Genomic DNA, 920,648 nt, shown 5'->3' with positions numbered 1-920,648 from the left:
GTCGTTCCCGCCATGGTCTTCAACGTCCGCCGCTTCCGAAGGAGTCAACGATGAACGCGCTCAGGCGGGGGCTCGGCAACGGCCTGGTGCAGGCGTTCCTGGTGATCGTCGGCCTGGTCTGGGTCACCCCGCTCGCAGGGCTCTTCCTCTCCTCGATGCGCTCGGCGCAGGACACCGCCGAGGGAGGCTGGTGGACGGTGCTGACCAGACCCGGTCAGCTCTCCTTCGACAACTACTCCGCGCTCCTGGGCAATGCGGGGATGACGCGGGCGTTCTGGAACACCGTGCTGATCTCCGTGCCGGCCACCGTCCTCGTCGTGGTGATCGCGGCGCTCGCCGGATACGCCTTCGCGTGGCTGGAGTTCCCCTTCCGGGACACGATCTTCCTTGTCGTGGTGGCGTTGTTGGTGGTGCCGGTCCAGATCGGGCTGCTGCCGGTCGCCAAACTCTTCGGTGCGCTGGGGCTGTTCGGCACGATTCCCGGAGTGGTGCTCTTCCACGTCTCCTACGGGCTGCCGTTCGCCATCTTCCTGCTGCGCAACTACTTCGCGGAGATGCCGAAGGAGATGCTGGAGGCCGCCCGGATGGACGGAGGCAGCGAGTGGCGCATCTTCACCCGGCTGGTGCTGCCGGTCGGACGTCCGGCCCTCGCGAGCCTGGCCATCTTCCAGTTCCTGTGGGTGTGGAACGACATGCTGGTCGCCCTGCTGTTCGCCGACAGTTCCTCGCAGCCACTGACGGTCGAACTCCAGTCCCAGATACGGCAGTTCGGCAGCAACATCGATGTCCTGGCGCCGGGGGCGTTCCTATCGCTGATCGTTCCGGTGATGGTGTTCTTCGCGTTCCAGCGGCACTTTGTGCAAGGGGTGATGGCCGGGTCGGTGAAGTGAGGGACTGCGCCCGCAGACCCCCGCCAAAAGACTGCGCAGTCCTTTGGCGGGGGCTCCGTCTCTCGGGCTCAGGCCGAAGCCGGCGGGTACAGCGAGCGCGGCAGCTGGGAGGCCGCCGCCGCGTCCAGGAGCCACAGGGTGCGGGAGCGCCCGTGGGCGCCGGCCGCCGGGGCCTGCACCTCGCCCGCGCCCGACAGGGCGATCGCCGCGGCCTGCGCCTTGTCCTCGCCGGCCGCCAGCAACCAGACCTCACGGGCGGAACGGATCGCGGGCAGGGTGAGCGTGACCCGGGTCGGCGGGGGCTTGGGAGCGCCGTGCACGCCCACCACCGTCCGCTCCGTCTCACGGACCGCGGGCAGCTCCGGGAAGAGCGAGGCCACGTGGGTGTCCGGGCCGACGCCCAGCATCAGGACGTCGAACGAGGGCACGAAACCGTGGTTCTCGGGGCCCGCTGCCTTCGCGAGCTCGGCCGCGTACGCCTCCGCCGCCGCGTCCACGTCGGTACCGTAGGGACCGTCGGACGCGGGCATCGGATGCACGCGCGCGGGGTCCACCGGCACCGAGTCCAGCAGTGCCGCACGGGCCTGGGTGTCGTTGCGGTCCGGATCGCCCTGGGGCAGGAACCGCTCGTCACCCCACCACAGGTCGATACGGCCCCAGTCGATGGCGTCCCGGGCGGGCGCGGCCGCGAGCGCCGCGAGGAGCCCATTGCCGTTGCGCCCGCCGGTGAGGACCACCGAGGCGTAGCCGCGCGAGGCCTGCGCGTCCACGACCTTGGTGATCAGCCGGGCCGCGGCGGCCTGGGCCATCAGCTCCTTGTCGCGGTGCACGACGAGCTGCGGAGTGTTCACTCGGAGGCCGCCTTCTTCGCGGGGGCCTTCGCGGCGGCTTTCGCGGGGGCCTTCTTCGCGGGCGCCTTGGCGGCGGCGGTCCTGACGGTCGCCTTCGCCGTGGCCGGCTCCTCCTCGACGGCCTCGGCCGTCGCCCCGTTCAGCCGGTCCACCCCGTACCGCAGCGCCGACGCGTAGGTGTCGTCCGGGTCGAGCCGGCGCAGCTCCTCCGCGATCAGCTCCGAGGTGTCGCGGCGCTTGAGCGCCACCGCACGGTCGGGCTGGCCGTCGATGGAGAGGGTCGCCAGGGTGCCGTCGCCGCGGTGCAGGGCGATCGGGCCGCAGCTCGTTTCCATGCGGACGGCGGTGAGGCCGGGGCCGGAGGACTTGGACCGCTTGACGGGAACGTCCAGCCGGTCCGCGAGCCACATGGCGAGCAGCTCCACGCTCGGGTTGAACTCCTCGCCCTCCACCTCGACCGCTTTCACGTCACAGACGACCTGGTCGAGGGCGGCGGCCAGCATCGAGCGCCAGGGCGTGATGCGGGTCCAGGAGAGGTCGGTGTCCCCGGGGGTGTAGGCGTCGGCACGCGCGTTGAGCTCGCGTACGGGCGCCTCGGCGGCGTAGGTGTCGGTGACACGGCGCTGGGCCAGCTTTCCGAGCGGGTCGTTGGCCGGGTCGAGCGGCGCGCTCACCGGCCACCAGACGACGACCGGCGCGTCCGGCAGCAGCAGCGGCAGGACGACCGAGTCGGCGTGGTCGGCGACCTCCCCGTACAGCCGCAGCACGACCGTCTCGCCGGTGCCCGCGTCCGCGCCGACCCGCACCTCGGCGTCGAGGCGCGACGTCGTGCGGTCGCGGGGCGAGCGGGAGACGCGCTTGATGACCACGAGGGTGCGCGAGGGGTGCTCGCGGGACGCCTCGTTGGCGGCCTTCAGGGCGTCGTAGGCGTTCTCCTCGTCGGTGACGATGACGAGGGTGAGCACCATGCCGACGGCGGGGGTGCCGATGGCGCGGCGGCCCCGCACCAGCGCCTTGTTGATCTTGCTGGCCGTGGTGTCCGTGAGGTCTATCTTCATGGGCGACGCCAGCTCCGTCCGTCTCGCTCGAGCATTTCGTCGGCCTCGACGGGGCCCCACGTGCCCGCGGGGTACTGTGCGGGCTTGCCGTGCTTGTCCCAGTACTGCTCGATCGGGTCGAGGATCTTCCAGGACAGCTCGACCTCCTCCGTGCGCGGGAAGAGGTTCGAGTCGCCCAGCAGGACGTCCAGGATCAGGCGCTCGTACGCCTCCGGGCTCGACTCCGTGAAGGACTCGCCGTAGGCGAAGTCCATGGAGACGTCCCGGATCTCCATGGAGGTGCCGGGCACCTTGGAGCCGAAGCGGACCGTGATGCCTTCGTCGGGCTGGACGCGGATGACGATCGCGTTCTGGCCCAGTTCCTCCGTCGCCGTGTGGTCGAAGGGGGAGTGCGGGGCGCGCTGGAAGACCACCGCGATCTCGGTGACACGGCGGCCCAGGCGCTTGCCGGTGCGCAGGTAGAAGGGGACGCCCGCCCAGCGGCGGTTGTCGACCTCGACCTTGATCGCGGCGTAGGTGTCGGTCTTCGACTTCGGGTCGATGCCGTCTTCCTGGAGGTAGCCGACGGCCTTCTCGCCGCCCTGCCAGCCGGCCGCGTACTGGCCGCGGACGGTGTCGCGACCCAGGTCCCGGGGGATCCGGACCGCGCCGAGGACCTTGGTCTTCTCGGCGGCGAGGGCGTCCGCGTCGAAGGAGGCGGGCTCCTCCATCGCGGTCAGGGCCATCAACTGCAGGAGGTGGTTCTGGATCACGTCCCGGGCGGCGCCGATGCCGTCGTAGTAACCGGCCCGGCCGCCGATGCCGATGTCCTCGGCCATGGTGATCTGCACGTGGTCCACGAAGGACCGGTTCCAGATCGGCTCGAACATCGTGTTGGCGAAGCGGAGCGCCAGGATGTTCTGGACGGTCTCCTTGCCGAGGTAGTGGTCGATGCGGAAGACCTGGTCCGAGGCGAAGACCTCGTGCACGATCGCGTTGAGTTCCTCGGCCGACTTCAGGTCGTGGCCGAAGGGCTTCTCGATGACCGCGCGCCGCCAGGAGCCCTTCGACTGGTCGGCCAGATGATGCTTCTTCAGCTGCTGGATGACCACCGGGAAGGCGGACGGCGGCACGGAGAGGTAGAAGGCGAAGTTCCCGCCCGTGCCCTGTGCCTTGTCCAGCTCGTCGATCGTGGCGCGCAGCCGCTCGAACGCGTCGTCGTCGTCGAAGGTGCCCTGGACGAAGCGCATCCCCTGGATGAGCTGCTGCCAGACCTCCTCGCGGAACTCCGTACGGGCGTGTTCCTTGACGGCGTCGTGGACCTCCTGGGCGAAGTCCTCGTTCTTCCACTCGCGGCGGGCGAAGCCGACGAGCGAGAAGCCCGGCGGCAGCAGCCCGCGGTTGGCGAGGTCGTACACGGCGGGCATCAGCTTTTTACGTGACAAATCGCCCGTGACGCCGAAGATGACCAGGCCCGACGGCCCCGCGATACGCGGGAGCCGTCGGTCTGCGGGGTCACGCAGCGGATTGCTGCTTGACAAGGTTTCAGCCCTCCGAAGGGGCGAGGCGCTTGAGCTCCACCTCTGTGGACTTGAGCAGGTCGTTCCAGGACGCCGCGAACTTCTCGACGCCCTCGTCCTCCAGAAGCTGGACCACGTCGTCGTACGAGATCCCGAGCTTCTCGACCGCATCGAGCTCGGCACGCGACTGCTCGTACGTACCGGCGATGGTGTTGCCGGTGATGTCGCCGTGGTCCTCGGTGGCATGCAGGGTGGCCTCCGGCATGGTGTTCACCGTGTTCGGCGCCACCAGCTCGTCGACATACAGGGTGTCCTTGTACGCCGGGTCCTTGACGCCGGTCGACGCCCACAGCGGGCGCTGCTTGTTGGCCTGCGCCTTGTCGAGGGCGGCCCAGCGGTCGGAGGAGAAGACCTCCTCGTACGCCTCGTAGGCGAGCCGGGCGTTGGCGAGAGCCGCCTTGCCGCGGGCGGCCTTGGCCTCGGGGGTGCCCAGGGCGTCGAGCCGCTTGTCGATCTCGGTGTCCACGCGGGACACGAAGAAGGACGCCACCGAGTGGATCTTGGAGAGGTCCAGGCCCGCGGCCTTCGCCTTCTCCAGACCCGCCAGATAGGCGTCCATGACCTCGCGGTAGCGCTCCAGCGAGAAGATCAGCGTGACGTTGACGCTGATGCCCCGGCCGATGACCTCGGTGATCGCGGGCAGGCCCGCCTTGGTCGCCGGGATCTTGATGAGCGTGTTCGGGCGGTCCACCAGCCAGGCCAGCTGCTTGGCCTCGGCGATGGTCGCGCCGGTGTTGTGGGCGAGGCGCGGGTCGACCTCGATGGAGACCCGGCCGTCCTGGCCCTGCGTCGCGTCGAAGACCGGGCGCAGGATGTCGGCGGCGTCACGGACGTCCGCCGTCGTGATCATGCGGATGGCCTCGTCGACGGTGACCTTGCGGGCGGCGAGATCGGCGAGCTGCTGCTCGTAGCCGTCGCCGCTGCTGATCGCCTTCTGGAAGATCGACGGGTTGGTGGTGACGCCCACGACGTGCTGCTGGTCGATCAGTTCGGCGAGATTGCCGGACGTGATCCGCTTGCGCGACAGGTCGTCCAGCCAGATCGCGACGCCTTCCTCGGAGAGGCGCTTCAGTGCGTCTGTCATGGAAATTGCATCTCCTACGTGTCGTATATCAGCGTCAGCGCTGGGCTGCGGCGATCGATTCCCGGGCGGCGTCCGCGACGTTCTCGGCAGTGAAGCCGAATTCACGGAAGAGGACCTTGCCGTCGGCCGAAGCACCGAAGTGCTCCAGCGAAACAATGCGTCCCGCGTCCCCGACGAACCGGTGCCAGGTCAGACCGATACCGGCCTCGATCGAGACGCGCGCCTTCACTGACGGCGGCAGGACGCTGTCCCGGTACCCCTGGTCCTGCTCCTCGAACCACTCCACGCACGGCATGGACACGACCCGCGTCGGGACGCCCGCGGCCTGGAGCTGCTCGCGCGCCTCCACCGCCACGTGCACCTCGGAACCGGTGGCGATGAGGATGACCTCCGGCTCGCCACCCTCGGCCTCGAAGCGGACGTAACCGCCCTTGACCGTGTTCTCGTCGGCCTCGTACGTCGGCACGCCCTGACGGGTCAGCGCGAGGCCGTGCGGGGCGCCCTTGCCGAAGACCTTCGTGTAGCGCTTGAGGATCTCGCGCCAGGCGATCGCGGTCTCGTTGGCGTCCGCGGGACGGACGACGTTGAGGCCGGGGATGGCGCGCAGCGAGGCCAGGTGCTCGACCGGCTGGTGGGTCGGGCCGTCCTCACCGAGACCGATGGAGTCGTGCGTCCACACGTACGTCACCGGCAGGTGCATCAGAGCGGACAGACGCACGGCGTTGCGCATGTAGTCGGAGAACACCAGGAAGGTGCCGCCGTAGACACGGGTGTTGCCGTGCAGCGTGATGCCGTTCATCTCCGCGGCCATGGAGTGCTCGCGGATGCCGAAGTGGATCGTGCGGCCGTACGGGTTCGCGCCCGGCAGCGGGTTGTCGGCCGGCAGGAACGAGGAGTTCGGGTCGATCGTCGTGTTGTTCGAGCCGGCGAGGTCGGCGGAGCCGCCCCACAGCTCGGGGATGACCGCACCGAGAGCCTGCAGCACCTTGCCGGACGCGGCACGGGTGGCGACACCCTTGCCCGCCTCGAACGCCGGGAGCTTCTCCTCCCAGCCGGCCGGCAGCTCGCACGCGGCGATCCGGTCGAACTCGGCGGCACGCTCGGGCTGAGCGGTGCGCCACTCCTGGAAGCCCTTCTCCCACTCGGCCTTCGCCTCACGGCCGCGGTCGAGAGCCTGGCGGGTGTGCGCGAGGACCTCGTCCGCGACCTCGAAGGACTTCTCCGGGTCGAAGCCGAGGACGCGCTTGGTGGCCGCGACCTCGTCCTCGCCGAGCGCCGAGCCGTGCGCGGCCTCGGTGTTCTGCGCGTGCGGGGCGGGCCAGGCGATGATCGAGCGCATCGCGATGAACGACGGCTTGTCCGTCACCTTCTTCGCGGCCTCGATCGCGTTGTAGATGGCGTGCGGGTCGATGTCGCCGTCCGGCTTCGGCGCGACGCGCTGCACGTGCCAGCCGTACGCCTCGTACCGCTTGACGGTGTCCTCGGAGACCGCCGTCTCGGTGTCGCCCTCGATCGAGATGTGGTTGTCGTCCCACAGCAGGACGAGGTTGCCGAGCTTCTGGTGACCGGCCAGGGACGACGCCTCGTGCGAGATGCCCTCCTGGAGGCAGCCGTCACCGGCGATCGCGTAGATGAAGTGGTCGAAGGGGGACTCGCCCTGCGCCGTGTCCGGGTCGAACAGACCGCGCTCGTAGCGGGCGGCCATCGCCATGCCCACCGCGTTGGCGACACCCTGCCCGAGCGGGCCGGTCGTGGTCTCCACACCCGGGGTGTGCCCGTACTCGGGGTGGCCCGGGGTGCGGGAGCCCCACGTCCGGAAGGACTCCAGATCGTCCAGCTCCAGGCCGAACCCGGCCAGGTAGAGCTGCGTGTAGAGGGTCAGGGACGAGTGGCCCGCGGACAGCACGAAGCGGTCACGTCCGGTCCAGTCGGGGTCCGCCGGGTCGTGCCGCATCACCTTCTGAAAGAGGGTGTACGCGGCAGGCGCCAGACTCATGGCCGTACCGGGATGGCCGTTTCCGACCTTCTGTACGGCATCGGCGGCCAGGACGCGGGCGGTGTCGACGGCCCGCTGGTCCAACTCGGTCCACTCGAGGTCTGTGGTGGTCGGCTTGGTGCTCACCCTGGGTCAGGGCTCCTCTCCACATGTCACGCATGTCGAATGCCGGTGCACTGGGCGCCCACCGGCCGTTGTCGAGCCTACCCCCGTAGGTACGTGCGTTTTTTCGAGTCATTCCAGACTGCCGGGACTCTCCGGGATCCGCCTCCCGACTGGTCCGTTCCATGTTCGGCAACTGAATACGGAGCCGCTCGTAAGAGTGCTCAATCGAGCTCCGTCGCGCCCGTCGTGCACCCCTTCTTCCCGCCCTGGTGCGGCCGCTCCCAACACGACCCCACCCCCGCGAAGGCCGAGGTATAGGCAACGTCTACAGTGGCGTGGTACGCGCGAGCCTTTACGGGGAGTTCACACCCGGAGGCTTGCTGGGATGTCTCTGTCAGGGGTGTGCGTGACGGCCGTCGAATCCCGTCCAGCGGGGGTGCTCGGGACGAGCAGCAGCCCAAGCCACCGGCCGTTCGGGGCCCGTGTGAAGGCGTTCGTGGCGCTGACCAAGCCGCGAATCATCGAACTGTTGCTGATCACCACCGTTCCGGTGATGTTCCTGGCGCAGCAGGGTGTACCCGACCTCAAGCTGGTCCTGCTCACCTGCCTCGGCGGTTTTCTGTCGGCGGGCGGCGCCAACGCGCTGAACATGTACATCGACCGCGACATCGACGCCCTGATGGAGCGCACCTCGCAGCGGCCACTGGTCACCGGCATGGTCAGCCCGCGTGAGTGCCTGGCCTTCGGGATCACGCTGGCGGTCGTCTCGACCCTGTTGTTCGGGCTGACCGTCAACTGGCTGTCCGCGTGGCTGTCACTCGGAGCGCTCCTTTTCTACGTCGTCGTTTACACGATGATCCTCAAGCGGCGCACCTCCCAGAACATCGTCTGGGGCGGCATCGCCGGCTGCCTCCCGGTGCTCATCGGCTGGTCGTCCGTCACCAACTCCATGTCCTGGGCGCCGGTCCTCCTCTTCCTCGTCATGTTCTTCTGGACGCCGCCGCACTACTGGCCGCTGTCCATGAAGGTGAAGGAGGACTACGCGCGCGTGGGCGTGCCGATGCTTCCGGTCGTCGCCTCCAACAAGGTGGTCGCCCGCCAGATCGTCATCTACAGCTGGGTGATGGTCGCGGTCTCGCTGCTGCTCACCCCGCTCGGCTACACGGGCTGGTTCTACACCCTGGTCGCGCTCGGCGCGGGCGGGTTCTGGCTGTGGGAGGCGCACGGTCTGCAGAACCGCGCCAAGGCTGAGGTGACCGGTGGGAAGCTCAAGGAGATGCGGCTGTTCCACTGGTCCATCACCTACGTGTCGCTCCTGTTCGTCGCTGTCGCGGTGGACCCCTTCCTGCGCTAGGCGCCGTCCGGCGGATCTTCACGGGCGGGGTACGTGGGCTAAGCCACGTACCCCGCCCGTCGCCGTTTGATCTACCCGTCGGTAGCATCCTGGCCATGGCAGACACGCAGCAGGTTGACGAGACCACCGGCGCCGCCCAGGACGTCAAGGCCGAGCGCAAGGCGGCCAAGCTCGCCCAGCGGATCAACGCCTTCGCCAAGGAGCACGGCGGGACCGAGGGACACGTCGAGTACATCGGACAGCGCGGCGCCCGGATCGTCCTCGTGGGCGCGGACGGTGCCTGGGGGGACGTGGTGGCGCCCACCTTCACGATCGCCGAAGAGGCCGTCAAGAAGGCCGGGATCACTGTTCACGAGACGTTCGACGGTGAGTTCGCGGCGAAGATCAAGACGGGGCCGTACGAGTGGAAGAGGATGGCGGGGATTCAGCTGGGGGCGCCGAGTAACGGCTGACAATATCTGTTATCTGTCACCTGATAGTTGTTATCTGTCATTCGATATCCGTCAGCTGATTTCTGTCAGCTGTCACTCGTCAGGTGTCATCTGTCGGCTGTCATCCGTCAGCTGTTGGTACGCCTTGCGCTTCACCAACACCTGACGCCCGCCTCACCCGTTAGGACCTGAAGAACGCAACGGTCCAGTCGCGGGGAGTCCGGATGATCGAAACGCCGTCCCTGGTGGACCAGTACTGCCACGGCGTACTGAGGACGGAGTTGGGCCTCGGCACCTTCGAGGCCCACCTCGCCAGAACCGAGGGCCCCCCGGCCCCCGGCACCACCTTCTTCGACACCCAGACCGGCTTCGCGGTACGCCGCTGGTGCCCGCCCCTGCTCGGTCTGGAGCCGCACTGTCCGCCCGCCCGCTATCTGGCCCGGCGCCGCGAACTCGGCGTCCTGGAGTCGGGGCGCAGACTCCTGCGCGGCAGCGGCATCACGACGTATCTCGTCGACACGGGGCTGCCCGGGGACCTGACGGGACCGGGCGAGATGGCTTCGACCGGCGCGGCCCACGCCCATGAGATCGTCCGCCTGGAGCTGCTGGCGGAACAGGTCGCGGACACCTCGGGCACCGTCGAGTCCTTCCTCGCCAATCTCGCCGAGTCCGTCCACGGAGCCGCCGCGAACGCCGTCGCCTTCACGTCGGTCGCGGGGGGACGCCACGGTCTGGCGCTCGCGCCCGAGCCGCCGGGACCGGGAGAGGTGCGGGGCGCGGCGGGCCGCTGGCTCGCGGACCGCCGGGTGGGCGGGGCGCTGAGCGACCCGGTTCTGCTGCGCCACTTGCTGTGGATCGCGGTCGCCTCGGGGCTGCCTCTCCAGCTCCACGCCGGCCTGGGCGAACCAGGTCTGCGCATCGACCGCACCGACCCCGTGCTGCTCACCGACTTCGCCCGTGCCACGGCCGGGCTCGGCACGGATCTCATCCTCCTGCACGGCTACCCGTACCACCGGCACGCGGCGCACCTCGCCGGGGTCTTCCCGCACGTCTACGCCGACCTGGGTGCCGCGCTGGTGCGGACGGGAGCCCGGGCGGCGGCCGTCCTCTCCGAGATCCTGGAGCTGGCCCCCTTCGGCAAGCTCCTGTTCTCCAGCGGGGCACACGGTCTGCCCGAACTGCACGTCGTCGGCGCGCGCCTGTTCCGTGAGGCGCTGGCCCGGGTGCTGGGCACCTGGGTCGCCGAGGGCGCCTGGTCGCTGGTGGACGCGCAGCGGGTGGCGGGCCTGATCGCGGCGGGGAACGCCCGGCGGGTGTACGGGGTGGAGTGAGCCTACGCGCGCGTGAGCGCCGATTCCGCGGCAGGACCCGGCAGTTCCGCCGCGGCCTCCGGGCGTTCGCGCAGCGACAGCAGGACCCGCAGGACGCCGATCCACACCAGGCAGGCGCCGAACATGTGGAGGCCGACCAGGGCTTCGGGGAGGTCCGTGAAGTACTGGACGTAGCCGATGACGCCCTGGCCGAGCAGGATCAGGAACAGCTCGCGGGTGCGGTCGAGCGGGCCCTTGGGAGCGTCGACGGCCTTGAGGACGAACCACAGGGCGAAGGTCAGCGTGACCACGATCCAGGCCAGCACGGCGTGCAGCTTGGTGACGGTCTCCCAGTTCACGGCCATGCGTTCGACCTCGCTGGAGTCGCCCGCGTGCGGACCCGCGCCGGTGACCACCGTGCCCACCGCGATCAGCAGGATGGCGGCGGCGACCAGGCACCACACGAGCTGCTGCACCGCCTTGCCGACCAGCGGGCGCGGCTCGGCGGAGCCCTCGCGCGTGCGCTGCCACATCACCGTGGCCACCGTGATGAGCGCCGTGGAGAGCAGGAAGTGCGCGGCGACCGTGTAGGGGTTGAGGCCGACCAGGACGACGACGCCGCCGAGGATCGCGTTGCTCATGACGATCCAGAACTGCGTCCAGCCGAGCCGGGTGAGGTCGCGCCGCCAGGGCTTCTCGGAGCGCGCGGCGATGATCGCCCAGCCGACCGCCGCGCACAGCACGTAGGTCAGCATGCGGTTGGTGAACTCGATGACTCCGTGGAAGCCCATCGCGCTCGTCGTGGTGAGCGAGTCGTCGGTGCACTTGGGCCAGGTCGGGCAGCCGAGGCCCGAACCGGTCAGCCGTACGGCGCCGCCGGTGACCACGATGACCACCGACATGACGAGCGCGGCGAGGGCCGCTCGTCGAACCGTCCGGGAGGTCGGGGTCCAGCGTTCGGCGATGAGGGCGAGCGGGTTGCGCGCGAAGGCTACGGCGTCGGCTCGGGTCACGTTTGGCACGGGCCCCATCGTAGGCGTCCGCTTGTGCACGCCTTCACGAGGCCCCCGCACCTACGCAAATCGCCACCTCAGCCCGTCTCGTAGGCCCGTACACCCGGAACACCGGGAGTCGCTCACCCCCGCAGTCACTCCCAGCGGAAGAACTTGCCCGCCGCTCCCAGGCCCACGACCGCCCACACGGCCAGGATCCCGAGGTCGCGCCACGGCAGGCCCGCCCCGTGCTGGAGGACGTCCCGCAGCCCGTCCGAGAGCGCCGAGACGGGCAGCAGGCCGAGCACGTCCTGGGCGCCCGCCGGGAACTTGTCCATCGGGACGATCACACCGCCGCCCACGAGCAGCAGCAGGAAGACCAGGTTCGCGGCGGCGAGCGTCGCCTCCGCCTTGAGCGTGCCGGCCATCAGCAGGCCCAGGCCCGAGAAGGCGGCCGTGCCGAGGACCAGCAGGAGCAGGACGGACAGCGGGTTGCCGTGCGGCGACCAGCCCAGCGAGAAGGCGATCGCCGTCAGCAGGACGACCTGGAGGACCTCCGTGACCAGCACGGACGCCGTCTTCGCGGTCATCAGGCCCCAGCGGGGCAGCGGGGAGGCGGCGAGCCGCTTCAGGACCCCGTAGCGCCGCTCGAAGCCGGTGGCGATGGCCTGTCCGGTGAACGCGGTCGACATCACGGCGAGTGCCAGGATGCCGGGGGCCAGGAAGTCGACCGACTTGCCCTTGCCGGTGTCGATGATGTCGACCGAGCTGAACAGGACCAGCAGGAGTGTCGGGATGATCACCGTGAGGAGGAGCTGCTCACCGTTGCGGAGCAGCATCTTCGTCTCGAGCGCGGCCTGCGCGCCGATCATCCGGGGCAGCGGGGCCGCCCCCGGCTTCGGGGTGTAGGTACCGGCGGTGGTCACGAACGCAGCTCCTTGCCGGTCAGTTCCAAGAACACGTCTTCCAGGGTGTGGCGTTCGACGGAGATCTTCTCCGGCATCACCCCGTGCTGGGCGCACCAGGACGTGACGGTGGCCAGCAGCTGTGGGTCGATCTTGCCGCCCACCCGGTACGAGCCGGGCGTCAGTTCGGCTGCCGTGCAGTCGGCCGGCAGGGCCTTCAGCAGGGAGCCGACGTCGAGCCCCGGACGGCCGGTGAAGCGCAGGGTGTTCTCGGCGCCGCCGCGGCACAGCTGCTCGGGGGAGCCCTGCGCGATGACCCTGCCCGCGTCGATGATCGCGACGTCGTCGGCGAGTTGCTCGGCCTCGTCCATGTAGTGCGTGGTGAGGATGACCGAGGCGCCGTCGGCGCGCAGATCGCGGACGAGGTCCCAGGTGGCGCGGCGGGCCTGCGGGTCGAGGCCCGCGGTCGGCTCGTCGAGGAAGACCAGTTCGGGGCGGCCGACCACGGCCATCGCGAGCGCCAGGCGCTGCTGCTGGCCGCCCGAGAGCCGCCGGTAGGTCGTGCGGCCGCAGCTGTCGAGGCCGAGCCGTTCGATGAGCGCGTCCACGTCCAGGGGGTGGGCGTGGAGCTTCGCCACATGGCGGAGCATCTCGTCGGCGCGGGCACCGGAGTAGACCCCGCCGGACTGGAGCATCACGCCGATGCGGGAGTGGAGTTGCCCGGACTGTCTCACCGGGTCGAGGCCCAGGACGCGTACCGTGCCGGAATCCGGTTTCCGGTACCCCTCGCAGGTCTCGACCGTGGTCGTCTTGCCCGCCCCGTTGGGGCCCAGTACGGCGGTGATGCCCGCCTCGGCCACCAGGTCGAGGCCGTCCACCGCGGTCTTGTCGCCGTACCGCTTCACCAGGGCCTGGACCTGGACCACGGGCTCGCTTCGCATGAGGCGCAAGTCTAGGGAGCCGGTCGGGTGATCGGTCGGGCGGGGTTCAGGAGGCGGTCCTGGGTACGCCCCATTCGTCGCGGGGGCGGTGCAGTGCCAGCCAGCGTTCCGCGTACGCCACCGCGTCGGCCACCGGGAACAGGCGTACGTCGGCCGCGCCCACCCGGCCCCGTACGACGGGGCGGTCCCGTTCGAAGTCGGAGCCCAGTTCGTCGAAGCCGTCGGAGTCGACGGAGACCTCCGTGACGACCTCCCAGCGGGTCGTTCCCTGGGGGGTGCGCACCGGGCGTCCCACCTCGACGAGCGGGGACGGTATGCGGTATTCGGCGAGGTGGAAGCTGGTGCACGTGTCGTAGCCCGCGCCGAGCAGGAGCACCCGGGCGTCGAGGGCCTCCAGGCGGGCCAGTGGGCTGCGCTCGCCGAGTCGGCAGTCGGGGGCGTGCCCCTCGACGATCTGTGCCGCGCGGGGGCCTAGGGCCGCGAAGGAGGTCTGCGGATGGGCGCTGCGCAGGGCGCCGGGCCAGGTGCGGACGGTCTCCGGGATCACGCCGACCCCGCGGCTGGGCGTCACGAGAGGGTCGTAGGCGGGCATCGTCGCCCGAATGGGCGACCACCACTCCTCGGGTACGGGCGGATTGGTCCACAGCGCCGGGTCGGAGAGGTCCCCGGACTGGGTGGGGACCACCAGCGTGCCGTCGGGACCCAGCGCGTCGAGCAGTCCCTGGACGACGGCGACCGGGCCGCCGTTGACCCAGCCGAGGGCACTCAGGGAGGAGTGGGCGAGAAGCGTTTCTCCTGGCTGGACGCCCAGCTCCAGAAGCTGCGCGGCGAGGGTCTCGCGCGTGACGAGTGGGCCGGTCGGAGGGGGTGTCGACATGGTTCCCGAGTCTTGCGGAGAGCCGGTCCCGAAGCCAGCGAATTGATCGATCAAAGACCGTTGCCGCAGGTCGCCTTAGGTATACCTAAGTGATGTAGCGCACCGCCCGCCTCCGGGGGCGCGGCTTGTCAGGCTCCAGGGAATTACGCAACAATGGCGTTGTGAAAAACGTTGGCGAGGCTCGGGAGACCCCCATGGGGGCCCCTCAGGAGGAACTCGCGACCGGTGAGCGTTCGACGCGCAACCGTGTCGCGCGGTCCATCCTGGACCACGGCCCGTCGACCGTGGCCGACCTCGCGGGGCGGCTGGGCCTCACCCAGGCCGCCGTGCGCCGCCATCTCGACGCGCTGGTCGCCGACGACGTGGTGGAAGCACGGGAACAGCGGATCTACGGAGCGCGTACGCGTGGCCGTCCCGCCAAGGTGTTCGCCCTGACCGACTGCGGCCGGGACGCCTTCGACCAGTCCTACGACAAGCTCGCCGCGGACGCGATGCGCTGGATCGCGGCGCGCGAGGGCGGGGACGAGGCGGTCGTCGCGTTCGCCCGCGCCCGGATGGCCGCCCAGGCCGAGGCGTACCGCAGGGCCGTCGAGGCCGCCGCGCCGGAGCAGCGCACCGAAGCGCTGGCCAAGGCCTTGAGTGCGGACGGGTACGCTGCTGCAGCGCGTAGCGCACCGGTCGGCGAGCAGCTCTGCCAGCACCACTGCCCGGTCGCTCATGTCGCCGAGCAGTTCCCGCAGCTGTGCGAGGCGGAGACCGAGATCTTCTCCCAGCTGCTCGGCACCCATGTTCAGCGGCTGGCCACCATCGCCCACGGCGACGGTGTGTGCACCACGTTCATCCCCAAGATTTCCAAGATTTCCGAATCCACCCATAACGCATCTGCAAGTACCGCCGGGAGGAACCCCGCATGACGCTCCCCATCGAGGAGACTGCCCACCCTGAGCTCGAGGGTCTGGGTACGTACGAATACGGCTGGGCCGACTCCGACGTGGCCGGTGCCTCTGCCAAGCGCGGTATCAACGAGGACGTCGTCCGCGACATCTCCGCGAAGAAGAGCGAGCCGGAGTGGATGACCAAGCTCCGCCTCAAGGGCCTGCGCCTCTTCGAGAAGAAGCCCATGCCCAACTGGGGCTCGGACCTGTCCGGGATCGACTTCGACAACATCAAGTACTTCGTGCGTTCCACGGAGAAGCAGGCGGAGTCCTGGGAGGACCTGCCCGAGGACATCAAGAACACGTACGACAAGCTCGGCATCCCGGAGGCGGAGAAGCAGCGCCTCGTCGCCGGTGTCGCGGCCCAGTACGAGTCCGAGGTCGTCTACCACCAGATCCGCGAGGACCTGGAGGAGCAGGGCGTCATCTTCCTCGACACCGACACCGCCCTCAAGGAGCACCCGGAGCTCTTCAAGGAGTACTTCGGCACGGTCATCCCGGTCGGCGACAACAAGTTCGCGTCGCTGAACACCGCCGTGTGGTCCGGTGGCTCCTTCATCTACGTGCCGAAGGGCGTGCACGTCGAGATCCCGCTCCAGGCCTACTTCCGTATCAACACGGAGAACATGGGCCAGTTCGAGCGGACGCTGATCATCGTCGACGAGGACGCCTACGTCCACTACGTCGAGGGTTGTACGGCGCCGATCTACAAGTCGGACTCCCTGCACTCCGCGGTGGTCGAGATCATCGTGAAGAAGGGCGCCCGCTGCCGCTACACGACCATCCAGAACTGGTCGAACAACGTCTACAACCTGGTCACCAAGCGCGCCGTGGCGTACGAGGGCGCGACCATGGAGTGGATCGACGGCAACATCGGCTCCAAGGTCACCATGAAGTACCCGGCCGTCTACCTGATGGGCGAGCACGCCAAGGGCGAGACCCTCTCCATCGCCTTCGCGGGCGAGGGTCAGCACCAGGACGCGGGCTCCAAGATGGTCCACATGGCGCCGAACACGTCGTCGAACATCGTGTCGAAGTCCGTGGCGCGCGGTGGCGGTCGTACGTCCTACCGCGGTCTGGTCGAGATCGGCGAGGGCGCCCACGGCTCGAAGTCGAACGTGCTGTGCGACGCGCTGCTCGTCGACACCATCTCCCGCTCCGACACCTACCCGTACGTCGACGTCCGCGAGGACGACGTGTCCATGGGCCACGAGGCGACGGTCTCCAAGGTCTCCGAGGACCAGCTCTTCTACCTGATGAGCCGCGGCCTGACGGAGTTCGAGGCGATGGCGATGATCGTGCGCGGCTTCGTCGAGCCGATCGCCAAGGAGCTGCCCATGGAGTACGCGCTTGAACTCAACCGGCTGATCGAGCTGCAGATGGAAGGCGCGGTCGGCTAAGACCCGCCGCCCGGGAAACAGCTGGTGGCCCGCCCCTTCCGGCGGGCCCGAGGATCTCAACCGACGCAGGAAAGAGAGCAGACCGACAGCCATGGCTGAGGCTCAGAACATCCCGGTGGGTTCCACCACCGCCGGACAGATCGCGGTGGCCGCCGAGTCGACCGTCGCCACGCGCATGAGCGCGCCCCCGTCCTTCGACGTGGCGGACTTCCCGGTCCCCCACGGCCGGGAGGAGGAGTGGCGGTTCACCCCGCTGGAGCGCCTGCGCGGGCTGCACGACGGGACCGCGGTCGCGACCGGCGACGGCCTGAAGGTCGACGTGGAGGCGCCCGCGGGCGTCGTCGTGGAGACCGTCGGCCGTGACGACGCGCGCCTCGGCCGGGCGGGCACCCCGGTGGACCGCGTCGCCGCCCAGGCGTACTCCGCGTTCGAGAAGGCCGGCGTGATCACCGTCCCCAAGGAGACGGTGCTCACCGAGCCCATCCGCGTCGCGGTGCACGGCGAGGGCGGGGTCGCCTACGGCCACCAGGTCGTGGAGCTCGGAGCCTTCGCCGAGGCCGTCGTCGTCATCGACCACACCGGTGACGCCGTGCTCGCCGCCAACGTCGACTACATCCTGGGCGACGGCGCCAAGCTCACCGTCGTCTCCGTCCAGGACTGGGACGACAAGGCCGTGCACGTGGGCCAGCACAACGCGCTGGTCGGCCGGGACGCCACGTTCAAGTCGTTCGTGGTCACCTTCGGCGGCGACCTCGTGCGCCTGCACCCGCGCGTCGCCTACGCCGGCACCGGTGGTGAGGTCGAGCTGTTCGGTCTGTACTTCACGGACGCGGGCCAGCACCAGGAGCACCGTCTGCTGGTCGACCACAACACCCCGCACTGCAAGTCGAACGTCGCCTACAAGGGCGCGCTCCAGGGCGACGGCGCGCATGCCGTGTGGATCGGTGACGTCCTCATCGAGGCCAAGGCCGAGGGCACGGACACGTACGAGATGAACCGCAACCTGGTTCTGACCGACGGCGCCCGCGTCGACTCCGTGCCGAACCTGGAGATCGAGACCGGCGAGATCGTCGGCGCCGGACACGCCTCCGCGACCGGCCGCTTCGACGACGAGCAGCTCTTCTACCTGATGGCCCGCGGTATCCCCGCCGACGAGGCCCGCCGACTGGTGGTCCGCGGCTTCTTCGCCGAGCTCGTGCAGCAGATCGGTGTCGACGACATCGAAGAGCGGCTCCTCGTGAAGATCGACGAGGAGCTGGAGGCGTCGGTCTGATGACTGCCTCGTCGACGTTCGTACGCGCCTGTGGGCTGAGCGAGCTGGAGGAGGGCACCCCGAAGCGGGTGGAACTCGACGGCACGCCGGTCTCGGTCGTGAAGACCGAGGGGGAGGTGTTCGCGATCAACGACATCTGCTCGCACGCCAACGTCTCGCTCTCCGAGGGCGAGGTGGAGGACTGCCAGATCGAGTGCTGGCTGCACGGCTCCGCGTTCGACCTGCGCACCGGCAAGCCGTCCGGCCTTCCCGCGACGCGCCCCGTCCCCGTATACCCCGTAAAGATCGAAGGGGACGACGTACTCGTCTCCCTCACCCAGGAGTCCTGAGGAACCCATGGCAACGCTTGAAATCCACGACCTGCACGTCACCGTCGAGGCCGACAACGCCACGAAGGAGATCCTCAAGGGCGTCGACCTGACCGTGAAGCAGGGCGAGACGCACGCCATCATGGGCCCCAACGGCTCCGGCAAGTCGACCCTCGCCTACTCGCTCGCGGGCCACCCGAAGTACACGATCACCAGCGGCACCGTCACCCTCGACGGCGAGAACGTCCTGGAGATGTCCGTCGACGAGCGCGCCCGCGCGGGCCTGTTCCTCGCGATGCAGTACCCGGTCGAGATCCCCGGTGTCTCGGTCTCCAACTTCCTGCGCACCTCCGCCACGGCCGTCCGCGGCGAGGCCCCCAAGCTGCGCACCTGGGTGAAGGAGGTCAAGGAGACCATGGAGCGTCTCTCCATGGACCCCTCCTTCGCCGAGCGCAACGTGAACGAGGGCTTCTCCGGCGGTGAGAAGAAGCGCCACGAGATCCTCCAGCTGGAGCTGCTCAAGCCGAAGATCGCGATCCTCGACGAGACCGACTCCGGCCTGGACGTCGACGCCCTGCGTGTCGTCTCCGAGGGCGTCAACCGCGTCCGCGAGACCGGCGAGGTCGGCACCCTGCTGATCACGCACTACACGCGCATCCTGCGCTACATCAAGCCCGACTTCGTCCACGTCTTCTCCGGCGGCCGCATCGTCGAGTCCGGCGGCGCCGAGCTCGCCGACAAGCTGGAGAACGAGGGCTACGAGGCTTATGCGAAGCATGAAGTCGACACGAAGGGTGGCGCATCCGCGTGACACAGCTGCCGGGCCTCCTCGACACCGAGGCGATCCGCAAGGACTTCCCCATCCTGGACCGTCAGGTCCACGACGGCAGGAAGCTCGTGTACCTGGACAACGCGGCGACCTCGCAGAAGCCGCGCCAGGTGCTGGACGCCCTGAGTGAGTACTACGAGCGCTACAACGCCAACGTCCACCGCGGTGTGCATGTGCTCGCCGAGGAGGCCACGGCGCTGTACGAGGGCGCGCGCGACAAGGTCGCCGCGTTCATCAACGCGCCGAGCCGCGACGAGGTGATCTTCACCAAGAACGCCTCCGAGTCGCTCAACCTCGTGGCCAACATGCTCGGCTGGGCCGACGAGCCCTACCGGGTCGACCACGAGACCGAGATCGTCATCACCGAGATGGAGCACCACTCCAACATCGTGCCGTGGCAGCTGCTGGCGCAGCGCACGGGCGCGAAGCTGAAGTGGTTCGGTCTCACCGACGACGGCCGTCTCGACCTGTCGAACATCAACGAGATCATCACCGAGAAGACGAAGATCGTCTCCTTCGTGCTGGTGTCGAACATCCTGGGCACCGTGAACCCGGTCGAGGCCATAGTCCGTCGCGCCCAGGAGGTCGGTGCGCTGGTCTGCATCGACGCCTCGCAGGCCGCGCCGCACATGCCGCTGGACGTCCAGGCCCTCCAGGCCGACTTCGTGGCCTTCACCGGCCACAAGATGTGCGGCCCGACGGGCATCGGCGTGCTGTGGGGCCGCCAGGAGCTCCTGGAGGACCTGCCTCCGTTCCTCGGCGGCGGCGAGATGATCGAGACGGTGTCGATGCACTCGTCGACGTACGCCCCGGCGCCGCACAAGTTCGAGGCGGGCACCCCGCCGATCGCGCAGGCGGTCGGCCTCGGCGCGGCGATCGACTACCTGAACGCGATCGGCATGGACAAGATCCTCGCCCATGAGCACGCGCTCACCGAATACGCGGTGAAGCGGCTCGGCGAGGTCCCCGACCTGCGGATCATCGGCCCGACCACGGCCGAGGACCGCGGTGCCGCGATCTCGTTCACCCTGGGTGACATCCACCCGCACGACGTGGGCCAGGTCCTGGACGAGCAGGGCATCGCGGTCCGGGTCGGACACCACTGCGCACGCCCGGTCTGCCTGCGGTACGGAATTCCTGCGACCACGCGAGCGTCGTTCTATCTGTACTCCACGCCGGCCGAGATCGACGCGCTGGTGGACGGCCTGGAGCACGTCCGGAACTTCTTCGGCTGAGGGGCTGGCTGAGACGTGAAGCTTGATTCGATGTACCAGGAAGTCATCCTGGACCACTACAAGCACCCCCATGGGCGAGGCTTGCGGGATGGCGATGCCGAGGTGCACCACGTCAACCCGACGTGCGGCGACGAGATCACGCTGCGCGTGAAGTACGACGGCGAGCAGATCGCGGACATCTCGTACGAGGGACAGGGCTGCTCCATCAGCCAGGCCTCGGCGTCCGTGCTGAACGAGCTCCTCGTCGGCAAGGACGTGTCCGAGGCGCAGAAGATCCAGGAGACCTTCCTGGAGCTGATGCAGTCCAAGGGCAGGATCGCGCCCGACGACGCGATGGAGGAGGTGCTGGAGGACGCGGTCGCGTTCGCCGGTGTCTCCAAGTACCCGGCCCGGGTCAAGTGCGCCCTCCTGAGTTGGATGGCGTGGAAGGACGCGACGGCCCAGGCTCTGGGCGAGAGCGCCGAGAGGAAGACGGCATGAGCGAGAACGAGACCCTGACGATGAAGCCGGCCTCCGAGGAAGAAGTCCGTGAGGCGCTGTACGACGTCGTCGACCCCGAGCTGGGCATCGACGTCGTCAATCTCGGCCTGATCTACGGCATCCACATCGACGACGCGAACATCGCGACGATCGACATGACCCTGACGTCCGCGGCCTGCCCGCTCACCGATGTCATCGAGGACCAGGCCAAGTCCGCCACGGACGGCATCGTCAACGAACTGCGCATCAACTGGGTCTGGATGCCGCCGTGGGGCCCGGACAAGATCACGGACGACGGGCGTGAGCAGCTTCGGGCGCTCGGGTTCAACGTCTGAGTCCGCGCACCCCTTCGCACACGTCTGCGGCCCCCGGCAGTTCGCCGGGGGCCACAGGTGTTCCTGCGCTCAGGACCAGCCGTTCACCACACGGAACGCCGAGTCCGCGCGGAAGAGCTGACTGTTGTCGTCCCCGTCCAGGCGGAGCTGGAAGTTGCGGTGGCGCAGATAGCGGCCCGGGTAGTTGATCGACTCCAGCATGACGGCGCCGGTGTACGGGGACGTCCGGGGGCAGAAGGTGGCGTCCTTGCGGAAGAGGTCGGAGCCGTCGTTGCGGTCGGCGCGCAGAGAGAAGTTGCGGTGGCGCAGATAGGCGCCGTCGGCGGTGGCGAAGGAGTAGCAGTTGGAGTTGCCGAGTCCCGCCACCACCTTGAAGCTGGCGTCCCGCTTGGTCGAGCCCGAACTGCCCGAATCCACCGGATCGAGCCGTACGAAGCCGTCGCTCAGATGCCAGTAGCGGTTCGGGTAGTTGACCGACTGGAGCGACTTCCGCGAGGAGACGGGCTTGGACTCGGGAGGCTTGCTGGACGAGGCGGTCTTCGACGGCTCGGTGGTGCCGGCGACCGGCTTGTCGTCGGACCCCTGTTCCGAGAGCCCCGGCGAGGCCGAGTCCGACGCGGTGGAGGTGGAGCCGGAGTGCCGCGGGGAGGACAGGGCGTTCTTGCCTGCCGGGGCCGTGGTGCTGCCCTCGGCCGAGGCGGAGAAGCCGGGTATGAGCGGGACGCCGGTGTCGGAGGCGGTGTGGTTCGCCCGGTTCTTCGACGCGGCGTCAGTGTTGCTGTCCAGTACGGCGATCGCGGTCGCGGTGGCGATGAGTACCGCCACCGCGAGTCCGCCGGCCATCCACAGCCGTCGGGTTCCGGGCAGCCGTCCCTCGTCCGGGAACTCCCCGGACTCCCAGGGCACCGGCGGCTCGACGAAGGGAGGCAGTTCCCCAGGATAGGGAGTGCCTTGGGGGGTGGGGCGCCAGGCGGGTTCCTCCGAAGTGGGCACGGGCTGGTCGGGCCCGGGCTCGGGTTCGGGCTCTGGCGTTGTTTCTGGCATGCGCGTTCCTCCAGCGTCGCCCAAGGCGCACGCGGATTCGTCTACTGGTCTCAGCACAAGAGGGGGCGCAGGCACACGGAACGGCGGTAGCCGTGGAAACCCGGTGCGCGACTGGTGAAACAGTAGTGGACTTGGTGACTTCTGAGCAGCCGTTTCCCCACTGATCCCCGTGGTCCCACGGGGATTCATGGGGGTTCATGGGATTTCATGGGCGTGGTGGCTGCACATTGCATGCTCAGTGTGATCCAAGTCCGGACTCATCGAGGCGCGACGGCGTGAGGTCGTGTCCGCTTCTGTGCAACCCGCCCGGTGTTCGTCCTCGGCTGCCCCCGCTCGGGGACCACGCTTGTCCAGCTGATGCTGCACGCGCGTCCACGGATCGCCCTGCCGCCCGTAACGCTCCCCCATGGCCTCAAGGGCTCGTCCGGTTCGCGCACCCACGCCAGGCGGTCGAGCGTCCGCCGCCCCAATACGGCCTCGCTCACCCGTATCTGATCGGACGTCAGCCCGATGGTTCAGGTGCCGCCGGTCCGCCAGATCGCCGAAGGCAGCTCGCGCTCCTTGTGTACGTGCGTACGCATCGATGCGTACACTCGTACACATGGGATACGCACTGCTCGCCGGAGCCATCGCCTCCGAGGTGGCCGCCACGACCGCCATGAAGTACAGCGAGGGCTTCAGCAGGCTCTGGCCCTCGTTGGTGACCGTCCTCGGATACGTCATCGCCTTCGTGCTGCTCGCGCAGTGCCTCAAGACCGTCCAGGTCGGCACGGCCTACGCGATCTGGGCCGGCGCCGGCACCGCCGTCATCGCCGCGATCGGCATGGTGTTCCTCGGCGAGGCGCTCAGCTTCACCAAGGTCGCCGGGATACTGCTGATCATCGGCGGGGTCGTGGTGCTGAACCTCGGCGGGGCCCACTGATGGCGGCGCGCCGCTACGACCCCGAGCGGCGGCAGCGGATCATCGACGCGGCGATCCGGGTCGTGGGCGCCAAGGGACTCGCCGGGCTGAGCCATCGCACCGTCGCCGCCGAGGCCGATGTGCCGCTCGGCTCCACCACGTACCACTTCAAGACCCTCGACGAGCTCATGGTCGCCGCGCTGCGCCAGGCGAACGAGGGCTTCGCCAAGGTGATCGCCGCGCACGGTGCGCTGAAGGACCCCCGGGCCGACCTCGCCGGCGAACTCGCCGGGCTGATGGGGGAGTGGCTCGCGGGCGACCGTACGGGGGTGGAGCTGGAGTACGAGCTCTACCTCGCGGCGCTGCGCCGCCCCGCCCTGCGCCCCGTTGCCGCCGAATGGGTCCAGGACCTCGCCGAACCCCTCGCCCGCCGCACCGACCCCGTCACCGCGAGAGCGCTGGTGGCGCTCGTGGACGGGATCTGTCTGCAGGTGCTGCTGACAGGGGCCTCGTACGACGAGGGGTATGCGCGGGAGGTGTTGGGGCGGGTGATCGGCTGAGGGGGAGGGCTCGGCGCGGGGGACGCGCGGGGTGTGAGGGCGGGGTCCCGCCGTGCGTCCCGCACAGGGGCGTACGGGGCGCCCGGCACGTGAGATGGCGGGCGTACCGGTTCGCTCGTGCGCCCCGGGCCGCGTTAGGTTTCACCCATGACCGACACGACTGCTACTCGCACCACCGGCGCCGTCGCCGCCGGCCTCGCCACCCTCACGGCCGACGGCACCGTCCTCGACACCTGGTTCCCCGCGCCCGAGCTGTCCGCCGAACCCGGCCCGGCCGGCACCGAGCGGCTGTCCGCCGAGCGTGCCGTCGAGCTGCTCGGCGAAGGCGCCGCCAAAGCCATCGGGCCCGACGCCCGCCGGGGCGTCGAAGTGGTCGCGGTCCGCACGGTCATCGCCTCACTGGACGAGAAGCCGATCGACGCGCACGACACCTATCTGCGCCTGCACCTGCTCTCGCACCGCCTCGTGAAGCCGCACGGCCAGAGCCTGGACGGCATCTTCGGGCACCTCGCCAACGTCGCCTGGACCTCGCTCGGCCCGGTCGCCGTGGACGACGTCGAGAAGGCGCGCCTCAACGCCCGCGCCGAGGGCCTGCACCTCCAGGTGACGTCCATCGACAAGTTCCCGCGCATGACGGACTACGTCGCCCCCAAGGGCGTCCGGATCGCCGACGCCGACCGTGTCCGGCTCGGCGCGCACCTCGCCGAGGGCACCACCGTCATGCACGAGGGCTTCGTGAACTTCAACGCGGGCACGCTCGGCACGTCGATGGTCGAGGGCCGCATCTCGGCCGGTGTCGTGATCGGCGACGGCTCCGACATCGGCGGCGGCGCCTCCACCATGGGCACCCTCTCCGGCGGCGGCAACGTCCGCATCACCATCGGTGAGCGCTGCCTGATCGGCGCCGAGGCGGGCGTAGGTATCGCCCTCGGCGACGAGTGCGTGGTCGAGGCGGGGCTGTACGTCACCGCGGGCACCCGCGTGACCATGCCCGACGGGCAGATCGTCAAGGCCCGCGAACTGTCCGGTGCGTCGAACATCCTCTTCCGCCGCAACTCGGTGACGGGAACCGTCGAGGCCCGGCCGAACAACGCGGTGTGGGGCGGCCTGAACGAGATTCTGCACAGCCACAACTGATCATCGGCGGCCGTGACCTGCGCCCCCCCTCGACCGACGCCCTGACCCGCTGCCGAGCTGTCGGCGGCTGTCGACGCCGGTCACCATCGAGCGCCCTTCCACGGCCCCAGGACGGCCGGGAGGGCGCTCGCTGCCCCTCCAGGCACCCGTCTGCCACGCCTACTCCCCCTGCTGCGAGAGTGTTCCGATGCTGCTCGATCCTGAGAACACTCTCTTCGTCCGTGGCGCCACGCCCGTGCTCCTGCTGGCCGACGCGCCTGTCCACGACGCCCTACCGCTCTTGGCCGCGCCCGGAGGGGCGGTGCCCCGGTGCGAGGGTTGGGGCATCGTCCCCCGACTCACTCTGTGTGTCGTGGACGGACCTGGGGACCACGGGCTCGTCGTCCCCGCTCTTGCTGCGCCGGTGGTCGGCGGCCCCAACGAAGCCGGGGCGTCCAGCGGCATGGCCGACTGGTGCGAGGACGCCGAGCAGGCCGGTGGAGCCGTCGTCCTGTCTTTGGACCGATTGCCCGACGTACTCGACTGGTCTGCCCTGCTGTCCTCGGGCACAGCCCGCGGCGGCTTCATGCCTGTGGCGGCCTGACCTCAGCAGTGCCGGAGCGGCTCAGCCGGCATGACGCCCGCCGCGAGCGTCCGCGGGTGTGGGCGGGATCCAGCTGATCTGTCAACGCCGCGTATGCGCGCTCCACCTCGCCCAGGTACTGCTCCAGGCGGAAGCGAACCTCCTCGATGACCCTCCCGTCGAGGCCCGGGTACTTCAGGTCGGACCAGATGACCGCCTCGCCCCGGAGCCGGACCCGGATGGTCAGCCTGTCCGGCCCCGGCTCGGGCTGCTCCTGGGCCGCCACATCCACGTTGCACGGCATGTCCGTCGGACAGAGCGGTCCGCCCGGGCGGAGCAGTCGCCCCGGATCGAGGCCGGCCATTCTGCTGTCGCTGCGCGCGACCACGTCGAGGCCGTCGACGAAGAGGTACGTGTGCACGGCAGCACACGCCGGCGGCCCAGGACACGCGCTGATGAGCAGCGTGCTCGCCGCACCCTCGCTTCGCCCGTCGGGCACGGTGGCCCTCAGCTCGCGCGGGGACCTACGCGGCATCCGCCTGATGTGACGTCATGGAGCGATCCTATCGGCCACGTCGCACCAGTTCGCAAGAGCGCGTGCAGTCCGTGCTGCGGGCGGGATCCGCTTACCTCTCAGGTCATCGACCGGGGTGCGCCCGCATGCCAGGCTTCCAGCGTAGGGAGCCCGGCCGACCGGAAGGACCACCATGCCCGCCTACGTCATCGCTCACCTGCAAGAGGCCGCTCCGCACCCGGAGATCGCCGAGTACATCGAGCGCATCCCCACCACCTTCGAGCCGTACGGCGGACGCTTTCTCGTGCACGCCGCGCAGCACGAGGTGAAGGAGGGCAGTTGGCCCGGGCACGTCGTCGTGATCGGGTTCCCGGGGATCGCCGAAGCGCGGGCCTGGTGGGACTCCCCCGCATACCAGGAGATCGCACCGCTGCGCTCGTGCCACATCGAGGGCGAGATCATCCTGGTCGAAGGTGTCCCCGAGGGCTACGACCCGACCGCCACCGCGAAGGCGATGCGGGAGGCCCTGCCTGCCGAGTAGCCCTCGGGCTCGGCGGGCGCGCCCTGTTGGCCGTCGGTGTCGACGCAGCGTCGTCAGCTCGTGAGGATGACGAGTTGCCGGGTCGCTCGGGTCATCGCGACATAGCGGTCGACCGCTCCCTCGACGCCCTCGCCGAACGCCTCCGGATCGATGAGGACGACCAGGTCGAACTCGAGCCCCTTCGACAGCTCCGGGGTCAGCGAACGGACACGGGACGTCGTCCGGAACGAGGGATCGCCGATGACGCAGGCGATCCCGCCGGCGTGCGTGGCGAGCCAGGTGTCGAGGATCGAGCCCAGATCCGCTGCGGATCCGTGGACGACGGGAACGCCGCCGCTGCGGATGGAGGTCGGCACATTGGCGTCCGGGAGCACGGCCCGGATGACCGGCTCGGCCTCCGCCATGATTTCTTCCGGCGTCCGGTAGTTGATGCCCAAGGAGGCCGACTCGATCCGGTCGAGCCCGATCCGCTCGAGCCGTTCCCGCCACGACTCCGTGAACCCGTGCCTGGCCTGGGCACGGTCCCCGACGATGGTGAAGCTCCGGGACGGGCACCGCAGCAGCAGCATCTGCCACTCCGCGTCCGTCAGCTCCTGGGCCTCGTCCACGACGATGTGCGCGAACGGGCCGGCCAGCAGGTCCGGTTCGCTGCCGGGCAGCGCGGACTCGTCGACCAGGGTGTCCCGCAGGTCCTGTCCGTGCAGCATGCCCAGCGCGCCCTCGCTCTCGTCGATCACGACGTTCTGCAGCAGGCTGTCGATGACGTCGGCCCGGCGCGCGCGTTCGGCGGCCACGGCGGCTTCGCTGCGACGCTTGCGCCGCGCCGCCTCCGGGTCGCCGAGCCGCTGCCGTGCCGCGTCCAGGAACGGCAGGTCGGACACCGTCCAGGCCCGGGCGTCCTCGCGCTGCAGCTTCCGGACCTCGTCGGGGCCGAGCCAGGGTGCGCACTTGCGCAGGTAGGCGGGTACCGACCACAGATCTGAGACGAGGTCGGCCGCTTCGAGCAGCGGCCACGCGCGGTTGAAGGCCAGGAGCAGCTCCCTGTTCCGCCGCAGCGACGTGCGGAGCAGGTCGGCCGAGACGTCGTCGTCAGGCGCCGAGGCGTCGTCGTGCCTGTCCACCAGGATCGTCAGCAGCTCCTCCCAGACCTGGTCGCGGGCCTCGTTGTGCGGAGTACCGGGTTCCGCCGCTTCGAACGCCATGGCCCAGTCGTCGGCGCTCAGCCAGATGTCGGACCAGTGGGTCGTGACCGTCATCCCCTTGGTGGGCGGCTCCTCGTAGAACCTGACGGCCGTCTCGATCGCCTTCACCAGGTTCACGGACGACTTCAGGGCGGCCACGTCCGGATCGGCCTCGAGCGTCGCCGCGGCTCCCTCGGCGACGAGGTCCCGCAGGACGCAGGTCTGCACGCCCTCCTCTCCGAGGCTGGGCAGGACGTCGGCGACGTACGCCAGGTAGGGCCGGTGCGGACCGACGAACAGCACGCCGCCCCGGCGGTGACCGAGGCGCGGGTCGGAGTGGAGGAGGTAGGCGGAGCGGTGCAGGGCGACGACCGTCTTGCCCGTACCCGGGCCGCCGTCGACGACGAGAGCGCCGCGTGATCCCGCGCGGATGATGGCGTCCTGGTCGGCCTGGATGGTGCCGAGCACGTCGCGCATCCGCCCCGACCGGTCGCCGCTCAGGCTGGCGATGAAGGCGGACTGGTCGTCGAGCGCGGCGTGCCCGGCGAACCCGTCGGAGGTGAACACCTCGTCCCAGTAGTCGCCGATCCGGCCGCGCGTCCAGCGGTACCTGCGGCGGCTCGCCAGACCCATCGGGTTGGCGTGGGTGGCTCCGAAGAACGGCTCGGCGGCGGGGGAGCGCCAGTCGAGCAGCAGCCGACGACCCGTGCTGTCCGTAAGGCCGAGTCGTCCGACGTACACGGGTTCGGGGCTGTCCGCGCCGACCATGTGCCCCAGGCACAGGTCCAGACCGAAGCGACGCAGTGCGCGCAGGCGAGCGGTCAGCCGGTGGATCTCGATGTCCCGGTCCATCGCTTGCCGGCCGAGGCCGCCGGGCGCCCTGCGCGCGGCGTCGAGGCGTTCGGTCAGCTCGGCGATCGACTGCTTCAGGCACTCCGCGAGGGCCGCGAAGTGCTGCTCGTCGCCGGCGATCAGCGTCGGGTCGGCCTTGGTGGCGAGACGGTCGGGAAGGTCGAACGCACTGGTGGTCAGGGGGTTCACGTCGTTGGCTCCGAATGCTGCGAAGGTGAGGTCGCTCGTGACCCTTGCGCGCGGCAAGGCGCCCGGACCGGCGTGTGCGGGTTCTCGCGAGCGGGGTTCTGACGGGGCGGTCCCGCGTGGCTCATGCGGACATGCGCGCGTTGTCCTGGCCGGTCGTGCCGGTCGTGCCGGTCGTGCCGGTCATGCCGATCGTGTCGAGGAGAAGCTTCGCGGCCACCGTCGCCCCGTCGGTGCGGATCGTGGGGACCACGGCTCTCGCTCGTGCGCGGGTCCCGGGGCCGGCGCCGCAGACCGATCACTGCCCGGTGGCTGTTCTCTGCCTCGCCGTACGGCTCGCGCACCAGGCCGGTCGCCACCGAGCGCATCGACGGGCCGAGCGGCACCGGCGGCACGTCGACCCGAGCCGGCAGCGCCCCGAACTCCTCGTCCGGCGGGGCGCGCACCCGCACCTCCGCGCCGAGTCCCCGCAACCCCACCGCCAGTCCCGCCGGCGGTTCGACGTCCCCCCGCGATCCCCACGTCGACAAACAGCACCCGCACTTCGCGACTCCCCGTTTCCACAGATTCCGGCTTCGGCCGGAGATTCTGCGGCACGACGGGGGCCTTGCCGCAAGCCCCCCGGTGCGCTATAAGTTGAGAGTGGCAAGGAGCGGGTCATCACCTCCTTGCCTTTTCTCTTGTCGTCCGCCGTGGAATCGATCGTGACAAACCCTCGGGGAAGACGTAGGTGACGATGGATGCCGAAGCGCGGGAGAACTGCCGTGAGTTCGTGGCGAATCGGTCGTCCACGCTGTTGAGGACGGCCGTGCTTCAGGCGGCCGCCAACTCCTCGTACGCCGCCAGCAGTCCGTCGGTCACCTCCCGGCCGGCGGCCCGCAGCGGCGCGCGGACCGGGCCCGCGGGCAGGCCGAGCCGACCGAGCAGGGCCTTGGCCGTGACCGTGCCGGGCAGGCCCGACGACATCATCAACTCGATGAGCGGGACGGCGCGTTGTTGCCGACGGGCCGCCTCCGCCGTGTCCCCCGCCTCGAAGGTGTCGAGGATCGCACGGAAGGGGCCCGGGACGGCGTTCGCCACCGTGCTGATGTAGCCGGCCCCGCCGACCGCCCGCAGCGCGAGCACCTGCTCGTCACAGCCCGCGTAGTACGCCAACTCCGTGCGGGCCAGCACCTTCTGGGTGCCGAGGAGGTCGTACGCGCAGTCCTTGACGGCGACGATCCGAGGGTGCTCGGCGAGCCGGATCAGGGTGTCGGGCTCGATGCGGGTGCCGGTGCGGCCGGGAATGTCGTACAGCGTGAGCGGCAGTCCGGTGGCGTCGGCGATCTCCCGGAAGTGGGCCTCGACGGCGTCCTGCGGAGGCCTGCTGTAGTACGGCGTCACGACCAACAGACCGTCCGCGCCCGCCTTTTCGGCCGCGAGGGCCAGTTCGACGGTGTGCCGTGTGTCGGCGGTGCCGACGCCCGCGACGATCGCGGCCCGGTCGCCGACCGCCTCCCGCACGGCGCGTACGAGCGCGGACTTCTCGGCGTCGGTCGTGGTCGGGGACTCGCCCGTGGTGCCGGACAGGACCAGGCCGTCGCAGCCCGCGCGGACCAGCCGGTCGGCGAGCCGCCCCGCCCCGTCGAGGTCGAGCGCGCCCGCCTCGGTGAAGGGCGTGACCATCGCGCAGAGCGCACGGCCGAAGGGAGGGGTGGGGGGAGGGGCGGAGGGGGCTGAGGTCGTCATACGAGCTAGTCTCGGCAGCTCCACTGTGAAGCTCCACTTAATTCTTCTACGAGGTAAAGGAAAGCGTTGCTACCAGGTGGCCGCTTTCGCGAGGCCCTGGTGTCAACCCGGCCCCTCATGGGTCACCATGGCGGGGACGGAAGTCGACGGCAGATCGCGGGAGGCGTCATGAGGCTGGGCAAGGCACTCGCCACCGGAGTCGCGGAAGAGCGGACTCGCGCGGACGACGACAATCTCCAACTTCCCGAGGAACTTCCCGAGGGAATGGAGGAGTTGGAGGCGTCCGTGCCCGATGAGGTCCCGGTCGCCCGATGAGGTTGCGGCTCCCCGAGGAACGTCCGACGGAGCCGCCGACCGGATACAAGATCGCCCACCCGGTGCTGTCCCAGGACGGCACCCGGGCCGGGTTCACCGGTGTGTCGCTGGGCGGCGCGGTGCCGTACGAAGTGCTGGACGAGGCGCGCTGCGTCTACGGGCTGCGGCACCGGGCGCCACACCGCCGCTGCGACTGCGGCTTCCACTGCGTGCACGACTCGGCCACGGCCGAGGCCATGCTCTGCACCGCCGAGCACCGGGCGGCCGTCCTCCTGGAGGTCTCCGTCCTCGGCGCCTACATCCGCTTCGAACAGGGGTTCCGCTACGCCCGCCAACGGGTGCGGAGCGCCACGGTCGGTCCCTGCGCCTGTGGCGCGGTGGCCGCCGCGCTCGCGGACGCGGGCTGGGGGCGTCCCGGCTGGCGCGCCCTCGCCCCGGCCTGCGCGGGCTGTGTACGCGGTCGTACGTCCCTGTCGTTGGCGGGGTTCGCGCGGCTGGCCGGTGACGGGCTGCGGGTCCGCGCCGGGAGCGGGGCCGTGGTGGTGGATCTGCCCGCGGGGCTCGGGGTGTCCGAACTCGTGGCCGAGGCGGCACTGCTGCAGGCCCGGCTGGACTGGTTCCAGACCCAACTGGCACGTCTCGACGAGGGTGGGCCGCAGGGCTGAGTCCACCTCCGACAACTTGACCCGTCTGGACAAAAAAAGTGTTCGGTGAGACGGTGGAGTCATGTTGGACGTGACCGTGATCGAGGACGCCGAGGCAGCCGCCGTCTCGCTTGACCCCATACGGGCCCGGCTGTTGGCCGAGCTGGCCGCCGGGCCCGCGTCGGCCGCCATGCTGGCCGCAAAGGTCGGACTGCCGCGGCAGAAGGTGAACTACCACCTGAAGGCGCTGGAGCGGCACGGCCTGGTCGAGCTCGCGGGCGAGCGCCGCAAGGGCAATGTCACCGAGCGGCTGATGCGCGCGACGGCGGCGTCGTACGTCATCTCGCCGCTCGCCCTCGCCGCCGTGCAGCCCGACCCGGACCGCTTCCGGGACCAGCTCTCGGCCCGCTGGCTGCTCGCCGTCGGTGCCCGGCTGGTCCGGGACGTGGGGGCGCTGATCACCGGCGCGACGAAGGCCCGCAAGCGGCTCGCCACCTACGCGCTCGACGGTGAGGTGACCTTCGCCTCCGCCGCCGACCGCGCCGCGTTCATCGAGGAGCTGACGCAAGGGGTCGGCGCGCTCATTCGCAAGTACCACGACGGGAACGCGGAGGGCGGGCGCGACCACCGGATCGTCGTCGCCGTCCACCCGACGCTCAAGCCGGAAGCCGTCGCCGAGCCGGAAGGCATGGCCAAGCCGGAAGCCATGGCCAAGCCGGAAGTCACCGCCGAGCCGGAGGCCATGGTCAAGCCGGAAGTCACCGCCGAGCCGGAAGCCGTCGCGGTGGACTCGACCCCGCCCGGCCAGGACTGAACCACAGGAGAACCACCACCATGTCCAAGGAATTCGAGATCGCCCGCGAGTTCGAGGTCGACGCCACCCCGGAGCAGATGTGGGAGGCGATCACCACCGGTACCGGCGGCTGGCTGTGGCCGATGGAGTTCGAGCCGCGCCAGGGCGGGGCCGGGCCGTTCGGCTCCACGCTCACCAACTGGGATCCGCCGCACCGCCTCACCAGCCTGGTCGAGGACGTCGAGGGCATCTCCCAGCAGACCCTCAACCAGATCGACGAGACCATCGAGCCGCGTGACGACGGCCGCCGGTCCTGGGTGCGGTACGTGCACAGCGGCATCTTCGTCGAGGACTGGGACAACCAGTACGACGGCGCGAGCAAGCACACGGACTTCTATCTGCACACCCTGCGCCAGTACGTGACGCACTTCGCCGGGCGCCCGGTCGCCTTCGCCACCTTCGACGGACCCGGCGCCTCGACGGCGTCCGACGCCTTCGCCGCCGTCGGGCGGGCGCTCGGCCTCGCGGACGACACCGCCGAGGGCGCGCGGGTGCGGGCCCGGGGACCCGAGGGGCAGCTCCTCGACGCCGTGGTCGACTACCGCAACCCGTACTTCATCGGGCTGCGCACCGACAACGCCCTCATCCGCTTCTTCGGTCGCAACCACTGGGGCGCTCCCGTCGGCATGAGCGTCCACGACTTCGCGTCCGACGCCGACGCCAAGCACAACGAGACCGCCTGGAAGGGCTGGCTGAACGAGACGTTCGCCGCCTGACATCCAGCAAGGGAGGAGCCCGGCCCCCCGGACGACGGGGCCGGGCTCCTCCCTTTTCGGGGCTGTGGCCTCATCCACAGCCCCTGCAGGCCTACGGCCGGAACCGCAGTACCTGCGGGTCGTGGTCGCTGATCTGGTCGGAGAACTCCGAGTTGATGTGCACGCTGTCGTAGTCGAGGTCGCAGCCCTTGCGAATCGACGGGCTGACCAGGATCTGGTCCAGGACCTGCTGGTTGCCCTGGTAGTCGTACGTGTAACGCTCGCTCTTCGGCAGCGACTTGATCGCCGACCAGAGCTCGCCGTCACCCTCGAGGATCTTGGTGGTGTCCGAGAACTCGAAGTCGTTCATGTCGCCGAGGGCGAGCACGTCGGCGTTCTTCTGCGCCGTGAGGATCTCGTTGACGAAGGAGTTCACCGCCGTCGCCTGCAGATGACGCTGGGTCTCCGAGCTGCGGGCCGGGGGCTGGTACTGCGCGGTCAGACCCTGGTCACCGCCCTTGGAGTTGAGGTGGTTGGCGATCACGAAGACCGTCTTGCCACGGAAGACGAACTCGCCGGCCAGCGGCTTGCGGCTGGACGTCCAGGCCGTGTTGGCCGGGTCGATGCGGCCGGGGGAGGCCGTCAGCCGGGCCTTGCCGTGCACCTTGGTGACACCGACGGCGGTCGTCGAGTCGCCGCCCGCGCGGTCCGTGAAGGAGACCCGCTCCGGGTTGAAGAGGAAGACCTGGCGGATGTTGCCGCCGGGCTCGCCGCCGTCCTTGTCGTTGACCGGGTCTATGGAACGCCAGTCGTACTTCGGGCCGCCCGCCGCGACGATCGCGTCGATCAGCTTGTTCACGGTCTGGTCGGCGGCGACCGTGCCGTCGTCCGTGGCGCCGTTGTTGTCCTGGATCTCCTCCAGGGACACGATGTCGGGCGACTGGAGGTTGTTCACGATCGCGGCCGCGTGGGCGGCGAACGTGCCGTCGCCCGGGTCCAGGTTCTCGACGTTGTACGTCGCCACGGCCAGCTCGCTGCGCGACTGCTTGCGGGTCGTCTCGCGCTTCAGGTCGCCCTTCTCCAGGGTGCCCAACTGGCTCGCGACGAGCGTGTAGCCGCCGAACTGGTTGTAGTCGAGCGGGCCCGCGGTGGTGCCGGCGAGCTTGTCGCCGACGTTCGCGACGGGGAAGTCGGCGGTCGCGCCGAGGGACTGGATCTGCAGGCGTCCGGTGTTCTGCGAGGTGTACGCGCCGTAGATCGTGCCGCCGCGGCGGGTGGCGTTCTCGTGCGGCTTCACCGTGACCCACAGCTCGCTGTACGGGTCGGTGGCGGTGACCACGCGGGTGTCGGCGACCTGGACGTTCATGCCCTCGAGGGACTCGTAGTAGTCCAGGGCGTACTTCGTCGGCTCCAGGGTGAGCGCGTTGATCGAGCCGCTCGCGGCCGTGTCACCGGCGGGGGCGTAGGCGGCCGGCACGGAACGGCTGTTGATGACCGTGGGCGCGGGGACCGCGTTGCCGGACGACAGCACCGTGATCGTCGGCTTGGTGATCTCCGTCAGCGACTGGTTGCCGGAGGAGGTGCCGCCGGGCACGTACTCCGAGACGGTGCCCGTGACGGTGACCGAGTCGCCGACGGCGACCTTCGGGGTGGAGCCGGTGAAGACGAAGACGCCCTCACTGGTGGCCGGGTCGTTGTCCGGGGTCGGGTCCTGGATCCAGAAACCCCGGGACGAGCCGTAGGTGCGCAGGGCCGTGACGATGCCCGCCACGTCCGTGACCTTCTGGCCCGCGTAGGGGGACGTCCGGGTGGTGCCCTGGATGTCGTGGATGTGGACGGTGTCCGCGTGGGCGGGTGCGGTCAGCACCACGGCGGAGACGGTGGAACAGACCGCGGCTACGGTCAGCGCGCCGATGCGCGCGGTTCTCTTGCTCGGCAAGGGAATCCCTCCGGGGACTTACATGAGCGCCGGGACGAGGCTGGAGCGTGGGGGAGCAGCGCGACCTGTGTGCGGGTCGGTGACGCGCGTAGAAGCTGGTGGGACGAGTGCCCCTCTGAACTTCTACGCGCGTCAATCTCGTGTGTGGGAAGGGGAGTTGTCAAGGATGGAGTGATGTACAACTCCTGACAGGGACATGAACCGGGCGGCATGGGTGGAAATCCGTCTAGGCTGAGCCGTCGACACGGTTTTCCGGTGCGGTGTCCGGATCCTCGGGTCCGGGGGCGGTCCACGGGCGCGCCGGATGTCCTGCGGGGCGATGCCCTTACGGGCTCGGTGGGCGTTCTGCCGGGCTCGGGTGGGCGTACCGCCGGGGCGGCCGGACGTGTGCTGCCGGGTCCTGGTGGGCGTCCTGCCTGGGTCGGGTGGACGCGTTGCCGGGCTCGGTGGACGTACTTCTGGGGCAGGCGGATGTGTTGCCGGCCCTGGTGGGTGTGCCGCCGGGGCCGGGTGATGCGTCGCCTGGTTCTGGTGGGTGTGCCGCCGGTTCCGGGGGTGTGCCGCCTGGGCCTGGTGGGTGTGCCATCGGATCCGGGGGTGTGCTGCCGGGGCGTGGTGGTGATCCGCGGGTTCCGGGGAGTGCGCAACCGGGCCGAGGTGGTGATCTGCCGGTTCCGGAGGGTGTGCCGCCGGAACCCGGGGGGTGCCGCCGGGCCCGGTGGGTGGTCTGCCGGACCCCGGTGGATGTCACGCTTGTTCCGCTCGTCATGCTTGTTCTGGTTGTACTGCGTTTCCTGCTTGTCATGCTTGGTCGGTCCCGCCGGTCGGGTCGTCCGGTTCCGCTCGTTCGGGCCGTTCGATCCCGCTGTCCGGGTCCTGATTGTTCGGAGGAGAACCCAGCCGATGTCAGAGAGCTCCCCCTTGCCGCCGGTGCGGCTGAATTCCGAAGCGGAGCTGGCGCGGGACGCGCTCGCCACCCCGCTGCTCTCCCGCGCCGCACGGCTGGCCCGCTGGGCCGGCCCGGACACGCGGGTCGGCGCCGGGGGCGAACTCGTCGAGGAACAGCTTCCCGGGGCGGCCGACGCGCTCGGGCTCACCGGCGACGAGGCGGCGGCGACGGCCAGTGAGGCCTGGCGGGTGGCCGTCGACACCGGGCTCGTCGAGATCGTGGACGAGGAGGAGGGCACGGTCGCCGCGGGCGCGGACCTCGCGCTGCTCACCTCCGGAGCGCCGCAGGACGTCCTCGGGGTGTGGCTCACCGCCCTGGAGGCCGTACTGGCCGACGCGAGCGTGCCCGACCTCGACGACCTCGTCGACGCGGTGGACGGCGGCGGGGAGATCGACTTCTCCTCGCTGGACTGGAACCCCGAGGCGGAGGCCGAGTTCCTGGACGGAGTGCTCGGCAATCTGTACCTGCTGACCGTGAGCGAGAGCGGGGCCGGCGAAAGCCCCGTACCGCTGCCGGCCCTCGCCGCGTCCATGATCGTGCCGGACGACATGGGGGAGCCGACCAACGACGTACTGGAGCAGGTGTCGGACGCGATGATGCGGCTCGACGACCAGTTCCGGCTGCTCGAACCCGTCGGCCTCGTCGACTTCCAGCCGGTCGACGAGACACTGATGGCGGACACCGACGAGGAGTCCTCGGCCGCCGACGACGCCGACGTGTCGCGGTACGGGATGGTACGGCTGACCCCGCTAGGCCTGTACGGGCTGCGGGCGCGGCTGCTGGAGTCCGGCCTCACCGCCCCCGCGGTGGGCGACCTGGCGGACAAGGGCGCGGACGCGCTGCTGGACGGCACCGCCGCCTTCCCGCCGACCGCTGCCCGGGCCGAGACCGAGCAGTGGCTCGCCCGGCGTGAACCCCTGGCCGCCGCACGGGAGTTGCTCGCCGCGGCGCGCGGTGGCGACGCCGGGGCGCCGTTGCGTCGGCTGCACTGTCAGCAGGCGCTCTCGCTCGTCGGCCTGGAGGCCGAGCCCGCGCTGCGCGAGGTCCTCGACGACGCCGAACTGGGCGGACTCGCGCGGGTCTGGCTCTCCGAACACGGCGCCGCCGATGTGCCCCCGCCGTCCGAGGCGATGATCTTCTGGCTCACCATCGACACGATCGCCGCGCAGCTCGCCGCCGAGGGCAACTCCGCCGAGCTGCAGGGGCTGGTCGAGGGCCTCGCCCAGCAACACGGCAGCTTCTTCGCCGCGGCCTGGCGCGTCGACCACCCGGCCACTCCGGACGTCCTGGAGGCGATGGGCCGCCTCCACCCCGACAAGAAGGTCGCCAAGGAGGCCCGCAAGGCCGCGTTCAAGGCACGCTCGCAACAAGGAGGTTGAGCGAGCCGGGACGGGCCGAGGGGGGCTTCCCTTGCCCCGGCCCCGAGGAGGCGCTCGTTCCTCGGCTCGGGGGGCTTCACCCGTCCTCCGGCCCCGGGGCGCTCGTTCCCCGGTCCCGGGAGTGGCGTCCGTTCCTCGGCCCCCGGAGGGGGGGTTCCCCGTCCCCCGGCCCCGGGAGGGGTGCTCCTTCCCGGTCCCGGAGGGGGCGGCCCGTTCCCCCGTCCGGAGGACTTTTGGGCCCTGTGGCCGAGTCCTTACGGATTCATGGAACCGAGTGCGGTGAAGTCGCCCGATGTTCAACCGGCGTTCAGGCGTGGGCGGGACGGTGTGGCCGCAATGCCCTCGGCCACCCTCCACGGTCATCCTCCACCGTCACGGGAGACACCCATGTCGCTCACCCGCAGGGACTTCGCCGGTCGATCCGCGCTGACCGGCGCCGGTATCGTCCTGGCCGGCAGTGTCGGCGCCCTCGCCACCACTCCGAACGCCCTCGCGTCCACCGACACCGAGAGCGTGGGGGAGGACGGCGAGCCGACGGACCGGCACGGCGGAGTCGGCTACGGACCGCTGGTCCCGGACCCGAAGGGCCTGCTCGCGCTGCCCGCCGGATTCTCCTACCGCGTCATCACCTACAGCGGCCGTACCAAGCTGGACTCGGGTGAGTTCACGCCGTCCCACCACGACGGCACCTCCACCTTCGACGGGCCGCGCGGCGCCACTCTCCTCGTCAACAACCACGAGCTCAAGGGCCCCCGCGCCGGCTGGAAGCACCCCGTGCCGCTCACCGAGGGCCTGGTCTACGACCCGGCCGCGTCCGGCGGCTGCACGGTCGTCGAGGTGCGCCACGACAAGGTCGCCGAGTGGGTCGGCGTCGCGGGCACCTCCACCAACTGCGCGGGCGGCAACACGCCTTGGGGCACCTGGCTCACCTGCGAGGAGACCGAGGACAAGGCCGGCCAGAACGGCATGACCAAGGACCACGGCTACGTCTTCGAGGTCGACCCCGTCGACCGCCGCCGCAACCGGAACCCCAAGCCGATCAAGGCACTCGGCCGGTACGCCCACGAGGCCGTCGTCGTCGACCCCAAGCGGGGCCGCCTCTACCTCACCGAGGACGCCTCGGGCCCCAACGGCCTCCTCTACCGCTGGACGCCCCCGCAGGGCTTCGAGCACGGCCACGGACAGCTCGCCACCCTCGCCGACGACGCCGGCGCCCTCCAGGCCTTCAAGTGCTTCGACTCCGGCGGCCGGTTCATCGACGACCTCTCCCGCGCCACCAGGATCGGCACGGTGTACGGCGTGGACTGGGTCGACGTCCCGGACCGTGACGCGAAGACCGTCTCCGTCCGCAACCAGTTCACCGACGGCCAGGTCACCCGCGCCCGCAAGCTCGAAGGCATGTGGTGGGGCGACGGCGGCACGTACATCGTCTCCTCGTACGCCCGCGAGGAGAGCCCCGTCCAGCACGACGGAGCCGTCTGGTTCTACGACCCCAAGCGCCGCACCCTGACCCTCAAGGTCCTGCTCGGCGTGAACCCCGACCCGTCCAAGGACGGCGCCTTCGACGGCCCCGACAACATCACCGTGTCCCCCTACGGCGGCCTCGTCATCGCCGAGGACGGCGAAGGCGTCCAGCACCTCTTCGGCGCCACCGAGAGCGGCCGTACGTACCCGATCGCCCGCAACGAGCTCAACATCGGCACCGCCGAGGCGCCGGCCTACAGCGAGTTCACCGGCGTCACCTTCTCGCCCGACGGCCGGACCCTTTTCGCCAACATCCAGGAGCCCGGCATCATGCTCGCCATCACCGGCCCCTGGAAGCGCCAGAAGCGCGGGTAGTTAATTCAATGGCTCGAACCGCGGCCGCCCTCCTAAAGTGGTGCACGTCCAGGTGCGAAGGCAGGACCTACTTCCACTGATAATGGGGCGGCCGCGGGTTCGAGTCCCGCCACCGGTACAACGCGCCGGTGTAGCTCAGGGGTTAGAGCACCTACGTCGGTTCCGCCGGCTTTGAACTCTGGACACCACAACTTCATGCACCTCCCGGTGCGCAGGCTGCGGCTACTTCTCTCTCAAAGAATCCACGCCGCCGCCGACTTGATCTCGGGAGGCGCAGCTCATGGTGGGTGCCCGGTGCGCAGGCAGCGGTTACTTCATTGGATCGGACGGTTGCGGGTTCAAGTCCCGTCATCGACTTCGGGTCGGTGTAGCTCAATCGGGTAGAGCATCTGGCTGAGTCCGTCGCCGACCCCTGAACTCGGGCCCCCTCCATTTGCTGTGCCTCCCTCCGAAACGCGACTTCACCGTCGTAGAAAGAATTCGGGGGAATTCATCATGGCGCGATTCAACACCAAGGCGGCCAAGGCGCAGCCCACTTCCCGTGTGACGTCGACCGGCCGCGTGCTGCGCACCCACCAGGGTGGCCGCGGCCAGGAGCGCGACGCGCGCTCCGAGCTCTTCCTGTTGGCGGTAGCGCACTTCGTCGCGGACACGTTCTACGAGACCCGTGACGACCGCGACGACCGGTTCGCCGCGCTCGTGCGCGAGCTCGCGGTCGCCGACCCCTCGTGGACGGCCGCCCTGCTGGGCTGGCTGCGCGGCGAGGGCAACCTGCGGACGGCCTCGCTCATGGGCGCCGCCGAGTACGTGAAGGCACGCCTCGACGCGGGTGCCACCGACGGCCCGGCCAACCGCCAGGTCATCGCCTCCGTGCTGCGCCGCCCGGACGAGCCCGGGGAGCTGCTCGCCTACTGGACCTCCCGGTACGGCCGTAACGTGCCCAAGCCCGTCAAGCGGGGCATCGCCGACGCCGTACGTCGGCTCTACGGCGAGAAGTCGCTGCTGAAGTACGACACGGCGGCCAAGGGTTACCGCTTCGGCGACATCCTCAATCTGGTGCACGCGGCGCCCGATCCGGCGAAGCCGTGGCAGGGCGACCTGTTCCAGTACGCCCTCGACCGGCGGCACCACCCGGACACGGCCGTGGTGCCCAAGTCGCTGCCCGTCGTGGTGGCCCACCGCGACCTGATGGCGCTGCGGCCCGCCAAGCGGCGCAAGGTCGTGACCGGCGCGCACGGTGCGCGGCGCCTCGCGGAGGCGGGGATGACCTGGGAGGCACTGGCCGGCTGGCTCCAGGGCCCGATGGACAAGGCGGCCTGGGAGGCCGTCATCCCGTCCATGGGCGCGATGGCTCTCGTACGCAACCTGCGGAACTTCGACGAGGCGGGAGTGAGCGACGAGGTGGCGGCTCAGGTCGCCGCCAGGATCAGCGACCCGGCGGAGGTGGCGCGCTCGCGGCAGTTCCCCTTCCGCTACCTCGCCGCGTACCAGCACGCCCCCTCGCTGCGCTGGTCGTACCCGCTGGAGCAGGCGCTCGGCCACTCGCTGGCGAACGTGCCCGCGCTGCCCGGTCGCACGCTCGTGCTCGTCGACCGGTCCGGCTCGATGTTCTACTCGCGGCTGTCGGAGCGCTCGGAGCTCAACCGGGCCGACGCGGCGGCGATCTTCGGTACGGCGCTCGCGCTGCGGGCGGCGGACGCGGATCTCGTCGAGTTCGGCACGAGCAGCAACCGGGTGAAGTTCACGAAGGGCGAGTCGGTGCTGAAGGTGCTGGAGCGCTTCGGCGACCTCGGCGGCACCAACACGAGCGAGGCGGTGCGCGCGCACTACAGGAAGCACGACCGGGTGCTCATCGTCACCGACGAGCAGGCCACCTACAGCCACTACGGCGACCCGACCGAGCAGGTTCCGGCGCACGTCCCGGTCTACACCTGGAACCTGGCCGGCTACCGGGCGGGCCACGGTCCCTCCGGGAAGGCCAACCGGCACACCTTCGGGGGCCTCTCGGACGCGGCTTTCCGGATGGTTTCCCTGCTTGAGCGCGGTAGTGACGGGCCCTGGCCATGGGTTGAGTGAACGGGCATGAGTTCGCCAACCTGTCTGAATGGAAACCAGGTTGTGTGAAATGGACGAGTGCTCAAGGCCGCACAAGGGGCGGGGATACTTCAATCTGCACTACCAACGTTGGCGCAGTTCGAATGGACCCGGCGTGGCACTCTGTGCAGTTATGCAGAGTGCGGACGGGAGCGTTACGGCGGCGGCCGCGGGTACTGTCACTTGCACTACACGCGCTTGCGACGCGGCAAGAACGGTCTTGATGGTCGTAAGGTTCGCGGCAGTCTGCAGAACGGCTATCGAATCTTCTGGGTGAACGGAAAACGTGTTCCCGAACACCGATTGGTCATGGAGCAGATCCTGGGTAGACCACTTCGACCGCGCGTCGAAAGCGTGCATCACAAGAATGGCATCCGTGACGACAACCGACCGGAGTATCTGGAGCTGTGGACCTCGATCCAGCCCAGCGGCCAACGGGTGAGTGACGTGCTGGTCTTCGCCCGGGAGATCATCGAGCGATACGGTGACTTGCCTGACACGGCGCTGTAGAGAGGCAGGCCCGACCCATGTCCCTTTCCTCGTACGAGCGTTACCCCCTGCTCTTCGGGCCCTCGCCCGTGCATCCGCTGGAGCGCCTGACGAAGCACCTCGGTGGTGCCTCCCTGTGGGCCAAGCGGGAGGACTGCAACTCCGGTGTCGCCTACGGCGGGAACAAGACCCGCAAGCTGGAGTACCTCGTCGCCGACGCGCTCGCCCAGGGCTGCGACACCCTCGTCTCGATCGGTGGCGTGCAGTCCAACCACACGCGCCAGGTCGCCGCCGTGGCCGCCCACGCGGGACTCAAGTGCGTGCTCGTGCAGGAGAGTTGGGTGGAGTGGCCCGACTCCGTGTACGACAAGGTCGGCAACATCCTCATCAGCCGCCTCGCCGGGGCCGACGTACGGCTCGTGCGGGCCGGGTTCGGGATCGGTTTCAAGGAGAGCTGGGAGCAGGCGCTGCGGGAGGTCGAGGAGGGCGGCGGCAAGCCGTACGCCATTCCGGCCGGGGCGTCGGACCATCCGCTGGGCGGTCTCGGGTTCGCCGGATGGGCCAGTGAAGTGGCCGGGCAGGAGTCGGAGTTGGGCGTCTTCTTCGACACCGTCGTGGTCTGCTCGGTGACCGGGTCGACCCAGGCGGGCATGGTCGCCGGGTTCGCCGCCCTGGAGGAGGCGGGCGGGCGACCGCGGCGCGTCCTCGGGATCGACGCGTCGGCGGCGCCCGCCCGCACCCGTGCGCAGATCGCGCGGATCGCACACGGCACCGGGCAGCTCATCGGCGTACGGAAGGAGTTGACGGAGGCGGACGTCGAGCTGGACGAGCGGTACCACGCGGGCACGTACGGGATTCCGGACGAGGCCACGCTGGAGGCGATGCGGCTCGCGGCGCGCACCGAGGGGATGGTCACCGACCCCGTCTACGAGGGCAAGTCGATGGCCGGGATGGTGGATCTGGTGACGCGGGGGGAGATCGGGCGGGAGTCCACCGTGCTCTACGCCCACCTGGGCGGACAGCCGGCGTTGAACGCGTACAGCGCGTTGTTCTAGGTGCCGGGTTTCTTCAGGCGGTCGGTTCCTTCGGGCGGTGGATTTCCTCAGGCGGTGTGTTTCGGCCTGGTGCCTGTGATCACGAACGCCGACACGAGCAGGGCGGTCAGCGCGATCAGGGAGCCGATGCCGAACGCGCGGGCCGCACCCTCGGTGAGGATGTCGGACGGGGAGCCGTGGGCGTGCCGTGCCGCCGTGCCGAAGACCGTGACCAGGATGGAGAGGCCGAGGGTGCCGCCGAGCCACTGCAGGGTCTGCAGCAACCCGGAGGCGGCGCCCGCCTCCCGTGGCTCGATGCCCGCGAGGATCGTCGCGTTGAGCGGCATGAAACTCAGGCCGACGCCCACGCCCATCAGCACCAGCGGGCCGAACAGGCCGGTGAGGTAGCCGTCGTCGGGCCGCAGCCGCCACAGCCACGCGGCCGCGACGACGAGCAGGGCCATGCCGGTGAGCAGCACCGGCTTGGCGCCGAGCCGCGCGAGCAGCCGGGGCACGAAGCGTACGACCGTGAACATCGCCAGGGTCATGGGCAGGAAGGCGAATCCCGCGCGGAGCGGGCTGTACCCCAGGACCTGCTGGCAGATCAGGGTGAGGAAGTAGAAAGCGCCGAACATGCCCGCGGGCAGCAGCAGTACGCCCGCGTAGCCGCCCGCGCGATTGCGGCTCGCGAACAGGTGCAGCGGCATGATCGGCTGGTCCGCGCGGGACTCGATCCATGTGAAGCCCACCAGCAGCGCCGCCGCCGAACTGAAGCCCAGCAGCGCCTGGGTGTCGGACCAGCTCTCCTCCGAGACCCGGATGAACGCGTACACCAGCGAGGTCATCCCTGCCGTGCCGGCGAGTGCCCCCGCCGCGTCGAAGCGGCCCGCGTGGCGCGGGGTCTCGGTGACGAAGCGGGGCAGGGCGACGGCGACCGCGATGCCGATCGGTACGTTGATCAGCAGGGCCCAGCGCCAGGACGCCCAGGAGGTGAGCATGCCGCCGAGGACCAGGCCGATGGAGGCGCCGATGCCCGCCATCGACGCGTAGATGCCCAGGGCGTGGTGGCGGCGCGGACCGTCGGGGAAGTTCGTGGTGATCAGCGCGAGGGTGCTGGGCGCGGTGAGGGCGGCGCCGACGCCCTGGAGGGCGCGCGCCGTGAGCAGCCAGGCGTTTTCGGTGGCGAGACCGCCGAGCAGGGAGGATCCGGCGAAGAGCAGGACGCCGATGGTCAGGGTGCGGCGGCGGCCCGCGATGTCGCCGACCCGGCCGCCGAGCAGGAGCAGGCCGCCGAAGGTGAGGGTGTACGCGTTGAGCACCCAGGACAGGCCGGTCGGGCTGAAGTGCAGGTCCTTCTGGATGTCGGGCAGTGCGACATTGACGACCGTGGAGTCCACGCCGACCATCAGGTAGGCGGTGACGATGACGAACAGGACGGCGCCGAGCCTGGCGGGTTGGGGTGGTGCGGAGAGAGCGTCGGTGGTGGGTGGTGCGGACGGGGTGGACGAGGTGGACAAGGCGTTCTCCCGGTCTGGCGTCCCCGGACGAAGGTGCACACGGGCAGCACGGACTGCCCGCGAGATAAGCGGGGACTGTCTCCGTTTAACCCTCGCTAAGATACGGAGGGGGTCCCCGGTTCGCAAGGAGTATCTGAATGACGCAGGTCAAGCCCATGCGCGCGGACGCTCGGCGCAACTACGAGCGGTTGCTGAAGGTGGCGGCCGAGGCGTTCGCCGAGCACGGGGAAGGCGCGTCGCTCGACGACATCGCCAAGCGGGCGGGCGTCGGGTCCGGCACGCTGTACCGGCACTTCCCGACGCGGCAGGCGTTGCTGGAGGCGGCGTACGTCGACCGGATCGAGGCGCTCGGGGCGCGGGCCGACGAGATCGCGAAGGAGCTGCCCCCGGGCGAGGCGCTGGCGGAGTGGCTCTACGAGCTGTGCGTCGGCACGATCCAGGTACGCGGAATGAAGGCCTTGCTGGGCTCGGCCGTCACGGACGGCAGCAGGGCCGCGCTCACGGCCTGCGGCACTTCCATGAAGGGGGCGGCGCAGCGGCTGGTCGAGGCGGCGCAGCGGGAGGGGACCCTCCGTCAGGACATCGAGCCGATCGAGGTGCTGCGGCTGGCCCACGGGGTTGCCACGGCCTCGGAGTTGGCGAACGGTCAGGGCAAGCAGATCCGCCGGTATCTGTCCCTGCTGACGGAGGGGCTGCGGCCGTAGCGGCGGGGTGCTGTCCGGCGGGGTGTTGTCCGGTGGTGCGCCGTCCTGCTGTGGTGGGTCGGGGCCGTGCCGGTACGTCGAGCCCGTCGCCGCTGGATCAGACGTGGGCCGGGCAAGGGAGCCGCTGCTCGATCCGAACGTAGCGACGGGCTTGCGACGTACCGCCACGGCCCCTTCGGAGGGTGGGCGGCTGCAGGTCAGAGGGACTGGGCCGCGGGCTTCACCATGCCGCGGACCGTACGCGACTTCACGAAGTCGCCCATCGCCGTCATCTCCCACTCGCCGGAGAACTGCTTGATCAATTTCGCCATCATCACGCCCGTCTGTGGCTCGGCGCCGGTGAGGTCGAAGCGGACCAGTTCCTCGCCGGTGGCGGCGTCCAGGAGACGGCAGTAGGCCTTGGCGACCTCGGTGAACTTCTGGCCGGAGAAGGAGTTGACCGTGAAGACGAGGCCGGTCGCCTCCTGGGGGAGGCGGCCGAGGTCGACCACGATCACCTCGTCGTCACCGCCGCCCTCGCCCGTGAGGTTGTCGCCGGAGTGCTTGATCGCGCCGTTCAGGATGGACAGCTTGCCGAAGTAGCAGCTGTCGATGTGATTGCGCTGCGGGCCGTAGGCGATGACCGAGGCGTCCAGGTCGATGTCCTTGCCGCGGAACGCGGGCTCCCAGCCGAGGCCCATCTTGACCTGGGAGAGGAACGGGCGGCCGCCCTTGACCAGGGAGACCGTCTGGTTCTTCTGGAGGCTGACGCGGCCCTTGTCGAGGTTGATCTTTCCGGCGCCGATCGGCGGTGCGGCGGGCGGGGCCGGGGGCGCGGCGGGTGCCGGGGGTGCCACCGGGGCCTGCATCGCCGGGGCGGGCGGGGTGACGGGGGCCGTCGCCTGCACCGGCGGGGCCACCGGCGCCGGGGCCGGTTCCTCCACCGAGACGCCGAAGTCCGTGGCGATGCCCGCGAGGCCGTTCGCGTATCCCTGGCCGACCGCGCGGGCCTTCCAGGCGCCGTTGCGGAGATAGATCTCCACGACCACCAGTGCCGTCTCGGTGCCGAGCTGCGGGGGCGTGAACGAGCCCAGGACGCTGTTGTCGTCCGCGTTGCGGATCGTGGCCGTCGGTTCGATGCCCTGGAAGGTCTGGCCCGCGGCGTCCGGGCTCGCGGTGACCACGATCTTCTCGATGCCCGGCGGGACGGCGCCGGTGTCGACGGTGATCGCGTCGGGGGCCGCACCGCCGCCGGAGCGGTACGTCACGCCCGGTCCCGTCGGCTGGTTGTAGAAGATGAAGTCGTCGTCGGAGCGCACCTTGCCGTCGGCGGTGAGCAGCAGGCCCGATACGTCGAGCCGCACGGGGGCGGCGACGTCCACCGTCACGCGCGCGGCGGAGAGAGGGATGTTCGAGCCGGGGGTCATAGCTGTCATGCCTCGTGAACGAGCGAGACCATTTTGCCGTTCCCTTACCAAGCGGCCAATTGGCCCAGCCGTGACATCCCCGGCTCGCAACCCCTCCCGCGGACTACGGAACCACCACGATCTTCCTGCCCACCCCGGCCGCGAACTGCTCCAGCGCCTGCGGATACCGCTCCAGCTCGATCCGGTCGCTGATGAAGATCTCCGGGTCGAGCACGCCGTTCGCGAACAGCTCCGCCGCCCGCTCGAAGCTGTGCAGCACCGCCATCGAACCGGTGATGGTGATCTCCTGGTTGTAGATGCGGTACGGGTCGATCGTCACGCGGGTGGCGTAGTCGGCGACCCCGAACTGGAGGAACGTGCCCGCCTTGGCCACCCGGTCCAGGCCGTCCTGGATGGCCGCCGCGTTGCCGGTCGCGTCGACGACGACGTCCCAGCCCTGCGGCCGGTCCAGCTCGTCCGCGTTCGCCGCCGACCCCGAGACACCGAGCGTGCGTGCCGTCTCCAGTCGGGCCGCGTTCAGGTCCACCACGTCCACGCTCGCCGCGCCGGTCCGCTTGGCCAGCTCCAGCATCATCAGGCCCATCGTCCCCGAGCCGTAGATCAGGACATGGGCTCCCAGGCGGGACCGCAGGACGTCGTAGCCGCGTACCGCGCACGACAGCGGCTCCACCAAGGCCGCGTCCTGGGTGCGTACGTGCTCGGGCAGCTTCACACAGTTCGCCACCGGGGCCACCGCGTACTGCGCGGCCCCGCCGGCCGTGGTGACGCCGATCGCGGCCCAGCGTTCGCAGAGGTTGTTGTGGCCCGCACGGCAGTAGCGGCACTCGTAGCAGTAGAGGGAGGGGTCCACCGCCACGCGGTCGCCGATCGAGATCTCCGTGACCTGGGCGCCGGCCCCGACCACCTCGCCGGCGAACTCGTGCCCGGGCACGATCGGCAGCTTCGGCGCGAACTCGCCCTGGAGGATGTGCAGGTCCGTGCCGCACAGGCCGCAGGCGGCGACCTCGACGACGACCTCGCGGGGGCCCGGCGTCGGGTCCGGGACCTCGGTGACGACGGCGCGGCCCACGGACTCGATGACGGCGGCCTTCATTTGACGGCTCCCAAGGACAGGCCCTGGACCAGTTTGTCCTGGGCGGCGAACCCCGCGGCGAGCACCGGCAGGGAGATGACGAGCGACGCGGCGCACACCTTGGCCAGGAACAGGCCCTGGCTGGTGATGAAGCCGGTCAGGAAGACGGGGGCCGTCTCGGCGACCACACCGGTCAGCACGCGGGCGAACAGCAGTTCGTTCCAGCTGAAGATGAAGCAGATCAGGGCCGTGGCCGCGATGCCGGGGAGGGCTATGGGGGCTACGACCCGGGCCAGGATCGTCGGCAGTTTCGCGCCGTCGATCTGGGCCGCCTCGATCACCGCCACCGGTACCTCGGCGAGGAACGACTGCATCATCCACACCGCGATCGGCAGGTTCATGGAGGTGTAGAGGATGACCAGGAGCCAGATGTTGTCCAGCATTCCGGTGTTCTTCGCGAAGAGGTAGATCGGGAGGAGGCCCGCGACCACCGGCAGCATCTTCGTCGACAGGAAGAAGAACAGGACGTCCGTCCATTTCTTCACCGGGCGGATGGAGAGTGCGTACGCCGCCGGGAAGGCCAGCAGGAGGACACAGAGGGTGGATACCACCGAGGCCACCGTCGAGTTGAGCAGCGCCGGCCAGGGGCTCGCGCCGCCGCCCGTGCCGAAGAAGTCGCGGTAGCCGTCGAGGGTGAGGGCGGCGCCGAAGGACGGCGGGTTGGTCGCCGCGTCCGACTCCGAGTGGAACGACGTCAGGGCCATCCACGCGATGGGCAGGAAGAACAGCACACCGAGCAGCCAGGCCAGCAGGCCCAGGCCCGTTCCCCGGGCACGCCGGGGTCGTACGCGGATCGTGGTGGCGCTCATGCGCGGGACACCTCCTCGCGGAACAGGGACGAGACCACGCGCAGGGCGAAGGTCGCGATGATGATCGAACCGATGACGACCAGGACGCCCGCGGCGGAGGCGAGGCCGTTCTCGTGGGCCTGGTAGAAGCTCTGGTAGACGGTGTAGGGGAGGTTCGCCGTCCCCAGGCCGCCGGACGTGAGGGTGAAGACCGCGTCGAAGTTCTGGACGATGTAGATCGAGCCCAGCAGGGCGCCGAGCTCCAGGTAGCGGCGCAGGTGGGGGAGGGTGAGATGGCGGAAGACCTGCCAGTCGCTCGCGCCGTCCACCCGGGCGGCCTCGATCTGCTGGTGGTCGCGGCTCTGCAGGCCGGCCAGGAGGATCAGCATCATGAACGGCGTCCACTGCCAGACCAGCGAGGCCTCGACGGCCAGCAGCGGGGTGCCCGAGATCCAGTCCGGCTGGGGGCCGCCGACGTAGTGCAGCAGTCCGTTGAGAAGGCCGTACTCCGGGTTGTAGAGCACGTGCTTCCAGAGCAGGGCCGCGGCCACCGGGACCACCAGGAAGGGGGCGATGAGGAGCGTTCTGACGATGCCCCGGCCGCGGAACCTGCGGTCCAGGAGCAGGGCCAGACCCAGGCCGATGACCAGGCTGGCGACGACCACGGCCGCCGTCAGGAGGATCGTCGTCCAGACGGAGTGGCGCAGGTCGGGGTCGGTCAGGACGTCCGAGTAGTTGGAGAGGCCGGTGAAGTGGCGGGCCTTGGGGTAGAGCGCGTTCCAGTCGAAGAAGGAGATCACCAGCGTGGCCACGAAGGGGAGCTGGGTCACGGCGACCATGAAGACCAGGGCGGGGAGCAGCGGGGCGCGGGTGGCCCAGGCGCGCAGCCGGTTGGACGGCTTTCCCAGGGTGTGTACGGGAGTGGCGGCCACGGGGGCCGTTGTCGTGGCGGTCATCGTCCCTCGTACTCCTTGGAGATCTTCTCGGCGAGTTTCTGGGCCTTCTTCAGGGCCGAGTCGACGGACTGGCGTCCGGCGATGGCCGCGCTGATCTCCTGCGAGACCTTGGTGCCGAGGTCGGTGAACTCGGGGATGCCGACGAACTGGATGCCGGGCGCGGGGCGCGGCTGCACGCCCGGGTCACGCGGCCGGGCGCCCTCGATGGCCTCGCGGGTCATCTCCTGGAAGGCGGCGGCCTCCTTGGTGTACGCGGCGTTCGTGTAGGTGGAGGCGCGCTTGCCGGCCGGCACGTTGGACCAGCCGATCGTGTCCCCGACCAGCTGTTCGTACTGCTTGCTGGAGGCCCAGGAGATGAACTTCCAGGCCTTGTCGGAGTTGTGGGAGGCCTTCTGCAGGCCCCAGGCCCAGGTGTAGAGCCAGCCGGAGGACTTGGTCTTCTCGACGGGTGCGGGTACGTAGCCGATCTTGCCCTTGACCGGGGAGTCGGACGCCTCCAGGGAGCCCGCCGCGGAGGTGGCGTCGTACCACATGGCGGTCTTGCCCTGGGTCATGTTGTTGAGGCACTCGGCGAAGCCGGACTGGGCGGCGCCGGACTCGCCGTGCCCCCGTACGAGGTCCACGTAGAACTTCGTCGCCTTCTCGAACTCGGGGGAGTCGAGACGGGCCTTCCAGTCCTTGTCGAACCAGGTGCCGCCGAAGGTGTTCACGACGGTGGTGAGGGGTGCCATGAGCTCGCCCCAGCCGGGCAGGCCGCGCAGACAGATGCCCTTCATGCCGGACTGGGCGCCGTCGGCCTCGGCGGCCAGCTGTCCCACCTGCTCCCAGGTCGGGTGGTCGGGCATCGTCAGGCCCTTCTGGGCGAAGACGTCCTTGCGGTACATCAGGAAGGACGACTCGCCGTAGAACGGCTGCCCGTAGAGCTTGCCGTCGGCGGCCGTCAGGGACTGCCGCATGGGGGCGAGGATGTCCTGCTCGTCGTAGCCGCTGTCCTGGCGTACGTAGGAGTCCATGTCGTGCAGCCAGCCGTTGCGGGCGTAGATCGGTATCTCGTAGTTGGAGAGCGTGGCGACGTCGTACTGGCCGGCCTGGTTGGCGAAGTCCTGGCTGATCTTGTCGCGGACGTCGTTCTCCGGCAGCACGGTGAAGTTCACCTTGATGCCGGTCTCTTTGGTGAAGTGCGCCTTGGTGAGCTTCTGCAGCTCCACCATCTGCGGGTTGTTGACCATCAGGACGTTGATGGAGTCGCCGCCCGACCCCGACCCGCCCGCTCCGACCCAACAGCCGGAGAGCAGCGGGGCGAGCAGCGTCCCTGCGGCGACCGCGGCGAGTGCGCGCGGCCTCCGTCGGCTCTGGGTTCGCATGGATCGCTCCTGGACGTATAGGGAGATAAAGGGCTTTCTTGGGTATGGCTGTGCCCTTGTAGTGGGTGAGTTGGGTTTTCAGACTCGGATGACCTGGGGGCCTTGCAAGGAGTACCGGTGTGCCTCCGACGCCGGAAGCAGCGTGCTCGTGACGATCGCTTCCAGGGCGGTGATCTCCGCGAAGCGGCAGAAGCTGACCGCCCCGAACTTGGTGTGCACGCCCGCGAAGACCGTGCGCCGGGAGGCCCTGATCGCCTGGGCCTTGACCTCGCTGACCGCCGGGTCGGGGGTGGTGAGGCCGTGTTCGCGGGAGATGCCGTTGGCGCCGATGTACGCGAGGTCGATGACGAAGCCGGCGAGCATCTTCGTCGTCCAGTGGTCCACGGTCGCGAGCGTGCCGGGGCGGACCCGGCCGCCGAGCAGCAGGACGCTGGTGTGGTCGGCCTCGGCGAGCGCGCCCGCCGTGGCCAGGGAGGCGGTGACCACGGTCAGTGGCCGGTCCTTGGGGAGTGCCTCGGCGATGAGCTGCGGGGTGAACCCCTCGTCGATGAACACGGTCTCAGCGTCCCCGAGCAGCTCGGCCGCGGCGCTCGCGATCCGGCGCTTCTCGGGCACATGGCTGGTGGCGCGGAAGGCGAGCGTCGTCTCGAACCCGGCGCTCTCCACGGGGTAGGCGCCGCCGTGGGTGCGGCGGACCAGGCCGTGGTCCTCCAGGGCGCGCAGGTCGCGTCGTACGGTCTCCTTGGCGACGCCCAGTTCGGCTGCGAGCGCGGTGACGTCGACCGCGCCGGTACGGCGGGCGGCCCTGACGATCTCCCGCTGACGTTCTTCCGCGGTCATGGCCGACACCTGCTCCCTGCGTCCTGTGCGTACTGCCCGTTCGGGCCCGGTGCGGGCCTTGGGGGAAGTTCTACAGCGGGTGCGCGGCACTGACCAGGTCTGTTGCGTGACCGATGGTGCCCGGCTGTGACCGTTTGGCGGGGCGGGTGCCCGTGCCGGACCTGGGGCGCAGCGGTGGGCGGGGTGGGATCGGGCAGGGTTGGTGCCCGAACAGGGCGGCGGGCGGGCCCGTTCGGTGCCCGCCCGCCCTCTCGCGCCCTCGCCGCACGGTCGTCTTCCGGCCGCCCGTCGTCGCCACGGCAGCCGTCCGGTCGTCAGTACGGCCGTCCGGTAGTCCGGTCGTCAGTACGGCCAGATCGGCGGATGCGTCGTGAAGTGGCCGCCCAGGTGGGCGTGGTCCGGGTTGGCCGGGTCGAGCTCGCCCTGTTCGGCGATGAGCTTCTCGGCGTACGGCTCGGAGTCGTCGCGCGGCTCGTAGCCCAGCGCCCGGGCCGTCGAGAGGTCCCACCACAGCCGGGTGTTGGCGGAGGAGCCGTAGACGACCGTGTGCCGTACGTCCTCGGCGGTCAGCGCCGCGTGGAAGAGACGGGCGCCGTCCTCGGGGCTCATCCAGACGGAGAGCATGCGCACGCTGGTCGGCTCCGCGAAGCAGGAGCCGATGCGGACCGAGACCGTCTCCAGGCCGTGCTTGTCCCAGTAGAACTGTGCCAGGTCCTCGCCGAAGGACTTGGAGAGCCCGTAGAAGGTGTCCGGGCGGTGCGGCGTGTCGATGGGGATCAGGGCGCTGTCGTCGAAGGGGGCCTCGCCCCGGGGGCGCGGGGTGAAGCCGACGGCGTGGTTGGAGGAGGCGAAGACGATGCGTCGTACGCCCTCTTCGCGCGCCGCCTCGTACAGGTTGTACGTCCCCTCGATGTTCGCCTTGAGGATCTTGTCGAAGGAGGCTTCCAGGGAGATGCCCGCGAGGTGGATGATCGCGTCGACGCCCCGCACGGCCTCGCGCAGGGCGGCCTTGTCCGCGAGGTCCGCGGTGAGCGCGTCCGGCTCGCCCTCGACGGGCCTCAGGTCGAGGAGGCGCAGCTCGTAGCCGTAGTCCGGCAGCAGCCCCCGCATCAGGGTGCCGAGTCCGCCGGCGGCGCCGGTGAGCAGAACGGTGCGGGGAGCGGGCATGCGGGCTTCTCCTCACGGCCACAGTGAGTGGCCGTATTCGTGTACGGCATTCACATCCATGGACACGCTAAGGAGCCCCGACCTGCTGCGTCAAGTGTCCCGCGGAGGTGGCGAATCCGCTGCTGTGTCGCGGGTTTGCGCGCTTGACCGGCCCCAAGGTCGCGCTTTAGCGTGGTGGCGTTCAGAAATATGGACATGGATCAGAAACATGCACTCGCTGTTGTGTGCGTGAGCACCTGCCCCAGGGAGAGTCCGTGACGTCAGCCCCCCTTGCCGCTCGGCTCAGCGTCCCCAGCGGGCCGCTGTTCTTCCCCGTCACGGCGTACGGCCCCGACGGTGCCCTCGATCTCGACACCTACCGCGCGCACGTGCGGCGCGGCGTCGAGGCGGGTGCCGCCGCCGTCTTCGCCTGCTGCGGCACCGGGGAGTTCCACGCGCTCACGCCCGAGGAGTTCCAGGACTGCGTGCGGGCGGCGGTGGAGGAGACGGCCGGGCGGGTTCCGGTCGTCGCCGGCGCCGGGTACGGGACCGCGCTCGCCGTACGGTTCGCACGCCTCGCCGAGGAGGCGGGGGCCGACGGGCTGCTCGCGATGCCGCCGTATCTGGTGGTGGCGGGCCAGGAGGGGCTCCTGCGGCACTACCGGGAACTCGCCGCCGCGACCTCGCTGGACATCGTGGTCTACCAGCGCGACAACGCCGTGTTCACGCCCGAGACCGTGGTCGAACTCGCCCGCACCGAAGGGATCATCGGCTTCAAGGACGGGGTGGGAGACCTCGACCTGATGCAGCGGATCGTGAGCGCCGTGCGCAGCGAGATCCCCGGCGACTTCCTGTACTTCAACGGGCTGCCGACCGCCGAGCTGACGGGGCTCGCGTACCGGGGCATCGGCATCACGCTGTACTCGTCGGCGGTCTTCTGCTTCGCACCCGAGATCGCCCTGGCGTTCCACGCGGCACTCAACGCGGGCGACGACGAGACGGCGAACCGGCTGCTGGACGGCTTCTACCGCCCCTTCGTCGACCTGCGGGCCCAGGGTCGCGGATACGCGGTCTCCCTGGTCAAGGCGGGGGTGCGGCTGCGGGGGCTGGACGTGGGTGAGGTACGGCCGCCGCTGCACGAGCCGACCGAGGACCATGTGAAGCAGCTCGCGCAGCTGATCGAGCGGGGGTACGCGCTGCTGGAACCGCTCGAGGGGCCTGGGGGAGCGCTTGAGGGGCCTGACGGAGCGCTTGAGGGACCTGGCGGAGAAGGACGGATGGGGGAGGGCCAGTGAAGGCGTCCGCTTTCGTCTATCCGTGGGACGTCGTCGGGGATCCGGGGGCGGCCGAGCGGATCGCCGGGCTCGGGGTGCGGCAGGCGACGCTCGCCTCCGCGTACCACTCCACGCGCGCGCTGACCCCCCGCCATCCCCGGCATCGGATCGTGACGGCCGCGCACGCCGCCGTCCTGTACCCCGTCGACGACGCACGGTGGGAGGGGCGCGCGCTGCGGCCGTACGCCGCTGGGGAGTGGGCGCCCGGGGACGCGTACGGGGAGGCGGCCGACGCGCTCGCGGAGGCCGGGCTGGACGTCCACACCTGGGTGGTCCTCGCGCACAACTCCCGGATGGGTGCCGAGCATCCGTCCACCTCCGTCGTCAACGCCTACGGGGACCGCTACGCGTGGGCGCCGTGCATCGCGCAGGCCGACACACGGGCGTACCTCGTCGACCTCGCGGTGGAGGCGGCGGTGCGGCCCGGGGCGCTGGGTACGGAGCTGGAGTCGCTCGGCTGGTACGGCCTCGCGCATCTGCACGCGCACGACAAGATCGGCGGGGTGGGACTCGGGGACGCCGGCCAGTACCTGATGTCGCTCTGCTTCTGCGCGGCGTGCCGGGCGGGGTACGGGGGATGCGGGCTCGACGCGGATGACCTGGCGTCGGCCGTCCGGGAGGCGCTGGAGCCGGTGTGGCGGGGGGCGGTGCCGTCGGAGGGCGGCTGGCCGGTGGTCGAGAAGCTGCTCGGGGGTGAGACGGCGGCCGCCACGCGCGCGTGGCGTGAGGGCGTGGCCCGTTCGCTCCAGGAGACGGTGGTCGCCGCGGTGCGGGCGGCCGCGCCGGCCGGCTTCCAGGTGGTGCTGCACGCCGATCCCGTGTCGTACCACTGCGGGGCGAACGCCGGGGTCGATCCCGGGCACATCCTGTCCGTGGCGGACGGGGTGGTGGTGCCGTGCACGGGTGGGGTGGGCCCGCTGACGCCGTTCGCGGAACAGGGGCGGGACGCGGCCGTACTGGCCGCCAACGTCACGGTCGTGTCGGGGATGGGAGGCAGTCCGGGCACCTTGTCGGACGACGCGGCCCGGGCGGCTGAGGCGGGCGCGACCGAACTGCGGCTGTATCACGCGGGGTTGGCTTCGGACGGGGATCTGGAAGCCGTGCGGGCGGTGTTGACGGGGTCGGTCTGAGTCCAGACCCCGGGGGCCCTATGAGGCACGGGGCCTCCGGCGTCGGAGGAGGGGGGGCAGGGTCAGGAGCCGGGTCAGCCCGAGGGTGAGGAGCAGGGGCCGGTAGTCGACCAGTTCGACCAGGCCCGCGCCGAGGGCCAGCCCGAGCGCGTTCGGGGTGTAGATCAGGGTGTTCGCGGTGGCGGAGGTGCGGCCGAGGAGCGGGCCGGAGTCTCGCGCTGGACGGCGGTGTACGCGGCGATCAGGACGCAGGGAAGGCCGAAGCCGATCGCCGCGCCGCAGACCAGGGCCAGCGCGTCGGACGGGACCGCGCGGAGCGCGACCGCGACCGCCGTGAGGACGATGCCGTACGCGGCGAAGCGGCGCTCGCCCAGTCGGCGCAGCAGGGGACCCGAGACCAGGCCGATCAGCACCGAGCCGACGCCCTGGGCGACGTAGAGGAGGCCGACGTACGCGGGGGAGTGGCCAAGCCCCTCGGCGACCGCGTAGACCGTGGCGCCGTTGAGGCCCGCGAAGAGCATGGTCGTGGCCGCGGCCAGGACCAGTGGCCGAAGTTGCGGATGATGCCGGATGTGGTGGATGCCCGCGGCGGTCCGGGCTCGCCAGGCCGAGGGGTCCGGGACGGGCGGGGCCTCGCGGACCCGCAGCAGCGCGTACAGCCCGGCCGCGAGGGCGAAGGTCACGGCGTCCAGGACGGCCACCCTCGTACCGCCGTACGCCGCGTACAGGCCTGCCCCGGTCAGTGGGGCCAGGAGCTTCATGCCCTCGCCCGCCGTCATGCGCAGGCCGTTGAAGTCGCCGAGGAGGTGTCTTTCGACGGCCGTGGCCACGAGCGCCGACTCCGCCGCGTCATGGACGACGCCCGCCGCCCCGTAGATCAAAAGCACCGTGAAGAGGATCCACAGGCGGTCCCGGGTGGTCACGGCGAACAGCGTCGGCAGGAGCGCGGCCAGGGCCAGGTTCACGGCGATCAGGAGCGGCCGACGGCGGGTGCGGTCCGCGAGCACGCCGAGGACGGGGCCGACGAGCGTGGGGGCCCAGAGGGCGAACACGCACAGGGCCGCCAGACCGTTCGAGCCCGTCAGGTCCTTGACCCAGATCCCCGACACCAGCCACATCGCCGACGAGCCGAAGCCCGAGACCACCGCTGCGGTCAGGTACAACCCCGCGTCGCGGTCGCCCAGCACACGCGTCACCGTCCATGTCATGGCAGGTGATCGTGGTGCTGAGGAGGGGGGTCGAGGATCGGGCATCCGACCTATCTCCTCGGCCGGGGAGCGATGAGTTCCGGGCTCGGGTCCGGTCCACGTAAGGAGCGAAGTCACAGACGAGCCCGTATGAGCCGAAGGGCTCAAGGGCTGAAGAGCTGGGGAGCACTGGATGACGGACGACCGGACTTTCGACACCTTCGACCTCGGGCCGCAGGCCCTGATCGTGGCGCGCCTCGCGGCGGAGACGACGCAGGAGCAGCTCGACCGCGACACTCCCTGTCCCGGGCTCGCGGTGCACCACATGCTCGGACATCTGGGCGGACTGGCCGTCGCCTTCCGCGACGCCGGGCGCAAGGACCTGGGCGTCACGACCGACACCAACCCCGGTTCCGTGGTGCCGGACATCGGGCCCGACTGGCGGGAGACCCTGCCGAAGGCGCTCGACGAACTCGCCGAGGCCTGGCGCGACCCGGCCGCCTGGACCGGGGAGACCCGAGCGGGCGGGGTGACGTTGCCGGGCGCGGTCGCCGGGGCCGTGGCCGCCGACGAACTGGTGGTGCACGGCTGGGACCTGGCCCGGGCCACCGGCCGGGAGTACGAGCCCGACGAGGTCGCGCTGCGGGCGGCGTACGGCTTCCTCGCCGCCGCGGCCGAGAACTCCGGTCCGGGCCAGGGCGTGTTCGGCCCCGTGGTGCCGGTGCCCGACGATGCGCCCCTCCTCGACCGCGTGATCGGCCTGAGCGGCCGCGACCCCGGCTGGAAGCCGTAGCCCGGCCTCGCCGGAGACCACGGGTACCGCTGAAGCGGGGTGCCGGACGGGGATGCCCGGCACCCTCGCCGAGTTGCAGAGGCATACGGATTCCGGAAGGGCTGTGCGCGATCGGATCGCGCACGACATGGTGGCGAACGGGACGCGATACAACGGGACGCCATACAGGGACCAAGGGCCGAGTGTGAGGGGAGGGTTCGCGCCTTTTTCTGCGAGACGGACACCGGTCGGCATCGCGAAAGCGAACGCCGCGCGCAGACCGTCCGGCGGCCCGGACCCCCTTGGTCACTCCAACTTCTTTTGTTCGAAGCGTTGACGAAACACGGCTGCGCTCCTACCTTCAACGCGTCGTACTTCGTACGTCATATATGAGACGCGATACACGAGATCAGATACAGATCCGAGAGGCGCGCATGACCTCTGTGCCCATTCCGATCCCGTCCCGCACGCAATTCGTGCTGGAGGGGATCAAACACCGCATCCTCACCGGGCAGTTGACCCCGGGGCAGGCCCTGGTCGAGACCGAGCTCGCCGCGCAGTTCGGGGTGTCGAAGACGCCCGTGCGCGAGGCGCTCAAGACCCTGGCCGGTACCGGACTCGTCGTGATGAACCAGTACAAGGGCGTCACGGTGCGCATGGTGGACGCGGACATGGCGCGCGAGGTGTACGACGTGCGGCTGCTGCTGGAGCCGGAGGCGCTGCGGCGGACCGTACGGCGCCAGGCGTCGCTCGACGTCGCACGCGACGCGCTGACCCGCGCCGACGACGCCTCCGACACCGCCGAACGCTCGCTCTCCAACCGGGAGTTCCACCGCGCCCTGTACGTCTCCTGCGGCAACCCGCTGCTCGGCCGGATGCTCGACGAAGTGCGTGACCAGGCCGCTCTGGTGTCGGCGGTGGCCTGGGCCGCCGACCCGTCCTGGGAGCGCGAGGCCAGCGAGCACCGGGAGATCCTGCGCCTCGCCCTGGACGGTGACGCCGACGGCGCGGCCCGCGCGCTGCACGCCCACATCGAGTCGTTCGTGCGACGGGCCTTCCCCGCGACCCAGGAAGAGGTTGGACAGGAATGACAGCGACGTACGAGACCCAGCGGGCGGCGCTCGCCGAGGTCGTGGCGATCCCCGTGACCCCCTTCACGGAGGACGGGACGATCGACGGCGACACCCACCGGGCCCTGCTGCGTCGGCTGCTCGACGGCGGCATCCGCACCCTCACGCCGAACGGCAACACAGGTGAGTTCTACGCCCTGACCCCCGAAGAGCGGAACCTCGTCACCGAGTTGACGATCGACGAGGCCGGCGACCGCGCCGCCGTCCTGGTCGGCGTCGGACACGACGTGCCGACCGCCGTCGCCTCCGCCCGGCACGCCCGGGAGCTCGGGGCGCAGATGGTGATGGTCCATCAGCCCGTACACCCCTATGTCTCGGAGGGCGGCTGGGTCGACTACCACCGGGCCATCGCCGAGGCCGTGCCGGAGCTGGGCGTCGTGCCCTACATCCGCAACCCGGTGCTGCCCGGCGCCCGGCTCGCCGACCTCGCCGACGTCTGCCCGAACGTGATCGGCGTGAAGTACGCCGTCCCGGACGCGGCCCGCTTCGCCGCCTTCGCCCGGGACGCGGGGCTCGACCGGTTCGTGTGGGTCGCGGGCCTCGCCGAACCGTACGCCCCGTCCTACTTCTCGGCCGGTGCCACGGGCTTCACCTCGGGCCTCGTGAACGTCGCCCCGGCCGTCTCCCTGAACATGATCGAAGCCCTCCGAGCCGGCGACTACCCGGCCGCCATGAAGGTCTGGGAGCAGATCCGCCGCTTCGAGGAGCTGCGCGCGGCGAACACCTCCGCCAACAACGTCACCGTCGTCAAGGAGGCCCTCGCCTCGCTCGGCCTGTGCCGCCGCGAGGTGCGCCCGCCCAGCAGGGAACTGCCCGAGTCCGAGCGGGCGGAAGTCGCCGCCATCGCCGCGGGGTGGTCCATATGAGCCGGGGAAGAAGGGAGCCGAAGCGCCCCGAGGAGCTCCGGAGCCATCAGTGGTACGGCACCGACGGGCTGCGTTCCTTCAGCCACCGGGCCCGCACCCGCCAGCTCGGCTACCTTCCCGAGGAGCACCTCGGCAAGCCGGTCATCGCGATCCTGAACACCTGGTCCGACATCAACCCCTGTCACGTCCATCTGCGCGACCGTGCGCAGGCCGTGAAGCGGGGGGTGTGGCAGGCCGGGGGCTTCCCGCTCGAGTTCCCGGTCTCCACCCTCAGCGAGACCTTCCAGAAGCCGACCCCGATGCTCTACCGCAACCTGCTGGCGATGGAGACCGAGGAACTGCTGCGCTCGTATCCCGTCGACGGCGCGGTACTGATGGGCGGCTGCGACAAGTCCACCCCCGCCCTGCTCATGGGCGCGGCGTCCGTCGACCTGCCGGCCGTCTTCGTGCCCGCCGGGCCCATGCTGCCCGGTCACTGGCGAGGCCAGGTCCTCGGCTCCGGCACCGACATGTGGAAGTACTGGGACGACAAGCGCGCCGGACTCATCGGCGACTGCGAGATGACCGAGCTGGAGAGCGGGCTCGCGCGGTCCCCGGGGCACTGCATGACCATGGGTACGGCGTCCACGCTGACGGCCGCCGCCGAGGCGCTCGGGGTCACCGTGCCCGGCGCGTCCAGCATCCCCGCCGTCGACTCCGGTCACGACCGGATGGCGGCCGCGGCGGGCCTCAGGATCGTCGAACTCGTCCGCCAGGACCGCAAGCTGTCCGACATCCTCACCGCGGACGCGTTCGAGGACGCGGTGACGACCGTCCTCGGGCTCGGCGGCTCCACCAACGCCGTGATCCATCTGATCGCCATGGCGGGCCGGGCGGGCGTCACCCTCACGCTCGACGACTTCGACCGGGTCGCGCGGACCGTGCCGGTGCTCGCGAACGTCCGGCCCGGCGGCCAGAAGTACCTCATGGAGGACTTCCACTTCGCCGGCGGTCTGCCCGGGTTCCTGTCGCGGATCACCGATCTGCTGCACCTGGACCGGCCGACGGTGTCGTACGACAGCATGCGCGAGCAACTGGCCGGCGCCCAGGTGCACGACGACGACGTCATCCGCACCCGGCGCAACCCGGTCGCGGCCGAGGGCGGAGTCGCCGTACTGCGCGGCAACCTCTGCCCCGACGGCGCCGTCATCAAGCACATCGCCGCCGAGCCGCAGCTGCTCAAGCACACCGGTCCCGCGGTCGTCTTCGACGACTACAAGACCATGCAGCGGACCATCAACGACCCCTCGCTCGGCATCACGGCGGACAGCGTGCTGGTGCTGCGGGGCTCCGGGCCCAAGGGCGGTCCCGGCATGCCGGAGTACGGGATGCTGCCCCTCCCCGACCATCTGCTGAAGCAGGGGGTACGGGACATGGTGCGAATCTCCGACGCCCGGATGAGCGGCACGAGTTACGGCGCCTGTGTGCTGCACGTGGCGCCCGAGTCGCACATCGGCGGACCCCTCGCCCTGGTCCGCACCGGGGACACGATCACCCTCGACGTCGAGGCACGGTCGCTCCAGCTCAACGTGGACGACGCGGAGTTGGAGCGGCGCAGGGCGGAGTGGACGGCGCCGCCCGAACGGTACGAGCGCGGGTACGGGGCGCTCTACAACGAGCAGATCACCCAGGCGGACACCGGCTGCGACTTCGCCTTCCTGGCCCGGCCGGGGAAGGTGCCGGACCCGTACGCGGGCTGAGCGCGCCCGCGAGGGCCGCCCCTCTGTGAGTCTCACCTGATCGACATCTTGAGCAGCAAGCAGCGATCACCAAACAGCAAGCGCTTCACCCATGTGTACGTAGCAAGCGCTTCCTGTCGTACAGCAAGCGTTCCACGGCACCCGCCAGAACGGAGAACAGTCATGGCCCAAGCCGCAGTCGTGGCGAAACAGCCCGCGCCACCCCGGCGGCGCCGTGGCTCGGCGACGCCCCGCAAGCTCCCCTATCTGCTGATCGCCCCGGCGGGCCTGCTGATGCTGGGCTTCATCGCCTACCCGGTCATCAGCGTCTTCTACTACAGCCTGCAGAACTACAACCCCACCAAACCGTGGCGCAACGGCTTCGCGGGCTTCGACAACTTCACCCACGCCTTCACCAGCGACCCCCAGTTCTGGGGCACGCTGACCTTCAGCGCCAAGTGGGTCTTCGTCGAGGTCGGCCTGCAACTGCTCTTCGGGCTCGCGCTCGCGCTGATCGTCAACCAGACCTTCGTGGGACGGGCCGTCGGCCGCGCGCTGGTCTTCTCGCCCTGGGCCGTCTCCGGTGTGCTGACCTCCGCGATCTGGGTGCTGCTCTACAACTCCCAGACCGGCATCACCCGTTACCTGGCCGACGCGGGCATCGGCCAGTACGGCACCAGCTGGCTGTCGGACACCTCCACCGTCTTCCCGGCGGCCGTGGTCGCCGACCTGTGGCGCGGTGTCCCCTTCTTCGCGATCCTGATCCTCGCCGACCTCCAGTCCGTCTCCAAGGACCTGTACGAGGCCGCCGAGGTCGACGGCGCCAGCCGCTTCAAACAGTTCCTGCACATCACGCTGCCGCACCTGAAGGACGCCATCATCCTGTCCACGCTGCTGCGCGCGGTGTGGGAGTTCAACAACGTCGACCTGCTCTACACGCTGACGGGCGGTGGTCCCGCGGGCGAGACGACGACCCTCCCGCTCTACATCGCCAACACCAGTGTCGACGCCCACAACTTCGGCTACGCGTCCGCCCTCACCACGGTCGCGTTCGTGATTCTGCTGTTCTGTTCGGTCGTCTATCTGCGACTGAGCAAGTTCGGAGGCGGGGACAAGTGATCACCGAGGACGCCACGATCAGCGCCCCCGCGGCGCCCGCCCCACCCGCCGAGGAGCGCCGACAGCGCCCGGGCGGAAAACGTCGCGCGTGGGACGAGGTCCCGCGCCGGCACATCTACCTCCCACTCTCCATCTACCTCCTCTTCACCCTGATCCCCTTCTACTGGATCCTGCTCTTCGCGCTGCGCCCGGCCGGCTCGACCTCGCTCGTGCCGTGGCCCATGACCTTCGACCACTTCGACAAGGTGTGGAACGACCGCAGCTTCGGGACCTACTTCCAGAACAGCGTGCTCATCGCCGTCGCCACGCTGGTGATGACGACCCTCGTCGCCCTCGCCGGCGGCTACGCCCTGGCCCGCTTCGACTTCAGGATCAAGCGCGGCTTCATGCTGGCGCTGCTCTGCTCCCAGTTCGTGCCGGGCGCGCTGCTCCTGGTCCCGCTCTTCCAGATCTTCGCCAAGCTCCAGATGATCAACTCGCTGGGCAGCGTCATCATCGCCGAGACGGTCTTCCAGCTGCCGCTGTCGATGATCCTCATCAGCGGGTTCATCAGGAACGTCCCCTACTCGCTCGAAGAGGCCGCCTGGGTCGACGGCTGCGACCGCTTCACCGCCTTCCGGATCGTCGTCCTGCCCCTGCTGCGGCCCGGGCTGATCGCCGTCGGCTCCTTCGCCTTCGTGCACGCCTGGAACCACTTCCTTTTCGCCCTGATGTTCCTCAGCGACCAGAGCAAGCAGACCATCCCCGTCGGCCTCAACACGCTGATGAGCTCCGACAGCGTCGACCTGGGCGCGCTCGCCGCGGGCGGCATCATCGCGGCCGTCCCCGTCGTCATCGTCTTCGCCTTCATCCAGAAGTGGCTGATCACCGGCTTCAGCGCGGGGGCGGTGAAGGGATGAGGCCCGCCGAGGAATTCCCGTCGAGCACGCCCACCGGAAAACTGCCGCTGCCCGTCGTTCTCGCGGGTGCGCGCGGCCACGGCCGTTGGCACCTGGAGAACATCCGCCGGCTCCAGGACGAGGGGCTCGTACGGCTGGCGGGCATCTGCGAGCTGACCCCGCTCGACGCGGAGGAACTGAACGGGCACACCGTCGAGCAGTCGGCCGACTTCGGCGCCCTCCTCGACTCCACCGGCGCCGCGATCGCCGTGATCTGCACGCCCATCCCCACCCACACCGACCTGGCGCTGATCGCCGCGGGCAAAGGCGTACACCTGCTCCTGGAGAAGCCGCCCGCGCCGTCGTACGCGGAGTTCCGCCGGATGGCCGACGGGGTCACCGCGGCCGGGGTCGTCTGCCAGATCGGCTTCCAGTCGCTCGGCTCGCACGCCGTGCCCGCGATCCGGAAGCTGATCGCGCAGGGTGCGATCGGACAGGTGGCCGGGATCGGCGGGGCGGGCGCCTGGGCACGCGACGAGGCGTACTACCGGCGGGCCCCGTGGGCGGGCAAGCGCCGTCTGAACGGCGTGGACGTGATCGACGGGGCGCTCACCAACCCCCTCGCGCACGCCGTCGCCACCGCCCTCGCGCTCAACGGGTCCACCCGCGCCGAGGACGTCACCGCGATCGAGACCGAGCTGCTGCGCGCCAACGACATCGAGTCCGACGACACGTCGTGCGTACGGATCACCACCCCGCGGGGCCGGGTCACCGTCGCCGCCACGCTCTGTGCCGAGCGGCCCGGCGAACCGTACGTCCTGGTGCACGGCAGCAGCGGCCGGATCACCTTCTGGTACAAGCAGGACCGCGTCCTGGTGCAGCGGTCGGGGCACGGCCCGGAGGAGATCGAGTACGGCCGTACGGACCTGCTGGAGAACCTGGTCGCGCATCTGACGGAGGGCGCCGAACTGCTGGTCGCGCCGGAGGCGACGGGGGCCTTCATGAAGGTGGTGGAGGCGATCCGGCAGGCGCCGGACCCGCTCGCGCTGCCCGCCGACGCCTGGGCGCCGCTCCCCGAGGAAAGCCGCCGGGTCGTGCCCGGCATCGACGGACTCGTCGCGGCAGCCGCCGACACCCTCGGCCTCTACTCCGAACTCGGCGCCTCCTGGGCCCGGCCGCACCAGACCCCGAACGGCGTTCGAAGCGACGTCCCGGACATGACCGCGGACATGACCGCGGACAAGATCACGAACAAGACCGCGAACAAGACCGCGAACAAGGCGGGAAGCGAGGTGAGCACCCCATGAACCACGCGCAGAGCACCGACTCGCTCGTCCTGCGAGTCGCGGGCCGCCCGGTCGGCCGGTACGTCACCCGCCCCGAACTCGCGCCCCGGTTCTCGCCGCGCCCCTATCTCCACCCGGTCACCACCCTGGCCGGCACGGCTGTCACCGAACTCAGCCCCGCCGACCACACCCACCACCTCGGCGTCGGTGTCGCCGTTCCCGACGTCGAGGGGCACAACTTCTGGGGCGGCCGCACCTACGTCCGCGACCAGGGACCCACCGAGCTGGCCGACCACGGCGCCCAGCGGCACGCCGGTTTCCAGCTGCGCGACCCCGACGGCTTCGTGGAGGAGCTGCGCTGGGTGGCTGCGGGCGGCGAGCTGCTGCGTGAGCGCCGCACGGTCGCCGTCACCGAACTCACCGATTCCGCCTGGGCGTTGGACTTCACCTTCTCCCTCACCAACACGACCAGGCTCCCCCTGTCGATCGGCAGCCCGGCCACCAACGGGCGGCCCGGAGCGGCCTACGGCGGCTTCTTCTGGCGGGCCCGCAAGGAAGCACAGGCACCGCGCGTCTTCACCGCCGACACCGAGGGCGAGGAGGCGGTCCACGGGGCCCCCGCCGACTGGCTCGCCCTCGTGGGCGCGGGCTGGACCCTCGTCTTCGCCGGGGCCACCGCCGCGACCCGCCGCGACCCGTGGTTCGTGCGCACCACCGAGTACCCGGGCGTCGGCTCCTCCCTCGCGCACACCGAACGGCTGCCGATCCCGCCCGGGGAGACGGTCGTACGCCGGGTCGTCACCGTCGTCGCGGACGGCGCCCTCGGCAGAAGCGACGCCGCGGCGCTGGTTCGGAAGGCGGTGAGCCCCTGATGGCGCTGCCCTCAGCCGACCTCGGCGACGGCACGTACCGCAACCCCGTCCTCGACGCCGACTGGTCCGACCCCGACCTGCTGTGTGTGGGTGACGACTTCTACCTCACCGCCTCCAGCTTCGGTCGCGTGCCCGGCCTGCCGCTCCTGCACTCCCGCGACCTGGTCAACTGGACGCTCGTCGGACACGCCCTCCAACTCCTCGAGCCCGCAGGGGACTTCAGGGAGCCCAGGCACGACTGCGGGGTGTGGGCGCCGTCCCTGCGGTACCACGAGGACCGCTTCTGGATCTTCTGGGGCGACCCCGACCACGGCATCTTCCAGGTCAACGCCCCGGAGATCCGCGGTCCCTGGACCCGGCCGCACCTCGTCAAGGAGGGCAAGGGACTCATCGACGCCTGCCCGCTGTGGGACGAGGAGACCGGCGAGGCGTATCTCGTGCACGCCTGGGCCAAGTCCCGCTCGGGTGTGAAGAACCGGCTCACCGGCCACCGTATGCGCCCTGACGGCACCGGACTGCTCGACGAGGGCGAGGTGATCATCGACGCGGACCGGATCCCGGGCTGGTTCACCCTCGAAGGGCCCAAGGCCTACCGGCACGACGGCTGGTTCTGGATCTTCGCACCCGCCGGGGGAGTGGAGACCGGCTGGCAGGGCGCCTTCCGCTCGCGCGGCTTCTTCGGCCCGTACGAGGAGCGGGTGGTGCTGGAGCAGGGGGACACCGAGGTCAACGGCCCTCACCAGGGCGGCTGGGTGCGCACGAAGGCCGGCGAGGACTGGTTCGCGCACTTCCAGCAGCGCGGGTCCTACGGGCGGGTCGTCCACCTCCAGCCGATGCGCTGGGGCGACGACAGCTGGCCGGTGCTCGGTGACAAGGGCGTCCCCGTCGCCGTACAGCGCAAGCCGCGACTGCCGCCGCAGCCGCCCTCCGCGCCCGCCACCGACGACGACTTCCCCGGCGGCCGGTTCGGACGGCAGTGGCAGTGGACCGCGAACCGGCAGGACGGCTGGGCCACCCAGCACTCGGGGGACGGACTGCGGCTGAGCTGCGTACGGACGGTGGACGCGCACGACCTGCGCAGACTGCCGAACGTCCTCACCCAGCGGTTGCCGGGGACCCCCGCCACCGTCGAGGTGGAGCTGCGCCTCGACAGCGAGGAGCCGGGGGCACGGGCGGGACTCGCGGTGCTCGGGGACGCCTTCAGCTGGATGGGGCTCCAGCGGGAGGCGGACGGGTCGGTGCGGCTTGTGCACCGGTTCGCCGAGTCGGGTGCCATGGGGGCACCTCTCACGCCTTTAGGGCAGTGGGGGAGGGAGCGCGACGCCGCGCATCCGCGAGAGGCGCCCGAGGGGCGGGCCCGGCTGTGGATCGAGAGCGGAGCGGGGGCGCGCTGCCGGTTCTCGTACGACGTCGGGGGCGGCCGACAGCCCTCCGGCCAGGTCTTCGCCGCCACCCCCTGGCGCTGGGTCGGCGCCCTGCTCGGACTTTTCGCACTCGCGCCCGTCGGCGGGGGACACGCCGGCGCGGCCTTGTTCACGCGCTTCCGCATCACCAGTTCCTTCCGCTGACAAGACCCCACAACCCTGTTGGATCCAGAAGAAGAGAGCCGATCAATGAAGATCAACATCCACAGAACCGGGCGTGCCGCGACGGTCGTCGCCCTGGGCTCCGTGCTCGCGCTCACCGCCACCGCCTGCGGCGACAACGGCAGCGGAGCGGCGGGCGACAAGGGCACCGAGGGCTCCGGCAAGGGCGAGATCACCTTCTGGGACAACAACGGCGGTGTCCGCACCGACATCTGGAAGCAGATCATCGCGGACTTCGAGAAGAAGTACCCGGACATCAAGGTCAAGTACGTCGGCATCCCGGCGGCGAGCGCCCAGTCGAAGTACGACACCGCCATCCAGGGCGGCGGCCTGCCCGATGTCGGCGGCGTGGGCACCGCGATGCTCGCCGAGGTCGCCGTCCAGGGAGCGCTGGAGCCGCTGGACAGCCGGCTCAAGGGGAGCTCGCTGAACGGCAAGCTGAGCCAGAACCTGCTCGACGTCAGCCGGTCCGCGGGCGGCGGTGACGCCCTGTACCAGGTGCCGACCTCCGCCAACAACGGCACGCTGTGGTACCGGACGGACCTGTTCAAGGCGGCGGGAGTGGACGCCCCGACCACCTGGTCGAAGTTCTACGACGCCGCCGACAAGCTCACCGACAAGGGCAAGAACAAGTTCGGCTTCACCATCCGGGGCGGCGAGGGCGCCATCGCGCCGGCTCTCGACGCGGTGTACGGCCAGACCGGCATCACCTCGTTCTGGAACGGCGACAAGACCACCGTCAACGACCCGAAGAACGTCGCCGCCCTCGAGAAGTACATCGCCCTGTACAAGAAGGACACCCCGTCCGCCGACGTCAACAACGACTTCACCAAGATGGTCGCCCAGTGGGACAGCGGCACCATCGGCATGCTCAGCCACAACCTCGGCTCCTACCAGGACCACGTGAAGGCGCTGGGCGCGGAGAAGTTCCGCGGCATCCCGAACCCGACCCAGGACGACGGTACACGGGTGCAGGTGTCCAACCCGGTCGACGGGATGAGCCTGTTCAAGTCCAGCAAGAACAAGGCGGCCGGCTGGAAGTTCATCGAGTTCGCCCTCTCGGCGGCGGAGAACTCCAAGTTCAACGAGTCGGCGGGACAGGTCCCGGCGAACACCGACGCCGCGAAGGACGCGTGGATCCAGAAGGCCGAGCCCACCAAGCTGGCCGCGGAGGCGCTGAACGGGGCCGGCACCAAGATCGTGCAGCTGCCGTACTACCTGCCGGACTGGAACACGATCTCCAAGTCCGACAACGAGCCGAACTTCCAGAAGCTGCTGCTCGGGAAGATGAGCGCGAAGCAGTTCCTGGACACGCTGGCCGACCAGTTGAACAAGGCGCAGGCGGACTGGAAGGCGAACCACTAGCTCCGCTGGTTGGGCCGGGTGCGGTCGGTTCGTGGTCTTTCAGGTTGTGTGGCGACCGCGGGCCGGGCGTGGCTGGTCGCGCCCACGCGGCGGAGCCGCACATGGATACAGCCCCGCGCCCCTGAAGACGGGTCGCGGGCCCACCCTCTGCTTGAAAGGCACACCCCTGTGTCCCTCACCCGCAGACAGGTCACCTCGGCGGCCCTTGCCGCCGTTCCGGTCGCCCTTGGGGCAACCGGCACCGCACAAGCCGCCCAGCGTCGCCGCACCCTCTACATCGCGGGTGACTCCACCGCTGCCCAGAAGTATGCCGACGCCGCGCCGGAGACCGGCTGGGGCATGGCGCTTGCGTTCTTCCTGCGGGAGCACCTGGAAGTCGCCAACCACGCCGTGAACGGGCGGAGTTCGAAGAGTTTCGTCGACGAGGGGCGCCTCGAGGTCATTTTCGAGGCGATCCGGCCCGGCGACTTCCTGCTCATCCAGTTCGGGCACAACGACGAGAAGAGCGCCGACCCGACCCGCTACACCGAGCCCTGGACGACGTACCAGGACTACCTGCGGCAGTACGTCGACGGGGCGCGGGCCCGTGGCGCGCGGCCGGTGCTCGCCACCTCCGTGGAGCGCAGAAAGTTCGACGCGGACGGCAACGCCGTGCCGACCCACGGCGACTACCCGGCGGCGATGCGTGCCCTCGCCGAGGAGGAGCGCGTGGCGCTGCTCGACGTCCAGGCCCTGTCGATCGCCCTGTGGCAGCGGCTCGGCGTCGAGGAGACCAAGAAGTACTTCAACTGGACCGCGACCGAGCAGGACAACACCCACTTCAACCCGCCGGGTGCGATCGCCGTGGCCCGTCTCGTCACGGCCGAACTGCTGCACCGCCGGGTGCTGGCACACCGGGACGTGCGCCGGCTGGACGAGGAAGTCCCCGAGTCCTGGATCACCTGGCCGGACGCGGCCGCGTAACCCCCTTCCACAGAACCTCCGCCAGAAGGAGAGCCGCACAGTGAAGACACAGAGATGGCATGCACATGTCATGACACGGCAGGCGACGACGGCCCTGCTGGTCGGTTGCACCGCCCTGGCCCTCGCCGTCACCGGCACCACCGCCCAGGCCCAGGCCCGGTCGGGCGACCTCGGCCGAGGGACCCTCGCAGCCGGTGACGGCTGGGGCTCCTACGGCACGGGGACCTCCGGTGGCGCGGCGGCCGACGCCGCGCACGTGTACACCGTCACCACCTGGGCCGAGTTCAAGGCCGCGCTGAAGAACGGCGGCACAGCCCCGAAGATCATCCAGGTGAAGGGCACGATCGACGCCAACGCCGAGGGCTGCGACTCCTTCGCCGCGCCGGGCTACGACTTCGACGCCTATCTGCAGAAGTACTCGCCAGAGAACTGGGGATACGGCACGAACCTGGACGCCGAGCCGGACGACAGCCCCGAAGGCCTGCGTCGCGCCTCCGCCGCCAACCAGGACACCGCCATCAAAGCGGAGATCCCCGCCAACACCACCCTCGTCGGCCTCGGCAGGGGCGCGGGGTTCAAGGGCGCCAGCCTCCAGATCAAGGCCGTGGACAACGTCATCGTCCGCAACCTCACCTTCGAGAGCCCGCTCGACTGCTTCCCGCAGTGGGATCCGACCGACACCTCCGTCGGCAACTGGAACTCCGAGTACGACAGCGCGGTGGTGTACGGCTCCACGCACGTCTGGCTGGACCACAACACCTTCACCGACGGGGACCACCCCGACAGCACGCTGCCCACGTACTTCGGCCGGATCTTCGAGCAGCACGACGGCGAGCTGGACATCGTCAAGGGCGCGGACTACGTGACCGCTTCCTGGAACGTCTTCGCCGACCACGACAAGACGATCCTCATCGGCAACAGCGACAGCGCGTCCACCGCGGTGGTCGACCGGGGCCACCTCAAGGTCACCTTCCACCACAACCTGTTCTCGAACCTCGTCGAGCGCGCGCCGCGTGTCCGCTTCGGCCGGGTCGACTCGTACAACAACCACTTCGTCGCGGGCGACGGCTACTCCTACAGCTACGGCATCGGCATGGAGTCCCAACTCGTCGCCGAGCACAACGCGTTCACGCTCCCCGCCGGGGTCAGCGCGGCGACCGTCCTGAAGAAGTGGAAGGAGGCGCCGCTCACCGCCGCGGACAACTACGTCAACGGGGCGGCCACCGACCTGATCGCCGTGCACAACGCGGAGATCCCGGCCGAGACGCTGCAGTCCGGGGCCGGATGGACGCCGACCCTGCGCACGAAGGTCGACTCGCCCAGGGCGGTGCCGCGGATCGTGGACCACGGGGCGGGCGCCGGAAAGATCTGCTGACCGGCTGATCCGGTCGATCAGCTGACTCGGTCGACCGGCTGATCCGCTCGACCGGCTCCGATCCTTCCCCTTCCCGGTCAGGCCGGAGCGGCTCCGCACCGCCCCTCACCCAGGGCGCGCCGCTCCGGCCCTCTTCCCTCCCGCAGAGCCCGCGAGGCCTCTGAGCCTCGCGGCACAGCGAAGGAGCATCGCCATGCTCTCCCGCACCACCCCACCCGGCCCTGCCGTCCCCAGCCGGAGAACCTTCCTCGTCGCCAGTGCCGGAGCCGCTCTCGCGCTCGGCCTCGCGACTCCCGCGCGGCCCCAGGAGAAGTCCCCCTTCGGGCGTTACGGTTCGCCGTCCGCCCGGCTCACCGAGCGCACCCTGTACGTCCACCCCGGCGGCCTCGGCGACCACACCACCGTCCAGGCCGCCGTCAGCGCTGCGAGCGGGTCCGGACACACGCTGGTCGTCGCGCCGGGCACGTACCGCGAGACGGTCGCCGTCGGTGTCGACCGTACGGAGATGACCTGGATCGGCGCCTCCGGGGACCCGCGTGACGTCGTCGTCGTGTACGACAACGCCAACGGCACCCCGAAGCCCGGCGGTGGCACCTACGGGACCACCGGGTCGGCCACCACCACTGTGCAGGCCGACGGGTTCACCGCCCGCTCGATCACCTTCGCCAACGACTTCCTGCGCGCCGACCACCCCGAGATCACCGGCACTCAGGCGGTCGCCGTCAAGGTGCAGGGCGACCGCTCGGCCTTCGTGGGGTGCCGGTTCCTGGGCCACCAGGACACGCTGTACGCCGACTCGATCGCGCTCGGCACCTTCGCCCGCCAGTACTACCGCGACTGTTACGCCGAAGGTGACGTGGACTTCGTCTTCGGCCGGGCGACCGCCGTCTTCGAGCGCTGCCACTTCCGCACCCTGAACCGCACGGACGTGGCGACCGCCCCCTACGGCTTCGTCTTCGCCCCCTCCACCGCGCTCACCAACCCGCGCGGCTACCTGGTGACCCACGGCCGTGTCAGCAGCGAGGCCCCGGACGCGTACTACAAGCTCGCCCGCCCCTGGGTGCCCGGCTCGGACACCACCGCCCGGCCCATGCTGACCGTCCGTGACACCCGCCTCGCCGCCGGGATCGACGCCGTCGCGCCCTACACCAACATGGCGGACGCCTACCCGTGGCAGAGCCAGCGCTTCGCCGAGTACCGGAACACGGGGCCGGGCGCGGTCGTCAGCGTTCCGCAGAATCGTCCCCAACTGAGCCACGGGGAGGCCGAGTCGGCGACCCGGGAGGCGTACCTCGGCGACTGGACACCGTGGAAGGGGTGTTGAGATGCGCCGACGCGCCTTTCTCGCCACGGCAGGTGCGCTCGGTGTCGTCGGCGCGACTCCCGCCTTCGCGGGCGGGCGCCGGGTGCTGCACGTCCGACCCGGTGACTCCGTCCAGACCGCCGTCGACGCGGTGAGGGGCGCCGGCTGGACGATCGTCGTGCACCCGGGCACGTACCGCGAGGTCGTGAACATCCCCGCCGACAAGGCCGGCCTGACGCTGCTCGGCGCCGGCCGCGACCCGCGCGACGCCGTCGTCGTGTACGACAACGCCAATGGCACCCAGAAGCCGGACGGCTCGGGGACGTACGGCACCGCGGGCTCCGCCACCTTCACCTCGGCGGCGCCGGGGCTCACCGTGCGCGGGTTGACGCTCGCCAACGACTGGCTGCGGGCCGACCACCCGGACATCACCGGGACCCAGGCGGTGGCGGCGTACGTCACCGGGGACCGCTCGTCCTTCACCCACGTCCGCCTGCTGGCACACCAGGACACCCTGTTCGCGGACACGACGGCCCTGACCGCCTTCGACCGCCAGTACTACCGCGACTGCTACCTCGAGGGCGACGTCGACTTCGTCTTCGGGCGGGCCACCGCCGTCTTCGAGCGCTGCCACTTCCACACCCTCGACCGTGACGTCGCCTTCAAGCCCGAGGGGATGGTCTTCGCGCCCTCCACGGCCCGCGCCAACCCGCACGGTTTCCTGGCTCTGCGCGGCCGGGTCACCTCGGGCGCGCAGGACGGCGCGTACAAGATCGCGCGGCCGTGGGTGCCGTCGTACGAGACGACCGCCCGGCCGTCCCTGGTCGTACGGGAGACGGAACTCGGCCCCGGCATCGACGCGGTGGCGCCCTACGTCAACATGCGCGAGGCCTACCCCTGGCAGTCCATGCGCTTTCGCGAGTACCGCAACACCGGCCCCGGCGCGGAGATCACCGTGCCGGAGAACCGTCCCCAGCTCACGGACACGGAAGCCGTGTCGCACACGCGTGCGGCGTATCTGGGCGACTGGCGCCCGTGATGTTCCCGCAGAAGGCAGCGCAGCAGTCCCCCACCGTATCGACGAAAGGACCGCACTCCATGTCTCGTCGAACCGCTCTCGTCCTCGGCGCCGCCCTGGCGCTCGGCGCCGGACTCGCCGTCCTGCCCACCCAGGCCCAGGCGGCGACCGTCGTCGTCAGCACCACGGCCGACCTCACCAGCGCCATCAAGAACGCCACCGCCGGCACCGTCATCCAGGTGCGCGCCAGCACGTACTACCCGACGGCCACCCTCCAGTCGACGGCCAACGGCCGGCGGAGCCGCGACCATGCGGCGCGAGCGTCGGGACTGCTGTCTTCCGTTGCCTCGGAGAGAGTCCTCGTGAAGACGTGGCGACCGGTAACGGTTCCTCTGTTCACGTCAATGACCGCCGCCATGCTCGTGCCTGGACACGAGTGGACGAAAAGCTGCCAAGGCGTCCGCGTAGTCGGATGCGGCAGGATCCCCGGGGGGAGGGTGAGGGACAGTGATTCGGCCGCACCCAGTACCGCTGATGCTAGTTCGTCCGACGCCGTGCGGGCGATGATGCCGTCCTTGAAGGCGACGGAGATTCCGTCCTTGGTGCGCCGGAAGACGAGGCTGAACGAGGTGTCGACACCGGTGAAAGTGAGCGTTTTGCCATGGCCGCTGAGAAAAGCGCGGAGGCTGTCCAGCAGCTGTGTCACCGAGAGGTAGATCATCATGCCCTGGTCGGGGGTACGGCCTGCTGAGTCTGCCGTACCGAGACCCCCGGTGACGGACATGTCACCGAGGTCGAATCCGCTGGGGTCGCCCTGGCCGGGTCGAACGGTGAACTGCACAGTGATCACGGGGTGTAGCTCTTTCCTACCGGGAAGAAGGTGATGATGCGATTCCCGTCGTCCGAGTCGACGACCAGGCGGTACCGGGCCCGCATTCCGTTCACGATCATCCTCTTCTCGTAGGTCTGCATCCGGCGCGCAGGATCCGAAACGCGTGTGCCCTTCTCGATCATCGTCTCCGCGGCCTTCTCCACCTGGGCGCGTGTGGTCGACGGAGGCAGGAGATCGCCGTGGCCGCCGTTCGCGGTACCCGCGATGTGACGTTCGTCGATGTGCTGCCAGCCCTCCTTGGGGTTGCCGTCCTCAAGCCTCGGAGTGGTGCGGCAGATCGCGAGCCCGTAGGGGTCGATCCAGGTCAGCGGATGCGGGCCGTACCAGTATGGGTTCGGGCCAGCGTCCAGACCGAGCGGGTCGGACGAGACATAGCGTGCGGTCTCCGGGTCGTAGTACCGGTGGAAGTTGTGATGCAGGCCGGTTTCGGGGTCCGCGTACTGGCCCGGAAACCGGAGCGGGCAGTCCACGGACTCGTGATCGTCCGTGGGCGCCGGATACCTCGTTCCCCAGAGGGTGGTACGGCGCTGCCAGGCCACGTTGCCGTCGGTGGAGACGAGTTCGGTCGGGGTACCGACCGAGTCCGTGACGACAGCGTGGAAGCGGACCGTGCGGTCGGCCGTCGTGTCCACGGCGAGCTGGGCGAGGAACGAGGTGCCCCGGGCCACCTCCGCAGGTCGGTGAGTGGTCTGAGCGAGAGGGCGGTGTGTGCCGGGGGCGTAGTCCCAGGTGGTGACCCCGCCATCAGGGGCCCGCTGTTCGGCGAGTTGGGTGTCGTCCCAGGTGAAGTGAGTGCGATCGGTCTCTGAACCATCCTCGCGGAGACGGCACTTGGACATGCGGCGACCGAGCGGATCGTATGCGTAGTGCCAGCGCTCGCCCTCCGGTGTCGTTGCCTCGGTGAGACGGTCCTCCGCGTTCCAGGTGAGCGTCCAGATCCGTTGCTGCCCGTTGAGCAGCTTGCGGGTCTTGCGTACCAGGCGGCCCTGCGCGTCGTACTCGTACGACGTGCGGCCGGAGCGGCGGACGAGGGTGCCCTCGGATTCCTGGTCACCGGCCGCGTCATGGGCCGGCGCCGAAGCGTGGGCGAGGTTGCCCGACGTGTCGTACGCATAGGTCTCGGTCCATCCGTGACCGCGTACGCCCGTGACTCGTCCCATGACATCGAGGTCGTAGCGGCGGGTTCCGGAGGTGAGTTCGCGGACTTCGGTGACGTAGCCGTCGGCTCGGTAGGCGTAGGCGCGGTGCTGGAGCAGGAGGTCCGCTGCCCCGGCGCCCCGTGTCGTGAGGGACTGGGCGGTGAGGCGGTCGCTCGCATCCCAGCTCTGGGAGAGGACCGTGTCCGTACCGATGAGGCGACGTGTCTCGCGTCCCGCCGCGTCGTAGGTGAACCGCAACTCCCCGTCCGAGACCCGGAGCTCGGCCGGACGGCCCGCAGCGTCGTACGTCCATTGCGAAGTGATGCCGCTCGGGGTTCGGCGACGGGTGCGCCGGCCGAGAGCGTCGTAGGTGTTCCCGGTCGTACGACCGTTGACGGTCTCGGTGAGAACACGGCCGAGCGCGTCGTGCTCGATCGTGATGTCGACATCCGCGTTGGCCGCGTGCGCGAGGTGACCGTCCGGACCGTACGCGTACCTTGTGACTGTGCCCGTGTCGTCGAACTGCTCTGTCACCCGGCCGAGTGTGTCCCGCGTGAAGTGCAGCGTCTCGCCGGCGCCGTTGGCGCGGGACAGCAGGCCGCCCGCGGCGTCGTGCGTGTATGTGATGGTCCGGCCGTTGAAGTCGGTCTCCGCGGTCAGGCGGCCCGCCGCGTCGTAGCTGTACGACCAGGTCAGCCCTTGGGGATTGGTAACGCCCGTCAGCCGCAACTCGGTGTCGTAGGCGAACGCGTATGTCGCACCGTCCGGGTCCGTTCGGGAGGCGGCGACGTCGAAGTGACCGGCGGTACGGTGTGTCGTGTTGCCCGCGAGGTCGGTATGGGTGAGGAGGTTGCCCTCGGCGTCCCAGGTCCACAACTCCCTTGAGCCGTCGGCCTGTTCGCGCCAGGCGGGCTTACCGTCGGTTGTCCAGCCCATGCGGGTGGTGTGGCCCAGCGGGTCGGTCACGTCGACGATCCGTCCGAAGGAATCCCGGCGTACCGATGTCGTGTGCCCCAGTTCGTCGGTGAGGGCGACGGGCAGTCCGGCGGCGTCGTACGCCGTGGTGCGTGTATGACCGAGCGCGTCCGTGACGGTGGTCGGACGGCCCGACTCGTCGTACGTGTACTGGGTCATGGCGCCGACCGGGTCGACGGTCGTCAGCAGGTTGCCGCGCTCGTCGTAGGTGTGTCGCCAGGTCGCTCCGCCCGGTTCGAGGATCTCCGTCGGCAGGGCCGACGCGTCGTAGGCCGCCCGAGCCACCGAGCCGTCAGGAAGCGTGAGTTCGGTCAGGTTTCCGGAGCCGTCGTAGCCGTACCGGGTCGTACGGCCCAGCGGATCGGTGACCGAGCGGGGCTTGGCACCCCACTCGTCCCACTCCGTGCGCGTGACCTGCCCGAGCGGGTCCGTCTCCTCGACGACCAGGCCCTCGGAGTTGTACCGATGGCTGGAGACGCGGCCGAGTGAATCGGTGTACGTCGTCGTGGCCGCCGCCTCGTCGTACGTCAGGGTGCCCGACAGGATGCCGTCGACGCCCTCGGTGCGGACGACGCGGCCGCGTTCGTCGTAGACGTAGGAGAACCAGGTCCCGTTGCGGTCGGTCCAGCGCGTCATCCGGCCCTGGTCGTCGTAGGTGAACCGGAGCGGCTCACCACTGGAGTTGATGACCTCGGTGAGGTTGCCGGAGGTGTCATAGCCGTACCGCATGACGAGCGTGCCGTCGCCCACCGGGCCGTCGGGGCCGTAGCGGGAGGGCGGTTCGTCGAGCAGGCGCAGGGCGGTGACGCGGGGGCCCTGGGTGTCGACGGCCAGGTAGTAGCCGCCGGAGTGGCGGATGCCGAACGGGATGCCTTCGTCGTCGCGCTCGACGTCGATGCGCGCGCCGTTCCGGTCGCTCCAGGAGTCCAGGGGCAGATGGAAGACGCCGAAGGAGCCCGAGGAGCAGGGGGTGCTGAAGGTGCGGACGACTCCGGTGGCGGGGTCGGTGATGGTCATGACGCCGTCGGGCTTGCCGTCCCAGCGCAGTGGCCAGCGCGCGCCCTTCAGAGGGAGGGTCGGCACATCCGGCTCCGGCACGGGATAGACGAGCCGCATGCCGTCCGCCGCCGCGAAGACGACCCCCTCGCCGTCGATCTGCACGCACTCGTCGAGGGTGGAGATCCAGTTCGGGCCGAAACAGACCCCGCCCCGGTAGGAGGACAGGTGGGTGCGCTGGAAGAGGAGGGGAAGGGAGGCCGGCAGTGTCAGGTCGGTCTGGGACATCAGCATGGCGCCCGTCGCCACGTCGATCGGCTCGCCGACGCACGGCGTGCGATCCGCGTTGCGCGCGGCGGGTCCGAGCTCGACCAGGTCGGGGCGGAGGGACGGCGGGCGCAGCAGGAGGGGAGTGGTGTCGCTGAACGCGCCCTCCACGCCCGCCTTCAGTACGCCGCTGCCCGCACCCAGCGCGCCGCCGAAGATCATGCCGTCCTTGGCGGCCTGGTTGACCTCGTCCAGGCTGAAGCCCTGCTGCAGACCGGTGACCATCTTCAGGGGCTGGGCCACGGCCAGGTCGACGGTGACCGACTCGATACCGCCGAAGGCCGCCGCGACCAGGGTGCCCGCCGCTATCTCCGCGACGGTGGTGGAGACCGCGATGCCCATGGTGGCGCCGAACTCGATGATGGCGTCGGCCGCGGCGACGGCGGCTCCGGAGGCGAGACCCGCCGTGAAGAAGGCCAGCGCCACCCCGCCCGCGATCACGGCGGCGTCGATGCCGATCTGCGTCCAGAGTTTGTTGATGGCGTCGTCGATGGCGTCCGCGAACTTGTCCAGGGCCTTCGCCATCGCCCGGGAAGACTCCGCCAGGTCGCTGAGCCAGCCGGCGTCCTTGCCCTTGGCGTAGCGGTTCCAGAACTTCTCGAACGCGTCGATCGACTCGCCGGTGTTGTGGTGGATGAGGGAGGACGCACTCGTGTGCACCGGTCCCCGTACGTCGTCGACCGAGTCGGCGAAGGTGCGCCAGGCGGTCGCCGCGGCCCGCAGCGAACCGGAGTTGGCGTCCGGCCACCACAGGCCCAGCTTCAGCAGGATCTTCTTGGCCTCGTCCTCAACGCTCACCGGAACCGTCGCTCCCTGCCTCGTCGGTCCCGCCGGTCTTCACCTCGGTGAACATTCCCGCGATCAGCTGGTCGTTGTCGACGGTGCCGTCCGCCAGGTCGTTCATGGCCTCGTGGATGCTCACCAGGCCGAGTACGAGGGTGCCCGCCGCGCTCTCTATCTTCTTCTGCTGCGGTGAGTAGGCGTCCCCGAACTCCTTGCCCTGTTTGTCGTCGCCCCAGGGTTTTCCCAGGCTGTCCAGGGTGGTGACGAGGGTGGTGAGTGCCTTGCTGAGGTTCTTGGCCCCTTCGTGGAAGTCGGGCGCCGCGCGCTTCAGATCGGCGGTGTGGATGTGCAGGACCATGCCGTTGCCGTTGCCATCACCCATGCGGCTCTCCCCGTCTGACACATCGTTCGCATGTGCGTTCCGACCCTAGGAGAACCGGTTCAAGAGAAGGTCAAGTGGACGCCACCCGCGGGCAATGCATCCGGGAGGCACCGCCCGCGGGTGAGGTCTCGATCGGATAAAGCCTCCCGCATGGCATGCGTGATGCGCGTAGACAGTCCCTGACCTGGCGCGGAATGACCTGGTCACCCATCACCCAGATCCGGAGAATCCATGCGGAAGTCCCTCAGAGCGGCAGCCATCGCGGCCGCTTGTGCCGTCGCCGGCGGAGCCCTCTACGGCACGGGCGTCGCCACGGCCGGCCAGTCGACGGCCAACTCGACCCACGAGCCCTACAACATCGGGCTCCTGGTCAAGGACATCGACACCTACTACGGCGCCACGCTCGACAGCAGCGGCGTGTACCAGGCGTCCAAGGACAGCCAGTACGCCAAGGACCTGTCGCGCCTGGAGTCGGACGCCAAGCGCTACATCGACAGGGCGGCGCACAAGGCGAAGCACCGGGGCGAGAAGCCCGCGGTCGTCTTCGACATCGACGACACGCTGCTGCTCTCCCTCGACTACGAGAAGAAGACCAACTACACCTACAACTCGGCCTCCTGGGCCGCGTACGTGGCCCAGGCCGACCGTCCGGCCGTCTTCGGCACCCCCGAACTCGTCGCGTACGCCGAGTCCAAGGGTGTCGAGGTCTTCTACAACTCGGGCCTGAAGGAGTCGCAGCGCGTCTCCGCGGTCGCGAACCTGAAGAAGGTCGGCGCCGACATCAACCTCGACGCCGGCCACATGTTCCTCAAGGACGCGGCCAACCCGCCGGCCTACCTGAGCGCCTGCGCCACGGCCGCCGCCTGGAACTGCACCACCGTGCAGTACAAGTCCGGCACCCGTAAGCACATCGAGTCCCTCGGGTACGACATCGTCGCCAACTTCGGCGACCAGTACTCCGACCTCGACGGAGGCTACGCCGACAAGACGTTCAAGCTCCCGAACCCGACGTACTTCGTCAGCTAGGACTCAGGACCCGGTCCGTACGGGGCGGATCGACTCCAGGGTCGGCACCACCGGTTCGATCGTTCCGTCGGCCGCGAACTCCATGCGGTCGATGGTGGTCTCCCGGTGCGTGCCGTCCCCGCCCGCCTTCCCGGGGCCGTTCAGGGCGAACCGGTGGTAGACGATGTACCAGTCGTCGGTGCCGGGGACGTTCACCACGGAGTGGTGTCCGGTGCCCTTGATGCCGTACTCCGGGCGCTTGGACAGGATCGTGCCCCGCTTGGTCCACGGACCGAGCGGGGACGGTCCGGTGGCGTAGGCGACGTGGTAGTTCTCGCTGCGGGTGTCGTCCTCGGACCACATGAAGTAGTACGTGCCCCGCCGCTTGACGACGAAGGATCCCTCACGGAAGTCGGGCTGCGTGATGTCCCGCACCTGTGAGGCGTCGAACGACACCATGTCGGCGTTCAGCGGCACGACGTATCCGTGGCCGTTGCCCCAGTACAGATACGACTGCCCGTCGTCGTCCGTGAACACCGCCGGGTCGATCATCTGGCCCGTCAACCGGCCCTTGGCCACCAGGGGCCTGCCCAGCGCGTCCTTGAAGGGACCGGCCGGGGAGTCGGCCACCGCCACGCCGATCTGCTGCTCCGCACAGAAGTAGAAGTAGTACTTGCCGTCGCGTTCGGCGATCGCCGGGGCCCAGGCGTTCTTGTCCGCCCAGGACACATCGGGTCCCAGGTCCAGGATCACACCGTGGTCCTTCCAGTGGACCAGGTCCTTCGACGAGTACGCCTTGAAGCTCGTCCCGCTCCACCCCGCGTAGCCGTCCGTCGTCGGATAGATCCAGTACCGGCCGTCCAGGTAATGGACGTCCGGGTCGGCGTTGAGTCCGGGGAGGACCGGGCTGCGGTGGGGTACCGCCTCGACCGTCCAGGTCCGGCTCGTCCCGTCCGGGGCCGTCACGGTGTAGGTGCGCGGGGTGCGGAAGTCCCGGGGTGTGCCCGAGGCCGGGCTGACCTTCGCGCCCGCGCCGACCGCGAGGGTGGGGGCGAGGCGCCTGAGGTTCGTGTCCGGCCTCATCGGCAGGACGACCTTCGAGGCCGACTCGGTGACGATCGCATACCCGCTCTGGCCCTTCGCGGTCGCGTCCACGACCGACGTGCCGGTCACCGGGTAGGCGGCCAGCAGCCGGTCGTACTCCGCCTGCGTCACCGGCATCACCGTGCCGTGCCGGGGGCTCGCGGGCAGCTGGTAGTTCGTCGACATGGTCCACTTGCCCGAGTCGAGGTCGGTGGTCTCGAAGGGGACGTAACCACGGCTGCCGTACTCGTCGATGAACAGGTACCACTTGTTCCCGGCGTTGGACTTGAAGACCGTCGGGCCCTCGCCGCGGTCGATCGAGCCGCTGCCGATGCAGTCCGACACGAAGTCGTACGTGGTGTTCGTCAGGGAGGTCGACTTCTCGCCGGTGATGAACTTCGAGCAGGGGCTGGAGGAGCTGGGATCGCGCTCGTCCTTGGTGTAGCGGTAGTAGCTGCCCTTGTCCTTGATGACCGTCGAGTCGATCACCGAGTAGCCCGGGTCGTCCCAGACCTTCGGCTCGCTGAAGGTGCGGAAGTCCTTCGTGGTGGCGTACAGCATCTTGTTGTACGTCGATCCGGCGTGTTCCGGGTCGTCGTCGGCGTACAGCTTGGACGCCCAGAAGACGACGTACTCACCGAGCGAGTCGTCCCAATAGGCCTCCGGCGCCCAGGTGTTGCCCGCGTTGTCGGGGGCCACCTTCACCAGGCGCTGGTCGGTCCAGTGCACCAGGTCGGTGGACTCCCAGATCATGATGGACCTGCTGCCGTGCCGCTGCACGTAGTCCCAGCTGCCGCTGGAGTTCTGGTACATCTTCAGGTCGGTGGCGATGAGGAAGAACTTGTCGCCCTTGGGGGAGCGGATCACGAAGGGATCGCGCAGCCCCTTCTCGCCGATGGTGGAGGTCAGGACGGGATGGCCCGCGTTCAACTCCCGCCAGTGCAAAGGGTCGTTGCCGCGGCTCAGGGCGTAGCGGATCTGCTCGCCGTCGGCCGTGCCCTCGCCGGTGAAGTAGGCGAAGAGATAACCGGCGTACTTCGGTTCGTTCACGTGCGGTGCTCCCGAAGGCGACGATGACGCGGGGCTCGGTGGCGCGGCCAGCAGGCCCAGGAGAAGAGCGAGGACGGGGATCAGGAGCGCGCGGGCGGTGCGGCGTCGCATGACACATCCTGTCGGAGTCTGGTGGATTCTGTGCGGGAAACGCTCTCGGAGTGTTGCCAGTGGGGGACAGCGCGTCAATCGATGAAAGCGGCACGACAGTCAGCGAAAGTTTCGACCTTTTTCGTGAGCCCTCGGCAACCTTTCCCGCCACCGCGGCGACCCGGGAGCAGAAGCGGGCCGAGGCGGCCCCTCCGGCCCGCTTCGTCTCCCGTCCCCCAGGAAAGGAACGCCCCGTGCTTCTGAGCACCGGACGCCACCGCAGGACCCGTACGCTCTCGATCGCCGCGGCGGTGGCCGTCGCAGCGGGGGCGGGTGGCGTCTACCTCGGCCTCGCGGACAACGGCTCGGCGCAGGCCGCCGCCGCAACGGTCACCGTCTCCACCACCGCGCAACTCCAGACGGCCGTCGCCGATGCCGCCGCGGGCACCACCATCCAGGTGCGCGGCGGCACGTACTACCCGACGGCCACGCTGAAGTCGACGGCGAACGGCACCGGTTCCTCGCGGATCTCGCTCACCGCGTACGGCAGCGAGAAGGTGAAGATCGACGGTTCCAAGCTGGCCGCCGGTTCCTGGCTGGCAGGGATCTACGGCGACTACTGGACCGTCCAGGACATCACGTGGCAGAACTCGCCCGCACAGGGTTTCGTCGCCACCTCCTCCGTGGGTGGCGTCTTCAAGAACCTCGTCACCGCGAACAACGGCGACTCGGGCTTCACGCTGCGCGGCGACGGCACGACCGACAACCTCGTGCAGAACCTGGACAGTCACGGCAACTACGACGCCGCGAACCACGGGCAGAACGCCGACGGCATCGCCATCAAGTTCGGCTCCGGCACCGGCAACAAGGTCACCGGCGCTCGCCTCTACCACAACGCGGACGACGGCCTCGACCTCTGGCAGTTCTCCTCGCCGATCACCATCGAGCACTCGTGGTCGTACGGGAACGGCAAGAACCGCTGGAACGACTCCGCCTTCGAGGGCAACGGCAACGGCTTCAAGCTCGGCGGCGGCGGGGCCTCGGTCGCCCACGTCGTGAACAACGACGCGGCCTGGGACAACGCGGGCAACGGCTTCACCGAGAACTCCAACACCGGGGCCATCGTGCTCAACCGCAACACGGCCTACGCCAACACCGACGCGGGCTTCTTCTTCGCGACGGGCAAGGCGCGGCTGGCCAGGAACCTCGCGGTGAGCAACAAGGGCGGCCTGGACAAACTCGGTTCCGCCACGGTCTCCGCGGCCAACAACTGGGACAGCGGCACCTCGACGCCGTCCTTCAGGTCGACGGACGCGACCACGGCGTACGGTGCCCGCTCGTCGAGCGGTTCGCTGCCGGCGACCACGTTCCTGACGACGGGCTCGACGACCATCGGCTCGACCATGAACTGACGTACCCGCGTACTGACGTACGGGGAAAGTGAACGCCCCCGCCGGTCGTCACCGGCGGGGGCGTTCCTCTGACTGGCTCCGAGGGGGGCTCAGGCCAGCAGATCCCTTACTTGTACGTGATGTCAGATGACGTGAACCTGCAGAAGGTTCCATCCGCGGCGGTACCGAGCTCGGCGGGCTCCTTGCCGCTGCTGTTGCTCTTGAAGCGCACGCAGGTCGTGAGCTTCTTCCTGGTGTCGCCGGTGACACGGATCCTCGACAGCGTCGCCGTGTCGCCGAAGTTGGAGTCGATGCCGACCAGCGTCTTGCCCGGGGCGGTCGCGTCGAGATCGCTGAGCACGATCGTGCGCCTGACTCGCGTCTTGCAGTTGCCGCAGGAACGCGCCAGCTTGCCGAAGTCCTCCACGTGGAATCCGGTGATGGTGAGCTTGCCGGCACCGTTGAACTGGAACACCTTGTCGGAGGCGTTCTGCGCGCCCCCGCCGATCACGTGGTACTTCGCGGACGACGCTTGCCCTTGAAGGTGGCCGCGTCCGCAGGTTTTTTTTCGAGGGGATTTTCTACGAGTCGCCGTCGGTGCCGCTCGCGGCGGCGAAGTCACCCGTCACCGACAGCCTCCTGTCCGCGCTCCTCGCGTCCGCCGAGTAGCGGTCGTCCTTGGCGTCCCGGCCGCCGCGGGTGTGGTTGTACTGGCCCGCGAAGACCCACTGGCCGGCCGCGAGGGTGTGGCCGTCCTTGAGCACCCAGGTGTAGACGAGGAAGCCGTCCTTCTCGGTGACGGTCGTCGTGAAGTCGCTCTCGGGAGCCGAGCGCCAGGAGCCCGCGTCGCCGACCCCGCCGGTCTGCCTGATCTTCAGCTCGACGGTGAGCGAGGTGAGCTCGTCGGCGTTCTTCAGGGTCACATTGCTCTGCGCCCAGAAGTCGTTGCTGTGCGGATCGACCGAGCCGTCGGACCACAGCGAGCCGTCCCGGTTGCCCGCGGCCGGCGCCTTGGGCGCGGCGGGCGAGGCGTTCGCGGCCGAGGGGGTGTCCGAGGGGGAGGCGCTCGCCTTCCCGGACGGCTTCGAGGCACCCGAGGTGTGCGAGGGGTGCGGCACGACGGGCGCGCGGCTCGTCGCGTCCGGGGAGACGACCGGGGTCGGTGAGACCGCGACCGTCTGCTGTGGCGGGTTGTTCTCCTGCACCGCCGCGGCCACCCAGTAACCGCCGACCGCGAGGACGCCCGCCACCGCGGCCGTGGCGCCGACGATCCGTCCCCAGCCGAGCACCGGCGGACGCGCCGCGCGCCGGGGACGACGCTCGGAGGCGCCGGACATCCCGCGCTCGACCCGGGCCAGGATGCGCGCGCGGTCGGGCTCATGCGCCTCGGCCGCCTCGTGCAGCCTGGCGCGCAGCTCGTCGTGCACGTCCTGCGCCTTCCTCATCGGTCCCTTCCTCCGGCTCCACCCGTGGGCAGCACACCCGCGTGCACCCGCATCGGGGCCTCTTCGGTGCCGAGGAGCCGCTTCAGTTCGGCCATGCCCTTCGACGTCTGGGATTTAACCGTACCCACGGAAACACCGAGGGCGAGCGCCGTGTCCTTCTCCGAGAGGTCGAAAGCGTGCCGAAGCACGACACACGCGCGCTTACGGAACGGCAGCCGGCGCAGCGCCTCCTGGACGTCGATCCTCCCCGCTATGTCGGGGTTCTCGGTCTTCTCCTCGCGCTGCGACCAGAACAGTGTGATCCGTCTGCGCTCGCGCACCGCGCTGCGGATCCGGGTGCGGGCCAGGTTCGCGACGACACCGCGGGCGTACGCCATCGGGTGGTCGGCCGCGCGCACCCGGTCCCAGCGGTGCCACAGCGCGAGCAGCGCGTCGGCCGCCAGATCGTCGGCTGCGTCCGCCTCGCCGGTCAACAGATGGGCGAAGCGGGCGAGTTCGGCGTGGTGCCGCTCGAAGAAGGCGTGGAATTCCACGGAGGCTGCGTCGTCGACGACAGTGCCCACGGCTACCTCTCCTTGCTGCGGCTTGTGAGCAACCGGTGCGGGTGCGTGCGTATACGGCCCCCGTGCGCCACCCGTGAAGGAATGGTGCCCCTGTGGGGCGAGATGCGTGAGCGTACCAGCGATGCGTACAGGGCTTCGAACAACGTATGGCGGGCCGAACTCGATTCCGTAACACGGCGAAAACCTGAAAGCGGTTCAACGCGGGAACAATCCAGCCAGCATCCGCACACCCAGCACGCAGGCCACAAGGAGTATCAGCGATGTCCGAAACCCAGAAGGTGGCCGACCGGCCAAGTGCCGCGCCACCAGCGGCGAACAGCGTCGACCGGTTCTTCAGAATCTCCGAACGGGGCTCCACCTACGGCCGGGAGATACGCGGCGGATTCGCCACGTTCTTCACCATGGCCTACATCCTTGTCCTGAACCCGATCATCCTCGGCAGCGCCAAGGACAAGTTCGGCCACCAGCTCGACAGCGGCCAACTCGTCACGGCCACCGCCCTGGTGGCCGCGGTGATGACCGTCATCATGGGCGTGGGCGGCAATCTGCCCCTCGCGATCGCCGCGGGCCTCGGCCTGAACGCCGTCGTCGCCTTCCAGATCGCCCCGCTGATGAGCTGGCCCGACGCGATGGGCCTGGTGGTCATCGAAGGCGTGATCATCTGTGTATTGGTCCTCACCGGACTGCGCGAAGCGGTCATGAACGCCATCCCGCAACCGCTGAAGCACGCCATCGGTGTGGGCATCGGACTCTTCATCGCCTTCATCGGCTTCGTGGACGCCGGTTTCGTCAGCCGCATCCCGGACGTCGCGAACACCACCGTGCCGGTGCAGTTGGGCGCGACCGGATCGCTGACCGGCTGGCCCGTGCTGGTCTTCTGTCTCGGCGTGCTGCTCACCATCGGACTGATGGCACGCAAGGTCAAGGGCGCCATCCTGATCAGCATCGTGACGATGACCGTGGTCGCCGTGATCATCAACTCGGCCGCCGACATCAAGAGTTGGGGCCTCACCACGCCGAAGATCCCCTCCGACGTGGTGGCCACCCCGGACTTCGGCCTCGTCGGACACTTCAGTCTGTTCGGCGGCTTCGGCGAGACCGGCGCCCTGACCGTCGTCCTGCTGATCTTCACCCTGATCCTGTCGGACTTCTTCGACGCCATGGGCACGATCGTCGGTATCAGCGCCGAGGCCGGACTGCTCGACGAGGAGGGCAAGGTGCCCGGCATCGGCCGGGTGCTGTTCATCGACGGCGCCGCGGCCGTCGCGGGCGGCGCGGCCTCCGCCTCCTCCAACACCGCCTACATCGAGTCCGCGGCCGGCGTCGGCGAGGGCTCGCGCACCGGCTTCTCGAACCTGGTCACCGGCGGCATGTTCGCCCTCGCCCTGTTCCTGACCCCGCTGCTCACCATCGTTCCGCTCCAGGCGGCGGCCCCCGCTCTGGTCGCGGTCGGCTTCCTGATGATGACGCAGGTCAAACACATCGAATGGGACAGCTACGAGATCGCGATCCCCGCGTTCCTGACCATCGCGGCGATGCCGTTCACCTACTCGATCACCAACGGCATCGGGGCCGGCTTCGTCGCCTATGTCGTGATCAAGGCGGTGCTCGGCAAGATCCGTGAGGTCCACTGGCTGCTGTGGGCCGTATCGGCGCTGTTCCTGGTGTACTTCGCGATCGATCCGGTGAGGCAGCTGTTCGGCGTGAAGTGACCGTACGGGAGTGAAGTGACCGTACGAAGGAAGGGCCGCCCCCAGGGGTGCGGGGCGGCCCTCCGTCGTGCGCGGTGCGTCAGTTCTTCAGCGCCGCCCGCATCATGGCCTTGGCCACCGGCGCCGCCAGGCCGTTGCCGCTGACCTCGGACCTCGCCGCGTCGGACTGCTCGACGATGACCGCCACGGCGACCTCCTTGCCGTTCGAGTCGGACTTCGCGTACGACGTGAACCAGGCGTACGGCGTCTTGCTGTTCTTCTCGCCGTGCTGGGCCGTGCCCGTCTTGCCGCCCACGGTCGCGCCGGAGATCTTCGCGTTCGTGCCCGTGCCCTTGGTGACGACCGTCTGCATCGCGGACTGGAGCTGCTCGGCGGTCGTCGAGCTGACGATCTCCTTGGTTTCGGTGCTGTCGTCGTAGTTCTTCACCACATTGCCGCTCGCGTCGCTGGTCTGCGACACCATGTGCGGCGAGACCAGCTTGCCGCCGTTGGCGATGGCGGCCGACACCATGGCCATCTGCAGCGGGGTCGCCGTGACGTCGTACTGGCCGATGCCGGTCAGCGCCGTGGACGACTTGTCCATGTTCGAGGGGTAGACGCTCGGGTACGCCCGCACCGGCACGTCCTGCGAGCTGTCGTTGAAGCCGAACTTCTCCGCCATCGCCTTGACCTTGTCCTGCCCGAGGTCGACGGCCATCTTCGCGAAGACGTTGTTGCACGAGTACTGCAGCGCCACCCGGATCGAGGCGTTCTTGCAGGGCGCGGAGGCGCTCTCGTTCGACAGGTCGGTCCGCGTGTTCGGCAGCGTGTAAGGGTTCGGGCTGTCCGTGCCGGTGTCCACGTTCTGGTACAGCCCGTCCTCCAGCGCCGCCGCCGCGACCACCAGCTTGAACGTCGACCCAGGGGGCAGCGGCTGGCGCAGCGCCCGGTTGGTCATCGGCTTGTCCGCGTCCTTCGTCAGCTTCGTCCAGGCGGCGGAGTCACCGGTGCTGAGCTGTGTGGGGTCGTACGACGGGGTGGAGACCACCGCGAGGATCTTGCCGTTCGTCGGGTCGATCGCGACGGCCGCGCCCTTCTTGGCGCCGAGCGCCGCGTACGCCGCCTTCTGCACGTCCGGGTCGATGGTCGTGACCACGTCACCGGGGCTGGCGCGCTTGTTGGTGACCGTGTCGAGGGGGTTCTTCAGCTGGTTGTCCGTACCGTCGAGCAGGCCCTGGTAGACGCCCTCCAGTTGGGTCGCCCCGAACACCTGGGAGCTGTAGCCCGTGACCGCCGCGTACAGACTGCCGTCCGTGTACGTCCTCTTGTACTTGAGGTCGCTGCCCTTCGTCTGCGCGGAGCCGGTGATCGCCCGGCCGGCCACGATGATGTTCCCGAGCGGGTTCGCGTACTGCTCGATCGCGTTGCGTCGGTTGTTCTTGTTGTCCGCGAGTGCCTTGCCGTCGTAGAACTGCACCCAGGTCGCCCTGACCAGCAGGGAGAGCACGAGCAGCAGAGTGAAGACGGCGGCACGCCTGATCGTCTTGTTCATCCCGCTCAGAAGGACGAGCGGAAGGGAGTGAATCGTTCCCTTCCGCCCTCGTTTCTCATGCGCTGTTCATGAAGTCCGGCTCGTATGAAGTCCGGCGCAGCCCTTGAAGTCCGGCTCAGCGCCCCAGGGTGAGCACGACCTCGTCCGTGTCCTCGCCGCGCGCGTGCGCGTACCCCCGGGCGTTCGCGGTGACCCGGAACCCGCACTTCTCCAGAACCCGCCGCGACCCCGCGTTGTCGGCCGCCGCCCGCGCGTGCAGCGGGCGTTCGGGCACCTCGGCCAGCAGGTCCCGCAGCGCGGCCGTCGCGATGCCCCGGCCCCAGTACGCCCGGTCGATCCAGTAGGTGACCTCGCGCTCGCCGGGCTCCCCGTACACCGCGGCGCTGCCCACGACATCGCCGTCCGCGAGGATCGTGCGCGGCACCACGTCGGACGAGGCGCGGACGCGCTTCCAGTGGGCGTCGAAGGCGTCCCGGTCGGTCGGGTCCTCGGCGGTGAAGGCGGCCATCCGCAGGGACTCGGGGTCGTTCATCAACCGGAAGAAGACCGGCAGATCACTGTCGTGCACCGGGCGGAGCGAGACCTCCATCGTCAGAGCCTCCGGGTGGCGAGGGTCAGCCGGTCGCGAGCGTCGAACAGGGCGTCCTTGACCATCTGTTCGTGCGCGGGGGTGAGCCGGGCCACCGGGACCGAGCAGCTGATCGCGTCCCGGGCGGGGGTGCGGTAGGGGATCGCGACGCCGAAGCAGCGCAGCCCCAGCGTGTTCTCCTCACGGTCCACGGCGAAGCCCTGCTCGCGGACCTGGTGCAGCTCCTCGATGAGCTTCTCCCGGTCGGTGATCGTGTGCTCGGTCAGCGCGGGGAGCGTCTCGGGCAGCATCTTGCGGACCTGCTCGTCGGTGTGGGTGGCGAGCAGCGCCTTGCCGAGCGAGGTCGAGTGCGCGGGGAGCCGGCGGCCCACCCGGGTGAAGGGGCGCAGGTAGTGCTGCGACTGGCGGGTGGCCAGGTACACGACGTTCGTGCCGTCCAGACGCGCCAGGTGGATGGTCTCCGTGGTGTCGTCGGAGAGCCGGTCCAGGGTCGGGCGGGCCGCGGCGACCACCTCGTCGCCGTCGATGTACGAGGTGCCGACCAGCAGTGCCCGTACGCCGATGCCGTACCGCGTGCCCGTCGCGTCCGTCTCGACCCAGCCGAGCTCCACGAGGGTGCGCAGCAACATGTAGAGGCTGGATTTCGGATAACCGACGGCCTCCTGGACCGCGGCCAGGGAGTGCATACCGGGCCGGCCCGCGAAGTACTCGAGCAATTCCACGGTCCGTACCGCGGACTTGACCTGCGCTCCGCCGCCTGTCTCGCCTGCCGACATCGCCCTTGACCCCCTCGTTCGACGGGAAATAGTCTCCGCATCATATTCACCATCAGAGACAGCGTTCAGTATATCGAACACCGCTGGTGGGTGAGACAAGAACTGCGGCATTACATCTGGAGGGACCCGCGGTGGCAGCAGCACCAGTCTGGAGTGTCGACCCCCGTACCGGGAAGCAGCGCGAGCAGGTTGCGGTGGAGGCCACGGCCCAGGAGGTCGACGAGACCGTCCGCGCCGCGCACGCCGCCCGGGGAGCCCTCGTCGACCGCACCGTGCGCGCGGCCTTCCTGAGGACCGCCGCGGACCTGCTCGAAGCGGCCAAGGAGCAGCTCGTCGAGGCCGCCGACGCGGAGACCGCGCTCGGCCCGGTCCGGCTCACCGGCGAACTCGCCCGCACCTGCTACCAGCTGCGGGCCTTCGGCGGCATCGTCGACGAGGGCGCGTTCCTCGACGTCGTCATCAACCACCCCGACGACACGGCGACCCCGCCGATCCCGGACCTGCGCCGCTACAAGGTGCCGCTGGGTGTCGTCGCCGTCTACTCCGCCTCCAACTTCCCCTTCGCCTTCTCCGTCGCCGGCGGCGACACCGCGAGCGCGCTGGCGGCCGGCTGCCCGGTCGTGGTCAAGGCCCACCCCGACCACCCGGCGCTCTCCGAGCTGGTCGCGGCCGTACTGCGCCGGGCCGCCGCCCGGCACGACATCCCGGGCGGTGTCGTCGGCCTCGTGCACGGCTTCGAGGCGGGCGTCGAACTCGTCAAGCACCCGCTGGTCGCGGCGGCCGGGTTCACCGGCTCCATCCGCGGCGGCCGTGCCCTGTTCGACGCGGCGGCCGCGCGCCCCGTGCCGATCCCCTTCCACGGCGAGCTGGGCTCCCTCAACCCCGTCGTGATCACCGAGGCCGCGGCGGCCGAGCGCGCCGAGGCGATCGGCGCCGGGCTCGCGGGCTCGATGACGCTGGGCGTCGGCCAGTTCTGCGTGAAGCCGGGCCTGGTCCTGGCGCCCGCGGGCGCGGCGGGCGACCGCCTGGTGAAGTCCCTGACCGACGCCGTCAGCGACACCGACGCGGGCGTTCTCCTGGACCACCGCATGCGCGACAACTTCATCGCGGGTGTCGCCGAGCGCGCCGGGCTCCCCGACGTCGAGTCCCCGGTGACCCCGGGCTCGGGCGGCGAGCACACGGTGAGCCCCGGCTTCCTGACCGTGCCCGCGCAGAAGCTCGTCACCGAGGGCGAGCACGACCTGCTCCTGGAGGAGTGCTTCGGCCCGCTCACGGTCGTCGCCCGCTACGAGGACGAGTCCGAGGCCAGCGCGGTCCTCTCGCGCCTTCCCGGCAACCTCACCGCCACCGTGCAGTTGTCGACAGAGGAGGCGGCGGGCGAAGGCCGCGGCGCGGAGATCCTCGCCGAGCTGACGCCGCTCGCCGGGCGCGTCCTGGTCAACGGCTGGCCCACCGGTGTCGCCGTCGCCCCCGCTCAGCACCACGGCGGTCCCTACCCGGCGACCACGTCGACCTCGACGTCGGTCGGCGGTACGGCGATCGAGCGCTGGCTGCGGCCGGTGGCGTACCAGAACGCGCCGGAGGCGCTGCTGCCGCCGGAGCTGCGGGACGACAACCCGCTGGGGTTGCCGCGACGCTACGACGGTCACTTGGAGCGGTAGCGCCGTTGGGGTTTCGGTTGTTCGCGCGCTGCGGGCCCGCTGTGGTTGATCGCGCCCACGCGGCGGAGCCGCATATGACACAGTCCCGCGCTCCTTCGGGGGCGCGGTACTCGGCCTGAGAGTATGGGTGAATGGACGTCGAACTTCCCGAACTTCCCTTCCCTCTCCGTACCTACGGGCCTGACGGGCACTGGTCGCACGAGGACGGGATACTCACCGGCTGGGCCGGCCCCCGCCAGGACCGTTTCGTACCGCCCACCGACGAGGCACTGGACCCCGCCTCCGACGCGCCCCGTCTCCTCGGGGCGCCGGAGGGGGACTTCCAGCTGATCGCCCGCGTCACGGTCGGCTTCGGCGCTGCCTTCGACGCGGGGGTCCTCTACGTCCATGTGGGGGAGCGGGCCTGGGCGAAGCTCTGCCTGGAGTACTCCCCGGACGTGCCCACCGTCTGCACGGTGGTCACCCGGGGGCACTCCGACGACGCCAACTCCTTCACCGTGGACGGCAGTTCCGTCTGGCTGCGGATCAGCCGCACGGGTCGGGCCTTCGCCTTCCACGCCTCCCGCGACGGCAAGCGCTGGACGTTCATCCGGCTCTTCACCCTGGGTGAGGAGAAGGAGACGTCCGCCGCGCTCGTCGGCTTCATGACGCAGTCGCCGATGGGGGAGGGGTGCGTGGTGACGTACGACGGCATCGAGTTCCGCCCGAACTGGCCCAAGGACCTGAGAGACGGCAGCTGACCGTGCGTGGGGGGTCGGCCGCGGGGTGGGAACCGTGGCCCCCCTCCACCACGTCCTCCGCTGCATGATCAGCACACCCCGCACCACGGGCCCCCTCGTCATCAGAACCGCCCTGCCCAGCGAGGCCGCCGCCATCACCGAGCTGCACGCCCGCGCCCGCTCCACGTACTACCCGGACGGCCTGCCCTTCGGCGACGTGGACTGGGTCGCCGCGTGGCGGGGCAGCATCGAGCGCCCCGAGGCCCATGTCCTCTGCGCGGTGCGTGACGGACACCTGGTGGGCATCGCCTCCTTCCGGAGGGCCGACGACGCGCCCGCCGACACCGTGAAGCTCTTCCAGTTCCACGTCGATCCCGACTGCTGGCGCCAGGGCATCGGCCGGGCACTGCACTCGGCCTGTCTCGAACAGTGGCGGGCCGACGGCAAGCACACCGCCACCCTCGACGTGCACGTCGACAACGCCCGCGCCCAGGCCTTCTACGCCCGCCAGGGCTGGGTCCCGGACCCGGAGAACCCGCCCGCCGAAGGCGATCACCACCTCTACCTGCGCTACGCCGTCACCGGGGAATGAAACCGGCCGTTTGAACGTTCACGTACTCCTGCCCCGAAGGGGCCCGTATTCGTACGACCTGGAGAGAGCCGAAGACATGCGCGTCGAGATCTGGTCGGATATCGCCTGTCCCTGGTGCTACGTGGGCAAGGCCCGCTTCGAGAAGGCGCTGGACGCCTTCCCGCACCGTGACGAGGTCGAGGTCGTGCACCGCTCCTTCGAGCTGGACCCCGGTCGCGCCAAGGGCGACATCCAGCCCGTGCTCAAGATGCTGACCAAGAAGTACGGCATGAGCGAGGCACAGGCGCAGGCCGGCGAGGAGAACCTGGGCGCGCAGGCCGCCGCCGAGGGCCTGGCCTACCGCACCCGGGACCGCGACCACGGCAACACCTTCGACATGCACCGCCTCCTCCACTTCGCCAAGGAGCGGGGCCGCCAGGACGAACTGATCGGCCTGCTGTACCAGGCGAACTTCGCCGAGGAGCGGACCGTCTTCAACGACGACGAGCGGCTCGTCGAGCTGGCCGTCGCCGCCGGGCTCGACGCCGACGCGTCCCGCGAGGTGCTGGCCGACCCGAAGGCGTACGCCGACGAGGTGCGCGCCGACGAGCGCGAGGCCGCCGAGCTCGGCGCGAACGGCGTGCCGTTCTTCGTCCTGGACCGCACGTACGGCGTCTCCGGCGCCCAGCCCGCCGAGGTCTTCGCACAGGCCCTGACCCAGGCGTGGGGCGAACGCCCCCCGCTGAAGCTGATCCAGGACGGTGGCGCCGACGCGGAGGCCTGCGGTCCGGACGGATGCGCCGTACCGCAGCCGTAAGCCCGTCCGGCACGGTGGTGAAAGCGCAGGTCGGGGCGGACGTATAAGCAGTCCTTACCGGAACCACGCAAAACTCCGTAATGGACGAGAGGTGCTCGGGGCCGCACAGTGGTCCCATGGAGACCTTCGAGAGCCTCGTACGAGCCGAGTTCGCCCCGAAGAACACCTATCTGAACACCGCGAGCTGCGGACTCCTTCCGGCGCGCACGGTCGAGGCCATGCGCGTCGCCGTCGCGTCCGTCGCCGACGGACGGCCGTCCGACATGTTCGACGACGTGGAGGCCGCCCGCGCCGCCTTCGCCCGGCTGGCCGGGGTCCCCGCGGGCCGGGTGGCGGCCGGGGCCTCGGTCGCCGTCTACAGCGGACTGATCGCCGCCTCGCTGCCGCCGGGCGCCGAAGTCCTCACCGCGGAGGACGACTTCAGCTCCGTCGTGAACCCCTTCCACGTCCGTGGCGACCTCAAGCTGCGCGCCGTACCGCTGGAGCGGATCGCCGAGTCCGTACGTCCGGGCACCGCGCTCGTCGCGGTCAGCGCCGCGCAGTCCGCGGACGGGCGGATCGCCGATCTGGCGGGCATCGCCCGGGCCGCGCGCGAGCACGGGGCGCGTACGTACGTCGACGTCTCCCAGGCCGCCGGCTGGTTGCCGATGGAGGCAGACGCGTACGACTTCGTCTCCTCGGTCGCCTTCAAGTGGCTCGTCTGCCCTCGGGGCGTGGCCTTCCTGGTCGTTCCGGAGGACCTCGGCGGGCTCACTCCGGTGTTCGCCGGCTGGGTCGCGGGTGAGGCGCCCTGGGACAGCTGCTACGGCCCGGTGGCGGAACTCGCCCACTCGGCGCGGCGGTTCGACGAGAGCCCCAGCCTCTTCTCGTACGCGGGCGCCCGGCACTCGTTGGAGCTCTTCGAGGAGCTGGGCGTGGCGAACGTACGCGCCCATGACCTCGCCCTCGCCGACCGTTTCCGCGCCGGGCTCCAGGGGCTCGGCCACACGCCGGTTTCCGCCCCCGGCTCGCCGATCGTGTCCGTGCCCGGCCTCGGCCGGCGGCAGCAGGAGCTGAGCGAGGCCGGGGTCGAGGTGTCCGACCGGGCGGGCAACCTGCGCGCGGCCTTCCACCTGTACAACACCCCCGCCGACGTCGACCGACTGCTGGACGTCCTGTCCGGCTGACCCCGGCGGGGGCTCCTTCACGCTCGCGGCCACGTCACGCGTGCGGTCACTGCACGGGCGTGAAATCACGGGCGCCGATGAACTCGGGCCTGCGGACCGGCGCCGCGAACGGCTCCACCGCCGCGTTCTCCACGCTGTTGAACACGATGAAGACGTTGCTGCGCGGGAACGGGGTGATGTTGTCCCCGGAGCCGTGCATGCAGTTGCAGTCGAACCAGGTCGCCGAACCGGCCCGGCCCGTGAAGAGCTTGATGCCGTGCCGGCCGGCGAAGCGGGTCAGCGCCTCGTCGGACGGGGTGCCCGCGTCCTGCATCTGGAGCGACTTCTTGTAGTTGTCCCGCGGGGTGGCCCCCGCACAGCCGAGGAACGTCTTGTGCGACCCCGGCATGATCATGAGGCCGCCGTTGGTGTCGTGGTTCTCGGTCAGCGCGATCGACACGGACACGGTCCGCATGTTCGCCAGCCCGTCCTCGGCGTGCCAGGTCTCGAAGTCCGAGTGCCAGTAGAACCCGCTGGCCCCGAAGCCCGGCTTGACGTTGATCCGCGACTGGTGGACGTAGACGTCCGAGCCGAGGATCTGGCGGGCCCGCCCGACGACTCGGTCGTCGCGTACGAGCGCGGCGAAGACCTCGCTGATCCGGTGCACCTCGAAGACGGACCTGATCTCCTGCGTGGCGGGCTCGACGATCGAGCGCTCGTCGGCGCGGATCGCCGGATCGCTGACCAGCCGCTCCAACTCGGCCCGGTAGAGGGCGACGTCGTCCTCGCCGATCAGCTCCTCGATCGCGAGGAAGCCGTCTCGCTCGTACGCCTGGAGGTCGGGCACGGAGAACGGCCCCGGCGTGCCTGGCGTGCCCCAGACGACCGGGTCCTGGCGGGGGACGGACACCTCGGTGGCGCCGCGGCTGGGGTAGAGATCGGTGACGGTGGTCGTGCTGGTCGTGGTGGTCGTGGTCATGGGGCTTCAGACCTCCTCGGGTTCGGTGAGCAGCGGGTAGACGCCGTTCTCGTCGTGGTCCTCCCGTCCCGTGACGGGCGGATTGAAGACGCAGACGCACCGGAAGTCGGTCTTGGGGCGCATGGTGTGGCGCTCGTGGCCGTCGAGCAGGTACATCGTGCCCGGCGTGATCCAGTGCGTCTCACCGGTCTCGTCGTTGGTCAGCTCGGCCTCGCCCGCCACGCAGAGCACGGCTTCGATGTGGTTCGCGTACCACATCGACGTCTCCGTACCCGCGTACAGGACCGTCTCGTGGAGGGAGAAGCCCACCTTCTCCTTGGCGAGGACGATGCGCTTGCTCTCCCAGGTACCCGTCGCGGCCTTCACATGCCGGTCGGTGCCCTCGATGTCCTTGAACGAACGGACTATCACGGTGGTGCCGTGCCTTTCTGTCAGATCTGTCAGATGTCTGCCGGACGTCTGTGGACGTCGGTCAGACGGTTTCGCGTACGGCGCGGGCGAGGGTGCGCAGGCCCTCGTCGAGCTCGTCGGGGGTGATGGTGAGCGCGGGGAGGAGTTTCACGACCTCGCTCTCCGGGCCGGAGGTCTCGATGAGCAGCCCGAGTTCGAAGGCGCGCTGCGCGACGCGCCCCGCACGCTCCTTCTCGTGGAACTCGAGGCCCCAGACGAGACCGCGCCCCCGGTACTCCTTCACGTCGGCGAGGTTCTCCTCGGTGACGGAGATCAGGGCCTGCTCGATCTGCTCGCCGCGGGCACGGGTCTGCTTCTCCATGGCGGACCCGTCGGACCAGTAGGTCTCCAGGGCCGCGGCGGCGGTGACGAACGCGGGGTTGTTTCCGCGGAACGTGCCGTTGTGCTCGCCCGGCTCCCAGACGTCCAGTTCGGGCTTGAACAGGCACAGCGACATGGGCAGCCCGTACCCGCTGATGGACTTGGACACGGTCACGATGTCGGGCACGATCCCCGCCTCCTCGAAGGAGAAGAACGCTCCCGTCCGCCCACAGCCCATCTGGATGTCGTCGACGATGAGCAGCATGTCGCGCCGCCGGCACAGGTCGGCGAGGGCGCGCAGCCACTCGGGCCGGGCGACGTTGATGCCGCCCTCGCCCTGTACGGTCTCGACGATGACCGCGGCGGGCTGGTTGAGCCCCGACCCCTGGTCCTCGAGCAGCCGCTCGAACCAGAGGAAGTCCGGCACCTGGCCGTCGAAGTAGTTGTCGAACGGCATCGGGGTCCCGTGCACGAGCGGAATCCCGGCACCGGCCCGCTTGAAGGCGTTCCCGGTCACGGCCAGCGAGCCCAGCGACATCCCGTGGAAGGCGTTGGTGAAGGACACGATCGCCTCGCGCCCCTTCACCTTCCGCGCCAGCTTCAGCGCGGACTCGACGGCGTTGGTGCCCGTCGGCCCCGGGAACATGACCTTGTACGGCAGGTCGCGCGGCCGTAGGACGAGATTCTGGAAGGCCTCCAGGAAGGCGCGCTTGGCGGTCGTCGACATGTCGAGACCGTGGGTGACGCCGTCGCGCTCCAGGTAGTCGATGAGGGCCCGTTTGAGTACGGGGTTGTTGTGCCCGTAGTTGAGGGACCCCGCACCGGCGAAGAAGTCGAGGTACTCGTGCCCGTCCTCGTCGAACATCCGGCTGCCCCGAGCCCGGTCGAAGACGGTGGGCCAGCTGCGGCAGTAGCTGCGCACCTCCGACTCCAGGGTCTCGAAGACGCTCAGGTCGGGCTGGATGATGGTCACGGCGAATCGCTCCTCGGTGCGTGGGGGAGGGGGAGAGTCAGGGGGAAAGCCAGGGGGTGTCCGGGTCGGCCGGGGCCGGCCCGGGGTCAGCCGGGGAGCGGACCGATCCGGTAGAGCACTTCGGGGTCGTGCGGTCCGTCCGGGAACTGCCCGGCCTCGAACAGCACTTCGTGCTCGACGCGCGCGCCGTGGCGTCGCGCGTACGAGGTGAAAAGGCGCTCGGAGGCGGTGTTGCCGGGCGTGATCGTGGTCTCGACGGCGGTGATCGTCAGCTGTTCCGCGACCCGCGCGGTCAGCCCGTCGAGCAGGGCCGCGGCCAGTCCGCGTCCGCGGTGGGCGGCGTCGACGGCCACCTGCCACACGAGCAGGGTGCCCGGACGCTCGGGCCGGACGTACCCGGTGACGAAGCCGACGGGCACGCCGTCCGCGTCGCGCGCCACCGCCGACGTACCGGCGAAGTCACGACACCACAGCAGATAGCTGTACGAGGAGTTCAGGTCGAGGGTTCCGGAGTCCTTGGCGATATGCCAGAGCGCGGCTCCGTCCGCCACCTTCGGACGGTCGATCCGAAGGCCCTCCGGCATTTCCAGGAATTCCGCTTGCAGGTCTGCTTGTGCGGCGGTCATGAGGGTTGAATTTACCGAGGGAAATCTCAAATTGCATCGTCGTCCGGGGTTACGTACGACGCGCCGTTGTGTTATCACGCGCCCGCGAGAACGGGGTGCTGCGAGTGGCGTAAGGGGACGGTTTGCCCGGAAAATAGGGGAGGAAGCGGACGCGCTGTGGAGTGCGTCACAGACACGTAATCACCACGAGACGTGCCCGAATTACGGCGGTTGGCGTTCGCGAAATCTTTGCGTTTAGGGTCCGGGAAAGCGGGCAGAAGAATACGGGAAGCTACTCTTCGAGTTAATGCAAGAATAAGCGTGGTGAGCGCCTCGTCAATTGGCGCATGATTAAGCCACGGTAAGCCCGTCGATTCCCTTGCGCACGATGTCCGCGTGGCCGTTGTGACGTGCGTATTCCTCGATCATGTGCACGTAGACCCAGCGCGGACCGACCTCGAGCCCGCGTTCCGGGATGAGTGCGTACCCGGTCTCCTCCGCGTACACGGGAGGGAGCCCGGAATCGCCGGACACCCGCTGGAACCCGTTCCGTTCGACCTCGGCGAGGTGCTGGACGAGGCCCAGCAGCGTGAGCTTCGACGGCGCGGCGGACGCGGCCCCCTCCGCCACGGGAGGACACGCCAGGGCTCCGCCCCGGACCCGGGTGGGTACTTCGGCTGCGGGCGGGTGGGGGCTTGGCCGCGCACGTCCCCGCTCCGCTGAGGGCGGGGCTGCGCCCCAGCCCTCAGCCAGGCGAATCGCGCGGGCCGGGGAGATGCGGGGCGCAGCCCCGCCCCAGGGGCGCGGGGTGCGCGACCGGCCCCCACCCGCCCGCAGCCAATGCACTCACCCGGGGTCCGGGGTGGAGCCCCAGTTCGGGGCTAGGCCCAGGCCTTCGTCGTTGCGCGGCGTGCCGCTTTCAGGTCGATCGTGAGGCCGGACTCGGCCAGCGCCGCCCCCAGCGCCGCGAGGCAGGAGTGCACGACTCCCGGCGTCGCATCGGGGCCGTAGTGGTTCACCCGGATCATCTCCTTCGCCAGCGCACCCCCACCCGCGACCAACGGCAACACCGGATCCGCGGCCAACGCCCTCGCGACCAGCACCCCCGCATCGACCCCGGACGGCGCCCGCAACGTCGTGGCGACCGGCGCCGCGTCCCCCGCCTCGTACACATACGGCTCCAGCCCGCCACCGAGAGCGACCGCCCCCGCCCGCGTGGCCGCCGCCGCCAGGGCATGGCGGCGCATCACCGCGTCGAGCCCCTCCGCCTCGATCCGCTCGACACACGCCTCCAGCGCCAGCATCTCCAGCTGCGCCGGCGCGTGCAGCAGTGCCTTGCGCCCGCCGTCGACCCACCGCTCCTTCCAGTCCAGCAGGGAGAGGTAGGACCGACGAGGCGCCCCGGGATTGGCGGCCATCCGCGCCCACGCCCGCTCGCTCACGGACACGGCCGACACCCCGGCCGGCCCGCCCATCGCCTTCTGTGCCCCGATCACGCACAGGTCGACTCCCCACGCGTCCGGCAGCACCGGCTCCGCGCCGATCGAGGCGACGGCGTCGAGGTAGAACAGCGCGCCGTGCGCACGCACGACCTCGCCGATCTCCGCGACGGGGTTCGTGTTGCCCGTCGCCGCCTCCGCGTGCACCAGCGAGACGAAGTCGATCTCCGGATGCTCGGCGAAGGCGTCACGCACCTGTGCGGTCGTCACCGCCGTGTGGAACGGCACCGCGAGGTCGATCACCGTCGCGCCGCAGTCCCGCAGCCAGTCCCCGAAGGTCTGCCCGTACGGCCCGGTGATCACGTTGAGCGCGGTGGTGCCGGGCCCGGCCGCGGCGCGAAGGGCACCCTCCAGGGGCAGCAGCGCCTCGCCCTGCATGATCACGACGTCCTGCTCGGTGGAGAGCAGCCGCGCCACGCGGTCCTCGATCGCCGCGAAGTGTGCGGCGCTCAGCGGGGCGAGGTCCAGGAAGGGATGGGTCACGGCGGTGCTCTCTTCGCTCACAGGTTCCGATGCGCAGCCCCGAGCGTATCCGGCGTCCTTGTCACGCCCGCGGCGATCCTCGGTCGTACGAGCGGGCACCCCCAGGTCGTACGGCCGGACGGCCCCACGAGGCATGACTTCTGAGGCCGAACGGCGCAACAGCCATCGGATTGGTTTGAGTGAGCCAAACCTTTCCTTATAATCGGAATCCTCCATTCCCCCCACAGGAGGTCTCCGTGAACTCGGTCCTCGGACGCCGGACGCGCATTCTGGCCGCCACCACCGCCACGGCCGGGCTGCTGCTCGTGGCCGGCTGTTCCTCGGGCGGCGGAGGGGGCCAGAGCAGTGCCAAGGGCGTTCCCCTGGTCAAGGCGGGCCAGGTCACGACCTGCACCCACCTCCCGTATCCGCCGTTCCAGTCGGAGATCAACGGCAAGGTGCAGGGCTTCGACGTCGCGCTGATCGACCTGGTCGCGGGGGACCTCGGCGTGAAGCAGGCCATCGTCGACACGCCCTTCGAGAACTTCAAGACGGGCGCGTTCCTCAACTCCGGCCAGTGCGACCTCGCCGCGGCCGGCATGACGATCACCCCGGAGCGCAAGAAGAACGTCGACTTCTCCGACCCGTACTTCGACGCCACCCAGGCCGTCCTGGTCGACAAGAAGAGCGGCGTCAACTCCCTCGCCGACGTGAAGGCCAAGGGCAAGAAGCTCGGTGCCCAGGCGCAGACCACGGGCGAGGAGTACGCGGCGAAGCAGGGCTTCGACTCGGTCTCCTTCGAGTCCTCCGACGCGGTCCTCAACGGTCTGCGCACCGGCCAGGTCCAGGCCGTCATCATCGACTACCCGGTCGTCCAGGGCTGGCTGAAGGACAAGGCGAACGCCGACGCCTTCAAGGTGGTCGACAACCTCAACACCGGTGAGCAGTACGGCTTCACGGTCAAGAAGGGCAACACCAAGCTCCTCGCCGAGATCAACAAGACGATCAAGCAGGCCAAGGCCGACGGTACGTACAAGAAGCTCTACGAGAAGTGGATCGGCCCCTACCCCGCGTCCGCGGCCACCGCCTCGCCGTCCGCCTCATGAGTGATGCCGACGCACGGCTCCAGCCCCGAAGGTCCGGCCTGACCCGGCGCCAGAAGCGCGCCCTCTCGCGCGGCGCGCAATACGTCGTCTTCGTCGCCGCCGTGATCGCCTTCGCGGTCACGGCGGACTGGGGGCGTCTGAAGAACCAGTTCGCGCAGTGGGACCTGGTCAAGCAGATGTTCCCGGACGTCATCACACTGGCGCTGAAGAACACCGTGCTCTACACGATGTCCGGCTTCGTCGTCGGTCTCGTGCTCGGCCTGGTCATCGCCCTGATGCGGCTGTCCCCGGTGGGCCCCTACCGCTGGCTCGCCGGCATCTACATCGAGATCTTCCGCGGCCTGCCCGCCCTGTTGATCTTCGTCTTCGTGGGTGTCGCCGTGCCCTTGGCGTTCCCGGGCACGCAGATCCCCGGCGGTACGTACGGCAAGGTGGCGCTCGCGCTCGGCCTGGTCTCGGCCGCGTACATGGCCGAGACGATCCGCGCGGGCATCCAGGCGGTGCCCAAGGGACAGATGGAGGCGGCCCGTTCGCTGGGCTTCTCGCACGCGCGGGCCATGGTCTCGATCGTCATCCCGCAGGCGTTCCGCATCGTGATCCCGCCGCTCACCAACGAGCTCGTCCTCCTCTTCAAGGACTCCTCGCTGGTGCTGTTCCTCGGGGTCACCCTGGAGGAGCGCGAACTCACCAAGTTCGGGCGCGACCTGGCGAGCCAGACCGCCAACTCCACACCGATCCTGGTCGCGGGCCTGTGCTACCTGCTCGTCACCGTGCCGCTCGGATTCGTCGTACGCCGCCTGGAGGCCAAGGCCGGGGAGGCCACCAAGTGACCAGCACCAGCAGCACCAGCACTCCAGAGATCCACGTCCGGGACCTCCACAAGTCCTTCGGCGACAACGACGTCCTGCGCGGGATCGACCTGGAGATCGGACAGGGCGAGGTCGTCTGCGTCATCGGACCCTCCGGCTCCGGCAAGTCCACCCTGCTGCGCTGCGTGAACCTCCTGGAGGAACCCACCAAGGGGCAGGTCTTCGTCGGCGGTACCGAGGTCACGCACCCCGACGTCGACATCGACGCCGTACGCCGCCGGATCGGCATGGTCTTCCAGCAGTTCAACCTCTTCCCGCACCTGTCGGTGACCGAGAACCTCACGCTCCCGCAGCGCCGCGTGCTGAAGCGGGACAAGGAGGAGGCGGCCAAGGTCGCCGCCGAGAACCTGGAGCGGGTGGGCCTGTCCGAGAAGGCGGACGCCTACCCCTCCTCCCTCTCCGGCGGCCAGCAGCAGCGCGTCGCGATCGCCCGCGCGCTCGCCATGGGGCCCGAGGTGATGCTCTTCGACGAACCGACCTCGGCGCTCGACCCGGAGCTCGTCGGCGACGTGCTCGCCGTCATGCGCAGGCTCGCCCACGAGGGCATGACGATGATGGTCGTCACCCACGAGATGAGCTTCGCGCGCGAGGTCGCCGACCGGGTCGTCTTCATGGACGGCGGCGTGATCGTCGAGGACGGCGCCCCCGCGCAGGTCATCGGCAACCCGATCCACGAGCGCACCCGCCACTTCCTGTCCCGGCTGCTGGACCCGGCGATGGCGGAGGTCGAGGAAGACGTCGAAAAGGGGCTGTAGCACCTCGCCGTCCGGCACGAATTAAGGTGCGGTGCATGAGCGATCGCGCGGTGCTGCACGTGAAGGGGCGGGTACTCGTCGGGCCCGACGACGTCCGGGACGAACTGTGGGTCGTCGGCGGGAGGATCTCCTACGAGCGTCCCGCGGGCGCCCGTGACATCCGTACCGTCGAGGGCTGGGCCCTCCCCGGTCTCGTCGACGCGCACTGCCACGTCGGCCTCGACGCCCACGGGCCCGTCCCCGACGACGTCTCCGAGAAGCAGGCGCTCACCGACCGCGAGGCCGGCACCCTGCTCATCCGGGACGCGGGCTCGCCCTCCGACACCCGCTGGATCGACGACCGCGCCGACCTCCCGAAGATCATCCGCGCGGGCCGGCACATCGCCCGCACCCGCCGCTACATCCGCAACTACGCGCACGAGATCGAGCCGGAGGACCTGGTCGCGTACGTCGCCCAGGAGGCCCGGCGCGGCGACGGCTGGGTGAAGCTGGTCGGCGACTGGATCGACCGCGAGACGGGCGACCTCGGCGCCTGCTGGCCGCGCGAGGCCGCCGCGGCGGCGATCGCCGAGGCGCACCGCCTCGGCGCACGGGTGACCGCGCACTGCTTCGCGGAGGACTCGCTCAGGGACCTGGTCGAGGCGGGCATCGACTGCGTCGAGCACGCGACCGGCCTGACCGAGGAGACGATCCCCCTGTTCGCCTCCCGAGGGGTCGCGATCGTCCCCACGCTCGTCAACATCGCCACCTTCCCGCGGCTCGCCGCCGGGGGAGAGACGAAGTTCCCGCGCTGGTCGGCGCACATGCGGGCACTGCACGAACGCCGCTACGACACCGTGCGCGCCGCCTACGACGCCGGAGTCCCGGTCTACGTCGGCACCGACGCGGGCGGTTCGCTGGCCCACGGTCTGGTGGCCGGCGAGGTCGCCGAACTCGTCACCGCGGGCATCCCGCCGGTCGAGGCGCTGTCCGCGACGGCCTGGGGCGCCCGGCGGTGGCTCGGGCGGCCGGGGCTCGACGAGGGCGCGCCCGCCGACCTCGTGGTGTACGAGGGGGATCCGCGCGCGGACGTACGGGTGCTGGCGGCTCCGCGCCGGGTCGTGCTGAACGGGCGGGTCGTCGGCTAGCGGCGGAGAGCGGCGGAGAGGTCGCCCGATCGTCCGGTTGACGGAGCGTTACGCGTCCGCCGGTCGCCTCGTTAAGCACCACCGTGCGCGCTCCGGAGCGTCGACCGGCGTGTTCGGGGCGGGGCTGTTGAGTGGGTGACGGCGGGGAACATCCGTGCCCAGCGGTGTCGGGAGATTCGAACGAACTCCCGGAAACCCCACGTTGGAGTGAAGTCACGTCAGGTTGCTGACTACTCACTCTCGGTGCGTAATTCTTGCCGGGTCCCAAGCTGTTCTCTCCTGGGGGTCCCACCCTTGAACGCCCACACCAACTTCCGCATGCCCGCACGCCGTTTCACCGCCACCGCGGCGGCCACCGTCCTCGCCGCCGGTCCGACGGTGCTGGCCGGTGCGGGTTCCGCGCACGCCACCGCCGACCACGGTCGGGCGAGCGCCGTCGTGCTGCGCACCGGGCTCGACGTGTCCCTGCTCGACAAGACCGTGAACGTCCCGCTCGCGGTCTCCCTCAACGAGGTGCGAGCGCCGCAGAGCGCCGAGCGGACCGCGCTGACGGCGAGGCTGGACGGGGTCGACGGTGGGCAGCCGTTCAGTGTGCTGCGGGCGGATGTCGCCTCCGCGAAGGCGACGGTGTCCGCGTCGGGGGCCGAGGCGTCCACGAACCTCACCCACGCGCGGATCCATGTCCCCGGGCTGCCGTTGCTGTCCCTCATCGAGGTCGGGCAGGTGACCTCGAAGGCGACCTGTGAGGCGGGTCGCAAACCCGTGGCCTCCGCCACCCTCCTGGGCGGGGTGACCGTCCTCGGCAAGAAGGTGACGTTGACGGTGGGCGGTCCGACGGAGGTGAAGGTGCCGGGGGTCGGTGAGGTCCGGCTCGACTTCTCCAAGACGCGGACCACGTCCCGTACGGCGGCCGCGTCCGCGCTCGAACTCCATGTCTCCGTCAACCCGTTGAAGCTGAACGTGGCGGATGTGGAAGGCACCCTGACCCTCGGGTCCGTCACCTGCGAGTCCCCGGCCGCGGCCCCCGCCTCTGCTCCTGCCTCAGTTTCTGCCCCCGACATCAAGCCCCAGGGGGCACCGGCGGGGTCGGGCCTCGCGGAGACCGGCGGCACGTCGACGACTCCGTTCGTGGTGGGTGCGGCGGTCGTACTCCTGGCGGCGGGCGGGGCGGCCGTCGCCCTGGGACGCCGCCACCGCTCCTGACCCCGACCTGTTCTCGCCCCCGCCGCCCCTACCCTCCCCCGAGCTCTCGGCTTCGCCCGAGCAGGGGGGACCCCCACCATCCTCAACCTGGGGGCTCCGCTCCCAGACCCTCGGACGGATTCTTCGGCTGCGGCTGGGTGGGGGCTGATCGCGCAGTTCCCCGCGCCCCTGAAAGCCTCGGCCCGTCCGGCGTTTGAGGGCGAGGCCGTTCAGGCCGAAGCGGGGGTCTGGGGGCGGCAGCCCTCAGGGATGGGACGGGTAGGGGGCGGGGGCGAGAAGGGCCATTGCCACACCCGCCCCTCACCGCCCAGCCACCACCACCGCCCGATCCAACGCCTGGAGGAATCCATTGACGGTGGCCCGGTCTCGTACGGCCAGGCGGAGCCAGTCGTCCCCCAGCCCCGGAAACGTGTCCCCACGCCGCACCGCGAACCCCAGCCCCCGCAACTGACGCCGCACCACCACCGCCCGAGGCAGCCGAATCAGCACGAACGGACCCTCGGCGGGCTCGACGACCCGCAACCCGTCGGGCTCGAACTCCCGGAGCCCCGCGACGAGATGGGCCCGGTCGGAGGCGACCTTCCGGGCCGCGTGCGCGGACTCGGCGAGCGCCCGGGGCGACACGCACGCCTCGGCCGCCGCGAGGGCGGGCGTGGAGACGGGCCAGAGCGGCTGCGCACGGGACAGTTCGCGGACCGTGTCGGGCGCGGCCAGGACGTATCCGATCCGCAACCCCGCCAGCCCCCATGTCTTCGTGAGGCTGCGCAGCACGACAAGCCCGGGGATGTCCGTCCGCCCCGCCAGCGCCTCCCGCTCACCCGGCACCGCGTCCATGAACGCCTCGTCGACCACCAACGTCCGCCCGGGCCGCGCGAGCGCGGCGATCGAGGCCGCCGGGTGCAGCACGGACGTCGGGTTGGTCGGGTTGCCGATCACGACGAGGTCCGCGTCCTCGGGTACGGCCGAGGGGTCCAGCCGAAAGCCGTCCGACTCACGCAACAGCACCCGGTCGACCGCGTGGCCGGCATCCCGCAGCGCCGCCTCCGGCTCGGTGAACTGCGGGTGGACCACGACCGGCTGACGGACTTTCAGAGCGCGCGCCAGAAGCACGAACGCCTCCGCCGCGCCCGCCGTCAGGAGCACCCGCTCCACCGGCACCCCGTGCCGCGCCGCCACCGCGGCCCGCGCGGCCCGTCCGTCCGGGTAGGCCGCGAGACCGTCCAGCGACGCGGCGACGTGCTCGCGCAACCACGCCGGAGGCGTGTCCGCACGGACGTTCACGGCGAGATCGGTGAGCGCCGAGCCGTCGTCCCGCACCTCGGCGTCCCCGTGGTGGCGCAGATCGTGCCCGTCGCCCCCGTACCCGCCCTCAGCGCGCATGCGCGTGCCCGCCGTGGTGATGCCCGCCGTGGTGATGCCCGTCGTGGTGGTGCCCGTCGTCGTCCGGGTGGAAGTGCGGCTGCTGGGGGAGGCCCACCTTGTCCTCGAAGCCGGGCAGCGCGATGCGGTAGACGCAGGAGTCGCAGTTCATCCGCAGGTCGCCCTCGACGGCCTCCCGGTACCGCTCCATGACCAGGTCGAGCAGCTCCGGCTCGGGGCCGATGACCTCGGCCGACCGCACCTCGACGTCCGGGTGCGCGGCAGCCCAGCCCTCGGTCTGCTGCCGCACCCGGTCCGGGAGGATGCCGGTGAACAGGAAGTAGGGAAGGACCACGATCCGCCGCGCGCCCAGCTTCACACAGCGGTCCAGGCCCGACGGGACGTCCGGCGCCGCCAGCGACACGAACGCGGTCTCGACGCCCGCGTACCCGCGTCCCTCCCACAGCAGCCGGGCCGCCTTGTGCACCTCGGCGTTGGCGTCCGGGTCGGTGGAGCCGCGCCCGACGAGCAGCACGGTGACGTCGGACCGGTCCCGCGGCGTACGGACCGTGCCGCCGAGCGCGTCGTCCAGCCGCCGTTCGAGCACCGCCAGCAGCGACGGGTGCGGGCCCAGCGGACGCCCGTAGGTGTACGAGATACCGGGGTGCCGCTCCTTCTCGCGGGCCAGCGCCGCCGGGATGTCACCCTTGGCGTGCCCGGCGGACACCAGCATCAGCGGGACGGCGGCGAACCGGCGTACCCCCTGCTCGACCAGTTCGGTCACGGCGTCACCCAGCGGCGGCGGCGACAGTTCGATGAACCCTCCGGCGACGGGCAGTTCGGGGTGGCGGCGCCCCAACTGTCGTACGAAGTCGCGGAAGGCCTCGGCTCCGGCCGCGTCCCGGGTGCCGTGTCCGGCGATGAGCAGGGCGGGGGGCGGGGTGGTCACGAAAACTCCTTGGTTGCGGGGTGGTACAGCAGGGCGTTGAGCGCGGCGGCGGCGACCGCCGAGCCGCCCTTCTCGGACACGTTGCTGACGGCGGGCAGCCCGCTGTCGCGCAGCGCGGCCTTGGACTCGGCGGCGCCGACGAAGCCGACGGGCAGACCGATGACGAGCGCCGGGTCGGCGTCGAGGGTCAGCAGCTCCTCCAGGGCGGTCGGCGCACAGCCGATCACCCAGAGCGCGCCGGGCCCGACGTCCTCGTACGCGAGCCGGATCGCGTGGGCCGAACGGGTCAGCCCGGGGCCGGACTTGGCGTCCTTGAGGCGGCAGACGGTGTCGCGGCGCGTGATGCCCGCGGCGACCATCTCCACGTCCACCACGACCGGCGCCCCGGCGTGCAGCGCCGTGTGCGCCTTCGCCAGGGCGCCCTCGTCGGTGACGAGGTCGTCCGCGTAGTCGAGGTCGGCCGCGGAGTGGATGACCCGCTCCACGACCGCCCGCGTCAGCGGCGGGAAGTGCGAGGTGTCCAGGCGGGCACGCAGCCGCCGGAAGGACTCCTGCTCGATGGGGTGCACGACCCGGTTCTCCGGGAACACCTGGCTCACTCGGCTCACTTGGGCTCCTCCTGCCAGCGGTAGCCGCGCGGTGTCACCATGCGCCCGGCGACCTCCCGCGTCGCCGTGTTGCCCACGGTCACGACGGTCATCATGTCGACGATCGCCGGATCCAGGGACCCCAGCGACGTCACCCGGCTCGACTCGTCCGGCCGGGAGGCGTTGCGGACGACCCCGACCGGAGTCGTCGGCTCCCGGTGCTCGGCGAGGATCGCGAGCGCCTTCGGGAGCTGCCAGTCGCGGCCCCGGCTGCGCGGGTTGTAGAACGTCACGACGATGTCCGCCTCGGCCGCCGCCCGCACCCGGCGCTCGATGACCTCCCACGGTGTGTGCAGGTCGGAGAGGCTGATCGACACGTGGTCGTGGCCCAGCGGCGCGCCCAGGATCGCCCCGGCCGCGAGCGCGGCGGTCACGCCCGGTACCCCGACCACGTCGATGTCGTCGGACGCCTCGGCCAGCGCCGGTGACGCCATCGCGTACACGCCCGCGTCCCCGCTGCCGATCAGCGCGACGGCCTGCCCGCGTCGTGCCTCGGCGACCGCCGTGCGCGCCCGCTCCTCCTCGGCGCCGAGCCCGGACTCCAGGATCCGGGTGCCGGGGCGCAGCAGATCGCGGATCTGGTCGACGTACTGGTCGAGCCCGACGAGCACGGACGCCCGCCGCAGCTCCTCCTTCGCCCGCGGGGTGAGCAGGTCACGGGCGCCGGGCCCGAGCCCGACCACCGCGAGCCGCCCGCGCGCCACACGGCGCACGACGGCACAGGTGGCCATCGCGGGCCGCCCGTCCGCACGCGTCGACTTCCGTTTGGGTACGAGGAGTTCACCACCGCGTACCAGGGCGGCGGCCTCCGCCACGGACGGGGTGCCGACGGCGGCGAGCGGCGCGCCCGAAGGGTTCGGCACGTCCACCGTCGCCAACTCCTCGGCGGTGTACGTCACCACGGGCACCCCGAGCCGTACGGCGGCCTCGACGATGCCCGGCTCCTCGGCCTTGGCGTCGACGGTGGCCAGCTCCGCGACGGACCTCGGGGACAGCCCGGCGTCACGGAGTACGTCCTCGACGAGACCGAGGACCTCCGCCACCGGAACGCCCTTGGACGCGCCGACCCCCACCACGAGGGAGGGCGGCCGCAGCAGCACCTCGCGCTCGCCGGGCGCCACGGCCCGGTCGGTGACACGCATGCCGTACGCGCCCTCCGTCGCGACCGGCAGGGGCGGCAACGGCCACGCCAAGTCGGCCCGCAGGGCGACGGGTTCGCCGTCCAGCAGGGCCCGGGTGACCGCGGCGACCTCGCCCTCCACGGGGAAGCCGAGCGTGTCGAGACCCGGCACTCCGACCGCGTCCGTCGCGGTCGTCACCACCGGCTCGGCTCCGAGCGACTCGCCCACCTCGCGGGCGAGTTCATTGGCGCCGCCGCCGTGACCGCCGACGAGCGACACGGCGAACCGGCCGCCCTCGTCCACGCACACGACCCCAGGGTCGGACGTCTTGTCGCCCAGCAGCGGCGCGATCAGCCGCACCACCGCGCCCGTGGCGAGGAAGCACACCAACTGGTCGCACTCCGCGAAGGCCCGCCGCACGGCGTCCCCGACGGACCCGTCGTACACCCGTGTACGGGTGGGCCAGGCCGCGGCCAGCCGGTCACGGGCCGCCGCGCCCGCCGCCGTGGCGGAAATCAGGCCGATCACTGGAGGACTCCTTCGGTACGCGCCGGAGGCCGGACGCCCCACAGCAGAAAAACGGGGTTGGTGGCCGCGAGCCGGGTGACGTTCCCCGGCAGCGGCGCGAGCCGGGAGGACTGCAGCAGTACGCCGTCGCAGTCGAGCCCGGCGGCGGTGAGCGCCTCCCGGGCCGCCGGCACCCGGTCGAGCGCGGCCATGGCGACGACGACGGCCCGCCGGGCCCGCCGTGCGCAGACGGTCACGATGGCGGGCAGCTCGCGGCCCCCGCCACCGATGAACACGGCGTCCGGATCGTCCAGGTCGGACAGCACGGTGGGCGCGGCCCCGTGCACCACGCGGACGTCGACGCCGTGCGCCTCGGCGTTGGCGAGGATCCGGTCGCAGCCGTCCCGTGTCTTCTCGATCGCGGTGACGGCGGCCCCGAACCGCGCGCACTCGACGGCGACGGACCCGGAGCCCGCGCCGACGTCCCAGACCAACTCGCCGAGGCGCGGCCCGAGCCGGGCCAGCGCCAGCGCCCGCACCTCGAACTTGCTGATCATCGAGTCGCGGTGGGTGAACTCGCGCTCGTCCAGGGCCCACCGGTCGGGTCCGGCCGGGGGACCGGCGACCGTCCGCACGGGGGCGAGGGCCCGCGACTCGTCGAGGCACAGGACGACACTCACCGCCGTGCCCCAGTCGCGGCCCGCGGCCTGCGCCGGGGTGACGCGCTCGACACGCTCGTGTGCGGGGTCGCCGAGGGCGCTCGCCACGACGAGGACGCGCCCGGCGCCGCGGTGGGCGAGGGCGGCGCCCAGTTCGGCGGGCCCGGAGCCGGGGCCGGTCAGCACCGCCACCTTCGGGTGGGAGTGGCAGACCTGGACGGCCGTGCGCAGCGCGCGCCCGTGGGCGCTCACCACCACCGCGTCGTCCCAGGGCAGCCCGAGCCGCGCGAAGGCGGTCGCGACGGACGAGACACCGGGGCGCACGTCCAGCCGCTCGGTCCCGAACCGTTCGGCCAGCGCCCGCACGATCCCGAAGAACCCGGGGTCACCGGAGGCGAGCACGACGACGCGCCGCTCCTTTTCCAGGCATCCCTCGATCGCGTCGAGGGCGGGCGCGAGCGGCCCGAGGACGATCCGCTCCACCGCGTCGGGCAGCCGCGCGGCCGTCAGATGGCGTCGGGCGCCCACGACGAGCCCGGCGCCGGTCAGCGCGTCCGAGGCGTCCGTGGAAAGCGGTGCCCCCGTCCCCGTACCGAAGACGGTGATCACGACGGATTGCCCTTGCGGGCCGCGCGCAGCTCCGCGCGCGCCTGCGGATCGGCCCTGCGGAAGCCGTGGAAGTGACCGGGATGGTAGAGGTGCGAGCGGGTGCCGGTCGCGTCGAGGGCGGGGCCGACCAGGAAGAGCGTGTGCTTCCAGAGCTTGTGCTCCTTGACGGTCTCCTCCAGCGTCTCGATCGTGCACTTCACGATCAGCTCCTCCGGCCAGGTCGCCTGGTAGGCGACCACGACCGGCGTGGACGTCGGATAGCCGCCCTCCAGCAGCTCCCGTACGAGCTGTCCGCTGCGGGCGGCCGACAGGAACAGCGCCATGGTCGTGCCGTGCCGCGCGAACTCCCGCACCTCCTCGCCGGGCGGCATGGGCGTCTTGCCGCCGCCGAGCCGGGTGAGGATCACGGACTGCGCGACCTCGGGGATCGTCAGCTCGCGCTGGGCGAGCGCGGCGACGGCGGAGAAGGAGGAGACGCCGGGAATGATCTCGGTCTCGACGCCGATGTCCGCACACCGGTCCAGTTGCTCCTGCGTACCGCCCCACAGGGCCGGGTCGCCGGAGTGAATGCGGGCCACCTTCAGTCCCTCGGCCGCCGCCCGCTCGTACACGGCCACGACGTCCTCCAGGGACATCGTCGCCGAGTCGAGGATCTCCGCCCCCTCGCGCGCGTGCTCGAGGACCTCGGCCTGCACCAGGCTGGCCGCCCAGATCACGATGTCGGCCTCGGCGATGGCGCGCGCGGCGCGGAAGGTCAGCAGATCGGCGGCGCCGGGCCCTGCCCCGACGATGGTCACCTTGCCGGTGGGGGCATCGGCCATGGGAATCGGTCCTCTCCTACGGATGAATCGGGTGCTGCGAGAAGTGGGTGGGCGCCTCAGTGGGCGCGAGGTCGTCGCCGGATGTGCGCGAACGGGGTGCGATCGGATACGAAGGGCTCATGGCGGTCTTCGTCGCGCTCGGCGCGTTCCTGATGACGCTGGCCGGAGGCTGGACGGCACAGCGGGTCACCGACCGCCGCCACCTGGTGCTGGGCCTGGCGGGCGGCCTGATGCTCGGCGTGGTCGGCCTGGATCTGCTCCCGGAGGCGCTGAAGGCGGCGGGCGAGGAGGTGTTCGGCGTACCGGCGGCCCTGCTGCTGTTCGTCGCCGGGTTCCTGTTGGCCCATTTGGTGGAACGGCTGCTGGCCGCCCGGCAGGTCGCGCACGGCGCCGAGGAGCACGACGGACGCGCGCCCGAGGTGGGCCTGACGGCCGCCGCGGCGATGGTCGGGCACAGCGCCATGGACGGCGTCGCGATCGGCGCCGCCTTCCAGGTCGGCGGCGGCATGGGCCTTGCGGTCGCGCTCGCGGTGATCGCCCACGACTTCGCGGACGGCTTCAACACGTACACGATCACGAGCCTGTACGGGAACGCGCGCCGCAAAGCGATCACGATGCTGTTCGCGGACGCGGTGGCCCCGGTGATCGGTGCCGCCTCGACCCTGTTCTTCACCATCCCGGAGCAGGTGCTCGGCGGCTATCTCGGCCTCTTCGGCGGCGTACTGCTGTACCTGGCCGCCGCCGAGATCCTCCCCGAGGCGCACCACGAGCACCCGGCCCGCTCGACCCTGCTGTGCACGATCGCGGGCGCGGGGTTCATCTGGCTGGTGGTGGGTCTCGCCGGAAGCGGGTGATCTTCCGGGGCTCACAGTTTCCCGCCGCGTTTGCCGTCCCGCCGGGCGGGCGCGATGAGGGTGGAGAGGTACGGCAGCGGTTCGCCGTCGAGGTCGGCGGCGGGCCGGATGGACTCGCCCTCCAGCCCGAGCGCGGACCCCCACACGGCGTCGTCGAGCCGACCCGTCACCCGCAGCGCCTCCGCGACCTCGTGCGCCTGCCGCCCGAACTTGTACGCGACGACGGTCCCGGGCCCGTTGAGGGCGTCCTTGAGCACGGCGGACCCGGCGGTCACCGGAACGAGGGTGAGTGGCTCGGTCCCTTCCGTGAGCACGGCCCCGGACCGCGCCGCCAGATCCTGCATGGCGGTGATACCGGGCACGGTCTCGACGACCGTGCCGGGCACCAGCTCCCCGATGGTCTGCGCCAGATAGGTGAAGGTCGAGTACACGTTCGGATCGCCGATGGTCGCGAAGGCGACGGACGCGTGCCGCCGGAGCAGCTCCGCGACCCGCGTGCCCGCGGCGTCCCAGGCGGCCTCGCGCCGCCCCCGGTCGGTCCGCTCGTTGAGCGCGAACACGACGCGGACGACCTTCTCCTCGGGCACGTAGTGCAGGACGGTGGCCTCCGCCCGCCCCGGCTCTCCGCCGTCCTTTCCATCGGGCGCGGCCATCACCGGTACGACCACGACCTCGGCGGCACGCAGCGCGTTGACGCCCTTGACGGTCACCAGCTCCGGGTCACCGGGACCGACCCCGATTCCGATCAGCTTGCTGCTCATGACGTCCGGCACCTCTCCACGAACCGACGGGCGACACCGGGCTGTGACGCCCAGTGCGTGTGCAGATAACTCGCGTGCACACCTTGTTGTACGAAACCTTCGACGCGCCGCTCAGCGGCGCGCACTCCCCAGGCGGGAGCCGCCCCGGCGCCCGGCTCGACGACGGTCCGGTGGAACTCGTGCCCCCGCATCCGCGTTCCGGCGACGGCGAGCGCGCTGTCACTCACGGCCACGGCGTCCCGGTAGCCCAGGGTGAGCCGCTCACTCATCCGGGCCGAGACGTCGAGCACGCCGCACATGGGCTGCCCGTCGAGCTCGCGCGACAGATACAGCAGCCCGGCGCACTCGGCGGCGACGGGCGCCCCGCCGAACGCCAGCTCGGCCACGGCCTTGCGCAACGGCTCGTTGGCGGACAGCTCGGGCGCGTACACCTCGGGAAACCCACCACCGATGACCAACCCGCAGGTACCGTCCGGCAGTTGTTCGTCCCGCAGAGGGTCGAAGGTGACGACTTCGGCACCCGCGGCGGTCAGCAACTCGGCATGCTCGGCGTAGGAGAAGGTGAAGGCGGCCCCGCCGGCGACAGCGATCCGGGGCGCCGCACGCAGCCCGGTCCCGCGAGCTTTCAGCCCGTCCGACGTTTGAGGACGAGGCCGTTCAGGCCGATGGCGGGGGTCTGGGGGCGCAGCCCCCAGGGTTGGGACGGGAAGGGGGGGCGGGGGCGAAGAAACGACAGCCGCAGCCGCATCCCAGGCCGCACCCGCCAACACGGGCGCGCTCCGCGCCAACGCGAGCAGCCCGTCGAGATCACACCCCTCCCCCACCTGCGAGGCCATGGCGGCAACCGACTCGACCGCTGCCGCGTGCCGCTCGGCGACGGGCACCAGCCCAAGATGCCGCGACGGCGTTCCCACCTGCGGCGCGCGCCGCAGCACCCCGAGCACCGGCACCCCGGATTCGTCCAGAGCCTCCCGCAGCATCTCCTCGTGCCGCGACGACCCCACCTTGTTGAGAATCACCCCGGAAACCCGCACCTCGGGATCCCAGGAAGCGAACCCGTGCACCAACGCGGCCACGGACCGGGACTGCGACGACGCGTCGACGACCAGCACCACCGGCGCCCGCAGCAACTTCGCCACCTGCGCCGTGGACGCGAGCTCACCCTCCCCGGCGGCCCCGTCGTACAGCCCCATCACACCTTCGACGACCGCGAGATCGCATCCGCGCGCCCCGTGCGCGAACAAGGGCGCGATCAACTCCGTGCCGCACAGATACGCGTCGAGATTCCGCCCCACGCGCCCGGTGGCGAGCGCGTGGTACCCGGGGTCGATGTAGTCGGGCCCCACCTTGTGCGGGGACACGGCGAGCCCCCGTGAGGCGAAGGCCGCCATCAACCCCGTGGCAACGGTGGTCTTGCCGCTCCCGGACGAGGGCGCGGCGATGACCAGCCGAGGGACGGAAATCACCACTCGATGCCCCTCTGGCCCTTCTGGCCGGCGTCCATCGGATGCTTCACCTTGGACATGTCCGTCACGAGATCCGCGAACGCGACGAGCTTCTCGGGAGCGTTGCGCCCGGTGATCACGACATGCTGCGTCCCGGGCCGGTCCCGCAGCACGGCGACGACCTCGTCGACGTCCACCCATCCCCAGTGCATCGGGTAGGCGAACTCGTCCAGCACGTAGAGCTTGTACGTCTCGGCGGCGAGGTCCCGCTTGACCTGCTCCCAGCCCTCGCGGGCCTTCTCCTCGTTGTCCATCTGGGAGTCGCGCTGCACCCACGACCACCCTTCGCCCATCTTGTGCCAGTCGACGGACCCGCCCTCGCCGGAGGCGCCGAGCACGCGCAGCGCGTTCTCCTCCCCGACCTTCCACTTCGCCGACTTGACGAACTGGAACACCCCGATGGGCCACCCCTGGTTCCAGGCGCGCAGCGCCAGCCCGAAGGCGGCGGTGGACTTGCCCTTCCCGATCCCCGTGTGCACCACGACCAGCGGCCGGTTGCGGCGCTGACGCGTCGTCAGTCCGTCCTCGGGTACGACACTCGGCTGCCCCTGTGGCATTACGCGGCCCTCCTCGAAGTCCCCTGCACATCGCGCACGAGCCCGGCGATCGCGTCGGCCCGCAACTCGTCCAACGTCACCGCCGTGCCGCCCAGTTCGCCCGCGAGCCGCCCCGCGAGTCCGAGCCGCACGGGTCCCGCCTCGCAGTCGACGACCACGGAGGCGACCTGGTCGGCCGCGAACAGCCGCGCCGCCCGTTCGGCGAGCGCGACGGGCTCAGGGCCACCGGTGGCCCGCCCGTCGGTCACCACGACGACCAACGGCCGCCGGGCGGCATCCCGCAGCCGCTCGACCCGCAGCACGTCGTGCGCGCGCAGCAGCCCGGCCGCGAGCGGCGTCCGCCCGCCCGTGGGCAGCGACTCGAGGCGGGCGGCGGCCGCGTCCACGGACGAGGTGGGCGGCAACGCCACGTCGGCCGAGGACCCCCGGAAGGTCACGAGCCCCACCTTGTCGCGCCGCTGGTACGCGTCGAGCAGCAGCGACAGCACCGCGCCCTTGACGGCACTCATCCGCTGCCGCGCCGCCATCGACCCGGAGGCGTCCACCACGAACAGCACGAGGTTGCCCTCACGCCCCTCCCGGGTGGCCTGGCGCAGATCGTCCCGCCGTACGACGAGACCGCGCCCCGACCGCCCCCGCGCCCGCTGATGGGGCGCCGCCGCCTGCACGGTCGCCGCCAGGTGCAGCTTGGTGAGCGCCCCTCGGGGCCGCCGCGACCCGGTGGTCCGTCCGTGCTCGGTCCGCGCCCGCGAACGCCGCCCGGCCGCGCCCTCGCCGAGCCCCGGCACGCTCAGCACCTTCGTGGGAAAGGGTTCGGCGGCCCGTACGGGGGACTGCTCACCGGCGCCCTGCGCGGCCGGCGCGCGCCCGTCGTCCGAGGGCTCGCCCTGCGCCGGGACGTCACCGGCGGGGGAGTCGCCGTCCGGCCCGTCCTGAGGTGGCCGCCCACCCCCACCGGGTCCGTCCGGATCCGGGTCCGCGTCCGGATCGTCGTCGGAAGAACCCTCCTCGGAAGAGCCCTCGTCCGATCCCCCGAACTCCTCCAGCGTCTCGTCGAGCTTGTCCTCGTCGAGCCCCGGCGCGTCGAAGGGGTTGCGGCGCCGCCGGTGCGGCAGCGCGAGCAGCGCGGCCTGACGTACGTCCTCCGCCAGCACTTCGGTCCGTCCCGCCCACGCGGCGAGCGCGGTCGCGGTCCGTGCCATGACGATGTCGGCCCGCATGCCGTCCACCTCGAAGGCCGCGCAGGTCGCCGCGATCTGCCGCAGCGCCGGGTCCCCGAGCCGCACGGACGGCAACAGCTGCCGCGCCGCCACGATCCGGGCCCGTACGGCGGATTCCTCGTCGGCCCAGCGCGCCGCGAAGCCCGTCGGGTCGTCGTCGTAGGCGAGTCTGCGCCGCACGACCTCGACCCGCTGATCGGGCTCCCGGGAGGCGGCCACCTCGACGGTCAGCCCGAACCGGTCGAGCAACTGCGGCCGCAGTTCGCCCTCTTCGGGGTTCATGGTCCCGACGAGCAGGAAGCGTGCCGCGTGCCGTACGGAGACACCCTCGCGCTCGACGTACGAGGCGCCCATGGCGGCGGCGTCCAGCAGCAGGTCGACGAGGTGGTCGTGGAGGAGGTTGACCTCGTCGACGTACAGGATCCCGCGGTGGGCGGCGGCCAGCAGCCCCGGCTCGAAGGCCTTCACGCCCTCCGAGAGCGCCCGCTCGATGTCGAGCGCACCCACGAGCCGGTCCTCGGAGGCACCGACGGGCAGCTCGACCATGCGGGCCGGCCGGGTCTCGAAGGCGCCCGGCTCGTGCGGACCGTCGGGGCAGGCCGGGTCGGGCCCGGCCGGATCGCACGAGAACCGGCACCCGGCGACGACGTCCACCCCCGGCATGAGCGCCGACAGGGCGCGTACGGCCGTGGACTTGGCCGTGCCCTTCTCGCCGCGGACGAGCACACCGCCCACGGCGGGCGACACGGCGTTCAGCAGCAGCGCGAGCCGCAGGTCGTCCTGGCCGACCACGGCCGTGAACGGGAACGGGGTACTCACTGGTCGTCGCCCTCCAAGTCGCCTTCGAGCTCCAGATAGGTGGCACGCAGCCGCTCCAGCGTGTCCGCGTCCGGCTCGGCCCACAGCCCCCGGTCGGCGGCCTCGAGGAGCCGTTCGGTGATGCCGCGCAGCGCCCACGGGTTGGACTTCTTCATGAAGTCCCGGTTCTCCGCGTCGAAGACGTACTCCGCGCTGAGCTTCTCGTACATCCAGTCGTCCACGACCCCGGCCGTTGCGTCGTACCCGAAGAGGTAGTCGACGGTCGCCGCCATCTCGAAGGCGCCCTTGTAGCCGTGCCGTCGCATGGCGGCCATCCAGCGCGGATTGACGACCCGGGCGCGGAAGACGCGATGGGTCTCCTCGCCCAGCGTGCGGGTCTTCACCTGGTCCGGTACGGCCGAGTCGCCGACGTACGCCTCCGGGCTCGCGCCCGTCAGGTGCCGCACCATCGCGACCATGCCGCCGTGGTACTGGAAGTAGTCGTCGGCGTCGACGAGGTCGTGCTCGCGGGTGTCGACGTTCTTCGCGGCGACGGCGATGCGCCGGAACGCGATCTCCATGTCCCCGCGCGCCGCCCGCCCGTCCAGCCCGCGCCCGTACGCGTAGCCGCCCCACACCGCGTACACCTCGGCGAGGTCGGCGTCGGAGCGCCAGTTGCGGGCGTCGATCAGGGGGAGGAGACCGGCGCCGTACGCGCCCGGCTTGGAGCCGAAGATGCGGGAGGTGGCGCGGCGCCGGTCGCCGTGCTCGGCTGTGTCCTCGTCGGCGTGCGCGCGGACGTAGTTGCGGTCGGCGGGCTCGTCCAGCTCGGCCACCGCGCGCACCGCGTCGTCGATCAGGCCCACGACGTGCGGGAACGCGTCCCGGAAGAAGCCGGAGATGCGGACCGTGACGTCGATGCGCGGCCGGCCCAGCTCCTCCAGGCCCACCACGTCGAAACCGGTCACGCGGCGCGAGGCGTCGTCCCAGACCGGGCGGCAGCCGAGCAGCGCGAGGATCTCGGCGATGTCGTCGCCCTGGGTGCGCATCGCGGACGTGCCCCAGACCGTCAGACCGACGGACTTGGGGTACTCGCCCGTGTCCTGCAGGTACCGCTGCACCAGGGAGTCGGCGAGCGACTGCCCGACCTCCCAACTCAGCCTGGACGGGATCGCCTTGGGGTCGACGGAGTAGAAGTTGCGACCGGTCGGCAGGACGTTCACCAGCCCGCGGGTCGGTGAGCCCGACGGGCCCGCGGGGACGTAACCGCCGTCCAGGGCGCGCAGGATGTGGGTGATCTCGTCCGTCGTCCGGGCCAGGCGCGGCACGACCTCACGGCAGGCGAACTCCAGCACCGCGACGGCGTCGGGGAGTTCGACGCCCAGCACCTCCCGTACGAGGGCGGTGCTCTCGGACGTCACCCAGCCGCGCTCCTCCATGCCCTCCGCCATCCGGCGGCACAACTGCTCCAGCAGGTCGATCGCGTCCGCCCCGGTCCGCGCCGGCCCCTCGACGAGGTCCGTCAGCTCGACCGGCACCTTCACCGGCGCGCCCGGCTCGGCGAGCAGCTCCTTCTCGACCAGGCCGAAGTACGCGGCGAGGCAGGCCCGCAGCCCCGGCAGCGCGTTCGCGGTGCCGCCCCACACCTGGGAGGCCCGCAGCACGGCCAGCACGAGGTTGACGCGCGGCTCGGCCTCCGGGCCGCCGCCGAGGATGTGCAGACCGTCGCGGATCTGCACGTCCTTGATCTCGCACAGATAGCCGTCGATGTGCATGACGAACTCGTCGAACGCCGCGTCGTCCGGCTGGTCCTCCACATGCAGGTCGTGGTGGAGTTCGGCCGTCTTGACCAGCGTCCAGATCTGCGCGCGGACCGCCGGGGCCTTCGTCGGGTCCAGGTCGGACACCAGCGCGTACTCGTCGAGGAGCTGCTCCAGCTTGGCCAGGTCGCCGTAGGTGTCGGCGCGGGCCATCGGCGGCACGAGGTGGTCGACGACCGTGGCGTGGCCGCGCCGCTTGGCCTGGGTGCCCTCGCCGGGGTCGTTGACGATGAAGGGGTAGATGAGAGGGAGTTCACCGAGGACGGCGTCCGGCGCGCAGCCACCGCTGAGCCCGAGGCCCTTGCCCGGCAGCCACTCCATCGTGCCGTGCTTGCCCATGTGCACGACGGCGTCCGCGCCGAAGCCTCCCTCCGACGTCGCGGCCTCCAGCCACCGGTAGGCCGCCATGTAGTGGTGCGACGGTGGCATGTCCGGGTCGTGGTAGATCGCGATCGGGTTCTCGCCGAAGCCGCGCGGCGGCTGGATCATCACGACGACGTTCCCGAACTGCAGGGACGCGAGCACGATGTCGTCGCCGTCGACGTAGAGGGAGCCGGGCGGCTCGCCCCACGCGTCCAGCATGCCTCGCTTGAGATCCGGGTCCAGTTTGTCGAACCAGGCCCGGTAGTCGGCCAGCGGCACCCGCGCGGGCGCGGCGGCCAGCTGCTCCTCCGTGAGCCACTCGACGTCGTGGCCGCCGGCGTTGATGAGCCGGTGGATCAACTCGTCGCCGTTGTCGGGGTGTCCCTCGACGACGTACCCGGCGTCCCGCAGCGCGTCGAGCACCCGTACCGCCGAGGCGGGCGTGTCCAGGCCGACCGCGTTGCCGACGCGGGAGTGCTTGGTCGGATAGGCGGTGAAGACGAGCGCGAGCTTCTTGTCCGCGTTCGGCTTGTGCTTCAGCCGGGCGTGACGTACGGCGATTCCGGCGACGCGGGCGGCCCGCTCGGGGTCGGCGACGTAGACCGGCACCTCGTCGGGCCCCTGCTCCTTGAAGGAGAAGGGGACGGTGATCAGACGGCCGTCGAACTCGGGGATCGCGACCTGCATCGCCGCGTCCATGGGGGAGAGGGCGGCGTCCGACGCGTCCCAGGCACTCCTGGACGAGGTCAGACAGAGCCCTTGCAGCACGGGGACGTTCAGGTCGGCGAGCGCGCCGATGTCCCAGGCCTCCTCGTCGCCGCCCGCGGACGCCTCCGAGGCGTGCGTGCCGCCCGCCGCGAGCACGGTGGCGACGAGCGTGTCCGCCGTGCCGAGGATCTCGTACAGGCCCGCGTCCGCGCCGCGCAGCGAACCGCAGTACACGGCCAGCGCGTTGGCGCCGCGCGCCTCGATCGCGTCGCACAGCGTGTCCACGAACGCGGTGTTGCCGGACAGCTGGTGGGCCCGGTAGAAGAGCACGCCGACGGTCGGCCGGCCCTCGACGAAGGCGCGCTCGCCGTGGACGCCGTACTCCGGCATCTTCCGCGGCTCCTCGAAGCCCTCACCCGTCAGCAGCACGGTGTCGGAGAGGAACCGGGCCAGTTCGGTGAGGTTGTCCGGGCCGCCCTCGACCAGATAGCGCAGCGCCTCGGCGACGACACCGGCGGGCACCGACGACTCCGCCATCAGTTCGGCGTCGGGTACGGACTCCCCGCCGAGCAGCACGGTGGGGATGCCCGAGGCCTTCAGCTTCCGCAGGCCCTCCTCCCAGGCACGCTTGCCGCCCAGGAGTCGTACGACGGCGAGGTCCGCGCCCTCGACGAGGGACGGCAGTTCGCCCTCGACCTCCACCCGGGTGGGGTTGCCGATCCGGTACGGGGCGCCGGAGGCACGCGCCGCCAGCAGATCGGTGTCGGCGGTCGACAACAACAACACTGTGCTCATACGGGCGCTCCCGGTGGAATGAAAGGCAGTCCTTGCGGCGCGCCCGACTCGATGAGCCGCCACAGCGCGTCCGTGTCCGCGTGTTCCTCGATCAGATCGCCGAGCCGGTCGAGCTGCTCCTCGCGCAGCGCCGCGAACGACGTGTCGGCGGACGGCACGAAACGACGGCCCGCGGCGGCCGCCACCTCGCGCAGGAAGGCGCGCCGGAAGCCGTCCGACTCCAGCGAGCCGTGCCAGTGCGTGCCCCAGACGGCACCGACCCGGCAGCCGTCCAAGAACGGTTCACCGCCCGTCACATCGGCGACGCCGTGGTGGATCTCGTAGCCCTCGACGTGCTCGCCGAGCGCCTCCCCGACGGGCCGGGTCAGGGTCTTCTCCCGTGCGAACCGCACGCGGACCGGCAGGAGTCCGAGCCCGTCGACATGACCGGCGCGCGACTCGACCTCGTCCTCGATGTGCTCGCCGAGGACCTGGAAACCGCCACAGATGCCCAGCACGGGCCGCCCCTCGGCGGCTCTGCGCAGGATGGCGTCCGCGAGTCCCCGCTCGCGCAGCCACTCCAGCGCCTTCACCGTCCCCCGGGTCCCGGGGACGACGACGAGGTCGGCGTCGGTCAGCTCCTCGGCCCGGTCCACGAACCGCACGACGACACCCGGCTCGGCGGCCAGCGCGTCCACGTCCGTGAAGTTGGACATCAGCGGGATCGCGCAGACGGCGACGCGCAGTACGTCCTCGCCGACGGGGGAGGTCACTCGGGACTCCCGGACCGCTCCCCGAAGCGACACCCGCAGCCCGTCCTCCTCGTCGATGCCGAGGCCGTGCCGGAACGGCAGGACGCCGTACGTACGCCGCCCGGTGAGGCCGTGGAGCATGTCGAGCCCCGGCTCCAGCAGGGAGACGTCCCCCCTGAACTTGTTGACGAGGAACCCGGCGACGAACTCCTGGTCCTCCCGCGACAGCAGCGCGACCGTCCCGAAGAACGAGGCGAAAACACCCCCGCGGTCGATGTCGCCGACGACGAGCACGGGCAGCCGCGCATTGCGCGCGATCCCCATGTTCACGATGTCGGTCCGCCGCAGATTGATCTCGGCAGGACTGCCGGCCCCCTCACAGATCACCGCGTCATACGTGCCCCGCAACTCGGCGAGACAGTCCAGCACGGTGGTGAGGAGGGCTTCCTGCCGCCCCCCGTGGTAGCCGCGTGCGGTCATCTCGCCCACGGGCTTTCCCATGAGGACGACCTGACTGCTCCGGTCGCTGCCCGGCTTGAGCAGCACGGGGTTCATGAGCGCGGTCGGCTCCACCCGGGCGGCCTGCGCCTGCATGGCCTGCGCACGCCCGATCTCGGCGCCCTCGCGCGTCACGAACGAGTTCAGGGACATGTTCTGCGCCTTGAAGGGCGCGACCTTGACGCCGTGGCGCACCAGCCACCGGCAGATCCCGGCGGTCACGACGCTCTTGCCCGCGTCGGAGGTGGTTCCGGCGACGAGCAGCCCGCCGCTCATGACGTACGCCCCTTCCTGAGAAGCCTCTGTACGAGCAGCCGTCCGCCGGCGCTCACGCCGAGGGCGAGCCAGCCGACACGCCGTGACAGCCGTACGGCCCGCTCGATGTCGTCGACGTGCACGGCGCGCCCGGCGCCGTTGAGTTCGGGCCGGTGCTCGACGCGCCCGCCGTAGGAGAGGGTGCCGCCCAGGCGCACCCCGAGCGCCCCCGCGAACGAGGCCTCCACGGGCCCGGCGTTGGGGCTCGGATGCTTGACGGCGTCGGCGCGCCAGGCGCGCAGGGCCCCTCGGGGACTGTCACCCGCGAGGGCGGCGAGCACGGCGGTGAGACGGGCCCCCGGCCACCCGGCGACGTCGTCGAGCCGAGCCGAGGCCCACCCGTACCGCCGGTACCTGGGCGACCTGTGACCGACCATGGCGTCAAGGGTGTTGACGGCCCGAAAGCCCACGAGCCCCGGGACTCCGGCCACGGCACCCCACACCAGGGCGCCCACCACGGCGTCGGAGGTGTTCTCGGCGACGGACTCGACGACGGCGCGCGCGATGCCGTCGGCGCCGAGGGCCTGGGGATCGCGCCCGCACAGATGCGGCAGCCGCTCCCGGGCCGTCTCGATCTCCCCGTCCGCGAGGGCGGCACCGATCGCCCGGGCCTCCCGCCCGAGTGTGGTGCCCCCGACGACGGCCCAGGTGGTGGCGGCCGTCAGCGTGAGGGACGCGACACGTGAGGGGCGTACGGCACGGGAGGCGACGGCGGCGAGTCCGGCGGCACCGCCCACACACGCGGCGGTGTGCAGCGCGCCCCACCCGCGGTGGTCCCGCCACAGCACCCGCTCCACGGCTGCCGCGCTCCGCCCGAACGCGGCGACCGGATGCCCCCGGCGGGGATCACCGAGCAGCAGGTCACCGAGGAGTCCGGCAGCGGCGCCGTACGCGAAGACGCGATCGGCACGCACGGGGTCAGCCGACCGTCAGGTCGGGTGGAACCGTCGCTCGCAGGGCACTTGGGCAGCCGCGCATGGCGTTATGTCCTCACTCAGGGTGTCCGCGCCCTGGTTCGACGAGACCGGCGGGGAGAGTTCCTGGCTCCCGGGGAGTTTCCTTCCCCGGTCACAGTGGCGGGACCGCGCCGGATTCACACCGGCTTCCTCTTCTGTCGCCGTACTTGGCTCCGGCAGTCCACCACGGGTTGGAAGACCCGTCAACTTGCTGTTGACCTGCGCGGGGAGAGTGTGCGAAGGCCCACATACAGGTGGGGTGCGGGACGGTGATCCGTCCCGCACCCCACGCGAAGTGGTGCCCGTTTTGGGTTACTTGCCGACGATCAGGAAGATGCCGTACGCCACCGCCGCGGCGCACGCCGCGAAGCAGACGTACGCGCCGGTGACCGCGAGGGTCGCGGAGCCGCCCTGGGCGGACGCGGACTCGCGCTTGGAGAGGCCGACGATGCCGAGGGTGAAGAGGCCGACGAGGCCGACGGTGGTCACGAGGCTGACTCCGAACACGGAGCCGAGGGCTGCCCAGTCGATGTGCATGCTGTTCTGTCCTTACACCGTGGCCGGGCGGGTGGGCTCCGCGTCCGGGGACGGGATGGTGGTCTTCAGGTCGCCGGTGACGGGGCCCGCGGGCGGCGGGGTGACGGCGGCGATCGCGGCGGTGACGACGCCCGCGGGTTCGGCGTCGACGTCGTTGACGTTGTCGACGGTGACCGGCTGGCGGCGGGAGAGCTTCCAGATGGTGCCGGCGCCGGCGACGAGCAGCGCGCCGGTGAGGACGATGCCCCAGGTGCCCTGCTTGGTCAGGAACTCGGCGGAGGCACCGGCCAGACCGGCGGCCGGCAGGGTCAGGCCCCAGGCGACGAACATCCGCGTCGCGGTCGACCAGCGGACCACGCCGCCCTTGCGGCCGAGGCCCGAGCCCATCACGGCGCCGGAGCAGACCTGCGTGGTGGAGAGGGAGAAGCCGATGTGCGAGGAGGCCAGGATGGCCGTCGCGGCGCTGGTCTGGGCGGCGAAGCCCTGCGGCGGCGCGAGGTCCGTGAGGCCCTTGCCCAAGGTGCGGATGATGCGCCAGCCGCCCAGGTAGGTGCCGAGCGCGATGGCCGTACCGGCCGAGACGATGACCCACAGCGGGGGGTTCGAGCCCGGGGCGATGACGCCGCCGGTGACCAGGGCGAGGGTGATGATGCCCATCGTCTTCTGGGCGTCGTTCGTGCCGTGCGCCAGGGAGACCAGGCCGGCGGAGGCGATCTGGCCGGCGCGGTAGCCCTTGGCGGTCGCCTTCTCGTCGGCGCGGTTGCCGATCCGGTACGTCAGCCGGGTGGCCAGCATCGCGGCGAGTCCGGCCACGATGGGCGCGGCGACCGCGGGGATCAGCACCTTGGTGACGACGGTCGAGCCGTTCACCGACGACCAGCCGGCCGACATGACCGCGGCGCCGATCAGGCCGCCGAACAGTGCGTGGGAGGAACTGGAGGGCAGACCCAGAAGCCAGGTCAGCAGATTCCAGAGGATGGCGCCGACGAGCGCCGCGAAGATCACTTGGACGCGTATGCCCTCTTCGTTGATGATCCCGCCGGAGATCGTCTTGGCGACCTCCACGGAGAGGAACGCGCCGACGAGGTTCAGCACGGCGGACATGGCCACCGCCGTCTTGGGCTTCAGAGCGCCGGTCGAGATGGTGGTCGCCATCGCGTTGGCAGTGTCGTGGAAACCGTTCGTGAAATCGAACACGAGAGCGGTGACGATCACGATTCCGAGGAGGAGCGTGATGTGTTCCATTTACCCAGGCTTCTGTTTGACGTCAGTGGCAGGTGGACCGTAAGCAACCTGAGTGAACGGAAGATGAACTGGGGCGGGCGCTGGGGTGTCTCAAACGGTGGACCGCCCCTCCGCTTGTGATGACCAGTGTGCGGGAGGGGCGGCCCGACGGTTTACCAGATGTTCGAACGGAGGCGGAATACCGGGTTCCGCCAGGGGTTGTTCGAGGGCTTCTAGCCCGCGGCGAACTGCTTGAGCCGGGTCATGGATCCGTTGAAGAGATTCTGGTCACCCGGGAGCGTGCCGCTGTTGTCGTACTGCCAGAACGTCCACGTCGACCAGCCGGCCGGCAACGTGCCCGTGTCCGCCGAGTCGTAGCGGGCGAGCCAGAGGGCGTGGTTCGCGGCGAAGGCGCCGCTGCCGCCGGTGCAGGTGTTCCACCAGTGGGTGGTCGTGTAGATGACGGGACGGCGGCCGGTCTCCCGTTCGAGTTCGTCGCTGAACGCCTGGATCCAGCTCACGATCCTGGCCTTGCTCAGGCCGTAGCACTTGCGCTTCTTGTCGTACGGGTTGTACTCCATGTCGAGCGCGGGCGGCAGCGTCCAGCCGTCCGCGCGCCAGGCGCCGCCGTTGCGCACGAAGTACGCGGCCTGGGTGGTGCCGGACGACTTGTCCGGCACCGCGAAGTGATAGGCGCCGCGCAGGATCCCCGCGTCGCGCGCTCCGTCGTACTGCCGGCCGAAGTACGGATTGCGGTACGTGTGGGACTCGGTCGCCTTCACGTAGACGAACCGGGCACCCTTCGCCCTCGCGCTCTGCCAGTCGACGTCCTTCTGGTGCGAGGAGACGTCGTGGCCCTTGGGCTGGGCCGCCGCGGCGACCGGGGTCACGGCGAGGACGGTCCCCGCGGCGGTGAGCGCCGCCATGGCGGCCGCCGCCGCGAGGACGCGGGCACGGCGAAGAAGTGGTTTGTGGTCACGGGCCATATTTCCCCCGGAATGGCGACGTGCGTGACAAATCCCCCAGAGGCTATGGGAAGATCGTTGAGAGCCCGTCGATCGCCAGCCAATCACCCCGAGCGGGCGATATGTGCTGCTATGTCCCCTTACGGACTCTTGTCTTCCGCCCTAAAGTGCCCTCGCCGACCGTGGGTTGACGTCCCTGCCTGGCAGGATCGCCCCATGGCTGAGCAGCGGCGGGACGCACGGGAAGTGGGGGACGTGGGGGAGACTGCGCCGGGCGCGCGCGAGCGGGAGGTGGCGGCCGCGTGGGGCGAGCTCGTCGCGACGGCCCGTCGGACGGTGGCCGACGGGCTTGTCGTCGGTACGTCGGGCAACGTCTCCGTCCGGGTCGGCGACACGGTCCTGGTCACACCGACGGGAGTGCCCTACGACCGGCTGAGGCCCGAAGACGCCGTCGGTGTGGACCTCGAGGGCCGGCAGGTCCTCGGTTCGCTCGTTCCGACGAGCGAACTGCCGATGCACCTCGCGATCCACCGCGCCACCGACGCGCGGGCCGTCGTCCACACCCACGCCGCGCACGCGACGGCCGTCTCGACCCTCGTCCCCGAACTCCCCCTGATCCACTACATGGCGGGCGCCCTCGGTGGACCGGTCCGAGTTGCCCCCTATGCGACCTACGGCACCCCGGAGTTGGCCGAGAACATGCTCGAGGCCCTCACCGGCCGCACGGCCTGCCTCCTCCAGAACCACGGCACCATCGCCTACGGAGCCTCGCTGTCCCAGGCGTTCGACCGCACCGCCCAACTGGAATGGATGTCCCGCGTCTGGCTCCTGGCATCGTCCGTGCCCGGCCTGTCCCCGACGCTGCTCTCGCCGGAACAGGTGGGCGAGGCGGGGGAGCGGCTGGGGCGCTACGGGCAGGGCGGGGCCGCGCCCCGCTGATCCGACACGGCGTACCGACTGGCGGTGCGGTGGCACCGCACGTGGGGGTGCGCTGCCACTGGACCTGGCGGTGTGGTGGCACTGGACCTGGCGGTGTGGTGGCACTGGACCCGGCGGTGCGGTGGCACTGGACCCGGCGGTGCGGGTTGTACCGACCCCGGCGGTTCCGGTGCGCGCGCAGCGCCGGAGGACGAGCCCGCGCACCCCAAGGCGGGAGGCCACCGCCCGCTCCGGCTGGCCGACCGGGGGCCGCGCCGGGAGACTGAACCCGTGCGTACTGTCAAAGTGACGGCCGCGGCCGTCTCCGTAGCCCTGGCCGCGGGCGCAGCCTCCGTGGCGGCGGGCCGGTTCGCCAGCGACGCCGCGCTGAAGGCGCCGCCCGGCAGGCCACTGCCCACCGAGCCCCGGCTCACCGTGCACTCCACGGCCGCGGGCCGGATCACGCTCACCCGCGACCTGGCCTCCCTGCGCCCGGGACGGTACGGCCTCACGGGCGACGGCTCCCACGCGGTCGTCGGTCCCGTCCTGGACGACGCCCACCACACCGCCGACACGGTCGTACGCCGCCTCGAACGCGTCACCCACGGCACCCTGGAACCCGGCGACAAGGCATGGCTCACGCCGAACCTGCACATCGGCAACCCCAGCAGCGCCCTCGGTCTCGACCACGCCGAAGTGGACGTCCCCGGCGAGCTCGGCCCGCTGCCCGCCTGGTTCGTGCCCGGCACCCGTGACACCTGGGTGATCACGGCGCACGGGCTCGGCACCACCCGCGAGCACCCCATGAACGTGATGGAGTTCCTGCACCGCAACCAGCTGCCCGTGCTCGACCTCGCCTACCGCGGCGACCTCGGCGCACCCCGCTCCCCGGACGGCCTCAGCCACCTCGGCGAGACCGAGTGGCGCGACCTGGACGCGGCCGTGCGCTACGCCGTGCGCTACGGCGCCGACCAGGTCGTCCTCTACGGCTGGTCCATCGGCGCCACCATGGCCCTGCGCACCGCCGCGCACTCCGCCCTGCGCGAGCGGATCTCCGGGCTGATCCTGGACTCGCCCGTCCTCGACTGGGGAGCCACGCTGCGCGCCCTCGCCTCGGCCCGCCACACGCCCAGCGCCCTGCTGCCCCTCGCGGTCCGTGCCGCGCAGGGCCGCACCGGTCTGCGCGGCGACCGCATCCAGGAGGCCGCCGACCCCGGCCAGCTCAAGGTCCCGACCTTGATCGTGCACGGCCCGGACGACACCATCGCCCCCTGGGGCCCCTCGCGCCGCCTCGCCGAGCGCCGCCCGGACCTGGTCACCCTGCACACGGTCCCGAACGCCTCCCACGGCGCCATGTGGAACGCCGCCCCCAACTACGAAGAGGCGCTACGCCGCTTCCTCACCCCTCTGATGTAGCCACCCCTTCCTACGACGCCCCCGCACGACGCCTGCGCGCGGCGGCCCGACGAAGACCGCTCCCGCCCGCACAACCATTCCCCGCACGCCCCGGCGGAGCCACCCCGCACAGCCCCCCGGCGGAGCCGCCCCCCAAGGCTTCCGGTTGGGCCCCGGTCAACTCGTGCGAGGCTGCGCTCACACGTGTCGAGCCCCCTCGGAACCCTGTCCATTGGCCACCCCTGTCGCCTGCTGTGACATTCCGTTTGGGTTTTCGGACCGTCAACCGGAAGACTGCACCCGTGACGTCCCGTAACCCGCGCGACTCCAGGCTCCGACTCGTCCGCTCGCGCCCCCTGGCTTCCGCCCCCCGAGCGGTGACCCAGCGCAGCTCGCGCCGACCCGCACCCCGGCCCCCCGAGGGCACCCCGCCCCCCGCGGAACTGGCCCGCATGGCCCGCACCGGCCTCGCCGCCGCGGCCCGTGTCGCCCGCTGGGCCGACGCCTCGCTCGGCCCGGGGAGCGACGGCGCGACCCCTGACGGCAAGGGCACCCTTGCCGAGGCGACCGCCGAACGGGCCGCCGAGGAGTTGGGCCTGACCCCGGCTCAGGTCCGCGCGGACTGGGACACCGCACGCCTCGCCGGCCTCGTCGAGGTGCACGGCGACATCGCCCGCCCCGGCTGGCGACTGCGCGCCTGGAACCGCGACGACAGCGCCGTCCTGCGCGGCTGGGTCGCCCTCTTCGACGCCTGGTCGCTCGCCCACCCCGAGCCGGCCGACCGCGAGGCGTCCGCCGTCGCCGAGGTCGTCTCCGCGATGCCCCAGGTGCTCTCCTTCCTCCAGCTCTCCGCCGGGCCCGTCCCCGTGGAGCAGCTCCTCGACCTCCTCGAGCAGCGCGTCACCGAACTGCGCACCGAGCGCTGCGAGATCCCCTACGGCCCCCAGCCGGAGCCCGTCCCGGAGGCCGCCGAGATCGCGGACGCCCCCCTCGAGCCCCTCCTCGACTGGGCTCTGCACGCGCTCGCCTCCGTCGGCGCGCTCACCTGCGCCGACGGGCAGGCCACGCTCACCCCGCTCGGCAGCTGGGCGGTCTGGGTCAAGCTGGAGCAGATCTGCGTCGCCGCGCAGAGCCCCGCCGGGAACATCGAGCAGCCCGCCTCGGACATGCTCCGCGGCTGCGCACAGCTGCGCCCGAACGCGGCCCGCGCCGAGTACCGCGCCTGGCTCGCCGCCCGCCCCGTGGGCAGCGCCGTCACCGAACTCCTCGAAGCCGCCCGCGGCGAGGACGCGCTCACCCGCGGCCTCGCCTTCGAGGCGCTGCGCGTGGTCGGCGCCCCCGCCGAGCCCGACGTACGCGCCGTGGCCGACGAGTCCTGGCTGCGCCCCTACGCCCTGCTGTGGCTCGCCGAGCACGACGGGCACGACCCTGAGGACGCCCATGAGGTCCTCACCCGCGAAGAGTCCACCTGGCTCTGGGTCGACACCGCCGCCGCCGTCGCCGACCACGGTGAGGCGCCGCTTCTCGTGCGCCATCTGGAGTCCGCGGTGCAGCCCACCGTGCCCGCGCTCCTCGACGAGGTGCGCGCCGTCGGCCATCCCCGCACCGTCCAGGTCCTGGTCGCGCTCGCCGCCGCCCACCCGGACCCGGCCCTCGCCAAGGCCGTACGCCGCGCCGCCTTCCAGGTCCACACCGGAGGCAGCTAGGGCCTGGCCTTGGGATCAGCCCCGCATCTCCTCGCCCCCGCGCCCCCGGGGTCAGCCCCGTATCTCCGGGGCGTACGTGCCGAAGCTCCAGATGTTGCCCTCGGCGTCCCGGGCCAGGTAGTCCCGCGAGCCGTAGTCCTGGTCGGTCGGGGGCATGAGGATCTCCGCGCCGTGGTCCACGGCGCGCTGGTGGTGTGCGTCGACGTCGTCCACGACCACGTACACCCCCGCGGGGCCCGCGTCCTTCATCGCGCCGTCGAAGACGCCACCGCGGCCCTTGGAGCCGAGCATCACCGCGCCGTTGCCCTGGACCAACTCGGCGTGCATCACCGTGCCGTCCTCACTCTCGTACACCGAGGCCTCCGAGAAACCGAAGGCCTCCGTCAACTGCCTGATCGCCGCTTTCGCGTCCGCGTACAGCAGCGTCGGGTAGATGCTCGGGCGCCCGCCGTCCGTACCTGCCATGCCGATCACTCCCACTGGAACTCGTCCTGCTGGGCCGGAATGTCACCCGCTGCCCAGTCTTGCACCGGCCACTGACAACGCCCCGGAGAGCCGAAGCCGCCCGGAACCCGCCCCATCCGCGGACTTCTCCTCGCCCCGTCCGCGCTCTCGCGTCCACCGCGTCCGCGCTCTCGCCTCCGCCGCGTCCACGCGCTCAGCGGAAGGTGTCGCACTGCGCCATGTCGCCGGTGCGGTAACCCTGGTAGAACCACTGCTGCCGCTGCGCGGACGAGCCGTGCGTCCACGTCTCCGGGGTCACCCGGCCCTGGAACTCCCGCTGGATCCGGTCGTCGCCGACGGCGGCCGCCGCGTCCAGTCCGTCCCGGATGTCGGCCGGAGTGAGGTTCTTGATCAACGACCTGCCCGTCGAGGGGTCCTTCGTCGTCGTCGCGTGGTGCGCCCACACCCCCGCGTAGCAGTCCGCCTGCAGCTCCACCTTCACCGAGTTGCTGTTCGCGCCCGTGACACCGCTCTGGGCCCTGCCCAGCGTCCCCATCAGATCCTGCACATGGTGTCCGTACTCGTGCGCCACCACGTACGCCTGCGCGAACGGCCCGCCGCTGGAGCCGAACTTGGTCCGCAGGTCGTCGAAGAAGCCCAGGTCCAGATAGACCTTGCGGTCACCGGGACAGTAGAAGGGCCCGACCGCCGAGGTCGCGGTGCCGCACGCGGTGTTCACCCGACCGCTGAAGAAGACGGTCGGCGAGCGCGTGTACCTACCGCCGCGTCGTGCGAACTCCTGCGCCCAGAAGTCCTGCACGCTGTTGACCACCGCCACCATCCGGCAGTCCTCCCTGGCGTTCGCGTCCCGCCCCGTCCGGCAGGTCTGCTTGATCTGGTCGAGCGAGGAAGTGGTCACCGCGGGCTGGTCGTTGCCGGAGGACAGCCCGAGCTGATCGGGCCCGACGCCGAAGAACAGCCCGAGGATCAGGGCGATCAGACCCGCGATCCCGCCCCCGACGGTCGCCCTGCCACCAGGGATCCGACTGCCGCGCACATCCTGCACGTCGGAGGTGTCCAGGTCGGCGTCGTCGTCGAACTGCATGGGCACACCACCCTCCGCGTACGGCTTCGCACCTCGGCGTACGTCGCCCCGTGGCGCCATCCTCGTACGCCCTCAGGGGTCCGGCGCCGGGCGGAGGGCCGAACGGGCGACACACCCCCCGCCGCCCGCCGTGTCCCGACGGGCGTTCCCACCGCCCACGCCTACGCTCTGCGCCTGATCCGTGCGCCTGGGCGGCCGGACAGGTCCTAGGAGCGGCGGGCGGTGCCGATGGGGGCGAGGTGATGGCTGTGCCGGTCGAGGCGGCGGAGGCGGAACAGTCCGCCCCGGCGACCACGCGCCCCCCGGCCCCCCGGCTCCGTTTCCCCACCGCCCGCCGCCAAGCCGCCCGCGCTCTGCTCCCTGTCGCCGTCGCCCTGCTGCTCACCGCCGCCCACGAAGCGCGCCCCGCGCCCTACGGAGACCGCCTCATCGCCCACACGCGCGTGGCGCACGGGCACGGGACACGACAGCCCCCGCTGCGCGCCACGAAGGCGGCCGTCGAGGCCTACGACGGGACGACCGGCCACCCCCGCTGGACCTACGCGCGCGAGGGCCGCCGTCCGGTGGCCGTGCTCCCCGCGCGCGGGCACGCGATCGCGCTGTGGGACGACGGACTGGTCACCGACACCGCGCGCGGCGACGGCAGCGCCGTGCGCTGGCACCGGGCCCTTCCCGGGGCCGCCGGGTGGCTCGCCGACCACGGGGCGAGTGGGGTGCTGCGACCGCTGGGCACCCGCATGCTCGCCGTGATCACCCCGCGGCGCGTCGCCGCCTACCGCATCGCCGACGGCGACCTGCGCTGGACGCTGCCCGCCCGGTACGGTTGCACCTTCGCCCCCGAACGTGCGTTGCGTCACGGCGAGGCGCTCCTGATCGCGCAGCCCTGCGCCACCGGCGACAGCTGGACCACCGACCTCGTCGCCGTCGACGACCTGGGCAGAATCACCCCGCACCGCACGCCGCTGGGCAACGTGTGGCAGGGCGAGCGTCACAGTGCCGGACACGCTCACTCAGGGAAAGTGGTTGCACGGCCCCGTTAGACTTGGTCGCATGGCCATTCTCCTCGCGCATTAGACGGCGGGAACGTCCTCAGCCGTCCACCCCGCCAACCACCCCGCCCTGGAGTCTGTCCGTGATCTCCGCCTCCGGTATCGAGCTGCGCGCCGGCGCCCGCATCCTCATCGAGTCCGCCACCTTCCGCATCACCAAGGGCGACCGTATCGGCCTGGTCGGCCGCAACGGCGCGGGCAAGACGACCCTGACGAAGGTCCTGGCCGGCGAGGGCATCCCGGCCTCCGGCACCGTCGCCCGCTCCGGCGAGGTCGGCTATCTGCCCCAGGACCCCCGCACCGGTGACCTCGACGTCCTCGCCACCGACCGCATCCTCTCCGCGCGCGGCCTGGACACCCTGATCCGCAAGATGCGGGAGAACGAACAGCGCATCGCCAACGGCTCGGGCGCCACCCGCGAGAAGGCCATGCGGCAGTACGAGCGCCAGGAGACCGAGTTCCTCACCAAGGGCGGGTACTCCGCCGAGGCCGAGGCCGCCACCATCGCCGCCGCGCTCAACCTGCCCGACCGCGTGCTCGGCCAGCCCCTGCACACGCTCTCCGGCGGTCAGCGCCGCCGTGTCGAGCTGGCCCGCATCCTGTTCTCGGACGCCGACACGCTCCTGCTCGACGAGCCGACCAACCACCTCGACGCCGACTCGATCGTCTGGCTGCGCGACTACCTGAAGACCTACCGCGGCGGCTTCATCGTGATCTCCCACGACGTCGACCTCGTCGAGACGGTCGTCAACAAGGTCTTCTATCTGGACGCCAACCGCGCCCAGATCGACGTCTACAACATGGGCTGGAAGCTCTACCAGCAGCAGCGCGAGGCCGACGAGAAGCGCCGCAAGCGCGAGCGGCAGAACGCCGAGAAGAAGGCCGCCGCGCTGAACTCGCAGGCGGACAAGATGCGCGCCAAGGCCACCAAGACGGTGGCCGCGCAGAACATGGCCAAGCGCGCCGACAAACTGCTGGCCGGCCTCGAGGCGGTCCGCGTCTCCGACAAGGTCGCCAAGCTGCGCTTCCCGGAGCCCGCGCCCTGCGGCAAGACCCCGCTGATGGCCGAGGGCCTGTCGAAGTCGTACGGCTCGCTGGAGATCTTCACCGATGTCGACCTGGCCATCGACAAGGGCTCGCGCGTGGTCATCCTGGGCCTCAACGGCGCCGGCAAGACGACCCTGCTGAAGCTGCTCGGCGGCGCCGAGCAGCCCGACACCGGCCAGGTCATAGAGGGCCACGGCCTCAAGCTCGGGTACTACGCGCAGGAGCACGAGACCCTCGACCCCGAGCGCACGGTCCTGGAGAACATGCGCTCCGCCGCCCCCGACCTGGATCTGGTCGAGGTCCGCAAGACGCTCGGCTCGTTCCTGTTCTCCGGCGACGACGTCGACAAGCCGGCCGGCGTGCTCTCCGGCGGCGAGAAGACCCGGCTCGCACTCGCGACCCTCGTGGTCTCCTCGGCGAACGTCCTCCTCCTCGACGAGCCGACGAACAACCTGGACCCGGCCAGCCGTGAGGAGATCCTCGGCGCGCTGCGCACCTACAAGGGCGCCGTCGTCCTCGTCACCCACGACGAGGGCGCCGTCGAGGCGCTCCAGCCCGAGCGGATCATTCTGCTGCCGGACGGTGTCGAGGACCTGTGGGGCTCCGACTACGCGGACCTCGTCGCCCTCGCCTGAGCCCTCGTACGGCCTCCCGGACAGCCCCGGGGCCGCCGTCAGCACGAGGTGATCGAATGACTGATCCACTGCGTATGGATCATTCGGCCGATCCGTGATCCATCATCTGTGTGAGATCTCCTCGTACCGAGGTGTGTCCTACATCCATTTCGCGGCCGAGTCCTTAGTTCTCAAGGGCTCGGCCGTCTTGTGTCGCTGACCTGGCACTTCACGGAAGAACCCGTTCGGTCCTACGGACGGAGCAGCGCGGACTCTGTGATTCCATTTGTGAGGACGGGCTCCTGTCGTCAAAACCGTGTCTCACGGACCTTGCCGAATGGGTGGCCATGAAGCCCCCGAGGGGTGATCATGAGAAGTCCAGAGCGCACTTCCCATGAGGAGGCACGGGTGGCCGAGACTCTGAAGAAGGGCAGCCGGGTAACCGGCGCCGCGCGCGACAAGCTCGCGGCAGACCTGAAGAAGAAGTACGACTCCGGTGCGAGCATTCGAGCGCTGGCCGAAGAAACCGGCCGTTCGTATGGCTTCGTGCACCGGATGCTCAGCGAGTCGGGCGTCACGCTCCGAGGGCGTGGCGGAGCGACGCGGGGCAAGAAGGCCGCCTCGGCCTGAGGCCGGGCGTCCCCATCGGCTTCGGTGGTGGCCACCCGGTCGGTCGGGTGATCGACCGGGTGGTTACTGTGCAGTCACTTAGGTGTGTTCCTCGTGCCCTTCACGAGGTACGCGCCTGATCAGACCGCACCCATCGGAGGCAGCCCATGGCTTCGCTCGACAACGATCTTGACCCCGTACTCGACAAGGACGGCGTACGGCTCACCGTCGACGACGCGATCGCCACGGTGACGCTGACCAATCCGGCCAAGCGCAACGCCCAAAGTCCTGCTCTGTGGCGGGCGTTGACGGAGGCCGGGCGGTCGCTGCCGGGCACTGTCCGTGTGGTCGTGTTGCGTGCCGAGGGCCAGTCGTTCTCGGCCGGGCTCGACCGGCAGGCGTTCACGCCCGAGGGGTTCGACGGCGAGCCGTCGTTCATCGACCTCGCGCGCGGGGCCGACGCCGAGCTCGACGCGACCATCGCCGAGTACCAGGAGGCGTTCACCTGGTGGCGGCGCAGCGACGTCGTGTCCATCGCCGCCGTGCAGGGGCACGCCATCGGTGCGGGTTTCCAGCTGGCGCTCGCCTGTGACCTGCGCGTCGTCGCGGACGACGTGCAGTTCGCCATGCGCGAGACCAGCCTCGGGCTCGTTCCCGACCTGACGGGAACGCATCCGCTGGTGAGCCTGGTCGGATACGCCCGCGCGCTGGAGATCTGCGCCACGGGTCGCTTCGTGTCGGCCGAGGAGGCCGAGCGCACGGGGCTCGCCAATCTCGCCGTGCCTGTCGACCAGCTCGAGGATGCCGTGCGGGACCTCGCCGGTGCGGTGTTGGCCGCGCCTCGGGACGCGGTCGTCGAGACCAAGGCGTTGCTGCGGGGGGCGCAGGAACGGACGTACGAGGAGCAGCGGGTCGCCGAGCGCGCGGCTCAGGCTCGGCGGCTGCGGGACCTGGCCGGTCTGGGGGAGTGAGGTCGTCCTTCCTACTCGACGGACGTCACCAGTGCCGTCACTGACGGAGTGTCCGGCAAGGCGTCCGCGACCGCCGCTCTGACGGCTCTTGCCACGTCCACCGTTCGCTCCGTTGCCGCGACCGCCAGTTCGACGCGGACGTGGCGGCGGGCGAGGGCGGGATCCTTGCCGGGGACGTTCTCGATGTGCACCGGACGGCCCAGGACGTCCGTCAGGTGGAGTACCCCCGGCACGGACAGGGCGGCGGTGGCCGCCCGGGCCTCGTCGGGCGCCGTCGGTGCGGCGGCCGGAGGCGGGGGGACGTGGCGTACGGCGGTCGGCGGCGCGCAGACGTCCCCCAACTCCGTCACCTTCAGGTCGACCTCCGTGACCGTCAGGCCGAGGGGTTCGGCCGCCTCGGCCAGGGCCACGCGCAGGCGGGCCGCGGTCGTGGGAAGCGGCTCGACGCCGGGGGCCGTCGGATCCGCCCCGGCCGTGAACTCCGCGACGATGCGCAGAGGGCCGGGCGGCAGCGCGCTGGGCGGCGGCGGTACGACGGGTTCGTGGACCAGTTCCGGGTCCGCGAGGGCGATCCGGAGCGTGCCGAGGCGGACAGCGGGCACGTCGGCCGCAGCGCGCCGCAGGAACGCGTCGGCCGCCTCCTCGGCGATCCAGGCGCCGTCGTGCGGATGCCCGAGCGGGAGCAGCCGCCCGAGCCCGAGCTGTCGCCGTACGGCCTGCGTCCATCGATCCTCGGTCATTGCTCCAGCCTGCCGCATCCCTGGCGCGCGAGCCCGCAACCGCACCTACTGTGGCAAGGAGGACGACCGAAAGGGACGTACGGCGATGACCGAGATGACGGAGCAGAACCGGACGGACAGCCCCGGGAGCGAGAAGGAGGCTCCCCAGGGCCGCAAGCCCGGGGTCACCAAGCGCGGCGGCGGTGATCCCGCGACGCGGGGGCGGACCACGATCGCCGACGGTGTGGTGGAGAAGATCGCCGGGCTCGCCGCCCGGGACGTGCTCGGTGTCCATGCGATGGGCAGTGGGCTGAGCCGGACCTTCGGGGCCGTGCGCGACCGAGTGCCAGGGGGGTCGAAATCCGTCTCGCGCGGTGTCAAGGCCGAGGTCGGGGAGCTCCAGACCGCGCTCGACCTGGAGATCGTCGTCGAGTACGGCGTGTCGATCGCGGACGTCGCCCGCGCCGTGCGCGAGAACGTCGTCGCGGCCGTGGAGCGCATGACGGGACTCGAGGTCGTCGAGGTCAACATCGCGGTGAGTGATGTGAAGCTGCCCGAGGAAGAAGACGAGGAGCCGGAGGCGCGGCTCCAGTGACCGGCCCGGCCGCGCAACGGCCCACGACACCGAGGCCGTCGAACCGCTGAGGAGCGCACCATGAGCTTGGCCGTGATCGGCATGATCGCCGGAATGGCGCTGGGCTTCGCCGGGTACTTCGGGGGCTTCGGGGCCTTTCTGCTCGTGGCCGCCCTGGGTGCCGTCGGTTTCGTCGTCGGACGGTTCCTCGAAGGGGACCTGGATCTCGGTGACTTCTTCCGTCCCCGCGACGACCGGCGGCGGTGACGCCCGTGACCGGCCCGCTCGGCGACACCCGACGGCCCCTGACGGCCGTCGAGGCGGCCGAGCGCGGCGCGACCCGGATCGCCGACCGGGTCGTGGCGAAGATCGCCGCGCAGGCCGCCCGTGAGGCCCTGGACCCGCTGCCCGCGGACGCCGTACCCCCGCACGCGACGGTCGTCGTCCTTCCCCAGGCTCTCGGCCCCGCTCGAGCAGGGGAGACTCCCGTCGCAACCGCCCGCGTCCGCCTCCACCTCGACCTCGGCTACCCCTCCGACATCGGCGCCCGCTGCAACGCGGTGCGTTGTCATGTCGCCGAGCGGGTACACGCGTTGACGGGGATGGAAGTGCCGGAGGTGACGGTCCACGTCGAACGGCTGCACCTGCTACCGGCGACCGCCGCGGCACAGGGGAGGACGCGATGAGCGAGCCCCAGGGCTCCGAGAACACCACCCGACGCATGCCCGTCCTGGAGAAGCCGGACGCGGGCCCACCGGCCGAGGAGGAACTCGGCCAGTCCGCCTCCGCCGCCGACTACGACCCGCCGCCCGCCGTCGACGACGCGAGCGGCGGGCGGGGTCGGTTCTGGTCGGCGCGCCGCGTCCCCGCGGGGATCGTCGCGCTGCTGGTCCTCGTGGGTGCGGGCGTCCTGCTGTACGACGTCGCGGCCGTACGTGCCCACCGGCCCGCCTCGCACTGGCGCAGGTTCCTCGCCCGGCAGCTCGCCGAACGACCCCTGGACGACACCTGGGTGCTCGTCGGCGCCGGCCTCGCCGCGGCCCTCGGACTCTGGCTGATCGTCCTCGCGGTGACGCCGGGGCTGCGTGACGTCCTGCCGATGCGGCGCACCCATCCCGACGTACGGGCCGGGCTGCACCGGGGCGCCGCCGCGACGGCGCTGCGCGACCGGGCCATGGAGGTCTCCGGAGTGCGGTCGGTCCGGGTACGGATGGGGCGCGGGAAGGTCGACGTGCGGGCGGTCTCGCACTTCCGCGCGCTCGATGACGTACGGGCCGACCTGGACGCCACGCTCGCCGACGGCATCCGGGGACTCGGGCTCGTCCGGACACCCGCCCTGTCGGTGCATGTCGCGCGTCCGGGCCGGAAGGGGTGAGGGCGGTGCTCAGGATCGTCAACCGTGTCCTGCTGGGCATCGTCGGGCTCCCACTGCTGGTCCTCGGCGGCTCCGTGCTCGCCGTCGGACTGGGCGTGCGGCCGCCCTCCTGGTGGATCCACGACGGGCGGCACGACGTGCTGCTGAGCGCCGCCGAACGGACCAGGTGGCGAGACCAGGGCTGGTGGTGGCCGACCGTCACCGCCGTTCTCGTCGTCGTCGTCCTGCTCAGCCTGTGGTGGCTGTCGGCCGTACTGCGGCGGCGCCGGCTCGCGGAGGTGCTCGTCGACACCGGCGACGGTGAGGGGGCGCTGCTGCGCGGGCGGGCCCTGGAGGGTGTACTGGCCGCCGAGGCGGGGCGGTTGGACGGTGTCGAACGGGCCGAGGTCCAGCTGACCGGGCGGCGCGGCGCTCCCGGGACCCGGGTCCAGCTCCTGCTGGAACCGCAGGTCGATCCCGGGCAGGCGCTGCACCTGCTGACGACGGAGGCCCTGGCGCACGCCCGGGACTCCGCGGGCCTCGCCGCGCTGCCCGCGGAGGTACGCCTCCGCGGGGTCAAACACCGGGCCGAAAGGGTGAGTTAGGCCCCGGGTGGCGTCCGGGCGGACTCAGAACCCGCTCCGCACGCCGCCGTCCACCGGCATCATGATGCCCGTCAGATACGACGCGGCGGGCGAGAGCAGGAACGCCGCCGTGCGGCCGAACTCCTCCGGGGTGCCGTAGCGGCGCAGCGGAATCCGCGACTCGTTGGCCGCGCGGGTGGCCTCCGGGTCGGCGGAGAGGCCGTCGAGCTCGCGCAGGCGGTCCGTGTCGATGCGGGCCGGGAGCAGGCCCACGACACGGATGCCGCGCGGGCCCAGTTCGTCGGCGAGGGACTTGGCGAAGCCGGCGAGACCGGGGCGCAGACCGTTGGAGATGGTCAGGCCCGGGATGGGCTCGTAGACCGAGCCGGAGAGCACGAAGCCGATGACACCGCCCTCGCCGAGCTCCGCGGCGGCGGCACGGGCCAGCCGGACCGCGCCCAGGAAGACGGACTCGAAGGAGGCCGTCCACTGCTCGTCCGTGTTGTCCGCGACGAACCCGGGCGGCGGGCCGCCGACGCTGATCAGGATGCCGTCGAAGCCGCCGAAGTGCTCACGGGCCGCCGCGATCAGCCGGTCCGGGGTCCCCGGGTCGGAGTTGTCGGCGGCCACCCCGACCGCGTTCGGTCCGAGCCCGGACGCGGCGTCGGCGGCGCTCTTCTCGTCGCGCCCCGTGACGATCACCTTCGCGCCGTCGGCGGTGAGCTCGCGCGCGGTGGCGTTGCCCAGGCCACGGGTGGCTCCCGTGACGACGTACACACGGTCCTTCAGTCCAAGATCCATGGCCCCCATCCTCCCCTATCCGGTCGTCTCGGCTCCTCCCGGATGCGCTTCACCGAACAGGTTGAAGGCGGTCCCCACCAGGCCGAGGTGGCTGAACGCCTGCGGGAAGTTGCCGAGCTGGCGGCGCGCGACGGGGTCGTACTCCTCGGACAGCAGCCCCACGTCGTTGGCCAGGCCGAGCAGCCGTTCGAACAGCTCGCGGGCGTCCTTCGTACGGCCCGTCATGTGCAGCGCGTCCGCGAGCCAGAACGAGCAGACGAGGAAGGTGCCCTCGCCGCCCGGCAGCCCGTCGACGTCGACGCCCTCGTCGCTGTAGCGGCGCAGCAGGAAGCCCTCGCGTTCGAGCTCGGCGCGCACCGCGTCGATGGTGCCGACGACCCGGGGATCGTCGGGCGGCAGGAAACCGACGCGGGGGATGAGCAGCAGTGACGCGTCCAGCTCGCGTGACCCGTAGGACTGCGTGAAGGTGTTGCGTTCGCTGTCGAAGCCGTGCTCGCACACCTCCTTGTGCACCTCTTCGCGCATCGTGCGCCAGCCCTCCAGGTCGCCGCCGAGCTCCGGTTCGCTCTCCAGGGCCCGGACGGCGCGGTCGGCCGCCACCCACGCCATCACCTTCGAGTACACGAAGTGCCGGCGTGGGCCGCGCACCTCCCAGATCCCCTCGTCCGGCTGCCGCCAGGCGGTCCGCAGGAACTCCATCAGGGCGCACTGCAGGCGCCACATGTGCGGCTTGGACGGCAGGCCCGAGCGCCGGGCCAGCGAGAGCGAGTCGATGACCTCGCCGTACACGTCCAGTTGGAGCTGCTTGACGGCCTCGTTGCCGATCCGGACCGGGTACGAGCCCCCGAAGCCGGGCAGCCACGACAGCTCGAACTCGGGCAGCCGGCGCTCACCGGAGAGGCCGTACATGATCTGCAGGTCCGCGGGGTCGCCCGCGACCGCGCGCAGCAGCCAGTCGCGCCAGGCCTCGGCCTCCTCGTGGTACCCGGCCGACAGGAGCGCGCCCAGGGTGAGGGTCGAGTCGCGCAGCCAGCAGTAGCGGTAGTCCCAGTTGCGGACGCCGCCGAGTTCCTCAGGGAGCGAGGTGGTGGGGGCGGCGACGATGCCGCCGGTCGGGGCGAAGGTGAGGGCCTTCAGGGTGATCAGGGAGCGCACGACGGCGTCGCGGTGCGGACCGTCGTAACGGCAGCGCGCCGCCCACGCCTGCCAGTCCTCGACGCTGGAGCGCAGTGCCTCGTACGGGTCGACGAGGGGCGGGCGCGACTGGTGCGAGGGATGCCACGTCAGGACGAAGGCGACCTTCTCGCCCGCCTCCACGGTGAACTCCGAGTGCGTACGGAAGTCCTTGCCCCAGGTGCGTACCGCGGGTTCGCTGCGCAGCCACACCGAGTCCGGGCCCGCGACCGCCACCCGCTGGCCGTCCGCCCTGCGCACCCACGGCACGACGGAGCCGTAGTCGAAGCGCAGTTGCAGGGTGCTGTGCATCGTCACCCGGCCGCTGAGTCCTTCGACGACGCGGACGAGATCGGGGGCGTGCTCACGCTGTGGCATGAAGTCGGTCACGCGGACCGCGCCCTCGTCCGTCTCCCATTCGGAGTCGAGCACCAGGGTGTCCTGCCGGTACGCCCGCCGGGTGCAGGGGCCCGCCCCCGTGGGTGAGATCCGCCAGCGACCGTGGTTCTCGTCGCCGAGGATCGCGGCGAAGCAGGCGGCCGAGTCGAACCGTGGCAGACAGAGCCAGTCGACGGACCCGTCCCGGCCCACCAGCGCGGCGGTCTGTTCGTCCCCGATGAGCGCGTAGTCCTCGATACGTGGGTGCACGTGGGGCGAGTTCCCGGCGAAGGCGGGGGCCAATCGGGTCGGGGGCCGACCGGGTGACACCGGCAGAGGAAGTACGGGCGCGCCGCGCGGCGGCCCAGGGGTCAGGCGGCGACCGTGGCCGCTTCCGGCGCGGTCGTGGAGGCGGCGGCCTCGGCCCGGTCGCGGCGCTCCCGGCGGACCAGGATCAGCCAGCCCACGGGCACGCCCGCGGAGAAGAGCCACCACTGGATCGCGTACGCCATGTGCGGACCGATGTCGTTGTGCTCGGGGTCGGGGATCAGTTCGGGGGAGTCACCCTTGGGCGCGGGCGCGGTCTGCTCGATGTACCCGCCGAGGACCTGCTTGCCGAGGCTCTTGGCCTGCTGCTCGCTGTTGATCAGCATGACCTGGCGGTCGGGCAGGCCCTGGATGTTCTTGATGCCGCTGTCGCCGGTCGTCTCGTCGGGCATCAGCCGCCCGGTGACGGTGATCTCGCCCTTCGCGGGTGCCGGGATCTTCGGGAACGCGGTCTGTGAGCCGTTCGAGTCGATCCAGCCCCGGTTGACGAGCAGCACCCGGCCGTCGTCCAGGTCGAAGGGGGTCAGGACGTGGTAGCCGACCTCGCCGTCGGCGTTGGTGCGGCGCCGCACGACGACCTCGTGCGCGGTGTCGAAGGTGCCCTTCGCGGTCACCCGGCGGTACAGGTCCGCGTGCTCGACGTGCTGCCCCGGCGCGGTGACCGACTCGGCGGGCACCGGCGTGGCCGTCAGCGACTGCGAGATGACCTTGTTCAGCGCGACCTTGTGCTCATGGCGGTGCAGCTGCCAGAAGCCCAGCTTGATCATCGTGGGGATGAGCAGGAGGGCCACGAGGGTGAGAATCACCCACTGCCGGGACAACAGGAAGCGGTACACCCCACGACCGTACAACTCGGTCGTGGGGCGTATTCAGGGGGGTGCGCGTCGACACGACGGGAACGTGTGCTCCCGGACCGTTCCGCTCGGCTCTCAGACCTTGTCGATGATGCCCACCTTGCCCTCCGCGCGGGCGCAGTGCGCGCCGCAGAACCAGTGGCCCTCGACCTCGACGCCCTGGCCGATGATCTGCACGCGACAGTGCTCGCAGATGGGGGCCATCCGGTGGATCGCGCAGGAGAAACAGTCGAAGACGTGCACCGCGCCCTGCGCGTGCACCTCGAAGGTCATGCCGTAGTCATTGCCGCACACTTCGCATCTCGCCATGCGCCACAGGGTGAGGTGCCGACGCGGCGCGGGCGAGCGGGCGCCGGGCGAGTCGCCCGGCAATCACCCGTACGTCCGTCAGCGACCCCGGCCCCTCCTCAGCCCTCCGTGGTCACTTCTCGGAGGCCGGCGCCACATCCCGCAGCAGCTGGCCGAACGCCGCCTCGTCGATCACCGGTGTCCCGAACTGTTTGGCCTTGACCACCTTGGACGTACTGGAGTCCGGATCGTTGGTGACGAGCAGGCTGGTCAGCCGGGACAGACTCGTCGCGACATGCAGTCCGGCCTCGACGGCACGGTCCTCCAGCAGCTCGCGGTCGACGGACGTGTCCCCGGAGAACGCGACCCGCATACCCTGCTTGAGTGGTTTGTCCGCTTCGTAGTGACCCGGGTTGGGATAGGGGCATGCGGGGCGTTTGCGTGAAGGCCGCCAACTCCCGGACGGGTAGCCACCGGACGGGTAGCCGCCGGACGCATGACCACCGGAACCGGGCTGCCGTCCGATCCGCGGTGCCGCGGGGCTCTCGGACCACTCCTTGAGCGGCCGGCACTCCAGGAGCGGCAGCCGGATGCCGTCCCGCGCGGCGGCCCGCAGACTCGGCCGGAACGCCTCGGCCAGCACGCGCGCGTCGTCCAGCGCGTGGTGCGCCCGCTGCTGTACGACACCGAAGTGCGCGGCCAGTGACTCCAGCTTGTGGTTGGGCAGCGGCAGGCCCAGCTCCTTGGAGAGCGCGATGGTGCACAGCCGCTGACGCACCGGCGCCTCACGCTCCGCGCGCGCGTACTCCCGCGCGATCATCGACCAGTCGAAGACCGCGTTGTGCGCCACGAGCACCCGGTCGGCGAGCCGGTCGGAGAACTCCTCGGCGATGTCCTGGAAGAGCGGGGCGCCTTCGAGCACCTCGGTCGTCAGACCGTGGATCCAGACCGGGCCCGGGTCCCGCTCCGGGTTGACCATCGTGTACCAGTGGTCCTCGACCTCGCCGCGCGCGTCCAGCCGGTAGACGGCGGCCGAGATTATCCGGTCGTCGCGGGCAAGGCCGGTGGTCTCCACGTCGACGACCGCGTACCCCTCCGGATACGCGGCCGGCCAGGGGGCTGGTGACGCTGCGGTCGTCAGGTCTTCGAGCATGGTCACTGAGGATACGGGCCCTGACTGACAGTCCGGCCCCCACCTTCCCGGATCCGACGGACGGTCCGGCCCCCGGAGTTGACGCGGTCAGCGGGGGACAGGGGTGCCTTTTGTGGCGCGGGTCACCGGTTGGTTCGGCCCGGCGGGCGCCCCCGGGCGCATGGCTGACGCATGGCTATGGACCTTTCGACGGTGTCCTGCAAGCGTGCTCCGCGCCCCAGCAGGTAGCGCCTACGAAGGGCGGTACGGACATGGCACGAGTGAGGTACGGCGCACGGACCGAGGCGGAGATCGCCGCCGCGCGCACCGCGAGCGCCAAGCTCCCCGACATCTGGTCCACCGGCGTGGTGGCCGTCTGGGAGAGCGATCCGGACGCGGTCGCGGCGGTCCTGCCACCCCCGCTCAAACCCACCGGGCGCCCCCTGGTCCGGGTGAACATCAGCAAGGTGGACCTGCCGGGTTATCCGCTCGGCGCGGGCTCGTTCGCCGTCGCCGCGGCGCACGACGGCGTCGAGGGCTGGTACCCGCTGGTCATGCCGATGACCCACGAGCGGGCGCTCATCGGCGGCCGCGAGGTCTTCGGGGAGCCCAAGAAGCTCGGCGAGGTCACCGTGGAACGCGACGGCCTCGTCGTACGGGCCGCACTCGCCCGGCACGGCATCGCGTTCGTCGAGGTGCGCGGCGCGGTGAGCGGTGAACTGCCGCTGCCCGAGCCCGCCCGGAAGACCGACTTCTACTTCAAGTTCCTTCCCGCGGTGGACGGTTCGGGCTTCGACGTCCACCCCGTGCTCGTGCACTGCGTACGCAACGAGAAGGTGCGCAGGCTGGAGCGCGTCACCGGGGACGTCGTGCTGCGCGAGTCGATGTACGACCCGGTCGCCGACCTCCCCGTACGCGACCTGGTCGAGATCACCCTCGGCGAGAAGACCACCGACCAGACGGGCCGGGTGGTCGAACGCGTCAGCGCCCAGGCCCTGTTGCCGTACATCCACCAGCGCTACGACGATCCGCGGCAGATCCTCGACGGGCCGCCGGAAGGGAGCGCGTGATGGATCTCCGGACGGGGCAGGTCGCCGTCGTCACCGGCGCGGCGAGCGGTATCGGGCTCGCGATGGCGCGCCGGTTCGCGGCGGACGGTCTGAAGGTGGTCCTCGCGGACGTCGAGGAGGGTGCCCTGGAGAAGGCCGCCGCCACGCTGCGGGAGGACGGGGCGCAGGTGCACGCGCGCGTGGTGGACGTCTCGGAGCGCGAACAACTCGACGCGCTCGCCGCCGAGACGTACGAGAAGTACGGCGCCGTGCATGTCCTGTGCAACAACGCGGGAGTCGGCTCCGGCGCCGAGGGCCGCATGTGGGAGCACGATCCGAACGACTGGAAGTGGGCCTTCGCCGTCAACGTCTGGGGTGTCTTCCACGGCGTCCAGGCCTTCGTGCCGCGGATGATCGCCTCGGGAGAGCCGGGCCACGTCGTCAACACCTCGTCCGGCGACGGCGGGATCGCCCCGCTGCCGACCGCGTCCGTGTACGCCGTCACCAAGGCGGCCGTCGTGACGATGACCGAGTCCCTGTACGCGCATCTCAAGGCGGAGCACGCGCGCGTGGGGGCGTCGGTGCTCTTCCCCGGGCCCCACATGCTCCGCACCGGCCTGTGGGAGTCGCACCGCAACCGGCCCGAGCGCTACGCGAAACAGCGCCCGAGGAAGACCCCGTACCGCAGCCTCGACCAGTGGGAGGCCGCGATGAAGGAGGCAGGGCAGGAGGTGCGGTTCACGCCGGTGGAGGAGGTCGCCGACCTGGTGGCGGACGGCATCCGGGAGGGTCGGTTCTGGCTGCTGCCCGCGAGCGAGCACAGCGACCGGCAGATCCGGGCGAGGTCGCAGTCCATGCTCGACCGGGCCGACCCGTCGTACCTAGAGCACTTCATCCTGGACTGAGGAGGCGGGCGATGACCGACCGGGACCCCTATCTGATCATCTCCTCCGACTGCCACGCCGGGCTCCCCACCGAGGAGTACCGGCCCTACCTGGACTCCCGGTTCCACCGGGACTTCGACGAGTTCCTCGCGGGCCAGGGCCGACGCCGCGAGGAGATGAACCGGCTCGGCATCCGCAACGAGGCGTTCGCGGACCGCTGGTTCCAGGACAACGAGGAGGGCCTGCGTGGCGGTTGGGACACCGCGCAGCGCCTCAAGGAGCTGGACGGCGACGGTGTGGCAGGGGAGGTGGTCTTCCCGGACGCCGACGCCGTGGACAGCCGCACGGCGGCCCCCTTCGGCGTGGGCCTCGGCCTCTCCGGCGACCACGACCCACAGCTCGGCATGGCGGGCGCGCGGGCCCACAACCGCTGGCTGGCGGAGTTCGTCGGGCAGAACCCCGAACGGCACTGCGGGGTCGCCCTGTTGCCGATCACGGCGGCCCCGGACGCGGTCGTCGCCGAGGTGTACCGCGCCAAGGAGTCGGGACTCGGCGCCCTGATGATCCCCGCCATGTGGGTCGACAAGGAGCCCTACCACGACCGCCGTTACGACGCCGTGTGGGCGGCCGCCGCCGAGTGCGGGATGCCGGTGGTCACGCACTCCGGCGCGGCACCGCGCCACGAGTACGGCGACCACCTGGGGATCTACGTCTCCGAAGTCACCTGGTGGCCCGCGCGCCCCCTGTGGTTCCTGCTCTGGTCGGGCGTCTTCGAACGCCACCCGGGGCTGAGGTTCGGGGTGGCCGAGTCGGGCTGCTGGTGGCTGCCGAACCTCCTCTGGTTCATGGACCGCCTCTACCTGGGCGCGCACGGCGGCAAGAAGCTGTCGCCCTTCGCCGAGCTGAAGCGGCCCCCGCACGAGTACCTCGACCGGCAGCTCTTCATCTGCGCGACGAACACCAAGCGCCGCGAACTCGCGCAGCGCTACGAGATCGGCGTCGACAACATCCTCTGGGGCAGCGACTTCCCGCACCCCGAGGGAACCTGGCCCGACACCCGCGCGTGGCTGCGGCGCACCTTCCACGACATCCCGGTCGCGGAGACCCGCCGCATGCTCGGTCTCGCGGCCACCGAGGTCTTCGGCTTCGACGTCGAGCGGCTGACCCCGCTCGCCCGGCGCATCGGCCCGACCCCGGCCGACCTCGGCCAGAGCGACGACCAGACGGCCGTGGCGGCGTCCTGGGCACGCTCGCGCGAGGTGGGCCGCCACTGGCTGACCGACCACGACTTCCCGGTCCTGGGAACGACGCCGTGAGCACCCCCACGAACGGCCCCGTGACCGACCGCTACACCGTGATCTCGGCGGACTGCCACGCCGGAGCGGACCTCCTGGACTACCGGCCCTACCTGGCGAAGGAACACCACGAGGCGTTCGACGCGTGGGCGGCCACGTACGTCAATCCGTACGAGGACCTGCTCGCCGACACCGCCGACAAGAACTGGAACTCCGCGCGTCGCCTGGCGGAGCTGGAGGAGGACGGCATCGTCGCGGAGGTGGTGTTCCCCAACACCATCCCGCCCTTCTTCCCGTCGGCCGCCCTGATGGCGCCGGCCCCCACCGCCGAGGAGTTCGAACGGCGCTGGGCGGGCCTGCGCGCCCACAACCGCTGGCTCGCCGACTTCTGTGCGGCCGCGCCGGGCCGCCGCGCGGGTGTCTTCCAGATCCTCCTGAACGACGTGGGGGAGGCGGTGAAGGAGATCAGGTGGGCCTCCCGGGCGGGCCTCAGGGGCGGCCTGCTGCTCCCCGGCACCCCACCGGGCTCGGGACTGCCCGAGCTGTACTCGTCGACGTACGACCCGATCTGGGCGGTCTGCGAGGAGCTGGGCGTCCCCGTGAACCACCACGCGGGCTCGGCGTCGCCGCCACTGGGCGAGGAACCGGCGGCCCGCGCGGTCTTCATGGTCGAGACGACCTGGTTCTCCCACCGCGCGCTCTGGCACCTCATCTTCGGCGGCGCCTTCCGCCGCCACCCCGGCCTGAGACTGGTGCTGACCGAGCAGGGCTCGGGCTGGATACCCGGGGTGCTCGACATGTTGGACTACTACCACGGGAGGCTGTCGGCGGCGGCGACGAAGAGGGCGAAGAGGTCGACGGCGGAGTCGAAGTTCGGCGCGGGACTCGCCGAGGCGATGGGCAAGGGCCCCTCGGACGTCTGGCGGGACAACTGCTTCGTCGGCGCGAGCTTCATGCGCCCGCACGAGGTGCCGCTGCGGGCGCGGATCGGCGTCGACAAGGTCATGTGGGGCAGCGACTACCCGCACGACGAGGGCACCTACCCCTATTCCCGGGAGGGCCTGCGCTGCGCGTACGCGGGGGTGCCGCGCGAGGAGGTCGCCGCGATGGTCGGCGGGAACGCCGCCCGGGTGTACGGCTTCGACCTCGACGCGCTGGACGCCCTCGCGGCGAAGGTGGGACCGACCGTGGCGGAACTGGCCGAACCGCTGACGCGGCCCCCGGCGGACGCGACGAGTCCGGTGTTCGCGCGGGGAGCGTCAGTACGGGTCTGGTGACGCGCCAGGTGGCATCCTCCCTGTGTGACGGTACCCACGCACGACGAGGCCCACGAAGGCACCCTGGGCCCCCGCCTGAACTGGCTGCGTGCCGCGGTGCTGGGCGCCAACGACGGCATCGTCTCCACCGCCGGCCTCGTCGTCGGCGTGGCCGGCGCCACGGACGACCGCTCCGCGCTGCTCACGGCGGGCCTCGCGGGGCTGCTGGCCGGGTCCATGTCGATGGCGGCGGGTGAGTACGTCTCGGTCTCCACCCAACTGGACTCCGAGAAGGCCGCCCTGGCGCTGGAGCGACGCGAACTGAGCGAACAGCCGGCCGCCGAACTCGAGGAGCTGACCGAACTCCTGGAGCAGCGCGGCCTGACCCGCGACGTGGCCCGCGAGGCGGCCGAGCAGCTCACGGAACGCGACGCCCTGAAGGCCCACGCGCGCGTGGAGCTCGGCATCGACCCCGACGCCCTCACCAACCCCTGGCACGCGGCCTGGGCGAGCTTCCTCTCCTTCACCGTGGGCGCCCTCCTCCCCCTCCTCGCCATCGTCCTGCCACCGGCGGCCTGGCGCCTGGGCGTCACCGTGCTCTCGGTCCTGGGCGCCCTGGTCCTCACCGGCTGGCTGAGCGCCCGCCTGGGCTCGGCGAACCCGGGCCGCGCGGTACTGCGGAACGTGGTCGGGGGTGCGCTGGCGATGGGGGTCACCTATGCGGCGGGGGTGCTGTTGGGGGCGGCCGGGGTGTGACGAGCGCCGAGCGGACATCTGACGAGCATCGGTCCGGACCTGTCGGCGTCCTTGGCGGAGATCACCAATAAGCAAGCGCGTACCCCCGGTAATACTTGTGGGTAACAACGTCTAGCCGTGGCCGAGCTGCGGTTCTACGGTGCACCCATGCCGAACCTGCCCGATGTCGTGCTGTTGTCGATACCCGCTTTTGTGCTGCTCACCGTGATCGAGGTGGTGAGCGTCAGGATCCATCCGGACGACGATGCCGCGGGGTACGAGACGAAGGACGCCGCGACGAGCGTCGGCATGGGGCTCGGGAGTCTCGTCTTCGACTTCCTGTGGAAGATTCCGATCGTCGCGATCTATGCGGCGATCCATGAAGTGACTCCGCTCCGGGTGCCCGTCCTGTGGTGGACCGTTCTGCTGATGCTGCTGGGGCAGGACTTCTTCTACTACTGGTCGCACCGCGGGCACCACGTGATCCGCGTCCTGTGGGCCTGCCATGTGGTGCACCACTCCAGCCGGAAGTTCAACCTCACCACCGCGCTGCGCCAGCCCTGGACGACCTGGACGGTCTGGCCCTTCTACGTGCCGCTGATCGCCCTCGGTGTGCACCCCGCCGCGCTCGCGTTCTGCTCGTCGGTGAACCTCGTCTACCAGTTCTGGATCCACACGGAGCGGATAGACAAGATGCCCCGTTGGTTCGAGTTCGTGCTCAACACGCCCTCCCACCACCGGGTCCACCACGCCTCCCAGGGGGGCTATCTTGACCGCAACTTCGGCGGGATCCTCATCGTCTGGGACCGGCTCTTCGGGTCCTTCGTCGCCGAGACCGAGCGGCCCGTCTACGGGCTCACCAAGAACATCGCCACGTACAACCCCCTGCGCGTCGCCACCCACGAGTACGCCGCCATCGCCAGGGACCTGAAGGCGGCGACCGGTTGGCGCGAGCGGGCGGGGCGGGTCTTTCGCGGGCCCGGCTGGCAGCCGACGCCGAAGTCCGCGGGGCACCAGCCGGTCACGGAGCCCGTCGCGTGAGCCCACGGCACGCGCGCGTGCTGCTCGTCTCCTTCGGCGTGGCCGCTGCCGTGGACCTCGTTTCCCTGGCCGTCGGGTTCACCCCGGGGCACCTGGTCGCCAAGCCGCTTCTGATGCCCCTGCTCGCCGCCCACGCGGTCGTACGCGGCGGACCCCGGCTCCTGGTGGCCGCCCTGCTCTGCGGCTGGGGCGGCGACGTACTGCTGCTGTCCGACGCCGACCCCGCCTTCCTCGTCGGGATGGCCTCCTTCGCGGCCGGTCACGTCTGCTATCTCCTGCTGTTCAGAGGGCCGGATTCGCCGCATCGCCCTCCCCACGTGCGTGGGCCGTCGGTCTGGCTCGGTGGCGCGTACGTCCTCGCCCTCGTCGTCACCGTCACCCTCCTGTGGCCCGATCTGCCCGCCGGCCTCCGTATCCCCGTCGCGGGCTACAGCCTGCTGCTGACCGCGATGGCGGCGGCAAGCACCCGGCTCGGGCCCGTCGCGGGCGCGGGCGGGGCGCTCTTCCTGCTGTCCGACACCCTCATCGCCACCGGCGTCGCCGACTGGCCACAGCTCCCGAGGCCGGACTTCTGGATCATGCTGACCTATGCCGCCGCCCAGTTCCTGCTGGTCAGCGGAGTGCAGGGCACCCTCGGCGCGCATACCGCGGCGGGGGCGGCGTACGGTGAGATGCGCTCAACCACCCCCTGAGCGCATCTCACCCAGCCGATCGGCCGAGAAGGATCCTCGTCATGCGCGCCACCACCATCCACGCCCCGTACGACATGCGCGTCGAGGACGTCCCCGACCCCCTGGTACAACTGCCCACCGACGCGGTCGTGCGGGTGCTGCGGTCCTGCATCTGCGGCAGCGACCTGTGGGCCTACCGGGGCGAGGCGGCACGGCAGGCGGGGCAGCGGATCGGGCACGAGTTCCTCGGCATCGTCGAGGAGACCGGCTCCGAGGTGACCGGCGTCCGCCGCGGCGACCTGGTCGTCGCGCCCTTCATGTGGTCGGACGGCGTCTGCGACTACTGCCGCGAGGGCCTCACCACCTCCTGCGAGCACGGCGGCTTCTGGGGCGCGGTCGGCTACGACGGCGGTCAGGGCGAGGCCGTGCGCGTCCCCTTCGCCGACGGCACCCTCGTACAGCTGCCCAAGGAGGCGGCCTCCGACGACCACCTGCTGTCGGCCCTGCTGACGCTCTCCGACGTCATGGGCACCGGTCACCACGCGGCCCTCGGCGCGGGAGCCCGCAAGGGCGCCACCGTCGCGGTCGTCGGGGACGGCGCCGTCGGGCTGTGCGCCGTGCTGGCCGCCAAGCGGCTCGGCGCCGAGCGGATCATCGCGCTCGGACGCCACCAGGCACGTACGGACATCGCGCGCGCCTTCGGTGCCACGGACGTCGTCGCCGAACGCGGCGAGGCGGCCGTCGAGGCCGTCCGCGAGCTGACCCGCGGCCAGGGCGCGCACGCCGTCGTGGAGGCGGTCGGTACCGAGCAGTCCATGCGGACGGCCGTGAACATCACCCGCGACGGCGGCGCCATCGGTTTCGTCGGCGTGCCGCACGGCAGCGGCACGGGCCTCGACCTGGGTGTGATGTTCGACCGGAACATCGCGCTGCGCGGCGGTGTGGCGCCGGTGCGGGCGTACATCCCGGAGCTGCTGCCCGACATCCTGGACGGCACCATCGACCCGTCGCCCGTCTTCGACATGACCGTCGGTCTGGAAGGCGTGCCCGACGGCTACAAGGCGATGGACGAGCGCACCGCCCTCAAGGTGCTCGTCACCAACGGCTCATGACCACCTGATCGGCAGCGGAAGCGCCGTCAGCAGCCCCGACACCGCCACGACCAGGCCCAGTGCCACCACCTCCGCGCGAGCGGGGACACAGGCGCTGAGCCGGTCGGCGGCCCGGCGCAGCCGCAGCCGCGCGAGCAGCGCCAGCACGGCGACGGCGGCCACCAGCACCAGCTTGGCGAGCAGGGTGCGCCCGTACGACGTCGCCGTCAGCTGGTCCAGGACCGTGCCGGGCGGCATCCGGCGCAGTGCGCTCCACACGCCCGTCGCGGTGAGCGCCGCGAACAGGACGGCGGCCACGCGCGCGTAGAGGCCCAGAAGCGCCGCGCCGGCCGCGTCCGCCGAACCCGCCGTCTCGGCCGTCTCCGTCGGCTCCGCCTCCGAAGCGGCGCGCCAGGTGCGCAGCATCCGCAGTACGTGCAGCAGGCCGCCCGTCCACAGGGCCGCGCAGGTCACGTGAACGAGCGTCAGACCGGAGCCGACGAGCGGGCCGTGTTCGGGCGCCGGGTGGGCGCGCAGCGCCTCCGCGAGGACCACCGCGGCCAGCGGCCCCACCTGCGCGGCCGGTCTCCGCGAGAGGGCGCAGAGCCCGGTGGCCAGGAACGCGTTGACCTCCAGGAGCGCGAGCTTGCCGTCCCGGCTCTGGTAGAGCCCGCCGACGTCCATGTCGGAGAGGTGGTGCGGCAGCAGATTGCCGGTGGCCACCACCGAGGCCAGCCCCAGCGCCGCGAGGAACCCGACCGCCGCGGCGGAGGTCGCCCAGCTGCGGGGCGCGTGCTCCAGCGGCGCGCCCGGCACCAGGCGGGCCAGCCGGGCCGCGAACAGCTCGCCCACGGGGACGCACAGCGCCGCGAACAAGGCCGCGCGCAGCAGGGCGATGCCGCCGACGCCGGGAGCGGCCGCCTCGCCGGTGCCGTCCAGCGCGGGGCGCGGACCGAGCAGCGGGATCAGCGCGGCCACGGCCACCAGGACGAGCAGGGCGACGGCGCGTCCGGCGGCGGGGCGCCGCGCCGGACCACTCGCGCCCGCTGTCTCGGCTGTCGGTCGTATCAAGGTCACCCCAGGATCTTCACCAGTCGGCACAGAACCGGGCAAGTACAGGGAAACAAGCGGTGGTTAGGCATTCCGCCCATAGATACGTTTCCGGTCGACCCCTCGCTCACGCCCGACGGGCGCGAGCGTCTCCCGAAGCGACCAGCCGGCTCAGGCCCACCGGGCCCGGTCCGTCCCCCAACGTCCCGGCGGCCGTGCCCAGTCGAAGGGCCCGCCGGCGAAGGAGACGGGCGACCGTGCGTACCTGAGCCGGCCCAGGTCGCTGTCGGTCTCGGCGAGCCAGGGGCCCGGTTCGTACGAGGTGTCGGCGGGCTCCTCGTCCCCGTGCGCCGACCCGTCCATCAGCCACGCGGCCGTCCGCGCGAGCGCGAGCCGGACGAGCCGCGTCCCGCCCTCCCGGGCCTGCTCGGTGAGCGACCGGAGCACCGCGGCGGCCAGCAGGTACCCCGTGCCGTGGTCGAGGGCCTGCGCGGGCAGCGCACCCGGACGCTCGGCGGACCCCTCGATCTCCGCGATCCCGGTGGCGACCTGCACCAGACTGTCGAAGCCCCGCCGCCCGGACCACGGCCCGTAGGCGCCCCACGCCGACAGCTGCGCCACCACCAGACCGGGCCGCCGCTCGGCCAGTGCCCCGGGGGAGAGCCCGAACCGGTCCAGTGCGCCGGGCCGGTACCCGGTGACGACGACATCGGCCTCGGCGAGCAGCTCCTCGAAGGCCGAGCGACCCCCGCGCGCTGACAGGTCGAGCGTGGCGGAACGCTTCCCGAAGTCCAGGTCGGCGTGCTGGTCGTCGATTTCGGGCAGGCGCGGGCTGTCGATCCGCAGGACGTCCGCGCCGAGGAGGGCGAGCGTGCGGGTGGCCACCGGGCCCGCGATGACCCGGGTGAGGTCCAGCACGCGGACGCCCGCGGCGGGCAGCAGCGGATCCCCGGCGAGCGGGACGAGCGGTCGTACGGGTGCCGTGTCCAGCCGCTCGCGGGTCACCAGCGGGTGTGCGGCGATCGCCCGCCCCTGTGGGTGCGCCGCCCACCGGCCGGGCGTGCGCAGGGCGATCGCGAGTCCGCCGGCCGCGTACACCGTCTCCTCCACCTCGATGGCCGATCGCTCTGCGAGCACCTCGGCGACCACCTCGGTGAGGGAGCCCCGGCCCTCCGGCACACCCAGCGCGCCCAGCAGCCGCTTCTGGTGGTGCGGATAGTTCGCGTGGGTGCGGACCCAGCCGTCCGCCGTCCGCCAGAACCGGGACAGCGGGGCGAAGTTGACCGGCTCACGACCGTCGACGCGCAGATGCCGCTCACTGTGGAAGGCGGTGGCGACGGCCCCGTCGTCCACGCGCACCTCGGGCACCTTCCCTCCGGTGCGCCCTGCGGTCAGTTCGGCCCCGGCGAGGGCACAGACCGCGACACAGGCCCGGGCCGTCCCGCGCACCGGCAGCCGTGCGGGCAGCACACCCTCCCGTGCGACAGCCGAGATCCGTGAGACGAGTGCGGGGTCGCCGCCCAGAGCGGCCCACGCGAAGTCCGTACGAGTCATGACGGCACTATGCCGGGTGTACTGGATCAACATGGGAAAGGGGGCCGGGGCAACCGCCCGGCCCCCTCGCTCACGCGGTCACTCAGTGACCGCGTTCAACGCGTCGACGGTGCCCCAGCCGTAGAACCCGTTGTGGTTCTTCGTGCCCTCGCACACCGCGTCGACCTTGCCGTCGCCGTCGATGTCGTAGGGGTCGGTGCACGGCGTGGCGTCGGCCTCCGCGTACAGCAGCGCCTTCACCAGGGCGGCGGAGGCGTGCGGGTGGGTCGACTTGATGAGGGCGGCGACGCCCGCGACGTGCGGGGACGCCATCGACGTGCCCGCCATGTAGCCCCACGTGCCGCCGGGCAGCGGTCCGAGGATCAGGCCGCTGGTGGCGGGCGGTGCCGGGGTCTGGTAGCGCGTCGAGTCGCCGCCGGGCGCGGCGACGTCGATGACGCCCAGGCCGTGGTTGGAGAAGGACGACTTGATGCCCTTGGCGCCCGTCGCGGCCACGGTGACCACACCCGGCAGCTGGGTGGGGATGTCGTAGCACTTGGAGGGGTCGATCACCCGGTCCGAGGGCGTGCCGTCGTTCGGGGAGACCGGGTCGGTGATCGAGTCGGCGGCCAGGTCGTAGTTCTCGTTGCCCGCCGCGGCGACGTTGACGGTGCCCTTGTGCTCCGCGTACCGCGAGGCGCGGGTGATCGCGTCGACCAGGGCCTTCTGGTCCGGATCGTCCTTGCAGTTGAAGTACCAGGGGTCGGTGTAATAGCTGTTGTTGGTCACGTCGACGTGGTGCTCGGCGGCCCACACGAAACCGCAGACGACGGCCTCGGTGTAGAAGTAGCCGGCCGTCGTGGCCACCTTGATGCCGGCGACCTTCACGCCGGGCGCGACTCCGGTGATGCCGACGCCGTTCTTGGCGGCGGCGATCTCGCCCGCGACATGCGTGCCGTGCGGGCTCTCCGCGGCGGTCGGCCGCCAGGCCCCGTCGGTGGTGTCCGGCTTGCCCGTCACACAGTTGACCGAGGCGTCGCGGTTGAAGTTCGGCGCGATGTCGGGGTGCGTGTCGTCGACACCGGTGTCGATCACGGCGACCGTCACCTTGCTGCTGCCGAGGGTCTTCTCGTGCGCCTTGTCCGCCTTGATGGCGGGCAGGTCCCACTGGAGGGACTCCAGCGGATCCTGCCCGGCGGCGGCCTCGGCGCCCGCGGCCTTCTCCTGCGCCGCGGTGAGCACCTGGGGCGCGCCCATGTCGGTGGTCGACTGCGCGGGCAGCGGCGCGTTGCGTGTGTTGCCGGCCGACTGCACGCCGCGTACGCCGCGGATCGTCCTGGCGAAGTCGGCGTTCGAGGAGTGCACGACGATCACGCCGATCTGGTCGTACGACGTCACTATCGTGCCGCCCGCCTTGGCGACGGCCTTCTTCACGGAGGCGTAAGTGTCGTGCCCGGGGCGGACGTTGACGACATAGCTGAGGGCGGTCGCGTCCGCCGTCGTCGTGGCGGTCCGCGTGGCGGAGCCGTCGGTGTCGGCCGCCGAGGCGCTGACGTTCGGCAGGAAGGCGAGGGCTGTCGCCGTGGCCATCCCGAGCGGGAGGGCTATGGCGCGACGGGAGCGCTTGCGAGGCGCGGTCATGGAGTCTCCAGTTCATTCGCGGTACGAGCGGTACGAGCCGTGCGGAAGCTCATGTGACGTTCGGCCGGACTTACTTGGCGGGACTTACTTGACCGCGCGCAGCGCGTTGACGATCCCGGCTCCGTAGAAGCCGTTCACGTGCTTGCCGCCCGCGCAGGTGGCGTCCACGACGCCGTCGCCGTTCCCGTCGTAGGGGGCGGTCGGGCAACCCGGGTTGTCCGCCTCGGCCTTGAGGAGCGCCTGGAGCTGGGCCGGCGAGGCCCAGGGGTACTTGGACTTCAGCAGCGCGGCCACGCCCGCGACATGCGGCGTCGCCATCGACGTGCCCTGCAGGAAGCCGTACTGGTTGTTCGGCATCGTCGACAGGATGCGGCCGTTCTTCGACGGCGTGTCCGGGATCTGGTACTTGTCGCCGCCCGGCGCGGCGACGTCGATGACGCCCTTGCCGTAACTGGAGAAGTACGACTTGGCACCGGTGACGCCGGTCGAGGCGACCGTGACGACGCCGGGCAGCTGGGTCGGTACGTCGAAGCACTTGTGCGGGTCGACCGTGCGGGTCACGGCGGTCGAGTCGTCGGGGCTGGAGGCGTCGACGAGGGCGTTCGAGTCGAGGTCGTCGTTGGAGTTGCCCGCCGCGGCGACGTTGAGGGTGCCCTTCTTCTGGGCGTACAGCTGGGCCCGGTTGACGGCGTCGACGATGGCCCTCTGGTCGGGGTCGTCGAGGCAGTTGTAGAGCCACGGGTCCACGTAGTAGCTGTTGTTGGTGATCTCCACGCCGTGGTCGGCGGCGAAGACGAAGGCGCAGACGACGCTCTCGGGGTAGAAGAGCTGGCTCGCGTCCGGCTCGGCCACGGTGATGCCCGAGACCTTCACACCGGGCGCGACGCCCGCGACCCCGATGCCGTTGCGGGCGGCGGCGATCTCCCCCGCGACATGGGTGCCGTGGTAGTGGTCGGCGTCCACGGGGCGCCACGCGCCGTACGTGGTGTCCGGCTTGCCCCCCACGCAGTTCGCGGACTGCGAGGGGGAGAAGTTCGGGGCGATGTCCGGGTGGGTGTCGTCGACGCCGACGTCGATCACGGCGACGGTCACGCTCTTGCTGCCCGGGTTGGTCTTGGCGGCCTTGTCGGCGCCGATCGCGCGCAGGTCCCACTGGTCGGCTTCCAGGGGCTCCTCGCCCGCGGCGGCGGTCCTGGAGACCTTGGCGGCCTCGGTGGCGGACAGCATCTGCGCCGCGCCCTCGTCCGTCGTCCCCGCGGCCGTCAGCGGCGCGGTCCGGGTCGCGCCCGCCGACTGCACCCCGCGCACGGCGCGGATCCGCTGGCCGAAGTCCGGGTTGGCGGAATGGACGACGATCACGCCGATCTTCTCGTAGGCGATGACGACGGTGCCGCCCGCCGCGGAGATGGCCTTCTCCACCGACTCGATGGTGCGGTGGTCCGTCCTGGTATTGACCACGTACGCGAGGTTGGGGCCGTCCGCGCTCGTCGTGGCGGACTCGGTCAGCGGGGCGGCCGACGCGGCGCCCGGCAGGAAACCGAGCGAGGCGGTGAGGGACAGGACGACCGGCACCGCGAGGGCGAGGCGGCGTCTGGAACGCAGATGAGCCATGGGATCTCCACATCATCCGGAAACGAAAGCCGCCCGAACACAGGTGGTGCTCGGGCAGGTGCGTGAGGGTGCTGAGGCTGGTGCGGGTAGCGCTTCGGCAGGTGCATGACGACTACTGCAGGCCGAAGCTATCTCCCGTCCGAGCTGGCCAGCAATGACTTCCGGAGATGACTTCCGAAAGAAGTCGGGGGAGTTGAACCGGTCCACGCGTGGCGCCGTGACCTTGAGCAGGGAGCCCGAGGACGATCGAGCCCCCTGTTGGGATCACGTACCGGAGCGAATCCATCGCTCCCGGTTACGTGATTCAGGTCACTGTGAGGTCGCAACCGTATGTCCGCACCCCAGCCGTCCCCGTCCGCGAGCCCCGACTCGCCCCCGTCCACCGTCGTAACCGCACCCGCAACGCGAGGAGACTTCGTGGCTACCGACGCACCGCCCCCTTCGAAGGCCGATCCCCGGCTGCCCTCGACCGAGCAGTTCGTCGAGGTGCAGGAGAGCGCCGAGTTCGCCGAACTGCGCCGCTCGCACCGCTCCTTCGCCTTCCCGCTGACCGTCGCCTTCATCGCCTGGTACCTGCTGTACGTCCTGCTCTCGAACTACGCGGGCGACTTCATGGGCACCCAGGTGGTCGGCAACATCAACGTCGCCCTGGTCCTCGGGCTCGCCCAGTTCCTCACCACGTTCCTCATCGCCTGGTGGTACTCGCGGTACGCCGCCGCGAAGCTCGACCCCAAGGGCGAGGCCATCAAGTCCCGGCTGGAGGGCGACGCATGAGCCCCGTACAGACGACCGTGCTCGCCGCCGGTGAGGCCAGTCAGCACCGGCCGCTGATCATCACCCTCTTCGCGGTGTTCGTCGCCGCGACCCTCGTCATCACCGTCTGGGCGGGCCGCCAGACCAAGGACGCCGCCGACTTCTACGCGGGCGGACGACAGTTCACCGCCTTCCAGAACGGCCTGGCCGTCTCCGGCGACTACATGTCCGCGGCCTCGTTCCTCGGCATCGCGGGCGCGATCGCCCTCTTCGGGTACGACGGCTTCCTCTACTCCATCGGCTTCCTGGTCGCCTGGCTGGTGGCCCTCCTCCTGGTCGCCGAGCCGCTGCGCAACTCCGGCCGCTACACCATGGGCGACGTCCTGGCGTACCGGATGCGCCAGCGCCCGGTCCGTACGGCCGCGGGCACCTCCACCATCGTCGTGTCGATCTTCTACCTGCTGGCCCAGATGGCCGGCGCGGGCGTCCTGGTCTCGCTGCTTCTCGGCATCACCAGCGACAGCGGCAAGATCGGCATCGTCGCCCTCGTCGGCGTCCTGATGATCGTCTACGTCACCATCGGCGGCATGAAGGGCACCACCTGGGTCCAGATGGTCAAGGCCGTCCTGCTGATCATCGGCGCCCTGCTGCTCACCTTCCTGGTGCTGCTGAAGTTCAACTTCAACCTCTCCGACCTGCTCGGCAAGGCCGCCGACAACAGCGGCAAGGGCGCGCCTTTCCTGGAGCCCGGCCTCAAGTACGGCGCCACGTCCACCACCAAGCTGGACTTCATCTCCCTGGGCATGGCGCTGGTCCTGGGCACCGCGGGCCTGCCGCACATCCTCATCCGCTTCTACACCGTGCCCACGGCGAAGACCGCGCGGAAGTCGGTGAACTGGGCGATCGGCCTCATCGGCGCCTTCTACCTGATGACCCTCGCCCTCGGCTTCGGCGCCGCCGCGCTGATCAAACCCGACGAGATCATCGCCTCCAACAAGGCGGGCAACACCGCCGCGCCGCTCCTGGCACTGCACCTGGGAGGCGTCGACTCCAACTGGGGCGCCATCCTGCTCGCCTCCATCTCCGCCGTCGCCTTCGCCACGATCCTCGCCGTCGTCGCCGGCCTGACGCTGGCCTCGTCCTCCTCGTTCGCGCACGACATCTACGCGAACGTCATCAAGAGGGGGCAGGCCACGGAGAAACAGGAGATGACCGCCGCCCGCTACGCGACGGTCGGCATCGGCGCCGTGTCCATCCTGCTGGGCGCCCTCGCCCGCGACCTGAACGTCGCCGGTCTGGTCGCGCTCGCCTTCGCGGTCGCCGCCTCCGCCAACCTGCCGACGATCCTCTACAGCCTCTTCTGGAAGCGGTTCACCACCCAGGGCGCGCTGTGGTCGATCTACGGCGGTCTGGTCACGGCGGTCGGACTGGTGCTGTTCTCGCCGGTGGTCTCGGGCAAGCCCGCCTCGATGTTCCCCGACGTCGACTTCCACTGGTTCCCGCTGGAGAACCCGGGCCTCATCTCGATCCCGGTCGGCTTCCTGCTGGGCTGGCTCGGCACGCTCCTGTCCAAGGAGGAGCCGGACGCCGGCAAGTACGCCGAGCTGGAGGTGCGGTCCCTGACGGGCACCGGAGCACACTGATCCCCCTCGCCGACGGCCGCGTCGTAGATCCCTACGACGCGGCCGCGCCGCGTCTCGTGGGATCCGGCCGGGGTTGATGTCAGTCACGTCACGTAGGCTCGACGTGTCGAGTAGAAGTGATCCGCAACGAGGGAGGGGGCCCACGTGCTCATCGACACCTACGGCCGCGTGGCCACCGACCTGCGCGTCTCACTGACGGACAGGTGCAATCTCCGGTGTACGTACTGCATGCCCGAAGAGGGCCTGCAGTGGCTGGCCAAGCCCGACCTCCTCACGGACGACGAGATCGTCCGTCTCATCGAGATAGCGGTCGCCCGCCTCGGCATCACCGAGGTCCGCTTCACCGGCGGCGAACCCCTGCTGCGCCCCGGCATCGTGGGCATCGTGGAGCGGGTCGCCGCACTCGAACCCCGCCCCCAGATGTCCCTGACGACCAACGGCATCGGTCTCAGACGCACCGCCGCCGCCCTGAAGACCGCGGGCCTGGACCGGGTGAACGTCTCGCTGGACACCCTGCGCCCCGATGTCTTCAAGGCCCTCACCCGCCGAGACCGCCACCAGGACGTCATCGCGGGCCTCGAAGCGGCGCGCGACGCCGGCCTGACCCCGGTCAAGGTCAACTGCGTCCTGATGCCGGGCCTCAATGACGACGAGGCCCCCGACCTGCTGGCCTGGGCCGTGGAGCACGACTACGAGCTGCGCTTCATCGAGCAGATGCCCCTGGACGCCCAGCACGGCTGGAAGCGCGAGGGCATGGTCACCGCGGGCGACATCCTCGCCTCGCTGCGGACGCGCTTCGCGCTCACCGAGGAGAGCGTCGACGAGCGGGGTTCGGCCCCGGCCGAGCGCTGGCTCGTGGACGGCGGCCCGCACCGCGTCGGCGTGATCGCCTCGGTCACCCGCCCGTTCTGCGCGGCCTGCGACCGTACGCGCCTGACGGCCGACGGCCAGATACGCAACTGTCTGTTCGCCACCGAGGAGACCGACCTGCGCACCGCCCTCCGCTCGGACGCCCCCGACGAGGAGATCGCCCGCATCTGGCGCCTCGCGATGTGGGGCAAGAAGGCGGGCTCGGGCCTGGACGACCCGTCGTTCCTCCAGCCGACCAGACCGATGTCCGCGATCGGCGGCTGAGAGCGCGCCCCTTCAGGGGCGCGGGGCTGTGTGACACATGCGGCTCCGCCGCGTGGGCGCGACAAGCCACGGGCGACCCGCACTTCCCGAACCGCTCAGCCCTCCGGCTCCTCCCAGTCCTCCAGCCGCACCACGTCCTTCAAGAAGCCCCGCACATCGAGGAACGTGGACAGGTGCTCGCGGTGCTCCTCGCAGGCGAGCCACGTCTTGCGCCGATCGGGCGTGTGCAGCTTCGGGTTGTTCCAGGCGAGCACCCACACGGCATCGGTGCGGCAGCCCTTGGCGGAGCACTGCGGAGTGCTGGGGGCCGGGGACATGTCGGGGAGCGGGAAAGTCACGCCTCAACCCTAAACGGCCCCGAAAAGGCGACGCCGAGCAGCCACGGGGGGAGCTGCCCGGCGTCGGTCTGTCGCTCCGACGGGGGATGCGGAGCGCGTACGAAGTATGTCACGGCTAGCCCGCCGCCCGGCACCGGAACAACATGATTGATCTGAGCTTTTCTTGAGCTTGGTGCGCGATCGGATTCCGTTTTCGGCGGATCCCCCGTGGTCAGGTGAGGGTCGAGTCGGGCTCGGCCCGCTCGTGCGGGCCGCCTCCCGGACGCACCCCGGGGTCGGTCACGACGTCCTCCGGGACGGATTCCGCGGAGGCGTCCGGGCGCGGCGGCGCGATCATCGCGGGGCCGGGCACGTTGACGAACGTCGACGGCAGCGACGGCGCGTTCTCCCGTCCTGCGTTGGCGATCACCACGGAGATGTAGGGGAGGAGTATGCCGAGCACCAGTGCGACGATGGCGACGTGCCGCTCCACGTTCCAGAGGGTCGCGGCGAGGATCACGGAGACCGTGCGGACGGACATCGAGATGACGTAGCGGCGCTGCCTGCCGCGGACGTCCTCGTCGAGCCCCTGCCTGGCCCCGGTGATCCGGAAGACCTGGCTTTTGCTCTGCTTCCGCATCACGTTCCACCACCTGCTCTGTGTCGGACTCTCCCCGGCCCGTACCCGGTCCGAACCCGGTCTGGGAAGCAGGCCCGAACACGTCCCACGTTACGCCGCGGCTGCGTCGCCTTCGAGACCGGGGCGGGTCCGTCCTGAGGGGACATGATGCGCCGTACCGCGTACGGCCGCGCCCGACATGCGCCGTATGGCGCACACGCCGAGACTGGGCGTAATGCTCACGTAGAGCCGTACTAGGAGGCAGACATGGGCTGGTTGTGGGCGATCATCGTGGGCTTCGTGCTGGGCCTGCTGGCCAAGGCGATCCTTCCGGGCAAGCAGCACAGCCCACTGTGGCTGACCACCATCTTCGGCATCCTCGGAGCCATCGTCGGCAACGCGATCGCCCGGGCGGTCGGCGTCGCCGAGACCCCAGGCATCGACTGGAGCCGCCACGCCTTCCAGCTCGTGGCCGCCATCATCATCGTCTTCCTCGGCGACATGGCGTACATGGCGCTGCGGGGCAACAGGCAGAAAGCCTGACGGGCGGGTACGAAGCCCGGTCGATCAGGTACGACGAAGGGGCGGTCTCCGCACGGGAAACCGCCCCTCATGGTGTCCGGGCCTCGGCGACCCGTGTCCAGGCCTCGAGGACTCGTGTCTAGGCCTCTGCGACCTCCACCGCCGCCAGGTTCTTCTTGCCCCGGCGCAGTACCAGCCAGCGACCGTGCAGCAGGTCCTCCTTGGCGGGGACCGCGTCCTCGGCGGTGACCTTGACGTTGTTCACGTAGGCACCGCCCTCCTTGACCGTGCGGCGCGCGGCCGACTTGCTGGCCACCAGGCCGACCTCCGCGAAGAGGTCCACCACCGGGCCGAGCTCGGCGACCTGGATGTGCGGCACCTCGGAGAGCGCCGCGGCCAGCGTCCTCCCGTCGAGCCCGGACAGCTCGCCCTGGCCGAAGAGAGCCTTGGACGCGGCGATCACCGCGGTCGTCTGGTCGGCGCCGTGCACCAGCGTGGTCAGTTCCTCGGCCAGCGCGCGCTGGGCGGCGCGGGCCTGGGGGCGCTCCTCGGTCTGCTGCTCCAGCTCTTCCAGTTCCTCGCGGGACTTGAAGGACAGGATCCGCAGGTACGTCGAGACGTCGCGGTCGTCCACGTTCAACCAGAACTGGTAGAACGCGTACGGCGTCGTCATCTCGGGGTCGAGCCAGATGGCGCCGCCCTCGGTCTTGCCGAACTTGGTGCCGTCCGCCTTGGTCATCAGCGGTGTCGCCAGCGCGTGCACGTTGGCGTGCGGCTCCAGGCGGTGGATCAGGTCCAGGCCCGCGGTGAGGTTGCCCCACTGGTCGCTGCCGCCCTGCTGCAACGTACAGCCGTGGCGCCGGTACAGCTCCAGGAAGTCCATGCCCTGCAACAGCTGGTAGCTGAACTCCGTGTAGCTGATGCCTTCCTCGGACTCCAGGCGCCGGGCCACGGAGTCCTTGGTCAGCATCTTGTTGACGCGGAAGTGCTTGCCGATGTCCCGCAGGAACTCGATGGCCGACAGGCCGGCCGTCCAGTCCAGGTTGTTCACCATGACCGCGGCGTTCTCGCCCTCGAAGGACAGGAACGGCTCGATCTGCGAGCGCAGGCGCGTCACCCAGTTCGCGACCGTCTCCGGGTCGTTCAGCGTGCGCTCGGCGGTCGGGCGCGGGTCACCGATCTGGCCCGTCGCGCCGCCGACCAGGGCCAGCGGGCGCAGGCCCGCCTGCTGGAGGCGACGCATGGTGAGGACCTGCACCAGGTGCCCCACGTGCAGACTGGCCGCGGTCGGGTCGAAGCCGCAATAGAACGTGACGGGACCGTCCGCGAGCGCCTTGCGCAAAGCATCTTCGTCGGTGGACAGGGCGAACAGCCCCCGCCACTTCAGCTCGTCGACGATGTCCGTCACGGTTCTCGTATCTCCTTGGGTGGTCTCGTGAATCAGGTACGAGGTTATACGCCCTGGCTGACAGAGCTCATATTGAAGTCGGGCACCCTCAGCGCGGGCATCGCAGCCCTAGTGAACCAGTCGCTCCACTCACGGGGCAGCGTCTTTTCCGTGCGCCCGGCCTCCGTGGCCCGCGACAGCAGGTCCACCGGCGACTCGTTGAACCGGAAGTTGTTCACCTCGCCGACGACCTGGCCGTTCTCGACGAGGTAGACGCCGTCCCGGGTCAGTCCCGTGAGCAGCAGCGTCGCCGGGTCGACCTCGCGGATGTACCAGAGGCAGGTCAGCAGCAGACCGCGCTCGGTGGCGGCGACCATCTCCTCCAGGGAGCGGTCCTCGCCGCCGTCCAGGATCAGGTTGCCGATGATCGGGGCGACGGGCAGCCCGGTGAGGCCCGCGCTGTGCCGGGTGGTGGACAGACGGGTCAGCGTGCCCTCGCGCACCCAGTCCGTCGCCGACAGCGGCAGCCCGTTGTCGAACACGGAGGCGTCGTCGCCCGAGGAGTGCGTGAGCACGAAGGGCGCAGACTCGAGCCCCGGCTCGTTGGGGTCGCTGCGCAGGGTCAGCGGCAGCTCGGTGAGCTTCTCGCCGACGCGGGTGCCGCCGCCGGGCTTGCTGAAGACGGTCCGGCCCTCGGCCGCGTCCCGGGCCGCCGCCGACCACATCTGGTAGATCAGCAGGTCCGCGACGGCGGTCGGCGGCAGCAGCGTCTCGTAGCGGCCGGCGGGCAGCTCGACGCGCCGCTCGGCCCAACCGAGCCGGGTCGCGAGCTCGGCGTCGAGGGAGGCAGGGTCGACGTCCTTGAAGTCCCGCGTGGACCGCCCGGCCCACGCCGAGCGCGTCCGGTCGGGCGACTTGGCGTTGAGTTCCAGCGTCCCGTTCGGCTGGTCGTGGCGCAGGCGCAGCCCCGTCGACGTACCGAGATAGCTGGAGACGAGTTCGTGGTTGGCGAAGCCGTACAGTTCGCGCCCGCCTGCCCGAGCGCGGGCGAAGGACTCGCCGAGCGCCGGGGCGAAGTCGGTGAAGACGGCGGAGGAGGTCTCGGTGGGCGCGTCGGTGAAGTCAGGGGACTCCGGTACGCCGGTGACCAGCGGCTGGGCGTCCTCGGCGGGCCCCGCGCCGCGTGCCGCCGCCTCCGCGGCCCGCACCAGGGGTTCCAGCTCGTCCGCGGTCACGGCCGAGCGCGAGACGACCCCGGAGGCCGTGCCCTCACGGCCGTCGACGGTCGCGATGACGGTCAGGGTGCGCCCGCGCGTGACCCCGTTCGTGGTCAGCGCGTTGCCGGCCCAGCGCAGGTTGGCGGTCGAGTGCTCGTCGGCGATCACGACGCAGCCGTCGGCGCGGGAGAGTTCGAGGGCGCGCTCGACGACCTCGTGCGGCTTGTTCGTACGGGCGCTCATCGACCGGCCTCCTGCGTCGTGTTGAGGATATTGACCCCCTGGAAGAGAGCCGACGGGCAGCCGTGCGAGACCGCCGCGACCTGGCCCGGCTGGGCCTTGCCGCAGTTGAAGGCACCGCCCAGGACGTACGTCCCCGGACCACCCACCGCGGCCATCGAACCCCAGAAGTCGGTGGTCGTGGCCTGGTACGCGACATCCCGCAGCTGCCCGGTGATCCGGCCGTTCTCGATCTTGAAGAACCGCTGGCCGGTGAATTGGAAGTTGTACCTCTGCATGTCGATGGACCAGGACCGGTCACCGACGACGTAGATGCCGCGGTCCACACCCCCGATCAGGTCCTCGGTCGAGTGCCCCGCGGGGTCCGGCTGGAGCGAGACGTTGGCCATGCGCTGTACGGGCACATGCCCGGGGGAGTCGGCGTAGGCGCACCCGTTGGAGCGGTCGAAGCCGGTGAGCTTCGCGATCCGCCGGTCGAGCTGGTAGCCGACGAGGGTGCCGTCCTTCACGAGGTCCCAGGACTGCCCCTCGACGCCCTCGTCGTCGTACCCGATGGTCGCGAGGCCGTGTTCGGCGGTGCGGTCACCGGTGACGTTCATCCGCTCGGAGCCGTACCTCAGCTTGCCGAGCTGGTCGAAGGTGGCGAAGGAGGTGCCGGCGTACGCCGCCTCGTAGCCCAGCGCGCGGTCCAGCTCGGTGGCGTGGCCGATGGACTCGTGGATCGTCAGCCACAGGTTGGAGGGGTCGACGACCAGGTCGTACAGCCCCGCCTGGACGCTGGGTGCCCGCATCTTCTCGGCGAGCAGCTCCGGGATCCGCGCGAGCTCGGACTCCCAGTCCCAGCCGGTGCCCGTCAGGTACTCCCAGCCGCGTCCGACCGGCGGCGCGATGGTGCGCATGGAGTCGAACTCGCCGCTGGACTCGTCGACGGCGACCGCGGTGAGCTGCGGGTGCAGACGTACCCGCTGCTGGGTGGTCACGGTCCCGGCGGTGTCGGCGTAGAACTTGTTCTCGTGGACGGTCAGCAACGAGGCGTCGACGTGGTTGACGCCGTCGGCCGCGAGCAGCCGCGCGCTCCAGTCCGCGAGCAGCCCGGCCTTCTCCTCGTCCGGCACGGAGAAGGGGTCGATGTCGTACGACGAGATCCACGTCTTCTCGGCGTGCACCGGCTCGTCCGCCAGCTCCACACGTTCGTCGGAACCCGCCGCCCTGATCACCTGGGCCGAGAGCTTCGCCATCGCCACGGCCTGCGACGCGACCTTCGCGGCCGCGTCCATCGTCAGATCCACACCCGACGCGAACCCCCAGGTCCCGCCGTGCACCACCCGCACCGCGTACCCCAGGTCCGTGGTGTCCGACGATCCGGCGGGCTTGGCGTCCCGCAGCCGCCAGGACGCGCTGCGCACCCGCTCGAACCGGAAGTCCGCGTGCTCGGCCCCCAGTGCCCGCGCCCGCGCGAGCGCGGCGTCGGCCAGGGCCCGCAGCGGCAGTGCCGTGAAGGCTTCGTCGATGGAATGAGGCACGGAGGTCTCCCTGCTGTCGTGGCCTGTCGGGTCCGATCATGTCGCGCGGGCGGGTCCGTGGGCCACATCTTTCCCTCCGCGCATCGAGGCTTTCTGTAGGGATCCGACAGTGAGTCCCCCGCGCCACTGTCGGTGCCCGATTCTCCGGGAGGCGTAGGGGACCGATAGGTTTCCAAGGAAGGCGCCTGTCTTGCAGGGGTTTCAGACAGCTATCGAAAGGGTGATCCGTTGAGCCGCTCGGTTCTCGTCACCGGAGGCAACCGGGGCATCGGCCTCGCCATCGCCCGCGCTTTCGCCGATGCCGGCGACAAGGTCGCGATCACATACCGCTCGGGTGAGCCGCCGGCCGCCCTCACCGCATTGGGCTGCCTCGCCGTCAAGTGCGACATCACCGACACGGAACAGGTGGAGCAGGCCTACAAGGAGATCGAGGCCGAGCACGGTCCCGTCGAGATCCTGGTCGCCAACGCGGGCGTCACCAAGGACCAGCTTCTGATGCGGATGTCCGAGGAGGACTTCACCTCCGTCCTCGACACCAACCTGACCGGCGCCTTCCGGGTCGTCAAGCGTGCCAACCGTGGGATGCTCCGTGCCAAGAAGGGGCGGGTCGTCCTCATTTCGTCGGTCGTGGGGCTGCTCGGCTCCGCGGGGCAGTCGAACTACGCCGCCTCCAAGGCCGCCCTTGTCGGCTTCGCGCGTTCACTCGCCCGCGAACTCGGCTCGCGCAACATCACCTTCAACGTCGTCGCGCCCGGTTTCGTCGACACCGACATGACCAAGGCGCTCACCGACGAGCAGCGTGCGGGCATCGTCGCCCAGGTGCCGCTCGGCCGGTACGCGCAGCCCGAGGAGATCGCCGCGACGGTGCGGTTCCTCGCCTCGGACGACGCCTCGTACATCACTGGAGCCGTCATTCCGGTTGACGGCGGACTGGGAATGGGTCACTGATCACCATGAGCGGAATCCTCGAGGGCAAGCGCGTCCTGATCACCGGTGTGCTGATGGAGTCCTCCATCGCCTTCCACACCGCCAAGCTGGCCCAGGAGCAGGGCGCGGAGATCATCCTGACCGCGTTCCCGCGGCCCACCCTGACCGAGCGCATCGCCAGGAAGCTCCCCAAGCCCACCAAGGTCATCGAGCTCGACGTGACCAACGACGAGCACCTGGCGCGTCTCGCCGACGTCGTCGGTGAGGAGCTGGGCGGCCTCGACGGCGTCGTGCACTCCATCGGCTTCGCGCCGCAGGACGCCCTCGGCGGCAACTTCCTCAACACCCCCTTCGAGTCGGTCGCCACGGCCATGCACGTCTCGGCGTTCTCCCTGAAGTCGCTGACCATGGCCTGCCTGCCGCTGATGCAGAACGGCGGCTCGGTCGTCGGCCTCACCTTCGACGCGCAGTACGCGTGGCCGCAGTACGACTGGATGGGCCCGGCCAAGGCCGCCCTGGAGTCCGTGAACCGCTACCTCGCCCGCGACCTGGGCAAGCAGAACGTGCGTTCCAACCTGATCTCGGCGGGCCCGATCGGCTCCATGGCCGCCAAGTCCATCCCGGGCTTCGGCGAGCTCGCCTCCGTCTGGGACACCCGGGCGCCCCTCGAGTGGGACCTCAAGGACCCGGAGCCGGCCGGCCGCGGTGTCGTGGCGCTGCTGAGCGACTGGTTCCCGAAGACCACCGGCGAGATCATCCACGTGGACGGCGGACTGCACGCCATCGGCGCCTGATTTCCCCCATCCGGCCGACGCCCCGATTCCCGCAACGCGGGGAGCGGGGCGTCGCCCGTTCGGCCTAGTCGGCCGGGCGTCCCAGGCATCGCACCGCGCACGCTGGAACTACGCACCGCCCCGCAGCCGTACGGCCGAGGAGGTCCCCCTTGTGCGCCTGTCCCGCCGTTTTGCCCCGGTGTTCGCCGCTGTCGCCTTCATGATGGTTCTGCCGTACGACGCGGTGCCCCACACGCGCGTAGTGCACGGAAAACTCCCCGTCCCCCAGCCTTTCGGCGCCGAGTGTCGCACCACCGTCCAGGGTTCGCACGTGACCGCGTACTGCCACAACCCCTACCCGGAGACCGACCGGGTCGCCCTGCACATCGAGTGCGACCGCTGGTGGGACATCGACACCGACACCGACCCGGTCGACGCGGGCCCCGCGATGACGGTCCGGCTGACCGGCCGCTGCTGGGAGGAGGTCCGGTCGGCGTGGGTCAGTCACCAGAGGTGACCGTGTTCGTCAGCTGTCGGAGGCCAGGGGCCTGAGCCGTCCCGGACGGCACTGGAACGGATAGCCCCCGGCTTCCGCGCCCGCCGCCTCCGCGTCCCCCGCGCGGATCGCGTCGACGAGCCGCGCGTGGTCCATGTACGTCTCCGGCGTCAGCTTCCCGCCGACGTCCTCGCGCAGCCAGTCGCGCAGCACCTCGCCCAGATCCGCGTACATCGCCGTCATGACGTCGTTGTGGGACGCGGCCACCACCGCCAGGTGGAAGGTCGCGTCGGCGGCGACGAAGGCCTCCGCGTCTCCCGACTCCCAGGCCTCCTCCCGCCGCACGAGCAGGGCGTCGAGCTGCTTCAGATCGCGCTCGGTGCGCCGCTCGGCGGCCAGCTTCGCCGCGCTCGACTCCAGCGTGGCGCGCAGCTCGGCGATGTGCCGCGGATCGGCGTCGGCGAAGCGCCGGTGCATCACGCCCGCGAGCTCGCTGGTCGCCACGACATAGGTGCCCGAGCCCTGGCGGATGTCGAGCAGACCGTTGTGGGCCAGTGCGCGGACGGCCTCGCGGACGGTGTTACGGGCGACGCCCAGCTGGTCGACGAGCTCCGGCTCGGTGGGGATGCGGGAGCCGACCGGCCACTCGCCCGAAGTGATCTGGTTCCGCAGCTCGGCGATGACCTGCTCGGACAGCGCCGAACGGCGGGGGTGGCTCAGCGGCATGACGGTCCTTCGTACGGGCCCGGTGTGATCGTTCGCGCGGGGCCGGGGAATCCGGAGATTAACGCAAGGCGATTGGACAGCCAATCATCCCATGATTCTATGATGGGCCTCATGGTGAGCGAGGAGACCGGGACGACGACGTCCACACCCATACGCGGTTCCGCCGAGAGCGCGGACCCCCGATCGCACCCCCCGCGCGCGTGGGCGACGCGGCTCGTGACGGTCGGCATCGTCCTCACGGCCCTCAACCTGCGCCCCGCCATCACCAGCTTCGGAGCACTCCTGGAGGACGTGCGCGACGGGCTCGGCATGAGCGGCAGCGTCGCCGGACTGCTCACCTCCGTACCCCCGCTCTGCTTCGCCGTCTTCGGCGTCATGGCGCCGCGCCTCGCCCGCCGTTTCGGACCCGGCGCGGTCGTCTGCGCCGGAATGGTCGCCATCACGGCAGGGCTCGCGATCCGGCCCTACACCGGGAGCGCGGTCGGCTTCCTGGCCGCCAGCGCCCTCGCACTAATGGGCATCGCCGTCAGCAACGTCCTGATGCCGGTGATCGTCAAACGATGGTTCCCGGACCGGGTCGGCTCCATGACCGGCCTCTACTCGATGGCGCTCGCCCTGGGCACCTCGGCCGCGGCGGCGGTGACCGTGCCCGTGACCGACGCCCTGGGCGGCGGCTGGCAGTCGGGCCTCGCGGTGTGGGCGGGCCTGGCGGCGGCCGCCGTACTGCCGTGGATCGGGCTGGTTCGCGCACCGGGCGCCGATGCCCGCGACGGCGAGCGGACACGGGCGGCAGACCCCGCCCCGCGGGAAACCGACGGACTGCGCATCACCCGCAGCCGGACCGCCTGGGCGCTCGCCGTCTTCTTCGGACTCCAGGCCACCGCCGCGTACATCACGATGGGCTGGATGGCGCAGATCTTCCGCGACGCGGGCGTCTCCGCGGGCACCGCGGGCCTGCTCCTCGCCGTCACGATGGTGATGGGCGTGCCCCTGGCCTTCGTCATCCCGCGCCTCGCCACCCGCATGCCCCACCAGGGGCCGATCGTGGTCGCGCTCGGTGTCTGCGGCCTCGCGGGATACGCGGGCCTCTACCTCGCCCCGGCGGGCGGAGCCTGGGCCTGGGCGCTCCTGCTCGGCGTCTCCAACTGCGCCTTCCCGCTGGCCCTCACCATGGTCGGCATGCGGGCCAGGACCGGCGCGGGCGTCGCCCAGTTGTCGGCGTTCGCGCAGAGCACCGGGTATCTGATCTCGATCCCCGGACCCCTCCTCGTGGGCGTGCTCTACCAGCACAGCGGCGGCTGGGGGCTGCCGATCGCGCTCATGGCCGCCCTGATGATCCCGCAGATCGCGGTGGGCGTCCTGGCCGGCCGGGACCGCACGGTGGAGGACGAGGCCGCGCCCGGCCGCCGCGCCTGAGACCCCCCGAGGCCGGAGCTGGGGACGAAGGGTGCGAGACTGGCCGTATGGCGCTCGACCCGAACCCCCAGAACGGCCAGAAGAAGCTGCTGCTCGTGCTCGGCGCGATGCTGGCCATCACCGTGATCATCGGCATCATCGCCTCGATCGCCTCACCCTGACCGCCGCCGCGGGCCCCCTGGGACGCCGATGGTGGGGCTAGCCCCCCTGTCCCCTAGGGGGTGAGTGTCAGGGTCAAGTGGGTGGATCACCGGATGGGTTGTCGGCCCGGGAATCCGTACCTTCGAGTTGTGGCCGCGAGGACGCGGCCCACGGAGCACTCGAGGCCCCACGGAGGCGGCATGTCGGCCCGTACGCACACCCGGCCCCACCCGGCGACCCCGGGCGGCGTGGACATCCGGCTGCCCTGGTGGGCCCTCGCCCTGCCCGCCCTCGCCTTCGTCGCCCTGCTCCTGCTGATACTGAACCCGGCGGACGCGCACGCCGCGGGCGGCGACCCCGCGATCACCCACCTCTTCGAGCGCGTCCAGCAGACGGTGCTGCACCAGACCCCCTGAGCACGCCCGGGAGAGCAGGTCAACTCTCAGCGCCGCGTGGCGTGTTTCATGCGAAGCTGGGACCCATGAGCGTCGCAGAACCCCGCAGGATTGTCCTCTTCCGGCATGCGAAAGCCGACTGGCCACAGGTGTCCGACCACGAGCGGCCGCTCGCTGACCGGGGCCGTAAGGACGCCGCCGTCGCCGGACGCAAGCTGGCCGACACCGGGATCCCTTTCGATATGGCCCTCTGCTCCACGGCGACCCGCACCCGGGAAACCTGGAAGCTCGCCGTCCACGAGCTCCCGCACCGGCCGAAAACCGTCTATGAGGAGCGGCTCTACGAGGCCTCGCCCGGCGAGCTGATCGCCGTACTCAACGAGACCCCGGACGACGCGCACAACGTGGTCCTGATCGGCCACAACCCCGGTATCCAGGGACTCACCGAGGTGCTGGCCGGACAGGCCGAGGGCGACACCCGCGCCCGGATGGCCGCCCACGGCTTCCACACGGGCGCCTTCGCCGTGCTCTCCGTCGAGGGCTCCTGGAAATCCCTGGAGCCCGGAGTGTGCACGCTGACCGACTACTGGGCGCCGACCGAGTAACCCACCGACAGGGACGGGGGCCCGGCACCGGTACGGTGCCGGGCCCCCGTCGACGTATGTCCGGGCCCTAGGGCCTGTCCGGCGGATCAGGCCCTAGTGGTCGCCGAGGTGCATGTCAGCCGCCTCGACCTCTTCGCGGGTGACACCCAGCAGATACAGCACGGTGTCCAGGAAGGGGAAGTTCACCGCGGTGTGCGCGGCCTGGCGGACGACGGGCTTGGCGTTGAAGGCGACGCCGAGACCGGCCGCGTTGAGCATGTCGAGGTCATTGGCCCCGTCGCCGATCGCCACGGTCTGGGCGAGCGGCACCCCCGCCTCGGCGGCGAACCGGCGCAGCAGCCGTGCCTTGCCCGCACGGTCCACGATCTCCCCCGTGACCCTGCCCGTCAGCTTCCCGTCGACGATCTCCAGGGTGTTGGCCTGCGCGAAGTCCAGCCCGAGCCGCTCCTTCAGATCGTCCGTGACCTGTGTGAATCCGCCGGAGACGACACCAACTTGGAAACCGAGCCGCTTCAGCGTACGGATCAGCGTGCGCGCGCCCGGTGTCAGCCGCACCTCCTCGCGCACCTTGGTCACCACGGAGGCGTCCAGCCCCTTGAGCAGCGCCACACGCGCGTGCAGCGACTGCTCGAAGTCCAGCTCCCCGCGCATCGCGGCCGCCGTCACCTCGGCGACCTGCTCCTCGCACCCGGCGTGCGCGGCGAAGAGCTCGATCACCTCGTCCTGGATCAGCGTCGAGTCCACATCCATGACGACCAGGCGCTGCGCCCGGCGGTGCAGCCCCGCCGCCACCACCGCGATGTCCACCCCGAGCGCCGCGGCCTCGGTCACCAGCGCGGTGCGCAGCGTCTCGGTCCCCGTACCGGACACGGCGAACTCGACCGCCGTCACCGGGTACTTGGCGAGCCGGAAGATTCGGTCGATGTTGCCGCCGGTCTTGGTGATCCGGGCGGCGATCGCGGCCGTCGACTCCGCCGTGAGCGGATGCCCGAGCACGGTGACGAGGGACCGCCCGAGGCCGCGCGGCCGGTTGTCGCCGAGGCCGGAGATGATCTCCGCCTGCATCTTCATCGACTCCGCCCAGCTGTGGACGGTGGCCCGCAGATCGCCCTCCAGACCGGCCGGCGGCTCGGTCACCAGCGCGCAGAGCACGATCCGGCCACGGGTGACGACCTGCTCGATGTCGACCACCTCGACCGAGTAGGCGGCGAGGGTGTCGAAGAGTCCGGCCGTGATACCCGGCCGGTCCTTGCCGAAGATCTTGACGAGGAGAGTGGGGACCTCGGGGGTCTGCGAAGCGCTCATGGTGACTCCACCGTATCCGGCACCCCGTGCCTTGCGCCCCTGAGGTCCGTCCAGCGGACGGGGAACACTGGGTGTCGGAGCGGTGTCGAGCGCGTTGCCCGGCAACGACGATCAGCTCTGCCGCCCCGGCCCCGGTGGCGCGGAAGGTCCCTGGCCGGGCGGCGGCTGCGGCGGAGGCGGCACATCGCGTCCCCGTGGCCGCCGCTTCTGCGGCCCAGGTGGCGGCATCATCGGCCGGACGACCGTCGGCGCGCCGTACACGTCGCCGGGCGGGCGCGGCCGCTCGGACGGCCGACCGTCGGCGGGTTCCCGCAGCTCGTCGGGCAGCCGCAGATAGGGATTGGTGTCGGGGTTCGCCGGCCGGTACGGCGTACCCGGGGCGTACGGTCCGGGCCCCCGGGGGAGGTCAGGGGCGGGCGCGGCCACCGGGGGACCCGCGTCACCCAGTGCCAGCGGGGCCGCCCGCCGTCCCGCGGCCCCGCTCGCGTACGCCAGCAGCGCCCCCGCCGCCCCCGCGCCCGCGCCCCAGACGGCGCCGAGCAGCAGCGCCATGCCCAGATGCCCGTGCAACCGGATTCCGGCACCGAACGCGTCGATGCCGAACACCGACAGCGAGGCGTCCACGGACACGTCCGTCAGCCACGCCAGCAGCGGCAGCGCCAGCGCCGTCACGATGCCGAGCCGAAGAGCGCAGCGCCCGGCGAAACCGAGGGCACCCCCTCCTCGTACAACGGGAGCAGTCGGTGTTCCCACCGAAGTCGCACCCCGCCCCCGTACAAAAGGCGTACGCGAGGCGGCGAGGACGCCGGCGAACAGCATCATCACCGCGGTCGCGACCCCCAACAGCCACACCCGTCCGTCGAGTTCGGCGAGCCGGCCCAGGGTGACGGGCTGATCGGAGTCGACGCTCAGCAACCGGTCCAGCGGGTGGGGGAGCAGCTTGGCGAGTTCGCCGGTGGCCTTGCCGTCCCAGGGCACGAAGAGGCCGATCGGGATGCCCAGCCACACCCCGTTGGGCGCGCCCAGCAGCGCGGCGCCCGCGATCAGCTTGGGATGGGGATCGCCGATCGCCGCGTACGCCGCCGCCGCGAGGCCCGCGAGAACCGCCACCAGGACCACCGTGACCAGCGCGGACGCGGCCGGACGCACCATCCGGTGCACGCCCTCCCAGCCGCGCGGCAGCGGGGTGCGCCGGGAGGCGAGCAGGGCGATCACCAGGATTCCGGCCGCCCAGGCCGCGCCGCCGAGCAGCGTGGGCACCGTGTCCACGGTGAAGCCCACGGCCGCCTGCGCCTGCACCAGGTCGCCGATCTTGCCGGGCAGCAGTCCGCCGAGGTCCCCGAGACCGCCGGGGAGCTTGTCGGTGATGTTCCCGAGGCCGCCACCGCCCGTCACCCGGTCGAGGCCGAGCTTGCTCCCGTCGATCGTGATGATGTCGTGCCCGGCCCAGGCGAGCCCGCCCAGCGTCGCCACGAACAGCACGACCACCGCGCCCGCACGTGCGAGGAGTTCGGACGGCGAGATCACAACTCCCGCCCCGCGCAGGGAGCGTAGGAAGAAGAAGGAGAGCAGGAGCGCGCCCACGAGTCCCACACCCAGTGGCGTGATCTGTATGGCCGTGTGCGCCTCCGCTCCCTTCAGACCGAAGGCCGACACGTCGCCGGACGGTTTGACCGCACCGTTGGCCCCAAGAGCCACCACCGCCGCGGTCATCGGCCCGAGCGAGCCCGCCGCGTCGGCGCTGACCAGATGCAGACCGAGCGCGGCCGTGCCCGCCATCGCGATCAACGCCCAGCTCACCGAGGCGATCGCGGACAACAGCACATCTCCCCACGGCAGTCGCCCGCCGTGCCTCGCGGTGTCGATGCTCATCGTCAGACCCCCCGATCCGCGCCGCGGTGTCATCACCGCGGATGTCCCCCTCGCGTGGGATTACCACTCTCCGGGCCGGTTTCAACCCCGTCAACGGAAACGGGCAACCCGCCCGTACGCGCTCTTCACATGGCCCGACTTTCGGTCAGGGGGCTGCTCCTGAAATAGTTCCCCCGATGTTCGACATCCCTAGACTCCCTGTGATGGGGGAACTTCGGGGGACAACTCAGTGGGGCATGGAGTGCCGGAACTCGTACTGGAATTGAATGGACGGACCTGGACGCTCGATGCGTCCAGGCCATACACCCTCGGACGTGATCCGCAGGGGGACGTCGTGCTCGACGACGCCAGGGTCTCCTGGCGTCACGCCACGATGAGCTGGGACGGCCGGAGTTGGGTCATCGAGGACCACGGCAGCACCAACGGCACCTTTGTGCAGGGGCAGCGGATCCATCGGATGGAGATCGGCCCCGGTTCGGCCGTGCACCTCGGCAACGCGACCGACGGCCCGCGTCTGAACCTCTCCGGCGCCGCTGCCGCCGTCGCGCAGCCTCAGCAGCAGCCCTACGCCGCGCAGGGCGCGAGCCCCGGCTGGGCCCAGCAGGCACCGCCGCAGCAGACGCCGGAGCAGAGTCACCAGCAGCCGCAGCAGCCCGCGGCGCGAGTGCCGCAGCAGCAGGGACCCGGTGGTGGCGCGGGGGCGCCGCCGGTCTACGGCGACCGCAGCCCGACCACCTTCCACCAGCTCGACCTCGGCCGGGTGATGCGCATCGGCCGTGCGCTGGAGAACGAGCTGGTCGTCTCCGACCTCCAGGTCTCGCGCCACCACGCCGAGTTCCACGCGACACCCGGCGGCCGTTTCGAGATCCGCGACCTCGGCTCGCACAACGGCACCTACGTCAACGGTCAGCCGATCGCCAAGGGCGGCTCGGCGATGCTCGGCCCGAACGACATCGTCGGCGTCGGCCACTCGACGTTCCGCCTGGTCGGGGACCGGCTCGAGGAGTTCGTCGACACCGGTGAGGTCTCCTTCTCGGCCCGCCATCTGACGGTGACGGTCGACGGCGGCAAGCAGATCCTCAAGGACGTCTCCTTCGGCGTTCCCGAGAAGTCGCTCATCGCGGTCATCGGCCCCTCGGGCTCCGGCAAGTCGACGCTCCTGAAGGCGCTCACGGGCTACCGCCCCGCCAACCAGGGTGATGTCCTCTACGACAACCGGAACCTGTACAAGCAGTTCGCCGAGCTGCGTCAGCGCATCGGTCTGGTCCCGCAGGACGACATCCTGCACAAGGAACTCACCGTCAAGAAGGCCCTCAAGTACGCGGCCAAGCTGCGCTTCCCCGCCGACACCACGACGGCCGAGCGTGAGGCCCGCATAGACGAGGTGCTGCGCGAGCTGAAGCTGGACATCCACAAGGAGAAGAAGGTCACCTCCCTCTCCGGCGGCCAGCGCAAGCGCGTCTCGGTGGCCCTGGAGCTGCTGACCAAGCCGTCGCTGATCTTCCTGGACGAGCCGACCTCCGGTCTCGACCCGGGCATGGACCGCGATGTCATGCAGCTGCTGCGCGGCCTCGCCGACGACGGCCGTACGGTCCTCGTCGTCACGCACTCCGTGGCCGAGCTGGCGATCTGCGACAAGCTGCTGGTGATGGCACCGGGCGGTTCGGTCGCGTACTTCGGTCCGCCGGAGGAGGCCCTCAACTTCTTCGGCTACGAGACCTGGGCCGACGTCTTCTCGGCCTTCGAGAACTACCGCGACTACGACTGGGCGGGCCGCTGGAAGGGCTCGCAGCACTACCAGATGTATGCCGCGGACATCGACGCCGTCGCTCCGCAGTCGGCCAATGTGACGCCGCCGCAGGCGATGAAGCCGCCGAAGCCGCAGGGCTGGTTCTCCCAGCTCAGCACGCTGGTACGGCGCTATGTGTCGGTGATCGTGTCCGACAAGGGCTTCCTGGCGCTGACGGTGATCCTGCCGGCCGTGCTCGGCGCGGTGAGCCTGCTCATCGACCCGAACAAGACCCTGCTGGTGAACGCGCAGGTGAACCCGAAGACGGGCGTGCACGTGCCGAACGGCACGGCCACCACGGTGCTGCTGATCCTCGCGGTCGGCGCCTGTTTCGCGGGCGCGGCGAACTCCGTCCGTGAGCTGATCAAGGAACGGGTGATCTACGAGCGGGAGCGCGCCACCGGCCTGTCCCGCTCGGCGTACCTGATGTCCAAGGTGGTCGTGCTCGGTGTGGTCACCGTGCTGCAGGGCGCCATGGTCGGCGCGATCGGTTTCACCAGCCGCACCAAGCCCACCGAGGGCGTGGTCTTCGGCCATTCGGTGCTGCTGGAACTCTCCATCCCGATCATGGCGCTGGGCTTCACCTCGATGATGTTCGGCCTGGTCATCTCCTCGCTGGTGAAGACGGCCGAGAAGACCATGCCGCTGCTGGTGATGTTCGCGATCATCCAGGTCGTGTTCACCGGCTGCCTGTTCATCCTGAACGGCAAGATCGGCGTCAACGAGTTCTCGTACCTGATGCCCTCACGCTGGGCGGTCGCCGCCGCCGGCGCCACGCTGGACTTCAACAACATCAATCCGAACACGGACGACCCGTCCAGCACGGACCCGCTGTGGAACCACACGGCGTCCGCCTACGGCATGGACATCGTCGCGCTGCTCGTCCTCGCCGCCGTCTGCGGCTTCTTCGTGGCCCGCTTCCTGCGCCGCCACGAGCCCGAGGTCATGCGCAAGTAGTCCCGCGCGCACGTATGCCGAAGGGCGGCACCCCAACACCGGGGTGCCGCCCTTCGGCATACGTGTCAGAGGTCCGCGCAGGCCTCAGTACGCGCTGTTGACGTTGTCCATCGAGCCGTACTTGTCGGCCGCGTAGTTGGCGGCGGCCGTGATGTTGGCGACCGGGTCGTAGATGTTCCACGAGGTGCCGGGCACGTGGTACGCGTTGAAGGTCGGCTGGATGACCTGCAGCAGGCCCTTCGAGGGGATCCCGTTGATGGCGTTGATGTCCCAGCCGTTGATGGCCTTCGGGTTGCCCGAGGACTCGCGCATGATGTTGCGGTGCAGCCCGTTGTACGAGCCCGGGATGCCCCTGCGCTTCATGATGTCGAGCGACTGACGTATCCAGCCGTCGAGGTTGTTGGCGTACGTCTTCGTGGTGGCCGTCTTCGTGGCGTACGTCTTCGTCGTGGCCGTCTTCATGGCGACCGTCTTCATGGCGATCGTCTCGATCGCGGGGCGCTGCGCGGAGCGGCTCGCGGCCTGCACCTTGCGCACGTTCTCGGCTGCCTTCTTGGCGGCGGCCGCGTCGGCGGCCTTCTTCTTCGCCTCGATGGCCTGGGTCTTCAGGCTCGCACCGGCCTGCTGGTCGGTGAGGCGGGCCTGCACGTTCTTGATCGGCTGCTGGCTGAAGACGACCGGGGCCGCGGAGATGGCGGCGTCGTTCGTGGTGGTCTGCGTGTGGTTCGGCGCCAGCGAGAACGCGAGGGTCGCGGCACCGAGGGTGGCGACACCGGCGATCGAGAGCTTGTGGAGCTTCGTCAGCTTCGGACTATGGCCAGGAGTGCGGGTGTTCTTGGTCATGGCTGATGGACCTCTTCGAATAGCGCGGAGGTCGCTCCCGGTCCGGTGGGGGACAGAGTGTTTCCGGATCTGGCGCCGTGGGCTTGAAACCCTCGGTGCTGAGCGACGGGTGCCATTCTTAGCGGCCGCAAAATACCGTGGCAAAGGTGTGACGTACGACGGAAGGTAGTAGGCCCACTAAGGGCAAATCGGGGCAGACTGTCACGTCTGCCCCGCTCACTATGCCCGGCTTTATCTCCTATGCGCCTTCGTACGTGATGTGCGCCCTATGTGCGGGCTCACATCGGCCCTATGGAATTCTCACCGACAGTTGCTGGAGCAACTCTCAGTGTGAGGGCCTTCCTCCGGGAGGATGAGGTGCACGTCCCCGAACTCGTGCCAGAGGTAGAGCCCGCTCAACGCCTCGCCGTAGCTGCGCTCGATCGCCGCCCGTCCCGCGATCGCCTCCAGCATCAGCAGATGCGAGGCCTCCGGCTCGTGCAGCCCGGTCAGCAGCCCGTCCACCACCCGCACACCCCGCTCCGGGGTCACCACGAGGTCCGTCCAGCCCTTCCGGGCCCGGACCACCCCGCCGGCGTCGACGGCCGACTCCACGGCGCGTACGGCCGTCGTACCGACCGCGAGGATCCGCCCCTCTCCCGCTCTCGCGGCGTTGATCAGCCGGGCCGACGCCTCCGGCACCTCGTACCGCTCCGGATACGGCGGCTCATGGGCCTCCGCCGACGCGACACCGGTGTGCAGCGTGATCGGCGCGAACTGCACGCCCCGGCTCACCAGCTCCGCCACCAGGCGCGCGGTGAACGGCCGCGCCGCGCTCGGCATCTCCGCACTGCCGCCGCCGTCGCCCGACGGCAGCGCGAACACCGTCTGGTAGACGGACAGCGGCTGGTCCCTCTGCGTATAGGAGTAGCGAATGGGGCGCCCGTGGCGCCGCAGCAGCCCGAGCACGTCCGGATCCGACACCCGCCCCCACCACAACCGCGAGCCGTACGGCGTCAGCGGCTCCTCCAGTACGAGGCGTACGTCCCCGGCAAGGCGTACCTCCGTACCCGCGGGTCCCCCCGCGCGCGCACGTGTGGTGCCCCTTCCGTCGGGATCCCGCAGCTCGACGGCCCACCGTCCGTCATCGCCCCGCGTGGAGAAATGCACCACCACGCGCGCGTGCCCGATCCACCCGTCCACGGCGGCCGCCAGCGTGGGGGAGGTGTTGACGATCAGCAGATCCCCCGCCCGCAGCCGCCGCGGCAGCTCCACGAACGCGTGATGCGACACCTCCGTACCGCACGACACGAGCAGCCGCACGGAGTCCCGGTCCCGCCCGGGCCCGCGCTGCTCGGCCGGCACCCGCGCCGACCGCTCCTCCGGAACCCGCACGGTCGTCGTCATCGCACCTCCAGCAGCGCCGGAGCGCCGTAGCGGCCACTGGCAGGGCGTTCGTCCAGCAGCCGCAGAAAGGCCGGAACCACGCTGTCCGGCGTCGGCCGCGCCTCGCCGTCGTCCGGTACGGCCGCCGCGTACAGGTCCGTGCCCATGTCCCCCGGGTCCACGGCCCACACGCGCAGCCCGGGCTCCTCCACGCCGAGCACGGCCGCCAGATGGTCCAGGGCGGCCTTCGACGCCCCGTACCCGCCCCACGTCTCGTACGCCTCCGAGGCCGCGTCCGAGCTGACGGCGACGACCGCGCCGGCCGGCGCGGCCCGCAGCAGCGGCAGCGCCTCCTGGACCAGGCCCAGCGCCGCGACCACGTTGACCTCCAGGGCATGGCGCAGCCCGTCCAGGGGCAGATCCTCCAGACGCACCAGCGGCTCGGCGCCCAGCGCGCTCGCGTTGTTCACCAGCAGGTCCACGCCGCCGAGCCCGCGCGCCGCCGCCACCAGCCCGGCGCGGTGCCCGGCGTCCCCGACATCCCCGGGCAGCGCCTCCACCCGGGTCCCGTACGCGGACAGCGCCGCCGCCGTCTCCTTCAGCACTCCCGCGGTCCTCGCGTCGAGGACCAGATCCCAGCCGCGCTCCGCCAGAGCCGCGGCCAGCGCCCGCCCCAGCCCCTTCGAAGCACCCGTGATGATCGCTACCGGCATGACGTCCGTCCCCTCGTCCCAGCACCGCCGCTCCGGGCGGGTGCCTTCAACGTAGGAACCCGGCCGCCCCCGCCGCCTCGTGCGCGGGCCCCAATGACCTGGGGCCCTTCGCCCTAGGCCCACCGGCCTAGACAGCCGCCACCAGAGGTCGGATACGCACTGTCACACCCCGCCGGTACGTTGGGGACATGAGCCAAGGCCCCCGGTCCGGTCTGTACGCGGTGAGTTCCGCGCTGCTTGCCATGAGCAGGCACCTCGAGGTGCGCGACGTCCTCAAGACGATCGTCGCCTCGGCCCGCGAGCTGCTCGACGCGCAGTACGCGGCGCTCGGTGTGCCCGACGACCACGGAGGATTCGCCCAGTTCGTGGTCGACGGCGTCAGCGACGCCCAGTGGAAGGCCATCGGCCCGCTTCCGCGCCAGCACGGCATCCTCGCGGCGATGCTGCACGAGGCCCGCCCCGAGCGCCTCGCCGACGTACGCAAGGACCCCCGCTTCGAGGGCTGGCCCGCCGCCCACCCCGACATGTCCGACTTCCTGGGCCTGCCGATCCGCGACGGCGACGAGGTCATAGGCGCCCTGTTCCTGGCGAACAAGAACAGGACGAAGGAGAACCAGAAGGACTGCTCCGCGCCGGACGGCGGCTGCGGCTTCACCGAGGACGACCAGGAACTCCTCACCATCCTCGCCCAGCACGCGGCGATCGCCCTGACCAACGCCCGCCTCTATGAGCGCAGCCGCGAGCTCACCATCGCCGAGGAGCGCTCCCGGCTCGCCCACGAGCTCCACGACGCCGTCAGCCAGAAACTCTTCTCCCTGCGCCTGACCGCACAGGCCGCCGCCGCCCTCGTGGACCGCGACCCGGCACGCGCCAAGGGCGAACTGCACCAGGTGGCCATGCTCGCCGCGGAGGCCACCGAAGAGCTGCGCGCCGCCGTCATCGAGCTGCGCCCCGCCGCCCTCGACGAGGACGGCCTGGTCGCCACCCTGCGCACCCAGATACAGGTCCTCGACCGCGCCCACTCCGCGCGCGTGACCTTCGCCGGCCACGGGGTGCGGGCGCTGCCCGCCGCCCAGGAGGAGGCCGTGCTGCGCGTCGCCCAGGAGGCCCTGCACAACGCGCTGCGGCATTCTGGAGCCGGCCGCGTCGATGTCACCCTGGAGAAGCGCGGCACCGGCACCGTCCTGCGCGTCAGTGACGACGGCAGCGGCTTCGAGCCCACGGCGGTCCGCGCCGCGGGACGCCACCTGGGCCTCGTCTCCATGCGCGACCGGTCGAGCGGGGTCGGCGGCACCCTCAGCGTGGAATCGGCGCCCGGAAAGGGCACCACGATCGAGATGGAGGTCCCTGGTGGCTGACGCAATCAAGGTGCTGCTCGTCGACGACCACCAAGTGGTCCGCCGGGGTCTGCGCACCTTTCTCGAAGTGCAGGACGACATCGAGGTCGTGGGCGAGGCGTCCGACGGCGCCGAAGGGGTCGCCCGCGCCGAGGAGCTGAAGCCCGACGTCGTGCTCATGGACGTCAAGATGCCGGGCATGGACGGCATCGACGCGCTGCGCAAGCTCCGTGAGCTGGCCAACCCCGCGCGCGTGCTGATCGTCACCAGCTTCACCGAACAGCGCACGGTCGTCCCGGCCCTGCGCGCGGGCGCCGCCGGTTATGTCTACAAGGACGTGGACCCCGACGCTCTCGCCGGAGCCATCCGCTCCGTGCACGCCGGGCACATCCTGCTCCAGCCCGAGGTGGCGGGCGTCCTGCTGTCCCAGGAGGAGGCCAACTCGGGTCAGGGGAGAGGCGGCTCGCTCACCGAACGGGAGCGCGAAGTGCTCGGCCTGATCGCGGACGGCCGCTCCAACCGGGAAATCGCACGCGCGCTCGTCCTCTCCGAGAAGACCGTCAAGACGCATGTCTCGAACATCCTGATGAAGCTCGACCTCGCCGACCGCACACAGGCCGCGCTCTGGGCCGTACGCCATGGGGCGGCGGGCTGATCGCCCGCGCGGCGGCAACTCGGAGGGTTCCGCTCCGGGCTGAGATTCATACCGTCGTGTGTATGTCACCCGGATGGCGCATCCTCCGGGGTTCTCGGCCGTTCTCCAGTGCGTGCCGCGGCGACTGCCGCGGTGATCGCTAGGGAGGGCTCAGAAGTGAAGAACCTGAAGAAGGCCACGGCTGTCGCGATGGTGGCCGGCGGGCTGGTCGCCGCCGGTGCCGGTATGGCGTCCGCGACGGACGGCGCGTGGGCGGGCGGCAACGCCGCGGGCTCCCCGGGCGTCGTCTCGGGCAACGTCATCCAGGCCCCGATCCACATCCCCGTGAACGCGGTCGGCAACAGCGTGAACGTCATCGGCCTCCTGAACCCGGCCTTCGGCAACCTGGGCCTCAACCACTGAGACCCACACCCCCACCACCCCACCGGCCTCCCAGGACTCTCCTGGGAGGCCGACTGCCGTGTCCTTCCGGGGGGCAGGGGGCCGGGGCGCAGCTCCGCCCCCCAGGGGCGCGGGGAACTGCGCGCCCAGCCCCACTCACCCGCAGTCAAAGAAGCCACCCGGCGGGTCTGGGGGCGGAGCCCCCAGGGACGGGAGGTGGGGTTCCCCTGCTCGAGCGAAGTCGAGAGCTTGGGGGAGGGGAGGGGCGGCGGGGGCGCAAACAGACCTCAGCGAACCCCCCGCTCCCGCTCCTCCACGAACGCGTTGTACGCCGCCACCTGCGCCCGCCGAGCCGTCCGCTCAACCGGCCGCAACGCCAACGCCCGCGCCGAAATCTCGGACGCACTCACCGCCCCGCCATGCCCGTTCTCGGACGCGACGGAGATCAGCAACCCCACCCGCTGGGCCAGCTCCAGCACCCGCACCGCACGCGGCGGATACCCGGGCGCCAACACCTCCCGCCCCCGCTCGGCCCGTGCCCGGTACGCGTCGACCGCCGCCTCGGCGACCGGCCCCGACCCCGCCACGTCGAGCCGCGACAACACCTCCGTCGCCTCACGCAACGCCTCCGCGAGCTCCCGCTCGGCCTCACCGAGCGAGGGCACATCCGCCGGCGGCGCCTCCCGCACGGCGAGGCAGTGCCACACCACCTCGACATGGACATCACCCTCGGGCCCGGCCTCGTACACCTCGGGAACGAGCCCGAGCGCCGCCCCGTGGCAGACCACCGCCTCCTCCGCGTCCAGGGCGCGCGCATTGAAGTCCGGCGGCCCGCTCAACCCGAGCGGATGCCCCGGCGCGGGCAGCGCGACCCGCAGCCCTTTCACCCCGAGCGCGCGAAGCCGGCCGAGGGCGAGCGTGAGCCCGACGGGCCCGGACTCACCCGGCAGCCCCTCGACCCGGTGCACCGCGTCCTCACCGACGATGGCGAGCGCCGCGTCATCCGGCGAAACAAGTCCGGCCAAAAGGGCATTTCCCCATGCGGCCAGGCGTCCTGAGCGTGGTTCCGAGAGCATGCCTCCACCCTAAGGACCGACCGATGGATGGGAGGGGCCAACCGGTGGCGTAGGTTTTCCCTGGGGGCTGCGTCCACAGACGTAAGCGACGGCCGAGACTGCAATGGGAGACAACGCGCTCATGAGCGATGTACTGGAGCTGGAGGACGTGTCCGTGGTCCGAGAGGGCCGGGCTCTGGTGGACCAGGTCTCCTGGTCGGTCAAGGAGGGGGAGCGCTGGGTCATCCTCGGCCCGAACGGCGCCGGAAAGACGACCCTCCTGAATCTCGCCTCCAGCTATCTCTTCCCCAGCCAGGGCACCGCCACCATCCTCGGCGAGACCCTCGGCAAGGTCGACGTCTTCGAACTGCGCCCGCGCATCGGCGTGGCCGGTATCGCCATGGCCGAGAAGCTCCCCAAGCGCCAGACCGTCCTGCAGACCGTGCTGACGGCCGCGTACGGCATGACCGCGGGCTGGCACGAGGACTACGAGGACATCGACGAGCAGCGCGCCCGCGCCTTCCTCGACCGCCTCGGCATGAGCGACTACCTGGACCGCCGGTTCGGCACGCTCTCCGAGGGCGAGCGCAAGCGCACCCTGATCGCCCGCGCCCTGATGACCGACCCCGAGCTGCTGCTGCTCGACGAGCCCGCCGCGGGCCTCGACCTCGGCGGCCGCGAGGACCTCGTCCGCCGCCTCGGCCGCCTCGCCCGCGACCCGATCGCCCCCTCCATGATCATGGTCACGCACCACGTCGAGGAGATCGCTCCCGGCTTCACCCACGTCCTGATGATCCGTCAGGGCAAGGTGCTCGCCGCGGGCCCGCTCGAACTCGAACTCACCTCGCGCAACCTCTCCCTCTGCTTCGGACTGCCGCTCATCGTCGAGCAGAACGGCGAGCGTTGGACCGCACAGGGGCTGCCGATGTCCTGAACATCGGGTACGAGCTCCTTCTCCACCGATCTGCGCCCTGTCCGCGCCCGGCCCGCGGACCTACCATGACCATGTGAACGACATCAACGCATGGGTGTGGTGGCTCGTCGGCGCGGCCGCGCTGGGCATCCCGCTCGTGGTGACCGCGATGCCGGAGTTCGGCATGCTCGCCCTCGGCGCCGCAGCGGCGGCGGTGACAGCGGGCCTCGGCGGCGATGTCGTCCTTCAGGTGCTCGTCTTCGCCGTCGTCTCGTTCGCCCTCATCGCCGTCGTACGACCCGTTGCGGCCCGGCACCGCGCCCAGCGGCCCCAACTCGCCACCGGAGTGGAGGCGTTGAAGGGGAAACAGGCCATCGTCCTGGAACGGGTGGACGGTTCGGGCGACGGCCGGATCAAACTCGGCGGAGAGATCTGGTCGGCGCGCGCCCTCGACGCCCAACAGGCCTACGAAGTGGGCCAGGAGGTGGATGTCGTGGACATCGAAGGAGCCACGGCGATTGTGATGTGACCTCGTGCGACGCAAGTGAACCGAACGCCCCACGTGGCAGACGACGGTCTGTCAGACTCGTCGAGCAAGATCTTCAACAACCATAAGATCTTTCGGACATACCGAGGCGGAGAAGGGTACGGGGAGCATCGATGGCACCAATCATCATCGTCCTGATCATTCTGGTGGTGTTGGTATTCATCGCCCTGATCAAGACCATCCAGGTCATCCCACAGGCCAGCGCGGCCATCGTGGAGCGCTTCGGCCGCTACACACGGACCCTGAACGCGGGCCTGAACATCGTGGTCCCGTTCATCGACTCGATCCGCAACCGCATCGACCTGCGTGAACAGGTCGTGCCGTTCCCGCCGCAGCCGGTGATCACTCAGGACAACCTGGTGGTCAACATCGACACGGTCATCTACTACCAGGTCACCGACGCACGCGCCGCCACCTACGAAGTCGCCAGCTACATCCAGGCGATCGAGCAGCTCACCGTCACCACCCTGCGCAACATCATCGGTGGCATGGACCTGGAGCGGACCCTCACCTCCCGCGAGGAGATCAACGCGGCCCTGCGCGGCGTCCTCGACGAGGCCACCGGCAAGTGGGGCATCCGCGTCAACCGCGTCGAGCTCAAGGCGATCGAACCGCCCACCTCCATCCAGGACTCGATGGAGAAGCAGATGCGCGCCGACCGTGACAAGCGCGCCGCGATCCTCACCGCCGAAGGCATCCGCCAGTCGCAGATCCTCACCGCCGAAGGTGAGAAGCAGTCCGCGATCCTGCGCGCCGAAGGTGAGGCCAAGGCCGCCGCCCTGCGCGCCGAGGGCGAGGCCCAGGCCATCCGTACGGTCTTCGAGTCCATCCACGCCGGCGACGCCGACCAGAAGCTCCTCGCCTACCAGTACCTCCAGATGCTCCCCAAGATCGCCGAGGGCGACGCCAACAAGCTCTGGATCGTGCCCAGCGAGATCGGCGACGCCCTCAAGGGCCTGAGCGGTGCCATGGGCAACTTCGGCCCCATGGGCGGCGGTTCGGGCAACGCGGGCACCGAGCGCCGCGAGAAGCCGTCCGTCACCGACTGACGCCCTGGTCCCTACGACGATGGGGCCCACCTCCTGCCTTTCGGCGGAGGTGGGCCCCATCGTCGTAGGAACCGCCGGGTCTAGGCTGCGGGTTGGGCCAGCCACTCCGGGAGGGCGTCGAGGTCGTCACGGCCCAGCGCCAGCAGCATCGCGTCCGCGGGCGTCGGCTCGAACGGCTGCCGCAGCAGCGGCATACCCGCCTGCTCCGGAGTCCGGTCCGCCTTGCGGTGATTGTCCTCCGCGCAGGACGCGACCGTGTTCAGCCAGGAGTCCCGGCCGCCCTGCGCGCGCGGCACCACGTGGTCGACCGTCGTCGCCCGCCTTCCGCAGTACGCGCACCTGTGCCGGTCGCGTATCAGCACACCGCGCCTCGACCACGGCGCTTGTCTTCGGAAAGGCACCCTTACATACCTGCACAGCCTTATGACTCGGGGCACGGGTATGTCCAGCGCGGCGCCGCGCATACGGAGTTCGGGGTGGGCCTGCTCGACGACAGCCTTGTCCTGCAGCACCAGAACGACGGCTCGGTTCAACGTCACCGTCGACAGCGGCTCAAAGCTCGCGTTCAGAACCAGCGTGTCCCGCATCCAGCCCACCTCCCGTGCGCACCGGCCCACCCCCTGGCGGGCTTGGATCAACTCTGGCCGGGCACGCCGAGATGGACAACGCAATAAAAATGCCCGCCCCTGATCACTTCCAAGACCAGAGGCGGGCAAACGTTCAGTGAACGTGAGTCTTCACCGCTTTACGCGGGCGACGCGTACTCTCCCATCAGATGGGCGCGCGCCAGCGTGTGGAACCGCAGATTGAATCCCACGACGGCCGGCGACACCTCCGCGTCGGGACCGAGCTTCTCCTGATCCACGGCGTACACCGTGAACACATACCGGTGCGCAGGATCCCCGGCCGGCGGCGCGGCGCCACCGAAGTCCTTGGACCCGTAGTCGTTGCGCACCTGAACGGCACCCTCCGGCAGCCCCTCGAACTTGCCGCTGCCCGCACCCGTCGGCAGCTCCGTCACCGAAGCGGGAATGTCGAACACCACCCAGTGCCAGAACCCGCTCCCCGTCGGGGCGTCCGGATCGAAGCAGGTCACGGCGAAGCTCTTGGTCTCCGGCGGGAAGCCCTCCCAGCTCAGCTGCGGCGAGGTGTTCCCGGCCGCGTAGACCTGAGCGTCCTTCAGTACCCCGCCCGGCTCGACGTCCTCACTGATGACCGTGAAGGCCGGAACGGGCGGATGGAAGTCATGGGGAAGCGGCGGCCTCTTGAGCTCGGTCACGTCAGAACCTCCTGAACGGTGGAATCTCTCGACCCGAGCCTAGAACCAGCTGCGCTTGCTGCCGACCTCGGACAGCCACTGGTTCAGGTACGCGGCCCAGTCCGTGCCCTGGTAGTCGTGCAGCCCCACCCGGAAGGAGCGGTAGGAGTCGCTGCCCTCACTGAAGAGGCCCGGCTTCTTGTCCATCTCCAGGATGACGTCCATCTCGTGGTCGTCCGCGACGAAGCTCAGCTCGACCTGGTTCAGCCCGCGGTACTGCGACGGCGGGAAGAACTCGATCTCCTGGTAGAACGGCAGCTTCTGCCGGGTGCCCCGGATGTGACCGCGCTCCATGTCCGCGTTCTTGAAGCGGAAGCCCAGCTGGATGAAGGCGTTCAGGATCGCCTGCTGCGCCGGCAGCGGATGCACGTTGATCGGGTCCAGGTCACCGGAGTCCACGGCACGCGCGATCTCCAGCTCGGTGGTCACACCGATGTGCATGCCCCGCAGCGCCTGCCCGTCGATCGTGGTGATCGGCGTCTCCCACGGGATCTCGAGCCCGAAGGGAACGGCGTGCACGGCACCGGCCTGCAGCTCGAAGGCCCCACCGAGCCGCAGCTTGGTGAACTCGATGTCCTGCTTGTACTCCTGGTCGTCGTGCCCCTCGACCTCGACCTTGGCCTGGAGCCCGACCGACAGCCCCTCGATGGCCTGGTTCACGGACCCACCCTGGATCCGCACCTCACCCTGCACGACACCACCCGGAACGACGTTGACCTCGGTCAGCACCGTCTCGACCGAAGCCCCACCGGCTCCCAGGCTCGCAAGCAGCCGCTTGAACCCCATGTTTCTTCCTCCCCAGGCAACGCCTGTGCTCCGTCGTACATCCGTCTGGATCCTTGATCCCTACAAACGCGATCCGACCGCGGCCGGTTCCGCGCCCTCACCCTTACAAGGAGGACGCTCCCTGACCACCCGTAGACACGCACAGGTCCGCACGGACACACACTCGTGCGGACCCGTACGGCACAGTCCCTCACCCGGCCGCATCCGTCCGGGCGACTGGACTACGCTCGTACGCCATGATCGCGGCCCCTGACCGTACGCCCATCACCCGGGACTTCTTCGACCGCCCCGTACTGGAGGTCGCCCCCGACCTGCTGGGGCGCATCCTCGTGCGCACGACACCGGACGGTCCGATCGAGCTCCGTCTCACGGAGGTGGAGGCGTACGACGGCCCGAACGACCCCGGCTCCCACGCCTATCGCGGCCGCACGGCCCGTAATGACGTGATGTTCGGTCCGCCTGGGCATGTATACGTCTACTTCACCTACGGCATGTGGTTCTGCATGAACCTGGTGTGTGGTCCCGAGGGCAACCCGAGCGGGGTCCTCCTCCGTGCCGGGGAGATCATCGAGGGCGCCGAGCTCGCTCGCAAACGTCGACTCTCGGCCCGAAATGACAAGGAACTGGCCAAAGGGCCCGCACGCCTGGCCACGGCCCTCGGCGTGGACAGGGCCCTCGACGGCGCCGACGCCTGTGGTCCCGAGGGCTCCCCGCTGACCCTCCTGACGGGCACCCCCGTCCGCTCCGACCAGGTACGCAACGGTCCGCGTACGGGAGTGGCCGGCGACGGGGGCGTCCACCCCTGGCGCTTCTGGGTCGCGAACGACCCCACCGTCAGCCCTTATCGGGCCCATACGCCACGCCGTCGCTCAACTTGACGCGTCCCTGGGGGGTCCGTAATGTAGCCCGAGCCGCTTGACCCGGGTACGGCGTTCAGCCTGCAGCCGGAAGTGGCCAACCCACTACCTACGACTTCCCCTCAGCGGGGGTCAATTCGGCGTGCCTGCATGCCCGAATTGCAGCCCGCGGAACTCGATTATGAGTTGCCGAGGGAATCGGCTAGCGTAGTGAATGTCGAAAGGCCGCGAAGCGAAAGCATTCAAAGCCGTAAGACAGAATCCCTCTCCGACAGGGAATCGGACACGAAAGAGTCTGATAGAGTCGGAACCGCCGGAAAGGGAAACGCGGAAGCGGAAACCTGGAAAGCGCCGAGGAAATCGGATCGGGAAACGGTCTGATAGAGTCGGAAACGCAAGAACAAAGGCAGGACAGCAGGACCGAAGGGAAGCGCCCGGAGGAAAGCCCGAGAGGGTGAGTACAAAGGAAGCGTCCGTTCCTTGAGAACTCAACAGCGTGCCAAAAATCAACGCCAGATATGTTGATACCCCGTCTCCGGCCGATCGGCTGGGGCGAGGTTCCTTTGAAAAAGTCCTGCCGGGCATGGTCTCGGTGGGCGCACAGCGAGGATGCTGTGAACCGTGGGGATTATTCCTCCCTTCGGTTCCGCTCTCGTGGTGTCGTCCCGATTACGGGAAAACATTCACGGAGAGTTTGATCCTGGCTCAGGACGAACGCTGGCGGCGTGCTTAACACATGCAAGTCGAACGATGAAGCCCTTCGGGGTGGATTAGTGGCGAACGGGTGAGTAACACGTGGGCAATCTGCCCTTCACTCTGGGACAAGCCCTGGAAACGGGGTCTAATACCGGATAACACCTGCCCGGGCATCTGGGTGGGTTAAAAGCTCCGGCGGTGAAGGATGAGCCCGCGGCCTATCAGCTTGTTGGTGAGGTAGTGGCTCACCAAGGCGACGACGGGTAGCCGGCCTGAGAGGGCGACCGGCCACACTGGGACTGAGACACGGCCCAGACTCCTACGGGAGGCAGCAGTGGGGAATATTGCACAATGGGCGAAAGCCTGATGCAGCGACGCCGCGTGAGGGATGACGGCCTTCGGGTTGTAAACCTCTTTCAGCAGGGAAGAAGCGAAAGTGACGGTACCTGCAGAAGAAGCGCCGGCTAACTACGTGCCAGCAGCCGCGGTAATACGTAGGGCGCAAGCGTTGTCCGGAATTATTGGGCGTAAAGAGCTCGTAGGCGGCTTGTCACGTCGGGTGTGAAAGCCCGGGGCTTAACCCCGGGTCTGCATTCGATACGGGCTAGCTAGAGTGTGGTAGGGGAGATCGGAATTCCTGGTGTAGCGGTGAAATGCGCAGATATCAGGAGGAACACCGGTGGCGAAGGCGGATCTCTGGGCCATTACTGACGCTGAGGAGCGAAAGCGTGGGGAGCGAACAGGATTAGATACCCTGGTAGTCCACGCCGTAAACGGTGGGAACTAGGTGTTGGCGACATTCCACGTCGTCGGTGCCGCAGCTAACGCATTAAGTTCCCCGCCTGGGGAGTACGGCCGCAAGGCTAAAACTCAAAGGAATTGACGGGGGCCCGCACAAGCAGCGGAGCATGTGGCTTAATTCGACGCAACGCGAAGAACCTTACCAAGGCTTGACATACACCGGAAAGCATTAGAGATAGTGCCCCCCTTGTGGTCGGTGTACAGGTGGTGCATGGCTGTCGTCAGCTCGTGTCGTGAGATGTTGGGTTAAGTCCCGCAACGAGCGCAACCCTTGTTCTGTGTTGCCAGCATGCCCTTCGGGGTGATGGGGACTCACAGGAGACTGCCGGGGTCAACTCGGAGGAAGGTGGGGACGACGTCAAGTCATCATGCCCCTTATGTCTTGGGCTGCACACGTGCTACAATGGCAGGTACAATGAGCTGCGAAGCCGTGAGGCGGAGCGAATCTCAAAAAGCCTGTCTCAGTTCGGATTGGGGTCTGCAACTCGACCCCATGAAGTCGGAGTTGCTAGTAATCGCAGATCAGCATTGCTGCGGTGAATACGTTCCCGGGCCTTGTACACACCGCCCGTCACGTCACGAAAGTCGGTAACACCCGAAGCCGGTGGCCCAACCCCTTGTGGGAGGGAGCTGTCGAAGGTGGGACTGGCGATTGGGACGAAGTCGTAACAAGGTAGCCGTACCGGAAGGTGCGGCTGGATCACCTCCTTTCTAAGGAGCACTTCTTACCGATCCCTCCGGGGTGAGGTCAGAGGCCAGTACATCGGCGAATGTCTGATGCTGGTTGCTCATGGGTGGAACGTTGATTATTCGGCATCTTCAGTCATCTCAGGCTGTGAGTACTGCTCTTCGGGGCGTGGAAAGCTGATCATGAGTGGCGGGGGTTGCCGGGCACGCTGTTGGGTGTCTGAGGGCACGGCCGATTGTTGGCTGCCTTCAGTGCCGGCCCCAGTGCACTCGATCCGGAAGGTTCGGGGTGATGGGTGGTTGGTCGTTGTTTGAGAACTGCACAGTGGACGCGAGCATCTGTGGCCAAGTTTTTAAGGGCGCACGGTGGATGCCTTGGCACCAGGAACCGATGAAGGACGTGGGAGGCCACGATAGTCCCCGGGGAGTCGTCAACCAGGCTTTGATCCGGGGGTTTCCGAATGGGGAAACCCGGCAGTCGTCATGGGCTGTCACCCATACCTGAACACATAGGGTATGTGGAGGGAACGCGGGGAAGTGAAACATCTCAGTACCCGCAGGAAGAGAAAACAACCGTGATTCCGGGAGTAGTGGCGAGCGAAACTGGATGAGGCCAAACCATATGCGTGTGAGACCCGGCAGGGGTTGCGTATGTGGGGTTGTGGGATTTCTCTTTCACGGTCTGCCGGCCGTGAGACGAGTCAGAAACCGTTGATGTAGGCGAAGGACATGCGAAAGGTCCGGCGTAGAGGGTAAGACCCCCGTAGTCGAAACGTCAACGGCTCGTTTGAGAAACACCCAAGTAGCACGGGGCCCGAGAAATCCCGTGTGAATCTGGCGGGACCACCCGCTAAGCCTAAATATTCCCTGGTGACCGATAGCGGATAGTACCGTGAGGGAATGGTGAAAAGTACCGCGGGAGCGGAGTGAAATAGTACCTGAAACCGTGTGCCTACAAGCCGTGGGAGCGTCGCGCATTGAGTTTACTCAGTGCGTCGTGACTGCGTGCCTTTTGAAGAATGAGCCTGCGAGTTTGCGGTGTGTTGCGAGGTTAACCCGTGTGGGGAAGCCGTAGCGAAAGCGAGTCCGAATAGGGCGATTTAGTAGCGCGCTCAAGACCCGAAGCGGAGTGATCTAGCCATGGGCAGGTTGAAGCGGCTGTAAGAGGTCGTGGAGGACCGAACCCACCAGGGTTGAAAACCTGGGGGATGACCTGTGGTTAGGGGTGAAAGGCCAATCAAACTCCGTGATAGCTGGTTCTCCCCGAAATGCATTTAGGTGCAGCGTCGTGTGTTTCTTGCCGGAGGTAGAGCACTGGATAGGCGATGGGCCCTACCGGGTTACTGACCTTAGCCAAACTCCGAATGCCGGTAAGTGAGAGCGCGGCAGTGAGACTGTGGGGGATAAGCTCCATGGTCGAGAGGGAAACAGCCCAGAGCATCGACTAAGGCCCCTAAGCGTACGCTAAGTGGGAAAGGATGTGGAGTCGCACAGACAACCAGGAGGTTGGCTTAGAAGCAGCCACCCTTGAAAGAGTGCGTAATAGCTCACTGGTCTAGTGATTCCGCGCCGACAATGTAGCGGGGCTCAAGCGTACCGCCGAAGTCGTGTCATTGCAGCAATACGCCCAACGGCGGCTGTGATGGGTAGGGGAGCGTCGTGTGCCGGGTGAAGCCGCGCCGGAAGGCAGTGGTGGACGGTTCACGAGTGAGAATGCAGGCATGAGTAGCGATACACACGTGAGAAACGTGTGCGCCGATTGACTAAGGGTTCCTGGGTCAAGCTGATCTGCCCAGGGTAAGTCGGGACCTAAGGCGAGGCCGACAGGCGTAGTCGATGGATAACCGGTTGATATTCCGGTACCCGCTGTGAAGCGTCAAACATTGAACCAGGCGATGCTAAGTCCGTGAAGCCGCCCCGGAGCCTTCGGGCAAAGGGGAGTGGTGGAGCCGACGGACCAGACCTGCAGTAGGTGAGTGATGGGGTGACGCAGGAAGGTAGTCCATCCCGGGCGGTGGTTGTCCCGGGGTAAGGGTGTAGGCCGTGCGATAGGTAAATCCGTCGCACATCAAGGCTGAGACCTGATGCCGAGCCGATTGTGGTGAAGTGGATGATCCTATGCTGTCGAGAAAAGCCTCTAGCGAGTTTCATGGCGGCCCGTACCCTAAACCGACTCAGGTGGTCAGGTAGAGAATACCGAGGCGTTCGGGTGAACTATGGTTAAGGAACTCGGCAAAATGCCCCCGTAACTTCGGGAGAAGGGGGGCCATCACCGGTGATGAGTCTTGCACTCTGAGCTGGGGGTGGCCGCAGAGACCAGCGAGAAGCGACTGTTTACTAAAAACACAGGTCCGTGCGAAGCCGTAAGGCGATGTATACGGACTGACGCCTGCCCGGTGCTGGAACGTTAAGGGGACCGGTTAGTCACTCTTCGGGGTGGCGAAGCTGAGAACTTAAGCGCCAGTAAACGGCGGTGGTAACTATAACCATCCTAAGGTAGCGAAATTCCTTGTCGGGTAAGTTCCGACCTGCACGAATGGCGTAACGACTTCTCGACTGTCTCAACCATAGGCCCGGTGAAATTGCACTACGAGTAAAGATGCTCGTTTCGCGCAGCAGGACGGAAAGACCCCGGGACCTTTACTACAGTTTGATATTGGTGTTCGGTTCGGCTTGTGTAGGATAGGTGGGAGACTTTGAAGCGGCAGCGCCAGCTGTTGTGGAGTCGTCGTTGAAATACCACTCTGGTCGTGCTGGATGTCTAACCTGGGTCCGTGATCCGGATCAGGGACAGTGTCTGATGGGTAGTTTAACTGGGGCGGTTGCCTCCTAAAGAGTAACGGAGGCGCCCAAAGGTTCCCTCAGCCTGGTTGGTAATCAGGTGTTGAGTGTAAGTGCACAAGGGAGCTTGACTGTGAGACCGACGGGTCGAGCAGGGACGAAAGTCGGGACTAGTGATCCGGCGGTGGCTTGTGGAAGCGCCGTCGCTCAACGGATAAAAGGTACCCCGGGGATAACAGGCTGATCTTCCCCAAGAGTCCATATCGACGGGATGGTTTGGCACCTCGATGTCGGCTCGTCGCATCCTGGGGCTGGAGTCGGTCCCAAGGGTTGGGCTGTTCGCCCATTAAAGCGGTACGCGAGCTGGGTTTAGAACGTCGTGAGACAGTTCGGTCCCTATCCGCTGCGCGCGTAGGAATATTGAGAAGGGCTGTCCCTAGTACGAGAGGACCGGGACGGACGAACCTCTGGTGTGCCAGTTGTCCTGCCAAGGGCATGGCTGGTTGGCTACGTTCGGGAGGGATAACCGCTGAAAGCATCTAAGCGGGAAGCCTGCTTCGAGATGAGTATTCCCACCCCCTTTGAGGGGTTAAGGCTCCCAGTAGACGACTGGGTTGATAGGCCGGATCTGGAAGGCGGGTAACCGCTGGAGGTGACCGGTACTAATAGGCCGAGGGCTTGTCCTCAGTTGCTCGCGTCCACTGTGTAGTTCCCAGACAACGAACGGTTGTGCTGGCTGAACAGTTCCACTAATCAATTGAATAGTGTGCTTGTTCGCTGCCCGTTCAAGACCCCGCTTTATCGCGGGGTGTCTGAAAGGGTTTCGGTGGTCATAGCGTGAGGGAAACGCCCGGTTACATTCCGAACCCGGAAGCTAAGCCTCACAGCGCCGATGGTACTGCAGGGGGGACCCTGTGGGAGAGTAGGACGCCGCCGAACAATCTTTGGAGGACCTCTGGTCCCAGCGACTCGCTGGGACCAGAGGTCCTTTTTTGCTTTTCCGAAGCGCGCCGGGTACCCGGCTGCGCGAGAATGACTTGCGGTACCGATGACAGGAGTCACCATGTCCACCAACTCTCCCGACGAGCGACCGGAGCGCGATCAGCGCCGCCGGGACAGTGGTGACCGCGGCGGTTACCGCGGAGGTCCGCGCCGCGACAACGACCGTCGTGAAGACCGACCCAGCAGTGGCCCGCGCCGTGACGACGGCCGCGGCGGGTTCCGTCGGGACGACAACCGGGGTGGCGGTGGTGGCGGCGGCTTCCGGCGCGATGACAACCGTCGTGACGACAGCCGGCGTGATGACAGCCGTGGCGGTGGCGGTTTCCGCGGCCGTGACGACCGGCGTGAGGGCGACCGGGGCGGTCGCCCGCCGTTCCGTCGTGACGATCGACCCACCAGCGGTCCGCGTCGCGACGACCGTGACCGTGGTGGGGTCCGTCGGGACGGTGACCGTCCTGCGTTCCGTCGTGACGACCGACCCAGCAGTGGCCCGCGCCGTGACGACCGCCCCAGCAGCGGTCCCCGCCGTGACGACGACCGCGGCGGCTTCCGCCGGGACGACAACCGCGGTGGCGGTGGTGGTGGCTTCCGGCGTGACGACCGCGGTGACTTCCGTCGTGATGACCGGCGTGACGATCGCCGGGGCGACGACCGCGGTGGGTTCCGTCGTGACGACCGACCCAGCAGTGGCCCGCGCCGTGACGACCGCCCCAGCAGCGGTCCCCGCCGTGACGACGACCGCGGCGGCTTCCGCCGGGACGACCGCGGTGACTTCCGGCGCGACGACCGTCGGGGCGACGACCGTGGCGGGTTCCGTCGCGAAGGCGAGCGTCCCGCGTTCCGCCGTGACGACCGCCCCACCAGTGGCCCGCGCCGTGACGACCGCCCCAGCAGCGGTCCCCGCCGTGACGACGACCGCGGCGGCTTCCGCCGCGACGACCGCCGTGATGACCGTCGTGACAGCGGCGATCGTGGTGGCTTGCGCCGGGACGACCGCGGTGACTTCCGTCGTGACAGCGGTGACCGCGGTGGGTTCCGTAGGGACGACACCCGCGGTGGCGGTGGTGGTGGCTTCCGGCGTGACGACCGCGGTGACTTCCGTCGTGATGACCGTCGCGACGACCGGCGTGAGGGCGACCGTCCGGCCTTCCGTCGCGACGACAGGCGGGACGATCGTCGCGATGACCGTCGTGACGACAGCCGTGGCGGCGGCGGTTTCCGCGCCCGCGACGACCGGGGTCGCGACGACCGCGGACGTGGTGGCCCCCGTCGCGACGACCGGGGTGGCCGTCCCGGTGGCACCGGTGGCACCGGTGGCTTCCGGGGCCGTGACGACCGTCGAGGCGACGACCGGCGCGGTGGCGGCTTCCGTGGCCGCGACGAGCGCGACCGGGACCGTGAGCCGATCAAGCGGCTGCCGATCCCCGATGACGTCACGGGCGAGGAGATCGACGCGGACGTACGGCAGGAGCTCCAGAGCCTGCCGAAGGGGCTTGCGGAGGACGTTTCCAGGAACCTGGTGATGGTCGCCCGCCTCATCGACGAGGACCCCGAGGGCGCGTACGCGTACTCGAAGATCGCCTTGCGGCTGGCGTCGCGCGTGGCCGCCGTACGTGAGGCGGCCGGGTTCGCCGCGTACGCCAACCAGAAGTACAGCGAGGCGCTCGCGGAGTTCCGGGCGGCACGCCGTATGACCGGGAACGTGGACCTGTGGCCCGTCATGGCGGACTGCGAGCGTGGCCTGGGTCGGCCCGAGAAGGCGCTGGACATGGCGGGTGCGCCCGAGGTGCACAAGCTGGACAAGGCCGGTCAGGTCGAGATGCGGCTCGTGGCGGCCGGCGCCCGGCGCGACCTTGGGCAGCTCGACGCCGCCATCGTGACGCTCCAGAGCCCGGAACTCGCCTCGAACTCCGTACAGCCCTGGACGGCGCGGCTGCGTTACGCCTACGCCGACGCACTGCTGGCCGCCGGTCGTGAGGACGAGGCGCGCGAGTGGTTCGCGAAGGCCGTCGAGTCCGACAAGGACGGCAGCACGGACGCCTCCGACCGGCTCGCCGAGCTGGACGGCGTCGAGTTCGTCGACGCGCTCGTCGAGGACGAGGACGAGGACGAGGACGAGGTCGCGCCCGAAGCCGAGGCTGAGGACGAAGCTGAGGACGAGAGCGAGACCGCGACGGACGCGGAGGCCGACACCGAGGTCGAGACCGAGGACGACGATGAGGACGACATCGTCGAGGCCGAGCGGATCAAGCCGGTCGTCGAGGCCGACGACGATGACGAAGCTTCGCGGGGCTGACGTAGAGCGGTTGTCGTAGGACACGGGCGGCGGGATTCCGGAAGGGATTTCGCCGCCCGTAGCGTTTCAGCCCCTGTTCTCGCCCGGGTGCCTCGCCTGGGTGCCGCAGAGGGGCAGCGCCCGCAGTACCAGCCCCGAAGCCGGCTTCGGGCCGAACGACGTCGACTTGCGGGGCATCGTGACGCCCTGGCGGGCGAGGTCGCGTACGACCTCCTCGCGGACCGGATGCATCAGGACGGCCGTGCCGCCGTCGTGCTCCGCCTTGTCCACCGTGGCGGCCGTGTCGTGGATGTACGCGATGTGGGCGGGCGAGTCCTCGGGGATCCCCCAGATGTGGGCCAGGAGGGTGGCGTGCAGGACGGTCGCGTCCAGGGTGCGCCAGGCCTCGGGGCGGTCCGCCGGGACCGTACGGGCGAGGAGGTCCGGGGAGGGGCGGTCGACCAGGTGGAAGGAGCCGTCGCCCGCGAGGAGGAAGGCGTTGCCCTCGGCGGCGGCCGCGGCGAGGGCCTCCAGGGCCTCGGGGAGCGGAACGTCGAGGTGACGTACACGGAACGAGTCCGTGAGGGCGGCCAGCGCCTCCGCGACCGGCAGATTGTGCAGCAGGCGGTGGATCGCGCGGACCCGGAGCGGGTAGCGCGCGGTGTCCACCAGGAGCACGAGGCCGTAGTCCCAGGGGCTGGGTGAGGGGTGCTCGGCGCGTAGCCGCAGGTACGTCGCCCAGCGGTGGTGGCCGTCCGCGATGAGAGCCTGGTGCCGGCCGAGATCCGTCTGGATCTCGGCCAGGTCGACCGGGTCGGTGATCGCCCACAGACGGTGGCTGAAACCGTCCTCCGTGGTCGTCGAGAGCAGCGGGTCGCCCTCCGCGGCGCGCTCGATGACGGCGGCCGTGCCGACCCGGGAGCCGTTGCCGCGGTAGGTCAGCAGCAGCGGTTCGAGGTTGGCCGAGGTGGCACGCATCAGGGCCGCGCGGTCCGCGATGATGTGCGGCATGACGTCCTCGTGCGGGAGGACGACGCCGGCGGACGGCTCCGACAGGCGCAGGGCGCCGATGATGCCGCGTTGCAGCATGCCGTCGTCGTGCTGCTCGTAGACGTACAGGCCCGGCTCGGGGTCGGCGGCCAGGACGCCTTCGGACACCCAGTCGTGCAGGGTGTCCGCCGCCTGGCGGTTGCGGGCCGTCGGGGTCGTGTCCTGGGGGAGGATCAGCCTGACGATGTTGTGCGGGTCGGCGGACTCGAGGTGGAGCAGACCGTCCGGCCGGACGATGACGTCGTACGGCGGAGATGTCACGGCGGCGAGGCTGCCGACCCGGTCGGGGTCGTAGCGCAGGCCCCGGAACGGGGTCAGTTCGAGGCCGCTGCGCGCCGGGGTTTCCTCCGCGGGACCTGCATAGTTCATTGAGGCATCGTAAGTGTGCAGACGCTGTGCGGGATGATCGGGGGAAAGAGATCGAACGAGGAGCGATGCGTAATGAGCCAGACCGCCAGGACCCGGCCCGAGGCCAGTGAACAGGCGCTGAGCGGGGCCTACGACACGGCTCTGCTGGACCTCGACGGCGTGGTGTACGCGGGCGGCGACGCGATCGCGCACGCCGTGGCATCACTGGGCACGGCCCGTTCGGGAGGGATGCACCTCGCGTATGTCACGAACAATGCGCTGCGTACGCCCGATGCGGTGGCGGAGCATCTGGGTGAGCTCGGTATACCGACCGACGCCGATGACGTCATCACCTCGGCGCAGGCCGTGGCGCGGCTGATCAGCGAGCAGGTGCCCGCCGGTGCGCGCGTGCTGGTGATCGGCGGCGAGGGACTGCGGGTCGCGCTGCGCGAGCGCGGGCTCGAGCCGGTCGAGTCGGCGGACGACGACCCGGCGGCGGTCGTCCAGGGGTTCGGCGGTCCCGACCTGCCCTGGGGGCGCTTCGCGGAGGCGTCCTACGCCGTCGCGCGCGGGGTGCCGTGGTTCGCGTCCAACACCGACCTGACGATCCCGAGCGCGCGGGGGATCGCGCCCGGGAACGGGGCCGCGGTGGAGGTCGTACGCATCGCCACGGGCGCCGAGCCACAGGTGGCGGGCAAGCCGTTGCCCCCGATGCACCGCGAGACGATCCTGCGGACCGGGGCGAAGCGGCCACTGGTGGTCGGCGACCGGCTGGACACGGACATCGAGGGCGCGTGCAACGGCGAGGTGGACTCGCTGCTCGTGCTCACCGGGGTGACGGACGGCGCGCAGCTCCTCGCCGCCCCGCCGCAGCACCGGCCGACGTATGTGGACGCCGATCTGCGCGGGCTGCTCGCCGGACAGCCGGAGGTCGTGGAGGACGGCGACGGGTTCCGCTGCGGCGGCTGGACGGCGCAGGCCGGGAGCGAGCGCCTGGAACTCGCGGGCGAGGGCGAGGCGCTCGACGGGCTGCGGGCGCTGTGCGCGGCGGCGTGGACGGCCGCGGGGGACGGGACGTGCGAGCTGGACGGGGGAAGGCGCTGGCGCGTCTGGGGCTCTGAAGGCCCTGGGGGCTCGTCGGTCGTGGGGCGTAGTCACCCGGGATCGAAGCGTGAGCGAGGGTAGGCTAACCTAACCATGTGTTGGTCGACAGTGCCCCCGAACAGCGCGCGGAGACCGCCCCCGCGCCCCCGCGGCGTCAGGCGATACGCGCCGTCGGGCTCCTCGCGTCTCTGGGCCTCCTGGTGCTCGTCGCGTTGGCGAGTATCGCGATCGGTGCGAAAGCGCTGCCGCTGGACCAGGTCTGGCACGGCCTGTTCCACGGCACGGGGACGTACTCCGACGTCGTGGTGGACGACCGGATCTCGCGTACCGTCCTCGGGCTTCTGGTCGGCGCGGCGCTCGGACTGTCGGGTGCCGTCCTGCAGGCGCTCACCCGCAATCCGCTGGCCGACCCCGGACTGCTCGGCATCAACGCGGGCGCGTCCGCCGCGGTCGTCACCGCCATCACCTACTTCGGTGTCACGAGCCTGAGCGGCTATGTGTGGTTCGCGTTCTTCGGCGCGGCCGCGGTCGGGGCGCTGGTCTGGTTCCTGGGCGGCAGCCGCGGCGCCACTCCGGTGCGGCTCGCGCTCGCCGGCACGGCGGTCAGCGCCGCGCTCTACGGCTATCTGCAGGCCGTGATGATCATGGACGACGCGGCGCTCGGCAAGATGCGCTTCTGGACGGTGGGTTCGCTGGCCTCGGCCACCGACTCGACCATCAGGCAGGTGCTGCCCTTCCTGGTGGTCGGCACGGTCGTCGCGCTGGCGCTCGCCCGCCCCCTGAACGCCATGGCCATGGGCGACGACACCGCCCGCGCACTCGGCGCCAACCTGAACCGCACCCGGGCGCTGTCCATGGCCGCCGCCACCGTGCTGTGCGGCGCCGCGACCGCCGCCTGCGGGCCGATCGTCTTCGTCGGGCTCATGGTCCCGCACGTGGTCCGCTCCTTCACCGGGCCCGACCTGCGCTGGATCCTGCCGTACGCGACCGTGCTGTCGCCCGTGCTGCTCCTCGGCGCCGACGTCGTGGGGCGGATGGTCGCGCGGCCCGCGGAGCTGCAGGTCGGCATCGTCACCGCGGTCCTCGGCGGGCCGGTCTTCATCTCTCTCGTACGACGGCGGAGGACGGCCCAGCTGTGACGTCCACACGTACCCGAGCCGTGCGGACGCGCGGCGGTCTCTCCGTCCGGCTCGACGTCCGGACGTTCACCGTCGTCGTACTGCTGCTGGTGGCCGCGCTCACCGCGAGCGTGGTGCTGATCGGCACCGGCGACTTCCCGATCCCGGCCGCCGACGTCCTCAAGACGCTCGTCGGCAACGGGAACGCGGGCCAGGAGTTCATCGTCAACGACCTGCGGCTGCCGCGGGTGCTCGTCGGCCTGCTGGTCGGAGCCTCGCTCGGGCTCGGCGGGGCGCTGTTCCAGTCCATCTCCCGCAACCCGCTGGGCAGCCCGGACGTCCTCGGCCTCGGCCAGGGATCGACGGCCGGGGCGCTCATCATGATCGTGCTGTTCTCGGGCAGCGCGAACCAGGTCGCGCTGGGAGCGCTCGGCGGTGGCCTGGTGACCGGGCTCGCCATCTATCTGCTCGCCTGGAAGCGGGGGGTGCACGGATACCGACTGGTCCTGGTCGGTATCGGGGTCTCCGCGATCGTCACGGCGGTCGACGGCTATCTGCTGACCAAAGCGGACATCGTCGACGCGGCCCGTGCGGTCGTCTGGATGACCGGCTCCCTCAACGGCCGTGACTGGGCCCAGGTCTGGCCGCTGCTCGCCCTGTGCGCCGTCCTCGTCCCGCTCGTCCTCGGCAACGCGCGCGGGCTGCGCATGATGGAGATGGGCGACGACGTGTCGTACGCCCTCGGAGTGCGCGTCGAGCGCGTACGACTCCTGCTGATGCTGGCCGCCGTGCTGCTCACCGCCGGCGCCACCGCCGCCGCGGGCCCGGTCGGCTTCGTGGCGCTCACCTCGCCGCAGCTCGCCCGGCGGCTGACCCGCTCGCCGGGCCCGAACCTGGTGCCGTCGATGTGCATGGGCGCGACCCTGCTGATCGTCGCGGACTGGGCCTCGCAGCGGGCCTTCGGCGCCGACCAGCTGCCCGTCGGCGTCGTGACGGGGGTCCTGGGCGGGATCTATCTGCTGTGGCTGCTGGTCACCGAGCGCAAGGCGGGCCGGATATGAGCGCCGCGGTGAACAGGGACACCCAGGCGAACGAGAACACTCAAAGGAGCACTGTGAACCGCCTGTCCGCCGACAACGTCACCCTCGGCTACGACCAGCGCGTCATCGCGGAGAAGCTGTCGGTGGAGATCCCCGACAACTCCTTCACCGTGATCGTCGGCCCGAACGCCTGCGGCAAGTCCACGCTGCTGCGCGCCCTGTCGCGGATGCTCAAGCCCCTCGAGGGACGGGTGCTGCTCGACGGGCAGGTCATCCAGTCGATGCCCGCGAAGAAGGTGGCCAGGACGCTCGGGCTGCTGCCGCAGTCGTCGATCGCGCCGGACGGGATCACGGTCGGTGACCTGGTCGGCCGGGGCCGCTATCCGCACCAGGGCCTGCTGCGCCAATGGTCGACGGAGGACGAGCGGGTCGTGCAGGAGTCGATGGCCTCGACCGGCGTCGCCGAACTGGCAGATCGCCATGTCGACGAACTGTCCGGCGGCCAGCGGCAGCGCGTGTGGATCGCGATGGCGCTCGCCCAGCAGACCCCGCTGCTGCTGCTCGACGAGCCGACGACCTACCTGGACATCCAGCACCAGATCGACGTGCTCGATCTGTGCGCCGAACTCCACGAGGAGCGGGGGCGCACCCTGGTCGCCGTCCTGCACGACCTCAATCACGCGGCCCGGTACGCCACCCACCTCGTCGCCCTGCGCGAGGGCCGGGTCATCGCCGAGGGCGCGCCGAACGACATCGTCACGGCGGAACTGGTCGAGGAGGTCTTCGGGCTGCGCTGCCAGGTCATCGACGACCCGGAGACCGGGACGCCGCTGGTGGTGCCCGCGGCACGCAAGGCCCGCGTGAAGGTGGCCGCCGGAGCCGCTGCCGCCGGAGCCGCTAAAGAAGCTTCCTGAGGCGGAACAGGTCGAGCAGGGCCGCCTCCAGCCGCACCCGGCCCGAGCCCCAGGCCTTCGCGAAGTTCAGCTGCCCGTCGACCATGGCGACCAGATCGTCGCCGGACATGGCGAGTCTGATCTGGGCCTTCTCGACGGGTGGCCCCTGGAGGGTGTCGAGCACCTCGATCCGGCCGTCCTTGAGACGACCGACGAAGGTGATGTCGAGGTCGGTGATACGGCAGCTGAGCGAGCGGTCCAGGGCCGCAGCCTCGCGTACGTTCCCGTCCGCGCCCGCCATGTTGTCCGAGAGCTTGTCGAGTGCGCTGCGGCACTCCTCAATCGTGGCCATCGCGGTCGACGGTACCGCAGTGCTTCGGGGTAGCGTCGGGGCATGAACGAGTCAGTGTCGGAGGCCGGGACTCCGCAGGGAGCGATGCCGGAGCCGGAGGTTCCGGTCGAGGTCGAACCCGAACTCGAGTACGACCCCGCCACCCCGGCCCCGCTGGACGTGGACCGCACCCCCACCGGGAACGCCGAGGTCGACGCCCAGCTCGACCGGCTGGGCGACGCCGACCACCTCGCCACGGACGGACATGTCGAGGTGTACGAGGATGTACACCGGGGGCTGCGCGACGCGCTCACCGCGCTCGACGCCCGCCCGGGACCTCCGGCGCCCCCTACGCCGTACGACCGCAGGAGCTGAACCCAACGTGGCAGGAGTGGCACGCCGCCGCCTCGACGCCGAGCTGGTCCGCCGGAAGCTCGCCCGCTCGCGCGAGCACGCCAGCCAGCTGATCGCCGCCGGCCGGGTGAGCGTCGGCAAGACCCTCGCGACCAAACCCGCCACCCAGGTGGAGACCGCGGCCGCGATCGTGGTCACCCAGGACGACAGCGACCCCGACTACGTCTCGCGCGGCGGGCACAAGCTCGCGGGCGCCCTGGCGGCCTTCGTACCCCAGGGACTGAAGGTCGAGGGGCGGCGGGCGCTGGACGCCGGAGCGTCCACCGGAGGCTTCACGGACGTACTGCTGCGCGCGGGCGCCTCCCATGTCGTCGCCGTGGACGTCGGCTACGGTCAACTCGCCTGGTCGCTGCAGAGCGATGAACGCGTCACCGTCAAGGACCGTACGAACGTACGCGAGTTGACGTTGGAGGCGATCGATGGGGAGCCCGTGGATCTTGTTGTCGGGGATCTGTCCTTCATCCCGCTCGGCCTGGTGCTGCCTGCCCTCGTGCGGTGCGCGGCGCCCGACGCCGATCTGGTGATGATGGTCAAGCCGCAGTTCGAGGTGGGGAAGGAACGGCTGGGGAGTGGTGGAGTCGTACGCAGTCCGGAACTGCGCGCCGAGGCGGTGCGCGGAGTGGCCCGGCGGGCCGCGGAGCTGGGGCTCGGGGTGAAGGGCGTGACCGCGAGTCCGCTGCCCGGGCCCTCGGGCAATGTCGAGTACTTTCTGTGGCTGCGTGCCGGGGCACCCGAACTCGACCCGGCCGACGTTGACCGTGCAGTGGCGGAGGGGCCGCGTTGACACAGACCCGAGCTCGTACTGTTTTCCTGCTGGCCCACACCGGGCGGCCCGCTGCGATCCGCAGCGCCGAACTCGTGGTCCAGGGGCTGCTGCGCTCCGGGATCGGGGTGCGCGTGCTGGAGGCGGAGGCGGCCGATCTGCCGCTGCCGCCCGAGGTGGAGCTGGTGAAGGAAGCCACTCCGCAGTGCCTCGACGGATGCGAACTGCTGATCGTGCTCGGCGGTGACGGCACACTGCTGCGCGGCGCCGAGTTCGCCCGCGCCTCCGGCGTGCCGATGCTCGGCGTCAACCTCGGCAGCGTCGGCTTCCTCGCGGAGGCCGAGCGTGACGACCTCGACAAGGTCGTCGACCGGGTGGTGACCAAGGCGTACGAGGTCGAGGAACGCATGACCGTCGACGTCGTCGTCCACCAGAACGGCGACATCGTGCACACCGACTGGGCGCTCAACGAGGCCGCCGTGCAGAAGGTCTCCGCCGAGAAGCTCCTGGAGGTCATCCTCGAGATCGACGGGCGGCCGGTCACCGGCTTCGGCTGCGACGGCATCGTCTGCGCGACCCCGACCGGGTCCACGGCGTACGCCTTCTCCGCCGGCGGCCCCGTCGTCTGGCCCGAGGTCGAGGCACTGCTCATGGTGCCGATCAGCGCGCACGCGTTGTTCGCCAAGCCGATGGTGACCTCACCGAACTCGGTGCTCGCGGTGGAGGTGCTGCCGCACATTCCGCCGGGGGTGCTGTGGTGCGACGGGCGGCGGACGGTGGAGCTGCCGCCGGGGGCGCGGGTGGAGGTACGGCGGGGGGCCGTGCCGGTGCGGCTGGCTCGACTGCACCACGCCTCGTTCACCGACCGGCTGGTGGCCAAGTTCGCGTTGCCGGTTTCCGGGTGGCGCGGGGCGCCGCACTGACACTCCCGTCAGGTCCACTCCCGTGGGTGACAAGGCACCGTTTGTAGGTGCTTGTCACCTGCGGGTTCGCGGCAGCGGGGCGGGGGCCGTCGCACATCCGTGGCTGGACCTCGTAAGGTCGTGTCCGTGTTGGAGGAGATGCGGATACGGTCGCTCGGAGTCATCGACGACGCGGTCGTCGAGCTGTCACCAGGCTTCACCGCCGTGACCGGTGAGACCGGTGCGGGCAAGACGATGGTGGTCACCAGCCTCGGGCTGCTGCTCGGCGGGCGCGCGGACCCCGCCCTCGTACGGATCGGCGCCAAGAACGCCGTCGTGGAGGGGCGGATCACCGTACCCGCGGGCGGTACGGCGATCGTACGGGCCGAGGAGGCGGGCGCCGAGCTCGACGACGGCGCGCTGCTGATCAGCCGTACCGTTTCGGCCGAGGGACGCTCACGGGCACACCTGGGCGGCCGTTCCGTCCCGGTGGGCGTGCTCGCCGAGCTGGCCGACGAGCTGGTGGCCGTGCACGGGCAGACCGACCAGCAGGGGCTGCTCAAACTGTCCCGGCAGCGGCAGGCGCTCGACCGGTACGCCGGGGACGCGGTCGCCGTGCCGCTCGCCAAGTACGCGGGGGCCTACCGGCGACTGCGGGCCATCTCGGCCGAGCTGGACGAGATCACCACACGCGCCCGTGAGCGGGCCCAGGAAGCCGACCTGCTGCGCTTCGGACTCGAGGAGATCGCGGCGGTCGAGCCGCGCGCGGGCGAGGACACGGAACTGTCGGCGGAGGCGGAGCGGCTCGGGCACGCGGAGGCGCTCGCGTCCGCCGCCACGGCCGCGCACGCCGCGCTCGCGGGCAATCCCGAGGACCCCGAGGGCATCGACGCGGCGACGCTCGTCGCGGGCGCGCACCGGGCCCTGGAGGCCGTACGGTCGCACGACGCCGCGCTCGCCGGGCTGTCCGGGCGGATCGGGGAGATCAACATCCTGCTGCGCGACGTGGCGGGAGAGCTGGCCGGGTACGCCGACGACCTCGACGCCGATCCCTTGCGGCTCGCGGCCGTGGAGGAGCGCCGCGCCGCGCTCACCCAGCTGACCCGGAAGTACGGCGAGGACATCGACGCCGTACTCGCGTGGGCCGAGCAGGGCGCCGCACGGCTCCTCGAACTCGACGGCGACGACGAGCGGATCGACGAGCTGACCGGGGAGCGGGACGCGCTGCGGGCCGAACTGGGCGGGCTTGCGCAGGCGCTGACGGACGCCAGGACCGAGGCCGCCGAACGGTTCGCCGCCGCCGTGACCGCCGAGCTGGCCTCGCTCGCCATGCCGCACGCACGCGTGTCGTTCGAGATCCGGCAGACCGACGACCCCGAGGGCGTGGAGCTCGGCGGGCGCACCGTCGCGTACGGGCCCGCGGGTGTGGACGAGGTCGAGCTGCTGCTCGCCCCCCATCCCGGGGCGCCGCCGCGGCCCATCGCCAAGGGGGCCTCCGGTGGTGAGCTCTCCCGCGTGATGCTCGCGGTGGAGGTCGTCTTCGCGGGGACCGACCCCGTGCCGACGTATCTCTTCGACGAGGTCGACGCCGGTGTGGGTGGCAAGGCCGCGGTCGAGATCGGGCGGCGGTTGGCCAAACTCGCCAAGAGCGCGCAGGTCGTCGTGGTGACTCATCTGCCGCAGGTCGCCGCGTTCGCCGACCGGCAGCTGCTGGTCGAGAAGACCAACGACGGATCCGTGACGCGCTCCGGGGTGAAGGTGCTCGAGGGGGAGGAGCGGGTTCGGGAGCTGTCCCGGATGCTGGCGGGGCAGGAGGACTCGGAGACGGCCCGGGCACATGCGGAGGAGTTGTTGGCCACGGCTCGGGGTGACGTGTAGTTCCGTCCGCGGGCGGGGCCGGCTTTTGCGTCGCTCCGCGACGGGCGCCTTGACCGCTCCGCGGTCTTCTCTTCGCCGCTCCGCGGCGCGTTCCGCGCCCACCCCTTTTTTGCCGCCCCGTCCCCGCCCGAAGCGGCCCGCTCCGCGGGCCCCTGGAGTTGTCGCATGATCACCAGCTTCGGTACCGCCGTCGCCGTCACCCGCGCCACCCTCGCAGGCCTGCGCTCCAAGACCCCGGGCGGCCGGGAGCGCTGGCAGCGCACGAACTACGCCGGGCGCACCGTCGAGTTGTACGCCGGCCCCGCCACCGCCCTCGGAGCGGCGCTCGCGGCCGCGCGCGTCCACCGTGGCGCCGGGGCCGCGGTCCTGGCCGCCGGGGTGTGCGGCGCGTACGACGACGTGGTCGGGGCGGGGGACCCCCGCCGGGGGTTCCGGGCGCATCTGGGGGCGCTGAAGGACGGGGAGGTGACCAGTGGGGCGGTCAAGCTGTTCGGAATCTCGGCCGCGGGGCTGGTGGCGGGGGCGCTGCTCAAGGAGCGGCCTGTGGACAAGCTGCTCGCGGGGGTCGTGATCGCGGGGAGCGCGCACTTCGTCAACCTCGTGGATGTCCGGCCGGGGCGGGCCGCCGGTGCGGTGCTCGCGCTGGGGGTCCCGGGGCTGCTGCGGGGCGGGCCCGCCGGGCGGCTGTCGGCCGCGGCGGCGGGTGCGGCGGCGGCCGTGTTCCCCGACGACCTCGGTGCGCGCGCGATGATCGGTGACACCGGGGCCCACGCGCTCGGCGCCGCGCTGGGCAGCGCGATCGTCGCGGGCAACGGGCGGGCAGGGCTCCTCGCCCATGCCGCGGCGCTGGTGGCCGCGACCGTGTACGGGGACAAGGTCAGCGAGGCGGTCGCGCGACCGCTGGGGTGAGGGGCGGACACCCCGTCGCGCATCCAGCGAAGGACAACCCGTCGCGAAGACACGCGACTTGTCACTCTTGTGGGTGACAGCTGTCGTCGAGTTGGGCGCTGCGCCGCGAGGCTTGCTCCGATGGCGGTCCCGGAACACCCGTACGGCCTGGCATCCTTGGCGTAGTACGCGGAGCACGACGTGCGGTACACCCCCCTCTGGCTTTCCCTCTGTACGTTCTCCGTGCCCGTCCGACGCCGAACCAGGAGCCCCGGCCACGTGAGCCACGTGAGCAGCCACTCACCGCACGGTCAGTCGCCGCTGCGCACCGTGCAGGTGCTCGGCGGCGGAAGCGCGGGCAGCAGCGCGCATGTGCGGTCGCTGGCTTCGGGGCTCGTCGCCCGGGGGGTGCGGGTCACCGTGTGTGCACCCGCCGAGGCCGACCTCGCGTACGGGTTCAGTGGCGTCGGCGCCCAGCACGTTCCCGTGCCGCGCAGCAGCGATCCGGCCGCCGTGGCCGCGCTGCGGGTGGCCTGCGCGGACGCCGACCTCGTGCACGCGCACGGGCTGCACGCCGCGCTGCGGGCCGCGCTCGCGCTCAGCGGGCGGCGCACCCCGCTCGTCGTCACCTGGCACACCCGTTCGCACGCGGAGGGCGCGCGGGCGCGTCTGCTGCGGCTGCTGGAGCGGCGGGTCGCCAGGGCCGCGGCGGTGGTGCTGGGCTCCTCGTCCGACCTCGTGGACCGCGCCCGCAGGCGCGGGGCGCGGGACGCCCGGCTCGCGGCCGTCGCGTTCCCGACGCCACGCAAGGTCGTCGAGTACGGGGACCCCGACCGGCTCCGCCACAAGGCGCGGGCCGAACTCGGCGCCACCGACCGCCCGTTGCTCATGGCCGTCGGTTCCCTCGACCGGCACCGCGGATACGACACCCTGCTCGACGCCTCGCGCGCGTGGCGCTCGCTCGACCCCGTGCCGCTCCTGGTGATCGCCGGGGAGGGGCCGCTGCGGGCGGCCCTCCAGCGGCGGATCGAGGACGAGGAGCTGCCGGTGCGGCTCGTCGGGCGGCGCGAGGACGTCTCCGAGCTGCTTCTGGCCTCCGATCTCGCGGTGTTGCCGAGTGGTTGGGAGTCCCGTTCCGTGCTCGCCCAGGAGGCCCTGCACGCGCGTGTGCCGCTCGTCGCGACCGCCGTCGGAGGTATCCCCGAACTGGTCGGCGACGCGGCCGAACTCGTCCCGTGCGCGGACGCCGACGCGCTCGCCGCCGCCGTCGTACGGCTGCTCGGGGACGACGATCGCCGGGAGTTGCTCAAGGAGCGGGGGGTGCGGCAGGCCGCGACCTGGCCGACCGAGGACGAGACCGTCGCCCAAGTGCTCAGCGTCTACGACGAGCTGACCCAGACCAGGCCCCTTGCCTAGGTCCTGTCTCAGGGCACGTGCCGTCGCGCTCGCAGTGCCAGGCTCAACGCCAGCACCGTCTGCGGGTCGTCCAGGTCCGTGCCCAGCAACTCCCCGATCCGGGCGAGGCGGTTGTAGAGGGTCTGCCGGTTCAGGTGCAGCTCGCGGGCCGTCTCCGCCTTGCGGCCCGCGTGCGCCAAGTACGTCTCGAGGGTGGGCAGCAGCGGCGGCTTGGAGCGGAGGTCGTGGTCGCGGAGGGGGCCGATGGCGCGCTCCACGAAGGCCGCCAGGTCCGGATGGTCGCGCAGCCGCCACAGGAGCAGGTCGGTGTCGAGGCGACGGGCGTCGTACCAGGGGCGGTCCGTCAGGCCCTGCGCGGCCGTCGCCGTCTCCGCCGCGTGCCGCAGGCCCGCCGAGGCCGCCGCCCAGCCGCCCGCGACCCCGACCACGACCACGGGCGGCTGTGCCCCCGGCCGCTGCATGCCCGCGCGCTCCACGCCCGCCCTGAGGGCCGCCGCGACCCGGTCCGCGACCGCCGCGCGCTCGGACTCCGAACGCAGGCCCAGCAACAGGGGGACACGGCCCTCCACCGGACGTACGCCCAAAAGAACCGGCACCCCCACCGAGGCCAGCTCCTCCGCGACCGCGCGCGCCAGGACGGCCCAGCCGCCGCCGGGGGAGGGGCCGTCGGCGAGCCGCATCACGACCGGCAGGAGCGGGCCGCTGCCGGGCTTGAAGCCGAGCACGCGGGCCTGTGCGGGGGCGTCCTCGGCGGCGATACGGCCCTCCGCGAGGTCGGTGAGGAAGTCCCCGCGTCCGCGTGCCGCGAGCTCCTCCTCCTGGCGGGCCTGCATGAGGACGACGGCCAGGATGCCCGCGGCCCGCTCCGCCGCGATCCGGTGCACGGGGGCGACCGGGGCGCTGACGGGCAGGAGGACCAGCCGGGCGCGTACCGAGCCGGTGCCGGGGCCGCCGCCCGGCACGTCCACGAGGGTCGTCCCGGCGGGCGGCTCCTCCTTGTGCTGGCCGCGCATCCCCTCCCACACCTGGAGCGGATCGGCGCCGGCGGAGCCGGCCCCCGCGGCGTACAGGAGCTGTCCGTCCGCGGTCTCCAGGAAGACGGGGTTGCCGCTGAAGTCCGCGAGGATGCCGAGGACCTGGGGTATGCCCCCGCCGCCGAGCAGGGCCTCGGTACAGCGCCGGTGCACTTCCTCGGCCCGCTGCAGCAGCGCGTAGTGGCCGTTGACGATCTCGGTGTGGATCTCCTCCGTGACCGCCACGAAGGGCACCTCGCGGTGCAGCTGGACCAGCGGGAGACCGGCGGAGCGGGCCGTCTCCACGAGGGCCGAGGGCAGCCGGGTGAAGCGCGGGCCGAGTTCCACGACGAGTGCCGCGATACCGCGCTCCGCGAGGGTGCGGACGAACGCGCGCTGGTCGGCGGGGCGGGTGCCGAGGCCGTAGCCCGTGGTCAGGAGCAGTTCGCCGCCCTTGAGGAGCGAGGCGATGTTCGGGACCTCGCCCGCGTGCACCCAGCGCACGGTGCGGCCCAGCCGGTCGGCGCCCGCGAGGATCTCCGGCAGCCCGCTGCGCAGCCCGGGCAGCTCCAGCGCTCGCTGCACGGTGATTCCGGCGCCCTGGGTGTCGTATCGACTGTCCAAGTGGCTGTCCAAACGGCTGTCCATGCAGCGGACGCTACCCGGGGAGGCCTCCCGGAGGCATGTCCGAGGCCGGGCCGCTCACTACCGGGGCAGGATGTTGTGGTTGAAGCGGAAGACGTTGTCCGGGTCGTACGTGGCTTTCACCGCGGCCAGCCGGCGGATGTTCCCGGCGCCGAGGCCGGCCACCACGCGGTCGACTCCCTCGTCGCCGACGAGGTTGAGGCAGACCGCGCCGGTACTCCACGGCCGGAGGGCGGCGCGCACGTCCTCCACCCACTGGACGCAGCGCCTGTCGTCGGCCGGGTCCTCCCACATCCCGAAGGGGTGCACGGTCCACCGGGCGTCCCGGAACGGCACCGGGAAGCGGTCCGGACCGGAGGCGATCGCGCCGCCCTGCGGGAACAGCGAGTACCGGGTGGCCGTGGGCACGGGCAGGGCGTTTCCCAGCTCGCAGAAGACGTCCACGGCCTTGTCGGGCAGGCCGGTCAGGGACTCCGCGGAAGAGTGGTTCCTCAGGCCCGGCGGGCTGTCCAGGATGCGCTGGAAGGCGGCGTAGGGGAGGGCCGTGAGGATCACGGCCTCGTGAGGCAGCGCCAGCAGCGGCCGGGCGAGCTTGCGGAGGTCCTGCTCGGGGCCCGGGTACGTCAGGAGTGCGTCGACCAGCTGTGTGCGGATGATCCCGCCGCCGGTCTCCGGCGGTGCGGCTTCGATGATCTCGCGGTAGCCGCGGACCACGTCCGGGCCGGACTCCGGGCGGTAGGTGAGCAGGGCGATCGAGAAATCCGGCAGCGGGTGCAGTCTCAGGGTCAGTGCGGTGGCGACGCCGAAGTTGCCGCCACCGCCGTGCAGGGCCCAGAAGAGTTCCGGGTTCTCGTGATCGGTGGCCTGGATCTGCGAGCCGTCGGCCGTGACCAGTTCGACGCCGAGCAGGTTGTCGACGGCGAGGCCGAAGGCGCGGTCGAGCCAGCCGGTGCCGCCGCCGAGGGCGAAGCCGGCGACGCCGGTGGTCGAGTTCCGGGCGCCGGTGGTGGCCAGGCCGTGGGGCAGGGTGGCGTGGTCGAGGTGGCTCATGAGGGCGCCGCCCTCGACCCGTACCGTCCGGAAGCCGGGGTGGACGGTCACCGTGTGCATCCGGCGCAGGTCGATGACCAGGCCGTTGTCGTTGAGCGACATCCCGGCCGGGCTGTGGCCGCCGGCTCGGATCGCGATGTGGAGGTCCAGGTCCCGGGCGAAGCGGACGCAATGGACCACGTCCGCCTTGGTCTCGCACCGGGCGATCACTGCCGGGTGGCGGTCGATGCGGGCGTTGAAGAGCGTGCGGGCGTCGTCGTAGCCGGGATCTTCAGGCCTGAGAGCGTCGCCGGTCAGGTGTGCGCGTAGGGCGGCGAGGCGGGTGTGGGCCTTTGAGAAGGGGGACATCGCAGCTGCCCCCTTTTTCAGGAGGGGACGGGACTACTTTTCAGCCTAGGGGCTTGTGTGGGGCTGCGGGCGGGTGGGGGCTGGTCGTGCAGTTCCCCGCGCCCCTGAAAGCAGATGCTCGCGCGCCCTTGAAGAGAGCATCGGCCCGTGTCCCTGACGACAGCGGCGGCCCGACCCCGAAAAGGGGATGAAAGCGGCGGCCCCGCTCCCGAAAAGGGGAACGCGGGCCGCCGTCCCGCTCGCGTCAGCCGCCGTATGCCCCGCTTGCCGTCAGCCTCAGGGCCGTGTCGATCAGGGGCACGTGGCTGAAGGCCTGGGGGAAGTTGCCCACCTGGCGCTGGAGGCGGGGGTCCCATTCCTCGGCCAGGAGGCCCAGGTCGTTGCGGAGGGCCAGGAGCCTTTCGAAGAGCTTGCGGGCCTCGTCGACGCGGCCGATCATCGCCAGGTCGTCCGCCATCCAGAAGGAGCAGGCCAGGAAGGCCCCCTCGTCGCCCTCGAGGCCGTCCACGCCCGCGTCCTCGCCGGTGGTCGGGTAGCGCAGGATGAAGCCGTCCGAGGTGGACAGCTCGCGCTGGATCGCCTCGATGGTGCCGATCACGCGCTTGTCGTCCGGGGAGGAAGCCCATCTGCGGGATGAGGAGCAGCGAGGCGTCCAGCTCCTTGGAGCCGTACGACTGCGTGAAGGTGTTGCGCTCCTTGTCGTAGCCCTTCTCGCACACGTCCCGGTGGATGTCGTCGCGCAGTTCGCGCCACTTCTCCAGCGGGCCGTCCGCGTCACCGGACTCGATGAGCTTGATCGTGCGGTCGACGGCGACCCAGGCCATGACCTTGGAGTGCACGAAGTGGCGGCGCGGGCCGCGGACCTCCCAGATGCCCTCGTCCGGCTGGTCCCAGTGGTCCTCCAGGTAGCGGATCAGCTTCAGCTGGAGGAGCGAGGCGTAGTCGTTGCGCGACAGCCCCGTCATGTGGGCCAGGTGCAGGGCCTCGATGACCTCGCCGTAGACGTCCAGCTGGAGCTGGTGCGCGGCGCCGTTGCCGACCCGCACGGGGCCCGAGTTCTCGTATCCGGGGAGCCAGTCGAGCTCCGCCTCGCCCAACTCCCGCTCGCCCGCGATGCCGTACATGATCTGCAGGTTCTCCGGGTCGCCGGCCACGGCGCGCAGCAGCCATTCGCGCCAGGCGCGGGCCTCGTCGCGGTAGCCGGTGCGCAGGAGGGAGGAGAGGGTGATCGCGGCGTCGCGCAGCCAGGTGTAGCGGTAGTCCCAGTTGCGTACGCCGCCGATCTCCTCCGGGAGGGAGGTGGTGGGCGCGGCGACGATGCCGCCCGTGGGGGCGTACGTCAGGGCCTTGAGGGTGATCAGGGAGCGGACGACGGCCTCGCGGTAGGGGCCGTGGTACGTGCACTGGTCGACCCAGTCGCGCCAGAAGTCCTCGGTGGCCTCCAGGGCCTGCTCCGGCTCGGGCAGCGCGGGGGGCTTCTTGTGTGAGGGTTCCCACGAGATGGTGAACGCGATCCGGTCACCGGGTGCCACCGTGAAGTCGGCGTACGTGGTCAGCGCCTTGCCGTAGGTCTCGCAGGCGGTGTCGAACCAGACCGAGTCGGGTCCGGCGACGGCGACCGTGCGCCCCTCGTGCTTGTGCACCCAGGGCACGACACGGCCGTAGGAGAAACGCATCCGCAGCGCGGAGCGCATCGGGACCCGGCCCGTGACGCCTTCCACAATTCGGATCAGCTGGGGCGCGCCGTCGCGCGGCGGCATGAAATCGGTCACTCGGACCGTGCCGCGTGGGGTGTCCCACTCGGATTCGAGGATCAGCGAGTCGCCGCGGTACGAGCGGCGCGCCGCCGTCGGTGGTTCGGCGTCGGCCGCGTGGGCGGGCCCGAGCCGCCAGAATCCGTGTTCCTCCGTGCCGAGCAGTCCCGCGAAGATGGCATGAGAGTCGAAGCGGGGCAGGCACAGCCAGTCCACTGTGCCGTCCCGGCAGACCAGTGCTGCGGTCTGCATGTCTCCGATGAGTGCGTAGTCCTCGATGCGCCCGGCCACGTGCATCTCCAGTCGAACGGCCACGTCGCCCCCGAGGGGCGGTCGCTCTGCGGTCAGGGAACAGGAACGTTAAAACGTTAGAAGATTGAACGTTAGAACGTTGGTAAAGCGTCGTTGCGGAACGTCAATTATCGGTGCGATTGCCGTTGCGAAACGAACTGACGAGCTCTCGTGGTTCCGGGATACGGGCGGGGATGGTGCCGTGTGCCGGCCGGACTCGGCAGCGAGTGTCCGAGCAGGATACGACGCACGTGGGTGATCCGCGTGCCGCTCCAGGCAACCCGACTGGTCCGATCGAGTGAGTGCTGTGTGTGGTCCGTGCCGATGTGTGTGCGGAGCGTGGCCGGAAGCGGCCTCCTCGGGTCGCTGATACCCTGGTAGCCCGTGGACCGGTGGGCAAGAAACCCCCGAACCGCAGCGACGGCACCTCCGGAAATCTTCGGACACCACGCCGGTACGCACTCCAGACCGCGACCACGGGAGCCCCCTCTTGGCCATGCCGCCCAAATCCACGACGACCAAGCACATCTTCGTCACCGGGGGTGTCGCCTCCTCCCTCGGTAAGGGCCTGACCGCCTCCAGCCTGGGTGCGCTGCTCAAGGCGCGGGGCCTGCGGGTCACCATGCAGAAGCTCGACCCCTACCTGAACGTCGACCCGGGCACCATGAACCCGTTCCAGCACGGCGAGGTGTTCGTCACCAACGACGGCGCCGAGACCGACCTGGACATCGGACACTACGAGCGCTTCCTCGACGTTGACTTGGACGGCTCCGCCAATGTCACTACAGGGCAGGTGTACTCGACGGTCATCGCCAAGGAGCGGCGTGGCGAGTACCTGGGCGACACCGTGCAGGTCATCCCGCACATCACCAACGAGATCAAGCACCGGATCCGTCGTATGGCGACCGACGACGTCGACGTCGTCATCACCGAGGTCGGCGGCACGGTCGGCGACATCGAGTCGCTGCCCTTCCTGGAGACCGTCCGCCAGGTCCGGCACGAGGTCGGCCGGGACAACGTGTTCGTGGTCCACATCTCGCTGCTGCCGTACATCGGCCCCTCCGGTGAGCTGAAGACCAAGCCGACCCAGCACTCGGTCGCGGCTCTCAGGAACATCGGTATCCAACCGGACGCGATCGTGCTGCGCGCCGACCGCGAGGTGCCCACCGCCATCAAGCGCAAGATCTCGCTGATGTGCGACGTCGACGAGGCGGCCGTGGTCGCGGCCATCGACGCCAAGTCGATCTACGACATCCCGAAGGTGCTGCACACCGAGGGCCTGGACGCCTACGTCGTACGCAAGCTGGACCTGCCCTTCCGTGACGTGGACTGGACGACCTGGGACGACCTGCTCGACCGCGTCCACAACCCGCTCCACGAGATCAACCTCGCGCTCGTCGGCAAGTACATCGACCTGCCCGACGCCTACCTCTCGGTCACCGAGGCGCTGCGCGCCGGCGGCTTCGCCAACAAGGCCCGCGTGAAGATCAAGTGGGTCACCTCGGACGACTGCAAGACCCCGGCGGGCGCCGCGAAGCAGCTCGGCGACGTCGACGCGATCTGCATCCCCGGCGGCTTCGGCGACCGTGGCGTGTCGGGCAAGGTCGGCGCGATCCAGTACGCCCGCGAGAACAAGATCCCGCTGCTCGGCCTCTGTCTCGGCCTGCAGTGCATCGTGATCGAGGCCGCACGCAACCTGGCCGGCATCCCGGACGCCAACTCCACCGAGTTCGACTCCGCCACCGCCCACCCCGTCATCTCCACGATGGCCGAGCAGCTCGACATCGTGGCGGGCGAGGGCGACATGGGCGGAACGATGCGCCTGGGCATGTATCCGGCCAAGCTCGCCGAGGGCTCCATCGCGCGCGAGGTGTACGACGACAAGGAGTACGTCGAGGAGCGTCACCGTCACCGCTACGAGGTGAACAACGCCTACCGCGGCGAGCTGGAGAAGAAGGCCGGTCTGCAGTTCTCCGGCACCTCCCCGGACGGCAAGCTCGTGGAGTACGTCGAGTACCCGCGCGAGGTGCACCCCTACCTGGTCGCGACCCAGGCGCACCCCGAGCTGCGCTCCCGCCCGACCCGCCCGCACCCGCTCTTCGCGGGCCTGGTCAAGGCCGCCGTCGAGCGCAAGACGGGCAAGTAACAGCAGGGCTGTACGGTGGCCGGGGTACGCGTCTTTTGGGACACGTGCCCCGGTTTTCGTTCGGTGCGTAGGAGGAACAGGGCGACATGACGATCAAGGACACCCCCGAGGAGTGGGAAGTCAGGGCCACCGCGACTCCCTTCGTCGGCAACAAGACGTCCGTCCGCACCGACGACGTGGTCATGCCGGACGGATCGATCGCCCGCCGCGACTACCAGGTCCACCCCGGGTCCGTGGCCGTCCTCGCCCTCGACGACCAGGACCGCGCGGTGGTGCTGCGCCAGTACCGGCACCCCGTGCGCCACAAGCTGTGGGAGATCCCGGCCGGACTCCTCGACGTGCCCGGTGAGAACCCGCTGCACGCCGCCCAGCGCGAGCTGTACGAGGAGGCGCACGTCAAGGCCGAGGACTGGCGGGTGCTGACCGACGTCTACACCACCCCGGGCGGCTGCTCCGAGGCCGTGCGGATCTTCCTCGCCCGTGACCTCTCCGAGGCCGAGGGGGAGCGCTTCGAGGTCGAGGACGAAGAGGCCGACATGGAGCTGGCCCGGGTCCCCGTCGGCGACCTCGTGCGCGGGGTGCTCGGCGGCGAACTGCACAACAACTGTCTCGTCGTGGGCGTCCTCTCCCTGGTCGCCGCCCGCGGCGGCGACGGACTCGACGCGCTGCGCCCGGCCGAGGCGCCCTGGCCGGCCCGCCCCTTCGCGTCCTGACGCACCCCGGACGCTCCGCTGCCACGGCCGGATCGAACGGCCGGATCGAACGGCCGGATCGAACGGCCGGATCGAACGGCCGGATCGAACGGCCGGATCGAACGGCCGGACACCAGCAGTCCTACGATCGGCTGATCCGATCGGGGGACGTCCCCGCCGTGCTCCGCCCGGATCGTCGCAGAGCGTGAACTAGGCTCTGGAAACGCCCGAACCGGAGTCCCGGCGGGCTTGCGCGCGCAGTGGGACGGGAGCGTGGCCCGTGGCGGATCAGGCGGTGGACACAGACGGCGCGAAGGTGTCGTCGGCGGGGCGGCGCCCGGCTGCCGGGTCCGCTCCTACGGAGGGTCAGTTCCTGGGCCGCACAAGAGAGTTGAAGGAACTCAGGGTCGACATCGAGCGCGCGGGCCTGGACACCCTCGCGGGCCGCAAGGCACCCCGCGCGCGTGTGCTGCTCATCGCCGGCAGGCCCGGATCGGGCCGGACCGCGCTCGCCGAGGAGCTCGCGCGGCAGGTTGCGGGGAGTTACCCGGACGGGGTGCTGCGCGCCCGGCTCACCGAACCCGACGGCACTCCCGTGCCCACCGAGCGCACCGCGCGGGAACTGCTGAGGACCCTGGAGCTGCCCGCTCCGGCGGGGGCCGCCGCCGACGACCTGAGCGAGGCGGTGCGCGAGGCCCTCGCCACCCGCCGCGTCCTGCTGCTGCTCGACGACGCGGCCGACGCCGAGCAGGTCGACGCGCTGCTCCCGGACACCCCCGAGTGCCTGGTCGTCGCGGTCTCCGGCGGGCCGCTGACCGGCATCGCCGACGTCCGCCCCTGCACCCTGGGCGGCCTGGACACCAAGTCCGCGCTCGAACTGCTCGACCGCTTCACCGGCTCGGTGCGCATCACCGTCGACCCGCTGGCGGCCGAGGGACTGGTCGAGGAGTGCGCCGGTCAGCCCGCCGCCCTGCGCCTCGCGGGAGGCTGGCTCGCCGCCCGCCCCACCTCGGCCGTCGCCGACCTCGCCAAGCAACTGCGCACCGAGGGCGACGAGAGCACCCCGCTCGCCCGGGTCTTCCACCTCGTCTACACCGCGCTGTCCGCCACCGCCGCGCGGATACTGCGTCTGCTCTCGCTCGCCCCGGCCGGCCTCATCGACCCGCACACCGCGTCCGCGCTGGCCGGCTGCTCGGTGGACACCGCACGGGCCGCGCTGGACGACTTCGTCGGCTTCGGCCTCGTACGGCCCGTCGAGTCGCGGCTGCCGCAGTACGAGGTGCCCGGCTGCCTGCTGCCGCTGCTGCGCTCCCTCGCCGACAGCCAGGACCGCCCGGCCGAGCTGCAGCTGGCCCGCGCCCGGATGCTGGAGCGGACCGTACGGCTGCTGGTGTCCTGCCGCGCCATCACCGAGACCGACAACGCGCCCGCCCGCGAGAAGCTCGCCGCGCTGCCCCGCGAACTGCGCTTCCCGACCCCCAGGGCGGCCGAGGACTGGCTGCGCATCCGGCAGCCCGCGTTGCTGGCCGCGGCCCGGCTCGCGGTCGCGGACGGGGAGCTGGACACCCTGGCCAGGCGGCTGATGGCCGCGCTGGTGCGGGCGATGGTCGCCCACTTCGGCACCCGGGCCGCGGCGCCCGAGCTGTACGGCATCCACCGCCTCGTCCTCGACGTCGCCGAGCGCCGGGGTCTGCCCCGCGAGAAGGCCGCGGCCCTGCTGAACCTCGCCGACCTGGACGCGCAGACCGGCCGCACGGCCGACGCCCTGGCCCGCTACCGGGCCGCCCTGGACGCCGGACGCGAGGCGAACGACCCGTATGCGACCGGCCGCGCGATGGAATCCGTAGGCGGCGCCCATCAGGAGCTCGGGGACCACGACCGGGCCGCCGACTGGTACGGCAGGGCGCTCGCCCAACGCCTGGCACGGGACGAGCGGGTGGACGCCGCCCGGCTGTACGGCCGTATCGCCACCGCGCACACCTACGCGGGCCGCTACGGCGAGGCGCTGCGCAACTGGCGCGCCGCCGTCACCGGACACCGCAGGAACGGCGATGTGCCCGCTCAGGCACGGGCGTTGAGCGAGCTGGCGCGCGTCCAGGAGTACGCCGGGCGGCCCGAGGAGTCGCTGCGCACCTGCCACGAGGCGGTCGAGTGGGCGCGCCGCGCCGAGGACCACCGGCTGCAGGCCGCGCTGCAGCTCCGGCTGGCCGACACCCTGGACCGGCTCGGCGACCCCGCCGCGGCGCGACTGCACCGCAAGGCGGCCGAGCGCATGCTGGGTGATGAGCTCCCGGAGTGCGCGACGGCCGTGGAAGACACAGAAGGCACGGAACAAGGTGCTAACGCCTGCGAAATCCGTAGTACATCCGTCGAAGATTGATGCATTGAAAGGCTAGACAGAGCGAACCCCTTCATTAGACTGGCTCCGCCGCGTTCTTTCGTGGTGTCTCCCGGTGCGCCCCCGTGTATCCGGGTATGACATGCATTGCCCCGGCTTGCATCGCCTCGGCCGTGCATAGCCCCAGAACCCTCTGAGTCAAGGACCGTGATCGACGTGAAGGTCGGCATCCCCCGCGAGGTCAAGAACAACGAGTTCCGGGTGGCCATCACCCCCGCCGGTGTGCACGAGCTGGTGCGCAACGGCCACCAGGTCGTCGTCGAGCGGAACGCCGGTGTCGGCTCCTCGATCACGGACGACGAGTACGTTTCCGCCGGTGCGCAGATCCTGCAGACCGCCGACGAGGTCTGGGCCGCCGCCGACCTGCTGCTGAAGGTCAAGGAGCCCATCGCGGAGGAGTACCACCGCCTCCGCAAGGACCAGACCCTCTTCACCTACCTGCACCTGGCCGCGTCCAAGGAGTGCACGGACGCGCTCCTGGAGTCCGGCACCACGGCGATCGCGTACGAGACGGTCGAGCTGCCGAGCCGCGCGCTGCCGCTGCTCGCCCCGATGTCCGAGGTCGCGGGCCGCCTCGCCCCCCAGGTCGGCGCCTACCACCTGATGGCCGCCAACGGCGGCCGCGGTGTGCTGCCCGGCGGTGTCCCCGGTGTGCTGCCCGCCAAGGCGGTCGTCATCGGCGGCGGCGTCTCCGGCTGGAACGCCGCGCAGATCGCCATCGGCATGGGCTTCCAGGTGACCCTGCTCGACCGTGACATCAACAAGCTCAAGGAGGCGGACAAGATCTTCGGCACGAAGATCCAGACCGTCGTCTCCAACGCCTTCGAGCTCGAGAAGGCCTGCCTCGAGGCCGACCTCGTCATCGGTGCGGTCCTGATCCCCGGTGCCAAGGCCCCGAAGCTCGTCACCAACGAGCTGGTCTCCCGGATGAAGGCGGGAAGTGTTCTTGTCGACATCGCGATCGACCAGGGCGGATGCTTCGAGGACTCCCGTCCGACCACGCACGCCGAGCCGACCTTCCCGGTCCACAAGTCGGTCTTCTACTGCGTCGCCAACATGCCCGGCGCCGTGCCCAACACCTCCACGTACGCGCTGACCAACGCCACGCTGCCGTACATCGTGGAACTGGCCAACCGCGGCTGGGTCGAGGCGCTGCGCCGCGACCCCGCGCTGGCCAAGGGCCTCAACACGCACGACGGCAAGGTCGTGTACCGGGAGGTCGCGGAGGCGCACGGCCTGGAGCACGTCGAGCTGGAGTCCCTGCTCGGCTGAGACACCGAAGGGTGACCGGCCGAGTGGCCGGCTGACCCATCGATCGGCAAAAGGCGATACGTCAACACAGGTCGTCAACGCCCCGTACCCGGCCGGACCTTGCCCAGCGAGGTCCGGCCGGGTGTGTGTCGGGTCACTTTGCGACACTCGTTCAACTCGCCACGAACGTAACCCTTTAACCGATTCGCACACCCGTGAAACCTGCTGTGCGACGGCCTTACGCCCTTGACAGAGGGGTGTTCGGTTGCCGACACATCGGGTCGGGTCCGGCGGATTGTGTTGCTGCGGACCGGTGACACGCCATAGAGTCGCCAACCGTCGGCATGGTGCCACGCTGACCTATCTAGAAGTTTCCTGGTCACCAAGGAGGTAAGACGACTTGTGAATGAGTCGACATTTACTCCCGGGGGTGGTCAACCAGGAATGCCGGCGCGGGGCCAGGGCCCCACGGGGCTCGAGGCTGTCGGCTCCGTCGCTGTCCGAACCTTCGCAGCGCAAAAGAGTCCCCGGATGACTCAGACAGCACACCAGAGCATGGATGGCCATCACGTGAACGCCATGGCCGGCAACGGAAGTGGCGGGAACCACACCCACTTCGCCGACTACGACGAACTGCCCGAGGGGCACTTCTACGACCCCGACGCCGAGTACGAGCCCGATCCGGAGTACGCGGCCACGCTCGCGCCCGACGCGGCCCGTCAGCGCCGTGAGCGCGTCGGACCGACCGGACGCCCGCTGCCCTACTTCCCGATCCCGGGTCCGCTGACCAGCCACGGCCCCGCGACGATCATCGCGATGTGCAACCAGAAGGGCGGCGTCGGCAAGACGACGTCGACCATCAACCTGGGTGCCGCGCTCGCGGAGTACGGACGCCGGGTCCTGCTCGTCGACTTCGACCCGCAGGGCGCGCTCTCCGTGGGCCTCGGCGTCAACCCCATGGAGCTCGACCTCACCGTCTACAACCTGCTCATGGAGCGGGGCATGGCGGCCGACGAGGTGCTCCTGAAGACGGCGGTCCCGAACATGGACCTGCTGCCCAGCAACATCGACCTGTCCGCCGCCGAGGTGCAGTTGGTGTCCGAGGTCGCGCGCGAGTCCACGCTCCAGCGCGCGCTGAAGCCGCTGATGGCCGACTACGACTACATCGTGATCGACTGTCAGCCCTCGCTCGGCCTGCTCACCGTCAACGCCCTCACGGCGGCCCACAAGGTGATCGTGCCGCTCGAGTGCGAGTTCTTCGCCCTGCGTGGTGTCGCGCTGCTCACCGAGACCATCGAGAAGGTCCAGGAGCGGCTCAACCCCGAGCTGGAGCTCGACGGCATCCTCGCCACGATGTACGACTCCCGCACGGTGCACAGCCGTGAGGTGCTCGCGCGCGTGGTCGAGGCGTTCGACGATCACGTCTACCACACGGTGATCGGCCGGACCGTCCGCTTCCCGGAGACCACCGTCGCCGGTGAGCCGATCACCACGTACGCCTCCAACTCCGTCGGTGCCGCCGCCTATCGCCAGCTCGCCAGGGAGGTGCTCGCCCGGTGTCACGCCGAGTGAGTCTGCCGGGGGCCGACGAACTGTTCCGTACCACCGGGGGCATGGCGCTCCAGTCATCCACCCCCAGCCGCCGGACCAACGGCGAGGCCCGGGTACCGGCTCCGGCCGGTGAGAGCGACCCGGCCGCCGTCGCGGAGGACGCGCCGCAGTCGGTGCCCGTGCAGGGCGGTGACGGCGAGGGCGACGAACACGTCGCGGCGGACGCCGAGGCGGACGCGGGAGAGTCCCGCAGCAGGGGCACGGCCCCGGAGCGCTCGGCGCGGCGCCAGGCGACGCAGGAGGGCGCCGGCGGGCAGGCCGCCCGCGGCAGCAAGCGCTCCCGCGCCGCCAACCGGCGGCCCAGCGGACGGGAGCGGCACGACGAGAAGATCACGGTGTACGTGTCCGCCGAGGAGCTCATGGACCTCGAGCACGCCCGGCTGGTGCTTCGCGGGGAGCACGGGCTCGCGGTCGACCGCGGCCGGATCGTCCGCGAGGCGGTCGCCGTCGTACTCGCCGATCTTGAATCCCGCGGGGACGCGAGCATCCTCGTACGACGGCTTCGCGGGCGGTAGCGGTAGCCTGCGACGGCTATGACCTCGAACGACACCTCGGTCCCCGCCGGCTCCGGCGGCCGTCGTCGTGTCCTGGGGCGGGGCCCCGGCGCGACGCCGGTCCCGACGGAGGAGCGGGACGGGCGGCCCGAGGAGCGCGCCGAGCCAGCAGAGGGGCCGCCGGTCGACGGGCGAGCCGAGTCGGTCGAGGAGCCCGTCGAGGAGCCCGTAGAGGCCGCCGCGGAGACGGCGCCCGAGCCTCCGGCGGAGACGGCGCCCGAGCCTCCGGCAGTGGACCCTCCTGCGGACACGGCGCTTGAGCCCTCGGCCGGGCCTCCGGCGCAGGCCGAGGCCGGTGACGGGGTCTTCAAGGTACGGCTCGCGAACTTCGAGGGGCCGTTCGACCTGCTGCTTCAGTTGATCTCGAAGCACAAGCTCGATGTCACCGAAGTGGCGCTGTCCAAGGTCACCGACGAGTTCATGGCGCACATCAGGGCGATGGGGCCCGACTGGGACCTCGACCAGACGACCGAGTTCCTGGTCGTCGCGGCGACGCTGCTCGATCTGAAGGCCGCCCGGCTGCTCCCGGCCGCCGAGGTCGAGGACGAGGCGGATCTGGCGCTGCTGGAGGCCCGGGACCTGCTGTTCGCGCGGCTGCTCCAGTACCGCGCCTACAAGCAGATCGCGGACATCCTCAACGCCCGGCTGGAGGAAGAGGGCCGCCGCTACCCGCGTACCGTCGGGCTCGAAGCCCACCACGCCGAGCTGCTGCCCGAGGTGGTCATCAGCATCGGGGCGGAAGGATTCGCCAGGCTCGCCGTGAAGGCGATGCAGCCCAAACCCAAACCGCAGGTGTACGTCGACCACATCCACGCCCCGCTGGTGAGCGTGCAGGAGCAGGCCGGGATCGTGGTGGCGCGGCTGCGGGAGCTCGGGGAGGCCAGTTTCCGCGCCCTCGTCGAGGACACCGAGGACACGCTCACCGTCGTGGCCCGGTTCCTGGCCCTGCTGGAGCTCTACCGGGAGAAGGCCGTCGCCCTCGACCAGGAGGAGGCCCTCGGGGAGCTCATGGTGCGCTGGACGGGCGGTGACGGCGACGGCCAGCCGAGGGTGACGGACGAGTTCGACCGCCCGCCGGAGGTGGCCAAGGACGACCGGGCCAAGGACGGCGACACCAAGGACGACAAGATCAAGGACGGCGCCAAGGAGGAGAAGGCGTGAGCCAGGAGAGCAGCGACGTCCCGGCGGGCCTGCGCACCGTCGCCGACCTCGATCTGAAGCCCGCCCTGGAGGCCGTCCTCATGGTCGTGGACGAGCCCGCGACCGAGGAGCACCTCGCGAAGATCCTGGAGCGGCCCAAACGGCAGATCAAGGACGCGCTGCGGGAGCTGGCCGACGAGTACACCGTCCAGGGCCGCGGTTTCGAGCTGCGGCTCATCGCGGGCGGCTGGCGGTTCTACACCCGGCCCGAGTACGCGGCGGCCGTCGAACGCTTCGTCCTCGACGGGCAGCAGGCCCGGCTCACCCAGGCGGCTCTTGAGACCCTGGCGGTCGTCGCCTACCGCCAGCCGGTCAGCCGATCGCGGGTCTCGGCGGTCCGCGGAGTGAACTGCGACGGTGTGATGCGCACCCTGTTGCAGCGCGGTCTGGTCGAGGAGGCGGGCACGGAACCCGAAACAGGTGCGATCCTGTACGTGACGACGAACTACTTCCTGGAGCGAATGGGCCTGCGCGGTCTGGACGAGCTCCCGGAGCTCGCGCCCTTCCTCCCCGAGGCGGACGCGATCGAGGCCGAGACGCTGGAAGGGGTCCCGTCGTTCGATCCGGATGCACCGGATGCAGATGCAGACGACACGACGACGACGGAACTTTGATGCGAAGCAGTGGCAGTGGCAGTGGCAGGAACAGCGGGCGCGGCAACCCGCGCGGGACCGGTGGAGGCGGCAATCCCCGCGGGACCGGCGGAGGCGGCAACCCTCGCGGGACCGGCGGGAGCGGCAACCCCCGGGGCGCCGGTGGGGGCGGCTCCCAGCCGAGGAGCGCGGGAGGGCGCGACGACAGGCCGAAGCGCGCCGGCAAGCCCCGCCCCGAGGAGCGCCGCTACGACGTAGGCCCCGCCGCGTCCCACGAAGGCCCGAAGTCCGGGCGCGGCAACGCGGCCCGCGGCGGCGCCAAGGGCGGCCCCAAGCAGGGCCAGCAGCGCGGCGGCCGTACGGAACCCTCGCGTTCCCGCGAGTACGAGACGCGGGCCGAGGAGCGCAACCGGGACCGGTACGCGGGCAAGCCGGAGATCAAGACGCCCAGGACCCACCCCGGGGCCGAGGAGGAGGGCGAGCGCCTGCAGAAGGTGCTCGCGCGCGCGGGCTACGGCTCCCGGCGTACCTGCGAGGAGCTGATCGAGCAGGCCAGGGTCGAGGTCAACGGCGAGATCGTCCTGGAGCAGGGTCTGCGCGTCGACCCGGAGCACGACGAGATCAAGGTCGACGGGCTGACCGTGGCCACGCAGTCGTACCAGTTCTTCTCGCTGAACAAGCCCGCCGGTGTGGTCTCGACCATGGAGGACACGGAGGGCCGGCAGTGCCTCGGTGACTACGTGACGAACCGCGAGACGCGGCTCTTCCACGTCGGGCGGCTCGACACCGAGACCGAGGGCGTCATCCTGCTCACCAACCACGGCGAGCTGGCGCACCGGCTGACCCACCCCAAGTACGGCGTGAAGAAGGTCTACCTCGCGCACATCGTGGGTCCCATCCCGCGCGACCTGGGCAAGCGGCTCAAGGACGGCATCCAGCTGGAGGACGGGTACGCCAAGGCGGACCACTTCCGCGTCGTCGAGCAGACCGGCAAGAACTACCTCGTCGAGGTGACCCTGCACGAGGGCCGCAAGCACATCGTGCGCCGCATGCTCGCGGAGGCCGGCTTCCCGGTCGACAAGCTCGTGCGCGTGGCTTTCGGTCCGATCACCCTGGGCGACCAGAAGTCGGGCTGGCTGCGCCGCCTGTCGAACACCGAGGTCGGGATGCTCATGCAGGAGGTCGATCTCTAGCCCCACGCCCGGCGGCCCTGGAGGGCGCTGTGCGCCCTCCGCCCGCCTTCACCGCCCTTCGGGGAGCGCGGAGGGCTCCGACGCGCTCCAGGGGCCGCTGAGGGCTTCTGTCACGGATGCGCCGAGAACACGGATGTGCCGAGAACCGCGCCCGAGGTCTTGTAGGGCGCGGTTCGGCTTTTTATAGTCGTACTGACTATTACTCGTACTGGCCCCTGCTCGTGCCGGCCGGTACCGGCCACGACACGTGCGGAACCGGAGGCGGGTGATTTGCGCGCAGAGGGAGGGCTCGCTCCCGAGGGCTACGACAAGTACGCCTTCGAGCCCTTCGCCGTCACCGTCGACCTCGCCGTCCTGACCGTCCGCGCGGGCGAACTCGAGGTGCTGCTCGTCGAACGGGGGCAGGAACCGTACGTCGGCCGCTGGGCACTGCCCGGCGGCTTCGTGCTGCCGAAGGAATCCGCGGAGACGGCCGCCCGGCGCGTACTCGCCGTGGAGACCGGCATCCGGGACCTCTCCCGCCTCCACCTGGAACAGCTGCGGACCTACAGCGAACCCGACCGCGACCCGAGAATGCGGGTCGTCTCCGTCGCGTTCGCCGCGCTGCTCCCCGACCCTCCCGAGCCGCACGGCGGCGGTGACGCGGCGCAGGCCCGCTGGCTGCCGTACGGCTCGGCCGGTCCGCTCGCCTTCGACCACGACCGCATCCTCGCCGACGCCCACGAACGTGTCGGCGCCAAGCTCGAGTACACCTGTCTCGCCACGTCCTTCTGCCGGCCCGAGTTCACCCTCGGTGAGCTGCAGCGGATCTACGAGACGGTGTGGGGCGCCGTCCTCGACCGGCCCAACTTCCGGCGCAAGGTCCTCGCCACGCCCGGGTTCGTCGCACCGGTCCCGGGGGCCGCACGCCTCACCGGAGGCCGCGGCAAACCCGCGGCGCTCTACCGCGCGGGCGGCGCCACCGCCCTGCAGCCACCCCTGCTGCGTCCCCCTTCGGAAGGACGGCCCTCATGACCACCACCCCGACGCTCGCGAAGCACGCCGCCAGCGGATCCCTGCTCGGCCTCGCCCTCGGCGACGCGCTGGGCTTCCCGACCGAGTTCAACGACATCCCCTCGATCCTGGCCAAGTTCGGCCCCTGGCGGGAGATGAAGCTGCCGCGGCCCGCGATCGTCACGGACGACACGCAGATGACGCTGGCGCTGGGGCGGGGGCTGCGTACGGCGATGGACCGCGGGTTGCTCACACCGCTGCGGATGCAACGGCCGGTGCGCGAGGAGTTCGTGGACTGGTACCAGTCGCCCGACAACAACCGCGCGCCCGGCCGCACCTGCCTCGTGGCCTGCAACCTCCTGAAGACCGAGGGCCGGCCCTGGCAGGAGGCCAGCCAGATCGACTCCAAGGGGTGCGGGGCCAACATGCGGGTGGCGCCGGTCGGGCTCGTACGGGGGCTGAGCGAGGAACAGCGTTCGGGCGCCGCGCAGTTGCAGGCCGCGCTCACCCACGGCCATCCCACCGCGCTCGCCGCCTCGGACCTCACCGCCCACGCCGTGTGGCTCCTGGCCGAAGGCGCCGAGCCGACCGAACTGATCGGCCTCCTGCGTTCGTACGCCCAGGGGAACCGCGGCCGCTACCTCTCCCGCTGGCTCGGCGACCTGTGGACCCGCAGCCAGGACCCCACACCGGAGCACTTCATCGAACGCGGCTGGGACGAGTGCCTGGAGGTCCTCGACCGCCTGCAGGACGCCGTGCGCACCGCCTCGCCCGAGAGCGACCCGTGCCTGGCCACCGGCGCGGGCTGGATCGCCGAGGAGGCGCTCGCCACCGGACTGCTGTGCTTCCTGCAGTTCGTCGACGAGCCCGTCACCGCGCTGCGCCGCGCGGCCTGCACCTCCGGCGACTCCGACTCCATCGCCTGTCTGACGGGCGCGTTCGCAGGCGCCCACCACGGCTCCGACGCCTGGCCGACGGAGTGGGCCGACCGCATCGAGTACCAGAGTGACCTCATGTCGCTGGGGGCGCTCTGGGATGCCTGAGCGGCGGCTCTGGGATGCTTGGGCGATGATCGACGACGTCCTGGACATCGACCTCGCGGGTGTGGTGGCCGAGCAGCCCGACCCGGTGCTGTTCGCCACCGTCTCCGGAGCGCATCTGTACGGCTTCCCGTCACGCGACTCGGATGTCGACCTGCGGGGTGTGCACCTGTTGCCGACGGCCGAACTGGTCGGCCTGCGCGAGCCGGACGAGACCCGGTCGCGGATGTGGGACCGGGACGGCGTCGAGATGGACCTCGTCACCCACGACCTGCGCAAGTTCGTACGGCTGATGCTGCGGCGCAACGGCTATGTGCTGGAGCAGCTGCTCTCGCCCCTGGTCGTGCACACCGGGGAGGCGCACCGCGAGCTGGTCTCGCTCGCCCCGGGAGTCCTCACCTCCCACCACGCCCACCACTACCGGGGTTTCGCGACGACCCAGTGGCGGCTTTTCGAGAAGACCGGTGAACTCAAGCCGCTGCTCTACACGTTCCGGGTGCTGCTCACCGGCATTCATCTGATGCGCAGCGGTGAGGTGCAGGCCGATCTGCGCACGCTGGTCGCGGAGGTCGGGGAGGCTCCCGGGTGTCTGCCCGACCTGATCGCGGCGAAGGCGGAGCGGGAGCACGGGGACGCGGACGTCGACCACACGCGTGTGGCGGCCGACGTGGAGCGGCTGCACGGCGTGCTGGACCTGGCGCAGGACGCCTCAGCGCTGCCGGACGCTCCGTCCGCGTACGAGGCCCTGCACGCGTTCGTCGTCCGGGTCCGGCTGGAGGGCACGGGGGGCTTCGGAGTCCGCGCGGAGGGCTGAGGCGCGGCGGGTGCGCAGGAGGAAGTCCTCGACGCGGGCGTGGTCCGGTTCCGCGGGCAGGGGGCTGTGGACGGCCGCCTCGTCCGCCTCGGTCGCCAGCCGGGACATCCAGGCCTCGGCCTCCGGCCACGGGACCTCGCCGCGCTTCACCGCGAGCAGAGCCTCGCGCCGCGGGCCGACGTCGATCGTCAGCGCGCCGGTGCGCAGCAGGTCACGAGAGCTCATGAGGAGGCGCAGGAGGTGCATGGCGTGCTTCCAGCGCGGAGCGCCGTGCTGCCGGACGTCGGCGTCCAGCTTCTTGCGCTGACCCAGCGCGTAGCGGGCGAACGTGTCGTGCACCCGGCGGGAGAGGAACGCCTCGCGCAGGGCGAGGAGTTCGCGCCCCGTGTCGTCGACGTACTCGACGAGTGGGGAGTGCAGGCACTCCAGGATGTTCGGGTTGGCGCGCAGCGCGAGGGTGCAGAAGCGCTCCAGTTCCCAGCTGAACTGTTCCTCGGCCGGCCCCTCGACGTGCGTCGGAGGCTTCTCGAAGTGCCAGAAGAGCGGGGTCGGCGCGAGGAACACACCCCTGCGGTCCGTGTCGCTGCCGTCCGTGGCCAGCCCGAAGGCGCGCGAACCCATCACGCAGGAGTAGATCGTGTGGTCGCGCACCAGGGACACCGGGGTCTCGCAATGCATGTGCTGGAGCCTACGTGCCCGCTCACGCCAGGAAGATCGATTTCCCCTTCATCGTGATCTCCTTCGCGGGCAGTGGTCGCGGGGCCGGGCCCGCGACCACCGAGGCGTCGGTGATGCGGTACTTGCTGCCGTGGCAGGGGCAGTCGATGGTTCCGTCGGCGACCTTGTTCACCGTGCAGCCCTGATGGGTGCAGATCGCCGAGAAGGCCTTGAACTCGCCCTGCTTCGGCTGGGTGACCACGACCTTCTGCTCCTTGAAGACCTTGCCGCCGCCGACCGGGATGTGGCTCTTCTCAGCGAGTTCCCGGTCGGCCGAGGGCTTGGAGGAGGCGATCGGGGAGGTGGTCGTGGTGGGGGACGCCGACGACGAACTGCTGCTGGCGCCGTACTTGCTGCACCCCGCGAGCAGGAAGGCCGCGCCCGTTCCGAGAACCGTGCGCCGCGCCGGGGGGGTCGTCATGTCGTCACTCCGAACGTACGGAAGAACCAGAGAGCCGACGTCAGCCAGATGGCCGTGAGGACGACGAAGACGAGTCCTCCGACCAGGGGCAGCAGCCAGCCGGGCAGTCGCTCCGAGCGGAGCAAGAGCATTTTGGCACTAAATGCACCGAAGAAGAAGCAACCCAGGAGCGAATGCCGCATCACCCGCGGTTCGTACGTCTGATAGCCCAACGCGTACAGGCAGTGCACCGCGACCGGCACCGCCACCAGGAACGCGACCCGCCCCGACCAGCGGTGCAGCGTCGGCGCCCAGCTCGGCCCGGGCAGCTTCCCGTAGACCATGAACGCCGAGACCAACTGGACCAGCGCGAAGGCGAAGGCCGTCGTCGCCAGCCACGACTTCACCGCGCCCGTGCTGCTGAACCCCGCGAGGTTGAAGGCGGTCCCCGCCGGGTGGTGCGTCTTGCCGTAGGCGCCGAGGCCGACCGCGACCGCCGCGGCGACGAGGGCGGGGACGAGATAGCGGGCCGCGCCCGGGCGGCGGTGGGCGGGCGGGGGAGAGGGGAAGCCCTGGGTGGCGGCGTTCGGATCCACGGTCATGTCGGCTCCCGATCAGGAAAGGGCCAGGAAAGGGTTCACGAACGGGTCGTGGTGTCACGGGTCTTGAAGTGACGGGCCTTGGAGCCACGGGTCTCGAAGTGACGTCTTGGGGCAACGGCTCATGGAGTGACGGGGGAGGCGGTGAGTGTCTGTCCGTCGACCGTCACGGTGCCGGACCCAGGGTCGATCGTCGGCGCCGCCGCGGGCTTGCCGTCCCGGTCGAGGATGCCGACCTGCTTGCCGCCGGGCAGCACGATCCAGCCGCCGTCGAGCTTGGCGCCGCGCACCGTGGCGGTCGCGCGGTAGAGCCCGGACGGCTTGACCGCCTTGTCGGCGGTGAACGCGTAGCGCTGCCGGCCGAGGTCGACGGTGCCGCGGATGCTCCTGCCGTCCTTGAGCGTGCCGTTCAGTTCGGCGCCGTTCTTGCCGGTGAGCTTCATGGTGCCGTCGTCCTTGACGTCGCCCTTCAGCCACGACTCCTTGCTCCGGCCGTCGCAGAAGTACGCGATCGCCTTGCCGCCCCGCAGGGAGACCGCGACCGCGGAGGAGTTGTCGTCGGTGCGGCCCGCGTAGTCGGCGTTCGGCGGCGCGCTCTTCGAAGGGGGCGGGGGGTTCGGCGACGGCGGCGCACTGGTGGGCGGCGGGCTCGCCTGCGGCGTGGCGTCGGGTGCGGCCTCCGGGGACGAGGAGGACACGTTCTTCGTCCCCGTCGTCGCGTTGAGCGTCAGCAGGAACACGGCGAGCAGGAGCCCCGCCAGAAGGGTGAGCAGCGGTCCTGGGCGTTTCATACGGGCCATGCGGGCCTCCCCCGAGGCGAGTCTCCTGCCATGAGAGCGGACCCGTGCCCCGGCGTCCAGAGGCGCAACGGGTGTTCTCACTACAAGTGGCGGAATAGGGCGATTCAGGTGACATTGGCGAAGGCCCGGGCGTGGTGGTGGCCCACCCCCGGCCGCACTCCCGAAAGACACTCCCCAGACACTCCCTGAAACCCACTCTCGAAGGCGTGACCATGGCGGGTAACGATCTCGGCGGCCTGCTCGACGGTCTCCTCGGCGGAGGCGGCCAGGGCGGTTCCGGCGGTTCCGGCGCGGGCAACATCCTCGGCCCGCTGCTCGGCGCCCTGGGCGGCGGCGATGGCCAGGCGGCCGACGGCAATCCCCTGGGCGGTCTGCTGGAGATGCTCACCAAGTCGGGCCTGATGGACCAGGCCCAGTCGTGGATCGGGACGGGCGAGAACAAGCCCGTCAGCGGTGAGCAGATCGCCCAGGCCCTGCCCGGCGACACCCTCCGGGAGGTCGCCGCACAGGCCGGCGTCAGCCCGCAGGAGGCCGCGGACCAGATCGCCCAGCACCTGCCCCAGGCGGTCGACAAACTGACTCCGAGCGGAGAGCTGCCGCAGCCGGGCGCCTCCCTGGAGGACCTCATCAAGCAGCAGTCGCTCTGAGGCGTGCCCCTTTCCGTGCGCGGCGGCCGTCTCGTCAGGCGGGCGCCGCGCACTCGCGCGTTGCGGCCTGACTACGCTGGTGTGACAAGACGAGACACGACGACATACGACGAGATACGGCAAGGTACGTAGCTCGGCTCAGCGAGGAGTGACACCGTGGCGGTACGAGCGGTCCGGGGCGCCGTCCAACTGGAACGGGACGAGGCCGGCCACATGGACGAGCAGGTCAGCGAGCTGCTCACCGCCGTCCTGGAGCGCAACGGTCTCACCACCGACGACCTCATCAGCATCTGGTTCACCGCGACGCCCGATCTGCACAGCGACTTCCCGGCCGCCGCCGCCCGCAAGCTCGGCATCGTCGACGTACCGCTGATCTGCGCGCAGGAGCTGGACATCGAGGGTGCGATGCCCCGGGTCGTACGGATCCTCGCGCACATCGAGTCCGACAAGCCCCGCGCCGACTTCGCGCACGTCTACCTGGGTGCCGCGGGCGCGCTGCGCAAGGACATCGCCCAGTGAGAACCGCGCTCGTCATCGGAACCGGGCTGATCGGTACGTCGGCGGCCCTCGCGCTCTCCCAGCGGGGCGTCGTCGTCCACCTCACCGACCACGACCCGGAGCAGGCCCGTACGGCGGCCGCGCTCGGCGCCGGCACCGAGGAGGCGCCCGGCGGCCCCGTGGACCTCGCGATCGTGGCGGCCCCGCCGGCGCACGTGGCGGCGACGCTCGCGGACGCCATGCGGCGCGGGGTCGCGCGCGGCTACCTCGACGTGGCGAGCGTCAAGGGCGGACCGCGCCGCGAGCTGGAGGCGCTCGGCCTCGACCTCTCCGCGTACATCGGTTCGCACCCCATGTCGGGCCGCGAGAAGTCGGGCCCGCTGGCCGCGACGGGTGACCTCTTCGAAGGCCGCCCCTGGGTCCTCACCCCGACCCGGGACACGGACACCGAGGTCCTGAACCTGGCCCTCGAGCTGGTGTCGCACTGCCGTGCCGTCCCGGTCGTCATGGACGCCGACGCCCACGACCGCGCGGTCGCGCTCGTCTCCCACATGCCGCATCTGGTGTCCAGCATGGTCGCCGCGCGCCTGGAGAACGCGGAGGAGGCGGCGGTACGGCTGTGCGGGCAGGGCATCCGTGACGTGACCCGGATCGCGGCCTCCGACCCCCGGATGTGGATCGACATCCTCTCCGCGAACCCGGGCCCGGTCGCCGACCTCCTCGCGGACGTCTCCGCCGACCTCGACGAGACCGTCCAGGCCCTGCGGGCCCTTCAGTCCTCCGACGAGGCCAAGCGGCGCGTGGGCGCGAGCGGCATCGAGAACGTCCTGCGCCGCGGCAACGCGGGCCAGGTCCGCGTCCCCGGCAAGCACGGTGCCGCGCCTCTGACGTACGAGACGGTGGCCGTCCTCATCGACGACCAGCCCGGCCAGCTGGCCCGCATCTTCGCCGACGCGGGGGCCGCCGGGGTCAACATCGAGGACGTACGCATCGAGCACGCGACCGGACAGCAGGCCGGCCTCGTCCAGCTGATGGTGGACCCGAAGGCGGCACCGGTGCTGAGCACGGCACTGCGGGAACGGGGCTGGGCACTGCGGCAGTAGGGGCACCGCCCGGCCCGGTGCGGCCTGCCCCGGGGCGGCGCCGGTGCTTGCCGTGCGGTGAGCCCGGGAAGAGCCAGTAATGCGGGGTCCGGGGAGACAGTAACCTTGTGCTGGGCGCGATCGTGCCCCGCACAGACCGCCACCCCGCACCAGGAAGGTGTTCCCACCGTGGAAAACGGCGCCGCCCGGCCCGCCCCGGCAGTGATTGTCGCCATCGACGGCCCGTCCGGCACGGGCAAGTCGAGCACCTCCAAGGCCGTGGCCGCGAAGCTGGGCCTCAGCTACCTGGACACGGGCGCGCAGTACCGGGCGATCACCTGGTGGATGGTGACCAACGGCATCGACATCACGGACCCGACCGCGATCGCCGCCGTGGCGGGGAAGCCGGAGATCATCTCCGGGACCGACCCCTCCGCGCCGGCCATCACGGTCGACGGGACCGACGTCGCGGGCCCGATCCGCACCCAGGAGGTCACCTCCAAGGTCAGCGCGGTCAGCGCGGTGCCCGAGGTGCGCGCCCGGATCACCGAGCTGCAGCGTTCGATCGCGGCCGCCGCCGAGCCGGGGATAGTCGTCGAGGGACGCGACATCGGCACCACCGTGCTGCCGGACGCCGATCTGAAGATCTTCCTCACCGCTTCCCCGGAGGCGCGTGCCTCCCGGCGCAGCGGTGAGCTGAAGGGCGCGGACGTCCACAGCACCCGCGAGGCCCTGCTCAAGCGGGACGCCGCCGACTCCAGCCGTAAGACCTCCCCCCTCGCCAAGGCGGACGACGCGGTCGAGGTGGACACCTCCGACCTCACGCTCCAGCAGGTCATCGAGTGCGTCGTCACCCTCGTCGAGGAGAAGCGGGTCGCCAAGTGACCGCACCCTCCGAGAGAGGCGCCGAGGTAGGGCGCCGTATCGGCGTCGGCCTGATGTACGGGCTGTGGAAGCCGCGCGTGCTCGGCGCCTGGAAGGTCCCCGCGACCGGCCCGGCGATCCTGGCCGTGAACCACTCGCACGCCGTCGACGGCCCGATGGTCATGGGCGTGGCGCCCCGCCCCACCCACTTCCTGATCAAGAAGGAAGCCTTCATCGGCCCGCTCGACCCCTTCCTCCTCGCCATCGGCCAGGTGAAGGTGGACCGTGCGACCACCGACCGCACCGCCATCACCGACGCCCTCGGCGTCCTGTCGTCCGGTGGCGTGCTCGGGATCTTCCCGGAGGGCACCCGCGGTGAGGGCGACTTCGCCTCGCTGCGTGCCGGACTCGCGTACTTCGCGGTCCGCTCCGGCGCGCCGATCGTCCCCGTGGCGGTGCTGGGAAGTTCCGAGAAGAGCAGCCGGTTGACAAAGGCGCTGCCCCCGCTGCGCAGCCGGGTCGACGTCGTCTTCGGCGACCCCTTCGAGGCGGGCGACGGCAGCGGACGGCGTACCCGCAAGGCGCTGGACGAGGCGACCGCCCGCATCCAGAAGCAGCTGAGCGCCCACCTGGACCACGCCAGGCGTCTGACCGGACGCCCGGAAAACGCCGGGCGCCCCACCGGGCACTAGGCGACACTTGAGTAGTGGATCACCCGATACGCGGGTGGTCCACCGATCACCACGATGAACGACGAGGTACGGACTTCATGAACGACCACATCCAGCCCGACGGCTCGGCCGGCTCGGCCGAGCACGAGCACGGGGCGCTTGGCGATGCCGAGTACGCGGAGTTCATGGAGCTCGCCGCGGAAGAGGGCTTCGACATCGAGGACGTCGAGGGCGCGATCGACGAGGCGGGCCACGGCCCGCTGCCCGTCCTCGCCGTCGTCGGCCGGCCCAACGTCGGCAAGTCGACCCTGGTGAACCGGATCATCGGCCGCCGCGAGGCGGTCGTCGAGGACAAGCCCGGCGTCACCCGCGACCGCGTCACCTACGAGGCCGAGTGGGCGGGGCGCCGCTTCAAGCTCGTCGACACCGGCGGCTGGGAGCAGGACGTCCTCGGCATCGACGCGTCCGTGGCCGCGCAGGCCGAGTACGCGATCGAGGCGGCCGACGCGGTCGTCTTCGTCGTCGACGCCAAGGTCGGCGCGACCGACACCGACGAGGCGGTCGTACGCCTTCTCCGCAAGGCCGGCAAGCCCGTCGTCCTGTGCGCCAACAAGGTCGACGGCATGAGCGGCGAGTCCGACGCCTCGTACCTCTGGGCCCTCGGTCTCGGTGAGCCGCACCCCGTGTCCGCGCTGCACGGCCGCGGCACCGGCGACATGCTGGACGCCGTCCTCGAGGCCCTGCCCGAGGCTCCGGCGCAGACCTTCGGCACCGCGGTGGGCGGCCCCCGCCGCATCGCCCTCATCGGCCGCCCGAACGTCGGCAAGTCCTCCCTGCTGAACAAGGTGGCGAACGAGGACCGCGTGGTCGTCAACGAGGTCGCGGGCACCACCCGTGACCCGGTCGACGAGCTCATCGAACTCGGCGGCATCACCTGGAAGTTCGTCGACACGGCGGGCATCCGCAAGCGCGTCCACCTCCAGCAGGGCGCGGACTACTACGCCTCGCTGCGCACGGCCGCCGCCGTCGAGAAGGCCGAGGTCGCGGTCATCCTGATCGACGCGTCCGAGACCATCTCCGTACAGGACCAGCGCATCGTGACGATGGCCGTCGAGGCGGGCCGCGCGATCGTCCTCGCCTTCAACAAGTGGGACACCCTCGACGAGGAGCGCCGCTACTACCTGGAGCGGGAGATCGAGACCGAGCTCCTCCAGGTGGCGTGGGCGCCCCGGGTGAACGTCTCGGCGCGCACCGGACGGCACATGGAGAAGCTCGTCCCCGCGATCGAGGCGGCCCTGGACGGCTGGGAGACCCGTGTCCCGACCGGCCGACTGAACGCCTTCCTCGGCGAGCTCGTCGCCGCCCACCCGCACCCGGTCCGCGGCGGCAAGCAGCCCCGCATCCTCTTCGGAACGCAGGCCGGCACCAAGCCCCCGCGGTTCGTGCTCTTCGCCTCCGGCTTCATCGAGCACGGCTACCGGCGCTTCATCGAGCGCCGGCTGCGCGAGGAGTTCGGCTTCGAGGGGACGCCGATCCACATCTCCGTACGGGTGCGCGAGAAGCGCGGCACCAAGAAGAAGTGACGTAGCGACAGGTGAGGGGCGGCTCCCGTGGGAGCCGCCCCTCACCTGTTCAACCGTTTCCGCTCACAGGCCCCTGCGGGGCGCGGGCGGCAGCGCGGCCGGGATGTGGTGCAGTCCCGTACCGCTCTGGCGCGCCACCGGCTGCCAGACGCCGGTCGTCGACGCGCCGTGACCGTGCTGGGAGCCGCCGTTGCGCGCGGAGTACGCCCCCGCGCTGTAGGAGCTGTACGACGAGGGGTACGAGGATCCGCCGTACGCGCTGGCACCCTGTGTCAGGATCCCGAAAGCCGTGAAGCCGAGCTGGTCCTCGCCGTGGCGGTCGCCGGGCAGGGCCTTGAACGATCTGACCCACTCGGCGTAGAGCGCGTCATAGATCGGCGTGGCCGATGGGCCGCGCGGAGGATCCTGAGCCGATCGCGCGGCCGGGATCTGCTGGAAGGGCTGGCGGCGGGGGGCGTCGTAGGTGTGCACGTATGTGCCAACGACCCCACGGCCCAACAGATGCGGTCACACCTTTGCTTCCCCCGCCCCGTCAGGGGCGCAAGCCCGTCAAGGGTGCGGGGAACTGCGCGCTCAGCCACATACGGCCCGCAGCCGACAACCCACGCGCAGCCCCGCTCTTCTACGGGCGCGGGGAACTGCGCGCTCAGCCACACACGACCCGCAGCCGACAACGCACCCCCGCACCCGGCTCGCCCCGGTGGAACGCTCATGTCCCGGCGAGCGGCATCGCGGCCGCCACCAACTTCCCGTTCGCCGCCGCCTTGTCCAGCGCGTCCCGCAGCAGATCCTCCCGCGGCTGCCGCCCGATCGACCCGACCGGCGCCGCGAACAGCAGCACCTGCTGGTGCTTGTTGGCGGCGGCCCGCCAGCTCTCCGCGACCTGGAGCGCCTGGTGCGCCTGCCACCAGGCGACGGGCGACCCGCCCCCGGTGCCCGGCTGGAGCACGGCGTGCAGCTGCCCCATGGCGAGCAGCACGGACCACCCGTGCAGCACCGGCGGCACCGAGCTCAGCTCGGTCACCGGCATGAACCCCTGTTCGATGAGGAGCGGCAGGAAGTCGTCACCGATGTCCGTCGAGCCGGGCCGCACGATGGGCCCCGTGGGCTCGACGACGAGCGCGGGGTGCAACTCGCCGCTGATCAGGATGAGTCCGCTGGTGACGCCGAGCACGGCCTGCTCGGGCACGGCCTGGGCGGGCACGCCGTCGGGGTTGATCGAGCGGACGGCGCCCTGGAGTTGCTCCTCGGTGACCTGGACGACCTGAGAGGGCAGGCAGGTGGCGTGGGCGAAGGCGAGGACGGCGGTCTCGTCGCCGATGAACAGGACGGTGCTGGTGCGCTCCTGTTCCGAGTCGCCCGGGGTGCGGCAGGACGTGCAGTCGTAACTGCCCGGGGCGTTCTCTCCGGCGAGCAGCCGGTCGGCTTCTTCGTCGCCGATCTCGGCGCGTACGTCGTCGCTGACGTCGAGCATGCGCGGCACGGGTGGCTCCTCGGGATGCGGTGCGTGGCGATGCCGGGTGGCTCCCGGCCCATGAATCGGGGGTCCCGGCTCATGAAGATGACAACGGGCGATCTGTGGCCGGAGTCACGCCCGGGAGCGAACGGAATCGAACCATCCGACGCGCAGGGTGATCCCTTGTGCGGAATCTGTTACTCCGAGCCAACTTCGTGTGTGTTCAAGGAAGTTGGTTCCGTGAAGTGGGTCACAGGTCACTTGAGCGGCTGGTCGACAAATCCTGAAATCAGCCTATGAAGTGGGTGGCTGAAAATCGCCGATACCCACGGTAACTGTGAACTGGCCTCGAATGATATGGAGTTGGTTGATATCGGGGCGTCCGTCTCCATAGATTTCTCGGCCGTGTGCACAGAGCACCGCTCGGGTACGTCCGCCGGCCGAACCGCACGACTGGTTCGCAGCACCACCTCCGGCGGACGGGGCGGAGCACGACGACCGCGTCCTACGCGCAGGAAGTCGCGCCCCGCCTTGGGGGATCCCGGGTGTTTCGAGAGGGAACTACATGTCCGCATGTGCCGATAACACTCGTAAGGTTCGTACGACGCGTACGACGGCGGTCCTCACCGGGGCGGCTCTGCTCGCCCCGCTCGGACTGCTCGCCGCGACCGGCAACGCCGCCGCGGCCGACAGCGCAGTGTGGGACCGCATCGCCAAGTGCGAGAGCGGCGGAAACTGGCACATCAACACCGGCAACGGCTACTACGGAGGACTGCAGTTCTCCGCCGGCACCTGGCGGGCGTACGGCGGTACGGCCTACGCGTCGACCGCCGACAAGGCCTCCAAGACCGCCCAGATAGCCGTTGCCACCAAGGTCCAGAACGCACAGGGATGGGGCGCCTGGCCCACCTGTTCGGCGCGGGCCGGAGCGTACGGCAACGCACCCGCGTCGTCCGGAGGGTCGGCCACCACGAAGTCGGCCCCCAAGTCGACGTCGCAGTCGGCCTCCAAGTCGGCTCCCAAGTCGACGACCAAGTCGGCCCCCGCACAGGCGTCCGAGGCCCCGGCGCGCGCATCCGGCCACACGAACCGCGCGGCGTCCCGCGGCGACTACACCGTCCGCGGCGGCGACACCCTGAGCGCTATCGCGGAGCGGCACGGAACGACCTGGCGGAAGGTCTACGCCGCCAACCGGGCGGTCATCGGCGGTGATCCCGACCTGATCATGCCCGGCCAGCGGCTCGACCTCTGAGCCCCGGCTCCACCCCGCCGCCCCTCCCCGGTCCTCCGACCGGGTGGGGCCCCGGGCGCGGCGGGGCGGACGCGCCCGGTGTGCTGTTTAACGTGACCCGATGCACCTCGAGCCGACGCCATCGCCCCTGTTGAGCAAGCGCATGCGGTACGTGGCCGCGACCGTCGTCGCCACCACCCTGGCCGTCCTCGTTCCCGCGAGGGCGGCCGTCGCGTCCCCGTCCTCCGGCCCGTGGGCGGGGCGGGTGTCGCACAACTGTGCGCGGGACCACTGGCCCTGGGGCTGCCTCGCCAAGTGCGAGAGCGGCGGCCGCTGGCACGCGAACACCGGAAACCACCACTACGGAGGACTGCAGTTCAGGCAGGCCACCTGGGTGGCGTTCGGCGGCCTGGCGTACGCCCCGCGCGCGGATCTGGCCCGGCGGGAGCAACAGATCAAGGTCGCCAAGCTGGTGGTGCGCGCCCAGGGGTGGGGCGCCTGGCCCGTCTGTGCCAAGAGGTACAAACTCCGGGGCCACACCCGTGTGATGAACCCCGGTCGGACGTTCTAGGTCCGCCGGCGGCGCACTTCGGCCGCCTCTCCGCTGAACGTGACCGAGCCCCGACTCAGTTCATGGACGTAGGTCGTGCGGGCCGCCCGTTCGCGCAGACCGGGCGGCAGCCGCTGCTCGGCGACCACCACGCACGCGTCGAGGCCGTCGAGGAGTTCGTACGTGCGGGCCGCGACCGCGGGTGACATGCCCTGCGCGGGCTCGTCGACGAGCACCACACGCGCGTGTGCCAGCAGGGCGCGGGAGAGGGCGAGCATGCGCTGCTCGCCCCCGGAGAGGGTGCCGGCGCGGCGCGGAAGGAGGGGCTCCAACTGCGGGTACGCGTCGAGGGCGGGAGCGACGTCGGGCGCGGTCAGCTCCAGGTGCTCGCGGACCGTGAGCGAGCCGAAGACGGCCCGACGCTCCGGGACCAGGCACACCCCGCGCCGGGCCCGTTCGAAGGCGGGCAGCCGGGTCACGTCCACCCCGTCCCAGACGACGGCGCCGTCGGACAGCGGCACGGTTCCCGCGAGGGCGCGCAGGGCGGTCGTACGGCCCGAGCCGTTGCGGCCGAGCAGCACGGTGACGCCGGGGCCGGGCGCGACCAGGGTCACGCCGTGCAGGGCCTCCAGAGGGCCGTAGCGCACGCGCGCGTGGCGCAGGGAGATGTTCATCCGCGCCCCCGCTCCAGTACGTGGCGGGCGGGGCCCGAGGTGACGACGCGTCCGGCGGCCATGACATGGACGACGTCGGCGAGGTCGGCGACCAGATCGAGGTCGTGCTCGACGACCAGCAGCGCCGTGCCGTCCGCGGCGAGTGCGCGCAGCACCCGGGCCAGCGCGGTCACTTCGGCGGTGTCCAGGCCCGCGGCGGGCTCGTCGAGCAGCAGCACGTGCGGACTTCCCGCGAGGGCCCGCGCCAGCTCGACCCGTCTGAGCGTCCCGGTCGGCAGCCCCTGGGCGGGCAGGGCGCGGACCCGCCCGTCGAGCCCGAACAGCCGCAACGCCCGTTCCACCGCGGCGGGATCGGCGATCCGGCCCTGCTCCGCCCCCACCTGGACGTTCTCGGCCACCGTCAACGAGGGGAAGACGGCCAGCTGCTGGAAGGTCCGCGCGATGCCGAGCCGGGTCCGTGCGTGCGCCGCGAGCCGGGTGATGTCCCGTTCGCCGAACAGCACCCGGCCGTGCGAGGGTCGGAGCGTTCCGGCGAGGCAGTGGAACAGGGTGCTCTTGCCGGCCCCGTTGGGCCCCACGACAGCGGTGACCCACCCCGGCCGGACCTCGAGATCGACCCCGTCGAGCGCGGTGAACCCGTCGTAGGCGACCCGTATCCGTCGGGCGAACAGAGATCCGGGCGTCGGCACCGCCGGAGTGTGCGGGGCGCGCGGCCCGCGTGACGTCGTGCCCCGCCCGGATGTCGCGGATCGCGGACCTCGGGCCGTCCTCGTGGGCCCGTCGGGACCTGGGCGGTGACCGGCGCCCGGTGGCGCGACGGCGGGTTCCGGTTCGGTGCCGTCCGGCCGTCCGGCGGCGGGCGGGCGGCCGGTGGGCCCCGTCTCCACCGGCCGCAGCCGTCGCCGCACCCGCGCTCCCAGCGCGGTCGGCGTCGCCCTGCGGCGCGGCCGGAGCCGGGACGTCGCCGTGCGCAGGGCCTCGTACGGGCCACCGGGGAACCGGCCGACGAACACGGCGAGGACTCCGATCAGCGCCGCGGCGACCCCGCCGCGCGTCCCCGCGTCGAGCCCCACCAGCAGCGCCGCAGCGGCCAGCGCGCCGAGGGCGCTGTCCGCGCCGAGGACCACGACCGCCGCGAACCAGAGCAGCCCGCGCACCGGGTCGTACGCCGTCGCGTCGAAGGCGCGCAGACCCATGCCGAGCATCCCCCCGCCCAGCGCGGCCAGGGCGGCGCCCGCCACGAAGGCCGTCAGCTTCAGCGAAGGGACCCGTACGCCCGCCGCGGAGGCTCCCGACGCGTGGTCGCGCATCGCGGCCAGAGCGCGGCCCGTACGGCCCCGGCGCAGCGCCCCCGTCGCCAGCAGCGCGGCCGCCAGCAGCCCCAGTTCGAGCACGTAGTACGCGCGGTCGCCGTCGAAGCCCGCCGGGCGGTCCAGGGACAGCCCCGAGATCGCGTAGGGCTGGGCGAAGACGAAACGGCTGACGCCCACCCCCACGGCGAACGTCGCCAGGGCCAGCGCCAGGCCGTGGCGGCCGATCGCCGGCCAGCCGGTCAGGACGCCGAGCGGGGCGACCAGCACCACCGCCACCGCCAGCGCGGCCAGTTCGGGCAGACGGGGCAGGCCGGGGAAGCGGCCGGCGGCCAGCAGCGCGGTGAAGAGGGCGCCCAGACCCGCGTACGCCGCCTGCCCGAGGGAGATCTGACCGCCGCGGCCGGTCACCACGACCAGGGACAGGAGCACCACACCCAGCGCGGGCACCTGCACCGACGTGTGCAGGTCCGAGCCCGCGAGGCCGAGCGGCAGCAGGAACAGCACGACCGCGACGATCCACGCGCCCGGGGGCGTCGCCACCCGGGCCGTCGCCGTGCGTGGCAGGGCGTCCCGGTCGCCGATCCCCGGCAGGACGAGCGCCGCGACCAACAGGGCCACCACGAACAGGTTCGCGCCCACAGCCTGGAGCAGTGGCTGCGCCCAGCCCGCCGGATGCAGCCGCGTCAGCTGACTCTGCGCGACCCCTAGACCCAGCGCCACCACGACGGCCACCGGCAGGCTGCGCATCCGGGCGGCGACGGCCACCGCCATCACCTCCATGACGAGCAACGGCATGCCGTACGGATCGAGTCGTACGTACGGCGCCAGGAGCACGCCCGTCAGGCCCGCCGTGAAGGAGCCGAACGCCCAGCCCGCGGCGGCCACCCGGTCCGCGTCGATGCCGCCGAGCACGGCGAGCGAGCGGTCGTCGACCACGGCCCGCAGCTCCGTGCCGAAGCGCGTCCAGCGCGTCACGCCCCCCACTCCGACCGCCAGTGCGACGGCGACCGCCAACTGTCCCCACGGGTCCGCCGAAACCAGCGTCGGCGCGTCCGCGCGCGCCCCGGTGCCCCACACCAACGCGGCCCCGCCGACCAGCAGCACGAAGACGCCGAGAGACGCGACCAGCGTCTGCGCCGGGTCGCCGCCGAGGACGGACAGGGGGCGGAAGACGAACCGTTCCAGCGCCACGCCGATCGCGGGGGCCACCAACAGCAGCGTCACCGCGGCACCGAGCGCGAGCGGCCAGCCCCACACCACCGTGAACTGCCGCAGCAGATAGGCGCACACCATCGCGATCGCGCCGTGCGCGAAGTTCAGCACCCCGGTCGCCCGGTGGGTGACGACCAACCCGATCCCGGTGAGCGCCGCCGCGCCGCCGACCGAGAGCCCGGCCAGCGTGAGGTCGTACGTCAGGGAACCGCTCATCACCGCTCCAGCGCGGGCGACCGCTCGGCCGCGGGCGGCTCACAGATCGGGCACGGGCCCAACTCCCCGCTCGCCAGCACCCGCGAGTCCACCGGCACGGCGGAGGGCTTCCCCGCGACCAGCGGGCAGTCCGCGCGGTGCCACAGCGTGCCCCCGGGGACCATCAGCAGCTCCCCGCTGACGGCGAGCGGCGCCACGGCGGCCTGTTCGGACCGCTCCGCGTCGGTGGGCTCGGCCGCCACCAGCAGCCCGTACAACTCCTCGACACGCGCCGCCGCCAGGGCGCTCCTGCCGTGCGTGAGCAGCACCGCGCCCGCGACGATCAACGCGGCCCCGGGAACCGTGCACGACGCCAGGAAGGGCAACTGCCGTTCCGCGTACCGCTCGCCCGAGACGCCGTACCAGCCGATGACGCACAACACCGCCCCGGCGGCGAGGGCGGCGCAGCCGGCCCACAGGACGGGGTGCACGGTCCGCAGTCGAGATGTCCGCATCCTGGCTCCCGGACGTCGTGTGTCTGTCTGTCTTCCAAGTCCGCCAATGGACTTGCACTATGCCTTCTGGAAGCTGACCCTGAAAGCTCCGGGCGCGGTCGGCCCGGACCGACACCCGGTGGTGAGCCAGCATGGTTCTCGGGAGCGACCTCAGGCGGGACAACGGCCGGGGGGTGGCGGCGCTCGTCGCGCTCGTCCTCGCCGGGGCCCTCACGGCGTGCGGCGACAGCAGCGGCGGCGGGAGTTCCACCCCTCCGCCCACCCCCACCTTGGAGCGGCCCAGCAGCGCGTCGGCCAGCCCGACCGGCCCGGACGACCCGGCGGCGGCCGAGAACCAGGTCAGGCGGAACTGGGAGAAGTTCTTCTCCCCGTCCGTGCCCGTCAAGGACAAACTGAACTACCTGGAGAACGGCGACAGGATGACCGCGGTCGTCCAGGGCTTCAGCGGCGACAAGCGTGGTCAGCAGGTCGCGGCCCAGGTCCAGAAGGTCGTGTTCACCGCGCCCGCCGTGGCCGAGGTGACGTACGCGCTGACCCTGAAGGGCGCGACCGCCCTGCCGAACGCCTCCGGGACGGCCGTCTACGAGAACGGCACCTGGAAGGTCTCCGACAACACCCTCTGCGCCCTGGTCGCGCTGAGCGGCGACGGATCCGCGACCCCGACCGGCTGCTGACCCGCCGTGCGCCCCGGGGGAGTTCGCGAAGGAGTCCTCGCCGCCGGCCTGCCGTTCCTGCTGGGCGCGGCGCTCGTCCTGGGCACGGCGGCCTGCGGCAGCCGCCTGCCCGAGAGCGACTTCGAGCACCGGACCACGCCCGCCCCGCAGAACACCGCCCCGCTGCGCGTCGGCATCGTCACCAGCGCCACCAGCCCCGTCGGTGGCTCCGCCTTCACCGGCCCCCGCGACGGGGCCAAGGCCTACTTCGACCGCCTCAACGCGCGCGGGGGCATCGGCGGCCGCCCGGTCGAGGTGCGCACCTGCGACGACGGCGGCAGCGGCGTGGGCGACAACGCGTGCGTGCACCGGCTCATCGACGAGGACAAGGTCGTCGCCCTCGTCGCCACCACCGCCCTCGACTACGCGGGCGCCTCCCGCGTGTCCGCCGCCGGAGTACCCGACATCGGCGGACAGCCCATCGGCGCGGCCTACGACACCTATCCGCACCTCTACGGGGTCTACGGCAGCCTCGCGCCCCGCGAGGGAACACCTGGCTGGGGCGGGAAGCTGTACGGCGGCACGGAGGTCTACCGCTACTTCAAGCGCGTCCAGGGCGCCCGTACGGCCGCCGTGATCTCCTACAACCAGTCCGCGTCGGCCGCGTACGCCCGGCTCGTCACCCGGGGTCTGAAGGCCGAGGGCTACCAGGTGGTCACCGAACAGGTCGACTTCGCGCTGCCCAACTTCCGCGCCGCCGCGGCCGATCTGAAGGACCAGGGCGCCGACCTCGTCTTCGACGCCCTCGACACGCACGGCAACGCCCAGCTGTGCAAGGCGATGGACGACGTCGGCGCCGAGGTCATCGCCAAGGTCACCAACGTGCAGAACTGGACCTCCACCGTCCCCGAGGACTACAAGGACGCCCCGCGCTGCCGCAACGCCCTGTGGGCGACCGGATCCAGCAGGAACTACGAGGACACCTCCGACGCCGCCGTCCGCGCGTTCCGGGACGCCACCAAGGGCCTGCCGACGCACTCCCAGTGGCAGCTGGAGGGCTGGGCGGCCGCGATGTGGTTCACGGACGCCGCGAAGTCCTGCGCGAAAACGGGCGTCACACGCGCGTGTGTCGACCGCTTCATGAACCGCGGCGCCCCGTACACCGCCGACGGCCTGCTGATCCCCGTCTCCTCCGAGCGCCTGCCCGCGCCTCCGAAGACCCGCCGGACCTGCGTCTCGGTGGCCCGCTGGGAGGACGGCAGGGGCTGGGTCTCCCAGGGCGACATGAACAGCGACTGCTTCGAGGTGCCGCAACTGTCGTACGAGCCCTGACGTGCCTCGGCTGTCCTGCGCGCCCTGATGTGCACATGAGAAGCAACCATTCACCCGGGCCCGGGGTCTATCCCGACAGGAGCCGGATCCGACGGAGGACCCGGCGGTGCCGCCCCGCACGAAAGGGCGCTCGCATGATGACGCCGGTCCCGAGGACCGCTCGGCACCGCGCCGACCCGGACGCCGCCGTGCCCCCGTGCGCCGACTGCATCGCCGACTCCGCGGGCGGACTGACCTTCGACGTCACCGAGACCGGCGAGCCGGGCGCCGCGCTCCTGGTGCTGCGCCGCCGCGAGGGCCACGAGGAGGTCAGCCTGCCGCTGACCCCCACGGGGGACGGCCAGCTGCGCGCCGCGCTGCCCAGCGGCGTCGCCCTGCCCGAGGGCCGCTGGGACGCCTACGCCCAGGTCGCGGGAGGCGAGCCGCGACGGCTGGCCCCGGGCGTCAACGACCTGCGCTCGCTCGTCGCCCGGGTCCCCAGCGGCTCCCTCGGCCATGTCGCCGTCCGCATCCCGTACGCGACCCGGCACGGCCACCTCTCCGTGCGCAGCTGGCTGCGGGCCCCGCACGCGGAGGCCGTCGAGCTGTACCGGGGGAGCGGGGACTGGGCGTACGAGGCCGGGTGTACGGCATTCCCCTCGCGCCGGACGCGTACGCCGAGGTCTGCCACCGGGACGCGGCCGGTCCGCCGATCCGCGCGGACGTGGCCGTGGAACAGGCGGAGTTCGGCTTCACGGTGGCATACGGCGCCCTGCGGCCCGGCGTCTGGGACCTGTGGCTGCGCCCGGCGGGGGAGGGCGGACCCCGGGTACGGATCGCGCGACTGCTCGACGCCATCGCCGACAAGCGCCCCTTCCTCATCCACCCCAGGGTGCCGGTGAAGACCCTGCACGGCCCGGTGGAGGCCGGGCCCTCCTACACGCGGGACAACGATCTGTCCGTGACGGTCACCGCGGCCGCCTGACCGTGCCAGGCGCCCGGGAGCACCTTGCGGACCCTGGTTGTCCGCAAGGACTGGCAGACTCGACGGCATGTTGGAGACATCGGCACGGCTGCTGCGGTTGCTCTCACTGCTGCAGGCCCACCGCGAATGGTCCGGGGCCGATCTGGCGGACCGTCTGGGCGTCACGTCCCGCACGATCCGCCGCGATGTGGACCGGCTGCGCGAGCTGGGCTATCCCGTCAACGCCAGCCCGGGCACGGGGGGCGGCTACCAGCTCGGCGCGGGAGCCGAGCTGCCGCCGCTGCTGCTGGACGACGACGAGGCGGTGGCCGTCGCGGTCGGGCTGCGCACGGCCGCCGGGCAGGGCATCGAGGGGATCGGCGAGACCTCCGTACGCGCTCTCGCCAAGCTCGAACAGGTGCTGCCGAGCCGACTGCGCCGCCGTGTGAGCGCCCTCAACGCCTTCACCGTGCCGATGCTGCGCGGCCCCCAGCCCTCCGCCGTGGACCCGGGCGTGCTCACGGAACTCGCCAACGCCTGCCGCGACGGTGAGCGGCTGCGCTTCGAGTACCGCGACCACGGCGGCTCCCCGACCCGCCGGAACGTCGAACCGCACCGCCTGGTGTGCACCGAACGCCGCTGGTACCTGGTCGCCTGGGACGTCGACCGCGACGACTGGCGCACGTTCCGGGCCGACCGCATCACCCCCACGCCTCCGCACGGACCCCGCTTCACCCCCCGTACGCCACCGGCCGAGGACCTGGCGGCGTACGTCTCCCAAGGGGTCTCCACGCGCGCGTACGCCTCGCGGGCGGTCGTCCGGCTCTTCGTGCCCCTGGCAGAGGCGGCCGAGCGGATCTCCCCCTCGGCGGGAACGCTGGAAGCCTCCGGGGAGGACAGCTGCGTCCTGCGCACCGGCGCCGCCGGCCTCGACGTGATGGTGATTCACGTGATGCTGATGGGCTTCGAGTTCGAGGTCCTGGAGCCGGTCGACCTCACCGACGCGATCAGGACGGCGCGGGACCGGCTGTCCCGGGCGCTGGAGCGCTCTCCTGGGGGACCGCCCCGTACTGGGGATGGTGCAGGTCGAACGCGGGGCTCTCGGAGCGGATCCGGGGCAGCGTGACGAAGTTGTGCCGGGGCGGCGGACACGAGGTCGCCCACTCCAGGGAGCGGCCGAAGCCCCAGGGGTCGTCCACCTCGACCTTCGTGCCGTACCGGGACGTCTTCCAGACGTTGTAGAGGAACGGCAGCGTCGACATGCCCAGCAGGAACGCGCCGATCGTCGAGACGGTGTTGAGCGCCGTGAAGCCGTCGGCGGCCAGATAGTCCGCGTACCGGCGCGGCATGCCCTCGGCACCCAGCCAGTGCTGCACCAGGAACGTCGTGTGGAAGCCGACGAAGAGCGTCCAGAAATGGATCTTGCCGAGCCGTTCGTCGAGCATCTTGCCGGTGAACTTGGGCCACCAGAAGTAGAAGCCGCCGAAAGTCGCGAAGACGACGGTGCCGAAAACGACGTAGTGGAAGTGCGCGACCACGAAGTACGAGTCGGTGACCTCGAAGTCCATCGGCGGCGAGGCCAGGATCACTCCGGTCAGACCGCCGAACAGGAACGACACCAGGAAACCGATGGCCCACAGCATGGGCGTCTCGAAGGAGAGCGAGCCCTTGATCATCGTCCCGCTCCAGTTGAAGAACTTCACCCCCGTGGGCACCGCGATCATGAACGACATGAAGGAGAAGAACGGCAGCAGCACCGCGCCCGTCGCGAACATGTGGTGCGCCCACACCACGATCGACAGACCGGTGATGGCCATCGTCGCGGCGACCAGCGTCAGATAACCGAAGACCGGTTTCCTGCTGAAGACCGGCAGGATCTCCGTGATGATCCCGAAGAACGGCAACGCGATGATGTAGACCTCGGGATGCCCGAAGAACCAGAACAGGTGCTGCCACAGCAGCGCGCCGCCGTTGGCCGCCTCGAACACCACCGAACCGAAGCGCCGGTCCGCCTCCAGGACCAGCAGCGCCGCCGCGAGCACCGGGAACGCGAAGAGGACGAGGATCGAGGTGAAGAGGATGTTCCAGGTGAAGATCGGCAGCCGGAACATCGTCATGCCGGGGGCCCGCATCCCGACGATGGTCGTGATGAAGTTCACCGCGCCGAGGATCGTGCCGAAGCCCGTCAGCGCCAGGCCCATGATCCACATGTCGGCGCCGATGTTCGGCGAGCGCTCCAGGCTGTTGAGCGGGGCATAGGCGAACCAGCCGAAGGAGGCGGGCCCGTCGGGCACCATGAGCGAGCTGAGGACGATCAGGCCGCCGAAGAGGAAGAACCAGTACGACAGCATGTTCAGGCGGGGGAAGGCGACGTCCGGGGAGCCGATCTGCAGCGGCATGATCTCGTTGGCGAACCCGGCGAAGGTCGGGGTGGCGAACAGCAGCAGCATGATCGTGCCGTGCAGGGTGAACAACTGGTTGAACTGGTTGTTGTCCACGATCTGCAGACCGGGCCGGGCGAGTTCGGCGCGCATCACCAACGCCATCAGACCGCCGATGAGGAAGAAGGCGAAAGACGTGATCAGGTAGAGGTGGCCGATCTTCTTGTGGTCCGTCGTGGTGAGCCAGTCCACGGCGAGCCGCCCCGGTCGCCGCCTCCTGTATACGGGTCGCGCCGTCGCGTGCGCGGTCTCCGTGCCCATTGCTCGCCCCTTCGCCGTCGCGCCGTGAGCCTGCCTGAAGCTCACGCCGTGGTGCTCGCATCGCTCCGCGCTCCGACAGAGGGTGTGCGGGGGTTCTGTGCTGGAACCGTGCATTTCCTATGTGGTGTCAGCTTCTGCGACATGCCCCGGAATCGGAATGGAAAGGCCTCCCCCGCGGGATCTCGCCGGGGGACTCCGCACTTTCCATCGGGTTATTCAGGACGGCGTCAAGGTAGTCCCGAATTACGTTCGAAGGCGTGCGGGACACGTACGGAACCCCTCGTACGTGTGACGGAGTTCGGCCGAAACGCGTGTCGTGACCCTGTGACAGAAGTGTGACCGGAGGAGCACAGGTGACGCATGGTGTCCGGCCTGGACTTCCCCCGCCGCGGTCGGCCGCCTAACGTGGCGGTCATGGCACCCATTCCCACCCCGCCCGCAGAGCCCCAGGACAGTCCGCAGGCCTATGTCGGCCTGGAGGCGAGGAGCGCCGAGCACCGCGCTCGGGAGCACGGCTGGTCCACGGTGCGCTCGCTGCCGCCCGGCGCGATCATCACCATGGAGTACCGCACGGGGCGGCTGAACTTCGAGGTCACCGACGGTCTGGTGACCCGCTGCTGGAAGGGCTGAGGCCACGGAGGCCGATCCACGGACGCCGATCCAGGCAGGCCGTGAGGCCGAAGACTCCACGGGATGCGCGAAGGCCCCCGGCTCACGAGCCAGGGGCCTTCGCCGTGCGGGGAGGTTGTGCGTACCGGCCCCGCTGTTCTCCATGATCGGTCCGTTGTGCCTCAGCCGCCTGTCAGCGGCCGGGCGGACGACGCCGTGGTGGTGCGCGCCACGCGGTCCGAGTGCGGTGGACGGCGGCTGCCGACCGGGGTGACCGGGGTGCGCTCCGAGCGGGTCGTGTGGGGTCCGGGCGCCAGGTACACCGGCGCCCGGGGCGGGCGGGCGGTGGGCAGCGCCCCGCGCGCCGGAGCCTCCTCGTCCACCGGGACCGACTGCTTGACCAGCACGGGCACACCGACCGGGGAGCCGACCGGAGCCTCGGCCGGGGCGGGCACCGCACGGCCGCGGCGGGCGCGCCAGGCGTCGCGCAGGGTGAACAGACCGGTCTCGGCGCGGGCGATCAGCGGCTCGCACCACGGCAGCGCCAGCAGGATCAGCAGACCGGCGGCCCAGCCCAGCAGCACATCGCTCAGCCAGTGCGTACCGAGGTAGACGGTGGTGAGGCCGACGCCGAGCGAGGTCACGGCGGACAGCGCCGACAGCCAGCGCCTCGCCCGCGGGGTGGAGGCCAGATAGGCCAGGATTCCCCAGGTCACGACGGCGTTCGCGGTGTGGCCCGAAGGGAATATATCGCCGCCCAGACCCATCTCGTTCGAGCCGATCGTGATGGCGTAGTGCGGGCCGAGGCGGCCCATGCCGAGCTTCGCGGCGCCGACCGTGATGTTGAGCAGCAGCAGCGAGGCGCCCAGCGTGAGCATCGGGCGCAGGGTGTGCTGCCGCCAGGAGCGCCAGCCCAGCCACGCGGCGACCATCACGGCGGTGGGGCCGCGCTGGCCCAGCACCACGTAGTAGTCGAGGAACGCGTGGATCTCCGGCCACTGCTGATAGGGCCGGAAGAACATGACCTGCCAGTCGAACCGGACCAGCCACGATGTGATCGCAACGGCCCACACGATGGCCACGTAGAAGGCCAGGGTGGCTCCGAAGAGCACAACCCTGTGCCTGCTCATCTTCGGCACATCGATGTTCGCCGGCCGTTCCGGCTCACGGTCCAACCGGGCGAAGACCCGGTCCAGACGGGTGAGGTTTCGTTCGGTACGCACTCAATCGACGTTACAGCGAGTGAGCTGCGTTCCAGGCCGAATCACTCGCTTTGTGATGACGATGTGATGTGGGATTCCTCTCAGGGCGATGTTTAATTCCAATGATTCTCTAATCATCGGCACCCCGATCCTTCAATTCCAATGATCGGCTCGGGCTTCTGTTTTATGTCACTTTTGAATTCGTTCACCGAATCCTGGGGTGGAATTCTCCGGCCGCTCACCGAGCGTCAACGAGTGGATCACGGCGGACCGGAGCCGTTCAGCCAGAACCCTCCGTAGAGCGCGCAGGCCAACGCCACGCCACCGAGAATCAGCGCTGACCTGGACGTACGTAGTCGGGCCAGGGCCAGCGCGAGGGGGAGCACGAGGGGGAAAGCGGGCAACAGGAGGCGCGGTTTCGAGCCGAAGTAACTCGACGCGCACAGGGCGAGCGCGATGACGATCCCCGCGTACACCAGCAGCGCCAACGGCTGGCCCTGTCGTACACACGTCACGTACAGCCAGACGACCAGTGCGACTCCGACGATCAGTCCGACGCCGGCCAGAGCCGACGGAAATGACGTGAACTTGTCGCCCACGAAGCGGGCGAACGCGTACCCGCCGTCGAATCCGTTGCGCCAGCCCGCCTGGACGTCGAGATAGCCGAGCGGCCCCTTCCCCGTGCGGTGGCCGACCCAGAGCACGTACCCGGCGGCGCCGAGCGGCGCGAGGAGCATGCCGAGGGCGCGTCGGAGCACCGGCGCGCCGTGCGCGGGGTGCGCGCTCCGATCCCGCACGAACGAGGCGATGGCGGCCACCCACAGGGCCGCGACCACCGCGGCTCCCACCGGGCGGGTCAGGCCGGCGAAGGCGGCGAGCAGGCCGGCCGTCACCCAGCGGCCGGTCAGCACCGCGTAGAGCGACCAGGCGGCGAGCGCCGTGAACAGGGACTCGCTGTACGCCATCGACTGCACGACACCGACCGGCAGCACCGCCCAGACCAGCACCGCGCAGACGCCCACACGGGGGCCGTACACGTGGTCCGCGACGGCGAAGATCCCCCAGGCCGCGGCGAGCGAGGCCAGCGTGCTGACCAGCAGCCCGGCATCCGCGTACGACAGAGGGGTGAGCGCCGAGACGAGCCGCTCCAGCCAGGGCAGCAGCGGGAAGAACGCGAGGTTCGAGTGCACGTCACCGTTGGGCAGCCGCACCTCGTAGCCGTAGCCGAGATCGGCGACGCGGGTGTACCAGAGCGAGTCCCAGCGGGCCGTCAGCAGTGTGTGGGCGCTCTTGCCGTTCGCCGCGCTCCACAGCGCGAGCGTGAGGACGCCCAGGGCCCGTACCGCGGCGTACCCGAGGAGGGCGGGCGCGGCCCGGCGTGGCGCGCTCGCGCCGGGCGGCGTCGCGAGGGGCGTCTCAAGATCGGTCACGGGCTCGATTATCGACGGCGGGCGGAACCGGGCGGTCGTCCGGGGCGTGGTGCACCAGGGGGAGCGTGGCGTACGCCACATGCTCGGCAAGGAGAACGTGAGAGGTCCGCCACGTGTATGCGACAGGAACTCGCGTACTCTGGCCGCTCACTCGCCTTTGATGCGTGCGTCCGGAACCCCGCTCCTCCTGGACCGCAGCCGCAGGGAGTCCCCACCCAGCGGATCGCCGAACGCGAGGGAACATCTGGGAGGTACGTACATGTCCGGGACGACCACGGCCGCCGCGCGTCGCCGTCGGGAGGCCGGGGCCGGTGCCAACCGCTGGGTCGTCCTCGTGGTGCTGTGCGTCAGCCTGCTCCTCGTGGCCCTCGATGCCACCGTGCTGCACGTCGCGGTGCCCGCCGTCACCGCGGACCTCAAGCCCGGCGCGATAGAACTGCTCTGGATCGTCGACGTCTATCCGCTCGTCTGCGCCGCGCTGCTGATCCTCTTCGGCACGCTGGGTGACCGGGTGGGTCGCAGACGTGTACTCCTCCTCGGATACGGACTCTTCGGCGTCGCCTCCGGGATCGCGGCGCTAGCCGACAACGCCCAGGTCCTCATCGGCGCGCGCGCCCTGCTCGGCGTCGGCGGCGCGATGATCATGCCCGCGACCCTGTCGATCCTGCGCCAGGTTTTTCCCGACCGGCGGGAGCGGGCGCTCGCGATCGGCATCTGGAGCGCGGTCGCCGCGGTGGGCGCGGCGGTCGGGCCGCTGCTCGGCGGGTTCCTCCTCGAACACTTCTGGTGGGGATCGGTCTTCCTCGTCAACATCCCGCTGATGCTGATCAGCCTGCCGATCGGACGGCTGCTGCTGCCCGAGTCCTACGGCGACCGCGACGGTCCCTGGGACGTGGTGGGGGCCCTGATGGCCGCCGCCGGACTCTTCGGGCTCGTGCTCGGAGTCAAGCGGCTCGGCGCCGGTGAAGGGCCGCTCGGTCCGTTCACGCTGGCGCCGCTGCTCGTGGGCGGCGCGCTGATGTTCGCCTTCGTACGGCGCCAGCGACGGCGTGCGCATCCGCTGGTGGACCTGCGGATGTTCTCGCGGCCCGCGTTCAGTACGTCCGTGTGCTGCATCGTCCTCGCCATGCTCGCGCTGGTCGGGCTCGAGCTGATCGCCGCGCAGTACCTGCAACTGGTCCTCGGGCTCTCGCCCCTGCAGACCGGGCTGCGACTGCTGCCGCTCACCTTCGCGGCGATGGCCGCGGGGCTCGCGGGGGCGCGGCTGCTGCGGCGGTTCGGGCCACGCGCGATGGTCTGTTTCGGGTTCTGTCTCACGGCGGTGGCCGTGGTCACGCTCACCGCGATGGGCGGGAACGACAACACCGGGCTACTGCTGTTCGGATTCGTGCTGCTCGGGTTCGGGCTGGAGACGACGCTCTTCGGGGCGTACGAGTCGATGCTGAGCGAGGCGCCGCCGGCGCAGGCGGGTGGGGCGGCGGCGATCGGTGAGACCTCGTACCAGCTGGGGGCGGGGATCGGGATCGCGCTTCTGGGGAGTGTGATGAACGCGGCGTACACGCCCGGACTGTCGTCCGTACCGGGGGTCTCGCCGGGGGACTCCGCTGCGGCGGGACACTCGCTGGGAGAGGCGTACGACGTCGCTGCGCGGCTCGGCGGGGTGCGGGGGGCGGCCCTGCGTCATGCGGCTCGGGACTCCTTCGTGCACGGGCTGCATGTGACGTTGCTCGTCAGTGCGGGATTGTTGTTGGTGGGGGCGGGGATGGCGTTGCGGTTGCCTCGGGTCATGGAGTGTGGGGTGCCCGCGGCGGGCTCGGCGGAGATTCCGGCGCCTCGAGGGGTTGCGGAGTCCCGCGTCTCGGCGTAGCCGAGGCTCTCCCACTCACGCACCACCCGTTTCCACCATGTCGACACGTGACGGTCTCCCGTGGGGGTGGCCCGTCGTCGGCGCCTGCCGGTCCGCTCGGAGAGCGGCCCACGCGGTGCCGCCGATGGCGATTCACCCCCGCGGGGGACCCGCACATGTCAGCGTGCTGGAAACCGGTGGTGCGTGGGTGGGGGAGGTACTGGACGTGCGGGACGCTGGGTCGTACCGTCGGGGCGAGACCGTAACTAGCGGTGCTAGTTTTAGCGTGCCGGAGGCTGCCCCCATGTCCGCGTCCCCGAAGCTCCCGCCCTTCGACCCCACCGACCCCCTCGGCCTCGACGACCTCCTGGACCCGGAGGACCTGGCGATCCGGGACACCGTACGGACCTGGGCCGCGGACCGCGTGCTGCCGTACGTCGCCGAGTGGTACGAGAAGGGCGAGCTGCCCGGGATCCGGGAGCTGGCGCGCGAACTGGGCGGGATCGGGGCCCTCGGGATGTCGTTGGAGGGGTACGGATGCGCGGGCGCGACCGCCGTGCAGTACGGGCTCGCCTGTCTGGAGCTGGAGGCCGCCGACTCGGGCATCCGGTCCCTCGTCTCCGTGCAGGGCTCCCTCGCCATGTACGCCATTCATCGGTTCGGGAGCGAGGAGCAGAAGCAGCGGTGGCTGCCGGGCATGGCCGCCGGTGAGGTCATCGGGTGCTTCGGGCTGACCGAGCCCGACCACGGGTCCGACCCGGGCGCCATGCGGACGTACGCCAAGCGCGACGGCGGCGACTGGGTGCTCAACGGGCGCAAGATGTGGATCACGAACGGGTCCGTGGCCGGGGTCGCGGTCGTCTGGGCGCAGAGTGAGGACGGGATTCGGGGGTTCGTCGTGCCCACCGACGCCCCCGGGTTCTCCGCTCCCGAGATCAAGCACAAGTGGTCCCTGCGGGCGAGCGTGACCAGCGAGCTCGTACTCGACGACGTACGGCTGCCCGCCGACGCCGTACTGCCGGACGTGACCGGGCTCAAGGGCCCGCTCAGCTGTCTGTCGCACGCGCGGTACGGGATCGTGTGGGGCTCGATGGGCGCCGCGCGGGCCAGTTTCGAGGCCGCCGTCGAGTACGCGAAGACGCGCGAGCAGTTCGGGCGGCCCATCGGCGGCTTCCAGCTCACCCAGGCCAAGCTGGCGGACATGGCGGTGGAACTGCACAAGGGGATTCTGCTCGCCCACCACCTGGGGCGGCGCATGGACGCGGGACGGCTCCGTCCCGAGCAGGTCAGCTTCGGCAAGCTCAACAACGTACGGGAGGCGATCGAGATCTGCCGGACCGCCCGTACCATCCTCGGTGCCAACGGGATCTCGCTCGAGTACCCCGTGATGCGGCACGCGACCAACCTCGAATCGGTGCTCACCTACGAGGGCACCGTCGAGATGCATCAACTCGTGCTGGGCAAGGCGCTCACCGGACTCGACGCCTTTCGGTGAGTCGAGCACCGGAGAGCAGGGCCGGTGAGCGGCCCTGCCTCAGCTCTGGTTGAAGAAGCCGTCCGTCTGGCGTCCCGGGGCCTCGCCGCTGACGATCTCGGTGTTGGCAGGGGTCAGCAGGAAGACCCGGGTGGCGACCCGCTCGATGGTGCCGTGCAGGCCGAAGGTCAGACCGGCCGCGAAGTCCACCACGCGCTTGGCGTCGGCGGGCTCCATGGCCGTGAGGTTGATGATGACCGGGACGCCCTCCCGGAAGAGTTCGCCGATGCCGCGTGCGTCCCGGAAACTGTCCGGGGTGACCGTGCCGATCCGGCGGCCTGTCTCTTCCGCCGTCTCGGACGCGACCTTCACGCGTGGATCCGTGACCCAGGCATCGCCGGAGTCCTGTCCTTCGGCGTAGTTGTCGTCGTCGTAGTAACGCTCGTCATCGTTGTCGTCGACGAGGCCAAGCCAGGCACTCGCCTTGCGCACCGATCCCATGGACGCCTCCTCTCACAGCGGTCTTTCTTGCTTTCCGCATCCCCATGGTCGTCCATGATGCGGATGTCGCGCCAAGTGGATAGACGCCGCGCGGGGGTTTCGTGACGGTACTGGTGCACAGCGAATTCGTCGAGAGCCCGCGTGCCCCAAGGGTCTTGCGGTGTACGGCTGCTGACTGTGAGTGAAATATGATTCTCGACGGCGTTCGGGTGACGGTCGGGGCGTACGGGTGAACGAAGGGGTCGATACGATGCCGCAGCTCAACGTCAAACGAGGCACGGGGGAGTGTCGTGTTCGGAATAGTGAGGCCCTGCAGCCACCGCCTCGGCGAGGGGCTCAAAACGCAGTGGATGGCGCATCTGTGCGGACTCTGTCTCGCGTTGCGCGGAGACCACGGACAGTTCGCTCGGGTTGTCACCAATTACGACGGGCTGCTGATATCGGTTTTGACGGAGGCTCAGGTCGAGCGCACCACCGCGTGGCGGCGTACGGCGGGGCCGTGCCCGTTGCGCGGGATGCGGACGGCATCCGTCGCACAGGGTGAGGGAGCCCGCCTCGCAGCCGCCGTCTCGCTGGTGCTGGCCTCGGCCAAGGTGCGCGACCACGTGGCGGACAAGGACGGGCTGCTGGCGCGCAGGCCGGTGGCGCTCGCCGCCCGCCGGGTCGCCGCGAGCTGGGGGCGCGCCGGGGCCCGTACCGGATCCGACGTGGGCTTCGACACCGCCGTGCTCGTCGACGCCGTCGACCGGCAGGTCGGCATCGAGGCGCTCGCCGGTCCCGGGACGCCGCTTTTGACCGTCACCGAGCCCACCGAGACCGCGACCGCCGCCGCGTTCGCGCACACGGCCGTCCTGGCCGGGCGGCCGGGCAACGCCGAGCCGCTCGCCGAGGCCGGCCGGCTCTTCGGGCGGCTCGCGCATCTGCTGGACGCCGTGGAGGACCGGGAAACTGACGCCGCGTCGGGAGCCTGGAACCCGCTCACGGCCACCGGCACCCCGCTCGTGGAGGCGCGCCGGCTCGCCGATGACGCTCTGCACGGAATACGGCTCGCGCTGCGCGAGGTGGAGTTCACGGACGGCAAGCTGGCGCATCTGCTGCTCGCGCACGAGCTGGGGCGATCGGTGGACCGCGCGTTCGGGACCTCGGGATGCGGGCACCAGGACCACGAGGACGGTCCGCGGGGGGCTTTCGGGCCGCCGCAGCACGGTGGGCCGTACAACCCGCAGAGCCCGCAGAGCCCGAACGACGGGCAGAATCCCTACGCCGGTGGCGGCAACCCCTTCGGCGGTGCTCCCTCCTTCCCGCCGTCCGGGCCCGGCAGGCGAGGCTTCTGGGCGGGGTGCGCGGCCGCGATCGGGCTGTGCTGCACCTGCAAGGTGTGCTGTGCCGACGAGTTCGAGGGGCCGTGGTCGCGAAGGAGGCGCGAGGGCTGCCTCGGCAACTGCGACTGTGACTGCAGCTGCTGCGAAGCCTGTGAGATCTGCGAGTGCTGTGAATGCTGCTCGTGCTGCGACTGCGGACTGTGACGAACCTCGTATACGGCGGCGTGGGCGATCACGCGGCCGCAGCGGTTCGGGCCTGCTCATTCGGGGGGCTGCTGTCTCCGCCCCGCGCCCTTTCGGGCGCGGGGGCAGGCGTGCCTAGTTCTTCAGTTCCGGCGGCGAGATCTGCGACTTCCCTATCGCGGAACCCGTCGTCCCCCACTTCTTGAGGATCCTGTCGTACGTGCCGTCCGCGATCAGCTTGTTCACCGCCGCCTGGAAGGCCGGTGCCAGCTTCGTGTCCTTCTTGAAGGCGAAGCCGACGTCGAGGCGGTGGTACTCGTTGAGGAACTTGACGCCCTGTTGGTGGGCGACGGCGTAGCGCAGGCCGTTGATGGTGCTCATCACGAGGTCGCTGCGGCCCTGTTGGAGTGACGACCAGATCGCGCCCTGCTCGCTGTAGGTCTGCACCTTGTACGCCTTCTTGCCGGCGTCGGTGCAGACCTTCTTGTTCTCCTCCAGCGTCGCCTCGAAAGTGGTGCCCGCTCCGGTCGCGACGTTCAGGCCGCACAGCTGATCGAGGTCGGTGATCTTGGCCAACTTGCTGTCGGAGCGCGTGGCGAAGCCCTGGCCGTCGTTGATGTAGGTGACGAAGTCGATCGTCTTGCGCCGCTCGTCGGTGACACCGAAGTTGCTGGCCCCGAAGTCGTACTTGCCGCTGTCCAGGGCCGGCAGGATCGCCTCGAAACCGGCCTGTTCCGTCTTGAGTTCGATACCGAGCACCTTGGCCACGGCGTCCGCGAAGTCGACGTCCTGGCCCGTCAGCGTCTTGCCGTCGTCCAGGTACGTCGTTCCGGGTGGCGTACCGCCGACGGCGACCGCCACGGTGAGGCTGGTGACGCCGGACGGGAGCAGCTTGGCGGCGGCCTCGTCCTTCGGGACGGCCGAGACGACGTCCGTGGTGGGGATCTTGTCGGCCTTGGCCGCCGCATTCGCCGCGGCGCCGGTCGTGTCGTCCGAGCCGGAGCCGCATGCCGTGAGGAGCAGGGCCGTCGAGGTGATGAGGGCAAAAGGCGCAAAATGCCGATAACGGGTACGCGTGGACGTACGCATGGTGTGCGGTCTCCTGAGAGCAAGAGTGAGCAGAACCCGAGGGGAGGGGTGCGCGTGTGAAGGCGAGAGGGAGGGAGAACGCGAAGGGCGCCCGGTCGACCAAGGGATCGGGCGATCGGATTGATCAGGGGATCAAGCGATCGGGGCGCGCAGTGGGTCAGCTCAACAGGAAGAGGACCACACTCGACCGAAGTCGATGTGGGAGCGCTTGACCAGCCACTGCTGTGGATGCATGGGGCAAGTGGAACAGGCATCCGGTTGTGCGTCAACCGACTTGAGACGTACGGCTCACAGTATGGACAGCCTTGACAGCGGGGGAAACGGGCCCGTACTCTCGGTGGACGGCCCTGCTGAGGGGCTCGGCCGTACTGCGCCGCGAGGCGCTTCGTGTGAAGGCATCCACCCGTGTTCGACTACGTCACGGAGTCTTCGCATGTCTTCCGACACCCTCGCCAAAACATCCGCCGCACCGGACATACCGGAGCAGGCCGACTCCCTGCGGATCGTTCCGCAGCGCCGACTGGGCCAGTGGACGGCAGCCGTCGCCGTACTCGTCCTGCTCGGGCTCGCCGTCACCTCCGTGGTCCGCAACAAGGCGTTCCAGTGGGGGGTGGTCGGTGACTACTTCACCTCGGACTCCGTGCTGCGCGGCCTGTGGCTCACCCTGTGGCTGACCGCTGTGGTGATGGTGCTCGGCTTCGCGCTGGGGACGCTGCTCGCGGCGGCCCGGTTGTCCGCCAATCCCGTGCTGCGCAGCGTCAGTTGGGGATATGTGTGGCTGTTCCGGTCGATTCCGATCCTGGTGCAGTTGCTGCTGTGGTTCAACATCGGGGCGCTGTATCCCGAGCTCCTCGGCGTGAAGACGGTCAATCTGTTCACCCCGATCGCGGTCGCGATCATCGGGCTCACCCTGCACGAGGCCGCGTACGCCGCCGAGGTGGTGCGCGGTGGCATCCTCTCCGTCGACCGCGGGCAGATCGAGGCCGCGCAGGCGCTCGGTCTGAGCCGGTGGCGCCGCTGGTGGCGGATCGTGCTGCCGCAGGCGATGCGCTCCCTCGTGCCGCCCGCCGGGAACATGCTGATCGGCACCCTCAAGGGCACCTCGATCATCAGCGTCATCGCCGTGCAGGACCTGCTCTTCTCGGTGCAGCTGGTCTACCACCGCACCTACCAGGTCATCCCGCTGCTGATGGTCGCCACCATCTGGTACACCGTCGTCACCTCCGTCCTCGGCCTCGGCCAGTACTACGTCGAGAAGCACTACGCGCGCGGCTCGGAGCGCACCCGGTGAAGCCCTCTCTCGTGATCGTCGGGGCCGGGCCGCGGGGGACCGGTCTCATCGAACGCATCGCCGCCAACGCGCCCGAGCTGTACGCCGGTTCGGGACTCGACATCCATCTCGTCGACCCCTATCCGCCGGGCGCCGGACGCATCTGGCGCGAGGCGCAGTCGCCGCTGCTGTGGATGAACTCGCACGCCGAGGACGTCACCATGTTCACCGATGAGACGGTGGTCATGGACGGGCCCGTGCGCCCCGGTCCCACGCTGCACGAATGGGCGGCCATCGACGGCCGTACCTTCGCCGACCGGCAGCTGCAAGGGGCATACCTGAGCTGGGTGCACGAGCAGGCCGTGGCCGCCCTGCCGCCGGACGTCACCGTCCACCATCACCCGTGCAGGGCCCTGCGTGTCAGCGGCCCGCGCGAGGGGCGCCAGCAGGTGTGGCTGGAGGGCCGTCCGCGTCCCCTCCTCGCCGACCTCGTCGTTCTCACGATCGGCCACCTCGACGCCGAACTCGACGAGGAGCAGGGCGAGTTGGCGACGTACGCCCATGCCCACGACCTGGTCCATCTGCCGCCCGACTTCACCGCCGACAGCGACCTGTCCTCGCTCGCGCCCGGCGAACCCGTCCTCGTGCGCGGCTTCGGGCTCGCCTTCGTCGACCTGATGGTGCTGCTCACGGAGGGGCGGGGCGGGCGGTACGACGGTGACACCTACCTTCCGTCGGGGCGGGAACCGGTGCTGTACGTCGGATCGCGGCGCGGAGTGCCGTACCACTCGAAGATCGGTTACGACTGGACCGGTGAACGGCCGCCGCTGCCACGGTTCTTCGGGCCCGCCGAGGTCGACGCGCTGCTGGCGCGGCCGGAGGGCTTCGACTTCCGGCGGGACGTGTGGCCGTCGATCCAGAAGGAGCTGGGGTTCGCGCACTACCACCGGCTGTTCACCGTCCACCCCGAACGGACGGCGATCGCCTGGACCGACTTCGAGGAGAAGTACGCGGCAGGGGAGGCGGCGGAGCGCGAGGCGCTCGTGACATCCGCCGTGCCCGACCCCGCCGACCGGCTCGACCTCGCGGCGCTCGACCGTCCGCTGGACGGGGCGCGGTACGCGTCGCACGAGGAGTTCCAGGACGGGCTCCGGGCGTACGTCGAGGGAGATCTGCGTCGCCGCCATGATCCCGGAAACAGCCCTGACCTGGCCGTCTTTCTCGGACTCCTCTCCGTCTACGGGCAGTTGATCCGGCTCGGAGACGTCGGACCCTGGTGGCACGGCTTCTTCAGCCACCTCGCCTCCGGGCCGCCCGGACCCCGGCTGCGGCAGATGCTCGCGCTCTCCCGGGCCGGCGTCGTGCGGTTCGTGGGCGCGGACGTGGCCGTGGTCGCCGAGGACGGGGTGTTCCGGGCGTCGAGCGCGACCGTGCCGGGCGAGACGATCGAGGCGCGGGCGCTCGTCGAGGCGCGGCTGCCCGAGCCCACCGTCGGGCGGGCCCTCGACCCGCTGCTGCGTGAACTGCACGACGACGGGGCCGTCGAGACCCCGGAGGGGCTGCTGCGGGTGGACCGCTCCGACGGGCGGATCCTCGACCGGGGCGGCCGGCCGCATCCGCGGCGCTTCGCACTCGGGCCCTACACCGACGTACGTACCCCCGGCGCCTTCACCCGGCCGCGCACCGGCGGGCCGGCGTTCCGGCAGAACGACGCCACCGCGCGAGCCGCGCTGGTGTTCCTGCGCGACCTTGCGTGCCGGGCCGTCGCGTAACCCATCCCGACCGTCAACTCCACTGCCAGTACAAGGGATTCACGCGATGACCTTCATGGTCGACATCAGGTCCGTCCACAAGAGCTTCGGCCCACTGGAGGTGCTCAAGGGCATCGACCTCGCGGTGCGCACCGGCGAGGTCACCGTGATCCTCGGCCCGTCCGGCTCCGGCAAGTCCACGCTGCTGCGCACCATCAACCACCTGGAGAAGGTGGACCGGGGCCGCATCAGCGTCGACGGCTCGCTGGTCGGCTACCGGCGCTCCGGCGACAAGCTGTACGAGTTGCGCGAGCGCGAGATCCTGAGGCAGCGCACCCGCATCGGGTTCGTCTTCCAGAACTTCAACCTCTTCCCGCACCTCACCGTGCTGGACAACCTCGTCGAGGCCCCGGTCTCCGCGCTGAAGCGTCCGCGCAAGGACGCCGTCGAGGCGGCGCGGGCGCTGCTCGACCGGGTGGGGCTCGCCGACAAGGCCGACTCCTACCCGAAGCAGCTCTCCGGCGGCCAGCAGCAACGCGTCGCCATCGCCCGCGCGCTCGCCCTGGGACCGAAGCTGCTGCTCTTCGACGAGCCGACCTCGGCGCTCGACCCCGAGCTGGTCGGCGAAGTCCTCGACGTCATCAAGGACCTGGCCCACCAAGGCACCACGATGATCGTCGTCACGCACGAGATCGGGTTCGCCCGGGAGGTCGCCGACACCGTCGTCTTCATGGACGACGGGCGGATCGTCGAACAGGGCGCCCCCGGTGACGTACTCGACCGGCCGCGGCACGAACGGACGCGGTCGTTCCTGTCCAAGGTTCTTTGATCCCTCACCAGGGAGCTCTGATCGGATGACCGGAGAAAGGTTTCACCCGATATGACCGCACCGCACGGCCGGGGGCTGCTGCACCTGGCCGCCGCCCTCGATCAACAGGCGGCCTTCGACGCCGCCTCGTACGTCGGGCCGGCGCAGCTCGCGGAGCGTGGCGGGCTCGACTTCGTGACGCTCGGCGACACCTTCGCGCGCCCCGGGCCCGACGCGCTCGCCGTGCTCTCCCGTGTCGCGCCCGCCACCCGCCGGATCGGTCTGGTGCCGACCGTGACCACCACCCACACCGAGCCCTTCCACGTCCAGGCGGCGGTGGCGACCCTCGACTGGGTCAGCCGCGGCCGGGCCGGCTGGCAGCTCGACGTGTCGACGACCGAGGGCGAGGCCCGACTCTTCGGCCGCCGGCACGCGGCACCCGCCGACGCGCTGTGGCGGGAGGCCGGCGAGATCGCCGAGGTGGCCGCCCGGCTCTGGGACAGCTGGGAGGACGACGCCGAGATACGCGACGAGGCCACCGGCCGGTTCGTCGACCGGGACAAGCTGCACCACGTCGACTTCCAGGGCGCCACCTTCTTCGTGAAGGGCCCCTCGATCGTGCCGCGGCCCCCGCAGGGCCACCCCGTCCGGGTCGTCGACGCCACCGAGGGGCCCGCCCGGCGGGTCGCCGCCCGGCATGCCGACGTGGCGCTCGTCCGGGTCGTGGGACCCGCGCACGCCCGGGCCGTACGGGCCGAACTCCGGGACGCGGCAGCCAAGTTCGGCCGCGACGCCGACACCCTGCGGGTCCTCGGCTCACTCGTCGTCGACCTCGGCGACGGGGAACGCGCGGCCGAGCCGGGCCACGGGGGTGGCGGTCCCCGGCAGACCGCGCAGGGGCCGCTGTACCGGGGCGGCCCGGTCGACCTGGCCGAACTGATCGCCGCCTGGCACGCGTCCGAGGCCGTCGACGGCTTCCACCTCACCCCGGTCGAGCCGCACCGTGACCTGGAGCGGCTCGTGAACGGAACGGTGGCGCTGCTCCAGCACCGCGGTCTGTTCCGCACCTTCTATCCGGGCAGCACGCTCAGGGAGCACCTGGGGCTGGCCCGGCCCGCCAACCAGTACGCCGTGACAGGGGGAGCGTCATGACCGTACGTACGCGCATGCATCTGGCGGCGCACTTCCCGGGCGTCAACAGCACCACCGTCTGGACCGACCCGCGCTCCAAGTCCCAGATCGACTTCGCCTCCTTCGAACACCTCGCGCGCACCGCCGAACGCGGCCTGTTCGACTTCTTCTTCCTCGCCGAGGGATTGCGGCCGCGCGAGTACAAGGGGCGCATCCACGACCTGGACGTCGTGGGCCGACCGGAGTCGATCACCGTGCTCAACGCACTCGCCGCCGTCACCGAGCGGCTCGGGCTCGCCGCCACGGTCGACGCGACCTTCAACGAGCCCTACGAACTCGCCCGCAGACTGGCCACGCTGGACCACCTCAGCGGGGGCCGGGCCGCCTGGAACGTGGTCACCTCCTCCGACGCCTTCACCGGGGAGAACTTCCGCCGCGGCGGCTTCCTCGACCGCGCGGACCGGTATGCGCGCGCCGCCGAGTTCGTCGCCACCGCACGAGATCTGTGGGACTCCTGGACGCCGGAAGGCGTGGCGCGCCCCTTCGCCCATCAGGGGCGGCACTTCGACATCGCGGGGGAGTTCGGGCTGCCGCGCTCACCGCAGGGGCAGCCCGTCGTCATCCAGGCCGGGGACTCGGACGAGGGCCGGGAGTTCGCCGCGGCCACGGCGGACGTGGTCTTCACCCGGCGCGGGACCCTGGACGCCGGCCGGGAGTTCTACGCCGATGTGAAGGGGCGGCTGGCGACGTACGGGCGGTCGCCCGAGGACCTGAAGATCATGCCCGGTGTCACCGTCGTGCTCGGTGACACCGCGGCGGACGCGCGGGAGCGGGCCGCCGAGATCCGCCACCGGCAGGTCTCCCCGCAGAACGCGCTCCTCGCGCTGGAGCGGATCTGGGGTGTCGACCTCTCCTCGTACGACCCCGACGGGCCCCTGCCCGACATCGACCCGGAGCCGGCGCCGGCCCTCGCGCGGGGGCGGGTGCGCGTCGCCGACCCCCTCGCGGTGGCGGAGAGGTGGCGGGCCCTGTCGCGTGCGAAGGGGCTGTCCATCCGGCAGACCGTGATCGAGGCGTCCGGGCGGCAGTCCTTCGTCGGCACGCCGGAGACGGTCGCCGCCGAACTCGACGAGTTCGTGACGGCCGGCGCCGCCGACGGCTTCATCCTCGTCCCCCATCTGACCCCGGGCGGACTGGACGAGTTCGTGGACCGGGTGGTCCCGCTGCTCCAGGAGCGGGGCGCCTTCCGCACGGAATACACAGGCACGACGCTGCGCTCACACCTCGGGTTGCCGGAACCCGTATGGAAGGGTTGATCACATGACGAAAGACGCATCCGCAGACGCATCCGCAGACGTATCTGACGGGACATCCGCAGACGTGTTCGACGACGCATCCGAGGACTGGGAACGGTGGCACGAGCGCCGCGTCGAGACGGTGTCCGGCTCCTACGGCCCGTTGGCACTCACCGGCACGCACTGGCTGGAGGACTATCCGGACGGGCGACTTCCGGACATCCCCGGGCTGTGGACCGACCAGGAGGACGGGGTCCTGCTGACGGCCGCCCCCGAGGACGGGCTGAGCCTGGACGGAAAGCCCTTCACCGGCGAGGTCCGGCTCGACGCCGACCCCGGGTCGGCGGCCGACGCCCGGGTCGGGCTCGACGAGCGCCGGTTCGTCGTCCTGGTGCGCGAAGGGATCTGGGGCGTACGCGACTTCGACCCCGCCTCCGAGGCGCGCGCGGCCTTCAAGGGCGTCGAGGCGACGCCGTACGACCCTCGCTGGTCGGTGCCGGGGCACTTCACGCCGTACGGCGAGAGCCGGACCGTACATGTGGAGAACGCGGACGGAGTCGCCCGCGGTCTGGGGCTCGGCGGCATCCTCGCCTTCACCCTGGACGGCGAGGACCTCACGCTCCAGGTGTCGGTGGAGAGTGACGGCTCGCTGTGGGCCGTGTTCGCCGACACCACCAGCGGGGACAGCAGTTACCGCTTCCGGTTCCTGCGCCCCGCCGCGCCCGACGCCGAGGGGCGTACGACGGTGGACTTCAACCGGGCCGTGCTTCCGCCGTGCGCGTTCGCCGACCACTTCATCTGCCCCTTCCCGCCGCCCGGGAACACCCTGGGCGTGGCCGTTCCGGCGGGGGAGCGCACGCTGCTCTGACGATTCACTTCGCCACGCCCTCCACGCCCTCCGCTCACTCCTCCAAGCTCTCCAGACGCCTCGAGTGCCCCGACGATCGACACGCAATCCGCACACCTGAGTCTGGGAAGATCAACTGCCGCTGGTGGAACGTCAGTTGAACGCTGCACGGCCGAAAGGCGCCCTTGCGCCCGTCGGTCGTGCGGCCGAATACTCCCCCACAGCGCTTGTCAGGGGCACGGCTTGTCCGGAATCCGGTCGGGCGGCTCCCGGCTGCGCCTCACGGGCCCCGACCCCACGCGGGCCCCCTACTTCCCTCGGGAGGAACGACAAGTGAGGATCAAGCGCACCACCCCCCGCAGCGGTATAGCGAGACGGACCCGGCTGATCGCCGTGACCACCGGACTCCTGGCCGCCGCAGCGTTCTCCGTCCCCACCGCGAACGCATCCGACGCCCAGACGTTCAGCGCCACCCAGCTGAGCACGGTGAACAAGTCGGTACTCAAGTCCGACATCGCGGGAACCGCCTGGGCGGTCGATGCCAAGACGAACCGCGTCGTCGTCACCGTCGACAGCACGGTCTCCAAGGCCGAGATCGCGAAGATCAAGAAGGACGCGGGCGGCAACGCCGCGGCCATCACGATCAAGCACACCCCGGGCAAGTTCAAGAAGCTGATCACCGGCGGCGACGCCATCTACGGCGGTTCCTACCGCTGCTCGCTCGGCTTCAACGTGCACAGCGGGAGCACCTACTACTTCCTGACCGCCGGCCACTGCGGTCAGGTCGCCTCCACCTGGTACTCCAACTCGGGTCACACCACCACGCTGGGCACGAACGTCAGCTACAGCTTCCCGACCAACGACTTCGCGCTGGTGCGCTACACCAACACCTCGATCGCCCACCCGAGCGCGGTCGGCAGCCAGACCATCAGCAGCGCCGCCACGCCCAGCGTGGGCACGACCGTCTACCGTCGCGGCTCGACCACCGGCACGCACAGCGGCCGGGTCACCGCGCTGAACGCCACGGTCAACTACGGCAGCGGCGACGTGGTCTACCAGATGATCCAGACCACGGTCTGCGCCGAGGGCGGCGACAGCGGCGGTCCGCTCTACGCGGGTTCCGTCGCCTACGGTCTGACCTCCGGCGGCAGTGGTGACTGCACGTCCGGCGGTACGACCTTCTTCCAGCCGGTCACCGAGGCGCTGAGCTACTACGGCGTGAGCGTCGGCTGACCGACGGCCCCCCGTAACACCCGCACGACCGGATCTGCAGCCAGCAGCAGGCGAGCCCCCGCACGCAACTGCCGTGCGGGGGCTCGCCCTTGCTCGGGTGACGGAGTTACCGTCGAAGTACACGCCGGGTACGCGCCTGATGCGGTACTTGCCCGATGCGCCCACTTCGGACCCTGGGGGGCCGTGATGGTCGAGGAACTGGTCGCGGCGGGAGTCTCCGTCGTATCCGTGGGGGTCGTCTACGCGATGGCCGGGGCCCGTGTCGTCAAACAGTACGAACGTGGTGTGGTGTTGCGCCTGGGCCGGTTGCGCTCGGACGTGCGCGGGCCCGGGTTCACCATGGTGGTGCCCTTCGTCGACAAGCTGCGCAAGGTCAACATGCAGATCGTGACGATGCCCGTCCCCGCGCAGGAGGGCATCACGCGGGACAACGTCACGGTCCGGGTCGACGCGGTCGTCTACTTCAAGGTGGTCGACGCGGCCGACGCGGTCATCCAGGTCGAGGACTACCAGTTCGCGGTCTCGCAGATGGCGCAGACCTCGCTGCGTTCGATCATCGGCAAGAGCGACCTGGACGATCTGCTCTCCAACCGGGAGAAGCTCAACCAGGGCCTGGAGCTGATGATCGACAGTCCGGCCATGGGCTGGGGTGTGCAGATCGACCGGGTCGAGATCAAGGACGTGTCGCTGCCGGAGACGATGAAACGGTCGATGGCCCGGCAGGCCGAGGCCGACCGTGAACGGCGCGCACGGGTCATCAACGCGGACGCCGAGCTCCAGGCGTCCAAGAAGCTGGCGGAGGCCGCCGGGGTGATGTCCGAACAGCCCGCCGCGCTCCAACTGCGGCTGCTGCAGACCGTGGTGGCGGTCGCCGCAGAGAAGAACTCCACCCTCGTGCTCCCCTTCCCGGTGGAACTGCTGCGGTTCCTGGAACGGGCGCAGCAGCCGGCCGCCCCGGCACCCGAGCAGGCGCGGCCGTCGACCACGCAGCCGGTGCGGGGATCGGTGCAGCAACCGGTGGAGCAATCGGTGCGGGAATCGGTGGAGCAATCGGTGCAGGAGCAACCGTCCTCCTTCGCGCCCCCGGTGGGATCGGATCCTGAAGGGTCGAAAACCAGACAGGACTAGACCTCATGGGCTGCACATGCGTCACTCGCACGCGGTGTTTGCACTGCGAACGCACAGGGTGCGATCACGCAGGGTCAAGGTGCCGGGGGCGTACACCCGTTGCTGTACGCGCGTCCTGAAGTCGACCTTGTGAGCCACCTGTGGGTCTCGGAATAGTGGGCGCCCGTACGCCTTTTGGTTCCGTACGCCTTCCGGCCCCGGAGGTCCCCACGACCTCCCGGGCCGCCCCCCACAGGAGGACGCGAAGTGAAGCACCGACGTATATCCGGGCGTCGCGCAGCAGTGGCAGGCGCGAGTGTCGCCGCTCTGATCGCCGCGGGAGTCACCTTCCAGACTGCGAACGCGAGCGAGACGCAGAAGAGCGCGGCTCCCCGGCCGCTCTCGATCACGGCGGCCGGAAAACTCGCCTCGACGCTCGGCAAGGACCTGGGTCCCGACGCGGCGGGAACGTATTACGACGCGAAGGCAGGGCACCTCGTCGTCAACGTGCTCGACCGGGCCGCGGCGCGTGTCGTCGAGGCGGCCGGCGCCCGGGCCAGAATCGTCGAGAACTCCCTCGCCGAGCTGACGAGCGCCCGTACCACCCTCAAGAAGGACGCGACCATCCCCGGCACGTCCTGGGCGACCGACCCGGGGACCAACAAGGTCGTCGTCACCGCCGACCGCACGGTCGGGGGCGTGACCCTCGCCCGGCTGACCAAGGTCGTCGACGGTCTCGGCGCCAAGGCCGAACTCCAGCGCACGAAGGGGGAGTTCAAGACCTTCATCGCGGGCGGCGACGCGATCACCGGCTCCGGCGGGCGCTGCTCGCTGGGCTTCAACGTGGTCAAGGGGGGCCTGCCGTACTTCATCACCGCCGGGCACTGCACCCGGGCGATCTCCACCTGGTCGGACTCCAGCGGCAAGGAGATCGGCACGAACGAGCAGTCCAGCTTCCCCGGCAACGACTTCGGTCTGGTCAAGTACACCTCGACGGTCGACCACCCGAGCGAGGTCGATCTCTACAACGGCTCCGCGCAGCCCATCACCCAGGCGGGTGCGGCGACCGTCGGGCAGTCGGTGACGCGCAGCGGTTCGACGACCCAGGTGCACAGCGGCACGGTCACCGGCCTGGACGCCACCGTGAACTACGGCAACGGCGACATCGTCGACGGACTCATCCAGACCGACGTCTGCGCCGAGCCCGGTGACAGCGGCGGCTCGCTCTTCTCGGGCTCCACGGCCATCGGCCTCACCTCGGGCGGCAGCGGCGACTGCACCTCGGGCGGCGAGACCTTCTTCCAGCCGGTCACCGAGGCGCTGTCGGCCTTCGGCGCCCAGATCGGCTGACGCGCTCCGTCCTGCCTGCTCAGGGCCGGGTGGACCGGTGTTTGCGCAGGTGGGACGGGCTCGAACGGATGTCGCACACTTGTTCGGAAATTGGTCTATGGTGGGGGTGAGGTCATTGGGAACGAATGTTCGAGAGCCTGTGGAGAGGGCCCTCGGACACGAACGGATACGGACGGGTACGGGAGGTGCGTGTGCCGGGATTCACGCATCTGCACACCGCCTCCGGGTTCTCCCTGCGGTACGGGGCCTCGCACCCGGAGCGGCTGGCCGAGCGTGCCTCGGAGCGGGGCATGGACGCCCTCGCGCTCACCGACCGGGACAGCCTCGCGGGCACGGTCCGGTTCGCCAAGGCCTGCGCGAGGGCGGGTGTCCGTCCGCTGTTCGGGACGGAGCTCGCGGTCGAGGCTCCCGCCCGAGAGGCGAGGGCGTCCGCCCGAACGGCGGGGTCCTTCGCCCGGACGGCCGGGGCCTCCGCGCCGACGGGCTCGGCTTCCGCCCGAGCGGCCGGGGAACTCGTACGAGGAGCCGGGGAGCCCGTACGAGGGGAGCGACGCCGCGCCCCGGTCCGTGGCGGTGCCTTCATCGACGAGTCGACTCCCCGGGTGACCTTCCTCGCCCGGGACGGCGCGGCCGGCTGGGCCGACCTCTGCAGAGTCGTCACGGCGGCGCACGCGGGCGGCGGTCCCGACAGCGGCCCGGGGCGGCAGCCCCTGCTGCTCCGGCCGGACAACCACGCCGAAGGACTGACCGTACTGCTCGGCCCCGCCTCCGACGTCGGCCGCGCACTCGCCGCGGGGCGCCCCGACCGCGCCGCGAAGCTGCTCGCGCCCTGGCGGGAGATCTACGGCGACGCCCTGCGCCTCGAAGCCGTCTGGCACGGCCGCGAGGGCACCGGCCCCGGGTCCCTGCGGCTCGCCGCCCGCACCGTCGGCTTCGCCGCCGAACAGCGGGTGCGCCCGGTGCTCAGCAACGCGGTCCGGTACGCCGACCCGGGCCTCGGTCCGGTCGCCGACGTCCTGGACGCCGCCCGCCGCCTCGTCCCCGTCGACCCCCGGCGCGAGCTGGACTCCGGCGAGGCCTGGCTCAAGGGCGAGGCCGCCATGCTGGGCGCCGCCGAACGGATCGTCGAGGCCGCGGGCTACCGCCGTGACACGGCGCACCGTCTGCTCGAACAGACCCAGGCCACCGCCGCCGAGTGTCTCGTCGATCCCGAGGACGACCTCGGTATCGGCACCGTCCACTTCCCCGAGCCGCATCTCGTCGGTGCGGGCCGGCGCACCGCCCAGCGCGTCCTGGCCTCCCGGGCGGCGGCGGGCATGGTGCTGCGCGGCTATGACAGCAAGCGGGCCTACTGGGAACGGATGCACCGCGAGCTGGACATCATCGCCCACCACGACTTCGCCTCGTATTTCCTGACGGTCGCCCAGGTCGTGGACGACGTACGGAAGATGGGCATCCGGGTCGCCGCGCGCGGTTCCGGCGCGGGCTCCCTCGTCAACCACCTCCTCGGCATCGCGCACGCCGACCCGGTCGAGCACGGGCTGCTGATGGAGCGCTTCCTGTCCAAGCGCCGCTCGGTGCTGCCCGACATCGACATCGACGTGGAGTCCGCGCGCCGGCTGGAGGTCTACCGCGCGATCATCGACCGGTTCGGCGCCGAGCGGGTCGCGACCGTCTCGATGCCCGAGACCTACCGGGTCCGACACGCCGTCCGCGATGTGGGTGCCGCCCTCTCCATGGACCCGGCCGACATCGACCGGATCGCCAAGTCCTTCCCGCACATCCGCGCCCGCGACGCCCGTGCGGCGATGGACGAGCTGCCCGAACTGCGGGAGCTGGCGCGGGAGGTTCAGCGGAAGGGGGAGAAGTACGGGCGGCTGTGGGAGCTGGTCGAGTCCCTCGACGCCCTCCCGCGCGGCATCGCCATGCACCCGTGCGGGGTACTCCTCTCCGACGCCTCCCTGCTCGCCCGTACGCCGGTCGTGCCGACCAGCGGCGAGGGTTTCCCCATGTCGCAGTTCGACAAGGAGGACGTCGAGGACCTCGGGCTGCTCAAGCTCGATGTGCTGGGTGTGCGGATGCAGTCCGCGATGGCGCACGCGGTGGCCGAGGTGCAGCGGGCCACGGGGGACCGGCCGGACATCGACGCGGTGGCGCCGGGCGACCCGGCGACCTATCGGCTCATCCAGTCCGCCGAGACGCTGGGCTGCTTCCAGATCGAGTCGCCCGGACAGCGCGACCTGGTCGGACGGCTGCAGCCCGCGACCTTCCACGACCTCGTCGTCGACATCTCGCTCTTCCGGCCGGGACCGGTCGCCGCCGACATGGTGCGGCCGTTCATCGAGGCGCGGCACGGGCGGGCGCTGATCCGCTATCCGCACCCGGACCTGGAGGGACCACTGAAGGAGACGTACGGCGTCGTGGTCTTCCACGAGCAGATCATCGACATCGTCGACATCATGACCGGCTGCGGACGCGACGAGGCGGACCGGGTGCGGCGCGGGCTGTCCGACCCCGAGTCGCAGGGGCGGATCCGGTTCTGGTTCGCACAGAACGCGGCGGCCAAGGGGTACGACGCCGAGACCATCGCGCGGACCTGGGAGATCGTCGAGGCCTTCGGGTCGTACGGCTTCTGCAAGGCGCACGCGGTCGCCTTCGCCGTCCCGACGTACCAGTCGGCGTGGCTGAAGGCCCATCACCCGGCCGCCTTCTACGCCGGGTTGCTCACGCACGACCCCGGGATGTATCCGAAGCGACTGTTGCTGGCGGACGCGCGGCGGCGGGGGGTGCCGATCCTGTCGTTGGACGTGAACCGGTCGGCGGTCGCCCACCGTATCGAACTGGTGTCTGAATCGGATGACTCCGTCGGCCGCTGGGGTGTCCGCCTCGCTCTCTCCGACGTGCACGGCATCAGCGAGGCCGAGGCGGCGCGGATCGCGGACGGACAGCCGTACGCCTCCCTGCTCGACTTCTGGGAGCGGGCCCGGCCGAGCAGGCCGCTCGCACAGCGGCTCGCGCAGGTCGGCGCGCTGGACGCGTTCGGCGCCAACCGGCGTGACCTGCAACTGCACCTGACCGAACTGCACCGGGGATCCAGGGGTGCGGGCGGCGGCCAACTCCCGCTTTCGGGCGGGCGGAAGACCGCCTCCGCCGGGCTGCCCGACCTCTCCTCGGCGGAGCGGCTCAGCGCCGAACTGGGCGTGTTGTCGATGGACGCCTCACGCAATCTGATGGACGACCACCGGGAGTTCCTGGGGGAGCTGGGCGTGGTGACGGCACGTCGGCTGCGGGAGGCGCGGCACGGAGAGACGGTCCTGGTCGCGGGCGCCAAGGCGGCCACCCAGACCCCGCCGATCCGCTCCGGCAAACGCGTCATCTTCACCACCCTGGACGACGGCACCGGCCTGGTCGACCTCGCCTTCTTCGACGACTCGCACGACGCCTGCGCCCACACCGTCTTCCACTCCTGGCTGCTGCTGGTGCGCGGAGTGGTGCAGCGCCGGGGCCCGCGCAGCCTCAGCGTGGTGGGTGCGGCGGCCTGGAACCTCGCCGAACTGGTCGAGCTGCGCGCCGACGGCGGCCTCGACGTGGTGGCGGCGCGGCTGGCGGAGCCCGTACCGGAGCCCCTGCCGGAGGGGGAGGGCACGAAGGAGAGCCGGAAGATCCGGATGCCCACGGGGTACGAGATGCACCCCTGGGCCGATCTGCGTCCCGCGGGCGAAGGGCCCGCGGGAGGAAAGAAGTTGTGGCACCAGAGTCCGGGGAGTGCGGGATGACCATCCTCTGTGTACGTTTCCAGCTGCCTCCGATGTACGAGGCCGCCCTGCCGGGGCTCCTCGGACTGTTGGAGGAGTTCACCCCCGTCATCGAGGCGCTGCCGCCCGACCGCGTGCTGGTCGATCTGCGGGGCGCCGAACGGTACTTCGGGCGGACCGCCGTGGAGTTCGCCTCGCTGATCCGGGTGCGGGCACTCGCCCGGTACGGGATCGACTGCGCGATCGGCGCCGGACCCGGGCCGATGCTCGCGCGGATGGCATTGCGGGAGGCCGTGCCCGGAGTGACCCGGGTGGTGCCCGGGGAGCCGGACGCCGTCGCGGAGTTCCTCGCCGAGCGGCCCGTCGGCGCGCTGCCCGGGGTCGGCGGCGCCACCGCCCGCACCCTGTGCGAGTACGGCCTCGACACCATCGGCAAGGTCGCCGCCGCGCCCCTGTCCACGCTCCAGCGTCTGACCAGTGCCCGGACCGGCCGCGAACTGCACGAGAAGGCGTCCGGCGTCGACCGCGGCCGGGTCGTCCCGAACACCACCTCGCGCTCTCTCGCCACCGACCGCCCCTTCCCCCGCGACGAGCTGGACCCGTCCCTGCACCGCCGCGCGCTGCTCTCCGGCACCGAGGAACTGGGCACCCGGCTGCGCGCCCTGGAGAAGGTCTGCCGCACCCTGACCCTCACCGTCCGCTACGCCGACCGCTCCTCGACCACCCGCAGCCGCACCCTCAAGGAGCCGACCGCCCACTCCTCGGCGCTCACCGCCACCGCGTACGCCCTGTACGAGACGCTCGGCCTCCAGCGCGCCCGGGTCCGCGCGATCGGCCTCCGCGCCGAGGGCCTCACCCCCGCCGAACAGGCCTCCCACCAGCTGACCTTCGACCCTGTGGACGAGAAGGTCCGACGCATCGAGGAGGTCGCGGACCGCGCGCGAGCGAAGTTCGGCCCGCATGCGGTGATGCCGGGCACGCTGGCGGCGTAACTCTCCTCAGGTGTGTGTCAGTTGGCCCACGGCGGGGTGATGCGGGTGCCGTCGGACAGTTCCGCCGTCAGGCCGATGGGCGTGGTGACCCAGGTGATCACGGTCCGGTCGGTCGGGTTCTCGACGCCGAAGGTCGCCCCGGGATTGATGATCAGCGTGTCGCCCGCGGTGACCCGCTCGGTGCGCCCGTCGAGCGTGATCACCAGCTCGCCCTCGAGGATGTGGAGGATCTCCTCGCGGCTGACGGTGTGCAGGGGCGCCTTGGTGCCGGCGGGGATCTCGCCCCGCCAGGCGCACAGTTCCTTGCTGCCGGCGCCCGGACGGGCGTACGAGACGAAGCGGGCGCCGTGCATCTCGTGGACGACGGCATCGGACGGGTGGATGACGGGCATGGCTGCCTCCTGGGCAAGTGGTCAAGTAGCTTGACTATATGACCTCATGGTCAAGCTGCTTGACCAATCCGTCAAGGGTGTTTCAATGCGTGCGTGGAGAACTCCGAGGCCATGGCCCTGACCGCCGCCCTGCTCACCGTCGCGGGCGACCTGACGCGACGCATCAACGACGGCGTAGAAGCCCGTGGCTTCGAGGTGCGGCCCGCGTACGGCTTCGCGTTCACCCGGCTCGCCCCGGACGGTGCGACGGTCACCGACCTCGCGACCCACCTGGGGGTGACCAAACAGGCCGCCAGTCAGCTCGTCGACGAGCTCGTGCGCAAGGGATACGCCGAGCGGCGCCCGTACCCCGGCGACGCGCGCGCCCGGCTCGTCGTGCTGACCGAACGCGGCTGGGCCTGCACCCGAGCGGCGGAGGAGGCGGCCGCCGATGCCGTGCGGGCGTGGGTCGAGGTGCTCGGTGAGGGTGAAGTGGGCGTGTTGCGTGACCGCTTGGCGCGAATCGCGCCCTATGGTCCCATCAGGCCCGCCTGGTGATGGTTCGTCAGGCGTTGGCCGGTGGCCGAGACCGCCGCTGTTTTTCGCCGGAAGTTTTTTACTGACGCGTAACTTCACACGTGGGCTACTCGCCCGTAACTTGACGAGTGAACAGCATCCTCGTGATCCGGATCACAGGGCGTACGTCGTCGCAACTCCCTTGAGCCGCAAGGAGATCACCCGATGCTGCCCTGGAAGCGCCTGCTCAGACCCCTCACCGCGCTGCTGCTGACCGCGGTGGTCGCCGTGGTCCCCGCCGCCACCGCCCACGCCGCCGCGCCGAGCAGCGGCTGGAACGACTACTCCTGCAAGCCCTCCGCCACCCATCCCCGCCCCGTCGTCCTCGTCCACGGCACCTTCGCCAACTCGACCGACAACTGGCTGGCCTTCGCGCCCTACCTGGTGGACCGCGGGTACTGCGTCTTCTCCCTCGACTACGGGCAACTGCCCGGCGTCCCCCTCTTCAACGCCCTCGGCCCCATCGACAAGTCGGCCGAACAGCTTCAGGTATTCGTCGACAAGGTGCTCGCCGCGACCGGCGCCGCCAAGGCCGACCTCGTCGGCCACTCGCAGGGTGGCCTGATGCCCCGCTACTACCTCAAGTTCCTCGGCGGAGCCGCCAAGGTGAACACCTTCGTCGGCATCGCGCCCGACAACCACGGCACCACTCTGGACGGCCTGACCAACCTGCTGCCGTACTTCCCGGGCGCCGAGGACCTGCTGTCCGCGGCCACACCCGCGCTCGCCGACCAGATCGTCGGCTCCGCCTTCCTGACCAAGCTCAACGCCGGCGGCGACACCGTCCCGGGCGTGCACTACACGGTGATCGCCACCAAGTACGACGAGGTGGTCACACCGTACCGCTCACAGTTCCTCACCGGATCCGACGTCCACAACGTGCTGCTGCAGGACCTGTGCCCGGTCGACCTCTCCGAGCACGCCGCGATCGGCCTCCTCGACCGGATCGCCTTCCACGAGGCGGCCAACGCCCTCGACCCGGCACACGCCACCCCCACGAACTGCGCCTCCGTGTTCAGCTGACCGCCCCGGCCGGGGCCTGTCCGACCTGAGCCGCCGGACAGGCCCCGGAGTGCACCGGGAACTAGCGACCGCGACCGCGTCGGCCGTCGCTCGTCGCGCGGCGGCGGACCGAGGAGAACAGCGCCGCCGCGCCCAGCGCCAGCGCGCTCGCCCCGCCGATCGCGAGATAGGGGCTGGCGGAGTCACCGCCGGTCTCGGCGAGGTGCCGCTCCGAGACACCCGCGGCCTCGGACCGGCCGGCGGAGCCGCCGGGAGCGGCGTCGGAGGCGTGCGTGTCGGCCGCCGGAGTGGCCGCGCCGTCGTGGTGGTCGTGCCGCACCGTCGACTTGTCGGCACCGTCGGCTATCTGCTGCTCGGAGGGCGCGGAGGCGGTGGGTGCCGGGGTGGTCGCCGCGGGGGTGGTACCGCTTCCGGTACCGCCCGTGCCCGTACCGCTGCTGCCCGTACCGCCGCCACCGGCACCGGCGTTGCCGGAACCCCCGCCCCCGAAGGTGACGTCCGAGCAGGAGTAGAACGCCTCCGGACTGTCCGAACGCTGCCAGACCGCGTACAGGAGCTGCCTGCCCGAGCGCTGCGGCAGGGCGCCGGAGAAGGTGTAGTAGCCGTTCGTCGCGGCCGGGTCGGTCTTCGTGGCGACCGGGTGAGCCAGGTCCAGGTCGGCCCAGGTCAACGGCTTGGACGGGTCGTAGCCCGCCTTGGTGATGTAGACGTCGAAGGTGCCCTTGTGCGGCGCCGTCACCCGGTACTTGAACGTGTACGCGCCGCTGCTCACGCTCGTCGTCGGCCAGTCGGTGCGGGCCAGGTCCAGGCCCTTGAACTCGTCGTTGCCCGCGCTGCACAGCTTCCCGTCGGGGATGAGCCGCTGGTGTCCGCCGTTCGCGTCGCCGATCCGGACGCCGTTCCAGTCGTACAGCGCCTGGGTGCCGCCGGCCGCGACGGCCGCCTTGCAGGCGCCGGACTTCGGGCTCTCGGGATTCTCCGCATAGCACTGGAAGACCCGGCTGACCGGGTCGCCCATCGTGCCGTGCGCGACGGCGGGCGCCGCGGCGAGCGCGGTCAGGGCGACCGGTGCGACACCGACGGCGACCGCGACGGCGGCGGCCTTGCGGCGAGCAGGCATGGGGGAACTCCTTGAAGCGGACCTTCAGGTCTACGGCGGACCCGTGGGGGTGATCAGCAAGCTAGCCCGAAGAAACCGCGAAATCGCCTGTGGGAGGTGGGTGAGGGAGATCCTTATGGTCGGCTTAAGGGAGTGCTGAGCCTGCGCTCAGGTAGCTACCGTTCTGGCCATGACAGATGCCCCGAACGAACCGGAGATCCGCCCGGCCGTCGCCGCCGACGTGGCTGCCGTGAAAGCGGTGACCGACGCCGCGTACCACCACTACATCGAGCGCATCGGAGTGGTGCCGAAGCCCATGGAGGCGGACCACGCGGCGAACGTGGCTGCGGGGCGGGTGTTCGTCACGGGGGAGCCCGTGCGGGGCCTCGTGGTGATCGAGGCGCGCATGGATCATCTCTTCCTCGACAGCATCGCGGTCCACCCCGACGCCCACGGCGAGGGTGTCGGGCGACGGCTGCTGGCGTTCGTGGACGCACACGCGCGTGCGCTCGGGCTGTCCGAGGTCAGGCTCTACACGAACGCGATGATGTGGGAGAACAAGAAGATCTACCCGAAGTACGGGTACGAGGTCGTGGAGCGCCGGGTGGACGGCCGGTACGACCGGATCCACTACCGCAAGCGGCTCGACTGACGGTTTCCGTGCGGGGGCGTGTCTCAGTGTCGGGGCGCGGTCTCAGTGCCGGGGCGCGCGGCCCGGGCCGCTCACCCGTCCGGCCACCACGTGCGGTGGATGTCCTTGCGGACCTCCGGGCGCTCGGCCGGGCGCTCGTCGGCCTCGTCCCGCACTCGGCGGGACTCCGACTTCCTCAGGGGCTTCTGCACGGTCACACGGCGCATGGCTGCCTCCTTGTGCCTACCGGGGTCCGCGGTTGTACGGAGGTAGACCCTTTCCGGGAGAGTTGCTCATCAGTCGGGATCTGTCTGTGGCGGCTGTCACGATTCGACTGTCAGTGGTGGGTGTCACCCTGGGGCACATGACGGGTTACAACGAAATGAATCCAGGTCAGAGCGGTGTCAAACCTTGTCCGAGCGAGGTGGGGCCGGAGCTCGGCGGCGCGGGCGGGGGTGCGGAGGCGATGGCCGACGCGGACCGGGTGGACTGGGACGCCGAGGCCGACACCTTCGACGACGAGCCGGACCACGGGCTGCGCGACGCCGTCGTGCGGGAGGCGTGGGCGGAGCGGCTGCGGGCCTGGCTGCCCGAGACCCCGTCCGACGTGCTCGACCTCGGCTGCGGTACCGGCAGCCTGGCGCTCCTCACGGCCGAGCGGGGCCACCACGTCACCGGGATCGACCGCGCGCCGCGCATGGTCGACCTGGCCCGCGCCAAGCTCGCCGGACGCGACGCGGTGTTCCTGCTCGGTGACGCGACGGCACCGCCCGTCGGCGAGCAGCGGTTCGACGTCGTGCTCGTGCGGCACGTCCTGTGGGCGCTGCCCGACCCCGGGCGCGTCCTGCGGCACTGGCGCGGGCTGCTGCGCCCCGGAGGGCGGCTCGTCCTGGTCGAGGGGGTGTGGGGGACACTGAGCCCCGCCGGCATACCCGCGGACCGGCTGGCCACCCTGCTGGAACCCCTGACCTCGGACCTCCGGGTGGAGCGGCTGTCCGACGACGCGCGGCTGTGGGGGCGCGAGGTGGCGGACGAGCGATACGCGGTGGTGGCCCACGTCTGACCACCGGGTACGCGACGGCCGCCGAGCATCCGCCGGGTACCGGCCCTAGCCGATCAGCGCCTCGAAGTCGCCCTCGCGGGCCAGGAGTTCGAGTGTGTCGAGGGCGTTCTGCGCGGCGGTCGCGGCCCGCGGATCGGTCGTCGCGAGGCCGCTCGCCGCGAACTCGTCCTCGTCCAGGCGCAGTACGTCCGTGCCGTCCGCGGAGCGCCACAGGTCCAGATCGAGGTCCTCGACGACCAGTTCGCCGCCGGAGAGGGTGGCCGGGCGGGTGATGTCGCAGTACCAGCCTTTCCGTACGCCCTCGGCGTCCCGGACCTCCTTGACCGCGTACCAGCGGTCCCGCCAGTAGTACTCGGTGAAGACATCGCCCGGCTCGAACCGTACGAAGCCGAAGTCGCGGACGCCCTCGCCCGCCCACGGCGCCCGCACGGTGACGCGGATACCGTCGTCGGCGAGCAGTTCGGCGGGGTAACGGATCTTCGTGCGACCGGACTTGACCAGGACGACCTCCACGGTGCGAGGTGTGTCAGGCGAGTTCGCGGACATACCGCACCTCCGTTCCGCAGATCTCGTAGCCGAACCACTTGTTGATCGCGATCATCGGTTCGTTGCCGGCGTCGTTGCCCGTGAACGCCTCCGTGTACCCGGCGGCGCGGGCACGGTGCAGCGAGTCGTTCTTGGCGAGCTTGGCGAGGCCGCGACCGCGGAACGCGGCGGCGGTGCCCGTCATCACGGTGCCATAGCGGGCGCCGCCGTCCGTGCGGGCCGCGCTGAACGCCGCCGGGCGGCCGTCGACGAGCGCGACCGTGGTCAGCTCGGCACTGAACAGGGGGTGGTGCCAGGTCTCCTGGAGCCAGGCCTGATAGTCCGTGAACTCATGGGGGATGTCGCCGGGTTCGTCCGCCATGGTCTCCGCGTCCAGGGCGAACAGGGAGCGCGGGTCGTCGGCGAAGTCCGAGCCCTTGCGCAGTTCGACGCCCGGCGGCGGGCTCTGGAGCGGCGGCAGGGTGCCGCCCGCCAGGTCGAGACGGAGGAAGTGGGCGGAGCGGCTCGCGTGGTAGCCGTGCTTCTCGGCGAACGCGCGGTTGCCCGGCTCGTCCAGGACCCAGGCGAAGAGCTTGGTCGCGCCCAGGGCCGCCAGGTGCTCCTCGGCGGCGCGCACCAGGAGCGAACCCGCGCCCCGGCGCGCGCGGCCGGGGTCGACGTACACGTTGAGGTAGCCCTGATTCGGCTGCGCGCTGTCGTGCGCGATGCCGACCTGGGCCGTGCCGATCGGTTCGCCGTCCTGCTCCGCGAGCAGCGGGCGGTAGTGGGCGTCGGGGTGCGCGTGCGTGACGTCGTACGCGAGGGAGTCGGGGGTGTACAGCACGAAGGGGAGGGCGCGGTTGCGGACGCGCGCGAAGCCCTCGGTGTGCCGTCGGTCGTCCGGGCGGACGTCGCTGATGATCACAGTCATGGAGTCGAACGCTACGCGCGAGGTGCGTTCGAGTGCCTCTCATTTTCCGTTCCGTACGGGACAATCACTGCGTGACGTTGAAGATCCACATCGATGAGGGGGCCGCGCCCTACGAACAGGTGCGTGCCCAGATCTCCGAGCAGGCGCGGTCCGGCGCGCTGCCGGTCGGCTACAAGCTGCCCACCGTGCGGGGGCTGGCCGAGGAGCTCGGCCTCGCCGCCAACACGGTCGCCAAGGCCTACCGGGCGCTGGAGTCGGACGGGGTGATCGAGACGCGCGGCCGCAACGGGACGTTCGTCGCCGCCGCGGGCTCGGCGGCGGAGCGCGAAGCGGCGTCGGCCGCGCAGGCGTACGCCGAGCGTGTGCACCGCCTCGGCCTCTCCGAGTCCGCCGCGCTGGACGCCGTACGGGATGCCCTGCGGGCCGCCTACGGGGACTAGTCCATGTCGTCCGGCGTGCGGGTCACCGTCAGGCCCGTTGTTCTTGCCGCGTGGGCGAAGGTCACCGAGTCGTGGACCGCCGCCGCGTTCGGGTCGTTGTTGAAGTACGCGTACACGTCGTGGTCGTCGGACCAGGCGTCCGTGAGGCGCCGTACCCAGGTCGTCAGGGACTGCCGGCCGTAGCGCGGCCACGGCTGGGCGCGGCCCTCGTGGAAGCGGACGTAGCCCCAGTCGGTGGTCCGCCACAGGGGTGTCACGGGGCGGGCCAGCACATCGGCCCAGCAGAGGGCGGCGCCCCGTGACTCGAGCACCTTGCGCACCTCCGGTGTCCACCAGGAGTCGTGGCGCGGTTCGACCGCGACCCGGACGCCGGTGGGGAAGCGGCGCAGGCACTCGTCGAGAAGGGCGGGGTCGGCGTGCAGCGTGGGCGGGAGCTGGAGCAGGACCGGGCCCAGTCGGTCGCCGAGCCCGGCGGCGTGGCCCAGTAGTCGGTCGACCGGCTCCGCCGGGTCGCGCAGCCGTTTGATGTGTGTCAGATAGCGGCTCGCCTTGAGGGCGACGACGAAGTCGGGCGGGGTGCGCTCCCGCCAGCTCTCGAAGGTCTCCCGCGACGGCAGCCGGTAGAACGCGTTGTTGATCTCGACCGTGGCGAACCGTGCCGCGTACTCCTCCAGCCACAGCCGCATCGGCACCCCGTCCGGGTACAGGACGCCGCGCCAGTCCTTGTACTGCCACCCCGACGTGCCGACGAACAGGGTCATACGACCATCAAAGCACCGCACGCGGTGCCGGGCAGCTACAGATACAGCCCCGCGTCCGCGCCCTCCCGCTGGTCCGGCACCGACGTCGGCGTCGTGCCCCGGCGCAGCGCGTACAGCTCGGCCAGGGTCGCGCCGTCGCGGCCGACGCCCTCCTCCGTGCCCAGCCAGCTCACCGCCTCCGAGCGGGTCAGCGCGCCGACCTCGATCCGGGCGAGACAGCGGCCGGGACGGACCACGGCGGGGTGGAGCCGCTCGAGGTCCTCGTTGGTCGTGACGCCCACGAGCACGTTGCGGCCCTGGCCGAGGAGGCCGTCGGTGAGGTTGAGCAGCCGCGAGAGCGCCTGGCCCGCGGTGTGCTTGGCCTCGCCGCGGATCAGCTCGTCGCAGTCCTCCAGCAGGAGCAGCCGCCAGCGGCCCTTGCCCGTGCCGTCCTCCTCGCCGATCGCGATGTCCATCAGATAGCCGACGTCGGAGAAGAGGCGCTCCGGGTCGAGGACGCAGTCCACCTGGCACCAGTCGCGCCAGGAACGGGCCAGGGTGCGCAGGGCGGAGGTCTTGCCCGTGCCGGGCGGCCCGTGCAGCAGCAACAGCCGGCCCGCGATGTCCTCGGGCGTCGTCTTCATCAGCCCGTCCATGGCGTCCGCCACCGGTCCGGTGTAGTTCGACCGCACCTCCTCCCACGTACCCGCGGAGATCTGCCGGGTGGTGCGGTGCGGGCCGCGGCGCGGGGAGACGTACCAGAACCCCATCGTCACGTTCTCCGGCTGGGGTTCGGGTTCGTCCGCCGCGCCGTCCGTCGCCTGGTCGAGGATCTTGGCGGCCAGTTCGGTGCTGGTCGCGGTGACCGTGACGTCGGCGCCGCGGTTCCAACGGGACACCAGCAGGGTCCAGCCGTCGCCCTCGGCGAGCGTGGCGCTGCGGTCGTCGTCGCGGGCCGAGCGCAGCACGCGGGCGCCCGGTGGGAGGAGCGTCGCCCCGGACCGTACGCGGTCGATGTTCGCCGCGTGCGAGTGCGGCTGCTCGCCCGTCGCGAAGCGGCCGAGGAACAGCGCGTCGACGACGTCCGACGGCGAGTCGCTGTCGTCGACGTTGAGCCGGATCGGCAGTGCGTCGTGTGGGTTGGCAGACATGCCGCCATGATCCGTCACGCGGGCGCCCCGTGCACCCGGTTTCCGCGGTGCGTCCTGTGTGTCGGCTGTGTCTTCCCGTATCCCCTCCGTCCTGTTACACGGCTGTGGTCTTACAAGACCTGTCCCACGGCCGATCCCCGCCGTTACTGTTGCCCTTGATGGGACGTCATGGGTGGAATTCGGGGGCACGGCGGTGGCGGCTCACCGCGCTGCTCGGCGTGGGAGTGGCCGCGCTGGCCCTGGTGGTGACCTTGCTCAACACCCTGCCCGGAGGCGGCGCGAGCACCGCGGGCACCACCCGCGACGGGGACAAGGTGCACGGCACCCCCGTCACCCCGCCCGAAACGCCGCAACCCGAGGTGGGCTGGGGTTTCACCCACACCCAGTACAGCGCCGACCAGGGCAGTGACACGGCCACCCGGCGCGTCGAGGGGCTGCTGCAGAAGCAGTCGCTGCCGCAGATCCAGCACATCATGGGCTGGGGGGCGGGCAACCCCGAACCCTCCAAAGGGCGCTACGACTTCTCCGAGATGGACCGCCGTGTCGACTTCATGCGGAAGTCCGGCGGGACCCCGGTCGTCACCCTGTGCTGCTCCCCGGACTGGATGAAGGGCGGCAAGGCCGGCGCGGACAACACGAACTGGAGCCAGGCCGCCCTGGAGACCGCCCCGGACCGCGCCCACTACGCGGACTTCGCCGCGCTCGCCGCGACCGTCGCCAAGCGCTATCCGGACGTCCGTCACTTCATCGTCTGGAACGAGTTCAAGGGCTTCTGGAACGACGGCAAGGCCCGCTGGGACTACGAGGGCTACACCGAGCTCTACAACCTCGTCTACAAGGCGCTGAAGAAGGTCAATAAGGACATCCAGGTCGGCGGCCCCTACCTCGTCATGGACAGCGTCGACCCGCGCCAGACGGAGAACGCGTCGACGACCCTGAAGGGCACCTGGGGCGCCATGGACCAGCGGGTCCTCGACGCCTTCGACTACTGGAACAAGAACAAGGCGGGCGCCGACTTCGTCGTCGTCGACGGCTCCAGCTACACCAAGGACGACGACCTGCTCCCGAACGAGTTCGCGGCCACCGACAAGTTCACCGCCGTCAGCCGGTGGGCGCGCGAGCAGACCCACGGACTGCCTCTGTGGTGGGCCGAGTACTACGTCGAGCCCGCCGACGGCAACGACGAGCGCACGGGCTGGTCCGAGGCCCGCCGCGTCGCCGTCCAGGCCGCCGGCCTGATCGCGATGGCCCGCGGCGGCGCCACGTCCGGCTTCTACTGGAACCCGGAGAAGGAGAAGGGAACCGACTGCGCGGGCTGCCTGTGGACGCCGACCGACCGTGCCGGCGGCGGCGCGGCTCTGCCCATGCTCGACCTCGTCTCCCGCTTCAGCCGGGCGTTCGCCCCCGGCTCCACATACGCGACGGTGTCCGTGGCCCCCGACGACGTGCCCAACGTCCGCGTCCTCGCCACCGACAAGGCCGTCCTGGTCGTGAACACCCTGAACCGGTCCATCAACGCGCAGGTGGACGGCAAGCGGTTCGACATGGTGGCCTACGAAGTGAAGTGGCTCACCCGCTGAACCCGCGATCCCGGGTCCGGGTGAGCCACTCCGCCTGGCTGGACCTCGTGCTACTTCATGGTCAGGAACCGCTGTACGAGCGAGGCCAGCAGCACCGCCAGCAGCGGCAGCGAGAACCAGAAGCTGCTCTGCAGCCACCGCAACTGCCGCACACTCGGCCGCACCGCGACCCGTACGACCTCCCGCACCGCCAGCATGATGACGAGCGCCACCGCCGCCAGCGCGCCGACGACCGACCACGATGTCCAGGTGACCAGGGGGCCGATCGGCCCCGGGGCGGGCTCGGGCACCTTGCCCGCGGGTTGTTGGCGCAGCGCGTACATCGTCACGTCGTCGTTGACGAGGACCTTCTTCAGGTCCTGCCGGTCGTCGAGGTTGCGGACGAGCCGTGACTCCCAGGTCGCCGAGTAGCCCACGTCCATCTGGAGGTAGACCACCTGGCTGCGGTTGATCATCAGGTACGAGTTCGGGCCGGCGTCCTTGAGCGACTTGACCAGCCCGGACACCAGCACCGGATCGCTCGGCGCCAGCGTCGGCACGTACTGCACCTTCTCCATGTCCCGGGTGCCCCACGGCATCGCGGGTGTCACGTTGTTGACCGTGTCGTTGCTCAGCCACAGCAGCCGCACGGTCGGCTTGTCGTGCGCGTACACGTAGTTCATGGCCGTGACCTCGCCCGGCCGGATCCGCTCGAAGGACTCGTTGCCCCAGCGGGCCACCAGGAAGCCGCCCATGAGCAGCAGACCCGCCATGAGCGCGGCCAGCGGGGCGAGGCTCACCCGGTCCTTCTCCCGTTCCTTCGCGGTGACGCCGGTGCGCGGGAAGAGGGCGAGCCCGGCCAGCAGCGCCGCCCCCGGCAGGGCGAACATGAAGACCCGCAGGGCCATCTCGCCGCCGTACGACTGCATGCCGAAGCCGAGGAACGGGACGAAGGTCAGGACGATCAGCGACCGCTCGCGGTACTTGTGGTCGCGCCGCCGCCACCAGCCCCAGCAGGCGAAGGCCATCACACCGCCGGCGAGCAGCACGCGCGCGTAGAGGACGAGTTTGTGCGTCGAACTGCCGCCCTGGATACGGCCGGAGACGGACGTCGACACGTTGCTGCCGACGCCGCCGACCCCGCCGAACAGGTCGTTGAAGTGCCCCGACCAGTACGGCTCGGCCATGAAGCCGATCCAGACGGAGACCAGCACGGCGAACAGGATCGGCAGCCCGCGCAGTTCGCAGCGGCCCACGAGGACGAGGACCGCGAGCACCCCGAGCATCACGAACGGGGTGAGCTGGTGTGCCGGGACGCTCGCCGCGAACAGGCCGATCAGCACCATGAGGAGCACGGCCCGCTGGCGCCGGTCGGTCGGCTCGACCTCCGCCTCGCCCGGGCGCACCTTCGCCCACAGCACACGCGGCGCCCGGAACCACACCAGGAGGATCGCCACGAAGACGAGGTAGAGGAGATAGGTGAAGCCCTGTGGGGAGAAGTAGTCCTGGCCCACCCAGCCGCTCAGCACGAAGATCCAGATGCCGGTCCACTGGGCGCGCCAGCCCGCCCGCATCGAACGCACGAGCAGGAACATCGGGGCCAGGTAGAGCAGCTGCATGGTCAGCGGCCACCAGCGGATCACCTCGGTGAGGTCGCTGACACCGCAGGCCTTGGCGACGAACGTGGCCCCCGCGAAGAAGCCCGGCCAGCTCCAGCGGGCGTCCAGGTCGGGTACCGCGGATCCGGTGCGGTCGATGTAGTCGATGAAGCCGAGGTGCTGCCAGGCGGTGGCGAACCGTGGCTCGGTCTCGATGACCGCGGGGAGCGCGTGCAGGGAGATCACGGTGGCGAGCAGGGTGATGAGCAGCAAACCCCTGTGCTCGCGGTTCATCCAGAGCAGCGAGGCGAAGACCGTGATCAGGAGGGCCGCGCCGATCAGGGTGGGCAGCGGCAGGACGGAGATGAGGCCGAGGCCGCCCATCTTGTCGAGGGAGGCGTCGTCGAGGCCCAGTGCCGGGACCCAGTAGAGGAGTAGTGCGGAGATCAGCAGGAAGCCGAGGAGCACGCCGGGTTTGGAAGGGTGTCGTAGGCGGTCGCGGAGGGTTGGTGGGGGTGGGGTTGTGTCGTCCGCCGGCTGCGGGTCGGTGGTGGCTGGTCGCGCCCCCGCGGCGGAGCCGCTTGATGTCCCGCCCCGCGCCCCTGTCGGGGCGCCGTCCGAACCGTCCGTCTCGAAGGGAGCGTCGACTTCCGGGGCCTCCGCCGGGCCCAGGGAAGCCTCCGAGCCCGGTGCCCGTGCCTCCACCGGCAGACCCACTGCGGGAAGTTGCGGCTTGAGCGCCCAGGTCGGGCGGTGGTCCGGGCGTGCCTTGGGTGTGCCCGTGGGTGGGGTGCCGGGGCCCGGGCGGACGTCCGGGCGGCGCTCCTGGTGGTCGAAGTCGACGTGCACGCCGAGGGCGAGGGTGTCGGAGTCGAGGGCCCAGGCGGGCCCACGCTTCGCCTCGCGCGGCGTGGCAGCGGCCACGTCGCGCGCGCCCAGGTCGGCGAGGTCCCCGTCCGGCGCCGCGCCCGCCGGGAGTTCGGTCGGCGGCGCGGTCCGTACGATCTTGAACAGCTTGGGCGCGGCGATCGACACGATCACCGCGAGGCTGGAGATCTCCGCGACACCCGCCCCGGTCAGGCCCATCCGGGGCAGCAGGATCACCGTCAGGCCGAGGACCAGGACGCACAGCAGGCCCTGCAGATAGGCGAGTCCGGAGGTGCGGCTCTGGGCGCGCAGGACCGCGAAGTACGTCTCCATGACGACCCGCAGCAGCGCGCCGACCGCGAACCAGCGCAGCAGCGGGGTCGCCGCGTGCGCGTAGCCGTCGCCGAAGACGTGCAGGATGAACGGCGCGCCGACGAACAGCAGTCCGCACACCGGCAGCATGATCAGGGCCATCCGCTTGATCGCGGCCCGGGTGTTCGCGGCGAGCCGCGCGGGGTCGTGCGAGCCCTCGACGGTCAGCGAGGCGCCCATGTTGATGGCGAGCAGGTTGACCGTGCCGCCGATCGTCGTGGTGATGTAGAAGTACGCGTTGTCGGAGGAACTGACCTGCGAGGCGACGATCACCGGGACGAGATAGACCACGGCGAGCGAGAAGAGCGAGCCGGTGTAGTCGCCGGCGAGGAAGTGTCCGACCTCCTTGAGCGTGGGCGGTTTCGCGCGCTCCTCGGTCGCCTTGATGTGCCGGGGGACCAGCCGCCGGAAGACGAGCAGACCGAGCGGTACCACCGACAGGGCGATCGCGGCGACCCAGGAGACGAAGACGCCCGTCGTCGGGATCGCGGCGGCGAGTCCGACCAGCAGTGCCAGCTTCACCGCGGAGAACACGGTGTTGCCCACCGGTACCCAGAGCGCGCTGCGCAGTCCGGTCAGCACGCCGTCCTGCAGGGTCAGCACCGACCAGGCGACGACGGCCAGGATGAAGCCGAGGCCGTTGAGCGGGCCGTGCAGGAAGCGGTACGAGGGTCCCCATGCGTTCAGCGTCAGCAGGAAGACCACGGCGGCCAGCGCCACGACCACCGAACTTCCCGCGTACGTACGGAAGATGAGGCGGCCGGTGGCGCGGCCCGCGACGGGGATGAAGCGGGCCAGGGCGCCGGTCAGAGTCACCGCGGTCAGACCCGCGAGGAGCTTCATCGCGGCGATCGCGGCGGAGCCCTGGCCGACCGCGGCGTCGGAGTAGTAGCGGGCGGCGACCAGCCAGTAGCCGAGCCCGAGCACCGCGGAGATCCCGGTGTTGAGCATCAGGGCGTAGGCGTTGCGGAAGAGCTGGTTGCCTCCGCCGCCGTCCTTGCGGCCCCGGCCGGGCAGGCGGAGGCGGCGCCCGGGCCGCTGCTCGGGCGCCTCGGCGGTGGGCGATGAAGCCTGGGCTGTGGTCGTCGTGTCAGACACGGGAACGGATGGCCTTCCGCCGGACCTGTCGTGCTCTTCGGACCATGGCGTACCCCTTGGTGAGGGCGCGGTCCCGGACGAAATTGCGGGCGATCGCGCGGCCCTCGACGAGCCGCTCGAACTCCTCGATACCGGTGCCGCGGCGCACGGTCACGCGTTGCAGGGCGTACGGCCCCTGGCGACGGCGCGCCAGGCCGTTGCCGACGGCGAGCGACTGGGCGAAGCCCGTCTCCCGCACCACCTGCCGCACCCGGCGGCTGGAGTAGCCGTAGGGGTACGCGAACGAGGCCGGGCGGCTGCCCAGCTCGTCGGCGATGATCTCCTTGCAGCGCCGCACCTCGAACCGCAGCGCGTCGTCGGAGAGCTGGTCCAGCTGCGGGTGGGTGTGGCTGTGCCCGCCGATCTCGACCTGCTCGGCGGCGAGTTCGCCCACCTGAGCCCAGCTCAGCATGGCGTCGAGGCCGCCTCCGGTGTCGTGGGCGCCCTTGATCCACCCCGTGGAGACGAACAGCGTGGCGGCGAAGCCGTGCTTGGCCAGCACGGGCAGCCCGTGCCGGTGCACGCCCTCGTAACCGTCGTCGAAGGTGATCAGCACGGGTCGCTCCGGCAGCGGTCCGCCCGACCGCCAACGCGCCGCCAGCGCCGCCGTGTCGACCGGGGTGAACCCCTGGTCCCCGAGCAGTGCCATCTGCTCGGCGAACGCCTCGGGCCCCACGGACAGCTCACGCGTCGCGTCATTGGGCGCGGCGGCGATGGAGTGGTACATGAGGATCGGTACGGGAGCGTCCTTCACCGGCCCGCACCTCCCTCGTGCACCCGGCCCGCCGCCGCGACCGCGGCGGTGTCCGGCACGCGGCGTCCGCGTGCGGTGGCGGCCGGTTCGAGGCGTGTCCGCCCGGTGGTGCCGGACGAAGGGCGTTCGCGCAGCCCCCGGCACCGCCCCGTGCCCCGCGTGGGTTTGGTGCTCATGCCGCCTCCCCCTCGGGTCCCGGACCGCTCTCGATCCCGTTCTCGATCTCGGCCACGGTGAACGTGGCGTCGCCCCTGCGGGCCCGGACGCTGCCGAGTACGTACCCGCCGGCCGCCGTCAGGACACCGGCCACGATGGCGCCCGCGCGCCCCGCGCCGCCCGGGCGGGCGAGCAGGGCGTCGCGCAGCCCGCGGGCCACCCCGGCGGGCAGCACGCGGGTCGCGTAGCGGCGCTCCGACTCGAGGCCCTTGTCGGCGCCGACGCTCCGGGCGACCAGGGCCTTGGAGAGGCCCTCGGCGTAGGCGCGGGTGCGGAAGTACGCGAAGTGCTCGCGTGGTTCCGGTACCCGGTGGTGGATGACCGCGCGGTCGTCGATCAGCAGGATCGCGTCCGGACGGGCGCGGCTGAGGCGGATGCACAGCTCCGTCTCCTCGCAGCCCAGCGGACGCTTGTCGCCGTCGCGGCCGATGCCGGTAGCGAAGCCGCCCGCCGCGTCGAACGCCGTACGACGGAAAGAAGCGTTTCCGCCCAGGACGTTGCGGACCTGGACCCGGCCCGGCGGCAGCCCCTTGTACGTACAGCCCACCACCCAGTCGAACTCCTCGGGGAACCAGGCGGGCCGGCGACCCGACGCCCAGATCGGCATCGTACGGCCGCCGACGGCCATGACCCGTGGGTCGGCGTATCCCGAGGCGAAGTGGCGCAGCCAGTCGCGCTCGGCCACGGCGTCGTCGTCGAGGAACGCGATGATCTCGCCGTGCGCGACGGCGATCCCGGTGTTGCGACCCGCGGACAGGCCGCGCGGGCCCGCGTTGGCGAGCACCCGTACCGCGTCGGTCTCCTTGTACTCCCTGCTCAGCCGGTCGAGCAGGGTGGCGTTGTGGTCCACGACGAGGAGCGTCTCCAGGGCGGGCAGCGACTGCGCCCGCACCGAGGAGACCGCCGCGAGGATGTCCCCCACCGGTCCTCGGTGTAGACGCAGATCACCACAGAGATGTCGGGACTGCTCAAGACACCTCTCCCTGGCCCGAGTCGAGCTGGGCGGCGTGCGGCCGACGGCGCAGAGCACGCCGGTTGGAACGCTCACCCATGATCACCTTGAGCACCCGGAACCCGTCCCGCACGGCTCGCAGATTGCTCGTGCCGTGGATGCGGAGGTACTCGTGGCTGGGTATCTCCTGCACCTTGAGCCCGGCCTTGACGACCCGGATGTTCATCAGGGTCTCGACCTCGAAGCCGGTGCAGTCGAGTTCGATCTGGTCCAGGCAGTGCCGCCAGAACGCGTTGTAGCCGTAGCAGAGATCGGTGTAGCGGGCGCCGAACTTGGCGTTGACGGCCGCGCACAGCACTCGGTTGCCCAGCTTGCGGATCGGTGTCATGTCGGAGGTGCCGCCGCCGTTGGCGAACCGCGACCCCTTGGCGAAGTCCGCCCCGGACACCAGCGCGGACACATACGACACGATCTCGTGGCCGTCGGCCGAGCCGTCCGCGTCGACCATCACGATGATGTCGCCGGTGCACGCCTCGAATCCGGTGATCAGGGCGTCGCCCTTGCCCTTTCCCTGCTGCTCGACGACCTTGACGTCGGGCCACAGTTCACGGGCCACCTCGACGGTGTTGTCGGTGGAATTGCCGTCGACAAGAACCACTTCGTGTATCCAGGCGGGAAGGGTCTTGAAGACGTACGGGAGATTCTCCGCCTCATTCATGGCGGGAATCACGACACTCACCGGTGGCGCTATGGCCAGGTGCGAGGAGATCGGCCGGTACTTGCCGGCCATTAACGGATCTTCGCCCGATACGGCTGGGCGCAGGACTGAGCTCATGAGTCTGGTCCCTCTCGTCCGGTGGACCGCCCGCCCCTGGGCGGTCCGGCTTTTAGTCCGGTTCGAAAGGGGGGTTCTCACTTACGGCATGACGAAATGGATCTCCGTGCATGCCGGGTGAGCTGGCAAAGCTGGCCGATTCCGAAGGCGGAAGTCCGAAGGCGGAAGCCCGAGGACGGAATTCCGGATGCGGAAACCGGTCGCGCGGCACGACTCGGCACAAGTGTGGTCACCGAGCACGGCACCCCCCTACCGCGCCCCGCGCCGGACCCTCTTCGCGATCTTGAGCCCTCCCCTAGATCGCATGTGCGTGATGGTCCGATGCGGGTGAGATGTATGACGGTATTGACGATTGCGCCCATATGGCAAGGCCTGGAACGACGCCTCACGTTTTTGTTGGTTTGGCCGTTACCTAACGACTCGAACGGATTTTCCCCATCCGCTTGCGCAGTCGTCTTGTCGCCGCCAGGAAGAGAACGAGAGAGCTGATCGCCGTCACGGCCACGATCCCGCCATGGACCGACCACCGGTGCACCGCCAGCATGCCCTGGGCGACAAGGAGGTCGACGGCGATCGCTCCCGCGACGGACACCACCGTGCGGGCGAACGGATCCAGCCCGCGCAGCGCGGCCCCGATGGCGGCTCCTGGTGCGGCGAGCAGGAAGAAGAGCGTGAACGGGCCGCGCAGGGAAGAGTCCACGTCGGCGAGCGCGAGTACCGCGCCGACCCCCGCGACGGCCACCGCCATGCCCGCGAGCAGCGGGACCAGGTCCCTCCCCGGATCCTGTCCCGGCCGCTTGTCACTGTCTGATGAAGGTGACTTGATGCCTATGGTCTGCATGGGCGACTTTGCCCCCTGAAGCGCCGGATGCCGGGCTTCAATGTCGCGCAGCGGGCTGGGGGCCGTCAAGATGCGGTAGGCGCTCATGGGGCCTTCTTGGTCGACTTCAAACATGCGGCGCGAGGGTCCACCACGTGTTCCCCGGAGGTGTCGGCCGCCTCCGGGGAACCGCGGTGTGGGGCGGGCGAGTTGAGGCGCCGCGGGGCGATCTTCGGAGCCATCCAATATCGGCGCACAGTTGCGGAGCGGCTATCCAAGCGTGGGTTCCACGGAGTTGACGGACCGTCATCGCGGTGCGTGAGGGGCCGCGGGGTCCGAAAAGTCTTGGCATGGACACTTCCTGTCAACACGCGTAGCTGCTACGACAGTTGTGGCAGAGATCCTGCTAAAGGGAGGTTCCATGAGACGTTCCCGAATTACGGCATACGTGACCTCACTCCTCCTCGCCGTCGGCGTCGCCCTCACCGGGGCCGCGACGGCGCAGGCGTCCGGAACCGTCGCGGCCACCGGCTATGTGGCCCTCGGCGACTCCTACTCGTCCGGTGTCGGCGCGGGAAGCTACATCAGCTCCAGCGGCGACTGCTTGCGCAGCACGAAGGCGTACCCCTACCTCTGGGCCGCCGCCCATTCACCCTCGTCGTTCGACTTCACGGCCTGCTCGGGCGCCCGTACGGGTGATGTCCTGGTGAACCAGCTGGGCCCGCTCAGTTCCTCGACCGGCCTCGTCTCCCTCAGCATCGGCGGCAACGACGCGGGCTTCGCGGACGTCATGACGACGTGTGTGCTCCAGTCCGACAGCGGCTGCCTGTCCCGCATCGCCACCGCCAAGGCCTACGTCGACTCCACGCTCCCCGGCCAACTCGACTCCGTCTACTCCGCGATCAGCTCGAAGGCGCCCGCCGCCCACGTGGTCGTCCTCGGCTACCCCAGGTTCTACAAACTGGGCGCGACCTGCCTCGGCCTCTCCGACACCAAGCGCGCCGCGATCAACGGCGCCGCCGACTACCTGGACAGCGCCATCGCCAAGCGCGCCGCCGACCACGGCTTCACCTTCGGCGACGTCAGGAGCACCTTCACCGGTCACGAGCTCTGCTCAGGCAGCGCCTGGCTGCACAGCCTGAACCTGCTCGACATCACCGAGTCGTACCACCCCACCGCGGCCGGCCACTCCGGCGGCTACCTGCCGGTCTTCACCTCGGCCGCCTGACCGCCCCTCACGGAGACGTGGAAGCGGAGGCCTCGTCCGACGGGGTCTCCGTCACACACGTCACCGAGAACGGCACCGAGTTGGACGTCGTCCGGACGGGACTGCGCACCTCCACGCTGATCTCGTTCTGGAAGATCCCGCTCGCGTTGTACGTCGTCAAGAAGATCGACTTCTGTTTGGTCCTGCCACCGTCCGACGAGAACGACAGGGTCTTCCAGCCCGGGTCGGACACCTCGCCCGTCTTCAGCACCCAGCGGTACTGGACGTCCACCGGTACCCGGCCCACCGTGAAGGTCGCCGTGAAGGTCGGCGCCTGGGCCTGGGGCGGCGGGCAGGAACCGGAGTAGTCGGTGTGCGCACCCGCGACCGTCACCTGCACGGACTGGGCCGGCGGCGAGCTCGCAGAAGCGCTGCTCGACGGACTGGCCGAGGCAGTGGCGCCGCCCGGTGCGGCCGTGTTGCCCCTGCTGCTGCTCGCGGACGGCGAACTCCCCCCACTGGAACCGCTCTTGGTGCCACTCCCGCTGCTGTCGTTGCTGCTCCCGCCGCCGTTGTCACGGTTCATCAAGGCGTACGTCAGCCCGCCCAGCGCGAGCGCGAGCACGATCACGCCCGCGATCACGGCGGCGGCCGCGCGCCGGTTGCGTACGGGCTCGGTGGAGGTGGGGGTGTCGGTGTACGGCGGATACGGCGTGTAACCCGGCTGCGGTCCCTGCGGAGAGGTCCGCGACGGCTGCATGGGAGGTCCGAATCCCGGCGGCTGCTGCGCGGGCTGGGAGAACGAGGAGATCGTCGGCGACTGGGCCGTCGGCGACGGCGGTCCCGCGGCCGGGAAGCCGCCCGCGGCGACGAGCCGCAGATCGCTCTCCGCCTGCGCGGCGCTCAGCCGCTCGGCCGGGTCCTTCCTCAGCAGACCCTCGATCACGGGCGCGAGCGGCCCCGCGCGGCGCGGCGGGGGCAGCGGCTCGTCGACGATGGCCCGCAGAGTGCTCAGCGGGGTGTTGTGACGGAAGGGCGAGTTGCCCTCGACCGTCGCGTACAACAGGACGCCGAGCGACCACAGGTCGGACTCGGGCCCGGGCGTGCGACCGAGCGCCCGCTCAGGGGCGAGGAACTCGGGCGAACCGATGACCTCGCCCGTCATCGTCAGCGCCGAACTGCCCTCGACCGTGGCGATACCGAAGTCCGTGAGGACGACCCGGCCCTCGTTCGACAGCAGCACGTTGGCCGGCTTCACATCGCGGTGCAGCACCCCCGCCTCGTGCGCGGCCCGCAGGGCGGAGAGCACCTCGGCGCCGATGTCGGCGGCGCGCTGCGGCGACTGCGGGCCCTCGGAGTCCAGCAGGTCGGACAGGGCGATGCCACGGACGAGTTCCATGACGATCCAGGGGCGGCCGTCCTGCGTCGCCACGTCGTACACCGTCACCACGTTGCGGTTCGCGACCCGGGCCGCGGCCCACGCCTCGCGCTCCAGCCGGGCGTACATCCGCTCCACGTCGTGCGCCGGGATCCCGGCGGGCGCGCGGACCTCCTTGACGGCGACCTCGCGGTGCAGCACCTCGTCACGGGCGCGCCACACGGTCCCCATACCGCCCTCGCCCAAGGGGGAGAGGAGACGATAGCGGCCCGCGATCACACGTTCACTGCCCGGCTCTTCGGACACGGGTGTCCCCCATTCGTATCCGCTGTGCATCCGCGTGATGTCTCTTCACGATGTCTCTTCGCGCGATTTCTCCCCAAAAGTAGCTCAGCCGAGTGCGGATGCCGCCCCCTTGAACACCAATCCAGCCCCAAGAGCGACGACGATCAACGCCGAGCCCAGGGGAGCGGTCCTGCGGATCAGGGCCGCGGTCGGTCCACCGGCCCACCGGGGACGCTTCGCCAGCGCACGGTTCATCCCGTCGCCCAGCTTGACGACGGCGAACCCGGCCGCCGTGAGCGTCAGGGCGAGACCGACGCCGTACGCCAGGACGAGAAGGAGGCCGAACCACGCCTGTCCCAGCGCCGCCGCGCCCACCAGGACGACCACGGCGGAGGGGCTGGGCACGAGGCCGCCGGCGAATCCGAGCAGGATCGTCCCGCGGAGGGTGGGGGCCACCTCATGGGTGTGGGTGAAGCCGCCGTGGGTGTGTTCGAGGGTGGGGGAGACGGCGGGTTCGTGCGCGTGGGGGTGGGGGTGCGCGTGGTCGTGGTGGTGGTCATGGGCATGGTCGTGGTCGTGGGGATGTCCGCGCTCGTGCCCGCGTGTGTGCGGCTTGCTGTCCGCCGCTGCCGCCGCTGTCGTCGCCGCGGAAGCAGGGGCGTGGGCGAGGACCAGGGGGCGTTCGCGCTCCTCCGCGTGCTCGTGGCCCCGCTCGTGCTCGTGCTCGTGCTCGTCAGCGTGGCCGTGCGCGTGGTGGTCATGGGCGTGGTCGTGCGCGTGTCCGTGGGAGTGGTCGTGCGCGTGCTCAAGTCCGGGTCGCCGCGGCCGGTTGCGCCAGGCCCGGCGTACGAGCGTGGCACCCGCGAAGGTCACCAGGACGCCGCTGGCGATGCCGAGCCACGCGATCACGGAGGGCGCCGCGGCCGAACCGGCCGTCACCAGGAGCCCGAGGGCGACCACGCCCAGGGTGTGGGTGACCGTGACGGAGGCGGCCAGCGGCATGACGTCCCGCAGCCCCGCCTTGCCGCCGCGCGCCGCGGCCGTCGCGGCCATCAGGGTCTTGCCGTGACCGGGCGCGAGCGCGTGCATCGCGCCCAGGAACACGGAGATGAGCAGGGCCAGCGCGGCGAAGCCGACGGTGAGGTGATGGCGGGCCACCAGGTTGTTCAGCGCCTCGGTCCAGCGGTCGGCGCCCCGGGGCAGTACGGAGGCGCCGGGGGCCTGCGACCGCTCCTCGACGAGCGCGGGGCCGCCGGGGCGAATCCGCAGGGACGCGGTCGCGGTGTCGGCGGGGGAGGAGAGCAGTGCCTTGGGGTAACCGGTCAGTTCGTGCGAGACCGACTTGGTCGGTACGTCCGAGGCGGTGAGCGTCATCCGGTCGCCGCGCGCGGTGATCTCGCGCCAGCCGGGTCCCCGGTCGGCACCGGCGCTGTGGAAGCCGAGTGAGACCGTGTCCTGCTTGGGCAGCGCCGCCGTCAACCTGCACTCCACACGCAGGGTGTTGAGCCCGGCCTGTCCGGGGCGCAGCTTCGCCCGGCTCGTGGCGACGGAGAGCGCGGCGGGATGTCCGTCGACGGTGACCTTGCTGCCGTTCGCGGCCGTCTCGCAGCGCTGCCGCGCCCAGTCGGTCATACCGAGCTTCTCGAGGTCGGGCTTGGCCTGGGTGGCCGGGATCTCGGCGAGGTCCTCGACGTGGTCGACGCGCAGCTGCCCGGGGGCGGCGACGAGGCCGTCGTACCGGTTGACGGTGAAGTTGCCCAGCGGATGCGCGCTCGCGGCCCCGGTGGGGACGAGGACGAGGGCGCAGGCGGCGGTGAGGACGGCCGCGCAGGAGGCGAACAGCCGACGCGACCTCCCCTGCGGGGACTTCGCCCGCGGGCCGCGGGTTCGAGGGGGCCTCACCTGCCCTCCCCCAGGGCCTTGCGAGCCGCTCGGGCACCCAGGGGTGAGAAGCCCGCGTTCAGGTCGAGGGCCGACTTCAACGAGGCGCGGGCCTCCTTCTCGTGACCGGTGGCGCGCTCGATCATGCCGCGGTGGTAGAGGAAGGACGCGTTGCGGTAGCCGGTGGCCGTGGCCTGGCGGGCGTACGGCAGAGCTTCCTTGTCGCGGCCGTTGACGTGCAGCGCCCAGGCGAGGGCGTCCGCCGTGTGCACGGTGTGGCGGCGGGCCCACTCGGCGCGGGCCGCCTTGAGCGCGTCCCCCCGGTTGCCGTGGTCGGCGGCGGCGAGGGCGGTGTCCAGGTCGGCGTTGACACCGTAGGAGTGGGCCAGCGAGACCCAGGCGGTCACCAGGGCGTACTGGTCGCGGGCCTTCTGCGCGTCGCCGGCCCGGCCGCGCGCCTCGTACAACTCGCCCAGTTCTACGAGTGGTTGGGGGAGCGGATAGCGCTCCACGACCTGTTCCATGCCCTTGATCGCCGCCGCCTGGTCGCCCTTCGCGGCCTGGGTGCGGGCGCGGCCCTCGAGGGCGGGGAGGTAGCTGTCGTCGGCGGTCAGGGCTCGGGCGTAGTACGTCAGCGCCGAGTCGTAGTCGCCCTGGTTCCACGCGAGTTGGCCGAGCGCCGCCGCCACGTAGGAGACGTCGCCCCGGCTCGTCGCCGTGTCGAGCGCCTGCTGAAGGACGCGGCGGGCGGTCTTCACATCGCCGCGCAGCTCGTGGACGTAGGCGTACCGGGTGAAGACGGGGACGCCAGGTCGGCGCGAGTCGGCCAGGTCGGCGGCCTTCGAGGCGTCGGCGTAGCGGCCGAGTTCGACGAGCGCGTCGATACGGGAGGAGAGGGCACGCTCGCTGTACGGGTTCTCCTTCAGCACCTTGTCCGCGTAGGTCAGGGCGCCGGTGAAGTCGTGCCGCGCCGCGGCGAGGGCGGCGCGGCCGGCGAGCGCCGACTCGTTGTCGGGACGCAGCTTCAGGGAGCGGTCCAGTGCCTGCTGAGCCTGGGGGTAGCGGGAGGGGTCGCCCTTGGTGCGGGCCTGTTCGACGTACGCGAGTCCGAGGGTGGCCCAGCTGTCGAAGTCCTTGGGCTGGGTGCGGAGATGGGCCTGCAGCGAGGTGATGCTGGCGTCGAGGTCCCCGCCGGCCAGCAACTCCGGTGACACGGCGCCGGTCGTGGCGGCGACCGCGGTCCCCGAGCCGTCCCGCAGGGCCCCGACGATCACGGCCCCGGCGGTGAGAGCGAGAGCCAACGAGGCCGCGCAGAGTCCGAGTTGGGCCGCCCTCCAGCGACGTGTCGAGGCGGACACCCGGCGGACGGCGGCGACGCGTTCGTCGGCCACGGGCGGCTGTTCCTCCACCACGGGCACGGGGTCTTCGAGCACGGGCGGCTCGGCTTCGGCTTCGGGCAAGTGATCCTCGGCCACCGGCAGCTCGGCTTCGGGCTCGGGCTCGGGCTCGGAAGCGTCGTGCGCAGGCTGTGGGCCGGCCGTCGTCACCTCGTCGGGCTCGCCCTCCGGCGCGCTCTCGTTCGTACGCGGGGACATGCCCTCTCCTCAAAGTCCTTGGGGTGAACGGTCGTCGTGGGGGTGGGGCGGCGCGGCCCGCGGTGTGGGGGGTGGTGGGGTGCGGGCCGCGCCAGTCGGTGGACCGGGCCCGGTCAAACGGGCCCGGTCGGGTCGCCAGGGCCGGTCAGTAGGCCCGGTTGTACATGCGGCGGCGCCACCACATGACGCCGGCGCCGATCAGCAGGACCCCGGCCACGCCCGCCGCCGCGGAGCCCGCGATCAGCATGATGTTCGTGCTGCCGGAGCCCGTCTGCAGGGCGTCACCCAGCTGGTTCTTGACGTTGCTTCCGTTGCCCTTCGCCAGCGGTCCGCGCGAACCCGAGGTGGGCTCGGCCACGTAGGGGAACGACTTCTCGAAGCTCTTGTCGTTCTTGTCGACCGAGTCCGACAGACCGGTCTTCTGGCCGAGGAGTTCACCCTCGACGACCCGCAGCGAGGCATCGATCACGTCGTCGGCGAGCCGACGCCCGTTCGGGAAGCCCGCGTTGTCGCCGTCGAGCACACCGAGCCGCTTGGGGTGCATGCTGGGCTTGATCGAGGTGTTGAGCCGCAGCTCCTCCGCCGGGCGGACCTTGGGCGGCTGGTTGAGGCCCTTCACGCCCTTCAGGAACACGTCGACCAGGTCGTTGCGCGGCTCTGCGGGCGCCTTGATCTTGTAGATCGCCTCGATGAGCTTGGGCAGCTCCGGGTTGGTCACGTTCTTCAGGAACTGCGCGTCGTCCCAGGGTGAGGACGCGTTGAACTTGTCCTTGTCCTTCTGCGGGTTGACGACCTCGTTGACCAGCGGGCTGCCCAGGCGCGAGACCTGGGTGTAGTAGCCGCGGGCGTCCTTGCGCTGGACGGTGGACCAGATGCCGACGATCGGCTGCTTCGACGACTCCTGGATCATGTAGTTGGGCACCTGCAGGGCCAGCGTGTTGACGTTGTAGCCCTTGAGCGTGTCCCGCCCGACCTCGGACAGGTTGCCGCCGTACAGCAGGTCGAAGACCCGCAGATCGGCGAAGAAGGGGTCGTCCGCCTGGCCGGCGAAGGTCGTCGAGTCGCCCGCGAGCTTGTACACGGCCTGGTTGCGGAGCTTCGTGTAGTCGGGCATCGAGGCCTTGCCGACGTTCGACGGCGCGACCGGGATGTCGTCCGCGACCTTCGTCTTGGAGACCAGCTTCTGGTTGTGCAGCCGCAGCAGGTCGATGTCGTAGGTCTGCGTGATGTTCAGGTCCGGGTCGTCGAGGCTGTTGACCGGGCCCGTGTTGTAGAGGAACGTGTCGCCGTTCTTGCGGTGCGTCTTGAAGGTGTACCGGTACACCAGCTCGCTCTGCGCGTCACCGTTGTTGTCGATGTGGATGTCGTACTGGGCGTCGTCGGCGAACGTGTAGAAGTTCGGCCCGCCGGCCGGCTCCTCGAAGGGTATGAAGTTCGCGATGACCGTCGTCGTGTCCGGCTTGTCCGGGCTGACGAAGGCGTACAGGTCGGTGTTGTCGTACTGGGGAGTGCCCGAGATGAGCGGGGCCTCCCGGTGACTGGAGGCGGAGGCCGCCCCGGGGTCCAGCGCGGCTACGCCGGCGGCTACGAGCCCCCCGGCAGCCAGCGCACCGCAGACGAGGGTCGCGAGACTCCTGCGTCCCAAGCCACTCCTGGAGATAGGTGTCATGCCGTCCGTCCTCAGATCCCAATTGCCTGACGCACGCCATTCGGAGCGGTCGCCGGGGTGGATTGGTCGAATCCCAATCGTTCTTACGGCGGGTTTCGCGGCTCGTTTCATCGACGGGCCGGTTTCTTTCACGGCGCTCTCAGAGACCCCTCATCACTCTTTGGCCACCGACCCGCGTTTTGACCGCCGTGATCCGTAACCCATCCGGAGGCGCTCGCGCTGCGAACATGTAGGTGCAGGGACAGGCCGCGCGCGGCCGGAGAGGGGGGACGAGTGGAGGCGGACGAACTTCTGGTGCTCGTGGCCGGAGGCGACCAGAAGGCATTCGAGGAGCTGTACGGGCAGGTGTCCGGGCCCGTGTTCGGGCTCGTACGCCGTGTGGTGCGGGACGTGGCCCAGTCGGAGGAGGTGGCTCAGGAGGTGTTGCTCGAACTCTGGCGTTCCGCCGCACGGTTCGACCCCGGCCGGGGCAGCGCCCTGTCCTGGATCCTCACCCTCGCGCACCGCCGGGCCGTCGACCGGGTCCGCAGCGCCCGCGCGGCCACCGAACGCGAGCAGCGCGAGGGGCAGCGCGCCCATCATCCCGCCTTCGACCAGGTCGCCGAGGAGGTGGAGGCCGGGCTCGAACGCGAGTGGGTGCGCCGCTGCCTGGAGCGGCTGACCACTCTGCAACGGCAGTCCGTCACCCTCGCCTACTACGACGGCTACACCTATCGCGAAGTCGCCGAACGCCTCTCCCTGCCGCTCGGCACGGTCAAGACACGTATGCGCGACGGACTGACGCGGTTGCGCCACTGCCTGGGAGGTGCGGCATGAGCGCGCGTCGGACACCGCGCCACGGGGTCGGGGTGCCGGTCCGTCAACCTGCCGCGCGGGCTCAAGAGTTCGACCGTCAACCTGCCGCGCCGGATCAAGAGTTCATCTGCCGGCCTGCCGCGCCGGACCCGGAGTTCGCCCGCCAGGGCCGTGCTCCCCACCCGCGGCGCCTTCCCCCCGGATCCCGACACCCCCGTATCCGCGCCCTGGAACTGCCCAGCCGCGCCCCGCACCCCCAGGGAGGCGTCGTATGAGCGTCCTCGACCGTCTGCTGCGCCGCGATCTGCACTCGCTCGCCGCCCCCTACGCCCTCGACGCGCTGGAACCCGACGAACGGCGCCGCTTCGAGCGTCATCTGCGGGGCTGCCCCCGGTGCGCGGCCGAGGTGCGGGAGCTGGGCGAGGACGCGGTGCGGCTCGCCTGGTCCACCGCGGCACCCGCACCGGCCGCCCTGCGCGAACGGGTCCTGACCGCCGTACGGACGACTCCTCAAGAGGCGCCGGACCCGTCGCATCCCGCCCACCCGTCGCAGGCGTTGCCGAGCGGCGTGCCCCGTGGGCGCGCGGCGCACGGGCCCGCGCGCGACCGGACCCCGCGCTTCAGGTCCCTGCTCGCCCCGCTCTCCACCGCCACCGCCGCCGCGGCACTCGTCGTGGCGTCCCTCTTCGCCGTGCAGGCGACACAGACTCAGGACAAGTTGGACCAGGAGCGGGCCCAGGCACGTGAGATCGCCCACGTTCTGGCGGCCCCCGACGCCCGGGCGACGAGCGACCGGGATGCACAGGGCCGTGGAATCGGAGTGGTCGCCTCCGCGTCGGAGCGGCGCGCCGTCGTGACCTTGAGCGGACTTGCCGCTCCGTCAGGGGGGCGCGTGCACCAGCTGTGGCTCATGCGCCCCAACGTGCAACCGCGCTCCCTCGGGCTCTTCGAGGGCGACACGCCCTTGATTGCCGACGGACTGAACACCAACGCCACGTCACTGGCTGTCACCGTCGAGCCGCAGGGGGGCTCGGTACAGCCCTCCACCAGGCCAGTTGCGCAACTCGCCCTGAAATCGGTCGGATTCGGAGAGTAACTGTCAACACCCTTACGAGGAAGGTGAATCCTGCCACCGCGATACACGAGTGCCACGAGGGAGCGATAGGGTTAGCCTGCCCGGGCCGGGTGGACTCGTACGGGTGGGGAGAGACATGGAACAGATAACAGTGCGCAGCAGGGCACGTGTCCCTGCGATCACCTGCGGGAGCAGCGCGACCAGTTCGCGCCTCGACCGCCACCTGGCGGTGCTGGGCGGCCCTGCCGTCCCGCAGCGCGAGACGGCCGAGGCGACCTCGCTGATGCGTGAGCTCACCGCGCGTGACACCGCGCACGACAGCAGTGGGAGGGGCGCGCGCGTACGGCGGGTCTCGCTCTTCGCCCCTCTGAAGCGGCTGCGTCGTTCGCTGTTCGGCGGCCACTAGTACGGTCGCGCGGTACTCGAACCCGCGCTCGGGCGACCACACCGCCCCGGCGTAAGCGCTGCGTTCTCGCCGCCCGTCGTCCCCACGGCACGCAGCGCCGCCCCGGTGTGTTCCCGGAGCGCGGGTGCACCCCCCTTCGTCTTTTTGTGCGCCTCCTTCCCGCCCGGCGGGGCGCGGCGGTCTCCGTCTCCCCTCCTCCCGGCCCTGGGTCGTGGTCAACCGCAGGTGTCCGAGGCTCCGTCGGGTCTCACCGCTCGCCGGTCGCGTACCGGCACACGGCGAGCGGCACGAACACCGCGAGAAGGGCGGCGCACCAGGTCAGCGCCCCGGCCACCGGATGCGTCACCGGCCAGGCCCCCTCGTCCGGCACCGGAGCGTTCCCGAAGAGGTCCCGCAGTGCTGTGGTCACCGCGCTGATCGGATTCCACTCGGCCACCGTGCGCAGCCAGCCGGGCAGGTTGTCGGTGGGGATGTACGCGTTCGACAGCAGCGGCAGGATGAACGTCGCGCCGCCCAGTTGACCGGCCGCCTCCTCGCTCTGTGAGGCGAGGCCCAGCACGATGCCGATCCATGTCGTCGCGAACCGGAAGAGCAGCAGGAGTCCGACGCCGGCCACCGCCCGGAGCGCCGACCCCTCGATCCGCCAGCCCACGGCCAGCCCGACCAGCATCAGCGGCACTGTGCCCACGGCGGTGACCACGAGGTCCGCGAGCGCCTGTCCGAGCGGCACGGCGGCCCGGCTCATCGGCAGGGTGCGGAAGCGGTCCATCACGCCCCGGTGCGAGTCCTGGGCGGCCTGGAACATGCCGGTCATGATTCCGTTGGCGGCGGTCGCCACCAGCAGTCCCGGCAGCAGGAAGGCACGGTACTCCTGTCCGGGTGTCGCGAGGGCACTGCCGAAGACGTATCCGAAGAACAGCAGCATCGTGATCGGCATGGACTGGGTGAGGATCAGCAGCCCGGGATTGTGCCGGATCCGCCGCAGGTGCCGCCCCAGCATCGCGGTCCCGTCGTACGCCAACGTGCTCATGTCACAAGCTCCTTGTGGACGGCGCGGCCTCCGGTGAGGCGCAGGAAGACGTCGTCGAGCGTCGGCGGACGCAGGCTCGCGTCGAGCAGTGGCACCCCCGCGGCGTCGAGTTCACGGACGAGCCGGGGCAGGGTCAGGGTCGGATCGGTGGTCACCGCCCCGACCGCGTGCCGCTCCGGGGCGAACGCCGGTTCGGAGCCGGTGAGCCGGTCGAGGACGGCCGCCGCGCCGGGCATCGCGTCGGCGTGGGCGACGACGACCTCCGCGTACGAGCCGATGAGCGCCTTGAGTTCGGCGGGCGATCCGGTGTGCGCGACCCGGCCGTGGTCCACGAGTGCGATGTCGTCGGCGAGCCGGTCGGCCTCCTCCAGGTACTGCGTGGTCAGCAGCACGGTCGTGCCCTCGTCCCGCAGGGCGCGCACGGCCTCCCAGATCTGGTTGCGGCTGGCCGGGTCGAGCCCGGTGGTGGGTTCGTCGAGGAAGAGCACCTCGGGGCGGCGGATCAGGCTCGCCGCGAGGTCGAGGCGGCGCCGCATACCGCCCGAGTAGGTGGAGGCGGGCCGGTCGGCGGCCTCGGCGAGCCCGAGGCGTTCGAGGAGTTCACCGGCGCGTGTGGCGGTGTCCCGCATCCGGTGCAGCCGCGCGAACAGCCGCAGGTTCTCCCGGCCGGTGAGGTCGCCGTCGACGGAGGCGTACTGCCCGGTGACCCCGATGGCGCCGCGCACCGCGGCCGCCTCCCGTACGAGGTCGTGCCCGGCGACCCGCGCGGACCCCGCGTCGGGCCGCAGCAGCGTGGTGAGCAGGCGCACCGCCGTGGTCTTGCCCGCGCCGTTCGGTCCGAGCACCCCGCAGACGGTGCCCTCGGTCACCGCGAGATCAAGCCCGCGCACCGCGTGGACGACCTCCCCCTTGGTCCTGAAGCTCTTCTCCAGACCTTCACTAAGTACGGCGTACGTAGTTGTCATGAGGTGACCATAGCGCACTACGTACGCTGTACGTAACTAGGATGGTGGAGAGGTGATCGACGACATGACAGGGCGCAGTGCCGTACCCGAAGTGATCTGGGCCCGCCCCGAGCGCGCGGGCCGTGGTCCGCGGGCGGCCCACAGCCGGGCGGACATCGCGGCCGCCGCGGTGCGGATCGCGGACGCGGACGGGCTCGAAGGGGTCTCGATGCGGCATGTGGCCACCGAGCTGGGCTGCGGCACGATGTCGCTGTACAACTACGTCCCGCGCAAGGAGGACCTGTACGAGCTGATGGTCGACGCCATCAGCGGTGAGCACGACTCCTGGGAGCCGACGGGCGACTGGCGCGCCGACATGCTCCGGGTAGCCCATCAGACGCGTGCCCTCATGCACCGCCACCCGTGGCTGCCGCGCCTGATGTCCCCGGTCTACGGCTTCAGCCCCAACGCCCTGCGCTACCTGGAGCACTGTCTCGTCTGCCTCGACCCGCTGGACGCGTCGTACGGCACGAAGATGGAGCTGATCGCGATGCTCAACGGCGTGGTGACGACCTACGTCGGCAACGAACTGGCCACCGCCGAGCGCACCCGCTCGCTGCCCTGGTCCGCGGAACAGGAGCAGGCGATGCGGATCGCCTACCTCGGCAGCCGGATCGCGACCGGCGCGTATCCGCGGATGGCGGCCGCCTTCACGCAGGACGCGGGCCCGATCGACCTGGAGGCGGTGTTCGAGCGGGCGCTGGGACGGGTGCTGGACGCGTTCGAACCGAAGGGTTAGATCTACGGGGCTGTCGGACCTACGCGGTCAGATGAGCGCGAACTGTCCTTCTGGGCCCTCTTCGTGATGATCGAGGACGGACGCGGGCCGGTGCGCCGCCTCCGGAACCGGCAGGACACCCGCCTCGCGCAGCTCGGTCCGCGTGATCGGCGCACCGATCGTCAACTCCGCCAGCTGGGGGCGGAGTTCCTCGAGCAGTGTCAGCACCGTGACGAGTTCCAGCAGCTCCGACGTCCAGGCCTGCGGCCAGCCGACCGTCCGGATCGCCTCCAAGGTGCCCGGCTCGGGTGGTTCCGCCGGCTCGGTCCTGGCCGCGAACCACTGCTCCAGGACGCGCACTCCGCCCACCTCGAAGTCCCAGGCCTCCGGCGGCACCGGCGAGATACGGCCCTCGTCGAGGAGGAGGGCCTCCTCGTCGCGGTCGTAGCGCACGTCGACGGGGCGCGACGGGAGCGGGGCGCGGACGTAGGGGCGGCGGCCCCCGGGGAGCTTGGGGCGCTCGCCGTCGCGGCGCATCAGCCACAGCATCCGGCGCCCCAACCCGACGCCGTGCGCCCACGCCCGCGGGTCCGCGGTGAGCGGGACGGCGCATCCGGCACGGCCCGACCGCGCGACCGCGACCGTCCAGGCGAGGACGTCGACGGGGTCGGGGGAGTGCCCGAGGCGGGTGCCGAGGTGCTCCAGCAGGCCGGGCGCCAGATTCGGTTCGCGGCCCCCGGGGCGCCGGTGCAGGGGGCGGACACGGCCGCCGCGACCCGCGCTCAGCGGCAGCACGGACGCGACCAGCAGCACCGGACCCGACGTGTCCGGCATCGCCGTCTGCTCCATCACGAACACCTGCCGCTCGTCGGCCACCCGCCACAACTCGGGGCGCGCCGCGTCGATCAGCCGGTGGTCCGGGATCAGCCACTGCTCGTCGAAGGGGCCGTGCAGGACGCGGACCGGCTCCGGACAGGGCCCCGACTCGCGCTCCAGCCGGGCCGTCCCGCTGGACTGCCCCGGCAGCTGTCCGACGGCCGAGCGCGTGGTGCGCGAGCGCGTCGGGCCGAACAGCGCCTCGCGGCCCGACCCCTCGGCCTTCATCAACGTGTCCCAGCGCGCCTTCAGGGCCGCCGCGTCGGGCGCCGTCGGCCACCCCCGGCCCAGCCTCGGCGGTGCGACGGACCACGGCATGAGGTCCGCGAGCAGCGGAGCGTCGTCGTGCGTCACGCCCGGCATCGTACGACGCGGGCGCCGCGTGCCGGTCTCGTACGCCATCGTCAGTGGGCGTCGAGGGTGACGGTGAAGGAGAAGCGGTCACCGCGGTAGTGGATGCGGGCCACGTCCAGGGCGCGGCCGTCCTCGCCGTGCACGATGCCCGTGTAGTGCAGGATCGGGCTGAGCAACGGCACCTGGAGCAGCCGGGCCGTCTCCGGATCCGCGAGCCGCGCCTCCACCGTGTCGGTGATCCGGCTGATGCGCACGCCCACCACGTCCCGCAGCACCTTGGTCATGGGCCAGCGCACCAGGTCCTGCGGGTCGATCCGCGCGGCCAGTTCGGGACGCACGTAGTTGCGCGCGTGGTTCGTCGGCTCACCGGTCTTCTCGTCGCCGCGCAGCCGGTGGTACGTCCCCACCTCGGCCAGATCCGGGAAGTACTCGGTGAGTTCGGCCGGCACCGGCACGCTCCCGTGGTCCAGCAGCTCGGTCGTCATGCCCGACTGCTGCGCGACGATCGTGTCCACCGAGCCCAGCAAGCGCACCGGAGCGCCCCGTTGCGCGCTCGGCTCGATGAACGTGCCCCGCCGCCGATGGCGGGTGATCAGTCCCTCGTCCTCCAGCTCCTTCAGCGCCTGCCGCATGGTGAGCACACTCACCCCGTAGTGGCCGGCCAACCGCTCCTCGGTCGGCAGGCGCAGCGGTTCCTGGGGCGAGCGCCCGAGTATCGAGGCACGCAGGGACTGCGACACCTGGTACCAGAGCGGGAGTTTGCGGTTCAGGACGATCGAGTCCGGGGCGAAGGAGGTCACGAGGGATATCCGTACCGGTCGCCGACGCTCAGTGCAACGGGCCGAAGTGCCGCTGGAGGCCCTGCCACACGTCGTCGTACCCGCGCTGCAGATGCTCCGCGTGCGCCGCCTGCGCGGTGGCGGTCACCGGCCACCGGGTCTCGAACATGAACGCCAGCCCGTCGTCGATCTTCTGCGGCCGCAGCTCGGCGGCGGACGCCCGGTCGAAGGTCTCCCGGTCCGGCCCGTGCGCCGACATCATGTTGTGCAGCGAACCGCCCCCCGGAACGAAGCCCTCCGCCTTCGCGTCGTACGCCCCCTCGATGAGCCCCATGTACTCGCTCATCACGTTCCGGTGGAAGTACGGCGGCCGGAAGGTGTCCTCGCCCACCAGCCAGCGCGGCGCGAACACCACGAAGTCGACCCCGGCGAGGCCCGGGGTGTCGCTCGGCGAGGTCAGCACCGTGAAGATCGACGGATCCGGGTGGTCGTAGCTGATCGTGCCGATCACATTGAAACGGCGCAGGTCGTAGACGTAGGGCACATGGTTGCCGTGCCAGGCGACGACATCCAGCGGCGAGTGGTCGTACGTCGCCGTCCAGAGGTTGCCGCAGAACTTGTTGACCACCTCCACCGGGCCCTCGACATCCTCGTACGCGGCGACGGGAGCGAGGAAGTCCCGCGCGTTGGCGAGTCCGTTGGCGCCGATCGGGCCGAGGTCGGGCAGCTGGAAGGGCGCCCCGTAGTTCTCGCACACATAGCCGCGGGCCGTCGGGCCCTGCCCGCCGTCGGACGTGGCGTCCAGCAGCTCCACCCGGAAGCGGACCCCGCGGGGAATCAGCGCCACTCCGCCCGGCTCCACGTGCAGCAGCCCGAACTCCGTCCGCAGCAGCAGCCCGCCCCGCTCCGGCACGATCAGCAGCTCCCCGTCGGCGTCACTGAAGACGCGGTCCATCGAGGAGTCGGCGTGATACAGGTGCACGGCCATGCCGGTGCGCTGGGTCGCGTCGCCGTTGCCGCCCAGCGTCCACAGGCCCGCGAGGAAGTCGGTGCCCCGCGCCGGCTCCGGCAGCGGGTTCCAGCGCAGCCGGTTCGGGTCGGGCTCGGTCTCCGTGAAGGGCGCCGAGCGCAGCGCCCCGTTGTCCCTGCGCGTGAACGCCGGGTGCGCGGCCGACGGACGGATCCGGTACAGCCACGAACGCCGGTTGTGCGCCCTCGGCTCCGTGAACGCCGTGCCGCTCAGCTGCTCCGCGTACAGCCCGAGAGGGGCGCGCTGGGGCGCGTTGCGGCCGTGCGGCAGCGCCCCGGGGAGCGCCTCCGAGCTGTGTTCGTTGCCGAATCCGGTGAGGTAGGTCAGCCCCTCGGCCGTCTTCCTCGCGTCCCCGCTCATGATCGCTCCCTCGCGCCTGATTCCTATGCTTCACCGTAGGATTCAGTTTTTTCGCGCGCAAGAGGTACGCCGAGGTGCGTGGCCGACGAACGGGCGACGCCGGAACCTCCGTGCGGAGTACACCCCAGGGTTGGCGGTACGCCCCAAGAACCCGACTCCAGGGGGATTCGCCTGTCAGAGCGTTGTTCTAATGTCCCCGACATGTCGTGGAAGCGTGGAGTGCTCGCCGCGCTCGCGGTCTGCGTCCTGCTCGGCGGATCGGCGGGCTGCGGCACCGGCGCCGCACACGAGCGGAGGGATGCGGTGTCGCCCTCACCCGTGGGCAAAATCCTGGACGATACGGACAAAGAAGGACGGCACTACCGTGAGGTCGACAAGAAGAGCGCACCCGAGGTCGCCATCGAGGTCCAACCGGCCTCCGACGACGGCTGGGACGTCCGCCTGACCGTCCACCGCTTCCGCTTCTCGCCCGCCGCCGCCAAGGCGGAGGCCGTGGCCGGCCGCGGCGTCGCGCTGCTGTCCCTGGACGGCCGGAACCTCGCCACCCTGCGCACCGCCGAGTACCACCTCGCCGGCGAGCTGGTCCCACGCGGCACCCACCACGTCACCGCGCGCCTGTACGCCGACGACCGCACGGCGTGGGCCGTCCACGGCAAGCCCGTCGAGAGCACGGCGGACATCACCGCCTCCGGGGCCGCCGCGTCGGCCCGGCCGTCGACACCCACCGCGCCGCCCCCGTCGACCCCCGCGTCGACACCGACATCGACGCTGAGCGGGAACGACGTCGCGGGCCGAACCGACACGGGAGGTTCACCGGATCCCGGCGGAAAGGCATCATGAAGCCTGTGCCCCAAGCGACCTCGCTGCGCCGCGCGCCCGTTCAGCGGCGCAGCGCCGAACGACTGACCAGGATCCTCGACGCCTGTGCCGACCTCCTCGACGAGGTCGGCTACGACGCCCTGAGCACCCGGGCCGTGGCCCAGCGCGCGGGCGTCCCCATCGGCTCCGTCTACCGCTTCTTCGGCAACAAGCGCGCCATGGCCGACGCGCTCGCCCAGCGCAACCTCGAGCGCTACACCGAACGCGTCACCCAACGCCTCCGGGCGACAGGCGCACAGGGCTGGCGCGCCGCCATGGACGCCGTACTCGACGAGTACCTCGCCATGAAGCTCACCGCCCCCGGCTTCTCCCTCGTCGACTTCGGCAACCAGATACCCGTCGGCACCCGCGACGCCGAGCCCAACACCCGCGTCGCCGACCGCCTCACCGACCTCCTCTCCGACTACCTCGACCGCACCCCCGACGAAGACCTCCGGCGCACCTTCCTGGTCGCTGTGGAGGCCGCCGACAGCCTGGTCCACCTGGCCTTCCGGATCGCCCCGGAGGGGGACGAGCGGATCATCGGGGAGACGCGGGAGCTGCTGCGCGCCTATCTGGCACGGGTCCTGGACTGAGCAGGGCCTGATACAGGGGCTGTTGAGCCGAGGCGCGATTCCCGTCCCCGTTGCTATGGTGATCCGAGGCAGCCGAGCGGGGGAGGCGCGGAGTGTCCCGGGTCGTGTGTGTCCATGGCATCGGACAGCAGCACAGCGGCGAACAGGAACAGCACTCCCACTGGTATCCCGCGCTCGCGGACGGATTGCACCGAGTCGGCGCGCGGCCACTCGAACCCGCGGACGTTCACTGCGTCTTCTACGGAGACCTGTTCCGGCCGCCCGGCCGGACCCTCGCGGTCCAGGACCCGCCGCTCGACGCCTCGGACGTCGGCGAGGGCTTCGAGACCGACCTCCTCCTCGCCCTGTGGGCGGAGGCGGCCCGCACCGACGAGGGCGTGATGCCACCCGACGCCCGTACCCTGGCCCGCACCCCACGAGCCGTCCAGCGCGCCCTGGACGCACTCAGCCAGTCCCGCTTCTTCTCCTCGATCGCCCTGCGCGCCCTCGTGCTCGATCTCCGGCAGGTCCGCGCCTACCTCTGCGGATCCGCCGTTCGCGACGCCGTACAACAACGGGTCGCCGCCACGGTGACCCCGCGCACGGAGATGGTCGTCGGCCACTCGCTGGGCAGCGTCGTGGCGTACGAAGCCCTGTGCGCCCACCCCGAATGGCCGGTCCGCGCTCTGCTCACCCTCGGCTCACCCCTCGGCATCCGGAATCTGGTCTTCGACCGGCTGCGGGCGGGCGCGGGCGGGAAGCCCGGCGACTGGCCCGGAGCGGTGGAGTCCTGGACCAACATCGCCGACGAAGGCGATGTCGTCGCCCTGGTGAAAGACCTGCGCCCGCTGTTCGGCGACGCGGTCCGCTGCCACCTCGTGCACAACGGCTCACGGGCGCACGACGCCACGCGCTACCTCAACACCGTCGAGGCGGGCCGGGCGGTCGCCCATGGCTGTCCAGCCGGATGAGGGCCGGGCGCCCGACGGCCCGCCGCGCCGCTACCTGATCACAGCGGCCGTCCCTCGCGTGCACGCACGCCCCGATCTGGACCGGCCCGAACTCGCCGACGACGTCAGGCGTATGGAGGACCTGTTCGTCGGCCTCCTCGGCTACGAGCGGGCGGCCGTCACCGGACCCGATCCGACGAAGGAGCAACTGCTCAAGGCGCTGAGGACGTTCGCCGTGTCCGAGGAACGGCGCCCGGACGACTACGTGGTCCTCTACTTCGCGGGGCACGGGACCATCGCGGAACAGAGCGGCCGGCACTACCTCCTGACCGCCGACAGCGACCACGACCTGCGAGGGACCGCGCTGCGCTCGGAAGACCTGGTCGGAGAGCTGTGGGACGAGACAGGGATCGAACGGCTGCTGGTGCTGCTGGACGCATGCCACTCCGAGGAGGGCATGGACGCCGCCCTGCGCGGCGCGCTCACGGCCCGCCGTTTCCGACCTGTCACCGGCAAGACCGCGGGCAACGGTCTGGTCATGATTTCCTCCTGCCGCCGAAAGCAGGAGACAGCGCCCGGGGCCCTGTCGAAGGCTCTCGACCGAGCCGTCCGCGACCGGGCGAACGCCGACCGGGCACCGGAGCACCTCGACCTCAACAACATCCTGTACGCCCTCTCGCAGGACCCGCGGCTGCCCGCCTGGCAGCAGCCGCGTACCTCGCTGCTCGATGGCACCGCCGGCCTGCCCCTGTTCCTCCCCAACCCCAGATACGTCCGGGGAGCCCGCGACCGCAGGGTCGACGAGGGCGATGAACTCTTCGCCCGTCTCGCCCGCCAACGTGACGACCGCAAGACCGAGGTGACCAGCCACTTCGACCCCAGAGCTCGCGGCACCGACCTCCCCGCCCAGGACGTCGCGCACTTCACCGGCCGCCATGCCGCGCTGCGCGCGATCAACGCCTGGCTCTCCCCGGAGCGGGCGGCCGAGCGGCTGTGCGTGGTCACGGGGGAACCCGGCTCCGGGAAGTCCGCCGTGCTGGGTCTCTTCGCGATCCTCAGCGACCGGCAACGCCGCGCCTCCCTGCCGCGGGACGGGCTTCCCGCCGACACCGTGCCCGAGCCAGGGTCCATCGACGACTCCGTGCTCGCGAGCCACAAGTCCACCCGCCAGATCATCGACCGCATCGCCACCGCGGCGGGAGTCCCCGGCGCACATTCCGTCGAGGCGCTGATTCCGGCGCTACAGCGCCGAGAACGGCTGGTGGTGCTCATCGACGCCGTCGACGAGGCGCTGGATCCGCAAGGGCTCGTCGAAGCACTGATGCTGCTCTCCGACGCCGAACTGGGACTGCCGCTGCGCCTGCTGATCGGAGCCCGACCCCATATCGCGGTACGGCTCGGCCCCCGCGCCCTGCGCATCGACCTCGACGACGAGTCCTACACGGACCCGGAAGCCGTCCGCGCGTACGCCCACAAGGTACTCACGGCTCCCGGTTCGACCCTCGTCCGTCACCGGCAGGATCACCTAGGCGCCATCGCGGACGCGGTCGCCGAAGCGGCGGGGAGATCCTTCCTCGTCGCGTTGATCACAGCGCGCACCCTCGTGCGGGAAGACCCGCCGAACGATCCGTACCACCCCGGATGGCGAGCCGCCCTGCCCAAGATGCCGGGCCAGGCCATGCAACGCGACCTGGAACGTCTCGGAGCGGACCGCACCCGGGCCAGGGACCTGCTGCTCCCTGTGGCCTTCGCGCAGGGCGTCGGGCTGCCCTGGGGCGCTGTCTGGCCACGACTTGCGACAGCCCTGGCCGGACGGCCCTACAGCGGAGAGGACATCGCCTGGCTCCTGGAAGTCGCGGGCTCCTATCTGGTGGAAGCCGAGGAGGACCACGGGTCGGTCTACCGCGTCTACCACCAAGCGCTCATCGACTACCTGCGGGAGGGCGTGGACGCCCGGGCGGTCCAGCACACCATCACCCGAGTGCTGCGTGAGATCCCGCACCCGTACACACGCCGACACCTGGCCCGGCACGCCGCGGAGGGCGCCGTCCTCGACGAACTCGTGCAGGACGCCGACTTCGTACTCGGCTGCGATCCGGGGCACCTGCTGGCCGCACTGCCCTCGCTGCGCACCCACGACGGAATCGGAGCGGGTCAGGCGCTGCGCGACATCGAGGACATGCTGCGCGAACGAGGAGGGCGAGGCCCGGACCCCGAAGCACGGGCCCGGCTGCGTCTCGCGGCCGTCTGCCGCCGGGCGGACCGGCTCGCACGTACCTGCGACGAAGGTGAGCCACTGCCCTGGCGGGCACGCTGGGCGGTGTGGGATCCGCAGGAAGGCGCGAGGTCCCTCGCCGCTCCGCCCGCGTGCCCCGGCGTCGTCGTGCCCGTCGCGCACGGCGGTGCCCGCTTCCTCGGCGTCGTCGAGGGCCCCACCCCGCTGCGGCAGTGGGATCTGCTCAAGGGCGATCTCGTCTGGACCGCCCGGCTTCCGTTCGGGCTGTGGGAGGAGACGCTGACGGCGCTGCCCGCGCTGGGCTCGTACGCGGCCGTACTGTCCACCGACTTCGGCGATGTGCGCAGCGTGACCAAGCGGGTGCTCGGGAACGCGGCCGTGCCCGAGGCGCGGCTTCTGCACCTGTGGGAGCTGAGGTCGGGCCGGGGCACGCCGGAGACCTGGCGGCTGCCCGCCCATCCGGTGCTGGACCCGGAAGGAGAGGCGCGCGGTCTTGTTCCCGCCGAGCAGGTGACGGTTGTCCAGGCGGCGGCCGACACGCCGACGGACTCCGGCGTCCGCTATGCCGCGCTCCGCTTTCGTGGCGGCCAGGTCGTCGTGCACGACTTGCTCCGGGGCAGTGGTCTGCCGGAGCCGCGCAGACAGTGGCGTCAGGTCCATCCCGCCGACGTGGCGCTGTACGAGCGGCTGCGGGAGCAGTCGGGGGCCGTCATCTCGGCCACGCTCGGACCCGCACTGCCCGAACGGGGCACACGTATGGAGCGGCCGCGCGGTACCCAGGTCACGCTGCCGCCCGTCACCTGCTGCGCGGCTCCTTCCGGGGCGGCACCGGGCGAACTGCTCCTGGGGCACGCGGACGGGAGCGTCACGGTGTACACCGTGGGGCGGCACGGGCTGCGTCGTATCGTGACCGGCCACGAGGGACCCGTCACCTCCGTGGAGGTGATCCGTTCGCACGCCGACGGCCCACAGGTGGTCACGGCGGCCCGCGACGGCTCGGTCCGGCTGAGTTCGCTGATCACTGGCGAACCCGTCAGAACGCTGCTTCACGGCTCGGCCAACGTGAACTCCCTCGCCGTGCACTGGGCGGGCAGCCAGTGGCTGGCCGCGGTGGTCACCGCGGACGCTTCGCTGCACCGGATCGACGTGGACAGCGGCCGCCCCGTAGGGCGCCCCCTGCGCGTCGGCACGGGCGAGGGGACTGTGCTGACGGCACTCGACCTGCGGCGTACCCCGAGCGTCGTGGTCCAGACACCGGGGCGCGGTGTCCAGGCGTACGACCTGGAGACCGGAGAGCGGATCGGCGGCCGCACCGTACGCCACGAGGCCACCGCCGTCCGCATGGTGGACGGCACGGTGTGGGTGGGTGGCTCGGACGGCGTCATCCACTGCTGGCCCACCGAGCACGCCGCCAACGCCACCCGTACAGAGGCCCACGACGACCGTGTTCTCGCGCTCGGGGCGATCCGCGGCCCCGGAGGGGTTCCCGCGGTCGTCAGCGTCGGCCAGGACCACATGATCCGCTGCTGGTCCGCCGACGGCACCCCCCACGAGCTCTGGCACCGCACCGTTCCACACCCCTACCCGTGGGAACTGCCCCTGTACGGAGCGGCGGCGACCGGGCGTACGTCGACCGGCCGCGATCTTGTGGTGACGGGGGAGTACGGGGGGCGCGTGCGCGTCCTCGTGCTGCGGGACGGACTCGCGGTGGCCGAGCAGGAGTTCACCGTCCCCGAGATCGTCACGGCCCTTTGCACCGGCCGGGTGCGCGGTCGCGACGTCGTCGTCGTGGGGACCGACACGGGACGCATCTCGTGCTGGGACGTCACCGCAGAGCGTTGGTACGCCCGAGGGCCACAACCGGACCGCGAGCGCTGGACGACGGCGCTGGCGCTCGCCCCCGACGGCTCCGGGCGGCTCGGAGTGGGCGCCGACGACGGCACGGTACGCGAATGGTCCCTGCCCGAGTGCCGGCCGCTCGGACCGGCGCGTACCGCACACACGTCACGTGTGACGGCCCTGTCCCATGTGCCGGGCCCCGACCACCCTCTGCTGGTCAGCGCGGGCGACGACCGGCGGTTGGTGCGCACGGGGCCGGCCGGCACGAGCGTGCTGCCCAAACCCGTGTCCGCTCTTGCCGGGGCCGACGGAGGTGTCCTGTGCGGAGACGACACCGGCGATGTCTTCCTGCTCCGGCACACCGAGGACGGCTGGCACACCGCTCGGTCCCTGGAGGCGGTGCGGCCGGTGCTGGCGGTCACCGTCGTCTCCCACGGAGACGTGAACGAGGTGGTCGCGGGCGGACCGGACGGCGAGTTGCTCATCCGCGACGGGGCCGACGGAACCGCCCGTGGCCGTCTGCGGTCGATCTGCGGGAGCGCGGTGGGGGCGCTGGCGACCGAGTACGCGCCCGGCCCGGTACTGCGGACCCACAGCGCGCGCGGCATCGTGGAGAGCTGGGACTTCGCCGACCCGGCACGAAGATGGCTCGGGGTGTCGGAGCTCGACCACCGCAGGACACCCGGGACCTGGGAGATACGACTCGGGGAGCGCCGGGTCGCGGTGTCGTGGTCGGACTTCACGAGGAGACTCGAGACCAGGACCGAGCCGTGGATGACGCGGAGCGCGCTGCTCAGTCTCTCCTGGTCCCTGCTCACCAGACGGCGCCCGGATCCGCGCTTCACCGCCCTGCGGCTCGAAGACCTCGACGACGGCGGTGTCTTCCAAGGAGACGTCCTCGGCTCGCGCGCCAGGAACGTGCTCGCGATGAACGACGCCCACGGTGCGAGCCTCCTGGTGGTGGGGCGGAGCCTGGTGCGGGTGTACGCGGTGGACCCGGGCGACCTCGGCCGTGCGGAACAGCTGACCATCCATCCGGTGCCCTTCGGCATACACCATGCGACGGTGCTCCCCGGACGACGCGCGTACGCGGTGGCGGGGGAGCAGGCCGGTGAGCTGGCCGTGTTCGGCCTGGACGCCGACGAGCCGCAGCTCATCGACATTCCCTCCGCCGTGACCGACCTCGCGGCGGGCCCCGACGGCACGCTGGTCGTCGCGACCCGCAACGGACTGGTCGTTCTCGACTGACCGTCCCGGAGACGGTCCACGGGCCCGGCCCTCGCGATTCTCCGACGTGATCCTCCAGAGCCCTCCCGCCCATCCGTACCGGTCGGTATGCTCATCCCCAGTCCGTGTGCCACCGTCGCCACCGTCCTCCGGGAGGACCCGTGTCCCGCACCTCCGGCGCCACCCCCGACTCCCGCACCGCCCTGCGCGTCTGCCCCCTCTGCGAGGCCACCTGCGGGTTGACCCTCACCATAGAGGGCACCCGCGTCACCGGCGCCCGCGGCGACCGCGACGACGTCTTCAGCAAAGGGTTCATCTGCCCCAAGGGCGCTTCCTTCGGCGCCGCCGACGGCGACCCCGACCGGCTGCGCACCCCCCTCGTCCGCACGGACGGCGAACTGCGCGAGGCCACCTGGCAAGAGGCCTTCGACGCGATCGCGGCGGGCCTCGGCCCGATCGTCGAGCAGTACGGCCCGCACGCCCTCGGCATCGTCCTCGGCAACCCGAACGTGCACACCATGGCCGGCGCCCTCTACCCGCCCGTCCTGCTCAGCGCGCTGCGCACCCACAGCGTCTTCACCGCCTCCACGCTCGACCAGATGCCCAAACACGTCTCCAGCGGCCTGCTCTACGGCGACGCCAACGCGATCCCGGTCCCGGACCTCGACCACACCGACCACCTCCTCCTCATCGGCGCCAACCCCCTGGAATCCAACGGAAGTCTGTGCACCGCCCCCGACTTCCCCGGCAAGCTCAAGGCACTGCGCGCCCGCGGCGGCACCCTGACGGTCATCGACCCGCGCACCACCCGTACCGCCAAACTCGCCGACCGCCACGTGACCATCCGCCCCGGCACCGACGCCCTGCTGCTCGCCGCGATGACGTACGTCCTCTTCGAGGAGAAACTCGTCGACCTGCGCGACCTCGCCCCGCACGTCCACGACGTCGAAGAACTCGCCACCGCCGTACGGGACTTCACCCCCGAGGCCGCGAGCGAGGCCTGCGACGTGGACGCCGACACCATCCGCGAACTCGCCCGCGAACTCGCCGCCGCCCCCACCGCCGCCGTCTACGGCCGCATCGGCAGTTGCACCGTCCCGCACGGCACCCTCGCCAGCTGGCTCGTCGACGTCCTCAACATCCTCACCGGCAACCTCGACCGTCCCGGCGGCGCCCTCTTCCCGCAAGCCGCCACCGACAAGACCCCCCGCCCCGCCGGACCCGGCCGCGGCTTCGCGCTCGGCCGCTGGCACAGCCGGGTGAGCCGCCACCCCGAGGCCAAGGGCGAACTCCCGCTCGCCGCACTCGCCGAGGAGATCGACACCGCCACACACGAGGGCAGCCCCGTCCGCGCCCTCATCGCCATCGGCGCCAACCCCGTACTGTCGGCACCCGACGGCAACCGCCTCGACAAGGCCCTCGACTCCCTCGACTTCATGGTCAGCGTCGACCCGTACCTGAACGAGACCGCACGCCACGCCGACGTCGTGCTGCCGCCGCCCCCGCCCTCCCAGAGCGCCCACCACGACTTCGCCTTCAACACCCTCGCCGTACGCAACCAGGTCCGCTACAACCGCCCCGCCGTCCCTCTCGAACCGGGCCGCATGGCCGAGACCGAGATCCTCGCCCGGCTGGTGCTCGCCGCCACCGGCATGCACGGCGCCGACCCGTCCGCCGTGGACGCCATGGTCATCGACTCCACCCTCGGCAAGGCCGTCCAGGACCCGCACGGACCCGTCCACGAACGCGACCCGAAAGAACTCGCCACGCGGCTCACCGGCGAGAGCGGACCCGAACGCCGGCTCGACATGATGCTGCGCCTCGGCCCCTACGGCGAGGGCTTCGGCGCCCGGCCCGACGGCCTGAGCCTGGAGAAACTGCTCGCCCACCCGCACGGCATCGACCTCGGACCGCTGCGCCCCCGTCTGCCGCAGCCGCTGAAGACGCGCAGCGGAAAGATCGAGCTGCTGCCGGCGCCGATCGTCGACGATCTTCCCCGGCTGCGCGCCGCCCTGCGCGAGCGTCCGGCCGCGATCGTCCTCGTCGGCCGCCGCCATCTGCGCTCCAACAACAGCTGGATGCACAACGTCCCCGCCCTCACCGGCGGCACCAACCGCTGCACCCTGCACATCCACCCCGAGGACGCGGCACGCCTCGGCCTCGCCGACGGGACGGCCGTGCGCGTCAAGGGCGCCGGGGGAGAAGTGGTCGCCCCGGCCGAGGTCACGGACACCGTACGACGTGGGGTGGTGAGCCTGCCGCACGGCTGGGGACACGACCGCCCCGGCACCCGGATGAGCCATGCGGCCCTCGATCCGGGCGTCAACGTCAACCAGCTCCTCGACGGCTCGCTCCTCGACCCGCTGTCGGGTACGGCGGTGCTCAACGGGGTGCCGGTGGAGCTCGCAGCGTGCCCGTAGCGGGCCTCCGCTCCCCGAGACAAGCCTGTGACCTGGAGTTTTGCGCTTATTGCTCGCGTGTCAACATCTTGTTAACGCAATCTTGCGCGACCTAACGTCATCGCACCGCCGTCCCTGGTGGGAGTTCAAGGGCGAACGTTAGGTAATCCAACTCATGCTGACCATCCTCGGCTTCACCATGATCGCGACCTTCCTGGTCCTGATCATGCTGAAGAAGATGTCGCCGATCGCGGCGCTCGTGCTGATCCCGGCACTCTTCTGTGTCTTCGTCGGAAAGGGCGCCAAGCTCGGTGACTACGTCATCGACGGCGTCACCAGCCTCGCCCCCACCGCGGCGATGCTGATGTTCGCGATCGTCTACTTCGGTGTGATGATCGACGTCGGTCTCTTCGACCCGATCGTCCGGGGGATCCTCAAGTTCTGCAAGGCCGACCCGCTGCGGATCGTGGTCGGCACGGCGCTCCTCGCCGCGATCGTCTCCCTCGACGGCGACGGCTCGACCACCTTCATGATCACGGTCTCGGCGATGTACCCGCTGTACAAGCGCCTCAAGATGAGCCTGGTCGTGATGACCGGCGTCGCCGCCATGGCCAACGGCGTCATGAACACGCTCCCCTGGGGCGGCCCCACGGCCCGCGCCGCGACCGCGCTGAAGCTCGACGCCAGCGACATCTTCGTCCCGATGATCCCGGCCCTCGCCGTCGGCCTGCTCGGCGTCCTCGCCCTCTCGTACGTTCTCGGGCGCCGCGAGCGCAAGCGGCTCGGCGTGCTGACGCTGGACGAGGTCCTGGAGCCGGAGACCGAGACGGTGCTCGTCGGCGCGGGTGCGGGCGCCTCCGGCGACGGCGCCGACGCCGTCGGCGGGGCGAAGAGGGCGGCGCGCACGGGTGGTTCGGGCTCCGGCTCCGGCACCGCTTCCGGCGCTGACGCCGATCTGCCCGAAGCGGACGACGACTTCCAGGGTCTCGACCCCCACCGCGCCACTCTGCGCCCCAAGCTCTACTGGTTCAACGCGCTCCTCACGGTCACGCTGCTCACCGCCATGATCATGGAGTGGCTGCCGATCCCGGTCCTCTTCCTGCTCGGCGCCGCACTCGCGCTCACCGTCAACTTCCCCCACATGCCCGACCAGAAGGCCCGCCTCGGCGCCCACGCCGAGAACGTCCTCAACGTCTCCGGCATGGTCTTCGCCGCCGCCGTCTTCACCGGCGTCCTCCAGGGCACCGGCATGGTCGACCACATGTCCAAGTGGCTGGTCTCCAACATCCCCGACGGGATGGGCCCGCACATGGCCCTCGTCACCGGTGTCCTCAGCATCCCGCTCACCTACTTCATGTCGAACGACGGCTTCTACTTCGGTGTCCTCCCGGTCCTCGCCGAAGCGGGCCAGGCACACGGAGTCTCGTCCCTGGAGATCGCCCGCGCCTCGCTCGTCGGCCAGCCGCTGCACATGTCCAGCCCGCTGGTGCCCGCCGTATACGTCCTCGTCGGCATGGCGAAGGTCGAATTCGGCGACCACACGAGGTTCGTGGTGAAGTGGGCGGCGCTGACTTCGCTGGTGGTGTTGGGGGCGGGGATTGTGTTCGGCATCATCTGACGGGTGGGTGTCGGCTGACAGTTTCTGTCATCTGTCATCTGTCATGCGAAATCCGTCACCTGTTATCTGTCAGTCGATATCAGCCAGTCGATACCCGTCATCTGCCACCTGTTCTCTGAAATCCGTCATCTGTAATCCGTCATCGGATGGAGGGGTGTCCCCGTGGGGCCCGGTCGGAACCGCGGCTGGCTGCTGCGCCTCGTCATCGCCTTCGGCTTCGCGCAGGGGGCGGTGTCGATGGCCCGGCCCGCCGTCTCCTACCGGGCCCTCGCCCTGGGCGCCGACGAACGCGCCATCGGTGTGATCGCCGGTGTGTACGCCCTGTTGCCCCTCTTCGCCGCCGTACCGCTGGGCCGCCGTACCGACCACGGACGTTGTGCCCCGCTGCTGCCCGTCGGGGTCGTCCTCATCGCCGGCGGTTGCGCGCTCAGCGGTACGGCGGACTCGCTGGTGGCGATGGCTGCCTGGAGCGGGGTGATGGGCCTGGGTCACCTCTGCTTCGTCATCGGCGCCCAGTCGATCGTGGCCCGGCAGTCCGCGCCGCGGGAACAGGACCGCAACTTCGGCCATTTCACCATCGGCGCGTCCCTGGGCCAACTGGTCGGGCCGATCGTCGCGGGCCTTCTGATCGGGGGCCCGGACAGGGCGGGCAGCAGCGCGCAGGCCCTGCTCGTGGCGGGCGCGCTCGCCGCGGTGTCGTTCACCTCGCTGTGGCGCATCGAGCACCGTACGCCCGCCGAGTCCCGTACGGCTCAGGGCGACCGTGTGCCCGTGCACCGCATTCTGCGCGCCCGGGGCGTACCCGCCGGAATCCTCATCAGCCTCTCCGTGCTGTCCGCGACGGACATCCTGACCGCGTATCTGCCCGTGGTCGGCGAGCACCGGGGCATCGCGCCGTCCGTGATCGGTCTGCTGCTCAGTCTGCGCGCGGCGGCGACCATCGCCTGTCGACTGGTCATGACGCCGATGCTGCGACTGCTGGGCCGGGCGGCGCTGCTCACCGCGACCTGTCTGGTGGCCGGTGTGCTGTGCGCGGGTCTGGCGCTGCCCGTGCCGGTGTGGGCGCTGGCCGCGATGCTGCTGGTCCTCGGCTTCTGTCTGGGCGTCGGCCAGCCGCTGTCCATGACGACGGTCGTGCAGGCCGCCCCGGACGAGGCCCGCTCCACGGCCCTGGCCCTGCGGCTGACCGGCAACCGTCTGGGGCAGGTGGCCGCCCCGGCCGCGGCAGGGCTGGTCGCCGGGGCCGCCGGTGTGGCCGCGCCGTTCGTGATGTTGGGCGCGCTGTTGGTGCTGTCCTCGGGCGTCGCGCTGCGCTCGCCGAGGAAGGCGCCCGCGGGCCGTGCCGAGCCCGTACGGCCCGGAGTGCGCCTGCGGCGCAAGAGCGACATCTGACCTCCGCGACCGGCCCGACGAGGGTGTGGCGAAGTGTCTGTCGGGCCGGTGGGCGATCGTCCGTTTCCGCCGCGCCCGAACAGGGGCGGGAAGCGACACGCCGGATCCCGCCGGGTGTCTTCCCCCGGGTGGTCGCGGTCCGTTAACTTCCGTGACTCATACGTCCCTTGCGGCCCGCTCGGGGCGTCTCGACCGCGGAGCGACAGCGCCCTTTGAGCCCCCGGGGGCACCCTTCATGACACGCGCCATCTCCCTGCACCAGGTCAGCAAGTCGTATACGCGCGGGGTCCGCGTGGTGGAGCGGCTGTCGCTGGACATCCGGCCGGGCGAGTTCCTCGTCCTGCTCGGTCCCTCCGGCTGCGGCAAGTCGACCGTGCTCAGGATGATCGCCGGCCTGGAGAACGCCACTGAGGGCGAGGTGCGTCTCGACGGTGAGGACGCGGGCGATCTGCCGCCGTCCGAGCGGGACATGGCGATGGTCTTCCAGAACTTCGCCCTCTACCCGAGCATGACGGGCCGCGACAACATCGGTTTCCCGTTGCGCATCGAGACCCCCGGCGAGGACCCGCGTCCGCGTGTCGACGCCACCGCCCGGATGCTCGGCATCGAGGACCTCCTCGACCGTTTTCCCCACCAGTTGTCGGGCGGCGAGCGCCAGCGCGTGGCGATGGGCCGAGCGATCGCGCGCCACCCTTCCGCCTTCCTGATGGACGAGCCGCTCTCCAACCTCGACGCCAAACTCCGCAACCATCTGCGTGCCGAGATCGCCTCGCTCACCAGGGGGTTGGGCGTCACCACGGTGTACGTCACCCACGACCAGGCCGAGGCGCTGTCGCTCGGCGACCGGGTCGCCATCCTGCGTGGCGGCGTCCTCCAGCAAGTGGGCACACCCCGCACGGTCTACGCACTGCCGGCGAACGTCTTCGTCGCCGCCTTCATCGGCACCCCCCGCATCAATCTGCTGCGCGGCCTGGTCCGGGCGCCGCTCGACGGGGCGATGACGATCAGCCTCGGCAAGCAGTATCTGCCGCTGCGCGAGCCCTGGTCGGTGGACCAGCGGTTGCTGCGGGTGCAGCAGGGCCGCGAGGTCATCGTCGGGCTGCGTTCCGAGGCCGTCCGCCTGGCCAAGCCGTCGGAGGCCCGGCCCGGCGAGGTGGCGATCAGCGGTCTCGTCGAGCATGTGGAGTTCCAGGGGCACGAGGTGCTCGTCCACTTCAACACCGGCTCGCGGCCCGCGTTCGTCCCGGATCTGGAGGCGCCGCGCCCGGTCCGCCCGGTCGGGCGCCGCCGTCGTGAGGGCTCGCTCCTCGACCGTCTCCGGGACCGCCGGGCCGGTCTGCGGGCCGGCCCGGTGGTCGACCTCGACGAGCCCGCCGGCATGGGTCCCGCCCGCGACGACGAGATACCTCCGGAGGGCCGGCTCCCCGGCGACCTGGTGGTCCGCACCACCCCCGACTTCGACCTCCGTCACGGCATGCAGGTGCCCCTCCTCGTCGACCTCGCCCATCTGTTCGTCTTCGACCAGCACGGCGAACGCATCAGCCCCGCTCCGGCGCGGCTGCCGGACCTGGACGAGTGAGGTGAGCAGGGTGAGTCGCGGGAAGACGTCTGGCGCCTGAAAACTAACACCGCTAGTTTGTGGTTCGGACGACGCCGCGAGGCGGACGGTACGCCCCCGCCCGGGAGGAACACGATGAAGGCACATGACGGCATGTACATCGACGGTGCTTGGCGCCCCGCCGCCGGGACGGACACGATCGAGGTCGTGAACCCGGTGGACGAACAGGTTCTCGGCCGGGTGCCGGCGGGCACGGCCGAGGACGTCGACACCGCCGTACGGGCCGCCCGCGCCGCCTTCCCCGCCTGGGCCGCGACGCCGCCCGCCGAGCGGGCCGCGCGGCTCGGCGCCCTGCGTGACGTCCTCACCGCACGCAAGGACGAGATCGCCGAGACGGTCACGGCGGAGCTCGGCTCCCCGCTGTCCTTCTCGCAGGCGGTCCACGCGACCGTACCGATCCTGGTCGCGGGCTCGTACGCCGAACTGGCGGCCACGTACGCCTTCGAGGAGAAGGTCGGCAATTCGACCGTCTACCAGGAACCGATCGGTGTCGTCGGCGCGATCACGCCCTGGAACTACCCGCTGCACCAGATCGTCGCCAAGGTGGCCCCCGCGCTCGCGGCGGGCTGCACGGTCGTCCTGAAGCCCGCCGAGGACACGCCGCTCACCGCCCAGCTCTTCGCGGAGGCGGTCGCGGAGGCGGGTGTCCCGGCGGGCGTCTTCAACCTCGTCACCGGCCTCGGCCCGGTCGCGGGCCAGGCCCTCGCCGAACACCCGGACGTGGACCTGGTCTCCTTCACGGGCTCCACGGCGGTGGGGCGGCGGATCGGAGCGACCGCCGGTGCGGCCGTCAAGCGGGTCGCCCTCGAACTCGGCGGCAAGTCGGCCAACGTCATCCTGCCGAGCGCCGACCTCGCCAAGGCCGTCAACGTCGGCGTCGCCAACGTGATGTCCAACTCCGGCCAGACGTGCAGCGCCTGGACCCGCATGCTCGTGCAGACCGCCCAGTACGAGGAGGCGGTCGAACTCGCCGCGACCGCCGCGGCGAAGTACGGGGACCGCATCGGCCCGGTCGTCAACGCCAAGCAGCAGGCGCGGGTGCGCGGTTACATCGACAAGGGCGTCGCCGAGGGCGCCCGGCTCGTCGCGGGCGGCCCCGAATCCCCGCGCGAGCAGGGGTATTTCGTCCAGCCGACGGTCTTCGCGGACGTCACCCCGGAGATGACGATCGCGCAGGAGGAGATCTTCGGCCCGGTGCTGTCGGTGATCCCTTACGAGGACGAGGAGGACGCCGTCCGGATCGCCAACGGCACGGTGTACGGGCTCGCGGGCGCGGTGTGGGCGGGTGACGAGGCCGAGGCGGTCGCCTTCGCGCGACGGCTCGACACCGGGCAGGTCGACATCAACGGTGGCCGGTTCAACCCCAGTGCCCCGTTCGGCGGTTACAAGCAGTCGGGGGTCGGACGGGAACTGGGCGCGCACGGACTGTCCGAGTATCTCCAGACGAAGTCCCTCCAGTTCTAGCCCGTTCCACTCCACTCCGTTCCACACCACTCCACTCCGTTCCACTCCATTCCCGTCAGTTCCAGAGTTCTGGGCCGAGGAGCTTTTACGTGGTTCGCGCTGCTGTACTTCCCGCCGTGGGCGCTCCCCTGGAGATCGCCGAGATCGACCTCCCGGCGCCCGGCCCCGGTCAGGTCCGCGTCCGGCTGGCCGCCGCCGGGGTCTGCCACTCCGACCTCTCGCTGTCCGACGGCACCATGCGGGTGCCCGTCCCCGCCGTCCTCGGCCACGAGGGTGCCGGGACCGTCGTCTCCGTCGGGGAGGGCGTGACGGGTGTCGAGCCCGGCGACGGAGTCGTCCTCAACTGGGCGCCCTCCTGCGGAAGGTGCCACGCCTGCTCGCTGGGGGAGGTGTGGCTGTGCGCCAACGCGCTGACCGGCGCGGGCGACGTGTACGCGCGGCGCGCCTCCGACGGGAGCGACCTCCATCCCGGCCTGAACGTCGCCGCGTTCGCCGAGGAGACCGTCGTGGCCGCAGGCTGCGTCCTCCCCGTCCCGGACGGCGTCCCCCTCACCGACGCCGCCCTCCTCGGCTGCGCCGTCCTCACGGGGTACGGCGCCGTCCACCACTCGGCGCGGGTCCGTGCCGGTGAGACCGTCGCCGTGTTCGGGGTGGGCGGGGTCGGGCTCGCGGCGCTCCAGGCGGCGCGGATCGCGGGCGCGTCGCAGGTCATCGCGGTGGACATCTCTCCGGAGAAGGAGTCACTGGCACGCGAGGCCGGTGCCACGCACTACGTCGTCGCCTCCGACACCACCGCCCGCGAGATCCGCTCCCTCACCGGCAAGCAGGGTGTCGACGTCGCCGTCGAGTGTGTGGGTCGGGCCGTGACCATTCGCGCGGCCTGGGACTCCACGCGCCGCGGTGGGCGTACGACGGTCGTCGGCATCGGTGGCAAGGACCAGCAGGTCACCTTCAACGCGTTGGAGATCTTCCACTGGGGCCGTACGCTGGCCGGCTGCGTGTACGGCAACTCCGACCCCGCGCGGGATCTGCCGGTGCTGGCGGAGCATGTGCGGGCGGGGCGGCTCGATCTGGGGATGCTGGTGACCGAGCGGATCAAACTGGACGGGATCGCGGGGGCGTTCGAGAACATGGTGGCGGGGAAGGGCGGACGAGCGCTGGTGGTGTTCTAGCCCCGGGTGGCGTGGTCGTCCGCGGGTGTGTGGGGACCGGTCGCGGGGTTCCTCGTGTCCCTGAAAGCCTTGGACCGGGGACGGGAGCGGGACACCGCGACCCCGGCCAGGCACAGTGCGCCGCCCGCGAGCGTGAGCAGCGCCGGTACCTCGTCGAGGAACAGCCAGGACATCGCGACGACGAGAGCGGGCACCGCGTAGGTCGTCGCGCCCATCCGGCTCGCGGTGGTCCGGGCCAGCGCGTACGCCCAGGTCGTGAACGCCAGCGCGGTCGGGAAGACGCCCAGGTAGAGCACGTTGAGGGTGGCGGCGGCGGGCGCGCTCGCCACGTCGTGGACGAGTTGCCCCGCGAACGGCAGGCACGCCACCGTCCCGACCAGACATCCGAACGTGGTCACCTGGAGGGCGCTCGCCCGCCCGAGCGCCGGCTTCTGCGCGACGACCCCCGCCGCGTAGCCGACGGCGGCGAGCAGACACAGGACCACTCCCAGCACCGAGGACCCACCCTCGCCGGACATCGACAACCCCACCGCGACCGCCCCCGCGAACGACACCGCCATGCCCGCGAGCAGCCGCGGTGGCATCGCGTCGCCGAGCAGTCGGGAGCCGAGCAGCGCGATGAGCAGCGGGCCGATGTTCACGACGAGCGCCGCCGTGCCGGCGTCCACCTGCTGCTCACCCCAGTTGAGCACCACCATGTAGAAGCCGAACCAGAGCAGGCCGGATATCGCGATCCCGCGCCGGGCCCCGCGCGGCGGCCACCCCTCGCCGCGTACGAGACAGAGGGCGCCCAGCGTGACGGATCCCGCCAGCAGCCGCCCCAGTGCCAGCGCGCCCGGCGAGTACGCCGCGCCCGCGCTGCGGATCGACACGAAGGCGGAGGCCCACAGCACGACCGTGACGGTCGCGGCGCCCGCGGCGAGCAGGTCCGCGCGACGGGCGGACGTGGGGGAGGTGGCGTTCATCATGGTCCCGAGGCTAGGTGGGGTACGGGGCAGGGCACTCGCGGCTTTCGGACGCCGCGGTGGGACATGGCCGGTCAGCGGAGTGCCGTCGGTTCGATGCCCAGGAGTTCCGCGAAGGCCCGCTCGCCGTCCGGCGTGACCTTGACCGCGCGCTCCGAGCCGATACGCACGCACCAGTGGGCGTCCAGGGCGTGGCGGCACAGGGCCGCGCCGGCGGTGCCCGCGAGGTGGGGGCGGCGTTCGGTCCAGTCGAGGCAGCCGCGGGTGAGGGGCCGGCGGCCGGTGCGGTTCAGGTCGATGCCTGCCTCGTCGAACCATCGCAGGCCCGCGTCCGTGAGCGCGAACCCGGTGTCCTGGCGGAGCAGGCCGCGGTGGGTGAGGGCGTCGGTGAGGGTGATGCCGAGGCGGCCCGCGAGGTGGTCGTAGCACGTGCGGGCGCGGGCCATCGCGGAGCCCGTGCCGGCTTCCCGCAGGGTGCGGGGGCGTCGGGTGGTGTCGGGGGCGACCTGGGCGGCGAGCTCCTCGACGAGTTGGGCGACGTGGGGGTCCGCCAGCCGTACGTAGCGGTGTCGGCCCTGTCGGTCCTCGGTGAGCAGGCCGCCCGCGACGAGCTTGCCCAGGTGTTCGCTGGCCGTCGAGGGGGCGACGTGGGCGTGCCTGGCCAGTTCACCCGCGGTCCAGGCGCGGCCGTCGAGCAGGGTGAGCAGGAAGGTGGCGCGGGTCTCGTCCGCGAACATCGCCGCCAGCGCGGCGAGTCCCGGTGCGACCGGATCCGTCGACCTCGTCATGCCACCCATCATCCGCCCTCGACCGTTCGGCCCCTGCCGAACGGTCTCCGGGCCGAGGGGTTCTTCGGCCGCGGGTGGGGGCTGGGCGCGCAGTTCCCCGCGCCCCTGAAGCGGGGGCTTCGCCCCGCATCCCCGCATCCGCCGCCCGACTCGTTCGGCCGACGGCCGGTGGGGGCCGACCGCGCAGTTCCCCGCGCCCCCAGGACGGGGCTTCGCCCCGCATCCCCACCCACCTGCAGCCGACAAGCCCGCCCGGCCGCCTCGGCTCCGTCAGCCGGTGCCCGTCACCCTTCCGAACTGCTCCGCCAGCCCGTCCAGCAACGCCCCGAGCCCCACCTCGAAGGCCCGCTCGTCCACCTTCTCCTGCTGCTCGGCAAGCAGGTGGGCCTGCCCGAGGTGGGGATAGTCGGCGGGATCGTACGCGCTCTCGTCGTCGACGAAGCCCCCGGCGAAGGACCCGAGGGCGGAGCCCATGATGAAGTAGCGCATCAGGGCGCCGATCGACGTGGCCTGGGCCGGTGGCCAGCCGGCGTCGACCATCGCGCCGAAGACGGCGTCCGCGAGGCGCAGCCCGGCGGGTCGGCGCCCGGGTCCGCGGGCAAGGACCGGGACGATGTTCGGGTGGTCGCGCAGCGCCGCCCGGTAGGACACGGCCCAGTCGTGCAGGGCGGTACGCCAGTCCCGCCCGTCCTCGAACATCGACAGGTCGACCTGCGCGCTCACGGAGTCCGCCACCGCTTCCAGGATCTGGTCCTTGGTACGGAAGTGGTTGTAGAGGGAGGGCCCGCTCACACCCAGTTCGGCGGCGAGCCGCCGCGTGGAGACGGCGACCAGACCCTCCGCGTCCACCAGGGCCCGCGCCGTGTCGACGATCCGGTCGGTGCTCAGGAGGGGCTTGCGCGGTCGGGCCATGGCGCACATAGTAGGGCTGCGGAGTTAAACTAGCAGTGCTAATTTAGCTATTCGAATGTACGGCTTTCACATGGGGTGACCGTCATGAACCTGGAGCTCAGCGAGGAGCAGACCGCCGTCCGGCGACTCGCCAAGGATTTCGTGGACCGCGAGATCGCCCCGCATGTCGTCGAGTGGGACCGGGCGGAGGAGGTCGACCGCTCGCTCGTGAAGAAGCTCGGCGAGGTCGGCTTCCTCGGGCTCACCGTCGACGAGGAGTACGGCGGCAGCGGCGGCGACCACCTCGCGTACTGCCTCGTGACGGAGGAACTGGGCCGCGGTGACTCCTCCGTGCGCGGCATCGTCTCCGTCTCGCTCGGTCTGGTGGCCAAGACGATCGCGTACTGGGGGAGCGAGGAGCAGAAGCGGCAGTGGCTGCCGGGGCTGACCTCCGGCGCGTACGTGGGCTGCTTCGGCCTCACCGAACCCGGCACCGGCTCGGACGCGGGCAATCTGACGACGAAGGCCGTACGCGACGGCGACGACTACGTCATCAACGGCACCAAGATGTTCATCACCAACGGGACCTGGGCCGACGTCGTCCTGCTCTTCGCCCGCTCCACCGACGCGCCCGGCCACAAGGGCGTCTCCGCCTTCCTCGTGCCGACCGACACCCCCGGCCTGACCCGCCGCACCATCCACGGCAAGCTCGGCCTGCGCGGCCAGGCCACCGCCGAACTCGTCCTGGAGGACGTACGCGTACCCGCGAGCGCGATGCTCGCGCCCGAGGGCAAGGGGTTCTCCGTGGCCATGTCCGCCCTGGCCAAGGGGCGGATGTCGGTCGCCGCCGGGTGTGTCGGCATCGCCCAGGCGGCCCTGGACGTCGCCGTGCGGTACGCGACCGAGCGGGAGCAGTTCGGGAAGACCATCGCGCACCACCAGCTCGTCCAGGAACTGATCAGCGACATCGCCGTCGACGTGGACGCGGCCCGGCTGCTGACCTGGCGGGTCGCCGATCTCGTCGACCGCGGACTGCCCTTCGCCACGGAGTCGTCGAAGGCCAAGCTCTTCGCCTCCGAGGCCGCCGTGCGCGCCGCGAACAACGCACTCCAGGTCTTCGGCGGCTACGGCTACATCGACGAGTACCCGGCGGGCAAGCTGCTGCGCGACGCCCGCGTGATGACCCTCTACGAAGGCACCAGCCAGATACAGAAGCTGGTCATCGGGCGCGCGCTGACGGGGGTTTCCGCCTTCTGAGTACGCCCGCACGCGGCACTGAGTACGAGGGCGGATGCGGCGGTGGTCGCGTCCGCCGACCCTTGTCCCCATGAGTGAGACACCCGTCAAGCATCAGAACACGGCTGCCTTCTACGGGCAGGCCGTGGCCTCCTTCTCCGTCGCCATGGTGGCGACCGCCGTCGGTATCTACAAGCTGCACGCCGACGCCTGGGTGCGAGCCTTTCTGGCCATCGCCGTCCTCTATCTCGTGACGTCGTCCTTCACGCTGGCCAAGGTGATCCGGGACCGTCAGGACGCGGGCGCCGAGCGGGCACGCTAAGCGCCCGCTCAGCTTCGGCGGTATGGTGTACCTCCTGTCAGCGAGAGGGGCGAACCAGCGATGAGTACGGCGGAGGAGACGGCCGGCGGCGAGATGCAGCCGTGGGCCGAGGTCACCCCGGACGCGGCCCGGCGGCTGCTCGTCGCCGCCGTGGAGGCCTTCGCCGAGCGCGGATACCACGCGACGACGACCCGGGACATCGCGGGCCGCGCGGGCATGAGCCCCGCAGCGCTCTACATCCACTACAAGACCAAGGAAGAGCTGCTTCACCGCATCAGCCGGATCGGGCACGACAAGGCGCTCGACATCGTGCGCGGCGCGGCGCAGGGCGGCGGCAGCGCCGCCGAGCGGCTCACCGACGCCGTGCGGTCCTTCGTGCGGTGGCACGCCGGGCAGCACACCACCGCGCGGGTCGTGCAGTACGAGCTGGAAGCCCTCGGGCCCGAGGCGCGGGCGGAGATCGTCGCGCTGCGACGGCAGACCGACGCGGCCGTGCGCGGCATCATCGCGGACGGCGTGGCGGCGGGCGACTTCGACGTGCCGGACGTGCCGGGCACCACGCTCGCCGTGCTCTCCCTCTGCATCGACGTGGCCCGCTGGTTCAACGTCGACGGGCCCCGTACGCCCGACGAGGTCGGCGCGCTCTACGCCGACCTCGTGCTGCGCATGGTCGGGGCCAAGCAGTAGCGGCCCCCCCGGCGGGTGGGGGCGCTCAGAGGTAGTAGCGCGACACCGACTCGGCCACGCACACCGGCTTGTCGCCGCCCTCGCGCTCCACGGTGAAGGCCACGGATACCTGGACACCGCCGGTCACGTCCTCGACGCCGGTGATCTGCGCGGTGGCGCGCAGCCGTGAGCCGACCGGTACGGGGGCGGGGAAACGCACCTTGTTCGTCCCGTAGTTGACGCCCATCTTCATGCCCTCGACCTTGATCAGCTGCGGGCCGAAGAGCGGGAGCAGCGACAGGGTGAGGTAGCCGTGCGCGATCGTCGTGCCGAAGGGGCCGGTCGCGGCCTTCTCGGGGTCGACGTGGATCCACTGGTGGTCGCCGGTCGCCTCCGCGAAGAGGTCGACCCGCTTCTGCTCGATCTCGACCCAGTCGCTGTACCCCAGCTGCTCGCCCACCGCGGCCCGCAGTTCGTCGACCGTCGCGAACGTCCTCGGCTCTGCCATCTTCCCGACCTCCCACATCTCCATGTCTAAGCAACTGCTTAGCATGGTCGGGTGCGGGGCGCATGTCAACGGACCGGACGTGTGACGAAGTAGGTAGGGCGGGTGACGCAGTAGGTAGGGTTGGAGGGGTGCCCCAGATCCCTGAGAAGATCCACGAGCTGACCGTCGGCCAGTTGTCGGCCCGCAGTGGCGCCGCCGTCTCCGCCCTGCACTTCTACGAGTCCAAGGGTCTGATCAGCAGCCGTCGCACCACCGGCAACCAGCGCCGCTACCACCGTGACGCGCTGCGCCGTGTCGCCTTCGTCCGGGCCGCCCAGCGTGTCGGCATCCCCCTCGCCACCATCCGCGAGGCGCTCGCCGAGCTCCCCGAGGAGCGCACCCCGACGCGCGAGGACTGGGCCCGGCTGTCGGAGGCCTGGCGTTCCGAACTCGACGAGCGGATCAAGCAGTTGAGCCGACTCCGGGATCACCTGACCGACTGCATCGGGTGCGGTTGTCTGTCTCTGGAGAACTGCGTGCTGTCCAACCCGGACGACGTTTTCGGCGAACGCCAGGCGGGCTCCCGGCTCATGGTGGAGCGCGTCATCGCACGGCCGGAGCCGCAGCGGTCCCAAGGGGGCAGGAGTCGCAGCGCGCGGCCGAAGAGTGCTGCTGAGGGCACCCCTCGACCCGCCCCGGGGCCGGGTGGAAGCGCGGCTCCCGTGCCGCGACCGCCCGGTCCCGTCACTCGTACTCCGTGCCGCCCTTGCGCGTCAGATACGCCGGGCTGACCGCCTTCGCGATGGCCCGGCCGCCGGTCACCGGGCTGTGGCGCTCGACGGCAGGGCGTATCACGACGCCTTCCCGCAGATGCAGTGCGCGTCCGGACACGGTCTCCCGGCCCGAGGCGCACTCCAGGACGCGGTCGATGTCGTACGGGCCCTCGTACAGCCGTGGCACCAGCGGCAGTTCCCCGTCGAGAAGCTCGGCCGCGTCCAGCCAGCGGACCTCGCCGGCGATCTCCGCGGACACGTCGAACACGGCGTGGCCGAGGGACTCGCGGCGCCCGTCGGCACCGTACGACAGGTCCTGTACGCCCGCCCCGTACACCTCGCCGAAGATGCCGACCCGGCGGGCGCCGAGCCGTTCGGCGAGCCGGGCCGCGGCCGCCGCGACGCCGTGGGCGTGGACGGCACGCCAGTACAGATTGCGGGAATCCTCCTTGAGGGCGAGGGACTTGGCGCCGAAGCCCTTGGAGGAGACGTACACGCGGTCCTGGTCGGCTAGGTAGGTCAGCAGGCAGGCCGAGCCGTGCAGCTTCTCCGTCAGGACGACGTTCTCGCCCGGCGTGAAGATGTCCGGGTACCGCTGGATGTTCTCGATGTCGACCCAGGGCAGCAGATCGGGCGCGGCCTCGACGTCGCCGTTCATGGTGGGCGGGATCGGCGGCACCCACTTGACGATGCCGAGCGCCTCGGCGAAGTCGGTGCCGTCCGCGGCGGCCCGCGCCAGGTCGACGTCGGCCAGCGCCTTCGGGCGGCAGACGATGCCCTGCGACAGCTCACCGCGCAGGCGTACGGCCTTGACGCGGTCCGAGCCGGGGCCCGCGAGGCGTCCGGTCAGACCCAACTCCTCGATGAGCGTGGTGGGGAGCACGGACTGCTCGGGGATGTAGACGGCACTCTCGCCGGTGCGGTAGGCGCCCTTGGCGACGACGGCTCGGTACAGGCCCACCTGGGCCAGTTCGAGCGCGTCGGCGTTCGGATGCTCGTGGACGGTCAGCACTTCGGCGGTGACGCGCAGCGTCGACATCGGGACTCCTCGGGTTCCGCGGGCACCTCGACGGGGTTTCATCGAGCCCAACTGTCCCTAGGAGAAAGCGCTGGAGCGAGCGGATTTGCGCCTGCTAGCGTCGGATTCACAGGTCTGTACGGCCCCGTCCGCACCCCGGCGAGGTCAGCGCCCCGCCAGGGGCGCGGGGAACTGCGCGCCCAGCCACGGACCATCCCGCAGCCGACGACTCACCCGCAGCCCCCGTAACCCGGCCGACCCCGAGCCTCACTCCGACCGGCGACCCCCGCCGCGCGCCCCCCGTTCAACCCGGCGGAGCGCTCACGCGGAGACGAGCAACCGCCCGCGCCTGGCCTCCGCCAGCGCCTCGGGCGTGAGGACGGGCCGCGGTACGACGATTCCGCATTCCGTGCAGACGGGACCCGACGACGGTTCGTGGGCCAGGTCGTACATCCAGGTGAGGCGCTCACCGGTGCAGACCGGGCAGACCGTGCCCGGCTCGCGCTCCAGCGCGGCGATCAGCCGGCGCAGCACCTCGGCCAGTGATTCGTGGGGGTGGATCCGCGGGTCGTCGCACCACGCGACGCCGAATCCGCCCCAGGTCAGCCGGTGCCAGTCGTCCACGCTGCCCGGCCGGCGCAGCCCGTCGTGCTTCTCCTTCTTGCGGCGCTCGGCGAACTCGACCTCGTAGGCGAGCCAGACGGAGCGGGCCTCCTCCAACTCGTCCAGTGCGGCCACGAGCCGCGCTGGATCGGGGGACCGGTCCTCGGGGCCGAACCCGGCCCGGGAGCAGAGATGGTCCCAGGTCGCCCGATGCCCGTAAGGGGCGAACCTCTCCAGGCACTTGCGCAGTGAATAGCGTCGCAGCGCCAGATCATTCCTCGGATCTCGCACCTGTCTCGCCAGACTCCGAAAACCCGCCATCGCCCTGCACCTCCGTCACACCTGCACCTGTACTTCGGTCACTTCGGCGTTGCCGTCCCAGGGACGTCGCCGAGTAGACGTATCGACACGCGATTCGGCTCCATCCAATTTCCGATGAGCGGCATAAGTCACCGACCGAACTTCCTCCGGCCTACCTCCCCTCGCTGTCAACCGCCTGTCGAAAAGCCCGCGGGCCGGGATGAGCGGGGTGCCGCCGGATCCGCATGGCCCGTCGATCTCTAAACGGCTCGTGACGTCCGAACAGCTCAGTGATCGTTGAAAAGTTGACGCATGTTCATCTTCCAACTCGGGGATACCGGCGGTAACGTCCGGCCCACCCCCGTCGGTAGGAGCAGCCATGCCACGGCGCACCCCACGCACCGCACTCGACAGACAGAGAACTCCCCGCAGATTCCCCAAGTTCCTGGGGGCGGCTTCCATCTGTGCTCTCATAGCCGCCCTGCTGTCCCCGCTGACCCAGGCGGCGGCCGCCGACAGCACGACCGCGCTCGCCGCCAACGACTACTGCGGCGGCCAGTGTTCCGACATCCTCCCGCCCGGTCAGAACGGCAACGCCACCCTCGCCCAGATCCTCCTCAACCAGGCCTTCGGCATCCAGCCCGACCACGCCGAGGACCAGCTCGGCCCCTACAGCAACCTGGCCTCGGGCGCCGCCACGCTCACCGACGCCAAGATCAACGACTTCTTCAACGACGCGTCCTTCGGGGTCGCCTCCGACCAGGTCGCCTCCACCACCGCGCCCGGCGGACGCACCGACGTGACGATCGTCCGCGACAAGAAGACCGGTGTGCCGCACATCACGGGCACCACCCGCTACGGCACCGAGTACGGCGCCGGCTACGCCGCCGCCCAGGACCGGCTGTGGCTGATGGACGTCTTCCGGCACGTCGGCCGCGGCCAGCTGACCTCCTTCGCCGGCGGGGCCTCCTCCAACCAGGGCCTGGAGCAGGAGTTCTGGCGCAACGCGCCCTACACCGAGGCCGATCTGCAGACCCAGATCGACAACGCCATCGCGAACAACGGCGCCCGCGGTCAGCAGGCCCTCGCCGACGCCAACGCCTACATCGACGGCATCAACGCCTACATCGACGCCTCCGACAGCGGCCGCTACTTCCCCGGTGAGTACGTCCTGACCGGCCACAAGGACTCCATCACCAACGCCGGCACCATCGACCACTTCAAGATCACCGACCTGGTCGCGCTGGCCTCCGTCATCGGCTCGCTCTTCGGCTCCGGAGGCGGCGGCGAGGTCAACAACGCCATCTCGCTGCTGGCCGCCCAGTCCAAGTACGGCGTGACCGAGGGCACCAAGGTCTGGGAGTCCTTCCGCGAGCGCAACGACCCCGAGGCGGTGCTCACCGTCCACAACGGCGAGAGCTTCCCGTACGCCTCGAAGCCCGACACCGCGCAGGGCGAGGCCCTGCCCGACGCCGGCTCGGTGACCCAGGAGCCACTGGTCTACGACCGCACCGGCAGCGCGGCCACCGCCACGGCCACCGGCGCCTCGGCGACCGCGGCGGCCACCACCCTCACCTCCGCGAAGCGCGGAATGTCCAACGCCCTCGTGGTGAGCGGCAAGTACACCGCCAGCGGCCATCCCATCGCCGTCTTCGGGCCGCAGACCGGCTACTTCGCGCCACAGCTCCTCATGCTCCAGGAGATCCAGGGGCCGGGCCTCAGCGCGCGCGGCGCCTCCTTCGCGGGCCTGAGCATGTACGTCGAACTCGGCCGCGGCCAGGACTACTCCTGGAGCGCGACGACCTCCGGCCAGGACATCATCGACACGTACGCCGTCGAGCTGTGCCAGGACGACTACCACTACCTGTACCACGGCACCTGCACCGCCATGGACAAGGTCGAGCGGACCAACTCCTGGAAGCCCACCACGGCCGACGGCACCGCGGCGGGCTCGTACCGCATGCAGGTCTACCGGACCAAGTACGGTCCCGTGGAGTACCGCGCGACGGTCGGCGGCAAGAAGGTCGCGTACACGACCCTGCGCTCCTCCTACCTGCACGAGGCCGACTCGATCATCGGCTTCCAGATGCTCAACGACCCGGACTACGTGAAAAGCCCGGGGACGTTCCAGAGCGCGGTGCAGCACATCAACTACACCTTCAACTGGTTCTACGCCGACTCCTCGCACACCGCGTACTACAACAGCGGTGACAACCCGGTGCGGGCGGCCGGCGTCGACGCCGAGTTCCCGGTCTGGGCGCAGGCCGCGTACGAGTGGCGGAACTGGGACCCGACGACGAACACCGCCTCGTACACCCCACCGTCCGCGCACCCCAACTCCATCGACCAGGACTACTACATCTCCTGGAACAACAAGCAGGCCAAGGACTACACCACGGCCCCCTGGGGAGACGGTTCCGTGCACCGCGGGAACCTCCTGGAGGACCGGGTGAAGAAGCTGGTCGCCGCGGGCGGGGTGACCAGGTCCTCGCTCACCAAGGCGATGGCCGACGCCGCGCTGGCCGATCTGCGGGCCGAGGACGTGCTGCCGAAGCTGCTGAAGGTCATCAACAGTTCGACGGTCACGGACACCACGGCCGCGGCGGCGGTGACCAAGCTGTCCGACTGGGTGACGGCCGGCGCCAAGCGCAAGGAGACCTCGGCCGGTTCGAAGGCCTACGCCAACGCCGACGCGATCCGCATCCTGGACGCCTGGTGGCCGCTGCTGGTGAAGGCCGAGTTCGAACCCGGTCTCGGTACCGACCTGTACACGGCCTTCTCCAGCAACCTGCCCATCGACGAGTCCCCGTCGGCCGCGCACGGCCCGACCGGGGCGCACGCCGGAAGCTCCTTCCAGTACGGCTGGTGGAGCTATGTCGACAAGGACATCCGGGCGGTCCTCGGTGAGTCGGTGCAGGGCGGACTGTCGCAGAAGTACTGTGGTGGCGGCACCCTCAGCGCCTGCCGGGACACCCTGATCAGCACGCTCAAGACGGCGGCCGGCCTGACCGCCGCCCAGGTCTACCCGGGCGACGACCAGTGCTCGGCGGGCGACCAGTGGTGTGCCGACTCGATCGTCCAGCGGACGCTCGGCGGTATCAAGCACGGCAAGATCACCTGGCAGAACCGGCCGACCTACCAGCAGGTGGTGGAGTACACGTCGCACCGGTGACCCCGGAGCGCGTCGCGGACTCCCGGCGGCGGGTCATCGAACGCGGCCCGCCGCCAGCACCACCTGGGCCAGCTCCCGGTGGCAGATGTCGCTGTGGGCCCCGCTCGGGGGCCCGCCGCGGTTCACCACCGCGCACGCGTCGACGTTCACGCACCCCGACACCGGAAGCTGCGCGCGCAGCGCGTCGGCGAGCGTGAACGTCTTCGTGCCCTCCACCGCCTGCACCCCGTCGTGTCCCATCGCGCCCCAGCGGGCACCCAGGAGGTGTCCGGGATCGAGGTCGATCCCCAGCACCGAACGGTCGTCGTCCGCCATCCGGGAGGCCAGCGGATAGATCGTGCCGAGCGCCGTGTCGAAGTGGGAGTAGCAGCACACCAGGGGGCCGTCGACGCGGCTCTGCAGGCCGCGCAGCACGCCGCTCGCCCGCGGGTTGCCGGGCAGCGACGCGGCGAACGCGTAGTGCGAGAACGCCCCTTGGAGCAGCGTCACGGACTTCACCGTGCGCATGCCCTCGGGCAGTCCGCGCAGCGCGAAGGAGACCAGCCGTCCGCCGAAGCTGTGTCCGACCAGATGCACCCGCACCCCGGGCGCGGCGGTCGCGAGCTGCCCGAGCGCGCGCCCCAGCCCACGCTCACCCACCGTGCCCGCGCGCCGCTTCATGGCGTAGTAGGTGGCCTGGCGCAGCAGTTCACGCGCCCCGTCCCAGGGCCGCGGCAGGGCGAAGGCCTCGCCGGAGGCCGTCATGCCGGCCAGCACCTCGGCGAACTCGCCGCACACCGTGGCCGTGTCCCCGAAGAGCATCGCGGGGTCGCCCTGCGGCGCGCCCTCCGCGAGCGTGTCCGCGGCGAAGGCGGCCTGCGGTCCCTGGGGCGATACCTCCACGAGCAGCCGCACCAGGCGCCCGAACTCCTCCAACGAGGCTCCCTCGTCCGGCTGTTGGTGCAGCAGGCGCGCGAGCTGCTCGACGACCGTCGCCCGGTCGGGGAACACCTCCAGGAGCGCGTGCCGGGTGTCCTTGTCGAGCGCGGTGCGGGCGTCGGCGGGGACGCCGGCGGCCACCGACCGGGGAAAGTCGGGGATCGGTTCGTCCGAGAACCGCATCGAGGGCCACACCACACCGACGTAGCCCAGACGCGCGTGCGGCGCGAGATCCGGCACGGGCGCGAAGAACTGGCTGTAGAGGCGGGTCGCGCCGGAGCGGTCGTTGTTCCAGCCGTGCGCGAAGACGATCAGATCACGCACTCCGCGCCGGGGCACCTCGGCGAGCAACCGGTCCCTTTCCCGGCCGTCCACGTCCCCGTCCGCGTCGAAGGTCAGCTCCCAGTAGGGAGAAACACTGACTGCCGGATCCGCCATGGCAAGCCCCCTCGTCCCCGAAGGCGGTGCGATGTGGGCGCATCGTCCTACCGGGGGCGAAGATTGGCCATACGTCATGACTGAACCGCGGAAAAGAAGTTCTTTCCGCTCATGCGTAGAGAAGATATTCCTTCCGGATTCTGTGGAAGGCCTTCAGTTCGTCCTGCCAGGCGGCCACGATCTCGTCGGTCGTCGCACCCGCGTCGATCATCGTGCGCACCTCGGCGGAGCCGGTCAGCTTGTCGATCCAGTTGTCCGAGCGCCAGGCGAAGCCGCTCCAGACCTTCTTGGCGGTCACCAGGAGGGCGATTCCGGTGCGGACGGGGTCGTACGCGGCCCGGTCGTCCACATGGATCTGCACGCCGCCGATCGTCTTTCCCTGGAACTTGGAGAAGGTCGGAGCGAAGTACGCCTCCCTGAAGCGCACGCCCGGGACCTTGAGCCGGTTCGCCTCCAGAGCCCATCGGCCGTCGATGCCCTCCGCGCCCAGCAGTTCGAACGGACGGGTCGTGCCGCGCCCCTCCGACAGGTTCGTCCCCTCGAAGAGACACGTTCCGGAGTACACCAGGGCGGTGTCGGCCGTCGGCATGTTCGGGCTGGGCGGAACCCAGGGCAGGCCGGAGGCGTCGTAGAAGTCCGACCTCTTCCAGCCCGACATCAGTACGGTGGTCAGCTCCACCGGTGCCGCCAGGAACTCCCCGTTGAACAGCCGCGCGAGTTCCGCCACCGTCATCCCGTGCGCCTGCGCGATGGGCTGCCGCCCGACGAACGTCGCGAACTCCTTGTGCAGCACCGGGCCCTGGGCGGCCCGTCCGGTCACCGGGTTCGGCCGGTCCAGCACCACGAAGCGCTTGCCCGCGAGCCGGGCCGCCTCCATGCAGTCGTACAGCGTCCAGATGTACGTGTAGAAACGCGCGCCCACGTCCTGGATGTCGAAGACGACGGTGTCCACGCCGGAGGCGGTGAAGACGTCGGCGAGGGGCTTGCCGCTCTTGAGATACGTGTCGTACACCGGGAGCCCGGTCGCCGGGTCGTCGTAGCGGCCCTCGGAGCCGCCGGCCTGCGCGGTGCCGCGGAATCCGTGTTCCGGCCCGAAGACGGCGGTCAGCTCGACGTGGGGGTCGGCGTGCATGACGTCGACGATGTGACGAACGTCTCTGGTGACGCCGGTGGGGTTCGTGACGACGCCGACACGCCGGCCGTGGAGGGTGGCGTAGCCGCTCGCCTGGAGCTGCTCGAAGCCGGTGCGCAGGGGGTCGGCATGGGAGGTCGTCGTGGTGGGAGTGGTGCGGGTGGTGCGGGTTGCCGCGAAGGCGGCCGTGGCGGTCGCGGTGGCTGTCAGGAGGGCTCGGCGGGAGAGGCGCATGGGGGGACCTCCGTGATCGCGGAAGGTTGGCATCGGCACGTTATGCGCTCCCGCGGACGGTTCGTAAGCGGCAGGCCGTAAGTGGCTGGTCGCGCCCACGCGGCGGAGCCGCACATGCCAGAGCCCCGCGCCCCTGAAGGGGCGCTCCTGCCGGCCGGAGCTGTCAAAAGGCCCTTCCCCTGCTACATACCGACTGGTTAGTCTGGGGTCGCAGCTGAGCCGTGTTGTGTCGCGTCGTGTCGAAGGAGACCGATGGTGGAAGCCGTACAGGATGCGGGAGTGGTCGTCACCGGGGCCGGAGGCGGCATCGGGGCCGCACTGGCCCGTCGTTTCGCCGCCGAGGGGGCCCGGGTCGTCGTCAACGACCTGGACGCCGCCAAGGCGAAGGCCGTGGCGGAGGAGATCGGGGCGATCGCGGTTCCCGGCGACGCGTCCACCATCGTGGCCGAGGCCCGGGACGCCCTCGGGGGCACCATCGACGTCTACTGCGCCAACGCGGGCCTCCCCTCGGCCGGCAGTGAGTCGGCCGGCGAGAAGGTCTGGGCGCTCGCCTGGGACGTCAACGTGATGGCGCACGTCCGGGCGGCCCAGGAGCTGCTCCCGGCCTGGCTGGAGCGCGGCAGCGGCCGGTTCGTCTCCACCGTCTCCGCCGCCGGACTGCTCACCATGATCGGCGCCGCGCCCTACAGCGTCACCAAGCACGGCGCGTACGCCTTCGCCGAGTGGCTGTCGCTGACGTACCGCCACCGCGGCGTGAAGGTGCACGCGATCTGCCCGCAGGGCGTGCGCACCGACATGCTCGACGCCACCGGCAGCGCGGGCGACCTGGTCCTCCAGCCCACCGCCATCGAGCCGGAGACCGTCGCCGACGCGCTGTTCGCGGGGATCGAGGAGGACCGCTTCCTGATCCTGCCGCACCCCGAGGTCGCCGGGTACTACCAGGTGCGGGCCGCCGAACCGGACCGCTGGCTGACGAACATGAACCACATCCAGCAGAAGTGGGAGGCGACCCGGTGACCACCTACGCCGACCGGCCCTGGGTGGCCCTCCTCAATGACGCCCAGAGCGGCCCGGTGAGCCCGGCCGACTCCCTGGTGCACGCCCTGCGCGGTGCCGTGGCGGACGCTCCGGACCGCGCCGCGCTCGCCTACTTCGACGGGCGGCTGAGCTACCGCGAGGTGGACGAGCTGAGCGACTCCGTCGCCGGGCACCTCGCCGCCGGCGGGCTGGAGCGCGGCGACCGCGTCGCGATCCTGCTCCAGAACTCCCCGCACTTCGTGCTCGCGCTGCTCGGCGCCTGGAAGGCGGGCGCGACCGTCGTGCCGGTCAACCCGATGTACAAGTCGGGCGAGGTCCGCCACGTCCTGCACGACGCGGACGTGCGCGCGCTGGTGTGCTCCGACCGCGCGTGGGAGTCGTATCTGCGCGAGACGGCCGCCGACTCGGCCGTGCGCGTCGTCCTCACCGGATGTGAGTTGGACTTCCAGACGCGGGGCGACGCACGGGTGCTGACCTTCGAGCGGCTGCCGCAGGCCGCGGACGCCGACGATCTGGTGGCGGTCGCCCGGGCGGGTCACAAGGCCCCCGCGGGGCGTGACGCGGAGCCCTCCGACATCGCGCTGATCAGCTACACCTCGGGGACGAGCGGCACCCCCAAGGGAGCCACCAACACACACGGCAACATCATGTACAACGCCGAGCGGCAGCGGACGGGCCTCGCGCTGCCGCAGGCGCCCGTCTACTTCGCGATGGCGCCCCTGTTCCACATCACCGGGATGGTCTGCCAGCTCGCCGCCTGCCTCGACAGCGGGGGCACGCTCGTCCTCGCCTACCGCTTCGAGGCGGGGGTCGTCCTCGACGCGTTCGCCGAGCACAGGCCGCTGTACACGGTCGGCCCGTCGACCGCCTTCATGGCACTCGCGGCGCATCCGGCGGTCACGCCGGACCACTTCGCCTCCTTCGTGAACATCTCCTCGGGCGGCGCGCCACTGCCGCCCGCCCTGGTGGAGAAGTTCCGGGCCGGCTTCGGGCCCTACATCCGCAACGGCTACGGACTCACCGAGTGCACCGCGCCCTGCGCCTCCGTACCGCCGGGCCGGGAGGCTCCCGTCGACCCGGTCTCGGGCACGCTGGCCGTCGGTGTGCCGGGCCCCGACACGGTCGTACGCATCGTCGACGACCGGGGCCAGGAGGTGCCCTTCGGCGAACAGGGCGAGATCCTCGTACGGGGCCCTCAGGTCGTGCCCGGCTACTGGCGCCGCCCCGAAGCCACCGCCGAGACCTTCCCGGACGGTGAGCTGCGCACCGGCGACATCGGATTCATGGACCCCGAAGGCTGGCTCTACGTGGTCGACCGCAAGAAGGACATGATCAACGCGTCGGGCTTCAAGGTGTGGCCCCGCGAGGTCGAGGACGTGCTCTACACGCACCCCTCGGTCCGGGAGGCGGCTGTCGTCGGCATCCCCGACGGCTACCGCGGCGAGACCGTGAAGGCCTACATCAGTCTGCGGCCCGGCGCGGACGAGGACCCCGACGCGCTCGCCGCGTACTGCAAGGAGAGACTGGCCGCCTACAAGTATCCGCGGCATGTGGAGATCCTGCCCGAGCTGCCGAAGACGGCGAGTGGCAAGATCCTCCGTCGGGAACTGCGTTCCCGTCCCCAGGACTCCCAGTAGACGACGCGTTTCACCGGACAACGCTTGAAAGGCAGGTGGCGGCAGTGCCCAGGACGACGGACGGAGACGGTACGCCCGTCCCGCAGCGGCTCTTGGCCGCCGCCACCAGGCTCTTCGCGGAGCAGGGCTACGACCGCACATCCGTGCAGGAGATCGTGGAGGCGGCGGGCGTCACCAAGGGCGCGCTGTATCACTACTTCGGCTCCAAGGACGACCTCCTGCACGAGGTGTACGCGCGCGTGCTGCGGCTTCAGCAGGAGCGGCTGGACGCGTTCGCCGATGCCGACGCGCCGGTCGAGGAGCGGTTGCGGGGTGCCGCCGCCGACGTCGTCGTCACCACGATCGACAACCTCGACGACGCGGCGATCTTCTTCCGCTCCATGCACCACCTCAGCCCCGAGAAGGACAAGCAGGTGCGCGCCGAGCGCCGCCGGTACCACGAACGCTTCCGCGCGCTCGTGGAGGAGGGCCAGAAGAAGGGCGTCTTCTCCACCGCGACCCCGGCCGACCTGGTCGTCGACTACCACTTCGGCTCGGTGCACCACCTGTCGACCTGGTACCGCCCCGACGGCCCCCTCACCCCCCAGGAGGTCGCCGACCACCTGGCCGACCTGCTGCTGCGGGCGCTACGTCCGTAGTTCTGCTCCAGACCCCGTCCGCGCAGTTCCCCGCGCGCCTGACCAGGGGCGCGGGGAACTGCGCGATCTTTCGCGGGGGCCCGGGGGAGCAGCCCCCAGGGGACGGGAACGGGCAGGGGCGGCGGGGGCGAAAGAGCCCGTCCCCGCCCCACCGGACCGGACGGTCACACGTACTTCTTGATCTCCCGTCGCGCCAGCGACCGCTGGTGCACCTCGTCCGGGCCGTCCGCGAGCATCAGCGTCCGTGCGCTCGCCCACAGCTCGGCGAGCGGGAAGTCCTGGCTGACACCGCCCGCGCCGTGCAGCTGGACCGCCTTGTCGAGGATGTCCACGACCGTGCGCGGGGTGGCGATCTTGATGGCCTGGATCTCGGTGTGGGCGCCCCTGTTGCCGACGGTGTCCATCATCCAGGCGGTCTTCAGGACCAGCAGACGCAGCTGTTCGACGGCGACGCGCGCGTCCGCGATCCAGTTCTGGACCACGCCCTGCTGGGCGAGCGGCTTGCCGAAGGCCGTACGGGACACGGCCCGGCGGCACATCAGCTCGATCGCCCGCTCGGCCATGCCGATCAGCCGCATGCAGTGGTGGATGCGGCCCGGGCCGAGCCGCGCCTGGGCGATGGCGAAACCGCCGCCCTCCTCGCCGACGAGGTTGCTCACCGGGACGCGGACATGGTCGAAGACGACCTCGGCGTGCCCGCCGTGGGAGTGGTCCTCGTAGCCGTACACCTGCATGGCGCGCCGGACTTCGAGCCCCGGGGTGTCGCGCGGGACCAGGACCATGGACTGCTGGCGGCGGATGTCCGGACCGTCCGGGTCCGTCTTGCCCATCACGATGAAGATCTTGCAGTCCGGGTTCATCGCCCCGGAGATGTACCACTTGCGGCCGGTGATCACGTACTCGTCACCGTCGCGTTCGATGAGTGTGGTGATGTTCGTGGCGTCGGAGGAGGCCACCTCCGGCTCGGTCATCGCGAACGCCGAGCGGATCTCACCGGCGAGCAGCGGCTCCAGCCACTGCTTCTTCTGCTGCTCGTCCCCGAACTGCGCGAGCACCTCCATGTTGCCGGTGTCCGGCGCGGCGCAGTTCAGCGCGGTGGGCGCCAAGTGCGGGCTGCGGCCGGTGATCTCGGCGAGCGGCGCGTACTGGAGGTTGGTCAGCCCGGCGCCGTACTGCGCGTCGGGCAGGAAGAGGTTCCACAGGCCCTGCCTGCGGGCCTCCGCCTTCAACTCCCCGACCACGGCGGGCGTGTCCCACGGCGAGGCCAGTCCGGCGCGCTGCTCCTCCGCCACCGCCTCCGCCGGGTAGACGTACTCGTCCATGAAGGCGAGCAGCTTCCCGCGCAGTTCCTCGGTACGCGCGTCGAATGCGAAGTCCATCTCGGATCAGCCTTCCTGAAGAGTGGTCAGACCGTGCTCGATGAAGAACGGGACCAGTTCACCGATGCGGTCGAAGCCGGCGCCGACCGTCTGGCCGAGCGTGTAGCGGTAGTGGATGCCCTCCAGGATCACGGCGAGCTTGAACCAGGCGAACGCCGTGTACCAGGCGACGTCGGACACGTCGCGCCCCGAGCGCGCGGCGTACCGTTCGACGATCTCGGCCGGGTCCGGGTGCCCGGCGGCCGAGGCGGTCGTGCTGATGGGGGAGTCGGGCAGGTCCAGCGGCGCGCTGTACATCACCAGCAGGCCCAGGTCGGTGAGCGGATCGCCGAGCGTGGACATCTCCCAGTCGAGGATCGCCTTGATCCGGTCGTCCTCGCCGATCAGCACGTTGTCGAGCCGGTAGTCGCCGTGCACGACGGAGGGCGCGGGGGAGTGCGGCAGCTCACGGCCGAGGGCGGCGTGCAGTTCGTCGATCCCGGCGAGCTCACGGTTCCTGGAGGCGTCCAGCTGCTTGCCCCAGCGGCGCAGCTGCCGGTCGAGGAAGCCCTCGGGGCGCCCGAAGTCGGCGAGGCCCACGGCTGCGGGGTCGACGGCGTGCAGTTCGACGAGCGTGTCGACGAGCCCGAGCACCGCGTCCCGGGTGCGCTCCGGGCCGAGCGGGGCGAGCTGCTCGGCGGTGCGGTACGGGGTGCCGACCACGAACTCCATGACGTAGAAGGGCGCGCCCAGCACCTCCTCGTCCTCGCACAGCAGCACCGGACGCGGCACGGGGACGGCGGTCGGGTGCAGCGCGCTGATGACGCGGTGCTCGCGCTTCATGTCGTGCGCGGTGGCCAGTACGTGCCCGAGCGGGGGCCGTCGGACGACCCAGCTCGTGGTGCCGTCCGTGACCGCGTACGTGAGGTTCGACCGTCCGCCCTCGATCAGCCGGCCGGTCAGCGGGCCGTGCACCAGACCGGGCCGCTCGCCGTCGAGCAGGCCGCGCAGTCGGTCGAGGTCGAGACCTGGCGGGTGGTCGGGACTCATCATTTCTCCTGCACGCCGGGAAACGGGACGTGACCATGATGCCGACCAGTCGGTATGTCGTCCAGCGCCGGGACGAAACGTGATCGGCGTCTCCCTCCGGGAGCCGGGGGAGACGCCGGGCGTGCTTGCGCCTAGTGGTCGTCCCAGTGGCCGTCGTGCTCGGCGTGGCGGTGGCCGTCGTGAAGGTAGTCGACGTGGTCGCCGTGCGCGACCGTCGGGTGCCCGCAGCCCTCGCCGTGCCGGTGGCCGTGCTCGCCGTGCGCCGTGTGGCCGGTCGGCTCGCACTCGTCCCAGTGTCCGGAGTGCTCCCGGTGCAGGTGTCCGTCGTGCGCGTAGTCGACGTGGTCCCCGTGCGGCACGGCGGTGTGCCCGCAGTCCGGGCCGTGAGTGTGCTCGTGGGTCGGATGCTCCAGGTGAAGGGTGGTCATGGTGCTCACCTTCGTGAGTGGCGTGGAATGACGGCTCAGGCTAGCGCCAGAAAGAGCCGCATTCATCGCCATTTGCGTGGTTCCGCCCCATTTGATCCCGATCAGAACACCAGTGCCACCGCACACACGGCGAGGGCGACCGTACACAGGGTCGCCGCCGTCGCGTGCCACGGCGCGAGGGCGGGCGGACCGTCGGTGCCGGACGTCGCGAGCACCCGGATACGCCGGTGCGCGAGCGCCAGGAAGCCCAGCCAGAGCGCGCAGCACAGGGCACAGGCCGCCACGTCGCTCGCCGACGGGCCGCCGTGCAGCGCCGCCTTCGCCGCGAGGACCGCGGCGACGGTGCTCGACAGGGTCGTACGTCGCCACGCGAGCCGCGTACGCTCCGGCTGCAGCCCCGGGTCCCGCTCGGGACGGTGCTGGGGGCCGGGCACGGTCACCCCTCCCAGCCGACGAGGACGACGACGACCATCGCGACGGCCACGATCGCGACGGCGATGCTCAGCAGTGCCGGGAAGCGCGACACGGGAAGGTCCTCCCCGCGGCGCATCGCGCGCTCGCAGCGCACCCAGTGGTTGACGGCGCGCAGCGAGCAGAGCACGCCCGCCGCCAGCAGGGCCAGCGCGAGGCCGACCCGCCAGCCCCAGCGCAGGTCCGGCAGGAACTGATCCACGGCGAAACCACCGCCGATCAGCGCCAGCGCGGTGCGCAGCCAGGCGAGGAAGGTCCGCTCGTTCGCCAGCGAGAACCGGTAGTCGGGCGTGACGCCCTCCTGCTGGACCTCCCCGGGCGCGAACCACAGCCGGACGTTCCGTACGAATTCGATCACGCCATCGACCCTACCGGGGCCTGTCGGGGGCTCAGCCGGTGCCCGTCGCCCGGTGGTCCTTCAGGCGCTCGTACGCCGCCAGGCCGTCCGGCACCCACGTCCAGTCCGTCAGGTGCCGTTCCACCTCCTCCTCGGTGAGGAAGTCGTGCCAGGCGACCTCCTCCGTCTGGGGGTTCACCGGGAGCTCGCAGCGGACCTCGTAGACGGCCGACCACCAGGTCTGGCCGGAGCCGTTGTCGTAGAGGAACTTGAAGAGGGGGACGGGCTGAGGGAGTCCGGAGACCCCGAGTTCCTCCTCGGCCTCGCGCAGGGCCGCGGAGTCGTAGGACTCGCCCGCGCCCACGACCCCGCCGACGAACATGTCGTACAGGGAGGGGAAGACGAGCTTGGTGGGCGTGCGGCGGTGGACGAAGAGGCGGCCCCGGGCGTCCCGGGCCTGGATGAACACGCAGCGGTGGCGAAGACCGCGCGCATACGCCTCGCCGCGCGGGGACTGCCCGACGACCACGTCGTTCTCGTCCACGATGTCGAGGATCTCGTCAGCGGCGCTCATGGCCCCATCCAAGCAGCCGCCGGCGCCGGGCGCGGTGCGCGCCGTCCGTGCGGCCCGACGCGGCGTCGTCGTACGCCCTCAATGCGGCTGGAGGTTCCGTACCGACTCGGTCTTGGCGGTGCCCGACGGCATCGAGGGGTGCATGCCCAGCAGGACGATTCCCGCCACGATCGCCGCGAGCCCCGCCGCTTCCCAGGTGAGTGCCCCCACGTCCGTGTGCAGCTTGTCCCCGAGGAAGCCCACGCCGCACACGATTCCGGCCAGCGGCTGGGCGGCGGTGAGCGCGGGCAGTGACATCCGCAGCTCCGCCGTCTCGAAGGCGCTCTGCACCAGTACGAGGCCCGTCACTCCGAGCGCGAGCACCCCGTACGGCTGCCAGCCGGTCAGCAGCTCACTGAAGCCGCCGGCTCCGAACCGCTGCCCGCTGACCCGGGTGAGCGCGTCCTGGACGCCGTACAGCAGCCCCGCGGCCAGCGCGAGCAGGACGGGCGCCGCGGTCATCCGGGAGCGCTTGGCGTAGGCGGTGAGCAGCAGCGCGAGCCCGATCATGATCCCGATGATCAGCCAGTGCCGCAACGGTTCGGTCACCGAGTCGCCGCCCTTGGGCTGGCCCGCCACGATGAACGCCGTGACCCCGCCCGCGAGCAGGACGAGGCCCGCCCAGCCCTGGCGGCCCAGGGGGTGCTTGGTCTGGTGGCGGGTGAGCGCGAGCGCGAACAGCAGATTGGTCGCGAGGAGGGGTTCCACCTGGGAGATCTCGCCCTTGCCCAGGGCGACCGCGCCGAGGACCATGCCGCACACCATGAGCCCGATGCCGCCCAGCCAGCGGGGCACCCGGATGAGGTCGAGCAGCAGGCGCGGGGAGAGGAAGTCGCTCAGCGGGGCGTGTGAGGCGGCGTTCTGCTGGAGCACGAAACCGAAGCCCAGACAGCAGGCCGCGCTCACCGAGAGGATCAGAACGAGAACCGACACGCTGGGTACCTCGATACGTTCGGGTCAGCACGGGTCGCGGGCGCGTATTCCCGCCGACTGTAGTGCCATCGACCGTGCCCTGCCCACGGGAGTACCCGGAACCGGGCAGTTGACTCTGTCACTCTTCTTGCCGAAGGATCTGACCGATCAGTAACAACGGCTGGTCGACCGGCGGCGCTGCCTGTTCGACCGATACCGGTGCCTGATGTCTTCCGTACCACTGTCTCATCAACCGACGACGATGCCACCGGCTCGTGACGAAGCCGGCAGAAGCCGACCGCAAACGTCGGCAGGCCGAGAGGACGGGTCCATGGCCTACGACGCAGACGTGATCGTGATCGGAGCGGGCCTCGCGGGGCTCGCCGCGACCGCGGAGCTCGTCGACGCGGGCCGCCAGGTGATTCTCCTCGACCAGGAGCCGGAACAGTCGATCGGCGGCCAGGCCCACTGGTCCTTCGGCGGACTCTTCTTCGTGAACTCGCCCGAGCAGCGCCGGATGCGGATCAAGGACAGTCACGCGCTCGCCCTCCAGGACTGGATGGGCACGGCCGGCTTCGACCGGGCCGAGGACCACTGGCCGCGCCGCTGGGCCGAGGCGTACGTGGACTTCGCGGCCGGTGAGAAGCGGTCCTGGCTGCACCAGCAGGGGGTCCGCTTCTTCCCGGTGGTCGGCTGGGCGGAGCGCGGCGGCTACGACGCCAACGGTCACGGGAACTCCGTGCCGCGCTTCCACATCACGTGGGGGACCGGGCCGGGAGTGGTCGCGCCCTTCGAGCGGCGGGTACGCGCCGGGGTCGCCCGGGGCCTCGTCCAGCTCAAGTTCCGCCACCGCGTCACCGGGCTGTCCCGCAGCGCGGGCACCGTCGACACGGTCACCGGGGAGATCCTGGAGCCGTCCGGCATCGCGCGCGGGCAGGCCAGCAGCCGTACCGTCACCGGGGCGTTCGAGCTCAAGGCGCAGGCGGTGATCGTCACCTCGGGCGGCATCGGCGGCAACCACGACCTGGTCCGCGCGAACTGGCCCGAGCGGCTCGGTACGCCGCCCGAGAAGATGGTCGCGGGCGTCCCCGCGCACGTCGACGGCAAGATGCTCGCGATAGCCGAGGAGACGGGCGCGCACCTCATCAACCGCGACCGCATGTGGCACTACACCGAGGGCATCCAGAACTGGAACCCCATCTGGGAGAACCACGGCATCCGCATCCTGCCGGGCCCGTCCTCCCTCTGGCTGGACGCCCGCGGGAACCGGCTCCCCGTGCCGCTCTTCCCGGGCTTCGACACCCTCGGCACGCTCGAACACATCATGAAGACCGGATACGAGTACACGTGGTTCGTGCTCGACCAGAAGATCATCGGCAAGGAGTTCGCGCTCTCCGGCTCGGAACAGAACCCGGACCTGACCGGCAAGTCGATCAGGGACGTGATCGGCCGGGCGCGCGCCGACGTACCGGGCCCCGTCAAGGCGTTCATGGACAACGGCGCCGACTTCGTCGTCGAGAAGGATCTGGGCGCCCTGGTGCGCGGCATGAACGCCCTGACCGAGGAACCGCTGATCGACGAGGCCGCGCTGCGCCGCGAGATCGTCGCACGCGACCGGGAGATCGCGAACCCCTTCACCAAGGACCTCCAGGTGACGTCGATCCGCGGCGCCCGCAACTACCTCGGGGACAAGCTGATCCGTACGGCCACCCCGCACCGCATCCTGGACCCCAAGGCGGGTCCGCTCATCGCCGTCCGCCTCCACATCCTCACCCGCAAGAGCCTGGGCGGGCTGGAGACCGACCTCTCCTCGCGCGTACTGACGGAGGGCGGCGACCCGCTCTCCGGCGTGTACGCGGCAGGCGAGGCGGCCGGCTTCGGCGGTGGCGGAGTCCACGGCTACCGCTCCCTGGAGGGCACCTTCCTCGGGGGCTGCCTCTTCTCCGGCCGCACAGCGGGCCGAGCGGCCGCCAAGGCGGTGAGCTGACCCTCGCAAGAGTCCGGGCCCGACGCCCCGGCCCGCATCCCGCTCCGGTGGGCCCGGCTCCACAGGGGACCGTTCCGTGGTCGGGTTTCGGCCGTGACCCGGACTCCGGGGAGCCGGGGCCCGAGCGCGGCTCGGCCCCCGCCGGGAGTCGGGCTCGCCCCCGGAGAGAGCCGTCCCACCAGCCCGTTCCCGTCCCGGAGAGCGAGCGAGAGAACATCAACTCTGCGCCATTCAAGGAACGTTGCACCGTGCAGCGGATCGATCGGGCCTTGACGTAAACCCTCAGCCAAGGGTTTGCTGTGCGTGATCTCCCCTTGACTAGCCGCGTCTGTGAGGAAGCCCCGCGGTGTCGCCACCCCCGCCACCCCCTCCTCCCCTCGGCCGTGGCCGCAAACGCGCGGTCCACGCCTTCGACGCCGCGCTCGACGACACCGAACTCGTCGCCGCGCGCACCTCGTTGGCCCAGGGACGATGGACCGCGGTCCGCGCGCTGCTCGCCGCCACCGGCGACGACTGGGACCGCCGCGGACACCGCGTCACCGTCCTGGCCCAGGAGCCCGCCGCCCTCGCCTGGGCCCGGGACTGGCAGCTCGCGGAACCCGAGTCCGCCGACGCCGCCGTACTCCTCGCCTGCGCCACCGTCGAGCGCGCGCTGCACGGCAAGGACCGCCCGGAGCGGGCCCGTGAGGCCTGCGACGCCGCCGCCGCGCTCGCGCCCGCCGACCCGACCCCCTGGCTCGGCCTGTTGATACTGGAGCGTGCGCGCGGCAGCGAGGGCGACGTGGTCCGGCTCTTCGACGAGGTGCGCCACCGCTACCCCGAGCACCACCACGCCCACCACCTGATGGTCGCCCGGCTCGCCGAGCGCCGCGCCGAGGCCGGCCAGGACCCCCTCCACGAGGTCTACGACTTCGCGAACTGGGCGGCCGAACAGGCGCCCGCCGACTCTCCGCTCGCGATGCTGCCCGTCGTCGCGCACGCCGAGCGCTATCGCGTGCTGGCCGGCGCCGGCAGCGAGTCCACCGACCCCGCCGCCTCCGGGCACTGGGTCGGACGCCGGGCCCGCCAGGTGATGAAGGCCGCCTTCGACTGGTGGCTGGAGTGGGAGTGCGAGGACCACCCCCGTCGTCACCTCGACCTCAACTTCCTCGCCCACGCCAAGTTCTGCGAGGGCCGGGGCGCCGAGGCCGCCGCCCTGTTCCACCGCATCGGCCCGCACGCCACCCCGGAGCCGTGGTCCTACCCGGACCGCGACCCGTACCAAGCCTTCCGTGCCGCCCGCGACAGCGCGCTCGGCACGGTGTGACCCCACCCACAAGAAGTCGAGAAACCCGAAAGGACGGCCCCGCGATGACGACGGGCAGTTCGAGCACCTCGAGCAGTTCGAACACGGGTAGACCCGCCACGGCCGGTGGCGCCATCAGTACCTTCAAGGGCCAGGACCGCGCCCTGCACGCGGGCCGGCTCGGCACGGGAGGTCTGCTGCTCTCCGTCCTCGCGGCGACCGCCCCCCTCATGGTGGTCGCGGGTGTCATGCCCACCACATTCGCGGTGATGGGAATCGTCGGACAGCCGCTGCTCTTCGTCATCCTCGGCGTGGTGCTGGTGCTCTTCAGCGTCGGGTACGCCGAGATGAGCCGCCACGTCCACAACGCGGGCGCCTTCTACGCCTACGTCGCCCGCGGTCTCGGCGGCACCGCCGGCGCCGGCGCCGCCGCGGTCGCGCTCGTCGCCTACAGCGCCCTGCAGTTCGGCATCTACGGCGTCTTCGGCTTCGAGGTCTCCGGGCTGTTCGCCACCTACGCCCACGTCGAAGTCGCCTGGTGGATACCCGCGCTGATCGCCGTCCTCGCCGTCGGCGCGCTTTCCTGGCTGAAGATCGACGTCAACGCGCTCGTACTCGGCGTCCTCCTGGTCGTCGAGGTGGCGCTCGTCGTCATCTTCGACATCGCCGCCGTCGCCGACCCCGCCAAGGAGGGCCTCTCCCTGCACGCCTTCAACCCGGACACGCTCACCGGGGCGGGCGTCGGCACCGCGCTGTGCTTCTGCATCGCCGCCTTCACCGGCTTCGAACAGGCACCGGTGTACGCCGAGGAGACCAGCCGCCCGCACATCCTCGTCCCGCGCGTGATGTTCCTGGCGATCGGCTTCGTCGCCGTCTTCTTCGCACTCAGCTCCTGGGCGCTGACCATCGCCGCGGGCCCCTCCGGGATCGTCGGGGCGGCGCAGAAGCAGAGCGCCGGACTGCTGTTCTCCCTCACCGAGTCGCGCCTCGGGGGCGCCTTCACCGACGTCCTGCACGTCCTCTTCGTGACCGGCATGTTCGCGGCGCTGCTCAGCTTCCACAACGTCGTCGCGCGGTACGCCTTCGCCATGGGCCGGGAAGGGCTGCTGCCCTCCGCCTTCGGCCGGACCACCGGCACGAGTGGCGCGCCCGGCACCGGCTCGCTGCTGCAGACCGGCGTCTCCGCGATCGTGTTGATCGCGTTCGCCGTGACCGACGACAAGCCCATCGGCGACCCGACCGCGCCCGTGCTGCACCTGTTCACCTGGGCCGGCAACGTCGGCGCGCTCGGCGTCATCCTGCTGATGGCGGCGGCCTCGCTCTCCGTGATCGTCTTCTTCGCCCGTCGCGGCGCCGCCCGCGCCCAGGCCTGGCGCCTGGCCACCTCGGCGATCGCGGCCGTCGCCCTCCTGGTGATCGCGGGCTACACGGTCAAGGACTTCGACGTCCTGGTCGGCGCCGGTCCCGACTCCGTGCTCAGCTGGCTGCTGCCCGCCCTGATCGCGGCCGCCCTGGTCGTCGGCCTGGCGCAGGGCCTGGTGCTGCGCTCCCGCACACCCGAGGCGCACGCCCGTATCGGCCTGGGCAACGAGGCGTTCCAACTGGACAAGGCGGCGGAGTCCACCCCCTGATGCGGCGCCTCGATCCGGGGCTCCCGTTCTGAGAAGCGTGTGAGAAGTGGTTACGGAATTCTGACGAGCACCCGCTGCCGCTGGCCTCAAGGGGGTCGCGGGTGCTCGTATGGGTGTGTGAACCCTCTACAGTCCCCACGGCGGGGACCGGACCGGCCCCGGGAACGCCCGCCGGAGGACCCGGAAGCCTCCGGCGCGCCCATCGGCCGCCGGCTCCTGCTCGGCACGCTCGGACTCGGCGCCTTCGGCGTGCTGGCCGCGCCCACCCTGCAGCGCGGCCTGGAGTCCCTCTTCGCCGACGACCCCACGGGGCTGACCGGCCTGCTCCCCAACGGCGGCGGTTTCCGCTACTACTCGGTGACCTCCTCGGTCCCGAACAAGGACGCGTCGAACTACCGCCTCACCATCGACGGCCTGGTCGACCACCCCCGCAGCTACACCCTGGCCGACCTCAAGGCCCTGCCGCAGACCCGGATCGTGCACGACGTCCAGTGCGTCACGGGCTGGAGGGTGCCCGGCACCCCCTTCGAAGGCGTACGGCTGTCCCATCTTCTGGACGCCGCCGGAGTCCAGACCAAGGGCCGCGCGATCCGCTTCACCTGCTTCGACGGGGCGTACACCGAGAGCCTCACGCTCCAGCAGGCCCGGCGCCCCGACATCCTGGTGGCCCACCGCATGCAGGACAAGCCACTCGGCCACAACCACGGCGGCCCGGTCCGCCTCTACGTCGCTCCCATGTACTTCTACAAGTCCGCCAAGTGGCTCTCCGGCATCACCGTCACCGAGGACGTCCGTCCCGGGTACTGGGAGGACCGTGGCTACGACGTGGACGCGTGGGTCGGCCGCTCGAACGGACGCGACGATGCACCCACGAGTTGACGACACCCCGACCCTCGCCGCGCCCGCGCCGCGCGTACGGCGCTTCAGCCACGCCGAGCGCTGGGTGCACCGCGTGACCGCCCTGCTGATGGGGATCTGCGTGGCGACGGCGGCGTGCCTGTACCTGCCGATGTTCGCCGAACTCGTCGGCCGCCGTGAGCTGGTGGTCAGGATCCACGAGTGGGCGGGCCTGATGCTCCCGGTACCGGTCCTGGCGGGCCTGGTCTCCCGCGCCTTCCGCGCGGACCTGGGCCGCCTCAACCGCTGGGGCCCGCACGACCGTACGTGGCTGCGCGCGGCGCTACGACGGGACCGGCGCCCTTCGTCCCGACCCGCGGCCAAGTTCAACGCGGGCCAGAAGACCTACGCCGCCTGGATCGCCGGCGCGACCCTGGTCATGCTCGCCACGGGGCTGTTGATGTGGTTCACCCACCTCACCCCCCTGATGTGGCGCACCTCGGCGACCTTCGTCCACGACTGGCTGGCGCTCACGATCGGTGTCGTCCTCGCGGGCCACATCGGCATGGCCCTCGGCGACCCGGAGGCCCGCCGCGGCCTGCGCACGGGCTCGGTGAGCCGTGAGTGGGCGGAGCGCGAGCATCCCCTCTGGCGGCCCTAGGCCGAGTCTGCCGGGGGTCCGCGGCCCCCGGCACACCCCTAGCCCTGCTCGACCTCGAAGTCCAGCAGCACCTTGCACGAGCGGCTGCGGTCCGCGGCCAGGGTGAACGCCGACTCCGCCGCAGCTAGCGGGACCACGGCGCTGACCAGAGAGTCGAAGCGCGGCTCGGCCGCGAGCAGGACCAGCGCGTCGTCGAACTCCGCGTCGAAGCGGAACGCGCCCCGCAGCTCGATCTCCCGGCTCACCACCAGGTTCCCCGCGAAGGGGCTCTGGCCCGGCGGCAGCATGCCGAGCTGGACGACGACCCCGCCGCGCCGCACCAGGCGCAGGCAGGTGTCGAGGCCCGCGGCCACCCCGGACGCCTCGACGGCCACGTCGACCTCCGTCGGCCAGCCGGGATCGGCGGGATCGTCGGCCCGTACCACCGCGTCCGCGCCCGCCGCGACGGCGTACGACAACGCCTGCGGCAGCAGGTCCGTCACGGTCACCCGGGCCGCGCCCGCGGCTTTCGCGGCGGCCACCACGAGGCAGCCGATGGGCCCGGCCCCCGTCACCAGGACATGCCGGTCCTGCACGGCACCTGCCCGGCGGACGGCGTGCAGCGCCACCGACAGCGGCTCTGCGAGCGCCGCCCGCCGCAGCGGGAGCCCTGCGGGCAGTTCCCTCAACTGCCGGGCGGGCACCACCACTTGGGCGGCGAAGGCGCCCTGCACATGTGGGGTGCGCGCCGCGCTGCCCAGGTAGCGGGTGTCCCGGCAGACGTTCGCCCGCCCGTCGGCGCACTCCGGGCACACCCCGCACGGGGTCGCCGGGTGCACCGCCACGGCCGTACCCGGCGTGGGACCGGTGGCCCCGTCGCCGTACGACAGCACCGTCCCCACGACCTCGTGGCCCAGCACCATCGGCTCGCGCAGCCGGAAGTCCCCGACGCCGCCGTGGCGCCAGTAGTGGAGGTCCGACCCGCACACCCCGCCGTACCGGACGGCGACGAGTGCCTCGCCGGGCCCGGTGAAGGGGACCGGCAGTTCGTCGACCCGCAGGTCGCCCTGCCCGTGAATCACACAGCCGAGCATCGTGTCAGGCCCCTTTCACCGCGCGGTCCGCTTCACAGCACACTCGTCATACCGCCGTCGACGTACAGCACCTGCCCGCTCACGAAGTCCGCCGCCGGCGAGGCGAGGAAGAGCACCCCGCCGACCAGGTCCTCCGTACGGCCCCACCGGCCGGCCGGGGTGCGTCGCCGCACCCAGGCGCTGAACTCCTCGTCCTCGACGAGGGGCTGAGTCAGCTCCGTCTCGATGTAACCGGGACCGAGCCCGTTCACCTGCACCCCGTGCTGCCCCCAGTCCGCGCACATGCCCTTGGTGAGCATCTTCAGCGCGCCCTTGGTGGCCGCGTACGGGGCGATGCCCGGACGGACGACCTCGCTCTGCAGCGAACAGATGTTGACGATCTTGCCGTGGCCGCGTTCCGTCATCCGTCGCGCCGCCTCGCGGCCGACCAGGAACGCGCTGGTCAGGTTGGTGTTCAGGATCCGGTGCCAGTCGGTGTCCGTGAACTCCAGGAGCGGGGCCCGCAGTTGCATGCCCGCGTTGTTGACGAGGATGTCGAGCGGGCCCACCCGGTCCTCGACGTCCGCTATTCCGGCGGCCACCGAGGGGCCGTCCGTGACGTCGAAGACCGCGGTGTGGACGTCGCCGGGCAGCTCCGACGCGGCCTTGGTGAGCCGGTCGGCGTCCCGCCCGTTGAGGACGACCGTGCAGCCCGCCTCCAGGAGCCCGCGGGCGAGCGCGAACCCGATGCCCCGGCTGGAGCCGGTGACCAGGGCCCTGCGACCACTGATGTCGAACAGAGGGTGGCTCATCCCCGTACTCCCGTCTCTCATCCTCGGCCCCCTAGATGACCAGCGACAGCAGCAGGACCAGCCCGCCCGCCACCACCGAGATGATCGTCTCCATGACGGACCAGGTCTTGACGGTCTGGCCGACGCTGAGGCCGAAGTACTCCTTGACCAGCCAGAACCCGGCGTCGTTGACATGGCTGAAGAAGAGCGAGCCGGCGCCGATCGCGAGGACCAGGAGGGAGGTGTGGGTGGTGGACATGTCGGCCGCGAGGGGCGCGACCAGGCCGGCCGCCGAGATGGTGGCGACGGTCGCGGAGCCCGTGGCGAGGCGGATGGCCACCGCGATCAGCCAGGCGAGCAGCAGCGCGGGGATCGACCAGTCCTTGGAGATGTCCAGGATCATCTGGCCCACGCCGGAGTCGATCAGGGTCTGCTTGAAGCCGCCGCCCGCGCCCACGATCAGCAGGATGCCCGCGATGGGGGCGAGGGACTTCTCGACGGTCGTCGAGATGCGGTCCTTGGTGAAGCCGGCCGCGCGGCCGAGGGTGAACATGCCCACGATGACGGCGGCGAGCAGGGCGATCAGCGGGGAGCCGACGATGTCGAAGACGCGCTGCACCATGTGGGTCGGGTCGTCCACGATGATGTCGACCAGTGCCTTGGAGAGCATGAGGACGACCGGGAGGAGCATGGTGGCGAGGGTGGCGCCGAAGCCGGGTCGCTTGTCGAGTTCTTCGGAGGCGCGGGTGGGGATCATGCGGTCGGGGGCCGGGACGTCGACCCAGCGGGCCGCGTAGCGGGAGAAGACCGGGCCCGCGATGATCACGGTCGGGATGGCGACCAGGACGCCGAGGGCGAGCGTGATGCCGAGGTTGGCCTTGACCGCGTCGATGGCGACCAGCGGGCCGGGGTGCGGCGGGATCAGGCCGTGCATCACGGACAGACCGGCCAGCGCCGGGATGCCTATGCGCATCAGGGAGTAGTTGCCGCGCTTGGCGACCATCAGCACGACCGGGATCAGCAGCACGATGCCGACCTCGAAGAACAGCGGCAGGCCGATCACCGAGGCGATCAGCACCATGGCCCAGGGCATGGCGCGCCCGCCCGCCTTGGCGAGGATGGTGTCGACGATCTGGTCGGCGCCGCCGGAGTCGGCGAGGAGTTTGCCGAGGATCGCGCCGAGCGCGATCAGGACGCCGACGCCGGCGACGGTGGCGCCGAGGCCGGTGGTGAAACTGGCGATGGTCTTGTCGAGCGGGGCCCCGGCGAAGGCGCCGAGGGCGAGCGAGCCGATGGTCAGGGCCAGGAATGCGTGCAGCTTGAACTGGGTGATGAGCAGGACGATGACGGCGATGCCCGCCAGCACGGCGATGCCCAGCTGAGCATGGCCCGCCGAGGTGATCGGCTCGACGGTGTCCGCTGCCAGCATCTCGACGCTGAGTCTGGTCACGGTGGTCCCTTGCTTGAGAAATGTACGAGGGGAAGGTGTTAGAGCGAGGGCTGGGCAAGCCCCTGGAGTGCGGCCACGGCCCGTTCGGTGATCTCCCCGGGGTCGCCGGAGACGTCCACGGAGACACCCGCCTCGTCCGCTTCCAGCGGCTGGAGGGTGGCGAACTGCGAGTCCAGCAGCGCCGTCGGCATGAAGTGCCCCTGACGGTGCGACATCCGGTCCTCGATGAGCGCGCGGTCACCGGTCAGATGGACGAAGACGACTCCGGGCGCCTCGGCCCGCAGTCGGTCGCGATAGCTGCGCTTGAGCGCCGAACTGCTGACCACTCCGCCGAGCCCGTGCCGGTCGTGCGCCCAACGGCCGATGGCGTCCAGCCACGGCCAGCGGTCGTCGTCCGTCAGCGGGTGCCCGGCCGTCATCTTGGCGATGTTGGCCGGCGGGTGGAAGTCGTCGCCCTCGGCGTACGGAACGCCGAGCCGGGCCGCAAGCAGGGGACCGATGGTGGTCTTGCCGGTACCTGCGACGCCCATGACCACGACGACATGGGGGGTGCTCATCGCTGCCTCACTGTCTACGTCACTGTCGCGTGACTGTCTTCGTCGACATCTGATGTCGACGACACTGAAACTCATTAGGTACGACGAATTCAAGAGTGTGTGACATATAAGTCTGACTTTTTGTTCCAGGGCTCCGCCTCGTACGCTGACCCCATGACCACACGGGGCCGGGGGCTGCACGGACATGTACTGGAATCCCTCGGGCCGGCGATCACGGCGGGCGAGTACCCGCCGGGCAGCGTGCTGCGCACCGACGAGCTCGCGCAGCGCTTCGAGGTGTCACGCTCCGTGATGCGCGAGGCGGTCAGGGTGCTGGAGTCCATGTACCTGGTCGAGTCCCGCCGCCGCGTCGGCGTCACGGTCCGCCCCAAGGCGGAATGGAACGTGTTCGACCCTCAGGTCATCCGCTGGCGGCTGGCCGGCGCCGACCGCCCTCACCAGCTGCGTTCGCTCACCGTGCTGCGCTCCGCCGTCGAACCGATCGCCGCGGGGCTGTCCGCCCGGCACGCCACCGCCGCGCAGTGCGCGGAACTCACCGAGTGCGCCCTCGGCATGGTGGCCAACTCACGCGGCCACAAGCTGGAGGAGTACCTCGTCCACGACATGGCCTTCCACCGGGTGATCCTCAACGCCTCCGGCAACGAGATGTTCGCCCGTCTCGGTGACGTGGTCGCCGAGGTCCTCGCGGGGCGCACCCACCACGAGGTGATGTTCGAGGACCCCGACCCGGCCGCCGTCACCCTGCACGTCCAGGTCGCGGAGGCGGTCCGCGCGGGCGACGCGTCCCGCGCCGAGGAACTCACCCGCCAGATCACGGTCGGCGCGCTCCAGGAACTGGACATCCTCGCGCCGTAGGCGTCCTACCCCAGGAAGTCGCCGTCGACGTACACCCAGGCTCCGTCGACCCGCTCGAACCGGCTCCGCTCGTGCAGCGAACCGCCCCGGTAGGAGGCCCGGAAGGTCACGGTCCCCACGGAGTGGAAGGCCGACCCCTGCCCCGTGTCGAGGATCTCCAGACCCGTCCACCGCATCCCCGGATCGAAGTCGACCCGCGCCGGCCGAGTCCGCGGATGCCAGGTCCGCAGCAGATACCCCTCGTCCTCCTTGACGAAGGCGCAGTACCGCGACCGCATCAGACGCTCCGCGGTCGGCGCGGGCGCCTCACCGCGGTGGAAGCGCCCACAGCACCGCGCGTACGGCTCAGGCAGCCCGCACGGGCAGCTACGACTGGTCATGACCGCCATTCTCTCCCGGCCCCGAGGGGCCTCTCTCCCCGCCCGGAGTCCCCTACGCCGAGTCGGCGCTGGTCGGCGGGTACGTCGGGCGGGCCGGCATCGGCGCGACCGGTACGGCCGGGGTGGGCAGCGGCGGCAGCTTCGCCGTACGCAGCCAGGCCCCGAACAGGTCGTCCAGCGGCTCGGCCGAGTACCGGGCGGCGTGCGCGGTGAACGCCGCCGTGGTGACCGCGCCGCCCCGGTGCAGGGCCGCCCAGCCGCGCAGCATACGGAAGAAGGCGTCGTCGCCCATCGCGCAGCGCAGCGCGTGCAGGGTGAGCCCGCCGCGCTCGTAGAGCCGGTCGTCGAACATCAGCTTGCGGCCCGGGTCGGACAGCACCAGGTCCTTCGGCTGCCCGGACAGCTTGCGGTGCGCGAGAGCGGCCAACTGCTGGGCCGTACGGCCTCCCGACCGCTCCGACCACAGCCACTCGGCGTACTTCGCGAAGCCCTCGTTCAGCCAGATGTGCCGCCAGTCCGCGATGGACACGCTGTTGCCGAACCACTGGTGCGCCAGCTCGTGCGCGACCAGCCGCTCCGAACCCCGCGCCCCGTCCACGTGGTTGGCGCCGAACAGCGACAACCCCTGTGCCTCGACGGGGACATCGAGCTCCTCCTCGGTCACCACGACGGCGTACTCGCCGAACGGATACGGCCCGAAGATCTGCTCGAACAGCTCCATCATCGCGGGCTGCCGCGCGAAGTCCCGGGAGAACGCGGCGAGCAGGTGCGCGGGCAGATGCCCCGTCTGCGGCACGCCGCCGAGCCCGGGGTCGCCGAGCAGCACCGTCTGGTACTTCCCGATCGACAGCCCGACCAGATAGCTGGAGGTCGGCGCCGCCTGCTCGTACACCCAGGTCGTCGTCGACGCCTTCGTCGTGCGGGTGAGCAGCCGGCCGCCCGCCACCACCGAGTACGCCGACGGCGTCGTGATCGAGATCTGGTACGAGGCCTTGTCGGCGGGGCGGTCGTTGCACGGGTACCAGGAGGGAGCGCCGATCGGCTGGCTCGCCACCAAGGCCCCGTCCTCCAGCTCCTCCCAGCCGAGCTCGCCCCAGGGGCTGGGGACCGGCTTGGGGTTGCCCGACCAGTGCACCTCCACGGTGAACGCGGCCCCGGCCCGTATCGGCTTCGGCGGCCGGATGCGCAACCGGCCGCCCCGGTGCGTGTAGTGCGGTGCCTTGCCGTCGACCCGGACCCGGCCGATCCGGAAGTCGGCCAGGTTCAGCTGGAACTCGGTGAGGGGAGCCCGGCCCGCTATGGCGTTGAGCCGCGCGGTGCCCGACAGCCGGTTGGGGCCGGGGCGGTAGTCCAGCGCGAGCTCATACCGGTGGACCCGGTAACGGGGATCACCGTTGGCCGGGAAGTACGGGTCCGAACCCACTGTCTGCTGAACGCTCACGCTTGCGTCTGCTCCCTGCGCTGTGCTCGTACGACGTGCCGGTGCACCGTCCCCGGACGCCGCACGGGCCGCGCCTAGGAACGCCATGCCTCGATCGGGTTGCCCAGCCAGCGGGTGTCGTCGGGGACGGATTCCGCCGCCATGACGAGAGACGCGGGTCCCAGCGTGCTGCGCGCCCCGACTGTGCTGCCGGGAAGGACGATTCCGCCCGGGCCCAGGGTGGCGCCCTCACGGAGGACAACAGTATCCGTCCGCAAGATCCGGTCGTGGAAGAGGTGGGTCTGCAGGACACAGCCCCGATTGACCGTGGTCGCGTCCTCCAGGGTCACCAGGTCCGTCTCGGGTAGCCAGTAACTCTCGATCCATGTGCCCTTGCCGATATGGGCGCCGAGGCCGCGCAGCCACGCCGTCATCAGCGGCGTACCGGGCACGGATCCGGCCAGCCACGGTACGGCGACGACCTCGACGAAGGTGTCGGCCAGCTCGTTGCGCCACACGAAACCGCTCCACAGCGGGTGCTCGCCCGCCCGGTGCCGGCCCACCAGCAGCCACTTCGCCGCGATGGACGTCAGGCAGGCCAGCGCACCGACGCCCAAAAACACGATTCCGGCCAGCAGCGGCGCCCAGACGCCCAGCGCGCTCAGCGCGGCGCCGGTGAGCACCGCCAGCGCCGCCGAGCAGAACACCGGCACGATCCGGCACAGCTCCACGAGGGCCCGCGCCCACAGCAGCCGCGCGGGCGGGTCGTAGGTACGGCTCTGATCGCCGTCCTGCGTCGAGCGCGGCAGCTTCACCGGCGGCAGACCCAGGTACGAGCTGCCCTTCTTCGCCTTCTTCGGGGTCGCCGACAGCACCCCGACCAGCCCGCCGTCCGGCACGCTGCGGCCCGGCGCGGTCATCCCGGAGTTGCCCAGGAAGGCCCGGCGGCCGATCTCGGCACGCCCGATCCGCATCCAGCCGCCGCCCAGCTCGTACGGCGCGGTCAGGGTGTCGTCGGCGAGGAAGGCGCCCTCGCCCACGGTGGTGAGACTCGGCAGCGCGAGGACGGTGGAGACCTCGGCACCCCGGCCGATCTTCATACCGAGCAGCCGCAGCCACACCGGCGTGATCAGCCCGGCGTACAGCGGGAACAGCGTGTCGCGCGAGCGGTCCATCAACTGCGTGACGGTCCAGGCCTGCCAGCCGATCCGGCTGTGCGTCGGGTACGTGCCCTCGCGCAGGCCCAGGCTGAGCAGCCGCACGCCGACCAGGAGCAGCAGCGCGTACGCGAGCCCGAAGGCGAGCGTGGCCGGGACCAGCGCGAGCGCCGCGCCGCGCAGGGCCGCACCGAGCCCGGCGTCCGCGCTCACGAACAGATGAGCCACCAGGAGCGCGGCTACGGCGGAGAGGACAGGCAGTGCGGTCAGGGCGAATCCGGTCGCGCCGTACATCACCCGCCAGTACGTACCCCGGCGCGGACGCTCCTTGGGCCAGGCACGCTTCGCCTTGCCGAGCTTGCCGGCGGGCGCTCCGGCCCAGCGCTGCCCGGTGGGGATCTGCCCGGCGACCGCCGAGCCCGGCGCCACCTCGGCCCGCTTGCCGACGCGCGCGCCCGGGAAGAGGATGCTGCGCGTCCCGACCACCGCACCGGCGCCGACCTTGACCTGCCCGATCTCCAGCCGGTCACCGTCCAGCCAGTACCCCGACAGGTCCACCTCGGACTCGACGGCGGCACCCCGGCCCAGCTTGAGCATGCCGGTCACCGGCGGCAGGGAGTGCAGATCGACGTCCGCGCCGACCTTGGCGCCCAGGGCACGCGCGTACCGCTCCAGCCAGGACCCGGTCAGCGAGGCCGCGCCGCTGAACTCGGCCAGCCGCTCGGCGGTCCACAGCCGCAGATGCACGTTTCCGCCGCGCGGGTAGCGCCCGGGCTTCACCCGGCGCAGCAGCAGCCGTGCCCCGCCCGCCGCGATCGCGAGCCGCCCCGGCGGGCTGTAGAGCACGAGCGCCCCGGCGCCGACGAGCCACCACGGGGCGCTCGGCGCCCAGGGGTAGGGACCGAACCAGTGCAGTACGTTCCCGAGCGCGGCCAGCGCCACGGTCCAGCGCAGCCCCATCAGCGTGAACAGGGGTATCAGCAGGAACAGTTGGGCCACCTTGGCGCGCAGCGGCACCGGGGCGATCACCCGATCGCCGCCGTCGCCTTGCGCGGACTTCTCCAGGTGCCGGGCCAGCTTGCGCAGGACGGGCTGCTGGTAGATGTCGAGCACGGCGGCGCTGGGGTAGCGGGTGCGCAGCCGGGTGGTGAGCTGGGCGGCGGCGAGGCTGCCACCGCCGATCGCGAAGAAGTCGTCGGACCCGCTGCCGACCGGGATGCCGAGGACCTCGCTCCACTGCTCGGCGAGCCAGGCCTCGGTGCCGTAGAGCTGTTCCTTCGCACCGCCGGTCTCCAGGCCCTCCAGGGGCCAGGGAAGCGCGTTGCGGTCCACCTTGCCCGAGGTACGGGTCGGCAGGTCCGCGACCTGGGCGAGCAGCGGAACGAGGGCCGCGGGCAGTTCGGCGCGCAGCTTCTGGACGGCGGCGGCGTGGTCCCAGCCGTCCTGGGTGACGACATAGCCGACGAGCAGCTGGTTGCCGCTGCGAGCGGTCCGGACGGCGGCGGCGGCGCCCGCCACCCCGGGGAGCGCCTGGAGCGCCGTGTCGACCTCGCCGAGTTCGATGCGGCGCCCGCCCAGCTTGATCTGCTCGTCGGCCCGCCCGAGGAAAATCAGCCCCTCCGGCTCGGCCTTGACGAGATCACCACTGCGGTACGCCCGCTCCCAGCCGAGCGACTTGAGCGGCGCGTACTTCTCCGCGTCCTTCTCGGCGTCGAGATACCGGGCGAGACCGACCCCGCCGATCACCAGCTGGCCGCTGCCGCCCATGGCCACGGGCTCGCCGGCCTCGTCGACCACGGCCAGCTCCCAGCCGTTCAGCGGCAGCCCGATCCGGATCGGCTCCTCGCCGGTCATGAGGGAGGCACAGGCGACGACGGTCGCCTCGGTGGGCCCGTAGGTGTTCCACACCTCGCGGCCCTCGGTCACCAGCCGCTGGACCAGCTCGGGCGGGCAGGCCTCACCGCCGAAGATGAGCAGCCGTACGTCGGCCAGGGCCTCGGGCTCCCAGAGCGCGGCGAGCGTCGGCACGGTCGAGACGACGCTGATCTCCTGATCGACGAGCCAGGGCCCCAGGTCGGCGCCGCTGCGCACCTGGGAGCGCGGCACGGGCACCAGGCAGGCGCCGTAGCGCCAGGCCAGCCACATCTCCTCGCAAGAGGCGTCGAAGGCGACGGACAGGCCCGCCATGACCCGGTCGCCGGGCCCGATCGGGTCCTCGGTGAGGAACAGCTCCGCCTCGGCGTCGACGAACGCGGCGGCGCTGCGGTGACTGACGGCCACGCCCTTGGGCTTGCCCGTGGACCCGGAGGTGAAGATGATCCAGGCGTCGTGCTCCGCACCGGGCCGCGCGGCGGGCACCTCGGAGGTGCCGTTGACGGTCAGCCGGTGCCCGGCCCCGATGACGGCCCGCACCTCCGCCTCGCCGAAGACCAGCTCGGCCCGCTCGTCGGGGTCCTCGGCGTCCACCGGCACATAGGCCGCGCCTGCGGCCAGTACGGCGAGGATGGCTAGGTACAGCTCGTTGGTGCCGGAGGGGACGCGGACGCCGACCCGGTCGCCGAGGCCCACCCCGACGTCGCTCAGCCGCCGCCGCAGGGCCTCGACCTCGACGGCCAGGGCGCGGTAGGTGAGGACCCGGTGGCCGTCGTCGAGGGCGGGCTCGTCGGGGTGGGCCCGGACCGTGGCGTCGAGGATGTCGACCAGCGTGCGCGGCGAGGCGGCGACGGAGGCGGAGAAGCGCGCCGGGTCGCCGAACTCCGCGCGCACCTCCTCGTCGAACAGCGCGAGTGCGGGGCCTTGCTCGAGGGCTGCCATCGGGTCCTCACGTGTCGTTCCCGGAGCGTCCGGGGAGCCGGTGGGCCCGCAGGTATGCCTGGGGATATTCCGGTCCAGCTCCAAACAAGCCTTGAATTTTAGTACGACGCTAGTCCCGCACCTGGTCATCAGCCATGCGAGGAGGCCGTACGAGGGCACCGGAACCGCTGATTCCGGTGTGGTGACGGTGCTCTGACATGGGGGTATGTCATCCTGACGAGATCTGTCCCACATCTGTGCGTAACGCGGCGAACACGACGAGTTGGGGGCCCCGATGCAGACAACGAGTGAGGGCCGCGACCTGATGGTCGCGGCCCTCACTCCTCTGTGTGTCCGAGGGGGGACTTGAACCCCCACGCCCGATAAAGGGCACTAGCACCTCAAGCTAGCGCGTCTGCCATTCCGCCACCCGGACAAGGTGTTTGTCGCGCGGGGTTTCCCTCGCGGCGACAGAGGAAACATTACCAGGCTTTCGAGGGCCCCCGGTCACACCCCGTCGCCGCGTGAACGGCATGTGACGGGCCGGGTCCGGCCTTGGGGCGAGGCGGGGGTGGGGGAGAGGATGAGGGGGGACCACCAGCAGTGACAGTGGGAGGAAGCAGCGTGAGCGAGTCGAACACGGCCAGGAGCGTCTCCGGCGAGGACGAGGTCGTGGACCTCTGTCGCGAGCTGATCCAGATCGACACCAGCAACTACGGGGACCACTCCGGACCGGGTGAGCGCAAGGCCGCGGAGTACGTGGCCGAGAAGCTCGCCGAGGTCGGGCTCGAGCCGCAGATCTTCGAGTCGCACAAGGGACGCGCGTCGACCGTGGCCCGTATCGAGGGCGAGGACCGCTCGCGCCCCGCGCTGCTCATCCACGGCCACACCGACGTCGTACCGGCCAACGCGGCGGACTGGACCCATCACCCCTTCTCCGGCGAGATCGCGGACGGGATGGTGTGGGGCCGCGGCGCGGTCGACATGAAGGACATGGACGCCATGACGCTGGCGGTCGTCCGGGACCGGCTGCGCAGCGGGCGCAAGCCGCCGCGTGACATCGTCCTCGCGTTCCTCGCCGACGAGGAGGCCGGCGGTACGTGGGGCGCGCGGCACCTCGTCGACAAGCACCCCGACCTCTTCGAGGGCGTGACCGAGGCGATCGGCGAGGTCGGCGGGTTCTCCTTCACGGTCAACGAGAAGCTGCGGCTGTACCTCGTCGAGACCGCCCAGAAGGGCATGCACTGGATGAAGCTCACCGTGGACGGCACCGCCGGGCACGGTTCGATGATCCACAAGGACAACGCGATCACCGAGCTGTCCGAGGCCGTCGGACGGCTCGGGCGGCACAGGTTCCCGGTCCGGGTGACGAAGACGCTGCGGCACTTCCTCGACGAGCTCGGCGACGCGCTCGGCACCGAGCTCGACCCGGAGAACATGGACGAGACGCTCGCCAAGCTCGGCGGCATCGCCAAGCTCATCGGCGCCTCCCTGCAGAACACCGCCAACCCGACCCAGCTCGGTGCCGGATACAAGGTCAACGTGATTCCGGGGCAGGCGACCGCGCACGTCGACGGGCGTTACCTGCCGGGGTACGAGGAGGAGTTCCTCGCCGACCTGGACCGGATTCTCGGACCGAGGGTCAAGCGTGAGGACGTGCACGCGGACAAGGCGCTGGAGACCACCTTCGACGGGGCGCTGGTCGACGCCATGCAGACCGCGCTGTCCGCCGAGGACCCGATCGCGCGGGCCGTGCCCTACATGCTCTCGGCCGGCACCGACGCCAAGTCCTTCGCCGACCTCGGCATCCGCTGCTTCGGCTTCGCCCCGCTCAAGCTGCCGCCGGAGCTGGACTTCGCGGGCATGTTCCACGGGGTCGACGAGCGGGTGCCGGTGGATGCGCTGAAGTTCGGCGTCCGCGTACTCGACCGCTTCATCGAGGCGTCATGACGCGTTGACGCCCGCAATCGCCCGTACGTGCGGAGATCGCCCGGGACGGGTGAATGGGACCATAAGCTCGTAGCTCAAGTACTTCTTCCTCGTTACAGGTGATGTGATCCGCTACTTGGGGATCGCATTTGCCTACAAGGAGGAATAATGATCAAGAAGGTCGTCGCTGCTGCGGCTGCCACTGGTGGTCTGGTTCTCGCGGGTGCGGGCCTGGCTGTCGCCGACTCGGGTGCCCAGGGTGCCGCTGTGCACTCCCCGGGCGTCATCTCCGGCAACGTCATCCAGGTGCCTGTTCACGTCCCGGTGAACGTCTGCGGCAACACGGTCTCCGTGATCGGGCTGCTGAACCCCGCCTTCGGCAACACCTGCATCAACAAGTGACGTTGTGCCTCACCCCATGAGGGTCTGAGCCCGTCGGCCCCGGAGCGTGCGCCATGCGCTCCGGGGCCGACCGGCTTTCGGCGCACGCACGGGACGGATGCGTGCGCTTTCCGGAGGGTCCAAGCCAAGGACTAAGGCAGGGAATTCAGCTATGCGACAGGTCACCCGCAAGGGCCTGATGACCGTGGCGGCCGCGACCGGCGTACTCGCCGCGACCGGAGGCTACGCACACGCCGACTCGGGTGCGAGCGGCGTCAGTTCCAACTCGCCCGGCGTGCTGTCGGGCAACACGGTGCAGGCACCGGTGCACGTACCGCTCAACGTCTGCGGCAACACCGTGAACGTCGTCGGGTTGCTCAACCCGGCGATGGGCAACACGTGCGTCAACAACGGCGGCGGTGGGTCGTCCGCCGGGGGGCACGGGGGCGGCGGCTCCCACGCCGGTGGGCACGCGACGGGCTCGCCGGGCGTCGGCTCCGGCAACCACGTCCAGGTGCCGATCGACGTGCCGGTCAACGTCTGCGGCAACAGCGTGAACGTCGTCGGAGTCGGCAACCCGGCGATGGGCAACGACTGCGCGAACGGACACGGCGACCACACTCACTATCCGCCCGGCGGCGGTCACCCCGGTCACCCCGGTCACCCCGGTCACCCGGGACACCCCGGTCACCCGGGACACCCTGGTCACCCCGGTTACCCGGGACAGCCCGGGAACCCGGGGCACCCTGGGCAGCCCGGACACCCCGGCAACCCCGGACACCCGGGTACGCCCGGACACCCCGGAACCCCGGGCACGCCGCCCAGCTCGCACCCCCACCACCCGGGGACGCAGAACGTCTCCCAGCCGCAGAGCGCCGCGGGGCAGCTCGCCCACACCGGCAGTGACCTGCCGATCGGCGCGGTGATCCCGGCGGGCGCGGGCGCGCTGCTGGCGGGCGCCGTGCTCTACCGCCGGGCGCGCTCGGGCGCGTAGTCGGCAGGACGGAGAGAAGTGTCCGGGCCTGGAACGGGGTCGGGGCAGACGGGATCGCTTCGCCACAGGCATCCCCTGTGGCGAAGCGACCGGAGCGGGCCCGCACGGGCGGGGCCCGCTCCGTTTCAGCCGCTTTCGCTCACCACGTGGCACGCACCTGGCGGATGATCCGCCGGCGCAGCCGCACCTTGCGGCTGCCGTCGGGGTGCAGGCTGAGGCGGTCCAACTCCCAGTGTCCGTACTCCGCATGGTCCGTCAGCAGGCGTGTCGTCTCCTTGCGGGACACCCCGCGCGGCACGTACACGTCGACAAATTCGTATTCCGGCATCGCATCTATTGTGCGGGCAGAGGCCCTGTACGGATAGCGTCTGCACTATGTCTGATGCTGTGCAGCCCACCGCTGCCGAGGTACGCGCCGCCGCCGAGGCTGTCAAGACCGCACTCGACCGCCACCTGGCCGCGGTCGAGCGCAGGTCGGGCGATGACGACCCGGCCGTATACGAGGCGTTCAACGAGCTGGCCGCCGCGGCCGAGGAGTACGACGAGCTGCTCTACGACCGTTATGACGAGGTCACTCCCTTCGAGATCCCCGGCAGCGACGACACGCTGCCGCCGTACACCGGCCCCGAGGAGCCGAACGCGCTGAGCGTGCTGATCCGCCGGGACTACGCGGTGGTGGAGCCGCAGCGACTGCTGGCGCAGGCCCAGCGGGTGGAGGCCGTGGAGGAGAACGGGGCCACCGCGGCCGTGGGCTTCGACGCGGCGTCCGGCACCGTGCACGGGGCGCTGGGCGTCCTGTTCGGCGAGTTCGAGCCGGACGAGATCGCCTCTCGGCACAAGGAGTTCGGCCTGGAGGAGGGCGACTCGACCCTCTGGGTCACGGCCGCCGACGAACCGGCCGATCCCGGCGAGTGGCTGGAGACCCCCTTCGAGGCGATCGACCCGCAGCGCGTGGTCTGCCGTTTCGACGTCAGCGCGGTCTTCGACGACGAGTCGGACGACGACGAGCTGGAGGACGACCTCGCCCCGGACTCCGAACTGGACGAGGACGGGGATCTGGAGCCGCTGGACGCCGATCGCTGAGCACCGTGTCAGCGGGATCCTGAGCATGCCGTCGCGGGAGCGCTGAGCACCGCGTCACAGGAAGTGGGAGCGCTGAGCACCGCGTCACAGGAAGTGGGAGCGCTGAGCACCGCGTCACAGGAAGTGGAAGCGCTGAGCACCGTGTCATAGGGAGGTGGCGGTCACCGGAAGCCGGTGGCCGCCACCTCCCCGCGTACGGGAGCCGTCTCCCTGGGCGGGCGGCTCAGGCCGCCGCCGGGACCTGTGCCTTGAGCAGGGCGGGCAGGCGCGTGGTGCGCGGCTTCTGCGGGACCTCGGCCACGGCTCGCTGCAGGGCCTGCTCCACCCCATGGACCACGGACAGATGGCGCTCGGCCCGGCCGAAGGCCGTGTAGACCCAAGGCCTGGTCAGGGTCCCCGCGGCGTCACCGGGGAGCACCACGACCGCGGCGGGCCAGCGCAGACCGACCGCCTGGTGCGCCGTGAGCGCCCAGCCGTGCCGCACGGACTGCTCCACCCGCTCCTTCGGTACGACGACGGGCAGACCCGAGCACTCCAGGTGCAGCCCGTCGGCATCGGCCTTCACCACGTGCCCCACCGTCGTACGACCCGGAGCGGGGGAGTGGGCGACGCGGTCCCCGGGGTCGAAGCCCCCGAAGCGGCCGGGGCCCGGGTTCAGCCGCTCCTTGAGCGCGCTGTTGAGTGCGCGGGTGCCGACGGCGCCGCCGTGTCCCGGGGTGATCACCTGCGTCTGCTCGGCCGGGATGCCGATGGCGCGCGGCACCGAGTCCGCGACCAGCTGCACGGTCCGGTGCACCGCCTCGCCGGCGTCCCGAACGGGGACGATCACGACTTCCTTGCCGGGCGCCTCGACCTGGTTCAGCTCGCCGATGCCGACCCCGGAGACCAGCTCCCCGACGGGGCCGGGGTCCGGCGTCCGCGAGGCCACCTGCGGGCACACCCGGGCGGCGAGCAGATCGGCGAAGACCCGTCCCGGACCCGCCGACCACAGCACTCCCGGGTCCCCGCTCAGCACCAGCCGTGCGCCGTCCGGCAGCGACTCGGCGAGCATCGCCGCCGTCTCGACGTCCAGCTGCGGTGCGTCCAGGACGACCAGGAGGTCCAGGTCGAAGGCGCCTTCCGCGTCCCGGCCCGGGCCCTCGGCGCCCGAGAGGAGTCCCGCGACGGTGGCGACCCCGGTGACCGGCCCCTCCCTGGCGTCGCCCGAGGGGCCGGCCGGCAGGTCGTACCGCGCCATCCGGGCCGTGCAGTCGTCGCGGCCGCTCGCCGTGTGGGTGGCCGCCCAGGCGCGCAGGCCGAGACCGCGCGCGGCGTGCAGCAGTGCCGCCGCCTCGGCCTGGGACGCGTGCCCGCCGGTGTGCAGGACCAGGCCGTGGCCGGCGACCGCCCGGATCAGCTCCGCGGCGGAGCGGGTGGCCGAGGTGGCGGCCTGCTCCCATCCGTCGGCGGAGCCGTCCGTCTTCGGTACGGAGTTCATGACCCGGGCCAATCCGTCGGCGAGGCTCTCCTCGGCCAGCGCGTACCGCTCCAGGCCGATGAGGACGCGGACCGGACGCTCCTCGGACTCCTCGGTGCCGTCCTCCTGGGCCGGGGGCGCGGTGTCGAGGGCGTCCTGGAAGACCAGCGCGTCGCCCTCCGCGAGGGCGCTCTGCACGGCCGCGTCCGGATCCGGCACCGCGTGCTGGGCGAGCGCGGCGGTGAGCGCCGGGGCGTCGAGAGCGGTGTGCCCGGCGAGGGCCGCCTGCTCGAGGAGCCATACGGTGACCGCCCGCCCGCGCCGCTCGTCGTCCGGGCGGCACTCCGCGCCGAGCAGAGCGCGGGCGTACCCGTCGGCCTGCTCGGGCCGCACCCCGGCGACCCGCAGCAGCTGCCAGGGGTCCTCGCGCAGCTGGTCGTCAGCGCCCTCGCCGAGTGCCGCGAGGGCCCCCGGTGCGAGGGCGTCGGGGGCGCCGCCCTCGCCCAGTACGGCGCGCACGGCGGCGACGGCTTCCGGTGCGAGGGCCACCGAGGCCTCGGCCGGGGCGGCCACCGGCTGCGGGCGCGACACGGGCTCCGGGGCGACCGCCCGGCGCGGCGTCGGCCCCGGCTCGCGGAACGCGGTGGCCACGGGCTTCTCGCCGCTTTCCACGGCCCGCACCGCCGCGAGCAGATCGGCGGCCGTCCCGCTGAGCTTGGTCCCGGCCGCGATGGGTCCCTGTTTCTCGGCCTTCCGCCGCTCGATCCGCTCCCGCTCCAGCCGCTGCGCCGCCAACTCGGCCGCTGCCTCGGACAGCTTCGCGGCGTCCGCCGTGCCGTCGGTTTCCGCACCGCCCTCGACCGCGTCCGTGACCGCGGCCGTGTCTGTATCCGTATCCGTGTCCGTATCCGTGTCCACGTCCTGCGGGTCGGCGGTCGCTCCCGCGCCCGGCGTCCCCGGCTCCACTTCCTCCGTGGTCTCGGGCTCCGTGCTCACAGCGTGCTCCAGTCGTGATCGGGATAGTGGTGCACCGGTGCCGACACGTCGTCGAGCGCCCGGCAGATCTCGTCAGGAAGACTAAGGGTCTCCACTGACAACGCGGCCGTGAGCTGCTGCGCGTTGCGCGCGCCGACGATCGGGGCGGCGACACCGGGCCGGTCGCGGACCCAGGCGAGGGCGACCTGCAACGGCGTGACCGCGAGGCCGTCCGCCGCCGTCGTCACCGCGTCCACGATGCCGCTCGCCGTGTCGTCCAGGTACGGCGCGACGAACGGCGCGAGGTGCTCCGAGCCGCCCCGGGAGTCCGACGGTGTGCCGCCCCGGTACTTCCCGGTGAGCACCCCCCGCCCGAGCGGGGAGGACGGCAGCAGGCCCACGCCCAGGTCGAGCGCCGCGGGCAACACCTCCCGCTCCACGCCGCGCTGGAGCAGGGAGTACTCCATCTGCGTACTCGCGATCCGCGTCCGTGTCCCGGGCGCCGCCAGCTGCCAGGTCGCCGCCTTGGCGAGCTGCCAGCCACAGAAGTTGGACACCCCCGCGTACCGCGCGCGACCGCTGCTGACCGCGAGGTCGAGCGCCTGGAGGGTCTCCTCCAGCGGGGTGCCCGGGTCGAAGGCGTGGACGTGCCACAGATCCACGTAGTCCGTGCCGAGGCGCTGAAGCGAGGCGTCGAGTGCCGACAGGAGATGCCCGCGCGAGCCGTCGAACCGCCGGTCCGGGTCGGGCACACTGCCCGCCTTCGTGGAAATGACCAGGTCGCGACGCGGCACGAGCCCTTCTATGAGTTGTCCGAGCAGGTACTCCGACTCCCCGTCCCCGTACACGTCCGCGGTGTCGACGAGGTTCCCGCCCGCTTCCCAGAACACCTTCAACAGCTCCGCGGCGTCGTGCTCGTCGGTGTCCCGCCCCCACGTGAGGGTGCCGAGTCCGATCCGGGACACACGCAGGCCGGTACGGCCGAGATGCCTCTGCTCCATGGACGCCGAGATTACTGGCCAAAACTCGCCTCGTGGGGGCCCTGTGGACAACCTGGATGATCAGACCTGAACCCGTTCCTGCCACCGCGCCCACCAGCGCGCTAGGGTCTGCGGCACAAGGGACGTTACTGATCGGTAAGGGGATCGGCCATGCAGCTCGGGATCAACCTCGGCTACTGGGGCGGCGGAATGGACGCGGACAATCTCGCCGTCGCCCAGGAGGCCGACCGACTGGGATACGCGGTGTGCTGGGCCGCCGAGGCCTACGGCTCGGACGCGGCCACCGTGCTCACCTGGGTCGCCGCCAAGACCGAGCGCATCGACGTCGGCTCGGCGATCTTCCAGATCCCGGCCCGTCAGCCCGCGATGACCGCGATGACCGCCGCGACGCTCGACTCGCTCTCCGGCGGGCGCTTCCGCCTCGGCCTCGGCGTCTCCGGGCCGCAGGTCTCCGAGGGCTGGTACGGCGTCAAGTTCGACAAGCCGCTGGCCCGCACCCGCGAGTACGTCGAGATCGTACGCAAGGCGATGACCCGCGAGCGGCTGTCGTACGAGGGTGAGCACTGGACGCTGCCGCTGCCGGACGGTCCTGGCAAGCCGATCAAGCTGACGGTGCACCCGCAGCGCGAGCACATCCCGCTGTACATCGCCGCCATCGGCCCGAAGAACCTGGAGCAGACCGGCGAGATCGCCGACGGCGCCCTGCTGATCTTCCCCTCGGCCGAGCACCTCGAGGACACCGCGCTCCGCCATCTGCGCGCGGGTCGTGAGAAGGCCGGCAAGACCATGGAGGGCTTCGACGTCTGTCCGACGCTGCCGCTCGCCGTCGGCGCCGACAAGGACGTGACGGCGCTCGCCGACATGTTTCGCCCCTACACCGCGCTGTACGTCGGCGGCATGGGCAGCCGCAAGCAGAACTTCTACAACCAGCTCGCCCAGCGCATGGGGTACGAGAAGGAGGCCGCCGAGATCCAGGACAAGTACCTGTCCGGAGACAAGGAGGGCGCGGCCGCCGCCGTTCCGCACACGCTGATCGACCAGACCACCCTGCTCGGCTCCGTGGACCGCATCGCCGAGCGGATGAAGGCCTACGCGGCGGCGGGCGTCACCACGCTCACGCTGTCGCCGGCCGGCTTCACGCTGGAGGACCGGATCGCCTCGCTGCGCGCCGGTTCGGACGCGCTGGAGCGGGCCGGTCTGGCGTAACGCGTCGTCACCCTCTCCCCGGAGGGACGGAAGAAGTTCTGCGGCCGTGGTGGGGGCTCGGGGGTCTTCCCCGCCACGGCCGTCACGGGGAACAACGCGCGGGCGTGTCCCGGGTTACGCGCCAGGGGCCGCCCCGTCATCCCTCGTTCGGCGCATTTGTCCGACACATCGGTTGCCGGGCCCCCGGCATCCCATTTGACTCATTTTCTGCGGACCCTGCAGAAAGTGGTGTCATCGATGCTTTCGGCCAAGAGCGTGTTCCAGGAAATCCTCGACAACGACGAGTCGTTCCGGCTCTTCTGCTCCATCGCCGCCAGCGGGGAGTCGCAAGGTGGCTGGGAGAACGCGCGCATCGCCGCCCTCGTTCCGCCGAGCGCACGCGAACTCGCCCCGAAGATCACCCGGCACGGCGCCGACGAGGACAAGCACGGGCGGATCTTCAACGCCCTGATGAACAGGCGCGGCCTCACGCCGGTCAAGGTCCCGGCCGACACCGACTACACGATGCTCCTGGAACGGCACGGGATCGGCCTCGCCCACGACAAGCTGAAGAGCCGGCAGCCACTCACCGTACGGGACATCGTCACCTACCTCGCCCACAGCAGGGTCACCGAGCAGCGTGCCTCCGAGCAGATGGAGTTGCTGCTCAGGCACTTCGCCGACCATCCCGACATCGGTCGCGCGGTCCGGATGATCTCCGAGGACGAGGACCGGCACCTCGCCTACTGCCACGAGGAACTGCTCCGCTTCGCGTCCGCCGGACACGGCCCGGCCATCCGGCGGACGCTGCGCGCGTGCGCGCTCGCCGAGATCCGCGTCTACCGGGACGTCAGTCTCGCCGTGATGGCCCACATGGGAGGCATTCTCGGCTGGTCGAGGGCCAGGGCGGCGACGCTCACCGCGGCCATCCACACCGTCTACGCCTACGAGCGCGCCGCGGGCTGGCGCCGCATGGTGTCCCTGAAGATGCCGGAACACCCCGACGCCCTGGGCGGCCCCGCGCCCCCCGCACCGGAGGTGGCGTGACCCGTCACAGCCAGCCTCGCCGCTTGAAGAGGTGGTACAGCAGGAACTCCAGCGCCGCCATCGCCAGGATCACCACCGGGTACGACCAGAGCCAGTGCAACTCGGGCATGTGGTCGAAGTTCATGCCGTAGATGCCGGCGATCATCGTGGGAACCGCGGCCATGGCCGCCCACGCGGAGATCTTCCGCATGTCGTCGTTCTGGCGCACGCTCATCTGCGCGAGATGCGCCGCGAGGATGTCCGAGACCAGCCGGTCCAGGCCCTCCACCGACTCGTTCACACGGGCCAGATGGTCGTTGACGTCGCGGAAGAAGGGCTGCGCCTTCTCGTTCACGAACGGCACCGGGGTGCCGGCTGCGCCCGAGCCCGAGAGCCGGGTCAGCGGAACGGTCAGGGGGACCGTGGCCCGCCGGAACTCCAGGATCTGCCGCTTGAACGTGTAGATCCTGGACGCGGTGTGCCGTGAACCGCCGCCGTTCGGCGAGAAGACCTCCGCCTCCAGCCCCTCCAGGTCCGTCTGGAGCTCGGTCGCCACCTCCAGGTAGTGGTCGACCGTGGCGTCGGCGATCGAGTAGAGCACGGCCGTCGGCCCGTGCCGCAGCATCTCGGGGTCCTCCTCCAGCCGGCGGCGCACCTGCGCGAGAGGCGAGCACTCGCCGTGCCGGACGGTCACCACGAAGGCGTCCCCGATGAACACCATCACCTCACCGGTGGTGACGACATCGCTCTCCGCCTCGTACTCGACCGGCTTCAGGACCACGAACAGCGAATCGTCGTACATCTCCAGCTTGGGCCGCTGATGTGCCTTGAGGGCGTCCTCGACCGCCAGCGGGTGCAGCCCGAACTCCTCGGTGACGAGGTCGAACTCCTGCTCCGTCGGCTCGTACAGCCCGATCCAGATGAAGGCGTCGCCCTCGGCGCGTGCCAGATCCAGGGCGTGGGAGAGGTCCTCGGGGCCCTCCGCCCGGCGCCCGTGTTGGTAAATGGCGCAGTCGACGATCACGGAGCGTATTCTCCCGTCGCCCGGCCGTCACCGCACTCCGGCCGCCGTTGTCCACAGGCCCCTCCGGGTCTCCGAGTCACCCGTTTACGCTGGGCCGCATGCCCACCCTGATTCTCGTACGGCACGGACGTTCGACCGCCAACACCGCTGGGCTGCTCGCGGGCTGGACGCCCGGCGTCGCCCTCGACGAGCGCGGCGCCCAGCAGGCCGCGGCGCTGCCCGGGCGGCTCGCCGCGCTGCCGATCTCCGAAGTCGTCACCAGCCCCCTGCAGCGCTGCCAGGAGACAGTGCAGCCGCTGCTCGACGCCCGCCCCGAGCTGCGTGTGCACACCGACGAGCGGATCGGGGAGGCGCACTACGGCGACTGGTCCGGCCGCAAGCTCGCCGAGCTGAAGGACGAGCCGCTGATGGAGGTCGTACAGGCGCATCCCTCCGCGGCCGCGTTCCCCGGCGGAGAATCGATGCGGGCGATGCAGACGCGGGCCGCCGAAGCGGTGCGCGAGTGGAACGCGCGCGTGGAGCGCGACCACGGCGGCGACGCCGTCTACGTCATGTGCTCGCACGGCGACATCATCAAATCCCTTGTCGCGGACGCACTCGGACTTCATCTCGACCTCTTTCAGCGGATCTCTGTAGAACCGTGTTCCATCACCGCGATCCGTTACACACGACTGCGTCCCTTCCTTGTGCGCCTCGGGGACACCGGCGACCTCGCCTCCCTGGCGCCGCGCGAGGAACCCCCCAGCGGGGACGCCCCGGTCGGTGGCGGTGCGGGCGCACCGTGATCGTCGGCCGCAGTAGGGTGAAGCGGTCGAAGCAGCGCAGTAGTTGTCAGCAAGTTGTCAGCAGCCGATGAGGGCCGAGGCAGTCAGCCGGTCCACATGCCGATTCCAATGGAGACAGGACGTGTCCCGTCAGGTGTTCCTCTACGACCCCCCGGACCGTTTCGTGGCCGGTACGGTCGGGTTGCCCGGGCGCCGTACCTTCTTCCTGCAGGCCTCCTCAGGCCCCAGGGTGACCAGCGTCGCCCTGGAGAAGACCCAGGTCGCCGCGCTCGCCGAACGTATGGACGAACTCCTCGACGAGGTCGTACGGCGCACCGGCGGCAGCGCCCCCGTCCCGGCCATGGTCCCCGCCGAGGTCTCCGACACCGCCCCTCTCGACACCCCGGTGGAGGAGGAGTTCCGGGTCGGCACGATGGCGCTGGCCTGGGACGGTGACGAACAGCGCATGATCGTCGAGGCGCAGGCCCTCGTGGAGCTCGACGCCGACACCGACGAGGACCTCGCCGAGGCCGAGGAAAGGTTGCTCCAGGACGAGGAGAACGGCCCGCCGATGCTCCGCGTCCGGCTCACCGGCGCGCAGGCCAGGGCCTTCGCCAAGCGCGCCCTCGACGTCGTCAACGCGGGCCGGCCGCCCTGCCCGCTGTGCAGCCTCCCGCTCGACCCGGAAGGACACGTATGTCCGCGCCAGAACGGATACCGCCGCGGAGCGTGACCACGGCCGAGCTGCTCGCCCTGGGCGAGCTGAAGGTGCGCGGACGGATCCGTGAGGCCTCGAACGCGGTGCTGTACTGCTCCGTTTCGTACGAGGGCAGGGACGCGTTCTGCGTCTACAAACCGATCGCCGGGGAGCGGCCCCTGTGGGACTTCCCGGACGGGACCCTCGCCCAGCGTGAGGTGGCCGCGTACGAGGTCTCCGAGGCCACGGGCTGGGGGCTGGTCCCCACCACCGTGCTGCGCGACGGGCCCTACGGCGAGGGCATGTGCCAGCTGTGGATCGAGGCCCTGCCGGAGGCCGACGGGGACGGGCTGCTGGCGCTGGTGGAGGCCGAGGAGCCCGCGGCGGGCTGGAAGGCGATCGGCTTCGCCGAGGTCGGCGAGGGAGAGACGGCGCTGCTCGTGCACGCCGACGACGTGCGGCTGCGGCGGCTCGCCGTGCTCGACGCCGTGATCAACAACGCCGACCGCAAGGGAGGGCATCTGCTGCCCGCCGGTGAGGGGCGGTTGTACGGCATCGACCACGGGGTCACCTTCAACGCCGAGAACAAGCTGCGCACGCTGCTGTGGGGCTGGGCGGGGGAGCCGCTGACGCCGGAGGCGGTCGAGGTCCTCACCTCCCTGCGGGACGGTCTGGCGCCGGGCGCGCCGCTCGCCACCCGGTTGGCCGAACTCATCACCACCACAGAAATCGACGCCACGCGCGCGCGTGTCGAGGCGATGCTCGCGTCGGGGAAACACCCGGAGCCGAGCGGGGAGTGGCCGGCGATCCCCTGGCCACCGGTGTAAACACCCTCGACCGTCCAGGGGCCGGACTCGCCCGCCTCACACCGAGTACGCCGACGGGGTCCCACGAAAACCGGCACCCATGGGACGCATTCCGCCGCCCCGGCAGCGGATGGGCCCCGTCCGGGGCGACCCGCTCCCGTGCGGGGCCACATCCGTGCGGGGCCACTTCTGGGCAGGCCAACGGGCGGCGGTCGTGGGTGTGATGTGGCGGACGTGCGGGACGTGGGGCGCCGGGTTTGGTGGTGGGCGCCCGTTGCCGCGCCCGTGGTCGGGGCCGGATTCGGGCGCGGTCGGCTCTGGCTGACGGGTGGCGTCCAATGGGGGCCTGCCCGGAAGTGGCCCCGCCGGGGAGCGGCCCCGTCCGGGAACGGTCCGCGGCCCGTGACTTGCGACACTCACCGGCCTCGCGCGTAGCCGGTCCCGGCGGCGCACACGCCCGTGGGGCGGGGCGCGGCCCGGCGGCTCGCGTTCTCGCTCACGGCGCATGCGAGGGGGGCGGATCGCCGTCCTCGGCGGTGTGCGCGGTGGGTGGTGCCGTCGTACGGCGCCCTCACCCCCGGAGGACCGGGTGACGCACACTGTCGGGCGTCGCGCAAGAGGGCCTTCCGCGTCATCGGGGCTGGTCCGGTTCGTATACGGAAGTTCCGTCCGGTTAGGCTCATGACATGCATGCCTGGCCCGCTTCTGAGGTCCCCGCCCTGCCTGGTGAGGGCCGCGACCTCCGGATCCACGACACCGCGACCGGCGGCCTCGTCACACTCGACCCCGGTCCCGTCGCCCGTATCTACGTCTGCGGCATCACGCCGTACGACGCGACCCACATGGGTCACGCGGCGACCTACAACGCGTTCGACCTCGTTCAGCGCGTGTGGCTCGACACCAAGCGGCAGGTTCACTACGTCCAGAACGTGACCGACGTCGACGACCCGCTCCTGGAGCGGGCGGAGCGCGACGGCGTCGACTGGGTAGGACTCGCCGAGAAGGAGACCGCCCTCTTCCGTGAGGACATGACCGCCCTGCGGATGCTGCCGCCGCGGCACTACATAGGCGCCGTCGAGGCGATACCCGGCATCGTGCCGCTCGTCGAGCGGCTGCGGGACGCGGGCGCGGCGTACGAACTCGAAGGGGACGTCTACTTCTCCGTCGAGTCCGACCCCGACTTCGGCAAGGTGTCCAACCTGGACGCCGCCGCCATGCGCCTGCTCTCCGCCGAGCGGGGCGGTGACCCGGACCGTCCGGGCAAGAAGAACCCGCTCGACCCGATGCTCTGGATGGCGGCGCGGGAGGGGGAGCCCAGCTGGGACGGCGGCTCGCTCGGCCGCGGCCGGCCCGGCTGGCACATCGAGTGCGTCGCCATCGCGCTCGACCACCTCGGGATGGGCTTCGACGTCCAGGGCGGCGGCTCCGACCTCGCCTTCCCGCACCACGAGATGGGCGCCTCGCACGCCCAGGTGCTCACCGGCGAGTTCCCGATGGCCAAGGCGTACGTGCACGCCGGCATGGTCGCCCTCGACGGCGAGAAGATGTCGAAGTCCAAGGGCAACCTCGTCTTCGTGTCGAAGCTCCGGCGCGACGGCGTCGACCCGGCCGCCATCCGCCTCGCCCTCCTCGCGCACCACTACCGCGCCGACTGGGAGTGGACGGACACCGTCCTCACGGACGCGGTCGCCCGTCTGGAGAACTGGCGGGCGGCGGTGTCGCGTCCCGACGGGCCGTCCGCCGAGGCGCTGGTCGAGGAGATCCGCGAGGCCCTCGCGAACGACCTGGACGCACCGGCCGCGCTCGCCGCGGTCGACCGCTGGGCGGCGCTCCAGCGCGAGACGGGCGGTACGGACGAGGGCGCCCCCGGCGTCGTCTCGCGTGCCGTGGACGCCCTCCTGGGCGTGGCCCTGTAGTTCTCCCGTACGTGTGGGGCGCCGGGCGGTCGTACCGCCCGGCGCCTCTTCTCTCTCAGATCTCTCTCAGAGCGTCACTTGTTCACGATGACGGCCTGTACGGCGCTGCTGTTGGCGTCGTAGAGGCCGATGACCTGCTGCCCGTAGGCGAAGGCCTGCTGGACCTCGTCGTGGGTGACCTGGTTGGGGTTCACCAGGGGGCGCCAGGCGTTGTCGATGAACAGGTAGAGGATCGACGGCTGGCCCGGGAGCGGGGTGACCACGTCCCAGAAGTGCTGGGCGATCCCGCTCGTCAGGACCTGCGCCTGCTGCTGTTGCTGCTGCCCGCCGAGCTGCTGGAGCAGCTGCTGGAACGGCTGTTGCTGCCCCATCTGCTGAAGCTGCTGCTGGAGGTGCTGCGGGATCTGCTGCTGCGGGATCTGCGGTTGCGGGTTCTGGTGCAGCGGGTTCTGGTGCAGCGGGTTCTGCTGCTGCGGGTTCTGGAGTTGCGGGTTCTGCAGCTGGCCGAACGGCTGCTGCATCTGCTGTCCGAACGCCATGGGCTGCTGCTGTCCGAACTGCTGGGGCGGCGCCGTGCTCGGTCCCTGCTGCCCCAGCTGGATGCCTTGCTGGATGCCCTGCTGGTGTCCTTGCTGCTGACTCATCTGCGGGGTGGTGCTCATACGGGTGCCACCTTCCGTGAATCATCGAATCGTTGACTTGCGGCTACGCCCTCGGACACGTCAGCCCGTGACCACCAGGCCGACGATCTCGTCGTCCGAGAACCAGACACGTACGTCGGGCCGTCCGCCCGCGAAGGCGGAGTGCACCGCCTGACGGATCTCGGGGGAGGGGTTGTCGAGGTTGCGCCAGTCACCGGCCACGAACAGCCGGAGTCTGGGCGGGAGTTCGCGCGGGTACGGCAGCAGCTCGTCCCAGTACCGTTCGGCCTGGCCCGAGCCGACCGCCTCCGGCAGCAGACGGGTGACCGCCGCCTTGATGTCCGGCCGGTTGCCGATCCGCTGGGAGGCGGGCCGGCCCGGCGCGTCCTGCTGCGGGGAGCCGGTGGCCCGCAGCACCGCGCGGGCACGCTCCGGGGACATCGGTTCCTGGGCCGCCGCCTTGAGCATGCCCTGCAGCGCGGCCAGGGCGCCGACCACCACCGGGGAGGCGGAGGAGGTCCCGGAGAACGTGTCCGTGTACCAGCCGATCTCCTCGGCACCGCCCTGCAGGTCGCCGGGCCGGTCCCAGAAGCCGCCGGTGGTCGTGACCTCGCGTCCCCAGCCCTGCGCGTCCACCCGCGCCCCGTAGTTGGAGAAGGCGAGGCGGGAGCGGTCCGGGCCGTGGTCGCGGCCGTGCGTGCCGGGCGGCGGTGCGCCCGCGCCGACCAGTACCGCGCCCGAGGACGGGTTGGCGGGGTTGAAGGGGTTGCGCCACCACGCGGGGAACTCGGCGGGGCGCCGCTCGTACACCGCGTCGTCGAGCGACTCGGCGCCGTTGCCCGCGGCCGCCACGACGAGCACCCCCTTGGCGGTCGCGTACCGGATGGCCGCGAAGTTGTCCGGCCACCACTCGATCGCGATGTAACCCTGCTGGTCGTCGCGCTCCTCGAAGTCGAACCGCGGCCCTGGGGCGTGCAGTTCGACCAGGATGATGTCACCGGGGCCCAGCCGGTCGGCCGCCGCGTGGATCGCGGCCGCCGTGCCCATGCCCTGGAAGGACGCGGCGGCGGTCACCGCGTCCGGCGCGATGCCGGTGATCCCGCGCTCGTCGCGGTCGCCGCCGATCACCCCGATGACGGCGGTGCCGTGGTTGCGCCAGGCGAGGTCCGTCAGCGGGGTGCCGACGACCACGCCCGCGAGCTTCGCGGCCAGGTCCTCGTGGCCCAGCTGCCACGCCCCCTCCACATCGATCACCGTCACGCCCTGGCCCGTACCGCCCGGCCGCTGCCAGGCCCAGTGGGCGTCGATGCCCTCGGGCGCCGGCCGCAGATAGCCCTGGCGGCTGGTGAAGTCCGGAGTGACGGGCGCCCCCTCCTTCGTCCGTCGGCCGTCGTCCGCGCTCGCCGAGCCGTTCGTGCTCCGCCCGACCGACCCCACCGAGGCGGGGACGGCGCCGGGCTTCACGTACGCCGTGTCGATCTCCGGCAGCGCGGCGATCCGTGAGCGCAGCTCCTGGGCGCGGCTCTCGACGCCGCGCACCCGGTAGAAGAGCGCGAGGTCGCTTCCGCCCCCGCCGTCCGCCACCTCGGACTGCCGCAGTCGTTCCTCGCTGCCGAACAGCGGCTCCAGGGCGAGCTGTTCGTCACTGAGGAACATGTTGAGGGCCGACACGTCCGAGCCCGCCGCCGAACGGACGCCCTCGGCCCCGGCGCGCAGCCGGGCCTCGGGGCGTGCGACGACGATCAGCTCCTGCTCGGCTCCCCGGTAGGTGAACCCCGCTCCGTCGGGTCCCGGCCCGGCCGTTCCCGGGCCCTGCGTCGGCTGTACCTGGTCGGTCATCGCGTACCGCTCCTCTCGGTTCGGTTCTGCGGGTGTTGCCAAGTCCCGTCCCCGGGCCGCGCCTTCGGGGCACAACCTGGCACGCCGACGGCGACTCGTCCACCCCGGCTTCGCCAACTCGGTTTGAAAACAAGTTGAATGGGGAAACCTGTGCAATCCGTCCTGAAACAGATGTCACGCAGCAAACCGGCCAAAGGCTGCGGAGTCAGGGGGCATGTGGTGGGGTGGCAGGGACAGTTGATCGCTGGGCCGGTCAACTCCCGGTCCCGCCCGGAAGGACGCACCGTGACATCCACGCACCGTTCGTTCCCAGGCCGTCTCAGCCGCCGAAGACTGCTCACCGCCGGTGCCGCGCTGGCCGGGTCCTCGGCCGGCCCGGCCTGGGCAGCGCAGACCTCGTTACCCGCCGTCATCCATCTGCCGAACGGCATCCGCCCGGAGGGCATCGCCATCGACGACCTCCACGTGCCGACCACCGTGGCCGCGTACGGGGACCGCCTGTACCTGCCCAACGCCCGGTTCACGACCACGCCGACGCCGGACACCCCGTACGACGTGATCGCCGTCGCACGCCGACGCGTGGAGACCGCGGGGCGCTGAACGCGGAGGGGCGGTGCGCCAGGTGCGCACCGCCCCTTCCGTCGGCCCGGCTTCCGCCCGGCCCGATCCGTCCGCTCAGTCCTCCGGGGAGTCCTCGTCCTCGGTGCCGGTCTCGGGCCGCGGGGGCTTCGGAGGCTTCGGACGACCGCCGGGGTTGTCCCGCAGATACGAGGAGCTGTCGCTGCCGTCGGCCGTGGCATGTCCGCCGGGGGCCGGGCCCGCAGGACCGCCGCCGTCCCGCCGCCGCAGATAGCGCTCGAACTCGCGCGCGATCGCCTCGCCCGACGCCTCCGGCAGCTCCGCGGTGTCCCGGGCCTCCTCCAGCGTCTGCACGTACTCGGCGACCTCGCTGTCCTCGGCGGCCAGCTGGTCCACGCCCAGCTGCCAGGCGCGCGCGTCCTCGGGCAGTTCGCCCAGCGGGATCCGCAGGTCGATCAGGTCCTCCAGGCGGTTGAGGAGCGCCAGCGTCGCCTTCGGGTTCGGCGGCTGCGACACATAGTGCGGTACGGCCGCCCACAGTGACACCGCCGGTACGCCCGCGTGTGTGCACGCCTCCTGGAGGATGCCGACGATGCCCGTGGGGCCCTCGTACTTGGTCTCCTCCAGGTCCATCGTGCGGGCCAGGTCCGGGTCGGAGGTGACCCCGCTCACCGGCACCGGACGTGTGTGCGGGGTGTCACCGAGCAGTGCGCCCAGGATCACCACCAGCTCCACACCCAGCTCGTGCGCGAAGCCGAGCAGCTCGTTGCAGAACGAGCGCCACCGCATCGACGGCTCGATCCCCCGGACCAGCACGAGGTCGCGCGGCTTCTCGCCGCCGACCCGGACCACCGACAGGCGCGTGGTCGGCCAAGTGATCTTGCGGACCCCGCCGTCCAGCCACACCGTGGGACGGTTCACCTGGAAGTCGTAGTAGTCCTCGGCGTCCAGCGCCGCGAACACCTCACCCTTCCACTCCTTGTCGAGATGCGCGACCGCGGTGGAGGCGGCGTCGCCGGCGTCGTTCCAGCCCTCGAACGCGGCCACCATGACCGGGTCGATCAGCTCGGGAACCCCCTCGAGCTCGATCACCCAGCGCCTCCTTCCGACGTGCCCCTTACGTACGCCCCAACCTTACGGCGTGCCCAGGGGGCCTCCGCAGCCCCCTTGCACGGGGGAGTGAACGGATCACTGCCCCACCGAGGGGCCGGAAACACGCGTGATCGCCACCATGAACCCCCCTCGAGTCATCCGAGCTGTTTCTACAGGGTGCTGCGCAGCCACTGCTCCACGCTCGCGATGTGCACCGTCGCCCACGAGCGGGCCGCCTCCGCGTCGCGGTCCCGCAGGGCGGACAGGATCGCCCGGTGCTCGTGCAGGGTGCGGCTGACCGCGTCCTCCTGGGTGAGGCCGCGCCAGATCCGGGCCCGGGTGGTGGGCCCCGAGAGGCCGTCCAGCAGCGAGCACAGGACCGAGTTCCCGGAGCTCTGCACGATGCCTCGGTGGAACTCCAGGTCGCAGGCGACGAGTTCCTCCACCGAGGGGGCGGCGCCCAGCGCGTCCAGCTGGGAGGTCAGGGCGTGCAGTTGCTGCTCGCTGATCCTCGATGCGGCCATCGCCGTCGCGGCGGGCTCCAGGATCCGGCGCACGGCGAGGAACTCGAGCACCGTGTCGTCCCGGTGGAAGTCGACGACGAAGCTCAGCGCCTCCAGGAGGAGCTGGGGGTCCAGGCTGGTGACGTACGTGCCGTCGCCCTGCCGTACGTCCAGGATGCGGATCAGCGAGAGCGCGCGCACCGCCTCCCGCAGGGAGTTCCGGGACAGGCCGAGGTCGGCGGCGAGCTCGCTCTCCTTGGGAAGCCGGTCGCCGGGGCGCAGCGTGCCGGAGACGATCATGCCCTTGATCTTCTCGATCGCCTCATCGGTGACTGCCATGGCCGACCTCCCTGTCACTCCGGATGTCGCTGAGTCATCCGATGTCTTGGGCCATTATGTGGGGTCACCAGGCCGAACGGACAGAAACGTCGGCGTTTCCCGGGCTCCTGTACGGTGTCGCGGACGTTCGGAACATCAGGAGTGCCCGCCATGCCCCAGGAACTGCGCGCCGTCGACTGGACCGGAAGCTGCCTCGCGCTCATCGACCAGACGGTCCTGCCGCACCGCACCGAGACCCGCGAGATCCATGACGTGGACGGGCTGGTGGACGCCATCCAGCGGCTCGTCGTGCGCGGCGCGCCGGCGATCGGGGCGGCGGGGGCGTACGGGGTGGCGCTCGCGCTGTTGCAGGGGGAGCGTGAGGGCTGGTCGGCCGAGGAGACGCGGGCGGCCGTGGCCCGCGTCCGTGCGGCGCGCCCGACCGCGGTGAACCTCATGGTGTGCGTCGACCGGGTGATGGCCCGCTTCGACGAGGGACTGGACGCGGTCCTCGCGGAGGCCGCGGCCGTCCAGCGCGAGGACGTCGAGGCGAACCGGGCGATGGGGGCGTACGGCGCGGACTGGCTGCTCAAGAAGGCCGGGGTGGACCGGCCGCTGCGGGTGCTCACGCACTGCAACACCGGTGCGCTCGCCACCGCCGGCTGGGGCACGGCGCTCGGCGTCATCCGTGAACTGCACGCGCGCGGCCTGGTGGAGGTCGTCTACGCCGACGAGACGCGCCCCCTCCTCCAGGGCTCCCGCCTCACCGCCTGGGAACTCGTCCAGGAGGGCATACCGCACTACGTCCAGGCCGACGGCGCCGCCGCGGGAACGATTCTGAGGGGCGAGGTCGACGCGGCGATCGTCGGCGCCGACCGCATCGCCGCCAACGGCGACACGGCCAACAAGGTGGGCACGGTCGGGATCGCCCTCGCCTGCGCGGACGCCGGAATCCCGTTCCTGGTGGCCGCCCCCACCACGACGGTCGACCTGGCCACGGCCAGGGGCGCCGACATCCCCATCGAACTCCGCGGCCAGGACGAGGTACTGGAGTGGTCGGGCGTACGAACGGCGCCGGCGGAGTCCCGGGGCCACAACCCGGCCTTCGACGTCACCCCGGGCCGCCTGGTGACGGGCCTGGTGACCGAACGCGGGGTGCTGGAGATATCGGCGGGCGAACTCCCGGCCCACCACCTGCGCTAGCCGGCGGGGGGCGCACTCACACGGTGCTCTCGTCCCGGGTGGGTCCACCCGCCGCAGTGACTCAGCGGCCCGTCAGTTCCAACTCCAGCAGCCACTCCACCACTTCGGTGTGATGGCGGGCCCGGCGCGGGTCCGTGCCCCAGACGTACAGCCCGTGGCCTGCCACGACGACCGCCGGCATGCGGGGTTCGCGGGCCGCTTCCAGGCGGTCGCCCAGGACCTTCATGTCCTGGCTGTTGGCGATGACGGGGAGGGTGACCTCGACGTCGTGGGCGGGCAGGCCGACGCCCTTGAGCATCTCCAGGTCCCGGAACACGATGCCCCCGGGCTCCCGGCGTCCCATCGCCACGGACGCGACCGTGTGGACGTGGACGACGGCCCCCGCACCCGTGAGCGCGGCCACGCGCGCGTGCAGTTCGGCCTCCGCCGAGGGCTTCCCGCCCGCGACCGCCGCACCCGAGCCGTCCACCAGCACCACGTCGTCGGGCGTGAGTTCGCCCTTGTCGTGCCCGCTCGCGGTGACGGCGAGCCGCAGCGGGTCCCGGCTCAGGACGACGGACAGGTTGCCGGACGTGCCGCGCATCCAGCCGAAGGAGGCGAAGCGGGCCGACTCGGCGGCCAGGACCGCGCCCGCCTCCTTGAGGTCGAGGGCCGGCGTCTCGGCGGTCATGTGGTGCTCCTCGCGATGGTGATCTCGTCGAACGTCCCCGCCTGCGGGTGATCGCCGACGCCCTGCTCGTAGTACGGCTCCCCGGGGCGGCGTACCCCCACGGTCCGCCATCCGGCCGCCCGCGCCGCGTCCAGCTCGCCCGGCCGGTCGGAGAGGAAGAGCAGCCGGTCGGGCGCGGTGCCCAGCGCCGCCGCGATCGTCTCGTACGACGCCGGCTCCTGCTTGGGCCCCGCGTTCTCCGTGTCGTACAACCCCTCGACGAGCGGCAGCAGGTCGCCCTCGGGGCTGGACCGGAACCACGCCCGCTGCGCCGCCACGGACCCCGACGAGTACACGTGCAGCCGTACGCCCGCCGCGTGCCAGGCGCGCAGCGCCGGGACGACGTCCTCGTAGAAGTGCGAGACGAGCTCGCCGCGCGCGAAGCCCTCGGACCAGATGATGCCCTGGAGGGTCTTGAGCGGGGTGGCCTTGCGGTCCTCGTCGAGCCAGCCGTTCAGGGCCTTCTCGACGCGGGCGGCGTCCGCGTCGGGCTCCGCGATCAACTCCCGCACCTGCGCGGTCGCCCGTGCCACCGCCGGATCACCGCTCCGCTCCGAGAGCAGTGCTCCCAATCGAGAGCGGGAGTACGGGTACAGCACGTCCACGACGAACCCCGTGGCGCTCGTGGTGCCCTCGATGTCGAGCACCACGGCGTCCACGTCGAACCGGAGCGTCACGCCGTGGCCCGGTCCCGCTGGTACCCCGCGTCGATCGTGTCGAAGTCCGGGAAGCGGTCCGCGATCCGGTCACCGGTGAAGTTCCCGACCCAGCCGTCCTCCTCGTGGAAGAACCGGATCGCGGTGAACGACGGCGACGTACCCATGTCGAACCAGTGCGTCGTACCGCGCGGCACGCCCAGCAGGTCGCCCTTCTCGCACAGCACGGCGTGCACCTCGCCGCCGACGTGGAGGTAGAAGATCCCCGACCCCGAGACGAAGAAGCGCACCTCGTCATCGTCGTCGTGCGTGTGCTCCTGGAGGAACTTCGCGCGCGCGGCCTTCGCCCTGACCGGGTACTCGGGGTCGTCGCTCGGGTGCAGTCCGAGGACGTCGACCGTCGTGAAGCCCTCCTCCGCGTTCAGCTTCTCGATCTCGGCACCGTAGGCGGCGAACACCGTGTCGCTGTCCGCGTCCACGGGCACCTCCTCGCGGACCGGCCACTGCTCGTAGCGCACACCGATCGGCGCGAGCGCGGCGGCGATCTCGGCCGGGTCGGAGGTACGGCGGACCAAGGTCTCGGGTCCGGACTCGGGCCACGTCGTCAGCAGGCTCATGGGAGGAACTCCAAGGGGTGGATGGGGTGTCCGGATACCGAGACTGGCATCGGTGCCCGGCCCGGAGATGAGGAGGGCGGCGTGCAGGAGGCGGGAGAGCCGGTGGTCAGCCGCGACATGCCGCGCTGGTGCAGCGGTGCGTCGCTGTCGCGCATGGTGTCGTCATCGGAAGCCTCACTGTCCAACGTCGTCCGGCGATGGTAACTCCCGCCCGGTGATCGGCCGAGTGTCACGAAGCGGTCGTTCCACATAATGAGAAACGACGTCCAATTCTTTGACTGCTGGCTGGAAACGTTCACATGATCTGCCTATGAAGACGCTGCTGCTCGTGCGGCGGCTGTACGTGGACTTGCTCCGGTCGAGCACGGCCCGCTGTCGCTGACCTCCTCCCGGAGCGCTCAACCACGCCCCGCCCTCGGTGCGTTCCCCGTGAACCCGAGGCGCCCGCCCGTGTACGAGACGTATGCCGCCCCGGCCTGTCCTCTCCCCGGCGCTCCGGACCGGCACTCCCTCTTCGCCCCGCTCACTTCTGCTTTCCCAGCCCTGGAGCACTCATGTCCCGTACCGCCCGCACCCGCGTCCCGCTCGCCGCGCTGTCGCTCGCTTCCGTCTCCGCGCTCTTCCTCGCGGGCTGCTCCCAGTCCTCCAACGCCTCGCAGAGCACCGGCGACCAGGCCGCCTCGGCCGCCGCCGCGACCGGCGAGAAGCCCGCGCCGTTCAGCAAGGGCGACGTGAAGGTGGCCCTGGTCCGGCAGAGCGGCGCCGGCGACTACTTCGAGCAGTGGGGCAACGGCGCCAAGGCGCAGGCCAAGGCCCTCGGCATCGACCTGACCGTGTACGACGCCCAGGCCGACAACGCCAAGCAGGCCACCGACCTGTCCTCGGCCATCAACTCCGGCGCGCAGGCCATCGTCGTCGACCATGGCTTCCCGGCCACGATCCAGCCCGAGATCGACCAGGCGGTGAAGAAGGGCATCAAGGTCGTCGTCTACGACGTCGAGACCACCGACAAGAGCGTCGTCAGCACCAAGCAGGACGACGCGAGCATGGCGCGGGCCGTGCTCGACGTCATGGCTAAGGACCTCGGCAAGAACGCCGAGGTCGGTTACGTCAACGTCGCCGGGTACGCCGCCCTCGACAAGCGCGACAGTGTCTGGAAGAAGACCGCCGACGCCCATGGCTGGAAGCAGGCGTTCAAGGTCGGCAAGGTCACCGACTCCACCGCCACCGACAACGTTCCCCTGGTGTCCGCCGCGCTCACCCAGAACTCCGACGTGACCGGCGTCTTCGCCCCCTACGACGAGCTCGCCAAGGGCACCGTCCTCGCCGTCCAGAACAAGAAGCTCCAGGGCAAGGTGAAGGTCTTCGGCGCGGACGTCTCCAACGCCGACATCCAGAACATGACCGCCAAGGACAGCCCGTGGGTCGCCACGGCGGGCACCGACCCGTCCGCGGTCGGCGCCGCGGTGGTCCGTACGGCCGCCCTGGAACTGGCCGGTCAGCTGAACACCACCTCGGTCGAGTTCCCGGCCGTCGCCATCACCCAGGACTTCCTGAAGCAGAACAAGATCGAGAACATGGACCAGCTGCGCACGGCGCTGCCCGCGCTGAACGTCTCCAAGGTCAGCACCGCGGACTGGATTCCCAATGTCGCCCACTGACGCACCGGCGGAGAGCGCGGCGGTCGCCCTCCGCGACGTCAGCATGGCCTTCGGGGGCAAGACGGTGCTCGCCTCCGTCTCCCTCGACATCGCGCCGGGCAGCGTCGTCGCGCTGCTCGGCGCGAACGGCGCGGGCAAGTCCACCCTCATCAAGATCCTGTCCGGCGTGCACACGGAGCACGGCGGCCAGGTGAGCGTGAACGGCGTGCCCGCCGCGCTCCACTCCCCGCTCGCCGCCCGCCAGTTGGGCATCCAGACGGTGCACCAGCGCATCGGCGAGGGCATCGTGCCCGGCCTCTCGGTCGCCGAGAACCTGGTCTTCGAGGAGCTGGCCCAGACACGCGGCAACCCGTTCCTGGGCGGACGCCGGCTGCTGGCCCGCGCCCGTGAGATCCAGTCGGCCCTCGACCTCGGCTGGAGCGACGCCGTGCTCAGGCGGGACGTCACCGAACTCGGCATCTCCGACCGTCAGTTGCTGATCCTGGCGCGGGCCCTGGCGACCCGGCCCCGCCTCCTCGTCCTCGACGAGCCGACCTCCGCACTCTCCGCCGCGGAGGCGGAGCGCCTGTTCGCGCTCGTCGAGCGGATGCGGTCGGAGGGCATCGCGGTGCTCTACGTCTCCCACCGCCTCGGCGAGATCGACACGCTCGCCGACCGCCTGGTCGTCCTGCGGGACGGCCGTCTCACCGAGGACCAGGTCAAGCCCTTCGACTGGGACAGCGCCCTGCGTGCCATGCTCGCCCAGGCCCAGGAGACGACCACCGCCCGGCCGCGGCACACAGGCGAACACGGCGAGGTCGTCCTCTCCCTGCGCGGCGTTCCGTTCCTGGCGGGTCACCCGCCCCAGGACCTCGACCTGCGCGCCGGCGAGGTCACCGGTGTCGTCGGGCTGCTGGGCGCGGGCAAGACCGAACTGGCCCGCGGCCTCTTCGGCGCCGAACCCTTCACCGGGGGAGGCGTCGAGCTGGACGGCAAGCCCTACGAGCCGCGCCGCCCGGCCGACGCCATCCGCGCCGGCATCCACCTGGTCCCGGAGGACCGGCACACGGACGCGCTGGTCCCCGGCTGGTCGGTGGCCCAGAACATCTCCCTGCCGTTCCTCAGGTCGCTCTCCACGGTGGGACTCGTGAGCCGCTCCAAGGAGGACGCGCTCGGCCGCGCCGCCATCGAGCAGCTCGGTGTCGTCGCCCGGGACGAACACAGCACCGTCGAGGAGCTGTCGGGCGGCAACCAGCAGAAGGTCGTCGTCGGCCGCTGGCTCGCCGAGAACCCCCGCGTCCTCATCCTGGACGAGCCGTTCCGAGGAGTGGACATCGGCGCCCGCCGCGACATCGGCCGCCGCGCCCGCGCCCTGGCCACCGAAGGGGCAGCCGTCCTCGTCCTGTCCGCCGACGTCGACGAGATCCTCGAGATCGCCGACCGGGTCGTCGTCCTGGCCGCGGGCGAGATCCGCCTCGACGCGTACGGGGAAGACGCGGAGCGCGACCGCGTGATCCAGACCATCTCGGCGTCCGTCTGATGCCCGGCACACCAGGAAGTACGCCATGACCACCACCCAGAGCACCACCGTGCCGACCGCGGCCCCGTCCGCACCCGCCGTCGGCCACCGGATCCAGAACGCCGTCATCAAGTACGGCTTCATCTTCGTCACCGTCACGCTCTTCGCGTACTTCGCGATCAGCGAGCCGTCCTTCCGCGACTCGGCGACGCTCCTCGACACCCTCCGGTACGTCTCCGTCGCCGCCGTCCTCGGCCTCGGCGTCACGCTCACCATGGCCGTCGGCGGAATGGACATGTCGGTCGGCGCCGTCGCCGGCCTCGGCGTCACGGTCGCCGCGAAGACGATGGTCACCTACAACCAGGTCGGCACGGTGGCGATCCTCGCGGTCGTCGCTGCGGGCGCACTGGCCGGATTGCTGAACGCCCTGCTGATCGTCGTCCTCAAGATCCCCGACATGCTCGCCACGCTCGGCACCATGTTCGTGATCCAGGGCACCAAACTCATCCTGGTCGACGGTCAGTCCATCACCCCCGGCATGACCCAGTCCGACGGCACCACCGCGCCCGGCAGGTTCACCGAGGGCTTCCTGCGCATCGACCGCGGCACCTTCCTCGGCGTACCCGGCTCGGTGCTGATCTTCGGCGCGCTGACCGTCGTCGCCTGGGTGTTCCTGGCCCGCACCCGCTGGGGGCGCGTGCTGTACGCGATCGGCGCCAACCCCGAGGCCTCGCGGCTGGCCGGCATCCGCGTCGGCGCGTACCGGGCGCTGGCCTACGTCCTCTCCGGCGTCCTCGCCTCCATCGGCGGCCTGATCCTGGCCTCCCGCATCGGCCAGGGCGATGTCTCCGCCGGTACCTCCCAGCTGCTCGAAGCCGTCGCCGTCGCCCTCGTCGGCACCTCCGTCCTCGGCCGGGGCCGCCCCAACGTCTGGGGCACGGCCCTCGGCGCCGTCCTGATCGGGATCATCACCACGGGTCTGACCATCGAGGGACTGCCCTACTACACGCAGGACGTCGTCGAGGGCGCGGTCCTCATCCTCGCCCTGGTCTTCAGCTTCACCCTGTCCAAGCGCCGCACCGCATAAGGGAGTTACGAGTCGATGGGCTACCGCATCCTGGAGACCGAGGACGTCGCCGGCTATCTGCGTGAGCGCGGCCACTGGGGCACCGACGAGCCGGAGGTCCGCGAGGTCTCCGACGGCAACATGAACCGCGTCTTCCTCGTCACCGCCACCGACGGCACCCGGGGCCTCGCCGTCAAGCAGGCCCTGCCCTGGGTGCGGGTCGCGGGCCCCTCCTGGCCGATGAGCCCCGAGCGTGCCGACGCCGAGGCCCGCGCCTACGAGCAGGTCGCCAAGGTCGCCCCGGACAAGATCCCGGCGATCCACGGCTACGACTCCGACAACCACGCCCTCGTCATGGAGGACATGTCCGACCTGGAGGTGCTGCGCACGATCCTCAACGAGGGCGGCACCTACGGCCCGGACACCTCCCGCCGCATCGGCGAGTTCGTCGCCCAGCTCTCCTTCGCGACCAGCGACTTCGGCATGGCCTCCGCCGAGCGCAAGGCCCTGATCGCGGCGTCCGTCAGCCCCGAGCTGTGCAAGATCACCGAGGACGTCGTGCTCAGCGAGCCGTACCTCGAGCACGAGCACAACCACTGGCACCCCGGCCTCGACGACCTCGCCGCCGCCTTCCGCTCCGACCCGCGACTGCGCACCGAGGTCGCCGAACTGCGCCACCTCTTCATGACCGGCGCGCAGGCCCTGCTCCACGGCGACCTGCACACCGGCAGCATCATGGTCGGCACGCGCGACGGCGCCCCGGTGGTACGGGTCTTCGACCCCGAGTTCTCCTTCGTCGGGCCGATCGGCTTCGACCTCGGCCTGTACTGGGCGAACACGCTCGTCTCCGCGGCCCGCGCGGACGCGCTCGGCGTCGAGGGCGACCACGGCGGCCAACTCCGGCTCTCCTGGGACGCGTTCCGGGCGGAGTTCCGCCGGCTGTGGCCGACCCGTGTCGACACCTTCTTCGACGACGCCTTCCTCGACCGCTTCCTGGACCGCGTCTGGACAGAGTCCCTGGGCTTCGCCGGCGCGGAGATCGTCCGTCGCATCATCGGCTTCGCCCACCTCACCGACCTCACCACGCTGCCGGACCCGGTGCCCGCCTCCCGGCGCGCCCTTCTCCTCGGCCGTGAACTGATCGTGCGACGCGCGGAGTTGACGTCACCCCAGGACGTCGAGGCGCTCCTGTGCTGACGGGTGCTCGGCCATGGCGGCGCACGCGGAAGGGCGGCTCCCCCGTGGGAGCCGCCCCTCAAGTCGATCCGATCATCCGCTCAGGATCTGATCACTTCTTGGTCACTTCTTGTCGAGCAGGTCCTGCACCTTGCCGCGGACCTCGTCCGTGGCGAGCCCGCGGATCGTCAGCGTCGTACGGCGGCGCAACACGTCGTCCGTCGTCTCGGCCCACTCGTGGTCGCGGGCCCACACGACCTGCGCCCAGATCTCCGGGGCGTCCGGGTGGACGCGCTCGGCGAGCTCCGGGTTCTCGTTCGCCAGACGCGCGATGTCGAAGGCCAGCGAACCGTAGTGCGTCGCCAGGTGCTTGGCGGTGTCGGCGCCCATACGGGGGCCGGGCGCCGGGCCGTCGACGAGCAGCCGGTGGGCGACCGCGCGCGGGTTGGCGACACCCGGCAGCGGCATCTTCTTCGGCAGCTCGGAGATCGGCTCGAAGTCCTCGCCCAGCGGACGGCCCGGCAGCGACTCCAGCTTCTTCATGACCGTACGGCCTATGTGCCGGAAGGTGGTCCACTTGCCGCCCGCGACGGACAGCATCCCGCCGCGGCCCTCCGTGACGACCGTCTCGCGCTTGGCCTTCGAGGTGTCGCCGGGGCCGCCGGGCAGCACCCGCAGACCGGCGAAGGAGTACGTGATCAGATCACGGGAGAGCTGCTGGTCGCGGATGGAGAACGCGGCCTCGTCCAGGATCTGGGCTATGTCCTTCTCGGTGACCGAGACGTCCGCCGGGTCGCCCTCGTACTCCTCGTCGGTCGTGCCGAGCAGCAGCATGTCCTCCCAGGGGAGGGCGAAGGTGATGCGGTACTTGTCGATCGGGGTGGCGAGCGCGGCCTTCCAGGGGGAGGTGCGCTTGAGAACCAGGTGCGCGCCCTTGGACAAGCGGATGGACGGCGCCGCGTTCGGGTCCTCCATCTTGCGCAGGTGGTCGACCCAGGGACCGGTGGCGTTGAGGACGAGGTGCGCGTTGACGCCGAACTCCACGCCGTTCGTACCGTCCTTGAGGTCCGCGCCCGTGACCCGGCCCTTGGTGAAGCGCAGTCCGGTCACCTCCGCGTGGTTGAGCACGACGGCGCCCGCCTCGACGGCCGCGCGGACCGTCATCAGCGCCATGCGCGCGTCGTTCATCTGGTCGTCGCCGTACACGGCCACGGCCTTGAGGTTCTCGGTGCGCAGCTCCGGCACGTCCTGCTGCGCCTTGGCCGGCGAGAGCAGGTGGCCGACGCCGTCACCGAACGCCGACAGCGCGGAGTAGGCGAAGACGCCCGCCCCGAGCTTCGCCGCGCCGTGCGGCCCGCCCTTGTACACGGGGAGGTAGAACGTGAGCGGGTTCGCCAGGTGGGGGGCCACCTGACGGGAGACCGCACGGCGCTCGAAGTGGTTCTCCGCCACCAGCTTCACCGCGCCGGTCTGCAGGTAGCGCAGACCGCCGTGGAGCAGCTTGGAGGAGGCGGAGGAGGTGGCGCCGGCGAAGTCGCCGGCGTCGACCAGAGCCACCCGCAGACCGGACTGCGCGGCGTGCCAGGCGGTGGAGATGCCCAGGATGCCGCCGCCGATCACGAGAAGGTCGTACGTCGCCTTGGAGAGCTGCTCCCGGGTCTCGGCGCGGCTCGGGTTGGAGCCGGAGGCCGGGTGCGTACCGAGGGCAGGCACGGTCTGCAGGGTGGACTGACTGGTCATTGCGGGTTCTTACTCCTCGTCAGTTCTCGTCCTCGAGCCAGCCCATGGTCCGCTCGACGGCCTTGAGCCAGCTCTTGTACTCACGGTCGCGGGTCTCCGCGTCCATGTTGGGGGTCCATTCCGCGGCCCGGCGCCAGTTGGCGCGCAGGTCCTCGGTGTTGGTCCAGAAGCCGACGGCGAGACCGGCGGCGTAGGCGGCGCCGAGGCAGGTGGTCTCGGCGACCATCGGGCGCACCACGGGGGCGTCCAGGACGTCGGCCAGGGTCTGCATCAGCAGGTTGTTGGAGGTCATGCCGCCGTCGACCTTGAGGGCCGTGAGCTCGACGCCGGAGTCCTTCGTCATGGCGTCGCTGACGTCACGGGTCTGCCAGGCCGTGGCCTCCAGGACGGCGCGCGCGATGTGCGCCTTGGTGACGTACCGGGTCAGACCGGCGATCACACCGCGGGCGTCGGGACGCCAGTACGGGGCGAACAGACCGGAGAACGCCGGCACGAAGTAGGCGCCGCCGTTGTCCTCGACCGAGGACGCGAGGGTCTCGATCTCGGCGGCGGACTTGATCAGGCCCATCTGGTCGCGCATCCACTGCACCAGCGAACCGGTGACGGCGATCGAGCCCTCGAGGGCGTAGACCGGAGCCTGGTCGCCGATGCGGTAGCCGACCGTGGTGAGCAGGCCCGAGTACGAGTTGATGATCTTGTCGCCGGTGTTCATCAGCATGAACGTGCCGGTGCCGTACGTGGACTTGGCCTCGCCCTCGGAGAAGCAGGTCTGGCCGAACAGGGCCGCCTGCTGGTCGCCGAGCGCGGAGGCGACCGGGATGCCGCCGAGCAGCTCGCCGAGCGGGCCGCCGGTGACCTCGCCGTAGACCTCGGCGGAGGAGCGGATCTCCGGGAGCATCGCCAGCGGGACGCCGATGGACTCGGCGATCTTCTCGTCCCACGCCAGGGTGTGCAGGTTCATCAGCATGGTGCGGGAGGCGTTGGTGACGTCGGTGACGTGGTGACCGCCGTTCACACCGCCCGTCAGGTTCCAGATGACCCAGGAGTCCATGGTGCCGAAGAGGATGTCCCCGGCCTCGGCGCGCTCGCGCAGGCCCTGGACGTTGTCGAGCAGCCAGCGGGCCTTGGGACCGGCGAAGTAGGACGCGAGCGGCAGGCCGGTCTCGCGGCGGAAGCGGTCCTGGCCGACATTGCGACCGAGCTCCTTGCAGAGCGCGTCGGTGCGGGTGTCCTGCCAGACGATGGCGTTGTGGACGGGCTCACCGGTGTTCTTGTCCCACAGCACGGTGGTCTCGCGCTGGTTGGTGATGCCGATGGCCTTGATGTCGTCGCGGGTGATGCCCGCCTTCTCGATGGCCCCGGCCACGACTTCCTGGACGTTGGTCCAGATCTCGGCGGCGTTGTGCTCGACCCAGCCCGGCTTGGGGAAGATCTGCTCGTGCTCCTTCTGGTCGACGGAGACGATGCGTCCGTCGCGGTCGAAGACGATGCAGCGGCTGGACGTGGTGCCCTGGTCGATCGCGGCGATGAAGGGGCCGGCGGTGTGTGCGTCGGTCACGGTGTGCTCCTGAAGGTTCCGTATGAAAGAGGCTGGCTCACGGCGTATTGCTCACGGCCTGACGGCGTATTGCTTACGGCTCGGAAAACCTTGCGGTTCAAGGAGGGCCCGAGGCCCGAAGGCCTCGGGGATTTAAGCAAAGGCGACGTTGTAGAGGCCTGCGGCGATCGCGCCGCCGATCAGCGGACCGACGACCGGAACCCAGGCGTAGCTCCAGTCGGAGCCGCCCTTGTTCGGCAGGGGGAGCAGCGCGTGCACGATGCGCGGGCCGAGGTCACGGGCCGGGTTGATCGCGTAGCCGGTGGGTCCACCGAGGGAGAGGCCGATGGAGACAACCACCAGCGCGGTGATCAGGGCGCCCAGGGGGCCGAGGCCGTTGCCCTTGTCGTTGAGACCCTGCGTGAGGACCGCGAGCACCAGCACGACAGTCGCGATGATCTCAGTGGCGAGGTTCTGCACCGCGTTGCGGATCTCGGGGCCGGTGGAGAAGATACCGAGCACGGGGCCCGCGCCCTTCTCCTCCGCCTCGACGGCCTTGGAACCAGCGGCCTGCGCGTCCGAAGCCTCCACGATGTCGGGGTCGGTCAGGTGCGCGTGGAACTGTCCGTAGTACACGACCCAGACCAGCGTGGCGCCGATCATCGCGCCGAGCAGCTGGCCGCCCCAGTACACCGGCAGGTTGTTCCAGCCGCCGTCCTTGATGGTCAGCGCCAGCGTCACGGCCGGGTTCAGGTGTGCGCCGGACAGCGGCGCGGAGGTGTAGACCGCCGTGAGGACCGCGAAGCCCCACCCGAAGGCGATGGCGAGCCAGCCGGCGTTTCTGGCCTTGGAGGCCTTCAGCGTGACGGCGGCACAGACGCCACCGCCGAGCAGGATGAGTATGGCGGTACCTATGGTCTCGCCGATGAAGATGTCGGAGCTGGACACCCGCGACTCCTTTGTCCTTCGTCCAGGGGAAGGCGAACCCCGGGTCCCACCGGTGGTTCGCGCCCTCGGGGGTGAGGGCGATGCCGGCCCATGGCACTGTCACACTCTAACGCGTATTGCCGGTAGGTGTTCGACAATGCCGACCGATGGACGGGAGTCTTGCCCTGGCGTTACCAGCTCGTCAAGAGTTCCGTTATCGAAAACACGATCGTTATTGATCGCTGTGAGTTATCGATCTTGAGCGGCTCGGGTACCTCGCGCGTACATGCCAAAAGGGGCCGGTACGTGGGACACGTACCGGCCTGTTGTCGTACGGGGTTCAGCTCGTCGTTCGGGGCGTCAGAACCGCCCGGCTCCCAGGTCCCGGGAGACCGCGCGGGCGCAGTCCCGCACCGCCGCGATCAGCTCGGGGCGCACCTCGCCGTCCCGGCAGATCCGCTCCACGGCTCCCGCGATGCCCACCGCGCCCACCGGCATGCGCCGCCGGTTGTGGATGGGTGCCGCGACCGAGGCGACGCCCGTCCATGTCTCCTCGACGTCGTCGGCGTACCCGCGCGCGCGGGTCAGGTCGAGGACCCCCTCGAACTGCTCCGGTTCGACCGTCGTGCGGGCCGTGAACGTCTTCCGCTCGGCCTCCAGGACCTCGCTGTGCGCCACCGGGTCGTAGGCGGACAGGACCTTGCCCAGGGCCGTGGAGTGCAGCGGCTGCATGGCCCCGACCTCCAGCACCTGACGGCTGTCGTCGGGCCGGAACACGTGGTGCACGATCAGTACGCCGTGTTGGTGCAGCACACCCAGGTAGACGCTCTCGCCGCTGGAGCGGGCCAGGTCGTCGGTCCACACCAGCGCCCGCGCGCGCAGCTCGTGCACGTCGAGATAGGTGGTGCCGAGCCGCAGCAGCTCGGCGCCGAGCTGGTAGCGCCCCGAGACGCTGTCCTGTTCGACGAAGCCCTCCTGCTGGAGGGTGCGCAGTATGCCGTGGGCCGTGCCCTTGGCCAGGCCCAGCGAGGAGGCGATGTCGGACAGGCCGAGCTGCCGCTCGCCGCCCGCGAGGAGCCGCAGCATCGCCGCCGCCCGTTCGAGCGACTGGATGTTCCGTGCCATCGCCGTGCTGCCTCCGTCCCCTTCGACCGACAGCGTGCGCCTCCGCTACCGCCGTTCGGCAATGTCGAACACTACCGTTCGTTGCCGAGCTCCCGCTAATGGGTCGTCGCAACAGGTTCGATCTGTCTTAACACCCCGGACGCACCCGCCACGCCCGTCCGCCCCGTGGACGGCCCTGACCCCGTGACGGTGCTCGGGCTACCCTGACGGCGTGCGCCTTCCATGGGAAGCGCAAAGCCGACAGCCGTCGCACTTCAGGGAGCACCTTCATGGCTTCGTTGCCGAACCCGTCCCTTTCGTCCGAGCTTGCCGAGAACCGGACCCGCATCGCCGCCCTCCGCGAGGCGCTCGCCGAGCGTGTCGTGGTGGCCGACGGCGCGATGGGCACGATGCTGCAGGCGCAGGATCCGACGCTGGAGGACTTCGAGAACCTCGAGGGCTGCAACGAGATTCTGAACATCACCCGCCCCGACATCGTCCGTTCCGTCCACGAGGCCTACTTCGAGGTGGGCGTGGACTGCGTGGAGACGAACAGCTTCGGCGCCAACCACTCGGCCATGGCCGAGTACGAGATCTCCGACCGCGTGCACGAGCTGTCCGAGGCGGGCGCCCGCATCGCCCGCGAGGTGGCCGACGAGTTCGCCGGCCGCGACGGCCGCCGGCGGTGGGTGCTGGGCTCCATCGGCCCCGGTACGAAGCTGCCGACCCTCGGCCACATCGGCTTCCACACGCTGCGCGACGGCTTCCAGGCGAACGCCGAGGGCCTGATCGCCGGCGGCGCGGACGCCCTGATCGTCGAGACCACCCAGGACCTCCTCCAGACGAAGTCGTCCATCCTCGGCGCCCGCCGGGCCCTGGACGCGCTCGGGGCCGACCTGCCTTTGCTGGTCTCCCTCGCCTTCGAGACGACCGGCACGATGCTGCTGGGCTCGGAGATCGGCGCCGCGCTGACCGCGCTGGAACCGCTGGGCATCGACATGATCGGCCTGAACTGCTCCACCGGCCCCGCCGAGATGAGCGAGCACCTGCGCTACCTCGCCCGCCACTCCCGCATCCCGCTGCTGTGCATGCCGAACGCCGGGCTGCCCATCCTCACCAAGGACGGGGCGTACTTCCCGCTGACCCCGCCCGAGATGGCGGACGCGCAGGAGACCTTCGTCCGGCAGTACGGCCTGTCCCTGGTCGGCGGCTGCTGCGGCAGCACCCCCGAGCACCTGCGCCAGGTCGTCGAGCGCGTGCGCGGGATGGCACCGGCGGAGCGGCGCCCCCAGCCGGAACCGGGCGCCGCCTCCCTCTACCAGACCGTCCCGTTCCGCCAGGACACCGCGTACATGGCGATCGGTGAGCGCACCAACGCCAACGGCTCGAAGAAGTTCCGCGAGGCCATGCTGGAGGCCCGCTGGGACGACTGTGTGGAGATGGCCCGCGACCAGATCCGCGAGGGCGCCCACATGCTCGACCTGTGCGTCGACTACGTGGGCCGGGACGGCGTCGCGGACATGCGGGAGCTCGCCGGACGCTTCGCCACCGCCTCCACGCTGCCCATCGTGCTGGACTCCACCGAGGTCGACGTCCTGCGCGCAGGCCTGGAGAAGCTCGGCGGCCGGGCCGTCATCAACTCCGTCAACTACGAGGACGGCGACGGCCCCGAGTCCCGCTTCGCCAAGGTCACCGGGCTGGCGCAGGAGCACGGCGCGGCGCTGATCGCGCTGACCATCGACGAGGAGGGCCAGGCCCGCACCGTCGAGACCAAGGTGGCCATCGCCGAACGGCTCATCGAGGACCTGACGACGAACTGGGGCATCCATGAGTCGGACATCCTCATCGACACCCTGACCTTCACCATCTGCACCGGCCAGGAGGAGTCCCGCAAGGACGGCATCGCCACCATCGAGGCGATCCGCGAGCTCAAGCGCCGCCGCCCCGACGTGCAGACCACGCTGGGCCTGTCGAACATCTCCTTCGGACTCAACCCGGCCGCGCGCATCCTGCTGAACTCGGTCTTCCTCGACGAGTGCGTCAAGGCGGGCCTGGACTCGGCGATCGTGCACGCGTCGAAGATCCTCCCCATCGCGCGCTTCGACGAGGAGCAGGTCACCACCGCCCTCGACCTGATCTACGACCGGCGCATCGCCCAGCAGGGCGACGAACCGGCCTACGACCCCCTCCAGAAGCTGATGGCGCTGTTCGAGGGCGCCACCACCAAGTCGCTGAAGGCGGGCAAGGCCGAGGAGCTGGCCGCGCTGCCCCTGGACGAGCGACTCAAGCGGCGCATCATCGACGGCGAGAAGAACGGCCTCGAGGCCGACCTCGCCGAGGCCCTCCAGACCCGCCCCGCCCTCGACATCGTCAACGAGACGCTGCTCGACGGCATGAAGGTGGTCGGAGAGCTGTTCGGCTCCGGCCAGATGCAGTTGCCGTTCGTGCTCCAGTCCGCCGAGGTCATGAAGTCCGCGGTCGCCTACCTCGAACCGCACATGGAGAAGTCGGACGCCGAGGGCAAGGGCACCATCGTGCTGGCGACCGTGCGCGGCGACGTGCACGACATCGGCAAGAACCTCGTCGACATCATCCTGTCCAACAACGGCTACAACGTCGTCAACCTCGGCATCAAGCAGCCGGTCTCCGCGATCCTGGACGCGGCCGAGGAGCACCGGGCCGACGTCATCGGCATGTCGGGCCTGCTCGTCAAGTCCACGGTGATCATGAAGGAGAACCTGGAGGAGCTCAACCAGCGGGGTCTGTCCGCCGATTACCCGGTCATCCTCGGCGGCGCCGCCCTCACGAGGGCGTACGTCGAGCAGGACCTGTACGAGATCTACGAGGGCGAAGTCCGCTACGCCCGGGACGCGTTCGAGGGCCTGCGCCTGATGGACGCGCTCATCGGGGTCAAGCGGGGCGTGCCGGGGGCCGTACTGCCGGAGCTCAAGCAGCGCCGAGTGAGGGCCACCGCCCCGACGGTCGTCGAGGAGCGCCCGGAGGAGGGCCACGTCCGCTCGGACGTATCCGTCGACAACCCGGTGCCCACCCCGCCCTTCTGGGGCACCCGTGTCATCAAGGGCATCCAACTCAAGGAGTACGCCTCCTGGCTGGACGAGGGCGCGCTGTTCAAGGGCCAGTGGGGCCTGAAGCAGGCCCGCGTGGGCGACGGACCGACGTACGAGGAACTCGTCGAGACCGAGGGCCGGCCCCGGCTGCGCGGACTGCTGGACAAGCTCCAGACCGACAACCTGCTCGAAGCGGCCGTCGTCTACGGCTACTTCCCCTGTGTGTCCAAGGACGACGACCTGATCATCCTGGACGAACAGGGCAACGAGCGCACCCGCTTCACCTTCCCGCGCCAGCGCCGCGGACGGCGGCTGTGCCTGGCCGACTTCTTCCGGCCCGAGGAGTCCGGTGAGCGGGACGTCGTCGGCCTCCAGGTCGTCACGGTCGGCTCCCGCATCGGTGAGGAGACGGCCGAGCTCTTCGCGGCGAACTCCTACCGTGACTACCTCGAACTGCACGGCCTGTCCGTGCAGCTGGCCGAGGCCCTCGCCGAGTACTGGCACGCCCGCGTCCGCTCCGAGCTCGGCTTCGCCGGTGAGGACCCCTCGGCCATCGAGGACATGTTCGACCTCAAGTACCGCGGTGCCCGTTTCTCCCTCGGCTACGGCGCCTGCCCCGACCTGGAGGATCGCGCCAAGATCGCCGAACTCCTGGAGCCCGAGCGCATCGGCGTCCACCTCTCGGAGGAGTTCCAGCTGCACCCCGAGCAGTCCACGGACGCGATCGTCATCCACCACCCGGAGGCGAAGTACTTCAACGCGAGGTGAGGGCCCTCACAACCGACAGGCGTTTCATCTGACGCCGTCGTACACTGGACGGTCCACAGCAGGCCGGTTCCCCCTGAGGGAACCGGCCTTCTCGTCCCTCAAGGAGGTGCGCCAGGATGACCACTACGGTTCCCGCGCTCGGTACCCGTACGGCCGAAGGCTCAGCGCTGCAGGCCGTGCTCCTGGACATGGACGGCACCCTGGTGGACACCGAGGGGTTCTGGTGGGATGTCGAGGTCGAGATCTTCCGGGTGCTCGGGCACACCCTCGACGACTCCTGGCGCCATGTGGTGGTCGGCGGACCCATGACCCGCAGCGCGGGTTTCCTGATCGAGGCCACCGGGGCCGACATCACGCTCGGCGAGCTCACGGTGCTGCTCAACGACGGTTTCGAGGACCGTATCGACCGGGCGCTGCCGCTGATGCCGGGGGCGGCCAGACTCCTCGCGGAGCTCGCCGCGCACGAGATCCCCACCGCCCTGGTCTCCGCCTCGCACCGGCGCATCATCGACCGTGTTCTGGCCTCCCTGGGCCCCCAGTACTTCGCGCTGACCGTCGCGGGCGACGAGGTGGAGCGGACCAAGCCCTTCCCCGACCCGTATCTGCTGGCGGCGTCCGGACTCGGCGCCGAACCGGGCCGGTGCGCCGTCATCGAGGACACCGCCACGGGCGTCGCCGCCGCGGAGGCCGCGGGCTGCCACGTGGTCGCCGTCCCCTCCGTCGCACCGATCGCCCCCGCCGTCCGGCGCACGGTCGTGACCTCCCTGGAAGAGGTCGACCTGCCATTCCTCCGAGGTCTGATGACGGAAATGCGCTAGGCGTTCACCCAGCGTGCATAACCGAATGTGCCGATAACCCTTGCGTATCCGCAGGTAAGGGCCCCGGACCTGCCACGGGAAATTGATTCCGGGGCCGGATGGCCGAATTCCGGTACTCTCCCACCGAGTTGGCAGTGTGAGGTTCGTCACCTGACGAGGGGTCGACATTCGGCCTGTCGTGTGCAGTAACCCCCCTTTCGGGGGTGGTGGGCGTGCCCTTGTGTCCCGATTGGTGGAACGCTGCACTAATCCTTCCGCTGTCGGGTTATCGGTGCGTCCACGCCCGGTTTCGCAGCGTGATGGGAGCTCAACTCCGGTCTCTGCGGGCCGTCCTGGTGGTGCGGACTAATGTCGTCGCGAGAACCTCGCCATAACCCCGGTGACTCGCCCGCACCACCCCTGCATGGCGAGTACACGGACACGACAGCTCTGGAGAAACTCGAGCATGAACCGCAAGACTTTGGTGCTGCCGGCCGTTGTGGGCCTGCTCGCCCCGGTGCTCGCCGCGTGTGGCGGTTCCAACAGCGGGGGGAGCGGCGGCGGTGCGATCGTCGTGGGCACCACGGACCGGTTCACCGCATCGAAGGATGCCCCGGCTCCTCTCGACCCGGCGTACGCGTACGACGTCGGCACCTGGAACATCCTGCGTCAGACCGTGCAGACGCTGATGGTCCAGCCCCGCGGTGACGGCGACCCCCAGCCCGAGGCTGCCGAGAGCTGCGGTTTCACCGACTCCGGCAACGAGCGCTACGCCTGCACGCTGCGCGACGGACTGAAGTTCGCGAGCGGTGACCCGATCACCGCCAAGGACGTGAAGTTCTCGATCGACCGCGCCATGGCGCTCAAGGCCGACAGTGGTGTGTTCGCGCTGCTGTCCACCGTCGACACCGTGGAGACGCAGGGCGACCGCCAGGTGATCTTCCACCTGAAGACCGCGGACGCCACCTTCCCGTTCAAGCTGTCGACCCCGGTCGCCGGCATCGTGAACCCGAAGGACTACGAGAAGGGCAAGCTGCGCGACGGCTTCTCCGTCGACGGCTCCGGTCCGTACACCCTCCAGGCCGACGTCAAGAACGACGAGGCCGTCAAGATCACCTTCACCAAGAACCCGAACTACAAGGGTCTGTTGAAGCCGAAGAACGACAAGGTCGAGATGCGCTCCTTCGAGAGCGCCGACGCCATGGGCACCGCGCTCAACAAGGGCGACATCGACCTCATGACCCGCGCGATGACGCCGGAGCAGATCAACAAGCTCGGCGCCGCCGGTGCGACCGGCAAGATCGACCTGGTCGAGATGCCCGGCCTCGAGATCCGCTACCTCGGCTTCAACACCAACGACCCGTCGGTGAAGAGCAAGGCCGTCCGCCAGGCCATGGCCGAGGTGATCAACCGCGGCGAGCTCGTCTCCAAGGTGTACGGCTCCCAGGCCGAGCCGCTGTTCTCGATGGTCCCGGCCACCATCACGGGTCACTCCAACTCGTTCTTCAACAAGTACGGCGACCCGAGCGTCTCCAAGGCGACCACGACGCTGAACAAGGCCGGCATCACCACCCCGGTGAAGCTCACCCTGCACTACACGACCGACCACTACGGCTCGGCCACCGCGCAGGAGTTCGAGGTGCTGAAGAAGCAGCTCAACGCCAGCGGCCTCTTCAGCGTCGAGATCAAGGGCGAGCCCTGGACGACGTTCCGTCCGGCCGAGAAGAAGAACGAGTACCAGGTCTACGGCATGGGCTGGTTCCCCGACTTCCCGGACGCCGACAACTACCTGGCGCCGTTCCTCGACAAGGACAACACCCTCGGCTCCCCGTACGTGAACTCCACGATCCGCAGCACGCTGATCCCGGAGTCCCGCCGCGAGGCCGACCGCCTCACCGCGTCGAAGAGCCTCACCGAGATCCAGGACAAGGTGGCCGACGACGTACCGCTCCTGCCGCTGTGGCAGGGCAAGCAGTACATCGCCGCGCGGGACGACATCACGGGCACCGAGTGGGCGCTCAACTCGTCCTCCACGCTCCAGCTGTGGGAGCTCGGCCGCGGTGTGGGCGGCTGACCGGTCCTCCTCAGGCGCCGGGTCCCGTGGGCCCGGCGCCCGGCCCGGCGCCCGCTCCATGCGGCGTTCCAGAGAAACAACGACAAGGCACCTCCTCGTGAACATGCGCAACCAGTGGCCAGTCCTGTCCGTCGCGACGGGGCTGGCCGTCGGTCTGCTCGCCGGCTGCGGCTCGCAGACGGGCGACACCGGCAGCACCGGCTCCTCCCTGGTGATGGGGATGTCCGACGACGTCCTGGCCACCGACCCGGCCTCCGGCTACGACCCGGGATCCTGGCTGTTGTTCAACAACGTCTTCCAGTCGTTGCTGAGCTTCCCCAACGGCGGTACGGAGCCGGTTCCCGAGGCGGCCAAGGAGTGCGCGTTCGCGGACGCCACGACCAAGGTCTACAAGTGCACGCTCCAGGACGGCCTGAAGTTCAGCAACGGTGACGCCCTCACCTCCGAGGACGTCAAGTTCTCCTTCGACCGCATTCTGAAGATCGACGACGCCTCCGGTCCGGCCGTCATGTTCCCCATGCTCGACACGGTCCGGACCCCGGACGCGAAGACCGTCGTCTTCAGGCTGAAGTACGCCGACGCCACCTTCCCCAGCAAGATCGCCTCCGGCGCCGGCTCGATCGTGGACCACCGGCAGTACGCGGACAACGGGCTGCGCAAGGACGACCAGGCGGTCGGCTCGGGCCCGTACAAGCTGGACTCCTTCGGCAAGGACCAGGCCGTCTTCGCGGTCAACGACAGCTACAAGGGCACCGCCAAGGTGAAGAACTCCGGCATCACGCTGAAGTTCTTCCACGGCGACCAGAGCGCCCTGAAGAAGGCGCTGCTGAACCACCAGGTCGACATCGCCTACCGAGGTCTCGCCGCCGACGACATCGCGGACATCAGCAACGACACCTCCACCGGCAGGGGCCTCAACGTCGTCGAGGGCACCAGCGCCGAGGTCCAGCACATGGTCTTCAACATGGACGACCCGGTCGCCGGCAAGCTCGGCGTGCGCAAGGCCATCGCCTACCTGCTCGACCGCGAGGCCCTGGTCAACAAGGTCTACGAGGACACCGCGACGCCGCTGTACTCGATCGTCCCGGCCGGTGTCACCGGCCACAACACGGCCTTCTTCGACCGCTACGGAGCCCGCCCCTCGAGGACGAAGGCAGCCGCCGCGCTCCGGGCCGAGGGCATCACCGGCAAGGTCAGGCTCACGCTCTGGTCGACCCCCTCGCGCTACGGCCCCGCCACCGACCAGGAGTTCAGGGCGATCGCCCAGCAGCTCAACGCCAGCGGGCTGTTCGACGCGACCGTGAAGTCCGTCGCGTACGGCCAGTACGAGAAGGACATCGCCAAGGGCAAGTACGGCGTGTACGTGAAGGGCTGGGTGCCCGACTACCCGGACCCCGACAACTTCACGGCCCCCTTCTTCGGCAAGGGCAACGTGCTGAGCAACCACTACACGAACAGCACGATCACCGGGCGGCTCATCCCGAAGACGGCCGCCCAGAGCAACCGCTCCTCGACCGAAACCGAGTACGGCAAGATCCAGAACATCGTGGCCGAGGACCTCCCGGTCCTTCCGATCTGGCAGGCCAAGCAGTACGCGATCGTGCGGGACAACGTCTACGGCCTCGAGAACTGCCTCGACGCCTCGACGGTGTTCCGCTTCTGGGAGATCAGCAAGGACTGACTCCACGCCGGTACCGACGCCGAGGGCGCCCTCTTCGCGGAAGGGGGCGCCCTCGGTCGTGCTCCTGGGACTCTCGGTCGATCTCCTGGGACCCTCGGCCGAACTCCTGGGGGAGTGGACGGCGTCCGGGGGTTACTGCTGTGCGCCGGGGCGCACCAACCCGCTCTCGTACGCGTACACCGCGGCCTGCACCCGGTCGCGCAGCCCCAACTTCGTGAGCACGTGGCCCACATGCGTCTTGACGGTGGTCTCGCTGACGAACAGGTCGGCGGCGATCTCCGCGTTCGACAGGCCGCGCGCCACGAGCTTCAGCACCTCGACCTCCCGCTCGGTCAGGGTGTGCAGTGTGTCGGGCACCGGCTCGTCGCCCGACGGCAGATGACCCGCGTACTTGTCGAGCAGCCGGCGGGTGATGCTCGGCGCGAGCATCGCCTCGCCCGACGCGACCACCCGGATCGCCTGCACCAGCTCATTGGCCGGCGCGTCCTTGAGGAGGAAGCCACTGGCCCCGGCGCGCAGCGCCTCCACCACGTACTCGTCGAGGTCGAAGGTCGTCAGGACGAGCACCTTGGCCGGTCCGTCCCGCCCCGGCCCGGTGATCTGCCGGGTCGCCTCCACCCCGTCCATCCTCGGCATACGGATGTCCATCAGAACCACATCGGGCTGCAGCGCACGTACCTGATCCAGTGCCTGCAGACCGTCACCGGCCTCGCCGACGACCGCGATGTCCTGCTCCGCCTCCAGAATCATCCGGAAGCCGGTACGCAGCAGCGGCTGGTCGTCGACCAGTAGGACGCGGATGGCCACGCAAGTCTCCTTGGAGTCTGTCCGGCGGACCGGGCCGGAGCTGAAAACGCGCCGGACAGGTCCTAGTCCCGCCCCATTCTGCCCTGCTCGGTGACGGCGGAATCCGGCGCCCTGACCGGCAGCGGGTAGGGCGGGGGAGTACCACCGAATTCCGGACATACCGCTTGGTGGTCGCACCAGCCGCAGAGCTTGGTGGGCCTCGGTCGCCAGTCGCCCGTCTCGGTAGCCTGCCGGATCGCCTCCCACAGCGCGAGCAGTTTGCGCTCGACCCGCTCCAGGTCCTCGATCATCGGGTCGTACGTCACCACGTCGCCGCTGCCGAGGTAGACGAGCTGGAGCCGGCGCGGGACCACCTGCTTCAGCCGCCACACCACCAGGGCGTAGAACTTCATCTGGAACAGCGCGCCCTCGGCGTACTCCGGCCGCGGCGCCTTGCCCGTCTTGTAGTCGACGATCCGGACCTCGCCCGTCGGGGCCACGTCGACGCGGTCGATGATGCCGCGCAGCTTCAGCCCGGAGTCGAGTTGGGCCTCGACGGACAACTCACGCTCGGCGGGCTCCAGCCGCGTCGGGTCCTCAAGACTGAACCAGCGCTCCACCAGCTGCTCGGCCTCGCCGAGCCAGCGCGTCAACCGCTCGCCCTCGGGATCGTCGGCGAACAGCTCCACGACCTCCGGCCGCGTCTCGCGCAGCCGGTCCCACTGCCCCGGAATGAGCGCCTTGGCGCGCGGAGCCGTCCGCTCCGCCGCCGGGGCGTCGAAAAGGCGCTCCAGCACCGCGTGGACCAGCGTGCCGCGGGTGGCCGCCTCGCTCGGCTTCTCGGGGAGTCTGTCGATCACCCGGAACCGGTAGAGCAACGGGCACTGCATGAAGTCGCCCGCCCGTGAGGGCGACAGCGAGCTCGGAGGCAGGGCCGGGCGGGCCGCGGGAACCGCCGACGCGTCCGTCGCTTCGGCCATGGCGGCCTCGGCCACGGAGGCTTCGGCCGTGACGGCTTCGGTCGGCTCGGGAGGCACGGCGCCCCCGGTGCTGGTTTCCATGTCCACAGACCTTACGGCCCGCCACTGACAGTGAGTGCACAGTCGGGGCTTGTGCGCGCTTGTGCGACGGAGCGGAAAACAGAGGGGGTGCCGGGGCGGAACGCGTCGCGACGGACGCATACCATCGACCCAGACCCTCCTGCTCCGCATGACCGGGAGCGGGAGACGCTTCGAACGAGGGGACATCGTGGACGAGAGCGGCGGGAGCGGGCAGCCGCGGTCCGGCACCGACGAAGCGACCGAGCACCACGGGGAGCAGCGGGCCTCCTCGGCCCCGGTCGCGGGTGGCACGCGCTCCGGACCGGAGCGCCCCGAGCACCCCACCGGGCCGACACCACCCACGGCCGCCCCGGGCACCTCCGAGGCCGCCCCGTCCCCCGACCGACCCCACGACCCCACCGACTCCGACCGCGGGGCCGCGACGCACAGCGACCCTTCGAGCGGGGCCGAGGACGGGGCCGAGGCGCCCGGCGCTTCCCCGGACCAGGCCGGGGCACCCGCCGGTTCCGGTTCCCCGGACGAGGCCGGGCCGTCCGCCCAGGACGCGCCCCACGGCCCCTCCGCCGAAGCCCACCCGCACCCCGAGCCCGAACACCCCCGAACCCTTGCCCACGCCGGCACCGGTACCGGTACCGGCAAGGCGCAGCCCCCGCGACGCGGCCGGGAGCCCGGTGGCGGGCTGCTGATGGGGCGGCCGTTCGGCGTCCCCGTGTACGTGGCGCCCAGCTGGTTCCTCGTGGCCGCGCTGATCACCTGGGTGTTCGGCGGCCAGCTCGACCGCGTGCTGCCCGAACTCGGCGCCCTGCGCTACCTCGTGTCCCTCTTCTTCGCGGTCGCCTTCTATGCCTCCGTCCTCGTCCACGAGCTGGCCCACACGGTCGCCGCCCTGCGCTTCAAACTGCCGGTGCGCCGGATTCAGCTGCAGTTCTTCGGCGGCGTCTCGGAGATCGAGAAGGAGGCCGAGACCCCGGGCCGTGAGTTCGTGCTGTCCTTCGTCGGACCACTGCTCTCCCTCGTCCTCTCGGGCCTCTTCTACCTCGCCATGCTGGCCGTCGAGCCCGGCACGGTCCCCGGCGTGCTGCTGGCCGGCCTGATGATCTCCAACCTCATCGTGGCCGCCTTCAACCTGCTCCCCGGCCTGCCCCTGGACGGCGGCCGCATGCTCCGCGCCGTCGTCTGGAAGATCACCGGCAGGCCGATGAGCGGCACGATCGCCGCCGCCTGGGTCGGCCGCGCCCTCGCCGTCTCCGTACTGATCGGGCTGCCCCTGCTCACCCAGTCCGGAGCGCTCGGCGCCACCCAGGACCACGTCGGCGGCATGGACACGGTCACCGACGCCCTGCTCGCCGCGATCCTCGCCGCGATCATCTGGACCGGCGCCGGCAACAGCCTCCGCATGGCCCGTCTGCGCGAACACCTGCCCGAGCTGCGCGCCCGCTCGCTCACCCGGCGCGCGGTCCCGGTCGAGACCAGCACCCCTCTCTCGGAGGCGCTGCGCCGTGCCAACGAAGCCGGCGCCCGCGCCCTGGTCGTCGTGGACGCCGACGGCGAACCGCTCTCCCTCGTCCGCGAGGCCGCCATCGTCGGCGTACCGGAGCACCGCCGCCCCTGGGTCGCCGTCAGCGGCCTCGCCCAGGACCTCACCGACGGCATGCGGGTCTCCGCGGAGCTCGCCGGCGAGGCCCTCCTGGACACCCTCCGCGCCACCCCGGCGACCGAGTACCTGGTGGTGGAGGACTCGGGCGAGATCTACGGAGTCCTCTCGGCGGCAGACGTCGAGCGAGCCTTCGTCAAGGCGATGGCCCGCCCGTCCTGAGCGCGGCCCGAACGTGGTCGGCGCCCCGCGCGGGGACCGGTAGGCTGGTCACATGTCCGAACCGACCGGTGCCGCCCGCAGGCGCGGGCCCTTCAAGGTCGGGGACCAGGTTCAGCTGACCGACCCCAAGGGCCGCCACTACACGTTCACGCTCGAGGCCGGGAAGAACTTCCACACCCACAAGGGTTCCTTCCCCCACGACGAGCTGATCGGCGCTCCCGAGGGCAGCGTTGTCCGCACCACGGGGAACGTCGCCTATCTCGCGCTGCGCCCCCTGCTCCCCGACTACGTCCTGTCCATGCCCCGCGGCGCCGCCGTGGTCTACCCCAAGGACGCGGGGCAGATCCTGGCCTTCGCCGACATCTTCCCCGGCGCGCGCGTCGTGGAAGCGGGTGTGGGCTCGGGCTCGCTCAGCAGCTTCCTGCTGCGGGCCATCGGCGACCAGGGCATGCTCCACTCCTACGAGCGCCGCGAGGACTTCGCGGAGATCGCCCAGCAGAACGTGGAGCGCTACTTCGGCGGCCCGCACCCCGCCTGGCAGCTCACCGTCGGCGACCTCCAGGACAACCTGTCCGACACCGATGTCGACCGCGTCATCCTCGACATGCTCGCTCCCTGGGAGTGCCTGGAGGCCGTCTCCAAGGCGCTGGTCCCCGGCGGCATCCTGTGCTGCTACGTCGCCACCACCACCCAGCTCGCACGGACCGTCGAGTCCATCCGCGAGATCGGTTCCTTCAACGAGCCGACCGCGTGGGAGTCGATGATCCGCAACTGGCACGTGGAGGGCCTCGCGGTCCGTCCGGACCACCGGATGATCGGCCACACCGGCTTCCTGCTCACCGCCCGCCGCCTCGCGGACGGCGTCGAGCCGCCCATGCGCCGCCGCCGCCCCGCCAAGGGCGCCTACGGCGAGGACTACTCCGGCCCGAACGCCGACGGCGGCTCAGGCCGCTGACCCGACCGACGCGCACGCCGTCGACGTACTCAACGCACCACATCTGTGGCCGAGTTCCCGGAAGCACTCCGGAGCTCGGCCGCGGTGCGTTCCCGCGCGGGGGCCGCGGAACAGGTGGGCAACTCCGCCGCAAGCCCTTTCCGTTGACGTGCCACGATGACGCGCCGCCAGAAGTCCGGACCCCGCCGTTCCCCCCACTGTGACGTGTGGCACCATGCTGGCCACTCCACCCCCGCCGTCACGGCCCTCCCAGGAGACGCTCCTAGTGCAGCAATCCGTCGTCCCGGAACTGGCACACACCCACACCCGCCCCATCCACTGGCTCGCCACGGCCACCGCGCTGGCCGGAGTCGTCGCCCTCTCCTCGGTCCTCCAGCCCGGCTCCGCGACGGCGGCCCAGCCCGGCCCCGAGGCCAAGTCCGCCCCGGCCGCGACGGCGCCCCCGGACCCCGCGGGCGTCACGTTCCCGATCGAGTGCGGGCCCGTCAAGGTCCTCGTGCAGAAGAAGGCGTCCGGAGACCTCGACGGCGACGGCAGCCCGGAGACGGTGGCCGTCGTCCGCTGCGACGCGGGCATCGGCACCCCGCCCAACGGCGTCTACGTCCTCACGCAGGGCGGGTCGGGAGCCAGGAAGCCCCGTGTCGTGGCCACCCTGGTCGACCCGAAGGACCGCCTCGACGTCACCGACTTCGCGGTGCGTGACAGCGCCGTCACGGCGACCCTGCTCGGCTACTCCTCTGCCGACGTGCCGAGTTGCTGCCCGGACGTGAAGGAGCAGGCCAAGTGGCAGTGGAAGAACGGCACGTTCATCCGCTCGACACCCTCCGGGGCGCAGAACGCATGAGAAGTATGTGAGAAAAGAGACATTTCGTGACGCGGAGTGCCCTTCAGGTCACTCCGCGTCGGGACCGTAGACCTCGACCCTGTCCGAAACTCGACGTACGTGGATGCAGTCGCCCGGGCACTCCTTCGCGGAGTCGGCGACATCCCGCAGAAGCGTCAGCGGTACGGGCGTTGTGGCGCCCGGGGCCTGCAGGAGCTCGTCCTGGGCGCTCTTCACATAGGCCAGACCGTCGATGTCCAGCTCGAAGACCTCCGGCGCGTACTGGACGCAGATACCGTCCCCGGTACAGAGATCCTGGTCGATCCAGACCTCGAGAGCCTCGCTGTCGCCTGGGGCCTCCTGCTGCACGGTCATTTCTCCTGCCGTTTCCTGCGTCGAGCGATCCGAAGACTGGGGAATCGGGCCAGCTCTGACGGGTGTTGAACACGTCGACCCTACCTCCGCCCGCTTCCCGACCGTGTTCGGTGGGTATTCCCCTGGCGTGAGGGAGAGCGCAAGGGTGAAGATCGGACACACCTCGACAGTCTTTGTGATCTAGGGGTTTCAATCGACACCCACCCAGGTAGGGTCTGGAAGCGTCCAGCTCCCCTTGGAGGAGGTGAGGACCGTGGCAGCCCACGACGACGACATGAACCGCGGCATCCGCCCGGGACGAGGGTCCGATGACCCTGCCGGGCAGGTTGCCTACCTTGAGCAGGAGATCGCCGTCCTGCGACGCAAGCTCGCCGACTCTCCGCGGCACACGAGGATTCTCGAAGAGCGGATCGTCGAGCTGCAGACCAACCTGGCAGGCGTGTCCGCACAGAACGAGCGGCTCGCCAACACGCTCCGTGAGGCCCGCGACCAGATCGTGGCCCTCAAGGAAGAGGTCGACCGGCTGGCACAGCCACCGGCCGGCTTCGGTGTCTTCCTCACGGCGAACGAGGACGGCACGGCGGACATCTTCACCGGGGGCCGCAAGCTCCGGGTGAACGTCAGCCCCAGCGTGGAGCTCGAAGAGCTCAGGCGCGGCCAGGAAGTGATGCTCAACGAAGCCCTCAACGTGGTCGAGGCCATGGAGTACGAGAGCGTCGGCGACATCGTCACCCTCAAGGAGATCCTCGAGGACGGCGAACGCGCCCTCGTGGTGGGGCACACAGACGAGGAACGGGTGGTACGGCTCGCCGAGCCGCTGCTGGACGTCACCATCCGCCCCGGAGACGCCCTCCTTCTCGAACCCCGTTCCGGCTATGTCTACGAAGTTGTCCCGAAGAGCGAGGTCGAGGAACTCGTCCTCGAAGAGGTCCCGGACATCGGCTACGAGCAGATCGGCGGCCTGGGAAACCAGATCGAACTGATCCGCGACGCGGTCGAGCTCCCCTACCTCTACCCCGACCTCTTCAAGGAACACGAACTGCGGCCGCCCAAGGGTGTGCTGCTCTACGGGCCTCCCGGATGCGGCAAGACGCTCATCGCCAAGGCGGTCGCCAACTCGCTGGCCAAGAAGGTCGCCGAGGTCACCGGCCAGGCCACCGGCAAGAGCTTCTTCCTCAACATCAAGGGCCCCGAGCTCCTGAACAAGTACGTCGGCGAGACCGAGCGGCAGATCCGCCTCGTCTTCCAGCGTGCTCGTGAGAAGGCCAGCGAGGGCACCCCCGTCATCGTCTTCTTCGACGAGATGGAGTCCCTCTTCCGCACCCGTGGATCGGGCGTCAGCTCGGACGTGGAGAACACCATCGTCCCCCAGCTGCTCGCCGAGATCGACGGCGTGGAAGGCCTGGAGAACGTGGTCGTGATCGGCGCCTCGAACCGCGAGGACATGATCGACCCCGCGATCCTGCGCCCCGGACGACTCGATGTGAAGATCAAGATCGAGCGCCCGGACGCCGAGGCCGCCAAGGACATCTTCGCCAAGTACCTCACACAACGCCTCCCGCTGCACTCCGACGACCTCGGAGAGCACGGCGGGGACCGGGCGGCCACCGTCCACGGCATGATCCAGACCGCCGTGGAACAGATGTACGCCGAGTCCGAGGAAAACCGCTTCCTCGAGGTCACCTACGCCAACGGCGACAAGGAAGTCCTGTACTTCAAGGACTTCAACTCGGGCGCCATGATCGAGAACATCGTCGGCCGCGCCAAGAAGGCAGCGATCAAGGCCTTCCTCGAGCAGAACCAGAAGGGCCTTCGGGTCTCCCACCTCCTCCAGGCGTGCGTGGACGAGTTCAAGGAGAACGAGGACCTGCCGAACACCACCAACCCGGACGACTGGGCCCGAATCTCCGGAAAGAAGGGCGAACGGATCGTTTACATCCGTACGCTCGTCACTGGAAAGCAGGGCGCGGACACCGGACGCTCCATCGACACGGTGGCGAACACCGGGCAGTACCTGTAAAAGACAGGGCGGCTGCGGGTGCCCTCCACGGGTACCCGCAGCCGACTGCTTTTCGGGGCCACGGCTGGAGCAGAGCAATGACGCAAATGATCTCCCCACCAGCGCAGAGGCGTTCTAGGCTCTTTCGTACCGCCGAGTCGCGCGTTGCGGGGACGGGCACCGCACACGCACCGGAGCACCAGCGGTACTTGAGCAGCGCCCCCGACCGAGGGCGCCGCCGGGCAAGGAGGGCCGCATGACCGTACGGCGAGTAATGGGCATCGAGACGGAGTACGGGATCTCCGTCCCCGGCCACCCCAACGCCAATGCCATGCTCACCTCGTCCCAGATCGTCAACGCGTACGCGGCGGCGATGCACCGGGCGCGCCGCGCCCGCTGGGATTTCGAGGAGGAGAACCCGCTGCGGGACGCGCGAGGCTTCGACCTCGCCCGCGAGGCCGCCGACTCCAGCCAGCTCACCGACGAGGACATCGGCCTGGCCAATGTCATCCTCACCAATGGCGCACGGCTGTACGTGGACCACGCGCACCCGGAGTACAGCGCTCCCGAGGTCACCAACCCGTGGGACGCCGTCCTGTGGGACAAGGCCGGCGAGCGCATCATGGCGGAGGCCGCGGAGCGCGCGGCCCAGCTCCCCGGCGCCCAGCCGATCCACCTCTACAAGAACAACACCGACAACAAGGGCGCCTCGTACGGCACGCACGAGAACTACCTGATGAAGCGGGAGACCCCCTTCTCGGACATCGTGCGCCACCTCACGCCGTTCTTCGTCTCACGCCAGGTCGTCACCGGAGCGGGCCGCGTCGGTATCGGTCAGGACGGGCACGAGCACGGCTTCCAGCTCAGTCAGCGCGCGGACTACTTCGAGGTCGAGGTGGGCCTCGAGACCACGCTCAAGCGCCCCATCATCAACACCCGCGACGAGCCGCACGCGGACGCCGAGAAGTACCGCAGGCTGCACGTGATCATCGGTGACGCGAACCTGTCGGAGATCTCGACCTATCTCAAGCTGGGCACGACTGCACTGGTCCTGTCCATGATCGAGGACGGCTTCATCGCCGTCGACCTGGCCGTCGACCAGCCCGTGCGCACGCTGCACCAGGTCTCGCACGACCCCACGCTGAAGCGGCTCGTCACGCTGCGCAGCGGACGCACGCTGACCGCGGTGCAGCTCCAGATGGAGTACTTCGAGCTGTCGCGCAAATACGTGGAGGAACGCTTCGGGGCGGACGCCGACGACCAGACCAAGGACGTCCTGGCCCGCTGGGAGGACACTCTCAACCGCCTGGAGAACGACCCGATGAGCCTCTCGGGGGAGCTCGACTGGGTCGCCAAGCGGGAGCTCATGGAGGGCTACCGGCGCCGTGACGGCCTCGACTGGGACGCGGCACGGCTGCATCTGGTCGACCTCCAGTACGCCGACGTACGGGCCGAGAAGGGCCTGTACAACCGTCTGGCGGCGCGCGGCAAGATGAAGCGGCTCCTGGACGAGCGGGACGTCGAGCGGGCCCGTACGAAGCCGCCCGAGGACACCCGCGCGTACTTCCGCGGGCGCTGTCTGGAGCAGTACGCGGACGATGTGGCGGCGGCCTCCTGGGACTCGGTGATCTTCGATCTGCCGGGCCGGGACTCGCTCCAGCGCGTCCCAACCCTGGAGCCGCTTCGCGGAACGCGTAATCACGTCAAGGAGCTCCTCGACCGCTGCCGTACGGCGGAAGACCTGGTCAGGGTCCTGTCGGGCGGCTGACCGGGCCGCCAGGGGCATCGGAGCCCGGGCGGCACAACGGGGTGGAAAGACGCGACGTCCGGGAATCATCGAGGTGGCTCCCGGACGTTGTAGCAACTGCGGGGCCGATGTCGGACCCTGCTTGTAGGGTCTGATCAAGAACGTCGAACCGAGCGGGGTGAGGGTTATGGCGACCAAGGACACCGGCGGCGGACAGCAGAAGGCGACGCGTTCCACCGAGGAGGTCGAGGAGCAGGCGCAGGACGCGCAGGTGACGGACGACCTCAAGGAACGCCAGGAGAAGCTGAGCGACGACGTCGACTCGGTTCTGGACGAAATCGACGACGTCTTGGAGGAGAACGCCGAGGACTTCGTGCGAAGCTTCGTTCAGAAGGGTGGGGAGTGACCCTACCTTTGAATCGAAGGTCCGGTGGCCTTTAGGTGTCGGAGGGCCGCACCGTGAAGCGCTGTTCGCGGTGTAAGGAGTGCAAACCGCGGACGGCCTTCGCGAGTAACAAGTCGATGCGCGACGGACTTCAAGCTCATCGTCGCGCGTGTGCTGCGGCGCATCACCAGGAGCGGCAGTTCGCCAAGGGGTGGAACGTCCGGCCTCCAGTGGACGTGCCCGAGGGGCACAAACTCTGTCGGGGCTGTGGCGAGATCAAGCCCCATAGCGAGTGGCATCGCAATGCCACCGCATCGGATGGCCTTGCGACGTGCTGCAAAGCGTGCGAGGCCATCCGGGGGGCGAGAAGGTCACCTCAAGCGCCACTAGGCATGACCGAAGCCGAACGGGACGAGATGATCGCCTCTCAAATGGGGCTCTGTGTGATCTGTTTGAAAGCTCCTGCAGTTCATGTGGATCACTGCCACGAGACGGGTAGGGTCCGTGGCGTACTGTGCTTCAACTGCAATTCGGCCATCGGCAAGTTGGGAGATGATCCCGACGCTGTTCGTCGGGCTGCCGCCTACTTGGAAGGATCCCCGTGGAAGCCAACACTCGTAGCACCGGGCGTCTACCGGCTGCCTTCCTGACGCCCGGGTCGTCGTCCTTCATGGACTTCCTGTCCGAGCATCAGCCGGAGATGCTGCCGGGCAAGCGGCAGCTGCCGCCCATCCAGGGCGTGATCGAGGCCCCGCACGGCACGACCATCGTCGCCGTCACGTTCCCCGGCGGAGTGGTCCTCGCCGGCGACCGCCGGGCCACCATGGGCAACATGATCGCCCAGCGCGACATCGAGAAGGTCTTCCCGGCCGACGAGTACTCGGCGGTGGGCATCGCCGGTACGGCCGGTCTGGCCGTCGAGATGGTCAAGCTGTTCCAGCTGGAGCTGGAGCACTTCGAGAAGGTGGAGGGCACCACGCTCTCCCTGGAGGGCAAGGCGAACCGGCTCTCCACCATGATCCGTTCCAACCTCGGCATGGCCATGCAGGGCCTCGCCGTGGTCCCTCTCTTCGCGGGTTTCGACGTGGACCGCGACAAGGGCCGCATCTTCTCCTACGACGTCACCGGAGGCCGCTCCGAGGAGCAGGGCTACGCCTCCACCGGCTCCGGCTCGATCTTCGCGCGCGGTGCCATGAAGAAGCTCTACCGCGAGGACCTGACCGAAGAGCAGGCCACGACCCTCGTCATCCAGGCGCTGTACGACGCGGCCGACGACGACTCGGCGACCGGTGGTCCCGACGTCGCCCGCCGGATCTACCCGATCGTCACCGTGATCACCGAGGACGGCTTCCGCAGGCTCACCGACGGCGAGTCCTCCGACATCGCCCGCGCGATTCTGGAGCGGCGTCTGGAGCAGCCGGACGGTCCGCGGGCCGCGCTGCTCTGAGCCCGGCTCCTTTTGCCAAGGTGACCCAGTGACTTCGACAGAAAGGGACGGATAACCGGTGTCGACGCCGTTCTATGTCTCACCCCAGCAGGCCATGGCCGACCGGGCGGAATACGCCCGTAAGGGCATCGCCCGCGGTCGCAGCCTCGTTGTGCTGCAGTACGCCGACGGCATTGTGTTCGTCGGCGAGAACCCGTCCCGTGCCCTGCACAAGTTCAGCGAGATCTACGACCGGATCGGCTTCGCGGCCGCCGGCAAGTACAACGAATACGAGAACCTGCGGATCGGCGGCGTGCGCTATGCCGATCTGCGGGGTTACACCTATGACCGTGATGATGTGACCGCCCGGGGTCTGGCGAATGTGTACGCACAGACGCTGGGCACGATCTTCTCCTCGGCCGCCGAGAAGCCGTACGAGGTGGAGCTCGTCGTCGCCGAGGTGGGGGAGACCCCCGAAGGCGACCAGATCTATCGGCTGCCGCACGACGGGTCCATCGTGGACGAGCACGGGTCCGTCGCGGTGGGTGGCAATGCCGAGCAGATCAGCAGTTACCTGGACCAGCGCCACCAGGACGGGATGTCGCTGGCGGAGGCGCTGAAGCTGGCCGTGCAGTCGCTGTCGCGGGAGCCGAACGGGGGCGAGCGGGAGATCCCCGCGGAGCGCCTGGAGGTCGCGGTCCTGGACCGTACGCGCCCGCAGCAGCGCAAGTTCAGGCGGATCGTCGGGCGTCAGCTGGGCCGGCTGCTGGAGGAGGGCGGCGCGGAGACCGCCACGGAGGCCGAGGACGCCGAAGACGAGGAGTGACCGTTCGTCTTCGCCCCGCCCGCCGGATGCCGGTGGGTGGGGCGGGGCCGTGCCGGTACATCAGCCCGTCGCCGCCGGATCGGACGTTGCCCCATGGGGAGTCGTTTCCAGATCCGGACGTGAGCGACGGGCCTTGATGTACCGGCACGGCCCCTTTCGTGCGTCGGCCGGGGGCCGCGGGCGCGCGGGGTGGGTGGTCTAGGGGGCGCCTGGTGGGGCTGTGGAGCCTCGTACGACCAGGTGCACCGGGATGTCGCCCACGGGGGGTGTTCGGCCGTCCAGGACGGCCAGGAGGGCTTCCATGCCGCGTTCGCCGAAGCGCTCCGCGTCCAGGCGGACGGTGGTCAGCTCCGGGTCGATGGCCTGGGCCAGGGCCAGGTCGTCCAGGCCCGTGACGGAGAGATCCTCGGGGATGCGCAGGCCCAGGCGGCGGGCGGCCTTGTAGGCGCCTGCCGCCAGTTTGTCGTCGTCGCAGACCAGGGCGGTGGGGCGGGGGCCGGGGGCGGCGAGGGCCGATCCCGCGGCGGCCACCGCGTCCTCGATGGAGATCGGGGCCCGGGTCGTGCGGAGGTCCGTGCCGGGGACCTCGGACAGGCGCTCGGCCAGTTCCCGGGCGCGTACCTCGAAGGTCCAGGACGGGATGTCCGCCGCCAGATGGAGGAAACGGCGGTGGCCCAGGGACAGGAGGTGCTCGGCCACCTGTCGTACGCCGTCCGTGATGTCGAGGTTGACGGTCGCCGCGCCCAGGCTGCCCTCAGGGTCGCTGTCGAGCATCACCAGGGGGAGCTGGTCACCCCGGATGGCGGTCAGGGCGTCCGCGGCCATGGAGGAGGCGATGACGCCGTCCAGGGCGGCAGCCGCGGAGCCGAACGGGTCACGCGCGGGGCCGATGCCTTCGGGGGAGGGGTACAGAACCACGCCGAAGCCGTGTTCCGCCGCGACGCGGGCCGCGCCGGTGTAGACCCCGGCGAAGAACTCGGTGGTCAGTGCCGGGACCACCAGGAGGACCGTACGGGTGCGGCCCAGGCGCAGGTTGCGGGCGGCCAGGTTCGGGCGGTAGCCGAGCTCCTGAGCGGCCTCGCGGACACGTTCCGCGGTCGTCTCGGAGACCCGGCCGCGCCACTTGTCGGCCAGCACGAGGGAGACCGCGGCCTGGGACACCCCGGCGGCCTGGGCGACGTCACGGCTCGTCGGGCGGGTGCTACCTCGTGCCACCGGCGACCTGCTCCTTCGTCTGGACTCGCGGACTGGGCACATGGTACGTATGACCCAGGGCGTTATACGTAAAACCTCGTGTGCATGACCATCGGGCGTCACGCGTTACCGGAAGGGCATGACATGGCCGCGGGATACCTGGAGATCCTCAGGGCGAGGCACGCCGCACGGCTGCTCGCCGGCACGCTCACCGGGCGGCTGCCGAACGCCACCGCGGCCATCGCCGTCGTGCTCTTCGTCCGGGCGGAGGGCGGGACGTACAGCCTGGCCGGTGCGCTGGCGGCCGTGTACGGGGTGGGCAATGCCGTGGGGCAGCCGCTGCTCGGGCGGCTCGTGGATCTGTACGGGCAGCCGCGTGTCCAGTTGCCGGCCGCGCTCGTCTCGGCCCTCGGGATGGGCGTCTTCGCCTTCTCGGGCACCGACCCGCTGCCGGTGGCGTACCTCTCGATGGTCGTCGCCGGGCTCTTCACGCCGCCCCTGGAGGGCGGTCTGCGGGCGTTGTGGCCCTCCGTGCTGCGCCGGGAGGAGCAGGTGCACACCGCGTACGCGATGGACGCCGTGGCGCAGGAAGTCATGTTCACCGTCGGACCGTTGCTGCTGACCCTGTGTGCCTCGCTCTGGTCCGCCCGGGCGGCGCTGCTGATCCTGAACGTCGTCGGGGTGCTGGGCGCCCTCTCCGTGGTCCTCTCGCCACCCTCGCGCGCGTGGCGTTCGGCACCGCGCGAGGCGCACTGGCTCGGCGCGTTGCGTTCCCCCGGGCTGCTGGCGCTGCTCGGCGCGTTCCTGTTCGTGGGGATCGCGCTCGGCTCGATCACGGTCGCCGCGGTGTCGTACGCCGACGACCACGGCGGCGACGCGGTGTACGGCTGGCTGATGGCGGCCGTGGGGCTCGGGGCCCTCGTCGGTGGGACGGCGTACGGGGCGCGGCGGTGGAGTGGCGCGCCCGAGCGGCGACTGCGGGTGCTGGTCGCCCTTCTGGCGGTGTGTTATCTGCCACTCGTGCTGATGCCGGGCGTGGTCGCCATGACGGCCCTCGCGGCGCTCGCCGGGGTCTTCCTGGCGCCCTGCATCGCCTGCGCCTTCATCATCGTCGACCGGCACGCGCCGAAGGGCACCGTCACCGAGGCGTTCTCCTGGCTTGTGACGACGTTCACCGTGGGCGCGTCGGTCGGAACGGGCCTCGCGGGCCCGGTCGTCGAGTGGGGCGGGGCGGTGTGGGGCTTCGCCCTGCCGGGTGTCGCGGGTGCCGCCGCACTGGTGGTTCTGCTGGCCACGGGGCGGGTCCTCGCAGCTACCGGGGACGGTGCGGTCGTTGCGGTCTCATCGGAAAATGATCCAAACCGTGCCGTCGAACCCCGTTTCAGCTCGGGGGATCGGGCGTAATGTTCAGTCATGGACCGCCGCATTTTCGGGCTGGAGAACGAGTACGGCGTCACGTGTACGTTCAGGGGACAGCGCCGCCTGTCTCCCGACGAGGTGGCGCGGTACCTCTTCCGCCGTGTCGTGTCATGGGGCCGCAGCAGCAATGTCTTTCTGCGGAACGGTGCCCGCCTCTATCTCGACGTGGGATCACATCCGGAATACGCGACACCCGAATGTGACAACGTGACGGAACTCGTCACCCACGACAAGGCCGGCGAGCGCATTCTCGAAGGACTCCTGGTCGACGCCGAACGACGCCTGCACGAGGAAGGAATCGCGGGCGACGTCTATCTGTTCAAGAACAACACCGACTCGGCGGGCAACTCCTACGGGTGCCACGAGAACTATCTGGTGGCCCGGCACGGGGAGTTCTCCCGGCTCGCGGACATTCTCATTCCCTTCCTGGTCACCCGGCAGCTGCTGTGCGGTGCCGGCAAGGTGCTGCAGACTCCGCGCGGCGCCGTGTACTGCGTGAGCCAGCGCGCCGAGCACATCTGGGAGGGCGTCAGCTCGGCGACGACCCGCTCCCGGCCGATCATCAACACCCGCGACGAACCGCACGCCGACGCCGAGCGCTACCGGCGGCTGCACGTCATCGTCGGTGACTCGAACATGTCCGAGACGACGATGCTCCTCAAGGTCGGCGCCACCGACCTGGTACTGCGCATGATCGAGGCCGGTACGGTCATGCGCGACCTCACCCTGGAGAACCCCATTCGGGCGATCCGTGAGGTCAGTCACGACATCACGGGCCGGCGCAAGGTGCGTCTGGCCAGCGGCCGGGAGGCCTCCGCGCTGGAAGTGCAGCGGGAGTACTTCGAGAAGGCCGTGGACTTCTGCGAGCGCCGCGGCATCCGCACCGGCACGGTCGAGCAGGTGCTCGAACTGTGGGGCCGCACGCTCGACGCGATCGAGGCCGAGGACCTCGACCGGATCGGTACCGAAATCGACTGGGTGATGAAGTACAAGCTCATCGAGCGGTACCGGGCCAAGCACAACATGACGATGTCGCATCCCCGGGTCGCGCAGATAGACCTCGCATATCACGACATCCACCGGCGTCGTGGTCTGTACTACCTCCTGGAGAGGAAGGGACAAGCCACCCGGATCTGCAACGATTTGAAGATCTTCGAAGGCAAGTCCGTGCCGCCGCAGACCACTCGGGCCCGGCTGCGCGGCGACTTCATCCGGCGCGCTCAGGAGCAGCGACGCGATTTCACCGTCGACTGGGTCCACCTCAAGCTCAACGACCAGGCACAACGCACGGTGTTGTGCAAGGACCCGTTCCGTTCGGTCGACGACCGGGTGGAGAAGCTGATCGCGGGAATGTGAGCGCTGAGTTCCGGGTGTGAGGGCGGAACGCAACGCGGGGCGCCGTACGTTTTCCGTACGGCGCCCTTCTCACGTCGTAGAGTTGCGCGCACGCCATCAACCAAGATCGATCGATACGAGGCCCTCACCGTGCGCCGACGCTCCCTCATGATTGCCGTACCCGCCGGACTGGTCACGCTCGCCGGATGCGGTGACGACAAGTCGGGCAAGGCCAAGTCCAGTACCAGCAGCCCGTCCCCGTCGGCCCCCGCGTCCGCCTCGGCGGCGCCGCCGCCGAAGATCGTCGACGGTCCGCTGCCGGCGATCACGGCCGGGGCGAAGTTCGGTGAGAAGCCGACCGTGGCCAAGGGCAGCGGCTCCCCGTCGAAGGACCTGGCGGTCAAGACGGTCATCGCGGGCGGCGGCAAGACGGTCGCGGAGAACGACTACATCCAGGCCAACTACCTCGGCCAGATCTGGGACACCGCCAAGGTCTTCGACAACTCCTACGACCGCAAGACGCCGCTGCTCATCCAGCTCGCGCAGGGCGGCATCATCGACGGCTGGCGCTATGCCCTGGTGGGCAAGAAGGTCGGCAGCCGCGTCGAGATGTCCGTGCCGCCCACCTGGGGCTACGGCCCGCAGGGCAACACGCAGGCGGGCATCAAGGGCACCGACACGCTGGTGTTCGTCGTCGACATCGAGAACACCTTCAACGCGAAGAGCTCCGCCCAGGGCAAGGAGGTCGCGCAGAGCGACGCCGCCCTCCCGAAGGTCGGCACCAACACCGACGGCAAGGCCCCCTCCATCGACGTGCCGAAGGCGACGGCCCCGACGAAGCTCGTGGCGAACTACGTCCTCGAGGGCGACGGGGACGAGGTCAAGGCGGACAGCAGCGTCCTGGTGCAGTACAAGGGCGTGCTCTGGGACACCGGCAAGGAGTTCGACTCGACGTACAGCAGCGGCCGGCTGGCGTCGTTCTCGCTGCAGCAGGTCGTCAAGGGCTGGGCGCAGGGACTGACCGGCAAGAAGGTGGGCAGCCGCGTCCTCATCGTCATTCCGCCGGCGCTGGGCTACGGCAACAACCCGCCGAGCGGCAGTGGCATCAAGAAGGACTCCACCCTGGTGTTCTCGGTGGACATCCTGGCCAAGATGTAACGCCTTGCGGGATGTGAGACTGTCGGTGTTGCTTTAAGGCCTTTACGCGAACAAGCAGGAGCTAGAGACGTGAGCATCGAGAAGCCCGAGATCGACTTCCCGGGCGGCGAGCCCCCGGCGGACCTCGAGATCAAGGACATCTGGGAAGGCGAAGGCCAGGTCGCCAAGGCCGGCGACTTCGTCAAGGTCCACTACGTGGGCGTGGCGTTCTCCACCGGCGAGGAGTTCGACGCCTCCTGGAACCGCGGCGCACCGCTGGAGTTCCAGCTCGGTGTCGGTCAGGTCATCAGCGGCTGGGACCAGGGTGTGCAGGGCATGAAGGTCGGCGGCCGTCGCCAGCTGGTCATCCCGGCGCACCTCGCGTACGGCGACCGTGGCGCCGGTGGCCGAATCGGCCCCGGCGAGACGCTGATCTTCGTCTGCGACCTGGTCGCGGTCTGATCCACAGCGGGATCGGGTCTTGATCCGATCATCATGAAGGCCGGGTTCCCGCCCGATCTTCGTACGCTCTGTGATCGGGATTCGTCCGAAGCCGATCACCTGGGGCCCATGCCTGTCCGGGCATGGGCCCTCGGCTTTTGCCGGGGCACTTCGGAGCGGTACGGTCAACGGTCGGAAGCACCATAGGAAGGGCGTCGATGGCCATTGCCAAGGCCGAGCGGCTGATGAACCTCGCGCTGTGTCTGCTCGGGACGCGGCGGCCGCTCAGCAAGCGCGAACTCCGCGAGTCCATCGAGGCCTATCTGGAAGCCGGGTCGGACGACTCCTTCAACCGGATGTTCGAGCGCGACAAGGACGATCTGCGCGAGCTTGGCCTGGTCATCGAGACGGTGGAGAACCTCGACGGCGAGGTCGGCTATCTCGCCCGCCGCGACAGCAACCGCCTGCCGCCCATCACCCTCGACGCCGAGGAGGCCGCCGCCCTCGGCCTCGCCGCCAAGGTCTGGCAGCAGGCCCGGCTGGCCGGCGCGGCGAGCGGTGCGTTGCAGAAGCTGCGCGCCGCCGGGCTGCCCGAGGACTTCGACCCCTACGAGGCGCATAGCGCCCTCGAACCGCACATCCCCGTGCACGAGGCGGCCTTCGAGCCGCTGATGCTGGCCTGCCGCGACCGCCGCCCGGTCGTCTTCGACTACCGCAAGGCCACCGCCGCGCACCCCGAGACCCGGCAGGTCGAGCCGTGGGCGCTGGAGTGCTGGCGCGGCCACTGGTACCTGGCGGGCTGGGACCGCGACCGCGGCGCCGAGCGCGTCTTCAGGCTCTCGCGGATCACCGGCAGGGTCCGCTCCCGCGCCGGGCGGTACACCGCCGAGGTGCCCGACGTCGTCACCGTGCGGGAGACCGTGGCGAGCTGGGCGGGCGAGATCGCCGACCGCTCCGCGCTGATCCGGCTGCGCACCGGCTCCGGCTACCCGCTGCGGGCCAAAGCGGTCTCCGTACGGGAACTCGGCGACGGCTGGGACGAGTTGGAGATCCCGTACGGACACGGCCTGGACGCCTGGCTCGTCGAGTTCGGGCCCGACGTGGTGGTCCTGGAGCCCGCCGAGCTGCGGGCCGATGTAGTGGACCGGCTGCGCGCCGTGGCCAAGGGCTGAGGGGGAACGTAGAGAACGTGGCAGGAAAAACGGCCAGGCCCACGAACGCGATCGACCAGACCCGGCGGATGCTGTCCCTGGTGACCTATCTGCGCGAGCGCCCCGGCGCGCGCGTCGGTGATGTCGCCCGGGCCTTCGGGATCACCGAGGACGAGCTGATCTCCGACCTCGACGTGCTGCCGCTGTGCGGGACCAGCTTCCGCGGCGGTGACCTCCTCGACATCGACACCGACGGCGACCGCATCTGGTGGCACAACCCCGACCTCGTCGCCGAACCCCTCCGTATCGCCGCGGACGAGGCGACCGCGCTCCTGGTGGCCGCCCGCGCGGTCTCCACGCTGCCCGGGCTGCGTGAGGGCGACCGGCAGGCGCTGCTGCGCGCCACCGCCAAGGTGGAGGCCGCCTCGGGCGAGGCGGCGGCCGCCAGCTCCCGCCTCTCGGTGACCTTCGAGTCCGAGGGCGGGGTCTTCGCGGACGTCGACCGGGCGATCTCCGAGCGGCGCCGGCTGTGGATCCGCTACTACTCGCCCTCGCGTGACGAACTCACCGAGCGCGAGATCGACCCGATCCGCCTGGTCAGCGTCGGGCACACGTACGTGGAGGCCTGGTGCCGCCGCTCCGAGGCGCGCCGCACCTTCCGGCTCGACCGGGTCGCCGAGATCCGCATCCTCGACGAGCCGTCCGCGCCGCCCGAGATCGAACTGCGGGACCTCTCCGAGGGGCTGGTGCAGCCCGCGGCCGAGGATCCGGAGGTGGTCGTCGAGGTCGGGCCGGGCGGGCGCTGGGTCGCGGAGTACTACCCGCACGACAGCGCGGATGAGCTGCCGGAGGGCGGGCTGCGTATTACTTTGCGGACCCCCGACCCCGCGTCGCTGCGACGGCTGGCGCTGCGCCTGGGCCGGGACGGACGGATCGTGTCGCCGCCGGAGCTGGCGGACAGCGCCCGTGAGGCGGCTCGGGAGGCACTCGCGGCCTACGACGGGCTCGAGGGCGATCAGGACGGACCGTACGACAGGCAGGAGCAGGGGCTTTGACCACGTCGGCGATGTCGGGCGCGTCGGGGAGGGCCGGTACCTCGCAGAGGACCGGCGGGTCGGTGAAGGCGGGCGGCGCGGAGCGGGCCGGCGCGTCCGTGGGCGCGGCGGAGATGACGGCCGTCACCGCGTTCGCCGGTATGCGGAGAGTGGCCGACGTGCTGTTCAAGGCCGGCTGCCCCGACTGCCGGGCCGCTCTGGAGCTCAGAGCGAACGCCCTGATGCTGGCCATCGGCGCCACCAGCCGCACCACGTTCTACTCCTTCACCTGCACCGAGTGCGGCTCGGCCGTCCGCAAGCCCGCGGGCGAGCGCATCGTCGAACTCCTCACCGGCGGCGGGGTGCGCACACTGCGTCTGCACTCCACGACTTAGGCTCGACCTCATGTTCTGGCCGATGTTCGCGATTGTGGTGGGTTTTCTTGGAATCGCCGTTCTCGGCGTCCTCGCTGTCCGTGTCTTCGTGGAAGCGGAGCGTCTGGGGAAGCAGGTGACGGACTCCGCGCGCCGGATCAACCAGGCGGCCGACGACCTGGAGCGGGCGGCCGTGGGGGTCGCGCGTTCTGTGGATGCCGTATGACCTTCCAGGGATCCCGGTATGAGTCCGTCGAGGTATACGCAATGAGCCGTTTGAACCTGTCAAGTTGCCGGTGAGGGCGGGTACGCTTCTGATCGCGGTCCGGAGAACGAGGCGCGGGCCGCGAACTGGGAGTACGCACAGGGATTGCCCCGCGTTCACCCCTGAGCGTTACGATCGCTGTCATCACGACGTTCGGGCACATGTCCGACCGATCGGACAGCACCCCGACCCAGCCGCCTCGGTGAGAAGGTAAAGACTTATGTTCGGAAGGCTCGGCGCTCCCGAGATCATTCTCATCCTCGTCGTCATCATCCTGCTGTTCGGCGCGAAGAAGCTTCCGGACATGGCGCGCTCCCTCGGCAAGTCCGCGCGCATCCTGAAGAGCGAGGCCAAGGCGATGAAGGACGAGGGCAGCACCTCCGCCCCGGCCGGTCCGCCCAGCACCGACGAGCAGACCCCGGCTCAGCGCACGATCCAGGCCGCGCCCGGCGATGTGACCAGCTCCCGCCCGGTCACCGAGCCGACGGACACGACCAAGCGCTGACGCAGGGCCGGACGCCTCCGGTCCGCCGCACGAGATGAGGACGTGGGTTGCTCAAGTCTGCCCGCAAGAAGGAGAAGGATCCCGAGGGACGGATGCCCCTTGCGGACCACCTTCGTGAGCTCCGCAACCGGCTCGCGAAGGCGATGCTGGCCATCGTCATCGTCACGGTCGTGGCCGCCTTCTACTACAACGACATCATCAACTTCTTCACCAAGCCGGTGCTGGACTCGGTCGGGTGTCCTTCGAGCTTCGCCGAGCTGGCGAGGATGCCCAAGGGCAAGCAGTGCGCGCAGATCACGATCAACGGTCTGCTCGCCCCGTTCACCCTGGCGTTGAAGGTCTCGTTGATGGCCGGCGTCGCTTTCGCCTCGCCGGTGTGGCTCTACCAGCTGTGGGCGTTCGTCGCGCCCGGTCTGCACCAGAACGAGAAGAAGTACGCGTATGCGTTCGTCGGGACGGGCGTTCCGCTGTTCTTCGCCGGTGGCTTCTTCGCCTACAAGGTGCTGCCCACCACCGCGAAGGTGCTGATCACCTTCACGCCGCACGGTGTGAACAACCTGCTGCCGCTGGACGATCTGCTCGACCTCGTCACCCGCATGGTGGTCGTCTTCGGTCTCTCCTTCGAGCTGCCGCTGCTGCTGGTCATGCTCAACCTCACCGGCATCCTGACCGGCAGGCGCATGCTCGGCTGGTGGCGCGCCATGATCATGGGCATCACGGTCTTCGCGGCCGTCGCCACGCCGAGCACCGACCCGCTGACGATGCTGGCGCTCGCGGTACCCATCTGGGTCCTCTACTTCGGCGCCGTCGTCTTCTCGCTGATGAACGACCGGCGCAAGCGGCTCCGCGAGGCCGAGGGTCCGGCGGACGACGAGGCCTCCGACCTGGACCTCACGCCCGAGGACATCGGCGAGGTCGAGAGCGTGTCGGCGCACCGCGCGCTGCCCGAGCAGTCGGGCACGGACCGGGTCAACGGTTATGACGACGTGACCTGACGAAGGCCGGAGATCTCGTAGGGTCAGGGCCGTGACCAGCGAGATCACCCTCTTCGTCAACCCCACCGCGGGACGCGGCCGGGGCGCCCACGCGGCGCAGCCGGCCGCTTTCGCATTGCGGGCGGCGGGATTCTCCGTCCGTACGGTCCTCGGGGAGAACGCCGAGGACGCCCTCACGCGCGCGCGTGCGGCCGTCGAGGGCGGCACCGGCGCCCTCATAGCCGTCGGGGGCGACGGCATGGCGAACCTCGCCCTCCAGGCCGTCGCCGGCACCCGCACCCCGCTCGGCCTGGTCGCCGCCGGCACCGGGAACGACTTCGCCCGCGCCCTCGGGCTTCCGGTGCGCGACCCGGCGGCCGCGGGACGGCTGATCGCCGAGTCCCTCAAGGGGGCGCGGCTGCGCGACGTCGACCTGGGCCGGGTGAACGGCACCTGGTTCGCCACCGTCCTCGCCTCCGGCTTCGACTCCCGGGTCAACGATCGCGGCAATCGCATGCGCTGGCCGGTCGGCCGTTTCAAGTACGACCTCGCCATGCTCGCCGAACTGGCCGCCCTCACGCCCCTCCCGTACCGGATCACCCTGGACGACGGCGAGGTCCGGGAGATCGCGGCGACCCTCGTGGCGGTCGGCAACGGATCGTCGTACGGCGGCGGGATGAGGATCTGCGCGGGCGCCGACCTGGAGGACGGGCTGTTCGACGTCACGGTCGTCGGGGAGTGCAGCCGTACGACCCTGCTCACGGTGTTCCCCAGGGTCTACCGCGGCACCCACCTCGACCACCCCGTCGTCACCGTGCACCGGGCCGCCAAGGTCGAGCTCGTCGCAGAGGGTGTCACCGCGTACGCGGACGGGGAGCCGCTGGGGCCGCTGCCGCTCACGGCGGAGTGCGTGCCCGCTGCGGTGCGTGTGGCCATTCCCTGAGCTGCGGGAATCCGGGGTTTGAGATAAACAGATCCGGATATTGATCGTCATGTTGTCAGTGGCTGCCGGTAGTCTCGAAAGCACGATGACAGAGGACCTCTCACCGGCCGAGCGGTATGCGGCAGCACGGAAGCGCGCTGTCGAGCAGGCCACCGCGCTCGCCTCCTTCCGCGAGATGTACGACTTCGGCCTCGACCCCTACCAGATCGAGGCCTGCCGGGCGCTCGAAGCGGGCAAGGGTGTGCTCGTGGCCGCGCCCACCGGCTCGGGGAAGACGGTCGTCGGCGAGTTCGCCGTCCACCTCGCCCTCCAGCAGGGCAAGAAGTGCTTCTACACCACGCCGATCAAGGCGCTCTCGAACCAGAAGTACGCCGATCTGTGCCGCCGTTACGGCGCGGCCAAGGTCGGCCTGCTCACCGGCGACAACAGCGTCAACTCCGATGCCCCGGTGGTCGTCATGACCACCGAGGTGCTGCGCAACATGCTGTACGCGGGCTCCCAGACCCTCCTCGGCCTCGGCTATGTGGTCATGGACGAGGTGCACTACCTCTCGGACCGCTTCCGTGGCGCCGTCTGGGAGGAAGTGATCATCCACCTCCCCGATTCGGTGACCCTGGTGTCACTCTCGGCGACCGTGTCGAACGCGGAGGAGTTCGGCGACTGGCTGGACACCGTGCGCGGCCACACCGAGGTGATCGTCTCCGAGCACCGGCCCGTCCCGCTGTTCCAGCACGTGCTGGCCGGGCGCCGGATGTACGACCTCTTCGAGGAGGGCGAGGGCAACAAGAAGGCGGTCAACCCCGACCTCACCCGCCTGGCCCGGATGGAGGCCAGCCGTCCGTCGTTCCAGGACCGCAGACGTGGCCGCGCCATGCGCGAGGCCGACCGCGAGCGCGAGCGCCGGCAGCGCTCGCGGATCTGGACACCGGGCCGCCCCGAGGTCATCGAACGGCTCGACGCCGAGGGCCTGCTGCCCGCGATCACGTTCATCTTCAGCCGCGCCGCCTGCGAGGCCGCCGTCCAGCAGTGCCTGTACGCGGGCCTCAGGCTGAACGACGAGGAGGCGCGCGCGAAGGTCCGCGAGATCGTCGAGGAGCGCACCGCGTCCATCCCCTCCGAGGACCTGCACGTCCTGGGCTACTACGAGTGGCTGGAGGGCCTGGAGCGCGGCATCGCGGCCCACCACGCGGGCATGCTGCCCACGTTCAAGGAAGTCGTCGAGGAACTCTTCGTACGCGGCCTGGTGAAGGCCGTGTTCGCGACCGAGACCCTGGCACTGGGCATCAACATGCCCGCCCGCTCGGTGGTGTTGGAGAAGCTCGTCAAGTGGAACGGCGAGCAGCACGCCGACATCACACCCGGCGAGTACACCCAGCTCACCGGGCGTGCCGGTCGGCGCGGCATCGATGTCGAGGGCCACGCCGTCGTGCTGTGGCAGCGCGGCTTCAGCCCCGACCACCTGGCGGGACTCGCGGGCACCCGCACCTACCCGCTGCGCTCCAGCTTCAAGCCGTCGTACAACATGGCCGTGAACCTGGTCGAGCAGTTCGGCCGGCACCGCTCGCGCGAGCTGCTGGAGACGTCCTTCGCGCAGTTCCAGGCCGACAAATCGGTCGTCGGGATCTCCCGGCAGGTGCAGCGCAACGAGGAGGGTCTGGAGGGCTACAAGGAGTCCATGACCTGCCACCTCGGGGACTTCGACGAGTACGCGCGACTGCGCCGCGAACTCAAGGACCGCGAGACGGAGCTCGCCAAGCAGGGCGCGGCGCAGCGGCGCGCCGAGGCGGCCGTGGCGCTGGAGAAGCTCAAGCCCGGCGACATCATCCATGTCCCGACCGGCAAGTTCGCGGGCCTGGCGCTGGTCCTCGACCCGGGGCTGCCCGCGGGCCGGTCCAACGGCCACCGCGGCTTCGAGCACCACGACGGACCGCGCCCGCTGGTCCTCACCGCCGAGCGCCAGGTGAAGCGACTGGCCTCGATGGACTTCCCGGTGCCGGTCGAGGCGCTGGAGCGGATGCGTATCCCGAAGTCCTTCAATCCGCGCTCCCCGCAGTCGCGTCGCGACCTCGCCTCCGCGCTGCGCACCAAGGCCGGGCACATCGTTCCCGACCGGCTGCGCAAGCGCCGTTCCGAGGCCGCCGACGACCGCGAGATCGCCCGGCTGCGCACCGCGATCCGCGCCCACCCCTGCCACGGGTGCAACGACCGTGAGGATCACGCCCGTTGGGCCGAGCGCTACCACCGGCTGCTGCGCGACACCAAGCAGTTGGAGAACCGCATCGAGGGGCGGACGAACACCATCGCCCGCACCTTCGACCGGATCGTCGCCCTCCTCACCGAGCTGGACTACCTGCGCGGCGACGAGGCCACGGAGCACGGCAGACGACTCGCCCGGCTGTACGGCGAACTCGACCTGCTGGCCAGCGAATGCCTGCGCGCCGGGGTATGGGAAGGTCTCGACCCGGCCGAACTCGCGGCCTGTGTCTCGGCGTTGGTGTACGAGTCGCGGGTCGGTGACGACGCGATGGCGCCGAAGCTGCCGTCCGGCAGGGCCAAGGCGGCGCTCGGTGAGATGGTCCGCATCTGGGGCCGTCTCGACGCGCTGGAGGAGGACTTCCGGATCACCCAGTCCGAGGGAGTCGGCCAGCGCGAGCCGGACCTCGGCTTCGCCTGGGCGGCCTACGAGTGGGCTTCCGGCAAGGGCCTCGACGAGGTGTTGCGCGAGGCGGAGATGCCGGCCGGTGACTTCGTCCGCTGGTGCAAGCAGGTCATCGACGTGCTGGGCCAGATCTCGGCCGCCGCGCCGGTCTCCGGCGGTGAGAGGTCGACGGTCGCGAAGAACGCGCGTAAGGCGGTCGACGGCCTGCTGCGCGGAGTGGTCGCCTACTCGTCGGTGGGCTGAGCCGAGCCGGTGGCCCGGTCGGTCGTGGCGCGCCGCCTCCCTGCCGGGGGCGGCGCGCCTTCTTGTCAGCTCCAGCTCGGTGAGGCCTCGTGCGGCCCCTCATGCGGCACAGGGCGGCCGGTGTGGGCGTCCAGGAGGATTCGGTCGCCGAGCGGGCGTGTCAGCCTCACCGTCACCCTCGCGCGGATCGTCTCACCGGTGCAGGGACCCTTCCGTGCGCCGAGGACGGACGCGGACAGCACCACCCGGGTCCGGGTCTCCCGTACGTGCACGGCGGGCCCGGAGTCGCAGGACCCGTGGTCGGCCAGGACCGTGACGGACCGGCCGTCGCCGGCCACCTCGACGAGTCGGCCGAGCGGGACCAGCGTGCCGGCGGGGACATCCCGGCTCGGCCCGATCGGTGACTCGGGGAGCTTCGGGGGGCGGACGGCAGCGCGCGTGAGCGGAGTGTCGTAGCCCTCCAGGGTGAACAGCCAGGCCGGAACGGTCGCCGGGCCCCGGCTGGTGGCCAGGGTCATCTCGCCCGGCTTCACCCCGGTCACGGTCAGGTGCGGGCCGTCGTTCCCGCCGCGCAGCACGAAGTTCTGGGTGGTGAAGGCCCGCTGGTCGGCTTTGTCGCGCGGGCCGCCCTCGGGCAGCTGGACCGCGTCCGCCATCGGGTGGTAGCCCCGGCGCCACTGCCGCGCGGCCTCGGACCCGTCCCAGGCGTCGGCGACCTGTCGGGCGCGGCTCTCCGCCCGCGGCTCCTGACCGGTGCCGGGGGCCTCCACCCCGCTGCCGGCGGCCCTTTCGCTGCCGCACCCCGTGACGGCACCGGCTCCGGCGCTCAGGAGGGCGAGGGAGACGAGCAGACGGGCGGTGCGGGTGGTCTTGTACTGCATGGGTCCCCCGGGGGCCGGCGCTGACGAACGGAAGGCGAGTGGTGCGGCGCGAAGCTCGTGCCACGCCTGTGACGCCCCGGCCCCGGGGCACGTTCGGCTCCGTTTTCGCGCTGCTCGTTGCCGCATCGTGACTCGTCGGCTTTCCGGCCCGACCACGGCCGTGAGGTCAGGCGCGGGTCCGGAGGTAGCCGCGCCAGCCGCCGTACTCCGTGATGTCCTCGGCGCCTTCGAGCGCCGCGGGCTCGCACAGGAAGCCGGGCACGTGAGTGCCGTCGGCGAGTTCGACACGGCCCAGTGCCATCGGTCGCGGCAGGTCGGCGAGCAGCCGGCCGAGGCCCGCCGCGGGCAGTCGCCACACCTCGGCCTCGATGCGGGCTCCGGCGCTCTCGCCTCCGTGGACCAGGCCCGGCTTGGGCGGGGTGGTGGACAGTGCGTGCAGACGGTAGGCGGGTGCCGTCGTGGTCGTACGTTCCCACTCCGCGCCCAGGGACAGGAGCTGGGGGTTCAGCGGCTGGCCGGACAGGTGGGCGCCGACCACCGCGATCCGCAGGCCCGGCTGGAGCAGCGCGGCGATCCGGGCGAGGCGTTCGTCGGTGAACGCCGGGCCGATCAGCATCACGCCGAAGGGCAGTGCGGCGGGCGTGAGACCGGCCGGGACGGCGACCGCCGCCAGGTCGAAGAGGTTCGTGGAGTTGGTGAAGCGGCCCAGCCGGGCGTTGGCGCCGAGCGGGTCGGCGGCGACCTCCGCGAGCGTGGGGTGGCCGGGTGCGGTCGGCAGCAACAGGGCGTCCGCGTCGCCGAGTTCGGCGAGGGCCCGGGTGCGCAGCGCCGCCAGCCGGTCCTGGTCGGCGAAGAGCTGGTGGGCGGGGATGTCCCGGGCGCGGGTGATGATCCCGGCGACGGTCGGGTCGAGACCCGCACCCCCCTCGCTGATCAACTTGTCGACAAAGCTTCCCACCGCCGTGTAGCGCTCGGCGACGAACGCGCCCTCGTAGAGCATCGCCGCCGCCTCGGTGAACGGGGTGAGGTCGAGCGTGCGCACCTCGGCCCCGGCGGCGACGAGCTGCTCCACGGCGGCCTCGTACGCCTGCGCCCAGCCCTCGTCGAGTTCGCCGAGCTGTGCCGTCGGGGGACGGCGACGCGCCAGGGGCCGGGGGCCCGCTGGGGGAGTGCGGGGAGTTCGCGTCCTGAGGGGGACGCCAGGTATGAGAGGGCCTGCTCGGCCTCCGGGAGCGTGCGGGCGAAGACGGTCACGCAGTCGAGCGAGGCGCAGGCCGGGACGACACCGGTGGCCGGGACCAGACCGCGGGTGGGCTTGAGGCCGACGATGCCGTTGAAGGCGGCGGGGACGCGTCCGGAGCCGGCCGTGTCGGTGCCGAGGGCGAGGTCGACGATGCCGAGGGCCACGGCCACGGCCGATCCCGAGCTGGAGCCGCCGCTGATCCTGGCCGGGTCCAGGGCGCCTCGTACGGCGCCGTGCGGGGAGCGGGTGCCGACCAGGCCGGTGGCGAACTGGTCGAGGTTCGTGGTGCCGAGGACGAGTGCGCCGGCTGTGCGGAGGCGGGCGACCGCGGGGGCGTCGCCCTCCGGGGTGTACGCGTAGGCCGGGCAGCCTGCGGTGGTCTTCAGGCCGGCCACGTCGATGTTGCCCTTCGCGGCGAGGAGCTTGCCGGCGAGGGGGAGGTGTTCGCCTGCGGCGAGGCGGGCGTCGATGGCCTGGGCTTCTTTCTCGACCTCTGCCCGGGGGCGTAGGTCGATCCAGATCTCGGGGCGGTCGACTGCCTCGATGCGGGCGTAGGCCAGGTGGACTCGGGTCAGGACGGACATGGGTTGCTCCTGGTTCTTCGGGTGCGGCCGGTGGGTGGTCTGTGCCCACCCGTTCCGCCCTGCGGAACGCCTGCCCACAGACCACGGCGGGTGGTCGACGTGGCCGTTGGAATCGCCTGGGTGTGGCGTCTGCCCACAGGCCGCACGCGTGCTGTCAGGTGGCGGGTGCCAGGACCACCAGTGCTGTGCCCGCTTCCACCTGGGCGCCGGGCTTGGTGAGGACTTGTTGGACCACTCCGTCCATCGGGGCGGGCACCCTGGACTCCATCTTCATCGCCTCCAGCGCCAGCAGGGGCTGGCCGGTCGTCACCCGGTCGCCCGGCCTGACGTTCAGCTGCCACACGGAGGCCGCGAACTCGGCCTCGATCAGACGGCCGCCCGCGGGGACGGTCACCTCGGCGGTGGGCGCCGCGGGTGCGGACACGGCGTCCGCGCGGTCGAACTCGCCCGCCGCCTCCCAGGCGTCCCGCTCGGCGGAGAACGCGGCGCCCTGCCTGGCCCGGAACTCCGCGATGGACGTGGAGTGGGTGGCGAGGAAGGCCTCGTACTCGGCCAGCGAGAAGACGCCCTCCTCGATCCGGGGCACGAAACGGCCCGAGATGATGTCGGCGCGCAGGTCGAGGAGTTCGTCGGGCTCGACGGCGTACCACTTGATGCGGTCGAAGAAGCGCAGCAGCCAGGGCGAGCCCGGCTCGAACGCACCGCGCTGCTGCCACCCCGACCACACCTGGGTCGTACGGCCGACGAACTGGTAGCCGCCGGGGCCCTCCATGCCGTAGACGCAGAGGTAGGCGCCGCCGATGCCGACCGAGTTCTCGGCGGTCCAGGTGCGCGCCGGGTTGTACTTGGTGGTCACCAGGCGGTGGCGCGGGTCCAGCGGGGTGGCCACCGGTGCGCCGAGGTAGACGTCGCCCAGGCCCAGGACGAGGTACTCCGCGTCGAACACCGTGCGGTACACGTCGTCCACCGAGTCCAGGCCGTTCACGCGGCGGATGAACTCGATGTTCCACGGGCACCAGGGCGCGTCGTCGCGGACGCCCGCCATGTAGCGGGCGATCGCCTCGCGGGTCGCGGGGTCGTCCCAGGAGAGGGGGAGGTGCACCGTGCGGGAGGGGACGACCAGCTGGTCGCTCGGCGGGAGTGTGCGGGCTATCTCCCGTACCGCGGTGAGGAGTTCGTGCTGCGGAAGCCTGCCGGGGTCCGTCTGGATCTGCAGGGAGCGGATGCCGGGGGTCAGGTCCGTGACGCCGTCGAGCGCGGCCTCGGCCACGGATTCCATCAGCGCGTGGACCCGCATGCGCAGCGCCAGGTCCAGTTGCATGGGCCCGAATTCGACGAGCAGGTTGTCGTCTCCGCTGCGGCGGTACGTCACGTCGCCGTCCCGCGCGAGCACCCCGCCGTCGACGATCGCGGGCCGCTGCGAGCCGTCGTCGGCCAGCGGTGCGAAGCGCACGGTGTCACCGGGGCGGAACTGGCCGAGCTTCCAGCGTTCCGTGCTGACGACCGTCGCCGGACAGACGAAGCCGCCGAGCGAGGGGCCGTCCGGGCCGAGCAGCACCGGCATGTCGCCGGTGTAGTCGACGGCGCCCACCGAGTAGGGCGTGTCGTGGATGTTGGACGGGTGCAGGCCCGCCTCGCCGCCGTCGGTGCGCGCCCAGCGGGGCTTCGGGCCGATCAGCCGTACGCCCGTGCGCGCCGAGTTGAAGTGGACCTTCCAGTCGGCGGCGTAGAAGTCGTGGATGTCGTCCTCGGTGAAGAACTCCGGTGCGGCGTGCGGGCCTTCGAGCGCGCCGACCCGCCAGGCGGAGGAGAACCCGGGGCGGTCGCCGACCGGTACCGGCACCCCGTGATCCGTCGCCGAGCCGCCGTGCAGTACGTCGCCGGTGCGCAGGGCGCGGCCTCCATGCCCGCCGAATCGGCCCAGCGTGAACGTGGACGCGCTGCCGAGGAACGCCGGTACGTCCAGGCCCCCGCCCGCGAAGAGCACGTAGGTGCGCAGGCCGTGTTCGGTGGGGGAGCCGACCTCCAGCAGGGCCCCCGCCGGTACCGTCACCGGTTCCCACTGCGCGACCGCCGCGCCGTCCACGGTGACCCGCGCCGGTGCGCCCGTGACGCACACCGTCGTCGCATGGGTGAAGCGCAGGGTCGGCCCCTGGAGGGTGCACTCCAGACCGGGTGCCCCCTCGTAGTTGCCGAGGGCGCGGTTGCCGAGCCGGAAGGAGAGGTCGTCCATCGGGCCGCACGGGGGCACACCCACCTGCCAGTAGCCGGTGCGGCCAGGCCAGTCCTGGACCGTGGTGAGGGTCCCGCCGGAGACGACCTCGACGCGCTGCGTGGGATCGCCGACCTCGGCCAGCGTCGCCGTCGAGTGCGTCGCCCGCAGGAAGGACGGTTCGGCGAGCGCGGCCCGCACCAGCCCCAGGTTCGTCTCGATACCGTCCAACCGGGTCCTGGCCAGCGCCTCGTCGAGGCGTTCCAGCGCGTGCGCCCGGTCCGGGCCGTACGCGATGACCTTCGCGAGCATCGGGTCGTACGACGTGGTCACCTCGGTGCCCGTCTCCACCCAGCCGTCCACGCGGACGCCGCCGGGGAACTCGACCCGCGTCAGCAGGCCCGCGCTCGGCCGGTGGTCGCGCGAGGGGTCCTCGGCGTACACCCGGGCCTCGACGGCGTGACCGCGCGGCGCCCCCGGATCGCGTACGACGTCCGACTCCCCGCGCGCGAGCCGCAGCATCCAGGCGACGAGGTCGACGCCGTAGATCTCCTCGGTGACCGGATGCTCCACCTGGAGGCGGGTGTTGACCTCCAGGAAGTAGGCCTCCTCGCGGGCGGCGTCGTAGACGAACTCGACGGTTCCGGCCGAGCGGTATCCGACAGCGGCGCACAAGTCCCGTGCCGCGTCGGCGAGTTGGGTGCGAACGGCGGACGGCAGGCCCGGTGCCGGAGCCTCCTCCAGCACCTTCTGGTTGCGGCGCTGGAGCGAGCAGTCCCGGTCCCCGAAGGTGACGACCCGGCCCCGGCCGTCGCCGAAGACCTGCACCTCGACATGGCGGGCGTGCTCCACCAGCCGCTCCAGGAAGACCCCGGCGGAGGCGAAGGAGGCGGCGGCGACGCGCTGTACCCGCTCCCATGCCCCGGTCAGTTCATCGGCGGAGCGACATGCCGACATACCGATGCCGCCGCCACCGCCGGTGGCCTTCAGCATGACGGGATAGCCGATGCGGGCGGCCGCCTCCAGAGCCTCGGTGAGACCGGGGAGAAGTCCCGTGCCCGGCGCCAACGGCACCCCGGCCGCCTCCGCCGCCGCCCGCGCCGTGTGCTTCGCCCCGAACAGCTCCAGCTGCTCCGGCGTCGGACCCACGAACACGATCCCGGCGTCCTCGCAACGCCGCGCGAAGGCCGCGTCCTCGGACAGAAAGCCGTACCCGGGGTGGATCGCCCCGGCCCCGGTGTCCTTGGCCGCGTTCAGGACGAGGTCGGCGTCGAGATAGGACTCCTTCGCGGGCGCGGGCCCCAGCCGTACCGCCTCGTCGGCGAGCCGGACGTGGGGTGCGGAGCGGTCGGCGTCGGAGTACACGGCGACCGTGCGCAGGCCGAGTTCACGGGCGGTGCGGATGATCCGTACCGCGATCTCGCCGCGGTTGGCGACCAGCAGGGTGTCGAAGGTCATCCCGTCGCCCCGCTCGCCTCGATGGTCATCTCCACCGCGGTCGGCTCGAAGCCGTTGCAGGGGTTGTTGATCTGGGGGCAGTTGGAGACCAGCACGAGGACGTCGCACTCGGCGCGCAGGGTCAGCGTGAGCCCCGGGGCCGAGATGCCGTCGACGATGCCGAGGGTGCCGTCCTTCTCGACCGGCACGTTCATGTACCAGTTGATGTTCGAGACGAGATCGCGCTTGCCGAGGCCGTACTTGGCGCCCTCCGCGAGGAAGTTGTCCACGCAGGCGTGCTGGGACCAGGTGTGGTGGCCGTAGCGCAGGGTGTTCGACTCCTTGGAACAGGCGCCGCCGACCGTGTCGTGCCGGCCGACCTCGTCCGCGACCACGGTCATCAGCGGGGTGTGCTCGTTGGACATCAGCACGCTGCCGGTGGTGAGGAAGAGGTTGCCCTGCGCGTGGATGGTGTCGGGCGCGCTGTAGCGGACGGTCGTGTCGTGGGCGTCGTACACCAGGAAGTCGACGGCCTGGTTGCCGTGCAGGTCGGTGACGGTGAGCGTCTCTCCGGTGCGGACGACGGCGGACCAGGCGGCCCGGGCCGGAACCACGGTCTTCATGCGATCCCCCTCGCGGCAAGGAACTCGGCGGTGTTCAGGAAGGCGCGGCGGCCCTCGGGTGTGGCCTCCCACAGCGGGTCGCCGGGCGCGGTCGCGGCCGCGCGCCAGGCGAGGACCTCCAGGGGAGTGCTGACGTACTCCGTACGGGGGTCGGCGGGGTGCGGCACGTTCGCGAGCAGCACGGTCACGTCCTGTTCGGCGCGGAGCGTCACGCTGCCGCCGGGGCCCGCCGAACCGGTGAAGTCCAGCGAGCCGTCGTCACGGACCTCCACTCCCTGGAAGAAGGAGAGCGAGGGGGGCAGGTCGCGGGGTTCGAGGCCGTTCTTGGCGGCGGCCAGCTTGAACAGTTCGCGGCCGGCGGGGGAGGCGGACTGCGGGGTTCCGTCGCCGTAGCGTTGGGTGTTGCGTACGAGGGTGGAGGTGCCGCAGAGCGTGTCGTGGCGGCCGGAGGTGTCGGCGACCAGGGAGGCGAGGACGCGGCCCTGGTCGGAGAGGAGCAGCTGCCCCTCGCCGAGGTAGGCGTTCCACTGGACCTTGACCGTGTCCGCCACGTTCAGGCGTTCCCAGGGGCGGTCGGCGGCGTACAGGAGCAGGTGTGCGCAGGCGTCGCCCCTGAGGTCGGTGAGCCTGAGTTCCGTGCCGCGGGCCAGCACCTTGTGCGTGTAGTTGCCGGCGGCCACCGTCTCCGCCCACACCAGGTGGCCCGCCTCGCAGGGCGGCGCGGGCCAGGCGCCCGCCGGGACGACGGGCATGGCCTCCGTGCGGGAACCCTCTTGCGCCCGGGCGTGGGCACGGGCTCCGTAAGTGGTCGCTGTCGCCATCGCGAGTCCTCCGGCTCCTGGGTGGTTTCTGTCGCTCGACAGAAATTAGGGGCGGGGAGGGTCGGGGTCGTGTCCCGAGTGTTGCCGGACGGTTACCGACCCCTCACCGGACGTTCCGCGGGTTTGGCGGTACGGGGCGCTCCGTGGGTTTGAGGGTGTGGGTCGGGTGCGGCTGGGTGCGTGGTTCCTCGCGCCCCTGTGAGGGTGTGCTGTGGGTTTGGAGTTGCGGGTTGTGTGTGGCTGGGCGCGCAGTTCCTCGCACCCCTGGTGGGTGGGCGGGCCGTTCCTTGTCCTGCTCGGGTCCGGTGTCGTGTGCGAGGATCGAACGCATGGGAAGTGGTGGTGGGCGACGGGTCGGGCGGCCCCGGGCTGCGCAGCGGCCGGACAGTGGGCTGTCGCCGCGGGACGAACTGCTCGACGCCGCCGCCGAGTTGTTCACGACGCGCGGGTACGCCGCGACGACCACCCGTGCCGTCGCCGAGCGGGCCGGCATGCGCCAGGCGTCGATGTACCACTACGTCTCCGGCAAGGAGGAGCTGCTCGCCGAGCTCCTGGAGTCGACCGTCACACCCTCGCTCGCCTTCGCCCGGGAGCTCCTCGCCGACGACGCGACCCCGCCCGAGAACCGGCTGTGGGAGCTGTGCCGCACCGACGTTGAGCTGCTCTGCGCAGGCCCGCACAACCTGGGCGGGCTGTATCTGCTGCCCGAGGTGCGCGCCGAGCGCTTCGCCGGCTTCCATGCCGTACGGGCCGAGTTGAAGGACACCTACCGGCAGTTGCTGGCCGCGACCACGGCAGGTGGCGCGCTCGTCAAGAGTGAACTCGACCTGCGGACGGATCTGCTGTTCGGTCTCATCGAAGGGGTGATCCTCGTGCACCGGTCCGACCCCGAGCGGCCCGTGTCCGCCTTCGCCGAAGCGACCGCCGACGCGGCGCTGCGGATCGCCGGAATCTGACGTACCGCCCTGTGGAGGTGCGGTTTTCGCATGCCCGTACGCCGCTACTCATCGTGTGCGAACGAAGCCTGAGCGTGCAAACGGCCGAGAGTACTCCTGCCGCGCGGGCGATTTCAGGCGGTTGCTGAATATGACACGGCGATGATCCGGTCGGACTAAGCTCGCCCGCAGCGCACCGAGTTGAGATGTAATCGTGCGCTTGTTCCCAAAAGTTCCGAAGATGCGGTTTGACCACGCAGTTTCCCCACGAACTCCCCCCTACCCCATCCGATTTGTCTCAGAGGGCATACATGGTGAGTGTTCAATCGCCTCCCGGTGGCCGTGAACTTCCCTACGCGCGCGTGCTGTTGCCGCCGGCCATACTGATGGCCGCGGTGACCGGGGCCGCCGTCGCCTTGGTGACGGGCCCGGCCCGGGCCGCCGTCGGCTGGTGTGGCGGCATCGCGACGCTGCTGGTGATCGCGGTCGCCGCCGAAGCCGTACGCCGTGGCCGCGTCATCCGTGCGGTGCGCGCCGAACTGGCCCGCCGTACGGCGTACCTGGAGCAGCGCATCGCCGCCCACGACCAGGACATCGTGCGCTTCCACCACGAAGTCCTGCCCGCCGCGATCCGGCGCATGAACCGCGGCATGAACCCCGACTCCGTGGCGCACCGCTTCGGCGTCGACGATCCCAGCCTGCCGCAGATCTCCGAGGTGGAACGGGACCTGCTGGGCACCGTCCTGGAGTTGCTGGACACCGAGAAGCTGCTGCTCGACTCCTCGCACCGCTCCTTCGTCAACATCGCCCGCCGCGTCCAGGCGATCGTCCACCAGCAGAACAAGGAACTCCGCGAGATGGAGGAGGACCACGGGCGTAACCCCGAGGTCTTCGACGACCTGCTCCGCATCGACCACGGCACCGCGCTGATCGGTCGCCTCGCCGACTCCATCGCGGTGCTCGGCGGCGGCCGTCCGGGCCGCAACTGGCCCAAGCCCGTGCCGTTGTTCAGCGTGATGCGCGGCGCGATGTCCCGGATCCTCGAGTACCGGCGCATCGAGCTGCACTCGATCGCCGACGTCAACGTCAACGGCATCCACGTCGAACCGGTCATCCACGCGGTCGCCGAACTCCTCGACAACGCGACGCGCTATTCGCCGCCGAACAGCAAGGTGCACCTGACCGCCCTCAAGGTGCAGACCGGTGTCGCCATCGAGATCGAGGACTCCGGCGTCAGCTTCAGCGACGAGGCCCGCGGCAAGATGGAGGAACTGCTCCGGCAGGCCGCGGCCGGCACCGACCTCCAGGTTCTCGGCGAGGCCCCGCGGCTCGGCATCTCCGTCGTCGGCCGGCTCTCCAAGATGTACGACATGGCGATCGCGCTCCGCCAGTCCGCGTACGGCGGTGTCCGCGCGGTCGTGGTGGTGCCGAGCAACATGCTCACCAAGGACCCCGCAGCCTCCCTCGCCCACGGCATCGGCGCGAACTCCACCGCGACCATGGACACCGACGGGGTCGAGGGGCCCAACCGCAAGCCGAAGAAGCGTCGCCCGACCACCGGACCCCGCCTCCCCGAGCAGGACGACGGGTCCAGGGACGACGACGCCCCCCTGGTCACCGAGTGGACGCCCAACGGCCTGCCGCAGCGGCGCAGCCGGGTCAAGATCCCGCTCAGGGAGCGGTACGCCGAGGCGGCCCGGCTCGCCGCCGAGGAAGCGGCCGCCGCCGCCGCGGCTCCCTCCTGGGGCACTGTGCCCGCCGCCCCGAAGAAGCAGGAGAAGGAGAAGGAGAAGCCACCGGGGCACTGGGTCGAGGCGTTCTGGGAGGGACTCAAGCGTGACCCGGACCCCAACGCGTTCACCAGGAAGAACCAGGCGGCCTCGGAGGCCGACGACGAGGGGGACCTCAAGTGATCCATCAGCGGGACAACTTCGACTGGATGCTCAGGGATCTCGCTGACGGAGTACCGGGCATCCAGCAGATCGTGGTGCTCTCCGCCGACGGACTGCGCATCGCACGCTACGGCGGCAACCCGGACGCCGCCGACCGCGTCGCCGCGGCCTGCGCGGGCCTGCAGAGCCTGGCCGCGGCGGTCGCGAGCGAGGTTCCCAGCAGCGACGGCACGATGAAGATGGTCCTCATCGAGATCGACGGAGGCTACTTCTACCTGATGTCCGCCGGGGCCAACGCCTATCTCGCTGTCCTCGCCAACCAGATCGCGGAGCCCGGCCTCATGAGCAACCGCATGAGCGACCTCGTCGCCCGGATCGGCGCCCATCTGACCAGTCCGCCGAGGCGCAACGGGCAGACCGTATGACTCCTCCGCAACGCCGACGGCGATACCCCAAGGAAGAGTTCACCGAGCCTCCCCGGGAGCGGCCTCCCCAAGAGGGTGAGGAAGACGGTGAGGAAGAGGACCCCAAGAATCCCGGGCGCCTGTATCTGCTCACCGGTGGGGGCGAGGCGGGCGAGCGGGCCGACCTGGACCTGGTCACCTTGATCGTGGCGCGCGCCGACGCGCCGACACCCACCACCCAGCCGGAGCAGTCGGCGCTGCTCCGGCTCTGCCAGGCCCCTCTGTCCGTGGCCGAGCTCTCGGCCTATCTCAATCTGCCGTTCAGCGTGGTGACCGTCCTGCTCACCGAGCTGCTGGCGGCCGAACTGGTACAGGCACGCGCCCCGATCGTTCGCTCGGCGCTCCCCGACCGTTCCCTCCTCGAAGCGGTGATGCATGGACTTCAAAAGCTCTGAGACGATCACCGGCCCGCGCGCCGAGGACCATCTGCCGCACACGGCGCAGGCCGCCGTGAAAATCGTGATCGTGGGCGGGTTCGGAGTCGGCAAGACGACCATGGTGGGTGCCGTCAGCGAGATCAAACCGCTGACCACCGAGGAGACCATGACGCAGGCCGGCATCGGCATCGACGACAACTACGGCTCGGAGACCAAGACCGCGACCACCGTCGCCATGGACTTCGGCCGCATCAGCATCACGGAACGGCTGGTGCTCTACCTCTTCGGCACCCCCGGCCAGGAGCGCTTCTGGTTCCTGTGGAACGGCCTGTTCGAAGGCGCGCTCGGCGCGGTCGTACTGATCGACACCCGCCGGCTGGAAGTCAGCTTCGACGTGATCGGCCGTCTGGAGGAGCGCGGTGTTCCCTTCGTCGTCGCGATGAACACCTTCCCGGACGCGCCCAGCTATCCCATCGAGGACCTGCGCGCCGCGCTCGACCTGTCCGAGGACATCCCGATCGTGCAGTGCGACGCGCGCCGCCGGGCCTCCAGCCGGGACGTCCTGATGACGCTGATGCACTTCCTGTACTCGCTCACGATGAGCCAGGCACACACCTGATGCCCGCGGCGGCCGCCACTCCCGTCCCAAGACACCGGACCGTCCCCAAGAACCCGGACACTCCCAACACACCGGATCCACTTCAGTTTCGGAGCGATCACCGTGACGTCTGAATCCCACTTCCCGGCCGGTACGGACGACCGTACGCTCGCCCCGCCGCCCGGCTGCCCCGCCCACGGCCTCGGTCCCGGCGGGCTGCACCGGCTGTACGGCCCCGAGGCGGACGACCTGGGAGACCTGTACGAGAAACTCCGTCAGGAGCACGGTGCGGTCGCCCCCGTCCTGCTCCACAACGACGTGCCGATCTGGGTGGTGCTCGGCCACGCCGAGAACCTGCACCTGGTGAGCACCCCCACACACTTCTCCCGGGACAGCCGGCTGTGGAAGGCCGTCCAGGACGGCACGGCCGGCCCCGACCACCCCCTCGCGCCGCACATCGCCTGGCAGCCCATCTGTTCGCACGCCGAGGGCGACGAACACCTGCGGCTGCGCGGCGCGGTCATCGGTGCCATGTCGACCATCAACCACCGCACCATCCGGCGGCACATCAACCGCGCGACCCAGCTGCTCGTCAACCGGTTCTGCGAGAAGGGCCGGGCCGACCTGGTCAGCCAGTTCGCGGAGCACCTGCCGATGGCCGTGCTGTGCGAGATCCTCGGCATGCCCGACGAGTACGACGACCGGCTGGTGCAGGCGACCCGCGACCTGCTCAGGGGCACCGAGACCGCGATCGCCAGCAACGAGTACGTCATGAACATCCTGATCAGGCACACCGCCCGGCGCCGGGTCGAGACCACCGGGGACTTCACCAGCGTCCTGATCAACCACCCGGCCCAGCTCACCGACGACGAGGTCTCCCAGCATCTGCGCCTGGTGCTGCTCGCCGCGTACGAGGCCACGGCCAACCTGCTCGCCAACGTGCTGCGCGTGGTGCTCACTGACCCGCGCTTCCGTGCCCAGCTGAACGGCGGGCAGATGACGGTGCCCCAGGCGGTCGAGCAGTCCCTGTGGGACGAGCCGCCGTTCAGCGCGGTCCTCGGCTATTTCGCCAAGCAGGACACGGAGTTGGGCGGCCGGGAGATCCGCCGGGGCGACGGTCTGATCCTGGGGATCGCGCCGGGCAACATCGACCCCAAGGTGCGTCCCGACCTCAAGGCCAACATGATGGGCAACCGCGCCCACCTCGCCTTCGGCGGCGGCCCCCACGAGTGCCCGGGCCAGGACATCGGTCGTGCCATCGCGGACGTCGGGGTCGAGGCACTGCTGATCCGGCTGCCCGACGTCGAACTCGAGGGCGACGAGGACGAGTTGCGCTGGCGCTCGTCGATGTCCTCGCGCCACCTGGTGGAGCTTCCGGTGTACTTCGCGCCGCAGGCGCCCCAGGACGTCGAGGACGTGCCCTCCATGAATCCCGTGCCGCGGCAGCGGCCGAGCCTGGAGGTCACGACGGACGAGCCGGCCGCGGCGCCCGCCCCGGCACCCGTGGCATCGCCCGTCCTGCCGGCGACACCGGAACCCGTGCGCGGGCTCGGCGCCTGGCAGCGCTTCCTGCGCTGGTGGCGGGGCTACTGAGCCGGGCCGCCGGCGATCACGCCCCCTGGGCCCACTCGTCGTACGAGGACCAGGCCCGCAGTGCTCGCCCACTGACGAACCGGTGCGCGCGTCCCGTGACCGGATCGGTGAACTCCAGTACCCGCGCGAGCAGTTGGAGCGGACGCCGGAAGTCACCGGCCGGCACGGGGCCGGTCACCACCGGGTAGAGCGGATCGCCGAGGATCGGCACGCCCAACGCGTTCATGTGCACCCGCAGTTGATGGGTCTGCCCGGTGTGCGGCAGCAGGCGGTAGCGCCCCAGTCCGTCGCGGTGGTCGGTGAGTTCGACCTCCGTGAGGGCGTTCGGCTCGCCCGCCACCTCGCGCGCGGCCAGCACCCCGCGCTCCTTCACGATCCGGCTGGTGAGGGTCCGGGGCAGCGCGAGCCCCGTGTCGTACGGGGCCACCGCCTCGTACTCCTTGCGGACCCGCCGGTCGCGGAACAGCGTCTGGTAGGCGCCGCGCTCCTCGGGCCGCACGGTGAACAGCACCAGCCCGGCGGTGAGGCGGTCCAGCCGGTGCGCGGCGCCGATCGCCGGCAGGCCGAGCTCCCGCCGCAGCCGGGCCAGCGCGGTCTCGGCGACATGGCCCCCGCGCGGGGTGGTGGCGAGGAAGTGCGGCTTGTCGGCGACGACGATGTGCTCGTCGCGGTACAGCACGTCGAGGGCGAACGGCACCGGTTCCTCGTCGGGCAGCTCCCGGTGGAACCACACGAACATCCCCGGCTCGTACGCCGCGTCGGGCGCCACCGGACGCCCGTCGGCGCCGACGATCAGCCCGTCCCCGAACATCCCGTCGATCACCCCGGCCTCGGCCGCGAGCCGCTCCACCAGATGCTCCCGCACGGTGGCCCACCCCCCGTCCCGCGGCAGCCTGATCCGCACGGGGTCGACTCCCTCGCGCTGCGGCAGGGGGGAGGGCGGGATCCGGGGTCTGCGTCTCACCTGGTCAAGCGTACGAGGCTCGGGGCGGGGGGACGGGTTCAGGCGTACGAGGCCGGGACCACCTCGGGAGTCTCGCCCACCGGTGTCCGCGCCCGGTAGGCCCGGTAGGCGGCGCCGGCGACCAGCGTCAGGCCCAGGAACAGCACCGTGAACCACTGGAAGTACCAGTGTCCCCCGGCCGGGTCGTACACCGCCGCGCGCGGCCAGGCGAGGTTGACGGTCATGAAGAGGCCGTAGACGAGGCCGATCACGTTGACGGGGACGCCCCAGCGGCCCAGCGAGAAGAGCGGGGCGCCCCTCTCGTCGGTGCCGTCGGCGGTGAACTGCCCGCGCAGCCGACGGACCAGCAGTGGCCCGGTCACCATCGCGTAGGCCAGGTACAGCATCACGATGCAGGTGGTGCCGATCGCCAGGAAGGCGTCGGGGGAGGCGAAGTTGAGCAGCAGCAGAGCGGCGGCGAGGACGCCGACGACCAGGGCGGGAGCGCTCGGCATGCCGGTGCGCGGGTTGACCTTGGAGAGGCGGCCGGAGAAGGGGAGCTGGTGGTCGCGGGCCATCGAGAAGAGCATGCGGCAGGCAGCGGTCTGGATCGCCAGGGTCGCCACCGCGATGGCCACCACGACGTCGGCGAGCAGCGCGCGGCCGACCCCGTCGCCGAGGCTGCTGGTCAGGACGTAGCTCAGACCGTCGACGCCGAGACGGCCGTCGGTGAGGCTGGGCGCGGCGAGCAGTCCGCCGAGCACGATCAGTCCGCCGAGCAGACCCGCGGCGCCTAGCGCGGTGAGGATCGTGCGGGGCGCGGTGCGGCGCGGGTGGTGGGTCTCCTCGCTCATCTCCCCGGCGCTGTCGAAGCCGATCATGACGTACGCGGCCATGAACGAGCCCACCATCAGCGCCCCGAACAGGCCGGTGCTGCCCTGGCCGGCGTGGAAGGTGATGCCGGGAGAGCGCTCGGAGTGGGTGAGCAGGAGCACGATGATCAGGACGGCGCCGATGATCTCGGCGGTGACACCGATCCGGTTGATCACCGACATCACGCGGTTGTCGATGACGTTCACCAGGGTGGTCAGCACGAGGAGGATCACGCCGAGGACCGCCGCGTTGGCCGCTCCGTCGGGGCTGGTGGGAGCCGGATCGCTGCCGACCAGCTGGAAGCCGGACCAGATCGCGGGCAGCACCATCTGCAGCGCGAGCGCCGCCGCCGCAACCACCACGATCTGCCCGATCACCATGATCCAGCCGGCGAACCAGCCGAAGGAGAGGTTCGACAGACGCGAGGACCACTGGTAGATGGCGCCCGAGATCGGATAGCGCGCGGCCAGCTCCGCGAAGCAGGCGGCGACCGCCAACTGGCCCACGAGCACGGCCGGCCAGGTCCAGAAGAAGACGGGGCCGCCGAACGCGTACCCGAAGGCGAAGAACTGGAAGACGGTCGTCAGGACGGAGATGAAGGAGAACCCTGCGGCGAACGAGGCGTACCGGCCGAGGCTGCGGTGCAGCTCCTGGCGGTAGCCGAACTCGGCCAGGGATCGGTCGCCGGAGGACTCCGGAGGGTCGGGGCGTACGTCGGAGGGGGCGGTGGTGGTCACGGCGGCACCTGCCTTCGGCGCGGAAGGGTGGGCGGGGTGGGTGTGCTGGACGGCGTGAGCCGGATTCCTGTCGGGTGACAGAAATTAGGGAGTACCTGTTTCGCTCGCGTGACACGGCCGTGTCGGGGTCGGGCCTAAGTCCTCACGCCCTTGCGCCCCGTGAAGAATCGCGATACATCGTGTGTATTGACGCGCGCCGCGTACACGCGATATGTTCGGCAACGGATATTCGGAGACGAGGTGAGGTCATCATGGCGACGAAACGCCGGAAGCTGAGCAATCCGCTGGCGCTCGCGGTCATGGTGCTGCTCACCGAGAAGCCGATGCATCCGTACGAGATCGCCCAGACCCTGCGCCGACGGGGCAAGGACACCAGCCTGAAGATCAACTACGGCTCGCTCTACACCGTCGTGCAGAACCTGGAGAAGCACGGCTTCGTCGAGGTCGCGGAGGTGCAGCGACAGGGCAACCGCCCCGAGCGCACGCTGTACGGCATCACGGACGCCGGACGTGCGGAGGCCACGGAGTGGCTGTCGGACCTGCTCGCCGTCCCGGCGGAGGAGTATCCGATCTTCGAGGCCGCGCTCTCGCTGATGGGCGTGCTCCATCCCGACGAGGTGGCACGCCTGTTGGGGGAGCGGCTCACCATGCTGGAGGTGCGGGCCGCGAGTCTGCGCGGCGGCCTGGAGAAGCTGTACGAGACGCTGCCCCGGCTCTTCCTGATCGAGTCCGAGTTCAAGCTGCACATGATCGAGGCGGAGGCCGCATGGGTCCGCGGCTTCCTGGCGGAGGTCACGGCGGGCACGTTTCCGGGCGTCAAGGAGTGGCGGTCCTTCAGCGAGACGGGGGAGATCCCCGAGGAGTACCAGCAGTTGGAAGCCGGTGAGGCCGAAAGGCCGTAGCCGAACAGAGAAAAGACCCCGGCAGCGCTGTTGCAGCAGCTCCGCCGGGGTCTCGAACCCCGAACCGAACCCGCCGTGAGGCAGCTTCGAGCCATCGAGGTGCGGCACACCCAGGATAGCCCGGCGCTCTTCACGCGGATCGGCTCGGCATACCCGCCCGAGATCACCGCTCACACAGGAGAGCAGTCGTCATGAGCAGTACCCGTGCGCCCGCGGTCGAGGCGCGTCAGCTGATCAAGACCTATCCGGGTGACGTCACCGCGCTCAGCGGCATGGACGTCACCGTCGAGACCGGCACCGTCTTCGGCCTGCTCGGCCCGAACGGCGCCGGCAAGTCCACCACCGTCAAGATCCTCACCACCCTGGCCCGTCCCGACTCGGGCACCGCCACCGTGGCCGGGCACGACGTGCTGCGCCACCCGGACCGGGTGCGCCGCGCGATCGGCGTCGTCGCCCAGAACTCCGGCGCCGATCCGGTGGCCACCGGCCGGGAGAACCTCCAACTCCAGGGCAGGCTCTACGGCTTGAAGGGTGCGGGCCTCAACCGCCGGGTGGACGAACTGCTCGACCGCTTCACGCTCGCCGACGCGGCGCGGCGCCCGGTCAAGGGCTACTCGGGCGGCATGCGGCGCCGGCTCGACGTGGCGCTCGGTCTCGTCCACCGCCCCGAGGTGCTCTTCCTCGACGAGCCCACCACCGGACTCGACCCCGAGGCGCGCACCGCGATGTGGGACGAGATCGCCCGCCTCGCCGGCGACGAGGGGCTGACCATCCTGCTCACCACGCACTACCTGGAGGAGGCCGACCGGCTCGCCGAGCGCATCGCGATCGTCGACCGCGGGCGTGTCGTGGTCGAGGGCACCCCGGACGCCCTGAAGGGCGAACTCCGCGGTGACGCCGTCCACGTGGAACTGCGCGAAGCCCTGGGAGACACCGGTCGTACGCTGCTGAACGGCGCCCTCACCGGGCTGCCGGGCGTGCACGAGGCGCTGTTCGACGGCCGCCGTGTCAGTGTCCGCGCCGATGACGGGGCCGCCGCGATGCCCGCCCTGCTCGGGGTGCTGGAGCGGGCCGGGGTCGGGGTCGCCGCCGCGACCGTCGCCCGCCCCTCGCTCGACGACGTCTACCTCCGCTACGCGGGCCGCCGTTACGCGGAGGCGGAAGCGGAAGGCGCCGAGAACCTCGTCCTCGCCGGAGGTGTCCGATGAGCACCGCCGTCTCCCAGACCTGGTACATGACCCAGCGTCAGCTGATGGTGTTCGCACGGCAGCCCGCCTACGCGATCATCACCCTGATCCAGCCGGTGATCTGGCTGTTCCTGTTCGGCAGCCTCTTCAAGAAGGTCGTCGAACTCGGAGGCTTCGGCACCACCTCGTATCTGGACTACCTCGTCCCGGGCGTGGTCGTGATGAGCGCGCTCAGCTCCAACATGTGGGCGGGCATGGGCACGCTCGACGAGATCCAGCGCGGCACGCTCAACCGCTTCCTGACCACGCCCGTCAGCCGGGCCGCCCTGATGAACGGCAACGTCGTCAACAACGGCCTGATCACCGCGCTGCAGTCGGTCATCATCGTGCTGCTCGGCCTGCTGGGCGGCGCGGACTACCCGGACGGCATCGGCGGCATCGCGATCCTGATCGCCGCCTCGGTCCTGCTCGGCACGATCTTCGGAGCGCTGTCCAACGCGCTGGGCATGCTGGTCCGGGAGCGGGAGTCGATCATCGGCATCAACACGTTCCTGCTGCTGCCGCTGACCTTCCTCTCCTCGGCCTTCATGGCCCCGTCCCAGATGCCCGGCTGGATGCGGCACATCGCCGACTTCAATCCGCTCAACTGGGCCATGGTGGCGGGGCGTTCGGCGATGTCCGAGCACCCCGACTGGGGTGTCGTGGTCGGCCGCTCGGGCGCGCTGCTCGCACTGGCCGTGGCGGCGGTGTGGCTGTCGATCCGTACGTTCAGGTCCTACCAGCGTTCCGTGTGACCCCGAGGGGCCGGGGTCGGCGTCCTGGGTGACGCGAGGGGGCGGGAGTCAGGAGGCGGCCGACGCGGTCGCCTCCTGCTCCGCCTCCACCTGCGCGTTCCAGTCCCGCTTGGAGGCCTGCCAGCCGTCCTCGTTGTGCCCAAGGCGCCAGTAGCCGGAGATCGACAGGTCCTCGCGCGGGATCTCACGCTCGACCCGCAGCAGCCGGCGCAGCTCCTTCACGAAGCCCGCCTCGCCGTGCACGAACGCCTGCACCCGGCCCGCCGGGAAGTCGAGGGCGCGGACGGCCTCCACCAGGGCCTCGCCGAGCGGCCGGTCCCCGCGGTGCAGCCAGACGACCTCCACGTCGGAGTCGATCTTCTGCTCCTCCTCACGCCCGGAGATCTCCACGAAGGCGCGGGCCACGGCGCCCTCCGGCAGGGCCTCCAGGGCGGCGCTGATCGCGGGCAGCGCGCTCTCGTCACCGGCGAGCAGATGCCAGTCGGCGCTCGCGTCGGGCGCGTAGGCGCCACCCGGACCCATGAACCGTACGACCTCGCCCGGCTGGACGTGCGCCGCCCACGGCCCGGCCAGGCCCTCGTCGCCGTGCACCACGAAGTCGAGCGTCAGCTGGCGCAGTTCGGGGTCCCAGGCACGCACGGTGTAGGTCCGGGTCACCGGCCACTGCTCGCGCGGGAGTTCCTCGCGGATCCGCTCCATGTCGAAGGGCTCGGGGTAGGTGACACCCTCCGGGGCGAACAGCAACTTCACATAGTGGTCGGTGCTGGTGCCCGCGGTGAACTCGGTGAGGCCCTCGCCGCCCAGCACGACACGCTGCATGTGGGGGGTCAACCGCTCGGTCCGCACGACGTGCGCGGAGTGGGGCTTCCTGGACCTGCGTGCCGGACGCTCTGCCATGACGGCCTCCTCGTTCACTCGCTTAGGCTTACCTAAGCTAGCACCTCTTCCCCAGTTGACACCCCCCGCGCGAAAAGCTCATGAGCCCCCCACGCCAGGGCTCGAGTCGCGCGGTGGCAGGGGTCGAGTCCTGCTCCGCGAGTAAGGCTACCCTGAATGGGGAATGTCACTCTTCCGGGCGAGAACATCATTTCCACTCGCTCCCGATCACTCGCCGAGCGTGGTGAGCAACCGCTGCAGCGACCCGCCCAGGCCCCAGCGCGCGGCCAGTCCCTCCAGCGCGGCCGGGTCGCGCGGCGCGTGCGGCAACGCCGTGTCGACGTCCGGCAGGGGAACGTCACCGGCGACCCGTACGACCTTGGGCGCGACCGCGACGTACGGCCGCGACTCGGCGAGCCGCTTGCGCTGAGAAGGTGTCAGCTTCGCCTTGGGATCGTCGACCGCCGCCATGATTCCGGCCAGGTCGCCGAACTGGTCGAGCAGCTTGGCCGCCGTCTTCTCACCGATCCCCGGCACCCCCGGCAGACCGTCGCTCGGGTCGCCGCGCAGCAACGCGAGATCCGCGTATCCGGAAGCGCCGACCCCGTACTTCTCGCGCAGCCAGCTCTCGTCGGTGAGCTGGAGCGTGCCCACGCCCTTGAGGGGATACAGGACGCGCACCCCCCGCTTGTCGTCGACCAGTTGGTAGAGGTCGCGGTCGCCGGTGACGATGTCGACCGGGCCGTCGGCGCGCCCGGTGAAGGTGCCGATCACATCGTCCGCCTCGTACCCCTCGACCCCCACGCGGGCGATGCCCAGCGCGTCGAGGACCTCCTCGATGACCGGCACCTGCGGGGAGAGCGTGTCCGGCACCTCCTCCTCGTCCGGCCGGCCGGCCTCGGTCTCCACAGCGACGCGATGCGCCTTGTACGAGGGGATCAGGTCGACCCGCCACTGCGGGCGCCAGTCCGCGTCCATGCAGGCCACCAGATCGTCGGGACGGTGGTCCCTGACCAGCCGGTCGACGAAGTCGAGCAGCCCGCGCACGGCGTTCACGGGCGTGCCGTCCGGGGCCTTCACCGAGTCGGGGACCCCGAAGTAGGCCCGGAAGTACAGGGAAGCGGTGTCGAGCAGCATCAGGCGTCTGGTCACGCCTCGCATCATGCCGTACGCCACTGACAGTGACCTGGACCACTCCTGTGTTTGCTCCGTGTAAGCGTGGGCAGGCGCGGCGCCGGGACAACCCCGTTGGTTTTTCAACTGTCCGATCGAGAGGCACCCGTGTCATCCAGGCTTGAGGCCGAGCATTTGTACAAGGTGTTCGGGAGACGACCCGACGCCGCGGTGGAGCGGCTCCGCCAGGGAGCCGACCGTGAGGAACTGCGCGCCGACGGCACGACCGCCGCGGTGATCGACGCGTCCTTCACGGTGGAACCCGGCCAGATCTTCGTCGTCATGGGCCTGTCCGGATCCGGCAAGTCCACCCTCCTGCGCATGCTCAACGGACTCCTGGAGCCCACCGCGGGCCAGGTGCGATTCGACGGCCAGGACCTGACCGCGCTCAGCGCCCGCGCGCTGCGCGAGGTCCGGTCGAAGAAGATCAGCATGGTCTTCCAGCACTTCGCGCTCTTCCCGCACCGCAGCGTCCTGGAGAACGCGGCCTACGGCCTTGAGGTCCAGGGCGTGCCGAGCCCCGAGCGCAGGGAACGCGCCACCAGGGCCCTGGAGCTGGCCGGGCTCGCCGGCTGGGAGAAGTCCTGGCCCGACGAGCTGTCCGGCGGTATGCAGCAGCGCGTCGGCCTCGCCCGCGCGCTCGCCACCGACGCCGATCTGCTGCTGATGGACGAGTCGTTCAGCGCGCTGGACCCGCTGATCCGGCGTGACATGCAGGACCAGCTGATCGAGCTTCAGAAGAAGCTCAAGAAGACCATCGTCTTCATCACCCACGACCTCAACGAGGCGATGCGCCTCGGCGACCGGATCGCCGTCATGCGCGACGGACGCATCGTCCAGACCGGCACCGCCGAGGACATCCTCGTGCGTCCCGCGAACGACTACGTCGCCTCCTTCACCCAGGACGTCGACCGCTCCCGGGTTCTGACCGCCGGGGCCGTCATGGACACCGACGTGCGCGGCGACGAGGCGGACTGCGACTGCGAGAGCGCCACGCCCGACACCCCCTTCGTGGACCTCTGCGCGATCAGCGCCCGCCTCACGCACCCGGTGGCGGTGCTCGACGAGCGGCGCGCCCTCGTGGGCGTCGTCCACCGGCAGCGCCTCGTCGCCTTCCTCGGCGACGAGCAGGCGACCCCCGCACGCTGTGCCAGTCCTCGGGACGAGGCGGTGACGGCCGGTGCCTAGGATCCCCTTCGGCGACTGGGTCAACAGCGCCGTCGACTGGCTGCTGAACCACATGGCGTGGCTCTTCGACTTCTTCAAGACCGTCTTCCAGGGCACCTACGACGGCATCGACGCCGTCCTCCAGGCCCCCGAACCGCTCCTCCTCGCGGGCATCTTCGCGGTGATCGCGTTCTGGCTGCGCGGCACCTCCGCCGGTGTCCTCACCTTCGTGGGATTCGCGTTCATCGACTCCCTCGAACTGTGGGAGGACGCGATGGTGACCCTCTCGCTGGTCCTCGTGGCCACGCTCATCGCGCTCGTCGTCTCGGTACCCGTGGGCATCTGGGCGGCGCGCTCCGACCGGGTCAGCGGCATCGTCCGCCCGGTGCTGGACTTCATGCAGACGCTGCCCGCGATGATCTACCTCATCCCGGCGATCCTGTTCTTCGGCACCGGCGCCCCGGCCGGCATCGTGGCCACGCTGATCTTCGCGCTGGCCCCCGGCGTCCGCATGACCGAGCTGGGCATCCGTCAGGTCGACAAGGAACTCGTCGAGGCCGCCGACGCGTTCGGCACCACGCCCCGCGACACCCTGCTGCGCATCCAGCTGCCGCTCGCGCTGCCCACGGTGATGGCGGGCGTCAACCAGGTCATCATGCTGGGCCTGTCCATGGCCGCCATCGCGGGCATGGTCGGCACCGGCGGTCTCGGTGGCGACGTCAACGAGGCCATCGGGCAGCTGAACGTCGGCCTCGGCTCCGAGGCGGGCGTCGCCATCGTCATCCTGGCGATCTACCTGGACCGCATGACCAGCGCCCTGGGCACCCAGGTCTCCCCGCTCGGCCGCCGCGCCGCCGCCAAACTGCGCGCCGCGCAGGGCCTGAAGATCTGGTCCTACCGCCCCAGCGCGGCCGTCGCCGTCATCGGTGTCGTCGTGCTCGCGCTGGTCGCGGGCGGCATGGGCATGTTCGCCGGGACCGACTCGACGTCCACCGCGGCCGACGGCGAGAACGTCGGCCAGGGCAAGAAGGTCACCATCGGCTACATCCCGTGGGACGAGGGCGTCGCCTCCACCTTCCTGTGGAAGGAGATCCTCGAGGAGCGCGGCTTCCAGGTCGACACCAAGCAGTTCGACGCGGGCCCGCTGTACACCTCCCTCTCCCAGGGCGACATCGACTTCGAGACGGACTCCTGGCTGCCGACCACCCACGAGCAGTACTGGAAGAAGTACGGCAGCAAGCTCGACGACCTGGGTTCCTGGTTCGGCCCCACCTCGCTGGAGCTGAGCGTCCCCTCGTACATGAAGGGCGTCGACTCCCTCGCGGACCTCAAGGGCAAGGCCGGCACCTTCGGTGGCAAGATCACCGGCATCGAGTCCAGCGCCGGAATGATGGGCCTGCTCAAGCGCAAGGTCCTCAAGGACTACGGCCTCGACAAGGAGTACAAGGTCCTCGACAGCTCCACGCCCGCGATGCTGGCCGAGCTGAAGCGCGCCTACGCCAAGAAGGAGCCGATCGTCGTCACCCTCTGGTCGCCGCACTGGGCCTACAGCGACTACGACCTGAAGAAGCTCAAGGACCCGAAGGGCGCCTGGGGCAAGGGCGACGGCGTGCACACCCTCTCCCGCAAGGGCTTCGCGCAGGACAACCCGGTCGTCGGGCAGTGGCTGAAGAACTTCAGGATGACGGAGAAGCAGCTCACCGGTCTCGAGGCCGAGATCAACAAGGTGGGCAAGGGAAAGCAACAGGACGCGGTGCGCGCCTGGCTGAAGCGGAACCCCGGAGTCGTCGACAAGCTGGCCCCGGTCAAGAACTCCGTGGCCGCTGCCGAGACGAAGCGCCCGCTGGACGTGGCCTGGTTCCCCTGGGACGAGGACGTCGCCGTCAGCTACCTCTGGAAGAACGTCCTGGCGCGGCGCGGCTACACGCTGAACCTCAAGCAGATGGACGTCGGCCCCGTCTACACCGGCCTCGCCTCCGGTGACCTGGACCTCAACTTCGACGCCTGGCTGCCGTACGCCCAGTCGAACTACTGGGACCAGCACAAGAACGACCTGAGGGACCTGGGCACCTGGTACCGGCCGACCTCCCTGGAGATCGCCGTGCCCTCGTACGTGAAGGACGTCAAGTCCCTCGCGGACCTCAAGGGCAAGGCGGGCACCTTCGGCGGCCGGATCATCGGCATCGAGCCGGGTACCGGCGAGATGAACCTCCTGAAGACGAAGGTGCTTCCGGGCTACGGCCTGGACAAGGAGTACACGGTCGTCGACGGCTCCACGCCCGCGATGCTGGCCGAGCTGAAGCGTGCCTACGCGAAGAAGCAGCCGGTCGCCGTCGTCCTGTGGTCCCCGCACTGGGCGTACAGCGAGTACAAGCTCACCAAGCTCGCCGACGACAAGAAGCTCTTCGGCGAGGGGAACACGATCCGGACCATCTCCAGCAAGAAGTTCCCCGAGCGGTATCCGCAGCTCACCAAGTGGATCAGGAACTTCAGGATGAGCGAGTCCGAGCTCGGCACCCTGGAGAGCGAGATCAAGCAGCGCGGCCAGGGCCATGAGGAGGCGGCCGTCGCCGCATGGCTGAAGGAGCACCCGGACGTGGTGGAGCGGATGACGCCGCAGTAACCGCACGGATGTTCGGTGAGGGGTGGCTGTCGGTCACACGGGTGTCGGAACCCGTCTGACCGACAGCCACCCCTTTCGGCGTTCCCGGAGCCCCCTGTTCCGGCCCGCACTCGCGACCGACGACACCAGTGGCTACGTACTGGCGTACGAGAAGGATCCGGACAACCACATCGCCGTACGCGGCTGCGTCGATCCGGACGCCCTCCCGTCCGAGAACGCCTCCCACGCCGTCGATGCGCCGCGCACCTCTCGCGCCGCGCCGAGGCGCTCCGGACATCACCTCCGTGTACGACGGCGCGGTCGAGCTCACCGGCCACCACCGGGCGCGCCGCGCCACCGACCGTGAACTCCGGGCCATCCTCAAGGACTTCACGGCCTGGTACGACGGCCCCGACCGGCGGCCGGACCGCGCCCTGGAGTCCTGGGGCGTGCGCGGCGACCCCGGCGACCGCTCACTCCTCCAACTCAACCTCGCCAGACGAATTTTGACGGAAAGTCAGCCTTGGCATCGGGCTTCGGGAGGTGACAGACGTACGCCGATGATCCGAGGACCGGGCGGGCTGATCGGCTGACCATCCGCACCCACGGCGGCAGTCGCGCCCTCGCCGGTCCCTCCGTGCCCGCGCTCATCGATCCGCGGGGGCATCCGGCCCTGCTGGCCAGCGTTTTCGTCCCGCGGGAGGGCATGGCGCCCAGGGAGCCGGGGCGACTCGTCTATTGGCGCGAATTGTGGCCCTCACCCTCCTCCGGTGTGTCAGCGATGTGACGGGTGCATGAAACGGTTTGCCGAACATGCGTAGGGTGCAAACAACTCATCAGAAGTTGTGCGCCGAAGCCGCAGCCTGAGGGGCAGCCGAAGCGGCAGACCGAAGCAGTGGACCGACGACGCGTGGGAGGGAGCCGGAGCGATGGGCGACCACAAAGAACAGCCCCTTCGGGTGGGTGCGGCCGTCCGGCGGCGGCGCCGGGCACTGGAGCTCACGCTCGCCGTCGTGGCCGAGCGCAGCGGCCTGTCGGTGCCCTTCCTGAGCCAGGTCGAGAACGAACGGGCCCGGCCCAGCCAGAGTTCCCTCGAGCGGGTCGCCGACGCCCTGGGCACCACCGCAGTCGAACTGCTCGCGGCGGCCGACCCGGCGTGCAGTGTCGATGTGGTGCGCGCCGAAGCGGGCGCCGAGTTCACTCCCGAAGCCCATATGCGCCCCCTGGTGCGCGGTCACCACCAGCTGCACGCCACGGAGTTCACCGGCGACCACGAGGAGGGCCGCGAACTCCAGCACCGCAACGACAAGTTGATGTACGTCGCCGACGGGGCCGTCGAGGTCGAGGCGGAGGGCCGCGCCCACCGCCTGGGGCGCGGCGACACGCTGTACCTCACCGGTGGGGTGCGCCACCGGTGGCGGGCGACCGTGCCGGACACCCGGGTGGTCGTGGTCGAGGTCGCCGACCACATCGAGGCGGTGGAGGACCGCCAGACCTTCGGCAAGCGCTGAGCCGTTCCCGCGCGGGCCGCGACGATCGCGGGCGGCCACGAATCGCGGGCCGCTGCGATACTGGATGCCATGCCGCCCGAGACCTCCCGTCATGCCTAGCGTGCCCGCCGGAGTGCGTGTGGTGTCCCTCGTGCCCTCACTCACCGAGGCCGTGGCCGTCACCGTCCCCGGTGCCCTGGTCGGCGCGACCGACTGGTGCAGCCGTCCGCCGGACCTCGACGTCGTGCGCGTCGGCGGCACCAAGAATCCCGCGGTCGAGCGGATCGTACGACTCGCCCCGGACCTGGTGATCGCCAACGAGGAGGAGAACCGCGAGCCCGATCTGACGGCGTTGCGGGAGGCGGGGCTCGAGGTACTGGTCACGGAGGTCCGCGAGGTGCCGGAAGCCTTCCGCGAGCTGGCGCGGGTGCTGGGCGCGTGCGGCGCGCGGAGCCGCCCCCGCTGGCTGGACGAGGCGGAGGCCGCATGGGCGCGGCCCCCCGCTCCCGACCGCCGTACGACCGCGATCGTGCCGATCTGGCGGCGCCCCTGGATGGTCCTCGGCCGGGACACCTTCGCCGGGGACGTCCTGGCGCGCCTGGGCGTCGACAACGTGTACGCCCACCACGCCGACCGCTACCCCCGCGTTCCGCTCCCCGAACTCCGGGCGGCGGCCCCCGATCTCGTGATCCTGCCCGACGAGCCGTACCGCTTCACCGCCGACGACGGCCCCGAGGCGTTCGAGGGCGTGCCCTGCGCGCTCGTCGACGGCCGCCTGCTGACCTGGTACGGGCCGTCGCTGGCACAGGCGCCGAGCCTGCTCGGCGCGGCGCTGCGAGCAGGGTCCGCGGAAGGTCAATGTCGACCATGAGCGGAGGCTGGACGCCAGAACCTGCGAAGTTGGCGCGCTGACGGTCGGACCCGACGGACAGCTCTGGGAGCAACGGGTTGCAGGCCCTCGGGCTGAACGGCACCCCCGAGAGGCCGGCGTGCTCCCCACCGTGCGTGAGCTCGGCATCGAGCGGGCGAACGTGGCCCGGCCGGGTTCACAGGCGCACGATGACCAGGGCGGTGTCGTCGGTGGCGCCACCGGGTGGGATGAGGTCGGTGAGTACGGCGTCGGCGAGGGTTTCGGGGTCGTCTGCCTGGTGGCGGGTCAGGGAGTCGGCGAGCCGGGCGAGGCCCGCGTCGATGTCTTCGCCGCGGCGTTCGATCAGACCGTCGGTGTAGAGCACGAGGACGGCACCCTCGCGGAAGGCCGCGACAGCCTGGATCCGGGGGCCGTGTTGAGGACGGGCGGCCAGTGGCGGGTCGGTGGCCTGGTCCAGGAACTCGACGGTCCCGTCCCCGTGCAGGAGCGCCGGCGGGGGGTGGCCGGCGCTGCTGTAAGTGATGGTGTGGTTCTCCCAGTCGACGAATGCCGTGGCCACGGTGGTGTTCTCGGCGCCGTCGACGGTGCGGGCGTACCGCCCGAGGACTTCCAGGGCGCGGGCGGGGCCTTCGGGGACGAGAGAGGCGGCGGCGAGGGCGCTGCGCAGTTGTCCCATGACGCCGGCCGCGTACAGGCCGTGGCCGACGACGTCGCCGACGGCCACGGCGATGCGATCGCCGGGCAGGTCGACCAGGTCGTACCAGTCGCCTGCCACATTCAGCGCTTCGGCGGCGGGCCGGTAGCGAACGGCCGCCGGGTGCCTGCCGACCGGGCGAGGAGCGGGCAACATGGCCTCTTGCAAGGTCAGCGCGACTTCACGGGCGCGGATGAGTTCCGTGACGTCCTCCACCCGGTGCAGCAGCAGCGTCACCCGACCATCAGGTCCGAATACGGGAATGTCGGTCATGTTGAAGTACCGCTCGTGCCATACCCCGGGCCGGTCGGGGTCCTCCAGGTCGTAGCGCTGCAGCGCTACGATGCTGCGCTGACCGGTGTCCACAGCCCGGCGCAATGACGCCAGAACTCTGAGCAGGAGAGGCTCGGCGGGGTCCTTCTCGGGGCGGTCATCGGGCAGGAAGCGACCGACCAACAGCTCGCGGGGGAGGCCCCGGAGGCGCAGGAACTCCGCGTTGGCGTCCGCGAAGATCAGCTCCGGAGTCACCAGCGCCACCGCCCCGGGAAGAGCCTGGAACACCGCCGCGTAGTCGACCGCCGGTTCTGCCATGATTTTCCCGCTTACCGTGCCGCTGTCTGCCTTTTCACGATACGGGCAGAGAGTCGCAGCTCGCACCATGAGGTTGCGGCGTTCCCGCGCCGTCGGTGCCCCTCGTGTACGGATCACGCCGGGGATACGTCCGGGCACCACGACTGGCCGGTGATCCAGCTGGACTCCGCGGACAGGAGGAGGACGACCATGGAGGCGAGGTCCTCGGGCTCACCGGGCCTCGGTCGTGCGGTCTTCTCCGACAGGACCTCGCGGACCTCGGGGGGCGTGCCCGCGCGGACGTTCTCCGTGAGAGCGACCCCGGGGGCGACGGCGTCGGCCCGGATGTTCTTTCGGACACGCTTCCCGCTGCCATGCCGCCAGCGAGGAGACGTTGACGATCGAGCCGCCGCCCGAGGCGACCAGGGAGGCGATGGCGTCCTCGTCCCGGAAGTCGAACCGGACCGTAAGCAGCCGGTCGGCCGCTTCCGATGCGGAGTTACACCTACCTAGGTGTCGCGAGCAGCTCGCCGCTGACCAGGCCGCGCGCGGTGCGGGCGGCGGCCACGGACCAGGCGGCCACGAGAAGCGCGTACAGGGCGACCGCGAGCCAGTCGAACGCGACCAGTCCGGTGTGCCGGGCGAGGCTCTCGGCGCCGGTGACACAGGTCCCCACCGGGAAGGTGAACGCCCACCAGGTCATCGCGAACCCCATGCCCCGTCGGCGGGCCCGCGCCACCAGCGCGCCGGCGAGGCCCAGCCACAGCAGTGCGAAGCCCAGCACGGGGACGCCGTAGAGGACGGCGAGCATCCCGAAACCCTGGTCGTAGGGGGCCGGCACGACGCCCGGTGCGAAGTCCGCGAACTTGCCGACCGCGGTCGTGGACTGGCCGAGCGGACCGAGCACGAGGAACAGCGTCGGAGTGAGCGCGAGCGGCAGCGGCCCCGCGGTGACGAGCCGGGCGAAGATCACCGGCAGCATCACGAAGGTGGCCAGCAGGCTCAGCCCGAACAGGGCGAAGCACCCGAGAAGCAGGGTCGCCCGGGGCTGGCCCGGGGGCAGGTGGGGCACGAGGAGCGGTCCGACGGCGGCCGACACCATGGGAGCGACGACGGGGAGCAGCCAGACGGGCGTGGCCTGGTCGGCGCGGATGCGGTGGCGTACGACCATCAGGTACGGGACGGCCAGGGCGGCGGCGAGTCCGACGGCCGTGCCGGCGGTGAACAGCACGGCGTCCACCGCGACCGCCGCCCGCGTTCCGATCCAGTCCCCGCCGACGACGAGGGTGCCGCCGCCCACGGCCAGCAGGGCCATCGCCAGGCAGCCGTAGAAGGGGGCCATGGCCGGGTCGAGGAGGTGGGCGCGGGCCTGGTCGCGGTGGTGCGTCCAGTGCAGGGCGCGGGCGCCGAGCAGGGTCACGAGCATGAGGGCGGAGAGGGCCCAGACAGCCGTGCAGGCGGTTCGCAGGCCCGGGACGTCGCCGGGGAGTCCGGCGCCCGCCGTCGCCACGATCGCGGTGCCCATGACGGAGGCGTACCAGTTCGGGCCGAGATACCGGACGGCGGTGACGTGCGGGCGTCCGACGTCGGCGGCGGGCGGCGACAGGAGGGACGGGGCTGCGGTGACCATGCGTCCACGGTCGCGCGCCCGCCGGGTCCCCACCAGGGAGTACGGGTCTATGGGGGCATAAGCTGGCTTTATGGGTACTGAGGGATCGATGGAGGGTGGCCGGTCGGGGGAACCGGGACCGGTCACGGTCGGGATCGCGCATCGGGTGCCCGACCTCGGGGCGCTGGAACTGCTGCTCGCGGTGGCGCGGCTCGGGAGTCTCGGGCGGGCGGCGCGAGAGCTGGGGATCACCCAGCCCGCGGCCAGCAGCCGGATCCGTTCCATGGAACGGCAACTGGGGGTCGCGCTCGTCGACCGCTCGCCCCGGGGCTCGCGGCTCACCGACGCCGGGGCGCTGGTCACGGACTGGGCGCGGCGGGTCGTGGAGGCGGCGGAGGCGTTCGACGCGGGGGCGCAGGCGTTGCGGGACCGGCGGGACTCGCGGCTTCGGGTGGCGGCGAGCATGACCATCGCCGAGTATCTGCTGCCGGGGTGGCTGCTCGCGCTGCGCGCGCAGCGGCCGGACACGGCGGTGTCGCTTCTCGCCGGGAACTCGACGGCCGTGGCGGAACGTCTTCTCGCGGGCGAGGCGGACCTCGGCTTCGTGGAGGGGCTGTCCGTGCCGCCCGCCCTCGACTCGACGGTCATCGCGCACGACCGGCTGATCGTGGTGACGGCGCCGGGGCATCCGTGGGCCCGGCGTCGCGCGCCGCTCGCCGGGGCTGAGCTGGCCGCGACGCCGTTGATCCTCCGGGAGGAGGGTTCGGGTACGCGGCAGGTCCTCGACGCGGCGTTGGGTGGGTTGGCACGGCCGTTGATCGAGCTTTCCTCGACTACGGCGGTGAAGGCGGCGGCGGTGAGTGGGGCGGGGCCCGCCGTCCTGAGCGAGCTGGCCCTCGGCGAGGAGCTGTCGACGCATCGGCTGGTGAGCATCCCGCTGTCCGACGTTCAGCTCCGCCGGGCCCTGAGGGCGGTATGGCCCACGGGCCATCGCCCCACGGGCCCGGCACGCGAACTGCTCTCGCTGACGCGAGGCTTGTAGGTCACCGCCACCGGGGGGCTGCGCGGTGAGTGTGTCGGCCGCGGGCCGGTGGGGGCTGGTCGCGCAGTTCCCCGCGCCCCTGGGCGGGGCTGCGCCCCGGATCCCTGCCCGGCTGTAGTCGTTCGGCCGCGGGCCGGTGGAGGCCGGTCGCCCAGTTCCCCGCGCCCCGGATCCCTACCCTGCTGTGGTCGCTCGGCCGCGGGCCGGTGGGGGCCGGCCGATGCGGGGGGCCAGGAGAAATCGGTGGCGGGCGGGGTCGGGGGCGCCGCAGGATGCCAGGCATGACTGCGACCGCCCCGCCCGCCGCCGGCTTGCGCACACCCTGGGAAGAACTCCCGCGCACGCTCCGGGACGCCGTCGCGGACGTGCTCGGCGCGCCGGTGCGGACGGCCGTCACGCAGGAGGGCGGCTTCTCGCCCGGTGCTGCCGCCCGCGTGACCACCACGGACCACCGCCGTGCGTTCGTGAAGGCGGTCAGCGGAGAGACGAACCCCGACAGCCCCTCCCTGCACCGGACGGAGGCGAGGAACGCCTCCGCACTCCCGCCGAACACCCCCGCCCCCAGGCTCCTCGGCACCTACGACGACGGCACCTGGGTCGCCCTCGTCTTCGAGGACGTGGCGGGCCGTCAGCCCCATGTCCCCTGGCGGGAGGACGAGTTCAGACGCGTGCTCGACGCCGTCGAGGAGTTGGGTCGGGCCCTGACGCCGGCACCGTTCGACGCCCCGACCGCCGCACAGTCCCTGGCCCACGCCTTCCAGGGGTGGCGGCGGCTCATCGACTCCGGGGACACCGGGGGCGCGGGCCTCGACCCGTGGATCGCGGCGCACCTGCACGAACTGGCCGAACTCTCCGCCCCGTGGGCCGAGTTCGCCACCGGCGACACCCTCGCGCACGCCGACCTGCGCGCGGACAACGTCCTGCTCACGAAGGACGGCGGGGTCGTCTTCGTCGACTGGCCGCACGCCGTGCGCGCCGCCCCGTGGTTCGACCTGCTGCTGATGCTCCCCTGCGTCCGCGCCCAGGGCGGCCCCGACCCGGAAGAGGTGTTCTCCACCCACCCGCTGGGCCGCGACGCCGACCCGGAAGGCGTCACCGCCACCCTGGCGGCCCTCGCCGGCTTCTTCGTCCAGCAGTCCCGGCAACCACCGCCCCCGGGACTGCCGACCCTGCGCGCCTTCCAGCACGCCCAGGGCGCCGCCGCCCTCGGCTGGCTCAGGAAGCGGCTCGCACCAACGCCCGCATGACCCTGAGGTCCTCGCCCATCTCGGGATGCCACTGCACACCCAACACCCAGCGGGAAGAGGGGAGTTCGATCGCCTCCACCGTCCCGTCGAGCGCGTGCGCCGAGGCCGTCAGTCCCTCTCCGAGGCGTTCGACCGCCTGGTGGTGATACGTCGGCACGGCGCAGGTCTCCGGCACGACATCCCCGTACAGGCTCCCCGTCACCGGCGTCACCTCGTGCCGCCCGAAGACCCCGACGTCCTTCACATGCCCGTCGATGTGCTGGACGAGCGTGCCGCCGAGGGCGACGTTGAGGAGCTGCATGCCCCGGCAGATGCCCAGGAGCGGGATGCCGATCGCCAACGCGGCGTCGATCAGGGCGAGTTCCCAGGCGTCGCGGGCGGCGGCCGGCGGACCGGTCCGCGGGGAGCGCTCGGCGCCGTAGTGGACCGGGTCGACATCGGGGCCGCCCGCGATCACGAGGCCGTCGAGACGGGCGACGGTCGACGCGGCGTGGGAGGGGTCGTCCGGCGGCAGCATCGCGGCGAGACCTCCCGCCGCCTGGACGAGCCGCGGATAGCCGGCCGGCAGCAGAGCGGCCTCCAGCTCCCACACCCCCCAGCGCGCCCCGGCCTCCAGATACGTACTCACGCCGATCAGCGGTCTGCCCACGCCGCTCGCACCGCCCACGCCGTCCGTACCGCCCACGCCGCGCTCCTTGGGGATTCAATGGAATGCAGTCATACCTTTGAAGTCTTTGTACGGTACCGGCAGAGGGCTCACGCCAGGAAGCCCCGCAGCAGCGCCGCCGTCCCCGCGCAGTGCTCCCGCATCATCTCCCGCGCCCCGTCCGCGTCCCCGTCGAGTACCGCCTCGACCAGCGCGGTGTGCTGGCGCTGGGAGTGCTCCAGGTTGCGGACCAGGAGGGGAATGCAGTCGAGCAGGTCGTTGACGGAGGCGCGGACGGCCGCGTACTGGGCCGTCAGCGACGGCGAACCGCTCAGCTCGGCGAGGGTGAGGTGGAGCAGGGTGTCCAGGCGCCGGTAGTCCGCCAGCGGCGCCTCGTGGGTGCGGGCCAGCGCCTCGCGCAGCCGCTCGGCCTGCTCCGGGGAGAGCCCGTGCGTCGCGCACAGCCCCGCCGCCCCCACCTCCAGCACCTCACGGAAACGCAGGACGTCTTCGATGTCGACCTCGGCGAACCGGCGCCGCAGCTCGTCCTCGCCGGGGGTCTCGGCCCTCGGCACCACGAACGTGCCGCCGTACCGTCCGCGCCGCGACGCGACAAGACCCTGGTCCTGGAGCACCTTCAGCACCTCGCGCAGCGTCACCCGGCTGATCCCCAGCCGCTCCGCCAGCTCCCGCTCCGCGGGCAGCCGTCCGCCGCCGGGCACCAGCCCCAGCCTGACCACCTGGAGGATCTGCTCCAGTGCCTCCTCGAAACCGTTGCCCGCCCGCACCGGCCGCAGCACCGGCGTCAGTCGGTCGTCCACACCACCGTCGGCTTCCGCCCGCGTCATCTGGTCGTGCCCCCTTCCCAAGCAATGGTTCTCGGCAATACCTTATGGCTCTCGGCTGACCCAAGGAGGCTTTTCCGGTGGCAGACCGCACACCCCCGCTCGCCGTCGAGGAGCTGCACGCCCTCGTCGCGGGCGGCGAGATCGACACCGTCGTCCTGGCCTTCCCCGACATGCAGGGGCGGCTCCAGGGCAAGCGGTTCGCCGCGCGCTTCTTCCTCGACGAGGTCCTCGAGCACGGCACGGAGGGCTGCAACTACCTCCTCGCCGTCGACACCGAGATGAACACGGTCGACGGATACGTCATGTCCTCCTGGGACCGGGGCTACGGCGACTTCGCCATGCGCCCCGATCTCAGCACCCTACGGCGGGTGCCGTGGAACGAGGGCACCGCCCTGCTCGTCGCCGACCTCGCCTGGAACGACGGCTCCCCGGTCGTGGCCGCGCCCCGCCAGATCCTGCGCCGCCAGCTCGACCGCCTCGCCGAACTCGGCTACACCGCCCAGGTCGGCACCGAGCTCGAGTTCATCGTCTTCAAGGACACCTACGAGCAGGCCTGGGACGCGGGCTACAAGGGGCTCACCCCGGCCAATCAGTACAACATCGACTACTCGGTCCTCGGCACCGGGCGCATCGAGCCGCTGCTGCGCCGCATCCGCAACGAGATGCAGGCCGCGGGGCTGACCGTCGAGTCCGCCAAGGGCGAGTGCAACCCCGGCCAGCACGAGATCGCCTTCAAGTACGACGAGGCCCTCGTCACCTGCGACCAGCACGCCATCTACAAGACCGGAGCCAAGGAGATCGCCTCCCAGGAGGGCGTCTCGCTCACCTTCATGGCCAAGTACAACGAGCGTGAGGGCAACTCCTGTCACATCCACCTCTCGCTCACGGACGCGAACGGCACGAACGTGATGGCCGGCTCGGCGCAGGACCCGGGCGGCATGTCCGAGGTCATGCGGCACTTCCTCGCCGGGCAGCTGGCGGCCCTGCGCGACTTCTCGCTGCTCTACGCGCCCAACATCAACTCCTACAAGCGCTTCCAGCCCGGCTCTTTCGCGCCGACCGCCGTCGCCTGGGGATACGACAACCGCACCTGTTCGCTCCGCGTCGTCGGCCACGGCCGCTCGATGCGCTTCGAGAACCGGCTGCCCGGCGGTGACGTCAATCCGCACCTGGCCGTGGCCGGGCTCGTCGCGGCCGGCCTGTACGGCATCGAACAGAAGCTGGAGCTGCCGGAGCCGTGCGCGGGCAACGCGTACACCGCCGAGTACGCGCACGTGCCCACCACCCTGCGCGAGGCCGCCGAGCTCTGGGAGAACAGCCCCATCGCCAAGGCCGCCTTCGGTGACGAGGTGGTCGCGCACTACCGCAACATGGCCCGCGTCGAACTGGAGGCCTTCGACGCCGCGGTGACCGACTGGGAGCTGCGCCGCTCCTTCGAACGCATGTGAGAGGTCCTTCCTTGTCGAACGAGCTCGATCTCCAGGTACTCGACCCGGCCACCGAGGAGGTCCTCGCCACCGTCCCGGCCGCCACCGCGGCCGACGTGGACGCCGCCGTCGTACGCGCCGCGCGGGCCCAGGTGAAGTGGGCGGCTCTCCCGCCCGCCGACCGCGCCCGCCTGCTGCGCCGCTTCGCGGCCGCCGTCGACGGACACCTGGAGGAACTCGCACTGCTGGAGGTGCGCGAGGCAGGGCACACGGTCGGCAACGCGCGCTGGGAGGCGGGCAACGTACGAGACCTGCTCGACTACGCGGCCGGGGGAGTGGAGCGGCTCACCGGCCGCCAGATCCCGGTTCCGGGCGGCCTCGACGTGACCATCCTCGAACCGCTCGGCGTCGTGGGCGTCATCGCGCCGTGGAACTTCCCGATGCCGATCGCCGCCTGGGGCACCGCCCCGGCGCTCGCGGCCGGGAACGCGGTCATCCTCAAGCCCGCCGAGACGACCCCCTTGACGGCGCTCCGACTGGCCGAGCTGGCTCTGGAGGCCGGTCTGCCCGAGGGGCTGTTCCAGGTGCTTCCCGGCCACGGCCCGGTCGCGGGCAACGCGCTCGTCGAGCACCCCGGCGTCGCGAAGATCGTGTTCACCGGGTCAACGGCCGTGGGCAAACAGGTGTTGGCGAAGGGCTCGGCCCTGCTCAAGCGCGTCACCCTCGAACTCGGCGGCAAGAGCCCCAACATCGTCTTCGCCGACGCGGACATCGAGGCCGCCGCCGCAGCGGCTCCGATGGCCTTCCTCGACAACTCGGGCCAGGACTGCTGCGCCCGCACCCGCATCCTCGTCCAGCGCTCGGCCTACGACCGCTTCGTCGACCTCCTCGCCCCGGCGATCGAGTCCGTCGTCGTCGGCGACCCCTCCGACGAGCAGACGCAGATGGGCCCGCTGATCTCCCGGGTGCAGCTGGAGCGTGTGCGCTCGTACGTCCCCGTCGACACCCCCGGTATCCGGGGCAAGGCCCCCGAAGGCCCCGGCTTCTGGTTCCCGCCCACCGTCCTCACCGGCGTCGAGCCCCACGCGCGGGTGGCCGTCGAGGAGGTCTTCGGCCCCGTCGCCGTCGTCCTGCCCTTCGAGGACGAGGCGGACGCGATCCGGCTCGCCAACGCCACCGAGTACGGCCTCTCCGGCTCCATCTGGACCCGTGACGTCGGCCGCGCCCTGCGCGTCTCGCAGGCCGTCCGCGCCGGGAACCTGTCCGTCAACTCCCACTCCAGCGTCCGCTACTGGACCCCCTTCGGCGGCTTCAAGCAGTCGGGGATCGGCCGCGAACTCGGCCCGGACGCGCTCACCGCCTTCACCGAAACCAAGAACGTCTTCATCAGCACGGAGGGCCCCGCACAGTGACCGAAGCCACCGCAGGCACCGCAGGCACCGCAGGCACCGAAGCCACCGCGGACGCCGAAGGAATCATCTGCCGCCGCCTCGTCGGCCGTACCGCCGTCATCACCGGCGCCGGCAGCGGCATCGGTCTCGCCACCGCCCGTCGGCTCGCCTCCGAGGGCGCCCACGTCGTCTGCGGCGACGTCGACGACGCCCGCGGCAAGGCCGCGGCCGACGAGGTCGGCGGGATCTTCGTCAAGGTCGACGTCACCGACCCCGAGCAGGTCGAGGCGCTGTTCAAGACGGCGTTCGACACCTACGGCTCCGTCGACATCGCCTTCAACAACGCGGGCATCTCGCCGCCCGACGACGACTCCATCCTGGAAACCGGCCTGGAGGCCTGGAAGCGCGTCCAGGAGGTCAACCTCACCTCCGTCTACCTGTGCTGCAAGGCCGCGATCCCCTACATGCGGCGCCAGGGCAAGGGCTCCATCATCAACACGGCGTCCTTCGTGGCCCGGATGGGCGCGGCCACCTCGCAGATCTCGTACACGGCCTCCAAGGGCGGTGTGCTGGCCATGTCCCGTGAACTGGGCGTCCAGTTCGCCCGCGAGGGCATCCGCGTCAACGCCCTGTGCCCGGGACCGGTCAACACCCCGCTGCTCCAGGAACTGTTCGCCAAGGACCCCGAGCGGGCCGCACGCCGACTCGTCCACATCCCCGTCGGCCGGTTCGCCGAGGCCGAGGAGATCGCCGCGGCGGTCGCCTTCCTCGCCAGCGACGACTCCTCCTTCGTGAACGCCTCCGACTTCCTGGTGGACGGGGGGATCTCGGGCGCGTACGTCACACCCCTGTAGATCGCCCCGGTGTATGCACGTTCCATGCGATACCGATCCGTTCGTGTCACTTTCGCGTGGGCCCTGGTCGCGGCCGCCACCCTGGCGGCCGCGCCACCCGCCTCCTCCGGCACCCGTCCCGACTGCCCGCGGCTTTCCGCGCGTTGGTACGGCGACAACCGCGCCCACCTGCAACAGGTGATCGACGAGCGAGGCACCTGCGCCGGGCCGATCCCCCCGGCGGGCCGCCCGGTCGCCGCCTTCGACTGGGACAACACCGTCACCAAGAACGACGTCACCGACGTCACCCTCGTCTGGGCCCTGGGACACGACAAGATCCTGCGCCCCGCGCACTGGCGGGACACCAGCCGGTGGCTCACGGACGCGGCGGACCGGGCACTGACCGCCGCCTGCGGCACCACCACACCCGCGGGCGGACCCCTCCCCACCTCGACCGAGCCCCGCTGCGCCGACGAGATCCTCGAGATCCGCGAGAACGGCCGGACCATGAGCGGCGCCGCCGCCTTCGCCGGCACCTGGAACCACCGGCGCACCGTCCCTCAGTACGCCTGGGTGCCCCAGCTCTTCGCCGGACGCACCGTCGCCGAGCTGACCTCGTACGCCCGCGGCGTCCGTGCGCAGGCACTCGCCGCGCCCCTCGGCTCGACGCGGACCCTGGGCACGCACACCGTCCCGGCGTACGTCCGCTACTACGACCAGCAGCGCGAGCTGATCCGTACCCTCCAGAGGGCCGGATTCGACGTCTACGTCGTCTCCGCGGGCGCCGAACCGGTCACCGAGGTCTGGTCGCGGGGGGTCGGCATCGACGCCCGGCACACGATCGCCATCCGGTCGGTCCTCGACCGGCGCGGCCGGATCACCACGTGGAACGAGGGCTGCGGCGGCGTACCGGCGAGCCGGGGCGAGGCCATCCCGTACGTCGACGGCAAGCGCTGCTGGATCAACCAGGAGATCTACGGCGTCCACGGCGCCGCGGCCTGGCAGCGGCAGGACCCGCGCCACCGCACCGCGCTCGCGGCCGGCGACGCCGACACCGATGTGACCTTCGTCGGGGACGCCACCGGAGCCCACCTCGTCCTCAACCGCAACAAGAGCGAACTCATGTGCCGCGCGTACGACGACGCCGACGGCCGCTGGGTGATCAACCCGATGTTCATCGAGCCGCTGCCGCGCAGGCCCGAGCCGTATCCGTGCGCGACCAGCGCCTACCACGCGACCGGCGGGGGCGCGGAACCCGTCCTCAGGGACGACGGTTCGGTCGTACCCGACCAGATGGACACCGTGTACGGAACACCCGTGTACTGACGTTCGGGGCGCGCCCTAGAGTGCCGGAATGAGCATGACGCCTCCGCCCGGCTGGTACCGCGACCCCTCGCACCCGCTCGTCGAGCGCTGGTGGGACGGCGCCGCCTGGACGGACCACCGGCGAGGACCCGAGGCACTCCAGGTGCCCCTGGCACCGCCGCGACCCGTCGGCGGCGGCTCCCGCCGTGCCAAGGCCGTGGCGCTCGTCACCGCCGGAGTCGTCCTGGTCGCCTCGATCGTCACGGGCGCCTTCGTGCTCGGCCGGGAGGGCGGCGGCGGGGGCACCGCGGCGACACGGACCACCCCGCCCGCCGCACCCGGACGGACCGCCGGCTCCCCGGCCGGCCCGTCCTCCGGCGACCCGTCCGTCGTCGTGGACGAGCTCAACGGCATCGCCCTGCCGCTGTTCGACGGCTGGGTCCGCGCCCGGGACGTCGCCGAGGAGGACGTCATGATGACCACCCCCGGCACCTACGACTGTCCGGGCGACCCCGGCCTGTGCCGGCACGGGCGGGTCGTCTCGCGCACCGTCACCGCGAACGACGAGAGGTCCCCGAAGGCCCTCGCCGAGCACGACATCGCGGACGCCGCGAGCACCGCGTACGACCGCGACCTCCTCGACAACCGGCCCTTCCACGGCATCACGTCCCACCGGCAGCTGCGGGCGAGTCCGGTCGCCGTCGCGGGCAGCGTCGGATACCTCGTGCGCTGGCGGGTGAAGACGGGGGTGGGACCCGGGGGGTACGTCGAATCGCTGGCGTTCCCCTCCGGCGTGGGCTCCCGGGCCCTCGTCATCGTCCGCTTCGTGTTCGACGCGGGTGCGGACGGGCCGCCGCTCACCGACATGGACCGGATCACCGAGGGAATCCGGCCGGTGAGCACGCGGTGAGCACCGGCCGGTGGGCACGAGGTGAGCCCGGCTACAGGAAGGTGTGGCCCTCTCCCCGGTACGTCGGGACGGTCGCCGTCACCGTGTCGCCCTCGACCAGGTGCAGCGCGTCGAAGCGCTCGCACAGCTCCCCGGCCTTCGCGTGCCGGAACCACACCTTGTCGCCGATGAGCAGGTCGTCCGCGGGGGCGCCGAGCAGCGGCGTCTGCACCTCGCCGGGGCCCTCCTGGGGGTCGTAGCGCAGACCCTCCGGCAGGTGGGGGACCGGCAGCCGGTCGGGGCCCGGGGCGCCCGAGGCCGGGTAGCCGCCGCCGAGCACCGTGACGACCCCGACACCCGGCCTGCGGACCACCGGCTGCGCGAAGAGCGCGGCCGGACGCCCGCTGAACGACGTGTAGTTGTCGAACAGCCGAGGCACGTACAGTCCGGAGCCCGCCGCGATCTCGGTGACCGCGTCCTCGGCGGCCGTGTGCTGCACACTGCCCGTCCCGCCGCCGTTGACGTACTCGAGGTCCGGCTCCACGGCCCGTACGGCACGGACCACCTCGGCGCGCCGCCGCGCGAGCTCCTTGCGGGCGGTGGCCTGCATGAGCCTGACCGCACGCGACCGCAAGGGCCGCCCCGCGACGGCGTCACCGACACCCGCCACGTGCCCCTCGTACGCCATGATCCCCACCAGCTTGAACCCGGGCCGGCGGACCACGGCGCGGGCCAGGTCGGCGACCTGGGCGGGCGAGTGCAGCGGCGAGCGCAGCGCCCCGACCCGCACCCGGCCGCCGAGCAGCTTGAGGGAGGTGTCCAACTCCAGGCAGACGCGCACCACTTCGGTGCCGTCCCGGCGGGCCTCGTCGATCAGGTGGAGCTGGGCGGGGTCGTCGATCATGACGGTGACGGCGGCGGCGAGTTTGGGGTCGGAGGTCAGCTCGGCGAAGCCCCGGGTGTCCGCCGAGGGGTAGGCGAGCAGGATGTCGTCGAAGCCGGAACGGGCCAGCCAGATCGACTCGGCCAGGGTGAAGGACATGATCCCCGCGAAACCGTCCCGCTCCAGGACGCGCTCGAGCAGCGCGCGGCAGCGCACCGACTTGCTGGCGACCCGGATCGGCTTGCCGCCTGCCCTGCGGACGAGATCGTCCGCGTTCGCGTCGAAGGCCTCCAGATCCACGATCGCGAGAGGGGCGTCGAGGTGAGCTGTGGCCCGGTCGTAGCGGGCCCGGTCTGCGGCGCGGGCAGTCATGCCCGAAGCCTGCCAGACTCGATTACCGCAGGGTAGGGGGACGTTCCGGGCAGATGCCCCGGGCGCGCGGACTGGTTCCCTCTCTGCCCACGTCAACCCGTAGAGTGACGCGCACGCAGGGAGGAACGACCTTGTCCGGGCGGGTCGTGCCCGGGATGACGGTCCGTCGGCACGGGTATGGGTGCTCGTGACGGGTGAGTCGCCGAGGTGGTTTCTTCCGTACACGTGAGCGGCCCGGCGGATTCCGGGCCGGGTCGGTAGCCCGGGTACGAGGAAACGGGGGGTGCATGAGCACGGAAGCGCGCCGCGCCTCCATCCCGCCACGCCCGGCCACCCCACCCCGCCCGGCACAGCCACCGGAAGAGTCTCCCGAGGGGACAGTCTCCCCCGAGGCGGCAGCGTCTCCCGCGCAGGACACCCCACCGCCTCCCACGGAGGGCCGCACCGGCTCCACGGCCTCCCGCCCGGCGAGCCCACCACGGCCCGAACAGGCCCCGACGAGCGGGGAGCGCCTGCCCTCCGGCCGGGCGACCCCGCCGCGGCCCGCGCAGTCTCCGGCGAGCGGAGAGAGCGTGCCCTCCTGGTCGGCGACCCCGCCTCGGCCCGAACGGTCTCCGAGGGGCGAGGGCGGTGTGGCGTCCCGTGCGGTGACCGCACCGAGGCCGGAGATGTCTCCCGGCCGTGGGAATCCGGTGCCCCCGCAGAGGTTCGAAGCGCCGCCCGCGCAGGGTGTCACGCCGCCGCGTCCGGCGACCCCGCCGCGACCCGAACAGTCCGCCGTGGGTGGGGACGCGGTGCCGCCCCGCCCGAAGTACCTTCCCTCGGGCGCCACTTGGCGGCCGCGTCCGGCCGAGCCGCCCGTGGGCGGCGAGCCCTGGTCGCTGTCGAGCCCGCAGCAACCGCCCGCGGCCCCCGCCCCGGGGCCCCGACGGACGGACCCGTCCGTGGTGGGCGAGTCCTGGACGCTCCCCGACTCCGGGGACCTGCCCGCGACAGGCGCCCCGCGCCGCCCGGCGGAGCGGCCCACCACGGCTGACGCCCCCGCCGCGCGCGCACCCCGGCAGAGCCGCCCGTCTCCGGCGGACGACGCCATGACGCCGCCCCGCGCGGGTGCCGCCTCCCCGTCACCCAGTCCGTCCACCGCCGGGACACCGCGGTCGGGCGGCGAGTTCCGTACCCCGTCGTCGCCCGACACCGCCGGCGCGCCCCGCGCGGGCGGTGGTTCCGGACGGCCGGTGTCGGCAGGTTCCTCCGCGGACGCGGCATCGCGCCCGGGCGCGGACGGGGTCCCGCGCTCCGGTGAGGCGCCCGACACCTCCGGCGATGTCATGGCGCGCCCGGCCGACGGCGGTACCCGGGCGGGGCGCCCCTTCCGGCTCTCGCACGATCCGAAACCGTCGGAGGGGTCGTCCTCGGCCGGTACGGCGTCCCCACCGGCGCCGGGTGCCACCGGCACCTCCGAGCCCCCGCGCCACGAGTCGACGCACCCCCGCTTCCCCGGCCGGCGCACCACCCCCGCGTCTCCACCCCCACCCCCGCCCCCGGCCTCCGCCCGATTTCCCGACGCCCCGCCGGCCGGCCGGCACCCCGGCGTGCCGCACCCCGGCCCGACCCGGCGGACCCCCGTACCCGAGGACGGGATCACGGAGACGACCACGCGGCTGCGCCCCGTCCCCGCGGAGCGGTCCGTCGAACCGCCCGCCCCCGCGAGTCCGGCCCGCGACACGGCACGCCCGTACGTCTCGTTCGCGGAGCCCGAGACCTACGACGACACCACGCGCCCGCGCCACGTCGGCGCGCGCTCCCGGCCCCGGGCGGCGGCGGCCGCGGCCTGCGTCGTGCTGGGCCTCGGCCTCATCGGCGGCGCGGCGGCCGGAAGCTGGCTGACCGGCGACGGCACGGGCACGGACGGTGCGCGCAGCGCCTTCGTGGCGGCCGGAAGCCTGTGGCACAGCGTGCCCGTGGACCAGCTCTTCCCGCCCACCGTGCAGGGCCGCGGCGCGGGCCCCGGCGGCGCCGACCGCACCTGGACCCGACTCGCCGTCGCCCCGGACAGCGGCTGTGCGAACGCCTTCGATCCGCTCCTGAGCAAGGCGCTCGCCCCGGCCGGCTGTCTGCGGCTGCTGCGGGCCACGTACACGGACGCGACCCGCAGTCAGGTCACCACCGTGGGCCTGCTGTTCACCAAGGCGGACCCGGCGGCCATGACCGCGCTGAAGAACCGTTTCCAGCAGGAAGGCCTCGACCGGCGCACGGATCTGATGCCCCGTCCGTACGCCGCCAAGGGCACCGTCGCCGCCGGATTCGGCGACGCCCAGCGCGCGTCCTGGACGGTGTCGGTGCTCACCGACGCGCCCGTCGTCGTCTACGCCGTCTCCGGCTTCGCCGACGCCCGTATCGTCACCGCCCCGCAGCCCGCCGCGGACGCCATCAAGCCCGGTGCGACCACGACCCCGGCCCAGGCGGGCCTGGGCCACGACGCACAGGGCCTCGCCGACCGCATCGAGCGCGGCCTGCGCAAAACCGTCGGCTCGGCCACGGAGAAGCCGTCATGACCCGCAAGGCCACCACCCGCGGGGCCACCCACCAGACCGCCTCCAAGGCATCCCGCAGGGCCGCTCGGAGGGCCGGAGCCCTGAGCGTCCTGCTGGCCGCCTCCCTCGCCCTGCTCCCGTCCACCGCCGCGCACGCCGACGGCATTCGCGCCCAGCAGTGGGCCCTCGACGCGATGCACACCCAGCAGGCCTGGCGCACCACGAAGGGCCAGGGCATCACGGTCGCGGTCCTCGACACGGGCGTCGACGACCAGCATCCGGACCTGGCCGGCAACGTCCTCACCGGAAAGGACATGGTCGGCTTCGGGGCGCAGCGCGGTGACCGCGCATGGGCCCGGCACGGCACCGCGATGGCAGGGATCATCGCCGGTCACGGGCACGGCGTCGGGAACGGCGACGGAGTCCTGGGCATCGCCCCCGAGGCGAAGATCCTCCCCGTCCGCGTCATCCTCGAAGACGGCGACTCGGCCCGTACGAGGGCCCGCAACACCCGTGGCAACGCCCTCGCCGAGGGCATCCGCTGGGCCACCGACCAGGGCGCCGACGTCATCAACCTCTCCCTCGGCGACGACTCCAAGTCCGCTCATCCCGAGCCCGCGGAGGACGCCGCCGTCCAGTACGCCCTGAAGAAGGGCGCGGTCGTCGTCGCCTCGGCGGGCAACGGCGGTGAGAAGGGCGACCACATCTCGTACCCGGCGGCCTACCCGGGCGTGATCGCGGCCACGGCCGTCGACCAGAACGGCACCCACGCCTCGTTCTCCACCCGCCGCTGGTACGCCACCGTCAGCGCCCCCGGCGTCGACGTCGTCATCGCCGACCCGGACGACAAGTACTACGAGGGCTGGGGCACCAGCGCCGCCTCCGCGTTCGTCTCCGGAGCGGTCGCGCTCATCAAGGCGGCCCACCCGGGCCTGTCCCCGGCGCAGATCAAGAAGCTCCTGGAGGACACCGCCCGCAACGCCCCCAGCGGCGGGCGCGACGACTCCCGCGGCTTCGGCTTCATCGACCCCGCGGCGGCCATCGAGGCCGCCGGCCGCCTCAAGCCGGAGCGCACCCACGCGGTGGCGTACGGCAAGAAGTACTTCGGTACGGGCCCCGACGCCACCCCGGACGACAACCAGCCGTCCGGCTGGGTGGGCCCGGCGGCGGGCGGCGTGGGCGTGCTCCTGCTGGCCGCGTCGGTACTCCTGTGGCGAGGCCGCAGGTTCTCGGCGCAGGACGCGTCGGGCGACGTGCCCCTTTAGGGGCGCCGGCCTGTGACACAGGCGGCTCCGCCCCGTGGGCGCGCCCAGCCGCAACGCACCCGCACCCGAACGGACAACCCGACGTCACGCCGCACTGAACGCGGCCACCGCCGCCTTCGCCGCCGCCTCCACGAGTGAGATCCCCTTGGCCTTGGTCGTGTTGCCGTTCGACAGCGTCGCCACCAGGTACTCGTCCCCGTCGACAGTGACCCGACCGATGCTGTTGATGTCCCACAGCCCGGTCGAACTCCGCGCCAGCCACCCGTTCTTGAGGGCCCACCGCGTGCCGTCGGCCGCCGCCGACACACCCCAGTGCTGATCGGCGGCGATCTCGCCCATCAGCCCCTGGAGGTATGTGCGCGAGGCCTCGCTGAGTTCGGAGTCGTCCCCGAACACCTGCTGGAGCAGGGAGAGTTGGTCGGCCGCCGTGGTCTGGGTCAGCCCCCACAGCGCACCGTCCCCGCCGGAGGTGCCGGTCAGCCCGAACCGCTCGTTCGCGGCGTCGAGACCGTCCGCCTGCCCGATGATGTCCCACAGCGCGGACGCGGACGCGTTGTCACTGTTCGTGATCATCGCGGTGGCGTACGTCTTCTCCGCCGCCGTCAGATGCCGGTCCGCGTCCTGCGCCTGGAGCAGCAGCGTCGCGAGGATGTCGACCTTGACGATGCTGGCCGTGTCGAAGGCCCCCTCGCCGTAGGCGGCGCCCTCGCCGGCGTCGATGTCGAACACCGCGACCGAGACCGCCGCGCCGTTCTCCAACGCCACGGCCTTCATCGCCTTGGCGAGCAGGGCGTCCCGGTCCACCGTGGGCTCCGTCACAGGTTCCACCGATGCCTCCTGGCTGGGGGACGACGACGCGGCCGACGCCGAGGACGACGTACCCGGCGATGCCGAGGGGGAGGAGAGGATAGGAGGCTCCCGCGGTCGTGCGCCTGTGCCTTCACGTACACGGCACCCGCCGCCGTCCCGCCCACGAGGACGGCGGAAGCCACCACGGTGTGGACGAGGGTCCTGCGTCCGGAGCGGCGGATGCGACGCCGACGAGCTCTGTGAGGGGCCATCCCGCGATGCTCGGGGCGGTGCCTGTGCCCGGCGTTAGACGCATGTTAGAGGTGTGTCAGCGAAAGCTGAGAATCCGGTGAAAGCTGTCAACGCCAGGTTTCAGGGCCCGCACAAGCCCAGCAGCATCCCCCCGATAGGGTCGGGGACCGTGGCGAACAAGAACATTCCCGACTCCGGCTTCCCCGACGACGACGGCTCCGCCGATCCCCGGCTGAGCGCGGCACTGGCGGCCTGGGCCGAGGACCGCACCGCCGTGGGGCCGGTCCTGGAGGCGCTCAAGGGCGCCCGGCTCCTCGTGCCCGTCGTGGCCGTCCTCGGTGAGGTCGAGGAGGACGAGAACGGGCTGCGTCACGAGAAGACCAGCGACATGGCGGTGCCCACCCTGAAGGCCGGCCACCGCACGGCCCTGCCCGCCTTCACCTCCACCGAGTCGCTGGCCCGCTGGGACCCGGCGGCCCGCCCCGTCGCCGTACCCCTGCACCAGGCTTTGCAGGCCGCCGCGCACGAGAAGGCCGACACGGTCGTCCTCGACCTGGCCGGTCCGGTGCCGTACGAACTGACCGGCTCGGCGCTGCTCGCCCTAGCCGAGGGGCGTACGACGGCGGACCCGCTCGCCGATCCCGCCGTGGTCGAGGCGGTACGCGCCGCCGTGGCCGCCGAGCCCGCCGTACTCCGCGCCCACCTGGGCCCCGGCCAGGCCGACGGCACGCTCGCGCTGGTACTGGACCCGACCGCGGCCCCGGCCGAGGCCGCCCGCGCGCTCGCCGGGCGGCTCGCCGCCGACGAAACACTGAGGGCCCGCCTGGTGCGCGGTCTCGACCTGGCACTGCTGCCGACCGGGACGACGCCACCGGGCGAGCCCTTGTTCGTACGTCGATAGAAAGCGGGAGCGGGAGCCGGAGAGGAGCCAAGGCCTCTCCGGCGGATCAGGTCCTAGCCGTAGATCGGGCCCGTGTACTTCTCGCCCGGGCCCTGGCCGGGCTCGTCCGGGACGATCGACGCCTCGCGGAACGCCAGCTGCAGCGACTTCAGTCCGTCGCGCAGCGGGGACGCGTGGAAGGAGCTGATCTCGGTCGCGCTCGCGTCCAGCAGTCCGGCCAGCGCGTGGATCAGCTTGCGCGCCTCGTCGAGGTCCTTGTACTTGTCGCCCTCCTCGGTCAGACCGAGCTTCACGGCGGCGGCGCTCATCAGGTTGACGGCGACCGTGACGAGGACCTCGACCGCGGGGACCTCGGCGATGTCGCGGGTCATGCTGTCGAAGTCGGGGTTCTGGGGAGGGGTCTCACTCATGTCCCACACGATAGGCCCCGGCACGTGGGCACCCGTCCGCGGGAGCGTGGAGGCGCTCGGTTAGCGCGGGCCCCGGGGAGCTGCTAACCTTGTGTAACGACCGGCCGGATGCGCCCAGACTTATGTCAGCGTGCTCGGCCCACAAGTGGAGGCTCCGATCTCCCACCCGACCGTCCTCAGGGATGGCGGGTCACCCGGTCAGGCGGCCACCACCGTTCCGTACGGACGGTGGAGTCGCCCGAATGTGCGCCCCGCGGTTCACCGCGGCGGTGCTCCGGTATTCGTTGGAGCCCCGCCTGTGTACCGTCCCGGGGCATTTTTCATGCCCCGCGGTGGTTGGTCCAATGTCATCAGAGACATACGCGGCTGTCCGCCAGACCGCCGTGTGGTGCTACCGAGGAGGATCCATCAGCACCGAGCCCCGCATTAACGACCGGATTCGCGTTCCCGAGGTGCGACTTGTCGGTCCCAGCGGCGAGCAGGTCGGGATTGTTCCGCTTGCCAAGGCCCTGGAGCTTGCGCAGGAGTACGACCTCGACCTGGTCGAGGTGGCGGCGAGCGCGCGTCCGCCGGTCTGCAAGCTCATGGACTACGGGAAGTTCAAGTACGAGTCGGCCATGAAGGCCCGTGAGGCGCGCAAGAACCAGGCGCACACGGTCATCAAGGAAATGAAGCTCCGGCCGAAGATCGACCCGCACGACTATGACACCAAAAAGGGTCACGTCGTCCGGTTCCTCAAGCAGGGCGACAAGGTCAAGATCACGATCATGTTCCGCGGTCGCGAGCAGTCCCGGCCGGAGCTCGGCTACCGACTGCTGCAGCGTCTGGCTTCGGACGTCGAGGACCTCGGGTTCGTCGAGTCGAACCCGAAGCAGGACGGCCGAAACATGATCATGGTTCTCGGTCCGCACAAGAAGAAGACCGAGGCGATGGCCGAGGCCCGTGAGGCCCAGGCGGCTCGCAAGGCAGAAGCGAAGGCCAACCCCGGTCGCTCGCAGAACGCCGCCGACGGTGAGATCGCCGAGGGTGAGATCGCCGAGGGCGAGACCTCCGAGGCCGAGACCTCCGAGGCCCCGGCCGAGGCTTCCGCCGAGGCCTGATCCCAGGGTGAAGGCTCCGGGGAGTCCGGGACGGCAGTCCACGGAGTCCACGGGACGTGAGTCCGGGGATGTCAATCGATACATACATGACGTTCCACCGTGCCCGGTTTAACGACCGGGCATCGGAACGCCACTGACGAGGAGAGAACGGCGCTATGCCGAAGAACAAGTCGCACAGCGGTGCCAGCAAGCGCTTCAAGGTCACCGGCTCCGGCAAGGTGCTCCGTGAGCGCGCCGGCAAGCGCCACCTGCTCGAGCACAAGTCGTCGCGCCTGACGCGCCGCCTCACCGGCAACGCCGAGATGGCCCCGGGCGACGCCAAGAAGATCAAGAAGCTTCTCGGCAAGTGACGTCGGGCGCGCACCGCGCGCCTGACCTCCGACCGGGACCCCATCGATTTCGGGCCGTGTGACGACAACCACGGCCCCGCTACAAGGAGTTAAAAAGTGGCACGCGTCAAGCGGGCAGTCAACGCCCACAAGAAGCGCCGGGCGATCCTCGAGGCGGCCTCCGGCTACCGCGGTCAGCGTTCGCGCCTGTACCGCAAGGCCAAGGAGCAGGTCACCCACTCGCTGGTCTACAACTACAACGACCGCAAGAAGCGCAAGGGCGACTTCCGGCAGCTGTGGATCCAGCGCATCAACGCCGCTGCCCGCGCCAACGGCATCACGTACAACCGCTTCATCCAGGGTCTGAAGGCCGCGAACATCGAGGTCGACCGCAAGATCCTGGCCGAGCTGGCCGTGAACGACGCCGGTGCGTTCGCCGCGCTCGTCGAGGTCGCGCAGAAGGCGCTGCCGTCGGACGTCAACGCGCCGAAGGCCGCGTGACGCTCGCGCTCGCCTGAGCCGTACGTCGCTGTGGACCCGCTTGCCTCACGGCTTGCGGGTCCCGGTGCGTTTGGGCTCCGCCGGCCTGTCCAGGCACGCTGCGCGTCGGCGATGTCGGTTCGGCACCGCCGGGTTCCGCCGTTCGCGGCTGAGTGCCGCGAGGGCGGGAGAAGTGCCTGCGGCGCGGGAATCCCTGCCCGGATCGGCACCGAACGCCACGCATGACAGGCCGTGTGCCCCCACCGGGCACACGAAGCCCACCCGCAACACCGAAGCCCTCCAGCCGGCGACACCCAGCCGATCGGCCCCGGGCCCGGCGGCGGGATCCGTGCCGGCCGGTGCCTGGCCTCCGGCCGGGGTCGCCCAGCCGGTCGTCGATTCCGGGTCCGGCGGCGGGATTCCGTCCCGGCCGGTGCCTGGCCTCCGGCGGGGGGACACCCAGCCGGTCGGGCCCGGGTCCGGCGGCGGGGTTCCGTCTCGGCCGACGCGGCCTCCAGCGGGGGACCCAGCCGATTGGTCCCGGAGCTGGCGGCGGGACTCCGTCCTGGCCGATGCCTGGCCTCCGGCGAGGTCGCCCAGCCGGTTGGCCCGGGTCTGGTGGTGGGGTTCCGTCCCAGCGGACGCCTGGCCTCCGGCGGGGACACCCAGCCGGTTGGTCGCCTGGCCTCCGGTGGGGATACCTGGCCGGTTGGTTCTGGGTCCGGTGGTGGGGTTCCGGCTCGGCCGATGCCCGGCCTCCGACGGGACACCCAACCCGTCGGCCCCGGGCCCGGCGGCGGGGTTCCGTCTCGGCGGACATGGCCTCCGGCCTCCGGCGGGGGTACCCAGCCTCGTCGTCTTCTCCGAGGGGACCCTGCCCCGCCCCCTCCCAAGCCGAACCCTCCGCAACCCCCCCGAGGTGACTTCATGCCCGCCGCCCCCGAGCTGATCTCCCCGCGCTCGCCGCGCGTAGCCGCCGCGCGGCGGCTCGCCCGGCGGAACTTCCGCGGCAAGGAGCGGTTGTTCCTCGCCGAGGGACCGCAGGCCGTGCGCGAGGCGGCGGCGCACCGCGTCGACGAGGCGGCCACGCTCGTCGAACTGTTCGCGACCGTCGAGGCCGCGGAGCGCTACGCCGACATCGTCGGGGACGCCCGGGCCGCCGGAGCCCGGGTGCACCTCGCCGAAGAGGAGGTGATCGCCGACATCTCGACCACCGTCACTCCCCAGGGGCTCGTCGGGATCTGCCGCTTCCTCGACACCCCGTTCGAGGAGATCCTCACGGCCCGCCCCAAGCTCGTCGCCGTACTCGCACACGTCCGCGACCCCGGGAACGCCGGCACGGTGCTGCGGTGCGCCGACGCCGCCGGCGCCGAGGCCGTCGTACTCACCGACGCGTCCGTCGATCTCTACAACCCCAAGGCCGTACGGGCCTCGGTCGGTTCCCTCTTTCATCTGCCGGTGGCCGTCGGTGTGCCCGTGGAGGCAGCCGTGCAGGGCCTCAAGGACGCCGGCGTACGGATCCTCGCCGCCGACGGCGCGGGCGAGGACGACCTAGACGACGAGCTCGACAAAGGGACCATGGGCGGCCCCACCGCCTGGGTGTTCGGCAACGAGGCCTGGGGGCTCCCGGAGGAGACGCGCGCGCTGGCGGACGCCGTCGTGCGCGTACCGATCCACGGAAAGGCCGAGAGTCTGAACCTCGCGACGGCCGCCGCCGTATGTCTCTACGCGTCCGCCCGTGCACAGCGCGCCTCCGGAGGGTGCCGCTCCGTCACCGACAGCTAGTAGGGTGACGGGCTCGGGGGCCCACTGCGCCAGACGAGAGGTGGGGTACGGGGATGGGTGTCGGCACGAGCGGTGCGAAGAGCGCACCGCGCGCGCGGGACGTGCGCGACACACCCGCGCCCCCGCGCGCCGGTCAGCACGACGATCGGCTCGATGCCGATCACGACACCGATCACGGTGCCGGTCCCGGGTCGCAACCGGGGGGCGAACTCGGTATCGACCCCGACGACCTGCCCGACGGACTCGTCATCGCCGACGAGAACGGCCGGGTCATCCGCTTCAACGCCGCCGCCGCCCGCATCACCGCCGTCCCCGCCGCCGCGGCCCTCGGACGCCACCTGGAGTCGGCCCTTCCCCTGGAGGACCTCGAAGGCCGTCGCTGGTGGCAGCTGACCGACCCGTACGGCGGCCTCGCGATCCGCGTCGGACAGCCCGAGCGGAATCTGCTGCTCCCGGGGGACGTGAGGTGCTCGTCGCCGCGCGCTACGTACGCACCGCGCCCACCGGGCCCGTCCGCCGCGTCGTCGTCTCGCTGCGCGACACCGAGGCCCGCCGCCGCACCGAGCGCAGTCACGCCGAGCTGATCGCCACGGTCGCCCACGAGCTGCGCTCCCCGCTCACCTCGGTCAAGGGCTTCACCGCCACCCTGCTCGCCAAGTGGGAACGCTTCACCGACGACCAGAAGAAACTCATGCTGGAGACCGTCGACGCCGACGCCGACCGCGTCACCCGGCTCATCGCCGAACTGCTCGACATCTCCCGCATCGACTCCGGCCGACTGGAAGTGCGCCGCCAGCCCGTCGACATCGGCGCCGCCGTCGGCCGCCACATCCAGGCGTACGTCACCTCGGGCCAGCCCGCCGACCGCTTCCTGCTCCGCATCGAACAGCCCCTGCCGCCGCTGTGGGCCGACCCGGACAAGATCGACCAGGTCCTGAGCAACCTGCTCGAAAACGCGGTGCGGCACGGCGAGGGAACCGTCACTATTGACGTCACGCCCTCGGCGTCCCCGCGTGAGCGCGAGGACGGCGAGAACGCGGCCACGTCGGTCACCGTGAGCGACGAGGGCACCGGCATCCCGGAGGAGTCCATGAACCGCGTCTTCACCCGCTTCTGGCGGGGCAGCAAGCGCGGCGGCACGGGCCTCGGGCTGTACATCGTCAAGGGCATCGTCGAGGCCCACGGCGGCACCATCACGGTCGGCCGAGCCCCCGGCGGCGGTGCCGAGTTCCGATTTACGTTGCCCGTGGGCACCCCGGCGTACCTGCTGTAACGCCGAAGAGGCCCCACGGGCGCAGTCGTACCGGAGCCACCCCTCGGACTGCGCGTCCGAGGTCGGCTCCCACCCCGTTAGACTCGGCCTTTGGCACCTTTGCGTCCCCGTTTCAGGGACGATGCGTCCCCCGAGTCGGGACGGGGACCATCCGCCAGCCAACCGGAAGCACGGGAAGAGATGTCGGCACCGAATAAGTCGTACGACCCTGTAGAGGTCGAGGCCTTGAAACCGGAAGAGATCGAGCGCATGCGGGACGAGGCGCTCGCCGCCTTCGCCGCCGCCGGCGACCTCGACGCGCTCCAGGAGGCCAAGGTCGCCCACACCGGCGGCACCTCGCCGCTGGCCCTCGCCAACCGCGAGATCGGCGCCCTGCCCCCGCACGCCAAGGCCGCCGCGGGCAAGCTGGTCGGCCAGGCCCGGGGCGCGGTGAACAAGGCCCTCGGCGCCCGCCAGGGTGAGCTGGAGGCCGAGCGCGACGCCCGGGTGCTGGTCGAGGAGGCGGTGGACGTCACGCTGCCGTACGACCGCGTACCGGCGGGCGCCCGCCACCCGCTGACCACCATGATGGAGCGCGTCGCCGACGTCTTCGTGTCCATGGGATACGAGATCGCCGAGGGCCCCGAGGTCGAGGCGGAGTGGTTCAACTTCGACGCCCTGAACTTCACGCCCGACCACCCGGCCCGGCAGATGCAGGACACCTTCTTCGTCGAGGGCCCGACGGGCGACCACGGCGAGTCCGGTGTCGTGCTGCGCACCCACACCTCGCCCGTGCAGGCCCGCGCCATGCTGGACCGCGAGCCGCCGGTCTACGTCGTCTGCCCCGGCCGGGTGTTCCGCACGGACGAGCTGGACGCCACGCACACCCCGGTCTTCCACCAGATCGAGCTCCTCGCCGTCGACGAGGGCCTGACCATGGCCGACCTCAAGGGCACCCTCGACCACATGGTCCAGTCGCTCTTCGGCGCCGACATGAAGACCCGGCTGCGCCCGAACTACTTCCCCTTCACCGAGCCGTCCGCCGAGATGGACATGCTCTGCTACGTCTGCAAGGGCGAGTCCGTCGGCAACCCCGACCGCCCCTGCCGGACCTGCTCCTCCGAGGGCTGGATCGAGCTGGGCGGCTGCGGCATGGTCAACCCGCGGGTGCTGGTCGCCTGTGGCGTCGACCCGGAGAAGTACAGCGGATTCGCCTTCGGGTTCGGCATCGAGCGGATGCTGATGTTCCGCCACAACGTCGAAGACATGCGAGACATGGTCGAGGGTGACGTCCGGTTCACCCGGCCGTTCGGGATGGAGATCTGATGCGGGTCCCGCTTTCTTGGCTGCGGGAGTACGTCGACCTGCCGGCGACGGAGACCGGCCGCGACGTCCAGGCCAAGCTCATTTCGGCAGGCCTCGAGGTCGAGACCGTCGAGCAGCTCGGCGCCGACCTCAAGGGTCCCCTGGTCGTCGGCCAGGTGCGGTCCATCGAGGAGCTGGAGGGCTTCAAGAAGCCCATCCGCTTCTGCCTCGTGGACGTCGGCACCGCCAACGGCACGGGTGAGCTCCAGGAGATCGTCTGCGGCGCTCGCAACTTCGCCGTCGGTGACAAGGTCGTCGTGGTCCTGCCCGGCGCCGTGCTGCCCGGCAACTTCGCGATCGCCGCGCGCAAGACGTACGGCAAGACCTCGCACGGCATGATCTGCTCCGGTGACGAGCTGGGCATGGGCGACGACGGCAGCGGCGGCATCATCGTCCTGCCGCCGGAGGTCGAGGTCGCCACCGACGCGATCGAGCTGCTCCAGCTCGTCGACGAGGTCCTCGACATCGCCGTCACGCCCGACCGCGGCTACGCCCTGTCGATGCGCGGTGTGGCCCGCGAGGCCGCCATCGCCTACGGCCTGCCGCTGCTCGACCCCGCGCTGCTCGACGTACCGGCCCCGAACGCGTTCGGCTACCCGGTGCGGGTGTCCGACCCGATGGGCTGCGACCGCTTCACCGCGCGGACGGTGACGGGCCTCGACCCCGAGACCCTCTCGCCGATCTGGCTGCGCCGCCGCCTCCAGAAGGCGGGCATGCGCCCGATCTCGCTCGCCGTCGACATCACCAACTACGTGATGCTGGAGCTCGGCCAGCCCCTGCACGCCTACGACCGCACCCGCGTCCAGGGCGCGATCGGTGTGCGCCGGGCCGAGCAGGGCGAGAAGCTCACCACCCTCGACGGCGTCACGCGCACGCTGGACGCCGAGGACCTGGTCATCACCGACGACCGCGGCCCCATCGGCCTCGCGGGCGTCATGGGTGGGGCGAACACGGAGATCGACGACACCGAGGGCACCACCACCGAGGTCGTCATCGAGGCCGCGCACTTCGACGCGCTCTCCATCGCGCGCACGGCCCGCCGTCACAAGCTGGCCTCCGAGGCGTCCAAGCGCTTCGAGCGCGGCGTCGACCCGCAGGCCGCCTCCGCCGCCGCCCAGCGCACGGTCGACCTCCTCGTCCTCCTCGCCGGCGGCACCGCCGACGCCGGGGTCACCGAGGTCATCGCGCCCTCCGCGCCGCACAGCATCACCATCCCGGCGAACCACCCGGACAAGGTGGCCGGTGTCGACTACGGCCGCGAGACCGTCGTCCGCCGCCTCCAGCAGGTCGGCTGCGACGTCTACGGGCAGGACGAGCTGATCGTCACCGTGCCGTCCTGGCGGCCCGACCTGACGGACCCGAACGACCTGGCCGAAGAGGTCATCCGGCTCGAGGGCTACGAGAACCTGCCCTCGACCCTGCCGAAGCCCCCCGCGGGCCTGGGCCTGACCGGCAGGCAGCGGCTGCACCGCCGGATCGGCCGCACCCTGGCCGGCGCCGGATACGTCGAGGCGCTGAACTACCCGTTCATCGGCGAGCACGTCTTCGACCAGCTCGGCCTGGCCGCCGACGACCCGAAGCGCAAGGTCGTCAAGCTGGTCAATCCGCTCTCCGACGAGGAGCCCGCGCTCCGTACGACGCTGCTGCCGGGCCTGCTGCACGCCCTGCGCCGCAACGACGGCCGCGGCAGCCACGACCTGGCGCTCTTCGAGACCGGTCTCGTCTTCCAGCCGCAGGACGAACTGCGCGTCGCGGGCCGCCTGCCCGTCGACCGCCGTCCCACCGACGAGGAGATCGCGTCCCTCACGGCCGCGCTCCCCGTCCAGCCCCGGCACGCCGCCGTCGTCCTCGCGGGCGCCCGCGAGCAGGCCGGCTGGTGGGGCAAGGGCCGCCCGGCCGACTGGGCCGACGCGATCGAGGCAGCGCGCTCGCTGGCCCGCGAGGCGGGGACCGAACTTCTCGTCCGTGCCGGGCAGTACGGGCCGTGGCATCCGGGTCGCTGCGCCGAACTGGCCGTCGTCGTCGACGGCCAGGAGAAGGTCATCGGGTACGCCGGTGAGCTGCACCCCGGTGTCCTGAAGACCCTCGGTCTGCCCGCGCGCACCTGCGCGATGGAGCTCGACCTGGACGCGCTGGAGCAGGCGAGCGCGGGCCTCCCCAAGGGCCCGAAGATCTCGACCTTCCCCGTCGCCACCCAGGACGTGGCTCTGGTCGTCGACAAGACCGTCCCGCACGTGGACGTCGAGGCGGCGCTGCGCGAGGGCGCGGGTGAACTCCTGGAGTCCATCCGCCTGTTCGACGTCTACGAGAACAGTGAGCAGCTCGGCGAGGGCAAGAAGTCCCTGGCCTACGCGCTGCGGTTCCGCGCCGACGACCGCACGCTGACCGTCGACGAGGCCTCCGCGGCGCGTGACGTCGCGGTGGCGCTCGCGGGTGAGCGGACCGGGGCGGTGCTACGGGGCTAGCTCCGCTGGGCGTAGCGGGGAACTGCGGGTCGTCTTCCGGCTGCGTGTGATGCGTGGCTGGGCGCGCAGTTCCCCGCGCCCCTTTCTGGGCGCTTTCCCCGGCCGACCTGCATAAATGCAGGCGTCCGAAGCTGTGTCACTCATTCGGGTGGCACGTCGGGGCGATCTGGCCCGATCGGGGCATGCGGTCGACAGAATCGGACCGGCCTGTTGAAGGTCGTCTGCGCTGTCAGGGCCTATTGGGGGGCCAATCGGCATGATCCGTATCAAGGCTGGGGCTCCCCGCAGGGCGACGTCCCGGACGAATTCGCGGGGGCGGGCCCGGGCGGGCCTCCGGGCGCGACACCGGGGGAGTGGTCTGCGGGCCGGGCTCGTCCGGGCGGTGAGCCGGGGCAGACCGCGCGTGCGACCGGCCCGGACGGTCCACGGTGGCGGTCCGCCGGACGGCCTCGACCGGACGGTGCGCCGGGCCGAGCGCCGGACCCTGCGGCGGGTATTGAGCCTGGGGCTGCCCACCGCCTGGGGCGCGATCGCCATCACGTACAGAATGACCTGTCCACTCGCCCAGCGGGACGGCCTCGAGGCGCGGATCGTCACCAGCGCCGTCTTCTTCGCCGTCGGCACCGGGCTGATCCTCCACGTCAGACGGGCGCTGCTGCGGGAGCTGAGGCAGATCCGCAAGGTCGCGGGCGCCGCCCAGAGCGTGCTGCTGAGACCGCTGCCTCCACGCATCGACGGCCTCAACGTCGCCGCGGCCCAGCTCTCCGCCGACCACGGCGCGAACATCGGCGGCGACCTGTACGAGGTGATCGCCACCGAGCACGGTGTACGGGTCGTCATGGGCGACGTGCGTGGACACGGCCTCGGCGCCATCGGAACCGCCGCCGCCGTCCTCGGCAGCTTCCGCGAGGCCGTGCACGACGAACCCGAACTCGCCTGTGTGCTCCGGCGGCTGGAACGCGCCCTGGCCCGGTACCTGCGCGAGCGGGCGCGCGCCGAACACCCCTCGGCGGGCCCGGACCCCGACAGCCCGGTCGCCGAGGAGTTCGTCACCGTACTGCTCCTGGAGATCCGCCGTGACGGCGAGGTGTACGCCCTCAACTGCGGTCACCCGGCGCCGTACCGACTCGGCACCGGTCGGGTGGAGCCACTCACGGGAGCCGAACCGCTGCCCCCGCTCGGCCCGTTCCCGCTCCCCGCCGAACTGGCGGCCACCCGGTGCGGCCGACTCCTCCCCGGCGAGTCCCTGTTCCTGCACACCGACGGAGTGGAGGACGCCCGCGACCCCCAGGGCCGCTTCTTCCCCCTGCCCGCCACGCTCGCCGAGGCCGTCCGTACCCAGCCCGTCTCCCCGCAGACCGTTCTCAGGGCGGTCTTCACCCGTCTGTTGCGCCACACCGGTGGCAGACCGGCGGACGACGTGGCCGTACTGATCCTCCGCAACGACCGCAGCCGAGTCCCGACACAGCAGAGCTGCACCGTTGCCCGGCACATGGGATGAACGCCGGCTCCCGCAGTGACCCCGCTCAACCGGCGGAGCCGAGCCGCCGCACTGTACGAGGGGGAGCCGGCGGCCCGGCCGGCCTCTTGCGAGGCATTTCAGTCAACCGGCAAGGAACTCTGCGCGACAGCGTGCACACGGTACGGATACGAGCACTCGGTTCACACCCCGTGTGAAGGGGGACCCACAAGCACAGAGGACGGATTACTCTGACCGCACTGTCGCCACCGAGCCACCCGGGGGCCCGAATGCAGCCCAACACTCTGCTCGACGCGATACTCGACGAGGCCGGCATCTCGCACTCCGGACTCGCCGCGCATGTCAACCAGGCGGGGAGGGCACGCGGCCTCGCGCTCAGATACGAACACACGGCCGTGGCACGGTGGTTGAAGGGTCAACGCCCGCGCGGTCAGGTGCCCGACCTGATCTGCGAAGTGCTCGCGGGGCGCCTGCACCGGCCCGTCACCCTGGACGACATCGGCCTCGGCGTGCCCGGCGAGCCGTCCGCCCCGCACGGCACCTCGCTCTCCGGTTTCGTGGAGCGCGCCACCGCCCTGTGGCGCTCCGACGAACAGCAGCGCCCGCACCTCCTCGGCGCCCCGGCCGTCACCGGAACGCCCGCCGTGATGCCGGTGTGGGAGTGGGAGAACCCGCCCGAGGACGTGGACGTCTCGCGCGGCGGCCGCCACCACGTGAGCATGGCCGACATCGAGATGCTGCGCGCGGCCCGCGCCCACTACGAGCAGATGTACCGCAAGGCGGGCGGGGTGGCGACCCGCAGCCGGATCGTCGGTTTCCTCAACGCGGAGACCGCGCCCCTGCTGCGCGGCAGTTATCCCGACGCCACCGGCCGCCAGCTCCACCGTGCGACGGGCGGCCTGGTCGCCATCGCGGGGATCTGTGCCTACGACTCCGACGCGCACGGGCTCGCCCAGCGCTACTTCCACCAGGCGCTGCGGCTGGCGAAGGCCAGCGGGGACCGGGGTCTTGGGGCGTACGTCATAGCGCTGCTGGTCAACCAGTCGCTGTTCATGCGCGAGCACCGGCAGGCCGTCGCCTTCGCGGAGGCCGCGCTGCGCGCCGCCGGACGGCACATCACCCCGGCGCTCGCCTCGGACCTCTACGCCATGCAGGCGAAGGCGTACGCGCACCTCGGCGACGGCAGCAGCGCGCTGTCCTGCATCCGGCGTGCCGAACAGGCCGCCGAGCGCATCCGGCGCGGTTACGAACCGGACGAGACCGGCTATGTCCAGCCCGGTCTGGTCAACGTACAGGTGGCGGAGGCACTGCTGAGCCTCGGTGACCTGGTGGCCGCCGCGGCGCACGCCGAGGCCGCCGTCGACACTCCGGCGCACGACCGGGGGCGCGTGCATCGTCTCGCGATGCTCAGTCAGATCGAGCTGCGGCAGGGGAACGCCGACAAGGCGGTGGCCACCGCCGTCCAAATGGCCGAGCAGGCCCGGGGGATGGAGTCCCAGCGGCTGCGCGACAGACTGCGCGCGGTACGCGAACACCTGGTGCGCAGCGGCTGTGCGGGCACGGCCGAGGCCGCCGAACTCATCGACGGAGCACTGCGCGTACCGCTGTAGACCACCGAGTCCCGCCGCCGCACCGTGCACTGTGCGCTGCTGTGCGCCTGCTGTCAGCACGCTCCTGCTGCGATATTGCCATCTACTCGGCGGAAGGTGGCAGAACCGTGCAGTGGACGAAACAGAACGAACAAACTGTGTACGCAAACCGCTGGTTCAGCGTCAATCTCGCAGATGTCGAGCTGCCGGACGGTCGGCACCTCGATCACTTTTTGATACGGCTGCGTCCCGTGGCCGTGGCCACGGTGGTGAACGAGGCCAATGAGGTGCTGCTCCTGTGGCGGCACCGCTTCATCACCGACAGCTGGGGCTGGGAACTCGCGGCGGGCGTCGTCGAGGACGGCGAGGACATCGCCGTCGCGGCGGCCCGCGAACTCGAGGAGGAGACCGGCTGGCGACCGGGACCCCTGCGCCATCTGATGAGCGTCGAGCCCTCCAACGGGCTCACCGACGCCCGGCACCACATCTTCTGGGCCGACGAAGGCGCGTACATCGGACACCCCGTGGACGACTTCGAGTCCGACCGTCGGGAATGGGTTCCCCTCAAGCTCGTCCCCGACATGGTCGCCCGCGGCGAGGTCCCGGCCGCCAATATGGCTGCCGCGCTACTCCTCCTGCATCACCTCAGGCTCGGGCAGGACGCGTTGCCCCGATCCATCCCCCCACGGCGTCCTGAGCGTTAGCGCCCGAGAGCCTGCCAGACCGCCACGGCGAGTGCGCCCACGGCCGTGAGGGCCGCGATCGCGGGCAGTGGCCAGCGGGTGTGTTCCAGGGCGACGACCCGTGCGCTCAGGTCGTCGAGCTCCTTGGCGGTCTGTTCGGCGCGGTGACTGAGCAGGGCATGCCCTCCCTCGACGCGTGCGTATGCCACGTCGAGGCGACGGCGTAACTCTGCGAGTTCTCCATGGACCACGGGATGCTCCGGGTCGGCGGTCACGGGTCCGCTCCTTTCCGTAGTCGTCACATCCCTTGGATGCGCACGGAAAGTCAACTCGCCTGGTGGACACGTGGGGAGCGTGTGCGAGGGGCATATGCGAGCCCGGCGCGCACACGGCGTGTGAATGGCGCGGGCCCGGCACCGAAAGGGGTGCCGGGCCCGCGTACGCCTGAGTTTCACCGTACGTAATCAGGTGACGGTACGAAAGGGGGCGATCGAACGTGTTCAGGCGTAGGTGTAGAAGCCCGAGCCGGACTTCCGACCGAGCCGGCCCGCGTCCACCATGCGCTGGAGCAGCGGGGGAGCGGCGTACAGCGGCTCCTTGTACTCCTCGTACATCGAATAGGCGACCGAGGCCACCGTGTCCAGGCCGATCAGGTCGGAGAGCTTGAGCGGGCCCATCGGGTGGGCGCAGCCCAGCTCCATGCCGTTGTCGATGTCCTCGCGGCTGGCGATGCCCGACTCGAACATCCGGATCGCGGAGAGCAGATACGGGATCAGCAGCGCGTTGACGACGAACCCGGAGCGGTCCTGGGCGCGGATCGCGTGCTTGCCGAGGGCCTTCTCGGCGAACAGCTGAGCCCGGCCGAGGGTGCCCTCGGAGGTGGTCAGCGCCGGGATCAGCTCGACGAGCTGCTGCACCGGAGCCGGGTTGAAGAAGTGGATGCCGACGACCTGGTCGGGGCGCGAGGTGGCGACCGCGAGGCGCACCAGCGGGATGGAGGAGGTGTTGGAGGCGAGGATCGCGTCCTGCCGGGTCACCACCTGGTCGAGCACCTGGAAGATCTCGGTCTTCACCTGCTCGTTCTCGACGACCGCCTCGATCACCAGATCGCGGTCGGCGAACTCGCCGAGGTCGGTGGTGAAGCTGAGCCGCTCCTGGGTGGCGGTGAGCTCGTCCGCGGAGATCTTTCCGCGCTCGGCGGCCTTGGCGAGGGAGTTGAACAGCCGGGTACGGCCGATCTCCAGGGCCTCACCGGTGGTCTCGGCGACCTTGACGTCGAGACCCGCGCGGGCGCAGACCTCGGCGATGCCCGCTCCCATCTGGCCGCAGCCCACCACTCCGACGCGTTCGATGTCGGTCACATCGTCCCCTTCGCTGATCTACGGCTGTCGCAGGGCCCCCGTTGTTCGGTGCCTGCTCCGATCGTGCACGTCCCGTGCACGTTACTCCGAAGTATCGATGATCGATCGCCCGGGTGGGGCATGCTGGCCGAGGAGACGATCCGTGACCGGACGGATCCGGAGCGTGGAGGAGCGGGGTGTGACGGGGCGGACGGCGGGAACGGGGCGGGGGTCACGGCGGACGTTCACCGTGGCGGCGATGGCGACGCTGACGGGTCTCGTCACGACGGGGGAGCCGGGTCTCGTCACCGAGGGGGAGCCGGGTCTCGGCTCGGCGGGGGACTCGGCTGCCGTACCCCGTTCCGGGGGAACCCGGGAGCCCGGTCGGCCACGGACGGCCTCCGAGCTGCGGGGCATGTGGCTGTCGACCGTCCTCAACCGCGACTGGCCCTCGCGAGCCGGCCTGTCCGTCGCCCGGCAGCGCGCCGAACTCCTCGCCCACCTCGACAGGGCGGTCGACCGCCGCCTGAACGCCGTGTTCTTCCAGGTCCGCCCCACGGCCGACGCGTTCTGGCCCTCGTCGTACGAGCCGTGGTCGCAGTACCTCACCGGCGTCCAGGGCAGGGACCCCGGCTGGGACCCGCTCGGCACGGCGGTGCGAGAGGCCCACGCGCGCGGCCTCGAACTGCACGCCTGGTTCAACCCGTACCGTGTCGCGAACCACCCCGACCCCGGCAGACTCGTGGCGACCCACCCGGCCCGCAAGCACCCGGACTGGGTCGTCCCCTATGGCGGCAGGCTCTACTACAACCCCGGGTTGCCCGAGGTCCGCTCCTTCGTCCAGGACGCGATGTTCGACGCGGTGCGGTCGTACGCGATCGACGCCGTGCACTGGGACGACTACTTCTACCCGTACCCGGCCGAGGGCCAGGTCTTCGACGACGACGCCGCGTACCGGACGCACGGCGCGGGCTTCGCGGACCGGGCCGCCTGGCGGCGCGACAACATCGACAGACTGGTGCGGGAGACGGCCACCCGCATCCCGCTGATCCGGCCCGGTACCCGCTTCGGGATCAGCCCGTTCGGGGTGTGGCGCAACAACGCGACCGACCCGCGGGGCTCGGACACCCGGGCCGCCGTGCAGACGTACGACGATCTGTACGCCGACACCAGGAAATGGGTCCGCGGGCGGTGGATCGACTACATCGTCCCGCAGGTCTACTGGAACCTCGGCTTCGCCGCCGCCGACTACGCGCGGCTCGTGCCCTGGTGGGCGGCGGTCTCACAGGGCACGGGCGTGAAGCTGTACATCGGCGAAGCGCTCTACAAGGCCGGTGACCCCGCGCAGCCCGCGGCCTGGCAGGACCCGGCCGAACTCTCCCGGCACCTCACCTTCGCGCGCGAACACACTCAAGTGCGCGGACACGTCTTCTTCTCCGCCAAGGAGGTCGACGGCGACCGCGTCGGAGCGATGGCGCGGGTCGTGTCCGACCACTACCAGCGGCCGGCGCGACCCGCGCGCTGAATCTCTGCCCGAATGTCTACAGCTGGTCCTCGTGCCCGAATGTCTACAGCCGGTCCTTGTGACGGATTTCCGAGTCGGGGCCCGGTGAGCAGATCGCCTCGTGCCCGTCCGCGAAGCGCACGCGGTACGGGGGCGTGCCCTCCGTTCCTATTACTTCGGTGATCTCCGCGACCTTGTCGTGCTGCCCGACAACCCTGCCGTGCTGCACGAGCTTGTCGCCCACGTCTGCATGCATCTGAAGGGTCTCCTCGTCATCTGCGGGAGTAACGGTCCTGGGGCTCAGCCCCGCGCTCGCTGGGTGAGCGCGATGCAGATCAGCACGGCCGCCGCCGTCAGCGGCGCGGCCGGTGTGAGCTGCTCGCCGAGGAGCAGTACCGACCACACCAGTGTGAGCAGCGGCTGCGCCAGCTGCAACTGGCTGGCTTTGGGAATTCCGATCGCCGCCATCCCGCGGTACCAGACGACCAGACCCAGGAACTGCGATCCGGCGGCCACCCACAGCAGCCCCGCCACACTGTGCGCCGACAGGTGGACCGGCTCGTACGACAGCGCCACCAGCGCGCCCGGCACCGACAGCGGCAGACACAGGACCAGCGCCCAGCCGATGACCTGCCACCCCGGCATGGTCCGGGCGAGCCGGCCGCCCTCGGTGTAGCCGGCCGCGCAGATCAGCAGCGCCCCGAAGAGATAGGCGTCCGCGCTGCTCAGCGCCCCACCGCTCTGCTGCACGGTGAACGCGATCACCGCGGCCGCGCCCGCGAGGGCGGCGCCCCAGAACATCCGTGAGGGGCGCGCGCCGGTCCGCAGCGCCGACAGCAGCGCGGTCGTCAGCGGCAGCAGCCCGACGACCACGGCCGCGTGGGCGGTGGTGGACGTCTGCAGCGCGAGCGTCGTCAGCAGGGGGAAGCCGAGGACGACACCGGCGGCCACGACGGCGAGCCCCGCCCAGTGCCGGCGGGCCGGTACGGGCACGCGCAGCGCCAGCAGACAGCCGCCCGCGATGACGGCGGCGAGAACGCTGCGCACGGCCACCAGCGACCAGGGGCCGAAGCCCTCCAGGCCCCAGGCGGTGGCGGGGAAGGTGAGGGAGAAGGCGGTGACGCCGAGCGCGGCCAGGAGGATGCCGGAACGGCGGTCCGCCGGGGGCCCCTGCTCGGGCGTCCTGGGCGTGCTGACCGCTATCCCGATCTGGTCAATAGCGCTACTCTGTGCTCTCATGCAAGAGCGTAGCAGTGTCGGAGATCTGGCGAATCAGCTGCGAAGTGAGCTGGACCGCTACTCGCCCGATGGAAAGCTGCCATCGAGCCGGGCACTCGTCGAGCGGTTCCGGGTGAGCCCGGTGACGGTGTCGCGGGCACTGGCTCAGCTCGCCGCCGAGGGGCTGGTGGTGACCCGGCCGGGCGCCGGCGCGTTCCGCGCGCACCCGCGTACGTCCGTCGTGCCCGCCGGGGACACCTCCTGGCAGGAGGTCACGCTGAGCGCGGACGCCGCGACGGAACTCGTCCCGCGCACGGTGGACGCCTCCGGGGTCCTCGCCTCGCTCGCCGCCCCACCGCCCGGCGTCGTCGAGTTCAACGGCGGCTATCTGCACCCCTCGCTCCAGCCCGAGCGGGCCATGGGGGCCGCCCTGTCGCGGGCGGGCCGGCGTCCCGGCGCCTGGTCGCGGCCACCGATGGAGGGGCTGACGGAGCTGCGCGAGTGGTTCGCGCGGGGGATCGGCGGTGCGATCACCGCCGCGGAGGTGCTCGTCACGGCGGGCGGCCAGTCCGCGCTGACCACCGCGCTCAAGGCACTCGCCCCGCCGGGGGCCCCGGTCCTGGTCGAGTCGCCCACGTACCCGGGCATGCTGGCGATCGCCCGCGCGGCGGGCCTCAGGCCGGTCCCCGTACCGGTCGACGCGGACGGGGTGAAGCCGGACCTGCTCGCCGACGCCTTCACGGCGACCGGCGCCCGGGTGTTCGTCTGCCAGCCGCTGTTCCAGAACCCGACCGGCGCCGTGCTCGCCCCCGAGCGGCGCGCGGAGGTGGTGCGGATCGCGCGCGAGGCGGGCGCCTTCGTCATCGAGGACGACTTCGTACGACGTCTGGTGCACGAGGACGCGGGGCCCCTGCCGCGTCCGCTGGCCGCCGAGGATCCCGACGGGGTCGTCGTGCACGTCTCCTCCCTGACCAAGGCGACCTCGCCGAGCTTCCGGGTCAGTGCGCTGGCCGCGCGCGGTCCGGTCCTCGAACGACTGCGTGCCATCCAGGTCGTGGACACCTTCTTCGTGCCGCGTCCCCTTCAGGAGGCCGCGCTCGAACTGGTCGGCTCGCCCGCCTGGCCCCGTCATCTGCGGGCCGTGTCCGCCGAGTTGAGGAACCGCCGCGACACGATGACGGCCGCGCTCCGGCTGGCGCTCCCCGAACTCGCCCTGCCCCACATCCCCTCCGGCGGCTACCACCTGTGGCTCCGCCTGCCCGACGGCACCGACGAGTCCGCCCTGGTCTTCGCGGCTCTCCGCGAGGGCGTGGCCGTCGCCCCCGGCCGCCCCTACTTCAGCGCGGAGCCCCCTGCCGGGCACCTCCGGTTGAGTTTCGCGGCGGTCGGGGGGACGGGGGAGATCACGGAGGGGGTACGACGGCTGAGGGCGGCGTGCGACGGGGTACTGCGGTGAGCGGCGCCGACGCGGACGCGTTCGGTCGGCTGATCCGCAACCGCCACCACCCCGAGCCCGGCGCCACCCCCACCCACTGGTTCAAGGGCCGCGGCATGGTGCACGGCATCCGGCCGCGCGAGGGCCGGAACGACGCGCAGCCGGCGCGGATCGGCGTCATGCCCCGCGGCCCGCAGGGCGCGGCGAAGATCCGCTGGTTCGGTTACGGCGGCTGCGGCATCGTCAAGTACGACCGCACCAGCGGCGCCCGTCGCGTCCACCGGGCCGGCGACGCCCGCCTGCGCGGCGAGGCCGTGTTCGTCCCCGCCGTCGGCGCCACCCGCGAGGACGACGGCTACCTGCTCACCGTCGTCTTCGACCTCAAACAGGACGCCTCCCAGCTCCAGGTCCCGGACGCCTCGGGCCTGGACCGGATCGCCACCGTCCACCTCCCGCGCCGGGCCACCGGCGGCATCCACGGCTCCTGGATCCCCGATACCGGCCTCGACACCTCCGCCGGCTGACCGCCAGTGGCCCCCAGGGGATCCCCCGGGGGCCCAGCCCCGCCCCCTCCCACGGGTCCGCTTCGGCAAGTGCACTCCGCCAAGCCTGCGTATACCTTGCGTAACGCCTATTGACCTGCGGAGTCCCGCACTCCACGATCTCCGCATGCATCTTCGGGTCACTTTCGTCGCCGCCGCTCGCAGCTCCTCGCTGCTGGCCGAACGCTTCGAGGACGACCGGCCGCTGGACCAGGCCGGCTGGGACGAGGTGCAGCGCGCCGCCCCGGAACTGGTACCACTGGCGGCGGCCGAGCTGCGCTACTGCTCACCGACCCCGCGCAGCCGTGCCACCGGCGACGCCCTCGGGTACGCGCCGCTGGCGCAACCCGCGCTGCGCGACTGCGACATGGGCCGCTGGCGCGGCTTCACGCTGGGTGAGGCGATGGCCCGCGAGCCGTCGGCGGTCGACGCCTGGCTCGCCGATCCGCGCTCCGCCCCGCACGGCGGCGAGTCCCTGACCTCCTTCATCTCCCGCGTCGGCGGCTGGCTCGGCACCCGCCCGGCGGACGACGGCAGCCGGATCGTCGCGGTGGCCGAACCCTCGGTGGTGCGGGCCGCGCTCGTCTACGCGCTCAAGGCCCAGCCCTCGACGTACTGGAACATCGACGTCCGCCCCCTGTCGACGATCACCCTCACCGGCGTCAACGGCCGCTGGAACCTGCGCCTGGAAGGCGTGCCGCAGCACGCCTAGGGCAGCCGTGTGTAGTCGGTCGTGAGGACGAGGTCCTTGGCGGGGCCGCCCACCCGCCACACCGTGCGCCAGTGGTTCTCGTCCCGCACCGTGAACTCGCCCCGGTAGAGGTCCGCCGCGCACGGGTGGTCGGCGACGCACCGGCCGGTGCTCAGGTCCAGGTCGTGGAAGGGGCGGCCGTCGGAGAACTGGACGAGGGCCGTCGCGGGGCTCGGCCCCGGCAGGAACCGCAGCGTCCGTTCGGCGGGCCGGGGCGTGCCCTGCCACACGAACGTGCCGGATTCCTGGTGCAGAAGTCCGTACGGCGCTCCCGGTTCCCCCAGCGGGCCGAAAACCGTCGTCCCCGTGAACCGCCCCTCCGCGCCGCTCGCGAGATCCCGCACCGAGCGCTCCACCCGCCAGCTCCCGCCCAGATGGGCGAGCACGTCCGTCACTGGCCAGAACTCGCCCATACCGTCCCGCTCTCCGTCCCATGCGATGCCGCGCGACCCATTGACGCGCTCTGACCCCCTCCCTATCTTGCCGTTCGAAGTACTGATCGTTGTCCGAAATCCCGAACAGCTCAAGGCCTCGAACAACTCAACACCACAGAGCCGCGGAGTATCCATGTCACGCACCCGCACCCGTTGGAGACTCGGACTCACGGCCACCGCACTCCTGGTGGCCTCAGCCGTCGTTCCCGGGCCCGCCCACGCCGCCGACGTCACCGACTACGCGATCACCGTCGACCCGAAGGGCTCGGGTGTGAAGATCGACGACACCATGTACGGCGTCTTCTTCGAGGACATCAACCGCGCCGCGGACGGCGGACTGTACGCGGAACTCGTCCAGAACCGGTCGTTCGAGTACAGCACCGCCGACAACAGGTCCTATACGCCGCTCACCTCCTGGGCCACCACGGGCACCACGACGACCCTGGACGACGGCGGGCGCCTCGACGCCCGCAACCGCACCTACCTCGCGCTCGGCGCCGGCTCGTCCGTCACCAACTCCGGTTACAACACCGGGATCAGGGTCGAGAGCGGCAAGACGTACGACTTCTCGGTCTGGGCCCGCGCGGACGCGAGGACGCCGCTCACCGTGACCCTGCACGACGCCGACGGCGCGCTCGCCGAGGCCCGGCAGGTCACCGCGCGCGGCGGCTGGGCCAAGTACCGGGCCAGGTTCACCGCCACCCGCGACAGCACCACCGGGCGCCTCACCGTCGCCGCCGACGCCCCCGTCGCGCTCGACATGATCTCGCTCATCCCGCGGGACACGTACAAGGGCCATGGCCTGCGCAAGGACCTCGCCGAGAAGATCGCCGCCCTGCATCCCGGCTTCGTGCGCTTCCCCGGCGGCTGCCTGGTCAACACCGGCAGCATGCAGGGCTACGACGAGGCCTCGGGCTATCAGCGCCGGCGCTCGTACCAGTGGAAGGACACCATCGGCCCGGTCGAGCAGCGCGCCACCAACTCCAACTTCTGGGGCTACAACCAGAGTTACGGGCTCGGCTACTACGAGTACTTCCAGTTCGCCGAGGACATCGGCGCCATGCCGCTGCCCGTGGTGCCCGCGCTCGTCACCGGCTGCGGCCAGAACCAGGCCACCGACGACGACGCGCTCCTCAAGCGCCACGTCCAGGACACCCTCGATCTCATCGAGTTCGCCAACGGGCCGGTGACCAGCGAATGGGGCAGGAAGCGGGCAGCGATGGGCCACCCCAAGCCCTTCCACCTCACGCACCTCGAAGTCGGCAACGAGGAGAACCTTCCCGACGAGTTCTTCGCCCGCTTCAAGCAGTTCCGCGCCGCCGTCCAGGCCAAGTACCCGAACATCAAGGTGATCTCGAACGCCGGACCCGACGACTCCGGCACCACCTTCGACACCGCCTGGAAGCTCAACAAGGAAGCGAACGTCGACATGGTCGACGAGCACTACTACAACAGCACCCAGTGGTTCCTGCAGAACAACGACCGCTACGACTCCTACGACAGGAACGGTCCCAAGGTCTTTCTCGGCGAGTACGCCTCCGGTGGCAACACCTTCAAGAACGCCCTCGCCGAGGCCGCGTACATGACCGGTCTGGAGCGCAACGCGGACGTCGTCAAGCTCGCCTCGTACGCCCCGCTGCTCGCCAACGAGGACTACGTGCAGTGGCGGCCCGACATGATCTGGTTCAACAACCACGCCTCGTGGGGTTCGGCCGACTACGAGGTGCAGAAGCTGTTCATGAACAACGTCGGCGACCGGGTGGTGCCGTCGACGGCCACCACCACGCCCTCGCTGGGCGCGCCCATCTCCGGCGCCGTCGGCCTGTCGACCTGGGCGACCACGGCGGCGTACGACGATGTGTTGGTGACCGGCGCCGACGGCACCACGCTGCTCAGCGACGACTTCAGCGGTGACGCCTCCCGGTGGACCCACACGGGCGGCGGGAGCTGGAGCCTTCAGGACGGCCAGTACGTGCAGACCGACGTGGGCGCCGAGAACACCATGGTGTCGGCGGGCGACCCGGCCTGGCACGACTACGACCTGCACGTGAAGGCCACCAAGAAGTCCGGCAAGGAGGGCTTCCTCGTCGCCTTCGGCGTCAAGGACACCGGCAACTACTACTGGTGGAACCTCGGCGGCTGGAACAACACCACGACCGCGGTCGAACAGGCCGTGGACGGCGGCAAGTCGACCCTGATGTCCAAGCCCGGCACGATCGAGACGGGCAAGGCGTACGACGTCCACATCAAGGTCCGCGGCCGGCAGGTGACCCTCTACCTGGACGGCCAGGAGTGGGGGAGCTTCAAGGACGACAAGCCCGCGGAGCCGTTCCGTCAGATCGTCACGCGGGACGCGAGGACCGGCGACCTGATCGTCAAGGTCGTCAACGCGCAGGCGGCGGACGCCCGTACCGCGATCGACCTGGGCGGGGCGAAGGCGGGCCGCAAGGCCGCCGTCACCACCCTCCAGGCGGCGCCGGAGGCGGTGAACTCGGAGGCGGTGAGCGCGGTCGCCCCCGTGAAGTCCACCTTCGACGGCGTCGCCGACAAGTTCACCTACACCTTCCCGGCGAACTCCGTGACCTTCCTGCGGATCAGGCAGCGGTAGCCGGAGGCGTGGGCTGCTGCCCGGCGGGCAGCAGCCCACGCTCGGCGAAGACCTTCTTCGCGACCAGGCTCGCGTTCATCGCCTTCGGTATGCCGCAGTAGACGGCCGAGTGCAGCAGCGACTCCACGATCTCGTCCGGCGAAAGACCCACGTTCAGGGCCGCGTTGACGTGCACCTCCAACTGGGTCTCACAGCCGCCGAGCGCGGTGAGCATGCCCAGCGTCACCAACTGGCGGTCGCGCGGGGCGAGTCCGGGCCGGTCGTAGATGTCGCCGAAGGCCCAGGAGACGATCTGGTGGCCGAGTTCGGGATTGATGTCGCCGAGCGCGTCGACGACGCGCTGTCCGGCCTCGCCGTCGACGCGCTTGAGGACCTCCAGGCCGTGCTCGAAGCGCTCCTCGCGAGTGGTGGCGGTGTTCGTGAGCGTCATGGGAGTTCGTCCGATCCCGGCTGGTCGAGCAGCCGTTCGTAGTGGTCGATCTTGTCGTCGAGGGAGGCCGCGTTGCGGCGCAGCGCCCGGATGCGGTCCGCGAGGTCGGCGCGGTGCTCCCGGAGCATCGCGAGCCGGTCGGGAACCGTGGCGTCGCCGCGCGCCCGCAACTCGGCGAACCGCTGCATGTCCGCGATCGACATGCCCGTCTCGCGCAGCCGGATGAGGAACTCCAGCCAGGCCAGGTCGGCCGCCTCGTAGCGCCGCTGGTTCCCGGTGGTCCGGCCGACCCGTTGGATCAGGCCGGCCTTCTCGTAGTACCGCAGCGTGTCGTGCGAGAGTCCGGTGCGCTCGACGACCTGGGCGATCGTGAGCGTCGGCCCCTGGGGGAGGGGCTGTTCGCTGGCCATGGAGAAACCGTAGAACCTGGAGTGTGCTCCAGGTCAAGCTTCATCTGCCGGGCCCTTCCGGTCTTCATCTGCCGGGCCATCCTGGCGAGGGGCCGACGGCGTTTCGGCCCAGGTCAGGAACGACCGCGGGGCTTGCCCCGCTTGGCGCCGCCCTTGGCGCCTCCGGAACCGCCGCCGCGGGGGTTCCGGCCGGTCGTCGACTTGCCGGACGACTTGCCCGCGGCGGGCTTGCGCCGTGCGCCGCCGCCCGTCTCGGGACGCTTGGCCTTCGTCTTGGCCGCGGGCGCCGCCGGGGCCTGGGCGCGTCCCCGTGAGCTGTTGACGGTCCGGCCGCGGACGATCCCGATGAAGTCCTCGACCAGATCGGTGGTCGCGTCCTGTGGCCAGGACAGCGCGACGCGTGATTCCGGGGCGTCCGTGACCGGCCGGTAGGTGAGGTCCTTGCGGTGGTGCAGGCGGGCGAGGGACTGGGGGACGACGAGGAGCCCGATGCCCGCCGCCACGAGTTCGACGGCGTCCGCCGTGGTGGCGGGGCGCTCGAACGCGGGCTGCCCCGGCGGACGCTCCCAGCCGAGCGTGTCGTCGAGGGGGTGCAGCACGATCTCGTCGGCCAGATCCTCGGAGGTCACCTCGTCGACCGCCGCCACGATGTGGTCCTTGGGGACCACGACCACCGTCGTCTCGGTGTAGAGGGGGATCGCGCTGAGGTCCTCCCGGTCGACCGGCAGCCGCACGAATCCGGCGTCGGCGCCGCGGCCCCGCAGCACGTCGAACGCCTCGTCGGTGGAGACGGCGACGAGGGTGAGGGGGATGTCGGGCAGCCGCTCGTTCCAGATCCGCACCCACTTCGTGGGCGTCACTCCCGGGACATAGGCGAGCCGGAACGAAGGGGGTACTTCCGAGCCTGTCACCTCGCCAGGCTATCGGTCGTGGTCGGAGGTCGCGCACACGCTCGATACCCTTGACGCATGACGTCGCACCAGACCACCCAGACCATGAAGCCCGCCACCGCGGCGAAGAAGCTGGGTGTGTACCTCGAGGCCACCCCCGCCGAGTTCCAGGAGGGCGTCGTCTCGCGCGCCGAGCTGACCGCCCTGCAGGCCGATCCGCCCGCGTGGCTCCAGGAGCTGTGGCGCAACGGCCCGCACCCCCGGCCCGTGGTCGCCGCGCGGCTCGGCATCTCCATCGCCGGGCTCGCCCGCGGTGGGGTCACCGAGGCCCTCACCACGGAGCAGATCGACGCCCTGAAGCAGGAGGACCCGGGATGGCTGCGCCGGGAGCGCGCCACCCGGGCCGAGGTCCGCAAGGAAGAGGTCCGCATCAAGGAGAAGCGCGCGGAGCAGCACGCCGAGCGGAGCACGGAGCGCGCCGCCCAGCCCCGCACCTCCCGCCCCTGACCTGTACCTCGCGCCCCTGACCCGGCCCTCCCGCCCCTGACCCCACCCCACGCGCGTCCGCCGTCGGCGCCCTGCGGTCGCGGTGGCCGCGCCGACCGTGCCGTCGCGGCTGCGCGTCAGGACCGGCCGAGGACGCAGAACTCGTGTCCCTCCGGGTCGGCCAGGCACGTCCACGGGACGTCGCCCTGGCCGAGGTCGAGGTCGGTGGCGCCGAGGCCCCGCAGCCGGGCCACCTCCGCTGCTTTGTCGTCACCGGGGTAGGGCAGCAGGTCGAGATGGACGCGGTCCGGCACGGTCTTCACGCCGGGCTTGCGGAGGAACTCGAGATAGGGGCCGACCCCCTTGGCGGAGCGCAACACCGCGTGATCGTCGGTCACCTCGTGCAGGGTCCAGTCCGTCGCCTCACCCCAGAACCGGGCCATGGCCCGCGGATCCGCGCAGTCGACCACCACCGCGGCGATCGGCCCGGTGTCCCGGTAGATCTCCCGGGGCTCCAGCACGCAGAACTCGTTGCCCTCCGGGTCGGCGAGGACCGTCCACGGCACGTCGCCCTGGCCCACGTCGGCGGGCGTCGCACCGAGAGCCCGGAGGCGCGCGACCAACTCCGCCTGATGGGTCGCGGAAGTGGTGGCGAGATCGAGGTGCACACGGTTCTTCGTCGTTGTCCTGGGTTCCGGGACGGTGACGACGTCGATGCAGACGGCGACGGGGTCCGGCCAGACGAAGCCGCCGCCGGGTTCGACGTTGGTCACGCCGGGCCCCTCGCTGGACACACCCCAGCCGAGCGCCTCCGCCCAGAACCGGCCGACCGCCGAGTCGTCAAGAGCCTTTATGTTCACCTGAACAGGTCGCAGTGCCATGACGGCGATCCTATACGGGCAGATTGCATAAACGTGCAGCGAAACGTATAGTCATGCCATCTAGGAGGAGGGTTCCATGGTGGTACGCGCAGCAGTGGCGGGAGCGAGTGGGTACGCGGGCGGCGAAGCCCTGCGTCTGCTCCTGGCGCACCCCGAGGTCGAGATCGGCGCCCTGACCGGCAACTCCAACGCGGGTCAGCGCCTCGGCGCACTGCAGCCGCACCTGCTGCCGCTGGCCGACCGAGTCCTCCAGGAGACCACCCCGGACGTCCTCGCCGGCCACGACGTCGTCTTCCTCGCGCTGCCCCACGGGCAGTCCGCCGCCGTCGCCGAGCAGCTCGGCCCCGACGTCCTCGTCGTCGACATGGGCGCCGACTTCCGGCTCGAGGACCCGGCGGACTGGGAGAAGTTCTACGGCTCCGCGCACGCCGGCACCTGGCCCTACGGCCTTCCCGAACTGCCGGGCGCCCGCGCCGCGCTGGAGGGGTCCAAGCGCATCGCGGTGCCCGGTTGCTACCCGACGGCCGTCTCCCTCGCCCTCTTCCCGGCGTACGCGGCCGCACTCGCCGAACCCGAGGCCGTGATCGTCGCCGCGTCCGGGACCTCCGGCGCGGGCAAGGCGGCCAAGCCCCATCTGCTCGGCAGCGAGGTCATGGGCTCCATGTCCCCGTACGGAGTCGGCGGCGTCCACCGGCACACCCCCGAGATGATCCAGAACCTCGGTGCGGCGGCGGGGGAGCCCGTCGCCGTCTCCTTCACACCCACCCTCGCGCCGATGCCCCGGGGCATCCTCGCCACGTGCAGCGCGAAGGCGCGTGACGGGGTCACCGGTGAGTCCCTGCGCGCCGCGTACGAGAAGGCGTTCGCCGACGAACCCTTCGTCCACCTGCTGCCCGAGGGGCAGTGGCCCGCCACCGCGTCCGTCTACGGTTCCAACGCCGTTCAGGTCCAGGTCGCGTACGACGAAGCGACGCACCGCATCATCGCGATCAGCGCCATCGACAACCTGACCAAGGGCACGGCCGGCGGGGCCGTGCAGAGCATGAACATCGCCCTCGGGCTTCCCGAGGAAACGGGTCTTTCCACGATCGGAGTCGCACCGTGAGCGTCACCGCTGCCCAGGGCTTCACCGCCTCCGGCATCGCAGCAGGCATCAAGGAGAACGGCAACCCGGACCTGGCCCTCGTGGTCAACAACGGGCCCCGCCTCGCCGCCGCGGGCGTCTTCACCTCCAACCGCGTGAAGGCCGCGCCGGTCCTCTGGTCCGAGCAGGTCCTCAAGGGCGGTCAGGTCTCCGCCGTGATCCTCAACTCCGGCGGTGCCAACGCCTGCACGGGCCCCAAGGGCTTCCAGGACACGCACGCGACCGCCGAGAAGGTCGCCGAGGTCCTCGACGTCAACGCCGGCGAGGTCGCCGTCGCGTCGACCGGGCTCATCGGCGTACTCCTGCCGATGGACAAGTTGCTGCCCGGGGTCGAGTCGGCCGCCGCCCAGCTCTCCGCGCACGGCGGCGAGAAGGCCGCCATCGCCATCAAGACCACCGACACCGTGCACAAGACGTCGGTGCACTCGGGCGACGGCTGGAGCGTCGGTGGCATGGCCAAGGGCGCGGGCATGCTCGCCCCCGGCCTCGCCACCATGCTCGTCGTGCTGACGACGGACGCGGACCTCGACTCCGAGACCCTCGACAGGGCGCTGCGCGCCGCCACCCGCACCACCTTCGACCGCGTCGACTCCGACGGCTGCATGTCGACCAACGACACCGTGCTGCTGCTCGCCTCCGGAGCCAGTGCGGTCACCCCGCAGTACGCGGAGTTCGCCGAGGCCGTACGCGCGGTCTGCGACGATCTCGGGCAGCAGCTCATCCGGGACGCCGAGGGCGCCGGCAAGGACATCAAGATCGAGGTCGTGAACGCCGCGAGCGAGGACGACGCCGTCGAGGTGGGCCGCTCCATCGCCCGCAACAACCTCCTCAAGTGCGCGATCCACGGCGAGGACCCCAACTGGGGACGCGTGCTGTCCGCGATCGGCACGACCGGCGCCGCCTTCGAGCCCGACCAGCTCAACGTCGCCATCAACGGCGTCTGGGTCTGCAAGAACGGTGGCGTCGGCGAGGACCGCGAGCTCGTCGACATGCGCTACCGCGAGGTCCACATCGTCGCCGACCTCGCCGCGGGCTCCGAGACCGCCACGATCTGGACCAACGACCTCACCGCGGACTACGTCCACGAGAACAGCGCCTACTCCTCATGACCAACGTGACGCGGAAACACACCGCACTGCCCAAGGCCCGGATCCTCATCGAGGCGCTGCCGTGGCTGACCCGCCACAACGGCAAGACGGTCGTCATCAAGTTCGGCGGAAACGCCATGGTGAACGAGGAGCTGAAGGCCGCCTTCGCCCAGGACGTGGTGTTCCTGCGACAGGCAGGACTCAAGCCCGTCGTCGTGCACGGCGGCGGCCCGCAGATCAGCGCCGCCCTCGACCGGCACGGCATCGTCAGCGAGTTCAAGGCGGGCCTGCGCGTCACCACCGAGGACGCCATGGACGTCGTACGCATGGTCCTGGCCGGTCAGGTGCAGCGCGAGCTGGTCGGACTGCTCAACCAGCACGGGCCGCTCGCCGTCGGCATGACCGGCGAGGACGCGCACACCATCACCGCCACCAAGCACCAGCCCGAGATCGACGGGGAGTTGGTCGACATCGGGCGGGTGGGCGAGATCACCGCGATCGACACGGGCGCGATCGAGGCACTGCTCGCCGACGGCCGGATCCCGGTCGTCTCCTCGATCGCCCGGAGCCAGGACGACGGACATGTCTACAACGTCAATGCTGATACGGCGGCTGCGGCTCTCGCTGCGGCACTGGGCGCCGAAACCCTCATGGTCCTCACGGACGTCGAGGGCCTCTACGAGGACTGGCCCGACAGCGACGAGGTGATCAGCCGCCTGACCGCCTCCGAACTGGAGAAGCTGCTGCCGGAGCTGGCCAGCGGCATGGTGCCGAAGATGGAGGGCTGCCTGCACGCCGTGCGCAACGGCGTCACCACCGCCCGCGTCATCGACGGCCGGGTCCAGCACTCGATCCTGCTGGAGATCTTCACCGACGAGGGGATCGGCACGATGGTCGTGCCGGACGCACGGCCCGATGAGCAGGGGGACGCCGAATGACCGGGACCAACGCGGAGCTCACCCAGCGGTGGCAGGGCGCGCTCATGGACAACTACGGCACCCCGCGGCTGCCGCTCGTCCGTGGTGAGGGCACCAAACTGTGGGACGCCGACGGCAAGGAGTACCTCGACTTCGTCGGCGGTATCGCCGTCAACGCGCTCGGCCACGCCCACCCGGCGATCGTCGAGGCCGTGAGCCGGCAGATCGCCTCCCTCGGCCATGTCTCCAACCTGTTCGTCGCCGAGCCGCCCGTCGCGCTCGCCGAACGGCTGCTCCAGCTCTTCGGGCGCGAGGGCCGGGTCTACTTCTGCAACTCGGGCGCCGAGGCCAACGAGGGCGCCTTCAAGATCGGCCGACTCACCGGCCGGGGCCACATGGTGGCCACCCACGGCGGGTTCCACGGCCGCACCATGGGCGCCCTCGCGCTCACCGGCCAGCCCGGGAAGCAGGAGCCGTTCCTGCCGCTGCCCGGTGACGTCACACACGTGCCCTACGGTGACGCGCAGGCGCTGGCCGCGGCCGTCACCGAGGACACCGCCCTGGTGATCATCGAGCCGATCCAAGGCGAGAACGGCGTGGTCGTACCCCCGCCCGGCTACCTCAAGGCCGCCCGCGCGATCACCGCCGCCACCGGCAGCCTCCTCGTCCTCGACGAGGTGCAGACCGGCATCGGCCGCACCGGACCCTGGTTCGCCTACCAGGACCACGAAGGTGTCCTGCCGGACGTCGTCACCCTCGCGAAGGGCCTCGGCGGCGGACTGCCGCTCGGCGCGACCGTCGCCTTCGGCCGGGCCGCCGAGCTGCTGAAGCCGGGCCACCACGGTTCGACCTTCGGCGGCAACCCGGTCGTCTGCGCCGCAGGACTCGCCGTCCTCGACACGATCGCGTCCGAGGGGCTCCTGGAGAACGTGAAGGCCGCGAGCGAGAAACTGCGGGGCGGAATCGAGTCACTCGGCAACCCGTTGATCGACCATGTCCGGGGTGCGGGCCTGCTCCTGGGTATCGTGCTCACCGAGCCGCTCGCGCCCCAGGCGCAGCAGGCGGCTCAGGACGCCGGTCTCCTGGTCAACGCGCCCGCCCCCGATGTCGTACGGCTGATGCCCCCGCTGAACCTGAGCGACGACGAGGTGGACGCGTTCCTCCAGGCACTTCCCGGTGTCCTCGACGCTGTAGCCAACGGGGACGGACGAGCCAAAGAATGAGACGACGACGATGAGCCAGGCGCAGGATCACGAGCACGTCGGGCCTGCCGTGCCGCAGACCCGCACCGCACGCCACCGCCGGATCGTGGACATCCTCAACCGGCAACCGGTGCGATCCCAGAGCCAGTTGGCGAAGCTCCTCGCCGACGACGGGCTGAGCGTCACGCAGGCGACGCTCTCCCGGGACCTGGACGAGCTGAACGCGGTGAAGATCCGCAACAACGACGGCGACCTCATCTACGCGGTGCCGAGCGAGGGCGGTTTCCGCACCCCGCGCGCGCCGCTGGGGGAGTCGGCGAAGGAGGAGCGGATGCGGCGGCTCTCGTCGGAGCTGCTGATCTCCGCGGAGGCGTCCGCGAACCTCGTGGTTCTCCGTACCCCGCCGGGGGCGGCGCAGTTTCTCGCCTCCGCCATCGACCAGGCCGAGCTGCAGGACATTCTCGGGACGATCGCGGGTGACGACACATTGCTGTTGATCAGCCGGAATCCCACCGGCGGTCAGGCGCTGGCCGATCACCTGTTGCGGTTGGCTCAGAACAATCATTGAGCTGTACGACGGTGGGGGCACACCCTGGGTCGGGGTGCGCCCCCGTGGTCTTTTTCGGGTGCGGTGTGCGTGTGGTTGCTCGCGCAGTTGCCCGCGCCCCTGAAAACGGGCACTCACCCCAGGCGCTGTGCGAGGCCCCCCGTGCACCGCACCTCGTCTCCCGCCGTGATCAGGAGGGCCTCGATGCCGGGGAGGGACTCCAGCCAGGTCAGGCCCTCTCGGGAGCCCATCGCGAAGGCCGCTGTCGCCCAGGCGTCCACCCAGGTCAGGCGGGGGCCCACCACGGTCACGGCGACCAGGTCGGTGACCGCGGAGCGGCCGGTGCGGGGGTCGACGATGTGCGCGCCGCGCTCGGCGGTGCCGGAGGTGGCCACCGACAGTTCGTCGACTCCGGCCGCGGAGACCACGGCCGCGAGTGAACCGGGACGCAGCGGGTCCGAGACACCGACCCGCCACGGGCGGTGCGTGCCGGGCGCGCCGAGCAGCTGGACGTCGCCGCCACCGTTCACGCTGACTCCGGTCGCGCCGGCCGCCGCGAGGTGGCGGGCCACGCGCTCGGTCGACCAGCCCTTCACGATCCCCGTCGGGTCGAGCCGGCCCTCGTACGTCGAGCTGAACCAGCCGTCGCTGACCCGCTCCGCCTCGGCACACAGGTCGAGCACCTCGGCGACCTCCGGGTCGCACTCCTCGACCGTCAGCTCCCCGCGCGCGAGGCGCGAGATCTGGCTGTCCTCCCGATAGGTGCTGAACACCTCGTCCACCCGGTGGAGTTGGGCGACCGCCTCCTCCAACGCGGTCCGCACGGCCTCGGGTTCGCCGCCCCGCACGTCGAAGGAGAAGACGGTGCCCATGACCTCTTCCGCGTGCCGCAGGGCGGGCGGCTCCTGGTCCGGGTCAGCCACCGGCCTTGTCCAGGGCCGACTGCAGGGACTGCTTGTAACCGGTACTGGTGTAGGTCGCACCGGAGACGGCGTCGATCGTCGCGTTCCCGGCCGCGACCGCCTCCTGGTTGAGCTTGGGCACGGCCATCGCGGTCTTCTGGTCGCTCAGGCCGCCCTTGGGCGCCTGCACCGCCTCGGACTTGGTGATCTTTCCGCCGCTGACGGTGATACGGACCTGGACCGCCCCGTACTGGGTCTGGGCGACGCTTCCGGTGACCGTCTTGGCCTGTGCGGCGGGCGCCTGGGACGAGGAGCCGGCGGAACCGGCGGAGCCCGCACCCGCGGACCCGGTCGACCCCGCGGCCCCCGAGGAACCGCTGCCGCTCGCCTTGGCCTTGTCGAGGGCCGACTGCAGCGACTTCTTGTATCCGGCGCTCGTGTAGCTGGCACCCGACACCGCGTCGATGTTCGCGCTGCCCGCGGCGACGGCCTCCTGGTTCAGCTTGGGCACGGAGGCGTTGCTGACCTCGGTGCTGCGTCCGCCGCTGGGAATCTGGACGACCTCGGACTTGGTGATCTTTCCGCCGCTGACGGTGATACGGACCTGAACGGGCCCGTACTGGGTCTGCGCGACGTCGCCGGTGACCGTCCGGGCCCCCGTGGACGACTGCTGCGCGCTGCCGCCCTGGGGCGACTCCTGACCCGCCACCGACTGCTGGGGCGCGGCGCCCTGTGCCGACGCGGACGCCGGATCGGAGGCGGGCTTCAGCGACAGCAGCAGGACGATTCCGGACACGGTGGCGGCGCCGGCCAGCACGACACGCCGCAAGGGGTGGCTCTTCTTCATCGCTCCTGACTCCCGTCGCTCACATCTCGAACGACTCGTGATGGATGCGGCGGGCGGGGACCCCCGCGCCGCGCAGTGCTTCGTAGACCTGCTGCGCGAAGCCGGGCGGCCCGCACATGAAGACGTCGTGGCGGTCGATGTCCGGCAGCTTGCGGCTCAGCGTCTCCGCAGAGATGTCCGGACGCTCGCCCTCGGGGCTGTTCACCGCGTACATCAGCCTGGCCCCGCGTTCCTCGGCGATCGCCGCCAGCTCGTCCCACAGGGCCAGGTCCTGGGTGGTGTTGGCCCGGTAGAGCAGCGTCAGGTCGCCCGCCGCGCCGGGCAGCGTCTCGAACAGCGCCCGCATCGGAGTGATGCCGACCCCGCCTGCCACCAGCAGCACCTTGCCGCGGCTGCGCTTGCCCGCAGTGAGCGCCCCGTACGGGCCCTCGGCCCAGACCCGGGTGCCGGGCTGCAGGTCGCGCAGCGCCGAGCTGTGGTCGCCGATCGCCTTCACCGTGATGCGCAGCATGTTGGGGCGGGGTGCCGCCGACAGCGAGTACGGGTGCGAGCTGAGCCGCATGCCCGGAGCCAGGAAGCGCCAGCGGAAGAACTGCCCGGCCTCGGCGCCCATGCGGTGCAGCTTGCGCCCGCTGATCAGCACCGAGACGATCCCGGGGGTCTCCTCGATCACGGCCTCGACCCGCATCCGGTGCTTCAGGTTCAGCCGGATCGGCGAGAGGATGCGGTACCAGATCACCAGGGCCGTCACCGACCCGTACAGCCCGTACCAGACCGTCTTGGCGGTCGGCTCGACGGCGAACTCGTTGCCTGTGGACAGCTGGTGCCAGAACGTCAGGAAGACGGCGGCGTAGGTGAGCAGGTGGATGTGGTACCAGGTGTCGTAGCCCATCCTGCGGCGCACCGGGCCCATGGAGAGCAGGCCGATCAGGAACAGCAGACCGGTGCCGATCGCCGCCTTGCCCATGTCGGGCAGCTGGTTGATCGAGTCGATGGTCTGCTGGACGATGTCGCCGAAGCTCTTGCCGGCCTGCAGCGCGTAGCCCCACATGATCAGCACGAGGTGCGCAAGCACCAGACAGATCGTGTACCGGCCGCTCATGGCGTGCCAGCGCGCCACCCGGTCCGAGCCCACCCGGCGCTCCAGGGCGGGCACCCGGGCCATCTGCAGCACCACCAGCGCCATCAGATACCCCGCGAGCAGCCCGGTGATCCGGCCCGCGTTGAGGATCTTGCTGTTGTCGTCGGCGATGGACGGGGTGTTGCTCCACCAGAGCCAGATGACCCCGGCCGCGCCCGCCCCGACGGCGAGCAGCAGTGGGACGGCGGGAGAGCGTCGTGGGCGAATACGGCGCAAGGTCTGGCGCCGCGCGGCGCGGCCACCGGCGATCGTGGACACGGTTCCTCCGTGGTCGTCCGTGGGGACGGGGCTAGGGGAGAGGCCCCCTGGCCCAGAGATACGGGCCCAGACGGCCGTGCGTTCAGAGGCCTGCCGAGTCCAGTGCCGATTGGAGGGACTGCTTGTATCCGTCGCTGGTGTACGAGGCCCCCGAGACGGAGTCGATCCGGGCGCTCTGCGCGGCCAGCGCCTCCCTCCTGAGCTGGGGAATCGCGTAGCTGTTGATCTCCTGATCCCGTGGGTTGTCCGTGGGATAGGAGACCGCGGTCACATCGGTGATCTTGCCGTTCTTCAGGGTGACGCGCACCTGGACGGGGCCCCAGCGGGTCTGGATCGTGTCACCCGTGACGGTCTTGGTGCCGGTGCTCTTCGTGCTCCCGGACGAGCCTCCCGATGAGCTTCCGGAAGAGCTTTCGGGCGCGGGTGACCGGGACGGCGACTGTGACGCCGACTGTCCGGGGGAGGACGACGCCTGCGCCAGGGACGGCGGCGTGTGCGGCTTGAGCGACAGCAGCAGGACGAAACCGGTGACGGTGGTGGCCGCCGCCAGCGTCACCCTGCGCAGCGGACGGTGCTTCTTCAGGGCGTGCACGGTGACCTCACAGCTCGAACGACTCGTGGTGGATACGGCGGTCGGGGACACCGGCCGCGCGCAGCGCCCCGTACAGGTCCCGCGCCATGGCGGGGGACCGCACAGATAGACGTCGTGCCCGGCGAGACCGGGCACGGAGGCCCGCAGGGACTCGGCGGTGAACCGCGGACGCGTGCCGTCGGCGCCGTTGACCGCGTACAGGACGCGCGCCCCGCGCCACTGCGCTATCGCCTCCAGCTCGGCGCCGAGCGCGAGGTCCTCGGCCGTGCTCGCCCGGTAGAGCAGTGTCACGTCGCCGGGCCCGCCGGGCAGCGTCTCGAACAGGGCGCGCAGCGGTGTGATGCCGACGCCGCCGGCGATCAGCAGCGCCTTGCGTCCGGTGTGCCGCTCGGCGGTCAGCGCGCCGTAGGGGCCCTCCGCCCACACCCGGGTGCCGGGCCGCAGCAGCCCCACGGCGGCACTGTGGTCGCCGAGCGCCTTCACGGTGATCCGCATCAGGTCGGGGCGCGGCGGGGCCGACAGCGAGTACGGCGTCGAGGTCCACCGCATCCCGTCGGAGAGGAAGCGCCAGCGGAAGAACTGCCCGGCCTGGGCGTTCAGCTCGTCCAGCCGTTCCCCGCGTACGACGATGGAGAAGACGCCGGGCGCCTCGCGGTACACGGACTCCACACGCAGCTTGTGGCGCAGGTTGAGCCGCACCGGGACGAGCAGCCGGAACCACACCACCAGCGCTGCCGTGCCCAGGTAGAGCACGTACCAGGCGGCCTGGGCGGCGGTGTCGCCGACGAAGTCCGAGCCCAGCGCGAGCTGGTGGAAGAAGGTGAGGAACACGGCCACGTACGTCAGCAGGTGCAGGTAGTACCAGAACTCGTGGCTGATCCGGCGGCGGGCCGCGCGCGCCGAGGTGATCCCGACCGCGAAGAGGATGAGCGTGCCGGTCGTGGCCTTGAGCATGTCCGGGTAGTCGAACACCACGCTCAGCGTCTCGTGCACGATGCCCGCCCCGTCCTGCGCGGCGTACCCGAACAGGATCAGCGTGACATGCGCCACCAGCAGGCTGACCGTGTACCGGCCGGCCATGGCGTGCCAGCGGGCCACCCGGTCGGAGCCGATCCGCCGCTCCAGCAGGGGCACCCGGGCCATCAGCGCCACGAGCACCGCGCAGCTGTAGCCGCACAGCAGCCCGGCGATCCGCCCGGCGTCCGTCAGCCACCCGGCGAGGCCCACCACCGACCGCGTGTCGTACCACCACAGGGCGACGACCGCGCCGGCCCCGGCCCACAGCAGGGCCAGCAGGGGCCCGGCGGGCGAGGGGCGGGGTCGTCCGCGTCCGCGTGACGGGCGAGGGACCGCTGTCCGCTCGTACATCGTGGTCATATGTCCGTCCTTCCGGCTGTCCGGGAGGAAACTGTGCTTCGGCAACTTCTGAGCAACCTCTGAGCGGGCGCCCTCGTCACGGATTCACAGGAAACGCAGAGTGACACACGCGACCCACTCAGAGGAAACTCAGAGGCAGGAGGGGGGCCGCCACCTCCGGCGAGGGGCGATCCTGGAAGACGATATGAACACTCCCCGTTCCCGCGGCACCGGCCTGCCCGCGCTCACCCGCCCCGACGGCACCCCCGTACGGGTCCTCGTCGTCGACGACGATCCCGACCTGGCCGAGGTGCTCTCCGGCGCCCTGCGCTACGAGGGCTGGGAGGTACGGACCGCGGGTGACGGGGCCTCGGCCGTCACCCAGGCACGCGAGCTGATGCCGGACGCCGTCATCCTCGACGTGATGCTCCCGGACACCGACGGCTTCTCCGTGCTGCGCACCCTGCACACCGTGCACCCCGAGGTCTGTGTGCTCTTTCTCACTGCGCGGGACGCCGTGGAGGACCGCATCGCGGGCATCACGGCGGGCGGCGACGACTACGTGACCAAGCCGTTCAGCCTGGAGGAGGTCGTCGCCCGGCTGCGCGGCCTGCTGCGCCGCGCGGGCATGGCCCGGCAACTGGACGAGGGCCCGCGTCTGACCGTCGGCGACCTCGTGATGGACGAGGAGGCCCGCGAGGTGACCCGGGGCGGCGAGCTGGTCGAACTGTCGCCGACCGAGTTCGAACTGCTGCGCTTCCTGATGCGCAACCCGCGCCGGGTGCTCAGCAAGGCGCAGATCCTCGACCGCGTCTGGTCCTACGACTTCGGCGGTCAGGCCCATGTCGTGGAGCTGTACATCTCGTACCTCCGCAAAAAGGTGGACGCGGGCCGTGAGCCCATGATCCACACGGTGCGGGGCGCCGGGTACGTGATCAAGCCGGTGGTCGGACGATGAGTCGGCACTGGTGGCCACGGGTGCGGGCGGGCGTACGCCGGCTGCTGCTCCCGCGCACGATGCGGGCCCGCCTCACCGCCGGGCTCCTGGTGCTGCTCGCCGTCAGCTGCGCCGCCGTCGGGGTGGCCGCCGTGTACGAACTGAACGGCTTCCTCACCGGCCGCCTCGACCAGCAGCTGCATGACGTGGGGGTGCGGTTCCCCGCGAGCCTGGAGCACGGCACCGTCAGACCGCCGGACCATGACGGCGACGAGAACGGCGACACCCGGCGGCAGAGCAGCGGCACCTTCGGCGCACGGCTGGTCGGCCGGGACGTCACCAACGCGGCCGTCGTGCCCTCCGGCCAGAACATCACCGACTTGAACGTGTCCCTGACCACCTCCGACCGGCAGACCCTGGCCGGCATCCCCGCCGACGGCCGTGCCCACACCGTCTGCCTGTCGGCGCTCGGCGACTACCGCGTGTTGGCGGCGCGTGGACTGGACGGCGACGTCCTGGTCGCCGGGCTGCCGATGGAACCGGTCCGGGCCGCCGTGCACCGCCTGGAACTGGTCGCCGGCTGTGTCTTCGGCCTGGCCCTCGTGGCCGCCGGAGTCGCCGGAGCCCTGTGGGTGCGCTGGTCGCTGCGCCCACTGAGCAGGGTCGCCGCGACCGCGACCCGGGTCAGCGAGCTGCCGCTCGCCAGCGGTGAGGTGGCGCTGCCGCCGCGTGCGCCGGAGCCCGACCCGCGCAGCGAGGTGGGCCGTCTCGCCGGCGCGTTCAACCGGATGCTCGGCCATGTCGAGGACGCCCTGACCAAGCGGCACGCGAGCGAGGAACGGCTGCGCAGCTTCGCGGCCGACGCCAGCCATGAGCTGCGCACGCCGGTCGCCTCGGTCCGCGGCCACGCCGAGCTGGCGCTGCTGCATCCGGACCCGGTGCCTCCCAAGGTCACCCGGGCCCTCGAGCGCATCGCCGCCGAGTCGGCGCGGATGGGCGAGATGGTCGACGATCTGCTCCTGCTCGCCCGCCTCGACGCGGGCCGTCCGTTGGAGCGCCTTCCCGTCGACCTCACCCACCTCGTCCTCGACTCGGTCACCGACGCCCGCGCCGCGGGGCCCGACCACCGCTGGACGCTGGAACTCACGGAGGAACCGGTCACGGTGACGGGCGACGCCCACCGTCTCCAACAGGTGTTGGCCAACCTGTTGGCCAACGCCCGTTGGCACACGCCTGTTGGCACCAAGGTCACGGTGTCCCTGGAGACCGACGCCGACACGGCCGTCCTGACGGTCCACGACGACGGCCCGGGAGTCCCGGAGGACGTCCAGCCCGGCGTCTTCGAACGCTTCACCAGAGCCGACCGCCGCCGCTCCGGTGGAGCGGGCGGTGGCGCGGGCCTCGGGCTGTCCATCGTGGCGGCCGTGGTGGAGGCGCACGGCGGCACGGTCGAGCTGGAGAGCCGTCCGGGGGCGACGACGTTCACCGTCCGGCTGGGCGCCCTGTAAGCGGCGCGGGGCTGTGACGCCATGCGGCCCCGCCGCGTGGGCGCGCCCGGCCACGAAGCACCCGCACCTGGTCCCGGCCGCAAAGCACCCGCACCTGGTCCCGGCCGCAAAGCACCCGCACCTGGTCCCGGCCGCAAAGCACCCGCACCTGGTCCCGGCCGCAAAGCACCCGCACCTGGTCCCGGCCGCAAAGCACCCGCACCTAGTAACGGGTGAGCGCAGTCCCCCCACTCACCGTCCCGATCGCGATACGCGGCCCCCGCGCCGGATCGACCCACGCCAGAACCCGCCGCATCGCCTCCTCCGACACCGACACACAACCAGCCGTCGCCCCGGACCCGTCGACGTGCAGGAAGATTCCCGCCCCGCGCCCCCGTACGGGCCGCTCGTAGTTGAACCCCACGACCAGCGCGTAGGCGTACTGCGTCTCGTACGCGATCAGATGCTCGGACTCGGACGCGCGGCAGTCGGCCGGCCGCGGCTCGGTCCACCGGTTGTAGGAACGGGAGTCGTTGTCCTGGCACCACCAGGACTCCTCCCGCACCCGCCGATAGGGAACCGCGGTACCGGCCGGTGCCGCCTTGATCCCGAAGGCGAACGGAAGGTCGTACAGCCCCGTGGGCGTCGTGTTCGATCCCTGCTTGCGTGAGCCCCCCTCCGCCAGCCCCTTCGCCCCGAAGCGCGCCGCCGCCGAACCGGCCTTCACCCAGTGCCCGTCCCGCCGGTCCCACCAGGTGAGCGTGCCCGACGTCGAGCCCTCGCGGGGCGCCTGAGCCGTGATCAGCTGGCTGCCGCCACCGGTGTCCGCCATCTGCTCGGGGAGGGCGGGCGGATCACTCGGGATCAGGGCGAGCAGGGACGCGGACGCGAGGGCGGCGGCTGCGAGGCGCATGGCTCAGACCGTACGGGGAGGCAGTGGGAGCGGCAGCCCGGGCAGTCCGTCCAGGCTCGTCGCCACATGGTCCTTCTTGGTGAAGTACTCGCTCAACGAGGCGTCGTCCTCGCGAGCGAAGCGCTTGCCGTGCAGGTCGCGGTCCGCCTCGTAGGACATGAAGGGCACCGCGTAGCCGCAGGTGTCCCGGACGAGGTCGGCGGTCACGACGATGATCGCGCGCAGACCGTGCGGGGTCGGGTCGATGCCGGGGAAGTGCGTGAGCAGTTCCTCGAAGCGGGGGTCGTCGCGGAAGACGGGCTCGCCGTGGCCGTGCACCCGGACGATGTTCGGCGGGCCCTGGAAGGCGCACCACATGAGGGTGATCCGGCCGTTCTCCCGGAGATGGGCGATCGTCTCCGCGTTGCTTCCGGCGAAGTCCAGGTAGGCGACGGTGAGTTCGTCGAGGACGACGAACGAGCCCGTGAGCCCCTTGGGGGAGAGGTTGACCGTGCCGTCCCCGGACAGGGGTGCCGTCGCGGTGAAGAAGAGGGGCTGCGCCTCGATGAACGAACGAAGCCTGCCGTCTATGCGCTCATAAGTCTTTCCCATGTCTAATGATTATTGGGCAAGACCATTCGTCTGTCTAAGGAATTCACCCGTCCGGGGCATGGGTTCACATGGCGGACGGATCCGTGGCCGCCGTGCCCCGGTCGGCAGACGGGGCGCGGCGGCCACGGAAGACATCACTTGTTGAGCGTGCAGGTCGCGAGGGAGTCCAGACCCGTGGGCTTGGCCGCGGTGCGCCCGATGGAGATGGCGATGCGGTCGATGGTCGACTTCCGCTTGTCCGCGAGGGGGCCGAGGATCGCGTTCTGCACGAAGTTCGGTCCGCCCTGGCCGACGGTGTTCGCCAGTCGGGTGTTCGCCTCGGAGATCTGGGTGTTCAGGAGCGTCAGGTTGCGGGTGACCTCGGCCTGCGCGGAGGCGGGGATCGCGGGCAGCTTCGACGCGACGTCCGGGCAGGTGATGGTGCCGGCGGCGGTGGTGCTTCCGGTGTTCCCCGTGTTGCCTGCCTGCCGGGTGGCCGTCGCGCTCGGGGCCGCGGTGGCCGCGGCGCCGCCCGCGTTCACGCCGTTCGCGTTCAGGGTGCAGGGCGCGAGCGAGTCGAGACCCGTGGGCTTGGCGGCGGTGCGGCCGATCGCGGTGGCGATGCGGTTGATCGTCGCCACCCGCTTGTCCTTGAGGGGGCCGAGGATCGCGTTCTGGACGAAGTTGGGGCCGCCCTGGCCGACGGTGTCGACGAGCCGCTTGTTGGCCTCGGCGATCTGGGTGTCCAGGAGGGCGAGGTTGCGGGTGACCTCGGCCTGCGCGGAGGCGGGGATCGCGGGCAGGCTCGGCGCGACGGCCGGGCAGTTCACCGTGCCCGGGGAGGTCGCGGCCCTGGTGGTGGCGTTCGTGCCGCTCTTGGACGTCTCCCCGGCCAAGGCGTTGCCGGCGATCACGGCTCCGGAGAGCACCACCGCGGCGGTGCCGCCGATCATCAGGACGCGGCGCTTGTTGTACTTCGGAAGGGCCCTGGACATGCGGAAGCCTCACTCGGTTCGGGGGTGGGGGACCGTCCGGTGGTCGTCCGGGCGGTCCGTTGCTCGTCGCGCCTCGGTCCGCGAAGACCTGGGCGGCAAAAACCTCTGTGTACGAAAACCTCGGTGTACAAAAACGCGGCGCCTGCGTTCGGGGAGAGGTACGAGAAAGCGCGTTCCATCGTTCAAACGCCCTCAGATATTTTCGATCAGGGTTCTCCATGACCCCTTCGAGAGTGACCCGTAATTGACGAATCATGCAGAGAGCTGCATACTCATGCATACCAGCGAATGCAGTGTGAGGAGAAACCCGTGGCCGAGCGCGTCGTACTCGCCTACTCAGGCGGTCTGGACACCTCCGTCGCCATCGGCTGGATCGCCGAGGAGACGGGCGCCGAGGTCATCGCCGTCGCGGTCGACGTCGGTCAGGGCGGCGAGGACCTGGACGTCATCCGCAAGCGCGCCCTCGCCTGCGGTGCCGTCGAGGCCGAGGTCGCGGACGCGAAGGACGAGTTCGCCGAGGAGTACTGCCTCCCGGCGATCAAGGCCAACGCCCTCTACATGGACCGCTATCCGCTGGTGTCGGCCCTCTCCCGGCCGACCATCGTCAAGCACCTCGTCGCCGCCGCCCAGCAGCACGGCGCCACCACGGTCGCCCACGGCTGCACCGGCAAGGGCAACGACCAGGTGCGGTTCGAGGCCGGCATCGTCGCCCTCGCCCCCGACCTCAAGTGCATCGCCCCGGTCCGCGACTACGCGATGACCCGTGACAAGGCGATCGCCTTCTGCGAGCAGAAGAACCTCCCGATCGCCACCACCAAGAAGTCCCCGTACTCCATCGACCAGAACGTCTTCGGGCGCGCGGTCGAGACGGGCTTCCTGGAGGACATCTGGAACGCGCCGATCGAGGACATCTACGAGTACACCTCGAACCCGGCCGAGGTCCGCGAGGCCGACGAGGTCGTCATCTCCTTCAAGGAGGGTGTCCCGGTCGCCATCGACGGCAGGCCCGTCACCGTCCTGCAGGCCATCCAGCAGCTCAACGAGCGCGCCGGCGGCCAGGGCGTCGGCCGGATCGACATGGTCGAGGACCGGCTCGTGGGCATCAAGTCCCGCGAGGTGTACGAGGCTCCGGGCGCGATCGCGCTCATCACGGCCCACCAAGAGCTGGAGAACGTCACCGTCGAGCGTGAACTCGCCCGCTACAAGCGGCAGGTCGAGCAGCGCTGGGGCGAACTGGTCTACGACGGGCAGTGGTTCTCCCCGCTCAAGCGCGCCCTGGACGGCTTCATCGACGAGGCAAACCAGCACGTCAACGGCGACATCCGGATGACCCTGCACGGCGGCCGCGCGGTCGTCACCGGACGGCGCTCCGAGACCTCGCTCTACGACTTCGACCTGGCGACGTACGACACGGGCGACACGTTCGACCAGGCCGCCGCCAAGGGCTTCATCGACATCTACAGCCTGTCGTCGAAGATCGCCGCGAAGCGGGACCTCGTGTAACGGCTCGCGTACGACGAGGTCCACCCCGCACGCACTAGCCTGACAGCCGCCTCCTCACTCACGGGTGGGGAGGCGGCGGCACATCCAGACCTTCCGAGGAGCAACGCAAGTGAGCAGCAACAGCGGTGACGTCCGGCTCTGGGGCGGCCGTTTCGCCGACGGTCCCGCCGAGGCGCTGGCCAAGCTGTCCGCGTCCGTCCACTTCGACTGGCGGCTCGCACCGTACGACATCGCCGGATCGCGTGCCCACGCGCGCGTACTGCACAAGGCGAACCTCCTGGACGACGACGAGCTGACGCGGATGCTCGCGGGCCTCGACCAGCTCGAAGCCGACGTGGCGGACGGCTCCTTCGTGGGCACCATCGCCGACGAGGACGTGCACACGGCCCTGGAACGCGGGCTGCTGGAGCGCCTCGGCCCCGACCTCGGCGGCAAACTGCGCGCGGGTCGCTCCCGGAACGACCAGGTCGCGACGCTCTTCCGCATGTGCCTGCGCGACCACGCCCGTACGATCGGCGGTCTGATCGCCGACCTCCAGGACGCGTTGATCGGCCTCGCGGAGGCGCACCCGGACGTGGCGATGCCCGGCCGTACGCACCTCCAGCACGCCCAGCCGGTGCTCTTCGCCCACCATGTGCTGGCTCACGTCCAGCCCCTGTCCCGGGACGCGGAGCGGCTGCGCCAATGGGACGAGCGGACGGCGGTCTCGCCGTACGGCTCCGGCGCGCTCGCCGGCAGCAGCCTCGGCCTGGACCCGGAGTCGGTGGCGAGGGACCTCGGCTTCGAACACGGCTCCGTCGCGAACTCCATCGACGGCACGGCCTCCCGCGACTTCGTGGCGGAGTTCGCCTTCATCACCGCGATGATCGGCGTGAACCTCTCCCGGATCGCCGAGGAGGTCATCATCTGGAACACGAAGGAGTTCTCCTTCGTCACCCTGCACGACGCCTTCTCCACGGGCTCGTCGATCATGCCGCAGAAGAAGAACCCGGACATCGCCGAGCTGGCGCGCGGCAAGTCGGGCCGTCTGATCGGCAACCTGACGGGCCTGATGGCGACGCTCAAGGCGCTTCCGCTCGCGTACAACCGCGACCTCCAGGAGGACAAGGAGCCGGTCTTCGACTCCATCGACCAGCTCGAGGTCCTGCTCCCGGCCTTCACCGGCATGATGGCCACGCTGACCGTGCACCGCGAGCGCATGGAGGAGCTGGCCCCGGCCGGCTTCTCGCTCGCCACGGACATCGCCGAGTGGCTGGTCAAGCAGGGTGTGCCGTTCCGCGTCGCCCACGAGGTCGCCGGCGAGTGCGTCAAGGTCGCGGAGGCCGACGGCAAGGAGCTGAACGACCTCACCGACGAGCAGTTCGCGAAGATCTCGGCCCATCTCACCCCCGAGGTGCGCTCGGTCCTGAACGTCCCGGGTGCCCTAGCCTCGCGCGACGGCCGCGGCGGTACGGCACCCAGCGCGGTCGCCGTCCAGCTCGCCGAGGTGAAGGCGGACGTGGCGGCCCAGCACGCGTGGGCCACGGCCAAGAAGAAGCGGTGAGGGAAGCGCCCCGCAAGGGGCACGGGGAACTGCGCGACGAGCCACGACGAACGCGCACTCGCCGAAGCACCGCACGCGCCGAGCTCTGAGGCGAGAGCCGAAGGTCATCGCGGGTTACGTTGGTCAGGAGCCGCACCGGAGCCGACCGAACGGAGCCCGCGATGCCCTTCGCCCGTCTCGCCACCGCCACGACGCCCACCTGCCACATCGGCCTGGGTCTCGCCGCCGTCGGCCGCCCGGGTTACATCAACCTCGGCCGGGACCATGACCTCGGAGAGGATCGCAGCGTCGAAACGCTGCGCGCCCGCACCCACGAACTCCTGGACGCCGCCTACGCGCAGGGCGTGCGCTACTTCGACGCGGCCCGCTCCTACGGCCGTTCGGAGGAGTTCCTCGCCGACTGGCTGAAGAGCCGGCCGGACGTCGACGACGTGGTCATCGGGAGCAAGTGGGGCTACACCTACACCGCGGACTGGACCACGGACGCCGAGCAGCACGAGGTCAAGGACCACACCCTCGCCACGTACGAGCGACAGCGCGCCGAGACCGCCGCACTGCTCGGTGACCGGCTCGACCTCTACCAGATCCACTCGGTGACCCCGGACAGCCCGGCCCTCACCGACAAGGAACTCCACGCGAAACTCGCCGAGGCGGCCGCCCAGGGCCTTTCGATCGGCTTCTCCACGAGCGGGCCCGCCCAGGCCGACGCCATCCGCGCCGCGCTCGCCGTGACGGTCGACGGCGAGCCCCTCTTCCGTACCGTCCAGTCCACGTACAACGTCCTGGAGACCTCGGCGGCTCCCGCCCTCGCCGAGGCGCACGACGCCGGGCTCACGGTGATCGTCAAGGAGGGCATGGCCAACGGCCGCCTGGCCGCCGAGCACGCGCCGGACGCGGTGCGGGCGATCGCCGAGGAGACCGGCCTCGGCGCCGACGCCGTCGCCCTCGCGCTGATCCTGCGGCAGCCCTGGGCCGGAGTCGTCCTCTCGGGCGCGGCCACCTCCGCCCAGCTCGCCTCGAACCTGCACGCGGCGGTCGTCGATCTGGACGAGGACCAGCTGACCCGCCTCGCGGCGCTCGCGGAGGACCCGGACGTGTACTGGGAGCGGCGCGGGCAGCTGCCCTGGCACTGACCGCAGCGGACATCCCGGGCAGCATAAAAGCCAAGAAACAGGGCACTGGTGAGACTCGCACGCTCCTGATGAGACAAACATGTCTCACATGGGGTACGGTTGTCTCATGGCCGTCGACCGTGACCACGTGCTGCGCAGCGCAGCCGCCCTGCTCACCCGTAAATCCACCGCCACCATGGACGAGGTCGCCAGGGCGGCCGGGATCAGCCGGGCCACGCTGCACCGCCAGTTCGCCGGACGGGACGCGCTCGTCCGGGCGCTGGAGGCCCTCTGCATCGAGGAGTGCGAGGCGGCACTCGATGCCACCCGCCTCGACGAGGGCACCGCTCAGGAGGCCCTGCGCCGCCTGGTGAAGGAGCTCGAGCGCGTGGCCGGGCTGCTCGCCTTCCTCTACACCGAGAACCAGCTGTTCGAGGGCGAGGGGCAGAACGAGGGCTGGGCCCGGCTCGATGCCCGGATGGCCGCCCTGTTCCGGCGCGGCCAGGAGGGCGGCGAGTTCCGCATCGACCTCAGCCCCGCCTGGCTCACCGAGGCGCTCTACGGGCTCATGGCCTCGGGCGCGTGGGCCGTGACCGAGGGCCGCGTCGCCGCCAAGGACTTCCACCACATGATCGTCGAGCTGCTGCTCGGCGGCGCACTACGGAGAGAGTGATCATGACCAGCACCCTGCAGCCGGCGTTGACGGCGGAGGTGGAGAAGCGTCCGGGCCGTTGGCTCGCGCTCTGCGTCCTCGTCCTCGCCGTGCTGTTGGTGGCCGTCGACGCGACCGTGCTCGGTCTCGCGACCCCTTACATCAGCGAGGACCTGAAGCCCTCCGGCACCCAGCTCCTGTGGATCGGTGACGTCTACTCGTTCGTCATCGCCGGTCTGCTCGTCTCCATGGGCAGCCTCGGTGACCGCATCGGCCGCAAGAAGCTGCTGCTGATGGGCGCCACGGCGTTCGGCGCGATATCGGTGCTCAACGCGTACGCGACGACCCCGGAGATGATGATCCTGGCGCGGGCGCTGCTCGGAGTCGCGGGCGCGACCCTGATGCCCGCCACGCTCGCCCTCATCCGCAACCTCTTCCACGACCCGCGCGAGCGCAGCCTCGCCATCGGCATCTGGGGCGCCACGGCCTCCGCCGGTACGGCGGTCGGGCCCGTCGTCGGTGGCTTCCTGCTCGAACACTTCTGGTGGGGTTCGGTCTTCCTCATCAACGTGCCCGTGATGCTGATCCTCGTCCCCGTCGGCATCAAGCTCCTGCCCGAGTCCCGCAACCCGAACCCCGGCCCCTGGGACCTGGCCAGCGTCGTGCTCTCCCTCGTCGGCATGATCGGCATCGTGTACGCGGTGAAGGAGGCCGCCACGCACGGGTTCACCTGGGAGCCGATGGTCGTAGGCGTGCTCGGCGCCGGAGCCCTCCACGGCTTCGTACGCCGTCAACTCGCGATGCCCGTACCGCTGCTGGACATGCGACTGTTCCGCAACCGGGGCTTCTCGGCGGCGGTGCTCGCCGATCTGCTGACCGTCTTCGGCCTGTCCGGACTGGTCTTCTTCCTGTCCCAGTACCTGCAACTCGTCCAGGGCAGGCCGCCGTTCCAGGCGGGGCTCGCCGAACTGCCCGCCGCCATCGGCGCGGTGGGAGCGGGTCTGATCGCGGGCTCGGCCGCGCGTCGCTACTCGGTCCGTGCCGTGGTCTCCGGTGGTCTCGCCGCCGTGGGCCTCGCGCTCGGCGTGCTCACCCTGTTGAACCAGTCCACCGGGTACACGGTGCTCGGCTCGGCGCTTCTGGTCGTGGGCGTCGGCGCGGGCTTCTCGTTCACCGTCACCGCCGACGTGATCCTCTCCAGCGTGCCCAGGGAGCAGGCCGGCGCCGCGTCCGCGGTCTCCGAGACGGCGTACGAGCTCGGCGCCGCCCTCGGCATCGCCCTGCTCGGCTCCATCGTGACCGGCGTCTACGCGGGCTTCACCGGCCCCGCGGGTACCCCGGCAGGGGCCCATGACTCCCTGGGCGGCGCGGTGGAGGCGGCGGCAACCCTGCCCACCCACACCGCGGAGGCCCTGCTGACCGCGGCTCGCACATCCTTCGTGGACGGCCTGGCACTGGCGTCCGGCATCGGAGCGGCGGTACTGCTGGCCACAGCGGCAGCGGCATGGTTCCTGCTGAAGGGCCAGAACTTGGAAACCGGGGTCTGAGGGCGCGTGCCCCTCAGGGGCGCGCGGAACCGCGCGACCAGCCACAACGCACCCGCAGGCAACACACGGCCGAACCGCCGGAGGCGCTACGCAGCCTTGGCCTTCGTGGCGTACATGTCCACGTACTCCTGCCCCGACAACCGCATGACCTCCGTCATCACGGAGTCGGTCACGGCCCGCAGCACATACCGGTCACGGTCCATGCCTTCGTACCGCGAGAACTCCATCGCCTCACCGAAGCGGACCGTGACGCGGCCCGGCCGCGGCATCCCCGCACCGCCGGGCTGCAGCTTGTCCGTGCCGATCATCGCGAACGGGACGACCGGGGCGCCGGTCATCAGGGTGAGGCGGGCGATACCGGTGCGGCCGCGGTAGAGCCGGCCGTCGGGGGAGCGGGTGCCTTCCGGGTAGATGCCGAAGACCTTGCCCTCCTCCAGAATGCGACGGCCGGTCATCAGCGCCGCGACACCACCGTTGGCGCCGTCCCGGTCCACCGGGATCATGCCGACACCGGTGAAGAACCAGGCCATGAGGCGGCCCTTGAACCCCTTGCCGGTGACGTACTCGTCCTTGCCGATGAAGAGCACCTGCCGGTCGCAGACCAGGGGCAGGATCATCGAGTCGATGAACGTGAGGTGGTTGCCGGCCAGGATGACGGGGCCGTCGCCCGGGATGTGCTCCACGCCTTCCACCCGTGGGCGGAACATCAGGCGCATGATCGGTCCGAGCACTGCCTTGATGAGCGCGAAGCGGGACAACGGGCCCTCCGGTGTCAAGGGATCGGTATGAAGTATGTGCAGGTGAGGACGATACTCGCGGCCCCCCGGTGATTGCACATCGGGTTCACCGACTGGATACGGACTGTTGACCAATGTTTACCTGAGGTGGCGGGCTGTTGCGCGTTCGTCACACGGACGGAAGCATGTGACGTATCTCGCGACGGCTTCGGCCGCCACGCCGGACGAGTCGCACAGGTTCGCCGAACGAGTCGCACGGTTCGACCGGGTCGCACGGCTTGCCCGGGACCGGGACCCCGGATTCCGGAACCTCTGACCGCGTACCCACCACCGTCACCCCGAAACTGACGGGCCGCCAGCTCTCTTGTTCCGTACCGCCGTTCCGTACGCCATCCAGTGGCACCCACGTGTTCCGCCACAGGTCTCCCTCCCGTCACGGAAGGGAACCTACGATCGACCCGCTTTGACAGGTACGGGGCGGTACGGCGGGAGGAGCGCTCATGGAGACGCAGGGGACGCAGGGGACATCGGAGTCGCGGGAGCCGAACGGGCAGGACCGGGGCACGGCGCGCCGCGCGCTGCTCGGGGCCGCGGTGCTCGGCGCGGGCGGAGCGGTCCTCGGCCTGCCGGGCGCGGCGAGAGCCGACGAGCGGCACGGGAGCGGCGGCCACGGCGGCTACAAGAGCCTGCCCAAGCCGACCGTCATCGGGCACCGGGGCGCCAGCGGCTATCGGCCCGAGCACACCTTCGGCTCGTACCAGCTGGCCCTCGACCTGGGAGCCGACGTCGTCGAGGCCGGTGACCTGGTGCCCACCAAGGACGGCCACCTCGTCTGCCGGCACGAGCCGGAGATCGGCGGCACCACCGACGTGTCGGCGCACCCCGAGTTCGCCGACCGCAAGACCACCAAGACCCTCGACGGCATCCCCACCACGGGCTGGTTCACCGAGGACTTCACCCTCGCCGAGCTGAAGACCCTGCGGGCCGTCGAGCGCATCCCCGCCAACCGCCCGCACAACACGCTCTACAACGGCCGCTGGGAGATCCCCACCTTCGAAGAGGTGCTCCACTGGCAGGACGAGCAGACCCGCAAGCGCGGCAAGCAGGTCTGGATCTACCCCGAGACCAAGCACCCCACCTACTTCCGCGCGCTGGGCCTCGGCCTGGAGGAGCGCCTCGCCACGGTGCTCCGCAAACACGGCAAGGACAAGAAGAACTCGCCGGTCATCATCCAGTCCTTCGAGCCGACCAGCATCCAGCGCCTCGACAAGCTGGTCGACAACCCGCTCGTCGTGCTGCTCTCCGCCGCGAACACCCGCCCCTGGGACTTCGTCACGACGGGCGACCCGCGCACCGTCGCCGACCTCGTCAAGCCCGAGGGCCTGAAGTGGATCGCCTCGTACGCCCGGGGCATCGGACCCACGCTCGACCTGGTCATCCCCAAGGACGCGAACGGCGCCCTCACCACGCCGACCACGCTGGTCGCCGACGCGCACCGCGCGGGCCTGATCCTGCACCCGTACACCATGCGCAACGAGAACACCTTCCTGCCCGCGAACTTCCGTCAGGGCACCGACCCGAACGCCTACGGCGACGCCTTCGGCGCCTTCAGGACCTATTTCGCCACCGGCATCGACGGCGTCTTCTCGGACAACGCGGACACCGCGCTGCTCGCCCGCGAGGACTTCGTCAACGGATGATCCACTCACCCCGGATGGGGTGACAGTCCCCCGCCCCGGCAACCCTGTGCCGGGTCGGCGGCGTCCCGCCGCATATGACCCACGAGATGGTTTCCACCCTGCGTCCGCTGCTCGCCGCCGAGGCCTCGGCGGAAGGCTTTGCGTCCGGGACCGAACCGAGCGACCTCGAACAGGCCGTCTGGCTGCGCCTGCTGGAGCGCCTCGACTCGGACGGGCCGCCCGTCGACCCGCAGGGCTGGTTGCGCCGCGCCGTGCGCTCCGAGGTCCGCCGCACCCGCCGTACGGCCCGGTACGAACGGCCGTACGTCCGCGAACCCGCCGACGAGAGCGGGCCGGACCCCGAACAGCAGGTGATGACCGCAGACAGCCGGCGCGCCCTGCACGACGCGGTCCGGCGGCTGCCGGGCCGCTGCCCCGGTCTGATGGCGGCACTGCTCTCCCCGAAGGACCTCACCTATCGGGAGATCGCAGGCGAGTTGGGTATCTCACAGGGCAGTCTGGGTCCGGAACGTTCCAGATGCCTGGGATGTCTGCGTCGATTGCTCTCTCCGGTGGTTGCGGCCCACGCACCACGGGGATAGGAGTGGGGGACGACCGGTGGAACAGGTGAGCGGGAGGCATGCACACATGGGCATGAGCGTGACCATCTCGGCGGCGACCGAGCAGGACGCAGAGCAGATCCTCAAGCTGCAGTACCTCTGCTACCAGAGCGAGGCCGAGCTGTACGGGGACTACGGCATCGAGCCGCTCACGCAGCCGCTCGACTCCCTCAGGGCGGAGTTGACGGACGGTACGGTCCTGGTGGCCAGACTGGGCGAAGAAGTGGTGGCCTCGGTCCGCGGAGCCGTGGACCCGGACGGCACGGCGCGCATCAACAAGCTCATCGTCCATCCGCGTATGCAGCGCCACGGCCTGGGCGGGCGGCTGCTCGCCGCGATCGAGGCCAAGCTCGCGACGGACGGCGCGGCCAAGTCCTTCCAGCTCTTCACCGGCCACCGCAGCGACCGCAATCTGCGGATGTACCGCAAGCACGGCTACGCGCAGGTCTCCACGGAGCGCGTCGACGAGCGGCTCACCCTGGTGACCCTGCAGAAGGGCGCCCACACGGGCGCGTTCGTGACCAGCGCCTGACGAGCGCCCGTGTTCCGGGCCCGAGCCACGGCTGCGGGCCCGAGGTAGGGCTACGGCCCGAGCTATGCCGACCGGTCGGCCGTACGCGCCTTGCGCAACCAGTACATGGCCGACAGCGGCAGCAGCACCGGGATGAACAGATAGCCGATCCCGTAGTCCGACCACACGGTGGCGTCGGGGAAGGCGGACGGCTCGACCAGTGTCCAGGTCCCGACGGTCAACACGCCCACGAGCTCGGCGGCGCAGCACACCAGCGCCGCCCTGCGGGCCGTTTCGCCGCCGCGCACGAGTGAGTACGTGATGAAGCCGTAGACGAGGCCCGCGACCGCCGACAACGAGTAGGCGAGCGGGGCCTTGTCGAACTCCGTCGAGATCTGGACGGCGGAGCGCGACACGGCGCCGACGACCATCACGCCGTACAGCCAGAGCAGCAGCATGCCGGGGCCGCTGATCAGCCGGGTGCGCTTCTTCTCCGGAATCGCCCGACTCTCCCGGCCCTCCTGATTCTCCTGCGGCGCGGTCCCGTTCTCCTCCGTGGCCGTCATCTCAGCCTCCCCAGATGTCATAGAGCCGCACCTCCAGTACGGCGAGGACGACACCGCCGGCCGCCACCGTGATCGATCCCCAGCGGGTGCGCTCCGCCAGCGACATGAAGCCCGCGGCCGGAATGCACGCGAAGGCACCGAGCAGATACGCCACGAAGATCGTCGTGCCCTGGTCGGGCTTCTCGCCACGCGCCAGCTGGACGATTCCGACCACCAGCTGGATCACGGCGAGCAGGGTCACCACGGCCATGCCGATGAAGTGCCAGTCCTTGGTGGGCTGATCACGGTAGGCGGCCCAGCCGCACCAGGCGGCGAGCGCGAGCGCGGCGACGGCGGTCGCGACCGTCAGGGCATCAAGCATGCCGTGACCCTATTACGGGCCAAAAGGCCCGATGCCCTCGCCCCCGGGCTGCCCCGTAGGGTCGAGCGCATGAAGATCCACGCTGATGCCCTGCTGTTCGACAACGACGGGACGCTCGTCTCGTCTCTCGAGTCGGTGAACCGGTGCTGGACACGATGGGCGCGCGAGTACGGGATCACCGCGGAGGACTTCGCCCGGATCGAACTGCACGGCCGCCCCGCCGCCGAGATAGCCGCCGACCTGCTGCCCGCCGACCTCGTCCCCGAGGCGCTCGCGCGCATCGAACTGCTGGAGGTCGAGGACGTCCCCGGCGGCGTCGTCCTGCTCCCCGGCACCGCGGCGTTCCTCGACTCGCTGCCGGCCGACCGCTGGGCCGTCGTCACCTCCGCCACCCGGCGACTGGCCGAGGCCCGGCTCGCCGAGGTCGGTGTCCGGCCCAAGACGCTGATCTCCGCCGACGACATCACCCGTGGCAAGCCCGACCCCGAGCCCTACCTCCTCGCCGCCCGTGAACTGGGCGTCGACCCGGCCCGCTGCGTCGTCTTCGAGGACGCCCCGGCGGGCCTGCAGGCAGGCCGCGCCGCCGGGATGACCACCGTGGCGTTGGCCACAACCCACGAGGCGTCCGAGCTGGAGGCGGACCTCGTGGTGCAGGACCTCTCGGCCCTGTCCGTACGGGTCACCGACGGGGGAGTGGAGATCTCCACCCGCGGCTGAGAGGTGTCCACCGCTGTCCGCAATGCGGACAGCGGTTCTGGGTCCCGCCTGTACGTCTGCTTTACTTGATCCCATGACCACGACGAGCAGCCGCATCCTTGCGACCGAGGCGACCATGACGCCCGGTGCTCGTTGTATGTGTCGAATGTGCGCCTTCTAGAGGGCCCCCGCACCACCGCCCCGTCTCGCGCCCCGAAGCGAGACCGCCGCGCCCTGTCCGTACCCCGTACGTGAGCGGCGCCGCCCCGCGCGCATGTTCTCCCCGGATTCATCCGGTTCCATCGCCACCGCGAGAACCGTGTCGCGTTCCCGACCGAATGCACCCGTGCCGGCGCACACCCGCGCCCCGCACTCGACAGTGACGGAAACCCCCAGTGATCACGACAACGGGCCTCACCAAGGTCTACCGCTCGCGCGGCCGTGAAGTGACCGCCCTCGACGGCGTCGATCTGCACGTTCGCGAAGGCGAGGTGTACGGCGTCATCGGCCAGTCCGGCGCCGGCAAGTCCTCCCTCATCCGCTGCGTCAACCTCCTGGAGCGTCCCACCGCCGGCACGGTCACCGTCGCCGGACAGGACCTCACCGCGCTCGCCGGCCGCGGCCCGCGCGCGGGCAAGGAGCTCCGCCGGGCGCGCAGTCGTATCGGCATGGTCTTCCAGCACTTCAACCTGCTGTCCTCGCGCACCGTCCAGGACAACGTCGAGCTGCCGCTCGAAATCCTTGGCCTGTCGGGGAAGGAACGATCCTCCAAGGCGCTCGGGCTGCTCGACCTGGTCGGTCTCTCCGACAAGGCCAAGGTCTACCCGGCCCAGCTCTCCGGCGGCCAGAAGCAGCGCGTCGGCATCGCCCGCGCCCTGGCCGGCGACCCCAAGGTGCTGCTCTCCGACGAGGCCACCAGCGCCCTCGACCCCGAGACCACCCGCTCCATCCTCCAACTGCTGCGCGACCTGAACCGGCAGCTGGGCCTGACCGTCCTGCTCATCACCCACGAGATGGACGTCGTCAAGACGATCTGCGACTCGGCCGCGCTCATGGAGAGGGGCCGCATCGTCGAGTCCGGCACCGTCAGCGAACTGCTCGCGACCCCCGGCTCCGAACTCGCCGGGGCGCTCTTCCCGGTGAGTGGCGAGCCGTCAGGCGACGACCGCACCGTCATCGACGTCACCTTCCACGGCGAGGCCGCGACCCAGCCCGTCATCTCGCAGCTCTCGCGCACGTACAACATCGACATCTCGATCCTCGGCGCCGCGATGGACACCGTCGCCGGCAAGCAGGTCGGCCGGATGCGCATCGAACTGCCCGGACGCTACGAGGAGAACGTCGTGCCGATCGGATTCCTGCGCGAGCAGGGCCTGCAGATCGACATCCAGGGCCAGCAGCCCGTGCTCGCGACGGACGGTGCCAAGTGACCTGGTCGGAGATGCAGCCCCTGCTGTCCCAGGCGTGTTGGGACACGCTCTACATGGTCGGCTGGTCCACGCTGATCGCGATCGTAGGCGGTCTGCCGCTCGGCGTTCTGCTCGTCCTGACCGACCGCGGCGGACTCCTGCAGAACGTCGTCGTGAACAAGGTCATCGGGCAGGTCGTGAACATCGCCCGCTCGCTGCCGTTCATCATCCTGATGGTCGCGCTGATGAACTTCACGCGCACGATCACGGGAACGACCATCGGACGCGAGGCGGCGATCGTGCCGCTCGCCGTCGGCGCGATCCCCTTCTTCGCGCGCCTGGTCGAGACGGCGGTCCGCGAAGTGGACGGCGGTCTCGTCGAGGCCGTGCAGTCGATGGGCGGCAACACCTGGACCGTCGTGCGCAAGGTGCTCGTACCGGAGTCGCTGCCGTCGCTGATCTCCTCCGCGACCACCACGATCGTCGCTCTCATCGGCTACTCCGCGATGGCCGGCACCGTCGGCGCCGGCGGCCTCGGCGACATCGCCATCCGCTACGGCTACCAGCGTTTCGAGACCGGACTCATGTGGATCACCGTGGCGATCCTCGCGGTCGTCATCTCCCTCATCCAGTTCGCCGGCGACTACGCGGCCCGCACCCTGCACCGGCGCGGCGGCCACTCCGGCGCCACCCCGAAGCTGCGGCTGCTGAAGGCCAAGGAGCCCGCCACCGCGGAGGTCGGCAACGTCGCCTGAGACCGCCCGAACACCCCCTCCGGTTCTCTTACCCCACCCGCAGATTCCCCGTGACCACCCACCACGGGGTCGCTCCACCCTTAAGGAAAGGCACTTTTCGTGCGTAACACCGCAAAGATCACCACCGCAGTCCTCGCCGCCGGAGCCCTCACCCTCGGCCTCTCCGCCTGCGGCTCGGACAAGAGCAGCAGCGCCTCCGACACCAGCGGTCCGCTGGTCGTGGCCGCGAGCCCCACCCCGCACGCCGAGATCCTCGACTACATCAAGGACAACCTGGCGAAGAAGGCCGGCCTCGACCTGCAGGTCAAGGAGTTCACGGACTACGTCACGCCGAACACGGCGACCGAGGACGGGTCCGTCGGCGCCAACTACTTCCAGAACCAGCCGTACCTCGACGACTTCAACAAGAAGAACGGCACCCACATCGTGCCCGTCGTCACGGTCCACCTGGAACCGCTCGGTCTCTACTCCCACAAGATCAAGAAGACCGACGAGCTCAAGAGCGGTGCGACGGTCGCCGTCCCGAACGACACGGTCAACGAGGCACGGGCGCTCAAGCTGCTCGCCTCCAAGGGACTCATCACGCTCAAGGACGGCGCGGGCAACAGCGCGACCACCCAGGACATCGCGAAGAACCCGAAGAACCTCAAGTTCAAGGAGCTGGAGGCGGCTCAGACCCCGCGCTCCCTGGACGACGTCGACGCCGCGGTGATCAACGGCAACTACGCCATCTCGTCCGGCCTCAAGCCGGCCAAGGACGCGCTCTTCCTGGAGTCCGCGACGAACAACCCCTACGGCAACTTCCTCGCCGTCAAGAAGGGCAACGAGAGCGATCCGCGGGTGAAGAAGCTCGCCAAGCTCCTGACCTCGCCGGAGGTCAAGAAGTTCATCGAGGACAAGTACGCCGGTTCGGTCATCCCGTCGTTCTAGTTCCGGTCATCCCGTCGTTCGGGTCGGGTCACCGTACGGGGTCCACTCCATCACTCGGAGTGGACCCCGTGGTGCAGTTCGGTGGCCTCATGCTGCATGCTGGGCAGTTCAGCGGGCCCGAAGGATCCGGGGGCCCGACGTCCCGACGGTTACGGAGCGGCGCATGACCAGCACCTTCCCCGACATCTCCATCAGCACGGAGCGGTTGGTCCTGCGTGCGCTCGACGAGGACGACGTTCCCTCCCTGGCCGCGATGATGAACGACGAGCAGGTCGGGGCCTGGACCGACGTGCCCCAGCCCTACACCGAGGACGCGGCCCGCACCTGGATCACCGAGTACGCGCCCACCGAACGCACGGCGGGCCGGGGACTCGACCTCGCCGTCACCGAGTTCCTCACCCAGCGCCTGGTCGGCATCGTGCAACTCGCCAAGACCAACTGGCATGTGCGCTCCACCGAACTGTCGTACGTCATCGCCCCCTGGGCCCGCGGCGAGGGCTACGCCTCCGAGGCGGCGCTCGCCACCGCCCAGTGGCTCTTCCGCGACCAGAAGTTCGAGCGCATCGAACTGCGCACGGCGGCCGACAACACCGCCTCCCAGCAGGTCGCCCAGAAGATCGGCTGCATCAGCGAGGGGGTCCTGCGCAACGCCTGTATAGCGCACACCCGCACCGAGGACGGCCGCTGGGTGGACCTGCGCACCGACTTCATCGTCTGGAGCCTCCTCCCGGAGGACCTCGACGGAGTCGGCGACCAGCTCGCCGACACGGGTGGTTTCACGTCGTTCTCCGACTGGAACTGAACCGGCGGGATCCCCCGCGCCGAATCCGGGGGACGTCCCGCGGCGCGATCCGAAGATCCGCTCCCACCCGGCAGCGACCTGTGCGCCCGCACCCAGCAACACCAGATACCCTCACGGAGCCCGCCCGCGGGCTGCCCACCGACGACCTGCGAAAACCTTCTGGAGACTGACGACGATGGCCGACCGGGTCACGGTGATCGGCTGGGACGGCTCGCCCTTGACCGCCGCGGCGCGCTCCGCCCTCGGCGCGGCCACCCTGGTGGCCGGAGCGGCGCATCACCTGGCGCTCCCCGAGGTACCCCGGGCCGCCGAACGCATCCGCCTCGGCAGCGTCTCCCTCGCCGCCCGCCGCATCGCGGGCCACCGCGGCAGCGCCGTCGTCCTCGCCGACGGCGACCCCGGCTTCTTCGGAGTCGTACGCACCCTGCGTGCCCCCGAGTTCGGCCTGGAGATCGAAGTCGTGCCCGCCGTCTCCTCGGTCGCCGCCGCCTTCGCCCGCGCCGGCATGCCCTGGGACGACGCGCAGGTGGTCGTGGCACACCGTCGCACCCTGCGCCGCGCGGTGAACGTCTGCCGCGCCCACACCAAGGTCGCCGTTCTCACCTCGCCCGGCGCCGGCCCCGCCGAACTCGGCCTGCTCCTCGAAGGCGTCCACCGCACCTTCGTCATCTGCGAGGAGCTCGGCACCGCGAGCGAGCGGGTCACCATCCTCACCTCCGACAAGGCCGCCGACCACACCTGGCGCGACCCCAACGTCGTCATCGTCATCGGCGGTTTCGTGGCCGCGGCGGAGGACGGCGGCTGGATCGCCGGACGCGACCCGGGCACCGGACCGCGCGGCTGGGCGCTGCCCGCCCAGGCGTACGGCGGCGCTCTGGGCGAAGGCGAAACGGATCTGCTGCGCGCCGCCCAACTCGCCCGGCTGGGCCCGCGCGTCGGAGACCTCGTGTGGGACATCGGCTCCGGCAGCGGCGCCTTCGCCACCGAGGCGGCGCGCACCGGCGCGGCGGTCATCGCCGTCGACCGCAACCCCGGTTCCTGCGCCCGCACCGAGGACTCCGCGCGCCGCTACGGCGTCCAGATGCAGATCGTGCACGGCACCGCGCCGCACGTCCTGGAGAACCTCCCCGAACCCGATGTCGTACGTGTCGGCGGCGGGGGAGTGCAGGTCGTCTCGGCCGTCGCCGACCGCCGTCCGCAGCGCATCGTGACGCACGCGGCGACCCGTGACGCGGCCGAACTCGTGGGCCGTGATCTCAGCGAGCACGGATATCAGGTCGAATGCGCCCTCATTCAGTCTGTCGAACTCGACACAAGGGCCTGGACGGAGACCGAGCGGAGCGTCGCGTTCCTGCTCACAGGCCGTCTGCCCGATCGCAACCCGTGATCCTGTTGTCGTACTGCGCGCGGTAGGCTGGCCGATCGTTGTACCGCTCCAGGGCGATCGGCCTTTCGTAGGCCAATGTCCCGAAAACGCGCCCGTTTTGAGGCGTGTGTGGTACGGCAGAACCTGAGGACGCGCAACGTGGCGCAGTCCACAGCGGGCCGTCGCGGGTCAAGCTGTCGCGAGGGTCGGACGACCGGGACAATGCCCGTTAATGGCTTTGTCGTCTTTGTTGGCCGGTCGTTCGTGCCGCTGGGCACGCACGCTCGTTCTTCACTGCGGGGCGGTCGGTGCGCCGTTCCGGGCGAGCAGGACTTGGAAGCACTAACCGATGGGCGAGGGGTACGCATGACCGACACCGGCCAGGTCCCGGGCGAGGGACTGCCGGAGAACGCAGGCATGGTGGAGCAGCCGGGCGTCCCCGCCCTGGGCACGTACACCTTCCTCGACCCCTCCGAGAACCCCGCCGAGGACGACGACCTGCTTCTCATGCCGGGCGCACAGGGAGCGTGGGGCAACGAGGTGGCCCCGCCGCCCCCACAGCCCCTCGTCGAGGAGCAGCCTCTCGTCCATGAGCCGGGTCCGCACGAGACGGACGGCCGGGACAGCGGTTCACTCGACCTCAGTGGCGTCCGCGTACCCGGCCCCGCGCCCGCCCCGCAGCCGACGGCGCCGCGCCGTCCGCTGCACCTCGGGCCGCCGACTCCGGACGGCTCCGCGAGCCCGGTGCGCTCGCTCGCCGACCGCGGCCCCGCCGCCGCGCCCATGGTCACCCCGATGAACCCCGTGACTCCCCCAACTCCGGTACGGCACGCGGGTCCCCCGACGACCGGTCCCGAGTACCTCGACGTGTCGCAGCTCTCCGAGATCCCGCCGCAGGGCGCGGTGCCGTGGGGAGCGCCGCCGGTGGGTCCCGAGGAGGCGGCCGCAGAAACGGTCGTCCCGTCGGCCGTCCAGGGCCCCGAGGCCGGAGCGGTCGCCGAGGAGCCGACGGCGCCGGAGGCGGAGGTCGCCGAGGAGCCGACGGCGCCGGAGGCGGAGGTCGCCGAGCCCGCGGAATTCGCCCCGGTTCCTCAGGCCGCGGAGGCGGTCGAGGGGGCCGAGGCTCAGGGGTTCGCGCAGGCGCCCCAGGCTCCGCAGGCCGCCCACATGCCCGAGGGGTCGGAGGGTCACTTCGTCGAGCACGCGGTGGAGGTCGCACCGAGCCCCGGGACCGGGCCGGGCCTTGAAGCCGAGCAGAGCTTCGAGGTGGCGCCCGGCCCTGAGGCCGAGCAGAGCTTCGAGGTGGCGGCGGCCCCTGAGACCGCGCCCGCGACGGACGGCTTCCCGGCCCCCGAGGTCCCGGCGGCCCCCGCCGCTTCGACACCCTTCCCGGTCGCCCAGGACCTCCCGCACCTGGCCCCGACCGCGGACGACACCGCCGGGCACCTGGCCGACACCCCGGCACAGGTTTCCGAGGCGGGGGAGCCGTTGGCGACCGAGCAGGTGCTCCAGCCCGCGCAGGACCCTCAGTCGACGCCCGCGGCCGAGCCGCAGGCCACCGAACAGGCCCCCCAACTCGCGGACCAGGCCACCCACCTCGCCGAGCCCGTCGCCCAGGCGGTGGACCAGGCGTCACAGTTCCCGGCCCGGGACGCCCGGTTCCCGGAAGCCGGTGTCCACACCCCGGAACCCGAGGTCCAGTCGGCGGACACCGGCGTGGAGCCCGCGTCCCTCGCGGAGGCCCCGCAGCCGGAGTTCGCCCCGGAGCCCCTCGTGGTGTCCGCCGCCCACGCCGCCGCCGAGGCCCAGGCGCAGGTGGCGCACGCCGCGCACGACTCGTACGGACAGGCACACCCCGGCGTCGAGGCCTTCCCGGTCCAGGCCGCGCAGTTCGTGCCCGCCGCCGAGGCCCACGCCGCGTTCACCGAGGCCGGTGCCGGCGTACCGGTCGGCGTCGCCGCCCACGCGCAGACGCCGCACGCGGCCACGAACCAGTCGCACGGCGAGCACCGCCCCGGCGACACGGCAGGCGCACCCGGAGTCCAGGGCGCCCCCCTGGACTCCGCCGCGGACCAGCCCCTCGGCCAGTTCGTGCCCGTCGAGGGCACGGTGCCGACGACCCCGCACCTGGCCCCGACCCCGCCGCACGCCATGACCGTGCCGCCGCTGCCCACGGAGGAGCGGCCCTCGGTCGAAGAGCCTCCGGTCGAAGAGCCCCCGGCGATGGCGGAAGCGGTGGCGGTGGAGAGCCGGGAGGCTCCCCTCGCCCCTCTCGCCGAGGCGGAGCCCGTCATCGAGCCGGAGCCCGTCGCCCAGGTTCCCGCGCCCCGCGAGGCCGAGGCCGAGACACCCCCCGTACCGGAGCCGTTCGAGGCGGACCCGGAGCCCGTAGTAGTCGCACAGCAAGCGGACGACCTGGACACCCAGGTCGCCGACCAGGAAGAGAGCACGGCCGCAGTGGAAGACGTACGAGAGTCCACCGGCCCCGCGGCCCCCGGCTACGACGACGCCGAGCGCGAGGCCGTGCTGCGCGTGATGCGCGAACGCCGCGACATCCGCAACGGCTTCCGCAGCGACCCGATCCCGCACGACGTGCTGCTGCGGGTCCTCGAGGCCGCGCACACCGCGCCGTCCGTCGGCCACTCCCAGCCCTGGGACTTCGTCGTCATCCGCTCCGCCGAGACCCGGCGCACGATGCACGAACTGGCCGCCCGTCAGCGCGAGGCGTACGCCAAGTCGCTGCCCAAGGGGCGCGCGAAGCAGTTCAAGGAACTGAAGATCGAGGCCATCCTCGACACCCCGGTGAACATCGTCGTCACCGCCGACCCGACCCGCGGCGGCCGTCACACCCTGGGCCGTCACACCCAGCCCCAGATGGCCCCGTACTCCTCCGCGCTCGCGGTCCAGAACCTGTGGCTCGCGGCCCGCGCCGAGGGCCTCGGCGTCGGCTGGGTCAGCTTCTTCGACGAGCGCGAGATGGTCCGTGCCCTCGGCCTGCCCGAGCACCTGGACGTGGTGGCGTACCTCTGCGTCGGCTACGTCGACGAGTTCCCCGAGGAGCCCGAGCTGATGCAGGCCGGCTGGTCCAAGCGCCGCCCGCTGTCCTGGGTCGTGCACGAGGAGACGTACGGCCGTCGCGCGCTGCCCGGTGAGGAGCCGCACGACCTGCTCGCCGAGACGGTCTCCAACATCCGCCCGCTGGACGCCAAGGCGCTCGGCGAGGCGTGGGAGCGCCAGAAGCGGATGACCAAGCCCGCGGGCGCGCTCGGCATGCTGGAGATCATCTCCGCGCAGCTGTCCGGTCTGTCCCGGATGTGCCCGCCGCCGATCCCGGAGCCCGCCGCCGTCGCGATCTTCGCGGGCGACCACGGCGTGCACGCCCAGGGCGTCACCCCCTGGCCGCAGGAGGTCACCGCACAGATGGTGGCCAACTTCCTGGGCGGCGGCGCGGTCTGCAACGCCTTCGCCAACCAGGTGGGCGCCGAGGTCTGCGTCATCGACGTGGGCGTCGCCTCCGACCTCCCCGCGACCCCGGGTCTCCTCCCGCGCAAGGTCCGCGCGGGCACCGCCGACATGACGACCGGCCCCGCGATGACCCGCGAAGAGGTCACGGCCGCCATCGAGGTGGGCATCGAGACGGCCCGCGACCTCGTCGCGGCAGGCAACAAGGCCCTGCTGACCGGCGAGATGGGGATCGCCAACACCACGGCGTCGGCGGCCCTGATCTCCGTCTTCACGGACACCGACCCGTCCGAGGTGACGGGCCGCGGCACCGGCATCAACGACGAGACCCTCGCCCGCAAGACCGAGGTCGTGCGCCGTGCCATCGAACTCCACCAGCCGGACCCGGCCGACCCCATCGGCGTCCTCGCCGCGATCGGCGGCCTCGAACACGCCGCCATGGTCGGCCTGCTCCTCGGTGGCGCCTCCCTGCGTACGCCGGTGATCCTGGACGGCGTCAGCGCCGGCGCCGCCGCCCTCGTGGCCCGCGCCATCGCCCCCGAGGTCCTCGCGGCGTGCATCGCCGGTCACCGCAGCGCCGAGCCCGGCCACGTCGCGGCCCTGAACAAGCTGGGCCTGCGCCCCCTGGTCGACCTGGACCTGCGCCTCGGCGAGGGCACGGGCGCCCTGCTGGCGCTGCCGGTGGTCCAGAGCGCGGCGCGGGCGATGCACGAGGTGGCGACGTTCGACTCCGCAGGGGTCACCGAGAAGTAGACCGACGGCGCACCCGCTCGAGCGGGGGGTCGGGGGCGCAGCCCCCACGCGGCGGAGCCGCACAGTGTCACTGCCGGGACGGGGCGGGCTTGGGGAAGGAGCCCCTCCCGCCCCCGCCGTATCGTGGACCCGCACTCAAAACAGCACGTCAAGGCCGCTCCAGCCGAGCGCAGCGGCCCCGTACGAGGAGCCGCACCGCCATGGCAGAAAACCCCGCCTACCCCGTAGGCCTCCGCCTCACCGGTCGCCGCGTAGTCGTCCTCGGCGGCGGCCAGGTCGCTCAGCGCCGCCTCCCGGCGCTCATCGCCGCGGGCGCGGACATCCACCTCGTGTCACCCGCGGCCACCCCTTCCGTCGAGGCGATGGCGGACGCGGGCGAGATCACCTGGACGAAGCGCCCGTACGAGGACGGCGACCTCGCCGACGCCTGGTACGCGCTGATCGCGACCAGCGACCGGCAGGCGAACACGGACGCCTCCGCCGAGGCGGAACGCCACCGCGTCTGGTGCGTCCGCTCCGACGACGCCGACGCGGCGACCGCCTGGACCCCGGCCACCGGTCACAGCGAGGGCGTCACGGTCGCCGTCCTCACCACGAACGCCAAGGGCCGCGACCCCCGCCACACCGCCGCGATCCGCGACGCGGTGGTCGAGGGGCTGCGCGACGGGACCCTCGTGGCGCCCCACCACCGCACCCGCACCCCGGGTGTCGCCCTGGTCGGCGGCGGCCCCGGCGACCCCGACCTGATCACGGTCCGCGGTCGGCGACTGCTCGCCGAGGCCGACGTGGTGATCGCCGACCGCCTGGGCCCGCGCGACCTGCTCGCCGAACTCCCGCCGCACGTCGAGGTGATCGACGCGGCGAAGATCCCCTACGGCCGGTACATGGCGCAGGAGGCCATCAACAACGCGCTCATCGAGCACGCGAAGCAGGGCAAGTCGGTCGTCCGACTCAAGGGCGGCGACCCGTTCGTCTTCGGCCGCGGCATGGAGGAGGCCCAGGCGCTCGCCGAGGCGGGCATCGCCTGCACGGTCGTTCCCGGCATCTCCAGTTCGATCTCGGTGCCGGGTGCTGCCGGCATCCCGGTCACCCACCGAGGCGTCGCACATGAGTTCACCGTGGTCAGTGGTCATGTGGCCCCTGACGACGAGCGATCCCTCGTGGACTGGGCGGCCCTCGCCCGGCTGCGCGGCACGCTCGTCGTCCTCATGGGCGTCGACAAGATCGGCAGGATCGCGGAGACCCTGATCGCGCACGGCAGGCCGGCCGACACCCCGGTCGCCCTGGTCCAGGAGGGCACGACCGCCGCCCAGCGCCGCGTCGACGCGACCCTGGCCACGGTCGCCGAGACCGTACGCGCCGAGGACGTGAGGCCCCCGGCGGTGATCGTCATCGGCGAGGTCGTGAACGTGGGTGTGCACAGCCCGCTGAACGCTTCCGAGTAACCACCGGTAACCCAACCCGTGCCCAGCCGTTGGCACCGCACCCAGGACAAGGCAGTATCACCCTGTGGCCGATCTCATCACCGTTGAGAACCCCGACGACCCGCGTCTGCGTGACTACACGGGCCTGACCGACGTGGAGCTGCGCCGCAAGCGCGAACCCGTCGAGGGCCTGTTCATCGCCGAGGGCGAGAAGGTCATCAGACGCGCCAAGGACGCCGGGTACGAGATGCGCTCGATGCTCCTGTCCGCCAAGTGGGTCGACGTCATGCGCGATGTCATCGACGAACTCCCGGCCCCGGTCTACGCGGTCAGCCCGGAGCTCGCCGAGCAGGTGACCGGCTATCACGTGCACCGCGGCGCGCTCGCGTCCATGCAGCGCAAGCCGCTGCCGACGGCCGAGGAACTCCTGCGGTCCGCGCGCCGGGTGGTCGTCATGGAGGCGGTCAACGACCACACCAACATCGGCGCGATCTTCCGCTCCGCCGCGGCCCTCGGCATGGACGCGGTGCTGCTCTCCCCGGACTGCGCGGACCCGCTGTACCGCCGCTCCGTGAAGGTCTCGATGGGCGCGGTCTTCTCGGTTCCGTACGCCCGTCTCGAGACCTGGCCCAAGGGCCTGGAGACGGTCCGTGACGCCGGCTTCAACCTGCTCGCCCTCACCCCGGACGAGAAGGCGAGGTCCCTGGACGAGGCGGCCCCGCACCGGATGGACCGGGTCGCGCTGATGCTGGGCGCGGAGGGCGACGGCCTGTCCACGAAGGCCCTGATGGCGGCGGACGAATGGGTCCGCATCCCGATGGCCCACGGCGTCGACTCGCTCAACGTCGGCGCGGCGGCAGCGGTCGCCTTCTACGCGGTCGCGACGGGCCGCCCCCAGCTCTAGACCGGCTCCGCAGCGACCTGGACCCGGCCCCAGGGCCTGTCCGGTCGGCTCCGGTACTGCGCGGCCATCAGATCGCCGGACGGTGGCGCGTACGACGACTGCCCCTGGCGTACGTCCTTGCGCGTACCCCCGTCGTCCAGCCCGCGGGCCGGCCCCTGGCAGCCCTGCGCCGCGGCGATGCCCAGCGCGACGAGCAGCGTCACCACGACGAACACGAAGAGCCGCTGACGCAGCAGTCGCGGATTGGCCGGCCGCCGTCCGGTCCCCGTGGTCCGGGGCGCGGGACGCCCGGCGCCGCTGCGGGGCACGGGCCTGCTGCCGGAGCGTCCGCCACCCCGGGCGGGCGCGGGTCGCGCGCCCGACTGCGGCGGCCGTGAGCCCCCGTTGGTGCCGCCCGTGCGCGGCGGCGGTGTGCCCTGCGGGCGGCGCTGGGTGGGCTGCTCGGCGTACTGCTCGGCGAGGCGCCCCGTCGGCCGGTCGGGATCATTGCGCTGCGCGGGCGGGCGGACGTCCGCCATGCCCTGCGCCTCGCGGGCCGCGATCTCCTTGAGCCGCAAGGAGAGTTGGAGCGTGCTGGGACGCTCCTCGGGGTCCTTGGCCAGACATGCGCGGACGAGCGGAGCCAACGCGTCCGGAACCCCGTGCAGCTGCGGTTCCTCGTGCACCACTCGGTACAGCATCACCTCGGAACTGCCGTGTCCGAAGGGCGAGTCGTTGGTCGACGCGTACGCCAGCGTGGCGCCGAGCGCGAACACGTCGGTGGCCGGGGTGACGGCGGCGCCGCGCACCTGCTCGGGCGCGAGGAACCCGGGCGAGCCGACCGCCGTACCGACGTGTGTCAGGGTGCTCGCCCCCGTCGCCCAGGCGATGCCGAAGTCGATGATCCGCGGCCCCTTCGGGGACAGCAGGATGTTGGACGGCTTGAGGTCCCGGTGCACGACACCGGCCTCGTGCACGGCGACGAGCCCCTCGGAGAGCGCGGCCCCGACGGCGGCCACGTCGGCGGCCGACATCGGGCCCTCCTCGGCGACCTTGTCGTGCAGCGAGGGCCCCGGCACGTACTGCGTGGCGAACCACGGCCGGTCCGCCTCGAGATCGGCGGCCACGAGCCGCGCCGTGCAGCCGCCCCTGATCCGCCGGGCCGCCGAGACCTCGCGGGCGAACCGCGACCGGAACTCCTGATCCTCCGCCAGATCCGGTCGGATCACCTTCAGCGCGACCCGCTGGCCACGGCGGTCGGAACCCAGGTAGACCACGCCCATTCCACCCGCGCCGAGCCGTCTGTGAAGCCTGAACGAGCCGACGACACGCGGGTCCTCGCGCCTCAGGCGCATCATCGCCATGTCCATCCCCGCTGCCCGGTCCGTTTGACGAGCCACAGCTTACGTTTCCGCGGCCGGGTGCGCGCAGAGGCCGCGCCCTCACGGCCCGATCGATTGTCAGTGCCGGGTGGGAAACTTGAAAGACGGTCAGGGACTGCGAGAACACGGCTGCTTTGAGCTGCCCGTGATCCCAACCGTCCGTCGCGGAAGGGGGATTGAACCTGTGAAGGGTGATCGCGTGGAGATAGTGGTGGACGCCGGGGACACGACGCGTACGTACGAGGTGGTGGCGAGCAGGGCGGGTCGCAGAGTGGAGACCGCGGTGCGCCGGGGGGTGGTGGAAGTGAGCGAAGTCACCCGAAGCGGATCAGTGGTGCGCACCGCCCGCTTCATGGCGACCCGGGTGCTGGCGCTGGTCGAGCAGCCGGTGCCGAGGGAGGACAGCTCGGAACAGTCCGGGCACACCGGACGCCCCCTCCGGGAAGACCCTGAGACCTAGGTCCTCATCTCCACCCAGGGGAGTACACCGCAGGTCATCGCTCATCCTCCGGGAGGCCCGGCAATCGGTACGAGGGCATGACGACCGATCGCCCCCGCACCCATAGATTTGAGGTCAAGCGGCGGGTGCAGCACTCGTCCCCCGAGGTCAGACACCCGCCGCTGCCCAACCACATAGATGCTCGGTCAGGAGAGGGACCATGGCCCACACGGCACCGCGGACGGCGATCCGCACAGGACGCAAGGCGTACAGCGCCGCGTTCCGCCCGCGTCGTCAGGGTCAGCGCCACCCCTTGGTGGCGACAGCGATGGTCCTTCCCCTGGCGGCCCTGCTCGTAGTCGTCTTCGGCGGCTGGGACGCGGTGGTCACACAAGCGTCGTCCGTGGGCGTGATGCTGGGGCGCTGAGCGGCGCCCCAGGCCCGGAAGAGCGGTCCGGGCGGGGACATCCGGCCATGAAACCCCGTGGGGACGGGGGTGCGGCGGACGGCACAAATGCCCGCGCAGCTGGGGAGCTGCGCGGGCATTGTCTTGCCCTGACGCGGGAGCCAGGTTCCCTGACCGCGGGCGGGTGGGGGCTGACCGCGCGGTTGCCCGCGCCCCTGGAGAGGCGCCGCGCGCATCCCTCAGCCTGTCCGGCGTTTACGGGCGAGGCGGGAGACCGTTGCCCCACCCACCCCTGCCCGCATCCTCAGCCCGTCCGGCGTGTGAGGACGAGGCCGTTCAGGCCGACCGGGGCCGTGGGGCGCAGCCCCACGGCCCCGGGGCGCGGGGAACTGCGCGACCGGCCCCCACCCACCCGCACCCGACGAACCCACCCGGGGATCCGGGCTCGGAGTCCCGGGAACGGGAAGGGGACTGGAAGGGGGCCGTGGGAGCGGAGAACGTACGCTCGCGAGGTACCGACCGCACACCCCAGGGGGCCCCGTGACCGCAGACGTGCTTCCCGCCCTGACCGCCGGGGCACGCACCGCGGCCCACCCCGCCGGCACCCCCTGCACCCACCACGACTCCGTCCTCGCCGACCGCCGCGACGGCACCGTCGTCCGCCACGGCGACACCGTGGCCAAGGCCCACGCACCCGGCACGGACCCCGCCGAACTTGCTCGCCGTCTCGAACTCGCCGCACACCCCGCCCTCACCGGCATCCTCCTCGCCCCGCTGCGCCCGAAGCCCGTCGACCTCCACGGCCGCCTGGTCACCTTCTGGCCGTACGGCACCCCGGTCGACCCGCAGACCCCCGAGGCCGCTCCCTGGGAGGCCGCCGCGACCCTGCTGGCCCGCCTCCACCGGACCCCCGCGCCGGACGGCCTGCCGCCCATGCGTGGCCCCGCCAAGGCGGCCCGGGCGATCGCCCGGCTGCGGACGACGGGCCCGCACCCGGCCGCCGCCCCGGTGCTGCGCGCCTGGGCGGCCCTGCCCGCCTGGGCCCGCGCCGAGGCTCCCATGCCGCCCGCGGGGACCCTCTGCCACGGAGACCTCCATCTCGGCCAGCTCGTGCGCCACCCCGCGCCGACCGGCCCCTGGCTCCTCATCGATGTGGACGACCTCGGCGTGGGCGTCCCGACCTGGGACCTGGCCCGCCCGGCCGCCTGGTACGCCTGCGGCCTGCTCCCGCCCGACGAGTGGACCCGCTTCCTGACCGCCTACCAACGTGCCGGCGGCCCGGCGGTACCCGCCGACGGCGACCCCTGGCCCGCCCTGGACGTGGCGGCCCGCGCCCTCACCGTGCAGACCGCGGCCCTGGCGATCGCCAAGTCCGTGGGGGAGGAACGCCCCTTGGACGAGGTGCAGCAGGCCGTGATCGACGCCTGTGACCGAATGGGAGCCGTCCCGCCCGAGTTGGCGCAGGGCCCGACCGCGTAGGGTGCAACCGTTCGAGGCCGGACAGTGTCTGTCCTGGTGGAAGCGGTACCGAACGGCGAGGAGTTGAGCCGAGCATGCAGTGTCCGAAGTGCCATGCGCCGATGCACACGTACAACCGCAATGGCGTCCAGATCGAGCAGTGCAGCGGCTGCCGCGGGATATTTCTCGACTACGGCGAGCTGGAGGCGCTGAGCCGCGTGGAATCCCAGTGGTCGCAGCCCGCGCCGCCGCCGCCCGCCCCGCAGGCCTACCCCTCGGCGCCCGCGCCCGCGTGGGGCGCCCCGCAGCACGGCGGACACGGAGGCCATGGCGGCGGTCACTACGGCGGTCACCACCGCCACAAGAGCTTCGGCCACATGCTCTTCTCCTCCTGAGCACGACCGGAGGAACGACCTGACACGACGAAGCCCCCGACCGTGCGAGACGGCCGGGGGCTTCGGCTGGTGCGCGATACTGGGATTGAACCAGTGACCTCTTCCGTGTCAGGGAAGCGCTCTCCCGCTGAGCTAATCGCGCAGGTGACCCTGCAGAGGGTGCGGGTGGTGCGTACTGCGTGCGCGATACTGGGATTGAACCAGTGACCTCTTCCGTGTCAGGGAAGCGCTCTCCCGCTGAGCTAATCGCGCGGGGATCCGGATGGATCGGGTCCTTGCAGACCAGTGGACGATACTGGGATTGAACCAGTGACCTCTTCCGTGTCAGGGAAGCGCTCTCCCGCTGAGCTAATCGTCCTTGGAGGTGGAGACGGGATTTGAACCCGTGTAGACGGCTTTGCAGGCCGTTGCCTCGCCTCTCGGCCACTCCACCAGGAGTGTGGGGGTTCGGGATGATCCCCCTCTTCCTGCGAGCGGACGACCAGGTTCGAACTGGCGACCTCAACCTTGGCAAGGTTGCGCTCTACCAACTGAGCTACGTCCGCGTGTCGTTTCCGTTCGGCTTGCGCGTCCCGGCGACGTGTTGAACTCTAGCGGATTCCCGGGCCAGCACAAAAACGCGTTTGCGCAGCGTGCTGCGGTCTGTCCGGCAAAGGACACGGTCAGGGCACCCACAGGTCACCCGACCTAGACTCGACTGCGTGCTCGACCTCCCTCCTCTCGCCCGTTTCGGTGGCCTCGTCGCGACCGGTCTCCTCGACGTCACCAGCGATCCCGCGGCCCTGGACTCGGCCGGTTTCTGGGCCGTGGCAGCCGACTTCGAGGGCAGCCTGGTCTGCGCCCGCTTCGCCGACGTACGCACCGAACCCGTGCCCGCCCCCGTCCCCGGGCAGTGGCAGGGACCCACCTCCGGTGACTGGACGTCCTCCCTCGACCACGCCGCGTACACCGCCGGCGTACGCCGGATCCGCGCCCACATAGCCGCCGGCGAGGTCTACCAGGCCAACCTCTGCCGCGTCCTGTCCGCACCCCTCGCCCCCGACGCCGACATCGACGCCCTCACCGCGCTGCTGGCCCGCGGCAACCCCGCTCCCTACGCGGGAACGATCCGCCTGCCCCGCCACGGCGTCGAGATCGCCACCGCATCCCCCGAACTCTTCCTGCGCCGCACCGGCCCCGTCATCGAATCCGGCCCCATCAAGGGCACCGGACGCACCGAGGCCGACCTCCTCGACAAGGACCACGCCGAGAACGTCATGATCGTGGACCTCGTGCGCAACGACCTGGGCCGCGTCTGCGCCACCGGCACCGTCACCGTCCCCGACCTGTGCGTCGTCGAAAAGCACCCCGGGCTGGTCCACCTCGTCTCCACCGTGCGGGGCCACCTGCGCGCCGACACCGGCTGGCCCGAACTGCTGGCCGCCGCGTTCCCGCCCGGCTCCGTCACCGGGGCCCCCAAAACCAGCGCCCTGACCATCATCGAGGCTCTGGAGACCGCACCCCGCGGCCCCTACTGCGGCGGCATCGGCTGGGTCGACGCCGACCGCGCCACGGCACAGCTCGCCGTCGGCATCCGCACCTTTTGGCACGACCGCGCCGAAGGCGTCCTGCGTTTCGGCACCGGCGCCGGCATCACCTGGGGCTCCGACCCCGAAAGGGAATGGCAGGAGACCGAGCTGAAGGCCGCCAGGCTGCTCGCGGTAGCGTCGGGACAGTACGGAGACGCGTACGAAAGTGGAAGGACTCTCTGACGTGAAGATCTGGCTCGACGGCGGTCTGCAGGACATGGAGTCCGCCCGCGTCTCCGTCTTCGATCACGGACTGACCGTGGGCGACGGCATCTTCGAGACCGTGAAGGCGGTGGAGGGGCGGCCGTTCGCGCTGACCCGCCACCTCGACCGGCTGGCACGCTCGGCGCGCGGCCTGGGGCTGCCCGCACCCGACCTCGACGAGGTGCGCCGTGCCTGCGTCGCCGTGCTGGACGCCAACCCGATGCCGCTCGGCCGACTGCGGATCACGTACACCGGCGGCTACGGCCCGCTCGGCTCCGACCGCGGCGAACACGGCCCGACCCTGCTCGTCGCCCTCGGCGAGTCCACCCGCCGTCCCGACTCCACCGCCGTGATCACGGTGCCCTGGACCCGTAACGAGCGCGGCGCCCTCACCGGCCTCAAGACCACCTCGTACGCGGAGAACGTCGTGGCCCTGGCCCGTGCGCGCGAACAGGGCGCGAGCGAGGCGCTGTTCGCCAACACCATCGGGCAGCTGTGCGAGGGCACGGGGTCGAACGTCTTCGTCGTCCTCGACGGCGAGATCCACACCCCGCCCGTCGCCTCCGGCTGTCTCGCCGGCATCACGCGCGCGCTCGCCGTCGAGTGGACCGGCGCCAGGGAGACCGATCTTCCACTGGATGTCCTGGAGCGTGCGGACGAGGTCTTCCTGACGTCCACGCTGCGGGACGTGCAGGGTGTGCACCGGGTCGACGGACGCCAACTCCCGGGCGCGCCGGGCCCGGTGACCGCCAAGGCCATGCGCGTCTTCGAGGAGCGGGCCGGAAACGACCTCGACCCGTAGAGGTCGCGCGTGGCACGTCGGCCCGCAAGAAGGATGACGGCAAAACAGGATGACGACGGGGCACGGGACGGGTAGAACACCCCTGATGACCACCACCCTGCGGCCGACCGAGCCGCTTCAGCGCGGAGCCGACGGGGCGCTGTCCCGCCGCTACAAGGTGTGCGTGAACAGTCGTCCCGTGGGCGGGATCCGCCTCTCCACGCATCCGGAGTACGGCCCCACCGTGGCCCGAGTCGGAGAACTGTACGTCGAGGAACCCGACCGGGGGCGCGGCCGGGGCACGGTGGCCGCGCTCGCGGCCGAGGAGGTGGCCCGCGGCTGGGGCTGCAAGCGCGTCGAGACGTCGGTGCCCGGGGACGCGGACGGTGTGCTCCGGCTCGCCACGACGCTCGGGTACGTGCTGAGCAACCGCGTCATGACGAAGCCCCTGGACGGCCCGGGCCCCGAACTGCCGGCCGGCAGTGTCGCCCGGCCCATGACCGAGGCCGAGTACGTGCCCTGGCTGGCGAAGGAGCGCGAGGAGTTCGCCGGCTCGCAGATCGAGCGCGGCGTGCCCGAGGCCGAGGCGTACCGCAAGACGGACCAGGGGCTCGCCCGGTTCCTGCCGGACGGACTGGCCAGCGAGAACACGGTGCTCAGCGTCCTGGAACACGAGGGGACCCCGGTCGGCACGCTGTGGCTGGGCCTGTGGCCCGACGCGGCTTTCGTGCTCGGGGTCGAGACCGACCCGGAGCACCGGGGCCGCGGCCACGGGCGCACCCTGATGCTGCTGGCCGAGGCCCGGGCGGTGGCCGGCGGGAGGGACCGCATCGGCCTCAACGTGTTCGCGGGGAACACCCCGGCGGAGAAGCTGTACGCGTCACTCGGCTATACGACGAGCGAGTACTACCTCTACAAGAACCTGCTCTGAACCACTACGAGAACCCGCTCCGAACCACTTCGCGAGAACGAGGGCTACGCGTCCTCGGCCAGCAGGCGGTCGGCGATCTCCTCGATGCGCTCGCGCAGGCCCTCCTGGCTCTTGCCGCCGTCGAGCCGCTCGCCGCCGATGAAGTACGTCGGGGTGCCGGTCACGCCGATGGCCTTGCCCTCGGCCTGGTCGGCGTCGACGATCAGGATGTGCCGGCCGTCGATCAGGGCGGTGTCGAACTCCTCGGCGTCCAGACCGAGTTCGCGGGCCACCTCGATCAGGAAGGGCTCGCCCTTGCGGTCCAGTTCCTCGACACGGTCGAGGACCGCCTCGACATACGGCCAGGACCGGCCCTGCTCCGCGGCCTCCTCGGCGGCCTGCGCGGCGGCGAAGGCGTGCTTGTGCTTCTCCAGCGGGAAGTGCCGCAGCCGCAGCTCCAGACGGTCGCCGTAGCGGGCGCGCAGCGCGCGCAGGTCGGCGAGGGCGCTGCGGCAGTCGGGGCACTGGAGTTCGCACCAGACGTCCAGGACGGCGGTGGCGCGGGCTGCGGAGGAGTCGTTCATGGCACCCAGTCTCCCAGCCCTGCCGACGGTGCCCCAACCGGGACCTGGGGAGGACCCCGACCCGGAGATGTCCCTGAGGTCCGCCCGGAGCATGGCATATCGGGCGTGGGGCGGTGCAGGATGGAAGGGACGAACCGACCCGCTCTGCCGAGCCCTGCCCTGGAGGACCGGATGATTGCCGAGACTGTCTGTTCCGCCGTCTCCGCGGCCGGCCTCGGCATCGCCGCGGTCACGGCCTACCGCAAGCGGTTCCTCTCCGCCGCCCGCATCGCCGCCTACTCGCTGGTGCCGGTCGGCCTGGTGATGACCGGAGTCGTCGGCTGGCTGGCCGACACCGCCTTCAGCCCCACCGCATGGGCGGGCTTCGGTGTGCTGGGCGTGGCCTGGCTGCTGTTCATGACCACGCGGGCCGTGGAGCGGCGTGGCGGCGGGACCCGGAAGGAACGCAAGGCGGCCGCCCGGGCCGCTCGGCGGGAGGCGGTTGCCCCCGCGTCCTCGGCGCCCTCGCTGAGCCAGGGCTCCCGTCCGGCCGCCCGGCCCGCGACGACACCCCGGGCCACGGGTTCCGAGGACGACTTCAGCGACATCGAGGCGATCTTGAAGAAGCGCGGCATATGACGGACTGAAACGACACAGAGGATCATGGGAGAGCGCGGAAACGATCACGTTCGTGCCTGCTCATCGCGGATATTGGCGAACTCCCGGTCATTCCGGGCGTGTTGATCGCTGAGCGGGTCGTGGCTGCGTCATCATCGCCGCGAGATGCTGGACACAACACAGAGCGACACCGCCGCCCCTCCCGAGGAGCCGCGGGGTTGTCTCTACGCGCTTTCCCAGCCACCGCTGATGATCTTCCTTGCGGTGATCGGCTGTCTGCTGCTCATGGCTTCGCTGCACGACCTGCTGCTGCTCTGAGCCGTACGCGGAGCCCCTGGCGTCACCCGCCGAGGGCTCCGTCAGCCCGCCGCGCGTCCAGCGTCCGTCAGCCCGCCGCTTCCTTGCGGCGCGCCCGGTACGCCGCCACATGGAGCCGGTTTCCACAGGTCCGGCTGTCGCAGTAGCGGCGCGAGCGGTTGCGGGAGAGATCCACGAAGGCGTGCCGGCAGTCCGGGGCCTCGCAGCGCCGCAGCCGGTCCTGCTCTCCGGCGACCACGAAGAACGCCAGCGCCATCCCACAGTCGGCCGCGAGGTGGTCGGCGACGGAGGCGCCCGGCGCGAAGTAGTGCACGTGCCAGTCGTAGCCGTCGTGGTCGGTGAGCCGGGGAGTGGTGCCCGCGACGGCGACCAACTCGTTGATGAGGCCCGCGGCGGTACGGGGGTCGTCGGCGGCGAAGACTCCGGCGAACCGGCCGCGGACCTCGCGTACGGCCGCGAGGTCCTGCTCCGACAGCACGCCGACATCACTGATCCCGTGCTTTCGTACGAATTCGTCGAGGGACGCGACGTCCGCGAGCCCGTCCGGCGTGTCGTTCTCCGCCGCGGTGTTCACCAGGTCCACCACGGCGTCGAGGGAGCGCCGGGTGTCGTGGGTGATCAGCACGTTTCGCTCCATGGCCTGGGGGTCGGGCGGGCGCCCTCCGATGCTGGCCGATGGTAGTGGCTTCCTGGCGTGGGGGAGCGGGGGCGGTCGATCTGCACGCGGTCCGCCACGACTGCGGGCCGGTCACGGGCCGGTGGCGGGTCGGTCGCGGGTCGGTTCCACGGGCCACGAACGGCACCCTGAACGCCTGCGGAACAGCCTCAGCCCCGTCCGGGCCGACGTTGAGCCTGGTGGGTCGCGTGAGTCCGCCGGGCGTACCCCTCCCTGCCTGTCGGCCCGACTCGACCCGGCGCCTGCCCCGTGCCCGCCCCGTGCCCCGGGCGGCGCCCTCAACGGCTCTCATCGGCTCTCGTCGACGTCCTTGCCCCGGGCAGGGCAGGAAGGGCCGCCCGGGCCACGCGCGGCGGCGCTGGGGCCGTCGAGGCCTGCCGTCGACCACGCGCACCGGCGCCGCCCCCGCGGGAGTCCGCGGCGACGGCGCCTGTGTTCGTGCCCTTGCGGTTGTGCCCATTGCAGATGTTTAGGCCCGAGCCGTCTCCCCGAGTGGACGGCGCCGGGCGGCTCTATGGGGGTCTCGTCAGCTCTCGGCCAGGATGTGTGAGAGCTCCGTGTCGAGATCGAAATGCCGGTGTTCCGTGCCGGGGGGCACGGCGGCGTCGGTTCGCTTCAGGAACGATTCCAGGGCCCGCGCCGGGGCTTCCAGCAGGGCCTCGCCCTCCGGGGAGCTCAGGGCGATGCATACGACGCCCTGGCCATGGCTCCGGGACGGCCAGACTCGGACGTCGCCGGTACCGGTGGGCCGATGCAGGCCCTCGGCGAGGAGGTCGCGGGCGAACACCCACTCGACGGTTTCCTCGGCTCCGGTGTGGAAGGTGGCGTGCACGGCGTAGGGATCGGCCGTGTCATACCGCAGTCCTGCGGGTACAGGCAGTGAGGACTCGCTCGACACAACGAGGCGCAGGTGCAGCTCGCAGCTGACCGTGGTGTTCATAAGCGCCAGGGCCTTTCGCTCAGTGTGCGCTCGGGGATTCGCACGTCGGCGAAATCGACATGCCACCTACGGTGCCGTTGTAAACCCCTCTGAGTGTTTTGCGTGTCTTTACGTAACTCTTCCGGCCGAGAGCACGTTCGCCGGATAGGGCCATTCCGGTGACCGGTTTCTCTCCGGTAGGGTTTGGCCGTATGAATACGGGGAGTGACGAGCCGGGCGAGGTCGCCACGGCCGATGGTGAGACGAAGATCGAAGGGCGGCTCGGATCGCGGGCGCCGGAATTCATCAAGGCCCGCCGTGCGCTGCATCTGAGCTGGCAGGTGGGTGTTTTCGTCGTGGGGCTCGCGGTGGTCGGCGCGGGCGTGATCATGCTTCCGCTGCCGGGCCCCGGCTGGCTGGTGATCTTCGGTGGCCTGGCGATCTGGGCGACCGAGTTCGTCTGGGCCCAGCTGGTGCTCCGCTGGACGAAGCGCAAAGTCACGGAGGCGACACAGCGGGCGCTCGACCCGAAGGTGCGGCGCCGCAACATCATCCTCACCAGTGTCGGTGTCGTCATCGTCGCGGCCCTCGGTGGCGTCTACCTCTGGAAGTTCGGCGTCCAGATGCCGTGGAACATCCAGGAGTGACCGACGGGCGAAGGTCCCTCCTGGAGGCTCCTTCGCTGGTCGGAGCACCCTCTGACATGGGGTAATGTTCTCCCTGCGCCCGGGCGATTAGCTCAGCGGGAGAGCGCTTCGTTCACACCGAAGAGGTCACTGGTTCGATCCCAGTATCGCCCACCAGCACGACAGGCGACCCGGTTCCACGCACCACGTGGGCAGGGTCGCCTTCGTCATTTCCGCACCACCCCGCGGCGGCCGGAGGGCGCGCCCACGGCACCGACGGACCGCACTCCGTGCCCGCACCGCAACCGGCAGCGGTCCCGGTGCGGGCGTCAGGATCGCAGCCGGAGTCACGGCCGCGGCCGCCATCGGAATCGGCGCCGGCACCCCGCTCGGGCCCAGTCCCGCCCCCACCCCCGAACACCCTCCGCACACGGACTCCGGGCGAGCGGCAAACCTCTCCCAAGCCGCTGACCTGGATAGATGTCCGTTCCCTCAGTGCTGCTCGGTCCGAACTCCGCCCGTCACCGACGGTGTCCCGCCCTGCGGTGCAGCCATGTTGACCACGCGGCTCCGCTCACCCCTCCGACGCCGGGCGTCGGCCGGACCGCCGCGCACCTTCCGCGCCGCTCGCGCGCACCGCCGCCGGGACGCGACGCGGCGCGGCGCCGGGCGTGTGGCAGGCACTGCCCCGCGAAATCTTGAACTCCGCATCGCTACTCAGCGTCGCGGGCCCCACACCGTCCCGCCCACCGGGGCGAACGCCGGACCAGCGCGAGCGAGTCGCCGTAGGGACGCGCACCAACCGTCCCGTATCGCGGACGCGCCCCCACGTCCTCGCGCCCCCGCGCCGACCAGGGCGGACACCGGACCGACCCGTCCAGCCCCCGAGCCCCCGAAGCCCACCCCCCTGTGCACCTCTCCACCCCCCACCATCCCCACCCGCACGTACGCCAGTTCGACCACCACCCCCTCGCGGAAACCCGCCCCCCAACCCCCTCACTCTCGGTCCACCCACCCCTCCTCCGCCCCCGCCGCGCCCCCGCATCCCCACCCGCACGGCAGGTGTTTTCGGCCTGGCCCCACGCTCGCCCGACCTGTCGCTTTCCGTTCGACACTCCGACCGCGCGCCCCGGACCTGCACATTCAGGCACCTCGACGGGGCGGCGCCCCCAGCACCCCTCGCCACGCGGCCGAACCGCGTCACACCAATTCCTGTCCGAATCATTGACGCGCTCGGAAGCCCTCCGTACCTTGTGCCAGCAAGCGCTTACTTGAAACGATTCATGCAGGCGGCAACGACGTCGCGGGGAGGCCCGACTGTGGGTAACAACGGGAGTGTTGAGAGGCGTACGGTCCTCAAGGCGGCCGGAGCTTCACTGGCCACGCTGGGGCTGGCCGCGACGACGGGCTGTGGCGGGGACGGCGGCAGCTCCGGGGACGGGACGGTCACGATCCGGTACGCCTGGTGGGGTGCCGACGAGCGGGCGAAGAGGATCAACCAGTCCATCGCGCTCTTCGAGAAGAAGTACCCGAAGATCAAAGTGAAGACCGACTTCCAGGATTACGTGGCCTTTTGGGAGAAGTTCCAGACCCAGGCCGCCGGCGGAAATCCCCCGGACGTATTCCAGAACGCCGTCGGATTCCTGCGGAAGTACGACAAGAGAGGTGTCCTGCTCGACCTCAAGCCTCAGATAGAAGCGGGAAATCTGAGCCTCGACAACTTCCGCGCCGGAGTCGAGAAGGTCGGTCAGGTCGACGGAAAGCAGCTCGGTATTCCGGTCGGATCCAACACCATGTCACTTGTCATCGACGAGAAGGTGTTTGAGAAGGCGGGCGTCAAGCCGAAGCAGGGCTGGACCTGGGACGAGTACTTCGCCGCCCTCAAGAAGATCCACGACACCCAGAAGCTGCCCGGCGACACCGGCTACTTCAGCATCATGTATCTGTACGACCTCTACCTTCGGCAGAACGGCAAGGCGTTCTTCACCAAGGACGGACTCGGCTTCGACGAGGCCGACCTGACGGAGTGGTGGACGGACGGCTACAACCGCGTCAAGGCGGGCATCGTCACCGACCCCAAGCGGGTCGAGCAGGACAAGCCCAAGTCCTCGCTCTCGGCGGCCCACGGCGCCTCCGAGTTCACCTGGGACAACTTCACGGTCCGCTACACCGCCGAGGGCACCAGCACCTACGGTCTCGCGCCGATCCCGACCACCGACGGCAAGCAGACCGGTCAGTACCTCGCCTCCCTGATGCTGAGCGCCTCCGCACGCACCAAGCACCCCAAGGAGGTCGCCCAGTTCATCAACTTCATGGTCCACGACCCCGAGGTCGGCAAGATCATGGGCTACGACCGGGGCATCCTCGCCACCACCGAGCAGTTCGACGCCTACAAGCCGGCCGACGCGCCCAACCAGGCGATCGCGAAGTACGAGACGGATGTCGCCGCGGCCGGAGTGCTCGGCACCATCACCCCGCACCCGGCGGGCGCCGACACCTGCGAGTCCGCCTTCCTGCGCATCGGCGGTGACATGTCGCAGGGCACGACCAAGGTCGCCGACGCGGTCAAGCAGTTCTTCTCCGAGGCGAAGACCGCCCTCGCCTCCTGATGGGAACCGTCGTGACGCTCGTCAAGGACTCTCCGCCCGACGCCCCGGAGATACGCCCCGAGGCCCCCGCCGCCAAAAAGCGGCGGGGGCGCCGGGAAAACCTCGCCGGCTATCTCTTCATGTCCCCGTGGATCGCGGGCTTCCTGCTGCTGACCGCGGGCCCGATGGCCGCCTCCCTCTACTTCGCGTTCACCGACTACAACCTCTTCAATTCGCCGAAGTGGATCGGCTTCGACAACTTCACCACGATGTTCCACGATCCGCGGTGGCAGAAGTCGGTCGAGGTGACGGCGAAGTACGTCGTCATCGGCACCCCGCTCAAGCTGCTGCTCGCGCTCGGAGTGGCCCTGCTGCTCGCGCAGAGCCGACGGGGGCAGGCCTTCTACCGGGCCGCCTTCTACGCCCCTTCGCTCATCGGGGCGAGCGTCTCCGTCGGATTCGTGTGGCGCGCGCTCTTCTCCGACGACGCCATCGTGGACCGCACGCAGTCGTTCCTCGGCTTCCACACGGGAGGGTGGGTCGGCGACCCGAACTGGGTGCTCTACAGCCTGGTCGCGCTCACCGTCTGGCAGTTCGGCGCCCCCATGGTGATCTTCCTCGCCGGACTCAAGCAGGTGCCGAAGGAGCTGTACGAGGCCGCCGAGGTGGACGGCGCGGGACCGTTCCGGCGGTTCTGGAGCATCACCCTGCCGATGATCTCGCCGGTGCTCTTCTTCAACGTGCTCCTGGAGACCATCCACTCCTTCCAGATCTTCGGCTCGGCGTACGTGGTCTCCAACGCCACCTGCGGACCGGCGGACGCCACGCTCGTCTACACCTGCTACCTGTACCAGAAGGGCTTCAGGGAGTCCCAGATGGGCTTCGCGTCCGCCATGGCCTGGATGCTGCTGCTCGCCGTGGCGTTGGTGACGGCCGTCCTCTTCTGGTCCCAGAAGCGGTGGGTGCACTACGAGGAGGACGCCCGATGAGCACCACCCTGCGCAAGCCCCTCGAAGTCGACAGCCGCAAACATACCGGCTCGCTGGTCTGGCACATCGGCGCGCTGCTGATCCTCGCGGTCGTCCTCTATCCCGTCATCTGGGTCATCGGCGCCTCGTTCAAGCCCAGCCGGGACATCATCGGCAGCCTGAACCTGTTCCCGACCAGCCCCGTCCTCGGCAACTTCAAGGGGCTGGCCGACGGCATCGCGGACATCTCGATCGCGACCTTCTTCCAGAACTCCCTGTTCTACGCGCTCGGCTCCGTCGTCGGCATCCTCATCTCCTGCTCGCTGACGGCCTACGCCTTCGCCAAGATCCGGTTCGCCGGGCGGAACCTGCTGTTCTCGCTCATGATCGGCACGCTCCTGCTGCCGTATCACGTGCTGCTGATCCCGCAGTACGTGATGTTCCAGAAGATGGAACTGGTCAACACCTACGTTCCGCTGCTCATCGGCAAGTACCTGGCCACCGAGGCGTTCTTCGTCTTCCTCATGGTCCAGTTCATGCGGAACCTGCCGCGCGAACTGGACGAGGCGGCCCGGCTCGACGGCTGTGGCCATCTGCGGATCTACTGGTCGATCGTGCTGCCGCTGTGCCGCCCCGCCCTCATCACGAGCGCGATCTTCACCTTCATCAACGCCTGGAACGACTTCATGGGCCCGCTGATCTACCTCAACGAGCCCAGCAAGTACACGGTCTCGCTCGGCATGATGATGTTCCGCGACCAGGAAGGCGTCGCCAACTACGGCGGCATGATCGCGATGTCACTGGTCGCCCTGCTGCCCGTGCTCCTCTTCTTCCTCGCCTTCCAGCGCTACCTGATCGACGGTATGGCGACCTCCGGACTGAAGGGCTGAGATGGCCACCAGCCAACTGCGCGCGCGGGCTGAGCGGAAGAGGCGGGCGAAGGCGCGCAAGGCACCTCGCGAATCCGTCTTCGTCGAGCGTTTCGGCGTGTTCGCCGAGTGTCTGCTCACCGGGGTGTGGATCGCGGTGGCCTCGCTGCCGCTGGTCACCTACCCCGCCGCGTTCGCGGCCGGCGCACGGCATCTGCGGCGGCGTACGTCCCACGAGGCGGGCGGCCTGAGGGAGTTCGTCGCCGACTTCCGGGCCGCCGTCCGGGGCGGCTGGATCGCCGGCGTCGCCGGCTGGGCCGCGGCCGCCGCGGTCTGGGTGGACGTCCAGGCCGTGCGCGCCGGCATCCCCGGTGGCCCGCTCGTCGGGGCCGTCGGTCTCTTCGCCCTGATCGGCCTCGTCGTGGCCGGGCTGCGCGCGGCGGCCGTCTGGGAACCCGGTGCCTCCTGGCGGGCGCTGCTCGCGGAGGCGGGACGCCGTACGGTCCTCGATCCGGCCGGCTCGTTCCTGCTCGTGGGCGGACTGGCCGTCGTGGTCGCTTCCGCCCTGTTCGTCGCGCCGCTCGCGGTCCCCGTCCTGGGGGCCGTCGCGGCGGCGGCCGTGGCCGTCGAGGCACGCCACCGCCGCCACTGAGCTCCTCGCAGGTCGGCGCCCCGGCGTCGTACCTCGCTCTGTCATGCCCCTGACTTCCCCGCACGGAAAGGAAAGGCCATGTCCCCCATCCCCCGCAGGTCCCTGCTGAAGGCGGCCGCAGTCGCCGGAGCCGCCGCACAGTTCAGCTGGGCCCTGGGAAGCACGAACGCGCAGGCCGCCGCCAGATCCGAGGCCGCCGACACCGACCCCGTGACCCTGGACTGGCTGGAGGACGGCGCCCTTGGTGCCGCCCCCGGCTCCACCGTCGGCGTGCCCTGGCCGAAGGGCGCGTACCAGCAGGACCAGACCTTCGCGCTCACCGACGCCTCCGGCAAGGACGTGCCGGTGCAGTCCTGGCCGATCGCGTACTGGCCGGACGGCTCCCTCAAGTGGACGGCTCACGCGGTCAGTTCCGGCTCCGGAAAGCTCACGCTCGCCGCCGGCGCGCCCGCCGCCCCCGACAAGAAGGTGACCGTCGACAAGAGCGGCGGCACCATCGACATCTCGACGGGCGTCATCACCGCGAAGATCGGCAAGAGCGGCTCCGCCCTGGTCAAATCGGTGAAGCGCGGCTCCACCGAGATCGCCAAGGACGGCCGGCTGGTGCTGATCCGCCAGCCCGAGATCGAGGACGAGGACCAGGGCGCGGAGAAGTACGAGCGGTTCGAGAGCGTCATCGCCGAGGTCACGGTCGAGCAGGAGGGCCCGGTCCGTGCCGTCGTCCGCATCGACGGCAAGCACCGCAAGGGCAGCCGCAGCTGGCTGCCGTTCTCGATCCGGCTGTACTTCTACGCGGGCGCCGACTCCTTCCGGATGGTGCACACCATCACCTTCGACGGGAAGCAGGAGCCGGGGAAGACGAGCGGCGACTTCATCCGCGGCCTCGGCGTCCGCTTCAACGTGCCGATGCGCGACGCGGCGTACGACCGGCACATCCGCATCGGCGGCGACGGCTCCGGTCTGCTGCGGGAGGCCGTGCAGGGCATCACCGGGCTGCGCCGCGACCCGGGCGCGGCCGTGCAGGCGGCCCAGTTCGCGGGCGAGAAGCTGCCCGACCCCTCCACCTGGGACCAGCGGGTGACGACCCGCCTCCAGTACATCCCCCAGTGGGGCGACTACACCCTCTCCCAGCTCTCCGCCGACGGCTTCACCCTGCGCAAGCGCACCAAGAAGGGGCACGGCTGGATCGGTGCGGGCGGTGGACACCGGGCGAGCGGGTTCGGCTACGTCGGCGGGGCGAGCGGCGGTCTCTCCTTCGGCCTCAGGGACTTCTGGGAGAAGTACCCGGCGCAGCTCGACATCCGCGACGCGGCGACCGACGAGGCCGAGGTCACCCTCTGGCTCTGGTCGCCCGAGGCGCAGCCCATGGACCTGCGCTTCTACCACGACGGCATGGGCCAGGACACCTACGCCGAGCAGCTCGAAGGCCTCAACATCACCTACGAGGACTACGAACCCGAGTTCGGCACCCCCTACGGCATCGCCCGCACCTCCGAACTCCTCTTCTGGGCCAACGAGTCGACGCCCACGCCCGAGACGCTCGCCGAACAGGTCGCGGCCGTACGGGTGTTGCCGCAGCTCGCCGCCCCGCCCAAGCAGCTCATCAAGGCCAAGGTCTTCGGCGGCCTCTTCTCCGAACCGGACCGCTCCACCGCCGCCAAGGCGAAGATCGAGGACCATCTCGACTTCCTCTTCACCTATTACAAGGACCAGGTGGAGATGCGCCGTTGGTACGGCTTCTGGGACTACGGCGACTTCATGCACTCGTACGACACCGTGCGTCACCAATGGCGCTACGACGTCGGCGGCTACGCCTGGGACAACTCCGAGCTGTCGCCCGACATCTGGCTCTGGATGGCCTATCTCCGCTCGGGCCGCTCGGACATCTTCCGCTTCGCCGAGGCGCTCACCCGGCACACCGGCGAGGTCGACGTCTACCACCTCGGCCAGTGGGCGGGCCTCGGCACCCGGCACGGCGTGCAGCACTACGCCGACAGCGCCAAACAGCAGCGCATCGCCAACACCACGTACCGCCGCTATTACTACTACCTCACCGCCGACGAGCGGGTCGGCGACCTCATGCACGCCAACGTCGACTCCGACGAGACCTTTCTCGTCCTCGACCCGATCCGCAAGATCCGCACCGAGCCGTACACCCCCGACCGGCACGCCCTGTCCATCGGCTTCGGCACCGACTGGAGCGGTCTGGTCTCGGCCTGGCTCACGGAGTGGGAGCGCAAGGGCCCGAAGGCGGAGAAGGCCAAGGCACGCGTGCTGTCCACGATGGAGACGATCGCCGCCCAGCCCAACGGCTTCGTCCAGGGCAGCGGACTGTACGACCTCGACACCGGCAGGTTCGCCATCGCCTCCGCGCCGGTCGTCTCGGTCTCGCACCTCTCCGCCGTCTTCGGCCTCAACGAACTGTGCGCCGAGCTGATCGACCTGGTCGACATGCCGAAGTTCAAGGAGGTCTACCTCGACTACTGCCGCTACTTCAACGCCACCAAGACCGAACAGGCGGCGCGCTACGGCTCCAACTTCGGCTCCCTGCTGCTGTTCCAGGGCCACTCGCGCCTCGACGCGTACGCCGCCGTCCAGACCGGCGACGCGACGCTCGCCAAGCGCGCGTGGACGAAGTTCTACAGCTCCGACGGCTACATGGAGTCCTCGCCCTGGAAGACCGAGCCGCTGAGCGGCCCGGTCACGCTGGTTCCCGGCAGCGAGGCCAACTGGGTCAGTTCGAACGACAGCGCCCTGTACGGCCTCGCCGCCATCGAGAACCTCGCACTGCTCGGCGACAAGATGCCGTAGCCCCCGCCGGTCAGCGCATTCTCCCCAGTACCTCCCGCACGCGTCGCGCGTCCCGGATCCGCTGCTCGTACGTCGCACCGAGTGCGAGCAGCACCAGACCGGCGAGTGCGGGAGGCACCCACCGCGGCAGCGCGCCCGCCATCTGCACGAGGTACGGGGCGAGTTCGTGCAGGGCGTCCAGCGCGAGCACGCCACCCCCGAGGACGAGCGGGGCCCGCAGCCGGTGCCGGGCACCCACGAGGGTGACCGCGAGGGCCGCGACACCGAGCAGCAGGGGGCGCGGCCAGTCCGGGTCGACCCACGCCGTCAGGAGACTCGGCACGAGCGTGACGGACAGCCCCGCTCCGTACGCCGTCCAGGACGAGGTCAGCGGATCCTTTCGGCGCCCGAACGCCCCCACCAGCAGCGCCGGCACGGTCACCGGCAGTGTGTACGCCTCGACGGAGCCGACGCCCCAGCACGCCAGCCGGACCCAGGCGGCCAGCACGAACAGGGCGGTGGCCGCGTAACCGGCGGCCCGCCTGTCCTCCCGTACGGCGGTGCCCGCGGCGATCACCGCGCACAGGGCCAGCACCAGGGCCAGCAACGGCGGGGCGGGCACCGCGAGACCGACGGCGAGCAGCCCGGCGACGGCGCCCGTCACCTCGACGGGCACACGCGCGGGGGAGCCCACGAGGCGTGCCGCGAGCAGAGCCGCGACGACCGGTACGACGAGGACCAGCAGCGCGATGTACTGCGACGGCCAGCCGAGGGACGCGCCCACGGCACAGGCCAGCGCGGTGGCGTACGTGAGGGCGGCGACCGGGGCGAGGCGCGAGCGCCCGGACACGGCGGCGAACAGCACGGTCAGCGCGGCGAGGACGCCGAGGGTCGTGCCCTCGGCGGCGAGGGAGAGGCACGCGAGGCTCACCGAGCTGACAAGGGCCAGGAGGAAGAGGACCGGGCGCGGCTCAGCCGAGCGGGCGACGTACGCCAGCGCCGCCACGATCGTGAGTCCTTGCGCCGACATCCCGGCCCAGTAGGGGATGTCGAGGGCCGCGGGAAGGACGAGCGCGGCAGCCCAGACGAGGGCCGACGCGCCGATCGTCGCCCTGGGGCGCCACTGCGTACCGCGGACGGCCACGGCGAGGACGGTGGCGACGACCACGAGGACGAGCGGGGCCGTGGCCGCGTACGGGGGCCAGGGGACGCCGTCGGTCGTGACCGCCTCACGCGCGGCCGAGGGGGCCCCGGTCCAGACCCGTCCCACCCGGGCCACCGGGCCCAGCAGAGCGACGGCGACCGGCGGCAACGCCCACACCACCGCGACCGCCTGCACCGAGGCGGCCGCCAGGGCGAGGCCACGCCTCATCGGCTCGGGGAGCCGGGTGCGTACGGCAGCCGACACGGCCACGGCGCAGACCAGATACCCCGGAACCGTCCACTCGCCCGGCAGCGAGGAGCGCGGGACGCCCCCGAGCGCGGCGACCGTGAGCAGGCCGCCGGCCGAGGCGACCCAGGTGGCGACGTTCGTGTCCGGCAGCCGCCACGCCGCCGCCAGAGCGATCGCCGCCGCGAAGAGGAGCAGCGCCGCCGCACGGGCGACGGCGCTCGGACCGGTGGCCGTCCAGGACAGCCAGCCGGCCGCGAAGGAGCCCCAGCCGCCCAGGCCGTACGCGCCCACGGCGGCGACGAGACATACGGACCGCACGGGCACCCGGAGCGCGACGGCCGTGTCGAGCGCGGCCGTGACCAGCAGCGCCCCCGTCACGACGGGGGCGCCCGCGTCGGCCGCGGCCGCCCAGAGGATCAGCGGGAGCTGCGCGGCGGCCAGCGCCGTCGGCAGGGGCAGGCGCAGAGTGAGCCGCGCGGGGGTGGCCGCTTCACCGGTCGGCCGGCGCGTCCCGCCCAGTGCGAGTCCGTACGCCGTCCACAGGGCCGCCAACACGGCCGACGCGATGGCCGCGTAGCCCAGGCCGTTCGTGTCGGGGAGCGCGACCTCGTGCAGCGCGTACACGTCCAGGACCGTCAGCGCGAGTCCCAGCCCCGCCACGGCCTCCGCCGTCGAGCGCAGCCTGTGCCGGAGCAGGAGCACGGGTGAGCCGAGTGCGGCCAGCGTCACCGCGCCCAGCACCAGCGCCCGCCCGGCGATCCCCATCCGGCCCCAGCTGACCAGCGTGAACGCGATCGCGGCGATGGTCAGGAGGGCGCCGCCGAGAACGAGCAGCACGTTCTGGACGCGGGGCGCCGTGGCCTCGGGCCCGCGTACGGGCGGGGGCGGAGGCGGCGGAGCCACGGGCGGCCGGAGCGCGGTGATCAGCCAGGCGCGGCGCGCCAGCAACAGGGCCCGGCGCGCGTCGAGTTGCCGCAGCTCGGTGTCCAGGAGCCGCAACTCCTCGGCCGGGGGCGGAAGGTGGGTCATATTCCGGGAGTGTGGTCCCGGTCACCTTCTCCGGCATGAGTGCGCGTACTCATGCCGTACTCAGATGCCCGGTCGGGCACACTCCGTCCATGGACTGGAGCCATTACCGCTTCCGCAGTGTGTGGGCCCTGCCCGCGCCGCCCTCCGAGGTCTACCCCGTTCTCGAACAGGCCGAGGACTACCCGCGCTGGTGGCCCCAGGTCCGTGAGGTGACCCGGATCGACGAGCGCAGCGGCACCATGCGCATCCGCTCGTTCCTGCCGTACGACCTGGTGTTCACGGCACGCGAGCTGCGCCGCGACCCGGCGGCCGGGGTCCTGGAGATCGCGATGGCGGGCGACCTCGAGGGCTGGGCGCGCTGGACGCTCACCACCGCCGGGTCCGGCACCCGCGCCCAGTACGACCAGGAGGTCGACGTGAGCAAGCCGCTGCTGCGGCGGTTCGCGGTACCGGGACGGCCGGTGTTCCGCGCCAACCACGCCCTGATGATGCGCGCGGGACAGCGCGGACTGGCGGCCCGACTCACGGGTGACTGACGGCTCACCTCGAAGCGGTTTGAACCACACCCGCAGGGACCTGTATTGTTCAGTGCGTTCCCGGGCGATTAGCTCAGTGGGAGAGCGCTTCGTTCACACCGAAGAGGTCACTGGTTCGAACCCAGTATCGCCCACCCGGAGAAGACCGGTCCGTCACAGACGGACCGGTTTTTCGTTGTCCCGCGCGGGCTCAGGCCGCCGCCGGCAGTTCCGGGCGCAGCGGCCACGCCGGATCCACCGCCTCCGGTGAACCACTGCGCGCGAACCACGCCTGAAGGCCGCGCGCCTGTGCCGCGTGCCACACCGACTGCAGGGTGTGCAGCTCGGCGGGGGAGAGCCGCTCCAGCCTGGTGGCGAAACGACGCCCCACCGCTCGTACGACCTCCATCGCGGCCAGTGCGTCCGCCGCCGCGTCGTGCGCGCCCTCCAGCACCACGTCGTAGTGCGCGCACAGGTCGGTCAGGGTGCGGCGGCCCTTGCGATAGCGGTCCAGATGTTTGTCCAGAACCCGCGGATCGAGCACACGCAGCGGCGCCGGCTCGAACCACCGGTCGAGAGTGGTGGCGCGATGGCGGCGCAACTCCCGGTCCAGGAGCGTCAGATCGAACGGCGCGTTCATCACGACGAGCGGGCGGCCCGCCGCGGCCTGTTCGCCCAGCAGCCTGGCTATCTCGTCCATCACCGGCGACGGCCAGCGGCCGTTGCGCTGAAGGTGTTCGTCTGTCAGCCCGTGCACCGCCGTCGCACCCGCGGGCACCGGCACGCCCGGGTTCACCAGCCAGCGGGTCACCCGGGGCCGGGAACCCGCGGCGTCCTGGACGACGACGGCGGCCGACACGATCCGGTCGGTCTCGACGTCCACACCCGTGGTCTCCGTGTCGAACGCGGCCAAAGGGCCTTCGTACCAGCACGTCATACGTACACAACTCCTCGTTCACCCACGGCAGCTGACGCACCGTCTTCTGCCCGTTTGGTGATACCCGGGCTGTTTGCGCCGTACGCCGGAAGGAGACAACACAGGTACGGGTCTTTGCAGTTCAGCGGCCCGTCGCGGGGAATCACTTGGCTTGGAAGGCTGTTGGACTCATGGCACTCGCGCAGCCCGAGCGGGGCGGGCTGCTGCCCCAGCGGACGGCACCCCATCGCGGCACACTCGCCACCACCGCCTGCATGGAGACCTTGCAGGTGGGCTACTTGCACGCCGTCGCGGCCGCGGCGGGCTGTTCGCTGTCCCAGCCCTTTCCCGACAACGGCATCGACTGGCACGTCAGCCACAGCGCCCCCGGGCACACGGTCGACGACGAAGTCACTATCAAGGTGCAGCTCAAGTGCACGTACCAGATCCCGCCGAACCCGCCCGGGCCCGCCTTCTCCTTCACGCTCGACAACGAGCACCTGGCGAAGCTCGCCCGCACCCCGGTCTCGGTGCACAAGATCCTGGTCGTGATGCTCGTGCCCAGGTCCCAGGACGACTGGCTGCGCGCCAGCCACGACCGCCTCGACCTGCGGCACTGCTGCTACTGGATCAACCTCGCCGGCCACGCGATCACCGGCCGGCGCCGGACCACCGTGCGTATACCGACCTCGCGCATCTTCGACGACAGGGCGCTCTGCGAGATCATGACGAGGGTCGGGACGGGAGGGAAACCTTGACACACCGCCCCATCGACTCCCTCGGCGAACCGCTCCGGCCGGTGAGGCCGCATCCCGTCGAGTCCCACTGGGCCGAGCCGCCCGAGCCGGGGCAGGTCGACCCCGCCGTCCTCAGCGCGCTGCTGCACCGCCACGGCTGGCAGCGCCGCGGCGGAGCGGCCGGACGGTACGGCCGATGGACCCCACCCGGGCCCGGTGGCGGCGGCACGAGCCTGCTCGTGCCGGAGAACCGGGCCTTCCCCGACAGCGACGACCTCCTCGGCGAGGCGCTCCTCGCACTCTCCCGCAGCGGCGCGCCGTCCGCGCGCGACGTGCTGGTCGCCCTCGCCGTGCCCAGCGACGAGATCCGCTGGTGGCGCGACGTCCCGACCGGGCCCTTGGGCGCCACGTCCTGGAGCGTGGAGGAGCGGCTGCGCTCGGCCGCCCGCTCGATGCTGCTCGCGGCGGCGCTCGCCACACGTGCGCGTGCGGGCTATTACGGCGCCCGCCACCGCCGACCCGCCGCCGCCTCCCTGGAGAACGTCCTGGTCGGCGCCGACCCCGGCGGGCGCCGACTCACCGCCTTCGTACCCGTCGACACCGGCCGACCACTGTCCGTACGCCTGCACCAGGCGCTGTACGCCGCCCGCGAGGCCATCGACTACCAGCGGGCCACCGGCGGCATGGACGCCTTCGACGCGGCCGTCGAGGCGGGCGTCAGCCATGAACTCACCGAGGCCGTCGTCGCCCTCGTGCGCGGCACGGAGGGCGCCCGGGTCGCCGTCGAGTGGGCGCCCGCCGCCGGGGTCCCCGAGGGCTGTGCGGCGCCCGACGAGGCCGTCGAGTTCTCGCCCGGTGACCTCCCCGTCCTGCGCGAGGCCGGGGCCCGCTACCTGCGCGCCGAACCGTCCGTACCGGTGCGGCTCACCGGTGCCGTGGTGCGGATGCGCAGGTCCCAGCCGCGCGGCGAGGGCACCGTACGGCTGCGGGTGATCGCGGGAGCGGAGGTCCAGCACGTCCGCATGACGCTCGACGAGGAGGCGTACCGGATAGCGGGCCACGCCCATCTGGTGGGGCTGCCGGTGCGGGTGCTGGGGCGACTGGAGAGCCGCGGCGGCTTCCGCAGACTCACCGACGCCTCCGGGGTCGTACCGGTGCAGGTGGACGAGGCCGAGCGGGACCGGCTGATGAAGTCGCTGCAGGAGAACCTGGACTTCTTCGAGGAGGCGTGCAGCGGGGACTGAGGGCTTTGTGGCGCTTCGCCGCCAACCGTTTCGCGGAGGGTGCCCCGGGCTCGGTAGGATCGCCGGGCAGGCATGGCACTGCCGTGCCCACTGGGTGAGCTTGCCCCCTTCAGTCAGGAGAGACCGGTGTCAGACGTCCGTGTGATCATCCAACGCGATTCCGAGCGGGAAGAACGCGTGGTGACGACGGGCACTACGGCCGCCGACCTCTTCACCGGCGAGCGCACCGTCGTCGCGGCCCGCGTGGCCGGCGAGCTGAAGGACCTCGCGTACGAGGTGCGGGACGGCGAGGAGGTCGAGCCCGTCGAGATCTCCTCCCAGGACGGCCTCAACATCCTGCGCCACTCCACCGCGCACGTCATGGCACAGGCCGTGCAGGAGCTCTTCCCCGAGGCCAAGCTGGGCATCGGCCCGCCGGTCAAGGACGGCTTCTACTACGACTTCGACGTCGAGAGGCCGTTCACGCCCGAGGATCTCAAGGCCATCGAGAAGAAGATGCAGGAGATCCAGAAGCGTGGCCAGCGCTTCTCCCGTCGTGTGGTCACCGACGAGGACGCCCGCGAGGAACTCGCCGCGGAGCCGTACAAGCTGGAGCTCATCGGCATCAAGGGCTCCGCGTCCTCGGACGACGGCGCGGACGTCGAGGTCGGCGGCGGCGAGCTGACGATCTACGACAACCTCGACGCCAAGACCGGCGAGCTGTGCTGGAAGGACCTCTGCCGCGGTCCCCACCTGCCCACCACCCGCAACATCCCGGCGTTCAAGCTCATGCGCAACGCCGCCGCGTACTGGCGCGGCAGCGAGAAGAACCCCATGCTCCAGCGCATCTACGGCACCGCCTGGCCCTCCAAGGAGGAGCTGAAGGCGCACCTCGACTTCCTCGTGGAGGCCGAGAAGCGCGACCACCGCAAGCTGGGCAACGAGCTGGACCTCTTCTCCATCCCGGACCAGATCGGCTCGGGCCTCGCCGTCTTCCACCCCAAGGGCGGCATCATCCGCCGGGTCATGGAGGACTACTCGCGGCGCCGCCACGAGGAAGAGGGCTACGAGTTCGTCTACACCCCGCACGCGACGAAGGGGAAGCTCTTCGAGACCTCGGGCCACCTGGACTGGTACGCCGACGGCATGTACCCGCCCATGCAGCTCGACGAGGGCGTGGACTACTACCTCAAGCCCATGAACTGCCCGATGCACAACCTGATCTTCGACGCGCGCGGCCGCTCGTACCGTGAACTGCCGCTGCGCCTCTTCGAGTTCGGCACCGTGTACCGGTACGAGAAGTCGGGCGTCGTGCACGGCCTGACCCGCGCCCGTGGCTTCACACAGGACGACGCGCACATCTACTGCACCAAGGAGCAGATGGCGGAGGAGCTCGACAAGACGCTCACCTTCGTCCTGAACCTGCTGCGCGACTACGGCCTGACCGACTTCTACCTGGAGCTCTCCACCAAGGACCCGGAGAAGTTCGTCGGCTCCGACGAGGTCTGGGAGGAGGCCACCGAGACGCTGCGGCAGGTGGCCGAGAAGCAGGGCCTCCCGCTCGTCCCGGACCCGGGCGGCGCCGCCTTCTACGGTCCGAAGATCTCCGTCCAGACCAAGGACGCGATCGGCCGGACCTGGCAGATGTCGACCGTGCAGCTGGACTTCAACCTGCCGGAGCGCTTCGACCTGGAGTACACCGGCCCCGACGGCTCCAAGCAGCGTCCGGTCATGATCCACCGCGCGCTGTTCGGTTCCATCGAGCGCTTCTTCGCGGTGCTCCTCGAGCACTACGCGGGCGCGTTCCCGGCCTGGCTGGCGCCCGTGCAGGCGGTCGGCATCCCGATCGGCGACGCGCACGTGGAGTACTTGCAGAAGTTCGCCACCGAGGCGAAGAAGAAGGGCCTGCGGGTCGAGGTCGACGGCTCCTCCGACCGCATGCAGAAGAAGATCCGCAACGCCCAGAAGCAGAAGGTGCCCTTCATGGTCATCGCGGGCGACGAGGACATGGCGGCCGGCGCCGTCTCCTTCCGCTACCGCGACGGCTCGCAGGAGAACGGCATCCCGGTCGACGAGGCGATCACCAAGATCATGAAGGTCGTCGAGGAGCGCGCACAGGTCTGACGCACAGGCCTGGCGCGCAGGTCCGACGCGTACGGTGCCGCTTTGACGCGCAGGGGACGGAAGGCCCCCGGAGAGCTCAGCTCCCCGGGGGCCATTTCTCACCCCTGTTCCCGTCCTTCTCGTCCTCGCGCGCGAACACCTGGAGCAGCCAGGACGAGAACGAGCCGGTCACCGCGCCGAGCAGCGCCAGACCGCACACCATCAGCACCGACGCGATCGTGCGCCCCATCGGGGTCACCGGCACCACGTCCCCGTACCCCACCGTCGTGAGCGTGGTGCAGGTCCACCACACCGAGTCCCCGAACGTCCTGATCGAGGCCCCCGGCGCCCCGCGCTCCTGCTGGTAGACGGCGAGGGAGCCCGCGAAGCCGAGCAGCGCGGACGACAACCCCGCGTAGAAGACCACGCGCGCGTGCAGGGAGAGACGGGACTCTCCACGATGACGCTGTACGGCCTCGTAGACCTTGACGATGCGCAGCGGACGCAGCAGCGGCAGCAGGAGGGCCACGGTGTCCACCGGGTGCGCGCGGACGAAGTCGAGGCGCTGTCCGCTCAGGCCCCAGCGCACCGCGTAGTCGACGCCGAACAGCGCCCAGGCGGCCAGCATCGCCGCCACACAGGCGTGCCGCCAGACGACGGGCAGCGTGTGCCCGAGGACCAGGACGGCGTACGCGGCGAGAAACAGCACCGAGGCCAGGCTGAGCGGTACCTCCGTGCGCCTTTCCCACCGGGCCTGTCGGCTGTCGTCGTCCATCGGCCCAGCTTGGCCCGGCGAGCATTCGGGAGAGCCCCGCCGACACGCCGCGAACGGGCGAAGCAATATGCTGCACCACATGACGAGTGAGCCGGAGCAGCAGATCGGAGTGGGAACGCAGGACGCGTTCCAGCGCTTGTGGACGCCCCACCGGATGGCTTACATCCAGGGCGAGAACAAGCCCACCGGCCCGGGGGCCGACGACGGCTGTCCGTTCTGCTCGATCCCCGCCAAGTCCGACGAGGACGGGCTCATCGTGAGGCGCGGTGAGCAGGTGTACGCGGTGCTCAACCTGTACCCGTACAACGGCGGCCACCTCATGGTCGTGCCCTACCGCCATGTCGCGGACTACACCGACCTGACCGACCCGGAGACCGCCGAGCTCGCCGAGCTGACCAAGCAGGCGATGACCGCGCTGCGCACCGCCTCGGGCGCGCACGGTTTCAACATCGGCATGAACCAGGGCACGGTGGCGGGCGCGGGCATCGCCGCCCATCTCCACCAGCACATCGTCCCCCGCTGGGGCGGCGACACCAACTTCATGCCGGTCGTCGGCCACACCAAGGTGCTCCCGCAGCTCCTGGCCGACACCCGCAAGATGCTGGCAGAGGCCTGGCCGACGCCTTAGCTCAAACGGGGCGCCTGCCGACAGGCGCCCCTTCGGCGCGCCCCTTCAGGGGCGCGGGGAACTGCGCGACCAGCCCCCGACGACCGTCACTCTGCGTACCGGCCCATCCCGCCTCTCCGCCGGAGGCTCACGCGTCGTAGAGGTCGGCCTTCCGGGGCGACGTGTCCTGCACCGCCGTGCTGAGGAACGCCGACCGGTTGCCGAACTTCTCCGTGTCGACCCCGTTCTCGTCCAGCACCTTGATCGCCGCCGCGTGCACGACACGCAGCACCGGCGTGGCCGCCCGCAGCGCGTCGTCGGCCATGAAGCGGTGCCGCCAGGGCTGGTCGGCCCACGCGTGCCGCAGGCCGAACGGCTCGGGCAGCGTCAGCTTGCCGCCGAGCCAGTTGAGCAGCGGCGGGTACCCGGTGAGCGGGGCGCGCGCGGTGAGACGTACGACCTCGTCCGTGGTGACCAGCGGCAGCTTCACCTTGCGGGTCTCCCAGAACTTGACCGCCTTGGCGACTTCCTTCGTCGGGGCCTCGGGCTTGCTGGTGAACAGGGAGTTCACGGGACCCAGGGCGTGCCCGGTGATCTCGATGCGCAGCGTCTCGTGCAGCACGGTCACGGTGATCAGCATGGTGATGATCAACTGGCCGTCCCACAGGGTCCACTGCACGCCGAGGTAGTGCCGCTGGCCGCTGCCGAACTGCTGCTTGTTGCAGATGTCCTGTATGGCGTGGCTCTTGATCGTGTACGCCTCGACGTCCGTGCCGCCCGGCCGGGACACCTCCTTGGCGTTCTCACCGATCGGCGAGACGACCCAGTGCTTGATCGAAGGGGTGGGGAAACCACCGGTGTTGAGCGGGCCGCGCTCCAGCATGCGGAGCTTGTCGTGGATGTTGCGCACGACGTCCCAGCTGCGGAAGGGGTGGATCTCCTTGTCCGGGTCCTTGGGGACGAGGTCCTCGGCGAGCTGCCAACTGCCCCACCGGGTGCCCATGCCGAGTATGCCCTTGGGCCCGGCGTAGAACACCGAGTTGGACTGCTGCTCGGCGCTGAGGGCGGCCAGGGCCTGGCGCAGTCGCTCGGCCGCCGTCTCGCCCGGACTGCCGGGCACCGCCTCCGGGATCTTGGCACCGAGGCCACCTCCGGACAGCAGGCTGTCCCAGCGCGCGCGCAGGTCCTTGGCGGTCCGTTCGCAGATCTGCTTGGCCCAGAGCCAGCCGATCACCGGGAGGACCACCGACGCACGCGCGTACCAGGCCCAGAAGCCGGTGAAGGGCATACGGACGAGGAAGACCACGGCGAGGGCGCCGAAGGCGACCAGGAGCGTGGTGCCGAGGGCGCCGGCGCGCTTGTTCGTCTGCTTGGCGATCATGGACCGGAGCTGGAAGACCAGCAGCCACACCAGCAGCCCGGGCAGGAACAGCACACCGCACAGCACCATGACGGCCGACAGCCAGTTGTCCCGCTCCCGGCGGATGCGGTTCGCCGCGAGGCAGTGCTCGACGACGACCTGCGGCTCGGTGCCGAAGGACTGGATGAGGGGCTTGCGGCCGGCGCCCAGCATGCGGTCCACCACCGCCCGCCCGAAGGCCTCGCCGAGGTTGGGCCTGAAGATCGTGGCCCACTTGCGGCCTGAGCTGACGGTGGACTCGTGCCACTGGTTGTTCGCCTTGAGGATCTCGCCGACATCGCTGTCCCGGTACGCCGCCGAGGCCAGGGCGAAGGTCGCCGCCGTCTGTCCCGCCGAACCCGAGAGCGGCACCTGCGCCCCGGGAGTGAAATCGAAACCGTCGAACGCCACTTCCGCCCCCATCGCCGCCGCACCCGCTCCTGCGGCTTTCCCGACTTCCCTGCCCCGCACACCTGTTGATCAGGTCATCGTCTTGATCAGTTCCCAGAGTATCGGCCGCGACCGACATTCGTCGGCGGACGGCCGAAGCCGCCCGCCGAGGGTGAGAGGAACCGAACCGTCAGGCGTTCTGGGCCTGTTCGCGCATCCTTTCGGCGATCTGCGACGGCATCGGCTCGTGCCGTGCGTAGGTGCGGTTGAAGCGTGCGGTGCCGTGCGAGAGGGAGCGCAGATCCACGGCGTACCGTCCGATCTCGATCTCCGGGACCTCGGCCCGTACGAGCGTGCGTCCGCCGCCCGCCTGCTCGGTGCCGACCACCCGGCCGCGCCGCCCCGACAGGTCGCTCATCACGGCGCCCACGTACTCGTCGCCGACCAGGACCGTCACCTCGGCCACCGGCTCCAGCAGATGGATCCTGGTGTCGGCGGCCGCCTCACGCAGGGCGAGCGCGCCCGCGGTCTGGAACGCCGCGTCGGAGGAGTCCACGGAGTGCGCCTTGCCGTCGAGCAGGGTGATCCGTACGTCGATGAGGGGATAGCCCGCGACCACGCCCTTGGCGGCCTGGGCCCGCACCCCCTTCTCGACGGAGGGGATGAACTGCCGGGGCACGGCCCCGCCGACGACCTTGTCCACGAACTCGATTCCCGAGCCGTTCGGGAGGGGTTCGACCTCGATCTCGCAGATCGCGTACTGGCCGTGCCCGCCGGACTGCTTCACATGGCGACCGCGCCCCGCGGCCCTGTCCGCGAACGTCTCCCGCAGGGAGACCTTGTGCGGGACCACGTCGACCTGGACGCCGTACCGGTTGCGCAGCCGCTCAAGGGCGACGTCGGCGTGGGCCTCGCCCAGGCACCACAGAACGACCTGGTGGGTGTTCTGGTTCTGTTCCAGGCGCATGGTGGGGTCCTCGGCGACCAGCCGGCCCAGGCCCTGCGAGAGCTTGTCCTCGTCGGCCTTGCTGTGTGCCTGGATGGCGAGCGGCAGCAGCGGGTCCGGCATCTGCCAGGGCTCCATCAGCAGCGGGTCGTCCTTGGCCGAGAGCGTGTCACCGGTCTCGGCCCGGTTGAGCTTCGCCACGCAGGCCAGGTCGCCCGCGATGCAGTGCGTCAGGGAGCGCTGCTGTTTGCCGAACGGCGCGGACAGGGCGCCGACGCGCTCGTCGACGTCGTGGTCCTCGTGCCCGCGGTCGCCGAGCCCGTGCCCGGAGACGTGCACCGTCTCGTCGGGGCGCAGGGTGCCCGAGAAGACGCGGACGAGGGAGACCCGGCCCACGTAGGGGTCGCTGGCCGTCTTCACGACCTCCGCGACCAGCGGCCCGTTCGGATCGCAGGCCTTGACCCCGCGTTCCTGCCCTTCCGGTGTCGTCACGGTGGGCGCCGGGCGCTCCAGCGGGGTCGGGAAGCCCCCCGTGACGAGTTCCAGGAGCTCGACGGTGCCGAGACCCTGGCGGGCGCCCTCGGCGGCGGGCGCGGCCGCCAGGACCGGGAAGAAGGCCCCGCGCGCCACGGCCCGCTCCAGGTCCTGCACGAGCGTCTTGACGTCGATCTGCTCGCCGCCCAGGTAGCGGTCCATGAGGGTCTCGTCCTCGCTCTCGGCGATGATCCCCTCGATCAGCCGGTTGCGCGCCTCCTCGATCAGCGGCAGCTGCTCCGGTCCCGGCTCGGCCTCCTTGCGCTCCCCGGAGGAGTAGTCGAACAGCCGCTGTGTGAGGAGCCCGATCAGCCCGGTGACAGGGGCGTGCCCGTCGGGCCCCTCCGCGCCGTGCAGCGGCAGGTACAGCGGCAGTACGGCGTCGGGGTCGTCCGCGCCGAAGGCCTCGGCGCAGATCCGCGTCATGTCGTCGAAGTCGGCGCGCGCCGATTCGAGGTGGGTGATCACGATGGCGCGCGGCATGCCGACCGCCGCGCACTCCTCCCACACCATCCGGGTCGAGCCGTCCACCCCGTCCGAGGCCGAGACGACGAAAAGGGCCGCGTCCGCGGCGCGCAGACCGGCCCTGAGTTCCCCGACGAAGTCGGCGTATCCGGGGGTGTCGATGATGTTGATCTTGTACCCGTCCCAGTCGACGGGTACCAGGGACAGCTGCACCGAGCGCTGCTGCCGGTGCTCGATCTCGTCGTAGTCGGAGACGGCGGTGCCGTCCTCCACCCTGCCCGCCCGATTCACTGCTCCCGCCGTCAGCGCGAGAGCTTCCACCAATGTCGTCTTGCCGGATCCGCTGTGGCCGACCAGCACCACATTCCGTACGGACGCGGGGTGGTCGGCCGCTGTAGCCCTGCCGGCGGCTCCGGGGTGTGCGTTCGCCTTGTCGCCCATGGTCATGCCTCCCGTGCACGGTGAGGTCTCTTTGGGCGCGGGCATGGCCGGATCCGCGTGCGGTGCGGCTCCGATGACGCCCGCGGTGTCTTCGAGCTTTGCACTCGCGTCACGGTGCGTCCATACGGGGGACGCGATCCCGCCGTGACATCGGCGGCATCCCACCGTGACACGGGGTGCGGGTGCCCGGCCGTCGCACCGGCGCGCGCGTGGCTACGATGGGCCAGCCGGTGGCCAGCAGGGGCCGCGCGGCGACACCGACCCTCGGGAAGGCCATGCTGAACAAGTACGCGCGTGCATTCTTCACGCGTGTCCTCACACCGTTCGCCGCGTTTCTCATCCGTCGGGGGGTAAGCCCCGACACGGTCACCCTCCTGGGTACGGCCGGAGTCATGGCGGGCGCGCTGGTCTTCTACCCCGGGGGGAGTTCTTCTGGGGCACGATCGTCATCACGCTCTTCGTCTTCTCCGACCTGGTCGACGGAAACATGGCGCGCCAGCTCGGCCGCTCCAGCCGCTGGGGCGCCTTCCTGGACTCCACGCTCGACCGGGTCGCCGACGGCGCGATCTTCGGCGGTTTCGCGCTCTGGTACGCGGGCGCCGGCGACAACAACGCCCTGTGCGCCGTCTCGATCTTCTGCCTGGCCAGCGGCCAGGTGGTCTCGTACACCAAGGCCCGTGGCGAGTCGATCGGCCTGCCCGTCGCCGTGAACGGCCTGGTCGAGCGTGCCGAGCGCCTGGTGGTCTCCCTGGTCGCGGCGGGCCTCGCGGGGCTGCACAAGTTCGGCGTGCCCGGCATCCAGTGGCTGCTGCCCGTCGCGCTGTGGATCGTCGCCGTCGGCAGCCTGGTCACGCTGATCCAGCGCGTCGTCACGGTGCGCCGGGAGTCCGCGGAGGCGGACGCCGCGGCCGCGGCACAGAACAGCGGGGCCACGTCGTGACCAGTCTCCAGGAGAGGCTGGTGGACGGGGCGTACGCGCTCGGCTGGAGCACCGTCAAGAAGCTTCCGGAGCCGGTCGCGGTGCGCCTGGGCCGCACCATCGCGGATATCGCCTGGAAGCGGCGCGGCAAGGGCGTACAACGGCTGGAGAGCAACTACGCGCGCGTGCTGCCCGACGCGACCCCGGAGCGGCTCGCCGAGCTCTCCCGGGCGGGCATGCGCTCGTACCTGCGCTACTGGATGGAGTCCTTCCGCCTCCCCGCCTGGAGCAAGGAGCGCGTGCGGACGGGCTTCGACTGCAAGGACGTGCACCATCTGACGGACGGGCTCGCCTCCGACAAGGGCGTCATCCTGGCCCTGCCGCACATGGGTAACTGGGACCTCGCCGGCGCCTGGGTCACCACCAAGCTGGAGACCCCGTTCACGACCGTCGCCGAGCGCCTCAAGCCGGAGTCGCTGTACGACCGTTTCGTCGCCTATCGCGAGGGCCTCGGCATGGAGGTCCTGCCGCACAGCGGCGGCACCGCGTTCGGCACGCTGGCCCGGCGGCTGCGGGACGGCGGACTGATCTGCCTGGTCGCCGAGCGTGATCTGTCGGCCTCGGGCGTCGAGGTGGAGTTCTTCGGCGAGACGAGCCGGATGCCGGCGGGCCCGGCGCTGCTCGCCCAGCAGACCGGAGCCGTCCTGCTGCCGGTCACGCTCTGGTACGACGACTCACCCGTGATGCAAGGCCGTGTGCATCCCCCCGTCGAGGTCCCCGAGACAGGCACCCGGGCCGAGAAGACGTCTGTCATGACACAGGCGCTGGCCGACGCCTTCGCCACGGGTATCGCCGAACATCCGGAGGACTGGCACATGCTGCAGCGCTTGTGGCTCAAGGACCTCGATCCCGGGAAGAATCCCGTCAACAGGGATTCTGACAGCGGAAATCCTGACAACAAGGATCCTGACAACGCCCGGCAGGATTCCGAGAAGAGGACTCCGTGAGGATCGGCATCGTCTGCCCCTACTCCTGGGACGTGCCGGGCGGCGTCCAGTTCCACATCCGTGACCTGGCCGAACACCTCATCCGCCGCGGACACGAGGTCTCCGTGCTCGCCCCCGCGGACGACGAGACACCGCTGCCGCCGTACGTCGTCTCGGCGGGCCGCGCGGTCCCGGTGCCCTACAACGGCTCCGTGGCGCGCCTGAACTTCGGCTTCCTGTCGGCGGCCCGGGTGCGGCGCTGGCTGCACGACGGCACCTTCGACGTGATCCACATCCACGAGCCGGCCTCGCCCTCGCTCGGCCTGCTCGCGTGCTGGGCCGCGCAGGGCCCCATCGTCGCCACCTTCCACACCTCCAACCCGCGCTCCCGGGCCATGGTCGCCGCGTACTCGATCCTCCAGGCGGCCCTGGAGAAGATCAGCGCGCGGATCGCGGTGAGCGAGTACGCCCGCCGCACCCTCGTCGAGCACCTGGGCGGCGACGCGGTCGTCATCCCGAACGGCGTCGACGTCGACTTCTTCGCCCGCGCCAAGCCCAAGTCCGAGTGGCAGGGCGGCACCCTCGGCTTCATCGGCCGCATCGACGAGCCCCGCAAGGGCCTGCCCGTCCTCATGAAGGCCCTGCCCAAGATCCTCGCCGAGCGTCCGGGGACCCGGCTCCTGGTCGCCGGACGCGGTGACGAGGAGGAGGCCGTCGAGTCCCTGCCCGCCGAGATGCGCTCGCGCGTCGAGTTCCTCGGCATGGTCAGCGACGAGGACAAGGCCCGCCTCCTGCGCAGCGTCGACGTGTACGTGGCGCCCAACACCGGCGGCGAGAGCTTCGGCATCATCCTCGTGGAGGCGATGTCGGCGGGCGCTCCGGTGCTGGCCTCCGACCTCGACGCGTTCGCCCAGGTCCTCGACCAGGGCGCGGCCGGTGAACTCTTCGCCAACGAGGACGCGGACGACCTGGCCGCCGCGGCCCTTCGCCTGCTCGGCGACCCCGAGCGCCGGACCGAACTCCGCGCGCGGGGCAGCGCCCACGTACGGCGCTTCGACTGGTCGACCGTCGGCGCGGACATCCTGTCCGTCTACGAGACGGTGACGGACGGCGCGGCGGCGGTCGCCGCGGACGAACGGACGGGGCTGCGGGCGAGGTTCGGCCTGGCCCGGGACTGAGCGTGCGGGACACGTCGACGCCGGGCGTGGGAGAGGCGTGCTGCGCACCCGCGCGCGGGGAGGCCGGTTCGCTTCTCCAACTCTCCGAGGGGGCTCACCGGGGCTGGCCCGAGGGCCCAGGCTCCGACCGCGCGGACCACCCCGTGGCGCACGTCTCCCACCACGACGCCCTCGCGTACGGTGCCCGGGCGGGCGCCCGGCTGCCCACCGAGGCGGAGTGGAGTAGGCGGCGCGTGGTGGCTCGGCAGGCCGCCGCTACCCCTGGGGAGACGGGTTCGCGCCCACGGGCCAGAAGCGCATGAACACCTGGCAGGGCGACTTCCCCCGGGTCGGCACCCGCCCCGGCGGCCGTACGGGAACCGTCCCGGTGGTCTCCTACGAGCCCAACGGCTCCGGCCTGTAGGACACTTCGGGCAACGTGTGAAAGTGGTGCGCGGACGCCTTCACCGAGCCCTCCGGGACCTCGGCCGAGACCTCCGCGACGGATGCGGCCGACGGGTCATCCGCGGGGCTCGTACCTGTGCCACGCCTCGTACCGCAACCGCGCTACCGGGTGGCCGCCCCCTCGAAGAACACCCCCTCGAAGAACACCCCCGACTCCTCCACCGGCCACGGCGGTTTCCGTTGCGCCTGGGACGTGGGAGAGGGGTGAGCGCACCCGGGTAGCCTTGCCGCCCGTGACCGCAACCCTCATCTGGATCCTCGTCGGCCTTGTCGCGATCGGCCTCTACCTGAGCTGGACCGCGGGTCGTCTCGACCGGCTGCACGCCCGGATCGACGCCGCCCGTGCCGCGCTCGACGCGCAGTTGTTGCGCCGTGCCTCGGTCGCCCAGGAGTTGGCGACCTCCGGGGTGCTCGATCCCGCCGCCTCGATCGTGCTCTACGAGGCCGCGCATGCCGCGCGGCAGGCGGAGGAGGAGCAGCGCGAGGTGGCCGAGAGCGACCTCAGCCAGGCCCTGCGGGCCGTCTTCGGAGAGGTGCAGCAGGTGGAGGCGGTGCGGGAGGCGCCGGGTGGGGACGCGGCGGCGACCGAGCTGGCGCAGGCGGTGCGGCGGGTGCCGATGGCTCGGCGGTTCCACAACGACGCGGTACGTGCCGCCCGCGCTCTTCGTCGCCACCGCAAGGTCCGTTGGTTCCGCCTCGCCGGCCACGCGCCCTTCCCCATGGCCTTCGAAATGGACGACGAGCCTCCCACCGCGCTGGCGGACCGCCCCACGACCTGAGGACGGGGGTCCCTTTCGGCCGTGGGTGGGCGCTGCTCAGCGGCTGCGGGCCGGTGGGGGCGGGCCGCGCAGTTCCCGCCCCCTCGGGCGGGGCTGCGCCCCGAATCCCCGCCCGCCCGTGGTCTTTTCGCCGACGGCCGGTGGGGGCCGGTGGCGCAGTTCCCCGCGCCCCTGAAGGGGCGCGGCGCGCATCTTTCGGCCTGTCCGGCGCTTGAGGACGAGGCCGTTCAGGCCGATGCGGGGGCGAAAAGGATCCACCGGCTCCCCATTGGCCCTTGCTGTGGACTGGTCCACTCACGTTTCCTCGGTGCTGCAGAAATCCTCTTTCACCGAGTGAGGTCAACCCGTGTCCAGCACGCTCTCCAACACCGCCCAGCCCGCCGAGAACACCGCAACCGGCACCGCCCGCGTCAAGCGCGGAATGGCCGAGCAGCTCAAGGGCGGCGTGATCATGGACGTGGTCAACGCCGAGCAGGCGAAGATCGCCGAGGACGCCGGCGCCGTGGCCGTCATGGCCCTGGAGCGGGTGCCCGCCGACATCCGCAAGGACGGCGGCGTGGCCCGTATGTCGGACCCGAACATGATCGAGGAGATCATCGACGCGGTCTCCATCCCCGTCATGGCCAAGTCCCGCATCGGCCACTTCGTCGAGGCCCAGGTCCTGCAGTCCCTCGGTGTCGACTACATCGACGAGTCCGAGGTCCTCACCCCGGCCGACGAGGTCAACCACTCCGACAAGTGGGCCTTCACGACCCCCTTCGTCTGCGGTGCGACCAACCTGGGCGAGGCCCTGCGCCGCATCGCCGAGGGCGCCGCCATGATCCGCTCCAAGGGCGAGGCAGGCACCGGCAACGTCGTCGAGGCCGTTCGTCACCTGCGCCAGATCAAGAATGAGATCGCCCGTCTGCGCGGCTTCGACAACAACGAGCTGTACGCCGCCGCCAAGGACCTGCGCGCCCCGTACGAGCTGGTCAAGGAGGTCGCCGAGCTCGGCAAGCTCCCGGTCGTGCTGTTCTCCGCCGGTGGTGTCGCGACCCCCGCCGACGCCGCTCTCATGCGTCAGCTCGGTGCCGAGGGCGTCTTCGTGGGCTCCGGCATCTTCAAGTCCGGCGACCCGGCCAAGCGCGCCGCCGCCATCGTGAAGGCGACCACCTTCTACGACGACCCGAAGATCATCGCGGACGCCTCCCGCAACCTGGGCGAGGCCATGGTCGGCATCAACTGCGACACCCTCCCCGAGACCGAGCGCTACGCCAACCGCGGCTGGTGAGAGACCGGACGCACGAGACCGGACAAAGGCATCACGTACATGACTGACGCACCTGTCGTAGGCGTCCTGGCACTCCAGGGCGACGTACGGGAGCACCTCATCGCCCTGGCCGCGGCCGACGCCGTGGCCAGGCCGGTGCGGCGTCCCGAGGAGCTCGCCGAGGTGGACGGCCTGGTCATCCCCGGCGGCGAGTCCACCACCATCTCCAAGCTGGCCGTCCTGTTCGGACTGATGGAGCCCCTCCGCGCGCGCGTGCGCGCAGGCATGCCCGTCTACGGCACCTGCGCGGGCATGATCATGCTCGCCGACAAGATCCTCGACCCGCGCTCGGGCCAGGAGACGATCGGCGGCATCGACATGATCGTGCGCCGCAACGCCTTCGGACGTCAGAACGAGTCCTTCGAAGCGGCGGTCGACGTCCGGGGCGTCGAGGGCGATCCTGTAGAGGGCGTCTTCATCCGCGCCCCCTGGGTCGAGTCCGTGGGAGCCGCGGCCGAAGTGCTCGCTGAGCACGAGGGTCACATCGTCGCCGTACGTCAGGGCACCGCGCTCGCCACGTCGTTCCACCCGGAACTGACCGGCGACCACCGCGTGCACGGCCTGTTCGTCGACATGGTGCGCGCGAACCGGATACCGGAGTCCTTGTAGGATCTGGGGGTCCCCCAGATCCTCAAGGTCTGGGGGAGTTCGTACAGGATGGGTTACGCGAAGGAGACAGGCAGATGTCCGGCCACTCTAAATGGGCTACGACGAAGCACAAGAAGGCCGTGATCGACGCCAAGCGCGGCAAGCTCTTCGCGAAGATGATCAAGAACATCGAGGTTGCGGCCCGCACCGGTGGCGCCGACCCGGGCGGCAACCCGACGCTGTTCGACGCCATTCAGAAGGCCAAGAAGAGCTCGGTCCCGAACAAGAACATCGACTCCGCGGTCAAGCGCGGTGCCGGTCTCGAGGCCGGTGGCGCCGACTACGAGACGATCATGTACGAGGGTTACGGGCCGAACGGTGTCGCGGTGCTCATCGAGTGCCTCACCGACAACCGCAACCGCGCCGCCTCGGACGTCCGCGTCGCCATGACGCGCAACGGCGGCAACATGGCCGACCCGGGCTCCGTCTCGTACCTCTTCAACCGCAAGGGCGTCGTCATCGTCCCCAAGGGCGAGCTGACCGAGGACGACGTCCTGGGTGCCGTGCTCGACGCGGGTGCCGAAGAGGTCAACGACCTGGGCGAGTCCTTCGAGGTCATCTCCGAGGCCACCGACCTGGTCGCGGTCCGCACGGCCCTCCAGGACGCCGGCGTCGACTACGACTCCGCCGAGGCCAACTTCGTCCCGACCATGCAGGTCGAGCTCGACGAAGAGGGTGCCCGGAAGATCTTCAGGCTGATCGACGCCCTGGAGGACAGCGACGACGTGCAGAACGTCTTCGCCAACTTCGACGTGAGCGACGACGTGATGGCCAAGGTCGACGCCTGAGCCGCCAAGGATTCATTTCGGCGGGCCCGCGGGACACGTCCTGCAGGCCCGCCGTCGTTGTCAGTGGCAGCCGTTAGCCTGTCGAGGACGGATGATGATCGCGGTCCAGCGGACCGCAACCATCAATTGAGGAACCACGACGGCGATCGGCCACTTCCGCGAGAGCGATGGCGGCTCAGCCGCAAAACAAGGGGGGTTCGGGGTGCGGGTGCTGGGCGTTGACCCGGGACTGACCCGATGCGGTGTCGGGGTGGTCGAAGGAGTCGCGGGCCGACCCCTGACCATGCGCGGCGTCGGCGTCGTACGCAGTCCGGCGGACGCCGAGTTGGGCCTGCGCCTCGTCGCCATCGAGCAGGGCATCGAGCAGTGGCTCGACGAGTACGAGCCCGAAGTCGTCGCCGTGGAGCGGGTGTTCAGCCAGCACAACGTGCGGACGGTGATGGGCACGGCCCAGGCCAGCGCCGTCGCCATGCTCTGCGCCGCCCGTCGCGGCCTGACGGTCGCCCTGCACACCCCGAGCGAGGTCAAGGCCGCCGTCACCGGCAGCGGACGCGCGGACAAGGCCCAGGTGGGTGCCATGGTCACCAGGCTGCTCAGGCTCGACGCGCCGCCCAAGCCCGCCGACGCGGCGGACGCCCTCGCCCTCGCCATCTGTCACATCTGGCGCGCCCCCGCGCAGAACCGGCTCCAGCAGGCCGTCGCGCAGAACCGGCTCCAGCAAGCCGCCGCCCTGCACGCGTCGAAACCCGCATCGCACCACGCTTCGAAAGGCCGTACCGCATGATCGCCTTCGTCAGCGGCCCGGTCGCCGCCCTCGCCCCGGACTCCGCGGTCGTCGAGGTCGGCGGCATCGGCATCGCCGTCCAGTGCTCGCCCAATACGCTCTCCGGGCTCCGGATGGGACAGCAGACCAAGCTCGCCACCTCCCTCGTCGTGCGCGAGGACTCCCTGACGCTGTACGGCTTCGCGGACGACGACGAGCGTGGAACCTTCGAGCTGCTCCAGACCGCGAGCGGTGTCGGCCCACGCCTCGCGCAGGCCATGCTCGCCACGCACTCGCCCGACGCCCTGCGCCGCGCGATCGCCACGGGTGACGAGAAGACGCTCACGGCCGTACCCGGCATCGGCAAGAGGGGAGCCCAGAAGCTCCTGCTGGAGCTCAAGGACCGGCTCGGCGAGCCCCTCGGCACGAGCACCGGCATCGGCGCCCCGGTCAGCACCGGCTGGCGCGACCAACTGCACGCCGCGCTGATCGGCCTCGGGTACGCGACGCGCGAGGCCGACGAGGCCGTCTCCGCCGTCGCCCCGCAGGCCGAGGCCGCCGAGGGCGCACCCCAGGTGGGCCAGCTGCTGAAGGCGGCCCTCCAGAGCCTCAACCGCGCCCGCTGAACCACCGGCCCCCGACCACCAGACCGCGAGGCACACATGCACGCTGTGTCTTCCCGGGGAGCGTCCCCGGACCCCCGGCCGGATGACACAGCCGGCATGCCACGGCGAGGAGAACTTCAGTGAACTGGGACGACACGACCGACGAGAGCGACGCCGAGCGGCTCGTCGGCGCGTCCGCCGACCGTGAGGACCAGGCCGTCGAGGCGGCCTTGCGCCCCAAGGACCTGGACGAGTTCATCGGCCAGGAGAAGGTCCGCGAGCAGCTCGACCTCGTCCTGCGTGCCGCCCGCGCGCGCGGCGCCACCGCCGACCACGTGCTGCTCTCCGGCGCCCCCGGCCTCGGCAAGACCACCCTCTCGATGATCATCGCCGCCGAGATGGGCGCCCCCATCCGCATCACCAGCGGCCCCGCCATCCAGCACGCCGGTGACCTGGCGGCGATCCTCTCCTCGCTCCAGGAGGGCGAGGTGCTGTTCCTCGACGAGATCCACCGCATGTCCCGGCCCGCCGAGGAGATGCTCTACATGGCGATGGAGGACTTCCGCGTCGACGTGATCGTCGGCAAGGGCCCCGGCGCCACCGCGATCCCACTGGAGCTGCCGCCGTTCACGCTGGTCGGGGCCACCACGCGCGCGGGTCTGCTGCCGCCCCCGCTGCGCGACCGCTTCGGCTTCACCGCGCACATGGAGTTCTACGAGCCCGCGGAGCTGCAGCGCGTCATCCACCGTTCCGCGCATCTCCTCGACGTGGAGATCGGCTCGGAAGGCGCCGCCGAGATCGCGGGGCGCTCCCGCGGCACGCCCCGTATCGCCAACCGTCTGCTGCGCCGCGTCCGGGACTACGCGCAGGTCAAGGCGGACGGGATCATCACCCGCGAGATCGCCGCGGCCGCGCTCAAGGTCTACGAGGTCGACGCCCGCGGCCTCGACCGGCTCGACCGCGGTGTTCTGGAGGCCCTGCTCAAGCTGTTCGGCGGCGGCCCGGTCGGTCTGTCCACGCTCGCGGTCGCGGTGGGGGAGGAGCGCGAGACCGTCGAGGAGGTCGCCGAGCCCTTCCTCGTACGGGAGGGACTGCTCGCCCGTACACCGCGTGGCCGGGTGGCGACCCCGGCCGCATGGGCTCATCTCGGTCTGACGCCGCCGCGCCGGCCCATGGGGGAAACGGACAAGGGGACCTGTTCGGGGCGTGACGGCGCGCGCACTCGCGGGGTCAGGAACCCCGGTGCCATGCTGAGCGTTGTTCCCTGAGTGCGGACTCGCTTAGACTCCGCCGATGCCGCCCTAGTCGACGGCATACATACCCCCATCCAGCAGGCCGCTCACCATCGCGGTCGAAGAAGGAAGTTCCGACCCGTGAGTCTCGTGACCCTCCTCCCGTTCATCGTGCTCATCGGGGCCATGTTCCTGATGACCCGGTCGGCCAAGAAGAAGCAGCAGCAGGCCGCTTCCATGCGCAATGAGATGCAGCCCGGCTCCGGCGTGCGCACGATCGGTGGCATGTACGCCACTGTCAAGGAGGTCAACGAGGACTCGGTCCTCCTTGACGCCGGCCCGGGCGTCGACCTGCTGTTTGCGAAGAACGCGATCGGCGCCGTGCTCTCCGACGAGGAGTACAACCGCATCGTCCACGGCGCCGAGCACGACCTGGACGCGGACGGGTCGGTCGTCCCCGACGACGCCTCCTCCCTCACCGAGACCGACGAGCCCGCCGCCGACGCCTCTTCCGACGCCTCCGACGACAAGCCCCTCGACCTCGGCAAGAAGGACGTGGCCGCCGAGCCGTCCGACAAGCCCGCCGAGGCGAAGGCCGACGAGGCCGACGAAGCAGAGCCGAAGAAGACCGACGGCGAGGCCGACGCGAAGTAGTCACGCCCCGGGGACGCGGCGCGATCCGCTTGCGCTCCGCACCTCCGGGACCTGCGTTTTCGCACGGAATCCCGACACCATGTCATGGCCGCCCCCGCGCTGACCCCGCGCACGGCGGCCCGAGAGGGAGTACGAGAAGGTGGCAGCACCGAAGAAGGGCCGGAGCGCGAGCGCCCAGAGCAGGCCGGGGCGCTCGCTGGCCTTCATCCTGATCGCCATCGCGGCGCTCACGGGGGGGATGTTCCTCTCCGGGCATCCCACCCCGCGTCTCGGCATCGACCTCGCCGGCGGCACGAGCATCACGCTCACGGCGAAGAACGAGCCGGGCCAGCCGAACGCGATCAACCAGACCAACATGAACACCGCGGTCGACATCATGAACCGCCGTGTCAACGGTCTCGGCGTCTCTGAGGCCGAGGTGCAGACCCAGGGATCAGACAACATCATTGTCAACATCCCCAAGGGCACGAACTCCAAGGAAGCCCGGGAACAGGTCGGCACCACCGCGAAGCTCTACTTCCGTCCGGTCCTGGCCACCGAGGTCTCCGGTTCGGCCGCGTCGGCCAGCCCGTCGCCCAGCGCCTCGAGCAGCTCCTCCTCGAAGGCCACGGACAAGGCCACCGAAAAGGCGACCTCGTCGAGCTCCGCGAGCCCGACGGCCTCCGCCACGTCCCAGGGCCGTGCGGTCACCGACGCCCTGAAGGCCGACTCCACGCCGTCCGCGAGCAGCTCCGCGAGCTCCTCGGCCAGCCCCTCGGCCTCCTCCAGCGCCTCGCCGTCGGCGAGCAGCAGCGCGAGTGCCAGTGCCGCGGCCACCAAGCTCCAGGCCCAGTACACCGCGCTCGACTGCACGGACAAGGCGCAGCGCGCCAGGGCCGGCGAAGGCTCCAAGGCCTCCGACCCCACCGTGGCGTGCGGCAAGAACTCCTCGGGCCAGTGGCAGAAGTACGTCCTCGGCCCCGCCGAGGTCAGGGGCACGGACATCAAGAGCGCCTCGGCCGTCTTCGACACCCAGAGCGCGGCGGGCTGGAAGGTCACCATGGAGTTCACCTCCGGTGGCTCCAAGAAGTTCGCCGACATCACCGGCAAGCTCGCGAAGAACCAGTCCCCGCAGAACCAGTTCGCGATCGTCCTCGACGGTGATGTCGTCTCCGACCCGTTCGTCCAGCAGGCGCTGACCGGCGGCAGCGCGGAGATCTCCGGCAGCTTCGACCAGACCGAGGCGCAGAGCCTGGCGAACATGCTGAAGTACGGCTCGCTGCCGCTCGACTTCAAGGAGTCGAGCGTCACCACGGTGACCGCCGCGCTCGGCGGCGAGCAGCTGCACGCCGGTCTGATCGCGGGCGCCATCGGCCTCGGCCTGGTCGTCATCTACCTGGTGGTCTACTACCGGGGCCTGTCGATCATCGCCATCCCCTCCCTGCTGGTCTCGGGCGCCCTCACCTACGTGATCATGGCGCTGCTCGGCCCCACCATCGGCTTCGCGCTGAACCTCCCCGCGGTCTGTGGCGCCATCGTCGCGATCGGAATCACAGCGGACTCGTTCATCGTGTTCTTCGAACGCATCCGGGACGAGATCCGCGAGGGGCGCTCCCTGCGCCCGGCCGTCGAGCGTGCCTGGCCGCGCGCCCGGCGCACCATCCTGGTCTCCGACTTCGTGTCGTTCCTCGCCGCCGCGGTGCTCTTCATCGTCACCGTCGGCAAGGTCCAGGGCTTCGCGTTCACGCTCGGTCTGACCACGGTGCTCGACGTGGTCGTCGTGTTCTTCTTCACCAAGCCGCTGATGACGCTTCTCGCCCGCCGGAAGTTCTACGCGAGCGGCAGCAAGTGGTCCGGTCTCGACCCCAAGGCCCTGGGCGCCAAACCACCGCTGCGTCGTACGCGCCGTCCCTCCGCCCCCGTCGACCCGAAGGAGGCGTGAGATGTCGAAACTCGGCACCCTCGGCGCCCGGCTCCACCGCGGCGAGATCGGCTACGACTTCGTCGGCAAGCGCAAGATCTGGTACGGCATCTCGATCCTGATCACCATCACGGCCATCCTCGGCCTGACGGTGCGCGGCCTGAACATGGGCATCGAGTTCCAGGGCGGGGCCGTCTTCACCACCGGGAAGACCAGCGTCTCGGTGACCCAGGCCGAGACGTTCGCGCAGAACTCGTCCGGCCACGACGCGGTCGTCCAGAAGCTCGGCAACGGCGGACTGCGCATCCAGGTCGCCGGCATCGACACGGACAAGTCCGACAAGATCAAGGACGAGCTCGCCAAGGACCTGAACGTCAACACGGAGTCGATCAACGCGGACCTGGTCGGCCCCAGCTGGGGTGACCAGATCGCCAACAAGGCCTGGGAGGGCCTGGCGATCTTCATGGTCCTCGTCGTGATCTACCTGGCGATCGCGTTCGAGTGGCGCATGGCCGTGGCCGCGCTCGTGGCCCTGATCCACGACATCACGATCACGGTCGGCATCTACGCCCTGGTCGGCTTCGAGGTCACCCCGGGCACCGTGATCGGTCTGCTCACCATCCTCGGTTACTCGCTCTACGACACGGTCGTCGTCTTCGACAGCCTCAAGGAGCAGACGAAGGACATCACCAAGCAGACCCGCTACACGTACAGCGAGATCGCCGACCGCTCGATCAACGGCACCCTGGTCCGTTCGATCAACACCACGGTGGTCGCGCTGCTGCCGGTCGCCGGCCTGCTGTTCATCGGTGGCGGTGTCCTCGGCGCGGGCATGCTCAACGACATCTCGCTGTCGCTGTTCGTCGGCCTCGCGGCCGGTGCGTACTCCTCGATCTTCATCGCCACGCCGCTCGTCGCCGACCTCAAGGAGCGCGAGCCGCAGATGAAGGCCCTCAGGAAGCGCGTCCTCGCCAAGCGGGCCCAGGCCGCCGCCAAGGGCGAGCCCCTGGAGACCGAGGTCTCCGACGTGATGCTGGACGACGAGCCGGAGGACGACGCGCCCATGGTCGTCGGCCCGCGCAACCAGCCCGCGTCCCGCAACCGAGGTCGCGGCCGACCCTCGGGGAAGCGCCGATGACCGAGCTCACGGACATCACGACGCTGCTGCTCAGCCGTATCCGCGACGTGGCCGACTACCCGGAGCCGGGTGTGATGTTCAAGGACATCACCCCGCTCCTGGCGGACCCGGCGGCCTTCACGGCGCTCACCGACGCCCTGGCGGAGATCGCCGTGCGCGCCGAGGCCACGAAGATCGTCGGTCTGGAGGCCCGTGGCTTCATCCTCGGCGCCCCGGTCGCCGTCCGCGCCGGGATCGGCTTCATCCCCGTACGCAAGGCGGGCAAGCTCCCCGGAGCGACCCTGTCGCAGGCGTACGACCTGGAGTACGGCTCGGCCGAGATCGAGGTGCACGCCGAGGACCTGACCGCGGCCGACCGCATCCTGGTCGTCGACGACGTCCTCGCCACCGGCGGCACCGCCGAGGCCTCGCTCCGGCTCATCCGCCGGGCGGGCGCCGAGGTCGCGGGCGTCGCCGTGCTGATGGAGCTCGGGTTCCTCGGCGGCCGTGGCCGTCTGGAGCCTGCTCTCGCGGGCGCTCCGCTGGAGGCGCTCCTCAAGGTCTGAGGGCCGCGTTCGCGACACCTCGGGGAAAGCCCCGGGAAAGGCCTGGGAAGGCCCTGAGACACCCGTAGGACACCGTGGAGGCGGGCCCGGAGGAATCCGGAGCCCGCCTCTGGCGTTCCTTCTGTACGAGGCCGTCCCAGCGGCCGAAAGCGAGCCCGGTGCCCAGGATCGCTACCATGGGGTTTCCGGAGCCTGACCGGGGGACCCGGAACGCGCACGAGGAGCCCTCTTGCCAGACGAGGCCCAGCCACTCACCGCCGCCAAGCCCGAGACTGCCTCGGCCCCCGCGGCGACGCCCGCCAAGAACGCCACGAGCGGGCCGGTCGAGCACGCCCAGTCCGCGCCCGACGGCAAGGCGGCCGAGCAGCCACGCCCCAAGCCGGCCCCTTCCGAGCGCCCCGCGAAGACTCCGGCGGTCCGTTCCGCCGCCGCTCCGTCCGGCCGCCCCAGCTCCTCCTCCAACCGCGTCCGCGCCCGCCTGGCCCGGCTCGGCGTGCAGCGCTCGAACCCGTACAACCCGGTCCTGGAGCCGTTGCTGCGGATAGTGCGCAGCAACGACCCGAAGATCGAGACGTCGACGCTGCGGCAGATCGAGAAGGCCTACCAGGTCGCCGAGCGCTGGCACCGCGGTCAGAAGCGCAAGAGCGGCGACCCGTACATCACGCACCCGCTCGCCGTCACGACGATCCTCGCCGAGCTGGGCATGGACCCCGCCACGCTGATGGCCGGTCTCCTGCACGACACCGTCGAGGACACCGAGTACGGCCTGGACACGCTCAGGCGCGACTTCGGCGACCAGGTCGCCCTGCTCGTCGACGGCGTCACCAAGCTCGACAAGGTCAAGTTCGGCGAGGCCGCGCAGGCCGAGACGGTCCGCAAGATGGTCGTCGCCATGGCCAAGGACCCCCGCGTCCTGGTCATCAAGCTCGCCGACCGTCTGCACAACATGCGCACCATGCGCTACCTCAAGCGCGAGAAGCAGGAGAAGAAAGCGCGCGAGACCCTGGAGATCTACGCGCCGCTCGCCCACCGCCTGGGCATGAACACCATCAAGTGGGAGCTGGAGGACCTCGCGTTCGCGATCCTCTACCCCAAGATGTACGACGAGATCGTGCGCCTGGTCGCCGAGCGCGCCCCCAAGCGCGACGAATACCTCGCCATAGTGACCGACGAGGTCCAGGCCGACCTGCGCGCCGCCCGCATCAAGGCGACGGTCACCGGCCGCCCGAAGCACTACTACTCCGTCTACCAGAAGATGATCGTACGAGGCCGTGACTTCGCGGAGATCTACGACCTGGTGGGCATCCGCGTCCTCGTGGACACCGTCCGCGACTGCTACGCGGCCCTCGGCACCGTGCACGCGCGATGGAACCCGGTCCCCGGCCGGTTCAAGGACTACATCGCGATGCCCAAGTTCAACATGTACCAGTCGCTGCACACGACGGTCATCGGGCCCAACGGCAAGCCGGTCGAACTCCAGATCCGCACGTTCGACATGCACCGCCGTGCCGAGTACGGCATCGCCGCGCACTGGAAGTACAAGCAGGAGACCGTCGCCGGTTCCTCCAAGATCCGCACCGACGTGCCCCGGGCGGCCAAGGGCAGCGCGGGGCAGGACACCGTCAACGACATGGCGTGGCTGCGCCAGTTGCTCGACTGGCAGAAGGAGACCGAGGACCCGAGCGAGTTCCTGGAGTCCCTGCGCTTCGACCTGTCCCGCAACGAGGTCTTCGTCTTCACGCCCAAGGGTGACGTCATAGCGCTTCCGGCCGGCGCGACACCGGTGGACTTCGCGTACGCGGTCCACACGGAGGTCGGCCACCGGACGATAGGCGCACGGGTCAACGGACGCCTTGTCCCGCTCGAATCCACCCTGGACAACGGCGACTTGGTGGAGGTCTTCACCTCCAAGGCGGCCGGTGCGGGCCCCTCGCGCGACTGGCTGGGCTTCGTGAAGTCCCCGCGCGCCCGTAACAAGATCCGCGCCTGGTTCTCCAAGGAGCGCCGCGACGAGGCCATCGAGCAGGGCAAGGACGCCATCGCCCGGGCGATGCGCAAGCAGAACCTGCCGATCCAGCGCATCCTCACCGGCGACTCCCTGGTCACCCTCGCGCACGAGATGCGCTACCCCGACATCTCCTCGCTGTACGCGGCGATCGGCGAGGGCCATGTCACCGCGCAGAGCGTCGTGCAGAAGCTGGTGCAGGCCCTCGGCGGCGAGGAGGCGGCCACCGAGGAGATCGACGAGAGCGTTCCGCCCGCGCGCGGGCGTGGCCGCAAGCGCCGCTCCAACGCCGACCCGGGTGTCGTCGTCAAGGGCGTCGATGACGTGTGGGTCAAGCTCGCCCGCTGTTGTACGCCCGTCCCCGGCGACCCGATCATCGGCTTCGTCACCCGCGGCAGCGGCGTATCGGTGCACCGCAGCGACTGCGTCAACGTCGACTCGCTCTCCCGTGAGCCCGAGCGCATCCTCGAGGTCGAGTGGGCCCCCACCCAGTCCTCGGTCTTCCTGGTGGCCATCCAGGTCGAGGCCCTGGACCGCTCCCGGCTCCTGTCGGACGTCACCCGCGTCCTGTCCGACCAGCACGTCAACATCCTGTCCGCGGCCGTCCAGACCTCCCGCGACCGTGTCGCCACCTCTCGCTTCACCTTCGAGATGGGCGACCCCAAGCACCTGGGGCACGTCCTGAAGGCGGTCAGGGGCGTGGAGGGCGTGTACGACGTGTACCGGGTGACCTCGGCGCGCAGGCCCTCCGACGGGTCCTGACGTACCCGGCCCATCCACGGCCCACTACGTAGAGGGGCTCCCGTACGCACCGTACGGGAGCCCCTCTACGTAGTGGCGGGAAAACCCAGCCGCCTCGGCCGCCTCAGCCGCCGAACTCCTGGAGACCCTTCAACGCCTGGTCGAGCAGCGCCTGACGGCCATCGAGCTCCTTCTGGAGCTTGTCGGCCCTCGAAGTGTTGCCCGCGGCGCGCGCCGTCTCGATCTGGCCCTGAAGCTTGTCCACGGCGGCCTGCAGCTGACCGGTCAGACCCTCGGCACGCGCGCGTGCCTCCGGGTTGGTCCGGCGCCACTCGGCCTCCTCGGACTCCTGCAGAGCCCGCTCCACCGCGTGCATCCGGCCCTCGACCTTCGGGCGGGCGTCACGGGGCACGTGCCCGATGGCCTCCCAGCGCTCGTTGATGGAACGGAAGGCGGCGCGGGCGGCCTTGAGGTCCTGCACCGGGACGAGCTTCTCGGCCTCCTCGGCCAGCTCCTCCTTGAGCTTCAGGTTCTCCGACTGCTCGGCGTCCCGCTCGGCGAAGACCGAGCTGCGCGCCGCGAAGAACACGTCCTGGGCGCCGCGGAAGCGGTTCCACAGGTCGTCCTCGTGCTCACGCTGCGCGCGGCCCGCGGCCTTCCAGTCCGCCATCAGCTCGCGGTAACGCGCCGCCGTCGGACCCCAGTCCGTGGAGGCGGACAGCGACTCGGCCTCCGCGACCAGCTTCTCCTTGGTCTTGCGGGCATCCTCGCGCTGCGCGTCCAGCGAGGCGAAGTGCGCCTTGCGGCGCTTGGAGAACGCCGAGCGCGCGTGCGAGAAGCGGTGCCACAGCTCGTCGTCCGACTTGCGGTCGAGCCGCGGCAGCCCCTTCCAGGTGTCCACCAGGGAGCGCAGCCGCTCACCGGCCGCCCGCCACTGGTCGCTCTGCGCCAGCTCCTCCGCCTCGACGACCAGCGCCTCCTTGGCGTGCCGCGCCTCGTCGGACTGCTTCGCACGCTGGACCTTGCGCTCCTCACGGCGCGCGTCGACCGTCTCGACGAGCTTGTCCAGCCGCTTCTTCAGCGCCTGCAGATCGCCGACCGCGTGGTGGGCGTCCACCTGTTCGCGAATATGGTCGATCGCGACCTGAGCGTCCTTCGCCGACAGGTCGGTGGTTTTCACTCGTCGCTCGAGGAGGCCGATCTCGACAACCAGGCCTTCGTACTTGCGCTCGAAGTAGGCCAGCGCCTCATCAGGGGAGCCGGCCTGCCAGGAACCGACGACCTGCTCGCCGTCGGCCGTACGCACGTACACGGTCCCCGTCTCGTCGACGCGGCCCCACGGGTCGCTGCTCACAGCGCCTCCTCCACATGATGCCTGCGAGGGGCTTCAGCGCCCCTGGGCATCGTCCACAGTTTCGTCACGGCCAACATAGGCGACCAGCCCGGCGGCTGTCCGCATCCAGCGCGACCGAAATTTCGCAGTTGACGGTCAGGATTTCGTCACGGTCAGTTTGTTGATCACGACCGTCGCGTTGGGCGCCCCGTCGCCCTGGCCTGTGCTCTCTCCGGCCGCGGCGATCTTCTTGAGAACCGTGAGACCGGACTTGGAAATAGTTCCGAACGGTGTGTAGCTGGCCGGTAGCTGACTGTCCTGGTACACGAGGAAGAACTGGCTGCCACCGGTGTGCTTCTGGCCCGTGTTGGCCATCGCGATCGTGCCCGCCGGGTAGACGCCGCCCTTGAGGCTGGTGTCCTTCAGGTTCTCGTCCGGGATCGTGTACCCCGGACCGCCGCTGCCGGTGCCCTTCGGGTCACCGCACTGCAGCACGTAGATGCCGTTCGTGGTGAGACGGTGGCACTTGGTGTGGTCGAAGAACCCCTTGCCCGCGAGGAAGTCGAACGAGTTCACCGTGTGCGGGGCCGCGGCCGTCTTCAGCGCGACGTCGATGTCGCCGCAGGTCGTCGCCAGCTTCATCGTGTAGGCCGCCGACTTGTCGATGGCCATCGCCGGCTCCGTCTTCCAGCTCAGCGACTTCACCGCGCCTTCGGCGGGCTTGGCGCACGGGTCCGGCGCCTTGCTGGTCGGGGAGGCGCTCGGCGTGACCTCCGCGCCCGCGTTGGCCTTCTTGCCGTCGTTCTTGAAGAGCCCGGTCGCGTACGACACCACACCGCCGACGACGATCACGCCGAGGACCGACGCGACCACCGTATTGCGCATGTGTGACTTGCGCCGCGCGGCCGTACGCCGCTGCTGCTGCCGCAAGAACTTCTCCCGGGCGAGCTGACGCCGCCGCTGTTCCTGGGTGACCACCGGGTTATCTCCTCATGCGTCTCGTACGTCAAGTGGGACGCGTGCGTCTTGTGAGCCGACCGCCTGCGTGTGCCCCGTACCGTATATGGGTTAGCTGAGGAATCGGCAGCGCCGGTAGGCTCTGATCCACAGCCACCCACCCCGTACGGCATCACGCGTACGCCACCACGAAGGACGATCGTGCTCATTGCCGGGTTCCCCGCCGGGGCCTGGGGCACCAACTGTTACCTGGTCGCCCCCGCCGCCGGTGAGGAGTGCGTGATCATCGACCCGGGCCATCAGGCCGCCCAGGGAGTCGAGGACGCACTCAAGAAGCATCGGCTCAAGCCCGTCGCCGTCGTCCTCACCCACGGCCACATCGACCACGTGGCCTCGGTCGTGCCCGTCTGCGGTGCCCACGACGTACCGGCCTGGATCCACCCCGACGACCGGTACATGATGAGCGACCCGGAGCGGGCGCTCGGCCGGTCCATCGGCATGCCGCTGATGGGCGAGCTGACCGTGGGTGAGCCGGACGACGTGCGGACGCTCACCGACGGCACGCGGCTGGAGCTGGCCGGTCTGGAGCTGTCCGTCGCGCACGCGCCCGGCCATACGAAGGGGTCGGTGACCTTCCAGATGCCCGAAGCCCGCGACGGATCAGACATTCCGTCGGTCTTCTTCTCGGGCGATCTGCTCTTCGCCGGCTCCATCGGACGCACCGACCTGCCCGGCGGTGACATGGACGAGATGCTCGGCTCGCTGGCCCGTGTGTGCCTGCCGCTCGACGACTCGACCGTGGTGCTGTCCGGCCACGGCCCCCAGACGACCATCGGCCAGGAGCGCGCCACCAACCCGTATCTGCGGCAGGTGGCGGCGGACCGCCAAGCGCGCGGCGCCGAACCCGCTCCCCGACGAGGAATGTGACGAGAGACCTTCGTGAGCACCTTCAAGGCCCCCAAGGGCACGTACGACCTGATCCCGCCGGAGAGCGCCAAGTACCTCGCCGTGCGCGAGGCGATCGCCGCGCCGCTGCGCAACTCCGGCTACGGCTACATCGAGACGCCCGGCTTCGAGAACGTCGAGCTCTTCGCGCGCGGTGTCGGTGAGTCCACCGACATCGTGACCAAGGAGATGTACGCCTTCGAGACCAAGGGCGGCGACCAGCTCGCCCTGCGCCCCGAGGGCACGGCCTCCGTACTGCGCGCCGCGCTGGAGGCCAACCTGCACAAGGCCGGCAACCTCCCCGTCAAGCTCTGGTACTCGGGCTCCTACTACCGCTACGAGCGTCCCCAGAAGGGCCGCTACCGCCACTTCTCGCAGGTCGGCGCCGAGGCGATCGGTGCGGAGGATCCGGCACTCGACGCCGAGCTGATCATCCTGGCGGACCAGGCGTACCGGTCGCTGGGGCTGCGGGACTTCCGCATCCTGCTGAACTCGCTGGGCGACCAGGAGTGCCGTCCGGTGTACCGGGCAGCCCTGCAGGACTTCCTGCGCGGCCTCGACCTGGACGAGGACACGCTGCGCCGCGCCGAGATCAACCCCCTCCGGGTCCTCGACGACAAGCGCGACGACGTGCAGAAGCAGCTGGTCGGCGCGCCGTTGCTCCGTGACTACCTCTGCGACGCGTGCAAGGCGTACCACGAGGAGGTGCGCGAGCTGATCACGGAGGCGGGCGTTGCCTTCGAGGACGACCCCAAGCTGGTGCGCGGCCTGGACTACTACACGCGGACCACCTTCGAGTTCGTCCACGACGGTCTGGGCTCCCAGTCCGCGGTGGGCGGCGGCGGGCGCTACGACGGGCTGTCCGAGATGATCGGCGGGCCCGCGCTGCCTTCGGTGGGCTGGGCGCTCGGTGTCGACCGCACGGTGCTCGCCCTGGAGGCGGAGGGTGTCTCGCTCGAACTCCCCGCGGCCACCAGCGTGTTCGCCGTTCCGCTCGGTGAGGAGGCCCGTCGGGTGCTCTTCGCCAAGATGACCGAGCTGCGCAAGCTCGGTATCGCCGCCGACTTCTCCTACGGGTCCAAGGGGCTCAAGGGGGCGATGAAGAACGCGAACCGGTCGGGGGCGCGGTACGCGATCGTCGCCGGTGAGCGGGATCTCGCCGAGGGTGTGGTGCAGCTCAAGGACATGGAGTCCGGTGAGCAGGTGGCGGTCGGGGTGAACGAGATCGTGGCGGAGCTCGAGACGCGCCTGGGCTGAGAACCGGTTTTCTCGCCCCCGCCGCCCCTACCCGTCCCTTCCCTACTCGGGGGCTCCGCCCCCAAACCCCCGATCGGACTGAACGGCCTCGTCCTCAAACGCCGGACGGGCTGGAAGATGCGCGCCGGTGCTCCCAAGGGGCGCGTGGAACTGCGCGACCAGCCCCCACCGGCCCGCAGTCGAAGAACCCAGCCGGGGTCTGGGCCGGAGCCCCCAGCTTGGGGAGGGGACCGGTAGGGGCGGCGGGGGCGAGATACACGGTCCTCAGTCCAGCAAGCCGAAGCGCATCGCGCTCGTCACCGCCGCGGTTCGGTCGTCCACCCCCAGTTTGGTGAAGGCCCGCAGCAGGTGGGTCTTCACGGTGGACTCGCCGATGAACAGACGGCGCCCGATCTCGGCGTTCGTGCAGCCCTCCGCCACCAGCCGCAGCACCGCCGTCTCACGCTCGGACAACCTCGGCCGCTCCGGCTTCGTACGGAGCTGGTCGACGAGTCGGGCGGCGACGGACGGGGCCAGCACGGTCTCGCCGCGCGCGGCGGAGCGGACGGCGTCGGCGAGTTCGGCGCGAGGGAGGTCCTTCAGCAGATAACCCGCGGCTCCGGCCTCGACCGCCCGCAGAATGTCCCGGTCCGTCTCGTACGTCGTCAGCACGATGACCCGGCAGCCCAACCCCGCCTCGGTCATCCGCACGATCGAGTCGACACCGTCGCCCCCCGGCATCCGCAGGTCCATCAGGACGATGTCCGGCCGGAGTTCGGCCGCCAGCGCCTCCGCCTGCGGGCCGTTCGACGCGTCGGCGATCACATCGAGGTCGGGCTCGGCACTGAGCATCGCGCGCAGCCCTTCCCGTACGACGGGATGGTCGTCGGCCAGGACGATGCGGATCACGAGTCACTCCTTGGAACGGGCAGACACACGGTGATGGTCGTGCCCTCGCCGGGCGCGCTGCGCACCCGGGCCCTGCCGCCCACTTCCGCGGCCCGGGCACGCAACCCGGTCAGACCGTAGCCGTCGACCGGCGCGGCGGGGTCGAAGCCGGGGCCGTCGTCCCGTACGGAGAGCGTCAGCGCATCGTGGGCGTACGTCAGGGCGACCGCGATCGTCGAAGAACTCCCCGCGTGTTTACGGGCGTTGGCGAGCGCCTCCTGGCAGGAACGCAGGACCACGACCTCGGGCCCGGCGGGCAGCGCGCGCACGGGGCCGGTGACGTCGACCGTCGCCTCGTGGCGCGCGGCCAGCCGGCGCAGCGCGTCGGGCAGCGAGGCCCCGTCGAGATCGGCGGGCGCGCCCCCGGCGACCAGGGCCCGCGCCTCGGCGAGGTTCTGCCGGGCCGTCTCCGCCATCAGGGACAGGTGGCGGCGGGCCTGCGGGACGTCGTGCTCGAGTTCGGCCTCGACCGCCTGCACCAGCATCAGCAGGCTGGTGAAGCCCTGCGCGAGCGTGTCGTGGATCTCCCGGGAGAGCCGCTCCCGCTCGGCCAGCGCGCCGTGCGCCGACGAGAGCCGGGAGAGCTCGTGGCGACTGACGTCCAGTTCGGCGATCAGCTCGGCCCGTTCCTGGCTCTGCTCGATGATGCGGATGGTCCAGTTGCCGAAGGCCGCCGAGAAGACGAGGGTGACCACGCCGAAGAGCGAGTTGAAGAAGACGTCCTGGCCGCTCGGCCACCACAGCAGCGCCCAACCCGCCACCGGCGCGATGTTGATGACCGTCACGGCCGCCAGCGCCCAGCGCAGCCGCAGCGCCATGAAGCACTGGGGGACGAGCGCGAAGGCCATCAGCCGGGTCTCACCGACGAGGATCCCCGACGGCAGGAACAGCACGATCGCCCCCGCGAGATAGCCGAGGGCCCGGCGTTCGTCGGGCGGGTCGGCGCCGAGGACGGGCCGCCCCACCAGCACGTACCAGGGAACCAGCGCCACCAGCAGCGTCGCCGAGACGAGGCGCAGGGGCCACCCCGGATGCCCCGTGCCGAGCACGAACACCAGGGTGGCCACGCACACGACCGCGAAGTACGAGTCCCAGAGCCGGAAGGAACGGTCCCAGGTGTACGAGCTCTTCGCGCCGTCGGGTCCGGCGATTCGTTCGGTCATCCGTCGCGGCGGTTCTTCCAGCGGAAGGTCAGCAGACACAGCAGCAATCCTCCGACGCACCAGGCACCCAGCACCAGGGCGATCCGCCCGAACTCCCAGCCGCCCGCCTGCTCCAGGACCTTCGCCGACTCGGGCAGGAACACCCCGCGCAGCCCCTGGCACATCCACTTCAGCGGGAACAGGGCGCCGATGTTCAGCATCCAGTCGGGGATCGTGTCGATGGCGATGTAGACCCCGGAGATGAACTGCAGCACGAGGAAGGGGAGTACGACGACGGAGGTGGCGCTCTTGCCGGACTTCGGCACCGAGCTGATCGCGATGCCGAGCAGGGCGCACGCCGTCAGGCCCAGGACGAAGATCCAGGCGAAGTCGGCCCACTTGGCGGGATCCGAGGGCAGCTTCACGTCGTACAGCGTCGTACCGACGACGAGCAGGATCGCCGTCTCCAGGAGGCCGGTGACCAGGACCAGCCAGATCTTGCCCACGAAGTACGCGGCCGGTGGCATCGGAGTGCCGCGCAGCCGCCGCAGCACCTTCTCGTCCCGTTCGATGGCGATGGAGATGCCGAGGGACTGGAAGCTGGTGGACATGATGCCCGCGGCCATCATCGCGGGGACGTACAGCTGGGAGGCGGTGATGCCCGCGCCCCGCACGTCGTCCTTGAAGATCGACGCGAAGAGGAAGAGGAAGACGACGGGGAAGGCGAAGGTGAACACCACCTGGTCGCGCTGACGGAAGAACTGCTTGATCTCCAGGGCGCCCCGCCGCAGGCCGAGGCCCCAGGCTCCGGGCAGCCGCACGGAGGAGGCCTCACCGCGCAGGCGTACGGTCGTCAGGGTCATCGCGCGTTCTCCTGTCCGGTCAGACGGAGGTAGACGTCCTCCAGGGTCGGGCGGGTCACACTCAGCCCGGGTATCTCGCCGTCGAAGCGGCGGGTGAGTTCCGCGACCGTGCGTGTGGGGGTGTCCGTGCGCTCGCTGCGCGTCGTGCCGTCGGCCTCCGTCCACTCGACGGTCGCCTCGGTTCCGAAGCGTTCGCGGAGCGCGGCGGGTTCGCCTTCCGCGACGACGCGGCCCCGCGCGACGACCGCGAGCCGGTGCGCCAGCGCTTCCGCCTCCTCCAGGTAGTGCGTGGTGAGCAGGATGGTCGTGCCCTCGTCGGCCAGTTTCCGGATCAGGTCCCAGAACTGGCGGCGGGCGGCCGGGTCGAAGCCGGTCGTCGGTTCGTCCAGGAGCAGCAGTTCGGGGCCGCCGATCACCCCGAGCGCCACGTCCAGACGCCTGCGCTGGCCGCCCGAGAGCGCCTTGATGCGGCTGCCCGCCTTCGCCTCCAGACCGACGAGCCCGATGACCTCCTCCGGGTCGCGGGGCCGCGGGTAGTAGCGGGCGAAGTGCCGTACGGTCTCGTCGACCGTCAACTCAGCGGGCGCCGATTCGTCCTGCCAGACGATGCCGATCCGCGAGCGCCACGCGCGTGTGCCCGTCGCCGGGTCCGCGCCGAGCACGGACACCTCGCCCGCGTCCCGCCCGCGGTTGCCCTGGAGGATCTCCACCGTGGTGCTCTTGCCCGCGCCATTGGGTCCGAGCAGGCCGAACACCTCGCCGCGGCGGATGCCGAGATCGATGCCGTCGACGGCGGTCACGTCCCCGTACTGCTTGCGCAGCCCCCGTACGTCCACCGCGAGTTCGTTCGCGTGTGTTGTCATGCCGACGAGCCTGCCGCCGAAACGAACGCTCCGCGACGACCGTGCGTACCTCCTTATGTCCATCGAACGGTGGACACACATGTGGGTGCGGCACAATGTCGGTTGCCCGCAGGCCCTTCGAGACTACGGAAACGGCGTGATGAGCAAGACGACAGTCAAGGACGTCTCCCTCGACCAGGAACGCTCCGACGGTCCCCGGACGGTCGGCGGCAGCCGTGCGCTCGCCGTACTGCTCGTGATCACCGGTGCGGCCGGTCTGCTCGCCGCGTGGGTCATCACGATCGACAAGTTCAAGCTGCTGGAGAACCCGAACTTCGTGCCGGGATGCAGCCTGAACCCGGTCGTCTCCTGCGGCAACATCATGAAGAGCAAGCAGGCCGCGGCCTTCGGGTTCCCCAACCCGATGCTCGGCCTGGTGGCGTACGGCATCGTGATCTGCGTCGGGATGAGTCTGCTCGCGCGGGCCACCTACCCGCGCTGGTACTGGCTGACCTTCAACGCGGGCACCCTCTTCGGCGTGGGATTCTGCACCTGGCTGCAGTTCCAGTCGCTGTACCGGATCAACTCGCTGTGCCTGTGGTGCTCGCTGGCCTGGGTCGCCACGATCATCATGTTCTGGTACGTGACCTCGTCGAACATCCGCAACGACTTCCTCCCCGCCCCGCGCTGGCTGAAGAGCTTCTTCGGCGAGTTCACCTGGGTCCTGCCCGTCGTGCACATCGGGATCATCGGGATGCTGATCCTGACCCGCTGGTGGGACTTCTGGACCAGCTGACAGCCCTGCGGGGATTGTCAGTGGCGTGACATAGGGTTTTGGACGTGGAGCCCGACCTGTTCACCGCCGCAGCAGAAGAACGCCAGGAGAAGGACCCGTCCAGCAGCCCCCTGGCCGTACGGATGCGCCCGCGTACCCTCGACGAGGTCGTGGGCCAGCAGCATCTGCTGAAGCCGGGCTCACCCCTGCGCAGACTCGTCGGCGAGGGGAACGGCGGTCCTGCCGGACCGTCCTCGGTGATCCTCTGGGGCCCGCCCGGCACCGGCAAGACGACCCTCGCGTACGTCGTCTCCAAGGCCACCAACAAGCGCTTCGTGGAGCTCTCCGCGATCACCGCGGGCGTCAAGGAAGTCCGCGCGGTCATCGACGGCGCACGCCGCGCCACCGGCGGCTTCGGCAAGGAGACCGTCCTCTTCCTGGACGAGATCCACCGCTTCAGCAAGGCCCAGCAGGACTCCCTGCTCCCGGCCGTCGAGAACCGCTGGGTGACGTTGATCGCCGCCACGACCGAGAACCCGTACTTCTCGGTGATCTCCCCGCTCCTGTCCCGCTCCCTCCTCCTCACCCTCGAACCGCTCACCGACGACGACCTGCGCGGCCTGCTGCGCCGGGCCCTCACCGACGAGCGCGGCCTCAAGGAGGCCGTCACCCTCCCCGAGGACACCGAGCGGCACCTGCTGCGCATCGCCGGGGGAGACGCCCGCCGCGCCCTGACCGCCCTGGAGGCCGCCGCCGGCGCGGCGCTCGACAAGGGGGAGCCGGAGATCACCCTCCAGACCCTGGAGGAGACCGTCGACCGCGCGGCCGTGACGTACGACCGCGACGGCGACCAGCACTACGACGTGGCGAGCGCCCTCATCAAGTCCATCCGCGGCTCCGACGTGGACGCCGCGCTGCACTACCTGGCCCGGATGATCGAGGCGGGCGAGGACCCCCGGTTCATCGCCCGCCGCCTGATGATCTCCGCCAGCGAGGACATCGGCCTCGCCGACCCGAACGCGCTGCCGATAGCCGTGGCCGCCGCCCAGGCGGTCGCCATGATCGGCTTCCCCGAGGCGGCGCTGACCCTCAGCCACGCCACCATCGCCCTCGCCCTGGCCCCGAAGTCGAACGCCGCGACCATGGCCATCGGCGCCGCGACGGAGGACGTACGCAAGGGGCACGCGGGCCCGGTGCCGATGCACCTGCGCGACGGGCACTACAAGGGCGCGGCCAAGCTCGGGCACGCCCAGGGGTATGTGTATCCGCACGACCTGCCCGAGGGCATCGCCGCCCAGCAGTACGCCCCGGAAGAGCTCAAGGACCGGGAGTACTACACACCGACCCGGCACGGCGCCGAGGCACGCTACGCGGACGCGGTGGAGTGGACCAGGAAGCACCTCGGTAGAGGGCGGTCCTGACCACCCTGTAACATGAGGCGAAGCGCTGCGTCCCGTGTCCGGCTCCGGTCGGCACCACCAGAACGGGACATCCAGCCGGAGCCTCTGCCTTCACGGAGGGATTCCAGGAGCGTCGCGCACCGTCGAAGGTGTCGCGGGCAGCCCACCACCACCCGGTCTCCGGGAACGGTCGGTGGGCGACTCGCGTGCTGCACGTATGTGCCCAGACCCAGGAGCGGCTGCCCAGCAGGTCCCCCGAGGACCCGCGGGGTTTCCCGGGCTGCGGATTGCGACCTCCCTTAACTCTGGTGAGCCGAAATCACGGAAAGAGAAAAAGTGGCGAATCAGTCCCGCCCCAAGGTCAAGAAGTCGCGTGCCCTCGGCATCGCGCTGACCCCGAAGGCCGTCAAGTACTTCGAGGCCCGCCCCTACCCGCCGGGTGAGCACGGCCGCGGCCGCAAGCAGAACTCGGACTACAAGGTCCGTCTGCTCGAGAAGCAGCGTCTGCGCGCGCAGTACGACGTGTCCGAGCGTCAGCTCGTCCGCGCCTACGAGCGTGCCTCCAAGGTCCAGGGCAAGACCGGTGAGGCCCTGATCATCGAGCTCGAGCGCCGTCTCGACGCGCTGGTCCTGCGTTCGGGCATCGCCCGCACGATCTACCAGGCCCGCCAGATGGTCGTTCACGGCCACATCGAGGTCAACGGCCAGAAGGTCGACAAGCCGTCCTTCCGTGTCCGTCCCGACGACGTCGTGATGGTCCGCGAGCGCAGCCGCAGCAAGACGCTGTTCGAGGTCTCCCGCGCCGGTGGCTTCGCCCCCGACGGCGAGACCCCGCGCTACCTCCAGGTGAACCTCCCGGCCCTGGCGTTCCGCCTGGACCGCGAGCCGAACCGCAAGGAGATCCCGGTGATCTGCGACGAGCAGCTCGTCGTCGAGTACTACGCCCGCTGATCGTCTTACAGCGGACGTAGCACCACCTGCGCGTCAGCCCGTCGTCTCCCCGCCCTTAGAGGTGGGCGAGACGGCGGGCTTCCGCGTGTCCGGGGCAGCCCGCGCGGCGAGGGCACCGCACCCAGCGGCCGGGGACCGGGCCGCCGCAGTGCCCGCGCCACCGCCGCCTCCCGCCCGAGCCGAGACCCCGCCCGTACGCACTCCTCGTACCGCTCGTCGCCCAGCCGCCGCCGGGCCCCGGCCTCGCACCGCTCGTGCGGCACGTTGTAGTAAGCCGAGCCGAACAGCGGCAGGCCCACCGAGGGCCACAGCCGGGCCGCCGCCCCCTGCAGCAGCGCGGCCTCGGCCGGGTCGCCCTCCGCCTCCGTGACCAGCGCCAGCAGTTCGATCGCGAGGACCGTGCCGAGCAGGTCGTGGAAGGCGTGCCCGATGTCCAGGCTCTGTTCCAGGAGCCCCCGGGCGCGCCCCGGATCGCCCGCGGTCTGGGCCTCGTACGCCAGCACATACAGCGCGTAGGCGAGCGCCCAGCGCTCCCCGTGGTCCTCGCAGACCCGGCGGACGTCCTCGCACAGCCGCACCGCGCCCGGCAGATCGCCCCGGAACGCCAGTGCCATCGCCAGCTCCACCTGGGCCATCAGCACGTTGCTGTTGAGCTCGCCGATCGCGTGGTAGCGGTCGAGCGCCGAGCGCAGCAGGGTTTCCGCGCGTGCCATGTCGTCGCCGACCAGCGCCAGACAGCCGGTGCGGTGCTCGGCGTAGGCGATCGCAGTGGGGTTGTCGGTGCGTTCGGCCTCCTCGCGGCACTCCTGGAGCGCGGTGAGCGCGGACGCCATGTCGCCCTGGAGGATCGCCACGTAGCCGAGCACCCACAGGGCCTTCAGCCGCGACTGGTCGCGGTCGCTGTCGAGCTCCACCCCGCGCTCCAGCCAGTGCCGCCCCTCCGTCAGCCGGCCGCAGCCGACCCAGTAGAACCACAGGCTGCCCGCGAGGTACTGGCCCAGATGCGTCTCGCCCGGCTCGGTCAGGCTGTACTCCAGGGCGCAGCGCAGATTCGGCAGCTCCGTCTCGACGCGCGCGGCCACCTCGCCCTGCCGTGGCGAGAACCAGTCCAGCTCGCACCAGGTGGCCAGGCCCATGTACCAGTCGCGGTGGCGACGGCGCAGCCGGCTCGCGTCGCCCGCCGCCACCAGCCAGTCCGCGCCGTAGGCCCGCACCGTGTCCAGCATCCGGTAGCGCAGGCCGGCCGCCGTCTCCTCGCGCGCCAGCACCGACTGCGCGAGCAGCTCGCCCAGCACGTCGAGAACGTCGTCGGCGTACAGTCCGGCACCGCTGCACACGTACTCGACGGCCTCCAGGTCGAACGGTCCGGCGAACACCGAGAGCCGCGACCACAGCAGCCGCTCCTCCGGCGTGCACAGTTCATGGCTCCAGCCGATCGCCGTCCGCAGCGTCTGGTGACGCGGCAGGGCGTCACGCCCGCCGCCGGTGAGCAGCCGGAAGCGGTCGTCGAGCCGGGACAGCAACTGCCCGGGCGAGAGGGCGCTCAGCCGGCCGGCGGCCAGCTCGACGGCGAGCGGGATCCCGTCCAGGCGTCGGCACAGCTCCAGGACGTCCGCCCGGTTGCCGTCGTCCAGCGCGAACCCGGGCACCCGGGCCGCCGCCCGGTCCGTGAACAGCTCCGCGGCCTCCCGCTCGGGCAGCGGGGCCAGCGGGAAGCGCAGCTCGCCCTCGACCTCCAGCGGCCTGCGGCCCACGGCGAGCACCCGCAGCCCCGGCGCATGCCGCAGCAGCTCGCCCAGCAACGCGGCGCACGCGTCCACCAGATGCTCGAACCCGTCCACGACCAGCAGGAGTTGACGCTCGGCGAGATGGTCGAGGAGCAGTGCGCGGGGCGGCCTCGACGTGTGGTCCGTCAGAGCGAGGGCCTCCACGAGCGCGTACGCGACGAGATGCGGATCGTGCACGGAGGCCAGTTCCACCCGCCATGATCCGTCGCGCGGCCGGATGTGTGCCGCGGCCCGTGCCGCGAGGCGTGACTTGCCCACGCCGCCCATGCCCGTCACCGTCACCAGCCGGGCCTGCCCCAGCGCCTCCGCCAGCTGTGCGAGTTCGGCCGTGCGCCCCACGAACGCGTTGAGTTCCAGGGGCAGATTGCCGGGTGCGGACCGGTCGGAGCACTCAGAAGCTCGCATGGGACACGGAGCGTACTGACCCGTAAGCGGTCCGTACAATCACTTCGCGCAACTCCGGGTCCGGCAGCCGGTAATGCGGTACGGAGCGGCGGCCCCGGCGCGATAGGCTCGGGGGACGACTTTTTGATGTTCGGACACGATGTCCAGGCAGGTATCAGACACGGTGTCCGGGCACGTACTGGCAGGCATGTACTAGGGAGCGGGTGCGAACAGTGTCCGGTGGAGAGGTGGCCGGGATCCTGGTGGCCGTCTTCTGGGCGATCCTGGTCTCCTTCCTCGCCGTCGCACTGGCGAGGCTGGCCCAGACGCTCAGGGCGACCACCAAGCTCGTGGCGGACGTGACCGACCAGGCTGTCCCGCTGCTGGCCGACGCCTCCGCGGCGGTGCGTTCCGCGCAGACCCAGATCGACCGGGTCGACGCCATCGCGTCGGACGTCCAGGAGGTCACCTCGAACGCGTCGGCGCTCTCCACGACCGTCGCGTCCACCTTCGGCGGCCCGCTGGTGAAGGTCGCGGCGTTCGGCTACGGCGTCCGCCGGGCCATCGGCGGCCGCAAGGACAATGTGCCCCCCAAGGCCTCCCGTCGTACCGTGATCGTGGGCCGCACCGTCCCGTCCGCGCGACGGGGAAAGCGGAAGAAGGACTGACGCAGCGATGTTCCGCCGTACGTTCTGGTTCACCGCCGGCGCAGCCGCGGGTGTGTGGGCCACCACCAAGGTCAACCGCAAGCTCAAGCAGCTGACCCCCGAGAGCCTCGCGGCCCAGGCCGCGAACAAGGCGATCGAAGCCGGGCACCGGCTCAAGGACTTCGCGCTCGACGTCCGCGACGGCATGGCCGAGCGGGAGGCCGAACTCGGCGAGGCACTCGGGCTCGATCACCGCCCCGAGCTGCCCGCGCCCCGGCGTGTCGCCGCGATCGAGAACAGTCCGAAACACAGCAAGAACCCGACGTACGTCGAGAGGTCGACGTACTCGTACAACCGGAATGAGGACCACTGATGGAGTCGGCCGAGATTCGCCGCCGCTGGTTGAGCTTCTACGAGGAGCGCGGTCACACTGTCGTTCCCTCGGCGTCGCTCATCGCGGACGACCCGACTCTGCTCCTGGTCCCCGCGGGCATGGTGCCCTTCAAGCCGTACTTCCTCGGTGAGGTCAAGCCGCCGTGGTCGCGCGCCACCAGCGTGCAGAAGTGCGTGCGTACGCCCGACATCGAAGAGGTCGGCAAGACCACCCGGCACGGCACGTTCTTCCAGATGTGCGGCAACTTCTCCTTCGGTGACTACTTCAAGGAAGGCGCGATCACCTACGCCTGGGAGCTGCTCACCTCGCCCCAGGACAAGGGTGGTTACGGGCTCGACCCCGAGCGCCTGTGGATCACGGTCTACCTCGACGACGACGAGGCCGAGTCCATCTGGCGCGACAAGATCGGTGTCCCGGCCGAGCGCATCCAGCGCCTGGGCAAGAAGGACAACTACTGGTCCATGGGCGTCCCGGGTCCCTGCGGCCCGTGTTCCGAGATCAACTACGACCGGGGCCCCGAGTTCGGCGTCGAGGGCGGCCCGGCCGTCAACGACGAGCGGTACGTGGAGATCTGGAACCTGGTCTTCATGCAGTACGAGCGCGGTGAGGGCACCTCGAAGGAGGACTTCGAGATCCTCGGCGAGCTGCCCAGCAAGAACATCGACACCGGCCTCGGCATGGAACGCCTCGCCATGATTCTGCAGGGCGTGCAGAACATGTACGAGATCGACACCTCCATGGCCGTCATCAAGCAGGCCACCGAGCTGACGGGCGTCGAGTACGGCGCCGCCCACGACTCGGACGTCTCGCTGCGCGTGGTCACCGACCACATGCGCACCTCCGTGATGCTCATCGGCGACGGCGTGAGCCCCGGCAACGAGGGCCGCGGCTACGTCCTGCGCCGCATCATGCGCCGCGCCATCCGCAACATGCGGCTGCTCGGCGCCACCGGTCCGGTCGTCAAGGACCTCATCGACGTCGTGATCGAGATGATGGGCCAGCAGTACCCGGAGCTCGTCACCGACCGGCAGCGCATCGAGACCGTGGCCCTCGCCGAGGAGGCCGCCTTCCTCAAGACGCTGAAGGCCGGCACGAACATCCTCGACACGGCCATCACGGACACCAAGGAGTCCGGCGGCACGGTGCTCGCCGGCGACAAGGCGTTCCTGCTCCACGACACCTGGGGCTTCCCGATCGACCTCACCCTCGAAATGGCCGCCGAGCAGGGTCTTTCGGTGGACGAGGACGGCTTCCGGCGTCTGATGAAGGAGCAGCGGGACAAGGCCAAGGCCGACGCCCAGGCCAAGAAGACGGGCCACGCCGACCTCGGCGCCTACCGTCAGATCGCCGACGCCGCCGGTGAGACCGAGTTCATCGGCTACGACCGGACCGACGGCGAGTCGCGGATCGTCGGCATCCTGGTCGACGGTGTCTCCTCGCCCGCCGCCACCGAGGGCGACGAGGTCGAGATCGTCCTCGACCGCACCCCGTTCTACGCCGAGGGCGGCGGTCAGATCGGTGACACCGGCCGCATCAAGGTCGACACCGGTGCCGTCATCGAGATCCGCGACTGCCAGAAGCCCGTCCCCGGTGTGTACGTCCACAAGGGCGTCGTCCAGGTCGGCGAGGTCACCGTCGGTGCCCAGGCCCAGGCCACCATCGACTCCCGTCGCCGGACGGCCATCGCCCGCGCCCACTCGGCCACGCACCTCACCCACCAGGCCCTGCGCGACGCCCTCGGTCCGACGGCCGCCCAGGCCGGTTCCGAGAACCAGCCCGGCCGCTTCCGCTTCGACTTCGGTTCCCCCTCGGCCGTTCCGACGGCCGTCATGACCGACGTCGAGCAGAAGATCAACGAGGTGCTCGCCCGTGACCTGGACGTGCACGCCGAGATCCTGAGCCTCGACGAGGCCAAGAAGCAGGGCGCCATCGCCGAGTTCGGCGAGAAGTACGGCGAGCGCGTCCGCGTCGTGACCATCGGCGACTTCTCCAAGGAGCTGTGCGGCGGCACGCATGTGCACAACACCTCCCAGCTCGGCCTGGTCAAGTTGCTCGGCGAGTCCTCGATCGGCTCCGGCGTACGGCGTATCGAGGCCCTGGTGGGCGTCGACGCCTACAACTTCCTCGCCCGCGAGCACACGGTCGTCGCCCAGATCCAGGAGCTGATCAAGGGCCGCCCCGAGGAGCTCCCGGAGAAGGTCTCCGCCATGCTCGGCAAGCTGAAGGACGCCGAGAAGGAGATCGAGAAGTTCCGCGCGGAGAAGGTCCTGCAGGCCGCCGCCGGTCTCGTGGAGTCCGCCAAGGACGTCCGCGGTGTGGCGCTGGTCACCGGCCAGGTCCCGGACGGCACGAGCGCCGACGACCTGCGCAAGCTGGTCCTCGACGTGCGCGGCCGCATCCAGGGCGGACGGGCCGCCGTCGTGGCCCTGTTCACCACCGCCGGCGGCAAGCCACTCACGGTCATCGCCACCAACGAGGCCGCCCGCGAGCGTGGCCTCAAGGCCGGTGACCTGGTCCGTACGGCCGCCAAGACCCTCGGCGGCGGCGGTGGCGGCAAGCCGGACGTCGCCCAGGGCGGCGGCCAGAACCCGGCCGCCATCGGCGAGGCCGTCGACGCGGTCGAGCGGCTCGTCGCCGAGACGGCCAAGTGAGCACGGACGATCAGCAGCGGAGCGGGGACGGCCGGGGCATGCGCCGCGGCCGCCGGCTCGCGATCGACGTCGGGGACGCCCGGATCGGGGTCGCCTCGTGCGACCCCGACGGGATCCTCGCGACTCCGGTCGAGACCGTGCCGGGGCGCGATGTCCCGGCCGCTCAGCGCCGGTTGAAGCAACTTGTCGAGGAGTACGAGCCGATCGAGGTCGTCGTCGGGCTCCCTCGCTCCCTCAAGGGGGGCGAGGGTCCCGCCGCCGTGAAGGTGCGCGCCTTCGCCCAGGAGCTGGCCCGGGCGATCGCGCCCGTCGGCGTCCGGCTCCTCGACGAGAGGATGACCACAGTGACGGCCAGTCAGGGTCTACGCGCGTCGGGCGTGAAGTCCAAAAAGGGCAGGTCTGTCATCGATCAGGCAGCCGCCGTCATCATCCTGCAGCAGGCTCTGGAGTCCGAACGGGCGTCAGGGAAGGCACCGGGTGAGGGCGTCGAAGTGGTCATCTGATCGCGATACGGTAACGTTCCGCGCGATGTGGTGGTGTTCGAACAGCTACCGCACAGCGAAGAGGCGGACGGGAGCCGAGCCACCAGCGGCAGCAGCCACCGCCTCGCGGCTCTAGGGGATCGATGACTGAGTATGGCCGGGGCGCAGGCTCCGAACCGTGGAATCCGGAGGACCCGTTGTACGGGGACGGCGGATGGGGAGGGCAGGCCGCCGACGGCCAGTCCCCCTACGGCGGCCAGCCGCAGCACTACCCGCAGCAGCCGCAGCACCAGCAGTCCCAGTACGGTGAGTGGAGCCCCGACCAGCAGGGCGGCTACGGCCAGGAGCAGCAGTACGGCGCCCAGAACCAGCAGCAGTACGAGAGCCAGGGCGGCCAGCAGTATCACGACCAGGGCCGGCAGCACTTCCACGGTCAGGGGCAGCAGCGGTACCCGCAGCAGTACCCCGGCCAGGAGCAGCAGCAGTACGTCGATCAGGGTCAGCAGCAGTACAACGGGCAGAACCAGCAGCAGTACCACGACGGTGGCTGGGACAACGGGGCGCAGCACCAGGTCACCTACGCCGCCGACCCGAACGACCCGTACGGGAACCAGGCCGCCGGGTACACCGGTGAGCAGCCCGACTTCTACGGCACTCCCGACGCGTATCCGCCGCCGGAGCCGCCCGCCCGCCGCCGCGCCGAGCCCGAACCGGAGATCGACTGGGATCCGGGACCCGACCAGGGCGAACACGCCTTCTTCGCGGGCGGCGGCGACGACGACCTCGACGACGACGATCCGAAGGCCGGCAGCGGGAAGGGCCGCGGCGGCAAGGGCGACAAGGGCAAGAAGCGTCGCAGTGGCTGTGCCTGCCTGGTCGTGGTCATGGTCTTCGGCGGCGGTATCGCCGGTGTCGGATATTTCGGGTATCAGTTCTACCAAAATCGTTTCGGCCCGGCTCCGGACTTCGCGGGCGAAGGCAGTGGCCAGGTGACGGTCGAGATCCCCAAGGGCGCGGGTGGCCTCGCGATCGCCCGGGTGCTGAAGGAGAACGGCGTCGTCAAGAGCATCGACGCCTTCGTGTCCGCGCAGCAGAACAACCCCAACGGGAACAGCATCCAGGCGGGCGCGTATGTGCTGAGGAAGGGCATGTCGGCTGCCAGCGCGGTCAAGCTGATGCTCGATCCCAAGAGCCAGAACAACGTGATCGTCGCCCCTGGGCAGCGCAACGTCGTTGTCTATCAGGCGATCGACAAGAAGCTCGACCTCGCGGACGGCACCACCGGAAAGATCGCCAAGAAGGAATACAAGACCTTCGGACTTCCCAGCTGGGCGAACGACAGCAAGGACATAAAGGATCCGCTGGAAGGATTCCTCTACCCCGCGACCTACCCCGCCGCCAAGGGCATGAAGCCCGAGGCGATCCTGAAGCAGATGGTGACGCAGGCCAAGGAGAAGTACGCCGCGTACAACCTCACGGCCAAGGCCAAGGAACTGAACCTGCAGAACCCGCTCCAGGTCGTCACGGTCGCGAGCCTCGTCCAGGCCGAGGGCAAGACGCACGACGACTTCCGCAAGATGGCCGAGGTGGTCTACAACCGTCTCAAGACCACGAACACGGAGACCAACAGGCTGCTCCAGTTCGACTCGACGTTCAATTACCTGAAGGGCCAGAGCAACATCCACATCAGCGAGTCCGAGATCAACAGCAACAAGGACCCGTACAACACCTATACGCGGAAGGGGCTGCCCCCCGGACCGATCGGCAACCCCGGTGACGACGCGATCAAGGCGACGTTGAACCCGACCAGCGACGGCTGGGTCTATTTCGTGGCGACCGACGGTCAGAGCAACACCGAATTCGCCAAGACCTATGCGGAATTCCAGAAGCTCAAGGACAAGTTCAATGAGAGCTCGGGCAACTGACGCCCGAAGGGCCGCGGTACTCGGCTCGCCGATCGCCCATTCCCTCTCCCCGGTGCTGCACCGCACCGCGTACCGGGAGCTGGGACTCGGCGACTGGTCCTACGACCGTTTCGAGATCGACGAGGCGGCGCTGCCGGGCTTCTTCGGGGACCTGGGTCCCGAGTGGGCGGGTCTGTCGCTGACCATGCCGCTCAAGCGGGCCGTCATCCCGCTGCTCGACGAGGTCAGCGAGACGGCGGCCTCGGTCGAGGCCGTCAACACGGTCGTGTTCACCGAGGACGGCCGTCGCGTCGGCGACAACACCGACATCCCCGGGATGGTCGCCGCGCTGCGCGAGCGCGGGATCGAGCAGGTGGACTCCGCCGCGATCCTCGGCGCGGGCGCCACCGCCTCCTCCGCGCTGGCCGCGCTCGCCCGGATCTGCACCGGTGAGGTCGTCGCCTACGTCCGCAGCGCGGAGCGGGCCGCCGAGATGCGCCAGTGGGGCGAGCGGCTCGACGTGGAGGTCCGTACGCAGGACTGGGCGCACGCCGCGCAGGCCCTGCGCGCCCCGCTCGTGATCGCCACCACCCCCGCGGGCACGACGGACGCCCTGTCCGCCGCCGTCCCGGAACGGCCCGCGACGCTCTTCGACGTGCTGTACGACCCGTGGCCCACCGACCTCGCGGCCCGCTGGTCGGGCTACGGCGGTGCCGTGGTCAGCGGACTCGACCTGCTCGTGCACCAGGCGGTGCTCCAGGTCGAGCGGATGACCGGACTCGCCCCGGCGCCCCTCGACGCCATGCGGAAGGCGGGCGAGCTGGCCCTCGCGAGCCGCTGAGCACCGCGGCGGCGGGCCGGGCGCCGTCCCGCCTGATGGACCTGCGGCGGGGCACCGCGCCCGGACGTGGGAGGATCGGAGGTGGCGGGCCCGGGCCGCGCACCCGGTCGCGCCGACGCCGTACACGAGGACGCGTGTACGCAGCAGCAGTACCAGGGCGCGAGCATGAGGAGCACCGTTGAGCAGGTTGCGCTGGCTGACCGCGGGGGAGTCCCACGGTCCCGCACTTGTCGCGACGCTGGAGGGCCTTCCCGCCGGCGTGCCGATCACCACGGAGATGGTGGCGGACCACCTCGCCCGGCGGCGCCTGGGCTATGGACGCGGTGCCCGGATGAAGTTCGAGCGCGACGAGGTCACCTTCCTGGGCGGTGTCCGGCACGGTCTCACCCTCGGCTCGCCGGTGGCCGTCATGGTCGGCAACACCGAGTGGCCCAAGTGGGAGCAGGTCATGGCGGCCGACCCGGTCGACCCGTCGGTGCTGGCGGAGGTGGCCCGCAACGCGCCGCTGACCCGGCCCCGGCCCGGCCACGCCGACCTCGCGGGCATGCAGAAGTACGGCTTCGACGAGGCCCGGCCGATCCTGGAGCGCGCCTCCGCCCGGGAGACCGCGGCCCGTGTCGCGCTGGGCGCCGTGGCCCGTTCGTACCTGAAGGAGACGGCCGGGATCGAGATCGTCTCGCACGTCGTCGAGCTGGCCGCGGCGAAGGCCCCGTACGGCGTCTACCCCAAGCCCTCGGACGTCGAGAAGCTCGACGCCGACCCGGTGCGCTGCCTCGACGCCGACACGTCGAAGGCGATGGTCGCGGAGATCGACCAGGCCCACAAGGACGGCGACACGCTCGGCGGCGTCGTCGAGGTGCTCGCGTACGGCGTGCCGGTGGGCCTCGGCTCGCACGTGCACTGGGACCGGCGCCTCGACGCCCGGCTCGCGGCCGCGCTCATGGGCATCCAGGCGATCAAGGGCGTCGAGGTCGGCGACGGCTTCGAACTGGCCCGCGTGCCCGGCTCCAAGGCCCACGACGAGATCGTCCACACCGAGGACGGCATCCGCCGCACCTCCGGCCGCTCCGGCGGCACCGAGGGCGGTCTGACCACCGGCGAGCTGCTGCGCGTACGCGCCGCGATGAAGCCGATCGCGACCGTGCCGCGCGCGCTGGCCACGATCGACGTCGCGACCGGCGAGGCCGCCAAGGCCCACCACCAGCGCTCCGACGTCTGTGCGGTCCCGGCCGCCGGAATCGTCGCCGAGGCCATGGTCGCCCTCGTCCTCGCGGACGCGGTGGCCGAGAAGTTCGGCGGCGACAGCGTGCCCGAGACGCGGCGCAACGTCGAGTCCTACCTCGAGAACCTGGTCGTGCGGTGACCGCTGGACCACTGGTCGTCCTCGTCGGGCCGATGGGTGTCGGCAAGTCCACCGTCGGCGCGCTGGTCGCGGCCCGGCTCGGCTGCGCCTACCGCGACACGGACGACGACATCGTGGCCGAGCAGGGCCGCACCATCGCCGACATCTTCGTCGACGAGGGTGAGCCGGCCTTCCGCGCCATCGAGAAGAGCGCCGTGCGCAAGGCGCTGGCCGAGCACGAGGGAGTACTGGCGCTGGGTGGGGGCTCGATCCTCGACGCCGACACCCGCGCGCTGCTCGCCGGGCACCGGGTCGTCTACCTCTCCATGGACGTCGAGGAGGCGGTCCAGCGCACCGGCCTGAACGCGGCCCGTCCGCTGCTCGCCGTGAACCCGCGCCGGCAGTGGCGCGAGCTGATGGAGGCCCGCCGCCACCTGTACACAGAAGTCGCCCGCGCGGTCGTGCCCACCGACGGCCGCACCCCCGAAGAGGTCGCCCAAGCCGTCCTCGACGCACTGGAGTTGAAGGAAGCATGAGCGAGGCAGTGACGCGTATCCAGGTCGGCGGCACCGCGGGCACCGACCCGTACGAGGTCCTGGTGGGCCGTCAACTCCTCGGTGAACTGGGCGCGTTGATCGGCGACAGAGCCCAGCGTGTCGCGATCATCCACCCCGAGGCGCTCGCCGAGACCGGGGACGCGCTCCGCGCCGACCTGGCCGGACAGGGCTTCGAGGCCGTCGCCATCCAGGTGCCCAACGCGGAGGAGGCCAAGACCGCGGAGGTCGCCGCCTACTGCTGGAAGGCGCTCGGCCAGTCCGGCTTCACCCGCACCGACGTCATCGTCGGCGTGGGCGGCGGCGCCACCACCGACCTCGCCGGGTTCGTCGCGGCGACCTGGCTGCGCGGGGTGCGGTGGATCGCCGTTCCCACCACCGTGCTCGGCATGGTGGACGCGGCGGTCGGCGGCAAGACCGGCATCAACACCGCCGAGGGCAAGAACCTCGTCGGCTCCTTCCACCCGCCCGCGGGCGTGCTCTGCGACCTGGCCTCGCTCGACTCGCTGCCGGTCAACGACTTCGTCTCCGGGCTCGCCGAGATCATCAAGGCCGGCTTCATCGCCGACCCGGTGATCCTCGAGCTCATCGAGTCCGACCCCGAGGCGGCGCGGACGCCCGCGGGCCCGCACACCGCGGAGCTCATCGAGCGTTCCATCAAGGTGAAGGCCGAGGTCGTCTCCGGCGACCTCAAGGAGTCGGGGCTGCGCGAGATCCTCAACTACGGCCACACCCTCGCGCACGCCATCGAGAAGAACGAGCGCTACAAGTGGCGGCACGGCGCGGCCGTCTCCGTCGGCATGCACTTCGCCGCCGAACTCGGCCGACTGGCGGGCCGTCTGGACGACGCGACGGCCGACCGCCACCGCACGATCCTGGAGTCCGTCGGCCTCCCGCTCAGTTACCGCTACGACCAGTGGCCCAAGCTGCTGGAGAACATGAAGGTCGACAAGAAGTCCCGCGGCAATCTGCTGCGCTTCATCGTTCTCGACGGGCTGGCCAAGCCGACCGTCCTGGAGGGCCCCGACCCGGCGGTGCTCCTCGCGGCTTACGGCGAAGTGGGGGAGTAGCTCCCAACGGGCCCCTACTTGGCCCTGTTTGCCCTCCGTTCATGGGCACTCCCCGGCTTCCCCGGCCGTTCACACAACGACGGCCGGGGAAGGTACCGTTCGGTGGGGATCCCTCCCGCGCCCTTCAGGCTGTGGGGGAGAGCGGGAGGCTCCGCTCGCGGCGTCGATCGCCTGCCGCGAGCGAATGGGCGAAGAGATTCACGAGACGGAGTGGCACCGGATGCAGCACGCAGTGGGGGCTCCGCTGCCGCCGCCCCACCAGCCGGGGCAAGGACCCGCCGCCGACGGCTGGTCGCCGACCGCACAGCACCCGGGACACCCGGGCGGCCCCGCCGGTCCGGCGCCCACCAGCCCACCCGCCCCCGGCTTCACCGGTCCGCCGCCGGGACATCCGGCGCCCCCCTCGCACCTGCCGCATCCCGCGCCCCCGCAGCACGCCCCCGCGGCGCCGATCCCCGACACGACGGGCCATGTGCAGCTGCCCCCGGGCGGCCCGGTCGCCATGCCCAGCGCCCCGGGCGCTCCCGACCCCGCGGCGACCACCCTCGCCGTGCTGCTCATCGGGCCCGCGGGTGCGGGCAAGACGAGCGTCGCCAAGTACTGGGCGGACCACCGCCGGGTGCCGACCGCCCACATCAGCCTCGACGACGTACGGGAATGGGTGCGCTCGGGCTTCGCCGATCCGCAGTCGGGGTGGAACGACCATTCGGAGGCGCAGTACCGCCTGGCCCGCCGCACCTGCGGCTTCGCCGCGCGGAACTTCCTGGCGAACGGCATCTCCTGCATCCTCGACGACGCGGTCTTCCCGGACCGCCCGGTCGTCGGCCTCGGCGGCTGGAAGCGACACGTCGGGCCGGGGTTGCTGCCCGTGGTGTTGTTGCCGGGCCTGGAGATAGTCCTGGAGCGCAACGCCGAGCGCTCCGGAAACCGCCGCCTGACCGACGAGGAAGTCGCCCGTATCCACGGCCGGATGGCCGGCTGGTACGGCTCCGGGCTCCCCATCATCGACAACTCCCAGCTCGACGTCCCGTCCACGGCCCGCGTCCTGGACGAGGTCCTCGCCCGCTCCATCGCGAGCCCACCGCAGTGGTAGCCCCGCGGCACCGGCGTAACCCGTCGGCCGCACGGCATCGGTGGAGGAGCGCCGGGCGGCCGGCGGCACAGCGTCGTCGGTGACTCCGTCGGGGGGCCGCATCCTTGGTGTCGCCCCCGCCCATGTCCGGACCGCCATGGCGCGGCGCGCGCCGCGCCCCAGGCGGGGGTGCAGCGCGGCCGACGGCACCCAGGACTACCGCCCGGGTACTTGCCTCCGACGTGTCGGCCCTCTGGGGCGCCGCCCCACGAGTCAGGTCGCGCCGCCTGTCGGGCCCGCTGATCGCAGTCGCGGAACCAGCCCCCTGGCCCCCGCCCGCGGTGCCTCCCTCTCACCGGCGACCGCCTACCGCCCATCCGGCCCCGCTGGAACGGCGACATCGCGTCGACGCTCGTAGGCTCGATTTATGTCAGAGGTGTACGCGGCGCGACGCGAGCGGCTTCGGGAGCGCTGCGCGGCGGGCGGCAGCGCGACGGCGCTCGTCACCCGCCCGGCCAACGTGAGGTACCTCGCGGGCGCGGTCCCGCGCGGTGCCGTCCTCCTGGTGGGCAGCAGTGAGGACCTGCTGCTCTGCGGCGCTCCGCCGAGCGGCGAGGCCGACGAGGGGCGTCCCGACGAGGCGCTGCGCGTGCAGGTGCTGCCGCGCGCCGGGGGCGACGCGGCGGTCGCCGCCGCCGACGCAGCCATCGCCCAGGGCGCCGACTCCCTGGCGGTCGAGGAGCACCACCTCACCGTGACCCGGCACCGGGCCATCGGCTCGGTGGCACCCGGGCTGCGTCTCGCCGACCTGGGCGGTGCGGTGGAGCAGTTGCGGGTGATCAAGGACGAGGAGGAGATCTCCTGTCTGCGGATCGGCGCCGAGATCGCCGACCAGGCGCTCGGGGAGCTCCTCGAATCGATCCTCGTCGGCCGAACCGAGCGGCATCTCGCGCTGGAGCTGGAGCGCCGGCTGGTCGACCACGGTGCCGACGGCCCCGCCTTCGCGACCTCCGTCGGCACCGGCCCGAACTCCGGGCGGCGCGGGCACCGGCCCACCGACCGGCGCGTCGAGGAAGGAGATTTCCTTTCCGTATGCCTCGGCGCGACCTACCGCGGCTACCGCTGTGAAATCGGCCGTACCTTTGTGATCGGCACCTCGCCCGCCGACTGGCAGATCGAGTTGTACGACCTCGTCTTCGCCGCCCAGCGGGCCGGACGCGAGGCGCTGGTACCCGGCGCCGCCTACCGTGACGTGGACCGGGCCGCACGCCAGGTGCTCGACTCCGCGGGCCACACGGAGGGCCTTCCCGCACTGACCGGGCACGGTGTGGGGCTCGAAATCGACGAGGACCCGCAGCTGGCCCCCGCGGCCATGGGTAAACTGGACACTTGCGTGCCGGTCACCGTCGAACCGGGGGTCCACCTCCCGGGCCGGGGCGGTGTCAGGATCGATGACACGCTCGTCGTACGCCCCGAGGCGGACGGCGGACCCGAGCTACTCACCATCACGACCAAGGAACTGCTCGCGCTGTAGCCAATCGCTACGCGCGTGTCCCGGGGTCGTCCACGTCAGTCCAGGAGATTCCGCAACCGTGGCTTCCACGAACGACCTCAAGAACGGCCTGGTGCTCAAGCTCGACGGAGGCCAGCTCTGGTCCGTCGTCGAGTTCCAGCACGTCAAGCCCGGCAAGGGCCCGGCCTTCGTGCGCACCAAGCTGAAGAACGTGCTCTCCGGCAAGGTCGTCGACAAGACGTTCAACGCCGGCGTCAAGGTCGAGACGGCCACGATCGACAAGCGCGACATGCAGTTCTCGTACATGGACGGCGAGTACTTCGTCTTCATGGACATGGACACGTACGACCAGCTGATGGTCGACCGCAAGTCCGTCGGCGACGCCGCCAACTTCCTGATCGAGGGCTTCACCGCCACCGTGGCGCAGCACGAGGGCGAGGTGCTCTTCGTCGAGCTGCCGGCCGCCGTCGAGCTCGTCATCCAGGAGACCGAGCCGGGTGTCCAGGGCGACCGCTCCACCGGCGGCACCAAGCCCGCCACCCTGGAGACCGGTCACCAGATCCAGGTCCCGCTCTTCATCACCACCGGTGAGAAGATCAAGGTCGACACCCGCACGAGCGACTACCTCGGCCGGGTGAACAGCTAACCGTGGCTGCCCGCAACACGGCCCGCAAGCGCGCCTTCCAGATCCTCTTCGAGGGCGACCAGCGCGGCGTGGACGTCCTGACGGTCCTCGCGGACTGGATCCGGCACTCCCGGACCGACACCCGGCAGCCGCCGGTCAGCGAGTACACGATGGAGCTGGTCGAGGGCTACGCCACCAAGGCGAAGCGGATCGACGAGCTCATCGCGACCTACGCCGTCGACTGGACGCTGGACAGGATGCCGGTCGTCGACCGCAACATCCTGCGCCTCGGCGCCTACGAGCTGATCTGGGTCGACGGGACCCCCGACGCCGTGGTCCTCGACGAGGCGGTGCAGTTGGCGAAGGAGTTCTCCACGGACGAGTCGCCCTCGTTCGTGAACGGCCTGCTGGGCCGTCTGAAGGACCTGAAGCCGTCGCTGCGCCGCGACGAGGCCTAGGCCCTGTCGTCGAATTCCCGTCTGCCCCGCGACGCCATGCACGCACTCTCGCCGCACCGGGCACCGACCCGAGTACATCCAGTACGAGGGCCGGTGCCCGGCACCCCGAGAGCACGCACCTGACGCCGCAGGGCCCGCCCTCCGGGCGGACGGGAATTCGACGACAGGACCTGGCGCGTACGGCGCCGATGGTCCGTACGCGCCCGCAGACGACGTACGAGAACGCCGGAGGGCCCGCAGCACGTCCGCTGCGGGCCCTCCGGCGTTCTCGTACCCAGCTGGCTCCCGAGGCCCGCACACAGCCGCCGAGGTGGCCGGAACACATGGTTCCGGCCACCCCGGCGGCACGTTTCTGCTGAACTCCCCGAAGGGATCAGCCCTCGTCGTGGGCGACGGCGCGGCGCGCGTCCGCGTCCAGCACGCCCCAGCTGATCAGCTGCTCGGTGAGGACCGAGGGCGACTGGTCGTAGATGACGGCGAGGGTGCGCAGGTCGTCCTGGCGGATCGACAGCACCTTGCCGTTGTAGTCACCGCGCTGGGACTGGATCGTCGCGGCGTAGCGCTGCAGCGGACCCGCCTTTTCGGCCGGCACGTGGGCCAGCCGCTCCAGGTCGAGGACGAGCTTCGGCGGCGGCTCGGCGGCTCCGCCAGGAGTGGTGCCGGGCAGCAGCTCCTGCACGGGAACCCCGTAGAAATCCGCGAGTTCGGCGAGGCGCTGCACGGTGACGGCGCGGTCGCCGCGCTCGTACGACCCGACCACGACCGCCTTCCAGCGTCCCTGTGACTTCTCCTCGACTCCGTGGAGGGAAAGGCCCTGCTGGGTGCGGATGGCCCGGAGCTTGGCCCCGAGCTGTTTGGCGTATTCGCTGGACATATAGCTCCCCGGACGCTGTATCAACGTGCGGCTCCGCCGCGCGGCTGGTGACTCTGGTGACTCACTGTGAGGTTACGCAGCGTTACTCTCCCCCGTCAAGCCGAATGGTCCGGACCGACCTTCGCGCGGGAGTCACCGGCGGTGGCCCACGGGGTGGTGATCAGGCGCGTTGCCGGGCTGGTACCGTGGATGGCGCAAATCCGACGTCCTTTAATGATCCGTCCCGTGAGGCGGAGAAGGAGGTCCGTTTCGTATGGACACCGAGCAGGACAAGCAGCAGTACGAAGCCGACGCGCGGCCCGTTCTGGAAGCCCCCGACATCGCGCGGGTGCTGACCCGCATCGCCCACGAGATCGTCGAACGCGCCAAGGGCGCCGACGACGTGGTGCTCCTCGGCATTCCGACCCGGGGCGTCTTCCTGGCCCGCAGACTGGCCGACAAGCTCGAAGAGATCACCGATCGCAAGATCCCGGTCGGCTCGCTCGACATCACCATGTACCGCGACGACCTGCGCATGCACCCGCCGCGTGCGCTGGCCCGCACCGAGATCCCCGGTGACGGCATCGACGGCCGCCTGGTCGTCCTCGTCGACGACGTGCTCTTCTCCGGCCGCACCATCCGCGCCGCGCTCGACGCGCTGAACGACATCGGCCGACCGCGCGCCGTGCAGCTCGCGGTCCTCGTCGACCGCGGCCACCGCGAACTGCCCATCCGCGCCGACTACGTCGGCAAGAACCTCCCCACGTCGTTGCGGGAGACGGTCAAGGTCCAGCTCGCCGAGGAGGACGGTCGCGACACCGTGCTGCTCGGTGCGAAGCGGACCTCCCCGGACGCACAGCAGTAGCACTCCGGAGTACGTCACCGCCGTACGCCCCCGAGTGCGCTCCTCGCGCGCCCGCCTGCCCGAATTCTCCTGAACTGCCTTACGGAGCCTGACAGATGCAGCGTCATCTCATCTCGGCCGCCGACCTCACCCGCGACGACGCCGTCCTGATCCTCGACACCGCCGAGGAGATGGCCCGGGTCGCCGACCGGCCGATCAAAAAGCTGCCGACCCTGCGCGGCCGCACCGTCGTCAACCTCTTCTTCGAGGACTCGACCCGTACCCGGATCTCCTTCGAGGCCGCCGAGAAGCGCCTCTCCGCGGACGTCATCAACTTCACCGCCAAGGGGTCCTCGGTGTCCAAGGGGGAGTCCCTGAAGGACACCGCCCAGACCCTCGAAGCCATGGGCGTCGACGCCGTCGTCATCCGGCACGGCGCCTCCGGAGCCCCGTACCGGCTCGCCACCTCCGGCTGGATCGACGCCGCCGTCATCAACGCGGGTGACGGCACCCACCAGCACCCCACGCAGGCCCTGCTCGACGCCTTCACCATGCGTCGCCGCCTGGTCGGCCGCGACGCCGGGATCGGCCAGGACCTGTCCGGCAAGCGCATCACGATCGTCGGCGACGTCCTGCACAGCCGGGTCGCCCGCTCCAACGTCGACCTGCTGCACACCCTCGGCGCCGAGGTCACCCTCGTCGCCCCGCCCACCCTGGTGCCGGTCGGCGTGGAGTCCTGGCCCTGCGAGATCTCCTACGACCTCGACAGCACCCTCTCCAAGTCCGACGCGGTGATGATGCTGCGCGTCCAGCGCGAGCGGATGAACGCGGCGTTCTTCCCGACCGAGCGCGAGTACTCGCGGCGCTACGGCCTCGACGGCGACCGCATGGCGAAGATGCCCGAGCACGCCATCGTGATGCACCCCGGTCCGATGGTCCGCGGCATGGAGATCACCGCCGAGGTCGCCGACTCCGACCGCTGCACCGTCGTCGAGCAGGTCGCGAACGGCGTCTCGATCCGCATGGCCGTGCTCTACCTGCTCCTGGGCGGCAACGAGCCCGCCGTCACCCACACCCGTACCGAGGAGAAGTAAGAACATGAGCAAGATCCTGATCCGTGGTGCGAAGGTGCTCGGGGGCGAGCCGCAGGACGTACTGATCGACGGTGCCGTGATCGAGGCGGTGGGTACCGGTCTCCCGGACGAGGGCGCCGAGGTCGTCGAGGCCGACGGCAAGGTCCTGCTGCCGGGCCTCGTCGACCTGCACACCCATCTGCGGGAGCCCGGTCGTGAGGACTCCGAGACCGTCCTGACCGGTACGCGAGCGGCGGCGAGCGGCGGCTACACCGCCGTGTTCGCCATGGCCAACACCTTCCCGGTCGCCGACACCGCCGGTGTGGTCGAGCAGGTCTACCGGCTCGGCCAGGAGCACGGCTACTGCGACGTGCAGCCCATCGGCGCCGTCACGGTCGGCCTGGAGGGCAAGAAGCTCGCCGAGCTGGGCGCGATGCACGAGTCCGCGGCCGGCGTCACCGTCTTCTCGGACGACGGCAAGTGCGTGGACGACGCGGTGATCATGCGCCGGGCCCTGGAGTACGTGAAGGCCTTCGGCGGCGTGGTCGCGCAGCACGCGCAGGAGCCCCGCCTCACCGAGGGCGCCCAGATGAACGAGGGCGTCGTCTCCGCCGAGCTGGGGCTCGGGGGCTGGCCCGCGGTGGCCGAAGAATCGATCATCGCCCGGGATGTCCTGCTCGCCGAGCATGTCGGCTCCCGCGTCCACATCTGCCACCTGTCGACCGCCGGCAGCGTCGAGATCGTGCGCTGGGCCAAGTCCCGCGGCATCGACGTCACCGCCGAGGTCACCCCGCACCACCTCCTCCTCACCGACGAGCTGGTCCGCACGTACGACCCGGTCTACAAGGTCAACCCGCCGCTGCGCACCGAGCGCGACGTGACGGCGCTGCGCGAGGCGCTCGCCGACGGCACGATCGACATCGTCGCCACCGACCACGCGCCGCACCCGCACGAGGACAAGGACTGCGAGTGGGCCGCCGCCGCCATGGGCATGGTGGGGCTCGAGACCGCGCTCTCCGTCGTCCAGCAGACGATGGTGGAGACCGGACTGCTGGACTGGGCCGGCGTCGCCGACCGCATGTCCTTCAAGCCCGCCCGGATCGGGCAGGCCGCGGGCCACGGCCGTCCCGTCTCGGCAGGTGAGCCCGCCAACCTCACGCTCGTCGACACGGCATACCGTGGGGCCGTGGACCCCGCGGGCTTCGCCTCGCGCAGCCGCAACACCCCCTACGAGGGCCGTGAGCTGCCGGGCCGGGTCACGCACACCTGGCTGCGGGGCAAGGCCACCCTCGTCGACGGGAAGCTCGCGTGACACCTCTCATCCCGATGGCCGCCTCCATGGCTGCCGAACAGAAGTCCGCCGAAGTGACCGACTGGGCCGCCCGGATCGGCTGGCTCGTCGGCCTCGTCCTGTTCGTCGCCCTCGTCTACTGGCTGATGCGCGAGGGCTGGAAGTGGCGCGGCACCCTTCAGAGTGACCTGCCGGAGCTGCCCGCCGCGCCGGAAGACCCCGGCCCGGCGAAACTGAGCATGAGCGGCCGCTACCACGGCTCCACCACCGCCGGGCAGTGGCTGGACCGCATCGTGGCGCACGGCCTGGGCACCCGAAGCCGGGTCGAGCTCACGCTGACGGACGCGGGACTGGACGTCGTACGCCCCGGCGCCACCGACTTCTTCATCCCGGCCGAGGCACTGCGCGAGGCCCTGCTCGGCAAGGGCATCGCCGGGAAGGTCCTCAGTGAGGGCGGTCTGCTCGTCATCACCTGGGCGTACGGCGACAAGCTGATCGACTCCGGGTTCCGCTCGGACCGCGCGGCCGAGCACATCGAGTGGGTCGACACCCTGAACAACATGATCAACAAGAGCACCAAGACGGAAGGCGCACGATGACGACCTCCATCCAGGGAGCCGCCTCGCAGAGGCACAAGGCAGCTCCCGCCGTACTCGTCCTGGAGGACGGCCGGACCTTCCGTGGCCGCGCCTACGGGGCCGTGGGGGTGACCTTCGGCGAGGCCGTGTTCTCCACCGGGATGACCGGCTACCAGGAGACCCTCACCGACCCGTCGTACCACCGCCAGGTCGTTGTCATGACCGCCCCGCACGTCGGCAACACCGGCGTCAACGACGAGGACCCCGAGTCGAAGCGGATCTGGGTCGCCGGCTACGTCGTCCGCGACCCCGCGCGCGTGCCCTCCAACTGGCGCGCCCGGCGCTCGCTGGACGAGGAACTGCGCAGCCAGGGCGTCGTCGGCATCAGCGGTGTCGACACCCGCGCCCTCACCCGTCACCTGCGTGAGCGCGGCGCCATGCGCGTGGGCATCTTCTCGGGCAACGCGCTGCCCGACGAGGGCACCATGCTCGCCGAGGTGCGCCAGGCGCCCGAGATGAAGGGCGCGAACCTCGCCGCCGAGGTCGCCACCAATGAGACCTACGTCGTCCCCGCCATCGGCGAGAAGAAGTTCACGGTCGCCGCCGTCGACCTGGGCATCAAGGGCATGACCCCGCACCGCATGGCCGAGCGCGGCATCGAGGTGCACGTGCTGCCCGCCACGGCCACGGCCGAGGACGTGTACGCCGTGAACCCCGACGGGGTCTTCTTCTCCAACGGCCCCGGTGACCCGGCCACCGCCGACGGCCCCGTCGCCGTCATGCGGGAGGTCCTCGCCCGCAGGACCCCGCTCTTCGGCATCTGCTTCGGCAACCAGATCCTCGGCCGCGCCCTCGGTTTCGGCACGTACAAGCTGAAGTACGGCCACCGCGGCATCAACCAGCCGGTCCAGGACCGTACGACCGGCAAGGTCGAGGTCACCGCGCACAACCACGGCTTCGCCGTCGACGCGCCGCTCGGCAAGGTCTCCGAGACCCCCTACGGCCGCGCCGAGGTCTCCCACGTCTGCCTGAACGACCAGGTCGTCGAGGGGCTCCACCTCCTCGACCAGCCGGCCTTCAGCGTCCAGTACCACCCCGAAGCGGCAGCCGGCCCGCACGACGCCGCCTACCTGTTCGACCGCTTCGTTTCCCTGATGGAGGGCCAGCGTGCCTAAGCGCACCGATATCCAGTCCGTCCTGGTCATCGGCTCCGGCCCGATCGTCATCGGCCAGGCCGCCGAGTTCGACTACTCCGGCACCCAGGCGTGCCGCATCCTGCGCGCCGAGGGCCTGAGGGTCATCCTGGTCAACTCCAACCCGGCGACGATCATGACGGACCCGGAGATCGCCGACGCCACCTACGTCGAGCCGATCACCCCCGAGTTCGTCGAGAAGATCATCGCCAAGGAGCGCCCGGACGTCCTGCTGCCGACGCTCGGCGGCCAGACGGCCCTCAACACCGCGATCTCCATGCACGAGCAGGGTGTGCTGGAGAAGTACGGCGTCGAGCTGATCGGCGCCAACGTCGAGGCGATCAACAAGGGCGAGGACCGCGACCTCTTCAAGGGCGTCGTCGAGGCCGTCCGCGCGAAGATCGGGCACGGCGAGTCCGCCCGGTCCGTGATCTGCCACTCCATGGACGACGTGCTCGCGGGCGTCGAGACGCTCGGCGGCTATCCCGTCGTCGTCCGGCCCTCCTTCACCATGGGCGGCGCCGGCTCCGGCTTCGCCCACGACGAGGAGGAGCTGCGCCGGATCGCCGGTCAGGGTCTCACGCTCTCCCCGACCACCGAGGTGCTCCTGGAGGAGTCCATCCTCGGCTGGAAGGAGTACGAGCTGGAGCTGATGCGCGACAAGAACGACAACGTCGTGGTCGTCTGCTCCATCGAGAACTTCGACCCGATGGGCGTCCACACCGGTGACTCCATCACCGTCGCGCCGGCGATGACGCTGACCGACCGCGAGTACCAGCGACTGCGCGACATCGGCATCGCGATCATCCGTGAGGTCGGCGTCGACACCGGGGGCTGCAACATCCAGTTCGCGGTCAACCCCGTCGACGGCCGCATCATCGTCATCGAGATGAACCCGCGCGTCTCGCGGTCCTCGGCGCTCGCCTCCAAGGCCACCGGCTTCCCGATCGCCAAGATCGCCGCGAAGCTCGCCGTCGGCTACACGCTCGACGAGATCCCGAACGACATCACCGAGAAGACCCCGGCCTCCTTCGAGCCGACGCTCGACTACGTGGTCGTGAAGGCCCCACGCTTCGCCTTCGAGAAGTTCCCGTCCGCCGACTCCACCCTGACGACCACCATGAAGTCGGTCGGCGAGGCCATGGCGATCGGCCGCAACTTCACCGAGGCGCTGCAGAAGGCGCTGCGGTCGCTGGAGAAGAAGGGCAGCCAGTTCACGTTCGTCGGCGAGCCCGGTGACAAGGCTCTTCTCCTGGAGGAGTCCGTGCGGCCCACCGACGGCCGGATCAACACCGTCATGCAGGCCATCCGCGCGGGCGCCACGCCCGAGGAGGTCTTCGAGTCGACGAAGATCGACCCGTGGTTCGTCGACCAGCTCTTCCTGATCAAGGAGATCGCGGACGAGCTGGGCGCCGCCGACAAGCTCGCCCCCGAGCTGCTCGCCGAGGCCAAGCGGCACGGCTTCTCCGACGCCCAGATCGCCGAGATCCGCGGGCTGCGCGAGGACGTGGTGCGCGAGGTGCGGCACGCGCTGGGTGTGCGCCCGGTGTACAAGACGGTCGACACCTGCGCCGCCGAGTTCGCGGCGAAGACGCCGTACTTCTACTCCTCGTACGACGAGGAGACGGAGGTCGCGCCGCGCGAGAAGCCCGCGGTGATCATCCTGGGTTCCGGTCCGAACCGCATCGGCCAGGGCATCGAGTTCGACTACTCCTGCGTCCACGCCTCCTTCGCGCTCAGCGACGCGGGCTACGAGACCGTGATGGTCAACTGCAATCCCGAGACCGTCTCCACGGACTACGACACCTCCGACCGTCTGTACTTCGAGCCGCTGACGCTCGAGGACGTGCTGGAGATCGTCCACGCGGAGTCGCTGGCCGGCCCGATCGCCGGTGTGATCGTCCAGCTCGGCGGCCAGACCCCGCTGGGCCTGGCCCAGGCCCTCAAGGACAACGGCGTGCCGGTCGTCGGTACGTCCCCCGAGGCGATCCACGCCGCCGAGGACCGCGGCGCCTTCGGACGCGTCCTCGCGGAGGCCGGTCTCCCGGCCCCCAAGCACGGCACCGCCACCACCTTCGCCGAGGCCAAGGCCATCGCGGACGAGATCGGCTACCCGGTTCTCGTACGGCCGTCGTACGTCCTCGGCGGGCGCGGCATGGAGATCGTGTACGACGAGACCCGGCTGTCGTCCTACATCGCCGAGTCGACCGAGATCAGCCCCTCCCGGCCGGTCCTCGTCGACCGCTTCCTCGACGACGCGATCGAGATCGACGTGGACGCGCTGTACGACGGCGAGGAGCTGTACCTCGGCGGCGTGATGGAGCACATCGAGGAGGCCGGCATCCACTCCGGCGACTCGGCGTGCGCGCTGCCGCCGATCACGCTGGGCGGCTTCGACATCAAGCGGCTGCGGGCCTCCACGGAGGCCATCGCGAAGGGTGTCGGGGTCCGTGGTCTGATCAACATCCAGTTCGCGATGGCGGGCGACATCCTGTACGTCCTCGAAGCCAACCCGCGAGCCTCGCGCACGGTCCCCTTCACCTCGAAGGCGACCGCGGTGCCGCTGGCGAAGGCCGCCGCCCGGATCTCGCTGGGCGCGACCGTCGCCGAGCTGCGGGCGGAGGGGCTGCTCCCCGCGCACGGTGACGGTGGCGAGCTGCCGCTCGACGCGCCGATCTCCGTCAAGGAGGCCGTCATGCCGTGGTCGCGCTTCCGCGACATCCACGGACGCGGCGTCGACACCGTCCTCGGCCCGGAGATGCGCTCCACCGGTGAGGTCATGGGCATCGACTCCGTCTTCGGCACGGCGTACGCCAAGTCCCAGGCGGGCGCCTACGGTCCGCTGCCGACCAAGGGCCGCGCCTTCATCTCGGTCGCCAACCGTGACAAGCGCTCGATGATCTTCCCGGCGCGCGAGCTGGTCGCGCACGGCTTCGAGCTGCTGGCCACCTCCGGCACGGCCGAGGTGCTCAAGCGCAACGGCATCAACGCGACGGTCGTGCGCAAGCAGTCCGAGGGCACAGGACCGAACGGCGAGCGGACCATCGTCCAGCTGATCCACGACGGCGAGGTCGACCTCATCGTCAACACGCCGTACGGCACCGGTGGCCGCCTCGACGGCTACGAGATCCGTACGGCCGCGGTGGCACGCTCCGTGCCGTGCCTGACGACCGTCCAGGCACTCGCCGCCGCCGTCCAGGGCATCGACGCGCTCAACCACGGCGACGTGGGCGTGCGCTCACTCCAGGAACACGCCGAGCATCTGACAGCGGCCCGCGACTAGCAGCCCTGAGGGGGACACCGGAAACGGTGTCCCCCTCTTCATGAGGCTCATGAGGCTTCACGAGGACACCGAGAGCTTCAAGAGGACACTGAGACATGTACAAGCTTTTCTTCCGGCTGGTCTTCCAGCGGATGGACCCCGAGCAGGCCCACCACCTCGCCTTCCGCTGGATCCGGCTCGTCGCCCGTATCCCCGTATTGCGTACGTTCGTCGCCGCCGTGCTCGCGCCCCGCCACAAGGAGTTGCGGACCGAGGCGTTCGGCCTGCGGATGCACGGTCCCTTCGGGCTCGCGGCGGGCTTCGACAAGAACGCCGTCGCGATCGACGGGATGTCGATGCTCGGCTTCGACCACGTCGAGATCGGCACGGTCACGGGGGAGCCGCAGCCGGGCAACCCCAAGAAGCGGCTGTTCCGCCTCGTGGCGGACCGGGCGCTGATCAACCGCATGGGGTTCAACAACGAGGGCTCCGCGGCCGTCAGCGAGCGCCTGGGGGCCCGTACGCCCGTCTTCCGGACCGTCGTGGGCGTCAACATCGGCAAGACCAAGGTCGTTCCCGAGGAGGAGGCCGTCGGCGACTACGTGAAGTCGACCGAGCGGCTCGCCCGGCACGCGGACTACCTCGTGGTGAACGTGAGCTCGCCGAACACGCCCGGCCTGCGCAACCTCCAGGCGACCGAGGCACTGCGGCCGCTGCTGAGCGCCGTCCGCGAGGCCGCCGACCGCGCGGTCACCGACCGGCGTGTGCCGCTGCTCGTCAAGATCGCGCCCGACCTCGCCGACGAGGACGTCGACGCGGTCGCCGACCTCGCCGTCGAGCTCGGCCTGGACGGGATCATCGCCACGAACACCACGATCGCGCGCGATGGACTCGGTTTGAAGTCCGAACCCTCGCTCGTCGGGGAGACCGGCGGACTCTCGGGCGCGCCGCTGAAGGCACGCTCCCTTGAGGTGCTGCGCCGGCTCTACGCGCGCGTGGGCGACCGGATCACCCTGGTGGGCGTCGGCGGCGTCGAGAACGCCGAGGACGCCTGGCAGCGCATCCTGGCCGGCGCCACGCTGGTCCAGGGGTACAGCGCGTTCATCTACGAGGGCCCCTTCTGGGGCCGGGCGATCCACAAAGGGCTCGCCGCCCGCCTCCGTACCAGCCCGTACGCCACCCTCGCCGACGCGGTCGGCGCCGACGTGAGGAAGTCCGCATGAGCCTGGAACCCTTTGGCGCACGTCTTCGCCGTGCCATGGACGAGCGCGGCCCGCTGTGCGTTGGCATCGACCCGCACGCCTCGCTGCTCACCGACTGGGGCCTGAACGACGACATCGCGGGCCTGGAGCGGTTCAGCCGCACCGTCGTCGAGGCGCTGGCCGAGCGGGTCGCGGTCCTCAAGCCGCAGAGCGCGTTCTTCGAGCGGTTCGGCTCGCGGGGCATCGCCGTCCTGGAGAAGTCGGTCGAGGAGGCGCGGGCGGCCGGGGCGCTGGTCGTGATGGACGCCAAGCGCGGCGACATCGGCTCGACCATGGCCGCGTACGCGGAGACCTTCCTGCGCAAGGACGCGCCGCTCTTCTCGGACGCGCTGACGGTGTCGCCGTACCTGGGCTACGGCTCGCTGAAGCCCGCGGTGGACCTGGCGCGCGAGAGCGGGGCCGGGCTCTTCGTCCTCGCGCTCACCTCGAACCCGGAGGGTGGCGAGGTGCAGCACGCCGTCCGCGGGGACGGCCGCAACGTCGGAGCGACCATGCTGGCCCACCTCGCCGCCGAGAACGCGGGACAGACGCCCCTGGGGTCCTTCGGTGCGGTCGTCGGCGCCACGCTGGGCGATCTCTCCTCCTACGACCTGGACATCAACGGACCGCTCCTGGCGCCCGGCATCGGCGCCCAGGGAGCCACGGCGGCCGATCTGGCGGGCGTCTTCGGGGCGGCGGTGCGCAATGTCGTGCCGAACGTGAGCCGGGGTGTTCTTCGTCACGGTCCCGACGTGGTCGCGCTGCGTGCGTCCGCCGAGCGCTTCGCGGAGGAGATCAGAGCCGCCGTGACGGCCGCCTGAGTCCTCCGACAGCCGTTCGGGAGTCCTCCGATGAGTGCGTTCGGAGCGCCGCGAGTCTGAATACATCCTCAAATCCGGGGCAGTATGTCGTAAATGTCCGGCTCCAGGGAGGCTGACCAGGACTTTTCCGCTGTTCTCGCTGACTCTGGCGCACTTGCCCGCTAGTCTCCGTCGAGTGGGGCCACCTCCCACGCTTTCAAGGCAGTGCGGGGGAGAACGGGCAAGCGTGTTGCTCGTAGCTCCCCAGGTGTGGGGCGACTAGGTTCCTCACCGGTCCGTATCCGACAGTTCGACATCCGAGGTGACGTAGGCGTGGCTCTTCCGCCCCTTACCCCTGAACAGCGCGCAGCCGCGCTCGAAAAGGCCGCCGCGGCTCGCCGGGAGCGGGCCGAGGTCAAGAATCGACTCAAGCACTCCGGCGCCTCCCTCCACGAGGTCATCAAGCAGGGCCAGGAGAACGACGTCATCGGCAAGATGAAGGTCTCCGCTCTCCTGGAGTCCCTGCCGGGCGTGGGCAAGGTCCGCGCCAAGCAGATCATGGAGCGACTCGGTATCTCCGAGAGCCGCCGCGTACGCGGCCTCGGCTCGAACCAGATCGCTTCTCTGGAGCGTGAGTTCGGCGGCTCCGGCGCCTGAGTCCTGGGCATACCGGGATTGCTGGAATAATCGCTGCATGAGTGAACGACCGCGGCTGACCGTGCTCTCCGGCCCCTCTGGGGTCGGCAAGAGCACGGTCGTCGCCCATATGCGCAAGGAACACCCCGAGGTCTGGCTCTCGGTGTCGGCGACGACCCGCAAGCCGCGCCCCGGTGAGAAGCATGGAGTCCACTACTTCTTCGTCTCCGACGAGGAGATGGACAAGCTGATCGCCAACGGCGAGCTGCTGGAGTGGGCCGAATTCGCCGGCAACCGCTACGGGACGCCGCGTGCCGCCGTCCTGGAGCACCTGGAGTCGGGCGTGCCCGTCCTCCTGGAGATCGACCTCCAGGGCGCACGGCAGGTCCGCGAGTCCATGTCGGAGGCCCTGCTCGTGTTCCTGGCTCCGCCCTCCTGGGACGAGCTGGTGCGCAGGCTCACCGGACGGGGCACCGAACCGCCCGAGGTGATCGAGCGCCGCCTGGAGGCGGCCAAGATCGAACTGGCGGCCGAGCCGGAGTTCGATGTCACCCTGGTCAACACCTCCGTCGAGGACGTGGCGCGTGAGCTGCTAGCCTTGGTAGAAGTTGTTTGATCTTTCAGGTCACTTTTAGGTCATTTCCACCTTTCGGAAGGCAGAGCGTGTCCTCTTCCATTACCGCTCCCGAGGGCATCATCAACCCTCCGATCGACGAGCTCCTCGAGGCCACCGACTCGAAGTACAGCCTCGTGATCTACGCGGCCAAGCGCGCCCGTCAGATCAACGCGTACTACTCGCAGCTCGGCGAGGGCCTCCTCGAGTACGTCGGTCCGCTCGTCGACACCCACGTCCACGAGAAGCCGCTGTCGATCGCCCTGCGCGAGATCAACGCGGGTCTGCTGACGTCCGAGGCCGTCGAGGGCCCCGCGCAGTAGTCGTTCAATCGCTCATCCCAGGCCCGGCGGCGCGACCGCCGGGCCTGTGGTGTGTCATGGAGTCGTACGTTTCCGAGCTCGGGGAGAGACGGTGGACAAACCCAAGGTCGTGCTGGGGGTCAGCGGTGGCATCGCCGCGTACAAGGCCTGTGAGCTGCTGCGCAGGCTGACGGAGTCGGGCCACGACGTGCGCGTCGTCCCCACCGCCTCGGCGCTGCACTTCGTCGGCGCCGCCACCTGGTCCGCGCTCTCCGGCCATCCCGTCTCCACCGAGGTCTGGTCGGACGTCCACGAGGTCCCGCACGTCCGCATCGGACAGCACGCGGACCTGGTGGTGGTGGCCCCCGCGACGGCCGACATGCTCGCCAAGGCCGCCCACGGCCTGGCCGACGACCTCCTCACCAACACCCTGCTCACCGCCCGCTGCCCGGTCGTCTTCGCGCCCGCCATGCACACAGAGATGTGGGAGCACCCCGCCACCCAGGAGAACGTGGCGACGCTGCGCCGCCGCGGCGCCGTCGTCATCGAGCCCGCCGTGGGGCGCCTGACCGGCGTCGACACCGGCAAGGGGCGACTGCCCGAGCCCGCGGAGATCTTCGAGGTCTGCCGCCGGGTGCTCGCCCGCGGCGCGACCGAGGCCGATCTGACCGGCCGCCACGTCGTCGTCAGCGCCGGCGGTACCCGAGAGCCCCTCGACCCCGTCCGCTTCCTCGGCAACCGCTCCTCCGGCAAGCAGGGGTACGCCCTGGCGCGCACGGCGGCCGCGCGGGGCGCCCGGGTCACGCTGATCGCCGCGAACACCGGACTGCCGGACCCGGCGGGCGTGGACGTGGTGCCGGTCGGGACGGCCGTACAGCTGCGCGAGGCGGTCCTCAAGGCGGCCTCGGACGCCGACGCCGTGGTGATGGCGGCTGCGGTGGCGGACTTCCGCCCGGCCGCCTACGCGACCGGGAAGATCAAGAAGAAGGACGACCGGGAACCGGAGCCGATCGTTCTGGTTCGCAATCCGGACATCCTCGCGGAGATCTCGGCGGACCGTCCCCGCCGTGGCCAGGTGGTCGTCGGTTTCGCCGCCGAGACGGACGACGTCCTCGCCAACGGTCGTACGAAGCTGGCGCGCAAGGGGTGCGATCTTCTCGTCGTGAACGAGGTGGGGGAGCGCAAGACCTTCGGTGCCGAGGAGAACGAGGCCGTGGTGCTGGGGGCCGACGGCAGTGAGACCGCGGTGCCGTACGGACCCAAGGAGGCTTTGGCCGAGATGGTGTGGGACCTGGTGGTACGCCGCCTGGTGTGACTGTCTCATTAACCCCAGCCGCCGCGTCCATCAGCGTGAAATCGCCCGTGGGGACCCTGGTGGAGAACGATCGGCATGGCGCAGAATGCCCGTGCCGCAGGTCACAGGGCTTCCGAGAAGCGAGACAGGGGGGCCTGTGGGTGAGCGCGACCGATAAACTGTTCTCGGACGACGCCGAGCGCAGCTCTCGTCCCGTCCACCAATGATCAGCCAGCAGCCGCTGCAACCACAGGGAGCGTTGTGTCCCGTCGCCTGTTCACCTCGGAGTCCGTGACCGAGGGTCACCCCGACAAGATCGCTGACCAGATCAGCGACACCATTCTCGATGCGCTTCTGCGGGAAGACCCGACGTCCAGGGTCGCCGTGGAGACGCTGATCACGACCGGCCTGGTGCACGTGGCCGGCGAGGTCACGACCAAGGCGTACGCGCCGATCGCCCAGCTGGTCCGCGACAAGATCCTGGAGATCGGTTACGACTCGTCGAAGAAGGGCTTCGACGGAGCTTCCTGTGGTGTCTCGGTGTCGATCGGCTCGCAGTCGCCCGACATCGCGCAGGGTGTCGACACGGCGTACGAGAACCGGGTCGAGGGCGACGAGGACGAACTCGACAAGCAGGGCGCAGGCGACCAGGGTCTGATGTTCGGGTACGCGACGGACGAGACCCCGGAGCTGATGCCGCTCCCGATCCACCTCGCGCACCGCCTGTCGCACCGCCTCTCCGAGGTCCGCAAGAACGGGACGATCCCCTACCTCCGTCCCGACGGCAAGACCCAGGTCACCATCGAGTACGACGGCGACAAGGCGGTCCGTCTGGACACGGTCGTCGTCTCCTCGCAGCACGCGTCGGACATCGACCTCGACTCCCTCCTCGCCCCCGACATCCGCGAGTTCGTGGTGGAGCCGGAGCTCAAGGCCCTCCTCGACGACGGCATCAAGCTGGAGACCGAGGGCTACCGTCTCCTCGTGAACCCGACCGGCCGCTTCGAGATCGGCGGCCCGATGGGCGACGCCGGCCTCACCGGCCGCAAGATCATCATCGACACGTACGGCGGCATGGCCCGCCACGGCGGCGGCGCCTTCTCGGGCAAGGACCCGTCCAAGGTCGACCGCTCCGCCGCCTACGCCATGCGCTGGGTCGCCAAGAACGTCGTCGCCGCGGGCCTCGCCTCCCGCTGCGAGGTCCAGGTCGCCTACGCCATCGGCAAGGCCGAGCCGGTCGGTCTCTTCGTCGAGACCTTCGGCACCGCCAAGGTCGACGCCGAGAAGATCGAGACCGCCATCGCCGAGGTCTTCGACCTCCGCCCGGCGGCCATCATCCGCGACCTCGACCTGCTGCGCCCGATCTACTCCCAGACGGCCGCCTACGGCCACTTCGGCCGCGAGCTGCCCGACTTCACGTGGGAGCGCACGGACCGCGTGGAGGCCCTGCGCAAGGCCGTCGGTCTGTAAGCAACGCCTGCACGGCGAGGCCCGGTACCCCTTCGGGGGTGCCGGGCCTCACCGTTTCCCGGCGGGAGTCCGCGAGGGGCGGGCGCTGCGGGTGGGTAAAGGTGGGTGGGTAAATCGGTGGTGCGGGTGGGGGCGCGGTTCGTAAGGTCGGGGTCTCCCGGTGCGATGGCCGCGGTTACTTCGGTGGAGTGCGCCCAGGGCGCGCGCGGTGATTCTGGATCATGGTCCGCTGCCGCTTGGAACTCGGGAGAACTGACGTCGTGGCGTCCGGTGCGATGGGCACGGGTACTTCCGGGGTGTGATCCCCTCGCAGGTTCGCATCCTGCTGCCGGTCCTTGGACCGGTATGGCCGAGTGGCCCATGGCAGAAGCGCCCTCGGGGCGTTCGTGATCCGTGGCCGGTCCGATCTCGGGCGCGCGGCGGTGTCAGTGGGGTCTGGTAGGAATGTTGCTGTGAGCAGCGCGAACGGGTGGGGTGAGGGTGGCGCGGAGGGCGCGCCGCCCGAGCAGCTTGCGTTGATTCGGGAAGGGGTGCGGCAGGCCCGGGCGCCCAAGGCGAAGCCGCGGACGTGGCGGGGGGCGAAGCTCGCCGAGGAGCTGCCTGTCGCACGCGTTCTCGTCGACAAGGGTGTGCTGCACCTCGACCGCTATTTCGACTACGCCGTGCCCGCGGAGCTGGATGCCGAGGCACAGCCGGGCGTGCGGGTCCGGGTGCGGTTCGGGGCAGGGCGGCACCGGGTGCGGGAGGGCCGGCGCGAGGGCGGGGGGCTGATCGACGGGTTCCTCGTCGAGCGGCTCGCCGCGTCCGACTACGCCGGGCCGCTGGCCGCGCTCGCGCAGGTCGTGTCGCCCGAGCCCGTGCTCGGGCCCGAGCTGCTGGGACTCGCGCGCGCCGTCGCCGACCGGTACGCGGGGAGCCTCGCGGACGTGCTGCAGCTCGCGGTCCCGCCGCGCAACGCGCGGGCCGAACAGAAGCCCTCGCCCGCGCCGCTTCCTCCGCCCGGCATACCCGAGACCGGTTCCTGGACGCGATACGGGCGGGGGGCGGCCTTCCTCGAGTCGCTCGCCGCGGGCGGGACACCGCGGGCCGTGTGGAACGCGTTGCCGGGGCCCGGCTGGGCCGAGGAGATCGCCAGAGCCGTGGGCGCGACGCTCGCCTCGGGGCGGGGCGCGCTCGTCGTCGTGCCGGACGGCCGGGCCGTCACACGGGTGGATGCCGCGCTGTCCGCCGTACTGGGGGAGGGGCAGCACGCGGTGCTCACGGCCGAGGCCGGCCCCGAGAAGCGGTATCGCGAGTGGCTGGCCGTGCGGCGTGGTTCCGTACGGGCCGTCGTGGGGACCCGGGCCGCCATGTTCGCGCCCGTACGGGATCTGGGACTCGTCGTCATCTGGGACGACGGCGACGACAGCCACAGTGAGCAGCACGCGCCGCAGCCGCATGCCCGGGAAGTACTGCTGCTGCGGGCCGCTCATGACAAGTGCGCTTTCCTGTTGGGGAGTTGGGGCTGCACCGTCGAGGCGGCGCAGCTGGTCGAGAGCGGGTGGGCGCTGCCGCTGGTCGCCGAGCGGGAGCAGGTGCGGGCGAGCGCGCCGCTCGTGCGGACCGTGGGGGACGGGGACCTCGCGCGGGACGAGGCGGCGCGGGCCGCCCGGCTGCCGACCCTCGCCTGGCAGGTGGTGAGGGACGGCCTGCGGCACGGGCCCGTACTGGTGCAGGTCCCCCGGCGTGGGTACGTACCGCGGATGGCCTGTGCGCAGTGTCGGGCGCCGGCTCGCTGCCGGCACTGCGCGGGACCGCTGGAGGCGCGGGACGCCGGGGCCCTGCTGTGCACGTGGTGCGGGCGGGACGAGGCGGCCTGGCACTGTCCCGAGTGCGGTGGGTACCGGCTGCGGGCCCAGGTCGTGGGCGCGCGGCGGACCGCGGAGGAGCTGGGGCGGGCGTTTCCGGCCGTGCCCGTGCGGACGTCGGGACGCGAGCAGGTGCTCGACACCGTCCCGGGTGCGCCCGCGCTCGTCGTGAGCACGCCGGGTGCCGAGCCCGTCGCCGAGGGCGGGTACGCCGCCGCGTTGCTGCTCGACGGCTGGACGATGCTGTCGCGGCCCGATCTGCGGGCCGGCGAGGACGCGCTGCGACGGTGGATCGGCGCGGCGGCGCTGGTCCGTGGACAGGGGGCGGGGGGCACGGTCGTGGTCGTCGCGGAGCCGACCCTGCGGCCCGTGCAGGCGCTCGTACGGTGGGATCCCGTCGGGCACGCGGTGCGGGAGCTCGCCGAGCGGGCCGAGCTCGGGTTTCCGCCGGTGTCCCGGATGGCGGCCGTGTCGGGTACGGCGGAGGCGCTCGCCGGGTTCCTCGCCGTGGTCGGGCTTCCGGGCGACGCGGAGGTACTGGGGCCGGTGCCGCTGCCCGTCACACAGCCCGGGGGACCGCGCCGGGTGGGTGCGCCGCCGCCGGGGGAGCAGTGGGAGCGGGCGCTCGTTCGGGTGCCGCCGGGGAGCGGGGCGGCGCTGGCGGCCGCGCTGAAGGCCGCCCAGGCGGCGCGGATGGCGCGGGGCGTGAGTGAGCCCGTACGGATTCGGATCGATCCGCCGGACATCGGGTGACGAGTGTCGGTCAGCCCCCGTCCGGGCCTCCCCGCCCTGGGCCGCCTCCCGGCTTCGATGGTGCCGGGAGGCAGGCGAGAGGTGGGGTCAGCCGTTGCGGGGGCCCGGGAACGCCGTGGGCCTGACCTCTTCGCGCAGCGTGGGGCTGCCCGCGGTCGGCTGGGTCGGCATGGAGCGGGCGGCGGGGACCGTCGGCACCGTGGGGATGCCCGTGTTGACGGCGACCGTGCGGGTGCCCGAGGTCTCCGTGGAGCGCTCGGCCTCGGCGGCGGCCTGCGCGGCGGCGCGGCGGGCGCCGTAACGGCGGTGCACCGCCTGCTTGGTGACCCCGAGGGCGGAGCCCACCGCGTCCCAGGAGAAGCCCAGGGAGCGGTCGAAGTCCACGGCGGCCGTGACCAGGGTCTCGACGCTGTCCCGCAGCTCCTGGGCGAGGCGGACGGTCGGGGCGGGGGCGCGTCCGTAGACGACGAAGCCCGCGGAGGGGCCGGAGCGGCGCGGGCGGTAGACATTGCCCAGTTGTGCGGTGAGCGTGCGCAGTGCGTCCACCTGCCGGCGGACCCGCTCGATGTCCCGCACCAGCAAGTGCAGGCTGGCCCGAGCCTGGGCGTCGTGGGTTGCGTGGTCGGCCATGAACAAGCCTCTCGAACCGGCGTTGAAAAGGATCGGGCCGCGATCGCGGCCCGTTGTGGTCAACTCTCACTTGACCAACGCGTTTGCGGGTGAGTGGTCACGCTGTGGGGGCGCAAGGGCATATGCACAGGGCGCGTCCCGGGGCGTACGCCCCCGGTGCGCTGTCGTCTCGCCTCGGCCTTCGGTACCTGTTCGTGTGTTCGGGCGTGCCGCCCGTCGAACCCCCGAGCCGCCGAGCCCTCGCGCCGCATAGACTGGTGCGCTGCCCCGTACCCCGTCCGGACCGGCGGGTGTGCAGGGCCCTGAAGCGTTCCCGCCCGAGAGGCCAGCCGCCACCCATGAAGCTCGTCTTCGCAGGTACCCCCGAGGTCGCCGTTCCCGCACTGGACGCCTTGATCGCCTCCGGGCGGCACGAGGTCGCCGCCGTGGTCACGCGGCCCGACGCGCCCGCCGGCCGGGGACGCCGGCTCGTCGCGAGTCCGGTCGCCGAGCGGGCGGAGGAGGCCGGCATCGAGGTCCTGAAGCCGGTCAAGCCGCGGGACGAGGACTTTCTGGCCCGGCTGAGGGAGATCGGGCCCGACGCCTGCCCCGTGGTGGCGTACGGGGCGCTGCTGCCCCGGGTCGCCCTCGACGTGCCCGCCCACGGATGGGTCAATCTGCACTTCTCCCTGCTGCCCGCCTGGCGTGGCGCCGCCCCCGTGCAGCACGCGATCATGGCGGGGGACGAGATCACCGGTGCCTCCACCTTCCTCATCGAGGAGGGGCTCGACTCGGGGCCGGTGTACGGGACCGTCACCGAGGAGATCCGGCGCACGGACACCAGCGGGGACCTGCTCACCCGGCTCGCCTTCGCCGGTTCCGGCCTGCTCGTCGCGACCATGGACGGTATCGAGGACGGCACCCTGAAGGCCGTACCGCAGCCTGCCGACGGCATCACCCTGGCGCCGAAGATCACCGTCGAGAACGCCCACGTCGACTGGTCCGCACCGGCGCTGCGCGTCGACCGGATGGTGCGCGGGTGCACGCCCGCGCCCGGCGCCTGGACCGTCTTCCGCGGCGAGCGGCTCAAGCTCATCCACGCCACGCCCGTGCCCGAGCGCACCGACCTCGCCCCGGGCGAACTGTCCGTAGGCAAGAACAACGTGTACGTCGGGACCGGCTCGTACGCCGTGGAACTGCTCTGGGTCCAGGCCCAGGGCAAGAAGCCGATGCGCGCGGCCGACTGGGCCCGCGGGGTGCGCATCGCCTCCGGGGAGCGGCTCGGGGCGTGACACGCGGTCGTACGGCGATGGCCCGCACCTCCCCCCGGGGGGCGCGGGCCATCGGGCTCCCGGCCGGCCGGGAGGGATCAGAAGGCGTGGGCGCGCAGCAACGGCCAGGTCTTCGGGCCGACCCGTCCACCGTGAGGGTGACCCCGTCGTACTCGTTGGCCAGTCGCTGGAAGTCCGCGGCCGCCGCCTGGGACTTGGTGCCGAGGACCCCGTCGATGGTGCCGGGGCTGAAGCCCGCCAGGTCGAGCAGGCACTGTGCTTCGATGCCCGCGGACGACATCCCGGTGCTCGAAGGCCGCACGGTGGTCCCCGAGTAGTGGGCGGCGTATGCCCAGTAGCCGGGCGCCGTAGCCGTGAGGTCGTACAACTCCCTTGGTAGCACAGGAGTTGACGTACCGTCCGGGATCCGGGACTGGTCTGCGGCGATGCGCCTGAGGACGCCTCGGCCGTTCGTCGTCGACCCACTGATCGCGCTCGCCGTGACCGGGGTGGCCATGCTGGTGGGGCATGTGTCGAGGGCGGCGCGGGGCCGGCCCGAGCCCGATGGGCGCGCCCACGTCCTGATCGCCCTCGCGCAGCTGCCGGTCCCCCTGCGCGGCAGGTGGCCGCTCGACCGGGTGAGGGTCGGCGGGGGCTGCGGGTTCCTGCTGAAGGCCTCCGGGCCCGAGCGGCTGCTCGCCGCGGTGGCCGCGGTCGACGCGGCGACGCGCTCTTCGCGCCCAGCATCACCCGCCGTCTGATCGAGGCCTTCGCCCGGCAGCACGGGCCCGCGCGGGACGCCGCGCCACCCGACCCGGGCGTGCTGACCTCGCGCGAGGTCGAGGTGCCGAAGCTGACCGCCCGGGACCTGCCCAACCTGGAGATCGCCCACCGCCTCGGCATCAGCGAGGCCACCGTCAAGGCCCACCTCGACCGCACCATGACGAGCTCGGCCCGGACAGCCGGGCCCAGGCGGTCGTGATCGCGTACGAGACGGGACCGGTGATCCCGGGCGGCTGAGCGGCGGGCGGCCGACCAGGACACCTGGGCCGTCCGGCCGAACGACGTCCGTCCGGAAGTAGGCTGGAGGGGTCGAACCATCCAGGATCCGGAGCACCTTTTTCGTGACTGAGCAGTCCCGCGGGCCGCGCAAGCCCGGCAAGCCCTACCGCCGCCCCCAGAAGGACCCGGTCCGCATGCTCGCCTTCGAGGCACTGCGGGCCGTGGACGAGCGCGACGCGTACGCCAACCTCGTGCTGCCGCCGCTGCTGCGGAAGGCGCGCGAGAAGGAGGGACCGGAAAAGTTCGACGGGCGGGACGCGGCGCTGGCCACCGAGCTGGTGTACGGGACGCTGCGCCGGCAAGGGACGTACGACGCCGTCATCGCGGCCTGTGTGGACCGGCCGCTGCGAGAAGTCGACCCGCCCGTGCTCGATGTGCTCAGCCTCGGCGTGCACCAGCTGCTCGGGACGCGCATCCCGACGCATGCCGCCGTGTCCGCCTCCGTCGAACTCGCCCGCGTCGTACTCGGCGACGGGCGCGCCAAGTTCGTCAACGCCGTGCTGCGCAAGGTCGCCCGGCAGGATCTCGACGCCTGGCTGGAGCAGGTCGCGCCGCCCTACGACGAGGACCCCGAGGACCACCTCGCCGTCGTGCACTCGCACCCGCGCTGGGTCGTCTCGGCGCTGTGGGACGCGCTGGGCGGCGGCCGTGCCGGGATCGAGGACCTGCTGGAGGCCGACAACGAGCGGCCCGAGGTGACGCTCGTGGCGCGGCCCGGGCGTTCCACCGCCGACGAACTCCTCGGCGCCCTCGGGGAGGAGTCCGCGCTGCCGGGACGCTGGTCGCCGTACGCCGTGCGGCTCAGCGAGGGCGGCGAGCCCGGTGCCATCGACGCCGTACGGGAGGGGCGGGCGGGCGTCCAGGACGAGGGCAGCCAGCTGGTGGCGCTCGCTCTCGCGAACGCGCCGCTCGACGGCCCCGACAAGGCGTGGCTGGACGGCTGCGCGGGCCCCGGCGGCAAGGCCGCCATGCTCGCCGGACTGGCCGCCGAGCGCGGCGCCGCGCTGCTCGCCGCGGAGAAGCAGCCGCACCGGGCGGGCCTGGTGGCCAAGGCGCTCGCGGGTAATCCCGGCCCCTACCAGGTCATCGCCGCCGACGGCACCCGTCCGCCGTGGCTGCCCGGCACCTTCGACCGGGTGCTCATGGACGTGCCCTGCACGGGTCTTGGCGCCCTGCGCCGCCGTCCCGAGGCCCGCTGGCGGCGCCGTCCCGAGGACCTGGACGGCTTCGCGCCCCTCCAGCGCGGGCTGTTGCGCACGGCGCTGGACTCCGTACGGGTCGGCGGCGTCGTCGGGTACGCGACCTGCTCGCCGCACCTCGCCGAGACCCGCGCGGTCGTGAACGACGTCCTCAAGCACTACGACACGGGCTCCGCCGAACTCCTCGACGCCCGCCCGCTCCTGCCCGGCGTCCCGGCGCTGGGCGACGGCCCCGACGTACAGCTGTGGCCGCATCTGCACGGTACGGACGCCATGTATCTGGCGCTGATCCGCCGGACGGCGTGACCTCTCCCAGCGCCGAGAACAGTCCGAAGGCGTACCCTTTCTCGTATTCGGAGAAAAGGCCGGAGCGGAGTAGGACGAGGCGTGGTAAACCCCGTCCGAGCGCAATAATGAGAGTCATCGCCTGATCCTCCGAGTTCACCATTCTCGTATTTGAGGGCGTGAATGATGGCAGCGCGTGTGGATCCCGATCGTTCCGAGTGGGACGTCATCGTCCTGGGCGGCGCCGCGGCCGGGGAGAACGCGGCTCAGTACGCCACGCAGTTCTCCGGTCTGGAGGCGGTGCTGGTCGAGGCGGAGTTGCTGGGCGGCGAGTGCTCGTACTGGGCCTGCATGCCCAGCAAGGCCCTGTTGCGCCCGGCCGAGGTGCTGGACGGCGGACGGCATGTGCCGGGTGTGTCCTCGCTGTTGACCGGGCGCGAGCTGGACGTGCGGGCGGTACTGGCCCGCCGGGACACCGTCGTGAACGGCCTCGACGACTCCTCGCAGATCAACTGGGCGCTCGGCGTCGGCATCGATGTCGTGCGCGGGTACGGGCGGCTCGCCGGGGAGCGCGCGGTGGCGGTGGAGACGGCGGCCGGCGGCACCCGTGTGCTGACCGCACGGCACGCGGTGGTGATCGACACGGGCTCCTGCACCACCGTGCCGACGATTCCCGGCATGAGCGAGGCACGGCCGTGGACGTCCCGCGACGTCACCAATCTGCGCGAGGTGCCACGCCGGGTCGTGGTGCTGGGCGGTGGGGTGGTCGCGTGCGAGGCGGCCACCTGGCTGAAGCCGCTGGGCGTCGAGGAGTTGAGCGTCGTGTACCGGCGCACCGGCCTGCTGGCCCGGGCGGAACCCTTCGCCGGGCGCATGGTGGCCGACCGGTTGACGGACGCGGGGGTGCGGCTGCTTCCCGGCAGATCCGTCACCGAGGTGCGGCGCGACGACCCCCGTGACACGGGAGTCGGGCTGGCGCACGGCGGCGAGGTCACCGTCCGGCTGGACGACGGGAGCACGCTCGTCGCCGACGAACTGGTGCTCGCCACCGGACGTACGCCGAACACCCAGGACATCGGCCTGTCGTCGGTGGGACGCCCCGACGGCGGCTTTCTGGAGGTCGACGACGAGCAGGCCGTACGGGCGGTGGACGGGCACTGGCTGTACGCGGTCGGTGATGTCTGCGGGCGCGCGCTGCTGACCCACATGGGCAAGTACCAGGCGCGGATCGCCGGTGAGGTGATCGCCGCCCGTGCCACGGACGGGCGGGTGGACGGAGCGGGGAGCGGTGTGCCGGGCTCCGCCGACGGACATCGGGGCAACCCGCAGGTGACGTTCACCGACCCGGAGGTCGGATCGGCCGGCATGACCGAGCGGGCGGCGCGCGCGGCGGGACTCGACGTGGCGACGGTCGAGTACGACATGGCCGCGCTGGCCGGCACCTATGTGCAGCGTGAGGACTACTTCGGGCGCGCCAAACTGGTCGTCGACCGGGGTACCGACACGGTGGTGGGCGCGACGTTCGTCGGTTCGGGCGTCGCGGAACTCGTCCACTCCGCCACGACGGCCATCGTCGCGAGAGTGCCGCTTCCCGTGCTGTGGCATGTCGTGCCCAGTTACCCCACCGCGAGTGAGGTGTGGCTCCGCCTGCTGGAGGCGTACCGCGCGGAAAAGCGGCATGTCGGGTAGCGTGAAATTCCCGTCATGCATTTCAGCCGATCAGGGATCCCGCACGTAACTCGATCGAAAGAAATATGCCCTGCCTTTCATTTCCACGAAGGATGACACGGAAATCTATTACAAGGACTGGGGTACGGGGCAGCCGGTCGTGTTCAGCCATGGCTGGCCGCTGAACGCCGACGCCTGGGACCCCCAGGTCCGCATGATGGCCGAAAACGGCTTTCTCGTACGACTGCGTCAAGGCGTTCTCCGAGACCGACCTCACCGAGGACCTGAAGCGGTTCGACATCCCCACCCTGATCGCACACGGCGACGACGACCAGATCGTGCCCATCGTCGCGGCCGCGGAGAAGTCCTCGAAAATCGTCAAGGACGCCACGCTGAAGGTGTACCAGGGTGCCCCGCACGGCCTGTCGATGGTCGCCCCGTTCAAGGACGTCTTCGACGCCGACCTGCCGGCCTTCGCCCGCGGCTGAAGAACCGGCGGCACCCGGACCGCGCGGGGCGCGACACCCGCGCAACGGTCCCGGTGCCGCTTTGGTGCCGTTTTGGTGTCGCCCCGGTGCGGCTCGGGCACGGCGCATGTATGGCGCATGTATGGCACAGGTATGCCGCCGGTATGTCTCAGGTACGGTCCAGGAGCCGGACCGAGGAGAGCAACCGGCCCGGGGCATGGCAGGCTTGGGGCATGGCCGTGCAGATCAACCCCAGCATTCTGTCCGCGGACTTCGCCCGTCTTGCCGAAGAGGCACAGGCGGTGGAGGGCGCGGACTGGCTCCATGTCGACGTCATGGACAACCATTTCGTCCCGAACCTCACGCTCGGTGTGCCGGTAGTGGAGTCCCTGGCCCGTGCGACGGACACGCCGCTGGACTGCCATCTGATGATCGCGGACCCCGATCGGTGGGCACCCCAGTACGTGGAAGCGGGTGCCGGCTCCGTCACCTTCCACGTCGAGGCGGCCGCCGCGCCGGTTCGGCTCGCCCGCGAGATCCGGGCCAAGGGCGCCCGCGCCTCCATGGCGCTCAAGCCCGCGACCCCCATCGAGCCGTACGAGGACCTGCTCCCCGAGCTCGACATGCTGCTGATCATGACGGTCGAGCCCGGTTTCGGTGGCCAGGCGTTCCTGGACATCATGCTGCCGAAGATCCGCCGCACCCGTGAGCTGATCAGCAAGCACGGCCTCGAGCTCTGGCTTCAGGTCGACGGCGGTGTGTCCGCGTCCACCATCGAGCGGTGCGCGGAGGCGGGCGCGGACGTCTTCGTCGCCGGTTCGGCCGTGTACGGGGCCGCTGATCCGGCCCAGGCGGTACGTGCATTGCGCACCCAGGCTCAGGGCGCGACGGCCCCTGCGGCGTGGGCGTGCGACCACTGACCAAAGGGAACGTGAACGCCGCCCATCAGGGCTGATCGAGTACGCCGGATCTGCAAGGATGAACGGCGAATCCAGAGTGTGAACAGCAGTGAGGAGATCGCCGTGTCGGGTATGTCGGCGGGCCGGTCAGCCATGCGGATGGGACCCGCTGAGCTGGTGCAGGCGGCGGCCATGGCCCGCCGCTTCTACCTCGAGGGGAAGTCCAAGATCCAGATCGCCGAGGAGTTCGGCGTCAGCCGCTTCAAGGTGGCCCGGGTCCTGGAGACCGCCCTCGAACGGGATCTCGTGCGGATCGAGATCCGGGTGCCCGCCGAGCTGGACGCGGAGCGCTCCGACGCGCTGCGCGCCCGCTACGGCCTGCGGCACGCCGTCGTGGTCGAGTCCCCGGCGGATGCCGAGGAGTCGCCCGACCCCGAGAACCTCGGTGAAGTCGCCGCCGACCTGCTCGGTGAGCTGGTCAACGAGGGCGATGTGCTGGGCCTGGCCTGGGGCCGCTCCACCATCCACATGGCGGCGGCGCTCGACCGGCTCCCGCCGTGCACGGTGGTGCAGCTGACGGGCGTGTACGACGCCGGGACCGCGGAACGCGGGTCGGTGGAGGCGGTACGCCGCGCCGCGCAGGTGTCGGGCGGCGACGCCCACCCCATCTACGCGCCGATGCTGCTGCCCGACGCGGCCACCGCGGCCGCGCTGCGCAGCCAGACCGGGATCGCCCGTGCCTTCGAGTACTTCGACAAGGTCACGGTCGCCTGCGTGTCGATCGGCTCCTGGGAGCCCGGCATCTCGACGGTGCACGACATGCTCACCGAGGAGGAGCGCGCCCACTACGCCACCCTCGGTGTCGCCGCCGAGATGTCCGCGCACCTCTTCGACGCGGAGGGGCGGCGGGTCGGCCGTGACCTGGGCGAGCGGTGCATCACCGTCGAGGCCGACCGGCTGCGACGCATTCCCGAGGTCGTGGCGATCGCGGGCGGACAGCGCAAGGCCGCCGCCATCGACGCGGTGCTGCGGTCCGGGCTCGTCACCAGCCTGGTGACGGACACGTCCGCCGCGGACTACCTGATGACAGCGGGCACGACTCCCCGACCCGCCCTGAACCGGGCGGATCCGGACGGTCCGTGACCCGTCAGGAGGCGCTTCGGGGTATCGGCGCGCCGCGCGGAGGGGGGCGTGGCAGCATCGGCGGCATGGTGGTGGTGCGGTGGGTGCCCCGGGCGCTCGTGGGGCTGTTTCTGTGTCTCGGCGTGCTCCTGACGGGCTGCTCGTCGACGGAGTCGGCCGGTACGGGTGCGGTGACGGGCGCCCCGTCGGCGGCCCGTTCAGCGGTTCCCACCTGGGCCCACGGGATGGGGACGGTCGACGCGACCCGGCTTCCCGCCGAGGCCCGCACGACGCTCGCCCTCATCGACAAGGGCGGCCCCTTCCCGTACGCCAGGGACGGCATCGTCTTCGGGAACTTCGAGGGCATGCTGCCCAAGCACCCGCGCGGCTATTACCACGAGTACACGGTCAAAACCCCCGGCGCACACGATCGGGGAGCCCGTCGCATTGTCACCGGGCAGGGCGGTGAGATCTACTACACCGGTGATCACTACAAGTCGTTCAGGGCGGTGCTGAGATGACGGACGGCCCGTTGGCGGAGGTGTTCCGGGCGGCGCGCGCGGTCGGATGGCAGGTCAGCGTCCTCGACCTCACCGGAGTCTCGGACAAGGCGGCCTTCATGGAACGCTGCGTCCGCGCCCTCGACCTGCCCGAATGGTTCGGCCGGAACTGGGACGCCCTCGCGGACTGCCTGGGCGACCCCGACTGGGGGCCCGCCAGCCCGGGCCGTGTCATCCTGGTGAGCGGCTGGCGGCACTACGCCAAGGCCCGCCCCGACGAGTGGGAGATCGCCCAGGAGGTGCTGGAATCGGCCACCGGGCGCTACGAGGAGCACGACGCCGTGCTGTCGGTGGTCCTCTCGCTTGGAGGATCCGACCAACTGCCCCCTGACCAGCCTGGATGATCTGTCCGGGCATCACATACAGGTCGCCATGGGACAATGAAGTACGTGCTCTTCCCCCTGGCTGACCTGTCCGGGGGCCACCTCTGATCGACTGGGATGTGCAGCACGTGCGTTTCCTCAACGACATCCAGCCTCCGTACGACCTGACGTACGACGACGTCTTCATGGTGCCCAGCCGCTCCGCGGTCGGCTCCCGGCAGGGCGTGGACCTCAGTGCCCCGGACGGCACCGGTACCACGATCCCCCTGGTCGTCGCCAACATGACCGCGATCGCGGGCCGCCGGATGGCCGAGACCGTCGCCCGCCGCGGTGGTCTCGTGGTCATCCCGCAGGACATTCCGATCGAGGTCGTCACCGAGGTCGTCTCCTGGGTCAAGGGACGCCACCTGGTGCTCGACACCCCCATCGTCCTGGCCCCCCACCAGACCGTCGCCGACGCGCTGGCGCTGCTGCCCAAGCGCGCCCACAACGCGGGCGTCGTGGTCGACGAGGACGGCCGTCCGATCGGCGTGGTCACCGACGCCGACCTCACCGGCGTGGACCGGTTCACGCAGCTGGCCGAGGTCATGTCCCGGGACCTGCTGCTCCTGGACGCCGACATCGAGCCGCGCGAGGCGTTCAACAAGCTGGACGGCGCCAACCGCCGCTACGCCCCGGCCGTGGACGCCGAGGGCAAGCTCGCCGGCATCCTCACCCGCAAGGGCGCCCTGCGCGCCACGCTCTACACCCCGGCCACCGACGCCGCCGGCAAGCTGCGCATCGCGGCCGCCGTGGGCATCAACGGCGATGCCGCGGGCAAGGCCAAGCAGCTCCTCGACGCGGGCGTCGACACGCTCGTCATCGACACCGCGCACGGCCACCAGGAGTCGATGATCAGCGCGATCAGGACCGTGCGCGCGCTCGACCCGCAGGTCCCGATCGTCGCGGGCAACATCGTCGCCGCCGAGGGCGTCAAGGACCTCATCGACGCCGGCGCGGACATCATCAAGGTCGGCGTCGGCCCCGGCGCCATGTGCACCACCCGCATGATGACCGGCGTCGGCCGGCCGCAGTTCTCGGCCGTCCTCGAGTGCGCCGCCGAGGCGAAGAAGTACGGCAAACACGTGTGGGCCGACGGCGGCGTCCGTCACCCGCGCGACGTGGCCATGGCGCTGGCCGCGGGCGCGTCCAACGTGATGGTCGGTTCCTGGTTCGCGGGGACGTACGAGTCCCCGGGCGACCTCCAGCAGGACGCCGACGGACGCCTGTACAAGGAGTCGTTCGGCATGGCGTCCGCGCGCGCGGTCCGCAACCGTACGAGCGAGGAGTCGGCGTACGACCGCGCCCGCAAGGCACTCTTCGAGGAGGGCATCTCCACCTCGCGGATGTTCCTCGACCCGGGCCGCCCGGGCGTCGAGGACCTGATCGACTCGATCATCGCGGGCGTCCGCTCCTCCTGCACCTACGCGGGCGCCAACTCCCTGGAGGAGTTCGCCGAGAACGCGATCGTCGGCATCCAGAGCGCGGCCGGCTATGCGGAGGGCAAGCCCCTGCACGCCAGCTGGAGCTGACCCCTTCCACCGTCGTACGGCCCCCGTGGTGCGCCCGCGGGGGCCGTCGGCGTACCTGCCGCGGACTGCCGTGCGGGGGCGTACGCAACCATCGAAAGACCCCGCGCAACGAACACGCGCCGAGGTGCGATGAACGCAATGATCTTGCGGAGATGCGCAAGGTTGCTGCATTACGCCCGTGAAGCCCGGACTCATAGGGTCAAGCGCTGTACATGGCGTGGCGGGGACCCCGCTCGGTGGGTCCCTGCTGCCAGGGGTGCCGCCGGTTCCCGCCGTATCGACCGGCAGCGATGAAGGAGCCACCGCGTGCTCGATCAAGGCGCACCCCCGCAGTCCCGCACAGAGTCCGCCGCACCGTCCCCGGGTATCGGCGCGCGTCTCATGCGCCGCAAGCCCGTGGAACGCCTGGTCGCCGAGGGCGGCCAGGGTGAGGGAGGCTCGCTCAGGCGCTCCCTCGGGCTGTGGCAGCTCACCATGATCAGCATCGGTGCCACCCTGGGCACCGGCATCTTCGTGGTCCTCGGCGAGGCCGTCCCCAAGGCCGGACCCGCGGTCACCCTCTCCTTCGTGATCGCCGGTCTCACGGCGCTGTTCTCGGCCCTGTCGTACGCCGAGCTGGCCGGCACCATCCCGGTCGCCGGCTCCTCGTACTCGTACGCGTACGCAACGATGGGTGAGCTGATCGCCTGGATCTGCGGTTGGTGTCTGGTCCTGGAGTACGGCGTGTCGGTGGCCGCCGTCGCGGTCGGCTGGGGCGAGTACCTCAACGAACTGCTCGCCGGCACGATCGGCGTCACCCTCCCGAACGCGCTCTCCGCACCTCCCGGCGACGGCGGCATCTTCAACCTGCCGGCCCTGATCGTCGTCCTGCTCGCCATGGCCTTCCTGCTCGGCGGCGCCAAGGAGTCCGCACGCGCCAACACGATCATGGTGGCCGTGAAGATCGTCGCGCTGCTGCTGTTCTGCGCGATCGGCATCCAGGGCTTCAAGTCCGGCAACTACGAGCACTTCATGCCGCTCGGCATGGCGGGCGTCAGTGCCGCCGGTGCCACGCTGTTCTTCTCGTACATCGGCTTCGACGCGGCCTCCACCGCGGGTGAGGAGGCCAAGGACCCGCAGCGCGACCTGCCGCGCGCGATCATGCTCTCGCTGGTCATCGTGACGGCCCTGTACGTCGTCGTCGCGGCCGTCGCCGTCGGCGCCAAGCCCTGGCGGAAGTTCAACGACTCGGAGGCCGCGCTCGCCGAGATCATGAAGAACGTCACCGGGCAGACCTTCTGGGGCACGCTGCTCGCCGCCGGTGCCGTCATCGCCATCGCCAGCGTCGTCCTGACCGTGCTCTACGGCCAGACCCGCATCCTCTTCGCCATGTCCCGCGACGGGCTCGTGCCCAAGGTGTTCTCGCGTGTCCACCCGAAGACCGGCGCGCCCCGCGCCAACACCGTGATCGTCTCGCTGTTCTGCGGTGTCCTCGCCGCCGCGATCCCGCTCGGCCAGCTCGCCGACGCCACCAGCATCGGCACCCTCTTCGCCTTCGCGCTGGTCAATGTGGCCGTCGTGGTGCTGCGCCGGACGCGCCCGGAGATGCGGCGCACCTTCCGGGTGCCGTTGTCGCCGGTGCTGCCCGCGATCGGCTTCGCCCTGTGCGTGTGGATGATGGGCAGCCTTTCGGCCGTCACCTGGGTGGTCTTCGGAGTCTGGATGGCCGCCGGGCTCGTGTTCTACTTCAGTTACGGCTACCGCCGCTCCCGTCTCGCGCCCTCAGAAAAGTGAAACACCCGCAGTGCTGAACGATCTCGACGAACGCATCGTGCACGCCCTCGCCGAGGACGCCCGCCGCTCCTACGCCGACATCGGCCACCTGGTCGGCCTGTCCGCGCCCGCCGTGAAGCGCCGGGTGGACCGGCTGCGGGCCACGGGTGCCATCACCGGGTTCACCGTGCGGGTGGATCCGGCGGCGCTGGGGTGGGAGACGGAGGGGTTCGTCGAGATCTACTGCCGCCGGAACACCTCGCCGGAGACCATTCAGCGGGGGCTGGAGCGGTATCAGGAAGTGGTGGCCGCGTCCACCGTCACCGGTGAGGCGGATGCGGTGGTGCAGGTGTTCGCTTCTGACATGCGGCATTTCGAGCGGGTGTTGGAGCGGATCGCTGGGGAGCCGTTCGTTGAGCGGACCAAGTCGGTGCTGGTGTTGTCTCCGTTGCTGCGGCGGTTCTCGTCAGGGTCGCCCACGTGAGGGGGGGTTGGGCGGCGGCTGAGGGTTCGTTGTGGCTGGTCGCGCAGTTCCCCGCGCCCCTGACGGGGCGATGCACCCCGCGCCCTCTGACAAGAACCCTTACTCCGCTGTCTTTCGTGCCAGCGCGTTGTTGCCGATGGAGTTGTGGACGCTGAAGCTCACCGCGTCCGAGCGGTAGCGGTCGTCGGACCATTCCACCGGGCGGCCTTCGCGGGTGGTGGTGACGCGGCGGACCCGCAGGAGGGGGCTGGTGCGGCGGACGCCGAGGAGGTCGGCGTCCTGGGCGCCCGCGGCCACCGCGTCGATGACGTGCTCGCCGTAGGCGAAGACCAGGCCGGTGTCCTCGTAGAGCCGCTGGGTGACCGAGGGGCAGTCGGGCTCGATGGCCTCGACGGCGGGGGAGATCCAGTCCGCGTACACGGTCCGCTCCAGGAGGACCGGCTCGCCGTCCAGACCGCGGACCCGCAGGACGTGCAACACCGGTGTCCTCTCGGGGAGTTGGAGGCGCCCGGCGTCCTCCGTGGTCGCCGGGCGCCTCTCCTGCTCGATGACGTGTCCCGTCGCCTCCCGGCCCATCGCGCGCGCCCACTGGGCGAAGCTGCGCAGTTCGGCGAAGCTCTGGCTGCGGCGGCTGGCGAGGACCACCCGGCGGGCGCCCTGGCGGGAGCCGATGAGGCCCTCGGCGGTCAGGGCCGCGACGGCCTGGCGGACCGTGCCGCGGGCCACGCCGTACTGGGCCGCGAGGTCCGTCTCCGCGGGCAGCAGACTGCCCACCGTGTACTCCTCGCGGTCGATGGCGCGCCGCAGCTCGTCGGCGATCTCCTCGTGTCGCGCCGGCATGCTTCCCCTCTGATTCGACTGCTGTGCACAGCGTGACCAGCCTAATCGAGATCCGAACGTGATCGGCGCGGGCCGGGATTGTGCAGGGAATCAAGGGTCACGGTTTCGCCAAAGTTTACGAACAGGACACCCACGCCGGGCCTACTGGGGCCAACTTGTTCAGACAAGTTCTCCGCACTACCCGAACCTCGTGCGTACTCCTGGAGAGACCGTGACCGTGTTCCTGCCGAGGACCGCCGTCCTCACCGGCGGCCTCGCCGTCGCCGCCGCCCTCGCCCTCAGCGCCTGTGGCGCGGCCCCCGACGACAAGTCGACCACCGCCGACGGCAAGAGCGCGGCCACCGCGACCTCCGCCGCGGACTTCGGCGGCCTCGACGCCCTGGTCAAGGCCGCCAAGAAGGAGGGCACGCTGCACGCGATCGCGCTGCCCCGTGACTGGGCCAACTACGGCGCCCTGATCGACGGCTTCAAGAAGAAGTACGGCATCAAGATCGAGGTGGAGAACCCGGACGGCTCCAGCCAGGACGAGATCAACGCCGTGACGTCGAGGAAGGGGCAGGACCGTGCCCCGGACGTCCTCGACCTGGGCAGCTCGTTCGCGCTCAGCGCCGCCCAGCAGGGGCTGCTCGCGCCGTACAAGGTGACCGCCTTCGCCGACATCCCCGAGGGGCAGAAGGACGCGCAGGGCCGCTGGTTCAACGACTACGGCGGCTACATCTCCATCGGCTGCGACGCCAAGAAGGTCAAGGAGTGCCCGAAGACCTTCAAGGACCTGCTCAAGCCGGAGTACAAGGGCCAGGTCGCCCTCAACGGCAACCCCACCAAGTCCGGTTCGGCCTTCGGTGGTGTCTACGCGGCCTCGCTGGCCAACGGCGGTTCGTTCGACGACATCCAGCCCGGCCTGGACTTCTTCGCCAAGCTGAAGAAGAACGGCAACTACACGCCCGTCGAGTCGACCCCGGCCACCGTCGAGAAGGGCGAGACCCCGATCAGCATCGACTGGGACTACCTGAACGCCGGTTACGCCGACGAGTTCAAGTCCAAGGGCGTCGACTGGACGGTCACGGTCCCCGCGGACGGCAAGTTCTCCCAGTACTACTCCCAGGCCGTCAACAAGGACGCCCCGCACCCGGCGGCCGCCCGCCTGTGGCAGGAGTACCTCTACAGCGCCGAGGGCCAGAACCTCTGGCTCAAGGGCTACGCGCGCCCAGCCCTGATGACCGCCATGCAGACGGCCGGCACCCTCGACAAGACCGCCGCCGCCAAGCTCCCCGCGGTCTCCGGCACGCCGAGCTTCCCGACCGAGGCCCAGCAGGCCAAGGCCAAGACGGTCCTCGCGCAGGGCTGGGGCAAGGCCGTCTCCGGATGACCACCCTCCTCACCGAGGCCGAGGCCGACGTGACGCCCGCCGCCGCCGCTTCCCAGCGGCGGCGGCGCCGCGCCCCCGGCTGGCTCGCCGTGCTCCCGCTGCTCGTCTTCGTCGCGATCGCCTTCGGCATCCCGGCCCTGGCCATGCTGAACGGCGCCTTCACCGTCAAGGACCAGACGACCGGCGCCACCTCGTACACCACGGCCAACCTGACCGACTCGCTCCAGGGCGCCTACCTCACCGCCCTGATCGGCAGCGTCAAGCTGTCCGCGGTCTCCGCGGGCATCGCGACCGTCCTCGGACTGCCGCTCGCCCAGGCCGTGGTGACCTCCCGCTTCCGTGCCCTGCGCGAGGCGGTCCTCACCGCGTCCGGCGTCCTCGCCAACTTCGGCGGTGTGCCGCTGGCCTTCGCGTTCGTCGCCACCCTCGGCAACGCGGGTGTCCTGACCGAGCACCTGGGCCTGAAGGACGAGGGCTGGAACCTCTACAGCTTCTGGGGCCTGGTCATCGTCTACCTGTACTTCCTGATCCCGCTGATGGTCCTCACCATCACGCCCGCCCTGGACGGTCTGCGCTCCCAGTGGCGCGAGGCCGCACAGAACAACGGCGCCACCGGAATCCAGTACTGGCGGCACATCGCCCTCCCCGTCCTCACGCCCTCCCTGCTCGGCGGCCTCGTGCTGCTCTTCGGCAGCGCCTTCGCCGCGTACGCCACCGCGGCGGCCATGGTGGGCAGCGCGGTCCCGCTGGTCACCCTGCAGATCGCCGACGCCATCTCCGGCAACGTCCTGGTCGGCCAGGAGAACGTGGCGCTCGCCCTCAGCCTCGACATGGTCCTCATCGCGGGCCTGGTCATGGCCGTGTACCTGCCCCTGCAACGACGGAGCGCGCGATGGCTGGAAGCCTGAACAATCCCGCTCGGGTCCTGAAGCCCGCCCGCGGGGCGAACAAGTCCGTACGGGTGCGTCCCTGGCGCGGGGTCGTCCTCGTCTGCGCCGGGCTCTACTTCCTGGTCCCGCTCGCCGCCTCCGTGGTCTTCACGGTCGACGTGCCGAACCAGGGGATCACCTTCGACGCGTACCGCCAGATCGTCTCCGCCGACGGCTTCGGCTCCAGCCTGCTGCTCTCGCTGGAACTGGCCGCCGCCACCATCGCCGTGGTCCTGCTGCTGATGGTGCCCGCGATGGTCGCGCTGCGGCTCGGTGCCCCGAAGCTGCGGCCCGTGGTGGAGGTGATCTGCTCGCTGCCGCTGGTCGTCCCGCCGATCGCCTTCGTCGCCGGGATCGCCACGGTCCTCAAGTGGGGACCCGAACACCTCTCCCGCACCCCGCTCTTCGAGACGTTCGTGGCACTCCAGAACCCCGACTTCCCCGTAGTGCTCGTCCTCGCGTACGTCGTGATGGCACTGCCGTTCGTGTACCGGGCCCTGGACGCCGGGCTGCGCGCCGTCGACGTACGCACCCTCGTCGAGGCCGCGCGCAGCTGCGGGGCGAACTGGCCGCAGGCGCTGGTACGGGTCGTGCTGCCCAATCTGCGCGGAGCGCTGCTCAACGCCTCCTTCCTCACGCTGGCCCTGGTGCTCGGCGAGTTCACCGTCGCCCAGCTGCTCGGCTTCCAGCCCTTCGCCGTGTGGATCTACAGCGTCGGCGGCTCGCAGGCCCAGCTCTCCGTCGCCGTCTCCGTGCTCAGCCTGCTCGTCACCTGGGCCCTGCTCCTCTCGCTCGCCGGGCTCGGCGGGCGCTCCCGTTCCGCTTCCGCATCCCGGGGATGAACCATGACCGTCACCACGCTTGAGAAGGCCGCCGACGCCAAGGCCGCCACCGTTGAATTCCGAGGCCTGCGAAGGGAGTTCGGCCCGACCGTCGCCCTCGACGGCCTCGACCTGACCGCCCGTCCCGGTGAACTCCTCGCCCTGCTCGGCCCCTCCGGCTGCGGCAAGACCACCGCGCTGCGCATGCTCGCCGGGTTCGAACACCCCGACTCCGGCGAGGTGCTGGTCGACGGCGAGGACGTCACCCGGGTCCCGGCCCACCGCCGCGACGCGGGGATGGTCTTCCAGTCCTACAGTCTCTTCCCGCACCTCAGCGCCCTCGACAACGTGGCCTTCGGGCTGCGGATGCGCAAGGTGCGAACCGTCGAACGGCGTTCCCGCGCGGCCGAGTTGCTCGACCTCGTGGGACTCGCCGACAAGGGCGAGCGGTTCCCGCACCAGCTCTCCGGCGGCCAGCAGCAGCGCATCGCGCTGGCCCGCGCGCTCGCCCTGCGTCCGCGCGTGCTGCTGCTCGACGAGCCCCTCTCCGCCCTGGACGCCAAGGTGCGACTCACCCTGCGCGAGGAGATCCGCCGGCTTCAGCAGGAACTCGGCATCACCACGCTGTTCGTGACGCACGATCAGGAAGAGGCGTTGTCCATGGCGGACCGCGTCGCCGTGATGCGGGCCGGGCGGCTCGAACAGTGCGCCGCGCCCGCCGAGCTGTACGGGCGCCCCGCGACCGCCTTCGTCGCCGAGTTCGTCGGCACGATGAGCCGGATTCCGGGGCGGCTGGACTCCGGCGTGGCCGAGGTGCTCGGACAGCGGCTGCCGGTCGACGGGGACGCGCCCGCCGCGACCGAGATCGACGTGCTCGTACGGCCCGAGGCGGTGCGGGTACGGGCCGACGAGGCCGGGACCGCGCGCGTTGTCGCCACCGCCTTCCTCGGCGCCGCCACCCGTGTCACCGTCCGGCTCCCGGACGCCACCGAGGTCAAGGCCGACCTGTCCACCCATGAGGCCGCCGGGCTCGGCTCGGGGGCCGCCGTGACCGTGAGCCTCCCGGAGCGGCCGGTGCTGGTCGCCGAGCGCACGCGGTAGCAGACGCACCCCCCACTGACTTACGCCGAGTGAAAGAGAGCACCGTGACCCTCCGCACCACCTCCCCCCAACTCCCCCTCCAGGCAGTCCTGTTCGACATGGACGGCACGCTCGTGGACACCGAGCGGCTGTGGTGGGAGGCGGTGGAGCAGGTGGCCGACGGGCTCGGACGCCGGCTGACCGGGGCCGACCAGCCGGAGGTGCTCGGCAGGCCCGTCGAGTACACCGCCGCCTGGCTGGGCGGGATCACGGGCGCCGAGGTGGGGGAGATCGCCACCGAGCTGCACCGGGAGTTCGCGTACCGGGTCCGCACCGGCATCGTGCCCCGCCCGGGCGCGTTGCGGCTCCTCGGCGAACTCGTCCGCGAGGGTGTCCCCACCGCCCTCGTGACCGCGTCGCCTCGCGCGGTCGCCGACACCGTCCTCGCGGCCCTCGGCGCCGAACACTTCGCGGTCTCCGTCACGGCCGACGACACCGAACGCACCAAGCCCGCCCCCGACCCCTACCTCGCCGCCTGCCGCGCCCTCGGCGTCGATCCCGCCGCGTGTGTGGCCGTGGAGGACACCGAGACGGGTGTGGCGTCCGCCGAGGCGGCGGGGTGCGCCGTGCTCGCCGTGCCCTCGCTCGCGCCGATCGACTCCGTACCCGGACGCACCGTCCTGACCAGCCTGGAGGAGGTGACCCCGGCCCGGCTGCGCGCCATGGTCGCGCCCCGCGAGCTGCGGGTGATGAGCTGGAACCTCTGGTACGGCGGGACGAAGGTCGACGACCACCGCGAGAAGCAGCTCAAGGTCATCGCCGAGACGGGCGCGGACGTGGTCGGCCTCCAGGAGACGTACGGCACCTCGGCACAGGAACTCGCCGAGGCCCTCGGCTGGCACCACCACCGGGCCGGCGAGAACCTCGGCGTCATCAGCCGCTACCCGATCATCGCCCGCCACGGCGACCCGGACGTCGGCTTCTACGGCGGCACCGGAGTGCGCGTCCGGCTGGACGGCGGCCAGGAGGTGGACGTCTGGAGCGCCCACCTCGACTACACGCCGTACGGCCCCTACGAGGCCCGCTTCGACGGGCTCCCGGCGGCCGAGCTGATCGCCCACGAGGGCGTCCGGCTGGAGCAGATGCGGGAGATCCTGCGACGGATCGCCGAGTCCGCCGCCGAGGCCGTCCCCGTGGTCCTGGTCGGTGACTTCAACGCGCCCTCGCACCTGGACTGGCCGGACGTCGAATGGCCCGTGACCAGGGCCGCCGAGGAGGCGGGCCTGAGCGACTCCTACCGCGAGGCCCATCCCGACCCCGTGCGGGAGCCCGGACACACCTGGTCGCCGGTTCACGTGGAGCACGAGGACGGCAGCGGGCGGCCCGAGCCGCAGGACCGGATCGACTTCGTGCTGCACCGGGGGCTGACGGTGCTCGACTCCCGGGCGCTGGTCACCGGCACCCCGCGTCCCTGGCCCGAGGTCGCGGGCAACGACTGGCCCTCGGACCACGCCGCGGTCGTCACCACCTTCGCCGTCTGAACCGAGCGGCGGTCCAGGAAACCATTGCGGTGCGGGCGCGCCATCACGTAGGTTGATCCGCGCCCGCTACCAGCGAGTAACACCGATGGGTAACCAACCGTCGCCCGGCCACCCGACCGTCCTGCCGTCCTGGGGAGTCCATGCGCTGGCCCTTCGGCCGTCCCACCACGGTCCGTACGCGCATCGTGGCGCTCGCGGTCGCACCGGTGGTCGCCCTCATGGTGCTGTGGAGCTTCGCCATGGTGTCCGTCACCGGCGAACTGCGCGCGCTCGTCCGGGTCCAGGGGGTGTACGACGACTTCGGGACACCCGTCGACACGGCGGTCGGCCAGATCCAGATCGAACGGCGGCTCGCGGCCGCCTACCTGGGCGCGGACCACGGCACGGCGGCGGCCCTCGACCTGATGGAACAACAGCGCCGCACCGACCGCGCCGTGACCGCCCTGCGGACGGCGATCCGGGACGGCGACCGCGGGCGGCTCTCCGCCGGGCAGCGGCAGGTGCTCGACGCCGTGCTGCGCTCCTTCGACGGGCTGGAGGGGCTGCGGGAGCGGGTGCTGTCCCGCGCCATCAGCTGGGACCGGGCGGTCACCGAGTACGGCGCCCTCGTGGAGCCGGGCTTCGACGTCCAGTCCGCCCTCACCGCGCTGCAGGCCGGACAGCTCGCACGCGAGGCCCAGGTCGTCATCGAGCTGGTGCGGGTGAGGGAGTTCGTCTCGCGGGAGGACGCCCTCGTCGCCGGGGCGCGAGCCGCCGGATCGCTCACCGACGGCCAGTACGGCACGCTCACCGCGACGATCGAGGACCGCCGGGTCTTCGAGCGGACGTATGTGCCCGACCTCCCCGCCGACTCGCGCGCCCTCTTCGAGGAGTTCCAGCGCGGCTCCCTGTACCGGGAGCTGACCCGGGGTGAGGACGCCCTGCTGCGGGCGGGCGCACGGGGTGCGGGGGAGGCCGTCGCGGTCGGCTCCTGGCGCACCACCACCGACCGGGCCGTCAAGCGGTACATGCAGCTGTGCACGCGGTCGGCCGTCAACTCCGCCGAACGAGGGCGGGCCTTCGCCTACCGGGAGCTGGCCAAGGCGGCGATCGTCGGTGTACTCGGACTCGCCGCCGTGGGACTGTCCCTGTGGTTCGCCGTGCGCGGCGCCCGGCGCATCTCGCGCCGCCTGGAGACCCTCCGGGACGCCGCCGACCTCCTCAGCACGCGCCAGCTGCCCGACGTCATGCGGCGGCTCGGCGCGGGCGAGGACGTGGACGCCGCCACCGAGGCACCGCCCCTGGCCGACGGGGAGGCGGGAGTCGACGAGATCGGCCAGGTCGGCCGGTCCTTCAACACCGCCCGCCTCGCGGCCGTCGAGGCCGCCGTCAAGCAGGCCACCCTGCGCCGAGGGCTGTTCGCGGTGCTCCTCAACATCGCCCGCCGCAATCAGGCGCTCGTCCACCGCCAGCTCAAACTGGTCGACACGCTGGAGCGGCGCACCGACGACCCGGACGTCCTGGACGATCTGTTCCGGATCGATCACCTCACCACCCGGATGCGGCGCCACGCGGAGAGCCTGATCATCCTCTCCGGCGCGGCGCCCGGCCGCAGATGGCGCAGGCCCGTACCGGTCGCCCGCGTGGTGGCTTCCGCGGTGGGCGAGATCGAGGAGTACGCGCGCGTCGTGGTCCCGCCGATGCCGGAGGTGGGCGTGGCGGCGGACGCCGTCGCCGATGTCGTCCATCTGATCGCCGAACTCGTCGAGAACGCCACGGTGTTCTCACCGCCCCACACCCAGGTCACCCTGCGTACCGGGCGGGCCGGGGGCGGGTTCGTCCTGGAGATCGACGACCGGGGCCTCGGTCTCGAACCCGAACAGATCGAGGAGGCCCAGCGCACCCTCACCACGCCGGACGACTTCGATCCGACCCGGCACGACCGGCTCGGGTTGTACGTGGTGGGGCGGCTCGCCGCACGACACGGCATCGAGGTCACGCTGTGCCGGTCGCCGTACGGCGGCACGACGGCGGTGGTGCTGCTGCCGGAGGCGGTCCTCGCGCCGGTCGACCCCGAGCGGCCGGAGCCGGCGGCGGACACGGAATCGCGGGCACTGCCGTCGCGCACCTCCCGGACCTCCGGGACGTCCCGGACCTCCGAGAGCTCCCGGAAGGGCACCGCGGTCCTTGAGAAAAAGCGGGAGGCACCCGACCGTCACACGGACCGTGCAGAGGAACAGCCGGAGGCACCTCAGCGGCACGCGGACCGTGTGGAGAAACCGCGGGAGGCACCTCTCCGGCACGCGGACCGTACGCCGGAGACTGCTCCCGCCACGAGCCCGCCCGCGCTGCCCACCCGAGTCCGGCAGACCTCCCTCGCCCCCGAACTGCGCACCGACGGCCCGGCCACCGACGAGCCGTCGGAGCGCGAGGTCACCCCCGAGGAGGTCCGCGCGGTCTTCGGCGCCTTCCAGCGCGGCCTCGACCGCGGCCGCAAGGGCCTGCCCACCGGGTCCGGATCCGAGCGGCGAACCGACACCGAGGAAGGGACGGACGCCGACGATGCTCCGTGACCAGACCCCCGAGCACTCCGACCGGACCTCCGAGCCCCGGGGCGCCACCCCCGAACCGCCCGGCACGGACCTCGGCTGGCTGCTCGACGACCTCGTGGCCAGGACCGACCACGTCCGCCAGGCCGTGCTCCTCACCGCCGACGGCCTCCCGCTGAGCTGCTCGGACGGCATGCGCCGACGGGACATCGAGCACCTCGCCGCCGTCTGCTCCGGCTTCCACAGCCTGGCCCGCTCGGCCGGTGAACGCTTCGCCGCGGGGGAGGTGCGCCAGACCATGGTGATGCTCGACGACGCCTACCTCTTCATCACCCCGGCGGGCGACGGCAGCCGGCTGGCCGTCCTGAGCGAGGTGCAGACGGACGTCGGACAGCTCGCCCACGAGATGGCGTTGCTGGTCCGCCGCGTCGGCCGCCACATGGCCGCCGCCGTACGGTCGGCCGCCGACCCCGCGGGCCCCTGACCCGGCCGTGACCGACGACCACTGGTACGAGGACGAGACCGGGTCGATGGTGCGGCCCTACACCGTGACCCGGGGCCGGACCCGGCCCTCGGACCGGCACACGATCGATCTGATGTCGCGGGTCACCGCCCTGCGGACGGACGAGGGCAGGCCCGGTGTCGACCACGCCGGCGCCGCCCTGCTGGCCCTGGTGCGCCACGGACCCCGGCCGGTCGTCGAGCTCGCCGCCGACGCCGACCTGCCCCTGACCGTCGTACGCGTGCTGCTCGGCGATCTGGCCGAGGCCGGTCTCGTACGCATCGACGCGCCGCGGCGGCCGGAACCGGGCGGCCCGGCGGCCGATCCCGAGCTGCTGCGCGAGATCGTGGAGCGACTGCGCGCGCTGTGAGAACCGGACGCGGGCCGTGCGGCCGGGACGCTCGGCACGGCGAGGTCGCGACGGCTCGTCACGACGTCTGTGACCTGCGCCTCAGGGGTTTCGGGCGCCGCCCGAGGGCGCGCAACGAATCGCCGCCGGAGGCAGGGCGCACGCAACGATTCGTCCACCGGCGCGCAACGGCTCCTCCTTGTCCCCCCGAGCCCCCCGCCCGTACCGTCTAAGCAGTCCCCGACACCCCTCCGTACCCGTGAGGACCACGCATGCGCACAGCCCTGCTCCAGAGCTCCGGCCGCCCCGGCTCGGTCGTCGAGAACCTGAAGGTCCTCGACGAGGCCGCGGGCCGCGCCGCCGCTGCCGGCGCCGGGCTCGTGGCGGCGCCGGAGATGTTCCTCACCGGGTACGCGATCGGCGACGGCATCGCCCGCCTCGCCGAGCCCGCCGACGGGGACTCCGCCGACGCGGTCGCCGAGATCGCCACCCGCCACGGCGTCGCCGTCGTCTACGGCTACCCCGAGCGCGAGGGCGAGACGGTCTACAACTCCGCTCAGCTCATCTCCGCCGACGGCACCCGTCTCGCGAACTACCGCAAGACCCACCTCTTCGGCTGCTTCGAGCGCGACCACTTCACGCCCGGCGAGCAGCCCGTCGTCCAGGCGGACCTGAACGGCCTCCGCGTCGGCCTCATGATCTGCTACGACGTCGAGTTCCCGGAGAACGTCCGGGCGCACGCCCTCGCCGGCACCGACCTCCTCGTCGTGCCGACCGCGCAGATGCACCCCTTCCAGTTCGTCGCCGAGTCCGTCGTCCCGGTGCGCGCCTTCGAGAACCAGATGTACGTCGCGTACGTCAACCGGGTCGGCCCGGAGGGCGAGTTCGAGTTCGTCGGACTGTCCACGCTGGCCGGTCCCGACGGGATCGCCCGGACCCGGGCCGGACGCGGTGAGGAACTCGTCCTCGCCGACGCCGACCCCGACTTCCTCGCGGCCTCGCGCGAGGCGAACCCGTATCTGAAGGACCGCCGCCCCGGCCTCTACGGGTCGCTCGTCTGACACCCGGCAGCCCCCTCGGCGCCTCCCCTCACCAGCTTTCCCGCAAGGAGTCCGTACCCCATGACGTCCACGGTGCCCACCGCCGTCCAGCACGCCGACGCGCAGCAGCCGCCGATCACCATGTTCGGACCGGACTTCCCGTACGCGTACGACGACTTCCTCGCCCACCCGGCGGGCCTCGGCCAGATACCCGCGACCGAGCACGGCACCGAGGTCGCGGTCATCGGCGGCGGTCTGTCCGGCATCGTGGCCGCCTACGAGCTGATGAAGATGGGCCTCAAGCCCGTCGTCTACGAGGCCGACGAGATCGGCGGTCGCCTGCGGACCGTGGGCTTCGAGGGGTGCGACCCGTCGCTCACCGCCGAGATGGGCGCCATGCGCTTCCCGCCCTCCTCCACCGCCCTCCAGCACTACATCGACCTGGTGGGTCTGGAGACCCGGCTGTTCCCCAACCCGCTCGCGGAGTCCACTCCCTCGACGGTCGTCGACCTCAAGGGCGAGTCGCACTACGCGACCACCGTCGACGACCTGCCGCAGGTCTACCGCGACGTGATGAACGCCTGGAACGCCTGCCTCGAAGAGGGCGCCGACTTCTCCGACATGAACCAGGCCATGCGTGAGCGCGATGTGCCGCGCATCCGCGAGATCTGGGCGAAGCTCGTCGAGAAGCTCGACAACCAGACCTTCTACGGCTTCCTCTGCGACTCGGACTCCTTCAAGTCCTTCCGGCACCGCGAGATCTTCGGCCAGGTCGGCTTCGGCACCGGCGGCTGGGACACCGACTTCCCGAACTCGATCCTGGAGATCCTGCGCGTCGTCTACACCGAGGCCGACGACCACCACCGCGGCATCGTCGGTGGCTCCCAGCAACTGCCGCTGCGCCTGTGGGAGCGCGAGCCGCAGAAGATCGTGCACTGGGCCTACGGCACCTCGCTCGCGAAGCTGCACGACGGCGCCCCGCGTCCGGCCGTGACCCGGCTGCACCGCACGGCGGGCAACCAGATCACGGTGACGGACGCCAACGGTGACATCCGCACCTTCAAGGCGGCGATCTTCACCGCCCAGTCCTGGATGCTGCTCTCCAAGATCGCCTGCGACGACTCGCTCTTCCCGATCGACCACTGGACCGCCATCGAGCGGACCCACTACATGGAGAGCTCCAAGCTCTTCGTGCCGGTCGACCGGCCGTTCTGGCTGGACAAGGCCGTCGACGACAGGGGAAATCCGACGGGCCGTGACGTCATGTCGATGACGCTCACCGACCGCATGACCCGCGGGACCTACCTCCTCGACGAGGGCCCGGACAAGCCCGCCGTCATCTGCCTCTCGTACACGTGGTGCGACGACAGCCTGAAGTGGCTGCCGCTGTCCGCGAACGAGCGGATGGAGGTCATGCTGAAGTCGCTCGGCGAGATCTACCCGAAGGTCGACATCAGGAAGCACATCATCGGCAACCCGGTGACCGTGTCCTGGGAGAACGAGCCCTACTTCATGGGCGCGTTCAAGGCCAACCTGCCCGGCCACTACCGCTACCAGCGCCGCCTGTTCACGCACTTCATGCAGGAAGCGCTGCCCGAGGACAAGCGGGGCATCTTCCTCGCCGGCGACGACATCTCCTGGACGGCCGGCTGGGCCGAGGGTGCCGTGCAGACCGCGCTGAACGCGGTCTGGGGCGTCATGCACCAGCTGGGCGGGGCGACCGACCCGACCAACCCCGGGCCCGGCGACGTCTACGACGAGATCGCGCCGGTGGAACTGCCCGAGGACTAGGACCCGTTCGGGCCGGCCTTCGTGGGGCGGCCGGTCAGATTCCGGCCGCCCGCGCCGCCGCGTACACCTCGGCGGCCAGGTCCTTGAGCTCCTCGGCGTCCCGCGGGCCGTCCTGGAGGTCGACGAAGTACTCGTCGAGGCCGATCTCGGTGTACGGCACCAGGTCCGACACGATCTGGTCGACGTTGCCCTGGAAGGGCTGGCGGTCCGCGCCGTCGTAGGCCTTGGCGGAGTAACGCGTGTTGATCCGCGCCACCGACTGGATCGGCTCGGTGCGCCCGCGCTCGGCCGCGAAGTCCTGCACCTGCCGCCACTGGGCGGCGAGTTGGTCGGCGCCTCCCTGGGCCACGGGCTGCCAGCCGTCGCCGCGGTCCACGAGCCGGGTCAGCGCCTTCTTGCTGAAGGCGGGCAGCAGGATCGGGATCGGCCGGGCCGGCTTCGGGGCGACCACGGCCGACTCGATCCTGGTCAGGCGGCCCTCGTACGACACCGGGTCCGGGCCCCACACCGCGCGGCACACGTCGAGGACCTCGTCCAGGACCTGGCCCCGCTCCTCGAACGGCGCCACGCCCGCCGCCGCGTACTCGTCGAGCGACCAGCCGGTACCGAGGCCCGCCACGACCCGGCCGCCGCTCGCCGCGTCCAGGGTGGCCAGGGCCCTGGCCAGCTGGAACGGGCCGTGCAACGGGGCGACCAGGACGCTGGTGCCCAGCCGCGCCCGCCGCGTGGCCGCCGCGGCGAGCGTCAGGGTCACCAGCGGCTCGGCGACGCCGCGGTACAAGTCGGGCCAGGGCAGGTTCGGGACGCCGTACAGCCCCTGCGTGGCGGGGTCCGGGAACAGGGCGCGCTCGAACACCCACAGACTCTCGTAGCCGATCTCCTCAGCCGTGCGCGCCACGTCCGGGACGTCACGACCGATGTCGAACTGGCGTGTTTGAGGAAGACTCAGACCCAGCCGAGCAGCCATGCTTGTGCTCCTTCGCATTCGGCATTTGAATCGTGAACGTATCGCGTACGAGGGTGAGTTACGTGCCGTACGCGGCGATATGGCCGGATCGGTCCCCCAGGGGCGTGAGCAGCATCCGGCCCGCCAGGCCGACCGCGGCGCCGAGACGGTCGGCGAACTCCTCGGCGAGGTCGGGGAGTCCGCGCAGCGCCCACAGGGCCCGCGCCGCCGACCAGGCCGCGTCGCGGGCCCTCTCCAGGCTCCACGAACCGAGGAGATGGGTGAGCGGATCGGCGATCTGGAGGAGGTCGGGGCCCGGCATCAGATCTTCGCGGACGCGCTCCTCCAGCGAGACGAGGAGGTCACCCACGCGCTCGAACTCGTCCTCCAGATCGGCTGGTTCGCAGCGCAGGGTACGGCAGGTGTCCACGACGGCGAGCGCCAGATCGTGTCCGATGTGCGCATTGATGCCCGCGAGCGCGAACTGCAGCGGGCGTACTCCCGGATGGCGCCGGAACTGGAACAGCGGGCGCCAGCAGGCGGGCGGGGACCCCTCCTCGGCCACGCGCAGATAGCGCTCGGCGAACCGTACATCCAGCGTGACCGCGGCCTCGCCGTCCGGGAATTCCCCCGCGTCCAGGCGCCGTTCCACCTCCTCGGTGACGGTGAGGTAGACGCGGTTGAAGACCGCGATTCCGTCACGCTCCGGCAGGGTCGCCGCCAGGGTGCGCATCCGGGAGGCGATCGCGTCCACGGGGGTGGAGAACTGTTCCAACTGCGTCATGGGGGCAGGTTCCCAGTCCTAGGCTGACCGGAGTCGCCGCCTGGCCGGGCACATCCCCGGAACGGGGGAACACGCCCGTGTCGGGAGGCGCGGATGCGGCCGGGGGCGGCGCAAACGTGATGGGAACCGGGGGGAGCGGTACGTGTCAGGCTTACGTGCGCGGCGCCTGGCCGCACGCAGGGCCGAGCGCAGGCGGGTGGCCCGGCGCGCCGCCATGGTCGCGGCGGCCTCGGTGGTCGTGGCGGTCGGCGGAGTGACGGGGATGATGTCCGCCCTCGACCGCGAGCGCCCCTCCGACGACGCCCGACCGCTGGTGACCCGCTCGCCCGGCCTTCGGCCGCCGCCCGCCGTACCGGCTCCCTCCCCGTCCGGGACCTCCGTCGCGCCGTCCCCGTCCTGGCACTCCCCGTCCCCGAAGCCGAGCCCGACGCCCTCCCCGAGCGGGAAGGAGCCGGCGACCGTGGCCGCCCCCGCCCTGCTCTACAGCCACCCCGACTCCCAGGTCCTGGACTGGGTCGCGTCCCACCCCGGCGACCACCGGCGCGCCGTCATCGAGTCCCGGATCGCCGACCGCCCGGCCGCCGTCTGGTTCGCCGACTTCACCCCCGCCACCATCACCGCGCGGGTCAGGGCGGTGACCGCGGGCGCCGCGGCCGAGGGCCGGGTCCCGGTCGTCGTGCCGTACGCGATCCCGCAGCGCGACTGCGGCGGGGCCTCACAGGGCGGCGCGCCCGACTTCGCCGCGTACGACGGCTGGATCGACGACTTCGCGGCGGGCCTCGGCGACGACGAGGTCATCGTCATCCTGGAGCCCGACTCGGTCGCCCAGGCCGGCTGCCTCCCCGTGACCGACCGGGCCGCCCGCTTCGCCTCGCTGGCCCGCGCCGGCCGCGTCCTCAAGGCCGCCGACCCCCGGGCCCGCGTCTACTACGACGCCGGCCACTCCGCCTGGAACCCGGCCGCCGAGCAGGCCGCGCTCCTCGCACGGGCGGGCGCCGCGTCGGCCGCCTCCTCCGACGGTGTCTTCACCAACGTGTCCAATTTCCACCGTACGAGCGACGAGATCGCGTACGCCCGGCAGGTGCTGTCCGCACTGGGCGGCCCCGCGAGCCTGGGCGCCGTCATCGACACCAGCCGCAACGGCAACGGCGCCCCGGCCGACGGGGAGTGGTGCGATCCGGCGGGCCGGAAGATCGGCCGGGCGCCGACCCTGAACACCGGGGAGGCCAGGATCGACGCCTATCTCTGGGTGAAGCTGCCGGGGGAGTCGGACGGGTGCAAGGGCACGCCGGGGACCTTCTCGGCGGAGTACGCCTATGAGCTGGCGCGCTGATCGTCCGCCTCGTCGTACGAGGACGTGCCGGAGTCCAGCAGCGGCTCATCGGTCGTCAGGTGGGCCGGGGCCATCGCCCGCAGCGCGTGGTAGCCGGTGATCACGACGAGCGTGCCGAGCGCGATGCCGCTGAGTGAGAAGTTGTCCGTGAACTTCAGGGAGACGCCGCCGACGCCGATGATGATGCCCGCGGCGGCCGGCACCAGGTTCAGCGGATTGCGCAGGTCGACCCGGGCGTTGAGCCAGATCTGGGCGCCGAGCAGGCCGATCATGCCGTACAGGATGACGGTGATGCCGCCGAGCACGCCGCCCGGGATCGCGGCCACGATCGCGCCGAACTTGGGGCAGAGGCCGAAGAGGAGGGCGAAGCCCGCGGCGGCCCAGTAGGCGGCCGTGGAGTAGACGCGGGTCGCGGCCATCACGCCGATGTTCTCGGAGTACGTGGTGTTGGGCGGGCCGCCGACCGCCGTGGAGAGCATGGAGGCGACGCCGTCCGCGGAGATCGCGGTGCCCAGCTCGTCGTCCAGCGGATCGCCGGTCATCTCGCCGACGGCCTTGACGTGCCCCGCGTTCTCGGCGACCAGCGCGATCACGACCGGCAGCGCGACGAGGATCGCCGACCACTGGAAGGACGGGCCGTGGAAGGACGGCAGCCCGATCCAGTCCGCCTTGCCGACGCCGGAGAGGTTCAGCCGCCAGTGGTCGGTGAGCTTGCCGCTCGCGTCCACCGAGTGGATCTTTCCGAAGATCCGGTCGAAGACCCAGGAGATCCCGTACCCGAAGAGCAGGCCCAGGAAGATCGCGATCCGTGACCAGAAACCGCGCAGGCAGACGACTGCCAGACCGGTGAGCAGCATGGTGAGCAGCGCCGTCCACTGGTCCTGCGGCCAGTACGTGGACGCCGTCACCGGCGCCAGGTTGAAACCGATCAGCATGACGACGGCGCCCGTCACGATCGGTGGCATCGCGGCATGGATGATCCGCGCCCCGAACCGCTGCACGGCCAGGCCCACCAGGAACAGCGCGACGCCCACGACGAACACCGCGCCCGTCACCGTGGCGCTGGTGCCGCCCTGCGCGCGGATCACCGCGGCGACGCCCACGAAGGAGAGCGAACAGCCGAGGTAGCTGGGCACCCGGCCGCGGGTGGCGAGCAGGAAGATGACCGTCGCGAAGCCGGACATCATGATCGCGAGGTTCGGGTTCAGACCCATGAGCACCGGTGCCACGAACGACGCCCCGAACATCGCCACCACGTGCTGGGCGCCGAGCCCGATCGTGCGCGGCCACGAGAGGCGTTCATCGGGGCGGACAACCGCTCCGGGCGCGGGCGTTCGCCCGTCGCCGTGCAGTTTCCAGCGCACACCGAGGTCCATGGTGGGTTTCGCTTTCTTCGTACGTGAAACTTTGTCCGGACCATTGTCACGGGTACCTGGCGGTTCTACGCTCACACGGTCTTACTCATGAACTGCGTTCATATTTCTGATCGGAGGCTTGATGAGTGCACGACCCCGTCTGGCTGTCCTCCTCGCCGCCGTGGCCACCTTCGCGGCGGTCGTCGTCCCCTCCGCCTCGGCCCACGCGGCGCCGAAGGCCCCCCGGACCGCCGTCCTCGACGGCGCGCGGCTCCAGCAGACCCGGCTCCGCCTCGACCGCGGGGATCCCCAACTGAAGCGCACGCTCGAGGGCTTGACGGCCCGCGCCGACAACTGGCTGCCCCAGGGCCCCTGGACGGTCGTCGACAAGCCCAAGCCCGCCCCCGGCGGCGACGTCCACGACTACCTGAGCCAGGCCCCGTATTGGTGGCCCTCCCAGCCGAAGACCGCCGACAACCCCTGGGGCTGCCCGTACGTCCAGCGCGACGGCCAGCGCAACCCCGAGGTCGACACCGGCACCGACCGCCAGGACGTCGAGAAGGTCTTCGACTCGACGTACGACCTCGCGCTCGCCTGGTACTACACCGGCAGGAAGCAGTACGCCGAGAAGGCCGCCACCGTCCTGCGCACCTGGTTCCTCGCCCCGGCCACCCGGATGAACCCGAACCTCGACCACGGGCAGTTCATCCCCTGCAAGTACGACGGCCGGGCCATCGGCATCATCGACTTCTCGCAGTCCTACACCAGCGTCCTGGACGCGATCGCGATCCTGGAGACGGGCGCCCCCGGCTGGTCGAAGAGCGACCGCACCGCCATGCGCGCCTGGAACACCGACTTCCGCGACTGGCTGGAGAACAGCGCCTTCGGCGGCGAGGAGGGCGCCGCCAAGAACAACCACGGCACCTTCTACGACATGCAGCTCGCCGCCCTGGCGTACGCGACCGGCGACGAGGACCTCGCCCGCCGGACCGTCCTCGGCGCGGAGTCCAAGCGGATCGACCCGCAGGTTTCCGCGGACGGCAGCCAGCCCCAGGAGCTCACCCGCACCCGCAGCTGGCACTACTCGACCTTCGACCTCGTCGCCTACACCCGCCTCGCGGCCATCGGCCGGCACGTCGGCGTGAACCTGTGGCGGTACACGGGGCCGGACGGCCAGACCCTGGCCAAGGCGGTCGACTATCTGCTGCCCGCCGCGACGGGCGCCGCGCCGTGGCCCTACCCGGAGCTGGAGTTCCACCGCTACGCGGCGAGCGACATCGTGCACGCGGCGGCCGACGCGGGGGACCGGGCGGCCCAGGCCGCGGTGCCGAAACTGGAGACACCGCCCGGCGGCGACCTGTGGACACTGCGGCCTGCCGCCGAGCAGCTGGACTCGATCGCCGGCTGACCGGAGGGCATACGCACACCCTGATCAGGGGCTCCTGAGCGGCCGCTTAGGATGGGGGTGTCCCCACCGTCCCCACCGGCACCCTCAGGAGCCCCGCCCGTGACCGCCGAAGCGCCCGCAGCCCCCGCCCTCTCCTACGGGCGGCTCCTCCCCGTCACCGTCCACTTCGACGACCTGGACGCACTCGGCCTGCTCCACAACGCCCGCTACCCGGTCATGGTCGAACGCGCCTGGACCGCCCTGTGGAACGACCAGGGCTTCCTCGCCTTCGAGGGCGACTGGGAGGCGGCGGGCGACTTCTGCAACGCCGTCAAGGAGCTGCGGATCAGCTACGAGGCCCCGATCAACCGCCCCGGCGAGTACGCCGTCCACCTCTGGCTGGAGCGCCTGGGGAACACCGGACTGACGTACGGATTCCGCTTCTGCTCGGCCGGCGGCGCGCTCACGTACGCGCACGGCACGCGGGTCCTCGTCAGGCTCGACGCCGCGACGCTGCGTCCCACGTCCTGGAGCGACCGCTTCAGGGCCGTGGGTCGGGAACTGCTGCGGGCGCGGGACTGACCTTGGGCCGGTCGCGCTCACCCGCGCGCAGCACCCCCGCGAACGCGGCAAGGCCGCACGCCAGCACCGTGACCAGCCCGAACGACACCACCAGGCTCGTCGCCTGCGCCAGCGTGCCGATCGCACTCGGCGCGACCAGGCCGGAGGTGTACGTGATGGTGGCGACGCCCGCGATGGCCTGACTGGGGTTGGGGCCGCTGTGCCCCGCCGCCGCGAAGCAGAGCGGGACGACGACCGCGATGCCGAGACCCATCAGGGCGAAGCCGCTCATCGCCACGGCGGGGTGGTCCGCGACGACGACGAGCAGCCCGCCGAGCACGGCGAGACCGCCGCCGGCCCGCACCGTGCGCACCGCGCCGAACCGATTCACCACCGCGTCGCCGGCGAGCCGGGCCAGCGCCATGGTCAGCATGAACCCGGTCGTCGACGCCGCCGCGAGACCGGCCGAGCTGCCCAGTTCGTCCTTGAGATAGACCGCCGACCAGTCCAGGCTGGCGCCCTCGGAGAACACCGCGCAGAAGCCGATCGCGCCGATGAGCAGGGCGGACTTCGGTGGCAGCGCGAAGCGCGGCGGCGGGGCCTCGTCCTCGGCCGGTCGCAGGTCGAGGACCCACTGGCAGGCGGTGAGACCCAGGACCGTCAGGACCCCGGCCGCCAGTGCGTGGTGCAGGCGCGCATCCGAGCCGAGGTGCGCGGCGAGGGTGCCGCCCGCCGAGCCGACCAGGGCGCCCGCGCTCCACATGCCGTGCAGCCCCGACATGATCGACTTTCCGAGACGGCTCTCGATCTCGACGCCGAGCGCGTTCATGGCCACGTCCGCCATGCCCGCCGACGCGCCGTAGACGAAGAGGGCCGGGCACAGCGTGTAGATGTTCGGCGCGAGGGACGGGAGGATCAGCGACAGCGTCCACAGGGACAGCAGCCCGCGCAGCGCGGTACGGGCGCCGAAGCGGTGGCTGATCCGGCCCGCCAGCGGCATCGCGACGGAGGCCCCGATCGCCGGGAACGCGAGGGCCAGTCCGAGCTGGCCGGTGCTGACGGACGCGTGGTCCTGGATCCAGGGGACACGGGTGGCGAACGAGCCCGTCACCGCTCCGTGCACCGCGAAGACGGCGGCCACGGCGTACCGCGCCCGCTTCACGTCACGCAGGTCGTAGACCATGTAACCCATCTTTCCCGCCCCTCCAGGCTTCGCTCCCCGCGATGCCGCCGTAAACTATCAGGAACCCTGCCTGATAGATAGATGATGTACTGGCCACCGACTGAGCGACTGATCTGGGAGGATCCCGGCATGCCCGCATCACCGAGCACCGCCCGGGCCATCAACGACCGCGTCGCGCTGCGCCTGCTCCAGCAGGAAGGCCCCCTGACGGCAGGGCAGTTGAAGCAGCTCACCGGACTGTCCCGGCCCACCGTCGCCGACCTCGTCGAACGCCTCACGGCCGCCGGACTGATCGAGGTGGTGGGGGAGTCGGGGGAACAGCGCCGCGGCCCCAACGCCCGTCTTCACGGGATCGTCGCCGACCGGGCCCATCTCGCCGCCCTCGACGTCCGCACCGAGGGCGTCTCGGTCGTCGTCTCCGATCTCCTCGGCAGGGAACTGGCCCGGGCGTCGGTGCCGATCGCGGACGACACCGGCACCGGGCCCGCCGTCGAGCAGGCGGTCACGCTGGTCGAACGCGCGGCCAAGGAGGCCGGGGCGGAGCGCCTGCACACGGTCGGCGTCGGAGCCCCCGGTCTCATCGACCCCGCCACCGGCGAACTCCGCGACTCCTCCGGCCTGCCCGAGTGGCACCGCCGCCTGGTCGCCGCCCTCCAGGAACGGCTGCCCGCCCGCGTGATCGTCGAGAACGAGACGAACCTCGCCGCCCTCGCGGAGCAGCGTGACGGCGCCGCCCGCGATCGCGACACGTTCGTCCTGCTCTGGCTCGGCCACGGCACCGGTGCGGCCGTCGTCCTCGACGGCAGACTCCGTCGTGGGGCGTCCGGCGGCACGGGCGAGATCGGCTTCCTGCCGGTACCGGGCACGTCGACGCTGCCCTCGGCGACGGACTGCGAGGGCGGGTTCCACTCCCTGGCGGGGTCCGCCGCGATCGCGGAACTCGCGGCTGGCCACGGGTTGGTGGCGACAGCGGTGTCGCCCGGCGAACCGGAGGCGGCTGCGCTGGTGAGGCAAGCGGTGGCGAACCTTTCCCCTCCCTCCCTCTCCCCTTCCCCTTCGGCTTTCTCCGGAGCCGACCGCTTCCTCTCCGCCCTCGCCGACCGCCTCGCCATCGGCGCGGCGTCCGTGGTGGCCGTTCTCGACCCCGGGTGCGTGGTGCTCGGCGGTGAGGTGGGGCAGGTGGGCGGGGAGGTGCTGGCCGCGCGGGTCGGCGAGCGACTCGCCCTGATGTCCCCGCTGCCGGTCGAGGTACGCGCGAGCGCGCTGGGTGGCGGCGCGGTACTCCGCGGAGCCCTCCTGACCGCCCGAGAATCAGCCCAGGACGACCTCTTCGCGCCGCGCTCCCGGTAACCCGGCCTGAAGACGCGCGCCCCGCGCGAGGGGCGCGGGGAACCGCGCGATCAGCCCCACGCGCCCGCAGCCCAAGACTCCCCGGATGGGGAGACCCGGCGGCGGGGCAAGGGCCTCCGTCACCGCCGCCGGGTCGCTCAAGGGGCGAGTGCGACGCCTCGGCTTCGGCAAACCATTGATCATGGACCTTAAGAGGACTAGACCAAGGTGGTCAATGGGTACGGACCCATGGGCGATCGCGCCAAGCGTGAGGATTCTCGCGGGAGTTGACCTCTCGCGATGCGCCGGAGAAGTCCATCCGGACGACCTGTGAGGCACCCCACAGACGTTCGCCCGCATGGACGTGGATCAGACGTGGCACACTGATGCTGTACCAGAAGCAGCGCACTCCGGGGTCGGTGAAAGTCCGAACCGGCGGTTATAGTCCGCGACCCGGTCGCTTCCAGCGGCCGGTTGACCAGGTGGAATTCCTGGACCGACGGTTAAAGTCCGGATGGGAGGCAGTGCGCGGCGGGCGGGCATTCGTGCGCGCTGCCGTTTGTTTCGGCGCGTCCTTCGGGACGTGTCGCCCCATGCGGCTCGCTCCCGGTGTCGCAGTCCGCTCATTCTGTCGTCATCGACAGGCCCCGGAGTCCGTGCCCCATGAGGCAGGAGGACCCGGGAAGTGTTCACCGGAATCGTCGAAGAGCTGGGTGAGGTCACCGCCGTCGAAATTCTCGACGACGCCTCCCGTTTCCGTCTGCGTGGCCCCGTCGTCACGCAGGGCGCACAGCACGGCGACTCCATCGCCGTGAACGGCGTCTGTCTCACGGTCGTCGAACACGAAGGCGAGGAATTCACCGCCGACGTCATGGCCGAAACCCTGGACCGCTCCAGCCTCGGCGCCCTGACCGTCGGATCCCGCGTCAACCTGGAACGCCCGATGGCCGTGGGCGAGCGCCTCGGCGGCCACATCGTCCAGGGCCACGTCGACGGCACGGGCACGGTCATCGAGCGCAAGCCGTCCGAGAACTGGGAGATCGTGAAGATCTCCCTCCCCGCGGACCTCTCCCGCTACGTGGTCGAGAAGGGCTCCATCACCGTCGACGGCATCAGCCTGACGGTGGTCGACGCGGGCCCGGACTTCTTCACCGTCAGCCTCATCCCCACCACCCTCGACCTGACCACGCTCGGCCGCAAGCAGGCCGGCGACCCGGTCAACCTCGAGGTGGACGTCATCGCCAAGTACGTCGAGCGACTGCTCGGCGCCCGTGGTGAGCAGCCGGTCGCGCTGCCCGACACCCAGGGGAGCGGTCGGTGAACTGGCTGAACTCCGAGGCGTTCACGCTCCTCGGACAGCACATCAAGTGGTCGGACATGATCGGCAACATCATCGGTCTGATCGGCCTCGCACTCGGCTGGCTGCGCTCCATATGGAGCTGGCCCGTACAACTCCTGTCCGGCGTCGTCCTCTTCGCGGCCTTCGCCAGCGGCCATCTCTCCGGCAGCGCCGGAAAGCAGGTCGTGGTCATCGTCGTTGCCCTGTGGGGCTGGTGGCAGTGGAACCGCGGCAGGGCGGAGGGCCGGGGCGGCCACATCTCCGTTCGGTTCGCCACCTGGCGCGAGCGCGCCTACATGGTGGGCGCCGCCGCCGTCGGCACGCTGGCGGTCAGCGGTCTGTTCCACGCGTACCCGACCCTGTCCTGGGACCCCTGGCCGGACGCGTACATCTTCGTCGGCACGATCGTCGCCATGTACGCGCAGGCCCGCGGCATGGTCGAGTTCTGGTTCGCCTGGCTGCTGGTCGACGTGGTGGGCGTCCCGCTCAACTTCGCCAACGGCTACGCCTTCTCCGGTTTCGTCTACGTCGTCTACGGCGCGCTCGTCCTGTCGGGCATGCGCGACTGGTGGCTGCGCTCCCGCAAGGCCGGGCAGCCCGTCCTGGAAGGAGCCCCCGCATGACCACGGCACCCGTTTGGTACAGCACGGGGCACGATGAAGATGCTTCGGACTTCGCGCTCGACCCGGTCGAGAAGGCCATCGCCGACATCGCGGCGGGCCGACCGATCGTGGTCGTCGACGACGAGGACCGGGAGAACGAGGGCGACCTCGTCATCGCCGCCGAGAAGGCGACCCCCGAGATCATCGCCTTCATGATGAGCGAGTGCCGTGGGCTGATCTGCGCGCCCATGGAGGGCGACGAACTCGACCGCCTCCAGCTCCCCCAAATGGTCGAGAACAACACCGAGTCGATGAAGACCGCGTTCACCGTCTCGGTGGACGCCTCCGCCGCCCACGGCGTGTCCACCGGCATCTCCGCGGCCGACCGCGCCACCACACTGCGGCTGCTGGCCGGCGGCGCGGCCGAGGCGGGCGACTTCGTGCGCCCCGGCCACATCTTCCCGCTGCGCGCCAAGCCCGGCGGTGTCCTCGTCCGCAACGGCCACACCGAGGCCGCCGTCGACCTCGCCCGGCTCGCGGGACTGCGCCCGGCCGGCGCGATCGTCGAGATCGCCGGGGAGGACGGACGCATGCTCCGTCTGCCCGAGCTGATCCCGTTCGCCCGCAAGCACGGTCTGACGATCATCTCCATCGAGGACCTGATCGCCTACCGCCGTACCGCGGAGCCCACCGTCCGCCGCGAGGCCAAGACGCAACTGCCCACCACCTTCGGCGAGTTCACGGCGTACGGCTACCGCTCCACCGTCGACGGCGTCGAGCACGTCGCCCTGGTGCACGGCGAGATCGGCGACGGCGACGACGTCCTCGTCCGAGTCCACTCCGAGTGCCTGACCGGCGACATCTTCCACTCGCTGCGCTGCGACTGCGGTCCCCAGCTCCAGACCTCCATGGAGCGCGTCCAGGCCGAGGGCCGGGGCGTCGTGGTCTACCTGCGTGGGCACGAGGGGCGCGGCATCGGCCTGTTGTCCAAGCTGCGCGCCTACGAGCTCCAGGAGCGCGGCCGCGACACCCTCGACGCCAACCTGGAACTCGGCCTGCCCGCCGACGCCCGGGACTACGGCGCGAGCGCGCAGATCCTTCAGGACCTCGGCGTCCACAGCCTGCGCCTGCTGACCAACAACCCCGACAAGACCGACGCCCTGGTCCGGCACGGCCTCAAGGTCACGCGCCGGGAGCCGATGCCCGTACAGGCGGGCGAGCACAACCTCCGCTACCTGCGCACCAAGCGGGACCGGATGGGTCACGACCTGCCCTGGCTCGACACGGCCACCGTGTCCGCCTGCGGCAACCAGTAACAAGAAAGCACTGAGGAGAGACGTGAGCGGCAAGGGTGCACCTGAACTGTCCGTACGCAACTGCGGCGACCTGCGGGTCGCGGTCATCGCGGCACAGTGGCACGAAAAGGTGATGGACGGCCTCGTCAACGGCGCGCTGCGCGCCCTGCACGAGCTCGGGATCGACGAGCCGACCCTGCTCAGGGTCCCCGGCAGCTTCGAGCTGCCGGTCGTCGCCAAGGTCCTCGCGGGCCGCGGCTACGACGCGATCGTCGCGCTCGGCGTCGTCATCCGCGGCGGTACCCCGCATTTCGAATACGTGTGCCAGGGTGTCACCCAGGGCCTCACCCAGGTCTCCATCGACACCGGCGTCCCCATCGGCTTCGGCGTGCTGACCTGCGACACCGAGGAGCAGGCTCTCGACCGTGCGGGCATCGAGGGCTCCAACGAGGACAAGGGACACGAGGCGGTGACGGCCGCCGTGGCGACCGCGGCCACACTGCGCTCAGTATCCGAACCCTGGCACTGAGGCAGGGGCGGTAGCGCGTAGGGTGGGCAGCATCATGTCCAAGAAGACGTTCGAGGAGCTCTTCGCCGAGCTCCAGCACAAGGCCGCCACCGGCGATCCCACCACTTCGCGCACCGCCGAACTGGTCGGCAAGGGCGTCCACGCCATCGGCAAGAAGGTCGTCGAAGAGGCCGCCGAGGTCTGGATGGCCGCCGAGTACGAGGGCAAGGACGCCGCCGCCGAGGAGATCTCGCAGCTCCTCTACCACGTTCAGGTGATGATGGTGGCGCGCGGGATCTCCCTCGACGACGTGTACGCCCACCTCTGAGCCGTAAACCCCGCAATCCCGTACGTATCGTACGCACGAACGAAGGAAGCCGACCTCATGCTGCGCATCGCCGTCCCCAACAAGGGTTCCCTGTCAGGCCCTGCGGCGGAGATGCTGCATGAGGCCGGCTACCAGCAGCGCCGGGAGTCCAAGGAACTGCGCATCGTCGACCCGGGCAACGAGGTCGAGTTCTTCTACCTCCGCCCCCGCGACATCGCGATCTACGTCTCCTCCGGCCGTCTCGACATCGGCATCACCGGCCGCGACCTGCTCATCGACTCGGGCGCCAACGCGGAGGAGATCCTCCCGCTCGGCTTCGCCCGCTCGACGTTCCGCTTCGCCACCAAGCCCGGCACCGCCAAGGGCATCGAGGACCTCGGCGGCATGACGGTCGCCACCTCCTACGAGGGCATCGTGGCCAAGCACCTCGCCGACGGCGGCATCGACGCCTCCGTCGTCCACCTCGACGGCGCCGTCGAGACCGCGATCGAACTCGGTGTCGCCGAGGTCATCGCGGACGTCGTCGAGACCGGAACCTCGCTGCGCAACGCGGGCCTCGAGGTCTTCGGCGACCCGATCATGAAGTCCGAGGCCGTCGTCATCCGCCGGGTCGGGGCCGACACCTCCGAGGACGCCGAGCCCAAGGTGCAGCAGTTCCTGCGTCGGCTCCAGGGCGTCCTGGTCGCACGTACGTACGTGATGATGGACTACGACTGCCGCGCCGAGCACCTGGAGAAGGCCGTCGCGCTCACGCCCGGCCTGGAGTCGCCGACCATCTCCCCGCTGCACAACGAGGGCTGGGTCGCCGTCCGTGCCATGGTGCCCGCCAAGGAGGCCCAGCAGATCATGGACGACCTCTACGCGCTCGGCGCGCGGGCCATCCTGACCACGGCCATCCACGCCTGCCGCCTCTGAGGACCCCGACCGAAGCCATGCCCGACCTTCCCACGCTCCCCGTCACGTTCCGGCCGTCCCTCACCCGGGCCGTGCTGCTCACCGCGGGCGTCGCGATCTTCGTCGTCATAGCGACGGTCGCGATGCTCCTCGAACAGCTCAGCCCGGGGAGAAGCTCAGCTTCGTCTTCATCGGCGCGCTGCTCTTCGGTGTCCTGCTGATGCTCTCGCGGCCCAAGGTCGTCGCCGACGAGACCGGCGTCACCGTGGTGAACATCACCAGCAGGCGACACCTCGAGTGGGCGGAGATCCTCCAGGTCAACCTGCGCCCCGGCGACCCCTGGGTGTTCCTCAACCTCAGCGACGGCACCAGCCTGCCCGTGCTCGGCATCCAGCCGGGCATCGCGAAACAGCGCGCGATCCAGGACGCCCGCGCCCTGCGCGCGCTCGCAGAGGCCCGCTCCATCGGCGACCCGGAGCAACATCACGGCTGACTCTCGGCCTTCCACCCTGCCGTACGGGCCCATGTCTTGATTAATCTGTTGGCGGAGGCGTTTTCGTTGCGCCTCCGCCGCTGATTTTCCACCTGGTGACTCAGAGGCCCCCTGCTACCCGAGGAGTGACTCCCTCCAGCGATGGACGGATCGTCCTGTAGTACCTGCGCCGCCCCCTCCCGACATATCGAGGCGGCGGCATCATGACCATCCCCCTGCTGCTCCTTGGGGCGGCGTTCCTGCTGATCCTCGCCAACGGCTTCTTCGTGGCGGCCGAGTTCGGCCTCGTCACGGTCGAGCGGCCCGACGCCGAGAAGGCGGCGGCCGAAGGCGACCGACGGGCCGGTACGGTCGTCGAATCGCTCAAGGAGCTGTCCTTCCAGCTCTCCGGCACCCAGCTCGGCATCACCATCACCTCGCTCGTCGTCGGCATGCTCGCCGAACCCGCGCTCGCCGAACTGCTGCACGGACCCTTCACCGCGATCGGACTGCCCGAGGGCGCCGTGTCCGGTGTCGCCGTCGTGGTCGGCATGCTGCTCGCCGCGGCCGTGCAGATGGTGATCGGCGAACTCGTGCCCAAGAACTGGGCGGTCTCCAAGCCGCTTCAGGTCGCCCGCTTCGTCGCGGGCCCGCAGCACGTCTTCTCCCGCCTCTTCCGGCCGGTGATCGCCGCGCTCAACACCGTCGCCAACCGGCTCGTACGGGCCCTGGGTGTCGAACCCGCCGAGGAGCTGGCCTCCGCCCGCACCCCCGGCGAGCTCGTCTCCCTGGCCCGGCACTCGGCCCAGGCCGGCGCCCTGGAGCAGGACACCGCGGATCTCTTCGTACGGACCATCTCGCTCGCCGACCTGACCGCGCAGCACGTCATGACCCCGCGGGTTCGGGTCAGCGCGCTCCAGTCCTCCGCCACGGCCGAGGACGTCGTCAACCTCACCCGCGCCACCGGCCTCTCCCGTTTCCCCGTCTACCGGGAGCGGATCGACGAGATCGTCGGCATGGCGCACCTCAAGGACGCCCTGGCGATTCCCTCCCAGGACCGGCTGCGCACCCCTGTCGGCCGGATCGCCCAGGCCCCGCTGCTGGTCCCGGAGACCCTTCCCGTGCAGCCCCTGCTGGAGCAGCTGCGCAACCAGCAGCCGATCGCCGTCGTCGTCGACGAGTACGGCGGTACGGCGGGCGTGGTCACCCTGGAGGACATCGTCGAGGAACTCGTCGGCGAGGTCCGCGACGAGCACGACGCCAAGGACCTGCCGGAGCTCGCCGCCGTGCCGTCCGAGGACGGGCGGCCCGCCTGGGACGCCGACGGCAGCTGTCGGGTCGACATCCTGCAGCGCATAGGCCTCGACGTGCCCGAGGGCCCGTACGAGACCGTCGCGGGCCTCGTCGCCGATCTGCTCGGCCGGATCCCGGCCCCCGGCGACAAGGCCGAACTGCCCGGCTGGCGTCTCTCGGTACGCCAGGTCGGGCACTACCGGGCCGAACGGGTCCGGCTGGTCAGGACCGCCGACGCGGTTGCCGCGCCGGAGGCCGTCCGATGAGCGTGCTCCAACTCCTGTTCGCCGTGTTGCTGGTGCTCGCCAACGGGTTCTTCGTCGGCGCCGAGTTCGCGCTCGTCTCCGTACGGCGCAGTCAGATCGAACCGCTCGGGTCCGCGCGGGCCCGCCAGGTCCTGTACGGCCTGGAGCGGCTGCCGCAGATGATGGCGGCGGCCCAGTTCGGCATCACCATCTGCTCGTTGACGCTCGGCGCGGTGGCCGAACCGACGGTGGCGCATCTGCTCGAGCCCGTCTTCGAGGCGGTGCACCTCCCCGAGGGGGTGATCCACCCCCTCGGATACGTCATCGCGCTCGCCCTCGTCGTCTTCTTCCACCTCGTCATCGGCGAGATGGTCCCGAAGAACCTGGCGATGGCCGCGCCCGAGAAGACGGCGCTGTGGCTGAGCCCCGGCCTGGTGGCCTTCGCGCGCCTGTGCCGTCCCGTCACCGTCGCCCTGGGCGCCTGCGCCCGCCTCATCCTGAAACTCTTCCGGGTCGAACCGAAGGACGAGGTCGAGGCGGTCTTCACGAGCGAGCAGCTCAACCGGCTCGTCGAGGACTCAGGTCAGGCGGGCCTGCTGGACCCCAAGGAGCAGGAACGCCTCGAAGACGCCCTGGAACTGGGCTCCCGACCGGTCACCGACGTCCTCCTGGACCACGGCTCCCTGGTCACCGTCGGCCCCTCCGTCACCCCCGGCCAGGTCGTCGCGCTCACCGCCCGCACCGGGTACTCCCGGTTCCCGGTGGTCGCGGAGAACGGCGTCTTCATGGGCTATCTGCATGTGAAGGACGTACTCGACCTGGAGGAGTCCGAACGGGCGGTTCCCCAGCACCTGTGGCGACACATGACCACCCTGAGCTCCGAACTCCCGCTGGACGACGCCCTGACCGTGATGCGCCGCGCCGCCACGCACCTCGCGCAGGTCGCGGACGCGTCGGGGAAGGTTCTGGGCCTTGTCGCGCTGGAGGACGTCCTGGAGCTCCTGGTGGGCGAGGTACGCGACCCGGCCCATCGGGACGTCGGCGCCGCCGCTGTGGCCACGCCGCTGAAGGAACCCCGCCTCAGCGAGACCCCCGAGCAGGCCCTGGCAACCTGACACCGGGTGGGGAGCCGCTCGCGCGGCTCCCCACACCCCCGGACCGGCCGCGCCCCGGAGAGCCTCGGTGCATCCCGCGTTCGAGGACGAGGACCGTCGGTCACATCGCCGAAGGGTCCTGGGGGCCCCGGCCCGACAGCACCTCCCCGTACGCCTGCATGAGGTCCGGCAGCCGGAGTGTCGACAAATCGTCGCGGGAGGGCGTGTTCGGGTAACCGGAGAGACGCAGGTCCCGGTACGCGCAGCTCTTCTCGTACAGGGTGCGCAGGAACCGGCCGTTGCCGAGTTCGTCGATCCAGCCCTGGTCGACCACGTGCCCGGCGATGGAGCGGAGCTCGTCGAGCGCCTCCTCGTCCCAGATGTCACCGTTCTCGGCGGCGAGCACCTCACCGATGGAGGTGAGTTCCAGGGGGCGGTAGGAGGGGAAGTCGACCCGGGTGGTGAAGCGGGAGGAGAGGCCGGGGTTGGCGGCCAGGAGCCGGTCCATGCCCTCCGGGTAGCCGGCGAGGATGACCACGAGGTGGTCGCGGTTGTCCTCGGCCCGCTTCAGGAGCACCTGCAGCGCCTCGTCCCCGTACGCGTCCCCCTTGCCGTAGCCCGAGTTCGACAGCGCGTACGCCTCGTCCACGAAGAGGACCCCGCCGATCGCCGAGTCGATCAGCTCGTTGGCCTTGACGGCGGTCTGGCCCAGATACTCGCCCACGAGGTCCGCCCGCTGTGCCTCCACGAGGTGGTCACCGCCGAGCAGGCCGAGCGCGTAGAAGACCCGTCCGAGAATGCGAGCCACCGTGGTCTTGCCGGTGCCCGAGGGGCCGGAGAAGACGAAATGACGCTTCGGCGGCTGGACGGGCAGGCCCTGTCCGGCCCGCAGCCGCGCCATGTTCAGCTGCGCCGACAACGCCTTGACCTGGCGCTTCACCGGCTCCAGCCCCACCATGCGCTCCAGTTCGGCGAGCGCTTCGTCAAGTAAGGCGGCGTCGGTCGGCCCGGCCGGCAACGGTTGCACCGGCACCACGGCCTTCTCGCGCACCACGTCGGTCTCCGGCGGCAACGCGCCCGGCGGGAGAGGATCGGGCTCCGAGAGCTTCAGGTCGCGGCCCTCGACGCCGAAGAGGGGATCGATTCCGTCGGGGCCGTCCATGACGTCCTGCCCGACCCCGGCGAGGGTGATCGCCGCGAGGTCGGCCGCGGCATCGTCGTAGCCGTCGCCCTCGGAGATCGCGGCCAATCGGGCCGAGGTGTCCATGAAGGCCGGGTCGACGCGGTGCACCGCCCGGTACAGAGGCAGCGCGGCGGCCGACCGCCCGGTGCCCTCGTGGGCCCGCGCGAGCCAGTACCGCAGCTCCTTGCGCTGGGGCTGCTCGCTGCGGCAGCGCATCAGCGCGGAGGACAGGAGCGGCTCCGCCTGGCCGAACATCTCCAGGCGGACCCGGGCCATGCCGCCGAAGAGGCCGGCCTCTATGCCCAGCATGGGGTCGTCGATCAGCGGATCCGTGTGCCGGACCAGCTGCTCCCAGTCCTTGACCAGATAGGCCCGGCAGGCGTGCAGAAACCGCACCTGATGATCGGCGTCGACCGGCGGCAGCCCCGCGAGCGCCCGGTCCAGCTCGGGCACATGGCGGCCGTCCAGCCAGTGCGAGGCGTGCGCGAGCAGCAGATCGCGCGGGCTCTCCAGTACCGGCTGCACCCACCAGCCCAGCCAGTACCAGGAGTTGAGCGTGCGCCGGTGGCGCGAGCGCTGCTCACCGAAGCGGTCCCGGTGCCGGAACATCCGCAGCAGCGCGGTCGTCGTGTCCACCCGCAGCGCGTGCAGTCCGAGCCAGCCGTCCGCCATGCCCGGGTCCATCCGGACCGCGGTACGGAACTCCTCCTCCGCCTGCGGATAGGCGCCCATGGTGTAGGCGTCCACACCTCGCATCCAGGCGAGGTCGGCCGGGGCCTCCGGGCCCTGCATGCCGAAGTCCATCACGTCCCCCACAAACCGTGCCCCCGATGCTTCTCCGAACGGGCCGGTGCCCGTCGGCAGCTTTGGTCGAACCCCTGTGCCGCGGACGGGAGTTGCACCGGTGCGTAGAGCAGCCGTCCGAAGGTCGCACCGAGAGGCATCGTACCTGCGGTTCATGGGCGTGCCGAAGGGTGCCGCACGCTCCCGTTCCACGAGGTGGGAGCAGACGGGGCGCACTTGACTCGGTGACCGAGGGTGAGCGAATCGCGGCGCGGAGCGCCCGAAAAGAGAGGGTGTGGGCAGAACGAAGCCCCCGATCACGGGGAACAACCGGGGGCTTCGCGACTGCGGGCGGCTTCGAGAGACCGCACATTCAGAACGTAAGTCCTGTACGGCCCCCGGGTCAAGCCGAGTTGAGGCACCGAGGGAACTTCCCTCGCAAGGCTCTTCACAAGTTCAGCACATTGCGGATGATCCGTCACCGTGAGTGAGGGGCTGGTCCGGTCCAACGGTCTCAGTGGGTCCCGAAAACACCTCGTATCCCTCAGAACACTGCCGCACCAGAAGATCGGCGAAGGGTTTTGAGGGATCCTCGACGAAGTGCTGACGCTCGGCGGCGACCCACCCGGCCCAGAACGCGCTCTGCGCCTCGCCGTCCCGTCGCCGCCCTCGTGTCCAGGCCTCGTCGCGCGCCAGTTCCATCCACAGCAGCCGCGCGAGATACGGGCGCAGCGCCCGGCGGCCGGCGCCGACCCCCTCCAGCAGGATCACGGGCGCGGGCGGCAGTTCGCGGGCCGGACCGAAGGCGCGGGCGCTCCAGTCGTACGGGACGTAGCGCGCCGTCTCGCCCCGGCTCAGCGGCTCGACCACCTGGCCCAGCAGCCGCCGGGTCCAGCCGAACAGCTCCTCGTGCGTCGCGATGTCGTCGAGGTGCAGCATGGGCGCGTCGCCGAGTGCCGCGGCCAGCCGTCCGGCGAAGGTGGTCTTCCCGGAGCCCGCGTGCCCGTCGACACCGATCAGGCGGACGGGTCCGCAGGAGGGCGGCAGGGCGCGCAGGCGCGCGGCGAGGTCGCGAATGACGGTTCCCGAGGTGCGGTGAGACGCGGGCACGTCCGCCCGGCGGGCACACGCACCCCTGTACGGGGACCACTCTAGTGGCGGCCGGCGCGCCCGCCGGAACCGAGGCGTCGCAGGTCATGCCAGTGGTTCCGACCAATATTGGTGGGCGCGGCACAGGCCGAAGTGCTGGCAGGAGCCGCCTTCCACCGTCCATAGTGGGGAGCCGCCGCTTCCGGACGAACGGGGGGTCCCCACCCATGACCAGAGCTTCAGAGCCGTCCCGCAGAGCCCTGCTGGCCGTGGCGGTCGCCGCGGCGGCGATCGGTACCGCGGGCACCGCGGCCGCGGCCACGCCGGCCGGGGCGGCGCGGGGGCACGCGGGTCCGGGCCTCGTGGACAACCGGGCCTGGACCTCGTACGCCGACTGGCGGACCGGCACCGCGAAGGGCACGCGGGCCCTCGACGCCGCCCGTGCCGGCCTGGTGATCGCGACCCCGGCCGGCACCGCGGACTACACCGACCCGCACACCGGAAAGACCGCGACCTGGGAGTACGCGACCTGGACCTCCCCGGTCCACCGGCTCGCCGTCCCCGCCACCGAGGCCATCGCCTCCTGGAACGCGCACACCCCGGCGGGCACCTGGCTCCAGGTCGAGCTCACGGGCACGTACTCCGACGGCAAGGCCACGCCCTGGTACGTGATGGGCCGCTGGGCGGCCGGCGACCAGGACATCAAGCGGACCTCCGTGGACAACCAGAAGGACGGCAAGAGCAGTATCTCGACGGACACCTTCTCGATCGACGACGCGGCCTCGGGCCTGCGCCTCGTCTCGTACCGGCTCCGTCTGACCCTGTACCGCACCCCCGGCTCCGGGCTCACGCCCACCGTGTGGCGGCTCGGCGCGATGGGCTCCGACATCCCCGACCGCTTCACCGTCCCGGCCTCCACTCCCGGGCTCGCGAAGGAGTTGACGGTCCCGCGCTACTCCCAGGAGATCCACGCGGGCCAGTACCCCGAGTACGACAACGGCGGCGAGGCCTGGTGCAGCCCCACCTCCTCGCAGATGATCATCGAGTACTGGGGGCGCAGGCCCACGGCGGAGCAACTCGCCTGGGTCGACCCGGCCTTCGCCGACCCGCAGGTCTGCCACGCGGCCCGCTTCACCTACGACTACCAGTACGGCGGCTGCGGCAACTGGCCCTTCAACGCGGCGTACGCGGCGACGTACAAGGACCTCCAGGGGGTGGTCACCCGCCTCCGCTCGCTCACCGACCTGGAGACGCTGATCGCCGCCGGCATCCCGGCCATAACGTCCCAGTCGTTCCTGAAGTCCGAGCTGACGGGGGCGGGGTACGGGACCTCGGGCCACCTCATGACCGTCATCGGATTCACCGCGGGCGGCGATGTGATCGCCAACGACCCCGCCTCGCCGGGCGACGACGCCGTGCGCCGCGTCTACAAGCGGCGCGAGTGGGAGAACATCTGGCTCCGTACCAAGAGGTACAACGCCTCCGGGAACGTCGTCTCCGGTACGGGCGGGGTCTGCTACCTGTACTTCCCGGCGAATCCCTCGGCGGGGCAGATCGAGGCGCTCAAGGCGGTCGGAGTCCGTTGAGCGAGGGGGCGACCCCCGTGGTGCCGCCCCCTCCCTCGGCCTTGGGCCCTCGGCCTTGGGCCCCTCAACCCTGGGGTCCTCAGCCCTGGACCGGGTCGACCACCCAGTCGGGGTGATGGGGCATCGGCGGGGTCCTGGCGCCGTAGAGCCACGGGTGCAGGAAACCGTCGAGGTCCTGGCCCGCGACCTTGGACGCCAGGTCGACGTAGTCCTGGGTACTGGCGATCTTTCCGCGGTACTCGGTGACCCAGGCCCGCTCGATCCTCCCGAACGTCTCCTGGCCGACCTTCTCGCGCAACGCGTACAGGACGAGCGTCGAGCCGTCGTACCGCATCCGCTTGAAGAGGTTCGGTTCGGTCGGTTCGGCGGGGGCGCCGTAGTCGTGGCGCCACTGGTCGTGGCTCGCGTACGCCGTCTTCATCGTGGCCTCGAAGCTGTCGCCCCCGTGCGCCTGCGAGTACAGCCGCTCGTAGAAGCGGGCGTGGCCCTCGCTCAGCCACAGGTCGGACCAGCTCTTGATGCCGACGCTGTCGCCGGTCCACTGGTGGGTGAGCTCGTGCACCAGGTTGCGCTCGGCGCCGACCCGGTCGCCGAGCAGGTCGGCCTTCGGGATCAGGGAGAGCGTCTGTGTCTCCAGGGCCACGCCCAGGTCGGTGTCACCGACGAGGAGGCCGTAGCGGTTGAAGGGGAAGGGGCCGAGCCGCTCCTCCAGCCACGCGATGTGGTCGGCCGTGAGCTTGCGGTACTGCTCGGTCGAGGTGACCAGGTCGTCCGGGACCACATCGCGGATCGGCAGCCCGTGCGGACCGGTGCTGTCGACGAAGGTGAACCTGCCGATCGCCAGCTGGGCGAGCTGGGTGGCGAGGGGTTGTTCGGAGTCGTACGTCCACGTCACGCGCCCGTCCGCCTGCTCGGCGCGGCCGGTGAGTTCGCCGCCCGCGACGGCCGTGAGGCCCGGCGGAGTGGTGATGCGGAAGGTGATCGGGGCGCGCTGACTCGGGTGGTCGTTCGACGGGAAGATCATCTTGGCACCGTTGGGCTGCGGGTACAGCACCGTGCCGTCCGGAGTGGGGATCCAGCCGTAGTCCTCGATGGCGTCGTCGCGGTGCCGTGTCTGGGTCGGGTCGGCGGTGTAGGTGACCTTGACCGTGAAGGGCTTGCCCTTGGCGAGCGGCTTCGCCGGGGTGATCACCAGCTCGTCGCCGTCGCGCACGGCCGTGGCGGTCGTCCCGTCCACAGTCACCGTGTGCAGGGTGTTGCCCGCGAAGTCCAGGTCGAAGCGGGACAGGGCCTGGGTGGCGGTCGCCTTGACCGTCGTGGCGGCCTCGAAGGGCGTCCTGGGTGCCTGCCAGTCGAAGTCGAGGAGGTAGCGGTTCACCTTGTAGCCGCCGTTGCCGTCGAGCGGGAAGATCGGGTCGCCGAGGCCCGGCGCACCCGGGGAGGGCGCGGCGGACGGGGACGTGGGGGCGGACGGGGAGCCGGCGGCGTGCGAGACCGGCCCCGTCAAGGCGGCTGCCACCGTGATCGCCGCCGCCAGAGCGAGGCGGGCTCTGCGGCGAGGCGTCCGGAACGTGCTCATCGAGGACCTTTCGGTTGGCTGACCACTGTCCTGTGAGGAGACCCACACCCCTGACGCATCGTTGCCGAAAGGCGAGGTATTCGAAGGTGGTCGAAGTGTCCGGCGTGTCCCGTCGAGGGGTTCGAGGTGTCCGGGGTGACCCAGGTCTCTACCGCTGAAACCCGTTCCGGTGGCAAGGTGGTCGGGTCGGTGGGGAGCCGGCGTGAGGGCGGGGGATGTCACCGCACCACTACGTCAGCGAGAAACCATGACCGCGAGCTCCGCCACCGCCACCCGACTCCGCGCCCGCACCGGCGGTCCCAAGGACGACGGCCCCAAGATCCTCGAACACGTCGCGGGCTGGACCTTCGTCGTGGTCCTCGCGATGCTCGTCACCCAGCTCGGCCTGCTGTGAACCGGACCGGCGGCCCCGCTGTGAACTGAACCCACGGACGTCAGGGGCGCGCTGAGCCCACACGACGGTTTCCCCCAAGACCGCGCCCGGTCGATCAGAGTCGAACGAGTGGGTGGTACCGGTCTGCCATACTGCCAACGTCCCGCTGGCAGTCGGAGACTAGGGCTGGAATTGAATCATAGTCAACAGCGCGCCGTCGACCGCCCCCGGGCGCGCGGCACCGATCGCTCACTCGCGCGCCGCGCCGAACTCATCGCCATCGGGCGGAAGTTGTTCGCCGACACGTCCTACGACGCGCTCTCGATGGATGACATCGCACGCCAGGCGCATGTCGCCAAAGGGCTGATCTACTACTACTTCAAGTCCAAGCGCGGCTATTACCTCGCGATCGTCGAGGACTCGGTCGCGGACCTGATCTCCCGGGCGGCGAGCGGCCTCGAACTGCCCCCGGTCGAGCGGGTGCACCGCACCATCGACGGCTATCTGCGCTACGCCGAGCACAACCAGGCCGCGTACCGCACGATCATCACCGGCGGAGTCGGCTTCGACACCGACGTGCAGACCATCCGCGAGGGCGTGCGCGAGGTCATCGTCGAGACCATCGCCGAAGGGGCATACGGCAGACGCAAGATAGCGCCGCTGCCCCGTATGGCGCTGCTCGGCTGGCTCTACAGCGTCGAGGGCGCGACCCTCGACTGGATCGGCAACCCGGCCCTGTCGCGCGACACGGTCCGCGAGCTGCTGGTGAAGATGCTGGGCGGCGCGATGCGCGCGGTCGAGGAACTCGACCCCACCTACCGGGCCCCGCAGCCGGCCCGCCGGGAGGCCTGAGCGAGGGGCGGGGGCGACCGAACCCCCGCCCCGACTCAGGTACGACACCGGCTAGTTGATCGCCTTGATCAGCTCTCCGTTCGTGGTGTCACCGCTGAGTTCCCAGAAGAAGGTGCCGCCCAGGCCCTGCTGGTTCTTGTAGGCCATCTTCCCCGCGATGGTCGACGGGGTGTCGTAACTCCACCAGTTCGTACCGCACTTGGCGTACGCCGTGCCGCCGACCGTGCCCGTCGCCGGGCACTTCGCCTTCAGTACCTTGTAGTCGTCGATGCCCTGCTCGTACGTTCCCGCCGCCGGTCCGGTGGCCGTGCCGCCGGGGGCCGCCTGGGTGACGCCGGTCCAGCCGCGCCCGTAGAACCCGATGCCCAGCAGCAGCTTCGAGGCCGGGATGCCCAGGCCCTTGAGCTTCGCGATCGTGGCGGAGGTGTGGTAATCCGCCTTGGGGATACCGCTGTACGAGTTCAGTGGGGAGTGCGGAGCCGTGGGGCCGGCCGCGTCCCAGGCGCCGAAGAAGTCGTACGTCATCGGGTTGTACCAGTCGACGTACTGCGCCGCGCCCGCGTAGTCCGCCGCGTCGATCTTGCCGCCCGCGGTGGCGTCCGCGGTGATCGCCGCGGTGACCAGGTTGCCGGAGCCGAACTTCGCCCGCAACGCCGCCATCACGTTCTTGAAGGCCGCCCTGCCGCTGCTGTCGCAGGTGTTGCCGCAGGCGTTCGGGTACTCCCAGTCGATGTCGATGCCGTCGAAGACGTCCGCCCACTTGGAGTTCTCGACCAGGTCGTAGCAGGACTGCGCGAACGCGGCCGGGTTCCTGGCGGCCTCACCGAAACCGCTCGACCAGGTCCAGCCGCCGAAGGACCAGAGGACCTTGAGGTTCGGGTGCTTCTTCTTCAGCTTGCGCAACTGGTTGAAGTTGCCGCGCAGGGGCTGGTCCCAGGTGTCGGCGACCCCGTCCACCGACTGGTCGGCGGTGTACGCCTTGTCGGTCGCCGCGTAGGCGTCGCCCATGGCGCACTTGCCGCCGGTGACATTGCCGAAGGCGTAGTTGATGTGGGTGAGCTTGGCGGCCGAGCCGGACGTCTCGACGTTCTTGACGTGGTAGTTCCGGTCGTAGACGCCCCATTCGGTGAAGTAGCCGACGACCTTGGAACCGGCGGCCTGCTGGGCAGAGGGGGGCGCGGTGGTCGCGGTGGCCGTGCCCGCGCCGGCGAGCAGCGTGGCCCCGAGGGCGGCGCAACAGGCGGCGGACAGGAGCGCGCGGAAGCGGGGGCGGTGCGGTCGGAGCATCGGTTCTCCTCGTGGGGGAGGGGAGTGTGGGGGAGGCATGCTGGGACCTGCGCGTGCTGTTTGGCATGAACGCGGTGAGGCGTTGACGAAACAGTAGGAGGACTAGACCAGTGCGTCAATGGTTCGGACCAATTGGGCGGAGCGGTCGGATCGGTTCCCCTTACTTTTGGTCAGCGGTCGTCAACTGGTGACTCGATGCCCCCGAACGGGCATACTCACAGCGCCACAGCCGCTGATCAGGCCGTTCTCCACCCAGGAACGACAGCATTGGCTGGGCCGTGAGACCCGGCGCCGCCGCCCCACCCCTGGCGCGCGTGCGCCGATGCGCCCGACAGGGAGGAGAGCGTCGCCATGCCCGACCGCGCCCCGCAGCCGGTGGACCGTCAACTGCCCACGGACGAGGCCCGGGATCTGATCTCGCTCGTCCGTGACATCGCGCAGCGCGAGATAGCCCCGAAGGCGGCCGAGGAGGAGGACGCCGGACGCTTCCCGCGCGAGATCTTCGGCCTGCTCTCCGATTCCGGCCTGCTCGGACTGCCGTACGACTCCGAGTACGGCGGCGGCGACCAGCCGTACGAGGTCTACCTCCAGGTCCTCGAAGAGCTCGCCATGGCCCGTCTCACCGTCGGCCTCGGCGTCAGCGTGCACACCCTCTCCTGCCATGCCCTGGCGAACTACGGCACCAAGGAACAGCGCGCCGAGTACCTGCCTGCGATGCTCGGCGGCGGCCTCCTGGGCGCCTACTGCCTCTCTGAGCCGTCCTCCGGCTCGGACGCCGCCTCCCTGCGGACGAAGGCCGTCCGGGCGGGCGGGGGAGAAGCCGGGAGCGGGGGAGAGTGGGCGATCACGGGCACCAAGGCCTGGATCACCCACGGCGGCGTCGCCGACTTCTACACCGTGCTCGCCCGCAGCGGCGGCGCGGGCCCGCGCGGCATCACCGCGTTCCTGGTGCCCGGCCACGCCGAGGGACTGAGCGCCGCCCCGCCCGAGAGGAAGATGGGCATGAAGGGCTCGCCCACCGCGCAGATCCACTTCGACGGTGTACGGGTGTCCGACGGCCGGCGCATCGGCGACGAGGGGCAGGGCTTCGCGATCGCCCTCGCCGCGCTCGACTCCGGCCGGCTCGGCATCGCGGCCTGCGCCATCGGCGTCGCCCAGGCGGCCCTGGACGAGGCCGTCGCGTACGCGACCGGGCGCGAACAGTTCGGCCGGCCGATCTCCGACTTCCAGGGCCTGCGCTTCATGCTCGCGGACATGGCGACGCAGATCGAGGCGGGCCGGGCGCTCTACCTGGCCGCGGCACGGCTGCGCGACGCGGGGCGGCCCTTCGCCAAACAGGCCGCCATGGCGAAGCTGCTGTGCACGGACACGGCGATGAAGGTCACCACGGACGCCGTCCAGGTGCTCGGCGGGTACGGCTACACCGCGGACTTCCCGGTCGAGCGCTATCTGCGCGAGGCCAAGGTCCTCCAGATCGTCGAGGGCACCAATCAGATCCAGCGGATGGTCATCGCCCGTCACCTCGCGGGGCCGGAGTCACACTGAACTGCCCGTAGCCGTACAGGACCGGCGGCGCCACCAGCCGGACCCACTCCGGGTCGTGGCGCCCCGGCAGCGTACGGCCGCGCTCGGCCCAGGCGCGGATCAGCGCGCGGTAGATGGGGGGATCCTGGGGCGGTGGCGCGGCGGCCGCCGGCCGAACCGATTCTGCCGGAGCCGGGACGAAGATCCGGCGAGGCCGCTCGGTCGCCGCATAGGTGGGGGTCATACCGGGGCAACGCGCGGGCGAGTGCGCAGGTCACCCGCCCGCGTAATCGAGCGTGGGTTCGCGGCCGGCCCTTACGGGGGGCGCCCCGACGTGCAGGCGTCTGGCCGCGGGCCACCATCTGACGTACCGTCAACTGGCGCCGCCGGGGGCCGCACCCCTCCGGGGGACGTCAACAGCCGTGCCCCCAGGGAGGCTTGCCGTGCCCGACGACCGCCCCGTTGCCCTCGACGAGTACCCCGTGCACCAGGTGCCCCTGTCCATGAAGCACCTCGCGACCGGGGACCGGAACGCGTACGACCGCTGCATCTTCCACGTTTTCGACCACCAGGGCCGGGCGCTGCTGATCCTGGGTCTCGGCGTCTATCCGAACGTCGGGGTCGTCGACGCCTACGCCACCCTGCGACTCGGCGACCGCCTGCACGCCGTGCGCGCCTCGGACGCGCTCGGGGACGACCGGATGCGCCTCGCCGTCGGCCCGCTGCGCATCCTCGTCGAGCGCCCCCTGAGAACGTTCGTACTGAGCTGCGCGGCCGATCCCGCCGACCCTGAGGGACTGTCGTACGAAATCACCTGGACGGCGGACTTCCCGGCCCTGTGGGAGCCGCACCACCTCCAGCGGCGCGGCGGCCGGCTCACGCTGGAGGGCAAACGCTTCGTGCAGGCGGGGCACTGCGAGGGCTGGATCCGGATCGGCGGCGAGGAGATACGTCTGGAGCGCGGCCGCTGGACCGGCACCCGCGACCGCAGCTGGGGCGTGCGCCCGATCCCCGGAGAGGAGGGCGGCCGGCTCGCGCAGGAGAACCCGACGGAGGGCTTCCACTGGCTGTGGTGCCCCGTCCGGTTCGAGGACCGGTTCCTGATGGTCGTCGTCCAGGAGGACGCCGACGGCTACCGGACGCTGAACGACGCGACACTCGTACGCAACGCGGAGCGCGACCTGCAACTCGGCTGGCCCCAGACCGACATCACCTACCGCCCCGGCAGCCGCCACCCCACGTCCGCCGTCATCCACCTGACCCGCCCGGGCGACCGCAAGCCCATGGAGCTGGACGTGGAGGTGCTCACCTCCTCCCCGCTCGCCGTCGGCGCCGGCTATCCGCCCGCCGACGACTGGCAGCACGGCACCTGGGTCGGGCGCGACTGGACCGACCGCCGCGCCTACGACCTCTCCGACCCGTCCGTGCACCACCGCGCCGCGTACGGGGTGATCGACCACGCGGCCCGCTGCACGCTGGACGGGCGGGTCGGCCACGGGATCTTCGAACACGGCTCGTTCGGCCGCCACGATCCGAGCGGGTTCACCGGCTTCGACTCGGTCGCGCCCTGAGGGGGAACGAGATGGCCACGGCACCGCGCCCGCGCACGACCACCCGCGACCCGGAGGAACTGGGCCGCCGGCTGACCGCCTGGCTCACCGCCCGCCTCCCGGGCGCCAAGGCGGCCAACGTCACCGTCCCCGAGTCCAACGGCATGTCCAGCGAGACCCTGCTCTTCGACATCGAGCACCCTGAACCGCCGCTGACCGCCTGCGCGTTGAGGCTGGCGGCGGACCCGGCGGCGTACACCGTCTTCCCCGTCTACGACATGCCCCGCCAGTACCGCACGATGAGACTGGTCGCCGAGCGCACCGACCTCCCGGTGCCGCGGGTGCTGTGGCTGGAGGAGGACCCCGCCCCGCTCGGCGCGCCGTTCTTCGTCATGGAACGGGTCGAGGGCCGCGTGCCACCGGACGTCATGCCCTACACGTACGAGGGGAACTGGCTGCACGCGGCGAGCGACCAGGAACGCGAACGGCTGGAGGCGGCCTCGGTGGGTCTCCTCGCCCGGCTGCACGACCAAGTCCCGCTGCCGGAAGCCGACTTCCTGAGCCTCCCGGGTGAAGGCAGCCCCCTCCGTCGTCACGTCGAGGCCCAGCGCGCCTACTACACGTGGGTGATTGACGGGCTGTCCCGCTCACCGCTGATAGAGAGCGCGTTCGACCGGCTCGACGAGCTGTGGCCGAGTGACGAGGGCGAGGCGGTGCTCAGCTGGGGCGACGCGCGCATCGGGAACGTCGTCTACGACGGGTTCGCCCCCGCGGCCGTCCTCGACTGGGAGATGGCGGCCCTCGCCCCACGCGAGGTCGACCTCGGCTGGACCGTCTACCTGCACCGCTTCTTCCAGGACCTGACGGCGAGCTTCGGCCAGCGCGGACTGCCCGACTTTTTGCGCCGTGACCGCGTCGAGCGGTGCTATGCCGAACTCACCGGCCACACACCCCGGGACATGGACTTCCACACACTGTACGCGGCACTGCGGCACGCGATCGTCATGCTGCGCGTCGCCTACCGTCAGGTGCACTTCGGCGAGGTCGCCGTACCGCCGGACCCGGACACACTGATCCTGCACCACGGCAGCCTGCGAGCCATGGTGCAGGGCAGTTACTGGGAGGGACCGGCTGCCGGTCGCTGAACGCGAGGGCCGGTCAGGCCGCCTGGCCGCCCATCTCGGGGACCCGCATCGGGCGCGAGGCCGGGCCGCCGACGTGCGAGAACGGCTGCGTCCGCCAGTCGAGTCCCTGAGGGAGCGTCAACAGGAGGGCGGTGTCCTGCTCCTGAGGCTCCACCGACTCGTCGGCGGGGCGGGCGTCGCCCGCCGCACGGCCCGTGCCGGCGCAGACCGTCAGCCCGAACGGGTTCCACGGCGAGGCGCACAGCGCGTGCTCGGGCAGGCTCTCCTCGTCCGCCAGGAGCGCGATGGGCTGGGCGCAGTCCGGGCAGATCACCCGGTACATCTCGAAGGTGTCGTAGGCGTCGAACTCCTCACCGTCGACGGCGTCGGGTTCGACGCCCTCCGGCTCGGGTTCGACGACCAGCTTGGGCCGCCTGGATGCGGGACGACCAGGGCGCTTAAGACTCTGCATGGGATTCTCCCCCTCGGGTGGGCCGACAAGGCGCTGCGGCCTCGACCACAGCAAGCATTTCCCGTCCCGTCTCTGCGGTAATCACGAGAACATCACGGACCCGGTTGCGGCACTGTGTCGTTCGTCACATGCCGCCCGCAGGTGCCCGGCGCGGTGGATTTGTCCACCAGGCGGTTCACCGTCAGCACTCTGCCACATCACAAAGCGGGTATGACCTGCGCCGCTGAGGTATCCGACGAGATCAAGGGCCCTGTAGGTTCTTGCGTCATGGAGGAGCTGGACCGACAGATCGTGCAGCTGCTCGTCGCAGACGGGCGGATGAGTTACACAGACCTGGGCAAGGCCACGGGCCTGTCCACGTCCGCCGTGCACCAGCGGGTGCGCCGGCTCGAACAACGCGGTGTCATCCGCGGCTATGCCGCGGTCGTGGACCCCGAGGCCGTCGGGCTGCCCATGACCGCCTTCATCTCGGTGAAACCGTTCGACCCGAGCGCCCCCGACGACATCGCGGAACGCCTGGCCGACGTGCCCGAGATCGAGGCCTGCCACAGCGTCGCGGGCGACGAGAACTACATCCTGAAGGTGCGGGTCTCGACCCCGCACGAACTGGAGGAGCTCCTCGCCCGCCTGCGCACCCTGGCAGGCGTGTCGACCCGCACGACCGTGGTGCTGTCGACGCCGTACGAGGCGCGCCCGCCCCGCATCTGACCCACCCGGGGACCGACCGGACACCGCCAGGCGCGAGACTGTTCCCCATGAGTGAGAGCACCGCCACGTCGGACACCGTGCTGTTGCGCGGTGGAGAAGTCCACAGTCCCGCCGATCCCTTCGCCACCGCGATGGTCGTCGAACGCGGACAGATCGCCTGGGTCGGCTCGGAGGGCGCGGCCGACGCCTTCGCCGACGGGGTCGCCGAGGTCGTGGACCTGGAAGGCGCACTGGTCACCCCGGCGTTCACCGACGCCCACGTCCACACCACCTCCACCGGGCTCGCGCTCACCGGCCTCGACCTGTCCGACGCGCCCTCCCTGGACGCCGCCCTCGCCCTCGTACGCGGGTTCGCCGCCGCCCGCCCGGCCGACCGGGTGCTGCTCGGCCACGGCTGGGACGCGGCCCGCTGGCCCGGCGGCCGCCCCCCGACGCGCGCCGAACTCGACGAGGCGGCCGGCGGACGCCCGCTCTACCTCTCCCGCATCGACGTGCACTCCGCCGTGGTCACCACCGCGCTCCTGGACCTGGTCCCGGGGGTCACCGCACGAGCGGGGTACGCCGCCGACGGCCCCCTGACCCGGGACGCCCACCACGCCGTGCGCGCCGCCGCGCTCGGCGCCGTCACCCCGGCCCAGCGCATCGAGGCCCAGCGCGCCGCGCTCGCCCACGCCGCCTCGCTCGGCATCGGATCCGTGCACGAGTGCGCGGGCCCGGAGATCTCCTCCGAGGACGACTTCACCGGACTGCTGCGCCTCGCCGCCGGGGAAGCCGACCCGGGTCGTCGGCTACTGGGCCGAACAGGATGTCGAGAAGGCCCGGGCGCTGGGCGCGATCGGCGCCGCGGGCGACCTCTTCGTCGACGGGTCCCTGGGTTCGTACACCGCCTGCCTGCACCAGCCCTACGCCGACGCCGACCACACCGGCACCGCCTACCTGGACGCCGCCGCCGTCGGCGCGCACGTGGTCGCCTGCACCGAGGCGGGCCTCCAAGCGGGCTTCCACGCCATCGGGGACGCCGCCGTGACCGCCGTGGTCGAGGGGGTCCGCGCAGCCGCCGAGAAGCTCGGCCTGGCCCGTGTGCGCGCCGCCCGGCACCGCGTCGAGCACGCCGAGATGCTCACCCCGGAGACCATCGCCGGCTTCGCCGAGCTCGGCCTCACCGCCTCCGTGCAGCCCGCCTTCGACGCACTGTGGGGCGGCGAGGAGGGCATGTACGCCCAGCGCCTGGGCGCCGAGCGGGCCCGCGCCCTCAACCCGTTCGCGGCCCTGTTGCGCACCGGCGTGCCGCTGGCCTTCGGTTCCGACAGCCCTGTCACCCCCCTCGACCCGTGGGGCACCGTGCGTGCCGCCGCGTTCCACCGCACGCCGGAGCACCGGGTCTCCGTGCGCGCCGCGTTCACAGCGCATACGCGCGGCGGGTGGCGGGCGATCGGACGGGACGACGCGGGAGTCCTGGTGCCGGGCGCGCCCGCCGACTACGCCGTGTGGCGCACCGAGGAACTGGTCGTGCAGGCCCCCGACGACCGCGTCGCTCGCTGGTCGACCGACCCTCGTTCGGGTACTCCTGGACTGCCCGATCTGAGCCCCGGCGGCGACCTGCCGGTGTGCCTGCGTACGGTCGTCGGCGGGCGGACGGTCTTTGTACGGCCGGGCGAGTGATCTCCGGGGGTGGCGCCGTGCTGATCATCCGCCGCCGCCCCGTCGCGCGACCTGCGCATCCTCCGCGCTGACCAGGTAATTGAGGGAAAACCAGCAGGTCAGACGAGTGTTGACAGCTGGCCTCGGGGGGCCGGTAGGTTCGGCCGGGTCCACCACCGGACGTCCGACCGGAGAACTTCCACGCAGTCGCCGGAGCGCCGCTGGGTCAGGGGTGGTGTGCCGCACCGGCGCACCACCACTGGGAGCCAGGCTCAGCGCCAGTGCGACGGCGAGGGAACGTTCACGCCTGTCGGAAGGGTGTGACCCGGGTGGGGCCCGGACGTCCAGTAGACAACGGCTTTCGGTCGACCCGCAGCCAGCGGGTCCCAGGTCGGCCCGAAGGGCGCCGGGCCCCGATCCGCAGTACGGTGCTCCGGCGCGGCGGGCTCTCTCTTACCCGGCTCTTGCCGAATCGACACCCCCGTACTAACGCGCCGACGCGTCAGTGCAGGCTGCGGCCACTATGGTGGACCCCTGCGTACGGACTTGAAGGGGCAGTAGTGAACGACGGCGACGGGACCCTCGCGGCAGGAGCCAAGGGGAGGCAGTTCGGCCCGCTCGGCACGGCCTTGGTGATCATCCCGACCTATAACGAGGCGGAGAACATCAAGAAGATCGTCGGCCGGGTACGAGCCTCGGTGCCCGATGCACACGTTCTCGTGGCGGACGACAACAGCCCGGACGGCACGGGCAAGCTCGCCGACGAGCTGGCCGCCGAGGACGACCATGTCCAGGTGCTGCACCGCAAGGGCAAGGAAGGCCTGGGCGCGGCGTATCTCGCGGGCTTCGCCTGGGGCCTGGAGCACGGCTACGGCGTCCTCGTGGAGATGGACGCGGACGGCTCGCACCAGCCCGAGGAACTGCCCCGGCTGCTGACCGCGCTCAAGGGCGCCGACCTCGTGCTGGGGTCGCGCTGGGTGCCGGGCGGGCGGGTCGTGAACTGGCCCAAGTCCCGCGAATTCATCTCGCGCGGCGGCAGCATGTACTCCCGCCTCATGCTCGACGTGCCGATCCGCGACGTCACCGGAGGCTTCCGTGCCTTCCGCCGCGAGACCCTCGAAGGTCTCGGACTCGGTGAAGTGGCGTCCCAGGGGTACTGCTTTCAGGTGGATCTGGCCCGGCGTGCGGTCAAGTCCGGTTTCCACGTCGTCGAGGTGCCCATCACCTTCGTCGAGCGCGAGCTCGGCGACTCCAAGATGAGCCGCGACATCCTCGTGGAGGCGCTGTGGCGGGTCACCACGTGGGGCGTGGGGGAGCGGGTCGGCCGGATCACCGGCCGGAAGCACAGGTCGTAGGAGCGCTTGCGAAGTGGGGGGCGGGCCCGGGTGGGGCCGCCCCCCACTCCCACTTCGCCCTCACTTCACTCCACAGCTACGGCTGATCATCCGCTTATCCCATACTGAGCTGTGCCCAGGCACACTGGGTGCATGACGACTGGCGCACCGACCCCTGCATACCCCGCGCGGCCGCGTCGATCCCGGCTGCGCGCCTACCTGCCGCTCGGCATCGCCGTCTGGCTGGTGCTGGAGATCTGGCTTCTGACCGTGGTCGCGGGCGCGGCGAGCGGTTTCGCGGTCTTCCTGCTGCTGGTCGCCGGTTTCGTCCTCGGTTCCGTGGTCATCAAGCGGGCCGGCCGCCGTGCCTTCCGCAACCTGACCGAGACGCTGCAACAGCAGCAGAGCGGGGTGCCCCCCACGAGCGGGGGTGGCGAAGGCAACGGGCTGATGATGCTCGGCGGTCTGCTCCTGATGATCCCCGGGCTCATCTCCGACGCGCTGGGCCTGCTCCTGCTGATCCCGCCCGTCCAGAAGGCCCTGAGCCGTTACGCCGAGCGCGCCATCGACCGCAAGATCCGCGAGGCCGTGCCGGGCGGCGTCGGCGACGCCTTCCAGCAGGCCCGTATCCATCGCCCCGACGGCAAGGTCGTCCAGGGCGAGGTCATCAGGGAAGAGAACCCGACGACGGACCCGGGCCCGCGTCCGCCACTGAACCGCTGACCGAGGCTTTCCCGTCGGTGGCCCGTGGGGTTTTCACCTGCGGGCCGGTGGGGGCTGGTCGCGCAGTTCTCCGTGCCCCTGAGGGGCACGCACAACGCACAGAGCCGCGGGCCCCGTACGACGTGCGTACGGCGCCCGCGGCTGCGTGCGTGGTATGCCGCCCAACCCCCGGAGGGGTTACGCGGACTTGCGGCTGTCCCGCGGATGCACCGCGATGTTCATCGCGCCGGAGCGCAGAACGGCCAGGCGCTCCTCGAGGACCTCTTCGAGCTCCTCTCGGGTGCGCCGCTCCATCAGCATGTCCCAATGCGTACGCGCGGGCTTGGCCTTCTTTTCCTCAGGGCCGTCGCCGTCCACCAGGAGTGCCTGGGCCCCGCAGACCTTGCACTCCCACTCCGGCGGAATCTCCGCCTCGACCGAGAAGGGCATCTCAAACCGGTGCCCCTTCTCGCATGCGTACTCCACGGCCTGGCGCGGGGCCAGGTCGATGCCGCGGTCCGTCTCGTAGCTGGTCACCACGAGGCGCGTGCCGCGAAGAGCTCGCTCACTCATGAATCGTGCCTCCCGGGCTTGTCGCCCACAGGACAGGTGTCGCTGTCGTCGTCATCCGGTCAACGTCCGGTCGGCGGTAAAGATTCCCGTTCCGGGTCATGCGTCGCCGTCGTAGCCGCCCCTTGTTGTACCCACCGGCGCCCGGTTTGTCACATCTGGCAGCAGATGTCACCCAACGCTTCAGTATCTTTGACGCGCAGTAACGGTACGCCTGGCAGGCCAAACGCGTACACTACCGGCCTTTGGCCTCAGGTGCTAAATCCTGTCCGGTACGGGATTACCCGCGTCGCGCACGGCCTGCCGCACCGGAACCCTCGCGAGCAGCACGAATCCGATGACGAAGAAGGCCACGAGCGAGATGATCGCGTCCCTATAACTTCCCGTCAGCTGGTAGGTCAAACCGAACAGAAGCGGGCCGAGCCAGCTCATCCCCCGATCGCTCATCTCGTACGCGGAGAAGTACTCGGCCTCCTTCCCGCTCGGCACCAGATGGGAGAACAGCGAGCGCGAGAGCGCCTGGCTGCCGCCCAGGACCAGGCCGATCCCGGCGGCCAGGACGAAGAACCAGACGGGCGCGCCCGCCGGCAGGAAGTACCCCGCGCCGAGCGTCACGGTCCAGGCGACGAGCGAGCCGAGGATCGTGCGCTTCGCGCCGTACGTCCGTGCGAGCCGTCCCATCCCCAGGGCGCCCCCGACCGCGAGCACCTGCACCAGCAGCACGGCGACGATCAGGGTCGACTGGCTCAGCCCCAGCTCCTGCGATCCGTACACCGACGCCTGCGAGATGACCGTCTGGATTCCGTCGTTGTAGACGAGGTAGGCGAACAGGAAGGCGAGGGTGAGCGGTTTGCCCCGCATGTCCCGCACGGTGGCCGCCAGCTGCCGCCATCCGTGCCCCGGCGCCTGCCCCGCGGACGCCGTGGGCCGGTCCCGCAGCCGCTTCAGCGGTACGAGGGTGAAGGCGCCCCACCAGATGCCCGCCGAGGCCAGACAGATGCGGACGGCCGTCGACTCGGAGAGCCCGAAGGACTCGTGGGCCGAGTACAGGACCAGGTTCACGACCAGCATCAGCGAGCCCGCCGCGTAGCCGAAGGCCCAGCCGCGGGACGAGACCGCGTCACGCTCCTCGGGCGGGGCGATCTGCGGCAGGTAGGAGTTGTACAGGACCATCGACACGGCCACCGAGGCATTGGCGACGATCAGCAGCAGACCGCCGAGCAGGTAGCGGTCGCCGTCCAGGAAGAACATGCCCGTGGTGGCCGTGGCGCCGAGATAGGCGCAGAGCGCGAGCAGGGGCTTCTTGCGGCCGGTGCGGTCGGCGGCGGCGCCCGCCATCGGCATCACGAAGATCGACACTATGACGGACGCCGAGACCGTGTAGGCGAAGAAGGAGCCGGCGCGGACCGGGATGCCCAGCGGATGGACGAAGCCGTCCGCGTCCGCCGCGTGCTTGGCGACGGACGTGAGATAGGGGCCCAGGAACACGGTGAGCACGCTCGTCGAGTAGACGGAGCACGCCCAGTCGTAGAAGTACCAGCCGCGCTGCTCGCGCCGCCGTTCGGTGACCTCGTCGGTCGCCTGTGCCCGCACGGTCTCGGTGCCCACCCGTGCCCCTCGCTTCCCCCTGAACGGACCGCGCGAGAGGGCTCAGACCCAGGTGCCCCGGTCCTCCAGGACCCTGCGCAGCGTGTCGATGTGATCGGTCATGATGCCATCGACGCCCAGGTCCAGGAGCCGGTGCATCCGATCGGGTTCGTTGACCGTCCACACGTGGACCTGCAGGCCGCGCGCGTGGGCGGCGCGCACGAAGCGTCGGTCGACCACCGGCACGCCCGACTGGGACTCGGGCACCTGGGCGGCGATCGCCGAGTCGCGCAGCGCGGCCGGGATGCCGTACGAGCGCAGCCGCAGCCCCACGACACCCTTGGTGCCGTACGAGGTCGCCAGCCGAGTTCCGGCCAGACGCTGGGCGCGGAAGACCCGCGCCTCGGAGAACGAGCCGACGCAGACGCGGTCCCAGGCGTCGAGGCGGCCGATGAGGTCCAGCAGGGGGTGGAGGGCGGGTTCGGCCTTGACGTCGACGTTCCAGCGGACGTCGGGGAAGGTTTCGAGGAGCTCCTCGAAGAGGGGGACCGGTTCCTTGCCCGCCACGCGCGCGTGGCGCACGTCCTCCCAGGGCAGGTCCGCGATCCGCCCCGCGCCGTCCGTCACCCGGTCCAGGGTCGCGTCGTGGAAGGCCACGAGCCTGCCGTCCGACGTCGCGTGCACATCCGTCTCGATGTAGCGGTAGCCCGCTTCCACCGCGCGGCGGAACTGGGCGACGGTGTTCTCCAGACCGTCCGCCGCGCCGCCCCGGTGGGCGAAGGCGATCGGGCCGGGGTGGTCGAGGTACGGGTGGCGTATGCGCGGGCTCACCCCGGAAGTATCGCTCGCTCCGGTTGACCGGCGGCAACGACGGTGCTGCCGCCCGGTGCCGGGCGGACGGCGAACACGCGCAGGAACAGCTGGGCGAGCGGCCCGATCGCGACGGCGTACAGCACCGTGCCGACGCCGACCGTGCCGCCGAGCGCGAATCCGGTCGCGACGACCGCCACCTCCAGGACCGTGCGCACCAACCGGACCGAGCGTCCCGTACGCCGGTGCAGGCCCGTCATCAGACCGTCCCGGGGACCCGGACCGAAGCTGGCCGAGATGTAGAGGCCCGTCGCCACGCCGTTCAGCACGATGCCCGCCACGAGCAGCGGAATCCGTACGGCCAAGGAGTGGGCGTCCGGCACCAGGGCGAGGGTGCCGTCCATGGCGATACCGACCACGAACACGTTGGAGACCGTGCCGAGGCCCGGGCGCTGGCGCAGCGGGATCCACAGGAGCAGCACCGCCGCGCCCACGAAGATCGACACCACGCCGATCGTCAGACCGGTCAGTTCGGCGAGCCCCTGGTGCAGCACGTTCCAGGGCTCCAGGCCGAGGCCCGACTCCACGAGCAGGGCCGAACTCGCGCCGTACAGCGCGAGGCCCGCGTACAGCTGGGCGAGGCGACGAGGAAGCCGTCGCCCGGTTCCCCTGGGTTCCCGGTGCGGGGAGTCGGCGCGCGTGGACAAGAGGTACCCCCTGTGGTGATGACCCGTGATGGTCCGTGATGAACCGCGGTGGTGATGGTGGCCTGGCTCGTGACATTCTGTGGCTTGAAGGAAGGCGCCATCCAAGGCCAATCCGAGGAAGGTGGACTGGGAATCATGACGCAGTGGACTTCGGCGATGGGGGCCGCGCAGCTCGCCCGGCTGCTCAACTCCCAGCAGGAGCGCCCCGCGGGGCCCGGCACCCGCCGCCCGCCCGCCTATCGCGCGCTCGCCGACGGCATCCGGCTGCTCGTCCTCGAAGGCCGGGTTCCGGTCGCCGCGCGGCTGCCCGCCGAGCGGGAGCTCGCGCTGTCCCTCTCCGTCAGCCGTACGACGGTCGCGGCGGCCTACGAGGCGCTGCGCGGCGAAGGGTTCCTGGAGTCCCGCAGGGGAGCGGGCAGTTGGACCGCCGTCCCCGCCGGGAACCCGCTGCCCGCGCGCGGCCTCGAACCGCTGCCGCCCGAGGCCCTCGGTTCCATGATCGACCTGGGCTGCGCGTCACTCCCCGCGCCGGAGCCCTGGCTCACCCGTGCCGTGCAGGGCGCCCTGGAGGAGCTGCCACCGTACGCGCACACGCACGGCGACTATCCGGCGGGGCTGCCCGCGCTGCGCGCGATGATCGCCGAGGGGTACACCGCGCGCGGCATTCCGACCATGCCCGAGCAGATCATGGTGACGACCGGCGCGATGGGCGCGATCGACGCCATCTGTCATCTCTTCGCCGGGCGCGGTGAACGCATCGCCGTCGAGTCCCCCTCCTACGCCAACATCCTCCAGCTGATGCGGGTGGCGGGCGCCCGGCTCGTCCCCGTCGCCATGGCCGAGGGGCTCGCCGGCTGGGACGTGGAGCGTTGGCGCCAGGTCCTGCGCGACGCAGCGCCCCGCCTCGCGTACGTCGTCGCCGACTTCCACAACCCGACGGGAGCCCTCGCGGACGAGGACCAGCGGCGCCGCCTGGTGGACGCGGCGCGGTCGGCGGGGACCGTACTGGTGGTCGACGAGACGATGAGCGAGCTGTATTTGGAGGAGGGGCTGTCGATGCCCCGGCCCGTGTGCGGCTTCGACCCCTCCGGGTCCACGGTCATCACCGTGGGGTCGGCCAGCAAGGCGTTCTGGGCGGGGATGCGGATCGGCTGGGTCCGTGCGGCCCCCGATGTCATCCGCAGTCTCGTCTCCGCGCGCGCGTACGCCGACCTCGGAACGCCCGTGCTGGAGCAACTGGCCGTGAACTGGCTCTTCAGCACCGGGGGATGGGAGCGGGCCGTGGAGATCCGGCGTGCGCAGGCCCGGGAGAACCGGGACGCGCTCGTCGTCGCCGTGCGCCGTGCGCTGCCCGACTGGGAGTTCACTGTGCCGCGGGGCGGGCTGACGCTGTGGGTGCGCACCGGCGGACTGTCCGGCTCGCGGATCGCCGAGGCGGGCGAACGGGTGGGGGTACGGGTGCCCTCCGGGCCGCGGTTCGGGGTCGACGGCGCCTTCGAGGGGTATGTGCGGCTGCCGTTCACCGTGGGGGGTGCGGTGGCCGAGGAGGCGGCGGTCCGGTTGGCCGCGGCGGCGCACCTGGTGAGAACGGGCGCGACCGGGGGCAACGAAGCGCCCCGCACGTTCGTGGCCTAGCAGCCGACCGGCCCCGGGTGGGTTCGTCGGCCGCGGGGCGGTGGGGGCCGAGGGAGCAGCCCCCGCCCAGGGGCGCGGGGAACTGCGCGACCAGCCCCCACTCACCCGCGGCCGAACTCCACGACCAGGAGCCCGCTCAGCCCTCCGCCACCGCGGCCTCCGCGGGGATCGGCTCCGCCTCTGCCGGAGTCGTGCGTTCCGGCAGCAGGTCGAGGACGGCGCGTCGATGGGTCTCGCTGGTGGCGTCGTCGTAGGGGTCCGGCGTGGCCGGAACCTGGAGGCGCAGGACGGGACCCGCGCCCAGCCGGGCGTACCCGCGGCCGGGCGGCACCTCCCGCGTAGGAGTGGTGTGCGGCGGCGCGCCGAGGACGGCTTCCAGCTGGACCGGAGAGGCCGGACCGAGGACCACGCGCGCGCGGGTGTGCTGCTGCACGGCCTCGCTGAGCGCCTCGAGGTCCTCGAACTGCTCGGCGATGACGACCGTGACGCCCGCCGCGCGCCCGTGCCGGAGTGGGACCTGCAGGAGTGCCTGGGGATCGTTGCGGCCGTCGGCGGCGGCGAAGTGTCCGAGCGCGCTCGGCCGGTCGAGCAGGATCCACAGGGGGTTCTTGGTGTCGTCGGGGGCGGGGTGCCCCGCCTGCCGCGCACGGTTGGCGGAGATCAGCCGCCGTTCCGTCTCGTTCGCGGCCCACTCCAGACTCGCGAGCGCCCCGGCGAGGCCGGACTCGACGGCGAGGACGCCGGCCCGGCCGGTCAGGCACGCGTACTCGCCGGTGCCACCGCCCTCGACGATGACGACATCGCCGTACTGAAGGGCCTGGAGCGCGATGGAGCGCACGAGTGTGGTCGTGCCGCTGCCGGGATGGCCGGCGATCAGCAGGTGCGGCTCGGTGGAGCGGATGCCGGTGCGCCAGACGACCGGGGGACGTCTCGCTGTTCCTCCCCGTAGGTGAGGGGGAGGGTGCGCTGGACGTCGGCCGGGTCGGTGAAGCCGAGGACCGTCTCGCCGGGTGAGGTGACGAATCGCTGGGCGGCGATGTCGGTGGGAAGCGGCGGGAGGACCGTGATGGTGAGCTCGTTGCCCTCCTCGTCCCAGTCGAAGTGGTACTCGCGACCGCGGCCCGACTTGGCGTGCAGAAGCTGCTCGATCCGGGCCCGGGACTCCGCCTCGCCGTCCGTGAAGTACGCCGGGTAGCGGATGAGCAGCCGGGACACGCGCCCGTCGTCGTCGAAGTCGTGCGTGGGGAAGGCCTTCTCCCAGTCGCCGCCGTGGGCGTACAGGGGGGCCGGATCCTCGGCCACGGAGAAGTACGGGACGAGGGCGTCGTACAACGACTGGAGTCGTTGGATCTGCGCCTCGTCGGGGCCCGTGGGCTCCGACGAGGCCTGCTGACGGCCCGTCCATGCTGCCGCCGCCATCAGGGTGATGGCGGCGAGCAGCGGTCCGTACGGCACCAGCGCCACGACCAGGATCACCGAGGCCACCAGGAACAGCAGCGGCCCGCGCCGGTCCTTGGGGGTGGCGGCCCACTTGCGTCCGCCGGCGGCTGCCAGCCGACGCAGTCCACGGGTGACCGTGATCAGTGGATGGAGGACGTCGGTGGCGCTGTCGGCCGCCGTTCGGGCCAGCTCCCGGCTTCGGGCGATCTGTGCGCTGCCGTTGCTGAGGATGCGGGGGAGAGGGCGCCGGGCCACTGCTGTCTCCTGAAGGTGCGTGCGATGGGCAGGGACGTCAGAACTTGATCCCGCCGAGGAGGCTCGCCAGGCTCTCCCCGCCTGCCTTGATGCTCGGCGCGATGGCCGTGCTGGCGAGGTAGAAACCGAAGAGCGAGGACACCATGGCATGCGACGCCTTGAGCCCGTCCTTGCGGAAGAAGAGGAAGACGATGATGCCGAGCAGGACGACGCCTGAGATGGACAGAATCATTTGTGCTCTCCTGGTTCGTGGGGACAGTCACCATGAGTACTTCCAGGATCACAGGATGTATCCATACGATAAAAGGTGCAACTGAGTGAAATTCGGCTGATTTCATCCAGTCGGGGGAGTCGTTCCGGGCCCCCTGCACAGGTCTGTTGCCGCCTGTCGGCTCTTGGGCGGCTTGTGGTGATCTTTGCCTCGGTGGGCGCCGGTCATGTGCCGCCGGAGCCAGTACGCTGGCGAATCACCCGTACGGCCGCACACTTCGCTGTCGTACGGACCTGCGCATGACAGCCCATCCGCTGTCGTACGCTCCCGCAGTCCCCCATGACGTAGCTGTCGTTGTCCTTGTGAGAGGTGGTCCGGCCGATGAGTGAAGCCCCCGACCCCGAGGTCGTGGAGCTGGCGACCAAGATCTTCGATCTGGCGCGCCGAGGGGAGACCGAGGCGCTCGTGGCGTACGTCGACGCGGGTGTTCCGGCCAACCTCACCAACGACCGCGGTGACTCGCTGGTGATGCTCGCCGCCTACCACGGCCACGCCGAGGCGGTGCGCGCCCTGCTGGAGCGCGGCGCCGAGGCCGACCGCATCAACGACCGCGGCCAGACCCCCCTCGCGGGGGCCGTCTTCAAGGGCGAGGCGGCGGTCATCCGCGTGCTTCTGGACGGCGGCGCCGACCCGGCCGCGGGCACCCCCTCGGCCGTCGACACCGCCCGGATGTTCGGCAAGACGGAACTACTCGAATTGTTCGGCGTGCGCTGATCCGTCCGCGCTGACCAGGTACAACACCGAAAACGGGGGAGGCGGTACGGGGCCGCCGGAAATACGGTCGCGGCAAGAAGAACTGCCGAGTCATCATGACGTCGTGATTCACGGACGCGATGGCTGGGCAGGTGTTGCCGCACCGCGCGGGCCGTGACGCGGCCCGTATGGGCCACCGACGAGAGGCAGAGGAAGATGGTCTACAGCAAGCAAGAAACGGCGGGCGCTCCGACGTGTTGTCACGCGGCCAGGTAATGCAGGATCCCGGTTGCGTCGACGCTTGATGTGAGGCTGTTTCCCATGTTCGATCCGGTCATAGCGCCCAGCGGTACGCTGCTCGGCCTGCTTCAGAGGGGCCGCGGCGACGGCACGCTGCACGCGCTCACCGCACCGCGAGCCGAAGCGCTCGCGGCACTGAACCACTGTGTGCTGCGCGATCCCCGCCACGACTGGCAGGTGGAGAACCGCTCCCTGTACTACGCCCGTCTCTACCTCGATCTGAGCGGTGAGCTCGACGAGATCGAGCGGCACCTCTTCGACGCCGAGGACATCCTCGACGACTGCGAGTCACGCACGGGGCTCGCCCTCGCGGTCCTCGGCCACCTCGCCTCGTACGGCAGGCGGGACGCCCTGGAACTGCTGCGCAGGTACGCCGCCTCGGGCACCAACTGGGCCTGGGCCCTGGACGAGCTGGCCCTGCGCGACGACGACGCGGGACTGCGCGCCCTGGCCGTGCCCGTCCTCGCCCGCTTCCCGGCCGATCCGGAGGGCGAGGCCGCACTCGTCGCCCAGGTGCGCGACGCCTTCGAGCCCCGGCCCTGGCGGCTGTGGGCGGACGACTCCCGCGAATCCATCGCCACGCGTGTGCGGGCCGCCCAGGAACAGGGCTCCTTCGACCGATGGCAACGGCAACTGCGCCCCACCGGACCACGTCCGGGGTGGAGCGTGCGGGCCGTGTTCGAGTGGGCCCAGCAGGGTCTCGACCGCGGAGCCGCACTCCATGTGCCGGCCGCGCGCTGCCTCACGGCCGTCGCGGGACCCGAGGACCGGCCAGAGATTCTCCAGGCCGCCCGGGACGGCGGCGACGGAGCGCGCTGTACCGCCCTGCGCTACCTCGCCGACAGCAACGATCCGGACGCTCTCGACCTGATCGAGGTCGCCGCGACCGGTGGCACGGCGGCCGTCGGGGAGGCCGCCGTCGACGCGTTCGAACGTATGCGCAGTGTCGCCGCCGTCGAGCGGGCGCGACGGTGGGCCGAGCGGCCCGACGCCCTCGGCGCCGCCGCGGGACGGATGCTCGCCTGCCGGGGCGGCACCAAGGACAGCGAACTGGTGCTGGGCGCCCTGCGCGAGGCCGTACGCGGCGAAGGCCCCGACGCACCCACACTCTGGACCCTCGTCGACGGAGCCGGACGCCTCGGCATCGTCTGCGCCGCACCCGTACTGCGCCATGTCTACCGGGAGACGGCGTCGTCCCATCTGCGCGGGCGAGCCGCCCGCGCCCTCGCCGCCACCGACCCCTCCTTCCCCGCCGGCTTCGCCGTCGAGTGCCTGTGGGACTGCGAGGAGTCGACCCGCGAGGTGGCCGCTCGACACGCCGAAACAGGTGACGCGCGCGTCGTCGATCAGTTGCGGCGGCTGGCGTCGGATCCGGCCGAGGAAGCGGAAGTACAGACAGCCGTACGCAGCCGGATCGGGCCCGACGCACCCGCCGTGTGAACACGAAGTGACTCGCGGGTCAGGAGGGCGTGGCCGCGGGCTGACCTGGAAAAGCGTGCAGTACAACGCTCACGGGGCGTTCCCCGGCAGGAAAGATCGACGTTGACGCGGCCACGTCCAGCACGGCGACAACACGGGTATGCGTGTCGTCATCGTGACCGAATCCTTTCCCCCCGATGTGAACGGCGTGGCCCACTGCGCGCTCCAGACCGCCCGGCACCTCGTCGATCGCGGTCACGCTCCCCTCGTCGTCGCCCCGGCCACCGCGGCCGGGCACGGGCCCGACGCCCTCGCGCCGTGCCCCGTCGTCCGTGTCCCCTCCCTACCGCTCCCCGGCTACCCCCAGGTCCGCGTCGCTCTCCCCAGCCGACGCGTCGCCGCTGCGATCACCGAACACCGCGCCGACATCGTCCACCTGGCCAGTCCCTTCATCCTCGGCGTCCGCGGCATGGCGGCCGCCGCCCGGCTCGGCGTCCCCGCCGTCGCCGTCTACCAGACCGACCTCGCCGGTTACGCCCGTACGTACGTGGGCGCGGGCGAAGCCACCGCCTGGCGGCGCATCCGCTCCGTCCACGCCGCCGCCGACCGGACGCTCGCCCCGTCCAGCGCGGCCCTGCACGACCTGGAGGCACACGGTGTGCCCCGGGTGCGGCTGTGGCCGCGCGGTGTGGACACCGTCCGCTTCCGCCCCGAGTACCGGGACGAGGCACTCAGGCGCGAACTGGCGCCGAACGGTGAGCTGATCGTCGGCTACGTCGGCCGGCTCGCCCCCGAGAAGCAGGTCGAACTGCTCGCCGGAGCCTGCGGTCTGGAAGGCGTACGCGTCGTGATCGTGGGCGACGGGCCCAGCGAGACGAGCCTGCGCGAGGCGCTTCCCGGCGCCGTCTTCCTCGGGCGTCGCACCGGCGACGAACTCGCCCGGATCTTCGCCTCCCTGGATGTCTTCGCGCACACCGGTCCCTTCGAGACCTTCTGTCAGACCGTCCAGGAGGCCATGGCCAGCGGCGTACCGGTCGTCGCACCCGCCGCGGGCGGACCGCTCGACCTCGTCGCACACGGCCGTACGGGGCTGCTGGTGCCGCCCCGCGACGAGGCCGCCGTGCGCGACGCGGTGGGGGCGCTGGCCGCCGATCCGGCGCTGCGAGCGGCCTACGGCGCCGCCGGGCGGGCCACCGTCGAGGGCCGCACCTGGGCGGCCGTCGGCGACCAGCTCATCGACCACTACGCCGACGTGCTCACCGCGCGGACGGTGGTGGCGGCATGAGCCTGCGCATCGTACGGCTGGCCAACTTCGTCGCCCCCGCGTCGGGCGGTCTGCGCACCGCCCTGCGGGAGCTCGGCAGCGGCTACCTGGCCGCCGGACACGAGCCCGTGCTCGTCGTCCCCGGCGAGCGTGCCACCGACCGCGAGACGGAGCAGGGGCGGGTCATCACGCTGCCCGGTCCGCTGCTGCCCGGAACCGGCGGCTATCGCGTCCTCACGGACAAGCGGCGGGTCGCCCGCCTCCTGGAGTCGCTCGCGCCCGACCGCCTCGAAGTCTCCGACCGGACCACCCTGCGCTGGACCGGGGTCTGGGCGCGGCGCGCCCGGGTGCCCGCGGTGATGGTCTCCCACGAGACCGCCGACGGCGTGCTGCGGACCTGGGGGCTCTCCGAGGGAATGGCCCGCCGGGCCGCCGACGCCCTCAACATCCGTACGGCGCACACCTACGCGCGGGTCGTGTGCACCACGGAGTTCGCGGAGCGCGAGTTCGTCCGCATCGGGGCCCGCAACGTCGTACGGGCCCCGCTGGGCGTCGACCTGGTCGGCCGACACCCCGGGCTGCGCGATCGCGAGGTGCGCGAGCGGTACGCGCGCGCCGACGAGGCGCTGCTCGTGATGTGTTCCCGGCTGTCCGTCGAGAAGCGGCCCGGTACGGCTCTCGACGCGCTGGAGGCGCTGCTGCGGCGCGGGGAGCGTGCCGTGCTCGTCGTCGCCGGGGACGGGCCGCTGCGGGCCCGGCTCGAACAGCGGGCCCGGGAGCGGCGGCTGCCCGTCACCTTTCTCGGGCATGTCGCCGACCGCGCGCTGCTCGGCGCGTTGCAGGCCTCCGCCGACGTGTGCATGGCTCCGGGGCCCGCCGAGACGTTCGGGCTGGCCGCCCTGGAGGCGATGGCCTGCGGTACGCCGGTGGTGGCCAGCGCGGTGTCGGCGCTGCCGGAGGTGGTCGGGTCCGCCGGAGCCACCGCCGCGGACAGCGGGGACTCCTTCGCTGACGCGATACGCCTGCTCCTGGGTCGTCCCGAGGCCGCGCGCAGGGAAGCCGCACGCGCGCGTGCGGAGTGTTTCGGCTGGGACACCGCAGTGGAGGCGTTCCTCGCCGCGCACGACGCGGTGGTCGAGTCCCGGCCCTGCCTCCAGGAGGGCGTCGGATGAGACCCCTTCGGTTCGTCGCCCTCGGGGACTCGCTGACCGAGGGCGTGGGCGACCCCGTCGGCGAGGGCTGGCGGGGCTGGGCCGCGCTGCTCGTCGACGGGCTGTCCGACGGCCCGGACACGTCCGTGGAGTTCACCAACCTCGCGGTGAGCGGGGCCCAGACGCGCGATGTCCTGGAACGGCAGACCCCGGCGGCACTGGCCCTGGGTCCGGACGTGGTGTCCGTCGTGATCGGTGTGAACGACACCCTTCGCTGCACCTTCGACATCCACGCCGTGGCCGCGCGGCTCGACCAGGTGTACGCGGCGTTCCGGGCCCAGGGCGCCGTCCTGCTGACCGCATGCCTGCCGGATCCCGGCGCGATGCTCGGGCTGCCGGGGGTGCTGGCCAGGCCCCTTGCCCGGCGGCAGCGGGCCGTCAACACGGTCGTGCACGCCCTGTCCGAGCGCCATGGAGCCGTGCATCTGCACGCGGCGGAGGGCGCCTGGCTCACGGACCGCGCGATGTGGAGCGCGGACCGGCTGCACCCGGGGGAGCGGGGGCACCGGCAACTCGCCCTGCGCTTCCACGCGCTGCTCGAACAGGAGGGCGTCGCCACCGGGGTCACGCCCTCGGCCGAGCCCGAGTTCCCCGCGCCCACCCGGTCGGCCAGCCTGTGGTGGCTGGCCACCGCGGGGACGGGGTGGGTGGCACGGCGGTGCACCGACCTGCTGCCGCAACTGCTCACCCTGGCCGCCGCCGAGGTGCGACACCGGGCGCGCGGCACCAGCGCCCGGCTCGACCTCAGCGCCTCGCACGCCGTGGCGTCCGCGCTGGCCGCCCTGTCGGTGGCGGAACGGCCGGACGCGGCATGACGGTTCGAGGCGGTGGGCCGGGGTTCGTCAGCGGCGGCGTACGACCATGAAGCGCACCGGCGTGCCCGGGATCGCCTGAGCGGCCGCGGGGAGGTCGGCGCCACGGACCACCGCGATCACCGGGTACCCCCCGGTGGTCGGATGGTCGGCGAGGAAGACGACCGGTCTGCCGTCGGGCGGCACCTGCACGGCGCCCAGCACCATGCCCTCACTGGGGAGTTCGCCGGAAACGGTCCTCTCCAGTGAGGGCCCTTCCGTACGCAGCCCTATGCGGTTGCTCGCGGAGGACACCCGGTAGGTGCCCGTCGCCAGGGTCCGCAGGGCCGAGACCGTGAACCAGTCGTCGCGCGGGCCCGGTGTCACCCGCAGGACCAGCTCCGAGGGCGGCCCCGGATGCGGAACCACGTCCACACGCGTGTGCATGCCGTCGGGGCGCCCCAGAGGCAGCACCGTGCCGTCCCTGAGCGGTGGCGGACCGAGCCCCGACAGGAGGTCCGTGGAGCGGCTGCCGAGGACCGGATCGACGGCCACTCCGCCGGCGACGGCCACGTAACTGCGCACCCCCGCGCGGGCCGGACCGATGTCCAGCAGCGCTCCGGCGGGGACGCGCACGGGCGCTCCCCAGGGCGCCGGACGGCCGCCCACCGTGACCGGGCAGGGCGCGCCGGTGACGGCCACGGTGACCACCGAACGCGGACGCAGGGCGCATCCGTTGAGCGTCGTCTCCAGTACGGCCGACTCGACGGGGTTGCCGACGAGCCGGTTGGCCAGCGCCGCAGCGGGCGCGTCCAGCGCGCCGGAGCGGGGTACGCCGAGGTGGGCGTGGCCGGGGCGGCCCCGGTCCTGGACGGTGGTCAGGGCTCCGGCGCGCACGACGGCGAGGGCCCGGTCGGTCATGAGCACCTCACCGGTACGAACCGGACGCGTGTCCCAGGGGCGAGCAGCGCGGCCGGCATGCGCGCGTGGTCCCACAACACCGCGTCCGTCGTACCGATCAGCTGCCAGCCGCCGGGCGAGGAGCGGGGGTAGACGCCCGTGTACGGGCCCGCGAGCGCCACGGAACCCGCCGGAACCGCCGTGCGCGGAGTCGCCCGGCGCGGCACGTCGTACCGGGCCGGCAGCCCCGTGAGATAGCCGAAACCGGGCGAGAACCCGCAGAAGGCGACACGGAACTCGGCCGCGGCGTGGATCGCGGGTACGTCGTGCTCGGGCACCCCCCACAGAGCCGCGACATCCGCCAGATCGGGACCGTCGTACCGCACGGGGATCTCGATCGCCTCCTCCGCGCGCGCGGTGTGCGGTGGGATCTCCCACCCGGGGAGTTGCTCCGCCAGCCGCCGGGGGTCCTGCAGACCGTCCAGGAGGACCGTGCGGGCGGCGGGGACGATCTCCGTGGCCGAGAGGGAGCCCTCGGCGCGGCGGCGCAGCAGTTCGGCGTGCAGGGCCTGGGCGGCCGCGACCGAGGAGACCTCGACGAGCAGCGCGTGGTCACCGACCGACAGCGCCCTTGTGCCGCCCGCGGCCGGTGACGCCTGCGTGCCGCCGGCGGCCGGAACGGCCTTCATACGAAGGCCTTCACGGCGACGCCCGAGGACTCCAGACGCGCGCGGACCCGACGTGCCAGGTCCACCGCGCCCGGGGTGTCGCCGTGCAGGCACAACGAGCGGGCCCGGACCGGGATACGCGCCCCGGAGTGCGACGTGACCATGCCGAAGCGGGCCAGGCCCAGCGAGCGCTCGACGACGGCCTCGGCGTCCGTGATCACCGCGTCGGCCTGGGTGCGGGGCACCAGCGTGCCCTGCTCGGTGTAGGCGCGGTCCGCGAACGCCTCCGTGGCGGTGGGCAGTCCGGCCCGCTCGGCCAGCTTCAGGATCCGGGAGGACGGGAGACCGAGGACGGGCAGCGCGGCGTCCGCGAGCAGCACACCCTCGACGACCGCCGCCGCCTGCTCCTCGTCGTGCACGACGCGGTTGTAGAGCGCGCCGTGCGGTTTCACGTACGACACGCACGCCCCGGCCGCGCGTGCGAAGACCTCCAAGGCGCCGATCTGGTAAGCCACTTCGGCCGCCAGCTCGTCGGGCGGCACGTCCATCGCGCGCCGCCCGAAGCCCGCCAGGTCACGGTAGGAGACCTGGGCGCCGATCCGTACACCCCGCTCGGCCGCCAGTTCGCACACCCGCCGCATGGTGGCCGCGTCCCCGGCGTGGAAGCCGCAGGCCACATTGGCGCTGGTGACGACGGACAGCAGTTGTTCGTCGTCGGTCAGCCGCCAGCGGCCGAAGCCCTCGCCGAGGTCGGCGTTGAGGTCGATCGGGGTCATGAGGTGCGGTCTCTCCTTCGTAGGTCGTTTCAGGCCACGCGGTACTGCTCGTCGCGGGCGTCGGTGAGGAACATCTGGCCCGGTGCGTGGGTGATGGCGAAGGGTGGGCGGGACGCCATCACGGCCGCCTGGGGTGTCACCCCGCAGGCCCAGAACACCGGGATGTCGTCCGGCTCGGCGTCCACCGCGTCGCCGAAGTCGGGACGCGAGAGATCCTCGATGCCCAGCCCCGACGGCTCGCCGCAGTGCACCGGGCTGCCGTGCACGGCGGGCAGCAGGCTGCTCTCCCTGATCGCCGCGGCGACATGCTCGGGAGGGACCGGGCGCATCGACACCACCATCGGTCCGTGCAGCCGCCCGGCGGGGCGGCACTCGCGCTCCGTCACGTACATGGAGACGTTGCGGCCCTGCTCGATGTGGCGCATCGGGACGCCCGCCTCGGTCAGCGCCCACTCGAAGGTGAAGCTGCATCCGATGATGAACGACACCAGGTCGTCGCGCCAGCGGTCGACCACGTCCGTGGGCTCGTCGACCAACTCGCCGTGCTCCCACACCCGGTAGCGCGGCAGGTCGGTGCGCAGATCCGCGTCCTGGGCGAGCGGGGTGGTCCAGGAGCCGGCGTCCGTGACGTCGAGGACCGGACAGGACTTCGGGTTGCGCGTGCAGAACAGCAGCATGTCGTACGCCCAGTCGGCCGGCACCGAGATCAGGTTCGCCTGGGTGTGGCCGGTGGCGACTCCCGCGGTCGGACCGGACACCCCCGAACGGAACCGGGCGCGCGCCTCCTTGGGGGTCCACCGGTGCGCACGGCCGTCGATGGGGAGGAGGCTCGAAGGGCGTTCCTGGAGGGTGTGCTTCACAGCAGTTCCTTCCCACGCGTCTCGGGGAGTCCGATCAGTGCCAGGGCGGCGAGGGCGTAGCCGATCGCGCCGAAGACCAGGGCGCCGCCCACACCCCAGCTGTCGGCCAGGAAGCCGACGGTGGTGGGGAAGGCGGCCCCCACGGCGCGCCCGGTGTTGTACGTGAAGCCCTGCCCCGTGCCGCGCACCGCCGACGGGTACAGCTCGCTGAGGAAGGAGCCGAACCCGCTGAAGATCGCCGACATGCAGAAGCCGAGCGGGAAACCGAGCACAAGGAGAAGCGTGTTGGCGCCGCTCGGGATGTTGGCGTAGGTGAGGATGCAGGCCGCGGAGAGGATCGCGAAGAGCAGGATGTTCCGTTTGCGGCCCAGTCTGTCGGTGAGGTAGCCGCCGGTGAGGTAGCCGATGAAGGCCCCGGAGATCAGGAACGTGAGGTAGCTGCCGGTGCCGACGACGGACAGGCCGCGCTCCGTCTTCAGATACGTGGGCACCCAGGTGGCCAGAGTGTAGTAGCCGCCCTGGACGCCGGTGGAGAGCAGGACCGCGAAGAAGGTGGTGCGCAGCAGGCCGGGTCCGTCGGCCGAGGCGGGCTTGAAGATCGCGACGAACGAGCCCTTCTCGGCGCTCTGCTCGCGCACGGCGGCCGCCTCCGGGGCGTCCTGCACCCGGCGCCGCACCCACACGACGAGCAGTGCGGGCAGCGCGCCCGTCCAGAACATCACGCGCCAGGCGAGGTCGTCGCCGAGGAACTGGAAGACCAGGGTGTAGACGACCACCGCCAGCCCCCAGCCGACGGCCCAGGAGCTCTGGATCGCGCCGAGCGTGCGTCCCCGGTGCCTGGCGCTCGAGTACTCGGCTACGAGGATGGCGCCGACCGCCCACTCGCCGCCGAAACCGAGGCCCTGAAGGGCACGGAAGACCAGCAACGTCTCGTAGGTGGGCGCGAATCCGCAGGCCACCGTGAACACCGCGTACGTGATCACGGTGATCATCAGTGCCTTGACACGTCCGATCCGGTCCGCGACCACACCCGCGATCGCGCCGCCGACCGCCGAGACGACCAGCGTCACGGTGGTGAACAGACCGGTCTGGCCGCTGTCCAGGCCGAAGTACGCCGCCAGCGCGACCATGCTCAGCGGCAGCGTGAAGTAGTCGTACGAGTCCAGGGCATAGCCGCCGAACGCGCCGGCGAACGCCCGGCGGCCCTGCGGGCCGAGGGCGCGCAACCAGGCCAACGCGCCGTCGTCCGGGGTGAGTTCATCCGTTCCGGGGTGTGTGCCGGTGGTCAGGGCCTGTGGTGGAGGGGTCGTGCTCATGGGCACCTCGCAGTGGGAGGACGGAGGGTGCTTGAGGACTGAGCCGTGCCGTGCGGAAGCCGTCGGCGCTCGGGTGAGCGGGTGGCGCCGTGTGCAGCAAGGTAGAGGATCGTTGAACGATCCCTCAATACCCGTGTTGTTTCGTTCTTATTTCTGCGGTTGAATTCCGGGCATGGCAGAGCTGACGGGACTGGCCGACGATCGCGCCCTGCTGGGCCGCACCAGCACCGCCGAGCGGGTCTCGGACATCCTCAGGAGCCGTATCGCCGAGGGGTACTTCCCGCCCGGGACACGACTGTCCGAGGACAGCATCGGCGGGGCGCTCGGCGTCTCCCGCAACACACTGCGCGAGGCGTTCCGGCTGCTCACGCACGAACGACTCCTGGTGCACGAGCTCAACCGCGGGGTCTTCGTACGGGTGCTGACCATCGAGGACGTCGAGGACATCTACCGCACCCGCACCCTCGTGGAGTGCGCCGTGGTCCGTGGCCTCGGCGAGCCGCCGTACGCGGTGGACGACCTCGCACAGGCCGTCGCCGACGGGCAGCGGGCGGCGGGCGAAGGTGACTGGAAAGGCGTCGGTACGGCCAACATCCACTTCCACCGGGAGTTGGTGGCGCTCGCCGGGAGCGACCGCACCGACGAACTGATGCGCAGCGTCTTCGCCGAACTGCGCCTCGCCTTCCACGTGGTGGCCGATCCGCGGCGACTCCACGAGCCGTACCTCACGCGCAACCACGAGATCCTCAAGACGCTCCGGGCGGGCGACCGCGACGGGGCCGAGCGACTGCTCGCGGTCTATCTCGACGATTCCCTCACCGGGGTCGTGGAGGCCTATGCGCGGCGGGTTGCCGACGCGGCGCAGGGAATCGGCTGAGCCGGGTCGCGGTTCTCGGGGACGGCCGCGGCGACGGTTCGCTCCGCTGCTCTCGTCGCCGCTCTCGACACTGCTCTCGCGAGGCGGCGACCGCGAGGCGCTGCCTGGGGCCGGTGTGACGTGCTGTGTCGGTCAGGCGTGACGTGCTGAGTGGGCCGGCGTGACGCGTGGGGTGGGTCAGGTGTGACGTGCTGCGTGGAGGCGGTGTGACGGCGGTCGCTTCTGCGTCGTTTCGACCGTTGTCAGACCGAGGACCTAGTCTGTGCACCGTGACTTCGCCTGCATCGACGGACAGTGTTCCGCCCCAGCTCAGCGCGGGGCCGCGCCCCGCTCCGGGCCCGGCCGCCGACGAGGGCCTGGCGCGGCGGCTGCGCGCGCTCGCATGCACCGCGCCGCTGCACGACCTCGATGTGCGCAAGGCGAATCTCGCGGGCGAGTACACGGTGTACGGAATGGCCGAAGTGGCCCTCGCCGCCATCGACCTCGTCACACTGAACATGGACTTCGACACGGGCGCCGACCACGACCAGATAGTGGCCCGGCTCATCCCGCGCATCGCCGCGCAGGCCCCCCGGCGCCCCGTCGCCGAGCACGAGCGCGTGGCCAGGTGGGTCCTGGAGAACCTGATCAACGTCGGCAGCGTCGACCGCGGCTTCCGGGCCGTGTACGGCACCTTCGCCCCCGACGGCTCCTATGTGCGCCGCGACTACGACTTCAAGCTGATCGAGGAGGTGCCCGGGTACGGGGGGACCGTCTACCTCCGTACCACGGACGAGGCGGTCAACGTTCTCGTCGGCGCCCTCGACACCGACGTCACCAGCGCGCAGATCGCCGCCGAGGTCAAGCTCGAGGTGCTGATCAGCCGCGGCCGCCTCGCCGACGCCCAGCTCGCCGCCGAGCAGGCCCGGTACCGGACCGTGCAGTACTCGGAGACGCTCCGCAGGGCGCTCGACGCGACCCGGCGCAATGTGCGGGCCGTCGACTGGCTCCAGGCCGTGCCCGACATGATCGCCGAGGCGCTCGACCACGTCGCCGACCGGTACCGCCACGAGAACGCGATCCTCACCAACATCCGCAAGGCCCGCGACGAGTCCGAGGACCCCGAGCAGAAGCGCCGCGCCGCCGAGCTCGTCGACATCGTCAAGGACTGCATCCGCCGCCACACGCAGTTGCAGTCCCGGCTCCTGGAGGCCGGGCCCCTGTTCCGCGCCGAGCAGGACCGGCAGGCCTTCGCCACACCCATGACGACTTCGGGGATCGACCTCTACGGCCACCTCGTCGCGCCCGTGCTGCCGCTGCCCGTCGCACAGGCTCGGCGCGTGACGGACGCGTTCTTCGCGCGCGGGACGGGGCTGCGTACGCCGGTGGCCGTACGGGTGGGGGATCTTGTCGAGCTCCTGCTGACACCACCCCTGGAGCGGGAGCACCTCGGTGCGGAGATGCCCGAGCCGGACCTGATCGCCACGCCGGACGACAGTCGGTTCAGTGAGGAGCAGCTCGTCTCCGCGATGGAGCTGCTGGACCTGCCGGCGGACGCGCCGCGGCGGCTGTCCGGGCTGCTGGCCGAAGCGCGCCGCCGCGATCCCGAACTGCCCTACCTCGTCGCCCTGCTGGCCGTTCACGCGGCCAGTCCGCCGGTCGGTACCGCGTATCGCCAGGGTGAGGAGAAGCTGTTGTTCGCCGTGGACGACGGGGTCGAGCTCGATGATCCCGAGTTCGGCGGGGCCGATCTCATCGTGGGGATGGCTTTGCTTGACGCGGCGGGGATGGCGGCGGATCGGTCGTGAATCCCAGCCTCGTAACTCTGTACAAGGAGCCTCTGTCGTGACCGAGCAGCACGTCGAGTGGAGTGAGCCGGATGCCGTCGCCGCGCCGGCGAACGCTCCCGTCACACCCGCCGACGCCGCCGACGCGGCGCGGCTCGTCGCCTTCGGGCTCCAGCCCAAACTGCAGCCCGCGCGGGACCAGGAGTACGCCGAGCTGTTGCGGCGGTACCGCGAGGACCCGGCGTTCGCCCGGCTCGCCGACGCCGTGGCCGCCGGCCTCGGGCTGGTCGTGCTGGAGGTGTCCCCGCGTGCGGGGATGGCCGTGACGGCCGCCGAGGACTCGGTGTTCGCCGTCCGGATGGGCGACTACGCCCGGCGTACCTCGGCCGACTCCGCGGACCGCTTCCTGCACGGCCTCGCCCACCTCGCCGTCGCCGCGATGGCCTTCCCACGCCCCGAGGACCTCGCGGACGACGGGTACATCGGGCGGGTCTCGGTCAACGGCGTCGACGCGTTCGTCCGACAGGCCTGCCGCCGCCTGGAGGAGCGGGCCGAGGAGCAGGGCGAGAACACCGATCCGGCGACCGGGGCGCCCGGCCTCGAGGCGGCCTGGCGGATCTGGGCCCGGCGCAGCTCCACCGGCGCCACCAAGGACGCGCGAAGACTGTCCGGTTCGACCACCGGCATCATCGGCAAGGCCGTCGCCTTCCTCACCGACTCCGGATTCCTCCAGCGGACCGGGGACGACTCCGGGGGGACGTACCGGACGACGGCCCGCTATCAGCTCCAGGTACGGGACATGGCGGGCAGCGCCGCGATGGCCGAGCTCCTCGAGCTGGGCGTCGTCCCGGTGACCGACGGCACCCCGACGCTGCTGCCCGCCGAGCACACCGACGACCTGGAGCTGGTGGCCGACGCGGGCCTGCCGTTCCACTCTTGAACCCACCTACGTATCTGCCCTGCGTATCTCCCCTACGTATCCGAAGACTTACTACGAGAGTCCGCCGCCATGTACGAGCTGTCCCGGGTCCGTCTCTACTCCATCGGGCCTGCTGGCGCGCGCTATGCCGACACCGTCCTTGACCTGAGGGGTGTCGGCGAGCCCGTGCCCGACCCCGCCCCCACCCAGGCGGAGTTCTTCGAGGAGGAGCCCGTCGGGCCGCCGCGCCGGCCCGCGCCCGCGGGCGTGCTCTTCCTGGAGAACGGCGGCGGCAAGTCGGTACTGCTCAAGCTGATCTTCTCGGTGATGCTGCCGGGCCACCGCAACACCCTGGGCGGCGCCAGCTCCGGTGTGCTGCGCAAGTTCCTGCTCGCCGACGACTGCGGTCATGTCGCGCTGGAGTGGCAGCACACGCTGACCGGCGAGTGCGTCGTGGTCGGCAAGGCCAGCGAGTGGCGGGGACGGCAGGTCTCCAACGACCCGCGGAAGTTCGCCGAAGCCTGGTACTCCTTCCGGCCCGGGCCCGGCCTGAGCCTGGACAACCTGCCCGTCGCCGAGGCGACCGCCGTCCGGCCGCCCGTCGAGGGCGCGTCCGGCGCGCAGGGACGGCGGCGCACCATGAAGGGCTTCCGCGACGCCCTCACCGAGGCCGGAAAGGCGTATCCGCATCTCGAAGTGCACTGGGAAGAGATCCACGACCGCTGGAACGAGCATCTGACGGACCTCGGCCTCGACCCCGAACTCTTCCGCTACCAGCGGGAGATGAACGCCGACGAGGGTGAGGCCGCCGGTCTCTTCGCCGTCAAGAAGGACTCCGACTTCACCGACCTGCTGCTGCGCGCGGTCACCGACACCCGGGACACCGACGGGCTCGCCGACCTGGTCGGCGGCTTCGGCAACAAGCTGGGGCGGCGCGCCGAGCTGATCGCCGAGCGGGACTTCACGGCGGGGTCCGTGGATCTGCTCGGCCGGATCGTCGAGGCCGCCGAGGCACGGGCACGCGCGCGTGACATCCACGCGGGCGCCGAGCGGCGTACCCGCACCCTGGCCCGGCGACTGTCCGCGCGAGGCGTGCGGGAGCGCGTCCGCGCCGGTGAGCTCGCACAGCGCGTGACCGCCGCCGCGTACGCCGTCACCCACGCCGAGGGCGCACGCGAGCGCAGTGCCCTCATCGCCGCCGAACTCGCCTACCGGCACGCCTCGTTGGCGCTCGCCGGGGCCGAGAAGTCGGCGGCCGCCCAGAAGCGCGAACTGGCCGAAGCGCGCACCCTGCACTCCTCCTGGCAGGCCGCCGAACTCGTACTGCGGCACCGTGCCGCCGCCGACCGCTCCGCGCGCGTGGCCGCCGCGATCCTCGAGGCCGAGCGGGACGCCGCGCCCGCGCTCGCCGCCCGCGCCAAGGCCGCCGTCGACCTCGTCCGCGCGTTGCACCGCGCCGCCGATGGCGCCGAGGCGCTCGCCAACGAGGAGGAGGAGCGCTCCGCCGGACTCCAGGAGGTCGGCGAGACCGCGTACGCCGACTCGACCGCCGCGGCCACCGCCGCGCAGCGCGCCCGCAGCGAGGTCGGACATCTGCGCCAGCGCCTGAGCGAGGTCGAGCAGGAGACCGCGGAGGCGGTCCGCGCAGGCTGGCTCGACGACAGCGCCCCCGACGCCGACCCGGCCCGCGCCGCCCTCGCCGCCAGCGACGCCGAGAAGACGGCCGTCGCGGCGTGGGACACCGCGCGGGAGGCCTCGCGACGGGCCTCGGAGCACGGCCGCGAGGCGGCGTCCGCCGAGTCCCGCGCCGAACTGACGGCCGCTCGCGCGGCGGACGCGGCGACGGCGGCCGAGCGCGCGTACGACGGCGAGCGCCGTACGGCCGAGGCGCTGGCGGGGGAGGAGCGGCTCGCGGAGCTGCTCAGCCTGCCGGGTGTCGCCGGAACGCGGCACGGCGGGGTACCGGTGCCCCGGGCGCCCGGGGACGCCGCTGCCTGGGCCGGCCACGGCAAGGGCGGCGACACCGGCCGAGGCACCTCCGCCGACGTCTGGGCGGAGACCGAGGGCGCCCTCACGCCCGAGGAGTTGGACCAGTACGCCGACGAACTGCGTGAGCTGCTCGACGACGGAGTCGCCTCCGCCGAGCGCCAGCTCTTCGAGCTGCGCACCGCGGCCGCCGACGACGCCCGGATCCTCGGCGCCCTCGGCGACGGCGGACTCCTGCCGCCCGGCCCCGACGTGCTGGCCACGGTCGAGTACCTCGGTGAGCACGGCATCCCCGCCCTGCCCGGCTGGCGCTATCTCGCGCAGGCCGTCGACCCCGTCGACCACGCGCGCGTGCTGGCCGCCAGGCCCGAGCTCGTCGACGGCGTGATCATCACCGACCCGGACACCCACGCGCGGGCCCGCGAGGCGCTCGGCGAAGCGGCGCTGCTGCCCCGCTCCGCCGTCGCCGTCGGCACGGCCGCCGCGCTGCTCGCCCCGACCCCTGCCACCGACGCGGGCGACGGCGGCGTCTTCCTCGTACCGCCGAACCCGGCCATGCACGACGAGCAGGCCGCCGACGAGGAACGGCAGGCGCTGCGCACCCGAGCGGCCGAGCGGGACGAGGAGATCCGCGTCCTCGCGGCCCGGCTCGGCAAGGACCGGGAGCTCGCGGCCCGGCTCGCCTCCTGGCGCACCGGCTGCCCCGCCGGGCGGCTCGTCGAACTGGCCGCGGCCGCCCGGGACGCGCGCGCGTTCGCCGAGGAGGCCGAAGCCGAGCTCGCCGAGGCGCGCACCGTGCGGGCCGAGGCGGACGAGGCGGCGGCCGAGGCGGCCCTGGTGCGCGACGAGCGCCAGGACGCCGCCCAGCGCGCCCGGCGCGCGGCCGACGCGCTCGCCGGACTCGCCTTCCGCCTGCGCGAGCGCGCCGGCTGGCAGGTCAAGGTGCGCGAACTCGCCGACGAGGCCGCCGAGTCGGAGGCCCGCGCCCAGGTCTGCCTGGAGCGCGCCCGCGCCGCCGACGAGGACCGCCGCGCCGCCCAGCGCGCCGCCGACGACGCCCGCCGCACGGCCCGCGCGCTGCGCGCCGAACGCGCCGAGATCGCGGGCGCCCCCGACGACGTACCGGAGGACGCGTCGGAGACGGCGAAGGCCTCGCTGCCCGCCCTGCGTGAGGCCTACCGGGCCGCGTCGCAGCTGTACGAGAAGGTCGGCGTCGGCGCCGATCTGCGCGCCGAGCAGGCCCGCGCCGAGAGCGACGAGACCGCGGCCCTGGCAGAGCTGGACCGGCTCAGCAACAAGGTGCGCACGCGCGCCGCGCAGCTCCTTCAGGCGCCGGACGGTTCCGACGGGCCGTCCCGGCAGGCCGCGGCCGCCCGTGCCGAGGAGCTCGTACAGCTCCTGGAGACCCGCATGTCCACCGCGAGCGAGCAGCTCGGGCGGCTGCGCGGGGAGGCCGAGCGGCACGCGCCCGAGGACGGCGAGGCCCACACCGAGCTGTCACAGGAGCTGGTCCCGCGCGACGCCGAGCACGCGCAGTCGCTGCTGCGCACGGCCACCGGTGAACTCGCCTCCCGCGCCGAGGCGCTCAGCCAGGCACGCGAGGCGCACGCAGAGCTGCTCGACGCGCACCGAGCCGCCGAGGACGCGGCCGGTGGCTTCGACGAGACGGCCGCCCTGCTCAGGGACCTGCTGCGGGAGCACTCCGACGAGGAGCAGGAGGAGCCCGAGCCCTACCCCGGCACCCTTGAGGAGGCCCGGCACTCCGCCGCAGAGACCCGCCGCTCCCTGCGCGGCTGCGCCGCCGACCTCTCCGCGGCCGAGGGCGCCGTGCGCGAGGCGAGCGACATCCTCGTACGGCATGCCAACTCCAACCGGTACGAGCAGGTACGTACCCCCGCCCGGCAGCAGATCCGTGAGCTGCCCGCGTCCGCGCTGCCGGAACACGCCCAGAAGTGGGCGGACGCCTTCGCGCCCCGACTGCGGGTGCTGACCGATGAGTTGGCGCAGCTGGAGCGCAACCGGGACTCGATCGTGGACCGGCTGCGGGGGCTGGTGGAGTCGTCGCTCGCCACCCTGCGGTCCGCGCAGCGGCTGTCCCGACTGCCGGAGGGGCTCGGCGAGTGGTCCGGGCAGGAGTTCCTGCGCATCCGCTTCGAGGAGCCCGATCAGGCCACGCTCGCCGAGCGGCTCGGCGAGGTCGTCGACGAGGCCACCCGCGCGGCGGTCAAGAAGAACTCCGACATGCGGCGCGACGGCATGTCACTGCTGCTGCGCGGAGTCAGCGCCGCCCTCGAACCGAAGGGCGTCGCCGTCGAGATCCTCAAGCCCGACGCCGTACTGCGTGCCGAGCGCGTCCCCGTCGGGCAGATGGGCGATGTCTTCTCCGGCGGTCAGCTGCTGACCGCGGCCATCGCGCTGTACTGCACGATGGCCGCGCTGCGCAGCAACGACCGGGGCCGTGACAAGCACCGGCACGCCGGCACGCTCTTCCTCGACAACCCCATCGGACGCGCCAACGCGACCTACCTGCTGGAGCTGCAGAGGGCCGTCTCGGACGCGCTCGGCGTCCAGCTCCTTTACACCACCGGCCTGTTCGACACGACCGCGCTCGCCGAGTTCCCCCTCGTCATCCGCCTGCGCAACGACGCCGACCTGCGCGCCGGGCTGAAGTACATCAGCGTGGAGGAACACCTCCGGCCGGGGCTCCCCCAGCAGGCCCCGGCCGGGGAAGGTGATTCGGTGCACAGCGAGATCACGGCGACGAGAATGTTCAAGAGGCCTTCACCTCAAGAGTCCTAGCGATCCTCCTTCAAAAGGTCCGCGCACTTCTCGCCGATCATCATGGTCGTGACGCAGGGGTTGACGGAGACGAGATCCGGCATCACCGAACCGTCCGCGACCCGCAGCCCCTCGACGCCTTTGACCCGCAGCCGCGCGTCGAGCGGGGCCGAGGAGTCGCCGTCCGCGCCCATCTTCACGGTGCAGGACGGGTGGTAGACGGTGTTGTGGGTCTTGTGGATGTAGTCGAGCAGCTCCTCGTCCGTCCGCACGTCCGGCCCGGGGGCCAGCTCCGCGCCCGCCCAGCCGTTCAGCGCCGGCTGGAAGGCGATCCTCCGCGCCAGCTTCAGCCCGTACGTCATCACGCGCACGTCGTGCTCGTGCGTGAACTGTTGCCGCTGACCTGGAGTTCGATCGGGTAGTCCCAGTCGTATCCGGACTCCAGCAGTCCCATCCAGCGTTCCAGCTTCAGGATGTCGTCGTCGCCGACATCGCTCGGGCCCGCCTCGAAAACGCACACGGTGACGGTCGGATCTTCGGAGAGCCGGGCCGCGACCACGTTGCCATGAAGGCACGCCGTGAACTGGCGTGCGGTGGGGACCCGGTGGAGCCGGCGGGAGCAGCCGTGGGGAGCTGACGGCCCGTGGGCGGACCCACGGCCGGGGGGCTGGACCCAAAAGGTCCACGGGGTCCACGGGTCCGTGGAGTCCGCCCCTTGGCCGTGCCGTGGGCAGCCGTGAGCCGAGCTCAGTCACGAGCCGGGCTCAGCCGCGAGTCGAACCGTACTCAGTCGTGAGCCGTAGTCGTCGCGAGCCGTACTCAGGGGTGCGACAACTGCCCGGTGCCGCCCTGCCGCCGTATTCGCTCCTGAGCGCGCTCCGTCGCGCGTGCCTGCCGTCGGCCCCGGCGCCGCTCGCGCCTCAGGGTCCTTGCGGTGCTGCTCGGTTCGGACACCACGCCGTTGCGCTGGTTCCACACCTGGCGGGTGACCCAGACGTCGAGGGCGGCCCAGGTGGCCACCACCGTGCTGGCCACGCTGCTCAGGACCATCGGGAAGGCGAGCCAGGACTCCGCCAGCGTGGACAGGAAGGCGATCACGGCCTGGATCAGGGTCACCGCGATGATCAGCACCGCACGTACGGCCGACGTGCGCACCGGATCGGGCAGCCGTCGCCGGCGCGCGGGCTCCTCGATCCACAACGGCCGGTAGTACGCCTGTTCTTCGTATCCGTTCATGTGACCGACAGTTGCCCGCGCCTGCCCGTCGACATGCCTGCGACCGGCGGCAGTACCCTCCCCGACCGCCTGCTCATGCCCTCGGGTGGCCGTGCTCCGCCCACCCACCGGCTCGGGGCCGCCCTCGGCCTGGGCGTTGAGGTGCTCGCTTCCGATCCCGGCGACACCCGTCCGGTCGTACGTCCGGTCGCGTCCCTCCAGGGCCACGCTCTGCCGGCGCACCCGATCGCGCCCCTCCGTGGCAACGCCTTGACCGCTCACTTCGTCGCGTCCGTCCGCCGAGTCCGCCGGTATGTCGCGATCCGGTGTTCGTGTGGCCGATCGCACCGCCACAGGCACCGCAGTACCCACCCCTGGTGTCCCGCCCCGCTCCGCCGTGCCCATCAACGTGTCACTCCCCACCGCCCAGCAGACCCTCGCACGGGTGTCATACGACACCTGCTCCCCAGTGGCTGCCCGGCTTGCGCTGTTTTACGCCGCCTGGACGCGGCATGCGGCCCCTGTGGCCGATTCCGCCCCCAATTCCCGTAGAGAAGGACGAACAATGTGCCCGGAAGATTCCCGACAAGCGAAAAATTCCGGCCAACTGACCAAGTTCACTGGCCCGATGAGCTCCGGTTCGCCATGCCGGAATCGGGGCGGCAATCTCCCCCAATGAACGGACAACTGCCCATCTCCGGTTCCCTCAACAGCCCGGGCTCCCCCCTCTTCACGCCGGGCGGCCGCCCGGACACGTCTTCGAGTTACCTGTGGGTCAGTAGTAGGCTCACGCCGTTTGTTGACACACAGGTGTGCCCCGGGCCGGAGGGGGTCGAGCTGGGGGAGGCCATGCGCTTTCGCGGGAAGTCCATCCGCCGGAAGATCGTGGCGCTGCTCCTCGTGCCACTCGTCTCCCTGACGGGGATCTGGGCCTTCGCGACGGTACTCACCGGCCGCGCGGCCAACCAGCTGTTCAACGTGTCGGACGTCGTCGAGAAGATCGGCTACCCCACCGAGGACACCATCAGCGTTCTCCAGCGGGAACGCCGCCAGACACTCGTCTATCTCGCCGATCCCCGTGCCTCCGACGCGCTGGCGGCGCTGAAGCGCAGTCGCACCGCGACCGACCGGGCCGTGGCGAAGGTCCGCGAGAACGCCAAAGACGAAGACGTACGGGAAGAGATGAACGGGGGCACCTCACAGCGCCTCACCACCATCCTCGACGCCCTCGACGGCATCGACTCGCTGCGCCGCAGTGTCGAGGAGGGCACCGTCAACCGGGCCCAGGCCCTCGACCTCTACAACCGTCTGGTCGGCCCCTGTTACACACTGATGGCCAACCTCCACGTCGTGGACAACGTGGAGATGGACAAGCAGGGCCGCGCCCTCGTCAACGTCGCGAACGCCCGCGAACTGCTCTCCCGCGAGGACGCCCTCCTCGGTTCCGCGCTGGTCGCGGGCCGCATCACCCGCGACGACATTCGCGACATCTCCGATCTCGTCGCGCAGCGCACCCTGCTGTACGACATCAGCCTGCCGCTGCTGCCCTCCTCGGAACGCGGCCGCTTCGAGCGCTACTGGTCGAACGCCGACACGGCTCCCCTGCGTGTGGCGGAGCAGGCTGTCGTCACCTCCCCGGCCGGGGCCCCGCACGGTGTCACCGCGCAGAGCTGGGACCGGGCGGCCGGACACGTGCTCGACGAACTCGCCGGCCTCGACGACAAGGCCGGCGACCGCTACCAGGACCGTGTCCGCCCCGTGGCCACGGGCGTCATCGTCAAGGCCGTCATCGCGGGTGTCCTAGGGCTCATCGCCCTGCTGGCCTCGCTCGTGATGTCCGTACGCATCGGCCGGGGCCTCATCCGCGACCTGCGACGGCTGCGCCTGGACGCCCACGAGGCGTCAGGCGTCCGACTCCCCAGCGTCATGCGCCGCCTCTCCGGGGGCGAACAGGTCGACGTCGAGACCGAAGTGCCCCGCCTGGAGTACGACAAGAACGAGATCGGCGAGGTCGGCCAAGCCCTCAACACCCTTCAGCGCGCGGCCGTCGAGGCCGCCGTCAAACAGTCCGAACTGCGGGACGGCGTCTCCGAGGTCTTCGTCAACCTCGCCCGCCGCAGCCAGGTCCTGCTGCACAAGCAGCTCACCCTCCTCGACACCATGGAACGCAGGACCGAGGACACCGACGAACTCGCCGACCTGTTCCGTCTCGACCACCTGACCACCCGCATGCGCCGGCATGCCGAGGGCCTGGTCATCCTGTCCGGCGCGGCCCCGTCCCGGCAGTGGCGCAAGCCCGTCCAGCTCATGGACATCGTCCGCGCCGCCGTCGCCGAGGTCGAGGACTACGAGCGCATCGAGGTACGCCGACTTCCCCGCGTCGCCGTCACGGGGCCCGCGGTCGCCGACCTCACGCACCTGGTCGCCGAACTCCTGGAGAACGCCACGGTGTTCTCGCCCCCGCACACGGCCGTGCAGGTCGTCGGCGAACGCGTCGCCAACGGTTTCACCCTGGAGATCCACGACCGCGGTCTGGGCATGGCGGCCGAAGCGCTCCTCGACGCCAACCTACGACTCGCCGAGACCCCCGAGTTCGAACTGTCCGACACCGACCGGCTCGGTCTCTTCGTGGTCAGCCGGCTCGCACAGCGGCAGAACGTCCGTGTCTCCCTCCAGCCTTCCCCGTACGGCGGCACCACCGCCGTGGTGTTCATCCCCGACGCGCTGCTCACGGACGATGTCCCGGACACCAACGGCATCGGCTTCCGTCTCGACCGAGCGCTGCCCTCGAAGGAGGGCAAGATCGAGGAGGACCGCAAGGCGGCGCTCTCCGACGTACCGGTGCGCCTCCCCGGCCTGCCTGCCGCGATCCTGGACGGGCCGGTCGAACTGGAGGCGCCGGTCGATCTGGACGTGCTGGGCGGTTTCCCCGGCGCCCTCGACGACGAGGACGCCGAGCAGGGCGGTCTGTTCCGGCCGCGCCGCTCCCTAGCGGGTGTCCCGGTCGAGCAGCACCGGCCCCACCAGCAGCCCCGCGCAGGCGGCGCGGAGACGGCCCGCTCCGGCGACGACGACCACGTGGGGGGCGCGGTCCCCCTGCCGCGCCGCAGAACTCCCAAGCTGGTCAGCTCGCACGGTCGTCCCGTGACCCGGACGAGGCCCCGGCGCGGCGAGGCGGGTGAGGAGCCCGCCGAGGCGCTGAAGCCGGCGGAGAGCCTCGAACCGGCCCTCGAGCCGGTGGAGAGGCAAGGCATCGCGGAGAGGGCGAGCGCACAGTCGTCGACCGCCCGGCGTGCTGACCGCACCGGGATCTCCGGGCGCCGCAACAGCGAACGCCCCGAGACCTCCGGGCGCCGCAACGGCGAACGCCCCGAGACTCCGGTCCTTCGCTCCGAGGCGTCCGGCCTCCGCGAGGCCCCCGCTCTCCCCCGGCGCACTCGCTCCGCCGGCTCGCCGTCGGACCGGGCCGGGACCACCCCGGGCTCCGCCGCCACGACACAAGGGGCAGAATCGGGTGCGAGCCCGCTGCCCCGCCGCGTCCGACAGGCCAATCTGGCCCCCCAGTTGAAGGACGGACCCGAACGGCGCGCCGAGCGCGACAAGGCCCGCGCCCCCAAGGGGGCGGAACTCGCCGATCGCGACGCCGACGAGGTACGCAGCCGGATGGCCTCGCTCCAGCGGGGCTGGCAGCGGGGCCGCGAGGAGAACGCCGCGGGCGACGGGGCCCAGGGCGGCACAGCACCAGGAACGACGAAGGGGGACGGTCGATGACCGCACCGAAGGCCACAGGGCCCACCGCGACCAGCAAGACGTCGGGAGAGCTGAACTGGCTGCTCGACGACCTGGTGGACCGCGTGGCCAGCATCAGCAAGGCGATCGTGCTCTCCGGCGACGGCCTTGCCACCGGGGCCTCCAAGGATCTGACCCGGGAGGACAGTGAGCACTTGGCCGCCGTCGCCTCCGGCTTCCACAGCCTCGCCAAGGGCGTCGGCCGCCACTTCGAGGCGGGCGGTGTCCGGCAGACCGTGGTCGAGCTCGAGGAGGCCTTCCTCTTCGTCACGGCCGCCGGGGACGGCAGCTGTCTCGCCGTTCTTTCGGACGCCGACTCCGATGTCGGGCAGGTCGCCTACGAAATGACGCTCCTGGTGAAGCGGGTCGGCGCACATCTGGCCGCCGCTCCGCGCACCGATCTGCCCTCGGGCGGGTAGTGGGATGGCATGAGCGGAGACGGTCAGGGAAAACGCCACTGGTTCGACGACGACGCCGGACCGGTGGTCCGCCCTTATGCCATGACACGCGGGCGCACCACCAGTCCGGCCCAGCATCGCCTCGACCTGATCGCGGTGGTCGTCACGGAACCCCACGCGGACGACCCCGAAGCCGACCATTCGCTGTCCCCGGAACACGTGGACATAGTCGAGCTCTGCCGCGACACCCCCCAGTCGGTCGCCGAGCTCGCCGCCGAGCTCGACCTGCCCATCGGAGTGGTCCGGGTCCTCATAGGGGACCTCGTGACCGAGGAAATGGTCCATGTGACACGTCCCGTACCCCCTGCCGAGCTGCCGGACGAGAGTATTCTGCGCGACGTGATCAGCGGCCTCCGGGCGCTCTGAGCTGGGCGGAAGCGGGGAGCAGACGTGACAGGCTGGCAGTTCTGGGTCGACCGAGGCGGCACCTTCACCGACATCGTCGCGCGACGCCCGGACGGCCGCCTGCTCACGCACAAACTGCTGTCCGAGAACCGGGCGAGGTACGCCGACGCGGCGGTGGCGGGTGTCCGTGAACTCCTCGGCAGGGGGCAGGACGCCCAGGGCGCGCGGATCGACGCCGTCCGCATGGGGACCACCGTCGCCACCAACGCCCTCCTGGAACGCAAGGGAGAGCGCACTCTCCTCGTCGTCACCCGAGGCTTCCGCGACGCCCTGCGCATCGCCTACCAGAACCGCCCCCACATCTTCGCCCGCGCGATCGAACTGCCCGAGCTGCTCTACGAACGCGTGGTCGAGGTCGACGAGCGGATCGCCGCCGACGGCACGATCCTGCGCGTCCCCGACCTGGACGCCCTTGCCGGGCCCCTCCAGGAGGCCTACGACTCCGGGATCCGGGCCGTCGCCGTCGTCTGCATGCACAGTCACCTCCACCCCGCCCACGAAGAGGCCGTCGGCGAACTGGCGGCACGCGTCGGCTTTCCGCAGATCTCGCTCTCCAGCGAGGTCAGCCCACTGATGAAGCTCGTCCCGCGCGGTGACACGGCCGTCGTCGACGCCTACCTGTCGCCCGTGCTGCGCCGCTACGTCCAGAACGTCGCCGACGAGCTCCAGGGCGTGCGACTGATGTTCATGCAGTCCAACGGAGGCCTCGCCGAAGCGGGTCAGTTCCGCGGCAAGGACGCCATTCTGTCCGGCCCGGCGGGCGGCATCGTCGGCATGGCCCGGATGTCGCAGCTCGCCGGCTTCGACCGTGTCATCGGCTTCGACATGGGCGGCACCTCCACGGACGTCTCGCACTTCGCGGGCGAGTACGAGCGGGTCTTCACCACCCGGATCGCCGGGGTCCGGCTGCGGGCGCCCATGCTGGACATCCACACCGTCGCCGCGGGCGGCGGCTCGGTGCTCCACTTCGACGGCTCCCGCTACCGGGTGGGCCCCGACTCGGCCGGTGCCGACCCAGGCCCCGCCTGCTACCGCGGTGGCGGTCCGCTCACCGTCACGGACGCCAACGTCGCACTCGGCCGCATCCAAGCCACCCACTTCCCCACAGTGTTCGGCCCCGACGGAGACCAGCCCCTCGACGACACCCTCGTCCGCGACCGGTTCGCCGCCCTCGCGCGCGAGATCCGTGAGAAGACCGGCGACGACCGCACCCCGGAGCAGGTGGCGGAGGGGTACCTGCAGATCGCCGTGGCCAACATCGCCAACGCGGTCAAACGGATCTCGGTCCAGAAGGGCCACGACGTCACCCGGTACGCGCTCACCACCTTCGGCGGCGCGGGCGGCCAGCACGCGTGCATGGTCGCCGACTCGCTCGGCATCCGCACCGTCCTCGTCCCGCCCATGGCCGGCGTCCTGTCCGCCCTCGGCATCGGACTCGCCGACACGACGGCCATGCGCGAGCAGTCCGTGGAGGCACCCCTTGAGACCTCCGCGATGCCCGGCATCCGCAAGACCGCCGACGACCTGGAGGGCGCCGCCCGCACCGAACTCCTCGCCGAGGACGTGCCCGAGGACCGCATCCGCGTCACCCGCCGCGCCCAACTCCGCTACGACGGAACGGACACGGCGCTCACCGTCGAGCTCACCGAGCCCGACACCATGACCCACGCCTTCGAAGAACGCCATCGCGCCACCTACTCCTTCACCCTCGACCGTCCGGTCGTCGTGGAAGCCCTCTCCGTAGAGGCCACCGGACTCACCGAACCCCCCGATCTCTCCGCCCTCGCGACCTCTTCGTCCGCCCGAGGCGCGGCGCGGACGGTCAGCCTCCACACGGGTGGCGCCTGGCGCGACGTACCCCTGCACCGCCGTGAGGAACTGCCCCCCGGTGAATCGGTCACCGGCCCCGCGATCATCACCGAGGCCAGCGCGACGACCGTCGTCGACGACGGCTGGCGGGCCGCGACGACCGACGACGGGCATCTGGTCATGGAACGCGTGGCGGTTACGCAGAGTTCCGATCTGGGCACAGAAGCGGACCCGGTTCTCCTCGAGGTCTTCAACAACCTCTTCATGTCCATCGCCGAGCAGATGGGCGCCCGCCTGGAGTCCACGGCCCAGTCGGTCAACATCAAGGAACGCCTGGACTTCTCCTGCGCGCTCTTCGACCCCGAAGGCAGCCTTGTCGCCAACGCCCCTCACATCCCCGTCCACTTGGGCTCGATGGGCACGAGCGTGCAGGAGGTCATCCGGCGACGCGGCGACAGCATGCGCCCGGGCGACACGTACGCGGTCAACGACCCGTACCACGGAGGCACCCACCTCCCCGACGTCACCGTGATCACCCCGGTCTTCGACACGGAGGGTGAGCGCATCCTGTTCTACGTCGCCTCGCGCGGACACCACGCCGAGATCGGCGGTATCGCCCCGGGCTCCATGCCCGCGAACAGCCGCACCATCGAGGAGGAGGGCATCCTCTTCGACAACTGGCTGCTCGCCGAGAACGGCCGCTTCCGCGAGGCCGAGACGCTTCGCCTGCTCACCGAGGTGCCCTACCCCTCGCGCAATCCGAAGACCAATCTCGCCGACCTGCGTGCCCAGATCGCCGCCAACCAGAAGGGCGTCGACGAAGTCGCCCGCATGATCGAGAACTTCGGCCTCGACGTCGTCCAGGCCTACATGCGGCACGTGCAGGACAACGCGGAGGAAGCCGTACGCCGCGTCATCGACGCCTTGGAAGACGGTGAGTTCGCCTACGAGACCGACTCAGGGGCGGTCATCCGCGTCCGGGTCTCCGTAGACCGCGAAAATCGTTCCGCCACTGTCGACTTCACGGGGACGTCCCCGCAGCTCAGTACCAACTTCAACGCACCCTTCGCGGTGGTCAACGCCGCCGTCCTGTACGTCTTCCGCACGCTGGTCGCCGACGACATCCCGCTCAACGACGGCTGTCTGCGTCCGCTCGACATCGTCGTGCCGCGTGGCTCGATGCTCGCTCCCGAGGCCCCCGCCGCGGTGGTCGCGGGCAATGTGGAGACCTCTCAGGCGATCACCGGCGCGCTGTACGGAGCCCTGCGCGTGCAGGCCGAAGGGTCCGGAACGATGAACAACGTCACCTTCGGCAACGAGCGCTACCAGTACTACGAGACCGTGGCCTCCGGATCCGGCGCGGGCGACGGCTTCCCCGGCGCCTCCGTCGTACAGACCCACATGACCAACTCGCGGCTCACCGACCCCGAGATCCTGGAGTGGCGACTGCCGGTCCAGCTCGAGGAGTTCGCGGTCCGACGGGGCAGCGGCGGAGCCGGGCGCTGGAGCGGCGGGGACGGTGCCGTGCGCCGTATCCGGTTCCAGCAGCCCATGACAGTCTCCACGCTGTCCCAGCACCGCAGGGTCCCGCCCTACGGCATGGCCGGCGGCGAGCCCGGGGCGCTCGGCGCCAACCGGGTGGAGCGCGCGGACGGCACGGTCACGGAACTTGGCGCAAGTGATACGGCCGACGTCGGCCCCGGCGACGTACTTGTCATCGAAACCCCCGGCGGCGGGGGCTACGGCCCACCGTCCCACGACCCCCATCAAGCAGGAGAAGAGATCGATGATCTTCGGGCGTTCTGAGCGCGGCAAGCCCCCGGTCGAGCCCGTCACGCTCAAGATCCTGGTGGCCGGTGGCTTCGGGGTGGGCAAGACGACCCTGGTCGGCGCGGTCAGTGAGATCAAACCGCTGCGCACCGAGGAGGTGCTCACCGAGGCGGGCCGCCCGGTCGACGACACCAGCGGCGTGGAGGGCAAGCACACCACCACCGTCGCCATGGACTTCGGCCGCATCACGCTCCGCGAGGACCTGGTGCTCTACCTCTTCGGGACGCCCGGACAGGATCGCTTCTGGTTCCTGTGGGACGAGCTCGCCTCCGGCTCCCTGGGCGCCGTCGTGCTCGCCGACACGCGCCGCCTGGAGGACTGCTTCGCCGCCGTCGACTACTTCGAGCGGCGCTCCATACCGTTCGTCATGGGCGTCAACTGCTTCGAAGGATCGGCCCGGTACCCGGTCGACGAGGTCCGCCAGGCACTCGACCTCGACGACGACGTTCCGGTCGTCCTGTGCGACGCGAGAGACCGGGAGTCGGCCAAGGAGGTCCTCATCGAGGTCGTCCAACACGCGATGGCGTACGGAGCCGACCGACGCGAACCGGTCACCACCTGACCCGTACATACGGTCCGAACCGCGCATACGGCCCGTACCCCCGCCGACCGGGGTACGGGCCGTCGTCCCGCACACGCGTGTGGCTCACGCGAGACGCACGCGCGCGTGGACCCCTGTCTCAGCTGACGTCGTCCTCGTGCCAGCCGAAGCTCTTCTCCACCGCCTTGCGCCAGTTGTGGTACTCACGGTCACGCACGGAGGCCTCCATGGACGGTGTCCACTCGACGTCCTTCTGCCAGTGCGACTTCAGCTCGTCGAGGTCGTTCCACACACCGGTCGCGAGGCCGGCCGCGTAGGCCGCGCCCAGACAGGTCGTCTCGGACACCCGGGGACGGATCACCGGCACGCCCAGGACATCCGCCTGATGCTGCATCAGCAGATCGTTCTTGGTCATGCCGCCGTCCACCTTCAGGGTGGTGATCTGTACGCCGGAGTCCTGGAACATGGCGTCGACGACCTCACGGGTCTGCCAGCTCGTCGCCTCCAGGACCGCGCGGGCGAGGTGCGCCTTGGTGACGTACCGGGTGAGGCCGGTGACGACACCGCGCGCGTCCGAGCGCCAGTAGGGGGCGAACAGGCCCGAGAACGCCGGCACGATGTACGCGCCGCCGTTGTCGTCGACGCTCGCGGCCAGCGTCTCGATCTCGTCGGCGTTGCGGATGATGCCGAGCTGGTCGCGGAACCACTGCACCAGGGCGCCGGTGATCGCGATCGACCCTTCGAGGCAGTAGACGGGCGCCTCGCCGCCGATCTTGTAGCCCATGGTCGTCAGCAGCCCGTTCTTCGAGGGGACGGGCCGGTTGCCGGTGTTGAGCAGCAGGAAGCTGCCGGTGCCGTACGTGTTCTTGGCGGTGCCCACGTCGTAGCAGGCCTGCCCGAAGACGGCCGCCTGCTGGTCACCGAGGGCCGAGGCGACGGGGACACCCGCGAGCTGGCCCACGGCGGTGCCGTACACCTCGGCCGACGACCTGATCTCGGGCAGCACCGCCTCGGGGACGTTCATGGCCGCGAGGATCGACGGGTCCCACTGAAGGGTCTCCAGGTTCATCAGCATGGTGCGTCCGGCGTTGGTGACATCGGTGACGTGCCGACCGCCGTCGGTGCCGCCGGTCAGGTTCCAGATCAGCCAGGAGTCGATGGTCCCGAAGGCGATCTCGCCGCGCTCGGCACGCGCACGCAGCCCCGGCACGTTGTCGAGCAGCCAGGCCGCCTTGGGGCCGGAGAAGTAGCTGGCCAGCGGCAGGCCGGTCCGTTCGCGGAAGCGGTCCTGGCCGTCCGTGCCGCCCAACTGGTTGCAGAGCGCCGAGGTCCGGGTGTCCTGCCACACGATCGCGTTGTGCACGGGCTTGCCGGTGGCCCGGTCCCACAGGACCGTCGTCTCGCGCTGGTTGGTGATGCCGAGCGCGCTCAGCTGGTCGGCGCGCAGCCCCGCCTTGGCGATGGCTCCCGCGACGACCGCCTGCACCTTGGACCAGATCTCGGTGGCGTCGTGTTCCACCCAGCCCGGCTTGGGAAAGATCTGGCGGTGCTCGCGCTGGTCGACGGCGACGATCGCGCCGCTCCGGTCGAAGATGATGCAGCGGCTGGAGGTGGTGCCCTGGTCGATTGCGGCGACGTACTTCTCGGCGTTCTCCGTCATGACGTCCCCTTACGTCTTCTTCGTCAGAAGGCTGCGTTGGAAGCCTGCGTTCTCGTCAGAAGGCTGCGTTGTAGATCGCGGCCCCGATGGCGGCACCGGCGATCGGGCCGACCACCGGGATCCAGGAGTAACTCCACTCCGAGGTGCCCTTGTTGGGAATCGGCAGCAATGCGTGGGTCAGGCGCGGTCCCAGGTCGCGGGCCGGGTTGATGGCGTACCCGGTGGGCCCGCCCAGCGAGAGTCCGATACCGACCACGAGGAACGCGATGAGCTGGACGGGCAGTCCCGCGTCGCCGATCCCGGCCACGTGTTTGTGGCCGCCGACCATGGCCAGAATGGGCAGCATCAGGCCGGCGGTGGCGATGGTCTCGGTGATGAGGTTCTGCACGGGATGGTTGATCTCCGGCCGGGTCGAGAAGATGCCCAGCGTCTCGATGGCGTTGTCCTCGTCGGCGTTGAGGTTGAACTGGCCGAGGTAGAGCAGCCAGCAAAGCACGGCGCCGACGATGGCGCCCGCGAACTGGCCCAGAATGTAGAAGGGCACGTCCTCCCACTTCGTCGAGCCCTCGATGGCGAAACCGATGGTCACGGCCGGATTGATCTGACCGCCGGACAGCGGCGCCGCGGTGTAGGCCCCGGCGAGCACGCCGAAACCCCATCCGAACGCGATGACGACCCAGCCGGCGCCCTGCGCCTTGGACTTGTTGAGGGTGACCGCGGCGCAGACCCCCGCGCCGAACAGAATCAGAATCGCAGTGCCGATCAACTCGCCGACAAAAATGTCGCCGTTGCTCATGGCGGCTCCTAGGCCTCGCCCGGAGCGGTCCGCTCCGGGCCACCGTGCGGGGTGCTTTTCCCATGGCTACTTCAGCCGAAGGCAGGGAGGTCCCACGCCCCGCCCGGCGTCCGTGACGAGCGTGCCGTCGCAGCGGAATCGCCCGTGGGGGACGGCCTTGGAAACAGGTCGGGAACCCGAGCGGTGCGGTGCCTGAAGACGCCCGAATGCGGCGATGCCGACTGACATCCGGAAGTGTTCACCGGCGCCCAGAGGGCGTCAAGGTCGCCGACGGCAACGGTTGAAGGCCGTGAACGAGCCAAGATCGGGACACGGTACGGGCCTGCCCGGGACACGGTCTCGGGCCGACCGTCCCTTCGCTCTCACCCGGCACAGGGGTCCCGGGCGGCACGGCCGTTGCTCAGAACCCTCCCGGTCCGTCGCTCAACCGGCCTGTGCCCGCTCCGCCCCCGAACCACGCAGGACCTCATGTCCCGGCAGTCCCGCCCGCCCCAGCACCCAACTCGCCCCGCTCAGAGCCTTGGCGGCCTGTTTGAGCGGTGCCAGACAGGCCGCCGCCTGTCGGTGGTCGGTCACGCTGCCCGGCGCGCACAGGACCGTGGCCAGCGACAAGGTGACGGGACGTCCGCCCGCCGACCAGGGCGCGTCGAGTACCGTGCCGGCCAGCGGGCCGAGAGTCTCCGGATCCGCGAGGACCAGGAAGTCGTCGCCGCCGATGTGCCCCACCCGGGTCGTCCCGGAAGCCGCGTGCTGCAGCGTCCGCCCGACCGCCCGGATCAGCTCGTCGCCCGCGGCGAAGCCCGCTCCGTCGTTGACCCGCTTGAAGTGATCGACATCGAGCCAAGTGAGGGCGAACGTCAGGCCGTCGGCGATCCGCCGGTCCACCTCGTCGGTGATCGCGTCCGAACCGGGCAGCCTGGTCAGCGGGTTGAGCCCGGCCGCCTCCTCGACCCGGGTCTCGGAGAGCGCTCGTACGAGATCGGCCAGACGTACGACCCCCACGCACCGCCCGTAGTGATCGACGACCGCGACATCGTCCGACGTACGATCCCGCTCGCCGTCCGCCACCACGTCGAGGACCTCCCACGCGGTCGCGTCGACGCCGACCGTACGCGGCGGATCGCCGAGCTTGGCGGCCGGCCGGTCGGCGTACAGGGCATGCCCGTACGGCCCCGACATCGACAGCAGGAACCGTGACCGGTGCACCGAGCGGACAGGGATCCCGGAGGGATCCACGAGCAGCACGCCGGACACGTCGGGCGAGCCGGTGAGCAGCGCCCGCACCTGCCCCGCGGACGCGGTCGCGGGCAGCAGCGCGGCCGGCCGCACGAACTGCCGTACCGACGGTCCCGACCGGGGGGCCGCCGCGACGCCGGGGGAGAGGGCCGGAACGTATACGTCCGCGACGGGCAACCGTGCGGGCGGCGCGAACAGCTCGCCCTGCGCCAACTGCGCCCCCGCCGACACCGCGGCCGCGCACTGCAGCTCCGTCTCGACGCCCTCCACGGACAGCAGTGCGCCCAACTGCTCGCACAGCGTCCGCATCGCCCTGACCGCCGCCGGCCGCGTCAGCAGGGACGCGTCGAGCTTCACCAGCTCGGGCGCGAGGTCCGTGAGCAGCCGCAGGGGTGCGTCGCCGTCGCCCACCCCGTCCGCACAGATCCGGAAGCCTTCGCTGCGCACCGTGGACACCGCCTCCAGCAGGGCCTGGTGCGGCACGTGCGTGTACGGCGGACCGATGTCGATCGTCACTTCCCACGGCAGCCGACCGGCCTCGCGCACGGCGTCGCGCAGCGCCGCGAGCCGTCCGAGATCAGCCAGTGTCCCGGCGAAGACATTCACGTGCAGTGGCAGCATCGTCTCCCTGCGGGCCGCTGCACGGATCGCCAACGCCGCCAGCCGCCCGTCGAGTTTGGGGTCACGGCGGGCCTGTGCCAGGATGTCACCGGATTCGGGACGGGCGAGTATCTCCAGCGCCGCGACCCCTCCGGTCGTCAGGTTGACGACCGGCTGGAAGGCGAAGCGGACAGTATCCGTCCAGGAAGGCACGGGAGCATACTGGCCCCGCCCGCGCACGCCCGGGCGCGATTCACGAGGTGTTCACGCAGCATTCCGGGGTCGTCACACCGAGTGCGGACAGCCGCGGGGCGAGCCTCCGCGGACGGCGGTCGTCGCGGCTCACGCCGCCCCTGGGCGCGGTGCAGTGGGCCGGCCGCCCGCTCAACGGACGGCGACCACCGACGAACCGTGTCCGAACAGCCCCTGGTTCGCCGTGATTCCCACACGCGCGCTCGCGATCTGCCGGTCGCCCGCGTCCCCGCGCAGCTGCCATGTCAGCTCGCACACCTGGGCTATGGCCTGCGCCGGAACGGCCTCTCCGAAGGAGGCCAGCCCGCCGCTGACATTCACCGGTATGCGCCCGCCCAACGATGTGGCACCCTCCCGCAGCAGCTTCGCGGCCTCCCCTTCCCCGCACAGCCCCAGGTCCTCGTACCACTGCAGTTCCAGGGCCGTGGACAGGTCGTACACCTCGGCCAGCGAGAGGTCCTCGGGGCCGATGCCCGCCTCCTCGTACGCCGCCCGCGCGATCGAGGCCCGGAAGGTGCCGGCCGAGGGTTCCACCGCGACGGCGGAGTCCGTGGCGATGTCCGGAAGGTCGAGCACGGTGTTGGGGTAGCGCGGTGTCACCGTCGACACCGCGCGGATCCGTACGGGGTCCGCCGCCCCGTGCCGTCGCGCGAAGTCCATGCTCGACAGCACGAGGGCGGCGCCCCCGTCGGACGTCGCGCAGATGTCGAGCAGCCGCAACGGGTCGGCGACGACGGCGGAACCCGCCACCTCTTCGGCCGTGACCCTCTTGCGGTACCGCGCGTTCGGATTCAGCGCCCCCAGGGCGGCGTTCTTCACCTTGACCTGCGCGAAGTCCTCCAGAGTGTCCCCGTGCACGGCCATCCGCCGCCGTGCGTACAGTCCGAAGTACGTCGGATTCGTCGCTCCGAGGACCCGGAACCGCAGCCAGTCGGGATCGTCCGGCCTGTCGCCGCCCGCCGGACGGAAGAATCCCTTGGGCGCCGCGTCGGCGCCGACGACGAGGACCACGTCCGCGAGGCCCGAAAGGATCTGTGCCCGCGCCGCGTTGATGGCCTGCGCCCCCGACGCGCACGCGGCGTACACGCTCGTGACCCGCGCTCCCTGCCAGCCCAGGGCCTTCGCGAACGTCGCTCCCGCCACGTACCCCGGATAGCCGGCGCGCACGGTGTCGGCGCCCACGACCGAGCCGACGTCCCGCCAGTCGACCCCCGCGTCGGCCAGCGCGGCACGCGCCGCCACGACCCCGTACTCGACGAATCCGCGCCCCCACTTGCCCCACGGATGCATGCCCGCGCCGAGCACCGCCACCTCACCGCTCATGCCGTCACCCCCGTACGCCACGTGCCCTTCATGCCGTCACCCCCGTCGGCCGCCAGTGCCATGTCGTCCACGTCGTCTCCTCGTCCTCGTTCAGCACACCGGGGACGACCTCCACCTCCATGCCCACCGCCAGGTCGGAGACGGTGATCCCGGGAACCGTCTGACCAAGTACGACGAGTCGCTCGGATTCAAGCTCCACAGCGATCAACGCATAGGGTTCCCATGAGAGTTCCGGATCGGTCACATACGGTGACGGAGGCCGGTACCGGCTGTCGGTGTACGACCAGACGCGACCGCGCCGGGACAGCGGAACCTCGGTCAGCTCACCGCCCCGGCATCCCGGATTCCGGCAGAAGGCGTCCTCGCGGGGGAAGAAGACCGAGGCGCACGCGGAGCAGCGTGTGCCGAGGAGACGGAAGTCGTCCCCGTCCCCGGCGAACCATCCGGCGACCACAGGTGTACGTGTACGTGTACGCGACAAGACCCCTCCACGACGCTGGATCTGACGGAACGTCAGAAGTGTGCCACGGGCGTCGGGAAATGGGCAGCGCGACGGAGAGAACCGTGGAGGCCCCCCGGGCGTCGGAGTATCCGGAGGTGCGGCCGGGGCCCACGGGGGTGGTTCCGGCCGTGTCTCCCGGTGCGTCTCCGGGGCCCGTTGGGCGATCCGGTGATTCCCTCACTCGATGGTGGCCGACCGCACGTGATCCCTTCCCCGACGGATCCCGCACCTGATAGATGCAGGGGGCATGACACGACTCTCCAACGCCGTACGCGGTCTGGTGACCACGCTCGCCGCCTTACTGGCCGTGACCGCCGCCTCCGCCACCGCCCGGGCGACGCCCGAGCCGAAGGCTCCCGAGGGCTTCGTGGCCCTGCGGTCCGTGGACCCGACGATCATCCAGGAGGTGCGCTACTTCACGCCGCACAACTTCGTCGGCGAACGCGTCGACGGCTACCGACAGCCGATCTGCATCCTCACCCGACCCGCCGCCGAAGCCCTCCACAAGGCCCAGGTGACACTGCTGCACGAGGGCTACACCCTCAAGGTGTACGACTGCTACCGGCCGCAACGCGCCGTCGACCACTTCGTGCGCTGGGCCGAGGACCTCGACGACCAGGCGATGAAGCCCGAGTTCTATCCGCAGGTCGACAAGACCCGTCTGTTCGAGGACGGTTACATCGCCGAGAAGTCCGGACACAGCCGCGGCTCGACGACGGACCTCACGATCGTGCGGCTGCCGGCGAAGCCGACCCGCCCGTACGTCCCCGGAGAACCCCTCGTGCCCTGCTACGCGCCCCAGGACGAGCGCTTCCCGGACAACTCCGTGGACATGGGTACCGGCTTCGACTGCTTCGACACCCTCGCGCACACGCTGGACCCACGCGTCCAGGGCGTGCAGCGAGCCAACCGGCTGCTCCTGAAGAGCACCCTCGAAGACCTCGGATTCGTCAACCTCGCCGAGGAGTGGTGGCACTACACGTACAAGCCCGAGCCCTACCCCGACACGTACTTCGACTTCCCCGTGTCCAAGGAATCACTGACTTCGTCCCCCTGAGCCGGGCCGGTCCGCCCCGTGACGGCGGGGCGGACCGCATCACGAGACGCGCTTCGACAGGCGCCCGGGCCCGTATCTGATGAGGCACCCGAAGACGAGCGAGAAGTGATCGGCTACAGTCCGCGGCGTGTCCGCAACCCCGCACCCACCCGCCGACTTCGCGCCGGACTCGCACTGTTCGAGCTGCGGAGCACCCTACGGAGAAGCCAACTCCGGCTGGCCCCGCACCTGCGCCGTCTGCGGCGGCGTGGCCTACCGCAACCCGCTGCCGGTCGCGGTGGCGCTGCAGCCCGTGTACGACGACAGGGGCACCGCCCTGGTCGTCATCACCCGGACCATCGCTCCCGCCCGCGGAGGCGTCGCGCTGCCCGGAGGGTTCATCGACCACCGGGAGGACTGGCGGCACGCCGTCGCCCGGGAACTCAAGGAGGAGACGGGAATCGACGTGGCGAGCCGCGAGGTGCGGCTCGCCGACGCGATGAGCTCTCCTGCCGGGCACCTGCTGCTCTTCGGGCTCCTACCGGAGCGCCCGGCCGCCGACCTGCCGCCGTCCGCCGCCACGGACGAGACCGAGGGCTGGCACCTGCTGCGCCGGCCCACCGAGCTCGCCTTCCCGCTGCACACCTTGGCGGCGCGCGCGTGGTTCGAGGGTCGCTACGTCTGAGGGGGTCCCACGGGGTTCTCGGAGGCCGTCACCGCGCCCCGAGGCCCCGCACCCGGACCGGATACTCCGGCGTGCCCGCTCCGCCCTCTCCGTCCCGCCGCACGACCACGTGCTGCCCCTCCCAGCGCGTCACGTAGCGTTCGAGCTCGGGCTCGTCCCAGCCGTCGCCGCGGTCCGGCACGGCGAGCCCGCCCCCGACCCGCCCGCGCGCCGGAGCCCACGCCTCCAGCTCCAGGCCGCCGTCGTCGCCACGGACGGGCACGACGGCACCCGCGCGCGCCAGCACCGGAATCCGCGACAAGGGGGCATCGAGCAACACCTGGGCCGGCCCCTCGTGCACCTCCTCGGTGACCGTGTCGTACCAACGCCCCCGGGGCAGCTGCACCGCACGACGATCGGCCCCATGGTCCAGCACCGGTGCCACAAGAAGGCAGTCACCCAGCATGAAGGCGTCCTCGCAGTCCCTGAGTGCCCGGTCCTCCGGCGCCGCCCACCACAGCGGCCGCACATAGGGTGCGCCCGTGCGGCGCGCCAGCAGCGCCAGCGTCATGAAGTACGGGAGCAGCCGCCGCCGCTCGACGAGAGCCGCGCGCGCGTGCTCCAGTACGTCGTCACCGAACTCCCATGGCTCCCGGCGACCCGCCCGCAGACTCGCGTGCGTACGGAACAGCGGCAGATACGCGCCGAGCTGGAACCACCGCAGGTACAGCTCGGGAGACGGGCTGCCGTCGAAACCGCCCACGTCGGGACCCGAGTACGGAACCCCGCACAGCCCGAGCCCCATCACCAGGGACAGCGAAGCCCGCAGCCCGGGCCAGCCCGTGGCCACGTCACCGGACCAGGTCCCTCCGTAGCGCTGCATTCCGGCCCACCCGGAGCGCGAGAAGAGGAACGGCCGCTCCTGGGGATCCCTTTCGCGCAGTCCCTCGTACGCGGCTCGGGCCATGCCCAGGGCGTACACGTTGTGCGCCTCACGATGGTCACCGCCGCGTCCCTCCAGGGAGTGCCGAGCCGACCTCGGCAGCGTCGACTCCCCGAACGCCGTGAACGACGTCGGCTCGTTCATGTCGTGCCAGAATCCCGCGAACCCCTGCGCCAGCCGTTCCTCGTAGAGGCCGCCCCACCACTCCCGCACACGCGCGTGCGTGAAGTCCGGATAGACCGACTCCCCGGGCCATACGACCCCCCGCACAAGCCGGCCCGAACCGTCCCGGACGAAGGCGTCCTCGGCGAGACCGCTGTCGTACACCGCGTTGCCCGGCGCGGCCTTGACCGCCGGGTCGACGATCGACACCAGTCGGATGCCGTCGCGGCGCAGCTCCTCGGCGAGTACCGGCAGCTTCGGGAAGCGCTCCCGGTCCACCGTGAACACCTGGTGGGCGTCGTAGTGATCGATGTCCAGGTGCACCGCGTCGAGGGGCAGACCGCGCTCCTGATAGCCCGCGACGATCCGCCGCACCTCCTGCTCGCTGCCGAAGCCCCAGCGCGCGTGATGGTGTCCCAGAGCCCACGCGGGCGGCAGCGCGGGCGCCCCGGTGAGCGAGGCCCAGGCGTGCAGCACGCGCGCGGGGGTGCCCACCATCAACCAGCACCGCAGCGGGCCACCGTCCATCCGCAACTCGCACGTTCCCGCGCGGTCGTGCCCGGACCCCGCGCCCTCCTCTCCCTCGCGCAGGTTCACCGTGCCGTCCCAGGAGGTGTCGTGGAACACGAGATGCGTGCCCGCGTCGGAGACCACCATCTGCACGGGCATCGTGATGTACAGCGGATCGTCGCCCGGCGCGAAGGGGTGCCCGGGATCCGTGTTCCACAGCCGGTACGTCCCGTCACGCAGCCTGGGACCGGCCGCGCGCCCGCCCAGGCCGAAGAACCGAGCGTCGGCGGCCACTTCCGAGCGCTGCATCCACCGCGCGCCGCCCCCGTCGACCGGCTCCCACCAACGGGGCGGCAGATCACGGCGCAGGATCACACCACCCGGGGTTCGCACCTCGACGGCGCCGTGCCGCGAGACGACGACGGTCACCCGTTCGGCCACCACCCGCCAGCCGTCGTCCTTGTCGGGCTCCAGGACGGCCCGCGGGTCCGGCTCCGGGCAACGGCCCGCGAGCGCGTATGACGGCTCCGGACCGGCCCCGTCCCAGCCCCAGAACACCGCCCCGCTCACCGCGACCGTGATCCGCAATTCGGACCGCGTGAACCTGATGACCCCACCCCCGGGCCCCGGCTCCGCCCCCTGCACCGGGCCGGGCACCCGCGCGCGTTCGGCCCCCCGCCGTGGCAGCCCAGCGGCGTCGGCACGCCTCCTTCGCCATGCGGCCCGCACGGTACGCAAGCCCTGGGCCGCCCCCGTCGAACCGACCGCCTTCACCGAACGCACCAGGTCACGACCGTCCATGCTGCTCACCCTGCCATTGCCTGCGCCAAATGAGTGAGTCGTTCAACTTCCGTTCACCCGCGACGGGGGCACATCTTCACGCGGACGACCAACTGCGGCGCACCCTGGTGCGGAAGTCGATCACATGGCATCGTCCGTGTCAGCCGCGTGACGCGCACACCCCAGCTCGTGCGCGACCGACGCACACAGTCCGGGAGCCGATTCATGTCCACCGCGAACCCCTCAGCGCTCTGGCAGCCCGACCCAGGGCGCATCACCCAGGCACAGGTCACCAAGTTCCAGGCCTGGGCGGCCGAGCACCACGGAGCCCCGTCCGACGGCGGCTACTCGGCACTGCACAGCTGGTCGGTGCGGGAACTGGACACGTTCTGGAAGGCCGTCACCGAGTGGTTCGACGTACGGTTTTCGACCCCCTACGCGCGCGTGCTCGGTGACCGCTCGATGCCCGGCGCCGAATGGTTCCCCGGGGCGACCCTGAACTACGCCGAGCACGCCCTGCGCGCGGCCGAGACCCGCACGGACGAACCAGCACTCCTGTACGTCGACGAGACCCACGAGCCGACCCCGGTGAGCTGGTCCGAGCTGCGCCGTCAGGTCGGCTCCCTGGCCGCCGAGCTGCGCGCCCTCGGGGTACGCCCGGGGGACCGCGTCAGCGGCTATCTCCCGAACATTCCGCAGGCCGTGACCGCCCTCCTCGCCACGGCCGCCGTAGGGGCCGTGTGGACGTCCTGCGCCCCCGATTTCGGCGCGCGCAGCGTCCTCGACCGCTTTCAGCAGGTCGAACCCGTCGTGCTCTTCACGGTCGACGGCTACCGCTACGGTGGCAAGGAGCACGACCGCCGTGACGTGGTCGCCGAGCTGCGCCGCGAACTGCCGACCCTGCGCGCCGTCGTCCACATCCCACTGCTCGGCACCGAAGCACCCGAAGGAGCCCTGGACTGGTCCGAGCTGACCTCTGCGGACGTGGCGCCCGTCTTCGAAGAGGTCCCTTTCGACCATCCTTTGTGGGTGCTCTACTCCTCCGGCACGACCGGCCTCCCCAAGGCCATCGTCCAGTCCCAGGGCGGCATCCTCGTCGAGCACCTCAAGCAACTGGGCCTGCACTGCGACCTCGGCCCCGAGGACCGCTTCTTCTGGTACACGTCCACCGGCTGGATGATGTGGAACTTCCTCGTCTCCGGCCTGCTCACGGGCACCACGATCGTCCTCTACGACGGCAGCCCCGGATACCCGGACACGGGTGCCCAATGGCGGATCGCCGAACGCACGGGAGCGACCCTCTTCGGCACCTCCGCCGCGTATGTGATGGCGTGCCGCAAGGCGGGCGTCCACCCCTCCCAGGACTTCGACCTCACGCGTGTGCAGTGCGTCGCGACGACCGGCTCGCCCCTGCCGCCCGACGGCTTCCGCTGGCTGCACGACGAGGTCCGCGACGATCTGTGGATCGCCTCCGTCAGCGGTGGCACGGACGTGTGCTCCTGTTTCGCGGGAGCGGTACCGACGCTCCCGGTGTACATCGGGGAACTCCAGGCCCCCGGTCTCGGCACCGACCTCCAGTCCTGGGACCCCGCAGGCAAGCCCCTGATCGACGAAGTCGGTGAGCTGGTGGTCACCAACCCGATGCCGTCCATGCCCATCCGCTTCTGGAACGATCCCGACGGCAGCCGCTACCACGACAGCTACTTCGACACGTATCCCGGAGTGTGGCGCCACGGTGACTGGATCACCGTCACCTCGCGCGGTTCGGTCGTCATCCACGGCCGCTCGGACTCGACGCTCAACCGCCAGGGCGTGCGCATGGGGTCGGCCGACATCTACGAAGCCGTCGAACGCCTCCCCGAGATCAAGGAGTCGCTCGTCATCGGTGTCGAACAGCCCGACGGCGGCTACTGGATGCCCCTCTTCGTCCACCTCGCCCCCGGAGCCGCGCTCGACGAGGCCCTCCTGAACCGCATCAAGCAGACCATCCGCGAACAGCTCTCCCCGCGCCACGTCCCCGACGAGGTCATCGAGGTGCCCGGTGTCCCGCACACCCTCACGGGCAAACGCATCGAGGTTCCGGTCAAGCGCCTTCTCCAGGGAGCCCCTTTGGAGAAGGCGGTCAACGTCGGCTCCGTGGACAACGTCGAGTTGCTGCACTTCTACGAAGAGCTGGCCCGCAAGCGCGGCTGATCAACCTCCGTAGGTGGCCTCGGACTCGCCGAGCACGACAGCGAAGTCCGAGGCCAGGCGCGCCGCGTCGGAGGGGTCGAGTTCCGCGACCGAGATCCGTACACCGGGCGCGGAAGCGAGCCTGAACCGCGCACCCGCCGCGACCCACCACCCGTAGGACCGCAGCCCGTTGACGACGGCCGACTCGTCGCGCACCGGTACCCAGACATTCAGTCCGCTCACGGAATGGGACGGGATCCCCTGTTCCGCGAGTTGGTGTCGCAGTGCGTTCCGCCGCAGCGCGTACATGTCCTGTGCGCGGGCGACCAACGCGTGCGTGTCGTCGTCCGTCATCAGCTCGTACACCGTCTCCTGGAGCAGGTGGCTGACCCAGCCGGAGGTGAGCAGCATCCGGCCGTCGTGCCGGGCCAGCGTGGTCGGATCGCAGGCCGCAGCCGCCCACCGCAGGTCCGTCCCGAGGAACTTGCTCACGGTCCGCACGTGCACCCAGCGCTCAAGGCCGCCCGCGGCCAGAGCATGAAGAGGCGCATCGGCGACGGCGGACGCATGGTCGTTCTCCACCACGAGCACATCGGGCTCCTCCTGGAGTATGGCGACCAGAGAGTCCCGGCGCTCCGCCGAGAAGCGACCGCCGTACGGATTCTGCGCCCGTGGACTGCACACCACCGCTCGTACGCCGGCCCGTAGGGCGTCGCGCAGGGCCTCGGGTCGCATCCCCTGGTCGTCCACGGCCACCGGGACCGTACGCAGCCCCAGCGCCGTGACCAGGTCCAGCAGATGGTGATAGCCGGGGTCTTCCATCGCGACGGCGTCACCGGGACGCAACTCCACCGACAGCAGCCGCCCGATCAGATCGAGCGCGCCGTGCGCGAAGGTCACGTGTTCCGTCGGCACCCCGTCCGGTCGCAGCCAGTCGCGCACGGCGTCCTCCAACCGCGCCAGACGCGGCGTGCTGCGGTGGGACCGCGCGCCGGGGGAGAGCCGCGAGGGTGGTACCAGATGCGGAAGCAGCCGCGGGTCGGGATGGCCACCCGCCAGGTCCCGCAGCCCGTCCGGCACCCTCGGCGGTCGCCGCGACGCCACCGAGGGCGCCGCGGCGACCACGGTCCCGCCACGCCCGCGCGTCACGACGATCCCGCGCCGCCGCAGCTCCTTGTACGCCGTCGCGACCGTCCCCGGGCTCACTCCGAGCTCGTCGGCGAGCCTGCGCACCGGAGGCAGCGCCGCTCCCGGCCCCAACGCGCCTTCGGCCACGCCTCGTTCGACGGACGAGGCAATTCCCTTGGCCGTCGCGCCAGTGATCCCATATTGTGTTGCCACGTTACCAAGTATGTATCAATACATAAGTGGAAGCAAGGGGGAACGGTGGGACCGATCAGCCGCGCAGCCGCATGGTCGACGCGCATTCCAGGAGGCCCCGACGGTCGAAGAATGCTCTGGATCGCACTCGTCGACCGGACCGGCAGCGGCCTGTGGGCAGCCGTGTCGGTCCTGTACTTCACCTACGTCACCGGCCTGTCCGTGGCACAGGTCGGCACCCTCGCGGCGCTCTCGGGGGCAATCGGCATCGCCGGCGCACCGCTCGGCGGCCGCATCGCCGACCGCCTGCCCCTCACCCGCGTCCTGATCTCCCTGCAGATCCTGCGGGCCCTGGCCTCCCTTGCCCTGCTCACCACCGACAACTACGCCCTGCTGCTGGTCTTCTCGGCCGCCGGCAGTTTCGGCGACCGGGCAGCCAACGTCCTCACCAAGCTGTACGCCACCCGCGTCTCCGGACCCGACCGCGTCCGCTACCAGGCCGTCACCAGAACCGTCGCCAACGCCGGATGGGCCCTGGGCGGCCTCACCGCCGCGGCCGCTCTCACGATCGGGACGACCACCGCCTACCAGTGGCTCCTGACAGGAGACGCGCTGTCGTTCGTCGCCGCCGCGCTCCTCACCGCGCGCTGCGCCGAACCGCCGTCCCCCGCACGCACGATCGCCACGTCCAAGGACCCCGCCCCCACCACCAGGCCGGCCACCCCCTGGCGCGACCGCGGCTATCTCGCGTACGTCGCCACCGAGACCGTCCTCTTCCTCGACGACGCCGTGTTCAAGGTCGGCCTGCCGCTCTGGATCGCCCACTCCGACCAAGCTCCTCACGGCCTCGCCCCATTGCTCATGGTGCTCAACAACCTGATGGTCGTGGCCCTTCAGGTCCCCCTGGCCCGCTTCGGCACCACGACGGCCGCCGCGCGCTCCCTGCTCCTCCCCCTCTCCGCCGCCTTCGCTCTCGGTGGCGTCGCCATGGCGCTCTCGGCCACGGGCGGAGCCTTCACCGCCACGCTGTTCCTCACGACCTCGGCCGTCGCCTTCACCGTGGCGGAGATGCTGCACGCCACCGTCTCCTGGGAACTCTCCGTCGCCCTCGCGCCCGGGACGGCCCAGGGCGCCTACCTGGGCGTCCATGGACTGGCGCAGTCCGCCCAGCGCAGCATCGGACCACTCGCCGTCACCGCGGCCATCGCGACCGGCCCCCTCGGCTGGACGGCCTTCGGCGCGACCATCGCTGTGACCTGCGTGTTTCAGCACCACCTGGTGCGCGACCAGCTCTCCCGCACCGGGTTGTCAGTGCCACCGGTTACGGTGAGTGAGCATTGATCGACTGCGCACAGGGGGAAACATGGCGCACACCGAGCACCAGACCATGCGACGCGTCCTGCGCCGCGAAATCGCCGGCACCATCGGTCTGCTGACCGACGAGCACGACTTCACAGCGATGCGGCGCTACCGCACCTTCACGTTCAACGACCACACGACCTACCTCCAGCAGGTGGAATCCCTGCTCAGGACCCTGGCAGCCCAAGGCAGCCACACCACGGTCGCGCTCTTCGACCCCGACGAGTACGCGGAGTTCTGCGCCCACCACGGCCTGGAGCCCGACACAGCCGCCAGCCGCACACGCTTCACCGCCGAACTCGCGGCCATCGGCCCCACCGTCGCGTACGAGGGGCAGCCCCTCGCCGAACTCGTCCCCGACCTCGTCGACGAAGCCGTCCGCAAAGCCACCTGGGAGTACGCGACCACACTCCTGGCCCGCATCGGCACCTGCGCGTCCTGCGGAGAGGACATCGGACGAGCGTCCTTCGCCCGCGCCTCCCACCTGCTCACCCGCGTCCTCGACACCGCGAGTCCCGGCGAGCGCCAACTCGTGTGCAGCGTCTCCGCGGCACCAGAAACACTCGTCGCGGTGCTGCGGGCCGACGACGACGCCGAGGGCACCACCCGCCTCGACGAGGCGGAAGCCCTCGAATTCACCACCGTCCTGGCCCTGGGCCTCGCCACCGGCAGCGCCGGAGGACTCGTCATGCGCACCACCGCCCCCGGCACGACCGACCGCGTCTACGGATGGCGCCTGCGCGGAGAAGGCCTGCAACCCCTCACCGCAGGCGAGGTCTTCGACGCCTACTGCACCGATGTCACCTCCGGAGACCTCGTCTCCCCGGAGTCAGGCGTCGACTACTGCGTACCACCCGACCTCGGCGGCGGAGAGGAGGCGACAGGTCACACGCACTGAACGCGAAGGGGCGCCCCATCCGCAGGTGGAGCGCCCCTGAGCAACCTTCGCGCGACGAACGGTCCCGGCTACTCGCCGGACAGCACCGCCTGGGCCGCCGTGCGCGCCTCGTCGGCCGTGTCCGTGGCACGTGCCGCCGCGGCGGCACGCTCGCACTGCGCCAGCGTGTACTTGGCGAGCGTCGCCCGGACATAGGGAATGGACGCGGCACCCATCGACAGGGAGGTGACCCCCAGACCGGTCAGCACACACGCGAGCAGCGGATCGGACGCGGCCTCACCGCAGACACCACAGCTCTTGCCCTCTGCCTTCGCCGCCTCGGCGGACACGGCGACCAGGTCGAGCAGCGCGGGCTGCCACGGGTCCTGCAGGCGGGACACCGCGCCCACCTGCCGGTCGGCGGCGAAGGTGTACTGGGCGAGGTCATTGGTCCCCAGCGACAGGAACTCGACCTCCTGGAGGATCGAGCGAGCCCGCAGCGCGGCCGACGGAATCTCCACCATCGCGCCGAACTTCGCCTGCAGCCCAGCGGCACGGCACGCGTCCGCGAACGCCTTGGCGTCGATGCGGTCGGCGACCATCGGCGCCATGACCTCGAGATAGACCGGCAGCCCCTCCGCGGCCTTCGCGAGCGCCGTCAGCTGCGTTCGCAGGACATCGGGGTGGTCGAGCAGGGTGCGCAGACCCCGTACGCCCAGTGCCGGGTTCGGCTCGTCGGCCGGAGTGAGGAACTCCAGCGGCTTGTCCGCGCCCGCGTCCAGCACCCGCACCACGACACGCCCCTCGGGGAACGCCTCCAGCACCTGCCGGTACGCCTCGACCTGCTTCTCCTCGGACGGCGCCTGCTTGCTGTCGTCCAGAAAGAGGAACTCGGTGCGGAACAGACCGACACCCTCGGCCCCGGCCTCGACGGCGGCCGGCACATCGGCGGGACCGCCGACATTCGCCAGCAGTGGCACCTTGTGTCCGTCGGAGGTGGCACCCGGTCCGGTCGAGGCCGACAGGGACGCCTTCCGCTCGGCCGCCGCGGCCTCCAGCTGCGCCCGCTTCTCGGCGCTCGGCTCCACGAAGATCTCGCCGGTGCTGCCGTCCACGGCGATCACCGTGCCTTCGGCGAGCTCTCCGGCGCCGGGGAGCGCGACGACGGCGGGCACTCCGAGCGCCCGAGCCAGGATCGCGCTGTGGCTGGTCGGCCCGCCCTCCTCGGTGACGAAGCCGAGGACGAGGGTGGGGTCGAGCAGCGCGGTGTCGGCGGGCGCAAGGTCACGAGCAATAAGGACGTACGGCTCGTCGCTGTCGGGGACACCCGGCATGGGCACCCCCAGCAGTCGGGCGACGATACGGTTCCGCACATCGTCGAGGTCGGCCACTCGACCGGCGAGGTACTCACCGGCACCCGCCAGCAGTGCGCGATAGGAGGCGAACGCGTCATAGACGGCACGCTCGGCCGTGCTGCCGACCGCGACACGCCGATCCACGTCCGCCATCAGCTCGGGGTCCTGGGCCATCATGGCCTGCGCCTCGAGCACCGCCTGGGCCTCGCCCCCCGCCAGATTGCCGCGCGCCATCAGATCGGCCGCCACAGCCTCGACGGCCTTACGGGCGCGCCCCTGTTCGCGCTCCGCGTCCTCCGCCGGGATCTGCTTGGCAGGCGGCTCAAGCACCGCCGTTCCCATGTGCCGAACCTCGCCGATCGCCACACCGTGGCTCACGCCGACGCCTCGCAGCGTTGTCTCCATCTCACCCGTCTCCGGTAGTGCGGCGCGTCCGGCCGCCGCGGTGGTTTTCGAACCTGCCGTCTATGACGGCAGCGCTGTTGATGTCACTGCCAGCTGAAAAGGGCGTCGCCGGCCTTCACATCGCCGTCCTCGCGGAGATCACCGAGGGAGTCGGCCGTTGCCTCGAGTGCCACGATCGGGCAGATCGGCGACTTGCCGGCCACCTCGACGGCAGCCGGGTTCCAGCGGACGACGGCCTGACCGCGCGTCACGGTGTCACCCTTGTTGACGAGGAGCTCGAAGCCCTCGCCATTGAGCTGCACTGTGTCGATGCCCAGGTGCGTGAGCACGCCATGGCCTTCTGCGTCGACGACGACAAAGGCATGAGGGTGAAGCGAGACGATCACCCCGTCCACGGGGGCGACAGCCTCCCCCGGCTCACGCACGGGGTCGATCGCCGTGCCGGGGCCTACCATCGCTCCGGAGAAGACGGGATCCGGTACCGCGGCGAGTCCGATGGTGCGTCCTGCAAGAGGGGACGTCACGATGGTCATGGGAAGCCTCCCAGGGGTGGAGATTCATATGGGCCGTCACTGCCTGTACCGGACGGCGCACTGTTGAGCAGGGTATGTCATACGAACTGCCGGTTCCGCATGAGAGGTCCCGGTTGGCGGCCCTAGAACACTGCGCAAACGATTTGCGCGCGCTCCAAACCCCCATGTAGAGTCGTACTCCTGCTTGAGGCCGAGCGACGCGACCAAGCGTCCTTGCCTGGCAGCACCCAACTTGTCAGATCCTATCTCGGGGTCTGGTTCTGCATGTCCGCAGAGCCGTGGTCAGAGAGACGGAAAAACGCTGATAGTGTTTGGACCGCCGGAAAGGGAAACGCGAAAGCGGAAACCTGGAAAGCGCCGAGGAAATCGGATCGGGAAACGGTCTGATAGAGTCGGAAACGCAAGAACAAAGGCAGGACAGCAGGACCGAAGGGAAGCGCCCGGAGGAAAGCCCGAGAGGGTGAGTACAAAGGAAGCGTCCGTTCCTTGAGAACTCAACAGCGTGCCAAAAATCAACGCCAGATATGTTGATACCCCGTCTCCGGCCGATCGGCTGGGGCGAGGTTCCTTTGAAAAAGTCCTGCCGGGCATGGTCTCGGTGGGCGCACAGCGAGGATGCTGTGAACCGTGGGGATTATTCCTCCCTTCGGTTCCGCTCTCGTGGTGTCGTCCCGATTACGGGAAAACATTCACGGAGAGTTTGATCCTGGCTCAGGACGAACGCTGGCGGCGTGCTTAACACATGCAAGTCGAACGATGAAGCCCTTCGGGGTGGATTAGTGGCGAACGGGTGAGTAACACGTGGGCAATCTGCCCTTCACTCTGGGACAAGCCCTGGAAACGGGGTCTAATACCGGATAACACCTGCCCGGGCATCTGGGTGGGTTAAAAGCTCCGGCGGTGAAGGATGAGCCCGCGGCCTATCAGCTTGTTGGTGAGGTAGTGGCTCACCAAGGCGACGACGGGTAGCCGGCCTGAGAGGGCGACCGGCCACACTGGGACTGAGACACGGCCCAGACTCCTACGGGAGGCAGCAGTGGGGAATATTGCACAATGGGCGAAAGCCTGATGCAGCGACGCCGCGTGAGGGATGACGGCCTTCGGGTTGTAAACCTCTTTCAGCAGGGAAGAAGCGAAAGTGACGGTACCTGCAGAAGAAGCGCCGGCTAACTACGTGCCAGCAGCCGCGGTAATACGTAGGGCGCAAGCGTTGTCCGGAATTATTGGGCGTAAAGAGCTCGTAGGCGGCTTGTCACGTCGGGTGTGAAAGCCCGGGGCTTAACCCCGGGTCTGCATTCGATACGGGCTAGCTAGAGTGTGGTAGGGGAGATCGGAATTCCTGGTGTAGCGGTGAAATGCGCAGATATCAGGAGGAACACCGGTGGCGAAGGCGGATCTCTGGGCCATTACTGACGCTGAGGAGCGAAAGCGTGGGGAGCGAACAGGATTAGATACCCTGGTAGTCCACGCCGTAAACGGTGGGAACTAGGTGTTGGCGACATTCCACGTCGTCGGTGCCGCAGCTAACGCATTAAGTTCCCCGCCTGGGGAGTACGGCCGCAAGGCTAAAACTCAAAGGAATTGACGGGGGCCCGCACAAGCAGCGGAGCATGTGGCTTAATTCGACGCAACGCGAAGAACCTTACCAAGGCTTGACATACACCGGAAAGCATTAGAGATAGTGCCCCCCTTGTGGTCGGTGTACAGGTGGTGCATGGCTGTCGTCAGCTCGTGTCGTGAGATGTTGGGTTAAGTCCCGCAACGAGCGCAACCCTTGTTCTGTGTTGCCAGCATGCCCTTCGGGGTGATGGGGACTCACAGGAGACTGCCGGGGTCAACTCGGAGGAAGGTGGGGACGACGTCAAGTCATCATGCCCCTTATGTCTTGGGCTGCACACGTGCTACAATGGCAGGTACAATGAGCTGCGAAGCCGTGAGGCGGAGCGAATCTCAAAAAGCCTGTCTCAGTTCGGATTGGGGTCTGCAACTCGACCCCATGAAGTCGGAGTTGCTAGTAATCGCAGATCAGCATTGCTGCGGTGAATACGTTCCCGGGCCTTGTACACACCGCCCGTCACGTCACGAAAGTCGGTAACACCCGAAGCCGGTGGCCCAACCCCTTGTGGGAGGGAGCTGTCGAAGGTGGGACTGGCGATTGGGACGAAGTCGTAACAAGGTAGCCGTACCGGAAGGTGCGGCTGGATCACCTCCTTTCTAAGGAGCACTTCTTACCGATCCCTCCGGGGTGAGGTCAGAGGCCAGTACATCGGCGAATGTCTGATGCTGGTTGCTCATGGGTGGAACGTTGATTATTCGGCGCACTTGACTGTCTTCTCCTTCCAGTACTGCTCTTCGGGGCGTGGAACGAATGAGGGAAGCGGCAAGGGTGCCGGGCACGCTGTTGGGTGTCTGAGGGTACGGCCGATTGTTGGCTGCCTTCAGTGCCGGCCCCAGTGCACTCGATCCGGAAGGTTCGGGGTGATGGGTGGTTGGTCGTTGTTTGAGAACTGCACAGTGGACGCGAGCATCTGTGGCCAAGTTTTTAAGGGCGCACGGTGGATGCCTTGGCACCAGGAACCGATGAAGGACGTGGGAGGCCACGATAGTCCCCGGGGAGTCGTCAACCAGGCTTTGATCCGGGGGTTTCCGAATGGGGAAACCCGGCAGTCGTCATGGGCTGTCACCCATACCTGAACACATAGGGTATGTGGAGGGAACGCGGGGAAGTGAAACATCTCAGTACCCGCAGGAAGAGAAAACAACCGTGATTCCGGGAGTAGTGGCGAGCGAAACTGGATGAGGCCAAACCATATGCGTGTGAGACCCGGCAGGGGTTGCGTATGTGGGGTTGTGGGATTTCTCTTTCACGGTCTGCCGGCCGTGAGACGAGTCAGAAACCGTTGATGTAGGCGAAGGACATGCGAAAGGTCCGGCGTAGAGGGTAAGACCCCCGTAGTCGAAACGTCAACGGCTCGTTTGAGAAACACCCAAGTAGCACGGGGCCCGAGAAATCCCGTGTGAATCTGGCGGGACCACCCGCTAAGCCTAAATATTCCCTGGTGACCGATAGCGGATAGTACCGTGAGGGAATGGTGAAAAGTACCGCGGGAGCGGAGTGAAATAGTACCTGAAACCGTGTGCCTACAAGCCGTGGGAGCGTCGCGCATTGAGTTTACTCAGTGCGTCGTGACTGCGTGCCTTTTGAAGAATGAGCCTGCGAGTTTGCGGTGTGTTGCGAGGTTAACCCGTGTGGGGAAGCCGTAGCGAAAGCGAGTCCGAATAGGGCGATTTAGTAGCGCGCTCAAGACCCGAAGCGGAGTGATCTAGCCATGGGCAGGTTGAAGCGGCTGTAAGAGGTCGTGGAGGACCGAACCCACCAGGGTTGAAAACCTGGGGGATGACCTGTGGTTAGGGGTGAAAGGCCAATCAAACTCCGTGATAGCTGGTTCTCCCCGAAATGCATTTAGGTGCAGCGTCGTGTGTTTCTTGCCGGAGGTAGAGCACTGGATAGGCGATGGGCCCTACCGGGTTACTGACCTTAGCCAAACTCCGAATGCCGGTAAGTGAGAGCGCGGCAGTGAGACTGTGGGGGATAAGCTCCATGGTCGAGAGGGAAACAGCCCAGAGCATCGACTAAGGCCCCTAAGCGTACGCTAAGTGGGAAAGGATGTGGAGTCGCACAGACAACCAGGAGGTTGGCTTAGAAGCAGCCACCCTTGAAAGAGTGCGTAATAGCTCACTGGTCTAGTGATTCCGCGCCGACAATGTAGCGGGGCTCAAGCGTACCGCCGAAGTCGTGTCATTGCAGCAATACGCCCAACGGCGGCTGTGATGGGTAGGGGAGCGTCGTGTGCCGGGTGAAGCCGCGCCGGAAGGCAGTGGTGGACGGTTCACGAGTGAGAATGCAGGCATGAGTAGCGATACACACGTGAGAAACGTGTGCGCCGATTGACTAAGGGTTCCTGGGTCAAGCTGATCTGCCCAGGGTAAGTCGGGACCTAAGGCGAGGCCGACAGGCGTAGTCGATGGATAACCGGTTGATATTCCGGTACCCGCTGTGAAGCGTCAAACATTGAACCAGGCGATGCTAAGTCCGTGAAGCCGCCCCGGAGCCTTCGGGCAAAGGGGAGTGGTGGAGCCGACGGACCAGACCTGCAGTAGGTGAGTGATGGGGTGACGCAGGAAGGTAGTCCATCCCGGGCGGTGGTTGTCCCGGGGTAAGGGTGTAGGCCGTGCGATAGGTAAATCCGTCGCACATCAAGGCTGAGACCTGATGCCGAGCCGATTGTGGTGAAGTGGATGATCCTATGCTGTCGAGAAAAGCCTCTAGCGAGTTTCATGGCGGCCCGTACCCTAAACCGACTCAGGTGGTCAGGTAGAGAATACCGAGGCGTTCGGGTGAACTATGGTTAAGGAACTCGGCAAAATGCCCCCGTAACTTCGGGAGAAGGGGGGCCATCACCGGTGATGAGTCTTGCACTCTGAGCTGGGGGTGGCCGCAGAGACCAGCGAGAAGCGACTGTTTACTAAAAACACAGGTCCGTGCGAAGCCGTAAGGCGATGTATACGGACTGACGCCTGCCCGGTGCTGGAACGTTAAGGGGACCGGTTAGTCACTCTTCGGGGTGGCGAAGCTGAGAACTTAAGCGCCAGTAAACGGCGGTGGTAACTATAACCATCCTAAGGTAGCGAAATTCCTTGTCGGGTAAGTTCCGACCTGCACGAATGGCGTAACGACTTCTCGACTGTCTCAACCATAGGCCCGGTGAAATTGCACTACGAGTAAAGATGCTCGTTTCGCGCAGCAGGACGGAAAGACCCCGGGACCTTTACTACAGTTTGATATTGGTGTTCGGTTCGGCTTGTGTAGGATAGGTGGGAGACTTTGAAGCGGCAGCGCCAGCTGTTGTGGAGTCGTCGTTGAAATACCACTCTGGTCGTGCTGGATGTCTAACCTGGGTCCGTGATCCGGATCAGGGACAGTGTCTGATGGGTAGTTTAACTGGGGCGGTTGCCTCCTAAAGAGTAACGGAGGCGCCCAAAGGTTCCCTCAGCCTGGTTGGTAATCAGGTGTTGAGTGTAAGTGCACAAGGGAGCTTGACTGTGAGACCGACGGGTCGAGCAGGGACGAAAGTCGGGACTAGTGATCCGGCGGTGGCTTGTGGAAGCGCCGTCGCTCAACGGATAAAAGGTACCCCGGGGATAACAGGCTGATCTTCCCCAAGAGTCCATATCGACGGGATGGTTTGGCACCTCGATGTCGGCTCGTCGCATCCTGGGGCTGGAGTCGGTCCCAAGGGTTGGGCTGTTCGCCCATTAAAGCGGTACGCGAGCTGGGTTTAGAACGTCGTGAGACAGTTCGGTCCCTATCCGCTGCGCGCGTAGGAATATTGAGAAGGGCTGTCCCTAGTACGAGAGGACCGGGACGGACGAACCTCTGGTGTGCCAGTTGTCCTGCCAAGGGCATGGCTGGTTGGCTACGTTCGGGAGGGATAACCGCTGAAAGCATCTAAGCGGGAAGCCTGCTTCGAGATGAGTATTCCCACCCCCTTTGAGGGGTTAAGGCTCCCAGTAGACGACTGGGTTGATAGGCCGGATCTGGAAGGCGGGTAACCGCTGGAGGTGACCGGTACTAATAGGCCGAGGGCTTGTCCTCAGTTGCTCGCGTCCACTGTGTTGGTTCTGAAACCACGAACAACCCCATTCCCAGGGCCACTGGGTGTGGTGCGGTAGTCACAGTTTCATAGTGTTTCGGTGGTCATAGCGTGAGGGAAACGCCCGGTTACATTCCGAACCCGGAAGCTAAGCCTCACAGCGCCGATGGTACTGCAGGGGGGACCCTGTGGGAGAGTAGGACGCCGCCGAACTATTTGTAGGGAGAACCCCTGTACCGGGAAATCGGTACGGGGGTTTTCTGCGTTCGGGGTCAGGTCTGATTTCGCGGTTGCTCCGCCACCCCTCCGCACCTCGACGCGAGCGCTGCGGGTAAGGTCAGGGGGCATCGTTGGCTCGTTCCCCACAGGAGGCCCCCGGGTGGAGGTCCAGGAGACCCGCGTCCAGACGGACCGGGTCCTCACCATCCCGAACATCCTCAGCATGGCGCGCCTAGTCGGCGTGCCCGTCTTCCTGTGGCTGATCCTCCGGCCCGAGTTCGGCGGTCCCAAGAGTGACGGCTGGGCACTGCTCGTGCTCATGCTGAGCGGCGTCAGCGACTATCTCGACGGGAAGCTCGCGCGGCGCTGGAATCAAATCAGCGGCCTCGGCCGGCTGCTCGATCCCGCGGCGGACCGGCTCTACATTCTGTCCACTCTTGTGGGGCTCACCTGGCGGGAGATTCTGCCGCTGTGGTTGACGGCTGTGCTTCTGGCGCGTGAGTTGGTTCTGCTGGTGGTCGTGGCAGTCCTCCGACGTCACGGCTATCCGCCGCTGCAGGTGAACTTCCTCGGGAAGGCGGCCACCTTCAACCTGATGTACGCCTTCCCTCTGTTGCTGCTCAGCGACGGAAGCGGATGGCTCGCGTCACTCGCCGCGATTTTCGGATGGGCGTTCGCCGGGTGGGGTACAACCCTCTATTGGTGGGCAGGAGTCCTCTACGTGGTCCAGGTCCGCCGGCTTCTCAGGGCGGACGCCATGGCCGATTGAGCTCGGCCCGATAGGGCAGCTGAAGTGCCCGGATGGCCCGCACTCGAAAACTGCGGGACAATCAGGACGGGTGAAGTCGGCTAGACCGTCGTCTCTTCAAGGAGGACGCTTCCGACATGAAGGCCGTCGTGATGGCCGGAGGCGAAGGCACACGCCTTCGTCCTATGACCTCAAGCATGCCCAAGCCGCTCCTGCCGGTGGTGAACCGCCCGATCATGGAGCACGTGCTGCGGCTGCTCAAAAGGCATGGGCTCAACGAGACCGTCGTTACTGTCCAGTTCTTGGCCTCACTGGTCAGGAACTACTTCGGTGACGGCGAGGAGCTCGGTATGGAGCTCACCTATGCCAATGAGGAGAAGCCACTCGGTACCGCCGGGAGCGTCAAGAACGCCGAGGAGGCGTTGAAGGACGACACTTTCCTGGTGATCTCCGGTGACGCCCTGACCGACTTCGATCTCACCGACCTCATCAATTTCCACAAGGAAAAGGGTGCGATGGTCACCGTCTGTCTGACGCGTGTGCCGAACCCCCTTGAATTCGGCATCACCATCGTGGACGAAGAGGGCAAGGTCGAGCGCTTCCTGGAGAAGCCCACCTGGGGCCAGGTCTTCTCCGACACCGTCAACACGGGTATCTACGTGATGGAGCCCGAAGTCTTCGACTACGTCGAGGCCGATGCCTCGGTCGACTGGTCGGGCGATGTCTTCCCTCAGCTGATGAAGGAGGGCAAGCCGGTCTTCGGCTACATCGCCGAGGGCTACTGGGAGGACGTCGGCACCCACGAGAGCTATGTGAAAGCGCAGGCCGACGTCCTCGAGGGCAAGGTCGACGTCGAGATCGACGGTTTCGAGATCTCCCCGGGCGTATGGGTCGCCGAAGGCGCCGAAGTGCACCCCGACGCCGTGCTGCGGGGCCCGCTCTACATCGGCGACTACGCCAAGGTCGAAGCGGACGCCGAAATCCGTGAGCACACCGTCGTCGGCTCCAACGTCGTCGTCAAGAGCGGGGCCTTTCTGCACCGGGCCGTGGTTCACGACAACGTGTACATCGGTCAGCACAGCAATTTGCGGGGCTGCGTGATCGGGAAGAACACCGACATCATGCGGGCCGCGAGGATCGAGGACGGCGCTGTCATCGGCGACGAATGCCTCGTCGGTGAAGAATCGATCATCCAGGGAAACGTACGCGTCTATCCGTTCAAGACCATCGAGGCCGGCGCCTTCGTCAACACCTCGGTGATCTGGGAGTCGCGCGGTCAGGCGCATCTTTTCGGCGCCCGCGGTGTCACCGGAATCCTGAACGTGGAGATCACTCCGGAGCTCGCCGTGCGCCTCGCGGGGGCGTATGCGACGACGCTCAAGAAGGGCTCCACCGTCACCACGGCCCGCGACCACTCCCGAGGCGCCCGTGCGCTGAAGCGAGCGGTCATCTCGGCGCTGCAGGCCAGCGCCATCGACGTACGCGACCTGGAGAACGTACCGCTGCCAGTGGCTCGTCAGCAGACCGCCAGGGGCAGTGCGGGCGGGATCATGATCCGTACGACGCCCGGGGTACCGGACTCCGTCGACATCATGTTCTTCGACGGGCAGGGTGCCGACCTGTCGCAAGGGGGGCAGCGCAAGCTGGACCGGGTGTTCGCGCGGCAGGAGTACCGGCGTGCGTTCCCGGGGGAGATCGGGGATCTGCACTTCCCGGCCAGCGTCTTCGACTCGTACACCGGGTCACTGCTCAGGAATGTCGACACCACCGGTATCACCGAATCCGGTCTGAAGGTGGTCGTGGACGCCTCCAACGGCAGTGCGGGGCTGGTGTTGCCCAGTCTGTTGGGCAAGCTCGGTGTGGACTCCCTGACCATCAATCCCGGTCTCGACGAATCCAGGCCCACGGAGACGGCGGACACACGGCGGGCCGGTCTGGTGCGGCTGGGCGAGATCGTCGCGTCCGCGCGGGCCGCGTTCGGGGTGCGTTTCGACCCGGTGGGTGAGCGGCTCTCGCTCGTCGACGAGAAGGGACGGATCGTCGAGGACGACCGGGCCCTGCTCGTCATGCTCGACCTGGTGGCCGCGGAGCGGCGCAGTGGGCGGGTGGCGTTGCCGGTGACCACCACGCGGATCGCCGAGCAGGTGGCGGCGTACCACGGGACGCAGGTGGAGTGGACGACGACGTCTCCGGACGATCTGACGAGGGTCGGACGCGAAGAGTCGACGATCTTCGGCGGTGACGGGCGCGGCGGATTCATCATTCCTGAGTTCAGCAGCGTCTTCGACGGCGCGGCGGCTTTCGTACGACTGATCGGGCTGGTGGCGCGGACGCAGCTCACGCTGAGCCAGATCGACGCGCGGATTCCGCGGGCGCATGTTCTCAAGCGCGACCTGGCCACTCCTTGGGCCGTCAAGGGCCTGGTGATGCGCCGGGTCGTGGAGGCGGCCGGGGACCGGTTCGTGGACACGACCGACGGCGTACGGGTCGTGGAGACGGACGGGCGCTGGGTGATGGTGCTTCCCGACCCCGCCGAGGCGGTGACGCATCTGTGGGCGGAGGGGCCCGACGACGCGTCCGCGGAGGCCCTGCTCGACGAGTGGGCTGCCGTCGTGGACAGCGCAGGTCGCTGAAACGGACAGCACACGCGCGTGCCGGACAAGTGCCCCCAAAGGGGCCTGTCCGGCACGCCGGTGGGGCCATTCGGAGGTAGCGCCCGCGACGTGCGACGATGTGCGGCATGCCGCAGCAGCCCCCCATTCGGAGCACACCTCCGCGCCCGGACGCCTCCATGTCGCTGCTCACCAACGTCATGGATCACAGCCTCGACGACGGATACGCCGAGGCCGCCGCCCGTAGGCAGACCGAGGGTGCCGGCGGCATGCCGAAAACGGTGCGGGCGAAGCTGGGACTCGCGGCCGGTCTCGTCCTCGCGGCCCTGGTGGTGACCGTGGGCGCGGCGAACGCGCGGATCGCGGCACCGGTCGTCGCCAAGGAGCGCCAGGAACTCATCGACCGCGTCGAGCGACAGACCGCGGCCGCGGACAAGCTCGAAAGCAGCGTCGACACCCTGCGCGACGATGTGAGCGCCCGGCAGAACGAGGCGTTGAAGAAACAGGGGGGCAGCGGCCAGGCCGATCTGGTGGGCGTCCTGTCGGGTGCCGTCGCCGTCCACGGGCCCGGTGTGAAGCTCGTCGTGGACGACGCCAAGGAAGCAACCGAGGGCGGCAACGGCAATCCTCGGGAGACCAGCGGGTTCTCCGACACCGGGCGCGTCCGCGACCGTGACATGCAGCGGGTCGTCAACGGGCTCTGGGAGTCCGGCGCGGAGGCCGTCTCGATCAACGGACAGCGGCTGACGGCACTGTCGGCGATCAGGGCGGCGGGTGACGCGATACTGGTCGACAACAAGCCGCTGGTGCCGCCCTACACGGTGCTGGCGGTGGGGGACGGCGAGCGGCTCAGCACCAGGTTCCAGAACGGTGCCGACGGCCTGTATCTGCACGCCCTGCAGGAGAACTACGGCATCCGGACCGCCATTTCCGTCGAGAAGGACGTCCAGTTGTCCGCCGCACCGAGTGTGATCGTACGTACAGCACAGCCGAGCACAGAGAAGGGCACATCGTGATCGCCGTACTGGGCCTCGTCGTGGGAGTCGTGGCTGGATTGTTGGTCCGGCCCGAGGTTCCGGCGGTTGTCGAGCCTTACCTTCCGATCGCCGTCGTGGCGGCGTTGGACGCCGTCTTCGGAGGGCTGCGGGCGATGCTCGACGGCATCTTCGACGACAAGGTCTTCGTGGTCTCCTTCCTGTCGAACGTGGTCGTGGCCGCACTGATCGTCTTCCTGGGCGACAAGTTGGGCGTGGGCGCCCAACTCTCCACCGGCGTCGTGGTCGTCCTCGGCATCCGCATCTTCTCCAACGCCGCGGCGATCCGCCGGCACGTCTTCAGGGCGTGAGGCAGATGAGCAACGAGGGCGAGACACCCGAGAACCGGCTGCGCAGGGAGCTTCCCGAAGAGGTCCCGGCCGCGGCTCCCGAGAGTTCGGGGCCCGAGCAGCGTGACGAGAAGGACGAGCCGTCGCTGACCGGCCGGCAGCGGCTGGTGAAGGGGGTGTGGCCGCCGCGGGTGACGCGCGCGCAACTCATCGTCGCCCTGCTTCTGTTCGGCCTCGGCTTCGGTCTGGCCGTCCAGGTGGCCTCCAACAGCGACAGCGGCAGCGCCTTGCGCGGTGCGCGTCAAGAAGATCTCGTACGCATCCTCGATGAACTCGACAACCGTACGCAGCGTCTAGAAGACGAGAAGCAGGGTCTCGAAGATCAGCGCACCGAGCTGGAGAACAGCTCCAACCAGGCCGCGGAGGCCCGCAAGCAGACCGCCGAGAAGGAGAAGCAACTCGGCATTCTGGCGGGCACGGTGGCGGCGCAGGGACCCGGCATCACGCTGACGATCAACGATACGAAGGGGACGGTCAAGGCAGACATGCTGCTTGACGCGATCCAGGAGCTGCGCGCCGCCGGTGCGGAGGCGATCCAGGTGAACGGTGTGCGGGTCGTCGCCAGCACCTATCTGGCCGACTCCGGCAAGGGCGTGAGCGTCGACGGGAACAAGATCACCCAGCCCTATCGTTTCAAGGTCATCGGTAAACCGCAGGACCTTGAGCCGGCGCTCAACATCCCCGGAGGTGTGGTGCAGACTCTCGAGAAGGAGCAGGCCACCGTCACGGTGGAGCGTGCGACGAAGATCATTGTGGATGCCTTGCGGGCTGCGAAGCAGCCTGACTACGCTCGGTCGTCCTCGCAGTGAACCGGAGGTGCATGAGCGTCGTCCGGCGAGGGCATGAGGTTGCGGGGGGTCGGCGCACCGAATGGGTGGTGCGTGGTGGAAACTGTCTGGTGGTTACGGACGTTGTGAGGATGTCCGGGTCGACCGGTGTGTTCAATCAGTGTTCGTCCTGCCCCACGGGCGGGTCTGTTTCGGTCAAGGGGAATCGCCCGTGAAGTTGTTTGCGAAGTTGTTCGGCAAGAGCGCACGAGGAGAGGGCAGCGACAACGCGACTGCCCGACACCGTGCACCACGCCATGGAGACGCGGAGGGCCAGAGCGGCGACCGCCCGCTGTTCCGGGACCAGGTCGGTGACATTCCCGGTGGTCAGGGCGCGCCGTCTGTTGACCCTGCCCAGTCCGGACGCATAGGTTTCGGGGAACCGTCAGCCTCAAGTGCGGGTGGAGGGTTCGCCTCCGATCCGTACGCGTCCCATGCCCCTGGGGGCAGCCGCGGCAGGAGGATCCGTCCATGTCGGCCCTGGTATGTACGAGGTGCGGTAACCGCAACGCGGAGAACAGCCGCTTCTGCTCCAACTGTGGTGCGCCGCTGCGACCCGGTGCGGTCCCGGAGCGTCCGTCCGAGACCACGTCCACGATCTCCATCTCGGGCCTCGAGGCCTACGATGCCGAGGTCACCGGCCAGACGCAGATGCCGACGCTCTCTCCGGAGGCGCAGGCGGCCGTCGACGCGCTGCCGCTCGGCTCGGCGCTCCTGGTGGTGCGCCGCGGTCCGAACTCGGGCAGCCGCTTCTTGCTGGACAGCGACCTGACCACGGCCGGGCGTCATCCGCAGAGCGACATCTTCCTGGACGACGTGACCGTGTCGCGTCGACATGTGGAGTTCCGTCGCGCCGCGGACGGCTCGTTCACGGTCGCCGACGTGGGCAGCCTGAACGGTACGTACGTCAACAGGGAGCGAATCGACTCGGTCCCGCTGTCGAACGGTGACGAGGTGCAGATCGGCAAGTACCGGCTGGTCTTCTACGCGAGCCAGCGAGGCATCTGACCCTCCCCGGACTGCGTCCGGGGGGACCCTCAGGAAGGTCCATGCTTCGATCACCGAGCGGCGGTGCCGGGAGCGGTACCGCCGCAGCGGACAGTGGGCTGATGAGCATCGGCTCGGTGCTGAACACGCTGCGCGACGAGTTCCCCGAAGTCACGATCTCCAAGATCCGGTTCCTGGAGTCGGAGGGGCTGATCGAGCCGCAGCGGAGTCCCTCGGGGTATCGCAAGTTCAGCCAGGCCGACGTCGAGCGTCTCGGGCACGTACTGCGGATGCAGCGGGACCACTATCTGCCGTTGAAGGTGATCCGCGAGCATCTGGACGCTCTGGAGCGCGGGGAGCCGGTGCGGCTGCCGTCCGTGGGGCGTCAGCGCGACTCCGGCGACGGGGAGGCGCCGGGTGGGCTCGGTGATCTCTTCGGAGAGGTCGAGGCACCCCCAGCGGCTCGGGTGGGCCGTGCGGAGCTGCTGGCCGCCGCCGAGATCGGTGAGCAGGAGCTTCAGGAGTGGGAGTCGTACGGACTCCTCGCCCCGCTCCCGGACGGGGCGTATGACGCTGAGGCCGTGACGGTCGCCGCGCTCGTCGTCGAGCTCGGGCGGTTCGGGATCGAGCCACGCCATTTGCGTGCGATGAAGGCCGCGGCCGAACGTGACGCGGGGCTCGTGGACCAGGTGGTGGCCCCTTTGCGGCGCCACCGCAATCCGCAGACCAGGGCGCACGCCGAGGCCCGTACGAAGGAGCTGGCGGGCCTCACGGTGAAGCTGCACGCGGCGCTGGTGCAGACCGCGCTGGGCGTCCGGCTGCCCTGACCCGAAGTGCCCCCCGAAGTGCCCGGTGGGCGTCCGGATCGGCCCCCCGTTCTGTGCCCGACTACCCAAACATCCCGGGCACGGCCTAGGGTTGCTGTGTGAACGAGCTCGATGTCGTAGGTGTCCGGGTCGAAATGCCCTCCAACCAACCGATCGTGCTCCTGCGTGAAGTGGGAGGCGACCGTTACCTCCCCATCTGGATCGGACCGGGGGAGGCGACGGCGATCGCCTTCGCCCAGCAGGGCATGGCCCCCGCGCGACCGCTGACCCACGACCTGTTCAAGGACGTGCTGGAAGCCGTCGGCCAGGAGCTCACCGAGGTGCGCATCACTGATCTGCGCGAGGGGGTCTTCTACGCGGAGCTGGTGTTCGCCAGCGGGGTCGAGGTCAGTGCCCGTCCGTCCGACGCCATAGCGCTGGCGCTGCGTACCGGAACGCCGATCTACGGCAGTGACGGTGTGCTCGACGACGCCGGCATCGCGATCCCGGACGAGCAGGAGGACGAGGTGGAGAAGTTCCGCGAGTTCCTCGACCAGATCTCGCCCGAGGACTTCGGGACCAACAGCCAGTGAGGGGACCGATCGCCCACGGGCGGGCGGTCGGACGCCCGGGCTCGGGAACCGGCCGTGGCGCCCACCCCTGGTAAGCCGGCGGATCGGGTAAACCGCTGGATCGCAGGTCTCCAGGGTGGCAAGGGCCCGTGGCCCGTGTGGCGCGCTGCGGCCCGCTCCGAGAGCATTCGGCTAGCCTTTCCCCGCGGTGGGACACGGGAAACCACTCCTAGGGTGATTATCACTCGGCGTGCCGAGTGTGGCGATCGTTGACGCACCCCCGGTGACTGCCTACCGTCGAGAGGGCAGGTCAAGGACGGAGGTCGGCGTGAGAAGCAGCGGCGACGGTACGGCTGGGGGTGCCCCCGGACGAAGTCTGGGGGAGAGCGGCCCGTACCCGCTTCACGGCAGCGCGGCCGATCACGTTCCGCAGCGGCCGACAGCGGTGTCTGGTGAGTCCGGTGAGGGTGGGGCGGCTGCCGAGGAGATCGGCTACCGCGGTCCTACGGCGTGTGCCGCCGCGGGCATCACCTACCGGCAGCTGGACTACTGGGCCAGGACAGGTCTGGTCGAACCGAGCGTGCGGCCCGCCTACGGGTCGGGGACCCAGCGGCTCTACAGCTTCCGGGATGTCGTCGTCCTGAAGATCGTGAAGCGGTTCCTCGACACGGGAGTGTCGTTGCAGAACATCCGCACCACGGTCCAGCACCTCAGGGAACGCGGCTTCCGGGACCTGGAGCGGATGACGCTGATGAGCGACGGCGCGACCGTCTATGAATGCTCCTCGCCCGACGAGGTCCACGCCCTGTTGCAGGGCGGTCAGGGCGTCTTCGGGATCGCTGTGGGCGTGGTGTGGCGGGACGTCGAGAGCGCGCTCTCGCAGTTGCACGGGGAGCGTGTGGACACGGGCGAGACGCTCGTCGGGCACAACCCGACGGACGAGCTGGCGCGCCGGCGCAATCGGGCCGTCTGAGGTCCGCAGAGGCATTGTCAGTGGCGTAGGGCAGCATCGGACATGTGAGAACCGCGCCCACGATCCTGCATCTCGACATGGATGCCTTCTTCGCCTCTGCGGAGCAGGCAGCCAAGCCGAGCCTGCGCGGGAAGGCCGTCGTCGTGGGCGGGCTCGGACCCCGTGGAGTCGTCGCGACCGCCTCGTACGAGGCACGGGTCTTCGGGGTGCACTCGGCGATGCCCATGGCCCAGGCACGGCGGCTGGCGCCGAACGCCGCGTATCTCGTGCCCCGCTTCACGCTCTACCGGGAGGTCAGCGAGCAGGTGATGGGGCTGTTGGGGGCGCTGTCGCCGCTGGTGGAGCCGTTGAGCCTGGATGAGGCGTTCGTCGATCTGGAGGCGGGGGCAGCGGCCTGGGACGAGGCTTCCGCGCGGCTGGCCGGGGCGAAGCTGCGCGCGGACATCCGGGCCGTCACGGGGCTGACGGGTTCGGTGGGGCTCGCCGCGTCCAAGATGCTCGCCAAGATCGCTTCGGAGCAGGCGAAGCCCGACGGTCTCGTGGTCATAGAACCCGGGACGGAGCGCGCGCTGCTGGGGCCGATGTCGGTGCGGACGCTGCCGGGGGTCGGGCCCGCGACCGGGGACCATCTGCGCCGGGCCGGGATCACCACGGTAGACGAGATCGCCGAGGCGGGCGAGGACGAACTCGTACGGCTGGTGGGGAAGGCACACGGGCACGCGCTGTACGCGATGGCACTGGCGCACGACGAGCGGCCCGTGGTGGCCGAGCGGGAGACGAAGTCCGTGTCGGTGGAGGACACGTACGACGTGGACATCCACGACCGGATGCGGGTCGGCCTGGAGGTGCAGCGACTCGCCGACCGGTGTGTGAGGCGGTTGCGGGATGCGGGGCTGTCCGGGCGGACCATCGTGCTGAAGGTGCGGAGGTACGACTTCTCGACGCTGACCCGGTCCGAGACGCTGCGGGGGCCGACGGACGACCCTGGCGTCGTACGGGAGGCTGCCGCGCGACTTCTGGAGGCGGTGGACACGACCGGGGGCGTGCGGCTGCTGGGGGTCGGCGTCTCGGGGCTCGCCGACTACACGCAGGAGGACCTGTTCGCCCAGGCCCAGGCCCAGGCCCAGGCTCAGGCTCTGGCGGAGGCCGAGGCCGCCGCGGGGGAGTCGGCGGTGCTGGAGCATTCGGACGAGGAGGGGGCGGAGGACGTGGCCGCCGAGCAGGCGCCACCCGCCGAGCGGCGGTGGCCTGCGGGGCATGACGTGCGGCATGTGGAGTACGGGCACGGATGGGTGCAGGGGAGTGGGCTCGGGAGGGTGACCGTACGGTTCGAGACGCCTTACTCCGAGCCGGGGCGTGTGCGGACGTTTCGTACGGATGATGTCGCGTTGGAGTTGGCTGATCCGTTGCCGTTGGTGAGGGGGGCCGTGTGCGATCGCCGTGGGGGGTGAAGTCGGCTTTGCGCCGCGGGCGGTATGTGGCTGGTCGCGCGAGTTCCCGCGCCCCTTTCGGGGCGCGTCGGCGGGGCCCGATCCGAGAAGTTACCCCTCGTCCGTGCCTGCCAGGCGGCCGAAGTCGCGGTCCGGGGGTGGGGGCGGGGGTGTCACGTCCAGGCCGTAGTGGTGGTAGAGCTGGAGTTCCTGTTCGGGGGAGAGGTGGCGGCCCACGCCGAAGTCGGGGGCGTCCTTGATCAGGGCGCGGTCGAAGGGGACACGCAGCGTGCCCTCGACGACTTCGCTGGGCTCCAGGGGGACGAAGGCGTCCCTGCTGAACAGGCCGGTCCGTATGGCGGCCCACTCCGGGACGCCGGTCGCGTCGTCGAGATAGACCTCGTCGACCGTGCCGATCTTGGCGCCGTTGCGGTCGAGCGCCTTGCGGCCGATCAGGTTGCGCGGATCGATGTCGGTCTGCACGGTCCCTCCACTCGCTAGCAACTCATCCGTAAGCACTACAAAAGAGCACAATCGTGAAGGTGGCCACTCGAAAGCTCGTGCGTTGTCCTCGCTGGTAGGCTGGCAAGCGGCTGCTGACCCCGTGCGGGAGAGTCCTCCAGACATCATCGGAGGCGCCGAAGGAGCAAATCCTCCCCGGAATCTCTCAGGCACACGTACCGCACGGACGAGGTCACTCTGGAAAGCAGGGCGGGTGTCGAAGGCCTCCGCCCTCACCGACGGTGAAAGCCGGGTCGCAGCGAGCGGGCGGGCCGGTGAAGCTCTCAGGTTGAGATGACAGAGGGGGAGGCCGTCGGGGTACCCGCGCCGTGGTGCCCCTCGAAGGTCGTGTCAGACCAGGAGGCCTCCGCAATGACCGCCCATCGCATTCCGCTCTCCGAGCTCGAACAGGGAATCCCCTTCGAGCAGCGCCACATCGGGCCCGACTCCGAGGCGCGGGCCAAGATGCTCGCGCAGGTCGGGTACGGCTCGCTCGACGAGCTGACGGCCGCCGCTGTGCCGGACGTCATCAAGAACGCCGAGGCGCTGGAGCTGCCGGGCGCGCGCACCGAGGCCGAGGTACTGGCCGAGCTGCGCTCCCTCGCGGACCGCAACCAGGTGCTCGACTCGATGATCGGCCTCGGCTACTACGGCACGTTCACGCCGCCGGTGATCCTGCGCAACGTCATGGAGAACCCGGCCTGGTACACCGCGTACACGCCGTACCAGCCGGAGATCTCCCAGGGGCGGCTCGAAGCGCTGCTGAACTTCCAGACCGTCGTCGCCGAGTTGACCGGGCTGCCCACCTCCGGCGCCTCGCTGCTCGACGAGGGCACCGCCGCCGCCGAGGCGATGGCGCTGTCCCGGCGCATGGGCAAGAACAAGAAGGGCCTCTTCCTGGTCGACGCGGACACCCTGCCGCAGACCGTCGCCGTCATCGAGACCCGCGCGGAGCCGACCGGCGTCGAGGTCGTCGTCGCCGACCTGAGCGAGGGCATCCCGGCCGAGATCGCCGGGCGTGAGATCAACGGTGTACTGATCCAGTACCCGGGCGCCTCCGGTGCCGTACGCGACCTGAAGCCCGTCATCGAGCAGGCGCACGAGCTCGGCGCGGTCGTCACGGTCGCCGCCGACCTGCTCGCCCTCACGCTGCTCGCCTCGCCCGGTGAGCTCGGCGCCGACATCGCGATCGGCACGACCCAGCGCTTCGGCGTGCCGATGGGCTTCGGCGGTCCGCACGCCGGATACATGGCGGTGCGTGAGACGTTCGCGCGCAGCCTGCCCGGCCGGCTGGTGGGCGTCTCCGTGGACGCCGACGGACACAAGGCGTACCGGCTCGCCCTGCAGACGCGGGAGCAGCACATCCGCCGTGAGAAGGCGACCAGCAACATCTGTACGGCGCAGGTGTTGCTCGCGGTGATGGCCGGCATGTACGCCGTCTACCACGGTCCCGAGGGCCTGCGGACCATCGCGCGGCGTACGCACCGGTACGCCACGATCCTCGCCGCGGGCCTGACGGCCGGCGGGGTCGAGGTCGTGCACGGCGCCTACTTCGACACGCTGACCGCGCGGGTGCCGGGCCGGGCCGCAGAGGTCGTGGCGGGCGCGCGCAACGGAGGCGTCAATCTCCACCTCGTCGATGCCGACCACGTGTCGATCGCCTGCGACGAGACCACCGCCCGCAAGCAGGTGGGCGCCGTCTGGACCGCGTTCGGCGTCGACGGTGACATCGAGGCCCTGGACGCCGTCGCCGAGGACACGCTGCCCGCGGCGCTGCTGCGCAGCGACGACTACCTCACGCACCCGGTCTTCCACCAGTACCGCTCCGAGACCGCGATGCTGCGCTACCTGCGCAAGCTGTCCGACCGTGACTACGCGCTCGACCGCGGCATGATCCCGCTGGGCTCCTGCACCATGAAGCTCAACGCGACCACCGAGATGGAGCCGGTCACCTGGCCCGAGTTCGGCCAGCTGCACCCCTTCGTGCCCGCCGAGCAGGCGCAGGGCTATCTCACCCTCATCCAGGAGCTGGAGGAGCGGCTCGCCGAGGTCACCGGGTACGACAAGGTGTCGCTCCAGCCGAACGCGGGTTCCCAGGGCGAGCTGGCCGGGCTGCTGGCCGTCCGCGGTTATCACCGGGCCAACGGCGATGACCAGCGCACGGTCTGCCTGATCCCGTCTTCGGCGCACGGCACGAACGCCGCGAGTGCCGTGATGGCCGGCATGAAGGTCGTCGTCGTGAAGACCGCCGAGGACGGCGAGATCGACGTCGATGACCTGCGCGCGAAGATCGAGCAGCACCGCGACCAGCTCGCGGTGCTGATGATCACGTACCCCTCGACGCACGGTGTGTTCGAGGAGCATGTCGCCGACATCTGCGCGCAGGTGCACGAGGCCGGCGGGCAGGTGTACGTCGACGGCGCCAACCTCAACGCGCTGGTGGGCCTCGCCAAGCCGGGCCACTTCGGCGGTGACGTCTCCCACCTGAACCTGCACAAGACGTTCTGCATCCCGCACGGCGGCGGCGGTCCGGGCGTGGGCCCGGTCGGCGTACGCGCGCACCTGGCGCCGTACCTGCCGAACCACCCGCTGCAGCCCGCGGCCGGCCCCGAGACCGGCGTGGGGCCGATCTCCGCCGCTCCCTGGGGCTCGGCGGGCATACTGCCCATCTCCTGGGCGTACGTCCGTCTCATGGGCGGCGAGGGCCTCAAGCGGGCCACGCAGGTGGCGGTGCTGTCCGCGAACTACATCGCCAAGCGCCTGGAGCCGCACTTCCCGGTGCTCTACACCGGTCCCGGCGGGCTCGTCGCGCACGAGTGCATCATCGATCTGCGTTCGCTGACCAAGGCGACCGGCGTCAGTGTCGACGACATCGCCAAGCGGCTCATCGACTACGGCTTCCACGCGCCGACGATGTCCTTCCCGGTGGCCGGCACGCTGATGATCGAGCCCACCGAGTCCGAGGACCTGATCGAGCTCGACCGGTTCTGCGACGCGATGATCGCCATTCGCGCGGAGATCGACAAGGTCGGTTCGGGCGTCTGGGCGGCCGAGGACAACCCGCTTCGCAACGCGCCGCACACCGCCGCCGCGCTCGGCGGCGAGTGGGAGCACGCGTACACCCGCGAGGAGGCCGTCTTCCCGGCCGGTGTCTCGGCCGCGGACAAGTACTGGCCGCCGGTGCGCCGCATCGACCAGGCGTACGGCGACCGGAACCTGGTCTGTTCCTGCCCGCCGCTGGACGCTTACGAAGAGTAGTCACCCTCGGATACGCGTCGGGGCCGGTTCGGAGATCACGTCTCCGGGCCGGCCCCTCTCCATGTCCGGGTGGCGGTCACCGCCACCCGGTTGTGCGGCTCAGGCGGCCGTCATCACGTGCTCGCTGCCCTGGGGGCGGTGAGGGGCGATGATCTGGCCGTCGGGCAGGAGCTCACCGGTGTCCTCGAAGAGCAGAACGCCGTTGCACAGCAGGCTCCATCCCTGCTCCGGGTGATGCGCCACGAGGCGGGCGGACTCCCGGTCGGCTGATTCGGCTGTCGGACACGGTGGCTGGTGCTGGCACATGGATGGGATCTTTCGCTGGGATGAGAGTTGAGTGGTGGCTGTGGTGTCTTTCCCGCGGCTTGAAGTGCTCATGGCCGCCCCCCGGTGGCGTGTGTGTGGAACCCAGTGTTGCCCTACGGGCGTCAATCCGCAGGGATTTCGCAGCAGCGCTCCTCACAGGTTGGAGACGCGTCACCCGCGCGGACGGTTCAGTCCAACTGCACGGTCCCTTCGGGGGGTTCGTGGTGGCCGGATGGGGCTAGTCCGGTCGGGGTGGAGGGGGCGTTCTCCCTCGTACGAGCGCTGTGGGGCCCGAACGAGCGGACGGGGTCGGGCGGCAACGTGCCCCGCGACCGGGACGACGGTAGCGGGGCACGGGGCGATGCGCTTGGTGTGCTTCTCCGGGTGCGCGATTACGCGGGCGAGCTGAGCAGTGGGGCGGGAGAGAGCCGGTGCGTGAGGACCGGGAGGAGTTCGGCGACGCGGTGCGGGCGATGCGCGGCGATACCGGGTGGCGCGGGCGCGAGCGGCACCAGGAGATCGGTGGCGGCCGGGTGCCCGGTGGCGCCGTCCGCGGCGCAGTCGCCGTGCAGCCAGAGGGTGAGCATGTAGAGCTCGGGAACGGACAACAGTCGCGCCTGGTACGGCTGGCTCATGTTCTCGGCGTGACGCAGGGCGCGTTCGGTCGAGGCGATGTAGGGGCCTTCGAAGAAGTGCGAGAAGGCCCAGCCGTCGGGAGTGAGCATGGTGTCGGCCGCGGCCACCGACCGCTCGCCGCTGCGGATCAGGAAACGCCATCCGGCGAGCCGGGTGGTGGAGGCGCCGGCCGGTGTGATGCGGTCCAGAACGTGTACGGGCAGAGGGAGTTCGGGGGTGACGGGTCCCTGGGCCATGCGCAGGGACGGGGTGCGGGCCTCGCGGACTGCGGTGGGGGAACCGAGTGCCGTGAGGACGGTGCGCAGGGCGGGCGAGGGAGCCGGGGGGACATGCAGCGGCATGGTGGGTCGCCTCTCATTCGACAGGCACAGTGGCGCGAGGGCGGGGGCGGACGGCGCTGTCAGCTCTCGGGTCGGAGGGGCGAGGGGTCTGGATCTGCCGACAGGATGTCGCCTGCCGCACGTCACCTCGACGACAGGACCTAGGACCGCGAGCGCCAACTCTCCGCCTCGTGTGCGGAGTTTATACGACACGTGTTCAGATGGTGTTTCGTCTAGCCGTCCTGAATATGAAGAACAAGGCGATATTCGGTCGACGAAACGAGACGTTCATCCCGATTCTGCGTCGGGACCCGTCGGTGACCTCGGATTGCTTTGTCGGAGCGGTCGGCCGATTCTCGTCGGCGTTTTTCACGAGATCGTGTCAGGCTGAAACCGTGCTCTGGTTCATGCCCCGTGAATGTGCCTCCGGACAACGGGTACCAGGGTAGCGGTCGACGAGGCCGTACGGGGCGTTATCGATCGTGTTGCCTGGGCATCATCCTCCGGGACGGCAGGGGCCGGAGGATCGGCCTGCCCATTCGAGGAGGGACGCTTCGATGGGAGAGAAGGTCGTGGCAGGGTCGTACGACCTGTCCGATCGCCAGCACTACCGAGGCAAGCTCCGGCAGTGTCTGACGGGGCTGGCGCGGCTGCTGGAGGAGAAGCGGTTCGATCGCCCGAAGAATCTCATGGGCCTGGAGATCGAACTGAATCTCGCCGGGCCCGACGGCATGCCCAGGATGATGAATGCACAAGTACTCGAAAGGATTGCGAGCCGGGACTTTCAAACAGAACTTGCCATGTTCAACCTGGAAGTCAACATAGCCCCACATCGATTGGACGGACGGGTATTCGACCGGCTCGCCGAGGAGCTGCAGACCTCGCTCGCATATGCCCATCGAAAGGCCGGCGAACTCGACGCGGGAATCATGATGATCGGGATTCTGCCGACGCTCGACCGTGACGACCTGGTCTCCTCGAACCTGTCGGACGTCGATCGCTACACCCTGCTCAACGATCAGATCGTGGCCGCCCGTGGCGAGGACTTCGTGCTCGACATCGACGGGGTGGAGCGCCTCGTCTGCACCTCGAAGTCCATCGCGCCCGAGGCCGCCTGCACCTCCGTGCAGTTGCACCTCCAGGTCACCCCGGCGCGCTTTGCGGACGTGTGGAACGCGGCGCAGGCCGTTGCCGCCGTGCAGGTCGCGATCGGTGCCAACTCGCCCTTCCTGTTCGGCCGTGAGCTGTGGCGCGAGTCGCGGCCGCCGCTGTTCCAGCAGTCCACCGACACCCGGCCGCCCGAGCTCCAGGCGCAGGGGGTGCGTCCACGCACCTGGTTCGGCGAGCGGTGGATCTCCTCGGCGTACGACCTCTTCGAGGAGAACCTGCGCTTCTTCCCGCCTCTGCTGCCCATCAGCGACGACGAGGACCCGCTCGCGGTCCTCGACGCCGGAGGCATTCCCAGGCTCGCCGAACTCGTGCTGCACAACGGCACGGTCTACCGCTGGAACCGGCCCGTGTACGACGTCGCCGACGGAGTCCCGCACCTGCGCGTCGAGAACCGGGTGCTGCCCGCCGGTCCCACCGTCACCGATGTCGTCGCCAACGCGGCGTTCTACTACGGGGTCGTCCGTGCGCTCGCCGAGGAGGCGCGGCCCGTGTGGACACGGCTGCCGTTCGAGTCGGCGGCGGCCAACTTCGACGCGGCCTGCCGTCATGGCATCGACGCGCGACTGGAGTGGCCGCGGCGGGGACGGTACGGGGGTACCACCGCGCAGGTCGAGGCCGTGCACCTGGTGCGTGACGAACTGCTGCCGCTCGCCGCGGCGGGGCTGGACGCGTGGGGCGTCGAGCCGGCCGACCGGGACTACTACCTGGGGGTGATCGAGGACCGGTGCCGACTGCGTGCCAACGGGGCGACCTGGCAGGCGGCCACTTTCCACCAGGCGCTGGAGAAGGGCCTCGCGAGGGATGCCGCGCTGGCCGCGACCACCCGGCGCTATGGCGAGCTGATGCACCTCGGTGAGCCCGTGCACACCTGGCCGGTGGGACTGCCGGAGCGGGTACCGCTGGGCTGATCGGGGCGGTCCGCCTGCGGCGGTGTCTCTGGGGGTGGCCTGCTCGTGGTGGGTGTTCAGGGGGCGGAGTGCGCCCCGAGTGGTTGTCCCTGGCCAGGCCACTGGTGACATGGTCGCCGGCCGGGTGGCCTGCGTGGGTGTGGCTGGGGCGGATGGCCTGTGGGGGGGGCCGGGACCGGGTTAGGTTGGTCCGCGGGATTGTCCCTGGGTCGGCTGGGCTGTGGTGGTGGCCCGGGTGGACCGCCCGCGCCGGTGCGCCGGGTCCAGCGGGGTGTGACGGTGCGCCCTGGGCCGGGTGGCCTGCGTCGCTGCCCCGGGCGGGCTGTGGTGGCGGCTTCTTTGGGGTGTCAGCCTTGGTTCTGGCTGCCTGCCGCCACGATCGCCCTGAGGATGACCGAGTGGATCTGCGTGGGGTCGTTGACCTGCTGGCCGGAGCCGCCGGTCGCCTTGGCGATCTCCTGGACCTCCGCCTTGTCGGCGTCCGGGCCCACGGCGATGGCGATGAGCGGCACCGGGCGCTGTGGGTCGGTGAGCTTCTGCAGTCGGGTGACGAGGGCGGAGCGCGAAATGCTCCCCGGGTCCTGGTTGACGCCGTCGGTCAGCAGCACCAGCGCGTTGAACTTCCCCTTGGCGTAGGAGGAGGTGGCCGCCTTGTACGCGGCGAGCGTGGTGTCGTACAGGCCCGTCGCGCCGTTCGGGACGGGAGACAGCGAGCTGAACGCCGCCGACAGCCTGTCCCGCTGGGTGCCGTTGCCCTTGCGGTCGCCCAGGCGTTCCGTGGGCACGAGCACCCGGTAGTCGCGGTCGCCGTCCAGGCGGGTGGAGAACTTCCACAGGCCGATCTCGTCCTCCGAGGTGAAGGTCGCGAGGGCCTGCAGCAGGGACGCCCTGGTGACGTCCATGCGGGACTGGCCGGTGCCCGGCACCGGCTGCGCCATGGACGCGGAGGCGTCGACGACCGTGGTGATCCGGGCGCTCTGCACCGTGATCGTCCACGTGCCGAGTGCCTCGTCGACCGCCTTCGCCGGGGTGGGATCGAGCGCGGCGCGCGCGAACGGCTGCGGGGCTCGCCCCCCGGCCTTGGCGACCAGCGCGGGCGAGACCTTCTCGTCGTCCGTGCGGAATCCGTACCGCTCCAGGATCCGCTGCCCGTCCGACTCGCCGAGCAGCGTCATGAACCGAAGGGCGGCACGGCTCGTGTCGGTGTTCAGCCGCGACTCGTCGACCAGGGTGAACGGGTAGTCGAGCCGCGGTGACCCGTCCTTGGGATAGAAGAGGTCGAGTCCGGCGCCACCGCCGGCCGAGGAGTTGTACGCGAACGCCGACTGCTCGGAGAGGATCAGCGCCTGGTTGCGTTGCGGATTGCCCTGCTCGGTGCCGGAGGAGTCGCGCGGGAGGGTGTCCAGGACCTGGCTGTCGCTGTCGGACGTGCGCTGGGAGAGTGTCTTCGCCATGGCCGCCGCCTGGGTGTCACCTCCCTTGATGGTGGCCGCGGCGGTATTGAGCCGGGTCAGCGCGAGCAGGCCGGCCGCGCTGCGCACCGGGTCGGCCGCACCGAGCCTCAGCCGGTCGTCTCGCAGCGCGGCGCCCGCCAGCTCGGTCCAGGTGTACGTCTTCTCGGGCCACCCCAGCGACTTCGCGGCCGACGGGACCATCGCGACGCCGACCGGCGAGGAGGCGACGCTGCCCGCCGCGGTCACCCGGGTCGCGTTGCTCTCACCACTGACCCGGGTCACCCACAGGGCGGAGTCCGGCACCCACGCCTGGACGTCGGACTTGTCGCCCGACCTCAGTGCGTCGGCGACCTTGTACGACTCGCGCGCCGTCACGGTCACGGCGATGCAGTGACCGTCGGAGGTGATGTTGTGGGCGCGGGCGTGTTCGGCGACGGCCCTGAGGGCGGGCGCCATGTCGGGGGACGCGGCGATCTTGACCGGTACGGCGTTGTCCCGGCAGGACGAGCCGAAGGAGAGCAGACCACCGCGGACCGCGACCGCCGTGCCCGCGGCGACCGTGAGCACCAACACCGTCGCGATGGCCACCGTACGGCGGCGTGCGCGTGGACGGGGGTCGGCCGCGCCCGCCCCGTACGCATCGGGCAAGCTGTGACGTCCCATGACGGTGGTGCCCTCCCTGAAATGAGCCGGAGTCGCGAGAAAGCCGTAGAAACGGCCGTGAGGCAGAAGGCGACGGGGAGGTACGCCCGTACGGCGTCCGTCCACCCAACGGCCTGTCGCGCACGATCTTCGCAACTTCTTTCGAGACCCTAGCGGGGCGAAGATGGGGATGCGGCGGGATTACTCAACTGGAGGCGGGAGTGCAGGTGGAGGCGGGGTCGGTGGCCGATTCTTTTCCCGAGGAGCGACTGACGCGACGGATTCTCCGGGACGAAACACTGCTGGTCCTGGGCCTGTCGCTCGGGGCGAGCGGAGTGTCCGCGCTGATCAGCTTTGTCGGGTCGGTCACCAAACCGGGGGGTCTCAAGGACCAGGCGGCCACCCTCAACGCCTCGGCCGCGCCGGGTCGCCCCTGGCTTGATCTGGCCTGGCAGTTGTTCGGCATCGCGTCGGCCCTGGTCCCGGTCGCGCTCGTCGCGCACTTCCTGATGAGGGAGGGCACGGGACTGCGTGTGATCGGGTTCGACCGTACGCGGCCCTGGCCCGACCTCGGGCGGGGGGCCGCGATCGCGGCGGTGATCGGTAGCACGGGCATCGCCTTCTACCTGGCGGCCCGGGGGTTCGGCGCCAACCTGACCGTGGTGCCGGAAGCGCTGCCCGACGTGTGGTGGAAGTACCCGGTCCTGATCCTGTCGGCCGTGCAGAACGCCGTACTGGAGGAGGTCATCGTCGTCGGGTACCTGCTGCGCCGGCTCGGGCAGCTGGGCTGGACGCCGGGGACCGCGCTGGTGGCGAGCGCGGTGCTGCGCGGCTCCTATCACCTCTATCAGGGCATCGGCGGCTTCATCGGGAACATGGCGATGGGCGTGGTCTTCGTCTACCTGTACCGGCGGTGGGGCCGGGTCGGACCGCTCGTGGTGGCGCACTCGCTGCTCGACATAGGGGCGTTCGTGGGATACGCGCTGCTGGCGGGGAAGGTGGGCTGGCTTCCGACCGCCTGAGCGGCGGTGTGAGCGGGTCCGAAAGGGGCGTACGACGGTCTCGTACGCCCCTTTTTCGTACGGCTTTTCCGTGCGTCGCTACACGAGGAGCTCGCCCTCGATCACCGTGATCGCGTGGCCGGTGAGCAGCGTGCGGTCGCCGCGCAGCTCGGTGCGGACGAGGCCGGAGCGCGGGGAGGCCTGCAGGCCGGTGAGGAGGGGGCGGCCCAGGCGCTCCGACCAGTAGGGCGCGAGGGCGGTGTGGGCGCTGCCGGTGACCGGGTCCTCGTCGATGCCGACGTTCGGGAAGAAGCAGCGCGAGAGGAAGTCGTAGCCCTGGGAGGGGTCTTCGGCGCGGGCGGTCACGATGATGCCCCGCTCCGAGTACCGGGCGAGGGCCTTGTGATCGGGGGTGAGTCCCCGGACCGTCTTCTCGTCGGCGACTTCGATCAGCAGGTCGCCGGTGTTCGGGCCGGTGTCCAAGGTCGTGAGCGGCTCGGCGCCCAGGGCCTCGGCGACCCCGTCCGGGACCTCGACCGGGGTGAGTGGAGCGGTGGGGAAGTCCAGCGTCAGGGAACCGTCCTCGTGGGGCGTGGCGATGAGTACGCCGCTGCGCGTGGCGAACCGCACCGGTCCCGTGTGGGCGCCCGTGGTGCGCAGGACGTGTGCGGTGGCGAGGGTCGCGTGCCCGCACATCGCGACCTCGGCGACGGGGGTGAACCAGCGCAGCGCCCAGTCGGCGTCGCCACCCTCGGGGAGGCGGTGCGCGAAGGCCGTCTCCGCGTGGTTGACCTCCAGGGCGACGCTCTGGAGCCGGCTGTCCTCGGGGAAGGTGTCGTGGTCGAGAAGGAGGACCCCGGCCGGGTTGCCCGTGAAGGGACGCTCGGTGAAGGCGTCGACGATTCGAATCCGCATGCCCCGACGCTAGCGGCCCGCGTGGGCCGCGGGACAAGGCCAATTCCGTGGATCTGGACCGGTTTTGGCCTTCCGGCCCCCTGACCTGCCCCATGTCGAGGGTTGTCAGGCGAGCTATTCCGATATATCGTTGACGCATCGCGACCGATCAACGAACGAATGGAGTGAGGGCGATGCGTCCCCAAGGACAGGAATTTGGATTCGAACGTGGACATGGCCGATACGGTGGGCCCGGTCCGCGTGACCGGGGCCGTTTCGAAGGGCGGCGCGGGGCTTTCGGGCCCTTCGGTCCGGGTGGTCCGGGCGGTGGCCCCGGCGGCCCCGGGTTCGGCTTCGGGCCGGGCCCCTGGGGTGGCCGGCGCGGCGGCCGGGGCGGTCCGGGCGGCAGGGCGCGGCGCGGTGACGTACGCGCGTCGATCCTGGCCCTTCTCAAGGACCGGCCCATGCACGGCTACGAGATGATCCAGGAGATCGCCGAGCGCAGCGGCGGGGCATGGAAGCCCAGCCCGGGTTCGGTCTACCCGACCCTCCAGTTGCTGGAGGACGAGGGCCTCATCGCCAGCGCGGCCGAGGGTGGCAAGAAGCTGTTCTCGCTCACCGACGAAGGCCGCGAAGCGGCCGAGGCGGGCCCCGAGGCGCCGTGGGAAGAGGCCGGGCGCGGGGTCGACTGGGAGACGTTGCACGAGATCCGGCAGGCCGGCTTCGGTCTCATGGAGGCGTTCGGTCAGGTCTGGAAGACCGGCAGCAAGGACCAGCGCGACAAGGCGCTGGCGGTCATCAACGAAGCCCGCAAGAAGCTGTACCTGATCCTCGCCGACGAGGACTGACGGGCATGCTGTGGTATCTGACGGCGCCCCGTGGAAGTGTTTCCGCGGGGCGCCTGTCCATGTACGGGGGCTGGGTGCGGGTCTCGGGTCAGGAGGGGGACTCAGGTCACCAGTCCGGCCAGCTTGCGCAGCGATTCGTTGAGGGCGGCCGTCGCCGAGTCCTTGAGCTTGCCCGCCATCAGCGAGACGGCCGCGCCGGTGAACTCCCCGTCGATCCGCACCGAGGTGGCGTCGCCGTCGGGGGTCAGGGTGTAGCGGGTGGCGACGGTCACCGCCATCGGACCCTTGCCGCGGATGGCCAGGGTGCGGGCGGGCTCGAGTTCCTCGATGGTCCACTCGACCTCGGCGGGGAACCCCATGAGCTTCATGTTCTCCTGGAAGGTGCCGCCGACCTCGAGTGAGGCGGGGCCGCCCTTGGGGAAGTTGGTGTGGGTCGAGTTCCACTCGCCGTACGAGGAGAAGTCCGTGAGCTGCGCCCAGACCTTCTCGGCAGGCGCCTCGATGCGTGCTTCCGCGCTGACTTCGGCCATGCGACCACCCCTTCGTGTCAGGCGCTGCGCCCGGCGCAGCTACGGTGTCGCGGAACGTAGCCGCAGCCCTCGGAACATTCAATACTGATGAACCGTCAGGAATTGTGAACTCGGCCCACCTGACGCGTCACCGCCGCGTCGAACAGGTCCCACGCGTGCGTTCCATGCCACGGAAAGCCGAAGGCCGAAACGGCGTGGTCGCGCACGGGGCGCGAAGCAAGGCGGCGCGCGCCCCGAGGGAGGACCTGAGGGGGAAACGGTGCGAAGTCATCCGTAAGGAGGAGAACGTGCTCGCGGAAGCCCACCCTGTGTGGGACGTGAAGATGCTGCCCACCGAGGATGACCCGGGTCGCCGGGACTGATGAGGTAGGGGTTGTGCCACCGCGTATTCCCCAGCAGCCGGCCGCCGAGAGCGGCTCCCACCGCACGGAACTCGATGCCAGGCTCGGTGCAGAGCTGGCGTCGGTGGTCTCCGGCGCGCGCAGGCGGGCGCTGCGGGACGGCGACCGGCAGATCGACACCGCCCATCTGCTGCACTCGCTGCTGGAGGCCGACCCCCAGGTGCGCGCCGTCTTCGACGGCGCCCCGCAGGTCGCCCGGCTGCTCGGCTATCTCGTGCAGCGCAGCATCGGCTATGGACTGCGCTGGCAGAGCGGCGTCGAGGACTCGGGGGCGATTCCGGTCGTCGCCGGGGCGGGCCGGTCGCGGGTCGTGGCCGAGGCGGGCTGGTCACCGGTGGCGGCCGGAGCCATGGAGAGCGCGTGCGAGCGTGCAGAAAGGCGGGGTGACGAACGGGCCCGCTGTCTCGATCTGCTCGCCTCGATCGTCACCGATCCGCAGTCGCGGGCCGTCGAGGTCCTGCGGCGGGCCGGCGTGGACGCCCAGTCGCTGCTGCTGCGCATCGAGAACACCTTCGACGTCGAGGACGAGTTGGCGTGCGAGTTCCGACTCGACGTCGAGACGTACGTCGGCAGTGGCGACCCGGGCTGCCGGTCCAATCGCTGAGACAGGTGTCATTGGGGGTGACGCTCATGTCGTGGCCTGTCATCATGTGCCGGTGCATACCTCTCAGGGCAGTCAGGACAACCGTGGGAAGGGCGTCGGGCTGGGCCTCGCGCTCGCGTCGGCGGTCGCGTTCGGCGGATCGGGTGTCGCGGCGAAGCCGCTGATCGAGGCGGGGCTCGATCCGCTCCACGTGGTGTGGCTGCGGGTCGCGGGCGCCGCCCTGGTGATGCTGCCGCTGGCCGTGCGCCATCGCGCTCTCGTACGGCGGCGCCCCGCCCTGCTCGTCGGGTTCGGACTGTTCGCCGTGGCGGGCGTCCAGGCCTGCTACTTCGCCGCGATCTCGCGTATCCCCGTCGGCGTCGCACTGCTCGTCGAGTACCTGGCGCCGGCACTCGTGCTCGGCTGGGTGCGGTTCGTGCAGCGCCGGCCCGTGACACGCGCCGCGGCGCTCGGGGTCGTCCTCGCGGTCGGCGGGCTCGCGTGTGTCGTCCAGGTGTGGTCCGGACTGAGCTTCGACGTCGTCGGGCTGCTGCTCGCGCTGGGCGCCGCCTGCTGCCAGGTCGGCTACTTCGTCCTGTCCGACCAGGGCAGCGACGCGGGCGAGGAGGCACCGGACCCCCTCGGCGTCATCGCGTACGGCCTGCTCGTCGGCACCGTCGTGCTGACGGTCGTCGCACGTCCCTGGACCATGGACTGGTCGCTGCTCGGGGGCGGTGCGGACATGAACGGCACCTCCGTCGCCGCCTCCCTGCTGCTCGGCTGGATCGTGCTGATCGCGACCGTCGTCGCCTACGTCACCGGAGTGCTCTCCGTGCGCAGACTCTCCCCACTGGTCGCGGGCGTCGTGGCCTGCCTGGAGGCGGTCATCGCGACCGTGCTCGCCTGGGTCCTGCTCGGCGAACATCTCTCCGCGCCGCAGATCGTCGGCGGTGCGGTGGTGCTGGTCGGCGCGTTCATCGCACAGTCGTCGGCGCCCGCGAAACCCTCGGACGGGCCGGTCGCGAGCGGCGGGAGCGGCGCCGAAAGGGAGTTGTCGGCCCACGGGACCGCCGTCTAAGGTGCTGATCATGCCTTCGACGCTCGTTCTGCCGCCTCCGACCGCCTGAGGCGGGCCCCGCGGAGTTCCCACCCGGCGCGGTGCCGGGTGGCACGGCGCTGCCCGCAGAAGAAGTCCGAGGACCTTCCCGTACGCCCCTGCCCACTCGGCACGGACTGCGACGTGGTCCTTCCCGAACTTCTGCGCGGCTGCCTCGTGCGCGGCCGCGCGTATCCGCGGAGAGAAACACGTGTCGCAAGCTGCTTCAGGCCTGCCCCTCGGGCGAGGCCTCCTCTATCTGATCGTCGCCGGTGCCGCCTGGGGCACCGCGGGTGGGGCCGCGTCACTGGTCTACCGGGCCAGTGACATGGGGCCGATCGCCCTCTCCTTCTGGCGCTGCGCGGGCGGACTCGTGCTGCTGCTCGCCGTGCGTCTGCCGCGGCACCGGCGGTGGCGCCGACGGGTCGTGCCGGCCGCCCGGGAGCCGCTCGGCCGCAAGGCCCTGCGAATCGGTGTCACGGGCCTTGGGCTTGCCGTCTTCCAGACCGCCTACTTCGCCGCGGTCCAGGCCACCGGACTCGCGGTGGCGACCGTCGTCACCCTCGGCGCCGGACCCGTGCTCATCGCCCTCGGCGCCCGACTGACCCTGGGGGAGCGGCTCGGGCGCGGCGGGAGCGCCGCCGTCGCCGGGGCGCTGGGCGGGCTCGGGGTACTGGCGCTGGGCGGCGGGGGTGCCACGGTGCGGCCCTGGGGCGTCGTGCTCGCGGTCGTGTCCGCGGCCGGATACTCCACGATGACGCTGCTCACCCGGTGGTGGGGACGAGACGGCCGCGTCGACGGCTCCGGTACGACGGTGTGGACGTTCGCCGTCACCACCGTCTGTCTGCTGCCGCTCGGCCTGGCCGAGGGGCTGGTCCCGCACAGCGCCCGACCGGCCCACGTCCTGGCCCTGCTGATCTACATCGCCGCCGTCCCCACGGCGCTGGCCTACGCCCTCTTCTTCGCGGGCGCCGCCGTGGTCCGGTCCGCGACCGTCTCCGTGATCATGCTCCTGGAGCCGGTGAGCGCGGCCGTGCTGGCCGTCGGTCTGCTCGGTGAACGACTGACCATGACGACGCTCGCGGGCACCCTGTTGATGCTGGGTTCGGTCGCGGGGCTCGCGGTGGCCGAGGCGCGGAGCATCCGGGGCGACATCCGCAGGGTGCCCGAGGAGGAACGGGCGCTCGTCTGAGGGCCGCGGCAGTTATGAGGCATGAGGCCGAGGTGCCGGGGGGGCGTGACCCCGCCCGGTGCCTCGGCCGCCTCGGTGTCACAGGGTCGCGAGATAGTCGGGGAGCTCGATGCCGGGGGCCAGGTCGTCGGCGGGGATCGGGGTCCCGTGTCCCTTGGTGAGGGGGACGACCCCGGTCCAGTGGGGGAGGGCGAGGTCCTCCGCGTCGTCGTTCGGGCCGCCGGTGCGCAGCTTCGCGGAGACCTCGTTCAGGTCGAGGCGGATCACGGCGGTGGCGGCGAGCTCCTTGGCGTTGGCGGGGCGCGAGTCGTACGAACGGCCCGGGACGACCTGGTCGACCAGCGCGTCCAGGGCTTCCCGCTTCTCGTCCGGGTCCGTCACCTGGTGGGCGATGCCGTGCACCACCACGGAGCGGTAGTTCATCGAGTGGTGGAAGGCGGAGCGGGCCAGGACCAGACCGTCGACATGGGTCACGGTCAGGCAGACGGGCAGTCCGGGGTCGGCCTGACCGGTCATCCGCAGCGGGCGCGAACCCGTCGAGCCGTGTACGTAGAGGCGCTCGCCGACCCGTCCGTAGAGGGTGGGGAGCACGACCGGGGCGCCGTCCCGGACGAAGCCGAGGTGGCAGACGTACCCCTCGTCGAGTATCGCGTGGACCAGCTCGTGGTCGTAGGCGGCACGCTCCTTGGAACGGGTGGGGACGGTGCGATCGGTCGGGGTGTAGGCGGCGGGCCGCGTCGTCCCGGGCTGAGTGCTCGTCTCCGACATTGCGCTCTCCATTGCACTAGTGCATAATCTTCTTTGTGCTAGAAGAGTATCGGATCGAAGGGCGTCGCGCAGCGGACATTTCCGCGAGCGTCGAGCGTGCGGTGGGCAGCGGGGACCTCGAACCGGGACAACTGCTGCCACCGATGCGGGAGTTGGCGGAGCGGCTCGGGGTGAATCCCAACACCGTCGCCGCCGCCTATCGCACCCTGCGCGAACGCGGGGTGATCGAGACCGCGGGGCGGCGGGGCAGCCGGATCCGCTCGAAGCCCGCCACGACGGGACGCGACTACCTCCGGGTCGAGGTGCCGGAGGGCGTGCGGAACGTGGCCGACGGCAACCCCGACCCGGCACTGCTGCCCGCTCTCGCCGAGGCGTTCGCGGCGGCGGCAGGACGGTCGGACCGGGATCCCGTGATGTACGGGGAGGCCGCCGTCGGGGCGGAGCTGGAGCGGCTCGCGCGCGCCGACCTCGACGCGGACGGCGTGCCCGACGGGCCCGTCGTCGTCACCTCCGGATCGCTCGACGCCATCGAGCGCGTGCTCGCGGCGCATCTCAAGCCCGGGGACGCCGTCGCCGTCGAGGATCCCGGCTGGGGCAGCGTGTTCGACCTCGCCCCGGCGCTCGGGCTGCGCACGGTCCCGGTGCGCGTCGACGACGAGGGCCCGGTCCCCGACGACGTACGCCGTGCCCTGGAGGCCGGTGCCCGCGCGCTGATCGTCACGGACCGGGCGCAGAACCCGACCGGCGCCGCGGTGGGCGCCGCACGCGCGCGTGCCCTGCGTTCCGTGCTGAAGGAGCACCCGGACGTCCTGCTCGTCGAGGACGACCACGGGCATCGGATCGTCGACCTGCCGCTGCACCCCCTGGCCGGGGTGACCCGCGACTGGGCCTTCGTACGCTCCGTCGCCAAGGCCTACGGCCCCGACCTGCGGCTCGCCGTTCTCACCGGGGACCCCGTCACCATGGACCGGGTGCACGGGCGGCAGCGGCTGGGGCCCGGCTGGGTGAGCCATCTGCTGCAACGGGCGGTCGTGCATCTGTGGGCGAACGGCGCGGTGGACGTCACGGCCGTGGCGGCGGCGTACGGGCGGCGCCGGGACGCGCTGATCGACGCCCTGAAACAGCGCGGCATCGAGGCGTACGGGCGCAGCGGGATGAACGTGTGGATCCCCGTCCCGGACGAGACGGGAGCGGTCGCGCGCTTGCTGCACGCCGGCTGGGCGGTCGCGCCCGGGGCGCGCTTCCGGATGAGCGCGCCGCCCGGGATACGGATCACCGTCTCGACCCTGACGCCGGACGACATCGAGCCGCTGGCGGACGCGGTCGCCTCCGCCGTCGGACCGGCGCCCGCGCGTGGCTACGTGTGAGTCGGTCCGTGCGCGGTTGCGTGTGGTCGGGCCGTGCGTGGTTACGTGCGGTTATGTGTGCGTCCGTCCGTACGTTCCGAGGGCGCGGTCAGTGGCGCGGCCGGGCCTGGGTGAGCGCGGCGCCGGCGAGGACGATCACCGCGCCGACCGGCGTGGACCAGCTCAGCGACTCGCCGAGGATCGCGACGCCCGCGGCGGTGGCGATCACCGGGATGAAGTACGTGACCATCTGGGCCGTCGTCGGGCCGACCTCGGCGACGATGCCGTACTGGACGAGCATGGCCAGGCCCGTGCCGAGGGCCCCCAGAGCGGCGATCGCGAGCAGCGGGACGACCGGGAAGTGGCTCGGCAAGGTGGTGAACAGCGGGGTGACGAGGGCCAGTTGGGCAGTGGCGAGCAGCAGTTGGGCTCCGGTCATGGACAGATGCGACTGGCCGGTGCCGGCCAGGGTGCGGCGGACGTAGATCCAGCCGATCGGGTAGCTCAGCGAGGCCAGCAGGGCCATCAGTGTGCCCGTGGCGTCCAGGCCGTGGAAGCCCTGCCAGACGCCGAGGACCGTCAGGACGCCGAGAAAGCCGATGCCGAGACCGGCGACCCTGCGCCGGGTCGGACGGTCCTCGGAGAGGGCGACCAGGGACAGAGCCATGCCCCACAGGGGTGAGGTCGCGTTGCAGATGCCCGCGAGCGTGGACGGGATCGTCAGCTCGGAGTAGGCGAAGAGTGAGAACGGCAGTGCGTTGAGCAGGAAGGCCGCGACCGTGAGATGACCCCAGGTGCGAGCCCCGCGCGGCAGCCGCTCCCGCTTCACCGCCATCGCCGCCGCGAGCACCGCCGTCCCGAACAGCAGCCGTCCGAAGGTGACTTGGAACGGCGCGTAGCCTTCCGTGCCGACCTTGATGAGCAGGAAGCTGAAACCCCAGATCAGCGAGAGGGCGCCGAAGCGGATCCGCCAGTCGAGGGCGGTGCGACGGCGGGGGGCCGCGGCGGTGGGGGTGTCGGTTCGGGGAGTGGTCACGGCGCTCATGGACGTAACGATGAGGCAGACAATCACGTAGCACAAGCGAGATTTCTCGAGCGGTATCTCGTAGCATCGCTTACATGTTGAATCTGGAGCGTCTGCGCACCCTCGACGCGCTCGCCCGGCACGGCTCGGTGAGCGGCGCGGCCGAGGGGTTGCACGTCACGACGTCGGCCGTCTCCCAGCAGATGTCCAAGCTGGAGCGCGAAGTGGGGCAGCAGCTGCTCGCCAAGAACGGGCGCGGGGTGCGTCTCACGGATGCCGGGCGGCTGCTCGCCGAGCATGCCGCGCGCATCCTGTCGCAGGTCGAGCTCGCCCAGGCCGACCTGGAGGCCCAGCGCGGTCAGGTCGTCGGTGAGCTGCGGCTCTCCGCCTTTCCGACCGCCGCACGTGGGCTGTTCCCCACCGCGCTCGCCGCGCTGCGCGCCGATCACCCCGGGCTGCGGGTGCGCTCCAGCGAGCTGGAGCCCGAGGCCGGGGTCGCCGGAGTGATCCGGGGCGACCTCGATCTGGCGGTGGTGCTCGACTGGTACAACAAGCCGATGCCGCTGCCCGACGGCCTGGTCAAGGCCCCGATCCTCGACGACCCGGCCGACGTGGCGATGCCGGTCGGCCACCGGCTCGCGGACCGCGCGGAGGTCGACCTCGGCGACTTCGCCGACGATGAGTGGATCACCTGGGGCGAGGGCGAGTTCTGCCATGAGTGGCTGATGTTCACGTTGCGCTCCCGGGGCGTCGAGCCGCACATCGGCCATCGCGCCGCCGAGACGCACACCCAGCTCGGCCTGGTCGCCGCGGGGCTCGGTGTCTGCATCGCGCCGCTGCTCGGGCGCCATCCGATGCCGGAGGGAGTCGTCACGGTGCCGCTGCGGCAGGCCGTCCGGCGGCATGTCTACGTGATCTGGCGCGCGGACGCCGACCGCCGCCCGTCGATCAGAGCGGCGGTCGCGGCGCTGCGGGCGGCGGGGAAGAGCATCGGCTGAGCGGTGACCTGAGCTGTCGCGGGCGGACGCTGCGCGGCCGGTCGCCGTGGTGGCTCGCGGACGTCCCGCGATGGGGAGGGCTCGCGGACGTCGTGCGGTGGGGAGGGCATGCGGACGTCGTGCGGTGGGGAGAGCTCGCGGAAGTACCACGCCGCCGCCTCACCGCACGGAAGGTGCGCGACAGTGCCGGCTCACCTCTGGCCTAGAGCGGCGGCAGCTTGCGGAAGTCCCAGGAGGCCATCGCTGTCGGCGTCAGCCGGGCCCACGCGTGGCGGCCGTCGTGCGGCATTTCCTCCAGGCCGAAGTTCTTGCGGGCGAACAAGGTCTCGGGGACGTCGAGTTCGGCGCACAGCTCCCCGGTGCGGGGGACCTCGCCCACGAACTCCACCGCGCCGGACAGCTCGACGCCGCGCAGCTCCCCGTACTCCTCGCCGGTGTCGATCACCACCGCGACCCGTGGGTCGCGGCTCAGCTCCGTCCAGCGCTTGCTGCGTACCACGGAGTACAGCCACAGCGAGGTGCCGTCCCAGACGAACCACAGCGCGCTCACGTGCGGGGCGCCGTCCTTCGACACCGTGGCGACGCGGCAGGTGCGCTGGGTGGTGAGGAACTCGTCCAGCTCGCCGGGGGTCATCATGATCTTCCGACCCCTGCGCTGAGTGACGGTCATGCGGTCACCTCTTCTTTCATGTCGACCTGATGCGTCGATCTTCTGTGTCGACAGAGATTCTCTGACAGTGCGTCAGAAAAGCATGGGCCGTCTTCCGTCCTTGCGCAATGCTCGTTACGCTCGCCCGCCCGACCCTCGACGACAAGGGGAGTCATGCCGTCGCGTGAACAGCTCAGCACACTCCTCGACCCGGACGGGACCGTTCTGCTCACCGTGGAATGCCAGCAGGGTGTCGTCGGCCCGGACAGCGCACTGCCCGAACTCGCCAAGGAGGCCCGGTCGTCGGGGGCTCTCGCGAACATCGCCCGGCTGGTGGCCGGTGCCCACCGCGGCGGCGTCCAGGTGATCCACGCGATCGCCGAGCGACGGCCCGACGGGCGGGGCGCCAACCACAACGCCCGCCTGTTCCGCGCGGCCGAACGGCTGCCCGTGCAACAGCTGTCGGGCACCACCGCGGTCCGCGTCGCGCCGCCGATCGAGGTCGCCGAGGAGGACTTCGTCGTACGTCGCCTGCACGGCTTGTCCCCGCTGGCGGGCACCGACGTCGACGCGCTGCTGCGCAACCTGGGCTGTCGCACCCTCGTCGTGACGGGAGTCTCCGCCAACGTGGCCGTCCCCAACACCGTGTTCGACGCCGTGAACCGCGGCTACAACGCCGTGGTGCCCGCGGACGCGATCGCGGGGGTGCCCTCCGACTACACCCCCGCGCTGATCCGCAACACGCTCGCCCTCGTCGCCACGATCACGGCGACCGATGACGTGCTGGCCTGCTTCGTGAGGCCGCGCCGTTGAGGCGCGGCCCCGGCCGCGTCACGCGAGCTTGATCGAGTCCCCGTCCACGGTGATGTGGGCGGCGGCCAGCGGCTGCGTCGCGGGCCCCTTCTTCACGCTGCCGTCGGTCGCGGAGAACTGGCTGTTGTGGCACGGGCAGGTGATCACGTTGTTGGCGATGCCCTTCACCGCACAGCCCTGGTGGGTGCACTTGGAGGAGAAGGCCTTGTAGGTGCCCGCGGTCGGCTGGGTGACGACGACGCCCTGGGACGCGAAGACCTTGCCGCCGCCCTCCGGGATGTCGGTGGTCTTGGCGAGGACCGTGCCGCCCGCGTTGCCCGCCGCGGCGTTGTCGCCCCCGCCCGTACCCCCGCTGCTCGCGCTCGCGCCGGAGCCGGAGTCGGAGCTGGTGGAGTCGGAGGACTTGTTGTCCGACCCGCACGCGGTCAGCGCGACGGCGAGTCCCGCCGTACCGACCGCCGCCACGACGGTGCGGCGGGCCGGGGCCGGAACGGGGTGAAGCGATTCGCTGGTCATGCTGACATTCCCTTCAACGGACGTGATGGTGATCCGTACAGAGGTACGGTCCGCCCGTCTGCCCTGTTCAGGAGCTGAGGACTTCTTGACCGAATCGACAGCGGTTCGACAGCCGCGCCGATCTGCTCGGGACGCCGCCGCGGGCGCCCACGGGTCGCGTCCGGTGGCCGTGACCACCCCAGTGGCCTGGAGTGATGCTCAAGGAAGTCATCGTGACCCGCTACATCACGCCGCTGCGTGAGGGCGGCTCGCTGCCGGGGCTCGTGAGGCCGACGATCTCGGGACGTACGTCCTGAAGTCGTCCATCGGATGGCTCTGACCTGCGCCGACCCTGCCACTACCGTCCCTGACCTGCGGTGATGAGTCTTTCAGGGTCTTTCAGGGTCGTGTGACTTTGCCTGGCCGATTCACCCCACGCGCTCCCCAGCACGGTCCGTACTCCCCGGATTCTCCCCAAGGGCGACCCGTGCCGCGGGCGCGGGCAGCGCGTCGCTGACCAGCGCACCCAGGGGAAGTCTCTGACCGTGGTCATCGGCCTTGACAGGAGGTCGCCGGTAGGGTTTCCCTGGACTGGTTGCGTATCACGCTACTGTTGCTCAATGTGAAACTTCCGGATCTTCGGTTGCGGCTCTCCGTACGAGGGGCCGCGATGCCCGGCGGCGGCACTGGCATGGCTCTGGTTCCCTACACCGCGGAGTAGCGCTACAGATGACCCGTAAGCCACCTGCTGAGGCCCCCGGTGACGCCCGTCTGAGGGTCGGCCCACCGAAGGAGTACGCCGCCGGTATCCCCGCGGTCACCTCCTCGCTGCGGCACGCCGGCGAACAGATGGGGGCTCGCCGCAGTCTGCTCACTCTGCTCCAGGTCAACCAGAAGAAGGGCTTCGACTGTCCCGGTTGCGCCTGGCCCGAGCCGGAGCAAAGGCACCGGGCGGAGTTCTGCGAGAACGGCGCGAAAGCGGTGGCCGAGGAGGCCACCGTCCGCCGTGTCGCCCCGGACTTCTTCGCCGAGCACACCCTCGGCGAACTCCTGCCCCGTAGCGACTACTGGCTCGGGCAGCAGGGGCGCCTCACGCACCCCATGTACCGCCCGGCGGGCAGCGACCGCTACCGGCCGATCTCCTGGGACGACGCGTTCGCCGTCGTCGCCCGGGAACTCGCCGCGCTCGATCACCCCGATCAGGCCGCCTTCTACACCTCCGGACGGGCGAGCAACGAGGCCGCGTTCGTCTATCAGCTCTTCGTCCGGATGCTCGGCACCAACAACCTGCCGGACTGCTCCAACATGTGCCACGAGTCGAGCGGATCGGCTCTGACGGAGACCATCGGCATCGGCAAGGGCAGCGTCAGCCTGGAAGACCTCCACGAGGCCGACCTCATCCTCGTGGTCGGCCAGAACCCGGGCACCAACCATCCCCGTATGCTCTCCGCGCTGGAGGAGGCCAAGCGGCGGGGCGGCCGCGTCATCGCGGTCAACCCCCTGCCCGAGGCCGGGCTGCTCCGGTTCAAGAACCCCCAGCGGCCCTCCGGTGTCCTCGGTGGCGGCACCCGGCTAGCGGACCAGTTCCTGCAGATCAGGCTGGGTGGAGACCAAGCGCTGTTCCAGGCCTTCAACCGCATGCTGCTGGAGGCGGAGAACGAGGCGCCCGGCACGGTCCTCGACACCGCTTTCATCGACCGGTACACGCATGGCTTCGAGGAGTTCGCCGAGCAAGCCCGCAAGGCCTCGTGGAGCGACATCCTTCAGGCCACCGGTCTGCCCGAGGAAGAGATACGGGCCGCGTTCGGCCATGTCCTGGCCGCCGAGAAGATCGTCGTCTGCTGGGCGATGGGGCTCACCCAGCACCGTCACTCGGTGCCCACCATCCGGGACGTCGTGAACTTCCATCTGCTCCGCGGCGACATCGGCCGTCCGGGAGCGGGCCTCTGCCCGGTACGCGGTCACTCCAACGTGCAGGGCGACCGGACGATGGGCATCTACGAGAAGCCCGACGACGCGTTCCTGGACGCACTCGGCACCGAGTTCGCGTTCACGCCCCCGCGCCACCACGGCCACGACGCGGTGGAGAGCATCCGTGCCATGCGCGACGGCCAGGTACGGGTCTTCGTCGCGCTGGGCGGCAATTTCGCTGCCGCGGCCCCCGACACCGACCTGACCGAACAGGCGCTCAGGCGCTGTCGCCTCACCGTCCAGATCTCGACCAAGCTCAATCGCTCGCACGTCATCGCCGGGGAGCAGGCGCTCATCCTGCCCTGTCTCGGCCGGACCGAAGCCGATCTGCGTCCGGCCGGGCCGCAGTTGGTGACGGTGGAGGACTCCATGAGCATGGTGCATCTCTCACGGGGGCGGCTGAAACCCGCCTCCGAGCACCTGCTCAGCGAGGTGGCGATCATCTGCCGTATGGCACGGGCGGCCCTCGGGGAAGCGGGCTCCCAGGTGCCGTGGGAGAACTTCGAGTCGGACTACGACCGGATCCGTGACCGCATCGAACGCGTGATCCCCGGCTTCGAGGACTTCAACGCCCGGGTACGGCAGCCGGGCGGCTTCGCGCTGCCCCACCCGCCGCGCGACGGGCGCCGGTTCACCACCTCCACCGGACTGGCCAACTTCACCGCCAACCCGCTGGAGAGCCCGCACGTCCCCGAAGGCCGGCTGTTGCTGCAGACGCTCCGCTCCCACGACCAGTACAACACCACCATCTACGGCCTGGACGATCGTTACCGCGGCATCCACCAGGGGCGACGCGTCCTCTTCCTGCATCCCGACGACCTCAGCGACCGAGGCCTGGCCGACGGGGACCTCGTCGACATCGTGAGCGAGTACGGGGACGGCGTGGAACGCCGGGCACCGGCCTTTCGGGCGGTTTCGTACCCGACGCCCCGGGGGTGCTGCGCCGCCTATTTCCCTGAGACCAACGTCCTGGTGCCTCTCGACTCCACGGCGGACATCAGCAACACACCCACGTCGAAGTCCGTCGTCGTCCGGTTGGAACCGGCCTGATGTACAGATATCGGCCTGACGTTCTACGGCGTCGTCGAACCGCTGTCGCATTTCACCTCGCCGCCGCCGGGCGCCGACCCGGCCGACGTCAACGAGGCCACCTCCGACAGCGGATCAGCGCCGTGTTCACCCCTCTGATCGGCGAGAAGCGGGCGAACGGCTGGGGCGGCCCGGTCATCGACATCCTCCCGTCGGGCTCCTTGACCCCCGGCCGGCACTCCACGATGCTGTGTTGCGGCACATGAGATGTGTGCCGTAATGAGCAACGTCTGACTCAAGTCTCGACCAGCCGAGGAGTGGCCATGACACACCAGGTCCGTGCTGTTGTCGCGCGGGGCAAGGGCGCCCCCGTCAGCCTGGAAACAATCGTCGTGCCCGACCCGGGACCGGGTGAGGCTCTGGTGAAGATCGAGGCCTGCGGGGTCTGTCACACCGATCTGCACTATCGCGAGGGCGGCATCAACGACGACTTCCCCTTCCTGCTGGGCCATGAGGCCGCGGGTGTCGTGGAGGCGGTGGGGGAGGGTGTCACCGATGTCGCCGCCGGCGACTTCGTCATCCTCAACTGGCGTGCGGTGTGCGGGCAGTGCCGGGCGTGCCTGCGCGGACGGCCGTGGTACTGCTTCAACACCCACAACGCGAAGCAGAGGATGACCCTGCTCGACGGCACCGAGCTGTCCCCGGCGCTCGGCATCGGCGCGTTCGCGGAGAAGACGCTGGTGGCGGCGGGGCAGTGCACGAAGGTTGACCCGGCCGCGTCGGCGGCCGCCGTCGGTCTGCTGGGGTGCGGCGTGATGGCCGGCATCGGTGCGGCCATCAACACCGGCAACGTCGGCCGCGGAGACACGGTCGCGGTCATCGGCTGCGGTGGCGTCGGGGACGCGGCGGTCGTCGGGTCGAACCTGGCGGGCGCGGCGAGGATCATCGCCGTCGACATCGACGACCACAAACTGGAGACGGCCAAGAAGCTGGGCGCGACCCACACGGTCAACTCCAGGAACGCCGACGTGGTCGAGGCGATCCGCGAGCTGACCGGCGGCTTCGGCGCCGACGTCGTGATCGAGGCGGTCGGTCGCCCGGAGACGTACAAGCAGGCTTTTTACGCCCGCGACCTGGCCGGCACGGTCGTCCTCGTGGGTGTGCCCACCCCGGAGATGAAGCTGGAACTGCCGCTGCTGGACGTCTTCGGACGCGGCGGCGCGCTCAAGTCGTCCTGGTACGGCGACTGCCTGCCCTCCCGCGACTTCCCGATGCTCGTCGACCTGTATCAGCAGGGCCGACTGGACCTGGACGCGTTCGTCACGGAGACCATCGCGCTGGACGAGGTCGAGAAGGCGTTCGAGCGGATGCACGGCGGCGACGTGCTGCGCTCGGTGGTGGTCCTTTGATGGCCGCCCGCATCGAACACCTCGTCACCTCGGGAACGTTCTCCCTGGACGGCGGCACCTGGGACGTCGACAACAACGTGTGGATCGTCGGCGACGACCACGAGGTGATCGTCATCGACGCCGCGCACGACGCCGAGGCCATCGCCGCCGCCGTCGGTGGGCGCACCCTGCGGGCGATCGTGTGCACCCACGCCCACAACGACCACATCGACGCCGCGCCCGCACTCGCGGAGCGCGCCGGCGCCCCGATCCTGCTCCACCCGGACGACCTGCCGCTGTGGAAGCAGACCCACCCCGACAAGGCGCCGGACGCCGAACTGACCGACGGCCAGGGCCTCACGGTGGCCGGCATCGAGCTGACCGTGCTGCACACGCCGGGCCATGCGCCCGGCGCGGTCTGCCTGTACGCACCGGCCCTGACGGCCCTCTTCAGCGGCGACACCCTGTTCGCCGGTGGACCGGGGGCGACGGGACGGTCGTACAGCCACTTCCCGACCATCATCGAGTCGATCCGGGACCGGCTGCTGACGCTGCCGGGCGACACCGTCGTGCACACCGGGCACGGGGGACGACCACCGTCGCCGCCGAGGCTCCGCACCTCCAGGAGTGGATCGGCCGCGGTTTCTGACGCCCACTCGCGCCCCTCACCCGCCCGCCCTCGGCTCGCGTCCGTCGCGAGCCGATGCGGCGGGCTGTTGTTGTTCTATATGAATTGGGTTTCGTGTTACGCAACGCCATAAACGGCTCGGAGTGCCCTCTGGATGCCTTGACAAGGGTTCTGGCCGACCTCAAACTGATGTTGCGCTTACCGCAATCCGTTTCGCTATACGCACCGAGGTGTCATGATGATTCCCGCGTGCCGTCTCGCGGATCTCCCGCGAGGAGAGGCCCACCGGCTCGACACAGATCCTCCGGTCTCGGTGTTCCACACCGACGACGGCGAACTCTTCGCCATCGACGACACCTGCACCCACCAGGACGCCTCGCTCGCCGACGGCTGGCTGGAGGGCTGCGAGGTGGAATGCCCGCTGCATGCTTCGAAGTTCGACCTGAGGACCGGCGCGGTCGACTCTCCGCCGGCCAAGCTCCCGGTCCGGACGCACGAGGTCGTCGTCGAGGACGGCGTGATCCACGTCCGGGTGTCCGCGGATGCCCCCAACCTGCCGCCCTGCGTCGCAGCCCGGCTCGCCGGGGGTTCCGCGTGAGGACCGTCGCCGTGGTCGGCGCCTCGCTGGCCGGTCTGTCGGCGGCGCGCTCGCTGCGGAAGCAGGGCTATGACGGGCGGCTGGTCGTCATCGGTGACGAACTCCACCGTCCGTACGACAGGCCTCCGCTGTCCAAGGAGTTCCTGGCCGGCACCCTCGGCGAGGCGGATCTCTCGCTGGAGACGGACGACGAGGACCTGCGGGCGGAGTGGCTGCTCGGCGCTCGTGCCGCCGGACTCGACCGCACCGAGCGCGCCGTCCGGCTCGCCGACGGGCGGGAGGTCCGCGCCGACGGCATCGTCATCGCGACCGGCGCCGCGGCGCGTACTCTGCCGGGGTCCGAAGGCCTGGCCGGGGTGCACACCCTGCGCACCCTGGACGACGCCCGGGCCCTGCGGGACGAACTGGCCCGGGGCGGACGGCTGGTGGTGATCGGCGGCGGCTTCATCGGTGCCGAGGTCGCCTCCACCGCATACGCCCTCGGGCTGGACGTGACGGTCGTCGAGGCGGCCCCGACGCCGCTGGCCGGACCGCTCGGCGCGAGAATGGGCGACATCGTCTCCGCCCTCCATGTGGACCACGGCGTAAGGCTGTTGTGCGGCGTGGGGGTCAAGGGACTGAGCGGGGAGCGGCGGGTGGACGCCGTCCTGCTCGAGGACGGCCGCAGCATCCCCGGCGACATCGTCGTCGTCGGTGTGGGCGCACGCCCGTGCGTCGAGTGGCTGGAAGGCTCCGGTGTCGAACTCGACAACGGCGTCAAGTGCGGCGCCGACGGCCGCACCAGCCTGGCCGGCGTGGTCGCGGTCGGCGACTGCGCCAGCTGGTACGACCCCCGCGCGGGTGCCCACCGCCGCGTCGAACACTGGACCGGGGCGCGCGAGCGTCCCGACGCCGCGATCGCCACACTGCTGGCGGGCGGCGCGGTGGAGCCGGGTGTGCCCCGGCCGCCGTACTTCTGGTCCGACCAGTACGGCGTGAAGATCCAGTTCGCCGGTCACGCGGCAGCCGCCGACAGTGTGACCATCGAGGCGGGCGCCGCGGACGACCGCGACGTCCTGGCCGTCTACCGGCGTGCCGGAGTTCCGGTCGCCGTGCTCGGGATGAACCAGCCTCGGCTGTTCACCCGCTGGCGCAAGCAGCTCGCCGCCGCGGGCTCTTGACACGGCCTCTGAGTCATTTCATGCTGCGGTTGCACATGGCACGCAGCGTTGCTCCATGCACAACGCCGTCCGGAGTCGTTCTTCCCGGCGCGTGAATGGCCCCTCCACGACGTTCCCCGAGGAGTGCACCGTGACCTCGACCAGCCTGCCGGACAGTCTGATCGCCACCCTCCCCGGCTCCTCCTATACGGATCCGGGGATCTTCGCCCAAGAGCAGGAGCGCATCTTCGAAACGATGTGGTTCTGCGCCGTGCGTTCCTCGGACCTGGCCAAGCCCGGGGCCTTCCGGACCGTAGAGGTGGGCCGCGAGAGCATCCTGATCACGCGTGCGCGCGACAACTCCGTACGCGCCTTCTTCAACGTCTGCCGGCACCGCGGTGCCAAGCTCTGCACCGAGGAGGCCGGCGAGGTCAAGCGTGCCTTCCAGTGTCCGTACCACGCCTGGACGTACGACCTGAACGGCAAGCTCGTCGCGGCGCCCAACCTCACGAAGATGCCCGACGTCGGCCGCACCGAGTTCGGCCTGGTGAGCGTGACCACCCGCGAATGGCTCGGCTACGTCTGGGTCTGCCTGGCGGAGAACCCGCCCTCCTTCGAGGACGACGTCCTCGGCGAGGTCGTCGGCCGGCTCGGCGACGTGGAGTCGATCGAGCACTACGACATCGACAACCTCTCGGTCGGCAAGCGGATCGTCTACGACGTCAAGGCGAACTGGAAGCTCATCATCGAGAACTTCATGGAGTGCTACCACTGCGCCACGATCCACCCCGAACTCACCGAGGTGCTCCCCGAGTTCGCCGACGGCTACGCGGCCCAGTACTACGTCGGCCACGGCGCCGAGTTCGGCGAGGAGGTCCAGGGCTTCACCGTCGACGGCTCCGAGGGGCTGGACCGCATACCCGGCGTGTCCGACGACCAGGACCGCCGCTACTACGCGATCACCATCAAACCGCAGGTCTTCATCAACCTCGTCCCCGATCACGTGATCTTCCACCGGATGTACCCGGTGGCCGTCGACCGCACGATCGTCGAGTGCGACTGGCTCTATCTTCCGCACGTCGTCGAGAGCGGCAAGGACGTCAGCCGGTCCGTGGAACTCTTCGACCGGGTCAACCGCCAGGACTTCGACGCGTGCGAGCGCACGCAGCCCGGGATGAGCTCCCGGATGTATGCCAAGGGCGGGGTGCTGGTGCCCAGCGAACACCACATCGGTGCCTTCCACGACTGGGTGAACGAGCGCCTCGGAACTCCCCGGCCGTAGGGGGGCGGGTCAGCCCAGGTAGCCCATGCGATGGCTGATCTCCTCCGCGCCCTTGACCAGCACCGGGGCGAGTTCGTGCATGCGCTCCTCGGTGAACCGGTACGAGGGCCCGGAGGCGCTGAGTGCCGCGATGACCTCTCCGTCCCGGTCGCGGACCGGCGCGGCCATGGCGTGGAGCCCCAGCTCCAGCTCCTCCACAGTCCAGGCGTAGCCGCGCTCCCGGGCCTCGGCGAGATTCTTCTCGAGCTTCGCCTTCGAGGTCAGCGTGTGCGGGGTCACCTTCTTCAGGCCGGCCTCCGACAGCAGCGCGGCGCGCTCCTTGGCGGGCATGTGGGCCAGCAGGACCTTGCCGCTGGAGGTGGCGTGCAACGGGGTCAGCTCGCCGACCCAGTTGTGCGCGGTGACGGCGCCGGGGCCGCGCACCTCGTAGAGGTTGATCGCGTAGTGCTCCTGCATGACGGCGATGTTGACGGTCTCGCCGATCTCCTCGGCGAGGCGCTCACAGACCGGGCGGCCCTGCTGGGTGATGTCGATGCGTCCCGTGACCGCGCCGGCCAGGCGTACGATGCCGAAACCGAGGCGGTACTTGCCGCGCTCGCCCGCCTGCTCCACCAGACCGCGCGCCTCCAGGGCGCCGAGCAGCCGGAACGCGGTCGACTTGTGAACATCGATCTCGGCGGCCACCTCGCTGACGCCGGCCTCGCCGCGCTGGGCCAGGATCTCCAGCACGCTGATGGCGCGGTCGACGGACTGCACCCCGCCGGACTGCGAACCTGTCGTTTCAGTATCTGGACTGTAGTTGCTCATAGCGAAACTATACGCGCAGTAAACAACGCCGGCGCAAGTAACAGCGTCGAAACGTAGACCGCGCAAGTTGCGTGGCACGCAACCTAGTGCGTATAGCGATACCCGTACTAGCATGCCACGCGTATCTACGGCGCGAGCGAGACGAGGCACCATGGCTCCCCTGCAATACGACTTCGTCATCGTCGGTGGTGGATCCGCCGGCAGTGCACTGGCGAACCGACTCTCCGCCGACCCGGGCAACCAGGTGCTGGTCCTGGAGGCCGGCCGGCCCGACTACCCGTGGGACGTCTTCATCCACATGCCCGCGGCGCTGACCTACCCGATCGGCAGCCGGTTCTACGACTGGAAGTACGAGTCCGAACCAGAGCCCCACATGGGCAATCGGCGCATCTACCACGCGCGTGGCAAGGTGCTGGGCGGTTCCAGCAGCATCAACGGCATGATCTTCCAGCGCGGCAACCCCATGGACTACGAGCGCTGGGCCGCCGACGCCGGTATGGAGACCTGGGACTACGCGCACTGTCTGCCGTACTTCAAGCGGATGGAGAACTGTCTCGCGGCCGACCCCGACGACGAGTTCCGCGGCCACGACGGCCCGCTCGTCCTCGAACGCGGTCCCGCCTCCAACCCGCTGTTCACCGCCTTCCTCAAGGCCGTCCAGGAGGCGGGCCACCCCCGCACCGACGACGTCAACGGGTACCAGCAGGAGGGCTTCGCCCCCTTCGACCGCAACGTCAGCCGCGGCCGCCGGCTGTCGGCCGCGAAGGCGTACCTCAAGCCCGTGAAGAAGCGGCCCAACCTCACCGTCACCACCCGCGCCCTGGTCACGCGCGTCCTCTTCGAGGGCAAGAAGGCCGTCGGTGTCGAGTACCGGCGCCGCGGCAAGGTCCACCAGGTGCGCGCCCGCGAGGTCATCCTCTGCGGCGGCGCGATCAACTCCCCGCAGCTGCTCCAGCTCTCCGGAGTCGGCAACGCCGAGGAACTGAGCGCGCTCGGCATCGACGTCGTCCACGACCTTCCGGGCGTCGGCGAGAACATGCAGGACCACCTGGAGGTGTACATCCAGTACGCCTGCAAGCAGCCCGTCTCGATGCAGCCGTACATGGCGAAGTGGCGCGCGCCCTTCATCGGTTTGCAATGGCTCTTCCGCAAGGGCCCCGCCTCGACCAACCACTTCGAGGCCGGCGGCTTCGCCCGCAGCAACGAGGACGTGGACTACCCCAACCTGATGTTCCACTTCCTGCCGATCGCGGTCCGCTACGACGGCTCCTCGCCCGCCGGCGGCCATGGCTACCAGGTGCACGTCGGGCCCATGTACTCCGACGCCATCGGCTCGGTGAAGATCAAGAGCAAGGACCCGCAGGAACACCCGGCGCTGCGCTTCAACTACCTGTCCACCGAGCAGGACCGCCGCGAGTGGGTCGAGTCGATCCGGGTCGCCCGCGAGCTCCTCAACCAGCCGGCCATGGCCCCGTACAACGACGGGGAGATCTCACCCGGCCCGTCCGTGGCGAGCGAGGAGGAGATCCTCGCCTGGGTCGCCAAGGAGGGCGAAACCGCCCTGCATCCTTCCTGCACCTGCAAGATGGGCACCGACGAGATGTCGGTCGTCGACCCCACCAGCATGCGGGTGCACGGTGTGGAGGGGCTGCGCGTCGTCGACGCGTCGGTGATGCCCTACGTCACCAACGGCAACATCTACGCGCCGGTCATGATGATCGCGGAGAAGGCGGCCGACCTCATCCTCGGCAAGGAGCCGTTGCCCGCCTCCAAGGCCACGTACTACCGATACCGGGATGCCCAGAAGCAGGCCGGGTAGACGTTGGACGCCGAAGGGTTCCGGGCGCTGTTGTCGAGCGTCCGCTACGAGGTGCTGCCCGCGAAGACGGCCGAGGACAAGGTCCTCGCCCATGTACCGCGCGACGTCGTCGTCACCGTGACGGCGTCGCCGGTCAAGGGCCTGGAGCCGACGCTCGACCTCGTCGGCCGGCTGGCGGCGCACGGATACCGCGTCGTCCCGCACGTGCCCGCGCGGCTGCTGCGGGACGACGCGCATCTGAAGGATGTCGTCGACCGGCTCCGGGAGACGGGTGTCGACGACGTCTTCGTCCCGGCCGGCGACGCCGATCCGCCGGCCGGGGTCTACGACGGGGCGCTACCGGTGCTGCGCAGGCTGAGCGAGCTGGGCAGCCCGTTCGCGCGGGTCGGTATCACCGGCTATCCCGAGAGCCATCCGCTCATCCACGACGACCTCACCATCCAGGCCATGTGGGACAAACACACGCACGCCACGTACATCGTGAGCAACCTCTGCTTCGATCCGCGCGTGCTGGGTGACTGGGTCGGCCGCATACGGCGCCGCGACGTCACCCTGCCCGTCCATGTGGGCGTGGCGGGGCCCGTGCAGCGGGCGAAGCTGCTGGCCATGGCGACGAAGATCGGGGTGGGGGAGTCGACGCGCTTCCTCACCCGGCACGCCTCGTGGTTCCTGCGGTTCGCGACCCCCGGCGGCTACTCGCCGGACCGGCTGCTCGCCCGCAGTGCCGAGGCGCTTACCACGCCCTCGGCTGGGGTGGCGGGCCTGCACGTGTTCACGTTCAACCAGATCGCCGAGACCGAACGGTGGCGCCGTGCCCTGCTGGACCGGTTGGGCGACTGAACCGGGAGGGGCATGGCACCCGAAACCGACTGGCGACTGCCCCGAACCTATACCGGCGCCTCCGGGGGCGTCCGCTGGGACCGGCTGGGCCACCCCGGCCGGCCACCGGTCGTCCTGCTGCACGGCACCCCCTTCTCGTCGTACGTCCGGCGTGCGGTCGCCCGCCCGCTCGCCCGGTACCCTCGGGTGTTCGTCCGGGACATGCCCGGCTACGGGACCTCCGAGAAGGACGGGCCAGGACGTGTCCCTGGCCGCCCAGGGCCGGGTCTTCACCGAGCTCCTGAGCCACTGGGGCCTCAGGGAACCGCTCGTGGTCGCCCACGACTTCGGCGGGGCCGTCGTCCTGCGGGCCCCTCTGCTGCACGGCGCCCGCTGTCGGGCCCTCGCCCGGGTGGATCCGGTCGCGCCGGCACCGTGGGGGTCCCCGTTCTTCCGGCTCGTCGGCGAGCACGCCGACGACGAGATCCAGGGCCGCTGCAGCGGGATCGGCATCCCCACGCTCGTCTGCTGGGCGAGGACGACACCTGGATCCCGGTGGCGAAGGGCCGCGAGCTCGCCGCTCTCGTCCCCGGCGCGCAATTCGAACCGGTCGCCGGAGCGGGGCACCTCGTCCAGACGGCACCCTGGTGCGTGAGTACGTCGGTTCCGCCGGCAGCCCCGGCCTGCGCCCCGCCGTCCTCGACCGGCTCCACTTGGACACCATGGTCGGCGTCCGGGGCGACCGAATCGGTAACGCAGAGTTTTCACCTTCGCGTCAGGGCCGGAGACGTCGAAGTGAACCCTCATGAAGAAACGGCCCTGGAGCCGATCACCGAACGGACGTACTCACGGCCAGGTTGCGGTCGAGGGGACATGCGCAGCGTTCGTCGGTGCGTATTGCACAACTCGGCGAGCAATACGCAACATAGGCGGACTCGATGGGGTCATCGGTCAAGAGAGAAGGGTCGATGGGCCCCTTGCGAAATCGTCATCCGCCAACCCCTTGACGTAGGTCTGCAGCGTTCGTCATGGTGTTCCACCACAAGCAATTGAATGCACGATGCGCAACGCATAACGGCTGAAGGGCTTGGCGCGTGGCAGACCTGTATGTGGCTGGGGAATGGCGCGATGCGGTGGCCGGTGGGCGCCGGGAGATCCGCTGTCCCGCTGACGGCGCGCTCGCCGCGACCGTGTCCGAGGGGACGCGTCCGGATACCGAGGCGGCGATCGCGGCGGCCCGCCGGGCCTTCGACGAAGGTCCCTGGCCGCACACCCCCGAGCGGGAGCGCGGTGCGCTGCTGCTGCGCACCGCCGACCTCATCGAGCGTGACGCCAAGGAGTTCGCCCGCGCCGAGTCGCTGGACACCGGCAAGCGGCTGGTGGAGAGCGAGTACGACATCACCGACGTTGTCTCCTGTTTTCGCTACTACGGCGGGATCGGGGGCACGGATGCCGGCCGGGTGATCGACACCGGTCGTGATGACGCCGTCAGCCGTGTCGTCTATGAACCGATCGGCGTGTGCGGGCTCATCACCCCCTGGAACTACCCGCTGTTGCAGGCCAGTTGGAAGGTCGCCCCGGCGCTTCTCGCGGGCAACACGATCGTCCTCAAGCCCAGTGAGCTCACCCCCTCCACCTCGATCCTGCTGATGCGGGCACTGGAGGAGGCCGGGCTCCCGGCCGGTGCCGCCAATCTCGTCCTGGGCACGGGCCCCGAGGTGGGCGCACCGCTCTCCGAGGACCCGGCCGTCGACATGGTCTCCTTCACCGGAGGCCTGGAGACCGGCAAGCGCATCATGGCCACCGCCGCCGCGACCGTGAAAAAGGTCGCGCTGGAGCTCGGCGGCAAGAACCCCAACGTGATCTTCGCCGACGCCGACTTCGAGACGGCCGTCGACTTCGCCCTCACGGCCGTCTTCCTGCACTCGGGCCAGGTCTGCTCGGCCGGCGCCCGGCTGATCGTCGAGGACTCGATCCATGACGCCCTGGTCGACGAGGTCGTCCGTCGCGCCCGGCGGATCCGACTGGGCGGGCCCTTCGACCCCGAGGCCGAGACCGGCGCGCTGATCTCCGCGCAGCACCGGGAGAAGGTCGAGGCGTATGTCGCGGCCGGCCTCGCCGAGGGCGCCGTACTGCGCTGCGGCGGCGAACGGCCGGGCGATGCCGCCCTCGCGGACGGTTACTACTACCCGCCGACCGTGCTCGACGCGTGCACGCAGGACATGCGGGTGGTGCACGAGGAGTCCTTCGGACCCGTGCTGACCGTCGAGCGCTTCACCGACGAGGACGACGCCGTACGCATCGCCAACGACACCGAGTACGGACTCGCCGGAGCCGTCTGGACCCAGGATGCCGGGAAGGCCCAGCGGGTCGCCCGGAGACTGCGCCACGGCACGGTGTGGATCAACGACTACCACCCCTACGTGCCGCAAGCGGAATGGGGTGGCTTCGGGCACTCGGGCGTGGGCAGGGAGCTGGGACCGACCGGCCTGGACGAGTACCGAGAGCCCAAGCACATCTGGCAGAACATCCAACCCCGGCCGCAGCACTGGTTCCGCGGCTGAACGCCGAAGAGAGGTCGATCGTGACCCCAGCACAGACTGAGGTGCCGCAGCGGCGCGGCACGTCCCAGGACTCGGTTCCCACCCCGGTCATATCCGTGCGCAAGCTGTGGAAGGTGTTCGGGCCGAAGGCAGACCAGGTACCGGACTCCGAGGAGCTGTGCGGGCTCACCCGTCGCGAGCTGATGGACCGCACCGGATGCACCGCCGCCGTACGCGATGTGAACTTCGAGGTCTCGCCCGGCGAGGTCTTCGTCGTCATGGGCCTGTCCGGCTCCGGGAAGTCCACGCTGGTGCGATGTCTGACCCGGCTGATCGAACCCACCGCGGGGGAGATCGTCTTCGAGGGCGAGGACATCCGCCACGCGGACGACAAGCGCCTGCGCGAACTGCGTCGCCGCAAGTTCTCCATGGTCTTCCAGCACTTCGGGCTGCTGCCGCACCGAAGGGTCGTCGACAACGTGTCGTTCGGCCTGGAGATCCGCGGCATGAGCAAGACCGAGCGCACCAAGCGGGCGCTTGAGGTGGTCGAACTGGTCGGCCTCTCCGGATACGAGAACTCCTACCCCGACCAGCTCTCCGGCGGTATGCAGCAGCGCGTCGGCCTCGCCCGGGCGCTGGCAGGCGACCCGGACGTGCTCCTCTTCGACGAACCGTTCTCGGCGCTCGACCCGCTGATCCGCCGGGACATGCAGAACGAGGTCATCCGGCTGCACCACGAGGTCGGCAAGACGATGGTGTTCATCACCCACGACCTCTCCGAGGCGCTCAAGCTGGGTGACCGCATCCTCATCATGCGCGACGGCAAGACGGTCCAGTGCGGCACCGGTGACGAGCTGGTCGGCGCCCCCGCCGACGACTACGTACGCGAGTTCGTCAAGGACGTGCCGCGCGGCGACGTACTCACCCTGCGCTGGATCATGCGCGCGCCGGAGGACGGCGACGAACTGGACGGCCCCGAGCTGGGCCCGGATGTCGTGGTGAAGGAGGCCACCCGGGCGGTGCTCGCGGCCGACAAGCCCGTCAAGGTCGTCGAGAACGGCAAGCTGCTCGGCATCGTCGGCGACGAGGAGATCCTCGCGGTGGTCGCCGGGCAGGAAGGCGGCGCATGATGACCGTCGCCATCGAGAAACCCGAGAAAACAAAGGCCGTAGAACCGGCCGCGCCCGCCAAGGGCGCGCGCAAGGTCAGCCGGCCCATGATGATCGGCGCGATCCTCGTCGTCTGGCTGGTGCTGTTCGCCGTCCTGCGCGGAAAGCAGACGCTGCCCCTGGCGGCGGCGGACCTGACCGATCTGCACCGGCGGATCAACGACTTCAACGACTCCATCGGCGCCAACCGCAACTCCAACCCGCTCTTCCTGTACTTCTTCAACGAGATCCGGCTGGTCATCGACAACCTGGTGACCTTCATCCAGCACCTGATCTCCCAGCCGTCCGGGGCCCGCCCGGTCCCGCAGGTCGGCTGGCTCGGCGTCGTCGGCATCGCCGGGTACGTCTCCTGGGCCGTGGGGAACTGGCGGGTCGCGCTGCTGGCCGTGGCGGGCTTCACCTTCTTCGGGCTGCAGGGGCTGTGGCAGGAGAGCATGGACACCCTCGCCCTCACCCTCTCCGCGGTGTTCGTGGCCCTGCTGTTCGCGATCCCGCTCGGGGTGTGGGCCGGGCTCTCGGACCGGTTCAACCGGATCATGACGCCCTTCCTGGACTTCATGCAGACGATGCCGACCTTCGTCTACCTGGCACCGCTGACCCTGTTCTTCCTCATCGGCGGAGCGTCCGCCACCATCGCCACCGTGATCTACGCGGCCCCGCCGACGATCCGCATCACCGCGCACGCCATCCGCAACGTGTCGAAGACGACCGTCGAGGCGGCCGACTCCCTGGGCGCCACCCGCCGTCAGTCCCTGCTGAAGGTCCTGCTGCCGATGTCCAAGCGGACCGTGGTGATGGGCGTCAACCAGACCATCATGGCCGCCCTGGCCATGGTGACCATCGCCGCCCTGATCAATGCGCCCGGCCTCGGCGCGAACGTCATCCAGGCACTGCAGTCCCTCGACGTCGGCACGGCCTTCAACGCGGGTCTCGCCATCGTGGTCATGGCGATCGTCCTGGACCGGGTCACGACCGCGGCCAGCGCCCGCGAGGAGAACGCGCGGCGCTCCAAGAACACCTTCGTGCAGTGGCGGCGGCCACTGCTGGGCGCAGGCGCAGTGGTCACGGCGGTCCTGATCTACCTGTCGCACACCTATCTGTGGGCGGCAGACTTCCCCGGCGACGGCACCATCGGCAGCCACATCGCGAGCGCGGCGGACACCGCGACCAACTGGGCGCAGGACAACCTGTCGGGTCTGACCAACGCGATCCGCGACGCCATCACCAACGGCCTGCTCAATCCGTTCCAGACGCTGCTCACCGACTCCCCGTGGTGGCTCGTGGGCGTGGTGCTGGTCGCGCTGGGCGTGGTGTTCGGCGGCTGGAAGGCCGGGGTCACCACGGCGGTGTGCGTGGGCCTGCTGGTCGGCACGGGTGTGTGGTCGGACGGCATGACGACGCTGGCCTCGACCCTCGTCGCCACGGTGCTGGTGATGGTGCTCGGCATCGTCTTCGGCGTGTGGATGGGACGCAGCGTGCTCGTGGACCGGCTGATCCGGCCCACCCTGGACGCGGCCCAGGTCATGCCGCCGTTCGTCTACCTCGTACCGTTCCTCGCGCTGTTCGGCGCCACCCGCTTCACGGCCATCGTCGCGGCGATCGTCTACGGGGCGCCCGTCACGATGAAGATCATCGCGGACGGGATCCGGGCCGTGCCCGAGACCACCGTGGAAGCGGCCACCTCCGCCGGGTGCAACACCTGGCAGATCATCACCAAGGTCCAACTGCCGATGTCACGCAGTGCCCTGACGCTCGCGACCAACCAGGGCCTGATCTACGTGCTGTCGATGGTTGTGGTGGGCGGCCTGGTAGGAGCGGGCGCCCTCGGCTACGACGTCGTGGCCGGATTCTCGCAGGGGCAGCTGTACGGGAAGGGACTCGCGGCGGGTCTCGCCATCGTCCTTCTCGGAGTCATGTTCGACCGGATCACTCAGGCAGCGGCGCGACGCGCGAGCGCTTAAGGAGCACGACACCATGGCAAGACACTGGCGAGCCGGCGCGGCCGGCCTGGCCGTCCTCGGCCTCACCCTCACCGCGTGCGGAGGGGCGAAGGTCGGCGACTCCTCCTCGGGCTCGAACAACGCGGGCAGCTCCGGCAAGTGCGGCACGTTCAACCTCGCGGTCAACCCGTGGGTGGGCTACGAGGCCGACGCGGCGGTCGTCGCGTACGTCGCTCAGCACAACCTCGGCTGTACGGTCACCAAGAAGAACCTGAAGGAAGAGATCGCCTGGCAGGGCTTCGGCACCGGCGAGGTCGACGCCGTCCTGGAGAACTGGGGCCACGCCGACCTGACGAAGAAGTACATCAGCGGCCAGAAGACCGCCGTCGACGCCGGCCAGACCGGCAACAAAGGCATCATCGGCTGGTACGTGCCGCCGTGGCTGGCCAAGGCGCACCCCGACATCCTCGAATGGAAGAACCTCAACAAGTACGCGTCGAAGTTCAAGACGTCGGAGTCGGGCGGCAAGGGCCAGCTCCTGGACGGCGACCCGTCATATGTCACGAACGACGCGGCGCTGGTGAAGAACCTGAAGCTGGACTTCAAGGTGGTGTACGCGGGCAGCGAGACCGCGCTCATCCAGGCCTTCCGCACCGCCGAGAAGAACAAGCAGTGGGTGATCGGCTACTTCTACGAGCCGCAGTGGTTCCTGTCCGAGGTCCCGCTGAAGAAGGTCTCGCTGCCCACGTACACGACGGGCTGTGACGCCGATGCGGCGAAGATCGCCTGCGACTATCCCGTGTACAACCTCAACAAGATCGTCAGCGCCAAGTTCGCCAAGTCGGGCAGCCCCGCCTACAACCTGGTGAAGAACTTCAACTGGACGAACGACGACCAGAACACCGTCGCCAAGTACATCGCCCAGGACAAGATGACCGACGAGGCGGCGGCGAAGAAGTGGGTCGACGCCAACAAGGACAAGGTGGACGCCTGGCTCAAGTAGGCCGAGGCCCGAGCCGGTCGGACATGCCCGGCGGGCGGTGCGTGCAGGTGCGCGCCGCCCGCCGGGCATTGCCGTGTTCAGGGCGGTGTTTCGGCCTGTTTTCCGACGTCACGGACCCCTTGACACCCCCTCCCTGCGACAGGCACATTGAGTTGCGCAACCTGAATCATGTTGCGCAGACAGCAACTCTACGGTTTTGATTTCGGAGGTGCGGCGATGGCGGGACCCCGAGTGGTGATCATCGGAGCAGGCGTCGTGGGAGCGGCCCTCGCTGACGAGATCTCCGCGCGCGGCTGGACCGAAGTGACCGTGGTCGACCAGGGCCCGCTGCCGGCCACCGGGGGATCGTCGTCGCACGCCCCGGGCCTGGTCTTCCAGACGAACTCCTCCAAGACCATGACCGAGTTGGCCCGCTACACGGTCGAGAAGTTCTGTTCCCTCGACGTCGACGGCAAGCCCTGCTTCCTGCAGGTCGGCGGCCTCGAAGTGGCGACCACTCCCGAGCGCGTCGCCGAACTGCACCGCCGCCACGGCTGGATCACCGCCTGGGGCATCGAGGCCCGGCTGCTGAGCCCGGAGGAGTGCGTCGAGCAGCACCCGCTCGTCAACCCGGACAAGGTCCTCGGCGGCCTCCTCGTCCCGACCGACGGCCTCGCCAAGGCTGTCCTCGCCGTAGAGGCGCAGATCCGCCGGGCCACCGAGCGCGGCGTACGCTTCCTCGCCCGCCACGAGGTCCTCGACGTCCAGCAGAGCGAGGGCCGCGTCACCGGCGTCCTCACCGACCAGGGCGAGATCCCCGCCGACGTCGTCGTGTGCTGCGCCGGCATCTGGGGCCCGAAGATCGCCCGCATGGTCGGTATGAACCTCCCACTCACCCCGCTCGGCCACCAACTCGCCTGGACCGGCCCGGTACCGGCGCTCGCGGGCCAGACCGAGGAGGCGGTGCGCCCGATCCTGCGCCACCAGGACGCCGACCTCTACTACCGCGATCGCTTCGACGGCATCGGCATCGGCTACTACGGCCACCGCCCGATGCCCATCTCCGCCGACGACATCCTGTCCGTGGACGAGGCCGACGAGATGCCGTCGGTCCTGAAGTTCACCGAGGACGACTTCGAGGAGGCCTGGACCGAGACCCAGTCCCTGCTCCCCGCGACGCGCGAGGCCAAGGTCGAGGAGGGCATCAACGGCCTGTTCTCCTTCACCACCGACGGCCAGCCGCTCCTCGGTGAATCCCCGGACGTCAAGGGCTTCTGGGTCGCCGAGGCCGTCTGGGTCACCCACTCCGCCGGCGTCGGCCGGGCCATGGCCGAATGGCTGGTCGACGGATACTGCTCGTCCTTCGACCTGCACGAGTGCGACGTCAACCGCTTCGAACCGCACCAGCTCGCCCCCGAGTACGTCCTGGCCCGTGACTGCCAGAACTTCGTCGAGGTCTACGACATTCTCCACCCGCTCCAGCCGTCCGGGGCCCCGCGCCCGATCCGCGCGAGCCCCTTCCACGCCCGCCAGCAGGAGCTGGGCGCCTTCTTCCTGGAGGCGAACGGCTGGGAGCGCCCCCAGTGGTACGAGGCCAACGCAAGCCTGCTGGAAGGCCGTTCCATCCCGACCCCGAACGACTGGGCCGCGCGCTACTGGTCCCCGATCGTCGGCGCGGAGGCACAGGCCACCCGCGAGACCGTCGCGATGTACGACATGACGGCCCTCAAGCGCCTTGAGGTCGGCGGTCCCGGCGCCGCCGCCTTCCTGGAGAGCCTGTCCACCGGCAAGATCGACAAGTCCGTCGGCTCCGTCACGTACACCCTCCTGCTGGACGAGGACGGTGGTATCCGCAGTGACGTCACCGTTGCCCGGCTGGCCCGCGACCTCTTCCAGGTCGGCGCCAACGGCAACCTGGACCTCGACTGGTTCACGCGCCACCTCCCCACCGACGGCACGGTGCAGGTCCGTGACATCACCCCGGGCACCTGCTGCATCGGCCTGTGGGGCCCGCTCGCCCGCAAGGTCCTGCAGCCTCTCGCCGACGCGGACTTCTCGAACGACGGCCTGAAGTACTTCCGCGCCCAGCGCGCCCACATCGGCTCCGTTCCCGTCACCGCGATGCGCCTCTCGTACGTCGGTGAGCTCGGCTGGGAGCTGTACACCACGGCCGACCTGGGCCAGAAACTGTGGGACACCCTGTGGCAGGCGGCCAAGCCGCTGGGCGGCGTCATCGCCGGCCGCGGTGCCTTCAACAGCCTCCGCCTGGAGAAGGGCTACCGCTCCTTCGGCACCGACATGACCTACGAGCACGACCCCTACGAGGCCGGCGTCGGCTTCGCCGTCAAGCTCGACAAGGGCGACTTCATCGGCAAGGCGGCCCTTGAGCGCCGTAAGACCGACGTACGACGCAAGCTGACCTGCCTCACCATCGACGACCCGCAGTCCGTCGTCATGGGCAAGGAGCCGGTGTACGACGGCGAGCGCGCCGTCGGCTACGTCACCAGCGCCGCCTACGGCTACACGATCGGCAAGGGCATCGCCTACGCCTGGCTCCCGGCGGAACTCGCCACCCCCGGCACCACCGTGCACATCGGATACTTCGACCGGCGCGTCGAGGCGGTCGTCGCCGAGGAGCCCCTGTTCGACCCGACCATGTCCCGCCTCCGTGGATAGTACCCAGCGTCGACTTCGAGAGAAGGAGCACTGCCGGTGACCGCTCAGTTGCTGGACGGCAAGGCGACCGCCGCCGCGGTCCGCCGCGAACTCGCCGAACGCGTGGCCAAGTTGACCGCCACGGGCGCCCGTCCGCCGGGGCTCGGCACAGTCCTGGTCGGCGACGACCCCGGCAGCCGCGCCTACGTCGGCGGCAAGCACCGGGACTGCGCGCAGATCGGCGTCGCCTCCATCCGCCGTGAACTGCCCGCCGACGCCACGCAGGCGCAGGTCGAGGCCGTCATCGACGAGCTCAACGCCGACCCGGCCTGCACCGGCTACATCGTCCAACTCCCGCTCCCGCGCCACCTGGACGCAGGCGCCGTCCTGGAACGCATGGACCCGGCCAAGGACGCCGACGGCCTGCACCCCGTCAGCCTCGGCCGGCTCACCCTCGGCGTCGAAGCCCCGCTGCCCTGCACCCCGCGCGGCATCGTCGAACTGCTCCGCCGGTACGACGTGCCGATCACCGGAGCACGGGTGTGTGTGATCGGCCGGGGCATCACGGTCGGACGGCCCCTCGGACTGCTCCTCACCCGCAGGTCCGAGAACGCCACCGTGACCCTGTGCCACACCGGTACCAAGGGCCTGGCCTGGCACGTACGCGAGGCGGACATCGTCATCGCGGCCGCCGGCTCGCCCGAGTTGATCACCAAGGACATGCTGCGCCCCGGCGCCGCGGTCCTGGACGTCGGCATCACCCGTACCGACCACGGGCTGGTCGGCGACGTACACCCGGACGCGGCCTCGGTCGCCGGGTGGCTCGCGCCGATGCCCGGGGGCGTAGGACCCATGACGCGGGCCATGCTGCTCGCCAACGTCGTCGAGGCCGCCGAGAGGAACGCGAACGCCGTATGAATGTGACGGCCCCCAAGCACCAGCTGTATCAGTACCTTTGAGAAGACGGAGACGTCCGATGAGCCCCCGTACCCCAGGCGCCGACCTCCCGGACCACCCGGATTTCCTCTGGCGCACGCCCGAGCCGAAGCGTTCGTACGACGTGGTGATCGTGGGCGGCGGCGGCCACGGCCTCGCCACCGCCCACTACCTGGCGAAGAACCACGGCATCACCAATGTCGCCGTGCTGGAGAAGGGCTGGCTGGCGGGCGGCAACATGGCCCGCAACACCACCATCATCCGCTCCAACTACCTGTGGGACGAGAGCGCCGGCATCTACGAGCACGCGCTCAAGCTGTGGGAGGGACTCGGAGAGGAGCTCGACTACCCGATCCTCTTCTCCCAGCGTGGTGTGCTGAACCTCGCCCACAGCCTCCAGGACGTCCGCGACAGCGTGCGCCGCGTCGAGGCGAACCGCCTCAACGGCGTGGACGCGGAGTGGCTCGACGCGGACGGCGTCAAGGAAGTCTGCCCGATCGTCAACATCTCGCCGGACGTGCGCTATCCGGTCCTGGGCGCCACCTTCCAGCCGCGCGCCGGCATCGCCAAGCACGACTACGTGGCGTGGGGCCTGGCCCGCTCGGCGGACGCCGCCGGCATCGACCTCATCCAGAACTGCGAGGTCACCGGCCTGGACATGGTCGGCAACCGCGTGGTCGGAGTCCAGACCAACCTCGGCCCCATCGCGGCGGGCAAGGTGGCACTCTGCTCGGCGGGCCACACCTCGGTCCTGGCCGCCATGGCCGGCATCGAACTCCCCGTCCAGAGCCATCCGTTGCAGGCGCTCGTGTCGGAGCTGCTGGAGCCGGTGCACCCGACGGTCGTCATGTCCAACGCGGTCCACGTGTACGTCAGCCAGGCGCACAAGGGCGAGCTGGTGATGGGCGCGGGCATCGACTCGTACAACTCCTACACCCAGCGCGGTGCCTTCCACATCATCGAAGAACAGATGTCCGCGGCCCTGGAGCTCTTCCCGGTCTTCGCCCGCGCCCATGTGCTGCGCACCTGGGGCGGCATCGTGGACGTCAGCCCCGACGCCTCGCCGATCATCGGACTCAGCCCCGTCGACAATCTCTACCTCAACTGCGGCTGGGGCACGGGTGGCTTCAAGGCCACGCCGGGCGTGGGCTGGGTCTACGCCCACACCATCGCCCACGACACCCCGCACGCCCTCAACGCCCCCTTCTCGCTCGACCGTTTCACCACCGGCGCGCTCGTCGACGAGCACGGCGCTGCCGCGGTGGCCCACTAGGGAGCCCAACCATGCTGCTCATCCCCTGCCCGTGGTGCGGGCCCCGCGACGAGGCCGAGTTCCACTACGGCGGCCAGGCCCACGTGCCCTACCCCGACGACCCGTCGGCCCTCACCGACCAGGAGTGGGCCCGCTATCTGTTCTTCCGCGACAACCCGAAGGGCCCCTTCGCCGAGCGCTGGAGCCACGCGGCGGGCTGCCGCAAGTGGTTCAACGCGGTACGGGACACGGCGACGAACGAGATCCTGGCGGTGTACCGGGCGGGTGAGGAACGCCCGGCGACGCTTGAGCCCCGCCCGGTGCACTCAGCCTGTCCGGGGGTACCCCCTCTGGGGGAGTTTGAGGACAAGGCCCCTTCAGGGCCGACGGGGGCGCAGGAGGCGAAGCCCCTTCAGGACGGGACGAGGAGGGGCGGAGGGGGCGCTGCAACCATCAGCGGCTCCGCCGCAGGCCAGCCGTTCCGCCACCCCACCCGCGGCCGAATCCACCGCGGCACCCCCCTCACCTTCACCTTCGACGGCACCGAGTACCAGGGCCACCGAGGCGACACCCTCGCCTCCGCCCTCCTCGCCAACGGTGTCATCGAGGCCGGCACCAGCATCAAGCTCGGCCGCCCCCGAGGCATCTTCTCGGCCGGTGTGGAGGAGCCCAACGCGGTCGTCCAGATCGAGGCGCCCTTCCCCGAGCCGATGCTCCCCGCGACCACCGTCGAGCTCTACGACGGCCTGGTCGCGAGCAGCCTCTCCGGCCAGGGACGCCTCGCCACCGAACCGGACCCCGCCCGCTACGACGCCGTACACGCCCACTGCGACCTGCTGGTCGTCGGCGCGGGACCGGCCGGCCTCGCCGCGGCGGCCGCCGCCGCCCGCAGCGGAGCCCGTGTCATCCTCGCCGACGACCAACCGGAACTGGGCGGCAGCCTCCTGGGCACGGCCGAACACCTCGACTGGGTGGCGGACGTCACCGGGCAGCTCGACACCGCCCCCGAGGTGCGCGTCCTGCGCCGTACCACCGTCTTCGGCTACTACGACGACAACCACCTCCTCGCCGTCGAACGCCGTACCAACCACCTCGGTGCCGACGCCCCCGAGCACGTCTCCCGCGAGCGCGTCTGGCGCATCCGCGCGCGTCGCGTCGTCCTGGCCACCGGCGCCCACGAGCGCTCGCTGGCGTTCGCGGACAACGACCGCCCCGGCGTCATGCTCGCCGCCTCGGCCCGCACCTACGTCAACCGCCACGGTGTGCTGCCCGGCCGCCACGCGGTCGTCCTCACCACCAACGACAGCGCCTACCCGGCAGCGCTGGACCTCACCGCGGCGGGCGTGGACATCGTGGCGATCGTCGACACCCGCCCCACACCGGGAGAGTGGGCGCAGCGCGCTCGGCAGGCGGGTATCGAGGTGGTGGCCGGGCACGCCGTCACCGGTACGGAGGGCGACGCGCGGCTCACCGCGGTGACCGTCGCCCCGTACGGAGAGTCCGTGGGACAGCGGGAGTTCACGGCCGACCTGCTGTTGGTCTCCGGCGGCTGGAACCCGGTGGCTCACCTGTTCAGCCAGTCGGGCGGCAAGCTGCGTTACGACGAGGCACTGGGCTCCTTCGTGCCGGACACCTGCCGACAGGCGGTCGAGGTCGTGGGCAGTGCGAGCGGTGTCCTGGATCCGGCCGAGGTCCTGGCCCAGGGCGCCGCCGCCGGTGCCCGCGCGATCGAGGCCGAGGGCTACACCCCGCAGGCGCCCCGCCTGCCGGCGGTGGCCGATCGGCCGCGGCAGACGCCGGCGATGCACGTGTACGTCGTCCCCGGCGCTTCGGACGCCCCCCGCTTCGTCGACCTCCAACGCGACGTCACCATCGACGACCTGGCCCGGGCGGCCGGCGCCGGTCTGCGCTCGGTCGAGCACACCAAGCGCTACACGACGGCGGGCACCGCCAACGACCAGGGCAAGACCTCCGGGGTCCTGGCCAGCGGCGTCGTCGCCGAACTGCTCGGCGTGGACATCTCCGCGCTCGGCACGACCACGTTCCGGCCGCCGTACACGCCAGTCTCCTTCGCGGCGCTCGCCGGCCGCGACCGCGGCGCCCTGAGCGACCCGGTCCGCACGACCGCCATCCACGAGTGGCATGTCGCGCACGGCGCCCTCTTCGAGAACGTCGGCCAGTGGAAGCGCCCCTGGTACTACCCGCAGGACGGCGAGGACATGGCAGCCGCGGTCCTGCGCGAGTGTGCCGCCGCCCGCGACGGGGTGGCCTTCATGGACGCCTCCACCCTCGGCAAGATCGACGTACAGGGCCCGGACGCGGGCGTCTTCCTCGACCGGCTCTACACCAACATGATGAGCACGCTGAAGGTCGGCATGATCCGCTACGGCGTGATGTGCCGCCCGGACGGCATGGTCTTCGACGACGGCACCGTCATCCGCCTCGCCCAGGACCGCTTCCTGGTCACCACCACGACCGGCAACGCGGCCGTCGTACTGGACTGGATGGAGGAATGGCTGCAGACCGAGTGGCCCGAACTGAGGGTCCACTGCACGTCCGTGACCGAACAGTGGGCCACCGTCGCCCTCGTCGGCCCCCGCTCCCGTGACGTTCTCGGCGCGCTGGCACCCCAACTGGCCGTGGCCAACGATGACTTCCCGTTCATGGCATGGCGGGAGACGACCGTCGCGGGCATCGAGGCCAGGGTGTGCCGGATCAGCTTCTCCGGCGAACTCGCCTACGAGGTCAACGTGTCCCCCTGGGAAGCACTCACCCTGTGGCAGGCGCTGCATGAGGCCGGTTCCCCGTACGGCATCACCCCGTACGGCACCGAGACCATGCATGTCCTGCGCGCCGAGAAGGGCTACCCCATCATCGGCCAGGACACCGACGGCACCGTCACGCCGCAGGACCTCGGCATGAACTGGGTGGTGTCGAAGAAGAAGCCCGACTTCATCGGCAAGCGCTCCTACGCCCGTGCCGACAGCGTCCGCGCCGACCGCAAGCACTTGGTCGGCCTTCTCCCCGAGGACCCGGGCACCTTCCTTCCCGAGGGCACCCACCTGGTCGCCGACAGCGAGCTGCCCGCCCCGCCCGTCCCGATGCTCGGCCACGTCACCTCCAGCTACCGCAGTGCCGCCCTCGGCCGGACCTTCGCGCTCGCCCTGATCAAGGGCGGCCGGGACCGCATCGGCGAGCGGCTGTACGCCCCCGTCGGCGACCGGCTGGTCCCGGTGACCGTCGCAAGCCCCGTCCTTTACGACCCCGAGGGAGCCCGTCGCGATGGCTGACACCGCCCCGACCGCCCCGCCCCGCAGCCCCTTGTCTCAGGTCGCGGACCGCCTGGCCGCCGTGACCCGCACGTCAGGGGGTGCGATCCGGCTGGCCGAACTGCCCTTCCTGGCCCAGATCAACGTGCGCCTCGACGCCAAGGGCGCGGCGGCGGACGCCGTCGGGCTCGCGCTGGGCCTGCAACTGCCCCTCGAACCCAACACCGTCGTACGCGCCGGGGAATTGACCGTGCTGTGGCTCGGCCCGGACGAATGGCTGCTGGTCGGCACGCCCGACAGCGAACGGGACCTGGAGAGCCGGATCCGGGAGGCAGCGGGAGACGAGCCCGTCTCCGTCACGGACGTCTCCGCCCAGCGCACCACGCTCCTCGTGACGGGTCCCCGCGCCCACGACCTGCTGGCGCACGGCTGCGCGCTGGATCTGCATCCGAGGGCCTTCGGCTCCGGCCGCTGCGCCCAGACGACACTGGGCCGCACGCAGGTGGTCCTGGTCTCCCGGGACGAACCCAGGGCCGGGTTCTGGGTACTGGTCCGTTCGTCCTTCGCCGGCTATCTGGTGGACTGGTTGCTGGACGCGGCGACGGAGTACGTCTGAGCGACCTCGGCGGGGTTGCTCCCCGTCGCCCTCGTGGGAGCCCCTCGGCGGGGCTCCCACAAGGCTTTGTGCAGCAAGTTCCGTCCTCTGCTTCGACGGCTGGAACCCTGTGACCGCCACGGCTCACGGCATCACCCCGCCCCACCCGGGAACGCCCGAACTCCACCCGCACGGCCTGCCACGGTCCGGCCGCACGCCGGTCATGGGCGTCGTGCACGTCACCCGGGGCTCGTTCTCCGACGGTGGGCTGTCGTTCGCTCCGGAAGCGGCTGTCGCGCACGGACTCGCGCTGTTCGAGCAGGGCGCGGACAGCGTGGACGTGGGCGGGGAGTCGACCCTCCCCCAGACTCCGTCCGGGGGGACCCCATCTCGCTTCGCTCGGCGCGGTCCGCCCGCCGGTCGAGGAGGAGCTGCGAGGCGTCCTTCCCGTCGTCCGGCAACTCACCGCGGCGGGCGGGACCGTCAGCGTCGACCCCGTGCGGGCCGAGGTCGCCACCCGCGTGCTCGACGCCGGCGCACGGCTGGTCAACGACGTCTCAGGGGCCTTGCCGATCCCGCGATGCTGCCGCTCATGGCCCGGGCGGACAGGCCGTACGTGGCGATGCACTGGCGCGGACACGCCGCCGGCATGCAGACGAACGCCGTCTATGACGACGTGGTCACCGACGTGGTCGGCGAACTGCGCCTGCGGATCGAGGCCGCGTCGGAGGCGGGCATCCGGCCCGGTCGCCTGATCATCGACCCCGGGCTGGGCTTCGCCACGGAGTCCGGGCACAACGGGGAACTGCTGGGCCGGCTCGGGGACATCGTCGCGCTGGGCCGTCCCGTCCTCGTGGGCGCGTCACGCAAGCCGTTCCTGGGCCGGCTGCAGTCGTTCCTGGGCCGGCTGCTGGTGGACCCGGTGACGGGACAACCCCGCCCGGCACGGCTGCGGGACGCCGCGACCACCGCCGTATCCGTTCCCGCCGCCGCACAGGGCGCCTGGTGCCTGCGGGTGCACGATGTCGTCTCGACGCTCGACGCGGTGCGGGTGACAGCCCGCTGGGGCGCCGAGGCGGCGGCGTCGGTACGGTCCCTCGGATCGTTCGAGGCTCAGCCCGGATAGCCCATCCGGCGGCTGATCTCCGCCGCGCCCTTGAGCAGCACGGGCGCGAGCTCGTGGATGCGTTCCTCGGTGAAGCGGTACGCGGGGCCGGAGGCGCTCAAGGCGGCGACGACCTCGCCGTCGCGGGCCCGGATCGGGGCGGCGACGGCGTGCAGTCCGATCTCGAACTCCTCCAGAGTCATCGCGTACCCCCGCTCCCGCGCCTCGGCGAGGTTCTTCTCCAGCTTCGTTCTCACGGTCAGCGTGTGCGGCGTCAGCTTCTGCATCCCGGACGCCGTGAGCACGTCGGCGCGCTCCTGCGCCGGCAGGTGGGCCAGCAGGACCTTGCCGCTCGACGTGGCGTGCACCGGGGTGAGTTGCCCGACCCAGTTGTGCGTGCCGATCGCGCCCGGGCCGCGTACCTGGTGGAGGTTGACCGTGTAGTGCTCCTGCATGACCGCGATGTTGACGGTCTCGCCGATCTCTTCGGCGAGCCGCTCGCACACCTGCCGGCCCTGCTGTGTGATGTCGAGGCGGCCCGTGACCGCGCCGGCCAGCCGCACGATCCCGAAGCCGAGCCGGTACTTGCCCCGCTCGGCCGTCTGCTCGACCAGTCCGCGCGCTTCCAGCGCCCCGAGCAGGCGGAACGCGGTCGACTTGTGGACGTCGATCTCGGCGGCGGCCTCGCTGACACCGGCCTCGCCACGCTGGGCGAGGAGCTCCAGGACGCTGACGGCACGGTCGACGGACTGAACTCCGTTCACCGCGGGACCTGTTGTTTCGGCGTCTGCGGTGTGGTTGCTCATAGCGCAACCATACGCGGTCGGGTCCATGGGCTCGCAGGGCTTCCGGAAGGTCATGGCCGTGGTGGGATCCGGCCGCCCGCGTGGTCGCACGGCCCGTCCCGTCAGCGGAAGACCACGGTGCAACTCCCGTTGGTCAGCACGCGGCTCTCGCTGTGCCACTCCACGGCGCGGGAGAGCACATGGGCCTCGACGTCCCGGCCGATGGTGACCAGCTCGTCGGGGGCGCGCGAGTGGTCCACGCGGACGACGTCCTGCTCGATGATCGGGCCCTCGTCGAGGTCGGGCGTGACGTAGTGCGCCGTGGCCCCGACGAGCTTGACGCCTCGCTGGTGAGCCTGGACGTACGGCCGTGCTCCCTTGAAGCTCGGCAGGAAGGAGTGGTGGATGTTGATGGCCCGTCCGTCGAGCTGCTTGCACAGGTCGTCGGAGAGGATCTGCATGTAGCGGGCGAGGACCACGAGGTCGATGTCCAGTTCGTCGACGAGGCTCAGCAGTCGCGCCTCGGCCTCCGCCTTGGTCTCCTTCGTCACCGGGATGTGGTGGAAGGGGACACCGTAGGTCTGCGCCAGCGGCTCGAAGTCGCGGTGATTGGAGACGATCGCCGGGATCTCGATGTTGAGCGCGCCCGTGGATTTGCGGAAGAGCAGGTCGTTCAGGCAGTGGCCGAACTTCGACACCATGATCAGGGTTCGCGTCGGGGTCGAGGCGTCGTGCAGCCGCCAGCTGATCCCGTACGCCTGGCCGACCGGGCCGAACCCGGTGCGCAGGTCCTCCAGCGAGACGTCGGGATCCGAGACGCCGAAGTGCACCCGCATGAAGAAGCGGTCCTGCAGCCGGTCGTTGAACTGCTGGCTCTCCAGGATGTTTCCGGAGTGGCTCACGAGAAAGGTGGTCACGGCGTGGACGAGGCCGGCCTGGTCGGGGCACGAAAGGGTGAGGACGAACTCGCGGCCGGGCTGTGGTCGAGGGGACATGGCATCCTCCGTCGTGTCATGGTGATGCGTATCGTGCAACGTAGTGGGTGATGCGCAACATGCTCCAATGGGGGTGACCGGCTGGTCAAGGGATGGTGTGCAACTGTCACGACCGCGAGTGATCGTCCCGGTCGACGGGTGGACGTACCTGCGGAGTCCACCCGCGCATCTCAGGCCCGGCGGAGGTGGCGAGGCGGTCCGAGATCTTCTCGGCCGCTGCCTGCACCACGGCGGAAGCCCCTCCTGGTGCGGTGACTGCATGCCCTCCCGGGACTTCCCCGCCCTGATCGACCTCTACCTGCAGGGCCGCTTCGGTCTGGGCGTCTTCGTCCCCGAGGCGGTCGCGCTCGACGAGGTGGAGGAAGCGTTCGCCGAGATGCACCACGGTGAGGTCCTGCGCTCGGTGGTCCTCCTGTGACCGCGCGGATCGAGCGTCCGGTCATCTCCGGACGAGCACTTCGTCCTCGCCCGGCACCCGCAGGTGATCACGGCCCGCGGTATCTGCGTGGCCACCACCGGCGAAGGCGGCCGAGGACTGTTCCTTGTCGCTCATTTCGTCCGGCGCCGGGGCACGCGGTACACCGACCGCGGCAGCTCGTCTGGGGCGAACTGCCCCTGGACGCCTCCGAAGCCGGGCTCGATGAAGCCATGGTCGACGTCCTGCTGGACCGGTGGGACGAGCCGACGCTCCGACCGGCGGAGCTCCGGCCCCCTTCAGGGACTTCCGTTGCGAACTGCGCAACACTATGCGCATTCGGGAACCAATGTGCGGCTCCTCCCTCTTGACAGCACCCGGGCGCCACGGAAAGCATGTTGCACATAGCGATCGACGTTGTGTTATGTGAGACAACTCCCTCGTCTGGAGCCGGCATGAGGTGCATCACCGTCGTCGGAGCGTCGCCGGCAGGCCTGAGCACGGTTCGCGCACTGCGCGCAGAGGGCCACGACGGCGAGATCGTCGTCGTGGGGGAGGAGCGCCACACTCCCCACGACCGCCCGCCGCTGTCCGAGGACTTCCTCAAAGGCGACCTCGACGCCGACGCGCTCGCGCTCGGCGACGCGGACGAGTACGAGGCCCTCGACGTGCAATGGCCGCTCGGCGAGCGCGCGGTGCGGCTCGACCCCGATCCCCGGACCGTCACTCCGACCGGAGGACGGCATGTGCGCACCGACGGCATCGTCGTCGCGACCGGTGCCGGTCCCGGTCGTCGTCTCATGATCTCCCCGCCCCGGCTCCCCCTCCCGTCCCGACGGGAGACCGCCCTGAGCATTCCGCGGCACCTGCGTTACGCCGGGGACCACGAGTGGCTGGTCGTGGACAAGGGCAACGCCACCGCCGGCATCACCGCGTTCGCGGCGAAGACCCTGGGCGACGCAGTCCACCTGCGGCTGCCCGAAGTCGGCACGTGGGTCGAGGCGGGGGAGAGCTGTGGCGAGATCAGGTCGCTGACCTCCGTGAGCGGCCTGTACGCCCCCGCCTCGGAAGCGGTTCTGGAAGTCGACACCGCGCTGGCCGACGAGCCCGGCGTCGTCAACACGCTCTCTGCACCGTCGGCCGGCTGTTCCGGCTGCGCGTCGAGAACATCGCCGGCGCCCTGTCGGCCGATGCCTGTGCCGCCCACTGCGCTCACACCCAAGGAGACCGTCGATGACCCTCTTCAACCAGCCCCTGCGCGAGCTGGACCCGGCCGTCGCCGCCGCGGTCGACGCCGAGCTGCACCGTCAGCAGTCCACCCTGGAGATGATCGCCTCGGAGAACTTCGCTCCGGTCGCGGTCATGGAGGCCCAGGGCTCGGTCCTGACCAACAAGTACGCCGAGGGCTACCCGGGCCGCCGCTACTACGGCGGCTGCGAGCACGTCGACGTGGCCGAGCGGATCGCGATCGACCGGGTCAAGGAGCTGTTCGGCGCCGAGTACGCCAACGTCCAGCCGCACTCGGGTGCCTCCGCGAACCAGGCCGCGCTCTTCGCGCTGGCCCAGCCCGGCGACACCATCCTCGGCCTGGACCTGGCCCACGGCGGCCACCTCACCCACGGCATGAAGATCAACTTCTCGGGCAAGCAGTTCCACGTGGTCGCCTACCACGTGGACACCGAGACCGGTCTGATCGACATGGACGAGCTGGAGCAGCTGGCCAAGGAGCACCGGCCGAAGGTGATCATCGCGGGCTGGTCGGCGTACCCGCGTCAGCTGGACTTCGCCGCGTTCCGCCGGATCGCCGACGAGGTCGGGGCGTACCTGTGGGTCGACATGGCGCACTTCGCGGGCCTGGTCGCGGCCGGGCTCCACCCGAACCCGGTGGAGTACGCGGACGTCGTCACGTCCACGACGCACAAGACGCTCGGCGGCCCGCGCGGCGGCATCATCCTGGCGAAGCAGGCGTTCGCGAAGAAGCTGAACTCCTCGGTCTTCCCGGGCTTCCAGGGCGGTCCCCTGGAGCACGTGATCGCGGCGAAGGCGGTGTCCTTCAAGGTGGCGGCCTCGGAGGAGTTCAGGGAGCGGCAGCGCCGTACGGTCGAGGGCGCGCGGATCCTCGCCGAGCGTCTGACGGCCGCCGACGCCCGTGAGGCCGGGGTCGACGTGCTGTCCGGCGGCACGGACGTGCACCTGATCCTGGTCGACCTGCGCGCCTCCGAGCTGGACGGGCAGCAGGCCGAGGACCGCCTCCACGAGGTCGGCATCACGGTCAACCGCAACGCCGTCCCCAACGACCCCCGCCCGCCGATGGTCACCTCCGGCCTGCGCATCGGCACCCCCGCCCTCGCCACCCGCGGCTTCACCGCCCAGGACTTCACCGAGGTCGCCGACGTCATCGCCGAGGCGCTCAAGCCGTCGTGCGATGCGGAGGCCCTCAAGACCCGGGTCAAGGCCCTGGCGGACAAGCACCCGCTCTACCCCGGCCTGTAACCGACAACCTTCCGCAGGGGGGCGTGCCCGTGACCTTTCGGCACGTTCCTCCCACCCCCGGAGTACGGCGTGGCAATCAGCGTCTTCGACCTGTTCTCGATCGGCATCGGCCCGTCCAGCTCCCACACCGTCGGCCCCATGCGCGCCGCTGCGAGGTTCGGCGCCCTGCTGAAGAAGGACGGCCTGCTCGCCCAGACCACCGCCGTACGGGCGGAGCTGTTCGGCTCCCTCGGCGCCACCGGCCACGGCCATGGCACCCCCAAGGCCGTGCTGCTGGGTCTGGAGGGCAACGAGCCGCACACGGTCGACGTCGCCCAGGCCGACCGGGACGTCGAGCGAATCCGCGGCACCGGGCGCATCCGCCTGCTCGGTGCCGAAATCGGCCCGGCCCATGAGATCGACTTCGATGTCGCGAACCAGCTGGTCCTGCACCGGCGGCGCTCGCTGCCGTACCACGCGAACGGCATGATCCTCTTCGCGTACGACGCCGACGGTGTGCCGCTGCTCGAGAAGACGTACCACTCGCTCGGCGGCGGCTTCGTGGTCGACGAGGACGCCGTCGGGGCGGACCGGATCAAGCTCGACGACACCGTGCTCGCCCACCCGTTCCGCACGGGCGACGAGCTGCTGCGACTCTCCCGGGAGACCGGCCTGTCGATCTCCGCGTTGATGGAGGGAAAGGGGGCCGCAGCTGTGCTCGTCGACACGTTCCCCCGCGTCGCCACCGACCTGCGGGTACCGCTCACCGACCGGTGCAACCGTCCCGATGCCCGCCCTCGCCTCTGTCACGCGTCCCTTCTGCGGCACCTGCGACCGCACCCGGCTCACCGCGGACGGCCACGTGCGCGCCTGCCGGACGGAAGCGTTGTGGTCCTCGGAGATCTCGCTTCGGCCCTACTGCGTGGAGGTGACGTCGACCAAGGCGTCTACGTGTCACCCCAGTTCGCGGCGGCGGCACAGACCAAGCCCAACACGATGGGCAAGGAGCGCGCAGCGACTGTCGCAGCCTCGCTCCCCGACAGCGCACAGGAACTCGCCGTTCACCTGCGGCAGTTCGCATCCTGAGCCCCCTCGCGCGGTAGGCGGGCAAGCCCAGGACGCGAAGCCGTCGTACGGCAGACCCGTCGCTCCTCACTCCTGCGCCGTCTCGACCTTCCCCTTCCACCAGTAGAAGGCGGTGGTCGGCGATCCATCACACTTGCCGACTGCATCGCGATGCACTGGACACCGGGCAGGGGCGGAGTTCCGAAGACCCGGGTTCCGAAGACCCAGGACAACCAGGAGCGGAGAGCGCGCCTTCACATCGTTGCGCACCCGGGTCAACTCCCCCTCGGGAACATCACGGCGGCGGATCCGCGCGCATCGGGCTCCGTCACGGCGAGGTGCCAGGGCTGAGCCCGGAGGACATCGACTCCGCGCGAGGCGTTCTCCACGTCCGCCACCAAATCCACGCAACCCGTGGAAGGTTGTACTTCGCCCTGCCGAAGGGGAAGAAGACCCGTACCGTCGACACGCCCTCCTCGGTGGCCGAGGAGCTGAAGCGCCACGTCGAAGCGTTCTTCCCACCGCTGGAGGTGGAGCTTCCGTGGGGAAGCCGGAGGTGCGGGGAGGAAGTTCTCCCCGCTGTTCACCACACGCCTCGGCAACGCCGTCGCGGTGAACACGGGGAACACCTACACCTGGAAGCCCGCGCCGGCCGAGGCCGCCCTCATCCCGCCGCGCGCCGAGGAGCGAATCCCTGGCAGGGGGCGGCGGCCCCGAAGGACGGCTTCCACGTGCTGCGGCACACCTATGCCTCGATCATGCTGGAGGCCGGAGAGCCCGTCGTGTCCTTGGCGCGGTGGTTCGGGCACTCCTCGCCCGCGATCACCCTCGGTTACTATGCTCACTTCATGCCGGAGGCCGGAAGCAAGAGGCGCACCGCCATCGACGGACTGCTTGGGGAGCGGGGAGATCGGCATGCCGGTCGAAACTCCCCAGATTCTCCCCAGGCCCGTTGACGGGCGATTCCCGTTGCTACGCCCCTCCAAAGTTGCCGTGGATCGCAAGGTTGCATAGATGGGTGGCCTGGGGAAATGCTGAAAGAGGTCACCGTGACCCGCTACATCACGCCGCTGCGTGAGGGCGGCTCGCTGCCGGGGCTCGTCGAGGCCGACGATCTCGGGACGTACGTCATGAAGTTCACCGGCGCGGGGCAGGGGCGCAAGACGCTCGTCGCGGAGGTCGTCTGCGGTGAACTCGCCCGTCGGCTCGGCCTGCGCGTGCCCGGCTTGGTGACACTCGGCCTCGACCCGGTCCTGGGGCTCGGGGAGCCGGACCAGGAAGTGCAGGAGCTGCTCAAGTCGAGCGGCGGACCGAACCTCGGGATGGACTTCCTCCCCGGCGCGATCGGCTTCGACTCCCTCGCCTTCGAGGTGAGCCCCGAGGAGGCCGGGCGGATCGTCTGGTTCGACGCGCTGGTCAACAACGTCGACCGTTCCTGGCGCAACCCCAATCTGCTGATGTGGCACGGCGACCTGTGGCTCATCGACCACGGCGCCACCATGATCTGGCATCACCACTGGCCGGGCGCGGCGACCTCCGCGGCCAAGCCCTACGACGCCTCCGACCACGCGCTCGCGCCCTTCGGCCCGGACATCGCCTCCGCCGCGGCCCAGCTGGCGCCGCTGGTGACCGAGGACCTGCTGGCCGAGGTGACCTCGGAGATCCCCGACGCGTGGCTGGCCGACGAACCCGGCTTCGACTCGCCGGACGCACTGCGGCGTGCCTACGCGCAGCCGCTGCTGGCACGCGCCGGCGTGATCGAGGGGCGCATCAAGGGCTTCGAGGGGGACAAGTGAGCGAGCGGGACGTCTTCGAGTACGCGCTGCTGCGTGTGGTGCCGCGGGTGGAGCGCGGCGAGTGCTTCAACGCGGGCGTACTGGTGTACTGCCGCGCCAAGTCCTTCGTCGGAGTGCGCACCCATCTGGACGAGACCAAGCTGCTCGCCCTGGACCCGGAGGCCGACGTGACCGGCGTACGGGCCGCGCTACGGGCAGTCGAGGGGGTCTGCGCGGGCGGGAAAGCGGCAGGTCAGGCCGCTGGTGACGATGCCGGGCGGCGTTTTCGCTGGCTGATCGCGCCCCGTTCGACGGTCGTGCAGCCGGGGCCCGTGCACACCGGACTCACCGCCGATCCGGAGGCGGAGACGGAGCGGTTGCTCCAGTTGCTGGTCAGGTAATGGATCACACCCACGCGGTGTGCCGTTGACACCGGGTGCCAGGGCTTCTAGCGTCACGTCTACCGAAGGTACTAAGCGGTCGCTCACCGGACGGGCGTACCGTGTGAGCCGCAAGACATTCCACCGCAGGACATTCCACCGCAGGGCATTTCAAGCCACAGGGCTTTTCAAGGGCGAGGAGAACCAGCAATGTCCACCACTGAGCAGCGCGTCGCCGTAGTCACCGGTGCCGCGCGCGGCATCGGCGCCGCGACCGCCGTACGACTGGCCGCCGAAGGCCGCGCCGTCGCGGTGATCGACCTCGACGAGGCCGCGTGCAAGGACACCGTCGAGAAGATCACCGCCGCCGGTGGCAAGGCCCTCGCGGTCGGCTGCGACGTCTCCGACGAGGCCCAGGTCGAGGCCGCGGTCGCGCGGATCGCCGAGGAGCTCGGTGCGCCGACCGTCCTGGTGAACAACGCGGGCGTGCTCCGCGACAACCTGCTGTTCAAGATGGCCGCGTCCGACTGGGACACGGTCATGAACGTGCACCTGCGCGGCGCCTTCCTGATGGCCAAGGCCTGCCAGAAGTACATGGTGGACGCCAAGTTCGGCCGGATCGTCAACCTGTCGTCGTCCTCGGCGCTCGGCAACCGCGGCCAGGCCAACTACTCCGCCGCCAAGGCCGGTCTCCAGGGCCTCACCAAGACCCTCGCCATCGAGCTCGGCAAGTTCGGCGTCACCGCCAACGCCGTCGCGCCCGGCTTCATCGCCACCGACATGACGGCGGCCACCGCCGAGCGCGTCGGCATGGGCTTCGAGGACTTCCAGGCCGCGGCCGCCACCCAGATCCCCGTGCAGCGCGTCGGCAACCCCGACGACATCGCCAACGCGATCGCCTTCTTCACCGGCGAGGCCGCCGGATTCGTCTCCGGCCAGGTCCTGTACGTGGCCGGCGGACCCCTCAACTGACGCCGGAGGGCACGACATGACCACACTCCCCGAACTCTCCGGCAAGGTCGCGCTCATCACGGGCGCGAGCCGCGGCATCGGTTACGGCATCGCGGAGGCCCTCGTCGCGCGCGGTGACCGCGTGTGCATCACGGGCCGCAACGAGGACGCCCTGAAGGAGGCCGTCGAGGCACTCGGTGCCGACCGTGTCATCGGCGTCGCCGGCAAGGCTCACGACCTGGCCCACCAGGCCACGGTCGTCGAGCGCACCATGGAGGCCTTCGGCCGCGTCGACTACCTGGTCAACAACGCCGGTACGAACCCCGTGTTCGGCCCGATGGCCGACCTGGACCTGGACGTGGCACGCAAGGTCTTCGAGACCAACGTCATCTCGGCGCTCGGCTTCGCCCAGCTGACCTGGAAGGCCTGGCAGAGCGAGAACGGCGGCGCGATCGTCAACATCGCGTCCGTCGCCGGCATCTCCCCGTCGCCCTTCATCGGTGCGTACGGCATGAGCAAGGCCGCCATGATCAACCTGACCGTGCAGCTGGCGCACGAGTTCGCGCCCAAGGTGCGGGTCAACGCGATCGCGCCTGCCGTCGTCAAGACCAAGTTCGCGCAGGCCCTGTACGAAGGCCGGGAGGCGGAGGCCGCCGCGTCCTACCCGCTCGGCCGGCTCGGTGTGCCCTCCGACATCGGAGGCGCCGCCGCCTTCCTCACCTCGTCGCAGTCGGACTGGATCACCGGTCAGACGCTCGTCGTCGACGGCGGCATCTTCCTGAACGCAGGAGTGGGCTGACCGGAGTCCCGAGACGGGACGAACGGAGCATCGACGCGGGCGCTGATGGACGAAATCGGCGCTCGCGTCGACGTATGAAGACGGACAGCCAAATGACAACGTAGTCACAAACGCGCTGATCAAGTGCCCTGCCGGGAACACGGATCCACCGGTGTGGCGCTGCGGTATGGTCTGCCGACCCTTGGTACGGCAGATCGAGGAGCGTGCGCGTGTTCAACCGGAACCCATGTCTGCGGCATCTGGCGGCGGTCACGTCCATCACCCTGGTGGCCGGGTGCGGCGTCCTGTCCTCGGCGTCGTCCGGCGACAAGGGACCGATCGTCGTGGGCACCACCAGCGCCCCGAGCACGCTGGATCCGGCCGCCTCCTGGGACGGCTCCTGGGAACTGTTCCGCAACATCTACCAGACGCTGCTGAGCTACCCCTCCGGGGCCACCACGCCCGAGCCCGACGCCGCCCAGAGCTGTGGGTTCGCGGACACCTCGAACCTCGTGTACCGCTGCGAGCTGCGCGCCGACATGAAGTTCTCCGACGGCGACCCCTTGGACGCCCGGGCCGTCAAGTACTCCATCGACCGGATCAAGAAGATCAACCTGCCCGGCGGCCCCGCAGGCCTCCTCGGCAGCCTCGACCGGATCCAGGTACTGAACGCGCGCGAACTCGTCTTCCACCTGAACAAATCGGACGCGACCTTCCCGTTCGTCCTCGCCACCCCGGCCATGTCGATCGTCGACCCCGACGACTACCCCGCGCACGCGCTGCGCAAGGACGGCAAGGTCTTCGGGTCCGGGCCGTACAGCCTGCGCTCCTACGAGGACGGCAAGCAGGCCGAACTCGTCAGGAACGACCACTACAAGGGCTTCGCCGAGCTCAAGAACGACGCGGTCACGATCCGCTACTTCCAGGACTCGGGGCAGATGGTCGACGCCCTCAAGGACAAGAAGATCGACGTCACGTTCCGTGGTCTGGCCTCCAAGGACATCGTCTCGCTCCGGAGCAAGGGGGCTGACAGCGGACTGCAGCTCGTCGAGGGCGCGGGCATGGAGATCAGCTACCTCGTGTTCAACCCGAAGGATCCGTGGGCCAAGAAGCTCGCGGTGCGCAAGGCGGTCGCCCAGGTCGTCGACCGTGCGGCGATCGCGCACAAGATCTACAAGGACACGGTCGACCCGCTGTACTCCATGGTCCCCGCGGGCCTGACCGGTCACACCACGGGCTTTTTCGACGACTACGGGGACCCCAGTCCGTCCAAGGCCCGGCAGATCCTCTCGCAGGCGGGCATCTCCGAGCGCGTCCCGCTCACCCTCTGGTACACCACGGACCGCTACGGCTCCGAGACCGCCCCGGAGTTCCAGGAGATCAAGAGGCAGCTCGAGGACTCCGGTCTGTTCCGCGTGTCGCTCAACGGACGCCCCTGGAAGACCTACGAGGAGGGCTACCGCAAGGGCGAGTACCCGGTGTTCGGGCGCGGCTGGTTCCCCGACTTCCCGGACGCCGAGAACTTCATCGCGCCCTTCGTGGGCCGGCAGAACGCGCTCGGCACGCCCTATCCGGCTCCCCGGATCACCGACACTCTGCTGCCCGCCTCGCGCCGCGAGAGCGACCGTGGAGCGGTGGTCAAGGAGTTCGAGGCGGCCCAGCAGATCCTCGTCGACGACGCACGGCTGCTGCCGCTGTGGCAGGGCAAGCAGTTCGTGGCGGCGAGTGAGGAGATCTCGGGCGGGGAGCAGGCGCTGGACCCCTCGACGATCATGATGATGTGGGAGCTGCACCGCAAGACCAGCTGGTAGGTCACGGGCAGGACCCGGCGAGTGGTGTCGTCCTACGGGGTGCGGGGCCGATTGTCAGTGGTCGCCTGTAGGTTCTGAGACCTGGAAGTGACCGCACATCGGAGGAACTTGACGTGACCGACACCGCCATGCTGCCCGAGTCCTGGCGCGGCGTCCTGGGTGACGAACTGCAGCAGCCCTACTTCAAGGAACTCACCGAGTTCGTCGAGGAGGAGCGCGCCAACGGTCCCGTCTACCCTCCGCGCGAGGAGGTCTTCGCGGCGCTGGAGGCGACTCCGTACGAGCGGGTGAAGGTACTGATCCTCGGCCAGGACCCGTACCACGGCGAGGGCCAGGGCCACGGCCTGTGCTTCTCGGTCCGCCCGGGGGTGAAGACCCCGCCCTCGCTGCGCAACATCTACAAGGAGATGAAGGAGGAGCTGGGCACCCCGATCCCGGACAACGGCTATCTGATGCCGTGGGCCGAGCAGGGCGTCCTGCTGCTGAACGCGGTGCTGACCGTGCGCTCCGGTGAGGCCAACTCGCACAAGGGCAAGGGCTGGGAGAAGTTCACGGACGCGGTGATCCGTGCCGTGGCCGACCGGCCCGACCCGGCGGTCTTCGTCCTGTGGGGGAACTACGCGCAGAAGAAGCTCCCGCTCATCGACGAGAAGCGGCACATCGTGGTGAAGGGCGCGCACCCGTCGCCCCTCTCCGCGAAGAAGTTCTTCGGCTCCCGCCCCTTCACGCAGATCAACGAGGCGGTCGCCGGGCAGGGCCACGAGCCGATCGACTGGCGGATTCCGAACCTCGGCTGATCCGGGACCGGAAGCGGCCCGGGCCGGGTGCGGGCGTCCGGTCCGGCCGTCACCGGGGCGGCTCAGTGGTGTCCGGGGGCGCCTGAGCCTCATTGTCAGTGTGTCCGGTTAGCGTCGGAAGGGACAGCGACGAGCCTGGAGGACGCGGTGGCGGAGCAACAGGAGCAGGCGGCGCCGGACGCCATGATGACCCGGATCGGCCAGGTCGTCATGCTGCACCACGGTGGTGACCGTGAGGAGGCTCGGGGGCGTTTCCTGGATCTGTGGGGGGAGATCGGCGAGGACGGCGACCCCCTGCACCGCTGCACCCTGGCGCACTACCTGGCGGACACGCAGGACGACCCCGCGGACGAACTGGCCTGGGACCTGCGGGCGTTGTCGGCGGCCGAGGAACTCACCGACGGCGACGTCGCCGAGCGTCACCGGTCGGTCGCGGTGCGCGCGTTCTACCCGTCGCTGCACCTGAACCTCGCGGCCGACTATGTGAAACTCGGCCGCTCCGAAGCCGCCCGCAGCCATCTGCGCCATGCCCGGGGCGCGGCGGGAGCCCTCGGGAACGACCGTTACGGGGACGGCGTACGCGCGGCGATCGGCCGTCTGGAGCTGAGACTCGACGGGACGGGCCCGTCGCACGGAGGGCCGGGGGAGGATCCCGGCTCCGTCGAGGGGCCCGGCACTGTCGAGCGGCCCGGTCCCTTCGGCGGGTCCGGAGGGGAGACCCTCGGGCCGCCGAGACAGCGCCCCTAGATCCTGCGGACACCGGCCGTGGTCAATGCCCGTAAGACCGCTTGCAGATGACCGCCTCCGGACTGTCCGCCTTCCAGCCTCCGTACTTCCGGCCGAGGGCACACACGTCCGTGTTGTTCGGCAGCTCGGGGGCGACGGGTGGGACGTCGGTGCGGGGTGCGGGCCGGTGGGGCTGTGGGTGGGGGTGAGGCTGCGGGCGTGGGTGATGCGCGGCGCCCGGGTGGCGCGGAGGGGCCTGCGGGGCGGCGGGCGCCGGGGCGGGCGTACGGTGCGGCGCCGGAGCGCTCGGTGACGGCTTCCGGGACGGCCCGATGAGTTCCAGCGCCTCGCGCGCCGGCGCCTGCACGATCTGCGGCCCGGCCTTGCCGTCGGGACGCGGCGGCGACGTCCGGGACGGCCCCGTCGGCAGGGTGGGAGCGGGCGGTCGCTGGACGGTCACACAGCCGGAGAGCGTGGCGGTGGCCATGGTGACCAGGAGCGTTGCGGCGGTCGTCGTTCGATGCACCCGCTCAACTCTGCTGCGTCCGGCCCGCTTTGGGGAGCTGACAAGCGGAGGTTGCCCCACACGGGTGATCCTTCCGTCCCTGCGGAGGGCGCCGGTGTCCGCAAGGTGACCCGACGCCGAGTGCCCCTGTCTCACTCACCCGTGGCGCCGTCGATCCGTTCCCGGATGAGATCCGCGTGACCGTTGTGACGCGCGTACTCCTCGATCATGTGGGTGTAGATCCACCGCAGGTTGATGGGGCCATCGGTGAACTTGCTCCTGCCCTCGCAGGCGTCGTCCAGCGCGAAACGAGCCGCGTTGCGCCGGGCGATCCCGATCTCGGCCTGCCAGGTGGCGTACGCCTCGTCCCAGGTGTCCGCGTCGGTGAGATGGAACTCTCCGTCCCGGTCCTCCTCGCTGCAGTAGATCGGCCCCGGATCGTCGCCCACCAGAACCTTGCGGAACCAGCCACGCTCCACCTCCGCCATGTGCCGCACCAGACCCAGCAGGGACAACTCGGAGGGCTCGACCGAGGCGGTCCTGAGCTGGGCGTCGTCGAGGCCCGCGCACTTCATCTCCAGGGTCTCGCGGTGGTAGTCGAGCCAGCCCTCCAGCATGGACCGTTCGTCGGCGTTGGTCGCGGGTTCGGTGCGCTGCTTCGTCATGCCCGTATTTTCGTCGAGCGCACGGTCGTTCACCAGGGCTTTTCCTGCCCCCGACTGTCGCCGGGCCGCTGCCCGCCCTCCACTGCGGCCGTATGCTTCCGGCGAGGCCCGCGTCGTAACGGAAGGAGACCCTCGTGAAGGTCGGCTGCATCGGACTCGGCGACATCGCGCGGAAGGCGTACCTGCCGGTGCTCGGTGTCCAGCCGGGGGTCGAGCTGCATCTGCAGACGCGGACGCCCGCGACGCTGGCCCGGGTCGGCGACAGCCTCCGCCTGCCGCCGGAGCAGCGGCACACCGACCTGTCGGATCTGCTGGCGCAGAACCTCGACGCGGCGTTCGTGCACGCGGCGACCGTCGCGCACCCCGAGATCGTGACGCGGCTGCTGGAAGCGGGCGTGCCGACCTTCGTCGACAAGCCGCTCGCGTACGAACTCGCCGACTCCGAGCGTCTGGTGCGGCTCGCGGAGGAGCGGAACGTCAGCCTCGCCGTCGGCTTCAACCGGCGTCACGCGCCCGGGTACACGCAGTGCGCCGATCACCCCCGCGACCTGATCCTGATGCAGAAGAACCGCATAGGGCTGCCCGAGGACGTGCGCACGATGGTCCTCGACGACTTCATCCATGTCGTGGACACGCTGCGGTTCCTGGCGCCGGGGCCGATCGACGACGTGAGCGTGCGGGCCCGGGTCGAGGGCGGCCTGGTGCACCATGTCGTGCTGCAACTCGCCGGGGACGGCTTCACGGCGCTGGGTGTGATGAACCGGCTGAGCGGCTCGGCGGAGGAGATCCTCGAGGTCTCGGGGCAGGACACCAAACGCCAGGTGGTCAACCTCGCGGAGGTGATCGACCACAAGGGGCAGCCTTCGGTGCGGCGGCGCGGGGACTGGGTGCCGGTGGCCCGGCAGCGCGGCATCGAGCAGAGTGTGCTCGCCTTCCTCGACGCGGTGCGCGTCGGCAAGGTACTCAGCGCCCGTGACGCGCTGGCGACTCATGAACTGTGCGAGCGGGTGGTACGAGCGGTTCAGGAGCGGTCCGCCGGGTCCTGAACGCCCGGAAGCCCTCCGTCGCGCACAGCCCCGCCAGGATCAGCAGCGCCGCGTGCACCGGCCAGTCGCCGAACCGGACGTACGGGGTGACGCCGTGCGCGAGCGGTACGTCGTACACCACCGCCGCGCTCGCGTCCGTGCCGAGCCAGGAGCCGATCCGCTCGCCGCTCGGGCCGTAGACGGCGGAGACGCCGGTCAGCGTCGCGTGCACCATCGGGCGGCCGGTCTCGGCGGCCCTCAGCGCGGCGAGCGAGGCGTGCTGCTCGGGGGCCCAGCTGTGCTGGAAGGTCGAGGTCGAGGACTGTGCGAGGAGCACCCCGGCGCCGTCCTGGGCGAGATGGCGGCTCATGTCGGGGAAGGCGGTCTCGAAGCAGATCAGCGGGCCGACGCGCAGTCCGTGCCCGACGTTCATCACGACCTGCTCGGTGCCCTTCCTGCGGTCCTCGCCCGCCGCTTTCCCGACCGAGGTCGCCCAGCCGAGGAGGGAACGCGCGGGTATGTACTCGCCGAAGGGGACGAGCCGCATCTTGTCGTAGCGGTCGCCCGTCGGGCCCTGCGGTCCCACCAGGACCGAACTCTTGTAGATCCCGGGCCGGTCGGAGCGGTGCGCGTCGACGTTCACCATGATGTCGGCGCCGGTCAGCCGGGACAGCGCGGCGAGCCGGTTCGCCAGGTCGGGGCGGTGCGCGAGGTCGAAGCCGACGCTGCTCTCACCCCAGACGACGAGGTCGGGATCCTGCCCGGCGAGGGTGCGGGTGAGGGCCTCCTCGCGTGAGAAACGCGCCTCCGCACTGTCCGCGCCGCCGATCACCCCGGGCTGTACGACGGCGATCCGTACCTGGCCCGTCACGTCCGGGCGCGGCGACCACACCCAGGTCGCCGAGGTCACGGCGGCCGTCGCGACCAGTCCGGCGACGGCGGGCACACGGGACTCACGCACCGCGACCAGTACGGCGAGCGCCACATTGACGGCGACCACCAGGAAGCTGAGCAGCCACACCCCGCCGACCGATGCGAGTCGCAGCGCGGGTCCGACCTGCCACTGGCTCGACCCGAGCAGTCCCCAGGGCCCGCCGAGGCCCTGCCAGGACCGGACGAGTTCGACGATCAGCCACCCCGACGGCAGGACGAGGAGCGCGGCCCCGACCCGCCCCGCCGAGGGCACCCCGCCGAGGAACCGCCGGACGAGCCAGCCCCAGGGCGCCCACAGCGCGCCGAGCAGTGCCGCTATGACGACCGTGAAGACATTCAGACTCGGCAGCAGCCAGTGGTGCACGGCCAGCATGAAACCCAGCCCGCCGAACCAGCCGTCGTAGGCGGCCCGCCTGCCCGTCGGGGCCGAGCGGGCCAGCAGGATCCAGGGCACCAGGGCGACGTAGGCGAACCACCACCAAGAAGGGGCGGGGAAGGCGAGCATCGGCAGTGCGCCGGCCACTACGGCGACGATCGCGCGCCGCCACGGGGAGGCGAGCCACAGATCGGGCCCACTGCCCAGCCAACGCTCGGGCCAACGCTCGGGCCTCTTCATACAGGGTCTCCCTCCCCGGGGGATGCCTCCAGTGTGCGCGTCGGCGACGATCTCCGACAGAGGGCCTCCCGTCAGGGCTTTCCGGTCAGGGTGTACTCGGGCGGCTTGCGGTCGGCGCGTCCGGTCAGGTGGCGGCGGGTTCCCGGCCCGGCTGGGGCGCGCGGCGCCATTTCTCCTGGACGACGACCTCGCGCAGGCGCCAGCCCAGGTCCGTACGCACCAGTTCGAAGGCGTACCGGCCGCCGCACACGAAGTCGGGCGCGGTGGACCCACCGTCGTGGCCCGCGAACCGCATCGGATTGATGTAGTCCGCCTGGACCCGGGCCGTGTCGCCCGTTTCCTGGTCCAGCGCCCCGAACCGCAGCCGCCGGTTCACGATCAGATGCTGGCGCATGGGGAAGAGCTCCATGCTCCGCGCGAGCCATCCCGCGACCTCGTCGGCGCCGCCCTCGATCCCGCCGGCCGAGCGGTAGTCGGCGCGTCCGTCCGGTGCGAACAGCCTCCGGTACGCCTCCCAGTCGCCGTCGTCGACGGCCACCGCGTACTCGGTCACGAGTCCGTCCACGGCGAATCGGTCCATCACGGTCGCGAGCTCTACACGCTGCGTCATCGGCTCAGTGTTGGCCACGGCGGGTGCGCAGCCAAGGGGCGTGCGCCAACAGGTGTATAACTCCGCCTCGTAAGCAAAGGGAGTTGGTGCGGATGGGCGATTTCTATACTGATCGGATGATCACCGTACCGCTCAGCGCGCTCGAAGTGGCCATGGTCCAAGCGGGCGCCGGAGCCGCAGACACGTTACGAGACACCACCGAGTTCGCCCGGCGCCTGGAAGACCTCGGTTACCTGCGACTCTGGTACGCCGAGCATCACCATTCCCCGGCCATCGGAGCGTTCCCGCCCGTCGTCCTGACCGCCCACGCGGCCGCGTTGACGTCGTCCATCCGTCTCGGCTCCGGGGGCGTTCTCGCTCCGCACCACGCCCCGATCATGCTGGCGGAGCAATTCGGCACGCTGTCCGCACTGCACGCGGGCCGGATCGACCTGGGCATCGGCCGCGGCCCGGGTACCTTCGACGATTCCACGGCGCGGGCCCTGCGCCGCGGGGCCGGTCCGACAACGGACGACGAGTACCGCGACGACGTGTCCTCGACTCTGCGTTTCCTGGTGGACGAAGTCGCGCTCAGCCCGCTCCCGGAGCCGTGGCTGCTCTCATCGAGCACGGCGGGCGCCGCGCTCGCCGCGGAACTCGGGCTGCCGATCGCCTTCGCCCATCACATTCGTCCCGACAACACCCTGGCCGCGCTCGGCCACTACCGCGAGCGTTTCTCCCCCTCCCGCTGGTGCGCTCGCCCGCGCGTGCTGATCTGCGTGGAAACGGTATGCGCCGAGACCGATGAGGAGGCGGCCCGGCTGGCCGGCCCGATGGGCGTCGTCAAGGCCGGACTCCTCAAGGGGCGAGGCGACCTTCCCTTCCCCACGCCCGAAGAGGCGGCGGCCCACTCGTTCACCGCGGAAGAAGCGCGCGTGCTGACGAGCTTCCGTGTCCATCAGGCACACGGCTCACCCGAGACCGTCGCGAAGCACCTGACGGACCTGGCGGACCTGACGGGTGCCGACGAACTCATGCTGGTGACGCCCGTCTACGCCTTGGCCGACCGACTGAGGTCGTACGAACTCGTCAAGCGGCACGTCATGGAGGAACCTCGTGCCGACGGGCGACGTTCATGAAGCATGGCTGTGATCTACAAGACCACGATGACGCCCAGCAAGCTGGAACTCCTCGCCGCCTGGCTTCCCGGGCAGCCGTGGTACATCGGCGCGGCGAGTGAGCCGCACCTGACCAAGGCCGGTGGGTTCCGGCTCGATGATCCTCAAGGGGAGGTGGGAATCGAGTTCATGGTGGTCACGGACAACTCCGGCGAGCGACCGCGCTCCTACCACGTGCCGCTCAGCTACCGTGGGGCGCCGCTCGACGGAGCCGATCGGGCGCTCATCGGCACGTCCGAGCACGGGGTGTTGGGACGGCGGTGGGTGTACGACGGGACCCATGACCCGGTCCTCGTCGCTCAACTGCTCGATCTCCTCCAGGGCCGCGCCGAACCGCAGGCGCAGAGCGAGACCGACACTCCCGCCCCGTCCGTCACCAGCCACTTCACTGGAGCCGGCTTCTCCACCGTGATCGCGTCGGCAGCCGTCGACGACCGGCAGCACGGCACCGCCATCATGGTGGAAACCAAGGAGGAAGCCGGGCCGCACGGTCGGTCGGCGGGCGCCGTGACCATCGACGTCATGCGCGTCCTCCGGTCCGACTCGCAGGCTGCCCGGTCCCATGCGGCCCGGTCGGCCCGAGGACATGTCGTCGCCGACTGGCGGGCGAAGAACGGCGACGAGAGCCGCGGCCTGTTCGTCGTCCTGCGCGACACGGCGCGTTGACCGGACTGCCCGACGCCGACCGTAGTCCCCTCGCTCACGCGTCCCACTCGTCTCACCCGGACGAATACCGCGGCTGCCTACGCCTGGCGCTCGCCGTATCCCTGACCCTGCTCACCCTCGTCGCCGCGTACTTCTGCTGGATGGCGCTGACCATCAGCCCGTCCGGCTCCTGGGACGACGACGCGTACGCCGGCATCGTCCTGTCCTGCGTCCTCACCGTCGGTGCTGCCGGTGAGGCGACGGGGTTTGCCTGCCCGTGGGGGCGTCCGGGCTGTGAGAGGGGTACGACGATGGCTGGTGACGCGCGCGACGGGCTGATACGCGTGGTGTATCTGGAGCGGATCTCCGCGCTGATGATGGCCGGGGGCGCGGTGCTGTCCGAAGCGGTGCTGTGTGCCCTGGTCGGCACGGCTCACGACCGCGAGACGCTGATGATGGGATCGACAGCGATCGCTTTCGTGTCCGTGCTGCTGCCGCCGATGGGTCTTCGTCTCCCCGCCCGCCTGCGCCGCACCTACGACGATGCCTCGCCGATCGAGAGCGTCGCCGCACCACGCGACGGGCAGGACGCGGTGCGGCGGCTGTTGCTGCGGCGCACGGCGGGATTCGGGGGCGTCATGGCCTGCTGGTTCCTGTTCATCGGCCTGGCGTCCCATCAGGTGCTGCCGCCGATCATGCTGGTCACGCTTGCCCTGACCCAGGGGGCGCGGTCCCGGGCGACCGCGGGCTGGGAGCGCGCGAACGGGGCCGTGCTGTGGCAGGGCGTCCCCGGGCTGTGGGGGCCCCGAGGCCGTGTGTTCCGTGTGCCGTACGTCGCCGCGGACCCCGTCGCCCAGGACGTATCCATGAGGGCGGGTTGACGCATCCTCACCCCTTGCACGGCGGTGCGTCCTCGATCGTAGAGTGATCGAAGACGAGTACGGGCTCGATACGGACCCGGGTTGCCCGTTCGCCACCAGGAGGCACGTATGACACGCCATGTCACCGTCGTCACGGGCGGCAGCCGGGGGATCGGTGCCGCGACGTGCGCGCGTCTCGCGGCGGACGGACACGACGTGGCGGTGGGGTACGTGCGCGACGGCGCCGCCGCGGAGTGGACCGCGAGCGCCGTCCGCGCGGCCGGGGCCCGCTGCGTCACGGTACGCGTGGACACCTCCGACGAGGACGACGTCGAGCGGCTCTTCGACACGGCGGCGGACCGGCTCGGGCCGGTGACGGGATTGGTGAACAACGCCGGTGTGACCGGTCCGCTGGGCAGGCTCGCGGACACCGACCCCGCCGATCTACGGCGTGTGGTGGACGTCAACCTGCTGGGCACGCTGCTGTGTTCGCGGCGGGCCGCCCGGTCCATGGCGGCCTGGGGGAGCGGCGTCATCGTCAATGTGTCCTCGGCGGCGGCCACACTCGGCAGCCCCGGTGACTTCGTCCACTACGCGGCCACCAAGGCCGCCGTCGACGCCCTGACGGTGGGCCTCGCCAAGGAACTCGGCCCGGACGGCATCCGCGTCAACGCGGTCGCACCCGGCATGATCGCCACGGAGATGCACGCCACCAGCGGAGATCCGGGCCGCGCCGAGCGCGCCGCCTCGTCGATTCCGCTGCGTCGCGTCGGTCAGGCCGAGGAAGTCGCCGCGGCCATCGCGTGGTTGATGTCGCCCGATGCGTCGTACACGACGGGGGCGGTGTTGCGGGTGTCCGGGGGACGGTGAGCCCCGACGGGGGTGCCGGTCACCGGCCCTTGGACTTCGTCCGGGTCCCCATGCTCGATCTCACGCGGCCTCGACGACCTCTCCGCGTATCGCTTCCGCCCACTTCACGACCAGCAGCTCGTACTCCGCGCGCTCCTGGGCGGAGAGGGAGCCGCCCGCGCGCATCCACAAGGCGCGGATCTGCTCGTTCAGCGCCGCAGCGGACCGCACGGAACCAGAGGACATTAAGTCGGGGGACATGCGCACCAGCCTAGGGGCAAGGACTGACACTGCGCTACCGGGCGGCTACTCATCCCGTATGCGGTTCGTCACGGCCGACGCGGAGCGACGCGAACGGGCTCGGTCGATCCATACGATGACGCACCGGCCCCGGAGTTGAGCGCCCGAGAAGAAGGCACACAGCGTGAGGAAGTGCTCGACCAGGTAGACGCGCAGTCACCCCGGAATCCCTGGAATCCGACGGCCGAGGCCGCTGCCGCGGGGGCGTCCGGCAGGCCCGCGAGGACCTGGTCGATGTCCGCTGCGAGCAGGGCACGGGTGATCTCGTCGACCGCGGCCGGAGCCGGCAGACGGGGCGGGGCGGTGCAACCGTCGTACACCTCGTCGTGGTCCAGGAAGCCGATGTCGTCGCCGGACAGCGCCCGGTCGAGAGCGGTGTGGAGGGGTGCCCAGCGTGCCGTCCCGCGGCGGTACCGGAGCAGGCCCCACAACGCCCAGTCGGTGTCCAGGACGTCGTCGGGCGGAGGGTCCCGATGAGGGGCGGCGCCGGGGGAGTCGACGGCCGACCCGCGACACCGTGCCAAGTACTCCGGAGTGGCTCGGGCGAACTCCTGGATCAGGGCCATGTGCTGGAGCATGGGCAGGTCGGAGGTGCGCTGCCGCCGGACTTGCGCCGAGGTGGACGGGGCCGGCTCAGCGCCGCTCGGCCCAGGCGCGGGACCAGTCCAGCAGCGGCCCCATCGCGGTGACCAGGTCGTCGCCGAGGGAGGTGAGATGCCACGCCGGCTGCGCCGCCGTCGAAGTCGACGCGGCGATGCCTGCCTCGCGCAGTTCCGTGAGGCGCGTGGACAGGACGCTGGACGACATGTCGTCGCAGCGGCGCTGGAGGTCCCGGAAGCCGATCGGGGCGCCGTCGACGTGGAGTTCCCAGATGACCCGCAGTGTCCAGCGTCGGCCGAGCAGATCCAGCGCCGCCATGACGGGGCGACCGCCGGCCGAGCCGCGCACGGGGCGGCCGGGTGTGGGAATGGCGGGGACGGGGGTGCCGGGGGCGGTGGTGCCAGACGTGGGGAAGCCGGGACCAAGGGCTTCCGGTGCGTGACCACTGCTGCCGGGTGCCGGGATGCCCGCGCCCTGAACGGAGCCGCCGGGAGCCGAGGTGCCCGTGCCCTCGAAAGGGCCGCCGGGGCCCGGATCGCCCCGTCGCGGAACGCCGGACGTCGAATCGTTCGGCGCGGGTGTCGTGCCCAAGTACGTACCTCTCGCTGGGAGTCGCTCGTCTCCCACTCTTGTGCTTCGATTTCAGAAGCGCAAGGCTACGAGCCATGAGGCAGCGCATCGACGGCGTCACGCCGCCCTACGAGCCCGAGACCGACCGCGCGTTGCACCGGTGGATGCCGCCCGGTGTCGCCCGCGATCCCCTGATGCTGTTCAAGGTGCTGGAGCGCCACCCGGAGCTGGCCTCACGCATGCGGGCACTGGGCGCGGGCCTCCTCGTCCACGGCCGACTGAGCGACGCCGACCGAGAACTCGTCATCGCCCGCGTCGCCGCCCGCGCCGGGTGCGCGTACGAGTGGGGTGTCCACATGGCGACGTACGCCGAGGCGGCCGGACTCACCCCGCGGCAGGTGACGCTCACGGCGACCGGCGGACCCGACCATCCGGCCTGGTCCGGGCGGCAGGCGGCGCTGCTCCGTGCCGTCGACGAACTGCACGACACGGCCCGGGTGGGCGACGCCGCCTGGAGCGGACTGCGGGAGCATCTCGACGAGCCCGAAGTCCTCGAACTGCTGGTCCTCGCGGGCTGGTACCGCACGATCGCGTACGTCGCCAACGGTGCGCGGATCGAACCGGAACCCTGGGCGCTCGCCCTGCCGGGGACGGACCGCTCGGGCGCCTGAGGGGTGGTGAGCCGTCAGCCCGCGGACTCGGCCGCGTGCGGGCTCAGGCCGCCGGCCGAGACCAGCGCGATGATGACGATGCCGAGCGCGATCCGGTACCAGACGAACGGCATGAAGCTCTTGTGCGAGATGAATCGCATAAACCACGCAATTACCGCGTAACCGACCGCGAAGGCGATCACCGTCGCGAAGATGGTCGGCCCCCACGCCACATGGCCGTTCGCGGTGGCGTCCTTGACCTCGAAGGCGCCCGAGGCGAGCACGGCCGGCATGGCGAGGAGGAAGGAGTAGCGGGCCGCCGCGGCGCGGGTGTAGCCCATGAAGAGGCCGCCGCTGATGGTCGCGCCGGACCGGGAGACGCCGGGGATCAGGGCCATCGCCTGGCAGAGGCCGTACAGCAGGCCGTCCTTGACGTTCAGGTCCTCGAGGGCCTTGCGCTGCTTGGGTGCCCGGTGCTTCCCGCCGGTCTCGTCACGCGCCGCGAGCCGGTCGGCGATGCCGATGACCACGCCCATGACGATGAGCATCGTCGCGGTGATCCGCAGATCGCGGAACGGGCCCTCGATCTGGTCCTTGAGTGTCAGGCCGAGCACGCCGATGGGTATGGAGCCGACGATGACCAGCCAGCCCATCTGGGCGTCGTGGTTCCGGCGCATCTCCTGGTTCGTGAGCGAGCGGAACCACGCGGCGAGGATCCGGCCGACATCCTTGCGGAAGTAGATCAGTACCGCCGTCTCCGTGCCGAGCTGGGTGATCGCGGTGAAGGCCGCTCCGGGGTCCTCCCAGCCGGAGAACGCCGCCGTCAGGCGCAGATGCGCACTGGAGGAGACGGGAAGGAATTCGGTCAGCCCCTGGACGAGTCCGAGGATGAGGGATTCAAACCAAGACATGAAGTGAGGTGGTCCAAGCACTGATCGGAAAGGGACGACGGGCACGCCGGGCCGCTGTGGGCGGTGATCACGGGTGTGGGTGGCAGCGTAGCGTCCCCCAAGGACGGCTCGGCCACAGGGGTTTCGGGTGCAGACGGTGGTCGGGCGGTGGGCGGACGGAGGGTGGGCCGTGAGGGTCCTGTGCCGTCACCCGGTGGGCAACGTTGTCCACCGGGTGACGGGGGTGTTGACCTGCCACTGGACCGGCACATACGTTGCAGCAGAAGAGAAAGCGCTTGCTGCCGCCGGTTCCGTCTCGGTGACACCATGCGTTGGCCAACGTCTGACGTGACGTCCGATGGAGCGCTGATCACGTACATGAGTAACAGCACCGAGTCCGCCCCCAACCGTCCCGCGACCCCGTTCGAGGGCCGCCGTATCCGGGCCGCCGTCATCGGTACGGGCGCCATCGCGCGCGGGAGCCATGTTCCCGCGCTCGCCCGGCTCGCCGAGGAGGGCGAGACGGAGATCGTCGCCGCGGTCGACATCGCGGAGGACGCCGTCCAGAAGTTCTGCGCCGAGGCGGGCATCCCGCACGCGTACACCGATCTGGACCGCATGCTGGAGGAGCAGCGGCCGGACCTGGTCGCGATCTGCACCCCGCCGACCCTGCACCGCGACCAGACCGTCGCCGCGCTGCGCGCCGGAGCCTGGGTCTGGTGCGAGAAGCCGCCGGTCCTGACGCTCGCCGACTTCGACGCCGTCGAGGCGGAGGAGGGGACGGACGGGGGCCCGTACGCGGCCATCGTCTTCCAGCACCGGTTCGGCTCCGGGTCCCGGCACGTGCGGCGCCTCATCGCCGAGCGGACCATGGGCCGCCCGCTCGTCGCGCACTGCCAGACCACCTGGTACCGCAACGCCGAGTACTACGCCGTGCCCTGGCGCGGGCGCTGGGAGTCCGAGGGCGGCGGGCCCGCGATGGGACACGGCATCCATCAGATGGACCTGCTCCTGGACCTGATGGGGCCGTGGAGCGAGGTGCGGGCGATGGCCGGGCGCCTGGTGCACGACGTGGAGACGGAGGACGTCTCGACCGCCCTCGTCCGCTTCGAGAGCGGCGCGCTGGCCACGATCGTCAACAGCGTCCTGAGCCCGGACGAGGTGAGCCGCATCCGCATCGACTGCGAACGCGCCACCGTCGAGCTCACGCACCTCTACGGCCACAGTAACGACAACTGGCGGATCACCCCGGCCCCCGACGTGTCCGACGAGGACGTGGCGGCCTGGCGTGACTTCGGTACGGACCTGCCCAGCTCGCATCTGGAGCAGCTGCGGGAGCTGGTCGCGAGCATGCGCGCGGGTGAGCGGCCGCGCAGCAGCGGCGCCGACGGGCGTACGAGTCTGGAACTGATCACCGCGCTCTACAAGTCGGCGTTCACGGACACGACCGTCCGCGCCGGGGAGGTCGGGCCCGGGGACCCGTTCTACACGGCCCTGCACGGGGGCGCGCCGGGCTGGGCGCCGCCCGCCGCGTCCGCCGGCGAGTCCACGTCCACCGTGAGCCAGGAGGTGTCGGCATGACCGAGTCCGCGCAGGGTGGGCTGCGTATCGTCCACGCCCATGGTGATCGCATCACGATCAGCGACACGACGACCGGCGTGGAGCTGTTGAGCTACGTCTACCGGCCCGAGGCGGCCTGGGAGGCCCCCAAGCCGTATCTGCACCCCCTCAGGACACTGGCCGGTGACATCGTCACGGACTACCGGCCCAACGACCACCGCTGGCACAAGGGCCTCCAGATGACGGCCTCCCACCTGTCGGGCTCCAACCTGTGGGGCGGCAACACGTACGTCCACGGGGAGGGATACCTCGAACTCCCGGAGCGCGTCGGGTCGATGGCCCACGTCGGCTTCGACGAGGTGGTCTCGGACGGGAGCCGTGCGGTCATCGCCGAGCGCCTCACCTGGCATCCGTACGACGGTGAGCTGTGGGCCGAGGAGGAGCGCCGCGTCGAGGTGCACGACGTCGATCCCGCGTCGGGTTCCTGGGCGTTGACCTGGACGACCGCGGTCACCAACCGCCGGGACGAGGCGCTGCGCTTCGGCAGCCCGACCACCGCGGGGCGGGAGATGGCCGGCTACACGGGCCTGTTCTGGCGCGGACCGCGTGCCTTCCGCGACGGCCGGATCATCGGGCCGGACTCCGAAGGGCCCGGTCTGATGGGGCAGCAGGCGCCCTGGCTCGCGTACTCCGGCGAGCACGACGGCGCCGACGGCCACGCGACGCTTGTCTTCGCGCACGGTCCCGAGAACGACCACACCGGGGAGGGCGGCGCCCACCCGGCCCACTGGTTCGTGCGCAACGATCCGTTCGCCGCCGTCGCCCCCTCGTTCGCCTTCTTCGAAGAGCTCGAACTCGCCCCCGGCGCCACCCTCACCCGCCGCTACCGCGTCGTCGTGGCCGACGGGGCCTGGGAACGCGAGGAGGTCGCCAAGTACCTGGAGGAGCACCCGTGGTGAGCGGCGCACACGAGACCCCGGTGTTCACCGGGCTGCCGGGCGCCGTCGCCGTCTCGCACCTCTGCGTGTACGACTGGCCCGCCCCCGACGGAGTCTCCGGCGGAACCCCCCATCTGCACCTGACCTGTTCGGAGGCGTACGTCGTCACCGGCGGGCGTGGAGCGGTGCAGACGCTGACGACGTCCGGGTACGAGGTCACGCCGCTCGAACCCGGCACCGTCGCGTGGTTCACGCCCGGCACCATCCATCGCCTGGTCAACGAGGGTGACCTGCGCATCACGGTCCTCATGCAGAACAACGGCCTCCCCGAAGCGGGTGACGCCGTGCTCACCCTGCCCCCGGAGTACCTGACCGATCCCGAGACGTACGCCGCCGCGACGGTGATCCCGGCCGACGCGCCCGAGGCGGAGCAGGAGCGGGTCGCCCGGTCCCGGCGGGACCTCGCCCTGGAGGGCTACCGGGCGCTGCGCGCGGCGGACGGGCCCGAGCCGCTCGCCGCGTTCCACCGGGCCGCGGCCGCGCTGGTGCGGCCCCGGCTCGCCGCGTGGCGCGAGCGGTGGCGGCGCGGTGCCGAGGCCGCCGCCGCGGCCACGGGAGAGCAGCTCGACCGGCTGGAGCGGGGCGACGTCTCCCACCTCACCGATGCCCTCGTACGGGCCGAACAGCCGTCCGCGCACGGCAAGTTCGGGATGTGCGGACGGCTCGACGTCTACAAGGGGACCGACTAGCCCCTACGGGGGTTCTTCCGGGCCCGCGCCACCGCGGGTCCGTCCCTCCTGAGCGAGTGCAGGCTGGTCCCTACGCCACCGCAGGCCCCGTCGCCGTCCAGCCCGGGGTCTGCGGGTGGGCCGTCAGGTGGCCGTGCTCGACCACCTCGCCGCACTCCCGGCACACGACCTGCGGGACCAGCTCATGTCCGCAGGTGTGCTCCAGCACCATGGGACGGAAACCGCCCTCCTGGAGATGGCGGTCGCCCCACGCCATCAGCGTGTGCAGCACCGGCTCCAGTTCCAGACCGGCCTGGGTGGGCCGGTACTCGTAGCGCTTCGGGCGGTCGCTGTACTCCACCTTCTCCAGTACGCCCGCGTCGACGAGCCGTTTCAGGCGGGCGGTGAGCACATCGCGCGGTGCGCCGATGTTGCGGACGAGTTGGTCGAAGCGGGTGGCGCCGAGCGACACCTCGCGCAGTACCAACAGGGAGTACTTCTCGCCGACGAGAGCGAGTGTGTCGGCGATCGAACAGGGGCGGGCGTCCTTCATGCCACCAGTCTAGGGGGTGGGTTGGTTTGTCCAACCCACTGAGTTACTCTCGAGTCACCTAGTAGGTTTGGAAATCAAACTCGGTGAGTTTGGAGCAGCCATGCGTGACGCCGTCATCGTCGAAGCCGTACGCACCCCCATCGGCAAGGGCAAGCCGAACGGCTCCCTTGCCCACGTCCACCCCGTGGAGCTTCTCGCCCACACACTGCGCACCCTCGTCGAGCGCTCGGGAGTCGATCCGGCGCTGATCGACGACGTCATCGGCGGCACCGTCAGCCAGGTGGGTGAGCAGGCCGCGAACATCACCCGGTACGCGGCGCTCTCGGCGGGCTTCCCCGAGACGGTGCCCGCGACCACCGTGGACCGCCAGTGCGGCTCGTCCCAGCAGGCCGTGCACTTCGCGGCCCAGGGCGTCCTGTCGGGGGCGTACGACATGGTCGTCGCCTGCGGTGTGGAGTCGATGAGCCGTGTGCCGATGGGCTCGAACGTCCGAGGTGCCGAAGATCCCTTCGGACCCGGGATCGCGGCGCGCTTCCCCGAGGGCCTGGTGCCGCAGGGCATCAGCGCCGAGCTCATCGCCGCCAAGTGGGGCCTGTCGCGCGCGCAGATGGACGCCTTCGCGGCGGGCTCGCACCAGAAGGCGGCCGCGGCCTGGGCCAACGGCCTCTTCGACGCCGAGGTCGCGCCCCTGGAGGGCGTGACGCGTGACGAGAGTGTCCGGCCCGCCACCACCACGGAGATACTCGCCGGGCTCAAGCCCGCCTACTACGACCCGGGCTACGGCGAGCGCTTCCCGCAGATCGACTGGTCCGTCACGGCGGGCAACGCGAGCCCGATCAACGACGGCGCGTCGGCCGTGCTGATCACGTCGAGCGAGACCGCGGCCAGGCTCGGCCTGCGCCCGCTCGCCCGCCTGCACAGCTTCGCCGTCACCGGCTCCGACCCGCTGCTGATGCTCACGGGCGTCGTCCCGGCCACCGAGAAGGTGCTCCGCAAGGCGGGGCTCGCCCTCGGCGACATCGACCTCTTCGAGGTGAACGAGGCCTTCGCGAGCGTCGTCCTGACCTGGCAGCAGGAGACGGGCGCGGATCTGTCCCGGGTCAACGTGCACGGCGGGGCGATCGCGCTCGGCCACCCGCTCGGTGCGAGCGGCACCCGGCTGACGACCACCCTCGTGCACGCGATGCGCGAGCGCGGAGCCCGCTACGGCCTGCAGACGATGTGCGAGGCGGGCGGACTCGCCAACGCGATGGTCATCGAGGCCGTGTAGACCCGGACGGCCCGGGCCGTCCGCCTCCGCGAGAGCCGCCGTGCCGGGGACTGGTGAGTGCCGGAGATCGATCAGTGCTGGAGGCCGATCAGTGCTGGAGGTCGCTCAGTCTCCGCGCAGGTGGTGGCGCTTGCGCCAGGCCACCACCGCGCCGACCAGGGCCGGCAGCGCGATGAAGCCCATGGCGATCAGGAAGGCGGGGGAGGTCGGCGCCGAGGCCCGGGCGCCCGCGACGGCGTACGCGGCGGTGTTCGGGATCGATCCCAGGGCGGTGGCGAGGAGGAACGGCAGCCAGCCCATGCGGGAGACGGCCGCGCAGTAGTTCGCCGCCCAGAAGGGCACACCGGGGAAGAGCCGGGCCAGCATCATCGTGCGGAAGCCGTGCCGGCTGAGCTGTCCGTCGGCCGCCTTCAGCCAGCGGGCGCGCAACAGCGGGCGCAGCGCGTCCTGCCCGAGGATCCGGCCGAGCCCGAACGCCACGCCGGCGCCGAGCACCGTGCCCGCGAGCGCGGTGCCGAGGCCCAGCTGCGAGCCGAAGAGCGCGCCCGCCGCGAGGTTGAGCAGCGGCCGGGGCACGAACGCCACCGTGCACAGCCCGTACGCCACCGCGAACACCACGGCCGCCGCGGCGCCGCTGAGCTGTGGCGGCCAGCCGTCGGAGAGCAGCCGCTGCGGTTCGAAGAGCAGCACGCTCGACGCGGCCGCCGCGAGCAGCACCAGCAGCAGGGAGAGCCGGGACCAGGGCGAGAGCAGGACTCTCGTGCAACGGGCGGCGAGGCCCGTGGGTGTGGAGACGGCGAACTCCGCGGCGAGGGAGAGCTCAGCGACGGGAGCCGGGGGAACGGCTGTGGCGGTGCCCCCAGAGCGGGTGGTGGCATCGAGCATTCGGCGACACTAACCGACCCGTGTGTGTGATCGCCGTATGGTTCGTCTCATGGGCGTCACAGCTTCCGGAACGTCGGGTGCGCGGTTCGAGGTGCCGAACAGTTCCCTCGCGGACACCGTGCTGGAACGGCTCACCGCCACCTACGGCGATGCGGCCGACCCGGAACGGGCCGTGTCCATGCGCGCGTACATGAAGGACGTCGCCCCCTTCCTCGGTCTGACCACGCCCGATCGCCGCGCGCTGTCCCGTACGGTCCTGCTCGCGACAGCGGCCCCTGCAGAGGCCGATTGCACCGCCGTGGCCCTGCGCTGCTGGGCGTTGCCGGAGCGCGAGTACCACTATTTCGCCGTCGACTACCTGCGCCGCCATGTGAGGCAACTCTCTTCCGCTTTCCTCCCGGTGGCGCGCCATCTCGTCGGCACGGTCTCCTGGTGGGACACCGTCGACGCACTCGCCTCCCACGTCGTGGGAGGCCTCGTGGCCGCCGATGCGAAGCTGAAGAGCGACATGGACGCGTGGATCGAGGACGACGACCAGTGGGTCGCCCGTACGGCGCTGCTCCACCAGCTCCGTTACAAGGAGACGACCGACACCGAGCGGCTCTTCGCCTACTGCGTACGGCAGTCCGGACATCCCGACTTCTTCGTCCGCAAGGCGATCGGCTGGTGTCTGCGCGAGCACGCGAAGACGGATCCGGAGGCGGTACGGGCCTTCGTCGCCCGGGAACGCGAGCGGCTCGCTCCCCTCTCCGTACGTGAGGCACTCAAGAACATCGGCCCCTGACGCACCAGCAGAAACACCCGCCGCACCCGCCTGCGTGGCGAGAAAAACCATTCGACGTGGCCGGATACGTCGGCGATGATCGCCTCATGTTCCGGCACGCCTTCCTCCTCGCAGCATCCGCAGTCGCGGACGCGCCGAAGGCTGCCGTCCCGATCATCGTGGCCGCCGTCGACGGCGCCCGAAGCTGACCCTTCCCGGATCGTCCGGCGGACCCCGCAGGGGGAGGGTCGGCAAGTCCTTGGGGTCCCCGTCCCGGCCGCCGAGCGCCGGGGCCATCACTCAGCTCCGCTGACACTCAAGAGGCTTCGAGGTACCGCCATGCCCAAGACGGCATACGTCCGCACCAAACCGCATCTGAACATCGGCACGATGGGTCACGTCGACCACGGCAAGACCACCCTGACCGCCGCCATCACCAAGGTCCTCGCCGAGCGCGGTTCCGGCACCTTCGTCCCGTTCGACAGGATCGACCGGGCGCCGGAGGAGGCCGCGCGCGGCATCACCATCAACATCGCGCACGTCGAGTACGAGACCGACACCCGCCACTACGCGCACGTGGACATGCCGGGTCACGCCGACTACGTCAAGAACATGGTCACCGGCGCCGCGCAGCTCGACGGGGCGATCCTCGTCGTCTCCGCGCTCGACGGGATCATGCCGCAGACCGCCGAGCACGTGCTGCTCGCCCGGCAGGTGGGCGTCGACCACATCGTCGTCGCCCTGAACAAGGCCGACGTGGGCGACGAGGAGCTCACCGACCTCGTGGAGCTGGAGGTCCGCGAGCTGCTCTCCGCGCACGGCTACGGGGGCGAATCCGTACCCGTCGTACGGGTGTCCGGCCTCAGGGCTCTTGAGGGGGACCCCCGTTGGACGGCGGCGGTCGACGCGCTGCTCGACGCGGTGGACACCTATGTGCCCATGCCCGAGCGGTACCTCGACGCGCCGTTCCTGCTGCCGGTCGAGAACGTGCTCACGATCACCGGGCGCGGGACGGTCGTCACCGGAGCGGTCGAGCGCGGCACGATCCGGGTCGGCGACCGTGTCGAAGTGCTCGGCGCGGCCGTCGACACGGTGGTGACCGGCCTGGAGACCTTCGGCAAGCCCATGGACGAGGCGCAGGCAGGGGACAACGTGGCGCTGCTGCTGCGCGGGGTGCCCCGCGACGCCGTACGCCGCGGGCACATCGTCGCCGCGCCCGGCAGCGTCGTCCCCAGTCGCCGTTTCTCGGCCCAGGTGTACGTCCTGTCGACGGGCGAGGGCGGTCGTACGACGCCCGTCTCCACCGGGTACCGGCCGCAGTTCTACATCCGCACCGCGGACGTGGTCGGCGACGTCGACCTGGGCGAGCGGGCGGTCGCCCGGCCCGGCGACACCGTCACGATGACGGTCGAGCTCGGGCGTGAGGTGCCGCTGGAGCCGGGGCTCGGCTTCGCGATCCGCGAGGGCGGCCGGACGGTCGGCGCGGGGACGGTGACCTCGGTGGACCGGACGGTGACCTCGGTGGACTGACGGAGGGCAGGACGAGGGTGCCCGCTCCCGCTACGGGGGAGCGGGCACCGGCTCGTACCGATCGCGGTCGCGGAGCCCGCGGCCCGCGTGGGGTCCGGCAGCGACGACCGCGCTCCTGAGGGGCGGCACAATGGACCCGTGGACGAGCCGATACCCGTGACACGGACCGTGGACCACGGAACCGCCAAGCTGATGCCGGACGTGGACAGGAAGCGGGCCTGGCTGCTCACGGTCGACGCCGCACCGCAGTCGTACGTCGATCTGGACGAGCCGACCCATCTGGAGTTCGAGTACGCCCGACGGCTCGGGCATGTCCTGGACACGGTCGTGGCGCCGGGACGGCCCCTGGACGTGCTCCACCTCGGCGGCGGAGCCCTGACACTGCCCCGCTACGTGGCCGCGACCCGCCCCGGCTCACGACAGGACGTGGTGGAGGCCGACCTGGGTCTGCTGGACCTGGTCCGCGAGCACCTGCCCGTGCCCGAGGACGCCGGCATCACGCTGCACGGCGCGGACGCGCGGGGCTGGCTCGAATCCGCCGCGCCCGCCTCTGCCGACATCGTGATCGCGGACGTCTTCGGCGGCGCGCGTGTCCCGGCGCACCTGACGTCCACGGCGTACGCGCGCGCCGCCGCGCGCGTCCTGCGCGAGGACGGTGTCTATCTGGCCAACCTCGCCGACGCCGCGCCCTTCGCCTTCCTGCGCTCTCAACTCGCCACGTTCGCCACGGTGTTCGAGGAGCTGTCCCTGATCGCCGAACCCGGTGTGCTGCGTGGCCGGCGCTTCGGCAACGCGGTACTCGTGGCCTCCCACCGCCCGCTCGACACGGCCGTCCTCGCCCGCCGCACGGCCGCCGACGCCTTCCCGGCTCGCGTCGAAAGCGGCGCCGCGCTGAGGGAGTTCATCGGCTCCGCCGCACCCGTGCGTGACGAGGACGCGGTTCCCTCACCCGAGCCGCCCGGCGGTGCCTTCAGCATCGGCTGACCGGAGCGCGAACTCCGCCACCGGTGACCCGTGGGCCACCGCCTTGGTCCGCCGGGTCAGATTCCGTACGTCCGGCACGCACAGCACCGCCGCCGTGACCACGACGACCGGCGCCGAACAGCCCCACGGGGCGGCCGTACTCGGCGGCGACCTTGAAGGAGGCGACCACGGGGTGGGCGAGCGGGGTGGACAGGATGATGGGCACCACCTGCACGATGGGCGGCGGATTCGTGATCGGGGACAGCGGAGCGAAGCCGGTGCGCCCGGCAGGCGGCTTCGGCCACAGTGGGTCGGGCGGCAGCACGGCCTTCGCCGACCGCCGTCGAAACGAATGGGTGCGCGTCCTGCCCGACGGGACTCGTGCCGACAGACAACGAGGAGTGAGAAGCCCCACCCCCATTACCGCTGCTGCGTTGTCGGATCCTGAGGATCACTGCCGGGCGAGGTGCATGCGCATCTCGCTCCCCGCGTCCGTGATGAGGTCGCCAGACATGTCGATGGTCACGGTGTGCAGTGTGCCGGTGAAGCGGAAGGGCGGAGTGTATTCCGGGGTGACGGCTGGGCCGAGGCCAGCGCCACAGATCAGGCTGCCGGGGTTGAACATGATCGGCGTGGTGACGGGGAAGTCCGCCGAGCCGGCCGGCCGATGGTCGACGTAGAGCTCTGCTCGTCCGGGTGCGCCCTTGCCGGATTGGAGGTCGGGCTCGCCGGTGGGCTCGAACTCGAAGCGCAATTGGTGTCGGCCTTCTGATACCGGGTTTTGCGAGGAGACCGTGTACGAGGCGCGACCGACGTAGTTGTGGGTGTAGTGGAGCTTGCCGTCTTTCATGTAGAGGGACCAGCCGCCGGCGCTCGTGCCCTGGCTGATCAGTACGCCCTCCGCGCCTTCGGCGGGGACCTCCACTTCGGCGGTGATGCTGTGCGGGCGGTTGAGGACCCGTGGGACCACGGCCGACGGGAGCGCTTGGGTGCCGGGCCGGAACGTGTACGAAGTCCGTGCCGGGGTGATCTGCGGGCGTTCGACCGTCATGCGCGCGAGTGTGCTGCTGTCGATGGGAAGGACGCCGTACTTGCCCGCCTCCACGTACCACAGCGAGATCATCTCGATCAGCTTGTCTTGATGGTCGGCGGCGAGGTCCTCCGTCTCGGCGAAATCCTCGTCGATGTGGTACAGCTCCCAGTGGTGGGCGTCCAGTTGGGACAGCGTTCGGGCAGTGATGGGTGTTCCGAACGGTGCCTCGGACTCAGCGAACGACGGGCCGGGCCACGGACAGACCGCGCGCCATCCGTCGTGGTCGATGGCGCGGTGGCCGAGCATCTCGAAGTACTGGGTGTGATGGCGAGTGGGCGCGGCGGCGTCGTCGAAGGTGTGCGCGAAGCTGACGCCGTGCAAGGGAGACTGCGTGACGCCTCTGATGGTGTCGGGAGGGTCGATGCCTAGGGCGTCGAGCACGGTGGGGACCATGTCGATCAGGTGGGCGTACTGGGCGCGCACCTCGCCCCGGGCCTTGATGCCCCGCGGCCAGTGGACGAGGAAGGGGTCGCTTGCGCCGCCGCGGTAGGTCTCCCGCTTCCAGCGGCGGAAGGGTGTGTTGCCCGCCCAGGTCCAGCCCCACGGGTAGTGGTTGAACAGAGTGGGGCCACCGAGGTTGTCGATCGAGCGGAGGGTCTCCTCCAGCGGAGCGGGCGCGTTGTTGAAGAACTCGGCCTCGTTGGCGGTGCCGGTGACGCCGCCCTCCGGGCTGGCTCCGTTGTCTGAGACCACCATGATCAGCGTGTTGTCGAGTTCTCCGGTGCTTTCGAGGAAGTCGATCAGTCGGCCGATCTGGTGGTCGGTGTGGGTCAGGAAGCCATTTATCAGCCGTAGACGTGCGCCTTTTGGTGCGGTTCATCCCGCAGATGGATGCTCGGCCACAACCGAGAGGACTGAATCTCACGCCCCCGACCCAGTGGTCAGCAGTGCCTCGACAGCAAGGATTCCGGCCCGGTACTTCGGGTCCGCCGGGACGCGTGGCACACGCAACGGCGCCCGTTCCCTCAGACGGGCGCCGTTGCTCGCGCTTGCTGTTGTGGGCGTGGGCCTAACCGGCCATGGACGAGGCGTACGGGGACAAGGCCGGAGCGAGTTGCACTCCGAGGGCCAGGCCGAGGGCGACGAGAGCGTCGGGGAGGCCACGTCCGACGCGAGCCGCCTCCACCGTGCCGGGGGCAGCCAGTGGGCGGCAGCTGCCGGCGATGATGTCGAACAGGTGCTGCACCCGGCCAGGTCCGCGTGGCAGCAGTTGGCCGTGGAAGTCCTCGTGGTGGGCGAGAACGAGGGCGGCAAGACCGGCGACGTGGGCCGACGCCGTGCCGGTGCCGTCGAGAGCCGTGTATCCGCCGAGCGGCGAGCACGACAGAACTGCCACGCCGGGGGCAGCCGCGTCGACCCCGGGGCCGTAGCAGCTGAACGGCGCGGCGAACAGCCCTTCCGGTGTCAGCTGCGGGCCCGAATGGGTGGCTTGGGATGTGTCCGGTGGATAGGACCCGAAGACTCCCAGGGCGCCCACGGTGAACACGGTGGGCAACGAGCCCGGGAAGGCGACCGGTCCAGCCGTGTCGCCCGCCGGGGCGACACAGGCGATACCCGCCGCGTTGGCATCGGCAAGTTTGCGTGAGACCAGCGCCGACGAGTACGGGGTCGCCACCGCGATATGGGCGATGTCGACCTCGTGTTCGATGCAGTAGTCCAGAGCGGCGATCAGGTCGCTGAAGCAGCCGTCGGGCACGACCTGACAGACATCGATCTCCGCGTCGACCGCGATGCCGATGACGCCCGTGCCGGTGTCCGCCCCGGCGATGATGCCCGCTGCGTGGGTACCGGTGCCCACCGGGTCGTGGGCCCAGCCCTCTTCCGTGCCGCGTACGAGATCGGCCCCGGAGTGCACCCGTTGTTTGAGATCGGGGTGCTCGGCGGCGACACCCGAACCGATGACCGCGATCTTGATGCCGAAGGCACGGAATGTGGGAGGCAGCCGGTCCAGCCGCATGGCCTGCTGACCCCAGCCGTACTGCTGTCTCTCTTCCAGCCCGGGGTAAACCTTGGCCAGCGGTGTGAGGGTGACCAGATTCTCCCGGGTCACCGACAGTTCCGGGCGATGGATCCAGCGGTCCGCATAACCGCCCGCGGGCCGGACGTACAGACACTGAATGGACTGCGGGGTCTCCGTGGCCATGATGACGGTGGTCGTCCCGTCGGCCCCGGTGAGGCCCTGGCCCGGCCATGACGCCCCGATCAGGAACACCCCGGCGCCGGCCAGCGGTTCGCCCTCCGGCCCGCAGATGCGCAGCGAGATCGCCACCGGTTCTTCCAGCGGTGCGACCAGCCCCGGATCGCGGAGCGGCAGGACCCCCGTGGTCGGCCCGGCGACGTGGCCGGTTCCGGAGAGCGGCAGGTCCGGCTCGATGTGCACGTGCAGCGACCGCATCGCCGGTACTTGAGCCTCGGCTGCCTCGACGACAGCGATTTCCGGGCAGGAGAGGGGCAGGTCGCCCGATTGGGTCTTCTCCGACGGCCGGAGTCTGCGGACCACTTTGACCTCGGGCATCCGGTCCAGTCGGTCACACATTGCGTCCATGCCGAGTTCGGGCACTCCCGGCGGGAGCAGATGCTGCGGCAGCGGTGTCACCATGTACCGCTCCCGGCGCGGCTGCACCGGGAGCGGTGACTGCGCGCCCTTCCTGCTCGGCCCTGCTTGCCTAGCCTCGGGTCCGGGCCCGCCCACCCCCGCACCCTCGGCCCCGCTCTCGCTGCCGTTTCCGGGCCTTTCCTTGACCATCACGTCCACCTTCACCACGCCTACGTCGTCGATGTGCTCCTGATCCGGCGGCGGGGCGGCTCGCGCTTCCACGATCTCGCGCTTCCACGGTGATGCGGTGTGCCCGGAAGCTGCTCCGGGCACACCGCATCACGCCGCCCAAGGGTCAGCCGATACCGTACGGCTGGCCCATCTGGCCCATCTGGCCGAAGCCGAAGCCAGGCTGCTGGTACTGCTGGAACGGCTGACCGAACGACTGCTGGCCGAACCCACCACCCCACTGCTGCTGGCCCTGCTGGCCCTGCTGGCCCTGCTGGCCGTGCTGGCCGTGCTGGCTCTGCTGGAGCAGCGCCACGATCGCGGTCGGCAGCGCCTGCTGCACGGACTGTTCCACGGCGTGCTGAATGCCTGTGTGCAGCGAGCGGTGCAGCGCGAGAGCCAGGTACGGGTGCGCCTGCTGGGCCAATCCCTGCTGCTGGAGCTGCTGCTGGACCTGCTGGATCTGCTGGAACGTCTGCTGCACTTGCTGCGCGACCTGCTGGCTCGCCTGCTGACACGCCTGCTGGATGGCTTGCTGGACCACCTGGGCGATCTGCTGCGAGCCGCCCATCTGCTGGCCGAACTGCTGTTGGGGTTGAGTACCGGTCATCACCGACATGAATGCTCCATTCGATGCCACCACAGAAAAGCGGACATAACGATTTTATGCCGCCTTGTCGGTATACCCGACGACCTGAAATTAAGGGGAGTGCGGCCCCACCGCAATCCGAGAACCGCCTCCGGGGAGGCATCCCGATCGACCGCCGACCCGGATCGCGCGCCGCCGATCGAGACGTACTGGGGGCGTCGTGCCCGACCGGCATCGCCCCGGCGCCGGAGGCAACGGACAAGTTGGCGATGACGCAAGCCCCCTCGCCTGACGACGCAAGCCCCCTCGCCCGAAGAGGGCGGCCGTGGCACTGGCAACTCGCGCTGAAAGGGCTGCGAGCGAGGCTTGACGTGCATCATCAAGCCGCGTTCACCGACTTAGACGTCATCTCATGCGGTGAGTCGGGTGCAGCAGATGAGGGCGTAAGTGACGAAGTGTCCAGCCGTGCCGCATGATCAGATATCGTGCGCAGCCATGGGTGAACTGATACTGATCAGGCACGGTCAGACCGAATGGAGCCTGTCTGGCCGGCACGCCGGCCGCACCGACATTCCGCTTACTGACGCGGGCGAGGCCGCAGCCAAGTCGCTCGCTCCGAGGCTTGCCCGACGCCATCTGGCCGCCGTGTTCAGCAGCCCGCTGAGCCGCGCTGTGCGGACGGCCGAGTTGGCGGACCTGACCGGCGTCAGATTCGATTCCGACCTGATGGAGTGGGACTACGGCGGCTATGAGGGCCTGACCGCGGCGCAGATCCAGGAGGCGAGGCCGGGCTGGGACTTGTGGCGGGACGGCGTCGTTCCCGGCGACGCCGCCCATCCTGGCGAGCAGCTCCAGCAGGTGGCCGCGCGCACGGACGCGGTGCTGGACCGGATCCGGCCGCTGTTGGACGACGGCGACGTCGCCGTCGTCGCCCACGGTCATCTGGCACGCGTGCTCACCGTGCGCTGGCTCGGCCTCGACGCGTACGCCGGCCGACTGCTCGGCCACCCACATCCAGGCACTCTCAGCTTCCTGGCCACCGAGGACGAGCAGCCCTTCATCGCCGCCTGGAACGTCCCGTAGCGGCAGCGCGCTGCTTCACGCCTGCCGCGAGAAGCGCCGGAAGCAAATGAGCGCCGCGGCGATCCCGGCGAAGGCCAGGAAGCGCTCCGCCCTGAGCTCGTAACGACGGTACAGGTGGCGGCGCCCGGCCAGCCACGCCACCGTTCGCTCCACGGTCCAACTCCCAAACGACCGGATGTCGGCTTCTGGTGCCGCGGTTGTCACGGGCCAGCAGTCCCGCCAGAGGTTTGCGAGTGAGGCTTGACCTGGATCATCAAGCCGCGTTCACAGAACTCGTCCATGCGTCGGCGTGGTGGGGGCAAGTCGCCGGGGGGGGTCAGCTCGTGCGCGGGACTGCCAGCGTTCCCGCGCTGTGAGAACCACGCTCCGCGACGTCAGTCGCATGCCACGACCGGGCGAACGCCTTCCTCCCCGAAGCGGCCGGCCAGAGCCCTCATCACAGCGAAGACATGTGGCCCGTGTGTCTCAGAGTCCAGGTCGCAGGTGATCGCATGACTATCGGTTGATCGGACATTCGAATCGCAGGATGGAATCCTGGTATGCCAGGATCGGCTGCTGCGACGGACGACGACCCTCTCACCGGCCTGGACGGTGTGCCCTGGGCCCAGCTGCAGCACTGCTACGGCATGGCCGACGACGTCCCCGGACACCTCCGGGCGATGCAGGCGGGAGTCCGGGAGGGCCGGTACCTTCCGAGTGCGCAGCTCGCGAACCATATCGTGCACCAGGGCACGCGCTCTCAGGCCGCGGTGCATACCGTTCCGTTCCTCGTGCGGATGGCACTCGACCCGAGATTGGCCGATAGGCATCGATTCGTCGGTCTGCTGGTCGCCATCGCGATCGGTGTGCGGGCTGGCCAATAGGCTGGCGCTCGACGCCTCGCCATGCTCGCGCCGGCCTGCCTCGCTGCCGTCGCCCCACGCCCTCCCCGCGGGCCCAACCCGGGCCGACCACAGCCGCACCCTGATCGACCTGACCGTCCCTGAAATCCGCCGGCTCATCGGCACGCTCTTCGTGCTGCGGACCTCACCACGCTGCTGCACCGGTCCACCTGGCGCAGGCACCACCAGGCCGCCGCCAGCAGCAGCCACTACCAGCGACGCCTCACCACCGGGACCATCTGTCGCCGTTCGTTCGCGATCGGGTTGCTCGATTCTGTCGCTCTTTCGCCCCGTCGTCGCCCGCCGCACGCGATCGATCGCGTGCTCGAACGAGAACTCCGGCGTGTGGACTCCGATGACGACCAACCCGTCGTTTCGGCAGGCATGTGACCACACACATGTACGGCTGCGCGCGCAGCGGGTGATGTACCTCCGCGTCCAGAAGTACAAAGACGGCATGGCCACGCAGCTCGGGGCGGTCGAGCCCCTCGGAGATGGGCCACTCGGCCGCCCCGCCGAGCTAAGGCTTGTGCCGTCGGTCGGGCGTGGACGTCTAGCGAAGTGACCGGAGGCCCGCGCGAGTCTCCTCAACAAGCAGCTCCGGCTGCTCCCAGGCGGCGAAGTGGCCGCCCTTGGGAAGCCTGTTGTAGTGGACGAGGTTCGGGTAGGCCTGCTCCGCCCAGCTCTTCGGGGCCTGGTAGAGCTCATCGGGGAAGACGCTCACGGCAACCGGCAGGGTGACGCCGTTGATACCGAAGAAGGAGGTCTTGTTCTCCGCGTAGAGGCGAGCCGCGGAGATCGCCGTGTTGGTCAGCCAGAAGAGCGTGATGTTGTCCAGGACGTCGTCCCGGGTGAGGTCTTCGGTCTGCCCGGCGAAGGCCCGGGAGATCAGGGCCAGGCTGGCCTTGTCGTGGTCGAGCAGGAAGGCCTCAGCATGCCTAGTCGTTCCAGCCGCTTCGGTGGGCTGTGAGCGCTGGCACGACCGCCAACGGGTGCCGACGTGTTGCTCGCCTCGCGGGTGGGGCGGACAGCGGCCCTGCGGTAGGAGGTCATCTGGCTTGGTCTCCGTCCCGGCGAGCCCGTGCTGCCAAGCGACCTCTGGGCGCTGCCGGCTTCCCTGTTCGAATTGCTGGTCAGGACCGCAGGTGGGCGAGCAGTCCGTCACCGGCGGGGTATCGCTGTTCCTGGGGAAGCAGTCGTGCCGCGGAGTCCAGATCGCCGCGATGGACGAGTGTGCGGATTTCTCGCGCGAGTGGAGTCACGTCGCTGATGGACACCGTCCACTCGTCCGCGTAGCGCGACGATGCCTCGCCCGAGAGTCCGAGTTGCAGCGAGCGGTGCGGCAGGGGACGCAAGTTCAGGTCGCGTTCGGGGTCCCACTGGACACGGGCCGGTGCGCGCTTGAGTTCACGCCGCCAGGTGCCGCGATCGGGATGCAGGCCGCGAACGTAGCTCGACAGGCAGGCGTGGCGCAGCGCCCAGTCGAAGCCGACGCGAGCGATCTCGACGGCAAGAACGGTCTCCTGCCCAGCACGGGTGCCCCAGTTGGAGCGGTACATCATCCACAGGAAGCTGGGTTTGATCCACGTCATGCGATTCCGCAGCCACGTGGAGGGGAAGCGGCCGTCGCGGACGGCGGTCACTCCGATTTCAGGGGCGTACGCCTGGTAGACGGTGATCGTGGATGCCGTGTGGAGTGCGCGGATCCCGCGGTGCGGTTCTTCCATGGCGTACAGCGTGAGATCGGCCGGCTCAGATGGCCACCGATTTTCGACTGCTGCTCGCTGCGACGGAGCACGTCGGCCGCAGCACCGTGCGAGTCGCCGGTCTCACGGCCGCCTTCTTCAGACGCGGATTCACCAAGGGTGGCTATGGGCGTCGACGGTGCCGAGGCAATCCCCGTCGGGCAGGACGCCCCCAGTCCGTTCCAACCAGGGTAATCAGCTGCGTGTGGCCGGTCGCGTGCCCATGACACGTGCACATTCCATGAACACGGTTTGACGTGGATCACCAAGGCGCGTTCACAGCCCCATCCGTGGTCGTAAGATCTCCCGCTGGTGATCGATACAGCTTGCGCGGGGGCGAACATGGAGAGACCGGACGACCGCATCGCATCCGTCCTGCGCTTCACCGCGGAACTCGTCGCCTGGGTGGCCACCCCCTGGGCCTTGTCCAAGTACTCATGGCTGCTTGCCGTCTTGGCGGTGGTGGTACTGATCGGCCTCCCGACCGTCTTCTCCACTCCGGGAGACAAGGCGCAGGTGATCATCCCTGTCTCGGGTACGGTCACGATCCTGCTCGTGCTGCTCCAGCTCACTGCTGCCGCGATCGCCGCATGGTTGGCATGGCCCATCTACGCGGCAGTCCTCGTGTCTCTCCTCGTGGCGGCCACCCTCGTCACGGAACGTCCACGCTGGCAGTGGCTACTCTCCACCGACCGGCACACCGGCTGAGCTACGAGGGGTGGCACCAAAGTGCGTCAGCCCTCCGGGCAGGCTCGCCACCCGGTCGTGGTCCTCGCCGGCTTCCGGGTCGAGGTCGCGCGCCCCCAACGAATGCATGGATCACACGGAGAAGCCGCAGACGGCAGCCGATCTGGCTGCCGGCCAGTGGTAAGACTGGGTGACTTTGGTTGTAGAGCCATGTCTTGGTGGTGCTGAGGAGGCGGGCATGTTCGATGAGGCCAGCGAGAACGAGCTCCTGCTCGCCGCACTGATGCAACTCGGTGCGAAGGGCGGCTCGATAGGAGCTGCCGCCGGAGGGGCGGCCACCGGAACGCACGGTTTGGGCAGAGCAGGGGCACGGGGCGGTGCTCGTGGAGCCGCTCGAGGCTTCAGATGGACGAAGAAGGACGTCAGCACCACTCTTGTCGAGTTGTCCGGAACGGTGACGGCAGTCTTCCAGCTGGTTCACACGACTCTGGCCGACATAGGGAATCCGCTGGGCGTGGAAGCCCGAGACAACGGGGACATCGCCGTACGAGCGATGGTCGGTGTAGGGATCGGGGGCCTGAACCCCACCGTTGTGACCGCTGTCGTGGCCGCAGGTCCCGAAGGCGTAGCGGTGGTGGAGCTCCGCGCCGCAGGTCGTGAGGGGCTCATCAAGCAGCACCCCGCCGAAAAGGCTCTGGCCAAAATCACCGCTCAGCTCAAAGCCGCCTCCCAGTGACGACGGCTGAGTTTGCCGGGCATACAGCGGACCGATGGTCTGCGGGGGCGCGGAGCCCAAAGGTCTGTGAGCGAGGCTTGACGTGAATCGCTGCCGCCCAGGGATCAGCGGATCCGGGTCTATCAACACGGCTTGATGAACAGGTCTCTTGCGCGCGCGGACGTCGTCGGCTGTTTCCAGAGCAGTGACGTCGTGGCCCCAGTTCTTCAGGGCGTCCAGGCATCGGCTGCGGTGGTAGCGGTGGGCGCTTGCCAGGAAAAGTGCTGGGCGTGGCCGCCAGTGCGTCTCGGTGGGAGGCGGGGTCGGGGTGCTCGATCAGGGGAAGTGCCGTGACGACGGCGGCATGACGCGCATCCGCGTCCTTGCGGGTCGGGAAGGGCGAGACAGCACGGTAGAAGACGGGGCGGTGCTCCCGGAAGACACGCGTCTCCGGGTACTCGTTGAGAAAGCCATCGTCGAAGTGCCGCTCACCGATGGCGAGGCTCTCGTCATCGCCGTCGTAGGCAGGTGATCCGAGCCAGTCCAGGAGGGCCGCCCGTACGGGGGAGTCCCGGGGACGAACTGCCGGCCCATCTCCGACCATGACGGGACAAGCCGACCGGACGGCCGACGGCCGTCCAACAAGGTGCACGCCGACTTTGCCTGCGGCAACGGCACCGGCAACTGGGTGTGCATCGGCCAGTGCCACGGCGACGAGGAGTCGACCACGGGCCGCTGGGTCTTCCGCGACTACCTGACGGGCTGAGGCTCCCGGCGTTCCGGCCCGCCCGTCGAGGCGGGCCGGTGTGCCACCGGGGTCAGCCGCCGGTCGGGGTCCCGTGCAGCCGGACCGTGCCGAGGATCTTCATGATGGTCGCCTTGGCGACCTCGTCCTTCACGCCCTTGGCCCCGTAGAAGTTGAACGACACGAAATCGGCGGCGGAGTTCTTGAAGCCGAACGTGAGTGCCTTGCCGTCGCTCGCACACTTGCCCTTGTCGGGTGTGTTGGTCGACTGGGCCCACCCGACGCTGCCCGTGATGCCCGAGGTGGTCGTGAAGGGCGTGGCCTTCTTGTCGTACGAGAGGCTCTTCTTGTCGGGCTGGGTGTAGCCGCCGAAGACCCACCAGACGGGGGTGTTGATCGCGACCTCGTCGCTGTTCTTGGCACCGCTGGCGCCCTTGGTGCCCACCACGGCCAAGGGGGTGTCCTCGGTCCGGCCGTCCTTGTCGTCGTCCGAGGTGCACCACTTGGACTTGTACTCGGCGGTGCCCGACATCGTGATTCCCTTGTCCGCCTCCTTCGGGAACTCGAAGCCGATCCCGAGGCCGGGGGACTGGACCTCCCAGTCCGCGGGCACGTCGAAGGCGATGCCCCATTTGGGGTTCACCACGACCTTCCAGCCGGCGATGGTCGGCTTCTCCGTGTCCGTGCCGCGCGGGTTGTCGTCCGAAGCGGAAGCCGAGTCGCTCGGGTCCGCCGATGCCGACGTCGACGGGCCGGACGTGTTGTTCGTGCCGCCGTCGGCCTTGTCGTCCTTGTTTCCGCCGAGGACCAGGAATCCCGTCACGCCTGCGGCCACCACCACGGCCGTGGCCGCGATGATCGCCACGAGCTTCGTCCGGTTGCCGCCGTCGCCCCCGCCCTGCGGCGGCTGCGGCGCGCCCATGCCCGCGGGGGTGCCCCACTGCGGCTGCTGCCCATAAGGGTTGGGCTGCTGATAGCCGGGCTGTTGGTACGGATTCGGCTGCTGATACGGACTGTTCTGCGGGTTCTGCTCGCCCCCGGGCGGCTGCTGTCCTGGCCACATGGGCGTTAACCCTAGTGGCACGAGGGAAACGATTCGGTCACTGCTCCTTGTCAGGGACGCATCGAAATCTGGCCAGAATGGGCTACTCGTGAGTAACATGCCGCCATGGGTGCAGACCGGATGGCGATCGGCGAGATGCTCGCCGCCACCGTGCCGATGGCCCGGACACTGAACCCCGAGTTCGTGGAGACCGCGCCGGACAAGGCCGTGGTGGCCCTGCCGGACCAGAGCGACTACCACCAGAGCGACCACCGCAACCATGTCGGCGGGCCGCACGCCGGGGCGTAACGACCCATACCCACACGCCCGCGTTCCGTGTCGAGTTGAAGATTCCGATTGTGGAGCGGGTGCGTGACCCGAAGGGCTCCTTTCGGGCCGGGGGCGGAGCGTGAAGGGCTGGTCAGCTTTACTACTCACGGGTAACATCTCGCTCATGACAGTTGAAAGCGCCTCGATGGGCGAAATGTTGGCCGCCGCTGTTCCGATGGTGCGGACCCTGAACCTGGAGTTCGTCGAGGTCACCCCGGAGCGGGCCGTGCTCCGGCTCCCGGACCAGCCGGACTTCCACAATCACATTGGCGGACCCCATGCGGGCGCCATGTTCACCCTGGCTGAGTCCGCCAGCGGTGCCATCGTCCTCAAGGCCTTCGGTGACCAGCTCTCTCGTGCGGTGCCGCTCGCGGTGCGGGCCGAGATCGACTACAAGAAGCTGGCCATGGGGCCGGTGACGGCCACGGCGACCCTGCGCCGTCCGGCGGCCGAGGTCATTGCCGAGCTCGACGCGGGCGGGCGGCCGGAGTTTCCGGTGGGCATCGCCATACAGCGCGAGGACGGGGTCATCACGGGTGAGATGACGGTTGTGTGGACGTTGCGGCTCAACGGGTAACGGGCAGGAATGACGTCTGGGAGCTGTCGCCGGTCCGGAGCCGAACCTTCGGGTCGGGACCGGCAGCAGCCGGAAGCTGCGGACGATGCGCCTGCCGGAAGCAGCGTACGGACCCTTGCACTCACCCTGGTTGTGGTTCCACCCTCGCGATCGTCGTCATCGCCGTTGGCTCGGACGTACTTGCCTTCATTGACAACGGGCCGGCACCTTTCACGCTCACCGACACCGATGCCACCTGCGAGGGACCGGCTACTACCACGAGTACACGGTCAAGGGTGCGGGTGCCGATACATCATCCGGCCTGGTCAAGCGGCACGTCGGCACTCATGAAACGCTGAATCGGTCTCGTCGGCGGACCTCCAGGTACCTGATCCGTGCTGGCACGCTGATCGGTTCGGGTAGGGGTCGGAGCGGTGCGGCTTGGTCGGAGCGCGGGAGCCAGGGCCCTGACCTGGACGGACGAATTATCGGCACCCGCAGACCCGGGCAGATGAGTTATCGGCAGGCGCAAGGCCGGAAAGTCGGGGGGCAAGTCCGCCCGGACTTCGACGGCCAAGGGTTCCCGGACCGGTTCCGGCACCCCAAGGAGCGGCAGGCTCGGCATGCCCCGCCGCCGGTCGTAGCGCTCAGCTCATCCCGCCGCTACCTCGGAGGATCTGGCCGCTCCAGTGGCGGACCGAAGCCGTGGCCTGCCACCCCCATGACGATCTCCGGCCCCGCGTGACCCCTGCGGCTCCACCAGCGCACGGTGTCCGTCGCGTCCGCCGGCGGAGTCATCGGAGGTGGACCAGGACCCGGCCGGCGTTGGTCGCATCCGTCTCCACGCGGACGTAGAGCTTTTTGATGTGCTTCTGCGCCAGCACGGCCAGCACCCGCTTCTTCAGCTGGCCTGTCCCCTTGCCCGGGATGATCTGCACGACGTCGATCCCGGTGGCGGCCGCCTTGAAGAGGGTCTGGCGCAGCGCGACATCGATGTCGCGATTGTTGCGGAAGATCGGGTGCAGATCCAGCGTGAGCAGGGCAATCGCCTCCGATGCGCTCGGTCGCCGCGGCCGACGCCGGGTCCCCGTGGGCTCGTCGTACGGTCGCAGCGTACGTCATCCTCGCGACCCTCGTCCCACCCCGCGGGTCCCGGACTTCGGTGGGTACGGCCGGAATCGTGCCGGCGTGGCTGAGCCCGTGGACGGTCCGGAGGAAGACAGTCGTCGGCGTCCCGGGGGCAAAGCCCGCTTGGGGGCGAGAACCTGAGATGCAGGACGGGGAGTACTTCACCGACTAGGCGACGAGCTGGGTGTGGAGCCAGATCCAGTCGTCAGTTTCGAACTCCCGCCATGGTAGGCGGGAGACGAAGTCGTCTAGGACGGACTCAGCGGTGAGCGGGTCGTGGTCGAAGGCCGCGACGTCCCCGCCGATTGCCTCGATCGTGTCACGGACTGCGTCGTGTAGGCCGCGTGCCCAGTCGTCCGGGTCCGGGTTCATGAGACCTGCCTCAGATGCTGGGTGAGCTGTTGGAGGGTGTTCCAGGCGCGGGGGTCGGTTCCGTCTCCGAGTCGGTAGTGGAGGGCGGGTTCGGCTGCGGGGCCGAGTCGGAGGGGGGCGAGGCTGAGGGGCGAGCGGAGGGCGTGGTCGAGGCCGACGTCCTTGAGCTCGCCTGCGCCCAGCGTGAATGAGAGGGGGATGGGCGGGGCTTCGAAGCACGGGGGGACGGTCAGGTCGCTGCGGGCGGCGCGGAGCGAGGTGAGCATGGTGGTCAGGCTGTGCTCGGCGCAGAGGGTCTCCGCGAGGGATTCGATCGCGTCGAGGGGCGGGTCGGCGTCTTTGCCGTAGCCGAGTGTGAGGGTGACGTCCTGCTCGACGCCGGCGGGAGTGCGGGTGATGCGGACGGTGGCGATGACCGGGCGGTCGGGGTGGCCGACGGCGATCAGCCAGGTCGGCTGGGGGGCGCGGCCACGGGCGAGATCGGTCAACTGTCTCGTGGACCAGGGGAGGTTGACAGGTTCGGCGGAGCTCCAGCCGGCGGGTGGGGTGCCGGTGAGGTGCTGCCAGGCGGTTTCCAGGGCGCGGCCGAGGATGAGGTCTTTGTCGGCGGGGTGCAGGGTGCGCAGGGAGAGGATGAGCTGGCGTTCGCCGGTGTCGGGGCTGGCCGTGAAGGCTGCGGCGACGGAGGCCGTGCCGTTCTCGTCGAGGACGGGGGTGAAGGTGCCGCCCTTCCAGTGGAGTACGGCGCCGGAAAGGCCGTCGTAGAAGCCGTGGTCCGGGTCTTGGATGACCCAGCGGTTGGGGTGGCCGAGCAGGGCGGTGCGGGTGGGCAGGGTCAGGCGGGTGGTGGGTGGGGTGACGATCTGCAGGGCGCGGTCGTCGGTGGTCGCGCCGCGCAGGGCGTCGGAGAGCCAGCTGGTCAGGGTGACGAGGGGGCGATCCTGGATGACCACGGCCGCCTTGGCGGTGAGTACGTCCACCGCCGGCGCCGATGTGGCGGGGACGGGGACGGCGGAGATGTCCGTGGTGAGCGGGACGACGTCGGTGGAGGCCGCTTCCGGGGGCCACACCGTGCCGCCCAGGACGGTGGCGAGGCGTCCGGCGAAGGAGCCCGCCAGTCGGCCGCCTTCCGCGACGGCGGTGGAGGCGCGGGCCTCCGTCCACCACACCGGGCTGTCCGGGACACCGGGACCGGTGCCGAGGAGGCGGGTGGTCTCCCCGGGGACTTGGACCAGGATGGGGGCCTCGACGGAGACGAGGGGGCGGCCGTCGGGGGCGCAGAGCTGGATGACGGCGCCGTCGGCCAGGGTGTTCACGCCGAGGTCGGGGCCGCCTGCGTAGAGGCCCGCGAGGAGTGTGCGCAGGTCCGGCATCTTCGGGGTGAGGGCGATGACGTCCTTGGTCACGGCTGTCCGGCCTCTTCGTCCGCCTCGTGTGCGAGCGCGGTCTGTATGAGTTGGTGGTGGCGACCGCGGCGTATGAGGGTGCCGCGGCCGGGCGGTTGCGCGGAGGCGTACAGGCCAGGGAAGAGCTGGCCCTCGGTGCGGTCGCCGGTCATGAGGAGTGCGGTGGTGCCGGTCTCGCGCAGGGTGGTCAGCAGGGGTTCGTACAGGGCGCGGGAGGATCCGGCGGTGCGGCGGGCGATGACGAAGTGGAGACCGATGTCCTGGGCGGAGGAGATGTACGGCAGGAACGGAGCCAGGGGCTGCTGGCCGGCGGTGGTGAGGATGTCGTAGTCGTCGACGAGGATCACGATGCGCGGCCCCGTGAACGCGGGCTCCGCACCGACCGCGTCCGGGTCCGCCGTCTCTGGCAGGCGTTTCTCCAACTCGGTGGCGATGCCGGTGGCCAGCGCTGCGGCCAGCTTCGCATTGTGGGCGTAGCCGCCGCGGTACGGTTCCGGAACGGCACCGCGCAGGCCGCGGCGCGGGTCGAAGACGCCGAAGACCAGCTCCTCGTCTCCGTACCGGTCGATGAGTTGACGGGCTATCAGTTTCAGTAGGTTGGTCTTGCCGCACTCGTTGTCGCCGAGGATCAGCAGATGCTGATCGCTTCCGAACAGGTCCAGCAGCGCGGGGGCGAGCGCGTCCTGGTCCACGCCTACGGGGATTGTCCTGGGTTCGACGGCCGGTGAGGGGAGTTTCGCCGCGGGGAGCCGTGTGGGGAGCACCCGTACCGGGGCGGCGACGTCACCGTGCCAGCCGGCGCGGATCGTGCGGGCGGACCGCTCGAGGACGGACGCGAGGTCGCCCGTGCCGGGGCGGCTGTCGATGCGGGGCAGTGCGACCTGCGCGAACAACTTGCCGTCGGTCAGCACCCGGCCCGGCACTTCGGGTGACAGCGTCTCGGACAGCTTGCGGTCGATGGATGAGTCGGCCGGGTCGTTGAGGCGCAGTTCGACGCGGGTGCCGAACATCGACTGGGTGGCGATGCGGACGTCGTTCCAGCGCAGCATTCCGGCGACGACGTGGATGCCGTATCCGCCGCCGCGCTTGAGCAGGTCGGCCACGGCGTCGTCGAGTGCGGCGAACTCGTCGCGCAACGCGCCGAATCCGTCGATGAGCAGGACGAGGTCGGTCGAGCCGAGCTGGGGCAGCTTGCCCTGGGCACGCAGGTGACGCAGCTGGTCGATGGAGTCGATGCCGTACGCGCGGAAGAGTTCCTCGCGTTGGCCGAGCATGGTGCGGACCTCGGCGACCGTGCGGGCTGCCCGTTCGTGGTCCGCCCTTCCCGAGATGCCGCCGACATGCGGCAGTCCGGCCAGCGCGGACAGACCGCCGCCGACCAGGTCGAGGCCATAGACGGCGACGTCGTACGGGGTGTGGGTGAGAGCCAGGGAGAGGGCCAGGGTGCGCAGCAGGGTGGTCTTGCCGGACTGCGGGCCGCCGATGACGGCCGTGTGGCCGCCGGCGACGGTCAGGTCCAGCAGCCACGGCTGCTGCCACTGCTTGGCCGGATCGTCCAGGATGCCCAGCGGAACGCGCATCGCGCCGTCGCGGTGCGCGAGCCGGAGGCCCTCCGCGCCGGCTTCGAGGGGACCGGCCGCAGTGTCGAGGGTGATGGCGTCAGGCAACGGCGGCAGCCAGATCCGGCGTACCGGCGGGGCCGCGGTCGCGAGTTGGCCGACCATCACCGACATCACCGTCGGCCCGGTCTCGCGCTTGGTGGCGGCATACGCCTTCGCGGCATCCTCATGGGGTGTGCCGAGCGTGTTGTACGTCGGATACGGCGAGACGAGCGGTTCGTCGTCCTGCTTGTCGCGCAGGGCGGGCCCGAGGTGGGCGCCGGAGACGTACCCGGCCTTGAAGCGTTCGTAGGTGGAGGTGTCGACCTTCAGATAGCCGAAGCCCGGCAGCGGAGGCAGGTGGAAGGCGTCCGTGGTGTCCAGCACGGTGCGCGACTCGTCGGCGGAGAAGGTCCGCAGGCCCAGGCGGTACGACAGATACGTGTCCAAGCCCTTGAGCTTGCCGCCTTCGATGCGCTGGCTGGACAGCAACAGGTGGACGCCGATGGAACGGCCGATACGGCCGATGGACAGGAACAGGTCGATGAAGTCCGGCTTGGCCGTGAGGAGTTCGCCGAACTCGTCGATGACGACGAACAGGTGCGGCAGGGGCTCGAGGTCCGGGCGACCGGTGGCGCGCAGGGCGGCGTAGTGGCCGATGTCGGCGATGTTGCCAGCGTCCTTGAGTACCTGCTGGCGGCGCTTGACCTCACCGGCGAGACTGCTGTGGACGCGCTCGACGAGCCCGGCCTGGTTCTCCAGGTTGGTGATCACGCCGGCCACGTGCGGGAGTTCGGTGAACGGGGCGAAGGTGGCGCCGCCCTTGTAGTCGACCAGGACGAGGGCCAGGTCTTCGGGGGAGTGGGTGGCGGCGAGCGCGAGGACGAGGGTGCGCAGCAGTTCGCTCTTGCCGGAACCGGTCGCGCCCACGCACAATCCGTGCGGGCCCATGCCGAGCTCGGAGGACTCCTTCAGGTCCAGCAACACCGGCTCGTGACGGTCCGTCAAGCCGATGGGTACGCGCAGGAACGCTCGCTCGCTGGGCGGCGCCCACAGCCTTTCGATGTCGAGTGCCGCAGGGTCGTCGATGCCCAGCAGGCCGGGAACGTCCACCGGCCCGGAGACGGGGGTGCCCTCGGCCGTGGACTCCGCCGACAACCTGAGCGGGGCCAGCATCCTGGCCAGCCCCTCCGCGCCCGCGACGCTCACGGCATTCGATGAGCCCTGCGCCACCGTCGACGTCTCGCGCAGGTCCTCCACGGTGATCCGGTCGCCTTCGACGGTGACGCGGACCGTCACCTGATCCGACTCGTGCACCTGCTGCTCCAGCAGGTGCAGCACGGTCACACCCATGTCCGGCAGATCAACCGCCTTGTCAGGGCGGGGCAGTTCGGCGGCCGTCTCGCCGTACTCGTCGCTGACGATCAGCAGCCGACCGGCCATCCGCAGCGCGTTACGGTCCGACAGCCCGCGCCGTACCTCCGCCGCGTACGAGGCCCGCTGTCGCAGATCATCGCGGCACAGCGCCGCCAACTGGGCGAGGCTCGGAGCGATCCGGCGGGCGGCGACCGGACCATCACGCCGGCCCGGATCGAGTACGTGGGGCAGCCACTTGGCCCACTCCCACGCGGTCAGCTGGTCGCCGGGTATGCCGAGCGCGACGGCCACGTCGTCCGGCGCGTGCGTGACCGCCGTCTGGACCAGCAACGCGCGAGCCACCCGCAGCACACCCTCGCGGTCCCCGACGACGCTGACGTTGCCCGCCCGGTCCAAGGGCACGGTGAGGGGGAAGTCCGTTGCCGTGGTGAACCGGTTCTGCAGGGCTCGGGCCTCGTTGAGCATGAACGGGTCCGGCGGAGTCAGGACCCCGCCCGCGCTGTTCTGCCCGACCACCAGCTCCTGCACTGGTACGTCCCCGGTGCCCACCCGTACCCGCAGGAAGTCCGGGTCCTGGCGGCGCCGCTCCCACAATCGTGCCGGATTGCGTACCAAGTCGTACAAGGCCTCGGGCGGTGGATCGAGCAGCTGGGACTGCCGGCGCCGCTCCCGCTCGCCGGTGCCGAGCTCGTCGCGCAGCTCCTCAAGGTATTCGAGGTAGCGCTCGCGTTGGGTGCGCCGGGTGCGCTGCGCCTTGCCCCGCTGGGACAGGAACAGTGCCACCGCGCCGAGCAGGGCGAAGACCAGGACGATCGCGCCGAGCGCGGCGAACTGGCTGTTGCGGATGACGGTCATCATCACGACCGAACTGATGACGCCGGCCATCGGCAGCAGTGCGGTCGCCGCGTTGCCGATCTTTCCCTCGGACAGGTTGGGCGGCGGCTCGATGGTGCGCGGCTGCGGCGGGGTGAGGGGGCGGGTGGAGCGCGCGGGCCGGTGGACGAGGTGCTGTGTCACGGACTGGCCTTTTCTTGAACGGGTCCTGAAGCCTGGCTCGTGCTCATCGCGTCCTCACCGCGCGGTGCATCGCCTCCGCCGCGAGGCGGACGGCGGCGTCCCGGGTGGCCCGGCCCAGCATCGCGGTGTGGATGGGGCCTCCCTGGGCCAGATGCCGGTCGTAGGGGAGCGGTACGACGGACACGCCCGTCTCTCGCAGGTGCGCGGTGGCCGTCTTCTCGTCGAGCGTGGTGTCCGGGGAGCTCGCGGACAGCGCCACGACGGTGCCGGCCAGGGCGGAGTGCGGCAGCTGGGCCAGCCAGTCCAGGACCTGCCGGGTGCCGTTGACGCCCTCCGCGGTCATCGGGGCGACCACCACCCGGGCATGCGCGGTGTCCATCGCCGTACGGGCCACTTCGCCGGGCAGGGTCTCGCAGTCCACCACCGTCACCGCGAAGTAGCGCCGCAGCGCCAGTGTGACCGTGCGGTAGGTGCGGACGTCCATCGGCGCGCCGACGCGCCCCTGGCTCGCGGGCAGCAGCCAGCCGCCGTCGGACACCGGAACCAAGTAGCCGGTGACGTCGGTGAGTTGCATCGCGGGGGTCAGGATCTGCGCGAGGTCCGCGCACGACCAGCGCACCGATTCGGCGCCCATCCGTACGGGGAGGGTGCCGAGTGCGGCATCGGCCTCCAGGGTGAGGACAGGGTCGTGTCGGTAGTGGTTGAAGGTGCGGCCCAGCAGGGCGGAGACGGTCGACTTGCCCACTCCGCCCCGGATGGACGTGACCGCGATGACCCGGCCGGTGGTGACCGGCTGCTGCAGCTCCCGAGCGAGGCGTGTCTCTTCGGCGACGTCCTGGGTGGCTGACGTGGCGAGTTTGCGGAGCGTGTGTCCGGTGCGGCGGGTCACGGAATCGCCGTGTTGGGGGCGACCCAGAGCGTGTGCCAGGCGGGGGTCGACGGTCGGCACGGACTCCGGGGTGTGCAGGGGAAGCCGGGGATCACGGGGTGACCGGACAGCGGGTTCCGACTGCGGTGCCGGGGCAGCGTGCTGAGGGAAACCCGGAGAGGCAGCGGGACCTGCATCAGCGGGCGGTTCCGGGGCGGGGTGCATCAGTCGAGGCCGCGCGGTGGGCTCGGTGGACTCGGGGGCGGGCTTGGCCGCTTCGTCCGCTGCATCGTGCTGCCCCAACTGCCCCAACTGCCGCAGCACGTCCTGCTGCCAGTCCCCTCCCTGAGCCATGAAGTCACCCCTACGCGAAGGTGCCGAGCAGACGCCCGTACACACCGAACGCCCCGATGACGAGCGGGAACAGGGCGATGACTCCCACCGACTCGAGCACGTCGCCGAAGCGCCGCAGCCGCACCCGCACATGCTCGGCGGGCTGCACCGCCAGCACCATCAAGGGCAGGACGGCCAGCGTGACGAGCACGGCCAACGGCCCCGCGGCACCGGAGTGCTCCTGCCACACCCCGACGAGCCGGACGGCGACCACGGCACCGGCCCCGAACAGCGCCACGACCTCGATGACGAGCGGGAAGGCACGCGCCCGCAGCGCCAGAACGACCGCGACCACCACGGAGAGCAGGACGGTCCACGCCGAAGGTGCCCGCAGTACGAGAAGCCCCGCCGCCATGGCCGAGACGGCCAGGACGATCGTGGCGAGCGCCAGGCCACGATGAGTGGCAGTTAGGGCGGTGCTCACCTGATACCGGCTCACGGACGTGCCGCTGGAGCGCCGGTCGTCCAGCCCGGACAGACCGGACGCCATGAGCGCGAGCCGCGGCAGCACGCCGAGGGCGACAACCGAGACGACGCTCAGCAAGGCCCCCACACGAGCCTGTTCCACTGACGTACCCGCGCCCGATTGGACAGCGACCGCCACCTGCCAGCAGAGGACACAGCCAACGACTGTGGCAGCGCCGACGAGCCCGCCGCGGCCCAGTGCCGTGAACCAGCCCAGCAGGAGCAGCGTCACAACGAGTGCGACCGCGACGCCGGCCAGCCGCGCCACGCCGGACCAGGCATGGGCATCCGCCAGGGTCCATGCCCCCAGCGCCCCGAGAGTTCCCCCGGTGACGAGGAGCGTGGTGGCCAGGCCACGTTGCCCGGCCCGCCCGAAAAGAGCCCCCGCGAGTGCGGACACCGCGGCAACCGTCACCAGAGCGCTGCCTACGGCCGACAGCGCGAACTCCCTGCGGGCCAGGGTGCCGGCTATGACGGCCCAGCCGACCGTCGCGACTCCGGCGACGATGCGCCGGGATGCGGGGCTCCACCGCCATGTACGTACATTCAGATCGTCAGCGACCTCATCGGTGACGTCGTGCACCACGGGTGCCGCGGGGGCGTCCTCCAGCGGCACGAGCCGCAGGACGGCGCCGTCCGGAACCCCGGCCGATTCCAGCGTGCTGTCGTGCGCGAGCGCTGAACCCTCCGTGGTGACGAGATGCCGCAACTCGGGCCGGTCCGATGTCCGGTCGTCCAGCAGCCGCATCACTTCGGGCAACAGCAGCCCGACTGGTTCCTGAGAGGGCAGGACGAGATCAACCCGCCTCCGCTCGCCGATCAGAGTGACCCGGCTCAAAGCAGTCCGGCTCGGCGTCGTACGGCTCAGGGACTCCGCAGATACCACGCGTTCGAACCTATCATCGAGTCATCGGGTGGAAGACGCCGAAGGCGCCGCGGAAGGCGAGGAAGAGGGCACAGAGGTGCCGTACGGGCTTTTCCCTATGACCCGGTGCGAAACGAACGACCAGCCCACACACCCGGCACACAACACCGCCGCGACCACGATCCCGGCGAACACCTTGCCGAGCCGCTCGTCCACCGACCGCCGCTGCCGCTGCGTTCCGAACACGACGGCATCCCGCAGCCGCCGGCGCCGAACCGACACCGACTCCAGCAATTGGCTGTCGTAATCCTGGGCTGCCACAGGTATTCGTTGTCCGTTTCAGTTCTCAGGTGGGGAACTCGCCGAGCCAGCCGTGCTGGAGGAGGTGCTTGGGCAGATAGTCGGACTCGACCTCGATGGGGATCCCCCCGTCGTAGGCCAGACATGCGATGGCCAGCGGACCCAGGGCGATGCTGCCGTCGATGTCCGCCGTCCGCTCCTCGCTCAAGGTCCAGTAGGCACGGTGCAGCTTCAGTGCCTCGACAAGGGCCGGGCTGAAGCCCTCCTCGTCCTTGCGTACGAAGTGGCAAAAGAGGTTGATCGGCGGATAGAGCACACCCTGCAGCAGATCCCGGGGGGCGACCTGCGCCACCGTGGGATCCGACGCCTGGAACGCAGCGGTGAGCTTCTCCACCAGCCCTGATCGCCGCAGCCAGTACGTCTGCAGGGTGTCCACCCAGTGGTAGATGTACTCGTCGTACTGCCCCTCCGGCGCACGCAGGCGCTCCAGCGGGATCTCGCACAGTTGCGTCATACGGTCCTGTTCGCGGCAGATGACAGCCAGCCAGAACGCCTGCAGCCAGGTGCCCGCATCAGCAGTAGAGAGGGGGCCGACGGCCCGCAAGCTGCGTACCTCGCGGTCGATACGGCACTCGACGGTGCCCTCGCTCACGCCGGTCACAGCAAACAGCGCAGAACCCAGTTGCATCGCCGTGACCGTGGCTTCCCACGTCTCCACCGCGGCTGCCCGAGGGTCGATGACACAGTGGGCACGCAGGTTCAGGATTGACGTGTTGAAGGCCGAGTCGATGGTGGATGTGGACTCCTCGAGCCGGTCGACCTTCCTGCTGAGGTGCTTGTTGAGCCGTTCCGCGAACTGTTCGGCCTCAGGCCCTGTCGGCAGCTCATGCCGGTCGATGCGTGCTGTCACGGAAGGGTCCCCAACATATTCTAGCTTCCCGTCGTTGAGCGCTTTGTCGAGGGTTTCCGCCAAATCGAACTCGCCGCGTTTCTCCATGGCGTGGATGATGTCGAAGAAGTACTCCCTGCTCCCCTGGGATACTTGGCGACCGTTCGGCAGGGTACGTCTGCCCAGCTCGGTAGTGGGGCTGCTCTTGGCCTCGATGACGACGACACGGCCGTCCTCATGAGTCCAGACCTGGTCGAACTGGTCGTTTCCGCTCTTCGGGCCGAGGAGGGTCTCTTTCGTGAAGTCCGGGTGGTTCTCGGCGATGTAGTGATACTCGGCCGCCGCCTCGCCGAAGTCTTCGGCCTTTTCCCCATAAGGGTGTGGGATTCCTTGTACGCGCCACGGGCCTCACCCCACTGTGCGGCCGAATCGATGGTTCCGTGAAGCTCATGCGCCTTGCCCGTATCCGCCTTCCAGTCCGAGACGAGGTTGTCCCACTTGATCGCGAAGTGGCGGATCCGCGCAGCCTCCTCCAAGACCCGACGCCGTGCCGTACTCGTGACGGTGTCGGACTTCACGGAGATGAAATCGTCGTCAAGGAAATGCGGCTTGGGCGGCTCCGGTGCGTCCTTGGCACGGGTCAACGGTGCGTCGTCGGACAGCCGAGTGAGCTGCGGCGGGGTGTGCCCGCTCTCGTCGTAGCGCTCCAGGAGCTTTCGGGTGCCGTCTTTGCGGTAGTAGTGCTCGAAGTAACCGGGCTCGTGGTTGGCCCGGTAGACCTGGATCTCCTCGATCTGCTCCAGCGTGAGCGATCCGCGATGTCCGTAAGGATTGCTTCCCTCACGCATGAAACTGGGGCGTTCGACCTCAGTACGCTGACCAGGGATGTCACTGTCCGGCCTGTCCGCGCCGTCTCCGAGCGCGTCGTCGCCTGCCCGGCCGAGGTCGTCCAGGCCACCGCTTCCGTGTCCTTCTGACCCCGTGCCGCCATGGCCGCTGCCGATCGGCCCACCACCGGACCTGGGTGTCTCGGAGCCGACGGTATGTGAGGCTCCAGCTCCGCCGGATGCTTCCCCAACGTGAGCCGTGGCCCCGGGGGTGCCTGAGGCAGCGCTGACTCCGGCGGGTTGCCGCTGCTGCGCGGGTGTCTCCTCCGGCGTGGCCCGCGTATCCGCGGCCACTTCCTGGCGCGGCGTGTCCCCGATGACGTTGCCGTGCTTGTCGACGGGGATGAACTTGCCGTCCTTGATGACGACTTTGGAGCCGTCGCCGAGTTCGATGACGCTGTGGATGCGCTGGGAGTCCGCCGAGGCGCCGATGCCGGTGCGGATTCCGGCGGTGAGGTCGGAGAGTTTGGGCAGTGCGCTGATGGCTTTGCCGGTCGCTTTGAGGCCGACGGCGACCGGGTCGATGTACTCGCCGACCTTGGCGGCGATGCCGGCGCCCTTGGCAACCGCGCCGACTTCGCCGCCCTTGGCTGCGATGGCCAGGGGGCCGGCCGAGGGTGAGGCCGTTGAAGACGACCGTCGCCGCGGCGCGGGCGGGATTCTCGCTCCACATGTCCCAGGCGACCATGGACTTGGCGAAGTCCTTGGCGGCCTTCTTCTGCCGGACCTCGGTGGCGCTCTCTTTGTCCGGGCCGATCGCCCAGTCCATGAGCGCGTCGTACGGCTTGGCGGTGTACTGGCCGATCCCGCTGACGACGTCCCCGAGATGACCCCAGGCGTCCCCGGCCGCATCCGAGCCGTTCCAGCCGACCAAGGTGCCCAAACCCTTGATGCCGCCCCAGATGTTGTCGATGACCAGGCCGTCCCAGAAGAAGCTCTTGGCCCAGTAGCCGACCTCCCACGCATGGTGGGACTCGCTCTCCGGGGCGCCCCAAGGCGTGTCCTTGGCGTGCTTGAGGACGTCGAGGTCGTAGCCGTACATCACCGTCTTCTCGTTGACGGTGTGGTGGCCGTCGTCGACCACGAACTCCGGCCCGCCGACGAGGGATGAGATCTTGGTGGCGGCCCGGCGCTCGGCCTCCCGGAAGGCGCTCTCGGCGGCGGCGACGCCGTCCATGAGCTCCTGGTGACGGTGGATCTTGTCCCCGTCGTACGTCCAGTTGTCGTCGCCCTCGACGCTGTCGACGAACGCGAAGGCGTCGGTCTTGAGCTGGGCGAGCTTCTTGGCGAGCGGACGGGCCTCGATGGAGTAAGTGTCCAGCGCGTCCGCGACCGTCTCCAGCTGGGCGGCGAAGGCGTCGGCTTTGTCCATCACCGGCTGGGTGGTGGCGAACAGGTCGTCGGCCTCGGGCGCGGTGTAGAAGGCCTCCAGCATCTGGAAGCGGGAGTGCACGTCCATGCCGCCGTTGCGGATCCCGATGGCGTCGCCGCGCAGCCCGGAGGTGTCCTTGTCCAGCTGGTCGAAGTCGCCGGTGAACTGGGGTATGCCCGACGGGTCGATCACTTGGCGCCGCCGTCCTTGCCCTTGCCGCCCTGGCCAGGCAGATCGACCTTCGGTGCGCCGAGCGCCTTGTGTTCGGCCTGGGCGGCCATCTCGAGATCCCCGGCCAGGTAGTACGCGGTCGCCTCCCGTGCCCCGTTCACCGACTTCGCCGCCCGCGCGCCGAGGAACAGCACGTCACCCGCGGTCTTCTCGACGAAGATGGCCAGCGCCGCGCCGATCGCGCCGGTTGGCGCGGACCCGCAATACGGTCCGCTGACCGTGCCGGCCGAGGTGGCCGCGCTCTCCACATCCGTCCCGTACGCCTTGACGTCCTTGGCCACGTCGTCCATCGCGTCCGCGACCAGCGAGGTCACGAACTCGACGCCGGACGACGAGATGTCCCACCCCGACATGCCAAACCCCCGTGGAAACGTTCCTGCTTACTACGGTCGGCCCCGGTCAGCCGATGTTGTCGACGGCGGCGCGGGCCTTGGCCATGGTCGACTGGGCGGTGCCGTCGTTCTGCTCCAGCGTGGTGCGGACGAGGCGGATGATGTCGCGGACCTCGTTCGTGGCGCGGTTCCAGCGCTGTTCCTTGCCGTGGTACTCGTCGGCGACACCGTCGGCGGTGAAGTCGGCCATCGCGGCCTTCACCGCGCGGTCGCGGTCACCGAGGACGCGCTCCAGCTGGCCGATGATGCCCTGCAGGCTGCCCTGTACCTCGGCTGAGGCGCCGGTGTCGTACGAGCGGCGGTCCTGGTTCTGCCCCATGGTCAAGCTCCCCCTGTGCGTGTTTATCGGGCGCCGAAGCGGGCGGCGTCGAAGTTGGACTGGCCCATGTTCTGGTGGGCGTTGTCCTCCTGCTCCAGATCGCCGGAGCCGAACGCGGTGTCCATGCCGCCCTGGCCGCCCAGAATCGCACCCAGCGAGCCGTTCAACGCGTTCGTGATCTCGTCCGTGTGCGCCTTGAACGAGTCGAACGCGGCCTTGCCCGCGCCGTTGAACTTCCCCTCCAGCGGCTCCGCCGCCTGGACCAGCCACCGGATCAGCGTGCCCAGGTCCTCCGTCGAACCGACCGTGCTCTTGCCGAGATCCGCCAGGGTCGACGACCCCATGTCGAACTTCATCCACCCGCCCCCGTGTCAATCGTGTTGTACGCCGCGGCCAACCAATCACTCAGCCGCCACGGCGCCCGTGCGTCACGCACATCTCACAATGCGTCGAACATCCTCTCGTATGGCGCGTTGCAGGCGCAACGCAGTACGGCGCGAAGTGGCGTGCTCTTTCCCATGAGTTGTCTTGCCGCGCTCCTGCGCCGACTGCCGGATGCCTGCCTGACGGCACGCGAGGGGCCGTACGCCGAGAGCCCCAGCTGCCGGGCGGGCTGGATGGGTGCGCTGTGGCGGCTGAAAACGTGAGGTGCCGACAGATGCCCTCTCATTCTCCAGCAATCCGACTCCATCAGGCGCGGGGCACATCAATATCCTCACCACCCGTCAGGACTGGGTCGATGTTCCCTGGCGCACTCTCGGCGTTCCTTGTGGGTGGCGCGCCCGGTGCGAGGTCACTGCCCGAGCGCCACGACACCTACGGCACGCCGTACTCCGCGATGGCCGTGAGTGTGCCCGACGGGAGTTCCGCTCAGGAGTTCGCCAACGTTCTCGCACGGGACCCCTTCCGTATCCCCGTGGTCGAGCTGGGGCGGGAAGGAGTCCGTGCCGAACTGGACGCCGTGCGCATCGGCACCATGCACCGTTTCAAGGGTCTCGAGTTCCAGCGCGTCTTCCTGACGTCCGTCGGCGAAGGACAGGTGCCGCATCAGCGTATCGAGCAGTATCGGCTTGAGAACCCGGACCGCTACCGCCAAGAGGAGCAACGGGCCCGCTCCCTGGTCTTCGTCGCTGCCACCCGCGCACGTGATGAGCCCATCGTCACGTGGAGCGGCAAGGCCAGCCGTTTTCTCCCGCGCGACGCGGATGAGACCGCCTACCGTGCCACGGACCTACTCGGCATGGATAGACCGCCGTCCGGTTCATCGGGATCGGCCGCCGCCTGATCAGTGTGCGGCCATGCTGCGGAGCGGCTTCTTCCTCGAAGAAGTCGGCCTGTGAGCAATGTTCGACTGAACCGGCCCTCCCGCCCAGCGGAGAATACGTGCGATAGCATCTCATGCTACGCAATCCGAACAGCTGATACGCCGATCTCGAAATGCTGTGCCAAAAACAATCTATAGCCGCGTAGCAAGACGCAATTCAGCGAATAGAGCTCGTAACACGATCTTGGCGAGGAGCTTCGGACTGGCTCGGTATGTCTGCTCTCACTGGCGGTCGTCTCTGGGTGATGCGGCGTGTGCTTCCGGTACGGTCGCGGCATGACTGGCGTGTTCGACGTGGCCCAGGCTCTAGACGGCGGAATCACCGACCAGGAGCGGGCGTGGGCATTCGTGCGCGGCTTCGCCGCTGCTTGGGACGAGCCGTTGACCGAGGACGACGGCACGCCAGCGGCGGAACTGGCGCGCGCCGAGGCGACGCTCGGCTGCTCCCTGCCGGCCGTGCTGCGCGAGTTCTACGAGCTCCTGGGTACGCGGTCCGGCCTGCTCGCCAACCAGGATCCGCTGCTGCCGCCCGCCGAGATGTTCGTGCAAGACGAGTGCGGCGGTGTCCTCGTCTTCCGCAGCGAAAACCAGGGCTGCGCCTTCTGGGGCGTGCGCCTGCGCGACCTTGATCAGGACGATCCGCCGGTGCTCGTCCAGGCGCGGCACGGCTGGGTGCCGTTCTTGGACCGGGTGTCTCTGGCATGCGTCGAGCTTGTACTGAGCGAGGCACTGTTCGGCGGTGGAGGTCGGCTGTACAACGCGTGCGAGCTGCCGGCGGACCTGCTTGGGGCGGTGCCCGAACGCTTCCAGCGGGTCGCGTTGCCCGACTATCCGATGTGGACGGGTCCGGAGGACTTTCCAGTGCGTTGGTTCTCCGCCCCGGGACAGTTGCTACGCCAGGACGGCTTGGGCGCCCACAGCTGGCTGCACGTTCGGGGCCGGACCCGGGCCGACCTGGAGGCGATCTGCGAGACCGTTCCCGGACGGTGGGCCCTGGGATACACCGAGTCACTGGACGCCGAACCGCTGCCCTTCTGAACCGTCATGATTCGGGCCTGTTGAGACGTCTCCAGCAGATGAGGCTGCAGGCCAGGGATACGAAGGCGTTGTGGAGTTCGGTGCGTCGTTCCCAGCGGACGCGAGTCTTTTGAAGTGGTGGAGCAGGGCGAAGGTCTGCTCGACGACGTAGCGGAGCTTGCCCGGGCCCTGGATGTTCGGGACCCCCTTGCGGGAGATGACCGGCAGGATCCGGCGTTTGTGCAGCTCTCGCGGTTGGCGTTGGAGTCGTAGCCCTTGTCGTCGAGCAGGGCCTCGGGGCGTCTGCGGGGACGGCCGGGGCGGCCCGCGACGGGCGGGATGCCGTCGACCAGGGCGAGGGTCTGGGTGACGTCGTTGACGTTTGCCGCGGTCGTGATGACCTTGAGCGGAGTGCCGCGTCCGTCGCGGATCAAGTGGTGTTTGCTGCCCGTTTTCCGCCGGTCGACCGGCGACGGACCGGTGTCGGAGCCCCCTTTTTCGCGCGGAGGTGAGAGCCGTCCACGCAGGCCCTCGACCAGTCAAGGCGGCCGGCCGCGTTCAGTTCGGCCAGCAGGATCCGGTGTAGCTGGTCGAAGACCCTGCCTGCTGCCAACGTTCCAGGCGTCGCCAGCAGGTCTGCCCGGAGCCCAACCCCATCTCCAGCGGCAGGAGTTGCCAGGCTAAGTCGTTGTAGAGGACGTACAGGATGCCCCGCAAACAGTGTCGGTCGGCCACCGGCCGTGGCCCCGGTGACTTCTCGGGCCAGGGTGGCAGCAGCGGCTCGATCAGTGCCCACAAGTCGTCGCCCACGATCCACGGCCGAGTACTCACAGCATCACGAACGGCCGAATCGTCACACCGGTCACGCCCGACCAGGACATCTCACCAAGATCCTGTTACGAGCTCTTAGTGGTCGTCTCAGTTGGCGTGCAGGATGAGTACCCATACTCACGTGTATCTGCGGGTGGCGCGGCATGCTGGCGGACATGCAGCGTCCTTCGGTGTGGTTGGATCTTGGACTCGCGATCGCGCTTCTACCGGTGTCGGTCATGCTTATCGCCTGGCTCGGGATGCATGTGATGTTCTCGGGTGATGACTTCGGATCCCCCGGCATTCGTACTGCCCAAGCCGGGCGGCGCGGGGCGTGGAGCTGTGGTTGCGCAGCGGTCGTGGCGGGAGGTGGGTTGATGGGCCTGCGGTTGTGGATCGCTGGGTCCGTTCACCTGCTCGTTCTCGGTGCGGCGGCTGTTCTGTTTGCCAGCGTTGCTGCTCAGAATGGTTGATCACAGCGGTCGCCGGTAGCAGACCCCACATCTGTCTGGTGCTGGCCGATGACCATCAAGCACCTGCCGATACAGGCACCCTGTTCGGGGAAGGACACCACCCTATTGCGGCCTTCGCGCAGGCTGCGGTGAGCGCATTCGATCACGTGGCCGGCGAGTTGGGTGATGAGGAGTACGCATCCCAGTGGGGTCGTCCGCTGCCACGCCCCGACCTTGATACTCTCCGCGCGCTTGTCAAGGTCACCCCGATCCCCGACATCAACGCCTGACACCAACAGCAGCGAACCTCGCCGACTGGCGCCGAACCTCCGCGACCGCTCGGGCGGGATGCATGGCGGGTTGGTCAACGCCGTTGGCGCCTGTGGATCGACCTGATAAGGATGAGGCCGCAGGTTCAAGGCCTGTCACCCCCACCAGGGCGTGCGAGGGCCGCCGGTCGATAGGATCCCGCGGTCTTTGTAACTGGGGAGGGATCATGGCCAAGGACGGCTGGACCGAAGGTACCGACAACAGCGCGGAAACCTCCGGCGATCTCGTGGACGAACCGTCCGCGGTCCAACTGGTGTACCGGCCGCAGCCTGCCGACACACGGGTCGGTCTGCGGGTCCGCGACCGGGTCAAGCGGACCAAGCTGGTGCTGCGGGGTGTCCTCCTCGTGCTGGGGGTGGGGTTCTGGCTGATCACTATCGACGTGGTCTCGACCGGGCTGCTCTTGTTCGTTGTCCTGTGGATGTGGGGGTACCCACGGCTGCACGTCGCCTACATACAGCGCATCATCGGATGGCAAGGTGAGTACCGCGCCACCGTGTCTGCGGCCGGGATCACCTGCCACAGCGACTACAGCACGCTGGTCCAGAAGTGGTCCGTTTACCAGGGCTACCGGGAGACGGCCCACCACTTCGTCCTGCTTAGCCGAGACCCCAACATCATGTGGCTCGAAGTCCTGCCCAAGCGGGGTGTGCATGAGGCCGAGGACCTCGACCGGCTTCGGGCCATCCTGGACCAGCACACCACCCGCGTGTGACGGACGTGAAGGGCGCCCCGTGCCGGCGGTCGATGGCCGGCCCTGCCACTGGGGCGTGGCATACAGCAGCGAAGTACGGCAACCGCCGCGACCGCAGCCGACCCGCCGCGCCCGCGAGCGAATGTCTGATCAGCCGGGCAGACTTCAGCGACCGTCCCGCCCGTAGTTCGCATCGAGGAGCGCGACCGACAGGAACACGTCACGATCCCGATCAGAATCGTGACGTGTTCCAGGTCTGCACGGGCCCACTTCCGCAGAGGCCGCACAAAGGGCAGAGGAACCAGCCCGGGAGTAGCTCGAGGTCTGACATCAGCACCTGACACCAACAGGTGCGAGCAGGGGCGGTCGATGCCGAAACTCAGCGGCCAGCAGGACGAGACAGAGGGCAGGTTGACCGACGTCGATGGGTCCCCGTGATCGACCTGATAAGGATGAGGCCAGGTTGTAAAACCCTTGCCCGGAGGGACGCCGTCCTGTCGATGGACGACGTCCCTCCGGCTTGACTCGGCCATTGAGACTCCGCCGACCTCATCGATACCCTGCGGATCTCTGCTCCGAAGGGATCGGCAATGGAAGACCGCACGCGCTAACCGAGATGCTCGACACCGCGCGTAGCAGCGAGCGGGTGGCCCGCTGACAGGCTCGGTGGGCCAACCGGCAAGCCGCGCCGCGGGTGTGTCGGCGGCTGACCCTAGGGTGCCCCCGTGAATGTGGATGATCTTCAGTGGCAGTTGAGCAACCTCGGCGGCGTCCCGCCGCGGATCGTGGACGAGATCCTCGAACGCGGCGGCCTGGAGGCCCTAGTGGAGGCGGCACGGGAGCGTGAGGACTGGTTCTGCGCTGCGGGTGCGGTGCGGGGGTTGTGTGCGGTGGGGGAGTTCGGACGGGCCTGGACGGTGGTGGAGCCGTTCGCGGCTACCGGTTGGCAGCCGGCGGTGCGGGCGGGCGCCGACGTCCTGTTGCGGTGGGGCCATGTCGACCAGGCGCTGGAGCTGGCGCACCCCAAGAGGCCGCAGGAAAACGCGGTCGACGCGTGGCGGGACTACGCCGAGGCGCTGGTCCGGGCCGGGCGGGTGGACGACGCGATCGGCGTACTCGGCCCGCACCTGCGCGGCGGGCGCCTGTTGGGGGCCCTGGTGGAGATGACCGAGGGCCAGGGATGCGACGAGCGGGTGTTGGAACTGCTGGCCCCGATCGCCGAGGAGTTCCGGCACGACCCGAAGCAGTGCGACGACCTGTGGGGTGCCCTCCCTGCACAGGCCCGGGTCTTGGAGCGGTCCGGCCGGGCGGACCAGGCAATCCGGCTGCTCGGCGCGGACATGGCCGCACGCCGGTACGGGCCGCAGAACAACGTCAAGTTCTATGCCGAGCTGCTGGCCCGACACGGTCGGGTCGAGGAACTTCGCGACCTTGCCGACACCCAGAGGTACGCCGCCGTAAGCCCGTACGTGACGGCCCTGGAGAACCTGGGCCGAGCCGGGGAAGCGGAGGCGTATCTGCGCGACCTCATCGCCGCCAAGCATCCGGGCTGGCACGAGAGCACACTGATGGGACTGCTCATCCGTCAGGGCCGGGTAGACGACGCGATCGAGGCGGTGGAGCACACGTTCGACGACCTCTACGACGGGAACCTTCTCCAGGCGACCCTGATCGTGCTCGCCGACCGGGGCCTGCACGACAGAGCCCTTGGACTCACGGAAGGGCGCAGCCCCGAATTCCTGGCGGAGAACGATGAGTTCTGGCTCCGGTCCAACCGGTGGTGGCTGATGGGAGAGTCGGGACGCGCCAGGGAGGCAATCGCGGAGATCCAGGCGTTGCCAGCCGACAGGGTCGAGGACCGCGAGCTGACCATCGCCTGGCTGCTTGCCCAGGACGGCCGCGTCGAGGAGGCCATCGCCCTCCTACGCCCATTGCCCGGCGAACGGGCCGCGACCGACCTGGCCGAACTACTGATCCGGCAGGGCCGCCTCACCGAGGCCATTGCCGTCATCCCCGACGTGGCCGCCCAACGGGAGGAGAAACGACGCCACCAGCGCGGCAGACCTGAGCGACCGAGCAGCCAATAGTTCGCATCGAGAAGGTCACCAGCGCAGGTCCCCGTGCCACTCTCGTGCCAGAACGGGCGGGGACTCAGAGGGAATCAGGGGGCGCACGGGGACGCGCCGCCGAATCTGCCCAAGGCAGTGAACCCGCAGGTCAGGCTTGTGACCACCTCACCTCGCTCCTAAGACGCCGTCTTAGTTGGTGATTCGGCGGTAGCAGATGAGGGCTACGGCGATGCCGACGAACCCAAGGAAGTGGTCTGCCAGACGCTCGTAACGGCGATGCAGACGGCGGAAGCCGTTCAGCCAAGCCACGGTCCGTTCGACCACCCAGCGGTGCCGGCCGAGTCGCTCCGAGGACTCGATACCTTTGCGCGCGATACGAGGCGTGATGTTCCGTTCTCGTAGCCATCGCCGCAGGTGGGGGTAGTCGTATCCCTTGTCTCCGTGGAGCTTCGCAGGGCGGCGTCGGCGTGGCCCGCGACGCGAGCGAATCGGTGGGATGCCCCGGACGAGCGGCTCAAGTCCTTGACTGTCATGGGTATTCGCACCGGAGATGCCGGCGGAGACAGGCAGGCCACTGCGGTCGGTGAGCAGGTGAACTTTGGATCCCTTCTTGCCTCGATCGGTCGGATTCGGGCCTGTCAGAGCCCCCCTTTTAGAGCCCGGAGACCGACTGAGTCGATGGCGCACCGGGACCAGTCGAGCATGCCGTTGGAACCGAGCTCGTCAAGGATCACGCGATGGAGCTTGGCCCAGACGCGGGCTTCGGTCCAGTGAGCGAATCGGCGATGGACGGTCTGCCAGGACGCCCCCAACACTGGTGGAAGCTGCCGCCACGTGCAGCCTGAGGTGGCAACGAACAGAATCGCGGCCAGGACACCACGATCGTCAGCCCTCCGACGGCCGCCCCCTTGAGGACGCACCGGCGCCTCGGGCACCACACGAAGAAAAAGCTCCCACAACTTGTCGGGCACCAACTGCTGCACCATTTCCATGCCATGACAACGAGGGCCCCTGCGGGCCGCGGACCGGAGACGTGGTCGATGCTGACATGGACGTTTTCCCAGCAATTACTTTCGAGGGGCCATGACCGACTACCTGCAGGCCGTAGGCCGTCTTCGCCATGCTCGGCCCGGGAGAGGAACGCTTCGCCAAGCCTGCGGCCTGGCTCCGCCTGGAGGAGGAACTCGGCAGGGAGCTTCCGACGGACTACAAGCAGATCGTCGACGCCTACGCACCCGTGCAGATCAACGGGCACCTCACCCTGTCCCATCCAGCGTCCCACTGGTGGAACCTGGGCGAGACGATGCGCTCGAGATACGGATGACGTTGACTTTCATGGATTCCTACACCCTGTGGTGCCGCCTGCCGTTTCCGTCGGGCGGCTCGACCGAGGGCTTGAAAATGACGTACGCCGATCTGGCGGAAGCCGACGAATACGTCACGACGGTCATCAGGTTCGTGGAACGCGGCATCTTCAAACCGGCGCCGGTCGACCTCCTCGCCATGCTCGAAGAGTTGATGCAGCGAATCAATCGGCTCGGTGACACGGCATCGGGTGAAGACCAGGCCGTCGTCCGCTCGCAACACGCATACGCGGCGCTGCTCGACCTCGTCTATCGGCAGTTCCTTGAGGTGGGACGTCCGCATGAATAGCAGAATCACCTTCCTCGGCACCGGCTGGCTCGGGGCGGAGTAAAGGGGTCGGGCTGAGCTTCAGAGGGCCCGCCGGGATTGCTTCCCGGCGGCCCTGCGCCTGCCGAAAACCTCATCCGTGCAGCTCAGGCGGCATGTCGGTATTCGTGGATCACTCCACCGAGGCGGTCGTGCCGACGTATGTCGAGGCGGGCGATCCGGCACGGATCGGCAATCGGTTCGGGGAGGGCGCGTAGAGGTGCTGCCTGCCTCATAGCCTGGTGAGCGCGGTGCGCGTTGTAGTACTGCTCGTACTCGTGCGGGGCGTGGCGCAGGTGGGTTTCGTTCCAGATGAGGGTGCGGTCAAGGAGTTCGCGGCGGCAGGACTGCACCCAGCGTTCCATGACCGAGTTCATACGTGGCATTGCGGGTGCCGATAACCGGCCTTCTCAGGCTGCATGTTGGTACTCGTGGAGGGTCCCGCCGAGTCGGTCTCGCCGGCGGATCTCAAGGTGCTTGATCTGTCCTGGCTCGGTGGTCGGTTCGGGCAGGGAGCGGAGTGGAGCGGCTTGTCTCAGGGCCCGGTGGGGGCGATGCCCGTTGTAGAACGACTCGAACTCGCGAAGGGCGTGGAGCAGGTGGCGCTGGTCCCAGATGAGGGTGCGGTCCAGCAGCTCGCGCCGGCAGGTCTGTATCCAGCGCTCCATGATGGAGTTCATCCGCGGCATCCGGACACCGCTTTTGACGATCTCCAGCCCGGCATCGGTCAGCACGGCGTCGAAGGCCTGCGTGAACTTGGAGTCCCGGTCGCGGATCAAGAATCTGACCCTGCTGCCCGCGTCCTCCAGGTCCATGACGAGGTTGCGCCCGAGCTGCACCACCCAGTCCGCGGTGGGGTGCGCGGTAGTGCCGAGGATCCGGAGGCGCCGGGTGGCGTGCTCGATGACGGCGAAGACGTACAGGCGCGCCCCGGTCAGGGTGCGGGTTTCGAAGAAGTCGCAGGCGAGCAGCCCGTCCGCCTGATTGCGCAGGAAGTCGGCCCAGGTCGTGCTCTCACGTTCGGGGGCGGGTGGGATGCCGTGCTCGCGGAGGATCTCCCAGATGGTGGAGGCGGCGACCTTGATGCCCAGTGCCGCCAGCTCGCCGCGGATGCGCCTGTCCCCCAGGAGCTGTTCTCGCGTGCCAGGCGAAGGACCAGGGTACGGATCGAGCGGACGGTGGGTCGGCGTCCGCGCCGCTTCGGTATGCAGGTCGCAGCGTGGCGTCGTTTGAGCAGGTCGCGATGCCAGCGCATGATCGTGTCGGGGCGTACCAGGAGCAGGAGTTGGCGCAGTTTGCCCATCGGGAGGCGATGGAGCAGCCCGGCGAGGACTGCGCGGTCGGTGTCGGTGAACGCGGGCTTGCGGACCTGGCGCTGCAGGACCAGCAGCTGGTGCCGCAGCGCCAGGATCTCGATGTCTTTGTCCCGGTCGCTCATCGGCAGCAGGCGCAGGATGGTGACGGCGTTGGTCACGGTGAGGTAGGCGAGGCGCAGCAGCGCGACAGATCATGATGCCGCCCGACCGCCGTTCACGTGAAGACCATGGAGCGGTGCGGTGGCAGCGGGCCCGCCACCGACGATCAAGCTCCTGACCTGGCCGGATGATTTATCGGCACCCGCAGAGTGCAACCGTGCCAGCTCCGCCTCGGTGACACCGGACTCCCGGAGGAGCCCCAGCCGTTGCAGGTGGGTCCGACGCGAACCCATCGCGCCGATGTAGGCGATCGGGAGCCGCAACGCCCGCTGCAGCAACGGGACGTCGAACTTGGCGTCGTGGGTGAGTACGCAGATCACGGTGCGTGCGTCCCACGCCTGTGACGCCAGGTAGCGGTGCGGCCAGTCGGCGACCACCTCATCCGCTTCCGGAAAGCGTGCCGGAGTCGCGAAGAGGGGGCGCGCATCGCATACGGTCACGTGGTAGCCGAGGTACTTGCCGATCCGTACGAGTGCCGCGGCGAAGTCGATGGCACCGAAGACCAACATACGTGGCGTTGGAGCGATCGATTCCACCAACAGCGTCAGTGGCTCGCCGCACCGGCTGCCTCGGGCACCGATCTCGATCGTGCCCGTGCGCCCTGTCTCCAGGAACACAGTGGCCTCGAGGGCGCAGGGCCCTGCCGGCCGTGGGGGAGGCCCTTGATGGTGGCCACTCTGTGCAGGCCCGCCCTCGAGAGCCCCCCGCGAGGGCTGACGCAGGTGCGTGTCACGCCCTGTGCGGCGCGCACTCGGGCGGGGGCAGGTCACATGTGCGCGGCGCCCGCCTTGATCGCTTCCCGGATGCGGTGGTAGGTACCGCAGCGGCAGATGTTGCGGATCTCGTCGAGGTCGGAGTCGCTGATCTCATGACCGGCGGCCCGTGCCTGCCTGACCTTGGCCACCGCCGCCATGATCTGCCCGGGTTGGCAGTAGCCGCACTGTGCCACGTCGTACTCCAGCCACGCCTCCTGCATGGGGTGCAGGTCCTTGCCGACCGTGTCGGGCAGGCCTTCGATCGTGGTGATCTCGTCGTCCGGCCCCACGTCCTTGACCTCCACCGCGCAAGGATTGAAGGCCTTGCCGTTGAAGTGGGACGTGCAGGCCTTGCAGACATTGATGCCACAGCCGTACTTCGGTCCGGTGACGTCCAGTACGTCACGCAGGACCCACAGCAGTCGAAGGTTGTCATCGACGTCGACGCTGACGCGCTTGCCGTTGAGGATGAAGGTGTGCGTGCTCATGGTGCGCTCCTCAGTAGGTGTGGCTCAGGCCGTCGGACGGAGACTCGGGAATGGGTGGGATGAAGGGTTTGACCTCGAAGGACACCGTGCCGTGGTTGATCGGGAACCGGGTGGGCATCGTGCCGGTCGCACGGGCGTAGGCGCCCGCGACCGCGGCCACGGACGCGGCCACCCCGGCTTCGCCGGCACCACCGGGTTGCTCGGAGTCGGAGGGCATCACGATGCACTCGAAGTCAAAGGGGACGTTCCACTGCCGGGTGTAGAAGTAGTTGTCCCAGCTGGCTTCGAGGAAGTGCCCGTCGCGCAGGTGCAGGCTGCTGGTGAGGGCGAGCGCGATCCCGTCCGAGACACCACCCAGCATCTGGGCCTCCAGGCCCTGGGGGTTGATCACCAGTCCGGCGTCCACGGCGATCACGGCCTTCGTCACCCGCGGCCCGGTGACGGCGTTGTAGATCTTGCGGTTCACGGTCTCGGGCCGACAGTCGATCTCGACGAGCACCGCGGTCGCGCCCTTGTACTCGCTGTGGATCGCGATGCCCTGCGCCATCCCGGCGGGCATCGACCTGCCCCACCTGCCCACGTCGGCGACCTTCTGGAGCACCGCTTTGACCCGGTCGTTCTTGAGGAACGCAAGTCGGAACGCCAGCGGATCCCTGCCCATCTTCCGGGCGAGCTGATCGACCACCAGTTCATTGGCACACGCCACATCGGGCGAGTAGATGTTGCGCATGCTCCCGGTGTTGAAGCGCGCGTCGGTCTCGTTGAGCAGCTGGGTGACGACGCCGAAGTTATAGGGGAGTTCCTGGGTCAGCGTGAAGATGGTCTCGGAGAACCCCAGCGCGCCGAGCCCGGTGGGCAGCCTGTCGGCCGTCGCCGTGATCATCTCGCCGAGTCCGTGACTGAAGTCGGTGACCACACTGGTCTGCCGCTGTTCGAAGGTCAGCACTTGCCCGGCCAGGTACGTGGCCCGGATCCGCGAGGTCACCATGGGGTGCACCCGCCCTTGCCGAGGCTCGTCGGCGCGATGCCACATCAGCTTGACCGGCTTGCCCATCGCCTTGGAGATCTTGGCGGCCTCGATGGCGGGGTCAGCGAAGAGTTTGTGTCCGAACGACCCTCCGCCGGTGACGACGTTGACGGTGACCGCGTTCTGCGGCAGGCCGACTGCCTTGGCGATGTCACCCTGTGCCACGATCGGCACCTTCAGTCCCGCCCACACCGTCGCGCGGTCCGACCGGACGTCGGCGATCGCACAGTTCGGCTCGAGAGCGGCGCTGCTGCGGAACATGAAGGTGAAGTCCGCCTCCACCGTGCCCGCCAGCAGCGGGACCTTCGGGACCGCCAGCGGCAGCTCGGCCTTCCTCAGCCGGGCCAGGATCGTCTCGTCGGACTCGCCCGCGACCGGGCCCGGGTTCCACTCCACGTCGAGGGCACGCACCGCGTCGATGCACTGCCCGAATGTCTCCGCGCGAACAGCGACTCCCGTGTCGACCATCGCCACATCCGTTATGCCCGGCATGGCAAGCACCGTGGCTCGGTTGTATACCGACTTCGGCGAGCCGTTCAGAGTGGGTGGGCGGCAGACCATGGTCGGCAGCGCGTCCGGCACGTGAAGGTCCAGCGTGAATTTCTTCCGCCCGGTGACCGCAAGTCGGGCGTCCTCCCGCCGGTAGGGCTTGCCGATCACCGAGAAACTCGAAGTGGCCTTGAGTTCGACCTGCACCGCCTTGACGGTGCGGCTGGCGGCCTTGGTGGCCAGAGAGCCGTAAGTCATTGATGACCCGTCAGGCGCGAAGATCGCCCCTTCCTTGGACTTCAGCAGCGCCACTGCCGAGCCGAGCTCGATCGCCGCGGCTTCCAGCAGCGCCTTCCTGGCGATCGCCGCGGCGACTCGTACAGGTGTGAAGGTCGAGACCGTGGTGTTCGATCCGCCGGTGAGCTGGTTGAACATCAACTCGGGGCGGGCCGGTGCCAAGGCCACGTGCACCTTGTCGACCGGCAGGTCGAGCTCCTCGGCGATGATCATCGCTGTCGAGGTGGTGATTCCCTGGCCGACCTCCATCCGCGGAAGCTCGAACGACGCGGTGCCGTCCTCGTTGATCACGATCTTGATCAGCGCGGACGTGGGGAGCGCGGCGTCGGTCTGCAGATCCTCGAGGTCGTACAACTCCGGGATCTGGGGCGCTGAGGGCACCGCGGCGTAGGCAGGTGTGCCCAGCCCGAGGTCGGCGGCCACGGCAAGCGTGGCTCCACCCAGCACATAGCCGATGAACGCGCGGCGGCCGACCCGCGCGCGCTCACCACGTCCAGAGGTGCGGCTACTCCTGGCAGGGACGTCGGTCATCGGCCATTCCTTTCTTGTTCCCGGTCGTCCGCTCCCGAGATCGGCAGACAGGTGCGTTCTCGGGACCAGCGCGGCAGGGAGCACTGGGCACAACCTGTTGTCGGCTCCCCATAGGCGAGCGGACCAGAGCCTAGAACCGCATAAAGTCCTGGTCTTTGGGCCGAGCACCAGCGAAGCGGGGCAGCAGATTGTGCGCGAGCACAACGGAAAGCCAGTATTCGCACGAGGAGAGAATGAAATGAGGAGACAGCGAAAAAGGACAGTGAAAGGGGACTGTGAAGGGAGACAGTCAGAGGCCTGTCGGCGCCGGGAGAACCTCAGTCCGCCGGTTCCCTGACCACCGGGAGACACCCGCGCCGACCTTCGGCGTGATCGCCGGAGCGCGTCCGCGCGTACCGGTGTCCAGGCCGGCCGAGGCCTCATTCCGGGATGGTGCCCAGTCGCACGGCCTGCAGGGCAACGTAGAGCTCCGCGCAGGAGTCCGCGTCGCTGGTTCGCCGGCCGGTCAGTTCGGTGATCCTGCCCAGCCGGTACAGGACGGTGTTGCGGTGGCAGTGCAGGTGCTCGGCGGCCACTGTGGTCGAGCCGCCGGTGGCGAACCAGACGCCCAAGGTGTCGAGCAGGACGGCTCGTTCCGTCGTCGGCAGGGTGAGCAGCGGCCCGAAGACCGTACGGGCCACCTCGGAAGCGGCGTCGGGGGAGGCCGCCGCGAGCAGGGCTATCGGCGAGCTCCCGTAGACGTGTGTGCCGGGGGTCCCGGGTGGCAGGCACTGGGCCGCCAGTTGGGCCTCCCGTCGAGCGTTCGGCGCGTCCATGAGCGAGGCGAAGGGCCGGCTGATGCCCACGCGGGAAAGTGCGATGCCGTCGAGGAGTTCCTCCACCGCGACGACCAGCTGCTCGTTCGGCAGGGCGAGGAGGCCGAGCAGGCTGCCTGCCCGGTGGATCCACTCGCCGTCGATGTCGACCGCCCGCAGCTGTCCCTCGACCGTCGGCAGAGGGCCGACGCCGTCGTTGATCTCGCCGCACACCACCAGGAACGGTCCTTTGCGGTCCAGCCGCAGGACCCGCATGGCCTCCCAGGCCCTGGAGCTGTTCCCCGCGGTGCCGTCGAGCAGCGTGGTGAGCATGACGCGCCGTGCGGCGGCATCGCGGCATACCTGTTCCTCCACCGCGACGCGGTAGGCCTCGGCAGCGGCGCTGGAGCACTCGTCGATGATCAACCAGATGTCCGAGGCCCTGTGCAGCAGCCAGGCTGCGCTGTCCTTGCCGAGGGCCATCGCCAGCAGCCGGTCCCAGATGAACCGCCCGCCGAGACGGAAGGCATGCAGCAGAGCGGCCAGCGGGATGCCTTGTTCGGCCTTGAGCCGGCCCGCCGCCCGCGGGGCGTCCATGCTGGTGGGCACACCCCCGTTTTTCAAGGCTGCCAGCAGCGTGCACAGGTTGTCGTGCACGGGGGCGCGCAACTGCTCGTGGCTCAGCAGCATGCCCTCGGCGTACGAGCGCTCGCCGTTGAGGATCTCGGCGGTCAGTTCGTCGGTCAGTGAGTCCACCGAGACCAGGAGCCGGTCGAGCAGATCAGTCATGCACGGGTCGGCGCCCAGCGGCATGGTCATGCGCGGATGATAGACGCCCGCGATCGTGTGTGAGCCCAAAGCGTTCGGCATGAGGCCCGGCTACCGCCCGACCAGTTGCCCCGCCGTCCCGGGTGAGTCCTTTCTTCAACGAGCGCTGCCGCCTGTCTGCGCAACCAGTTGCACAGAAAGGATCGCGATATGGCGTTCGAACCCGAGAGCCTCCGGCACGACCTCGCCGTTGAGATCCGTGGCGCGGCCTTCGACGACCCGGCGGTGCTGATCCGCGAGGCCGAACGGCACCGGCAGGCGCACAGTTCCGAATCCGTACACCCGCCGCGCGCCACCCGGAGGTGGGTGGTGGATTGTGGCCAGTCTCAGCAGCACGACCGATCACCATGCCGGGCACACCGCCAACCGCGCGAGAGCGCGGACTGCAGCGACAATGGCCAGCACACCCGAAACCTGCTTGCACCTGCATGGATGAGGTATTCGGCAAGGGCAACGTAGACGCACGCAATGCGGCGGCATCCTCTACGAGTACACGCATGGAGCCTGACCAGCACGGATGAGGTATTCGGCAAGCGGGAGGTCAGGACTTCCACCGGACCGGCAGCTGACGCGGGCCGCGGATGAGCATGCCGTTGCGCCAGGTCAGGGCGGCCGGGTGGGCGTCGAGGGCGAGGTCGGGGCAGCGCTCCAGCAGAGCACGGATCGCGATCCGAGCCTCCATGCGGGCGAGCGGCGCGCCCAGGCAGTAGTGGATGCCGTGGCCGAAGGCGACATGACCATGGGCGGGCCGCCGGACGTCGAAGCGGCCGGGGTCGGGGAAGCGTGCCGGGTCGTGGTTTGCGTCCGCCAGGGCCACGAGGACCAGCTCACCACCGCCGGGGATGACCGTATTGCCGATCTCGACCGGCTCGGTGGTGAACCTGAACGTCGGCGTCTCCACCGGCCCGTCGTAGCGCAGCATCTCCTCCACGGCGTTGTCCATGAGCGTCATGTCCTCGCGCAGTGCGGCGACTTGGTCGGCATGGGTCAGCAGGGCCAACACGCCGTTGGAGATCAGATTGACCGTGGTCTCATGCCCCGCGACCAGCAGCAGCCAAGCGGTACCGCGCAGTTCCTCCGCAGACAGCCGGTCGCCCTCCTCGTCGGTGGTGCGAATCAGGGCGCTCATCAGGTCCTGGCCCGGGGCCAGGCGCTTGCGCTCCAGCAACTCGGCGAGATACGTCGCCACCTCACCGGTCGCCGCCAGCCGCGCCTCCGGGTCGGGGTCGGTGAGGATCGTGCCGGTCCAGGTGCGGAACGCGGCCCGGTCCAGCATCGGCACGCCGAGCAGCTCGCAAATCACTGAGATTGGCAGCGGGAACGAGAGTGCCTCGACCAGTTCGGCCCGCCCGTCCGGAAGCGCCACCATCGCGTCGATCAACTCGTCGGTGATCTGCCGCACGCGCGGCGCGAACTGTTCGATCCGGCGCGGAGTGAACTCACGGACGACCAGCTTGCGCAGCCGCTCATGGTCCGGCGGGTCGGAGTTGAGCATGTGCGGGCCCGCAGATGGACTGGGGATTGGAAAGGTGGGCGACGCGTTCTTCCACTGCTTGGACAACCGCGGATCTACGAGCGCCGCCCGGCCGGCCTCGTACCCGACGACAAGCCAGGCCTCCGCACCCTCCGGAATCCGCACCTTGTGCACGGGTCCGCGCTCGCGCAGCGCCGCGTAAACCGGATACGGATCGCGGACGAAGTCCTCGCCCATCGCCACCAGATCGATCACCTCGGCTGCCGCCACCGCCTGCCCCCGTCTCCCAGTTGGCCCGACGCTAGCAGTGGGCGGCGCTTCGGCGAAGGACGCATCCAGCCGAACAGGTTGGGGAAAAACGGGAACGGCGGGGACGACAAAGGCGAGCACGGAAACCGCCATGAGCCTGAAGATCACTGTGGTGTGGGGGATGTAGGCGTCGATCCCCTCAGGGTTGTCCCGTGACTGCGGTTGCGGACAGCCGTGGCCTCGTCAGGTGCTCGGGTTCCTCCACACATGCCGCTCGTCCAGGGTCCCGAATCGCACGTCTCCGCGTTCAAGGTCGACGAGGATGGGCCAGCAGTCCAGCAGCTGCTGTCTCACATCACGCGAGGCGAGGTACTGCACAGAGTTGTAGGGCACGATCAAGAGCCCGTTGCTCTCTCGGACCCGCTCTGCGTCGATGGCGAGAGGCGGCTCGTCATCGCGCTGGCTGCGCGCGAGAAACGCCACCGCGAGCTGCAGGGCCTCGTGCTGCTCCATCATCTGTCTCCAGTCCGTCGGCTCGAAGGAGGCCCCCTAACCGGCCTGGGATGATCTTGGTGTGGCTGGTGTGATCACGGCATCGGAGCCGTCCTGGATAGCCCCGTTCACCGGGCTGAGCCCCCGAGCCTTCGGGAAGCTGGTGACGGTTCTGCGGCGCGAGGGTGCGGACGCGGTCCGCAAGGGCCGGCCGTGGAGCCTTCCGCTGGAGGATCAGGCACTGCTGGGTGCGGCGTACTGGCGCACGAACTTGACGATGCGCCAGCTAGCGCCGCTGTTCGGGGTCTCGAAGTCGGCGGCGGACCGGATCATCGACCACCTCGGGCCGATGCTCGCGCTCCAGCCACGCACGCGGTTCGCCAAGGACACCGTGCTCATCGTGGACGGCACGTGGGTCCCCACTCGCGATCACACCATCGCCGAGCGGTCGATGAACTACCGGTACTCCACGAACCACCAGGTCGTCATCGACGCCGACACTGGCCTGGTCGGCGTGGTCGGTCGGCCGCTCGCCGGAAACCGCAACGACTGCAAGGCGTGGGAGGAGTCCGGTGCCAAGGCCGCCGTCGGCAAGACCACCACGATCGCCGACGGCGGCTACCCGGGTACCGGACTGGTCATCCCGCACCGTCGCGAGCGTGGCCAGAACGAACTCCCGGACTGGAAAGAAGAACACAACAAGTCCCACAAGCAGGTCCGGGCCCGCGTCGAGCACGTCTTCGCCCGCATGAAGGCCTGGAAGATCCTCCGCGACTGCCGCCTCAAAGGCGACGGCGTCCACCACGCCATGCTCGGCATCGCCCGGATGCACAACCTTGCCCTCGCCGGATAGGCCGACGGGTGACACGCCATGCCTGGGGCGACTCAAAGATCATTTACTGGACAACCCTTCGCAGCGTGGAGAGTTCCCATGCTTGCGCCTGCTGGAAACCCCGTCCGTGCAGGTCAGGCGGATTTCCCGTACCAGTAGTCGTCGACGCGCTCACTGAGGTCCTCGGGGCCATCGAAGATGGGGAGAGCCGCCAACAGGGGGGCGGGAGTCTCGTCTGGCTCTACCAGGTGCAGCAGTGCTCACCGGGCCTCGTCGTCCTGCTCGCCGCGCGAGGTGTCGGCACTGCATGCGTCCGCCCACTCCTCGCTCCACCGCACCAGGAAAGAACGTCAGTCGAAGTTCTCCTCCGCCAAGACGGCAATCCTTCTAGCCGCCACTCACAACACCGGTTTGCTGCACGGCAGTTGGACTCCCCGGACCGCCCTTCGGTCGTTCCGGCCATCCGTGGTGTCCCCTCGCATCCGCGCTGTGGCGTTCACTCCTACCCCGGGGGCGGCAGAACGAGCGTCTACGGTCACGCCTGCTCCTTCACGACACGAAGTGGCCTACGACAGAGCGCTGGCCCGTCGGCCCACCACGCCAACCGAACCTGGTGAGCCTTCCCGGCCACAGCCCTATATTGGCCTGGGGTGACTGACGTCGGTGCAGTGCGGGGGGATGGAGCGCTCTTGCGATCAGGTGGAACACGTCGAGCGGCCGTCGCCGCCGTGCTCTGTGCCGTTGCCGTGCTGTTCCTCGGCGCGTGCGGGACACAGGTGGCCGGTCAGGGGGACGGGAGGTCACCGTCGTCAGCGGCGACCGAGCCGATCCCCTGGACCACGATGGAGCCCTCCGCGGTCACCGGAGCCCGTCTCGGCGACGACCGCCGCACGCTGCTCCTCGACGCGCCGGTGCCCAGTGGCGCTCACGCGTGCGTGCGCAAGCTCAAGGCGGTGCTCACCGACCCGATGGCGGACCTCGTGCGGGTGCAGATCACCTTCACCTCGCCGTCCGGGGACAGGGCTTCCGGGTGCACCAAGGAGAGCACGGCCACGGCGAGGGTCCGGCTGCCCATGCCGTTGGGCGACCGGGACGTGATCGTCGACAACTACACGCGCTTCACCGCCGACGGTGCCAAGCCGCCCGGGCTGCGGTTGTGCGGGAAGCTGGGCTGCACACCGCCGGCCACCGGCTGCACCGCCGCCTCCTACGACCAGGCGTTGATGGCGGTCGACGCGCCCGAACACACGTACCGGAACTCGGAGAAGTGCGACGGGAAGTGGTTGGTGCTGGACTTCTCCTGGCGCACGGGACCGGCCTGCGGCGACTCGACGGACCCCGCCTGCTCGTCCCGGCTGGGCGACCGCTGGTTCTTCCGGGCGAAGAAATCGGGCTGGGCGCCGATCGTCCGGACCTCGGCCGGAGGCTGCCGGGACGTGCAGCGCGCGGAGCCCGCCTTCCCGGCCTCGCTGTGCGGGTCGCTGGCTCCGCTGTCCCCCTCGCTGCACCCGAGTTTCCCTCCACCCTCCGCCTCCCCGACCGCCGGTGTGCGTTCCACTGCGACGACCACCCCGTGACGACCATGTGTGAGGGGGCCTCTCCAGGCTCTGCGCCGTCTTCCGGCCGTCTCATGGGGCGTCGCTGCCCCGCCTCACTCCACTGTGTGGGCGGTGGTACAGGCTGCCCAGCATGTGGAGCAGCGTGCCGCGGCGATCATCAGCTTGACGAGAGTCCCAGCGGCACCGCCCACAACCAACCTCCCCGAAGCCCCCCCAACACCCGCTACCACCAGCATGGATGAGGTTTCCGGCAGGACACCGTGCAGGCGAAGCCTCTGACGTGATCAGCGGACACGGCCGGAGCGTGGGGATCAGGGCCCCGACCTGGCGTGGCAGGTGGTGGAGCAGACCTGCGAGCAGGAACCGGTCGTCGTGGGTGAACGCGTACTTGGCTGCCTGGCGTTGCAGGACAGAGAGTTGGTGTCGCAGCACCAGGATCTCGATCGCCTTCTCGCGCTCACTCATCGGCGGCAGGTGTATCAAGGAGACCGTGTTCGTGACGGCGAAGTAGACCAAGCGCAGTAGCACGGCTGATCATCATGCCAAGGCGGCGCCTGCCCCGCTGGCAGCCGGCTGGATTCGGTTCATCGCTGATCAGTGGCCTGACCAGGACAGATGATTATTCGGCACTCGCAGAGTTGGTCTTGTCCGGCAGGTGCCAGGAATCTGCGGACTTCTGCCGCGGTGAGGGCTGTCAGGCGGGCCGTGTCGTTTCTTCGGCCTTTCCTTCGACCGCCGCGGCGGCGAGCCGCTGATGCGGGAGGGGGCGGGTTCGGGTGTCAGCACGAGACGCCTTGCCCGAACCCCAGGGACGAGTAGGGCCGGAGGGTGGTTACGGCACGCTGGGTGCTGCCGGTGCCCTCACTCTCCTGAGGAGAAATTCGGCGCCCGATCGTGCCACCGCAGGTTTCAGAACTGCTCCTTGGCCAGCGCGGCGGCCAGCCGCTGCTCGGCCGCCGCCCGGCGGCGGAAGGCGGCGCGCACGCTCATCCCGACCGCGCCCGCGGCTTTGGCCATGACCTGGCGCTCCAGCCGGGTCTGCGCGATGAGTTCGGCCTCTTCCTTGGTGACGAGACCGGCGTTCACGGCGCGCTCCAGCACCGCGAACACCTCGGCGCTGCCACGGGAGAGCTGGCGGATCGGGATCACGTTCTCGTCCAGCGGCACCGTCGCCGTACGCCGCGCCCGCTGTGCGGCGTAGATGAGGCGGTGCGCCGCCCGGTCCCCAGCCCTCACCAGCCGCAGCCCGGCCTCCTCCGCCTCCACCGGCAGGGCCGCGAGCTCGACGGTCACCGCCGCCAGCACCTCCTGCTCCAGCTCGCATGCCTCGATCTCCGCCAGCCGGGGCAACCGGGCGAGCGCACGCCGCAACCCGGGCACGATGAAGCCGACGGCGACGGTGCCCCACGGCTCGCCCTGCTCCTGGCGGCGGCGCAGGACTTCACGCCACACCCCAGCACGGGCCTGAGCCGTGCAGCTGGGGTGGACCAGCCGCGAACGGACCATGGTCACCGGCAGCGCTCCCGCCTCCGGGCTGGTGAGCAGCGAGGCCGGCAGAGTCAGCGGCCACGGCGCGGCGGCCAGGGTGAGGAACGCCGACTCGACCCGCAGATCTGCCGCCGACCAGCAGCTCTTCCGCGCCCGGACAGCGGTGAAATTCACCGAAGAAATTCTTGAGAACTGGCTTGCGCTGCTGCGAACCCGTCCTCTGCGCCCGACACCGACCGGAAGCCGTCGGCGTCGGCTGAACCGTATTGAGGCGTCGCCGGCAAATGCGCCCCCTCATGGCAGATCGGCCGCTGACCAGCAATTTCTCCGGCGCTCAGGGTCTCTGCCGCGCAAGACCGTGGCCTTGCGGCTGGCACGATCAGCCGCCGAAATTCTCCTTAGACGGGTGTCAGCACGACCCGGCGCCCGGCCCGCCCAGCGCACCCCATCCATGACCAAGCCGTACGACGACGAACGCGTCGCCCTTGTCGACCACTATCTGGCTGTCCGGCCCGCACGACACCAAGCCCTCTCCCGACGCCCCGTCCGTCCTGCCCGCCTGGGCCCTCGACAAGATCCGCACCGAGTTCACGCACCGCCCCGGCCCCACGCACGCCCCGCTGCTGCGCCTGACCTCGGCGACACCGCACCTGGCATGGACGCCCGCACCTCCTGCGCCGTGGAAGACGCCACCTGCGACGACACGTACACCTCGCCGCGCAGCAAGCCGGTGCTCCTCGCGGAACTCCGCCCCGCCACGCTCCCCGCAACCGCCGTGCACAGTTGCTACGGCAGCGACGACCAAGGCGCCATCGACGACGCCTGGCCCGGCTTCTTCCACCGCGCCCACCGCAGGCGCTCCCTGATGAAGCGCCAACAGTGAACGAGGAGGCCGCTGGAGCACTGCTGCGGTTAGAACCGGCACCGTAAAGAAGAGGTGCTGATCGACGTAGATGACGTCGCCCTTTTGTTCGGTCTCTGCATGACGTACAACGCCCGAACACGTACGCTCAGCGTCGAGTCCCGACCCGAACCGATGTCCCGCGTGTGGTTAGGGGCGAATCCCCGGAGCGATGTTCACCCTCGGCGAGTCGGCGAGCGGGGCGTTCCTCCTCGCCGCGTTCGGGGAGCAGCTGTCGCGCGCCGTGCCGCTCGCGGTCAGCGCCGAGATCGCGTACAAGAAGCTCGCGATGGGCCCCGTGACGGCCACCGCGACCCTCGGCCGCCCGGCCGCGGAGGTCGTCGCCGAGCTCGACGCGGGTCAGCGCCCCGAGTTCCCCGTGGCCATCGCCATCCAGCGCGCGGACGGCGCCGTCACGGGCGAGATGACCGTCGTCTGGACCCTGCGGCCGAACGGCTGAGCCGAGCGAACGGAGCGGGTCTGCTCGGCCCAGGAGACGTCGTTCGGATCGCCGCGGCCCCGGGGTGATCCGAACGCCTCCCCCTGGCGCCGGGCGGACCCGCCCGGAGGTTGCCCCCGCGTCACCGCCCCCGTGGCGCGGGGCCCGTGCTGCGGCGTACGACGAGCCGGACCGGCTCGATGTGATCGATCCGGGGCTTCGCCGAACCGTCGATGCGCGACAGCAGCAGCTGAAGCGAACGCCGGCCTGTCGCGGCGAAGTCGGTACGCACGGTCGTCAGCGGGGGCAGCATGTGGGCGGCCTCGGGGATGTCGTCGTAGCCGACGACGCTGACGTCGTCCGGAACGTGCCGCCCTGCCTCGTGCAGAGCGCGCAGCACGCCGAGCGCCATCTGGTCGTTGGAGGCGAACACCGCCGTCACCTCGGGGCGCGTGGCCAGCCGGCGGCCCAGCGCGTACCCGGAGTCCGCGCTCCAGTCGCCGACGAGCGGCTCGGGGACCTCGGCCCCAGCCGCCCGAAGGGTGTCCCGCCAGGCGTCCAATCGGCGCTCGGCGGACAGCCAGCCCGTGGGGCCCGCGATGTGGTGAACCGTGCCGTGGCCGAGCTTCAGCAGATGCTCGGTGGCTTGGCGCGCCCCGTCGCGGGAGTCCGCGGTGACATAGGAGGCGTCGTCCCCGAGGTCGTTCTCCAGGACCATCAGGGGAACGTCGAGCGCCGCCTCCGCCAGGGCCCTGCCCACCCAGCGCTGCGGTGCGATGGCGAGCAGGCCGTCCGCCCCCTCGGCCGACAGCGTGTGCACGGCGCGGACCAGGGTGTCCTGGTCGGCCGTGTCGAGCGCGATGGAACTGACCAGGTAACCGGCTTCCTGGGCCGCGGAGTTGATCGCGGTCAGGATGGAGGCGGGCCCGTAGCGCGCCGCGTCGAACGAGATCACCCCGAGCATCCGCGTCCTGCCACTGGCCAGGGAACGCGCGCTGCGGCTCGGCCGGTAGCCGAGTGTACGCATGGCGGTCACGACCGCCTCCCGGGTCTCGGGCCGCACCGCGGGACTGTCGTTGAGCACCCGGGAGACCGTCTGTTTCGAGACACCGGCCAGCCGGGCCACGTCGTCCATCACCGGACGCGCCCCCGCGAAGCTGCGCCGGCTGCGTCCCTTGGGGCCCTCGGTTCCCTGGGGGGCGGCGCCGTCCGTGGCACCTCGGGTCATGGGGGCGCTTCCTCCGACGTCTCGGCGGCGGTCTGTCCCGATCCGCCCGGCAGGCCCACAGGATAGGCCCGCCGGGACCGCCTCCCCTCCGTCAGCCCGCCCGGACCGCCCAGGCGCGGCTGGTCCCCCACTCGACGCGCCACACCGCCGCCCGTCCCGTGACGTCGCCCGCCCGCTCGGGCAGATACACCGCAGCGTCGGAGGCGAGGGGCAGGAACAGCAGCCGCAGCCCATGGTTGCGCGGGGCCGCGGCGGGGAGCCGGTCCAGGCCGATGTCCCAGACGCGCCCGGAGAAGAACTGGTCGGCGACGAGGGTGTCTCCGACGTACGCGCGGGCCACGTCGCCGGTCCAGTGGACGCGCAGGACGGTGCCGGACGGCCGGTGCGGGAGGTCGTCCGGCAGCTTGACGTGGTACTCGGCGGCGGAGGCGGCGAAGTGTTCGTCCGCCGGGGCGCTCGCCCGGCCCAGGGGACCGGTCGTGGTCGTGGGCGGCGGGCCCGCGGGGCGCACGAGGGTGGCGGCGGGCGGGATGTCCCCGTCGGCCCATTCCTCGGTCGTCCAGCGGGTGAACACGCCGTCGGCCGTCGCCGACAGGGGTGCCCCGGTCACCGTCAACGGCCGTGCGGGCGTGGGCAGTACGGCGAAGGAGGGGCGCGACGCGGAGCTGTGCACGCGGAGTTCGTCCTGGTCGAAAACGACACTGTCCGGGGAGAGGACCAGCCGCTCGGCGCCCCACGCCGTCCCCCGGTAGGCCGTGCGCGCGGTGGTGGCGTCGAGGACGAGCAGGCCCATGTCGTTCCCGTCCGCGGTCCTCACCTGGACGAGGGCGTCGGTGCCGGGACGCAGACCGGTGATCAGAACACGGCCGTCGGTCTTGTCGACGGCCCCGGAGGGTGTGTCGACGGACGCGACCGTGCCCGCGTCCAGGGCGAGTTCGACCGGAACGCCATCGATGGCGGCCAGTACCAGGACCGTACGTCCGTCGTCCTGGACCCGGCACACCGGCTGGGCGGTGGCCCAGTCGAGCCGCAGACCGGCGATGTCCAGACGCAGCGGCCAGCAGAAGTACGCGCCGGTCGGGACGGTGACCGGGGCGCTGGGCAACGTCAGGGCGGGAGCGTCGGGGAACTCGACCGTGAAGGTCGTGCCCGGGTGGGCCGGCAGCGGTTCGTGCGGCTGGTGGTTGTTGACGAACAGGAAGCCTGAGGCGCCGTCACCGCGCACGGCCCAGCGCAGGGTGTCCCGGTCGGACTGGGAGGCGGGCTGCCGCTCGGGCAGGACGGACTCCATGGGTGCGATCACGTCGCCGAAGTCGGCCAGCAGCAGGTGCTGGAGGCGCAGTGCGTGGTACGAGGGCCGGACCTGGCCGTACTCGCCCAGCGGCGCCTGGAAGTCGTAGGTGAGGACGGGCAGGTCGTTGGGGTAGCCGGTGGCGTGGGACTCCTGGAGCGTGGTGAGTTCACCTGCCGGGTTCGTGCCGCCGTGGAACATGTAGTAGCCCTGCCAGACCGAACCGCAGCCGATCTTGGTGAGGCCGAGCGCCCCGATGTCGTCGGGCTCGACGCGTGGCCTGCGGTGGTAGGCGACGGCCATGCCGCCGCCGAGCTCGCAGGTGGCCCAGGGAAAGCGGTCCGTGGGCGTGGGGTCGCCGCCGCGTACGGTCGTCGGGCGCAGGTCGGCGCCGATGCCCTCGTCGTCGCGCTGATGGGTGAAGAAGAAGTGCTTGCGGCAGGTGTCGGGCCAGCCGCCGTCCGCCTCGGTCCAGAACGTCTCGGTGTAGCCGCCGTACAGCGGGAGCAGTTCGTCCGACGGCAGTCGGACCCCGCCCCACGCCGTGGACGTCCACAGTGGCGCGCTCAGACCCGCCTCCTGGGCCATCCGCTTCAGGGTGAGGAGGTGGCCGGGCTGGTCGTAGAGCTCGTTCTCGATCTGGATCGCGACGATCGGACCGCCGTGCGCCCGGTCCAGTCCGCGCAGCTGTCGCGCGATCGCCGTGAACCAGCCGCGTACGGGCTCCAGATAGGCGGGGTCGTCGGTGCGGGGCGCGCGGGTGCGGGCGAGCAGCCAGTCCGGGAAGCCGCCGTTGCGGACCTCCGCGTGGCACCAGGGGCCGATGCGCGGGATGAAGTCCAGGCCGTGCCGGGCGCACAACTCGGCGAAGCGCCGCAGATCGCGGTCGCCGTCGAAGCGGACGCGGCCCTCGATCTCCTCGTGGTGGATCCAGATGACGTAACTGGCGACGACGGTGACCCCGCCGGCCTTCATCTTCAGCAGCTCCTCCTCCCAGTCCCGGGCCGGGTAGCGCGCGTAGTGGAACTCGCCGGAGACCGGGAACCAGGGACGGCCGCCGCGCGTGAGGTAGCGGCTGGTCACCTCGATGGGGTCGGGCGCCCCCGGGGCGTCGGTGAAGGGGAGATGGCCGGTCAGTGGCGGTGCGGGGGGCGCGGGGACGCGCAGGAGATGCGACATCGGGACTTCTCCGGTCCGGGTTGGGGGAGGGCGTCGGCTTCGGCGGGGCGAGGTGCGGGTGTGGGTGTGGGTGTGGGTGCGGTGCGAGTGCAGGGCGGGAGGAGGGCGGGCGCGGGCGCGGTGGGGTTCGCTCGCCCGTTCCCGTTCCCGCTCTCGTTCTCGAGTTCGGGGGCTTGTGAGCGTTCCCAGGCTCAGTGATGTTATCGGTAACATGGCGCGCGTCAAGGGACTTTGGGACCGATGGCGGAACGGCCCCGGAAGGCCGTGGTCCGCGTCGCGCCGGACCTTCCGCGGGCCGGGCGACGTCCGCGCAAACACCGGGGCCAAGTGGCGTTCCGCCTGTTCCGGAGGCGTTCACGGCGAGGCCACGCCTGTGTCCCCGCGGCCTGGCTGAGTGGTTCCAGCAAGTGAATCGCTCGGAGGCACCGGAGGGTCGCCCCATGGCCGGAACCGAATCCGTATCCGCCGCCGTCAACCGTCGTCGATTTCTGCTCGCCTCGGGCGCCACGGCAGCGGCCGGCGTCGCCGGAACCAGCGCGGGGACGCTCCTGCCGCGCCAGCGCCACATCCCCGCCGTCGAGCCCGCCGCACGGACCGTCGCCCAGCGGCCGCCCCGCAGCGCCCCGCGGGCGGCGCCGTACGCCCTGACCACCCTGGAGACGACGGCCCGCCTCGGCGGCAGCGCCCACACCGGCACTTACCGACGGCTGGTCTCGGGCCCCGGCTGGCCCCTGGTCGTCCGCAAGGACCTCGCCACGCCCGGTGCCGGGCGCCAGGACCGGCGTACCCCGCTCGCGTGCTTCGTACAGTTCACCGACCTCCATCTCGCCGACGTACAGAACCCGCTGCGCACCGAGTTCCTGCGCTCGCGCGGGGCCTCGTCGTGGCGGGCGCAGGAGGCGCTGACGGTGGCCGGGGCGGTCGCGCTCGTCGAGCAGGTGAACGCGCTCGGCGGAGGGCCGAACACCAGGCTGCGCCCTGCCTTCGTGATGACCACGGGCGACAACGTCGACAACAACTCCGCGATCGAGCTGGAGTGGTTCCTGACCGTGATGAGCGGTGGCCGGATCACGCCGAACACCGGTGACCCGCGGGCGTACGAAGGTGCCCAGAACTCCGGTCTCCCGCTGTACTGGCACCCCGGGGACCCCCACCTGCGCGACCTGGACAAGCGGCGTGGGCTGCCCCTGATCCCCGGCTTCCTCGCCGCGGCCACCCGCCCGATCGCCAGCCCGGGACTGCGCATCCCCTGGTACTCCACGGTCGGCAACCACGACGATCTGCCCGGCGGTTGCCTGTCGCCCGCGCTGAACGACTTCGCCGTCGGGTCCCGCAAACTGCTGTCGGTGTCCGCCGCGGACGCGGCCGCCTACGCCAAGGCGCTCGGGTCGGGGGACGATCCGAAGAGCGAGGTGCTCAAGGCGATCCTCACCAGGAACGCGGCCTCGGCGCGGACCGTGACCGCCGACGAGCGGCGCCGGCTGTGCACCCCGCACGACTATCTGGCCGCGCATCTCGACCCCGCTCATGCCGGTGCCGGTCCGGTCGGCCACGGCTACACCCAGGACAACCTGGACGGCGAGCGGATGTACTACTCCTTCAAGGTGGCCGAGAACGTCCTCGGCATCAGCATCGACACGACGTACCGCAGCGGCCACTACGAGGGTTCACTCGGCAGCGACCAACTCCGCTGGCTGGAAAGGACCCTGGCCGCGCACAGCTCCCGGTCCTACGACGCGGACGGCCGGCTCGTCCGCAACACCGGGGCCGACGACGCCCACATCCTGGTCTTCAGCCACCATCACAGCCCCAGCATGACCCGCCGTCCCGACGCCGCCCGCACGGACGAGCCGCGCCACGACGGAGCGGAGGTCATCGCCCTGCTCGGCCGGTTCCCGAACGTGGTGGCCTGGATCAACGGGCACAGTCACGTCAACCGGATCACGCCGCACGCGCACGCGACGCCCGCCCGCTCCTTCTGGGAGGTCAACACCGCCTCCCACGTGGACTATCCGCACCACGCCCGGCTGATCGAGCTGGCCGACAACGGGGACGGGACGGTGTCCCTGTTCACCACCCTCGTCGAGTCCGCCGCACCGCACCGCACCGCCCGGGACTTCGACGACCTGTCGGCGGTGGGACTCGCCTCCCTGTACCGGGAAGTGGCCTACAACGCTCCCGGCCTCGCCGAGACCATGAAGGGCGGCGTCCAGGAGGGCTGGGCGGGCGGTCCCGGGGACCGCAACGCGGAACTGGTGGTGGCGGGAGGCTCGGCGACGGCATAACCCACCCTCGCCGCGGTCCCTGCTTCGGTCCCTGCCGTGGCCTCTGCTGTGGTCCCTTCGGTTGTCGTCGGGGTGCCGGCGGTTCCTGTTCATTTCATTGACACGAGTCACCGGTGGTCATAGTTTTCGCGCCGTACCCGTGCTGTGTGACGGCGTGTCACGTCCGTTTGATGCGTGGTGTGTTCAAGGGCCGAACGCGGCCGTTGTCGTCGGCGCGCGTACCCGCGGTTCACGACGACGTGCCCGCGCACCGAAGGAGTGACGGCTCATGTCCCACACCTTTTCCCGGCGTTCGACCCTGCGTCTGCTGGGCGGCGCCATCGCGGTCGCCGCGGCGGCCACCACCGCCACCGGCCCCGTTGCGCTCGCCCGGGCCAAGTCCAGATCCGGCGCCGGCCCTCGCGTAGAGGGATTGATAGTCAAACTCACACGCGACGAGAAGATCTCCCTGCTGCACGGCGCCACCGACCCCGCCTCGCTCGGCCAGGCCGGATACGTACCCGGAGTACCCCGCCTCGGCATCCCCCCGCTCCGCCTCGCCGACGGCCCCGCCGGAGTCCGTGTCACCCGGCACGCCACCGCCCTGCCCGCACCGGTGCTTCTCGCCTCCGCCTTCGACCCCGGCCTGGCCCGCCGCTACGGGCAGGTCATCGGGCGCGAGGGCCGTGCCCTCGGCCAGGACGTGCTGCTCTCCCCGATGGTCAACCTCATCCGCACCCCGTACGCGGGCCGCAACTTCGAGACCTTCAGCGAGGACCCGCTGCTCGCCGGCGACCTGGTCGCGGCCGAGATCCGCGGCATCCAGGGCGAAGGCCTCATCGCGACCGTCAAGCACTTCGCGCTGAACAACCAGGAGCAGGACCGCATGTCCATCGACGTGCGGGTAGACGAACAGACCATGCACGAGGTCGAACTGCGCGGCTTCGAGGCGGCCGTCGCCGCCCGCACCGGCGCGGTCATGGGCGCGTACAACAAGGTCAACGGCACCTTCGCCTGTGAGAACAAGACGCTCCTCACCGACATCCTGCGCGAGCGGTGGGGCTTCGACGGCTGGGTGATGACCGACTGGTTCGCGGCCCACAGCACCGTCACCGCCCTCACCGCGGGCCTCGACATGGAGATGCCGGACGGGACGTACTTCGGGGCCGCCCTGAAGACGGCCGTGCAGAGCGGCGCCGTGGCCGAGTCCTACGTCGACCGGGCCGTACGCCGCGTCCTCGCCGTGATGGACCGCTTCGGGCTCCTCGACGGCAGCGTCCCGCCCCGTCCCGTCCGTGACCCGAAGGCCGGCGCGACCGTCGCCCTGGAGGTCGCCAAGGCGGGCGCGACGCTCCTGCGCAACGAGCGACACGCACTGCCCCTGACCGGCGCCGCCGCCCGCAGCATCGCCGTCGTCGGCCCCACCGGCTCCCTGCCGTTCATCAGCGGGGGCGGCAGCGCGCACGTCGTCCCGGACCACGCCGACAGCCCGCTGGCCGCCATCCGCTCCCGAGCGGGAGGCGGCGCCCGGGTGTCGTACGCGCTCGGTGAGGACCTCTTCGGCAAGGCGATCCCCGACGGGGCGCTGACCGCGGGCATCGACACCGAGGGCCAGAGGGTCGCCGCCGGAGGGGCCTGGACGTACACGGGGACGCTGACCGTCGCGGACGCCGACGAGTGGACCTTCGTCATCCACTACTCCGGCATCCGGCCCACGGTGCTCGTCGACGGCGTCGAGCTCTTCCCGCCGCTGCCCGGCTACGGCGAGTACTTCAGCGGTGGTCTGGTCTCCGCGGCGCCCGACGGACTCGCCGTACGCCGCACGGCCCTGAACCTCTCCCGGGGCGCGCACCAGGTCTCCATCACCGCCCAGGGCGCCGACACGGGACAGCTGTTCCGGCTGCGGCGCATCACCGGCGCGACCCGCGCGCAGGACGTCGCCGAGGCGGTCGACGCCGCGCGCGCCGCCCACAGCGTCGTCCTCTTCGCCTACGAGGACGCCACCGAGGGCCTGGACCGCGGCACCCTCGCGCTGCCAGGCAACCAGGAGCGGCTGATCAGGGCCGTCGCCGCGGCCAACCCCCGGACGGCCGTCGTCCTCAACACCTCCTCCTCGACCTCGATGCCCTGGCTGGACGGCACGGCCGCCGTGCTCCAGATGTACTACCCGGGCCAGGAGGGCGCGGCCGCCACCGCCGCCGTCCTGTTCGGCGACTGCGATCCCGGCGGCCGGCTCACCCAGTCCTTCGCGGTCGACGACGCCCACCACCCGGTCGCCGGTGACCCGCACCGCTATCCCGGCGTGAACGGCGCCGAGGAGTACTCGGAGGGGATCCACGTCGGCTACCGCTGGTACGACGCGCAGGGCGCGCGTCCGCTGTTCCCCTTCGGGCACGGACTCTCGTACACCTCGTTCGCGTACGAGGATCTGCGGGTCCGGGGGCGAGAGGTCGCTTTCACCGTGCGCAACACCGGGCGGCGCCCCGGTGTCGAGGTGGCGCAGGTCTACCTGGGGCCGTCGCCCGATCTCCGGCTCGACCAGGCCGTACGGGTGCTGGCCGGGTACCGGCGGCTGACGCTGCGCGCGGGGGAGCGGCGACGGGTGACGGTGCGTCTCGACCCGCGCACGCTGTCGTCCTGGGACGCGAGGCGGCACGGCTGGGTCCTCGGCACCGGGCGGCGCACGGTGTGGGTGGGCTCGTCGTCGCGGGATCTGCGGTTGCGCGGCAGCGTGGAGGTGGGTGTGTGAACAGGGGGCAGATCGTCCGATCCGGCCGCCTGCGCGCGCTGACGGTGGCGGCGACGCTCTGCGCCGCCGCGTTCGCCGCCCCGACCCCGGCCGCGACCGACGCCGCCCCGGCCCTTGCCGCTTCGGCCCCGGCGCACGCCGCGCAGGACCCGACCGTCGTGCGCACCGCCGCCGGCCTGGTCCGGGGCGAAGTCACCGCCGAGGGACGCCAGTTCCTCGGCATCCCGTACGCGCAGCCGCCCGTCGGCGCTCTCCGCTGGAAGAACCCGGAGCCGGTCGCACCCTGGCGCGGTGTGCGCACCGCATGGGACTTCGGCAACCGGTGTGTGCAGACGGCCAGTTGGGACCCCGGCTACGAGCGGCCCAGCGACACCGAGGACTGCCTCGACCTCAACGTGTACGTCCCCGAAGGCGCCGGAAGCCGGCCGGTGATGGTCTGGCTGCACGGTGGCGGGCTTACCGCGGGCGCGGGCGAGGACATCGTGCCCGACACCTTCGCCCGGCGGACCGGCACGGTCGTCGTGACCGTCAACTACCGCCTCGGGGCCATGGGATTCCTCGCCACGGCCGGACTGGACGGCGAGGCGCGCGACGGGGTCTCGGGCAACTTCGGCATGCTCGACCAACAGGCCGCACTGCGCTGGGTGGGCGCCAACATCGGCCGCTTCGGCGGTGATCCCGGCCGTGTCACCGTCGCGGGCGAGTCGGCGGGCGGCCGCTCGGTCTGCACCCAGCTGGCCTCGCCGACCTCGAAGGGCCTGTACCGGGCGGGGATCGTCGAGAGCGGCGCGTACGGGAACTGCGCGGCGCGCAGCCACGAGGCGGCCGTGGCCGCGGGCGCGGCCTTCGCGCGGAAGGTGGGCTGCGCCGATCTGTCGGCGGCGTGTCTGCGGGGCAAGTCGTCCGCGGAGATCCTCGCCGCCCAGGGCGGATTCGACTGGGGGCCCGTCGTGGGCGGCGCCTTCCTGCCGGTACAGCCCTTCGAGGCGTACGCGAAGGGGGCCGCGGCGCGGGTCCCCGTGCTGAACGGGGCGAACGAGGACGAGGGGCGGCTGTTCGCGTTCGCCCGGTTCGACCATGCCGGCACCCCGCTCACCGCCGAGCGGTACCCGGCGGTCGTGAAGGAGGCCTGGGGCGCCGGTCCGGGCGAGCGCGTGCTCGAGCGCTATCCACTCGACGGCTACGCGTCGCCGACCCTCGCCTACGCCACCGCCTTCGGTGACTACCTCATGGCGTGTCCGGCGCTGCGGCTCGACGCGGTGCTCGCCGGACGCGGGCCCGTGTACGCGTACGAGTTCGCCGACCGCACCTCGCCGCCGTTCGCGTCGCTGCGCGATCTCCGTACGAGCTTCGACTTCGGGGCGACCCACGTGAACGAGGTGCAGTACCTCTTCAAGCACTTCGGGCTCACCACCCCGCTGAACGCGGAGCAGCGGGTCCTGTCGCGGCAGATGATCCAGTACTGGGGGTCCTTCGTCAGGGGTGGGGTGCCGCGTGCCGACGGGCAGCCCGCGATGCCCGGCGGAGCCGGCCCGGTGCTCTCGCTGCGGACCGCCTCCCGGGGCGGAAACTTCGTGAGTACGACCGTCCACCGGGAGCATCGGTGCGACCTGTGGGACGCCGCCGCGCGAGGCTGAGCGGTAGGCTTCCCGGCGTGTGCCCGTTGTCGCGGGCGCACGCCGGGAAGTGCGCGATTCGGGAGGAACCGGCGTTGGACGTCCAGCATTGGCTCGAGACGGTGCCCGCGGTCAGCATCTATGCGCTGGTGGCCCTGGTCATCGGTCTGGAGAGCCTGGGCATCCCGTTGCCCGGTGAGATCATCCTGATCTCGGCGGCGCTGCTGTCCTCGCAGCACTCGGGCATCAACCCCGTCATCCTCGGGGCGTGCGCCAGCATCGGTGCGATCGTCGGCGACTCCCTCGGCTATGCCATCGGCCGCAAGGGCGGGCGCCCCCTGCTGGCCTGGCTGGGAGCGAAGTTCCCCAGGCACTTCAGTGAGGGGCACGTCGCGACCGCCGAGCGGTCCTTCCAGAAGTGGGGCATGTGGGCCGTCTTCTTCGGCCGGTTCATCGCGCTGCTGCGGATCTTCGCGGGGCCGCTCGCGGGTGTGCTGAAGATGCCGTACTGGAAGTTCCTGATCGCCAATGTGCTGGGCGGGATCATCTGGGCCGGGGGCACCACCGCGGTCATCTACTCCGTGGGTGTCGTCGCCGAGTCCTGGCTGAAGCGGTTCTCGTGGGTCGGGCTCGTGGTGGCCGTGCTCATCGGGCTTGCCTCGATGCTGATCGTGAAGCGCAGGGCGAAGAAGGCGGCGGCGGAGATCGAGACGGGGGAGCGGGAGCCGGTGGCGGCTGCCGAGTAGGTTTCCGTCGTCGTGTGTCCGCAGGTTGTACGTGGCTGGGCGCGCCCACGCGGCGGAGCCGCACAGTGAACACAGCCCCGCCAACCCCTGAAGGCGTGCTTCAGCTCCCGTGTGCTTCCTTGTGCGTCTTCGCCAGGTCCACGTAGAAGGTGCCGTTGAGGGTGAGGCCCTGGCGTTCCTCCTCCGTCAGGGGGCGCTTGACCTTGGCGGGGACTCCGGCCACCAGGGAGCCGGGCGGGACCCGCATCCCCTGGGGCACCAGGGCCTGGGCCGCCACCAGGGAGCCGGCGCCGATCACCGCGCCGTTGAGGACCGTGGCCCCCATGCCGATCAGGCAGTCGTCCTCGACCGTCGCGCCGTGCAGCACGGCGTTGTGGCCGACCGAGACGCGTTCGCCGACCGTGATCGGGAAGCCGGGGTCGACGTGGAGGGTGCAGTTGTCCTGGATGTTGCTGTCGGCGCCGATGACGATCGGACCGAAGTCGGCGCGCAGTACCGCGCCGTACCAGACGCTCGCGCCCGCGTGCAGGGTGACGTCGCCGATCACCACGGACGTCGGTGCCGTGAACGCCTCCGGGTCCACCTGCGGGTCCTTGCCGCCGATCCCCATGATCAGCGCCTGCTGCGTCATCAGCGTCTCCTCGTCGTCGTCGGTACAGCGGCACCGTATGCCATCGCTCCCGGCCCCGGTGGGGCGAAGATCACAGCGGTGATCTCTGCTCGGCCCAGGCGGCCCTGAGTACGGTGAGCGGGTGCCCAGCAACAGGAACGTGTTCTCATCATGGCGGCGCCGTCTCGCGCAGCGCGCCGTCCACGCGTGCTGGGCCTGGGTGCAGCGCACGGGTTCCGTGACGGCCGAGCAGCCGGGGCGGCTGCGCTTCGGTGCGATGGGAACGGGTACCAGGCTGGCCTTCCCGCTGGGCACCGTCTTCGGTGAACCCTGGATCCACCTAGGCGCCCACTGCATCGTCGGCGAACAGGTCACCCTCACTGCCGGTCTGATGCCCGACCTGGACCTCGGCGCCGACCCGATCCTGCGCGTCGGCGACGGTGTCGTGCTCGGTCGCGGCAGCCACGTCATCGCCGACACGACGGTCACGATCGGCAGCGACTGCTACTTCGGGCCGTATGTCTACGTGACGTCCACGAACCACTCGTACGACGATCCGCACGAGCCCATCGGCAAGCAGTGGCCCCGGATGGAGCCGGTGGAGATCGGATCCGGCTGCTGGATCGGCACCGGGGCGGTGATCCTGCCGGGGGCGCGGATCGGGCGGAACGTCGTGGTGGCGGCCGGCGCGGTGGTGCGCGGCGCGGTGCCGGACCACTCGGTCGTGGCGGGGGCTCCGGCCCGGGTCGTACGGCGCTGGGACGCGGTCGACGGCTGGCAGCCGCCGCTGCGGACGCCCGCGCCGGTCCCGATTCCCGACGGGGTGACCCCGGAGCAGCTGCTCGCGCTGTCGGAGCTGGACGAGGAGACCGTGGAGCGGCTGGCGGAGCTGGACGCCGAGTCGTCCTGAGGCCGATCGGCAGGGGTCAGCCGGTGGCCAGCAGTACCGTGCCGACCAGCGCCAGGCCCGCGCCCGCGGCCTGGATTCCACGCAGCCGTTCGCTGAGGAAGCCCCGTGCGGCGAGGGCCGTGACCACCGGATAGAGCGAGGCGAGGACGGCTGCCACCGTGACCGGGCCGTGCTGGGCGGCGACGGAGTACGTACCGTTCGCCGCGACGTCCGCGAGGCCGACGAAGGCGAGCGCGGGCAGGGAGCGCCAGGGGAAGCCACCCTCGGGAAGGGCGGCGGCGCCGCGCCGCACGGAGACGAGGAGCGCCGCGCCACCGGTGGCGACGTTGGTCAGGCGCTGCACGAACAGCGCGAGGAACAGTCCGGTCACCGACGAGGACGCCTCCGCGATCAGCACGAACACCGTGCCGAAGCCGAGCGCGGCGATCAGTGTGAGGAGGACCGCCTGCCGCTGCACGGGGGCGCCTCTCACCTGGGGCCCGCCAGCGAGCACGACGCCCACGACGGCGACCGCGATGCCCGCCACCTGCGTCAGCCCGGGGCGCTCCCCGAGGAAGAGTCCCACGGTGATGGGGACGGCCACGGCCAGGGAGCCGAGTGGGGAGACGACGCCCATCGGGCCCAGGGCGAGCGCCTTGTAGAAGGAGAGCAGCGCGACCGGTCCCACGAGTCCCGCCGCGAACGCGAACCACAGCTGCGGTCCCGCCGCGCTCCAGCCGCCGGTCACGACCACGATCGCGCCCAGTACCGCCGCCGCGATCGACTGTGAGACGACGACCACGGTGAGCGCGGGCGTACGCCGGGTCAGCAGCCCCCCGCCGAAGTCGGCCAGGCCCCACAGGAGGCTGGTGGCCAGGGCGAAGAGCGCTGTCATGGTCCGCCTCGCAGTACAGTTCAGTGAACGATCAGGTGCACCACAGCATAGTTCATTGTATTGAACTCTGTAATCTAAAATATTGGACGCAGACTCATGGACGGAATGTGTCGGATCTCGACCTGCTGACCCAGTCGCTGGCGCGCAACGTCAAGCGATGGCGCACCGAGCGCGGCTTCACCCTGGACGTGCTCGCCGGCCGCGCCGGAGTCAGCCGCGGCATGCTCATCCAGATCGAGCAGGCCAGGACCAACCCCAGCATCGGTACCGTCGTGAAGATCGGCGACGCGCTCGGCGTCAGCATCACCACCCTCCTCGACTACGAGCAGGGGCCCAAGGTCCGGATCGTCCCGGCCGAGCAGGCCGTACGGCTGTGGCACACGGACGCGGGCAGCTACAACCGCCTCCTCGCCGGTACCGAGGCGCCCGGACCGCTGGAGATGTGGGACTGGCGGCTCATGCCGGGCGACGGCAGCCCCTCGGACCCGCACCCCACGGGGACGGTCGAACTCGTCCATGTCATGGCGGGCGACCTCACTCTCGTCGTCGACGGGACCGACTACCGCGTCCCCGAGGGCGCGAGCGTGTCCTTCGAGGCCAACACCCCCCATACGTACGCCAACAAGGGGGACGTGCCGGTGGAGATGGTCATGGCGGTGTCGGTCCCGCTCGTGCACTGAGACACCCCACCGGGCGGACCGGAGCGGCTGTTAGCGTGCCGTCATGCGCGCTCCCATCGGACACTTCGACCACGCCACGGCCGCCCCCGACTGCCTCGACGAGCTCACCCGCCCGGTCGCGGACGGTGTACGCCACTGGCGCGGCACCGTCCCCGCCGACCAGATCGTGTACGTCGACACGGACCCCGAGTGGGCCGACACCGCGACCTTCGTCGAGCACTACGGCAAGGAACTGCTGGACCAGTCCGCCACCTGCGTGGTCGTCGCGGGCAAGCGTGGCAGCGAGACCACGCTCGCCGCCTGCGTGGTCCTCTCCGCCACCCGCGTCGACGTCAACGGCGTCGTCCGCCGCCGACTCGGCGCCCGCAAGGCCTCGTTCGCCCCGATGGACACCGCCACCGGCGAGAGCGGCATGGAGTACGGCGGTATCACCCCGATCGGACTGCCGGGCGACTGGCCGGTGCTGGTGGACTCGGCGGTCGTCGAGCTCCCCTACGTCCTGGTGGGCAGTGGCCGGCGGCGCGGGAAGCTGCTGGTGCCGGGCAAGGCGTTCGCCGAACTGCCGAACGCGGTGGTGCTGGAGGGGCTGGGCATCGCCTGACCGGTCAGGCCACCATGTGATGCGCCAGCGCCAGGTGCGGGTCCGTCTCGCCCGGCGCGGGGGCCGGATCGGCGTGTACGAGGGCCGCGGTGAGCTTCGGTACGGCGTGCAGCAGGGCGTGTTCGGCCTCGACGGCGATCCGGTGCGCCTGTCGCACACTCGCCTCGCCGTCCACCACGACCGCCACCTCGGCGCGCAGCCGGTGCCCGATCCAGCGCAGCCGCAGCTCACCCACCCCGCGCACGCCGGGGACCTCCCGCAGGGCCCGTTCGGCCGAGTCGACCAACTCCGGGTCCACAGCGTCCATCACACGCCGGAACACCTCGCGGGCGGCGTCGCGCAGCACCAGCAGGATCGCGGCCGTGATCGCCAGGCCCACCAGCGGGTCGGCGAGTTGCCACCCCAGTGCCGCGCCGCCCGCCCCCACCAGGACCGCCAGTGACGTGAATCCGTCCGTACGGGCATGGAGGCCGTCCGCGACGAGGGCGGCCGAGCCGATCTCACGCCCGACCCGGAGGCGATGCCGGGCGACCCACTCGTTGCCGAGGAAGCCGATCAGCGCGGCCGCCGCGACCATCGGGACGTGGTGCAGGGGGCGCGGGTCGATCAGCCGCTCGACCGCGGTCCAGGCCGCGAAGGCACCGGACGCAGCGATCGTCAGCACGATCACGATGCCCGCGAGGTCCTCCGCCCGGCCGTAGCCGTAGGTGAAGCGGCGCGTCGCCGCGCGCCGACCCAGGACGAACGCGATGCCGAGGGGGACGGCCGTGAGCGCGTCGGCGGCGTTGTGCACCGTGTCGCCGAGCAGTGCGACCGATCCGGAGACCACGACCACGACCGCCTGCGCCACAGCGGTGGTACCGAGGACGACGAGGGACACCCACAGGGCTCGCATACCGCGCGCCGAGGACTCCAGCGCGGAGTCGAGCTTGTCGCCGGTCTCGTGGGAGTGGGGGGTGAGCAGGTGACGGAGACGGGGGAGGGGCCCGGAAGGGGTGCTGTGGGTGTGGGGGTGCGGATGGGGATGGGGCTGCGGGTGGTCGTGCCCCAAGTGGCCGTGGCCGTGGCCGTGGTCATGGCCGTGGGGCGTGCCGTGATCGTGGGAGTGGCCGTGACCGCCGCTGTCGTCGTGGCCGTGGCCGTACTCGTCGTGCCGGTCGCTCACGGGGGTCCCCTTCCGGTGCGCGGGAGTGGACGTCTCGGCGTCCACGGGACCATTATGTGCGTATGAGCGCACGCATGCACCTATCACCTGCGCATGATGCGCATCCGCGTACCCCCGGCGAGGAACAGTTCGCGCTCGCCGCCGAACTCCTCGCCCTCCTGGGCGACCGCACCCGGCTCACGCTCCTGCACGCGCTGACCGGCCAGGAGGCCGATGTCACGACGCTCACCGAGGCGTGCGGGGCCGCGCGCCCGGCCGTCAGCCAGCATCTGGCCCGGCTGCGTCTCGCCGGTCTGGTGAACACCAGGAAGGAGGGCCGCCGGGTCATCTACTCACTCGGTGACGGCCATCTGCGCCGGGTGGTGGACGAGGCGCTGAACCTGGCCGACCACCGCCTCACCGACCGTCCGCCGCACGACTGAGGGGACCAACGCCGCGTTCAGTGGCCGGTGTCGTCCTCGCCCGCCTCCAGCAGGTTCGCCGCCGCGCCCACGATGCTCGGGTCCGGGCTGCCGACGACCTCCTCGTCCTTGTCCGTGTAGGAGAAGCGGGCCAGGACGCTGCGCATCGCCTCGACACGCGCCCGCTTCTTGTCGTTGCTCTTCACCACGGTCCAGGGAGCCTGTTCGGTGTCCGTCTCGCGGAACATGGCGACCTTGGCGGCGGTGTAGTCGTCCCAGCGGTCCAAGGAGGCCAGGTCCATGGGGCTGAGCTTCCACTGCCGTACGGGATCGACCTGGCGGATCGTGAAACGGGTGCGCTGCTCGCCCTGCGACACGGAGAACCAGAACTTGATCAGGTCCACCCCGTCGTCGACGAGCATCCGTTCGAAGGCGGGCGCCTGCCGCATGAAGCGGTGGTACTCGTCGTCCGTGCAGAAGCCCATCACCCGCTCGACACCGGCCCGGTTGTACCAGGACCGGTCGAACATGACGATCTCGCCCGCGGTCGGCAGATGCTCCGCGTACCGCTGGAAGTACCACTGGCCGCGCTCGCGCTCGGTCGGCTTCTCCAGCGCCACCACCCGGGCACCGCGCGGATTGAGGTGCTCGGTGAACCGCTTGATCGTGCCGCCCTTGCCGGCCGCGTCACGTCCCTCGAAGACGATGACCAGGCGGCGGCCGGTCGCCTTGATCCAACTCTGCAGCTTCAGCAGTTCTATCTGCTGGAGGCGTTTGTGCCACTCGTACTCCTTGCGCTCCATGCGCTCGTGGTACGGGTAGTTCTCGCGCCAGGTCTCCACCGGACTGCCGTCCGACCGGATCAGTACCGGGTCGTCGTGGTCGCTGTAATCGACGGTCAAACCCGTCAGCAATGGCGTCATCGCGGCCTCCCCGGCTTCATTTCAGTGGAACTGCGGCACGATCAGGTAAATTCCGTACGCGACGATCGCCGCGCAGGCCAGGAAACACAGTCCGGCCTGTGCGAAGCCGAGGGCGGGGGCCGGTGTCCTTCTCGCGTGCCGTCTCGACCTGGGAGACGCCCAGCACGCCGGGCGCGAAGACGACCACCACTCCGACAGTGACGGCGATGCTCACCGCGGTGACCTCGCCGAGCGTGGTCCACTCCACATGCATCGTACGACTTCCCCTCGGCTCAGGCGACGGTGCCGACGGTCGTCGGCGCAGCGGCACGGACGGTGACCTCGTGGGCGTCGTTCACATGGTCGGCGCGCACCGGGTTGCGGCGCGAGGCGAGCACGATGAACGCGGCGACGGCGGCGGCGCACAGGGCGATCACCACGGTGCCGTGGTCACCGAGTCCTGGCGGGCCCGTGCGGTGATCTTGTACGCG

The 920,648-nt window shown here is 70.6% G+C and carries 795 protein-coding genes, 8 tRNA genes, 6 rRNA genes, 43 pseudogenes and 3 riboswitches (2 of these 855 cut by a window edge); of the genes and pseudogenes, 528 read left to right on the top strand and 324 right to left on the bottom strand.

What is annotated here, in order from left to right:
• Both AAFF41_RS13880 and AAFF41_RS13875 read left to right on the top strand, forming a co-directional pair.
• Window positions 1–54 carry the end of an ABC transporter permease gene (locus tag AAFF41_RS13880; protein ID WP_319748213.1) on the top strand. Its footprint begins 1,305 nt before the window's first position, so 54 of the gene's 1,359 nt are visible here — the last part of the coding sequence; its start codon lies off the left edge, out of view; it ends in the stop codon at window positions 52–54.
• Complete coding sequence (locus tag AAFF41_RS13875; RefSeq protein ID WP_060898342.1) at window positions 51–890, top strand: carbohydrate ABC transporter permease; 840 nt, start codon at window positions 51–53, stop codon at window positions 888–890. The genes AAFF41_RS13880 and AAFF41_RS13875 overlap by 4 nt, the downstream gene beginning before the upstream one ends.
• Before the next feature lie 68 nt (window positions 891–958).
• Here AAFF41_RS13875 and pgl read toward each other — a convergent pair whose 3' ends face one another.
• From pgl to tkt, 5 genes are read right to left on the bottom strand one after another with little or no spacing between them, the layout of a single operon-like run.
• Window positions 959–1,741, bottom strand: coding sequence for a 6-phosphogluconolactonase (gene pgl, locus AAFF41_RS13870; protein ID WP_319748212.1), 783 nt, complete (start codon window positions 1,739–1,741; stop codon window positions 959–961).
• Entirely contained in the window at window positions 1,738–2,799 is a 1,062-nt protein-coding gene (opcA, locus tag AAFF41_RS13865; protein ID WP_343324017.1) for a glucose-6-phosphate dehydrogenase assembly protein OpcA, read from the bottom strand. Before opcA ends, pgl begins: the two co-directional genes overlap by 4 nt.
• Window positions 2,796–4,319 carry a glucose-6-phosphate dehydrogenase gene (gene zwf, locus AAFF41_RS13860; protein ID WP_319748210.1) on the bottom strand — a complete coding sequence of 508 codons (1,524 nt, stop codon included), beginning with the start codon at window positions 4,317–4,319 and terminating at the stop codon, window positions 2,796–2,798. The genes opcA and zwf overlap by 4 nt, the downstream gene beginning before the upstream one ends.
• A 4-nt stretch (window positions 4,320–4,323) precedes the next feature.
• Window positions 4,324–5,442 carry a transaldolase gene (gene tal / locus AAFF41_RS13855; protein WP_319748209.1) on the bottom strand — a complete coding sequence of 373 codons (1,119 nt, stop codon included), beginning with the start codon at window positions 5,440–5,442 and terminating at the stop codon, window positions 4,324–4,326.
• Window positions 5,443–5,476: 34 nt separating this feature from the next.
• Window positions 5,477–7,564, bottom strand: a complete 2,088-nt coding sequence (tkt, locus tag AAFF41_RS13850) for a transketolase (protein ID WP_319748208.1) — start codon at window positions 7,562–7,564, stop codon at window positions 5,477–5,479.
• Between the two features lie 379 nt (window positions 7,565–7,943).
• Between tkt and AAFF41_RS13845 the strand changes: the two genes are divergently transcribed.
• The 3 genes from AAFF41_RS13845 to AAFF41_RS13835 all read left to right on the top strand — a co-directional run bounded on the left by AAFF41_RS13845 (window position 7,944) and on the right by AAFF41_RS13835 (window position 10,659).
• On the top strand, window positions 7,944–8,897 hold the full coding sequence (locus tag AAFF41_RS13845) for a heme o synthase (RefSeq protein WP_343326286.1): 954 nt from the start codon (window positions 7,944–7,946) through the stop codon (window positions 8,895–8,897).
• A 95-nt stretch (window positions 8,898–8,992) separates the two neighbouring features.
• Window positions 8,993–9,349, top strand: coding sequence for a hypothetical protein (locus tag AAFF41_RS13840; protein ID WP_054235905.1), 357 nt, complete (start codon window positions 8,993–8,995; stop codon window positions 9,347–9,349).
• A 203-nt stretch (window positions 9,350–9,552) separates the two neighbouring features.
• The gene (locus AAFF41_RS13835; RefSeq protein ID WP_054235904.1) at window positions 9,553–10,659 is read left to right on the top strand and encodes an amidohydrolase family protein; all 1,107 of its coding nucleotides are present in this window, start codon (window positions 9,553–9,555) and stop codon (window positions 10,657–10,659) included.
• Window positions 10,660–10,661: 2 nt separating this feature from the next.
• On the opposite strand, the gene AAFF41_RS13830 is transcribed toward AAFF41_RS13835, so the two are convergent.
• From AAFF41_RS13830 to AAFF41_RS13815, 4 genes are all read right to left on the bottom strand, one after another.
• Window positions 10,662–11,669 carry a COX15/CtaA family protein gene (locus AAFF41_RS13830; protein WP_319748207.1) on the bottom strand — a complete coding sequence of 336 codons (1,008 nt, stop codon included), beginning with the start codon at window positions 11,667–11,669 and terminating at the stop codon, window positions 10,662–10,664.
• A gap of 116 nt (window positions 11,670–11,785) precedes the next feature.
• A complete protein-coding gene (locus tag AAFF41_RS13825; protein WP_319748369.1) occupies window positions 11,786–12,502 on the bottom strand; it encodes an ABC transporter permease in 717 nt (238 codons plus the stop codon).
• 50 nt (window positions 12,503–12,552) lie between these two features.
• Window positions 12,553–13,476 (bottom strand): ABC transporter ATP-binding protein, encoded by a 924-nt coding sequence (locus AAFF41_RS13820; protein WP_067733685.1) that lies wholly within the window; start codon window positions 13,474–13,476, stop codon window positions 12,553–12,555.
• Window positions 13,477–13,522: 46 nt separating this feature from the next.
• A complete protein-coding gene (locus tag AAFF41_RS13815) occupies window positions 13,523–14,353 on the bottom strand; it encodes an AAC(3) family N-acetyltransferase (RefSeq protein WP_343324016.1) in 831 nt (276 codons plus the stop codon).
• Window positions 14,354–14,514: 161 nt separating this feature from the next.
• On the opposite strand from AAFF41_RS13815, the gene AAFF41_RS13810 reads away from it, so the two are divergent.
• From AAFF41_RS13810 to AAFF41_RS13775, 8 genes are all read left to right on the top strand, one after another.
• Window positions 14,515–15,267 carry a helix-turn-helix transcriptional regulator gene (locus tag AAFF41_RS13810; RefSeq protein ID WP_319748205.1) on the top strand — a complete coding sequence of 251 codons (753 nt, stop codon included), beginning with the start codon at window positions 14,515–14,517 and terminating at the stop codon, window positions 15,265–15,267.
• Window positions 15,264–16,688, top strand: a complete 1,425-nt coding sequence (gene sufB / locus AAFF41_RS13805; protein ID WP_054235898.1) for a Fe-S cluster assembly protein SufB — start codon at window positions 15,264–15,266, stop codon at window positions 16,686–16,688. Before AAFF41_RS13810 ends, sufB begins: the two co-directional genes overlap by 4 nt.
• A gap of 91 nt (window positions 16,689–16,779) precedes the next feature.
• Window positions 16,780–17,961: a Fe-S cluster assembly protein SufD gene (sufD, locus tag AAFF41_RS13800; RefSeq protein ID WP_319748204.1), complete on the top strand. Its 1,182-nt coding sequence runs from the start codon at window positions 16,780–16,782 to the stop codon at window positions 17,959–17,961.
• Entirely contained in the window at window positions 17,961–18,290 is a 330-nt protein-coding gene (locus AAFF41_RS13795) for a bifunctional 3-phenylpropionate/cinnamic acid dioxygenase ferredoxin subunit (protein WP_319748203.1), read from the top strand. The genes sufD and AAFF41_RS13795 overlap by 1 nt, the downstream gene beginning before the upstream one ends.
• Window positions 18,291–18,297: 7 nt before the next feature.
• Entirely contained in the window at window positions 18,298–19,080 is a 783-nt protein-coding gene (gene sufC, locus AAFF41_RS13790) for a Fe-S cluster assembly ATPase SufC (protein WP_319748202.1), read from the top strand.
• Window positions 19,077–20,333: a cysteine desulfurase gene (locus AAFF41_RS13785; RefSeq protein WP_054235894.1), complete on the top strand. Its 1,257-nt coding sequence runs from the start codon at window positions 19,077–19,079 to the stop codon at window positions 20,331–20,333. Before sufC ends, AAFF41_RS13785 begins: the two co-directional genes overlap by 4 nt.
• Before the next feature lie 15 nt (window positions 20,334–20,348).
• On the top strand, window positions 20,349–20,813 hold the full coding sequence (gene sufU, locus AAFF41_RS13780) for a Fe-S cluster assembly sulfur transfer protein SufU (RefSeq protein WP_319748201.1): 465 nt from the start codon (window positions 20,349–20,351) through the stop codon (window positions 20,811–20,813).
• On the top strand, window positions 20,810–21,148 hold the full coding sequence (locus AAFF41_RS13775; protein ID WP_054235892.1) for a metal-sulfur cluster assembly factor: 339 nt from the start codon (window positions 20,810–20,812) through the stop codon (window positions 21,146–21,148). The genes sufU and AAFF41_RS13775 overlap by 4 nt, the downstream gene beginning before the upstream one ends.
• Window positions 21,149–21,217: 69 nt before the next feature.
• Here the strand turns inward: AAFF41_RS13775 and AAFF41_RS13770 are convergent, their stop codons facing one another.
• Window positions 21,218–22,192, bottom strand: a complete 975-nt coding sequence (locus tag AAFF41_RS13770) for an AbfB domain-containing protein (protein ID WP_343324015.1) — start codon at window positions 22,190–22,192, stop codon at window positions 21,218–21,220.
• A 309-nt stretch (window positions 22,193–22,501) separates the two neighbouring features.
• On the opposite strand from AAFF41_RS13770, the gene AAFF41_RS13765 reads away from it, so the two are divergent.
• The 5 genes from AAFF41_RS13765 to AAFF41_RS13745 all read left to right on the top strand — a co-directional run bounded on the left by AAFF41_RS13765 (window position 22,502) and on the right by AAFF41_RS13745 (window position 25,373).
• Window positions 22,502–22,687 (top strand): sulfotransferase, encoded by a 186-nt coding sequence (locus AAFF41_RS13765; RefSeq protein WP_343324014.1) that lies wholly within the window; start codon window positions 22,502–22,504, stop codon window positions 22,685–22,687.
• 106 nt (window positions 22,688–22,793) lie between these two features.
• Window positions 22,794–23,114: a DMT family transporter gene (locus AAFF41_RS13760; RefSeq protein ID WP_060902166.1), complete on the top strand. Its 321-nt coding sequence runs from the start codon at window positions 22,794–22,796 to the stop codon at window positions 23,112–23,114.
• Window positions 23,114–23,653 (top strand): TetR/AcrR family transcriptional regulator, encoded by a 540-nt coding sequence (locus tag AAFF41_RS13755; RefSeq protein ID WP_319748198.1) that lies wholly within the window; start codon window positions 23,114–23,116, stop codon window positions 23,651–23,653. The genes AAFF41_RS13760 and AAFF41_RS13755 overlap by 1 nt, the downstream gene beginning before the upstream one ends.
• Before the next feature lie 147 nt (window positions 23,654–23,800).
• Window positions 23,801–24,790 carry a 2,3,4,5-tetrahydropyridine-2,6-dicarboxylate N-succinyltransferase gene (gene dapD, locus AAFF41_RS13750; RefSeq protein WP_097284186.1) on the top strand — a complete coding sequence of 330 codons (990 nt, stop codon included), beginning with the start codon at window positions 23,801–23,803 and terminating at the stop codon, window positions 24,788–24,790.
• A 187-nt stretch (window positions 24,791–24,977) separates the two neighbouring features.
• Complete coding sequence (locus AAFF41_RS13745) at window positions 24,978–25,373, top strand: hypothetical protein (protein ID WP_319748197.1); 396 nt, start codon at window positions 24,978–24,980, stop codon at window positions 25,371–25,373.
• On the opposite strand, the gene AAFF41_RS13740 is transcribed toward AAFF41_RS13745, so the two are convergent.
• Window positions 25,354–25,887 carry a hypothetical protein gene (locus AAFF41_RS13740; protein WP_319748196.1) on the bottom strand — a complete coding sequence of 178 codons (534 nt, stop codon included), beginning with the start codon at window positions 25,885–25,887 and terminating at the stop codon, window positions 25,354–25,356. The genes AAFF41_RS13745 and AAFF41_RS13740 overlap by 20 nt on opposite strands.
• Before the next feature lie 172 nt (window positions 25,888–26,059).
• On the opposite strand from AAFF41_RS13740, the gene AAFF41_RS13735 reads away from it, so the two are divergent.
• The gene (locus tag AAFF41_RS13735; RefSeq protein WP_343324013.1) at window positions 26,060–26,407 is read left to right on the top strand and encodes a DUF1330 domain-containing protein; all 348 of its coding nucleotides are present in this window, start codon (window positions 26,060–26,062) and stop codon (window positions 26,405–26,407) included.
• 53 nt (window positions 26,408–26,460) lie between these two features.
• Here the strand turns inward: AAFF41_RS13735 and helR are convergent, their stop codons facing one another.
• The 3 genes from helR to dapA all read right to left on the bottom strand — a co-directional run bounded on the left by helR (window position 26,461) and on the right by dapA (window position 30,354).
• Complete coding sequence (gene helR / locus AAFF41_RS13730) at window positions 26,461–28,629, bottom strand: RNA polymerase recycling motor ATPase HelR (protein ID WP_343324012.1); 2,169 nt, start codon at window positions 28,627–28,629, stop codon at window positions 26,461–26,463.
• A gap of 121 nt (window positions 28,630–28,750) precedes the next feature.
• Window positions 28,751–28,879 carry a hypothetical protein gene (locus AAFF41_RS13725; RefSeq protein WP_343326495.1) on the bottom strand — a complete coding sequence of 43 codons (129 nt, stop codon included), beginning with the start codon at window positions 28,877–28,879 and terminating at the stop codon, window positions 28,751–28,753.
• Between the two features lie 560 nt (window positions 28,880–29,439).
• On the bottom strand, window positions 29,440–30,354 hold the full coding sequence (dapA, locus tag AAFF41_RS13710) for a 4-hydroxy-tetrahydrodipicolinate synthase (RefSeq protein WP_319748193.1): 915 nt from the start codon (window positions 30,352–30,354) through the stop codon (window positions 29,440–29,442).
• A 168-nt stretch (window positions 30,355–30,522) separates the two neighbouring features.
• Here dapA and AAFF41_RS13705 point away from each other — a divergent pair, with 168 nt between their 5' ends.
• The 4 genes from AAFF41_RS13705 to AAFF41_RS13690 all read left to right on the top strand — a co-directional run bounded on the left by AAFF41_RS13705 (window position 30,523) and on the right by AAFF41_RS13690 (window position 32,882).
• Entirely contained in the window at window positions 30,523–30,669 is a 147-nt protein-coding gene (locus tag AAFF41_RS13705; protein ID WP_266644918.1) for a hypothetical protein, read from the top strand.
• The gene (locus AAFF41_RS13700; RefSeq protein WP_319748191.1) at window positions 30,666–31,334 is read left to right on the top strand and encodes a hypothetical protein; all 669 of its coding nucleotides are present in this window, start codon (window positions 30,666–30,668) and stop codon (window positions 31,332–31,334) included. The genes AAFF41_RS13705 and AAFF41_RS13700 overlap by 4 nt, the downstream gene beginning before the upstream one ends.
• A 61-nt stretch (window positions 31,335–31,395) precedes the next feature.
• The gene (locus AAFF41_RS13695; RefSeq protein ID WP_343324011.1) at window positions 31,396–32,127 is read left to right on the top strand and encodes a helix-turn-helix domain-containing protein; all 732 of its coding nucleotides are present in this window, start codon (window positions 31,396–31,398) and stop codon (window positions 32,125–32,127) included.
• Between the two features lie 20 nt (window positions 32,128–32,147).
• Entirely contained in the window at window positions 32,148–32,882 is a 735-nt protein-coding gene (locus AAFF41_RS13690) for an SRPBCC family protein (RefSeq protein ID WP_097284182.1), read from the top strand.
• A gap of 91 nt (window positions 32,883–32,973) precedes the next feature.
• Here the strand turns inward: AAFF41_RS13690 and AAFF41_RS13685 are convergent, their stop codons facing one another.
• Window positions 32,974–34,800, bottom strand: coding sequence for an endonuclease/exonuclease/phosphatase family protein (locus AAFF41_RS13685; protein WP_343324010.1), 1,827 nt, complete (start codon window positions 34,798–34,800; stop codon window positions 32,974–32,976).
• 903 nt (window positions 34,801–35,703) lie between these two features.
• On the opposite strand from AAFF41_RS13685, the gene AAFF41_RS13680 reads away from it, so the two are divergent.
• From AAFF41_RS13680 to AAFF41_RS13660, 5 genes are all read left to right on the top strand, one after another.
• A complete protein-coding gene (locus tag AAFF41_RS13680; RefSeq protein ID WP_319748188.1) occupies window positions 35,704–37,128 on the top strand; it encodes a hypothetical protein in 1,425 nt (474 codons plus the stop codon).
• A gap of 387 nt (window positions 37,129–37,515) precedes the next feature.
• On the top strand, window positions 37,516–38,967 hold the full coding sequence (locus AAFF41_RS13675) for an alkaline phosphatase PhoX (RefSeq protein WP_319748187.1): 1,452 nt from the start codon (window positions 37,516–37,518) through the stop codon (window positions 38,965–38,967).
• 495 nt (window positions 38,968–39,462) lie between these two features.
• Entirely contained in the window at window positions 39,463–41,043 is a 1,581-nt protein-coding gene (locus tag AAFF41_RS13670; protein ID WP_343324009.1) for a TROVE domain-containing protein, read from the top strand.
• 201 nt (window positions 41,044–41,244) lie between these two features.
• Window positions 41,245–41,571, top strand: coding sequence for an HNH endonuclease (locus AAFF41_RS13665; RefSeq protein WP_319748185.1), 327 nt, complete (start codon window positions 41,245–41,247; stop codon window positions 41,569–41,571).
• A gap of 17 nt (window positions 41,572–41,588) precedes the next feature.
• Window positions 41,589–42,605, top strand: a complete 1,017-nt coding sequence (locus AAFF41_RS13660; protein WP_319748184.1) for a 1-aminocyclopropane-1-carboxylate deaminase — start codon at window positions 41,589–41,591, stop codon at window positions 42,603–42,605.
• Between the two features lie 47 nt (window positions 42,606–42,652).
• On the opposite strand, the gene AAFF41_RS13655 is transcribed toward AAFF41_RS13660, so the two are convergent.
• Window positions 42,653–44,101: an MFS transporter gene (locus tag AAFF41_RS13655; RefSeq protein ID WP_319748183.1), complete on the bottom strand. Its 1,449-nt coding sequence runs from the start codon at window positions 44,099–44,101 to the stop codon at window positions 42,653–42,655.
• A gap of 137 nt (window positions 44,102–44,238) precedes the next feature.
• On the opposite strand from AAFF41_RS13655, the gene AAFF41_RS13650 reads away from it, so the two are divergent.
• Window positions 44,239–44,805 (top strand): TetR/AcrR family transcriptional regulator, encoded by a 567-nt coding sequence (locus tag AAFF41_RS13650; RefSeq protein WP_054232323.1) that lies wholly within the window; start codon window positions 44,239–44,241, stop codon window positions 44,803–44,805.
• A gap of 197 nt (window positions 44,806–45,002) precedes the next feature.
• Here AAFF41_RS13650 and AAFF41_RS13645 read toward each other — a convergent pair whose 3' ends face one another.
• From AAFF41_RS13645 to AAFF41_RS13615, 7 genes are all read right to left on the bottom strand, one after another.
• On the bottom strand, window positions 45,003–46,211 hold the full coding sequence (locus tag AAFF41_RS13645; protein ID WP_319748368.1) for a TerD family protein: 1,209 nt from the start codon (window positions 46,209–46,211) through the stop codon (window positions 45,003–45,005).
• Between the two features lie 103 nt (window positions 46,212–46,314).
• Complete coding sequence (locus AAFF41_RS13640; RefSeq protein WP_319748182.1) at window positions 46,315–47,304, bottom strand: zinc-dependent alcohol dehydrogenase family protein; 990 nt, start codon at window positions 47,302–47,304, stop codon at window positions 46,315–46,317.
• Complete coding sequence (locus AAFF41_RS13635) at window positions 47,301–48,152, bottom strand: carbohydrate ABC transporter permease (protein WP_067364318.1); 852 nt, start codon at window positions 48,150–48,152, stop codon at window positions 47,301–47,303. Before AAFF41_RS13635 ends, AAFF41_RS13640 begins: the two co-directional genes overlap by 4 nt.
• Window positions 48,149–49,087 carry a carbohydrate ABC transporter permease gene (locus AAFF41_RS13630; protein WP_319748180.1) on the bottom strand — a complete coding sequence of 313 codons (939 nt, stop codon included), beginning with the start codon at window positions 49,085–49,087 and terminating at the stop codon, window positions 48,149–48,151. The genes AAFF41_RS13635 and AAFF41_RS13630 overlap by 4 nt, the downstream gene beginning before the upstream one ends.
• On the bottom strand, window positions 49,084–50,451 hold the full coding sequence (locus AAFF41_RS13625) for an ABC transporter substrate-binding protein (protein WP_319748179.1): 1,368 nt from the start codon (window positions 50,449–50,451) through the stop codon (window positions 49,084–49,086). Before AAFF41_RS13625 ends, AAFF41_RS13630 begins: the two co-directional genes overlap by 4 nt.
• A gap of 78 nt (window positions 50,452–50,529) precedes the next feature.
• Window positions 50,530–51,291 (bottom strand): DeoR/GlpR family DNA-binding transcription regulator, encoded by a 762-nt coding sequence (locus AAFF41_RS13620; protein WP_319748178.1) that lies wholly within the window; start codon window positions 51,289–51,291, stop codon window positions 50,530–50,532.
• A 342-nt stretch (window positions 51,292–51,633) separates the two neighbouring features.
• Window positions 51,634–52,458: an NAD-dependent epimerase/dehydratase family protein gene (locus AAFF41_RS13615; RefSeq protein WP_343324008.1), complete on the bottom strand. Its 825-nt coding sequence runs from the start codon at window positions 52,456–52,458 to the stop codon at window positions 51,634–51,636.
• Between the two features lie 254 nt (window positions 52,459–52,712).
• Between AAFF41_RS13615 and AAFF41_RS13610 the strand changes: the two genes are divergently transcribed.
• The gene (locus tag AAFF41_RS13610) at window positions 52,713–53,732 is read left to right on the top strand and encodes a 5-dehydro-4-deoxyglucarate dehydratase (RefSeq protein WP_343324007.1); all 1,020 of its coding nucleotides are present in this window, start codon (window positions 52,713–52,715) and stop codon (window positions 53,730–53,732) included.
• Complete coding sequence (locus AAFF41_RS13605) at window positions 53,729–54,901, top strand: hypothetical protein (protein WP_343324006.1); 1,173 nt, start codon at window positions 53,729–53,731, stop codon at window positions 54,899–54,901. Before AAFF41_RS13610 ends, AAFF41_RS13605 begins: the two co-directional genes overlap by 4 nt.
• Here AAFF41_RS13605 and AAFF41_RS13600 read toward each other — a convergent pair.
• Window positions 54,835–56,109: pseudogene (locus tag AAFF41_RS13600) on the bottom strand (MFS transporter). The gene AAFF41_RS13605 and the pseudogene AAFF41_RS13600 overlap by 67 nt on opposite strands.
• A 172-nt stretch (window positions 56,110–56,281) precedes the next feature.
• On the opposite strand from AAFF41_RS13600, the gene AAFF41_RS13595 reads away from it, so the two are divergent.
• From AAFF41_RS13595 to AAFF41_RS13525, 15 genes and pseudogenes are all read left to right on the top strand, one after another.
• The gene (locus AAFF41_RS13595; protein ID WP_319748174.1) at window positions 56,282–56,881 is read left to right on the top strand and encodes a TIGR03086 family metal-binding protein; all 600 of its coding nucleotides are present in this window, start codon (window positions 56,282–56,284) and stop codon (window positions 56,879–56,881) included.
• Window positions 56,882–57,294: 413 nt separating this feature from the next.
• Window positions 57,295–57,951: a GntR family transcriptional regulator gene (locus tag AAFF41_RS13590; protein ID WP_319748173.1), complete on the top strand. Its 657-nt coding sequence runs from the start codon at window positions 57,295–57,297 to the stop codon at window positions 57,949–57,951.
• On the top strand, window positions 57,948–58,856 hold the full coding sequence (locus AAFF41_RS13585) for a dihydrodipicolinate synthase family protein (protein WP_060899646.1): 909 nt from the start codon (window positions 57,948–57,950) through the stop codon (window positions 58,854–58,856). Before AAFF41_RS13590 ends, AAFF41_RS13585 begins: the two co-directional genes overlap by 4 nt.
• A complete protein-coding gene (gene araD / locus AAFF41_RS13580) occupies window positions 58,853–60,595 on the top strand; it encodes an L-arabinonate dehydratase (RefSeq protein WP_319748172.1) in 1,743 nt (580 codons plus the stop codon). Before AAFF41_RS13585 ends, araD begins: the two co-directional genes overlap by 4 nt.
• 162 nt (window positions 60,596–60,757) lie before the next feature.
• A complete protein-coding gene (locus AAFF41_RS13575; protein ID WP_054232309.1) occupies window positions 60,758–61,693 on the top strand; it encodes a carbohydrate ABC transporter permease in 936 nt (311 codons plus the stop codon).
• Window positions 61,694–61,710: 17 nt separating this feature from the next.
• Window positions 61,711–62,592: a carbohydrate ABC transporter permease gene (locus AAFF41_RS13570; protein WP_425526246.1), complete on the top strand. Its 882-nt coding sequence runs from the start codon at window positions 61,711–61,713 to the stop codon at window positions 62,590–62,592.
• Complete coding sequence (locus AAFF41_RS13565) at window positions 62,589–63,878, top strand: Gfo/Idh/MocA family protein (protein ID WP_343324004.1); 1,290 nt, start codon at window positions 62,589–62,591, stop codon at window positions 63,876–63,878. Before AAFF41_RS13570 ends, AAFF41_RS13565 begins: the two co-directional genes overlap by 4 nt.
• The gene (locus AAFF41_RS13560; protein ID WP_343324003.1) at window positions 63,875–64,729 is read left to right on the top strand and encodes a DUF6807 domain-containing protein; all 855 of its coding nucleotides are present in this window, start codon (window positions 63,875–63,877) and stop codon (window positions 64,727–64,729) included. Before AAFF41_RS13565 ends, AAFF41_RS13560 begins: the two co-directional genes overlap by 4 nt.
• The gene (locus AAFF41_RS13555; protein ID WP_343324002.1) at window positions 64,729–66,297 is read left to right on the top strand and encodes a glycoside hydrolase family 43 protein; all 1,569 of its coding nucleotides are present in this window, start codon (window positions 64,729–64,731) and stop codon (window positions 66,295–66,297) included. The genes AAFF41_RS13560 and AAFF41_RS13555 overlap by 1 nt, the downstream gene beginning before the upstream one ends.
• A gap of 45 nt (window positions 66,298–66,342) precedes the next feature.
• On the top strand, window positions 66,343–67,680 hold the full coding sequence (locus AAFF41_RS13550) for an ABC transporter substrate-binding protein (RefSeq protein WP_054232305.1): 1,338 nt from the start codon (window positions 66,343–66,345) through the stop codon (window positions 67,678–67,680).
• Between the two features lie 168 nt (window positions 67,681–67,848).
• Entirely contained in the window at window positions 67,849–68,643 is a 795-nt protein-coding gene (locus AAFF41_RS13545; RefSeq protein ID WP_319748166.1) for a rhamnogalacturonan acetylesterase, read from the top strand.
• A 40-nt stretch (window positions 68,644–68,683) separates the two neighbouring features.
• Window positions 68,684–70,018: a pectate lyase family protein gene (locus AAFF41_RS13540; protein ID WP_425526123.1), complete on the top strand. Its 1,335-nt coding sequence runs from the start codon at window positions 68,684–68,686 to the stop codon at window positions 70,016–70,018.
• A 193-nt stretch (window positions 70,019–70,211) separates the two neighbouring features.
• Window positions 70,212–71,342, top strand: coding sequence for a pectinesterase family protein (locus tag AAFF41_RS13535; protein ID WP_343324000.1), 1,131 nt, complete (start codon window positions 70,212–70,214; stop codon window positions 71,340–71,342).
• 1 nt (window position 71,343) lies between these two features.
• Entirely contained in the window at window positions 71,344–72,360 is a 1,017-nt protein-coding gene (locus AAFF41_RS13530) for a pectinesterase family protein (RefSeq protein WP_319748163.1), read from the top strand.
• A gap of 59 nt (window positions 72,361–72,419) precedes the next feature.
• Window positions 72,420–72,668, top strand: a pseudogene (locus tag AAFF41_RS13525) (right-handed parallel beta-helix repeat-containing protein); the annotation flags it as partial.
• Here AAFF41_RS13525 and AAFF41_RS13520 read toward each other — a convergent pair.
• From AAFF41_RS13520 to AAFF41_RS13510, 3 genes are read right to left on the bottom strand one after another with little or no spacing between them, the layout of a single operon-like run.
• Window positions 72,596–73,189 (bottom strand): hypothetical protein, encoded by a 594-nt coding sequence (locus tag AAFF41_RS13520; protein ID WP_343326494.1) that lies wholly within the window; start codon window positions 73,187–73,189, stop codon window positions 72,596–72,598. The pseudogene AAFF41_RS13525 and the gene AAFF41_RS13520 sit on opposite strands and share 73 nt — an antisense overlap.
• Complete coding sequence (locus AAFF41_RS13515; protein WP_343323999.1) at window positions 73,186–77,466, bottom strand: RHS repeat-associated core domain-containing protein; 4,281 nt, start codon at window positions 77,464–77,466, stop codon at window positions 73,186–73,188. The genes AAFF41_RS13520 and AAFF41_RS13515 overlap by 4 nt, the downstream gene beginning before the upstream one ends.
• A complete protein-coding gene (locus AAFF41_RS13510; protein ID WP_343323998.1) occupies window positions 77,456–77,833 on the bottom strand; it encodes a hypothetical protein in 378 nt (125 codons plus the stop codon). Before AAFF41_RS13510 ends, AAFF41_RS13515 begins: the two co-directional genes overlap by 11 nt.
• 231 nt (window positions 77,834–78,064) lie before the next feature.
• On the opposite strand from AAFF41_RS13510, the gene AAFF41_RS13505 reads away from it, so the two are divergent.
• The gene (locus tag AAFF41_RS13505; RefSeq protein WP_319748160.1) at window positions 78,065–78,859 is read left to right on the top strand and encodes an HAD family acid phosphatase; all 795 of its coding nucleotides are present in this window, start codon (window positions 78,065–78,067) and stop codon (window positions 78,857–78,859) included.
• Window positions 78,860–78,862: 3 nt separating this feature from the next.
• On the opposite strand, the gene AAFF41_RS13500 is transcribed toward AAFF41_RS13505, so the two are convergent.
• Window positions 78,863–81,082 (bottom strand): glycoside hydrolase family 43 protein, encoded by a 2,220-nt coding sequence (locus tag AAFF41_RS13500; RefSeq protein ID WP_319748159.1) that lies wholly within the window; start codon window positions 81,080–81,082, stop codon window positions 78,863–78,865.
• Between the two features lie 233 nt (window positions 81,083–81,315).
• On the opposite strand from AAFF41_RS13500, the gene AAFF41_RS13495 reads away from it, so the two are divergent.
• Entirely contained in the window at window positions 81,316–82,473 is a 1,158-nt protein-coding gene (locus tag AAFF41_RS13495) for a right-handed parallel beta-helix repeat-containing protein (protein WP_343323997.1), read from the top strand.
• A gap of 106 nt (window positions 82,474–82,579) precedes the next feature.
• Here AAFF41_RS13495 and AAFF41_RS13490 read toward each other — a convergent pair.
• The 3 genes and pseudogenes from AAFF41_RS13490 to AAFF41_RS13480 all read right to left on the bottom strand — a co-directional run.
• Window positions 82,580–83,007: pseudogene (locus AAFF41_RS13490) on the bottom strand (pectate lyase); the annotation flags it as partial.
• Window positions 83,008–83,033: 26 nt separating this feature from the next.
• Window positions 83,034–83,897, bottom strand: a complete 864-nt coding sequence (locus AAFF41_RS13485) for a hypothetical protein (RefSeq protein ID WP_319748156.1) — start codon at window positions 83,895–83,897, stop codon at window positions 83,034–83,036.
• Window positions 83,894–84,460, bottom strand: coding sequence for a SigE family RNA polymerase sigma factor (locus tag AAFF41_RS13480; protein ID WP_319748155.1), 567 nt, complete (start codon window positions 84,458–84,460; stop codon window positions 83,894–83,896). The genes AAFF41_RS13485 and AAFF41_RS13480 overlap by 4 nt, the downstream gene beginning before the upstream one ends.
• Window positions 84,461–84,720: 260 nt before the next feature.
• Here AAFF41_RS13480 and AAFF41_RS13475 point away from each other — a divergent pair, with 260 nt between their 5' ends.
• Window positions 84,721–86,172 carry an NCS2 family permease gene (locus AAFF41_RS13475; RefSeq protein WP_319748154.1) on the top strand — a complete coding sequence of 484 codons (1,452 nt, stop codon included), beginning with the start codon at window positions 84,721–84,723 and terminating at the stop codon, window positions 86,170–86,172.
• A 79-nt stretch (window positions 86,173–86,251) separates the two neighbouring features.
• Here the strand turns inward: AAFF41_RS13475 and AAFF41_RS13470 are convergent, their stop codons facing one another.
• The 3 genes from AAFF41_RS13470 to AAFF41_RS13460 all read right to left on the bottom strand — a co-directional run bounded on the left by AAFF41_RS13470 (window position 86,252) and on the right by AAFF41_RS13460 (window position 89,068).
• On the bottom strand, window positions 86,252–87,703 hold the full coding sequence (locus tag AAFF41_RS13470; protein ID WP_319748153.1) for a peptidoglycan D,D-transpeptidase FtsI family protein: 1,452 nt from the start codon (window positions 87,701–87,703) through the stop codon (window positions 86,252–86,254).
• 115 nt (window positions 87,704–87,818) lie between these two features.
• Window positions 87,819–88,292 (bottom strand): GNAT family N-acetyltransferase, encoded by a 474-nt coding sequence (locus AAFF41_RS13465; RefSeq protein WP_319748152.1) that lies wholly within the window; start codon window positions 88,290–88,292, stop codon window positions 87,819–87,821.
• A 2-nt stretch (window positions 88,293–88,294) separates the two neighbouring features.
• On the bottom strand, window positions 88,295–89,068 hold the full coding sequence (locus AAFF41_RS13460; protein WP_028803360.1) for an IclR family transcriptional regulator: 774 nt from the start codon (window positions 89,066–89,068) through the stop codon (window positions 88,295–88,297).
• Window positions 89,069–89,199: 131 nt separating this feature from the next.
• Here AAFF41_RS13460 and AAFF41_RS13455 point away from each other — a divergent pair, with 131 nt between their 5' ends.
• The 5 genes from AAFF41_RS13455 to AAFF41_RS13435 all read left to right on the top strand — a co-directional run bounded on the left by AAFF41_RS13455 (window position 89,200) and on the right by AAFF41_RS13435 (window position 94,002).
• Entirely contained in the window at window positions 89,200–90,729 is a 1,530-nt protein-coding gene (locus AAFF41_RS13455; RefSeq protein ID WP_319748151.1) for an aldehyde dehydrogenase (NADP(+)), read from the top strand.
• Window positions 90,730–90,860: 131 nt separating this feature from the next.
• Window positions 90,861–91,469 (top strand): DUF1349 domain-containing protein, encoded by a 609-nt coding sequence (locus AAFF41_RS13450; RefSeq protein WP_054232288.1) that lies wholly within the window; start codon window positions 90,861–90,863, stop codon window positions 91,467–91,469.
• A gap of 64 nt (window positions 91,470–91,533) precedes the next feature.
• Complete coding sequence (locus tag AAFF41_RS13445; RefSeq protein ID WP_319748150.1) at window positions 91,534–92,040, top strand: GNAT family N-acetyltransferase; 507 nt, start codon at window positions 91,534–91,536, stop codon at window positions 92,038–92,040.
• Between the two features lie 76 nt (window positions 92,041–92,116).
• Window positions 92,117–92,836: a DsbA family oxidoreductase gene (locus AAFF41_RS13440; RefSeq protein ID WP_319748149.1), complete on the top strand. Its 720-nt coding sequence runs from the start codon at window positions 92,117–92,119 to the stop codon at window positions 92,834–92,836.
• A gap of 116 nt (window positions 92,837–92,952) precedes the next feature.
• Window positions 92,953–94,002: an aminotransferase class V-fold PLP-dependent enzyme gene (locus tag AAFF41_RS13435; RefSeq protein ID WP_343323995.1), complete on the top strand. Its 1,050-nt coding sequence runs from the start codon at window positions 92,953–92,955 to the stop codon at window positions 94,000–94,002.
• Between the two features lie 46 nt (window positions 94,003–94,048).
• Here the strand turns inward: AAFF41_RS13435 and thpD are convergent, their stop codons facing one another.
• The 6 genes from thpD to AAFF41_RS13405 form a co-directional block, all read right to left on the bottom strand.
• A complete protein-coding gene (thpD, locus tag AAFF41_RS13430) occupies window positions 94,049–94,960 on the bottom strand; it encodes an ectoine hydroxylase (RefSeq protein WP_343323994.1) in 912 nt (303 codons plus the stop codon).
• 6 nt (window positions 94,961–94,966) lie between these two features.
• Window positions 94,967–95,371, bottom strand: a complete 405-nt coding sequence (locus tag AAFF41_RS13425) for an ectoine synthase (protein ID WP_054232284.1) — start codon at window positions 95,369–95,371, stop codon at window positions 94,967–94,969.
• Window positions 95,372–95,432: 61 nt separating this feature from the next.
• Window positions 95,433–96,704, bottom strand: coding sequence for a diaminobutyrate--2-oxoglutarate transaminase (gene ectB, locus AAFF41_RS13420; RefSeq protein ID WP_319748146.1), 1,272 nt, complete (start codon window positions 96,702–96,704; stop codon window positions 95,433–95,435).
• An 86-nt stretch (window positions 96,705–96,790) separates the two neighbouring features.
• Entirely contained in the window at window positions 96,791–97,330 is a 540-nt protein-coding gene (ectA, locus tag AAFF41_RS13415) for a diaminobutyrate acetyltransferase (protein ID WP_319748145.1), read from the bottom strand.
• A 330-nt stretch (window positions 97,331–97,660) separates the two neighbouring features.
• A complete protein-coding gene (locus AAFF41_RS13410) occupies window positions 97,661–98,062 on the bottom strand; it encodes a mycothiol transferase (protein WP_425526245.1) in 402 nt (133 codons plus the stop codon).
• A 128-nt stretch (window positions 98,063–98,190) separates the two neighbouring features.
• Window positions 98,191–99,291 (bottom strand): pyridoxal-phosphate-dependent aminotransferase family protein, encoded by a 1,101-nt coding sequence (locus AAFF41_RS13405; protein ID WP_343323993.1) that lies wholly within the window; start codon window positions 99,289–99,291, stop codon window positions 98,191–98,193.
• A gap of 236 nt (window positions 99,292–99,527) precedes the next feature.
• Here AAFF41_RS13405 and AAFF41_RS13400 point away from each other — a divergent pair, with 236 nt between their 5' ends.
• From AAFF41_RS13400 to AAFF41_RS13380, 5 genes are all read left to right on the top strand, one after another.
• Complete coding sequence (locus tag AAFF41_RS13400; protein ID WP_319748142.1) at window positions 99,528–100,376, top strand: transporter substrate-binding domain-containing protein; 849 nt, start codon at window positions 99,528–99,530, stop codon at window positions 100,374–100,376.
• On the top strand, window positions 100,373–101,206 hold the full coding sequence (locus AAFF41_RS13395) for an amino acid ABC transporter permease (RefSeq protein ID WP_054232343.1): 834 nt from the start codon (window positions 100,373–100,375) through the stop codon (window positions 101,204–101,206). The genes AAFF41_RS13400 and AAFF41_RS13395 overlap by 4 nt, the downstream gene beginning before the upstream one ends.
• Window positions 101,203–102,000, top strand: a complete 798-nt coding sequence (locus AAFF41_RS13390; protein ID WP_319748140.1) for an amino acid ABC transporter ATP-binding protein — start codon at window positions 101,203–101,205, stop codon at window positions 101,998–102,000. Before AAFF41_RS13395 ends, AAFF41_RS13390 begins: the two co-directional genes overlap by 4 nt.
• A 35-nt stretch (window positions 102,001–102,035) precedes the next feature.
• Window positions 102,036–103,127, top strand: coding sequence for an amidohydrolase family protein (locus tag AAFF41_RS13385; protein WP_319748139.1), 1,092 nt, complete (start codon window positions 102,036–102,038; stop codon window positions 103,125–103,127).
• Between the two features lie 318 nt (window positions 103,128–103,445).
• Window positions 103,446–104,330 (top strand): SCO1860 family LAETG-anchored protein, encoded by an 885-nt coding sequence (locus AAFF41_RS13380; RefSeq protein WP_388411386.1) that lies wholly within the window; start codon window positions 103,446–103,448, stop codon window positions 104,328–104,330.
• A 300-nt stretch (window positions 104,331–104,630) separates the two neighbouring features.
• On the opposite strand, the gene cobC is transcribed toward AAFF41_RS13380, so the two are convergent.
• The 6 genes from cobC to cobM are packed head-to-tail and all read right to left on the bottom strand — an operon-like array spanning window position 104,631 to window position 111,002.
• Window positions 104,631–105,710 (bottom strand): Rv2231c family histidinol phosphate aminotransferase CobC, encoded by a 1,080-nt coding sequence (gene cobC / locus AAFF41_RS13375; protein WP_343323991.1) that lies wholly within the window; start codon window positions 105,708–105,710, stop codon window positions 104,631–104,633.
• The gene (locus AAFF41_RS13370) at window positions 105,700–106,638 is read right to left on the bottom strand and encodes a sirohydrochlorin chelatase (protein ID WP_319748136.1); all 939 of its coding nucleotides are present in this window, start codon (window positions 106,636–106,638) and stop codon (window positions 105,700–105,702) included. The genes cobC and AAFF41_RS13370 overlap by 11 nt, the downstream gene beginning before the upstream one ends.
• Window positions 106,635–107,237, bottom strand: a complete 603-nt coding sequence (locus AAFF41_RS13365; RefSeq protein ID WP_186003209.1) for a precorrin-8X methylmutase — start codon at window positions 107,235–107,237, stop codon at window positions 106,635–106,637. Before AAFF41_RS13365 ends, AAFF41_RS13370 begins: the two co-directional genes overlap by 4 nt.
• Window positions 107,238–107,242: 5 nt before the next feature.
• Complete coding sequence (gene cobJ, locus AAFF41_RS13360) at window positions 107,243–108,934, bottom strand: precorrin-3B C(17)-methyltransferase (RefSeq protein WP_319748135.1); 1,692 nt, start codon at window positions 108,932–108,934, stop codon at window positions 107,243–107,245.
• Window positions 108,931–110,181, bottom strand: a complete 1,251-nt coding sequence (gene cbiE, locus AAFF41_RS13355; RefSeq protein WP_319748134.1) for a precorrin-6y C5,15-methyltransferase (decarboxylating) subunit CbiE — start codon at window positions 110,179–110,181, stop codon at window positions 108,931–108,933. Before cbiE (AAFF41_RS13355) ends, cobJ begins: the two co-directional genes overlap by 4 nt.
• Window positions 110,178–111,002 carry a precorrin-4 C(11)-methyltransferase gene (cobM, locus tag AAFF41_RS13350; RefSeq protein ID WP_319748133.1) on the bottom strand — a complete coding sequence of 275 codons (825 nt, stop codon included), beginning with the start codon at window positions 111,000–111,002 and terminating at the stop codon, window positions 110,178–110,180. The genes cbiE (AAFF41_RS13355) and cobM overlap by 4 nt, the downstream gene beginning before the upstream one ends.
• Window positions 111,003–111,121: 119 nt before the next feature.
• On the opposite strand from cobM, the gene AAFF41_RS13345 reads away from it, so the two are divergent.
• A complete protein-coding gene (locus AAFF41_RS13345) occupies window positions 111,122–111,856 on the top strand; it encodes a ZIP family metal transporter (protein ID WP_060902200.1) in 735 nt (244 codons plus the stop codon).
• A gap of 11 nt (window positions 111,857–111,867) precedes the next feature.
• On the opposite strand, the gene cobI is transcribed toward AAFF41_RS13345, so the two are convergent.
• From cobI to AAFF41_RS13295, 10 genes are all read right to left on the bottom strand, one after another.
• Window positions 111,868–112,617: a precorrin-2 C(20)-methyltransferase gene (gene cobI, locus AAFF41_RS13340; protein WP_319748132.1), complete on the bottom strand. Its 750-nt coding sequence runs from the start codon at window positions 112,615–112,617 to the stop codon at window positions 111,868–111,870.
• Complete coding sequence (locus tag AAFF41_RS13335; protein WP_319748131.1) at window positions 112,614–114,086, bottom strand: cobyrinic acid a,c-diamide synthase CobB; 1,473 nt, start codon at window positions 114,084–114,086, stop codon at window positions 112,614–112,616. Before AAFF41_RS13335 ends, cobI begins: the two co-directional genes overlap by 4 nt.
• On the bottom strand, window positions 114,080–114,679 hold the full coding sequence (gene cobO, locus AAFF41_RS13330; RefSeq protein WP_319748130.1) for a cob(I)yrinic acid a,c-diamide adenosyltransferase: 600 nt from the start codon (window positions 114,677–114,679) through the stop codon (window positions 114,080–114,082). The genes AAFF41_RS13335 and cobO overlap by 7 nt, the downstream gene beginning before the upstream one ends.
• Window positions 114,679–116,718, bottom strand: a complete 2,040-nt coding sequence (locus AAFF41_RS13325) for a putative cobaltochelatase (protein ID WP_343323990.1) — start codon at window positions 116,716–116,718, stop codon at window positions 114,679–114,681. The genes cobO and AAFF41_RS13325 overlap by 1 nt, the downstream gene beginning before the upstream one ends.
• Entirely contained in the window at window positions 116,715–120,383 is a 3,669-nt protein-coding gene (gene cobN, locus AAFF41_RS13320) for a cobaltochelatase subunit CobN (protein WP_319748128.1), read from the bottom strand. Before cobN ends, AAFF41_RS13325 begins: the two co-directional genes overlap by 4 nt.
• Entirely contained in the window at window positions 120,380–121,888 is a 1,509-nt protein-coding gene (locus AAFF41_RS13315; protein WP_319748127.1) for a cobyric acid synthase, read from the bottom strand. The genes cobN and AAFF41_RS13315 overlap by 4 nt, the downstream gene beginning before the upstream one ends.
• Complete coding sequence (locus AAFF41_RS13310) at window positions 121,885–122,841, bottom strand: cobalamin biosynthesis protein (RefSeq protein ID WP_319748126.1); 957 nt, start codon at window positions 122,839–122,841, stop codon at window positions 121,885–121,887. Before AAFF41_RS13310 ends, AAFF41_RS13315 begins: the two co-directional genes overlap by 4 nt.
• Window positions 122,842–122,942: 101 nt before the next feature.
• Window positions 122,943–123,084, bottom strand: a riboswitch (cobalamin riboswitch).
• Between the two features lie 111 nt (window positions 123,085–123,195).
• On the bottom strand, window positions 123,196–123,420 hold the full coding sequence (locus AAFF41_RS13305) for a hypothetical protein (RefSeq protein ID WP_054232266.1): 225 nt from the start codon (window positions 123,418–123,420) through the stop codon (window positions 123,196–123,198).
• 12 nt (window positions 123,421–123,432) lie between these two features.
• Window positions 123,433–124,665 carry an inorganic phosphate transporter gene (locus AAFF41_RS13300; protein ID WP_319748125.1) on the bottom strand — a complete coding sequence of 411 codons (1,233 nt, stop codon included), beginning with the start codon at window positions 124,663–124,665 and terminating at the stop codon, window positions 123,433–123,435.
• A gap of 212 nt (window positions 124,666–124,877) precedes the next feature.
• The gene (locus AAFF41_RS13295; RefSeq protein WP_319748124.1) at window positions 124,878–125,630 is read right to left on the bottom strand and encodes a lysozyme; all 753 of its coding nucleotides are present in this window, start codon (window positions 125,628–125,630) and stop codon (window positions 124,878–124,880) included.
• A gap of 195 nt (window positions 125,631–125,825) precedes the next feature.
• Between AAFF41_RS13295 and AAFF41_RS13290 the strand changes: the two genes are divergently transcribed.
• The 3 genes from AAFF41_RS13290 (at window position 125,826) to AAFF41_RS13280 (ending at window position 129,628) form a co-directional block, all read left to right on the top strand.
• Window positions 125,826–126,548 carry a class II aldolase/adducin family protein gene (locus AAFF41_RS13290; protein ID WP_319748123.1) on the top strand — a complete coding sequence of 241 codons (723 nt, stop codon included), beginning with the start codon at window positions 125,826–125,828 and terminating at the stop codon, window positions 126,546–126,548.
• A gap of 270 nt (window positions 126,549–126,818) precedes the next feature.
• Complete coding sequence (locus AAFF41_RS13285; RefSeq protein WP_319748122.1) at window positions 126,819–127,943, top strand: alpha/beta hydrolase family protein; 1,125 nt, start codon at window positions 126,819–126,821, stop codon at window positions 127,941–127,943.
• A gap of 281 nt (window positions 127,944–128,224) precedes the next feature.
• Window positions 128,225–129,628, top strand: a complete 1,404-nt coding sequence (locus tag AAFF41_RS13280; protein WP_319748121.1) for a hypothetical protein — start codon at window positions 128,225–128,227, stop codon at window positions 129,626–129,628.
• 51 nt (window positions 129,629–129,679) lie between these two features.
• On the opposite strand, the gene AAFF41_RS13275 is transcribed toward AAFF41_RS13280, so the two are convergent.
• Together AAFF41_RS13275 and ypfJ are read right to left on the bottom strand one after the other, a co-directional pair.
• The gene (locus tag AAFF41_RS13275; RefSeq protein WP_067364865.1) at window positions 129,680–130,093 is read right to left on the bottom strand and encodes a VOC family protein; all 414 of its coding nucleotides are present in this window, start codon (window positions 130,091–130,093) and stop codon (window positions 129,680–129,682) included.
• Window positions 130,094–130,286: 193 nt separating this feature from the next.
• Window positions 130,287–131,177 (bottom strand): KPN_02809 family neutral zinc metallopeptidase, encoded by an 891-nt coding sequence (gene ypfJ / locus AAFF41_RS13270; protein WP_319748120.1) that lies wholly within the window; start codon window positions 131,175–131,177, stop codon window positions 130,287–130,289.
• 242 nt (window positions 131,178–131,419) lie between these two features.
• Between ypfJ and AAFF41_RS13265 the strand changes: the two genes are divergently transcribed.
• The 4 genes from AAFF41_RS13265 (at window position 131,420) to AAFF41_RS13250 (ending at window position 135,467) form a co-directional block, all read left to right on the top strand.
• Complete coding sequence (locus AAFF41_RS13265) at window positions 131,420–132,217, top strand: hypothetical protein (protein ID WP_319748119.1); 798 nt, start codon at window positions 131,420–131,422, stop codon at window positions 132,215–132,217.
• A 92-nt stretch (window positions 132,218–132,309) separates the two neighbouring features.
• Complete coding sequence (locus AAFF41_RS13260; RefSeq protein ID WP_054232258.1) at window positions 132,310–133,908, top strand: ABC-F family ATP-binding cassette domain-containing protein; 1,599 nt, start codon at window positions 132,310–132,312, stop codon at window positions 133,906–133,908.
• A gap of 387 nt (window positions 133,909–134,295) precedes the next feature.
• Entirely contained in the window at window positions 134,296–134,517 is a 222-nt protein-coding gene (locus AAFF41_RS13255) for a helix-turn-helix domain-containing protein (protein WP_006123601.1), read from the top strand.
• A gap of 146 nt (window positions 134,518–134,663) precedes the next feature.
• On the top strand, window positions 134,664–135,467 hold the full coding sequence (locus AAFF41_RS13250; RefSeq protein WP_095855390.1) for an enoyl-CoA hydratase/isomerase family protein: 804 nt from the start codon (window positions 134,664–134,666) through the stop codon (window positions 135,465–135,467).
• Window positions 135,468–135,478: 11 nt separating this feature from the next.
• On the opposite strand, the gene AAFF41_RS13245 is transcribed toward AAFF41_RS13250, so the two are convergent.
• Entirely contained in the window at window positions 135,479–136,207 is a 729-nt protein-coding gene (locus AAFF41_RS13245; protein ID WP_319748118.1) for a nucleopolyhedrovirus P10 family protein, read from the bottom strand.
• An 85-nt stretch (window positions 136,208–136,292) separates the two neighbouring features.
• Between AAFF41_RS13245 and AAFF41_RS13240 the strand changes: the two genes are divergently transcribed.
• The 5 genes from AAFF41_RS13240 to amaP are packed head-to-tail and all read left to right on the top strand — an operon-like array spanning window position 136,293 to window position 138,719.
• Window positions 136,293–136,781 (top strand): Asp23/Gls24 family envelope stress response protein, encoded by a 489-nt coding sequence (locus AAFF41_RS13240; RefSeq protein WP_319748117.1) that lies wholly within the window; start codon window positions 136,293–136,295, stop codon window positions 136,779–136,781.
• A 60-nt stretch (window positions 136,782–136,841) separates the two neighbouring features.
• The gene (locus AAFF41_RS13235) at window positions 136,842–137,027 is read left to right on the top strand and encodes a hypothetical protein (protein ID WP_054232254.1); all 186 of its coding nucleotides are present in this window, start codon (window positions 136,842–136,844) and stop codon (window positions 137,025–137,027) included.
• A gap of 5 nt (window positions 137,028–137,032) precedes the next feature.
• On the top strand, window positions 137,033–137,446 hold the full coding sequence (locus AAFF41_RS13230) for an Asp23/Gls24 family envelope stress response protein (protein ID WP_319748116.1): 414 nt from the start codon (window positions 137,033–137,035) through the stop codon (window positions 137,444–137,446).
• The gene (locus AAFF41_RS13225) at window positions 137,443–138,135 is read left to right on the top strand and encodes a DUF6286 domain-containing protein (protein ID WP_319748114.1); all 693 of its coding nucleotides are present in this window, start codon (window positions 137,443–137,445) and stop codon (window positions 138,133–138,135) included. The genes AAFF41_RS13230 and AAFF41_RS13225 overlap by 4 nt, the downstream gene beginning before the upstream one ends.
• Entirely contained in the window at window positions 138,132–138,719 is a 588-nt protein-coding gene (amaP, locus tag AAFF41_RS13220) for an alkaline shock response membrane anchor protein AmaP (RefSeq protein ID WP_319748112.1), read from the top strand. Before AAFF41_RS13225 ends, amaP begins: the two co-directional genes overlap by 4 nt.
• Before the next feature lie 24 nt (window positions 138,720–138,743).
• On the opposite strand, the gene AAFF41_RS13215 is transcribed toward amaP, so the two are convergent.
• The 5 genes from AAFF41_RS13215 to AAFF41_RS13195 all read right to left on the bottom strand — a co-directional run bounded on the left by AAFF41_RS13215 (window position 138,744) and on the right by AAFF41_RS13195 (window position 143,672).
• On the bottom strand, window positions 138,744–139,499 hold the full coding sequence (locus AAFF41_RS13215) for an SDR family oxidoreductase (protein WP_343323989.1): 756 nt from the start codon (window positions 139,497–139,499) through the stop codon (window positions 138,744–138,746).
• A gap of 15 nt (window positions 139,500–139,514) precedes the next feature.
• The gene (locus AAFF41_RS13210) at window positions 139,515–141,320 is read right to left on the bottom strand and encodes a glycoside hydrolase family 15 protein (RefSeq protein ID WP_319748108.1); all 1,806 of its coding nucleotides are present in this window, start codon (window positions 141,318–141,320) and stop codon (window positions 139,515–139,517) included.
• Window positions 141,321–141,421: 101 nt separating this feature from the next.
• Window positions 141,422–142,213 (bottom strand): SURF1 family cytochrome oxidase biogenesis protein, encoded by a 792-nt coding sequence (locus AAFF41_RS13205; RefSeq protein ID WP_319748106.1) that lies wholly within the window; start codon window positions 142,211–142,213, stop codon window positions 141,422–141,424.
• 93 nt (window positions 142,214–142,306) lie between these two features.
• Entirely contained in the window at window positions 142,307–142,540 is a 234-nt protein-coding gene (locus tag AAFF41_RS13200) for a hypothetical protein (protein ID WP_054232337.1), read from the bottom strand.
• Window positions 142,541–142,652: 112 nt separating this feature from the next.
• Window positions 142,653–143,672 carry a DEDDh family exonuclease gene (locus tag AAFF41_RS13195; RefSeq protein ID WP_343323988.1) on the bottom strand — a complete coding sequence of 340 codons (1,020 nt, stop codon included), beginning with the start codon at window positions 143,670–143,672 and terminating at the stop codon, window positions 142,653–142,655.
• 251 nt (window positions 143,673–143,923) lie between these two features.
• Between AAFF41_RS13195 and AAFF41_RS13190 the strand changes: the two genes are divergently transcribed.
• The 8 genes from AAFF41_RS13190 (at window position 143,924) to AAFF41_RS13155 (ending at window position 151,694) form a co-directional block, all read left to right on the top strand.
• A complete protein-coding gene (locus AAFF41_RS13190) occupies window positions 143,924–144,721 on the top strand; it encodes an acetoacetate decarboxylase family protein (RefSeq protein ID WP_319748102.1) in 798 nt (265 codons plus the stop codon).
• Complete coding sequence (locus AAFF41_RS13185) at window positions 144,721–145,605, top strand: SDR family NAD(P)-dependent oxidoreductase (protein ID WP_319748100.1); 885 nt, start codon at window positions 144,721–144,723, stop codon at window positions 145,603–145,605. The genes AAFF41_RS13190 and AAFF41_RS13185 overlap by 1 nt, the downstream gene beginning before the upstream one ends.
• A gap of 11 nt (window positions 145,606–145,616) precedes the next feature.
• Window positions 145,617–146,900, top strand: coding sequence for an amidohydrolase family protein (locus AAFF41_RS13180; RefSeq protein WP_343323987.1), 1,284 nt, complete (start codon window positions 145,617–145,619; stop codon window positions 146,898–146,900).
• Window positions 146,897–148,156 (top strand): amidohydrolase family protein, encoded by a 1,260-nt coding sequence (locus tag AAFF41_RS13175; RefSeq protein ID WP_425526122.1) that lies wholly within the window; start codon window positions 146,897–146,899, stop codon window positions 148,154–148,156. The genes AAFF41_RS13180 and AAFF41_RS13175 overlap by 4 nt, the downstream gene beginning before the upstream one ends.
• A 24-nt stretch (window positions 148,157–148,180) precedes the next feature.
• A complete protein-coding gene (locus AAFF41_RS13170; RefSeq protein ID WP_319748095.1) occupies window positions 148,181–148,891 on the top strand; it encodes a VIT1/CCC1 transporter family protein in 711 nt (236 codons plus the stop codon).
• A 147-nt stretch (window positions 148,892–149,038) separates the two neighbouring features.
• Entirely contained in the window at window positions 149,039–149,911 is an 873-nt protein-coding gene (locus tag AAFF41_RS13165) for a sterol desaturase family protein (RefSeq protein WP_095858171.1), read from the top strand.
• Window positions 149,908–150,603: a lysoplasmalogenase gene (locus AAFF41_RS13160; protein ID WP_319748093.1), complete on the top strand. Its 696-nt coding sequence runs from the start codon at window positions 149,908–149,910 to the stop codon at window positions 150,601–150,603. The genes AAFF41_RS13165 and AAFF41_RS13160 overlap by 4 nt, the downstream gene beginning before the upstream one ends.
• Window positions 150,604–150,644: 41 nt before the next feature.
• On the top strand, window positions 150,645–151,694 hold the full coding sequence (locus tag AAFF41_RS13155) for a zinc-dependent alcohol dehydrogenase family protein (RefSeq protein WP_319748092.1): 1,050 nt from the start codon (window positions 150,645–150,647) through the stop codon (window positions 151,692–151,694).
• Here AAFF41_RS13155 and AAFF41_RS13150 read toward each other — a convergent pair.
• From AAFF41_RS13150 to AAFF41_RS13135, 4 genes are all read right to left on the bottom strand, one after another.
• Entirely contained in the window at window positions 151,689–152,750 is a 1,062-nt protein-coding gene (locus AAFF41_RS13150; RefSeq protein WP_319748091.1) for a CopD family protein, read from the bottom strand. The genes AAFF41_RS13155 and AAFF41_RS13150 overlap by 6 nt on opposite strands.
• Before the next feature lie 144 nt (window positions 152,751–152,894).
• Complete coding sequence (locus AAFF41_RS13145) at window positions 152,895–154,277, bottom strand: CoA transferase (RefSeq protein WP_343323986.1); 1,383 nt, start codon at window positions 154,275–154,277, stop codon at window positions 152,895–152,897.
• A 78-nt stretch (window positions 154,278–154,355) separates the two neighbouring features.
• Window positions 154,356–155,897, bottom strand: coding sequence for a S8 family peptidase (locus tag AAFF41_RS13140; RefSeq protein WP_343323985.1), 1,542 nt, complete (start codon window positions 155,895–155,897; stop codon window positions 154,356–154,358).
• A gap of 84 nt (window positions 155,898–155,981) precedes the next feature.
• A complete protein-coding gene (locus AAFF41_RS13135) occupies window positions 155,982–157,508 on the bottom strand; it encodes a S8 family serine peptidase (protein ID WP_319748084.1) in 1,527 nt (508 codons plus the stop codon).
• Between the two features lie 417 nt (window positions 157,509–157,925).
• On the opposite strand from AAFF41_RS13135, the gene AAFF41_RS13130 reads away from it, so the two are divergent.
• From AAFF41_RS13130 to moaA, 3 genes are all read left to right on the top strand, one after another.
• Complete coding sequence (locus AAFF41_RS13130) at window positions 157,926–158,282, top strand: DUF485 domain-containing protein (protein WP_054232238.1); 357 nt, start codon at window positions 157,926–157,928, stop codon at window positions 158,280–158,282.
• Window positions 158,279–159,904, top strand: coding sequence for a solute symporter family protein (locus AAFF41_RS13125; RefSeq protein ID WP_319748082.1), 1,626 nt, complete (start codon window positions 158,279–158,281; stop codon window positions 159,902–159,904). The genes AAFF41_RS13130 and AAFF41_RS13125 overlap by 4 nt, the downstream gene beginning before the upstream one ends.
• Before the next feature lie 144 nt (window positions 159,905–160,048).
• Window positions 160,049–161,038 carry a GTP 3',8-cyclase MoaA gene (moaA, locus tag AAFF41_RS13120; RefSeq protein ID WP_319748080.1) on the top strand — a complete coding sequence of 330 codons (990 nt, stop codon included), beginning with the start codon at window positions 160,049–160,051 and terminating at the stop codon, window positions 161,036–161,038.
• A gap of 95 nt (window positions 161,039–161,133) precedes the next feature.
• Here the strand turns inward: moaA and AAFF41_RS13115 are convergent, their stop codons facing one another.
• Complete coding sequence (locus tag AAFF41_RS13115) at window positions 161,134–161,355, bottom strand: hypothetical protein (protein ID WP_319748367.1); 222 nt, start codon at window positions 161,353–161,355, stop codon at window positions 161,134–161,136.
• A gap of 232 nt (window positions 161,356–161,587) precedes the next feature.
• Window positions 161,588–161,995 carry a DUF3099 domain-containing protein gene (locus AAFF41_RS13110; RefSeq protein ID WP_079090396.1) on the bottom strand — a complete coding sequence of 136 codons (408 nt, stop codon included), beginning with the start codon at window positions 161,993–161,995 and terminating at the stop codon, window positions 161,588–161,590.
• Between the two features lie 246 nt (window positions 161,996–162,241).
• Here AAFF41_RS13110 and AAFF41_RS13105 point away from each other — a divergent pair, with 246 nt between their 5' ends.
• On the top strand, window positions 162,242–162,517 hold the full coding sequence (locus AAFF41_RS13105) for a GlsB/YeaQ/YmgE family stress response membrane protein (RefSeq protein ID WP_319748078.1): 276 nt from the start codon (window positions 162,242–162,244) through the stop codon (window positions 162,515–162,517).
• 118 nt (window positions 162,518–162,635) lie between these two features.
• Here AAFF41_RS13105 and tyrS read toward each other — a convergent pair whose 3' ends face one another.
• Genes tyrS through AAFF41_RS13090 form a run of 3 tightly spaced genes read right to left on the bottom strand, consistent with a single transcriptional unit; the run spans window position 162,636 to window position 166,863 of the window.
• Complete coding sequence (gene tyrS, locus AAFF41_RS13100; protein WP_319748076.1) at window positions 162,636–163,904, bottom strand: tyrosine--tRNA ligase; 1,269 nt, start codon at window positions 163,902–163,904, stop codon at window positions 162,636–162,638.
• A gap of 44 nt (window positions 163,905–163,948) precedes the next feature.
• Window positions 163,949–165,343: a metallopeptidase TldD-related protein gene (locus AAFF41_RS13095; protein ID WP_099923415.1), complete on the bottom strand. Its 1,395-nt coding sequence runs from the start codon at window positions 165,341–165,343 to the stop codon at window positions 163,949–163,951.
• Window positions 165,340–166,863: a TldD/PmbA family protein gene (locus AAFF41_RS13090; RefSeq protein ID WP_319748074.1), complete on the bottom strand. Its 1,524-nt coding sequence runs from the start codon at window positions 166,861–166,863 to the stop codon at window positions 165,340–165,342. Before AAFF41_RS13090 ends, AAFF41_RS13095 begins: the two co-directional genes overlap by 4 nt.
• A gap of 228 nt (window positions 166,864–167,091) precedes the next feature.
• Between AAFF41_RS13090 and fabG (AAFF41_RS13085) the strand changes: the two genes are divergently transcribed.
• From fabG (AAFF41_RS13085) to AAFF41_RS13075, 3 genes are all read left to right on the top strand, one after another.
• Complete coding sequence (gene fabG / locus AAFF41_RS13085; RefSeq protein ID WP_075026117.1) at window positions 167,092–167,811, top strand: 3-oxoacyl-[acyl-carrier-protein] reductase; 720 nt, start codon at window positions 167,092–167,094, stop codon at window positions 167,809–167,811.
• Between the two features lie 5 nt (window positions 167,812–167,816).
• Window positions 167,817–168,584, top strand: coding sequence for an enoyl-ACP reductase FabI (gene fabI, locus AAFF41_RS13080; protein WP_168490335.1), 768 nt, complete (start codon window positions 167,817–167,819; stop codon window positions 168,582–168,584).
• A 151-nt stretch (window positions 168,585–168,735) separates the two neighbouring features.
• Entirely contained in the window at window positions 168,736–169,080 is a 345-nt protein-coding gene (locus tag AAFF41_RS13075) for a hypothetical protein (protein WP_097284111.1), read from the top strand.
• Between the two features lie 9 nt (window positions 169,081–169,089).
• On the opposite strand, the gene AAFF41_RS13070 is transcribed toward AAFF41_RS13075, so the two are convergent.
• Window positions 169,090–169,785 (bottom strand): FadR/GntR family transcriptional regulator, encoded by a 696-nt coding sequence (locus tag AAFF41_RS13070; protein WP_075026115.1) that lies wholly within the window; start codon window positions 169,783–169,785, stop codon window positions 169,090–169,092.
• Between the two features lie 99 nt (window positions 169,786–169,884).
• On the opposite strand from AAFF41_RS13070, the gene AAFF41_RS13065 reads away from it, so the two are divergent.
• The 4 genes from AAFF41_RS13065 (at window position 169,885) to AAFF41_RS13050 (ending at window position 172,342) form a co-directional block, all read left to right on the top strand.
• Window positions 169,885–171,201, top strand: a complete 1,317-nt coding sequence (locus AAFF41_RS13065) for a CynX/NimT family MFS transporter (RefSeq protein WP_319748072.1) — start codon at window positions 169,885–169,887, stop codon at window positions 171,199–171,201.
• A 47-nt stretch (window positions 171,202–171,248) separates the two neighbouring features.
• On the top strand, window positions 171,249–171,362 hold the full coding sequence (locus AAFF41_RS13060) for an SGM_5486 family transporter-associated protein (protein WP_097284109.1): 114 nt from the start codon (window positions 171,249–171,251) through the stop codon (window positions 171,360–171,362).
• A 180-nt stretch (window positions 171,363–171,542) separates the two neighbouring features.
• Entirely contained in the window at window positions 171,543–171,758 is a 216-nt protein-coding gene (locus tag AAFF41_RS13055) for a hypothetical protein (protein WP_054232224.1), read from the top strand.
• A 65-nt stretch (window positions 171,759–171,823) separates the two neighbouring features.
• The gene (locus AAFF41_RS13050; RefSeq protein WP_054232223.1) at window positions 171,824–172,342 is read left to right on the top strand and encodes a SixA phosphatase family protein; all 519 of its coding nucleotides are present in this window, start codon (window positions 171,824–171,826) and stop codon (window positions 172,340–172,342) included.
• 93 nt (window positions 172,343–172,435) lie between these two features.
• On the opposite strand, the gene serB is transcribed toward AAFF41_RS13050, so the two are convergent.
• Both serB and AAFF41_RS13040 read right to left on the bottom strand, forming a co-directional pair.
• Complete coding sequence (gene serB / locus AAFF41_RS13045) at window positions 172,436–173,647, bottom strand: phosphoserine phosphatase SerB (protein WP_168490330.1); 1,212 nt, start codon at window positions 173,645–173,647, stop codon at window positions 172,436–172,438.
• A gap of 111 nt (window positions 173,648–173,758) precedes the next feature.
• Window positions 173,759–175,519 (bottom strand): streptophobe family protein, encoded by a 1,761-nt coding sequence (locus AAFF41_RS13040; RefSeq protein ID WP_343323984.1) that lies wholly within the window; start codon window positions 175,517–175,519, stop codon window positions 173,759–173,761.
• Between the two features lie 241 nt (window positions 175,520–175,760).
• Between AAFF41_RS13040 and AAFF41_RS13035 the strand changes: the two genes are divergently transcribed.
• Window positions 175,761–178,265, top strand: coding sequence for an ABC transporter ATP-binding protein/permease (locus tag AAFF41_RS13035; RefSeq protein ID WP_319748068.1), 2,505 nt, complete (start codon window positions 175,761–175,763; stop codon window positions 178,263–178,265).
• 84 nt (window positions 178,266–178,349) lie between these two features.
• Here AAFF41_RS13035 and AAFF41_RS13030 read toward each other — a convergent pair whose 3' ends face one another.
• The 3 genes from AAFF41_RS13030 to AAFF41_RS13020 all read right to left on the bottom strand — a co-directional run bounded on the left by AAFF41_RS13030 (window position 178,350) and on the right by AAFF41_RS13020 (window position 181,186).
• The gene (locus tag AAFF41_RS13030; RefSeq protein WP_343323983.1) at window positions 178,350–179,108 is read right to left on the bottom strand and encodes a transglycosylase SLT domain-containing protein; all 759 of its coding nucleotides are present in this window, start codon (window positions 179,106–179,108) and stop codon (window positions 178,350–178,352) included.
• A gap of 300 nt (window positions 179,109–179,408) precedes the next feature.
• Window positions 179,409–180,494 carry an S-adenosylmethionine:tRNA ribosyltransferase-isomerase gene (locus tag AAFF41_RS13025; RefSeq protein WP_319748063.1) on the bottom strand — a complete coding sequence of 362 codons (1,086 nt, stop codon included), beginning with the start codon at window positions 180,492–180,494 and terminating at the stop codon, window positions 179,409–179,411.
• On the bottom strand, window positions 180,491–181,186 hold the full coding sequence (locus AAFF41_RS13020; protein ID WP_319748061.1) for an SDR family NAD(P)-dependent oxidoreductase: 696 nt from the start codon (window positions 181,184–181,186) through the stop codon (window positions 180,491–180,493). The genes AAFF41_RS13025 and AAFF41_RS13020 overlap by 4 nt, the downstream gene beginning before the upstream one ends.
• A gap of 188 nt (window positions 181,187–181,374) precedes the next feature.
• Between AAFF41_RS13020 and AAFF41_RS13015 the strand changes: the two genes are divergently transcribed.
• From AAFF41_RS13015 to AAFF41_RS13005, 3 genes are all read left to right on the top strand, one after another.
• Complete coding sequence (locus AAFF41_RS13015) at window positions 181,375–182,544, top strand: GAF domain-containing sensor histidine kinase (protein WP_319748059.1); 1,170 nt, start codon at window positions 181,375–181,377, stop codon at window positions 182,542–182,544.
• The gene (locus AAFF41_RS13010) at window positions 182,537–183,178 is read left to right on the top strand and encodes a response regulator (protein WP_054232215.1); all 642 of its coding nucleotides are present in this window, start codon (window positions 182,537–182,539) and stop codon (window positions 183,176–183,178) included. The genes AAFF41_RS13015 and AAFF41_RS13010 overlap by 8 nt, the downstream gene beginning before the upstream one ends.
• Window positions 183,179–183,334: 156 nt before the next feature.
• Window positions 183,335–183,580: a chaplin gene (locus AAFF41_RS13005; RefSeq protein WP_319748057.1), complete on the top strand. Its 246-nt coding sequence runs from the start codon at window positions 183,335–183,337 to the stop codon at window positions 183,578–183,580.
• A gap of 266 nt (window positions 183,581–183,846) precedes the next feature.
• Here AAFF41_RS13005 and AAFF41_RS13000 read toward each other — a convergent pair whose 3' ends face one another.
• Window positions 183,847–184,635, bottom strand: a complete 789-nt coding sequence (locus AAFF41_RS13000) for a hypothetical protein (RefSeq protein ID WP_319748055.1) — start codon at window positions 184,633–184,635, stop codon at window positions 183,847–183,849.
• Window positions 184,636–184,756: 121 nt separating this feature from the next.
• Here AAFF41_RS13000 and AAFF41_RS12995 point away from each other — a divergent pair, with 121 nt between their 5' ends.
• The 3 genes from AAFF41_RS12995 to AAFF41_RS12985 all read left to right on the top strand — a co-directional run bounded on the left by AAFF41_RS12995 (window position 184,757) and on the right by AAFF41_RS12985 (window position 187,123).
• On the top strand, window positions 184,757–185,548 hold the full coding sequence (locus tag AAFF41_RS12995) for an ABC transporter ATP-binding protein (protein ID WP_054230572.1): 792 nt from the start codon (window positions 184,757–184,759) through the stop codon (window positions 185,546–185,548).
• 73 nt (window positions 185,549–185,621) lie between these two features.
• Window positions 185,622–186,056 (top strand): NfeD family protein, encoded by a 435-nt coding sequence (locus AAFF41_RS12990; protein ID WP_054230570.1) that lies wholly within the window; start codon window positions 185,622–185,624, stop codon window positions 186,054–186,056.
• A gap of 131 nt (window positions 186,057–186,187) precedes the next feature.
• Window positions 186,188–187,123 (top strand): SPFH domain-containing protein, encoded by a 936-nt coding sequence (locus AAFF41_RS12985; protein ID WP_054230569.1) that lies wholly within the window; start codon window positions 186,188–186,190, stop codon window positions 187,121–187,123.
• An 80-nt stretch (window positions 187,124–187,203) separates the two neighbouring features.
• Here the strand turns inward: AAFF41_RS12985 and AAFF41_RS12980 are convergent, their stop codons facing one another.
• The 3 genes from AAFF41_RS12980 to AAFF41_RS12970 all read right to left on the bottom strand — a co-directional run bounded on the left by AAFF41_RS12980 (window position 187,204) and on the right by AAFF41_RS12970 (window position 189,227).
• Complete coding sequence (locus AAFF41_RS12980; RefSeq protein ID WP_054230568.1) at window positions 187,204–187,710, bottom strand: HNH endonuclease; 507 nt, start codon at window positions 187,708–187,710, stop codon at window positions 187,204–187,206.
• A 158-nt stretch (window positions 187,711–187,868) separates the two neighbouring features.
• A complete protein-coding gene (locus tag AAFF41_RS12975; RefSeq protein ID WP_319748053.1) occupies window positions 187,869–188,402 on the bottom strand; it encodes a YbhB/YbcL family Raf kinase inhibitor-like protein in 534 nt (177 codons plus the stop codon).
• Between the two features lie 39 nt (window positions 188,403–188,441).
• On the bottom strand, window positions 188,442–189,227 hold the full coding sequence (locus tag AAFF41_RS12970; RefSeq protein WP_054230566.1) for a sporulation protein: 786 nt from the start codon (window positions 189,225–189,227) through the stop codon (window positions 188,442–188,444).
• A gap of 236 nt (window positions 189,228–189,463) precedes the next feature.
• Between AAFF41_RS12970 and AAFF41_RS12965 the strand changes: the two genes are divergently transcribed.
• The 6 genes and pseudogenes from AAFF41_RS12965 to AAFF41_RS12940 all read left to right on the top strand — a co-directional run bounded on the left by AAFF41_RS12965 (window position 189,464) and on the right by AAFF41_RS12940 (window position 198,347).
• Window positions 189,464–190,105, top strand: a complete 642-nt coding sequence (locus tag AAFF41_RS12965) for a DNA-3-methyladenine glycosylase (RefSeq protein ID WP_060902231.1) — start codon at window positions 189,464–189,466, stop codon at window positions 190,103–190,105.
• A 661-nt stretch (window positions 190,106–190,766) separates the two neighbouring features.
• Window positions 190,767–192,292 (top strand): 16S ribosomal RNA (locus AAFF41_RS12960).
• Between the two features lie 319 nt (window positions 192,293–192,611).
• Window positions 192,612–195,735: ribosomal RNA gene (locus tag AAFF41_RS12955) — 23S ribosomal RNA — on the top strand.
• A gap of 136 nt (window positions 195,736–195,871) precedes the next feature.
• Window positions 195,872–195,988 (top strand): 5S ribosomal RNA (gene rrf, locus AAFF41_RS12950).
• The 16S, 23S and 5S rRNA genes sit together here, the layout of an rRNA operon.
• A gap of 559 nt (window positions 195,989–196,547) precedes the next feature.
• Window positions 196,548–197,159, top strand: a pseudogene (locus tag AAFF41_RS51575) (hypothetical protein); the annotation flags it as partial.
• Between the two features lie 306 nt (window positions 197,160–197,465).
• Window positions 197,466–198,347 carry a tetratricopeptide repeat protein gene (locus tag AAFF41_RS12940; protein WP_319745268.1) on the top strand — a complete coding sequence of 294 codons (882 nt, stop codon included), beginning with the start codon at window positions 197,466–197,468 and terminating at the stop codon, window positions 198,345–198,347.
• A gap of 66 nt (window positions 198,348–198,413) precedes the next feature.
• Here the strand turns inward: AAFF41_RS12940 and AAFF41_RS12935 are convergent, their stop codons facing one another.
• Window positions 198,414–199,745 carry a DUF1015 domain-containing protein gene (locus AAFF41_RS12935; protein WP_343323982.1) on the bottom strand — a complete coding sequence of 444 codons (1,332 nt, stop codon included), beginning with the start codon at window positions 199,743–199,745 and terminating at the stop codon, window positions 198,414–198,416.
• Window positions 199,746–199,817: 72 nt separating this feature from the next.
• Between AAFF41_RS12935 and AAFF41_RS12930 the strand changes: the two are divergent.
• The 4 genes and pseudogenes from AAFF41_RS12930 (at window position 199,818) to AAFF41_RS12915 (ending at window position 203,900) form a co-directional block, all read left to right on the top strand.
• A pseudogene (locus AAFF41_RS12930) lies at window positions 199,818–200,845 on the top strand (HAD hydrolase-like protein).
• A 78-nt stretch (window positions 200,846–200,923) separates the two neighbouring features.
• Window positions 200,924–201,967, top strand: a complete 1,044-nt coding sequence (locus AAFF41_RS12925) for a FecCD family ABC transporter permease (RefSeq protein ID WP_319744580.1) — start codon at window positions 200,924–200,926, stop codon at window positions 201,965–201,967.
• On the top strand, window positions 201,964–203,007 hold the full coding sequence (locus AAFF41_RS12920) for a FecCD family ABC transporter permease (protein ID WP_343323981.1): 1,044 nt from the start codon (window positions 201,964–201,966) through the stop codon (window positions 203,005–203,007). The genes AAFF41_RS12925 and AAFF41_RS12920 overlap by 4 nt, the downstream gene beginning before the upstream one ends.
• Window positions 203,004–203,900 (top strand): ABC transporter ATP-binding protein, encoded by an 897-nt coding sequence (locus AAFF41_RS12915; protein ID WP_319744584.1) that lies wholly within the window; start codon window positions 203,004–203,006, stop codon window positions 203,898–203,900. The genes AAFF41_RS12920 and AAFF41_RS12915 overlap by 4 nt, the downstream gene beginning before the upstream one ends.
• Here the strand turns inward: AAFF41_RS12915 and AAFF41_RS12910 are convergent.
• Window positions 203,884–204,231, bottom strand: a complete 348-nt coding sequence (locus AAFF41_RS12910) for an SCP2 sterol-binding domain-containing protein (RefSeq protein WP_060901712.1) — start codon at window positions 204,229–204,231, stop codon at window positions 203,884–203,886. The two genes, AAFF41_RS12915 and AAFF41_RS12910, sit on opposite strands and share 17 nt — an antisense overlap.
• A gap of 42 nt (window positions 204,232–204,273) precedes the next feature.
• On the opposite strand from AAFF41_RS12910, the gene AAFF41_RS12905 reads away from it, so the two are divergent.
• From AAFF41_RS12905 to AAFF41_RS12880, 6 genes are all read left to right on the top strand, one after another.
• Complete coding sequence (locus AAFF41_RS12905; protein WP_319744586.1) at window positions 204,274–204,585, top strand: hypothetical protein; 312 nt, start codon at window positions 204,274–204,276, stop codon at window positions 204,583–204,585.
• Between the two features lie 7 nt (window positions 204,586–204,592).
• The gene (locus AAFF41_RS12900) at window positions 204,593–205,408 is read left to right on the top strand and encodes a TlyA family RNA methyltransferase (RefSeq protein WP_075027836.1); all 816 of its coding nucleotides are present in this window, start codon (window positions 204,593–204,595) and stop codon (window positions 205,406–205,408) included.
• Window positions 205,405–206,310 (top strand): NAD kinase, encoded by a 906-nt coding sequence (locus AAFF41_RS12895; RefSeq protein WP_054234477.1) that lies wholly within the window; start codon window positions 205,405–205,407, stop codon window positions 206,308–206,310. Before AAFF41_RS12900 ends, AAFF41_RS12895 begins: the two co-directional genes overlap by 4 nt.
• Window positions 206,311–206,448: 138 nt before the next feature.
• The gene (gene recN / locus AAFF41_RS12890) at window positions 206,449–208,167 is read left to right on the top strand and encodes a DNA repair protein RecN (RefSeq protein WP_319745271.1); all 1,719 of its coding nucleotides are present in this window, start codon (window positions 206,449–206,451) and stop codon (window positions 208,165–208,167) included.
• Between the two features lie 165 nt (window positions 208,168–208,332).
• Complete coding sequence (locus AAFF41_RS12885) at window positions 208,333–209,076, top strand: hypothetical protein (protein WP_319744588.1); 744 nt, start codon at window positions 208,333–208,335, stop codon at window positions 209,074–209,076.
• A 258-nt stretch (window positions 209,077–209,334) separates the two neighbouring features.
• Window positions 209,335–210,471 (top strand): glycosyltransferase family 4 protein, encoded by a 1,137-nt coding sequence (locus tag AAFF41_RS12880; protein ID WP_319744590.1) that lies wholly within the window; start codon window positions 209,335–209,337, stop codon window positions 210,469–210,471.
• An 8-nt stretch (window positions 210,472–210,479) separates the two neighbouring features.
• On the opposite strand, the gene AAFF41_RS12875 is transcribed toward AAFF41_RS12880, so the two are convergent.
• The 3 genes and pseudogenes from AAFF41_RS12875 to AAFF41_RS12865 all read right to left on the bottom strand — a co-directional run bounded on the left by AAFF41_RS12875 (window position 210,480) and on the right by AAFF41_RS12865 (window position 215,572).
• A complete protein-coding gene (locus AAFF41_RS12875) occupies window positions 210,480–212,132 on the bottom strand; it encodes a PucR family transcriptional regulator (protein WP_388407893.1) in 1,653 nt (550 codons plus the stop codon).
• A gap of 57 nt (window positions 212,133–212,189) precedes the next feature.
• Complete coding sequence (locus AAFF41_RS12870) at window positions 212,190–213,527, bottom strand: FAD-binding protein (protein ID WP_343323980.1); 1,338 nt, start codon at window positions 213,525–213,527, stop codon at window positions 212,190–212,192.
• Window positions 213,528–213,771: 244 nt separating this feature from the next.
• A pseudogene (locus AAFF41_RS12865) lies at window positions 213,772–215,572 on the bottom strand (glycoside hydrolase family 15 protein).
• Between the two features lie 496 nt (window positions 215,573–216,068).
• Here AAFF41_RS12865 and pyrG point away from each other — a divergent pair.
• From pyrG to AAFF41_RS12805, 12 genes are all read left to right on the top strand, one after another.
• Window positions 216,069–217,718, top strand: coding sequence for a CTP synthase (gene pyrG / locus AAFF41_RS12860; protein ID WP_054234472.1), 1,650 nt, complete (start codon window positions 216,069–216,071; stop codon window positions 217,716–217,718).
• Window positions 217,719–217,804: 86 nt separating this feature from the next.
• Window positions 217,805–218,431: an NUDIX hydrolase gene (locus AAFF41_RS12855; protein ID WP_319744594.1), complete on the top strand. Its 627-nt coding sequence runs from the start codon at window positions 217,805–217,807 to the stop codon at window positions 218,429–218,431.
• A gap of 259 nt (window positions 218,432–218,690) precedes the next feature.
• Window positions 218,691–220,790, top strand: coding sequence for a tetratricopeptide repeat protein (locus AAFF41_RS12850; RefSeq protein ID WP_343323979.1), 2,100 nt, complete (start codon window positions 218,691–218,693; stop codon window positions 220,788–220,790).
• Between the two features lie 165 nt (window positions 220,791–220,955).
• Window positions 220,956–222,080: an alanine dehydrogenase gene (ald, locus tag AAFF41_RS12845; RefSeq protein ID WP_319744599.1), complete on the top strand. Its 1,125-nt coding sequence runs from the start codon at window positions 220,956–220,958 to the stop codon at window positions 222,078–222,080.
• A 423-nt stretch (window positions 222,081–222,503) separates the two neighbouring features.
• Entirely contained in the window at window positions 222,504–223,631 is a 1,128-nt protein-coding gene (locus AAFF41_RS12840) for a ParA family protein (RefSeq protein ID WP_075027827.1), read from the top strand.
• A complete protein-coding gene (locus AAFF41_RS12835) occupies window positions 223,616–224,185 on the top strand; it encodes a hypothetical protein (protein ID WP_319744601.1) in 570 nt (189 codons plus the stop codon). The genes AAFF41_RS12840 and AAFF41_RS12835 overlap by 16 nt, the downstream gene beginning before the upstream one ends.
• A gap of 18 nt (window positions 224,186–224,203) precedes the next feature.
• Window positions 224,204–225,385: a segregation and condensation protein A gene (locus AAFF41_RS12830; RefSeq protein WP_319744603.1), complete on the top strand. Its 1,182-nt coding sequence runs from the start codon at window positions 224,204–224,206 to the stop codon at window positions 225,383–225,385.
• Window positions 225,382–226,038, top strand: a complete 657-nt coding sequence (gene scpB, locus AAFF41_RS12825; RefSeq protein WP_054234465.1) for an SMC-Scp complex subunit ScpB — start codon at window positions 225,382–225,384, stop codon at window positions 226,036–226,038. Before AAFF41_RS12830 ends, scpB begins: the two co-directional genes overlap by 4 nt.
• Entirely contained in the window at window positions 226,038–227,210 is a 1,173-nt protein-coding gene (locus AAFF41_RS12820) for a pseudouridine synthase (RefSeq protein ID WP_319744605.1), read from the top strand. The genes scpB and AAFF41_RS12820 overlap by 1 nt, the downstream gene beginning before the upstream one ends.
• 270 nt (window positions 227,211–227,480) lie before the next feature.
• A complete protein-coding gene (locus tag AAFF41_RS12815) occupies window positions 227,481–228,224 on the top strand; it encodes an NUDIX hydrolase (protein ID WP_319744607.1) in 744 nt (247 codons plus the stop codon).
• Entirely contained in the window at window positions 228,221–229,246 is a 1,026-nt protein-coding gene (locus tag AAFF41_RS12810) for an ADP-ribosylglycohydrolase family protein (RefSeq protein WP_319744609.1), read from the top strand. Before AAFF41_RS12815 ends, AAFF41_RS12810 begins: the two co-directional genes overlap by 4 nt.
• Before the next feature lie 25 nt (window positions 229,247–229,271).
• Window positions 229,272–230,057 carry a nucleotidyltransferase domain-containing protein gene (locus tag AAFF41_RS12805; protein ID WP_388407911.1) on the top strand — a complete coding sequence of 262 codons (786 nt, stop codon included), beginning with the start codon at window positions 229,272–229,274 and terminating at the stop codon, window positions 230,055–230,057.
• Here AAFF41_RS12805 and AAFF41_RS12800 read toward each other — a convergent pair.
• The 4 genes and pseudogenes from AAFF41_RS12800 to AAFF41_RS12785 form a co-directional block, all read right to left on the bottom strand.
• Window positions 229,953–230,738: pseudogene (locus AAFF41_RS12800) on the bottom strand (nucleotidyltransferase domain-containing protein); the annotation flags it as partial. The gene AAFF41_RS12805 and the pseudogene AAFF41_RS12800 overlap by 105 nt on opposite strands.
• A gap of 19 nt (window positions 230,739–230,757) precedes the next feature.
• On the bottom strand, window positions 230,758–231,195 hold the full coding sequence (locus tag AAFF41_RS12795) for a Rieske (2Fe-2S) protein (protein WP_319744613.1): 438 nt from the start codon (window positions 231,193–231,195) through the stop codon (window positions 230,758–230,760).
• Entirely contained in the window at window positions 231,192–231,776 is a 585-nt protein-coding gene (locus AAFF41_RS12790) for a DUF6529 family protein (protein WP_319744616.1), read from the bottom strand. The genes AAFF41_RS12795 and AAFF41_RS12790 overlap by 4 nt, the downstream gene beginning before the upstream one ends.
• 119 nt (window positions 231,777–231,895) lie before the next feature.
• Window positions 231,896–232,564, bottom strand: a complete 669-nt coding sequence (locus AAFF41_RS12785; protein ID WP_343326284.1) for a hypothetical protein — start codon at window positions 232,562–232,564, stop codon at window positions 231,896–231,898.
• 140 nt (window positions 232,565–232,704) lie between these two features.
• On the opposite strand from AAFF41_RS12785, the gene AAFF41_RS12780 reads away from it, so the two are divergent.
• The 6 genes from AAFF41_RS12780 to der all read left to right on the top strand — a co-directional run bounded on the left by AAFF41_RS12780 (window position 232,705) and on the right by der (window position 237,918).
• Window positions 232,705–233,220, top strand: coding sequence for a YidB family protein (locus AAFF41_RS12780; protein ID WP_487007379.1), 516 nt, complete (start codon window positions 232,705–232,707; stop codon window positions 233,218–233,220).
• A 156-nt stretch (window positions 233,221–233,376) separates the two neighbouring features.
• Entirely contained in the window at window positions 233,377–233,739 is a 363-nt protein-coding gene (gene aroH / locus AAFF41_RS12775; protein ID WP_343323978.1) for a chorismate mutase, read from the top strand.
• Window positions 233,736–234,821 (top strand): prephenate dehydrogenase, encoded by a 1,086-nt coding sequence (locus tag AAFF41_RS12770; RefSeq protein ID WP_319744620.1) that lies wholly within the window; start codon window positions 233,736–233,738, stop codon window positions 234,819–234,821. The genes aroH and AAFF41_RS12770 overlap by 4 nt, the downstream gene beginning before the upstream one ends.
• 168 nt (window positions 234,822–234,989) lie before the next feature.
• On the top strand, window positions 234,990–235,685 hold the full coding sequence (gene cmk / locus AAFF41_RS12765; protein WP_319744622.1) for a (d)CMP kinase: 696 nt from the start codon (window positions 234,990–234,992) through the stop codon (window positions 235,683–235,685).
• Window positions 235,643–236,356, top strand: coding sequence for a lysophospholipid acyltransferase family protein (locus AAFF41_RS12760; RefSeq protein ID WP_319744624.1), 714 nt, complete (start codon window positions 235,643–235,645; stop codon window positions 236,354–236,356). Before cmk ends, AAFF41_RS12760 begins: the two co-directional genes overlap by 43 nt.
• A 77-nt stretch (window positions 236,357–236,433) precedes the next feature.
• On the top strand, window positions 236,434–237,918 hold the full coding sequence (der, locus tag AAFF41_RS12755) for a ribosome biogenesis GTPase Der (protein ID WP_319744626.1): 1,485 nt from the start codon (window positions 236,434–236,436) through the stop codon (window positions 237,916–237,918).
• A 63-nt stretch (window positions 237,919–237,981) separates the two neighbouring features.
• On the opposite strand, the gene AAFF41_RS12750 is transcribed toward der, so the two are convergent.
• Both AAFF41_RS12750 and AAFF41_RS12745 read right to left on the bottom strand, forming a co-directional pair.
• On the bottom strand, window positions 237,982–238,389 hold the full coding sequence (locus AAFF41_RS12750) for a hypothetical protein (RefSeq protein ID WP_319744628.1): 408 nt from the start codon (window positions 238,387–238,389) through the stop codon (window positions 237,982–237,984).
• A 238-nt stretch (window positions 238,390–238,627) separates the two neighbouring features.
• On the bottom strand, window positions 238,628–239,401 hold the full coding sequence (locus tag AAFF41_RS12745; RefSeq protein ID WP_060902249.1) for a hypothetical protein: 774 nt from the start codon (window positions 239,399–239,401) through the stop codon (window positions 238,628–238,630).
• Window positions 239,402–239,939: 538 nt separating this feature from the next.
• Between AAFF41_RS12745 and AAFF41_RS12740 the strand changes: the two genes are divergently transcribed.
• Window positions 239,940–240,626, top strand: coding sequence for a transglycosylase family protein (locus AAFF41_RS12740; RefSeq protein ID WP_343323977.1), 687 nt, complete (start codon window positions 239,940–239,942; stop codon window positions 240,624–240,626).
• A gap of 100 nt (window positions 240,627–240,726) precedes the next feature.
• Window positions 240,727–241,176, top strand: coding sequence for a transglycosylase family protein (locus tag AAFF41_RS51570; protein WP_388407926.1), 450 nt, complete (start codon window positions 240,727–240,729; stop codon window positions 241,174–241,176).
• Here AAFF41_RS51570 and AAFF41_RS12730 read toward each other — a convergent pair.
• The 3 genes from AAFF41_RS12730 to AAFF41_RS12720 are packed head-to-tail and all read right to left on the bottom strand — an operon-like array spanning window position 241,173 to window position 245,064.
• Window positions 241,173–241,829, bottom strand: coding sequence for an ABC transporter ATP-binding protein (locus AAFF41_RS12730; protein WP_319744632.1), 657 nt, complete (start codon window positions 241,827–241,829; stop codon window positions 241,173–241,175). The genes AAFF41_RS51570 and AAFF41_RS12730 overlap by 4 nt on opposite strands.
• Window positions 241,826–244,570 carry an ABC transporter permease subunit gene (locus AAFF41_RS12725; RefSeq protein ID WP_343323976.1) on the bottom strand — a complete coding sequence of 915 codons (2,745 nt, stop codon included), beginning with the start codon at window positions 244,568–244,570 and terminating at the stop codon, window positions 241,826–241,828. The genes AAFF41_RS12730 and AAFF41_RS12725 overlap by 4 nt, the downstream gene beginning before the upstream one ends.
• Window positions 244,570–245,064 (bottom strand): hypothetical protein, encoded by a 495-nt coding sequence (locus AAFF41_RS12720; protein ID WP_319744636.1) that lies wholly within the window; start codon window positions 245,062–245,064, stop codon window positions 244,570–244,572. Before AAFF41_RS12720 ends, AAFF41_RS12725 begins: the two co-directional genes overlap by 1 nt.
• 131 nt (window positions 245,065–245,195) lie before the next feature.
• Between AAFF41_RS12720 and AAFF41_RS12715 the strand changes: the two genes are divergently transcribed.
• The 4 genes and pseudogenes from AAFF41_RS12715 (at window position 245,196) to AAFF41_RS12700 (ending at window position 249,118) form a co-directional block, all read left to right on the top strand.
• Window positions 245,196–245,738 carry an MTB12 C-terminal domain-containing protein gene (locus tag AAFF41_RS12715; RefSeq protein ID WP_319744639.1) on the top strand — a complete coding sequence of 181 codons (543 nt, stop codon included), beginning with the start codon at window positions 245,196–245,198 and terminating at the stop codon, window positions 245,736–245,738.
• A gap of 48 nt (window positions 245,739–245,786) precedes the next feature.
• Window positions 245,787–247,049: an ABC transporter substrate-binding protein gene (locus AAFF41_RS12710; RefSeq protein ID WP_319745280.1), complete on the top strand. Its 1,263-nt coding sequence runs from the start codon at window positions 245,787–245,789 to the stop codon at window positions 247,047–247,049.
• Between the two features lie 137 nt (window positions 247,050–247,186).
• Window positions 247,187–248,013 (top strand): annotated as a pseudogene (locus AAFF41_RS12705) (hypothetical protein).
• Between the two features lie 67 nt (window positions 248,014–248,080).
• On the top strand, window positions 248,081–249,118 hold the full coding sequence (locus AAFF41_RS12700; RefSeq protein ID WP_343323975.1) for a helix-turn-helix transcriptional regulator: 1,038 nt from the start codon (window positions 248,081–248,083) through the stop codon (window positions 249,116–249,118).
• Here AAFF41_RS12700 and ctaD read toward each other — a convergent pair.
• On the bottom strand, window positions 249,000–250,694 hold the full coding sequence (ctaD, locus tag AAFF41_RS12695) for an aa3-type cytochrome oxidase subunit I (RefSeq protein ID WP_319744645.1): 1,695 nt from the start codon (window positions 250,692–250,694) through the stop codon (window positions 249,000–249,002). The genes AAFF41_RS12700 and ctaD overlap by 119 nt on opposite strands.
• Window positions 250,695–251,108: 414 nt before the next feature.
• On the opposite strand from ctaD, the gene AAFF41_RS12690 reads away from it, so the two are divergent.
• A complete protein-coding gene (locus AAFF41_RS12690) occupies window positions 251,109–251,324 on the top strand; it encodes an I78 family peptidase inhibitor (RefSeq protein ID WP_319744647.1) in 216 nt (71 codons plus the stop codon).
• A gap of 161 nt (window positions 251,325–251,485) precedes the next feature.
• Here AAFF41_RS12690 and AAFF41_RS12685 read toward each other — a convergent pair whose 3' ends face one another.
• Entirely contained in the window at window positions 251,486–252,526 is a 1,041-nt protein-coding gene (locus AAFF41_RS12685; RefSeq protein ID WP_319744649.1) for a phosphatase PAP2 family protein, read from the bottom strand.
• A gap of 239 nt (window positions 252,527–252,765) precedes the next feature.
• Entirely contained in the window at window positions 252,766–253,935 is a 1,170-nt protein-coding gene (locus AAFF41_RS12680) for a glycosyltransferase family 39 protein (RefSeq protein ID WP_319744651.1), read from the bottom strand.
• 259 nt (window positions 253,936–254,194) lie between these two features.
• Here AAFF41_RS12680 and AAFF41_RS12675 point away from each other — a divergent pair, with 259 nt between their 5' ends.
• Entirely contained in the window at window positions 254,195–255,802 is a 1,608-nt protein-coding gene (locus AAFF41_RS12675; RefSeq protein WP_319744653.1) for an MFS transporter, read from the top strand.
• Window positions 255,803–256,085: 283 nt separating this feature from the next.
• Complete coding sequence (locus tag AAFF41_RS12670) at window positions 256,086–257,276, top strand: acyl-CoA dehydrogenase family protein (RefSeq protein ID WP_054234441.1); 1,191 nt, start codon at window positions 256,086–256,088, stop codon at window positions 257,274–257,276.
• Window positions 257,277–257,315: 39 nt separating this feature from the next.
• On the opposite strand, the gene AAFF41_RS12665 is transcribed toward AAFF41_RS12670, so the two are convergent.
• Window positions 257,316–257,756 carry a cell division protein SepF gene (locus AAFF41_RS12665; RefSeq protein ID WP_054234440.1) on the bottom strand — a complete coding sequence of 147 codons (441 nt, stop codon included), beginning with the start codon at window positions 257,754–257,756 and terminating at the stop codon, window positions 257,316–257,318.
• A 290-nt stretch (window positions 257,757–258,046) separates the two neighbouring features.
• On the opposite strand from AAFF41_RS12665, the gene AAFF41_RS12660 reads away from it, so the two are divergent.
• Entirely contained in the window at window positions 258,047–259,282 is a 1,236-nt protein-coding gene (locus AAFF41_RS12660) for a DUF5685 family protein (RefSeq protein WP_319744657.1), read from the top strand.
• Between the two features lie 114 nt (window positions 259,283–259,396).
• Here the strand turns inward: AAFF41_RS12660 and AAFF41_RS12655 are convergent, their stop codons facing one another.
• Window positions 259,397–260,350: an ABC transporter substrate-binding protein gene (locus AAFF41_RS12655; protein WP_319744660.1), complete on the bottom strand. Its 954-nt coding sequence runs from the start codon at window positions 260,348–260,350 to the stop codon at window positions 259,397–259,399.
• A gap of 433 nt (window positions 260,351–260,783) precedes the next feature.
• Between AAFF41_RS12655 and AAFF41_RS12650 the strand changes: the two genes are divergently transcribed.
• From AAFF41_RS12650 to AAFF41_RS12600, 11 genes are all read left to right on the top strand, one after another.
• On the top strand, window positions 260,784–261,641 hold the full coding sequence (locus tag AAFF41_RS12650; RefSeq protein ID WP_319744662.1) for an amino acid ABC transporter permease: 858 nt from the start codon (window positions 260,784–260,786) through the stop codon (window positions 261,639–261,641).
• Window positions 261,638–263,392, top strand: a complete 1,755-nt coding sequence (locus AAFF41_RS12645) for an FAD/NAD(P)-binding protein (protein ID WP_343323974.1) — start codon at window positions 261,638–261,640, stop codon at window positions 263,390–263,392. Before AAFF41_RS12650 ends, AAFF41_RS12645 begins: the two co-directional genes overlap by 4 nt.
• 46 nt (window positions 263,393–263,438) lie before the next feature.
• Window positions 263,439–264,200, top strand: a complete 762-nt coding sequence (locus AAFF41_RS12640; RefSeq protein WP_319744666.1) for an amino acid ABC transporter ATP-binding protein — start codon at window positions 263,439–263,441, stop codon at window positions 264,198–264,200.
• Between the two features lie 51 nt (window positions 264,201–264,251).
• A complete protein-coding gene (locus tag AAFF41_RS12635) occupies window positions 264,252–265,331 on the top strand; it encodes an LLM class flavin-dependent oxidoreductase (RefSeq protein WP_343323973.1) in 1,080 nt (359 codons plus the stop codon).
• A complete protein-coding gene (locus tag AAFF41_RS12630) occupies window positions 265,328–266,626 on the top strand; it encodes an NtaA/DmoA family FMN-dependent monooxygenase (protein WP_343323972.1) in 1,299 nt (432 codons plus the stop codon). Before AAFF41_RS12635 ends, AAFF41_RS12630 begins: the two co-directional genes overlap by 4 nt.
• A gap of 64 nt (window positions 266,627–266,690) precedes the next feature.
• Window positions 266,691–267,473, top strand: coding sequence for a DUF1684 domain-containing protein (locus tag AAFF41_RS12625; RefSeq protein WP_343323971.1), 783 nt, complete (start codon window positions 266,691–266,693; stop codon window positions 267,471–267,473).
• Window positions 267,474–267,785: 312 nt separating this feature from the next.
• Entirely contained in the window at window positions 267,786–268,685 is a 900-nt protein-coding gene (locus AAFF41_RS12620; protein ID WP_054234431.1) for a S1 family peptidase, read from the top strand.
• Between the two features lie 186 nt (window positions 268,686–268,871).
• A complete protein-coding gene (locus AAFF41_RS12615; protein WP_319744674.1) occupies window positions 268,872–269,813 on the top strand; it encodes a slipin family protein in 942 nt (313 codons plus the stop codon).
• A gap of 246 nt (window positions 269,814–270,059) precedes the next feature.
• Entirely contained in the window at window positions 270,060–271,142 is a 1,083-nt protein-coding gene (locus AAFF41_RS12610; protein WP_343323970.1) for a S1 family peptidase, read from the top strand.
• Window positions 271,143–271,333: 191 nt separating this feature from the next.
• Complete coding sequence (locus tag AAFF41_RS12605) at window positions 271,334–274,918, top strand: DNA polymerase III subunit alpha (protein WP_319744678.1); 3,585 nt, start codon at window positions 271,334–271,336, stop codon at window positions 274,916–274,918.
• On the top strand, window positions 274,915–275,889 hold the full coding sequence (locus AAFF41_RS12600; protein WP_319744680.1) for a DNA polymerase Y family protein: 975 nt from the start codon (window positions 274,915–274,917) through the stop codon (window positions 275,887–275,889). Before AAFF41_RS12605 ends, AAFF41_RS12600 begins: the two co-directional genes overlap by 4 nt.
• A 17-nt stretch (window positions 275,890–275,906) precedes the next feature.
• On the opposite strand, the gene AAFF41_RS12595 is transcribed toward AAFF41_RS12600, so the two are convergent.
• Window positions 275,907–276,281 (bottom strand): cupin domain-containing protein, encoded by a 375-nt coding sequence (locus AAFF41_RS12595; protein WP_097284055.1) that lies wholly within the window; start codon window positions 276,279–276,281, stop codon window positions 275,907–275,909.
• 93 nt (window positions 276,282–276,374) lie between these two features.
• Between AAFF41_RS12595 and AAFF41_RS12590 the strand changes: the two genes are divergently transcribed.
• Window positions 276,375–276,818, top strand: coding sequence for a MarR family winged helix-turn-helix transcriptional regulator (locus tag AAFF41_RS12590; protein WP_319744682.1), 444 nt, complete (start codon window positions 276,375–276,377; stop codon window positions 276,816–276,818).
• 183 nt (window positions 276,819–277,001) lie between these two features.
• Entirely contained in the window at window positions 277,002–277,859 is an 858-nt protein-coding gene (locus AAFF41_RS12585) for an esterase/lipase family protein (protein WP_054231058.1), read from the top strand.
• A 61-nt stretch (window positions 277,860–277,920) separates the two neighbouring features.
• Here the strand turns inward: AAFF41_RS12585 and AAFF41_RS12580 are convergent, their stop codons facing one another.
• On the bottom strand, window positions 277,921–278,979 hold the full coding sequence (locus AAFF41_RS12580) for a lytic polysaccharide monooxygenase auxiliary activity family 9 protein (RefSeq protein WP_319744684.1): 1,059 nt from the start codon (window positions 278,977–278,979) through the stop codon (window positions 277,921–277,923).
• A 169-nt stretch (window positions 278,980–279,148) separates the two neighbouring features.
• Here AAFF41_RS12580 and AAFF41_RS12575 point away from each other — a divergent pair, with 169 nt between their 5' ends.
• Entirely contained in the window at window positions 279,149–279,610 is a 462-nt protein-coding gene (locus tag AAFF41_RS12575; protein WP_343323969.1) for a GNAT family N-acetyltransferase, read from the top strand.
• Between the two features lie 71 nt (window positions 279,611–279,681).
• Here the strand turns inward: AAFF41_RS12575 and AAFF41_RS12570 are convergent, their stop codons facing one another.
• The gene (locus AAFF41_RS12570) at window positions 279,682–279,816 is read right to left on the bottom strand and encodes a hypothetical protein (protein WP_282190303.1); all 135 of its coding nucleotides are present in this window, start codon (window positions 279,814–279,816) and stop codon (window positions 279,682–279,684) included.
• A 239-nt stretch (window positions 279,817–280,055) separates the two neighbouring features.
• Here AAFF41_RS12570 and AAFF41_RS12565 point away from each other — a divergent pair, with 239 nt between their 5' ends.
• Window positions 280,056–280,652 carry a class I SAM-dependent methyltransferase gene (locus tag AAFF41_RS12565; protein ID WP_319744688.1) on the top strand — a complete coding sequence of 199 codons (597 nt, stop codon included), beginning with the start codon at window positions 280,056–280,058 and terminating at the stop codon, window positions 280,650–280,652.
• Between the two features lie 45 nt (window positions 280,653–280,697).
• Here the strand turns inward: AAFF41_RS12565 and AAFF41_RS12560 are convergent, their stop codons facing one another.
• Both AAFF41_RS12560 and AAFF41_RS12555 read right to left on the bottom strand, forming a co-directional pair.
• Window positions 280,698–281,198 carry a ribonuclease FAU-1 family protein gene (locus tag AAFF41_RS12560; protein WP_319744690.1) on the bottom strand — a complete coding sequence of 167 codons (501 nt, stop codon included), beginning with the start codon at window positions 281,196–281,198 and terminating at the stop codon, window positions 280,698–280,700.
• Window positions 281,179–282,108 carry a GNAT family N-acetyltransferase gene (locus AAFF41_RS12555; protein WP_319744692.1) on the bottom strand — a complete coding sequence of 310 codons (930 nt, stop codon included), beginning with the start codon at window positions 282,106–282,108 and terminating at the stop codon, window positions 281,179–281,181. Before AAFF41_RS12555 ends, AAFF41_RS12560 begins: the two co-directional genes overlap by 20 nt.
• Before the next feature lie 71 nt (window positions 282,109–282,179).
• Between AAFF41_RS12555 and AAFF41_RS12550 the strand changes: the two genes are divergently transcribed.
• Window positions 282,180–282,548, top strand: a complete 369-nt coding sequence (locus AAFF41_RS12550; protein ID WP_177324034.1) for a GntR family transcriptional regulator — start codon at window positions 282,180–282,182, stop codon at window positions 282,546–282,548.
• Here AAFF41_RS12550 and AAFF41_RS12545 read toward each other — a convergent pair.
• Complete coding sequence (locus tag AAFF41_RS12545; RefSeq protein ID WP_319744694.1) at window positions 282,545–283,309, bottom strand: DUF72 domain-containing protein; 765 nt, start codon at window positions 283,307–283,309, stop codon at window positions 282,545–282,547. The genes AAFF41_RS12550 and AAFF41_RS12545 overlap by 4 nt on opposite strands.
• Before the next feature lie 35 nt (window positions 283,310–283,344).
• The gene (locus tag AAFF41_RS12540) at window positions 283,345–284,439 is read right to left on the bottom strand and encodes a DUF5925 domain-containing protein (protein WP_319744697.1); all 1,095 of its coding nucleotides are present in this window, start codon (window positions 284,437–284,439) and stop codon (window positions 283,345–283,347) included.
• A gap of 158 nt (window positions 284,440–284,597) precedes the next feature.
• On the opposite strand from AAFF41_RS12540, the gene AAFF41_RS12535 reads away from it, so the two are divergent.
• Window positions 284,598–286,019 (top strand): GH39 family glycosyl hydrolase, encoded by a 1,422-nt coding sequence (locus AAFF41_RS12535; protein WP_343323968.1) that lies wholly within the window; start codon window positions 284,598–284,600, stop codon window positions 286,017–286,019.
• A 50-nt stretch (window positions 286,020–286,069) separates the two neighbouring features.
• On the opposite strand, the gene AAFF41_RS12530 is transcribed toward AAFF41_RS12535, so the two are convergent.
• The 6 genes and pseudogenes from AAFF41_RS12530 to AAFF41_RS12505 all read right to left on the bottom strand — a co-directional run bounded on the left by AAFF41_RS12530 (window position 286,070) and on the right by AAFF41_RS12505 (window position 293,657).
• The gene (locus tag AAFF41_RS12530; protein WP_343323967.1) at window positions 286,070–289,933 is read right to left on the bottom strand and encodes a lipopolysaccharide biosynthesis protein; all 3,864 of its coding nucleotides are present in this window, start codon (window positions 289,931–289,933) and stop codon (window positions 286,070–286,072) included.
• The gene (locus AAFF41_RS12525) at window positions 289,926–290,726 is read right to left on the bottom strand and encodes a polysaccharide deacetylase family protein (protein WP_319744706.1); all 801 of its coding nucleotides are present in this window, start codon (window positions 290,724–290,726) and stop codon (window positions 289,926–289,928) included. The genes AAFF41_RS12530 and AAFF41_RS12525 overlap by 8 nt, the downstream gene beginning before the upstream one ends.
• Window positions 290,723–290,902: a hypothetical protein gene (locus tag AAFF41_RS12520; RefSeq protein WP_319744709.1), complete on the bottom strand. Its 180-nt coding sequence runs from the start codon at window positions 290,900–290,902 to the stop codon at window positions 290,723–290,725. The genes AAFF41_RS12525 and AAFF41_RS12520 overlap by 4 nt, the downstream gene beginning before the upstream one ends.
• Window positions 290,899–291,914, bottom strand: a pseudogene (locus AAFF41_RS12515) (glycosyltransferase family 2 protein). Before AAFF41_RS12515 ends, AAFF41_RS12520 begins: the two are co-directional and overlap by 4 nt.
• Window positions 291,911–292,729 (bottom strand): glycosyltransferase family 2 protein, encoded by an 819-nt coding sequence (locus AAFF41_RS12510; protein WP_054231071.1) that lies wholly within the window; start codon window positions 292,727–292,729, stop codon window positions 291,911–291,913. Before AAFF41_RS12510 ends, AAFF41_RS12515 begins: the two are co-directional and overlap by 4 nt.
• 412 nt (window positions 292,730–293,141) lie before the next feature.
• Complete coding sequence (locus AAFF41_RS12505) at window positions 293,142–293,657, bottom strand: hypothetical protein (protein ID WP_415925823.1); 516 nt, start codon at window positions 293,655–293,657, stop codon at window positions 293,142–293,144.
• A gap of 313 nt (window positions 293,658–293,970) precedes the next feature.
• On the opposite strand from AAFF41_RS12505, the gene AAFF41_RS12500 reads away from it, so the two are divergent.
• Window positions 293,971–294,777 carry an SGNH/GDSL hydrolase family protein gene (locus tag AAFF41_RS12500; protein WP_343323966.1) on the top strand — a complete coding sequence of 269 codons (807 nt, stop codon included), beginning with the start codon at window positions 293,971–293,973 and terminating at the stop codon, window positions 294,775–294,777.
• Between the two features lie 7 nt (window positions 294,778–294,784).
• On the opposite strand, the gene AAFF41_RS12495 is transcribed toward AAFF41_RS12500, so the two are convergent.
• From AAFF41_RS12495 to AAFF41_RS12480, 4 genes are all read right to left on the bottom strand, one after another.
• Window positions 294,785–296,440 carry a serine/threonine-protein kinase gene (locus AAFF41_RS12495; RefSeq protein ID WP_343323965.1) on the bottom strand — a complete coding sequence of 552 codons (1,656 nt, stop codon included), beginning with the start codon at window positions 296,438–296,440 and terminating at the stop codon, window positions 294,785–294,787.
• 84 nt (window positions 296,441–296,524) lie between these two features.
• Window positions 296,525–298,321: an urease accessory protein UreH domain-containing protein gene (locus AAFF41_RS12490; protein ID WP_343323964.1), complete on the bottom strand. Its 1,797-nt coding sequence runs from the start codon at window positions 298,319–298,321 to the stop codon at window positions 296,525–296,527.
• On the bottom strand, window positions 298,318–299,895 hold the full coding sequence (locus AAFF41_RS12485) for a tetratricopeptide repeat protein (RefSeq protein ID WP_343323963.1): 1,578 nt from the start codon (window positions 299,893–299,895) through the stop codon (window positions 298,318–298,320). The genes AAFF41_RS12490 and AAFF41_RS12485 overlap by 4 nt, the downstream gene beginning before the upstream one ends.
• A 145-nt stretch (window positions 299,896–300,040) precedes the next feature.
• Window positions 300,041–301,564, bottom strand: coding sequence for a DUF4331 domain-containing protein (locus tag AAFF41_RS12480; protein ID WP_319744726.1), 1,524 nt, complete (start codon window positions 301,562–301,564; stop codon window positions 300,041–300,043).
• Between the two features lie 273 nt (window positions 301,565–301,837).
• Between AAFF41_RS12480 and AAFF41_RS12475 the strand changes: the two genes are divergently transcribed.
• The 3 genes from AAFF41_RS12475 to AAFF41_RS12465 all read left to right on the top strand — a co-directional run bounded on the left by AAFF41_RS12475 (window position 301,838) and on the right by AAFF41_RS12465 (window position 303,840).
• A complete protein-coding gene (locus tag AAFF41_RS12475) occupies window positions 301,838–302,380 on the top strand; it encodes a sigma-70 family RNA polymerase sigma factor (RefSeq protein ID WP_054231075.1) in 543 nt (180 codons plus the stop codon).
• 250 nt (window positions 302,381–302,630) lie between these two features.
• Complete coding sequence (locus AAFF41_RS12470) at window positions 302,631–303,455, top strand: anti-sigma factor (RefSeq protein WP_319744731.1); 825 nt, start codon at window positions 302,631–302,633, stop codon at window positions 303,453–303,455.
• A gap of 115 nt (window positions 303,456–303,570) precedes the next feature.
• The gene (locus AAFF41_RS12465) at window positions 303,571–303,840 is read left to right on the top strand and encodes a hypothetical protein (RefSeq protein WP_054231078.1); all 270 of its coding nucleotides are present in this window, start codon (window positions 303,571–303,573) and stop codon (window positions 303,838–303,840) included.
• Window positions 303,841–304,087: 247 nt separating this feature from the next.
• Here the strand turns inward: AAFF41_RS12465 and AAFF41_RS12460 are convergent, their stop codons facing one another.
• Window positions 304,088–304,870 (bottom strand): ABC transporter permease, encoded by a 783-nt coding sequence (locus tag AAFF41_RS12460; protein WP_319744733.1) that lies wholly within the window; start codon window positions 304,868–304,870, stop codon window positions 304,088–304,090.
• Window positions 304,867–305,835, bottom strand: a complete 969-nt coding sequence (locus tag AAFF41_RS12455) for an ATP-binding cassette domain-containing protein (RefSeq protein WP_343323962.1) — start codon at window positions 305,833–305,835, stop codon at window positions 304,867–304,869. The genes AAFF41_RS12460 and AAFF41_RS12455 overlap by 4 nt, the downstream gene beginning before the upstream one ends.
• A gap of 64 nt (window positions 305,836–305,899) precedes the next feature.
• Here AAFF41_RS12455 and AAFF41_RS12450 point away from each other — a divergent pair, with 64 nt between their 5' ends.
• A complete protein-coding gene (locus AAFF41_RS12450; RefSeq protein WP_343323961.1) occupies window positions 305,900–306,613 on the top strand; it encodes a TetR/AcrR family transcriptional regulator in 714 nt (237 codons plus the stop codon).
• 27 nt (window positions 306,614–306,640) lie between these two features.
• Here AAFF41_RS12450 and AAFF41_RS12445 read toward each other — a convergent pair whose 3' ends face one another.
• Genes AAFF41_RS12445 through hmgA form a run of 3 tightly spaced genes read right to left on the bottom strand, consistent with a single transcriptional unit; the run spans window position 306,641 to window position 309,991 of the window.
• Complete coding sequence (locus AAFF41_RS12445; protein ID WP_343326283.1) at window positions 306,641–307,831, bottom strand: type ISP restriction/modification enzyme; 1,191 nt, start codon at window positions 307,829–307,831, stop codon at window positions 306,641–306,643.
• Window positions 307,832–307,872: 41 nt separating this feature from the next.
• A complete protein-coding gene (locus tag AAFF41_RS12440) occupies window positions 307,873–308,622 on the bottom strand; it encodes a GntR family transcriptional regulator (protein WP_319744740.1) in 750 nt (249 codons plus the stop codon).
• A gap of 28 nt (window positions 308,623–308,650) precedes the next feature.
• A complete protein-coding gene (gene hmgA / locus AAFF41_RS12435; RefSeq protein ID WP_343323960.1) occupies window positions 308,651–309,991 on the bottom strand; it encodes a homogentisate 1,2-dioxygenase in 1,341 nt (446 codons plus the stop codon).
• A gap of 201 nt (window positions 309,992–310,192) precedes the next feature.
• On the opposite strand from hmgA, the gene AAFF41_RS12430 reads away from it, so the two are divergent.
• The 10 genes from AAFF41_RS12430 to AAFF41_RS12385 all read left to right on the top strand — a co-directional run bounded on the left by AAFF41_RS12430 (window position 310,193) and on the right by AAFF41_RS12385 (window position 327,339).
• On the top strand, window positions 310,193–310,831 hold the full coding sequence (locus tag AAFF41_RS12430; RefSeq protein WP_319744744.1) for a nuclear transport factor 2 family protein: 639 nt from the start codon (window positions 310,193–310,195) through the stop codon (window positions 310,829–310,831).
• Window positions 310,828–311,445, top strand: coding sequence for a TetR/AcrR family transcriptional regulator (locus tag AAFF41_RS12425; RefSeq protein WP_319744746.1), 618 nt, complete (start codon window positions 310,828–310,830; stop codon window positions 311,443–311,445). The genes AAFF41_RS12430 and AAFF41_RS12425 overlap by 4 nt, the downstream gene beginning before the upstream one ends.
• 92 nt (window positions 311,446–311,537) lie before the next feature.
• Window positions 311,538–312,395: an alpha/beta hydrolase family protein gene (locus tag AAFF41_RS12420; protein WP_319744748.1), complete on the top strand. Its 858-nt coding sequence runs from the start codon at window positions 311,538–311,540 to the stop codon at window positions 312,393–312,395.
• Window positions 312,376–317,697 carry a caspase family protein gene (locus AAFF41_RS12415; protein WP_343323959.1) on the top strand — a complete coding sequence of 1,774 codons (5,322 nt, stop codon included), beginning with the start codon at window positions 312,376–312,378 and terminating at the stop codon, window positions 317,695–317,697. Before AAFF41_RS12420 ends, AAFF41_RS12415 begins: the two co-directional genes overlap by 20 nt.
• 140 nt (window positions 317,698–317,837) lie before the next feature.
• Window positions 317,838–320,096: a molybdopterin oxidoreductase family protein gene (locus AAFF41_RS12410; protein ID WP_343323958.1), complete on the top strand. Its 2,259-nt coding sequence runs from the start codon at window positions 317,838–317,840 to the stop codon at window positions 320,094–320,096.
• Window positions 320,097–320,250: 154 nt separating this feature from the next.
• Complete coding sequence (locus AAFF41_RS12405; RefSeq protein WP_343323957.1) at window positions 320,251–321,693, top strand: CitMHS family transporter; 1,443 nt, start codon at window positions 320,251–320,253, stop codon at window positions 321,691–321,693.
• Window positions 321,694–321,855: 162 nt separating this feature from the next.
• Window positions 321,856–323,085 (top strand): MFS transporter, encoded by a 1,230-nt coding sequence (locus AAFF41_RS12400; protein WP_319744756.1) that lies wholly within the window; start codon window positions 321,856–321,858, stop codon window positions 323,083–323,085.
• 235 nt (window positions 323,086–323,320) lie between these two features.
• Window positions 323,321–324,664, top strand: coding sequence for an ABC transporter ATP-binding protein (locus tag AAFF41_RS12395; protein WP_319744758.1), 1,344 nt, complete (start codon window positions 323,321–323,323; stop codon window positions 324,662–324,664).
• Between the two features lie 114 nt (window positions 324,665–324,778).
• Window positions 324,779–326,167, top strand: coding sequence for an aldehyde dehydrogenase family protein (locus AAFF41_RS12390; RefSeq protein WP_343323956.1), 1,389 nt, complete (start codon window positions 324,779–324,781; stop codon window positions 326,165–326,167).
• Window positions 326,168–326,256: 89 nt separating this feature from the next.
• On the top strand, window positions 326,257–327,339 hold the full coding sequence (locus AAFF41_RS12385; protein WP_319744762.1) for a Zn-dependent alcohol dehydrogenase: 1,083 nt from the start codon (window positions 326,257–326,259) through the stop codon (window positions 327,337–327,339).
• Here the strand turns inward: AAFF41_RS12385 and AAFF41_RS12380 are convergent.
• The 3 genes from AAFF41_RS12380 to AAFF41_RS12370 form a co-directional block, all read right to left on the bottom strand.
• Window positions 327,336–328,304 (bottom strand): DMT family transporter, encoded by a 969-nt coding sequence (locus AAFF41_RS12380; RefSeq protein ID WP_425526244.1) that lies wholly within the window; start codon window positions 328,302–328,304, stop codon window positions 327,336–327,338. The two genes, AAFF41_RS12385 and AAFF41_RS12380, sit on opposite strands and share 4 nt — an antisense overlap.
• 74 nt (window positions 328,305–328,378) lie before the next feature.
• The gene (locus AAFF41_RS12375; RefSeq protein WP_319744766.1) at window positions 328,379–329,104 is read right to left on the bottom strand and encodes a metalloregulator ArsR/SmtB family transcription factor; all 726 of its coding nucleotides are present in this window, start codon (window positions 329,102–329,104) and stop codon (window positions 328,379–328,381) included.
• A 258-nt stretch (window positions 329,105–329,362) separates the two neighbouring features.
• Window positions 329,363–330,004, bottom strand: coding sequence for a TetR/AcrR family transcriptional regulator (locus AAFF41_RS12370; protein WP_343323954.1), 642 nt, complete (start codon window positions 330,002–330,004; stop codon window positions 329,363–329,365).
• 84 nt (window positions 330,005–330,088) lie between these two features.
• Between AAFF41_RS12370 and AAFF41_RS12365 the strand changes: the two genes are divergently transcribed.
• The 3 genes from AAFF41_RS12365 to AAFF41_RS12355 all read left to right on the top strand — a co-directional run bounded on the left by AAFF41_RS12365 (window position 330,089) and on the right by AAFF41_RS12355 (window position 332,228).
• Entirely contained in the window at window positions 330,089–331,240 is a 1,152-nt protein-coding gene (locus AAFF41_RS12365; RefSeq protein ID WP_343323953.1) for an acyl-CoA dehydrogenase family protein, read from the top strand.
• 70 nt (window positions 331,241–331,310) lie between these two features.
• Window positions 331,311–331,541 (top strand): YiaA/YiaB family inner membrane protein, encoded by a 231-nt coding sequence (locus AAFF41_RS12360; protein WP_067365118.1) that lies wholly within the window; start codon window positions 331,311–331,313, stop codon window positions 331,539–331,541.
• 60 nt (window positions 331,542–331,601) lie between these two features.
• Window positions 331,602–332,228, top strand: coding sequence for a TetR/AcrR family transcriptional regulator (locus AAFF41_RS12355; RefSeq protein ID WP_099923504.1), 627 nt, complete (start codon window positions 331,602–331,604; stop codon window positions 332,226–332,228).
• 25 nt (window positions 332,229–332,253) lie between these two features.
• Here the strand turns inward: AAFF41_RS12355 and AAFF41_RS12350 are convergent, their stop codons facing one another.
• The gene (locus AAFF41_RS12350) at window positions 332,254–332,715 is read right to left on the bottom strand and encodes a MaoC family dehydratase (RefSeq protein ID WP_319744772.1); all 462 of its coding nucleotides are present in this window, start codon (window positions 332,713–332,715) and stop codon (window positions 332,254–332,256) included.
• Window positions 332,716–332,843: 128 nt separating this feature from the next.
• Between AAFF41_RS12350 and soxR the strand changes: the two are divergent.
• A pseudogene (soxR, locus tag AAFF41_RS12345) lies at window positions 332,844–333,329 on the top strand (redox-sensitive transcriptional activator SoxR); the annotation flags it as partial.
• A 109-nt stretch (window positions 333,330–333,438) separates the two neighbouring features.
• Here soxR and AAFF41_RS12340 read toward each other — a convergent pair.
• Both AAFF41_RS12340 and AAFF41_RS12335 read right to left on the bottom strand, forming a co-directional pair.
• On the bottom strand, window positions 333,439–334,506 hold the full coding sequence (locus AAFF41_RS12340) for an RNA ligase (ATP) (protein ID WP_319744776.1): 1,068 nt from the start codon (window positions 334,504–334,506) through the stop codon (window positions 333,439–333,441).
• Window positions 334,507–334,806: 300 nt separating this feature from the next.
• Window positions 334,807–335,409, bottom strand: a complete 603-nt coding sequence (locus AAFF41_RS12335; RefSeq protein WP_319744778.1) for a hypothetical protein — start codon at window positions 335,407–335,409, stop codon at window positions 334,807–334,809.
• 358 nt (window positions 335,410–335,767) lie between these two features.
• Between AAFF41_RS12335 and AAFF41_RS12330 the strand changes: the two genes are divergently transcribed.
• A complete protein-coding gene (locus tag AAFF41_RS12330) occupies window positions 335,768–338,560 on the top strand; it encodes a penicillin acylase family protein (RefSeq protein WP_319744780.1) in 2,793 nt (930 codons plus the stop codon).
• Window positions 338,561–338,593: 33 nt separating this feature from the next.
• On the opposite strand, the gene AAFF41_RS12325 is transcribed toward AAFF41_RS12330, so the two are convergent.
• Together AAFF41_RS12325 and AAFF41_RS12320 are read right to left on the bottom strand one after the other, a co-directional pair.
• Window positions 338,594–339,916 carry a serine-threonine protein kinase gene (locus AAFF41_RS12325; protein WP_319744782.1) on the bottom strand — a complete coding sequence of 441 codons (1,323 nt, stop codon included), beginning with the start codon at window positions 339,914–339,916 and terminating at the stop codon, window positions 338,594–338,596.
• Between the two features lie 109 nt (window positions 339,917–340,025).
• Complete coding sequence (locus AAFF41_RS12320; protein ID WP_319744784.1) at window positions 340,026–341,282, bottom strand: exo-beta-N-acetylmuramidase NamZ family protein; 1,257 nt, start codon at window positions 341,280–341,282, stop codon at window positions 340,026–340,028.
• A 252-nt stretch (window positions 341,283–341,534) separates the two neighbouring features.
• On the opposite strand from AAFF41_RS12320, the gene AAFF41_RS12315 reads away from it, so the two are divergent.
• Genes AAFF41_RS12315 through AAFF41_RS12305 form a run of 3 tightly spaced genes read left to right on the top strand, consistent with a single transcriptional unit; the run spans window position 341,535 to window position 344,595 of the window.
• Window positions 341,535–342,299: an SDR family oxidoreductase gene (locus AAFF41_RS12315; protein WP_343323952.1), complete on the top strand. Its 765-nt coding sequence runs from the start codon at window positions 341,535–341,537 to the stop codon at window positions 342,297–342,299.
• Window positions 342,296–343,957 (top strand): class I adenylate-forming enzyme family protein, encoded by a 1,662-nt coding sequence (locus tag AAFF41_RS12310; RefSeq protein WP_343323951.1) that lies wholly within the window; start codon window positions 342,296–342,298, stop codon window positions 343,955–343,957. Before AAFF41_RS12315 ends, AAFF41_RS12310 begins: the two co-directional genes overlap by 4 nt.
• 44 nt (window positions 343,958–344,001) lie before the next feature.
• Window positions 344,002–344,595 carry a TetR/AcrR family transcriptional regulator gene (locus AAFF41_RS12305; RefSeq protein ID WP_054231210.1) on the top strand — a complete coding sequence of 198 codons (594 nt, stop codon included), beginning with the start codon at window positions 344,002–344,004 and terminating at the stop codon, window positions 344,593–344,595.
• 164 nt (window positions 344,596–344,759) lie between these two features.
• On the opposite strand, the gene AAFF41_RS12300 is transcribed toward AAFF41_RS12305, so the two are convergent.
• From AAFF41_RS12300 to AAFF41_RS12270, 7 genes are all read right to left on the bottom strand, one after another.
• Window positions 344,760–345,974: an acyl-CoA dehydrogenase family protein gene (locus AAFF41_RS12300; protein WP_319744791.1), complete on the bottom strand. Its 1,215-nt coding sequence runs from the start codon at window positions 345,972–345,974 to the stop codon at window positions 344,760–344,762.
• A 6-nt stretch (window positions 345,975–345,980) separates the two neighbouring features.
• Window positions 345,981–347,003, bottom strand: a complete 1,023-nt coding sequence (locus AAFF41_RS12295) for a phosphotransferase family protein (protein WP_060898796.1) — start codon at window positions 347,001–347,003, stop codon at window positions 345,981–345,983.
• A 131-nt stretch (window positions 347,004–347,134) separates the two neighbouring features.
• Window positions 347,135–347,431 (bottom strand): hypothetical protein, encoded by a 297-nt coding sequence (locus tag AAFF41_RS12290; RefSeq protein WP_319744794.1) that lies wholly within the window; start codon window positions 347,429–347,431, stop codon window positions 347,135–347,137.
• A gap of 101 nt (window positions 347,432–347,532) precedes the next feature.
• Window positions 347,533–347,865 (bottom strand): DUF202 domain-containing protein, encoded by a 333-nt coding sequence (locus AAFF41_RS12285; RefSeq protein ID WP_319744796.1) that lies wholly within the window; start codon window positions 347,863–347,865, stop codon window positions 347,533–347,535.
• A 2-nt stretch (window positions 347,866–347,867) separates the two neighbouring features.
• Entirely contained in the window at window positions 347,868–348,260 is a 393-nt protein-coding gene (locus tag AAFF41_RS12280; protein WP_319744798.1) for a YidH family protein, read from the bottom strand.
• Between the two features lie 31 nt (window positions 348,261–348,291).
• Window positions 348,292–348,813 (bottom strand): NUDIX hydrolase, encoded by a 522-nt coding sequence (locus tag AAFF41_RS12275; protein ID WP_319744800.1) that lies wholly within the window; start codon window positions 348,811–348,813, stop codon window positions 348,292–348,294.
• Window positions 348,814–348,891: 78 nt separating this feature from the next.
• Entirely contained in the window at window positions 348,892–349,785 is an 894-nt protein-coding gene (locus tag AAFF41_RS12270) for a DMT family transporter (protein WP_319744802.1), read from the bottom strand.
• A 310-nt stretch (window positions 349,786–350,095) separates the two neighbouring features.
• Here AAFF41_RS12270 and AAFF41_RS12265 point away from each other — a divergent pair, with 310 nt between their 5' ends.
• The 5 genes from AAFF41_RS12265 (at window position 350,096) to AAFF41_RS12245 (ending at window position 356,165) form a co-directional block, all read left to right on the top strand.
• A complete protein-coding gene (locus AAFF41_RS12265) occupies window positions 350,096–351,751 on the top strand; it encodes an FAD-binding dehydrogenase (protein WP_319744804.1) in 1,656 nt (551 codons plus the stop codon).
• Between the two features lie 346 nt (window positions 351,752–352,097).
• Entirely contained in the window at window positions 352,098–353,057 is a 960-nt protein-coding gene (locus AAFF41_RS12260) for a hypothetical protein (protein WP_319744806.1), read from the top strand.
• A gap of 44 nt (window positions 353,058–353,101) precedes the next feature.
• Entirely contained in the window at window positions 353,102–354,667 is a 1,566-nt protein-coding gene (locus AAFF41_RS12255; protein WP_319744808.1) for an APC family permease, read from the top strand.
• 117 nt (window positions 354,668–354,784) lie between these two features.
• Window positions 354,785–355,546 (top strand): molybdopterin-dependent oxidoreductase, encoded by a 762-nt coding sequence (locus tag AAFF41_RS12250; RefSeq protein ID WP_425526121.1) that lies wholly within the window; start codon window positions 354,785–354,787, stop codon window positions 355,544–355,546.
• Window positions 355,530–356,165, top strand: coding sequence for a cytochrome b/b6 domain-containing protein (locus AAFF41_RS12245; protein ID WP_054231115.1), 636 nt, complete (start codon window positions 355,530–355,532; stop codon window positions 356,163–356,165). The genes AAFF41_RS12250 and AAFF41_RS12245 overlap by 17 nt, the downstream gene beginning before the upstream one ends.
• 38 nt (window positions 356,166–356,203) lie before the next feature.
• Here AAFF41_RS12245 and AAFF41_RS12240 read toward each other — a convergent pair whose 3' ends face one another.
• Genes AAFF41_RS12240 through AAFF41_RS12225 form a run of 4 tightly spaced genes read right to left on the bottom strand, consistent with a single transcriptional unit; the run spans window position 356,204 to window position 360,015 of the window.
• Window positions 356,204–357,238 carry an L-idonate 5-dehydrogenase gene (locus AAFF41_RS12240; RefSeq protein WP_319744810.1) on the bottom strand — a complete coding sequence of 345 codons (1,035 nt, stop codon included), beginning with the start codon at window positions 357,236–357,238 and terminating at the stop codon, window positions 356,204–356,206.
• Between the two features lie 32 nt (window positions 357,239–357,270).
• Window positions 357,271–358,029: an SDR family oxidoreductase gene (locus tag AAFF41_RS12235; protein WP_343323950.1), complete on the bottom strand. Its 759-nt coding sequence runs from the start codon at window positions 358,027–358,029 to the stop codon at window positions 357,271–357,273.
• Between the two features lie 31 nt (window positions 358,030–358,060).
• On the bottom strand, window positions 358,061–359,458 hold the full coding sequence (locus tag AAFF41_RS12230) for a GntT/GntP/DsdX family permease (RefSeq protein ID WP_319744812.1): 1,398 nt from the start codon (window positions 359,456–359,458) through the stop codon (window positions 358,061–358,063).
• A 38-nt stretch (window positions 359,459–359,496) separates the two neighbouring features.
• Window positions 359,497–360,015 (bottom strand): gluconokinase, encoded by a 519-nt coding sequence (locus tag AAFF41_RS12225; RefSeq protein WP_054231119.1) that lies wholly within the window; start codon window positions 360,013–360,015, stop codon window positions 359,497–359,499.
• Window positions 360,016–360,168: 153 nt separating this feature from the next.
• On the opposite strand from AAFF41_RS12225, the gene AAFF41_RS12220 reads away from it, so the two are divergent.
• On the top strand, window positions 360,169–360,870 hold the full coding sequence (locus AAFF41_RS12220) for a FadR/GntR family transcriptional regulator (RefSeq protein ID WP_060902270.1): 702 nt from the start codon (window positions 360,169–360,171) through the stop codon (window positions 360,868–360,870).
• 5 nt (window positions 360,871–360,875) lie between these two features.
• Here AAFF41_RS12220 and AAFF41_RS12215 read toward each other — a convergent pair whose 3' ends face one another.
• From AAFF41_RS12215 to AAFF41_RS12200, 4 genes are all read right to left on the bottom strand, one after another.
• On the bottom strand, window positions 360,876–361,250 hold the full coding sequence (locus AAFF41_RS12215) for a YchJ family protein (RefSeq protein WP_159055199.1): 375 nt from the start codon (window positions 361,248–361,250) through the stop codon (window positions 360,876–360,878).
• Window positions 361,251–361,302: 52 nt separating this feature from the next.
• Window positions 361,303–362,691 carry a M1 family metallopeptidase gene (locus tag AAFF41_RS12210; RefSeq protein ID WP_319744814.1) on the bottom strand — a complete coding sequence of 463 codons (1,389 nt, stop codon included), beginning with the start codon at window positions 362,689–362,691 and terminating at the stop codon, window positions 361,303–361,305.
• 74 nt (window positions 362,692–362,765) lie between these two features.
• Window positions 362,766–366,641 carry a Pls/PosA family non-ribosomal peptide synthetase gene (locus AAFF41_RS12205; protein ID WP_319744816.1) on the bottom strand — a complete coding sequence of 1,292 codons (3,876 nt, stop codon included), beginning with the start codon at window positions 366,639–366,641 and terminating at the stop codon, window positions 362,766–362,768.
• 330 nt (window positions 366,642–366,971) lie between these two features.
• Window positions 366,972–367,056 (bottom strand) — tRNA-Leu (locus AAFF41_RS12200).
• Between the two features lie 188 nt (window positions 367,057–367,244).
• On the opposite strand from AAFF41_RS12200, the gene AAFF41_RS12195 reads away from it, so the two are divergent.
• The 3 genes from AAFF41_RS12195 (at window position 367,245) to AAFF41_RS12185 (ending at window position 369,924) form a co-directional block, all read left to right on the top strand.
• Window positions 367,245–368,570: a M20/M25/M40 family metallo-hydrolase gene (locus AAFF41_RS12195; protein WP_054231123.1), complete on the top strand. Its 1,326-nt coding sequence runs from the start codon at window positions 367,245–367,247 to the stop codon at window positions 368,568–368,570.
• 147 nt (window positions 368,571–368,717) lie between these two features.
• Window positions 368,718–368,951, top strand: coding sequence for a chaplin ChpH (gene chpH / locus AAFF41_RS12190; RefSeq protein WP_054231124.1), 234 nt, complete (start codon window positions 368,718–368,720; stop codon window positions 368,949–368,951).
• 151 nt (window positions 368,952–369,102) lie between these two features.
• A complete protein-coding gene (locus AAFF41_RS12185) occupies window positions 369,103–369,924 on the top strand; it encodes a chaplin (protein ID WP_343323949.1) in 822 nt (273 codons plus the stop codon).
• 139 nt (window positions 369,925–370,063) lie between these two features.
• Here AAFF41_RS12185 and AAFF41_RS12180 read toward each other — a convergent pair whose 3' ends face one another.
• Complete coding sequence (locus AAFF41_RS12180) at window positions 370,064–370,252, bottom strand: DUF5703 family protein (protein ID WP_054231126.1); 189 nt, start codon at window positions 370,250–370,252, stop codon at window positions 370,064–370,066.
• 47 nt (window positions 370,253–370,299) lie between these two features.
• Between AAFF41_RS12180 and AAFF41_RS12175 the strand changes: the two genes are divergently transcribed.
• Window positions 370,300–371,007, top strand: a complete 708-nt coding sequence (locus AAFF41_RS12175; RefSeq protein ID WP_319744820.1) for a hypothetical protein — start codon at window positions 370,300–370,302, stop codon at window positions 371,005–371,007.
• A gap of 223 nt (window positions 371,008–371,230) precedes the next feature.
• Here the strand turns inward: AAFF41_RS12175 and AAFF41_RS12170 are convergent, their stop codons facing one another.
• Both AAFF41_RS12170 and AAFF41_RS12165 read right to left on the bottom strand, forming a co-directional pair.
• A complete protein-coding gene (locus AAFF41_RS12170; RefSeq protein ID WP_319744822.1) occupies window positions 371,231–373,459 on the bottom strand; it encodes a helix-hairpin-helix domain-containing protein in 2,229 nt (742 codons plus the stop codon).
• Window positions 373,456–374,439 (bottom strand): aldo/keto reductase, encoded by a 984-nt coding sequence (locus AAFF41_RS12165; RefSeq protein WP_319744824.1) that lies wholly within the window; start codon window positions 374,437–374,439, stop codon window positions 373,456–373,458. Before AAFF41_RS12165 ends, AAFF41_RS12170 begins: the two co-directional genes overlap by 4 nt.
• A gap of 150 nt (window positions 374,440–374,589) precedes the next feature.
• Here AAFF41_RS12165 and AAFF41_RS12160 point away from each other — a divergent pair, with 150 nt between their 5' ends.
• Entirely contained in the window at window positions 374,590–375,645 is a 1,056-nt protein-coding gene (locus AAFF41_RS12160) for an LLM class F420-dependent oxidoreductase (protein ID WP_054231130.1), read from the top strand.
• A 237-nt stretch (window positions 375,646–375,882) separates the two neighbouring features.
• Window positions 375,883–376,671, top strand: a complete 789-nt coding sequence (locus tag AAFF41_RS12155; RefSeq protein ID WP_319744826.1) for a ferritin-like domain-containing protein — start codon at window positions 375,883–375,885, stop codon at window positions 376,669–376,671.
• Window positions 376,672–376,675: 4 nt separating this feature from the next.
• On the opposite strand, the gene corA is transcribed toward AAFF41_RS12155, so the two are convergent.
• Window positions 376,676–377,674 (bottom strand): magnesium/cobalt transporter CorA, encoded by a 999-nt coding sequence (corA, locus tag AAFF41_RS12150; RefSeq protein WP_319744830.1) that lies wholly within the window; start codon window positions 377,672–377,674, stop codon window positions 376,676–376,678.
• A 98-nt stretch (window positions 377,675–377,772) separates the two neighbouring features.
• Here corA and AAFF41_RS12145 point away from each other — a divergent pair, with 98 nt between their 5' ends.
• From AAFF41_RS12145 to mshC, 4 genes are all read left to right on the top strand, one after another.
• Window positions 377,773–378,459 carry a histidine phosphatase family protein gene (locus AAFF41_RS12145; RefSeq protein WP_067365234.1) on the top strand — a complete coding sequence of 229 codons (687 nt, stop codon included), beginning with the start codon at window positions 377,773–377,775 and terminating at the stop codon, window positions 378,457–378,459.
• A gap of 121 nt (window positions 378,460–378,580) precedes the next feature.
• Window positions 378,581–379,171, top strand: a complete 591-nt coding sequence (locus AAFF41_RS12140; protein WP_067365237.1) for a DUF3090 domain-containing protein — start codon at window positions 378,581–378,583, stop codon at window positions 379,169–379,171.
• Window positions 379,135–379,962: an SCO1664 family protein gene (locus AAFF41_RS12135; RefSeq protein ID WP_319744832.1), complete on the top strand. Its 828-nt coding sequence runs from the start codon at window positions 379,135–379,137 to the stop codon at window positions 379,960–379,962. Before AAFF41_RS12140 ends, AAFF41_RS12135 begins: the two co-directional genes overlap by 37 nt.
• Before the next feature lie 665 nt (window positions 379,963–380,627).
• The gene (gene mshC / locus AAFF41_RS12130; protein ID WP_319744834.1) at window positions 380,628–381,857 is read left to right on the top strand and encodes a cysteine--1-D-myo-inosityl 2-amino-2-deoxy-alpha-D-glucopyranoside ligase; all 1,230 of its coding nucleotides are present in this window, start codon (window positions 380,628–380,630) and stop codon (window positions 381,855–381,857) included.
• A 74-nt stretch (window positions 381,858–381,931) separates the two neighbouring features.
• On the opposite strand, the gene AAFF41_RS12125 is transcribed toward mshC, so the two are convergent.
• A complete protein-coding gene (locus AAFF41_RS12125) occupies window positions 381,932–382,519 on the bottom strand; it encodes a hypothetical protein (RefSeq protein ID WP_343323948.1) in 588 nt (195 codons plus the stop codon).
• Window positions 382,520–382,579: 60 nt separating this feature from the next.
• Entirely contained in the window at window positions 382,580–384,337 is a 1,758-nt protein-coding gene (locus AAFF41_RS12120; protein WP_190169579.1) for a S8 family peptidase, read from the bottom strand.
• A gap of 285 nt (window positions 384,338–384,622) precedes the next feature.
• Between AAFF41_RS12120 and AAFF41_RS12115 the strand changes: the two genes are divergently transcribed.
• The gene (locus AAFF41_RS12115) at window positions 384,623–384,937 is read left to right on the top strand and encodes a hypothetical protein (RefSeq protein ID WP_319745315.1); all 315 of its coding nucleotides are present in this window, start codon (window positions 384,623–384,625) and stop codon (window positions 384,935–384,937) included.
• Window positions 384,938–385,012: 75 nt separating this feature from the next.
• Here AAFF41_RS12115 and AAFF41_RS12110 read toward each other — a convergent pair whose 3' ends face one another.
• Both AAFF41_RS12110 and AAFF41_RS12105 read right to left on the bottom strand, forming a co-directional pair.
• Window positions 385,013–386,008, bottom strand: coding sequence for a PAC2 family protein (locus AAFF41_RS12110; RefSeq protein ID WP_060902285.1), 996 nt, complete (start codon window positions 386,006–386,008; stop codon window positions 385,013–385,015).
• A gap of 170 nt (window positions 386,009–386,178) precedes the next feature.
• Window positions 386,179–386,850, bottom strand: coding sequence for a FadR/GntR family transcriptional regulator (locus AAFF41_RS12105; protein WP_054231141.1), 672 nt, complete (start codon window positions 386,848–386,850; stop codon window positions 386,179–386,181).
• A 150-nt stretch (window positions 386,851–387,000) separates the two neighbouring features.
• Between AAFF41_RS12105 and mtnA the strand changes: the two genes are divergently transcribed.
• A complete protein-coding gene (mtnA, locus tag AAFF41_RS12100) occupies window positions 387,001–388,032 on the top strand; it encodes an S-methyl-5-thioribose-1-phosphate isomerase (protein WP_319744838.1) in 1,032 nt (343 codons plus the stop codon).
• Between the two features lie 61 nt (window positions 388,033–388,093).
• Here the strand turns inward: mtnA and mtnB are convergent, their stop codons facing one another.
• The 3 genes from mtnB to AAFF41_RS12085 are packed head-to-tail and all read right to left on the bottom strand — an operon-like array spanning window position 388,094 to window position 390,014.
• Window positions 388,094–388,702 carry a methylthioribulose 1-phosphate dehydratase gene (gene mtnB / locus AAFF41_RS12095; RefSeq protein ID WP_415925824.1) on the bottom strand — a complete coding sequence of 203 codons (609 nt, stop codon included), beginning with the start codon at window positions 388,700–388,702 and terminating at the stop codon, window positions 388,094–388,096.
• Window positions 388,699–389,418: an acireductone synthase gene (mtnC, locus tag AAFF41_RS12090; RefSeq protein ID WP_343323947.1), complete on the bottom strand. Its 720-nt coding sequence runs from the start codon at window positions 389,416–389,418 to the stop codon at window positions 388,699–388,701. The genes mtnB and mtnC overlap by 4 nt, the downstream gene beginning before the upstream one ends.
• Window positions 389,415–390,014 (bottom strand): 1,2-dihydroxy-3-keto-5-methylthiopentene dioxygenase, encoded by a 600-nt coding sequence (locus AAFF41_RS12085; RefSeq protein WP_319744845.1) that lies wholly within the window; start codon window positions 390,012–390,014, stop codon window positions 389,415–389,417. Before AAFF41_RS12085 ends, mtnC begins: the two co-directional genes overlap by 4 nt.
• A gap of 554 nt (window positions 390,015–390,568) precedes the next feature.
• On the opposite strand from AAFF41_RS12085, the gene AAFF41_RS12080 reads away from it, so the two are divergent.
• Genes AAFF41_RS12080 through mtnK form a run of 4 tightly spaced genes read left to right on the top strand, consistent with a single transcriptional unit; the run spans window position 390,569 to window position 395,436 of the window.
• Entirely contained in the window at window positions 390,569–391,675 is a 1,107-nt protein-coding gene (locus AAFF41_RS12080; RefSeq protein WP_343323946.1) for a substrate-binding domain-containing protein, read from the top strand.
• Complete coding sequence (locus AAFF41_RS12075; protein WP_343323945.1) at window positions 391,662–393,194, top strand: sugar ABC transporter ATP-binding protein; 1,533 nt, start codon at window positions 391,662–391,664, stop codon at window positions 393,192–393,194. The genes AAFF41_RS12080 and AAFF41_RS12075 overlap by 14 nt, the downstream gene beginning before the upstream one ends.
• Window positions 393,195–393,219: 25 nt before the next feature.
• A complete protein-coding gene (locus AAFF41_RS12070; RefSeq protein WP_319744851.1) occupies window positions 393,220–394,260 on the top strand; it encodes an ABC transporter permease in 1,041 nt (346 codons plus the stop codon).
• 15 nt (window positions 394,261–394,275) lie between these two features.
• A complete protein-coding gene (mtnK, locus tag AAFF41_RS12065) occupies window positions 394,276–395,436 on the top strand; it encodes an S-methyl-5-thioribose kinase (protein ID WP_319744853.1) in 1,161 nt (386 codons plus the stop codon).
• Between the two features lie 102 nt (window positions 395,437–395,538).
• Here the strand turns inward: mtnK and AAFF41_RS12060 are convergent, their stop codons facing one another.
• The 4 genes from AAFF41_RS12060 to AAFF41_RS12045 form a co-directional block, all read right to left on the bottom strand.
• Window positions 395,539–397,155 carry a glycerol-3-phosphate dehydrogenase/oxidase gene (locus AAFF41_RS12060; protein ID WP_319744855.1) on the bottom strand — a complete coding sequence of 539 codons (1,617 nt, stop codon included), beginning with the start codon at window positions 397,153–397,155 and terminating at the stop codon, window positions 395,539–395,541.
• 19 nt (window positions 397,156–397,174) lie between these two features.
• The gene (glpK, locus tag AAFF41_RS12055; RefSeq protein WP_319744857.1) at window positions 397,175–398,713 is read right to left on the bottom strand and encodes a glycerol kinase GlpK; all 1,539 of its coding nucleotides are present in this window, start codon (window positions 398,711–398,713) and stop codon (window positions 397,175–397,177) included.
• Between the two features lie 132 nt (window positions 398,714–398,845).
• Window positions 398,846–399,640 (bottom strand): MIP/aquaporin family protein, encoded by a 795-nt coding sequence (locus AAFF41_RS12050; RefSeq protein ID WP_319744859.1) that lies wholly within the window; start codon window positions 399,638–399,640, stop codon window positions 398,846–398,848.
• A gap of 339 nt (window positions 399,641–399,979) precedes the next feature.
• Window positions 399,980–400,744 carry an IclR family transcriptional regulator gene (locus tag AAFF41_RS12045; protein WP_054231153.1) on the bottom strand — a complete coding sequence of 255 codons (765 nt, stop codon included), beginning with the start codon at window positions 400,742–400,744 and terminating at the stop codon, window positions 399,980–399,982.
• 269 nt (window positions 400,745–401,013) lie between these two features.
• Between AAFF41_RS12045 and metH the strand changes: the two genes are divergently transcribed.
• From metH to AAFF41_RS12025, 4 genes are all read left to right on the top strand, one after another.
• Window positions 401,014–404,559 carry a methionine synthase gene (gene metH / locus AAFF41_RS12040; protein ID WP_343323944.1) on the top strand — a complete coding sequence of 1,182 codons (3,546 nt, stop codon included), beginning with the start codon at window positions 401,014–401,016 and terminating at the stop codon, window positions 404,557–404,559.
• A 116-nt stretch (window positions 404,560–404,675) separates the two neighbouring features.
• Window positions 404,676–405,377, top strand: a complete 702-nt coding sequence (locus tag AAFF41_RS12035) for an HAD family hydrolase (protein WP_319744864.1) — start codon at window positions 404,676–404,678, stop codon at window positions 405,375–405,377.
• Between the two features lie 445 nt (window positions 405,378–405,822).
• Entirely contained in the window at window positions 405,823–407,430 is a 1,608-nt protein-coding gene (locus AAFF41_RS12030) for an ABC transporter substrate-binding protein (RefSeq protein ID WP_319744866.1), read from the top strand.
• Window positions 407,431–407,527: 97 nt separating this feature from the next.
• The gene (locus AAFF41_RS12025; RefSeq protein ID WP_319744868.1) at window positions 407,528–409,111 is read left to right on the top strand and encodes an ABC transporter substrate-binding protein; all 1,584 of its coding nucleotides are present in this window, start codon (window positions 407,528–407,530) and stop codon (window positions 409,109–409,111) included.
• A gap of 132 nt (window positions 409,112–409,243) precedes the next feature.
• On the opposite strand, the gene AAFF41_RS12020 is transcribed toward AAFF41_RS12025, so the two are convergent.
• Together AAFF41_RS12020 and AAFF41_RS12015 are read right to left on the bottom strand one after the other, a co-directional pair.
• A complete protein-coding gene (locus tag AAFF41_RS12020; protein ID WP_054231158.1) occupies window positions 409,244–409,918 on the bottom strand; it encodes a response regulator in 675 nt (224 codons plus the stop codon).
• Between the two features lie 62 nt (window positions 409,919–409,980).
• The gene (locus AAFF41_RS12015) at window positions 409,981–410,958 is read right to left on the bottom strand and encodes a RecB family exonuclease (RefSeq protein ID WP_319744870.1); all 978 of its coding nucleotides are present in this window, start codon (window positions 410,956–410,958) and stop codon (window positions 409,981–409,983) included.
• A 148-nt stretch (window positions 410,959–411,106) separates the two neighbouring features.
• On the opposite strand from AAFF41_RS12015, the gene AAFF41_RS12010 reads away from it, so the two are divergent.
• The 3 genes from AAFF41_RS12010 to AAFF41_RS12000 all read left to right on the top strand — a co-directional run bounded on the left by AAFF41_RS12010 (window position 411,107) and on the right by AAFF41_RS12000 (window position 414,573).
• Window positions 411,107–412,774, top strand: a complete 1,668-nt coding sequence (locus tag AAFF41_RS12010; RefSeq protein WP_415925825.1) for a site-2 protease family protein — start codon at window positions 411,107–411,109, stop codon at window positions 412,772–412,774.
• A gap of 52 nt (window positions 412,775–412,826) precedes the next feature.
• Window positions 412,827–413,729 carry a tRNA (adenine-N1)-methyltransferase gene (locus tag AAFF41_RS12005; RefSeq protein ID WP_054231160.1) on the top strand — a complete coding sequence of 301 codons (903 nt, stop codon included), beginning with the start codon at window positions 412,827–412,829 and terminating at the stop codon, window positions 413,727–413,729.
• Between the two features lie 265 nt (window positions 413,730–413,994).
• The gene (locus AAFF41_RS12000; RefSeq protein WP_343323943.1) at window positions 413,995–414,573 is read left to right on the top strand and encodes a hypothetical protein; all 579 of its coding nucleotides are present in this window, start codon (window positions 413,995–413,997) and stop codon (window positions 414,571–414,573) included.
• Between the two features lie 48 nt (window positions 414,574–414,621).
• On the opposite strand, the gene AAFF41_RS11995 is transcribed toward AAFF41_RS12000, so the two are convergent.
• Complete coding sequence (locus AAFF41_RS11995) at window positions 414,622–414,927, bottom strand: ferredoxin (RefSeq protein WP_319744874.1); 306 nt, start codon at window positions 414,925–414,927, stop codon at window positions 414,622–414,624.
• Window positions 414,928–415,180: 253 nt separating this feature from the next.
• Here AAFF41_RS11995 and arc point away from each other — a divergent pair, with 253 nt between their 5' ends.
• From arc to prcA, 6 genes are all read left to right on the top strand, one after another.
• Window positions 415,181–416,947 carry a proteasome ATPase gene (arc, locus tag AAFF41_RS11990; protein WP_319744876.1) on the top strand — a complete coding sequence of 589 codons (1,767 nt, stop codon included), beginning with the start codon at window positions 415,181–415,183 and terminating at the stop codon, window positions 416,945–416,947.
• 235 nt (window positions 416,948–417,182) lie between these two features.
• Window positions 417,183–418,694, top strand: coding sequence for a depupylase/deamidase Dop (gene dop, locus AAFF41_RS11985; protein WP_343323942.1), 1,512 nt, complete (start codon window positions 417,183–417,185; stop codon window positions 418,692–418,694).
• Window positions 418,695–418,860: 166 nt separating this feature from the next.
• Window positions 418,861–419,079 (top strand): ubiquitin-like protein Pup, encoded by a 219-nt coding sequence (locus AAFF41_RS11980; protein ID WP_319744878.1) that lies wholly within the window; start codon window positions 418,861–418,863, stop codon window positions 419,077–419,079.
• Window positions 419,080–419,195: 116 nt separating this feature from the next.
• Window positions 419,196–419,708 carry an endonuclease VII domain-containing protein gene (locus AAFF41_RS11975; RefSeq protein ID WP_319744880.1) on the top strand — a complete coding sequence of 171 codons (513 nt, stop codon included), beginning with the start codon at window positions 419,196–419,198 and terminating at the stop codon, window positions 419,706–419,708.
• The gene (gene prcB, locus AAFF41_RS11970) at window positions 419,660–420,505 is read left to right on the top strand and encodes a proteasome subunit beta (RefSeq protein ID WP_319744882.1); all 846 of its coding nucleotides are present in this window, start codon (window positions 419,660–419,662) and stop codon (window positions 420,503–420,505) included. Before AAFF41_RS11975 ends, prcB begins: the two co-directional genes overlap by 49 nt.
• Window positions 420,506–420,563: 58 nt before the next feature.
• Window positions 420,564–421,310 carry a proteasome subunit alpha gene (prcA, locus tag AAFF41_RS11965; RefSeq protein ID WP_054231166.1) on the top strand — a complete coding sequence of 249 codons (747 nt, stop codon included), beginning with the start codon at window positions 420,564–420,566 and terminating at the stop codon, window positions 421,308–421,310.
• A 198-nt stretch (window positions 421,311–421,508) separates the two neighbouring features.
• Here prcA and AAFF41_RS11960 read toward each other — a convergent pair whose 3' ends face one another.
• A complete protein-coding gene (locus tag AAFF41_RS11960) occupies window positions 421,509–422,525 on the bottom strand; it encodes a LacI family DNA-binding transcriptional regulator (RefSeq protein ID WP_343323941.1) in 1,017 nt (338 codons plus the stop codon).
• A 123-nt stretch (window positions 422,526–422,648) separates the two neighbouring features.
• Between AAFF41_RS11960 and AAFF41_RS11955 the strand changes: the two genes are divergently transcribed.
• The 12 genes from AAFF41_RS11955 (at window position 422,649) to AAFF41_RS11900 (ending at window position 434,984) form a co-directional block, all read left to right on the top strand.
• On the top strand, window positions 422,649–423,908 hold the full coding sequence (locus tag AAFF41_RS11955; RefSeq protein WP_343323940.1) for an MFS transporter: 1,260 nt from the start codon (window positions 422,649–422,651) through the stop codon (window positions 423,906–423,908).
• 9 nt (window positions 423,909–423,917) lie between these two features.
• Window positions 423,918–425,279 (top strand): Pup--protein ligase, encoded by a 1,362-nt coding sequence (pafA, locus tag AAFF41_RS11950; RefSeq protein WP_054231169.1) that lies wholly within the window; start codon window positions 423,918–423,920, stop codon window positions 425,277–425,279.
• Window positions 425,280–425,408: 129 nt separating this feature from the next.
• Window positions 425,409–426,416 (top strand): FKBP-type peptidyl-prolyl cis-trans isomerase, encoded by a 1,008-nt coding sequence (locus tag AAFF41_RS11945; RefSeq protein WP_319744888.1) that lies wholly within the window; start codon window positions 425,409–425,411, stop codon window positions 426,414–426,416.
• 69 nt (window positions 426,417–426,485) lie between these two features.
• Window positions 426,486–426,857: an FKBP-type peptidyl-prolyl cis-trans isomerase gene (locus tag AAFF41_RS11940; protein WP_054231171.1), complete on the top strand. Its 372-nt coding sequence runs from the start codon at window positions 426,486–426,488 to the stop codon at window positions 426,855–426,857.
• 197 nt (window positions 426,858–427,054) lie between these two features.
• Complete coding sequence (locus tag AAFF41_RS11935) at window positions 427,055–428,008, top strand: helix-turn-helix transcriptional regulator (protein ID WP_319744891.1); 954 nt, start codon at window positions 427,055–427,057, stop codon at window positions 428,006–428,008.
• Window positions 428,009–428,025: 17 nt separating this feature from the next.
• Entirely contained in the window at window positions 428,026–429,042 is a 1,017-nt protein-coding gene (locus AAFF41_RS11930) for a helix-turn-helix transcriptional regulator (RefSeq protein WP_319744893.1), read from the top strand.
• Window positions 429,043–429,155: 113 nt separating this feature from the next.
• The gene (locus AAFF41_RS11925) at window positions 429,156–429,416 is read left to right on the top strand and encodes a hypothetical protein (protein WP_054231214.1); all 261 of its coding nucleotides are present in this window, start codon (window positions 429,156–429,158) and stop codon (window positions 429,414–429,416) included.
• Window positions 429,417–429,426: 10 nt separating this feature from the next.
• Window positions 429,427–429,621: a hypothetical protein gene (locus AAFF41_RS11920; protein WP_067365373.1), complete on the top strand. Its 195-nt coding sequence runs from the start codon at window positions 429,427–429,429 to the stop codon at window positions 429,619–429,621.
• Window positions 429,622–429,880: 259 nt separating this feature from the next.
• Entirely contained in the window at window positions 429,881–430,165 is a 285-nt protein-coding gene (gene tatA / locus AAFF41_RS11915) for a Sec-independent protein translocase subunit TatA (protein WP_319744895.1), read from the top strand.
• A 47-nt stretch (window positions 430,166–430,212) separates the two neighbouring features.
• A complete protein-coding gene (gene tatC, locus AAFF41_RS11910; RefSeq protein ID WP_319744897.1) occupies window positions 430,213–431,160 on the top strand; it encodes a twin-arginine translocase subunit TatC in 948 nt (315 codons plus the stop codon).
• A 31-nt stretch (window positions 431,161–431,191) separates the two neighbouring features.
• Window positions 431,192–432,082: a diacylglycerol kinase gene (locus AAFF41_RS11905; protein WP_319744900.1), complete on the top strand. Its 891-nt coding sequence runs from the start codon at window positions 431,192–431,194 to the stop codon at window positions 432,080–432,082.
• A 40-nt stretch (window positions 432,083–432,122) separates the two neighbouring features.
• Window positions 432,123–434,984, top strand: a complete 2,862-nt coding sequence (locus tag AAFF41_RS11900) for a DEAD/DEAH box helicase (protein WP_319744902.1) — start codon at window positions 432,123–432,125, stop codon at window positions 434,982–434,984.
• A 65-nt stretch (window positions 434,985–435,049) separates the two neighbouring features.
• On the opposite strand, the gene AAFF41_RS11895 is transcribed toward AAFF41_RS11900, so the two are convergent.
• The 5 genes and pseudogenes from AAFF41_RS11895 to AAFF41_RS11875 form a co-directional block, all read right to left on the bottom strand.
• Window positions 435,050–435,865: a hypothetical protein gene (locus tag AAFF41_RS11895; RefSeq protein WP_343323939.1), complete on the bottom strand. Its 816-nt coding sequence runs from the start codon at window positions 435,863–435,865 to the stop codon at window positions 435,050–435,052.
• 166 nt (window positions 435,866–436,031) lie between these two features.
• A pseudogene (atzF, locus tag AAFF41_RS11890) lies at window positions 436,032–437,692 on the bottom strand (allophanate hydrolase).
• 154 nt (window positions 437,693–437,846) lie between these two features.
• A complete protein-coding gene (locus tag AAFF41_RS11885; RefSeq protein WP_343323938.1) occupies window positions 437,847–441,362 on the bottom strand; it encodes a 5-oxoprolinase/urea amidolyase family protein in 3,516 nt (1,171 codons plus the stop codon).
• Window positions 441,359–441,964 (bottom strand): urea amidolyase associated protein UAAP2, encoded by a 606-nt coding sequence (locus AAFF41_RS11880; protein ID WP_097283982.1) that lies wholly within the window; start codon window positions 441,962–441,964, stop codon window positions 441,359–441,361. The genes AAFF41_RS11885 and AAFF41_RS11880 overlap by 4 nt, the downstream gene beginning before the upstream one ends.
• Window positions 441,961–442,785, bottom strand: coding sequence for an urea amidolyase associated protein UAAP1 (locus tag AAFF41_RS11875; RefSeq protein ID WP_060899896.1), 825 nt, complete (start codon window positions 442,783–442,785; stop codon window positions 441,961–441,963). Before AAFF41_RS11875 ends, AAFF41_RS11880 begins: the two co-directional genes overlap by 4 nt.
• A 329-nt stretch (window positions 442,786–443,114) precedes the next feature.
• Between AAFF41_RS11875 and AAFF41_RS11870 the strand changes: the two genes are divergently transcribed.
• From AAFF41_RS11870 to AAFF41_RS11845, 6 genes are all read left to right on the top strand, one after another.
• Window positions 443,115–443,741: a TetR/AcrR family transcriptional regulator gene (locus AAFF41_RS11870; RefSeq protein ID WP_319744910.1), complete on the top strand. Its 627-nt coding sequence runs from the start codon at window positions 443,115–443,117 to the stop codon at window positions 443,739–443,741.
• A 290-nt stretch (window positions 443,742–444,031) separates the two neighbouring features.
• On the top strand, window positions 444,032–445,633 hold the full coding sequence (locus AAFF41_RS11865; protein WP_319744912.1) for an ATP-binding protein: 1,602 nt from the start codon (window positions 444,032–444,034) through the stop codon (window positions 445,631–445,633).
• Window positions 445,630–446,037: a roadblock/LC7 domain-containing protein gene (locus tag AAFF41_RS11860; RefSeq protein ID WP_054231184.1), complete on the top strand. Its 408-nt coding sequence runs from the start codon at window positions 445,630–445,632 to the stop codon at window positions 446,035–446,037. The genes AAFF41_RS11865 and AAFF41_RS11860 overlap by 4 nt, the downstream gene beginning before the upstream one ends.
• Window positions 446,034–446,471, top strand: coding sequence for a DUF742 domain-containing protein (locus AAFF41_RS11855; RefSeq protein ID WP_054231185.1), 438 nt, complete (start codon window positions 446,034–446,036; stop codon window positions 446,469–446,471). The genes AAFF41_RS11860 and AAFF41_RS11855 overlap by 4 nt, the downstream gene beginning before the upstream one ends.
• A complete protein-coding gene (locus AAFF41_RS11850) occupies window positions 446,452–447,072 on the top strand; it encodes a GTP-binding protein (RefSeq protein ID WP_054231186.1) in 621 nt (206 codons plus the stop codon). Before AAFF41_RS11855 ends, AAFF41_RS11850 begins: the two co-directional genes overlap by 20 nt.
• 102 nt (window positions 447,073–447,174) lie before the next feature.
• Window positions 447,175–448,644, top strand: a complete 1,470-nt coding sequence (locus tag AAFF41_RS11845; RefSeq protein WP_319744916.1) for a cytochrome P450 — start codon at window positions 447,175–447,177, stop codon at window positions 448,642–448,644.
• A 16-nt stretch (window positions 448,645–448,660) separates the two neighbouring features.
• On the opposite strand, the gene AAFF41_RS11840 is transcribed toward AAFF41_RS11845, so the two are convergent.
• Window positions 448,661–449,608, bottom strand: a complete 948-nt coding sequence (locus tag AAFF41_RS11840; protein WP_319744918.1) for an RluA family pseudouridine synthase — start codon at window positions 449,606–449,608, stop codon at window positions 448,661–448,663.
• Window positions 449,609–449,646: 38 nt separating this feature from the next.
• On the bottom strand, window positions 449,647–451,197 hold the full coding sequence (locus tag AAFF41_RS11835) for an amino acid permease (RefSeq protein WP_343323937.1): 1,551 nt from the start codon (window positions 451,195–451,197) through the stop codon (window positions 449,647–449,649).
• Window positions 451,198–451,448: 251 nt separating this feature from the next.
• Between AAFF41_RS11835 and AAFF41_RS11830 the strand changes: the two genes are divergently transcribed.
• The 3 genes from AAFF41_RS11830 to AAFF41_RS11820 all read left to right on the top strand — a co-directional run bounded on the left by AAFF41_RS11830 (window position 451,449) and on the right by AAFF41_RS11820 (window position 454,080).
• Window positions 451,449–452,099: a PadR family transcriptional regulator gene (locus AAFF41_RS11830; RefSeq protein ID WP_319744920.1), complete on the top strand. Its 651-nt coding sequence runs from the start codon at window positions 451,449–451,451 to the stop codon at window positions 452,097–452,099.
• 191 nt (window positions 452,100–452,290) lie between these two features.
• A complete protein-coding gene (locus AAFF41_RS11825) occupies window positions 452,291–453,307 on the top strand; it encodes an ATP-binding cassette domain-containing protein (protein ID WP_319744921.1) in 1,017 nt (338 codons plus the stop codon).
• Window positions 453,304–454,080, top strand: a complete 777-nt coding sequence (locus AAFF41_RS11820; protein ID WP_343323936.1) for an ABC transporter permease — start codon at window positions 453,304–453,306, stop codon at window positions 454,078–454,080. Before AAFF41_RS11825 ends, AAFF41_RS11820 begins: the two co-directional genes overlap by 4 nt.
• Window positions 454,081–454,128: 48 nt before the next feature.
• On the opposite strand, the gene AAFF41_RS11815 is transcribed toward AAFF41_RS11820, so the two are convergent.
• Window positions 454,129–454,977 carry a siderophore-interacting protein gene (locus AAFF41_RS11815; protein WP_319744923.1) on the bottom strand — a complete coding sequence of 283 codons (849 nt, stop codon included), beginning with the start codon at window positions 454,975–454,977 and terminating at the stop codon, window positions 454,129–454,131.
• Between the two features lie 207 nt (window positions 454,978–455,184).
• The gene (locus tag AAFF41_RS11810) at window positions 455,185–456,117 is read right to left on the bottom strand and encodes a 5'-3' exonuclease (protein WP_319745290.1); all 933 of its coding nucleotides are present in this window, start codon (window positions 456,115–456,117) and stop codon (window positions 455,185–455,187) included.
• Window positions 456,118–456,237: 120 nt separating this feature from the next.
• Between AAFF41_RS11810 and AAFF41_RS11805 the strand changes: the two genes are divergently transcribed.
• The 5 genes from AAFF41_RS11805 to AAFF41_RS11785 all read left to right on the top strand — a co-directional run bounded on the left by AAFF41_RS11805 (window position 456,238) and on the right by AAFF41_RS11785 (window position 462,259).
• Window positions 456,238–457,317 (top strand): quaternary amine ABC transporter ATP-binding protein, encoded by a 1,080-nt coding sequence (locus AAFF41_RS11805; protein WP_319744924.1) that lies wholly within the window; start codon window positions 456,238–456,240, stop codon window positions 457,315–457,317.
• Window positions 457,310–459,919 carry an ABC transporter permease/substrate binding protein gene (locus AAFF41_RS11800; RefSeq protein WP_343323935.1) on the top strand — a complete coding sequence of 870 codons (2,610 nt, stop codon included), beginning with the start codon at window positions 457,310–457,312 and terminating at the stop codon, window positions 459,917–459,919. The genes AAFF41_RS11805 and AAFF41_RS11800 overlap by 8 nt, the downstream gene beginning before the upstream one ends.
• Before the next feature lie 233 nt (window positions 459,920–460,152).
• A complete protein-coding gene (locus AAFF41_RS11795) occupies window positions 460,153–460,491 on the top strand; it encodes a hypothetical protein (RefSeq protein ID WP_343323934.1) in 339 nt (112 codons plus the stop codon).
• A 336-nt stretch (window positions 460,492–460,827) separates the two neighbouring features.
• Entirely contained in the window at window positions 460,828–461,409 is a 582-nt protein-coding gene (locus AAFF41_RS11790; RefSeq protein ID WP_319744927.1) for a helix-turn-helix domain-containing protein, read from the top strand.
• Between the two features lie 91 nt (window positions 461,410–461,500).
• Window positions 461,501–462,259: a helical backbone metal receptor gene (locus tag AAFF41_RS11785; protein ID WP_343323933.1), complete on the top strand. Its 759-nt coding sequence runs from the start codon at window positions 461,501–461,503 to the stop codon at window positions 462,257–462,259.
• A gap of 175 nt (window positions 462,260–462,434) precedes the next feature.
• Here the strand turns inward: AAFF41_RS11785 and AAFF41_RS11780 are convergent, their stop codons facing one another.
• From AAFF41_RS11780 to AAFF41_RS11775, 3 genes are all read right to left on the bottom strand, one after another.
• Window positions 462,435–463,544: a PP2C family protein-serine/threonine phosphatase gene (locus AAFF41_RS11780; protein ID WP_319744931.1), complete on the bottom strand. Its 1,110-nt coding sequence runs from the start codon at window positions 463,542–463,544 to the stop codon at window positions 462,435–462,437.
• 113 nt (window positions 463,545–463,657) lie between these two features.
• Window positions 463,658–463,870, bottom strand: a complete 213-nt coding sequence (locus AAFF41_RS51565) for an SDR family oxidoreductase (RefSeq protein ID WP_425526243.1) — start codon at window positions 463,868–463,870, stop codon at window positions 463,658–463,660.
• A gap of 158 nt (window positions 463,871–464,028) precedes the next feature.
• Window positions 464,029–465,153, bottom strand: a complete 1,125-nt coding sequence (locus tag AAFF41_RS11775) for a TDT family transporter (RefSeq protein WP_319744934.1) — start codon at window positions 465,151–465,153, stop codon at window positions 464,029–464,031.
• An 88-nt stretch (window positions 465,154–465,241) separates the two neighbouring features.
• Here AAFF41_RS11775 and AAFF41_RS11770 point away from each other — a divergent pair, with 88 nt between their 5' ends.
• Window positions 465,242–466,174 carry a LysR family transcriptional regulator gene (locus AAFF41_RS11770; protein WP_319745292.1) on the top strand — a complete coding sequence of 311 codons (933 nt, stop codon included), beginning with the start codon at window positions 465,242–465,244 and terminating at the stop codon, window positions 466,172–466,174.
• A gap of 281 nt (window positions 466,175–466,455) precedes the next feature.
• A complete protein-coding gene (locus AAFF41_RS11765) occupies window positions 466,456–467,421 on the top strand; it encodes an aminoglycoside phosphotransferase family protein (protein WP_319744936.1) in 966 nt (321 codons plus the stop codon).
• Here AAFF41_RS11765 and AAFF41_RS11760 read toward each other — a convergent pair.
• Both AAFF41_RS11760 and AAFF41_RS11755 read right to left on the bottom strand, forming a co-directional pair.
• Entirely contained in the window at window positions 467,390–468,106 is a 717-nt protein-coding gene (locus AAFF41_RS11760) for a gamma-glutamyl-gamma-aminobutyrate hydrolase family protein (RefSeq protein WP_343323932.1), read from the bottom strand. The two genes, AAFF41_RS11765 and AAFF41_RS11760, sit on opposite strands and share 32 nt — an antisense overlap.
• A 71-nt stretch (window positions 468,107–468,177) precedes the next feature.
• Window positions 468,178–468,915 carry a FadR/GntR family transcriptional regulator gene (locus AAFF41_RS11755; protein ID WP_319744940.1) on the bottom strand — a complete coding sequence of 246 codons (738 nt, stop codon included), beginning with the start codon at window positions 468,913–468,915 and terminating at the stop codon, window positions 468,178–468,180.
• 77 nt (window positions 468,916–468,992) lie between these two features.
• Between AAFF41_RS11755 and AAFF41_RS11750 the strand changes: the two genes are divergently transcribed.
• The 5 genes from AAFF41_RS11750 (at window position 468,993) to AAFF41_RS11730 (ending at window position 474,781) form a co-directional block, all read left to right on the top strand.
• Window positions 468,993–470,363 (top strand): glutamine synthetase family protein, encoded by a 1,371-nt coding sequence (locus AAFF41_RS11750; protein ID WP_343323931.1) that lies wholly within the window; start codon window positions 468,993–468,995, stop codon window positions 470,361–470,363.
• Window positions 470,364–470,374: 11 nt separating this feature from the next.
• Window positions 470,375–471,754 carry an aldehyde dehydrogenase family protein gene (locus tag AAFF41_RS11745; protein WP_319744944.1) on the top strand — a complete coding sequence of 460 codons (1,380 nt, stop codon included), beginning with the start codon at window positions 470,375–470,377 and terminating at the stop codon, window positions 471,752–471,754.
• A 62-nt stretch (window positions 471,755–471,816) separates the two neighbouring features.
• A complete protein-coding gene (locus tag AAFF41_RS11740) occupies window positions 471,817–472,587 on the top strand; it encodes a 3-oxoacyl-ACP reductase (RefSeq protein ID WP_095858197.1) in 771 nt (256 codons plus the stop codon).
• A gap of 24 nt (window positions 472,588–472,611) precedes the next feature.
• Entirely contained in the window at window positions 472,612–473,892 is a 1,281-nt protein-coding gene (locus tag AAFF41_RS11735) for a haloacid dehalogenase-like hydrolase (RefSeq protein ID WP_343323930.1), read from the top strand.
• 28 nt (window positions 473,893–473,920) lie between these two features.
• Window positions 473,921–474,781: a DUF2510 domain-containing protein gene (locus AAFF41_RS11730; protein WP_343323929.1), complete on the top strand. Its 861-nt coding sequence runs from the start codon at window positions 473,921–473,923 to the stop codon at window positions 474,779–474,781.
• Between the two features lie 31 nt (window positions 474,782–474,812).
• Here the strand turns inward: AAFF41_RS11730 and AAFF41_RS11725 are convergent, their stop codons facing one another.
• Window positions 474,813–476,015, bottom strand: coding sequence for an amino acid deaminase/aldolase (locus tag AAFF41_RS11725; RefSeq protein ID WP_319744952.1), 1,203 nt, complete (start codon window positions 476,013–476,015; stop codon window positions 474,813–474,815).
• Between the two features lie 944 nt (window positions 476,016–476,959).
• Here AAFF41_RS11725 and AAFF41_RS11720 point away from each other — a divergent pair.
• Window positions 476,960–478,570: a hypothetical protein gene (locus tag AAFF41_RS11720; RefSeq protein WP_343323928.1), complete on the top strand. Its 1,611-nt coding sequence runs from the start codon at window positions 476,960–476,962 to the stop codon at window positions 478,568–478,570.
• Window positions 478,567–479,814: a type VII secretion-associated serine protease mycosin gene (gene mycP, locus AAFF41_RS11715; RefSeq protein ID WP_319744956.1), complete on the top strand. Its 1,248-nt coding sequence runs from the start codon at window positions 478,567–478,569 to the stop codon at window positions 479,812–479,814. The genes AAFF41_RS11720 and mycP overlap by 4 nt, the downstream gene beginning before the upstream one ends.
• Window positions 479,815–479,898: 84 nt before the next feature.
• On the opposite strand, the pseudogene AAFF41_RS11710 reads toward mycP, so the two are convergent.
• Window positions 479,899–480,875, bottom strand: a pseudogene (locus tag AAFF41_RS11710) (serine hydrolase).
• Between the two features lie 149 nt (window positions 480,876–481,024).
• Between AAFF41_RS11710 and AAFF41_RS11705 the strand changes: the two are divergent.
• Window positions 481,025–481,756, top strand: coding sequence for an SseB family protein (locus AAFF41_RS11705; protein WP_343323926.1), 732 nt, complete (start codon window positions 481,025–481,027; stop codon window positions 481,754–481,756).
• A gap of 53 nt (window positions 481,757–481,809) precedes the next feature.
• Here AAFF41_RS11705 and AAFF41_RS11700 read toward each other — a convergent pair whose 3' ends face one another.
• Window positions 481,810–482,166 (bottom strand): DUF1844 domain-containing protein, encoded by a 357-nt coding sequence (locus tag AAFF41_RS11700; protein ID WP_319744961.1) that lies wholly within the window; start codon window positions 482,164–482,166, stop codon window positions 481,810–481,812.
• Window positions 482,167–482,549: 383 nt separating this feature from the next.
• Here AAFF41_RS11700 and infC point away from each other — a divergent pair, with 383 nt between their 5' ends.
• The 10 genes and pseudogenes from infC to AAFF41_RS11650 all read left to right on the top strand — a co-directional run bounded on the left by infC (window position 482,550) and on the right by AAFF41_RS11650 (window position 494,715).
• Window positions 482,550–483,266 carry a translation initiation factor IF-3 gene (infC, locus tag AAFF41_RS11695; RefSeq protein ID WP_319745294.1) on the top strand — a complete coding sequence of 239 codons (717 nt, stop codon included), beginning with the start codon at window positions 482,550–482,552 and terminating at the stop codon, window positions 483,264–483,266.
• A 155-nt stretch (window positions 483,267–483,421) separates the two neighbouring features.
• Complete coding sequence (gene rpmI / locus AAFF41_RS11690; protein WP_007829094.1) at window positions 483,422–483,616, top strand: 50S ribosomal protein L35; 195 nt, start codon at window positions 483,422–483,424, stop codon at window positions 483,614–483,616.
• A gap of 96 nt (window positions 483,617–483,712) precedes the next feature.
• Entirely contained in the window at window positions 483,713–484,096 is a 384-nt protein-coding gene (gene rplT, locus AAFF41_RS11685; protein ID WP_054236131.1) for a 50S ribosomal protein L20, read from the top strand.
• A gap of 906 nt (window positions 484,097–485,002) precedes the next feature.
• Window positions 485,003–485,860 carry a TrmH family RNA methyltransferase gene (locus AAFF41_RS11680; protein ID WP_319744963.1) on the top strand — a complete coding sequence of 286 codons (858 nt, stop codon included), beginning with the start codon at window positions 485,003–485,005 and terminating at the stop codon, window positions 485,858–485,860.
• A gap of 53 nt (window positions 485,861–485,913) precedes the next feature.
• Window positions 485,914–487,133: pseudogene (locus AAFF41_RS11675) on the top strand (sensor histidine kinase).
• Between the two features lie 180 nt (window positions 487,134–487,313).
• Window positions 487,314–488,438, top strand: coding sequence for a phenylalanine--tRNA ligase subunit alpha (gene pheS / locus AAFF41_RS11670; protein WP_054236128.1), 1,125 nt, complete (start codon window positions 487,314–487,316; stop codon window positions 488,436–488,438).
• Window positions 488,438–490,942, top strand: a complete 2,505-nt coding sequence (pheT, locus tag AAFF41_RS11665; protein ID WP_319744967.1) for a phenylalanine--tRNA ligase subunit beta — start codon at window positions 488,438–488,440, stop codon at window positions 490,940–490,942. The genes pheS and pheT overlap by 1 nt, the downstream gene beginning before the upstream one ends.
• A 547-nt stretch (window positions 490,943–491,489) precedes the next feature.
• Window positions 491,490–492,443 carry a PP2C family protein-serine/threonine phosphatase gene (locus tag AAFF41_RS11660; RefSeq protein WP_319745297.1) on the top strand — a complete coding sequence of 318 codons (954 nt, stop codon included), beginning with the start codon at window positions 491,490–491,492 and terminating at the stop codon, window positions 492,441–492,443.
• Between the two features lie 248 nt (window positions 492,444–492,691).
• On the top strand, window positions 492,692–494,032 hold the full coding sequence (locus AAFF41_RS11655) for an NsdA family TPR-like regulatory protein (RefSeq protein ID WP_054236126.1): 1,341 nt from the start codon (window positions 492,692–492,694) through the stop codon (window positions 494,030–494,032).
• Window positions 494,033–494,139: 107 nt separating this feature from the next.
• Window positions 494,140–494,715 carry an NUDIX hydrolase gene (locus tag AAFF41_RS11650; protein ID WP_067365642.1) on the top strand — a complete coding sequence of 192 codons (576 nt, stop codon included), beginning with the start codon at window positions 494,140–494,142 and terminating at the stop codon, window positions 494,713–494,715.
• Here the strand turns inward: AAFF41_RS11650 and AAFF41_RS11645 are convergent.
• Entirely contained in the window at window positions 494,712–494,969 is a 258-nt protein-coding gene (locus AAFF41_RS11645; RefSeq protein WP_054236124.1) for a hypothetical protein, read from the bottom strand. The genes AAFF41_RS11650 and AAFF41_RS11645 overlap by 4 nt on opposite strands.
• A 225-nt stretch (window positions 494,970–495,194) precedes the next feature.
• On the bottom strand, window positions 495,195–496,055 hold the full coding sequence (locus AAFF41_RS11640; RefSeq protein WP_164331669.1) for a 3-hydroxybutyryl-CoA dehydrogenase: 861 nt from the start codon (window positions 496,053–496,055) through the stop codon (window positions 495,195–495,197).
• Window positions 496,056–496,293: 238 nt separating this feature from the next.
• Here AAFF41_RS11640 and AAFF41_RS11635 point away from each other — a divergent pair, with 238 nt between their 5' ends.
• On the top strand, window positions 496,294–497,559 hold the full coding sequence (locus AAFF41_RS11635; RefSeq protein ID WP_319745299.1) for a glycoside hydrolase family 10-like protein: 1,266 nt from the start codon (window positions 496,294–496,296) through the stop codon (window positions 497,557–497,559).
• 43 nt (window positions 497,560–497,602) lie between these two features.
• Here the strand turns inward: AAFF41_RS11635 and AAFF41_RS11630 are convergent, their stop codons facing one another.
• The gene (locus AAFF41_RS11630) at window positions 497,603–497,794 is read right to left on the bottom strand and encodes a DUF1918 domain-containing protein (protein WP_319744969.1); all 192 of its coding nucleotides are present in this window, start codon (window positions 497,792–497,794) and stop codon (window positions 497,603–497,605) included.
• A gap of 44 nt (window positions 497,795–497,838) precedes the next feature.
• Entirely contained in the window at window positions 497,839–498,777 is a 939-nt protein-coding gene (locus tag AAFF41_RS11625) for a DMT family transporter (RefSeq protein WP_319744971.1), read from the bottom strand.
• On the opposite strand from AAFF41_RS11625, the gene AAFF41_RS11620 reads away from it, so the two are divergent.
• The 3 genes from AAFF41_RS11620 to AAFF41_RS11610 all read left to right on the top strand — a co-directional run bounded on the left by AAFF41_RS11620 (window position 498,776) and on the right by AAFF41_RS11610 (window position 501,445).
• A complete protein-coding gene (locus AAFF41_RS11620; RefSeq protein WP_343323925.1) occupies window positions 498,776–500,212 on the top strand; it encodes an aminotransferase-like domain-containing protein in 1,437 nt (478 codons plus the stop codon). The genes AAFF41_RS11625 and AAFF41_RS11620 overlap by 2 nt on opposite strands.
• Complete coding sequence (locus AAFF41_RS11615; RefSeq protein ID WP_343323924.1) at window positions 500,209–500,715, top strand: carotenoid oxygenase family protein; 507 nt, start codon at window positions 500,209–500,211, stop codon at window positions 500,713–500,715. Before AAFF41_RS11620 ends, AAFF41_RS11615 begins: the two co-directional genes overlap by 4 nt.
• 145 nt (window positions 500,716–500,860) lie before the next feature.
• Entirely contained in the window at window positions 500,861–501,445 is a 585-nt protein-coding gene (locus AAFF41_RS11610; protein WP_319744977.1) for a histidine phosphatase family protein, read from the top strand.
• Here AAFF41_RS11610 and AAFF41_RS11605 read toward each other — a convergent pair.
• The gene (locus AAFF41_RS11605) at window positions 501,442–501,897 is read right to left on the bottom strand and encodes a DUF6314 family protein (RefSeq protein WP_319744979.1); all 456 of its coding nucleotides are present in this window, start codon (window positions 501,895–501,897) and stop codon (window positions 501,442–501,444) included. The two genes, AAFF41_RS11610 and AAFF41_RS11605, sit on opposite strands and share 4 nt — an antisense overlap.
• A 154-nt stretch (window positions 501,898–502,051) precedes the next feature.
• On the opposite strand from AAFF41_RS11605, the gene AAFF41_RS11600 reads away from it, so the two are divergent.
• Entirely contained in the window at window positions 502,052–504,526 is a 2,475-nt protein-coding gene (locus tag AAFF41_RS11600; protein WP_343323923.1) for an alpha-L-arabinofuranosidase C-terminal domain-containing protein, read from the top strand.
• Here the strand turns inward: AAFF41_RS11600 and AAFF41_RS11595 are convergent.
• The 3 genes from AAFF41_RS11595 to AAFF41_RS11585 form a co-directional block, all read right to left on the bottom strand.
• Window positions 504,513–504,956 (bottom strand): carboxymuconolactone decarboxylase family protein, encoded by a 444-nt coding sequence (locus AAFF41_RS11595; protein ID WP_054230645.1) that lies wholly within the window; start codon window positions 504,954–504,956, stop codon window positions 504,513–504,515. The genes AAFF41_RS11600 and AAFF41_RS11595 overlap by 14 nt on opposite strands.
• Window positions 504,953–505,366 (bottom strand): MerR family transcriptional regulator, encoded by a 414-nt coding sequence (locus AAFF41_RS11590; RefSeq protein ID WP_319744983.1) that lies wholly within the window; start codon window positions 505,364–505,366, stop codon window positions 504,953–504,955. Before AAFF41_RS11590 ends, AAFF41_RS11595 begins: the two co-directional genes overlap by 4 nt.
• Before the next feature lie 113 nt (window positions 505,367–505,479).
• Window positions 505,480–506,277 carry a LysR family substrate-binding domain-containing protein gene (locus tag AAFF41_RS11585; RefSeq protein ID WP_319744985.1) on the bottom strand — a complete coding sequence of 266 codons (798 nt, stop codon included), beginning with the start codon at window positions 506,275–506,277 and terminating at the stop codon, window positions 505,480–505,482.
• Between the two features lie 57 nt (window positions 506,278–506,334).
• Here AAFF41_RS11585 and AAFF41_RS11580 point away from each other — a divergent pair, with 57 nt between their 5' ends.
• Window positions 506,335–506,763, top strand: coding sequence for a DUF5997 family protein (locus AAFF41_RS11580; RefSeq protein WP_343323922.1), 429 nt, complete (start codon window positions 506,335–506,337; stop codon window positions 506,761–506,763).
• 116 nt (window positions 506,764–506,879) lie between these two features.
• Here AAFF41_RS11580 and AAFF41_RS11575 read toward each other — a convergent pair whose 3' ends face one another.
• On the bottom strand, window positions 506,880–507,623 hold the full coding sequence (locus AAFF41_RS11575) for a VOC family protein (protein WP_319744990.1): 744 nt from the start codon (window positions 507,621–507,623) through the stop codon (window positions 506,880–506,882).
• A 76-nt stretch (window positions 507,624–507,699) separates the two neighbouring features.
• Between AAFF41_RS11575 and argC the strand changes: the two genes are divergently transcribed.
• From argC to AAFF41_RS11550, 5 genes are read left to right on the top strand one after another with little or no spacing between them, the layout of a single operon-like run.
• Entirely contained in the window at window positions 507,700–508,728 is a 1,029-nt protein-coding gene (gene argC, locus AAFF41_RS11570) for an N-acetyl-gamma-glutamyl-phosphate reductase (RefSeq protein WP_343323921.1), read from the top strand.
• On the top strand, window positions 508,725–509,876 hold the full coding sequence (argJ, locus tag AAFF41_RS11565) for a bifunctional glutamate N-acetyltransferase/amino-acid acetyltransferase ArgJ (protein ID WP_319744994.1): 1,152 nt from the start codon (window positions 508,725–508,727) through the stop codon (window positions 509,874–509,876). The genes argC and argJ overlap by 4 nt, the downstream gene beginning before the upstream one ends.
• Entirely contained in the window at window positions 509,873–510,793 is a 921-nt protein-coding gene (gene argB, locus AAFF41_RS11560; protein WP_054230638.1) for an acetylglutamate kinase, read from the top strand. The genes argJ and argB overlap by 4 nt, the downstream gene beginning before the upstream one ends.
• Window positions 510,790–511,995, top strand: coding sequence for an acetylornithine transaminase (locus AAFF41_RS11555; protein WP_319744996.1), 1,206 nt, complete (start codon window positions 510,790–510,792; stop codon window positions 511,993–511,995). Before argB ends, AAFF41_RS11555 begins: the two co-directional genes overlap by 4 nt.
• 10 nt (window positions 511,996–512,005) lie before the next feature.
• On the top strand, window positions 512,006–512,542 hold the full coding sequence (locus AAFF41_RS11550) for an arginine repressor (protein WP_054230636.1): 537 nt from the start codon (window positions 512,006–512,008) through the stop codon (window positions 512,540–512,542).
• Window positions 512,543–512,655: 113 nt separating this feature from the next.
• Here AAFF41_RS11550 and AAFF41_RS11545 read toward each other — a convergent pair whose 3' ends face one another.
• The 5 genes and pseudogenes from AAFF41_RS11545 to AAFF41_RS11525 form a co-directional block, all read right to left on the bottom strand.
• A complete protein-coding gene (locus AAFF41_RS11545) occupies window positions 512,656–513,393 on the bottom strand; it encodes an FAD:protein FMN transferase (RefSeq protein ID WP_319745301.1) in 738 nt (245 codons plus the stop codon).
• A 43-nt stretch (window positions 513,394–513,436) separates the two neighbouring features.
• Entirely contained in the window at window positions 513,437–514,270 is an 834-nt protein-coding gene (locus AAFF41_RS11540) for an FMN-binding protein (protein ID WP_319744998.1), read from the bottom strand.
• A gap of 19 nt (window positions 514,271–514,289) precedes the next feature.
• The gene (locus AAFF41_RS11535; protein ID WP_075027619.1) at window positions 514,290–515,669 is read right to left on the bottom strand and encodes a ferredoxin reductase family protein; all 1,380 of its coding nucleotides are present in this window, start codon (window positions 515,667–515,669) and stop codon (window positions 514,290–514,292) included.
• Window positions 515,670–515,751: 82 nt separating this feature from the next.
• Window positions 515,752–516,312 (bottom strand): FMN-binding protein, encoded by a 561-nt coding sequence (locus AAFF41_RS11530; protein ID WP_343323920.1) that lies wholly within the window; start codon window positions 516,310–516,312, stop codon window positions 515,752–515,754.
• Window positions 516,269–517,638: pseudogene (locus AAFF41_RS11525) on the bottom strand (ferredoxin reductase family protein). The gene AAFF41_RS11530 and the pseudogene AAFF41_RS11525 overlap by 44 nt, the downstream one beginning before the upstream one ends.
• 184 nt (window positions 517,639–517,822) lie before the next feature.
• On the opposite strand from AAFF41_RS11525, the gene AAFF41_RS11520 reads away from it, so the two are divergent.
• Together AAFF41_RS11520 and AAFF41_RS11515 are read left to right on the top strand one after the other, a co-directional pair.
• Window positions 517,823–518,575, top strand: a complete 753-nt coding sequence (locus tag AAFF41_RS11520) for a response regulator transcription factor (RefSeq protein WP_319745005.1) — start codon at window positions 517,823–517,825, stop codon at window positions 518,573–518,575.
• The gene (locus tag AAFF41_RS11515; RefSeq protein WP_319745007.1) at window positions 518,572–520,062 is read left to right on the top strand and encodes a HAMP domain-containing sensor histidine kinase; all 1,491 of its coding nucleotides are present in this window, start codon (window positions 518,572–518,574) and stop codon (window positions 520,060–520,062) included. Before AAFF41_RS11520 ends, AAFF41_RS11515 begins: the two co-directional genes overlap by 4 nt.
• Window positions 520,063–520,264: 202 nt before the next feature.
• Here the strand turns inward: AAFF41_RS11515 and AAFF41_RS11510 are convergent, their stop codons facing one another.
• From AAFF41_RS11510 to AAFF41_RS11500, 3 genes are all read right to left on the bottom strand, one after another.
• Window positions 520,265–520,954, bottom strand: a complete 690-nt coding sequence (locus tag AAFF41_RS11510; RefSeq protein WP_319745009.1) for a L,D-transpeptidase family protein — start codon at window positions 520,952–520,954, stop codon at window positions 520,265–520,267.
• 3 nt (window positions 520,955–520,957) lie between these two features.
• Entirely contained in the window at window positions 520,958–521,545 is a 588-nt protein-coding gene (locus AAFF41_RS11505) for a pyridoxamine 5'-phosphate oxidase family protein (protein WP_319745011.1), read from the bottom strand.
• Window positions 521,546–521,679: 134 nt separating this feature from the next.
• Complete coding sequence (locus AAFF41_RS11500) at window positions 521,680–522,519, bottom strand: hypothetical protein (RefSeq protein ID WP_319745013.1); 840 nt, start codon at window positions 522,517–522,519, stop codon at window positions 521,680–521,682.
• Between the two features lie 309 nt (window positions 522,520–522,828).
• Here AAFF41_RS11500 and AAFF41_RS11495 point away from each other — a divergent pair, with 309 nt between their 5' ends.
• The 5 genes from AAFF41_RS11495 to AAFF41_RS11475 all read left to right on the top strand — a co-directional run bounded on the left by AAFF41_RS11495 (window position 522,829) and on the right by AAFF41_RS11475 (window position 528,876).
• On the top strand, window positions 522,829–524,022 hold the full coding sequence (locus AAFF41_RS11495; RefSeq protein ID WP_319745015.1) for an argininosuccinate synthase: 1,194 nt from the start codon (window positions 522,829–522,831) through the stop codon (window positions 524,020–524,022).
• Between the two features lie 109 nt (window positions 524,023–524,131).
• Window positions 524,132–525,565, top strand: a complete 1,434-nt coding sequence (argH, locus tag AAFF41_RS11490) for an argininosuccinate lyase (RefSeq protein WP_054230625.1) — start codon at window positions 524,132–524,134, stop codon at window positions 525,563–525,565.
• Between the two features lie 161 nt (window positions 525,566–525,726).
• On the top strand, window positions 525,727–526,698 hold the full coding sequence (locus tag AAFF41_RS11485) for an aldo/keto reductase (protein ID WP_143654723.1): 972 nt from the start codon (window positions 525,727–525,729) through the stop codon (window positions 526,696–526,698).
• A 106-nt stretch (window positions 526,699–526,804) separates the two neighbouring features.
• Window positions 526,805–527,350: a TetR/AcrR family transcriptional regulator gene (locus AAFF41_RS11480; protein ID WP_319745019.1), complete on the top strand. Its 546-nt coding sequence runs from the start codon at window positions 526,805–526,807 to the stop codon at window positions 527,348–527,350.
• Between the two features lie 2 nt (window positions 527,351–527,352).
• Window positions 527,353–528,876, top strand: coding sequence for an MFS transporter (locus tag AAFF41_RS11475; RefSeq protein ID WP_319745021.1), 1,524 nt, complete (start codon window positions 527,353–527,355; stop codon window positions 528,874–528,876).
• A gap of 86 nt (window positions 528,877–528,962) precedes the next feature.
• On the opposite strand, the gene AAFF41_RS11470 is transcribed toward AAFF41_RS11475, so the two are convergent.
• Complete coding sequence (locus AAFF41_RS11470) at window positions 528,963–529,634, bottom strand: lysophospholipid acyltransferase family protein (RefSeq protein WP_054230621.1); 672 nt, start codon at window positions 529,632–529,634, stop codon at window positions 528,963–528,965.
• 479 nt (window positions 529,635–530,113) lie between these two features.
• On the opposite strand from AAFF41_RS11470, the gene AAFF41_RS11465 reads away from it, so the two are divergent.
• The 3 genes from AAFF41_RS11465 (at window position 530,114) to AAFF41_RS11455 (ending at window position 532,444) form a co-directional block, all read left to right on the top strand.
• Complete coding sequence (locus AAFF41_RS11465) at window positions 530,114–531,313, top strand: glycerophosphodiester phosphodiesterase (protein WP_343323919.1); 1,200 nt, start codon at window positions 530,114–530,116, stop codon at window positions 531,311–531,313.
• A gap of 74 nt (window positions 531,314–531,387) precedes the next feature.
• Window positions 531,388–531,894, top strand: coding sequence for a sigma-70 family RNA polymerase sigma factor (locus AAFF41_RS11460; RefSeq protein ID WP_319745025.1), 507 nt, complete (start codon window positions 531,388–531,390; stop codon window positions 531,892–531,894).
• 46 nt (window positions 531,895–531,940) lie between these two features.
• The gene (locus AAFF41_RS11455) at window positions 531,941–532,444 is read left to right on the top strand and encodes a GNAT family N-acetyltransferase (RefSeq protein ID WP_319745028.1); all 504 of its coding nucleotides are present in this window, start codon (window positions 531,941–531,943) and stop codon (window positions 532,442–532,444) included.
• A 62-nt stretch (window positions 532,445–532,506) separates the two neighbouring features.
• Here the strand turns inward: AAFF41_RS11455 and AAFF41_RS11450 are convergent, their stop codons facing one another.
• Together AAFF41_RS11450 and AAFF41_RS11445 are read right to left on the bottom strand one after the other, a co-directional pair.
• On the bottom strand, window positions 532,507–532,881 hold the full coding sequence (locus tag AAFF41_RS11450) for a hypothetical protein (protein WP_097288849.1): 375 nt from the start codon (window positions 532,879–532,881) through the stop codon (window positions 532,507–532,509).
• A 109-nt stretch (window positions 532,882–532,990) separates the two neighbouring features.
• Entirely contained in the window at window positions 532,991–533,350 is a 360-nt protein-coding gene (locus AAFF41_RS11445; protein ID WP_099923735.1) for a hypothetical protein, read from the bottom strand.
• 69 nt (window positions 533,351–533,419) lie between these two features.
• Here AAFF41_RS11445 and AAFF41_RS11440 point away from each other — a divergent pair, with 69 nt between their 5' ends.
• From AAFF41_RS11440 to AAFF41_RS11400, 9 genes are all read left to right on the top strand, one after another.
• Window positions 533,420–534,067, top strand: coding sequence for an HAD family hydrolase (locus AAFF41_RS11440; protein ID WP_319745030.1), 648 nt, complete (start codon window positions 533,420–533,422; stop codon window positions 534,065–534,067).
• Window positions 534,068–534,441: 374 nt separating this feature from the next.
• Window positions 534,442–535,476 (top strand): methionine ABC transporter ATP-binding protein, encoded by a 1,035-nt coding sequence (locus AAFF41_RS11435; protein WP_319745032.1) that lies wholly within the window; start codon window positions 534,442–534,444, stop codon window positions 535,474–535,476.
• The gene (locus AAFF41_RS11430; protein WP_319745034.1) at window positions 535,473–536,210 is read left to right on the top strand and encodes a methionine ABC transporter permease; all 738 of its coding nucleotides are present in this window, start codon (window positions 535,473–535,475) and stop codon (window positions 536,208–536,210) included. Before AAFF41_RS11435 ends, AAFF41_RS11430 begins: the two co-directional genes overlap by 4 nt.
• A 99-nt stretch (window positions 536,211–536,309) precedes the next feature.
• The gene (locus AAFF41_RS11425) at window positions 536,310–537,140 is read left to right on the top strand and encodes a MetQ/NlpA family ABC transporter substrate-binding protein (protein ID WP_075027598.1); all 831 of its coding nucleotides are present in this window, start codon (window positions 536,310–536,312) and stop codon (window positions 537,138–537,140) included.
• A gap of 163 nt (window positions 537,141–537,303) precedes the next feature.
• Complete coding sequence (locus AAFF41_RS11420) at window positions 537,304–537,942, top strand: GNAT family N-acetyltransferase (RefSeq protein WP_075027597.1); 639 nt, start codon at window positions 537,304–537,306, stop codon at window positions 537,940–537,942.
• Window positions 537,943–538,117: 175 nt separating this feature from the next.
• Window positions 538,118–539,329: a precorrin-6y C5,15-methyltransferase (decarboxylating) subunit CbiE gene (gene cbiE, locus AAFF41_RS11415; protein ID WP_343323918.1), complete on the top strand. Its 1,212-nt coding sequence runs from the start codon at window positions 538,118–538,120 to the stop codon at window positions 539,327–539,329.
• 345 nt (window positions 539,330–539,674) lie between these two features.
• A complete protein-coding gene (cobT, locus tag AAFF41_RS11410; protein WP_343323917.1) occupies window positions 539,675–543,523 on the top strand; it encodes a nicotinate-nucleotide--dimethylbenzimidazole phosphoribosyltransferase in 3,849 nt (1,282 codons plus the stop codon).
• Window positions 543,524–543,723: 200 nt separating this feature from the next.
• Entirely contained in the window at window positions 543,724–544,968 is a 1,245-nt protein-coding gene (gene cobA / locus AAFF41_RS11405; RefSeq protein WP_319745040.1) for a uroporphyrinogen-III C-methyltransferase, read from the top strand.
• Between the two features lie 64 nt (window positions 544,969–545,032).
• Window positions 545,033–545,851 (top strand): TrmH family RNA methyltransferase, encoded by an 819-nt coding sequence (locus tag AAFF41_RS11400; protein ID WP_060902351.1) that lies wholly within the window; start codon window positions 545,033–545,035, stop codon window positions 545,849–545,851.
• Here AAFF41_RS11400 and AAFF41_RS11395 read toward each other — a convergent pair.
• Window positions 545,848–547,200: a protein kinase domain-containing protein gene (locus AAFF41_RS11395; protein WP_319745042.1), complete on the bottom strand. Its 1,353-nt coding sequence runs from the start codon at window positions 547,198–547,200 to the stop codon at window positions 545,848–545,850. The genes AAFF41_RS11400 and AAFF41_RS11395 overlap by 4 nt on opposite strands.
• Before the next feature lie 196 nt (window positions 547,201–547,396).
• On the opposite strand from AAFF41_RS11395, the gene AAFF41_RS11390 reads away from it, so the two are divergent.
• The 4 genes from AAFF41_RS11390 to AAFF41_RS11375 all read left to right on the top strand — a co-directional run bounded on the left by AAFF41_RS11390 (window position 547,397) and on the right by AAFF41_RS11375 (window position 549,910).
• A complete protein-coding gene (locus AAFF41_RS11390) occupies window positions 547,397–547,672 on the top strand; it encodes a hypothetical protein (protein WP_060902353.1) in 276 nt (91 codons plus the stop codon).
• A 199-nt stretch (window positions 547,673–547,871) separates the two neighbouring features.
• Complete coding sequence (locus AAFF41_RS11385) at window positions 547,872–548,078, top strand: hypothetical protein (protein WP_054230606.1); 207 nt, start codon at window positions 547,872–547,874, stop codon at window positions 548,076–548,078.
• A gap of 519 nt (window positions 548,079–548,597) precedes the next feature.
• Window positions 548,598–549,536 carry an aminoglycoside phosphotransferase family protein gene (locus tag AAFF41_RS11380; RefSeq protein ID WP_319745044.1) on the top strand — a complete coding sequence of 313 codons (939 nt, stop codon included), beginning with the start codon at window positions 548,598–548,600 and terminating at the stop codon, window positions 549,534–549,536.
• Window positions 549,537–549,610: 74 nt separating this feature from the next.
• Window positions 549,611–549,910: a TFIIB-type zinc ribbon-containing protein gene (locus AAFF41_RS11375; RefSeq protein WP_054230604.1), complete on the top strand. Its 300-nt coding sequence runs from the start codon at window positions 549,611–549,613 to the stop codon at window positions 549,908–549,910.
• Window positions 549,911–549,977: 67 nt separating this feature from the next.
• Here AAFF41_RS11375 and AAFF41_RS11370 read toward each other — a convergent pair.
• From AAFF41_RS11370 to AAFF41_RS11350, 5 genes are all read right to left on the bottom strand, one after another.
• Window positions 549,978–550,052, bottom strand: a tRNA-Val gene (locus AAFF41_RS11370).
• 38 nt (window positions 550,053–550,090) lie between these two features.
• Window positions 550,091–550,162 (bottom strand) — tRNA-Val (locus AAFF41_RS11365).
• A gap of 34 nt (window positions 550,163–550,196) precedes the next feature.
• Window positions 550,197–550,268: transfer RNA gene (locus AAFF41_RS11360), tRNA-Val, on the bottom strand.
• A gap of 1 nt (window position 550,269) precedes the next feature.
• A tRNA-Cys gene (locus tag AAFF41_RS11355) sits at window positions 550,270–550,343 on the bottom strand.
• 39 nt (window positions 550,344–550,382) lie between these two features.
• Window positions 550,383–550,455: transfer RNA gene (locus tag AAFF41_RS11350), tRNA-Gly, on the bottom strand.
• A gap of 156 nt (window positions 550,456–550,611) precedes the next feature.
• Between AAFF41_RS11350 and AAFF41_RS11345 the strand changes: the two genes are divergently transcribed.
• The 3 genes from AAFF41_RS11345 (at window position 550,612) to AAFF41_RS11335 (ending at window position 553,394) form a co-directional block, all read left to right on the top strand.
• Entirely contained in the window at window positions 550,612–551,661 is a 1,050-nt protein-coding gene (locus AAFF41_RS11345) for a chorismate-binding protein (protein ID WP_266645231.1), read from the top strand.
• Between the two features lies 1 nt (window position 551,662).
• On the top strand, window positions 551,663–552,484 hold the full coding sequence (locus AAFF41_RS11340) for an aminotransferase class IV (RefSeq protein ID WP_060902356.1): 822 nt from the start codon (window positions 551,663–551,665) through the stop codon (window positions 552,482–552,484).
• 85 nt (window positions 552,485–552,569) lie between these two features.
• Entirely contained in the window at window positions 552,570–553,394 is an 825-nt protein-coding gene (locus AAFF41_RS11335; RefSeq protein WP_343323916.1) for a GNAT family N-acetyltransferase, read from the top strand.
• Window positions 553,395–553,438: 44 nt separating this feature from the next.
• Here the strand turns inward: AAFF41_RS11335 and AAFF41_RS11330 are convergent, their stop codons facing one another.
• On the bottom strand, window positions 553,439–553,957 hold the full coding sequence (locus AAFF41_RS11330; protein ID WP_343323915.1) for a DsbA family protein: 519 nt from the start codon (window positions 553,955–553,957) through the stop codon (window positions 553,439–553,441).
• A 171-nt stretch (window positions 553,958–554,128) separates the two neighbouring features.
• Here AAFF41_RS11330 and AAFF41_RS11325 point away from each other — a divergent pair, with 171 nt between their 5' ends.
• Window positions 554,129–554,575 (top strand): hypothetical protein, encoded by a 447-nt coding sequence (locus AAFF41_RS11325; RefSeq protein WP_319745052.1) that lies wholly within the window; start codon window positions 554,129–554,131, stop codon window positions 554,573–554,575.
• A gap of 144 nt (window positions 554,576–554,719) precedes the next feature.
• Window positions 554,720–554,872: a hypothetical protein gene (locus tag AAFF41_RS11320; RefSeq protein WP_168490065.1), complete on the top strand. Its 153-nt coding sequence runs from the start codon at window positions 554,720–554,722 to the stop codon at window positions 554,870–554,872.
• 67 nt (window positions 554,873–554,939) lie between these two features.
• Here the strand turns inward: AAFF41_RS11320 and AAFF41_RS11315 are convergent, their stop codons facing one another.
• Together AAFF41_RS11315 and AAFF41_RS11310 are read right to left on the bottom strand one after the other, a co-directional pair.
• Window positions 554,940–555,497, bottom strand: a complete 558-nt coding sequence (locus AAFF41_RS11315; RefSeq protein ID WP_054230598.1) for a CGNR zinc finger domain-containing protein — start codon at window positions 555,495–555,497, stop codon at window positions 554,940–554,942.
• Between the two features lie 577 nt (window positions 555,498–556,074).
• On the bottom strand, window positions 556,075–556,488 hold the full coding sequence (locus tag AAFF41_RS11310; RefSeq protein WP_003959770.1) for an SsgA family sporulation/cell division regulator: 414 nt from the start codon (window positions 556,486–556,488) through the stop codon (window positions 556,075–556,077).
• Window positions 556,489–556,679: 191 nt separating this feature from the next.
• Between AAFF41_RS11310 and AAFF41_RS11305 the strand changes: the two genes are divergently transcribed.
• The 7 genes from AAFF41_RS11305 to AAFF41_RS11275 all read left to right on the top strand — a co-directional run bounded on the left by AAFF41_RS11305 (window position 556,680) and on the right by AAFF41_RS11275 (window position 564,981).
• Window positions 556,680–557,114, top strand: coding sequence for a TIGR02611 family protein (locus AAFF41_RS11305; RefSeq protein WP_343323914.1), 435 nt, complete (start codon window positions 556,680–556,682; stop codon window positions 557,112–557,114).
• An 81-nt stretch (window positions 557,115–557,195) separates the two neighbouring features.
• Window positions 557,196–557,270 (top strand) — tRNA-Val (locus AAFF41_RS11300).
• A 1,142-nt stretch (window positions 557,271–558,412) separates the two neighbouring features.
• Window positions 558,413–559,702, top strand: a complete 1,290-nt coding sequence (locus tag AAFF41_RS11295; RefSeq protein WP_319745056.1) for an ABC transporter substrate-binding protein — start codon at window positions 558,413–558,415, stop codon at window positions 559,700–559,702.
• Between the two features lie 11 nt (window positions 559,703–559,713).
• Window positions 559,714–560,670 carry a carbohydrate ABC transporter permease gene (locus AAFF41_RS11290; RefSeq protein ID WP_319745058.1) on the top strand — a complete coding sequence of 319 codons (957 nt, stop codon included), beginning with the start codon at window positions 559,714–559,716 and terminating at the stop codon, window positions 560,668–560,670.
• Window positions 560,667–561,539, top strand: a complete 873-nt coding sequence (locus AAFF41_RS11285) for a carbohydrate ABC transporter permease (RefSeq protein WP_319745060.1) — start codon at window positions 560,667–560,669, stop codon at window positions 561,537–561,539. The genes AAFF41_RS11290 and AAFF41_RS11285 overlap by 4 nt, the downstream gene beginning before the upstream one ends.
• A gap of 1 nt (window position 561,540) precedes the next feature.
• Complete coding sequence (locus AAFF41_RS11280; protein ID WP_343323913.1) at window positions 561,541–562,170, top strand: hypothetical protein; 630 nt, start codon at window positions 561,541–561,543, stop codon at window positions 562,168–562,170.
• A 78-nt stretch (window positions 562,171–562,248) separates the two neighbouring features.
• Window positions 562,249–564,981 carry an exo-rhamnogalacturonan lyase family protein gene (locus tag AAFF41_RS11275; RefSeq protein WP_343323912.1) on the top strand — a complete coding sequence of 911 codons (2,733 nt, stop codon included), beginning with the start codon at window positions 562,249–562,251 and terminating at the stop codon, window positions 564,979–564,981.
• Window positions 564,982–564,991: 10 nt separating this feature from the next.
• Here AAFF41_RS11275 and AAFF41_RS11270 read toward each other — a convergent pair whose 3' ends face one another.
• A complete protein-coding gene (locus AAFF41_RS11270; RefSeq protein WP_343323911.1) occupies window positions 564,992–567,382 on the bottom strand; it encodes an SCO7613 C-terminal domain-containing membrane protein in 2,391 nt (796 codons plus the stop codon).
• Window positions 567,383–567,471: 89 nt separating this feature from the next.
• On the opposite strand from AAFF41_RS11270, the gene AAFF41_RS11265 reads away from it, so the two are divergent.
• Together AAFF41_RS11265 and AAFF41_RS11260 are read left to right on the top strand one after the other, a co-directional pair.
• A complete protein-coding gene (locus AAFF41_RS11265; protein ID WP_319745069.1) occupies window positions 567,472–567,918 on the top strand; it encodes an SRPBCC family protein in 447 nt (148 codons plus the stop codon).
• 62 nt (window positions 567,919–567,980) lie between these two features.
• Window positions 567,981–568,052: transfer RNA gene (locus AAFF41_RS11260), tRNA-Val, on the top strand.
• Window positions 568,053–568,108: 56 nt separating this feature from the next.
• Here the strand turns inward: AAFF41_RS11260 and AAFF41_RS11255 are convergent.
• A complete protein-coding gene (locus AAFF41_RS11255) occupies window positions 568,109–568,834 on the bottom strand; it encodes a 3'-5' exonuclease (protein WP_319745071.1) in 726 nt (241 codons plus the stop codon).
• Between the two features lie 170 nt (window positions 568,835–569,004).
• On the opposite strand from AAFF41_RS11255, the gene AAFF41_RS11250 reads away from it, so the two are divergent.
• The 3 genes from AAFF41_RS11250 (at window position 569,005) to thrS (ending at window position 572,897) form a co-directional block, all read left to right on the top strand.
• Window positions 569,005–569,571 (top strand): DUF4365 domain-containing protein, encoded by a 567-nt coding sequence (locus AAFF41_RS11250; protein WP_054233932.1) that lies wholly within the window; start codon window positions 569,005–569,007, stop codon window positions 569,569–569,571.
• Window positions 569,568–570,794 (top strand): hypothetical protein, encoded by a 1,227-nt coding sequence (locus tag AAFF41_RS11245; RefSeq protein WP_319745073.1) that lies wholly within the window; start codon window positions 569,568–569,570, stop codon window positions 570,792–570,794. Before AAFF41_RS11250 ends, AAFF41_RS11245 begins: the two co-directional genes overlap by 4 nt.
• Window positions 570,795–570,920: 126 nt before the next feature.
• Window positions 570,921–572,897, top strand: coding sequence for a threonine--tRNA ligase (gene thrS, locus AAFF41_RS11240; protein ID WP_343323910.1), 1,977 nt, complete (start codon window positions 570,921–570,923; stop codon window positions 572,895–572,897).
• A gap of 76 nt (window positions 572,898–572,973) precedes the next feature.
• Here the strand turns inward: thrS and AAFF41_RS11235 are convergent, their stop codons facing one another.
• Window positions 572,974–573,651 carry a potassium channel family protein gene (locus AAFF41_RS11235; protein ID WP_319745077.1) on the bottom strand — a complete coding sequence of 226 codons (678 nt, stop codon included), beginning with the start codon at window positions 573,649–573,651 and terminating at the stop codon, window positions 572,974–572,976.
• 67 nt (window positions 573,652–573,718) lie between these two features.
• On the opposite strand from AAFF41_RS11235, the gene AAFF41_RS11230 reads away from it, so the two are divergent.
• Window positions 573,719–574,279 carry an HIT family protein gene (locus tag AAFF41_RS11230; RefSeq protein ID WP_319745079.1) on the top strand — a complete coding sequence of 187 codons (561 nt, stop codon included), beginning with the start codon at window positions 573,719–573,721 and terminating at the stop codon, window positions 574,277–574,279.
• A 127-nt stretch (window positions 574,280–574,406) separates the two neighbouring features.
• Here the strand turns inward: AAFF41_RS11230 and AAFF41_RS11225 are convergent, their stop codons facing one another.
• The gene (locus AAFF41_RS11225; RefSeq protein WP_319745081.1) at window positions 574,407–576,080 is read right to left on the bottom strand and encodes a hypothetical protein; all 1,674 of its coding nucleotides are present in this window, start codon (window positions 576,078–576,080) and stop codon (window positions 574,407–574,409) included.
• Between the two features lie 157 nt (window positions 576,081–576,237).
• Window positions 576,238–578,433, bottom strand: a complete 2,196-nt coding sequence (locus AAFF41_RS11220) for an elongation factor G-like protein EF-G2 (protein WP_319745303.1) — start codon at window positions 578,431–578,433, stop codon at window positions 576,238–576,240.
• Window positions 578,434–578,708: 275 nt separating this feature from the next.
• On the opposite strand from AAFF41_RS11220, the pseudogene pgsA reads away from it, so the two are divergent.
• The 16 genes and pseudogenes from pgsA to AAFF41_RS11140 all read left to right on the top strand — a co-directional run bounded on the left by pgsA (window position 578,709) and on the right by AAFF41_RS11140 (window position 595,088).
• Window positions 578,709–579,373: pseudogene (pgsA, locus tag AAFF41_RS11215) on the top strand (phosphatidylinositol phosphate synthase).
• The gene (locus AAFF41_RS11210) at window positions 579,370–580,359 is read left to right on the top strand and encodes a phosphatidylinositol mannoside acyltransferase (RefSeq protein ID WP_319745083.1); all 990 of its coding nucleotides are present in this window, start codon (window positions 579,370–579,372) and stop codon (window positions 580,357–580,359) included. Before pgsA ends, AAFF41_RS11210 begins: the two are co-directional and overlap by 4 nt.
• Window positions 580,356–581,516: a glycosyltransferase family 4 protein gene (locus AAFF41_RS11205; protein ID WP_343323909.1), complete on the top strand. Its 1,161-nt coding sequence runs from the start codon at window positions 580,356–580,358 to the stop codon at window positions 581,514–581,516. The genes AAFF41_RS11210 and AAFF41_RS11205 overlap by 4 nt, the downstream gene beginning before the upstream one ends.
• Before the next feature lie 2 nt (window positions 581,517–581,518).
• Window positions 581,519–581,919, top strand: a pseudogene (locus tag AAFF41_RS51560) (formylglycine-generating enzyme family protein).
• 274 nt (window positions 581,920–582,193) lie between these two features.
• The gene (locus tag AAFF41_RS11195) at window positions 582,194–582,739 is read left to right on the top strand and encodes a LemA family protein (protein WP_054233941.1); all 546 of its coding nucleotides are present in this window, start codon (window positions 582,194–582,196) and stop codon (window positions 582,737–582,739) included.
• Between the two features lie 346 nt (window positions 582,740–583,085).
• The gene (gene pdxS, locus AAFF41_RS11190; RefSeq protein WP_054233942.1) at window positions 583,086–584,009 is read left to right on the top strand and encodes a pyridoxal 5'-phosphate synthase lyase subunit PdxS; all 924 of its coding nucleotides are present in this window, start codon (window positions 583,086–583,088) and stop codon (window positions 584,007–584,009) included.
• A gap of 39 nt (window positions 584,010–584,048) precedes the next feature.
• The gene (pdxT, locus tag AAFF41_RS11185; RefSeq protein WP_099923761.1) at window positions 584,049–584,657 is read left to right on the top strand and encodes a pyridoxal 5'-phosphate synthase glutaminase subunit PdxT; all 609 of its coding nucleotides are present in this window, start codon (window positions 584,049–584,051) and stop codon (window positions 584,655–584,657) included.
• Between the two features lie 74 nt (window positions 584,658–584,731).
• Window positions 584,732–585,484, top strand: a complete 753-nt coding sequence (locus AAFF41_RS11180; RefSeq protein WP_319745088.1) for a YebC/PmpR family DNA-binding transcriptional regulator — start codon at window positions 584,732–584,734, stop codon at window positions 585,482–585,484.
• A gap of 202 nt (window positions 585,485–585,686) precedes the next feature.
• On the top strand, window positions 585,687–586,268 hold the full coding sequence (gene ruvC, locus AAFF41_RS11175; protein WP_343323908.1) for a crossover junction endodeoxyribonuclease RuvC: 582 nt from the start codon (window positions 585,687–585,689) through the stop codon (window positions 586,266–586,268).
• Window positions 586,265–586,873 (top strand): Holliday junction branch migration protein RuvA, encoded by a 609-nt coding sequence (gene ruvA, locus AAFF41_RS11170; protein WP_060902373.1) that lies wholly within the window; start codon window positions 586,265–586,267, stop codon window positions 586,871–586,873. The genes ruvC and ruvA overlap by 4 nt, the downstream gene beginning before the upstream one ends.
• 119 nt (window positions 586,874–586,992) lie before the next feature.
• Window positions 586,993–588,062: pseudogene (gene ruvB / locus AAFF41_RS11165) on the top strand (Holliday junction branch migration DNA helicase RuvB).
• 163 nt (window positions 588,063–588,225) lie between these two features.
• The gene (gene yajC, locus AAFF41_RS11160; RefSeq protein WP_319745092.1) at window positions 588,226–588,738 is read left to right on the top strand and encodes a preprotein translocase subunit YajC; all 513 of its coding nucleotides are present in this window, start codon (window positions 588,226–588,228) and stop codon (window positions 588,736–588,738) included.
• Between the two features lie 139 nt (window positions 588,739–588,877).
• On the top strand, window positions 588,878–590,659 hold the full coding sequence (gene secD, locus AAFF41_RS11155) for a protein translocase subunit SecD (RefSeq protein WP_343323907.1): 1,782 nt from the start codon (window positions 588,878–588,880) through the stop codon (window positions 590,657–590,659).
• A 1-nt stretch (window position 590,660) separates the two neighbouring features.
• Window positions 590,661–591,776 (top strand): protein translocase subunit SecF, encoded by a 1,116-nt coding sequence (gene secF / locus AAFF41_RS11150; protein WP_143601071.1) that lies wholly within the window; start codon window positions 590,661–590,663, stop codon window positions 591,774–591,776.
• The gene (locus tag AAFF41_RS11145) at window positions 591,773–592,321 is read left to right on the top strand and encodes an adenine phosphoribosyltransferase (protein WP_097283909.1); all 549 of its coding nucleotides are present in this window, start codon (window positions 591,773–591,775) and stop codon (window positions 592,319–592,321) included. The genes secF and AAFF41_RS11145 overlap by 4 nt, the downstream gene beginning before the upstream one ends.
• Before the next feature lie 229 nt (window positions 592,322–592,550).
• Window positions 592,551–595,088 carry a RelA/SpoT family protein gene (locus tag AAFF41_RS11140; RefSeq protein ID WP_319745096.1) on the top strand — a complete coding sequence of 846 codons (2,538 nt, stop codon included), beginning with the start codon at window positions 592,551–592,553 and terminating at the stop codon, window positions 595,086–595,088.
• A gap of 103 nt (window positions 595,089–595,191) precedes the next feature.
• Here the strand turns inward: AAFF41_RS11140 and AAFF41_RS11135 are convergent, their stop codons facing one another.
• Window positions 595,192–596,421, bottom strand: a complete 1,230-nt coding sequence (locus AAFF41_RS11135) for a DUF349 domain-containing protein (RefSeq protein ID WP_054233953.1) — start codon at window positions 596,419–596,421, stop codon at window positions 595,192–595,194.
• A 135-nt stretch (window positions 596,422–596,556) separates the two neighbouring features.
• Window positions 596,557–597,378, bottom strand: a complete 822-nt coding sequence (locus AAFF41_RS11130; RefSeq protein WP_319745099.1) for a peptidylprolyl isomerase — start codon at window positions 597,376–597,378, stop codon at window positions 596,557–596,559.
• 180 nt (window positions 597,379–597,558) lie between these two features.
• Between AAFF41_RS11130 and AAFF41_RS11125 the strand changes: the two genes are divergently transcribed.
• Together AAFF41_RS11125 and hisS are read left to right on the top strand one after the other, a co-directional pair.
• Window positions 597,559–598,284 carry an MBL fold metallo-hydrolase gene (locus AAFF41_RS11125; RefSeq protein ID WP_060902378.1) on the top strand — a complete coding sequence of 242 codons (726 nt, stop codon included), beginning with the start codon at window positions 597,559–597,561 and terminating at the stop codon, window positions 598,282–598,284.
• 12 nt (window positions 598,285–598,296) lie between these two features.
• Complete coding sequence (hisS, locus tag AAFF41_RS11120) at window positions 598,297–599,559, top strand: histidine--tRNA ligase (protein WP_075027560.1); 1,263 nt, start codon at window positions 598,297–598,299, stop codon at window positions 599,557–599,559.
• Window positions 599,560–599,823: 264 nt separating this feature from the next.
• Here the strand turns inward: hisS and AAFF41_RS11115 are convergent, their stop codons facing one another.
• The 4 genes from AAFF41_RS11115 to AAFF41_RS11100 are packed head-to-tail and all read right to left on the bottom strand — an operon-like array spanning window position 599,824 to window position 603,354.
• The gene (locus AAFF41_RS11115) at window positions 599,824–600,447 is read right to left on the bottom strand and encodes a response regulator transcription factor (protein ID WP_319745102.1); all 624 of its coding nucleotides are present in this window, start codon (window positions 600,445–600,447) and stop codon (window positions 599,824–599,826) included.
• Complete coding sequence (locus tag AAFF41_RS11110; protein ID WP_319745105.1) at window positions 600,444–601,649, bottom strand: sensor histidine kinase; 1,206 nt, start codon at window positions 601,647–601,649, stop codon at window positions 600,444–600,446. Before AAFF41_RS11110 ends, AAFF41_RS11115 begins: the two co-directional genes overlap by 4 nt.
• Window positions 601,646–602,491, bottom strand: a complete 846-nt coding sequence (locus AAFF41_RS11105) for an ABC transporter permease (RefSeq protein ID WP_319745108.1) — start codon at window positions 602,489–602,491, stop codon at window positions 601,646–601,648. Before AAFF41_RS11105 ends, AAFF41_RS11110 begins: the two co-directional genes overlap by 4 nt.
• Window positions 602,488–603,354: an ABC transporter ATP-binding protein gene (locus tag AAFF41_RS11100; RefSeq protein ID WP_054233960.1), complete on the bottom strand. Its 867-nt coding sequence runs from the start codon at window positions 603,352–603,354 to the stop codon at window positions 602,488–602,490. Before AAFF41_RS11100 ends, AAFF41_RS11105 begins: the two co-directional genes overlap by 4 nt.
• A 139-nt stretch (window positions 603,355–603,493) precedes the next feature.
• On the opposite strand from AAFF41_RS11100, the gene AAFF41_RS11095 reads away from it, so the two are divergent.
• The 3 genes from AAFF41_RS11095 (at window position 603,494) to rpsD (ending at window position 606,459) form a co-directional block, all read left to right on the top strand.
• Window positions 603,494–604,129, top strand: a complete 636-nt coding sequence (locus AAFF41_RS11095) for a vitamin K epoxide reductase family protein (RefSeq protein WP_319745111.1) — start codon at window positions 603,494–603,496, stop codon at window positions 604,127–604,129.
• Window positions 604,130–604,173: 44 nt separating this feature from the next.
• A complete protein-coding gene (locus AAFF41_RS11090; RefSeq protein WP_319745113.1) occupies window positions 604,174–605,529 on the top strand; it encodes a replication-associated recombination protein A in 1,356 nt (451 codons plus the stop codon).
• Between the two features lie 315 nt (window positions 605,530–605,844).
• Window positions 605,845–606,459, top strand: coding sequence for a 30S ribosomal protein S4 (gene rpsD, locus AAFF41_RS11085; protein WP_054233962.1), 615 nt, complete (start codon window positions 605,845–605,847; stop codon window positions 606,457–606,459).
• 33 nt (window positions 606,460–606,492) lie between these two features.
• Here rpsD and AAFF41_RS11080 read toward each other — a convergent pair.
• Window positions 606,493–608,651: pseudogene (locus AAFF41_RS11080) on the bottom strand (ATP-binding protein).
• Between the two features lie 203 nt (window positions 608,652–608,854).
• Here AAFF41_RS11080 and AAFF41_RS11075 point away from each other — a divergent pair.
• The 13 genes from AAFF41_RS11075 to nusB all read left to right on the top strand — a co-directional run bounded on the left by AAFF41_RS11075 (window position 608,855) and on the right by nusB (window position 622,183).
• Complete coding sequence (locus AAFF41_RS11075) at window positions 608,855–609,298, top strand: DUF948 domain-containing protein (protein WP_075027554.1); 444 nt, start codon at window positions 608,855–608,857, stop codon at window positions 609,296–609,298.
• 7 nt (window positions 609,299–609,305) lie between these two features.
• Complete coding sequence (locus AAFF41_RS11070) at window positions 609,306–609,650, top strand: DUF6167 family protein (protein WP_054233965.1); 345 nt, start codon at window positions 609,306–609,308, stop codon at window positions 609,648–609,650.
• Entirely contained in the window at window positions 609,650–612,322 is a 2,673-nt protein-coding gene (gene alaS / locus AAFF41_RS11065) for an alanine--tRNA ligase (protein ID WP_343323906.1), read from the top strand. The genes AAFF41_RS11070 and alaS overlap by 1 nt, the downstream gene beginning before the upstream one ends.
• A gap of 38 nt (window positions 612,323–612,360) precedes the next feature.
• Entirely contained in the window at window positions 612,361–612,825 is a 465-nt protein-coding gene (gene ruvX / locus AAFF41_RS11060) for a Holliday junction resolvase RuvX (protein ID WP_319745307.1), read from the top strand.
• A 122-nt stretch (window positions 612,826–612,947) separates the two neighbouring features.
• Window positions 612,948–614,729: an endolytic transglycosylase MltG gene (gene mltG, locus AAFF41_RS11055; protein WP_343323905.1), complete on the top strand. Its 1,782-nt coding sequence runs from the start codon at window positions 612,948–612,950 to the stop codon at window positions 614,727–614,729.
• Window positions 614,710–615,549: a shikimate dehydrogenase gene (locus tag AAFF41_RS11050; protein ID WP_343323904.1), complete on the top strand. Its 840-nt coding sequence runs from the start codon at window positions 614,710–614,712 to the stop codon at window positions 615,547–615,549. The genes mltG and AAFF41_RS11050 overlap by 20 nt, the downstream gene beginning before the upstream one ends.
• 178 nt (window positions 615,550–615,727) lie before the next feature.
• On the top strand, window positions 615,728–616,912 hold the full coding sequence (gene aroC, locus AAFF41_RS11045) for a chorismate synthase (protein ID WP_054233969.1): 1,185 nt from the start codon (window positions 615,728–615,730) through the stop codon (window positions 616,910–616,912).
• Window positions 616,909–617,427, top strand: a complete 519-nt coding sequence (locus AAFF41_RS11040) for a shikimate kinase (protein WP_319745120.1) — start codon at window positions 616,909–616,911, stop codon at window positions 617,425–617,427. The genes aroC and AAFF41_RS11040 overlap by 4 nt, the downstream gene beginning before the upstream one ends.
• Window positions 617,424–618,515, top strand: a complete 1,092-nt coding sequence (gene aroB, locus AAFF41_RS11035; protein ID WP_319745122.1) for a 3-dehydroquinate synthase — start codon at window positions 617,424–617,426, stop codon at window positions 618,513–618,515. The genes AAFF41_RS11040 and aroB overlap by 4 nt, the downstream gene beginning before the upstream one ends.
• A 220-nt stretch (window positions 618,516–618,735) precedes the next feature.
• Complete coding sequence (locus AAFF41_RS11030; protein WP_319745125.1) at window positions 618,736–619,608, top strand: Pro-rich N-terminal domain-containing protein; 873 nt, start codon at window positions 618,736–618,738, stop codon at window positions 619,606–619,608.
• 406 nt (window positions 619,609–620,014) lie between these two features.
• Window positions 620,015–621,121, top strand: coding sequence for a M24 family metallopeptidase (locus AAFF41_RS11025; RefSeq protein WP_319745127.1), 1,107 nt, complete (start codon window positions 620,015–620,017; stop codon window positions 621,119–621,121).
• A gap of 58 nt (window positions 621,122–621,179) precedes the next feature.
• Window positions 621,180–621,746 carry an elongation factor P gene (efp, locus tag AAFF41_RS11020; protein ID WP_010988257.1) on the top strand — a complete coding sequence of 189 codons (567 nt, stop codon included), beginning with the start codon at window positions 621,180–621,182 and terminating at the stop codon, window positions 621,744–621,746.
• Window positions 621,747–621,748: 2 nt separating this feature from the next.
• Window positions 621,749–622,183 (top strand): transcription antitermination factor NusB, encoded by a 435-nt coding sequence (gene nusB, locus AAFF41_RS11015; RefSeq protein ID WP_067366002.1) that lies wholly within the window; start codon window positions 621,749–621,751, stop codon window positions 622,181–622,183.
• Window positions 622,184–622,556: 373 nt separating this feature from the next.
• Here nusB and bldD read toward each other — a convergent pair whose 3' ends face one another.
• Entirely contained in the window at window positions 622,557–623,057 is a 501-nt protein-coding gene (bldD, locus tag AAFF41_RS11010) for a transcriptional regulator BldD (protein WP_037621142.1), read from the bottom strand.
• 253 nt (window positions 623,058–623,310) lie between these two features.
• Between bldD and pyrR the strand changes: the two genes are divergently transcribed.
• The 14 genes from pyrR (at window position 623,311) to AAFF41_RS10940 (ending at window position 640,233) form a co-directional block, all read left to right on the top strand.
• Complete coding sequence (pyrR, locus tag AAFF41_RS11005) at window positions 623,311–623,901, top strand: bifunctional pyr operon transcriptional regulator/uracil phosphoribosyltransferase PyrR (RefSeq protein ID WP_054233975.1); 591 nt, start codon at window positions 623,311–623,313, stop codon at window positions 623,899–623,901.
• A 95-nt stretch (window positions 623,902–623,996) separates the two neighbouring features.
• The gene (locus tag AAFF41_RS11000) at window positions 623,997–624,974 is read left to right on the top strand and encodes an aspartate carbamoyltransferase catalytic subunit (protein ID WP_054233976.1); all 978 of its coding nucleotides are present in this window, start codon (window positions 623,997–623,999) and stop codon (window positions 624,972–624,974) included.
• Between the two features lie 4 nt (window positions 624,975–624,978).
• The gene (locus AAFF41_RS10995; protein WP_075027544.1) at window positions 624,979–626,265 is read left to right on the top strand and encodes a dihydroorotase; all 1,287 of its coding nucleotides are present in this window, start codon (window positions 624,979–624,981) and stop codon (window positions 626,263–626,265) included.
• Between the two features lie 14 nt (window positions 626,266–626,279).
• Entirely contained in the window at window positions 626,280–626,843 is a 564-nt protein-coding gene (locus AAFF41_RS10990) for a PH-like domain-containing protein (RefSeq protein WP_415925829.1), read from the top strand.
• Window positions 626,840–627,997 (top strand): glutamine-hydrolyzing carbamoyl-phosphate synthase small subunit, encoded by a 1,158-nt coding sequence (gene carA / locus AAFF41_RS10985; RefSeq protein ID WP_343323903.1) that lies wholly within the window; start codon window positions 626,840–626,842, stop codon window positions 627,995–627,997. The genes AAFF41_RS10990 and carA overlap by 4 nt, the downstream gene beginning before the upstream one ends.
• Window positions 627,990–631,298 (top strand): carbamoyl-phosphate synthase large subunit, encoded by a 3,309-nt coding sequence (gene carB / locus AAFF41_RS10980; protein ID WP_319745132.1) that lies wholly within the window; start codon window positions 627,990–627,992, stop codon window positions 631,296–631,298. Before carA ends, carB begins: the two co-directional genes overlap by 8 nt.
• A gap of 95 nt (window positions 631,299–631,393) precedes the next feature.
• Window positions 631,394–632,500 carry a quinone-dependent dihydroorotate dehydrogenase gene (locus AAFF41_RS10975; protein WP_319745135.1) on the top strand — a complete coding sequence of 369 codons (1,107 nt, stop codon included), beginning with the start codon at window positions 631,394–631,396 and terminating at the stop codon, window positions 632,498–632,500.
• Complete coding sequence (pyrF, locus tag AAFF41_RS10970; RefSeq protein ID WP_319745137.1) at window positions 632,497–633,339, top strand: orotidine-5'-phosphate decarboxylase; 843 nt, start codon at window positions 632,497–632,499, stop codon at window positions 633,337–633,339. The genes AAFF41_RS10975 and pyrF overlap by 4 nt, the downstream gene beginning before the upstream one ends.
• Before the next feature lie 312 nt (window positions 633,340–633,651).
• Window positions 633,652–633,975, top strand: coding sequence for an integration host factor (locus tag AAFF41_RS10965; RefSeq protein WP_016638838.1), 324 nt, complete (start codon window positions 633,652–633,654; stop codon window positions 633,973–633,975).
• A gap of 37 nt (window positions 633,976–634,012) precedes the next feature.
• Window positions 634,013–634,570 (top strand): guanylate kinase, encoded by a 558-nt coding sequence (gmk, locus tag AAFF41_RS10960; RefSeq protein WP_054233983.1) that lies wholly within the window; start codon window positions 634,013–634,015, stop codon window positions 634,568–634,570.
• A 47-nt stretch (window positions 634,571–634,617) separates the two neighbouring features.
• A complete protein-coding gene (rpoZ, locus tag AAFF41_RS10955; RefSeq protein ID WP_003982715.1) occupies window positions 634,618–634,890 on the top strand; it encodes a DNA-directed RNA polymerase subunit omega in 273 nt (90 codons plus the stop codon).
• 91 nt (window positions 634,891–634,981) lie between these two features.
• Window positions 634,982–636,184, top strand: a complete 1,203-nt coding sequence (coaBC, locus tag AAFF41_RS10950) for a bifunctional phosphopantothenoylcysteine decarboxylase/phosphopantothenate--cysteine ligase CoaBC (RefSeq protein ID WP_319745139.1) — start codon at window positions 634,982–634,984, stop codon at window positions 636,182–636,184.
• Between the two features lie 240 nt (window positions 636,185–636,424).
• Entirely contained in the window at window positions 636,425–637,633 is a 1,209-nt protein-coding gene (gene metK / locus AAFF41_RS10945) for a methionine adenosyltransferase (RefSeq protein WP_319745142.1), read from the top strand.
• Window positions 637,634–638,085: 452 nt separating this feature from the next.
• Complete coding sequence (locus tag AAFF41_RS10940; protein ID WP_319745144.1) at window positions 638,086–640,233, top strand: primosomal protein N'; 2,148 nt, start codon at window positions 638,086–638,088, stop codon at window positions 640,231–640,233.
• 87 nt (window positions 640,234–640,320) lie between these two features.
• On the opposite strand, the gene AAFF41_RS10935 is transcribed toward AAFF41_RS10940, so the two are convergent.
• Entirely contained in the window at window positions 640,321–640,863 is a 543-nt protein-coding gene (locus AAFF41_RS10935) for a hypothetical protein (RefSeq protein WP_054236825.1), read from the bottom strand.
• Window positions 640,864–641,201: 338 nt separating this feature from the next.
• Between AAFF41_RS10935 and fmt the strand changes: the two genes are divergently transcribed.
• From fmt to AAFF41_RS10870, 13 genes and pseudogenes are all read left to right on the top strand, one after another.
• Complete coding sequence (gene fmt, locus AAFF41_RS10930; RefSeq protein ID WP_099923790.1) at window positions 641,202–642,134, top strand: methionyl-tRNA formyltransferase; 933 nt, start codon at window positions 641,202–641,204, stop codon at window positions 642,132–642,134.
• Window positions 642,135–642,220: 86 nt separating this feature from the next.
• The gene (locus AAFF41_RS10925; protein WP_319745147.1) at window positions 642,221–642,451 is read left to right on the top strand and encodes a hypothetical protein; all 231 of its coding nucleotides are present in this window, start codon (window positions 642,221–642,223) and stop codon (window positions 642,449–642,451) included.
• A gap of 312 nt (window positions 642,452–642,763) precedes the next feature.
• Window positions 642,764–643,133, top strand: a pseudogene (locus AAFF41_RS10920) (response regulator transcription factor); the annotation flags it as partial.
• 104 nt (window positions 643,134–643,237) lie between these two features.
• The gene (locus tag AAFF41_RS10915) at window positions 643,238–644,680 is read left to right on the top strand and encodes an RsmB/NOP family class I SAM-dependent RNA methyltransferase (protein ID WP_319745151.1); all 1,443 of its coding nucleotides are present in this window, start codon (window positions 643,238–643,240) and stop codon (window positions 644,678–644,680) included.
• A 162-nt stretch (window positions 644,681–644,842) separates the two neighbouring features.
• Window positions 644,843–646,348, top strand: a complete 1,506-nt coding sequence (locus tag AAFF41_RS10910) for a dihydrolipoyl dehydrogenase family protein (protein WP_425526120.1) — start codon at window positions 644,843–644,845, stop codon at window positions 646,346–646,348.
• 70 nt (window positions 646,349–646,418) lie between these two features.
• Window positions 646,419–646,815: pseudogene (locus AAFF41_RS52170) on the top strand (alpha/beta fold hydrolase).
• A gap of 212 nt (window positions 646,816–647,027) precedes the next feature.
• Window positions 647,028–647,714 carry a ribulose-phosphate 3-epimerase gene (rpe, locus tag AAFF41_RS10900; RefSeq protein WP_319745157.1) on the top strand — a complete coding sequence of 229 codons (687 nt, stop codon included), beginning with the start codon at window positions 647,028–647,030 and terminating at the stop codon, window positions 647,712–647,714.
• Window positions 647,715–647,792: 78 nt separating this feature from the next.
• The gene (locus AAFF41_RS10895; RefSeq protein ID WP_054236820.1) at window positions 647,793–648,836 is read left to right on the top strand and encodes a sugar-binding transcriptional regulator; all 1,044 of its coding nucleotides are present in this window, start codon (window positions 647,793–647,795) and stop codon (window positions 648,834–648,836) included.
• Between the two features lie 68 nt (window positions 648,837–648,904).
• Window positions 648,905–649,336 carry a guanyl-specific ribonuclease gene (locus AAFF41_RS10890; protein WP_343326280.1) on the top strand — a complete coding sequence of 144 codons (432 nt, stop codon included), beginning with the start codon at window positions 648,905–648,907 and terminating at the stop codon, window positions 649,334–649,336.
• Window positions 649,333–649,719 (top strand): barstar family protein, encoded by a 387-nt coding sequence (locus AAFF41_RS10885; RefSeq protein ID WP_319745161.1) that lies wholly within the window; start codon window positions 649,333–649,335, stop codon window positions 649,717–649,719. The genes AAFF41_RS10890 and AAFF41_RS10885 overlap by 4 nt, the downstream gene beginning before the upstream one ends.
• A gap of 107 nt (window positions 649,720–649,826) precedes the next feature.
• Window positions 649,827–651,269 carry a GuaB1 family IMP dehydrogenase-related protein gene (locus AAFF41_RS10880; protein ID WP_343326279.1) on the top strand — a complete coding sequence of 481 codons (1,443 nt, stop codon included), beginning with the start codon at window positions 649,827–649,829 and terminating at the stop codon, window positions 651,267–651,269.
• A 306-nt stretch (window positions 651,270–651,575) separates the two neighbouring features.
• Window positions 651,576–653,042: an amino acid permease gene (locus AAFF41_RS10875; protein WP_319745163.1), complete on the top strand. Its 1,467-nt coding sequence runs from the start codon at window positions 651,576–651,578 to the stop codon at window positions 653,040–653,042.
• Window positions 653,043–653,052: 10 nt separating this feature from the next.
• Complete coding sequence (locus tag AAFF41_RS10870) at window positions 653,053–653,505, top strand: Lrp/AsnC family transcriptional regulator (protein WP_266697673.1); 453 nt, start codon at window positions 653,053–653,055, stop codon at window positions 653,503–653,505.
• Between the two features lie 99 nt (window positions 653,506–653,604).
• Here AAFF41_RS10870 and AAFF41_RS10865 read toward each other — a convergent pair whose 3' ends face one another.
• Window positions 653,605–654,345, bottom strand: a complete 741-nt coding sequence (locus tag AAFF41_RS10865) for a GntR family transcriptional regulator (RefSeq protein ID WP_343323902.1) — start codon at window positions 654,343–654,345, stop codon at window positions 653,605–653,607.
• A 211-nt stretch (window positions 654,346–654,556) separates the two neighbouring features.
• Between AAFF41_RS10865 and AAFF41_RS10860 the strand changes: the two genes are divergently transcribed.
• The 10 genes from AAFF41_RS10860 (at window position 654,557) to AAFF41_RS10815 (ending at window position 666,295) form a co-directional block, all read left to right on the top strand.
• Complete coding sequence (locus AAFF41_RS10860) at window positions 654,557–655,714, top strand: ABC transporter substrate-binding protein (RefSeq protein ID WP_319745311.1); 1,158 nt, start codon at window positions 654,557–654,559, stop codon at window positions 655,712–655,714.
• Window positions 655,711–656,622 (top strand): ABC transporter permease, encoded by a 912-nt coding sequence (locus tag AAFF41_RS10855; protein WP_319745168.1) that lies wholly within the window; start codon window positions 655,711–655,713, stop codon window positions 656,620–656,622. Before AAFF41_RS10860 ends, AAFF41_RS10855 begins: the two co-directional genes overlap by 4 nt.
• On the top strand, window positions 656,607–657,485 hold the full coding sequence (locus AAFF41_RS10850) for an ABC transporter permease (RefSeq protein ID WP_079064921.1): 879 nt from the start codon (window positions 656,607–656,609) through the stop codon (window positions 657,483–657,485). Before AAFF41_RS10855 ends, AAFF41_RS10850 begins: the two co-directional genes overlap by 16 nt.
• A gap of 3 nt (window positions 657,486–657,488) precedes the next feature.
• A complete protein-coding gene (locus AAFF41_RS10845; RefSeq protein ID WP_319745170.1) occupies window positions 657,489–658,565 on the top strand; it encodes an ABC transporter ATP-binding protein in 1,077 nt (358 codons plus the stop codon).
• A gap of 44 nt (window positions 658,566–658,609) precedes the next feature.
• Window positions 658,610–660,085: an HAD-IA family hydrolase gene (locus AAFF41_RS10840; RefSeq protein WP_343323901.1), complete on the top strand. Its 1,476-nt coding sequence runs from the start codon at window positions 658,610–658,612 to the stop codon at window positions 660,083–660,085.
• Window positions 660,086–660,225: 140 nt separating this feature from the next.
• Window positions 660,226–662,637 carry a sensor histidine kinase gene (locus tag AAFF41_RS10835; protein WP_343323900.1) on the top strand — a complete coding sequence of 804 codons (2,412 nt, stop codon included), beginning with the start codon at window positions 660,226–660,228 and terminating at the stop codon, window positions 662,635–662,637.
• Complete coding sequence (locus AAFF41_RS10830; protein ID WP_319745176.1) at window positions 662,627–663,097, top strand: roadblock/LC7 domain-containing protein; 471 nt, start codon at window positions 662,627–662,629, stop codon at window positions 663,095–663,097. The genes AAFF41_RS10835 and AAFF41_RS10830 overlap by 11 nt, the downstream gene beginning before the upstream one ends.
• Window positions 663,098–663,104: 7 nt before the next feature.
• Window positions 663,105–663,485 (top strand): DUF742 domain-containing protein, encoded by a 381-nt coding sequence (locus tag AAFF41_RS10825; RefSeq protein ID WP_225900247.1) that lies wholly within the window; start codon window positions 663,105–663,107, stop codon window positions 663,483–663,485.
• 251 nt (window positions 663,486–663,736) lie between these two features.
• Window positions 663,737–664,525 carry a carbon-nitrogen hydrolase family protein gene (locus tag AAFF41_RS10820; RefSeq protein ID WP_343323899.1) on the top strand — a complete coding sequence of 263 codons (789 nt, stop codon included), beginning with the start codon at window positions 663,737–663,739 and terminating at the stop codon, window positions 664,523–664,525.
• 60 nt (window positions 664,526–664,585) lie between these two features.
• Window positions 664,586–666,295: a flavin monoamine oxidase family protein gene (locus AAFF41_RS10815; RefSeq protein ID WP_343323898.1), complete on the top strand. Its 1,710-nt coding sequence runs from the start codon at window positions 664,586–664,588 to the stop codon at window positions 666,293–666,295.
• A 34-nt stretch (window positions 666,296–666,329) separates the two neighbouring features.
• Here AAFF41_RS10815 and AAFF41_RS10810 read toward each other — a convergent pair whose 3' ends face one another.
• Together AAFF41_RS10810 and AAFF41_RS10805 are read right to left on the bottom strand one after the other, a co-directional pair.
• Window positions 666,330–667,262 (bottom strand): TIGR03619 family F420-dependent LLM class oxidoreductase, encoded by a 933-nt coding sequence (locus AAFF41_RS10810; protein WP_343323897.1) that lies wholly within the window; start codon window positions 667,260–667,262, stop codon window positions 666,330–666,332.
• A gap of 58 nt (window positions 667,263–667,320) precedes the next feature.
• Window positions 667,321–668,025, bottom strand: coding sequence for a DUF5995 family protein (locus AAFF41_RS10805; protein ID WP_343323896.1), 705 nt, complete (start codon window positions 668,023–668,025; stop codon window positions 667,321–667,323).
• A gap of 214 nt (window positions 668,026–668,239) precedes the next feature.
• On the opposite strand from AAFF41_RS10805, the gene AAFF41_RS10800 reads away from it, so the two are divergent.
• Complete coding sequence (locus AAFF41_RS10800) at window positions 668,240–669,358, top strand: glycoside hydrolase family 6 protein (RefSeq protein WP_319745313.1); 1,119 nt, start codon at window positions 668,240–668,242, stop codon at window positions 669,356–669,358.
• Here the strand turns inward: AAFF41_RS10800 and AAFF41_RS10795 are convergent.
• Window positions 669,340–670,734, bottom strand: coding sequence for a uracil-xanthine permease family protein (locus tag AAFF41_RS10795; protein WP_319745183.1), 1,395 nt, complete (start codon window positions 670,732–670,734; stop codon window positions 669,340–669,342). The genes AAFF41_RS10800 and AAFF41_RS10795 overlap by 19 nt on opposite strands.
• Window positions 670,735–670,855: 121 nt before the next feature.
• Here AAFF41_RS10795 and AAFF41_RS10790 point away from each other — a divergent pair, with 121 nt between their 5' ends.
• Both AAFF41_RS10790 and AAFF41_RS10785 read left to right on the top strand, forming a co-directional pair.
• Entirely contained in the window at window positions 670,856–672,121 is a 1,266-nt protein-coding gene (locus AAFF41_RS10790; protein WP_319745185.1) for an alginate lyase family protein, read from the top strand.
• A gap of 99 nt (window positions 672,122–672,220) precedes the next feature.
• Window positions 672,221–672,682 carry an acyl-CoA thioesterase gene (locus tag AAFF41_RS10785; RefSeq protein ID WP_343323895.1) on the top strand — a complete coding sequence of 154 codons (462 nt, stop codon included), beginning with the start codon at window positions 672,221–672,223 and terminating at the stop codon, window positions 672,680–672,682.
• Here AAFF41_RS10785 and AAFF41_RS10780 read toward each other — a convergent pair.
• Window positions 672,642–673,853: an MFS transporter gene (locus AAFF41_RS10780; protein WP_343323894.1), complete on the bottom strand. Its 1,212-nt coding sequence runs from the start codon at window positions 673,851–673,853 to the stop codon at window positions 672,642–672,644. The genes AAFF41_RS10785 and AAFF41_RS10780 overlap by 41 nt on opposite strands.
• Before the next feature lie 120 nt (window positions 673,854–673,973).
• Here AAFF41_RS10780 and AAFF41_RS10775 point away from each other — a divergent pair, with 120 nt between their 5' ends.
• The 10 genes and pseudogenes from AAFF41_RS10775 to AAFF41_RS10730 all read left to right on the top strand — a co-directional run bounded on the left by AAFF41_RS10775 (window position 673,974) and on the right by AAFF41_RS10730 (window position 683,264).
• On the top strand, window positions 673,974–675,194 hold the full coding sequence (locus tag AAFF41_RS10775; protein WP_319745191.1) for an ROK family transcriptional regulator: 1,221 nt from the start codon (window positions 673,974–673,976) through the stop codon (window positions 675,192–675,194).
• Between the two features lie 380 nt (window positions 675,195–675,574).
• Window positions 675,575–675,705, top strand: a riboswitch (FMN riboswitch).
• 153 nt (window positions 675,706–675,858) lie between these two features.
• Window positions 675,859–676,494 (top strand): riboflavin synthase, encoded by a 636-nt coding sequence (locus tag AAFF41_RS10770; RefSeq protein ID WP_343323893.1) that lies wholly within the window; start codon window positions 675,859–675,861, stop codon window positions 676,492–676,494.
• Window positions 676,491–677,135, top strand: a complete 645-nt coding sequence (gene pnuC, locus AAFF41_RS10765) for a nicotinamide riboside transporter PnuC (RefSeq protein WP_319745196.1) — start codon at window positions 676,491–676,493, stop codon at window positions 677,133–677,135. The genes AAFF41_RS10770 and pnuC overlap by 4 nt, the downstream gene beginning before the upstream one ends.
• On the top strand, window positions 677,132–678,430 hold the full coding sequence (locus AAFF41_RS10760; RefSeq protein WP_343323892.1) for a bifunctional 3,4-dihydroxy-2-butanone-4-phosphate synthase/GTP cyclohydrolase II: 1,299 nt from the start codon (window positions 677,132–677,134) through the stop codon (window positions 678,428–678,430). The genes pnuC and AAFF41_RS10760 overlap by 4 nt, the downstream gene beginning before the upstream one ends.
• Before the next feature lie 22 nt (window positions 678,431–678,452).
• Window positions 678,453–678,938 carry a 6,7-dimethyl-8-ribityllumazine synthase gene (gene ribH, locus AAFF41_RS10755; RefSeq protein WP_067366149.1) on the top strand — a complete coding sequence of 162 codons (486 nt, stop codon included), beginning with the start codon at window positions 678,453–678,455 and terminating at the stop codon, window positions 678,936–678,938.
• 34 nt (window positions 678,939–678,972) lie between these two features.
• The gene (locus AAFF41_RS10750) at window positions 678,973–679,245 is read left to right on the top strand and encodes a phosphoribosyl-ATP diphosphatase (protein WP_343323891.1); all 273 of its coding nucleotides are present in this window, start codon (window positions 678,973–678,975) and stop codon (window positions 679,243–679,245) included.
• Between the two features lie 57 nt (window positions 679,246–679,302).
• Entirely contained in the window at window positions 679,303–680,160 is an 858-nt protein-coding gene (hisG, locus tag AAFF41_RS10745; RefSeq protein WP_319745201.1) for an ATP phosphoribosyltransferase, read from the top strand.
• A gap of 17 nt (window positions 680,161–680,177) precedes the next feature.
• Window positions 680,178–680,632 (top strand): annotated as a pseudogene (locus tag AAFF41_RS10740) (PH domain-containing protein).
• A gap of 203 nt (window positions 680,633–680,835) precedes the next feature.
• A complete protein-coding gene (locus AAFF41_RS10735) occupies window positions 680,836–682,170 on the top strand; it encodes a hemolysin family protein (protein WP_319745205.1) in 1,335 nt (444 codons plus the stop codon).
• Entirely contained in the window at window positions 682,167–683,264 is a 1,098-nt protein-coding gene (locus AAFF41_RS10730) for a hemolysin family protein (RefSeq protein WP_319745207.1), read from the top strand. The genes AAFF41_RS10735 and AAFF41_RS10730 overlap by 4 nt, the downstream gene beginning before the upstream one ends.
• Before the next feature lie 100 nt (window positions 683,265–683,364).
• On the opposite strand, the gene AAFF41_RS10725 is transcribed toward AAFF41_RS10730, so the two are convergent.
• Both AAFF41_RS10725 and AAFF41_RS10720 read right to left on the bottom strand, forming a co-directional pair.
• Window positions 683,365–685,230 carry an AAA family ATPase gene (locus AAFF41_RS10725; RefSeq protein WP_319745208.1) on the bottom strand — a complete coding sequence of 622 codons (1,866 nt, stop codon included), beginning with the start codon at window positions 685,228–685,230 and terminating at the stop codon, window positions 683,365–683,367.
• Between the two features lie 435 nt (window positions 685,231–685,665).
• Complete coding sequence (locus AAFF41_RS10720; RefSeq protein WP_343323890.1) at window positions 685,666–686,319, bottom strand: uridine kinase family protein; 654 nt, start codon at window positions 686,317–686,319, stop codon at window positions 685,666–685,668.
• Between the two features lie 206 nt (window positions 686,320–686,525).
• Between AAFF41_RS10720 and AAFF41_RS10715 the strand changes: the two genes are divergently transcribed.
• Window positions 686,526–687,884, top strand: coding sequence for a peptidase C39 family protein (locus AAFF41_RS10715; RefSeq protein ID WP_319745212.1), 1,359 nt, complete (start codon window positions 686,526–686,528; stop codon window positions 687,882–687,884).
• A 79-nt stretch (window positions 687,885–687,963) separates the two neighbouring features.
• Here the strand turns inward: AAFF41_RS10715 and AAFF41_RS10710 are convergent, their stop codons facing one another.
• Complete coding sequence (locus AAFF41_RS10710; protein ID WP_343323889.1) at window positions 687,964–689,463, bottom strand: M1 family metallopeptidase; 1,500 nt, start codon at window positions 689,461–689,463, stop codon at window positions 687,964–687,966.
• Between the two features lie 247 nt (window positions 689,464–689,710).
• On the opposite strand from AAFF41_RS10710, the gene AAFF41_RS10705 reads away from it, so the two are divergent.
• Window positions 689,711–689,857, top strand: coding sequence for an SCO1431 family membrane protein (locus AAFF41_RS10705; RefSeq protein WP_107096575.1), 147 nt, complete (start codon window positions 689,711–689,713; stop codon window positions 689,855–689,857).
• Between the two features lie 171 nt (window positions 689,858–690,028).
• On the top strand, window positions 690,029–690,688 hold the full coding sequence (locus AAFF41_RS10700; RefSeq protein WP_319745216.1) for a TetR/AcrR family transcriptional regulator: 660 nt from the start codon (window positions 690,029–690,031) through the stop codon (window positions 690,686–690,688).
• Window positions 690,689–690,739: 51 nt separating this feature from the next.
• Here the strand turns inward: AAFF41_RS10700 and AAFF41_RS10695 are convergent, their stop codons facing one another.
• A complete protein-coding gene (locus tag AAFF41_RS10695) occupies window positions 690,740–691,975 on the bottom strand; it encodes a glycoside hydrolase family 18 protein (protein WP_319745219.1) in 1,236 nt (411 codons plus the stop codon).
• Window positions 691,976–692,326: 351 nt separating this feature from the next.
• Here AAFF41_RS10695 and AAFF41_RS10690 point away from each other — a divergent pair, with 351 nt between their 5' ends.
• On the top strand, window positions 692,327–693,520 hold the full coding sequence (locus AAFF41_RS10690; RefSeq protein ID WP_319745221.1) for an acyl-CoA dehydrogenase family protein: 1,194 nt from the start codon (window positions 692,327–692,329) through the stop codon (window positions 693,518–693,520).
• Here AAFF41_RS10690 and AAFF41_RS10685 read toward each other — a convergent pair.
• Complete coding sequence (locus AAFF41_RS10685; RefSeq protein ID WP_054236261.1) at window positions 693,483–693,743, bottom strand: hypothetical protein; 261 nt, start codon at window positions 693,741–693,743, stop codon at window positions 693,483–693,485. The two genes, AAFF41_RS10690 and AAFF41_RS10685, sit on opposite strands and share 38 nt — an antisense overlap.
• Before the next feature lie 199 nt (window positions 693,744–693,942).
• On the opposite strand from AAFF41_RS10685, the gene AAFF41_RS10680 reads away from it, so the two are divergent.
• Both AAFF41_RS10680 and AAFF41_RS10675 read left to right on the top strand, forming a co-directional pair.
• The gene (locus tag AAFF41_RS10680; RefSeq protein WP_319745223.1) at window positions 693,943–695,070 is read left to right on the top strand and encodes an Rv3169 family protein; all 1,128 of its coding nucleotides are present in this window, start codon (window positions 693,943–693,945) and stop codon (window positions 695,068–695,070) included.
• Between the two features lie 11 nt (window positions 695,071–695,081).
• A complete protein-coding gene (locus AAFF41_RS10675; RefSeq protein ID WP_319745225.1) occupies window positions 695,082–696,194 on the top strand; it encodes a phosphotransferase family protein in 1,113 nt (370 codons plus the stop codon).
• Window positions 696,195–696,207: 13 nt separating this feature from the next.
• Here AAFF41_RS10675 and AAFF41_RS10670 read toward each other — a convergent pair whose 3' ends face one another.
• Window positions 696,208–696,645: a hypothetical protein gene (locus AAFF41_RS10670; protein ID WP_060897780.1), complete on the bottom strand. Its 438-nt coding sequence runs from the start codon at window positions 696,643–696,645 to the stop codon at window positions 696,208–696,210.
• A gap of 267 nt (window positions 696,646–696,912) precedes the next feature.
• Here AAFF41_RS10670 and AAFF41_RS10665 point away from each other — a divergent pair, with 267 nt between their 5' ends.
• From AAFF41_RS10665 to fxsA, 4 genes and pseudogenes are all read left to right on the top strand, one after another.
• The gene (locus AAFF41_RS10665; protein WP_028803629.1) at window positions 696,913–697,353 is read left to right on the top strand and encodes an Lrp/AsnC family transcriptional regulator; all 441 of its coding nucleotides are present in this window, start codon (window positions 696,913–696,915) and stop codon (window positions 697,351–697,353) included.
• Between the two features lie 47 nt (window positions 697,354–697,400).
• A pseudogene (locus AAFF41_RS10660) lies at window positions 697,401–699,015 on the top strand (amidohydrolase).
• Between the two features lie 539 nt (window positions 699,016–699,554).
• Window positions 699,555–700,349 carry a polyprenol monophosphomannose synthase gene (locus AAFF41_RS10655; RefSeq protein ID WP_319745229.1) on the top strand — a complete coding sequence of 265 codons (795 nt, stop codon included), beginning with the start codon at window positions 699,555–699,557 and terminating at the stop codon, window positions 700,347–700,349.
• A 132-nt stretch (window positions 700,350–700,481) separates the two neighbouring features.
• On the top strand, window positions 700,482–701,051 hold the full coding sequence (fxsA, locus tag AAFF41_RS10650; protein WP_319745231.1) for an FxsA family membrane protein: 570 nt from the start codon (window positions 700,482–700,484) through the stop codon (window positions 701,049–701,051).
• A gap of 177 nt (window positions 701,052–701,228) precedes the next feature.
• Here the strand turns inward: fxsA and AAFF41_RS10645 are convergent, their stop codons facing one another.
• From AAFF41_RS10645 to yczE, 4 genes are all read right to left on the bottom strand, one after another.
• A complete protein-coding gene (locus AAFF41_RS10645) occupies window positions 701,229–701,603 on the bottom strand; it encodes an RNA polymerase-binding protein RbpA (RefSeq protein ID WP_003977404.1) in 375 nt (124 codons plus the stop codon).
• A 255-nt stretch (window positions 701,604–701,858) separates the two neighbouring features.
• A complete protein-coding gene (locus tag AAFF41_RS10640) occupies window positions 701,859–703,208 on the bottom strand; it encodes an MFS transporter (protein ID WP_319745233.1) in 1,350 nt (449 codons plus the stop codon).
• 42 nt (window positions 703,209–703,250) lie between these two features.
• Entirely contained in the window at window positions 703,251–704,018 is a 768-nt protein-coding gene (locus AAFF41_RS10635; protein ID WP_319745235.1) for a glycerophosphodiester phosphodiesterase family protein, read from the bottom strand.
• The gene (gene yczE / locus AAFF41_RS10630) at window positions 704,015–704,704 is read right to left on the bottom strand and encodes a membrane protein YczE (protein ID WP_319745237.1); all 690 of its coding nucleotides are present in this window, start codon (window positions 704,702–704,704) and stop codon (window positions 704,015–704,017) included. Before yczE ends, AAFF41_RS10635 begins: the two co-directional genes overlap by 4 nt.
• Window positions 704,705–704,839: 135 nt before the next feature.
• Between yczE and AAFF41_RS10625 the strand changes: the two genes are divergently transcribed.
• Window positions 704,840–706,339, top strand: a complete 1,500-nt coding sequence (locus tag AAFF41_RS10625) for an SCO1417 family PLP biosynthesis transcription factor (protein WP_054236276.1) — start codon at window positions 704,840–704,842, stop codon at window positions 706,337–706,339.
• Between the two features lie 136 nt (window positions 706,340–706,475).
• Here the strand turns inward: AAFF41_RS10625 and AAFF41_RS10620 are convergent.
• Both AAFF41_RS10620 and AAFF41_RS10615 read right to left on the bottom strand, forming a co-directional pair.
• A pseudogene (locus AAFF41_RS10620) lies at window positions 706,476–708,034 on the bottom strand (P-loop NTPase family protein).
• A gap of 37 nt (window positions 708,035–708,071) precedes the next feature.
• Complete coding sequence (locus AAFF41_RS10615) at window positions 708,072–708,266, bottom strand: hypothetical protein (RefSeq protein ID WP_054236250.1); 195 nt, start codon at window positions 708,264–708,266, stop codon at window positions 708,072–708,074.
• A gap of 360 nt (window positions 708,267–708,626) precedes the next feature.
• On the opposite strand from AAFF41_RS10615, the gene AAFF41_RS10610 reads away from it, so the two are divergent.
• From AAFF41_RS10610 to AAFF41_RS10590, 5 genes are all read left to right on the top strand, one after another.
• Window positions 708,627–709,019: an ankyrin repeat domain-containing protein gene (locus AAFF41_RS10610; RefSeq protein WP_054236249.1), complete on the top strand. Its 393-nt coding sequence runs from the start codon at window positions 708,627–708,629 to the stop codon at window positions 709,017–709,019.
• A gap of 300 nt (window positions 709,020–709,319) precedes the next feature.
• Window positions 709,320–710,738: a HEAT repeat domain-containing protein gene (locus AAFF41_RS10605; protein ID WP_319745241.1), complete on the top strand. Its 1,419-nt coding sequence runs from the start codon at window positions 709,320–709,322 to the stop codon at window positions 710,736–710,738.
• A gap of 139 nt (window positions 710,739–710,877) precedes the next feature.
• The gene (locus AAFF41_RS10600) at window positions 710,878–712,002 is read left to right on the top strand and encodes a glycosyltransferase family 4 protein (RefSeq protein WP_319745243.1); all 1,125 of its coding nucleotides are present in this window, start codon (window positions 710,878–710,880) and stop codon (window positions 712,000–712,002) included.
• Window positions 711,999–713,153, top strand: a complete 1,155-nt coding sequence (locus AAFF41_RS10595) for a glycosyltransferase (protein WP_319745245.1) — start codon at window positions 711,999–712,001, stop codon at window positions 713,151–713,153. Before AAFF41_RS10600 ends, AAFF41_RS10595 begins: the two co-directional genes overlap by 4 nt.
• Complete coding sequence (locus AAFF41_RS10590; RefSeq protein ID WP_319745247.1) at window positions 713,150–714,007, top strand: SGNH/GDSL hydrolase family protein; 858 nt, start codon at window positions 713,150–713,152, stop codon at window positions 714,005–714,007. The genes AAFF41_RS10595 and AAFF41_RS10590 overlap by 4 nt, the downstream gene beginning before the upstream one ends.
• Window positions 714,008–714,034: 27 nt before the next feature.
• Here the strand turns inward: AAFF41_RS10590 and AAFF41_RS10585 are convergent, their stop codons facing one another.
• From AAFF41_RS10585 to AAFF41_RS10565, 5 genes are read right to left on the bottom strand one after another with little or no spacing between them, the layout of a single operon-like run.
• Complete coding sequence (locus AAFF41_RS10585) at window positions 714,035–714,904, bottom strand: 5-oxoprolinase subunit C family protein (RefSeq protein WP_319745249.1); 870 nt, start codon at window positions 714,902–714,904, stop codon at window positions 714,035–714,037.
• Complete coding sequence (locus AAFF41_RS10580; protein ID WP_319745250.1) at window positions 714,901–715,572, bottom strand: 5-oxoprolinase subunit B family protein; 672 nt, start codon at window positions 715,570–715,572, stop codon at window positions 714,901–714,903. Before AAFF41_RS10580 ends, AAFF41_RS10585 begins: the two co-directional genes overlap by 4 nt.
• Window positions 715,569–716,327, bottom strand: a complete 759-nt coding sequence (locus AAFF41_RS10575) for a LamB/YcsF family protein (protein ID WP_319745252.1) — start codon at window positions 716,325–716,327, stop codon at window positions 715,569–715,571. Before AAFF41_RS10575 ends, AAFF41_RS10580 begins: the two co-directional genes overlap by 4 nt.
• A gap of 29 nt (window positions 716,328–716,356) precedes the next feature.
• Window positions 716,357–717,187 carry a putative hydro-lyase gene (locus AAFF41_RS10570; RefSeq protein WP_319745255.1) on the bottom strand — a complete coding sequence of 277 codons (831 nt, stop codon included), beginning with the start codon at window positions 717,185–717,187 and terminating at the stop codon, window positions 716,357–716,359.
• Window positions 717,184–718,503: an MFS transporter gene (locus AAFF41_RS10565; protein WP_319745257.1), complete on the bottom strand. Its 1,320-nt coding sequence runs from the start codon at window positions 718,501–718,503 to the stop codon at window positions 717,184–717,186. Before AAFF41_RS10565 ends, AAFF41_RS10570 begins: the two co-directional genes overlap by 4 nt.
• Window positions 718,504–718,675: 172 nt before the next feature.
• Between AAFF41_RS10565 and AAFF41_RS10560 the strand changes: the two genes are divergently transcribed.
• From AAFF41_RS10560 to AAFF41_RS10545, 4 genes are all read left to right on the top strand, one after another.
• Window positions 718,676–719,380, top strand: a complete 705-nt coding sequence (locus AAFF41_RS10560; RefSeq protein WP_319745259.1) for a GntR family transcriptional regulator — start codon at window positions 718,676–718,678, stop codon at window positions 719,378–719,380.
• A 269-nt stretch (window positions 719,381–719,649) separates the two neighbouring features.
• On the top strand, window positions 719,650–721,167 hold the full coding sequence (locus AAFF41_RS10555) for a hypothetical protein (protein WP_319745262.1): 1,518 nt from the start codon (window positions 719,650–719,652) through the stop codon (window positions 721,165–721,167).
• A 37-nt stretch (window positions 721,168–721,204) separates the two neighbouring features.
• Entirely contained in the window at window positions 721,205–722,086 is an 882-nt protein-coding gene (locus AAFF41_RS10550; protein WP_319745264.1) for a hypothetical protein, read from the top strand.
• Window positions 722,087–722,155: 69 nt separating this feature from the next.
• Entirely contained in the window at window positions 722,156–726,850 is a 4,695-nt protein-coding gene (locus tag AAFF41_RS10545) for a hypothetical protein (protein WP_343323888.1), read from the top strand.
• Here the strand turns inward: AAFF41_RS10545 and AAFF41_RS10540 are convergent.
• The 3 genes and pseudogenes from AAFF41_RS10540 to AAFF41_RS10530 all read right to left on the bottom strand — a co-directional run.
• Window positions 726,847–727,221 (bottom strand): annotated as a pseudogene (locus AAFF41_RS10540) (GMC oxidoreductase); the annotation flags it as partial. The gene AAFF41_RS10545 and the pseudogene AAFF41_RS10540 sit on opposite strands and share 4 nt — an antisense overlap.
• On the bottom strand, window positions 727,191–727,388 hold the full coding sequence (locus tag AAFF41_RS10535; RefSeq protein ID WP_343326493.1) for a hypothetical protein: 198 nt from the start codon (window positions 727,386–727,388) through the stop codon (window positions 727,191–727,193). The pseudogene AAFF41_RS10540 and the gene AAFF41_RS10535, both read right to left, overlap by 31 nt.
• A 260-nt stretch (window positions 727,389–727,648) precedes the next feature.
• Window positions 727,649–728,173, bottom strand: coding sequence for a hypothetical protein (locus AAFF41_RS10530; protein WP_425526241.1), 525 nt, complete (start codon window positions 728,171–728,173; stop codon window positions 727,649–727,651).
• A 720-nt stretch (window positions 728,174–728,893) separates the two neighbouring features.
• On the opposite strand from AAFF41_RS10530, the gene AAFF41_RS10525 reads away from it, so the two are divergent.
• Genes AAFF41_RS10525 through AAFF41_RS10505 form a run of 5 tightly spaced genes read left to right on the top strand, consistent with a single transcriptional unit; the run spans window position 728,894 to window position 736,897 of the window.
• Entirely contained in the window at window positions 728,894–731,815 is a 2,922-nt protein-coding gene (locus tag AAFF41_RS10525; protein ID WP_343323886.1) for a sensor histidine kinase, read from the top strand.
• A complete protein-coding gene (locus AAFF41_RS10520; RefSeq protein WP_054237190.1) occupies window positions 731,812–732,252 on the top strand; it encodes a roadblock/LC7 domain-containing protein in 441 nt (146 codons plus the stop codon). Before AAFF41_RS10525 ends, AAFF41_RS10520 begins: the two co-directional genes overlap by 4 nt.
• Before the next feature lie 9 nt (window positions 732,253–732,261).
• On the top strand, window positions 732,262–732,657 hold the full coding sequence (locus AAFF41_RS10515; RefSeq protein ID WP_054237191.1) for a DUF742 domain-containing protein: 396 nt from the start codon (window positions 732,262–732,264) through the stop codon (window positions 732,655–732,657).
• Between the two features lie 24 nt (window positions 732,658–732,681).
• Window positions 732,682–736,311, top strand: a complete 3,630-nt coding sequence (locus tag AAFF41_RS10510) for a hydantoinase B/oxoprolinase family protein (RefSeq protein WP_319753948.1) — start codon at window positions 732,682–732,684, stop codon at window positions 736,309–736,311.
• Entirely contained in the window at window positions 736,292–736,897 is a 606-nt protein-coding gene (locus AAFF41_RS10505; RefSeq protein WP_054237193.1) for a GTP-binding protein, read from the top strand. The genes AAFF41_RS10510 and AAFF41_RS10505 overlap by 20 nt, the downstream gene beginning before the upstream one ends.
• Window positions 736,898–737,015: 118 nt before the next feature.
• Here the strand turns inward: AAFF41_RS10505 and glpK (AAFF41_RS10500) are convergent, their stop codons facing one another.
• From glpK (AAFF41_RS10500) to AAFF41_RS10480, 5 genes are all read right to left on the bottom strand, one after another.
• Window positions 737,016–738,536: a glycerol kinase GlpK gene (glpK, locus tag AAFF41_RS10500; RefSeq protein ID WP_319753947.1), complete on the bottom strand. Its 1,521-nt coding sequence runs from the start codon at window positions 738,534–738,536 to the stop codon at window positions 737,016–737,018.
• Between the two features lie 55 nt (window positions 738,537–738,591).
• Window positions 738,592–739,332 (bottom strand): MIP/aquaporin family protein, encoded by a 741-nt coding sequence (locus AAFF41_RS10495; RefSeq protein WP_319753946.1) that lies wholly within the window; start codon window positions 739,330–739,332, stop codon window positions 738,592–738,594.
• A 423-nt stretch (window positions 739,333–739,755) separates the two neighbouring features.
• Window positions 739,756–741,381, bottom strand: a complete 1,626-nt coding sequence (locus tag AAFF41_RS10490) for an EAL domain-containing protein (RefSeq protein ID WP_343323885.1) — start codon at window positions 741,379–741,381, stop codon at window positions 739,756–739,758.
• A 171-nt stretch (window positions 741,382–741,552) separates the two neighbouring features.
• Window positions 741,553–742,743, bottom strand: a complete 1,191-nt coding sequence (locus AAFF41_RS10485; protein WP_343323884.1) for a lipid-transfer protein — start codon at window positions 742,741–742,743, stop codon at window positions 741,553–741,555.
• Window positions 742,744–742,771: 28 nt separating this feature from the next.
• Window positions 742,772–743,197, bottom strand: coding sequence for a Zn-ribbon domain-containing OB-fold protein (locus AAFF41_RS10480; RefSeq protein WP_060895767.1), 426 nt, complete (start codon window positions 743,195–743,197; stop codon window positions 742,772–742,774).
• 295 nt (window positions 743,198–743,492) lie between these two features.
• On the opposite strand from AAFF41_RS10480, the gene AAFF41_RS10475 reads away from it, so the two are divergent.
• Both AAFF41_RS10475 and AAFF41_RS10470 read left to right on the top strand, forming a co-directional pair.
• Complete coding sequence (locus AAFF41_RS10475) at window positions 743,493–744,302, top strand: M15 family metallopeptidase (protein ID WP_343323883.1); 810 nt, start codon at window positions 743,493–743,495, stop codon at window positions 744,300–744,302.
• A 127-nt stretch (window positions 744,303–744,429) separates the two neighbouring features.
• On the top strand, window positions 744,430–744,966 hold the full coding sequence (locus tag AAFF41_RS10470; protein WP_319753942.1) for an NUDIX domain-containing protein: 537 nt from the start codon (window positions 744,430–744,432) through the stop codon (window positions 744,964–744,966).
• 28 nt (window positions 744,967–744,994) lie between these two features.
• Here the strand turns inward: AAFF41_RS10470 and AAFF41_RS10465 are convergent, their stop codons facing one another.
• Window positions 744,995–747,361: a glycoside hydrolase family 31 protein gene (locus tag AAFF41_RS10465; protein ID WP_319753941.1), complete on the bottom strand. Its 2,367-nt coding sequence runs from the start codon at window positions 747,359–747,361 to the stop codon at window positions 744,995–744,997.
• A gap of 204 nt (window positions 747,362–747,565) precedes the next feature.
• On the opposite strand from AAFF41_RS10465, the gene AAFF41_RS10460 reads away from it, so the two are divergent.
• Window positions 747,566–749,533, top strand: a complete 1,968-nt coding sequence (locus AAFF41_RS10460) for an acetoacetate--CoA ligase (protein ID WP_343323882.1) — start codon at window positions 747,566–747,568, stop codon at window positions 749,531–749,533.
• On the opposite strand, the gene AAFF41_RS10455 is transcribed toward AAFF41_RS10460, so the two are convergent.
• Window positions 749,534–750,853 (bottom strand): aminotransferase class I/II-fold pyridoxal phosphate-dependent enzyme, encoded by a 1,320-nt coding sequence (locus tag AAFF41_RS10455; protein WP_319753939.1) that lies wholly within the window; start codon window positions 750,851–750,853, stop codon window positions 749,534–749,536.
• A gap of 111 nt (window positions 750,854–750,964) precedes the next feature.
• Between AAFF41_RS10455 and AAFF41_RS10450 the strand changes: the two genes are divergently transcribed.
• Together AAFF41_RS10450 and AAFF41_RS10445 are read left to right on the top strand one after the other, a co-directional pair.
• A complete protein-coding gene (locus tag AAFF41_RS10450; RefSeq protein ID WP_319753938.1) occupies window positions 750,965–752,173 on the top strand; it encodes an MFS transporter in 1,209 nt (402 codons plus the stop codon).
• Window positions 752,174–752,195: 22 nt separating this feature from the next.
• Window positions 752,196–753,089 carry a hypothetical protein gene (locus AAFF41_RS10445; RefSeq protein ID WP_319753937.1) on the top strand — a complete coding sequence of 298 codons (894 nt, stop codon included), beginning with the start codon at window positions 752,196–752,198 and terminating at the stop codon, window positions 753,087–753,089.
• Between the two features lie 68 nt (window positions 753,090–753,157).
• Here the strand turns inward: AAFF41_RS10445 and ptsP are convergent, their stop codons facing one another.
• Together ptsP and AAFF41_RS10435 are read right to left on the bottom strand one after the other, a co-directional pair.
• Window positions 753,158–754,828 (bottom strand): phosphoenolpyruvate--protein phosphotransferase, encoded by a 1,671-nt coding sequence (gene ptsP, locus AAFF41_RS10440; RefSeq protein WP_319753936.1) that lies wholly within the window; start codon window positions 754,826–754,828, stop codon window positions 753,158–753,160.
• An 83-nt stretch (window positions 754,829–754,911) separates the two neighbouring features.
• The gene (locus tag AAFF41_RS10435) at window positions 754,912–755,361 is read right to left on the bottom strand and encodes a PTS sugar transporter subunit IIA (protein ID WP_060902420.1); all 450 of its coding nucleotides are present in this window, start codon (window positions 755,359–755,361) and stop codon (window positions 754,912–754,914) included.
• Between the two features lie 688 nt (window positions 755,362–756,049).
• On the opposite strand from AAFF41_RS10435, the gene AAFF41_RS10430 reads away from it, so the two are divergent.
• The 13 genes and pseudogenes from AAFF41_RS10430 to AAFF41_RS10370 all read left to right on the top strand — a co-directional run bounded on the left by AAFF41_RS10430 (window position 756,050) and on the right by AAFF41_RS10370 (window position 771,594).
• Window positions 756,050–757,575, top strand: a 16S ribosomal RNA gene (locus AAFF41_RS10430).
• A 318-nt stretch (window positions 757,576–757,893) separates the two neighbouring features.
• A 23S ribosomal RNA gene (locus AAFF41_RS10425) occupies window positions 757,894–761,017 on the top strand.
• Window positions 761,018–761,111: 94 nt separating this feature from the next.
• Window positions 761,112–761,228, top strand: a 5S ribosomal RNA gene (rrf, locus tag AAFF41_RS10420).
• Window positions 761,229–761,394: 166 nt separating this feature from the next.
• Complete coding sequence (gene clsA, locus AAFF41_RS10415) at window positions 761,395–762,003, top strand: cardiolipin synthase ClsA (protein ID WP_319751449.1); 609 nt, start codon at window positions 761,395–761,397, stop codon at window positions 762,001–762,003.
• Window positions 762,004–762,119: 116 nt separating this feature from the next.
• Entirely contained in the window at window positions 762,120–764,615 is a 2,496-nt protein-coding gene (locus tag AAFF41_RS10410) for a mannose-1-phosphate guanyltransferase (RefSeq protein WP_319751448.1), read from the top strand.
• 98 nt (window positions 764,616–764,713) lie between these two features.
• A complete protein-coding gene (locus tag AAFF41_RS10405; RefSeq protein WP_319751447.1) occupies window positions 764,714–765,610 on the top strand; it encodes a DUF881 domain-containing protein in 897 nt (298 codons plus the stop codon).
• Window positions 765,607–765,939, top strand: a complete 333-nt coding sequence (locus tag AAFF41_RS10400) for a small basic family protein (protein WP_003988855.1) — start codon at window positions 765,607–765,609, stop codon at window positions 765,937–765,939. Before AAFF41_RS10405 ends, AAFF41_RS10400 begins: the two co-directional genes overlap by 4 nt.
• A gap of 5 nt (window positions 765,940–765,944) precedes the next feature.
• Complete coding sequence (locus tag AAFF41_RS10395; RefSeq protein WP_060902423.1) at window positions 765,945–766,787, top strand: DUF881 domain-containing protein; 843 nt, start codon at window positions 765,945–765,947, stop codon at window positions 766,785–766,787.
• A gap of 61 nt (window positions 766,788–766,848) precedes the next feature.
• Window positions 766,849–767,813, top strand: a pseudogene (locus tag AAFF41_RS10390) (zinc-ribbon and FHA domain-containing protein).
• A gap of 41 nt (window positions 767,814–767,854) precedes the next feature.
• Window positions 767,855–768,619 (top strand): transcriptional regulator FtsR, encoded by a 765-nt coding sequence (ftsR, locus tag AAFF41_RS10385; protein ID WP_343323881.1) that lies wholly within the window; start codon window positions 767,855–767,857, stop codon window positions 768,617–768,619.
• A gap of 98 nt (window positions 768,620–768,717) precedes the next feature.
• The gene (locus AAFF41_RS10380; protein WP_006123076.1) at window positions 768,718–769,191 is read left to right on the top strand and encodes a bifunctional nuclease family protein; all 474 of its coding nucleotides are present in this window, start codon (window positions 768,718–768,720) and stop codon (window positions 769,189–769,191) included.
• A gap of 307 nt (window positions 769,192–769,498) precedes the next feature.
• On the top strand, window positions 769,499–770,143 hold the full coding sequence (locus tag AAFF41_RS10375) for a MerR family transcriptional regulator (protein WP_079090415.1): 645 nt from the start codon (window positions 769,499–769,501) through the stop codon (window positions 770,141–770,143).
• 44 nt (window positions 770,144–770,187) lie between these two features.
• A complete protein-coding gene (locus tag AAFF41_RS10370; protein ID WP_343323880.1) occupies window positions 770,188–771,594 on the top strand; it encodes a DNA polymerase IV in 1,407 nt (468 codons plus the stop codon).
• A 90-nt stretch (window positions 771,595–771,684) separates the two neighbouring features.
• Here AAFF41_RS10370 and AAFF41_RS10365 read toward each other — a convergent pair whose 3' ends face one another.
• Window positions 771,685–772,056: a PRC-barrel domain-containing protein gene (locus AAFF41_RS10365; protein WP_054229128.1), complete on the bottom strand. Its 372-nt coding sequence runs from the start codon at window positions 772,054–772,056 to the stop codon at window positions 771,685–771,687.
• A gap of 114 nt (window positions 772,057–772,170) precedes the next feature.
• Window positions 772,171–772,266, top strand: a riboswitch (glycine riboswitch).
• 180 nt (window positions 772,267–772,446) lie between these two features.
• Here AAFF41_RS10365 and gcvP point away from each other — a divergent pair.
• Complete coding sequence (gene gcvP, locus AAFF41_RS10360; protein WP_319751444.1) at window positions 772,447–775,332, top strand: aminomethyl-transferring glycine dehydrogenase; 2,886 nt, start codon at window positions 772,447–772,449, stop codon at window positions 775,330–775,332.
• Window positions 775,333–775,431: 99 nt separating this feature from the next.
• Here gcvP and AAFF41_RS10355 read toward each other — a convergent pair whose 3' ends face one another.
• Window positions 775,432–775,638: a DUF5999 family protein gene (locus AAFF41_RS10355; RefSeq protein WP_054229126.1), complete on the bottom strand. Its 207-nt coding sequence runs from the start codon at window positions 775,636–775,638 to the stop codon at window positions 775,432–775,434.
• A 392-nt stretch (window positions 775,639–776,030) separates the two neighbouring features.
• The gene (locus tag AAFF41_RS10350; protein ID WP_319751442.1) at window positions 776,031–776,615 is read right to left on the bottom strand and encodes a hypothetical protein; all 585 of its coding nucleotides are present in this window, start codon (window positions 776,613–776,615) and stop codon (window positions 776,031–776,033) included.
• A 536-nt stretch (window positions 776,616–777,151) separates the two neighbouring features.
• Between AAFF41_RS10350 and AAFF41_RS10345 the strand changes: the two genes are divergently transcribed.
• On the top strand, window positions 777,152–778,672 hold the full coding sequence (locus tag AAFF41_RS10345) for a glutamate-cysteine ligase family protein (protein ID WP_319751441.1): 1,521 nt from the start codon (window positions 777,152–777,154) through the stop codon (window positions 778,670–778,672).
• A 347-nt stretch (window positions 778,673–779,019) separates the two neighbouring features.
• On the opposite strand, the gene AAFF41_RS10340 is transcribed toward AAFF41_RS10345, so the two are convergent.
• Window positions 779,020–780,789 carry a substrate-binding and VWA domain-containing protein gene (locus tag AAFF41_RS10340; protein WP_319751440.1) on the bottom strand — a complete coding sequence of 590 codons (1,770 nt, stop codon included), beginning with the start codon at window positions 780,787–780,789 and terminating at the stop codon, window positions 779,020–779,022.
• A gap of 200 nt (window positions 780,790–780,989) precedes the next feature.
• Here AAFF41_RS10340 and AAFF41_RS10335 point away from each other — a divergent pair, with 200 nt between their 5' ends.
• A complete protein-coding gene (locus tag AAFF41_RS10335) occupies window positions 780,990–781,790 on the top strand; it encodes a CPBP family intramembrane glutamic endopeptidase (RefSeq protein ID WP_319751439.1) in 801 nt (266 codons plus the stop codon).
• 78 nt (window positions 781,791–781,868) lie between these two features.
• Here AAFF41_RS10335 and AAFF41_RS10330 read toward each other — a convergent pair whose 3' ends face one another.
• Window positions 781,869–782,684 carry a PhzF family phenazine biosynthesis protein gene (locus tag AAFF41_RS10330; protein WP_343323879.1) on the bottom strand — a complete coding sequence of 272 codons (816 nt, stop codon included), beginning with the start codon at window positions 782,682–782,684 and terminating at the stop codon, window positions 781,869–781,871.
• 173 nt (window positions 782,685–782,857) lie between these two features.
• Between AAFF41_RS10330 and AAFF41_RS10325 the strand changes: the two genes are divergently transcribed.
• A complete protein-coding gene (locus AAFF41_RS10325) occupies window positions 782,858–783,511 on the top strand; it encodes a PadR family transcriptional regulator (protein ID WP_343323878.1) in 654 nt (217 codons plus the stop codon).
• A gap of 101 nt (window positions 783,512–783,612) precedes the next feature.
• Here AAFF41_RS10325 and AAFF41_RS10320 read toward each other — a convergent pair whose 3' ends face one another.
• Window positions 783,613–784,041, bottom strand: a complete 429-nt coding sequence (locus AAFF41_RS10320; RefSeq protein ID WP_054229119.1) for a type II toxin-antitoxin system Rv0910 family toxin — start codon at window positions 784,039–784,041, stop codon at window positions 783,613–783,615.
• Window positions 784,042–784,416: 375 nt separating this feature from the next.
• Between AAFF41_RS10320 and AAFF41_RS10315 the strand changes: the two genes are divergently transcribed.
• From AAFF41_RS10315 to AAFF41_RS10305, 3 genes are all read left to right on the top strand, one after another.
• Window positions 784,417–785,046: a Clp protease N-terminal domain-containing protein gene (locus AAFF41_RS10315; protein ID WP_319751437.1), complete on the top strand. Its 630-nt coding sequence runs from the start codon at window positions 784,417–784,419 to the stop codon at window positions 785,044–785,046.
• A gap of 46 nt (window positions 785,047–785,092) precedes the next feature.
• Window positions 785,093–786,103 (top strand): EamA family transporter, encoded by a 1,011-nt coding sequence (locus tag AAFF41_RS10310; protein WP_343326278.1) that lies wholly within the window; start codon window positions 785,093–785,095, stop codon window positions 786,101–786,103.
• Window positions 786,104–786,332: 229 nt separating this feature from the next.
• The gene (locus tag AAFF41_RS10305) at window positions 786,333–787,313 is read left to right on the top strand and encodes a DMT family transporter (protein WP_343323877.1); all 981 of its coding nucleotides are present in this window, start codon (window positions 786,333–786,335) and stop codon (window positions 787,311–787,313) included.
• Window positions 787,314–787,391: 78 nt separating this feature from the next.
• Here AAFF41_RS10305 and AAFF41_RS10300 read toward each other — a convergent pair whose 3' ends face one another.
• On the bottom strand, window positions 787,392–788,081 hold the full coding sequence (locus AAFF41_RS10300) for a pyridoxamine 5'-phosphate oxidase family protein (RefSeq protein ID WP_225900241.1): 690 nt from the start codon (window positions 788,079–788,081) through the stop codon (window positions 787,392–787,394).
• Between the two features lie 35 nt (window positions 788,082–788,116).
• Here AAFF41_RS10300 and AAFF41_RS10295 point away from each other — a divergent pair, with 35 nt between their 5' ends.
• On the top strand, window positions 788,117–789,448 hold the full coding sequence (locus AAFF41_RS10295; RefSeq protein WP_319751435.1) for an aminotransferase class I/II-fold pyridoxal phosphate-dependent enzyme: 1,332 nt from the start codon (window positions 788,117–788,119) through the stop codon (window positions 789,446–789,448).
• 88 nt (window positions 789,449–789,536) lie between these two features.
• On the opposite strand, the gene AAFF41_RS10290 is transcribed toward AAFF41_RS10295, so the two are convergent.
• Window positions 789,537–790,472: a DMT family transporter gene (locus AAFF41_RS10290; RefSeq protein WP_343323876.1), complete on the bottom strand. Its 936-nt coding sequence runs from the start codon at window positions 790,470–790,472 to the stop codon at window positions 789,537–789,539.
• Between the two features lie 74 nt (window positions 790,473–790,546).
• On the opposite strand from AAFF41_RS10290, the gene AAFF41_RS10285 reads away from it, so the two are divergent.
• Entirely contained in the window at window positions 790,547–791,449 is a 903-nt protein-coding gene (locus tag AAFF41_RS10285) for a LysR family transcriptional regulator (protein ID WP_319751433.1), read from the top strand.
• A 202-nt stretch (window positions 791,450–791,651) separates the two neighbouring features.
• Here the strand turns inward: AAFF41_RS10285 and AAFF41_RS10280 are convergent, their stop codons facing one another.
• Window positions 791,652–792,119: a pyridoxamine 5'-phosphate oxidase family protein gene (locus AAFF41_RS10280; protein WP_319751432.1), complete on the bottom strand. Its 468-nt coding sequence runs from the start codon at window positions 792,117–792,119 to the stop codon at window positions 791,652–791,654.
• A gap of 153 nt (window positions 792,120–792,272) precedes the next feature.
• On the opposite strand from AAFF41_RS10280, the gene AAFF41_RS10275 reads away from it, so the two are divergent.
• Entirely contained in the window at window positions 792,273–792,911 is a 639-nt protein-coding gene (locus tag AAFF41_RS10275; RefSeq protein ID WP_319751430.1) for a cysteine hydrolase family protein, read from the top strand.
• Between the two features lie 18 nt (window positions 792,912–792,929).
• On the opposite strand, the gene AAFF41_RS10270 is transcribed toward AAFF41_RS10275, so the two are convergent.
• Window positions 792,930–793,427 (bottom strand): Rieske (2Fe-2S) protein, encoded by a 498-nt coding sequence (locus AAFF41_RS10270; RefSeq protein ID WP_319751429.1) that lies wholly within the window; start codon window positions 793,425–793,427, stop codon window positions 792,930–792,932.
• Between the two features lie 194 nt (window positions 793,428–793,621).
• On the opposite strand from AAFF41_RS10270, the pseudogene AAFF41_RS51550 reads away from it, so the two are divergent.
• The 8 genes and pseudogenes from AAFF41_RS51550 to AAFF41_RS10235 form a co-directional block, all read left to right on the top strand.
• A pseudogene (locus AAFF41_RS51550) lies at window positions 793,622–793,725 on the top strand (HipA family kinase); the annotation flags it as partial.
• A gap of 410 nt (window positions 793,726–794,135) precedes the next feature.
• Complete coding sequence (locus AAFF41_RS10265; RefSeq protein WP_343323875.1) at window positions 794,136–796,427, top strand: FdhF/YdeP family oxidoreductase; 2,292 nt, start codon at window positions 794,136–794,138, stop codon at window positions 796,425–796,427.
• 9 nt (window positions 796,428–796,436) lie between these two features.
• Window positions 796,437–796,615, top strand: a pseudogene (locus tag AAFF41_RS10260) (BCCT family transporter); the annotation flags it as partial.
• Window positions 796,616–796,729: 114 nt separating this feature from the next.
• Window positions 796,730–797,815, top strand: coding sequence for an S-(hydroxymethyl)mycothiol dehydrogenase (locus AAFF41_RS10255; RefSeq protein ID WP_343323874.1), 1,086 nt, complete (start codon window positions 796,730–796,732; stop codon window positions 797,813–797,815).
• A pseudogene (locus AAFF41_RS10250) lies at window positions 797,815–798,443 on the top strand (MBL fold metallo-hydrolase). The gene AAFF41_RS10255 and the pseudogene AAFF41_RS10250 overlap by 1 nt, the downstream one beginning before the upstream one ends.
• A 214-nt stretch (window positions 798,444–798,657) precedes the next feature.
• A complete protein-coding gene (locus tag AAFF41_RS10245; RefSeq protein ID WP_168505525.1) occupies window positions 798,658–799,020 on the top strand; it encodes a bifunctional 3-phenylpropionate/cinnamic acid dioxygenase ferredoxin subunit in 363 nt (120 codons plus the stop codon).
• The gene (locus AAFF41_RS10240; protein ID WP_343323873.1) at window positions 799,017–800,180 is read left to right on the top strand and encodes an NAD(P)/FAD-dependent oxidoreductase; all 1,164 of its coding nucleotides are present in this window, start codon (window positions 799,017–799,019) and stop codon (window positions 800,178–800,180) included. The genes AAFF41_RS10245 and AAFF41_RS10240 overlap by 4 nt, the downstream gene beginning before the upstream one ends.
• Window positions 800,181–800,310: 130 nt before the next feature.
• On the top strand, window positions 800,311–801,441 hold the full coding sequence (locus AAFF41_RS10235; protein ID WP_168505523.1) for an aromatic ring-hydroxylating oxygenase subunit alpha: 1,131 nt from the start codon (window positions 800,311–800,313) through the stop codon (window positions 801,439–801,441).
• Between the two features lie 9 nt (window positions 801,442–801,450).
• On the opposite strand, the gene AAFF41_RS10230 is transcribed toward AAFF41_RS10235, so the two are convergent.
• Window positions 801,451–802,248 (bottom strand): IclR family transcriptional regulator, encoded by a 798-nt coding sequence (locus AAFF41_RS10230; protein WP_075025958.1) that lies wholly within the window; start codon window positions 802,246–802,248, stop codon window positions 801,451–801,453.
• A 151-nt stretch (window positions 802,249–802,399) separates the two neighbouring features.
• On the opposite strand from AAFF41_RS10230, the gene betA reads away from it, so the two are divergent.
• The 3 genes and pseudogenes from betA to AAFF41_RS10215 form a co-directional block, all read left to right on the top strand.
• Window positions 802,400–804,067, top strand: a complete 1,668-nt coding sequence (gene betA, locus AAFF41_RS10225; protein WP_343323872.1) for a choline dehydrogenase — start codon at window positions 802,400–802,402, stop codon at window positions 804,065–804,067.
• A gap of 3 nt (window positions 804,068–804,070) precedes the next feature.
• Window positions 804,071–804,907: a methylenetetrahydrofolate reductase gene (locus tag AAFF41_RS10220; protein WP_343323871.1), complete on the top strand. Its 837-nt coding sequence runs from the start codon at window positions 804,071–804,073 to the stop codon at window positions 804,905–804,907.
• Window positions 804,908–804,919: 12 nt separating this feature from the next.
• Window positions 804,920–805,522, top strand: a pseudogene (locus AAFF41_RS10215) (alpha/beta fold hydrolase); the annotation flags it as partial.
• Window positions 805,523–805,627: 105 nt separating this feature from the next.
• On the opposite strand, the pseudogene purU (AAFF41_RS51545) reads toward AAFF41_RS10215, so the two are convergent.
• Window positions 805,628–805,723, bottom strand: a pseudogene (purU, locus tag AAFF41_RS51545) (formyltetrahydrofolate deformylase); the annotation flags it as partial.
• Window positions 805,724–805,980: 257 nt separating this feature from the next.
• On the opposite strand from purU (AAFF41_RS51545), the gene AAFF41_RS10210 reads away from it, so the two are divergent.
• From AAFF41_RS10210 to folP, 10 genes and pseudogenes are all read left to right on the top strand, one after another.
• Entirely contained in the window at window positions 805,981–807,450 is a 1,470-nt protein-coding gene (locus tag AAFF41_RS10210; protein WP_343323870.1) for an aldehyde dehydrogenase family protein, read from the top strand.
• A gap of 20 nt (window positions 807,451–807,470) precedes the next feature.
• Window positions 807,471–808,559, top strand: a complete 1,089-nt coding sequence (locus tag AAFF41_RS10205) for a quaternary amine ABC transporter ATP-binding protein (RefSeq protein WP_319751419.1) — start codon at window positions 807,471–807,473, stop codon at window positions 808,557–808,559.
• Window positions 808,559–810,559: an ABC transporter permease gene (locus AAFF41_RS10200; RefSeq protein WP_319751462.1), complete on the top strand. Its 2,001-nt coding sequence runs from the start codon at window positions 808,559–808,561 to the stop codon at window positions 810,557–810,559. Before AAFF41_RS10205 ends, AAFF41_RS10200 begins: the two co-directional genes overlap by 1 nt.
• A gap of 13 nt (window positions 810,560–810,572) precedes the next feature.
• On the top strand, window positions 810,573–811,541 hold the full coding sequence (locus tag AAFF41_RS10195; RefSeq protein ID WP_319751418.1) for an ABC transporter substrate-binding protein: 969 nt from the start codon (window positions 810,573–810,575) through the stop codon (window positions 811,539–811,541).
• A gap of 216 nt (window positions 811,542–811,757) precedes the next feature.
• Window positions 811,758–814,196 carry a GcvT family protein gene (locus AAFF41_RS10190; protein ID WP_343323869.1) on the top strand — a complete coding sequence of 813 codons (2,439 nt, stop codon included), beginning with the start codon at window positions 811,758–811,760 and terminating at the stop codon, window positions 814,194–814,196.
• A gap of 36 nt (window positions 814,197–814,232) precedes the next feature.
• Entirely contained in the window at window positions 814,233–815,093 is an 861-nt protein-coding gene (locus tag AAFF41_RS10185; protein ID WP_143601002.1) for a bifunctional methylenetetrahydrofolate dehydrogenase/methenyltetrahydrofolate cyclohydrolase, read from the top strand.
• A gap of 58 nt (window positions 815,094–815,151) precedes the next feature.
• A complete protein-coding gene (locus AAFF41_RS10180) occupies window positions 815,152–816,384 on the top strand; it encodes a sarcosine oxidase subunit beta family protein (RefSeq protein ID WP_343323868.1) in 1,233 nt (410 codons plus the stop codon).
• Between the two features lie 11 nt (window positions 816,385–816,395).
• Complete coding sequence (locus tag AAFF41_RS10175; protein WP_343323867.1) at window positions 816,396–819,653, top strand: sarcosine oxidase subunit alpha family protein; 3,258 nt, start codon at window positions 816,396–816,398, stop codon at window positions 819,651–819,653.
• Window positions 819,646–820,248 (top strand): sarcosine oxidase subunit gamma, encoded by a 603-nt coding sequence (locus tag AAFF41_RS10170; protein WP_319751414.1) that lies wholly within the window; start codon window positions 819,646–819,648, stop codon window positions 820,246–820,248. Before AAFF41_RS10175 ends, AAFF41_RS10170 begins: the two co-directional genes overlap by 8 nt.
• 202 nt (window positions 820,249–820,450) lie before the next feature.
• Window positions 820,451–821,353: pseudogene (gene folP, locus AAFF41_RS10165) on the top strand (dihydropteroate synthase).
• Here the strand turns inward: folP and AAFF41_RS10160 are convergent.
• Window positions 821,341–822,138, bottom strand: a complete 798-nt coding sequence (locus AAFF41_RS10160) for an IclR family transcriptional regulator (protein WP_343323866.1) — start codon at window positions 822,136–822,138, stop codon at window positions 821,341–821,343. The pseudogene folP and the gene AAFF41_RS10160 overlap by 13 nt on opposite strands.
• Window positions 822,139–822,239: 101 nt before the next feature.
• The gene (gene purU, locus AAFF41_RS10155) at window positions 822,240–823,112 is read right to left on the bottom strand and encodes a formyltetrahydrofolate deformylase (RefSeq protein ID WP_319751412.1); all 873 of its coding nucleotides are present in this window, start codon (window positions 823,110–823,112) and stop codon (window positions 822,240–822,242) included.
• Window positions 823,113–823,350: 238 nt separating this feature from the next.
• Between purU (AAFF41_RS10155) and AAFF41_RS10150 the strand changes: the two are divergent.
• The 12 genes and pseudogenes from AAFF41_RS10150 to AAFF41_RS10095 form a co-directional block, all read left to right on the top strand.
• A pseudogene (locus tag AAFF41_RS10150) lies at window positions 823,351–823,530 on the top strand (S-(hydroxymethyl)mycothiol dehydrogenase); the annotation flags it as partial.
• A gap of 392 nt (window positions 823,531–823,922) precedes the next feature.
• Window positions 823,923–824,591 (top strand): annotated as a pseudogene (locus AAFF41_RS10145) (glycine cleavage system protein H); the annotation flags it as partial.
• 169 nt (window positions 824,592–824,760) lie between these two features.
• Complete coding sequence (gene glyA, locus AAFF41_RS10140) at window positions 824,761–826,020, top strand: serine hydroxymethyltransferase (protein ID WP_343323865.1); 1,260 nt, start codon at window positions 824,761–824,763, stop codon at window positions 826,018–826,020.
• 69 nt (window positions 826,021–826,089) lie between these two features.
• A pseudogene (locus AAFF41_RS10135) lies at window positions 826,090–826,692 on the top strand (serine dehydratase beta chain); the annotation flags it as partial.
• Window positions 826,693–827,822: 1,130 nt separating this feature from the next.
• On the top strand, window positions 827,823–828,020 hold the full coding sequence (locus AAFF41_RS10130) for an integrase (protein ID WP_319751459.1): 198 nt from the start codon (window positions 827,823–827,825) through the stop codon (window positions 828,018–828,020).
• Window positions 828,021–828,095: 75 nt separating this feature from the next.
• A complete protein-coding gene (locus AAFF41_RS10125) occupies window positions 828,096–828,860 on the top strand; it encodes a HipA family kinase (protein ID WP_054229084.1) in 765 nt (254 codons plus the stop codon).
• The gene (locus AAFF41_RS10120) at window positions 828,857–829,240 is read left to right on the top strand and encodes a DUF3037 domain-containing protein (protein ID WP_060900867.1); all 384 of its coding nucleotides are present in this window, start codon (window positions 828,857–828,859) and stop codon (window positions 829,238–829,240) included. The genes AAFF41_RS10125 and AAFF41_RS10120 overlap by 4 nt, the downstream gene beginning before the upstream one ends.
• A gap of 189 nt (window positions 829,241–829,429) precedes the next feature.
• The gene (gene fabG, locus AAFF41_RS10115; protein ID WP_054229082.1) at window positions 829,430–830,191 is read left to right on the top strand and encodes a 3-oxoacyl-ACP reductase FabG; all 762 of its coding nucleotides are present in this window, start codon (window positions 829,430–829,432) and stop codon (window positions 830,189–830,191) included.
• Between the two features lie 16 nt (window positions 830,192–830,207).
• The gene (locus AAFF41_RS10110) at window positions 830,208–830,969 is read left to right on the top strand and encodes an SDR family oxidoreductase (protein ID WP_060900866.1); all 762 of its coding nucleotides are present in this window, start codon (window positions 830,208–830,210) and stop codon (window positions 830,967–830,969) included.
• A gap of 209 nt (window positions 830,970–831,178) precedes the next feature.
• Window positions 831,179–832,759, top strand: coding sequence for an ABC transporter substrate-binding protein (locus tag AAFF41_RS10105; protein WP_319751411.1), 1,581 nt, complete (start codon window positions 831,179–831,181; stop codon window positions 832,757–832,759).
• Window positions 832,760–832,872: 113 nt separating this feature from the next.
• On the top strand, window positions 832,873–833,556 hold the full coding sequence (locus tag AAFF41_RS10100; protein ID WP_054229079.1) for a uracil-DNA glycosylase: 684 nt from the start codon (window positions 832,873–832,875) through the stop codon (window positions 833,554–833,556).
• Window positions 833,557–833,703: 147 nt separating this feature from the next.
• Window positions 833,704–834,303 (top strand): tetratricopeptide repeat protein, encoded by a 600-nt coding sequence (locus AAFF41_RS10095; RefSeq protein ID WP_319751410.1) that lies wholly within the window; start codon window positions 833,704–833,706, stop codon window positions 834,301–834,303.
• A 22-nt stretch (window positions 834,304–834,325) separates the two neighbouring features.
• Here the strand turns inward: AAFF41_RS10095 and AAFF41_RS10090 are convergent, their stop codons facing one another.
• Window positions 834,326–834,808, bottom strand: a complete 483-nt coding sequence (locus tag AAFF41_RS10090; RefSeq protein ID WP_343323864.1) for a hypothetical protein — start codon at window positions 834,806–834,808, stop codon at window positions 834,326–834,328.
• Between the two features lie 131 nt (window positions 834,809–834,939).
• A complete protein-coding gene (locus AAFF41_RS10085; RefSeq protein ID WP_319751408.1) occupies window positions 834,940–835,452 on the bottom strand; it encodes a DinB family protein in 513 nt (170 codons plus the stop codon).
• A gap of 134 nt (window positions 835,453–835,586) precedes the next feature.
• Between AAFF41_RS10085 and AAFF41_RS10080 the strand changes: the two genes are divergently transcribed.
• Complete coding sequence (locus AAFF41_RS10080; protein WP_343323863.1) at window positions 835,587–836,498, top strand: Gfo/Idh/MocA family protein; 912 nt, start codon at window positions 835,587–835,589, stop codon at window positions 836,496–836,498.
• On the opposite strand, the gene lnt is transcribed toward AAFF41_RS10080, so the two are convergent.
• Window positions 836,416–838,026: an apolipoprotein N-acyltransferase gene (gene lnt / locus AAFF41_RS10075; RefSeq protein WP_343323862.1), complete on the bottom strand. Its 1,611-nt coding sequence runs from the start codon at window positions 838,024–838,026 to the stop codon at window positions 836,416–836,418. The two genes, AAFF41_RS10080 and lnt, sit on opposite strands and share 83 nt — an antisense overlap.
• 124 nt (window positions 838,027–838,150) lie before the next feature.
• Window positions 838,151–838,636: a nuclear transport factor 2 family protein gene (locus AAFF41_RS10070; protein WP_319751405.1), complete on the bottom strand. Its 486-nt coding sequence runs from the start codon at window positions 838,634–838,636 to the stop codon at window positions 838,151–838,153.
• 116 nt (window positions 838,637–838,752) lie between these two features.
• On the opposite strand from AAFF41_RS10070, the gene AAFF41_RS10065 reads away from it, so the two are divergent.
• From AAFF41_RS10065 to AAFF41_RS10050, 4 genes are all read left to right on the top strand, one after another.
• Window positions 838,753–839,754 (top strand): LLM class flavin-dependent oxidoreductase, encoded by a 1,002-nt coding sequence (locus AAFF41_RS10065; protein WP_319751404.1) that lies wholly within the window; start codon window positions 838,753–838,755, stop codon window positions 839,752–839,754.
• A gap of 3 nt (window positions 839,755–839,757) precedes the next feature.
• Window positions 839,758–840,459 (top strand): maltokinase N-terminal cap-like domain-containing protein, encoded by a 702-nt coding sequence (locus AAFF41_RS10060; protein WP_319751403.1) that lies wholly within the window; start codon window positions 839,758–839,760, stop codon window positions 840,457–840,459.
• A complete protein-coding gene (locus tag AAFF41_RS10055) occupies window positions 840,456–841,319 on the top strand; it encodes a hypothetical protein (RefSeq protein WP_343323861.1) in 864 nt (287 codons plus the stop codon). The genes AAFF41_RS10060 and AAFF41_RS10055 overlap by 4 nt, the downstream gene beginning before the upstream one ends.
• Before the next feature lie 108 nt (window positions 841,320–841,427).
• Window positions 841,428–842,168 (top strand): SDR family NAD(P)-dependent oxidoreductase, encoded by a 741-nt coding sequence (locus AAFF41_RS10050; protein WP_054229070.1) that lies wholly within the window; start codon window positions 841,428–841,430, stop codon window positions 842,166–842,168.
• A gap of 60 nt (window positions 842,169–842,228) precedes the next feature.
• Here AAFF41_RS10050 and AAFF41_RS10045 read toward each other — a convergent pair whose 3' ends face one another.
• The 3 genes from AAFF41_RS10045 to AAFF41_RS51540 all read right to left on the bottom strand — a co-directional run bounded on the left by AAFF41_RS10045 (window position 842,229) and on the right by AAFF41_RS51540 (window position 843,638).
• Window positions 842,229–842,408 carry a hypothetical protein gene (locus AAFF41_RS10045; RefSeq protein WP_075032584.1) on the bottom strand — a complete coding sequence of 60 codons (180 nt, stop codon included), beginning with the start codon at window positions 842,406–842,408 and terminating at the stop codon, window positions 842,229–842,231.
• 68 nt (window positions 842,409–842,476) lie between these two features.
• Window positions 842,477–843,013 (bottom strand): DUF1877 domain-containing protein, encoded by a 537-nt coding sequence (locus AAFF41_RS10040; RefSeq protein ID WP_319751401.1) that lies wholly within the window; start codon window positions 843,011–843,013, stop codon window positions 842,477–842,479.
• 67 nt (window positions 843,014–843,080) lie between these two features.
• Window positions 843,081–843,638 (bottom strand): winged helix-turn-helix transcriptional regulator, encoded by a 558-nt coding sequence (locus AAFF41_RS51540; protein WP_425526118.1) that lies wholly within the window; start codon window positions 843,636–843,638, stop codon window positions 843,081–843,083.
• Between the two features lie 74 nt (window positions 843,639–843,712).
• Here AAFF41_RS51540 and AAFF41_RS10030 point away from each other — a divergent pair, with 74 nt between their 5' ends.
• Window positions 843,713–844,288 carry a carboxymuconolactone decarboxylase family protein gene (locus AAFF41_RS10030; protein ID WP_319751400.1) on the top strand — a complete coding sequence of 192 codons (576 nt, stop codon included), beginning with the start codon at window positions 843,713–843,715 and terminating at the stop codon, window positions 844,286–844,288.
• Window positions 844,289–844,302: 14 nt separating this feature from the next.
• On the opposite strand, the gene AAFF41_RS10025 is transcribed toward AAFF41_RS10030, so the two are convergent.
• Entirely contained in the window at window positions 844,303–845,178 is an 876-nt protein-coding gene (locus AAFF41_RS10025; RefSeq protein ID WP_319751399.1) for an undecaprenyl-diphosphate phosphatase, read from the bottom strand.
• Window positions 845,179–845,535: 357 nt separating this feature from the next.
• Here AAFF41_RS10025 and AAFF41_RS10020 point away from each other — a divergent pair, with 357 nt between their 5' ends.
• From AAFF41_RS10020 to AAFF41_RS10010, 3 genes are read left to right on the top strand one after another with little or no spacing between them, the layout of a single operon-like run.
• The gene (locus tag AAFF41_RS10020) at window positions 845,536–846,738 is read left to right on the top strand and encodes a Gfo/Idh/MocA family protein (RefSeq protein ID WP_319751398.1); all 1,203 of its coding nucleotides are present in this window, start codon (window positions 845,536–845,538) and stop codon (window positions 846,736–846,738) included.
• On the top strand, window positions 846,735–847,676 hold the full coding sequence (locus AAFF41_RS10015; RefSeq protein WP_319751397.1) for a DUF6807 domain-containing protein: 942 nt from the start codon (window positions 846,735–846,737) through the stop codon (window positions 847,674–847,676). The genes AAFF41_RS10020 and AAFF41_RS10015 overlap by 4 nt, the downstream gene beginning before the upstream one ends.
• Entirely contained in the window at window positions 847,673–848,404 is a 732-nt protein-coding gene (locus AAFF41_RS10010) for a cupin domain-containing protein (protein WP_319751396.1), read from the top strand. Before AAFF41_RS10015 ends, AAFF41_RS10010 begins: the two co-directional genes overlap by 4 nt.
• Before the next feature lie 70 nt (window positions 848,405–848,474).
• On the opposite strand, the gene AAFF41_RS10005 is transcribed toward AAFF41_RS10010, so the two are convergent.
• A complete protein-coding gene (locus AAFF41_RS10005) occupies window positions 848,475–848,936 on the bottom strand; it encodes a winged helix-turn-helix transcriptional regulator (protein WP_054229062.1) in 462 nt (153 codons plus the stop codon).
• Window positions 848,937–849,036: 100 nt separating this feature from the next.
• On the opposite strand from AAFF41_RS10005, the gene AAFF41_RS10000 reads away from it, so the two are divergent.
• Complete coding sequence (locus AAFF41_RS10000; protein ID WP_343323860.1) at window positions 849,037–850,206, top strand: thiolase family protein; 1,170 nt, start codon at window positions 849,037–849,039, stop codon at window positions 850,204–850,206.
• A 105-nt stretch (window positions 850,207–850,311) separates the two neighbouring features.
• Here AAFF41_RS10000 and AAFF41_RS09995 read toward each other — a convergent pair whose 3' ends face one another.
• Entirely contained in the window at window positions 850,312–851,091 is a 780-nt protein-coding gene (locus tag AAFF41_RS09995; RefSeq protein WP_097283804.1) for a TVP38/TMEM64 family protein, read from the bottom strand.
• A gap of 49 nt (window positions 851,092–851,140) precedes the next feature.
• Between AAFF41_RS09995 and AAFF41_RS09990 the strand changes: the two genes are divergently transcribed.
• The 3 genes from AAFF41_RS09990 (at window position 851,141) to AAFF41_RS09980 (ending at window position 854,368) form a co-directional block, all read left to right on the top strand.
• On the top strand, window positions 851,141–851,875 hold the full coding sequence (locus AAFF41_RS09990; RefSeq protein WP_319751395.1) for a DNA alkylation repair protein: 735 nt from the start codon (window positions 851,141–851,143) through the stop codon (window positions 851,873–851,875).
• Between the two features lie 318 nt (window positions 851,876–852,193).
• Window positions 852,194–853,384, top strand: a complete 1,191-nt coding sequence (gene tuf, locus AAFF41_RS09985; protein ID WP_319751394.1) for an elongation factor Tu — start codon at window positions 852,194–852,196, stop codon at window positions 853,382–853,384.
• Window positions 853,385–853,522: 138 nt separating this feature from the next.
• Complete coding sequence (locus AAFF41_RS09980) at window positions 853,523–854,368, top strand: spermidine synthase (protein ID WP_095855932.1); 846 nt, start codon at window positions 853,523–853,525, stop codon at window positions 854,366–854,368.
• On the opposite strand, the pseudogene AAFF41_RS09975 reads toward AAFF41_RS09980, so the two are convergent.
• The 4 genes and pseudogenes from AAFF41_RS09975 to AAFF41_RS09960 all read right to left on the bottom strand — a co-directional run.
• Window positions 854,330–854,506 (bottom strand): annotated as a pseudogene (locus AAFF41_RS09975) (MFS transporter); the annotation flags it as partial. The gene AAFF41_RS09980 and the pseudogene AAFF41_RS09975 sit on opposite strands and share 39 nt — an antisense overlap.
• 292 nt (window positions 854,507–854,798) lie before the next feature.
• Window positions 854,799–856,214 (bottom strand): sulfatase-like hydrolase/transferase, encoded by a 1,416-nt coding sequence (locus AAFF41_RS09970; protein ID WP_319751457.1) that lies wholly within the window; start codon window positions 856,212–856,214, stop codon window positions 854,799–854,801.
• Between the two features lie 235 nt (window positions 856,215–856,449).
• Window positions 856,450–858,258, bottom strand: coding sequence for a S8 family serine peptidase (locus AAFF41_RS09965; protein ID WP_319751392.1), 1,809 nt, complete (start codon window positions 858,256–858,258; stop codon window positions 856,450–856,452).
• Window positions 858,259–858,331: 73 nt separating this feature from the next.
• Window positions 858,332–858,823, bottom strand: a complete 492-nt coding sequence (locus AAFF41_RS09960; RefSeq protein WP_343323859.1) for a hypothetical protein — start codon at window positions 858,821–858,823, stop codon at window positions 858,332–858,334.
• 465 nt (window positions 858,824–859,288) lie between these two features.
• Between AAFF41_RS09960 and AAFF41_RS09955 the strand changes: the two genes are divergently transcribed.
• Window positions 859,289–859,876, top strand: a complete 588-nt coding sequence (locus tag AAFF41_RS09955) for a histidine phosphatase family protein (RefSeq protein WP_343323858.1) — start codon at window positions 859,289–859,291, stop codon at window positions 859,874–859,876.
• A 15-nt stretch (window positions 859,877–859,891) separates the two neighbouring features.
• Here AAFF41_RS09955 and AAFF41_RS09950 read toward each other — a convergent pair whose 3' ends face one another.
• The gene (locus AAFF41_RS09950; protein ID WP_415925954.1) at window positions 859,892–860,029 is read right to left on the bottom strand and encodes a hypothetical protein; all 138 of its coding nucleotides are present in this window, start codon (window positions 860,027–860,029) and stop codon (window positions 859,892–859,894) included.
• Between the two features lie 473 nt (window positions 860,030–860,502).
• Here AAFF41_RS09950 and AAFF41_RS09945 point away from each other — a divergent pair, with 473 nt between their 5' ends.
• Window positions 860,503–860,739 (top strand): hypothetical protein, encoded by a 237-nt coding sequence (locus AAFF41_RS09945; protein ID WP_343323857.1) that lies wholly within the window; start codon window positions 860,503–860,505, stop codon window positions 860,737–860,739.
• A 571-nt stretch (window positions 860,740–861,310) separates the two neighbouring features.
• On the opposite strand, the gene AAFF41_RS09940 is transcribed toward AAFF41_RS09945, so the two are convergent.
• Window positions 861,311–861,922 carry a hypothetical protein gene (locus tag AAFF41_RS09940; protein WP_343323856.1) on the bottom strand — a complete coding sequence of 204 codons (612 nt, stop codon included), beginning with the start codon at window positions 861,920–861,922 and terminating at the stop codon, window positions 861,311–861,313.
• A complete protein-coding gene (locus AAFF41_RS09935; protein WP_319751387.1) occupies window positions 861,891–862,484 on the bottom strand; it encodes a DUF4291 domain-containing protein in 594 nt (197 codons plus the stop codon). Before AAFF41_RS09935 ends, AAFF41_RS09940 begins: the two co-directional genes overlap by 32 nt.
• A 360-nt stretch (window positions 862,485–862,844) precedes the next feature.
• Here AAFF41_RS09935 and AAFF41_RS09930 point away from each other — a divergent pair, with 360 nt between their 5' ends.
• The gene (locus AAFF41_RS09930) at window positions 862,845–863,210 is read left to right on the top strand and encodes a hypothetical protein (protein ID WP_319751386.1); all 366 of its coding nucleotides are present in this window, start codon (window positions 862,845–862,847) and stop codon (window positions 863,208–863,210) included.
• Between the two features lie 217 nt (window positions 863,211–863,427).
• Window positions 863,428–863,925 (top strand): hypothetical protein, encoded by a 498-nt coding sequence (locus AAFF41_RS09925; protein WP_319751385.1) that lies wholly within the window; start codon window positions 863,428–863,430, stop codon window positions 863,923–863,925.
• A 797-nt stretch (window positions 863,926–864,722) separates the two neighbouring features.
• Here the strand turns inward: AAFF41_RS09925 and AAFF41_RS09920 are convergent.
• Window positions 864,723–865,712, bottom strand: coding sequence for a DUF8017 domain-containing protein (locus tag AAFF41_RS09920; protein ID WP_319751384.1), 990 nt, complete (start codon window positions 865,710–865,712; stop codon window positions 864,723–864,725).
• A 105-nt stretch (window positions 865,713–865,817) separates the two neighbouring features.
• Here AAFF41_RS09920 and AAFF41_RS09915 point away from each other — a divergent pair, with 105 nt between their 5' ends.
• Both AAFF41_RS09915 and AAFF41_RS09910 read left to right on the top strand, forming a co-directional pair.
• Window positions 865,818–866,000, top strand: coding sequence for a hotdog family protein (locus AAFF41_RS09915; RefSeq protein ID WP_425526117.1), 183 nt, complete (start codon window positions 865,818–865,820; stop codon window positions 865,998–866,000).
• Window positions 866,001–866,145: 145 nt separating this feature from the next.
• A complete protein-coding gene (locus tag AAFF41_RS09910) occupies window positions 866,146–866,598 on the top strand; it encodes a DUF4442 domain-containing protein (protein WP_343323855.1) in 453 nt (150 codons plus the stop codon).
• A 773-nt stretch (window positions 866,599–867,371) separates the two neighbouring features.
• Here AAFF41_RS09910 and AAFF41_RS09905 read toward each other — a convergent pair.
• From AAFF41_RS09905 to AAFF41_RS09870, 8 genes are all read right to left on the bottom strand, one after another.
• Window positions 867,372–867,602, bottom strand: coding sequence for a Smr/MutS family protein (locus tag AAFF41_RS09905; protein WP_316738854.1), 231 nt, complete (start codon window positions 867,600–867,602; stop codon window positions 867,372–867,374).
• 271 nt (window positions 867,603–867,873) lie between these two features.
• Window positions 867,874–868,077 carry a hypothetical protein gene (locus AAFF41_RS09900; protein ID WP_319751382.1) on the bottom strand — a complete coding sequence of 68 codons (204 nt, stop codon included), beginning with the start codon at window positions 868,075–868,077 and terminating at the stop codon, window positions 867,874–867,876.
• The gene (locus tag AAFF41_RS09895; protein WP_343323854.1) at window positions 868,074–869,483 is read right to left on the bottom strand and encodes a DUF6177 family protein; all 1,410 of its coding nucleotides are present in this window, start codon (window positions 869,481–869,483) and stop codon (window positions 868,074–868,076) included. Before AAFF41_RS09895 ends, AAFF41_RS09900 begins: the two co-directional genes overlap by 4 nt.
• Window positions 869,480–873,475 carry a type VII secretion protein EccCa gene (eccCa, locus tag AAFF41_RS09890; RefSeq protein WP_343323853.1) on the bottom strand — a complete coding sequence of 1,332 codons (3,996 nt, stop codon included), beginning with the start codon at window positions 873,473–873,475 and terminating at the stop codon, window positions 869,480–869,482. The genes AAFF41_RS09895 and eccCa overlap by 4 nt, the downstream gene beginning before the upstream one ends.
• 43 nt (window positions 873,476–873,518) lie before the next feature.
• Window positions 873,519–874,697: a CpaE/TadZ family protein gene (locus AAFF41_RS09885; protein WP_319751379.1), complete on the bottom strand. Its 1,179-nt coding sequence runs from the start codon at window positions 874,695–874,697 to the stop codon at window positions 873,519–873,521.
• Between the two features lie 10 nt (window positions 874,698–874,707).
• Window positions 874,708–876,039 (bottom strand): type VII secretion integral membrane protein EccD, encoded by a 1,332-nt coding sequence (gene eccD / locus AAFF41_RS09880; RefSeq protein ID WP_319751378.1) that lies wholly within the window; start codon window positions 876,037–876,039, stop codon window positions 874,708–874,710.
• 69 nt (window positions 876,040–876,108) lie between these two features.
• Entirely contained in the window at window positions 876,109–876,387 is a 279-nt protein-coding gene (locus AAFF41_RS09875) for a hypothetical protein (RefSeq protein WP_319751377.1), read from the bottom strand.
• Between the two features lie 25 nt (window positions 876,388–876,412).
• Window positions 876,413–877,276, bottom strand: a complete 864-nt coding sequence (locus AAFF41_RS09870; RefSeq protein ID WP_343326277.1) for an immunity 49 family protein — start codon at window positions 877,274–877,276, stop codon at window positions 876,413–876,415.
• Window positions 877,277–877,366: 90 nt separating this feature from the next.
• On the opposite strand from AAFF41_RS09870, the gene AAFF41_RS09865 reads away from it, so the two are divergent.
• Complete coding sequence (locus AAFF41_RS09865) at window positions 877,367–877,699, top strand: hypothetical protein (RefSeq protein WP_343323852.1); 333 nt, start codon at window positions 877,367–877,369, stop codon at window positions 877,697–877,699.
• A 444-nt stretch (window positions 877,700–878,143) separates the two neighbouring features.
• Here AAFF41_RS09865 and AAFF41_RS09860 read toward each other — a convergent pair whose 3' ends face one another.
• From AAFF41_RS09860 to AAFF41_RS09845, 4 genes are read right to left on the bottom strand one after another with little or no spacing between them, the layout of a single operon-like run.
• Complete coding sequence (locus AAFF41_RS09860; protein WP_343323851.1) at window positions 878,144–879,706, bottom strand: hypothetical protein; 1,563 nt, start codon at window positions 879,704–879,706, stop codon at window positions 878,144–878,146.
• Entirely contained in the window at window positions 879,703–880,098 is a 396-nt protein-coding gene (locus AAFF41_RS09855) for a DUF6507 family protein (RefSeq protein WP_319751372.1), read from the bottom strand. Before AAFF41_RS09855 ends, AAFF41_RS09860 begins: the two co-directional genes overlap by 4 nt.
• Before the next feature lie 46 nt (window positions 880,099–880,144).
• Window positions 880,145–880,456 (bottom strand): pore-forming ESAT-6 family protein, encoded by a 312-nt coding sequence (locus AAFF41_RS09850; protein WP_343323850.1) that lies wholly within the window; start codon window positions 880,454–880,456, stop codon window positions 880,145–880,147.
• A gap of 23 nt (window positions 880,457–880,479) precedes the next feature.
• Complete coding sequence (locus AAFF41_RS09845) at window positions 880,480–880,812, bottom strand: hypothetical protein (protein ID WP_343323849.1); 333 nt, start codon at window positions 880,810–880,812, stop codon at window positions 880,480–880,482.
• A 162-nt stretch (window positions 880,813–880,974) separates the two neighbouring features.
• On the opposite strand from AAFF41_RS09845, the gene AAFF41_RS09840 reads away from it, so the two are divergent.
• The 3 genes from AAFF41_RS09840 (at window position 880,975) to AAFF41_RS09830 (ending at window position 882,818) form a co-directional block, all read left to right on the top strand.
• A complete protein-coding gene (locus AAFF41_RS09840) occupies window positions 880,975–881,103 on the top strand; it encodes a hypothetical protein (protein ID WP_343323848.1) in 129 nt (42 codons plus the stop codon).
• A gap of 92 nt (window positions 881,104–881,195) precedes the next feature.
• Window positions 881,196–881,741, top strand: a complete 546-nt coding sequence (locus tag AAFF41_RS09835; RefSeq protein WP_343323847.1) for a 3'-5' exonuclease — start codon at window positions 881,196–881,198, stop codon at window positions 881,739–881,741.
• A gap of 315 nt (window positions 881,742–882,056) precedes the next feature.
• Window positions 882,057–882,818: an SMI1/KNR4 family protein gene (locus AAFF41_RS09830; protein WP_319751369.1), complete on the top strand. Its 762-nt coding sequence runs from the start codon at window positions 882,057–882,059 to the stop codon at window positions 882,816–882,818.
• Between the two features lie 4 nt (window positions 882,819–882,822).
• On the opposite strand, the pseudogene AAFF41_RS09825 reads toward AAFF41_RS09830, so the two are convergent.
• Window positions 882,823–883,628, bottom strand: a pseudogene (locus AAFF41_RS09825) (IS5 family transposase).
• A gap of 143 nt (window positions 883,629–883,771) precedes the next feature.
• Between AAFF41_RS09825 and AAFF41_RS09820 the strand changes: the two are divergent.
• The 4 genes from AAFF41_RS09820 (at window position 883,772) to AAFF41_RS09805 (ending at window position 887,170) form a co-directional block, all read left to right on the top strand.
• The gene (locus AAFF41_RS09820; RefSeq protein ID WP_343323846.1) at window positions 883,772–884,080 is read left to right on the top strand and encodes a hypothetical protein; all 309 of its coding nucleotides are present in this window, start codon (window positions 883,772–883,774) and stop codon (window positions 884,078–884,080) included.
• A gap of 38 nt (window positions 884,081–884,118) precedes the next feature.
• Complete coding sequence (locus AAFF41_RS09815; protein WP_319751367.1) at window positions 884,119–884,349, top strand: hypothetical protein; 231 nt, start codon at window positions 884,119–884,121, stop codon at window positions 884,347–884,349.
• A gap of 206 nt (window positions 884,350–884,555) precedes the next feature.
• Window positions 884,556–885,104, top strand: a complete 549-nt coding sequence (locus tag AAFF41_RS09810) for a YcxB family protein (protein WP_079173927.1) — start codon at window positions 884,556–884,558, stop codon at window positions 885,102–885,104.
• A gap of 710 nt (window positions 885,105–885,814) precedes the next feature.
• A complete protein-coding gene (locus tag AAFF41_RS09805; protein WP_343323845.1) occupies window positions 885,815–887,170 on the top strand; it encodes a tetratricopeptide repeat protein in 1,356 nt (451 codons plus the stop codon).
• 171 nt (window positions 887,171–887,341) lie between these two features.
• Here the strand turns inward: AAFF41_RS09805 and AAFF41_RS09800 are convergent.
• Window positions 887,342–888,138 (bottom strand): IS5 family transposase gene (locus AAFF41_RS09800; protein ID WP_425526240.1). Its coding sequence is split into 2 segments (ribosomal slippage): window positions 887,342–887,796 and window positions 887,796–888,138, totalling 798 coding nucleotides; the frame shifts between segments, so codons are not numbered across the junction.
• A gap of 134 nt (window positions 888,139–888,272) precedes the next feature.
• On the opposite strand from AAFF41_RS09800, the gene AAFF41_RS09795 reads away from it, so the two are divergent.
• A complete protein-coding gene (locus AAFF41_RS09795; protein WP_319751365.1) occupies window positions 888,273–888,476 on the top strand; it encodes a hypothetical protein in 204 nt (67 codons plus the stop codon).
• Window positions 888,477–888,487: 11 nt separating this feature from the next.
• The gene (locus AAFF41_RS09790; protein WP_261689159.1) at window positions 888,488–888,805 is read left to right on the top strand and encodes a hypothetical protein; all 318 of its coding nucleotides are present in this window, start codon (window positions 888,488–888,490) and stop codon (window positions 888,803–888,805) included.
• A gap of 125 nt (window positions 888,806–888,930) precedes the next feature.
• Here the strand turns inward: AAFF41_RS09790 and AAFF41_RS09785 are convergent.
• Both AAFF41_RS09785 and AAFF41_RS09780 read right to left on the bottom strand, forming a co-directional pair.
• A pseudogene (locus AAFF41_RS09785) lies at window positions 888,931–889,212 on the bottom strand (integrase core domain-containing protein); the annotation flags it as partial.
• A 21-nt stretch (window positions 889,213–889,233) separates the two neighbouring features.
• Window positions 889,234–890,126, bottom strand: a pseudogene (locus AAFF41_RS09780) (integrase core domain-containing protein).
• Here AAFF41_RS09780 and AAFF41_RS09775 point away from each other — a divergent pair.
• On the top strand, window positions 890,043–890,336 hold the full coding sequence (locus AAFF41_RS09775; protein ID WP_343326492.1) for a hypothetical protein: 294 nt from the start codon (window positions 890,043–890,045) through the stop codon (window positions 890,334–890,336). The pseudogene AAFF41_RS09780 and the gene AAFF41_RS09775 overlap by 84 nt on opposite strands.
• Here the strand turns inward: AAFF41_RS09775 and AAFF41_RS09770 are convergent.
• From AAFF41_RS09770 to AAFF41_RS09755, 4 genes and pseudogenes are all read right to left on the bottom strand, one after another.
• A pseudogene (locus tag AAFF41_RS09770) lies at window positions 890,331–890,909 on the bottom strand (XdhC family protein); the annotation flags it as partial. The gene AAFF41_RS09775 and the pseudogene AAFF41_RS09770 overlap by 6 nt on opposite strands.
• A gap of 155 nt (window positions 890,910–891,064) precedes the next feature.
• A complete protein-coding gene (locus tag AAFF41_RS09765) occupies window positions 891,065–891,541 on the bottom strand; it encodes a (2Fe-2S)-binding protein (protein ID WP_319751364.1) in 477 nt (158 codons plus the stop codon).
• A 10-nt stretch (window positions 891,542–891,551) separates the two neighbouring features.
• Complete coding sequence (locus tag AAFF41_RS09760) at window positions 891,552–893,885, bottom strand: molybdopterin cofactor-binding domain-containing protein (RefSeq protein ID WP_319751455.1); 2,334 nt, start codon at window positions 893,883–893,885, stop codon at window positions 891,552–891,554.
• A 419-nt stretch (window positions 893,886–894,304) separates the two neighbouring features.
• A complete protein-coding gene (locus AAFF41_RS09755) occupies window positions 894,305–895,498 on the bottom strand; it encodes a PucR family transcriptional regulator (RefSeq protein ID WP_319751363.1) in 1,194 nt (397 codons plus the stop codon).
• 168 nt (window positions 895,499–895,666) lie between these two features.
• Between AAFF41_RS09755 and AAFF41_RS09750 the strand changes: the two are divergent.
• A pseudogene (locus tag AAFF41_RS09750) lies at window positions 895,667–895,789 on the top strand (PadR family transcriptional regulator); the annotation flags it as partial.
• Between the two features lie 259 nt (window positions 895,790–896,048).
• Here the strand turns inward: AAFF41_RS09750 and AAFF41_RS09745 are convergent.
• Both AAFF41_RS09745 and AAFF41_RS09740 read right to left on the bottom strand, forming a co-directional pair.
• Window positions 896,049–897,218, bottom strand: coding sequence for a cytochrome P450 family protein (locus AAFF41_RS09745; RefSeq protein WP_319751454.1), 1,170 nt, complete (start codon window positions 897,216–897,218; stop codon window positions 896,049–896,051).
• A gap of 255 nt (window positions 897,219–897,473) precedes the next feature.
• Complete coding sequence (locus tag AAFF41_RS09740) at window positions 897,474–897,746, bottom strand: YrhB domain-containing protein (protein ID WP_343323844.1); 273 nt, start codon at window positions 897,744–897,746, stop codon at window positions 897,474–897,476.
• A gap of 58 nt (window positions 897,747–897,804) precedes the next feature.
• Between AAFF41_RS09740 and AAFF41_RS09735 the strand changes: the two genes are divergently transcribed.
• Together AAFF41_RS09735 and AAFF41_RS09730 are read left to right on the top strand one after the other, a co-directional pair.
• Window positions 897,805–898,575: a transposase gene (locus tag AAFF41_RS09735; RefSeq protein ID WP_319751361.1), complete on the top strand. Its 771-nt coding sequence runs from the start codon at window positions 897,805–897,807 to the stop codon at window positions 898,573–898,575.
• Window positions 898,576–899,282: 707 nt separating this feature from the next.
• Window positions 899,283–900,131 (top strand): hypothetical protein, encoded by an 849-nt coding sequence (locus AAFF41_RS09730; RefSeq protein ID WP_343323843.1) that lies wholly within the window; start codon window positions 899,283–899,285, stop codon window positions 900,129–900,131.
• Between the two features lie 891 nt (window positions 900,132–901,022).
• On the opposite strand, the gene AAFF41_RS09725 is transcribed toward AAFF41_RS09730, so the two are convergent.
• A complete protein-coding gene (locus tag AAFF41_RS09725; RefSeq protein WP_319751359.1) occupies window positions 901,023–901,775 on the bottom strand; it encodes a hypothetical protein in 753 nt (250 codons plus the stop codon).
• A 481-nt stretch (window positions 901,776–902,256) separates the two neighbouring features.
• Between AAFF41_RS09725 and AAFF41_RS09720 the strand changes: the two genes are divergently transcribed.
• A complete protein-coding gene (locus AAFF41_RS09720) occupies window positions 902,257–902,484 on the top strand; it encodes a hypothetical protein (RefSeq protein WP_319751358.1) in 228 nt (75 codons plus the stop codon).
• A gap of 184 nt (window positions 902,485–902,668) precedes the next feature.
• Window positions 902,669–902,962, top strand: a pseudogene (locus tag AAFF41_RS09715) (DUF4442 domain-containing protein); the annotation flags it as partial.
• Window positions 902,963–903,083: 121 nt separating this feature from the next.
• On the opposite strand, the gene AAFF41_RS09710 reads toward AAFF41_RS09715, so the two are convergent.
• Complete coding sequence (locus AAFF41_RS09710) at window positions 903,084–904,169, bottom strand: LacI family DNA-binding transcriptional regulator (protein ID WP_343323842.1); 1,086 nt, start codon at window positions 904,167–904,169, stop codon at window positions 903,084–903,086.
• Between the two features lie 91 nt (window positions 904,170–904,260).
• Window positions 904,261–906,639, bottom strand: a complete 2,379-nt coding sequence (locus tag AAFF41_RS09705) for a beta-galactosidase (RefSeq protein ID WP_343323841.1) — start codon at window positions 906,637–906,639, stop codon at window positions 904,261–904,263.
• 440 nt (window positions 906,640–907,079) lie between these two features.
• Here AAFF41_RS09705 and AAFF41_RS09700 point away from each other — a divergent pair, with 440 nt between their 5' ends.
• The 4 genes from AAFF41_RS09700 to AAFF41_RS09685 all read left to right on the top strand — a co-directional run bounded on the left by AAFF41_RS09700 (window position 907,080) and on the right by AAFF41_RS09685 (window position 914,014).
• A complete protein-coding gene (locus AAFF41_RS09700) occupies window positions 907,080–908,924 on the top strand; it encodes a TIGR03767 family metallophosphoesterase (RefSeq protein ID WP_319751355.1) in 1,845 nt (614 codons plus the stop codon).
• Between the two features lie 268 nt (window positions 908,925–909,192).
• A complete protein-coding gene (locus AAFF41_RS09695; RefSeq protein WP_343323840.1) occupies window positions 909,193–911,652 on the top strand; it encodes a beta-glucosidase family protein in 2,460 nt (819 codons plus the stop codon).
• Entirely contained in the window at window positions 911,649–913,289 is a 1,641-nt protein-coding gene (locus tag AAFF41_RS09690) for a carboxylesterase/lipase family protein (protein ID WP_319751353.1), read from the top strand. Before AAFF41_RS09695 ends, AAFF41_RS09690 begins: the two co-directional genes overlap by 4 nt.
• 74 nt (window positions 913,290–913,363) lie before the next feature.
• Window positions 913,364–914,014 carry a DedA family protein gene (locus AAFF41_RS09685; protein WP_319751352.1) on the top strand — a complete coding sequence of 217 codons (651 nt, stop codon included), beginning with the start codon at window positions 913,364–913,366 and terminating at the stop codon, window positions 914,012–914,014.
• Between the two features lie 100 nt (window positions 914,015–914,114).
• Here AAFF41_RS09685 and AAFF41_RS09680 read toward each other — a convergent pair whose 3' ends face one another.
• The gene (locus tag AAFF41_RS09680) at window positions 914,115–914,645 is read right to left on the bottom strand and encodes a gamma carbonic anhydrase family protein (RefSeq protein WP_054229048.1); all 531 of its coding nucleotides are present in this window, start codon (window positions 914,643–914,645) and stop codon (window positions 914,115–914,117) included.
• 85 nt (window positions 914,646–914,730) lie between these two features.
• On the opposite strand from AAFF41_RS09680, the gene AAFF41_RS09675 reads away from it, so the two are divergent.
• Window positions 914,731–915,534, top strand: coding sequence for an acyltransferase (locus tag AAFF41_RS09675; protein ID WP_319751453.1), 804 nt, complete (start codon window positions 914,731–914,733; stop codon window positions 915,532–915,534).
• Between the two features lie 16 nt (window positions 915,535–915,550).
• Here AAFF41_RS09675 and AAFF41_RS09670 read toward each other — a convergent pair whose 3' ends face one another.
• Entirely contained in the window at window positions 915,551–916,408 is an 858-nt protein-coding gene (locus AAFF41_RS09670) for a DMT family transporter (protein ID WP_319751351.1), read from the bottom strand.
• Window positions 916,409–916,515: 107 nt separating this feature from the next.
• On the opposite strand from AAFF41_RS09670, the gene AAFF41_RS09665 reads away from it, so the two are divergent.
• Entirely contained in the window at window positions 916,516–917,088 is a 573-nt protein-coding gene (locus AAFF41_RS09665; protein ID WP_054229045.1) for a helix-turn-helix domain-containing protein, read from the top strand.
• Between the two features lie 43 nt (window positions 917,089–917,131).
• Window positions 917,132–917,689, top strand: a complete 558-nt coding sequence (locus AAFF41_RS09660) for a YbaK/EbsC family protein (protein WP_319751350.1) — start codon at window positions 917,132–917,134, stop codon at window positions 917,687–917,689.
• Between the two features lie 4 nt (window positions 917,690–917,693).
• Here the strand turns inward: AAFF41_RS09660 and AAFF41_RS09655 are convergent, their stop codons facing one another.
• Entirely contained in the window at window positions 917,694–918,740 is a 1,047-nt protein-coding gene (locus AAFF41_RS09655; RefSeq protein WP_343326275.1) for a cation diffusion facilitator family transporter, read from the bottom strand.
• A 176-nt stretch (window positions 918,741–918,916) separates the two neighbouring features.
• Here AAFF41_RS09655 and AAFF41_RS09650 point away from each other — a divergent pair, with 176 nt between their 5' ends.
• The gene (locus AAFF41_RS09650; RefSeq protein ID WP_054229043.1) at window positions 918,917–919,276 is read left to right on the top strand and encodes an ArsR/SmtB family transcription factor; all 360 of its coding nucleotides are present in this window, start codon (window positions 918,917–918,919) and stop codon (window positions 919,274–919,276) included.
• Window positions 919,277–919,293: 17 nt separating this feature from the next.
• Here AAFF41_RS09650 and ppk2 read toward each other — a convergent pair whose 3' ends face one another.
• The 4 genes and pseudogenes from ppk2 to AAFF41_RS09630 all read right to left on the bottom strand — a co-directional run.
• Window positions 919,294–920,178 carry a polyphosphate kinase 2 gene (ppk2, locus tag AAFF41_RS09645; RefSeq protein WP_319751349.1) on the bottom strand — a complete coding sequence of 295 codons (885 nt, stop codon included), beginning with the start codon at window positions 920,176–920,178 and terminating at the stop codon, window positions 919,294–919,296.
• A gap of 21 nt (window positions 920,179–920,199) precedes the next feature.
• A pseudogene (locus AAFF41_RS09640) lies at window positions 920,200–920,431 on the bottom strand (hypothetical protein).
• A gap of 19 nt (window positions 920,432–920,450) precedes the next feature.
• Window positions 920,451–920,597 (bottom strand): hypothetical protein, encoded by a 147-nt coding sequence (locus AAFF41_RS09635; protein ID WP_319751348.1) that lies wholly within the window; start codon window positions 920,595–920,597, stop codon window positions 920,451–920,453.
• Window positions 920,598–920,605: 8 nt separating this feature from the next.
• Window positions 920,606–920,648, bottom strand: a pseudogene (locus tag AAFF41_RS09630) (inorganic phosphate transporter) (its annotated part continues 460 nt past the right edge of the window); the annotation flags it as partial.

Origin of the sequence: Streptomyces mirabilis, from assembly GCF_039503195.1 — a bacterium.
Classification (GTDB): domain Bacteria; phylum Actinomycetota; class Actinomycetes; order Streptomycetales; family Streptomycetaceae; genus Streptomyces; species Streptomyces mirabilis_D.
Note: the sequence above shows the minus strand (reverse complement) of the source record. Positions and strands in the feature narration are given on the sequence as shown.

Bases quoted from the DNA above. Each gene is read 5' to 3' on its own strand.
- AAFF41_RS13875 (WP_060898342.1), top strand. From the start codon at position 51: ATGAACGCGCTCAGGCGGGGGCTCGGCAACGGCCTGGTGCAGGCGTTC.
- opcA (WP_343324017.1), bottom strand. From the start codon at position 2,799: ATGAAGATAGACCTCACGGACACCACGGCCAGCAAGATCAACAAGGCG.
- tal (WP_319748209.1), bottom strand. From the start codon at position 5,442: ATGACAGACGCACTGAAGCGCCTCTCCGAGGAAGGCGTCGCGATCTGG.
- AAFF41_RS13840 (WP_054235905.1), top strand. From the start codon at position 8,993: ATGGCAGACACGCAGCAGGTTGACGAGACCACCGGCGCCGCCCAGGAC.
- AAFF41_RS13835 (WP_054235904.1), top strand. From the start codon at position 9,553: ATGATCGAAACGCCGTCCCTGGTGGACCAGTACTGCCACGGCGTACTG.
- AAFF41_RS13830 (WP_319748207.1), bottom strand. From the start codon at position 11,669: ATGGGGCCCGTGCCAAACGTGACCCGAGCCGACGCCGTAGCCTTCGCG.
- AAFF41_RS13825 (WP_319748369.1), bottom strand. From the start codon at position 12,502: ATGATCGGCGCGCAGGCCGCGCTCGAGACGAAGATGCTGCTCCGCAAC.
- AAFF41_RS13820 (WP_067733685.1), bottom strand. From the start codon at position 13,476: ATGCGAAGCGAGCCCGTGGTCCAGGTCCAGGCCCTGGTGAAGCGGTAC.
- AAFF41_RS13815 (WP_343324016.1), bottom strand. From the start codon at position 14,353: ATGTCGACACCCCCTCCGACCGGCCCACTCGTCACGCGCGAGACCCTC.
- sufB (WP_054235898.1), top strand. From the start codon at position 15,264: ATGACGCTCCCCATCGAGGAGACTGCCCACCCTGAGCTCGAGGGTCTG.
- sufD (WP_319748204.1), top strand. From the start codon at position 16,780: ATGGCTGAGGCTCAGAACATCCCGGTGGGTTCCACCACCGCCGGACAG.
- AAFF41_RS13795 (WP_319748203.1), top strand. From the start codon at position 17,961: ATGACTGCCTCGTCGACGTTCGTACGCGCCTGTGGGCTGAGCGAGCTG.
- sufC (WP_319748202.1), top strand. From the start codon at position 18,298: ATGGCAACGCTTGAAATCCACGACCTGCACGTCACCGTCGAGGCCGAC.
- AAFF41_RS13775 (WP_054235892.1), top strand. From the start codon at position 20,810: ATGAGCGAGAACGAGACCCTGACGATGAAGCCGGCCTCCGAGGAAGAA.
- AAFF41_RS13770 (WP_343324015.1), bottom strand. From the start codon at position 22,192: ATGCCAGAAACAACGCCAGAGCCCGAACCCGAGCCCGGGCCCGACCAG.
- AAFF41_RS13760 (WP_060902166.1), top strand. From the start codon at position 22,794: ATGGGATACGCACTGCTCGCCGGAGCCATCGCCTCCGAGGTGGCCGCC.
- AAFF41_RS13755 (WP_319748198.1), top strand. From the start codon at position 23,114: ATGGCGGCGCGCCGCTACGACCCCGAGCGGCGGCAGCGGATCATCGAC.
- dapD (WP_097284186.1), top strand. From the start codon at position 23,801: ATGACCGACACGACTGCTACTCGCACCACCGGCGCCGTCGCCGCCGGC.
- AAFF41_RS13745 (WP_319748197.1), top strand. From the start codon at position 24,978: ATGCTGCTCGATCCTGAGAACACTCTCTTCGTCCGTGGCGCCACGCCC.
- AAFF41_RS13740 (WP_319748196.1), bottom strand. From the start codon at position 25,887: ATGCCGCGTAGGTCCCCGCGCGAGCTGAGGGCCACCGTGCCCGACGGG.
- AAFF41_RS13735 (WP_343324013.1), top strand. From the start codon at position 26,060: ATGCCCGCCTACGTCATCGCTCACCTGCAAGAGGCCGCTCCGCACCCG.
- dapA (WP_319748193.1), bottom strand. From the start codon at position 30,354: ATGACGACCTCAGCCCCCTCCGCCCCTCCCCCCACCCCTCCCTTCGGC.
- AAFF41_RS13705 (WP_266644918.1), top strand. From the start codon at position 30,523: ATGAGGCTGGGCAAGGCACTCGCCACCGGAGTCGCGGAAGAGCGGACT.
- AAFF41_RS13700 (WP_319748191.1), top strand. From the start codon at position 30,666: ATGAGGTTGCGGCTCCCCGAGGAACGTCCGACGGAGCCGCCGACCGGA.
- AAFF41_RS13695 (WP_343324011.1), top strand. From the start codon at position 31,396: ATGTTGGACGTGACCGTGATCGAGGACGCCGAGGCAGCCGCCGTCTCG.
- AAFF41_RS13690 (WP_097284182.1), top strand. From the start codon at position 32,148: ATGTCCAAGGAATTCGAGATCGCCCGCGAGTTCGAGGTCGACGCCACC.
- AAFF41_RS13680 (WP_319748188.1), top strand. From the start codon at position 35,704: ATGTCAGAGAGCTCCCCCTTGCCGCCGGTGCGGCTGAATTCCGAAGCG.
- AAFF41_RS13675 (WP_319748187.1), top strand. From the start codon at position 37,516: ATGTCGCTCACCCGCAGGGACTTCGCCGGTCGATCCGCGCTGACCGGC.
- AAFF41_RS13670 (WP_343324009.1), top strand. From the start codon at position 39,463: ATGGCGCGATTCAACACCAAGGCGGCCAAGGCGCAGCCCACTTCCCGT.
- AAFF41_RS13660 (WP_319748184.1), top strand. From the start codon at position 41,589: ATGTCCCTTTCCTCGTACGAGCGTTACCCCCTGCTCTTCGGGCCCTCG.
- AAFF41_RS13650 (WP_054232323.1), top strand. From the start codon at position 44,239: ATGACGCAGGTCAAGCCCATGCGCGCGGACGCTCGGCGCAACTACGAG.
- AAFF41_RS13645 (WP_319748368.1), bottom strand. From the start codon at position 46,211: ATGACCCCCGGCTCGAACATCCCTCTCTCCGCCGCGCGCGTGACGGTG.
- AAFF41_RS13640 (WP_319748182.1), bottom strand. From the start codon at position 47,304: ATGAAGGCCGCCGTCATCGAGTCCGTGGGCCGCGCCGTCGTCACCGAG.
- AAFF41_RS13635 (WP_067364318.1), bottom strand. From the start codon at position 48,152: ATGAGCGCCACCACGATCCGCGTACGACCCCGGCGTGCCCGGGGAACG.
- AAFF41_RS13630 (WP_319748180.1), bottom strand. From the start codon at position 49,087: ATGACCGCCACGACAACGGCCCCCGTGGCCGCCACTCCCGTACACACC.
- AAFF41_RS13625 (WP_319748179.1), bottom strand. From the start codon at position 50,451: ATGCGAACCCAGAGCCGACGGAGGCCGCGCGCACTCGCCGCGGTCGCC.
- AAFF41_RS13620 (WP_319748178.1), bottom strand. From the start codon at position 51,291: ATGACCGCGGAAGAACGTCAGCGGGAGATCGTCAGGGCCGCCCGCCGT.
- AAFF41_RS13615 (WP_343324008.1), bottom strand. From the start codon at position 52,458: ATGCCCGCTCCCCGCACCGTTCTGCTCACCGGCGCCGCCGGCGGACTC.
- AAFF41_RS13595 (WP_319748174.1), top strand. From the start codon at position 56,282: ATGACGGACGACCGGACTTTCGACACCTTCGACCTCGGGCCGCAGGCC.
- AAFF41_RS13590 (WP_319748173.1), top strand. From the start codon at position 57,295: ATGACCTCTGTGCCCATTCCGATCCCGTCCCGCACGCAATTCGTGCTG.
- AAFF41_RS13585 (WP_060899646.1), top strand. From the start codon at position 57,948: ATGACAGCGACGTACGAGACCCAGCGGGCGGCGCTCGCCGAGGTCGTG.
- araD (WP_319748172.1), top strand. From the start codon at position 58,853: ATGAGCCGGGGAAGAAGGGAGCCGAAGCGCCCCGAGGAGCTCCGGAGC.
- AAFF41_RS13575 (WP_054232309.1), top strand. From the start codon at position 60,758: ATGGCCCAAGCCGCAGTCGTGGCGAAACAGCCCGCGCCACCCCGGCGG.
- AAFF41_RS13565 (WP_343324004.1), top strand. From the start codon at position 62,589: ATGAGGCCCGCCGAGGAATTCCCGTCGAGCACGCCCACCGGAAAACTG.
- AAFF41_RS13560 (WP_343324003.1), top strand. From the start codon at position 63,875: ATGAACCACGCGCAGAGCACCGACTCGCTCGTCCTGCGAGTCGCGGGC.
- AAFF41_RS13555 (WP_343324002.1), top strand. From the start codon at position 64,729: ATGGCGCTGCCCTCAGCCGACCTCGGCGACGGCACGTACCGCAACCCC.
- AAFF41_RS13550 (WP_054232305.1), top strand. From the start codon at position 66,343: ATGAAGATCAACATCCACAGAACCGGGCGTGCCGCGACGGTCGTCGCC.
- AAFF41_RS13535 (WP_343324000.1), top strand. From the start codon at position 70,212: ATGCTCTCCCGCACCACCCCACCCGGCCCTGCCGTCCCCAGCCGGAGA.
- AAFF41_RS13530 (WP_319748163.1), top strand. From the start codon at position 71,344: ATGCGCCGACGCGCCTTTCTCGCCACGGCAGGTGCGCTCGGTGTCGTC.
- AAFF41_RS13510 (WP_343323998.1), bottom strand. From the start codon at position 77,833: ATGGGTGATGGCAACGGCAACGGCATGGTCCTGCACATCCACACCGCC.
- AAFF41_RS13505 (WP_319748160.1), top strand. From the start codon at position 78,065: ATGCGGAAGTCCCTCAGAGCGGCAGCCATCGCGGCCGCTTGTGCCGTC.
- AAFF41_RS13500 (WP_319748159.1), bottom strand. From the start codon at position 81,082: ATGCGACGCCGCACCGCCCGCGCGCTCCTGATCCCCGTCCTCGCTCTT.
- AAFF41_RS13485 (WP_319748156.1), bottom strand. From the start codon at position 83,897: ATGAGGAAGGCGCAGGACGTGCACGACGAGCTGCGCGCCAGGCTGCAC.
- AAFF41_RS13475 (WP_319748154.1), top strand. From the start codon at position 84,721: ATGTCCGAAACCCAGAAGGTGGCCGACCGGCCAAGTGCCGCGCCACCA.
- AAFF41_RS13470 (WP_319748153.1), bottom strand. From the start codon at position 87,703: ATGAACAAGACGATCAGGCGTGCCGCCGTCTTCACTCTGCTGCTCGTG.
- AAFF41_RS13465 (WP_319748152.1), bottom strand. From the start codon at position 88,292: ATGGAGGTCTCGCTCCGCCCGGTGCACGACAGTGATCTGCCGGTCTTC.
- AAFF41_RS13460 (WP_028803360.1), bottom strand. From the start codon at position 89,068: ATGTCGGCAGGCGAGACAGGCGGCGGAGCGCAGGTCAAGTCCGCGGTA.
- AAFF41_RS13450 (WP_054232288.1), top strand. From the start codon at position 90,861: ATGGACGTCGAACTTCCCGAACTTCCCTTCCCTCTCCGTACCTACGGG.
- AAFF41_RS13445 (WP_319748150.1), top strand. From the start codon at position 91,534: ATGATCAGCACACCCCGCACCACGGGCCCCCTCGTCATCAGAACCGCC.
- AAFF41_RS13440 (WP_319748149.1), top strand. From the start codon at position 92,117: ATGCGCGTCGAGATCTGGTCGGATATCGCCTGTCCCTGGTGCTACGTG.
- AAFF41_RS13435 (WP_343323995.1), top strand. From the start codon at position 92,953: ATGGAGACCTTCGAGAGCCTCGTACGAGCCGAGTTCGCCCCGAAGAAC.
- thpD (WP_343323994.1), bottom strand. From the start codon at position 94,960: ATGACCACGACCACCACGACCAGCACGACCACCGTCACCGATCTCTAC.
- ectA (WP_319748145.1), bottom strand. From the start codon at position 97,330: ATGACCGCCGCACAAGCAGACCTGCAAGCGGAATTCCTGGAAATGCCG.
- AAFF41_RS13395 (WP_054232343.1), top strand. From the start codon at position 100,373: ATGAGTGATGCCGACGCACGGCTCCAGCCCCGAAGGTCCGGCCTGACC.
- AAFF41_RS13385 (WP_319748139.1), top strand. From the start codon at position 102,036: ATGAGCGATCGCGCGGTGCTGCACGTGAAGGGGCGGGTACTCGTCGGG.
- AAFF41_RS13380 (WP_388411386.1), top strand. From the start codon at position 103,446: ATGCCCGCACGCCGTTTCACCGCCACCGCGGCGGCCACCGTCCTCGCC.
- cobC (WP_343323991.1), bottom strand. From the start codon at position 105,710: ATGCGCGCTGAGGGCGGGTACGGGGGCGACGGGCACGATCTGCGCCAC.
- cobM (WP_319748133.1), bottom strand. From the start codon at position 111,002: ATGGCCGATGCCCCCACCGGCAAGGTGACCATCGTCGGGGCAGGGCCC.
- AAFF41_RS13345 (WP_060902200.1), top strand. From the start codon at position 111,122: ATGGCGGTCTTCGTCGCGCTCGGCGCGTTCCTGATGACGCTGGCCGGA.
- cobI (WP_319748132.1), bottom strand. From the start codon at position 112,617: ATGAGCAGCAAGCTGATCGGAATCGGGGTCGGTCCCGGTGACCCGGAG.
- cobO (WP_319748130.1), bottom strand. From the start codon at position 114,679: ATGCCACAGGGGCAGCCGAGTGTCGTACCCGAGGACGGACTGACGACG.
- cobN (WP_319748128.1), bottom strand. From the start codon at position 120,383: ATGAGCACAGTGTTGTTGTTGTCGACCGCCGACACCGATCTGCTGGCG.
- AAFF41_RS13315 (WP_319748127.1), bottom strand. From the start codon at position 121,888: ATGAGCGGCGGGCTGCTCGTCGCCGGAACCACCTCCGACGCGGGCAAG.
- AAFF41_RS13305 (WP_054232266.1), bottom strand. From the start codon at position 123,420: ATGCACATCGACTGGGCAGCCCTCGGCTCCGTGTTCGGAGTCAGCCTC.
- AAFF41_RS13300 (WP_319748125.1), bottom strand. From the start codon at position 124,665: ATGGAACACATCACGCTCCTCCTCGGAATCGTGATCGTCACCGCTCTC.
- AAFF41_RS13295 (WP_319748124.1), bottom strand. From the start codon at position 125,630: ATGGCCCGTGACCACAAACCACTTCTTCGCCGTGCCCGCGTCCTCGCG.
- AAFF41_RS13290 (WP_319748123.1), top strand. From the start codon at position 125,826: ATGGCTGAGCAGCGGCGGGACGCACGGGAAGTGGGGGACGTGGGGGAG.
- AAFF41_RS13275 (WP_067364865.1), bottom strand. From the start codon at position 130,093: ATGGCAGGTACGGACGGCGGGCGCCCGAGCATCTACCCGACGCTGCTG.
- ypfJ (WP_319748120.1), bottom strand. From the start codon at position 131,177: ATGCAGTTCGACGACGACGCCGACCTGGACACCTCCGACGTGCAGGAT.
- AAFF41_RS13265 (WP_319748119.1), top strand. From the start codon at position 131,420: ATGGCTGTGCCGGTCGAGGCGGCGGAGGCGGAACAGTCCGCCCCGGCG.
- AAFF41_RS13250 (WP_095855390.1), top strand. From the start codon at position 134,664: ATGGCTTCGCTCGACAACGATCTTGACCCCGTACTCGACAAGGACGGC.
- AAFF41_RS13245 (WP_319748118.1), bottom strand. From the start codon at position 136,207: ATGACCGAGGATCGATGGACGCAGGCCGTACGGCGACAGCTCGGGCTC.
- AAFF41_RS13240 (WP_319748117.1), top strand. From the start codon at position 136,293: ATGACCGAGATGACGGAGCAGAACCGGACGGACAGCCCCGGGAGCGAG.
- AAFF41_RS13235 (WP_054232254.1), top strand. From the start codon at position 136,842: ATGAGCTTGGCCGTGATCGGCATGATCGCCGGAATGGCGCTGGGCTTC.
- AAFF41_RS13225 (WP_319748114.1), top strand. From the start codon at position 137,443: ATGAGCGAGCCCCAGGGCTCCGAGAACACCACCCGACGCATGCCCGTC.
- AAFF41_RS13215 (WP_343323989.1), bottom strand. From the start codon at position 139,499: ATGGATCTTGGACTGAAGGACCGTGTGTACGTCGTCACGGGAGCCACC.
- AAFF41_RS13200 (WP_054232337.1), bottom strand. From the start codon at position 142,540: ATGGCGAGATGCGAAGTGTGCGGCAATGACTACGGCATGACCTTCGAG.
- AAFF41_RS13195 (WP_343323988.1), bottom strand. From the start codon at position 143,672: ATGCTCGAAGACCTGACGACCGCAGCGTCACCAGCCCCCTGGCCGGCC.
- AAFF41_RS13190 (WP_319748102.1), top strand. From the start codon at position 143,924: ATGGCACGAGTGAGGTACGGCGCACGGACCGAGGCGGAGATCGCCGCC.
- AAFF41_RS13185 (WP_319748100.1), top strand. From the start codon at position 144,721: ATGGATCTCCGGACGGGGCAGGTCGCCGTCGTCACCGGCGCGGCGAGC.
- AAFF41_RS13180 (WP_343323987.1), top strand. From the start codon at position 145,617: ATGACCGACCGGGACCCCTATCTGATCATCTCCTCCGACTGCCACGCC.
- AAFF41_RS13165 (WP_095858171.1), top strand. From the start codon at position 149,039: ATGCCGAACCTGCCCGATGTCGTGCTGTTGTCGATACCCGCTTTTGTG.
- AAFF41_RS13155 (WP_319748092.1), top strand. From the start codon at position 150,645: ATGCGCGCCACCACCATCCACGCCCCGTACGACATGCGCGTCGAGGAC.
- AAFF41_RS13145 (WP_343323986.1), bottom strand. From the start codon at position 154,277: ATGACTCGTACGGACTTCGCGTGGGCCGCTCTGGGCGGCGACCCCGCA.
- AAFF41_RS13140 (WP_343323985.1), bottom strand. From the start codon at position 155,897: ATGACCGCGCCTCGCAAGCGCTCCCGTCGCGCCATAGCCCTCCCGCTC.
- AAFF41_RS13135 (WP_319748084.1), bottom strand. From the start codon at position 157,508: ATGGCTCATCTGCGTTCCAGACGCCGCCTCGCCCTCGCGGTGCCGGTC.
- AAFF41_RS13125 (WP_319748082.1), top strand. From the start codon at position 158,279: ATGAGCCCCGTACAGACGACCGTGCTCGCCGCCGGTGAGGCCAGTCAG.
- AAFF41_RS13115 (WP_319748367.1), bottom strand. From the start codon at position 161,355: ATGTCCCCGGCCCCCAGCACTCCGCAGTGCTCCGCCAAGGGCTGCCGC.
- AAFF41_RS13110 (WP_079090396.1), bottom strand. From the start codon at position 161,995: ATGCGGAAGCAGAGCAAAAGCCAGGTCTTCCGGATCACCGGGGCCAGG.
- AAFF41_RS13105 (WP_319748078.1), top strand. From the start codon at position 162,242: ATGGGCTGGTTGTGGGCGATCATCGTGGGCTTCGTGCTGGGCCTGCTG.
- AAFF41_RS13095 (WP_099923415.1), bottom strand. From the start codon at position 165,343: ATGAGCGCCCGTACGAACAAGCCGCACGAGGTCGTCGAGCGCGCCCTC.
- fabI (WP_168490335.1), top strand. From the start codon at position 167,817: ATGAGCGGAATCCTCGAGGGCAAGCGCGTCCTGATCACCGGTGTGCTG.
- AAFF41_RS13070 (WP_075026115.1), bottom strand. From the start codon at position 169,785: ATGCCGCTGAGCCACCCCCGCCGTTCGGCGCTGTCCGAGCAGGTCATC.
- AAFF41_RS13065 (WP_319748072.1), top strand. From the start codon at position 169,885: ATGATGGGCCTCATGGTGAGCGAGGAGACCGGGACGACGACGTCCACA.
- AAFF41_RS13060 (WP_097284109.1), top strand. From the start codon at position 171,249: ATGGCGCTCGACCCGAACCCCCAGAACGGCCAGAAGAAGCTGCTGCTC.
- AAFF41_RS13055 (WP_054232224.1), top strand. From the start codon at position 171,543: ATGTCGGCCCGTACGCACACCCGGCCCCACCCGGCGACCCCGGGCGGC.
- AAFF41_RS13050 (WP_054232223.1), top strand. From the start codon at position 171,824: ATGAGCGTCGCAGAACCCCGCAGGATTGTCCTCTTCCGGCATGCGAAA.
- serB (WP_168490330.1), bottom strand. From the start codon at position 173,647: ATGAGCGCTTCGCAGACCCCCGAGGTCCCCACTCTCCTCGTCAAGATC.
- AAFF41_RS13040 (WP_343323984.1), bottom strand. From the start codon at position 175,519: ATGAGCATCGACACCGCGAGGCACGGCGGGCGACTGCCGTGGGGAGAT.
- AAFF41_RS13030 (WP_343323983.1), bottom strand. From the start codon at position 179,108: ATGACCAAGAACACCCGCACTCCTGGCCATAGTCCGAAGCTGACGAAG.
- AAFF41_RS13025 (WP_319748063.1), bottom strand. From the start codon at position 180,494: ATGACGACGACCGTGCGGGTTCCGGAGGAGCGGTCGGCGCGGGTGCCG.
- AAFF41_RS13020 (WP_319748061.1), bottom strand. From the start codon at position 181,186: ATGCCGGTAGCGATCATCACGGGTGCTTCGAAGGGGCTGGGGCGGGCG.
- AAFF41_RS13015 (WP_319748059.1), top strand. From the start codon at position 181,375: ATGAGCCAAGGCCCCCGGTCCGGTCTGTACGCGGTGAGTTCCGCGCTG.
- AAFF41_RS13000 (WP_319748055.1), bottom strand. From the start codon at position 184,635: ATGCTCTCGGAACCACGCTCAGGACGCCTGGCCGCATGGGGAAATGCC.
- AAFF41_RS12995 (WP_054230572.1), top strand. From the start codon at position 184,757: ATGAGCGATGTACTGGAGCTGGAGGACGTGTCCGTGGTCCGAGAGGGC.
- AAFF41_RS12985 (WP_054230569.1), top strand. From the start codon at position 186,188: ATGGCACCAATCATCATCGTCCTGATCATTCTGGTGGTGTTGGTATTC.
- AAFF41_RS12980 (WP_054230568.1), bottom strand. From the start codon at position 187,710: ATGCGGGACACGCTGGTTCTGAACGCGAGCTTTGAGCCGCTGTCGACG.
- AAFF41_RS12970 (WP_054230566.1), bottom strand. From the start codon at position 189,227: ATGGGGTTCAAGCGGCTGCTTGCGAGCCTGGGAGCCGGTGGGGCTTCG.
- AAFF41_RS12965 (WP_060902231.1), top strand. From the start codon at position 189,464: ATGATCGCGGCCCCTGACCGTACGCCCATCACCCGGGACTTCTTCGAC.
- AAFF41_RS12935 (WP_343323982.1), bottom strand. From the start codon at position 199,745: ATGAACTATGCAGGTCCCGCGGAGGAAACCCCGGCGCGCAGCGGCCTC.
- AAFF41_RS12915 (WP_319744584.1), top strand. From the start codon at position 203,004: ATGAGCGCCGCGGTGAACAGGGACACCCAGGCGAACGAGAACACTCAA.
- AAFF41_RS12910 (WP_060901712.1), bottom strand. From the start codon at position 204,231: ATGGCCACGATTGAGGAGTGCCGCAGCGCACTCGACAAGCTCTCGGAC.
- AAFF41_RS12905 (WP_319744586.1), top strand. From the start codon at position 204,274: ATGAACGAGTCAGTGTCGGAGGCCGGGACTCCGCAGGGAGCGATGCCG.
- recN (WP_319745271.1), top strand. From the start codon at position 206,449: ATGCGGATACGGTCGCTCGGAGTCATCGACGACGCGGTCGTCGAGCTG.
- AAFF41_RS12885 (WP_319744588.1), top strand. From the start codon at position 208,333: ATGATCACCAGCTTCGGTACCGCCGTCGCCGTCACCCGCGCCACCCTC.
- AAFF41_RS12875 (WP_388407893.1), bottom strand. From the start codon at position 212,132: ATGGACAGCCGTTTGGACAGCCACTTGGACAGTCGATACGACACCCAG.
- AAFF41_RS12870 (WP_343323980.1), bottom strand. From the start codon at position 213,527: ATGTCCCCCTTCTCAAAGGCCCACACCCGCCTCGCCGCCCTACGCGCA.
- pyrG (WP_054234472.1), top strand. From the start codon at position 216,069: ATGCCGCCCAAATCCACGACGACCAAGCACATCTTCGTCACCGGGGGT.
- AAFF41_RS12855 (WP_319744594.1), top strand. From the start codon at position 217,805: ATGACGATCAAGGACACCCCCGAGGAGTGGGAAGTCAGGGCCACCGCG.
- AAFF41_RS12840 (WP_075027827.1), top strand. From the start codon at position 222,504: ATGCCGGCGCGGGGCCAGGGCCCCACGGGGCTCGAGGCTGTCGGCTCC.
- AAFF41_RS12830 (WP_319744603.1), top strand. From the start codon at position 224,204: ATGACCTCGAACGACACCTCGGTCCCCGCCGGCTCCGGCGGCCGTCGT.
- AAFF41_RS12820 (WP_319744605.1), top strand. From the start codon at position 226,038: ATGCGAAGCAGTGGCAGTGGCAGTGGCAGGAACAGCGGGCGCGGCAAC.
- AAFF41_RS12810 (WP_319744609.1), top strand. From the start codon at position 228,221: ATGACCACCACCCCGACGCTCGCGAAGCACGCCGCCAGCGGATCCCTG.
- AAFF41_RS12805 (WP_388407911.1), top strand. From the start codon at position 229,272: ATGATCGACGACGTCCTGGACATCGACCTCGCGGGTGTGGTGGCCGAG.
- AAFF41_RS12795 (WP_319744613.1), bottom strand. From the start codon at position 231,195: ATGACGACCCCCCCGGCGCGGCGCACGGTTCTCGGAACGGGCGCGGCC.
- AAFF41_RS12790 (WP_319744616.1), bottom strand. From the start codon at position 231,776: ATGACCGTGGATCCGAACGCCGCCACCCAGGGCTTCCCCTCTCCCCCG.
- AAFF41_RS12785 (WP_343326284.1), bottom strand. From the start codon at position 232,564: ATGAAACGCCCAGGACCGCTGCTCACCCTTCTGGCGGGGCTCCTGCTC.
- der (WP_319744626.1), top strand. From the start codon at position 236,434: ATGAACGACCACATCCAGCCCGACGGCTCGGCCGGCTCGGCCGAGCAC.
- AAFF41_RS12740 (WP_343323977.1), top strand. From the start codon at position 239,940: ATGTCCGCATGTGCCGATAACACTCGTAAGGTTCGTACGACGCGTACG.
- AAFF41_RS51570 (WP_388407926.1), top strand. From the start codon at position 240,727: ATGCACCTCGAGCCGACGCCATCGCCCCTGTTGAGCAAGCGCATGCGG.
- AAFF41_RS12730 (WP_319744632.1), bottom strand. From the start codon at position 241,829: ATGAACATCTCCCTGCGCCACGCGCGCGTGCGCTACGGCCCTCTGGAG.
- AAFF41_RS12725 (WP_343323976.1), bottom strand. From the start codon at position 244,570: ATGAGCGGTTCCCTGACGTACGACCTCACGCTGGCCGGGCTCTCGGTC.
- AAFF41_RS12720 (WP_319744636.1), bottom strand. From the start codon at position 245,064: ATGCGGACATCTCGACTGCGGACCGTGCACCCCGTCCTGTGGGCCGGC.
- AAFF41_RS12715 (WP_319744639.1), top strand. From the start codon at position 245,196: ATGGTTCTCGGGAGCGACCTCAGGCGGGACAACGGCCGGGGGGTGGCG.
- AAFF41_RS12700 (WP_343323975.1), top strand. From the start codon at position 248,081: ATGTTGGAGACATCGGCACGGCTGCTGCGGTTGCTCTCACTGCTGCAG.
- ctaD (WP_319744645.1), bottom strand. From the start codon at position 250,694: ATGGGCACGGAGACCGCGCACGCGACGGCGCGACCCGTATACAGGAGG.
- AAFF41_RS12690 (WP_319744647.1), top strand. From the start codon at position 251,109: ATGGCACCCATTCCCACCCCGCCCGCAGAGCCCCAGGACAGTCCGCAG.
- AAFF41_RS12675 (WP_319744653.1), top strand. From the start codon at position 254,195: ATGTCCGGGACGACCACGGCCGCCGCGCGTCGCCGTCGGGAGGCCGGG.
- AAFF41_RS12670 (WP_054234441.1), top strand. From the start codon at position 256,086: ATGTCCGCGTCCCCGAAGCTCCCGCCCTTCGACCCCACCGACCCCCTC.
- AAFF41_RS12665 (WP_054234440.1), bottom strand. From the start codon at position 257,756: ATGGGATCGGTGCGCAAGGCGAGTGCCTGGCTTGGCCTCGTCGACGAC.
- AAFF41_RS12655 (WP_319744660.1), bottom strand. From the start codon at position 260,350: ATGCGTACGTCCACGCGTACCCGTTATCGGCATTTTGCGCCTTTTGCC.
- AAFF41_RS12650 (WP_319744662.1), top strand. From the start codon at position 260,784: ATGTCTTCCGACACCCTCGCCAAAACATCCGCCGCACCGGACATACCG.
- AAFF41_RS12640 (WP_319744666.1), top strand. From the start codon at position 263,439: ATGACCTTCATGGTCGACATCAGGTCCGTCCACAAGAGCTTCGGCCCA.
- AAFF41_RS12635 (WP_343323973.1), top strand. From the start codon at position 264,252: ATGACCGCACCGCACGGCCGGGGGCTGCTGCACCTGGCCGCCGCCCTC.
- AAFF41_RS12630 (WP_343323972.1), top strand. From the start codon at position 265,328: ATGACCGTACGTACGCGCATGCATCTGGCGGCGCACTTCCCGGGCGTC.
- AAFF41_RS12615 (WP_319744674.1), top strand. From the start codon at position 268,872: ATGGTCGAGGAACTGGTCGCGGCGGGAGTCTCCGTCGTATCCGTGGGG.
- AAFF41_RS12600 (WP_319744680.1), top strand. From the start codon at position 274,915: ATGACCATCCTCTGTGTACGTTTCCAGCTGCCTCCGATGTACGAGGCC.
- AAFF41_RS12595 (WP_097284055.1), bottom strand. From the start codon at position 276,281: ATGCCCGTCATCCACCCGTCCGATGCCGTCGTCCACGAGATGCACGGC.
- AAFF41_RS12585 (WP_054231058.1), top strand. From the start codon at position 277,002: ATGCTGCCCTGGAAGCGCCTGCTCAGACCCCTCACCGCGCTGCTGCTG.
- AAFF41_RS12580 (WP_319744684.1), bottom strand. From the start codon at position 278,979: ATGCCTGCTCGCCGCAAGGCCGCCGCCGTCGCGGTCGCCGTCGGTGTC.
- AAFF41_RS12575 (WP_343323969.1), top strand. From the start codon at position 279,149: ATGACAGATGCCCCGAACGAACCGGAGATCCGCCCGGCCGTCGCCGCC.
- AAFF41_RS12570 (WP_282190303.1), bottom strand. From the start codon at position 279,816: ATGCGCCGTGTGACCGTGCAGAAGCCCCTGAGGAAGTCGGAGTCCCGC.
- AAFF41_RS12565 (WP_319744688.1), top strand. From the start codon at position 280,056: ATGGCCGACGCGGACCGGGTGGACTGGGACGCCGAGGCCGACACCTTC.
- AAFF41_RS12560 (WP_319744690.1), bottom strand. From the start codon at position 281,198: ATGTCCGCGAACTCGCCTGACACACCTCGCACCGTGGAGGTCGTCCTG.
- AAFF41_RS12555 (WP_319744692.1), bottom strand. From the start codon at position 282,108: ATGACTGTGATCATCAGCGACGTCCGCCCGGACGACCGACGGCACACC.
- AAFF41_RS12545 (WP_319744694.1), bottom strand. From the start codon at position 283,309: ATGACCCTGTTCGTCGGCACGTCGGGGTGGCAGTACAAGGACTGGCGC.
- AAFF41_RS12540 (WP_319744697.1), bottom strand. From the start codon at position 284,439: ATGTCTGCCAACCCACACGACGCACTGCCGATCCGGCTCAACGTCGAC.
- AAFF41_RS12535 (WP_343323968.1), top strand. From the start codon at position 284,598: ATGGGACGTCATGGGTGGAATTCGGGGGCACGGCGGTGGCGGCTCACC.
- AAFF41_RS12520 (WP_319744709.1), bottom strand. From the start codon at position 290,902: ATGAGCACCAAACCCACGCGGGGCACGGGGCGGTGCCGGGGGCTGCGC.
- AAFF41_RS12510 (WP_054231071.1), bottom strand. From the start codon at position 292,729: ATGAGCTCAGTCCTGCGCCCAGCCGTATCGGGCGAAGATCCGTTAATG.
- AAFF41_RS12505 (WP_415925823.1), bottom strand. From the start codon at position 293,657: ATGAGCGCCTACCGCATCTTGACGGCCCCCAGCCCGCTGCGCGACATT.
- AAFF41_RS12500 (WP_343323966.1), top strand. From the start codon at position 293,971: ATGAGACGTTCCCGAATTACGGCATACGTGACCTCACTCCTCCTCGCC.
- AAFF41_RS12485 (WP_343323963.1), bottom strand. From the start codon at position 299,895: ATGTCCCCGCGTACGAACGAGAGCGCGCCGGAGGGCGAGCCCGACGAG.
- AAFF41_RS12480 (WP_319744726.1), bottom strand. From the start codon at position 301,564: ATGACACCTATCTCCAGGAGTGGCTTGGGACGCAGGAGTCTCGCGACC.
- AAFF41_RS12470 (WP_319744731.1), top strand. From the start codon at position 302,631: ATGAGCGTCCTCGACCGTCTGCTGCGCCGCGATCTGCACTCGCTCGCC.
- AAFF41_RS12465 (WP_054231078.1), top strand. From the start codon at position 303,571: ATGGAACAGATAACAGTGCGCAGCAGGGCACGTGTCCCTGCGATCACC.
- AAFF41_RS12460 (WP_319744733.1), bottom strand. From the start codon at position 304,870: ATGAGCACGTTGGCGTACGACGGGACCGCGATGCTGGGGCGGCACCTG.
- AAFF41_RS12455 (WP_343323962.1), bottom strand. From the start codon at position 305,835: ATGACAACTACGTACGCCGTACTTAGTGAAGGTCTGGAGAAGAGCTTC.
- AAFF41_RS12450 (WP_343323961.1), top strand. From the start codon at position 305,900: ATGACAGGGCGCAGTGCCGTACCCGAAGTGATCTGGGCCCGCCCCGAG.
- AAFF41_RS12445 (WP_343326283.1), bottom strand. From the start codon at position 307,831: ATGCCGGGCGTGACGCACGACGACGCTCCGCTGCTCGCGGACCTCATG.
- hmgA (WP_343323960.1), bottom strand. From the start codon at position 309,991: ATGAGCGGGGACGCGAGGAAGACGGCCGAGGGGCTGACCTACCTCACC.
- AAFF41_RS12430 (WP_319744744.1), top strand. From the start codon at position 310,193: ATGTCGTGGAAGCGTGGAGTGCTCGCCGCGCTCGCGGTCTGCGTCCTG.
- AAFF41_RS12425 (WP_319744746.1), top strand. From the start codon at position 310,828: ATGAAGCCTGTGCCCCAAGCGACCTCGCTGCGCCGCGCGCCCGTTCAG.
- AAFF41_RS12415 (WP_343323959.1), top strand. From the start codon at position 312,376: ATGGCTGTCCAGCCGGATGAGGGCCGGGCGCCCGACGGCCCGCCGCGC.
- AAFF41_RS12405 (WP_343323957.1), top strand. From the start codon at position 320,251: ATGCTGACCATCCTCGGCTTCACCATGATCGCGACCTTCCTGGTCCTG.
- AAFF41_RS12395 (WP_319744758.1), top strand. From the start codon at position 323,321: ATGACACGCGCCATCTCCCTGCACCAGGTCAGCAAGTCGTATACGCGC.
- AAFF41_RS12390 (WP_343323956.1), top strand. From the start codon at position 324,779: ATGAAGGCACATGACGGCATGTACATCGACGGTGCTTGGCGCCCCGCC.
- AAFF41_RS12380 (WP_425526244.1), bottom strand. From the start codon at position 328,304: ATGAACGCCACCTCCCCCACGTCCGCCCGTCGCGCGGACCTGCTCGCC.
- AAFF41_RS12375 (WP_319744766.1), bottom strand. From the start codon at position 329,104: ATGATGGGTGGCATGACGAGGTCGACGGATCCGGTCGCACCGGGACTC.
- AAFF41_RS12370 (WP_343323954.1), bottom strand. From the start codon at position 330,004: ATGGCCCGACCGCGCAAGCCCCTCCTGAGCACCGACCGGATCGTCGAC.
- AAFF41_RS12365 (WP_343323953.1), top strand. From the start codon at position 330,089: ATGAACCTGGAGCTCAGCGAGGAGCAGACCGCCGTCCGGCGACTCGCC.
- AAFF41_RS12360 (WP_067365118.1), top strand. From the start codon at position 331,311: ATGAGTGAGACACCCGTCAAGCATCAGAACACGGCTGCCTTCTACGGG.
- AAFF41_RS12355 (WP_099923504.1), top strand. From the start codon at position 331,602: ATGAGTACGGCGGAGGAGACGGCCGGCGGCGAGATGCAGCCGTGGGCC.
- AAFF41_RS12350 (WP_319744772.1), bottom strand. From the start codon at position 332,715: ATGGCAGAGCCGAGGACGTTCGCGACGGTCGACGAACTGCGGGCCGCG.
- AAFF41_RS12340 (WP_319744776.1), bottom strand. From the start codon at position 334,506: ATGTCGACGCTGCGCGTCACCGCCGAAGTGCTGACCGTCCACGAGCAT.
- AAFF41_RS12335 (WP_319744778.1), bottom strand. From the start codon at position 335,409: ATGGCGGGTTTTCGGAGTCTGGCGAGACAGGTGCGAGATCCGAGGAAT.
- AAFF41_RS12330 (WP_319744780.1), top strand. From the start codon at position 335,768: ATGCCACGGCGCACCCCACGCACCGCACTCGACAGACAGAGAACTCCC.
- AAFF41_RS12325 (WP_319744782.1), bottom strand. From the start codon at position 339,916: ATGGCGGATCCGGCAGTCAGTGTTTCTCCCTACTGGGAGCTGACCTTC.
- AAFF41_RS12320 (WP_319744784.1), bottom strand. From the start codon at position 341,282: ATGCGCCTCTCCCGCCGAGCCCTCCTGACAGCCACCGCGACCGCCACG.
- AAFF41_RS12315 (WP_343323952.1), top strand. From the start codon at position 341,535: ATGGTGGAAGCCGTACAGGATGCGGGAGTGGTCGTCACCGGGGCCGGA.
- AAFF41_RS12300 (WP_319744791.1), bottom strand. From the start codon at position 345,974: ATGGACTTCGCATTCGACGCGCGTACCGAGGAACTGCGCGGGAAGCTG.
- AAFF41_RS12295 (WP_060898796.1), bottom strand. From the start codon at position 347,003: ATGAGTCCCGACCACCCGCCAGGTCTCGACCTCGACCGACTGCGCGGC.
- AAFF41_RS12290 (WP_319744794.1), bottom strand. From the start codon at position 347,431: ATGACCACCCTTCACCTGGAGCATCCGACCCACGAGCACACTCACGGC.
- AAFF41_RS12275 (WP_319744800.1), bottom strand. From the start codon at position 348,813: ATGAGCGCCGCTGACGAGATCCTCGACATCGTGGACGAGAACGACGTG.
- AAFF41_RS12265 (WP_319744804.1), top strand. From the start codon at position 350,096: ATGGCCTACGACGCAGACGTGATCGTGATCGGAGCGGGCCTCGCGGGG.
- AAFF41_RS12255 (WP_319744808.1), top strand. From the start codon at position 353,102: ATGACGACGGGCAGTTCGAGCACCTCGAGCAGTTCGAACACGGGTAGA.
- AAFF41_RS12245 (WP_054231115.1), top strand. From the start codon at position 355,530: ATGCACCCACGAGTTGACGACACCCCGACCCTCGCCGCGCCCGCGCCG.
- AAFF41_RS12240 (WP_319744810.1), bottom strand. From the start codon at position 357,238: ATGCTCGGCTGTGTGATTCACGGGCAGGGCGACCTGCGGGTCGACGAA.
- AAFF41_RS12235 (WP_343323950.1), bottom strand. From the start codon at position 358,029: ATGAGCCACCCTCTGTTCGACATCAGTGGTCGCAGGGCCCTGGTCACC.
- AAFF41_RS12225 (WP_054231119.1), bottom strand. From the start codon at position 360,015: ATGAGCACCCCCCATGTCGTCGTGGTCATGGGCGTCGCAGGTACCGGC.
- AAFF41_RS12220 (WP_060902270.1), top strand. From the start codon at position 360,169: ATGACCACACGGGGCCGGGGGCTGCACGGACATGTACTGGAATCCCTC.
- AAFF41_RS12215 (WP_159055199.1), bottom strand. From the start codon at position 361,250: ATGACCAGTCGTAGCTGCCCGTGCGGGCTGCCTGAGCCGTACGCGCGG.
- AAFF41_RS12205 (WP_319744816.1), bottom strand. From the start codon at position 366,641: ATGGCAGCCCTCGAGCAAGGCCCCGCACTCGCGCTGTTCGACGAGGAG.
- chpH (WP_054231124.1), top strand. From the start codon at position 368,718: ATGATCAAGAAGGTCGTCGCTGCTGCGGCTGCCACTGGTGGTCTGGTT.
- AAFF41_RS12185 (WP_343323949.1), top strand. From the start codon at position 369,103: ATGCGACAGGTCACCCGCAAGGGCCTGATGACCGTGGCGGCCGCGACC.
- AAFF41_RS12180 (WP_054231126.1), bottom strand. From the start codon at position 370,252: ATGCCGGAATACGAATTTGTCGACGTGTACGTGCCGCGCGGGGTGTCC.
- AAFF41_RS12175 (WP_319744820.1), top strand. From the start codon at position 370,300: ATGTCTGATGCTGTGCAGCCCACCGCTGCCGAGGTACGCGCCGCCGCC.
- AAFF41_RS12165 (WP_319744824.1), bottom strand. From the start codon at position 374,439: ATGGAGCAGAGGCATCTCGGCCGTACCGGCCTGCGTGTGTCCCGGATC.
- AAFF41_RS12160 (WP_054231130.1), top strand. From the start codon at position 374,590: ATGCAGCTCGGGATCAACCTCGGCTACTGGGGCGGCGGAATGGACGCG.
- AAFF41_RS12155 (WP_319744826.1), top strand. From the start codon at position 375,883: ATGCTTTCGGCCAAGAGCGTGTTCCAGGAAATCCTCGACAACGACGAG.
- AAFF41_RS12145 (WP_067365234.1), top strand. From the start codon at position 377,773: ATGCCCACCCTGATTCTCGTACGGCACGGACGTTCGACCGCCAACACC.
- AAFF41_RS12135 (WP_319744832.1), top strand. From the start codon at position 379,135: ATGTCCGCGCCAGAACGGATACCGCCGCGGAGCGTGACCACGGCCGAG.
- mshC (WP_319744834.1), top strand. From the start codon at position 380,628: ATGCATGCCTGGCCCGCTTCTGAGGTCCCCGCCCTGCCTGGTGAGGGC.
- AAFF41_RS12125 (WP_343323948.1), bottom strand. From the start codon at position 382,519: ATGAGCACCACCCCGCAGATGAGTCAGCAGCAAGGACACCAGCAGGGC.
- AAFF41_RS12120 (WP_190169579.1), bottom strand. From the start codon at position 384,337: ATGACCGACCAGGTACAGCCGACGCAGGGCCCGGGAACGGCCGGGCCG.
- AAFF41_RS12105 (WP_054231141.1), bottom strand. From the start codon at position 386,850: ATGGCAGTCACCGATGAGGCGATCGAGAAGATCAAGGGCATGATCGTC.
- mtnA (WP_319744838.1), top strand. From the start codon at position 387,001: ATGCCCCAGGAACTGCGCGCCGTCGACTGGACCGGAAGCTGCCTCGCG.
- mtnB (WP_415925824.1), bottom strand. From the start codon at position 388,702: ATGACCGCCGAGACGCCGGCCCTCGACCTCAAGGAGGCGGGCGCGGTC.
- AAFF41_RS12085 (WP_319744845.1), bottom strand. From the start codon at position 390,014: ATGAGCCTGCTGACGACGTGGCCCGAGTCCGGACCCGAGACCTTGGTC.
- AAFF41_RS12080 (WP_343323946.1), top strand. From the start codon at position 390,569: ATGTCCCGTACCGCCCGCACCCGCGTCCCGCTCGCCGCGCTGTCGCTC.
- AAFF41_RS12075 (WP_343323945.1), top strand. From the start codon at position 391,662: ATGTCGCCCACTGACGCACCGGCGGAGAGCGCGGCGGTCGCCCTCCGC.
- AAFF41_RS12070 (WP_319744851.1), top strand. From the start codon at position 393,220: ATGACCACCACCCAGAGCACCACCGTGCCGACCGCGGCCCCGTCCGCA.
- mtnK (WP_319744853.1), top strand. From the start codon at position 394,276: ATGGGCTACCGCATCCTGGAGACCGAGGACGTCGCCGGCTATCTGCGT.
- AAFF41_RS12060 (WP_319744855.1), bottom strand. From the start codon at position 397,155: ATGACCAGTCAGTCCACCCTGCAGACCGTGCCTGCCCTCGGTACGCAC.
- AAFF41_RS12045 (WP_054231153.1), bottom strand. From the start codon at position 400,744: ATGGCACGGAACATCCAGTCGCTCGAACGGGCGGCGGCGATGCTGCGG.
- metH (WP_343323944.1), top strand. From the start codon at position 401,014: ATGGCTTCGTTGCCGAACCCGTCCCTTTCGTCCGAGCTTGCCGAGAAC.
- AAFF41_RS12035 (WP_319744864.1), top strand. From the start codon at position 404,676: ATGACCACTACGGTTCCCGCGCTCGGTACCCGTACGGCCGAAGGCTCA.
- AAFF41_RS12030 (WP_319744866.1), top strand. From the start codon at position 405,823: ATGAACCGCAAGACTTTGGTGCTGCCGGCCGTTGTGGGCCTGCTCGCC.
- AAFF41_RS12015 (WP_319744870.1), bottom strand. From the start codon at position 410,958: ATGGAAACCAGCACCGGGGGCGCCGTGCCTCCCGAGCCGACCGAAGCC.
- AAFF41_RS12010 (WP_415925825.1), top strand. From the start codon at position 411,107: ATGACCGGGAGCGGGAGACGCTTCGAACGAGGGGACATCGTGGACGAG.
- AAFF41_RS12005 (WP_054231160.1), top strand. From the start codon at position 412,827: ATGTCCGAACCGACCGGTGCCGCCCGCAGGCGCGGGCCCTTCAAGGTC.
- AAFF41_RS11995 (WP_319744874.1), bottom strand. From the start codon at position 414,927: ATGACCGTGCAGCAGGAGGCCCCAGGCGACAGCGAGGCTCTCGAGGTC.
- dop (WP_343323942.1), top strand. From the start codon at position 417,183: ATGACCGTACGGCGAGTAATGGGCATCGAGACGGAGTACGGGATCTCC.
- AAFF41_RS11980 (WP_319744878.1), top strand. From the start codon at position 418,861: ATGGCGACCAAGGACACCGGCGGCGGACAGCAGAAGGCGACGCGTTCC.
- AAFF41_RS11975 (WP_319744880.1), top strand. From the start codon at position 419,196: ATGCGCGACGGACTTCAAGCTCATCGTCGCGCGTGTGCTGCGGCGCAT.
- AAFF41_RS11955 (WP_343323940.1), top strand. From the start codon at position 422,649: ATGGCCGCGGGATACCTGGAGATCCTCAGGGCGAGGCACGCCGCACGG.
- pafA (WP_054231169.1), top strand. From the start codon at position 423,918: ATGGACCGCCGCATTTTCGGGCTGGAGAACGAGTACGGCGTCACGTGT.
- AAFF41_RS11935 (WP_319744891.1), top strand. From the start codon at position 427,055: ATGGCCATTGCCAAGGCCGAGCGGCTGATGAACCTCGCGCTGTGTCTG.
- AAFF41_RS11925 (WP_054231214.1), top strand. From the start codon at position 429,156: ATGACGGCCGTCACCGCGTTCGCCGGTATGCGGAGAGTGGCCGACGTG.
- AAFF41_RS11920 (WP_067365373.1), top strand. From the start codon at position 429,427: ATGTTCTGGCCGATGTTCGCGATTGTGGTGGGTTTTCTTGGAATCGCC.
- tatA (WP_319744895.1), top strand. From the start codon at position 429,881: ATGTTCGGAAGGCTCGGCGCTCCCGAGATCATTCTCATCCTCGTCGTC.
- AAFF41_RS11895 (WP_343323939.1), bottom strand. From the start codon at position 435,865: ATGCAGTACAAGACCACCCGCACCGCCCGTCTGCTCGTCTCCCTCGCC.
- AAFF41_RS11885 (WP_343323938.1), bottom strand. From the start codon at position 441,362: ATGACCTTCGACACCCTGCTGGTCGCCAACCGCGGCGAGATCGCGGTA.
- AAFF41_RS11880 (WP_097283982.1), bottom strand. From the start codon at position 441,964: ATGAAGACCGTGGTTCCGGCCCGGGCCGCCTGGTCCGCCGTCGTCCGC.
- AAFF41_RS11875 (WP_060899896.1), bottom strand. From the start codon at position 442,785: ATGGCGACAGCGACCACTTACGGAGCCCGTGCCCACGCCCGGGCGCAA.
- AAFF41_RS11870 (WP_319744910.1), top strand. From the start codon at position 443,115: ATGGGAAGTGGTGGTGGGCGACGGGTCGGGCGGCCCCGGGCTGCGCAG.
- AAFF41_RS11865 (WP_319744912.1), top strand. From the start codon at position 444,032: ATGGTGAGTGTTCAATCGCCTCCCGGTGGCCGTGAACTTCCCTACGCG.
- AAFF41_RS11855 (WP_054231185.1), top strand. From the start codon at position 446,034: ATGACTCCTCCGCAACGCCGACGGCGATACCCCAAGGAAGAGTTCACC.
- AAFF41_RS11850 (WP_054231186.1), top strand. From the start codon at position 446,452: ATGGACTTCAAAAGCTCTGAGACGATCACCGGCCCGCGCGCCGAGGAC.
- AAFF41_RS11830 (WP_319744920.1), top strand. From the start codon at position 451,449: ATGGCGACGAAACGCCGGAAGCTGAGCAATCCGCTGGCGCTCGCGGTC.
- AAFF41_RS11825 (WP_319744921.1), top strand. From the start codon at position 452,291: ATGAGCAGTACCCGTGCGCCCGCGGTCGAGGCGCGTCAGCTGATCAAG.
- AAFF41_RS11820 (WP_343323936.1), top strand. From the start codon at position 453,304: ATGAGCACCGCCGTCTCCCAGACCTGGTACATGACCCAGCGTCAGCTG.
- AAFF41_RS11815 (WP_319744923.1), bottom strand. From the start codon at position 454,977: ATGGCAGAGCGTCCGGCACGCAGGTCCAGGAAGCCCCACTCCGCGCAC.
- AAFF41_RS11810 (WP_319745290.1), bottom strand. From the start codon at position 456,117: ATGCGAGGCGTGACCAGACGCCTGATGCTGCTCGACACCGCTTCCCTG.
- AAFF41_RS11795 (WP_343323934.1), top strand. From the start codon at position 460,153: ATGCGCCGCGCACCTCTCGCGCCGCGCCGAGGCGCTCCGGACATCACC.
- AAFF41_RS11790 (WP_319744927.1), top strand. From the start codon at position 460,828: ATGGGCGACCACAAAGAACAGCCCCTTCGGGTGGGTGCGGCCGTCCGG.
- AAFF41_RS11785 (WP_343323933.1), top strand. From the start codon at position 461,501: ATGCCTAGCGTGCCCGCCGGAGTGCGTGTGGTGTCCCTCGTGCCCTCA.
- AAFF41_RS11780 (WP_319744931.1), bottom strand. From the start codon at position 463,544: ATGGCAGAACCGGCGGTCGACTACGCGGCGGTGTTCCAGGCTCTTCCC.
- AAFF41_RS11775 (WP_319744934.1), bottom strand. From the start codon at position 465,153: ATGGTCACCGCAGCCCCGTCCCTCCTGTCGCCGCCCGCCGCCGACGTC.
- AAFF41_RS11770 (WP_319745292.1), top strand. From the start codon at position 465,242: ATGGAGGGTGGCCGGTCGGGGGAACCGGGACCGGTCACGGTCGGGATC.
- AAFF41_RS11765 (WP_319744936.1), top strand. From the start codon at position 466,456: ATGACTGCGACCGCCCCGCCCGCCGCCGGCTTGCGCACACCCTGGGAA.
- AAFF41_RS11755 (WP_319744940.1), bottom strand. From the start codon at position 468,915: ATGACGCGGGCGGAAGCCGACGGTGGTGTGGACGACCGACTGACGCCG.
- AAFF41_RS11735 (WP_343323930.1), top strand. From the start codon at position 472,612: ATGCGATACCGATCCGTTCGTGTCACTTTCGCGTGGGCCCTGGTCGCG.
- AAFF41_RS11730 (WP_343323929.1), top strand. From the start codon at position 473,921: ATGAGCATGACGCCTCCGCCCGGCTGGTACCGCGACCCCTCGCACCCG.
- AAFF41_RS11725 (WP_319744952.1), bottom strand. From the start codon at position 476,015: ATGACTGCCCGCGCCGCAGACCGGGCCCGCTACGACCGGGCCACAGCT.
- mycP (WP_319744956.1), top strand. From the start codon at position 478,567: ATGACCCGCAAGGCCACCACCCGCGGGGCCACCCACCAGACCGCCTCC.
- AAFF41_RS11700 (WP_319744961.1), bottom strand. From the start codon at position 482,166: ATGAGTGAGACCCCTCCCCAGAACCCCGACTTCGACAGCATGACCCGC.
- rpmI (WP_007829094.1), top strand. From the start codon at position 483,422: ATGCCGAAGAACAAGTCGCACAGCGGTGCCAGCAAGCGCTTCAAGGTC.
- AAFF41_RS11680 (WP_319744963.1), top strand. From the start codon at position 485,003: ATGCCCGCCGCCCCCGAGCTGATCTCCCCGCGCTCGCCGCGCGTAGCC.
- pheS (WP_054236128.1), top strand. From the start codon at position 487,314: ATGTCGGCACCGAATAAGTCGTACGACCCTGTAGAGGTCGAGGCCTTG.
- pheT (WP_319744967.1), top strand. From the start codon at position 488,438: ATGCGGGTCCCGCTTTCTTGGCTGCGGGAGTACGTCGACCTGCCGGCG.
- AAFF41_RS11660 (WP_319745297.1), top strand. From the start codon at position 491,490: ATGACCTGTCCACTCGCCCAGCGGGACGGCCTCGAGGCGCGGATCGTC.
- AAFF41_RS11655 (WP_054236126.1), top strand. From the start codon at position 492,692: ATGCAGCCCAACACTCTGCTCGACGCGATACTCGACGAGGCCGGCATC.
- AAFF41_RS11635 (WP_319745299.1), top strand. From the start codon at position 496,294: ATGGCGACGCTGACGGGTCTCGTCACGACGGGGGAGCCGGGTCTCGTC.
- AAFF41_RS11630 (WP_319744969.1), bottom strand. From the start codon at position 497,794: ATGCATGCAGACGTGGGCGACAAGCTCGTGCAGCACGGCAGGGTTGTC.
- AAFF41_RS11620 (WP_343323925.1), top strand. From the start codon at position 498,776: ATGCAAGAGCGTAGCAGTGTCGGAGATCTGGCGAATCAGCTGCGAAGT.
- AAFF41_RS11625 (WP_319744971.1), bottom strand. From the start codon at position 498,777: ATGAGAGCACAGAGTAGCGCTATTGACCAGATCGGGATAGCGGTCAGC.
- AAFF41_RS11610 (WP_319744977.1), top strand. From the start codon at position 500,861: ATGCATCTTCGGGTCACTTTCGTCGCCGCCGCTCGCAGCTCCTCGCTG.
- AAFF41_RS11605 (WP_319744979.1), bottom strand. From the start codon at position 501,897: ATGGGCGAGTTCTGGCCAGTGACGGACGTGCTCGCCCATCTGGGCGGG.
- AAFF41_RS11600 (WP_343323923.1), top strand. From the start codon at position 502,052: ATGTCACGCACCCGCACCCGTTGGAGACTCGGACTCACGGCCACCGCA.
- AAFF41_RS11595 (WP_054230645.1), bottom strand. From the start codon at position 504,956: ATGACGCTCACGAACACCGCCACCACTCGCGAGGAGCGCTTCGAGCAC.
- AAFF41_RS11590 (WP_319744983.1), bottom strand. From the start codon at position 505,366: ATGGCCAGCGAACAGCCCCTCCCCCAGGGGCCGACGCTCACGATCGCC.
- AAFF41_RS11580 (WP_343323922.1), top strand. From the start codon at position 506,335: ATGACGTCGCACCAGACCACCCAGACCATGAAGCCCGCCACCGCGGCG.
- AAFF41_RS11575 (WP_319744990.1), bottom strand. From the start codon at position 507,623: ATGGCACTGCGACCTGTTCAGGTGAACATAAAGGCTCTTGACGACTCG.
- argC (WP_343323921.1), top strand. From the start codon at position 507,700: ATGGTGGTACGCGCAGCAGTGGCGGGAGCGAGTGGGTACGCGGGCGGC.
- argB (WP_054230638.1), top strand. From the start codon at position 509,873: ATGACCAACGTGACGCGGAAACACACCGCACTGCCCAAGGCCCGGATC.
- AAFF41_RS11555 (WP_319744996.1), top strand. From the start codon at position 510,790: ATGACCGGGACCAACGCGGAGCTCACCCAGCGGTGGCAGGGCGCGCTC.
- AAFF41_RS11550 (WP_054230636.1), top strand. From the start codon at position 512,006: ATGAGCCAGGCGCAGGATCACGAGCACGTCGGGCCTGCCGTGCCGCAG.
- AAFF41_RS11545 (WP_319745301.1), bottom strand. From the start codon at position 513,393: ATGGGCACCGTCTTCTCCTTCGACGTGCGGGGCGGCGAACCCGAGGCC.
- AAFF41_RS11540 (WP_319744998.1), bottom strand. From the start codon at position 514,270: ATGAAGAAGAGCCACCCCTTGCGGCGTGTCGTGCTGGCCGGCGCCGCC.
- AAFF41_RS11520 (WP_319745005.1), top strand. From the start codon at position 517,823: ATGAACACTCCCCGTTCCCGCGGCACCGGCCTGCCCGCGCTCACCCGC.
- AAFF41_RS11515 (WP_319745007.1), top strand. From the start codon at position 518,572: ATGAGTCGGCACTGGTGGCCACGGGTGCGGGCGGGCGTACGCCGGCTG.
- AAFF41_RS11510 (WP_319745009.1), bottom strand. From the start codon at position 520,954: ATGCGCCTCGCAGCCGCCGCCCTCGCGTCCGCGTCCCTGCTCGCCCTG.
- AAFF41_RS11505 (WP_319745011.1), bottom strand. From the start codon at position 521,545: ATGGGAAAGACTTATGAGCGCATAGACGGCAGGCTTCGTTCGTTCATC.
- AAFF41_RS11500 (WP_319745013.1), bottom strand. From the start codon at position 522,519: ATGTCCAGGGCCCTTCCGAAGTACAACAAGCGCCGCGTCCTGATGATC.
- AAFF41_RS11485 (WP_143654723.1), top strand. From the start codon at position 525,727: ATGCCCTTCGCCCGTCTCGCCACCGCCACGACGCCCACCTGCCACATC.
- AAFF41_RS11480 (WP_319745019.1), top strand. From the start codon at position 526,805: ATGGCCGTCGACCGTGACCACGTGCTGCGCAGCGCAGCCGCCCTGCTC.
- AAFF41_RS11475 (WP_319745021.1), top strand. From the start codon at position 527,353: ATGACCAGCACCCTGCAGCCGGCGTTGACGGCGGAGGTGGAGAAGCGT.
- AAFF41_RS11465 (WP_343323919.1), top strand. From the start codon at position 530,114: ATGGAGACGCAGGGGACGCAGGGGACATCGGAGTCGCGGGAGCCGAAC.
- AAFF41_RS11460 (WP_319745025.1), top strand. From the start codon at position 531,388: ATGACCCACGAGATGGTTTCCACCCTGCGTCCGCTGCTCGCCGCCGAG.
- AAFF41_RS11455 (WP_319745028.1), top strand. From the start codon at position 531,941: ATGGGCATGAGCGTGACCATCTCGGCGGCGACCGAGCAGGACGCAGAG.
- AAFF41_RS11450 (WP_097288849.1), bottom strand. From the start codon at position 532,881: ATGCTGCTGCTCTGGCTGTACGGCGTGATGGTCGTCGGCGCCGTGTCG.
- AAFF41_RS11445 (WP_099923735.1), bottom strand. From the start codon at position 533,350: ATGCTTGATGCCCTGACGGTCGCGACCGCCGTCGCCGCGCTCGCGCTC.
- AAFF41_RS11440 (WP_319745030.1), top strand. From the start codon at position 533,420: ATGAAGATCCACGCTGATGCCCTGCTGTTCGACAACGACGGGACGCTC.
- AAFF41_RS11420 (WP_075027597.1), top strand. From the start codon at position 537,304: ATGACCAGCACCTTCCCCGACATCTCCATCAGCACGGAGCGGTTGGTC.
- cbiE (WP_343323918.1), top strand. From the start codon at position 538,118: ATGGCCGACCGGGTCACGGTGATCGGCTGGGACGGCTCGCCCTTGACC.
- cobT (WP_343323917.1), top strand. From the start codon at position 539,675: ATGACCGACACCGGCCAGGTCCCGGGCGAGGGACTGCCGGAGAACGCA.
- cobA (WP_319745040.1), top strand. From the start codon at position 543,724: ATGGCAGAAAACCCCGCCTACCCCGTAGGCCTCCGCCTCACCGGTCGC.
- AAFF41_RS11395 (WP_319745042.1), bottom strand. From the start codon at position 547,200: ATGGACATGGCGATGATGCGCCTGAGGCGCGAGGACCCGCGTGTCGTC.
- AAFF41_RS11385 (WP_054230606.1), top strand. From the start codon at position 547,872: ATGGCCCACACGGCACCGCGGACGGCGATCCGCACAGGACGCAAGGCG.
- AAFF41_RS11375 (WP_054230604.1), top strand. From the start codon at position 549,611: ATGCAGTGTCCGAAGTGCCATGCGCCGATGCACACGTACAACCGCAAT.
- AAFF41_RS11335 (WP_343323916.1), top strand. From the start codon at position 552,570: ATGACCACCACCCTGCGGCCGACCGAGCCGCTTCAGCGCGGAGCCGAC.
- AAFF41_RS11330 (WP_343323915.1), bottom strand. From the start codon at position 553,957: ATGAACGACTCCTCCGCAGCCCGCGCCACCGCCGTCCTGGACGTCTGG.
- AAFF41_RS11325 (WP_319745052.1), top strand. From the start codon at position 554,129: ATGATTGCCGAGACTGTCTGTTCCGCCGTCTCCGCGGCCGGCCTCGGC.
- AAFF41_RS11320 (WP_168490065.1), top strand. From the start codon at position 554,720: ATGCTGGACACAACACAGAGCGACACCGCCGCCCCTCCCGAGGAGCCG.
- AAFF41_RS11310 (WP_003959770.1), bottom strand. From the start codon at position 556,488: ATGAACACCACGGTCAGCTGCGAGCTGCACCTGCGCCTCGTTGTGTCG.
- AAFF41_RS11305 (WP_343323914.1), top strand. From the start codon at position 556,680: ATGAATACGGGGAGTGACGAGCCGGGCGAGGTCGCCACGGCCGATGGT.
- AAFF41_RS11285 (WP_319745060.1), top strand. From the start codon at position 560,667: ATGAGCACCACCCTGCGCAAGCCCCTCGAAGTCGACAGCCGCAAACAT.
- AAFF41_RS11280 (WP_343323913.1), top strand. From the start codon at position 561,541: ATGGCCACCAGCCAACTGCGCGCGCGGGCTGAGCGGAAGAGGCGGGCG.
- AAFF41_RS11275 (WP_343323912.1), top strand. From the start codon at position 562,249: ATGTCCCCCATCCCCCGCAGGTCCCTGCTGAAGGCGGCCGCAGTCGCC.
- AAFF41_RS11270 (WP_343323911.1), bottom strand. From the start codon at position 567,382: ATGACCCACCTTCCGCCCCCGGCCGAGGAGTTGCGGCTCCTGGACACC.
- AAFF41_RS11265 (WP_319745069.1), top strand. From the start codon at position 567,472: ATGGACTGGAGCCATTACCGCTTCCGCAGTGTGTGGGCCCTGCCCGCG.
- AAFF41_RS11255 (WP_319745071.1), bottom strand. From the start codon at position 568,834: ATGACGTGCTGGTACGAAGGCCCTTTGGCCGCGTTCGACACGGAGACC.
- AAFF41_RS11250 (WP_054233932.1), top strand. From the start codon at position 569,005: ATGGCACTCGCGCAGCCCGAGCGGGGCGGGCTGCTGCCCCAGCGGACG.
- AAFF41_RS11235 (WP_319745077.1), bottom strand. From the start codon at position 573,651: ATGGACGACGACAGCCGACAGGCCCGGTGGGAAAGGCGCACGGAGGTA.
- AAFF41_RS11230 (WP_319745079.1), top strand. From the start codon at position 573,719: ATGCTGCACCACATGACGAGTGAGCCGGAGCAGCAGATCGGAGTGGGA.
- AAFF41_RS11225 (WP_319745081.1), bottom strand. From the start codon at position 576,080: ATGGGGGCGGAAGTGGCGTTCGACGGTTTCGATTTCACTCCCGGGGCG.
- AAFF41_RS11220 (WP_319745303.1), bottom strand. From the start codon at position 578,433: ATGGGCGACAAGGCGAACGCACACCCCGGAGCCGCCGGCAGGGCTACA.
- pdxT (WP_099923761.1), top strand. From the start codon at position 584,049: ATGACTGACGCACCTGTCGTAGGCGTCCTGGCACTCCAGGGCGACGTA.
- AAFF41_RS11180 (WP_319745088.1), top strand. From the start codon at position 584,732: ATGTCCGGCCACTCTAAATGGGCTACGACGAAGCACAAGAAGGCCGTG.
- ruvA (WP_060902373.1), top strand. From the start codon at position 586,265: ATGATCGCCTTCGTCAGCGGCCCGGTCGCCGCCCTCGCCCCGGACTCC.
- secF (WP_143601071.1), top strand. From the start codon at position 590,661: ATGTCGAAACTCGGCACCCTCGGCGCCCGGCTCCACCGCGGCGAGATC.
- AAFF41_RS11145 (WP_097283909.1), top strand. From the start codon at position 591,773: ATGACCGAGCTCACGGACATCACGACGCTGCTGCTCAGCCGTATCCGC.
- AAFF41_RS11110 (WP_319745105.1), bottom strand. From the start codon at position 601,649: ATGACCGAACGAATCGCCGGACCCGACGGCGCGAAGAGCTCGTACACC.
- AAFF41_RS11105 (WP_319745108.1), bottom strand. From the start codon at position 602,491: ATGACCCTGACGACCGTACGCCTGCGCGGTGAGGCCTCCTCCGTGCGG.
- AAFF41_RS11100 (WP_054233960.1), bottom strand. From the start codon at position 603,354: ATGACAACACACGCGAACGAACTCGCGGTGGACGTACGGGGGCTGCGC.
- AAFF41_RS11095 (WP_319745111.1), top strand. From the start codon at position 603,494: ATGAGCAAGACGACAGTCAAGGACGTCTCCCTCGACCAGGAACGCTCC.
- AAFF41_RS11070 (WP_054233965.1), top strand. From the start codon at position 609,306: ATGTTCCGCCGTACGTTCTGGTTCACCGCCGGCGCAGCCGCGGGTGTG.
- alaS (WP_343323906.1), top strand. From the start codon at position 609,650: ATGGAGTCGGCCGAGATTCGCCGCCGCTGGTTGAGCTTCTACGAGGAG.
- ruvX (WP_319745307.1), top strand. From the start codon at position 612,361: ATGCGCCGCGGCCGCCGGCTCGCGATCGACGTCGGGGACGCCCGGATC.
- mltG (WP_343323905.1), top strand. From the start codon at position 612,948: ATGACTGAGTATGGCCGGGGCGCAGGCTCCGAACCGTGGAATCCGGAG.
- AAFF41_RS11050 (WP_343323904.1), top strand. From the start codon at position 614,710: ATGAGAGCTCGGGCAACTGACGCCCGAAGGGCCGCGGTACTCGGCTCG.
- aroB (WP_319745122.1), top strand. From the start codon at position 617,424: ATGAGCGAGGCAGTGACGCGTATCCAGGTCGGCGGCACCGCGGGCACC.
- AAFF41_RS11030 (WP_319745125.1), top strand. From the start codon at position 618,736: ATGCAGCACGCAGTGGGGGCTCCGCTGCCGCCGCCCCACCAGCCGGGG.
- AAFF41_RS11025 (WP_319745127.1), top strand. From the start codon at position 620,015: ATGTCAGAGGTGTACGCGGCGCGACGCGAGCGGCTTCGGGAGCGCTGC.
- bldD (WP_037621142.1), bottom strand. From the start codon at position 623,057: ATGTCCAGCGAATACGCCAAACAGCTCGGGGCCAAGCTCCGGGCCATC.
- pyrR (WP_054233975.1), top strand. From the start codon at position 623,311: ATGGACACCGAGCAGGACAAGCAGCAGTACGAAGCCGACGCGCGGCCC.
- AAFF41_RS11000 (WP_054233976.1), top strand. From the start codon at position 623,997: ATGCAGCGTCATCTCATCTCGGCCGCCGACCTCACCCGCGACGACGCC.
- AAFF41_RS10995 (WP_075027544.1), top strand. From the start codon at position 624,979: ATGAGCAAGATCCTGATCCGTGGTGCGAAGGTGCTCGGGGGCGAGCCG.
- AAFF41_RS10990 (WP_415925829.1), top strand. From the start codon at position 626,280: ATGGCCGCCTCCATGGCTGCCGAACAGAAGTCCGCCGAAGTGACCGAC.
- carA (WP_343323903.1), top strand. From the start codon at position 626,840: ATGACGACCTCCATCCAGGGAGCCGCCTCGCAGAGGCACAAGGCAGCT.
- AAFF41_RS10975 (WP_319745135.1), top strand. From the start codon at position 631,394: ATGTACAAGCTTTTCTTCCGGCTGGTCTTCCAGCGGATGGACCCCGAG.
- pyrF (WP_319745137.1), top strand. From the start codon at position 632,497: ATGAGCCTGGAACCCTTTGGCGCACGTCTTCGCCGTGCCATGGACGAG.
- gmk (WP_054233983.1), top strand. From the start codon at position 634,013: ATGAGTGAACGACCGCGGCTGACCGTGCTCTCCGGCCCCTCTGGGGTC.
- AAFF41_RS10935 (WP_054236825.1), bottom strand. From the start codon at position 640,863: ATGGCCGACCACGCAACCCACGACGCCCAGGCTCGGGCCAGCCTGCAC.
- fmt (WP_099923790.1), top strand. From the start codon at position 641,202: ATGAAGCTCGTCTTCGCAGGTACCCCCGAGGTCGCCGTTCCCGCACTG.
- AAFF41_RS10910 (WP_425526120.1), top strand. From the start codon at position 644,843: ATGATGGCAGCGCGTGTGGATCCCGATCGTTCCGAGTGGGACGTCATC.
- rpe (WP_319745157.1), top strand. From the start codon at position 647,028: ATGGCCGTGCAGATCAACCCCAGCATTCTGTCCGCGGACTTCGCCCGT.
- AAFF41_RS10885 (WP_319745161.1), top strand. From the start codon at position 649,333: ATGACGGACGGCCCGTTGGCGGAGGTGTTCCGGGCGGCGCGCGCGGTC.
- AAFF41_RS10865 (WP_343323902.1), bottom strand. From the start codon at position 654,345: ATGCCGGCGCGACACGAGGAGATCGCCGACGAGCTGCGGCGCGCCATC.
- AAFF41_RS10855 (WP_319745168.1), top strand. From the start codon at position 655,711: ATGACCACCCTCCTCACCGAGGCCGAGGCCGACGTGACGCCCGCCGCC.
- AAFF41_RS10850 (WP_079064921.1), top strand. From the start codon at position 656,607: ATGGCTGGAAGCCTGAACAATCCCGCTCGGGTCCTGAAGCCCGCCCGC.
- AAFF41_RS10845 (WP_319745170.1), top strand. From the start codon at position 657,489: ATGACCGTCACCACGCTTGAGAAGGCCGCCGACGCCAAGGCCGCCACC.
- AAFF41_RS10835 (WP_343323900.1), top strand. From the start codon at position 660,226: ATGCGCTGGCCCTTCGGCCGTCCCACCACGGTCCGTACGCGCATCGTG.
- AAFF41_RS10830 (WP_319745176.1), top strand. From the start codon at position 662,627: ATGCTCCGTGACCAGACCCCCGAGCACTCCGACCGGACCTCCGAGCCC.
- AAFF41_RS10820 (WP_343323899.1), top strand. From the start codon at position 663,737: ATGCGCACAGCCCTGCTCCAGAGCTCCGGCCGCCCCGGCTCGGTCGTC.
- AAFF41_RS10815 (WP_343323898.1), top strand. From the start codon at position 664,586: ATGACGTCCACGGTGCCCACCGCCGTCCAGCACGCCGACGCGCAGCAG.
- AAFF41_RS10810 (WP_343323897.1), bottom strand. From the start codon at position 667,262: ATGGCTGCTCGGCTGGGTCTGAGTCTTCCTCAAACACGCCAGTTCGAC.
- AAFF41_RS10805 (WP_343323896.1), bottom strand. From the start codon at position 668,025: ATGACGCAGTTGGAACAGTTCTCCACCCCCGTGGACGCGATCGCCTCC.
- AAFF41_RS10800 (WP_319745313.1), top strand. From the start codon at position 668,240: ATGGTCGCGGCGGCCTCGGTGGTCGTGGCGGTCGGCGGAGTGACGGGG.
- AAFF41_RS10795 (WP_319745183.1), bottom strand. From the start codon at position 670,734: ATGGACCTCGGTGTGCGCTGGAAACTGCACGGCGACGGGCGAACGCCC.
- AAFF41_RS10790 (WP_319745185.1), top strand. From the start codon at position 670,856: ATGAGTGCACGACCCCGTCTGGCTGTCCTCCTCGCCGCCGTGGCCACC.
- AAFF41_RS10780 (WP_343323894.1), bottom strand. From the start codon at position 673,853: ATGGGTTACATGGTCTACGACCTGCGTGACGTGAAGCGGGCGCGGTAC.
- AAFF41_RS10775 (WP_319745191.1), top strand. From the start codon at position 673,974: ATGCCCGCATCACCGAGCACCGCCCGGGCCATCAACGACCGCGTCGCG.
- AAFF41_RS10760 (WP_343323892.1), top strand. From the start codon at position 677,132: ATGACCACGGCACCCGTTTGGTACAGCACGGGGCACGATGAAGATGCT.
- AAFF41_RS10750 (WP_343323891.1), top strand. From the start codon at position 678,973: ATGTCCAAGAAGACGTTCGAGGAGCTCTTCGCCGAGCTCCAGCACAAG.
- hisG (WP_319745201.1), top strand. From the start codon at position 679,303: ATGCTGCGCATCGCCGTCCCCAACAAGGGTTCCCTGTCAGGCCCTGCG.
- AAFF41_RS10735 (WP_319745205.1), top strand. From the start codon at position 680,836: ATGACCATCCCCCTGCTGCTCCTTGGGGCGGCGTTCCTGCTGATCCTC.
- AAFF41_RS10730 (WP_319745207.1), top strand. From the start codon at position 682,167: ATGAGCGTGCTCCAACTCCTGTTCGCCGTGTTGCTGGTGCTCGCCAAC.
- AAFF41_RS10725 (WP_319745208.1), bottom strand. From the start codon at position 685,230: ATGGACTTCGGCATGCAGGGCCCGGAGGCCCCGGCCGACCTCGCCTGG.
- AAFF41_RS10715 (WP_319745212.1), top strand. From the start codon at position 686,526: ATGACCAGAGCTTCAGAGCCGTCCCGCAGAGCCCTGCTGGCCGTGGCG.
- AAFF41_RS10710 (WP_343323889.1), bottom strand. From the start codon at position 689,463: ATGAGCACGTTCCGGACGCCTCGCCGCAGAGCCCGCCTCGCTCTGGCG.
- AAFF41_RS10705 (WP_107096575.1), top strand. From the start codon at position 689,711: ATGACCGCGAGCTCCGCCACCGCCACCCGACTCCGCGCCCGCACCGGC.
- AAFF41_RS10695 (WP_319745219.1), bottom strand. From the start codon at position 691,975: ATGCTCCGACCGCACCGCCCCCGCTTCCGCGCGCTCCTGTCCGCCGCC.
- AAFF41_RS10690 (WP_319745221.1), top strand. From the start codon at position 692,327: ATGCCCGACCGCGCCCCGCAGCCGGTGGACCGTCAACTGCCCACGGAC.
- AAFF41_RS10685 (WP_054236261.1), bottom strand. From the start codon at position 693,743: ATGACCCCCACCTATGCGGCGACCGAGCGGCCTCGCCGGATCTTCGTC.
- AAFF41_RS10675 (WP_319745225.1), top strand. From the start codon at position 695,082: ATGGCCACGGCACCGCGCCCGCGCACGACCACCCGCGACCCGGAGGAA.
- AAFF41_RS10670 (WP_060897780.1), bottom strand. From the start codon at position 696,645: ATGCAGAGTCTTAAGCGCCCTGGTCGTCCCGCATCCAGGCGGCCCAAG.
- AAFF41_RS10665 (WP_028803629.1), top strand. From the start codon at position 696,913: ATGGAGGAGCTGGACCGACAGATCGTGCAGCTGCTCGTCGCAGACGGG.
- fxsA (WP_319745231.1), top strand. From the start codon at position 700,482: ATGACGACTGGCGCACCGACCCCTGCATACCCCGCGCGGCCGCGTCGA.
- AAFF41_RS10645 (WP_003977404.1), bottom strand. From the start codon at position 701,603: ATGAGTGAGCGAGCTCTTCGCGGCACGCGCCTCGTGGTGACCAGCTAC.
- AAFF41_RS10625 (WP_054236276.1), top strand. From the start codon at position 704,840: ATGACGCAGTGGACTTCGGCGATGGGGGCCGCGCAGCTCGCCCGGCTG.
- AAFF41_RS10615 (WP_054236250.1), bottom strand. From the start codon at position 708,266: ATGATTCTGTCCATCTCAGGCGTCGTCCTGCTCGGCATCATCGTCTTC.
- AAFF41_RS10610 (WP_054236249.1), top strand. From the start codon at position 708,627: ATGAGTGAAGCCCCCGACCCCGAGGTCGTGGAGCTGGCGACCAAGATC.
- AAFF41_RS10605 (WP_319745241.1), top strand. From the start codon at position 709,320: ATGTTCGATCCGGTCATAGCGCCCAGCGGTACGCTGCTCGGCCTGCTT.
- AAFF41_RS10600 (WP_319745243.1), top strand. From the start codon at position 710,878: ATGCGTGTCGTCATCGTGACCGAATCCTTTCCCCCCGATGTGAACGGC.
- AAFF41_RS10595 (WP_319745245.1), top strand. From the start codon at position 711,999: ATGAGCCTGCGCATCGTACGGCTGGCCAACTTCGTCGCCCCCGCGTCG.
- AAFF41_RS10590 (WP_319745247.1), top strand. From the start codon at position 713,150: ATGAGACCCCTTCGGTTCGTCGCCCTCGGGGACTCGCTGACCGAGGGC.
- AAFF41_RS10585 (WP_319745249.1), bottom strand. From the start codon at position 714,904: ATGACCGACCGGGCCCTCGCCGTCGTGCGCGCCGGAGCCCTGACCACC.
- AAFF41_RS10580 (WP_319745250.1), bottom strand. From the start codon at position 715,572: ATGAAGGCCGTTCCGGCCGCCGGCGGCACGCAGGCGTCACCGGCCGCG.
- AAFF41_RS10575 (WP_319745252.1), bottom strand. From the start codon at position 716,327: ATGACCCCGATCGACCTCAACGCCGACCTCGGCGAGGGCTTCGGCCGC.
- AAFF41_RS10565 (WP_319745257.1), bottom strand. From the start codon at position 718,503: ATGAGCACGACCCCTCCACCACAGGCCCTGACCACCGGCACACACCCC.
- AAFF41_RS10560 (WP_319745259.1), top strand. From the start codon at position 718,676: ATGGCAGAGCTGACGGGACTGGCCGACGATCGCGCCCTGCTGGGCCGC.
- AAFF41_RS10545 (WP_343323888.1), top strand. From the start codon at position 722,156: ATGTACGAGCTGTCCCGGGTCCGTCTCTACTCCATCGGGCCTGCTGGC.
- AAFF41_RS10525 (WP_343323886.1), top strand. From the start codon at position 728,894: ATGCGCTTTCGCGGGAAGTCCATCCGCCGGAAGATCGTGGCGCTGCTC.
- AAFF41_RS10520 (WP_054237190.1), top strand. From the start codon at position 731,812: ATGACCGCACCGAAGGCCACAGGGCCCACCGCGACCAGCAAGACGTCG.
- AAFF41_RS10515 (WP_054237191.1), top strand. From the start codon at position 732,262: ATGAGCGGAGACGGTCAGGGAAAACGCCACTGGTTCGACGACGACGCC.
- AAFF41_RS10505 (WP_054237193.1), top strand. From the start codon at position 736,292: ATGATCTTCGGGCGTTCTGAGCGCGGCAAGCCCCCGGTCGAGCCCGTC.
- glpK (WP_319753947.1), bottom strand. From the start codon at position 738,536: ATGACGGAGAACGCCGAGAAGTACGTCGCCGCAATCGACCAGGGCACC.
- AAFF41_RS10495 (WP_319753946.1), bottom strand. From the start codon at position 739,332: ATGAGCAACGGCGACATTTTTGTCGGCGAGTTGATCGGCACTGCGATT.
- AAFF41_RS10485 (WP_343323884.1), bottom strand. From the start codon at position 742,743: ATGAGCGGTGAGGTGGCGGTGCTCGGCGCGGGCATGCATCCGTGGGGC.
- AAFF41_RS10475 (WP_343323883.1), top strand. From the start codon at position 743,493: ATGACACGACTCTCCAACGCCGTACGCGGTCTGGTGACCACGCTCGCC.
- AAFF41_RS10465 (WP_319753941.1), bottom strand. From the start codon at position 747,361: ATGGACGGTCGTGACCTGGTGCGTTCGGTGAAGGCGGTCGGTTCGACG.
- AAFF41_RS10460 (WP_343323882.1), top strand. From the start codon at position 747,566: ATGTCCACCGCGAACCCCTCAGCGCTCTGGCAGCCCGACCCAGGGCGC.
- AAFF41_RS10450 (WP_319753938.1), top strand. From the start codon at position 750,965: ATGCTCTGGATCGCACTCGTCGACCGGACCGGCAGCGGCCTGTGGGCA.
- AAFF41_RS10445 (WP_319753937.1), top strand. From the start codon at position 752,196: ATGGCGCACACCGAGCACCAGACCATGCGACGCGTCCTGCGCCGCGAA.
- ptsP (WP_319753936.1), bottom strand. From the start codon at position 754,828: ATGGAGACAACGCTGCGAGGCGTCGGCGTGAGCCACGGTGTGGCGATC.
- AAFF41_RS10435 (WP_060902420.1), bottom strand. From the start codon at position 755,361: ATGACCATCGTGACGTCCCCTCTTGCAGGACGCACCATCGGACTCGCC.
- AAFF41_RS10410 (WP_319751448.1), top strand. From the start codon at position 762,120: ATGAAGGCCGTCGTGATGGCCGGAGGCGAAGGCACACGCCTTCGTCCT.
- AAFF41_RS10405 (WP_319751447.1), top strand. From the start codon at position 764,714: ATGTGCGGCATGCCGCAGCAGCCCCCCATTCGGAGCACACCTCCGCGC.
- AAFF41_RS10395 (WP_060902423.1), top strand. From the start codon at position 765,945: ATGAGCAACGAGGGCGAGACACCCGAGAACCGGCTGCGCAGGGAGCTT.
- ftsR (WP_343323881.1), top strand. From the start codon at position 767,855: ATGCTTCGATCACCGAGCGGCGGTGCCGGGAGCGGTACCGCCGCAGCG.
- gcvP (WP_319751444.1), top strand. From the start codon at position 772,447: ATGACCGCCCATCGCATTCCGCTCTCCGAGCTCGAACAGGGAATCCCC.
- AAFF41_RS10355 (WP_054229126.1), bottom strand. From the start codon at position 775,638: ATGTGCCAGCACCAGCCACCGTGTCCGACAGCCGAATCAGCCGACCGG.
- AAFF41_RS10350 (WP_319751442.1), bottom strand. From the start codon at position 776,615: ATGCCGCTGCATGTCCCCCCGGCTCCCTCGCCCGCCCTGCGCACCGTC.
- AAFF41_RS10345 (WP_319751441.1), top strand. From the start codon at position 777,152: ATGGGAGAGAAGGTCGTGGCAGGGTCGTACGACCTGTCCGATCGCCAG.
- AAFF41_RS10340 (WP_319751440.1), bottom strand. From the start codon at position 780,789: ATGGGACGTCACAGCTTGCCCGATGCGTACGGGGCGGGCGCGGCCGAC.
- AAFF41_RS10330 (WP_343323879.1), bottom strand. From the start codon at position 782,684: ATGCGGATTCGAATCGTCGACGCCTTCACCGAGCGTCCCTTCACGGGC.
- AAFF41_RS10325 (WP_343323878.1), top strand. From the start codon at position 782,858: ATGCGTCCCCAAGGACAGGAATTTGGATTCGAACGTGGACATGGCCGA.
- AAFF41_RS10320 (WP_054229119.1), bottom strand. From the start codon at position 784,041: ATGGCCGAAGTCAGCGCGGAAGCACGCATCGAGGCGCCTGCCGAGAAG.
- AAFF41_RS10300 (WP_225900241.1), bottom strand. From the start codon at position 788,081: ATGTCGGAGACGAGCACTCAGCCCGGGACGACGCGGCCCGCCGCCTAC.
- AAFF41_RS10290 (WP_343323876.1), bottom strand. From the start codon at position 790,472: ATGAGCGCCGTGACCACTCCCCGAACCGACACCCCCACCGCCGCGGCC.
- AAFF41_RS10285 (WP_319751433.1), top strand. From the start codon at position 790,547: ATGTTGAATCTGGAGCGTCTGCGCACCCTCGACGCGCTCGCCCGGCAC.
- AAFF41_RS10280 (WP_319751432.1), bottom strand. From the start codon at position 792,119: ATGACCGTCACTCAGCGCAGGGGTCGGAAGATCATGATGACCCCCGGC.
- AAFF41_RS10275 (WP_319751430.1), top strand. From the start codon at position 792,273: ATGCCGTCGCGTGAACAGCTCAGCACACTCCTCGACCCGGACGGGACC.
- AAFF41_RS10270 (WP_319751429.1), bottom strand. From the start codon at position 793,427: ATGACCAGCGAATCGCTTCACCCCGTTCCGGCCCCGGCCCGCCGCACC.
- AAFF41_RS10265 (WP_343323875.1), top strand. From the start codon at position 794,136: ATGACCCGTAAGCCACCTGCTGAGGCCCCCGGTGACGCCCGTCTGAGG.
- AAFF41_RS10255 (WP_343323874.1), top strand. From the start codon at position 796,730: ATGACACACCAGGTCCGTGCTGTTGTCGCGCGGGGCAAGGGCGCCCCC.
- AAFF41_RS10245 (WP_168505525.1), top strand. From the start codon at position 798,658: ATGATGATTCCCGCGTGCCGTCTCGCGGATCTCCCGCGAGGAGAGGCC.
- AAFF41_RS10230 (WP_075025958.1), bottom strand. From the start codon at position 802,248: ATGAGCAACTACAGTCCAGATACTGAAACGACAGGTTCGCAGTCCGGC.
- betA (WP_343323872.1), top strand. From the start codon at position 802,400: ATGGCTCCCCTGCAATACGACTTCGTCATCGTCGGTGGTGGATCCGCC.
- AAFF41_RS10200 (WP_319751462.1), top strand. From the start codon at position 808,559: ATGACCGTCGCCATCGAGAAACCCGAGAAAACAAAGGCCGTAGAACCG.
- AAFF41_RS10195 (WP_319751418.1), top strand. From the start codon at position 810,573: ATGGCAAGACACTGGCGAGCCGGCGCGGCCGGCCTGGCCGTCCTCGGC.
- AAFF41_RS10190 (WP_343323869.1), top strand. From the start codon at position 811,758: ATGGCGGGACCCCGAGTGGTGATCATCGGAGCAGGCGTCGTGGGAGCG.
- AAFF41_RS10180 (WP_343323868.1), top strand. From the start codon at position 815,152: ATGAGCCCCCGTACCCCAGGCGCCGACCTCCCGGACCACCCGGATTTC.
- AAFF41_RS10175 (WP_343323867.1), top strand. From the start codon at position 816,396: ATGCTGCTCATCCCCTGCCCGTGGTGCGGGCCCCGCGACGAGGCCGAG.
- AAFF41_RS10170 (WP_319751414.1), top strand. From the start codon at position 819,646: ATGGCTGACACCGCCCCGACCGCCCCGCCCCGCAGCCCCTTGTCTCAG.
- AAFF41_RS10160 (WP_343323866.1), bottom strand. From the start codon at position 822,138: ATGAGCAACCACACCGCAGACGCCGAAACAACAGGTCCCGCGGTGAAC.
- purU (WP_319751412.1), bottom strand. From the start codon at position 823,112: ATGTCCCCTCGACCACAGCCCGGCCGCGAGTTCGTCCTCACCCTTTCG.
- glyA (WP_343323865.1), top strand. From the start codon at position 824,761: ATGACCCTCTTCAACCAGCCCCTGCGCGAGCTGGACCCGGCCGTCGCC.
- AAFF41_RS10130 (WP_319751459.1), top strand. From the start codon at position 827,823: ATGCTGGAGGCCGGAGAGCCCGTCGTGTCCTTGGCGCGGTGGTTCGGG.
- AAFF41_RS10125 (WP_054229084.1), top strand. From the start codon at position 828,096: ATGCTGAAAGAGGTCACCGTGACCCGCTACATCACGCCGCTGCGTGAG.
- fabG (WP_054229082.1), top strand. From the start codon at position 829,430: ATGTCCACCACTGAGCAGCGCGTCGCCGTAGTCACCGGTGCCGCGCGC.
- AAFF41_RS10110 (WP_060900866.1), top strand. From the start codon at position 830,208: ATGACCACACTCCCCGAACTCTCCGGCAAGGTCGCGCTCATCACGGGC.
- AAFF41_RS10085 (WP_319751408.1), bottom strand. From the start codon at position 835,452: ATGACGAAGCAGCGCACCGAACCCGCGACCAACGCCGACGAACGGTCC.
- lnt (WP_343323862.1), bottom strand. From the start codon at position 838,026: ATGAAGAGGCCCGAGCGTTGGCCCGAGCGTTGGCTGGGCAGTGGGCCC.
- AAFF41_RS10070 (WP_319751405.1), bottom strand. From the start codon at position 838,636: ATGACGCAGCGTGTAGAGCTCGCGACCGTGATGGACCGATTCGCCGTG.
- AAFF41_RS10065 (WP_319751404.1), top strand. From the start codon at position 838,753: ATGATCACCGTACCGCTCAGCGCGCTCGAAGTGGCCATGGTCCAAGCG.
- AAFF41_RS10060 (WP_319751403.1), top strand. From the start codon at position 839,758: ATGGCTGTGATCTACAAGACCACGATGACGCCCAGCAAGCTGGAACTC.
- AAFF41_RS10050 (WP_054229070.1), top strand. From the start codon at position 841,428: ATGACACGCCATGTCACCGTCGTCACGGGCGGCAGCCGGGGGATCGGT.
- AAFF41_RS10045 (WP_075032584.1), bottom strand. From the start codon at position 842,408: ATGTCCCCCGACTTAATGTCCTCTGGTTCCGTGCGGTCCGCTGCGGCG.
- AAFF41_RS10040 (WP_319751401.1), bottom strand. From the start codon at position 843,013: ATGGCCCTGATCCAGGAGTTCGCCCGAGCCACTCCGGAGTACTTGGCA.
- AAFF41_RS10030 (WP_319751400.1), top strand. From the start codon at position 843,713: ATGAGGCAGCGCATCGACGGCGTCACGCCGCCCTACGAGCCCGAGACC.
- AAFF41_RS10025 (WP_319751399.1), bottom strand. From the start codon at position 845,178: ATGTCTTGGTTTGAATCCCTCATCCTCGGACTCGTCCAGGGGCTGACC.
- AAFF41_RS10020 (WP_319751398.1), top strand. From the start codon at position 845,536: ATGAGTAACAGCACCGAGTCCGCCCCCAACCGTCCCGCGACCCCGTTC.
- AAFF41_RS10015 (WP_319751397.1), top strand. From the start codon at position 846,735: ATGACCGAGTCCGCGCAGGGTGGGCTGCGTATCGTCCACGCCCATGGT.
- AAFF41_RS10005 (WP_054229062.1), bottom strand. From the start codon at position 848,936: ATGAAGGACGCCCGCCCCTGTTCGATCGCCGACACACTCGCTCTCGTC.
- AAFF41_RS10000 (WP_343323860.1), top strand. From the start codon at position 849,037: ATGCGTGACGCCGTCATCGTCGAAGCCGTACGCACCCCCATCGGCAAG.
- AAFF41_RS09995 (WP_097283804.1), bottom strand. From the start codon at position 851,091: ATGCTCGATGCCACCACCCGCTCTGGGGGCACCGCCACAGCCGTTCCC.
- AAFF41_RS09990 (WP_319751395.1), top strand. From the start codon at position 851,141: ATGGGCGTCACAGCTTCCGGAACGTCGGGTGCGCGGTTCGAGGTGCCG.
- tuf (WP_319751394.1), top strand. From the start codon at position 852,194: ATGCCCAAGACGGCATACGTCCGCACCAAACCGCATCTGAACATCGGC.
- AAFF41_RS09960 (WP_343323859.1), bottom strand. From the start codon at position 858,823: ATGTCGGTGATGACCGGTACTCAACCCCAACAGCAGTTCGGCCAGCAG.
- AAFF41_RS09955 (WP_343323858.1), top strand. From the start codon at position 859,289: ATGGGTGAACTGATACTGATCAGGCACGGTCAGACCGAATGGAGCCTG.
- AAFF41_RS09945 (WP_343323857.1), top strand. From the start codon at position 860,503: ATGGCCGACGACGTCCCCGGACACCTCCGGGCGATGCAGGCGGGAGTC.
- AAFF41_RS09935 (WP_319751387.1), bottom strand. From the start codon at position 862,484: ATGGAAGAACCGCACCGCGGGATCCGCGCACTCCACACGGCATCCACG.
- AAFF41_RS09930 (WP_319751386.1), top strand. From the start codon at position 862,845: ATGGAGAGACCGGACGACCGCATCGCATCCGTCCTGCGCTTCACCGCG.
- AAFF41_RS09925 (WP_319751385.1), top strand. From the start codon at position 863,428: ATGTTCGATGAGGCCAGCGAGAACGAGCTCCTGCTCGCCGCACTGATG.
- AAFF41_RS09920 (WP_319751384.1), bottom strand. From the start codon at position 865,712: ATGTGGCCAGGACAGCAGCCGCCCGGGGGCGAGCAGAACCCGCAGAAC.
- AAFF41_RS09915 (WP_425526117.1), top strand. From the start codon at position 865,818: ATGGGTGCAGACCGGATGGCGATCGGCGAGATGCTCGCCGCCACCGTG.
- AAFF41_RS09910 (WP_343323855.1), top strand. From the start codon at position 866,146: ATGACAGTTGAAAGCGCCTCGATGGGCGAAATGTTGGCCGCCGCTGTT.
- AAFF41_RS09900 (WP_319751382.1), bottom strand. From the start codon at position 868,077: ATGAACCCGGACCCGGACGACTGGGCACGCGGCCTACACGACGCAGTC.
- AAFF41_RS09885 (WP_319751379.1), bottom strand. From the start codon at position 874,697: ATGGCTCAGGGAGGGGACTGGCAGCAGGACGTGCTGCGGCAGTTGGGG.
- AAFF41_RS09855 (WP_319751372.1), bottom strand. From the start codon at position 880,098: ATGTCGGGGTGGGACATCTCGTCGTCCGGCGTCGAGTTCGTGACCTCG.
- AAFF41_RS09850 (WP_343323850.1), bottom strand. From the start codon at position 880,456: ATGGGGCAGAACCAGGACCGCCGCTCGTACGACACCGGCGCCTCAGCC.
- AAFF41_RS09845 (WP_343323849.1), bottom strand. From the start codon at position 880,812: ATGAAGTTCGACATGGGGTCGTCGACCCTGGCGGATCTCGGCAAGAGC.
- AAFF41_RS09840 (WP_343323848.1), top strand. From the start codon at position 880,975: ATGAGTTGTCTTGCCGCGCTCCTGCGCCGACTGCCGGATGCCTGCCTG.
- AAFF41_RS09835 (WP_343323847.1), top strand. From the start codon at position 881,196: ATGTTCCCTGGCGCACTCTCGGCGTTCCTTGTGGGTGGCGCGCCCGGT.
- AAFF41_RS09830 (WP_319751369.1), top strand. From the start codon at position 882,057: ATGACTGGCGTGTTCGACGTGGCCCAGGCTCTAGACGGCGGAATCACC.
- AAFF41_RS09820 (WP_343323846.1), top strand. From the start codon at position 883,772: ATGCTGGCGGACATGCAGCGTCCTTCGGTGTGGTTGGATCTTGGACTC.
- AAFF41_RS09810 (WP_079173927.1), top strand. From the start codon at position 884,556: ATGGCCAAGGACGGCTGGACCGAAGGTACCGACAACAGCGCGGAAACC.
- AAFF41_RS09795 (WP_319751365.1), top strand. From the start codon at position 888,273: ATGCTCGGCCCGGGAGAGGAACGCTTCGCCAAGCCTGCGGCCTGGCTC.
- AAFF41_RS09790 (WP_261689159.1), top strand. From the start codon at position 888,488: ATGGATTCCTACACCCTGTGGTGCCGCCTGCCGTTTCCGTCGGGCGGC.
- AAFF41_RS09765 (WP_319751364.1), bottom strand. From the start codon at position 891,541: ATGAGCACGCACACCTTCATCCTCAACGGCAAGCGCGTCAGCGTCGAC.
- AAFF41_RS09760 (WP_319751455.1), bottom strand. From the start codon at position 893,885: ATGACCGACGTCCCTGCCAGGAGTAGCCGCACCTCTGGACGTGGTGAG.
- AAFF41_RS09755 (WP_319751363.1), bottom strand. From the start codon at position 895,498: ATGACCATGCCGCTGGGCGCCGACCCGTGCATGACTGATCTGCTCGAC.
- AAFF41_RS09745 (WP_319751454.1), bottom strand. From the start codon at position 897,218: ATGGGCGAGGACTTCGTCCGCGATCCGTATCCGGTTTACGCGGCGCTG.
- AAFF41_RS09740 (WP_343323844.1), bottom strand. From the start codon at position 897,746: ATGATGGAGCAGCACGAGGCCCTGCAGCTCGCGGTGGCGTTTCTCGCG.
- AAFF41_RS09720 (WP_319751358.1), top strand. From the start codon at position 902,257: ATGGACGCCCGCACCTCCTGCGCCGTGGAAGACGCCACCTGCGACGAC.
- AAFF41_RS09710 (WP_343323842.1), bottom strand. From the start codon at position 904,169: ATGACCCGAGGTGCCACGGACGGCGCCGCCCCCCAGGGAACCGAGGGC.
- AAFF41_RS09705 (WP_343323841.1), bottom strand. From the start codon at position 906,639: ATGTCGCATCTCCTGCGCGTCCCCGCGCCCCCCGCACCGCCACTGACC.
- AAFF41_RS09700 (WP_319751355.1), top strand. From the start codon at position 907,080: ATGGCCGGAACCGAATCCGTATCCGCCGCCGTCAACCGTCGTCGATTT.
- AAFF41_RS09695 (WP_343323840.1), top strand. From the start codon at position 909,193: ATGTCCCACACCTTTTCCCGGCGTTCGACCCTGCGTCTGCTGGGCGGC.
- AAFF41_RS09680 (WP_054229048.1), bottom strand. From the start codon at position 914,645: ATGACGCAGCAGGCGCTGATCATGGGGATCGGCGGCAAGGACCCGCAG.
- AAFF41_RS09670 (WP_319751351.1), bottom strand. From the start codon at position 916,408: ATGACAGCGCTCTTCGCCCTGGCCACCAGCCTCCTGTGGGGCCTGGCC.
- AAFF41_RS09660 (WP_319751350.1), top strand. From the start codon at position 917,132: ATGCGCGCTCCCATCGGACACTTCGACCACGCCACGGCCGCCCCCGAC.
- AAFF41_RS09650 (WP_054229043.1), top strand. From the start codon at position 918,917: ATGAGCGCACGCATGCACCTATCACCTGCGCATGATGCGCATCCGCGT.
- ppk2 (WP_319751349.1), bottom strand. From the start codon at position 920,178: ATGACGCCATTGCTGACGGGTTTGACCGTCGATTACAGCGACCACGAC.